A 922,746-nucleotide genomic window follows, 5' to 3' on the forward strand; every position below is an offset into this window, starting at 1 on the left:
TTATCGCATTCTACATTTTGAATTAGCATCCAAAAAAAGGGTTTTGGAATTGGAATCTTTTACCGAAATAAAAAAGTCGAATTTAAGGTCTTTGGAACTGATTATCAAAGAAGGGCAAGCCAAAGGGGTTTTTAGAAAAGATGTGATTATCCCTTTGATAACGCCAACAATTCTAGGAACTTTTTTTCATTTTCAGATGAACAAACCTTTTTTTGAAGATTTATTAAACCTAAAAACCGAAGAAGCTTACACCAATTATGTGAAGACTGATTTAATAAAACACATTCAACAAACCATAAAAGCACTTTTGATATATGAACATTAAACAATTAATACTCTTTGGTATTTCTTTAATTGGAATAACAGTAGTATCAGCGCAGGAGAAAAAGAGTTTAACTCTCGATGAAGCCGTTCAGTTGGCTTGGACAAAAAGCTACGAAGTAAGCCTTGCCGACACCAAGGTAAACACAAAAAAATACGAGTTGCAAACGGTAAAAAACAACCAATATCCCGATTTTAAAATTTCTGGTCAATACCAGCGTTTGACAAAAGCTTCGGTAACAATAGCAAATAGTGATCCTGATGCAGCACCACTTCCCGCTCCAGAACAATTAATGTTGGCACAGGCAACGGCTAGTTTGCCTTTGTTTTCAGGATTCAAAATCCAAAATAGCATTAAATTATCGGATAATTTATACCAAGCCGAAAATGCGAATGCTGCCCAAACAAAAGAAGAAATTACAATGCGAGTGGTGACTTATTACACCGCTTTGTACAAGGCGCAAAAAACTTTGGATTTACTAAAAGAAAATCAAAAAAGTGCCAAACAGCGTGTAACCGATTTTATCGAATTAGAAAAAAATGGCATTATTCCGAGAAATGATTTATTGAAAGCCCAATTATTGGTTTCTAAAACACAATTGTCTATTGATGAAGCGAACAACAATCTGAATAACATTAATTTCTATTTGACGACTTTATTAAAATTAGATTCAGGCACAAAACTAGCTGTTAACGAAAGTGATTTTTTTACTTTAAAAACAGATAATGCACCCAAATCAGATGCCGTAGCATTAGAAAACAGAAAAGATTTAGAAGCTATTCATTTCCATCAAAAAGCCAGTGAAGCCAATATCAAAATAGCAAAAGCAGCCTATTACCCTTCGATTTCATTATTGGGTGGTTTTACTGCATTGGATTTAAAAGAAATTGTTACTGTGAAATATGCAATGAATTTTGGAGTAGGATTGTCATACGATTTAGGTGGAATTCTAAAAAACAAAGCACACGTAAAAGTAGCAGAAAGTCAAGCATTGGAAGTCAAAAATTCGGAAGCTATTTTAAACGACCGCATCAAAAACGAAGTTCAGAAAGCACTGGAAGATTATGATTTAGCCATCAATCAAAATGTAGTTTACAACGAAGCGGTTCAGCAAACTGCGGAAAACTTCCGAATCGTAAAAGACAAATTTGACAACGGATTATCTGACACTAATGATTTAGTTGAAGCCGATGTGGAGAATCTTTCGGCTAAAATAAACACAGCGGTATCTAAAGCAAACATCATTCTAAAATACTACGAATTACTTTCGGCAACAGGACAAATAGCACAATCATTCAATCTTTCTAAAATACAATAATAGCCACCATGGAAAAGAAAAAAACAAATACCAAATTCATCATCATAATCACAGTCCTAGTTTTAGTACTGGGAACATACGGAGTTTCAAAATACATCCACTCTATTTCTCACGAAGAAACGGATGATGCTCAAATAGAGAAAAAAATGAACCCGATTATTCCGAGAGTTGCAGGATATATCAGCAAGGTTTATGTAAAAGACAATGATTTTGTAAAAAAAGGAGATACTTTATTCACTATTGACCAAAGAGATTTTCAATTGAAAATTGATGAAGCCAATGCTGCTTTATTGGGAGCAGAAAGTCAATTTGAAGCTGCAAAAGCCGATATTGGAAGTGCTTATGCAAACATTTCTGTTTCGGATGCCAATGTAAAATCAGCAGGTAGTTCTATCGAAAGTGCTAAAATCAGATTGAGACAAATTACCAGCGATTACAACCGTTACAATAATTTGTACAAAACACATACGATCACTAAACAACAATACGAACAAGCTTTGGCTGCAAAAGAAGAAGCCGAAAGTCAAGTTCGCGTTTTGGAACAACAACAAAGAGCGAGTTCGTATCAAAAATCGGTAATTCAATCGAAATCTAAAGTTTCTGACAAACAAACGGAAGTCGCTGCTGCCAATATCAAAAAAGCGAAATCATTATTAGACGTTGCAAAATTAAACCTTACTTACACTGTAGTTACAGCCGCTATTGACGGTCAGGTTTCTAAAGTGGATATTCAACCAGGACAATTGGTCCAAGCAGGTCAATCCTTGTTTTACATCATCAATAATAATGAAGCTTGGGTGGTAGCGAATTTCAAAGAAACGCAATTGGACAAAATGATTGTGGGTCAAAAAGTAAGTTTGCAAGTAGATGCTTATCCTGATTATGAATTTAAAGGAACACTTACTTCTTTTTCTCCGGCAACTGGTTCACGTTTTTCTTTGTTACCACCAGATAACGCTACTGGAAACTTCGTGAAAACGATTCAAAGATTACCCGTAAAAATTAGTTTAGACCCAACAAATGATGCTGAAAAAGTAAAATTATTGCGCCCAGGAATGAACGTTGAAGTAGATGTACATTTGAAGTAGACTGCAAACTGTTCAGTGATTAGTGAATAGCTTTTAGTAATTAGCCCTTAATTAAGCTAATCACTCTTTACTAATCACTAATTACTAAATTAAATTTTATAAAATGACAAAAGTACAAGCAGCAGACGACGATTTAGTAGAATACGGATTCAGACGTGTCATTATTACGATTACGGCGGTACTTTGTGCGCTATTAGAAATCGTTGATACGACCATTGTAAACGTAGCTTTGACAGATATGCGAGGCAGCCTTGGTGCGACCTTAACCGATGTGGCTTGGGTAATTACCGCTTACGCCATTGCGAATGTTATTGTAATTCCAATGACGAGCTGGTTATCGCAACAATTTGGAAGACGTAATTACTTTGTAGCCTCGATTATTCTTTTTACGGTATGTTCCTTTTTGTGTGGAAATGCCAGTAATATATGGGAATTAGTAGCCTTTCGATTCGTTCAGGGTATTGGTGGTGGTGCTTTATTGGTAACCGCTCAAACCATTATCACAGAAAGTTATCCAGTAGCCAAACGTGGAATGGCACAAGCTATCTACGGAATGGGTGTAATTGTAGGACCAACATTAGGGCCGCCATTAGGAGGTTATTTGGTCGATCATTATTCTTGGCCTTATATTTTTTACATCAATATTCCGTTGGGAATTATTGCTACTATTTTAGCTATTTCTTTCGTAAGAAGTCCAAAATATGGCGAAAAACTAAAAGCCAATCAGGTCGATTGGTGGGGAATTGTATTATTGGCAACCTTCATTGGTTCGTTACAATTTGTTTTAGAACACGGACAACAAGACGATTGGTTTAACGACAATCTGATTACGGGTTTAAGTGTGGCAAGTATCTTCGGTCTAATTCTTTTCATCTGGAGAGAACTTACGTATAAACATCCGATTGTCAATTTAAGTGTTTTAAAAGACGGAAATCTCCGAATCGGAACTGTTATGTGTTTCATTCTTGGTTTCGGATTGTATGGTTCTACATTGATTATCCCAATTTACACGCAATCTGTTTTAGGTTGGACGGCGACAGATGCGGGATTATTACTAATTCCAGGTTCGATAACAACCGCTTTGATGATGCCAATAGTAGGAAATCTGATTCAAAAAGGAGTGCCGCAAGGTTATATGGTAGGTGTTGGATTTTTAATCTTTTTCTTCTTTACCCTGATTATGCACAATAATATGACTCCCGATACTGGAACAGAACATTTATTTTGGCCGTTGATTTTAAGAGGAATCGGATTGGGATTGCTTTTTGTACCCATAACCACGCTCTCTCTTTCGACCTTAAAAGGAAAACATATTGGAGAAGGTGCGGCTTTTACAGGAATGATGCGCCAATTGGGAGGTTCGTTTGGTATTGCTATCATTACCACATTCATCACCCGCTGGAGTCAGGAACACCGAGTAAATCTGGTTTCCTATTTAGACCCAAGCAAATACGAAGTACAACAGCGCATTGTTGCCTTGCAAAGAGGTTTTATGTCAAAAGGTTTTAGCAGTAACGAATCCTTGCAAAAAGCCTATCAAGTGTTGGATTATTCAGTGCAAAAACAAAGTACGGTACTGGCTTATATGGATATTTTTCTTTATTTAGGAATTTTGTTTTTATTATGTATTCCAATTATTCTTTTCATTAAAAGAGGGAAAAACAAAATCAACCCTGCTGATGCGATGCATTAAGATTTTTGTAAAAACTAAAACCGCAGATTCGCAGATTATTAATTTTAAATCTGCGAATCTGCGGTGTTTTTTATCTATCTTGTAAAAACCAACTGATTCCCTTCAGATAAATTCGCATCAAATTGATAGCCTTCATAATTGAACCCTTTCAAATCATCAATGGTTTCGGCATTGGTATCAATGATGTAACGCACCATCAATCCTCTCGCCTTCTTGGCAAAGAAACTGATTATCTTTAATTTTCCGTCTTTATAATCCTTGAATTCTGGAGTGATAACAGGAACTTTCAAGGCTTTTACATCCACAGCCGAGAAATATTCGTTGCTCGCCAAATTCACGAATAACTCCCCTTTTTGAAGTTCTTTATTTAAGGCTTTCGCAATAATAGGTTTCCAAAAATCGTATAAGTTTTTGCTTTCGCCAATGGGTAATTTGGTTCCCATTTCCAAACGATAGGCTTGCATTAAATCCAATGGTTTCAGGAGTCCGTACAAACCCGATAAGATTCGCAAACGGTCTTGTAAATCGTCCAGTTTTTCTATTGGAATCGAATAGGCATCCAATCCCGTGTAAACATCACCATCAAAAGCAAAAACCGCTTGACGTGCATTTTCAGGAGTGAAAGGTGTTTTCCAATCTTTGTTGCGCTGCCAATTCAAATCAGCCAGTTTGTCTGAAATATCCATTAATTCTGAAAGTTCCTTTGGGGATTTTTGTTTCAACACTTTATGCACTTGTCGGGATTCTTTTAGGAACAAAGATTCCGAAAAGTTTGGCGTTGGCAAAGCTTTTTCAAAATTTAACGATTTGGCTGGCGATATAACGATTTTCATAATTATGGTTCTTGTTTGAAAGTTTCAAAAGTACAAATTGAAAAACCGAAAACGAAAATTGTAATAGAATTTATTTGCCTATTTTTCAGCCACAGATTTTAACGGATAAAACAGATTCACACCGATAGAAAATCCGTTTTAATCCGACAAAATCTGCGTCATCTGCGTGCCAATTTTTTACCACAAATTTCACAAATTAGCACAAATTATTTTTTAGTTTTACCAAAAGAATACACTACTTTCAAACATCCCTTTTACAATGAACAACAAACCCCTTTGGAATATCCTTTTATCCGATCTTGTCAATAAAAACCAATTTATAGAAACCGTACTTTCTGGAAAAAGCACTGGCAAATTAGCAATATACAACAACTTAAAAGGCATTCTTTTTTCAGACATTACCATTCAGAAATTCATAGAAAAAGAAGAACAATACGAAACGCTCGAAACTACTTCTAACCGAAGATTACGTAGCTTTTCATCAGGCGAACAAAAGAAAGAATTCCTAAAATACTGCCTGAATCAAAATCCAGATTACATTATTTTAGACAATCCTTTTGATCATTTAGACCAGGCTTCTCGAAAAGTTTTAACTAAATCTATAGAAGAATTATCAAACTCTTTAGGGCTTATCCAATTGGTCAACCGTTCCGAAGATTTGTTATATTTTATAGAAAACAAAGCACAAATAATGGATGATACTTTTGATTTAAAACCAATTGAAAGTTCTACAAACAATACTAAAAGAATCCAACCAGAGGGAATTCCGAAACCAGTACATTCTTTTGAGAATAAAGAAAATGTGCTTATAAAATTAGATGGTGTTTCGGTAAGTTATGAAGAAAGACCTATTATAAATTCTATTTTCTGGACGATTAAGCAAGGAGAGTTTTGGCAGTTAGTTGGTCCAAATGGTTCTGGTAAAAGCACCATTTTATCAATGATTACGGGAGAAAATCCAAAAGGATACGGACAGGAATTATACCTCTTCGGAAAGAAAAAAGGAAGCGGAGAAAGCGTTTGGGACATCAAGAAAAACATCGGGATTTTCTCCACTTCGATGACGCATTTATTCAAACGAAACCACACTTTGGAACAAATGATTCTGTCGGGATTTTTCGATTCCATTGGATTATACACACAGCCTACAATCCTGCAAAAACAAATTGCAGACCAATGGCTATCGGCAATTCAAATCAGTCATTTGCGAAATAAAAATTTTAACCAACTTTCGTTGGGATTGCAAAGAGTGGCGCTCATTGTTCGTGCTGTTATCAAACATCCACCTTTAATAATTCTCGACGAACCTTTGGAAGGTCTTGATGATAACAATTCGGCTTTGGTCATTGACCTGATCAACATCCTGCTTCAGGAAACCAATATGACGATTATCTATGTTTCACATAGAATAGAACCGAGACTAAAACCGACTTCTGTTTTTGAATTGATTCCTTCGGAGACGGGTTCTGTTGGGAGAATTAAATATTAGAAATAAACTAAAAAAAGCCTTCTCGATAATCCAAGAAGGCTTCCCTATTTTATATCAAAAAAAAATCCGTTTTTATCCGTTAAAATCAGCGTCATCCGTGTGCTAACTTTTTATTCCTCTTCGTTAGCATGCGTTTTCGAATACCCTCTCCATTTCTCCAAACAATCCTGAAAATCCTGTGGCAATTCGGTATCAAAACGCATATATTCTCCCGTATTTGGATGAATAAAACCAAGGGTTTTAGCGTGCAAAGCCTGACGTGGCAAAGCCTTGAAACAGTTTTCTATAAATTGTTTGTATTTGGTAAACGTTGTTCCTTTCAAAATCAGATGACCACCATAGCGTTCGTCATTAAAAAGCGGATGACCGATGTGTTTCATGTGAACCCGAATCTGATGCGTTCTTCCCGTTTCCAGAATACAAGAAATCAAAGTCACATAACCAAAACGTTCTAATACTTTGTAATGTGTCACGGCAGGTTTTCCAATTTCAGGATCGGCAAAAACTGCCATTTGCATACGGTCTTTTAGGTGGCGGGCAATGTTGCCTTCAATCGTTCCTTCATCTTCAATTACATTTCCCCAGACTAAAGCAATGTATTCTCTTTCGGTAGTTTTAGCTTCAAATTGCTTGGCAAGATGCGTCATAGCCGCTTCTGTTTTAGCAATAACCAAAAGTCCAGAAGTATCTTTATCAATACGATGAACCAGTCCCGGACGCTCACTACTGTTCATTGGCAGATTCTCAAAATGATACGCCAAAGCATTCACCAAAGTTCCCGTATAATTTCCGTGACCCGGATGAACCACAAAATCAGGCGGTTTGTTTACCAGCAACAGTGCATCGTCTTCATAGACAATATCCAACGGAATATTTTCAGGATCTACCCTATTTTCAAACGGCGGATGCGACAACATAATGCGTATCACATCAAAAGGTTTTACTTTATAATTCGATTTTACGGGAATATCATTCACATAAATATCGCCGGCAGTTGCGGCATTTTGGATTTTATTTCGAGTCGCATTTGGAATCATGTTCATCAAATACTTGTCGATCCTCAAAAACTCTTGTCCTTTGGGAACGTCAAATCGATAATGTTCAAATAATTCGTCCTCTAAATCCTCGGTAGTTTCGTTATTATTGTTCATGTTCCGGTAATTCCTCAGTTGTTGGTATTGTTGTAGTTGTCGAGTCCACTTCTTCTACATAACTTTCTTTTCCGTCGCCCAATACCAAATCAATTTTGGATGCTTTCAAAACGCGATCACCAGGCTTAATATTTCTTCCTTTACAGCGCATTTCCAATACCATATCTTTTCCAAGATTTGGAATATAGGTAATTGTACCTTCTTCAAGTCCCAAAGCCTTTAGTGTTGGCACCGCTTCACGATAGGTTTTGTCAATCAAATCAGGAACTTTAACCGACGAAAAACCCGAAGCATTAATCTTTATATATACTTTTCTGCCTTCTTTTACTTTCGCACCTGGTAATGGATCTTGCTCTACCACACTGAATTTTGGATACGCACTATTGTAATCCACACTGTCCAAAAGCACATAATCTAAATCTAATTCATCCAGTTTTTCTTCCACTTGCTCCTCGGTCAGTTTAGCCAAATTAGGCACTGTGATTTCGTGTCCGTGATCGGTGGTGAATGTCAGCCAATGCATGAACAAATAGCTCAAAACGGCAAGAATGACAAGAGCCGCAAACGCTTGTCCAAAAAATACGCGGCTAGTAAGATATTTACGTAAGCTCATAAATTTATTTTTATAAGTCACAAAGATAAACCTATTTCGTTCCAAAAAAAATTCTAATTTTGTTTAGAAAACGTTTAATCGGTTAATCGGTTAAACGGTTAACCGATTAAACTAATAAAATGAAAAACATTGCCATCATAATGGGCGGATATTCAAGTGAATACAAAATATCCTTAATCAGCGGAAACGTAGTCTATCAATTTCTTGACAAAACCAAATACAACGGATTTCGCATTCATATTTTCAAAGAAAAATGGGTCTATGTTGACGATAATGACGCTGAATTTCCAATAGACAAAAATGATTTTTCAACTACTGTAAACGGAACCAAAATCACATTCGACTGTGTTTTTAATGCCATTCACGGAACTCCTGGCGAAGACGGATTGATGCAAGCTTATTTCGAATTAATCGGAATGCCACAATCTTCATGCGATTATTACCAAGCTGGAATTACTTTCAACAAACGTGATTTACTTTCTATTTTAAAACCTTATGGAATTAAAACTGCCAATTCTTACTATCTGAACAAAGGAGACAAAATCGATACTGCTGAAATTGTGAAAAACTTGGGCTTACCTTGTTTTGTAAAACCAAACAAATCAGGTTCCAGTTTCGGAATTTCTAAAGTAAAAACCGAAGCCGAATTGCCAATTGCCATCGAAGTAGCCTACAAAGAAGACAACGAAATCATCATAGAAAGTTTCCTTGACGGAACCGAAGTTTCTGTTGGAGTGATTAATTATCAGGGAGAAATAATCGTTTTACCCATAACCGAAATTGTTTCAGAAAATGATTTCTTCGATTACGAAGCCAAATACCAAGGGAAATCACAAGAAATTACTCCTGCCAGAATCTCTGATGAAATGGCCCAAAAAGTGAGTGTTGCTGCCAAACGCGCTTACGAAGTTTTGAAAATGAAAGGTTTCTCTAGAAGCGAATTCATCTTTGTCGATGGAGAACCTCACATGCTTGAAATGAACACCATTCCAGGACTTACTACCGAAAGTTTAATTCCGCAACAAGCCAAAGCAGCGGGAATTTCATTGACGAATTTATTTACGAATGCTATTGAATTGGCTTTAGCTTAATTAAATGTTTCAGCCACGGATGACACAGATTAAACAGATTTTCACGGATTAATTTGTAAAAATTTATAAATAAAAAATCTGCGGAAATCAGTGTAATCTGTGGCAAAAAAAAGAAATAGACTTTCTAGTAATTAAACATATAAACCATGAACAAAACCAGACTCGAAGCCTTTAGCGATGGCGTTTTAGCCATTATAATCACCATCATGGTATTAGAAATCAAAGCACCAGAAGACGATAGTTTTGAATCCTTACAACATTTAATTCCCGTTTTTTTGAGTTATGTTTTGAGTTTTATTTACGTGGGTATTTATTGGAATAACCATCATCACATGCTGCAAGTAGTCAAAAAAGTGAATGGCTCTATTTTGTGGGGTAATTTATTTTTACTTTTTTGGTTGTCGTTGATTCCATTTGCTACGAGTTGGATTGGTGAACATCATTTTTCAGCTGTACCCATGAGCATTTATGGCTTTGTTTTACTGATGTGTGCTGTTGCTTATAACATTCTTCAAAATAAGATTATAAAATTAGAAGGAAATGATTCTATGCTACACAAAGCTGTTAAAGATGACCTCAAAGGCAAAATATCAACTTTAGCTTATGTTGTAGCCATTCCTTTAGCATTCGTTTCTCCTTGGATTTCTGGATTACTTTATATCGCAATCGCACTACTTTGGATTGTTCCCGACTCGAGAATTGAAAAACAATTAAACTAAAAATGAAGATGAAAAAAGCCATTTTTCCAGGATCTTTCGACCCGATTACATTGGGTCACGAAGATATTATCCGAAGAGGAATTCCCTTGTTTGATGAGATTGTAATTGCCATTGGCATCAACGCCGAAAAAAAATACATGTTTTCTCTTGAAGAAAGAAAACGATTTATTGAAGAAACATTTAAAGATGAACCCAAAATTTCGGTTATTACTTATGAAGGATTGACGATTGATATTTGCAAAAAAATCAATGCTAATTTCATCCTCCGAGGACTACGAAATCCAGCTGATTTTGAATTCGAAAAAGCCATTGCTCACACCAATAGAACATTATCAAAAATTGAAACAGTATTTTTGTTAACAGCCGCAAAAACTTCTTATATCAGTTCTAGTATTGTGAGAGACGTTCTTCGACACAATGGAGAATACCAATTACTTGTTCCCGAAGCTGTAAGAGTTAAATAATAAAATTTGAAAAAGAGTTTTTAAAGCTTACTTTCGCCAAAAAATAACAAACCAAAATAATGAGTATAGAAAGAGAATTAATCAAACGCAGTGGCGGAAAATGTGAACTTTCTGGCGTTACCGAAGATTTAAAAGTGTATCCAATTCTTCCAACACGAAAAGGCGGAATAGACGAAAGCATTTTAATCAATGCAACGCTTATTGACCAAATTGAAAATCCCGAAAAAATGGATGTCAATCTTTGGAGATGCCTGAATGATAGTATGTGGAGCGAACATTTGCCTGTTCAGATTGTTTCTTGGCGAATGTTAAGCCGTTTGGGTAATCAAGAATTATTAGATCAAATGTATTTGGATGAAGACGATTTAGCTTGGGCAAAGGCGACAGGCGAAGGCGAAGAAGACGAAAATAAAGTAATTCACCGCGATAGTAATGGTGTAATTTTAGCAACTGGAGATTCAGTGGTTTTAATCAAAGACTTGAAAGTAAAAGGTTCTAGTATGGTAGCCAAACAAGGAACTGCCGTTCGCAACATCCGACTTGACCACGAAAATGCCGAATATATTGAAGGAAGAGTTGATGGTCAAACTATTGTAATTATCACACAATACGTAAAGAAAATATAATCCATTCAGTAAAACAACGAAAAAAGCCACGGCATTCGCTTTTAAAATTCCACCGCAGATTCGCAGATTTTAAAAATAAATATAGTGCTGTTTTATTTCACTAATTCAAAAATCTGCGTTAATTTTTTCTGAATTATGCAGTGAAAATCTGCGAATCTGCGGTATGATTTTGCATTTAATCTGTTTTTTGTTTTAAAAGCGAATGCCTTGGAAAAAAGCCGTTTCAAAACTCCATTTGAAACGGCTTCTTTTTTATTCATTGAACACTTTATAGCTGGGATCTTCCATAATATTAACATCGATGATAGCTACCGCATTTTTCAATAAGTTGATACAATCTGGACTTAAATGGCGTAAGTGTACTTTTTTACCTAACTTATTATATCGTTCTGTAATTTTATTGACTGCATCAATAGCACTCATATCTGCAATTCGACTTTCTCTAAAGTCAATAATTACTGCGTTTGGATCATTGGTAACATCAAATTTTTCGGCAAATGTTATGGTCGAACCAAAAAATAAAGGGCCGTATATTTCATAATGTTTTACACCATTTTCATCTATATATTTTTTAGCCCGAATTCTTTTGGCACTTTCCCAAGCAAAAACCAAAGCCGAAATAATTACTCCAATCAAAACAGCTAAAGCTAAATTATGCAACAGAATCGTAATAACAGCCACTAAAATCCCAACAAAAATATCCTGTTTGGGCATTTTATTGATGATTTTAAAACTAACCCATTCAAAAGTGCCAATTGCCACCATAATCATCACACCAACGAGTGCAGCCATGGGCAATTGCTCAATAATTGGTGCACCAAATAAAATAATGAAAAGTATCGTAAATGCTGCAATAATCCCCGACAAACGAGCTCTGGAACCCGCAGAAAGATTCACTAAAGTTTGAGCAATCATAGGACAACCACCCATTCCGAAGAAAAAACCATTCAAAATATTCGAACTTCCTTGTGCGATACATTCTCTGTTTCCATTGCCTTTAGTACCAGTAATTTCATCTACTAAATTTAAAGTCAACAAACCTTCTGTCAATCCAACAGCTCCAACCATCATGGCATAAGGAAAAATGATTTTAAAGGTTTCAAAACTCAACGGAATATTAGGAATATGAAAAGGCGGAAATCCACCACCTACAGCCGCAATATCAGCTACGGTTTTAGTCTCGATACCCAATCCTAAAACTACCCCAAAAACAACCATAATTGCTACTAAAGAAGCAGGAACAGCCTTTGTTAGTTTAGGTAAAAGAATTACAATACCAATAGTCAAAGTGACCAAACCTACCATAATATAAAGAGGAGTTCCTGTGAGCCAAGTGCTTTCGCCATTAACTACCTTTTTGAATTGATCAATTTGCGACATAAAAATAACTACCGCCAAACCATTGACAAAACCATACATTACAGGTTTTGGCACCAATCGAATGAATTTGCCTAATTTAAAAACACCAACCAAAATTTGAATAAATCCAGCCAAAGCTACTGCTGCAAAAACATATTCCAAGCCATGAGATCTCATCAAAGCAATCAAAACAATTACCGTTGCTCCAGCTCCACCCGAAATCATTCCTGGTCTTCCGCCAAATATTGCAGTAACCAAACCAGCTATAAATGCAGCGTATAAACCCGTAAGCGGAGGCAAACCAGCTACAATCGCAAACGACAATGACTCTGGAATCATAGTCATCGCTACTGTCAATCCTGCTAAAATTTCGGTTTTGTAATTGATCTTTTGGGAGAAATCAAATAAATGGAATAATTTTTTCATAGTAGTATAAAACTGAACACTATTAACTGAATACTGAATATTACTCCTCTTCTTTCTTTATAACCTTTCTGTCCACTTCAATTTTAAATTTCTTACCTTTCATTTTTTCATCCTTAATGTTATGAAGCAAGTCTTTCACTTTATTGAATTTTACGGCTGCAAACGAAATAAAATCCTTTACTTCGATTAAGCCTAAATCGCCTTTTTCGAGTTTTCCTTTTTGAGAAAAGAAACCAACAACATCAATTTTGTTCAGTTTGTTTTTCTTTCCGCCACTGATGTAAATCGTTTGAAATTCAGGTGGTTTTGGTAAAGTTGTTGAACTTTCCACATTAAGAACTGGCATTCCGTAATCAACATAATCCAACTTTTTTTCGCCTTCATTTACAATCAAATAAGCTGTTCCCGAAGCTTGCATACGAGCTGTTCTTCCGTTTCTATGAGTAAATTCATCTTCTTTTAAAGGCAAATGATAATGAACAACGTGTTTCATTTCGGGAATATCCAATCCACGAGCTGCTAAATCGGTGGTGATTAAATAACTCACACTTCCGTTTCTGAACTGGATTAGCGCCCGTTCTCGTTCGTCTTGATCCATTCCGCCGTGATAATAAGTGGCGTAAATTCCTTTTTCGTTCAAAGTATCGCTAATTCTTTCGGCGGCATCTCGGTGATTACAGAACACAATTGCCGATTGCGATTTCAAGGAACATATCAAGTTGAACAAACTGCCTATTTTATCTTTTGATGGAGAAACTACCATTTTCATAGCAAGCTTGGTTTCTTCTTCCTCATTTTGAATAAAATCCAAAATCGTAGGATTGACTACTCTAGTGTATTTTGGAATTTCAATATCGGAAGTTGCTGAAACTAAAATACGTTTATTTAATTTGGATAATTTCCCAATAATAAAAGACATTTGCTCGTGAAAACCCAATTGCAATGACTTATCAAACTCGTCCAGAATTAAAGTTTCTATTTTGTCTAAACGAAAAGTGCCACGGTCAATATGATCGGCGATTCTTCCTGGAGTTCCAATTAAAACCGCTGGTGGATTGCTTAAATTCTTGATTTCGGTATCAATGGAATGTCCGCCGTAACAAACGTTTACTTTATAATCGGTTCCCATTTTTTTCCAAACTTGCTCAATTTGCAAGCCTAATTCTCGCGATGGAACCAGAATCAAGCATTGAACAGAAAGGATTTCAGGTTTCAACATTTCGAAAATGGGTAATAAGAAAGCCAATGTTTTTCCGGAACCTGTTGGCGAAAGCAGTAAAATATTATTGTCGCTCAAAATAGTTTCTTGAGCAGCAACCTGCATTTCATTCAGGTTTTCGAAACCTAAATTGTGTAGTATATTGTTGGAATGGTGTTTTTGATTCATTTTGTAAAGATAGGTAAAAAGTTGGCAGTGGTCAGGTTGCGGTTTTCAGATTTTAAACACTGAAACCTAACAGAGAAACTAAATATAATTTCTGCACATATCTGCAATCCGGCTACTACAAACTCACTTTTTCCTCTTCAAACAACAATTTTATGTTTTCATAAGAATTTTTCAATATTTCAGAAATGTTATTCGGATGTATCCAAACTACTTTTTCGATTCCTTCCTCAATTTGTCCTACAGGAATTCCCTCAAAATCGGATTGCATTTCAAACCAATGGGTGATTTTTAGCTTATAAATGCCATTTCTTTTAAAAACGTGGTAGGTTTTCTGTAATTTTTTGGTGACTCTTAACTGACCAACGCCTGTTTCTTCCTCTACTTCACGCATTGCGGTATCCTCAATTTCTTCACCTTTTTCAGTACCGCCTTTAGGCAAATCCCATTTTCCACCCCTGAAAATAAACAAAACCTCGCCTTTTTTATTGTAAACCAATCCTCCTCCTGCTTTTGAAACAGGAATTTTAGATTTCAAAGTTTTCATAATTTCCTTTTCATCAGGATGATAAAGAAAAGCTTTCTGAATTTTATTTTGAAAAATTTTGATTATAAGTTGCTTTATATCAATACTTTCCAATAAGAACAATTGAAAATCTGTCTCTTTAGAGATTTCATTTGTCAAAAAAAGTGGTTTGTCGTTCACAAAAACTTTATACATTTGTACTATGATATTTAATAAAGATACCGCCGAAAAAACTGCCGAATTGCTTTTGCAAATAAATGCAATTAAATTGAATCCAAGAAATCCTTTTACATGGGCTTCGGGATGGCAATCACCAATTTATTGTGATAACCGATTAATTTTATCCTTTCCACTGATTAGAAACTATGTTCGAGATGAATTTTCAAAACACATCGAAAAACAATTCGGAAAACCCGATGTTATTGCTGGTGTGGCTACTGGAGCAATTGGAATAGGAATTTTGGTTGCCGAAAGTATGGGTTTACCTTTTGTTTATGTAAGACCTGAACCTAAAAAACACGGTCGCCAAAACCAAGTAGAAGGTTTTTTACAAAAAGGGCAAAATGTAGTAATTGTCGAGGATTTAATAAGTACAGGTAACAGTAGTTTGCTAGCTGTAGAGGCTTTGCGAAATGCAGGAGCTAATGTAAAAGGAATGGCAGCTATATTTACTTATGGCTTTGATGTTGCTGAAGAGAACTTCAAAAATGCCAATGTGGACTTGTTTACTTTGAGTAATTATCAAAATTTATTGAATTTGGCAGTAGCCAAAAAATACATTACCGAGGAAGAAGAACAAACTTTGAGAGTTTGGAATTCAAGTCCATCTACTTGGAATGTTGAAGTATAAAACACTACAATTATCCCCTTTCATAGCGGGATTAAAATAAAATTATAGAAATGAATTTAGAAAGTCCAAGAGTTACTATCGAAAAATCGGCACAAGAATTATTTGATTTATTGAGCGATGTCAAAAATTTTGAAAAACTAATGCCCGATAATATTGCCAAATTTGAAGTTATTGGAGACGACTCTTTTCTTTTTGGACTTAAAGGAATGCCTGAAATTCAACTAAAAATGAAAGAAAAAATAGCTCCTAACAAAATACTTTTAGGATCAGCTAGCGAAAAACTATCTTTTACTTTAGAAGCAGATATTCATGTTGTTTCTGAAAATTCTTCGAATGTTCAATTGCTTTTTCAAGGCGAATTCAATGCTATGATGGGGATGATGATTAAAGGACCAATAGGTAAATTTATCGAAACATTAGCCTTAAATATGAATAAGTTGTAAATTTATTTTACCACAAACAAAATAGCCTTTTCAGTCAATAGAAAAGGCTATTTTGTTTAATACAACATCTGAATTTCTTTGATATCAAATGCAGCAACCGAATCGTCTTCTAAAAGCACTTGAAGTTTGCCAAAAGAAGAAACTCCTTTAATTATTCCCATAAAATTTTGTTGACTGGCATCCGAAAACGGCATTGGAATTCCTTTTTTGAAAAGCAAATTCGAATAATTATTCCAAAACAAATCTTTATTCTGATTCCAAGATTGAATGTTTTGTTCCAAATTTTCAATAATCCTAAAAAGCAGTTTTTCTTTATTAAAAGTAGTCTTGCAAATTACTGCCAAAGAAGACGCTTTCGGCAAAAGTTCAAAATTGATTTGGTTTACATTCAGTCCTAAACCTATGATTGAAACAATTTCGCCATCACTTTTAATACTATTTTCAATCAAAATACCACCTATTTTTTTGTTGCATGACATAATGTCGTTTGGCCATTTGATACTCAAATCCGGAATATTAAATTGTTCCAATGCTTGAATTACCGAAACCGATGTTGCGATATTAATATCAAATATCTGGTTATTATTTCGCACAAAACCCCTAACCAAAACACTCATAATTAGATTTTTACCCGATTCAGAAACCCAAACTGCTCCCATTTGTCCTCGACCTTTGGTTTGAGTTTCGGCAGTAACCACAGTAAAATTTTCGACTACTTGATTGCTTGATAATCCTTTCAGAAAATCATTTGTAGAATCTATGGCATCGAGTTTGATTAGTTTCATAGGAAAGTTATTTGTGAAACAGAATTTAATATTATGTTAACGTTCAAAAATAATCACAAAAAGTGGTAACTTTACAAACTTATATTAAAAATAATTCATGGCTAAAAAGACTATAAATAATGATGTGCTATTGGCAAACATCATCAAAGGAATTGAAGAAGTAAAAGGAAATGACATTGACATCCTTGATTTAAGAGAAATAGACACTGCAGTTTGCGACTATTTTATCGTTTGCAACGGAAATTCAAATACCCAAGTTAACGCCATCGTTAACTCTATCCAAAAAACAGTTTCGAAAGAATTAAAAGACAAGCCTTGGCATGTCGAAGGTACTGATAATGCGGAATGGGTTCTTATGGACTACGTAAACATAGTAGTTCACGTTTTTCAAAAACACATTCGCGAATACTATAACATTGAAAGTCTTTGGGGTGATGCCAAAATCACTACAATTCAAAACAAATACTAAAGAAACATACTGTAATGGCTAAAGATAATAATCCAAATTCGAATAATTTTAAAGTAAGTCCTTGGTTAGTTTATACCGCAATACTATTGATTTTTTTGTTCATTAGTTTTATTACTGGTGGTTCTAATTTTTCGGAACCAACCCAAATAAAATCATCTGACATTGACTCTATGTTGACTAAAGGTCAAATCAAAAATGTTGTAATTTATAACAGTAAAGATGCAGAAATTTATCTTACTGATGCAGCATTAAAAGAGCCTGCTAACAAAAAAGTATCTAAAGATGTTTTGGATCAACCCAACAAAGGTCCACATTATGTGACTAAATTTGGTGATCTTAAATCTTTTCAGGAGAAACTAGATAAAGCCAAGGCAGAAAAAAAATTAGTTGATTATGACATCAAAGATGCTAGTAACTGGAGTGATATTATAATAAGTTTATTGCCTGTTATAATCATTGTAGGCGTATGGATTTTTATTATGCGCAGAATGTCAGGCGGTGGAGGTGGCGGACAGATTTTTAACATCGGAAAATCTAAAGCCAAACTTTTTGACGAAAAAACAGATATTAAAACCACATTCAAAGACGTAGCTGGTCTTGAAGGAGCTAAAGAGGAAATACAAGAAATTGTAGAATTCTTGAAAAATCCTGAAAAATACACCAATCTAGGAGGGAAAATCCCCAAAGGAGCTTTGCTTGTAGGGCCTCCTGGAACTGGAAAAACCTTATTAGCAAAAGCCGTTGCTGGCGAAGCTCAAGTACCATTTTTCTCTTTATCAGGTTCTGATTTTGTAGAAATGTTTGTAGGTGTTGGCGCTTCAAGAGTTCGTGATTTGTTCAAACAAGCCAAAGAGAAATCTCCTGCTATTATCTTTATCGACGAAATTGACGCTGTAGGTAGAGCTAGAGGAAAAAGCAATATGTCAGGCGGAAACGACGAACGTGAAAACACCTTGAACCAATTATTGACTGAAATGGATGGCTTTGGTACTAATTCAAACGTAATTGTTTTGGCAGCTACTAACAGAGCCGATGTTTTAGACAAAGCTTTGATGCGTGCAGGTCGTTTTGACAGACAAATTTTTGTTGACTTACCAGACATAAGAGAAAGAGCTGAAATTTTTCAAGTGCACTTGGCGCCAATTAAAAAAGTAGAAAACCTTGATCTTGATTTTCTTGCCAAGCAAACACCAGGATTTTCTGGGGCTGATATTGCCAATGTCTGTAACGAAGCCGCTTTGATTGCTGCCCGTTATAACAAAACTGCTGTGGACAAACAAGATTTCTTGGATGCTGTAGATAGAATTATTGGTGGTTTGGAGAAGAAAAATAAAATCATCACTCCTGATGAAAAAAGAGCGATAGCCATTCACGAAGCAGGACATGCCACAGTAAGCTGGATGCTAGAGCATGCAGCACCTCTTATCAAAGTAACAATCGTTCCTCGTGGTCAAAGTTTAGGAGCAGCTTGGTATCTTCCAGAAGAAAGACAAATTGTAAGAACCGACCAAATGCTAGACGAAATGTGTGCAACTATGGGCGGAAGAGCTGCTGAAAAAGTAACTTTCGATAAAATTTCGACAGGAGCATTAAGTGATTTAGAAAAAGTAACTCGTCAAGCTCGTGCTATGGTCACCATTTATGGTTTGAATGACAAAATAGGAAATGTAACTTATTATGATTCAAGTGGACAAAGCGAATATAGTTTCTCTAAACCATATTCTGATGAAACAGCCAAAGTAATCGATGCCGAAATTTCAGAATTAATCGAAGGACAGTACCAAAGAGCGATTCAAATATTAGAAGAAAACAAAGACAAACTCAATCAACTAGCTGACATCTTAATTGAAAAAGAAGTGATTTTTAAAGACGATTTAGAAAACATTTTCGGAAAAAGAACTTTTGATGCTAATTTGGAAGAAGTAGTTTCTTAATAGGCGAATTCATATATTATTTTAAAATCTTAATTCAAAAACTACTTTTGAATTAAGATTTTTTTATCTTTGAACGTTTTCAAATAATATATAAAGTAGCATAAAAAAAATATGAGTCTTTTTAGCAAATTTTTTGGTTCTAACAATCCCGCTTCTGAAGAGGCTAAAGATAATGAATTCAGCAAATTCACCCCAGACAATGAAGTTCCTGTAGAGGAGCAATTTGTTTTTAATTTCAAAAAAAATGGTGGAAAATTTTTGTATTGCGAAAATGAATCTGAAGTCAAAGACCATTTAGAACATATATTTGAAGAAAATGATTGGTTTGAGAGTGAAGCATTATGCTATGAACCAGAATTATTCAATATGTTAGAAGAAAATAGAATTGCTTTTAACCAACCTACAAACCCAGCTTTTTTCCTAGCGAGTTGCGAAAATTTAATTGCTGACGAAGGTTCTATCTTATTTTCTTCGAAACAAATCAAACAAAGAAAGCCCAATGAATTACCTTCAAACATAGTAATTCTAGCTACAACAAGTCAAATAATAAGAACTAAAAGTGATGGCTTGAGCGTTATCAAAAAGAAATACGTAAAAGACTACCCAACCAATATTACGACCATAAAATATTTTGAAAAAGCAGCAGAAGAAGACTTTACTCAATACGGAAGTTCTGCAAAAAATCTATATTTATTGCTTTTAGAAGACCTGTAAGATGAATGAAACACTAAAGAGATCCATATCTGGTGCTATTTATATAATTCTATTACTGGCTTCAATTCTCTATTCTACCGAAAGCTTTTTTATAGTATTTGGTATTTTTTTAACCATCACTATTTATGAATTTTGTAATCTGATACAAACTCATAAAGTCTTCCCTATACTTTTTGGAATCGTTTTATATAGTTCTATAACATTAGTTAGCCATTATAACAAAATAACTACTACTACCATTAATGGACTTTTCGATACTAATATAGAAATCCCAATCAATGTACAACAACTCAACATTGTATTGCTAGCGATAACTTTAGTAGTATCTGCAAAATGTATTCTTTTCTTATTCTATGATAAATTTCAAAAGATAAGCACCTCTTCCAAATATTTGTATTTATTAGGTTATATCATTTTGCCATTTGTATTTATCACTAAAATTTCTTTTGGTGTAAAGGATTACAACCCTAAAATTATAATTGGATTGTTCATTTTAATCTGGACCAATGACACTTTTGCCTACATCGTAGGAAAATCAATAGGTAGAAACAAATTATTCGAAAAAATATCACCTAAAAAAACTATCGAAGGATTCTTGGGAGGAATTGTTTTTGCTATTTTTGCAGGTTATTTAATATCGAGATATTACATCAAAGCCAAGCCTGAATTTAGCGAAAAATCAATACTAATTTGGACATCAATTGCCGTAATCGTTGGTGTTATGGGAACAATTGGCGATTTAATTGAATCCAAATTTAAACGTGTTGCTGGTGTAAAAGACAGCGGATCTATAATGCCTGGTCACGGAGGCATCTTAGATAGACTAGATAGTGTTATATTTGTAGCACCAATTATATTTTTATTTTACCAAATCTTAAACTATGTTTCATAAAGAAGGCGCTCCATCTATTTTAATCGGCACTGTTTTTACAGTTGTTGTACTTTTATTATCGGATACATTTATTGATATTTATTGGCTTAAAATGGCTATCCAAATAGCAACTTTATTGTTATTGATTATCATTTTACAGTTTTTCAGAAATCCGAAACGCAATTACATTCTCAACGAAAACCAAGTTTTATCTCCTGTAGATGGAAAAGTAGTCGTTATTGAAGAAGTGTATGAAGGTGAATATTTCAAAGAAAAACGCCTACAGGTTTCTATCTTTATGTCGCCAATAAACGTTCACGTGACGCGTTATGGATTGAGCGGATTAGTAAAATTCAGCAAATACCATCCAGGAAAATTCTTGGTAGCTTGGCATCCAAAAGCAAGTGAAGAAAACGAAAGAACTACAATTGTTATCGAAAATAAAAATTTTGGAGAAGTGCTTTACCGTCAAATTGCAGGAGCATTAGCCCGAAGAATTGTAAATTATGCTAAAGAAGGAACACAAGTAACCCAGTGTGAAGATGCTGGTTTTATCAAATTTGGTTCTAGAGTAGATGTATTTTTACCTCTTGGAACACCTATAAATGTTGTACTAAACCAAAAAGCAATAGGAGGAAAAACTGTTATTGCCACAAAAGGCTAATGAGTAAAAAAGATTTAGATACACGATTTCAAGAAGCAGTAGCCATTGCTTCTAAAATGACACAAGCGTCCTTGCCACAGGATGTGCAGTTGCGTTTGTATGCCTTTTACAAACAAGCCACTTTTGGTACAGCAAACTACAATCAATCAGAACATTCAGATTTGAGAAATGCTTTCAAAACCAATGCTTGGATACAAATCAGTCATTTATCTGTAGAAGAAGCCAAAGAACAATATATTGAAAATATAAATTCCTTAATCCAAAAATAAATCCACAGTCATGAAAAACTTTCGTTTTTTATTATTGAATTTGGTGTTAATCACTACGTTACTTTCTTGTAACAAAAAAAAACTGACCGAAGTGGTTGAAGTCCCACTACCAACAGCCCAAGAAAAAACAATTATGGGTATGCCTGATGATGTTAAGGCGGATGAAGGTTCTTTTCAACTAGATAAATTACCTTACAAATACGACGCCTTGAGCCCAAGCATATCGGCATTGACAATGGAAAACCATTATTCTAAACATTATCTAACCTATACCAATAATTTAAACAAATCCATAGTAGGAACTCCATTAGAAAACTTAACTATAGAAGAAGTTTTAACTAAATTAGACCCGAGCGTTCTTGACATCAAAAACAATGCTGGAGGTTATTACAACCATACTTTGTATTTCAAATGTATGGGACCAAAAGGAGGCGGACAACCAAAAGACACTTTAGCAACAGCTATAGACAAAAATTTTATAACCTTTGATGATTTCAAAAGAGAATTCAAAAATGAAGCTGCCAAGCAATTTGGTTCGGGTTGGGTTTGGTTGATTGTAAACAAATCAGGACAACTTCAAATTACAACTACCCAAGATCAAGACAATCCATTGATGCGAAATGCAACTGTTCCTGGCAAACCCATTTTAGCACTAGACCTTTGGGAACACGCTTATTATTTGGATTACCAATATAAAAGACAGAATTATGTAGATGCTTTTTTTGATCTAATTAATTGGGATAAAGTTCAAGAAAATTATGAAGAAGCTATAGCGAAGAAGTAATACATTGAAAACGGATGGAATATCAAAATTACATCCTTTTTTTATGTCGTTTAAAAAGCCAACTACATACTTATAAATAAATCATAATATGGATTATGATTCTTTGCTTTTGCTTAAATTTGGCAAAAAATTAATCCATTGAAGCAGTTACTACTTTTCATCAGTTGTTGTTTAACCATTATAGGTTCGCAAAATCTTTTGGCACAAGCACCCGAAAAAATATTGATCGAACATTCTGATTATTTTGATGTCAACCAACTCGAAGCTCCCGATGCTGCCTTGCTTACTGGAAACGTACGCATCAACCACGACGGAGTAATTATGACGTGTAACAAAGCTTATTATTTCCAAAAAGAAAACTACATCAAAGCCTTTGGAGACGTACAATTAGTCCAAGGAGATACTTTATACTTAAACAGTAAATATGCCGAATACAATGGCAATATGAAACAAGCTTTTGCAACAGGAAATGCCGTTATGCGTTCGCCAGAATCTAAATTAGTTACTGATACTATCAACTTTAATCGAAATACTCAAGAAGTTTATTACAACACCGCTGGAACAATTACGAATCGTGACAACACGCTAAAAAGCAAGTCTGGAAAGTATTATGTAGTAGAGAAAAAATTCCAATTCCTGACAGCAGTAACCATTACCAATCCTAAATATGTTATCAAGTCCAATCACTTGGATTATTACAGCAATTCGGGGCATTCCTATCTTTTTGGACCTTCGACAATTACCAGTAAAACCAATTATATTTACACCGAAAAAGGATTTTATGACACCAAAAAAAATGTATCTCATTTTCTTCGGAAATCCTATATCAAATACGATGATCGCTTGATTGAAGGCGACAGTTTGTATTATAATAGAAACAAAGAATTTGCCTCCGCAACCCGAAACGTAAAAATTACCGATTCTATCAATCGAGGAATTGTCAAAGGACATTATGCTGAATTATACAAAAACAAAGACTCGATGTTTGTAACCAAAAGAGCCGTAGCCGTAAATTTTGTTGAAAATGATTCGGTTTACATTCACGGACAAAAACTAATGGTTACTGGAAAAGAAGACAATCGAATTATTCGTGCGTTCAACAAAGTGCGTTTTTTTAAAATCGATATGAGTGGAAAATGCGATTCCATCCATTCGAGTGCCAAAATTGGTTTGACAAAATTAATAGGAAACCCTATTCTTTGGAACGGAGAAAGCCAAATTACTGGTGATATCATGCATCTTATTGGCGACAAAAAAACTCAAAAAATCGACTCTCTCAAAGTTTTGAATAATACTTTTATAGTCTCTAAAGATACTTTAGGAACAGGTTTCAATCAAGTCAAGGGACAAAATCTGTTCGGGAAATTCCTAGAGGGAAAACTCCACGATGTGGATATTATCAAAAATGCCGAAGTCATTTATTATATGCGAAATGATGCTCAAGAACTCATTGGTATCAACAAAAATGTGAGTAGTAAAATCAATATTATTTTTGATAAAAATCAAATAGAAGACATTACCTTTTTCACAAACGTCGATGGAGCCATTCATCCCGAAAAAGACCTGCCCGAAGCCGAAAGAGTACTAAAAGGACTGGTCTGGCGTGGCGATGAAAGAATAAAATCGAAAGATGATATTTTTACGGATGAAGAAAATTTAGAAAACGACAAATTAGTCCAACAAGGCAAAGACGAAAATGCCAAGAAAAACGTTCCGATGAAAGTCAGGAAAGAAACCTTGGATTACGATAAAAAGAAAAAGTAGTTATATCAGATTTCTGATGACAATTTTACATAAATAACATCCCTTTAATTTGTCATTCCGACGAAGGAGGAAACCCTACTAACGAGAGCAACATAATTGAGACGCTTCCAGCGTGACAAATAGCAAGAATAAATATCTACAAAAACAAATAAAAACTCCGTAAAACTTTGCGTCATCGCACCTTTGCGGATAAAAAAACAACAACGTGAACGATTTCATAAAATACCAAGCACAAACGTCTCCCTATCCATTAGGAATGGAAGTTTCGCATGCAAAAGGTTCTTATATTTTCGATACTAATAATAAAAAATATTTGGATTTTGTGGCTGGTGTTTCGGCTTGTACACTCGGACACCAACCACCGAGAGTCAATCAGGCAATAAAAGACCAGTTGGATAAATATTCGCACGTGATGGTTTATGGCGAATATTCGCAAAGTCCAGCGGTGGAATATTGCAAATTGATGGCTTCACTCCTACCCGAGCCTTTAAATAAAACCTATCTCGTCAATTCGGGAACAGAAGCTATTGAAGGTGCCTTAAAACTAGCCCGAAGAGTGACTGGCAGAAGCCAATTGATTTCTTGCAACAATGCCTATCACGGCAATACGATGGGTTCGATGAGTGTCATGGGATACGAAGAGCGCAAACAAGCTTTTCGTCCGTTGATTCCCGATGTAGATTTTATTACTTTCAACAACGAAGCCGATTTAGAAAAAATCACCACCAAAACGGCTGGAATTCTACTGGAAACCATTCAAGGTGGTGCTGGATTTATTCAACCTCAAAATGATTTTCTAAAAAAAGTCCGAGAACGCTGTACCGAAGTCGGTGCCATGATGATTCTGGACGAAATCCAACCGGGTTTTGGAAGAACAGGCACGCTTTTCGGATTCCAAAATTATGATGTCGTTCCCGATATTGTAGTTATGGGCAAAGGAATGGGAGGCGGAATGCCTGTGGGAGCTTTCACCGCTTCTGCGGAAATGATGGATTTATTGACATATAATCCAAAATTGGGTCACATTACCACTTTTGGCGGACATCCTGTCATAGCAGCAGCTTGTTTGGCTACTTTGAAAGAAATTACCGAAACAAACCTAATGACAGAAGCTTTAGCCAAAGAAAAACTATTCAGATCACTTTTGGTACATCCTTTGATACAAGAAATTAGAGGAAAAGGATTGATGTTGGCAGCAATGACAGCAAGTGCAGAGATTACCAACGAAGTGATTCTAAAATGCCAAGACAAAGGACTTATTCTATTCTGGCTTTTATTTGAACCAAATGCCATCCGAATTACACCACCATTAACCATTTCTGAAGAGGAGATTAGAGAAGGCTGTGCAATTATGATTGAAGTAATGAATGAAATAATGATTTAAGATTTTTGATTTCAAATTGCAATTACAACTAGAAATAGCTGTTAATTAAATTGTTCACAACAATTCCAACTTTTCCTCACAATAACACCTAGGTTGCCTAATTTTATTTCGGGCAAACTCAAAAAGACAAAAGTATGCAATTAAGCGACGAGGAAGAAGACTATAACTTATCTCTATCCAAATTTGAGTCGATGTTGAAAACCAACAAAGTGCTCTTTTTTGACTCCGAGGAATTTGAAGACATCATCCTTCATTACCTCGATATGGGAAAAGCCAATTTGGCTAAAAAAGCCTTGAAACTAGCCTTGGAACAACATCCAAGATCAACTGGTTTGAAACTAGTTCAGGTTGAAATGCTAATTTATGACGACAAACTAGAAATAGCCGAAAAGCTATTGAACGAACTGTACGCCATTGAACCCAATAACGAAGAAATCTACATCCAGAAAGCCAATATTTGTTCTAAAAGAGACCAGCACGAAAAAGCGGTCGAAATGCTCAAAATTGCTTTGAAATATACGGATGATTATGCCGATGTCTATAATTTAATCGGGATGGAATACCTGTTTATGGATAATCTCGAAATGGCAAAAGACAGCTTTATCAAATGTTTGGAAGAAGATTTCGAAGATCAATCAGCCTTATATAATGTTGTGTATTGCTTCGAATTTTTAGATCAAAATCAAGAAGCTATCACTTACCTCAAAAAATACATCGATAAAAATCCATATAGTGAAATCGCTTGGCATCAGCTGGGACGCTTGCATTATGGCGTAAAAGAATATGAAAACGCCATTCGTGCTTTTGATTATGCTACTCTTATAGACGATGAATTCCTTGGTGCTTTTATGGAAAGAGCAAAAGCTTTGGAACGTATGAAAAAATATGAAGAAGCGATTGAAAGCTACAACAGAACCATCGAATTAGATGATGCTACTTCTTATGCTTTGCTTCGAATTGGAAAATGCTACGAAAGGCTAGGCAATAAAGTTCAGGCTTTGAAATACTTCAACAAAACAGTTCACGAAGATCCACTTTTGGATAAAGGATGGATTGCGATTACCGATTTTTACGTTCGCCAAAAAAACTTTCAAAAAGCCTTGTTTTTTGTTAACAAAGCATTAGCGATTGACAATCAAAATCGTTTGTATTGGAAGCGTTATGCCACCATTAACAAACAAATGAACTTCTTTGAAGAAGCCGAATTTGGATATCGAAAAGCAGTAGAATTTGGCGATTATGCTTTAGACACTTGGTTGTTTTGGGTTGATATTTTGCAGTTTTTGGGCGAATTCGAAACGGCAATCCAAACTTTGTTACAAGCTACAGAATATTTTCCTGAAGAAAACGAAGTCGAATACCGTTTGGCTGGATTGTATTTTATGATTCAGGAAACTACCAAAGCTAAATTTCATTTAAGCAACGGTTTGCGCATCAAATTCGAAAACCATTATATTTTGGAAGATTTATTTCCAGTAGTTTGGACTCGAAAAATGGTTCAAAACTATATTACCAAACACAAAAAATAATTTTTAATTAAATAAAAAAACTGACACAGATTTCACAGATTTACACCAATTAATTCGTGTAAATTCGTGAAATTCGTGTTTTAAAACAAACACAATGCTAGACACAATACGCAAACGCTTTGGCTTACTAGGACGCAACATTAGTTATTCTTTTTCAAAAGGATATTTTACAGATAAATTCAATGCCGACAAACTTTTCGAAGGTTGTACTTACGAGAATTTTGACATTCCAGAAATAACTGCTTTCTCTGAAATCATAAAAAACACGCCTGATTTAAAAGGAATGAATGTAACGATTCCTTATAAAGAAGTTGTGATTCCTTATTTAGACAAATTATCCAAAAAAGCAACCGAAATAGGTGCTGTCAATACCATAAAATTCACCAAAAAAGGAAAACTAAAAGGCTACAACACCGACTATTATGGTTTTATGAAATCATTAGAACCATTATTACAACCGCATCACAAAAAAGCATTAATTCTAGGAACTGGTGGCGCTTCTAAAGGTGTGGCTTATGCTTTGAAAGAATTGGGAATCTTGTACACTTTTGTTTCCAGAGAAGCCAAAGAGGGTATAATTGATTACGACCGAATCAATGCTACGACTTTTGACAATTATCAAATCATCATCAATTCTTCACCAGTAGGAACAAGCCCAAATATTGATGCTTTTCCACTGATTCCTTACGAATATTTCACAGAGAAACACATTGCTTACGATTTGATTTACAATCCTGCGGAAACCCAATTTCTAAAAAAGGCAGCTGCAAAAGGAGCACAAACCAAAAACGGACAGGATATGCTTGTTTTTCAGGCTGAAAAGGCTTGGAAGATTTGGAATAAGTAGGAGAAACAATTCAATAGGCTACAATGAAATTCATTCTTACAATACTTCTGATAATTTCAACATCTCTATTTGGATGTAACAATCCGTCCACAAAAAAAGTAACCTTTAAAAATCCGTCAATAAACGTTGAATCAACGAAAACAAAAGCAAACCAAGCGTTAAAATTTTGCAAAGCCAAGAATTTTAATCAGGACTTTTGCATTTTAATTGATATGAGTTTGCATTCTGGCGTTAAAAGATTTATCGTTTGGGATTTTACAAAAAATAAAATATCAAATAGTTTTTTAGTTGGACACGGATGCGGAGAAAATCCTTGGAACAATGATTATTCAAAAGACAATCCAAAATTCAGTAATGTAGATGGAAGCCATTGTTCGTCATTAGGTAAATACAAAATAGGACAAAGAGCCCATAGCGACTGGGGTATTGGCGTAAAATATGTTTTACACGGTTTGGAATCTACCAACAATAATGCGCAAAAACGTTTTATTGTTTTTCATTCTTGGGAAGTAGTTTCAGATGAAGAAGTATATCCAAAAGGAACTCCAGAAGGTTGGGGATGTCCTACAATTTCAAATAATAGTTTCAAAATAATTGATCCATTATTAAAATCAAGCACAAAACCAGTTTTGATGTGGATTTATAAATAAATCCTAATCAGAAACTTTACAAGGCTTAACAAAAGGTCACCGACTTTCGTTACCAATTATAAATTGTGCAAATCGATTGTGCTTTCAAGACATCTATTACTGGATTATCAACTTTTGTAATAGCTATAATTCCATTATCATCAACATAATTGGAAGCACTGGAATAAACATAATGAGAAGCTTTGGCAACAATTCCTGCTCGAACAGGATTCAAATGAATATAATCCAATTTCGACCAAAAGAACTTTTCAGAGAAAATTTCTTCGGGATGATTTCCATATTGCCAAAACTGATATTTTTCATTTCGGCTATGGCTTTTACAAGCAAATTCAAAACGTTTCAGCATCCAATCGGCTCTACTTTCTGGCTCTGTTTCTATTTTATTCAAAATGGTCTTTGCTGTAAACTTCTTGAAATCCCGAATCAAATCAGATAATTTACTGTTTTCTGACTGAATGATCAAATGAATGTGATTGGACATAATAACAAAGCCATATAAAATCATTCCTTTGTTTTTAATGCAAAAATCCAGACTTTCGATGACGCAATCTTTATAGGTTTTTCTGGAAAAGACATCAACCCAGTCCACAACCGTTGCAGTTATAAAATGCGCTTTGGATTGATCTCGAATTAGGAATCCTTCTTTTTCTTTCATTTTTGTTTTTTTTAAAGGTCAGTCAGAGACTGAAAATCACATCCTCAAAGTCGGAGACTTTGCCGAGCTGGATTTCCTACTATTATTAGTCTATTCTTTTAGTTTTAATAATAAAAATATATCTTTTTCATACGTTTCAATATTATTTACAAGTTCTGATTTTATTTGCTCCTTTGATTTTGATTCATTTTCAACTAAATAAATGATTTCAATCGCATCTTGAAATTCATCAATACTGTAATCGGAAATTGTTTGAAAATTTTCAGTTTCTTTATTCATATTACTTATTTTGAAATAATATTCGTAAAATAAAAAATCAACATTTGTTGTTACTCCACCTGGATTTTTACAAAACGAGTCTAATTTTTCCTTAATTTCTCCTGAAATAAAAATGTGATAATCTTTTTGTAGCATAATTTGTTTGTTATTAATGAATAATTCTTTTATTGTGCAAATTTACGCTATAAGTTAATCCCTTCAAAAAGTGTGACAAAAAACCAAACTTTTTATTAAAAGCTACTTTGAAAATCTCGCTCCGCAAAGTCTCCGACTTTGAGGATGTGTTAGTCAGTCTGTGACTGACATAAATTAAATCTTTCTAAATAAAATCGGTTGAAAACCGAAAATCACTACCTCAAAGTCGGAGACTTTGCGGAGCGTAAAATCCTACCCCAACCATCCATCACGATCCAAGCTTCTATACTGAATCGCTTCGGCAATGTGGGAGGCAACTACATTTGTCGAGGCTTCTAAATCAGCAATAGTTCGGGCTACTTTTAAAATTCTATCATAAGCTCTGGCAGAAAGATTCAAGCGTTCCATGGCGGTTTTTAGTAATTGTTTAGAAGCATCGTCAAGCGCACAAAATTCTCGAATGTGTTTGGTATTCATTTGGGCGTTGTAATGAATATGTTCCATTTGAATAAAACGCTGCGATTGAATTTCTCTAGCGGCTGTTACTCGTTTTCGAATATCGACACTGCTTTCGGCTTTTTGATCATCGGATAATTTATCGAAAGGAACAGGAGTTACTTCTATATGAATGTCAATTCTATCCAACAAAGGCCCTGAAATTTTACTCAAATAGCGTTGCATTTCGTGTGGCGAAGACGTTTGTGGCGAATCAGGATCGTTGAAAAACCCACTCGGACTCGGATTCATACTGGCTACCAACATAAACGAAGATGGATAAGTCACGGTGAACTTGGCTCTTGAAATGGTCACTTCCCTATCTTCCAAGGGTTGTCGCATCACTTCAAGAACATCTCTTTTGAATTCTGGTAATTCGTCTAAAAACAAAACACCATTATGAGCCATCGAGATTTCGCCTGGTTGAGGATAACTTCCTCCTCCAACCAATGCCACATTGGAAATGGTATGATGCGGACTTCGAAATGGTCGTTGATTCATCAAACCTATTTCTTTCAATTTTCCAGCGACACTATGAATTTTGGTCGTTTCTAATGCTTCTCGCAAAGTCATGGGAGGCAAAATACTAGGCAAACGCTTGGCAAGCATTGTTTTTCCTGCTCCAGGAGGACCAATCAGGATAATATTGTGCCCGCCAGCAGCTGCAATTTCCATACAACGCTTGATGCTTTCTTGTCCTTTCACATCACTAAAATCAAATTCTGGAAAATCTAATGTTTTATAAAATTCAGCTCGGGTATCGATTGTTGTGGGTTCTAACGTGCCTTTTCCTTCGAAAAAATCAATTACTTCTTGTACATTTTCTACTCCGTAAACATCTAAACCAGCTACAATTGCTGCTTCTTTTACGTTTTGTTTCGGCAGAAAAAAACCTTTAAATCCTTCTTCTTTAGCTTTTATAGCAATAGGCAAAGCACCTCGAATGGGTTGTAAACTTCCGTCGAGAGAAAGTTCTCCCATTATAATGTACTTATCGATTTCGTCCGTTTTAATTTGGTCCGAAGCTACTAGAATTCCAATAGCCAGCGTCAAATCATAGGCTGAACCTTCTTTTCTCAAATCGGCGGGTGCCATATTAATGGTAATTTTCTTGCCTGGCATAGCGTATCCATTATTCTTGAGTGCGGCTGCAATTCGATAGCTACTTTCTTTGATGGCATTGTCTGGAAGTCCTACCAAATGATAACCAATTCCCTTATCCATATTAACTTCGACTGTAATTGTGGTGGCTTCCACACCAAAAACGGCACTTCCAAAAACTTTTATTAACATATAACTATTGTATTTAAACGTAAAATATTTTGATAGTATTTTTTTTCATGAAGGATACACTAATCCTATTTGACTTCTAACTTCATCCACGATTTTGATTAAATCTAAACTATTTTGATGAGACCAAAGTTGGCTTTCAATCTTATTTTTGCGAATACAATGATGGCATTCTTCAATTTCATACGTAAATCCTTTTCCCTTTGTTGGCAATAAAAATTCTTCTTTATTGTTATTGACTGATAAAGTATAAGATTGTGCTTCGTGCCAAAGGGCATTCAAATTAATGGTACCTTTACTTCCATTGATGGTAGCAATCATATTAGATGCTGATACAAAACTGGAATGTAAAATAGCTTGAGCGTTTTCATATTGCAAAATCATAGAAGTTTGCAAATCGGCTCCTGTTTTGTAAAAATTAGATTTTGCCAAAATTTCTGTTGGAATTCCCAATACCATATAGCATAAAAATAATGGGTAAACACCAATGTCTAAAAGTGATCCTCCACCTAAATTGATATCGGTTTTTCTATTACCAATTCCTTCTAGGGTTGCAGCAGAAAAAGCAAAATCAGCATTGATGTATTTAATGGTTCCTATTTCTCCATTTTTAATTTTAGCAAAAGCTTCTCGAAATGATGGATTGAATCGGGTCCAAAAGGCTTCCATAAAAAAACGATTATTTTCTTTTGAAGCCGTAATCATTTGCAAGGCATCATCATAATTTAAGGCAATAGGTTTTTCGCAAAGAACATGTTTATTATTTTGTAATGCTCTTATACTCAAAGTGGCATGAGAGTTATGGGGCGTAGCTATATAAAATATATCCACTTTGGAATCCTTCATAATGGCATCATAAGAATTATAAACCTGCTTCACATTATAATTTTTGGCAAATTCTTGTGCTTTATCAAGATTCCGAGAAGCCACTGCTACTAATTCAGCATCTTCAACTAGCATTAAGTCTTTGGCAAATTGATGGGCAATATTACCCAAACCTATAATTCCCCATCTAATCTTTTCGTTATTCATGTTATTGTTTGTTATTTATATAGACACCAATGAATTTATGTTTTTTTCAATAGTACAAAAAATAGTGTATTCATTCAAAATCTAAATTTAACATAAAAACCCTTTCAATAGAAATTTAGCACTAAAATTAATTTGCAAACCAAAATCTATTCATTTTCTTTGGTATAAATTACACTATTAAAATTCATTAGCAATGAAAGTAATTCTCCGCACATTCGATTTAGAACTCAAACATACTTTTACCATCTCTAGACTTTCTTATAACACCCAACCTAGCTTGATTGTAGAATTGCAAAGTGAGGGGTATTCTGGTTTTGGCGAAACAACGTCTAATGCCTATTATAAGAACACGGTTGAGATGATGAAAAATGATATTGAAAAAATTATTCCATTTATCGAAAGTGTTACCAATGAAGCTCCTGAAGAATTTTGGAAAAAAACTTATCCATTCTTAAAACATAATTTATTTGCCCTTTGTGCTTTGGATAACGCTTACACCGATTTGTATGCACGCAAAAAAGGGAAGAAACTATATGAATTTTGGAATTATTCTATTAATCGTAATCCAAAAACAGATTACACCATTGGCATTGATAGTATCGAAAAAATGGTAGCTAAAATGAAAGAGCTACCTTGGCCGATTTATAAAATAAAACTGGGAACCAAAGAAGATCTTGCTATTGTTACCGAATTAAGAAAACATACGGATGCCATCTTTCGAATTGATGCCAATTGTGGCTGGACAGTTGATGAAACGCTAAACAATGCTATTGAATTAAAAAAATTAGGAGTTGAATTTCTTGAACAACCCCTGAAAGCAGATGATTGGAAAGGACATAAAGAAGTCTTTAACCATTCTGTATTGCCTATAATAGCTGATGAAAGTTGTATTATTGAACAAGATGTAACCAAATGCTACAATCATTTTCATGGTGTGAATATCAAATTAGTAAAATGTGGTGGACTTACCCCTGCCAGAAGAATGATTACCAAAGCCAAGGAACTAGGAATGAAAACCATGGTAGGCTGTATGACAGAATCTACAGTAGGAATCTCGGCAATTGCGCATTTATTACCCGAATTGGATTTTGTAGATATGGATGGTGCCTTACTATTATCTAAAGATATTGCTACTGGAATAACTATTTCAGAAGGAATTATAAAATATGCAGAAATAAATGGAACTGGCGTTAGCTTAATAGCCTAAATATTAACGAATTCTCAATATACAACAGGTTTCATTCAAAATTAATCTACAAAAAGAATCAGTTTACCACATAATTGATGAAAAAGAGCCGTTTTAGATTCTAAAAATTATAATTCTGTCAAAAAAACCCAAAATCCTTATTAACAAATTCCAAATTTTGACAATCAATTATCTCATACCCGCAAAATTTTAGGGGGTAAAGTATAAATTTGACAAAAATCATAACTTATAAAGTATTTTTTGTGGGGGTATGGAATGAATTATATACTTTTATCAAAAATTATAACTAAAAACTCAAAACTATGCGAAAGATTATTTTAAGTGTGATTCTAATCACAGTTCTGGTATTATCCATTTTTTCAATTCACTTCATTTCTGAATCTGCAACATTAGGTGCTCACGTTGTAGAATTAAAATTAGACACAGGTGACACGGCTTGGATGATTGTTGCTACTGCACTTGTATTATTAATGACTCCAGGACTTGGATTCTTCTATGGTGGTATGGTAGGTAAAAAGAACGTTATCAGTACCGTACTACAAAGCTTCATGGCTATGGTAATTGTAACCATCTTATGGGTTGTTGTTGGATTTGGATTATGTTTTGGTCCTTCTGTTGGAGGAATCATTGGTGATCCATCGTACAATTTGTTATTCCAAGGAGTTAGTGCTAACACTGCTTGGGAATTAGCACCAACTATCCCAATGATATTGTTTGCTTTATTCCAAGCTAAATTTGCTATCATCACACCTGCTTTGATCACAGGAGCTTTTGCAGAAAGAGTACGTTTCTGGGCTTACTTGTTGTTCATGGTATTGTTTATCTTATTCATATATGCTCCATTATGTCACATGACTTGGCATCCTGATGGATTATTCTTCGGATGGGGAGTATTAGATTTTGCTGGAGGAACTGTAGTACACATGAGTGCTGGATGGGCTGCTCTTGCTGGAGCTATCTTTTTAGGAAAAAGAAAAGTTCAAAAATCAAACCCTGCTCGTATTACTTATGTATTATTAGGAACTAGTTTATTATGGTTCGGTTGGTTCGGATTTAATGCTGGATCTGCTGTTGGAGCTGGAAGCCTTGCTGCTCAAGCTTTAGGAACTACAACTGTAGCTGCTGCTGCTGCTGCAATGGGATGGGTATTCTTGGATAAAATTCTTGGACACAAATTATCTGCAATGGGAGCTTGTATTGGAGCTGTTGTAGGATTGGTAGCGATTACTCCTGCTGCTGGATTCGTAACTATTCCTCACGCAATGGCAATTGGTATCATTGCAAGTATCGTAAGTAACCTTATGGTAGCTAAATTCAATAAAGAGAAAATTGACGATGCTTTAGATGTATTTGCTTGTCACGGTGTTGGAGGTATGGTAGGTATGCTTTTAACTGGTGTATTTGCTTCTAAATCTGTAAACTCAATCGTAGGTGATAACCAAGGTTTAATCTTCGGGGATGCTACATTGTTTTTGATCCAATTAAAAGCATTAGTTATTACTTCTATCTTTGCTTTCTGTGCATCTTATGCTTTGTTCTTCATTGTTAACAAAATAACTCCATTAAGAGTTTCTGAAGAAAAAGAAGAATTAGGATTAGATATTTCTCAACACGGAGAATACTTGTAGTATTTAGTATAACAACAAATAATAAAAAACTCTCTGATCATTCAGGGAGTTTTTTATGCTATAAATAGAAACTTAAATAGCAAAACAAACTCAATTATTTCATTATAAAATTTAATTCCCTCGCTTCTTCACTTTAAATTCAAATGTATTCGCTCCCAATAATCCATCACTATCTACTCCTTCAATGTTTCCTATAAAAAGAGAATTGATGTCCGAGCAGAAAAAATCGACAGTTGCTTCTCCATTTATATCCGTAATTATATCCGATTTCCAAAACAACGTATTGCGGTAATCTGGCGACGAATCGGTTATTGTTACTTCATCATAAATGGCTTCATAAAAAACTTTCTTGCCATAATAGCCTTCAACCATTACCACATTAAACATATCCAACAACTCTTCTTCGGTTAAATCCCTATAATTAAACCTAGGTTCTGGATGATTTTTACAGTTCAGAATACCATTAATACATCTATAATCAACCACATGATCTAATCTGTACAAACTATCCAGTTTTCCTATGTATTTATCCCGAAATCCTTTCTTTTTTGAGATTATAGCAACTTCTTTCAGTTTGGTTATAGTTTCCCGATCGGCAAAAGGAGAAACGACTTCTGGCTTTTTTTCTGGTATTTTTTCAATAGAATAAATCAGGTTTTTACTCTTGCGATTAGCATTGATTTTTTCGAAAAAATTACCCGAAAAATCAATACGGTATTTTGAATTTTCTGCTGTATTCAGTTGTAAATAAGTATAACTGCCCTCCCCTTTTTTAAACTCTTTAGCACCTATCGTAAAAACACCTATCGAGTCCGTCACGATAAAATATTTACCTGTCTTCTCATTGGATGTAGCCACAAACATTGTTTTTCTTCCAACGGATTCAGTTATATTTTTCTTCATTTTTTCAAAACGAACTTTTGCTTTCCAATCCTCAAAAACCAGAGGTTGAATACTCGATTGCTCTTTTAGATTAGTTTCATTCCAAACATAATTTCGCCATCCTTGGGTAAGCATCAGTAAATTCAAGGCTTGTTTTCGATCTTTATTTTGTTCGTTAAAATAATAAGCAGGATTGTAGATAGCTCCTTTTAATTGTGTAGAAAGCAAATAATGACTTTCGATGGTTTTTGCATCGAGTTTGTTTTGGTAAATTCCATCAAACACACTTAAACCCAAATGTGCTACAATGGGTTGACCGTTAGAATCAGTAACTTTTATTTTTAAACTAGCTTTGTCACGAAGTGTATATCCCGTTTGGTTGAGTTCAGTCTTTATAAATAATTTTTGTTCTTGATTTACATACACCAATCGTTCTGCTACTGGTTCTAGGTTTTGATTAAAAAGAGTAACTTCGGCAATGCCTTGAGGCAAATCTTTTAAAGGAAGTTTGAATACCAATTCTTTTTTCAAAATCCCCTTGGCGATACTATAAACCACACCTCGAATCTGCAATCTCAAATAAACTTTTTCTTCCTTTAAATCATCCGTTTGGGTAACTTTAAAGTAGGCTAACTCATTGTTACTGCCTATATAATGCAATACTTTTCCGCTAGTTTCTATCGCTGATATATCGTATTTTTTATCCGAACCCAAAAGTTGAATATGGTATTTTTTAGTACTATCAGGAATAAAATCAAAACCACCCATACCAGCATGAGCACTATTTAACGAAAGTACAGGAAAATCATTTTCAAACAAAGTCCCCGAAACATTCACAGGCAAGCCTTTTGAATTAACCGCTTTAAAAGCCAATGTACTCTCGATTCCTGAAACCAATTTTCCTCCTTCTGGGAAAGTTGTGAAATGCACCATACTGTCTTTCTCGATTGAAACTACCGTTGGTTTAGTGCGAATGGTTTTCTGAACTTCCAATTTCTTTGCGGCATAAAATTCCTTGGCAGTTCCTTCAAAAGAATGGCTGGTATAAGCTACCAAAGTATAAATCCCTTCTGCTAATGCGTTTTTTAAAAACAAATGCCCATTGACAAAACCGCTTTCTATTTCGTATTTTTTCTCCCAAACCACCTGATCCGTTTGATCTTCTATCAGCTGAACAAATAAAGTTTTACTACGTCCCGATGGATAAAAATATTGAGCATCCAACACATAAGCTTTAAACCAAACATCCTCCTCGGTTTCATAAATACCTTTGCTAGTTTGCAAATACACCAAATCAGCAATATTGTTTTTGGGTAACTTTTGCAGGGACTCCGCAAATTGTTCTGTATCGTTTGCGCCGTTTTGACCATAAAAAGATAATGCCCAAAACAATAAAAAGAGATATAATAACTTTGGAAATTGGTTTGGTTTTAGATTCATAAAGTTGGTTTGGTTTTAGTTTTGTTTCATAGCGTTGAATAAGAATTCTTGTTTTATGCTGAATGACTGTTAATAATCAAAATTATGAAAAGATTAACCAACTTAAAACACTAAAAACCTTACAATTACCATACCGGAATTAAGTTTAATAAAGATTTATTGCTATCTGAAAAACAATTAAATACTAATAATATTGAATTAACTATTTTGATAATTTGTAAGAAAAAATTAATATATTTGAAAAAACAAAAAGCGAAACAAACCTTCGCCAATCTACCCAATTTTGGGTGTATATACGAAGGTTTGTTTCGTGTATATACTAGTTGGCTGCTACTTAAAAAAAATCGAATGAAAGAAGAACCATCGAAAAAAGAAACAACATTAAAATATAAAGGTAAATTTGAAAGTATTTGGACAAACCCAGTATGGAGCAAAGTTATTTCAGCTGGAATTATTGCTTCAATAACAATTTTATACTCTATTGTTAAAAATGCTTTTGAAGACATTTCAATATATGAAGCTATAATCAAAGTTCTTAATTTCCAAATTGAAGTTTACTTATATTTAATGTTTTCAGTTTTTTCAATTGCAATCTATTTTATAATTAATTACTTAAGAAAGAAAATCAATAAAAAACATTTAGGTTTTGATCTCGACCAAAGAATAGGGAATTTTACTTTTAGAGAGCTTCATAATGCCCTTTTAACACATTTTATTGAAACTCCTGAAAGACTTCAATATAATGCTCCTCCAACAATTGATCTTTTAACAGTTTATAAAATATACGCAAGAATTTTTAACCAAGGTGTTCAATGGGAAGATGATATGGATACATATTACAAAATAGGACCAATTTTAATGTCTTATGGTATTATTGAAAAAGTACCGACAACAAATAAATCAGATACAATAGGAATGGAAATGCTTCAAACTTCAAAGATAGGTTTTGAATTTTTCGCTATGCTTGAGAAATGGCGAGTTTATAATAATAATGAATTTGAAGAAAGCGAGATACAAATTATAAAAGAAAAACAGAAATGAGCAAAATAAGCAGCAGCTAACAGCTAGAGTTTCGTTGCGTGCGCAGCACGAACAATGAAACTCCTGTTGAACGGAACCGATTACACGTCCGTCAACCTATGTACTTATCGTAAAAATTTTAGAGAGAATAGCAAGAGGATTTATATTCCTCTTTTTTTTTTTTTGAGTAATTTCTAGAGGTTTTATCGTGTTTTCCATCACTTTTGAGCCCCGCTAGTCCAAACATTAGGTATCATAGATACTACGAATTTGAGCAATTGGCTTAATGGAAAGATGGTTTTGTATTTGGGATGATTTACTTCGTTTATTCGCTATCGCTCGGGTGGCAAATCCGAAAATAGGAGTTAATTCGAAATCAAACAAAAAATCAAAACATAATAAAAGATCCTGTAAATCAACTAATTTACAGGATTCTATATTAAAATAAGTAATAGTTTTTACTCCATCAAAAACACGGTCAAACCTCTAGCTCCGTGAGCTCCTAAAACCAAAGATTGCTCAATATCGGCAGTTTTGGACGGGCCTGCTATAAAAGTAGCAAAGCCATATTCTTGGTTTGCTATTCTATCGTAGGCTTGGTGCATGGTGGCAACAATATCTTTTTTATTAACGATTATTGCCAAATATTGCGGAATAAACGGTGATACACGTTGCCCTAGAACAGCATCGGTTACCCAAAGAGCAGAGTTTTCGGCAACTCCAAAATGCGCTTTTACCAAAGCCAATTCTACATCTTTCAAAGAATGCGGATCTACAGTAAACCAATCCAGAGTGGCAATTTCTGAAAGTTCGGGAATGGTAGTAATTATTCGTTTATCTGTAGCGTAATTTTCCTTTACAAAATCAATCACTTCTTGGTAATTCGAAACTTCAATAAAATCGCCTCCAATACCACTTAAAACTGTTTTGTATTTGTCCAAAATATCAAATTTTTCCTGACCTAAAACAGCTAAATCAGGCAATGTGTTAACAATTTCGGGTTGATTTTGTTTTATTTTTTCTAAAATACTGGCTCTGCTACTCATTGTCTTTTCCTTTAGATTCTTTTGCATTTTTCTTGTACCATTCACGGAATGATTCTTCTGGTGGCGCTGGCATTTCTCTTTGTTTGTACCAAGCATTCAAATTATTATTCACCATAAAAGGGGCATTTTTCATTACAAATCGTCCCGCTTTTCCTGCTAAATCAAACACCATTGGATTAGCCAAAACAGCTGCCATTCCTTTCATTGCCACAGTTTTTGCAGTTGGTGTATGTCCTTCTTTTACCAATACCTGACGCCATTTGTACAACTGATCGTGAATGTCAATTTTTACAGGACAAACATTGGTACAAGAACCACAAAGTGTGCTGGCAAAAGGCAAATCGGCATTTTTACTCATATCGAGATTGGGTGCCAAAATAGAACCAATAGGTCCCGCCACAGCATTGTGATAACTGTGTCCGCCACTTCGTCTGTAAACAGGGCAGGTGTTCATACAAGCACCGCAACGAATACATTTCAAAGAATTCCTGAAATCTTCTCTACCTAATTGAGTACTTCTGCCATTATCAACAATTACAATGTGCATTTCTTGCCCCACTCTTGGCTTTTTGAAATGACTCGAAAAAGTGGTTATAGGTTGTCCTGTAGCACTTCTTGCCAATAGTCGAAGAAAAACACTCAAATGCTTGCGCTCGGGAATCAATTTTTCAAATCCCATAGAAGCAATATGCACATCGGCAAGATGCGCACCCATATCGGCATTTCCTTCATTGGTGCAAACCACAAACTCACCCGTTTCTGCGATTGCAAAATTAACGCCTGTCAAAGCCACTTTTCTGGTAAGGAAAGTATCTCGAAGTTGATGTCTCGCAGATTCAGTTAAATATTGAGGATCAAAATTTCCTTTTTCTGTTCCCAAATGTTCATGAAATGTTTCACTAACATCTTCTTTTTTAAGATGAATAGCTGGCAAAACAATGTGACTTGGCGGTTCTTTACGAAGTTGTACAATATATTCTCCCAAATCAGAATCGATTACTTCAATTCCTTTTTCTGCTAAATATTCATTCAAATGGCATTCTTCCGTAAGCATGGATTTGGATTTCACCATTTGCTTGACATTATTCTTTTCCATTATAGAATGTACAATTCTGTTGTGCTCCTCACCATCGGCTGCCCAATGAACAATGATTCCATTTTGCAACGCATTGGCTTCGAATTGCACCAAATAATCATGAATATTAGAAAGTACGTTGTTCTTGATTTGCGATGCTGTTTCACGCAAGTTTTCCCATTCGGGAATGTTGTGTGCGGCTTTATCTCTCTTTTCACGAACAAACCAAAGCGTTTCATCGTGCCAATTTACGCGCTCCACATCTTTATTAAAACGTGTCGCGGCTTCGCTATGTTGTATTATTTTTTCTGAAGACATCTTATAGTAGTTTTCTATAGACCATTAGTCCGTTTAGAATCAATTTTTATTTACAAAATTCAACACATTTTCATGAATAGAATGCTCTCCTTGAACCGCATCTGCACTTACCTTTTTTAGAAAAATATTTTCTATAGGAAGTTCTTTTTGCCCTAATATTTTGGAAACAAACTTCACATTAGTTGCTTTTACATTATCCAAATATACGTTTTTAATAGGAGTTAATCGACGTTCGATTGTTGGAACTAAATCTTTCCATTGGTACAAAACATCGGTTTCTATGCCCAATATTCCTTGGTCAATTTTACCAGAAGTAATATTGCTCATGTAGATATTTTTGACATAACCTCCTCTGCGTTCATTGGTTTTGATAAAAAGAAGGTGATTGAGTTTTGCCCCATCAATAACGGTACATTTATCAATAAATACATTTTCGATTCCACCTGATAATTCACTACCTATGGCGACTAATTGGTGGCCGTTTTTGACGGTACAATTACGCATCACAATATTTTTAGAAGGAGTATTCAATCGCCAAGCATCTTGATTACTTCCTGATTTGATAGCAATTGCATCATCACCTTGATCGAAAACACAATTTTCAATCAATACATTTTGGCTCATTTCTGGATCCACACCATCATTGTTGTGACCGTGAGCATAGACTTTCAAATTGCGAAGCACCACATCTTTAGACAAAAATGGATGAATCGTCCAAAAAGGGCTATTAGTTATCGTAACACCATCCATCAAAATATTTTCACAACGATTGAATTGAATAAATTGCGGACGAAAATTGGCAGTATCATTGACCATTTGTCGTTCTTCCATCGGTTTGTTGTAAGAAGCCAAATAGTACAATCTTTTCAAACTTTCCATGTGTGCTTTTGGGCGTTTGAACCATATTTTCCACACATCCATTTTGGCTTTCAATTCGCCTTCGCCTGTAATAGCTATGTTTTTGCATTGATACGCATAAATGAGTGGCGAATAATTATAGCATTCATAGCCTTCCCAAGTACTTCGAACAGCAGGCAGATAATCTTTTGGATTTTCTGAAAAAAGCAACAATGCGCCTTTCTCTAAATGCAAATTGACATTGCTTTTAAAATGAATTTTGGCTGTTAACCATTCGCCTTCAGGAATGACTACTGTTCCGCCTCCAACTTGATTGGCTTTAGCAATAGCATCGTTTATGGCTTTTGAAGTTTTGTCTTTATCTCCTTTAACAGCTCCAAAATCAACAATAGAGAATTTAGCACATTTGCTAAAATCGGGTACATTGATAGCAGGCATTTTAAAAGGTGCTTCTACCTTAACCTTTTTTAAAGTTACTGAAGACTTATCTTTTTTAAAAGACAGAAAAATAAGTGACAGAAAAAGGACTAAACAGAGGGTTATTTTTTTCATTTTATAGTTAATTTTTTAAATTTCAAAAAACAAAATCCTATGTTTTTTTTACAACGAAGAATTTAATATTTCAGCAATGTGAATGGTTTTTATTGGACTTTTTTGTCTTCGTAAAATCCCCTCCAAGTGCATCAAACAAGACATATCTCCACCAGTAATATACTCCACTTGGTGTTTCTCGTGGTCTTTGATTCGATCTTGTCCCATTTTTACAGAAATGGCTTCTTCGGTTACACAAAATGTACCTCCAAAACCGCAACATTCATCTTTTCTGGATAAGGAAACTAAATCAATTCCTTTGATTTTGCTCAATAATTGTCCTGGTTTAGAGAAAGGAGCTGCATTCAACTCACTCATTTGCGAAAGTTTTAATCCTCTTTGTCCGTGGCAACTTTGATGCATTCCTACTTTGTGTGGAAAATTTCCTTCGATAGATTCTACTTTCAAAATATCAGTAATGAATTCCGTTAGTTCAAATACACGGTGACGCATTTGCTTGGCTACAGCTTCGTTATTGGCATCATGCAAATGTTCTTTGACGTGCATTACACAACTTCCAGAAGGGCAAACGATATAATCGAATTCGGCAAAATTTGCCACAAAATTAGCCTCGCAACCTGTCGTTAAATGTTGGTATCCGCTATTAGCCATAGGCTGTCCGCAACAAGTTTGCTTCATTGGGAAACGAACATCACAACCTAATTTTTGTAATATTTCATAAGTAGCAATACCCACTTTTGGATAAAACTGATCTACATAACACGGTATAAAAAGTCCAATTTTCATTTTCATTTATTTAAAATTGATACGTTGGAACGGTTTTGAAACCCGTCCGTACGCAATTTATATGTTTTGTTTCATTGAAATAAAACTATTTTTTTTAAATCAATTTTCAACCTACAACGGATTCATTTTCATTCGTAATTCGTAATTTTTTAATTCGTAATTGAATTAATGCTTGTAAAATTTCAAATCAATCAAATCGTTTTGAATTGGCTTTGGATTCCAGCTATTATGAATCGCCAAAGCTGCACCTAAAGCACTAGCCTGTGCCATTGAAGCCGCGTACACTTCCATATCTGGAAAAGCTTGCGCTAATAAATTCATAAAAATAGAATTCTTACTAAATCCTCCGTCAACAAAAACTTTCTTCACAGGGCTATTATGAATGACCAGTTGGGTAGAAATCACTTGTTGAGCAATAATATCCATTATCAATTGGTGGTAAGCCACTTCGTAATTTTTGAAGCTATCCAAATTTCTATTTTCGAAAGGACATTTCTCAACAAAAGAGTCTGTATTGAAAGACGTTTCTTTGAAATTTGTAATTCTCAAATCGGCAATAATATCTTTATTATAGGTGATTTCTTTGTAAAAATTACTAGCTAATCCGAAATGTTCGGCAATTCTTTTAGATTCAATTTCGTGTGTATTTCCAGCAAATAATCGTGCTGCTTTTACAGGAATATTTTTATTTTGCAAGAAACACAAACAGTCTTTATTCAATTCTTCCGAAGTTAAAACTTTATCATTAAATGGATTAATAGAAATACTCCAAGTTCCAGTTGACAATAAAACAAACGGTTCTGTAAAATTGATTGTGTAAGGAATTAATGCCGAAGAACTATCGTGCAAACCAATACCTACTGAAATTCCGCCTTCAATTCTTAAAGTTTCTTGTACGTTATGAATTGGAGCTAATTTGTCTATTATTCCTTCATTAGTCAACCATTTGTGGTACTTCATTTTTTTGAAATTCCAAAGACTAGTATGGCATCCAATGCTGGTAATATCTGTAAAATAGCGTTTTGTTAAAATAGAGCTTAAATATTGAGGCAAGTGTAAGCAATATTTTACTTTCGAAAACAGTTCAGGTCTTTCTTCCTTGAAACGGTAAATTTGCATTCCTGAATTCAAACTTCCTAAAACTGGTGAAGCGGTCTTTACAGCAAACTTTTTCTTACCCTTGTATTTTGGATAAAATTCATCTTCTAAAGCTTCTGGATACGGTTTTAAATAATTATATAATGGTGTCAAAGCTTTCCCTTCAGCATCTACATATACAAAACTAGCACCGTATGTACTAAAATTGATTGCTTTTAGAATGTAATCTTTCAATTCTTGAAGTTCAGTTAACCTGTCGGCTACCCATTTGCTCAATTCCAAAATATTTTCGCAAGGAAAACCATCTTCATCTACTGTTTCTTCAAGTATTACTGATTTTTCCCAAACAATTCGATAATTTTCGTCAAACAAAAAGACTTTTTTATTTGTTTTTCCAATATCAAAAATCGCAACTACATTCATTTTTAAACTATTTTATAATAGACTGTCCAAATAAAGGACAATATTTTCTTTTTAAAATTCTTTTAGAAACACCCATAAAATTTGACACAGATTTCACATCTTTCTTTAAAAAATTTGTAAAATCTGTGTCAGTCTATTTATCAGGTATTCGAACAGTTTATTACAATCCTGTAGCTACTGTTTTTAATCCTCTTTCTCCAATAAGTTCTTTTCTTACTGCTAAATCACGATACAAAGCTACTGGATTCAATGCTGCTCCAGCACGCAAACGCGCTTCGGCAACCAAGGCACGAACATCAGTACGGAAAGCGTTTTGCAAAATCTCTTGCGCTTTTACCACATCGTTTTCTTCTTGAGCGATAACCAATGCTTTTCTATCTACAGAAAGTGCTTGAGCATAAGCAATCATAATTGCTTCTACAGATTGCAATAAATCTTCCATTGGATCTTTGATGTTGTGAGAAGCATCTATCATCCAACCTAAATCTTTGGCGTGATTCATTCCTCTAGCATCCATTCCTTCAACCAATTCATTGAAAATCAAGAATAATTGGTATGGTTTCAAAGCACCAGCTGTTAAATCGTCATCACCATATTTAGAATCATTGAAGTGGAATCCACCTAATTTATCTTCCATTAATAATATAGAAACAATTTGCTCGATATTAGCATTTGGTAAATGGTGACCTAAATCCACTAATGTTTTAGCCTTATCCCCTAATTTTTTCACATAAGAATATGATTGTCCCCAATCAGCAACTGTTGTAGAATAGAAATTAGGTTCAGCACATTTGTACTCTAAAAACAATTTCCAGTTGGCTGGCAAAGCAGCATAAATTTCTTGTAAGCTTTCTAAAGTGTTTTCATAAGCTCTTCTGAAATTTAATTGTCCTGGGAAATTAGATCCATCCGCTAACCAAACTGTCAATGATTCAGAACCCAACTCAATGCCTTGTTTAATTACTTCGATATTGTGATCCACAGCTTGTTTACGTACGGCTTTGTTCACGTTTTGCAATGATCCATATCGGTAAGTATGTTCCGCATTGGCTTGATCTTGAAACGTATTTGAATTTACTGCATCAAACAATAAATTATGTTGAGCCGCCAAAGCTTTGATTGCTTTATGATCTTGTGGAATATCCCATGGAATGTGCAAAGAAATAGCTCCAGAAGCATTATTCAAAGCGTGTAGCAAACCTACATCTTCGATTTTTTCTTCTAATGAGCGTGGTTCTCCACCACCTGGAAAACGACCAAAACGAGTTCCTCCAGTTCCTAAAGCCCAAGATGGAATTGCGATTTGAAAATCGATTAATTTTTTGATAATAGCTTCTGATTCAGCAATTTCTGAAGCAGTAAAAACCAATTTATTTTTATGAGATTTTAATAAATCATCATTATGAGATGCAATTTTGTTAGAATCAATTAACATAATATTTTTTTTAAAAGAAAGTTAGAAAACTAGTTTAAACGAAGTTATAAGCGGTATAAAATAAATGAAGTCTAAAAAATTTAGACTTTATACTACTTTAAAGATATAACTAAAATGGGAGTGAAAATTAAGGTTTATTTAGGTAGTAATTTAATTTATACTATTAAAATTTAATTAAAATTAAGTAAATCTAACGTCCGAAATGAATCGAACGTTAGAAAAACCACCATTACTAACCAAAGTAAAAACCAATTATCTATAAAAGCCCATTGATACACCACCATCTACATTCAAAGCATTACCTGTTGATTTCCCCAACAAGCCACCTACGAATGCAAAACAAGCGTTTGCAATATCATCTGGCAAAATAATTTCATTCAATAAAGTACGTTTTGCATAGTAAGCAGGCAATTCAGCCACAGTAATACCATACGCTTTTGCACGACCTTCTGCCCATCCACCTGACCAAATATTAGAATCAGAGATTACTGCATCAGGGTTTACTGTATTCACACGGATTTTGTCAGCACCAACTTCAGCAGCCATCAAACGAGTCAAGTGAGCTTGAGCCGCTTTGGCAGATCCGTAACCAGGATTGTTTGGTCCAGCAACCACTGCGTTTTTAGATACAATGTTTACGATATCGCCACCAAAACCTTGTTTGCGCATTACTTCGATTCCCGCTTTAGAAACAATAAATTGTCCTTTCACCAAAATATCGTATAATCTATCCCACTCTTCTAATGAATGTTCAGCGATAGATTTTGAAATACTGATTCCAGCATTGTTCACAATAATATCAGCTCCACCAAATGCTAAACAAGCAGCATCTAAAGCCAATTCAGTGCTTTTTTCATCAGTTACATTCAATAAAGTACTAGAAACTGCATCTTTACCAAAAGCTTTAACGAAATCAGCAGTTGCGCCTTGTAAACGCTCTTCGTTGATGTCATTGATAACTACACAAGCACCTTCTTCGGCGAATTTTTTAGCGATAGCTTTTCCAATTCCACCAGCCGAACCTGTAATAACAGCGATTCTTCCAGATAATGCTTTTGGTTTTGGCATACGTTGCAATTTAGCTTCTTCTAACAACCAATATTCGATGTCGAAAGCTTCTTGACGTGGCAATGATGTGTATTCAGAAACCGCTTCGGCTCCTTTCATTACATTTACCGCATTCACATAATATTCTGATGCCAAACGCGCCATTGTTTTGTCTTTTGCAAAAGTAAACATACCAACTCCTGGATATAAAATTACCACTGGATTTGGATCACGCATGGCTGGTGAGTTTGATTTTTTGCAAGTATTGTGGTATTCTTTATACATTTCACGGTAAGCCTCAAAAGCAGGAGTTAATTTTGCTTTGATAGCATTTACGTCTGATAAATCTTCGTTTGGATCTAATTCCAAAACCAAAGGACTGATTTTAGTACGCAAGAAGTGATCTGGACATGACGTTCCAAGAGGTGCTAATTTTTCCAAATCATTAGAATTGATAAACTCTAATACTCTTTTATCATCTGTATAATGACCAATCATTTTACGTTCAGAAGAACAGAAACCTCTTAAAATTGGAGCTACTTTGGCAGCTTGTAATTTACGAGCATCTTCTGGAAGACTTTCTAATTTTTGACCTCCAAAAACTGGACGTGTTTTTCCGTAGTTACTTTCTAAAAATTCAGCACATTTTTCAATTACTTCCAATGTGTTGATGTAGCTTTCGTAAGCCGTGTCTCCCCAAGTAAACAAACCGTGAGAACCTAACATTACTCCTTTTAGTTTTTTTCCTTTTGCTTCAGCTTCTTGCAAGCAAGCACGCATTTGAAGACCTAGATCAAAACCTGGACGTTGCCATCCCACCCAACCGATTTCTCCGTTGAATAATTCTTCTGTGATTTTCTTACCATCTTTTGCAGCAGCGATTGCAATTGCAGCATCTGGGTGCAAGTGATCGATGTGTTTGAAAGGCAAGAAACCGTGCAATGGCGTATCGATAGAAGGTGCTTTTGACGCTAAATCAAAAATACAGTGGTTGAACAATTCCACCATTTCGTCTTCGAATTCGATTCCTCTGTACACATTTTCAAGGTTAAGCAATCTTTCTAAATAAAGTGCCGCACAACCTGATTTGGTTAATGTCCCAATATCTCCACCAGAACCTTTAATCCACATTACTTCCGAAGGAGCTCCAGTTAATGGATCTTTATCAGTAATTTTCACAGAAGTGTTTCCACCTCCATAATTAGTTAATCTTAAATCCGCTCCTAATAAATTAGAACGGTAAATAAAAAGTGCTACTTCATCCCCAGCCATTGCTGCTGCTTTTGCTTCATCCCATAGGTAGCTTACGTGCTTAAAAGTCATGTTGTTTGAATTTATATTTGACATTGTTATTATATTTATATTATTTTATTAATTTATTAAAGTGAATTTCCGATTCCCACTATTACGATAGAGGCAAGAATAAGTCCGATTCCTAAAAGGAATGTATTGAAAGTTTTCTTGGAAACACCAGTCCATTCTTTCAAATAAAATCCCCAAAAGTTTGCCGTTAAAATAATTGTCGCCATGTGTAAAATCCATGAACTGGCTCCGTTTCCTAATTTACTTTCTCCCATTCCGTAGAAGAAGAATTGTAAAAACCACATGGTTCCTGCCAATGCCGAAAACATAATATTTTTACTTATAGGCGTTTGTTTATTTGTATAATCTCCAAAAGTTTTGTTTTTGAAGTTAAGATACATACACCAAATAAAGTTGATTGTCAATCCGCCCCAAAGTATTACAATATAGGTGACATTATTTTGAAATAAAGGATTAAATCCTTGAGCCACTGCCTCATCAGCCATTGATTTTCCTGCTTCAATTCCGAAGTTGAAGAATGAACTCAAAATACCTGATACGATGGCAATAATTAGTCCTTTTACAAGACTAAAATCTTTATCTTTATCTTCATGCCCTACTGCAAAATCTTTTTCTTTAAGCATACCTGCTTTTCCTGAAAAAGCAATCCCTAACAAGCAAACTACAACACCCAACAAAACCATTTGCCCGCCTGTATTCTGCAACATATCGGTGAAAGACGTTTTGCCTTCAACTGGATAAAAATTATAATAAATTGAAGGTACTAATGCTCCGAATGCCGAACAAAAACCTAATGTTATCGAATTTCCTAATGACATTCCTAAATAACGAACGCCTAAACCATAAGTAAGTCCACCAATTCCCCAAATCAATCCCATAGAATAGGTAACTGCTTTTACAGTTGAATCAGCACCGCTGATAATTTCAACAAAATTTGGAATGGTCAAATAAGCGGCAATTGGGGGTACAATCAACCAAGAGAAAAATCCACCAATAATCCAATAGCTTTCCCAAGCCCATCCTTTTACCTTTTTGTAAGGCATGTAAAAACTTCCAGAAGAAAAACCTCCGATTGAGTGAAAAATAATTCCTAATAATGCTTGCATCTAATAGTGTATTTTATGGTTAGTTATAATAGTATTGTAAAATAAATCAATATGCAAAACAAAACTATCCTGTACTATCCTTTACAAGAATAGCTAATTCCCTCAAGAACTAAATCATCTAATGAAAATTATATTGAATATTTAATGTCTTTTTTAATATTGTAAAAATAAAATCCGAAAAATTGAATTGCACAAAAACTCTTGTTATTAAGTAATATAGAACGCATTATTGTTAAAAACAGTATTAAAAAAAGAAAAGAAAATCAGAATATCTCTTTCTATTTTACTCAAAATTTTCAACTATTTAACCAACAATCTATTTTAACAACAGTACTTTTTTTTGTTACATATTTACACTCTTTTAGTTGCAAAACTATTTTAGTTTTATCAAAATCAATTTTAAAAAAAACAAGTATTTCTTGCTAAAACGAAATAACAAAACATTTTCGCATTTTTTTTATACTTTTCATCGGAAAACAATATTATAATTTCATTTTAATAGCATCCTTTTTATTTTAATATTTATATTTGCGTAATCGATTTCACTAATTGTATTCATTTTTCAAAAAGCCAATTTATTACCAAAAAATAATTTGATTATGTTGTATTTATCTGAAAAGAATTAGCAACAAAAATGTGAAATATAAATTTCCATAATAGCAAATGGATATAATTTATTAAAATATAAATATGATTAAGTTTATTACTATTGACGAAGATTCACGAGTACCTAAGTACCAACAAATTGTGGATTCTATTATTTTTAATATATCAAATGGTAATCTTAAAATTGACCAAAAAATTCCTTCTATCAATATTTTAAGTGAGGAATTCTACATGTCAAGAGATACGGTAGAAAAAGCATACAATATATTAAAGGAAAGAAAAGTAATTTCTTCCATAAAAGGAAAAGGGTATTATATTACTAGAACCAAATTGATTTCTAAAGTCAATATTTTGTTTTTATTTAATAAATTAAGTTCCTACAAAATGGCGACTTTCAATGCTTTTGTAAATCGAATTGGAGCCAATTCTCATACTGATTTACACATTTACCATTGTGACGAATCTTTATTTTTAAACTTAATAGATAAATACAAAGGAGCTTATGACTATTACGTTATAACTCCTCATTTTAAAACCGACAATTTAAAACATATTAGTTTTACTGATGATGTTGCCAAAGCTATAAAAAGCATTCCTAAAGAAAAGCTAGTTATAATGGATAACATCAAACTAGGAATGGACGGCGAAATCATTGAAGTATATCAAGATTTTGAAAATGATATTTACAATGCTTTGACGGAAGGTTTACCTAAAATAATAAAATACCAAAAATTAATTTTAGTTTACCCAGAAAATGCAATTTATCCTTATCCAAGACGAATTTTACAAGGATTTAAAAAATTTTGTGTAGAGAATGCCTTAACTTTTGAAATCCTTAACCATGTTTATCCGGATATGGTTTTGAAAAAAGGAGATTTATTTATTACCATCGAAGAATCGGATTTGGTAAATTTAGTCAAACAAATCAGAGACGATGAGTTTGTTTTAGGAAAAGAAATAGGTATCATATCTTATAACGATACTCCTCTTAAAGAATTATTAGGTATCACTGTAATTTCTACCGATTTCAAAGTAATGGGAGAAACGGCTGCCCGAATGATCCTTAATGGCGAAAAAGGCAAGACGAAAGTTCCTTTTAATCTAATTGATAGAAACTCTATTTAATCTCTTAAATATCAATTACGAATTAAAAATTACGAATTAGGATCGCAAGGTGCCGATTGAATACTAAAAATGTATTATTAATTGTAATTAATGATTATGAAAAAATCTTTGTCAAAGTTATTCAACTTTGACAAAGATTAGACATAAGAAAATTATTTTTGGTAAGCTACAGCTAGTTGTTTGCTTGAACCTAATCCTTCCATTCCTAATTCGATTACATCACCTGCTTGGATATAAACTGGATTTGGTTTTATTCCCAATCCAACACCTGGAGGGGTTCCTGTACTAATTATATCACCTGGAAGCAAAGTCATAAATTGGCTTAAATAATGCACCAAATAAGGAATTTTGAACACTAAATTCAAAGTGTTACTGTTTTGGTATGTTTTACCATTCACCGTCAACCACATCGATAAATTATCGACATCGGCAATTTCGTCTGTTGTCGCCATGAAGGGACCAAGTGGTGCAAAGGTATCGCAACCTTTTCCTTTTGCCCATTGTCCGCCACGTTCCAACTGAAAACCTCTTTCGCTGTAATCGTTGTGCAAACAATAACCTGCTACATAATCCATAGCGTCAGCTTCATCAACATAACTGGCTTTTTTTCCAACTATAAAGGCCAATTCGATTTCCCAATCGGTTTTGTCGCTGTTTTTTGGAATTATTACATCATCATTGGGACCACACAAAGCAGTTGTTGATTTAAAGAAAATAATAGGCTCTGTTGGAATTGCAGCACCAGTTTCAACACAGTGATCTACATAATTTAATCCAATACAAATAATTTTTGAAGGTCTAGCTACTGGAGAACCCAAACGAACAGAATCAGCTACTTCCGGAAATGAAGTATTACTTTCTATAGCTTTTTTTAATTTTTCTAATCCATTATCTTCAAAAAAAGCTTCGTTATAATCTGTTACAATCGAAGAAACATCATATCTTTTTTCTTCAATTAAAATTCCTGGTTTTTCTTTTCCAGCTTCTCCAAAACGTATTAGTTTCATATTTCTATTTTTAATTTATTTCTATTTATTTAACTATTCAATTTGATAAATCCTCCGTCGATAGGATAATCGCAACCCGTAATAAAACCAGCTTCGTCACTGCATAAAAACAAGGCCAAAGCGGCTACTTCTTCTGGTTTTCCCATACGTCCAATAGGTTGTGATTTGGATAATTTATCAAACATTTCTTCTTGATTGTCTGGATAATTTTTGGCAATAAATCCATCCACGAAAGGGGTGTGCACTCTGGCTGGCGACATCGAATTGCAACGAATATTTTCATTAATATAATCTTTAGCAATGGATAAAGTCATTGACATTACTGCACCTTTGGCAGTTGAATAAGCAAATCGATCGGACAATCCTACCCAAACGGCAATAGATGCCATATTGACGATAACACCGCCACCCGAAAGTCGTAATTGTGGAATCGCAGCATACAAGCAGTTGTAAACTCCTTTTACATTGACGCTCATTACTCGATCAAAATCAGCTTCGGGAGTAGTTTCTACTTTCCCTACGTGAGCAATTCCAGCATTATTAATCAAAATATTGATATTGCCAATTTTTTCAAATGTTGCTAAAACTTCTTGTTGGTTTGCGACATTGCAAGCATGTGAAAAAACTTTTCCTCCAGCAGCACTGATTTCGGATACAGCCTCTTTGGCGCTTTCTTGAGTCAATTCTATAATATGAACTTCTGCACCTTGTTTAGCAAATAAAGAGGCAATTGCCTTTCCGATTCCGCTACCGCCACCAGTTACGACAGCTTTTTTATTTTGTAATGATAACATAATTATATGAGTATATTTTGAAGTGTAAAAATAACAATTACAACAAAACAAAATGCCTAATCCAAAGAAATAATATCTGGATTAGGCATTTTTAACAAAGCTTTTAAATGTATCAAAAAGAATTCTTCGAGATAAAATCTATTCTTTCTTTGAATTTGGTTGCCAACCACTCAATATTTTACTTATGGTATAATCTGATTTTACTTGTTGAGCCGTTAGACTATGCGACCAAGTTACTCGATTTGATAAATCTCCTCCTTTTCCAGTAGATTCATATTCTGCGTAAAACGTAGTGGATTCTGCGTCTTTTTTTCCCCAGTTAGACCATCCTTGAGGATTGATATGCTCTCCTATTTCGCAATTAATAAAAACCGTTTTGGCATAATTACGCCAAGGTCTTCCTAAATATACACTTTCTTTAGGTGCATCACTAGTGAGCTTACAATTCAAAAAAACATAGCCATAAGCAATGTTCACAGGCGTAGAAGCTGCCGTAACATAAGAACTACCTAGTTTTGAAAACAACTCACAACTATCAAATACAGCTGTTGAAGCACCAAAAATAAAATCGGTTGTGCCTTCGATATAACAATTCTTATAATACTGCCTACTTTTGTCTCCGCGGGTGTACAGTGTGTCTTGAAATCCTAAAAATCTGCAATTAGTAAAAGCTACTTTATCGCCATCTATTCGTACTGCAACAGCTTGACCGACTGGTCCTGAAGAATTTTCAAAAGTGATGTTTTCGGCTTTAAAATAATCGCCATCAATGGCAAAACTATAAGAACCTGATGTTCCGATATTTGTTCCTTCAGCATTCTTTTTGGATGCAAAATCATCATAAGTGAGTATCGTTTTGTCTTTATCTTCTCCAATAAAAGTGATATTTATTTTGTCTATTGGTATCGCTATTTTCTCTTTATAGATTCCATTTTTGATGTAAATCTTGGTTTCTTTTTTCTTCAAAAGCGGCACTGAATTAATTGCTTCTTGAACCGTCTTGAAATCTCCAGAACCTTTGGCATCAACAACAATATCGTGTTTTTTGGCAATTGTTTTAGAACTATTCATTGCTGCAAGTGTAAAACAATTAAATATAATTAGAGAAAGTACTCCAAGGCAATTTTTTTTTATTTTAAATTTCATTTATAGATAGTTTGTTTCAAATTAATCGTACTGCCCAGCATTCACTTCTTTTACGATACTGTTTAGATATACTTCAATATTATCATAAGCGGAACTCAAATCTCTACCGTTAGGATTGGCTAAATTTGGGTTTAATTTTTTCTCAATTTCCCAAGCGTCTGGCATTCCGTCATTGTCTGTATCTACTGGAGGGGTTGTCGATTTTAAATCTGGCCAACCTCCAACGTCATTTTGTGAGTCGATCATTCCTTTTGTTCCACCATTAGATCCTTCGAATGAATAGGTTTTGTTTTTTACATTGTCCAATATTCTCGTATCTACAGCATCTCTAACCAAATTTGCTCCCACATATTTTAGTACTCTTTCATAAGCAATAGCTGCGGTATGAGTCGTAACATTTCCTTTAATATCAAGAGGAGTATCTAATTTCATATTCTTTTTATCAGCATCAGAAACGACTCCATAACTAGAATGAAACTGATTATACACACCATAATCCCAATTATTATTAGAAACAATTGGACTTCCTTCTACAAAATTGCCATTGATATAGAATTTACCCCAAATATTATAAACTTCTGTTCCAACGTTTTTATTTTTATCGATAGAAATAATTCTATCGGTTTTTCCTGTTGCAGGACCTGGTTTATAGTAACAATTTACAATATTCACATTCATTGCTTCTCCACCGTAACAACTATTCCCTGACCAATTATAGATAACATTATTTCTTAAATCGACCAAATCAGTCAATGCAAAAGCTTTTCCTGCTTCTTCGCCTAATCTTGGATTTCTACTATCGTGATGCGCTAATAAATTGTGGTGAAATGAAGCATTTTTACCTCCCCAAACGCCACCATATCCATGAGCACCTTTTACGTGAACCGATGTTTTCAAAGATTCTGAAATGATAGACCATTGCAAAGTTGTATTTTCATTGGCATAAAAAGAAACACATTCGTCTGATGACCAACTCATCGAGCAATGATCTACAATAATATTTCTGTTGAATCTTCCTCCTAGAGCATCTGCTTCTTGCTGGGCTAAATCTCCCATTCTGAAACGGATATAACGTATAATAACATTACTCGTTTGAACAGAAACTGGATAATCTTTGATACAAATTCCGTCACCAGGAGCTGATTGTCCTGCGATGGTAATATCAGGATTTGATATTTTGAGAGTTGATTTCAAACTGATATTTCCCGATACTTTGAAAACCACAATTCTACTACCTGTAGCTTCTATAGCAGCTCTTAAACTTCCTGTTCCAGCATCGTTCAAATTGGTTACAAATAGCAATTTACCACCGCGACCACCTGTGGTAGATTGTCCAAATCCTTGTGCTCCAGGAAAAGCAAAAGCATCCTCTTGCACTTTGATTGGTTTTTCAACAACGGGTTCTGGTTTTGGAACTATCACCGCTGTATCGCTTTCGCTTTTGCTGCACGCTTGTAGTTGGAATGCCAAAAAAGCTATTCCTAAAATTTTTGTATGTTTCATCTTCTTAAATTATTTTATCAAAAAAAGGCACATGGATTAAGATGTGCCTTTATAAAATATTATTTTTTTTTATTTAAATTATTTGAGTCTCCAACGTGGATCACCAGCCGTTTTCACACCTTGAAAACCAGAATCTTTAAAATTAAAATCTCCTTGTAAAGGATCTTTCCACAAATCTGTTATTGTTTTAGTATATTTAAAATTGATTGGAGATGGAGTTGGGACTAAATATACTGCATCTGATGTTTGATGAGTATTTTGAAATGTAAAGTTTGTAGTAGCCAACTGACCTGCTTTTGTAAAATAACTATCATAACCAGCATTTGCATTTGCAAAATCCCAAGCTCTACCTAAAATCACATTTGTAAAAGAAACACCATTTGTAACATTTGCAGTAAAATCAAAGAAATAATTAGCTCCTACACCCACAACCTCACTGAAAGTACAATCTTTGACAATGATGCTTTCTGTATTTGCAGTACTTCTATTTGTTAAAAACCTTCTTATTTTATAAAAAGTTGAATTCGTTACTAAAACATTTAAATAATTGAAAGTGGCTGATTCATTGGCAAAACAAGTATAATCTAAAATATTACTCACAATACAATTATTAAATTCATAGTTACCTAAAGTACCTTTCATTCCAGATCTAAAACGTGCAATTCCCCTAAATGTATTAATCCTTGAATTATTAAATTTTAAGGTTCCAATTGTAACATCTGTAGATTGATTGAATAAATATCCTCCAGTAGTTCCTGTTAATGTAACACCATCAAAAATCACAGAATCAACATTTGATCCAGTAACAAAACTAAATTCTTTAGTAACATTAATTGTTGCGCCTGCTGGATTAAAACTAAGACCACTCACAATTTTAAGTGATTTATCAAAGGCATATCCAGTAGCGTTATAAGTAAAATTACCATCCAAAATTATTGTACTACCTGGAGCAGCAGCTATCATCGTAGGAATCAAAATTGTAGGATCGTTCGTGTTTCTCAAATCTATAGAATTTGGATCCAGAGGAATTGCAGGTTTAGTGGCATAAAGATTCCAACCTTTAATCACTCCATTACTGAATATAGCAATTTGATATTTGGTACCTGGTGTCAAACCATTAATAATTTTTACTCCAGCTAAATCTTCTGCAGAAGAAACAGGATGAGAAGCAATAGGAGTTAACAAAAACTCATCTGCCCCCTCAAATACTTTAATTTCAGTAACGGTCTGACTGGCATCGAAATTCCATCTAACCTTAACCGCTGTATCGATTAAATCTGCATCTGTAACAGGCTGTAAATTAGAAGGAAAAACTACCGTTTTCACACCTCCAAAATCAGAAATTCTACTATCAAATTCTGGGGTCTCTGCAATGGCAGTGGCACGAACTTGGTATAAAGTATTCCACAATAAACCGTCAAATACATACTTGTTTTGAGGAGTATCAACCGATTTTAAAATGGTTTTAAATGTATCTCTACTAATTTCTATTTTATAATACACAGCAGACTTCATTTTACCCATATCGACTATAATAGTGTTATTTATACTACTCAAGTCTTTATTCAAAACAGGTCTAAAAAGTCTTGTTTCAGGAAAAGTTTCTTGCGAACATGAATACAAGAATAAAACACCTACTAATAGCAGTAATGTCTTAAATATATTTATATTTTTCATTATTTATTTTTTTTAATTGACTAAAACTATTAATTGAATCCGTAACCATCATTTTTCAATACTCCTAAACTATTAGTGATTCCTACAGCCGGTATAGGAGAGACATATTTAACAGGGAATTTATATGGAGAAAAATACTGTTCAATAAATGGGTTATAAGTAGTTGGATCTGATGTTTTCTTTAAATTAAGTAACCAAGAGTATCTAGAATATCCTGGATCTGCAGGAGCAGCTACTTGCTTGTAATCACGATTCAAAATTGTTAATGTCCCATCAGCATTATTTTTTGCCCATATATAATCTGGCAAATCACTTAAACCGTAAAAAGCATCATCAGCTAATTTATGCAAACCATCAACCGTTTCTTTGATTTTTTTCTCATACAAATTCCATCGAATCAATTCTGATTTACGAGTTAACTCTCCACCAAATTCCCATGCTCTTTCATTTACAATAGCTTCAAAAAAGGTTGTCTTAGTTTCAGAAACAGTAGTAATATATTGATCTACTTTTGTAGGCCATAATGCAGAATCAAAGGCTCTTCTTCTTACTCTAGCTAATGCTTCTTTGGCTTCAGCAGTAGGTGTGCCATTTATCTCATTAACAGATTCTGCATACATCAATAATACATCAGCATAACGCATCATTGGCCAGTTGATACCAGTACCTTTAGAAGTTCCTGGACCAGGAGGTGTTTTTAACCATTCTCTACTCCATTTTCCTTGTGATATTCCACCAACACCAACTATTTGTTGTTTGTAATTAACATCTCTGTAGTACAATGCACAAGTTACATCTCTCCTTTTATCTTTAAAATCAAATGAATAATAATAAGTCGCTGGGATGTTCATATAATTACTACCTGTACCATATTGACCACCTTGAACAGTTATTCCTATATTCCAAGCAACATCTCCTTCTCCAATCGCGAATGGAACTTCAAATAAAACATCACTAGCTGCTGCTGCTGCTCCTGTTGGCACAATAAATTCTACTTCATTTCTGAAGATTTGTGCAAAATCAGTTGGCAACTGTCTGTCTTTTAAAGTCATTAATTTATTAGAATAATCTCTTGCAATTGCGTAATAATCTAAATAATCAGAAGGTCTTTTTTGAGTTAAATCAGGATATAACGAATACCCTCCTCTTTGCAGTGCTAACCTAGCAATCATTCCTAAAGTAAATTCTCTATTAACTTGCTCAACTCCATTAGGCACAGATTCTGCCCATTGCATCTTTGATTCAATATCAATCATATCTTGAATTACAGCCGAAAGCACTACATTTCTATCTTCTTTAGGCAAGTTAAATTCATCCCCTGCGACAGGTGCTTTTACCATAAACGGAACGTCTCCAAAAGTAAAAATAAGCATACTATACCAATAAGCTCTGATTGTGTAAGCTTCTCCTAACAATTGATCCAATCCTGCTTTTAATTCAACATCTGCTGAATTATACCCTTTACTTATACGAATACCGTCAATTACAATATTACAATCTCTAATAGCTCTATAGGCAACTTCCCAAACTACTTTTGTATCGGCATTACCTTCCCCTGCTCTTAAACCCCATAACTCATAACGTGCTCCAGTATTGGTTAGAGCTCCATTAGCTTCAATATCTGTATTTCCTTGCATATTAGATGACAGTCTAGATCTAAAGGCATCTTGTCCAAAATGAGCATAAATTGAATTTGTCGCTTTTCTAGCATCCTCTAAATTAGAAAATATATAATTGGTATCATAAGTAGATAATGATGTAGGGTCTAAAAAATCGGAACAGCTATTCAAACTGAATGCCATTAAGACGATTACTGTTTTTTTTATAAAATTATTCATAATACTATTTTTTCAGTTATTTTATTTTATTTGAATTACTTTTTTATTAGAAAGCAACATTTACACCAAAAGTATAAGTTCTACTTCTTGGATAAGATGAATAATCTAAACCTGGAGTCAAAGCTGAAAAAGCATCATCACTCCTATTAGAATTTACATCTGGATCATAACCTGAATATTTAGTCCATAATGCTAGATTAGTTCCTGTTACATAAAAACGCACATTTGAAATGATTGATTTCTTGAAATCTTTCATTGGAAGTGTATAACCAATTGTTACATTGTTTAATCTAATGTAAGAACCATCTTCAACAGCCCAATCAGAAACTACAGCAGTTGCTGCTCCAAAAGAATTACTACCACTCCATATTGTTTTGTTTTTGTTCATTTCTCCTAATTGAGCTAAATCAGTAACAAGTCCACCTGCAACTCCTGTTATAGAGCCATCAGTATCAATGTAGGTAAATCTGTTAGCAGAGTTCATAGTATTTAACATATTTCCGTAAGTTGTACGATACAATTGATTGTAATCAACTTTCCCTGTATTATATACATCATTTCCATAAGACCAGTTAAAAAAGGCAGAGATATCAAACCCTTTAAAAGTTCCGTTTATACCAAATCCTCCTTGGGCTTTTGGTAATGCGTTTCCAATAACTTGACGATCGTTAGTATTGATAACTCCATCTCCAACATATTGTCTATTCCCATTAGCGTCCAAAACAGGATTTCCATCACCATCGACAACCAATACAGTTGGTAAATCTTTTAGCTTCATAGTACCAGGCCTTGTAGGTGCACCAGTAACTGCTGAACTGCTTACTATACCTGATTTAAGCACTGGGGTACTAGTTGGGGTCGCTTGAGTAAAATCATCCACAGTGTACATACCATCGTTCACATAACCATAAATTAAACCTACTGATTTACCAACTTTTAAATAATAATCATCTCTATCTCTCAAATCAGTACTAGCCCAATTCGATTGAAAAAAACGTTCAGTAGTACCATCGAGTTCATCTATACTTGTTCTATTAACACCAAAATTCATAGTTAATCCTAAACTATAATCTTTTCCTTGTAGTAAGTTAGCATTCAAAGCCAACTCAATTCCTTTGTTTGAAGTTGCTCCAATATTTTTATACTGTGAACTAAATCCAACCTGTGGAGATATTGCTGCTTGTAATAACAAGTTTCTAGTTGTATTTCTATATACATCTAAATTACCATTAATTACTGAATTAAATAATCTAAAATCCAAACCTAAATTTCGAGTAGTTGTGGTTTCCCAAATCAATTCAGGGTTATATAAAACAGATCCAGATACATTATAAAAAGCATCATTAATATTATCACCAAAACCTGGCCCTCTAGTAGTATTTGCTACAAACAATAACTTATTAGCACCTGCAGGAATTTTATCATTTCCTACATCTCCATAACCAAATCTCAATTTTAATTCATTGAACACTTTAGAATCTTTCATCCATGGCTCGCTTGTAATTTTCCAACCCATAGAAAAAGCAGGAAAGTAAGCAATGTTATTTGCTCCTAAAAATTTACTTGAAGCATCACGACGAATTGTGGCAGTTAATAAATATTTATCATCAAAAGCATAAGTTCCTTTAGCAAATAATGAATACCAATTTTCATCAATTTTATCAAATGTAGAATGCTCTACAGTTGTACCTAAAACCATATTAGCAAACAATTCCTTTGGAGTCATAGTCTCTCTAAAATCCTCTGATCTTACATGTTGCTCTTTTCCTCCTTGAGATCGAACTTCATGACCTAACATAAGCCCTAATTCATGTTTTCCTAGATTTTTAAAATCATAATTCAATGTATTAGAAAATCTATATGAACTCTTTTGTTCATCATCTTTAATACCTATTGGCACTCCGTTACCATTCTGAACAGACTCACTAGTCAAAGGACCATAAAACCTAAGACTCTCATTATAATCAGTACCGTAATTAAGAGTTGATTTAGCCGTCAAGTTGCTTAATACATTCCAAGTAACACCAGCATTTAACACATAGCTTTTAAAAGTTCTCTTTCTCCAATCTTGTTCAGTTAATTTTTTAGGATCTACTAAAGTCAATAAAAATTGCTCATAAAGATCATCGTCAATCAAAGCAGAATCATCAAATTCCAATTCATCAGCGATACCATTGGTTGGTCTTGCAGTAAGAATATTTTTTATTCTTACCGAGGCTTTTCCTGAAGAACCTGCGCCATCAACTATTCTATTTGAAATTCTAGCACCAACATCTAATTTTAATTTTTTTGAAATTTCATGATTCATTTTAAAATTGATTACATCTCTCTTTTGTCCAGATCCAATCATCAAACCTTCATCCTTATTTGCAGAATAACTTAAACTAAATTTTGTGGTCTCACTACCTCCAGAAATACTTAAGTTGGTATAATAAGAATTAACAGGTCTTCCCAACACATCATCCTGCCAGTCAGTTGCTGGTTTTGACTTATACAACTCTAAATCATCATATTTCCCAAAAAATCGTTCAAAGTTATCCACATCATTTTGTGAAGTAATCCTTGCTTTTTCATATTGCATCATAACATACTCATACGGTGACAATACATCATATTTTCTATCTTTAGGTAAAGTTCCAATTTGCATGTATTGATTAAAATTAACTGTAGTTTTACCTGCTTTAGGGTTTTTAGTAGTAACAATAACAACACCATTAGCTCCTTGAGAACCATAAATTGCTGTAGTAGCCGCATCCTTTAAAACATCAATACTTTGAATGTCGCCAGGAGGAATATCATTCAAATTGGCTACTATAAAACCATCAACTACATATAAAGGAGCGTTATCTTGAGTTATAGACCCTCCTCCTCTCACACGGATTACAATATCAGATCCAGGAGCTCCGTCAACTGATTGAACACTTACACCCGCAAGTCTTCCTGCTAAAGCTTCAGCTACATTAGTCACAGGAATCTTACTCAATTCCTTGGCACCAATAGAAGATACTGCACCCGTTAAATTCTCTCTTTTAATGGTTCCATAACCAAAAGAAACAATCTTAACCTCATTAAGCGATTCTGAACTTGGTTTTAAAGACACATTAATAACAGTCTTACCACCTACAGAAACAGTTGAGTTTTCGTAACCTAAAAAACTAAAAACTAATACCGAATTAGCCGAAGTTAGTTTCAAGCTAAACTTACCATCCATGTTGGTACCAGCTCCATTTTTGGTTCCTTTTTCAATCACATTTACTCCTGGTAATGGAAAACCAGTTTCATCTTTAACGACTCCACTCACGGTCGTTCCGCTTTGGGCTCGGGCTTCATTACTCACAAACAAGTGGAGTAAGAACATAATCATAAAAAAACTTTTTACTGTTTTTTTAAACAAACATTTTAAAATCATAATTTGGTTTTTAGTAATTAGTAATTTGGTTAATGGTTATTGGTTAATTTTATCTTCTATATTTTATGAGTTGCCATTTATACAGTTACTCTTTATTTCTTTTTAATATTATTTTATTTAACTAGTTCAGTAAGTCATATAAACTCAAAATCACATTACAGAACACTATACAGAACAGAACAGATTAGGTAGCAATTATCATAAAATTAACTTAAAAAAAAGGTAATAAATATGTAATCGATTGCACAAATGTAAAAAACTAATTCAATAATTCTAAAAAAAAATGAAATAAAAAATCAATTTAATTTAAAAAACTAACAATAAATACAGTAATCAAAAAAAATAAATATATTAAATATGTATTTCTCAACTGAATTAACAAGCCAAATTTTAATAATTTAATATTTGCTCTATCAACAGAACTAAAATAAAACCATAAATACCTGTGGTAACCCCAAAAAGAAAGCACTACAGAATTAAAATTAAATTCTGTAGTGCTTCAAATTGATAATATAAAAAAAGTTTCAAAGGCTTTTACAGCATGAAACAAAATATCCTATTTTTACTTTAATTTATCATAATTTACTTTTTTGGCATCTTTTTCAAATTGAATTTCAAGAGCTGTAGTCATTTGCTGAGCGATTTTCCCATTTTGCTTTATAATATTGTTTTTTTCTTCTGGATCTTTTTCGATGTTATAAAGTTCATATTCAGCAGGAACAGGATTTGCATGACGAGTTCTAATTAACTTCCATGGTTTGCTTATCAAAGATTCTTGCAAATGTCCTCTTACATATATTTCTTGATTAACAATTGCTTTATTTTCTGCAATAGATGCCCAAACGTTTTTGCCCTCGATACTTGATGGAAGATTTGTATCGCCTGCCAAGAATAAAATACTAGGCAAAACATCTATAATCGAAATGTAACTTCCGTTTTTATACTCTTTGAGATGATCTTTCCAATAGAAAACGCAAGGCACTCTGATTCCTCCCTCATAATTGGAGGTTTTCCAATCCCGCAGCGGACTATTGTCGCCAAGAGTAGTATTGGATGGATGAATGCCGTTATACTCATTTTTAGAATCCCAATCTTGCATCGCTCCATTATCGCTCATAAAAATAATTAGCGTATTCTTATCCAAATTTTGTTCTTTTAACTTTTCTAATAATATCCCAATACTATAATCTAAATGACTCATCGCTGCAGCATAATCTCTACGGGAAGCGTCTTTAATGGAATTCATATAAGGCTCTTTCCATTTTTCTTCTTCTTGCAAAGGGAAATGTGGCGCACTGTAGGCTACTTCCAAAAAGAAATTTTTATTAGAATCTCTTTTTCCAGAAAGCCACTGAATCGCTTCGTTCGTGATTAAATCCGTGGCATGTCCTTTCTCTTCAATAAATTCCCCATTTCGATACCAACTTTTATCCCCATTTTTATAAAGATGTGTGTATTGATCGATTTGCCCGTGCAAAAATCCGTACGAATAATCAAATCCATACGCTTTGGGTCCGCTACTTTGTTGCAATCCAAGATGCCATTTTCCGACAAGTGCCGTTTCATAACCATTTTGGCGCAATAATTTAGGCAAAGTCGGAATGGAATCTGGTAATTTCAATTGACTTTTATCGCTAATAGGTGCTACAATTCCCATTCGGCTGGCTGGCCTTCCTGTAAGCAAGCTTGCTCTTGATGGCGAACAAGTTGGATTGGCATAAAAACGATTTAATTGCACTCCATTTTTTGCCAAACGATCAATATTGGGTGTTTTGATTTCCGAACCATTATAACCTACATCATTCCATCCTGCATCATCGGCTATAATCAAAATGATATTCGGTTTTTCTTGTTCTTTCTGACTGTAAGAAACTGACAAACAAAGCAGCAAAATAATGGTTAACTGTACTTTTATTTTTAAAAATTTACTCATCTTAAAAATATTATTTAATAGTCAAATAATCCAAAACAATTCCAGTTTGATTTACAGCAATTGTGATGGTATGTTTTCCTTCTTTGATACTCACTGGTAATTTTGCAATGGCACTATTACGTAATACATTTTCTTTCCAAGTTTTGTCTCTGTCCTTGGTATTTATTGAAAATAATTTGCTTGTAATTCCATCTATTTGAACTTCTATTTCATTGTCAAAATTATTACTATGAGTGGGAAGCAAATGTATTTCGATAGTATAATCACCCTGTTTATTTACTTCAAATTCATAGGAAAGAGAAGGTTTTTCGCTTTTAAAATAACTATGATTAAAGGGAAACAACGTCACAGCATTATTGCTAAAACCTAAACCATTAATCGTTTTCCATTTATAATTTGCAACTTCTCTTTTAGCACTAAAATCTTTGGCTTGAATAGTTTTTATTGAATTCGAAACTGATTTAATATCTCCTTCTTTTACAATCGGATTTTCTTTTATTGAATCAAAAACAGGCAAATTTCTTGGTTTCATGGACATCATATTGTTCCATTTGCCTTGACTCATTTCATTATTATAAAATGCCGTCAGCTCTTTAATTTTCTGAAAATTTTCATTGGATAAAACTTGATACTTTTCTTTTTGCTTGGCATCCAAAGTCTTTGCAGCCAAATTCCAATACATGAATTTATGATTCATATAAGCAGCTCCTTTTACAGGATAAACCACCAATTGGAACCAAGCGTCTTTCCTTTCTGTGGGAATAGAAATTGATAATTGATCTACTTTCTGAATCAAATTATCGTAGGATTTAATTCGCGACAAAGCCTCTTCATTTGTAAAATCAGAAAGTTTCACTGGCGTTGTAGGTTCGGTTTGACTCCATCCCATATATTCTGGTTTTCGGATAAATGACAATCGGTAAAATTCTTCGAAAACAGTACTTAATGCTTCCGATATTACTGGAGAAAATTCTCTAACCGCCCAGTTTTTCATGTAATCATGAAGTCCGTCTGATTTTATAGAATTCACATCCCAAGCCAAATCCAAGAACAATTCCATATCATATTCCGCAGGTTTGATATCACCTACATTGACAATCCACATTTTTTTGGCTCCGTTTTCATAGGCTTTGGACATTTCATACCAAATCAAACCTGGTTGGGTCGTGCTTAACCAAAGATAATCGTGCGGTCTTCCCCAATAACTCAAATGATAGTAAACACCACCACCTCCTACTCGCTTTTGTTCGGCTTCATTGCTCAAACGACGAATGTAACCGTAATTATCGTCTGGCCAAACGAGTGCAACATCTTCTGGAACTTTAAGTCCGTTATCATACATTTCCAAAACTTCTTTGTATGGTACAAATGCTTGCGGAATTTCATTCAAAGGTTTTTGGAAAGTTTTGGACAACATTTCACGCTGCACATCAATTATCTTTTGCACCATTTCTATAGATTCTTTCAAATCTTTAGCGCCTTCCATTTTACTGTCATGAACGCCTCGCATTCCAAGCGTCATGATGGTTTCGTTCTGAAAAGCTTTTACCTCATCCAAACGATCTTGCCAGTATTTATCAACTTGAGTTTTATTGGTAAAATAATTGTAATCACCATGAATTTTAGGTTTCCATTCGTCAACATTATTGCGAAGCATCGGTTCAGCATGAGATGAACCAATAACGATATGGTATTTTTGCGCCATTTCTTTGTTTCCCGCAAGGGTAAAAAATCCTTTTGTTGACGGATGCATCGCTGGCCAGATAGTGTTGGCTTTTAGACGTAATAATAATTGAAATATTTTTTCGTAGGTTTTAGGGCCAATATTCCCCACTTCTGGTTCAAAAGTTTTTTCTGCCCAAGGTTCTAATCCCCAATCTTCATCGTTTAAAAAAATTCCACGATAAGCAACTGATGGCGAAGAAATAATTCCGTTTTTAGGAAAATTCAAGATTACTTTTTCTCTCTTTATCGGATGAACATCTGCCCACCATTTCCAAGGAGAAATTCCTAAACGTTCGGCAATTTCAAAAATGGCATAAACCGTTCCGCGGACATCACTTCCTACTACTACAAGATTTTCGTTTTCTTTTATAATTTGGAATTTCTCCCATTGGTTAGCCAATTCTTTTTGCCCTTTTTTGGATTGAAATAAAGCATTCGAAAATTCGCCAATGTAAATTCCTCTTTTAGAAATGGTTTTGGTCTGAATAATTTCAGGTCTTTTGCCTGTTAATTCTTTGACATCATCTGCTAATTCATTGACCGCCCAAACAATTAATGGATCGGTATTATTTGCAATAAAAAAAGTTGCCGTTTCTTTTGAATCAGCAATGGAATAGACTACTGCATTTTTATTTTGAGCATTAGAAAATAAAAAATTAGCAAAGGCAAAAAATAAAACAAATATCTTTTTTCTCATGTTTATTTTATATAATACCTCCAGCTAAAGCAGGAGGCAATTCTTCTTAAACCATTTAGAGATTTAAGAAAGTTAAGAACGCTGTAAGTCTTAATTTTCATAAATCTCTAAATGGTTTGTGTTTATAGACCTAAAAAACTACTCTACTAATGTACCATTCAAATAAACGTTTTTAAACGTAATTCCGTCAACTATACTTTTATCAATAGCGGTTTTAATTGCTTCAACATTCAAATTTTCGAAAGTAAAATTAGACAAACGAACATTTGGATCTTTTTCTACATTAAAAAAAGTATCTGATTTCAAAGTGATGTTTTTCAAAGTCACATGATTTCCATAAGACAACGGAACATCTGGACGTCCTTTCAAATCAAAAAATTGTTTCCATGCCAAAACAACAAGGAAATTTTTGGCAGCACCTGTTATATCTTCTACTCTGATGTACTCATAATTTTGTGGTGTATCTGGACGCATTTTTAACCAAAGCATTCTTGTTGCACCATCAATTTGACAGTTACGCATAATCACATTACGGTTATGAATAGATTCGCTTCCGTTTGTTAATGCCGAATGACAAAAACCAAAACGACAGTCTTCGATGATAATATTTTTATTTGGTCCGTTATTTTTATCGGTATCTGCAAAAGGGCCTTTTCCTCCTTTTAATGCTATTGCATCATCATTTACAGACAAATAACATCCTTTTATCAAAACATTGGTACAAATATCAACATCAATTGCATCGGTACTTGGTGCTTTTACCTCTAAATGCGGTGATGAAATGTGCAAATCCAATAATTTCACATTATTACATTTGTAAAAATGATTCGTCCAAAAACCTGAATTAATCAATTTTACATCCTGAAATTGTACATTGTTTGAATTCCAAACAAAAACCAATCGTGGTCTTGAAACTTCTAGATTGGTACATTTTGGATTTTCTTTACGTCTTGCCCAGAAAGCTTCGTAGTATTTGTAACCATTTCCGTTGATCGTTCCTTTTCCAGAAATCGAAAAATTATCCACACCATAAGCGTTTACCAAAGCTGGGAAATAATCCAAGTTTTGCCCTTCCATTCGGGATGGCATAATTGGATAATTCGCAATATCATCAGAACCTTTTAGCGTTCCACCTTCAACAACGTGCAAACTCGTTTTTGGTTTAAAAAATAAAGCTCCACTCAAATAAACTCCTTTTGGAACAACAATTACTCCTCCACCATTTTTAGCTGCTTTATCAATAATACTTTGAATTTTCTTGGTTTGAATTTTTGTACTGTCTTGACTCACTCCAAATTTTGTGATTACATATTGTTTGCCTAAATCCTTTAATTGCAATTTGGTATAATCCTTAAACCAAGGTGTTATAGTACTTCCGTCAGGAAAGGTATCGTTATTGTATTTTTGCGAAAAGGCAAACTGGGACATCCCAAAAAGGCAAAGCGCCAGCGTTAAGATTTTTTTCATTTTTATTTTTATTAGTTGTTGGTTTTTTATGCTTGGTTATTCTTTAATACTTACTTTATCCAAAGAAATAAAATTTCCCGTACTTCCGTAATCGGATTTCCTTTTATCAGACCAATTAGGCCTTTCGCTTGTATTGTAAACTGTTAATTTATAATCTCCTTTTTTTAGTATTGGCGATTGAAAAACGGGTGTTGATACTGGCGATTTGCTATACATATCAACCACTACTGTTAGTAACACTTTTCCTTTTTTATCTTCCAAAACTACTTTTGCATAGCCATTTTCTGTTCCTACAAAACTGTACAAAGCAATTTGTTTTCCGTTAAATGGAATAGAAAACGAGGCTTCTTTTTCATCCGATTTACTTTCGGAACCCGATTCTAAATGTTTCCAATTTCCTGAATATTGAATTTGTTTATCGGTGTTTTGTATGATTTTTTCGGCTGGCTTGGGTATTGTTACAATACCAGTTTCGGTATTAATTTGCCAAGCTTCTTGATACCTTGGCAAAGATAATGCCAATCCTGAAATGGAAAGGGGTTGCCAAACATAAGTTGCCGACGAAGCTTGTTTGGGAAACGACCAGCGATCACCCATAAACATATAAGTGGTGTTTTTTGTTCCCACAATTGGTAACACAAAAGTCGATTGTGAGTTCCAAGTCAAAGATCCTTCGGGAGCAAAAATTCCTCTGGAAGCCCAAGGTCCATTAATAGAATTAGAAGTGTAGTAATAATTATCGTTGCGTTCCCAACTGGTAAGATGTGATCCTATTAGATAATAAATTCCATCCTTTTTCAACATCGTAGGCGATTCAAATCCAGTGGTCATATTTTTATTGATTTGAGCTACAACCGATTTATAATCGTCACTCAATTTATAAATTTCGCCACCATGAATTAGAATATAACCCGAACCATCAGTGTCTTGAAAAGCACCCATATCCCATTTTTTAATGGGTTTTCCTTCAAACAATAATGCGCCTTTGAATTGGTAAGGTCCTATAATTTTCTTGGAAGTAGCGAACCCTACAAACTGATCTTTATAAGTAATACTATCAGCGTGCATGTACATAATATATTCTCCCGTTTTTGGATTTTTCAAAACTTTGCATCTTTCCCCTACTCGATTCGGACCTAATTTTCCTGATTTCTGAACAGGAAGTGCTATCTTTTCGAACTTCCAATTGTATAAATCTTTAGAGGAATAGCAGTTGAAACCCGCAAAAGCATTACTATCGTCTGTATGCGCTTCTCCAAAAAGATAAAATTTTCCTTTGTCTTTTATAATATTAGCACCGTGCGCACTTACAATTTTTCCGTTTTGATCCAACCAAGGTGTTCCAGAATAAATAGCTTCAGATTTCCCTGGAAGTTGTGCCAATACAATAGCTGTAGAAGTGTTCATCAATAGAACAATACTCACTATAATTTTTAAATTTCCGAAAAAAGAATTATTATTTTGAAACATTTTATAATTAAAATACGATTATAGAAACAAATTTACTTTTTTCTATTTTTTTTGGTATCCTGTGGTATCTGTGCCTAATAATTTCAAAAACCTAATCTTTTTTCTTCTTTCTATAATCACTAGGAGAAACCCCTATTTGCTTTTTGAACATTCGAGAAAAATAATATGGATCGTCAAAACCAACTTCTTTGCAAATTTCTTTGATGTTGAGATTCGTAAAATAAAGGTACTCGCAAGCCTTTTGTATTTTCAATCGAATAAAAAATTGAATCGGAGAATAACCCGTTTTTTGTTTGAACAATTCCGAATATCTAGAAATGGAATAACAAGCTTCGTTAGCCAGTTGTTCGATACTTAAAATACCACTTAAATGAGCTTTCATATACAGTATAGAAAGACTTATTTTATCGTCAATAGCACTATTTAAAGTATTCGAATACGACAAAGAGCTTAATAAAGTGATTAATTTAAAATGAATTAATTCTACTTTTTCATCGGTAAAATCACTTTCCAAGAGTTTGATTATTTCGTTCAAGAGTGTAATTCTACTTTCATCAAAAGCAATCTTAACCGCTCCATCACTGGAAGCAGAAAAACGTTCGTAAAATGTTTGAGCATAATCTCCTTCAAAATGCACCCAATAAATGCTCCAAGCCTCTTTTACTGAACTTCCATACTTGTGTCCTGTATTTTTAGGAATGATAAAACCTGTATTTGGAGTTAGTTGTATCGTTTTTCCGTTGCATTTTATCCAGCCTTCTCCCGCTAGACAATACAATAAAATATATTCGCTGATGCCGTTTTTTCTCGATCGGTTGTGGTGTTTTGCATTTGGAAAATATCCAATGGCATCTAGAAAAAGATTTTGAAAAAAAAGATTAGAAACCAGCTTTCTTTTTTTGTCAGTATCTAAAACTACCATCGTTTGTCCAAGGAAACCTGCCTTGATTTTAGGTATCGTTGTATTGTTCATTATAAATAGACTAATATTACTCAAATTGAATCAAGGTCGTAAGATAGTCCATTTATTTCAATATATAATCTATTTATTAATGAATTACTAAATGTATTTTTGCTAGGTTAATTAACTCCAACCACAAGACTAATTTTATGAAAAACCAATCCTTCAACAATTTTTATTTATTTTCCATCTCTATGGTATCTGCTATGGGCGGATTGCTATTCGGTTATGACTGGGTAGTAATCGGTGGTGCGAAACCTTTTTACGAACGTTTTTTTGATATTAGCAATTCGGCAAATTTACAAGCTTGGGCTATGAGTTCAGCTTTGATTGGTTGTATTTTAGGCGCAGTTGTGTCGGGTGCAATCAGTGATAAATTTGGTCGAAAATGGCCTTTATTACTTTCAGCTTTTCTATTTACCGTAGCTTCTTTGGGTACAGGATGGGCTTCCACTTATACCGTATTTGTTGCGTTTAGAATAATTGGAGGTGTCGGAATTGGTCTGGCATCGGCACTTTCGCCAATGTATATTGCCGAAGTAGCTCCTTCGCATTTAAGAGGACGTTTTGTTTCCTTGAATCAAATGACGCTTGTAATTGGGATTCTCGCGGCACAAATTGTCAACTTATTAATTGCAGAGAAAGTTCCAGCAGGAGTAACCGACGAATTCATTCGCAACTCATGGAATGGTCAAATGGGTTGGCGTTGGATGTTTTATGCTTGTGCAGTACCATCGATAGTATTTTTGCTATTGGCGTTTACGCTTCCTGAAAGTCCTCGTTGGTTAATGAAAGCCGGCAAACAAGAAAAAGCGTTTCCTACTTTGAACAAAATTGGAGGTGAAGTTTATGCTCGTGAGGAAATGTCCAACATACAAGCCACTTTGAATGATGTTACCGAAAAAATGGATTTCAAAGAGTTATTCCATCCGAAATTTAGAAATGTGTTAGTGATTGGAATTGTCATTGCTGTTTTTCAACAATGGTGTGGCATCAATACCGTTTTTAATTATGCCGAAGAAATTTTTACTGCTGCCGGTTATGGTGTGAGTGATACTTTGTTCAACATTGTAATTACCGGAACGGTTAACCTCGTTTTTACTTTTGTGGCCATGTTTACGGTTGACAAATGGGGACGAAAAAAACTGATGGTCTTTGGAGCATCAGGCTTGGCTATTACCTATTTACTTTTGGGTGCCGCCTTTTATTTTGAGTTAAAAGGAATAGCGGTTCTTTCGTTAGTAATAATAGCAATCGCCATTTATGCTATGTCATTGGCACCTATAACTTGGGTTATTCTTTCCGAAATTTTCCCTAATCGAGTGCGTGGTGCCGCAATGGCATTATCCACTTTTGCATTATGGATTGCCTGTTTTATTCTTACTTATACTTTTCCGTTACTCAACAAATCATTTGGTGCGGCAGGAACTTTTTGGGTGTACGCGGCAATTTGTATTCTTGGATTTTTCTTTATCATGAGAAAACTACCTGAAACCAAAGGAAAAACACTCGAAGAAATTGAAAGTGAATTGGTGAAATAATTTCTTCAGACAAAATTAGCCACAGATTACGCAGATTTCCACAGATTATTTTTTTAAAAAATTCTATCTAACTTTTTTAAATCTTTGAAAATGGGTGTAATCCGTGGCAAAAAAAATAAAAATACATAATTGTAAAAATTAAAAAGATGAGTGTAAAAGCTTGGCAAGAGGAGGTAATTATCCCTACATACGAAATTGGGAAAGCCGAAAAAAACCCTATTTTTCTTGAAAAAAGAGTATATCAGGGAAGTAGCGGAGTAGTTTATCCGTATCCTGTGGTGGAGAAAATTGAAGATGAGAAAAAAGATAAAAGCTATCAAGCCGTTTATATAGAAAATGAATACATCAAGGTGATGATTTTACCCGAGTTGGGTGGTCGTGTGCAAATGGCTTATGACAAAATCAAAAAACGTCATTTTATTTATTACAATCAGGTAATCAAGCCAGCACTGGTTGGATTGACTGGCCCATGGATTTCAGGCGGAATCGAATTCAACTGGCCACAACACCACCGTCCGAGTACTTTTTTACCTGTAGATCATACTATTGAAAACAATGCCGATGGGAGTATTACCGTTTGGGTAAGCGAAAACGAAAAGATGTTTCACCAAAAAGGGATGGCGGGATTTACATTACATCCCGGGAAAGCTTATTTAGAGATTAAAGGAAAATTATACAATCCAACGCCTGTTCCACAAACATTTCTGTGGTGGGCGAATCCTGCCGTTGCGGTGAATGAACATTATCAATCGGTTTTTCCACCAGATGTACATGCAGTTTTTGACCACGGAAAACGCGATGTTTCCACATTTCCAATTGCTACGGGAACCTATTATAAAATAGATTATTCGGCTGGAGTTGATATTTCGAATTATAAAAACATTCCGGTTCCGACTTCTTATATGGCTATCAACTCTGATTTTAACTTTGTAGGAGGTTATGAGAATGATACCCAGGCAGGTGTACTTCATGTGGCCAATCATCATATTTCGCCAGGGAAAAAACAATGGACTTGGGGTAATGGAGATTTTGGAAAAGCATGGGATAGAAATCTTACCGATGAAGACGGACCTTATATCGAATTGATGGCAGGGGTTTATACTGATAATCAGCCAGATTTTACTTGGATGCAACCTTATGAAGAAAAAACTTTTACTCAATATTTCCTGCCTTATCGCGAACTGGGTGTAGTGAAAAATGCCTCTCAGGATTTGCTTTTAAATATTGATAAAGCAGGAGACAAAGCCATTGTAAAGATTTTTGCTACTTCATTACAGAAAAATGCAAGAGTAGTACTTGAAGGTTTTTTCGAAGAAATATTGGATTTAAGTCCGGAGCAGGTTTTCGAACGCGAAATTTCTGTTGGTGACATTGCTCTTATCGATTTAAAGTTAGTCGTTTATTCTGAAAAAGGCAGAGAATTGTTAAGCATCAAAGCAGAAGAACAAGAAGCAAAGGAAACTCCTGAAGCGGCAAAACCGGCTTTTTCTCCTGAAGAAACGCCTACTTGTGAGCAATTGTATCTTACGGGATTGCATTTAGAACAATACCGTCATGCAACTTATCTGGCTACCGATTATTATCAGGAAGCCCTGAAACGAGATCCTTCAGACGTTAGAAATAATAATGCAATGGGACTTTGGTTGCTACGCCGTGGGAAATTTGCCGAATCGGAAAAGTATTTCCAAGCTGCGATTGATACCCAATTGCAACGCAATCCGAATCCGTATGATGGAGAACCACGTTATAACCTGGGACTTGCTTTACAGTATCAAGGAAAAAACAAGGAAGCCTACGCTGCATTTTATAAATCATGTTGGAATGCTGCCATGCAGGATGCAGGATATTTTGGTTGTGCACAAATTTCTTGTGTTCAAGATAATCTGACTGATGCATTATATGAAATTGATAAATCTTTAACTCGTAACTGGCATAATCACAAAGTACGTACCTTAAAAACGGCGATTTTACGAAAGTTAGGAAACGAAAAAGAAGCCTTGTCACTGATTGAAGATTCGTTGAAAATTGACTTATTCAATTTTGGTTGTCGTTTTGAAGAATATCTTATTTCAAATTCGGCTACTGCTTTGGAAGAAATGAATAAGTTAATGCGTGGCGAAATTCATAATTATGAAGTGGTGGCATTGGATTATATTACTGCAGGAATGTATGATGAAGCTGTTCAATTATTGGAAGAAGGAATAAAAGTTTGTCCAACAACCCCAATGACCTATTACTATATGGGGTGGGCGTTGCATTTAGCCAACAAGGATGCTAAAGCAGCATTTGAAACAGCAGCAAATCATGCACCGGAATATTGTTTCCCTAATCGTTTGGAAGCAATTTCGGCATTGGAAACAGCACAAAAAGTAAATCCAACGGATTCAAAAGCACCTTATTATTTAGGGAATTTATGGTATGACAAACGCCAATACCCAGAAGCGATTGCAAGTTGGGAAAAATCGGTTGAAATTGACGGTACATTCCCTACGGTGGTGAGAAATTTATCTTTGGCTTATTTTAATAAATTGCAACAGGAAGAAAAAGCGCTTCAATATCTGGAAAAAGCTTTTTCATTAGATACAAGTGATTCCCGTATTCTGATGGAGTTGGATCAATTGTACAAGCGTCTTTGCAAACCACACGGAGAGAGATTGGCCTTTTTGGAAAAATATTTCAGTCTGGTAGAACAACGTGATGATGTTTATTTGGAATACGTTACTTTGTGTAACCAATTAGGGGATTATGCTAAAGCGATTGAATTAATCGATAATCGTATTTTCCATCCTTGGGAAGGTGGCGAAGGAAAAGTTCCAGCCCAATACCAATTGGCAAGAGTAGAATTAGCCAAACAATTGTTGGCCAAAAAAGAATTTGATAATGCCATAAAATTATTGAACGAATGCTTGGAGTATCCTCATAATCTGGGTGAAGGAAAATTACATGGTGCACAGGAAAATGATTTTCATTATTGGTTGGGCTGTGCGTACGAAGGTTTGAATCAAATAGAAGAAGCTCAAAAATATTGGAAACTCGCCAAAGACGGAAATACAGAACCAGCCGCAGCCATTTTCTATAACGATCAAAAACCGGATAAAATATTTTATCAAGGATTGGCATTGTTAAAATTAGGATTAGTTGAAGAAGCGAATACCAGATTTAACAAATTGATTGCCTTTGGAACAAAACATTTGAACGAAATCATAAAATTGGATTATTTTGCTGTTTCATTACCTGATTTATTGATTTGGGAGGATGATCTAACTTTCCGCAATAAAATCCATTGTCATTACATGCTTGGACTGGGGAATTACGGATTAGGTGAAATAGCTAAAACAAAAATACATCTGAACGAAGCAGCGAAAATGGATGTAAACCATCAGGGAGTTCAACAGCATTTGTCAATAGTTAATGAATGTACAGTAATTAATTCAGAAATTGCATAAGAATTTGGCAAATACATTTAATTTCCTATTTATGAAAAAAAATAAAATTTCGAAATCACTATTGAGTATTGCTTATGTTGTTTTAGGTACTTTTTCGATATCGGCACAAACGAATTATTCGATTGATATTACTAAAGTGAATACCGAAGTAAAGCGCGGTCATCTTGATTTAGGTGGGACTAATGCTAAAGGTGATAAAATCGACGTAAACAGTTTTTATCTGGAACGAAACGGAACACCTTTTATTCCGGTTATCGGGGAGTTTCATTTTAGTCGTTATCCGCATCAATATTGGGATGAGCAGCTAAAAAAAATGAAAGCAGGGGGGATTACGGTAGTGGCAACTTATGTGTTTTGGAATATGCACGAATTCAAGGAAGGGACTTTCAACTGGAGTGGAGATCTCGATGTTCGTCGTTTTACGGAATTGTGTGCCAAAAATGGTTTGGAAGTGCTCATGCGTGTTGGTCCTTTCGCTCATGGCGAAATTCGTAATGGCGGTTTACCGGATTGGTTGTACGGTCGTCCTATTGATGTAAGAAGCAATGATCAGGTCTATTTGTTTTATACCAACCGCTTGTATCAGGAAATAGGCAAACAGTTAAAAGGACTTATGTTTAAAGACGGAGGTCCTATTATTGGTGTGCAATTAGAAAATGAATACCAGCATTCTACAGCTCCTTGGGGATTTACTTATCAGGATGCTCCTAAAGAGCGCACTGTTGCAGGACGTGATAAAAAGATTATTCAGGATGGAGTAGGTATCAATACCATGGGGAATGAATTTGCCGATGTAGGGCGTGACCACATGAAAACATTAAAAAAACTCGCCATTGATGCGGGTTTGATAGCACCTATTTATACGGCTACCGGTTGGGGATATGCTACTATTGTCGAAAAAGGGTCTATTCCGGTTATGGCGGGTTATGCTTATCCGTTTTGGACAGCTGGAAATAGTCCGTCGCCATTTTATTTGTTTAAAAACATACATCAAAAACCGGATTATTCTCCGGTAAGTTATGATGTCAATTTATATCCGTCTTTAGCAGCCGAATTAGGTACCGGAATGGCGGTTACTTATTCACGACGTCCACATGTGCTTGGCGAAAGTTTTTTACCTATGATGGTTCGCACGGTCGGAAGTGGAACTAACGGACTTGGATTTTATATGTATCATGGTGGAACGACACCTTCCATTGGGAATTATTTTTTAACCGAAGGTGCGGGACTTCACAATAAATCCTACGATTATCAGGCTCCCATTGGCGAGTTTGGAAATGTAAGCAGTGGGTACTATCCGTTAAAGTTGATGAATTACTTTTTAAAAGGCTATGGCAACGATTTAGCACCTTTATACCCAATATTGCCTTCGACTAATGACAGTATCAAAGCTACTGATACTAGTACTTTGCGTTATGCTGTAAGAGGAGATGGAGATAAAGGCTATTTGTTCATGCATAATTTCCAGGATCATTTAGAAACTAAAGATTTATCAAATTTAAAAATTGATATTGCTACTAAAACCGGGGAAATCCAATTTCCACAAACAGGAACTTTTACGCTTAAAGCAGGCAGTTCTGCTATTTTTCCGTTTAATGTCAATTATGATGGTGTAGCCATTCGTATGGCAACGGTACAGCCTTTTTGCAAGTTTACCAATAAGAATAAAAAGTATAATGTGATGGTTGCTATAGATGGTATTGCTCCTGAAATTGTACTTCAAGGTAAGGTGAAAGTTAGTGGTACAGGAATAAAAACTATAATTAGAGATGGTAATACTGTTGTAGTTTGTACTGCCAGAAAAATTAATGATTTCGAGATAAACGGTGTTTCATTTTTAGTTTTACCAAGTAGTGAAGCAGAAAAAGCCTATCTAATTGGTCAAACCGACAATCAAAAGTTGGTATTGAGTAATGCATTGGTATTGGATAATGAAGGAAAAATTTCGTTGGTTAGTAATAATCAGGAAAATATTGATTTCTCTGTATATCCTGCTGCAGGCAATGTAAATTCAATTGATGGAAAAGTAACAAAAGGAAAATCAACAATAAAAAGCATAAGTACTTGGCAAGTAAGCGTACCCAAAGCGGATACAGCTATTAAATTAGTACAAGCTGATAATAGTCACTATGTACTTAAAGCAGGCAGTCTTAATTTATCTAAAGTAAATGATGTTTTTATCACCTTTGATTATCGTGGCGATCGCGGAATTTGTATGATGAATGGCGAGTTGCAAACAGACGACCTTTATACGAGTAAACCATGGACAATTGGATTAAAACGCTATCAGGAAGCTTTAAAAACGTCTGATATGTATTTCCATTTTTTACCAATGGCTAAAGACGCTCCTTATTTGAGTTATCTTGATAAGGAAGTACTACCTGATTTTGGCAACCAAAAAAGCTTTTTGGAAATAAAACAGCCACAGATTTCGGTGGAATACAAAGCCGATGTTGAGATTAAATAGCATGAATACTTTTTGTTAAACAGGAAGTGGAATACAATCTAAATCATAAAAAACAAACAGAAGCAGAACAGTACAGGACGGTAGGTTGAATTAAATCAAATAATTTAGCCCAAATGATATTTTGAATTTAAGAATAAGAAAAAACGTTTGGAAAAATGAATATTGTAAAAACCTTAAAATTTGTAGCAATTCTAAATATAGGTTTAATTTTTTCATTAAGTGCACAAGTAAATAATTGGCAAGCAAAATGGATAACTGATCCTAACACACAAAATGCTTCTAATACTTGGTATAATTTTAGAAAAGATTTCACTTTAGAAAAAGTACCCACTAATGTGATAGCTAAAATTGCGGTAGATAGCAAATATTGGTTATGGATTAATGGTGAAATGGTTGTATTTGAGGGAGGTCTTAAACGTGGACCAAATCCAAAAGATACCTATTATGATGAGGTAAATATTTCATCTTATTTAAAAGAAGGTAAAAACTCTATTTCAGTTTTGGCTTGGTATTTTGGAAAAGATGGTTTTTCACATATTAGTAGTGGAAAGTTTGGCTTTATTTTCGAATGTATTGCTCCTCAAATAAAAATACTTAGTGATGATAGCTGGCGTGTAATTGAAAACACCGCTTATGGAAGCTGTCCGGAGCCATTTCCTAATTTTCGTCTCTCAGAATCAAGCATTCGTTTTGATGCAAGGCAAGATGTAGGACTGTGGTACAAACCGGAATTTAATGTTGCTAAATGGCGTACTGCTAAAGTACTAGGGACAGTTCCAATGGCTCCATGGAATAATCTGGTATTGCGTCCTATTCCATTATTTAAGGATTTTGGCTTAAAAGCATTTACTAATAATTTAAAATTCCCAATCGAATGTAAAACGGATACTATTATTACATGTCAGTTGCCTGCAAATTTGCAAATTACTCCCTATTTAAAAGTAGAAGCAGCTGATGGGCAAATTATTGAAATAAAAACAGATAATTTAAGAGGCGGCAGTCAAGTAAATATGTATGCGCAGTATGTAAGCCGCAAGGGACAACAAGAATATGAAAGTTATGGATGGATTAATGGACATAAAGTTATTTATACCATTCCAAAAGGAGTTAAAGTGCTCGATTTAAAATATAGAGAAACAGGATACAATACGGAGTTTTCAGGAAGTTTTTCAAGCTCAGATGTTTTTTTGAACAATATTTGGCAGAAATCGTTGCGTACACTATATGTTACTATGCGTGATAATTATATGGATTGTCCTGATAGAGAACGTGCCCAATGGTGGGGGGATGAAGTAAACGAGGGAGGCGAAGCCTTTTACGCATTAGATACAAAAAGTAGCCTTCTGTTTAAAAAGGGAATGTATGAATTAATAGGATGGCAAAAAAAAGATAACACCCTGTTTTCTCCCGTACCAGCAGGTAATTGGGATTTAGAATTACCATGTCAAATGCTTACCAGTATTGGTTATTATGGTTTTTGGAATTATTATCAATATACTGGTGACAAACAAACTATTGCGGATCTTTATGATGGTGTTCGAAAATATTTAAAAATATGGAAAATCAATGAAAAAGGCACTTTGGTTTTTCGAAATGGTGGTTGGATTTGGGGTGACTGGGGTAAAAACAAAGACATGGAACTTATCTTTAATTCCTTATACTATATGGCTTTAAAAGGTTCTTACAATATGGCTGTATTACTTGAAAAACAGGATGATATTAAAGAGTATTCGCAAGCAATGATCAATTTGAAACTGTCTTTCAATAAAAATTTCTGGACAGGAATTGCCTATCGCGATCCAAATTATTCAGGTTTGACTGATGATAGAGTCCAAGCTTTAGCGGTAGTGTCAGGATTAGCAGATACTGAAAAGTATCCAGCAATTTTTGAAGTTTTAAAAACTCAAGAGAATGCTAGTCCTTACATGGAAAAATATGTACTCGAAGCCCTTTTTCAAATGGGATATGGAGAATATGCTATAGAACGTATGAAAAAACGTTTCGGAGAAATGGTTAACAATCCAAATTATACAACACTTTTTGAAGGTTGGGGAATAGGTAACAAAGGCTATGGTGGAGGAACTACCAACCACGCTTGGAGCGGAGGTGCTTTAACCATTTTATCTCAATATTTGTGCGGTATTGCCCCTCTTGAGCCAGGATATTCCGTTTTTCAAATAGCTCCTCAACCATCGGGTATCGAAAAAGCCTCTGCGACGGTACAATCGGTTAAAGGCGAAATTAAAAGTTCTTTTGTTAATAAAACAAACAAATTTGAATTGAATGTTGAGGTTCCAGCCGGAACGGAGGCTGTAATTGCTATTCCGGACAATGGATATAATTCTATTGAAGTCAATGGAAAAAAAGTATGGATAAAGGGGCAGTTTTTAGACAAAAAAATAGTTTCGAAATACAACAGTCAATCAGAAAACAATATAAAATTTATTGTAAAAGGTGGAGTTTGGAAATTCACCGCTACTAAAAATAACCAGAACCAAAAATAGAACCTCATGAAAAAATACTTATTTATTCTTTTTCTTGGAATTAGTGTGAACACATTTTCTCAAATTCCTGATAGTATTGCCGATAATATTAAAATCATTAAACAGTACATGTTTAAAGATTATAAAAAGATGTTTAAAAAACCGGAAAAAGCTTTTGTTTATCCCTATATAACGCCCGGAAGTAATGCTTATGCCAATGTGCTTTGGGATTGGGATTCCTGGTTAAGTAATATTGCGTTAAGACAAATACTGGAATATAACGGGACAAAAGAAGATAAAAAAGAAGCAGTAGCTTATGAGCAAGGTTGCGTACTTAATTATTTAACTTATACCGATCCTTCTGACGGATATATGCCTATGGTTGTAGATAAGAATTCGGATTCCGAAAAACTAAAACCTGCGAATATATACAGCACAAATATGCATAAGCCTGTAATTGCGCAACATGCTGCTTTTCTAACTAAGTTAAATAAAGATAATGCCGAATGGTTACGCGATAAGTTTGACCGTATGCAGGCTTTCATTAAAAATTATCAAACTCACCACAGAAATGAGCCTACTGGTCTTTTCTTTTGGCAGGATGATTTAGCAATTGGTGTAGATAATGATCCTTCTACTTTTTTTCGTCCAAACCGCAGTTCAGCCTCTATTTTTTTAAATTGCTTAATGTACAAGGAATTAAACGCAATGGCTTATTTATCAAAATCGTTAAATAAGAATGATGCAGCTGCAGCTTATCTTAAAGACGCAGCAATGCTAAAAGAGGCTATACAAAAAAATTGTTGGGACGAAAAAGACGGTTTTTATTATTCTGTTGATCTTAATCTTCGACCTATTACAAATGAGGAAACTATCGTTTTTGGCCACCCTTGGGTTTTGCACAAAGGAATGCCCAGAACTTATGATGGATTAATTCAGCGTATTGGTGTCTGGTCAGGCTTTATGACTATGTGGGCGGGAATAGCTACACCTGAACAAGCTAAAAGAATGGTTGCAGAAAATTATAATGATACCAGAACTTTCAATGCGAAATATGGTATTCGTACTTTATCAAAATTAGAAAAAATGTACAGTTTAAAAGCTAGTAGTAATCCTTCTAATTGGTGGGGTCCTATATGGGGAATTTCAAATTATATGACATACAAAGGTTTGGTTGATTATGGTTTTGATAAAGAAGCGAAGAAATTAGCTTACAAAACTATTATGTTATTTGGTAATGATTTTAAACAGAATGGGGCTTTACATGAATACTATGAGCCTGACACAGGAAAGCCGATTATGAATAAAGGATTTCAAAACTGGAATTATCTTGTGCTTAATATGATTGCTTGGGTAGAGAAAGAAAAGATTATAAATGAATTTTAGAATAAAGATTTTTTTAATAATTACTGAATAACAAATATATAATATTGAAATGAAAAAAATCATATACCTGTTCCTATTATTTACAATTATAGGAAAAGCCCAAAATCTATATTCTGTAGATATTAGTGAGGCAACACCGCAGATACTTTCAGGACATTTGAAGCAAGGTACTCATGTAGCTCCTAATGGAGATAAACTAGAATTAAACAGTCTTTATTTTATTAAAAACGGAAAACCATGGTATCCTGTCATGGGAGAATTGCATTATTCAAGGATTCCAAAAAGCCAGTGGGAAGAATCCATTTTAAAAATGAAAGCTGCTGGTATTGATGTTATTGCTACCTATGTTTTTTGGATATATCATGAAGAAGAGCAAGGGAAATGGAATTGGGAAGGAGATAATGATTTAAAAGCCTTTGTTTCACTTTGTAAAAAGCACCATATTTTTGTTTTTCCAAGAATAGGACCTTGGTGTCATGGAGAAGTGAGAAATGGAGGTTTTCCTGATTGGATTATAGCAAAAGGTAATACAAGAAGCGACAATGCTGATTATCTTTCTAATGTTCAAAAATTTTATCATCAAATAGCTACGCAATTAAAAGGATTGTATTTTAAAGATGGTGGACCAATTATAGGTGTACAAATAGAAAATGAATTTAGGTTTAACAATCCAAAAGGTTTAGCTCATATTTTAGGATTAAAAAAAATGGCTGTTCAGGAAGGAATAGATGTTCCTTTTTATACTGCTACAGGTTGGCCAGGGTCAGATTTAAAACAAGTAGAATTAGTACCTGTTTGGGGAGCTTATCCAGAAGCACCATGGGATAAAAAAACGATCAAACTTCCTTTATCTAACAATTACTTGTTTGGTGCCTTGAGGAATGATGCTGCCATTGGAAGTGATTTATTTGGTAAGCAAGATGATATCAAGGATTATAAAGGTTACAGATATCCTTATGCTACAGCGGAAATGGGAGGAGGAAATCAAGGAACTTATCATCGTAGACCTATTATTACTTCTGATGATGTGACCGCTTTGGCTTATACTAAAATAGGCTCGGGAGCTAATCTTATGGGGTATTATATGTTTCATGGTGGTTCTAATAAAATTGGAAAGCTATCCACATTACAGGAATCAAAGGCTACAAAATACCCTAATGACTATCCTATAATTAACTATGATTTTCAATCTCCTATAGGAGAGTTTGGTATTTTAAAACCGTCATTCTATAATTTTAGAATATTACATACTTTTTTAAATGAATTTGGAAATGATTTAGTTACCTATACTTCCTACTTTCCTAATCATGTGCCAAAAGATGAAGCTGATAAAGAAACATTAAGATTTGCTGTTAGGGCTAAAGAAAATAAAGGATTTGTCTTTGTAAGCCAAGTGCAACGTCAATTAGAAATGAGTAGTGTTAAAAATGTTCAGTTTCAATTAAAAGTAAACGAAGAAAAAAACATTCTTTTTCCTGAAAATCCAATTAATATAGAAGCTAATACCCAAGCAATATTTCCTTTTAATATGGATTTAGAAGGAATCAATCTGGCTTATTCAACTGCTCAACCTTTATATAAAATAGAAGGAAAGGAAACTCTTTATGTGTTTTTTGAAGTTGAAGGTGCTACTCCCGAATTTGTTTTTGATAAAGAGAATATTACAAAAGTTACCTTTAGTAATGTGGTTTTAGAAGAAAAACCGAATACGTATAAATTTACAAATTTACATTCGGGATTAAATTGTATCATATCGTTTGTAACTAGTAAAGGGAAAAAGGTTAATGTGCTTACAATTAGTAAAGAACAGGCTAAAAACGCATATAAAATTGCAGGTGAAAAAAATCAAAAATTAATAGTTGCTAATAAGGAGTTGTTAATTGCGAATAATGAGATTAAAATATCAGGAAATAAAAAAGTTGATTTTTATATTTATCCAAAGCAATCAACATTAAAATCAGAAGCAAATTTGCGGGAAATTAGTAATGAATCAGAATTGTTCAAATCATATTCTATGGATTTACAAGGTGCTGAAAAGGATTTAGCTTTAAAAGAAATAACGGACATTACTCCTTATTTAAATAAACACAATGCATATCCTGTAGATGAAAGACTTGTTTCAGTAGACGGCAGTAATCCGGGTATACAATATCAAACTAATTTAACGGCTGTTGAAGGGGCTAAATATTATTTGTTATCACTTTCCGAGATTAAAAAGTATAAGGAACAGTCATTTAATATGATTTTAGATTATTATGGTGATACAGGAGCCATATATGTAGATGGAAAGTTGATGGCCGATAATTTATATGATGGAAACTTATGGAAGGTCGGGTTTAATCAAACGGAAAATAAATTAGATGACAAGACTGTTTTATTGCAAATAGTACCACTTACTGATGAACGACAAATTTATTTTGAACCCGGAATCAGGGAAGTTATTTCCGGAAAAGAATCTGCGGGCTTAAAATCTGGAAAAATAAGTTTCAGCGAAACAATAACTTTTACCATTAAGTAATTGTAAAACACTAAAAACGTTTTCTGAAAATTAAGAAACTATTTATTTTAGGTTGAATATAAAGTAAATGTATAATTGAATAAAAAATGAGATTATTGAAAACATCCAAATTAATTCTGATCCTCGTCATTTTTATGACATTCATTACCAATGCGCAAGTTTCGAAGCAAGCCGGAACATTTGTTGCTGCTGACAACACTTTTCTGTTAAACGGAAAACCATTTTTAGTACGAGCTGGAGAAATTCATTTTCCGAGAATTCCCAGAGAATATTGGGAGCAACGCATTCAAATGTGTAAAGCAATGGGGATGAATACCATTTGTATTTATCTTTTTTGGAATTTTCATGAACAGCAACCCGATCAATTTGACTTCACAGGCCAAAAAGACGTAGCCGAATTTGTGCGACTCATTCAAAAAAACGGAATGTATTGTATTGTTCGTCCTGGTCCTTATGCCTGTGCCGAATGGGATATGGGCGGTTTACCTTGGTGGCTTTTGAAGAAAAATGACATTCAAGTACGAACCAAAGACAATCCCTATTTTATGGAGCGTTCCACCAAATACTTAAAAGAAGTAGGAAAACAATTAGCGCCTTACCAAATTCAAAATGGTGGAAATATCATCATGGTTCAGGTCGAAAATGAATATGGAGTTTTTGGAAAAGACGTACTCTATATGTCACAAGTTCGTGATGCGGTTCGTAATTCAGGATTTGACAAAGTGCAATTGTTCCGTTGCGATTGGAGTTCTAATTTCTTCAATTATGATGTGGATGGCGTTTATACCGCATTGAATTTTGGAGCTGGTTCGAACATCGAAAAACAGTTCGAAAAGTATAAAGAAATTTATCCAAAAGCACCGCTAATGTGTAGCGAATATTGGACGGGTTGGTTTGATTACTGGGGACGAGCGCACGAAACTCGTTCGATTAGCAGTTTTATCGGCAGTTTAAAAGACATGTTGGATCGCAATATTTCGTTTAGTTTGTATATGGCTCACGGCGGAACTTCATTCGGACAATGGGGCGGAGCCAATGCGCCACCTTTTGGATCAATGGTCGCTTCGTATGATTATAACGCTCCAATAAATGAGGCTGGATTGCCTACAGATAAATTCTATGCGGTGCGTGATTTGATGAAAAATTATCTGAATCCTGGCGAAACCATTCCAGAACCACCTGTAAATTATCCTTCGATTTCGATTCCACAGCTCACTTTTAAGGAATCAGCATCGCTTTTCGAAAACCTTCCGAAAGCGAATAAAACAGAAAATATACAATCTATGGAAGCCTTCAACCAAGGCTGGGGACGCATTTTGTATCGTACACAATTGCCAGAAAGTAAGACTTCTTTTAAATTAAAAATTACCGAATTGCGCGATTGGGCAAACATTTATATCAATGGAAAATTCATAGGCAATTTAGACCGTCGCAAAGATGAAAACACGATTGAAATTCCTGCTGTTAAAAAAGGGGATGTTTTGGATATTTTGGTTGAAGCCATGGGACGAGTAAACTACGGAAAAACCATTATTGACCGAAAAGGAATTACCGAAAAAGTGGAACTATTGTCTGGTTCGAATACCACTATTCTTAAAAATTGGGAAGTTTTTAATTTTCCTGTAGATTATAATTTTCAGAAGAAAATGAAATTCAAAACCGAAAAAGCAAAAGGACCAGCTTGGTACAAAGCTACTTTCGAATTGAAAACTACTGGCGATACGTATATCGATATGAGTACTTGGGGCAAAGGAATGGTTTGGGTAAACGGATACAATTTAGGGCGTTATTGGAAAATTGGCCCTCAACAAACCTTGTTTATGCCAGGTTGTTGGTTGAAAAAAGGCAAAAATGAAATCATCGTTTTGGATTTAGAAATACCCACAGCAACACAAATTTCGGGTGTTACGACTCCTGTTTTAGATAAAATTGTAATCGACGAATCGCTTTTGCACCGTAAAAAAGGAGAAACACTAGATTTATCTGTAGAAACACCTTCAGATGAAGGCGTATTTTCAAGCGGTCAAGGTTGGAAAGAAGTCACTTTAAAGAAAGAATTTGAAGGTCAGTATTTCTGTTTAGAAGCTTTAGATTCTCAAAATCCTAAAGACACCAGCACCACTATTGCCGAAATTGAATTGATTGGTGTGGATGGTTTACCTATAAATCGTTCGAAATGGAAAATAGTTTATGCGGACAGCGAAGAAGTTTCGGTAGGAAACTATTCGGCTGAAAAAATATTCGACCAACAGGAATCTACGATTTGGTCAACAGGCTGGACTGTTTCAAAAACGCCACATCCACACCAAGTCGTGGTAAATATGGAGGATTCTGTAAAAATTAAAGGCTTTAAATATTTGCCCCGTACCGATAAAAGCACCAATGGAAATGTAAAATCGTATCGTTTTTATATTAAACCAAGCGCATTTATAATTAAAAAATAGTCTAGCATCTTTGTCAAAGTTCAAACTTTGACAAAGATTAACAACAACACAAAACACAATGAAAAAATTCAATTACGCCTGCCTCCTATTGGCAATCTTATTTTCTTTAAGCAGTTTTAATAGTAAAGCTCAAGTAATCAATTTGGACGGAAATTGGCATTTTGAAATTGACCGAAATGACGAAGGAGTTACTGGAAAATGGTACAACAAAAATCTTTCGGACAACATTAAGTTGCCAGGTTCGATGGCGGAATTCTTAAAAGGTGATGAAATCACACTAAAAACCAAATGGACAGGATCTATTTATGACAGTTCGTTTTATTTTATTCCAAGATTAGAAAAATACCGCCAACCAGGAAATATTCACATTCCCTTTTGGTTGACCCCAGCGAGACATTATGTTGGAGCGGCTTGGTACCAAAAAGAAGTAAACATTCCTGCCAATTGGAAAGGCAAGCACATTTTGCTTCGTTTAGAACGAGCTCATATCGAAACCAGAGTTTGGATCAATGACAAAGAAGTGGGTTTGCAAAACTCTTTAGTAGCACCTCACGTTTATGATTTGAGTACATTTCTTGTTGCCGGAAAACAGCGTATTTCTATCCGAATTGATAACAGCATTAAAAAAATAAATGTTGGTCCAGATTCACACAGTATTACCGATCATACACAGGGAAATTGGAATGGCATTATTGGTAAAATCGCTTTAGAGGCTTTTTCGCCAATTTATATCGAAAATGTTCAAATTTATCCAGATTTAAAAAACCGAAAAGCTCGTGTAAAAATCACAATCAATAATAGTACTGCGACTGATTTTAGTGGAAAAATAGCAATCTCGGCAAAAAGTTTCAACAGTTTAAAATCAGATAAAACACAGGAAATATTCAGTAAAATAATAGTTGCGAAATCGGATTCTAAAACTATTGAACTCGAATTACCTTTCGGAAAAGGAATGCTCACTTGGGACGAATTTGATCCTGCTTTGTACAACCTTGACGTGAAATTGGTTTCCAAAGAAATCAAAAACAGTAAAACCATCCAGTTCGGAATGCGTGAATTTAAAATCAATGGCAATCAATTTTTAATCAACGGCAATCCCGTTTTTCTACGAGGTACGGTTCACAATTGCGAATTTCCGCTAACTGGTTATCCAGCAACAACTGTTGAGGCTTGGGAGAAAATTTATCGAAAAATAAAATCATACGGTTTAAATCACGTTCGTTTTCATTCTTGGTGTCCGCCAGAAGCCGCGTTTATAGCTGCCGACAAAGTGGGACTTTATTTGCAACCTGAAGGACCAAGTTGGCCTAACCACGGACCAAAAATTGGATTGGGTCAGCCAGTAGATCAGTTTTTGTATGACGAAACGACCCGAATGGCAAAGGAATATGGCAATTATGCTTCTTTTACCATGTTGTCAGCAGGAAATGAACCAGCAGGAAATCAGGTGAAATACTTGAATGCTTTTGTCGATTTTTGGAAAGCCAAAGACAACCGAAGAGTATATACTGGAATGTCCGTTGGCGGAAGCTGGCCAGTAGTTCCAAACGCCGAATACCAATCTCGTGGTGGTGTGAGAGGTTTAGAATGGAAAAAAATGCCCGAAACAGAAACCGATTTCAGTAGTGGAATTGCACCATTTAAAGTTCCTTTTGTCGCTCACGAAATTGGACAGTATTGCGTTTTTCCCAACTTCGAAGAAATTCAAAAATACACTGGAGTTTACAGAGCCAAAAACTTTGAGATGTTCCGTCAAGACTTGGAAGACCACAATATGGCCAATCAAGGCAAAGATTTCTTGAATGCTTCTGGAAAATTACAGGTTTTGTGCTATAAAGGCGAAATCGAAAAAATGTTGAGAACGCCTGGTTATGCTGGTTTTCAAGCTTTGGGATTACAAGATTTCCCAGGTCAAGGAACCGCTTTGGTGGGTGTTTTGGATGCTTTTTTTGACGAAAAAGGATATGTAACTTCACAAGAATATGCCCGTTTTTGTAATTCGACTGTTCCATTGGCTAAAATTTCAAAATTTGTTTACACCAATACAGAAACTTTCAAAGCTGAAATTGCGCTGTTTCACTCGGGTAAAACTCCTTTGAAAAACGCTATAATCAGTTGGACTATTAAAAATGAAAAAGGAACTATTCTTGCTGAAGGGAATTTTGATCCTAAAACTTATGAAAATGGAAATGGTCTTTTTGTTGGAAATCTAACTTTTGCGTTAAGCGAAATTAAGGAAGCCACCAAATTAAATTTGGAAGTAAAAGTAAATGATACAGCTTTTGTGAATGATTGGAATTTTTGGGTCTATCCAGATAAAAAAATGGAGTCCTCCCCTTCTATTTATTACACGACAACATTAGACGATAAAGCCAAAGAAGTTTTGAATAATGGCGGAAAAGTATTCTTGAATGCTTCGGGCAAAGTGGTAAAAGGCAAAGAGGTTGAAATGCACTTTCTTCCTGTTTTTTGGAATACCTCTTGGTTCAAAATGCGTCCACCGCACGTTACGGGAATGTTGATTCAGGATAAAAGTCCAGCATTTGCCAATTTCCCGACCAGTTTCCACTCTGATTTGCAATGGTGGGAAATTCAAAACCGAGCGCAAGTAATGAATCTAGAAGATTTTCCAACTGATTTCCGACCAATAATTCAACCAATTGATACTTGGTTTATGAATCGCAGACTGGCTTTGGTTTTTGAAGCCCAAGTTGGAAAAGGAAAAATCATCGTAAGCAGCGCTGATTTAGGTCCCAATTTAGAAAATAAACCAGCTGCAAAACAACTGTTTTTATCGCTTCAAAACTATATGAATTCGGATCAATTCAATCCTAAAAATCAATTGTCACTTGATGTAATTCAAGATATTTTTGTCAGTCCTTCGAAAGAACAATTTAAGACCTACACCAAAGACAGCCCAGATGAGTTGAAACCCAATTCGAACCAGAATAAGGTGAAGTAAAATCTATAATTACTGAACAAAAAAAATCCTCGAAGAAAATTCTTCGAGGATTTTTTATATTAAAAAAGGCACTTATTTTCCTTTTTCAGCAACAATATCAATGCTTATTGCTCCTGCTTCTATCCCTTCTGCGGTAGCTTTGATTTCAATTTTACCATTACTTTTAGCTGCTTTGATTATGGCGATGGCTTTCCCTTTGTAGGCACTTCTTTCTGGCGACAAATAATCTTCGTGACTGATGATATTGCCATTGTCTGCGGCAATAATTTTACCAGCATCGGTAACTGTAAATTTAATTAGGTTGTCGGCATTTGCGCAAACAATTCCTTTATCGTCCACAATAGTTGCGGTTACAAAAGACACATCATCCCAATTGTTAGCCAATGTTGGATTGCTTTTAGTCAAGATAATTTTTGATGGTTTTCCTGCTGTTTTAAATTCTTCTTCGGCAACCACTTTACCCTTGTTTTTTCCAATGGCTTTTATGGTTCCTTCTTCAAAAGTAACATTCCATTCTCTTGGCGAATCGTCGGCTGGTTTTTGCAACAATCCCAAAGATTTATCATTCAAGAAAAGTTCCACTTCCTCGCAATTGCTATAGACTTGAACTTTGGCATTGTCATAGGTGTCAAAATCGTTTGGTGTCCAATCAGCTGTCCAATTTCCTGCTCCGGCATTTTCGGATTTTCTCACAATATGAACCACTGGTTCTTCTGACCACCAACTGTCTCTTTGCAAGGATTGTTGTTTCCAGTTTCCAGCTCGGTCAAATAATCCTTGATTGTTGGTCGTTTCAGGCCAATCGGCTTCTCCTAAATAATCATAACCTGTCCATAAAAATTGACCCGCCATATACGGTTTGTCTCGCAAAGCCAACCATTGAACTAGAACGTGTGTGTTTTCAGTTCCCAAAACTTTCCAAGTTGGATGCGTTTCGTGAGCTACGATTAGTTCGTTTTCACGGTAATTTTGCCCCACTACATCCATTTGCTCGGCAAAACCACTCAAATATACTTTGGAATTGGCGGGTCTGAAAAGTGCCATCGTTACTGGTCTGGTGTCGTCGTATTTCTTTACTACATCTTCTTGCAATTTATACTTTTTGTAGCCTTCGGGGTAACTCAAATCATCGTGAATTTCATTTCCAATGCTGTAAATTACAATCGAAGGATGATTTCTATCTCTCAAAATGATGTCTTTGGTGTCTTGTTCCCACCACTCTTTGAAATACAAATTATAGCCTTTTTCGCCATTGTGTTTTGCAGCCGTCCAGGTATCGAACGTTTCGTCCATTACCAAAAATCCCATTTGGTCACACAAATCCAAAAACTCGGGAGCCACAGGATTATGCGAAGTTCGAATGGCATTCACTCCCACTTCTTTTAATTTTTTGAAACGTTCTTTCCAAACTCCCAAAGGCACAGCAGCTCCAACAGCTCCACCATCGTGATGCAAACAAACGCCTTTCAGTTTTATATTTTTTCCGTTTAACCAAAAACCAGTTTCGGCAATAAATTCTGCTTTTTTGATTCCAAAAGTCGTTGTTTGATTGTCGATAAGCGTTTTTCCTGAATACAATTTGGTTGTAGCCGTATATAAATGAGACGTCTCCAAATTCCATAATTTGGGATTGGTAATTTCAACATCTTGCGAAAACAAACCCGTAGTATTCGCTGCAATATTTTTGGTACTTTCGACTGTTTTAACCACTTTTCCAGAAGCATCGGCAATTTCGATTTGCAGTTTGTAATCTCCAGCCGTTTTATTGTCAATTTCTACTTTTAAATTCACAACACCTTTAGCAGTTGTAGCCGTTGGAGTGGTAATAAAAGTTCCCCATTGTTTGAAATGAGTCGCATTAACCGAAACCAGACGAACGTGGCGATAAATTCCCGCACCCGTATAATAACGAGAAGCGGGTTGAATCGAATTATCGGCTCTCACGGCAATCACATTCGGTTTATCAAAGTTTAAATACGGTGTTAAATCATACGCAAAACTCACATACCCATAAGGACGTTTGCCTAAATGTTTACCATTTATCCAGACATCACTATTCGCCATTACACCATCGAATTCTATGGTAACTATTTTTTTGGCATCCGCTTTATCCACTTGAAATGTTTTGCGGTACCAGCCAATTCCAGTTGGCAAATAACCACCACCACGAGCCGATGGATTGGTTTTTTCATAAGGTCCTTCGATGCTCCAATCGTGAGGAACGTTGAGAGTTCTCCATTTTGTATCATCAAATGAAGAGGCTTCTGCACTTGCTACTTCGCCTTTTGTAAACTGCCAACCGTTATCAAAATTGATGATTTTACGTGCTTGCGAAAAACCGTTCGTAGCCAAAGCCAAAAACAGCAATAAGAAAGCAATTGGTAATTGTTTTGTTTTAAGATTGTTCATTTATCAAATTTTAAATTATTTAGTTTTCCGTTTCAACCATTCCTTCGGCACATTGACAATACAGATATTCATAGTTTTATTGTCTTCCGATAGCATCGCCGATTGAATTTGGATTTTGGTTCCCTCTCTGTTAAATGTCGGATGAATATGATCTCCAGCAGTTTCTTTATGTCCCGTGGTGAGCATCATCATTTCGTTTGTTTTTCGGTCAATGAGATACAAACTTCTCGAAAAATCATCGCCCACAGCCCATCTTCCGTCGGCTGAACCGTGAACGTGCCACAAACCGCTACCACTTTTGGTTTGGCCCGCAATAATCATTTCTCGGGTTCTTAAATTTACGATTCCCAATCCTGTTGGTTTTTCACGTGTTCCTGTTGCTCCCCAATTGCTTTCTTGCCCCGGATTGACAGGGTTTCTAATCTTTCCATCGGCAGCAACTTCCACTGGAATATCTTTCTCTACGCCAATTTTTCGATGTCCCATAATAGCGATGGCAACCTCATCTTTGCCAATCACGGCTTCGTGTGTTACCCATTCCGAATCGGATTCAGGATATAAAGGTCTCAAACCCGTTCCGTCTGCCATAACCGTCCAGGTGCGTTGGGGCGACTTCCCTCCTGTTTCCCAACAAAAAACAATCTCGCCCGAATTCCAGATATTCGATTGGATGTGACCAATTTGAAAAGGAACCGAAACGACGTGTTTCAACTCTCCTGTTTTCAAATTCATACTGCCAATTCCGCCTGGACCAGCACCCATATTACGTGGTCCAAAACTTTTTTCGAGCACCACACTTTTATCTAAATATTTGGCGGCTTCTTCTTTTCCAACTCTAAAATAAACCCTTTCTTCATCGGCATCCAAAGCCATATCGCCCGAAGCTCCCATTTCTGGGTTCGTTATTCCACAAACTCTTTCGTAAGATGAAACTGGCTTCATTTTTCCTGCTTTACTGTCTTTAAAAACAGCTTCCAAATCGACTTCGATAATTTGCATTTTATCTTCAAGTGCTTTTCGCATAAAGTACAATTTCATCGACTTTTGAGCTATGCACAAAGTTCCGTTATAACCGCCTTCAGTAACTTGAACCAGTACACCCGATTTTTCATTAACCGCCATTGCTTCGCCTTTCACTCGGTTGGAACGAAATATCAACCATTCTCCATCGGATGTCCATTGCGGATGCGTGGGATAGGTTTTGGAATCGCCTTCCGAATTTGTTGTCAGAAAAATTAATTTCTGTCCCGTAATTGGATCTTTCACTATCTTTTTTTCGGATGGAAAACGAGTCCCAATTTGACTAAAAGCAGTAGCCACAACAAGGAGCAAAATGGCATTTAAAAGGGTTTTCATTTTTATTTGATTAGGTTGTTTTTACCCGGAATTTTCAATTGAATTGAACTGTCATTGATTTCGAATTGGCTGTCTTTCAACAACAAAATCACCTCGGCTCCAGCCAATAAAACAGGACCATAACCGTGAGCCGCAAATACATTTATAGGACGATAGTAATAAAAAGCAGGGTCAAATCCCATTCCAGTTCCCACGCAAGTTCCTTCGACTTGACCTTTATCATTCACTTTAGAAGCTACGGCATTCCAAGCCAATAGCGTCATTGGTGCATAAGTCATTTTGTCCACATAACCACGATTTATGGCTCTGGCAATAGAATACGTATAAATTGCGGTTGCCGAAGTTTCTAAATACGAATCATTTCTATCCAATAATTGGTGCCAAAAACCAGTTCCATCTTGGTATTTTGCCAATCCTTTGATGTGCGCTTGCAATTGCGCCAAAACTCCTGCATATCCATGGTGGTCTTTTGGCAAAACTTCCAATAATTCGACCATCGTCATCACCGCCCAACCATTGGCTCTAGCCCAATGAAACTGCGGATGATCTTGCATAGATTGCACCCAACCGTGCATATATATTCCTTTTTCTTTGTTGAACATTCGACCCGAAAATTGGTTGACTTGTTTTACGGCATCGTCAAAATATTTCACATTGCCTGTATATTTCCCCATTTGTGCCAATGCTGGTACGCTCATAAACATATCGTCTAACCAAAGCGTGTTGTCTTGAGGTCGGTTTCGTGCCAAAGTTCCGTCGGTCAATCGAAACTGTTTGTTGCTGATAAAATCAATATAATTGTTGATTAACGGATCGGCATTGGTTTTCAACCCCTCTTGTTTGGCTTTGATAAATGCGGCACAAAGCGCTCCTGCAAAATCCAATGCTTCGGGATGAAGGGTTTTGAGCATATCCTTGTCTTTGATATTTTGCTCCTTGTAATTGGCAGCGATATCAGCAATCAATTGCAATCTTTTGTTGGTGTAATCGGCATATTTTGGGTCGGCAGTGGCTTTGGATGCCAAAAGCATTCCTGCATAAGTAACGCCCCATTCGTAGCTGGTCAATCGAAAAGAACCCGGCTCGAACATAATGTCTTCATTGCCTTTTTTGTAATTCGTGATTTCGGCTTTTGTGGTTGCGTTTACAATTTTGGAAGCCGAATTTTTATCCAAAAAAGTATAAACTCTATCCAAAACGGTTTTTACAGCCTCTTTCTGCGGAACATTATAGGGTGTTGGGTAATCGGGTTGCATCAAGTGCAAAGGCGTTGTTGCATCGTTGGTTTGGGAGATGCTTGGTGTTAAGCTTCCTAAAAAAAGTAAAGCAATAACTGGGATTTGGTAGTGTTTCATAGCGGTATAATTTTAAAATTTATGGTTTTTGGTTTGTTTTATTTAGCGATTTCTATTTCAAGGCCACATCCCAAACTTTTGACATTCTGGATTTTCCTTTTGATCCTTCGATGTTCAAGACGACGATGTATTTCCCGGCTTCTTTGTATTGATGAATGGGGTTTTGTTCCGTTGAAGTTGTGCCATCACCAAAATCCCAATTCCAGGATTTGATTTCTCCTTCGGATTGATCGATGAAAGCGACCATTCTTCTGTTCATATCCACCGTGTTGAACGTCCATTTTGCTTCAATTACTTTTTTGAATTCAGGTTCCAAAGGCATTAATTTGAAAGGCAAACTATAATTGGCATTGCCATACATCGTATGCTCTTTCGACAAGTTCCAAAAGCCGTTATTCTTTTCGTTATTGACATCGTCATAGTCGATAATCGCCCAACAAAGACCAATGTTTTTATTTTCAGTTAAAATGGACTCAACCGCTCTTGAAGGATCATTTCCAGCATAATCAAAAGGGGTTATCCAAAACTCCAAGGTCAGTTTTCCCGATTCTCCGGGTTTGAAATTGTAATTGATTGCCGAATTAGAATAAGGCAATTCTTTAATCCAAGGCTGGCTTCCCCAAGCCAAAGCCCAATCTTTGCCTTCGGCTGGCGTGAAAATATGATAGTTCTGGGCGTGAACACCGTGATAGGAGAAATAAGCATCCATCGTATTGGTCAACGCTTTATTGGGATGAAATCGGTCAATAAATGGCCCGCCCGATTGATCGGCATCGACCGTGATTTCAAAGATGTCGTTGTGTAAACCCGTCAGGGAAAAATCCCAATAATTATCGTAGGCTTCGTATAAAAAATACAAGCGATTGAGCCCTTTGACCCAAGCGACTTTTACGCTGACATCCAGATTTTTGGGATCAGCTTTGGGTTGTTTTCCGCTATCGTCCCACAATTGATCCATCCCTACTACATAACTTTTGGGAACCATTTTCCAATCGTCAGTATTGCCATCAATGGTTGGTATTTTATTGGCTGGAAATTGAAAAACCTTGAAACTTCTGGTGTCTTGTGACCAAGATTGAACCGTTGCAAACAACAGTAATATTAAAATATGCTTTTTATCTAATCTCATTTAATGTTTATTCAATTTTATTCAATGTCGATTCCTTAAATTTTATTCGTCACTTCGAGTGGTTTTTAATAGTAATGCGACAGCTTTACTATTAAAAATTGTATCGAGAAGCCTTTAAAATTATAGTTCTCGATACATTTTATTAAAAAAAGCTGTCGCATTTTTTAATAAAACACTCGAACAGACGGGTAATCTATTCGCTTAAATTCAATCTCTAATTACTTCGAATTCAACCCTATTTTCCCGCTTTTCAATCCTTTTCCAGTAACTGTTAATTCCATTTTTCCTGCTTCGTCAGTCGACTGAACCAAGACCACTAATTTACCGCTAAATAATTTCATGGTAGGCAAATGAAATTGTTCTAATGAAGTGGCATCACCGTTGCAAGCTGCTCTGTAAGTTCCTTTTCCGCTTACGCTAAAATTCAATTGTTGCGTAGCTGTTGGACAAAGATTTCCGTTTTTATCTACTACTGAAACCGTTATATAAGACAAATCTTCTCCATTGGCTTCGAGTGTATTTCTGTCCGCTTCTAATTTTATTTGGTAAGGTTTTTCAGAAGTGTGAATACTTTCTTCGGCAACTGCTTTTCCGTCTTTATCCAAAGCAACTACTTTAATAGTTCCGGGTTCGTATTTGACATCCATCCACATCAAACGGTATCTGTTTTGAGGTGTAGCATTATTTTTCTTTTGGATTCCCATACTTTTTCCGTTGACAAAAAGTTCGGCGCTATCATAATTGGTGTACACAAAAACAGGTGTGGTTTGTCCTTCTCTACCTTCCCAATTCCAATGTGGTAAAATATGAAGCGTTTTTGCCGTGGGATTCCAACGGCTTTTATACAAATAGAATCTGTCTTTTGGCAAACCTGCCAAATCACTGATTCCAAAATAAGAACTTCTGGAAGGCCACATTTCGTCATAAGGCGTTGGTTCGCCCAAATAATCGAAACCTGTCCAAACAAATTCGCCAATTACCCAAGGTTTGTCATCTTGTAACACAAAATCATCATCGGGAACATTCGACCAACTGCAATATTCTAAATCATAGGAAGACGATTGAAAATCGGGATATTGCTTGGAATGTCCTTTAACAACTGGAAATTTGTAAACTCCACGAGAACTCACGGTCGAAGCTGTTTCGGAACCCAAAATAAATCCTTGCGGAAATTTTTTGAACGCTTCGTCGTATAAAGGCAAACGATAATTCAGTCCGGGAATATCCATTATGGCTCCAAAACCCGATTCCATTGTGGCTTTTACTTGATCCATTCCTACTGTTACAGGACGAGTTGGGTCTTCACGGTGGAAGATTTCTTGCAGCCATTTGGCTCGCTTCACGCCTTCGGCTCCATGTTGATCCGGAACTTCATTACCCGAACTCCACATCACTATTGACGGATGATTGCGAGTCGCGTGAACCAAATTGACCACGTCTTTTTCGGCATCAGTTTTAAAAAAACGATTGTAGCCATTTTTTACTTTTGGCTTTGCCCATTCGTCAAAACTTTCGGCTAGGAACATGAATCCCATTTCGTCACACAATTCGAGTTGTTCCAATGACGGCATGTTGTGCGAACTGCGAATGGCATCGCAACCCATATCTTTCAAAATAGTCAACTGTCTTCGTAATGCGGCTTTGTTAATAGCTGTACCAATTGGACCCAAATCGTGGTGCAAACAAACGCCTTTGAACTTGCGTACTTTTCCATTCAAACTAAAGCCTTTGTTAGGTTCGAATTTGATGGTTCGAATGCCAAATCGTGTTGTTGTTTCATCTTTTAAAACATCACCAACATAAATTTGAGAAACGGCTGTATAAAGATAAGGTGTTTCTGGACTCCACAATTTTGGATTTTTTACGGCTATATTTTGTTCGAATTCATTACCGAAAAGAGTTTCGGCTTTGTTTGTAGCAACTTCTTTTCCAGAAGCATCTTTGATTTTGATAACGATACGAAGATTTTCGCCAGTAACCTTGGTTTTGATATTTACTTTTGCCAAATCATCAGTAACTATTGGAGTGGTTACGAAAGTTCCCCATTGATCGATGCTTTCTTTGTTTTTGACAATCAGTTTCACCTTTCGGTACAAACCAGCGCCAGGATACCAACGGGAAGATTCACCAACATTAGAGAGATGTACTGCCAAATTATTTTTTCCATTAGCAGCGATATAATCCGTAATGTCGAAGTAAAAAAAGTTATAACCGTAGTTCCATTCGCCTACTTTTTTGCCATTCAAAAATACTTTGGGTTCGCTCATCGCTCCTTCGAAAAGCAGGATTACTTTTTTGCTTTTATCAAGATTAGGAACTGAAAATTGATTTCTATACCAAGCTTCACCGATGTAAGGCAATGCGCCAGTTCGACCCGTTTTTTCGGTGGCTACTTTTTCGCCATTTTGAACAATGGCGGTTACTTGCTTGTCGATTTCTTTGTCAAAAGGGCCGTAAATTGCCCAATCGTGTGGAACGGTGACGGATTGCCATTTGGAATCGTTAAAGTTATTTTCGAAAGCTTTTTCGCTATTGCCTTTGGCGAATTTCCATCCTTTGTTTAGTTCGATGGTGGTTCTTTCTTGGGCATGGATCACAGCTGCGAAAACTAAAAAAGCGAGAGCTAAAAGCGTATTTTTTTTAGAATACATGGTTATTTTTATTTTGCGGGATTGTATCAATAATTAGTCCAAAATTAATCCAAATGAAAAACTTCTTTCAAGCCAATAGCAACTGGTGAATTATCAGGATTGGTTTCCATAATATCGCCCATAAATGCCCACCATTTTTTGACAATTGGATGATTCGGTAATAGGTTCTCATCAAAATCGGCACTTATTTTTTGCACTGCAAAAAGGATTAGGGTTTCTTCGTCCAAAAAGATACTGTAATCTTGAATGCCTGTTTCTGAAAGCAAACTAGCTAATTCTGGCCAAATTTCATCGTGACGTTTTTTATATTCGGCTTCAAAACCAGGTTTTAATTTCATTTTGAAGGCATTTCTAATCGTGTTAGTTGTTGGCATTTTTTTTATTTTAAGGTTAATTAATTTGAGTTTATTTTGATGAAAGTAATGCTACATTCGAACTTTTTTTACTCCAAATTTAGGCTTTTGGAACAATAGTTTTGTTTCAAATTTATCCATTTATTATTCCAATACTGTCCTGTGCTATACTGCCAGTTAGACCTACAAAAAAAGAGGATTTACAAAATTGCAAATCCTCTTTTTAAAAATTAGAATTGGATTATTTTTCAAGAACCAATTTCATTGTTTTTACACCATCTTTACTAGTCACTTTTAGCAAATAAACCCCAGCAGCATTGTTTGGAATATTCAATGCAAAAGTTTGTTTGCCCTCGTTAAGTGCTACTTCTTTTTGTAAAACAACTTGTCCGTTGATATTGCTGACAGCAATACTAGCTTTGTCAGATTGGTAACCATTTAATTCAACTGTAAACTGTCCAGCAGATGGATTTGGATAGACCATTACATCCGAAGTAACTGAAATTGTTGGCTTGTTGATACCTAAATTAGAGCTGTCTTGAATCACTACATTTGGCACTGGAGCAGGAGCCATATCATACCCCAAGAAAAAACTTGGATGTGGTGGCTGGTTGTAAGCTGAATTCTGCCAAGCAATTGCTGTACGGTATTGTGGATCGTGCATTAAAGTATAAATTCTTTTATCTGTTATAATATTAGTTGTAAAAAGAATTAAAGCAGTATTATCAGCGCGACGAAGCAAAATTTCTTCTCTCCAATCTCCTAAAATATCACCAGTTAGTGCTTGATTTTTTTTCGTATCATTATTAGAGGCAACAGGTGCAGCATTGTATATGGTAAACAAACGACCTAATGTTTTTGTTGTAGGATTCCATTTGTCCATGATAGTTCCGTCTAGTAATTCACGACCTAAATCACCATCCCACCATACTGCACTATTTACTGCTTGGCTACCTCCAGTTGGTTTAGCTGTACCAATTAAACCATCTTGCACGTTATAGAAATTACCTGCAGAACTCCACATTTCATATCCTCTGTGATTGGGATCAACATCGGCGGCTAAAGCACGACCAACGTCACCAGTTGTAACAGCTCCAAAAATCATTTTTCCTGTTTTCGCATCATTCAATCGGATTCCGTAAGGACTGTATTGCCCTTCCGATTCCAAACATTGCCAGATTTCTTGACCTGGACGGTCTGGATCCATGTCGGACATGTGTAACGCATCTCCGTGACCTTGACCATACGTCCAAAGGCGTTTTCCATCGTCGTTGATAGCACTTGATCCATTGATGATTTCATCTTTTCCATCGCCATCTACATCGCCAATAGTCATTTGGTGATTTCCTTGGCTAGATAAAGCATTATTTCCTGGATTAGTAGCGTCTTTGCTATCAAAAATCCAACGCAATGTCAATTGTCCGTTGCGCCAATCGTAAGCTGCACGCATTAATTTGTCATAATAGCCACGACCTACAACAATACTTGGACGAGCTCCATCTAAATAAGCCACCGCAGACACAAAACGATCCTGACGATTCCCATAATTATCTCCCCAATCAATTGTATTAGCTCTAGCTGGTTGATAAGGAACAGTCGCCATAGCAGCTCCAGTTAAACCATTGAAAACCGTCAAGAATTCAGGTCCTTGTTGTACCCAACCACCCGTATTTCTGTAATCTACAGTAGCGTTACCGATAACAGTTCCTACACCGTCAATGGTTCCGTCGGCTGTTTTTAGAATGATTTCGGCTTTTCCGTCTCCATCAAAATCATACACCATAAAAGGGTTGAAATGTGGACCAGCATTCATATTTTTACCCAAATTGATACGCCACAAACGAGTTCCATTCAATTTGTAACAATCAAAAATGGCATCTCCAGAATAACCTCCTCCGTTATGATTCAAAGCAGAAGGATCCCATTTCAAGATAATTTCATATTCGCCATCGCCATCTACATCACCTACACTGGCATCATTGGCAGAATACGTATAAGCTGTTCCATCTGGAATTGTTCCTCCAGGTGGAATTTGCAACGGAATCGACAATTGATTGTTTGCCCAAACCGAAACTGGAGTTGTAGCAGTTCCTTCAGTTCCGTTTATTAGAGTTTTTATACTATAAGTTCCGTTGGTTGTTATGTTATCAATATAATTAGTCGATGCTGTAATAGGTGTAGTATTAATTTTTATATTATCTCTATAAATATTAAAAGCAATAGTAGCAGGATCGTTCCCTAGCAAACGCCAGCTAACAAACACTTCGTTACTTGATTTACGCAAGGCTACTACTCCTCTATTCAAGAATTCTACTTGTTTAGGTGTAGTTACCACTGCATCAGGCAATGCCAAAGTGTTCACTCTTACATTTGACCCATAAGTAGTACTTGTTCCGCCACCATTGATAGCATAAGCTCTAACGTAATACATAGTTGCTGGAGTCAGTCCTGGAATACTTACAGTATAATTTCCTATTCCGGCTGTACTCGCTATCACTTTAGTATTCGCAATTGTTGGATTATTACCCAAACCGTAAACAACTCCTCTTTCAATAATGGCTGTTCCCCCATCGGAAGTGATATCGCCTCCTGCATCTACAGTGGTTGAAGTAATATTAGTTACCGCATTTGTTGTTATAACTGCTGGTGGCGGTGCTGGAGCATATTTGCGAACCACTGGAGTTGAAATGCTAGCAGAGTTCGTTTTAGTGTAAACTACATAAGGATACTCGCTTCCTAAAGCAATGGTTAAATTACCTGTATTATTTTCTATACCAGTTGTTGTCACGCTTGGATCTTTCATTTCAGTCCAAGTAGTTGCACCAGCGATTTGTTTGAATACACGTGCAGAATAGGTTGCAGTACTTGATACATTATCTATAAAAGAACAGTATAAATTATTTGAAACATCTTTTATCAAACTTAAACTTGGGGAATCTCTAGAACCTATTCGTGTTGTAGAACTCCAAGTAGCTGCAGTTTTATTATAAACTACAGATGTAGCACGATTACCGTCTCCAATATTAAAAAAAGCGATTGATAAATTATTAGCTGAATTCAAAACCATGCTAGTATGTCTAACACCCGCTGTTACTGATGAAGTTGTAGCAGGTGTCCAAGTGCCTGAATTAAAAGTGTACAAAGTCATTGTACCATTATTGGGAAGACTTGCAAAATTAGATATATTACAAAAAACCAACCACGGAACATCAGCTTCATCTAAAACCAAACTAACTCCAATGGCGTTCAAACTTGCATTAACTGGTCCAGATCCGATTGTAACCCATGTATTTCCATCAAACTTTTTTACGAAAGGAATCAATGTGGCATTATCACCATAAGCGATATATGGATTATTATCAGAGTCAAAAGTCAAAGAACATCGAGGTGAAGAAGAAAATCCACCATTGATTGTAGGATTTACATTCCCTGTAGAAACGTACAGATTATTAACATCATTGTTTAATGGTTCCCATGTATCAGTTTCAGAATTATATTTTTTTACGGCTAGTTTATTACCATTTCCAGCATCGACATAAGTCACATAAAACTGATTGATTTTATCCAATACAATTCTAGAATACGTAAGATTGGTTCCAATATCGTTACCGAATTGTTCCCAAACTCCTGTAGTAGCATTTCTTTTCTTTACTTTGACAACAGGTCCGGTTCCTTCTCTTAAAACCACATAAGGAACATCGTTCAAAACCGCAATAGAAGTGTAAGTAGATGCCACAGCTGACACTTCCGACTCACTTCCTAAAAGATTCCAGTTCTGGGCAAAAGTGCTTGAACTAGTACAAAAACTTAAAATTACGACAAGCGTAATTCTAAAAAGAGTCTTCCTAAAACCTGAAGATACAGACTCAAAAAGTAGTTGTTTTTTCATAAAATAAATATTTGGTCTCTCCATTCTTGAATCTCAAAATTTCTCCAGAATGAATTTATTAAGTTTGTGTTTCAAATTTATTAGGTTACTAATCGAATAGTGTCCTGCTCTACCCTGCTAGTTTTCTGTAAACTAGATTTTTAGCCTAATCAAAAACCATTTTATGATTACTAATTATTTGAAATCTAACACTTTACAATTTTAACTTTAATTTTATATTTTATATAATTAATTTGTGATGAATTTTATAATTATGAAAATTAGTACTATTTTTTTCAAGTTATTAGCAATAAAAAAGCAAAAACAATATTATATCCAAACAGAATCGTCAAAGCACAAAAAAGCCTGTTTAAAAATTTGAAATTTAAACAGGCTTTAAAAACAAAAAAATAATCAAATTACTCCCAATCATCCGTTCTAAAAGGGGAAGCGGGTAAATTTTCAGTATTGAATAAATTAGGTTCTGGAATCGGTCTCCAAGCAAAACGAACGGCTACTGGATGTTTCACTTTTGTCGAAAAAACTAGAATTGTTTTTCCATCAATTTTAGCATCGGCTGGATAAAACACTTTGTCTTCGCCTGCTATTTCAAATTCTTTTAAATTCTCGGTTGTTTTTTTAAATCCAGAATCAGCATAATCAAAGAATAATTGCACTCGATTATTTTTAATTTTCAGATGATTGTAAATTGGTCCTGAATACACCAATTTGTTTTCATTATAAGTTTTAGCTCTTGCTATCAAAGCCAATCGATGCCCTACCGTTTGCTTGTCTATTGGATGAATATTGGTGGCGTTTCCAACATCAGTAGTAACCACCATTCCGCTATTTGGAATCGTTTTCAAAGACAGCAATTGTGCTTCTCTAATGGCTGCATTTTGTCCTTTATGAGGCGTAATTTGTACATAATAAAACGGAAAATCACCTTGTTTCCAATCGCTTCTCCAGTTTTTGACCATCGCTGGAAAAAGGGTTTGATACAATTTAGCTTGTTCGGCATTGCTTTCTCCTTGATACCAAATTACTCCTTTCATCGTGTAATTAATCAACGGATACAACATCGCATTGTACAACACATAAGACGTTTTATTATCTTCTTTTTTAGGTTTTTTTACCTCACTTTTAGATAAATCATTGTTATTAGCCAGACGTTCTTTTTTTAAATCTGCATAATATTTTTCCAGCTTTTCTTGATGCAGTTTTTCATTCTTGGCATCGGTTTCTAGGATGGATAAAAAATCTGGATTTCCTTCTAAAACAGATTGCGAAGTCCAAGCTTCGGCTTTAGTTCCGCCCCAAGAAGTCGAAATCAAACCAATAGGAACATTCAGCTTTTGGTACAAATCTCTTCCAAAGAAATACGCCACAGCCGAAAAAGTATCTACCGATTTTGGGGAACACTCTTGCCAATTTCCTGTAACATCATCCAAAGGTTTTGGCGAAGATTTGGTCAAAACGGTAAAAATTCTAATATTCGGAAAATTGGCATTCTTTACCTCTTCTTCATAATTCTTAACGCCTGTTTTCCAAGTTCCCTCTTGCTTTCCTACTGGAAAAAACATATTCGACTGACCCGAACAAACCCAAACTTCGCCAATGAGGATGTTTTTCAGCACAATTGTATTGAATGCTTCGATAGCAATAGTCTGTTTTTTTTCGCTTCCTTGAGGTGTATTTACGGCTACTTTCCAATTACCTTCTGGACTAGCCGTAGTTTCTACAGGCACATTTTGCCAACTCAATTGAATGCTTATTTTTTCGTTTGGTGCTGCCCATCCCCAAAGGTTCACTTTTGCATTTTGTTGCAAAACCATATTATCGCCCACAAGAGCTGGTAGTTTTACTTGGGCAATAGTTGCTGATTGTATTCCTAAAACCAAGATAAGAAGTAGCAGTTTTTGCATGTATTTCATTTGAAATCAATTTTTATGTTTAAAAGTTAAATGTAAAAGAGTTGAAAATGTAAACAAAAATAAATCAAAAAAAATCCCGAAATACATCGGGATTTTTAATCTAAATATTTAATTAAATAGCTTTTAAACTATCTTCATATTGAAAACAATCTATTTTAATACTAGTTTTTTCACTACGGAATTATTAGAACTTTCAAGTTTTACAAAATAAAGTCCTGAATGCAATCCAGAAGTTTCAATTGCATGGGTTGTATCACCAACAGTAGTTTGAAAAATCACTTGACCTAAAGTATTGATAATAGTTAATTTTGCACCACTAAAAGCAGAAGGATAATCCACAGTAACTATTCCGTTTGCAGTTGGGTTTGGGTATAAAGTCACTTGATTACCATTTACAAAATCACTAGTTGACAAACTTGAAGTAACTGAAAAAGCAATAACTCTAGAAGTAAAACCTGCTGAAGTAGTCGCTTTAACTTCATAATTCTTAAAATCAGCAGCAGCAGTTGGAGTACCTGAAATCTCTCCAGTAGCTGAATTTAATACTAAACCAGCTGGTAGCGCTGGAATTACAGTATATGTAGCACCAGTTCCATTTGTTGTTGTTGCTACAAGTGGTGTAATTGTGGTACCTACTGTATAAGAAGCAGATACTGCTGGAGCATAAGTCAAACCAGAAGGTGCAGTACCTAGTGTTTCAAAAGTTACAGTAGCTGTAGTAGTACCAAATGAATTTGTAGCAGTTACTACATATGCTGTACTGGCTGCAACAGTTGTTGACTGACCTGAAATAGTACCATTACCTCTATTAATTGATAAACCAGTTGGAAGTGCAGGAGCTATGGAATAAAGCAAAAGATCAGATGGTGTTACACTTGATACAACAATAGGGTTACCATTATAAATTGCAGGATAAGCTGCATAGGTAAGTGCTGATGGTGGAGTTGCGTTTAGCGTAGCAGTACCATTAGGAGTTGTTACTGTTATTTGAGAGAGCGTAGGTGCAACAGTTGCACCAGGCACTACGTACGTTATTTGTGTATCGTTCACTACTGTAAAAGGTGATGGTACACCATTTGCAGAAGTACTATTTAATGAAATATCAGTTGTTCCTGTAAAATTAGAACCATTGATAGTGAGTGTAACAACAGGAGGTGTTGCTGTTGATGTTGCAAATGAATAACTAGTTATTACCGGGGCGCTAATCGGAGCATTGTATTTTCGCACCACAGGTGTAACAACTCCTGAAGCAGTAGTACCTTTTGTGTAAACAATGTGAGGAGTAGTCGAACCATTAGCAATACCGATAGCCGACCAACCCGCAGGCTCATCAATTCCACGAGTTACTGATGGATTTTTTAAATCTGCCCAAACTGTAGTTCCTGCTTTTTGGAAACGTACTCTTTGTGTATTAAAAAAACCAGAACTAGTAATTCCATCCAAGAAAGAACAATATACATTATTAGCACTATCTTTAACAAGGCTAATATTGGTTGAAGTACTAGAACCTAACGCAATATATCCAGACCATTCACTACCGCTAGCCGCAGCTGAATCGTAATAAGCGATAAAAGTTCTGTTTGACCCAGCACTACCAGCTAAAGTTGCATTAGTGTTCATATAAGCAAAACACAAAGTAGTACTAGTATTGGCAATCATTACTGGATGTCTCATACTAGTCAAAGATGTAGCACCAGTTGCCGCAACTGGAACCGCAATTGAGTCCCATATATTTGTTGCAGTGTTTAACTTAAATAATTTTAATGAACCACCGTTAGCACCAACAGCTGTAAGACCTAGATACGACATATAGATATCACTTCCTATAAAAGCTATACTTCCTGAAACCCCAATAACAGTAGTATCGTTTCCTACCACTTCCCAAGATAAAGTTGTAGAATTAAATCTTTTAACTGTAACAACATTGAGAGGTTCGCTGTAAATTACATAAGGCACGTTATTAGCATCAAATGACATTGACAATCTTTGCAAACCATTAAATGTATTTGAAACATAATTAGAATGTGCACTTCCAGTTGAAACTAAAAGATTAGCAGAATTACCGCCCAAGGCATCCCAACTATTAGTACCAGCATTGTACTTTCTTACTGCCAATTTAGATGAGTTGGTTGCATCTATATATGCTACAAACAATTCGTTCAAATTATTAGCGTAGATGCGCATATACAATCCACTATTAGAAATGTTTTGTCCAACTTGTTGCCATGTACCATCGGCTAAACGTTTTTTAACAACCAAAAGGCCTGGGCCAGGTAAAACAGCATTACTTGCAGGCGCAGGGGAATTTTCAGCAAATCCCACATAAGGCACGTCTGTTCCGCTTTCGTTAATAACCGCTACTGTTGTATAAGCAGAAACTAAAGTTGATAAATCATTCTCTTTACCTAAATAATCCCATTGTTGAGCAAAGGATACTGAAGTAAATAAAAAAACAAAAAAAAGGAAGGTTTTTTGAACCATGCCAAATATTCCTTTTTGAATTAAATAAGTAATTTTTCTTTTCATGTAATTTTTTTTTTGTGATTAATAAATAGTTGTTGTAATTAAAAATATTTTATGTTTATTTATTTTATCATCAAAATAAAAAACAGATTGTATAATTTTAAAGTTAAAATTTTATTATTCAAAAATATTTCATTGCAAATCAACCAGTATCCTGTACTATCCTGAAAACGTAGAATATAAATTAAATAATTTACTAACCATTCACATTTCAATTCAAAAACCACAACATCCTCCTCCTTGGAATTTGACTATATTTGCATAAAAATTCAAAAAATGCAAAATATCATAGACCGCTTTGTAAGCTACGTTACCATTGACACCGAATCGGATTCGAATTCTGAAACTACACCAAGCACGCAAAAACAATGGGATTTAGCCAATAAATTAGTCGAGGAACTAAAAACCATTGGATTAGAAGAAGTAACGATTAACGACAAAGCCTACATCATGGCGACTTTGCCTTCTAATGTGGATCATGAAGTTCCTGTAATTGGTTTTATTTCGCACTTTGATACTTCGCCAGATTTTACGGGAGCGAATGTAAAACCGCAAATTATTCCGAATTATGATGGCAAAGACATTGTCTTGAATACCGAAAAAAACATCATTTTATCGCCCAATTATTTCAAAGATTTATTGCAATACAAAGGTCAAACCCTTATAACCACTGACGGAACAACACTTCTAGGTGCCGATGATAAAGCTGGAATTACCGAAATTGTAACCGCAATGGAATTCCTGATCCAAAACCCCGAAATCAAACATGGAAAAATTAGAATTGGTTTTACGCCTGACGAGGAAATTGGTCGTGGTGCGCATCATTTTGATGTAGAGAAATTTGGAGCAGAATGGGCTTACACTATGGACGGAAGTCAGGTGGGCGAATTGGAATATGAAAATTTCAATGCGGCTGGAGCCAAAATCACTTTCAAAGGAAAAAGCGTTCATCCAGGTTATGCCAAAGGAAAAATGATTAACTCGATGTTGATTGCCAATGATTTTATCAACGAATTACCCAAAGGAGAAACACCTCAAGAAACCAGAGGATACGAAGGTTTTTTTCACGTGCATCATCTAACGGGAAGTATCGAAGAAACCGTTTTGGAATTGATCATCAGAGATCACAACAAGAAAAAATTCGAGAAACGAAAAGAATTAATTACCAAAATAGCCAAAAAAATCAACAAAAAATTTACCAAACAATTTGGCGAAGACATCGTTATTGCAGAAATAAACGACCAATATTACAATATGAAAGAAAAGGTTTTACCCGTAAAACATATTGTAGATATTGCCGAAAAAGCAATGAAAGAAGTAGGTGTTAAACCCATCATCAAACCCATTCGTGGCGGAACTGATGGCAGTCAATTATCATACAAAGGTTTGCCTTGCCCAAACATCTTTGCTGGAGGTCATAATTTTCACGGAAAATACGAGTATGTTCCTGTAGAAAGTATGCAAAAAGCGGTTGAAGTCATCGTAAAAATCACTGAATTAACAGCCATTCCAAAGTAAAGGCTCTTTAAAAATTTTCTTAATAATCCAACCATTCCTGTATGCTTATCGGAATGGTTGTTTTTTTTGCCACAGATTAAAAAAATAGGGCATTCGCTTAAAAAAAAAATACCGCAGATTCGCAGATTTTAGAAATAAATCAGAACTGTTTTGTTGCACTAATTCAAAAATCAGCGCTAATCTTATCCAATTTATGTTTTGAAAATCTGCGAATCTGCGGTATTTTTTTATTTTGGATGTCTTTCGTTTTAAAAGCGAATGCCCTGGCTAAAAAACCTTTACTAAAAATTTACATATATCATTCCAAATCACTTTTTGTTTTCCTTATTTATACTAAATCGTTATTTTTTTGAAGTAAAAACTTAACATTGGCGGATTGTTTTAATGACTACATTTGTTAAAGATTAATTTACAATTAATTTACATTAAAGCGTATCACTTTAAAAAACAAGAATTATGGAAGACAATAAAGAAGAAATTACAAACGAAATTACCCCAGAAGCGACTAAACCTGTTGCAACTCCAAAACCAAGAAAACCTAGAGTAAGTAGAACAACTAAAAAGGTCGAACCAACTATTGAAACAGCAGTAATTGAAGAAATTCAAGAAGAAACTCCAGAGGAAATCCAAGAAGAAATAGTTTATGAAGAATCTATTTTAGAAGAAATCGCTTCATTAATTGAAAAAGACGAGAAAAAAATCAAGAAAAAAAACAAATTAAAAATGAAAGAAAAAGAGAAAGCCAAAGCAAAGGCCAAAGATGCCAAGGAAAAAGCCAAACAAAAAGCGAAAGCAAAGGCTAAAAAGGCAAAGAAAGCCAAAAAAGAGAAAGCTAAAAAAGCTAAAATTAAGGCAAAACTAAAAGAAAAAAAAGCCAAAGCAAAAGCCAAAAAATCTAAAAAGACCAAAAAAAGCAAAAGCAAGAAAAAATAATTTCTGCTGAAAAAAGTCCCAATTCTAATAAGTTAGAATTGGGACTTTTTTGAATATAATAGCATTACAGCAACTATTTTTGAATCATCAAAATTACTTCCTGATTCAACTCTAGAGCCGAAGAGTGTTCGAAAAAAATAGCTCTTCGTTCGAAGGCTGCTTTGATTAAATAATGACTTCCTTTGAAATAGGATTGTTTAGCAATCGCTTTGAATTTCCCATCCTCAACTACTTTCAATTGATGCGGATATGCCAATACAAACGCGTCATCTTCGTCGTGTTCCAAATCTACAAAATTAGATTTTTTCAATTGATTCACTTCCCCAAAAAGAGAAGCCACATACAAACTTGGCGGATTTTCATAAAGTGCGACCGAACTACCTTTGGCAATTAGTTTGCCGTTTTGCAACACCATCGTTTCATCCGAAAAAGACAAGGCTTCTGTACTATCATGTGTGGCAATAATGCAAGTGATTTCTTTTTTCTTAAAATAATTGAATAAATTACGACGTAAGGAATTTTTCCTAAAAGAATCTATTTGACTGAAAGGTTCGTCTAACAAAAGTATTTCAGGTTCTAATGCCAAAACCCTTGCCAAGGCTACTCTTTGTTGTTGACCACCGCTCAAATATTTGGCTTTTACGTTCGCATATTCCGTCATTTCGACCATGGCTAATAATTCCTGAACACGAGCTTTTTTATCGTCTTGATATATATTAGACAAAAATTTACCCACGTTTTCTTCGACAGTGATGTAAGGCATTAAATCAAAATCCTGCGCCAAATACTTCATATAATCTTCGCCCGGAATCAGTTTGTATTTAGGTCCAAGAATCGCTTCTTCATTGTGAAGAATTTCGCCATTATCCAAATCATATAAACCGTATAAAAGTTTCAGCAAAGTACTTTTGCCACATCCACTTTCGCCAATAATGGCAATATTTTGACCTTTTGTAATTTCGAAACTAATATTCTCGATAACAGGATTTTCGATATAAGTAAAAGAAATATTTTTTATTTGAAGCATTTTCTATGTTTAAAACTGCAAATTTACAATGTTTATCGAAAGGAAAACAGCATAATTGGGTTCTATCTAGAAATGTTGTGAACAATCTTTTTTTTAAAAAACCATTAAGAAAATAAAGAACACTATAAATCTTAATGTACTTCATTTCCCTAATGGTTATAATCCGACTAAAAAAATAGATTAAACTTGTTTCAGCAATTGAGCTGCCGCTTTTGCATTAGAAATTTCAGCATGTTTCAAGGCTGTAAATCCTTTCTCGTCTCTTACTTTAGGATTGGCTCCGTTTGCCAACAAAATTTTGATAATTTCTACTTTGTTGTAACGAGCGGCATACATCAGCGGACTCATTCCATTAGATTTTTGATTGATATTAACTCCATACTTAATCATTTTTTGGATGGTTTCGATATCGCCTTTGTAGATAGCCATATTCAAAGGAGAAATGTTTTCAAATGCTTCGACTTTTATTTTTTTAGTCGTAGTCACAGAATTTGGATTTGGATTTGAAGCTAAAGCTACACTTGATAAAGAAAGTAAAGCTACACCTAGGTAAACGATTGATTTTTTCATGATACTTGTTTTTTAATTAACTGTTGATTTTTTGATTGATTGTTTTTTTGAAATATTAGATTATCTATTAATATTCTATGCAAATATATATCTTTAAAACAGTATCTTGTTTTACATAGTACTTAAATTTAACTTAATATTAACATTTAAGATTTAAAAACAAAAAAACCGCAACTCTAAAAATACAGATAATGCGGTTTGTAACTTATTAATTTTAAAACTTATAGACTAGACAAATAAGTCAAAACATTTTTCTCAATACGTTCATTAATATTAGAAATGTCTGCTTTTTTGAATTTTTCACCTAGAATATTTTCGTATAATTCGATATATCTATCCGAAACTGTTTCGATATATTCGTCAGACATATTTGGAATTTGTTGTCCTTCTTGTCCCTGAAATCCATTTTGAATTAACCAACGGCGAACGAATTCTTTCGACAATTGTTTTTGCTCTTCTCCATTATCTTGTCTTTCTTGGTATCCTTCAGCATAGAAATAGCGAGAAGAATCGGGTGTGTGAATTTCATCAATCAAAACAATTACGCCGTCTTTTGTTTTTCCGAATTCGTATTTGGTATCAACTAAAATTAAACCACGACTGGCAGCAATTTCAGTTCCTCGTTGAAACAAAGCTCTTGTATATTTTTCTAAAACCAAATAATCTTCTTCACTAACAATTCCTTTTGATAAAATATCCTCACGTGAAATATCTTCATCGTGCGAACCATTATCTGCTTTAGTAGTTGGCGTAATAATTGGTTCAGGAAATTTATCGTTCTCTTTCAAACCTTCCGCCATTGTTACTCCGCAAATTTGTCTTCTACCAGCAGCATATTCACGAGCCGCGTGACCTGAAACATATCCACGAATTACCATTTCAACTTTGAAAGGCTCACACAAATGACCAACAGCCACACTTGGATCTGGCGTAGCAATTAACCAATTTGGAACAATATCTTGCGTCAATTCCATGAATTTAGTCGCAATTTGATTTAGGATTTGTCCTTTGTATGGAATTCCCTTTGGCAAAACCACATCAAAAGCCGAAAGCCTATCGGTGGCAATCATAACCAAAAGTTCATCATTGATATTATAAACTTCTCTTACTTTTCCTCGGTAAACGGATTTTTGATTCGGAAAATTAAAATTGGTAGTCGTGATTGTATTGCTCATCGGTTGTGTTGTTTTTTTATGGATGCAAATTTAAGATTATTTTCAAGGCAAAAACAAGAATTCTATTTTGATTTTATATTTGAAACTAAATCACGAAAATAGATTGACTGCCAGATATTTAGCTACACCATCATTGGCGTTCGTAGTAATTATTTCCAAATCAGGTAAAGCTTCTTTCAAAGTTTGTGGTGCGTTGCCCATAATTAAAGCTTTTCCTGTTGCAGCTAACATTTGAACATCGTTAAAACCATCACCAAATGAAATAGCTTCTTCAAATGCAAATCCTTCTTTTTCTAAAATTTTCTGAATCCCTACACTTTTATCAATCGATTTGTCCATAAATTCCAAACAAGTGGGCAAACTAAAAGCGTGGTGTAAATCATTAGACGATTTAGCTAAAATGCTGTCTTTTAAAACTTGTAATTTATCGTGATTGTCGTGGGAGAAAAATATTTTTATCGCTCCAAAATCTTCTAAAGTACTGTAATCTACTAATTCAGGCAGGTATTTAAAATCGGCTTGAAAACTGTTTAGTTTTTCACTCAATTTATTAGTCTGCCAAACACTTTCTTTGAATAAAACAACCGTAATTTCAGGGTCGATATCCACACTCAAAGCGGTTTTTACCACTTCGCTTTTTAAATCGAAAGCAAAAAGTTCATGTTTTTGAGGCGAATGAACTCTCGCTCCATTTGAACTTACTAAATAGACTGGAACTTCGAGCGTATCAATAATTGCCATCGCATCGAGATGATGACGGCCTGTGGCAACAACGATAAGATAATTTTGCTTGTGAAGTTCTTGAAAAACAGATTTGGTGTAATCAGAAACGATATGTTGTGGGTTGAGTAAAGTTCCGTCTAAATCGGTGACGATAACTTTTATAGAGGCAAAATTTGAATTCATATTAAATGTTTGTGAATGCAAATTTAAGGGTTTAGGGCTGGAGGAGCAAAGAATCGAGAGTTAAACTGGGTTTTACAAAGCAAGTTTATTATTAAATTAACATTCCTTCAATTTGTTTTGACCGCTCTGCCAAAATTCACAAAAGAATGAGTTTGCCACCTTTGTCAAAGTTTTAAACTTTGACAAAGGTTACACCAGAATACATTTTACAAAAAAATCGTTCTATACATTTTGTACAAAACGATTTTTTAAACATTCTAAATTGTTGACTTTCTAATCGTGATTTTCAATCATTTTATAAGCATCAATCACTTTTTTAACCAATCGGTGACGTACAATATCTTTATCATCCAAATAAATAATTCCAATTCCATCAATATCTTTTAAAACCAATAAGGCTTCTTTCAATCCTGATATGGTCCTGCGAGGTAAATCGACCTGACCTGGATCGCCTGTAATCATGAATTTGGCATTTTTCCCCATACGGGTCAGGAACATTTTCATTTGGGAATGCGTTGTGTTTTGCGCCTCGTCTAAAATCACAAAAGCATTATCTAAAGTTCGTCCGCGCATAAATGCTAGAGGTGCAATTTGTATGATACCTTTTAAAATATAATCTTCCAATTTTTCATTAGGTAACATATCTCGCAACGCATCGTACAATGGTTGCATGTAGGGATCTAATTTTTCCTTCATATCACCGGGAAGGAAACCAAGGTTCTCCCCTGCCTCTACGGCTGGACGAGTCAGAATAATTCGTTTGACTTGCTTTTCTTTTAAGGCTTTGACCGCCATGGCAACTCCTGTGTAAGTTTTTCCCGTTCCTGCTGGACCAACGGCAAAAACCATATCGTTTTTGTTCATGGTATCAACCAGCAATTGTTGGTTAGGCGTCATCGCTTTGATGATTTTTCCGCCCACACCATGAACTAATATTTTGTCTTTGTCAAAAGCTTTTCTGTCTTCTTGAATATCTCCTTGAATTACCCGCTCGATCACATTATCATCAATGTTGTTGTAACGAGTAAAATGAAGCATCAATCGGTTAAAGCGGTTCTCGAATTCATCTAAAACTTCTTTTTCACCAAAGGCCTTCAGGGTGGTTCCTCGAGCAACAATTTTTAATTTGGGATAGTATTTTTTAATAGTTTCAAGATGAGTGTCTTGAGCGCCCCAAAAATCTGTTGGAGCGATGTCTATGAGCTCGATGATTCTTTCGTTCAAGATGGAGATAGTTTTAATTAATAAATAAGCTTATTATTATTAGCTTTGCGTTTCTCAAATTTAATGAGTTTTAGCTTTAGTTTTCTTTTTATTTATAAACAATTTTATGTCAATAATTACGCTAACCACCGATTACGGCTTGAAAGACCACTTTGTTGGTGCTCTAAAAGGGAAGCTATTATCTGAATATTCCGAGGCAACTATTATTGATATTTCGCACTATATTGACCCATTCAACACAGTAGAAGCGAGTTACATTATTGGAGCTGCTTATTCCAGTTTTCCAAAAGGGACGGTGCATCTTATTGGCGTGGATTTAGAATTGAATAAAGAAAACCAACATATCGTCATGCAATGGAACGATCATTATTTTATTGCTGCCGATAACGGTATTTTGAGTATGCTGACCCAAAAATTTGTTCCTCAAAAAATAGTCTCGATTAACATACACGATCGATTGCCAAGTGATGCTACCGATTTGGATGTTTTTGTAAAAGTGGCTTGCCATATTGCCAAAGGCGGTTTGCTCAACGTTATCGGCAAAGAAATACAATCTATCAAACAAGTAACCGATTTGCAAGCTGTTCCTGCCAATGATGGAAACTCGATAAAAGGATACGTGATTTACATTGATCATTTTGGGAATGTAGTGACCAATATTTCTAAAAAACAATTTCTGGAAGTGGCCAAAGGCAGACCTTATGAAATTGTATTACGAACCAAAAACATCAAAACCATTTTACCCAATTATTCTTCAATTGCTACTTCGGAAACGCTACCCATCAAAAATTATGAAGGCGAGAAATTAGCGGTTTTCAACGAAGCTGGTTTTCTGGAAATTGCCATTTTCAAAAGCAATCCAACCAAAGTAGGTTCAGCTAATAGTTTGTTAGGGTTGAATTATAGGGATAACATAACAATTAAATTTGTCTGATTTTTTTAATTTTAGATTGAAGATTAACAATTTTTGATTTCAGATGTAAAGCAACTTAATTATGAAAACAATTATAAAAATAAGTTTTAAAAATTTAAAACAGAATTATCTTGAAGTACAACAATATCTTGAAGAAAAATCTGGAGAAAAAAAAATATCAAATAAATCAAAAATTGCAAACGATTTAGGTTTTTTGGGTGATGATAATTGTTACCTGCTAGAAGATTTTATTACAAAATACGGCGTAGATTTTTCTAATTTTAATTATGACGAGTATTTTGAAAGTGAAGGCGAATTATTTGGTTCTAGTGCAGTATTGCTCAAAATTTTAATATTGCCTCTTTTCATTATTAAATTTGTTCTATTTCTATTGATTAAACCTTTTTCTAAAGAACATTCAAGTAAAATTAATAATTTCAATTTCTTTTTAAAAAAATTCCAATCAGACAGAATCGATTTAACAATGGGAGATTTAATTACATCCAAAATTCAAGGAAAATTCTATTTAAGAGAAAATGTTACATTTGATTTTAGCTAATCACAAAATCTGAAACCAAACATTTAAAACAATAACACCGATAAATGAGGATAAGATTGCTTCGTTCCTCGCAATGACGATATGAAATCAATAGTAATAAGAGAAATAAAATCCTTTTTTGGTTCGCCAATTGGCTATTTGGTGATTGCCGTTTTCCTGATTGGGAATGGCTTATTCCTTTGGGTTTTCGAAGGAGAATACAATATTTTGAACAGCGGTTTTGCTGATTTGAGTCCGTTTTTTAGTTTGGCTCCGTGGATTCTCATTTTCCTGATTCCAGCCGTTACGATGCGCAGCTTTTCGGATGAGAAAAAACAAGGAACATTAGAATTGTTGTTGACTAAACCTTTGAGCATTTGGCAAATTGCTTCCGGAAAATTTCTAGGTTCGGTTTTGCTGATTGTTATGGCGATTGTTCCCACTTTAATCTACGTTTGGGTCATTTCAGATCTTGGAATTCCAGTAGGCAATATCGATATGGGAAGCACGATGGGTTCTTATTTTGGATTATTGTTCCTGATTGCAGCCTATTCTGCTATCGGAATTTTCACTTCTACCCTTTCCGAAAATCAAATTGTAGCTTTTATCGTTTCCGTGTTTTTATGCTTCTTTTTTTACTTCGGTTTCGAGAGTTTGGGAGCGATTGTACCGAGTTTTCAAGGTCTAATTTCCGCTTTCGGAATGCAAGATCATTTCAGAAGTATGGGGCGTGGTGTGATTGATACTCGTGATGTAGTTTATTTTGCGAGCATCACTATTTTGTTTCTTTCATTTACAGTTTATAACCTAAAATCTATTAAATCGTAATGACGACTTCCAAGAAAAAAAACATCCAATATTTACTGATTCTCATTGGGATTTTATTGGTTATAAATATCGTAAGCGGTTATTTTTTCCACCGTTTTGATTTAACCAAAGACAAAAGATACACGCTTTCGACCACTTCTTTGAATATTGTCAAACAAGTTGAAAATCCGTTGTATTTAAAAATCTATTTACAAGGCGATTTACCACCTGAATTCAAGCGTTTGCAAAGCGAAACCCGAGATTTATTAGAAGAATTTCAGGCTTATAACAAGAATATTATTTTCGAATTCATTGATCCTTTGGAAAACGAAGACGAAAGTATGGATAACATCAAAAATCTGTACCAAAAAGGACTTACGCCAATCAACATCACCGTTGACGACAAAGGAAAACAATCGCAGGAGATGGTTTTCCCGTGGGCGATTGCGATTTACAACAACAAAGAAGTGAATATTCCGCTGTTGAAAAACATTATGGGAGCTTCGACTACCGAAAAAGTGATTGCTTCGGTGCAACATTTGGAATATTCGATTGCCGATGCCATCAACAAAATCACGAAAGCCAAACAGAAAAAAGTCGCTATAATAAAAGGAAATGGAGAACTTTATGATGTGCAAATGGCTAAATTTCTGATACAAGTTAGAGAAAGCTATTACATTGGCCCATTCACTTTAGATTCGGTTGCCAAAAATCCAAAGGGTAGTTTAGAAGCTTTGCAAAAATACGATTTGGCGATTATTGCCAAACCAACCGAAACTTTCTCTGATGCCGAAAAACAAGTCTTGGATCAATTCATTATTAATGGTGGAAAAACCTTGTGGCTAGTGGATCAAGTGAATATGGAAATGGATAGTTTATACAACGTTTCTGGTTCGACTTTGGCATTTCCAAGAGACTTGAATTTGAATGATATGTTCTTCAAATACGGTTTCCGAATTAACCCTGATTTGGTCAAAGACGAAACTGGAAGCCCCATAAAACTAGCTACTGGCGAACAAGGAAGTGCTACCCAATATCAGGAATTCAATTGGAAATTTGCTCCACAAGTGTATCCCATTAACGACCATCCCATCGTAAAAAACTTGGGAGGCATCAAATTCGATTTTGCCAATTCGATTGATACTTTGAAAAACGGAATTAAGAAAACCGTTTTACTACAATCGTCTCAATATTCGAAGCGAATTGGTTCTCCAGTCGAAATCAATTTGAATATTGTGGAAGAAGAAACTTCGCCGAATCATTATCTGAACACGGGAAATATCCCACTTTCGGTTTTGCTGGAAGGCTCCTTTCATTCGGCTTTTGAAAATCGTGTTTTGCCTTTTGACCAAAAAGCATTTCAAACTATTGGAAAACCAAACAAAATGATTGTCGTTTCGGATGGTGATTTGGTTCGAAACCAATTGGATAAAAACTTTCAACCCGTAGAATTAGGATACGATCAACGCACAGGAAATTTGTATGACAACAAGGATTTCTTGATGAATTGTGTCAATTATTTATTAGATGACAGTGGACTTATTAACATTCGAAGTAAGGATTTGGATTTGCCTTTGTTGGATAAAGACAAAGTTTATGAAAGTTATACCACGACTCAAATCCTAACTATCGGGCTTCCAATATTGGTTTTAGTGCTTTTTGGATTGGTTTTTACTTTCCTTCGAAAGAAAAAATACAGCAACTAATGTTAATAAAAAATTTAAAAAGCTAAAATAGTTTACGATATATTTGTAGCTAGTATAAATTATAATTTATACCTCAAAAAATAAAATACATCAAATGAAATTTATAGTATCCAGTTCGTACTTATTAAAACAATTGCAGGTTTTAGGAAGCGTTATCAACAGTAGTAATACGTTACCTATTTTAGATAATTTCCTTTTTGAATTAGACAATAATGCCTTGACGGTTTCGGCTTCTGATTTAGAAACTACCATGTCTGCTACTTTAGATATTGATTCTACTAGCAAAGGAAGTGTTGCTGTTCCTGCTAAATTGCTTTTGGAAATCCTTAAAACTTTTCCAGAACAACCATTAACTTTTACTGTTGAAGAAAATAGCACAATAGAAATTAGTTCCAATTCAGGAAAATATGCTTTGGCGTATGCTCCAGGAGAAGAATTTCCAAAATCTGTTAACTTGGACGAACCATCGGTAACTTTAGTTCCTGCTGATGTGTTGGCAACTGCTATTAGCAAAACTATTTTTGCTGCTGGAAACGATGATTTACGTCCGGTAATGTCTGGTGTTTTCTTTCAGTTTTCTCCACAAGGTTTGATTTTCGTAGCCACGGATGCACACAAATTAGTAAAATATGCCAGAACTGATGTTACAGCTTCTCAAGTAGCTGATTTTATTATGCCAAAGAAACCTTTAAATATTTTAAAAAGTATTTTAGGTGCTTCGGATGCTGAAGTAAAAATTGAATACAACGATTCGAACGCTACTTTTTCTTTCGACAATTATGTTTTAATGTGTCGTTTGATTGATGGAAAATATCCAAATTACGAAGCGGTTATCCCAAAAGAAAATCCAAACAAATTGATGATTGATCGTTCTCAATTCTTGAGTTCTGTGCGTCGTGTTGCGATTTTCTCAAACAAAACTACCCACCAAATTCGTTTGAAAATTGCAGGTGCCGAATTGAATATTTCTGCCGAAGATATTGACTACTCAAACAAAGCAGAAGAAAGATTGACTTGTGATTATCAAGGTGATGATATGCAAATTGGGTACAATTCTCGTTTCTTGACTGAAATGTTGACCAACTTACAATCAGACATGATTATGCTTGAAATGTCATTGCCAAACAGAGCCGGAATCCTAACTCCTGTTGACGGATTAGAAGACGGAGAAACAGTGACCATGCTGGTAATGCCTGTAATGCTTAACAATTAGTATTCAGATTGCACTAGCAGTTTACAGTATTAAAATTTAAAATACGTTAACTAACCAAAACCATTTTTTATATTAGAGAACCGTAATTTCATTGAAATTGCGGTTTTTTGTTTTTAATGCGAATCAAGGATTCAAATGTGCTGTTAGGCACAAAAAAAATCCTAATCCTTGATTCGCATTTTTAGTGTACCTCAACAACTTTCTTATTCTTTTCTTAAAGAAAATAAACTTTTGAAATCATTTAAGTAATTTTGACTTATGAAAATAGAAATTTGGTCGGACATCATGTGTCCCTTTTGCTACATCGGAAAAAGACATTTGGAAACTGCTTTGGCTGAATTCCCGAATGAAGAATTTGAAATTGTGTGGAAAAGTTTTCAACTCGATCCTACCATCACACCAGAACCTAATCAAGATGTTTACTCCTATTTAGCCGAGCGCAAAGGAATTTCATTGGAACAATCTAAAGCAATGCACGAAGGCGTTGTAGAACGAGCCAAAAGCGTGGGTTTGGACTATCATTTCGATAAAGCTATTGTTTCCAATTCGTTGGCAGCACATCGTATTTTGCATTTGGCTAAAACCAAAAAATTGGGTAGCGAAATGGAAGAAGTTTTCTTCAAAGCTTATTTTACAGAAGGTCGAGATTTGAATGATGCTACTACTTTAATCGAACTAGGAACAGAAGCAGGTTTGAATCATGAAGAAGTCAAAGAAGTGGTAAACAATGAAAAATTATTCTTAAAAGACGTTCAAAAAGATATTACCGAAGCCCAGCAAATTGGTATCCGAGGTGTTCCCTTTTTTGTATTTGATAGAAAAAAAGCACTTTCTGGAGCACAACCTATTGAAGCTTTTGTGCAAACTATTAAGGAAGTTCAGCAGTAATTTTAGATTTTAAAGAATTGTTGTCTGATTAAATTTTATAAATACCAAACAGATCGCTCCGATGGAGCTTTATTAAACAAAATACTATTTTCTACAAACAGTTAGCTCCTAACGGAGCTATTTCTAGTCCCATCGGGACATACTGTTTGTAGAAAACAATGTGCCACCAAAAACAAGCTCCAGCGGAGCGAACTGTTCGTTTAGAGTATAAACAGTGAAGTCAAAATTTAATTTATGATTGTAGAGTATATATTCGCACCAATCTAAATTCTAAAATTAAATCACTTCCATTTTTTGCATTAAAAAAGTAGCACTTTTGTTTTTGCAAATTCCGTTGCGGAGTTTATAATCAAAATACAAATCGTCGTTTTTAATTTCGACTTCAAAGCATTGATTGGTCAAAATTTCGGGATAATTGTTGGTGGTCAAACAAACTTCAATATCGTGAGTGGCAATGGCTCCAATGGCTTTTTTGGCAATTACTTTTTTGATTACTTCAATGGTTCCGTGGCGTTTATCATCCGAATTAGTTCCTCGCAGGATTTCATCTAATAGCACAAAAGCAGGCTTTTCTGCTAAAGCATCCATAATTTGTTTCAAACGCTTAATTTCTGCAAAGAAATAGGATTCGCTATCCGACAATGAATCAGACAATCGCATCGAAACTAAAACAGGTAAAGGATGCATCGTCGATTTGGAAGCGCAAACCACCGAACCAATGCCGCCTAAAACCATATTAATTCCCAAACTTCGTAGAAAAGTACTTTTCCCAGACATATTCGAACCCGTCAAAATCACAAAAGATTGCGGATAAAAATGCGTATCGTTTCCTACTCTAGTTTCAGGATTCAGCAACGGATGACTTAAATTAGAGAAACTGATTTTATAGTCGGAATTGATTTCTGGAAAAACAAAATCAGGATTATTATACGCCAAATTAGCCAAACTATTCAACATTTCGAATTCGCCTATGACTTCTAACCAAGATTCAAGCGTTTGCTGATGCGTGTGTTTCCAATTGATTAAAGCTTTCAGGATATGTAAATTGTATAAAAAAGTGCCGTTAAACAAAACAGCTGTTACCACATTGGCAATCGAATCCATTTTAGAAAATAATTCCGATAATTCTTTTAGATAAGTACTTGCTTTTGCTTCCTTAAAATACAATTGCTTTTGAAGACTTACTAATTTAGAAGATTCAAAACTTTCGTTTTCAATTTTTTGTAACAACAAACTGTATTGATTAATGATAGTGTCTATTGAATACGTATTGGCAATTTCAGTTTGAATTTGTTTTCTAAACTTTCCGAGAATCATCAAATTGATTATGAAAACATAACCTGCATAAGACAACAAAAAATTATAATGAGTTATAAAATACCCCAAAATTAATCCTGCCAATACAGCAGGAACGGCATAAATTAACAGCATCATGCTTTTAGAAAAAGGGATACTTTTTCGATGATTCCAGTGTAATAATTCCTGAAATTGTTCTTTCGAATCATTCGTGATTATTCCTAATGCTAGAAAATCTTGTCGCCAATCTATTTTGGATTTGAGTTCCTGTATCGCTTCTTGATTTTCGTGTATTTTTTCATTCGAATTCAAAGTCAACAATTGGCTGGCAAGTGTTTTTTTGCCAATGAAAGTGGCTGTTCTATTCAAATTTTGAAACAAGGAATGTTCGCCAAAAATATCTAAATCATACGCATAAGAATGCTGAAAATCATTGAATTCTACACCGTTTTCAAAAGGATTTTTTGCTCTTTTTAGAAATGAAATTTCGTTTTCATTGATTTTTAAAAGAGCGGAAGTCAACTGTTTTTGAAAAGACAATCGAGTGTGCAAGCGCATCAAAAAAACAAAACCAACAAAAAATACAATCGCCAAAACCAAATATAAAATTTCGTTAGTTTTAATGTAATAAAACACCAAAAACAAACAGAAAAAGATACTCAAGAGGCGTAGCAAACTAATGCTATTGTATTTTTTATTGATTTTACGTAATGCTTCTTTATAATCGGTAACCTTATTTTTATAAAACTCCATTTTCACTATTTAATGAAACGCAAATATAGGTTTTACGGTTGCAAAATCATGGCATTCTCATTTAAAATCATCCGACACGAATTATACAAATTATCCCGAATTACATCAGTTTTATGAATTTGTGAAATTTTTAAAATTTACTCTTCGTGACAATTTGTGGAATTGGTGTGTGACTCTTTTTTTAACAAATGCCTTGGTGTAAAATGACAATCGCAATTCACAGAATTTAGTTTTCGTGCATGACCAAAATTGGAACAGAAACTTCTTTGGTAATTTTTTTGGTAAAACTGGCGTCAAAAAGGCTTTCAAAGAAGGAACGTTTGTGGGTTATCATGGCAAGAATATCAATGTCTTTATAAAGTACAAAATCTAAAATGGTTTCTTTAACCTCATCGCTTGGCAAGATTAAAAATTCGACATTTTCATTCGCAAATTCTTTTTCCCATTCCTTGATAGTAGTTTCTAAAACATCAGAATTAGTAGTTTTCACATACAAACTGCGTACTTTAGCATTGGTTTTCTTGGCTATTTTCAAAACTTTGCGAAGTTCCATTTTGTCTTTTTCACGGTAACGAGTAGTGAAACCAATGGCTCTTATTTTCTTAAACGCAGCATCTACAGGAACGCACAAAATAGGAACTTCAACTCCTGAAATAACCGACTCTGTATTAGATCCCAAGAAATAGCTACTCCAATCGGAATTTCCATTAGTTCCCATAATTACAAAATCGATTTTATCATTAGCAACCACTGACTTGATATTGTACAACAAATCGCCATCCATCAAGCGGTGATTGATGACGATATCTTGCAAATTTCGTTTTGCAGCAATGGCTTTCAGTTTTGGAACTTCTTCTTTGAATCGTTCAAAATTAGCTAATTCTATAGAACTGTAAATGGAAGCATAATTTTCAGGAAAAAAATGATCGTCGTAAATGGGCAATTCAAATGTGTGAAGTAAAAGAAGTTCGCCATTCACATTTTTGGCAAATTCTAAAGCGTGGATAAAAGCATTGTTGGCTGCTTCAGAAAAATCGGTGGGGAATAATATCTTTTTCATTTCATTTAGATTTATTGTATTTCTCTCAAATTTAATCATTCTAAAGCCAAAACAACCTGATACTTATCACTAATTTAACATTTATTGTTCTCTTAAAAAAGTAACACATTGGATTCAAATTTACAAACAATGGCACGCAGATGACACGGATTTAACTGATAATCGCTGATTTTTTCCTGTGATAATCCATAAGAATTTAACTACTTTAAATCCGTGTAAATCAGCTAAATCCGTGTCATCCGTGTTCCAATTTAATCACAGTTCAGTTTAGTTCCTATTTTTATATCTTTGCGCTATGATACATCAAGATTCTATTGTGGCACTCGCCACGCCTTCAGGAGCAGGAGCTATTGCTATTATTCGAATTTCGGGCGAAGATGCTATAACTATTGGAAATACTGTTTTTAAGTCCATCAAAAACAAAGATTTAACCCAGCAAAAAACACATACGCTTCATTTGGGTCATATTATTGATGATGCCAAAACGCTTGACGAAGTTTTGGTTTCTATTTTCAAAGGTCCCAATTCTTATACGGGCGAAAATACTATTGAGATTTCCTGTCACGGATCGACTTATATTCAGCAACAAATAATTCAGTTATTATTGCGAAAAGGTTGCCGAATGGCAGATCCGGGCGAATTTACCCTGCGAGCTTTCTTGAACGGAAAACTCGATTTATCACAAGCCGAAGCCGTTGCGGATTTGATTTCGTCAGATAATGAAGCTTCCCATCAAATTGCGATGCAGCAAATGCGTGGTGGTTTCTCTAACGAAATTGCTAAACTGCGGGAAGAATTATTAAATTTTGCTTCACTAATTGAACTCGAATTGGATTTTGCAGAAGAAGATGTAGAATTTGCCGACAGAACACAGTTTCACGAATTATTGAACCGAATTGAGTTTGTACTGAAACGCTTGATTGATTCTTTTGCCGTAGGAAACGTTATCAAAAACGGAATTCCTGTTGCTATTGTTGGTGAACCCAATGTAGGAAAATCGACTTTGCTGAATGCTTTGTTGAACGAAGAACGCGCCATTGTTTCGGACATTGCAGGAACCACTCGTGATACTATTGAAGATGAATTGGTTATTGGCGGCATTGGCTTTCGATTTATTGATACCGCAGGAATCCGGGAAACCAAAGATGTGGTAGAAAGCATCGGGATAAAAAAAACTTTTGAAAAAATAGAACAAGCGCAGGTGGTTTTGTATTTGTTTGAAAGTTTCAAGTTTCAGGTTTCAGGTTCAGAGTACATCCTTGAAATTGAAAAAGTAAAAAATAAATATCCTTTAAAACCTTTACTAGTTGTAATCAACAAAATAGATTTAATTTCGGTTGAAGAAAGGTTGTCGATCAGCCAACAACTTGAAACATTAAACGTGAAACAAATTTTATTAAGTGCGAAACAGAAAATTGGCATTGATGAACTCAAAAACCAACTCCTTTCCTTCGTCAACACAGGTGCTTTGCGCAATAACGAAACTATCGTGACCAACACACGCCATTATGATTCTTTATTAAAAGCCCTTGACGAAATTACAAAAGTAAAATACGGACTCGAAACCAATCTTTCCAGCGACTTGATGGCATTGGATATTCGGGAAGCTTTGTATCAGTTTGGGATGATTACGGGTCAGGTGACCAATGATGAATTGTTAGGGAATATTTTTGCTAATTTTTGTATCGGAAAATAAGTTTCACAAAACATCACAAAATAAAACAAAGAATCCCAGTTAAAATGTCATAAAACGGCATTTTAACTGGGATTCTTCTTTCTGTTTATTTAGCTTTATTTACAGATAGTTTGTTCCTTTTTGTACCATTATTGTACCACGAAAAAAAAATCTGCATCAAGATTTTTTTTTGGTGAGATGATGACACAATCTGACACACATAGACACAATGGGATACAAAATTGATCACATTATGAGTTCTAAAATTGAGGTTATCAGAATTTGTGAGCACTGCAAAAAACAGTTCACAGCCAGAACAACACGAACGCGATATTGTTCCCCCATTTGCAACAGTCGAGGCTATAAAGCACTGGTGCGTAAAGGAAAAGCAGAAAAAAGCAATAACGAAACCGTTCAGCTTTTAAACACAGATTTGGAAAAAATAAAGCCGCTTGAGTTTCTAAAAATTACTCAAGCCAGCCTTCTTTTCGGGATCAGCAGGAGTACTATTTACAGGTTAGTTAACAATGGCTATCTGGACATCGGGAAGTTTGGCAAACGAACAGTTATTCGCAGATGCGACCTTGAAGCTTTCTTTGCTATTCCCATTCAGGATGTAACTTTGAAAACTGGACAGCAATTTCCTGGCTTTGACAATTGCTATACTATCACGCAAATTCAGCAGAAGTATAATATTTCTTCGGGAGCACTCTATCTATTGATTCAACGGCAGGGTATAGTAAAATATTCCGTTGGAAAATTCACCTGTGTAGCCAAACAGGATATTGATATAATTTTTAATGCTGCGGGAAGATGAAAAAGATAAATGTTACGTTAAGAAAAAGGACGCTGCCAAGTGGAAAGATTACATTATACCTTGATTTTTTTCCTCCAATCTATAACACTAAAACTCGTGAATTTTCGCGAAGAGAATATTTAGGTTTATATCTGGTTTCAAAACCAAAAAATAATATTGATAAAGCACTGAATTCAGAAAATTTGCACAAGGCCGAGATGATTTGTGCAAATAGGCTTAATGAATTAAACAAACAGCAAATCTATACACCATTTGAACAAGAGCGGCTACGTCTGCAGGAAATAGGAGAAAAATCATTTCTAGAGTATCTAAAACAGACAGCAGAAATCAAGACTGGCAATAACGCTGAAATCTGGAAATATGCAATTATCCACTTCGAAAAGTTTCTTAAGAACGAAGACATATTAATGCAGGAGATAGATGTTACAATTATTGAAGACTTCAGAGAATACATTTTGAAGGCAAAATGTTTAAAGAAAAAAGACCAGTTTTTGGCTCAAAACACTGCATTATCCTATTTTAACAAGATCAAGGCCACCCTTCGAAAAGCTTATAAGAAAGGATTACTGCAAACTGATATTAATGCTGCGGTTGATAGCATTAAGGAACAGGAGTCCCAAAGAAATTTCCTAACTATGGAAGAAGCTTCAAGTTTGTTTAGGACACCATGTAAAAAAGAGATTGTCAAACGCGTCTGCATGTTTTCTTTGCTAACAGGGATTCGTTATTCCGATATTGCAAAACTTACATGGGAAGAAGTGCAGTATAGTAAAAGTGAAGGATATTATATAAGATTTAAGCAACAAAAAACTGATAGACCAGTAACCCTTCCTATTTCTCAAGAAGCGTTCGAGTGTTTAGGTGAAAAAGAGACACAATATAAGCAAGTCTTTTATAATTTAAAAAAATGGGACGTATACCGTTTGCTGCCTATTTGGGTTAAAGACGCATCAATTGAAAAACATATTACTTTTCACTGCTTTCGGCATACGTATGCGACATTGCAGATGGCTGCTGGTACCGACATTTTTACAGTATCTAAAATGTTAGGTCATAAAAACATAAAGACAACGCAGATATATACTAAAATCATCGACGAGAAAAAAAGAGAAACAACTAATAAAATTTCGTTTAAATAAAAAGTTTTTAATACTAAAAAACAGCAAAACAACAACTGACAATCAATATAATTTATTGACAAACAATACTTTAACTTATTTTTTTTTACCTTGGACAATACAATACGCCTGCGGAGAATTTGTTCGTGAATTCTATCTAAAAAAGTTAAAATTGAAAAAAGGTGTTTGAAACAATTGGAAAAATTTGAACAGGACAACAAGTTTTTGGAGAAAGATTTAACATTAGTCAAACTATCTGCTGCGTTTAATTCCAACACCAAATACCTGTCTAAAATAATATACCATTACAGAGACAAAGGATTTGTGGATTATATGAATGCCCTTAAAGTGGATTACCTTATCTGTTTATTGAAAAATGACAAAAAAATAAGGAATTATACCAATAAAGCTTTGGCTAAAGAAGCCGGGTTTAGTACGACCCAACATTTTGTGACTGCTTTTTTAACCAAGACCAGTATGCCTCCCTTCTATTTTGTTGAAGAATTGAAAAAAGGACAGTCTTAATTGTTCACACAATAGCAATGTTCACGAAAACGTGAACACTAAAAAAAAGTGAACAAAGATAATAGATGTTTAACTGATTATATAGCTATATCTACTGAAGACTAAATAGATGAATCTATTGATGATCAAATAGAGGAATATGTCAGGTAAAGTACAGAAAAAACTTGACATTTAAAATATATTAACTATCTTTGTCCTTCTTATGAAAGTAACAGATAAAATAGTAGCTAAAATTAAACGAATAGATACTGGTGATGTATTCGGATATGATACTCTTGGATTAACTTCAGATGAAATTATTGCTGGTTCTAAAGCATTAAGCAGATTAGTTGATAAAGGTATTATTAGAAGAGCCCGAAAAGGGTATTACTATAAGCCAAAAGTTTCTGCATTTGGTGAGCAAAAACCTAGAGAAGATGTTTTGCTATCTCTATATCTATTTGAAAAGAATAAGCAAGTTGCTTATGTTACCGGAACTCGATTGTATAATAGATTGGGCTTAACAACACAAGTTCCAAGTTCCATACGTATTGCTTCGTTAGAAAAGCAAGTGAAAGGTAAAGTGGGCAATATGGTCATTAAACCAGCCAAAAGTTATGTGAAAGTTACTTTTGATAATATCAAATATTTAGAAGTTTTAGATGTTATGAAAGATTTGAACACGATTCCAGATTTACAAAAAAGTGATGGACTTGTTTATTTAAAAAAAGTAATTTATGATTTTGACGCTCCTGAAATAAAAAAACTAGTTACTTATGGGGTTGCTTATCCACCGAAAGTTAGGGCTTTACTTGGAGCACTTTTAGAAGCCATGAATACAAATATCACTGCTTATGAAGTCTTGAAAAAATCAATTAATCCGTCTAGCAGTTATGAATATGGTATTAATTCTACATTACTTGCTACTGCTAACTCTTGGAATATCGTATAATGAATTTACATTTAGACAAAGACAATTTTGAAGGTGCAATTGTTGCCACCGCAGAACATTTTAAAATTCCTGAAATTTTCATAGAGAAAGATTATTGGGTTACTTATGCTTTGCATCAATTGTTTCATTCTGAAGTAAAGGATTTAATTGTTTTTAAAGGAGGTACTTCTTTATCTAAATGCTATAAAGTTATTGAACGATTTTCTGAAGATATAGATATGGTTATTGTGAAAACAGCTACTGATACAGGAAATGATTTAAAGAGAAAATTGAAAGCAGTTACTGATGTAGTCGATAACTCTATTCTTGAAGTTGTAATCAATGATCCTACCGCTAAAAAGTTGGGAAGTTTAAGAAAAATCGTTTATTCTTACCCAAAAGTTGGAATGCAGGGAAACTTTGGGCAGGTTAGAGAACATATTACTTTAGAGGTTTCCCATCTTGGTAATTTTGAGCCTAATAATACAAAATCGGTTTGTACTTTCATTGCAGATTACATAAAAACTACACCTAATTTAGAATTAATCAACCAATTTGGATTAGAAGATTTCGAAGTAAAGACACTTGCCATTGAGCGTACATTTTGCGAGAAGGTAATTAGTCTGGTTCGTTTTTCTTATACTGAAAATCCATTAGATGATTTATCAAAAAAAGTCCGTCATACTTATGATCTATACCATTTAATGCAACTTGAAACAATACAAAAATTTGTAAACTCCAAGGAGTTTGACATCATGTTATTGCAAGTTGGTAAAGATGATGACAAGGCCATTCCCAATGATAAAAACTGGTTGTATCACCATCCTAAAGAAGCTCTAATTTTTAGTAAAACCTCTATTGTTTGGAATGTATTGAAGAAAGTTTACGCCACTTCTTTTAAAGAATTGGTAACTGGTACACTTCCCAGTGAAAATGCTGTTTTTGAAACTTTAGTATTTCTTTCTAACCGTATTCATAAAATGGAGTGGGATATTAAGAAATAGGCTTTTACTTTATTATCCTTTGATTTGTTTGCCCTCATTTGTGGCTACGAGGTCGGGAGACTTCGCCTCCCATACTGCTATGAAACACTTCGAAGAGCGGGATTACAATCTTATAAATCTTTTATGATTTATAGATAAAATACGCTAATATCAATAAATACATAAGCGTATACTATAATTAGAAGAACATAAATTATACTTGATAAAATTCTAACCAGTAAAAGTTTCTTTCTTTGTTTCGTAAGATCATTTGTTTTTAAGGAAAGTAGTTTATTTTTAATATCTTCTAATGCAATTACATTTTCTATTTTTGTTATGAAATCATCAATTTCAGCTTCTATCAAATTTATTGATTCTTTTATATTTGCAAAAAGGACAGACCAAATAAGAATGAAAAAAATTGTTCCCAGAATTAATAAAATTAGATTTTTTCCAATGGCAAAACCAGTAAAATCCATTCCATTTAGCAATAGGATATAACCAACAGGAACTCCAAAAATATATGTTGAAGCTTTTCCAATAGATTCAGATATCTTATCTGCAAGTTTTTGAAAGTGTTCGTTGGAAGATATTTTTATTTTCTCAAAGGAAAAACCCGCTATAAAGAGAAGGACACTTTTTTTATAATTTACTATTAAAGTATCCCAAGCATGAGCAACTGTTATGTATGATTTTCCGCAAGAGTTGATAAAATTGATTAGTTCATTTATGAAGAGTTGTTTTTTATCCTCTCCAGAACCTGAATTTTCAAATTGCGACTGAATTATTTGAAGTTCAGTAATATTTATTGTTTTAAGATCTTCTAATTTATAATCTATGACTAAATCTGTTCCAAGCCCTGATTTATAAAATAAAAGCTCCAATGTCATGTTTTTTTTCTTTTCACTGTCTGTCAATTTTCGTAGAAACGAAATAAGAGTTAGGTTTTGCTTGTATAAATCTATCTTTATATTGCTATCAACATTATTGCGGTATGAAATGTCAGCTATATAAAAATCTTCTAATTTATTTTCAAATTTATTTCCCTGAATGAAATCGTTTAAAGATTTAAAATAATTAGGAATACTGCCTGTTGCAATTTCTAATTTAATTAGCTTTCTTATATGCTCTTTAAGTTGAGGTATCTCTATAAAATCGCTTTGTTGAGTGTAAACTTCAATTAAATTAGTATTTACTAATTCTGTAATTGAATTTATGTCAGCCTCATCTAGCACAATATCACCACAGAAATAATCAGAATCATATTCTCCATTTTGTAGCTTATTTGTCAAAAGTATAACGTGTTCTAAAATCATTTTAGTAATCAATTTGTTTGGGTATCTTCAAACATACTATTTAATTTTTCTTCAGGCACATCATGAATTATTATGCTGTTACCATCGCGAGTAATTTTCTCTTTCTTTATAAGTTCCTTTTCAAAAACTAAATGATATCCATCTTCTTTAATACTATTTCTAGTAAAAGAATAAAAATCAGATCTGGAATGAACTCCTATTGCTCCACTAATTTCAATTTCATTATCTTCTATAAAACCTAAAAATGCCGTTGGCTCCTCACTATCAATGATAGCAGCAATTGATTCAATTTCAACGTCTCTTTTTTGCACAAAACACTTCTCTACATATTCCGAAATGGCTTCTCTAACTTTATTTTGCTTGGCCATAGGAAATTTTGCAGAAACAGAATATTTTTTAACTGCATCTTTCAACTTATCAAAGTTTTCTTTTGCAGAAGAAATATCAGTAGCACCTATAAACTTGATGAAATATTGAGAAACTGTGCGCGTTCCTTTTATAAATGTCAAATATCTACCTTCTTTATTTTTCCATTTTTCAAAATTAAGCCTATTTGCCCTTGCCATCTTTTCTATATCAAGAGCCATTAGTTTTTCTATACCCAAATCATCAGTATTAGTATAATGGGCAGATTTATCCATCATGGCGGTTATTAAAAAGTCGACATTATTTTGTTTGTAATGAACAAAGATTACATATCCTCCAGTAGTCGTATTTATATCCATTTTTGATTTTAGAATATCCATTGATTCCACAGTCAATTTTAAAAAATCATCATCTTCAATATATTTCTTAGCTTTTGTTTGAAAAGGAAAGTTTACTTCATCTTCTTCAAAAGTACCTTGAGATGGGTTTTTAGCACCATATACTTTTATTAATTTGTCTACAAATTCGCTTACTGTAGCATTTTTCTTGATGAGCTTTGTAGAGCAATTTAAAGTTGCTTTTTCTTTTAGTTCTTTATCAATATGATGCAGTACAATTTTTTTTAGTTCCATATTCTGATTTTGTTTATTACTATATTGTTAATCCAATCTAATTTCCAATAAAATTTGTGGTATTGTTGCGAACTGAAGGTAGATTGTGACTATGTGTAGTCATTGGTATATTCGTTATCAAATATATAGAACTTTTATTACACTTTTGTAATTGGATTGAGATAATTTATATACTCCCGATTTGACAAGATTTTATTACATATTCACAAGTAACTCAAAACCAAAAAAATCGATAGTATCTTTATTTTAAATAATATCAATTCTAAAAACTTTTATTACTAGTAGTTTTTTTTAATAGGCTACTTTAGATAGCCTATTAAAAAAATAAGTTTCAAAAAAACTTATGGACATTCAGGAAGATTCAAAAGATTGTTAGATGTAGTCGTATCATTTTTAGTTTTCAAGTATTTATAACCAGCAGCACTTTCTGAAATAATGACATCTACCTTGTTTACACCCTGCCCGACATAAAATTGCCATTTGTTAGCCTCAATCGCCGCAATAGCATCACTTTGGCTAATTTTCCAACGTGTGCGATCTTCATTGATACCTCCGATATTCACAATCCTTTCGTGAATGTTTGTCCTGTCAGATTTGTTTATGCATCTGATTTCATGTGATGTTGCCATATTTAAAATATTAAAATTAAGTCCCAAATGTAACTATGATGAATTTCAGTATTTTACGGCTTTCCACATTTTCAGAAAAAAAATAAAATTTACACAAAAAAAGATGCTTAAGCATCTTCCCTATTTCACCCTATTTTTCCAACTATGATTATGCTTATATCCTTTCCTCCATTCATAAAACTTTCCTCTCAAGTAAAGCCCCACAAACCACAATACCACAAAACCTATTATCTCATACAATTCCATCTTTCAAAGATAGAAGCCTTTTCATTTTTTCGTGGTATCGCAATTTAATTGCTCCCAATTTGACATATTATAATTCAAAATTGACAATTATTTTTAACTTTTGTTAAGTGACAATTATTTATGAAAAACACCTGTAGATTAGTTTCTCCTTATATTTTTTAAACTGGGGTTGGCTTTGGTATAATATTCCCCAACACAATATGCGGTATTATTCAATTCGTCTGAAATATACGATGTGGTATAAATCATCTGAAATGAATTTGAATCATATTCCTCTACCTTATCAATTAGTATTCTTTGGAAATTTTGTGCTCTTTTAGGTTCTATCCCTTTATCTTCCATATTATCACTAAAGATAAATCTTGGATATCGCATTTTTTCAATTGAAAGCGATGCTAAAAAAATTGCGAATCGTGCAGCTGTCTTTAAATAAAAATTGGAACTAGCAGAATATCTAGCATTTTTGTCGGCAATAAATGCTATATTATTTCTATAATCAATATGAAACTCTTTTGCCTCTTTGAAATCTTCTTGCCTCTCCAAATCATTATTAAGTAAAAACAAAGCTTGCTTTTCAATTTTTGAATTCACCGCTTCCTTCAACTGCATTTGCTCTTGTTCAGTATTGTATATATAACCTTTCAGATATTTATGCTCTTTTTCCAACTCATTTTTTCTTTCTGCTAATTTTTGATAGAGTTCTGCATTCTCAAGAAAGGTTCTGAGCTGAATAATTTCACCTTCCACAAAACCTTTATCCATAAAAAGTTTATCAATAGCTTCTTCTCTAATCGGTTTTACATCATTCAATGCAGAATTTACTTGTGTTTGCAATTGTTGAAGTTTAATTTTTTCAGAACTATAACTTGAGGATAAATTATCTATTTTTTTTTTATTTAATTCTAATAATTGTGTTGATTCTATGATTTGAAAGCTAATTTCCTGTTCCATTTTTCGAGCTTGAATTACACCAAAACTTTCATCTACATTTTCTTTACAAAGTTTACAAGATGATTCAACTGTTGTTGTATTCAATACTGTTAGGCATTCAGGACAGTAATCTAATGGAAAACTGCCTAAAAAATCTCTCGTGGCAATAGAATTTTTTAAAGCCTTAATTTTATTTTTTAAAGTATCGACAAAAAGAACCGAATCTTCAATTTCATAATGTAAAAATTTTATTTCCTCTTCAAGTTCATTGACTTTTTTTCTTTGCGCAATGGACTCCTCATTTAAAATTTGAAATTCAAGTTTTGTTTTTTTATCGTATAAAACTTCTTTATTCTTGTTTTTTATAGAGATTATTTCTTCCTCAATTTCATAGATTTGATTTTGCTTATTTTCAATACTTGTTAGCAAATGTGTTGGATTTAGAGATAAAGGATCTGAAAAAAAAGTTTCAGTAACCTTAATTTCTTTTTTAAGAGCATCTAAATCCTTTTCTACTACAACATTCCGTTTCTTTTTATCATAAAGTTCTTGATTATATACCCCGAGTAAAAGGTCTGAAACTGTTTCACGTGTAATATTGGTATCAAAGTATTCATAAAGAAATAATGAGTTTGTCGGCGAATCTTGATCAATATATAGAAGTCTTAATATTTGATGGAATGTAATATTATTATCACCTTTTACAATTGGTAAATCTAAATTTTCAAAAATCACATTCGAAAAACTCTTTTTATTTTCAGTTGTATTATATTCATATTTAAACCATCCATTTTCAATGGGAGTATTTAAACTTTCATCTAAAGCCCCCCAATAAAAATAAATTGCAATTTTGTCATTTACGTTCTGATCTAAATCTTTTATGATCTCTCTTTTCAAAGTAAAAATCGCACCATTCATTTCTACTTCAGCAAATACAACCGAACATTTTTTTGCTTCTGGAACCCAGTCATGAAAAGCTCCTCCCAAGACAAAAAATATAAAATGAGTTATTGTTGATTTTCCACTACTATTATCTCCTCTGATTATATTTACACCCTTGTGAAATATTTCATTATAGGCAACTTGATTCTCATCTGTATAGATAAGAAGCCTATTTAAAAAAAGATTATTTTGCATCATATTTACTTACCATTAATTTAGTTCTATCTTTTAATCCATCAACTCCAAACATTGACATATTATAAAAATGAGATGTTAAAATAGAAATTAAGTTTCTTTCTTTTGGAGTTAATTCCTCAAATTTATTTGTGTAATCCTGCAATAATTCTTTTGAAATTATCGAAACTCTATTATCTTTTAGTAATTCTTTATCTATTATTCCATAGGAAGCCAAACAGTGGAGAGCAGAAATTTGATATGGACGAATTCTTTCAAACATCTTCCTGTTTTCTAGAATCATTTCATAAGGGTTTTCCTTTTTTGATATATAGTTTTTCAAAATTTCACGAATATCTCTTTCTTCTCTTTTCAATCTTACTTCATGAATCTTATTCGGAAATAATAAATAAAAATCCCAAATTCTTAATCTATCAACTTCTACATATTCATTCTTATTAAAATGTGTGAGCAGTTGCAGCATTCTATAAACTGCATGATATAAGTCAAATGCCTGATTATATACTATCATAATCTTTCCAGTTTAGATGGCATTTGCCAGTTAGAAAAAAAATCATTCCATAAACTTCTTCACTATTTAAATATAGTACCTCATCCTCTGCTCCTTCATCGTTTAGTAATGTTAGCATCGGTTTTACAACATTTTCATAAATACATTCTAGAACAATTTGTTGATCTTGTTCAGCAATTATTAAAGGCTCGACATGTGTTTCAAAATCAATTATAATTTTTGCAAGAAGATCTATATGAATCCTTTGGGCAAATTCATAATTTTTGTATTTCTCATATTTTTTCCAATACAGTTGCTTCCTTTCAAGAGCTCTAATGATTTGTCTTTTTGAAAAACCACCATCAATAAGTTTTTGCTTTAATCCAATACTATCTTTTTTGGTTAAATAGCGCTCCATTTCTTGAAGTACTTTGGCAAACCTTTCCTTATTCGAAGAAACCTCTATATTTAATTTCTCAAATAAGCGTGTATATTTACTTTTCTTTGACATATAAATATTACCACTATTCTCAGCTACATTTATTTGCCTATCAACAGAATCATTTGTGATTTTTTGCATATTTACATTTGGATAGAACCGGAATTATTTTGAATATTTATCTGTTTTTCAATGACTGCATTATTATTAATTTGCTGCATATTTTCTCTTAATTCTTTTTGAGCATTTTCAACAATATTTTTAAGATTATATGCAAATTCAGAATTTTGATGAAGCTTTTCAATAAGTCTAATTTCTAAACTCTGCACATCTGTATCTTCCTCAACTTGTTTTGTAAGAAATTCATCCTTTTCTGAATTAAATGGTTTATTAATAAATTTCCATATTTCTTCTCCAATATTTTCTGCTATTTTTTCACCGGATTTTGTTAAAAAGGGAGTAGCTAATGCAATTGCAGTTTGTGCTAGTAAAATAAATTCCATATTTATTAATTTTTAAGTTATTTCTTAATTAATTAAACTCCAATATTACAAAACCATTTTCGATTTTCATTACGGTTTCCCGTAATCCCATAAAAAAAGACACCTCTCAGCATCTTTTCTATTTATTCCTATTTTTCCAACTATCATTTGGTACTTGTTTTTATGAAAATCTTTTACCTTTATGCCTATAAAAGCTCCCAACTGTTATAATAACGATTGCTAAAAGTATTTCATACCATTCCATAACTCAAATATAGAAAAAAATATGATTTGTTGCCATTAATTTAAAAAAACAACTCTTTAATTAACAAATTATAATATTGAATGAAAATCTTCTCTAAAATAAAAAAGATGCCTAAGCATCTTTTTATTCTTTATCTAGAAAAAATTCAAAATCAAATAATTCTTTAGGTTCAATATCTAATCCTCTTGCTAATGAAATTATAGTTCCTAAAGAAGCTCCGTGTTCTCCATTCAAAACTCTATAAACACCTTTAGGCTCAATCTTCCCAATAGAAGCTACAGTCATAACGTCTTTGTTATAATTTTCCATTAGCTTTTGTAGATTTTTGCCAAATGCTATATAATATTTTTTCCTAATCTCTTTCACTATGTGAAGTTGAGATAATCAAAAGAAAAAAAATTGTCAAATTTGACAATTTTGTGATTTTTTTAATATATTTGAATTATTAAAAAAATCCTTAAATAGGATTTCATTAAATTTGCGATTCTTCAAATAAAACATTGAAGCATTCGCTTTGAATTTCGTCTTAGAAAACTGGTAATTTTAAAAGGAACGAAATGATAAGTAAGATGCTCACGCTCTATGGCGTGGGCTCACTTATTGTTCCTCGGTATACCAGTACCTCTAAGGCAATAAGCTGAGTTCCATGCCATTTTTTATTCCTTTGGTTACTCAACTACGATTCTTGGCACTACTTCTCTTTTAAGTCTCGCAAACCACTTATTTTTTTGAATTAGTTGGGAAACGCATCGCCAGCGTTTGGCTGCAACAAGCAAAGGCGGTGCACTTTCCTGTTATTAAAAAACCTTTAAATCCTAATGCCTATGAATTAAACAAAAAACCTCAACCATCAAGGAAATTGCACCAATTAGTAATATCTGTGGAAAAAATTAACTTTTAAAATAATCACTATAAGAAAAAACAAAAAAACTTCCTGCTTTCGCACCTTTGTGTCAAAAGCACAAAAAAGCCCTCTAGTCTGTGACCAAACTTCCTAGAGAGCCAGAACTAATAAAACCAATGTTTCATTAAAACCATTCCAAAAGTATGAATAATAATTCACTCTTCAAGCCTTGGGTAGTCCAAGTACTGCCCAAATTCTACTGCCTTTTATTCCTTTTCTACCTTACAGAAGGTTATGCCCAAGACAAGACCATCACAGGAATTGTGACCGATATTAACGGAGCTTTACCCAATGTGACCGTAACTGTCAAAAATACAGGAATCACTACATTTTCAGATCTCAATGGGATTTATTTCATTATTGCTTCTCCTACCGATGTCCTTCTTTTTTCCTATATCGGTTACAAGACAACTGAAATTACCATAAACAACCGCCAAACGATTAATTTGTTAATGCAAGAAGATACCTCTATGCTACAAGAAGTGACTATTAATGCAGGCTATTATTCAGTTAAAGACAGCGAACGAACTGGAACAGGGATATAGAAGTCATTGAACGTTAAAAGTACTCCAATGAAAAAACTGCAAGCAAAGATGGACCGTTTGTTAAACAAGTTTGATGGAAGTTGGAAAGTACTTCCTTTAAAAGTACAGTATAAATACCTCCTGATTTTTTTCTTGGGCTATGCGCTACTAACCATGGGAATGATTCTAAAAGTCGTGCATGATACAAGAAAATCCAATCAAGGAATAATCATCGAACACATTGAAAACCCTGCCATTAAAAAGAACGAATCCGATACATCATTGTGGGATTCCTTATTAATGATTAAAAAAAACAAGACAAATGAAAGAAAGTGAAAACAAAAAGAGTGTCGTCTTTGTTACGGACGGCAACTCAAATGAAACTGCGGATGTAGTTCTGGAAAGTAAATTAAACCAAGTCGAGAAGCTTAAAAAGTCCCTCATGTTCACATTAATGGGAGTTGCATTCTTAGGCTGTATGTATCTCATATTTAAACCTTCCGAAGACACAAAAAAGATGGAAAACATAGGGCTAAATGATGCTGTCCCACAAGCTACCGATGCTGGATTGGAGGCTGACAAGCAAAAAGCGTATGAACAAGAAATGTTGGAACAAAAGCATCAGGAAAAACAAAATGCCCTGACATCATTGTCCGACTATTGGAATGAAGACAACCCCGTGGAAACCGTCGGAGCGAATGCTGAAATTACGGATGAAGATGCTCGAAAACCAGTAAAGAGCACTAATCCGGCATTGAACAGCTACCGAAATGCACAAAGCACCGTAGGCTCTTTTTATCAAAATGATCCTTCGGAGACACAGCAATTACGCAAACAACTGGATGAGCTAAAAAAGGAATTAGACCACAAGGACAGTGAACCCATTAATCCTGTGGAAGCCCAGTTGGAATTAATGGAAAAATCGTATCAGATGGCTGCCAAATATCTTCCGATGAATGCTAGCTCAACGGAACAGTCACCACCACAATCCGTTTCTAGTTCTTCTTCTCCAAAAGAAAAATTTGTTGCGCTTGCTCCTAGCCAGAAAAATGCCGTTTCATCTTTAGGCAGAGCACCCAACGAGAGTGCTTCTTTAGTCAATTGGAGTAAAAATCGTCCACCTGATTTTTATGCTGCTGGGCAAACCAAACAAGAAGTGCAAACCAGAAACAGTGTTCGTGCGATCATACAAGAAACTCAAGTAATAACTGCGGAAAGCAGTGTTCGTATCCGTTTGTTGGAGCCAGCCAAAACAGCAAATATTTTGATTCCACAAGGAACCCTATTGACGGCAAACGCCAAATTTCAAGAAGGACGCCTACAATTGAAAATTAGTTCGTTGGCAATAAACGGCACCATTTTGCCAGTTGACATTACAGTATTTGGATTGGATGGACAACAAGGTCTAGTTGTTCCCTACTCGCCCGAAAGAAGTGCTGTTACTGAAATGGCAGCCAACATGGGGCAAGCTTCTGGCAGTAGCATCATGATGACCAATTCTGCTGGACAGCAAGTGGCTGGCGATCTGAGCCGAGGTGTTGTGCAGGGTGTTTCAGGATACTTTTCCAAAAAAATAAAAACTCCCAAAATAACATTGAAAGCGGGCTACCAGATGTTCCTTGTTTCAAAAAACTAAACATTTCATTCTGTAAAACTTTAAAAAACAAAATATGAAAACACTAATTAAACACGGTATCGCATTGATTTTACTGTTAGGAATCCATGCCGAATCTCAAGCGCAAAATACCGTTTCCAATGTTACGACACTGAACTTGGAAAAAATTCCATCTTATCAAATTGAAGTCACCTACAATAAAACTTCGCATCTGATATTTCCTGCTCCCATCCGCTACGTGGATTTGGGAAGTGAATTTCTAATTGCGGACAAGGCAAAAGAGGTGGAAAATGTATTACGCTTAAAAGCCACAGTTCGTGACTTTGCAGAGGAAACCAATTTTTCCGTGATAACGGAAGATGGACGGTTTTATAATTTTAATGTATGCTACAATCATTTCCTGATAAAATGAATTACAACCTATTACAATTAAAGGAAAATGCAAGTGGAGCGGATGCAAATGAAGTTTTATTTGAAGAGTTGGGAAGCAACTCCCCTTCAATGGTCAATACGGTATTGGAAGCAATTTATGGAGAAAACAAAAGAATCATTAAGCACATAGACTCCAAAAGTTTTGGCATACGGTTTTTGTTGAAAGGAATCTACATTCACAATGACAAGTTGTATCTCCATACCGAACTCATTAATTGTAGCAATGCGCCTTTCCAAATTGATTTTGTCCAATTCAAAGTGGTGGATAAAAAACGTGCCAAACGCACCTTGATTCAAGAAAGAGTGCTGACTCCATTACGAACTTACAAACCACTAGATGAAATCGTGGGCAATGCAAAAAAGCAAAACGTTTTTCTATTGAATCAATTTACCATTTCCGATGATAAGCTACTCTTAATAGAGCTGTATGAAAATAACGGTGAAAGACATCAGGTTTTGAAAGTGGAATGTTGTGATTTGGTAAGAGCAAAACTCATAAAGAATGTGGAGTTAAAAATTAATTGATCGTTTCATTCTCGATACCCAACAAAGAGGCTATTTCACCAATTGTGATTTAGCCTTTTTCCATTCACGAGTTTCGATACTAGCATTTAAAATTCTTTAAATCAACATATTGCAAGTTTGAAAGACTATTTTTTTGTAAATTTATAAAGTGTAATTCAAAAATATTTCCATTATGAGTCCTGCATTGGTTTTAAGCATTTTAGCTTTGGTATGTGGTTTTGGTCTTCGCTATTGGATTAACAGACGGAAATTTTACCGAAGAAGTCCCACGGGGGCGGAAGGTTTTTCGAGTTATGAAAAATCAGTATTCATTTCTTTTCTGGAGCGTACAGGAAAATGGATTGCCTATGTTCTGATTGTTTTTGGACTTTTGTTCCTCTGGAGCCATTCAAGACAAAAGAAAGAAAAAGACAAGAAGGTTCAAATTGAAGTGCAAAATCCAAAATAACGAAGCGGCGTTCTTTTGCTTCTTTTCTTTGGTCGCCAATGCGGAAAGAAAAGAAGTTGGATAAAGCTCAAAAAAAGGAGGATACAGAATATCCTCCACTAATTTCGCAACCTTTTTGGTAAAATGGGAGCATTCTCCTTTTACCGAATTGGTTGCTTCCTTTTTACTGCAAAAAGACTTTTCCGACCATCGGAAGGAAGTGTCTTTTTGCAGCCCGATTTTGATTTTATCCAACGGCAATGGGTTGCGACCTAAAATCCTTCAAATTGAGAAAAAAGCCTCTATTATGGGTCAATCCGTTACGAAATAAACCCCATAAAAGGGAACATCCCATTTGTGCCAATGTCGAATTAACGTACAAATCTTGTTTTTCCAATGCTTCAGCAAGGGAGCAACTTGGAGTATCGTCCTTGGCTTCAGACTGTTTCAGCAGTTCCGCAAATTCTTCGGTTACCATTGGCAAGTTGGAAATGGTTTCGTACTTTTCGGAATGAGGTTGTTTTATTGTACCAATGGTGGATAGCAATACTTGTCCTGTATATTGGCTGTTGCCAAAATCCATCCAATAGCGTGGACGATTGAAATACGCATTACCATTGTGGCTTTGTTTCAATATTTCGGCAATTTCAAAACGAGCTTTGACAGTGTCCACACAACTAATGTAAATGGTTGCTCCTGTGTGTTCGGGCAATTTTCCCAAACTGCTTTTTTCGAATTTTATGGTTTCTGCTTTCCAGTTTGTACCCGACCAACGGTTGGCTCTGTTAATTAAGGCTACCGATTTATACAATCCTGTTTCGCTACTGGCAAATCGCTGTCTGCCCAAATTGGCTTCGGTTACCACGTCATCATCCCACAAACGGACGTTTAAACCTGCGTGACCCAATGCCATGAGGCTGTGATTCATTTCCATGAGGGCGGTCAGCACCTTTGAACCCGTTCCTCCTGCTCCAATAAGGTTTACTGTAATGGGATTGGTGGGATTGATTAAATTGTTGTCCGTAAAATGGACTTTTGTTTTTTCAGAATTCATCACAACAAGTTTTTTAAGGTTTTGGCACTCATTTTTAATACCTCTTTAGGGAAAGCTTTGTTTGTATTTATAAGGCTTTCCCAAAGTGTCACACAGTTTCCTTTTATCGGATTATAATCAGGCATCAGATGACTGAAATAGCTTTTGAAAAAATAGTCTTCCCATGTGCTGGTAAATTCTTCCACTAATACAATATTCTTTATCTGAACATTTACCGTTCCCATACATACATTTCCATTTTCGTACACATTGAAAAAAGGAGCATTGTATAATTTTGTGTTTTCGGTGGGTCTTCGGTTAGTACCCAAGGCAAAGACAATAAGACTAGTTTTGTTGGCAATCCATAACATTGGAGGCATATTGGCGATTCCATTTGAAATCCCTAAATTTTCCGTGAAACACAGTTCTCTTTGCATCGCTTTGGTAAACCAAATTACTTTATTTTTAATGGGGTCTAGATGCAAAATAGTGTCGCCCATTATTCCCTCTGATTTCAAACAAGGTTCTTTTTGTTCATTTGCTATTTTCAATGCCTTTGCGAGTTGATTCGCTTCTTTTAGCGTTAAAGGATGCGCATTAATGGGATTACCATTTTTATCCATGTCAAAATATTCTACGTAGTTGTCCGAATTCATTCCTTTGGTTTGGTAAAATACCAATGCTGATATGGGATGATACAGTGTTCCGAAATTTTCTGTTATATCTTTCATCACTATTATTTTTTAAAAATTGTTCAGGAAACCTATTAATTCTTCTAAAAGAGCAAATAATCGATTTTCAAAATCGAGATTGTTTTCGGATATGTCACTTCCGTCAAAACGTTTCAAAATGAAGGGTTCTTCGATCTGTCCGTATTCTTGTAACGCATTATTCACGCTTTGTATGAGCTGTTGATTTAGCCCTCCATTTCCCTTTGCATAAAATGATACATAGTAGTCCATTGTTACAGTATTCTCGAAATCGTCAACATCTTCTGCTTCTTCGTTGGTTCTCGCATTTCGAAATACATTTTCATTCGGATATTGTTCCAAAAGAGCTAAAGCTTCTTGCCCTAATTTCCAACAATCAAGGTCTAAAATGTCCTTGCATTGCAAACGGTTCAATCGTTCTTTGAAATAGGTTAAGTTGGCAGGGTTGAAAATCTTTTTTTCCATTCGGTCGCCAATCCATTCTGCTTGGTCAAATTCGCACTTATAAACAGGTGTTTCTTTGTTGTCTTCTTCATCGTTTAGCCATTCTTTTAGCATTTCGTATTGGTAATAAAGAAAATTATCTTCCTGTCTATAATAAGGTATGTTGACTATATGATAGAGATAACTACAGACCGATAACAAAAGCTTTGCATTAGGTTTCTTTTTTTTATTTTTCAGCAATCTGTACAGGGGAGCTACAGGAATATAATAAAGCGTAGCCCCTGTATGGTAGCGTTCTTCACTTGTGAAAAATATTTTTTCATTCTGCTGTACGAGTTTGACTTCTTCCCAATCTTTCACTTTGTTTTTTAATTGTTCCTCCATATTCCATAATGCCAATGCCATATTATAGGGATAACCGTAAATTTGTGTTGGCATCGGTTTAATTTGATAATGTTCAGCAAGTAGGGAAAGAGACTGATAAAAATCCCTTTCTATTTTTGCTGTTTTCTTACAAGCCTGTACCGTTTCCATTTCAGCCAGTTTTGGGAGAAACGAGTTTCTTAAAAAACCATCGGCATCATGGGTATCGGTACGGACTGCTGTTTGTCCTTTTGGATTTCGCTGGCATCCTTTGTCCGTTGCATCCAGTTTGCGAACTCGTTTAACTGACGATGCAATTGCTTTTGTTTTGGCTCTTTGGGTAGGCGTATCGTACCCGCTATGATAGGTCGTTGCATGAGTCATCTTTTTTTATTTTTTATGGATTAACCTTTCGTTCCGATGGCACTTTCAAAACGGTATTGTACCGTATCCTCTTTTATCAGAGGTGCAGAAATTTTGGCAGTAGTGAGCATGGGATACGTATTGGAATAAAAATTCAATACTGCCTGTACACTCCATTTTGGCTCTGGGTCTGTTAGTTTTATTTCCTGACCTTTATCAATCAGGATGAATACTCTGTCTAATTGTGTTGTTAATAACATGATTACTACATTTTGAGGTTAAACATTTTCTTGTTCTGCACCAAAAAGGCTTGGCGATGCAAACTTGTCGGACAGTTCTTTTTTGCGCTTGTTTATGGCTTCGGCATGTTCAGAATAATCGTTGGGATTGGGTATTTTCATCCAAGCCTCACGAGGTTTGCCCTCTTTGTCCAATTCATCTGCCTTGGTCATTGCTTCTTGATACTTTTTGTCCTTTTCGTCCTTTGTTTTTTTCTCCTTTTCGGATTTTTCCTTTTCCATTGCCGATTGCTTTTGGGCATTTTCCAGTTGCTTCATGAAAGCTTCCATGTTTACCATTAAGCCTGATGCAGATTGCAAAGGATGCGTAACTCTTTCAAAAAATCCCTCGTCCAGTTCTTCTGCTGTCCCCCTCAAATTTAAAGGGGGTATCAGTTGCTTTGCCTTGTCTCCGCATTGTTCGTTGTGGAGCAATATCGAAACTACAAGATTGTTTTCCACTCCTTTGGATATGGTTAGCTGTAAATCGCCAGTAATTTCTAATTGTGCGATTTGATTGAAAAAATTTGCTTTCATTTTTTTAAAATTTTAAAGTGTAGTTCATTTTTTTTTTAACTCCATTAACTTTTGGTGCATGTCCGTCCAATACGCTTTCTGTCTTCTGTCAAAATCAGAATCATTTTTGTCCTCATGCTCATACTCTTTGTACTCTGTAGTTACTTTGATGGCTTCATCAAGGTCGGTTACTTCAATTAGGCAACCATTTAGGTCAGATACTTTCATTGGTTTATCATTTAGGTCAATTGAAATGAAAGACATCCGCCCCCATCTTTGAAAAAGAAGTACACAATTCAAATGCTTTTTGTGATTTCAGCTGTGCCGTACCGCCCATTATAATGGATTGCAATTTGGCTTCATCATCTTTGTAATTGCGTACATTTTGGTAGTAGCCTGTTACCGCATTGTAAGCACCGAATAATGTGCCTCTTGTGGTTTCCATTTGTTGGCTCTCTGATAGCATGGCAAAAGAAAATGTATCTTCAACAGTGTTTTTAAACAAGGTAGACATTTCGTCTTCATTCCCTTTTTTGATATGCTCCAAGGTTTCCTTATTGGGACATAGTGCCAGTTGTATTAATTTTTTAACTTCCATATCCGTTACCCTTACTTTTGCCCATTCGTTAAAAATTCCTTCCAGTTGGTTGCTGAACTCGTTTGCCAATCCCATTACTTTGTGTGCATTGTCCAATCGTTGTTTAGCTCCCGAAGTATGGCGGATGCGTACCACATTGCTCATGTTTCGAAGTGAAGCGTTCAACGTGTTTTGACAAACAATTCGAATGGGTGTAAAAGCGGCTGTTATGCTTCCGCTTCCATCGTGAGAAGTGGTCAGAAAAATATATTTTTCCGTTACGTCATCGCCATTCCCTACACGAATGTAATCGGGCAGTTTTGCAGTTATAAAAATGCGTTCCCCATTACCCAATGCACCTGCGGTCTCGTATAAAATCCCATCAGTTCCACCTACAATCGCATCAAAAAAGCCAAATGCTTCTCGATTCTGCACAATGTGATACTCTTTGCCAACTACGCCCAATACCGAATTGCTATCAGTACGTATGGTGGCAAAATAGTTGGGTACGTGCAGTTCAGCATTGCCAATCACAATGTCGTTTGCAGTTTCTATGATGCCTGAACTTTTGGCATGAAGAGGTGTTTTGACCACTTCATAATCAAGTCCTGCGTGTTTGATGGCGCCCGAACTTGTAGGGTAGTCTTTTACAATTTGCCCCAATCCGTGCCAAGCCTTTTCTTGAACGCCAAAAAATGAGTGACGTCCCGTTTTTTCGTTGAAATTTAAATTGTGTGCCATAATGTTGAAATTTTAAAGTTGTTAAAATGATTAAATGATGGTGGTTAAAATGGGAGGTCGTCCGTAGGTTCCTGCTTTTCGACCTTATTTTTTTCTTGTTTAGTTGTAGCTTGTGCATTTTCTGTTTTCTTACCGCCTCCGTGTGATTTGATGGTAGAAACATTAAAATTCAAACTCGCTTTTAGCTCGCCGTCATTAGCAGTCCACGCTCTTGCGCTTACTCTTCCAGTAAGTTCTACCAATGTTCCTTTGGTGAGTATCTTGGCTACATTTGTGCTAATCCAATAAGAGCAGTCAAAATAAGTAGTCTGTTCGATGCGCTCACCTTGTTTGTTGCGATACCCATCGTTAATGGCTACTGAAAAATTGACCACTTGCTTTTCCTGTGACGTTGTGCGTACCTCCGCATCCCTTGTCAGTCTTCCGATGATGTTCATGATTATAAATTTTTAGATTACATTTTTTTTACTTTACATATTCGGCAATGAGAGGAGGAGCTGTTTCGTTTCACTCTATTACCATTTTCAATGCTGTTGTTTTTCATAATTGACATTTTTTTTATTCGTCTAAAGAGCCGGAGTATGCTTTGTTTCGTTTCAGGAGCATAAAAGGTTAGTGTTTAGCAGCAACAAGGTTTTGTCAAATAAATACAACCCTAATGGGTGGAGATTTTTTGACAAACCCGTAGGGCTTGACCTTGTTTCTGCGTTAAGAACACGTAAATACCTTTGCTCTTGAAATGGACAAAGAGCATACTGGTTCTTGAATAAAGGAATTTGTGGAAACCGTGAAAAGGTATTCAGTAAATGGTTAATGGTGATTTATGAACCTGTTTGATGTGGTAAAATTTCTAGTACCCTTTTAGTTCTAGAATCTTTTTAAAATATATCGCTTTGGAAGCATTAAAAGGATAAATGCTTTGGCAGAAGATGTTCATGCTTAAATACATTCGCTCTTAACTTTCTTTGCACGGGAACACACCAAAAGAAACAGTTGAAGGAAAACCGTTGGATATAAACCATTACATAATTCACTTTAAGAACCAAAAGACAATGAGAATCACCCAAAACCAACAAAATAGATGTAAAGGCTGTAATAATCTTAAACAACAAATCCTAATACCAGATAATTCCAGCATTAGGTATTTAATCTTTCAAAGTATTGAGTTTTTTTGACTTTACTTTACATTATCATTTTTAAATGGAGCGTGTATTGTCTTGCTTTCCTACTCTCGTTGGGTGCTATTGGAATGGGTGCGAAGTCAGAGATATTCGCACAGCGCATCCGACTTGATAACGTTCGTTTTTTAAGGAACACTTCGAGCAGCGGGTGTTTATTGTGTATCATCACTATTTACTGTTGGTTTCTTATACTTTTTTGCTTCAAAATAAAAATAAATAAAGAGTAAAAAGTGACTAAAATTAATGCCAATCGCAAAAGTATTATCTCCTTTAATATAATTAAAATAAGAAAAAATATTAAAAATTTTCACTGAAAATTGAACAAGTTTGTCTCCTGAATTAATCAAATAAAGAGATAAGTCAGGACCAATAATAAGTTTATAAGTCAATCCTAAAAGAATAACACTGAATGATTGTATTAAATTTATAATCCATAAAAAAACAAACGCCTTTTTTAGATATTTTTCCTCAAAAATAAAATATATAGGTAACAAGCAAAGTATGCTAAAAAAGATAAGAAACAATGTTTCAAAATTAAAACTAGATGTAAACATATCGACAACGTTTATTATAAAACAGACAATATAAATAATAGCACTATAAATTAAAATTGATTTTTTCATTTTTATCTAACAGGATTTATATCAGTACCACTAGTATTATTTTGATTAAAATAATCTTGAGCAACGCCTTTCAAATAAGACATTATTAAATTACCAAAATCTTCCATATTGTTTCCAGCTTCCGTCAAGTTTGCTTCTATATAAGCTCCTAAAGCATTTATTCCAACTTTAGTATCAGCTTCTTTATTTTGTCCATTGACACCGCTAATTTCTCCGGTAAAGGATTGAATGTTTAACTGTTGATCTCCATTTTTCATATTATAACTACCTTCTGCATTGAAAGTTGTAAACTGACCCTCTGCAACATTTTGACCTGCAACTGTTGCATTTCCATTTACCTGACCTACTGTCATCCCGTATTCTATTCTATCGCCGTCAATACATACCGCAAGACCAATATTAGCTTTGTAAGCTGTTGTTGTACTATTTACCTGTCCAAATTCATTTCCTGCTGACCTTGAAGAGGATTGTTCAATTCCAATTCCCATTCGTAACATTGGAACACCTGGTCTAGAGTTTTGTGGTTTCGATGACTGATTTTCCATTGTATTAACAATAATATTAGTCGTCATATATACGGGTTCTCTATTTACTATATCTTGATTAGTTGTTGGTTGACCTTCAAGACCTTCAAGTTCAATTTTCCATACAGGATTGTTATGAGCAAATTGATATGGAGAGATTGACATATATTCTTCAGTGACTGGGTCTACACCAAAAAATCTACCAATAGCCATATCGTAATTTCTATATCTGAACGTATCCCAGTTCAAGCCTAGCTCGTCTTGGCGTTCTTGTCCAAGGAACTTATACTTTAAAGCATCATTAGTTGAGTTTTTGACAATGTTATAACCTTGTTGTTTCAATCCAAAAGGATAATAGTTACTTTCTTCCTGTATATTTAAGTTTTTGTCATAACTCAAACGTACATTGCCTAAATGGTCTTTGTATTGGTACACATATTTATAAGAACTTTGGCTAGGTTCTACATAGCCTTCGGCAGTTGGCATAAACTGCAAAGTCCAATTTCCTGCATTAGGTTTCAAATACTGATAGCCTCCTAAATAATTAGTACGAGTTATTGTTGCACCTTGGGTAACTATTTTTTCCACTTTTTGTCCTGCTGCATTGTAAATGTACTCAATGTTTCCTGTACTACCAAATACTATTTTGGTTGGTAAATTAAGGTGATTGTAGATGATATTAGTAATATTTTTGTTGTTGTCTTTGATCATATTACCATTAGCATCATAACTAAAATCATCTACTGTATTGGTAGCACTGTCTTTAAACTCATCCTTAAAATTTGTATTATTAGCCACAGCATCACTCACTTTCATTAATTGATTGCTGGCATTGCTATTTTTATAATCGTAGGTTAGATTGTCAATTTGTACTGGCGCAGTATCAGTAAGACTTCCAAAACGATTTAAATGCATAATATTACCGTTTTTGTCATAGGTCATATTTTCATTGTAAGCGTTCAATGCACTGCCTTTTTTGTAAATACCTTCCTTAAGACGATTCAGGTCATCATAACGATAGCCATAGGTTCTCAAAACTTCATCTGAATTAGTCAGCCATTGGGTTTCGGCAATATTTCCGTTGTACAAGCCTTTTACATTCGAAATTCCAGATGGAATCGTGTTGTAATTGATAGCAAAGGCAAATAAATCTTTAGGGTCTGAACCTTGTTGTAGTGCCGATACCTTGTTAATGCCTTTCAGCCAGCCTCGAATGTTATAGGTGTAATCCACTTTTTGGGTATTGCCACCAATAGCTTTAGAAGTCAGTTGTCCCAATTCGTCATACGTATTGCTAACAATTTGTTCTACTGTACCGTCGTTAATTTGATGGGTTTGGGTAAGTAATCTTCCTTGCTGGGAATACGTAAAAGCATCTTTGGTTTTTAATTCGGTACTGTTCACATCTCTTTTGTGAAAAGTGATGGTGTATTCTGGCTTTCCTATAAAATCCAACTTGCTGTTAGTATAAGTGTATCCTCCTAAATAATTAGCATTATAAGTTTGAACTGGTCGGGCTTTTTTATCATAAAATGTCGTGGCAACTTCCCCTAATGTTGCCGAAGTTGCTGTTGGAATACGTGTCCAGGATCCTGTAGCTAATCCTTTTACTTGTGCATAATTTGAAAAAACTGCTTGGCTTTCAATTGTAGTAGGGATAGTAGCTACGCCAGGAAATGTATAATTGTCATAATAATTTACAGTCAGTAATTTAAAAGTGGTAGGTACTACGGTATTCGTATAATAAGCTGGAATGTTATCAATAGAACCCGAAGTTTGTTTACTTTCGTTAAAAGTAGTAGCTGAATTTAAAGCGTTTTGCTTTGCTATTCTACCATCACTGTTTACTGTGGTTGATTGTTCCCAACCTGTATAAACGGGTCTGTTTAAGGCATCGTATTTAGTTATCATCCAACCCACAACAGCTACAGAGGTATCGTTAAAAGGGGATAAGGCTGGGCCAGTTGCTACCACTCGATCTAGCTTGTCATAAAGAATAAATTCCCATTGTTTGCCAGGTAATTTCTTTTCTACTAATCGGTTTCTGTTATCGTATTTGTATTGGTAACACAGTTCATCAAAACTGGTAGTACCTCCAGAAATAATTTTAGCGCTAACGGTACTGCCTGTTTGAGCATGGAAACCGGGAAGCAAACTAATGCTATTCCCTGCTACCAAATTAAGCGTATTCCCAGATGTAGTCACCGCTGTAGAACTTACGTTAGGCTGCGTAGTTGTGGTTCCCGAAAAAACCATCTCTGCTGCTTTAGGAGGAATAACGTAGGTTAGATTTCCAAAATCATCATAAACATAATAAGTATCGTGTTTTTCATTATTGCTGCCAGTACCTACAGCTCCATAGGTTCTTTTTAACAGTACCTGACCTTGCTTGTTTTTGAATTCTACTGTAGAACCATTTAGCTCTGTTGGAGCAGCTGCTGTATTTTCGTCATAGGTTATGTTTTTATACAATTCGTTGGCATCGTAAAAACCATCGTCTACTAATGTTGGCGCATAAGTGTTATTTGCATAACTTAAACTGACCGCAAAGTTTCTTACTTCATTGCTGGTGTTAGTATGATACTTTAGCTTTATTTCGTGTCCATTATTTAATTTCCAATCCTCTCCAGGAGCAGCTTGTTTTAAAACCCTATTAAGTGGTGAAGCTTCGAATTCTTTTTGTGAGTAAGGATTTGGTGAAGCGGTGTTAAGTTCCGTTGGATGATGAGCGTTATAATAGGTGTTTGTTGCCGTGAGCGCATCTGTTTTATAGATACCATAATTGTAATTTTCGGCAGCAGCATACGGCAGATATTCCTTGTCTTGCCTGCCGTAGTTGTCATAGCCTATATGTGTAATTAGATCCTGTCCATTACCTCCGCCACGAATGATTATATTTTGTTTGGGTCTGCCGAGTCCATCAAAATAACTAATAGTTTCTGTTTTATCCCCAACCGGAATGGCATTTACAAGATCACTTTCGGAATACGGTTGCTCGTATTGGGTTGTACGTATAAAATTTTCATTATTCTCTACCAAGCAACCTTCAAATGTACCTGCTTCATACGGACAAGCATCTGAATTGTTGCTTACATAACCTGATGGCTGGGTATAACTTATAACGGTTGGACTTTGACCTCCAAAACCGTCACCATCAGAATCATAATACCATGTAGGTGGCGGAGCAATAGTATAACTAACACTACTGGAGTTGATACTCCAAGTACCATTACTATTTTTAGCTCTTAAATAACAAACAGAACCGTTTGTTCGGCTTATTGTACTACTGGAATTAGCTTCACTAAAGCCATTGCTAGTCTCTTGCCAGTACCAAGTTACATTCGCGGGAGGTGTGCCCACTTTAGCCAAAGTTACTACTCCCATCGTATTGCTTTGTATTATAGGAGTTAATGGTGTAGGGGCATCAACATTTAGTACAGTTATAGAAGTGTATATATAATCTATAATATTACTATCATTATCAAAACAAGTTATGCCTAAATAATAGGTTCCAGGACTATCCCATCTTATATCCGTATAAGGGAGATATCCCTGACTTTCATCTACTAAAAAAGTAGCACCGTCAGATTCCCAACCACCTGCAAAAAAGGTATTAGTGGAGTCAATAAGAGTATAGTGGGCTACATCGCCTAACGAAACTTGAGTTGGACCTGATATACTTTGTGCATGTATGCTTTTAGTACTAAAAAAGAGCACGACTAATAGCATCAAAAATTGTAATTGTCTTTTTTTATATTGTATAGGCATTGTTATACTGTTTGAATTATTTATTTACCATCATAAAATCAATATCTCATCCTGAAATTTATTTTCAGGACTTAATATCATATAATAAGTAATTACTATTTTCTATAATGATATTGATTGGAAGAAATAATTTTACCATCGGCATCCTTAATATGCTTCAAGCGGTTTTCACTATCATATACATAATAAGTAGTATAGCCTTTAGGGTCAGTCATACTAGTCATACCTATAAGGGGGTCATAGGTATATACGCTAACCAAAGCCTGAAGAAGTCCATCCTTTATTTTTTCAAGCTCTAATCGTTTAGAAGCTTCTGAAGTCGTAGTACTATTTATAATGGACATATTTAAGTTAAGGGCATTTATTTGTGATTCAGTTGCATTCTCTACTTTAGCTACAGGGTACTGATTATTATAGCCCCAAATGAAAAAGGTATGAGAACCGTCTTTTTGGGTAACTTCTTTTATGTTTCCATTTGGATAATAACTGATATATTCCATCCGTGTCTCCAAAGGAGCAACTCCTTTAGAAGTTTGAACCAATTCAGGTAAAATGAGATCATTACTCCATTTTTTATAATCCGTCCGCTCTGTATTTAATAATTCATTAGTGCTTGATACTCCATCCTTATTTGTGTCTTTATAAGTAGTTGTTTCTATAACAGGAGAAATAATATTTTTGGTTATCATTTCGTTGTAGGGAGCTGTAGTTGCAAAATCATGTGGGTATTTATAATTGGTTCTCAACCATTTTCCATCAGATGTTTTAGCAATTTTAGAGGTTACTTTTTTGTGATAAGGATTGTCATAATTAAGACTATCCACACTTACAATTACACCTCCGTTTTCTGTATAGTCTGTTTTAGTTACTTTATCTACCTCATACCATTCTGACCAATTCACAGAATAAGTAATTCTGTCTCCGTTCAATTTATCCAAAAAACAAGTAGGGCATGGATCAAATTTACTCACTACATTATCCATATTTATTCCAAAAAGGTACTCTTTTTTAATCGTTTTAAAAGAGGTATCGGTTTGTTGCACCAGACTTCCTTGTGAATTATAGTGTCTAATCCTAGTTACATCGCCTAAATTTAAACCTCCTATAATGGGGTCTGTATTATAAGAAACAAAATCTCGAATACTTCTAAATTCATAAGAAGTTTTGCCTAAATTTCCGTTTTCCTCTACTAATTCAAATACCTTATTGTAAGCAGTTACTCCAGACAAACTATTAAATCCTTGTGTATGAAGTGAATTGGAAGTACGGTACATATAAATTCCAGCAGCACCAAAATCCCAGTAATTAACTTCTAGTCCCACTTGACAAGTCATAAAACGATTTTTATAAAGATCTTTTATTTGATAATCTTTACTTTCCGAAATGGAAAAACCAGTAGATTCTCCTCCCAATGTGCCATCTTCGGTATAAATATATTTTTTGGATATTAACTTGGTTCCTGTAAAATCAAAATTTTCTGTTTTTGAGATACGTAAACCTCCAATGGTTTCCTTGGTTATAGGAGAAGAAGTGGTTGTTCTATTAATTACTACTAATCTTATGAATAAATCATAAATCGGACTCACAACTAATTTATAATTACCTGCAGCAAAATTTCTTGTCCCTCTTACAAGAGTTTGTATTGGATTTGTCAGATAAAAAGTTTCTATAATAGTTCCTGAACTATTTTTTAACCAAGCAATGGGTTCTACATCTGAAACTATTGGCAATTCAGCAGTACTGAAAGCTGCCGGTTCTGCCTGTAAAGAAATATCGTAGGTTTTAGCACTAGAAACAGAAAAATTAGATTCATAAACATCTACGTTTGTATTTAATTCACCTTCATTAAGTGTACTAGCTATGGTTTCTATATTTTCTATTAATTCAATTTCATTTGTTTTGCGTTGATTGGGTTCAAAATTAAAAATAGTCCATCCCCCCGTAGGATAAGTTATTTTTTGTATTATTCCACACCTTGAATAAAGTCCCGAATTATCAGGCACTCTTTTTACTCCTTGAAATATTGTACCATTATATGTTACTTCTGGAATAAGTGTCGACATACTATGACTTGGGTTTTGATAATAAAAATCTCCTATTTTTTTTTCAATTATTCCAGGATTGTAATAGCCCCACTTATCCACTTGAGTGGTGTATTTGCTAGGCATGGATTCCGAATTGTAATATTCGAATTTATAAGGTGACTTACCCACTTCGGTTATTGATTCTAATTTTAAACGACAGTAATTGTATCGGTTTTGAGATCCATTTGTTGTGTTTTGAGTGGTGGAATTAAAATAATCATGAATTAGAGAAAAAGTTTTTACGCTATAATTACTATTAAAAATTTGAATCTGTGATAATTTACGCCCTCCATATCCATTATTATAGGCTTCAATATCTTTTCTCTTGTCGGTATTAAAATTGGAGACAAAATCAATCTTACCTCCATTAAATACTATACTCTCTAATGTGATTTCATCTATGATTTGTTTTGAAGCATTAGTATATCGGTAGGTGTCATCAAAAGACACTCCCTCATCTACACAAGTAATATTACCTTGACCATCTTCATAAATAACATCTTGTGTTGAAATTCGTGTGTAGCGATCTGCAATATCATATCTTGTTTGAGAAATATTTATATTGCTATATACTTTTCCATGTTTGACATAATTAAAGCTAATTCGTTCAGTATTGGGCGCTTCAATGTAATCTAGATACCATGAACTTATTGGATAATTTTCTGTTCTTTTGAAGGCATACAAACGTAAAAACGCTGTACTAGGATCTCCATCATCAATTCCCATATAGGGACCTAAACCTTTTAATTTATCTTCCGGTAGATTTATATTATTCGTATAAAGGTTTTCTGTTCTTTCCGCGGTTCCAAAATAGTATACATAGCCCTCTGGCGTAGTGATTTTCCATTTAGGATTACCATCAATACCATCTTCAGTACTAATAACTTCAATCTTTAATCCATCTTCTTTTTTCTTATACACTACAGAGCCTTGTGCTTTCTTGCCTAATACAAAACTTCCTGAATAGCCTGCAAAATTGTAATTAAAAATATCGGGTTCTAAATCTATTTGTCCGTCTTTTGCTTTAAAAAAATACTGCGCTACTGGATCTAATAGTTTTCCATTATCTTTTCTTGTATTAAAACTTAAATTTTTATAAATTTCTTGATCAAAGGGTTCGTCTTCAGGTAATTCATCAGGAACTAAAAGAGCAGCTGCATTATAATACCCCTCTCCTCCTTTACTGCCAAAAACTGAAAAATCATCAAGCCCTCTTATGGTTCTTGTAATCACACCACCCGCATTGAGCGACCAACCCAATCCTACCCAACTAGCATCCTGATTGACTCTAACATTGGAGTTATAGCTTAAACTTATATCTAATTGATGTTGATTGGTCTTAATTTGATAAATAGGAATATTAATATTAGGCTGACCAGTAAAATAACCAATCGGAATATCACCATATGCACCAAGAGCTGCTGCCGTAGGAGATGGTGGTATTACTTTTGTAGTAGAATAATTATTATTATTTTGCTGCGAGTATAAATGGATAATTGTAGTAATAAAAAGTAATAGCGTAATTTTATTTTTCATTTTTCAACAAGTTATTTAGTAATAAGGAAAACTTAACTTCAAAGAACAGATTAGTAAATTAACCTGTTACTATTTTAGTAACAAGGTTTCTAATCGTTTTATTCTAGCTTCTTGTTCAATTGTGTAAAGAGTGAGTTCCTCTATTTTTTGAAGAAGCTTTGCATTCATTTCTCCTAATAAAAACCCGTTTTGAGCAACTTCTTCTGCAGATGGAATATCTTTTAAGTGCCCCTTTTCTTTAATATGTTTTTCTACCTCTCGTAAGGAGGGCAAGGTATAATCCTCTTTAAAAACATAATCTGGCCAGCCAACCAAATCAACCCGTACTTCTTTAGTGTGAATGGTACCATTAACAGCTAATTTATCAGTAGAATTACTAACAATACCAATACCTACATTGCCTTGAATATTTGTATTGCCTTGTATATTAAATTTACCGCCATTGCCCAAACCAAGAACGTCTGTTGCATCAAATGAAATATTGCCATTAGGAGATATTAACATTCTATTTAATGCATTACCTCCGCCAGGACCCCATCCGCCTGTGATACTAAATGAATTATTTTCTAATACATTTACATTAATCGAATTTTCAGCTACATGAATTGATGACCACGAATCCACATCTCCCTGTAGGAAAATATTATTACTTCTTATGATTAAATCATTGTTTTCACTATTTATATAGCCTCCTCCTAATGCAAATCCATAACCAGTAGGTACAGAAATATCTCCACCAACCTGCAAAGAATAGCCACTAGGCGTTAAACCATTAACTGTTAGACCATTATTAAATATTTTACTACCTGAAAAAGTCTGATTTCCTGTTGTCATTACTCCTCTAGCTGTTGCGCTAGCATTAGGAATATTTAATGTAATTACAGGATTTGTAGTACTTTGGGCTACTGTAGCATTTATATCTGTACCAGAGTTACCTGTAACTAGATTAACGCTAGTAACTTGACCAAAAGACATTGTTGTAACTAATACTAAAGCGAGTAATTGAATTGTTTTTTTCATTTTTAATTAAAAAGTTAAGTTTATGATTTTTTTGAACACATTATTTTTTGTAAACAATCAATATGATTGTATTTTTATTATGTTGCTTCATTTATGTATTGATTTAAATGAATTGTTCTAGAAAAAACAAGAATGTACTTATTTAAAAGATCACACCTGTTTTAATTATCTACTTTACAAATGCATTACGCTTATAATGATTACTTAATAGTCGTAAATTTGATAAAAATATATGAATTTTCATGTGAAAAATTTATTTATTGATTTATTGATTTATTTATTGATTTATTGATTTATTTATTGATTTATTGATTTATTTATTGATTTATTGATTTATTTATTGAACTACCGATATAGAATTATGTAATAAAAAACTTGACAATATTAATTGTTATTTTCAACAAATCCTACAAAAATTACAAAAAAATTACAAAAATTATATAAATAATTGTATGTTGAAAATAAATATTGGAAAATCACACAATGACTTGGGACAAGATTTCAAAACGAACAAATCACATCTAGTAAGAAAAAGAAATTACTCGAAATTATCCAATCGCACTACTCAATTGGAACATGGGCAAATACATAGCAACAAGTAGAACAGCCACAAGAACACCTACAAACAGAATAATAAGAGGTTCTAAAACTGTAGTCATCACTTTAGACTGCTGCACTACTTCTTGGTTGTATTGTTCACTTAATTGTTGGAAGACATATTCGGTTTGGTTGGTTTCTTCGGCTACTTTGACCAAAGAAATGATTCTATTATCGAACAAAGCGTTCTCTTTTAGACTTACACTCAAACTATTTCCTTTAAGAATACTATTTTCTACTTTTTCCAGCGCATCTTGTAAGGGTACAAAACGAATCATCTTTTTCACCATTTGAATACTGTTTAATAATGGTACTTTGGCGGTGGTTAATAAAGCAACTGCTTGGGTAAATTGCGCCAAATAGACTTTGGTAATAAAAGCTCCCAGAATAGGAATCTTCAAAATAAAATAATGAAGTCCTGTTCGGTATTTAATATTGTCTTTGAATAGACGACCCGCGAACAACATACCTACTAACAGCAACAATCCATAAACACCATACGATTTAGTCCAAGCAGATAATTTAACAATGGCTTTGGTTAATACTGGAAGTTCTACATTGTTTTGTCTGAAAATATCCTGAAACATAGGCACAACATAACTCAACATAAATACTACTACCACAACGGCAGTAGTCAATACAATGGAAGGATAAGTCAAGGCAGCAATAATGATTCTTTTTTGTTCGTTTTTACGCTCATAAAAAACACCTAATTCCTGGCATACTTGAGCCGTTGTACCCGTTTCTTCTCCTATTTGCAAAGAATAGAATTCGTATTCCGTAAAAGATTTAGATGCCAATAGTGCTTCAGAAAAAGGCTTTCCATTTATCACATCATTCAGAATAGATTGTATTAATTCTTTATCAGCATTTTTCTTTAACGAATCTACAATTAAGGTTAATCCTTCTTTAAAAGTAATTCCAGCTTTGAGTAAAACCGATAATTCCTGATAAAAAGCTTGCTTCTTTTTATTATTAAATCTTTCGCCAAAAAGTACAATTTCCATTTTTAGCAATTCTTCTAAACTGGATGGTTTGTTATGAGAAACACTACTTTTATTGGGGATATTTTCTAGTTTAAAAGCCATCTTGATTCATAAAAAGGGTTAAGTCATTTTTCTTGGAAACAAAAATTTCGTAATCAGGAAGTTCAGCTTTGCCTGAAATAGACAGCGCATCAACAAAACCGTTATGAATCTCTTTTCCTTGAAAAAATAATGTATTAGGTACTAATCGTAATTTTATAGTATCCGAATTTCTTAAAACATAGTTTTCCTGAAAAGAATAAATTACCGTATCAATTTCAGATTCCATAAACAAACTATTAGTTTGTTGATGGAACTCAATATGGCTCATTTCATTGAAATCCTGCCACAATCTTTGTTCAAAAAGTGACAAACTACTTGTTTTTTCAAAATTGGTCTGGATTATTTTAATTTGTTGCTGTACCAATCGCAAAACACTAAAAGCCATTCCCACGACAATCGCAGTAAGGATCATAACAATCAACAGCTCTGGAAGTGTGAATGATTTTATTTTATGGTTTGTCATAGGGGCGATGTCTTATTATTTCCTTATCGTTTTGGTTTTGAGTTGCCAAAATAATAAGTTCTTTTTTTGAGGCTTTTTCTTCTAGTTGAATTTCAATATCCCAATTTTTATAACTTTCCTGATAAGGTAATTCAATCAGATCATTTTGTAATTCATATTCCAATACATTCAATCGGGTTTCAATCGGATGCCTATTTTTAGAAAAAGTATTCAATACCAGATTATTAAATACCAAACTGGCAATCATAAAGATGATAACGATAAGTAAGGAAGCAATTATCACTTCTACCAAGGTTGCCGATTTGATTTTTTTTAGTACAGCCATTTAAGTACTGTTTTAGGATTATTTTCCATTACGATTCCGCCGTAAATAGTGGGAATGTTTTCATTTTCAATCACACCGTTATAAATGTGATTGACAAATATAGAACCCGATTGATTGGCTATAAATTGTCTGGCAGCAACTGTTCCGGAAACTGTTCCTCTCAATTCAAAATTGCCCATACAATACACTTGTCCTTTAATGTGAGAATCTGTTTCCAATACGATTTGAGTTTGAAAATCGGTTGGCTGTTTGGTTTGAAAATAGCACACACTCCCTTTTACAGTTGTTCCTGAATCAATAAAAATTTGATTATCAAAGGGTTTATTAGACTGAATGTATGGATTGTTTCTGTTGTCCTGATAAAGAACCAAAGCAGAAGGATAGTTTAGTTGACATCCTTTACCTATTGTGATTTTCTGGGAAGCAATAGCCTGAAAATTTCCTGTGGTACCATCTTCAATTTCAATAATGGGAGCAATTAAAATCAAATCTTTCAAAAGAGCTGTTTTTTTTATCCTAATTAAAGTGTCTGATTTGATAATAATATTTCCAATAATTTCCTGATTTTCTAATACAATTGGGTTTTTAGAATAGCTTCCTTTTGTTTTTTCTTTGAACGAAACAATAATTTTTTGACTATTTCCCAACGAAATGTAATCCTCCTGATTTAGTATTTTATAGTCTTTCAGATAAAAAGTAATCATGTCAAGGACACTCTTTTTTAGATTAGGAAGTACTGGAGTACTTTTTTTTTGAATGCCATAAATGGATTGTGAACCATAATAACTATTCCCGTTAATATAACCTGTTTTTACACCTTGTGATGGTAGGTAAGCATTTCCCCTAATTGCAGTATTACCCACTACTGTAAGTGGGTTTTGTGTTTCTTGCAAAAACAAAGTTGGAGATTCTTCGGCGTCAATTAACGAACCTATCAGTGCTGTTTTTACAAATATTTTTTTTCTAAAAAGGGTTTTGGCATGTGCTTTTTCAAAAATTCCCCACTGTGACAAATGCGTTTGAAGTGTTTGATTTTCTTTTTCTTCAAAATCAAGTTTTAGGGTATCTGAACTGATATTTTCTTGCTGCAACAAATAAGCTATTCCAGTATCCGAAAGTTGAATATTTTCTATAGCACCTTTGGATTGCTCTTTCATGTAAATAAAGGTATAGGCGTACAATATCATACCGCTTAAAAGCAAAGCAATGAGTACCCCTATAAAAACGGTAAATTGCAAAGCTCCAGATTTGAGTTTTAAAAGTAGGTTCACTCTGCCAACATAATAAGGTTCAGATTTCCTTTATACTTTACATATACAGACTCATTGTCTCCATCTTTCAAAAACACTTCATTTTCAGTATCTCCTTTTTTCATATAAAAATTATGACCGTCAATGACCATTATAAAAAGCTTGTTTTTTTGTTTGGCATCAGAAATAGTGCCTTTATATTTTATGCTTGGCCAAACAAGTTCTTCTTGTGGCTTGATTTGCTTTTTGATTCCAACACTCTTTTTTAGTTTAGTTGTTGGAGGGGCATATATTTTTCCCAAGAATGGATCTCTATAGTTAACATTGATTGAAAAGGAAGTGCGCTCTTTTAATTTAAAAGGTTTTACATTAAATTCCGTTACCGTATTTTCTAAAGAGTCATCTGAAGCTGAAAAAGAAAAAAATTGATAAATCAGCATACCCCAAATAAACAAAACAATGGGAAGTAAAATGTAGATGCTCTTTTTATTTTTCATGGAGGTTTAATTTACTGTAAAACTAAAAACAGAACTTTTAGTACCGCTATTTCCTGCTTCGTCAAAAGATTTGGTGTACCAATAATAAGTACCCGAATCAAGAGTTGTTGAGAAAGGAGTAACAGCTTCTTTTTTAAGTTTCGAGACCGTCAAAGCAGCATCGGTATAAATAAAAATACTGTCTTTCTCTACACTCCCAGTAATGGAAGTTCTGCTCCATTGAAAACTGACATTGGTATTAGCAGTAGTACTGGTATTGGCAGGACTTGATAAAACAGGAATATTAGGAACTGTAGTATCAACTAAAGCTGATCTGGAAGTATATAAAGTTTGTTGCGTTCCATTAGTAGCTCTTACTTTCCAAAAAAAGTTACCTTCTGTAAAAGTATAATTCAAATTGGTAGTAGTAACAGTCTCATCCTTTACAATCGTATTGTTTCCGTCATAAATTTGAACTTGATAGCCCGTTGCTCCAATAATAGCTCCCCACGAAAGATTTTGTACTGTTTTTTTGGTAATTAAATTATTTGCTGGAGTATTCAAAACCACAATATTATTTTGAAAATCGGCATTGCTCACAACTGAAACTAATCTACTGGAGTAATCGGTACTATAGCCGCTATTAATAGCTCTTACTCTCCACTCATAATTTCCTACAGGAAGTTGTTGCGTAAAACTGTTTTCTTTGATTTTAGTATCTACAATAATTTGCAGCGGATTAGCAAAATTAGGTGTTGCGATTTGCAATTGGTATTCTGTGGCATCGGCTACTGTTTCCCAAAAGAATGTAACTCCTGTAGAATAAAATTGGGCATTATTCATAGGGGCAACTAAAACCACTTCACGGTTTGAAATATCCTTCTCCATTAGAATTTCTTCACAAGAAATGAAAGTTAAAAAAAGAAGTCCGATAAAAAATTTATGTATCAAGGATGAATTCATTTAGTATATTTTTTTTGAAATTAGGCTAAAAAAAAGGATTACATATCAAATAAACTTTTCTCCTTTGACTTTGCATTGTTCTTTATTTTTGATTTTGTATTTCCTTTGCATTTATTGCTTCCTTCTGCCATATCAGCTATATACCATTGTCCACGATCTGTTTCTCCCCAGCAAAAAGAACTTAATCGATAAGCTACAACATTTAATGAATTCAAAAATAAAGTATCTGTTTTTTTTCCTAATTTATAAAGGGAAATGGCATATTTACTATCTTGATAATTGGTCAAATAAAAAGTATCCGCTTGCTTGATTTTATTGATTTCTTCTGGCGAAAAGGAGAATACTAAATTAGTTACCACTTCTGATTTTTGGGTGTTACTGATGAATTTGAAAATGTCCTTGTTGTAATCAGCATTCAATTCATTGACAAATTGTACTACATCTAATAATTTTATAGTAGCCAATTCAGGTTTTTTAGGCAAACTGTCCACATAAGCTACTTTCAATTGGTCTTGATTGTACTTGGCTTTGGCAGCATAAATTTTATGCATTTTTTTGTTGAAAGGTACAATCTCAATAGCTACCCGAATGTTATTCTCTAATTTAGGTAATGCTTTTACTTCAAATTCATTATTGGTTTTATACCCCATTTTAGATTGACCAATACTACCTAATTCTGGAGCAGTATCGGATACTTTATAAATGTTATTTTTAATTTGAGTGGATTGGCAGGCTGACACAACAACTACCAGTAATAGAATAAAGCTATTTTTCATTTATACGTAATTTGTAGTAAAAGTAATTTTGTTTCTGATAGTAAACAATGTAAAAATACACTTTTTAGCAAATAAATAGTAGGAATTTTAAATTGATTTAGATTACCAACGAATTGAGAGTAAAAACTATTAACAAATAACTCAAAACCAACAAAATAGATGTAAAAGCTGTAAATGACACTAAAAAACAAAACCTAATATTAGATTTATTCCAATATTAAGTTTTTGTTTTCATTCTTAAATTTAGGATTGCGCTTTACTTTGAATTTGACGTAACAAGACTCATTTCCAATTACAATACCATATGGAACTATTTTTATAAAAGAATCTTGTTAGTACCACAGATCACCGTTGTATTTATATTTGTAAACCTATTCATTTATTTTACTTGCTGAAATTTTAATTTTCAGTGGCACATATGTATTGTTTATCAAAATTTCTTTTTTAAATGTGTTGTTATTACAAAATCTCGAAATAAGTGTAAAATCTTTGTCAAAAATTAGATTTTCATGACTACCATCATAAGCTATTTCTTCGTAGTAAATTTCATATGCATTTTTATATTTGCCTTCATTTTTTAAACCTTTATAGCATATTTTGACTTTATCAAATTTTTGAAAAACATTATAGCAAGAGTCTACCTTTATTGTTGAAAAATATAGTTTCTTATTTATCTTATTGTTAATTTTCAATAAGAGGTATATTTTAGTACCCTTAATTAAATATTTATTGTTGAGACTATCTTTAATTTTACCTTCTAATGAAATAGTAACACACTTTTCTCGCATGGTGTCATTTTCAAAATGATATATTCTATAGTTATAGCTTAACAATTGATTATCTTGGGAAAGAATTCTGTAAAATTTCTTTTTAATGTTTATTTTACTATTAGTTTCATATTTCTTACATGAGTTTGCTAATATTAAAATTAGTATTGGAATTAGATATGTAAAACATTTTTTACTATTTTTTTGGAGTATCATTTTTTCCTTCTTTATATGATTTTTCAATATCTTTATTTACAATTTTTTGTACCTGGTTAGGATTAAGCACTGTTTTTAATTGTGTTATATAATTAAAATATTTTTTTGCCCTCCCTTTTATATCATCTTTTAACGCAAGATGGTCTTTATAGCCCCGTTTATTATTATCTCTTTGTTTTTGCTCTAAAAAAAATGCTGCACTCCAACCCTTTATATCAAATGTGCTTGCAAGTTCATGCATATATTGTTCAAAATGTAAAAAGGTTTCATGACCTATTGTTTCAGCCATATTGACACGACTTTTATCTGACATGTTTTTATTAATTCTCATATTAAAATCAATATAATTTTTGAAGACATCTGTATCTGACCTTGCCTGATAATTGGTAAATTCACCGCCATTAACTTCTAAAAAATTAAATCTATGTTCAGAATATTTCCCATCTTTTTCGAAAGTTTTCAAATCCCCAATTTTATCTCCAGCGTTGGCAAAATTTGCTAAAAAAGCGTAGCCATCTTTTGTTTTTCCAAAATCCAAAATTCCTTGTTGAATACTTTTATCGAGTTTATTAAAAGGCACTTGTTCCCAATCACCTGTTTCAGCATTCATTTGCCAAAACATAATATCTTCTCCTGTAGGATCAATAAAAAACACAGGATTGTTTGCAAATGACACATACGGAGAGATAGAGTAATAATTTTCACTATGAGGATCTATATTCATCCACCTACCTAAAGCGGGGTCGTAATTCCTAGCCCCATAATCGTACATGTTAAGCTCCAACTCTTTTTGAAATTCTTTTCCGTTGAACATATACTTTCTTGCAGGATTAGTTGAAGTAACCACATTGTTACTGTCTTTATGTTTCAGACCAAATGGATAATAATTGTTTTCTTCAATAATTTGCAATGCTCCTTTCGTCATACTCACTTCATCTACATAGAAATAAGTTTCTGATGATGTGTTTGTATCGTCTTTATCTATACGCAATACTAAACGAGTGCCACTTGCAACGGTGTAGTCATAACTATTACTTCCTGTTGCAGCATCATGGGATAACATACCCCAAAGCAAGAAGTTTCCATTAGCGTCACGTTCCTCAAAATAAATTCTAATTTTTGAAAGTGTATTACCTTTATCTAATTTTACGTTTATTTTCAAATTTTCTCCTGGTGCAGTTGTAAAACCTGTCAAATAATTGACAACACCTTCCCAACTACTATTAACATTTACTTTTAACTTACCATTTTCTAATGAAGAACCTACAGATCCGTTCTCTCCCCAATTGTCAAAACTATTGGAGAACTGACTATTCAAAATGCTTTGATAATTATCATTAGGATTTTTATAACTCAACCTCACATTGCCCAAATGGTCTTTGTATTGGTAAATATAGTTAAAACCTTGGGATAAATCACTCTCATTTTTTGGTTCTATATATCCTTCAGGTTGATTGAAGAATTTTAGATTATTACCTTCATACACATAGTTTCCTGCATAATATGTATGTGGTTCTATAATACCAATGTCATTTACCGTTTTTTTGAGTTTTGTACCCATTGCATCATACACATACACAATACTACCAAAATTATAATCATTATCACTAATATAAACTGCTTTAGGCAAATTTAAATGATTATAGGTAATAGATGTAATTCCTTTGTTTGCATCAAATATCATATTACCATTAGCATCATAAGAATAATCGTCCCCAGGTCCAGGCATTGTATTTCTACTACCATCTTTGAATCCTTCTTTTCCATAGGTAGAAAGTCCATAAGCATCCTTAACTTCCCTTAATTTATTTCCTATATCATAAGTGTAAGTTAAATAATCAATATCTGAAAACGAATTTGAATTGGTTAAACTTTGCATATTACGTCTCAACATCTCTATGTTTCCATTACGATCATAACCGAAAATCATTTCATCAAATTTATTATTCACAACATTATTTTCAGCATAATGGGCAGTCTTAAATCTATTCAATGCATCATAAGAATAATTATAATTTTTTAAACTGCTGTTATTTGTACTGGCAGTTTTCCAAAAAGTCTGACTAATGTTTCCGTTGTATAAAGCTACTCCAGTGGAGGGATTATTGTAATTAATCTGAAAACCGAATAAATCTCCCGAGCCCATGGTTATGGCATTATTACTCGTGTCATTATCATTAATTCCTTTCAGCCAGCCACGAATATTATAGGTATAATTAACTGTTTGCAAATGATTTTGATTTGTCTTTCCTCCCACATTTTTCTGAATAAGTTGTCCGAGCTCATCATAAACATTTTCTGTAATTACTTCGGGTGTTACTCCATTTATTGCTTGAGTTTGTTTTAACAGTCTTCCCGCATTATCATAAGTAAAACTATCAACTGTAGTTATGACAGTACCGTTGTTTCTTTGATGTGTGGATGTAGTTTCCAAAACTTTGCCTACAAAGTCGAATTGGCTTTTTACTGTGCTGGTCGTTGCCAGATAATCGTTTTTACTGTAGGTATAAATCGGTCTGCTTTTACTATCATAATAACTTACATTGGTTGTCCAATTTGTTGTGTCTAGAATCCGTATTTTACTTCCTGTAGCCAAACCTTTGGCATTAGTGATTGATGGAACTGTTGAAGTGCCTCCATTCAAATCAAAATTATAATCATCATAATAGTTAATAGTAAACAGGTTGATATTTGTATTATTGATGTTTGGAAATGCATTGTTGCTGTAATATACAATAGTACCATTGATGGTATTGATTCCTTGTTTGGTTTCAAATAAATTAGTACTTGCGTCTGCCAAAGCTTGCACTCCTACTCGTGTTGTTTGCCCTGCTGTGGTATTTACATATTCTCCAGTATAAACAGGTCTGCTGAAGGCATCATATTTAGTAAACAACCATTTATTGGTAGTTTTTAAATTGACATCTTGAGTCAAAATAGGTCGGTCGAGTTTGTCATATACAATATATTCCCATCCTTTCCCTGGTAATTTCTTTTCTATAAGCCTGTTTCTGCTATCATATTTATATTGATAAACTAAATTTTCCATCTCTTTTTGGCTAATCGGAGGTGGATTGAAATTTTGTAAATTAACAACTAAATTACCGTAAAAATAATCAGAAACAGTGTCTGCAAGTCCTGATGAATTAAAGTAGAGATTACCCGACTGAATGTAGGCACTACCTGCTAGGTTTCCATTTTCAAAATACATATTACCTAAATTTACATCAGGAAGGGATGGACTAATAAAATCCAAATTCATCACAAGCCCACTATTCAGTTGGATTATTGGATCTTCAGCATAGATAAAAATATATAGATTACCTGCTGGAGTAAAGTTAAAACTGATGTCATTATAATCAACATAAGTAAATAAATCTTGAACATCCTCAAAAATATAGCTTTTACCAATCCAATTTTGTTGGAGTATATTTCTATAGGTTGATGCTTTTGGAGGCAATACATAAGTCAAATTACCATAATCATCATATACATAGTAAGTATCGTGCCATTTGCCCGCATCATAAGTACGTTTTAATATAACTTGTCCTTGTTTGTCTTTAAATTCTTCGGTGGTATTATTGTTAGGATGAGTTTGATTAACAACCCAGTTCTCATCTTTTGTAATAGTTTTGTACAATTGAGACGGATCATAAACACCATTATCTTGTAGCTGTGGAGCTTCTGTATTGCCACTAACAAAAGAAACTCCAAAACGCCTTACTAAATCTGCACTAGTGTTAGTTTCATATTCTAGTTTTATTTCGTGACCATTACCAAGCTTCCAATCTTTTCCTGGTGCTCCTTGTTTTAACACCCTATTCAGCGGAGAAGCTTCAAATCCTTTTTGAGAATAAGGATTAATCTGAATACTAGGATTAGCAATACTTGTACTCATACCTGGAAAATCAGGATCATATTTGACATCATCATAGTAGGTAAGCACATCTGTCAATGCACTAGGCTTATAATTGAGTGATGCAGGAGCAGTTGGTACATAGGGCAAATACTCTTTGTCCTGACGTCCAAATCCATCGTATTCTATGGGTGTTACAATATCTTTTCCACTTCCAGATTGCTGGTGTGCTATTTGCTGAATCGGACGACCCAATCCATCAAAATAAGTGATAGTTTGTGTGGCTTGTTCTGCACTTGGGGTAGTAATACTTGTCGCGGTGGCTACTTTGTATGTGGTGTTTTTAACGTAGTTCTCCGTTTGGGTTTGTCCAACAACCATTATAGGCAAGAAAACAAATAGGGATAGTATTTTTTTCATATTTCGCTTGATTAGTTTTTATAATGGTATTCGTTTTCAGATAGGATGTTCCCGTCTTTGTCTTTTACGTTTTGTAAACGATTAAAAGAATCATAATTGTAGTAAATAATATTACCTTTGGAGTCAGTCATACTCGTAACTCCTATTAAGGGATTGTACGTATAAGTGGACACTTGCCATTTATCTTTGTAAGTGGCATCATTACGCAAACTATTTAAAGCAGTTCTTAAATTCTTTTCATTACAAGATTGACTATCCAAACAGTTATCAGTATCTAAATTAGATTTGGTTTGTAAATCTGACACATAAGAGGATACTTCTGTGTAAGTAGCATTTTCAATCATGGCTATAGGGTACTCATCTTTATAACCCCATATATAAACGATATGTGTACCGTCGAATTTGGATACTTCTTGCACATTGCCGTTTGGATAATAACTGTGATATTGGATACGATTTTCTGGCGAATTTGTCCCTTTAGCTGTTTTAACATTTTCTGGAAGAAAAATATTATCTGGAACATTGTCTCCATTTATATCTAAATTCCAATTTTTGTATTTTGAAACTTGAGTAGCGAGTAGATTACTATTTACTTTTGTTTGTTGTTTTATAACGGGATTTAAAATATTTTTTGAAATCATTACATCAAAATCATTAGCCGTCATACCCGTATTTGTTGGATAATCTGATGGATATTGGTTTGTTGTTATAATTTGCTTTCCTTCACTGTTAGTCGTTTGAGTTTCTGTCAAATTTTTATGTGTAGCATTTTCGTATTTATAATTAGTCGTAGTGGTTACTGGATTATTACCGTTTATATTGTATATTTTTTCGGTTACACTTTTGAGATACCTCCACTCGGAATTGACATCATAAAACCTAATTTCAATACTAGGAAGATTTATACCATAATCTAATATATCAAAGCGTTTAACACCTTTAATGGTAATACGATTAGAATTATTAGTTTCATATAAATATTCCTTTTCATTTACAATATTTCCATTTTTATTAGCATGTATTTCTTTTAACAATTGTCCATTACTTAAATTTATTCTATTAGGAATGCCTGGAATAAAATATTCTGCGGGTATTTCATTTATATTTTCATAAAAATATTGAGAACTGCCCAAAATATTATTATTTAAATCTGCATCTGAAGTGGATACTTGGTCATAACCAATATTTTTTCCCTGTGCAGAATATCCTAAAGGACGTATAGTTTCTGATGTACGTATAACATAATTTGCTAAAAAAACATTATTTGTTTCGTTAGAACCCAAACCACTATTAATACTAGAGATTACTTGTTTGTTATACCAATATTTTATAGGACTTAACATTTTCCCTGTTGAAATACTGTCAATTTCATAGGAATATTTTTTTTTCTTGATAGCATTTTCTTTATCAATATTTGTTATTGAATCTATCCTTAAACCAGCTCCATATTTTTTATTAGCAGATATTTTTTTATAATAAAATGCACTGATTGTAACATCGGTAAAAGAATCTCCTTTATTAACATGTAATGTATAAGTCCCTGGCTTTAATACTATAGATCTAGTAGTTTGAAATCTACCCCACTCATCAAACTCAAGATTAGAATTTAAGTATAGTACCTTATTGCCGTTTGAATCTTTTAAAGCTGCCTCTCCGTTAAAAGATGTTTGAGTATTATAATTATCTTTATATACTTCAAAATTCATAAAAAATAAAATGGGTTCACTAGTAGTAAAGTTTGCTTGCTTATCTTGAGGCGAAACCTCATAATCAAAGTAATCCAATACAAAAAAATCGACTGATTGAGTGTCATAAATATCTGGTGCGTAATATGTATTTGGACTATAATTGAAATTAACTGATGCCCCTGTTGGATAACTTATTTTTTCTAAAATAGCCGTTTGAACAAACGAAGGGTTAACATCTCGATTTGCACCTCCAAAATAAGCAATATCATTAGAATTTAAGTTGATATAACTAGGAGACAACATAGCTTTAGGTGTTCCAGCATTTACAAAATTATTACTATTATTAATTCCTCCACCATATTCATTACTGTCTTGATATCTATAATAATTTAAATTTATGTTTTGATTATTTTGACCATTGTAATATCCCCAATAGTCAACCGAAAATGATAATTTATCTGGGAGTGGAATGGTATTATAGGTAAAAGTATATGGGGAATGACTAGAATACGTTGCAGAATTTTTTTCTTTGAAAGATTCTACAATAGAATCTAATCTTAATCTTAAAAAATCTTCTTTATGTTCAGGATTTGATTGAATAATAGATTCATTAAAATAACTATAATTAAAATTTATCTTTTTAATAGAATTATTATTTAAATCAAATAATTCTGCGGATTTTATTTTTTGCGGATTTAATATATAAGAATAATTACCGTATCTGCGTAAATCATCCCGATCTTCAGTATTAAAATCAATATATCCATTTTTAAAAACAATCTTTTTAAGATAAACATCTTGAACTACTTGTTGGCTAAAAATTGATTCATGTTGATTTCCAGATGGAAGCATTGGAACTTGAATATCAGGTCCTCCGTTAGTGGAAATCATATCAACGTCCACTAATTGCATCAATCTCTCACTATAAGTGATATTACTTAAGGTTTTGTATGTACTATTATTAGAATATATAAACTCGATTTTATCTCCTTGAGGTGTAATCGCTTTGGTAATGTACCAAGCTGTGTCAGTCGTATCAGTAAAAGAATCATACGGCATAATATTTCTACTCTCTAATAAATAAGGATTAGATGTTATAGGTCCGTCAGTACTATAATCATAATCTGTTGTGTTTTCCGTTGCATACAAATTATGATTTCCAAAATAATATTTCCATCCATTACCATCAGTGATGATCCACTCATTATTGTCAAAAGAAAACTTCAAATTATTTTGATCAACGGAAACTGCATTTGAATAATTTTGTTGTTCAAACAATAACTGCCCTGAATATCCAAAAAAATTGTAATAGAATATATCTGGTTCTCCATCTATTCGATGAACTCGATCTGTTGAATTTAAGTAAAGATAATATTCATTATAATATTTCAAGGGATTATCCGAAGGATTATAAGGTAAGTTATTAGCAGTATAAGGAGGTACTGGTGTATTAATATATCCATTAGGTTTAAAATCATCAAATCCTCTAACTTGTCTTGTTATTACTCCTCCTGCATTTAATGCCCACCCTAAGCCCACTAAACTTGCTTCTTGCGCAACTTTTATACCAGATGCATGGTAACTTAACGTAACCGGTAATTCAATAGCACCAGATTTAATATTAAATAAAGGGATTGATATATTAGGAACACCTGTATAATTACTTACTGGCACATCTGCATATTGCCCTAAAGAAGCAGCATTAGGTGAAGGAGGTATAATGGTTGGTAAATCTTGCGAATAGCTTAATAGGCTAGAAAATAAAATCAACATTAAATTCAATTTGTTTTTCATAATAAAAAGAAGGTATTTACTAAATGTTATTATTTTAGTTGTTTAATGAAAATATTTAAGCTTGAATATCAATTTAATAAATTCATGTTAATCATTTTTTTTCTGATTAATAGCCATTAAAAGCATAAGAAAATCACTATTCTAATTTCTTACAATACTAAAAATTTTATTTTTAATTAACAAGATTAATATTTTATTTTTTTTAATTTAAATACAAAATAACTTATAAAAAACATTTGAAGTCTTACAAACAAAAGCCTAACTAGATTTTCAATGATATGAAAAGGATACTACAATACTCTTATTAAAGTATATTAGGAATTTAAATATTAACAAAACATACCACATTAAGAAAAATCTTTACTTTTATAAATAAAAAATATATATTTGCTATCCATTGATTTATTTTAGTTGTAATGAAATGAGCATGACTCAAAATTGGATGCAAAAACCAATGATGATATGCGAATTACATATGACCGATAAAAACAATAAATATCAACATATGAAAAAACAGTTGTCAAAAAAAATTTCATCTTTTAACCTTCAAGAAATGCTAATTGTATTGGCAATAATTGGAATTCTATTATTGATAGCTTTGCCTAATTTGATGCCATTAATTACTAAAGCAAAAAGTGTCGAAGCTCAAGTACAATTGAAAGCGATTTACAATGCTGAAAAACAATATTACTTCATGTATTCGAAGTACAGTTCTAATTTTTCAGAGATTGATTTTGAAGCTCCAAAAACGGTTAAAGAAAGTGGGAGTGCTAATTATTCTTATGAAATTGTACAATCTTCCAATACTGAATTCAAGATTAAAGCTACTGCTTTAACTGATTTTAATGGTAATGGTGTGTTTAACGTTTGGGAAATCGATCAGAACGGAGTTCCAAAACAAATCATCCAAGACTAATGTGGATTTTAAAATTTGTATTGATTGTTGTTTTCTTTCTTGTCTTTTTTCAGGACTACAAAGACCGCAAAGTATATTGGTTTCTATATCCAATTATAGGAGCAATGGTATTTGTTTTGCAAATACAATCGGTATCTATTTATCCCGCATTTATCAATACAAGTTTTAATTTGGTATTTATTTCACTATTACTATTTGTTAGTTATTTGTATGCTAAATATAAACTGCAACAACCTTTACTAAAAGAAGTCTTTGGACTGGGCGATTTACTGTTTTTTGTTTCTATTGCTTTTTCCTTTTCAATTGTTTCCTTTTTAATCCTTTTTGTTTTTTCACTAGTGTTTTCTTTGTTATTGCATTTTACAATTCGATACAAGCAAACGGAAAAAACAGTTCCGCTTGCGGGATATATGTCGTTGTTTTTTGCAACTGTTTATGGAATTAGTTTTTTTTGGGAATCCAACTTTTTATATGCTTATTAAAGATGATTGATTTTAATATTCCCATAACCATTCAACAACTTGTCAAGGCAGAACAAGCCTATCACTACAGGATAATTCCTGTCGATAAAGTAGGGACAAAACTCATTTTAAAAACAGATGTAGTTGATTTAGAAAATTTACAGGTAGAATTGTCTATATTACTAGGTTTTCCTACTCAACTAGAAGCAGAAACGACAGAAAATATCAATAGGTATTTAAGTACTAATTATCGAAAATCAGCCTCAAATACAATTTCTAGCATTCATTATTCAGTTGATTTTCTAGAAAAAATAGTGGTGAATGCTAAAGAAATTGGAAGCAGTGATATTCACTTTGAACCCTATGAGAAAAATGCTAGGGTACGTTTCCGTTTGGATGGAAAATTGAAAGAGCAATTCCATATTGCCACTGAAGAATATCCCGTTTTGATTAACAAAATAAAAATCAGAGCCCAACTCGATATTTCTGAAAAACGACTACCTCAAGATGGACGAATTACCATTGTTACCGATAGTGAGGATTTTGATATTCGGGTTTCTATTTTACCCACACTTCACGGAGAAAAGGTAGTTTTAAGAATTTTGAGCAAAGACACCAGTCATATTGATATTAATGCCCTTGGATTTACTGAAAAAGAATTAGTTACTTATCTCGAAAATATTAAGAAACCTAATGGGATTGTTTTGATTTCTGGACCTACAGGTTCTGGAAAGACGACAACTTTGTACGCTACCTTAAAAAAACTGAACCTTCCCAACACTAATATACTCACGGTAGAAGATCCTATAGAATATACTTTAGAAGGAATCAATCAAGTGCAACTTCGAGAAAACATAGGTTTAGATTTTGCTTCGACACTTCGAACTTTTTTAAGACAAGATCCAGATATCATTATGGTTGGGGAAATACGAGATGTAAATACAGCTAATATGGCTATTCGAGCTGCTTTGACAGGACACCTGGTTTTATCAACCATACATACAAATTCCGCTTGGGCTACGGTTTCCCGATTGATCGATATGGGAATTCCCTCTTTCTTGATAGCCAGTACACTCAATATAAGTGTCGCCCAACGCTTGGTTAGGAAACTCTGTAATCATTGTAAAGTAGAGAAATCAGTCAGTACAGAATTATTTCCTACAGGTTTTGAAATACCCGAAGAACTCCAAAATCATCATGAAGCCGTAGGCTGTGAGCATTGTTACCATACAGGATATTCTGGAAGGAAAGCCATTTACGAAATTATTCCTATTGACAATGAACTATCATCCTTAATTAAAAACAATCAATTAGCAATTGACCATTATATAGAAGAAAAAGAAATTTTCACACTGAAAAAAAATGCTTTATCGCTAATAAAAGACGGAACAACATCGATAGAAGAAGTTTTTTCTTTACTCTTGTAAAATCGTAAAATTACCGTATTCAATTTATCTCATTTATGAAAAAAATTATATTATTCATTTTTCTTTTTATTTTCCAAGCTTCTTTTTCACAAGAAAAAAAGCCTGCCCAATCTAATTACAGACCGACTAATTCTTTAGAAGAGAATAGGATGCAACAAATTAAAAATAATATTGATGCTATTAGTGTTGATGCACCTGGTCTTTCAGAAAAAATCAATATTAATATTAAAGAAGCTTCGCTTTCTAGCTTTTTATTAGCTATTTCCCAAATGCACAAGCTAAATATTAGTGTTGCTCCAAATCTGGCTCAAACAAATATTGTCAATAATTTTGCCGATGTGAATGTTGGCGATTTGTTACTTTTTTTATGTAAAGAATATAATCTTACTATAGATTTTTCAGGCAGTATCATTGCCATTAAATCATACCAAAAACCCGCAGAAAAAAAGATCGAAAAAGTATTTGAAGTTAAGTATGAAGTATCTGAAAATCTACTTTCCCTTAACCTAAAAGAAGATCTTTTATATGATGTTTTCAAAAGAATTACCGATGAGAGTGGTAAAAATTTGGTTTATGCACCTGGCTTGGAAAAACAAGTATTGACAGCCTATATCAAAAGTATGCCTTTTGATGCAGCCTTGGATAAATTAGCTTTAGCTAACAATCTTACGGTAAAAAAATCCAAAGACAGCTTTTATATATTTGATTCATTAGAAGGTAATTCTCCAAATAATGCCGATAAAAATGGTACAGCTCGTTCTGGCAAATCACAAAACAGAAAATCAAACTTTCAGTTTACAGTTATTGATGTCAATAAAAAAATATTGGATGTTGACTTTGAAAACACTCCCATAGCAAGCATCGTTTATGATATAGGACATGAATTGGATATTGATATGTTTATTTCCAGTCCATTAGAAGGTGCAGGAAATGCCACAGTAAAAGCCAAAAACATATCTTTTGATGCGCTTTTGAGTAAAATATTTGAAACTAAAACAGAAGCAAAAACGGAAAACAGATTGCCATCCAATAATGGAACACAACGCCAACTAAACAATGATTCACCAGCTGAGTCAGGAGCTAGTGGAGATAGCTACACCTTTATGAAAAGTGGAACTATATACTATTTTGGCACTAAAAATCAATTGATAGTGCGAAATGTAAAATCAATTCCCTTGATGCATCGATCCATTGAACTGTTAGGTGATTCCTCAAATGAAGGTAGAAGTTCAGGAAGATTGAATAACACGAATACTAATGTCAATAATTACGCTAACAACAATAATATTAACGGGTCAGATAGTAGAAATACCTCAAATTTCCAACAACAAAATAATTATAACAATACGAGCAACAATAGCAGTGGAAATAGTAATCCTTCAGAATCCATCCTGACTATTATTCCAGATGAAATAAAAAAAGATTTGGATATCAAAATTGATAAGGAATTGAATAGTTTTTTGGTCAATGGACCAGCCGCTAATATTGAACGTTTTGAATCTTTTATAAAATATATTGACAAAGCGGTTCCTGTAATCCTGATTGAAGTAATGCTCTTGGAAGTAAACAAAAGTGCAACAGTAGAAACAGGAATAAATGCTGGAATTGGAGACAAACCAGTAACAACTTCGGGAACAGTTTTCCCAACTGTAGATATGAATCTGGGAGCGCAAACTATTAACAATATTATTGATGGATTTAGTGGATTTGGATCATTGAACATTGGAAAAGTAGTGCCTAATTTTTATGTCAACCTCAAAGCAATGGAAACCAACGGGAATTTAAAAATACGTTCTTCCCCTAGATTATCAACCTTAAATGGACATAAAGCTTTTTTATCAATCGGAGAAACTACTTATTATGTGGTTACCAATCAAAATTTTTATGGTTCTCAAATCCCAACAACTTCTGAAATTAAAAACTACCAACCAATTGATGCCGAATTATCAGTTACCATTATGCCTCTAGTGTCTGGAGATGGTCAAATAACATTGGATATTAAAGTAATACAATCTAGTTTTAATGGTCAAAAAGTGGATAAAAATGCTCCTCCTGGGATTAATTCTAGAGAGTTTACCTCTATAATTAGAGTAAAAGATCAAGATTTGATTGTTCTTGGAGGATTAGAAGAATCTACCAAAAATGATTCGGGTACAGGAGTTCCATTATTATCGAGAATTCCTATAATCAAATGGCTTTTTAGTTCTAGAAGCCGTCAAGATTCGAAGAAAAAATTAACTGTATTAATCAAACCAACTGTTATTTACTAATGACACTCCCCTCTTTACCTTCTCTTTTGCTAGGCAAACAATACATTGGTATTGAACACTTTTCTTTAAATAATGAAGAAAAGATGGCAATATTATTAGTAGAAAAGAAAAAAGAAGAACTTATCATTACTAAAAAAGATAGACTAACACATTCCGAAACGCTTCCAGAAAAATGGGACAAAACGCTTCCTTTTTTCCTTGTTATAAATACTAGCCAAGTCATTCAGAAAGAAGTTCAAGGAATAGATGCTTCAGACGATAAGTTATTACACAAAGTATTTCCTAATACCAATTGGGAAGAATTTTATTTTGAAATATGGCGATTTAAAACTAAATCAATTGTAGCCATCAGTAGAAAAAATTATATAGAAGAAATACTATCGAATTATAACAAACAAAGAATTTCTATAGCAGGAATTAGTTTAGGAATTGGTTCTATTGCCGAAATAATTAATTACTCTGATAGAGAGGAATTGTTTACCAATTATCAAACGATTTCTAAAAGTGAAGAAAGTCCAATTATTCAAACCAATACCAAAATAGCAGATACCATTTTCAATATAAATGGTCTTGAAGTGCAAAATACTCATTTGTTACCTTTTGCTGGAATATTGAGATTATTACTAAATGGAACAGCTAATACCGGAAACCTAATAAATTATAGTCAACAACTACATGAGAAATACAATCAAAAAAGCTTTTTTTCAAAAGGAATAAAACTGATGATTGGCATATTGCTTACGATTTTACTAGTCAATTTTTTACTGTTTTCTCATTATTTCAAATTAGCTGCTGAAACTTCAGAAAATCTTTTGTTGAGTAAATATTCATTTGAAGAAGTGATAAAAACAAAACAACGTATTTTAGCTAAAGAACAAAAAGTCAATAATGTGGTCGCCATGACAGCATCACAAAGTTCATTAGTCATTAACGAAATCAGTAAAAGAATTCCATCCTCTATTTTACTAACAGAATTGGTTTATCATCCATTAGATAAAAAGATTAAAAGTGAAGAACCAATTTTAACTCAAGAAAAAACCATCACTCTTTCTGGAACAACAATTAACAATATTGCTTTTACACATTGGGTCGAATCTCTAGAGCGTTTAAAATGGATGAAGCAAGTGGTAATCACTCATTTTGGAAAAAATGATCTTAATGAAACGGAATTTTCTATTAAACTAATCTTGAAGTAAAATGAGGCTAAATAGAAAAAATAAAGGGTTGTTATTTGGCTTTGTGGTAGCACTGTATATTTGTTATTCTTTTGCGATTTCAAATACGATTAGCTATTACAAAGAATATCAATCTAAAAGTGAAATGATTTCTGAAAACAACAGTTCTCCAAAATTAGCAAGTCAGCTGCGCCAGAAAGAAAAACAACTGGATGTAATGTTGTCTCGCTATAATATTAAAGCTTCAGAATCTTTTCAAAATGACTTATTAAAACAACTTACTGCTTATGGCGATTCCTATCATTTAAAAATCATTGATTTTAAAGAACCACATTCTATTACCGAAAAAGGTTTTACAACCACAAGCTATATTTTTTCATTAGAAGGTTCTTTCAACGGCTGTTTGGCATCACTGAACAAAATAGAAAACAATCCTACTTTAGGGAGTATTAAGCACTTGAATTTTACTACAAAAAAAAACTACAAAACAGATGCAAATCAATTATTTGTAGAGGTCATTCTTCAGAAAAATAAGGGAATTAAGTAAATTAACTATTGTTCTAATTTACATTATAATTAAATCCTAAGTATTGACCAATTATTATTACTTTCAAAATATTCTTTATGAGCTTCAGTGTATCTTTCTTTATGAACAGCTAAACATATAAAATGTGTCGCTCTAGACATTGCGACATATGCAAGCGGTAATCTTTTTCTAAAAGCGTCATTTGCTCTATACTTAATTTGTTGTTTCTCTGTTCCAATAATAAATTCTAAAATCTTACTGCTTATGTCAAAAATGCGATTGAAAGTTTCAAGATAAAGAGTTGCCGTATGTGTTTCACCTTTTACCCCATGGATTGTATCAAAATGAATTTTAACTCGCTGTCCATTCAAACTAAAATCATAAGTCTTATTTTCTGTCTTTTCAGTTATCAATCCAATTTGCCCATTAGCAAAAAAATCATTTAATTCATCATTTACTTCACCACCGAAGTAAGCAATCAAATCAGTAACAAAAGATTCAATTTCTTTTCTTAAAATCTCTGTTTCAGAAATAGATGTAATCCAATTTAAAATCCTATTATTCATTGTGGTTGAAAGACTTAAATCTTCAAGTGAATTCAAGTGTTCACACAAACTAAATGGTGTAAAATAAAAATTGGTTTTGGGGTTTCTAACTTTGGATAGTCGAAGACATTTACAAAAAATAGCCAATAATGTCTTTCTCAACTCTTTTACATTTTTACTCTTCAAAGATAATTGCTTGACATTTTCCAGAAAAGAGATAATATTAGAAAAATCCTTTTTATTATAACCGCGATTAAAATCATTCCAATATGAATTAATATTTAAACGCGATTCACTCAATCTTGCTCCAACTACTTTACAAGATTTTACATTATGAAGATTATTCTCGATAAGTAATTCACCGAATTTGTCTTTAACCTTTAAAATAGAATCGTCGTCAAAAAGAATAATGGTTGGTTTTAAAGGCAACTTGTTTTCCCATCCTGTCATTGCTTGAGGAGCCACGCAGATATTTTTTACCACTTCCACAATATTTTCAGATATTCTAGTAGTTTGTGTCAACTGTAATTCCAAATTTATATTTGGATTCCATTCATTTTGGCTATCAGAAGAAGTATAGTTGTAAATTGATTGGTTTTTATCACCAATTTTTTGAACTATTGCTGAAGTACCATCACATAAAAAGCTGATAAGCTCTGTTTGATGTGTTTCCATATCCTGCATTTCATCGATAAAAACCAGAGGAAATCTTTTACTGAATAATTCATTCAATGATCTATTATCTCTAAGATATTTAAAAGCCAGGGAATATGCCTCGTCATATTTAATAAAGCCATCCTTATAAAGCTTGTCTTTTACACTTTTAACTTTCTGATAATGAACTTCCATTTTTATTGGATTAATACCATTTATGAAAAAAGGTTTATCGTCATTAATTGTTCTGGAAACCTCAAAATTGACTTTGTTATATGATAAATATCCTATTTCATCAATTCCTTTGCTGCTTAAAAAAATAGATGTTCCACTGAGTGATTTAAATTTATTTATTTCCTTACAATAAGAATCAGCATCAATAATTGTCGGAGATGACTTAAATTCATTTTTATAAGCTGGAATTGCAAAGTATTTATCAACTACTGATTGAATTGTACCTAAATGATTTGGATAATTAAAATAAAAACTTGAATATGTTCCAAGCTTGCTTTTTATTTCTTCTACTGCGACATTCGTATGAGTGATTATACAAATACCTTGCTTGTAAGACTTAGGAAGTTTATTTGCTAAAATAATTAATTTAGCAGCCAGTGTGGTTGTTTTGCCACTGCCCGGACATGCTTGAATATCTGTATTTTCCCAAAATCGAATGATCCTTTTTTGGCCTTCATTAAATTCAAAACCAAAATAATTTTCAACGAAGGCAATGTCCTCATCAGTTATGTCTAAATTCTTGAAATCAAACATTTGCTATATATTTAATTGCATCAACTAAGTATTTTAAATTATCGTCTTTTAAAATCTCTTTCTTATCTATTTTTGAACTTGACAAAAATCTTGAAAATATTTGTGCGGCTACTGCTTTGGAAGCTAATTTACGCTCTAATGGAGAATAAATTTCTACTGCGATTTCAATATCAGTTTTACCTTCAGTTTTCCATCTGGTAAAATCCTTTTCTACTTTATCTTTAATTTGCTGAATAAAATCTTTTGTAATTTCTTCTTGTAAATCATTAGTCTTCAATGCGAGCAAAATTGATTTATGCATTAATGTTCTAAGACAACTTTTTGCTATCTCATATTCAAGTGTCCAAGTATTTGGAAGATAGACTTTTACATCACCACCTTCGTATTTAGCGATTTTCTTTTTAACTATTTCATTAATATCCGCTATTGTATATTCATCTTCCGTTTTACGATTATCACTTAGCAAGCTAACCTGTTCTATTTGTCCTGTTATACGTCTTTTAATTTCATATGTAAATTCCTTTGCTTCTTTTGGAGGTATATCTCGATCAGTAATACAAGAAACTCTTATTCCAACACCTGTACCATCACTTCTTTGGAATATTTTCGCATACCGCAAAAGTCCAGTACTTCCAACATTTACAATTGAAACACCATATTTATGTAGTGGGAAGCCAATATATTCAGCAAAAGTTGGAATAATTAAATTTTCAGCATCACCTTCAACTATTATCACTGCGTTTGCAAAAAACAAATTTGCTTTTGTATTATCTAAAAACCGCCTAAGAAATTCATAGTCATTACCTAATAATTTTGTTTGTCCTTTTCTCATTGAAAAAACATTACCTCCTTTACAAAGAATCAAATTATTAAGATCTACTTTTGACGCTAATGAGTTACTGTGTGTAGAAATTATTGTCTGGAATCCTAAACTTTCTGATTGTTTATTTAAAAAATCAATAAGATTTAATTGAGATTGAGGATGTAAATGAGCTTCAATTTCTTCAATCAAAGAAAGTTTTAGTCCTATATACCCGCTATCATTTTTTAATAATAGTAATTCAGTTGCAATGAACAATAAGTTATTTGAACCTAAACCTAAGTTTAATTCGTTTGTTTTTGAGAAACCTAATAATTCCAGTTTTTCAAGTATTCTGCCCAAATCATTTTGAGCAATTCCAAACTTTGATAATAAAGGGTTATTCAATAATGAAAATTCTTTTAAATAACTTAAGTTAATCGTGTCTGTTATTTGCTTGCCCTCTTTGTTTTCGAAGTAATCTGTTACTTCAAGATTTGCTTTATCCATTGTTATTTCTAATGGATGTTTTATATTTTCTTGCTTTTGAAAAATATCATGAGCAGCAAGAATCTGAGAAAGTCGAGAACCTTTTCTTGAAGCCAGCTCATATTCAGCATCTCGAAGCGGTTTTAAGTAAGTAACTTTTAATTTATTTTTGGCTTCACCACTAATCATACCACTTTCTTCATCCTCACCTGCTTTTATATCATAATATACTTCCGATAGAGAATTACTTTTAACCTTCCTTCTGCCAATTAATGTAAGTTTCAAATAATATTTATCTTCACTGATGGACAACCATTCTAAAAATGATGAAGCTTCCTCTGGAGATAGTTCATTAAATATACAAACTATTTTAAGTTCAGTAGCCCTTGTCGTTCCATCACTATAGAAATCATCTTTGGAAAGTCTAACCCAATCGTTACTGTGTGTACCTGTGACAAGTTTTATAGCATCAATAATGGTAGATTTTCCAGAGTCATTTTCACCTACAAGTAAATTTAAGCCCTTTTGAAATTCTATATCAGCTAAATTAAATTTTCTAAAATTTTCAATGTGGATACTTCCTAAATACATTTTACTTTTATTTTTATTATTGACAATTTCAAATAGACTCCATAAAGAAATGATAATAAAGCTTATAATTCTATTAAAAGCTTTATTAAAAATTAGGATATAAACTAATCAGTAAATCTGTTCTACTAATTTATAATTAAATTCAACCAATCTTACAAAAGAGAAATGTATTAAGATGTCAGAGCATTATATATTTCTTTTGCTACTGAAGCATCATTAAGATATCCAATGATGCCATGACGGTTTTTTGTTTTGTTTTTCACGTGGTTGGAATTTACAATGGAAGGAGTGATATTGAAATTCACTGTATCTAAGGAATTTAAAGCGACAAAATCTCGTTCATCATAAGCATTATACCATCCTCCCGTTACAGATGGTGGCATTTTAAGAGGTGTAGATAAATGGTTTTTAATAGAAAGCAGTCCCAGAGGCGAGCCGATAGTAATGTATTTCTTGATATTCTGGCCTGCCAATTCCTGCAGTACATTATACCCCACTACAGATCCTAGGGAATGCCCAACAAACACGGTTGGACCTTGTGGTATGGAATCTAAGATGAATTTATTAATTTGACTTTTTATGGCATCAATTGTTAAATAAACAAATACATCAAAAGTGCTTTTCTCAAGAGTAAAATCTCCAAATGGGCTGTGCGTATCTAAAGCCCTCATTATTGCCTGAATCCATTCCCAGTTCAATGGACCTTTTTCCCGTGTACCCACTATCAGGTCACCTATTTGCTTATCATCAATCTGTGCGTTGAGAGCCATTTCGCTTAATATTTCAAAATAGAAGGAAAGCTGCTTTTCCTCAATGCTGCCTTTTGCAATAACTCCAGCAATGGAATTCGGATTTCTGATATCTTTACTTAAAGCATCTAATAAATCACCATAAAAAGGAAATACAATATTAACATTCGCAGGAAGTTCTAAACCGTTTTTTGAAAGCCCCTCTTTTAAGGTATCAAGCCATTCTTTTTTTAATTCGGATGGGTTTTTTCCCTGTTGGTCGCGGCCATGGATTAATATCAAATTCATATCTGTGAGTCTTTAAGTTTTTGTTTAATCAATGTAGATCCTTCTGGTGTAAAAGTAGTCCATAATCCGGGTATCCTGAATTTGGATATCTCAATTAAAAATGGATCATAAAATTCCGGATTAATAGTAAGATAAGACCATCCTTGATTAAGCATAGGACAGAACGGTGAAGCATTCTCCAAAACCTGCTTATCAGGCTCCGGTGCAGAGAGTTCATTTAGCATTGCCACATCAAAAAGTACCGGTTCAGGCTCCCGTTTCATATAATCATAAATGGACTGCACATCTTCAAATTTACCCGCCTGACTGTAGGCATAGGCTGCATAAAGTCCAAGACTTGGATCTAGGTTCTTGTGCATTCTTAAATAACTCGCTGTATGAGTCAATTCCTCGATATTTTCAGAAATTCTAAATGTCCCTCCTTTTGACTTTGCAGCTATAATCGCTCGTCTTTCTTCTACATTATTGTTTATTTCATTAACCCCATTTACTGCGTTAAGACTCATTGAAGACGGGATGTAATTAACCGTTATAACTTCATCTTTATCAAAAACAACTGTGCCGATAAAACCTGGAAGTACCGCCAGAGGAAGTAAACAACCATTTGGTAGATCCAGAAAATAGGTTTTAAGGTTTATCCTAATTCTAATTTGTACTGCATCATTTTCCGAGAAAATTTGTACATCCTTTTTAAAATAATCGTTTTCTATAAATGGAATTCCAACAATAGTAAATCCAGTCAAAATGTCTTTACTAGATTTATTTAAAGCCTGCAAAATAGAGTCGTAAGCCGCCTTATCATTTTTTTTGGCACGTATCCCTTTAATGGATAGTTCGTTTTTATTTTGTATGTTTGTTTTAATCGTAATTTCTACTTATGGAAAAATTAAACTACAATGAAATATTAAATTTAACTTTATCTGTTTTACTTAAACAAACCTCTGATTCACATATTGAATATAATGACCTTTTTTCGAGAAATGCAGTTTTAATAAATTTATCAAATAGAGATAAACTTGCTGTTATTCAAAAATTAGTTAAAGATGGTTATGCTTCACGGTTTGAAACTATCGATAAAGATATTTTTAGATATTACATTACTGTTGAAGGCATTTTATTTATAAATTCTGATGGTTATATTTCCAAAGAAAATAAAGAACGTCAATTAAAACTTTGGCTTTACACAAAAAATGTATTATTAGTTTTAGGAACTGTTTCTGCCTTTATATTAGCCGTTTTCGAAATCAACGAAAAAATTCATCCCAAAGAAACTTTAATTGAATGCAGAATGCTATTATACCAACAACAATTCCCAAATAACACAATCCTAAAAGAATATAAATCGCCCATTCAGGGGCATTGTTCCAAGGTGTGTCGCCCAAAATAGAAAACATAAAAGCAGATAGACTACTCGTTCCCATACGCTATATTTTTAATTTGTTGAGAACTTTGGGCTTTCCAATGTTCTAATTCTTTTTCTTGAAATAGTGCGTTTTTTAGGAACTTTTCCAACTCATTTCCTTTGAAATTACGGTTGTTAAATTTCCATTCAAACTCAATTAAATAAAGGGGTAGATACTTTTTGCTAACAGATTTAAAACTTCCTTTGATTCCGTTTTTAACATAACTCCAAAAACCCTCTATTGTGTTGATATGCACTATTCCTTTGCTATATTGTTTTGAGTGAATTACAACAAGCCTCTCGATGTAGGTTTCTAATTCGTTGTAAGACCTGAATCCATCAGTCATCAAAATTGAGTTATCACTTTTGGCGTTTGACTTCAACATATATAGCAAATTTCTTTTGGTTAGTTTTTCAATAATCTTTGTTTTTACATTTCCTTGTCGCTGAACCATTCCCACGACCGAAACTTTATTTGTTCCTCGTCCTCTTTTTAATGTTGTTTGTGCTAAACTTACGTTGTCGTCTGAAATGGTATGGTTTTTTCGGGCTTTGCCTCCAAAATAGCTTTCATCCATTTCTATAATTCCGTTCAACTTTGTTTCTGGCATCAACATTCCTATCCTTACTCTCATACAGGCATAATAAGCCGTCTTATAAGTAACTCCAAGATTACGTTCTATTTCCTTTGCCGATATACTACTTTTTGCATTAAGCATCAAAGTAATAATCTGAAACCATTTAGGTAATTCCATTCGGGTTTCCTCGAATATCGTACCCACTATAACAGAAAATGACTTGTTACAGTTTTTGCAGGAGTACCGCCCCTGTTCGGATTTTATCGTTTTTACGTTGTTTGAGTCGCAAAAAGTGCATTTTACGTTTTTACCCCAACGTATCTGTTCCAGTAATTTCAAGCATTTTGCCTGTGTGTTATAATTTTTATTTACTTCTATTAAATTCATTACTTTTGCTTTTGTTTATAGTACTTAACATCAAATTACATTCCATTAAAGGGATACGTGCCTTTTTTTTTTGCACAGAATTGTCATCTGCCTGCGGCTCTTTTAAATCATTTTCTATGATTTCCTTATTAATTTGCTCTGTTTTTGTCCTTTGGGAATGTATGTTCGAATCCTCTGCATTATTTTCCAAAGCTTCCAAATCTACATCCTCTGTCTTTGGTATCTCGAAATCTTTATTTAAACCTTCAAAACTCCCAAAATCACCATCCAACCACTTACCGTTTTTTGTCATTTGAGTAGCAGACTTATGGGCAAACTCTACTTTTGGACTTTCAAGAAGTGAAAGATAAGACGGAAGGCGTGAAGTAACTTCAGCATCCGGTTTTTGGCTTAAGGTTACATTGATCTGCGCCGCAGAAATCGGTACAGCAGTGAACAAATATTCTGATAATTCATATGCAGGAATGATGGAAAATTTTGGACTATTAAGGAGTCCTGCTAACCCTAGAGAATCAAAGTCATAGTCCTTAATTATTTGTGGTACTTTTCCGTTGAGCCCTTTTAAAAGTTCTCTAGTATACAGACCACAATAGTTCTTTGTGGCTTCATCTGCCGTCACTTCAAAAGCAGGATCACCGGGAGCTGTAGCATATAATATATCAACATTTACTCTTGTACTACTAATAGCTGGATTGGGAAAAATAACTGATCCCGACATCTGAGAAAGTTGAGTATTACCGGGTGCTGAACGGCAGGCATCTGAAATAATCACCACATTGGGAATACCGCATCTGCGTGAAAGAAATCTTGAAGGCTGTACATTTACTGCTGCATTACTATCTTCAGGTGCTTCTGATAATAGCCATAATTCATCCATGGCACTTTTAAGAATACCATGTCCTGAAAAATATACGATCATCTGTTCATAAATCTTTTCATTTACAAAACCCGCAACTGCATCTCTAATCATTTTCACTGTGACAGGGCTGTCAGTATCAATTAAAAGAGATGTATCAAAACCTTGGGAAACGGCCCACTTGTTAAAATCTTCCGCTCCACTCACTGCGGCCGAAAGAACAGGCAATCCTCCCGTTTTGTTGACTCCAATTATTATTGCACACTTTTTCTTTTGGGGCATCATATAACTAAAAGGAAACGGAATATTTTGAAGTGCCATACTACTTAAATAAGATTAATTATGTTTAATCAGTCACTGTTTTTTTATATTGCTCAGAAATGATTTTACCAAACAGTTTGCAAAAGTTCATGCCTAATTATACGCACACAACGACAATCTGTCAAAAGAAACCGTTTCTATTACATCAAATATAGGAAAAAAGTCATATCAAAACAAGAATTTTCGTATTTTTACAAATACAGTATATCATAGAAATTTCTCGCCACCAGCAACATTTTTTTTAGTTTAGAACACCACTATAAATCATAACATTATTCGCTTTAAGATGCATTTGCCGAGGTTCTTTCGCATCTGTCATAATCAAATATAAGACTTTCAGTAATTTTAAAGTTAGTCTGCCAATTTACAGAATGATTTAAACATAGATATTCCTAGTATAACCATCTGATTCTTGGTTAGTATCTGTACAACTTCAATTCCACTCAATGTTCGTCTTGACGATTCAAAACTTTTAAAACCTAATCCGTTTTGTATGCGCCACTTGATAAAACGATAATCCTGTTCTACAATATTGTTGAGATATTTACACTGCCAGATTTTAATCTTTGAGAACGAACGCTTGTATAGACTTTGATAGCGGCAGTATTTAGAACCGCTTTTATCAATGTTTATTACTCTTGGTCGGCAGTTATTACTAATTGCTTTAATTACAAATGACTGAGCGCTCATTCTCTGTCTTATTCTGGTCAAAAGAAAGTCTACTGTATTACCTAATTTATCTACTGCTCTATATAAATAACACCAAATGCCTTTTAATATTATATTTAGTTCTCATCTAATCTCCAGCTCGCCCCCACTAGGCCTTTTCTCTTCTTCAACTCTGAACAAAGGTGTAAACTTATAAACCCAGCGCTAAATCGTAGCATGATCCACAAGAACTCCTCTAATTTTCATTATTTCTTCAACATCAAGGTAACTAAGTGTAAATCTTAATTTAAAACACTGCCTGAAAAATTATATGTTTTGGATAAAAATAACCTTTAGTATTCATTTTTTGATAGGTTTAAAATTATAAAGATAAAGTTATTCCCAAATGCGACAGGACTTTTATCATCCCATGCTAACATCAGCATTTTTTCAATTACGGTCCGAAAGTATTTGCCTAGAATCCTTTTTTATTGAATCTAAAGCAATGTTTGCTCTATCAATTTTCTCTTGTGACCAAATTGTAGGGTCAGCCCAATACTCTGCTTTTCCTAACAATCGTATGTAGAGGTCACTATCTAAGTCTCTAACTTTCTTTGCTGCGTCAATGCAAATCTTGCTCAAATCTTTGTTAGGTTATTCAACTTTCCTCATACACTCTTGCAGAAAAGTAGTTGTTTCATTTGCTCCTTCATAAACAGCTTCAACAGCTTCATATGATTTTGCCTTTTTTACCTCTTGTTTAGAGAATAGCTCCTTAACTTCTGTAAGTCCAAATTGAATCGTTTCTAACCAAAATGCCATAATATAGTATTTAAGGGGTTTGTGTATTATCGATTACTTCAACAACTGTATAGTTATTCTTTCCTATTGACTTAAAAGCATCATACCAAGCTTTCGTATTCGCATCAATCAATCCAATACATCCTTTTGTTCCAATTAAATTACCATCAGGATGAATACCTAATTCAGTTCTATCAGTGGAAAATTGTGGTGATAGTACCTGAAACCAACAGTTTTTTAAAGAATCACAAAACCCCTCGTTGTTTGGTTTTGGTAATAACATTTTGCCTTCAGCATGGTAAAGACCTGAAGGCAATTCTCCACGACCATAAGGACCAGATATTGCTCCAGATTGTAAACTTTTTTCAGTCCACTTAATTGTGCCGTAAGCCTTCTGATTTTCTATTCTTTCAATAATGAATTTGATTGCCATAATTGTTAGTTTTATTTTAGTTCGTTAAAAATGTTCAAAACATAGTTTCTGTAATATTGGAACGCATTTTCGTATTGTTCCCCTTCAATAAGTTTTACAGAAGGAATGATTAGTTCGTTGAATATTCTCTCATAAAATTCATTTTCCATTTTATTTATTTCAATTTGTTTGACTATTATCTCTGATAATGAGTAATATTCTTCTATAAGTTCAGGTCCATTTGGTAGTTCATACATGAAATTATCCCTGAAATTTCGAAGTACCTGTAATTCATAACAATCATCAGACAATTTCTTATGTTTTACAGATGCAGAAGAGAGGATGCACTTGGGGCCTGATATTTTTGGAGGCCATCCTGGGATGATTTTACCTAACGTATCATTAACTGCTGGGGCAGGAAAACCAGCAATAGTCAAAACACCTTTTGCAGCATCACCACCTAAATTAAACACTTCCGTTAGAGCTTTTGCGCAATCATCCAATGAGTAATTGAGGTTTTTTAAAATGGCTGTAGTGGCGTTATCCCCTAGACCATAGATACTATTTAGAAACTTACCAATTTCAACTGCAGAATATCCTAATTGTTTAAGTATTTCAGCACAACCTTGATCCGCAACCTTGAATAAATTTTGTAGTGTTTTACCAACTTCATTTATTAGATAACCTGCGTTTCGTAAGGCTAATGCTACTTCTTTCTCTGTCGCACCATATCCCTTCTGCAATGCTTCACCTACTTGCTCTGCTTGATATCCAACAGATTTCATTACCTCCGCAGCTTTGTCCATTGTTAAACTGAAATTCTCTTTTAATACTTCTCCAATTTCTTTGAATGCGTCTTCAATAAAAGTAATCATTTTCTCATAAGTTGCTTTCAGCCAAGCCAAAACGTTATCTGCCAATTTCTGAATTGCTTGCTTAATTTCTTCTTTCAATATTTCAACGATTTTTTTCAAATCAATTACTTCAACTTCTAGTTCACCTAAGTCAAAATTTACTCCAACAACCATAAAATGTAACCGCATTTTATTAGCGTATTTTCCATCTAAATATTTAGCACTAAACCCTCCCTCTAAAAATGTATCAAGTTTTATTGATCCTAATTTTCCTAAGTCAACTTTTAATCCTGATATTCCTGCATAAATATCTGTGCTAGCATCAAAATTGTTACCATTCAAATTAAGAGAAAGTTGGTTTTTTAAGATTCCACTAATTTCAGTTTTTACGCTTCCATTTATACCACTTTCTTTAACATCTCCAGTCACTTCTCCGGTTAAACCAAGGATTTCAATTTTTGTAGAAAATGATAAGTAAGAAGGATTGCCTGTTGAACTGAAAGAAAACTCCATTCCGCCTGGTTTAACCTTTGTCTGACCTTTGTATTTTTCTGGCGTTCCTTTTCCATTTCCTGTTATTTTTAATAAACCATTTTCGATATTGATAGGATCTGAAACCAATAACCCTTTACTTTCATTCGATGCATCTACCTGGATTTCCGTAAATGTTCTATGTCCAAACAAATTAGTGATTCCTGATAAACCAAAAATTGGCATGGCAGTTGTTCCATCAGGCTTAATTTCGCCTAGAGGAGTTTCGCACCAATGAAACATTAATTGTTCAATTGAAATTTTGTTCAAAAATGCAGGAAGTGATAAATCTTGATTAGTTAGTGCTTTTAAATATTCTTCGATTGTAAGTTTATCTAAATAAAGGAAAGCAAATTTTGGTGTAATCTTTCCAGGGATTGCATCGAAAACAAATTTATACTGGTTACTTTTTAAACCGCCAAATTCAGGAATGGCATGTTTTCCTACCATATTTGTAGGTGCGCTTGGCCCAATATAAAAACTACCTTCTGCACCAACATTAGCAATTGCACTGCTAATTCCTGCTGTCACAGTTAAAGAAGAAAGATGAATACCTGGATAACCAAATGGAGCGGAAATTTCTTGAGCAATTCTATCTAAATTGAACTTTCCTCTAATCCCGTCAGCAACGTAAGAAAAACCACCTAATACAGAAACTGGTGGTAAAGCAGGTAAAGCGATTTCAAACAACCCATCAATAGAAATCTGTACGGGGATAATTGGCTTTATAACAAGTTTAGGTTGTTTAATTTTAAATAAACTTTCAATGTCAATATCCTGTGGAAGTTTTAAACTAAAATCAACATCTATTTTGTTCCTCATATTCCATGACATAAAATAAGGACCTTCACCAATAATTGGTTGCAATGGTTTTATAATAAGACTAGCTATATCACCCGAGTTTTTCAAATCAATAAAGCCTGACAAGTTAATTCCGGGTTTAAGGTTAACTTCTTTATTATTATATTCAGGGAAAGTTTCAGAATTAATGATTGAGATTTCTTTCGTTGTTAAAATATATACCAAGTCATTTATTTCAATAAAATCCAATGGCTTTAATAAATCTCCAATTATGCCAGGAAGCTTCGATAATTTGTTTGGAGTCTTACTAAATTTACAAATTGCAACAATCTCAATCTCGTCATTAATAAGAATAAATTCTGCTTCAATTGATACAGATTCATTCTTAAAAAAAGTTTTCTTGAAAAGAAAATGTTTTGAAAATGCTTTTAATTTTAGCTTGTCCTCCGTTTCTAAGAGAATTGAAATATTCCCTAAGTCAAATGTGAAATCATTAAACAAATCTTGAATTTGACTAAAACTGTCTCCAAATTCATTTAAGGATAATTCTATAGAACCATTGTTAGCTTGCTTCTTTAACTCTAAAAATATTTCAGTTGATGTTGCCATTTTAAATTTTTTAGATTTTTCACTATCATTCTTACTATGCACTTCATTTGTTTTGCCTGCAGATAGCTACATATTGATGTGGCAAAATCTGACAAAGCTAACAAAAAACCAATCACTGATTAACAGTGTTTTAACAAAAATAAACAATGTTTTTATTACAAACATAAAATTCGTATTATTTTTTGGGTAATTTGAATTTATTTTAACCATTAGTTTTTTTTTCTTCAGTGTTTCGCTATATATCATACCTGATAAAACTCCACCATTTTGAAATCAGTAATCTTTTATAGATTTTTCAACAACATAATCTTTGTTATAAGACTTGTCTTTATGGCTTTCAAAACCCAAAACGCCTAGGTCATCAAACTATTAAAAAGCTTTCTTTCATCAAGACCAATAGCTATAGATTTGTTACACACGTATCTTTGATTTTGTAAAAGACTTTATCTTGCTGATTGCTGCTTATAGGAAATGGAAAGTCTGTAATAAAGTTTTTAATAGCGGTAATAGAATTGTTAAGAGCTTATTCAGCGGAAATTCCTTTAAAATTTCAACGAATTGATTTAGCAAAAAGCTGCCAAGGATCCAATTGGAAGTTGTTCATACATTGATTTTATATTATCTAAATTTTCATCTTCTCCTTTTTTAAGATTGCCATATTGTTATACTATATAATCATCAAGGATATATTTAGTTTGACAATACATCTCCGCAGATGATCCCCCTCCATCTCATCATGACCTGAAACTTTCATTAACATTATTTTTTAAAGTCTAATAAATATTTTTCTTCAAAGTGGAGATAATATATTCAAATTGTGACTGTTTACTTTAACTTCCATATTATACACAGATGCAAATGATTTTGTTAAGTTTTGTAATGTAATTAAGGGAGCAGTTAACATTTTTGTTGATGAGAGTAATCAACATGTACAATATTATTTTTTCCATACACATTATCAATTAAACCCTCAACAAATGGAATATATTGATTTTTCCAGTTTTCGTTTTACAAAACTAAACCAATAAGTGTAACATTACTGCTTCCAGCAAACTCCCTACAAACTTTCAAAAATTCTAAATACTTACCTTAATTGGCTAAGCATATAAAAATCAATACATAATACAAATAATACTCTGTAAATAAGCAACTTAAACACTTAATTAAGACTGTCAAAAAAAGTTAAAATTGGAATTAGGCGTTCAATTAAAGCACCATCAACTCCACTAAAATAGTTTAACTTCACATTTTTCCGAAATGGATAATAATTTCCTATTGTCTTACGATCATTAATAGTTAGAAATTAAAAGACAAAGTATTCCTTTTAAGGACATCTTTTATTCCTAATATTGGAAAATAAGTTTCACAAAACATCACAAAATAAAACAAAGAATCCCAGTTAAAATGTCATAAAACGGCATTTTAACTGGGATTCTTCTTTCTGTTTATTTAGCTTTATTTACATAGTTTGTTCCTTTTTGTACCATTATTGTACCATGAAAAAAATGGATATGCAAACAAAAACTACACATTAAGTTAAGCTACATTTTTTTAATCAAATTGGACATGCTAACTTAGCGATCACAGAAAGTTAAGAAATAATCTTAATTTTAACCTATGAAACAAGTCCGCAAAATTTATGACAAAGCTTTTAAAGAAAAAGCAGTGGATATGCAAACATTTAATCAACGATAACTTTAGAATATTAAATCCATTAAACCAAGAGAGGAAGCAAATTCATAAGAATCCACTCCCTCTCAAACCAAATTACTATTTTCTATTTATAAAATATATTTTCTAAATTGCCTAAAACCAACGAGGATCTCCAGCTACACCAGTTCCTGCGAAACCAATACCTGGCTTAATATGAAAATCTCCTTTAGTGGGATCTACAAAAAAGTCTGCTATAACAAGAGGAACAGTTGTAATACCTGTTATAGGTCTTGTTCCGTTATTTAGCACATCCTTCGTCAAGTAATTACCAGCATATGAAATACTGATATTACTGTAGGTACCACTAGTACTATTAAGGGCAGTTCCTCCATTTGGTCCAGCTATTATACAATTCTGGATGGAAACCTGTACAGGATTATTGTTATCAAAATTCCAAAGATGTCCCATAAACTTGGTAATATTTACACAAGTAATGTTTTTGAAATTAATTTTTGTTTTAACGCGAACATCCGCAAAACGGGTATCAATCTCGGTAAGGGTGCAATTAGAAACATTAATAGAATTGACAATACTACCAACACCTACATTAAACACACCATAATTTCCTGTTTGTGAAACCTTACAATCATTTACATTTATGTTGTTAATAACACTAACTCCACTCGCTCTTACAATAGAGTTTATTTGCGAAATCGTACATCCTTCAATTTGTATATCATTAACAGTTTTAACTGGCAAATCAATCAAGAAACTACTAGCTGAAGACGTAACCAAATTTTGCAACAAAATATTATTAATTTTATCTTGAACTCTGAACCTGGCATTGTTTAACACCGATGGATTACCGTTTTGATCTACTGAACCTACAAAAGCAATATTATTTACTCCAGTTGGGATAGTAATATCTCCACCTATTGTGTAGGTTGTTGCAGCATCAAACTCTACCGTAATATCTTTGGCTCCCGCTGTTACAAGACCTTTTATGGCTGTGCCAATACTTCCTGCTGTATCCGAAAGTAAAACTTTGTAAATGCTACTGTTAAATAAACCAGTTGTTTTAATATTTAGGGTTCCTCTATTATTATCAGCATTAAAAACTTTGACAATGTAATTTGACCCATTGGCTAAATTATCGATGGTTAACATACCTGAATCTTTTTGAGCTTGAGTCAAAACAATATTTTTTATTAATACAGATGCTTGGTCATACAAACTTATATTGGTTACCCTAGGTGAAATAGTCCATTTTAAACTGGCAGTAGTAGATGTAGCTGTATATCCTTTAAAAATCTGTTCTGCTGGGGTTTTAAAATAGACTTGACTATATTTAGATTCTAAACCTGTTATTTCGTCAATACTTTTCATCCTTACAGAATAACCTGTTGTTCCCTCAAGCTCATCAAATCTTTCGCGGTATTCTACTTTAGTCAAAGTAGTTGAATTGGCAAATGGTGTTAAAGTATCGGCTAAAACTTCAACAGTCTTCACAATGTTTTTAAACTCTAAACTATCTTTACTAAACTCAAAAACATACTTTGTAGCCGAAATTGATTTCGTGAATTTAAGTTCAACAGCTGAAGCTTCAACAGCCGAAGTTTCAAAAATAATAGATTTAAAAAGTCTATCGGTACTAGAATCCACTTCCCATTGGTTGTAATCTTTTTCACAACTAATTATAGTCATGATAAGTATTAAAACCTTAAAAACTAATAATTTATTTTTCATTATATTTAAAATTAAATTAATACTATTATTTAAAATCCGTAAGAATTACTTATCTGTCCTTTAGACTCAAAAATATCCTCATAATATATAGCAAAGAAATGTCTATAATTACAAGTACCATTGCCTTTAGTATATTGAGCAAGGCTAGCTTGAATTTCTGTACCATTACTCATTGTGCCTAAAAGACTTGAGTAATCATATGCCACATTTAATCCAGAACCAGCCAACAAAGTCTTAACTGGCCAATCAACATAATTTTTATTAGTACCTGTAAGAGGCTTTGCGGCACTCGTAGGAAACCAAGAAACGCTCTTATATTCAGGACCTGGACTAGCAGAAAGGTTTGTATAATAATTAAGTGAGCTTTTATCAATGTATTCTGCATCCTTAAATTTGTAATATACCGTTTTAGGAAAATCAGCTGCTTGATACGTTTTATCAAAAATATTTACTGCTTCTTTGTTATCAAACATTAGACAAAGCGTTTTTTTCATAGTTTCAATCTTTTCAGATAAAAGACCCCAACGAACTAAATCCTGTTTACGAATATTTTCACAACCAAACTCCCAAGCACGTTCGTTAACAATTGCATCAAAGAAATTAGCATCATATTCTTTTATTTTAGCAGATCCCACACCGAAAGCTCTTTCACGAACCTTTTCTAATGCTTGTCTTGCAGACATACCTGCAGCTGGATTTATAGCTTCGGGTCCATTTAGTGCATTTTCAGCTTCTGCATACATTAAATAAATATCTGAATAACGCATTAATATCCAATTGACACCAGTAGCAACACGTGAATTGGCTGTTTTATGCAATGCTAAATAAGAAGGGGACATCCAATAAATTCTCCATTTAGCAAAATTTACACTAAGCGGATCAGTTTTTACACCTTCAACATTATCTTTAGTGTAGTTCAACCAGCTTAAACTAACATCCCGACGCTTATCTTCTGGAGTAAACGAATAGAAATAGTAGGCATGTGAACCAACATAAGTACCACCAAAACCTCTAGACCCATATTTACTACCCCCAGCTACTTCATAGCCCATTAGTGATCCAATATCTCCACTGTTACCTAGACCAAATGCTACTTCAAATAAATTTTCATTAAAAGGATTTTGTTTTGCACCACAAACAGATTTCCATATATTCTCGTAATCCGGATCTAATTGGTGTGGATTTGCAGTACTTCCAAGTATTTCAGCTGTTTGTTGCGAAGCTATTTGATAATAGTCTCTCCAATTTTTAACCCTGCCTACAAAATAATTGCCATTTTCAGGCACATTAGGATTGTGTTCTAAATCTTTGCTAGGAAACAAATTCCCATCACGTAAAGACCAACCTCCAGCAAAAAGAGCCACTTTTGCCAAAAGTCCTTTGGCATACCCCTTTGTGATACGTTCTACAGTTGCATACTCTGCATCTGCTTTCAACCAAGGTAAATATCCTTGTGCTTCTGTTAGATCTTTAACTAAACTTGCATAAATAACATCTCTATCAATTTTACCAATATAAACATTTGATAAATCCGATTCAGAAGTTCCTTCCTTGTAAGGAACATCGCCCCAATAACGCACTAACTCAAAGTAAGCCAATGATCTCAAAACCAATGCTTCACCTAATAGTGGTTTCATTTTAGAAGCCTGACTTTCAAGAATAGGGGAATTTCTAATGCCATCAACTGAAGCTGAAGCTAATTCAGCCAGTTGGAATAAAGCCTGCCATTTTGTAGTTTGATTATAAGGATCACCATAAAAATTTCCTGCTCCTTGATCGCTCGTATTGGAGTTATACGCTCCTGTAGTAAATCCTTGATTACTTTCAATATCCGAAAAACCTTGCCAGTTAACGGATAATTTTTGTCCATAAATATTACTGTCCGTCATTTTTCCATAAACTCCCATTACTGCTGCTTTAGCCATTGAAGAGGTTTTAAAAACGGTTTCTGAACTCAATTTAGATGGTGATGATGTGTCTAAAAAATCATCTTGACAGGAGACACAAACCAATAGGAAAATAAAGCTAAAATTGTATAATAGTTTTTTCATGTCTTTTTTATTAAAATGTTACATTAACTCCAAAAAGGAATGTTTTTGCTTTTGGATAAGCAGACCAATCTACTCCTGGCGTTAATGGGGTATTGCGAATACCATCCACCTCTGGATCTTGGCCTGAATATTTAGTCCAAATCATTAAATTATTTGCTCCAACGTAACAACGTACTTTTTGTACAAAGCCATTTTTTGCAATAGTATCAGGTAATGTATAACCCATTGTTAAATTACCAAATCTCAAAAATGAACCATCTTCTATTGCCCAATCTGTTACAATAGTTGAATTAGAAAGAGGATGCCATAAACTTTTTCCTTGATTAATTTCCTGCAAACGTTGAGGATTTGCGTTATCGCCAAACATAATATTATATCCTGTAACTGGATCAATTGTAGTAAATCGATCTTCTATACTCATTACCGAACTCATGTTTTGATATCTTTTGGAACCACTAAAAGTAGTGTTGTCTATTCTATTGGCATTATAAATATCATTGCCAAAAGACCAATTGAACATAGCTGTTAAATCGAAACCTTTGTAGCCTGTGCTGAAAGAAAATCCTCCTACATGTTTAGGTTGTGCTCTCCCTATTACTTTTCTGTCTTTATCGGCTGAAATTACAGTAGTGCCATCATCGGATAATTTTTTAAGTTTCATGTGACCTGGTCCAAAATAATTACCAGATGTTGGAAGTACTTTTGAGACATCAACAACACCTGGATTTAGAATCCATTTTTTTTGTGTATTATCATAAGTAAAGTCATCAAATGTGTAATATCCATCAGAAACATATCCGTACATTAATCCAACTGGCTGCCCTACAATTGCTCTGTAGTCATCTTTTCCAATTAAAGCTCCCCAATTTGAAGAAACAATCATTTCACTGGAACCATCTAATTCCTTTACTATATTTTTGTTGAAGGCTATATTGAAATTAGCTGATAAATAAAATTGATCGTTTTTAATAATATCTCCAGACACAGCAATCTCTAAACCTTTGTTTGAAGTTCTTCCTATATTTTGATATTGAGTATCGTATCCTGAATTTGAAGGTAAAGCAACTCCTAAAATTAAATCTTTAACATCATTTTGATATATATCAGCTGTTACCCTTAAACGTTGATTAAAAAAACCTAAATCAAGTCCTAAATTTGCAGACACTGTAGTTTCCCATGTTAAATTTTCATTTTTCAAGACCGAAGATGTAACAAGTGCGCTTTGCGGTTGTTCATTTATATAATACAAACTTCTGCTTGTAGATTGAAACCCATACTCCTGTCTCCAATAAGATCCAACTCTTGCGTTACCTACTTCACCATAGCTCAAACGTAATTTAGTATCTGACAGCCAATTCTTTGTTGATTTCATAAATGATTCATCCGATATCCTCCATGCCACTGCTGCACCTGGAAAGAACCCTGTACGGTTTTCTGGAGCAAATACATTTTTTGAATCGGATCTAGCTGTTAAAGTTAAAATGTAACGATTATGAAATGTGTAATTAGCACGTCCAAATAAAGATGAAGTTCTTGAAGGCTCGTATATAGTGGTATAAGTTGGTGATGGCGTACCATAATTCCACATTGCTAAAACATCTTTTGCAGTAAAATCTATGGGATAAAACTTGGATTCGCTACGCATCTCATTTGCTTGAGAATTGTTCATTTCTTGTCCTGCCATTAAATCCAACTTATGAATTTTGCTATTAAAATTTGTATTATAAGAAACTGTATTTTGAATAGACCAGTTGTAGCTTTTTGAATCTGTACGTCTAGCTACAGGCTGTCCACCATTGGCACTGGCTTCTCCTGTTTTATTTAGCCAAATATTATCAGTAAAGTCTTTATTTGTACCGAAGCTTCCTTTAGAAGAAACCGTTAAACTTTTTATAGGCTTCCAAGTTAATCCCGCATTGAATGTAGCATTAAACTTATTCTGATCTTTATATTCGTTAGTAATATTATAAACAGGATCATTTAATGAACTTAAAGCCTCGGCTGAAGTTATATCATCTGCTCCTCCTAAAGTATTACCTGGCTGACTGGTTAAGCTATAAACTGGAGCATACTTAATTCCTTCTCTAAGTTTACTTCCAGAAGAAACACTAGGTCCTGTAATAACTGTGTTTGAAATTCTTGTATTGAAATCAAATGATAATTTGGGGCTTATTTTTTTATTCAAATTAAAACTTAAATAATCTCTTTTATAAGCTGAATTTAGCATAATATAATCTTCATTGTCGTGAGTATAATTAAGCTTGTATTTCAGTGTGGATTCCCCACCTGTTAAGCCGAAATCAACATGAGTTTGAATTCCTGTATTACCATACAGTTTTTCCTGCCAATCTGTACCTTTTTTAGATTTATAAACATCAACATCATCCCAAGCTCCATAGGTACTGTAAAAAGCAGACCCTGTAAGACTTGCTCCTGGATCTAGCTCTTTTTGAAAATAGACAAAATCATACGGAGACAATACTTCTGTTAAATTGTAAGTGTTTTTTATACCTGAATAGGCATTAACATTGATTTCTGTTTTACCTGATTTTCCTGATTTAGTTGTAACAAGAACAACTCCATTTGCACCTTGAGCACCATAAATTGCTGTAGAAGAAGCATCTTTAAGAACATCCATAGATTCAATATCACCTGGAGCGATATCATTTATGTTACTTACTGGAAATCCATCAACTATAAATAATGGTGAGTTATCTTGAGTTATAGATCCTCCTCCTCTTACACGTATCTTAATCGGTGCGTCTGGAGAACCGTCTGCAATGGTTACATTAACACCAGCCATACGTCCTGCAATTGCTTGTAAAGCAGATGTTGCTGGAATATCTTTTAAGTCTTTCATACTCACAGACGACACTGATCCTGTTAAATCTTTTCGTCTAGCGGTGCCATACCCAATTACAACTATTTCATTCAAATCGGTAGTTAGGTCTTTCATTTTAACAGTAATAGTCTGTTTTCCATTAACACTAATTTCCTGTGTTTCCATACCTATAAAAGAGAATACTAAAGTACCATTTTCAGGTACTCCTGCAATTTTATAACTACCGTCTAAATCTGTTGAGGTACTTTTTTTAACGCCCTTAACTACAACAGAAACACCTGGTATTCCAAGTCCCTTTTCATCGACAACTTTTCCAGAAACAGTTATTTCTCCTTCTACTAATGAAGAACTAATACTTACAGCTGCAGAATTTTGCAGATTTAAATTTCTTCCATTTGATGACTTCAGATTTGTTTTCCCTGAAACAGATAGCGAAAACATCAAAACGAAAGAAATATACATAGAGGCTTTTGTTTTCTTTTCTAATGCTTCAAATAAGCCAAAGTCACTCCTTGACAAATAATTTTTCATACATTTTTTTTAATTGGTTAATTTTTGCTTTAAAGACAAGTACATTCATTTTTACTTAATCTTGTTTTTTGGTTAGTTTGTTAATTAGATCATCATTTTTTTGTCTGTTTTTTTGTCTGTTTTTTTGTCTGTTTTTTTGTCTGTTTTTTTGTCTGTTTTTTTATCATTTACATAAATTATTTTATGCAGACAAATCTATTGTTTGATTATACTATGGCTGGGGGTAAATCACAATAAACGAGGGGGTAAATCACAAACACTTACAATCACTAATGTTATGCGTTATAGCTAATAAATCTGTCGAATAAATTATTTGTTTTGGAGTACGTTTTCTATGCTCTTATTTGATAAAAACATCAATGATAGCAATAAAAAAACACCCAAAACTAAAATTTAAGTTTTGAGTGTTTTTCATATATTTTTGATTTATCAACTATCGCTTTAAATAATATGTTTTAGTATGATAATTAATGGTATTGCAAATAATCAAATTAACACTACCTATCAATTTAGTATAATCAAGGATTTTTAGAACGGCTATAGTGCTACAATCCGTTTTTGGATTTCCATGCAGTATATTCTGAACCAATTAAACCTGAAGGCCATGCACCGTACCACGCATATCCAGATCTTCTTTCGATATCATTTACTTCTGCCAATGTGGCTTTTTTTACCCCATCTCTTCCACAGAAAAAAGGAAGATTCGTATTCAAATCATAAAATCTAGCCCAAATGGTGGTTCCTGATGTAGCATAAACTACTACATCAAAACCGTTAGGACTACTAGCATCAGGAACTTTTTTGGTAGAAATGTTTAATAATTTTGCACTATTAAACCAATCCACAGCATTTTTCACAGCTTGTTTTACCTCCGCTGAAGGGCTTTCGACCAACATTAGGGTTCTCGCAATTCCAACGGATTCAGAGCCACTTAAGGAAGGTAACTCATAAGCTCTTGCCGTTGCAGCCAATAAAGTTATTTCATCGTGTTGTGCGCACCAAACCGTTTTTTTACCGTTAACTGTAATTTGAGTTTTCAACATGACGTCAATTCCTTTATTGAAAGCGGTTGTCGCTCTGGCTTTGTAAGATGGTTTGACCAATTCCAAATTATTTTTACCCTTTGAAATGTCCCACATCACGTTCATTACTTTAACCATAGCATCATCATTGTAGGTAATTTGATGTCTATAGCCGCTTTTGTCTGGATAATATTGCGGCCAACCCCCATTGTCATATTGAGCGGTAAAGAGATAATCAATTGCTTTTTCTGCCGCTACCAAATAATTAGGATTGTTGGTCGATTTGTAATCCGTGAGTAAATCTCGAAGCTCTTGAGTTACGTGACTGTTATCAATTGAAGTGTCGAGATTGTTTTTAGTGCTTGCTGCCACAGCTTTTTCTGCATCGGTTTGCTCCCGATTGTATTGAGAAAAATCAGAAACTGTTTTTGACCAACCGCCATTACTTCTTTGCCATATCAACATACTTTCGGATCTTACTTTAGTAGCATATACTGCTGTTACTCCAGAAATCGTAAGCTGCATTTGTCCTATTTTTCCACTACCGTCATTGGCAGTAGCTGTAACGGTAACTGTACCGTTCAATTTTGGTATCAAAAGCCCATCTGCTGAAATAGTTGCAATACTTGAGGAAACATCCCAAGTAACTGTTTTATTCGTTGCATCAGCGGGCAATACAGCTAATGAAAGCTGTTGTGATTGCCCATTAGTGTTGTTTGTTGTACCACTAATAGTAATGTTTGATACAAGAATAACTTTTGCTTTTACTCCTGAAATGCTGATGGTAGATTCTTTTGAAACACCCGAGCCATCTTTTGCCGTGGCGGTTACAATTACGCTGCCATTTTGAAAGGGAGTCAAAAGTCCTGTATCTGAAATTGTGGCTATTGTGGCATCGGATACGCTCCAAATAACTGCTTTATTTTCAGCAGTACTTGGTAGCACAGAAACAATCAATTGTCTCGGAACTCCATCAGTGATGGCATTTGCATTTAAGATCGTAATGGATTTTATGCTATTGTCAATAAGTTCTTTATCGGAGCTACAGGCCGATAAAAACAGGAAACCGACAAAAACGGCAATTAATTTTAAATGTTTCATAATAAATTTAGTTTTATTAATAGTTAGTTAGTTTAAATTTGAATTACACGAATTTTATTCCTTAATCAATTTAATAGATGAAGTTCCTTTTTCTGATTTTACAGTAATAATATATAAACCTAATGCTGTGGATATTTGTCCAACTTCAACCTGATTTTCTCCTTTTCCAGATCCTACTTCTGAACCTAAAGTGTTGTGAATAGTGTAAGTAAACTGTCCTTCCGCTTTAATTGTAAAAGTTTGACTGGTAGGATTCGGATAGAGAATAGCGTTAGCTGAAGATTTTGAATTTGAAAAATCTTGGTTCGATAAATTTGCACCTGCAGTAACTACATTTGGTTTTGTTTGGGCATCCATATCTACTCCCAAATAAAAACTTGGATGAGGCGGTTGGTTGTAAGCAGAGTTTTGCCAAGCAATAGCAGTTCTGTATTGTGTATCGTGCATTAAAGTGTATAATTTATGGGTAGTAGGAATATTGGTCGTGTAAATTCGGATAGAAGTATTGTCGTCCTTTCGGAAGATAACTTCTTCTCTCCAATCTCCAAAGAGGTCGGCACTCAAGCTAGGGGTTGCTTTGGTGGTGTTGTTTGAAGAATACCCAGTCGCAGTTAACATATTACTAGTTCTGCCATTTATGTAATCCCATTTGTCTATTTTGTTTGAATCTAATAATTCTCTATTCAAATCAGCATCCCACCAAATTGAAAAATTCTGCGTAGGCTTTTTATTGCTGATAAGGTTTCCTTTACAGTCCATTAAATAGTTTGTTGTAGTAGTAACGCCAGCAGCATCCTTTACACCAGCGCTACCAAAACATTCATATCCTTTGTAGCGTGGGTCAATATCTGCTGCATTGCAACGACCTACATCTGTATTTGCGGGTATGCCCCAAATTGTTGCTCCTGTTTGGGCGTCTAAGAAAACCAGACCATTCGTTTTGTATTTAGCAGGTTCTTCCAGACATTGCCATATTTCTTGTCCAGGACGATCCGGATCCATATCACTCATATGTAACGCATCTCCATGACCCAAGGTGTTGGCAAATAATTTTGTACCATCGTCATTAATACCGCTCGAGCCATTGAATATCTCGTCTTTGCCGTCTCCATCTACATCACCTACTGTCATTTGATGATTTCCCATACCTGCATAAGTCGAATTCCCTGAAGTACTGCTGTCAAAAATCCATCTTTGGGAAAGGGTATTGTTTCGCCAATCCCAAGCAACGCGTACCAATCTGGTGTAATAGCCACGACCCATTACTAGACTAGGTTTTGACCCGTCAAGATAAGCGATGGCAGCAACAAAACGTTCCGAACGACCACCATAACTATCACCCCAAGAGGATACCGTTCCGCGTGCAGGCAAATAATTAGTTGAAGCCATTGCTTTTCCCGTTAGTCCGTTAAAAACAGTCAAAAATTCAGGACCTGATATGACAGCTCCATAAGGGCTTCCAGATGTAGTTGTACTGCCAGTAGCGTTTCTGTAATCTGCTGATGCATCGCCAATAACTATCCCAGCTCCATCTATGGATCCATCTGCTGTTCTGCAAGCCATTTCAGCTTTACCGTCCGAATCCAGATCGTACACCATAAATTGGGTGTAATGTGCACCAGCACGGATATTTTTTCCCAAGTCAATTCTCCATAGACGAGTTCCGTCCAACCGGTAGCAATCGATATAGACATTGCCCGTAAAGCCAGGTTGGGAATTGTCTTTTGAGTTGGATGGATCCCATTTTACGAAGATTTCATATTGTCCATCACCATCTACGTCACCCACGCTGCAATCATTTACGCTATAGGTGTAAGATCCACTTACGTTGGTTCCTCCAGGGGGTACTTGCATAGCTATGTCCAAATACTGGTTGGTCCATACTGTGGCAGTTTCTGATTCAGGTTGTTCGACTCCATTAATAATTGCACGAATAGTATAAGCTCCATTAGTATTGATGTTGTGAGTAAAATTGGTGCTTGTTATAAAAGGACTTCCTGTTACTTTTACTCCGTCACAATATAAATTATAACTTACATCGGTGGGTTCAGTTCCCAGCATTCTCCATCCAACATAGACTTGATTAGTATTTAAGCGTATGACTACTAAACCACGATTGAGCTTTTCAACAGTTCGCTGAGCTTGCATCTGAGTTGTAATTCCTAATAGGAACAATAGAATAATTGATATTTTTTTGAGTGAATTCTGGGTAGTTTTTTTCTGTTTTTTTAGTTCTGAATACATAATTGTCGGTTTATTGGTCATAAATTAAAAGTGGCTAGTTAATTTGTTGTCTGTGCTGATTCATTCATTTTCGTACATATACTTCATGAACAAAAAGTCAGAAAATTTCTACTATATAAAATATTTAAATTCGGAATAAAATAAATTATTCTGCTAAAGTGAAAGTATATGAACTTCCTTCTTGTGTATCAGCATCATATTCAAAAACTATTGGAACATTAGCCCCATTAAAAGCGGCCTGTGGAGAAATTACGGGCTTTTCCACAGGTTGGAATTTAAAGAAATGATTAGGATTCTCCCCCTTTGCTTTCAAGATTGAATTCCCGCCTAATTTATCATAGCTTCTCAATCTAAGATTTCCTCCCAAATTTGATTTTATGGTCAAGGACTTTATCTTCCCATTCTTCCATTCCATATTTTCTATTTCAAAACCACCCCGAGCTCTTAAACCAGATATGGAACCTTTTGACCAAGCATCTGGTAATGCTGGCAATAAAAATACCGCTCCGTCATGGCTTTGCAACAACATTTCGGCTATCCCTGCAGTACATCCAAAATTACCATCAATTTGAAATGGCGGATGAGCATCAAACATATTTGTGTAAGTACCTCCATCTGGATCCTTTATGGTAGCGTTTGCAGGTTTCAAATTAAGTTGATTTTTAATCAATTGATAAGCATGATTGCCATCTAGATAACGCGCCCATAAACAAACTTTCCACCCCATTGACCAACCACGACTTGCATCACCTTTTCCAACAAGTGTATTCCTGGAAGCTTCAAAAAGTTCAGGAGTTTTGAATGGAGAAATTTCTCTTCCGGGAAAAACACCCCAAAGATGTGATACATGACGATGGGCATCATTTTTTTTATCCCAATCTTCTAGCCATTCTTGTAACTGGGTAAACTTCCCTATATGCATTGGAGGCAATTGAGATCGTATGTCTTTCAGTTGAACAGAAAAATAACTATCTATTTCTAAAATTTTGGCAGCATCAATCGTGTTGGACAACAAATCAAAAATCATTTGATTATCCATTGTTACTCCAGAAAAAACATTACATCTTTCTTTACCGATAGTTCCGTCAGCATTTACAACTTCATAAGATTGCAAACCTGGAGTATGTTCAGGAGAAATTGAGGGTGAGGCTACAAGATAACCGGTTTTTTTATCCTTAACTAAAAAGTCCTGATAAAATTCACAAGCACTTTTCAAAATTGGATATATCTCATTTAGGTATTTCTTGTCTCCAGAAAAAAGAAACTTTTCCCATAAATGCGCAGCAAACCACGCATTACAAGTCGGCCATATCCCAGCGGTTTTATCTACAGCACCAGTCATACGCCACAAATCCGTATTGTGATGAAGTGTCCACCCCCTGCTGCCATACATCTCAGAAGCAGATTGTTTTCCAGTAACGCTTACATCTTTAATTAACTGAATGAATGGGTCATGGCATTCGCTTAGGTTCGTTACTTCAGCAGGCCAATAGTTCATTTCCACATTTATATTGGTGGTATATTTACTATCCCAAGCAGGATATTGACCTGCGTTAGGGTTCCATATTCCTTGCAAGTTAGCTGGTTGTGTTCCAGGTTGCGAAGAGGATATCAATAAATAGCGACCAAACTGAAAGTACATTGCCGCTAATGCTGGGTCATCACTTTTGGAAAATTCTGCAATTCGTTGATCAGTAGGTTTTAACACTTGATCAGTCTTACCCAGATTAAATTGAACTCTATTGAATTGTTTTTGGTATGCAAAAATATGATCGGCTTTGGCCTTTTCGTATTTTTTTGAAAATTTAGACATATACTCTTTTGCCTGTTTTTCAGCATCACCCGAAATATCCTTGTAATTCTTGAAATTTGTTGCCACAGAAATGTAAATAGTTACCTCGTCTGCATTTTTAACAGAAATACTTTTTGAGTCTGTTAGTCGAGTCCCACCTTCAGATTCAACTTTGACCTGCGCATTAAAATTCAATAAATTAGGAATATTTTCCTCTTTATCTTTTGTGCATTTTCCATTAACCAAGAGGAATTTATCTTGACCAAGAGGAACTTCTGTAACCACTTTGACCATTTGTGTTTTTAATGGCCCAACAAAAGAGGTGTTTAAGGAAATTTTTCCTTTTTGATTTGATGTTAAGCGAATAATAATTAATTGGTCAGGATAGGAAGTAAACACTTCTCGTTGGTATTCAACTCCATCAACTTTATATTTGGTTTTTGCGATAGCAGTTTTCAAATCCAATTCCCTGTAATAATCGGTAAATTTCTCATGATCTGGAACAGTTAAAATTAGATTTCCTATTGATTGATAAGCCTGGCCATGAGATGTAATTTTACGATCGGCAATAATATCATTAAGAGACAGTTTCTGGGCATCTATATAATTCTCGTCTTCAATATATTTTTGAATTTTTTTTAAACTATTTTTTGAATTTGGATTGACATTTTGATAAGGGCTTCCTGACCAAAAAGTATCTTCATTAATTTGGATGGTATCGCACTGGGGCACACCATAAAACATAGCACCTAATCTACCATTACCTAGTGGTAAAGCATCCGTCCAAGCTTTTGATGGTTTATTATACCAAAGTTTTAGATTTTCTTGCGCAAATGAATTCAAAAATGTTAGGGTACATATTGATACTAGCAATAGTTTTTTCATGATTCTTTTTATAAAAATTTTATTAGTTAAAGGGTTCCCAATGTTCTGCTCTTTAAGAACACTTTTTAATAAATGAGCTTACTTCAGTAAGAAGTAAGCCCATATATTGCTGATCAATTAGCCAATTTGACATGCCAATATTCTCAAGATTTATTTTAAAGTTTTAAAAATTTGACCACTTTTTTATCCAACCCATTTTGATAGATTAAAATATATGCACCAACGCTCAAATCTGAAATATCGATGGCAGACTGCAATGATCCCGAAACTGGAGATACCTGTTTAAGAATTCGACCATCATAACTGATGATACTCAAACTTGCACCTTTTTGTGAGGTTGAATAATTAACCATTATTTTTCCATTGATGGATGGGTTTGGGAATACAGTAAGCGTTTTTTTATCGGAATTAAACGAAAGTAAATCTAGATTAATGGAATTTCCGCTCATGACACTGATAGCACCAAAGGAAGTGATTCCTGACGCACTTGCAGTATAAGGACTGACTTCAGTTCCGCTTCCTCCAAGAACCGCTGCATTACTTTCCCATGCGTTAGCTCCCGTTTTGTTTATCAAAGAGAATGAGGCATCTGAAGTATTAAATGTGCCATTGTCCGCACCAAGCCATTGTGTTTTCACTGAAAGATTGGCTCCAGCTGTTTCTGCATTGACTGTCCATTGTTTGTTTATTGCCTTGTCAACAGGAACATCCAACATATTTTTAACCGAAACAGAAAAATTACCTGCTACCCCTGAATTATTCAAAATTATTGGATTTGCAATGATTGAACCAACTGATCCAACTGGAAATTTTACATCTGTAGCTCCTACTTTTCGTTTTAAAACACCACTGCCTGTGGTAATAAAAAATTTATTTCCAGTATCAAAAGTAGTAGCTCTGGTTGCATCTACAATTCCACCATCAGCAATAGTAAGATATACTTTTCCAATCTCTGGAGTACCAGAGGTTGTTGTTATGGCCTTAAAACCTCCTGTTCCTAGTATTAAAGCTCCATTTACGGTCAAGCTTACTGTTGGGTCTGTAGATCCTGTAGCTTCATAAGGTATAAATGAACTGGTACTGGTGCTTGCGCTCATATCTAAAGTACCATTAACAACATAAGTATATTTACCATATTTTGGATAATTAGTGGATGTGGCTGTAGATCCTGAACTATGCAAGGCTTTGGCGACAACTGTTTTTCCTGCATTGATGATAAAAGTAATATTATTGACATTTTGGTTGCTTGAATTACCGTAAAGAGCATTTATATTGTTGGTAACATTCATGTTCTGGTCAATATTCAAAGTCGCATTTTGTAACTCGGCTAATGTATTTAAGCTGTTAAGCAAATATGTACCTGTACCTGATATCGTTGCAACAGCAGTCGCTGCAGTATTTGAGTAGGTAAGACTAATTCTATCTGTTGTATTGGTTCCTATGCTCCCGTTGTTGACAATATCGGAAAGAAAACGCAAACTCGAATTTGCCGTGGCGTTCAATATGGCATTTGTTTCAACAACTAATGCGTTTACACTAGAAAGAGAAGTAATGGTAACGGTATGCCCGCTTTTGATGGTAACATTTGAATTGGAGTGTGAAGTTCCAAATGGTACATTTTCCCATGTACTGTTTGAAGCATTATATTTTTCCCAAATGGAAGCAGGCAGAGTCGGATAATTAGTATTCGTCGCAACAGCCACCGTCGGATTTCCACTATAACCTGTACCTCCGTTGGTTACTGTAATAGACGTTATTTTTCCTCCTGATACTACAGCAGTAGCAGTAGCTCCAGAACCTGACCCTCCACTAATTATTATACTTGGCGGATTGGCATCATCAAAACCTGATGGACTACCTGTAACAGTTATGCCTGTTATCACATTGCTAGCCTTGACAACAGAGTAAGTAATATTGTTAGCCCAAATACCGGAACCTTTTGATCGATAATCACCATTTAAAGGAATAGCAGGATCTACTGTTACCACATCACTTTTATTGACCTCTGAACCTTTTGATGCTTCAACATAATAATGATAGGCACTTCCAACTGGAGGTAATACATCCGAAAACTGATTTGCTATCGTTACATCACTATTGATTGTATAATTTTTTATCGGAGTATAAGAAGCCTTGTTGTCAGTACTTCTGTAAAGGGTGTAGGTAACACCACTTACTGGCCAAGCTAAATTGAACAGAAATGCAACTTGAGAAGTGGTTCTTTTAGCTCTGAAGTTAGTGAGCGCAATCACTGGAGTGAAATTGTTTCCAGCAGGAAGATCTGACCAAACTGCATAGGGATCCCAGCTTCCAAAGAAATTAGAATTCACATAATAAGGAGCGGCTTCAGCATCTGATAATTGTTTTGACCACGAAAGTCTTTTACTTACATCAATAAGAGAACCATCAAATCCTACGCTTTTGTATTCAGCATAAGTTATAGTACTGGTATTTGTTCCAGCATCCCAAACAGACCAACCTGTAGGAGCAACAGAAGTACTCATCTTGGTGTTCAAGAAAACGGTTTTGTTACCCGCCCTATTGGCTTCTAAAGTCCCAGCATCATTCTGCCAAGGACGGCCAAGACTATAAACAGTCACTCCATTATTAGCGGGTATGATACAATCCCTAAATATCTGTCCATAAGCTTGTGATTGAGGAGTGTTGGCCGCTGTGACAATTCCCCCACTTGATCCATCTACTCGGTCTCTTCCATAAATCACGCAATAGTCAAAAACTGCAATCGCTGATCCATAAATAAAATCAGTATTACCATCAATGTAACAATTTTTGTAATATACACGTTTCCCATTTCCTGGATGATATACTGTATCTTGACCACTTATAAACCTGCAATTATAAAATACAGCTCTATCTCCAATCGTTTTTATTGCCAAAGACTGGGGACCGTCTGATAAATAACCTTGAGAATTTTCAAGAGTCAGCCCCATCAGCATACAATCGTTAGAATTGATAGTAAGAGTTGTTGTTCCTCCTAGACCATCTCCATAACTCAAAATAGTGTTTGCTGGGTTTTCACCAATTAATTCAATAAAAGGTTTTGTTGAAGGTATATTAAGCTGTCCGATATATTTTCCATTCTTAATATATATCTTATATGGAGTTGTACGCCCAGTAGGTGCAGCATCAATGGCTGCCTGAACATTGGTATAATCTCCGCTTCCATCTTTTGATACAATTTTATCATATTGGGCAAAAACGGAAAGATTTAACATCATAAAAAAGAGGATAAATAATCCTATTTTACATTTTGGTTTTTTTAATAATTTTTTCATTTTAGGTTTGTTTTTTGGTTAAATATGCATTACTGTTAATAGTTTTTTCTTTTATAAATTTATCAAGACTTTAGTCCATAGGCTGCCAATTATCTTGCCCTTTGAGCACACTTTTTAATGAATATCGATTTACTTCTTCCGAATTAAGTTCTCGTATTCCTACCCAATTTGCACGTTTGGACATATCCGCTCCAGTTCCAGTATTTTTATACTCAAACAAATGCAAATCTTTACTTGTAGAGGCATACTGCATATTCCAAATAGTAGGCCAACCTACAGTATTAATTTCTTTTCCCATTTCGCATTTAATCCAAGTTACTTTTGGAAAATTATGCCACGGACGACCCAAACTAACGGATTGATTATTGTCATTTTCCTTTGGACTTTTTTCAGAAAACGTTAGTTTACATTTAAAAAAAACAAAACCATAATCTTGTTCTTTTGGTGTACTTGGTGCCGTAATCCAACCGCCACCAAAACTTCGTATTTCACAGGAATCAAAATACCCAATACCTCCTCCATAGATATAATCAGTCCTTCCTAAAATGAGACAGCCTTTAAAGTAACTTCTTGTATGGTCTTTGGCTAAAAAAACAGTGTCTTGATACCCTAAAAAATTACAATTGACAAAAACATTTTTATCAGAAGTAATATAAATTGCTAAAGCTTGACCTACAGGACCCGCTGTATTTTGAAAAGTAATATCTTCTGCACGAAACCCATCACCTTGAATGGAAACCGTGGCCGATGTTCGAATAGCTTGTCCAGTCCATTTTGCAACATCTTCTGCTGGACATTTATTATTTAAACCCTCTTTGCAATCATATATATGATAGGTTATTATTGTTTTTTCTCTGCTTTCACCTTTAAAAGTGATATTCTTTTTATCACTTGACACCAATAATTTCTCTGAATTGTATAATCCATTTTTGATAAAAATGATTGTTTGTTTTTCCTGATTCGACTCAACCGAATTAATAGCTTGTTGAATGCTTGTATAGTCACCACTTCCGTCAAGAGCAACAATTTTTGTATCTTTGGAATGAGCCACTAAAGGAGATAAAATTCCGATAATTGCGATTAAAATAAATTTGTATATAGTTTTCATGAATTATATTAATAGAGATTTATGTATTTATTTTGATTTAAAATGATATACTTTATTGGCTTGGGTATCAAAATCAAATAACTGTGTTTTACCTAATAAGAGTGATTTTAATTCAGCCTTTTCATTAATGAGAGGCTCTTTAATAATATTACGTTTGTATAATGGATTTGGATTTTCTATAGTTTCAGACACCTTGGTTAATGCAACCTCACTATGCAATTCGTTAGCCAATCTTAAACGACAGTTACCCCCTAGACTAGAATATACCGTTAATTCTACAATCTTGCTATTCTCCCATTTAAAGTCTAATGTAAAACCCCCACGAGCGCACAATCCTTTTATTTCTCCTTTAGACCATTTTGTGGGCAGGGCGGGAAGCAAATAAATTGAACCGTCTTGACTTTGTAACAACATTTCTGCGATACCCGCTGTGCATCCAAAATTACCGTCAATTTGAAACGGTGGATGTGCGTCAAACAAATTCGGGTAAGTCCCACCTTTCTCTCCTTTTTTTTCTAATGGGGAAGGAGACAATTGATCTTCAATAAGTTTATAAGCTCTATCACCGTTAAGCAATCGAGCCCAAAAATTAACTTTCCATCCCATAGACCAGCCTGTTGATTTATCACCACGATATTCGAGTGTGTGCTGTGCCGCTTGAAACAACTCCGGATGAACAAAAGGAGAAATCTGGTTGCTTGGATAAAGACCGTACAAGTGGGAAATATGACGGTGTGTATCCTCTTTACGATCCCAATCCTCTAGCCATTCCTGCAATTGAGTATGTTGGCCAACTTGCATTGGAGCCAATCGCTGCTTCATTGTCTTTAATGTATCAGCAAAAGTTCCATCAACCTTTAAAATCGAAGAAGCTTCAATAAAATTAGAAAAAACATCAAATACGAGCTGATTATCCATAGTTGTTCCTGCCGTCATTGAAGTCCCTTTTGGGTGAGTATTCTCTGGAGACATTGAAGGCGTTACCACCAGCCATTTATATTTAGGATGCTCCTGTAACACATCTGAATAATACATGGCCGCTCCTTTTAGAATTGGATATACTTGAGATAAAAATTTCTTGTCACCACTGTATAAATAATGTTGCCACAAGTGTTGGCTCAACCAAGCTCCTCCCATAGGCCACATACCATAGAAGGCTCCATCAACTGGTCCGGTAATTCGCCATATATCCGTGTTATGATGCATCATCCACCCACCAGCTCCATACATTTCTGTAGCTGTCTGCTTCCCCGTTTCAGACAAATCTTTTAACATCGCAAATAATGGTTCATGCATCTCGGGCAAATTGGTGACTTCTGCTGGCCAATAATTCATCTCCGTATTAATGTTTACGGTATATTTACTATCCCATGGCGGAGAATTTGAACCATTCCAAATCCCTTGTAAATTGGCTGGTTGCGTTCCGGGACGGGATGAAGAAATAAGTAAATAACGTCCAAACTGAAAATACAACGACACTAATTGAGGGTCATTCTCTTTGGCAAATTCTGCAATTCTCTGATCAGTTGGTTTATTTACTGAATTGGTAACCCCTAGATCAAGTGAAACTCTATTGAAATATTTTTGATAATCTGCTACGTGTTCTCTTTTAATTAAATTGTAACTTTTGTTTTTAGCTTTTAACAGGTAATTTGCTGCAATTTCTTTGGCATTTCCAGTCAGGTCTTTGTAGTTTTGGAAATTTGTTGCAATTGAAATTAAAATGGTAGCTGAATCTGCATTTGAAACAACTAACGAAGAATCCGTTTTAGCTAATTTTCCACCATCAATAACTGGAAAAAACCTAGCATTGAACTCAATTTTACCTTCTTTATTATCTACAGATTCACCTTTTCCGCTTAAAACAAGTTGATTAGCTTCTACTTGAAGTTGATTGGTTGTATGTGGACTAGTTGCTTTTAAGTCGAAGGTTATTTTTCCTTTTTTTGATGCCGTTAACCGAACTACAATTACTTGATCAATGGCACTTGCATAATATTCGCGCTTATAAGTTACTCCGTCTTTCTGAAATGTTACAGTGCTAATCGCAGTTTTTAAATCGAGTTCCCTATAATAATTATTCACATTTTTTAAAGTCGGGAAATTCATCCACAAATCGCCTACAGTTTGATAAGACATCCCGTAATTGTTGTCGGCAAATGCTTTGCGTGGCACTTTGGACATTGTCAAAGTTTCTGCTTCTTTATATTTTTCTTCAAAAATTAATTTCCTAACCTGTGGTAAAATTTCACCAAACCCTTTTGGAATATTATTTCCTGGCTCACCTGCCCAAACGGTTTCCTCGTTTAATTGCAAATGCTCTAATTCAGGCGAACCAAAAACCATGGCTCCTAGTCTGCCATTACCTAGAGGCAAAGCTTCTTCCCATCTTTCGGCTGGAGTATTATACCATAATTTTAGTAAATTATCACTTTTGATTTTTTCAACAGTAAAAGAAGCGGTTGTACACGCCAATAATAACAAACAAATAATTTTACGAAACATCTTTATATTTTAAGCTACAAAACTAACGGCATTAACAAAGAAGTGTGTGGGCAATTCACATTATATTAGGGGGTATTTCACAGCACTATTTTGTAAATTGATTATTTTTAGGCTATTTAACAATAACTAAAATGTATGGAATGATTAAGAAAAAAAACACTTTAAAAAACATAAAATACTACTATACAAACCATTAACATCTTACTATTTATAAAACAGTAATTAATTTTGTGAATTGATACATAAAAAGTATTTTGAGGATAGATAAAATTTATAAGTTTTAGAGTCAGTACCCCAACTACATATTTGTAAAAATCATTTATCTTTGAATTAATCAACTAAAACATCCCCAGAAAAAATTCAATTCAGTTTGAAGATAAATTAGAATACGAAGATTTCAAATCATTGAAATTTTTCTAAAATTATTAATGCAATTCAATGAAATTATTCACAAAATTTTTTTTTTTATTTTTCATGGCACTTCAATCCTTAATGGGAATAAGAGCGCAGCAAAATTATTCATACGAACATTTTTTGGTTGAAAATGGTCTTCCGCACAATAGAATTAATCAAATAATCCAAGATAAAAAAGGCTTTATTTGGTTGGCAACATACAATGGCATTAGTAAATATGATGGCTATTCTTTCAAAAATTACAAGCCTACATCTATTAACAAAGTATTTATAAAAAGTAATCGGATAAATCAAATTGTTGAAGATTCAAATAATCGAATTTGGATAAAAACCAACTCTGATAAATCAAACACATACTGCTTTAATCCTGAAACTGAAACTTTTTGGAGTACCGATCTAATCGCAAATACTTCTAAAGAAGGATTTCCTTTAAACAAAATCAAAGTAAATAAATCTGGATATGTTTGGTTATTGTCTAAAACTGAAGGATGTATTCTTGTGTATGATTTATTATTTTCAACCAAAGTTTATAATAAAAAACATAAAAATCTTGATGCATCGACCGTTAATTCCGTATATGAAGACAGCAAAAAAAATTCCTGGCTGTTAACAAACAATGGGATAACTTTGGTAAAAAAAAATAATCTTGACAGGACTGTAAATTACTTCTCCAGTCACAATCAACAAAAAAAATCTTTTTACACAGCTATTGAATTAGATGATGAAATTTGGTTCAGTGGTTCAAATGGCATAATTGCTAAATATTCAAAAGTAAGCAATACCTTCAAAACACAAAAATTAGAATTGAATTCTGATATAATTAGTCTAGAAAAACTAAACGAGAATACAATTCTTGCTGTAACAAACCAACAAGGTTTTTGTACCATTAATATATATACTGGTAACATACAAATTTATAATTCAAGATCAAATCCACAGATAAAAACGTCTAATCTTGTCCCAATTGCCATAACTAAAAACAATCAATTTTGGTTTGCAAATGATAACCAAAAAGGAATTTATCTATTTGATTTTATAGTACAAAAACTTTTCTATTTCAATTCAAATCAAAAAAATAAAGAGAAATATGCTATTTCTACAGCAGCTCGGGTGGTTACTAATAAAAAAGGTGAAATCTGGGTTCAACCCAATGAAGGTGATTTTTCAAAATACGATCCAATTAAGCATCAACTAATCTCCTTTATACCTCCACCACTTTCATTTTTTGGAAATTTCACTAATAATTTTAATGCTCCTTTTTTTGACAAACAAGATAACTTATGGTATAGTTTTCAATCATCAGGTCTTATTAAAGTGGTCTTTATCGATAATAACTTCAAACCATACCAAAACCAAAAAAACACTAATTCATCACACTCAACAATAAAAGACGTAAGATGTATTATTCAAAAAAAAGATGGAAATATTTTGGTTAGTACCAAGCAAAATCAATTTTTTATTCTGGATAAAAATTTGAATAAAATTGGATGTCTTTCTCCTTCTGGTCAATTAAAAGAAAACTCGGTATGGAATAAGGCAGGCTATAACATAATTGAAGATTCACAGTCTAACATCTGGATTGGTACCAGAGGAGATGGACTATACAAATTAATCCCGCAAAGCAAACCCTTTACATACAAAGTCCTGCATTTTAAAAATGAAGTATCAAACCCATATAGTCTGACAAACAATGATATCTATTCTGTTTTTCAAGACATAAACAACCGAATCTGGATTGGAACCCTAGATGGACTGAATCTCGTTGCATCAAATCCATCCGAAACCACACGATTTATAAGTTATAAGAACGAATGGAAAACCTACCCTATAGACAATTTTAACAAAATTCGCTGCATAAAACAATCTGGTGATGGGATAATATATATTGGTACTACTAATGGATTGCTTACATTTGACCCTAGTACTATAACAAATAATCTTTCTAAAATAAAAAGTAATGTAAATAGCTTAAAATTACATAAAAACTTAATTTCCAATGACATAATTGACCTTTGCATTAATAAACAAAATGTATTTATTGCTACAACAGATGGAGGCATCAACAAAGTGATCAAAAAGGATGATTTTGGTTTTCCGCTTGCATTCAAAAATTATGGGCAGCAAGATGGATTACCAACTGAAAATATACTTTCTCTATTAAAAGACCTAGATGGTAATATCTGGATAACTTCGGATAATAGTCTCACCCGCTTTTATCCTGGTAAAGAATTGTTCGAAGTATATCCAGAAATAAAATGGATTATGGATGGGCATAATTTTTCTGAAGCAACCAGATTCTGTTTAAATAGTGGCGAGCTACTTTTGGGGTATTCAGGAGGTATATTACATTTCTTCCCTGATCAAATCAAAACCAACAATTTTTCACCGTATTTGGCAATTACCAAATTCAAGCTTCTAAACCAAAAAAGTACTGAAAATAAAGAATCTAACATTAATTTGTCTATTGACAACAGTAAAAATTTAATCCTGAAATATGACCAAAATTTCTTCTCTATCGAATTTGCTGCATTGGATTTTAAAAATCCCTCAAACATTAAATATGCCTATAAGCTCGAAGGATTTGACAGAAATTGGAACTATATTCAAAATCAAAGAACAGCAATTTATACCAATGTTCCCAAAGGCGATTATGTTTTTAAAGTAAAATCAACTAATAGCCAAGGAATTTGGGCTTCGAATGAAAGACAACTTCCTATCACCATCAAACCATCTATCTGGAACACTACCTTTTTCCAGATATTATATGTAATACTAGCAGTAGCAATACTCCTGCTTATTAATTATACCTTGAATACAATATATCGTTTAAAGACTAATGTAAAATTAGAAAAGAAAATGTCTGATATGAAACAAAAGTTTTTTATTGATATATCTCATGAAATACGTACTCCACTTACCCTTATTACAGCTCCAATTGATTATCTTATCCATGACATCAGGACACCCGAATCTGTTAAGAATCAACTCACTTATATAGCACAAAGTTCAAATCGATTATTGAGATTAGTCAATCAAGTTTTAGACTATCGTAAATTTCAAGATGTTAATATTAGAGTTTCTGAAATAAATGTAGCAGAATTTACAAGAGATATTTATAATGATTTTTTTGAAATAGCAAAAGAACAAGAAATAAACTTTACTTTCAATGAGGAGATTGGCAATACTAAAATATGGGCAGATCGTAATGGATTTGAAATGATACTTATGAACCTGTTGTCAAATGCCTTCAAATACACTCCAAAAGGAAAGTCTATTGCCGTAAGTATCACTAAAAACGAAAAACAAATTGGCATCCATATTAATGATCAAGGAATAGGAATATCTAAAGAGAAACAGCACAATATTTTTACAAGATTTGTTTCCTTTAATGATAAAAGAAGTAATCCAAGTACTGGTATTGGACTATCATTGGTCAAAGAACTTGTCGAAAAGCATAATGCTAGGTTAGATTTAATTAGCGAGCCCGACAAAGGGAGTATTTTTTCTGTGTACTTTAATCTTGGAAAAGAACATTTTTCTAATGATGTGATTTTCGAATTAGAGGAAAGTAAACAAGAACCATTAAATAATAGTGACCTAACACAAAAACTACCTTCTAAAAAACAAAAGGAACAAATTAAAATTTTAGTGGTTGAAGATGATGCTAAATTACGAGCATTTATAAAAAATATTCTCGAAAGTGATTACCACGTCCTAGAAGCAGATAATGGAGAAATGGGCTTTCAATTGACGATTGAAGAATCTCCTGATTTCATAATTAGCGACATAATGATGCCAAAACTAAATGGTATTGATCTTTTGAAAAAAATTAGAAAAAACATTGAAACCAGTCATGTTCCAGTTATTCTACTCACGGCAAAAACTAATATTGAAAGTAAACTTGAAGGCTTGACTTATGGCGCTGACGATTACATAACCAAACCTTTTAGCGTTTCTTATTTTAAAGCACGAATAGAAAACCTGCTTAATCAAAGAAAAAGACTACAAGATATTTTTGGTGCCATTGACCCGAATCAGGCTGACGAATTTAATCCTAAACCACATTTAATAACCGATCAGGATGAAGAAATAATGAAAAAAGTAATGGTAATTATTGAACAAAATATTGATAACAACAAATTTTCGGCTGAAAGTTTAGGACCATTGATTGGACTCAATCGAACTACTTTCTTCTACAAAATTAAGAGCCTTACAGGCTATTCCCCAGTTGAATTTATACGTGATATTAGACTAAAAAGAGCTGCACAATTAATAATCAGCAGCCAACTGCTCATAAAAGAAATTGCTTATATGAGCGGTTTTTCAGATATGAAATATTTTAGTAAATCCTTCAAAAATAAATATTTGGTAACTCCATTAGAATACCGTAAACAAAACAAACAGTAGCTTTTAGCTAATAGAACCATTTTATCTAACAAATATTAACAACAAAAATAGATATGGATTTAAAATTAAAAAATAAAGTTGTAGTTGTATCAGGTTCAGCTGGTAAAAAAGGAAGCATTGGCGAAACCATCATTAGGCGATTGGCAGATGAAGGTGCAATACCAGTACTTGTGGACAGAAACAACAGAGGATATGACTACGCAGAAGAACTCCAAAAAAGAGGAGTCGACGCCTTGTTTGTCCCGTCCGATGTAACCAATCCAGAGGCAATGGAAAATGCTGTAAAAAAGATTGTTGAAAAATATGAAAGAATCGATGCAGTCATCAACAATGTCGGCGTAAATGACGGCGCTGGTTTGGAATCCAGCTACGAAGACTTCATGAATTCTTTGAAACTAAACGTAGTCAGCTATTTTTTATTGGCCAAATATTCACTTCCCTATCTAAAAGAATCAAAAGGGAATATCCTAAACATAGGTTCCAAAGTGGCTTTAACAGGACAAGGAGGAACTTCGGGTTATGCTGCCGCAAAAGGTGGAGTGCTCGGATTGACCAGAGAATGGGCAGTCGATTTGATTCAGTATGGAATTCGCTCCAATGCTATTATTATTGCCGAAAGTTATACACCAGCATACGAAGATTGGATTAAAACACTAACGGACGGAAAAACCGTTTTGAAAAAAATAAATAAAAGCATTCCGCTTGAGGGAAGAATGACCAAAACGGAAGAAATAGCAGATACCGCTCTTTTTATTATTTCAGACCGTTCTTCGCACACTACTGGGCAATTTGTATTCGTTGATGGAGGATACGTTCATTTAGATCGAGCTTTAATCAATGATATAAATTAGAAAAAAATGTGGCAACCGAATTAATGTTTATAGCATTTGAAATTGATTTGAGCATAATTAAACATGTTTAAAAAACAAAAGATTGTTATATTTAGAAGATATAATTAACACCTGAACACTATTCATAACAATCGCTCCAAATTCTCTTTAAGATAGTCCAAGTACTATTTCAAAGATAAATTTGAGTTCTAATCTACTCCCATTCACTTTTAAATTTCATAATTTATCATTAAATTTTATTTTATTTATGTTAATTATTTCAAATTAAAATTTTGAATTTAACATTGAATTTATTGTTAAAAACCTAGTCTAAATGTAATGCTAAAACGACAGAACAAAAACACAAAAATACATACTATTAAATAAATACACTTAAAACTTAAGTCTATCAAAAAAAGTTAAAATTAGAATTAGGTTTTCGATTAAAGCCTCATCCAGTCCACTAAAATAGTTCAAATCCACATTTTTTAAAAATGAATAATAATTTCCTATTGTCTTACGATTAGTAATAGTTAGAAATTAAAAGACAAAGTATTCCTTTTAAGGACATCTTTTATTCCTAAAATTGGTAATGTATACTTTTAAGTTAAATTTAAAGAACAAATTACCATGAAGCCATTTACTTTTGACCAAATACCTATTTTGATGAACAAACTTCATGAAAAATTAGAGCATTTGGAAAAACTTATTGTAAAAATCTCTATTAAAACAGAAGATAAAGAAGATATTCTAAATATTGAAGAAGCATCTAAACTTTTAAATCTATCGATATCAACTATCTATAGTAAAGTAAGTAAGAGAGAAATTCCAGTTAATAAACAAGGTAAACGTATTTATTTCTACAAGCATGAGTTAATGCAATGGATTAAATCAGGTCGAATAAAGACTTATTTAGAAATCGAAAATGAAATTGATAAAAGGTCCAAAATCTAGTATTAACTTTAGATTTTTGACCTTTTTACTTTTTAACCTTCATTGCCAAAAATTCTGATCATAAATGATTTAGATTTTTTATGTTAGCGATATAATCAATATTTAAAGTTTATAACTATTTTTGTACAAACAACTCCCATGAGTTATGTTATTCTTAATAAGGATACTTTGCTTTATTTTGTGATAGTTTGCTTTAAATTGTACCATAATTGTACCACTAAAGTTGAAAATTCTATTAAAATAAGGAATGTTATTTTCTGTATTGGGAAGTAAATGGTAATACAAGACCTCATCGGTAAATATTCTATTTCTGGTAGCAATCAAGACGAAAAAAACGAAATGACGTATCAGGGCATTTTGACTTTATCGCTAGACGAAAACAATCGAATTATTGCCCACTGGCTCATTAATAATAGCCAAGAACAAAATGGTACAGGTTTTTTTAAAGACAATATACTGATAATCAACTTCAACTACCAAGGTGAGGACAAAAAAATCTACAAAGGAGTTGCTGTTTACCGTTGCTTAACCAAAGACGTATTGGACGGATTCTGGTCAGAGAAACACGGCGACCCACTTTATTTAGGAATCGAACAGGCTTTGCGATTAGAAAATACAGCCTTGCTCAACTAAATTTATTTGCTATCAAAACTGTCATCAATTTTGCAGTATCAAAAAATGATTGTAGCTTTGAAAAAATCGATTAGACAGCCCCTTTTTTATGAAAAAATACTATCTACACAACGGAACTGAAAGCAGCGGTCCTTTTGATATAGAAGAATTGAAAGCTAAAAACATCACTACCAAAACACCCGTGTGGTTCGATGGTATGGAACGCTGGAAAACAGCTGGTGAAATCGATGAATTGGTAAACATTTTTATCAGTATTCCTCCTATTGAAACTCTCATAACAGAAAAATCAATAACTCTAACACAAAAAACAGAAGGAGACGAAGACACTAAAGAAAAAACCATCTTGGGGCTTTCTAAAACTAGTTTTTGGGTGGTATCGGTTATCTTAATTGTAGCCATTGGAACTGTTGTATTCAATACTTTACAAGAAAACCGAAGACGTGAATTAGAACTAAAAAACCATAAAACAGAAATTGAAAATCATCAATACGAATTGAAGCAAAAAGAAATAGAAGAGCAAAAAATTCAGATGGAAATTCAAGAAAAATTAGAAGCGGAACGAATAATCAAAGAAAAAAAGGAAAATACCAACCATAGACTTTCAGAAATAGCACAGTTAGTAACCCAATACCAAACAAATATTGTTGAGTTTGAAAAAAAACTGAAAGAAACTGCTGGTTTCAAATTATTAAGAACTGCTTCGGAGAAAAAAGAACAAATGAGTTTGTTGCAAAAAAATATTGATTCACTCAAAACTGAAATCAACCACCTAAAAAGCGAATCCGACCAACTGAAACTAGAACTAGAAAAACTGCCTAAATAATTGCAAAAAAAACGTGAAATGCTATTTAGCTTTTTCTTCAATTTGTTCCGATTTCAGCTTGATTTGCATTATTCTTAATATAAAAAACCAAAATTACCAACTTTTAGCTATTTTTAAATAAAACAGATTAATTATTATCATATAAATTCGATAAATTGTGTTTTTTTTTCAATATTTGTATAACATCAAATAACGTTATAAAAAACACTTCCCTATGTCCATAAAAATAGCCATTTCACACAAAACAGCTTACAAATTTGATAGAAGTGTAAAACTTTTTCCGCACATTTTCAGATTAAGACCTGCAGCTCATTCCCGAACGTCTATTGAAGGTTACTCCTTCAAAATATACCCCGAAAATCATTTCATCAACTGGCAACAAGATCCTTTTGGAAATTATCAAGCGAGAGTAGTTTTTAACGAACCCACAACCGAATTAAGAGTTGAAGTAGAAGTAATTGCCAAACTAGAAGTCATCAACCCATTTGATTTCTTTATTGAAGAATATGCTGAAAAATTTCCTTTCCTATACGACAATAAATTACACAAAGAATTATGGCCGTATTTGGAAGTAAGCCAAAAAGAACGAGGATTGCGCTTTGATAATTTTGTGGCAAAATTAGCCGAGAAAAAAGACTTAATCACTGTTGATTTTTTAGTATTTGCTAATCAATTGGTTTTTCAAACCTTAAATTACAACATTCGTCTAGAAGCAGGAGTACAAACCTGTGAGGAAACACTCGAAATAGAAAGCGGCTCTTGTCGTGATTTTGCTTGGCTTTTGGTTCAGGCTCTACGTAGTATTGGATTGGCTGCCCGATTTGTATCTGGTTATTTGGTGCAATTAACTGCTGATGTAAAATCACTAGATGGTCCATCTGGTCCAGAGAATGATTTTACTGACTTACACGCTTGGGTAGAAGTGTATTTACCCGGAGCTGGCTGGGTAGGACTTGATCCTACCTCTGGACTTTTTGCTGGCGAAGGACACATTCCATTGTGCTGTACCCCTGATTATGAAAGTGCTGCTCCCGTAACTGGTGCTACCGAAATTTGTCAGGTGGATTTTGAATTTGATAATACTGTAACCCGTATTCACGAAGACCCAAGAGTTACAAAACCTTATACAGAACAGCAATGGGAAAACATTATGGAAGTGGGTAATGTTGTCGAAAAAGACTTAATTGAAGGCGATGTTCGTTTGACAATGGGTGGCGAACCCACTTTTGTTTCCATCGATGATTTTGAATCTCCTGAATGGAATTCTACTGCCGACGGTCCGTTGAAACGTAAACTCGCTTATGACTTGGCACTGCGTTTGAAAGGTCGTTTTGCGCACGGAGGATTACTTCATTTTGGACAAGGAAAATGGTATCCAGGCGAATTATTTCCGCGTTGGCAATATGCTTTATACTGGAGAAAAGACGGATTGCCTTTATGGAAAAATGATAATTTAATTGCCAAAGAAGACGGAGAAAAATTTACTTTTCACGATGCCGAACGCTTTGCCATAGAACTCACAAAATACTTGGGTATTGATACCAAAAATATAAATCCAACTTACGAAGACCCAATATACTGGGCTTTGGAAGAAGGAAAATTACCCGTTAATCTGGATCCGCTGGCTGTAAATCTTAAAGATTCTATTCAGCGTCATACCTTGGCTAAACTATTAGAAAAAGGGTTGAACAATCCTTCTGGTTTTGTTGTGCCTCTAAAATGGATTCACGAAACCAAAAATTGGGTAAGCTGTGTATGGGAATTCCGAAGAGGACAATGCTATCTGATTCCTGGGAACTCCCCTATTGGCTTGCGTTTGCCGTTGGAATCTTTGCCAAAAGTTTCTAAAAATAAAAGAGAGCAACCCGTTTCTCGTAGTTTATTTGAAGAATTACCACCTTTAGGAGATTATTATCAATCTGTAGAAGAACGTTACGGTAGTACTTCTCAAGCTTACAAAGCAAATGTTACTCCAAAACTAGAAGAAGAAAAAGAAGAAAAGGAATCTTTACTATTTGAAGTAGAAACTTTTTCGACAGCCATGTGTGTAGAAGAGCGCGATGGAATTATCTATGTTTTCCTTCCTCCTACTGATTATTTGGAAACTTATTTAGACCTGATTGCTTCGGTAGAGACAACTGCCGAAAAATTACAAATACCTGTTCGAATTGAAGGCTACCAACCGCAATCGGATTATCGCATCGAAAAAATGATGGTTACTCCCGATCCTGGCGTTATTGAAGTCAATGTTCATCCTGCAAAATCGTGGCAAGAAATTGTGGACAACACCACTGCTTTATACGAAGAAGCTTTTCTTTCTCGTTTAGGAACTGATAAATTTATGGTCGATGGTCGCCATACGGGAACTGGCGGAGGAAATCACGTGACGCTTGGCGCTTCAAAACCTGAAGATAGTCCGCTCTTGCGAAGACCTGATTTGTTGCGAAGTCTGATTACCTATTGGCAACATCATCCTGTTTTGAGTTATCTTTTTGCAGGCCCTTTTATTGGCCCAACCAGTCAGGCTCCACGTATTGACGAAGGTCGTGACGAACGTTTGTATGAAATGGAAATTGCCTTCGAACAAATTCCAAAAGACAAAGACATTCCGTTTTGGATGGTGGATCGTATTTTTAGAAATTTACTAACCGATATCACAGGAAATACGCATAGAACTGAATTTTGCATAGACAAATTATACTCACCTGATTCGCCAACCGGACGTTTGGGAATATTAGAATTGCGAGCTTTTGATATGCCACCGCACAAACACATGAATCTGGTTCAAAACTTATTAGTTCGTGCTTTGGTAGCCAAGTTTTGGAAAAATCCCTACGAGAAAAAATTAGTACGTTGGGGAACCGAATTGCACGATAAATTTTTATTGCCACACTTCGCTTATCTGGATATGATTGATGTTGTAAATGATTTGAAAGATGCTGGTTATAACTTTGATATTTCGTGGTTTGACCCATTCTTCGAGTTTCGATTTCCGCACCACGGAGGTATTACTGTAGATAATATTCAATTGGAAATTCGTTTAGGAATAGAACCTTGGCACGTTTTAGGCGAAGAATTATCCAGCAATGGAACGGCTCGTTTTGTAGATTCATCATTAGAAAGATTACAGGTAAAAATTTCAGGCATCATTCCAGAGCGTCATATTTTATTGTGCAAAGGCTGTAGAATTCCTTTGAGAAGTACGGGAACTAAAGGCGAATATGTAGCTGGAATTCGTTATAAAGCCTGGAATCCACCATCCGCATTGCATCCTAATATTGGAGTGGATGTACCATTGGTTTTTGATATTGTAGATACTTGGAACAACAAATCCATTGGTGGTTGTACTTATTTTGTTTCGCATCCCGGAGGACGAAGTTATGAAACAGTACCCGTTAATAGTTATGAAGCCGAGTCAAGAAAAATCAGTCGTTTTTGGGATTTTGGTCACACGCCGTCTGCTACTTCTGAACAAAGTGCACCAGTAATTGACACGCCAACAGTTTCGAGATTTGTGGCCGAAAATAAAACCAATCTAAAACCAGATACACCAATAGAATTAGTCAATCCAGAATATCCAAATACGCTGGATTTGAGGCATTTTTGGGTAGCTAAAAAATAATTTTATAGACACCTATTAGCACAGATTAAAAACTAAATCATAAATTAGAAAATCTATGGAAATATTTTAAATCTGTGGCTAATAAAAAATATATTTTGAATAATAATATTGCTGTTCCTTTTAAAAGCTATTATTTTGCAGAATAATAAAACGTAATTCATTCAAGATTAAAAAATGATTCAAGATATATCCTTGGGACTACTCCAAACCTATAAAGAAAAAATCAATTCTTATGACGAAGTACTTGACCAAAATGGTGAAGTAAAACCTTATTGGCAGGGGCTTTTTGATACGTTAGAATCTATCGGAATTAATGAATTAGAATTACGCAATCAGGAGATTATAAAAAAATTAAAAGAAAACGGAGTTACTTATAATGTTTATGATTCCAATAAAGAATCAAATCGTGCTTGGAAACTGGATCCTATTCCGTTTTTAATTCACGAATCAGAATGGAAAGCCATCGAAAAAGGATTGTTACAAAGAGCCCGCTTGCTCGATTTAATTCTCAAGGATTTTTATGGCGAACAATTACTAATTAAAAATGGTATTATCCCTCCTGAACTGGTTTTTGATAATTCAGGTTTTCTATTGCCTTGTTTTGACATTAGACAAAAACACAACAATCAATTATTGAATTATGCGGTTGATTTAGCTCGCGGTCCTGATGGCAAAATGTGGTTGTTAGACAATAGAACCCAAGCACCTTCGGGTGCAGGATATACATTGGAAAACAGAATTGTAATGAGTAAGGTAATTCCTGAACTCAATAAAAAAACCTATCGAAAAAGACTTTCACCTTATTTTACTCAACTTCAAAAAACAGTTGATACTCTTGGAAATAATAACAACGAAAATCCAAATGTAGTTTTTCTTACTCCAGGACCTGGAAACGAAACCTACTTTGAACACGTTTATCTTTCTTCTTACTTGGGTTATACTTTAGTACAAGGAAATGATTTGGTGGTTCGAGATGGATTTTTATGGTTAAAATCAATCGATCGATTGGAACGTGTTGATGTCATTATCAAACGATTGGATGATGAATGGTGCGATCCACTTGAATTACGAAGAGATTCTTTACTAGGAATTCCTGGCCTACTGCAAGTAATCCGTCTAGGAAATGTTACAGTTGTAAATCCACCAGGCACTAGTGTTCTAGAAAATTATGGTTTAATGGCTTTTATGCAAAATGCTTGTAAATTTCTACTTAACGAACCCTTGTTATTAAACTCTGTAGCTACTTGGTGGTGTGGACAAACCAAAGAATTGAACTTTGTTTTAACCAATTTACCTAAATTAATCATCAAGAAAACCAATAGAAAACAAGGGTTTAGATCCATTTACGGGCGTTTGTTAAACCAAGATGAATTAGAAAATTTAAAAAATCTGATTCTAAACAATCCAAAAGATTATGTTGCTCAAGAAGAAGTGAGTTTATCAACCACGCCAGCTTTTATTAACGGAACGATAGAGCCACGATATGCTGCCATTCGTGCCTTTTTAGTAGCAACAGCCGATGGATATAAAGTAATGCAAGGTGGTTTGACTCGTAGCTCTGCGGTTAAAGACAAGTTTGAAATTTCGAATCAATTGGGAGGAATTTCAAAAGACACTTGGATAATAACCGATGCGCCATCTGAATATGTGGAACGATCGGTTGAACGAAAAAACAGCAACAATCAACTCAATAATTCGCTAACAAGTCGCAATGCCGAAAACTTATTTTGGCTAGGACGTTTGTGCGAAAGAACAATGGCATTGCGCAGTTTCCTTAAAATAATTTTGAGCAGCCTTAACGAAAACGTAACCAAACACCACAATAAACAACCTGAATTTTTAGTCGTTTTACTAAAATCATTAACTCATCTCACACAAACCTATCCGGGATTTGTGGGAAAAGAAGCCAAAGATGGAGAAGAATTTGATAACGAAGCCATTTTTGAAAATCCACTTGCTGAATTATTACTTTTGATCAATGATCCAACAAAAGTAGGTTCAGTGGTTTATAACATTCAATCCTTACTTCGAACTATTAATCAGGTAAGTGAAAAATGGAATCACGATACACGCCGAATTATCAATTTATTGGAAGACAGCCTTTTTGTTCTCAAAAAAACAGATACCGCCAATATTAATTATGTAAACCACGCTCTGGATAAATTGCACATTCGTCTTTTTTCTTTTTATGGAAATATCAACGAAACTTTACCTCGAGATAATGGGTTTTATTTATTGGAAACAGGAAAAAACATCGAGCGAATTTTATCTTTAATTTCGGTTTTCCGTTCTACTTTCAATTTCAAAAAAATTGAGGAAGAAGAAGCATTATTAATGGAAGCTATTTTAGAAAACCACCATTTATTAGCACAATATAGAAATATTTACAAATCGCATTTGAGTTTGAAAGCCGTAATCAATATGGTCTTTTTAGAAACAAATTTACCTTATACGCTTGCTTATTTATTAGACACTTTAGTAGATTATTTATCAAAATTACCCAAAACCAATGAGCCAAATAGATTGAGTATTGCCGAAAAATCAGCTCTTGAAGCCAGCACTATTGTTAAATTAATCGATGCTGAAACTTTAGTACAAATTGATGAAGACACCCAATTTCGTCCTCAATTAGACGAAACCCTTTCTAAAGTTTTTGAACTGATTTGTAATGTATCTACCAATTTGGCCAGTTTGTATTTTAATCATTCTGTAATGCAACATTCCGTTTTAGACACCCTTGAAAATAGAGATACAGATGAAATATAAGTTAAAACATAAGACTCTTTATACCTACGTAAATGAGGTGCACAATTACCAAAGTATTTTGTGTTTGCAACCACAAAATTCTGCCAAACAAATATGCACCAATTTCAAATTAGAGATTGAACCTAAACCTTCTAAAATATACTCTCGCACGGATTTTTTTGGAAACATTCAGCATTATTTTTCGCTTCATGAATCGCATAAATCATTAAAAGTAATTGTTTCTAGTGAAGTTGAAGTCTTGAACAATGTAGTTCTACCTTTAAATCCAATTACTTGCGAAGAAGCCCGAGAAAAATTCAAAACCGATCTTGCGCTTAAAATTGAGGTTTTGCAATACCTATTACCAAGTCAATTCATTACTTGGGATGAAGATATTGAAGCTTTTGCAAAAACTTGCCTGCTCCCTGAAGCCTCTCTTTTTGAAGCCATTTTGGATTTAATTAAAAAAATATATACCGAATTTCAATTCAAGTCAGGTTCTACTAATGTCAATACGCCACTAAAAACAGTGCTTAAGGAACGAAAAGGTGTTTGTCAGGATTTCTCGCATTTGGCGATTGCCAGTTTGCGTAGCGTTGGAATTCCAGCCAAATACGTTAGCGGTTATATTGAAACTTTACCTCCCAAAGGAAAACCAAAACTAGAAGGTTCTGATGCTTCACACGCTTGGATTTCAGTTTATATTCCAGAAATGGGCTGGTGCGAATTTGATCCGACTAACAATATGATTCCGCAACAGCGCCATATTGTAACAGCTTACGGAAGAGATTTTGCGGATGTTTCGCCACTTAAAGGAATTATTTTTAGTTCTGGTGAACACAAAGTAAAAGTGGAGGTGGATGTTATACCGCTGGTTTAATTTCGATTTTAAAACAGAAATAAACATTCAGTATCCTTTAAATTTTACAACAATTTATCATTTTGTTATAATTTGACCATCAATAGTTTACATAACTTTGTTATCAACAATAGCAAAACATCACATTGGAAACAGCTAATAACAACACCATCAAAAAGCATCCACTATTAACGCCTCGAAAAGCTTCTGTACTCGATTTAGATACAGCAAATGCTTTATTTTCCGAAATTCTACAAACTGGGCTTCCTTTTGGGTATCAGCAAGCTAATTGTCATAACATTTCGCATTATACTCGGGCATTCTTAAAATCAAAAGGGGTTGAATGTGCCAAAATTTGGGCATTTGCACCCATGGTTTATTCTAGTACAAACAGTAAGTTAATTACGCTTACCGACAAAAAAAACATTTCTCCTACTGGAAAAATAGATTGGGGGTATCATGTGGCTCCAGTGCTACAAGTACGAATTGGAAATAAAGTGCGTAAAATGGTTATTGATCCGGGATTATTCCCTAAAGGTATTGTGCGCTATAGAACTTGGCTTGCCAAATTAAGAACCAGAAAACTCATTTATTTAATTATGGATTCTGAATGGTATTTGTATAACTCTTCCATGGTTCCGAATTCGGAATTGCAATACGAGTCGGATGATTTTCAACCCAACATAAAACTACCTGAATGGTTTGCGGATAAACACATTACCGATTTTTTTAGATACGATCAGGATGCTCTAAACCAACATTGGATCGAACAAGGATTAGCAGTAAATGAAACCGCCATCGCTTTCTATGATGCAGAAATCAAGCCTATACTTAATTCCGCTCAATGCGAGGATTTAGTTTATGATTACAAAATGTTAGTGGGGAATGTATTCAATTTCGAAACCGTGATTAGAGACGGAAATTGGAACTATGAAATGACCACTGATTTTCAAATCAAGCATCAAGAAATTATTGCGAAATACCGCCAAATTTACTGGGCTAATCTTGACAAGTGGAAAGAATCTATGGCATTTTTAAACGATGCAACAAATAAAATTTAAAAAAAAAGAGTTTAACATTTATAAAGTTAAACTCTTTCTTTTTTTTATAATTTGCTGATATAACTGCCGTATAAATCCTTGAACTGATATCCTTCGGAAAGGCGGTCTTTGCTCAATTTTTTATATTCTACCAATCCCCAAAGAATAAACTCTTTCATAAAATAGCTGTCTTCTTTTTCTAATTGAGGCTGGTATTTTTTGACCAAAACTTCCAATGGAGCGATGCTGTCTAAAATAGTTTTGTATTCTTCATCCGAACAATCGTCTAATAATTCGAAACCGCTTTCTGCAAAAAACCATTCTAAAGTATCGGTATAAGGTGTTTTTTCGCCTTGCTTTTCCAATTTTTCAATTTTAGGAAAATAACCGGGGAAGAAAGTACGAATCGCATCACCAATTAAGTGTTGCGCTACAATAGCTGCTCCCTCCTGCTCACCTTCGTAAACCAATTCTACTTTTCCTGTAATCGCTGGAATGATTCCCATAAAGTCAGACAATCGTAAAGTCGTTTTATCCACTCCCGATTTCAAGGCACGACGTTCGGCTGTACTTAATAAATTTTCAAAAGCCGTTATGCTCAATCGAGCACTTACACCACTTTTGTTATCGATAAATTCACTTTCTCTGGCTTCAAAACTGATTTGTTCCAATAAATCTCTGGCTAATGAAGGAACGTAAACCAAATCACTTTGAGCAACATCCAATTTAGCTTCCTGCTCTGTAATGGTTCTGGCAATTTTGATCGTTTCCGGATAATGCGTCAGGATTTGGGAACCAATTCTGTCTTTTAAAGGTGTTACAATACTGCCACGATTGGTATAATCTTCTGGATTGGCGGTAAAGATAAATTGCATATCCAAAGGCATTCTTAATTTGAATCCACGAATCTGAATGTCGCCTTCCTGCAAAATATTAAATAATGCCACCTGAATTCTGGCCTGTAAATCGGGTAATTCGTTGATGACGAAAATAGAACGATTCGCTCTTGGTATCATCCCAAAATGAATCACACGATCGTCAGCATACGATAATTTCAAATTGGCCGCTTTTATCGGATCAACATCACCAATTAAATCGGCAACCGTAACATCTGGAGTAGCGAGTTTTTCGAAGAAACGTTCGCTTCGGTGTAACCAGGATATTGGAGTTGCATCTCCTTTTTCGGCAATTAGATCTTTAGCAAAACGTGAAATCGGGTTCAAAGGATCATCATTAATTTCTGAACCGGTCACAAACGGAATGTATTCGTCTAATAGTTCAATCATTTTGCGAGCTAATCTTGTTTTTGCCTGACCGCGAAGTCCCAATAAATTAATATTATGACGCGATAAAATGGCGCGTTCCAATTCTGGAATAACAGTGTTTTCAAAACCGTGAACACCTTCAAAAGTTGGTTGTCCCGATTTTATTTTCTCTCGTAAGTTATGACGTAATTCGTCTTTGATACTTTTAGTTTCGTATCCTGATTTTTTTAATTCGCCTAGTGTGTTTATGTTGTTCATTTGTTCTTTATTGAAATTGAAATTCGTTTAGTAATGCGGTTTGCGTTAGGGATAGAAGCGACATCATTTTGTGAAGCGATAGCGGAACAAAAGATATAGTGGATAGCCCGACCCTTGTGGTAACGCCCAAAATTATTTTATTCTTTTTTTACGATTGGTTTCATAATCTTCGAAAATCATTTCGCCCAAACCTTTTAATCCTGTGTAAAAAGCTTTTCCCTGATTGGCTTCGGTAAAATGATTCACGAATTGCTGTAAATACGGATCATTGGCAATCATAAAAGTGGTTATGGGAATGTGTAATTTTCGGGCTTGCTGTGCCTGATTGTAGCATTTATCGACAATATATTCGTCGAGTCCGTTGCTGTTCATATAATACGTACCGTCTTTTTCCCGAACACAGCTTGGTTTTCCGTCGGTAATCATAAAAATCTGCTTGTTGGTATTTCGTTTTCTGCGGAGTAAATCCATTGCCAATTGCAATCCCGCAACGGTATTCGTGTGATACGGACCAACTTTCAAATACGGTAAATCACGAATGGCAATCGTCCAGGCATCGTTTCCGAAAACCAAAATATCTAGTGTATCTTTGGGATAGCGTGTTGTGATTAATTCAGCCAAAGCCATCGCCACTTTTTTGGCAGGCGTAATTCGGTCTTCGCCGTACAAAATCATACTGTGGCTGATGTCGATCATCAAAACGGTACTCATTTGGGATTTATACTGGGTTTCTTCGACCACCAAATCGTTTTCGGTTAGCATAAAATCGGCTACTCCGTTGTTGATTTGAGCGTTACGTAAACTTTCGGTCAAGGAAATGCGTTCCAATCCGTCGCCGAAATGAAATTCCCGAAATTCTCCCGTATGTTCGTCGCCATTTCCGGCGTGTTTGGTTTTGTGATTTCCGCTTCCGCTACGTTTTAAATTTCCGAAGATATTATCCAGCGCTTGTTGACGAATAGCTCTTTCGGTTTTGGCAGTAATTCCGGTTCCTGTAGTTCCATCGTCTTTAAGTTCGTCGCGGATGTATCCTTTTTTCTTTAAATCTTCGATAAAATCATCAATGGTATAAGCGGAATCCGTGAGTTTGTATTCTTTATCCAATTCCCGTAGCCAATCGATAGCTTCGTCAAAATCGCCCGAAGTATGCGTGATTAACTCCTTAAAAATTGTAAAGAGTTTATCAAACGGAGACTGAAATGGCGCTTCGTACGTCTTGAAATAAAATCCTTTTTTAATGGTATCTTTCATATTTTTTAAAATTACATTATTTTAAAAAGAACAGAAGCCAAACATTTATTAATTTTTAGTTAAAAGGAAATGATTGCAGGTTTTGGTCATTCGAACTTTCCATCTACATAAAACCAACTGCCATTTTCCTGTTTGAAAGTAGAAAACTCATAATGCACTTGGTTTACTTTATTTTTATCCAGAAAATAAGCTTTGAACTCGACTGTGTTTTCTGTTGAAGAAATGATTTCCAGTTTTTGCCATTCATTGGCTGTAGCCCAATTCAAAATTTCTTCTTTCGAATAGTATTTCCTTTCTGAACTATGTGTTGTAGCCAATAAATAATCTGCCTGATGTGTAGCATAAGCAGAATATCTTGATTTCATCAATGCAAAAGCCGTTGGAGCTTTTTCCATTCCATCAATATACTTTTGGCAACAATCCTTTAAAGGAATTGCCGACCCGCAAAAACATAGACCCAAATTACTCACTTTCTTCTGGATTGATCTTTTGAAACAACTGATTTAGCAATACCTGGTATTTACTGATTTCAATTAAATCCTCATCTTCGTCCGTATGATCTAAAAATTCATCCAGTTTATCACTTACTTCCAATAGTTTATTGTTTGCCGATTTATTGTTTTTAGCAGCCATTAAATCGATGATTTCCTGAACACCAATTCTTAATTCCTCAAATTGACTCTTTTCCATAATTTATTTGTTTTCTGAAGATTTATCTTCGTTGAATTTTTTCACAATTAGTTTTAACTTTTCTTTACGTAAAGCTTTGGCAGCTTTCGCTTTATCCTGTTCTTTGTGCAGCTTATCGTTGTGAATCTTGATATTTCTTTCGTTATTCCTTCCCATTATAGTTCTCTTTTTATTTCTTCCAATGTCTTATTAGTGAAAATTAATTGTTCGATTATTTCCTTTCGCAATTCATCCAAATCATCATACTCAAAATACTTTGCCCAAGAAGTTAACGCAAATAAATTCCTGATTTGTTTGATCTTTTTAGTTGTCTCAAAACTCGTTCGCAGTATGGCTTTATGATCGTAATTCGGATTATTTTTGTGTTGATAGTTGACCGTATTTTTAGTGTAATTTGCTTCCAGATAATACAATTCCTCTTCAGTATTATCAGGATAAAATTCATTCCAAGCTGCAAAACCTAATTTTGTTTTGGATGCTGTTTCAGGTTCCATGGGTTCTAATCGCCATTTGCTGTTGGCTAATCTTCCCCAATGATTCGACAAGCGATACATTCCTTCTTCGGTGTAAAAATACTTACTTCCCGATTTACTGTCATACTGCACAGGCATTCCTTCTATTTTTTCAGAAAGTACTTCTTGAAAAACACAAAACGTTTTTTTGAAAGAATTAGGACTGGGACGAAATGATGTTTTCATCGTACAAAGATAATCAGAATGTGCAGAACTACGCAAGGCAAACAATATTTGACTAACTTTGCACTTTAGCATCCATTAAAACAAATTGATTATGACCAAGCCTTCAGAAGAAAAAATGCTCCAAAAAGGAGTTTACACCGGAATAATAGAGCAAGACGACAACAATAATTTTTTTTGTGGTGAATATTTATTGGATTATAAAATGGCTCAAAAATTTACTTTAGGCGATATGGTAACTATAAAGTCTATTATAGAAAATCCAAGCGACATCAGCTACAATCAATATCCAAAAAAGTCAAAAAACTTTGACAAAGCCAATAATAAGCCACAACAATAGTTGTTTTTTAAGATTTTTTTTAAAGTCGGAAATTGAAAACTTAAAAAAAAGTGTACCTTTGCAAAAAATTGTCGTTTTTGAAACCAAATTGTATTGATTTCATACTAAAAGACAAATAGTTACCTTAATAATTTATGAAAAAAATAGTTGAATACCGCAAGTTACTTAATGTTGACAAAACTGTAGAATTAAAAGAATTAAAAACCATTTATCGCAATGCGATGAAAGAATCGCATCCTGATAAATTTCAAGGAGACGAAGCTGGTTTGAAAGCTGCTGAAGAGAACAGTACAAAAATTATTGAAGCTTACCACTTTTTGGTAAGTATCAATCCAGAAACTATTAAACAAATGTTGCCAGAATATACAGAAACAATCTCTACATCAACAATTACAGATTATAAATTTGTTGAAGGAAGATTAATCATCAATTTTTCTAATGGAAGTGTTTACGAATACATCAGTGTTCCTAAAGCGACTTACGTGAAAATGGTAAACGCTGATTCGCCAGGAAGATTTGCAAAAAGACATATTTTAAATAATTTTACTTGGAGAAAAACAACAAACCAAGACTAATTATTCAATCCAATTCACATATCAAAACACTCCTTTTAGGGGTGTTTTTTTGTCTTGTATCGAAAAAATTAAATTTACTAATAAAATAGTATAAATTTTAAGTAAGTTAGCAACTCAAACCGTTTAAAACCAAATCAATGGAAGACCCTTGCAAACTATACAGATCACAATACAAGAAAGCCAAAGAAACACTCGACAATTTATTAATAGCAAAGGCAGAATTAAATCGTAAACTAGAATCTGATTATTCAAACGCATATCTGCAAAAAGATTTGAGAACCCTAAATATGGACATAAGAATAACCGAAAATGAAATAGAACACGCAGAATTTCGCATAAGAGAGTGTGAAACAAAACAAGATTCGTTTGCAAACTAAACATGCTAAATGAATAGACTTCATAAATTTTATTTTCATCCCAAAAAAACTGCATAAAATCACAAAACTTGGCTCACTTTCAGTCATCTACTCCTATGATGTCTAAATAAATAAACTATAACAAAAATTTAAGTCCCAAAACTATTGATATTTTATAAATTTAGATACTTTTGCAGACTTAACTTAATTAACAAACTTAATAATGAAAAAAATAATTTTATTACTTTCGGCTACTGTATTTTTAGTTTCCTGTAGCAAAGACAAATATGTAATTTCAGGTACTGTAACAGGTGTTGAAGATGGTAAAACCATTATTCTAGAAGCGCAAGATGAAGCTGGTATGGGATTAGTTCCAATTGATACCGTTAAAGTAAAAGATGGTAAATTTGAAATCGAAGGAAAAGCTTTAGAGCCTGCTTTCCACATGCTACAAGTTGAAGGGTTACAAGGAAAAGTACCATTTATATTAGAAAATGGAGACATTACTATAAAAATAAACAAAGACAGTCTTAACAAATCTAAAATATCAGGAACTTATAACAATGATGAGTTTTCTGCTTTTAACGATGAGCTTGGAAAAATTCAGAAAAGTTTAATTGATTTTCAAACGAAAAATACGCAGTTGATGAACACTGCTCAACAAACAAAAGATACAGCTACAATCAATAGATTGATGATGGAATTTGGTAAATTACAACAATCTGTTGGCGAAGAATCAAAGAAAAAATACATCACTTATGCTGAAACTCACCCAAAATCATTCATTACCGCTTTGATTATTCAAGGTATGACTGGTGACCCTGCTGTTGATGTTAAAAAAGTAGAAAAATTATACGCTGGTCTTGACGAGTCTTTAAAAACAACCAAACCAGGAAAAGATATTTCTTTGAAAATCAAACAAATCAAATCAGGTCCTACAGCTGGTCCTGCTCCTACAGGCCCTGCTCCGGCACCTGCAGCACAAGCACCTGCTAACTGAAGATCAGATTTCTCTGCTCCTAATCCTCAAGGCAAAATAGTTTCCTTGAAAGAAAGTTTAGGAAAAGTAACAATTGTTGATTTTTGGGCTTCATGGTGTGGTCCTTGTAGAGCAGAAAACCCTAATGTAGTAGCCATTTACAAAGAATTTCATGCCAAAGGATTAAATATCGTTGGAGTTTCTTTAGACAAAGATGCTGCTAAATGGAAAGAAGCCATTGCAAAAGACAACTTGACTTGGACTCATGTTTCAAATCTAAAATTCTGGGACGAACCAATAGCTGCACAATATAAAGTGCAATCTATTCCCGCTACTTTTATTCTTGATGCTTCGGGGAAAGTAGTTGCAAAGGACTTAAGAGGTGAAGAACTCAAAGCTAAAGTTCAAGAACTATTAGCAAAATAAGCTAAAAAATCCAAACTTATAAAAAATCTCCCTAGTGGAGATTTTTTTATTTTATTCAATACCAACATATTGCAAATAATATAAAAATTAAGCTCTTATTTAATTTGGAAACATCAAAACAGTTGCTATATTTGCAACCGCAATAACAAAACAATGTTAGTGTAGGGTATCGGGGAGATACTCAAGCGGCCAACGAGGGCAGACTGTAAATCTGCTGTGTGAACTTCGCAGGTTCGAATCCTGCTCTCCCCACAAAACAAAAAAGTCCTGAAATTTTCAGGACTTTTTTCGTTTACATAATTCTTGTTTTTATTCTAAAATAAAATTCACATTTACATTCACTATAATTTCTATTTCGCCAATAGCCAATGTTTCTCTTGTTGCTGATTCATCCATAGCCATTGATGCTTTCATAGCGTACATTCGAGGTTGCGGATTGTATGATTGTGAATTATCCGAAATCAATATTGCCTTTCCTACTTTTTGCCCTAAAACTGAAACAAAATCTTCAGCCTTTGCCTTTGCATCTTTTATGGCTAATTTTCGAGCATCGGATTGCAATTGCAACATTTTAGATGATTTGAATTCTACATTGTCAATTCTATTAATTCCTTCACTTACCAAGCCTTCCATTAAAGAATCATATTTAGACAAATCTTTCAATAAAATCTGAACAGATTGTGTCGCTACATAACTGTATTTCTTTTTTTCGTAATCGTAATTAGGATTTAAAGAAATGCGTTGGGTTTGAAAATCTTCAGAAGCAATGTTTGATTTTTTGATAAATTTCAAAATTGCATCCATTTTTTTGTCGTTCTCTCGCTTTACCTCATCCGCCTTTGTTCCTTTTGTTTCAATAGAAATGGATATTGAGGCTTGGTCTGGCGCTACTTTTACCTTTCCTTCTCCTGAAACATTAATAGTTGGCACTTGTTTTTGTTCTTGTGCATAAGATAGCGTCATGAATAAAAATCCGAATAGTAATAATGCTTTTTTCATTTTTAAAATAATTTAATTTGTTTGTTAAAAATTAGTAGTCAAATCTTATGCCAGTTTATAGTTTACCCAATTTAGACATCACAAAAAGAATTATAATTGGAATTGCCAAAAGCACAACCATAGCGGTATTATTTACGAACATATCGGGTTCTTTAAGTAAAGTAATCAAATATCCACCAATAGCACCTCCAAAATGAGCCGTATGACCAATGTTATCATTCTTGGCTTTCATTCCATAAATAGAATACAACAAATAACCTATTCCAAAAAGATAAGCTGGAATTGGAATGACATAAAATAAACCCAACATCATATCAGGTTCTAATAAAATCGCCGAATAAATAATTCCTGTTACCGCTCCAGATGCTCCAATAGCTCTATAATTATAATCATTTTTATGTAGCAACAAGGTCAATAAACTTCCAAAAACAAGACTTACTATGTAAATCAACAAAAAAGAAACTTCACCAAAATAAGCAACCACTACAGGAGCAAACATATATAGGGTAAACATATTGAAAAACAAATGTCCCACATCGGCGTGCAAAAATCCGGAACTAATCATCCTAATTTGATCTCCTGCACGAATACTTCCGATATGAAATTCGAATTTTATGAAAAAAGCCACATCATTAAATCCTTTGAAACTAAATAAAATGGTTACAGCAATAATTACAATTAAAATAGTACTCATATTGGGCTAGTTTTATTAAAGCGTAAATGTAATGCTTATAAAATTAAGTTTAAGAACTGTACATTTTCATTCAAAAGATTTTTTTGAATTATATTTGTTGAAATATTTTAGCGAATGCGTTTTATAATTTACTACCTAACCTACCCTCTTTTATGGTGCATATCAATGCTTCCATTTTCATTATTGTATTTATTTTCTGATTTCGTTTACCTGATTGTTTATTATATCATTGGTTACCGAAAAAAAACTGTTCGAGAAAATTTAGCATTGGCTTTACCCCATTTATCAAGTAAAGAAAGATTAAAAATCGAAAAAAAATCGTTCCGTCATTTGTGTGATATGTTTCTAGAAATGATTAAGACCATGACTATTTCTAAAAAAGAGATTGACGAGCGTTTTGTTTTTACTAATTTAGAAGTTTACAAAAAACTTGAAGAACAAGACAAAAGTATCGCAATGATGCTGGCACATTATGCGAGCTATGAGTGGGTAATTTCGATGAATGCTCATGTTGATTTTAGTGCTTTTGCCATTTACAAAAAAATTAAAAACCCCTATTTTGACCAATTAGTTAGAGATATTCGTTCTAAATTCAAAGCTTCATTAATCACAACGAAAGAATCAATCCCAACTATTATTAGAAACAACAGAGCAAAAAAAATGTCTATTTACGGCTTTGCTAGCGATCAGTCTCCGAGAGCAAATTCAGCACATCATCATCAAAATTTTATGGGAATTCATGTCCCAGTTCATACAGGAGCTGAAATGCTTTCTAAAAAATTTAATATGAATGTTGTATTCTTGAAAGTAAAAAAAGTAAAACGTGGTTTTTATGAAGCTAGTTTTGAAATACTTTCTGAAAATGCAGCAGCAGTTCCTAATTATGAAATCACTGATAAATTTATAAAATTGGTGGAACAACAAATACACGAAGCTCCAGAATATTATCTATGGACTCACAAACGATGGAAACACATGAACTAGTCAGCAAATTCCAGTAATCAGTTGACAGTTAAAACTTAAACCAATCTTTAGTATAAATTCACAAACAATATACTAATCAATCTAACTGATTCATTTTTATGGATTTTTAATGTCCTTTATCTATAAAAGAGCTGTTTTTTTTATTTTTTTTGAAGTAAAATATTTTTTTATTGCTTCATAAAAAAAGCCATGACAAAACAAGAATATATCGATAAACAACATTCAACTTGCAATTTAAAGAGTATTTTTTCCTTTAAACGATTTTTACTTATTTACTTACAAATAGTTAATAGTTTTGTATTCAAATCAAAATGAATTATTTTATGAGCACCAAAAACATATTTAACTCTGCCTATAGACAAGAATATTTTGAAGGATATGCTTTTGGATTGAATCCTACACCCGAAGTGATTTGCAAAAAAAGCAGCAAAGCTTTTACAGATGGATTTGATTCAGGACGAATGGATTATGAAGAAATGAATGGTAATATCAAGGATGGCATTCCTCCAAAGATAGTAACCAACAAAATTTTGGAAGAGTTCCTATTGTCAGGATTATTGGGTTTAAGTATTGACACTGACGATTATACACCACACCAATTGAATGTAATTGCCAAATGGTATCAAAGTGGTGTCGAAAAATATGACCCCAATCAAAGTATTTATCTTTTTGAAATTCTGGAAGAAAACGGAATTTTATTGAGTTGATTTCATATAAAAAAACCTCGTTTCAATGGAACGAGGTTTTTTTTTCGGCAAAAATTATTAATCGTGAACTAAATCAGCCAATAATTTTTTCTCTCCTACAATCCACAAAATATCATCTTTTTCAAGAATAACAGATGATTCTGGATTTAAGGTTCGTTTTCCTCTTTTTTCGATTCCTACTATCAATCCTTTTGTTTTTTCTCGCAATTTAGATTCTAAAATACTTTTGCCATGAAAAACATGATTCTTAAGCTCAATTTGACGTAAAACAATTTCTGGATCATTAACCTCTGGAGAAACATCTATTTCATGTTGATCTAAATATTTATTAAACTTCTGTACTTGTTCGTCAGTACCAATAACACAAACTTCATCTCCTGGAAAGATTCGTTCATTAGCTTGAGGGATATGAATGGTAATTTCTCCCCTCTTGATAGATACAATATTTACTCCTAACAACTCTCTTAACCGCAGGTTCTTCAAAGTTTTTCCAGCAATATTAGATTCCGCAGCAATGTCAAAAACAGCCATGTGTCCGTCCCAAGGTGTTAAATCACTTCGACTTCTTTTAGCTCTATCTAACTCTCTACCATTCAAATTAGCTAAAAAATGATTTTCGATTTTGTGATACTGAATGTGTAATTTCTTTTGAAAAATCAAATAAATTACAACGGCTACAATCAAGGCAATTAATGCTATTATTGGAGAGAAAAAAGTATTTAATAATAATCCAATAAAAAATATAGACAAGACGATGCGTACAAAAAATAACATAGTCAAAGGACCTCGAGACTTTCTATCTAACATTAATTGTTCGACTTCGGCTGTAGCTACTCGTCGAAACGCAAGCGCCCACAAAAAAGGAGCAATTATACTCAATGTAATCAAGGCTCCCATGGCATTACCAAAATGATAATCATCAACCAACGGCAAAATATATTTAGAAGAAAGCAATATTATTCCTAAAATAATTACCACAAGTGCCACCACTTGAATCAAATAAGCATTAATAACTGTTTGCCACAAACTCACCGTACGTATGGCTTGAGTACTAGCCGAATAACGTTCAATTCTTTTGGTCAATTTACGAGGTAAATTGTGTGCTAAATATTCCGAAAAAGGCAACGAATATTTAATCATAAAAGGAGTAGTAAACACCGTTACTGCCGAAACCGCTACTACAATTGGATACAAAAAAGTATTAGTAGCTTTTAATGTCACTCCCAAAGTGGCTATAATAAAAGAAAATTCACCTATTTGTGACAAACTCATTCCTGTTCGTATCGAATCCTTCAATGGCTGACCTGATAATATTGCTCCAAAAGTAGAACTAATCGATTGCCCGAAAATAGTAACAAACGAGAGGATAAGAACTGGAATAGCGTGCTCATATAGTGCTTCGGGAGCAATTAACATTCCGACAGAAACAAAAAAGACTGCTCCAAATAAATCTTTTACTGGTTTTACTAAATGTTCGATATGTTCTGCCTGCGTGGTTTCTGCAATGATAGAACCCATTATAAAAGCTCCGAGAGCTGGCGAAAAACCAACATTAGCTGCCAAGCTAACCATGGTCAAACATAAGGCCAATGAAATAATGAGTAACATTTCATCTGTCAATAAATGTTTGGTTTTTTTGAGCACTGTCGGAATAATGAAAATACCTCCCAAGAACCAAATGACAAGAAAAAACACGAGTTTTAAAACCGACATCACTAATTCGGTTCCAGAAAACTGATTACTTACCGCAACCGTTGACAACAAAACCATCATCAAAATCGCCAAAATATCTTGTACAATTAGGGAACCAATAACGATTCCTGCAAATTTTTGAGTTTTGACACCTAATTCTTCAAAGGACTTTAATATTATGGTGGTTGAAGATATAGAAAGAATTACGCCCAAAAAGATACTATCCATTTTTGACCAATCCATCCATTGACCAACACCATAACCCAAAACACACATACTGACAATTTGAACTCCTGCAGTAACCGAAGCTGTTCCTCCTACTTTCATCAATTTTTTGAAACTGAATTCGAGTCCTAAACTAAACAATAAGAAAATAACGCCAATTTCTGCCCAAACTTCTACACTCTTCATTTCTTTAACAGAAGGAAAAAAGTCAAAATGGTTTCCTGCCAAAAAACCAGCAATTAAATAACCTAAAACTAAAGGCTGCTTTAATTTTTTAAAGATTAAAACGGCAATTCCCGCAGTCATAAGAATCAATCCTAAATCGCTAATTAATGGTTCTAAATGATGTGCAACATCTGTAGCTTTTTCTATTGGATTCATAGGGCTTGTACTTGTATTTTTCTGTTTTCTTTGTATTTTGGTAAGATACAAAAAAACTTTATTTGAATAGTTAAACTTTGTTAAAAAGCTTTATTAACGGTCTATTTTGAATAAAAAAATCCCCTTGAAAAGATATTTTAAGTCTTTTTAAAAGGGAATTATAAATAATTTTAAGTTTTTATTATTGGAACTTATTCAAGTCAGATACAGTGTAAAATCTCAACTTATTGCGTTTGACATATTGGCAAACATACTCTAATGTTTTATTTTCCGTTTGATAATCTCCCGTTACCTCATTCACCGTTTTATGACTATTCAGAATCAGAATTTTGTTGTGCTTTTTGGCAAAATCCAACAATTTTAAAAGATGTGGAATATTAAAGTCATTGTGAGTATCATCAATACTAAAGCTGAATATTAAATTTGAATGATTGAAATAACAACCTTGTTTATCAGCCACTTCTTCGTTAAATGCTCTTCCTCGGACTACTTTAAATTTTTTCAATAAAGCGGCATCCAGTTTTTGAGTTCTTCCGCCATAAGGATAGGCAAATGAACTAACTTTTAAACCATAAAAGTGCATCAAATGCAACATCGGATTGATTTCATCCTTCATGTATTCATTAATGGTATGAACACGGGTATAATCGGCAGCATTTAAGTGATTCAATCCGTGACCGCCTATTTCGTGGCCTTCATTTTGCAACTCAAGAAGTTTCTTAATTTGATAATGCTTCAAATTATGTATTCTGCAAACAAAAAAAGTGCCTTTCCAACCATACTTTTTTAATTGCTGATTCGTTGCAAACCATTCATTTATATATGCGTCGTCAAAGGATAAAATGACTCCTGCAATCTTGGGTTTTGCTTTTGATTTCGGTATTGGCTGCTCTTTTTCGCAAGAAATGAAAACAAAAAAAGTACAAAGCAATAGGATTTTTAGAATAGAAATCTTCATAATTGCTTTGTACTTTTAAAAGAGTTTGGTTTTATTAAATTCCCAAGAAATTACTTGGCGTGATTTGCATTAATTCGGTTTTAATTTCAGCTGAAACTTCCAAAGTTCCAATAAATTCGTGAATCGAATCCTTGGTTATTGCTTCATTAGTTCTAGTCAAGCCTTTTAAGGCTTCGTAAGGATTTGGATAAGCTTCACGACGCAAAATAGTTTGAATAGCTTCGGCTACAACAGCCCAATTTTTCTCTAAATCTTCGGCAAATTTTGATTCGTTCAACAATAGTTTGTTCAATCCTTTTAAAGTAGCTTCGAATGCGATTAAAGTATGTCCGATTGGTACGCCAATGTTTCTCAAAACCGTACTGTCGGTCAAATCACGTTGCAATCTTGAAACAGGTAATTTAGCCGAAAGATGTTCGAAAATAGCATTGGCTATTCCTAAATTCCCTTCTGAATTTTCAAAATCAATTGGGTTTACTTTGTGTGGCATTGCCGATGAGCCAATTTCTCCTGCTTTGATTTTTTGTTTGAAATATTCCATCGAAACATACGTCCAAATATCTCTGTCTAAATCAATTATGATAGTATTGATTCTTTTCAACGCATCAAAAAAGGCAGCAAAATGATCGTAATGTTCAATTTGGGTAGTTGGAAAAGAGTGATGCAAACCTAAATTTTCCTGTACAAATTGAGTACCAAATTGCTTCCAGTCAATTTGTGGATAAGCCACGTGATGGGCGTTATAATTTCCTGTTGCTCCACCAAATTTGGCTGCAAACGGAATGTTGAACAACAAACGCATTTGCTCTTCTAATCGCTCCACAAAAACACCAATTTCTTTACCTAAACGGGTTGGCGAAGCGGGTTGTCCGTGTGTTTTGGCAAGCATTGGAATAGACTTCCATTCAACACTTAATTCTTTTAATTTTGAAGTCAAAGCAATTAAGGATGGCATATATACTTTTTCGAAAGCTTCTTTTGTCGAAAGCGGAATTGCAGTATTATTTATATCCTGTGAAGTTAAACCAAAATGGATGAATTCTTTATATTGTGATAATCCTAATTTTTCGAAAGCGTCTTTGATGAAATATTCCACGGCTTTTACATCGTGGTTCGTCACTTTTTCAGTTTCTTTTATCCAAAGTGCATCTTCGGTAGAAAAATTTCTGTAAATGTCACGCAAACTTTCGAAAACATTCGGGTTTACGTCTTTTAGTTGTGGTAAAGGAATTTCGCAAAGCGTAATAAAATATTCAATTTCAACTAATACACGGTATTTGATTAATGCTTCTTCAGAGAAATATTTTGAAAGTGAACTGGTTTTGCTTCTGTATCTTCCATCGATTGGCGATACTGCGTTTAATTCGTTTAAGGTTGTCATTGTTAGCTGTTTTTAAGAAAGCGCAAAGATATAGATTTCAGATTTTAGATTTCAGATTTCAGATTTAAAAATTGCAATTGATTTTTGAAATTGTTATTTCAGTTTTTCAAGGTCTTTTCGAACCGTTTTCATTCCTTCTGAACCTGTTTTAGCAATAATTTTAATATCATTTGGCAAGTCATAAATTGCTGCCGGTTTTGGATCGATATAATAAACAGGAATATTAGGATCAGCAAAATTCATCAAGCTTGCAGCAGGATAAACTTGGAGCGAAGTCCCAATTATAATCAGAATATCCGCTTTTTGCACAATGTTTACTGCTTCTTCCAAGGCTGGAACTTCTTCGCCAAACCAAACAATGTGTGGTCGTAATTGATGTCCATTATCATCAACATCGGTGGAATTTAAATCGGTTTCCCAGTCCAGAATGTAATTTTTGTTTTTGGTACTTCTTACTTTTAACAATTCGCCGTGAAGGTGCAAAACTTTTGTGCTTCCCGCTCTTTCGTGTAAATTATCTACGTTTTGAGTAATAATATGCACCTCGAAATCATTTTCTAATTCCGCCAAGATTCGATGTCCAAGATTGGGTTGTACTTCGTGTAATTGTTTGCGTCTTTGGTTGTAAAAATCAAGCACTAATTCAGGATTTTTATTCCAACCTTCAGGCGTTGCCACATCCATTACATTATGACCTTCCCAAAGTCCATCGGCATCACGAAAGGTTTTGATTCCGCTTTCGGCACTGATTCCTGCTCCGGTCAAGACGACTAATTTCTTTTTCATATTTAAAATGCTTTTACCGCAGATTCGCAGATTATTAAAAAATAATTCAAAAAAAATCTGCGAATCTGCGGTTAATTTTTTGTTTTAATCTGAATTTTAATTCGAAATAAAACTACTCCTTTTTACTATTTTTACCAAAAATAATTCCATAATATGATTGATTTAGACTATCTCGCTTTTCTCGAAAACATTCTGACCGACAATAGAAAATCCAAGTTTCTGAAAGTATTAGAAAACCGTACCAAACATTTTACAGTAGTTGTAGAGGATGTTTTTCAAATGCACAATGCCAGTGCGGTAATGCGTAGTTGTGAGGTTTTTGGAATTCAGGAACTGAATGTCATTGAACAACGTTATGGTAAAAGTATCGACAAGGAAATTGCGATGGGGGCACAAAAATGGGTTGATATTAATAAATTCGATAATGTGACTAATTGTTTGGATACACTGAAAAATCAAGGCTACCAAATTATTGCAACCACACCACACGAGAATGATTGTCTTTTAGATGATTTTGATATTTCTAAACCCAGTGCTTTGTTTTTCGGAACAGAAAGAGATGGATTATCAGAGGAAATTATGCAAAATGCAGATGGTTTCCTTAAAATTCCGATGGTGGGTTTTACGGAAAGTTTAAATATCTCGGTTTCCGCAGCAATTATTATTCAAAATCTCACCAATAGATTAAGGCAATCTGATGTGAATTGGCATTTAACTGAAACTGAAATTTTAGAAAAACGATTGGCTTGGGCAAGGAGTTCTATAAAAGATATTAAGCGAATTGAGCAAAGGTATTTTTCTGAAAACGCCTAAAAAGCAAAAAACTCATTCCTTTTACAGAATGAGTTTTTTTTTTTATAAATTCAAATTTGATTTTTACAAAATATAATCGGTATTGATAAAATTCGATTCTTTGCTATTCAATAATTCCTGCAAAATAGCATTGTTATAATCATTGTCTTTCGAAGCTACAAAAGTTCTGATTGAGAACGAACGCAAAGCATCAAAAATACTCAATGTTCCCACAGCCGAATCTTTACGCCCTGTGAAAGGATATAAATCTGGTCCTCTTTGACAAGAACTGTTCAAGTTTACTCTACAAACTAAATTCACTAAAGCATCAATAAGCGGTGCAATGGTTTTGATATTTTGTCCAAACAAACTCACTTGTTGTCCGTAATTAGACTCTGCCATATCATTCAATGGTTCCTGAATATCTTTGAAAGTCATAATAGGGACAATTGGTCCAAATTGCTCTTCGTGATACAAACGCATTTCTTTGTTTATAGGGAACATCACTGGAGGAAAAATATAATTTTCTGAAAGTTCTCCTCCTTTTGCATTGATGATTTTGGCTCCTTTGCTAGTAGCATCGTCAATCAATTCTTGAATATAAGCTGGTTTGTCTTTCTCTGGTAATGGCGTAAGCGAAACGGATTTATCCCAAGGATTTCCAAAAACAAGTGCATCTACTTTTGCAGAAAATCTTTTGTTGAATTCTTCCGCAATTGATTCGTGAACGTATAATAATTTCAAAGCAGTACAACGTTGTCCATTAAAAGACAAAGTTCCCACGATACATTCGTTGATAGCCAAATCTAAATCGGCATCTGGTAAAATAATTGCTGGATTTTTTGCTTCTAAACCTAAAACCAAACGCAATCTGTTTTTGTTTGGATGTTGATCTTGCAAAGCTATTGCTGATTTACTGTTTCCAATCAAAGCTAGAACATCCACTTTTCCAGATTTCATTATAGGCGAAGCCACTTCACGACCTCTTCCGTAGATTACATTAATAGCTCCTTTTGGAAAACTGTTTTGAAAAGCTTCTAATAAAGGAGAAATCAATAAAACACCGTGCTTTGCTGGCTTGAAAATCACAGGATTTCCCATTATCAATGCTGGAATAAGCAAAGAGAAGGTTTCATTCAAAGGATAATTATAAGGTCCCAGACACAAAACAACTCCAAGTGGTCCACGACGAATCATTGCATTTACGCCTTGGCTTTTTTTGAAATGAGCACTACTTCTATCCAATTGTTTGTAATGTTCGATGGTATCATAAATATATTCTACCGTTCTGTCGAATTCTTTTTCTGAATCGCCTAATGATTTTCCGATTTCCCACATCAAAAGTTTAACAACTTCTGTTCTTGTGGTTTTCATTTGTGCAACGAATTTCTCCATGCACTTGATGCGATCCGCTACTTTCATTGTTGGCCACAAACCTTGACCATTATTATAAGCAGACGAAGCTGATTCTAAAACTTCTAATGCCTCTTTTTCTCCCATAGCTGGAATACTTCCTAACAAAGTAGGTTCGTATTTTTCTGTAGAAGATATTGTAGAAAAAACAGGTGTTATTTGACCTGTCCATTTTTTTAATTCTCCATCAACTAAATAAGTGTCTTGAACTAGTATTGAGTCAATTTGAAATTCTTTTGGTATTGTATTCATTATAATTGTGTTGTGCTTTCTTTTCGAAAGCGTGAATAAAAATGAAGATTTCACTTCATATTTAGGTTAGACTATTCTACTTCTCCATTCCATTCTAAAAATCCACCTAATAAGTTATAGGCGTTTTCAAAACCAAGTTCGTTCATTACCTCACAAGCCTTGGCACTTCTAGCACCAGAGCGGCAATACACATAATAATTTTTCGATTTATCTAAAGCTTCCAATTTATCTATAAAAGCTTGACCTTCATAAATATCGATATTGATAGCATTAGGAATCATCCCTTCGTTAACCTCTGCTTCGGTTCTTACATCCAGAATTACTGAATTATCGTCGGCTTCAAATTGAGAAACCCAATCTTCTTGTGTTAAGTTCATAGTATTGTTTTTGGTAAAATTACAAAGTTTTTACCTAAAAGTAAGTGTGCTTATTGTTAATTAGATAATTATTCCAAGAAAACGTTTTCGGACAAACATAAAACAAGTCAAATTACGAATTTATCAAATAAACTGTAAAAAAATACATTAAAACACATCCTGTACTATCTTTATCTACCTTATATTCACATTTACTCTAAAAACTCATCTTACAGAATCGAAACAAATCACACCAAAAACAAACCTACAAACCAATCATTTGAACCAAAAAAATATTTCTTAACTAAAATTTAACAATACATTTGTATATACAAATAAAAAACATACTACATTTGTACCAACATATAACATATATACAAATATGAAAATTGAAGAAGTAATAAAATCAACCGTTCCTCTGGATAATTCAAAAAAAATTATTCTGAACGTTTTGTATACTCAAAATGTTATTACTGATAATTTTAATGAAATCCTAAAACCTTACGACATATCAGGAGAGCAATACAATGTGCTACGGATATTAAGAGGTCAAAAAGGTTGCCCTGCCAATATGTGTGTGATTCAGGAACGAATGCTAGCCAAGACAAGTAATACCACTCGATTAGTGGATAAATTATTGCTAAAAGAACTAGTAACCCGAGAAGTATGCCCAGAAAACAGACGTAAAATTGAAGTTAAAATTACACAAAAAGGTTTAGATGTTTTGAAAGACCTTGATCCAAAAGTAAATGCTCACGAACAATATTTCTCAAATAATTTAGATTCTGATGAAGTAATTGAATTGAATAGACTGTTAGAAAAATATAGAAATCACAATTAAAAAATAAATACAAACATAATATGAGTACTTTTTTAGAAAATCAAAATTGGAGATACGCTACAAAAAAATTTGATGCAACCAAAAAAATTAGACCCGAAGATTTTAACACTTTGAAAGAAGCTATCCGTTTGAGTTCTTCTTCTTATGGATTACAACCTTACAAAATATTAATCATCGAAAGCCCAGAATTAAGAGCCAAAATTCAACCTGCTGCTTGGGGACAAACTCAAATTGTTGATGCTTCACACTTAATCGTTTTTGCCAACAGAACCACTATCGACGAAGCTGAAGTAGATGCTTATTTCGACAACATCAGCAACACAAGAGAAATCCCATTAGAAGCATTGGCAGGATACCAAGGTTTTATGAAAGGAAAAATCAATGAATTATCAGCAGATGCTCAAAATATTTGGAACTCTAAACAAACTTATTTGGCACTTGGAAATTTACTAAACGCTGCAGCTGAATTGAAAATCGATGTGACTCCAATGGAAGGTTTCTCGCCTGCTGCTGTAAACGAAATATTAGGCCTAGATGCTTTAGGTTTAAATGCTAGTTTAATTGCAACTGTTGGATACCGTAGCGAAGAAGATGATACCCAACATTACGCAAAAGTTAGAAAATCAAACGAAGAATTATTTATCACACTTTAATTATATACAAACAATCAAAATTTAAACACAATGAAAAATTTAAAATCAATTGCATTAGCATTCGTAGCATTCGCTACCATTTCAGTAACAGCTCAAACAAAGAAAATTGACGCAAAAACAAGTACTATCGAATGGGTAGGAAAAAAAGTAACAGGACAACACAATGGAACTGTTAACTTCAAAGACGGTTATGTAGTTTTCAAATCAAAAAAATTAGTTGGTGGAACATTTACTGTAAACATGACTTCATTAACAGCAACTGATCTTACTGGAGAATACAAAGACAAATTAGACGGTCACTTAAAAGCAGATGACTTTTTTGGAACAGCTAAATACCCAACAGCTACTTTAGTAATCAAAAAAATCGGAGCTAAATCAACAAATGTTTACACTGCTACTGCTGATTTAACTATCAAAGGAATCACTAAACCTGTAACTTTTGATTTGACTGTTGCTGGCAACACCGCAACAACAACATTCAATGTAAACAGAACAGTTTACGATATTAAATACGGTTCAAAATCATTCTTCGAAAGCATTGGAGACAAAGCAATTTCTGACGAATTCGAATTGAAAGTGACTTTGAAATTCTAATTTTAGAATATAAAATAGTAGCAAACCCTGATAAGAAATTGTCAGGGTTTCTTATTTCAAATAAAATCAAAAAAAATAGTGTTTTTTATTCAATACTATTTGAATAATCAAATTTGATTTATATATTTGTCAAATGAAAACGATTTTAAACAATACTTGGTGGTGGAACAATTTACGTCAATCGTCGTGAACAAAGCACCTATAGTATAAACTATAAATATAAAAGGCTTGTCATCACGACAAGCCTTTTTCTATTTCAAAAATACTGGAGCTAAAACTCTCCATTAAATAATAAAACAAAATGAAAACATTTACTTTAAATACTCATTACAAGCAAATCCTTGCCGACACCATTACTCCGGTAAGCGTATATTTTAAAATTCGTGACAAATTCCCAAACAGCCTTCTTTTGGAAAGTAGCGATTATCATGGTAACGACAACAGTTTCTCTTACATCTGTTGCAACCCGATTGCTTCTATTAAAATCGAAAATGAAACTATTTTCAAAAACTTTCCTGACGGAACTACAGAAACGATTTCGATAGATTCAAAAACAGATATTCCACAAGTAATTCAGGAATTTTCAGGACAGTTCAATTCCGAGAAAAACGATTTCAAATTCATCAATAATGGATTGTTTGGATACATTTCTTATGATGCCGTTCGTTATTTCGAAAAAGTAACCATCGCCAAAAAAGACGCAGCAACTACCATTCCGGATGTGTATTATGCAGTCTATCAAAACATCATTGCTATTAACCATTTCAAAAATGAAGCGTATATATTCTGTCACAGTCTGGATGGAAAAAATAATATTTCAGAAATCGAACAATTATTACAATCTAGAAATATTGCTTCTTATAAATTTACCAGAGACGGCGAAGGCAGTTCCAACTTAACCGACGAAGAATTCAAACACAATGTGGCTTTAGCCAAAAAACATTGCCACAGAGGTGATGTGTTTCAATTGGTTTTATCAAGAAGATTTACACAAGGTTTCAAAGGCGATGAATTCAATGTTTATAGAGCATTAAGAAGTATCAACCCTTCTCCTTACCTATTCTTTTTTGATTATGGTGATTTCAAGATATTTGGTTCTTCACCAGAAGCCCAAATTATTGTCAAAAACCGCAAAGCCGAAATTCACCCAATCGCAGGAACTTTCAGAAGAACTGGCGATGACGAAAAAGATGCCGTTCTTGCCAAAAAACTATCCGAAGACAAAAAAGAAAATAGTGAACACGTGATGTTAGTTGATTTGGCTCGAAACGATTTAAGCCGTCACGGACACGGTGTGGAAGTAGAAAAATACAGAGAAGTTCAATTTTTCTCTCACGTAATCCATTTGGTTTCTAAAGTAACAGGGCATTTACACGAAAAAGCCACAACAATGCAAGTCGTTGCCGATACCTTCCCGGCAGGAACTTTAAGCGGAGCTCCAAAACACAGAGCGATGCAATTGATAGAAGATTACGAAAAAACAAATCGTAATTTCTACGGAGGCGCTATCGGTTTTATGGATTTCGAAGGCAACTTCAATCACGCGATTATGATTCGAACTTTCTTAAGTAAGAATCACAAATTACATTCGCAAGCAGGTGCTGGAATTGTGGCAAGTTCTGACGAAGAAAGCGAAATGCAGGAAGTGTACAATAAATTATTGGCATTGAATAAAGCATTGGATTTAGCAGAAACAATTTAAAAAAGTAATCAGTGTTCAGACCCGAGCGAGAGCGAACTGGCGAAGCATTTTAGTGTTCAGTCGCAACAGCAAGAACCTAAAAGTTTAAATAAAAAACAAAATGAAAAAAATACTAGTCATAGACAATTACGATAGCTTCACTTACAACTTAGTGCATTATCTGGAAGATTTAGATTGTGAAGTTACCGTTTACAGAAACGATGAATTTGATATCGATGAAATCTCTGGTTTCGACAAAATATTACTTTCTCCTGGACCTGGAATTCCTGATGAAGCAGGTTTATTGAAAGCGGTAATTGCTAAATATGCTCCAACCAAAAGCATTCTTGGCGTTTGCCTTGGTCAACAAGCTATTGGAGAAGTTTTTGGTGGAACGCTCTCTAATTTAGATAAAGTGTATCACGGCGTTTCTTCCATGGTAAAAACATCTGTTGATGACGAACTTTTATTTGAAGGTTTAGGAAACGAATTCGAAGTAGGACGTTACCATTCTTGGGTTGTTGATGCCAATTTACCTGATGTTTTGGAAGCCACATCATTCGACGAAAACGGACAGGTAATGTCTTTGCGTCACAAAACATTTGATGTTCGAGGTGTACAATTCCATCCAGAAAGTGTGTTGACACCAAACGGGAAGAAGATTTTAGAAAATTGGTTAAAATCGTAGAGACGTTGTAGTGCAACGTCTCTACGTTGTAATCAAAATAAAAACAATATGAAAAACATATTAAACAGGCTTATCAACCACGAACTACTTTCGAAAGAAGAAGCAAAAAACGTATTAGTCAACATTTCCAACGGAGGTTATAATCCAAGCCAAATCGCATCCTTTCTTACCGTTTATATGATGAGAAGTATCAGCATTGATGAATTGGCAGGCTTTCGTGAAGCCTTGTTAGAATTGTGCATTCGTGTTGATTTATCAGCCTACAACACCATCGATTTATGCGGAACTGGTGGCGATGGCAAAGACACTTTTAACATTTCCACGTTGGCATCCTTTGTTTCAGCTGGAGCAGGAATAAAAGTTGCCAAACATGGTAATTACGGGGTTTCCTCTATTTCAGGCTCAAGCAATGTAATGGAAAAACTGGGAGTAAAATTCAGCAATGACAATGACTTTCTGGAAAAATGTATTGATCAGGCGGGAATTTGCATTTTGCACGCACCGTTATTTCACCCTGCAATGAAAAACGTCGGTCCCATCCGAAAAGAATTAGGCGTAAGAACCTTTTTTAATATGCTGGGACCAATGATAAATCCATCATTTCCTAAAAACCAATTGGTAGGCGTTTTCAATTTGGAACTCGCAAGAATGTATGCGTATTTATACCAAAACACCGATATAAATTTCACCATTTTACATTCGTTAGACGGTTATGATGAAGTATCTTTGACCTGTGCAACGAAGACCATTACAAAAAGAATGGAAGGCGTAATAAAACCCAAAGATTTTGGTGTTCGACAATTGTCACAAAGTGAAATCGAAGGCGGAAAAACCATCGAAGAATCGGCAGCAATGTTTATGAACATCATTTCCGGAAAAGGAACTGAAGCTCAAAATAACGTGGTTTGTGCCAATGCCGCAATGGCAATTTCAACTGTAAAAGGATGTTCACCAAAAGAAGGATTTGAATTAGCAAAAGAAAGTTTGCTTTCTGGAAAAGGACTTTTGGCTTTAAATAAATTACAAGAATTAAGTAGATAAATAATGAATATTTTAGATAGAATCATAGTTGACAAAAAACAAGAAGTAGTATTAAAGAAATCAATCATTCCGGTTTCACAATTGGAAGCCTCGGTTTTCTTTGGAAAAAAGACGATTTCTTTAAGTCAAAATTTAAGAAATAGTAACTCCGGAATTATTGCCGAACACAAACGCCGTTCGCCATCCAAAGCTGAAATTAATTATAGTTTCACAGTTGAAGAAGTGGTAAAAGGATACGAAAGTGCTGGTGCATGTGGAATTTCAGTCCTTACAGATGGCAAATATTTTGGTGGCTCTTTAGATGATTTATTATTAGCAAGAGCTTCGGTAAACATTCCGTTATTGAGAAAAGAATTCATTGTTGACGAATACCAAATCTTGGAAGCCAAAGCCCACGGAGCTGATTTAATTTTATTAATCGCAGCGGTTTTAACTCGTGAAGAAATCAGATCTTTATCTGAATTTGCCAAAGGTTTAGGATTGGAAGTATTATTGGAAGTGCATAATTTGGAAGAATTAGAAAAATCAATTATGCCTACTTTGGATATGATTGGTGTAAACAACAGAAACCTAAAAACATTCGAAGTAAGTCTGGATTTCAGTAAGGAATTAGCTGCCCAAATTCCAAATGATTTCGTGAAAGTTTCTGAAAGCGGTATTTCATCCATCGAAGCCATAAACGAATTAAAACCTTTTGGCTATAAAGGTTTTTTAATTGGTGAAAACTTTATGAAAACAGACAATGCTGGAAAAGCAGCAACGGAATTTATCTCAAAATTAATTTAAACACAAAGAACACGGAGTAAGCACAAAGCACACAAAGCTTTGTGAACTTTGCGCCTTCTTTGCGAACTTTGTGGTTAAAACAACATACTATGAAACTCAAAATCTGCGGAATGAAATACCCCGACAATATTCTCGAAGTAGCTTCGCTTCTACCTGATTATATGGGCTTTATATTTTGGGAGAAATCAACTCGCTATTTTGATGGAATCATTCCAACATTACCAACATCAATTAAGAAAACGGGAGTGTTTGTAGATGAAACCGTAGCCATAATTGTGGAAAAAGTATTGAAACACGATTTACAGGCTGTTCAGTTACACGGTCACGAATCAGTAGAATTTTGTGAAACTTTGAAAAAAAGTCTGCCAAAAGAAACTGAAATCATTAAAGTTTTCTCCATTTTAGATACCTTTGACTTTCAGGTCTTAAAACCTTTCGAATCGGTTTGTGATTATTTCCTTTTTGATACCAAAGGAAAATTACCCGGCGGAAACGGAACTACTTTCGACTGGAAAGTATTAGAAAAATACCCTTCAACAAAACCATTTTTCCTGAGCGGAGGAATTGGAATTGAAGAAGTAGAAGCCGTAAATGAAATTTCGAAAACCAATTTACCCGTTTATGCCATTGATGTAAACAGTAAATTTGAAATAGAACCTGGATTAAAAAACATAGAATTGTGTAAAATTGCAGTAAAGACGTTGCAATGCAACGTCTCTACGCCAAATAAAACAAATAAAACAATGTCATACAACGTAAACGAAAAAGGCTATTATGGTCAGTTTGGAGGAGCTTACATTCCTGAAATGTTATATCCAAATGTAGAAGAATTGCGTCAAAAATACTTGGAAATTACTGCCCAACCTGAATTCAAGGCAGAATTTGACCAATTATTAAAAGATTATGTCGGCCGTCCGAGTCCGTTGTATTTTGCAAAAAGACTTTCTGAAAAATACAATACTAAAATCTATCTAAAAAGAGAAGATTTGAACCACACAGGAGCGCATAAAATCAATAACACTATTGGACAGATTTTAGTTGCCAAAAAACTAGGCAAAAAACGTATTATTGCCGAAACAGGTGCAGGTCAGCACGGAGTTGCTACTGCTACCGTTTGCGCCTTAATGGGATTAGAATGTATTGTGTATATGGGCGAAATCGACATTGCACGTCAGGCACCAAACGTTGCCCGCATGAAAATGCTGGGTGCTGAAGTTCGCCCAGCACTTTCAGGTTCAAGAACATTAAAAGATGCCACTAACGAAGCCATCCGCGATTGGATCAACAATCCAGTTGACACTCATTATATCATTGGATCAGCGATTGGACCACATCCTTATCCAGATATGGTTACCCGTTTTCAATCTGTTATTTCCGAAGAAATTAAATGGCAGTTGAAAGAAAAAGAAGGTCGTGAAAACCCTGATTATGTAGTGGCTTGTATTGGTGGTGGTAGTAATGCTGCAGGAACCTATTATCACTTTTTACACGAACCTGAAGTAGGTATCATTGCTGTTGAAGCTGCTGGAAAAGGAGTAAATTCTGGACACAGTGCAGCCACTAGTAAACTTGGAAAAGTAGGTGTTATTCATGGTTGTAAAACCTTATTGATGCAAACCCCAGACGGTCAAATCACGGAACCATATTCAATATCGGCTGGTTTAGATTATCCTGGAGTTGGTCCCATGCACGCTCATTTAGCAGAAACAGGACGTGCCGAATTTTTCTCTGTGACCGATGACGATGCTATGCAATCGGGTCTTGAATTATCCAAACTAGAAGGGATTATTCCAGCCATCGAATCCTCGCACGCATTAGCAATTTTTAAAGAAAAAAAATTCAAAACAACCGATATTGTTGTAATCAGCCTTTCGGGTCGTGGTGACAAAGATTTGAATAATTACATAGAATATTTTAAAATATAATTTATACGTTTTTGCTTTTTTAAAGCCTTTGATTACACCTCTGGTATTTCAAAAAAATCCAATAACGTAAAATAAGAATCATTAAAACCCTGCAAAAAAATGGAAAATTTATTCGCATACGGAACTTTAAAAGACAAACGCATTCAGGAGACTGTATTTGGAAAAGTCCTGACAGGAACTCCCGATTCAGTAACTGGTTTTGTAACTAAAGAAATCAAAATTGAAGAAGAATTTGGAGTAACTCCTTATCCTATTATTGTAGAAACCAAAAATCCAGAAGATGTAGTTACTGGAATGCTTTATCAATTGACAGAGTTTCAACTCCAACAAGCTGATACTTACGAGGGTATTCATTACAAACGCATTCAAGTGCAATTGGAATCGAATGAGATTGCTTGGACGTATTTGAGATAAAAATTGAAAGATTGAAGAATTAAAAGATTGAAAAATTATTGATATACAAATCATTAAATCTTTCAATTTTTAAATCATTAAATAAAAAAATGAACAGAATAAATCAAAAGTTACAAGAAAACAAAAAGATACTTTCCATCTATTTTTCGGCGGGATATCCGAGTTTAAACGATACCGTACAAATCATTCAGGATTTAGAAAAAAATGGCGTTGATATGATAGAAATCGGATTACCTTTCAGTGATCCATTGGCTGATGGTCCAACCATTCAAGCTAGTTCTACCACCGCATTGCAAAACGGAATGACTACTCAAGTTTTGTTTGATCAACTCAAAGACATTCGAAAAAGCGTAACCATTCCATTAGTGATTATGGGCTATTTCAATCCTATGTTGCAATATGGTGTAGAAGCTTTTTGTCAAAAATGTGCCGAGATTGGCATCGATGGTTTAATCATTCCTGACCTACCTGTGGATGTGTATGCTTATGAATACAAAGCCACTTTCGACAAATATGGCCTTAAAAACATCTTCCTTATTACACCACAAACTTCAGAAGAGCGTATTCGTTTTATAGACAGCGTTTCGGATGGATTCATTTATATGGTGAGTTCAGCAAGTGTTACAGGATCAAGTGCTGGTTTTGGAAACACACAAGAAACTTATTTCAAACGCATCGCCGATATGAATCTGAAAAACCCTCAAATTATTGGTTTTGGAATTAATAATGCGGAGACTTTTAACCAAGCGACACAATTTGCCAAAGGTGCTATTATTGGTAGTGCTTTCATCACTCATTTGAAAGAAAACGGAAGCGGAAAAATTGAAAGCTTTGTGAAAGGAATTCGATAAAAGCAACTTTTTAAATAAATTATTAAACCGCAAATTCGCAAATTATTGAGCATCAAAGCTTGATTTGATTTGCGAATTTGCGGTTTATTTTTTAAATAAAAAATTTAAAATTCCTGGAATAAAAAAAATTTAAGAATACTTCATTTATATTTTAAAACTAAATTTTACTATATTCACATCCTAATCAACAATAAACCAAACCAATAAGCTTTTTTAAAACACGTTTTATAGGTGTAATAACGATAAATAGTAAATGAAAAAATCAATTTCTCTAATTCTAATAGTGGTAATTTCCACAATTTCTTATGCTCAAGTAAAAACGGTTCATTGGCGTATAGACAACCTTACTCAAATTGGCGGAAATGCGGTAACTGTAAGCGGAAATCCTAAAGTGATTCAAACAGATCTGGGAAATGCCATTGAATTTGACGGAATAAAAGATGGTCTTCTGGTAAACAATAATCCGATGAACGAAGCCACTGAATTTACTATTGAAATTATTTTAAAACCCTATTCAGGCGGAGCAGTGGAACAGCGTTATCTTCATTTTCAACAAGACGAGAATAATAGAATACTGGCAGAACTGCGCAACAATAATAATTTGAATTGGAGTCTGGACACCTTTATTAAATCTGGAGCTTCTAATCAAACTTTATTGGATTATTCTTTAGTACACAGTCTGAATAATTGGGTTCATGTAGCCTTGACTTACAAAAATGGCGTAATGACAAATTATGTAAATGGAGTTCAGGAGTTAATAGGATCCGTTGCTTATCAGGTGGTAAATTCTGGTCAAACCTCAATAGGTGTCCGAATGAATCAAGTAGCGTGGTTCAAGGGAGCTATTCATTCTGTAAAAATTACCCACGCAGCACTTAATCCTGCAAATTTCATAAAAACGACCGACTATCTAGCCATTCAAAATTTTAAAAAACAACAATTATCAACTCAAATTTCGCCTAATCCGGTTACTGCTTCTGCTATTTTAAAATACCAATTAGACGAGTCATCAAATATTTCAATCAAACTCTTCACTTCTGAAGGAAAAGAAATAGCTACCTTTTTTGATGGATATAAAAATGCGGGAACTCATGAATTAGAAATTAATCGTGCTAATTTGGATGCCAATATATACTTTGTAGTAATAAGTTCTGGAAAATTGAAATCTACTCAAAAACTTATAATTAAATAAAAACTTATGATCTACATACTAATCGGAATGAGTTTTTTTTTTTATTGCAATAGGATTTATTGTAACCGAAAATAATGCCAAATACCTACTTTCAGGATACAATACCATGAAAGAAGAAGACAGACAAAAGTTTGATATTAAAAGTTATATTCCTTATTTCAGAAAGTTTCATCTCTTTTTGGGAATTTCTTATTTGGTATTGGGTTTACTCATCACTTATTTAATCAATGAAGAAGTTGGAGGGATTTTTCTAGGTATCTATCCTATTCTTGCTTACGGCTATTTTATGTGGAGCAGTCGTAAATTCTCTAAAAATATAAATACCAAATGGAATAAATTAGGCATTTATATTCTTATTGCTGCTTTGATTTTTGTGATTGGAATGATGTATTCTGGAGTTAAAGAAGATAAATTAATTGTCCATCCACAATCTATTGAATTTACAGGCAGTTATTCGGAAACGCTGAATCAAAACGAAATTCAAAACATTGCATTAGTCAAAGCATTGCCCAATATTGTTCGTAAGACTCACGGATTTGCGGTTGGAAAAATACGAAAAGGCTATTTCAAAACCGACCAAGATGAAGTAATCAAGTTAATCATCAATGAAGATAAGGGTTCTTATATTCTTTTCACCAAAACTAATGGGAAGAAAGTGTACTTTTCATCCAAAGAAAAATCAAACGAATCCATCTTGAATGAAATAAAGAAAAAATTACCTGAAATTGAGTATCAATAATAGTTTTCATTAACAAAAAAGAGACTCTAGCAAGTCTCTTTTTTTGTTTATAAATGCTAATCCAATTAATAGCTTTCAGCCACAACTTCAGCATCAAATTCCATTGTATCTTCTGTTTCTGAAACAATTTCAGGTTTAGAAGCTTTAAGCGCATTGAACTTTTCTAATTGTTCCAATTCGTCTTCTTCCCCACTAAAATAAGGAAAAACATCCATAATAGGCGATTCGGAAATAGCAGGAATACTGTAATCTCCCATAGTGTCTTTCATTGTCAAAACAGTATTGTCAAATGCTTCCTTGACATCATTCGCCTGTACTAAAAAGTACCAATTAGTCTTGCGTTCTTTGCCACTTTCTTCGTCATAAGCAACTAATGCTATTTTGGATTTAAACCAGCGATCCGCATTTTCAAACGGATGAATCTCGGCATAATTCGCCACTTTTATATTTGTGATTTTAAATTCTTCACTAATATAAGCCTTCATTTCTTCGTTAATTCTAGATTCTGCTTCTGTATAAGAAATGGCATCAACTAAATACGGTTCGGTGGTAACTTTTTGGTTTCCAGCGTCGTCTGTTTTTCTATATTTTACTTTGCATTCGTACCAGGTTGCGCTCATATTTATTTTTTTAAGGAAGCCAAAGATAGAAGAAAGATTTATGACTTTAGACTTCGGATTTTAGATTTTTTAAACCTATATTTTGACTTTGAATAACAAAAAACAGAAATCACACAATCTTGCATTTTTTGCAACGAAATCTAAAATCTAAAATCTGCAATCTACAATCAACTTTGCTTATCTTTGCACTTTCAAAATTTGATTTATGGAAACTGTTGTAGAAAACGCATTACCTGTTGGAAAGCCAAAATGGTTGAGAGTAAAACTCCCAATTGGTCAAAAATATACAGAACTTCGTGGCTTGGTTGACAATTACAAATTGAACACCATTTGCACCTCTGGAAGTTGTCCGAATATGGGCGAATGCTGGGGAGAAGGAACTGCAACCTTTATGATTTTGGGAAATACCTGTACCCGTTCTTGTGGATTTTGTGGTGTAAAAACCGGAAGACCCGAAACGGTAGATTGGGATGAACCTGAAAAAGTAGCGCGTTCTATCAAAATCATGAAAATCAAACACGCTGTAATTACCAGTGTGGACAGAGATGATTTGAAAGATGGAGGTTCAATTATTTGGATAGAAACAGTAAAAGCGATTCGCAGAATGAATCCAACTACCACTTTGGAAACCTTAATTCCAGATTTTCAAGGTATCGAAAGAAACATAGACCGAATTGTAGAAGCCAATCCAGAAGTGGTTTCACACAATATGGAAACCGTTCGAAGATTGACTCGTGAAGTGCGTATTCAAGCTAAATACGACAGAAGTCTTGAGGTTTTAAGATACCTGAAAGAAAAAGGAATCAACAGAACCAAATCTGGAATTATGCTAGGTCTTGGCGAATTAGAAGAAGAAGTTTTCCAAACGATGAGAGATTTACGCAATGCCAATGTGGATGTGGTTACTATTGGCCAATATTTGCAACCCAGTAAAAAACATTTACCTGTAAAAGAATTTATCACTCCAGAACAATTCGCTAAATACGAAGCTTTCGGATTAGAATTAGGATTCCGCCATGTAGAAAGTGGTCCATTGGTACGTTCTTCTTATAAAGCACAAAAACATATTTTATAAAAAAGTTTATTTGGTTATTCGGTTATTTGTTTAACGAATAACCGAATAACCGAATAACCAAATAAACGATTCCCTTGAAAACAAGAATTGCCATAAATGGTTTTGGAAGAATTGGACGAAATTTATTCCGCTTGCTTTTGAACCACCCTACTATTGAAGTTATTGCCATTAATGACATCGCCGACAAAAAAACGATGGCTCATTTGATTAAATACGATAGTATTCACGGTGTTTTACCTTCGATAGTTTCACACGATGAAAAAGGAATTATTATCGATGGAAAACACTTCCTTTTCTTCCACGAAAAAAATATTTCAAAACTAGATTGGAAATCTGCCAATATAGACATTGTAGTAGAATCGACTGGAAAATATAAAACTTTCGACGAAATCAATGCTCATATTTTGGCTGGAGCCAAAAAAGTAATTCTCTCTGCTCCTTCTGAAGTTGACACCATAAAAACAGTAGTTCTTGGTGTGAACGAACACATTCTAGACGGAACAGAAACCATTATTTCTAACGCCAGTTGCACTACAAACAATGCTGCTCCGATGCTAAAAATAATCAGCGAATTGTGCGGAATTGAGCAAGCATATATCACTACAATTCACTCTTTTACCACTGATCAAAGTTTACACGATCAACCGCACAAAGATTTGCGTCGTGCTCGTGGAGCAAGTCAATCTATTGTTCCAACAACAACTGGTGCTGCTAAAGCATTGACTAAAATTTTTCCAGAATTTGAGGGCAAAATTGGTGGTTGTGGTATTCGAGTTCCCGTTCCTGATGGTTCATTGACCGATATTACTTTCAATGTAAAACGAGCTGTGACCATTGAGGAAATCAATGCTGCTTTTAAAATTGCTTCGCAAACAAATTTGAAAGGAATCCTAGATTATACGGAAGACCCTATCGTTTCTGTTGATATTATTGGAAACCAAAATTCTTGTTTATTTGATGCTCAACTAACTTCTGTAATCGATAAAATGGTTAAAGTAGTAGGCTGGTATGACAATGAAATTGGTTATTCTTCACGAATTATTGACTTAATTATTTTAATAACTTAACAAATAATTTAGTACCTTTATCTCTTTTTTACAAATCATAAAATGAGATTCTTCCTAGCCTATTTTATTTTGATAAGTACTCTTTCATTTTCACAAAAAAAGAATTTGAATGAGAAAATAGACAGTGTTGCCTATTACAGTAATTTAAGTAAAAATAACACCGTTGAAAACAAGTACAAAAATGCCTTATATTACACTCAAAAAGGCATTCATTTTGCTAAATCAAACAATCGAATTGATGATCAAGCAATACAAACATTTAATTTAGGCAAACTATATTATGACGTAAAAAAATACGATGACGCCATAAACGCTTTTAATAAAAGTTTATCACTCACTGACCTTTCACAAGCCTCCAACACACAAGCCTATAATTTTTATTATTTGGGAATGTGTTACATGCAGAAAAAGAATTTTTCGACTGCTAAAATTAATTTTGACAAAGCTGAATCACTTTATAAAACCCTAAAAATAAATACTACTACCGATTTAATTAATCTTCAAAGAGGAATTATCTATCAAGCTAACGGAAAAATTGATTTAGCCGCCTATATCTTTAGAAAAATTGTAGCCAAACCAGATTATCCAGCAATTTTAAACACCAAAGCATGGGCATTGTACCAAATGGGAACTATAGAAATGTTGCATAACAGAAATAATTTGGCTTTAAATTATTTCAACAAAGCTTTGGAATTGAATACAAAAACTAAAAATTTAGAGCAAAAATCTGAAATTTTACTAGCCTTGAGTACTGTTCATGAAAAAATGCTAGACAGAAACAAGGCTTATTCTTTCTTAAAATTGCATACCAACTTAAAAGAAAGCATAGCCCTTTTAGACAATGAAAAACTAGGAGTAGATGATTACGAAAAATTCAAGGAATCCGAACGGTTAATTGAAGCTGCTAAAAAGAACAAAGAAATTCAACAGCAAGAAAAAACAAGTAAATTCTCCAAATTAATCAGCATTCTTGCAATAGCCTTAATTTCTATATTATCCCTATTGAGTTTATCGTTGTACAAAAACAATATCATCAGAACTCGATCCAATCAATTATTAGAAGAAAAAAATAAGGAACTAATTTTAGCCAAAGAAAAGGCTGAAAAAGCATCGAATGCAAGAACTGAATTTCTTTCGACAGTAAGTCATGAACTTCGAACACCACTCAACGCCATCAACGGAATTACCCACTTGCTCTTGGAAGAAAAACCAAAGAAATCCCAAATGCATTATCTGGAATCTTTACAATTTTCTGGAAACTACCTAACGAATTTTATCAATGATATTCTCGAAATCAACAAAATAGATTCCAGTAAGGCACAAGTAGAAAACACAAATTTTAACCTCAAATTATTAATAGAGAATATCCAAAATTCTTTAAAAGAATTGGCTTCAGAAAACAATAACTATTTTCATCTCGAAATTGACGAAAATATTCCAGACTATTTGATAGGTGACCCTACCAAATTATCACAAATATTAATGAATTTGATTAATAACGCCTTAAAGTTTACACATGACGGAAGTGTTTGTGTGACTACAAAACTCATTTCGCTAGAAGATAAAAAAACCCTCATATACTTTGAAGTTAAAGACAGCGGAATAGGAATTCCAGAAGACAAACTAGTCAGTGTCTTTGATAGTTTCTCTCAAGGATCGGTAGATATTAACAGAAAATATGGCGGAACAGGTTTAGGACTAACTATCGTGAGAAAACTTGTAAATATTTTGGGGGGCGAAATACAACTCGAAAGCATCGTTAACAAAGGCTCTACTTTTAAATTTGAATTACCATTTGAAGAAACTGAAAAACCAGTTAAAAAAGTGGATAAAAAAATCAAACTAGATAATGATTTAAGCCTAATCAATAAAAAGATATTAGTAGTTGAAGACAACAAAATCAACCAAATGATTTCTAAAAAAATGCTGGAGAACAAAGGTGTTTCTTGCGAAATTATTGATAATGGTGAGGACGCAATAGAAGCAATCCGAAACAACAAATTTGATATGATTTTGATGGACGTACATCTTCCTGGAATAAACGGAACAATAGCTACTGAAAAAATAAGAAAATTCAATACAAAAACTCCAATTATTGCTCTTACGGCAATTTCTTTGAACGAAAATAGAGAAATGCTGCTGTCTTATGGAATGAACGATGTGATCACAAAACCTTTTGTACCTGATGATTTTTATTCTATTATTTCAAAACACATATAAAACTAAAAATCACTTTCGTTTCATTATACCTTTTCCACAAAATTTAAAATCGTTTTATCCAATTTTTCATTTAACGAAAGGAAGGAACTTTTTATTGGCAAATAATACAATTGTTCGCTAAAAATACTATCTTTTAATCGAACAAAATCTTTTTCAGTAGTTATAATTATCTTATTTTGAGCTTTATTTTTAATCTCCAATAAATCATTTTCTGCAAAATGATGGTGATCTGGATAAACCAATTTTTCATCGTTTTCATTCTGCAAATGAGCAAAAAACGGATCTGGTTTTGCAATTCCTGCCAAAAGTAATTTATCTAACGTTTTGATTTCACTAACAGGAATAGATTTTTCTACTGAATAAATCGATTCATCATAATCAATATAAGAAAAATACAATTCTTGACTAGAAGCCAATTGCAATTGGGTTGCAATTTTACTTTGTTCAATCAACGAAAGATTGGGCGGACATTTAGTAACAATCACAACATTGGCTCTTTTGGCTCCGCTCCTGCTCTCCCGCAAATTTCCCGTTGGTAACATAAAATCATCCGAATATAAATCGCCATAAGAAGTTAGCAGAATATAAAAACCTGCCTTAACTTTTCGGTGTTGAAAAGCATCGTCAAGCAAAATAACGTCTGGTTTAGCTTCGCTCTGTTCGGCTATGCCTCGGGTTTGAGGTTGAGAAAGCAGTTTTTCTATACCGTTTTTTCTATCGGCATCAACAGCTACTTGAATATTTTTGAATTTTTGATAAAACTGAAAAGGTTCATCACCTAGAATTCTGGCATTAGAATTGGAATCAGCCAAAACAAAACCTTCGGATTGTCTTTTATATCCACGGCTTAAAGTAGCCACTTTGTATTTTGGTGAAAGCAACCGAATTAAATATTCAATTTGGGGAGTTTTGCCAGTTCCGCCAACGCTTAAATTTCCAACTGCAATAATTGGAATGTCGAAAGAATGGGATTCAAGAATTCCTTTATCAAAAAGAAAATTCCGAATACTGGTAATGAATCCGTATAAAATAGCAAATGGGAAAAGTATTTTTCGAAGAAAATGTATCATTATTTATCAGAATAGTGTCCCATTGCGGAAATGACATCAACAATAACCAAATCGTCATCAACCGTATAAATCAACCTGTCTTTTGGATTAATTTGTCTTGACCAAAAACCCGATAAATTTTCCTTTAATGCTTCTGGTTTCCCTACTCCGGTATATGGCGTTTCAGAAAGTTCTTGCAATATTTTTGCAATTTTTTTGATACTGGCTTGGTTTCCAGATTTTAAATGTTGTCCTATTTGCTTTTTTGCAAGATCTGTTATTTCAACCCTAAACTTCCCCATACATCATTTGGATCTACCACAGTTCTTTTTGTGCTTTTTTGTGCTTTTTTTACCATCGCAACAAATTCAGGATTATATATGTTTTCTGTTGCAGTTTTTGCATTTTTAGTCCCAGACTCAATAATTTCAACATCCTTTTCATCATCAAAAAAGGTTTTTGCAAACTCAAGAAAAGCTTTGCCTTTTTTTGAACTCTCGTTAATTTTTATAGTTAGTGTTGTCATAACAATTGCTTTTGATTTACAAATATACAAAATTCATGTAGGATACATTTTAAAGTTGACTGCTTTATTCGTTAATTTGTTTATTCGAAAAAAGTAAAAATGATTATAAAAGAAATCCTTTCCGTACTGGAAGAAATGGCACCACTCGCCTATGCCGAAGATTTTGACAATGTAGGTTTATTGGTTGGAGATCAAAACCTAGAAGCCACAGGAGTTTTAGTATGCCACGATGCTTTAGAAAACGTAATTGACGAAGCGATTGCCAAAAAATGTAATTTGGTGGTTTGTTTTCATCCCATATTATTTTCAGGATTAAAAAAAATCACAGGCAAAAACTATGTAGAGCGTTCCATCATCAAAGCCATTAAAAATGATATTGCTATTTATGCCGTTCACACCGCATTGGACAATCATCAAAATGGTGTGAATAAAATATTTTGTGACGCTTTGGGTTTGACTAATACCAAAATCCTAATTCCAAAATCGAATTTTATTCGAAAGTTAATCACTTACACCGTTCCCGAAAATGCCGATAAAGTTCGAAATGCTTTGTTTGGAGCTGGCGCAGGAACAATAGGAAATTATGATAGTTGTAGTTTCAATTCCGAAGGTTTTTTTACCTTCAAAGGGAATGAAAATAGTAATCCAGTCATTGGTGAGAAAGGAAAATTACACACTGGAAATGAAATCAAAATAGAAGTAGTTTTTGAAAAACATCTTGAAAATAAAATTATAAAAGCACTTTTTAACAGTCATATTTACGAAGAAGTAGCTTATGAAATTTATGATTTACAGAATAAAAATCAAAACATTGGATTAGGAATGATTGGCGATCTAAATGTACCAATGAAAGAAAAGGAATTTCTGAATTTTGTAAAAGACAAAATGCTGGCAGATGGCATTAGACATAGTGCCTTTTTAGATAAACCAATAAAAAAAGTAGCTGTTTTAGGAGGTTCGGGGAGTTTTGCTATAAAAAATGCGATTCAGGCTGGAGCCGATGTTTTTTTGACAGCAGATTTGAAGTATCATCAATTTTATGAAGCTGAAAATCAGTTACTTTTAGCCGATATTGGACATTTTGAAAGCGAACGCTATACAAAAAATTATATTGTTGATTTTCTTCGGAAAAAAATCCTTAATTTTGCAATCGTTTTATCAGAAGAAAATACAAATCCAGTTAAGTACTTATAGATTAGAATATATGACGACTACAAAAGAATTGAGTGTTGAAGACAAATTAAGAGCAATTTACGATTTACAATTGATTGACTCTAGAATTGACGAAATTAGAAACGTAAGAGGCGAACTTCCTCTTGAAGTAGAAGATTTAGAAGATGAAGTTGCAGGTTTAAGCACACGTTCAGAAAAATTGAAAAGTGAACTTGAAACTATCGAAGAACTTATCAAGGTAAAGAAAAACTCAATTGATGAGCACAAAGAATCTATTAAAAAATACACCAAACAACAAGAAAGTGTACGTAACAATAGAGAATTCAACTCATTAACTAAAGAAGTTGAATTTCAAGAATTGGAAATTCAATTAGCAGAAAAGCAAATTAAAGAGATGAAAGCTTCTATCGAGCATAAAAAAGCAGTCATTGCTGAATCAAAAGAGCGATTAGAAACAAAATCAAATCACTTGAAACATAAAAAATCAGAATTAGACGCTATTATGTCTGAAACTGAAAAAGAAGAAACCTATTTATCTGAAAAATCAGCTGAATTTAGAGAAGGCATAGAAGAGCGTTTATTAGCTGCTTATGATAGAATTCGTTCTAGCGTTCGCAACGGATTAGCAGTAGTTTCTATCGAAAGAGGAGCGTCTGCTGGATCGTTTTTCACTATTCCACCACAAACACAAGTTGAAATTGCTGCTAGAAAAAAAATCATCACTGATGAGCATTCTGGAAGAATTTTGGTTGACAGCGTTTTGGCTGAAGAAGAAAAAGAAAAAATGGAACAGCTTTTTGCTAAATTCTAAAAATAGTTAAGTCCCGATACACATCGGGACTTTTTTTATATTATATTTAAGTCTGCTATGCAGGCTTTTATTTTTTGGTGTCGTTAAGGAACAAACTATTTATGAAAAAAGTACTTTATTTTTTGTTAACCAAATCCATTGGATTCAATATTAACCTGTTGAGTTTTTTATTTCCAGAAAAAGCCATTCAAATGGCTCATGGCTATTTCAGTGAGCCACGAAAAGGAAAATTCACCAAAGAAGCACTCCCTAAAACCTTGCAAAGTGCCGATTTTGAAACTATTCATTACAATGGAGACACGATTCAAACTTATATCTGGAAAGGAAACGAAACCGTAGTTTTACTCATTCACGGTTGGGAAAGCAATTCTTCCAGATGGAAAAAATTGTTGCCGTATTTAAAAAAATCAGGTAGTACGATTGTGGCTATTGATGGTCCAGCCCAAGGATTATCGAGTGGCAAGGAATTTACCATTCCAAAATATGCCGAGTTCATAGATATTGTCGTTCAAAAATACCAACCCAACTATATTATTGGTCATTCGATGGGCGGAAAAACAAGTTTGTATTATCAATTCAAATATCAAAATCCTAACGTACAAAAAATGGTGATTCTGGGTGCGCCAAGTGATTTCAATATTATCTTGAACAACTTCACTAAATTATTGAGTTTGAATACTAAAATGACAAAAGCTCTATCCGATAAATATACTGCCATTTTAAATCAGAATTTGAGCGAATTTAGTGGTGCTGCATTTGCTTCAAAAATTAATGTAAAAGGGTTCTTGGCTCATGATGTTGAAGACACTATCGTATTATTTAAGGAAGGAGAAAAAATAGCGGACTCTTGGAAAGATGTTCAATTTACGGAAACCAAAGGCTTGGGACATAAACTTCACGATGATAATTTGTATCAAAAAGTGTATGCTTTTTTGTTTGAAACAGAAACATTAGTTTAAAAATCACCAAAAATATTTGATTACTTTTGCACTATGGAAGAAAATCTAAAACGTCTTAATAAATTCATCGGAGAAACAGGCTTTTGCTCTCGTCGTGAAGCGGATAAAATCATTGAAGAAGGTCGTGTAACCATCAACGGAGTTGTTCCTGAATTGGGGACGAAAGTATCTCCAGATGACGAGGTTCGAATTGATGGCAAGTTAATCCGTGAGAAAAAAGAAAAACCGATTTATTTGGCTTTTAATAAACCCGTTGGTATTGAGTGTACTACCAACTTGGACGTTCGTGATAATATTGTTGATTACATCAATTATCCAACACGTATTTTTCCTATTGGAAGATTAGACAAAGCCAGTGAAGGGTTGATTTTTATGACTAACGACGGTGATATTGTCAACAAAATTCTTCGTGCCAGAAACAATCACGAAAAAGAATATACGGTAACGGTCAACAAACTGATAACCGACCGTTTTATCGAAAAAATGAGTAATGGTGTTCCCATTTTAGACACCGTTACACGAAAATGTAAAGTAGAAAAAATCAGTTCTACAACCTTTAAAATCATCTTAACCCAAGGTTTAAACCGTCAAATTCGTAGAATGTGCGAATATTTGGGTTATGAAGTTACTGCTTTGAAACGCATTCGAATTATCAATATTTCATTGGATGTTCCCGTGGGAAGATTTCGTGATTTGACCGATGCTGAAATAAAAGAATTGAATGCTTTAATCGAACCTTCGAGCAAAACCGAAGAAGCCAGTTTGCCAAAGCCCGAAAAAATTGAAACTCCAAGAAAAAGAACCGAATTCATCAAAAGAGATGATCCGAGGTTTAAAAGAGGTACGAGGTAAAAAATACGAGGTACGAATTAGGGTATTCACTTTTAGAAAATTACTGCAGATTCGCAGATTTTAAAATAAATCAGAACTATTTTATTGCACTAATTCAAAAATCAGTGTTAATTTTATCTAATTTATGTTGTGAAAATCAGCGAATCAGCGGTGTTTTTTAATTTAGAATTTCTTCGGTTTTAAAGCGAATGCCCTATGTAATTCGCACCTCGTATTTCTAACCTTTCATTTCGTACTTTGAATTATTTCTTCTTCGTTTCAAAATTCTGAAATTTGTATAATAACGAAAACATGGCGTAACGTTTCAATACTGTATTTTCTGAATCGATAACGGCAGTTGGTGTGATGTATCTTGAAGCACTTTGATTTTGATCTAGAACATCATAAACTTTTATTTTGAAAGTCATATCTTTTATAAATTCGTATGACAAACTGATATTCCAGAGGTAAAAATCTTTTTTGAAACCTGGCGAAATATTAGAATTATAAGAATACCCAAAATCATTTCCGAGAACCCATTTTTTTGGCCATTTGTTGGTTATTTCAATTTTAGCATTATGAAATCTATTCGAAGTTGACTTTAGAAAACTATTGTCATACGTAGTCGTATTGTAATTAAAATTATACGAAGGTTTGATACTTAACAATTCGCCATAATCATAATTCAATCGTAAAGTAGGCGATAAACCAAGCGTTTTAGCTTCAAAAAGTTGAGTGTTGGTATAGCCTTTATCGAAATTATAATTAGCATACAGGCCGAAATCAAGGCCAAAAGAATGGGCTTCTTTTTTAAAGGTTTTCGAATAATTTGCGCCTAAATAACTGGTGTAAGTTCCTGCAATATTGGTGTAGGAACTAACTTGACTTCCGTTGGCATCAATTTCCGTAGAATTGATGATTTTATTATCATTATAGGTTACACTCGAATACATATAATATCCCGAACGGGTTTTATAATCGTAATTTGAATAATTTAAGTTGACATAATGCGATTTTCCTGCTTCAAGATTAGGATTTCCTGTAACTTTATATAAAGGACTATAAATTACATCAACAGGCAAAAGTTGATAGTCTTTTGGAATAGAAAATCGACGATCATAGAATAAATACAAACCTGCCGTTTTTGAAAATCGATAACTACCATTTACAGAGGCATCTGGAATAATATAATTTTTTTTCAAATCAGTCGAAGTTCCTGTATAAAGGGAATGATTATCTTGTGAAATCATATAAGTCCCCGTTGAAACTCTTATATTAAATTTCTTTTTATTAATGCTAAATCCCGCTTTTGGAGCAATTTGAAATTTGGTAGAAGTATTAAAATTACTGTATAATTCATTCAAATCACTATAGGTATTGGTAGTGTTATCAAAATCGAAAGTTTTTTTATCATCGGTGTTTTTTTCCCAATCTGAAAGCAGTTGGATGTTAATGCTCAACGAATCGGTAATAGGTTCCGAATATTGAAAATTGCCAGAAAACAAATCTTTTTTATTTGCTGATTTTACATTTTGTTCTTGAGTTACATCTTTATCTGGTTCTAATTCAAATAAGATGGTTCGATTTTCAAACGAATTCGAATCAGAATTGGTATTGTCATTCTTAAAATTTGCTGTGAAATACCTCCCTTTTCTCTTCATGGTCTTGAAAACAGAAATATCGTTTACAAAATTAGTTCTATCACTTTCCTCGGAGTTCCATCCATTTGTTTTATTGATTTCTTGGTTGCTTTCATTCCAAGTCCTACCTTCAGATTCCGAGTAGGATTTGCTCAATCCTTTAACGATTTTGGGTCTAATCATCAGTTTGGTTTGAGGCAAAATTTCAGACTCAAAATTAAAATCAAAATTATGATCGGTAGTTTCTCTCTTCGAATCGGAAGTGGATTCAGAACGATTGGAAGTATCAGGTAACAAACTCAAGGATTCAGTCTTATTTTTATTTTCCGACTCCATATTGGTATAATAATAATTCCCGTTGCTTTTTGATTTTTTATACCATTCGTCGGCATAATTCACCCCAATCAAATTCGACTTGATAATACCGCTTCCCCCGCCTACTCTTGGAGCTCTGGAACCATTATTTCGTCCGCCGCCCATATTGTCAAAAACTTCGTCCATAGAAAATCCCGTGGCATTAATATTATTAGCAGAACCCAAAAAGCTAATACGTCTTTTGTCCTTAAAATAACTTGCCAAAACACTACTTTCATACCGCTTATCCGTCCCATAACCCGCCAATAATTTTCCAAAAAAACCTTTGTTTTTGTCTTTTTCGATAGTTAAATTGATACTCGCATTATTCGAGGTCGAAGCTTGCTTGGTAAATTTTTCTTCTTCGGTTTTGGTGTCCGAAACTTGTACTTTTTTGATTAATTCCGCTGGCAGGTTTTGAAGAGCAACTTTCCCATCTTCGCCAAAAAAAGATTTTCCGTTAACTAATATTTGATTGACTTCCTTACCGTTGACGGTGATTTTTTTGTCGGCATCAATTACAACTCCTGGCAATTGTCTTAACAAAGCTTCTACATTGGCATCGGGACGTAACTTGAACGAAGCTGCATTAAATTCTAATGTATCTTTCTTAACACGAACGGGCGGTGCCACTGATTTTATGACAACTTCGTTGAGTGCATTTACTTTTTCGGTCAAAAACAACGAACCAAAATCCTTGTCGGCACTTATTTTGTCTAGGCTTTGCGAAAAATCTTCATAGCCTTCTCCTGATACTTTTAGAATTACTTTTTCGGCTAATTTCTTGGTATCTAATTTAAAAATTCCACTTTTATCAGAAATCGTATAATCAACCACCGAAGAATCTTTGGAACGAATCAAATAAATGGTTGCCGATTCTATAGGCGATTGAGTTTTGTCTTTTAGAATTTTACCTTTTAAAGTAATCGTGTTTTGTGCAAAAGAAGAAAAGCAGCATATTAAAAGAACAAGGAAGCTTAAAGTTATTTTCATAGGTTAATTTTGGTTGTTAATAAGGCAAATAATATTTTCATTGTAAGTTTTTTACCCGCTTCAAACTTAATCATTGATACAGAAAAAAATTACAATTAAATGTTAAATATTGAATTTGGGTTTAATTTACAGAATCATACATGTTCAGATTACTCGATTTATCAACATCCAGATTTATTTTTCCATCCAAAGAAAGCTTTACATCCGAATTATTTTTGACAGTTCCTGATATATTGTTCACTCTGTTTTTTGATTTAACATCTAGTCGAGTTTTATCGAGTTCAACCTCAATAGAATTTAGCTTATCAAAACTAAAATTGATTCGAGAGTTTTTAGCAATCAATTTGATATAATTTGAATTGTTGTTATCACAAACCAAGTCGGCATTTTCTGCTTTTACAAAAACAGAATCTACTTGATAACCCGATAGATATACAAGAGATTTTTCTTTAGCAACACAATGTTTTATATTTTTACAAAAAATATTAGCCACAAAATGAGCTCGAGGTAATTTGTTACGGTCACGTTTAACCCCAAAAACAAAAAGAGTATCATTTCGAACCACAAAAGAAGAAAATCGAGGTTGTTTTGTTTTAAAAAAACTTTGAACAATTTTTCTTTCGGAACCATTTCTCAAATGAATTTGTGCATCAGATTCCGCAACTACAACTGAAAAAGGAGGAAGTGGTTTTACTTGTTCTACAAAATTATGGGTATCATAATATTCGACATAGTATTTGGATCCGATATATAATGCGATAATTCCACTAAAAAGGAAAATCAAAAAAGCGATAAATATTTTGTTAGATGTTTTCATTGTCGTTGTTTTTTATTACTTCTACTAATTCGGTTAAATCGGTGCTGTTGAGTTGGAGCAATTTTACTTTCAGCAGGAAATCGGGTAAATCCTGACTGAAAAAATTGGCTTTTTCATTGGCTTTTATGAGTTCGAAAGCTTTTTCAGAAACAAAAAAACCGATGCCGCGTTTGTTGTCAAAAATGCCTGATTCTTGCAAATTGGTATAAGCCCGCATTACCGTGTTGTGATTGACTTCAAACTCGGCAGCCAAATCCCGCACCGAAGCCACTCTATCACCAGCTTGCAATTGTCCTTCCAAAATTTGTTGGCAAAGGTTATCTACGATTTGCAGATAAATCCCTTTGGTTGATTTAAAATCCATATTAAACCTCCTTTTCTTTTAATTTGAAATAAGCTATTGCCAAAAAGAACATCCAAGAAAACAATGATAACGATACCATAAATAACTCAATACTAGTTAAATAATTAGTAATCTCAAATTCATTCAATTCAGTGTTGAAACCGTGTGTTTCTTCAGGATTAAATATATGAGACAACCCAACCGAAAATGTGATTGAAGCCATTAGTATAACTACAGATGCAATAATCGTTTTGGCTAAAGCATAACGTTTAAAATAAGTTGCTCCTGCAAAAAGATAAATTCCATAAGAGAACAATCCAAAAAACACAAATAAGATTTGCCAAGTATCCCAGATTTTGCCATTTGTTTGGGTTATCAGAAAAACATAATCAAAATAAGGAATTAGTGCAGGATCCATTAATTGTTCAACAGAATTATAATTAACTTTTTCGGGCATTAAAGAGGCTTTTGCCAATCGAATGCCTATCCAAAAAACACCTAACGCTATTGGAACAAACAATCCTATTCGAATCAAGAACTGAAGTGCTACTTTTTCGAAAGTAGAACCTGGAGTGAGCAAATAATTGCTCGTTTTAATTTTATCAGACAAATCTGGAAAGGCCGAACCAATAATAACACCAACATACATCATAAAAAAGGCAAAACAAATGATGTAATTTTGAAATACCGCATAATCGTGTTTTATCATACTTACCATTGAACTTTTTAGAAACATATAACCCAATATGTAGGTTATCAATCCTAGCCCAAGAATAGTTAAACCGTATTTTGTTTTATTGATTAACAAATCTTGTTTCAATAAATGGCTAAATCTTTTTATATTGAAGTGGTTATTAAACGGCATAGCTCTCGGATTTTAAGGTTACTTTATTGATGATGGCGTTAAAAAGCAATTCGATATCAATTTCGGTTTCTTCGATTGCATTGGCTGGTATAATGATACGATGACCGCCCAAACATTTTTCCTGATAAATTGGTGTTTCAATACCCGATAAACTGGTAACCGTCTTGAATTGCCATTGTTGGCTGATATCAAAAACAGATTCATTAAAAACCATTTTTCCTTCGTCCAGCACTACAATTTTATCAATAATGGTTTCAATATCTTTTACTTGATGCGTTGAAATCAATACCAATTGCTCATCAGTTACCGAGCTAACCAATATTTTTCGAAACAAACTCTTGGACGGAATATCCAAACCATTCGTTGGCTCGTCCAGAATCAGCAAACTGCAATTGGTGGATAAAGCAAAAGCAATCAGGAATTTTTTACGCTGTCCATGCGAAAGTCCGTTGAGGCTATTTTTTGAATCCAATTCAAATTCCTGTAAAATGTTGTTCATTTTCACATAATCGAATTTGGGATATAAAGGCGCAGTCGCCTTAATGTAAACCCCAATAGTTATCGAAGGAAATGAAAACTCCTCGGAAACCATATAAAGGTCTGCCAAAAAATCAGGCATTCGATCAAAGGGTTTGAAACCATTAATAATTAATTCGCCCATTTGCGGTTGCAACAATCCCGAAATCAACTGGAGAAAAGTAGATTTTCCTGCGCCGTTTTTGCCTAACAAGCCTACAATATTTCCGTTTTGTTGGTTGAAAGACAAATCAGTAAACAAAGCCTCCTGCTTTTTGTACTGAAAAGTTAAGTTTTGAATCTGTATCATAATATCACATTTTATTAGTGTACTAGTTTTGTAGTACACAAAGAAATGTATTTTGTTTGTAATAACCAAATTAGATTCTAATTATTTTTTTACACTAGGTTAAAGTTCTGTTTGTCATTCCGTAGGAATCTCTGCTTAATGTTGTTATCTTGCATTGGTTCTCCAAATTGGATTTCTCAAAATTTACTTGATTTTTTTAAAGCTATCCACATAGTCTGTGAGGAATATCATTCGTTTAATAAATAGTCAACCCAATAGTTTCATTCTTTGAAATTGCAATGAATAATAGCATTAAGCAGAGATTCCTACGGAATGACAAACGATACAAAAACTCAATAACTTTGAAATCAAGTGCCTCTTTTGCATCAATCTAACAGATTAATTTCACTCAAAAGCCATTAAATTCCAATTTACATTTCTATATTTGCTATTAAATGTAATTAAAACACTTATTCCAAACTATACCAAAAAAAATGAAAATCAACCAACTCCTTTGCAAAAGCATTGCCTTATTTTTGCTAATAAGCGTTAGCCTACAAGCTCAAAAATTAAAAAAAAATCAGTTTGATAATCCGTTAGCCTTACAACGCGCCGATCCATTTGTAACCAAAGCAGCGAACGGAACCTACTATTTTATTGCCACCGCTCCAGAATACGACCGAATCGAAATACGCAGTTCTAAAACCATCAACGGAATCAAAAATGCAAAACCTGTTGTAGTTTGGCGCAAACACGACAACGGCATTATGGGCAATCATATTTGGGCTCCCGAATTACACCGCATTGAAGGCAAATGGTACATTTATTTTGCAGCCGCTTCTACTCAAAACAAATGGGATATTCACAAATATGCACTCTCTAATCCATCCGAAGATCCAACCCAAGGCAGTTGGGCAGAAGAAGGTCAAATTAAAAGCAACGTAAATATTTTTTCGCTCGATGCTACGACTTTTGAACACAAAGGACAACGCTACATGATTTGGGTGGATAGAGCTAAAAAGGATAACACTGGATTATTTATTGCAAAAATGAGCAGTCCAACCACTTTAGAAGACATTCAAACGGTAATCACACAACCCGATTATCCTTGGGAAATGCACAAATACAAGGTAAACGAAGGTCCAGCGGTTCTTATCAGAAACGGAAAAGTTTTTGTTACTTTCTCTGCCAGTGCTACTGATGCTACTTATTGTCTCGGCTTACTTTGGGCTGATATTGATGCTAATTTGCTTGATGCAGCTTCTTGGCACAAACTGCCAGAACCTGTATTTTATACCAACGAAAAATTCAAACGCTATGGGCCAGGACACAACAGTTTTACCACTTCCGAAGATGGCAAAACCGATATTATGATTTACCATGCCCGTGATTATAAAGACATCATTGGCGATGCGTTAACGGATCCCAACCGTCATACTCGTGCTCGTGTTTTGAAATGGACAAAAGACGGAATGCCAGACTTTGGTCAAGAATTAGACGATAACGAAATGGCGTTAAAACAACAAAAGAAGAAGTAACATCTTTTATTTAAAAAAGCCAAAATCAAGATGTGAAAGTCTTGGTTTTGGCTTTTTATTTTTACTTTTTCTCATTGACAAACTCATAATACAAAGCCTTGGAAAGAAAAGAATCCCTTTGTCGTTTAAGAATCTCTTCTTCTCTTGAAACTTCTGAATATTGTCCATCCAGCTTTTTTAAGCTAAAATAATTTCTTCGAGTTTCATCGTTAAAATTCAAATCACTCAAAAACATTGGTTCTACTCCTTTATTAACAGAAATATTATAGTTGGTCACTAAATTCCCCCAATTGATATAACTGCAAATCAATAGGATTCCGTAGCAATACCAAACCATTTGATTGAAAAGGAAGGCATTTGTTTTCTGCTTGGTGATTTTCAATAAAGCGAAAAACAAACCAATTATTGCCAAAAATAAGAACGCATATACGCCCAATCGTTTGTAAGTCAATCCAAAATAAGAAATGTATTCAGTGTTTTTGATAAGCGTACTCAAAATCAAAATTCCATTTAGGAAAATCCAAACTTTAGACAATTGTTTTAAGTTTTTGGCTTTTTTATCAAAATTGAAACCTCCTTTAAAATAAAACAAAATAACACCAACCGCCATAATGATAGAGAAAATAACAGCATTTACTCGCTCGTGAGTCGCAGCACTCAATTTTGATTTTTCGATTACTTCAAAAAATTGTTCGTAATTGTAAGTAGCGATAAAAACCAAGAGCAATCCGTTTAGAAGCCATAAAGTAATTTCGCCACTTCGTCTTTCAAAATCAATATCTAGGAACGAAAAAGTAGGCTCATTCGAAACTTTCCTTTCATCAGTAAATTCATTTTGCAGTTTTGGATTTACTTCTAAACAGGTTTCTGGCACCCAATAATTCCAAAAAGTAAACGATATATAAAAACCAAATATTGAAATCAGAATGAGTTGAAAAAAATTCAAATCCAAACGATAATCAGTAAACAAAGAAGAGAAATGGTCGCTACCAAAAGCATAAACTGTAAAAAACAAAATCAGAAATAAAGCTGGAATAAAAACATAAGCAATCAGTTTTTTGGCAAAGTCATTTTTGATTTCTCGCTTTGGGAGCCATTGTCTTAAAATCAAAGGTCTTCCCAAAGAAGTAATTCCGTTGATGAAAATCAATGGAAAAACTTGTATCAACTTCAGTTTTTCTTGTGTTTTGAACTGTAAAAAAATAACCGAAAGTACTAAAGTCAAAAAAGAAACAAAATCGCCATACCAAGCAAAAGCCAAGCAAGACAAAACCGATGTAACTACAAGAGCCAAGTGCAACCTAGTAAACCGCTCCTGAAAGAAATAACAAATGATTCCTGTCAATACTAATCCGAAAATAGCCAGATTCACTCCTACTGACTCATTGTAAAATAGCAGTGTAAAAATGAAACTGCTCCCGAAAATTAAATGGTATTTTTTCATAATTTAAAAATTTAAAAGTACTTTGTATTTCAAAGTAAATGATTAAAAAAAGGGTTATTTAGATTTGAATAATTTTTCCAGACTGTTGAGATGCGAGACAAAAGATGCCCTGCCTAAATTGGTCACTCTATACGATGTTTTTGGTTTTTTGCCCACAAATTCTTTTTTTATTTCGATATAAGCTCCTTTCTCCAATGCCGAAGAATGACTGGCTAGATTGCCATCGGTAATGTTCAAAAGGGTTTTCATTTCGGTAAAATCTACCCAATCATTGACCATTAGAATGGACATAATACCCAATCTAACACGACTTTCAAAATCTTTATTTAGTTTGTCAATGATTCCCATTCGGATGGTTTTATTTGTGTTTTTTGAATACTATTAAACCGTACAAAATATGCAAAACACCAAATCCTATAATCCAAAAGATCAAACCATATCCTGGATAAAATAGCGATATACAGCCTAAAATCAATTGGCAAAAGCCTAAATATTTAATATCTGAAAACGTGTATTTCTCTGCATTTATCAATCCTAATCCATAAAACAACAAAGTAGCTGGAGCGATTAAAACATAGATTTGATGGTATAAAAGTGCCAAGCAAAATACACCACCTACACACAATGGAATGGCTAGATTTAATAACATTTTTTTGGTTGCAGTCGTCCAAATGGGTAAATTATTTTTTCTGCTTTTTCGTAAGGTGAAAAATATTCCAAAAGCCAAAGCGAAAAACAAAACGATAATGGCTATTAATACTAATTCTAAAACCATAGTTGCTGAATACAATTTTTGCCTTCCGTCAAAATAGTAAACACCATATGATTGAAGTATTTGATAAGCATACAATCCGCCAATCAAGGCAGATAAACCAGCAAATACTCCAGAGAGTCCGCTTAAGGATATAAATCGGGAAGAGCGTTCCATCATAGAACGGATGTGTGTTAAATCTTCTTGGTGCTTCTGATTCATAATTAAAGTACTTTGTAATACAAAGTTAAATTTAATTTTGAATTAGCCAACAAAAAATAGCAGTTTTTTATTTCAATTGTAAAAACAACAAAGCCCATTCGGTTGAACAGGCTTTGTATATTGGCTTTATAAAAATTTAATATTTTAATTTTATGCAATTTAAAATCAAAACCATCTTCTTCTTTTAAACAAAAACACCCCAAACAAAGAGAATAAAAATGAAATTAAAATAACTATTCCTACTCCATAAGGATTGCTTTCTAAATTATTGGGCACATTCATTCCGTACAAACTGGCTACTAGAGTTGGAATCATCAATAAGATAGAAATGGAAGTCATTTGCTTCATAATGGTATTCATATTATTCGAAATTACCGAAGCATAAGCATCCATTGTACCCGTTAAGATGTCGCTGTAAATATTAGTGGTTTCTTGTGCCTGACGCAATTCAATTTCTACGTCTTCCAATAATTCTGGATCAAAATGTTCTTTTTGTGATTTTATATTTTTGATGCGATGCAACAAAATATCATTCCCTTTCAAGGAAGTCATAAAGAAAACCAAACATTTTTCGATTTGTAATAACGCTTGTAATTCTTCATTCTTAATGGACTTTTCTAAATTTTCTTCTGCCAATTTGATTTTTTGATTGACTTGTTTCAAGTATTTCAAATACCAAACACTGGAAGACAAAAGTAATTTTAGAACCAAATCGAAATTATCTTTGATATTTATCCGTTTGCGTTTGGTGTAAGCCACAAAATCAGTCAGCATTTCGGTTTGATGAAAACTGACAGTAACACAAATTTCTCCCTTGAAAACAATACCCACAGGAATCGTTTGAAAAGGTAATTTTATATCATTACTCTTTACTGGAATTCGTAGTATAATTAACGTCCAGCCATTTTCTATCTCGATACGAGGTCTTTCATCAATATCTTCAATGTCATTGTAGAAGGCTTCGGGAATTTGAAGTTCGTCAAGCAGGTATTTTTTTTCGGTTTCGGTTGGGCATTCGATGTTGATCCAGCAGTTTGGAATCCAGGCATCAACTGCAATTAATCCGTCATTATTTTTGTAAAATGCTTTCATTATAAAATGCTATAAAAAGTTAATAGCATTTTGAAAATATTCTAATGCTACATTAATTTAATTTTTTCGAATAATAATCGTCCATTAGAAAGGATTGTTTTTTTAGTGCTGCAAAAGTATTCTTTAAATTGATTCGTAACATTATTTTTAAAAAATTTAGACAATTTTTAAGATAAAAAAAGCCCTAAACTTTCGTTTAAGGCTTATTTGTAAAGGGATATTCTTTTATTTTCTACTTCTGATTTTTCGAGCTAAAAGTGTATTTTTCAACAACATTGCAATTGTCATTGGTCCTACTCCACCTGGAACTGGAGTAATGAAAGAAGATTTTTTACTTACTTCATCAAAATCTACATCTCCTTTTATAACATAGCCTTTAGGGTTTGAAGCATCATCAACACGAGTAATTCCCACATCAATAATAACTACCCCATCTTTTACCATATCGGCTTTTAAAAATTCAGGAACTCCTAATGCTGTGATGATTATATCAGCATTTTTAGTGTATTCTTCTAAATTTTTAGTTCTACTATGTGTCAAAGTTACAGTTGAATCACCTGGATTTCCTTTACGGCTCATCAAAATACTCATAGGACGACCTACAATGTGGCTACGTCCAATAACTACGGTGTGTTTTCCAGCAGTTTCTACTTTATAACGCTCTAACAATTCCATAATTCCAAATGGAGTTGCTGGCAAGAAAGTTTCCATATCCAAAGCCATTTTTCCAAAATTAGCTGGATGAAAACCATCAACATCTTTGTCAGGATCAATCGCCATTAGGATTTTTTCCTCGTTAATGTGTTTTGGCAAAGGCAACTGAACGATATAACCATCCAAATCGTCGTCTTCGTTCAATTCTTTGATTTTATCCAATAACTCTTCCTCGGAAATGTTTTCTGGCAAAGCAACCAATGTAGATTCAAAACCTATTTGCTGGCACGATTTTACTTTGCTACCCACATAAGTCAAACTCGCTCCGTTACTTCCAACGATAACTGCAGCTAAATGAGGTACTTTCTGACCATCTGCTTTCATTCTTGCAACTTCGGCAGCGATTTCGTTTTTAATATCTTCCGATGTTTTTTTTCCGTCTAGTATTTGCATTTCTACTTTGTTTAAAAGTTTAAGTGTTTAAAGGTTTAAGAGTTGTTTAAAAGTTCGAGAGCTTAAACAATGTTAAACCATTTTAAACTATTTCAACCATTCAAAATTATCTCATTCCCGGCATACCTCCAGGCATTCCGCCTTTCATACCAGCCATCATTTTCATCATGTTTTTTCCGCCTGGACCTTGCATCATCTTCATCATTTTGCTCATTTGGTCAAACTGTTTCATCAATTGATTCACTTGTTCCACTTTCGTACCTGAACCTTTGGCAATTCTGGCTTTTCTTTTTACATCAATAATTGCTGGTTTGCTTCTTTCGATTGGTGTCATCGAATGAATAATCGCTTCAATATGTTTGAAAGCATCGTCTTCAATTTCGACATCTTTCATCGCTTTTGAAGCTCCTGGAATCATTCCAACTAAATCTTTCATATTCCCCATTTTCTTCACTTGTTGAATTTGGGTTAAGAAATCGTCAAAACCAAATTCGTTTTTAGCGATTTTCTTTTGGATTTTTCTAGCTTCCTCTTCGTTGAATTGCTCTTGTGCTTTTTCTACCAAAGACACAACGTCACCCATTCCGAGGATACGTTCCGCCATACGATCCGGATAAAACACATCGATCGCTTCCATTTTCTCGCCAGTTCCAACAAACTTAATGGGTTTGTTTACTACTGATTTAATCGAAATAGCAGCTCCTCCACGAGTATCACCGTCTAATTTGGTTAAAATTACACCGTCAAAATTTAATCTATCATTGAACGCTTTTGCTGTATTTACCGCATCTTGTCCTGTCATCGAATCGACAACAAATAAGGTTTCGTGTGGTTTGATGGCTTGGTGAACATTCGAAATTTCGGTCATCATGGCTTCATCTACCGCCAAACGACCCGCAGTATCCACAATTACAACATTAAACCCATTTGCTTTAGCGTGTTTGATAGCATTTTGAGCAATTTCTACAGGATTTTTATTTTCTGGTTCGGAATATACCTCAACAGCTATTGAATCTCCAACAACATACAATTGCTGAATCGCTGCTGGACGATAAATATCACAGGCCACCAAAAGTGGTTTTTTCCCTTTTTTAGTTTGCAGATAATTAGCCAATTTTCCAGAAAAAGTAGTTTTTCCAGAACCTTGTAAACCTGACATTAAAATAACAGTTGGATTTCCAGATAGATTCACTCCTGCTACATCGCCACCCATCAATTCAGTCAATTCGTCTTTGACCAATTTTACCAATAATTGTCCCGGCTGAAGTGTTGTTAAAACGTCTTGACCAATTGCTTTTTCTTTTACTTTTGTGGTAAAATCTTTGGCAATTTTAAAGTTAACATCGGCATCTAATAAGGCACGACGCACTTCTTTTAAGGTATCGGCAACGTTTACTTCTGTAATTTTTCCGTGTCCTTTTAGTATATGAAAGGCTTTGTCTAATTTATCGCTTAAATTATCGAACATAGTATTGTTTTTTTTGAAGTTGCAAATATAAGCTAAAGTTGCAAAGTCACAAAGTTAGCAAGTTGTAAAATTTAGAGATTATTCTAATAAAAAAAACCAGCTTAATAAACTGGTTTAATGTTAATGCCTATTTTTATTACTGAATTATCGTTTATCAATATTTCTTTTTTTCAAAATAAAGATATTTTGTATTATTAGTATTATCAACTTCTCGCAAATGTATAAGAGAATTATTGAATTCAAAGGATTCCCAATCACATTCTAGTTGATAAAGTAAGTTGAAACTAAAATTTATTTTAAATTCTCTCACTCCATTCACTATCTTAGTTTCCCACTGCCCAGTTTCTGAATTACCTCCTTTTGTTGCAACAACAGATTTATTACTTTTAAAAACAAATACATAATCATTATATGTAGATGCTTTTTCAGTTTTATCATAAAATGAAGCTATTTGCCAATACCCTTTTGTAATAACTTCTGTAAAATCTAATGATCCTATATTGTTTTCAGGAGCATTATCAATAGCATCTTTAATAGCATTTTCAAATTGAATGTTATTTGCAATTGACTTATTTTGATAATTATAATCTGTTACAGAAATAGGATAATTTAAGGAAATATACTGATTCGCCGTTAAATTTTTTATGAAATTAAAAAAGGTCTGATCGCTCGCTATTACTACTGAACTTGCCATTTGATTGGCACTGTTGTAAATATTAATGGTAATCGGATAATTGATATTTAAACCGTTTATTTTAGATAAAAGATCAGGATAAAGATTCCAATACGCTATTAGTGAATTAAAATCAACTTCATTGGGAATGAATTTTTCTATGTAATTGTAATACACCATTGTTACCGGAAAATCTATTTTTACAATATCATTATCCGTAGTATAGGCATTGATATTATCCAATACTTTTTGGTAATCTGCTGTTGTATTTAGGCTAATAGCTGAATTATTTACCGTAACGGTATAAGGCAATTTTATGGTGCAATAACTAGATTGGTCAACCATATTATCGCCTACTGTTTTTACCATAGCAACCCTTTGCAAATAAGAAATTAAAGGAGAAGAATTGATAATGGTTTCTTGTGCATTATAATCTTGTTCTTCTATTTCACTTTGACAAGAGAATAAGAATAGCAGTCCTATTAGTGATAAATATTTTTTAAAACGAAACATATTTATATTTTTACAAAGGTAATAAAATTTAGGAAGACTGGTTTTTAACAAATTGTTGTTTAGATTTCTGAATTTTTCTGGTAATAAATTTTATTCTACACTACTATAAAACAATTTGATTCTCTTCTACCCTACTTATACTTAAAACAAATACTTTTACAAAGTAAAAATTAAAAATAAATGCCAAAAATACCCGAATCCAAAACTTGTGATGAAATTATTTTTTCGTCTTTTTTTAAAAGTCATATCAAGGGACTTCGAAATTTTCTTTTTTATAAATTTGGCAATCTCAATCAGGCAGAAGATTTAGCACAAGAAGCGTTTATCAAACTTTGGCAAAACTGTGCTTCGGTTCCGTTAGAAAAAGCAAAATCCTATATTTACACCATTGCTAATAACAGTAGTCTAAACCAAATTGCACATCAAAAAGTAGTTTTAAGATACGAAAAAAACTTCACAGGTTTAGATAAAACCAACGAAAGTCCCGAATATATTTTGGAAGAAAAGCAATTTGAAACCAAACTTTTGAAAGCCATCGAAAACTTAAACGAAAAACAACGTATTGCTTTTTTAATGCATCGAATTGACGGAAAAAAATACAGCGAAATTGCTGTAAATTTGAATATTAGCGTAAAAGCTGTAGAAAAACGTATTCATTTGGCTTTGTTAAGTTTACGCAAAGAAATTGATTTATAAAAGAAAGTAGGGGAAATTGAATTCCAATTGTTTTAATGATATAATTACCAATACAATGAAAAATAATCGCTTATTAGCCAAATGGCTCAACGATGATTTATCGAACAAAGAATTAGCCGAATTTGAAGCAAGTCCAGATTTCGAAAAATACCAGAAAATAAAAAGCTACACCGCTCATTTAGAAATAGATGATTTGGATGAAAATGCTATGTTATCCAATATTCTGCAACAGAAAAAAGTAACTCCAAAAGTGATTCCGTTGTACAAAAAATGGGCATTCAAAGCGGTAGCTATTTTTGTTCTGGCACTTGGAATTACTTTTGCTTTCAAGAATTTTGTACCACAAACTCAAACAGCCAATTTTGGAGAAAAAACAACTTTTGCATTACCTGATAATTCTGAAGTCATACTAAATTCTGGCTCTGAAATAAACTATAAAAAATGGAACTGGAAGAATAATAGACATTTGGAACTAAAAGGAGAAGCTTATTTTAAAGTTGCCAAAGGCAGACGTTTTGAAGTACAAACCAATCTTGGAAAAGTATCTGTTTTAGGAACACAATTTAATGTTAAAGCTAGAAAAAACAGATTTGATATAATGTGTTATGAAGGTCGTGTAAAAGTGAATTATGCCAATACACAAATCATTTTAACTCACGGACAAAGCGTTAGTTTTGAAAATGGAAAACAAATTAACATTCCAATAAATGCCTTGAAACCAGAATGGCTGGAGAACCAAATCTGTTTTAATAAAGAAAATATCAGAACCCTTTTAGACGAAGTTCAAAGACAATATAACATTACGATTGAATTAAATACAAAAGATACATCTTCTCTATTTACAGGAAAACTCCCCACTAAAAACCTAGATATAGCATTACAAATTATTGGTACAACTTATAATTTAGAAGCCAAAAAAGTCTCAAAAAATAAAATAATTTTTGAAGAAAAATAAATGCTTCTCTCAAAACAATTTCATTTTTTGCTTTTTTCATTTTTCTTTGTCCTGAACCTTTTCGCTCAAGACAAAGGAAAAGTTTTGCCTTTAAAAAAAATCATAATTGCTATTGAACAACAACATCAGGTTAGTTTTAGTTACACCGAAGAAAATGTTGTAAACCTAGAAATAACACCTCCACAAAAATCACTTTCTTTAGAGCAAAAACTAGAATATCTTGCTAAAAAAACCAATTTGTCTTTTGAAAATATTGAAAATAAGTTCATTACTATTTATAAAAAAGACTATGAATCTCAAATGATTTGTGGTTATGTTTTTTCGAATACCAATAGAAAACCTCTTGAAAACGCAAACATTCATTTAAGTAATAATATCCAAATAGCAACAGATTCAAACGGTTACTTTGAATTTGAAAAAAAATCTAAAAATGATTTTTCAGTAAGCCATATTGGATTTATGCCACAAAAATTTCTGCATTCAAAAATTGACTATAAAAATTGCCTCCAAATACTATTAGAACCCGAAGTTACGATGCTTGAAGAAATTAGAGCCAATGCTATTTTGGCTTCTGGAATTTCCAAAAATAGTAATGGGTCGTTTGAAATTAAACCCAAAAAATTTGGAATTCTTCCTGGACTTATCGAACCCGATGCTTTGCAGACAATGCAACAAATTCCTGGAGTAAATAGCATTGACGAAAGTGTGGCAAGTATCAATGTTCGTGGAGGTACACACGACCAAAATTTGTTTTTATGGAATGGAATACGAATGTATCAAACGGGACATTTTTTTGGTTTAATATCAGCTTTTAATCCTAATTTGGCACATACGATTTCAATTTATAAAAACGGAAGTTCGGCTTTTTATGGCGAAAGTGTTTCCAGCGTAGTGGCTATTTCCTCTACGCCAGAAATGCCCGAGAAAAACACTTTTAGTGCAGGAATCAATATGATTAATGCAGATGTTTATACCAAATACAATCTCTCTAAAAAGAGCTATATTGAAATTTCAGGACGAAAATCCATCACAGATTTTGTAGAAACACCTACTTACAAAGAATATTTCAACAAAGTATTTCAAAACACTACAATCACCGATTTTTCTAAAAAACAAAGCGTAGATTATCAAAGTGATAAAGAATTTGATTTCTATGATACGACTATTAAATATGCTCAAAAAATAGGCAAAAAAGACCAACTAATCCTAGATTTAATAACTATAAAAGACAATCTAAAAGTTTTTCAAACTGCCAGTTTCGAAAGTGCTTCCCAATCCGAAAACAACATTTTACGTCAACAAAATTATGGCGGAAATTTATTATGGAAACGAAACTGGAATCCTTTCAATACGACAAAAATCAATGTATATACCTCTTCTTATCAACTTTTGGCTGACAAAAATTCGACCAATGAAAGCTTACAGCTAATTCAAAAAAATAGTGTTCAGGATAATAAAATCAATATCGAAAACAATCATAGTATCAATTCAAAAGTCAGTTTTAACAATGGTTATCAGTACAATGAGATTGGTGTTACGAATTTAGAGCAAGTAAGCAATCCTAATTTTTATCGAAAAATAAAAGAGGTTTTAAAAACCCACGCTTTGATTTTGGAAAGCAAATATAACGACAGCCTTTCTAAACTTTATTTGAATGTAGGAACTCGATTTAATTACATCGAAAAATTCAAAAAATTTATTCTAGAACCTCGATTACAATTGAATTATAGGATTAACAAGAATTGGAATCTAGAAATTTTGGGTGAACTAAAAAGTCAAAATATGCAACAAATTATTGATTTGCAAAAAGATTATTTTGGTATCGAAAAAAGACGCTGGATTCTCTCCAACAATACTACAATTCCCATTCAAAGAAGCCGACAAATATCGCTGAATTTATTCTTCAAAAAAAACGACTGGTTGCTGGATATAGAAAATTTTTATAAAAAAGTAAGCGGAATTACAAGCGCTAGCCAAGGTTTTCAGAACCAATTGGAGTTTATCAAAATAAATGGTGATTATGAAGTTTTTGGTACCGAAATTCTAGTTCAAAAAAAGATGAACCATTTTCTGACGTGGATTAATTATACGTACAACAACAATAATTATTATTTTTCGGGCTATCAGCCACCTGTTTTTCCGAACAATTTCCAGATGGAACACAATGTTTCTTGGGCTGGAATTTATGAGAAAAATAATTTCAAAATTGCATTAGGAACTAAATGGTCGTCTGGCAGACCAAAAACTTCTCCAGATAATTCCCAAATTGACGCATCAAATCCTGTATTAGTTTATAACACCCCGAACAATACCAATTTGAATATTTTTACACAAGTCAATCTTTCTTCCACTTACAAATGGGAAACTGCCAATGGAATTCAATACAAATTAGGCGTTTCTATCCTTAACATCTTCAACAGGAAAAATGAAATTAGCGAATATTATCGCATAAGCTCATTAACCAATGCCATCGAGGAAGTCGAAACTTTTTCGTTGCAAAGAACTCCAAATATGAGTTTTAGAGTTTCCTTTTAATCCAAAACTTTTCCTTTAGGACTAAAATTTTCATTTTTTTTCAAAAAACAATAATTCATTGGTAGGGTAATCTTTATCAAGGCTGTTTTACTATTGAATTCTATCAAAAACTAATAAAAATGAAGAAAAAAATAGTATTAACAATTTTAATAATAATCGCTTTAGGAGTTTCAGCTTACTACTACACCCTTTATGGTGGCGCCAGAAACCTTTCGTCTGAAGAAGCGGTTTTTAATGTTACTTCTAAAAATATTACCCGTGAATTTAATTCTGATATTGAAAAATCAAACAAAAAATACCTAGAAAAAGCCATCGCTATCAATGGAATTGTGAGCAAAATAAACGGCAAGCAAGTCATTATCGACAATACCATTATTTGCGATTTAAAAGATTTAGATTCTTCTATCAAAAAAGACCAAAAAATTACGCTAAAAGGAAGAGTTGTAGGCTATGACGATTTGATGGCAGAATTAAAATTAGACCAATGTTCAGTAATAAATAATGATTAATACAATAGAAATGAGGAATTTTTTAAGCTTTATGCTAGTGTGCTTTTTTACGGGAAATTTACTTGCTCAAGAGGATTTATTGAGTCAATTGGACTCTGTTAAATCAAATGAAAAACAAATTGAAACAGCCGCTTTTAAAGCATTGCAAATTGGCAATATGCAATCGACAAAATTAGCTGCAAAAGGCGAATGGTATATGTTAGTTTCTCACCGATTTGGCGATTTATCCAACGGATTGGATAATTTCTTTGGATTGGACGAAGCGATGACCAAATTTGGTGGAATTTATGGTGTAACCAATTGGTTAAACTTTGGTGCTTCTAGACAAACGCACAATAAAATCTATGAATTAACTGCCAAATACAAAATGGCAAATCAGGAAGTAAATGGATTTCCTGTTACGATTGTAGGTTATAATACGATGGATATTAATACTGCATTAAAAAAAGAATTGTATCCCAATATAAAATTTACGGATCGATTGGCTTTTAGTACTCAATTATTAGTTTCGAGAAAAGTCAACGAAAAATTTTCAGTAGAATTAGGACTTATTAATGTATATAAAAACTTGTACGACGATACAGTTGAACAGCAAAATGTATTTTCTGTTGCATCAGGATTACGATACAAAGTGGCCAAAAGAATGAGTCTTAATCTGGAATATGCTGCTCGTGTAATTACTTCCGAAAAAGCATCCAATCCTTATCATAACCCACTAACGCTTGGTTTAGATATCGAAACTGGAGGACACGTTTTTCAATTGGTATTCTCTAATAGTCAGCCGATGAATGATGTAGCAGTTTTTTCTGGAGCTTCAGGAGATTGGACAAAAGGGAAGGTTTATTTTGGATTTAATATGTACAGAACCTTTTAAAAAAACAAAAACTATTTAAGTTAAAAATATGAAAACGATTAAACTATTACTATTTGTCTGTACTTCATTTTTGGTTTCTTGTACTTCTAGGACATACGAAGATATTTCTGAACAAGAAGTCTCTACCTCACCTACTTATTCAGCAAATATTGAAGCTGTGATAAAAACAAATTGCACAAGTTGTCATTCTGTAGGTGGGCAATTTCCAGCTTTAACCACTTATGCACAAGTAAAAGATGCTACCCAAAACGGCAATTTAATTTGTAGAATAGATCAAACTCAAGCTTGCGGAAGTGTGATGCCTAGATCAGGTGCTATGCCACGCCAGACCATTGATATGATTATACTTTGGCAAAAAGAAGGATATAAAAATTAAACTATAAACAACACACAAAATGAAAGAAATAATAGTATCAGCATTGTTCATATTGGCAGGAAATCTAGTTTTTTCGCAAAAAATGATGACCCGAACAGGAGAAGTAAAATTTGAAGCATCGATGCCAGCTTTTGAAGAAGTTGCTGCGACAAACAAAACCACTTCTTGTATTCTGGATAAAGCAACGGGCGATTTTGTGGCTTTGACTTTGATTAAAGCATTCAAATTCAAAGCACCGTTAATGGAAGAACATTTCAATGAAAATTATATGGAATCGTCCCAGTTTCCCAAAGCGACTTTCAAAGGAAAGATTTTAAATTTTGATGCCAAAAATTTATCAGCAACAAAAACCAGCTATGATTTAGAAGGTGATTTAACGATTCACGGCGTTACTAAAAAAGTAAAAACCAAAATCAATCTTACTTTAAGTGGTCCTAAAATTTTAGTTTCAAGTGCTATTTCAGTTAAACCACAAGATTACAAAATTGAAATTCCAAGTTTGGTAAAAGGAAAAATTGCCGATAATGTGAAAGTTACAATGAATTTTATTTTGGGAGCCAATTAAAAAATATATAATGAAAAAACTACTATTACTTACTACACTATTCTGCTTTTTTATTAGCACTGCACAAGAAAAAAATGTGTTTGATATTGCACGAAGCGGTACTTTGACAGAAATTCAAAATTTGAATAAATCCAATCCAAATTTGATTAATTCTGTCAACGAAAGTCAATCAAGTCCATTGATTCTTGCCTGTTACAGAGGTAATATTCCTGTTGCCAAATTTTTAATAGAAAACGTAAAAGACCTCAACTACAATTCAGGTATGGGAACGGCACTTATGGCTGCGACATACAAAAATCAACCTGAATTAGTAAAATTATTATTAGAAAACAAAGCCAATCCAAATGCAACGGATACCAATGGAACAACAGCATTATCGTTAGCTGTACAATTCAAAAATGCTCCATTAGTCCAATTGCTTTTAGAATACAAAGCCGACAAAACCATCAAAGACAATAAAGGAAAAACGGCTTTTGAATATGCCGTTTTTTCAGAAAATGAACCAATAATCAATCTTTTAAAATAAATAATTTATGAAAAAAATTACTCTTTTATCGCTATTAGCAGTTAGTATCATCTCTTTTGCCCAGCAAAAATCTACCGGAAACGTTACTTTATCAAGCAATATGACTGCCAATTTAACTTTAAACAACACCACATCAAAGGCGACTCTTCGTCTTACAGGACCTTCAGACAGATGGTTTGCCTTGCAATTTGGTGCTTTTGGAGCAAGCGGTGGTATGGAATCTGGAGAAGATTTAGTATATACTAACGCTACAACATTAATTGATGCAAATCAAAATGGAGTTGGTTCATCACCTACTACAGATGCAACACAAAATTGGACAGTAACCTCAAATACAGTTGCCTCTGGAATTAGAACTATAATTGCAGAAAGAAATTTTTCAACAGGAGATGCAAATGATTATACCTTTAATTATAACAATGCTACCATAGATTTTGCTTGGGCAAGAAGTGGTTCTGCAAGTTACGGATTGAGTAATCACGGAGGAGGAAATCGTGGTTATAATACAAGTGTTGCCTTATCTACAACTCTTGGAATTCAAGATTTTAGCTTAAATAGTTCGTCAATTTATCCTAATCCATCGAATGGAAATTTTAATGTGGAAACGAAAACAGGTTTAAACCAAATCAATGTATATTCTCAATTAGGAGCATTAGTAGAAACTATTGATGTAAAAGACAACGCTACGTCTGTTGAAGTATCGCTAAAAAAATTACAAAAAGGAGTTTATTTGATTGAATTAAAAAAAGAAAATGATAAAACTTGGAAAAAAATAATTATTGAATAATATTTCATTTTTATCTATTACAAAAAAGCATCTTTATTAGACAAAGATGCTTTTTTTCTTTAAAATATCAAAGGAAATAAAAAAATCAAATCATTGATTACTGAATCTCAATGAAATCTTCATCTTACTATTTCAAGATAGCATATTCAAAAGTTGAATATCCTCTTACACCTGCATCATTAGTCATAGCAAGAAATTTTATTTTGTAATAGTTTCTGGCAAGATTTTAATCATCAATGTCAATTCAAAATAACTAATTCACAATCAATGCGATAATTTTAAAATATAGTTCTAATCCCTTTTATCTAAATTTAATTTTAAAACAAATATTATTATTTTTATTTATTCTAAATAAATTCAATACATTTGTCATAGTAATTTCATTTCCTTAAGTTTAAAAAATAAAAACATTTAGCCGAAGTGGATGCCATCATTGATTCTTTTGTAATCAAATAATAATTTTAAGAATAACATTTATGTGCCATCTAAAAGTATTAAACCGAACCTCTAATGGAATTTTGCTCTTTTGTCAACATAGAGATATGTATCAATTGTTGTTTAACAATTTAATTTTTGATTTTAGCAATGCTGAATTATCAAGTTTTTCTAACTACTTGAATCAATTAGATGCTAATTATTGGGAAAACGAATACCAAAATTCTATTTACGAAAAGAGAATTCCCATTCCATCACTGCAATCTAATTTTTTGATTATGCTCAACAGTAAAGAATTAGAAGAACTACGTTTTTTAGTAGATGGCATCAATAAATACAAGGTTCTTAAACCCGCAGAAATCAATTATCATGTGTTTTTGAATTGATGTTTTAGAGCATAGAAAAGCCGAACGATTGAATAGTTCGGCTTTTTAGATTTTTAAATTACTCATTACAAACTCAATTTTTAATTCGTAATTCGTAATTTCATTTACATTCTTTCCGGAACAGCAATTCCTAACAATTGAAAAGCCAATGCAATGGTATCAGCCACTTTTTTAGAAAGTTGCACTCGGAATATTTTTTTCTGCAAATCTTCCTCACCCAAAATAGAAACAGCCTGATAAAACGAATTGTATTCTTTTACCAAATCATAAGTATAATTGGCTATCAATGCTGGACTGTGATTTTGCGCCGCATTTTGGATTACTTCTGGGAATAATTCCAATTGTTTTACTAATTCTTTTTCTTTTTGATGCAGTTCTACAATGGTTGATGTAACTGTAAAATCAAAGTTTGATTTACGAATAATCGATTGAATTCTAGCATAGGTATATTGAATAAACGAACCTGTATTTCCTGCAAAATCAACCGATTCGGCTGGATCGAAAAGTATTCGTTTTTTAGGATCGACTTTCAAAATATAATATTTCAAAGCGCCCATTCCAATAGTTTTGTACAGTTTCGCTTTCTCATCAGCTGAATAACCGTCTAGCTTGCCTAAATCTTCCGCAATTTTTTGTGCTGTATCGGTCATTTCTTGCATCAAATCATCAGCATCTACAACCGTTCCCTCACGAGATTTCATTTTTCCGGAAGGCAAATCTACCATTCCGTAAGACAAATGATAAAGGTTTTTAGACCAATCAAATCCTAGTTTTTTCAATATTAGAAATAATACTTTGAAGTGGTAATCTTGTTCGTTACCAACGGTGTAAACCATTCCGCCCACGTCTGGAAAATCCTTTACACGCTGAATTGCTGTTCCAATATCCTGTGTCATATAAACCGCTGTTCCGTCTGAACGCAACACGATTTTTCTATCCAAACCTTCATCGGTTAAATCAATCCAAACTGAACCGTCTGGATCTTTTTCGAAAATGCCTTTTTCTAAACCAATTTGAACGACATCTTTTCCTAATAAATAGGTATTACTTTCGTAGAAATAACTATCGAAATCAACTCCTAAATTTTTATAAGTTGTGGCAAAACCATCATAAACCCATTGGTTCATTTTTTTCCAAAGTGCAATAACTTCTGTATTTCCATTTTCCCAATCCAAAAGCATTTGTTGCGCTTCGAGAATAATTGGAGCTTGTTTTTTGGCTTCGTCTTCGGTTTTTCCTTGAGCTATTAAACCATTGATTTCTTCTTTATATGCTTTATCAAAAGCCACATAATAATTTCCAACCAGTTTGTCTCCTTTTAATCCTGTTGATTCTGGAGTTTCTCCGTTTCCAAATTTCTGCCAAGCCAACATCGACTTGCAAATATGAATTCCACGGTCGTTAATGATTTGCGTTTTATATACTTTTTTACCCGAAGCTTTAATAATTTCGGCAACCGAATATCCCAAAAGATTATTACGAACGTGACCTAAATGCAAAGGTTTGTTGGTGTTTGGCGAAGAATATTCTACCATAATTGCCTTATCTTCTGGACTTGGCGTAACGAAACCAAATTTTTCGTGTTTTCGAATTTCATTGAAAAAATTCAAATAATATTCATCTGAAATAACAATATTCAAAAAGCCTGAAACCACATTAAAACGGCTTACTTCAGCAATATTTTCAACCAAATAAGCACCAATTTTATTTCCTAATTCTACTGGATTAGCTCCGCTCAGTTCGGCTCCGCCTCGGGTGCTTTTTACCAATTTCAATAATGGAAAAATGACCATCGTAATATCACCTTCAAACTCTTTGCGCGTACTTTGAAATTCTACTTTGTCCAGATTGACATCAAATAAAGTTTGGACTGCTTGTTTTATAGAAGGTGTAAGAATTTGAATAAGGCTCATTTTGTATTGTTTTTTAAGGCTGCAAATATAGGGATTCTACAGCTATTAGGAAATTGGAAACTGGATAATTTTCTTTTTAAAATGAAAAGCCAATTACCATCTAATAATAACACTTCCCCATGTAAATCCGCTACCAAAAGCAGCCAGAACTACTAAATCGCCCGACTTGATTTTGCCTTGCTCCCAAGCTTCGGTCAAGGCAATGGGAATAGATGCTGCGGTGGTATTTCCATATTTTTGAACGTTATTGTACACCTGATCATCATTCAACCTGAATTTACTTTGAATGAATTGCGAAATCCTCAAATTCGCTTGGTGCGGAATCAACATATCGATATCCGAAACTTGTAAATCATTAGCTTGTAATCCTTCGTTAATGACTTCGGCAAAACGAACTACTGCATTTTTGAATACAAATTGTCCGTTCATGTAAGGTAAATAACTTTCGTCATCAGGATTATTATCCGCTAGGATGTCACTCACCCATCGTCCTCCCATCCCAGGTGCTTTCAAGACCAATTCCTCGGCATGAATCCCTTCTGAATGTAAATGAGTGGTTAAAATACCTTTAGTCACATCATCTTCCCTACTCAAAATGGCTGCTCCTGCTCCATCACCAAAAATTACCGAAACATTTCGACCTCGAGTGGTCATATCCAAACCTGACGAATGAACCTCGGAACCAATGACCAAAATGTTTTTGTACATTCCTGTTTTGATGTATTGATCCGCTACCGAAATTGCATAGACAAAACCCGAACATTGGCATCTAACATCCAAAGCACCAACTGTTTTCAACCCCAAATCACGTTGCACCAAAACGCCTGGGCCAGGAAAATAATAATCAGGACTCAAAGTAGCAAAAACGATAAAATCTATATCTTCTTTTGCAATTCCAGAACGTTCAATGGCAATTTTCGCAGCTTTAACACCCATGGTTGTTGTTGTATCTTCGCCCCTGATGATGTGTCGGCGTTCCTTAATTCCAGTTCGCTCCTGAATCCATTCGTCATTAGTATCCATAATTTTAGACAAATCATCATTAGTAACTACATTATCTGGAACATAAAATCCTAATCCTGCTATTTTTGAATGATACATAATTTTGATGTTTTTATTAAAAGCAAAATCCAATTAAAATCAAGTCTAATGTAAGGATTATTTTGATAGCAACAGTTTTAAAACCTACTTTTGACTTCATGAAAAAAACAATTCTATTTTTCCTATTATTAGCTACGTCAACCTATAGTCAAATATCAGGTTGTACCGATTCGCTAGCTAAAAATTTTAATCCTGATGCTACTGAAAATGATGGGAGTTGTGAATATGCTTTTGCCAAAATCAAACCAGAAACAAGTCAAAAATTGAGCGACAGTTTAATAGAAACTTCGGGTTTGACTACTTTTGATAATTTACTTTGGACGCATAATGACAACTATGATACCACAATTTATGGAATGTATTTGAATGGAAAAATTCAAAGAAAAATCAAACTCGAAAAGATAATCAATACCGATTGGGAAGAAATAGCACAAGACAGCGGCTACATCTACATTGGCGATTTCGGAAATAATGCACAAGGCAATCGAAAGGATTTACATATTTTAAGAATAGAGAAAAAATCTTTTTTGACACACCAACCTGTAATAGATACCATCGCTTTTTCGTATTCGAATCAAACGGATTTCAGAATAAAAAAATCAAACAGTACTGATTTTGATTGCGAAGCATTTGTAGTAACTAAAAACAATATACTCTTGTTTTCAAAGCAATGGAAGGGTATCAAAACCAATGTTTACATGATACCCAAACGTCCTGGCAACTATATAGCGCAATTAAAAACAACCTTAAATACAAAAGGATTGATAACAGGAGCAACACTTTTAGCTTCTGAAAATGGAATTGTTCTTTGTGGTTATACAAAACTTTTACAACCGTTTTTATATCTCATCTATGATTTAAAAAACTATAATTTCTCGACAGCAAATCAACGAAGAATAAAACTTTCACTGCCTTTTCATCAAATAGAAGGCATTACTACTCTAGACGAAAAACTGTTTTATCTAACCAATGAATCCTTTGTTCGAAAACCGTTTATTAATAAATCACAACAATTGCATGCAGTGGATTTGAGTTTGTTTTTGAAGGAATGATTTAGATTATAAAACCTGATCATTAGAAGCTAAAGCTATTTATATAGGAGTATAATGTATTTTTGAACTTACAATATAATTATATATTAAATAAATAAAAACAAAAACATTAATAAGTGTAATTAATAGTAGTAATAAATAATATTTTTTATCACTGATAATGTAAAAAATGAATAGTACAAAAAAGGAATATAAAAATAATATCTCACTATGAAAAACAATCAATAAATCTTCTCTTAAAAAATTATTGAAATCATCAAAAAAAATTTTAAATATTGAAATTATTAAAATTAATATTAAATTTAAAATTTTAGTTTTTTTCATTCTATCTACTTTAATTTAGGAATCTATCTCTAATGGTATTACAAATTTAATGATATTTAATAAGCATTAACTACTTTATAAACAACACCTTACTTCATTAGAGAATTTTATTTATCTTAAAACTAATCTCAAGATAATTTTCACTTAACAATCCTCAATTTCTTCAAAATTGTATCCATCACTTGATTAATTTCAACTGAAATCACAAATTTGTAATTCAGATACAAATAAGCAATCGTCATTAAAAGTGATTTCAATAAGATAGAAACTAATGGGTGAAAAGGAAAATCCCAGAAATAAAAAGCTACAAACAAAATTGCCGTTAGATAAATAGAATACAGTGTTTGCTTGGTAAATGGATACAAATGCAAGCGTTTCACGACAAAAAGCAATTTGGCTAAACTGTACAAAGTAATCGACAATAAAGTAGCGAATGCTGAACCAATAATTCCATAAATTGGAATAAAAATCATATTCAATCCTACGGTTAAAATCACCAGCAACACTCCAAGAAACAACACCGCACGATAGTATTTGGTATTGAAAATAATGGCATTATTATTCCCCAAAATCAAATCAAAATATTTAGACAAGCCAATCATAAAAACCACCATAATTCCACCTGCATATTCGGGCGGAACCAATTCATACAATTGATTGATGTTGACAAAAATGCCCAACATTACAAAACCACCCACAACTTGAAGATTGATCGAGGTTTTTTTGTATAAAATATCCATTTCATCGTGCTTGTTTTCGTGCATTAATTTGGCGGTTATTGGATAGACAATTTGGTGCATCGCGCGACTAGGAACCGAGATAACCAAAGCAATATAAGTAGCCACCGAATAGTAGGCAATGTTCTCAATATTCATGTATTGATTCAGAATCATTTTATCGCCATCCAACAACAAATTGGCAACACTTCCTGATAAAATAATGTAGAAAGTATAAACCAAAACATCTTTGGTATTAGCAGGAATCGTAAACTGAAAATGAGGTTTTTCGATACTAAAAGCATAAAACATCGTTACCAAAAGTGCCAAAAGATAGACTACAGCCGTGGCGTAAACAAAACCTTCCACAGTCATCCAATCATAATAAACAGCAATCAATAAGAATAAAGAAGCCAGCCGCAAACCTACTTCTTTGATAAAATTTCCAAAAACCGAGTGCATGTGAACCCGCAACCAAGCATAGAAAATCTCAAAATAAGCCATACAAATTCCGATGAAGGGAATCAGCCAAATATAATTTTTTACGATAATATTCTTTTTCGAAAGAAAGAAAACAATTTCATCAAAAAAGTAGAAACCAATCAAAAACATGGGAATTATGACAAGCAAAGGAAACAAAACTGTAAAAGATAAAAACCGGGATCGCTCCTCATTAGTTTGGCATTGCGAATAGAATTTGACCAGTGTATTTTGCATTCCAATGGCAAAAATGGGCATAATTACATTGGCTGACGACAGTATATAATTAGTCAAAGCATAATAAGTTGCACCCAAAAAAACAGGATACAAATAAATGGTATTGATCCCTCCAATCGCAAAACCGATGTAAGTAATTATGGTGTTTTTTAAGGACTGATTTAATACTATTCCCATTATTTGATTTTAGATTGTAGATTTCATATTTCAGAATGAATTAATTTAACTAATTGCTCTGTCAAACTCTTTCTAGAATATTGTTGCAAACCAACCGCATTCGATTGGAGTTTGCCTTCCAAAAACTGATTATAATAGCCCAAAAGTACACTTTTTAGTTTCATTTTCTCGGAATAATCAAAAAACATTCCTGTATTGGTATTGGTAATAATTTCGGCAAAATCAGAACCGTTTGGACCAATAGCAATAATAGGCCTGTTTGAAACCATATATTCGAATAATTTTCCTGGAATAATGCTTTTAGTGTCTTCTGAATTGATTTCGATAAGCAGTAAAACTTGTGATTTCCTTTGATGTGCAATAGCTTCGGAATGCGAAACGTATCCCAAATTCTTCAAATAGGGATTCAATCCAAATTGGTTAATGGTTTCTAACACTTCTTGACTTACTGCTCCAATTAATTTCAACTCCAAATGCGATTTAAAATCTGGAATTTCATGAATTAATTCTATCAAAGTTTCCCACAATAATTGCGGATTTCTTTCGGAAAGAAAAGAACCAATGTGTGCTAAAGAAAATTTAGTATCCAAAGGCTGTTGGGTTACATTTTCAGTATCATAACCGTTCGTGATTACTGCGATTGGTTGGTTTGTAATAGCTTGAAATTCGGTTTTGGTGGTGTTGCTGGTTACAATAATCGTATCAGCAGTATTCAACACTTGATGTTCTAATTGCTTGTGTTTTTTGGCTGCATAATCAGACAATCGCAAAGATTTGTGATAGCCAATGGTTGTCCAAGGATCACGAAAATCGGCATACCATTTTACATTTAATTTTTGTTTTAATTCGAGTCCAATAAGGTGTAAACTATGAGGTGGTCCCGAAGTAACAATAGTATCAATATTATTTTCGGCAATGTATTTTTGTAAAAATAACACTGAAGGTTTAACCCAAAAAACTCTAGCATCTGGAATAAACAAATTACCTCGAATCCAAAGCAAAGTTTTGTCTAAAAAAGATTGCTTCTTTTTATTGGGAATAATTCCCGAATTCATTTTTTTGGTTTTATTCTTCGAAAGAAAAGAAGCCAATTGATACGGTTCGAATATTTTATGTTTCAGAATAATGGCTTTGTCTGAAACCTCATCAACCAAGTTTTCATCAACAATAGGATAAGTGGGATTTTCTGGAATATAAACAATCGGCTGAACGCCAAAATCAGGTAAATATTTCACAAATTTCAACCAACGCTGAACACCTGGTCCACCAGCTGGCGGCCAATAATAAGTTATTATAAGAAGTTTTTGTGGTTTCAAGTTGCTAGCAATTATTAAAAATTTTCAGAAACATCTTTTTTCTATATTCTATTCTCTTTTTTCTTGCTTCTTTCTCTCAAAATAAACACCACCTATCAACAGTAATAACATTCCCAAAGAACTGAAAAGCGTAATGGTGCTTCCAGTTTCTATCACTTGTGGTTCAAACTTGAATTCAATAGTGTGCTTTCCTGCTGGAACTATAATGGCTCTTAATACATAATCTACAGGAAAATGTTCTTTCTTTTCGCCATCGATATATGCATTCCAACCATTTTCATAGTACATTTCAGAAAAAACTGCCAAACCATTTCCTTCATTTTCAGAAGTATATTTCAAATAATTGGGTTTATAAACATCCAGCTTTATAGTTCCGTTAGTATCAAAATCCTCTTTCAAACGGGCATTTTTAAATTTAGATCCATAATCATGAATATTGAAAACAGCCACATTTTTAGTATCTAATTTATCCAAAGCTTTCATTACAGCATCTGGCTTATTCAATAACAAAACATCTTTTACAAACCAAGCATTTCCATTGGCATTCGGGTTTTGAACTGGAACAGAAGCTCCAGTCGAATCGGTTTGAATAACATATTTCACATTCAACATATTCAAAACTTCCAGATTGTTTTTGGCAATTTGATAATCAAATAATTGTTGCATTCTACGAGGTTTCACTGCACTATACCCGCCAATCGATTTATGAAAATAAGAAGCTCGTGCACTCGATAAATTGCCTGCCACTTCAAAAACTCTGTAATGTGTGGTGTCCTGCAAAATTTGAGCATCGGCTGGTGTTTCCTGAAAAGGCACTTCTACTTCGCTTCGGCTCACAAAATCTTTGGTCGAAACGTATTTTTTATCTACAAAAAACAAGTCTGACACCATCAATAATCCCACAACAATTATGGCGGTGTTTTGCGCTAATTTTTCTTTGATAAACAACCACAAAACTCCAGCTGTAAGCAAAATAAAAAATCCAGAACGCAACAAATCAGCCGAATAAAGTGTCATTCGATCCGTTTTCAAGGCATCAACAAAAGCAGGTCCATAAGTTTGCATAAAATAATCATCATTAGCACTTGAAAAACTGAAACTACCTTTCATCACAAATAACCCTACAATAATTCCAAAACCTACTGCAGCCGATTGCCACAAGGCTTTGAATCGGGCTTCTTTTTCTAAATTAAAGAAAGATTGCAATCCCATAATAGCCAACACTGGAAAGCATAATTCTAAAATAACTTGTATCGAAGAAACGGCTCTAAACTTATTGTACATCGGTACATTTTCGATAAAAAAGTCCGTTAAGGCTGGGAAATTTTTTCCCCAAGAAAGAATCAAAGCAACGATTGCGCCAGAAAGAAAAACGTATTTTATTTTTCGTTTATCGGCGAACAAGGCCAAGACTCCCAAAAAGAAAACCACGATACCAATGTAAGCCGGTGCAGCCACAATGGGTTGGTCGCCCCAATACGTCGGCATTCCCGAAACAAAATCATTGGCTTGCGCTTCCGGAACCCCTTGCCCCATCATAAATTCATACATTTTGCTGTCCGTTCCAAGTTTTTCACTGTTCGAACCTCCAAAAAGTCTTGGCGCAATCAGGTTGAAACTTTCGGCAATTCCGTAACTGTATTCTGTGATATAATCGTGAGACAAGGCACTATTTCCAACGCTTTTAGTTCCGTCAGCATTAACGGATAATTCGCTTTTTCCACGGGTACTAAAATCGGCATATTCTACTGTTGCTAACAAATTAGTCGCATTCGAACCAATGGCAAAAATCCCTGCTAGCAGTAAAACGCCAAAGGAAACCATCAAAGATTTGTATTCTTTTTCTTTAACAGCTTGATAAATAAAATACCCCGAAACAACCAATAAGAAAATTAACAAATAATACGTCATTTGAAAGTGATTGGCATTAATTTCTAAAGCACCAGCAAACATGGTGAGCAGTCCTCCCCAAATATATTTCTTCTGAAAAACCAGTAGTACACCAGCAATGACTAACGGCATATAGGCAATTGCATGAGCTTTGGCATTGTGACCCACACCAAGAATAATAATCAAATAAGTAGAAAATCCAAAAGCTAAAGCTCCGAAAAAAGCCTTGAGCGGATCAATTTTCAGTACCAAAAGTAATCCGTAAAATCCAAGAAAGTATAGAAACAAATAATCGGCTGGACGTGGCAAAAATCGCAAAGCATCGTCAATCATTCCTACATAATCGTGTGGATACTTAGCTCCTAATTGATAGGTTGGCATTCCTCCAAAAGCGGAATTAGTCCAATAGGGTTCTGTTTTTTCGGCTTTTCTAAAATCGTTTTGCTCTTTTGCCATTCCGGTATATTGAGCAATATCGGATTGAAAAATTTGTTTTCCTTGCAAAACTGGGTAAAAATAAATCAAGGAAATTAATACGAATCCCAGTAGGACTAAAGCGTGCGGATAGCACTTTTGAAGTTGCTTCATAGAAAAAATTTAGATTTCTGAATTCAGATTTTAGATTTCTGAATGGAATTTTGGTTTAGGTTAGTTGCTGGGATAAATTTAATCTATTTCTTCGTAATCCACATAATCGCCTACTTTTTTGGTTTGGCGAGTGGTTTTTACATTGGAAGTATCAATAATGATTTCGTCAGCACTTTTGGTTTTATTCCAATTCGTCTGTTGTGAATAATTTTGTTGTTTTTGGAAATTTTCGCCTGCTTTTTCCACTGCTTTTTTTACCAAAATAGGCAAAAATAATTTGGCCAAAAATTTAAAAATATAATAGAACCCAATGATGTAACACAAGGTTTTGAAAATACCAGTAAGGGAGGCTTCTTGCATAATAAAAAAATTTTCAGCAAAATTAACAATTCCAACGTTCAAAATTATAATATCGTTCTTAAATAAATAATAAAATATAGTACATTTGAAAAGCGTTATCTCTTTTCAACCTATAAAGAATAGTATGTACAAAATCAAAAAACTTGTTTGCCTTGCATTTTTCTTAACTCCAATATTCCATTACGCACAGCATACAGACGAAATCAATTCGAATCGACCAGGCGAAACCATGTCGGCTTTTGCAGTAGGAAAATCGGTTATTCAAGTAGAATCTGGTATTTATGGCATCAAAGAAAATCATTCTATTTTGAATTACGATGCCAATGGATTTGGAATAGACATGACCTTGAGATGGGGATTGTTTATGGAAAAACTAGAATTAATCGGTGATTTTCAATATCAGTACGAAGTATTCAATCCTGCAGTTCGATATCCAGACCGATCAGCATTTAAGCAAACCATATTAGGCGCAAAATACTTGATTTATGATCCTTTCAAAAATTATGAAAAAAGAATAAACATTTACAGCTGGAAAGCCAATCATTCTTTTAACTGGCGTCAATTAATTCCTGCGGTTTCTGTATTTGCAGGAGCCAATCTTACTTTTTCTGGCAATCCGTATTATTTTTCTCCAGACGCAGCCATTACACCAAAAATTGTACTGATTGCGCAAAATCATTTGGGTGACGGAAGTTGGGTTTTTGTAACCAATATTATTGCCGATTACATTGGATCGGATTATCCAAGTTATGGTTATGGCATTACACTAACGAAAGGTTTTAATAGAAATTGGTCTGGATTTATAGAAAACCAAGGCTACATGAGCGATTTTTATAGCGATGCCATAGTTCGTGGTGGAGCCGCTTATTTAATTCATAAAGATTTACAAGTAGATGCTTCCATTAGTACCAGCCTCAAAGATACGCCTTCCATACTCTACGGAGGCATCGGATTTTCTTGGCGTTATGATGCTAATTACAAAGAAGTTCGAATGAATATCGATTCTGATAAAAAATCGGATTCCAAATCCAAAAAAAGTAAAAAACGAAAAGACACAGTAGAATCTCCTAAATAAAAATAATGATTACCATAAAAGAAGCCGTTACCAAAAAGGAAATGACCGAATTTGTAAAATTTCCCTTCTCCTTATACAAAGACAATAAATACTGGGTTCCGCCGATTATCGCAGATGAAATAGCCTCGTTCGACAGAACCAAAAACCCTGCATTCGAAAGTGCCGAAGCTTATTTTTATTTGGCTTATAAAAACGATAAAATTGTAGGTCGAATTACCGCCATAATCAATTGGAATGAAGTGAATGACCAACAAAAAAAGAAAGTTCGTTTTGGTTGGTTTGATGTAATTGACGACATCGAAGTGACCAAAGCTTTACTAGAAAAAGTCTATGAATTGGGAAGAAAAAACAATCTGGAACACGTTGAAGGGCCAATGGGATTTTCTAACCTAGACAAAGTAGGCGTTCTAACCGAAGGTTTTGACCAAATGGGAACCATGATAACTTGGTATAACCATCCCTATTTTGCGGCTCATCTGGAACAATTGGGCTTTGTAAAAGAAAAGGAATTTATAGAAAGTACATTTCCTTTTTCGAATGTAAAGCCAGAGTTTTTTTCGAAAGCGCAAGCGTTAATCAAAAAGCGATATGAATTAAAAAGTTTGACTTTTACCAAGACTAAAGACATCATGCCTTATGTGGACGAAATGTTTGATTTATTCAATAATGCGTATGCCAGTTTATCCTCTTTTGTAGCTATTACCGATATTCAAAAAGAATATTTCAAGAAGAAATACATCAGTTTTATCAATCCAGAATACATCATTTTTGTATTGGATAAAAACAATAAAATTGTAGCCTTTAGTATAGTAATGCCCAGTTTTTCAGAAGCGTTGCAAAAAGCCAAAGGCAAACTTTTTCCGTTTGGATTTTTCCATTTACTGAAAGCTAGAAAAGAAAGCAAAGATGTAGTTTTCTATCTAATAGGCGTTGCTCCCGAATACCAAAACAAAGGGGTAACAGCGATTATTTTTGAGGAATATTTCAATGCTTTTACCAAAAAAGGAATCGTGAATTGCATCCGAACTCCCGAATTAGAAGAGAATCACGCCATTCATAATTTATGGAAAAATTTCGACCCAAAAATTAGTTGTCGAAGAAAGACTTTTATGAAAATGCTCTAGTTAGTAGCAGTTAGAAAAAAAACGAAAACGCCTTAAAACAATCAAGACGTTTTCGTTTTTTTATAGATAAATGTTTAATATTCTTAATCTGAAATCTAGAATTAGTTCCAACGATTTTTGTTGAATTGATTTTTCTTCCAATACCACATCATTATAAAACCTGTCAAAGCGCCTCCGATATGAGCAAAATGGGCAATTCCTGTACTTCCTGCGCCAAAAATAGATTGTCCTTTGAAACCTAAAAACAAATCAATTGCTAAAATTCCAGGTACAAAATATTTCGCTTTAATAGGAACTGGAATAAACATTAAGGCTAATTCCGCATTCGGAACCATAAAAGCAAAAGCTACCAATAATCCGTAAATAGCTCCAGAGGCACCAACAACAGTTCCAAAATAAGAACTGGTAAAATTTTCAAAATCAATAGCCGACATTAAATCTTGCCACCTAGTATTTATTTTCCCTTCGTTTAAAGTCTGTAAAATATCCGCCTTAACAAATCCATTTGCGGTAAGCGTACTTATTCCTTCTTGAAAATAGTAATAATTCACTCCTGTATGCAATAATGCTGCTCCTAATCCGCAAGAAACATAAAAAAACAAGAATTTTTTTCCACCCCAAAAATGTTCCAAAGCACTACCAAAAGAATACAGCGCAAACATATTAAATAAAATATGGGTAATATTTGGAAAAGGTGCGTGCATAAACATGTGCGTTACCAATTGCCATCCTTTGAACTTATCGCTTTCAGGATAATAAAGCGCAAATAAATCGTAAGATGCTGGCACTAATTGTGAACCAATAAAAAACAGAATATTAATTATTAAAAGTTGTTTTACAACTGGAGTGATATTCATCATAATGCAAATTTTTTGTCTAAATCTTCCACACGCATCGTGATGAAAGTAGGTTTATGAAATGGAGAAACATTGGGATCTTTGCAAGCAAATAAGCCGTTGACCAAATTCTCTTGTTCTTTTTGGGTTAAATAAGTTCCAGTTTTTACCGCCAAACTTCGCGCCATCGATTTCGCAATCGTATCATTCTGACTGAAACTGCTTTCTGGAATTCCGTCCTGCAAATCGCTCAACAATTGTTCTAAAACTATAGATGCTTCACTCTCGGAAACATTGACTGGCAATCCCGAAATAACCACGTTATCTGCATTGATTTCTTCAAAAACAAAACCAGTGTTTGTCAATGACGGTTTCAATTCGGTTATTAATTGCATCTCTCCAACAGAAAAATACAAATGTAACGGAAATAACAATTGCTGACTTGAGGCCAAATTAACCGTGATATTCGTCAAAAATTGTTCATACAAAATGCGTTGGTGCGCCCTTTGCTGATCTACTATTATCATTCCTGATTTGATGGGATTGACAATGTATTTTTTATGAATTTGATGGGTTTTATGAACAGCTTGTTCCACTTCTTCGCCATCAAATAATGAAGAAGTTACGGTATCATTTTCAAATACAACTTCATTTTCGAATGAAACAGTTTCCAATTCCTGCGTATCTTGTTTTAAACCTACGTACAAACTTTCCCAACTTGGTGTTGGTTCTGATTTTCTATAATTCGAACTGGAATTCGAATAATGTTTATTTGGTTTGTCTTCTTCTGCAAAAGGATTGAAATTACCATCTACCTGAATTGTGGGTGTTGAAACGGCAACATCTTTATAATGATAAGGCGTATCCAAATTCGAATCTCGCTCAAAATCCAAAACAGGTGCTACATTAAATTGTCCCAAACTGTGTTTTATCGAAGCCCGTAAAATAGCATACAAAGCCGATTCATCATCAAACTTAATTTCCGTTTTAGTGGGATGAATATTAATATCAATCGAATTCGGTGGCACTTGCAGGTAGAGGAAATAACTCGGTTGTGAACCGTCTTTCAACAATCCGTCGTAAGCAGCCATAACAGCGTGATGCAGATAACCACTTTTAATAAAACGATCGTTTACAAAGAAAAACTGTTCTCCTCTACTCTTTTTGGCAAACTCGGGTTTGCAGACAAATCCCTGAACATTTACAATTTCTGTTTCTTCGTCAACAGGAACTAATTTTTCATTGGTTTTACCCGAAAAAATGCTAACAATTCGATGTCTAAAACTTGAAGCTTGCAAATTGAACATTTCGCTTCCATTGTGATAAAAAGTAAAATAAATTTGCGGATGTGCCAAAGCCACTCGTTGAAATTCATCCACAATATGGCGGTATTCCACTATATCCGATTTCAGGAAATTACGTCGAGCAGGAATATTAAAAAACAAATTTTTAACCGCAAATGAAGTTCCTTTGGGTAAAACTGCCATTTCCTGCGAGACAAATTTACTGCCTTCAATAACAATATGCGTTCCTAATTCTTCCTGATCTTGTTTGGTTTTCATTTCCACGTGAGCAATCGCAGCAATGGATGCCAATGCTTCGCCACGAAAACCTTTGGTATGCAACGAAAATAAATCTTCCGCTTGACGGATTTTTGAAGTGGCGTGACGCTCAAAACACAAACGAGCATCGGTAACACTCATTCCTTTTCCGTTATCAATCACTTGAACTAACGATTTTCCAGCGTCTTTCAGTATTAATTTAATGTCGTTTGCACCTGCATCAACGGCATTTTCAAGCAATTCCTTCACCACCGAAGCAGGTCGCTGAACGACTTCTCCAGCGGCTATTTGATTGGCAACGTGATCAGGAAGTAATTGAATGATACTCGACATTTTATTAGTATTCAGTGTTCAGAAATTAGTATTCAGTAAAAAACCGACGGTGAGCAAATTTAAGGAATTTCTACTGGGATTACTACCTAAATTATTCACAAAAAACCACTGTACTATAAAATAAACATCTTTTAATTTTAACCATATAAGTCATTTAAGCTAACCAAATTAGATAATTAAAAGTAAAAATAAGTTTAAAAAAGGTTTGTAAATGACTTTACTTAAATGAACTATTAATTTCATTTAACTCAAACTAAAGACTTAAATGACTTATATGTTTTGATAATTTATACATGTAAATATTGTTTGTTGTATAATTAGCAACAAAAAACCTATACCATCAAAAACAGTATAGGTTTTATAAAATTGTGCTCTTTATTTTATTCTTCCAACAACGGCTGACCTTCAATTTGCAAGGTTCCACCAGACAATAATTGTGGATTTTTAAATTGATGACTAAAAGAAGCTTGCTGTCTTAAATACGCCATTTTGATAGCAGCAATCGCCGCTTCTGTTCCTTTGTTTCCGTGAATTCCTCCACTTCTATCAATAGATTGTTGCATCGTATTATCCGTCAAAACACAAAAGATAACTGGGATATCCGTTTGAACATTCAAATCTTTAATCCCTTGTGTAACGCCTTCACACACAAAATCAAAATGCTTGGTTTGTCCTTGAATCACACAACCAATAACAATTACAGCATCTACATTTTGGGTTTGCAACATTTTTTTTGCTCCGTAAATGAGTTCAAAACTTCCAGGAACATTCCATCGAATGATGTGTTCTGCAGGAACTTCGTTTTCTAAAAGTCCTGTAATTGCACCATTAAAAAGCCCCTCGGTTATAGTATCATTCCACTCTGAAACAACAATCCCAAATCGAAAATTTTTCGCATCTGGGATTGAATTTTTATCGTATTCGGATAAGTTTTTATTTATCGTAGCCATATTTTTTTAGTTTTCAGTGTTCAGTAGCAGTATTCAGTATCAGAGTAAACTGCCAACTGCTACTGATAACTGAATACTATTTTTATTGTGCTAATCCTATTAAAGCATCCACTGAAGCCGCTTCTGGAGAATCCTCGAAATTGTCTTTAATATCGGTAAAATATTTTAAGGCATCTTCTTTATTTCCTAAAGCCAAAGCAGTTTTACCAGCTTTCATCAAGAATCGTGGAGTAGTAAAATCATTTTTATTTGATTCTGCTGCTTTGATGTAAAATTCTAGTGCTTCTTTTTGTTCATTTTTTTGAGAATGAGCATCTCCAATAGCTCCAGTTGCCAAAGCACTTAAAATAACATCTTCTGTTTTGAATTTTTCTAAATAATCAATTGCTTCCGCATATTTACCTGTATTCAAATAAGCGATACCTGCATAATAATTAGCTAAATTTCCAGCATCTGTTCCTGAATATTTATCAGCAATATCAACAAAACCGAATTTTCCTTCGGCACCTTTCAATGACAATTTATATAATGAATCACTTGCAACACCATCTGTAGCTTGTTGGAAATATTGTTGCGCTTGATACATTTCGGTAGCAGCTTCGTCTTCTTTTGGTGCTGCAACAAATTTTTGATACGCTAAATATCCAACTAAAGTTAATGCAATTGCACCAACAACACCAATAATAACATTTTGATTTTTGGCAACAAAGTCTTCGGTTTTAGAAGCCGTTTCGTCTAATGCAGTAAAAACACCAGCTGTTGTACTATCTTTTTCAAGAATCTCTACGTCTTGAGTAGCTTCAACAACTTCTTTTACTTCTTTTTCTTTTGGTGTTTTATATCCTCTTTTATTATAAGTAGCCATTTAATTTTTAATTTAGTGAACGGCAAAAATATAATTTTTATTCAAATCTAAAACCTCTTTTATCGATATTTTTCAATAATTTGCACCCACTTAAAAAAAACATTTCTTCAGTAGCAAGTTTCTCAATACCAGTAAGCCTTACCAATGTATTTAAAAAAGATTTCCTTATTCAATTACAAGAATTTTTCAGAAGCTGATTTCGAATTTGTGACTAAAATAAATTGTTTTGTGGGCAAAAACGGAATTGGAAAGACCAATGTATTGGATGCAATCTACCATTTGTCTTACGGAAAAAGTTATTTCAATCCTTTGGCGGTTCAAAACATCAAACACGGGGAAGAATTTTTCGTTATTGATGGCGAATTTGATATTAAGGAAAGAAACGAACAAATCGTTTGTAGCCTCAAAAAAGGACAGAAAAAAATCCTGAAACGCAACGGAAAAGTGTATGATAAATTCTCGGAACACGTTGGTTTTATTCCACTAGTCATCATCTCGCCAGCCGACCGAGATTTGATTATAGAAGGCAGCGAAACCCGCAGAAAATTTATGGACAGCGTAATTTCGCAATTGGATTCGCAGTATTTAAGGCAAATCATTCAATACCAAAAAGTGATGAGCCAGCGCAATGCTTTATTGAAATACTTTGCCTTGAACCATGTTTTCGAAAATGACACCTTATCTATATATAATGAGCAATTGGATAGTTTTGCAAAATATATTTTCGAAAAACGAAAAGAATTTATCGAGCAGTTTATTCCTATTTTCAACACACATCATCAAGCCATAACGGGTTCGCAAGAAACGGTGCAATTGGTATATGAAAGTCATTTATTCGAAAACAATCTGCTAACGCTTTTAGAGCAAAACATCAACAAAGACAGAGCCTTACATTACACAAGCGTTGGGATTCACAAAGATGACCTATCGTTTGAAATTGATCATTATCCCATCAAGAAATTCGGATCACAAGGACAACAAAAATCATTTTTAATTGCTTTGAAACTAGCGCAATTTGAATTCATAAAAAATCAATGTGGATTGAAACCTATTCTGCTTTTTGATGATATTTTTGACAAATTAGACGAAAATAGAGTAGCCAAAATTATTGAAATGGTGAATAGCGATACCTTTGGTCAACTGTTTATTTCGGATACCCATCCTGAGCGAACAGAAAACATTGTAAAATCAACCCATCAGACGTATAAAATTTTTAACTTGTGATTTTAAATCTAAACCAATATGCTTTCAAAAGACAGTTTACAATTTCTCGATGATTTAAAAGCCAACAACAATCGCGATTGGTTTTTGGAGAACAAAAAACGATACGAAGTTTTCAAAAAAGACTACCACAAATTGGTTGGCGATTTTCTGGATATTATGAAACCGCTCGATCCTTCATTGGAAATGCTAGAAGTCAAAAACTGTACTTTTAGAATCAATCGGGACATTCGATTTTCTAAAGACAAATCACCTTACAAAGACCACATTGGCGTTTGGATTTCAAGTGATTCTAAAGGAATGAATCGTTCTGGATATTATGTTCATATCGCCAGAACAGGCAGTTTTATTGCTGGCGGATTCTATTGTCCCGAGGCCGATGATTTGAAAAAAGTGCGTAAAGAAATTGCTTTTTTCCATGATGATTTAGAAGAAATTATAAATAATAAAAACTTTCAAAAAGAATTTGGTGATTTTGACCGCAACGAAAAAAACTTGCTTAAAAATCCCCCAAGAGGCTACGAAAAAGATCATCCTGCTATTGAATTTCTGAAATTGAAAAGTTTTGAAACTTCGCAAAAATTTGACTTCGAAGAAGTTTTGGCAGCAGATTTCGTAGCTAAAATGAGTAAAAAATTAATCGTTTTGAAGCCCTTAAACGATTTTATCAACCGAGCCTTAACATCCGAAGATTAATTCAACAACAATGGAAAAACGCAAGATCCTTTTTCTAGGAGAAACCTACCGAGCCGATGCCATTACTTGGATGAATGGTTTAAAGGAATTTGGCGATTTTGAAATTATTACTTGGGAGCTCCAATCACCAAGCAATACTTTTCTCAATCGTTTATGTCGAATATTAGAATTCAGCACTGCCATTTTTCAAATAAAAAAAATTATACAAAAACACCATCCTGATATGGTTATTGCCGAAAGAACAACTAGTTACGGCTTTCTAGCAGCTTTATCAGGTGTAAAATCGGTGGCCATCGCCCAACAAGGAAAAACAGATTTATGGCCTGAAAACTCCATGCTCTATCCACTCAAAAAAGCGATACAAAATTATGCTTTCAAAAAAGCCTCTTTAATTCACGCTTGGGGACCAGTGATGACTATATCGATGCAAAAAGCCAATGTTGATATGAATAAAGTTTTGGTGTTACCAAAGGGAATCGATTTAGAACAATTTAGAAACAAAAAACATTTTTCTACAGAAAAAATAACAGCAATAGTAACCCGATCATTGATGCCTGAATACCGACACAATGATATACTTCAAGCCTTTGGAATTTTAAACCAAAAAGGGATTGATTTCGTACTTACAATTGTAGGTGATGGAAAACTTTTGCCTACATTACAAGAATTAGCAGTAAAATTGAAGATAGAAAACAAAGTGATTTTTACAGGTAGAATTCCTAACACTAAATTACCCGAACTATTGCATCAAGCTGATTTTTATATCAGTATGCCCGTAACCGAAGGGGTTTCGGCTTCTTTATTTGAAGCAATGGCGTCCAATTGTTATCCTGTTGTAACTGATATTCCGGGAAATCAAAGCTGGATCACGCATCGTAAAAACGGTCAATTAATTACCATTGGCGATACTGAAATGCTAGCCAATGAAATCCTTTGGGCATTCGAAAATGAAGAACTCCGAAAAGAAGCCATCCTTAAAAACAGAAAATTTGTGGAAGAAAATGCCGATTACAACACCAATATGAGTATCATTTCAGACAAATACCATGAGTTAATTAACACCGCCAAAAACTATTAGTCATGTGTGGAATTAATGGTATTTTGCATTTACAGTCGCAACAAAAAGTGGACGAACGCATTTTAACCAAGATGCGAGATTCGCTAGAACATCGTGGTCCTGATGACAAGGGATTATTTATAGAAAACAACGTCGGTTTAGGACATCGAAGACTCTCTATCCTAGATATTTCGACTGCTGGGCACCAACCATTCCTCTCGGATAACGGTCGTTATATTATGGTGTACAATGGCGAAATATACAATTTCAAAGACTTTTATCCAGAACTAAAAGCTAACGGATTTGATATAAAAACCAGTTCTGACACCGAGGTTTTATTAAAATTATTTGAGTTGTATGGAACAAAAATGCTCCACCGACTCAACGGAATGTTTGCCTTTGTAATTTGGGATAAAAAGGAACGAAAACTAACCGCAGTTCGAGATCGAATGGGTGTCAAACCTTTGTACTATTCTTTTTACAACGAAACTTTCTATTTTGCTTCCGAACAAAAAGCCCTTTTCACGGCTGGAGTTCCTTTAAAAATGGCGCAAAACGGAATGGAAGAATACATTTTTAACCGATTTGTAGCAGGAGAAAATACATTATACGAAAACGTAAAAAAAGTAATTCCTGGACACATTGTAACCATTTCCGAAAGTGGAAAAATTACGCATGAAAAATGGTGGGATTTGAAAACTGAAATTCAAAACCAGCCTAAAATCAAAAATCCTGTAGAATGGTTCAGAGAAACTTTTGACGATTCGATAAAATTACGAATGGTGAGCGATGTTCCTGTTGGTGTTTTGTTGAGCGGTGGTTTGGATTCTTCCTCAATTTTAGCGTCTTTGAATCAACAAAAGTTCAAGGATATTCAAACTTTTAATATTGGTTTCAAAGAAAAAGAACACAACGAATCGCATCTGGCAAAAATGATGGCGGATAAATTCGATTATGGTTTTCACACCATGCAACTGGAAGACAATTCGCTTTTTGAAAAACTGGTGAGTTCCACTTATTTTCAAGATGAACCGATAATGCACTTGAGCGAACCGCACATTTTAGCACTTTCGCAATTGGCAAAACCATCGGTAAAAGTATTGCTATCAGGCGAAGGTGCCGATGAATTAATGGGTGGTTATGTGCGATACAAAGCCTTGAAATACCCGTCTTTATTGAATTCGATTGCAACGATTAGCAATTTAGATTTTTTTGCGAAGAAACCTCGATATGAGAAACTGGCTCGCTATGCTCAAATAAAAAATCCAAATGATTTAATTTTATTCAACGGTTGCAATATTTACCCCAATGATATTGCCCAACATTATGGCATAATAAATACTCCCAAAAACGAATATCGAAATCAAATTCTTGAAGATGCAAAATCGTTGTATCCCAATAATTTAAGAAGGCAAGCTTTGTATTTTGACCAGCACACCTATTTGTGTTCATTACTCGACCGAAACGACCGTTGTACTATGGGAGCTTCTATTGAATGCAGAGAACCTTTTCTAGATTCGAGGCTGATTACTGGTTTAGGTTCACTAGAAGACAAATGGCTTTTTACTGGTAAAAAATGGAAATACATCCTAAAATCAGCAATGCAAGAACGTTTACCCGAAGAAATTTTGAATTTTAAAAAAGTAGGATTGAGTGTTCCTTGGGGTGATTATTTAGTAAAAAGTCCTGGATTCAGTAATGAATTAGAATCATTTTCTAAAAGTGATTTATTTCAAATTTCTTATTTCGAAAGTATTGATTCCAAAAAATTGGTTTTGAATTTAAGAAAAGGCGAAACCAAGATGATTCCTTACATTATGCCACTTTTTATGATGCATATTTGGCTAAAAACCTATAAAGACAAATTTTAATACTTACATTTGAATCAAGAATTAACCCCAAATTAATTTTAAAGATATCAAATGATTTTTTTCAATTTTAAACCTACGAGGAAACATATTGAAATTTTTGAACAAAATGTTGCAGAATTTTTAAAAAATGATTTCCCAAAAATTAAAGAGGCTCTAGCATTATCCTCTGATTTTCATTCGATACAATTCCCTAAAAAGCCTAGTGGAATATACATTTCTCGTGGTCAACAAGAAAGAATTCCTCTTGAGTACAAAATCAATTTTGATTTGTATGGATTGAAAGTATTCAATAAAAAAAACAAGCAATACGAAGAAATAATTTTATTTTACAACCAACATTTATTAACACTAATTGAGACCAAAAATCCAAGGAATTTTCACAAAACTTATGATTTATATAAATTTCAAATTGGCGATCTAAAAACAAAAGAAATTAATTTTGAAAATCCCGATAGAAAAATTACTTTAAAAATTCTGAAAGAGGTGTCAAAAGATAAATTAAAACAACTAGAAATAGAAAACACTTTTGAAATAGAAATCAACCAAAATTTATACTACACTATTTTGAACATGAAAAATGGCAACTACATAGCTGTAGATAAAAGCGGAAAAGTATATCGCCTTAACCATCAACAGATTGAAAAAGTGAAAAAAATTTCAAACACAGTGGATGATTTTTTTGATTTATACCAAGGAAACAAATCAAATTTAGTACATATAATGAATCAATAAGTATCAATTAAAAATCACGAATTACGATGGAAATAATAATCCAATTGAAAACTAAAAAGGTATTATTAAATAATTGTAATTACTTAACTCCAAAAAAAGCACTTCCTAAAAATGGAAATACAATCTAATTTTTCTCTAAAAAACTACAATACCTTTGGTATCGAAGCCAAAGCCAAACAATTTGTTGCCGTTCACAACACCACCGAATTAAAAACCGTTTTAGAACAGAATCAATCCGAAAAAAAATTCATTCTAGGTGGTGGAAGCAACATGCTTTTGACCCAAGATATCGATGCCTTGGTCATTCATGTAGATTTAAAAGGAAAAAAAATCATCAAAGAAGACGAAGATTTTGTTTGGGTCGAAAGTCAAGCTGGCGAAAACTGGCATGAATTTGTACTTTGGACAATTGACCAAAACTATGGCGGACTCGAAAATATGTCCTTGATTCCAGGCAATGTAGGAACCACTCCTGTACAAAACATTGGTGCTTATGGAACCGAAATCAAAGACACTTTTGTTTCTTGCGAAACGATGGCAATTGAAAATCAAGAAGTAAAAACGTTTACCAAAGACGAATGTCATTTTGGCTATAGAGAAAGTGTTTTCAAAAACGAAGTCAAAGACCAATACATCATTACCTCGGTGGTTTTTAAATTGACCAAACGCAACCACAAAATCAATGTTTCTTATGGCGATATTATGGGAGAATTAGCCAAAGCTAACATTACTAATCCTGATTTAAAAGACGTAAGCAATGCAGTAATTGCGATTCGCCAAAGCAAATTACCCGATCCAAAAGAATTAGGAAACAGTGGTAGTTTCTTTAAAAATCCCATTATTTTAAAATCTGACTTCGAGAAAATTCATCAACAATTTCCAGAAATGAAATACTATGAAGTTTCTGAAACTGAAGTAAAAGTTCCTGCTGGCTGGTTGATCGAACAAGCGGGATTCAAAGGGAAACGCTATGGCGATGCGGGAATTCATAAGAACCAAGCCTTGGTTTTAGTGAATTATGGCAATGCTACTGGGCAGGAAATTCTGGATGTTTCCAAAAACATTCAAGAGACTATATTCAAGACTTTTGGCATTCATATTGAAGCCGAAGTCAATGTGATTTAAAATATCAGGCTCAAATTAAACGCAGAAAAAATAATGAAAGTAGAATCATTTAAAATAAAAGGTTGGAAAAAGAAAGAAACTGGACTTGTCATTTCCGAAAACAATGATTGGATTCTGGTTAAATCTATTCCTGTTGATTATGCTATTGACGGTTATAAGCTCTTCCAAAAAAAATTCATTAAACGAAGAGAAATAAACGAAAATAAAATTGCAAGAGTTCTTAAACTTAAAAACATTCAAAATACTGAACCAAAAAAATTTAAATTTGGAAATGTTATTGATAATTTAAAATGGTGTGAAGACACTTATGGAATTTTTGAATTTCAAGATATGAACGAAAAAGAATTATTCTACGGTAAAATTAATCGAATAAAAAAGAATAAATTCATTATTGATATGGTTTTGTCTGATGGAAAGATTGAAAAAGAATATGATTATGAATTTTCTTTAAACAAAATAAGAGTAATAACATTTGAAACAGATTATTTTGAGTCAATAAAATTATTAATGGAGGATGAATTAAAAAATTCTCAATAATACTTCAAAAATAGAATTAAGCATTAATAGAAGATTTCTAAAAACATCTATTTTACTCTAATTTAAAATCTAAAACTAATTACTCTTTATCGATGGTTAATTGACAATTGATAATTACCTTTGCGCCAGTCTAAAAAATTAGAATTTAAAAGAAGCCAAGCCTATATGTTACTCATTACTTTATACTTTTTTATTGTTATAGTTGCCATTCAACTTGCTTATTATCTGATAGTTTTTGGGAAATTTGCTTTCAGCAAAACGCAAAAATCCAATCCAAAAAGAATTTCAATTTCGGTTATTGTTTGTGCCAAAAATGAAGAAGAAAACGTAGCGCGTTACATTCCGTTATTGGCAGAACAAGATTATCCTGATTATGAAATTATTCTGATTGACGATGCATCTAGCGACAATACATTAGACATTTTTGAAGAATTCGAAAAACAATATTCCAATGTAAGATTGGTTAAAGTAAAAAACAACGAAGCCTTTTGGGGCAACAAAAAATATGCTTTGACGTTAGGCATAAAAGCATCCAAAAAAGATTACTTACTCTTTACTGATGCCGATTGCTACCCTAGTACAAAAGATTGGATTAAGAATATGAGTTCCCAATTTACGATGCAAAAAACAGTTGTTTTAGGCTATGGAGGCTATGAAAAAGTAGCTAATTCTTTCCTGAACAAAATTATTCGTTTCGAAACTTTGCTTACAGCTGTTCAGTATTTTTCTTGGGCAAAAGTGGGACGTCCTTATATGGGAATTGGTCGTAATTTAGCTTATAAAAAAGAAGAATTTTTCAATGTAAATGGTTTTATCAGCCATATTCAATTGCGTTCAGGCGATGATGATTTATTCATTAACCAAGTGGCTACTAGCAAAAATACTGCACTATGTTACACCCCTGAAAGTTTTACCTATTCGCAACCAAAAACCAAATACAAAGATTGGTTTACTCAAAAAAGAAGGCACGTTTCTACTGCTAATTTGTATAAATCTTTTGACAAGGCCCAACTAGCACTTTTTTATATTTCGCAATTGTTATTTTTAGTATTAGCTATCATTTTGCTGGCGTTTCAATACCAATGGATCATTGTTTTGAGTTTGGTTGGATTCCGTTATTTATTCACTTGGATTACCCTCGGATTTTCGGCAGGAAGACTCAAAGAAAAAGATGTGATGTATTGGTTTCCTATTATTGAAATTGTACTTATCTTCACGCAATTGAATGTGTTTATCACCAACATTTTCTCAAAACCAGTATATTGGAAATAAAACAACAAATAGAAAAAGCAAAAAAAGGCGACCAAACCGCCTTCACCTTTCTATTGGATTTTTATTGGAATGAGGTGTATGGTTTCATGCTCAAACGCACTGAAAATGAAACCAATGCCGAGGATATTACCATCGAAACGTTCTCCAAAGCTTTTGATAAAATTGCCAGTTACAATCCCGAATTTCAATTCAATACTTGGCTAATTGCAATTGCCAAAAACGTTCATATTGACTTATTGCGCAAAAAGAAAACCAGTCTTTTTATCGAAATTACCGATGACGAAGACCAGCAAGCCTACAACATTGCCGATACCACTCCATCGGCTGAAGACGAATTAATTACCGAGCAAAACCTTTCGAGATTACTGCAATTCATCAAAGAATTGAAACCACACTATCAAGAAGTAATCCAACTTCGTTATTTTCAGGAAATGAGTTATCAGGAAATTGCCAACAAAATTGACGAGCCTTTAAGCAATGTCAAAATCAAACTCCTTCGTGCCAAGAAATTATTGGCTGAAATTATTCAGGATAAGAGGTAAATTATTCGAATATTTCTTTTCCCTATAAAATTCAGTTAATTGTTTTTCAGCAACTAAAAAACAAAATAATTCTTTAGAGAATAAATCATTTCATGCCTTTGCGGTGAATAAATTGTATAATTATTTGTAGAAATTATTCAGGATTAAGGTGGAGATTATTTAGATTAAATTCTATATTTACATATTAGCAAGAAATCGATTACTATAACATTCGCATTAAATATGGAAAGACGGAATTTTATCAAAACCACACTACTTTTTGTTACATCAACTCAACTATTCTCTAATAGTATATTCAATTCAAGTTCAGTAATTAGAAGTAATTTCAAATACATTTATACGAATATTAAGCTCAAAAGTCAATTTTTCCTATTTCTAAAGAACGTATTTAATCTATACCCAGAAAAGGAATTTCATCAATTAATTGCCGAAACTACCCTTGCAAAAAAGACGGATAAAGATATTTACAAAACTACTCAATCAAAATTAGACGATATTGCTCCGATGCTATCTACTTTTCGATACCAACTTCCTGCTTTGATGCATCAAAAAAACGAAATGTCCAAAGAAACGGTTTCTTTGCTTGGAGAAGATAGCACCTATAATGGTTATTTAGAAATAGGTTCTTCTGGAAGGTATTTAGATTACCTTGAAGAAAAAATCGCTATCAAAGGTAAAAGATATTATGCCGATGGTCGAAAACCAAAATATTCTTTTAGTGAAATGGTTGACCGTGGACAAATAGCTGTTGGAGCTGAATATATTCAGTTTACCGATTACAAAACTAAATTTTCAGAACATATTCCTGCCAAAAGTTTAGATTTAGTAACGATATACATTGGTTTTCATCATTGTCCATTGGATTTACGTGTTCAATATATTTCTTCTATTAGAGACACTATGAGAGTGGGTGGAAAATTAATCTTGAGAGATCACAATTGTGATACTGAAGACCAAAAAGTATTAGTAGCACTTGCACACGATGTCTTTAATTTGGGAGTCAATGAAAGTTGGGAATACAATAGCAAAGAGATTCGAAACTTTTATTCACTAGATTTTATTTGCAAATTCGTTGAAAAAATTGGATTTAAATTTCATAAAAAAACATTGTACCAAAAAGGAGATCCAACCAAAAATGCTTTAATGCTTTTTACAAAAATCTAATTTCCACAATACACTTTTATGAAAAAATTCTTCCGTTTTATTCAAGTACTTATAGTTTATGTTATAAAGTTCATAACACTTTTCTATTTTGGGATTAGAAAATTAATACGAATCATTAATCGTAAAAAAAGATTATCAATCCCTTTCTATAGTTTCATTGCATTTATTTTATACATTTTCTTATTAATCCAATTTTCGGGAGACCCTAAATTCGACAAAACTCTTGAAAACAAAACACTAAACGATGTTACGCAAATAAATCCCATTCAGGCTAATAAAATTATTAAACCCAAAACTCTAAACGAAATCATTTATGCTATAAAAAACACTTCTGGTCCAATTTCTATAGGTGGTGGAAAATACAGTATGGGTGGACAAACTGCCTTTGAAAACAGTTTGCATATTGACATGAGGTGTTTCAATAAAATTGTCCAAATTGATACTACTAAAAAGCAGATTACTGTTCAGGCCGGAATTCGGTGGAGAGACATTCAAAAAGTAATTGATCCTTTGAATTTATCTATCAAAATCATGCAAACCTATTCTAATTTTACGGTTGGAGGAGCTATATCAGTAAACTGCCACGGAAGATATATTGGTCATGGTCCGATTATTTCCTCTGTTTTAGAATTAAAAATAATCACCGCAAATGGAGACATTATAATTGCCAACCGAAAACAGAATCAAGAAATTTTTAAGGCTGCAATTGGTGGTTATGGAGGAATTGGAGTGATTGCCGAAACTACATTACAATTGGTTGATAATGAAAAAGTAGAACGCTTCAATGAAGTAATGAATATTGAAGAATACAAAACCTACTTTGATAAAAAAATTCGAAACAATAAAGATGTTGTATTTCAAAATGGCAATTTGTATCCGCCGAAATACGATAAAATAATGAGTGTTTCATGGTCAAAAAGCACAAAACCATTAACTGATAAAGAAAGATTAATATCCGAAGATGAAAATTATTGGCTGGAATCAAAATTAACAGGAGTCGTTTCTTGGGGAAATTCGGGAAAATGGATACGAGAGTACACGATTGACCCTCTTTTTTATTCTAATAAAATAGTGAGATGGAGAAATAAAGAAGCGAGCTATGATGTAAGAGAATTAGAACCTTCCTCAAGAGAAAAGGAAACTTATGTCTTGCAAGAATACTTTATTCCTGTTGAAAATATAAAATCATTTATCCCAAAAATGAGTCATGTTTTTCAGAAAAACAAGGTCAATGTTATCAATGTTTCTTTAAGACACGCTTTACCTGATAATGAAAGTTATCTTTCGTGGGCGAATAAAGAAGTATTTGCTTTTGTTATTTATTACAAGCAAAAAACAAATCAAGAAGCAAAAGACAATGTAAAGAAATGGACACTAGAAATGACGGATGCTATTTTAAACGAAAACGGAACTTGGTATCTACCTTATCAACCTCATGCTACTTTTGAACAGTTTCAAAGAGGGTATCCAAATAGTGCGAAATATTTCTCCATAAAAAGCAAACTAGATCCTAATCACCGATTCACAAACAAGTTATTGGACAAGTATAATCCTTATCCAAAAAATGAGCTAACTCAAGAAAAGAAAAAAATAAAAGAATACGTTAGAGCCGAGGAACAAACGATTCTTACTGTTCCAGAATGGTATTTAGTCTATAACCCGAAAGAATATGCAGATTACTTGGAAAGCGGTAAAAACCCTTCCAATTTTCCTTTCTACAAGTCTATTAATGAATATTGGAAACTTTATGATCGTTCCATAAAATTAACTTCAAAAGCCTATCCTGAAAACAGCGAATATAAAACAATGTTACAAGTCATTGGTGTTAGTATGACCATGGAATATGGAACAAAAATTATTTATGAAAATACAATAGGAAGATTTTTTGCTCTTTTTTCAGAAGAAAAAATATCTAAAAAAGAAGAAACAATAATTGAAGCGCAAAGAGCTTACAGTAATTTTATATATCAAACAGCTTGGTATGAATTTAAGTTTTTGCCGTGGATTAAAAAAATATGGACTACTTCTGACAAATCCAATTGTAGCACACTTCGAAAATGGGAACGAACATTAATTTTTACATTCGAATTTTCATTCAAAGCTTTTTATGCACAATTGATTGAATGGGCTGCTAAATCAACCTATGAAACTCCATCCGATAAAATCTATTTAATTATATCCAATACAGATTCAATTAAAGAAAATAAAAACTTAAAAATCATTAAAAAAGATGGTGATAAAATGATTATTGCTGTTACTCGTTGGGAGGCTTTTACAGGAGAGGTAATTAAACTTTCCAATCATAATATGAAAATTTATGAAATTTCAGGAAATGATGAAATTGTAGTCTCTGCAATTTTGAGTAATAATCAAGAAATAATCCCTAACAATATCAAGTTGTTATACAAATCGGAAATTGCCACTAATAGTAAATTAAAAAGAAATGTTTACCTTTTATCTGTTGACAAACTATTGCCTTTTATTAAGAACTTAAGAAGTAAGAATATTACAACTGAACATATCTATGATTACTAAAATAGCACCCAAAAAATGAAATCCAGTAAAAACCTATTTTTTTTAATAACACTACTATTTATTTTAAGCTGTCAACAAAGTGAAAGTATTGATTCAGCACCGAACAATGAAACCCAAAAGGTTATAACTGGTTTTAATCAAAACTTTTCGATGATGCCCAATTTGACTTCCAAAATGGTTGCTAATATTGTGTTGCTAAAGCCTAAAATGTTACGTTATCCTGGAGGAACGGTTACCCATAGTTGGAACTGGAAAGAAGGTGTTATTGAAACCCGAAACACAAATTCAAAGCATTTAATTACAGACATCAAAGAACTGGCTCTAAAAACCAATGCCGATTTTGTTTTTGTTTTGGATATACTAAATAAAACATTGACCGATCAAATTGAAATGCTGACCGAAATAGAAAAATTAGGAGTAAAAATTAAGTACATCGAGCTAGGCAATGAATTATATGCACAAGAAGATGCCTACGAAAAGATTTTCCCAACAGGTAAAGAATATGCCTTGAAAGCAAACCAATGGATTCCTGAATTGAGAAAAAAATTTCCAAATGCCAAAATTGCAGCACTACTTTTGGGTCGAAAAGTAAAAGAATCAAACACAAAAATGTTTACTTGGAATCAATTAGTTGTAGAGAACACTTTCCAGAATGTGGATGCTTATACCTACCATTTTTACATCAATGAATTGGAAACATTTGCAGTAGAAAAAACAGAATTTATTGAGGTTACAACCAACGCCAAAACCAGAAGCAAAGAACTCTGGATTACCGAATATGGCAACAATCAAGACAAAACCAAAGCCTCCTATTACACCGAACTATCAGCTCTTGCTGATTTTATGGAGACTTATCCAAATGTAACTATCGCTTTGAACCATCAATTGATTGGCGGAACCAAAAATAAATTAACAGAAGATGGAAACGGATTTGTAGAAGAAGGAAATTTATTTTTGAAACGTACAACCAAATAAACATTTGCTTTTTTTACTGCAAATGTTTCAAATACGTCCATCATAAAATCTAAAAAAGCTGTAGCCTATTTTCGGCTGTCGAAGATTAGGTTGTCTTCCAATCTCTATTTTTCAAAAAAACAATTTTAACACAATCGAAAACTGTTTTTATTATATTTGCTTTCCTTAAAAAAAATCTATGAAACATTTATTAGCCGCTTTATTAGTATTGACTTTATTCGCTTCTTGCAGCAAAGAATCAGAACTTGGACCACCTATAGATTACACAGTTCAAAACGAAAAGGACATCAATGAATTTCTAACCAATAATAAATTAACGGCTCAAAGGACAGATACAGGTTTGTACTATATTATCAACGAGGCTGGAGATGGAACCCAACCCAACTCTTCTTCGACTGTAACAGTTGCCTACAAAGGAACTTTTATCAATGGTCAAATATTTGATCAAAGCACCAATGCTGGAATCACAATTAGCCTAAACAATGTAATAAAAGGCTGGAAAGAAGGAATTCCTCTCTTTAAAACTGGCGGAAGCGGTCTGCTTTTGATACCATCTCATTTAGGTTACGGTAGCTATGATTACAAAAGTATTCCGGGAGGTTCAGTACTTATTTTTGAAATTAAATTAATCGAAGTCAAACCAAACTAATACGTACTACTAATAGCAAACCCTCAACAAATTTATTTTTTGTTGAGGGTTTCTTTTATTTCGAAAACCTAAAACTACCAAGCAATAGGATAGTAATCTTTCAGGAATTTTCCAGACCAATGCTTGCCTGTGTTGATTCCGTCAAACAAAGGATCCATTACACGTGCTGCTCCATCTACAATATCCAAAGGCGGTTGAAAATCTTGTTCTTCTTGTTTCTTTTTGGCTAATTCGGCTGGATCTTCATCAGTTACCCAACCTGTATCCACGGCATTCATAAAAATACCATCTTTTGCCAAAGTTCCTGCTGCAGTATGAGTCAGCATATTCAGCGCCGCTTTCGCCATATTCGTATGCGGATGACGGTCTTCCTTGAAATCACGGTAAAACTTCCCTTCCATAGCCGAAACATTGATAATGTGTTTTTTGCCTGTATGGTCTTTTTTCATCACTTCCGAAAGACGGTTGCATAATACAAAAGGCGCAACAGAATTGACCAATTGTACTTCAATCATTTCGGTAGTTTCAATTTGACCTAATTTCAATCGCCAACTGTTTACTTTTCGCAAATCGACTTGTTGCAAATCGGCATCAAGTTCTCCTTCCGGAAAAACTTCTTGCGCTACCAAGGCATTATCAAACGAATACGGAATTTGAGACAATTTAGCGGAAGCCCGCAAACCAATTCCAGGTTCAGGTCCATGCCAAGTTACCGGCATATTCTGATTAGATGAAGCTCCCGAAGTCAATACTTTCAATTCGTCCAAACAATTGGTGTGATCCAATAATAATTCTTGAGCCTCTTTTGGCAAAGCGTTTATCGATAGTTCTTCGTTTTCCATCAAATGCGTATAAAAACCCGCAGGTCTTCTCACAGTTTGCGCCGCATTATTAATCAGAATATCCAATCGTCCGTATTTTTGCTCAATAAAATTGCAGAAAATCTCCACACTAGGAATATGCCGTAAATCCAATCCGTGAATTTTTAGGCGATGTCCCCATTCATTAAAATCTTCTTCTTTGGCAAAACGCAAAGCCGAATCGACAGGAAAACGAGTCGTAGCAACAACAGTCGCTCCACCACGCAATAACATCAACGTAATATGATAACCAATCTTCAAACGAGAACCTGTAATGACAGCAATTTGCCCTTTTACATCAGCCGTTTGAAAACGTTTGGCATAATTAAAATCACCGCAATCGGCGCACATCGTGTCATAAAAATGGTGCATTTTGGTAAATTCCGTTTTGCATACGTAACATTTTCGAGCTGTTTCTAATTCTAGTTGTTCCTTAATAGCAAGGTCATTTTGTGCTAATAATTTTGGAGCCACAAAAACACTCGCTTCACGAGCCGAACGAATTCCGGTTTCTTTACGAGCCGTTCGGTCTTTCTTTTCCTGTTTGCGTTTAGCTACAGCTTTTCCGTCTTTTTTTCGTTTGGCAAATTCATCACGATCCGGACGTGAAAATTGTCCCGCTGCTTTGATTAAAGCGATTCGCTGTTCTTTTGGAATTTCAAATATTTGATTTGTATCGATATTTAATTGTGATAAAATAGCAATACATTTATCAATTTCTTCGGAAGTTATGGTGGTTTTATTTTGTATTTCTTCGTTTACCATTGTATAAAAAAGGCATTTACTTTAGCTAAAATACCAAGGCTGCAAATATAGTGTTTAAAGTCTAAAACTATTTCGCAGAGATACACAAAACAGACACAGAGCTTCGCAAAGTTTAATTTTTTGTTTTTGAAATTTTAAAAAATCTCTGTGTATCTTCGCATTCTCTTTGTGAACCTTTGCGTAATTTCTATGTTATTCCAAATCAAATCTTATTTAAAATTCCTTTGGCATTCCAAAAATGAACACGCAGTGCATTCGCCATTTGTATTTACTTTGATTACCAAATGTTTTTATGACAGGAAATCAAAACCAGAATATCAAATTTTAAAAGACTATAGAAATTCACTTTTAAAAAATAAAAACACTATTGAAGTAACTGATTTTGGTGCAGGTTCTAGAGTTTTTAAATCCAATACAAGGCAAATTAGCCAAATTGCCAAAACCGCAGGAATTAGTCCAAAGCGTGCGGAATTATTATTCAGAATTACGAATTATTTCCAGCCAGATACAATTTTAGAAATTGGCACATCATTAGGATTAGCCACTTCTTCCCTAGCCTTGGGAAATCCAAAAGCATTTATAACAACATTAGAAGGTTGTCCAGAAACAGCAAAAATTGCCCAATTACAATTGCAAAAGTTTAATATCAATAATGTAAAATCTGTTGTAACTGAATTTTCAACATATTTCAAAACCCAAAACCCACAACCTACAACCTACAACCTCATTTATTTCGACGGCAACCATTCTAAAACTGCCACTTTAGCCTATTTCGAACTTTTATTACCAACGATTACCAACGATTCTGTTTGGATTTTCGATGATATTCATTGGTCTCAAGGAATGGAAGAAGCTTGGGAAGAAATAAAAAATCATCCCAAAGTTACTGTAACAATCGACACTTTTCAATGGGGTTTGGTGTTTTTTAGACGAGAACAACCTAAAGAACACTTTGTAATTCGGCTGTAATTTTATCCTTTAAAAATTGTAACAATTTATAAAAATCGAACACTTACATTTTGTACTTTTAAAATCGTAATTCATAATTTCTAATTCGTAATTTTCAATGTCAGATTCACTCATAAAAATAACCCAAATTAAACGAGATTTTATCCTCGGAAACGAAATCGTTTATGTACTAAAAGGTATTGATTTAGAAATAAAAAAAGGAGAATATGTAGCCCTTATGGGACCATCGGGTTCAGGAAAATCAACCTTAATGAACCTTTTAGGCTGCTTGGACACACCAACTTCTGGCACTTATATCTTAAACGGAAAAGATGTCAGCCAAATGAAAGATGACGAATTAGCCGAAATCAGAAATAAAGAAATAGGCTTCGTTTTTCAAACTTTCAATCTTTTGCCAAGAACAACCGCTTTAGACAATGTGGCTTTACCAATGATTTATGCTGGATATTCCAAAGCCGAAAGAAAAGTTAGAGCCACCGAAGTATTGCAACAGGTAAATCTTGCCGACAGAATGGATCACCAACCCAACCAACTTTCGGGGGGTCAACGTCAACGTGTTGCCATTGCAAGAGCTTTGGTCAACAAGCCTTCTATCATTCTTGCTGATGAACCAACAGGAAATCTAGACAGTAAAACTTCTGTAGAAATCATGAAGCTTTTTGGAGACATTCATGCTCAAGGAAATACTGTAATTCTGGTAACTCATGAAGAAGATATTGCCGAATATGCCCATAGAATTATCCGTTTGCGTGATGGAATGATTGAAAGTGATACAACTAAATAGTTTATTTGGTTAATCGGTTAATCGGTTAACCAAATAAACGATTAACCGATTAAACAGCATAAATGAAAATCTACACCAAAACTGGCGACAACGGCACCACGGCACTTTTTGGTGGCACACGTGTTCCCAAAGACCATATTCGCATAGAAAGCTACGGCACGGTGGACGAATTGAATTCCTATATAGGACTCATTCGGGATCAGGAAATGAATTCGCATTACAAAAATATTTTAATCGAAATTCAGGACAGATTATTTACTGTAGGCGCTATTCTCGCCACTCCACGCGAAAAAGAAGTCAAGAAAAATGGCGAATTGCGTTTGCAAAAACTCGGAATTATCGAAACTGACATCGAATTACTCGAAAAGGAAATCGATACAATGGAAGAAGCTTTACCGCCAATGACGCATTTTGTTTTACCCGGAGGACATCCAACTGTGTCACATTGTCATATTGCCCGCTGTATTTGTCGCCGTGCCGAACGTTTAGCAGTCCATTTAGACCATAACGAACCCGTTGCCGAAATCGTAATTCAATATTTAAACCGACTTTCTGACTACCTTTTTGTATTGGCACGGAAGTTGTCCCACGATTTGAACGCAGAGGAAGTGAAATGGATACCTAGGAAGTAGTATTCAGTCGGCAGTGGCCAGTTAGCAGTGAAAAACTGAAGACTGAACACCGATTACTGACCACTAAAAAACACGTTCTTAACTTTAACAAAAAATAAACTAAATTTTACTTGTATCTTTCAGTAAAAAAATTATTTTTGCACAAACCTAAATAGACATAAAGATGTATTGGACATTAGAATTAGCATCCTACTTAAGTGATGCCCCGTGGCCTGCTAACAAAGATGAGCTTATCGACTACGCTATTAGAGCTGGAGCCCCATTAGAAGTGGTGGAAAACTTACAGTCTATAGAAGATGAGGGTGAGATATACGAATCGATGGAAGAAATTTGGCCTGATTATCCGACTGATGAAGATTATCTTTGGAATGAGGACGAATATTAAAAAATATCCCAAGAAAAAAGTCTCAACAGAGGCTTTTTTTTTGTTTAAATTTACAGAACATAAAACAAAATAAAAACTATAATTACAATTCGCGTATTTGTATTAATTCGTAATTCGTAATTTTTAATTCGTAATTAAAAATGAGTTTCATAAATAGCATTATCAAAGCCTTCGTAGGCGATAAATCGCAAAAAGATGTTAAGGCTTTACAACCTTATTTAGCCAAAATTAAAACTTTCGAAAGTACTCTTTCTGCTTTATCAAATGATGAATTAAGAGCTAGAACGGTTTTCTTTAAAGAAAAAATTAAACAAAATCGCTCGGAGAAAGATGCGAAAATTGCCTCTCTAAAAGTAGAAGCCGAAAACACAGAAGACATCGACAAACGCGAAGATATTTACGTGGCAATTGATGCGCTGGAAAAAGAAGCTTACGATATTTCAGAAAAAACCCTGATGGAAATTCTTCCAGAAGCATTTGCTGTTGTGAAAGAAACTGCCAGACGTTTCAAAGAAAATACTCAAATAGAAGTAACGGCAACTGCAAAAGACCGTGAACTTTCGGCTACAAAAAGTTACATCACTATTGATGGCGAAAAATCGATTTGGGCCAATTCTTGGAGTGCTGCCGGAAAAGCCATTACTTGGGATATGATTCACTATGATGTTCAGTTGATTGGTGGAATGGTTTTGCATGAAGGTAAAATTGCCGAAATGCAAACGGGTGAAGGAAAAACATTGGTAGCCACTTTACCTATTTACTTGAATGCTTTGACTGGAAACGGAGTGCATTTGGTAACTGTGAATGATTATTTGGCAAAACGTGATAGTACCTGGAAAGCGCCTCTATTCGAATTTCACGGTTTGACTGTAGATTGTATCGACAACCACCAACCGAATTCTGAAGGTAGAAAAAAAGCATACGATGCTGACATTACTTACGGTACAAATAACGAATTTGGTTTCGATTATTTAAGAGATAATATGGCGCACTCGCCAGAAGATTTGGTACAACGCAAACACAATTATGCGATTGTCGATGAGGTAGATTCGGTTTTGATTGATGATGCTCGTACGCCATTGATTATTTCTGGTCCAGTTCCAGAAGGAGATCGTCACGAATTTACGGAGTTGAAACCAAAAATCGAAAATTTGGTAAGCTTACAAAGACAATTGGCAAACGGATTTTTGTCAGAAGCCAAAAGATTAATCAAAGAAGGAAATACTAAAGATGGTGGTTTCTTATTATTGAGAGCACACAGAAGTTTGCCAAGAAACAAAGCTTTGATCAAGTTTTTGAGTGAAGAAGGAATCAAACAATTGCTTCAAAAAACGGAGAACTCTTATATGGAAAACAATAACAAAGAAATGCCAAAAGTAGATGAGGCATTGTACTTTGTTATCGAAGAAAAAAACAACCAAGTAGAATTGACTGACAACGGAATCAAATTCCTTTCAGGCGATACGGATAGTGACTTTTTTGTACTTCCAGACATTGGAACTGAAATTGCAGCCATCGAAAAGAAAAACTTGGATAAAGATGCCGAAGCCGAAGAAAAAGAAAGATTGTTCCAAGATTTTGGTGTAAAAAGTGAGCGTATCCATACGTTAACACAATTGCTTAAAGCCTACACTCTTTTCGAAAAGGATGTAGAATACGTGATTATGGACAACAAAATTATGCTTGTCGATGAGCAAACAGGTCGTATCATGGACGGTCGTCGTTATTCTGACGGTTTGCATCAAGCGATTGAAGCGAAAGAAAATGTAAAAATCGAAGATGCTACTCAAACATTTGCAACAGTAACCTTGCAAAATTATTTCAGAATGTACAGCAAATTAGGCGGTATGACTGGAACAGCGGTTACAGAAGCTGGAGAGTTATGGCAAATTTATAAATTAGACGTAGTTGAAATTCCGACCAACAGAGGAATGGCACGTATTGACAAAGAAGATTATATCTATAAAACGACTCGTGAGAAATTCAACGCAGTAATCGAAGATGTAACAGAATTATCGAAAGCAGGAAGACCCGTTTTGATTGGAACAACTTCGGTAGAGATTTCGGAATTATTGAGTCGAATGCTAAAAATGCGTGGTGTAACCCACAACGTATTGAATGCAAAAATGCACAAACAAGAAGCACAAATTGTTGAAGAAGCTGGAAAACCAGGTGTTGTAACTATTGCAACGAATATGGCTGGTCGTGGAACGGATATCAAATTGACTCCAGAAGTAAAAGCTGCTGGTGGTCTTGCCATCATTGGTACAGAGCGTCACGATTCGCGTCGTGTGGATCGTCAGTTGCGTGGTCGTGCTGGTCGTCAGGGAGATCCGGGAAGTTCTCAATTTTATGTTTCTTTGGAAGATAACCTAATGCGTTTATTTGGTTCTGAAAGAGTGGCAAAAGTGATGGATAGAATGGGATTGCAGGAAGGTGAAGTAATTCAGCATTCGATGATGACTAAATCTATCGAACGTGCACAGAAAAAAGTAGAAGAAAACAACTTTGGTGTTCGTAAACGCTTATTGGAATATGATGACGTTATGAATGCGCAACGTGAAGTGGTTTACAAACGTCGTCGTCACGCATTGTTTGGCGAGCGTTTGAAATTGGATATTGCCAATATGCTATATGACACTTGCGATTTAATCGTAACGGACAATAAACCAACTAACGATTTCAAAAACTTCGAATTCGAATTGATTCGTTATTTCTCTATCACTTCTCCTGTTACTGAAGCAGATTTCAGCAGATTGACAGAAATTGAATTGACTGGAAAAGTTTACAAAGCTGCTTTGGCATTTTACACGGAGAAAACAGAACGTAGCGCCAGAGAAGCATTCCCAATCATCAGTAATGTGTATGAGGATAAAAATAATCAATTCGAACGCATCATCGTTCCGTTTACAGATGGAATCAAATCGTTGAATGTGGTTACTGATTTGAAAAAAGCATACGAAACTCAAGGAAGTCAATTGATTGCTGATTTCGAGAAAAACATCACTTTAGCAATTGTGGATGAAGCTTGGAAAAAGCATTTACGCAAAATGGACGAGATGAAACAATCGGTGCAATTAGCGGTTCACGAACAAAAAGATCCATTGCTTATCTACAAATTCGAAGCCTTCAAATTGTTTAGTTCGATGTTGAATGGAATTAACAAAGAAGTGATTTCGTTCTTGTTTAAAGGAGATTTACCTCAACAAGTAGCTGCTCCAGCGATTCAGGAAGCAAAAGAAGTACGTCAGATAGAAGATTACACTACTAGTAAAGACGAAATCGTTTCTAGCGAAAATGCCAATCGTGAAGCGGGTCAAACGCAACAACGTCAGGTTACAGAAACTATCGTTCGCGATCAACCAAAAATTAACCGTAACGACAATGTAACCATACAAAATGTGGCTACTGGACAAACTCAAGAAATGAAATTCAAAAAAGCGGAAAGCTTATTGGCTTCTGGACAATGGGTTGTGGTTTATGAGTAAATAGTTTACAGTATTCAGTTGCAGTTTGCTGACAGAATAAAAATAGAAATTCCCCAATAACGAAAGTAGTTGGGGATTTTTTTTAACAATAAAACCCAAAACTATCTTAAAAAATATATTACTTTTGCATTTCAAAATTCAATCCTCTGAAAAAGTTTTTTGTCATAGTACTTTCAGCTATCCTATTGCTTCCAGCTTTTGGAAATGTTGTTATTTACACCAATTTCAAAATTAACCAAGACGAAATTGCCAAGACGATTTGTATCCAAAGAAAAATGGTCAACAATAGTTGTAATGGACGATGTGACCTTCAAAAAAGCTTAAAGCAATTTGAGGACAACGAAAAAAAAATGGATAACCTGCTGAAAGAAAAAGCAGAATTAGTTTATATACAATCCCCAACAATTATCCATTTAGAAGTGTTTCCATTGATTGAAACTACTCAAAAACAATACCCTACTTTAGACAAAAAACCAATCTCGGTTGCTTTGTCTAATTTCCGACCACCCACCTATTTTATATAAATTCTAATTTTCATTTCAATTAATATTGAAATGTATTCCATTGTATTTTATGCGATGGAAGAATGTTTGCATTCAAAAAAAAACAATTTATATAAAAAATTCAAAAATGAAAAACACATTATACAAAACCCTAATATTATTAGTTACAGTAACTTTAATCGCAAGCTGTACAAACGACAACGATGATACTTCTACAACTGGGAAAATCGCATTGAAATTTGATAATTCCTATGGTAGCAATGATCTTATTTTAGATACTCAAACCAACACTACTGCTAATAACGAAAAATTAAAAATAAACTTGGTTAAATACATTGTTAGCAACATAGTATTGACTAAAGAAGATGGCACAACATACACTTACCCAAAAGCAAAAAGCTACTTTATCGCAGATGAATCAACAGCTGAAGGACAAAAATTTGAGCTTACGGATATTCCAGCTGGCGATTATACCAAAGTAAAATTTGGAATTGGCGTGGACAAGGAACAATGGCTATTAGGTGCTACTGGACAAGGTGATTTCCTTGCAAAAGCAGATGCTGCCGATTTACTTTGGAGCTGGTCTGCGGGATACAAATTTTTTGCCTTCGAAGGAACATTTACTTCAGCAACAGTAACCAATCCTACTTCTTTTATGATTCACACTGGTCAAACAGGAACGTCTTATAACTACGCCGAAGTAACCCTGGATTTACCAACCAAAGCATTAGTTAGAGGCAATATCACTCCTAGCATTCATATTGTAACCGATTTATCCAAAATTCTTGACGGACAAAACACGATCAAACTTTCCGATAAAAATATGGGAGGAATGGGCGCAATGATTATGGGAGGCACCATCCTTGAATCTATTACTGCTAACATTACTACAATGTTCAAAGTAGATCACGTACACAACGACTAATTTTCTTTTTAGAAACAAATAATTCTGTTTTCAATAACGGCTCTCACTATATTTTTTTTGACAAAGACCACATAGAGATTGCCTTTATTGAGAATTTACAAAATGCGTTTAGTACTTTGAAAAACTATCCAAAAATGCTAAAAATAAAACACTTTATTTGGCTACTACTTCCCTTTGTGATAAGCTGTACAAGTGACGAAGACGAACAATACACAAACATTCCATTGGAGTTTAGCGTACCGTCAAACTTTCCCGCTTTAGCCTACAATATTGAATTGAACAAGCCAACCGAAAAAGGTTTTGAACTAGGCAAAAAACTGTTCTATGATGGGCGTTTGGCCTCTGACGGTCTGGTTTCTTGCGGCTTTTGTCACATCCAAGCTAATGCTTTCACCCATCACGGACACACGGCAAGCCACGGAGTTAATGACGCAATTGGTACTCGCAACGCAACGCCAATTCAAAATATGGCATACCAAAAAACATTTATGTACGATGGAGCCACGAATCATTTGGATTTACAGCCTATTATTCCGCTAACCAGTCCTATCGAAATGAATGGCGATTTGAATACTATTCTCAAAATGATGAAAACTGACAAGGAATATCAAAAATTGTTCAGTCAGGCTTTTGATGACAAAGCCATTACAACCGAAAATATGCTGAAAGCGCTTTCGCAATTTATGGTAATGATGGTATCGTCCAATTCTAAATTTGACAAATACAGACGTAATGAAACTGGCGGAACTTTTACCAGTGACGAATCTGCAGGATATACTTTGTTCAAAACAAAATGTGCTTCCTGCCACGCTACCGATTTAATGACCGATGATTCTTTTCGCAACAACGGATTGGCAGTAAATCCAAAAGTAAACGATGTGGGACGCTACCGAGTAACCGAATTGGTTGCTGATTATTACAAATTCAAAGTACAAAGTTTGCGTAATGTGGAAGTTTCGGCTCCATACATGCACGACGGACGCTTCGGAACTTTAGAAGGTGTTTTGGATCATTATGATTCTGGAGTTGTCGATTCGGCAACATTAGATCCTATTTTGAAAAAAAACGGGAAACTCGGAATTCCACTTACGGTTACCGAGAAAACTCAAATTATTGCGTTTTTAAAAACGCTAACCGACACCCAATTTTTAACCGATAAACGATTTTCGGAATTTTAAAAAACAAGTAAAAATGAAAAAGATATTAGTGATTTGTTTGCTTTTGTTTAGTGTTTCAGGATTTAGCTGTGATTCTTGCGGATCGGCTAGTGCTGGCGGAATGGGATTTAGTTCAATGCTAGACAACAACTTTGTGGGTTTGCGTTATTTTAATCAAAGCTATTCGAGCAAAGATGGAATTTTTGCCAACTCCCCTTGGATTGACGAAAATTTCAATACCATTCAGGCTTGGGGACGTATCCCTCTTACAACTAGAATCCAACTATCGGCATTGGTTCCATATCATTTTAATGAAAGAACTTTGAGCACAGGAACTCAAAACATTTCAGGATTAGGAGATATAACGGTTTTGGGATTGTATTCTATTTATGAAACTCAAAAAGACAGTACCCTTTTTACCCACAAGCTAAATGCTGGTGGCGGAATCAAAATGCCTACTGGAAAGTTTAAAGAAGTGAATAATACCGCAACCATCAATCAAAGTTTTCAGTTGGGAACCGGGAGTTGGGAATATTTATTGGTCTCAGAATATGTGATTCAAAAGAAAAATTTAGGACTGAACACCATGCTAAATTATATTTTTAAAACCGAAAATGATAAAAATTATCAATACGGAAATCAGTTCAATTATGCCAGTACTTTGTTTTATCTATTCGAATTAGATAATGAAGCTAAAATAGCGCCACAACTTGGTATTGCTGGCGAAATCTATCAAACCAATAGCCAACACGGCTTAAACGTCCCTAATACAGCAGGAGATATTTTGTTTGGCAAACTAGGTATCGAAGCAGGAAAAGATAAGTTCTCTGTTGGTTTAAATGCTATGTTACCTATTAATCAAAATTTATCTAATGGGAATATGGAAGCCAATTATAGATGGAGTATTAATCTGAACTATACTTTGTAATTGATTAGAAAATACTATAATTTAATCCTCAACTCTGAAAATAGTTGAGGATTTTTTTTACATTTGATTTCACAAACTATTTATTTCAACATGAAAAAAATAATTACAACTTTGCTTTTGATGATAGCAACATCAAACACATTTGCACAAACAGCACTTAAAGAATACAAAATAGGTCATGTTGTAACACTGAATTTGCCTGATTATATGTCCAGAACATTGGATCTAAACAGCGATGCCATCATTCAATACAAAAGCACCGTCAAAGATGTTTATGGTTTTGTCATTGAAGACAATAAAGAAGAACTTGCTTTAGCTGAAATGAATTTTAGTTCTATTAATGAATTTTGTGAAGAATTTGCTAAAGGTTTTTTGAAAGACGAAAAGAAAAAAATTTTTTCCTATCCAGAGTACAAAAAAATAGGAGATACTAATTTCGCTGAATTTGACGCTACTTATTACGATAAAGATGCCAAAGCCGAAATCTATTATTTAGTGGGTATTGTAGAAACAAAAACTGCTTTTTACAAAGTTTTATCCTTCTCTAGCAAAGAAAACAAAGATAAATTCAAAGCCGATTTTCAAAGTATTCTTTACAGCATAAAAGATTAATGACCTAATAAAAAAATCCCCTCAACAATATTCAAAATGTTGAGGGGATTTGTATTTTAAAAAAGTTTTCGTTTAAAAGAACAAACTCAATACATAATAAAAAAAGGCTGCTAACAATCCTGAAACAGGAATAGTCAATACCCAAGCCCATAGCAGACTAACCGTCACTCCCCAACGAACAGCTGAAACACGTTTAGTTAAACCCACTCCAATAATAGAACCTGTGATGGTGTGTGTTGTACTTACTGGTACTTTAAAATGTTCTGTAAAATAGAGTGTCAATGCTCCTGCAGTTTCTGCAGCCACACCTTCAAAAGAAGTTACTTTTGTAATTTTAGACCCCATTGTTTTTACAATTTTCCAGCCTCCACTCAAGGTTCCAGCAGCAATTACAGTGTAACACGCTAGCGGAATCCATTCTGGCATAGCGCCCTTTATACCCTTATCATCATCTGGAAGAATTACTTGCAACCAATCAGGAAGCGTCATAATATCTACTCCACTAGTTTTAATATAAACTGCAACGGCAGCTGCAATGATTCCCATTACTTTTTGCGAATCATTTCCACCATGCCCTAAACTAAAAGCCGCAGATGATAATAATTGCATTTTTTTCAAAACAGCATCAGCTTTATGTAAATTCAAACTACTGAATAGCAGTGCAAATGTAGAAATGGAAAGCACAATAAAAGCAACTAAAAACCATTTGATATTATGCGATTCAAAAACAACACTCCAAAAAACTGAAGATTCAAAACGAGGTTTTCCTTCTTCTATAATTTTTTCATAAGGAATCATTTGGCTATAAACAAACCAAATCGTCGCTATCATTAACACAATGGTAAACAACTTGGGTAAAATACTTTTCTTGGAAGCATTTAACAACCAAATAGAAATCAAATATGATATCAAAGCTCCTAACAATGGCGCCAATACAATAAAAATAATGATAACAACCACCCCAGAAGGCATTCCACCATCTTTTCCTGCTTTATACCAACTTACAATATTATACCAATGTTTGGTATGTTCTACTCCGTCTTGAACTATTGTATAATCCGAAAAGCCATGTAAAGCTATGGCATGAGCAATAGCAGCCCCTGCAAAACCACCAATCAATGTATGAGAAGAACTCGAAGGAATACCCTGCCACCATGTGATTAAATTCCAAGCGATAGCAGCAATAATACCCGCCAAAATTACAATTAAATCAATCTCACTGGTATCGGCGGTTTTGGCAACGGTATTAGCCACACCCAAACCAAAAACCCAATAGGCCAAGAAATTAAAAAAAGCAGCCCATATTACAGCTTGAACTGGCGAAAGCACTCTAGTAGCAACTACTGTAGCAATAGCATTGGCAGCATCATGAAAACCATTGATATAATCAAAGATTAATGCCAATACGATTATAACTATAAGTATAGTAAATTCCATAATTTTAATTGAAAGATTGAAAAACTACTGAATTTATTACGAATGTTTTACCGTAATCGATTCTAAAACACTCGCTACTCTTTTGCATTTATCAGTAGCCGTTTCCAATACAGATAATACTTCTTTATACTTGATGATATTTTTAGCATCGGTTTCATTCTCAAAAATGTCAGCCACCGCTTTATCGTAAACACTATCCGATTTACTTTCTAACTTGCTGATTTTAGCACAAGCCAAAGTAATATTTTTCATTTTTTTCAAATCTCTCAACTCCTGAACTGCATTATCAATATGTTGACAAGCTTCCAAGTTAATTTCCGTCAATTTTCGAATAGATTTTGTAATCTTATCTATTTGATACAAACGCATTCTACTAGATGCTCCATGAAGATTATCTGCCACATAATCGATTGAAGTAATCAAAGCATGAATATCTTCTCTATCAAAAGGCGTAATAAAATTTCTACTCAATTCCAAATTGGTTTGACGAGTAATATCCTCTCCTTTTTGTTCTAACTCATCAATTTTATGAAAAAGCTCGTTTCTCTCCTTCAATGGAAGATTAACTGCTTCGTGTAGAATTGAAGCCAATTGAACTAGGTTTGCGGATGCTTCTTCAAAAAGAGGGAAGAATTTTTTATCCTTTGGAACTAAAAACTGAAAAATACTATTTATTGACATTTTATTAATTTTAGACTGCAAAATTACGGCTTTATTTTACGCCAATGTTAAGCAATTGTTAACAAATGGTTTTTCAATTTCAAAACCATTTAAAAATAGACCTTATGAGACTTAATATATATTCAATCAAAATAGTGTTTCGTAAAATATTAGAAAAAACACCATAAATACTTTTGTAGTTTTATAAAAAACTGTACTTTTGAAAAATCAAAAAAATGGCACACAACAACACTACATACCAATCTTCGATAACAGCTCCATCTAGAGTTGCAAGTGTTGTTACAGCTACCTCTACTACAATTACCACTACCCTTTAAGGGTATATTTCATTACATATAATCCATATTATTTTTACTTTTTTCTAAAAGAAGAAAGTTCATAGGCACGTGAAAAACATTTGCATTTTAAATAAAAACAACAAAATGATAGTATTAAAATTTGGCGGAACTTCTGTAGCCAATGCACAAAATATAAAACTCGTTTTAGATATAGTTCTCAACAAAGCTAAACAAGACAAACTAATAGTGGTAGTTTCAGCTTTTACAAAGGTGACCGATTTATTAATTCTTGCTTCAAAAAAAGCAGCATCAAACGATGAAAGCTTCAAAGAAGTAGTTGCCGAAATAGAGAAAAAGCATTTGGATGCCATCAAAGAATTGATCCCTGTAAGTGAGCAAAGCAGTTCGTTGAGCCACATCAAAAGAATCATCAACCACCTTGAAACTTTATTAGACGGTTGTTTCCTTTTGGGCGAATTATCTCCAAGAACTTCGGATACAATTTTAAGTTTTGGTGAATTGTTATCATCCTATATTATTGCCGAAGCTTTCAAACAGCACGACAAAAATAACGGTTACAAAGACAGCCGTGAATTGATAAAAACCAACAATAATTACGGAAAAGCAGTTGTGAATTTTGATGTTACCAATTCATTAATCGCTGATTATTTTGCTTCAAATACTTCACAAATCGTAGTAATGCCAGGTTTCATCGCTTCTACAGACGATGCTATTGGTACTACATTAGGTCGTGGCGGTTCCGATTATACTGCTGCTATTATTGCAGGTGCATTAAACGCAACCGAATTGGAAATTTGGACTGACGTTAATGGAATGTTTACTGCTAATCCAAAAATTGTAAAACAAGCCCAGCCTATTGCTACTATTTCGTATCAGGAAGCCATGGAATTGTCGCATTTTGGTGCCAAAGTCTTGTATCCACCAACAATTCAGCCTGTTTTGAGAAAGAATATTCCAATTCTAATCAAAAATACTTTCGAACCAGAAGCCGAAGGAACACTTATTTCTATTAAAGAAGACACACCAAACTCAAATCCTGTAAAAGGAATTAGTCATATCGACCATATCAGTTTGATTACACTGGAAGGTTCTGGAATGATTGGCGTTGCGGGTTCATCCAAAAGACTTTTCGAAGTATTGTCCCACGAACAAATCAACGTAATTTTCATAACTCAAGCTTCATCGGAACATTCTATTTGTATCGGAATTCTAAATTCGGATGCCGAAAAAGCTGAAAATGCAATAAATAAAGCTTTTGCCGTTGAAATTGCTCAAAACAAAATTGATCCTTGTATCGTTGAAACTAACCTTTGCATCATTGCATTAGTAGGCGAAAACATGAAAAACCACCAAGGTTTGAGCGGAAGGATGTTCAGTACTTTAGGTAAAAATAACGTCAACATTCGTGCGATTGCGCAAGGAGCTTCCGAAAGAAATATCTCGGCGGTTATCAACGAAAGGGATGTGAAGAAAGCATTGAACACACTTCACGAAAACTTCTTCGAAGAAAACACCAAGCAATTGAACTTGTTCGTGATGGGCGTTGGAAATGTAGGCGAAAAATTCATCGAACAAATCAGCCAGCAAAAGAAATTCTTAAAAGAAAATTTAAAAATAAATGTTAGAGTTGTAGCCGTTTCTAATTCTCGAAAAATGTATTTTGACGAAGACGGAATCCCTTTGAAAGAATGGCAATCGCTATTGGAAAATGGTGAAACTGCCAACAAGGAAGCTTTTATTACAAAAGTAAAATCATTGAATTTACGCAACAGTATTTTTGTGGATATTACAGCCAACCAAGAAGTTTCGGAAACTTATGAGCAATACTTGAAACAAAATGTTGCCGTGGTAACCTGTAACAAAATTGCTTGTTCATCGGCTTATGACAATTACAAAAAACTAAAAAATCTTTCGCGTCAATACAACGCACCTTTCTTATTTGAGACTAATGTGGGGGCAGGTTTACCAATTATTGACACTTTGAAACATTTAATAGCTTCAGGTGATAAAGTGAACAAAATACAAGCGGTATTGTCAGGAAGTTTGAACTTTATTTTCAACAATTTCGACGAAAATAATTCTTTCCACGATGTGGTAAAAGAAGCAGGAGTTCAAGGATTTACAGAGCCAGACCCGAAAATTGACTTAAGTGGAGTTGACGTAGCTAGAAAAATTTTGATTCTAATTCGTGAAAGTGGTTACCAATTCGACATTGAAGATATTACTAATAAATCATTTTTGCCTGCAGAATGCTTGGCAACAACCAATAACGAAGATTTTTTCAAATCACTAATAAAAAATGCAGCCCATTTCGAGAATTTATTAGCGGAAGCCAAAGCAAAAGATTCTCGTTTGAAATACGTTGCGACTTTCGAAAACGGAAAAGCCAGCGTTGGATTGGAATTCATCCCGAAAGAAAGTCCTTTCTATAATTTGGAAGGAAAAGACAATATTGTACAATTTTATACAGACCGTTATATCGACCAACCTTTATTAATAAAAGGTGCTGGTGCTGGTGCTGCAGTTACTGCTTCGGGGATTTTTGCCGATGTAATCAGAATTGGAAATATATAATAGACGTTGCGGTAGAGACGTTGCAATGCAACGTCTCTACAACACAAAACAATAAACCATGAATGAAATAAAAATATTTTGCCCTGCAACTATAGCGAATCTCTCCTGTGGATTTGATGTTCTAGGTCTTTGCTTAGCGACTCAAGGTGACGAAATGATTATTCGAAAATCGGATGTAAAAGGTGTTCGTATCACTAAAATTGTAGGCGCAGATTTGCCAATGGAAACCGAAAACAACGTTTCTGGTGTTGCTGCTTTAGCGATGCTGGAAGAAGTGGAAACCGAATTTGGATTCGAAATCGAAATCTACAAACACATCAAAGCGGGAAGTGGAATCGGAAGCAGTGCTGCCAGTTCTGCCGGAGCTGTTTTTGGGATCAACGAATTGTTAGGTCGTCCTTTCACTCGAAAAGAATTAGTAAAATTTGCGATGCAAGGCGAAAAATTAGCCAGTGGAAATGCCCACGCTGACAACGTTGCTCCTTGTCTTTTGGGTGGATTTACTTTAGTAAGAAGTTCAAATCCTTTGGATATTATCAAAATTGACAGCCCTTCGGAATTGTATGCCACTGTGGTTCATCCTCAAATTGAGTTAAAAACTTCGGATGCCCGTTCGGTATTGAAACAAACGGTTTCTCTAAAAAGCGCCATTACCCAATGGGGAAATGTGGGCGGATTAGTAGCCGGATTATACACGAACGATTACGAATTAATTGGTCGTTCTTTACACGATGAAATCATCGAACCGGTTCGCAGTATGTTGATACCGGGTTTTGATTTAATCAAAAAAACCGCTTATGAAAATGGAGCATTGGGTTCGGGTATTTCAGGTTCAGGTCCTTCTATTTTTGCATTAAGCAGAGGAAAAGAAACTGCTGATAAAATTGCCAAAGCGATGAGTGCCGTATATGATGAAATCAATTTGCCTTATGAAATTCACGTTTCGAAAGTGAATCCGGATGGGGTGAGTGTGATATAATTTACAAGCTATTTTAAAAATGGAAATAGAGAAAAATACTCCGATAAAACTAAAATCATTTTTAGGAATATTGAAACCAAAAAAAAGAATTAGAGAGAATGAAAATTACTGGAAATTGATTGGCGAAAAAGGAAAAGTAATTGATAAAAAAGAAAATGATAACGGAAGAGTTTTAGTATTATTTGACAAAAATTTAGACGAATTTGAAGTTGAAAATCACAATCCAATTAAAAATTCATTGTGGATAAAAAAAACTGATTTAGAAATACAATAAAAAACACCTTAATAAAACTCTGTTTTTTTATTAAAAAATATTTTTCGTAAAGTTACCAAATTTTGGTAACTTTACGAAAATATAAAAATATGGGACGTAATACATCAGTTTCTTTAGGCGACTACTTCGAGAATTTTGTTGAAGGCAAAATTTCAGAAGGCAGATTTAAAAATGCTAGTGAAGTGATTCGCGCTGGTTTGAGAATGTTGGAAGAAGAAGAAAACAAAATAATGGCACTCAAAAAAGCCATTAACGAAGGCATAGAAAGCGGAATTGCAGAAAGTTTCAACGCAAAACAACATTTGGAATTTTTAAAAGCTAAAAAAAGAGATGCCTAAATATCGTCTTACCAACAAAGCGGTTGAAGATTTGTCTAAAATTTGGGATTACACTTTCGAAATTTGGTCAGAAGAACAAGCCGACAAATATTATTATGAATTATTAGCGAATTGTCAAAAATTAGCTGAAAACCAATTTTTAGGAAGAAGTTACACAGAAATAAACAACGAAATTCAAGGCTTCAAATCAGGACAACACATCATTTTTTATAGTATTGTAAATGAAGATGAAATAGAAATCATTCGGTTTTTACATTCCAGAATGGATTTAAAAAATAAAATACAAGAATAAAAATAAATTAGAAGTTAGAAATACGATATACGAAGTTAGAATTGCAAAAATCGTATATTAAATATCTTAAAATAAAAAATGAAATATTACAGTTTAAACCATAATGCCCCAAAAGTTTCTTTCGAAGAAGCAGTAATACAAGGATTGGCCACCGATAAAGGATTGTATTTTCCAGAATCAATTACTCCATTGTCTCCATCATTTTTCGAAAATATAGAAAATTTAAGCAATGCAGAAATTGCTTTCGAAGCCATTCAGCAATTTGTGGGCGACGAAATTCCAACCGAAACCCTAAAACAAATCATAGCCGAAACCTTGTGTTTTGAATTTCCAACGGAAAAAGTGGAAAAAGACATTTATGCCCTGGAATTGTATCACGGGCCAACCATGGCATTCAAAGACGTGGGAGCACGTTTTATGTCACGTTGTCTGGGTTATTTCAACAAAGACAAAAAAGACAACAAAAACACGGTTCTTGTAGCTACTTCCGGAGATACCGGAGGAGCTGTGGCGAGTGGTTTCTTGGGTGTTCAAGGTGTGGAAGTCGTTATTTTATATCCTTCCGGAAAAGTGAGCGACATTCAGGAAAGACAATTGACCACTTTGGGACAAAACATCAAAGCATTGGAAATAGACGGTGTTTTTGACGATTGTCAGGATATGGTTAAAAAAGCTTTTTTGGACGAAAGTTTGGCGCACCACAACTTAACTTCGGCTAACTCGATTAACATTGCTCGTTGGTTGCCACAAATGTTTTACTTTTTCTTTTCGTACAAACAATTAAAATCACAAAACAAACCTTTGGTATTTTCTTGCCCAAGCGGAAATTTCGGAAATATCTGTGCCGGAATTATGGCGAAAAAATTAGGCTTACCAATTGAGCATTTCGTAGCTTCGACCAATGTAAATGATACTGTACCAAGATTTTTAGTAGAAGGAAATTACGATCCAAAACCGTCTAAAGCGACAATTTCGAATGCAATGGACGTTGGAAATCCAAGTAACTTTATCCGTATTCAGGAATTGTATAACAACGATTTGGAGCAATTCAAAAAAGACTTTTCTTCATTTGCTTATACTGACGAAGAAACTTTGGAAGCGATGCAATCCATCTACAAAACCGATGGCTACATCGCAGAACCTCACGGAGCTGTAGGTTATTTAGGTTTGAAAAACGAATTGAAAAACCATCCGAATGCGATTGGAATTTTCCTGGAGACAGCACATCCTATCAAATTTTTAGATGTCGTTGAACCAGCTTTAAATATCCAATTGCCTATTCCAACACAAATTGAAAGCGTACTGAACAAAGAAAAAGTAAGTACAAAAATTAAGACTTACGAGGAATTGAAAGCGTTTTTGGGATAAAACTTGATTACTACTTAAATAAAATAAACCGCAGATTTACCAATTTATTATTTGTGAATCTGCGGTTTTTATTCAAAAAAAAAAAAAAATGAACACATTTTTTTACTGATGATGATAGGGTTCATTCTTCAAAATAGTAAATCCACGATACAATTGTTCGATAAAAAACAAACGCACCATTTGATGGGAAAAAGTCATTAGCGACAGTGATATTTTACCTTGTGCTTTGGCATAAACCGTTTCCGAAAATCCATACGGACCACCGATGACGAAAACCAAAGTCTTTACGCCCGAATTCATTTTCTTTTGTAATTCATCCGAAAATCCTACACTCGAGAAATTTTTCCCATTTTCGTCTAATAAAATGAGTTGATCTGTTGGTGTTATTTTTGCCAAAATCAATTCGCCTTCTTTTTCTTTTTGCTGACTTTCTGATAAATTTTTTACGTTTTTAATATCAGGAATTATCTCTAAATCAAACTTGATGTAAAATGATAAGCGTTTTTGATATTCATCAATTAGTGCTTGCAGATTTTTATTGTCGGTTTTGCCTATGGCAATGAGTTTGATATTCATTTTTACACAATTTAATAACCACAAAGGTATAAAAACAAGAATCAAATAATATTACATCTAAATTATTAATACATTTTACTATATTAATTAAAATCAATAAAATTAAACTATTTATATGACACATACTCCCTTTTTTTAAGGGGTTCTCATTTCAAATAGTAATAAATAAGGCTCAATACCATCATTTTGTGATTAAATGTTGAAAAAAATATAAAATTTGTGAAATAGATATTAAGCCGTTTGTTTATTTTTGCGAAAAATTTTAAAATATATAACAATATGTTAGATGTAGGATTAACCACTTTTATGATTTTGGCTACTAGTTTAGTGATGCTGATGACACCTGGTCTTGCTTTCTTTTATGGTGGATTAGGATGTAGCAAGAATATTTTGAGTATTATGATGCAAAGTTTTGTTTCTATGGGAATAAGTACGGTGCTTTGGTTTGCTTTTGGCTATTCACTTTGCTTTAGCGGGAACATCGATTCGGGTTCTGACTTTTTTGGAATCATCGGAAATTTAGACAAAGCATTTTATCACGGCATTACGCCCTCGACATTATATTCGACTGATAAACCCTTTCCTGAATATGTATTTATTGCGTATCAAATGATGTTTGCTATTATTACTCCGGCATTGATTACTGGAGCTTTTATCAATCGTGTTTCTTTTAAATCTTATGTTGTTTTCCTGATTTTTTGGCAAATATTTGTTTACTATCCTTTTGTTCACATGATTTGGGGTGGCGGATTATTAGCTGAATGGGGTGTTTTTGATTTTGCAGGAGGAATCACAGTACATGCAACGGCTGGATTTGCAGCATTGGCATCAGTTTATTTTGTGGGTCGCCGACAAACGACACATGAGCCTAATAACATTCCGCTTGTTGCTATTGGAACTGCTTTGCTTTGGTTTGGATGGTACGGATTTAATGCAGGAAGTGAATTGGCAGTAAACTCAATTACCATTTCTTCCTTTTTGAATACAGATACGGCGGCTTCTTTTGCGGCGGTCACTTGGTTACTCATCGAATGGAACACAGGCAAAAAGAAACCCACTTTTATTGGGTTAATGACTGGAGCCGTTGCAGGTTTGGCTACTATTACTCCAGCAGCTGGATTTGTCGATATTTATTCAGCAGCACTTATTGGAATTATTGCCGCTTTTGGTTGTTTTGCAGCGGTAAAATTCAAAGAAAAGAAAGGTTGGGACGATGCGTTGGATGTATGGGGAGTTCACGGTATGGGAGGAATAATCGGGACTATTTGTTTGGGTTTCTTTGCTAATAGCACTATTAATTCTGCCATTCCAAACGGATTATTTTACGGCGGTGATGGCATGTTATTGTTCAAAGAATGTGTAGCTATATTATTTGCAACTAGTTATGCTTTTATTTTTACCGTTTTATTATTCAAAATTATCAATAAATTTATTCCTGTTCGTGTATCTGAAATTGAACAAGAATTAGGATTAGATTTAAGCCATCACGGCGAAGTAGCGAGACACCAACGCTAGAAATATTTCATACTAAAAAGGGCTGAATTCAGCCCTTTTTGTTTGTTTTATTAGGATGAGTAATTACCCTTGAAACTCATCACCTCCACCGTTTTCCATCTCTCGTTTAGGTTGTCTTTCTTTTTCGTTTTTCGGTTTGTTGAATCTATACGTAAACGAAAGGGTGAATTGTCTTTGTCTGAATTGCATTTCACTGTAGGTTCTAACTTCTTGAGGAGTTTGTAAAAAAGTCTCCGATTTCATTTTTCTAGAGTTGAACACATCGCTCACGCCCAATGCAATAGTTCCCTTTTCTTTCATCACATCTTTACTAAATCCGAGATTCATAGAGAAAATTCCAATCATTTTTCCTTGAGCTGTTTTTTGATCACCATTGTAATTCATATTCGTTTGCCAATCAATTGCATAAGGCAAAGTGATTTTCGAATTTAATTTAGCCGACCAAGTTGTAGCATTATTATCAAAACTTTGAGTCACTTCTTGATTATTAAAATCAGTGTATGTATAATCTCCTTCTGTAATAACATTGAATAAATTAAAATTAGAGTTCAATTTCCACCATTTATAAGGAGAATAATTAAGATTAAATTCAAATCCTGTTCTGTATTCGGTAGCTAAATTGATTGGAGTTGAAATAATTACTGGAATTCCATTTACCTCATCACCCGAGTTGATTCTAGCGAATTGAAAAACATCTGTTGATTTGTTAGTATAAATCGAAGTACTCAAAATAAATTTACCCCATTTTTTTAGGTATCCAAAATCTACAGCATCAGTCATCGCGGGATCTAAATCTGGATTTCCCTGAAAAATATTGATATTACTTGAATAATTGCTAAACGGATTAATCATTCTTCCTCTTGGACGTGTAATTCTTCGGCTATAATTTAGTGACAAATTACTGTCTTCAGACAATTCGTAAGTTACAAAAGCACTCGGAAAGAAGTTGTTGTACTTTTTGTTGTTAAAATTGTTTTGAGTAAACTGATTGACTTCAATATTAGAATCTTCCCAACGCAAGCCAAACAAATAAGAAAATTTATTTTTCTTGAAACCATATTGAGTATAAAAAGCATTTACGTTTTCGATATATTCTAACTCATTGGTAAAATTGGTATTCAAAACACCATTATTAAAAACGGTTACGTCTGTCAACTGATTGGTAAAACTACCTCTATAACCTGCTTCGAACTGTCCTCCTTCACCTATTGGCAAAACATAATCCAATTGATACAATTGTCTGTCTTGTTTTTGAATATTTTGAGTCACATCATTACCACTATCACTGTCCAAAATAGAATTATATTCATTTTCATCATTAGTAGAAATTTGAACGTCAACATCTAATTTATGTCCATCTTTTTTGAACTTTTTTTGCAAACTAGATCTGAATTCTACTCCATCTTCATTGGAATTTCCTTGATTCAAACGGGTTCTATTGTAATTACTAGGAGTATCAGCATAGAATTGATTGTTATAATTTACATCGTTATTATCATTTTTTTTAGAATCTCTGTAGTTGATTGTATTGGTCCAAGATGTAGATTCGTTTAAATACAATTCAAGTCCTAAATTCCCATTATAACCTTTATTGATTCGCTCATTATCTCTTGTTTCTAATATAAAATCAGGAGAACCTACATTTGGTGTTAAATACTCCGATTCAATTCGAGCATTACCAGGATTGTTTCTATAAGAGTATCCTTGATTGGTGAATAAATTGAAGTTCTTGGTTTTATAATTTAAAGTTCCACTAATACTATTTGTTTCAGGATAACCTGACGCAGCAATAAAAGTTCCATTAAACCCCTGATTCTTTCCTTTTTTCAGTACAATATTCAAAATTCCAGCACCACCTTCTGCGTCATATCTAGCTGATGGATTAGTAATTACTTCTACTTTATCAATTGCATCGGCAGGAATTAATCGGAGTGCTTCGTTGATATTAATAGCATTCGATGGTTTTCCGTCGATAAGGATAGTAACACTTTCGTTTCCTCTCAAACTAACAGCTCCTTCAGCATCTACCGAAACGGATGGAATGTTATCCAACACATCACTCACTGTTCCTCCTTTTACCATCAAATCGTTACCAACACTATAAATCTTTTTATCTAACTTAACAGAAACTGTAGTACTTTCTGCTCTAACCATAACTTCATTCAATTGTGTAGCATCTTCCTCTAAAGCGATTTGCCCTAAATTAGTATTGGTAGTAAGATTTCGTTCTTTAAAAATAATTGGCTTAAATGAAATAAATTCTATTCTAATATCATAAACTCCCGGAGCTACCTCAATAACAAACTCCCCTTTTGGATTGGTTACTCCTCCAGAAATTGTTTTTGGCAAATTAGGTTGTGTAATTGTAATAGTAGCATATTCAAGCGTTTGTTTGCTTACTTTTTCGATAACTTTTCCTGAAACTTTTATTTTAGCTGTTTGCAATTTTCCTTGTGCAAAACTCAAAATAGAACTAATAAACAAAAGACCAATCAGGACGGATTTTAATTTTTTCATAAATATAAAAGGATATTTTTTTGGTATTAGACTCCAAAAACAGATTTTAGTTTAAGCCTTAAATCATAAAGATTTGTTAAAGAATTGAATTCATTTTCTCTAAAGGTCTTGCAACAACGGCTTTGTTTCCGTTAATAACGATAGGTCTTTCGACAAGAATTGGATTAGCAACCATAGCTTGAATTATTTCATCATCGGTCATTGTTAAATTTTTGAATTTTTCGATCCAAATTTTCTCTTTCACACGCACTAATTCAATGGGTTTTATTTGTAATTTCTGGATAATTACTTTCATTTCATCAAAAGTGGGAACATCATCCAAATATTTGATAATTTCGTATTCTTGACCTGATTTTTCTAAAGAAATCAGACATTCTCTCGATTTTCCACAGCGGGAATTATGATATACTTGAATCATTGTAAAAAAGGATTTAATTTTTTGTAAAGTAAGGCATAAAAACAGAAAATTACACTAAATTTAGGTCTTACAAATTAAAGAAAATCAAAACCCGTAAAATGTTTATATCCCAAGCATACAAAGGCAACAATACTTGGTGGCGTGTCTTGATTACCATAGTATTGACTACCGGAATATTTATTAGCAACTTCATTGCTATTTATTTAATGTCAAAAGAAGAGACAGACAAATTGTATCAATCGATGAAAGATATGCCTAGCTACCAGTCGCTTTTGATTAATCTTTCTCCGTTTATTTTTCTGCTACTACTGTTGTTTTTGTTGGTTCGAAATTTACATAACCGAAGCGTTTTGTCGCTAACCACTTCCAGAGAAAAAGTAGATTACAAAAGATTTTTGTTTTCTTTTGGATTGATTATTTTCTTCACTATTGCAACTTTTTTTGTTTCCTATTTATATGATAATTCCAACATTGAATGGAATTTCCATCCCATAAAATTCCTGACCTTATTTTGCATTAGCATCCTATTATTTCCATTTCAAATTGGATTCGAAGAGTATTTATTCCGAGGCTATTTGATGCAACAAATTGGAATAATTGCCAAAAATAGATGGATTCCATTGCTAATTACTTCGGTTGTTTTTGGATTATTTCATAGTGCTAATCCCGAAGTGGCTGAAATGGGTTTTGGAGTCATGTTTTTTTATATTGGAACAGGATTATTATTAGGCATAATGACTTTAATGGACGAAAGTTTGGAACTGGCTTTGGGCTTTCATTTAGGTAATAATTTAATGGCGGCTTTGCTCATTACCACCGATTTTTCAGCAATCCAAACCGATGCGATTTTCAAATATTCAGGCGTTGAAAACCCTGTTGATATGTTGCATGAAATGATTATTTCAATTGCAATCGTCTATCCGATTATCTTATTTATATTTGCTAAAAAGTACCAATGGCAACACTGGAAAAATAAACTTACTGGAAAAATACAACCTTAAACACAACAATAATTTTTAAATAATTACAAAATGATTGCAACTAAAATTACATACAAAAACATACACAACCGTTTCAAATTGAACGGTTACCACATCAATCTTGAAGAAATGTATTATGTTGCTTATTCTTTTATCAAAGAAGGAGAACCTTTTGAGCAACACGTTGGACACTTTTTATTGGATTGGTTTGACGATAAATCCTATATCGAATTGAGTACATCAGGAACTACAGGAACTCCAAAGGTGATTAAAATAGAAAAACAAGCCATGTTGGATTCTGCTCTAGCAACAGGAGATTTTTTCGATTTGAAACCAGGTGATACTATGTTACACTGCTTGCCAACGAATTATGTAGCCGGAAAAATGATGTTTGTTCGTTCTTTCATTTTAGGGTTGGATATGAAATTTGTAGAACCTAGTTCTGATCCGTTAAAAAACATTGACGAAGAATTTGATTTCTGTGCTATGGTTCCTTTGCAAGCCAAAAATTCTTTGGATAAACTGAAAGCCAAGAAAATTAAAAAATTAATTATTGGTGGTGTAAAAGTGCATAAAGCTTTAGAAAAAGAATTGGTAAAATTGCCAATGAAAATCTACGAAACATACGGTATGACGGAAACCATTACACATATTGCCGCCAAAAAAATAGGAGAAAAAGCTTTTACTGTTTTGCCAAACGTAAAGATTTTTACCGACGAAAGAAAATGTCTCGTTATCAAAGCAAGTAAAATAAGCAAGGACGAAATTATAACCAACGATGTTGTTGATTTAGTTTCTGACAAACAATTCAGCTGGAAAGGTAGGTACGACAATATCATCAATAGCGGTGGAGTTAAATTAATGCCCGAAAAAATAGAAGACAAACTTTCGACCTTGATTCCAAGACGTTATTTTGTTGCTGGACAATCTGATGAAACTCTTGGAGAAAAAGTAGTCCTTTATGTAGAAGGAGAAACTCTAGCAATAGAAGAAACTGTTTTTGATGTTTTGGATAAATTCGAAAAACCAAAAGAGGTAATTTTTATTCCAAAATTTAGAGAAACTGCTACTGGTAAAATTATGAGAAGAGAAAGTTTAGAGTCTGTTGGTCACTAAAAACTTTAATTTTTTAAAAGAAAAAAGGGAGAATTTCAAAAAAAATCTCCCTTTTTATTTACCTTTTATTCTTGCATTTTAAAATAATAATCTGCCGAATTCTTACCGCTTCCATAAATTAAAAAGGCAATACAAACTACAAAAGTCAACAAGGAAAACAATAAATTTTGAGAGTGCATTTGCCCCATAAAATTGATAATAACAGCTCCCATCAATATAGGTAATTGTGCCATAATTGCCCATCTAGTCAGCAATCCAAAAGCAATCATTATTCCTCCCATAATATGAGCTGGAGCAATATAATGCAAAAGCATCATTCCACCACCAAACTGGTCTATCGGAGATATTAAATCTTGTAAATACTGAATGTTAGTGATAAAATAAACGCCTTTAAAGAACAAGAAAACACCCAGTGTTATTCGAACCAAATCTACGGGTAAATAAGTGTGCGCATTGGCCCATTTATTCAAACTTTTTACGCTGTTCATAATACTTTAGTTTTAAAATTACACACTAAATTACTAATTATTAACGCAATAAGCTATAAGAAAAGTATAAAATTCTATCTAAACTTGAATGACTCCCAAGTTAAATTTCTTTTCAATTGGCGCATGATTGGCTGCTTCAATTCCCATCGAAATCCAAGTTCGAGTATCCAAAGGATCAATAATCGCATCCGTCCAGAGTCGGGAAGCCGAATAATAAGGAGAAACTTGTTCGTCGTATCGAGCTTTGATTTTATCGAACAATTCTTTTTCCCTTGCTTCATCCACGATTTCTCCTTTGGCTTTAAGCGAAGAGGCTTCAATTTGAGCTAATACTTTGGCGGCTTGCGTTCCGCCCATAACGGCTAATTCTGCACTTGGCCAAGCAGCTATTAATCTAGGGTCATAAGCCTTTCCGCACATCGCATAATTTCCTGCTCCATACGAATTTCCAATAATGATAGTGAATTTAGGCACAACCGAATTGGAAACTGCATTCACCATTTTGGCTCCATCTTTTATGATTCCGCCGTGTTCTGATTTAGAACCCACCATAAAACCGGTAACGTCCTGAAGGAAAACTAATGGAATTTTCTTTTGATTGCAATTGGCAATAAAACGAGTGGCTTTGTCCGCAGAATCGGAGTAAATTACGCCGCCAAATTGCATTTCGCCTTTTTTGGTTTTGACAACCTTTCTTTGATTGGCAATGATTCCTACTGCCCATCCGTCAATTCTGGCATAACCTGTAATTATGGTTTGTCCGTAACCATCTTTGTAGGCTTCGAACTCGGAATTATCCACCAAGCGATGAATGATTTCCATCATATCGTATTGCTCATTTCGAGCTTTTGGCAAAATGCCGTAAATATCTTTTTCTTCTAAAGCGGGTTTCTCTGATTTGATTCGGCTAAATCCTGCTTTGTTATAATCACCAATTTTGTCAACGATATTTTTTATTTTGTCTAAAGCGTCTTTGTCATCTTTGGCTTTATAATCCGTCACTCCTGAAATTTCGCAATGTGTTGTTGCTCCTCCAAGGGTTTCGTTGTCAATACTTTCTCCAATTGCGGCTTTGACCAAATAACTTCCTGCCAAAAAAATACTTCCTGTTTTATCGACAATCATAGCCTCGTCACTCATGATAGGAAGATAAGCACCACCAGCAACACAGCTTCCCATAACGGCCGAAATTTGGGTAATTCCCATACCACTCATCAAAGCATTGTTTCTGAAGATGCGTCCAAAGTGTTCTTTATCAGGAAAAATTTCATCTTGTAAAGGCAAATAAACACCTGCAGAATCCACCAAATAAATGATAGGCAATCTGTTTTCCATTGCAATTTCTTGCGCTCGCAAATTCTTTTTTGCAGTAATTGGAAACCAAGCTCCCGCTTTTACAGTAGCATCATTGGCAACAACTATACATTGTTTTCCTTTGATATATCCTATTTTTACAATCACACCACCCGATGGACAGCCACCGTGTTCAGCATACATTCCTTCGCCAACAAAAGCTCCAATTTCAATACTTTTTGCTTTGGCATCCAGCAAATAATCAACGCGTTCTCGCGCTGTCATTTTGCCTTCTGAATGTAATTTTTGGATGCGTTTTTCGCCTCCACCTAGTTTGACTTTGGAAAATTTTTGACGCAAGTCAGCAAGAAGTAGTTTATTGTGGTCTTCGTTTTTATTGAAGTTCAAGTCCATAATGAAATTGTGTTGGTCTAAAAATAACGATGGCTAAATTACGAAAAATCATTGAAAGAAATTTTAGATTAATCTAGACATTCGCATTAAATTTTAACCACAAATAACTAAAAATATTTAACCACAGATTCGCAGATTAAAAATAATTTTAAAATCTGCGAATCTGCGGTTAATTTTATTGTAACTAATTTTATTTCTTCGATTCGTTGACCAATCGTTTTAAAATAGCCCATTGCTTTAGAGCATCACGGGCTTCAACCGCTGGATAACCTAACATTGTTTTACCAGCCGGAATGTCGCTAACAACACCAGAACCTGCACCAACAATTGCACCGTCGCCAATAGTGGTGTGGTCTTTTATAGAGGCGCTTCCGCCAATGATAACACCATTTCCTAAAGTTACAGAACCTGCTAATCCAGAATTTCCTGCCATGATGCAACATTTACCTAGTTTACTATTGTGACCAATTTGAACTAGATTATCAATCTTACAGCCATCACCTAAAACGGTAGAACTAAATTTTCCTCTATCTACACAAGCATTGGCTCCAATTTCGACACCATTTCCTAGAATTACGTTTCCTATTTGAGGTACTTTGACCAAGCCTCTTTCAGGACAAGGGCGAAATCCAAAACCATCGGCACCAATGGTAGCATTGGGATGAATAATACAATGACTTCCTAAATGGCAACGCTCGCGAATTACTGCTCCTGACCAAATGATGGTGTTTTTTCCAATGGTACATTCGTCAAGAATAGTGACATTAGGATAAATAGTTACGTTTTCGCCAAGTTCTACTTTTGGACCAATGTAACTTCCGGCACCAATTCGGGTTCCGTTTCCGATAATCGCTGTTGGATCTACAACCGCTGTTGGATGAATATCTGTATGAAATATGGGTGTTGGCGGAGCAAAAAGCTCTAAAATTTGGGACATCGCCAAATCGGCATTTTTTACTTTTATAAAAGCCCTTCCTTCGCCTGGTTCTATCGAAATATCTTCATTGACAACTGCCACAGAAGCTTTGGAATTCTCCCAAAGTTTTTCATATTTTCTGTTTCCAATAAAAGAAATTTCAGAAGCAGTGGCTAATCCTAATTGTTCGGGAGCGGTAATTTTTACAGAAGTATCGCCAACAATTGTGCCTTTTAAAACTTCGTTGATTTCTTGTATGGTATAGGTCATTTAGAGTAATGAATTAAATTTTTATTGAGTATTAATTATCAAATAAAGCGAATTTGTATTGGAAAACCTAATTCATAATTTTTAAGAACATACAATAAGTAGAAATTATATAAATAATACTTACAAATATATAATCGAATGCGTTTTCATACAAGTACATTTGCTACTGAATATCAACTTGTTGCCTTATGAGATTATCTATAAAATTCACTTTTTTTTTGCTATTATTAACTTCAGTTGTAGCCGATGCCCAAATTCAAGCATTGAATAGCAAAACCCAAATTCGAACCATGACCGAACGTTGGGAACTGGACACCACTGCTATAAGAGGAACGTTTCTATTAACCCCTTACAAACCGATTTATATTATAGCGGGAAAATATTCTAGCAATCCAAATGATCAACCTCATTCTGAAAATGATAGCCCTGAATATATTGTTCCGGAAGGCATTAATTATGACAATATAGAACTGAAATTTCAGTTGAGTTTTAAAACTAAAGTATTGCAAAGTTTTTTATGGGGTAAGGCTGATTTATGGATTGCTTATACTCAAAAATCATTTTGGCAAGTATATAACGCCGAACTTTCTAGACCATTCAGAGAAATTAATTACGAACCTGAAGTTATTTTAAATTTTCCTGTAAAGTTCAAAATTTTGGGTTTCAATACCCGAATGGTTGGAATTGCCTTTAATCATTTATCCAATGGAAAAAGCGAACCCTTTTCGAGAAGCTTGAATCGATTTATTGTTCATGCAGGTTTTGAACGCAAAAATTGGAATATTTATGTAAGATCTTGGTACGGAATGTCGGATAATGACAAAGACAATCCAGATATTTCGGATTATACAGGAAGAGCCGATTTGAATATTATTTATGCCAAAAACGGAAATGTTTTTTCTTTTATTGGAGGCTACAATATGAATTTTAATTCCAATCCAAGAGGTATTGCAGAATTTTCTTGGTCTTATCCTATCAAAAATAACTTAAAAGCTTACTTGCAAGTTTCTCACGGTTACGGAGAATCATTGATTGATTATAACCATCTTCAAACCAATGTTGGCGTTGGAATTTCCTTGATTGAGTGGTTATAAAAAACCCAACAAATTTTAAAACTTGTCGGGTTTACTATTTTAAATATTGCTACTGAACACTGATTACTATTCCTCCTCCCTCTGCCCCATCATCATTAGGAAAGCTTTCAAAAATTCGTCAATATCGCCATTCATCACGCCGTCCACATTACTGGTTTCATAACCGGTGCGAACGTCTTTGACCAATTTATAGGGTTGCATCACATAATTTCGAATTTGCGAACCCCATTCGATTTTCATTTTTCCAGCTTCAATATCCGAGCGTTGTGCTTGTTGCTTTTTCAATTCAATTTCATACAATTGCGATTTCAACATTTGCATGGCTCGGTTTCTGTTGTCGTGTTGCGAACGGGTTTCAGAGCATTGAATCTGAATTCCTGATGGTTTGTGAGTCAACTGAACTTTGGTTTCTACCTTGTTCACATTCTGACCACCAGCACCACTCGAACGAGAAGTAATAATTTCAATATCGGCAGGATTGATTTCAATTTCAATCGTATCATCCACTAACGGATAGACGTAAACCGAAGCAAAAGAAGTATGTCGTTTGGCATTACTATCAAAAGGAGAAATACGAACCAATCGATGTACGCCATTTTCGCCTTTGAGGTAACCAAAAGCAAAATCCCCTTCAATTTCTAATGTTACGGTTTTAATACCAGCCGCATCGCCTTCTTGATAATTCAGCTCTCGCAATTTGTATCCCGATTTTTCGGCCCACATCATGTACATTCGCATCATCATCGAAGCCCAATCACAACTTTCTGTTCCGCCAGCACCAGCCGTAATTTGCAAAACGGCACTCAAACTATCGCCTTCATCCGAAAGCATATTCTTAAATTCGATGGACTCAATATGGTTTTGAGTCGTGTTGTATTGCTCGTCTAATTCTTCTGCCGAAAGTTCGCCTTCTTTGTAGAATTCATACGCCAATTGCAACTCGTCAGCCAGTTCGACTGCTTTGTTGTAATCTTCAATCCATTTTTTCTTGGAACGAAGATTTTTGATATAAAGCTCGGCTTCCTTGGCGTTGTTCCAAAAGTCTGGAGCCAAAGTTTTTTCTTCTTCGTTGGTAATTTCTATTTGCTTGGCATCAACGTCAAAGATACCTCCTCAACGCACCAAGGCGCTCCACAATACCTTTTATTTGTTCGGTAGTTGTCATAAATTATATTTATTTTTGTGCCACAAAAATAGGAATTTTTTACAAAGGGACAAGTTTCGCTTGTCTGTACTTATATAAAATGAAATGCGAATAAATTTAGTCAGCGATACGGTTACCAAACCCACTCAAGAAATGTTACGCTTTATGTTTCAAGCCGAAGTAGGTGACGATGTCTATAAGCAAGACCCAACGGTTATTGAACTGGAAACTAAAGTAGCCGAAATGTTTGGCATGGAAGCAGGGCTTTTTTTTCCATCGGGAACCATGGCAAATCAAGTCGCTATAAAAGTACATACCCAACCTGGCGAACAATTAATTGCTGATAAATGGTCGCACGTTTTTAATTATGAAGGCGGTGGCGTTTCCTTTAACAGTGGCGTTTCTTGCTGTTTGTTAGATGGAAATCGTGGTATGATTACTGCCGATCAAGTTGCCAATGCTATTAATAATCCTGAATTTTATCACAGTCCGCTTACGAGTTTGGTTTGTGTAGAAAATACTACCAATAAAGGCGGAGGTGCTTGTTATGATTTTGAAGAATTCAAGAAAATCAGGCAAGTTTGTGATGCCAATAATTTAAAATTTCACTTGGATGGTGCCAGAATTTGGAATGCTTTGGTAGTTACGAATGATAATCCAGCAGACTACGGAAAAGTATTTGACACCATTTCTGTTTGTTTGTCCAAAGGATTAGGCGCACCAATAGGCTCTCTTTTATTATCCGACAAAAAAACAATTCACAAAGCCTTGCGAGTTCGAAAAATATTGGGTGGTGGAATGCGTCAAGTTGGCTATTTGGCAGCGGCCGGAATGTATGGCATTAGCAATAACATCGGAAGATTGGTTGACGATCACAGGCGTGCCAAAGAAATAGGTGCGGTTTTAGAAAAATTAAATTGGGTGGCTAAAGTAGAACCAATAGAAACCAATATTTTGATTTTCTCACTTCATCCGCAAGTTAGCGAAGCGGCTGTAATCGAAAAATTAAAAGAAAAAGGAATCGCAATTAGCTCCATGGGACATGGAAAATTACGAATTGTTACCCATTTGGATTATCGCGAAGTGATGCATAGTTATGTTTTGGAAACTTTGGAGAAGTTGTAAAATGAAGTTTATTTTCGAAACCAATTCTCCATTTTAATTCCTTCTAAATTTTCAAAATCTTTTTGATTATCAGTAACTAATATCAACTTATTTTTAATAGCTGTTACTCCAATTAATAGGTCAAATTCATCATTAATTGGTTTACCCAATTTTCTTAAACGAATCTTTTCTGTGGCATATTTTTTAATAGAACTATATATAGGAATGATTGATATCCCACTCAAAAACAAATCAACAGCTTGATTAGACTTCGTTGGATTCTCACTGTTTTCTGCACCAAAACGAAGTTCAAAAACTGTTATTTCTGAAATAAAACAATTTTCTTTACCTTTTTGCTTTATAATATCGTCCAGATTTAATTTTCCTCGTAAAAAGAAAACACAAATATTGGTATCTAATAAATATTGCATTAGAATTTAATTTCTTTCTTTATAAACTTTCTACTAGATTTAATTTCTTCAACGATTTCTTCAGCTGATTTTTCAGATCCAAAAGCTCCAAAAGATTTGAAAAAATCATCTTTTTTTAACGTTTTTTCCCTTTTTAGAGATTTTGTTAAACTTTCAATTAATTCAATTTTTGTTAATGAATTAAGTCCTTCAAACAACATTGAATAATTTTCTACAATATTTTTATTGGTGTAACTCATAATTTTTCTTTTATGTAAAGTTATGATTTTTATTAATTTAAAAACCAACCCCTAACTATTTCTTCATTTCCTCTAACATAGCAATAATTTTATCTAATTTCTCTGTATCCAGTTTGCTTAACATTAGGGTCAAAGCTTCAATTTCCTGCTTGGCTTCAATGTTGGTTTGATAATCAGCTTGAGCTTGCAATCGATCTCTTTCACTTTGTCTGTTTTGAGACATCATAATAATTGGCGCAGCATAAGCAGCTTGTGTCGAAAAAACAAGATTTAATAAAATAAACGGATAAGCATCCCAATGATACATGTAACCTACAACATTTAGACCCATCCACAGCGCAACAAATATGGTTTGCAAAATAATAAATCGCCATGATCCCATACCTTTAGCTACAGCATCGGCTAAACGTCCTCCGAATCCTGATTCTTCAGCGTGTTTTTTGTGCCAATTTATTGGATTTCTCATTTTGTATAAGGTATAACCATTAGCTTTAAGCGATTGGCTTTGATACTAATCGCTAAAAAGCTAATTACTCTTTTGTTTTATTTAAACATTTCATCCATTCCTGGAATCATTGGCATATCTACTTTGGCAACAGCATCTAATTCAGCCTGATGTACTTTTGCTGCTTTTTCGATAGCTTTATTTAAAGTCACAATTAAATAATCCTCCAGTTGTTCTTTGTCTTCCAATAAAGAATCATCAATTGAAAGTGATTTTAGCTTTCCATTGGCAGTAAATGTAACTTTTAAGGCTCCGTCGTTGCTTTGTTCGTCAATTAAAACGGAATCCATGCGTAGTTTTGTTTCTTCCATTTTGCGTTGGGTTTCTTTCAATTTGCCCATCATTCCCATTAAATCCATTTTGATCTTTTTTAAAAATTTGTGTTACAAAAATACAATTTGAAAAGGGATATTTGCTAAAATTTAACGAAATATTGAAGCATTCTAAATGCTCTTTATCTTATTTTTGCAAGCTATACACAAAATTGAAAGTTCAAAATATGTCAAAAATTACACAACCACCAGTCGCTAAAATAATTCCTAAAACATTAGAGAAATTCGGCGACGAAAGAATTGACAACTATTTTTGGCTAAACGATAGAGAAAACCCAGAAGTCATTGATTACTTGAACAAAGAAAATGACTATTACAATGAAATGACTGCTCATACCAAGGCTTTTCAAAAAGAATTGTTTGAGGAAATGAAGAGCCGAATTAAGGAAGACGATGAATCTGTACCTTATTTATACAACGGTTATTACTACATCACCCGTTTTGAAACTGGCAAAAATTACCCTATTTATTCCCGAAAAAAAGAAAGCCTTTTGGCAAAAGAAGAAATCATGTTTGATTGCAACACTATGGCAAAAGGACATGCGTATTTTCAATTGGGTGGTTTAAGCATAAGTCCTGATAATAAATTAGCCGTTTTTAGTATTGATGTTGTTGGGCGACGAATTTATGACATCCAAGTTAAAGACCTCGAAACAGGCGAAATTCTTTCTGATAAAATCGAAAAAGTGTCTGGAAGTGCCGTTTGGGCAAATGACAATCAGACTATTTTTTATTCTAGTCAGGACGAAGTTACCTTGCGTTCGGACAAAATTTTCAAACATAAATTAGGTACCAATCAAACCGATGACATTTTAATCTATTTCGAAAAAGACGAAACCTATAATGTAGAAATTGCCAAATCCAAATCCAGAAAATACCTAGCAATTGAATCAGGAAGCACTTTAACGACCGAATATCAAATACTAGAAGCTGACAATCCAGACGGAAAGTTCCGAATGTTTCAAAAAAGAGTTCGTGGTCTAGAATACAGCATCAATCATTATGGTGATAGTTTTTATATTATGACCAACAAGGATGAAGCAACTAATTTTAAGTTGATGAAAACCTTGGAAACCGCTACTACCAAAGAAAATTGGACAGAAGTGATTCCGCATCGTGAAGATGTTTTGTTGGAAGACATTGAGATTTTTAAAGATTTTTTGGTTCTAGAAGAGCGATGCAATGGCTTAAACAAAATTAGAATCATGCCTTGGAAAGGCGAAGGAGAATATTATTTGCCCTTTGAAAGCGAAACTTACACAGCTTACACCTCAACAAATGTTGATTTTGACACCGATGTTTTGCGTTATTCTTATCAATCGATGACCACACCTTCTTCGATTATTGATTTCAATATGAAAACCAAAACCAAAGAAATTAAAAAAGAACAACAGGTTTTAGGCGGGAAATTCGACAAAAATAACTATCTTGAGGAACGAATTTGGGCAACTGCAGAAGACGGAACAAAAATTCCAATTTCTGTGGTGTATAAAAAAGGACTAAAAAAAGACGGAAAGAGTCCATTGTTGCTCTATGCTTATGGATCTTATGGACATTCGATGGACGCTACTTTTTCTTCCACAAGATTAACATTATTAGACAGAGGGTTTATTTTTGCTATAGCTCATGTTCGCGGTGGAGAAGATTTAGGAAGACAATGGTATGAAGACGGTAAGTTGTTAAAAAAGAAAAATACGTTTACCGATTTTATTGATTGTTCTAAATTTGTAATCGAACAAAAATACACTTCTCCCGAACATTTATATGCCGAAGGAGGTTCTGCAGGAGGATTATTAATGGGAGCCATCATAAATATGGCACCAGAATTATACAACGGAATTATAGCTCAAGTTCCATTTGTAGATGTAATGACGACCATGCTAGACGAAACTATACCTTTGACAACAGGAGAATATGACGAATGGGGAAATCCAAACATTAAGAAATATTACAAGTATATGTTATCGTATTCACCTTACGATAATTTAAAAAAACAAAAATATCCTAATATGTATGTATCAACTGGTTTGCATGACTCCCAAGTACAATACTGGGAACCAGCTAAATGGGTTGCTAAAATTAGATCATTAAAAACAGAAGACACACTTTTATTTCTAGACACCAATATGGATGCAGGTCACGGAGGAGCCTCGGGACGCTTTGAAGCCATCAAAGAATTGGCAAAGGAATTCAGTTTTTTATTAGATTTAGAAAAAATTGAAAAGTAATTAGAAATTTTTCCCTAAATTTGCAAGGATTTTGGTTAAATTAAAAAGTGTCCTTGATTAACTATTTTTTTATGAAAAAAGAAATTAATGCTTATAATAATATTTTAGAATTAATAGGGAACACTCCACTTATTAAGCTAAATAGAGTTACCGAAGAATTAAAAGGAAATTTTTACGCTAAAATAGAAGCCTTTAATCCAGGTCATTCTACCAAAGATCGAATAGCTTTATTTATCATAGAAGAAGCCGAAAAAAGAGGAATTCTCTCTCCAGGCGACACCATCATCGAAACTACTTCAGGAAATACTGGATTTAGTTTAGCAATGGTAAGTATCATTAAAGGTTACAATTGTATATTAGCTGTTAGTTCAAAATCTTCCAAAGATAAAATTGATATGCTACGCAGTTTAGGGGCAAAAGTATATGTTTGTCCAGCACACGTTTCTGCCGATGATGAGCGTTCTTATTACAGTGTTGCCAAACGTTTGCACGAAGAAACAAAAGGATCTGTGTATATCAATCAATACTTCAATCAATTAAATATTGACGCACATTATAACACTACAGGGCCTGAAATTTGGGAACAAACTAACGGTCAAATCACACACCTTATTGCTTGTAGTGGAACTGGAGGAACAATTTCCGGAACAGCAAAATTCCTGAAAGAACAAAATCCTAATATTAGAATTTTAGGCGTTGATGCTTTTGGTTCCGTTTTGAAAAAATTCCACGAAACCAAAGAATTCGATAACAACGAAATTTACCCTTATAGAATAGAAGGTTTAGGTAAAAACCTAATTCCATCGGCTACAGACTTTGATGTGATTGATAGATTCATGAAAGTTACTGATGAGGAAAGTGCTCATTCTACTAGAGAATTGACTCGAAAAGAGGGTTTGTTTGTAGGTTACACTTCGGGAGCAGTACTTCAAGCTATAAAACAATATGCCGAAGAAGGCGAATTTGACGAAAACAGTAACATCATTGCTATTTTCCCTGACCATGGTTCTCGCTATATGAGTAAAGTATTTAGTGATACTTGGATGAACGAACAAGGATTCTTTGATAGTATCAACGAAGAAGAAGTTCAGAAAATAGAGTTTATAAAATAAGCTTCAGTGTTCAGTAATCAGAACGCAGTTTTCAGAAAACAGAAGGCAGTTTTATAAAACCCACATACAAAAAAATCCATTCTTGCGAATGGATTTTTTTATGAAATAATTCTAATTGATCTTATAAACTGAACACTAAATACTGAATACTGCTCACTAAAAATTACTCCTGCATCGTATGATACACGTTCATCACGTCATCATCTTCCTCTATTTTTTCGATTAGTTTTTCTACGTCAGCGATTTGTGCTTCTGTCAATTCTTTGGTGATTTGTGGAATTCTCTCAAAACCAGAAGAAAGAATTTCAATTCCTCGACTTTCCAATTCTTTTTGAATGGTTCCAAAACTACCAAAAGGCGCATAAATCAAGATTCCGTCTTCATCTTCAAAAACCTCTTCGGCACCAAAATCAATTAATTCTAATTCTAATTCTTCTGGATCTAAACCTGCTGCTGGAATTCGGAAGTTACAGGTGTGGTCGAACATAAATTCTACCGAACCTTGCGTTCCAAAAGTTCCGTTGCATTTATTAAAATAACTACGAATATTAGCTACCGTTCTGTTATTATTATCAGTTGCAGTTTCAACTAAAATAGCGATTCCGTGTGGCGCATAACCTTCAAACAAAACTTCTTTATAGTTGGCAGTATCTTTGTCGGTTGCTTTTTTGATGGCGCGCTCCACATTCTCTTTTGGCATATTTACTGCCTTTGAATTCTGGATTACTGCTCTTAATCTCGAGTTGGCTTCAGGATTCGGACCACCTTCCTTTACAGCCATTACAATATCTTTTCCAATTCTGGTAAATGCTTTGGCCATTGCCGACCAACGCTTCATTTTTCTACCTTTTCTGAACTCAAACGCTCTTCCCATTTCTAATTATTATTTTGAACTGCAAAAATACAGTTATTAGTTATTTTTACAACTATTTTTTTAATCAATTGGCACATATCGAGCAATAAAATTATCGCCCGTAACATTCCAATTATTAAGAACATTGGTTCTTTCGGTGTTGAATTTATTGATGGTTCGGTTATAATTCCCGACTTCTTTATTCAGTTCGTTGACCAATTTATTGAAGTTGTCAACTTCCTCTTTCGAACGATTTCCCGCCGATTTATTATCCATCACTTTCTTATTTTCTTGGAATTTTTGGTTCAGTATCATAAACGAAACTACTGATGGACTCAACTCCAATGCTTCTTTTTTGCTGAATTCCAATTCTTTTTTAGTTGCAAGTACCAAAGACATATCGTTTTTATAAGCTTTGAAAGTCTTCAATTTCTCCAAACCTTCGTTAGCATATTGCTCCAAGGCATTTGCATTTTGTTGAATAGCACTCAAATCATTCGCTTGAATCGCTTTCAACAAAACAGATTCAGTAAAATTGACTTTGAAAAAAATTAAATACAATTGCGTATGATTTTCGAAAACCTCGTTCGAGATCTTCATTTTTTTGCCCAATTCACTGGTATCTTCCCCTATTTGAATGTTGTATTTATTCGCAAATACTTTTTGGTTGGCATTCAATTTATCTACTTCTGCATTGATTTTTTCGTTGACCAAATCTCTTGCCATAATGTAAGCTTCCATGTAATCATAAGATTGTTCAGCCACTTCCTGCATGTCAATAATCTTCTCATATTCCTGATTGATATTTTTCTCGGAAATAGCCAAATAAGCTAACAATTGATCTCTGTATTCCACATCTCCTTTGTAACCATCCTTCAAAGCTTCGATTTTCTTGCTAGCATTTTGAATACTTTTCACCAATGCTTTTCGGGTAGCATCAATCCTTCTAGCGTTTTTTGTATGTGCGACCGTTTTAGTGTATTTCCAAGTATTGCGAGTGATTACATCGGTTTCTTTACCTATATAATTCAGATAATCGACTGGTGTTTTAAAATCTTGTGCAGTTGCAATAGTTAGTGTACAGAAAAATAAAAGCGAATTCAGAAGTTTTTTCATAAGTGGTTATTTTTTTAAATTATTGAAGTCGTTTAGTATAGCCACGGCTTCTTCGATATAAGGGTTGGTTTTTAGCTCTTTGATTTTAAACGCATTTATTTCCTGCTGAAAAGGGTCAAATGCGACTTTTTCGGCATCATACGAATTATTGGTTATAGTGCAATTGGTTTCGGTTTTGGTTATTTTTTTTACCTGTTTCCAAAGCAAATCTATTTCGTGAACATCCGCAAATACTTTCTTAAACGTTAACGGCAAAGGTTTTTTCGGGTCGTTGTAAAGCGCATTAATCTTTACATTTACCGAAAGAATTTCATTGAAACGAGCATTATTTCTCGACCTCAAATTGCTCTTTTCTATCAATGTTGGATAATATTCTTTAGAAAAAGCATTGAACTTTGCTTTTGTTGTAATCCTATCATATTCCAAAGCCGTTTTGAAACTATTTTCTCTTTGAACAATACTATCATACAAAACAGGAAGCGCAATATCCGGAAGTACTCCTTTTACTTGATGGCTATCGCCTGTAACTCGGTAAAATTTCTCTAAAGTTAGTTTCACAAAATCCTGCTGTTTTCCATCCAATGGCAAGATGGATTGCATCGTAGCTTTGCCCAATGTTTTACTACCTACAATAATCGCACGATTGTAATCTTGCATCGCAGCCGCAAAAAATTCACTCGCCGAAGCCGAATTTCCATTAATCAAAATCACGATAGGCCCAAAGTAAACGCTTCCTCGATTGAAATCCTTTAGAATTGTGTGTTTCTTTTTATTATTGACCAAAACCGAAACAGGACCAAAATCGACAAACATTCCGACTAATTTCACGGCTTCTTCCATCGAGCCACCACCATTATTTTGAAGATCAATAACAAGTCCTTCAATCTTATCTTTTTTAAGTTTGGTAATTTCTTTTGCTACATCATCAGCGCAACCTTGTGGACTGAATCCGTCAAAATCGGAATAAAAATTAGGAATATTGATGTAGCCAATTTTGGAATCTTTCTCGGCAATAAAACTAAAAACCGCATTATTGGTTGCTTTCATTACTTGTTTTTTCAACAAAACAGGAAGAATAGTTCCGTTTTTCTTCTGAATCGTCAACTCGATTTCTTTATTAGTGTCCGAAAAAATAAGTTCACCGATTTTATCCAACGAAGCGCAGGAAACAGAATACTCCTCTCCTTTTGTATTCGAAACTTTCAAAATAACATCGTCTTTTTCCAGTTTTTTAGACTTTTCGGCTGGCCCACCTGGTACAATTTCCGAAACGACAATTTCCTCTTTTTCATTCAAACTAACATTGATTCCTAGTGACAAACCGCTGGTGGATAAGCTTGACATGAAACTACTTTTGGCTTCCAATGAAAAATAATTGGTATGAGGATCAAAATAGGCACAAAAAATATTGAGAAAATCATTTTTAAGATCGTAGTCAATTCCTTTTGGAGCATTGAGGATACCATTCAATTTACACAAATAGGTTTCGAAAGTTTTGGCTTTTGAAATTTTTTCAAGTTTAGAAAAATGAGGCGTTAACGAATCCAGATTGGCACTCATTTTTGAAACATCTTCCAGAATATCATACCGCACTCTTTTACGCCAAACCCTTTCAAAATCTTTAATTCCTAGATCAAATGGAAAACTTTTTTTAGAGAATTTAACCGTGTCTTTACTGTTATAATCCAAGACTTCAGTTTGAATTTTTTCGAGCGTTTTTTTCTTTCTTTCAAGTGCTAATTTATACGTGGAAACAAACTCATCTATAAAAGAACAGTTTTCGTCCAAGATGTAATTATCCAGCAAAAGTCTATGTTTACGAAGGTTTTGATATTCGGTTTTGGTGAATAAATTGCGCCCCGCATCCAAACCATCTATAAAGGTATCAAAAACATAGACCGACAAACTATCGTCAACGGATTTGGGTTGGTAATGTTCGCGTTGGATCAGAACATTTATTTTGGAAAGGAGTTCACAGGTTTTGGCACTATTTTGTCCCAATAGCGAAAAGGTTGTCAAGAATAATACGAGTGAAAGCTTCTTCATTTGCGAGTTTATTAGTGCAATTTAAAATAAAAATACCGCAAATTCACAAATTATTACACCTATTTGATATTGTATTGTTTTGCCGCAGATTCGCAGATTTTAATCTTTGTTTAAAATTATAAAATTTAGATTATAAAAAAATCTGCGAATCTGCGGCTTAAATTTTCTTCGAAATTCGAATCCTTATTTCTTATAAAACGGCAGTTTTACCACTTTGGCTGGAACATCATTTTTTCGGATTCGGATAAAAATATCGCTGCCAATACTGCTGTTTTCCGTTGTTACATATCCCAATCCAATACCTACATTCATCGATGGCGACATGGTTCCCGAAGTTACTTCGCCAATGACAGTTCCCGAAGCATCCACAATATCATAATGTTGCCTTGGTACAGCGCGTTCCTGCATTTCGAAACCAATTAGTTTTTTAGTAACGCCCGCTTCTTTTTGTTTTTTCAGATTATCCGAATTGGTAAATTCTTTATTGAATTTCGTAATCCATCCCAAACCAGCTTCGAGTGGCGAAGTCGTATCGTTGATGTCGTTGCCGTACAAACAGAAACCCATTTCCAAACGCAAGGTATCACGAGCTGCCAAACCAATAGGCTTGATTCCGTAAGAGGCTCCCGCTTCAAAAACTTTGTTCCAAAGCTGTTCTACTTCTATATTCTTGCAGTAAATCTCGAAACCTCCAGAACCTGTATAACCCGTTGCCGAAATAATCACGTGTTCGATTCCTGCAAAATCACCTACTTCAAAATGATAATACTCAATCGCTGATAAATCAACTGAAGTTAGACTTTGCATGGCTTCCACGGCTTTTGGTCCTTGAATCGCCAATAGAGAATAATCGTCTGAAAGGTTTTTCATTTCTACACCCAAATCATTTTGAGCCGAAATCCAATCCCAATCTTTGTCGATATTCGAAGCATTTACGACCAATAAATATTGCTCGTCTTTTATTTTATACACCAATAAATCATCTACAATTCCGCCATCATTGTTTGGCAAACAAGAATATTGCGCTCTGCCAATGGTCAAAGTCGAAGCATCGTTCGAAGTCACTTTTTGAATCAACGCCAAAGCATTTTCGCCAGTCAACAAAAATTCGCCCATGTGCGACACATCAAAAACACCCACTGCATTACGAACCACTTCGTGTTCAGCATTTACGCCTTCGTATAAAATTGGCATATTGTATCCAGCAAACGGAAGCATTTTGGCTCCCAAACTCTCGTGTATGTGCGTTAGCGCAGTATTTTTCATGGTGATTTTTACTAAAATTTGAAGCCGCTAAAGTATCGATTTTTTATGGAGTGGCAAAGGGGATTTTAATTGGCTTTCGTATAAAAAAATCGACACGAATTACACAAATTATCACGGATTGCGATTTGTTTTAATTACTGCCGCTAGTACGAGGAGATATAATTTTGTTATAAATAATAACGTTTTTATCTAATTCCTTTTTTAATTTGAACTGTAATGGATTCCAATCTTTTATATCTGGTTGTTTAAGTGTTGGACTAAAAAATAATATCTCTTGCCCAATTCTTGAGTTATATGCTGTGTGGTTAAATGAATATTCTTTTTTATTACAATCAAAATATAATTTTCGTATTTCGGGAACATTATCGTAAGAAACTATCCATTTTATGTTTTTAATATTTTTAATTTTCTCACTAACATTTAAATGACTGTCATCTTGATAATGATTCATATATAATGAACTTGCCTTTAAATAGTATGGAGGATCAAAATAAAATACAATATTTTCGTCAATTGCTTCTTGTTGAATTTTATCAATAAGTTTGATTGCATCTTTTTTATATAATCTGATAGATTTTTTTCTTTCGGCAATTTTTTTAATTCTCCCAATTAATTCAAATCTATTAAAACGACAATCCATTAAATAATTTCCGTTTTGTTTCATTCCACCCATAACTCCAGCATTAATAATTCCAGATCGATTTGTTCGGTTTAAATAGAATGTTGAAAAACCTAAATCTAATAAATCAGCTGTTTTTTTATTATCTTGTATTTCTTTTTGTTTTCTCCATTCAGTAATTGTAAGCTCTGCATTTTCAATTAAGTTACAGAGTTCTTTAGTTTTATTTAGTACACAATACCAAAAAGCATAAATTGACCTGTCTTTGTCATTTATTGTGATTTTTGAAACAAATCCTTCCAATAATAAAAATACTGCGACTGAAGCTCCACCAGAATATGGCTCAACATAGTGTCCATTAATATTATTATCTAAACAAATTTTTGCAATAAATGCAGATAATTTATTTTTTCCTCCAGGATATCTTAATGGCGAATAGAACATGTTTTATTTACTGAAATAGAATTTGATTATATCGGCTATTACTTTGGAGCTCTCCAAAATATCATTTTCAATAGTTAAAAGATTTCCGTGAGCAAACTTACCTAATAAACCTTCAATATCAGAATTTTTAGCTAACCAACTTTTAGTCAAGGAAAAGAAATTTATTTCATTTTGTTCTAAAATCATATCTGTTCCTGCTTGTTTTAGAAATTTTTTATAAATCTGGTCACTTTTAGAAATTTCAGGGTCATCATTATAATGAACTCTCGCAGCTACTTCTAATAGTAGCCTTAATGACATTCCAATAATTGGTAATACAGTTTTATCTTTTCTATGGTTATCATAAATTAGTACTATTGCTCTATACAAATCATTAACTTTTCCTTTTTTTAATTCTAATGTACCTCCAAATAATAAATCAATGGGTTTTGTTATTGGTGTCTTTCTTGGCGTTTTACTTGCTTCATCATTTTCTTTGACTACATGAGCTTTAAGCGGATAAGATTTTTTATTTTTATCATACGGAGCAACAAAATCTTTTAATTTTGGTTCATTTTCAAGTAAAGGTTCTAAAAGTTTTCCTCTATTTTTTCTTGTACTAATTTTTTTTGAAGTTATTGCTTTATCAATTTCTTTAAATATAGTGCTTGATTGTTCTTCCGTATAGTTTGAGATAAAACCTTTATTAGGCTCAAACTTAAAACCAATTGCTTTTAAATTATCATTATTCAAAACTTCTTCTTTAACAAACCGTTGGTTTAGATGATGGTTTTGACTTATTAAACCTGTTTGTTCTTCAAACCATAGAAAATCACTTTTCTGTTGTCCTCTATGAATATGTAAAAAATAATCTCTTTCTAGTGGTTTCCATGTCCCATCGTCAATATGCTTCCTTTCAATATTGTTTAATGCTATTGAGCTTTCACAAAGATTACAAGGAATTTCTTTGAGACTTACTAGTTCGTCTACGTTTTTGTATTTTAGCTTAATACCTTGCTCTAAATATTCTTTTTCATTTTGTAAATATTTAAGTATTGCAATTCTACGATTTCCGTCATAAACAATAAATTTCCCATCTTTTAAAACAACAGTAGGTAGTTCACTTAAATCGTAATAGCTACCCATATCAAGAATGAGTTTCTGTAAATTCCATTTTTTATCATCATTTATTGCCCTCTCAATAATTTCAAAATCTGATAAATTAACATCAATTGGATCTCTTGGATTTTCACTCCATAAATTTAAATGTTCAACTTTAATGTGTTTAATCTCTTGCTTATTCATGTGCTGATTTTTGAAAATTATTATCAATTCTTAACTTTAATTATTTTGGTTAAAGCCATTTATAATACATTAGTTAGATTATATTTGTTATTCCAATAATTAATCAAACCTAACAATTTCCCTTACAAAAACCTAATCTCCTCAAAAAATAAATTCCTGTAAACCAGCAATTCTTTCAATTTCATACCAAAACATTAAAAATCTGTGTTAATCCGTGAAATCTGTGGCAAATTTTTTCAAGCACACTAATAAACAAATTCTTCATTCGTCAAATTCAAATCAGGTATTGGAAACTTTAAACTTCGGATAAAAATTTTGTGGAATTTCACCTTTGTCAAAGTTCAAAACTTTGACAAAGGTTTCCTTAAGGTTTTATCCCACTTTAAACTTACTCGTTTTTGTGATTCAATCTTTGCAAAAGATTCCTAAAACAAACTATCAAAAATTAAAATCAAACTTTGGCGGATGGTGGTGAGAATAAATAAAATTATTGAGGTCTCCAAAAAGCATTATCGTTTCATCACGCATTAAATTTGTTTTAGAATTTGATAAGATTGAAGAATATGAAGAAAACAAATATGTTTCAAAATTTTGTTTTAAATCGATTGGATTTAAATGAATATAGATGATTAGATTTATCAAATATTCTTCGCTGCCAATTCGTTTTCTTTTGAATGGAGATTCTAGTAATGCACCGTGTCTATTGTTAATTTTATTGTAGGCTTGACTGTAACTACTAGTAAATTTGCCGATTTGCTTACTAACTATAGCATCAAAAGAATGCAAACCTTTGTTTACTTTGGCTTTATCAAGCTCTGAAATTTTGGCAAAGATCTTAATTTCAGTTTCCGACTTCACTTTTATGATAAAATGGAAATGATTCGGCATCAAACAATACGCATACACATCACAAACGGGAATTACATAAGCTGCAAATTTTTTCAAAAAGAACAAATAATTTTCTTTAGTGCTGAATATATTCTCACTATTTATACCTCTGTTATAAATATGATAGTAAGTATAAGATTCCAAAATTTCATTTCTAATATCCATTTTATCTCTTTTTGATTCCTTAAGTTTTTAAAGTTGTTTCCATTTAAACTTTCTAATTTTGGCAATTTCAACTTTGTCAAAGTTTCCTAAAGGTTGATTTTTCCTTTTAACTTACTAGTTCTAGCAATTTTATCTTTGTCAAAGTTCAAAACTTTTACCAAGATATTTTAAAGACTTAAGCACAATTCATTCAATAAACAAATTCCTCATTCGTCAAATTCAAATCAGGCATTGGAAACTTTAAACTTCGGATAAAAATTTTGTCTTGAATATAATTCCCATAAGACAAATCTTTAGCGAAGCAAAAAATAAATTTATTGGGTTTATCACTGGGTAAATGATCTAAATATTTTTGTACATCTTCTCTTTTGACAACTACTTCATTAACAGAAATTTGATTGTTTTTATCAAAGAAAACAATCAAGCCAAATTTCGGTTGCTTCATTTTATAATACACTTTCGTGAAAGGCAGAAAAGCCATATTCTTGCCAATCGTATCCGCATAAGCATAATAATTTTCGGCAGCTTCATTTTTGTGAGCGACTTCTTTTCGTTTTTTTTCTTGCAGTTTCATCACTTCGGGAATTACCAATCGCAAAGGCAATCGCTTATCGATATTGAAAATCCAATTGGTAGAAATTATTGAATTTTTTCTATTGACTTCCGCCAAAGTATCTTTTCCGTTGGTTCTAAAAAAAATATAAGTTGGCGAATGGTCTTTGACATCTGAAACTACAGTTATATTGGATTTGGGTAACAAAATATCTTCTTTTTGTCCGCAAGAAAATAAGACAAAAAACAAAATTAAAGTGGCGTATTTCATCATTTGGCATTCATTTTATCAAACAAACGAACACATTCCACGGCTTCTTTCACATCATGAACCCGAAGGATTTTGACTCCTTTGGTCAACGCAATCGTGTTTAAAACTGTCGTTCCGTTGAGCGCTTCATCTGCTGAAGACTCTAGCGTTTTATAAATCATCGATTTTCTGGAAACTCCAGCCAGTAAAGGCAATTCTAGCATTTGAAACAATTCCATTTTTTGCAACACTTCATAATTCTGTTCCAATGTTTTGGCAAAACCAAAGCCTGGATCAACAATCAAATCATTGATTCCTAAACTTCGGGCTTGGGCAATTTTTTCAGAGAAATAGAACAAAATTTCCTTAACAATATTCTCATAATTGGTAAAGGTTTGCATCGTTTGTGGCGTGCCTCGCATGTGCATCATAATATACGGAACATTATATTTGGCAATAGTTTCCAGCATTTTATCATCCAAATTTCCTGCTGAAATATCGTTGATAATCGCTGCTCCGTTTTGGATACAAGCTTTGACAACTTCACTTCTAAAAGTATCGATGGAAAGTATAATTTCTGGAAAATGTTTTAAAATCAACTGAATTATAGGGAGGATTCGTTGCAACTCTTCGGCTTCCGAAACAAACTCGGCATTGGGCTTACTGGAATACGCTCCAATATCAATAAAAGTCGCTCCATCGGTCAGCATTTTCTCTACTTTCAGCAGAATTTCTTCATCGCTTTTATACTTTCCGCCATCAAAAAAAGAATTGGGCGTTAGGTTTAGAATTCCCATTACTTTAGGTGTGGCTAAATCAATCAGTTGTCCATTGCAGTTTATTGTCATTTTCCAATCAAAATTCGTTAGTCTTACTTCTTCCATCCAATAAATATTCCTTATTTTTGGAGAAATTTTTAGACAAATATACAGCATTAAATGAATAGTACTTCACAACAATATGATAGTGTAATTGCAATATGTCGCACACTATTTATCAATAAAATGACAGATTACGGAAGTGCTTGGCGCATTTTGAGATTGCCTTCCTTGACCGATCAAATCTTCATCAAAGCCCAAAGAATAAGAAGTCTGCAAGAAAATGAGGTTCGAAAAATAGACGAAGACGAAACAGGCGAATTTATCGGAATCATCAATTATTCGATTATGGCATTAATACAACTGGAATTGGGCGTTGTGGATCAACCCGATTTGAATGTGGAAGAAGCTACCGTTTTATACGATGCCAAAGTAAAACTGACCAAAGATTTAATGGAAGCCAAAAACCACGATTATGGCGAGGCTTGGCGCGAAATGAGAGTGAGTTCGCTAACGGATTTGATTTTGCAAAAACTGCTTCGTGTCAAACAAATTGAAGACAATAAAGGAAAAACATTAGTATCAGAAGGAATTGATGCGAATTATCAGGATATGTTGAATTATTCGGTTTTTGCTTTGATACTTATGAAAAAGGTGGAATAAAAAATAACTCTGAAACCTTTGTCAAAGTTTTAAACTTTGACAAAGGTTATTTCTTAAATAAAACTATGAAAAACTTTATCACTCAATTCTCCCGAATTTTCGTTGGGATTTTATTCATCATTTCTGGACTAATCAAACTTAATGATCCTATTGGGTTTTCGTATAAACTAGACGAATATTTCAGCGAACCGATATTCAATATGCCGTTTTTTGTGCCTTATTCATTAGCAATTGCTTTGTTTTTGGTCATTCTCGAAGTGGTTTTGGGTGTGATGTTGCTTATTGGTTACAAATCAAAATTCACGATTTGGAGTTTGTTGCTTTTGGTTACGCTTTTCACATTTCTTACTTTTTATTCGGCTTATTTTGATGTGGTAAAAGACTGTGGTTGTTTTGGTGATGCTTTGCACTTAACGCCTTGGCAATCTTTTTCGAAAGATATTATTTTATTGTTTTTTATCTTGATTTTGTTCTTCAATAAAAAATTAATCAAACCTTTATTTACGGACAAAATCCAAAACATCTTGGCTCTAACCAGCATAGTTTTATGTTTTTTTATGGGCTATTGGGTCATCAATCATTTGCCATTGAAAGATTTTAGACCTTATAAAGTTGGAACCAATATTAGAAAAGACATGACGATTCCGGATAACGCTCCAAAAAGCGTAGTAGAAATGGTTTTTATCTATAAAGTGAATGGTGTTGACAAAGAATTTACCGAAAAAGATTTAATGTTACTTCCCGAAGGTGCTGAATTTGTGGACAGAAAAGACAAAATTATTGTGCAAGGTTACTTACCTCCTATTCACGATTTCAAACTCGATTTAGAAGGAGAAGACAAAACGGATTTTGTTTTAGGACAAGAAAAAGCCTTACTCATTGTAGCTTACGATTTAGAAAAAGCCAATCCAGAGGCGATGCAAAACCTCAACAAATTAGAAAAAGAAGCCAAAGCCAAAGGCTATTATACAGCAATATTAACCGGTTCTTCGAGCGAACTGATTGAGGCTGCAAAAAAGAAATACAGCATCGCATTTGACGTTCTTTTTTGTGACGCTACGGCTTTGAAAACAATCGAAAGAGCCAATCCAAGTTTTGTAATTTTGAATTATGGAACCATCAAACAAAAAGTACATTATAACGACTTGATAGATTTGAATTTGTAATTCGAAAAAGAGGTTTAAATTATGAGCAGAAAAGAACAGCGAAAAAAAAGGAAACGCATAAAAATGATACTGATTGTGGTTAGTTTTTTCCTATTCGGGTTAGGCTACTACCTCTTGAATGTAGTTTCAATGATTTATCAAGTGCCGTTTGGCCCAACATTTCATGTGATTTTGGGTTGCAGTTTAATGGCTATTGCGCTTGTTTATGACATTTATGCCATTAAAACACTTTATTTTAAAAAGAAAAACAAAAAAACAAAACCTGTTTTTTTAGAAGATGATTTCAAAAATTTATAACCTATAAATGAAAAAAACACTTGTATTATTAACCCTTTTGATGATTATTTCTTGCACCAATGCGCAAAAAACAGCCTTTTCAAAAGAAGCTTTAACAGAAACATTATTAGCCACTGATGGCAGTCAAGTTGCTTTTGGAGACATTCTTAAAAAACATCAAGGCAAAACTTTGGTTATCGAAGTGTGGGCATCTTGGTGTGGCGATTGTGTAAAAGCTATGCCTAAAATAAAAGAATTGCAAGCCAACAATCCTGATGTGGATTATGTATTTATATCAATGGATAAAACAGCTGACAAATGGAAAAACGGCATCGAAAAACACGAACTCAAAGGAGAACACTTCATGGCTAACGACCAAATGAAAGGCGTTTTTGGGAAAGCCATCGATTTAGACTGGATTCCGAGATACATCATCATTGACAAAACAGGAAAAATTGTGATTTACAGAGCAATTGAAACCGATTTTGAGAAGATAAATGCAACGCTGAAAGAATTGAAATAAGTAATTTAAAAAATTTGACCACAAATTACACCAATTTTCAAAACAACTAAAATTAGTGTAATTCAATTTTAAATTTGAATACGATTTGTGAAAATTCGTGTAATTCGTGGCTGGAAAATTTAAAAACAGATTCCATGAATTTCAATGGCAAGGACAATAAAAATTAAGAATACTAAAAACAATAAAATAGAACTAAAATGAGAAAGAAAATTGTAGCTGGAAATTGGAAAATGCATAAAAATGCAGAGCAAACTAAAGAATTATTAAACGAACTAATAGCAAAAATCCCTGCAGGTATTGAGTCACAAGTTATTGTAGCTCCAACATTTGTAAACCTAGCTTCGGCGGTAGATCATTTAGCTGCTACAGCTATTGGTGTGGCTGCACAAAATGTTCACCAAGCTGAAGGTGGTGCTTTTACTGGCGAAATATCAGCTGATATGCTAACAAGCGTTGGTGTAAATACCGTAATTTTAGGACATTCAGAGCGTAGAGCTATTTTTCATGAAACGGATGCTTTGATTGCAAGCAAAGTAGATACCGCTTTGAAACACGATATGACTGTTATTTTTTGCTTTGGTGAAGAATTGAAAGACCGTCAATCAGGAAATCACTTCAACATCGTAGAAAATCAATTGCGTGATGGTTTGTTTCATATCGAAGCTGCAAATTGGGAGAAAGTAGTTTTGGCTTACGAACCAGTTTGGGCTATTGGAACTGGCGAAACAGCAAGTCCAGAACAAGCACAAGAGATGCACGAATTCATCAGAGAAACGGTTCTTAAAGCCTTTAGCAAAGAGGTTGCTGAAAATGTTTCTATCCTTTATGGTGGAAGTGTGAAACCAGATAATGCTAAAGAAATTTTCTCTAAACCAGATGTTGACGGAGGTCTTATTGGTGGAGCTGCACTTAAAGCAGACGATTTTGTTGCGATCGTAACGGCTATCTAAATAATCTAAATATTATTGCTAAAATCCCTAATTATAAAAATAGTTAGGGATTTTTTTATGCCATCGTTTTCAATGCGTCAACCAATAAATCAATATCTTCTTTGGTATTGAAATGACTGAAAGAAATGCGCAAACTTGGTTTTTTTATATCTTCTTCAGAAAGCATTTCTACTAAAACGTGTGAAGGTCTAATACTTCCAGACTGACAAGCACTTCCTCTAGAAACCGCAATTCCTTTCATATCCAAATGAAACAAAATCATTGCAGTTTTATCTGCTGAAAAAGGCAACATAACATTCAAAATAGTATAAATTCCATCTGAAGTTCCATTGATTTTAAAATCAGAAAACTCTTTTTCGAGTTGAGCAATTAAATAATTTTTCAATCCCGAAATATGACTTCTTTCTGCTTCCAAATGAAGACAAGAAAGTTCTAAAGCCTTTGCCATTCCCGCAATTTGATGAATCGCTTCTGTTCCAGGACGCAAGCCTTTTTCTTGTTCGCCACCAAAAAACAAAGGTTGCAATCCCGAATTTTTCTTCACATAAGCAAATCCAATTCCTTTTGGCCCATGAAATTTATGTGCGCTAGCGGTTATGAAATCAACAGGAATATTTTGCAAGTCAAGTGGCATTTTCCCAACAGATTGCACCGTATCCGAATGAAACAAAGCATTGTGTTGCTTGCAAATTCGACCAACTAAATCTAAATCCAGAATAGTTCCCGTTTCGTTATTAACGTGCATCAGACTCACTAGTGTTTTGGTTTCATCTGAAAGCAAATCCACCAAATTAGTGATGTCGATTTCTCCGTTTGGTTTTACAGCCACATAATCAACTTGAATATTGTATTCTTTTTGCAAAGCTTCAACAGCAACCAAAACAGCATGATGTTCGATTTTGCTGGTAATAATTCGCTTTACACCCAAATCTTTTACTGCGGATCGAAGTATCCAATTATTGGCTTCTGTACCTCCTGAAGTAAAAATAATTTCTGATGCCGAAGTATTCAAATGCTTGACAATCGATTTTCGGGAAAGTTCTAGAATGTTTTTGGCATTACGTCCCCAACTGTGGGTAGATGATGGATTTCCGTAATCTTCCAAAAGATTTTTTGTCATTTCCTGAACGACTTCTGTACGAAGTTGGGTGGTAGAGGCGTTATCGAGATATACTTTTTTCATTGGAACAAAGTTATGAAATATCACTACTATCAATTGTCAAATTTTTCACTATTTTTGACCCAAATATTTACAAGATGAAAAGAGTTATTGGGCTATTGGTTTTAGCCTTATTTTTGAACAGTTGCGATGATGGTAATTTAACCCTAGAAAACATTGAATTTGATGATGTAAGCACTCAAAGTTGTACCACCAACGATATTCTTTATAAGTTAAAAGACAAAGAAGCATTATTGCTAGAAATTCCAGAAACTGCTTTTGTAAACGAGCCTACTCTTGAAGGAAAACCAACATTAATCAACATTGACAATTCTACTTATAGAGTGGTGTATCGTTTTTATAACGGAACCATTGCTTCGAATAATATTTGCAACACCATTCCTCCTGCAACACCAATTGTAACCGATCAATGGACTGCGCTATCGGGTACGATTCAGATTATTACCACTGCTGTAAAAACGATAGATGCAACAACCAATAGTAGCCGAATTACAGGCTACAATCATAACATCAATTTCAGTAATATTACCTTTGAAAGAGCTGGTGGCAACCAAGTGTATGAAACTTTTTCATTCGGAGATTATGTCACCAAACCTGTAAATTCACTTCCTTTAGCTTTCGACCAAGAAGTAGAACTTTGTACAACTGGTTCTAGACAGTTATACAATTATGTAAATGGAGAATCTTTAACAATAGACAATATTGACCCTACTTTGATTCAAAATGTAGAAACTCCTTTAAATACTCCAAGAACAGCCATAATTGGAACAACTAACAATGTTCTAATTTACCGATTGTACTCTGGATTCTTGGATGCCAATGATTTTTGCACCACTACTCCAACATTACCTGCAGTAAACGAACAATGGCTAGGTGTTGCTGGAGTAGCTGCAACGAGTGGCATTATTGAAGTTACTACTATCAAAAACGGAACTTCGGCCTACAAGCATACTATCGTTCTCAAGAAAGCAACTTTAAAGAAAGGCAATAGTGATTTTAGCCTTGGCGACAGTTATATCTATGGTGAAGTAACAACCACAAATTAAAATTAAATCGTATTTCAAAAAATACATTTTACTAAAAATTCCCTAATTAAAAATTCTAAAGAAGAAGATTTAATTAGGGAATTTTCGTTTTTGGTAATTTGATTTTTGGAATTTTAAATTTGCTTTTTTTAATCTATTTACTATTTTGTTTGATATAAACTTCTGTTGCTCCTAATCCATATTTTTGATAATTGGCATCCTGAAAAACAATATTATCATAACGTCCTAACAAAAAATCCAGCTCTGCTTTCAAAACTCCTTCGCCCACTCCGTGAATAAAAACAATCTTTGGAATTCGATTTTTTATGGCAAATTCGATATGTCTTTTTGCTGTTTCGGATTGCAAAGTAAGAATATCATAATTAGACATTCCTCGCTTATTTGGGACTAATTTTTCAATGTGTAAATCAAATTCTGGAGCCGAAATTTCGTGCTTGTCTTTACGCTCTTTGACAAAATTTCGTGGTTTTGGAATTTCTTTTTCCTTGGCAACTTCTCCTATATTAATTCTTCCGATAGTACTCATTAAATCACTGGAATCGTTTATTTTAATCAATTCGTTGACAAAAAAAGTCATCATGAATCCATCGGTTGTTTCAATGGTAATTTCTTTATCCTTTACCGCCACTACTACTCCATTGATCGCTTCATCCAAAACCGAAACTTGATCTCCTTTGCTTATCATTATATCTTCTTTATCTGGGTTAAATATTAGCTTTCTATTATCCGTTTCCAAAAGTAAGCAACTTTGAAAGAACATCATTTAGATTGAAAAATTTTCTTTGAAATTCGCATTACAAACCATTTGAAATTAAAACTATCTTACATTTATTTTCTAATTCGTGCTTTGTTTTTCTAAAAACGCCTTACTTTTACAACATATACTAACGACACAATTCCTGCACCGTGACGAAAGAACAAATCATACAAAATATCGCTGGGCTAAAGAGCCACACTTCTATTAATTACGGCATCAAAACCAAGACAGAAGCTTTTACAGAAAAATTGTTTTACACACTATTTGACTCTAATGCGAATCTAAACGAAAGCATCTCTGAATTAGAAAAACAATTCAAAGAAATTGTTCAAATTGCCTGCAAGAAAGAACATGATTCCTGCGACGAATTTTGGTATAATTTTTTAGACAAACTACCAACGGTTCTAAAACAACTCAATCAAGATGCTGCCTATATATTAGAAAACGATCCCGCATCCAATAATATTGACGAAGTTTATTTGGGTTATCCAGGATTCTATGCAATTGCCATTTATCGATTGAGTCACAAACTCTATACTTTAGGCTTATTGCTTTTTTCTCGATTAATGAGTGAATACGCACACCGAATTACAGGAACTGACATTCATGCTGGAGCAGAAATTGCCTCTCCATTTTTCATTGACCATGCTACTGGAATTGTTATTGGCGAAACCACCGTTATTCACGAAAATGTAAAAATCTACCAAGGAGTTACTTTAGGAGCATTAAGTGTAAGCAAAGACATGAAGAACGCTAAAAGACATCCTACAGTAGATAGAAACGTTTGTATTTATGCCAATGCTACTATTTTGGGTGGTGAAACCACTATTGGCGAAAATAGTATTGTAGGCGGAAACGCATGGGTAACTCGATCGATTCCAGCAAATTCAATGGTACTGAACACTACCACCACCGAAGTTAAAATTAAAGAATTAAAATAATGCAATTTCATAAACTCATAGACCTTATTGGCAATACTCCTCTGGTAGAAACCGTGAATTTGGTCAAAAATAAAAACGTAAAACTTTTGCTAAAACTCGAAGGAAATAATCCTGGCGGAAGTGTAAAAGATCGTGCAGCCTTTAACATGATTGCTTCAGCAATAGAAAGAGGAGATATCAAAAAAGGAGACAAACTCATTGAAGCAACCAGCGGAAATACGGGGATTGCTCTAGCGATGATTGCACAATTGTTCAATGTAGAAATCGAACTGGTTCTCCCTGAAGATTCAACTAAAGAACGTACACAAACTATGCTAGCCTATGGCGCAACCGTTATTTTAACACCCGCAAGCGAAGGAATCATAGGTTCTAGAGATTATGCCGACAAAAAAGTAGCCCAAGGCGGTTATGTAATGTTGAATCAATTTGCGAATGCCGACAACTGGAAAGCGCATTACAAAACAACTGGTCCCGAAATTTGGAGAGATACCGAAGGAACGGTAACCCATTTTGTATCAGCAATGGGAACCACAGGAACCATTATTGGAACTTCTACTTATTTGAAAGAAAAAAATCCAGCGATTCAAATCGTGGGCGCTCAACCTAGTGATGGTTCACAAATTCCTGGTATTAGAAAATGGCCTGTAGAATATCTGCCTAAAATTTATGATTCTTCAAAAGTAGATACTGTAATTGAAGTTTCAGAAACTGATGCTCGTGAAATGACCAAACGATTGGCTAAAGAAGAAGGCGTTTTTGCTGGAATGAGTAGCGGTGGTTCTGTAGCCGTTGCCCTAAAACTAGCCGAACAAATGGAATCGGGTGTAATCGTAGCCATCATTTGCGACCGAGGCGACCGTTATCTGTCTTCGGATTTATTTGATTAATTTCAAGATTTAAAATATAAAAACAGGCTCGATTTTCAATAAATCGAGCCTGTTTTGCATATAAACCATTTTAAACTAAACTAGCCGTTGAAGTAATTTCAGTATCGAATAATTTGGAAATCGGACAATTAGCTTTTGCTTTGGCGACTAATTCTTGGAAAGTTTCATTCGAAATTTCTTTTATTTTAGCATTTACCGTTAAATGTGAACTAACAATTGTTCCTTCCAACAAATTAATATCGCATTTGGTTTCTATGCTTTCTATTTCGAAACCACCTTCGGTTATGTAAGCTGAAAGTTGCATTGTAAAACAACCCGAATGTGCCGCAGCCACTAATTCTTCTGGATTTGTCCCCACTCCTTCTTCAAAACGGGTTTTGAATGAATATTGCGTATTATTTAATGTTCCACTTTGGGTCGATAATTGACCAGCTCCTTCTTTTAAAGAACCTTTCCAAACTGCTGTTGCGTGTCTTTTCATAATGATACTAATTTAAGTTTTCTCAAATTTAATGCTTTAAAAACTAAAACATTACCGATTCATTTTATTTTAACTTAAATTTAAAAACACTTGATTCATTATTCAACAACTATACAATCGTTAAATAAATTCAGACAATCATTATTTTAGAAGCGATTAAACTAAAGATGATTTAGATAAATAATTTATAAACCAACAAACTCCAAAAATCCTTCATTATTAAATAAAACATTAGGTTTTTCAAAGCATCTAACAATTGTTTAAGTCAATAAGGAAACACTCAAACAATAAACACAATTAATTAAGCTTCAACAAAATAACAACATAAAAACACAATCAAACAACAGTTAATATTTTTATAATTTATTTTTTGTTTAATGATTTTTAAATAATTTTAAACAAAACAAAAACAATCAACCATTAAAATTTAAAAATCATGAAAATTTTATCAAAATTAAAAATTGCAATTGCAATCATGGCATTAGTATCCTTCACAATTTCTTGTGATAACGACGATGATAAGCCAGCAGACAACACCATTACTGGGATTGCCAAAACAAATCCTAACTTAACAATTCTTGTTCAAGCTTTAGTAAAAGCGGATTTAGCAACTACACTTCAAGCAACCGGACCTTACACTGTGTTTGCTCCAACAAACGCAGCTTTTACAGCCTTCTTGAAAACCACTCCTTATGCAACAATCAACGATGTTCCGAAGGAAACTTTGACTCAAATTTTACTAAATCATGTTGTGAGCGGAAATGTAAAATCTACAGATTTAAGCACAGGTTATGTAAAAACTTTAGCCAAAAGTGCTGCATCAGGCACAAATACTATGAGCATGTATGTTGACCTTACCTCTGGAGTAAAGTTAAATGGAGTTGCAAAAGTGACCACAGCAGATGTAATGGCAACCAATGGCGTTGTACACGTTGTTGACGCCGTAATAAATTTACCAACTGTTGTTACGCACGCTACTGCAAATCCAAACTTCACTTCACTAGTTGGTGCGTTAACAAAAACTGGACAACCTGACTTTGTAAGTATTCTTTCTGGTACTGGACCATTTACCGTTTTTGCTCCTACCAACGATGCTTTCACTGCATTTAACACTGAATTAGCTCCGGGCGGAATTGCTGGAGTTTCTGATGCTAACCTGACCAAAGTACTGCAATATCATGTCGTAAATGGCAACATCTTGGCCGCAAGTCTTCGTGAAGGTCAAATTGTAAACACTTTACAAACACCACAAACGTTTACTATACAACTTGCTGGTGGCGCAAAAATCAAAGATATCAACAACCGAATTTCAACGATAGTAGCTACTGATGTACAGTGTTCCAATGGCGTGATCCATGTACTCAACAAAGTATTGTTACCCACTTTATAAAAGACATTTTTAAATTATTCATTTTCAAACAATAATCCGTTTCATAACCTGAAACGGATTATTTTTTTAACTAAAAAACACCATATCTTTCAACAGAACAATTAATAGCTAATTCTGAATGAAATCATTATTTTTGTTAGCTGTCTTATCAGCAATCAACAATACAATGTCCTTTTCAATATGGGAAACAAATTACAAATGCAGGATTGGCCGTATCTAAAAAAATACGAAAAAGAGAACGAAGCTCTTAAAACCAAAACTCTGGAAGAAAACCGAATCGTTTTTATGGGAGATTCCATTACCGAGTTTTGGTCTTTGCATTGTCCTGATTTTTTTGCTGAAAAACCATACATCAATAGAGGTATTAGCGGACAAACCACGCCACAAATGCTGATTCGTTTTAGAGCAGATGTAATTGAACTAAAACCAAAAACAGTAATCTTGTTAGCTGGAGCGAATGACATTGCAGGAAACACAGGATTTTCTACTTTGGAAATGATTTTGAATAATATTATTTCAATGGTGGAATTAGCCAAAGTTCACCAAATTGAAGTTATTCTATGTTCCGTGTTACCTGCTTATGATTTTCCTTGGAAAACAGGTTCTTTTCCCGCCGAAAAGATTGTAACTTTAAACAAAATACTACAAGAATATGCCGTAGCCAATACCATTCATTATTTGGATTATTATTCCGCAATGGTGGATGAACGAAAAGGCATGAATATTCAATATACTGATGATGGAGTGCATCCCAATAAAATTGGATATGAAGTTATGGGCGAGATTTTAGAAAAAGGGATAGATCAAATAACATAAAAATTATAAAAAAAACATGAACTACAGAAAATTAGGCAAAACGAATTTCAGCATATCAGAAATAGCATTGGGAACTTGGCAAGTGGGCGGAAAATGGGGTTCGCCTTTCAATGATAAAACTGCTGATGAATTGATTAATACCGCTATTGATAAGGGTGTGAATTTTATTGATACCGCCGATGTTTATGAAAACGGTTTGAGCGAAACTGCCGTAGGAAGAGTGGTTCGCTCTCGTTCGGAACGCATTTATGTGGCTACTAAATGTGGTCGTCACATCAATCCGCATGTGAATGAGGGTTACCAACCCAAAGTCCTGCAAAAATTCGTAGAAGATAGTTTGAAAAGAACAGGACTCGAAACTTTGGATTTAATCCAATTGCATTGTCCGCCAACCGAAGTATATTATCGTCCCGAAATCTTCGAATTGTTTGACCGATTGAAAGAACAAGGAAAGATTCAAAACTTGGGCGTAAGCGTCGAAAAAGTAGAAGAAGGACTAAAAGCTATTCAATATCCAAACGTAACGACGGTTCAAATTATTTTTAACTTGTTTCGTCAGCGACCTTCTGAATTATTCTTTCAAGAAGCACAAAAAAAGGATATTGGAATTATTGCCAGAGTACCATTAGCCAGCGGACTTTTGACAGGACTATTCGATACCAAAACTACTTTTGGCGAACAAGATCACCGAAATTTCAACCGCAAAGGAGCAGCTTTCGACAAAGGAGAAACTTTTTCTGGAATTGATTACGAATTGGGATTGAAAGCCGTTGCCGCTTTGAAAGACTTATTTCCCGAAGCAACTAATTTAGCACCTATTGCGCTACAGTGGATTTTGAGTTTTCCAGAAATCAGTTGTATTATTCCGGGAGCTTCTAAAAGCAGTCATGTGGAATCTAACTTATCGGTTTATGATTTACCTAAATTAACTCCCGAAAAAATTGCTGCTATGAATGCTATTTATGAGCAATACATCAAATCCGAAGTGCATCAATTGTGGTAATGTTTTTTAGCTATAGATTTTTATTTTAACTCATCTATATTACTATTAATCAAGACTTAAAATGTGCCGTTAGGCACTAAATATGGGTAGAAAATAGGAATTAGGAAGAATTTAGCGTGCCGTAGGTACGCAATATTTTCTGTTTTTGTTGCGTACCTACGGCACGCTAGCAAATTATTAATCGAATTACTACCCATATCTAGTGCCTAACGGCACAATAAAAGACTTTTAATCCTTGATTCGTATATTTAATTTTAAAAAAGCTAAATGCTCAACAAAGCGAATTTCAAAGAATGGTTCAATCGGTACAAATATGCAGAATTAGCTGCCATTTGTGCAGTTTTAATTAGTTCGCAATTTCAATACTTTTTTGATGCTGTAACTACAGCTTATTTGATTAGTTCTTCTGAATACATCGCTTTTTATGGCGTAATGCTTTTTACCACTTACATTCAATTAATCCAAACCAATCAATCGGTAAACAAAAAAACTAACTCCAAAGACATACTACTTTTGGCACAAAATTTAGTTTTAGAATTTGGTTATCCCGCCTTGTTAGATTTCTTCGTTATCCGTCCGTTTTGTATGTATTGGATACCGATTTTAGTTGGAAATTATTACATAGGAATTATACTCGGAAAAATTACTGCCGATAGTTTTTTCTATACTTGTGCGATTATCAATTACGAATGGATTAAACGGAAACCGTAATTTTTATCAATTTATATTTTCAAAAATAACAAAAAATGAAGCTCCTTTATTGACTCCTTCGCTTTTTGCAAAGAGTTTTCCTTCGTGTTTTTCGACTATTTTTTTGCACAAATACAATCCAATTCCAGTTGATGATTCATTGGCAGTTCCCAAACGACCTTGATTGGTGAATTTTTTGAAAAGAGCTTCGCTGTATTTGGAGTCAAAACCAATTCCTGTGTCAGATACTTCAAAAATTAGTTCCTTATTTTTAGTTGTCACACTAATTTTTATCTCACTATCGGGAAACGAAAATTTTATAGCATTATCAATCAAATTAACCAAAACTCGAATGAGTAAATCTTGGTCTATTTTCAGTTTTGCTTTTTTTACTGTAACATTGGTTAACATTTGAATTCCTTTGGCAGCTAGTTTTTGCCCAACTTGATCGTTTACTATACCTAAAAGTGTTTTTATTTTAATGTCTTTTACGACCTGTATCTTTTTAGAAATTTCATCTTCTTCTTGAATCAATTTAATAAAGGTTTCAATAAAAACAAATTGCTGACTAGTCGTTTGATCAATCAAATTAGCATATTCTACAACTTCTTGTGAGGGTTTTTCATCTAAAATAAGTTTGGCCAACGCTTGTGCATTTCCTGCAAAATTCCTTAAATCATGTGAAAGTAAGTACACCAAATCTTCTTTATCCGAACGATATTCTTCATTTTCGGAGATCGATTTTTGAATATTACGCAACAACAATCCCGCTTCATCATCAAAAGTGGTTGGCAATTGAGACACCGTTCTATTAATTCGATATTCATTCAATGCTCTTGAGGCGACTTCTATTGGCTTGATAAGTCTTTTTAAAGTAAGCAAAGTAAGTCCTGTTGCTAGCAAAGTCATTAGCAAGATGAATACAATGATTGTGTCATTGGATGGATGATTTTTTCCTAACAAAACAAAAAATAACAATCCTATCAGTGGAATATGAATTCCCAGAAAGGTTACAAAAAGAAACTTGTTAACGTAACTATTCTTAAGAAAACTAATTGTAGATAACTTGCTGTATAATTTCATAAAATAGGGACTGCTTTTTAATGTTCATTTACAAAAACTCAAACCTAATAATTGGCAAGTTCAATAAATGATGAGTTTAAAAAGTCTAATTTAGAACTTTTCAATTTAACTTTTTAGAAATTATTTTATTTTTTATGATTCTATACCAAAAAAAAGCTCCCATTTCTGGAAGCTTTTTTAAACTATTTCTTTTTATTCTTTGCCTTTTCGGCTTCTGCTTGTTCCATTACTTCTTGTAATTTTTGTTGGAACTTGCTCTGTTTTTTAGGCTCTTTCAATTTATTCTCTTGAATTTGAGCATGAATCTTGTCTGAATCAACTATGTAATTTTTAATTACAAACATAATTCCAATGGTAATTAAGTTCGAAATAAAGTTATACAAACTCAATCCTGCACCATAACTATTAAAGAAAATCAACATCATGATTGGCGAAACATAAATCATAATCTTCATCATCTTGGCCATATCTGGCATTCCTTCTTGTTGAGGCGCAGCCATTTGTTGGTCGCCAGAAGTCATTTTCATATAAAAGAAAATCGCAATTGCTGCCAAAATTGGGAACAAACTAATATGACTTCCGTACAAAGGAATATGGAAAGGCAATTGATAAATAGAGTCAAATGAAGATAAATCGTCTGCCCAAAGGAAACTTTTTTGTCTCAACTCCAAAGCCGATGGAAAAAACTGAAACGAAGCATACATAAACGGAATCTGAATCAAAGCTGGAATACAACCCGCCATAGGATTTACACCCGCTTTGTTGTACAACTTCATCGTTTCTTGTTGCTTTTTCATCGGGTCTTTTTTGAATTTTTCTCCCAATTCGGTAATTTCAGGACGCAATACTTTCATCTTGGCTTGCGACAAGAATGATTTATACGTAATAGGCGACATAGCAATTTTGATAATAATCGTAAAAACAATAATCGCAATTCCTAATGCTAATCCAATTGTTGAACTCAAAAAAGCAAATAATGGAATGAAAATAAACTTATTAATCCATCCAAAAATTCCCCAACCTAGTGGGATTACTTTTTCTAAATTTTTATCATAAGACTTTAATGTTTTATAATCTGATGGTCCAAAGTACCAGCTCATTTTATAATCGATTTCGCCATTGCTAAAAGCCAAAGGAACATTAGCTTTAAAATCTTTGGTAAAAGTAGTATCTATTGTTTCGTCTTTGACCAAGTTATTCGATTGTAATTTAGAAGTTTCGAACGCTTTGTCTGTCAATAATATAGAGGTGAAAAAATGCTGTTTGAAAGCAATATAACTTACTTTTTCAGGAGTTTCTTCTTTATCATTTCCTTGTCCTACATAATCTGTTTTTCCATCTTCGTATTCGAAATGCACTTCAGCATAACGATTCTCATAAGAAATACTTTTTTCGTTGCGGAATGTCTTCAACTCCCATTGTAAATCCAATGGTTTCGAAATATTCAACACTTTATTCAATCCTTGAGAACGCAAATCAAAACCAATCATATAATCGTTTGGTTTCAAAATGTATTTGTATTCCAAAAATTCGTTGGCTCCCGATTTCAATTTCATCGAAAGGATTTGATCTGCTCCTAATTTGGATAAAGTAGGTTCAAAAAATAAATCTTTAGTATTTAAAGTACGATTATCATTGGTTTGCAACTGAATATTCAAATTGGCATTGTTGTCTTTTATCAATTCAACCAATTGTCCTGACCCTTTTTGAAATTTTTCGTAGTTCTTCAAACTCGCTTCAACGATATAACCTCCTTTGTTGGCGATTTTCAATTTTATAACTTCATTTTCGATAGTTGTAAAATCGTTTTTAGCCGATGGAAGAGTCGCAGAATAAGCAAAACTACCAAGTGTTTTTTGTAGTTGAACCAATTGAGTTGAATCGCCAGCCATAACTGCTACAGGAGCTACCGCAGTTTTATTTGCCACTAATTTATTGGCAGTTGCTTTAGCTTGTTGTTCTTTTTTGGCTTTTTCAGCGGCAATTTCTGCTTCCGATGGTTTGTTTTGGTACATAATCCAAATCAAGATTCCAAAAATCAATACGAAACCAATAATCGAATTGAGGTCTAATTTTTTTTCTTCCATTATAAAGTTTAAAAATTGTTTAAAGTTTAAAAGTTTAAAGTTAACCGATAAGGAAAACTTTAAACTTCAATTATTTTTTCTTTGTCTTAACTACTGCTGCAACAAAATTTACAAAAAGTGGGTGTGGATTTTCAACGGTACTTTTGTATTCTGGATGGTATTGTACGCCAATATAAAAAGGGTGATCTTCTAATTCTACAATTTCAACTAAACCTGTTTCAGGATTTACTCCCGAAGCTTTTAATCCACCTTTTTGCAATTGCTCTAAATACTCGCTATTAAACTCATAACGGTGACGGTGACGCTCCGAAATAGTAGTTGCACCATAAATTCTATGAGCCAAAGTATCTGGTTTTATTTCGCATTTCCAAGCTCCAAGACGCATTGTTCCTCCTTTGTCGGTAATGTTTTTTTGGTCTTCCATCAAGTTGACCACAGGATGTTTCGTATCTGGATTCATTTCAGTCGAATTAGCATCTGCTAAACCTAACACATTTCTTGAATATTCGATAGTAGCCATTTGCATCCCCAAACAAATTCCGAAAAACGGCATTTTGTTTTCACGAGCATAACGTACGGCTTCAATTTTTCCTTCAATTCCTCTTTCTCCAAAACCTGGAGCAACAAGAATACCATCTAAACCTGCAAATTTTTCTGCCACATCTGTAGCATCCAAAAATTCAGAGTGAATAGAAATCACGTTTACTTTAGTTTCATTGGCAGCACCTGCGTGAATAAAAGCTTCCAAAATAGATTTGTAGCAATCTTGCATTTCGACATATTTACCTATCAAACCGATATTTACGGTATGTTTTGGGTGTTTCAATCTGCGCAAGAAAGTGTTCCAAGTTTTTAAATCTGGAGCGGCTTTTTTAGGTAAGTCTAATTTCTTCAAAGCCACAACATCTAATCCTTCTTCCAACATTAAATTAGGAACTTCATAAATCGTTGAAGCATCGATAGATTGAATTACGGCTTCTTTTTTAACGTTGCAGAACAAGGCTAATTTATTACGGATTTCTGCTGAAATTTCATGTTCGGTTCTACATACCAAAATATCAGCTTTGATACCACTTTCCATCAACGTTTTAACAGAATGTTGAGTTGGTTTTGTTTTCAATTCTCCAGCTGCTGCCAAATAAGGAATTAGAGTTAAGTGAATAACAATAGCGTTATTTTCGCCCAAATCCCAAACCAATTGACGAACAGACTCTATATAAGGTAGAGATTCAATATCACCGACAGTTCCTCCAATTTCGGTAATTACAATGTCAAAATCGCCAGATTGACCTAGCAATTGCATTCTTTCCTTAATTTCGTTGGTAATATGAGGAACCACCTGAACGGTTTTTCCAAGAAATTCACCTCTTCTTTCTTTTTCGATAACCGAAAGATAGATTCTACCTGTGGTAACATTATTCGCCTGTGAAGTAGGTACGTTCAAGAATCGCTCATAATGTCCTAAATCCAAATCAGTTTCGGCTCCATCATCGGTCACGTAACATTCTCCGTGTTCGTAAGGATTTAGTGTTCCCGGATCAACGTTAAGGTACGGGTCAAACTTTTGAATTGTTGTTCTATATCCTCTTCCTTGTAATAATTTTGCTAATGAAGCTGCAATAATTCCCTTCCCTAAAGAAGAGGTTACACCACCTGTAACAAAAATATATTTTGTTTGATTCATTCTATTGTTGTTGTAGTTGTTGAATTTGGCACATATTTAAGCAAAGTGGATTTGCAAAAACGATGCAAAAATACAATTATAAATCGAGAAAAAACTAATTTGAAATTGAGATAATTTGGATTTTCTCGACTTGATTATTGTGTTCCTTTTTTTTCGACAACATTATGCTTTGACAACCCACTTTTTCACTACTTCATATAAAATTTCGTTTTGAATAGGTTTAGATAAATAATGATTCATACCAATTTCTAGGACAGTCGATTTAGTGCTTTCCATCACATCGGCAGTTACGGCAATTATTGGAATGGTTCGGTTTTGCTCGCCTGCTTCCCCTTTTCTGATAGCAATTGTAGCTTCGTAACCATCCATAACTGGCATTTGAAGATCCATCAAAACGATGTCAAATTGATTCGCTTTAAGCGCATCCAAACCTTCTTGTCCATTATTAGCATAAGTTAGCGTGGTGTTAAGCCATTTTTTGGTAATCATTTTTATAACCATTTGATTCATTGGATTGTCCTCGACTACCAAAATCGATTTTCCTTCCAAATCATAAACGTTAGGTTCGGCAACCACTATCAAATTTTCTTGTTGCGGTACACTATCAAAGTCGATGGTAATAGTACAAGTAGTTCCTATGTCAAGTTTACTATCCATTAAGACAGTTCCTTTTTGCATATCTACTAAAGTTTTAACAACGTAAAGTCCGAGTCCGAGTCCACCAAATTTGCGTTTGTTATCAATATTATGTTGGGAAAAAGAATCGAAAATACTATCCATTTTGTCTTTGGAAATACCAATTCCTGTATCTGAAACTTTCAGTATCAAACTCACTCTATCATTGGGTTTTATGACACAATCCACATCAAATTTGACTATGCCTTTAAAAGTAAATTTCACCGCATTATTCAACACATTATTAACCACTTGAGCAAATCGAGATGGATCTCCAATTATGGATTCAGGAATAGCATCGGATTTTGAAAATTGAAATTCCAATCCTTTGCTTTTGGCATTCTTTTCTACATTATTTTTCAGACTTTTAAGAATTGTAACAGGATTGAAAACAACTTCTTCCAATCGCAATTCGCCTTTTTCAATTTTAGAAAAATCAAGAATATCATTGACAGAACTCAACAAACTGTGTGATGAATCTTTGATGACAACACATTTTTTCTTGATTTTTTTATTCTCTGTTTTGTTTGAAATAGCATCTGTCAAATTCATAATAGCGTTCAAAGGAGTTCGCAATTCGTGACTGATATTGGATAAAAAATAGGATTTCAAATCATTCATTTCTTCGGAACGAGCTAAAGCCAAACGATTGAGTTCGTTTTTTTCATTTTTGAGATTTCGAATCAAGTTTGCCATCGATAGCGACAGAAAAATAACTTCTAAACCAGTTCCTAATTTCGAACTATTTTGTGTAAAAAAAGTTAGCGGAATCAAACCAAAATTGTACAAAATAAAAATACCAAAACCAACAATTAAAAACAAAATACCTACAGAAAAATAAGTATCAACAGGTATTTTTTTCCAATAAAAATAAACTATCGTATAAACAATTAGAATTAAGAAAAGTAAACTAAACACATTTACCAAAACATAAGAAAACAACAATGCCCTAGGCATAAAAATAGCAATCAATAACAGTAAAAACAATAAAAAGTAAGCTCCCTTAATAACAGAGTAAATCTTCTTGTTGTATTCTTTTATTCGCAAATATTCCTCACTGTATTTACCCGTTAAGAAAACAGCAATTATAGCAATTAACAACACCGCATGATTGGAAAACCAGCCAGCATCAGGAGCTAAAAACTGAAAGAAAAAACCATCTAAAGCGAATTGCAACAAACCTACAAAAACTACATACAAGCTATAGTACAGAAATATTTTTTCGTTCAGAGCAAAATAGAAGAAAAAATAAATAATAGCGGCGACTATCAAAATTCCGTAAAACAAACCGAAGATTAATTGTTCTTTTGATGACTGTTTAATAAAACTATCAGCAGAATACAATTTTAAAGGGATTTTGACCACTTCTCCGTCGCTTTTGAGATGTAAAAATAATTTCAACTTGGATTTTGGTGCTATTTCAATTTTGAAAATGGTTTTTCGATTATCAAAACTTCGTTCAGAATAAGGAATGTTATCACCGCTGACTTGCTTTTTGAGAACAATATTATGGTTATTTAGCTCATAAAGTTCGACCACATCTGTCATTGGACGAGCCGTTTCTAAATAGTAAATCAGCTGTTTATTGGTTTGATTTTCAAGTTGAGTTTGTGTCCAAAAATTATTTTGTGTGAATCCCAAATCATCATTTTCGGTTTTCAACGCAACTGAATGCAGAGTGTTGAAATTATTTTTCACAAAATCTATTGCTAATTTTTGCTGACCAACATCGGCAATAGTTGTGTAGGGATGTAATGAAATTTCATCCCGTTCGATTGTATCTTTAAAAATATATTGCGAATAACTCGTTGCAAAAAAAAGGAGAAAAAACAACGTTTTAAAAGCCATTAAAAATGGCATGTTTTTGATTCGAATCATCCGTTATCAATTATATAGTAAGTAATAAATACGTTTAAAAATTATTTTTGGTTTTTTAAATTATTGCCTTTGCACCAGTAAGACAAACAACCACTTTTGCACATAATACAAAAGTTAGATTCTAAAATTAAACAATCGATATTTATTAATGAATTAAACATATCATAAAAAAAACTATATTTTAATTCTTCACAAAAAACAGTGTTAGAAAAATTTGTCAATTAATTTCAAATCCTTACATTAGCATCCCTTTGAACATAATCGATATAAATGTGAGAAAAACTGTAACGACATCAAAAACAAATATGTTAAGATTTTTTATCTTTTCGTTTTTTTTGTTGGGTATATTCCATGCGAATTCGCAAACGGTTTATTACGATTCTATCAATAAAAAAAAATATGCCAAGATTGATATTCCTCAAACCTATGAAAGAATTATAGAAAAAGGTTATGAATCATTAGAAATGCTGGAATATTTAGGCAACTATTATTTTAAAGACAATAATTTTGAGAAATCGAAACTCTATTTTGATAAGCTATTCAAAAAATACAAGCTGGTTCAAATTTCCCCAAAAAGCATAGATCATTACAACAAATTGTTAAAAATTGTAAGCAAAAAAAACACCTAAATCAGAAAAGATTTAGGTGTTTTTGTTAAAAATTAAAAATAACAATTATTTAGAAGTTTGATTCAAAACATCACCTCCTGAAATTTTCATTTTTTTCATAAGAATCATAATTTCTTCTAAAGTAAAATCTCCTGTGAGCGACAACAAGGTGGTTTCATTGCCTCGATTCGCATCTTCTCCTAGCATCAAAAGTTCTTTGATTTGACCTTCGGTTGCACCTGATTTTACTCCAATCTTCACTTTTCTTCCACCATCATTTAGTCGAGACATTTCTTCTAAACCAGCTGTTTTCATATAAGCATCAGCAGATACTTTCATATCGGCAGCAATTTTAGAATTAGTGGTAGTAAATACTTTCAGGTTGTCCAACTTTCGAATCAAATTCAAATATTGTTGGGTTTCCTTGTCTTTGGCATCGATTTTTACACTTGCCATCATTTGGAACATTTTTTTGTTCACCACAACTGAAGTTACTCCTTCCTGTCCATCATACTTATCCAGAGAAGTTTGCGCAAAAATGGCATTGGAAACAAGAATAAAAGTCAGATATACTATAAATTTTTTCATTTTTTTTATTTTAATAAGCTCAAAAACCTTGTTATTATTGAGTTTTAACATTCACTATATTTATTAATGATTCAAAACTAACTTTTTTCTATCATAAAAATCATAAAATAAAACTAAAGTTCCTATTTTTACGTTTATCATTTTAAACTATTATTATGAAAACAAATTTCAAGCCAATAATTTTATTTCTTTTAACTCTTTTTGCTTTTCAAAGTTGTCAAGACGATGATGATGTGGCAGCACCTGTAAACCTTGAAGTAAATGACTTTATTTGGAAAGGCTTGAATCTTTACTATTTATGGCAAGCCGATGTTCCTAATTTATCGGATACCAAATTTAAGAATCAAACGGAACTCAACTCTTTTTTATCTGGTTATTCAAAACCAGAAAGTTTATTTGAAAGTTTACTTTACAAACCAGAAAGTCTTTTCCCTGGTCAAGCCGTGGACAGATTCAGTTGGATTGTAGATGATTATTTAGAACTCGAAGGTGCGCTTCAAGGAACTACCAATAGCAATGGAGTAGAATTTAGTTTAAATTTGAAAGCAGCTGGTTCGCAAGAAGTAATAGGTTGGGTTCGTTATATTGTACCCAATTCAAATGCCGCTACTAAAAACATAAAGCGTGGCGATATTTTTTATGCAGTTGATGGAAAAACTTTAACATTGAGTAATTATCAATCCTTATTGTTTGGTTCAAATAATGATTATACACTAAATCTAGCCGACTTAAATGGTGGTGCTTTTACACCAAACGGAAAATCGGTAGCTTTGACCAAAACGGTTTTGAACGAAAACCCTATTTTAATAAATAAAGTAATTGTTTCTGGATCACACAAAATCGGATACTTAATGTATAATGGATTTTATTCTGATTATGACAACCAATTAAATACTGCTTTTGGCGAACTTCAATCACAAGGAATTACGGATTTGGTTCTCGACTTGCGTTACAACAGTGGTGGCTCGATTCAAACGGCAACAAGACTCGCCAGTATGATAACAGGAAATTTTAAGGGGCAAATATTTGCCAAGGATCAATTTAACGCCAAAGTACAGCAGTATTTTGAAGCCAATGACCCTGAATCCTTGAAAAATTTATTTACAGATAAAATAGGAACAACTCCTATTAATCATGTAAATATGACCAAAATTTATGTTTTGACATCAGCAAGCACTGCATCGGCAAGTGAACTGGTTATTAATGGACTAAAACCTCATATTACTGTAGTTCAGATTGGGGATGTAACCACTGGAAAAAATGTGGGTTCAGTAACATTATATGATTCTCCAACGTTTGGCAAAGAAGATAGAAACCCAAACCATCGTTATGCCATGCAACCTTTGGTTTTGAAAATTGTAAACTCCGAAGGTTTTGGAGATTATCAAAATGGACTGCAACCTAATTTTGCTTTAAAAGAAACGATTACTAATCTTGATGTTCTTGGTAGCACTTCAGAGCCTTTATTAAAATTAGCCATTGCAAAAATCACAGGTACTGGTAAACTAAAACCAGAAAAACCTGGTATTCAATTTGATTATATAATAGATTCCAAATCAGCAAATGGTTTGCAAAACCAAATGTACCTCAACAAAGCACCCGAGGGTTTATTGAAAGCATTGGAATAAATTATAATATACAAAACGGAAGCCGTCTTATTAACTTGAGACGGTTTTTTTGTTTTATACAAATTACTTTAAACCTTTTAATGATTTTCACATCCAATACTGCACCGGTAATTCTTAATCTTTTCATCATTAAAAAGAGAGAAATCAAAAAGTTAAAAAAGCACTAAAAATGTTCATTAAAACAAAATTAGTATTGGTATTGTAATATTTATTTTTACATTTGTATTATTTTTATTTATTCTAAATAACAAGTTAAATACAATTTCTATATAAATCATTATGAAAAAAAACATTTTCATTTCTTTTGCACTAGCATCAACTTTATTCGTTAGTGCACAGCAAAAAAACAGCCTTTTAGATCAATCTTTTTGGAAAACATCACCAGATGTAGCAACTGTTCAAGCTGAGATAGCAAAAGGGAATAATCCATCTGCATCAACCGCTAATTTATTTGATGCTGTTGTTATGGCAATCAATAGCGATGCTCCAACAGCGACTATTAAATTCTTGTTAGAACAACCTGGAAATACGGTAAATAAACCAACCCATGATAACCGTATTTATCTACATTGGGCTTCTGGAAAAGGGAATTTAGAAATTGTACAATATTTAATTGACAAAGGTTCAGAAATTAATTTAGAAGACAGTCACAGTAGTTTCCCAATTACAGCTGCTGCTGTTAATGGTGTTAGCAATACTGCGGTTTACGAGGCTCTTTTTAAAGCAGGAGTTGACCCAAAGAAAAAGTACAAAGACGGAGCGAACTTATTGCTTTTGTCTATTGCATCGGACAAAGACTTAAAACTGGCTACTTATTTTGCAACCAAAGGAATGTCTATCAAAGATGTGGATGACAACGGGAATACAGCCATAAATTATGTTGCAAGAACAGGAAATATTGCTTTAATCAAGACGCTTTTAGAAAAAGGAGTAAAACACAATGACAACGCATTACTTTTTGCAGCTCAAGGTTCTCGTAGAGATTCCAACACTCTTGAAACTTATAAATACTTGGTAGAAGACTTAAAAATAAAACCAACAGCTACTAGTAAAAACGGAGAAACCGTACTTCATTTTTTAGTGAGCAAACCCAACCAAAGTGACATCATCAATTACTTTCTGGCTAAAGATGTAGATGCAAACAAAGCCGACAACGAAGGAAATACACCATTGATGATTGCTGCTGCAGGTAGAGATACTCAAGCATTACAACAATTATTGCCACTTGTAAAAAATAACAATACACAAAATGGAAAAGGAGAAACAGCTTTATCAATAGCAGTAAAATCAGGAAGTCCAGAAGCTGTGACACTACTTTTAAACAATGGTGCCGATGCAAAAACAATTGATAAAGACGGAAATAATTTAGGTTTTTATTTAGTACAATCCTATCGTCCGCAAATGATGGGTGGAATGGGAATGGGTCGTAATCCAGAATCTTCTAACGCTCCTAAACAAGATCCTTTTGCTGCCAAAATAAAATTATTGCAGGACAAGGGATTAAATTTGGCAACTCCTCAAAAAGACGGAAACAGCTTGTATCACATTGCCATCATCAAAAACGATTTAACTTTGCTTAAGAAACTTGCCGATTTAAACATTGACATCAATCTCAAAAACAAAGATGGTTTAACCGTTTTGCACAAAGCTGCGATGATTTCTAAAGACGATGCTATCTTGAAATACTTGGTTTCTATTGGAGCCAAAAAAGAAATTACCACTGAATTTGAGGAAACGACTTATGCTTTGGCAAAAGAGAATGAGTCGTTAACGAAAAACAAAACCGATATCGAATTTTTAAAATAAGATTTTCGTTTTTCGTCCAACAAAAAACGAACAACGAAAATCGAACAACGAATAAACCAAAAATGAACATGAAATCAATACTAAAAATAGCTTTTACAACTGCACTAATCTGCCTTTTATCCTTTCAAGCCACAGCACAAACAAGCAAGTATAAATGTATGCTTCAAATGTCAAACTACGTAGGCGAAGGTGCTTATGTGGTCGTTTCGCTTATCAATGCCAAAGGCGAATACGAAAAAACATTGTACGCAATGGGCGATGACAAAAAATGGTACAATACTGTCAAAGAATGGCACAAGTTTCAAACCAAAAAGAAAGAAAATTTGAGTGCTAAAACAGGTGCGTCAGTAACTGGTGGAGACCGTAGTATCACTACATTTGAAATAGAAGATTCAAAAATCAACAAAGGCTATAAATTAAGATTCGAATCAGCTGTTGAAGACAATAAATACTATGCAAATGATGTTGAAATTCCATTAACAACAGATGGTCTTGCTGCAAAAACAGATGGAAAAGGCTATATTCGCTACGTAAGATTGAATAAAATCTAAATCAAAAACTTTCTTTACCATATAAGTCTTATAAGTTTTAATATTGAAACTTATAAGACTTATATGGTAATTTTTTTAAAATAAAATTATTACGAATGACTCTCTCTTTTTGGCGTTACTCTCACTTGGCTTTGGCTCTATTTTCGGCTGTATTTTTGCTATTAGCATCGGTAACGGGTGTCATTCTCGCTGTGGATGCGGTACAGGAAAAAATCCCACCTTATCAAGTAGCCAATTTTGATAGCATAACGCTGGAAGAAACTTTGCCAATTCTTCGAAAAGAATATCTGGAAATAACTGAATTGAGTGTCGATCACAACCAATTTGTAACCCTACAAGGAATTGATCAGAAGGATAATGATGTAAACGCCTATATTGACCCAAGAACTGGGAAAATATTAGGAGAACCTATTAAAAAAAGTGAGTTTATCAAATGGACCACTGCGCTTCATCGTTCTTTATTCTTAAAAGAAACAGGACGTTTTATTGTGGGCTTTATCTCTTTTCTTTTAGTTTTAATTTCCATTTCAGGATTTGTTCTAGTTTTAAAGAGACAAAGAGGAATACGCAATTTCTTTTCGAAAGTAATTAAAGAATATTTTGCTCAATATTATCATGTTCTTTTGGGAAGATTAGCATTAATTCCCATTCTAATAATTGCTCTTACGGGAACGTATTTAACATTAGAAAAGTTCAATTTCTTCATCGAAAAAACGGATACTGATGAAAAAACCGAAGTAGTAAAACCAACACCCATTTCACAAAAAGACAATGCTTCTTTTTTCAAAAACACACTTTTAGCCGATGTTCAGAAAATTGAATTTCCTTTTTCAGACGATCCAGAGGAATATTACATCATCAAATTAAAAGACCGTGAAATTGAAGTCAATCAAATTACTGGAGCCGTAATAAGTGAATCGCATTCACCAATAAAAACCCAATTAGCCGATTTGAGTTTGGATTTGCACACCGGTCGTACCAATGTAATTTGGGCTATAATTCTTGGTATTGCGAGTTTGAATATCCTGTTTTTTATCTACTCTGGTTTTGCAATGACTTTAAAAAGAAGAGCAAGCCGTATCAAAAACAAACACAAAGCCGAAGAAAGCAAATTCATTCTGTTAGTGGGTTCTGAAAACGGAAGTACCTTACGATTTGTTAATGCCATTTACAAACAATTATTGGCTCACGGAGAAAAGGTTTTCGTCACCGAATTGAATAATTATACCACTTATCCAAAAGCAGAACATCTGATTATTTTGGCATCCACTCACGGATTAGGAGACCCACCGTCTAATGGAACTAAATTCATATCACTTGCCAATCAAATTGAACAAAAGCAAAAAATCAAAGTTTCAGTTGTAGGTTTTGGGTCAAAAGCGTATCCTGATTTTTGCGGTTATGCTCGTCAAATTGATACTTTATTGGCAGAACAAAATTGGGCAGAACGCATTTTAGAATTACAAACCGTAAACGACAAATCGGCTGATGAGTTTGTAAATTGGGTGAAACTTTGGAGTGAGAAAACAGGAATTTCGCTTTGTGCTACCCCATCATTATACAATCACGTTCCCAAAGGTTTGCAAAAACTGATGGTATTAGACAAAACTCTCATTTCTGACACGGAACACACTTTTTTATTAACGCTTCGGGCAAATAGCAGAACCCAATTCACTTCGGGAGATTTATTGGCTATTTATCCAGCAAACGATACCAGAGAACGTCTCTACTCTATCGGTAGTCATTCTGGAAATGTACAATTAGTGGTAAAATTACATCCTCAAGGATTGGGTTCAGGCTTTTTATACAATGTAGAAGTGGGTTCGATTATCAAAGCCCGAATTATTAAAAATCCTGCTTTTCATTTACCAAAAAATGCCTCTAAAATTGCTCTAATTTCAAACGGAACGGGTATTGCTCCTTTCCTTGGAATGATCGAACAAAACAAGAAAAAAACCGAAATACATCTCTACAGTGGATTTAGACAAGCTACTGAAACGGTTTTAGGCTATGAGAAATTTGCTATGGAAATGATTCAAAAACACCATCTTAAAAATTTTCAATTGGCTTTATCCCGCGAAGTGAATCATCATTATGTGATGGATTTAATTCAACTTGATGCTGATTTTTTTGTAGATTTACTGACTAATGGAGGAGTTATCATGATTTGCGGTTCATTGGCCATGCAAAAAGACGTAGAAACTATTCTGGATAAACTTCTTTCTCAAACAGATTTGACTATTTCAGATTATAAAGTCAGAGCCCAAGTGTTGACGGATTGTTATTAAAACCTCACCCCAACCCTCTCCGAAGGAGAGGGAGCCGAAATTCTAATAAGTGATTTTTTATAATAATCGATTTTCCTGCAAGGTCTGAAAAAAGACTCAAAAATAATACCTACAAGGTCTGAAAAAGACCTTGCAGGATTAAAAATAAACTATGTCAATTAAACAAAAAATCATCTTTATTCTTTTAATCTTGTGCACTTTCCCAAGTCACAGCCAAGTCTTGCGAAAAAGAACCACTATGCTAATGGGTGGACGTTTTGACATTACCATTGTAGCCATAGATTCATTAGCAGCAGAACAAAATATTGATGAAGTTATTGGTGAAATCAGCCGAATAGAAAATTTAATCTCCGACTGGAAATCGACTTCCCAAGTATCGGAAGTAAATCAAAATGCGGGAATTCGCCCAGTAAAAGTCGATAAAGAAGTTTTCGAATTAACAAAAAGAGCCATTCAATTTTCTGAAATTACTAATGGTGCTTTTGACATCAGCTTTGCCGCAATGGACAGAATCTGGAAATTTGATGGGTCTATGACCGAAATGCCTTCAGCGGAAGCCATAAAAAAATCAGTAGAAAAAGTAGGCTATAAAAACATTATTCTGGATAGCATCAACTCGACCATTTTCCTGAAATTAAAAGGAATGAAAATTGGATTTGGTGCTTTGGGAGAAGGATATGCGACTAACAAATGTCAGGAAATGATGCTTGCCAAAGGAATTCAATCCGGAATTGTAAATGGCTCTGGCGATATGAGTACCTGGGGAAAACAACCTAACGGAAAACCTTGGAATATTGGCATTACAAACCCTTTCAAAACCGATAAACTAATTGCCATTGTTCCTCTTGAAGAAAAGGCAGTAACCACATCGGGAAGCTATGAAAAATTTGTAATCCTTGATGGCAAACGCTATTCGCACATCATCAATCCAGCGACGGGTTATCCTGCAACTGGATTATGTAGCGTAAGTGTTTTTGGTCCAAATGCTGAAACTGCGAATGGTTTGAGTACTTCGCTCATGGTTTTAGGAAAAGAAAAAGGTTTGATTTTACTCGAAAAATTTCCTAATTATAGCTGCTTAATGATTACCGATGATGGAAAAGTAGTCAAATCGAAAAACTTTAGGATTAAGAAATTCAAAGCCAAATTCTAATCTTCTTCTTCTTTGATTTTGGTAACCAAATAAATCATTATCGCTCCCAAAAAAGCCATTATCAAAAACGCCCATTTCATACTTAACAGTTCCGAAATAAAACCTACCATGGGCGGCACAACTAAAAAACCTAAATAACCAATGGTCGAAATGGAGGTAATGGTGTTGCCATTATTTTTTTTTGCTGATTTTCCAGCCATGCTAAAAACCAAAGGGACAACGCAGGAAACGCCAACACCAATTAACACATAACCCACAATTGTTGGAATAACAAAAGGCAAAACAAAACAAATTAAAAATCCTAAACTGATAGCAATAGCACTGTAAAACAAAATTTGTTTGATGCCAAATTTCATCACTCCATAATCGCCAAAAAGACGTCCAAGAGTTACTGCTGTCATAAAAAAAACAAACGCAGCAGTGGTTAATTTTGGTGAAGCATGAAGAATGTTTTGAAAATAAATACCACTCCAATCGTACATCGTATTTTCGCAAGCCATGGCTACAAAACAAATCAATGCAAACTTTATCAAGTCTTTATCAGGCAAGGAAAACAATTTCTTTTTCTCTTGAATAGGTTGAGTCAAAATACTCATCGGATAGAAAAAAGCGGTAACTGCCATCATAACTACACTAGTTCCGAGTAAATGATAAGAAGGATCAATATGTTGAGTAACCATAATATAGCCCAAACCCGCTCCAGTAAAACCTGCCAAACTCCACACAGCATGAAAGTTAGTCATGATAGATTTTGGATACAACTTTTGTACTTCTAATGCTTGAGTATTAATCGACATATTGAAAATATTTCGTGAAGCTCCGAAAACTAAAAGAATACAAACCAATTGCCAAACAAAAGCGGCAAAACCAGGCAAAGCCAACACAAAATTGAACAAAACTGCCCCTAAAAGCATAATAAATCGGCTGCTGTATTTGTTTAATAATTGTCCTGTAAATGGCATTGTCAATATCAAACCTATTGGAAATGCAAATAAAACCGCTCCGAATTCGGCTTCACTCAAGTGCAATTGTTTTTTAATATCTGGAATTCTGGAAGCCCAAGAGGAATAACCAAATCCAGAAACGAAAAAAAATATCGTGGTAGCAATTCGGTATCCTTTTGGAGTGTTTGTTATTTTTTTTAAATAGGAAAAAATCATTTGAAGAAATTATTCAATTCATTGGAGCGCAAAATTAAGCCTTTTAAAACTAATTACCCAGAAGAGTGTTGATTTCAAAAACAACTACCAAAATTTTGAGCAAATCTATTATGTTATACCTCAAAATTGTTAACTACAAGCAAACAGTGTTTTAATTTAGAATACAAATCTTAAAAAATCATTCTATCATTAAAAAAACATTAGAAAATAAAGTGTCGATTCTCATTTTTTTTATCAAAAACTAAAAAATTGGTCAAAAATCTTGATTTTAAAATAATTGTTTGTATTTATTCTAAATAAACTTTGTTAACTCAAATGTTGGTTATACATTTGCGTAATTATTTTTATTAAATCCAAATAAGCAACATGAAAACTGTTTTACTTTCAGCATTAACCTTATTATTTAGCCTTTCAAGCCAAGCGCAAGATATGGCAAGTGCCTCTGGAATGATTTCTAATGAAACAAACGAAAGTATTTTAGACACTGTAAAAAATAAAAAAAGAGTCAATCTAAAAGAAGTAACTGTAACTGGAAATAAGCACCCAAAACCAGTATCAGCAATACGCTCGGGCTTGAAACCAATGGATGTACCACAAAGCATACAAGTCATTGGTTCGGAAATCATAGAGCAACAGCAAGCCATTCGTTTGAGTGAGGTAATTAAAAATGCTAATGGAATTTATGTAAGTTCTGCCCGAGGTGGAGCTCAAGAATCATTTTTCTCAAGAGGATATGATATGTCTGCTAATAATATGTTTAAAAATGGTTTCCGTTATAATTCAGGTTCTATTCCAGAAGTTTCTGGTCTTGAAAAAGTAGAATTTCTTAAAGGAGGCGCTGCCTTATTATTTGGAAATGTTGCTCCTGGAGGGATTTTAAATTTAGTAACCAAAACACCTTCGTTTAAAAGTGGTGGCGAAATTTCGATGCAAGCCGGAAGTTATGCTTATTACAAACCATCGGTTGATTTTTATGGCCCTTTAAATAAATGGATTGCTTATAGAATCAATGCTTCTTACGAAAATTCAGAAAGTTTTAGAGACGTAGTAAAAAACGAGCGACTTTATGTAAACCCATCGTTCTTATTTAATATTAGTGATAAAACTCAAATTACTGTTCAAGGAGATTATTTAGATGCTGATTGGACTCCAGATTTTGGAACAGGTATGATAGGTGAAACTATTTTAGATTTGCCTCGCAACGCCTTTTATGGTTCACTTTGGTCAACTGGAAATACAAAATCAGCAAGTGGTTCAATCTTGGTAAATCACGATTTCAACAAAAATTGGAAATTAAATTTCAACAGCTCTTATCAAGACTTTCATAGACAATCAAAATCCACAGCTCAAATAGCAAATGTTACTGCAACTGGAAATTGGACAAGAGGATTAGTTCAAAATAAAAATTTAGAAACAATTCTTGGCGATCAATTAAGCTTACAAGGAAACTTTAATACAGGAAGAATTAAACATCAATTATTTACTGGTGTAGATTATGAAAATTCATATGCTACAGCTTACACTTATGGTTTTTTTGCAAACCCAACATCTACAACAACCATTAATTACGGTACAATAAATCTTTATACTTTTGATGCTGAAACTCAAAGAAATGATGAGCCAGAATCTAGAAACACTGCAATTGCATATACTACCACAGACCGATTTGGAGTTTATGCCCAAGATTTGATTTCGTTTACAGACAAAATCAAACTTTTAGCAGGTATTCGTTGGTCTTGGCAAGAATCACAAGTGGTTACAGATACTTACACTATTAATCCAGTAAAAGTGACAACTGTTGAAGCAAAAAAACGTATCGATCAAGCTTTTACTCCAAAAATAGGATTGGTTTACCAGCCTTTAAAAGATATGTCTTTATTTGCTAGTTATTCTAGTTCTTTCACACCCAATACTGGATTGACTGTGAATGGAGATGTATTAGAATCTTCTATAATAGATCAATATGAAGCAGGAATTAAAAAAGATTTTTGGAAAGGAATTTTAAGCACTAATATTACGGTATATCAAATAGATAATAGTAACCTAGCACAAACAGCTCCATTTTTAGCAGACGGGATTACTGAAAATGTAAATTCACAAATAAGAGTTTTAGGAGGAGGAACAAGAAGTAAAGGAGTTGAAGTTGATATAACTGCAAGACCTATTGATGGTTTAAACATAATTGCAGGTTACAGTTATAATGATATGCGATACACCAAAACCTCTGGAACAAGCGGTAGTTTTATTGAAGGAGATCGCTTGACAAGAACCCCAAAAAATACTGCTAACTTAAGCTTTTTCTATACATTACCCTCTGGAGTATTAAAAGGTCTTTCGATTGGAGCCATTGGAAATTATATAGGAAACCGACTTGGGGGTTGGAATAATGACTACGTATGGACAGCTGTAGCACCTACACCAACAAATCCTAATCCTAATCCAGCCTACACAGTATCCGTTAGAGATCGTGATTTTCCAATAGAAGGTTATGCAACTATTGACGCTTCAATAGGTTATGCTTGGAAAAAATTGTCTTTACTATGCAAACTATCAAACATTACAAATGAATTGAATTATACCGTACACGAAAATTATAGTATCAATCCAATTGCACCAAGACAAGTAATGGCTAGTCTAAAATACAAGTTGTAGTTTGAATTCTATTAAACTTAAAAATCCCAATCCTGAAATGATTTCAAGATTGGGATTTTTTTTATCTTCTGGATTTAAAATAGTTGGATAGATTTTCGCAGCCTGACAAATCAGAACTGAATTGAGGAAATTGCCCTGTAACTCTTTTTGAACTACTAAAGGTATTTTTCTCTGCATAATCCATCATTCGCAAACAAAGGGCTTTGAATTTAGGCGTTTTAGCATTTTCGAAAGCTAATTTGTAATATGTTGATGCTTTCTTTTTGTTTCGATATTCAATTTCATCAATATACGATTCATTTTCAAATTCCTGTCCGTAATAAGAAGAACTGCTCGAATAACGACGCATCATCCAAGAATTGCCATAATCAGACATATTGTAATAACAATTCGCTAACAGAAAATAGTAATAATCTCGATCTTTGGTTTTCGGATTATAAGCCAAATTGGTGTATTTTATTAAATGTTCGGTAATAGAAAGTTTGGTAACTAGGAACTTTTCTTTGTGTTCGATGAAGTCTTTGGTGTATTTAAAATCATAAAAAGGATTTTGGTCAAACGAATAGTCTTCTCCATAATTTCCTCTTTCCCAAGCATTGTAATTCTCATCCCAATAACTTTTTCCAATAGATTTATAAGTTACCAAAGCCTTATCCAATTGATTTTCCCTGATGTATTTGGTTCCCAACAAATCCTGCAAATAATCTTTGTCTTTTAGTAATCTAGCATAAATAGCCTTTTCAAATCCAGATGAAAAATCGGTTTTCAATTTATCAACAATAGTTTGCAAATCTTGGGCAGCATACACAAAATCCAAATAGTCAAAATAAGTGTAAAACACTTCTAAATTTCCCGATGTTCGAATGCGATTGCCTTGCCATTCTACATTACTAACATCATAACCATTATCAAAATTAGTTTCCAATAACGAAATCAAAGCCATTCCATCGGTGATATTTCCCTTAAATTCTAATTCTCTTCCAAAAGCAAAAATAAAGCGTTCGTCATTTTTATACTTTAAAATCAGATGCTGAATTTCAGGTTGAATAATGGCTTTTCCATACTCCTGATTAGCTGTAATACAAAGTGCTTTTATTTTTTCGATTTGTTCCACCGCTTTATTGGTTTTGTATGTTTTTTCAAAAGAAGCAATTTGCTGTAAACAATCCGAATATTTTCTGGTGATGAATTGCAAATTGATTTGAGCCGCTTTCCAAATCATAGGATTTTGAGTAGCTTTCAAATCGATTGTTTGAATAAAATCTAATACTTCTTGCGCATACAAACGATCGTTTTCAGAACGATTTCGCAAAGTTTCGGTAGTGATTTTATCTGTATTATCGCTCCAATAATCAAATTGTGTGGATGGCAAATAATTGGAATAATAAGGCGTGTAAACCCAATCTTCAATCTTATTAATTTCTCGTAATAACAAAAAACCTAGAATCTCGGATTTTGGATTTTTTTTGTAAATTTCTTTCAAATAATCCAAAGTCTTATCTACTTTTTGAATCGAAGCATACGCATAAACATTCGCAATTTCTTCTTTGGTTTTCGCCTGTTGCAAAACTTCGCTAATTTTGAAATTCTCGTGGAAATAGTAATAACTCGCATACGCTTTTTCAGGACAATAAGCCATCAAATTCGCTGCATTAACCATCGCTTCCGCATCTGATTTTGTAAAAGTGTAAAAAAATAAACTCCAATTATAGAGATAATCTTTTTTGCTTAAATTGAAATTATCCTCAAAAAATTTCTCCATAACATCTTGTCTTTTGGCATAATACGCTAATCGAATCGTCAAAAAAGCATATTTCCGTTTGAAATAAAGATTCTTTTCTCTTTGGGTAATTCGAACTAATTTATTCAACAAAACAGTTCGTTCATTGGTATTCGCTATTTCATTTCTTTCCCAAGAATCTTCCTCAAAAACATTATTTACAGCTTCGCAATTCTTTGCCATTTTCAAATATCCAATCGCATCTAATTTCTTATTTTGATATAAATATTGGATAAAATCATTTGTACTTTTGGCATGAATATCGGTCAATTTCAAATTATTATTAAAATCCTCAATGGCTTCAACACTGACCATTTTGTTGGTGTAATTGTGCCAATCCAAAATATTGGCTTCTACATTTGCCCTATAATCATTTGGATTTTCATCATAATCAAATCCGAATAAATTAGCATTATAATAAAAAGCTTTGTAATGCGAATAATTAAAATATTCGGGTTGGAACAAGCAATACCGAATATCTTCACCATAAGGCGAATAACCACAAGCCAGACTTTTGCAAAAACTACTTGCTAAAAGAACTATAAAAACTAGAAATTGCTTCATTGTTGTATTTTTTGAAAGTGCTATCATCTAAATGAAATAAGGAAATGGTCGTATTTTGGTTCAATTCCACATTTTTTTTAATAATTGAAATGGCTTCATTAATCGTTTCTGTTGAGATTTCTTCACATTTGATTTGATCTCCTTTCTTGAAATAAGAATCATAATTATAGGTTGTATCCCTTGTAACTTCATACCACATTGGTTTTACTTCCTTGGCGAATCCTGAAATTTCCGCCGAATTGATATTCAACAAACCCGAAAAACGATTGTTTTGATACCATTGTGTCCAATAAAAAACAGGCAATGCCACATCTAAATGAATGGGATAAATACGTCTTTCATTCAGATACGATTTTAATTCAGCTAAATCCAAAATGGAATTTTTGTTTTTGTTCGACAATGGTTTTATCAAGTTATAACACATCAACATCGCTTTGTCCACAGGTGGAACGCCCATAATTTCGGGATATTTGTACGGATACAAACGAAGCGTGCAACTAATATCTTTAGCAGACAATTCCTTTATTTTTTTCAGCAAATAGAAATATTTGTCTTTGGTCGATTTGGTCCAATCGCAATCTATTTGAATTTCGGAGTATTCAAAAATGCTTTTATTTTCGTAACCTTTATGGTATTTATCCACCAAAAAAACTATATTATCTGCCAATTTATCCAAGGATTTTTCAGTATTATATTGAAAAATTTCATTCTTGATGAAAATAGTTGGAACGATATGCAATGAATCTAATGCGCGAAAATCATAGTCACTAGGTTTGCTTTTTTCATAAGGAAAATTACCCATCGTTTCATTATAATCCACTTCAAAAAGTTTGAGGTATATTTTTTTGACTTTCAAATTTTTAATTTTCTTAACCGATTCTTCTCCAAAAGCAGTATTACTTTTCCAGTAATAAAAAGCTCTTTCCACATTTTCTACCTTACTTTCCTTTTGGGAACAAGACAAAAACAAACAGGAAACAAATACAAACAAAACTATTTTTTTCATGAGATATAGGAATTTTATTAAAGTATAAAATCATACTAAAATTATATTTTTTTGAGATACAAAAATCAAAAAAAACTTTTTGAAGAAAAAATCCCAATCTGAATAATATCAAAATTGGGATTTCATATTTAAACAATTCTTCAGTTATTTATTTCAACCCAGCCAAACTCTGCTCAATCGTAGCAATTTTAGAAAGTGCATCGGCTTCTTTTTTGCGTTCGTTTTCGATGATTTCAGGTTTTGCGTTGGCTACAAACTTTTCATTTGACAATTTCACCTGTACCGATTTTAAGAAACCTTTGATGTAATTTAACTCTTCGGTCAATTTAGCGATTTCAGCTTCAACATCAATATTACCTGAAATTGGAATAAAATATTCATTCGATTTTACACGGAAAGACAAAGCACCATCCACTTTATCCGAAACATATTCCAAGGAAGTGATGTTTCCTAATTTGGTTACCACCGAATCAAAATAAGTCGAAGCTTTATCATTGTTTACTACCTTCAATTCAATTGTATCCTTGAACGGAATATTTTTGTCTTTACGAATCGTTCTGATTCCTGAAATCACTTCTATTGTGTTTTCGAAATCGGTAATTAATTGCGCATTGAACGGTTTTATTTCTGGCCAAGTCGAAACAATTAAAGCTTCTTCTGGAGTTCTTTCTGCCAATAATTGCCAAATTTCCTCTGTCAAGAACGGCATAAATGGATGCAATAATTTCAGATTACTTTCCAGCATTTCTATCGCTTTTGCAAAAGTTAGACTATCAATTGGCTGTTGGTAAGCTGGTTTGATCATTTCTAAAAACCAAGAACAGAAATCGTCCCAAACCAATTTGTAAATTCCCATCAAGGCATCGGAAATTCTATATTTTTCGAAATTATCCTCGATTTCCAAAAGTGTTTGTTGCAATTTGGCTTCGTACCATTCAATCGCCACTTTCGAAGATTCCGGTTGCGGAATAGCATCTGAAACGTCCCAACCTTTTATCAATTTGAAAGCATTCCAAATTTTATTGGTAAAGCCTTTTCCTTGGTTGCACAATTCTTCATCAAACATAATGTCGTTTCCAGCAGAAGCACTCAAAAGCAATCCCACACGAACTCCATCAGCTCCGAATTTCTCAATTAATTCCAAAGGTTCAGGTGAATTTCCTAAAGATTTCGACATTTTACGTCTTTGTTTGTCACGAACCAAACCAGTTAAATACACATTCGAAAATGGTTTTTCTCCAGCATATTCGTAACCCGCAATAATCATTCTGGCCACCCAGAAAAATAAAATATCCGGTCCAGTTACTAAATCATTCGTTGGATAATAATATTTATAATCTTCGTTTTCAGGATTCATAATTCCGCCAAAAACGGACATTGGCCATAACCAAGAGGAGAACCAAGTGTCCAAAGCATCAACGTCTTGACGAAGGTTGTTGGTTGTTAGTTGTTGGTTGTTGGTTGTTTTTTTGGCTAAAGCCAAAGCATCTTCGATGTTTTCAGCAACTACAAAATCTTCTTTTCCATCGCCATAATAATAAGCTGGTATTTGCTGTCCCCACCACAATTGACGGGAAATATTCCAATCGCGGATATTATTTAACCAATGTGCGTAAGTGTTGTCAAAACGCTTTGGATGTAATTTAATATCCCCATCTTCTAAAACGGATTTAATGGCAGGCTTTACCAAATCTTCCATTTTCAGGAACCACTGGTCAGACAAACGAGGTTCGATTACGGCTTTAGTTCTTTCGGAAGTTCCTACTTTATTCAAATGAATTTCAGTTTTTGCCAAATCGCCATTCGATTCTAATTCTTTTGCAATTTCAGCACGAACTACAAAACGGTCTTTCCCTTGGTAATGCAAACCAAAACTATTTAAAGTCGCATCTTCATTGAAAATATCAATAATTTCCAAATTGTGTTTTTCTCCTAAAGCTTTATCGTTTACATCGTGAGCAGGAGTTACTTTCAGGCAACCCGTTCCAAATTCCACATCTACATATTCATCTTCAATAATTGGAATTACACGACCACAAATTGGCACAATGGCTTTCTTCCCTTTCAAATGGGTAAAACGCTCGTCACTTGGGTTGATACAAATCGCAGTATCTCCAAAAATAGTTTCCGGACGTGTCGTTGCTACTGTCAAGAAATCTTCTGAACCTTCAATTTTATATTTCAGGAAAAATAATTTTCCTTGTTGTTCTTCATAAATAACTTCTTCGTCAGACAAAGTAGTTTTGGCTTCCGGATCCCAGTTTACCATTCGATACCCACGATAAATCAAGCCTTTGTTATATAAATCAACGAAAGATTTGATTACAGATGCTGACATATCAGGATCCATCGTGAATTTAGTTCGGTCCCAATCACAAGAGCAACCCAATTGTTTCAACTGCTCCAAGATTGTTCCTCCGTATTTGTCTGTCCAGTCGTAAGCGTGTTTTAAAAACTCTTCACGGCTCAAATCGGATTTATTGATTCCTTCTGATTTTAATTTGGCAACTACTTTTGCTTCTGTAGCAATCGAAGCGTGATCCGTTCCTGGCACCCAACAAGCGTTGAATCCTTTCAAACGTGCACGACGAATTAAAACATCCTGAATGGTATTGTTCAGCATATGTCCCATGTGTAAGACTCCTGTTACGTTGGGTGGAGGAATTACGATGGTATATGGAGTTCTGTGATCTGGTTCTGAATGGAAATAATTGTTCTTCATCCAGTAGTCATACCACTTATTTTCAATGGTTTTAGCGTCAAATTGTGCAGGAATTGTCATTGTATTGTTTATTTGTTTAATCGGTTATTCGTTTACCCGATTAAACAAATAACCGATTAAACAAATCACCTTTTCTTTTGGTCTGATTTTTGTAATTTTAATTGGGAACAAAAGTAAATAATTAAGTACAGTATAAAAAGAGAAATAAATAATTGTCCTGTGAATTAAAAAAAGTATTTTTACTATAATGAATATCCAAAAAAATAATGAAATGAAAAATATAACCACACTAATAGCAATTGTATTGTTTAGTAGTTTTGGTTTTGCTCAAAAAGGTGCAAAAATTCAATTTAAAACAGCTGACAATACAATAGATTATGGAACTGTTTCTAAAAAGAATGACAATGGAATTCGTTCAGTGGAATTCTCAAATACTGGTGATGCTCCACTTATGATTATCAACGTATTATCAACTCCTGGATTTACCATTACAACTAAACCCACAGTTGCTATTGCACCCGGAAAAACGGGAAAGATAGAAATCAAATACAATATGATTTCGGGACCAATACGAAAAACAATTGTAGTCGAATCGAATGCTGTAAACTACGATAGCGGAAGAATTCCTTTGAAAATTAAAGGTCAAGTTTCTGAATAATTTTCAAACTTTTAAAACACAAAAAAACCGTTCCAATTAATCAGAACGGTTTTTTTTTACGTTTAAATTTCTCTACAGGTTTTTTATCACAAATTCACTTCTTCTGTTGAGTTCGTGTTGCTCTTCGGTACACGATTCATCCGTTTTGCATTTTACAATTGGTGCTGACTCGCCATAACCTTTGGCAATAATTCGCTTGCTGTCAATTCCAGATTCTACGAGATATTCTTTGGTTGATTGTGCTCTTTTTCCAGACAATTCAGCATTATATTTTAAATCCCCTCGGGAATCGGTGTGTGAACCAATTTCGACAACCATTTCAGGGTATTTCTTCATTAATTCTAAAACTCGATTCAAAATAATTTTAGACTCTTTTCGGATGTACCATAAATCGTAATCGAAATAGATAGGATCTGTTTTGATAATCAATCGGTCTTTGTCCTTCACTACATCTTTTTCTTTTGCTAAAATGGCGTTGATTTTTTCTTTCTTTTTAATTTCAGCCTGAACAATTGCATCCTTTTTTGCTTTAATTTCCGCTTCTTTTAAAGCGATTACAGCCAAGGCCTCTTTCTGTTTTTTCTCTTCTTCCAATTGTTTTTTCTCTTCCTCGAGCTTTTGATTCTCTTGTTTTATAACCTCAAGTGATTTTAATGCCATAGAAGCATCATTCGAATAATCCCTTGTTTTTCTTGAAACAACAGCTTTAGAATTATTAGTATAATTTTCTTTAGAAACTAAAACAGTAAAAGATGATTCACAAGGAATTGTAAAATTAAACTTTCCATCAGCAGCAGTTGTTACTGAATTAATTTGTTTTTTAGCAGCATCTTGGATTACTACAATGGCATTTTCTAGGGGCAATTTAGTATCCACATCTGTAATAATTCCAGCTATAAACTGCTTACAATCTTCGATTATCAAATCTTTGATTTCTTTCAATTGATAAACATCATCGCTTCCTTTTCCTGCTTCTCTATTGGATGAAAAATAACCTTCTTTCGTATCCGAATCGATATTAAATGCAAAATCATCTAAATTAGAATTGACTGGCAGACCTACATTATTAGCTTTGCTGTATTCTTTATTTTTGATTTCAGACACAAAAACATCAAGCGAACCGTAGCCTAAATGTCCATCGGAAGAGAAATACAATTTATTGTCTTTGGATACAAACGGGAATTGTTCTCTTTTATCTGTATTAATTGCAGCTCCTAAATTTTGAGGAATTCCAAAAACACCTTCATTTACGGCTACCGAAAAAATATCAAATGAACCCAATGTTCCCGGCATATCCGATGCAAAGAATAATGTTTTTTCATCATTGCTCAAAGCAGGATGTTCTACCGAATAATTCTCACTATTGAATGGTAATGAAGTTACATTTGTCCATTTTCCGTTTACCAATTCGGTTTTGAAGATTTGAAGATTGGATACTTTTTCTTCGTTTTTGCCTCTTCTTCCGTTTTTGTAATTATTTCTTGTGAAATAAGCTGTTTTACCATCTTTTGTGAAAATAATATTGGATTCGTGCATCGAAGTTTTTAGTTCTTTAGCAAAATAACGACCAATAGAATCTCTCGAATTTATATTTTTTAGTGGTATTGAAACCAAGTTTAAATAGGTTTCATTATCCCATTTATAGACTTTATCCAATAATCCAGGTTTCTTTTTTACGGCAGCAAAAATCAGACTGTCGTTGTGTTTTACAGCTCCAAATTCTGAATTCTCCGTATTAAAAGCTAAATTTTTTATCTCATAACGGTTGCCAATTGCTGAAACATTTTCCAAGGTTTTAGTATCATTTTCAAATTGAGTTAAATCTTGAACATTTGCCGATTTGGAATAATAATCTTTTAAAACTGCGTTGGCTTCGTCATAGGAATTGGTTGCTTTTAAAGTATGTGCAAATTTGAAATAGTAATTGCTATCCAAATCCTGACTGTAACTTCTAATTAGAAGTCGGTAATAACGTTGTGCATTTTTCAGGTCATTGGTATAATAATAACTATCTGCTAAATTCTTAACAGCTTCCACGGAAGGTTTTTCTGCCACTATTTTTTCATACAACTCAATGGCTTCGGTATAATTTGTTCGGTCAAAAAAACGTTTTGCTCTTTCTAATTCTTGGTTTTGAGCATTTATAAACTGTATAGAAAATACGAATATAATAAGTAGTAATTTTTTCATATTTTTCATTTTAAAAGAATCTTGGTGATTTATCATATCCTTTTCCTAATAAATCTAAATTGAAGAGTAATATTATTTCGTGGGTTCCTGAATTGAACTGACCTATATTAGAAGTCGTATAATCATAGGCGTATCCCACTCTTAAATTAGGGGTAACATTTACATTCATCAAAACACTAAAAGCGTCATCCAATCGATAAGCGATTCCTAATTCAAACTTATTATCGTATAAAACATTAGCCGAAACATCAATAGCAATGGGTGATCCCGTAACAAACCTTGACATAAAAGCTGGTTTCAACTTGAACATATCATTGATTTGGAAAACATAACCAGCGGTTAAAAAAGCGTGCATTTCTTCGGATCCATAAGCGCTGATTCCTGCTCTCTCTTCGATATGTTTGGAATTAAACAAATTAGGAACTGACAAACCAACATAATAGTTGTCGGTAAAATAATAAGCACCCACACCAATATTGGGTTTAGTGGTATTGATGTTTTGAGAAAATGCCAAATCTGTTGTCACGTCACCGCTTTCAAAACGGAATCCATTGAAATTAGATTGCAAAGAGGTAAATCCAGCTTTCATACCGAAAGACAATTTATTATTACCGCCCAATTCCAAAATATAAGCAAAATCAGCATAGAAATTATTCTCTTTTTTGGCACCATCTCCAATATCATCTGAAATTAAAGACATTCCAACTTCAATCTTATCGCTCAAGGCTGTGTGTCCAAAAAAAGTAAAGGTTTTAGGAGCACCTACTGCTCCAACCCATTGTGTTCTGTATAAAGCACCCGTATTTAACATGGCTGCTTCCCCAGTTGCATAGGCTGGATTTACAGCACTCATATTGTACATATAATGCGTATATTCAGGATCTTGCTGCGCTGATATATCTATGATGTAAAAGAAAAAACTTATTATAAATAGTATTTTTTTCATTTGAAATTATATTAAAAGTAAATTAAATTATCGGTTCAAATAAAGACTGCCTTGTTGAGGCGACTTATTGTCTTTATTAAAATTGATAATATAAAAATAGACTCCATTAGGCACTATCGCATCACTAAAACCTGCTGATGCCGAATTTCTTCCGTCCCATTCTGGCTTGTTTTTATTTCCTTTAAACAGTACATTTCCATATCTGTTATAAATTTCAAAGGTGTAATTTGGATATAAAAATTCAACTTCGGGAATTTTGAAAGTATCATTTACACCATCTGCATTTGGAGAAAATCCATCGGGAATAAAAAAGTCATAAGTAGTAGTACTACAATCAGTAAGCGAAACCGTTACAGCAAAATTATTTTTCGGAAGACAATTGGTAATTGGTGAAACATCAAATCCGTAATAGATTATTTTATCTTGTAATAAAGTTGAATTGTCTATTAGATTTCCATTGACAGGTGCATCATACCATACTGTTGAATTAGGAATAGTAGTATTTTGCATCAAATCCAAAACTTTAGGTTTATTGATTCCACAAAAAGTCTGATCACTCTGATTTAATATTGGAGCGGAAACCTCATTTATCTTAACTGCAACTACCGTCGCTGTAGAAAGGCATAAAGTTGTTGGAGCTATTGTTTTAAGATAATAATTAGCAGATACTAATAAAGTAGAATTAGCAAGAGGTGTTGTGGCTGTTGCTGAATCAAACCATTGGTATTGTGCACCGTTCGGTATTAAATTAGCCACCGTAGCTGCTTCTATTTTACAAAACTCTTGTTGAGCTGTAGTGATTGGAGCTGCTGGAATAGGATTGATGGTGACCGCTACTTTCGTTGGTATTGAAAAGCACAAACTTGTTGGAGCTACTTCTCTCACATAATAATCTTTTGACACTAATAGTACTGAACTGGCAAGAGGAGTTGTTGCAGTTTCCGAGTCAAACCACTGGTATTGAGAGCCATTTGGAGTTAAATTACCCACTTTTGCTGCATCTGCTTGACAAAAATTTTGTTGACTACCAGCAACTGGAGCACTAGGGATTGCATTTATCGCAAAAGCATCTGATACTGTACTCACTACTACACCACAAGTTGTATTGTCATTAATTAAATTTGTCAAACTAATGGTCGTTGTACCAGTATTACTTAATAAATTAGAAGGAATAATAAAACTAGCATTTCCGCCACTAGCAACTAATGATAAGGTTTGTGTAGCTACATTGGCTCCCGATAATTGATAAGTAATTGTAGTAGCGGTCAAACTTCCTAAACCTGAAACTGCGACCGATACTGGTTCATTCAAACAATAATCATTTACAGCTATTTTTACATTTGTAGGATTGGGCAACGGATTTACTAGCATTGTTCCGTTAAGATTAACAATATTAGAACAACTAGTGATTGTATTGGTGATTTTTGTAATGGTTACTACTGTATTCCCTTCATTCACGATAAAATTTGACGGGATAGTAAAACTTGAAACACCTCCAACTGAAACAATACGAATAGTTTGTGATGCTACAGTATTTGTTCCTGACAAATTATAAATTATATCATAAGTACCGTCTGCTAAAAATGTAGCATCGGTAATTTGTACCAAAGCACTTTTATTCTGACATACAGGAGCAATTGTCAATTTGGCTCCATCCAAAACAGGAGTTGGATATACATGCAAAATATCAAACAAATCGTTTATGGTATTGTTACAAGCTCCTTCACTGTCAAAAGCAGTAATATTTGTTATTTGAACTCTAAAGTCTCCCACTTGCTGAAAATATTTTGAATCCAAAGGAAAATTTACTACTCCATTATTAAAAGTTACTAAATCGGTTTTGGTTTCGGCAGCTAGTCCAGATATAGAATATGTAACATAATATTGCCCGTTTGGAATAACCGCAGGTCCTTTTGTCAATGTAACTGAATAACTAGCTGATGCAATTTGAGATTCACATATATCTGAACTGACCACTAAGGTAGCTCCAGTAAAATCAAGTAATTTTTCGATTCTAATTCTTACTGTTGATGTTTTCTTCTCACAAATTGGATTGGTTGGCAAAACTGTGTAGGAGAAGGTATAATTTCCTATTCCAAAATTATTGTATATGTATTGAATATCTACATTATGATCTTTAAGAAAAGTAATTTGTCCAGAGCCATTATTGTCTTCCCATGTTCCTCCTGCATCCTCACTAGTAAGAAGATTATTCAAATCGTAATTAGAATAAACTGACAAATCATCACTATCACATAACAATAATTTAGAAGGATTTCCAGGTTTTGGTGCTCTAAAAACAGTAACAATCCCAGTTGAAGAAACTGCAGGACAATTACCAATAGCGGGTATAGTATAAGTAAATTGAGTATCTCCTAAACCTAATAATTCGGCATTAACAAAATTGCCCACAATTGGAGTATTTGTTTTATTATTATACCAACTTCCATTAGATTGCGCACTTACGTTACCTCCGCTCGTGTCAAAAACTTGAAAAAGGTTATAATTCTGATCATCACTACAAGCGGTACTTTTAAAATCTGAAACTCCTGAATAACCTCCAATAGTAACTGTAATTGTTGCCGATGTATCTGCACAACCTCCACTAACAGTATAAGTAAAATGATAAACTCCACTACTAGATATTATTTGAGCATTTAAAACCCCAGTAGTTACATCTAAACCTCTTGAAAGATTATCATCAGACCAAGTTCCTCCCGGAATAGCATTGGGACCTAGTAACGGAAACAACGCTATTGCCTGACTGCTAGAATTTGAAATATCGCATACTTCAAAATTTAAGACATCATTACCAGCACATTGCCCATAATTTTTAGTGGACGAGAAAAATAAAAGAATAAAAACTAGAATTAAGAAAGTGTATTTTTTAACCATAATTAAGTATTAAATTTCGTTAAAAATAATACTTTAATCCGAATAACACGGCAAAAAGCAATAAATCCGCATTTATTCACTTAAAAATTAGTCAAAAAAAAGGCTGTAATTTTTTAAATTCTCATAACACATTGTGTAATTGAAACTTAAATTTAAGCAATCTATCCTCTCTTTGAACCTCAAGAGTAACCCACTTTTCGTCCTCTGATTTTAAAATGGCGTTGATTTTTTCTAACGAAAAATAATGAGCTGGCATCCCATTTATACGCACTAAAACATCTTCTTTTTGCAAACCAGCCTCGGCAGCCAAGGAATTTTTTCGAACATTTGTAATAACATAAACGGGCTTCAAATCAAATTTGTATTTGAAATTATTGACAACACTACCTCCCTCATATAACGGAACTGTTTCTAAACGAACCGTTTCCTGAACCCATTGCAAACCATAATGTTGCAATTCAATTCCTGTTTTATTGTAACTAAATGGATCGTCAAAATGACTGTTTTTCTTCAAATACAACTTTTGATTAGCGTAATCAAAAACCACCAAAAACCTTTTCAAAATCTCCGCTCCTACTGAACCCGATCTGCTTTTTACCATTTTTACATTTCTAACAGAGGTTGTATCTGGAAATGCCACAATAGGATTTTTAAAGTTAAATCCTGACATTGAAAACCGATCAATCTGGGCTCTTTTTCCCTCAATATCTCCGCTAAATCCTTTTCCTAAATAATCTTCAAAATTTTTCTCGGGTACTTTTATATTTTTTGAACTATTTTGAAAAAGCCAAACTGCATCACTGTTTCCAATATCTATTAATAATTTGACAGGAATTTCCATATTACTCACCATCACATTAGCTTTAATATAAGGTTTCAATTTCTCGATAGTAATAGGAACGCTTTTGAATTTTTTCTCTATTTTGTTTCTATATTTTTCGGAATCCTTATAAATAGTAATTCTCTTTTTGTCGTAATTAATTTCTACCAAATTATTCTTCATAAAATGATAACCAATAATACCATTGACAGGAATTCCAATGTGCGAAGACAGATTAAAACTTTGATCTAAAATAACGTAAACCAAATGTTCGGAAGATTTCAAACCCGAAATCGTTAAAAAATTATTCTTGGATTTTAATCCATCCACAGAATTTTCACTTCCTAAACCTCTTAAAGCTACTTTTTCTACATCCAAAAAACGAACCTCTTTTTTATCGTCCATACTAAACAGAATCGTTTCATCTACACCTGAATCTAGCAAAAAATTCAAGGGTACTCCGTTCACTTTTATAGGAATAAAAATTAAATTATTGATTAATTGGAAAGGAATCTCTACTTTATCAACATTTTTTTCAAATACAAAGCCATCCTGCGCTTGAGAAGGCAAGCTATAAATAAACAAAAAACATAAAATAGCTATTGTTTTCATCAGAATTGTTTGTATAAAGTTAGGAAATTATTAAACAATAATCTCCTTTTAACGTCAAATTAAGAGGGTTGAGTCCATTAAATTAGAAAAAAAAGTCGCAAATTTGCAGTCAAATTTTTTCAATCATGCCTGAAATTTCCATCAGAGGTCAAAGAATGCCAGAATCGCCAATCCGAAAATTGGCTCCTTATGCTGATATAGCCAAAAAGAAAGGCCATAAAGTATATCATTTAAACATTGGTCAACCCGATATAAAAAGTCCAGAAATCGCCATTAATGCGATAAAAAATATTGACTTAACCATTATAGAATATGGCCCATCAGCGGGTTACGAAAGTTACCGCAGAAAGCTAGCTGATTTTTATACAAAACAAGATGTAAAAGTTAGTTTTGAAGACATAATGATTACCACTGGTGGATCAGAAGCCTTACTATTTGCACTTGGAAGCATTATGGATCCTGGAGATGAAGTCATCATTCCTGAACCTTTTTATGCTAATTATAGTGCTTTTTCAGAAGAATCAAGTGCAAAAGTTGTTCCTGTAATTTCCAATATCGAAAGCGGATTTACATTGCCAACCATCGAAGAATTCGAAAAAGCCATTACACCAAAATCAAAAGCAATTTTAATCTGTAATCCGAATAACCCAACGGGTTATTTGTATTCAGAATCAGAGATTAATCAATTGGGCGAATTGGTAAAAAAACATGATTTGTTTTTAATCGCTGACGAAGTGTATCGTGAATTTATTTATGACGAAAGAGATCAACATTTCTCTGTAATGAACTTAAAAGGAATCGAACAGAACGTAATAATGATTGATTCGGTTTCTAAAAGATACAGTATGTGTGGTGCTCGAATTGGTTGCATGGTGACTAAAAACAGACAAGTTATCGCTGCTGCAATGAAATTTGCACAAGCACGTTTATGTCCGCCAACCATTGAACAAATTGCTTGCGAGGCTGCAATTGATACTCCTCAAAGTTATTTTGACGAAGTAATTGTCGAATACAAAGAAAGAAGAGATACTTTGATTAGCGAATTGAATAAAATTGAAGGTGTTGTCGTGAAGACTCCAAAAGCCGCTTTTTATTGTATCGCTCAATTGCCTGTTGACAACACAGATGATTTTGCTCAATGGTTATTAGAAAGTTACGATTCAAATGGAGAAACTGTAATGGTAGCTCCAGCAGCAGGATTTTACTCTACGCCAAACGTTGGTTTGAATCAAGTTCGAATTGCTTACGTCTTGAAAAAAGAAGATTTAATTCGTGCCGTACAAATTCTAAAAGACGCTATCCAAGTGTACAATTCCGAAAAAAATCAGTTGGTTTTAAAAAGCACTGTTAACTAAAAAATAAAAAAGTCGCCACTAATTGCACAAATAAACACGAATTTTTAGATTCTGAAATTTCACTAATTCAATTAATTAGTGAAATTATTTTTTAAATATTATGAATTGGTGACAATTCGTGTAATTCGTGGCTAAAATTTTAAAGACGTTTAATAAAGTCATCGAAATTCTTTGGCTTTTATTAATTATCTTTACCCACTTAAATTTATACACCCATAATAACGATACCTTTCGATGATAAACAACGAAGAACTTCACGACGAAATAGGAGATAATCACATTAGTTCATCTGCAAAAAATCCAGTAAGAGAAGACGCTTTTGATATTAGCGACGACCAAAAAATCGAAAAAATAAAAAAAGATGTAGAAAACATTTTGTTAACCCTTGGAATGGATTTAACAGACGATAGTCTAAAAGGAACTCCCAATCGTGTAGCCAAAATGTTTGTTAAAGAAATTTTTGGCGGTCTAAATCCTGCCAAAAAACCAAAAGCATCCACATTCGACAACAATTATAAATACGGCGAGATGTTGGTTGAAAAAAATATCACGCTCTACTCTACCTGCGAACACCATTTGTTACCTATAATTGGAAGAGCACACGTGGCTTATATTTCTAAAGGAACTGTAATTGGTTTGTCTAAAATGAACCGTATTGTAGAATATTATGCCAAAAGACCACAAGTTCAGGAGCGTTTGACAATGCAAATTGTACAGGAATTACAAGTTGCTCTTGGAACAGAAGATGTAGCTTGTGTAATTGATGCCAAACACCTTTGCGTAAACTCCAGAGGAATCAAAGACATCGAAAGTAGTACCGTAACTTCTGAATTTGGCGGAAAATTTAAAGAAGCACAAACTCGAAGAGAGTTCCTTGATTACATAAAATTAGACACGAAATTTTAAATAAAATGTTGATTCGTTGATTTGTTGATTCGGTAATTCGATAAACAAATAAACAAATAAACAAAAAAACATATGCCACTATACAAGTCACAAACCTTAAAAATATATAATTCTCTTTCGGGAGAAAAAGAAATTTTCACACCAATTCACGAAGGAAATGTGGGAATGTATGTTTGCGGGCCAACGGTTTATAGCAACGTACACCTAGGAAATGTGCGTACTTTTATGTCTTTCGACGTAATTTTTAGGTATTTTTTACATTTGGGTTACAAAACCCGTTATGTTCGAAATATTACCGACGTTGGGCATATTGTTGACGATGTAGATGATGGCGAAGATAAAATTGCAAAAAAAGCAAGATTAGAACAACTAGAACCCATGGAAGTGGTGCAACAATACACCGTTGATTTTCATGAGATTTTAAATTTATTCAACTTTTTACCACCAAGTATTGAACCAACAGCAACTGGTCATATTATTGAGCAAATCGAAATTGTCAAAAAAATTATTGACAAAGGATTGGCTTATGAAGTGAATGGTTCTGTTTATTTTGATGTTGTAAAATATAACGAAACTCATAATTACGGAATTTTAAGTGGTCGAAATATCGAAGATATGTTGGCCAATACTAGAGATTTAGACGGTCAAAGTGATAAAAAAAACGCACAGGATTTTGCCCTTTGGAAAAAAGCCGAGCCACAACATATCATGCGTTGGCCTTCGCCTTGGAGTGATGGTTTTCCGGGCTGGCATTTAGAATGTACTGCTATGAGTACTAAATATTTGGGCGAACATTTTGATATTCACGGTGGAGGAATGGATTTAAAATTCCCACATCACGAATGCGAAATCGCACAAAATGAAGCTTGTACAGGTCATACTCCAGTAAACTATTGGATGCATGCCAATATGTTGACTATGAACGGTAAGAAAATGGCAAAATCTACTGGAAATAACATCTTGCCAAGAGAGATTTTGACTGGTAATAATCCAAATATATCCAAAGCATTTTCACCAAGTGTAGCTCGATTTTTTATCCTACAAGCGCATTACAGAAGCAATCTTGATTTTACCAATGATGCTATTCTGGCTGCCGAAAAAGGTTTTTATAGATTGATGGAAGCTGTAGATGGATTGAAGGACATCAAGCCAAGTACTGCTTCTACTCTAGATATTGCAACTTGGAAGCAAAGCTGTTACGATGCGATGAATGACGATTTCAACAGTCCCATTTTAATTGCACAACTATTTGAAGGAGTACGTTTTATCAATTTATTAAAAGATAATTCGGCTACCACTACTGCCGATGATTTGAAAATACTTACCACTACTATACATTCTTTTGTTTTTGATGTTTTAGGTTTAAAAGACGAAAAAGCAGTTGGAAACAATAATGATAAACTAGAAGGTGTAATTCACATGCTTATCAATATGAGAATGGAAGCCAGAGCCAACAAAGACTTTGCTATGTCAGACCAAATCAGAGATCAGTTGATTGCTTTGGGAATTCAATTGAAAGACGGTAAGGAAGGAACTACTTTTAGTGTTCAGTAATCAGTGTACAGACTGAAGACTGATTACTGATTACTGAACACTGACAACTGAACACTGACAACTGAACACTTTAAAAGTATGCTAAACAAAATCCTCATCTATCCTTTTGTAGTTCTGGTTCGATTTTATCAAGCTGCTATATCGCCATTTTTACCATCTGCTTGCCGATTCGAACCTACTTGTTCCACTTATATGATTCAAGCTTTGCAACTTCACGGATTATTTTATGGTGGTTATTTGGGAATAAAACGAATATTGAGTTGTCATCCTTGGGGAAAAAGAGGTTACGATCCTGTTCCAAAAAAAAATTGTTCTCATAAAGATTAACTTTTTATAAAGACATACTTTACTATAAATTTTTATTTTTACAATCAATAAAAAAAATACCATGGCACACGCTTTAACTATAGTTTGGAATCCATCAGAAGGAATTGATCTCGGATTTTTCATCATTCGATATTACAGTTTGATGTTTGTAATCGCATTTGGATTGGGTTGGTACATCATGAAAAACATATTCGAACGTGAAAACGAACCCGTAGAAAAATTAGACACTTTGTTTATTTGGACCGTTTTATCTACTTTACTTGGCGCTCGTTTGGGTCATGTATTTTTTTATGATTGGGAATATTACCGCAATCATTTGGCTGAAATTCTGTTACCTTTCCGTTTCGAACCACAGTTTGAATTCACGGGTTTTCAAGGACTAGCTAGCCACGGAGCTGCTATTTCTATTATTGTGGCGATGTATTTCTATAGTAAAAATGTATTGAAAAGATCACAAATGTGGATTCTGGATCGAATCGTTATTCCAGTTGCAAGTGGTGCTATTTTTGTACGATTGGGAAATTTTTTCAACTCTGAAATCATTGGAAAAGAAACCAATTCAGCTTTCGGAATGAAATTCATAAGAGATTTTTACTCTCCAAAAGAGGCTATGAACGAAACACAAATTGCTAATCCAAACGATGCCTATAATGCCATAGCTACGAATCCTCAATTTGCTAACTTATTGCAACAAGTTCCCGTAAAACATCCTACACAATTGTACGAAGCCTTTGCTTATGTTTTCGTTTTTGCCATTTTGTTTTTCTTGTATTGGAAAACCGAAGCCAGAGAAAAAACAGGTTTCTTATTTGGTTTATTCCTAGTACTTTTATTCTCGGTTCGTATTGTAGTTGAATCGGTTAAAGAAAGTCAAGGCGGTTTCGAAAGCGCATTAGGATTGCTTTCCACAGGACAATGGTTAAGTATTCCGTTTATATTAATTGGTTTATATTTTGTTTTTATTGCGGAAAAAAGGATTAAGATATAATCCTAATTATTTTATAAAACACAAAACCTCGAAAGTTAAAATTAGCTTTCGAGGTTTTGTATTATACATTTAATGCAATTAATGGTTTCCTATTTCCTTCTGAAAAAGAACTACTCCAATTCTTTCAATATGTTCCAATAATTCTTTATTAGAAATTGTATGCTGAATGGATAAGTCTATTTTATAAGGTAATAATAAATCATCTAAATCATTTTCAATTTTTTGTTGAATTGTAAGATTTAAACCGGATCCTACCAAAGTCAAATCGATATCGGAAGCAGGTTTAAAATTACCTTTTGCACGAGAACCATAAAGAATTGCTTTTTCTACTTCTTGATAAAGTTTGAATACGGATTGAATTTTCTGTATATCCGAATTATCTAATCCAGTATCTATCATTGGTCAAAAAGATTTTGTTGACTTCCTGATTTCTTTTCTTCCATTACTTTTTTAAATTCAATAAAAGCGGGATAATACTCCTTTAGGATTTTATCATAAATCTCATTAGCCGTTGCTTCATTATAGGTATGTGATGTTTTATTTCTACTACTAATCATATCCATCCATATTTTACCATCAGTAATTAACTTTAACTGGAAAGCCTCTCGCGAAGCATCTCTTGATCCGCCAATAGTTGAGTTACCCTGATATTCAGCATAATCTTTCATTACATTCCACGCCAATTCATGAGTATATTCAAATCTTTGAATAAGCCCTTCTTTTATTAATTCATCCAAAATTTCATCCTCTAAAGATGCTTCAGAACTAAAATTATTTTGAATGTATTTTACGGATTGCTTTAATTTATCAACTGCTTTTATAAAATTCGAAAAGCGTTGTTCCCATCTTATATCTTGTTCCATATTTAAACTAATCGGTTACGAAGTTAAGTTTTTCAAGGTGTAATGCAAAAAATTGGAGTAATGTTTATTTATACCTTTTGAACTTTAAATAAATATTAAAAGATAGAAAAAGTCTCTTTTGTATTCTTTAATTCTCGAATCAAGCCTTCTCCTTCACAAACCCATCAATCACTTTTTGGTAATAATCAAAAGTCGTTTTGGCGATAGATTCCCAACTGAAAATTTTCAAAACACGTTCTCTTCCTGCTTTTCCCATCTGGGTAGCTAATGCTTCATCTTCCAACAAAATATTGACTTTAGCAGCAAATGCTTTTTGGAATGCTTCAGGATTGGCTGGATTAAAATCAGTCCTAGAAACACTTTCAAGTGGCACTAAATAACCCGTTTCGCCTTCGGTAATAATTTCTGGAATTCCGCCAACATGACTTCCTACTACTGGCGTTTCACAAGCCATAGCTTCGAGGTTGATGATTCCAAAAGGTTCGTACAAAGACGGACAAGCAAAGACACGAGCGTGACTGTACAAGACTTTTATTTTTTCACGAGGCAGCATTTCCGAGATTAGAATTACACCTTCTCTTTCTTTGCATAAATCAGCAATTAGGGCTTCGGTTTCTTCGGCGATTTCTTTGGTATCAGGAGCTCCGGCGCAAAGTACGATTTGACAATTTTTATTGAAATGTTTGGCTGCCGCAATCAATTGAGAAATTCCTTTTTGTCGAGTTATTCTTCCAACGAAAAGCACAAAAGGAATTTTCGGGTCAATACCGTATGCTGAAAGTAAGTTATCGTCAAAAGTAGGTTGGTAAAATTCAGGGTCAATTCCGTTATGAATTACGGTCACTTTTTCAGGATTTACGCCATAGGCTTCGACAACATCATCTTTCATTTGTTGACTCACCGCAATAATTCCATCGGCAGTGTTGTAAGCACTATTTTCGATCCAACGCGAAAGAAAATAACCATTTCCTAATTGTTCAACCTTCCACGGACGATGCGTTTCTAAACTATGTGTGGTCAAAATCAAAGGGGATTGCAACAATTCACGAGTCATAATTCCAGCCAAATGCGTGTACCAAGTATGACAATGAATCACATCGGCTTGTGGCGTAGCTTGCGACATTTCGACATTTCGACTCATATTGTGAAACATCTTAATATGCGGATTGCTATCGTCCACCATTTTAGTCAGTGAAGAATTAATTCCTTCCACGTGCATACTTTCGGTATTAACGGATTGGTCGCCAAAACAACGGACTTCAACTTGTGCCAGCTTGGCTAATTCTTGGCTTAAAAAATCAATATGTACGCCTGCTCCACCATAAATATTAGGCGGAAATTCATTGGTAAAAAGTGCTATTTTCATCTTCAAAATGTTTTTTGAAATATAGTAATTATATGAATGAAAATGTTTTTTTTGACCGCAAATTTTAGAAAAATAGAATTTGGAAAAATATTTTTTGCCACAGATTTGAAAGATTAAAAAGATTTCAAATCAACAGACGTATTAATCTGTGAAAATCTGCGTAATCTGTGGCAGATTTTCGTGTAGTTCAAACAAAAAAAACGCCTACTGTTTAAATAGACGTTTTTTAGAATTAAATGGCAACTTTTTATTTTTTCAATCGAGCTTTGAAAATCTTTTCAAATTTCTCAATTTTAGGCTGAATGACCATTCTACAATAAGGTTCACTTTTATTATTTTCATAATAATTCTGGTGATAGTCTTCGGCTTTGTAAAATTCTTTCAACGGTTCCAAAGTGGTTACAATTGGACTAGAAAATACTTTTTCGGTATTCAATTGATCGATAATTGATTTTGCTGCTTTCTTTTGTTCTTCATTTTTATAAAAAATAGACGAACGGTATTGTGTTCCCACATCAGCACCTTGACGATTCAATGTTGTTGGATCGTGAACCGTGAAAAACACTTTAAAAATTTCGTCTAAATTGGTTTTTGTTTTGTCATAAGTAACCTGAACAACTTCGGCATGACCGGTTTCGCCAGTACAAACTTCCTTGTAAGTTGGATTGGCATTTATTCCTCCAGTAAATCCAGAAACAACTGATTTTACTCCGTCTAATTTTTCGTAAACTGCTTCCACACACCAATAGCAACCACCACCTAAAGTTATGGTTTCTAAATTATTATTATCTGGTGATGCTGTTACAACATTATCTGGAGCGAAATCCAAGGCAATGGAATTCATGCAATATCTCTTTCCTGTTGGTGCTGGTCCATCGTCAAAAAGATGTCCTAAATGTCCGTCACATCTTCCACAAAGAGCTTCAATTCGTTTCATTCCATACGAATTGTCTTCTTTGTAAACTACGCTATTTTTGTTTTCTTGTTCAAAAAAACTGGGCCATCCGCAACTGCTAGCAAATTTTTGATCGGAACGGAATAATTTATTGCCGCAAGCTGCACAATAATACGTTCCTTTGGCATCTGCATTCCAAAGTTTACCTGTAAAAGCTCTTTCGGTATCGGCATTTCTGGAAACGGCATACAAATCTGGAGAAAGTACTTTTTTCCATTCGGCATCAGATACATTAAGTTTTGTGGTGTCGGTATTAGAATAATAAGGGTTTTCAGGTTTGCTAATTGTGTTTGCCATAACTGTTGATTTTGAAGATGATTCTGTTTTAGTGGTTTGTCCGCACGCATTTAATGCAAATAAAGACAATAGCATCAAATAATTAAAAATATTTTTCATAGTTCTTTAAATTACAGTGTAAATTTACAATGATATACGCTGTAAAATGTCGTCCAGATTGCAAAAGAGTTTCATTTAAGGAAAGTTTAACGATTGTTGCAGTTTTAAAAATCAGAATTCCCAATTTCTTTTTTCGTATTTTTGACCAGCTAAAACAGAATATGGAAGAAGAGAATGTAATATTGGTAAACCCAAATGACGAGCAAATTGGCTTAATGCCCAAAATGGAGGCTCACGAAAAAGCAGTTTTGCATCGTGCCTTTTCGGTTTTTGTATTGAATGACAAAAACGAAGTTATGCTCCAACAACGAGCACATCACAAATACCATTCTCCGCTATTATGGACCAACACTTGTTGCAGTCATCAGCGTGATGGCGAAACCAATCTTCAAGCGGGAAACCGCAGATTATATGAAGAAATGGGTTTTGGAACCGAGTTGAAAGAATTATTCCATTTCATTTATAAAGCACCATTTGATAACGGCTTGACCGAACACGAACTCGATCACGTAATGATTGGGTATTACAATGAAGAACCAAAAATAAATTCCGAAGAAGTAGAAAATTGGAAATGGATGAGTATTGAAGATGTTCAAAAAGACATGCAAATACATCCCGAGGTTTATACGGTTTGGTTCAAAATTATTTTCGATCAATTTTATCATTATCTAGAAGAACACAAGATTTAAGATTGCAGTGTTCAGTGTTCAGAATTCACAAATCCAAAATTACCATGAGAGTTACCATTTCTAGAAAAGCACATTTCAACGCAGCGCATCGATTGTATCGAAAAGATTGGACTTTCGAACAAAATGATGCCGTTTTTGGTAAATGCAATAATCCTAATTTTCACGGGCACAATTACGAATTAATTGTAAGTGTTACAGGAGCCATCAATCCAGAAACGGGTTATGTAATGGATGTGAAAGATTTGAGTGATTTAATATTAGAAGAAGTCGAAAAACCTTTCGATCATAAAAACCTGAATTTAGACGTTCCCGAATTTGAAAATCTGAATCCCACTGCCGAAAATATAGTAGTTGTTATTTGGAACAAAATCAGAAAAAGAATTCAATCTCAATTGGATTTAGAAGTCGTTCTTTATGAAACTCCAAGAAATTTTGTAACTTATAAAGGCGAATAATGGCACTTCAAATAGGCGATAGAATTCCTGAATTTTCAGCAAAAAACCAAAATGGAAATTCTTTTGAAAGTGCTTCAATTATTGGCAAAAAACCAGTTGTGATTTATTTTTACCCCAAAGACAACACTCCGGGTTGCACGACTCAAGCCTGCGGTTTTCGAGACCAATACGAAGATTTCAAGGATTTAGGAGCCGAAGTTATCGGAATTAGTAGCGATAGTATTGCTTCTCACGAAAAATTTGCACAACAATACAAACTCCCTTTTATTCTACTTGCTGATTCAGACAAAAAAATCAGAAATCTCTTTGGAGTAAAATCCAATTTATTTGGATTAATTCCAGGACGAGTCACTTATGTGGCAGACCAAAACGGAATTGTTCGCTTGATTTTTGACAGCATGATGGCAACAAATCATATACCAAAGGCATTGGAAGCTGTTCAGAAAATGATTTCATAAAAACATCATAAATAATAATGCCAACTATCAAATTTTTTATTTTATTTTAGCATTTTACTTCCAAAGCCTAAAAAAAACAGGGAGATACACTTGAAAAAAACATACTCATGAATTTATATCCATTACAATTTGAACCCATTTTAAAAGAAAGAATTTGGGGCGGTCAAAAATTAAACACTTTATTAAACAAGCCAATTACATCTACTATTACAGGAGAAAGCTGGGAAATATCCACGGTTACAGGTGATGTAAGCGTTGTGACTAACGGAAGTTTGGCAGGTCAATCATTAAATGATTTAATTGATTCTAATCCCGAAGGCGTTTTAGGAACAGAAGTCTATCAGCAATTTGGCAAACAATTTCCTTTGCTTTTCAAATATTTGGATGCAAGAGAAGATTTGTCAATACAAGTTCATCCTAACGATGAATTAGCCCAAAAACGTCACAATTCTTTTGGAAAAACCGAAATGTGGTATGTGCTACAAGCTGATACCGATGCGAGAATCATCGTTGGATTCAAAGAAAAATCCAATGCCGAGGAATATGTAGAAAATCTAAAAAACAAAACCCTACTTTCTATTTTGGACGATGTAAAAGTAGCAGAAGGCGATGTTTTCTTTTTAGAAACAGGAACGGTTCATGCCATTGGAGCTGGACTAGTCATAGCCGAAATTCAACAAACATCGGACATCACCTATCGTTTGTATGATTTTGAAAGAACAGATGCGGCTGGAAATCAAAGAGAACTACACGTAGATTTGGCTTTGGACGCTATCAATTATAATAAAGTTGATACTTATAAAAAATACAGCAAAAACGACAATCAATCTAATACTGTTGTGGATTGTCCTTATTTCACGACTAATTTTATTCCATTGGACGGAAAAATTGAAGTAAGTAAAACAGGAAATACCTTTACGGTTTATATGTGTGTAGGTGGTGATTTGGAAATAGAATATGAAGGAACAAAATACCAATATAAAAAAGGAGACACACTATTAATTCCAGCTGCCTTGAAGAATTTCACCTTAAGCGGAAAAGCTTCACTATTAGAAATCTACATTTCATAGCAGCTAATAGAAAGATTATGTGTACTTTTGCAATCGCAAATTAAAATTAAAAATAAAATGGCAAACGTTAAGAATTTAAAGAAAGACATCAACTACGTTTTAGGAGATATTATTGAGGCAGTTTACTTGTTCGAACTTACAACAACTGGACAACCAACTACAGAAACTAACGCTTTGATTGACGAAGCTATTGCAGCTTTTGATGTTTTGATCACAAAAGTAAACGCAAAAAACGTTGAAAATAAAAAAGCACATTTCAAACAAATCAATGTTGAATTGGAACAAACTGCTAATCAATTAATTGCTAAAATCAACGGATTGCAGTAAAAAAAAGTTGCAAAAAAGTTTGAATTTATTTTGGAAAAACGAAATTCAGACTTATATTTGCACCCGTAATGAGTCGCCAGCGTAGCTCAGTTGGCTAGAGCAGCTGATTTGTAATCAGCAGGTCGTGGGTTCGAGTCCCTCCGCCGGCTCTTTAAGAAAACCATCTAATGAAAATTAGGTGGTTTTTTCGTTTTTATACTATTTCTCCTAAATTCTTTTTTGTGTTCAAAAAGTTCTCGGCTGCGCTCGAACTGACAATTGGAGTTTTTTATCTCCGTAATGCTATTATCTATTTTGAGTTTTTCTATTTTCAAAATAATAGTTCAAATAAAAAGCAAATAAAAACACCAAAACTGGTCGTACTGGAAAAACATAACGCTGCTCGGAATGAAAGATAAAAACATACAACAGTGACCAACTCCAAAGCAAGATAAACGGTATTACGATTTGACTTTTCTTTTGTTTAATCAAAACTACAATGGCTGCTATTGAAAAGAAAATCAAAATATAATTAATAGTATTGATAAAAATATGAATTCCCCATTTTACTAAATTACTCTTATTCGATTTCATCAATGGCGAAATAATAAAGCTTTGCGACTGGAAGAATTTCAATCCATATTGCCTCAAAGTAAGTCCAGGATTATCGACAATATCATTGATTACCCATTGGATATAATAATCGGTTTTATCTAACTTATTAGCATCGCAAATAGAATCTAATTCATCTCTTTTGGCTAAATTATTTATATAATCCGAAGATTCAAATCCGTCCTTACCGTGTTGTGGCAACCAGTTGAAGGGTTCGCCCCGCAATTCGAAACGAGACCAAAGGATGTGTTTTCTAAAGATGTCTTTTTTGAATGCACCGTCTGTATTATTAATTTTTGTTTCAACAACTCCTAACAAAATCATCATTAGACTCAAAGAGGAAATAAAAATAATTTTGTTTTTCCACTCGAATTTTGTTGTTAAAAAATAGACCGAAAATAAAATTAAAAATGGCAATAAATTAGGTCGTGTTCCAGCCAAAATTACCAACGAAAAAGCAAGAATCAAAAAATATTTTACCGATTTAAAATCAAAACATATCTTTACCCAAGCATATAAAAAGAGAGAAACGGCAAAGAATGCGGCACTTTCTGCCAAAATCCCCATAGCGTAATAAGCATGAATTGGAAAAAGATTTAAAAGAATTATAGCCCAAAATTTGGGTTTATTAGAAAACCCCATTAAATCAAAAGCAGCAAATAAATATTTTACAGCTAAACAAGTTGCCAAACTATTAAAAACGATACCTGAAAGATAAAAAATAGTATCATTATGAAAAACATAAACCAAGGAATAAGGCGTTAGATAATAAAACAAACTAAACAATCCCTTGTCGATACGGACATTCCCCTTAAATCCGTTTAAGATATATTCTATAAGTTGAATGGTTCCCTCGTGGTATTCGCCGTCGCCAAAAGGTTTGGGTTTGAAGGGTAAAAAGTAAAACACAAAACAAACTAATGCTGTTATCCACACAGGGTATTTAACTACAAAATCAATTATTTTCTTCATTATTATCTAATGCTCTTTTATTTAAAATAAAAATCTTCTTTGCAACAAGGGTTACTGGGTAAAGGTATTTTATTATCGAAAAGTAATCAAATTTTAATTTGATATAAATTATTTACACAAACAAAAAAAATCCCCAAGAATTAATTCTTGGGGATTTACAACAAAATTAAAATTACCTATTATTTAACGATTTTCACTACTTGAGAACCACTGTTTGAATTAATTTTCAGCACATAAACACCCGAAGTCATTCCTGAAACATTTACTTCTTCAATCGTATTTTTCACTTCTTTTTTTAATAATTGTTTACCATCCAATCCGAACAATTCCATTGTTGCATTTTCTACTGTTGTAGGTACTGATACAAAAAATTGATTGTTAACTACTGGATTTGGATATACTTTAACGTCAAGCATTTTGTTTTCATTAACACCTAAAGTTGCTAAATTAATTTCATTAGAAGCAAGACCCAAACCTCCCATTGAATTAGCAGCCCTAACCGTATATTTACCAGTTGAAGTTCCGTTAGGGATTGTATAAGAATTTGTGGTTACAAAATCCACAAAAACATCATCCTTCATTACTGCCCAACCCAACACATAATTATTATCAGCCCAAGTTAGTGATGTAGCATTTTTAGCGATAACTGGTGCCGTAATTTGATCCGTGTAAAGTTTAGGTTGCCACGCATCTACTCCATTCAAAACATTATCCAAAGTATAATTGGCTGCTTGAGTAGGCGTCAATTTAGGATTTAAAACCACAGAACCACCGCTTCCATTAGAATAATTGGTTTTTCTATTAGATAAATCGACTAAACTTCCTGTACTTGTCATTGTGTTGTATTCCGCATAAACTGATGGTAAAGCTCCCCATTCGGACCATCCATCTGCTTTAGATAATTTCTTCATAGTAGTATTTAGAAAAGCTACTTTAGGACTATTTTGCCATGGACGACCTAAACTGTATCCTCCATTATTAATATCAAATCCATCGATAGTACAATTATTAAAAACATAACCCCAATTTGTTGTTGTTGAAGCTGCCGTAATAACATTTCCAGATCTATTTTCAAGATATATAGTACACTCATTAAAGAACACATCACCACCGCCAAATATAAAATCTACGGTTCCGTGAATTTCACTATTTTCTAAATAAATTCTGTTACCTCCTGTATAAAAAGTATCTTGATTACTCAACAATTTTACATTTTTATAAATGTTTTTATTTCCTTGATCATGAAGTGCAACTGCTCTACCACTAAAAACACCTTTACGATAATCCATTTTGTTCAAAATAGTTATGTCTTGCATATAAATATTAGTTGAACTACTCAAAAAATTAATAGTTGGCGTTGTTCCAATTCCTTCGTTTGCCGCTAATGGTTCATTAAAAAGCACCACTCCATCGGCACTTTGTCCAATGTATGATACATTTGGAATACCTATGACTGTTTTTTGGGTAGCATCTCCAGTTGTATTTCCTAAATCGTATTGTCCGTTAGGGAAAAATATGAAATAACGTTCTCCACTTGCCGAAGCCGCTTGAGCTGCTGCTTTTGCTGCTGCAAAATTACCATCTACACCCACAATAAAATCATATTTTTTCTTGGTTACAGTTGGTTTATTTAATGTTGTAAAACCAAAAGAAATAGGCGTTGTCATTGTATTTCCAGACAAATCAGACACTTTATTTCCTGCAAGCGTAAAAGTATAATTAGTATTATAATCTAATGCTGCGTAAGGAAAACTAATCGTTTTTCCAGAAACTTCAGGAGTCAAGGTTTTACTACCTAATGTAGCGGTTGTTCCTGCAAGTATTTGAACTTTTTCATCAAAATTAAGTACAATTTTTCCGCTAGAAGAAGCACCCGTAGCTGCATTTGCTGGAACCGAACTGGTTAATACTGGAGCAATTCCATCATTAACAATGGCTTGTGAGCCAAATACATAAATCTCTGAAAGAGAAGTACCATCATTAGTCGTTCCTGAACCTACTCTAGGGGAGGTGTAATCTGGAATCCAACGAACATATACCAGTGGCTTGTTATTAGCATCTGCTGGTAATGTGAATGTTTGGTCATACCAAGTTTGTGCAGCTGCTAAATTGTAAGTTCCCAATGTTGTAAAATTTACACCATCTAACGAATATTCCATTTTTTGTACAGTGTGCGCTACATAATTATACAACATCCCAGCTTTTACACTCATATTAACAAAATCAGAAGCATTAAAACTAATTTGATAATAATACAATTCATCAATTAATTTCCAGTTTACAGCAGATCCTCTTCCGTAATTACCAGCTGCAGCTACAATTGATTTATCCAACCAACCACTAGCCGTACCGTCTGCTTTTCGCATTACTAGCGAAGCGGCTGTATTATCAGGTTTAGAAGCAAAATCAGCTACACGACCTGAACCTCCAGCTTTGTAAAAATCCCAACCTACTACATAATCTATCGTACTATAAACGGCGTTTACAGTTCTTGCTTGATCCATTTTTACAGTTAGTTCAGAAGTAGTTTCGCCAGTTCCCCAATTAGAAAAACTAAATATCGAATTAGCATTAGCCTTGATAGTTACATTAGTTCCGTCTTCATACATTCTTTGTCCTCCTACCATTGTTCCCGCAGGTGTTGGCACCACCATATAATCACTACCTGCTGTTTGTGTTAAATTTAACGCATAAGTATTTATAGGAGTATAAACAGCTTTAAGATTGGTATTAGCTGTTAATGTAAACGTATATGGATTGGCTGTAGCCACTTGTACCCCTGATCCATTTTCCCAATGAGAGAATGCGTATCCAAAATTTCTTGTCGCTGTTAGTGTTATAGAAGTCCCCGAATCATGTGTTGTTCCTACTGGAAAAGTCGCAACACTACCTCCAGCAGTAGGGGAATTAGACGTGATAACATCATAAGGAACGACTGTTTGAATCGTTCCGCTCACAGTTCCGTTTACTATCACTTTAGAAAGCCCAACATCCTTTGCAGAACCCAAACTGTGAATATAAACCTGTAGTGTACATTCTTTGGTAGAAGCTGGCAAGTTTAATGATGCTAAATCAATGTTTACCGAAGTAGTATTATCTCCAGCAACTATTGCATTATCTCTTCCTGGTTTGATATTGGCTTGAATCAAAGTTGAAACGGTATTAGTCCCATCATTTGACTTCCAATATAAATCAATAAGACCCGATCCTGTACCAAAACGTAAACATTTGAAAGAAATTGAAGTAGGTTTGAAACTCAATCCTGTTACGTTGGTTATATTAAAAGCTAATAAATTACTTGGAACAGCTCCTGTTGGCGTATTACCAGAAGCTACAGCAGCTTTCAATTTAGTAAAAGTAAGACCTGATAAAGTAGGATCGGCAGTTACTGTAGTTGCATTTGGAGTTGCCTTTCCGTTATAAACATTACTTGCACCCAAAGTAATATAATCGGGTTTAAAATAGGAAGCTGTAGAAGCTGATCCTGAATAAGTGGCAATCTGCCCTGCTGCACCTGAATCAAAAGGCCAAGTAATTGTGGCTGATTCATTTACAGTTTGTGCAATCGATTGACCACACAAACTTAAAAAAAGGAGATTCAAGACCACAAAAGCCCATCTCCTACTAAAAGTAGTTTTGATTTTCATAAAATTTTGGTTTGGTTAATTAATAGTTAGTAAAATTGTCAATATCGTTTTACAGCAAATATTTTTATTTAAAAAAAACATTTAATGCCGTAAAAGTACTTTTTTTTTTCACATAATACATTTTTAAACCAAATATTTTAAACATAAATCATTGATTATTTGTACTTTACAGAACAGCACACTAAACAGAACAGAACAGATTGTTGTACTGAAAAAAAATCAAGAAATTCTTTTAGCATTGAAAATGAAGTATTTATTTATTTTTAATTAAGAAAAATCATTTATGATTGTTTCCTTAAAAAATATTGACACAGTTATTCAAAAAAAAAATCGTCTTAAAAGAAAGTTTTTGTGCTTGTAGTAAATGTAATAACAAAACTAATCAAGTTTAAAAATTACAATCAAAAAATGGATGATTGCTGTTTTTTGTAACAGAAAATATCCTTTTTATATAATTCTTCGGATGCAAATATTCGTTACTCCAATTTAGATTATTATTCCCCATTTCGAGGTATTTTTTATCTTTTAATAGATAGTCAATTTTGTCTGGTAATTCCAAATAAGAAGAGCGACTTGATAATTTTTCATAATTAATATGTTCTTCAAAATTATCAACTGCAACATTTAATGGAGTAGAAATCACGGCTTTTCCAAACAATAGATATTCGCCTATCTTCCAACCAGGTGTGTCTTTTAATCCATCGTCGGCAATTCCAATATCGGATTTTTTTAAAACTTTATAGTATTCTTTTATAGAAGTTTGCTTTGCATCTAATAGTAAATCAGGTGCTAATTTAGAAGACAAACCATCTGGAAATAATCCAACTAATACCTTCTCGAAATGTTTTTTTATAATCCTGCAAGATTCAATTCGGAATTCATTTTGCAATCTTCGGCGTTCTTTTTCATCTGGATCAATATGATTATCTGGATTCCACAATCGAGTATAAAAAATGACTCTGCCTTGATTATCACTTACATTTTTCGGCAATTTTCTAATATCCATCGCATTGTGTGACGAATTAGTAAAGGCATTAAAATAATCCAAAGACCGAATAATTTCAATTCGATTGGCTTTATTGACCAAATCATTACCTTTGAATTTAGTCAGCAAAAACAATGATTTATAGGAATAATTTGCCTGAAAATTTAATGGGTAAACATTCTCTTTTACATCACTAATTCGCAATGATCTTTTGAAATAATAATGATACTTTTTAGGATCATCTAAAAAAGAACTATCATCAGAATAATCCAAATAATAAGTAAAATTATTAAAGTAAAGAACGACTCCATTCCAAGAAACCGCAGGATTCATTTGAATGTCAAATTCTATATTATTTTCTTGACAAAAATAAAAACACGAAAAAATAATCATGTTGTGATGCGGTATCCAATGATGAATTTCTAATCTCATGATTATGAATTTATTTTTGGTTTATTACAAAACAAACTCCACCAGCCAATGGTTCTTCCCATGGCTTCGGTAAAGGCTTCCTTCTTTTTACTGCTGGTCAATGCGTTCGAAAATCGTATCACAGTCAACAAAATGGTAATTAAATGCCATTTCAATTGGGCCTTGAAGGATGGTCTTGGATTCTTGACTCTCCAAACATACCAACCGTTTCTGACCACCATTTTCCCATATTGGTATTGATTGGGTCTTCCAGAGGGATGATGAAAATGACTCAATTGTGCTTTGGTATTGATAGCATTTTTGCCAAATTGTAAGGCACGGATACTAAAATCAGCGTCTTCATACAATCCATAACCTTCAAAATAAGAAGAAAACGAAATAGCATCTAGCACTTTTTTGCGAAAAGCAAAAGACATTCCTATTAACAAATCTACTTCATAAGTCTTTCCATTCAACGGAAATCCACAAGTTTTTCCATGTGAATAATCAGGCATTCTACCTGGTCCTAAATGGGATTGTAATCCTAGATAATTCCGAACCACATTGCGCTGTCCTTCTTTATAAACATAGCCTTCCCATTGATAGTAGCGGTAAGAATCGTACTTTTTGTTAGGTTCTGCTAAACTCCAAGCGTTTTCATTTAATGCTACTCCAGCCACACCCGAAATAGCTTGATTATCCACAAAAGTTTGTATTAATTCTTTGAAATAGTTTTTTTCTAAAATAGTATCATCATCCAAGAACGCAATAACATCTATAGCGTTTCCTGCTTTTTTCACACCATAATTTCGTTGTTTCGTCAATCCCCGATGCTCTGCTGGAACGGAAAAATACTGCAAGTTTTGAAACTGATTTTGCTCTAAAATTGATTCGGTTTCTTGATTTGTAGAACCATCAATAATGAGAATTTCATCAGGATATAAAGTTTGCACCTCAACGGATTGCAACAATTGCAAAACCGATTGTGGACGTATATAGGTACAAATAATCAGGGAGAATTTCATACTATTTTATTGGTTTACATTATAAAATCTTTCCTTATTAATAGTATTCATCAATGGATAAACATTCAGATAGATAAAACAAAATAGAAGGGATAAAGAATAAATTGCATTAAACCTTAAACCAGTATAAACGTAAACTGACATTATTATTTGACCTATAAAAATAGCCAAAAGCACTAAATAAATTCGGTCTTTGGTTGCGTTAAAATTTATTTTTCTTTTGCTGAAAAATCGAACCATCATTTGGATAAAAACCACTAGATATAAAATTCTAAAAAAAACAGCCAATGTTTCTAAAGTTCCTGGTTTTGGAGTTTCAGGAAAAGGATTAAAATTTGATGTCAATTTCTTAAATGCAATTTCCATCATTTCTTCAAAACTAATTCTACTTATAAAGTTTTTAGTTCCTAAAGTATATAAATGACTCAAATTCAAAACACTATTTTCTGATTGAGCTACTAATTTTGGTTCGACATATTTCAAATTTATTCCTTCATCAGCTAAATCACCTTCGGAATTAGTAAAATCAGTGGCTACTTTTTCATTCCATCCTTTAGCTAAAGTGGCTCCTTGTGAAGCGGTTAAATAAAATCCTTTGTCAAAAGTAATGGCATTGCGGCAAGGCCAAGAAAATACAATAAGCGAAAATAATATGCCCTGAAAAAGTGCCTTGCTTCTATTAAAATTCCAATTGTAAATTAAATAAATCAAAACCAATACACCTACAAAAAAAACTGAAACAGGATGACACAAAACAACGAATGCTGCTAAAAAAGGAATCGCAATATTAACTCTTTTTCCGTTTTTTATAGAAATAAAAAAAACGGTTAAAGCAAAAATCAAAATAGAAGTTAAACTTTCGGATAAAAAAGTTATGGAATATTTAAGGTATTGGGGTTCTACAAAAAGAAAACAAAAAGGAAGCAGATACATCAAACTAATCGTTGAATCTTTCTTGAATTTGAATAAAATATACCCCAAAAGAAGCACTTCTAAAACGGATTTTAAAAGAATTAATGCTAACGGATTTGTGGTAATTCTTAAAAACAACGATAATACAAAAGGCCAAAATGGTGGTCGCCAAGTAGCAGATTCAGAAATAATTGCTGAATTAGTATCTGAATACACATTAAAATCGGCTAAATTTTTCCCAATTTGTAAGTAATGTGATGCGTCTGCTCCGCCTCCAAAAGTCGCTTGGATAGAATAATTGCCATTCAAATTTGACAAATGCAAATAATAAAACTTGACAGAAACTAAACAAATTACTATCAAAAAGAAAAACCACTTATTGCTTATCATTTTGTTCATCTAGCAAAAACATTATATTTCATTATGCAATACAAAGCTCGGAACCCATCTTTCCAACCAATTTTTTTTCCTTCTTCGAATGTTCTCCCATAATAACTAATCCCTACTTCGTATATTCGTATTCCTGGTATTCTGGCAATCTTTGCAGTAACTTCAGGCTCAAAACCAAATCTATTTTCTTTAAGATTCAATGATTGAATAATATCGGATTTAAACATTTTATAACAAGTTTCCATGTCTGTTAAATTGAGATTGGTCAACATATTACTCAAAAAAGTTAAAAATTTATTTCCTATACTATGCCAAAAAAACAAAATTCGATGCGGATTACCTCCCATGAATCGACTTCCATAAACAATATCGGCATGACCGTCTAAAATGGGTTTCAAGAGCAGGTCATATTCACTAGGATCATATTCTAAATCAGCATCTTGTATCACAATTACATCACCAGTTGCATTTTTAATTCCTGTGTGTAGGGCAGCTCCTTTTCCTTTATTAACTTGGTGTTCCAGATACAAAATATGAAGCTCTTTATTATCACTCTTATACTTCTTGATTTCCTCTAAAGTACTATCTGTACTGCAATCATTAATAATGATAACTTCTTTTTCAATACTATTTAGTAATTCAACTACTTTAATTTTATCGAGAATTTTATGAATGGTTGCCCCTTCATTATAAGCAGGAATTACGATAGATAGTTTTTTTATAACAGTGGTATTCATCTAGGTTTAGGTTATTTATTTGATAGATTTAGGCTGTTTCATTCAATTCATTGGCCCAAAAAACACTTCGTTTCCATTGTTTTTGAAAATAAATGTAATATTGTATTGGGTTTTTTATCGTTTGAAGTTTGTAATATTTAAAGAATAAAATGGTTTTGTAACTGCTGATTTGTTCTTTTGAGCAATGTGTGATTTGATACAACATTATGGTTGGCGAAGGCTTTGGCTGAATAGTATCATTATGCCACCTTAACACAGGTTTGGTTCTAAAACCACCAACAGGAGCTTTCAAATGCAGGATTTCGGGTTCGGGCAAATACAAAACATCGTGACCTAGATTACGCAACTGCATACCAAAATCGCCATCTTCGCCAAAACCAAATTCATATCCTTTTCTAAATTCACAAGCATTCAAAGCATCAGCCGCAACAAAACTACAACCTGAACCAAAAGTTATCCATTGAAAAATAGTTACCAAAGATGGCTGCTGTTCTTTTTGATAGCATTTTAAAGTAACTGCTTTTACACCAAATTTATTGATTTCGTTTAAAGATCTTTCAATGAAGAATTCTTTGATTCGAATATCATCATCAGCAAAGAAAACCCACTCACTTTCTATTTGCTCTAAAGCGATATTTCTAGCATTACAAGCTCCTGGTTGATTTGTAAAAGTATGCTTTATATGAAATGGCCATTCTTGGGTGGTTAAATAATCTAATTCTGATTTGCTCCCTTCATCTGGATTTTGCTCCACAATAATAACACGATTTGGCAGATGAGTTTGTGCTTTTAAATCTTTTAAAACATCGTACAGATATTTTTGTCTGCCAATAGTCGGAATGATAACATCTACTGTTCCTTTGTCAATTACTTTTTTAAAAGATTGCACTTTAATTTCGTCCAAATAAATGGTTGCCTTGGTTCTATTTTTATAAAAAAGAGAAAAAAGAAAAGGCAAAATAGGAAATTTCCTTTCGTACAACAATAGATTGAACAACAGTAAGAAAGCCCAACGTGTTCGATAATGTTGCTTTACAAATCGAAACAAGGTATATTGACTAGGTTTAACCGAAATAGTAGCAGTTTTATTATTTAAAAGTCGAGGTTCAGAATAACATAATAATCCTTTTGGCATCAATAATTTTCCTATCGAACACAGAAAATAATCGAAATCAGAATCCAAAGGAATTTCATCATTCAATGCCAACAAAACTTCGGCATAAACACAGCCCACAACGCTACTCATTTGCCAAGTTGGAAAAGAAACTGCTTTATTAATTTGGACAAAAAGCGACGTATCAACATAACCAATTGCAGCATCTAAAAAGCAAACATCTGAAGAATTAAAAGAAAGAAGCATTTTTTTGTGATGCAATAATTTTTCAATTTCCTGAATATTAAGTTGCTCTTTCTGACTTTGATGACACCAAACCAAAATTTCTTCTGGATATTTTTTTGCCAGTTCAATAAGAACAGAAGCGATTGATTTACGGCTACAATTATCTATACCAAAAGCATCGGCATTAGCCAATTCTAAAACAGTTTCTCCATTATGGTATAGAATTATCATAGTTATTTTAGTTCTTTATTGAATTACTTTCTTATAAAAGGACAAACTTTGTTGTGCCACTACTTTCATACTGAATTTTTCTACTACTTTTTTTCGGGCCGCTACACCAAAATCGTCTTGCATTTTTTGATTTTCTAGCAATTCCAAAATTCGATTTGCATACTTCCCATGATCTTTAGGATATACCAAAAAACCTTCTTTCCCGTTTTCAATTACTTCGGTCGCCCAGCCAATATTGGAAGCTACAATTGACTTTTGCATCGCCATGGCTTCAATCCAGGAAACGGGCAAGGCTTCGGCAAATGTAGGAAAAACACAAACTCCAGCCATTTTTATATGCGCTTTTATCTCTTGATACGGAACACTTCCTAAATAACTTACGTTTTGCAACGCTTCATCCGTGAACAGTTCTTGCATCATTGCCCAAGTGGAGGAATTTCCCGAAATCACATCAGGCACATCTTTACCAATCAAGAAGAGTTGTACGTTGGATTTTTTTTGAATTACTGCATTGAATATCAAAGGTAATTCTAACAAACCTTTTTTACGGATTAGACTTCCGAAATATAAAATAACCTCACCCCCAACCCCTCCCCAAAGGAGAGGGGAGCCAGAATCGTTTAAAAAAAGACTGGTATCAATCGAATTGGGAATTATCGTAAAATGCTTTTGCAATCCAAAAACTTGATTGGTCAAATCGGCAGTAAATTGACTTACGGATAATAAAGCGTCAGCGTTTTGTAGTGCTCTTTTTTCGTGAAATTTATTTTTCCACTTCACAGGGCGATTATCCAAATGACAAAAATAAGTATCCGAACCGTTCAACCTGATAACTATTGGGCATTTTTTAGGCTGAATAAAAGAAGTAATCCCTGTCCAATCGGGAGCTTCGACCAAATCAATTTCTTGGTTAGCATACAATTGATTAATAATATTTTCTAGTTTTTTTCGAGTAAAAAACCACGACAACCCTTTGAATTTGACATTCTTGATTCGTTGAACAAAAATACCATTATCTTCGAAATCACTTTCTTCTTTTTGACCATAGACCAATACTCTAACCGAACAACCTTCTGCCAAAAGTCCGATAGCCAAGTTCTTGATACTTGTACCAATTCCGCCAGAACTTCCTGTTATAGGATGCGGATATTCGGGAGTTAAAAAGGCAATTTTCATGATAATAATTGTATATGCTGGTTGACCATTTTCTCTAAAGAAAAACGCTTCTCAATATCCTCTCTAGTTTTTTTGGTAATTTTTAAATTACCTGTCCAGATTTCGGCAATTAAAAAAGATAACTGCTTTACATTCTGTACATCAAACAGAAAACCATTCTCTAAATGAGTAATAATTCTTAATACATTTCCTCCTTCATTGGTAGTTAGTACTTTTGTATTGGCTGCCAGAGCTTCGACTACCGTGTAACAAAAAGTTTCTTCATAAGAAGGATGAATCAAATAATCATACTTACAATAAATTGATTTCAGATTGGAACTGCTTCCCATAAACTGAAAAATTTTCTCTACTCCCAAACGAACCACTTGCTCTTCCAATTGTTTTTTGTAAGGACCATCACCGTAAATATCGATAACTATTTCTTCTTTTATGGTTTTGGGCAATAAAAAAACAGCTTGAATCAGGTCTTGAATTCCTTTGGATTCACGCAAATGAGACGCAGTTAAAAAACTCGGTTTGTTTTGGCTGTTGGATGTTCTTACTTGAATATCTTCCAGAAGGATTCCGTTATGAATGACCTTAATTTTACTTTTTATTTGAAAACCAAAATCTTTTACTAATTCGCTAGCCGTATAGTTTGAAACGCCTAAAAATTCATCTATGTATTTGGAATACAAAAAACCTTTGATTTTTTTCTTAATTTTTTTTCCGAAAGGATAACCGTTCAAAGGCCTTGGATTGTGATCTACGGCTACAATTTTAGCTTGGGTCAATTGTTTTGTGGCTTTAAAAAAAGGCGTGCACAACTCTAAAAAATGACTGACAATGTGCGAATAGGCTATTTTATTTTCTTTGTAAAAGTTCAGAAAATTAGTTTCTACGTTTTGTGTTGCACTCGAATAAATAGTCAAATCGGGATAATTGCCGTGTGTGGCTGCATTGGGAAAAAACCAATCGACTTGGATATTATTTTCTTTGCACTTTTTATCAAATTGCCAAAAAAAATAATCCATCCCGCCAACTCTTTCGGGCAAAAGTTCGTAATTACAGAGAACGGCTATTATTTTATTATTTAGCTCCATTTCAATAGTGTTTGGACTATTCTTTCTCCTGTTTTGCTCAAAGATTTACTTACTTGCATAGCAACCAATGATTGTCTTTTTTGACTATCGGCATAAGGAAAAGCTAAATAATGATTGATTGCTGTGATCAATTCTTGTTCGTTTTTCACAATTTGGGTTGCTTTACTTTCAACAACATTTTTAATGTGTGGATAGTCTAAAAATCGTTGGTCATCATAAAGTCCGTTTTGTCTATTTCCAAAAACAGTATTGATTACAGGCTTGTCAAACAGCATAAAATCTAAACTCATGGTAGAAAGCATATTCACATTCAAATCGGAATATTCTAATAGGCTTCTCAAATCTTTTATGTCTTCTTTCGATGGAATTCTTTGCGACCATTCTTCCTGATGTCCTTTTCGTGCCAAGTGCCATTTGGGATAATTCCATTTTATAAAAGGGTACTTTGCAACAAAACTCTCGAATCGAATCGGGTCTTCTGCCGGCGAGGTACGCACAATGAAATTTACATTTTGAATCTTATTTTCTTGAATGGCTTCGGCAATTGTAGTGATATACAATTCATCATTTCTACTAGTTGCTATGTCGCCACAACTGAAACAAATCGTTTTTTTGGATGAATCCAAATCAAATTGGTTGTAAAAATCATTTTTGGAACCAGCGTATCTTTCTAAAACATAAGGTTCAAACTGTGGCGTTCCAACCACCATCACATTCTCGGGCAATACTTTTTTATAAAAATGTAATAATTCCTTTTTCATCAAATCACTCCAAACTAAATAAGCATCAAAATTGGCAGCCATTCTACCTTTGGAAGCCAAGTTATCCCAACTAAAAATGAATGAAACTGTTTTTATATTCAATTGTTCTGCTTGATATACCAATGGTGCAATAAATGGCGGACGTTGATGCGTAAAAAACAAAATATCAAATTTTTCTCTTTCAAAAATACTAGCATATTCTTTTACAATCGAATTATTTTTAAAAGATTGCTGTTGTAACTTATTATAGCTTTGAATTGAATTTTCAGAATGAAACAGGGCAGTCCATCTAAATAAGAATCGGGTGGCATAGCCTCTGGGTGTTTTCGAATTTGTCTTATTGGTGTTTAAATTATCCGTGATCCCATAGTTGTTTTTCTTATGCAATTGCAGATGTGCTAATTCTTTGGCTTTTCTAAAAAACCAAGTTGGAAATTTTTCTTGAAAAACAGCCAACTCTATAACCTTTGATTTTTGTAGATATCCATCGTAAACAAATGCAGGCAAGCACGACAATAGTATCACCTCATCAAATTGCTTCTCGGCTTCGGACAAGAAATCACTCAAAATAAAATTCCTAAAACCAACTCCGTCTGTTATTACTATTCCTAGTTTTTTCATTTAAATATCCCTAAATTGTTTTTGATGATTAACATCCCAAATAGCTGCATTTTCTATAGATTCTAAAAAAAGTTGGGCACTATTTCCTTGTCCAAAATCAGATTCGGTTTTGGTTACTTTATGAGTATCTATAATTTGCAAAGCGTTAGCAATACTTTCCGTAGTATAATCTACATTAATAATATCAGCATGAATGGCTCTATTTTGTTGACGTGTACCAATGTTTATGATTGGAATTCCATAATAGGGTGCTTCTCTAATTCCAGCACTACTATTACCTATAATAAACTGACTATGTTGCAATAAGGTCAAGAAATATTCAAATCGCAAGGACGGAAAAATTCGGAATCGAGAATTTCCTTTTAATTCTTTGTAACTTTCAATAATGTATTGACTGCCTAAATCATTGTTGGGATAAATCACCACATAATTATGATTATCTTCTAGCAAAGCAGCTGTGAAATTGGTAGCATATTGCTGCATCTCATTGGCTTCGGTAGTAACCGGATGAAACATAACGATAGCGTAATTATCAAATAGAATTTCATAATACTGCTTAACCTTTTCTAAATGGGGTAATTTATCTGAAAACATTATGTCAATATCGGGCGAACCGATGGTAAAAATAGACGATTGTATTTCTCCCATTTGCATCAATCTCTTGGAAGCTTCTTCATTAGAAACAAAATGAATGTGACTCAACTTGCTCACGCTATGACGAATCAATTCATCAACAGTTCCTGAAACTTCACCTCCCTCGATATGCGCAACCAAAATATTATTCAACGAACCCACAATAGCTCCTGCCAAGGTTTCTACTCGATCACCATGAACGACAATTAAATCTGGATTTATGTTTTTAACGAAAGCCGAAAGTCCTTCGATGGTTTTTGCTAAAGTCAAATCCATAGTGGTTTCGTGGGTGTGATTTTCAAAAGTATGTAAGTTTTTGAAATTACATCTTTCAATTTCTATCAACGTATAACCGTACTCTTTTTGCAAGTGCATACCAGTTACAAACACAAAAACTTCAAACCCTTGTTTTTCTTCAAGAATTTGAATCAAGGATTTTATTTTACCAAAATCAGCTCGGGTTCCGGTTAGGAATAGGATTTTTTTCATTTTATTCAAAATCTGAAAAATCTAATTGTTCATCATTAGCAATATTTCTTGTCGCCATTTTTCCAATCAAATCATTAAAATGTTCTGCTAAAATTTTTCCCGTTCCAGGACGTTTTACCCAAATATTCGCTTTAGTGAATTGTTCCCCTTTTTTGATTGAAGCAATAGTACAAACAGTCGCAAAGGCAAAATCAATGGTTACTTGTTCTTCTTTGGCCGGTTCTTTGGTTCCGCCACGCATTTGCCAAATTTCATTCGAACTTTTGATTAATTCTTCAGTAGTTTTTTCATCCATACTACACACTATATCAGGCCCAGTTCGCTGCATGGTATCTGTAAAATGGCGTTCCAAAATACTCGCTCCCAAAGCAACCGCTCCTAAACAAGCATTATTGTTCAAGGTGTGATCCGATAATCCGAAAACTTTATCAGGAAAAGCATCGTGCATTTCTGTCATAGCTCCAAAACGTACCAAATGAATCGGTGTGGGATATAAATTAGTAGTGTGTAATAAGGCAACAGGAATTTCATGTTTATCAAAAATAGCGACTGCTTTAGTAATACTTTCAATGGTATTCATTCCTGTACTCAAAATAACAGGCTTTCCAAAAGAAGCAATATGTTCTAACAAAGGGTAATTATTGCATTCGCCTGAACCAATTTTGTAAGCTGGAATATCAAATTTCTTCAATCTTTCGGCAGCAGCACGTGAGAAAGGTGTCGAAATAAATAGCATTCCTTTGCTTTCAACATAGTTTTTCAATTCTAATTCGTCTGTTTCGTTGAGCGAACAGCGTTCCATAATTTCATAAATAGAGACATCGGCATTACCTGGAATTACTTTTTTAGCAGCTCCGCTCATTTCGTCTTCCACAATATGGGTTTGGTGTTTGACTACCTCAACACCTGCACGATGTGCTGCATCTACCATTTCTTTGGCCACTTGCAACGAGCCTTCGTGATTAATTCCGATTTCGGCAATGACTAATGGTGGATAATCAAATCCTATTTTTCTTCCTGAAATTTCTATATATGGATTCATAGTAAAATTATGAATTATGAATTATGAATTATGAATTATGAATTATGAATTTATTAAATAAATACTGGGCATATTCCAAATCATCTTGGGTATCAATATCTACATTAGCAAAAATATGATTTACTTCGAAAGGATACCCGTTTTCTGAAATAATTATATTATCTAAAATCAATGATGCCTTGGTTATATACAACAATCCGTTTTCAAAAAACAAGGGATCTAAATCCTGACTACGTTGACCAATAGTGTAATTAAAAGGATGGAATTTATTTTCTGAAATTTTGCCCAATTTTTGATGATTTCTGGATACGGTAAACAAACTATTGTAGTTTCCATTTTTAAAAACTTCAAAAGCTTCTTTTAACAAATTTTCTGGACGCAGAGGATTAGTAGCCTGTAATAAAATTACATTTTCAAACGTCGTTTCAATCGATTCTAAAACGTGTTTTAAAGCAGAGACTGTGGGTTCAAAATCGCCAGATAAACTTTCAGGTCTATCGATTACTTTTGCTCCATATTGCAAAGCCATTTCTTTAATTTTCATATCATCCGTCGAAACATAAATTTCGTCAACAATAGCTGTATTATTTTTAGCATATTGTATCGAATGAACCAGCAAAGGAAACTCTCCCAATTGCTGAATATTCTTCTCTGGAAAACGTTTGGAGCCGCCACGGACTGGAATAATGACTATATTTTTCATATCATTTCTGCTGATGGTAAAATACTTATTTTTCGGGTTGCCAATAAATTTTTGTTTCTGCCAATTGGTTGTATTTATTATATTCTATTGGCGTTAATCTATTGGCGTTTTTTAAGATTCTTGGCATATTCCAAAGCAAATCAAACAAAGCCAAAACAATTGCTTTCAATGCTTTAAAATCCCCCTTGAATACTTTTTGTTTAAACTGGATCCAAAGTGAATAAGCCATTTTCCTTGGAATGGTTTTTAGGGGATAAAATAAGAAAAATAAATACCAACCCGAACGTAAAGCTCGCCTTAATCGAATGGTATAATCGTCGTTATTTTTGCGTGCCTTTACATCTACTCTATGATTGACTAAAACTTCGGGTAGATAATAAATCCTCCAATTTTTCTTAAACAATTGATAGGAAGCAAAATTCTCTTCACCATAAAAGATAAACCAATCAGGATAATTAGGAATTTCGCTCCAAGCTTTCATACGAAAAGCGTGTGCGCCTCCAGCATAACTTTGCATCAGCACTGATTTTTCAGAAGTTTCGATAGTTGTGGGTTCATTTTTATTCCAAAAAATTCTAAAACTTAAAACCGCAGCATCTTGATTATACTTAAAAAAATCTTGGATTAATTCTAATGGATTTTGTGTAATAAAATGTAAATCGTCATCAAGAGAAATCGCAAAATCGGTAGTTACCATACTTAATAATCGATTCCTGCTATAAATGAGACCATAACTTTTGGAATTTTGAATCAAATGAATTTCAGGACAATTTGTTTGCAAATACAGGGCAGTCCCATCAGTTGAACCATCGTCACAAATTAGACAGACTACATCTTCTCTATTTAATAAATATTGAATTTTTTCTAGAGTAATTACCAAATCTGTTAATCTATTTTTAGTGGTAATGAGAATAGAAAATGTATGTTTTTGATTTTCTGTCATTTTAAATTAAATATCTATTCTTTATGATTTTGAATCGATTAATATTTTATCCAACATAATCTTGAAATTTTCATCCGAAAAGTAATTTCCAAAAGGATACACAGCTTGGTCAGAATTCAATCTATTTAGAATTAAATGCTCTAGTTTTTGTTTGATTTCTTCCTGATCTGTACAACTAGCAATGTATTGAGAATCTGTGATTATCCTTCTCATTTCGCTTCTTTCGGGAGAAATGGACAATATTGGTTTTTGTACAGCTGCTAAAAAAGGTGCCTTTCCTACCAAGATATTGCAGTACAAAGGGCCGTTTTCTAAAATGATATTAATATCAGCTTCAATCATTTGTTCGTGACAGGAGTTAGAAAAACTAGTCATTTCCAAAGACACAATATTGGGTACATCTGAATATTTTTTGGACAATTTTTTGGCATCAGCTCCCTTGAGTCTTAAAACAAATTCGGTATTTTCTTTATAAACAATATTACTTTTTACTAACTCTTTGTAAGCATCCAAAAGAATCTCCACATCCCTGCCAAACTGGATGGCACCGTGATAAGATATTAATACTTTTTTGTTTTTTTTCAAAACAGTACTCACATCAGTCAAATCAAAAACACTCTCGACATATTGATGAGGCAAATTGTAAAATTTCTTTCTACAGCCGTATAAAGTCTGTAAATCTTCCGCCATCAAACTCGCCGAACTCATACAACTTTTAGCTTGATTAACCACTTGAAACATCTCTTTTAGCTGAAAAAGTCCCAAATTAGTCAATGGTATATTGGAACCTGGATACCAAAACAAGGGATAAGGATCGTGAAAATTGACGATGGCTTTTTTTAAAATAGGCAAATCTTTACAACCCAAAATCGTTTCATGATGTATGCCAGCACTTCGAATAAAAATATGATCATAACCCTGATAGTCCACTTTGGCAATACAGGCTCGATACACTTTGTGAATATGGTTTCTGGCCAATGAAACATGAAACAATCTCCAATAAATTTTATTAAACCATTTTGTAAAAAAAGGTGTTTTAATTTTTAAAACATGAGTTTCTATGGAGTCAATCGGTAACAAGTCCAGTCGATCATCGCTGGCATCTTGCTTAAAATAAACAACATCTATAACAGATTCTGGATATGCGATTCTTAATTTTGCCAAAAAAGAACGGGAAATAATTCCTTGACTCGTTCCCCAAACCCTTAAATCTTGTTCTATTATTAAAAACTTCATTTTTATTTATTGTTGTAATTAAAAGATTGGAATGATTAACAGCTTACTGCTTTTTTTTTGAATGTTTTTCTATATCGATAAAGTTTCAATCGCAAAGGCAATACTGCATAAAACACTTTCCATTTCAGCTTTTCAAATGTAGGCAAATCCAAGACATTCAAAAGGGTTTCAAATAAATTATATTCCTCAAACTCCATAGAAAAAGCCATAAAATAACGTTTGAGTGAATAAGTCAATAGCTGCTTTTCTTTTAGATTTTTTACTACCAAAATTATGGCTTCGACATAAGAAGCTCTTCGAATTGGGTTATTTCTATAAAACTCTCCTGTATTTGATTGGGGATGTTTTCTGCCATAAAACAAGGTCTTGTTGATCGATATTCCGTTGAATCCTGAAGACACTATTCGAGAATACAATTCCCATTCTTCGGCATACATCAAGGTTTCTACATATCGATTTGATTGGAAACATTCTTTCTTCCACATCACCGCACAAGAATTGAACTGAAGTTCATTATTCAACATTCTCTGAATATCTTTTTTATCGATGTAAAAAGAAGTATAATCTTTGGAATAATCGAATTTATAATCAAAATCCTCTACAAAAACCTCACGAATGTACCTACAAAACCATATATCATTTTTTGCCAATTCGGCTACACAACATTCCAAATTTTGTGGATGTGGAATATCATCGTCATCAAAAAAAATGATGTATTCGCCTTTGGCTAAATCTAATCCATAATTGCGACAACCTGGTAATCCTTTGCCATAAGATTCAGGTCGCTGCAAAAACTGGAATCGTTTGTCTTGTTTTAAAATTTCGAAAATTAATTCCTTGGTGTTGTCTGTTCCTCCATCATCAATAATCAAGCATTCCCAATCCAAAAAAGTTTGCTTTTGAATGGACAAAAGTGTTTCTACAATAAAATGCGCCCGATTATAGGTCGCCATAATAATGGTTACTTTGGGAGAAATCATTTTACTTTTTTTTGTTTATGCTTTTAATGTCCTGCAACCAAGTTTCAACCATTTTCATTTCCAATTCACAAATTATTCCTTCTTTCAACAATGCTTTATAGGCGTTGTAAAGATTAGTTTCAATGCTTTCTGATTTTGAAATAGAATTGGAGACCAACTCCATTACTTTCTCGCAATATTCATACATTGGGATTTCAGAAATAAAATCTTTCATATAATCGTGTGGATTCCTTTTTTGAACAACAGTGGCATTAATAAAACCCAATTGATACCCGTATAACCACATTATAGGCTGTGCCACTAATCCTCTTAAAATATCCGTAAACCTAAAAGTAACATAGGTTGGCAAATACATTAAAACAAATAACTCTTTTCTAATTATAGTGTTTTGGGTGTTAAACGGACTAATTACACCTTGACTACAAACAACTGGTTCACGTTCTTCAAAATAACATGGTTCATCATTGGTTAACCGATATATAGCATCTACATCGGGATCTTCATCGGCTAAACCTTGCCAAATTCCAACATTACATTTTTTTACTTCGATACTTTTTTCAAGTTCAAATTGAGTGTTAATCAATTTTAATGGTAAGCCTCTTGGCCAAATTTTTTGTTTTGTAAAAAGTTGGTATATATTGACAAATCCTTCATCTCTAGTAATGCAATCATATTGCGCTTCAAAATCAGGAAAACTCCAATTAGTTTTTGGAATATTATCATCATCTGTATCTATAATATAATTGGCTCCATTTTGCATGGCCTTCAAATAACCCAACATTTTTCTGCAATAATGATTGTAAGGCAGCACTTTAGCCAATTTAAAATTCAACTTATCTTGTTGTGAAACAGAAATATAATCGACATTTTCGTAACTCCAATCTTCGGGAGTTTTTTTATCTCCAACAACAATTAAGCGGTAATCGTTTAATTTTGAAAATTTAATAACAGCTTCTGTTGGATTAAAAATTGATGTTATTACAATATCTGTTTTCATAATGCTGTGTTCCATTTGGATAATTTAATAGGATGAAGGTAAAGAAGTTTTTCAGGAAAATCATTTAAAAGCAGTTCTAATTTCCTATCATATTTGTCTAATATTTCGCACTGTTCTGGTGTCCAGAGTGCGCCACCCTTTAATTCTAAATCTTTTTCAATAACAATTTCGTCGGCTGACAAAACAATTGCAGTCGGTATGGCAATCTCAACAAATAATCCTGTGGATGCAAAAACACCACAGTAATGAATGAATTGCTTTATAGAATCAGCACTTATAACAAAAACATCGGAATAAGAACTAATAAGAGGATAGGATAAATGAAATTCTTTATTCTTGTTTTCAATCAACGTTTTTTTCCATGAATAATACGACTGAAATTTTTTAATTTTAGCTAAACCCGGAAATTCTTGTTTTTTATATAGTTGAAGATAAGTCAATGGTTTGATTTCTAATCCAAAATTTGAAAACAATTGCAATGCGGTTGCATAATCTGGCAACTCGTTTTTTGCTTCTACGCCCGGGAGATTAACATTCCAATTGAAGGCTTTTACAACATGTGTCCAGAATTCTCCACGCTCATGCAAACCAATAGTTTCTGGCACAAAAGAAGTTTTTGATTTTAAATGGAGATGTTGCGAGTAGTTCGTTTCATTTATTATGGGGTTTAAAATCAAATCATCTGCAACAAAAAAATAATGTTTATATTCTTCTTTGAAGTAGGTTTTAAATCCCTGTGAAACATATCCTTGAAAATTATAAGAGCTTTCATAAACTGGAATTACATTCTTTTTTTCTCCTGTGTAAAAGGGAATCAAATGATAAATATTGCTAAATCGATCTTTATAAATTTGCTCTAAAATTTCAATATTTTTATCGTACTTATGATTATAAATAATTATTAGAACTACTTCACTCATTTTAAATATTTTTGTTTTAATTACATCCTGAAACAACAGATGCTTTTTTGTTTAATAGTCTCTAAATGATGCTTACTATAAGATTCATTTATCTAAAAAGTGACTTTATAATTCGAAATGGTTTAAGAATTGCTGCTCCTATCCTAAAATCAATTTTGGTATAAATTTTGACTCTCTCTTTTTTTTCAACATCAATTTCATACATAAAATTTTCTATCAAAGTATCATAATGCTCTTTATACAAAAGTTCATGTTTGCGAAAAATATACTTTTTAATTTCTGCATTATAACTTTTCTGGGCAACTGTTCGCATTGAAATGGGATGTTGTCTATAAAAAAACAAAACTTCTTCTATAATATGGACAGTCCATCCTAATTGGCAAACTCTTATGTAAAATTCCCAATCTTCATATCCATTTTTCATATTTTCATCATAGCCTCCAACTTCTTCCCAACATTTTTTTCTAAAAAGTGACGTCCCATTTGCTGCATTAGCAAATAAAAAATTTTCTAGAATTGCTCCTTTAGGTTTGATTACGCAAATTTCTTTATCTCCTTGAAATCGTAAAACCCAACTACTCACAACACCAACATCAGGATTGTTTTCTATAACATTCAACGCTTTTTCTATAAATGTAGTTTCATATTTATCATCGGCATCCAATGTTAAAATAAATTCGCCTTTAGCTTCTGAAATCCCAGCATTTCTGGCACTGCTCAATCCTCCATTTTCTTTGAAAAGGTATTTAAAACGAGCATCTTTTGCCACCCATTCCCGAGCTACAGCTTGGGTATGATCTGGGCTTCCATCATTGACAATAATACATTCCCAATTACTATAAGTTTGACTTAATATAGATTGCAAAGCTTCGTCTAAATACTGGGCTTGATTGTAGCAGGGAACAATTACAGAGACTAAATTTTTCATTTCTTTTTATAAAAAATAATTGATTTTACCATCAACTTCAATTCATCTATAAAATGCAATTTGAAATCCAATTTATTTCTGCGAGCAAAATATTGAAAATACATTGACGGGAAAAAACGTTCTCTATGAACAAAATAATTTTTAAAACTTTGTTTTTGCAAATCTTTCAAATATTCATCAAATCCTTTGGTTTCAAAAAAATGATTTGAATTGGCTAAAATCATCTTTTGTTTTAAAATAATAAATTCTTCTATTTCAGTTATAGTAATATTCAAACTTCCTCCAATTATTTTCTTCAATAAATCAATTTCATCATTCGCAAAAGAATACTTTAAATTCTGTAGCATTAGAAACCTTGACGATAAAGCTGATGCTATTTGCTGATGTCTTCTTTTTTGTGAAACTTGGGTATGGTGCTCTCTATAATTTAACAATACCTCTTGAAGGTTATAAATCCTACCAATACCTACCAAACGAACCCACAAATCATAATCTTCAGCAGGTTCTTTTGAAACATCATAAGGAATGGAAAGCTCGTCTAAAACTTGCTTCCTCATCATCACAGAAGGGTGAGCCATACAGTTCCCTTTCAACAAAGCTAATTTTATACTATCGTAATTTTCAGGAACTTTTATAATAGCTCCAGAATCTATTTTACTAAACCAAGATCCGCACAAAATGACATCAGGATTGGCATCTAAAAAAGCTACTTGCTTGGCAAAACGTTCTGGTAAACTAATATCGTCGCCATCCATTCTGGCAATATACTCCCCTTTTGCTACTTGCACCCCGTAATTCAAACTGTTGGTATAACCTGTATTTGATGGCTTTACTACTAGTTTTATTCTTTCGTCGCTATATGTTTTAATTAGCTCAACTGTTTTGTCGGCCGAGGCATCATCGATTATAAGGAACTCAAAATCAGTAAAGGTTTGATTCAAAATACTATCTACAGCTTCTCTGATGTATAATTCACAATTATACACGGGCATTAAAACGGTTATTTTGGGCATACTATTTACAATCGAATCCATTCCGATGGTATTAAATCATTTGTTTTTTTATTTGTTGCAAACCATTCTTTTGGTGCCACTACTACCTTTTCAGGATTAGTGTTCAGCCAAGCTGCCCACCAACTAAAGGAACTATTGGCAATTATATTGTGCTGGCAAGAACTCATCAAGAACATATCTTTCCAACTATCTTCATTTTTATTATGATCAACAAAGATTTTTGAATAAGGTAAATCTCCAAATTGCTCTTTGACCCAATCACTATCGTCCGAGAAGAAAACCAGTGTAAAATCTTTGTTCTTTGTTTGCAATTCTGTGATGGCTCCGTAATAATATTCTAAACTACAATTTCCGTGAAATTGCTGGGTAAGTTTATCTGTTACATAGTCACCTCTTCTGATATGAATGGCAATTGTATTTTGATTTTTGAATGTAGAAAGCAATTCTTTATTCCTACTATCTAACTTATTTGTGGGAAAAGAAAAAAAAGTTCTAATTAAATCTTCATAGCCCAAAAAATATTTATAACTCTGGAAATATCCTTTCAAATATACAGGAGATTTTATTGTTAAAGCATGTGCTTGAAACCCAAACGAAGGCTCGTTGTATCTTTTAGGATAATTTAAACCCAATTTCCTTTTAATCCTGTTCACTAAAGACAAATGATTAAAAAATTGAATATCTAAATTAGTAGCCTCTAGATAATGATTGTTAAAAATACCGAGTTCAAATTTTCTTGGTGTAAATCCTTCTCTTTTCTCTTTTTCATCAAAAAAACTATTTTCTACTACAACTAAATCTTTATTACTTTCAGCTAGAATCTTTGCAAATGCGTACTGAAACATTTGATTTCCTAAACCTCCTTGTAATTGAATTAGTATCATTTAAATTTATTCTTTAAAGATTCTATATTATGCATTACCATAAAATTGTCTTGCAACCAAGAAGAATCTTTATCCCACCATTTTAAATTTTCAAGAAAAACAATTTCTTCTTCAGAAAAACGGTATTTAATTATTTTTGCAGGAGTTCCACCTACAATTGCATAAGCAGGAACATCTTTTGTTACTACTGAATTTGCTGCGATTACAGCTCCATTTCCAATCACAACGTCGTCCAAAATAATAGAATCTGCACCAATCCAGACATCATTGCCAATAGTAACAACCCCCATTTCATCATAATATTGAGCATCACTAAAAGTAAAACCACATTGCTTGTTAAGGGAATAAAAAGCAGGATGTGTTGAAACAAAATTTGTCAAAGGATGTTTTCCTAAACCTATGCTAACTCCTTGAGCAATACAACAAAACTTACCAATACTAGCATTCATAATTGTAACTCTTTGTGCACTATAAGTATAATCACCATAAGTTGTCTTATATAGATAGGAATCATCACTAACCTTATTATACTTTCCAAAATTGCTGCTACTAATTGTGCAGTTTTTACCCAAAATGACATCTGATTCAACTCTGTCAGTAGTTTTTTTCTTTCTAAATAATTTATTATTAATTTTGGTTATTAGCTTCTTAATTTCAAACATGATAGAAAATTTATTTTAGTTCCCAATTTTCCCAAACAAATTCATATTGATAAGTTACTTTATGTGTTTTTAAAAGTTTAGCTTGAATATTTTCCATCCTTTCTCTTGCATTTTCTACTATAAAATCATGAAATTGCACTTGAATATTTCTAAAAATTGAAATTAAGTTATTATCAATTAAAGCTTCTAAAACTTCATACTCTCCTCCCTCTATATTAATTTTAACTAAATCAACACGACTAATTCCTTCTTTCTGAATAAATTCAACAATCGATTTTAATTCAATAATTTCTGTCTTATCTGATTTGATATATACTGAAGATGAATTATCACTCAAATTAATTTTCAATTGTTCATTTTTACTTCCTAAACCAAAATTATAAGTTTTTACCTTGTCGTTGTTGGAAAACTTATTATCAATTATCTCACAAAATGATTTAACTGGTTCGAAAATATAAATATATGGATTGTATTTACAAAAAATATCTGAAGAATACTTTCCGTCATAACCACCTAAATCAAATACTACTGACTCTTGATTTAAGTCATAATTCATTCTTAATGTTGTGTCACCACGATCCCTAAACCAAGGTTGTATTCTATCGAATTGAATTTTTCCTTCAACTGACATTGGTGGTCTTTTGCCTTTATAACCAATTAGTTTTTTTACTATTTTTTTAAATTTATTAATCATTATAAAAATTTATGTTATTAAAAATCAATTAATTAAATCGCTTACTTTTTTCCATTCAGGATTAAGAAAAAACAATCCCGCTGTTCTTGGCAATGGTCTTATTGTATATTTCCCTCCATCTAAAACATCAAAATGTAAAGCATTATTAATCATATCATATATTTCATGTCCAGTAGTATTACAACTTATTATAGTAACACTATAACTACCTGGAAACAATCTAATATCTTTTATTGAAACCACATATTGCTCTTCTGTATTAGTGTGAATAAATTCATAATTAGAATCTCTTGGCATAATATGAAAAATTGGCATATCATCCGATGATTTAATTTGAATCCCTATTTCTGACCTAGTTTCATCGGAATTATTCTTTATTTTAAAAGCAATATTCAAATCATCGCCAATAGAAAATTCCTGAACACTTTTATTATTTTGATTTAAAAATTCAAGCGACAAAAATTCCATCTTACCATTCCCTGACCTATTGGTATTATGATCAAATTTAATTTGGCTAATCTTCGAATAATTCGTTTCAGAATAAGTTTCTATTGCCTTATCAACATTACCATCATATTTAACCTTTCCATTTTCTAAAACTATACCTCTTGTACAAAGTTGTTTAATAGCCGCCATATTATGGCTCACAAAGAGCACCGTCCTACCCCCTTGTTTGGAAATATCCTGCATTTTGCCAATAGCTTTTTTCTGAAATTCAGCATCGCCCACAGCAAGAACCTCATCAATGACTAAAATCTCTGGCTCTAAAAATGCCGCTACCGCAAAAGCCAATCGTACAGTCATTCCGCTACTGTATCGTTTTACTGGTGTATCTATATAACGTTCGCAACCCGAAAATTCTATAATTTCATCAAGTTTTGAGGCAATTTCCTTCTTGGTCATTCCTAGAATGGCTCCATTAAGAAAGATATTTTCCCTTCCTGTCATTTCACCATTAAATCCTGTACCTACTTCCAATAAAGATGCAATTCGTCCCCAACACTTAATACTACCAGTAGTGGGTGCGGTAACTTTAGAAAGAATTTTTAGCAAGGTTGATTTTCCTGCTCCATTTTTTCCAATAATGCCTAAAACTTCACCACGTTCTACCTCAAAATTAATATCTTGCAGCGCCCAAACATAGTCGCTTTCGCCTTTAGTACTGCGATCGTTAGTGTCGCCTATTTTTAGATACGGATTTTCCTTACCTCGTATTTCGTGCCACCAACGGTTCAAATCGTGACTCAAAGTACCTGTCCCCACCTGTCCGAGGCGGTATTGTTTGGAAATATTTTCGGCTTTTAATATAATGTCTTTCAAAATACGAGGCTAAAGTTTAGAGATACAAAATTGTTGAAAAAGTTAAATTTTAAAGGTTTACTATTAAAGATTGATATTGAAAAACATCTGTATTTAAAAAATTTAGCGGGCTTTTTGATTAATAAAGTTTTATGCCAATCAAAAATAAGTTTTTGTTTCCAACTAAACATTCACCATCAACAATTCTAATCATTTTTTAAAAAGTTTTAAGAAAAACCATTTCACGATTCGTAATGGTTTCAAAATTGCTGATCCTAATTTATAATCAATCGTGTTTCTGAATTTATTAATTTCTGCTTTCTCTAAATTAGAGGCTTTTAAAAATTGGTCTATTAAGACTTCATAATGCGCATAATAAATCTCCTTATTCTTGAGGTAAATGTATTTTTGCGTTTCGTTGTGCTTTTGGTTCATTACTGCACTTCTGGAGCTAATATTTTGCCTATAAAAAAACAAAACTTCTTCAATAATATGCACTTTCCAACCCAAGGCACAGACTCTGAGATAAAATTCCCAATCTTCATAACCATTTTCAGGGTTTTCATCGTATCCTCCTACTTCTTGCCAACATTTTTTACGGAACAATGAAGTCCCAATAGCAGCATTGTGAAACAGAAAATCAATAATTGTCTTCCCTGTTGATTTATAGAGATGCATTTGTTTTTCTGAAGTAAAATATCGCCCCCAACTGCTTACTATTCCAATTTCTGGATTATTGACTAGAACAAATATTGCTTTTTCAAGAAAAGAAGCTTCGTACTTATCATCAGCATCTAAAGTAAGAATATAGTCGGATTCGGCTTTTTGAATTCCCAAGTTTCTGGCACTACTCACTCCAGCATTTTTTTGGTAAACATAAGTAAAACGAGAGTCTTTGTTTATCCATTTTTTGGCTACTTCTTCGGTATTGTCAGGACTACCATCGTTTATGATGATGCACTCCCAATTGGTGTGTGTTTGCTGTTCAACAGAAGCCAATGCTTCATCCAAATATTGGGCTTGATTGTAACAGGGAACAACGATAGATACTTTAGGCATTAACATTCTATTGCGAATAATTATTTTATTTGGTTTTACTGAAAATGAAATATATCTTTTTCTTTGAAGAATCTGTTAAAGTAATTGGTTGGTATTTATCGGCTAATTATGGCTTAAAAAAACTATTTATTTTTAAAAGCATAAATCATTCCCGAAATAGAGGTCAGATGTCTAGAAACGACCCAAAAACTATTGGCTTTCAAAATATCTTCTAATATTTTAGCCCCTTTATCATGCCATTCTATCAACAATACATCTATATCATTTAACAAATTGATTTCACTCATTTTTTGCAAAATTTCATATTCAGCGCCTTCACAATCAATTTTTAAAACCAGTTTATTTCCAGAATGCTTTGCTACTAAATCAGGAAGCACATCACCAATATTTTTGATGTTTATTTCAATTTCTTTAGAATTTTCTTTATCGATAACATGACTCTTATCTAATCGAATACCACAATTGCCTTTGGCTTGCGGATTATACAATACCTTTTCAGTCCTAGTTGAGCCACCAAGTCCAAAATTGAAAGCCTCAATTTTATTAGAATAACCAGCATTGAGTTCTAAATTATAAACCGCTTGATTATAGGTTGACACGACTGGTTCGAAAGAATATATTTTAGACACTTTTTCATTTAAGGCAAAAAACAAGGAACTAATTCCAATGTTCATCCCAATATCAAAAACAACCACATTGCTATCAAACAAGAGGTTATAATCTTTTTCAAGAAATACTTCCTTAATTATAAAAAACTCTTCTGGGCTCTCTAAGTACAACTGCAAACCATTAAAACTTGCTAAAACCCCATCTTTGTGGTGTTCTAATGCTAGTTCTGGAAATTGTTTTTTGATTTCAAACAAATGAGCTGACGAATTTAAAACCAAATTATTGACATCATTCTGTACCGCAAAACTATTCACCAAATCACTCACCTCTTTTTCCTTCTTGGAAATATTGGTAATCTTATATCCCAGTCTTTTTACAACTTTATGAATTTGCTTGTTTATCATATATTTTTTTGAAGTTTAGAAATAGAAAATCTGAATCTTTACATTGTAAATTAATTACCATTGTCATTTTTTTCTTTGCTAAACAATTAATTGCCACAATTAACACTAACTACTTACTTACAACCACTTAAACCGTATCAATAAAACTTTTCTCTGTTCTATTAAAAACCAAAACTCCTGTCAAAAAAATGAAAAACGTTATTCCAAGAGTATAGCAAAGCCCCCAAACAGAAATTTGTCCTACATTCAACAACATATAACGTGTGGTTTCTATCAAATAAGCCAAGGGATTGTACTGTACCAGCCAACCATAATTAGGAAGTTTTTGCTGGATTAATTCCATTGGATACATTACTGCCGAAAGATACATCAGCAATTGAATTCCGAAAGCTATAAGATAACTAAAATCTCGGTATTTAGTTACCATAGAGGATATTAGCATTCCTAACCCTAATCCTAAAACGCCCATAAGAGCTATCAAAATAGGAAAAAATAAAAGTGAACTATTCAAACTCAATGCTGCTCCTTGACAATAATAAAAAACATAAAAAGCTATGAATATAAAAAATTGAATGCCAAATTTTATCAAATTAGAAATTACTACCGATAATGGTGTGATTATCCTAGGAAAATAGACTTTTCCAAAAATTCCTGCATTGGCTTTAAATGTATCGGAAGTACCATTTAAACAAGCAGTAAAGTAATTCCAAACCGTTATCCCTGCCAAATTAAATAAAAACGGAGGCACAGTTCCTGTATTAATTCCAGCGACATTATTAAAAATAATAGTAAAAGTTACAGAGGTAAACAAAGGTTGAATCAAATACCAAAGTGGTCCTAAAATTGTTTGTTTATATACTGTAATCACGTCTCTTTTTACAAAAAGAAATAGCAAATCACGGTATTGCCATACTTCAGCAAGATTAAGGGAAAAAAATTTGTTTTTTGGTGTTATTTCAAACAACCAGCCAGCAGGAGTATTTTCAGTTTTATTCATTTGGATTCATTAGTCCTTGGACAAATATAGCAATTTAAAGATTATAAAAAACCGCAAAACCAATTGATTTTACAGAAAACAAATCTAAATTTAATCAACAAATTAAGGTTAAAAAAATTAGATTTTTATTCTATTTATTTTTCAACCTTTAATTTAAATAACTAATTGTTTACCTTTGTAAAATGTTAGGAATCTTCAAATCAAAACCCGTACTCAAAGACTTAATCCCCGACAATCATGTCGATATTCATTCACACCTTTTACCAGGAATTGATGATGGTGCCAAGACTTTTGAGCATACCTTAAAATTAGTCAAGGCTTTACAAAACTTTGGAATTTCGCAAATAATTACGACGCCACACGTCATAAAAAACATTTGGGACAATACGCCTGAAATCATTCAGAGTAAAAAAGACACTACTATTCTAGAATTGAAAAACAACCAGATATCAATTCCCTTTAGTGCTGCTGCCGAATACATGATGGATGATAATTTTGTGAAGCTCTTAAACAATGAAAAACTACTTACATTAAAGAAAAATTATGTATTAGTAGAAATGTCATACATTAATCCGCCAATCCAGTTGTATAGCATTTTATTCGATTTGCAAGTAGCAGGCTACATCCCTGTTTTAGCACATCCTGAACGCTATTTATTTTACCATAATAATTTTGAGGAATATCAAAAACTAAAAAAATCTGGCTGTTTGTTTCAGTTAAATTTATTATCCGTTGTAGGATATTATGGAGATGAAATAGCCAAAGTTGCTGATAAATTACTCAAAAATGGTCTTTATGATTATGTAGGTTCTGATGTTCACCATTCGAATCATATTGCAGCTTTTGATTTAAAAATCAAAATAAAAGAATTAGTTCCTCTAAAAGAAATTATCACAAATAATCAATTTTTTGCTTTGGATTAATTATTTGTCTAACATCGCAAAAGTAGAATTCATACTGATAAACTCTGGAACTATTTTTTTCATTTTAGCTACAATATCATCATTATCAAAATAAGTAGCCATACCTATTAATTCTTGAATATCAAGATGTAAATCTTCATATTCGACTTGTAATTCTTGAGCAATCATGATTTTTTCGTGATGCGTTGGCAATGTCTTCGAAGTATCATTAAGCAATTCTTCGTATAATTTTTCACCAGGTCTTAAACCAACAATTTTTATATTAATATCTTTATTAGGTATATAACCTGCTAGTTTAATCATCTTCTTGGCTAAATCAATAATCTTAACAGGTTTACCCATATCGAAAATATAAATTTCGCCACCATTCCCCATTGCTCCTGCTTCTAAAACTAATTGACAAGCTTCAGGAATAGTCATAAAATAACGAATGATATCTGGATGCGTAATGGTTACTGGACCACCTTCGGCAATTTGTTTTGTAAACAAAGGAACAACAGAACCATTAGATCCTAAAACATTTCCAAAACGGGTGGTAATGAACTTGGTGTCATACAATCCCTTGTTCTCATTACATCTCAATAAAGATAATGATTGCACATACTTTTCAGCTATTCGTTTACTAGCTCCCATCACATTGCTAGGATTCACAGCTTTATCCGTAGATATCATCACAAATTTGTGAACTCCATATTCACAGGACAAATCAGCTAAATTTTTGGTACCTTCCACATTAGTTAAAATCGCTTGTGACGGGTTTTTCTCCATCAAAGGAACGTGTTTGTATGCCGCCGCATGATACACCACTTCAGGTCGGTACAATTTATATACTTTTTCTAAAGCTGTTTTATTTCTTATATCAACTATAACCGAATTTATAATAGTATCTCCTTTTATTTCTTCCACTTCCAAACCAATGTTATGTAAAGGTGTTTCTGCTTGATCTAAAATAATTACTCTTTTAGGATTAAATCTCAATACCTGTCGTACAATTTCGCTACCTATTGAACCTGCTGCTCCAGTGATTAAAATAGTTTTGTCCATCAATTGACTAGAAATTGATATACCGTCTAATACAATAGGCTCTCTTTCGAGTAAATCCTCAATTTGAATGTTTTTTACTTTTTGGGAAATTTCTTTTTGATTTTCCCAATCCGATACAGACGGAATGGTATATACTTTATAATTGTATTCTAAACATTGATCTACAATAATCAATTTTTCCTCTTTAGACAAGCTTTTATCTGCTATTACTAATCCATCAGCTCCAACCGAACGCATTAGAGCAGGTAATTTTTTTCGCTGAACCAAAATGGGTAAATCCAACATTCTTTTGGAAGCATTTTGGTTATTTTTATCCACAAATGCTACAATTTTAAAACGAGAAGGGGATTCAAATTTTAGAGCATTGGCTACTGAAATTGCATTGGCATCTGTACCGTAAATAATAGCTTTAATTAACTTGTGATCACTTTTTTCGATAAAATACAATTCAAAAGTTTGTTTCACAACTACTCTGTATAAAAACAAACCACAAAAAGAAAATACTGTATTGATAAAAAGGGCGGTATTTAGAAATATCTTTTGATTAAAGAATAATTCATACACAAAATTAAAACACAAAAAGAAAACCAAAACAGAAGTTTGGGAAAATAAAATCTTGACAGCATCAATATATGATGAATGCCTTATGATTCCAGAATAAGTTCTGAATAACCAAAAGAAAAAAATATTTACTATAAAAACTGAACTAATAAATGAAAAAGAATGTTCTGTAGAAATATAATCTAAACCCGTTCCTTTAAATATTAAATAAGTCAAAAAGAATGAAACAATTAATACTAAAACATCTATCAAAACTATAATCCATCTAGGTAAATAACTCAAATTATGAATATTCACCCTTAAGTTGTCTCTAGAGAAATATTTTGAACTTTTCATAGTAAATCTTTATGTTATTGCTATTAAATCAATTATCTATTGAAAAAACAACAATTTTATTGAAATCAAAAATACAAATTAATCTTTTGCTAAAACAGTTTCTTACAAAATATTTCACAATAATCGATGTAAAGCAAATAAAATCTATCTCTTGTAGCATTTTCTTTTTTATGAAACCAACCAATTCGATTGTGTAGGAAACAAAAAAATATTGACTTTTATAATCTAAAAAAAATCCCGAATTAATCGGGATGTAAACTTTATATTTTATGCTTCAACAATTGAAGCAAGTAATCTCCATAACCCGATTTTAATAAAGGCGTCGCTATAGCTTCTAGTTGTTCACTAGTGATAAATCCTTGTCGCCAAGCAATTTCTTCAATGCAACCTACTTTTAATCCTTGTCTTTCTTCTAAAACCTGAACAAATTGTCCTGCTTGCATCAAGCTATTAAAAGTTCCCGTATCTAACCATGCGGTTCCTCTGTTTAAGATACCTACTTTCAAAGCTCCTTTTTCGAGATATACTTTATTTACATCGGTAATTTCATATTCGCCACGGGCACTTGGCTTGATATTCTTGGCTATTTCAACAACTGAATTGTCATAAAAGTACAATCCGGGTACTGCATAATTGGATTTCGGCTCCAATGGTTTTTCTTCAATAGAAAGAGCTTTATAATTTTCGTCAAACTCTACCACCCCATAACGTTCTGGATCTGAAACATGGTAAGCAAAAACAACTCCTCCTTCAGGATTCGTATTGGATTGTAACAACTCATCCATATTGGAACCAAAGAAAATATTATCTCCTAAAACCAAAGCCACACTGTCATTCCCAATGAATTCTTCTCCAATTACAAATGCTTGTGCCAATCCATTAGGAATGGCTTGTTCGGCATAACTGAATTTACATCCAATGTTTGAACCATCTCCTAATAATTTTTTGAAATTAGGTAAATCATGAGGTGTTGAAATAATTAAAATTTCGTTAATCCCTGCCGTCATCAAAGTCGATAACGGATAATAAATCATGGGTTTATCATAAACTGGCATCATCTGTTTGCTCACTGCCAACGTTAACGGATGCAATCTTGTACCGGATCCACCGGCTAATATTATTCCTTTCATATACAATTATAGAGTTTAGATTGTAGAATTTAGATTTATTAGAATAGAAAATTACAATCTCGCCATCATTTTCTTCAAACTTATTTTATAATCAATAGGTTCAATTCCGTAAACGTCTTTTATTTTTGATTTATCCAATAAAGAAAAAGCGGGTCTTTCGGCAGGAGTTGGATAATCCGAAGCAGGAATTCCTGTAATTACACAATTTTTTTGAGCTATTTCTTTTATATCAGATGCAAAATCGTACCAACTAATTTCGCCTTCGCTAGAATAATGATAAATCCCTGATTCCCATTTATTACTATCTAAAACAGTCAGAATAACTTGTGCTAAATCTGCAGCATAAGTAGGAGAACCTATCTGATCATTCACCACGTTCAAACTATCTCTTTCGGTCATCAAACGCAACATAGTTTTCACAAAATTATTCCCAAATTCCGAGTAAACCCATGCCGTTCGTATAATAATACTATCAGGGCAATTCTTGGAACAAGCAATTTCGCCTGCTAATTTAGTAACTCCATAAACGCTTTTGGGATTGGGTTTATCCTCTTCTTTGTAGGCTATTGGAGATGTTCCATCAAAAACATAATCAGTAGAAACGTGAATTAATTTTGCTCCAGAATTAGTACACAAAGTAGCTAATGTATCTATTGCCAAATGATTGATAGCATCTGCCGTTGCCACGTCTTGTTCGGCTTTGTCCACTGCGGTATAAGCAGCACAATTAATAACTATATCAGGTTGAATTTGATTAAAATTAGCAACAATTTCTTGTTTTTTATCTAATGGAAAATCAGCTATATCGGTAAAAACAAAATCAAAATTCGGATAATTACTGGCTAACACTTTTATTTCTGAACCCAACTGACCGTTAGCTCCTGTTACTAAAACTTTCTTCATTAAAATTGAGAATTACAATTGGTGAAATCTTGCAAAACAAGATCTTTATCGGAAACAATTATTTCTTCAGGCTTAACTTTCCAATCAATTCCTAGTGTTGGATCGTCATAACGAATTCCTATTTCACATTCTTTGCTATACACCTGATCCACTTTATACAAAACAGATGCAGTTTCGCTCAAAACCGAAAATCCGTGTGCGAACCCATGAGGTATCATTAGTTGTTTTTTATTTTGCGCACTCAAGATCACACTAAAATATTGTCCGTAAGTGGCTGAATTTTTGCGTAAATCAACAGCTACGTCAAGAATTTCTCCCTCTAATACTCGAACTAATTTTGCTTGAGCAAAAGGAATATCTTGTAAATGCAAACCTCGAATTACACCTCTTGTTGAAAAGGATTGGTTGTCTTGAATAAACTGATACTCTATTCCGTTTATTTCAAATTTAGCTTGATTATAGGCCTCGAAAAAATAGCCTCTTGAATCTTCAAATACCGTAGGATTAATAATCACTAAATCTTTTATACCTGTTTGTTCAATATTCATTTTGTTTTATTTTTTTATCATTCATTTTTTAGAAACAATCTAAAAATCAAATTTTTAATCCTCTCTTTATCATCATACTCTAAATTTGAACCTGATGGCAAACACAAGCCTTTCTCAAATAAAGTTTCAGCCACTTTATTACCGTAATAGGGACAGTTACCAAAAATAGGCTGTAGGTGCATGGGTTTCCACAAAGGACGGCTTTCTATATTCTCGGCTTCAAAGGCTAATCGAAGTTTTTCTCTATCAATTCCATTTGTCAATACGGGATCTATAATTAGAGTTGTCAACCAATAATTAGAGAAACTATCCTCATTTTTTGTTGTAAAAACAGAAACACCTTCAATGTTTTTAAATAGTTCTACATAAAAATCATGCACATTTCTACGAGCAACAATACGATCCTCTAAAACTTCCATTTGAGCACGACCAATTCCAGCAACAACATTATTCATCCTATAATTGAAACCTATTTCGCTGTGCTGATAATGAGGTGCATCATCTCGAGATTGAGTTGCTAGAAACATTGCTTTATCTCTTAAAGTTTTAGTTTTGGTAATAATTGCTCCTCCTCCAGAAGTGGTAATAATTTTATTTCCATTGAAAGAAAGCACAGCAATATCGCCAAAAGCACCACATTTTTGACCTTTATAGCTACTACCCAAAGCCTCGGCAGCATCTTCTAGAATAGGAATTTCATATTTGTTAGCAATTGTTCTTATTTCATCTATTTTATACGGAACTCCAAATAGATGAACCGCAATAATCGCTTTAGGTTTTTGGCCTTTTGCCATTCTATCCAAAATTGCTTCCTCGAGTGCTATCGGACAAAGATTCCAAGTTTCACTTTCACTATCAATAAAAACTGGTGTTGCTTTAAGATACAAAATCGGGTTTGCAGATGCTACAAAAGTCATACTTTGGCAAAGCACTTCATCACCTGCTTGAACCCCCAATAAAATAAGTCCTAAATGTAGCGCTGCAGTTCCAGAACTCAAAGCTCCAACAGAGAAATCATTTGATAAATAACTTTCTAAATCCTGCTCGAATCCATCTAAATTATCTCCTTCGGAGGCAATTCTATTGGAATCAAGAGCTTCTTGAACGTATTTTTGTTCATTACCCGCTAGATGAAAAGAAGAAAGCCAAATTTTTTTATTACTCATAAATTGGAACAAAATTCAATAAATTGACAACTAAACCCCTATTGATTGAGGTTAATTTTGCGAACTACCATAGATCGTGCTGCCAAATATACAACTGTTAACAAGAATAAAATACTTAAAAAAACTAAAATAGAAAGCATTCCTTTTTGATCCAAATAAATCACAATTCCGTTGACCATCAATTGAACTGTAGCATAAATAATGGAAACCACAATATGAGGGTATCGCCATTCGTTAGCTAAATATTGATACAAATGAGAACGGTGTGCTTCTAGTATATTTTCTTTTTTTATGATTCTGCTAATGATAGTAATTCCAGCGTCAATCCCATAAACAGCAAAGAAAAGAATGTAACCTAATTGTCCTGTAGTGATAATTGTTTTAATCATGAAATAACCCAAAAACACTGCCATACTGATACTACCAACATCACCTGCGAATGTCTTGGCTTTCTTTCGAAGATTAAAAAAACCAAAAACCAAGCAGGATAAACCCATGATTATCAACAGTTGTAAATTCGATTCATGGATAGGCAAAAAAGAAAAACTCACAATAGCCGTCAAAGCATACAATACCGTTATTCCATTGATTCCATCCATAAAATTGAAAGCATTAATCCAGCCTATTAATACAAAAAACACCAGTGGCAATAACAATAATGCTTGCTGAAATAGATTCAAATCATAAGCTAGTAACAAAACAGCAATAATATGAGAACCAAAACGAGGTAATTGTGACAAGGGTTTTATATCATCAATAAAACTAACGATTGCCACCAAAACAACCGCTAAAGTCAATGCCCAACCCACATAGCCTAAAACAAAAGCGATTAGAATAGCTATCGGAAAAATAATTCCTCCACCTCTAATGGTAATATTGGTATGTGAAGATCGATGATTGGGTTTGTCGATGATATTGTAGGTATCAGCTAGTCTGAAATAAATTAATTCCAAAGCGAACAAAAAGATACTAATTATTAAATAGTGCATTATGGTCTAAATGATTCAAATGTTTGTAGTAATCCTTTTTTAGAAGAAACGGGTAATTTTTTTCCAATAGCAGCAACAATTTTAGTATTGCTAACTACATAATTCTCGGTTAGTTTTTGCAATCAACAAACGTTTAAATTACATCCTTTTCGTAGTATTCTAAAACTCCTTGTGGTTTCCAACCTAAAAACTCCCTTGCTTTAGTATCATCAAAAGTCAAGCCTAGAGTAATTTTTTTGATTTTCAAAGAATTTAGAGGCATTTTATTCCCCAATAAATCTCCAAAATACCCCATTAATTTAGCAATAAATAAAGGCAAATTATATGGTGGTTTTTTATTTTGGTGTATTGAAATAGCAAGACTCAACTGGTAAAAACTAGGATTTACGCCATCAGTAAGATTATAAACTCCACCAATAGGAGCTGCATTAGGAATAAGTCTAGCAACATCTTTTGCTAAGACCATACTTTTTTGCGCTAAACCTCCACCAATGTTAAAATAATATCCTTTGCTAATTGCTTTTACCATATTTCCAAGATTCCCAGGAGGATTTTCCCCTACCAGTAATGGCAATCGTAAAATAGTACAAATGACATTATTAATTTTACACCATTCTAGTATCAATACTTCTGCTTCAATTTTACTCAAGCCATAAGGATCTTTAGCGTTTAATGAAAATTCTTCATTTATATTTTCCCCAAAATCCTGACCATAAACTGAAACAGAACTAATAAATACAAACTGTTTTGGAAGATTTGATTTTTCTAATCCTTTTAAAAGATTTTTAGTTCCAACCACATTTACCTCATAAAATTGCTGTCTCTCCTCAAAAGTTTTAGGTAAAACATGTGCTTTCCCAGCGGAATGAATGACCAAATCGAAAGAGTTTTCAAAATTTGGTATTACTTTATCTAAATTTACCTTGTAATCACCAACACTTCTTGACAAAGTTATAATTTGATGATTTTTACCTAATTCATGTACAACTACGCCTCCTAAAAATCCATTAGCCCCAGTAAGTAATATTTTCATTTAATAAAATTATTAAGTTAAACAAACTGAATCAAGCGTTTCAAAACTCTTAAGGGCATCAAATAAAAGGGAGCTTTTAAGCCATTATTTTCCCATGACTTAAATATCTCTTTGTTTTGATTAACTATATTAATATAACTTTTATTTGTAGCTCCACCTAATCTCATTTTTATTATCAATCTATCAATGTATTTAGATTTAAAGTGGTGTTTCTTAAATATTCGAAGCATAAACTCATAATCCGCAGCAAGTTTATATTCTAAATTAAATAATCCAGCTTCTTTATATACTCTACTACTTAAAAACAATGAAGGATGTGGTGGAACATTAGCATTTTCAAAAAATCTTTCATAGTAAGCTTTTGATTTCCAATTTCGAACTATTTTTTTTATATCATCACTTTTTACATATACTAAATTCCCATATAAAATATCCAAATCAGATTCATCATTAAATTGTTGCATAACATCCTTAATAACGTCTAAATCCTCATACAAATCATCAGAATTTAAAATCCCTATCACATCTCCAGTTGCGGCATGAATTCCTTTATTCATAGCATCATACAATCCTTTATCAGCCTGGGATGTAAAATAACCTAATCTGTCTTTATACTCTTCAATTATTGAAACCGTATTATCTTTAGAATTTCCATCGATAATCACATACTCGATATTTGGATACGATTGATTAAGTACTGATTCAATTGCTTGTCTAATGGTAGCTTCGTTATTAAAAACTACAGTTATTATTGAGATTTTCATCTTAAATAATTCTTTATTGCAAAATTTTATAATTCAAACAACAAAAAAACTATAGCTTTTGCAATTTGAACTAATTAATTTTTAGTGTATTAAATTCTGAACATTATATTTTTTATAAGCCAATTATTCCTTATCTAATTTTACGAATCTATGAATTGAAACGCAAAATCACTTTAAAAAAAGAATAAACTCTAAATTGTATTTTAAAAAACAATGAAGTTGAACTGATGTGAGTTGACACATTTTCACCATGTCTTCTGTACAATAATAAAGGATTATTTACGACATAGGTTTTAAAATAAAATTCCGATATCATAGCAATCCAAAAGTCATGAGGACACAATTTTGAGTTACTTGGAAAAGGCAGTACTTTTTTTAGAATTATTTTTCTAAAAGCCATACAACAACCAATATATTTTAATTTTTTCAAATTATTCATAAAACCGTTTTCACCACCACCCCTTAACTCAAAATAAGTAGTACCTAGACTTTCTAAATTGGCATTTACCATTTTGGCATCACTAACAACAAAATCATATTTCATTAATAAATTAGACATGATTTTAAGTTTATTATCGACCCAAATATCATCTTGATCCGATAAAAAAATATAATCTCCAGAAGCCTGTTTTATTGCATTCTGAAAATTATTCGTGTAACCTTTTTTATCATTAAAAAAAATCTTGATTCTACTATCATTTAAATCCTCTATAATTTCAATAGTTTTATCTTTTGATAAATCATCCGAAATAATGATTTCATCATTACTCCCTATTTGTTTCAAAATAGATAAAAGTTGATCCTTTATATATTTTTCGCCATTATAGGTTGCCATACAAACTGAAATCATATATTTTGTAATTTTTTAAATTATTAAATATCCCTTTTTACAACTAAATTTTGTCTAACTTATATTTTAATTTATTCCAAACACAATAGGTTAAAACCCCTAAAACAAAATAAGGAATTATAATAGTTAATGCCCTGTAATAAAACCATTCTTTTTGATAAATACCATAAAAAAGAGTCAAACCCATCGCTATAAAACCTCCTATTTGTATTAATGAATTATAAGCTTTATGGCTAATTATGTCCAAAACATTTTTTAAAATAGTAAAAACAACATAAAAGGGAAAGGCTATGAATATATATTGGGAAGCTAAAATAGCATTAGACAATGAACTAAAAAAAGTAATTATTAAATAAGGTACTAATAGATACCCTAATACAGAAGCTAATAGAGCCAAACCTCCTGAAACAAGTAAAAGCATATTAACTTTCTTTATAAATACATCTGAAGATTCATTTTTGAATCCTTTGCCGTAGACAGGCAGAATAAGCGTTCCTATCAAATCAAAAGAGACAGATGCCAATTTAAAAAACATAAAACTTAAAGACAAATAGCCTGACTCTTCAAGACTTATAAAAATACTTACAATATAAATAGGAATAAAATCCAAAGAAAATAAAATGGCATCAGCAATTACTCTTGGTGCTCCATAATGAGCTAGTTGCTTAACTTTGAATTTAGTTCGTTTATAAGAAATGGGGTTAATATAAATATTAAATATAATTATACTAACCAATACAACAATGGTCAAAATTGAATAATACAAAAAATAATCAAAAATAGTATCAGAAAAAAAGACAATGGCTGTTGGCAACAATGATAAAACCAAAACATTCAACAAACTACTCCTTCCAAACTGAATTTTTCCGCGAAAAAAAGAACTAATTATAACGAAAACTCCTTGACCAAATACAAATAGAGCCACAATTAGTAAAATAGTATTAGAGCTACTCGTTTTGAATGAAGAAAAAATAAGTTCTGGAAATAAAAATAATAAAAATAAAAACGCAACAAATGTTATTAAAAATATAATCAATCCAGCAAACAAATACTCTAATCCTTGTGAGGTATCATTTTTACTTTTTTTCAGAAAGCTAATATATCTAGGAATACCAATACCAACCCCTAAAAGAAGAGGAAATACAATAAAAGAGCCTAATCTTTTTAACAAATTATAGGTTGCAAAGCCCTCTATTGACCATATTTTTTCAATTTTATAATTTATAAACAAGTTACACAACATAAATAGTACTTGTGCTGTCAACATATAAATAAAAAATTTAGACTTCCCGTCAAGTAGTTTTTTTAAGAACAAAGCTATAGGAATTAAATTTTAATAAAATAATAAATAATATGAGAACAAACGGAACAATATTCCATGTAAGTACACTAATTATGAATGAATAGTAAAAAATGACTAACATAAATATGGTAATAGTTGTAGAAATAATAGGTCTTTTACTATTCAAAAAAACATAAAAACAAAGATGTAATAGTAAGCCAAGAATAAAAACAAATAAAATAGTTCCCAAAACCCCAAAATCCATTACCATACCTCTGAAAATAGTATATACATTGGAATCCATTTGTTCTAGTATATTATTATACTCATCATAAACAGCATCTGGTGTTTCTTTTTTATAACCAAAAAACCTATAAATTGAAGTAAAAGTATAAAAGCCATAATAATAATGACTGATGTCAAATTTTGAATTATTGAAACCATCCCAAAAAGCAGTAACCCATTCCGAAAAGTTATACAAATGGGCAAAGAAATAAGAGGCTAAAAGGAATCTCAATTTTTCAAAAAAAACAGAAACATCTTTAACGTCTTGTAAACCTCTAGACATTAAAGAGAATATAAATAAGATAATGGAAAACGAACCTATTTTAAATACAATTTTTAAAATATTAGCTTTAAAAAGTAACAATTTATTTTGTTGCAAACTAGTTACAAGTATCCCTCCTAAAAAATAAAAAATAGAGCCAAAAAAAGAACCTTTTGCTGATTGAGTAACCATAATTATAATAGAAGGCAAAAAAGCAAGCAACACCCATTTTTTTCTTGAACTATTACTAGTTGATCCGAATATTAAGCCTGCAATCAAAACTGCAAGATAAGCAAAACCCAAACTCAAAGGTCCATATGCCGAATAAACCACTTCAGAAGCATACCTAGAAACTGCATATTTTGCTGCAACCAAGACTATGTCTTCATAAAGCTCCGCTAATGAAAACCCTTGAACTAACATCACTTTTATCGAACACACTACAGAAACAAATATGGAAAACCAAAGTGTAAGCCTTAATAATTTAGTATCATAAACCCCCTCTGCAGATGGTTTATTTAAATTATTGTTAAATGCTTTTTTCCAGTTAAAAAAAATAAAGGTCCAAGAAAACAAAATTACCAACAACGAAAGATAGCCTACTGCCCAAGGATTAATTGGAATTTCAAACATTATGATTAATGGAAAAAAAATAAAAGCAAACCAAAATAAAGAAAAAAGAGTAGCTGGAAACAACCAAGTTCCAACCATTCTCCGTATTAAAATAGCATTAAATAAAATCAATAAACTAATAAATATTGATAATAATTTTGATAAAATAGCTAGTGCCAATTTCGTGTGTTTTTTTGAGATTTCAAAAGTTGATAGCGCTATGAAATTATTTAGACAAACAGTTTTTCTGTAAATAATTAAATCAATACCAAAAAAATTATGCTTTTGCAGTAATCAATAAAAAGCAATGTTTAATAAAGATAGATATTAAACTATTTTTTTTAAGATATTTTTAAGTGTCAAAAATAGAAGTGCTAAAAATCCAAATAAAAATCCACCGAAAAGTAATCCTAATAACTTTCCAGTTTTTTCTTTTTTCAAAGGTAAAATTGGTCGATCAATTATCTGTATCAAAGGAGTTTCTTTTCGTAAAGTTACTTTAGCTAATTCGGTTTGCTTTACTAGTTCAGTCAAAATAGCAGTATTAGCTTGCACATCAACTTGACGACGGGCTGAAGGAACTCTACGCACATTCAAAGAAGGATTTAACCCAAAAGTATTATCTGTAGCAACTGCAACTCCAGCAATTGCATTATTTAGTTCTCTCCTGATAGAATCCGTTTGTCTCTCTAAAATAGACATATTAATTCGTGCCTTTTTACTCTTGGTTTTGATATAAAAATCGCCTACTTGTTTGGCTAGAGCTTCTGTAAAATACTTGGCAAACAATTCATTTTTGGAAGAAACCTCAATAGTTATAATATCAACTTTTTTATCTTTCTGACCAACTTGTAATCCTTTCTTATATAAATTATCATAAATTACACCAAAAATACTATCTTGACTTCTTGTGAAATTCTTACGATTTGTATTGGGTAAAAACTGCAATCCAACTAATTTTGGTTTTTTTTTCCAATTCTCTCGCCATTCCTCATTTTGGATATACATTTCGGCTAATGAAATAGTTTTTCCATTTAAGTTTACTGGCATAAGCAATGTATTTTCAACCATCTGCCTAGACTTGAACAATTCTGTCAAATTAGAACCTTCAAATATCCCACCTCCACTACCTCCAAGATCAAAACCTAAAGAACTAGCCAATCCAAGAGCACCACTTAATCCTCCACCCGACTTATTACTTTCTAAAGCAAAAGATAAACTGGCTGTGTAAATTGGTTTTTTGATAAATGAATATGTCAATCCTAGAAGGCCTCCTATTATCCCTACACATAAAATAGTCTTCCATTTCAAGAGCATATTCTTATACCATTCTTTTACTATTTCAATTATCTCTTTTAAAGAAATTTGCTCTTTGTTAGTTGGCGAATTATTCTCCATATAAATTAAATTTTTATTTAAAAGAAGTTACAATCAATAAAGCAATACTAGTTATTACACTACCTATACTTACCCATTCTCCCGTACTCATTTTTCTCGTTTCTGGTTTTTCAGGAACCACAATTTGAGATCCTGGCAATACTTTAGGATAAGTTCTAATAAAGAAAAAAGAACTAGACACAGCTGCTTTTCCATTTGGATAAATAATATAAGCTTTTTTCTTCCAACCTTTAGCATCTGTTCCGCCTACGGAATTCAAATAATACCCAAAGCCTTTCCCTTTGTCATAAGGGATTTCAGAGGTTAACAATACATTACCAGTTACTTTTACACTTTCATTATTTACAGCTACTTCTATTTCATCACCAGGAAATAAAGTAACATTGGTTTTGTCTTCTGGATCTTTTACAATTTTCCTCCAATCGACTGGGATGGTTGCATATTTTAAATCTTCTTTTAATTTTTTGGTCAATTTATCATGCAATGAATCTTTTTTTCCTAAATTCAAATTAATACTTTCCAAATCTTCAATTTGTTTGGCTTGAATAGGGCGCTTGATTTTTACTCCATCAATATTAGCAACTGAATTTAATCCTCCTGCTCTTTGAATTATGTCGTAAATTTTTTCTTTTTTGTTCGCCAAAACATATTTACCTGAATAATGTACAGCTCCTGAAACAGTTACCATCTCGGGTTTTTCATATACAGACATTCTACGAATATTAACCACATCAAACGGCTCTAATGCAAAATTTTTGATTTGTTCATTATTGCCTGGAGTAATTTCTAAATTGAATAATTGTACTCTATTGGGATTGTTATCATCAGCTTCATCTGATTTAATCATTCTAGCCACTTCTACTCTTTTAGAAGCTGAACCTGTTAAACCACCTGCTTGTAATAATAAATCATTCAGCGTTAAACTTTCTTGATAATCATATTCCCCTGGGCTTTTTATTTCTCCATCTATAGTGATTTTATATTCTTCTCTAAAATCTAAAATAGAATATACGGTTACTATATCTTCTTTCTTTAAAGGAATATCTGCTGCTAGATCTCCCGCTAAAGCATTCGCTAAATTCACATTGGTCACTTCTGTTGTCAAATCTGATTTTAATCGAACAATAGTGGCTCTATTGGTGTAAGCGTCTTCTTTTAAACCATCTGCTTGTGTGATAAGATCTGAAACGCGCATTCCTTCATAAAAAGAATAGGTATTGGGTCTGAATACAGCGCCTTCAATTTTGATACGGTTTTCAAAACGATTCAAAATCTTACTCACTCGAAATACATCGCCCGAAAGAGGTTTATAGATTCCAAATTCAGCTGATTTTACATCTTTTACTTTAAATTCCTTGCTGGTTTTTTGTAATACACTTACCGATGCGGTATAGGCTAACTCACTAAATCCAGATGCAAAAGACAATAAGTCTTTGAAAGTTTCTCCGGCTTTCATCTCGAATATCCCAGGACGTTTTACTTGTCCTTGCAAAGTAACTCTTTGGCTATAAGCTGGAATTCGAATAACATCGTTATCTTTTAAGCCCACATTATCGGACTGATTTCCATTTACCAAAAATTTGTAAATATCAATAGTCTTATACAATCGGTTATTTCTTAATAATTCTATATTTCTATAACTTCCGTTTTTACCTGGACCACCCGCTAAAAACAAAGCATTATAGACTGTTGACAATGAAGAAACCGAATAATTTCCCGGTTGTTTTCCTCCTATTATTGTTATTTTTATGGTTCTAATACGAGTCAAACTTACATCTACTTGGGATTGTCCTGAATTTACAGTACTGTAAACTCTAGCGATGGCAGATTTTATTTTTTGAGTAGCGGCTTCAATACTCATACCTGAAACAGCAATTTGACCCACATACTGAATATTCACTTTTCCTTCTACAGATACAGGAATACTGGCATTAAATTCTTGCACACCGTAAACACTAACTTGCAATTCGTCACCTGGACCTAACACATAATTTACAGGAGTTGCTAATTTTGAACTTGGCTCAAAATTTAGTGTTGGATTATCAAATAATTCTGAACCAAAAATCAACGCGTTCAAAGTGTCTTTTACTTTCTTGTTGACAATTTTATCTTGCTTACGACCTATTTCTTCTTGATTGGTTTTTTCCGAATCAGAAATCACTTTTGGAGTGGATTGCATTCCTAATCGGGTCTTTAATTTGGCAAACTCGGTTGCCGACATTCCTTTTGCCAAAGCCAAAGGCTCTAACTGATCAATCGTGGTATTGTTTGTTTGTAATTGGGTTTTAATTTTAGCAATATCAGAATCTGATAAATAATCGACTCTCAAAGTACTCAAATCAGACGCCTTCAATACATCTTGCGCCATTAAAGCATTGGATTGAAACAACACAAACGACAGTAAAAGGGCGGTAATGATTTTTCTCATAATTCTACAGAAATTAATTGTATTTTATTTTTTAAATATAGATTCTCTTTAATTCTATTTTGCATTCCATGGCTTCGCCGCAGTGACTCCCATAATTAGGTGCACCAAAAACTTAAACTATTGCAAATTTATAGTAAATAAAAAATTTACCTCTTTTTTACACACAAAATATGACACTTTCAATGCCAAAACAAAAAGCACATATTAGCCTCTATCAAACTAACAACAAGGCTTTTATGATTAAAAATTATTTAGCTTAACAATTTAATAATAATAAAATCTTAAAATAAATAAATTAGTCTTCTTTTTTATCTATTCGTAATAAACAGCCCAACGATTCTAAAATCAAGATATAATGGTTTTGTTTTACTTCTTGAATAATGGCAGATTGACTAATAAATGGCCCTGATTCCAGCATGATTTTGTCGCCTTTTTTCCATTTATCTAATGAAACTTCATAAGTAGCTGGGGCAGCTAACCAAGTTTGAATGGCTTCAATTTCTGAATCTTTGACCATTGCTGGTTTTCCTAACCAAAACAAATAGCGAACGGCTCCCGGAATTTGAAAAACCTTATTTCGATCCTTTTCTTCAATTTGCACGAAAATATAAGAATTAAACAAAGGTACACTTATTGTTTTTTTGCGATCAGACCATTGGCTTGTTTTGGTTACCAAAGGGCAATACGTAACTACTCCAATTTCATTCAATCGTTCGGCTACTTTTTTTTCCCATTTGGGTTTGGTGTACACTACATACCAATTCATATCTTATCTACTCTTTTTCGAGGTTGCAAATTATGGTCTGAAATTTAATTTTTATGACAACTTACTGCCTTCTTCTAACTTCTAGGAATACATTTTGTCGTAATATTTCTCATAATCGCCAGAGGTTACACTATTCAACCATTCCTGATTATTAAGATACCAATCTATGGTAAACTCTAATCCTTGTTCGAAAGTAACCGATGGTTCCCAGCCCAATTCTTTGTTTATTTTATTAGCATCAATGGCATAACGCAAATCGTGTCCAGGACGATCTTTTACATAAGTGATTAGTTTAGCTGATTCTCCAGTAACTCTACCCAATTTTGTATCCATAATTTGGCACAAAACTTTGACTAAATCAATGTTTTTCCATTCGTTGAATCCACCAATATTATAGGTTTCGTGATTTTTTCCTTGGTGAAAAACCAAATCAATTGCCACAGCATGATCCTTCACGAACAACCAATCGCGAGTGTAATTTCCGTCACCATAAACAGGCAAAGGTTTGTTATTAATAATATTGTTGATAAACAACGGAATTAGTTTTTCTGGAAAATGATTAGGTCCATAATTGTTAGAACAATTAGTCAAAACATAAGGCAATCCATAAGTTTCACCATAAGCTCTCACAAAATGATCGGAACTTGCTTTTGAAGCTGAATAAGGTGAATTGGGATCATAAGGAGTGGTTTCTGTAAACAAGCCTTCAGCACCCAAAGAGCCATACACTTCGTCTGTACTAACATGATAAAAACGTTTTCCTTCAAAGTTATTTGTCCATTGTTTTCTCGCTGCATTAAGTAAATTCACTGTCCCTATTACATTGGTTTTTACAAAAGCCATAGGATCTTCGATAGAACGATCGACATGAGATTCGGCAGCCAAATGAATCACACCATCAAATTGATGCTCTTTAAATAATTTACCAATAAAATTTTCATCGGTAATATCTCCTTTTACGAAAGTGTAATTCGGTTCCTTTTCAATATCAATGATGTTCTCTAAATTTCCTGCATAGGTAAGTGCATCCAAATTAAAAATTTGGTGTTCTGGGTATTTTTGAACAAAACGCCTAACAACATGAGATCCAATAAATCCTGCTCCACCTGTAATCAGTATTTTTTTCATTTTCGAATTTTAATTTTAACTTTTTTAAATATCTATTTAGAATCTTACAATCTACCGTCAGCTATATGTCCTAAAACTCCTTTAACGTCATAAACAATACTGTTTTTATTGCGAATGGCATTAAAGTCTAAATCCAAAAACTCTTGGTGCGCCACTCCTAAAACAATGGCATCAAAAGTAGTTGTGGGTTTTTCTTTGCTGAAATTTAATTTATATTCATGCAAAACCTCTACAGGACTTGCCAAAGGATCATAAAGACTTACTTGAATTCCATAATCTTCAAGCGCAGCAATCACATCTACAATTTTAGTATTTCTTACATCGGGACAATTTTCTTTGAAGGTAATCCCTAACATCAAAAGACTTGCTCCATTGATGGTAATTCCTTTCTTAATCATCAATTTCACCACTTGCGAAGCTACGTATTCGCCCATACTGTCATTCAAACGACGACCTGCCAAAATTATTTCGGGATGATAACCATTTTCTTGTGCTTTTTGGGCTAAATAATAAGGATCAACACCGATGCAATGTCCGCCAACCAATCCTGGTTTGAAAGGGAGAAAATTCCATTTGGTTCCTGCAGCAGCTAAAACAGCTTGTGTATCAATCTCTAAAATATTGAATATTTTGGCCAGTTCATTGACAAAAGCGATATTAATGTCACGTTGCGAATTCTCAATAACTTTTGCTGCTTCGGCAACTTTAATCGATGGTGCTAAATAAGTTCCTGCTGTGATTACAGATTGATACAACTCATTTACTTTCTGACCAATTTCAATAGTCGATCCCGAAGTGACTTTCAAAATTTTATCTACTGTATGCTCTTTATCACCTGGATTGATTCTCTCTGGAGAATAGCCCGCAAAAAAATCTTCATTAAATTTTAGTCCTGATATTTTTTCTAAAACGGGTACGCATTCTTCTTCGGTTACGCCCGGATAAACTGTAGATTCATAAATAACGATGTCTCCTTTTTTTAATACTTTTCCAACCGTTTCACTTGATTTATACAAAGGCGTTAAATCGGGACGGTTATTTTTATCTACTGGTGTAGGAACTGTAACTATAAAGTAATTACAATCTGCAATTTCTGCAAGTGAAGAAGTACAGTACAAACCGTTACTATCAGACGATTTTTCAACTAATACTTGTTTCAAAGTGGCAGTATCAATCTCCAAAGTAGTATCATTGCCTTGTTGCAAAGCTTCGATTCTAGACTGATTAATATCAAATCCAATAACAGGATATTGTGTAGCAAATAATCGTGCCAATGGCAAACCTACATATCCCAAACCTATAACTGCTATTTTTATATCTGTTTTCAATTTTTTGTTTTTTTGTTCTCCTGAACTATCATATATTTAACACAGACGCAACACATTACATCTCTACAAATTATTCCAATACCATTCAATGGCTTCCTTCAAACCTTCTTGTAATGAAAATTTCGGTTCATAACCCAACAATGCTTTTGCCTTATCAATACTTGCTAACGAATGCGGAATATCTCCTGCACGACTAGGACCGTATTCAATTTTAACATCAGCGATTCTTGCATCATATCTTGAAAGATACTTTTTTAAATAACCTACCAAATCGTTTAATGTATTTCTATCTCCAAAAGCGGTATTGAATACGGTATTTATAGCATCAGGATTTTGTGTCAATATGGCTAATTCATTCATTTGAATTACATTATCAATATAAGTAAAATCTCTAGAATAGTTTCCATCGCCATTAATTAACGGACTTTCTAACTTTGTTAATTGCGATACAAATTTTGGAATTACAGCAGCATAAGCTCCATTAGGATCTTGTTTTCTTCCAAAAACATTAAAATAACGCAAGCCTATTGTTTCTAATCCATAAGTTCTGCTGAAAATATCTGCATACAATTCATTCACATATTTGGTTATCGCATAAGGTGAAAGCGGTTTTCCTATTACGTCTTCTATTTTTGGCAAACCTTGTGAATCTCCATAAGTAGAGGAACTGGCTGCATAAATAAATCGTTTTACATTAGCATCACGAGAAGCTACCAGCATATTCAAAAAACCCGAAACATTAACCTCATTAGTAGTAATTGGATCTTTAATAGATCGTGGCACAGAACCCAAAGCGGCTTGGTGCAAAACATAATCTACACCTTGAGTTGCATTCTGACAATCGGTTAGATTCCGAATATCGCCTTCAATTAATCGAAAATTGGGATGATTGATACAATCTTTTAAATTATGACGATGACCAGTGGAAAAATTATCCAAACAAGTAACCTGATAATTTTTGGACAAAAAATAATCACAAAGGTTAGAGCCAATAAATCCAGCTCCACCAGTAATTAATATACTATGTGTATTTTCTTTTTTCATTGGTTTATAATCCAATACTAGCTTTTATCTTTTGTAAACTTTTCTATTATTTTTTCAAAAAAATCTTTTGGAACACTATCATCTGTGTATCCGTTAGAATAAGTAGTATTCCCGTAGCCATAACCATAGCCATAACCGTAACCAGCACCATATTTGGCTTTATTTTGAAATCCATTCAAAATAATACTGGTATTATTAAGCTCACCTCGTTTGACTCTATTATTCAACAAGGTAATCATTTCTTTTTTAGTAAAATTTTGTCTAACAATATATAAAGTTACATCGCAATATTGAGCCAACTCTAAAGCATCTGAAACCAACCCAACTGGTGGAGTATCTAAAATAATGTAATCGTATTTTTGTTTTAATTCTTCGATCAACTCTTTCATACCATCGCTCAAAATCATTTCGGCAGGATTTGGAGGAATCGGCCCTGAAATAATAACGTCAAGAAACGGAATATGAGTATGATTGATAATCTCGTCAACTGTTTTTTGTTTGATCAAATAATTGACAACACCTACTTCATTAGTCAAATTGAATTCGTCAAAGAGTTTTGGTTTTCTCAAATCCAATCCAAGTATTACTGTCTTTTTTTCGCTTAATGCAAATACTGTTGCAATATTCAAGGCACAAAATGTTTTTCCTTCACCACTTACAGAGGAAGTTATCATAAGTGTTTTTGCACCGTCCAATTTTTGTTGTTTGTATAGAAATTGCAAAGACGATCGAATGGCTCTAAACGACTCTGAAAGAGCCGATTTTGGTTTTTCAAATACGGCCAATTCTGATTTTTCATTACTCAAACCGATAACACCAATCAATGGGATTTGGGTCAGTTTACTAACATCTTCCGTATTCTGAATAGCATTATTGATGAAGAAAATAGCAAATACAAAAAGTAACGGAATCAACAATCCTAAAAACAATGCCAACACATAATTGACAGAAGTTTTAGGGCCAATAAGACCTCCACCTATATCTTTTGCAGGATCTATAAAATGAATATCCGATAAATTAGCGGCTTTTACAATATCGGCTTCACTCCTTTTTTGAAGAAAAGTACTATAGATATTATCGCTTAAATCGTATTTCCTTTTAATTTTTATTAATTCTTGCTGATCTTCTGGGAGTTTTTTAATACTGCTTTCCGCCTCATTAATTTTACTATTTACCAAATTCATGTCGTACTGCAAAGAAGTTTTTGCAGTAGCGATATTCTCCAGCAATACTTTCTTGATGGCTTCCATCTGATTGTCAAAATCTTTGAATATTTTTTCGCTTTTGACAGCATAAGCCATTTCTGAACGTTGAGTAGAAAGTGAAATCAGCTTCGAAACATTCATTACAATATTAGGATCTTCAATTCCTGCTACTGTTGGCGCAGGAAGTTTAGCATAGTCCACACTATTTTTTAAATAGGCTTTCAAGGAATTATAATACGAAATTTTTCGGCTGATTTCATCTTTTTGAACATCAAATTCTAAAATTTGTCCCGAAAATTTCCCTCCTCCTTCTTCAATATCATATATGTTTTTATTGCTTCTAAACGATTTCAACTCGTTCGTAGTTTCTTTCAATTGAGCTTCCATAGCCACAAGCGTACTATCTATAAAACTTATGGTATTGGTAGCAAATTGGTTTTTGCTATCCAATTGTCTTTTGATAAGCATTTTTACAGTTGCATTCAAATACTCCACCATTCGAGCTTTGTTTGTTCCTTGCATTCCTAGGGTAATTATAGAGCCTCCCTTTTCGTCTGTACTGACATTTATGCCTCTGTAACCAGAAACAGTTCCGTCAAAATCATTGAATTGAACGAAATATTCATTCCCTTTATAAATCCCAGGGTTATCTTTTATTTGTAATTTCCAATCTAAAAAAGGCAATGAAACTCGTTGTCCTACTTTGTATTTTTTTATGAAATCGCCAACTGCCACGGCAGTATTTCGATAGGAATTATCCGAATAGGTAACTAACGAAACTGAATTGGAAGCAAAAGGTATTCGAATTTCATATTCATTTTCGCTTAAGAATTTAATTTTGATAAGAGTTCCTGCTAGTTGCCCTTTGGATTTATCAATATCTACATAAAAAGGAACGGCCCCATAAGCATCGACCAAATTGTATTCTCCTTGCGATAAATACCCAATATAATACTGAAGTTTATCGACCACTAGCTCATTGTGAGAACGCGATTTTAGCGTTGTGGAAATGGTTTGAACTTGATCTGAAGGACCTCCCCAATTAAAAACCAAACTCGTATTGGAAGTAAACAATGGATTGCTTTCTTCTTTTACAGAGATTAGCGTTTCCATGGCATAAATTTTTTCTTTGCGAATGTTTACCTGATAGGCGATACTGAAAGTAATGGCTAAACTCAATACAAACCACTTCCAATAACTCGCAATCTTTAGTAAAAACCCTTTGAAATCAAAACCCGATTGGGCTTCAAAAATAGAAAAATCTTTTATGTCTAGCATTTTGGAATTGGTATTATAATTTTATTATAACTAAAGTAGTAGTTATTAAGGAAATTAATGTAATGATGGTACTCAACGATTCTATCCCTGTTTTTCCAGTTCCCCAGGTTTTTTGTTTGAGTGGTTTCACATAAATATAATCATTGGGTTGCAAATGATAGTAAGGAGATTGCATCACTTTCTTATCAGTAAGATCAATGTCGTGCATTTCGGTTCCAGAAGGGGATTGTCGCATGATGGTAACTGCTTTTCTATCGCCCGTTATGGTGATGTCACCAGAATTAGCAATAGCTTCCATAATATTAACGTGATTCTGATATAAGAATTTAGTCCCAGGATTTCCTATCTCTCCATTCATTGTATATTTGAAACCCGCTAATTTTACGGTAACAAAAATATTTGCCTCTTTTTTGAAATACTCATCTAAAAGCTGTTTTTCTAATTTATCCCTTAACTCTTCTACTGTATAACCAATGGCGTTTACTTCTCCTAAAATTGGAAATCTAATATTGCCGTGATCGTTTATAGTGAATCCGTCAAAATACAATGAAGAAGCATCTTTTCCTGATTCGCCTCTAGCTGTAGGGGTAAAAATAGATACTAATGCAGGATCACTTGCCTTTAAAGTAATACTCAAAACATCGTCAACCTGAAGTCTGTAAGGCTTTTGCATCACTTCGGTTATAGCAACTGAAGGTTCTGTTGCATTTTTATTTTGAAGGTAAACAAGATCTTTAGTAGGTATGCAGGATTGTAAAAAAAGACAAACTCCAAAAACTATATAACGTATGAATTTATTCATATTCCATTTTTTCAACAAATATAGTTTTTCATTTCACAAATTAAAAAAATATCGTTGTTCATTATCATGAATTAATTATTTTTAAAAAAATTCTCAAAAGGAACTCTCTGTAAAATACTCCTTCCCAAAGTTACCTCATCGGCATATTCTAATTCATCGCCAACCGATATTCCTCTTGCAATCGTCGAAGTTATAATCTCACAATCTTGAATCTGTTTGTAGATATAAAAATTAGTGGTATCGCCTTCCATGGTGGAACTTAAAGCAAATATCAACTCCTTTACTGTCCCCGATTTTACTTTTTCAACCAACGAACTAATATTCAATTGACTGGGTCCAACTCCATCAATTGGTGATATTTTTCCCCCTAGAACGTGATAAATCCCTTTAAATTGTCCTGTATTTTCAATCGCCATTACATCGCGAATATCTTCTACTACACAAATAATTTGGTGATTCCTCTTCTCATTAGAACAAATTTCGCAAATTTCTATATCAGAAATATTATGACAGCTAATACAAAACTTAACTTCCTCCCTCATTGTAGTTAAAGCTTGTGATAAAAAGCTAGTTTGCTCTTTGGGTTGTTTTAACAAATGCAATACCAATCGCAAAGCGGTTCGTTTTCCAATTCCAGGCAATTGAGATACTTCGTTAACTGCTTTCTCTAAAAGTTTTGATGAAAATTCCATAGCTACAAATGTAACAATTTGTTTAGAAAAATGAAGACTTCTTCGATTTTCGTAGTTCGATTTTCGTAGTTCGTTAAACCAAAAACGTTGAACAATAGATGAACAACGATTAATAAAAAAAGAGGCTTTCGCCTCTTTTTCTTTATGCTTTAAATATTTTCTTGTACCAAGGTTTTTCGTCCACTTTGACTCCATAGCCGTAGCCGTAACCATACCCATAACTTTTATTCATTTTAGTATCATTAAGTACCAACGACATATTTTTAAGTTTTCCTTCTTTGTAAATCATTTTAGGAATATGAATCATACGCTTATCCAATACACCAGCTCTACAAACATAAACAGTTGCATCTGCATATTTAGACAACATCAAGGTATCGGATACTAGACTAACTGGTGCCATATCTACGATGATATAGTCGTACTCATTTTTAAATTGAATAAATAATTCTTTTACTTTTTTACTCATCAATAATTCTGTTGGATTGGGCGGAATCACTCCAGCAGGGAGAACATAAAAGTTTTCAAAACCAGCTGTTTTGTGTATGTAATCACTTAAGATGGCTTTATTCGATGATAAATAATCTGTTAAACCTGAATTATTAGGCAAATCGATGTATTCATTCAATTTAGGATTTCTAAAATCCATTCCAATCAGGAGGACTTTTACCCCAGAAAGCGCCATTGTTGCCGCTAGATTAGCCGACAAAAATGTCTTTCCTTCTCCAGAAACAGTCGAGGTCATAAACACAGTTTTGGCCTCACCATCTGGCACTTGACTTAACATAAAATCTAAGTTGGTTTTCACAATTCGAAGCGCTTCGGCAGTACCTGTCCTACTGGTCGCATCTATTAAGCCATCGGTGGTAATAGAATTAGGCACATCTCCCAAGAACGGAACATCAAATTTATTCATAACATCAAAACGACTTTTTACTTTCGTATCCAACAAATCAATTATGTATATAATTCCGAATGGTATTAAAAGTCCTAAAAATAATGCAGCTAAATAGATCATCTTCTTTTTAGGAGAAACGGGAACATCTGATGCTTTTGCTGCATCAATTACTCTAGCATTCGGTTCTGTTGCTGCCAAAGAAATAGCCGTTTCTTCTCTTTTTTGCAACAAATACAAATAAAGTTCTTCTTTTACTTTTTGTTGACGTGCAATTACTCTAAACTGACGTTCTTGCACTGGAATATCACCTATTTTGTTGTCTAAAATGCCTTCTTGACTTCTCAAGTCTCTTTTTTGAATACCCAAATTAGACTGTATTCTTCTCAAACTCTCGCCCACATTGGCTTTTAAAGAACTGATTTGTTGGTCTAATTTGATAACCGTTGGATTTGCTAGAGTTGCTGATTTCAAAATTCGGTTACGTTCCAAAACCAATTGATTATAAGAATCCACCAATCCTGCTGCATCACCATCGCTAGAAATCATATTGGTTGGCAACAAATCGGAATTGTTGCTTTTTTTGATAAAATCCAACATAGAAGCCACCATGTTTAACTGAATTTCGATCTCCACTCTTTTTTTATTGTACTCACTAGAGCCTTCGATAAACAATTTGGCTTCGGTTTCGATATCAGTAAGTTTATTAGCTGTTTTAAAACTTTGTACATCTTTTTCTACTCCATCCAACTCTTGGGTAATCAACAACAATCGATTGGAAACAAATTTGGAAGTATTCTCGGAAATAAAACTCTTATCAGCCGCTGCATCTTCATTGTAATTTTTAATCAAATTATCCAAAAAGACTTCTGCTTTTTTAGAAACAGGATCTACTATAGAAACACTTACAACACTACTCGTTTTACTTATTGGATCTACATTCAATCGTTGCTGAAAACTAGCTACAACATTACCCAGTGGGTTTATTGTAATAATAATAGATTTGCCCTCAACATTTTTAAACGCTTTTTCAACAGAAGATTTTGTAATTATCAAACCAGCATTTTGAAGGGGAATAATTTCTCCATATCGAAACTCTTTTTTATTCACTAAAAGCAACTTACTCCTATCTGATTCAACTGCGTTTTTTAATTGAAAAGTGTTAGATGTCAACTTAACAAATTCAAAATTCATTCTATCCTCATAAAACTTTGAATTGGCATTGACAAACTGTACTTTGATTGGGGATCTATCATACATTTCTGTACTATTTACTTTCCCTTTTTCGATTATTGATGTGTTTAGTTGTAATCTTTTAACTGTTTTTTCAACTAAAGTTCTGGACTTCAATATCTCGATTTCATTATCCAAATTACTTTTCATTCCACCTCCCAACCCCATGTCAGCAAAAACAGATAATTCAGAAAGCATACCCCCTTTTTTATCATCTTTAACCAATATAGTAGTACTGGCAGAATATTGAGGAGTTGCATACCTTAAATACACATAAGCTACGGCAAGTGACAAAAAAGCAGCCAATACAAACCATCGCCAATGCTCTAAATAACGCTCTAAACTATCTCTTAAATTAAAATCTTCAATTTGATCTTCGTCGGAGTTGTTGTAAAAATCCATAGTATATTTAGTTTTTTGCTGTAACTATCAAGGTTATTAAAGTAATCACTAATGAGGTAATCGAAATGATAACATTGGTATTGGCTCCTACTGCCGCTCCATTGATTCTCGTTTTATTAGGCTCTACATAGATCACATCATTTTGTGCTAAATAATAAAATGGCGAATTGATAAAATCCGCTTTCGTAATATCTACCCTATTGTAAGATTTCACTCCATCAATTTCTCTAATAATCAATATATTATCTCTTCTTCCGTAGATAGTCAAATCTTTTGCCATACTGATGGCTTCGATAAGAGTAACTCTGTCTGATGTCAAAGGATAAGTCCCTGGAATAGTAACCTCACCTTGCAATGAAACTTTAAAATTCGTCAAACGAAGATTGATAATTGGATTTTTGATATATTTCGCAATTTTTGATTCTAATAATTGCATCACTTCTGTACGTGACAAACCGCTTACTTTCAGTTTTCCCAAAACTGGAAAATCAATAAACCCATTTACGTCTACTAAATACGACTGCATCGATTCTTGTCCTCTAGCATTCATCAAATTATTACTAACAGCAGAAGGCATACTAATAGTTGTCAAATTGAAAGGAACTGCCGTTTCAGGATCGTCGGCAGATACGATAATTGTGAGCATATCATCAGGTTGAATCTTAATTTCATACGAATCCAATTTTTCTTTAGAAGACAAACTATCAATGTTTTGATAATAAACTAATTCTGATTTGGGTTTACAAGAAAACAAGATTAAAACAATACAAAATGGAATTGTTTTTTTTAATAAAGAGGTAAATTTCATGGGTGAATACTTTTTATTATTTAGGTTTGCTAGAAATATTTTGAATATTTATTAAAATCATTAAGAAATGTAAGGAGATTAAAAAACACAACAAACCTTAATTTTCTTAACAAACTTAATGGTCCAACATTTTTAAAATTATTTCTAAATGTAGTGACTTCAAAAATACTTTAAAATCATGGCAAAGATATGCAATACGGCAAATAATACCTTTAAAAGACAACAGAATTTACTTTCAATTATATAAATTTCTAAAAATCATAATTTTAGAGCTTAAAAAACTAACCCGTTGGGTGTAATTATTAAAAATAAAAGAATTTAAAAAGATATAAAATTTAAACACATAGAATCATAAAAAAAAAGAGTTGTATAACCCAATTGCTTCGCCTATTCACTATCGCTCGAGCTTGGGTTCACATAGCTATGTTTTTCTTTAATAAAGTGAAACGCCTTTCAAAACATACAAAATCTATGCTTCTATATGTTTAAAAGCAAAAAATTTGAATTAAACTATTAATCTAATACGCCTTTTTATCGCCTTGAAAAACTTGAACAAAAGTCTTCCAGATGATTTTTACATCCAACAAAAAACTCCAGTTTTCGATGTACCAAATATCATGCTCTACACGTCCTTCCATGTCTGACAATTCTTTGGTTTCACCTCTAAATCCATTAACTTGCGCCCAACCCGTAATCCCTGGTTTGGCATAGTGACGTACTAGGAAATTGTTAATCAATTCTGAATATTGTTCAGTATGTGACAACATGTGTGGACGTGGCCCTACAACAGACATATTGCCTAATAGAACATTAAAAAACTGTGGAAACTCATCTAAACTGGTGCGACGCAAAAAAGCACCTATTTTAGTAACTCTTGAATCATTTTGTGTTGCTTGCACTCTATTGGCGGCATCATTAACATACATCGTACGAAATTTAAAGCAAGGAAAAGCTTTATTATCTCTTCCAGATCGTTGTTGTACAAAAAAGATAGGGCCTGGTGAATTCAATTTAATCAACACCATTAGTATTGGAAACAGCCAAGAGAACACAAATACAATAACAAACAAAGAGAAAAAGAAATCAAAAACTTTCTTTATGATGCGATGCAAAGGAATTTCGAGTGGTTCTTTACGAAACATCAAAACAGGTACATTACCATTTCCATAAAAAGAAACTTGCACCCTGTTTGACTTTGTATATTGCTGAAAGTCAGGGATAAACTTAATACGCACCATATAATGCTCGCAAAGCGCTGTCAATCTATTGATTACTTTTACTTTATCGATATGCAAAGCAACATACATTTCGTCCACTTCATGCGTACTTAAATACGTTTCAATATTGTTAAAACCTCCTAAAAGAGGAGCCATAAGTTGGGTATTAGGATCTGGTTCGTCATCAAAAAAGCCCATTACTTTATAACCTGAAGTCAAATCTTTTGTCAAAATCCTATTCATTCTTTCGCCTGTTGCATTGGCTCCTACAATGACTATATTTCTCGAATTAAATCCTTTTAGCCGAATAAATTTCAATACCTTCATGAAAAATATTCGAAAATTGACCAGCATAATAAAAAAGGCAACATAAAAATAGACCATTCTCATACGAGAAATCTTTTCATAGTCAAGCACAACAATAAACAAACTGATTATCGCCATGTGAATTAATAGCATTCGGATTGTTCGGTAAAGGATAGCTTCTATCCTTTCGGTTCGAATGATGCGATAGGAATCTTTATAAAACAATAAAGAAATCCAAAATATATTAGCCAACAATGAGATGGCTTTAGCATCTTTGAGATTGACGAAGTTAAGATTGCCAAATTGAAACAAAAATGAAAGTGCTATCGCCGAATTCAACAACACCAAATCCCAAACTAGAAAGCCTATCTTAAAATAGCGGGAAAAACGATAGCTTGCAAGTATTTTTAGAAGAATCATTATTTATATTTTATAGTTTATGAAACAATAAACTTTATTTATTTTTCAAATTTGAAGTCTTTTTAGCATTTACTAAAACAAACCCGTTGAATAGAATTAAAAAATCGATTAAACAAAAAAATAGAGCAAAATTGTAATTCATCTGAACTCTTACTTTCTTAAATCATTAAAACAAACAAGAAGATTAAGTTTAAGCACATTAATCCGATGCAATTATTTTTTCAATCCCAATTTACTTTTGAGAACCAGCCAAATAAAAACTGGTCCGTAATACAAATAACGTCTCCACATCCTTTTGGGTTCTTTAATCAAACGGATAAACCATTCTAGTCTTAAATTGACCCAAAATGGACTTGGTCGTTCCACTGTACCTGCATAGAAATCAAAAACCGCCCCGATGGAACAAATGATTTTAGTATCTAAATATTCTTTATGCGAATAAGCCCATTTCTCCTGTTTGGGTGCCGTCATACCCACAAACAAAACATCCGGTTTGAAAGCATTGACAGCCTCCACTTTTTTTGATTTTTTATCGTGTGGAAATTCTGCTTTATAAGGTGGCGAATAGGTTCCTACTCGAATATTAGGAAACTCAATAGCCAAACGCTCTTTGATTTTTGACAACGTATTTTCTGAAGAACCTAAATAAAAACAGCTTCCTCCTTTTTTATCCAGTTCTTGCAATAAATGAAGATGAATATCAGCTCCAGCAATTTTTTTTATTTTTTTTCCAGTAAGCAAACGCACAGCAGCTACAACTGCCATACCATCGGGCAACAAAACATCAGAACCTAATAGTGCATTTTTGAACGCTTGATGCTGCTCGGCGATGCAAAAGGAATACTGGTTAATGGTATTGATTAGGATTTTACGATCAAAACCTATTTGATTTAGAGGACTCGTGTAAATCGAATAATCCAAAAAAGAAACATCAGCTAATTTTTCAATCATATTTTCCTTAAAAATTTGTTATAAATAGAGTCAAAATAGTCTAATTGCAGTTCAGGTGAATAATGCAATGTATAGGTATCAAAGGCGTTTGCTCTCATTTGATTTTTCTCTTCCTCTGAAAGCGAATCAAAACGAATTACTTGCTTTTGCAAATCCTTAAAATCACCAGCTTCAAAATGAAAACCGTTGTAAGTGTCTGTTACCAGTGAGGTCATTGCTCCCAAATTGGAAGCTATTATTGGTGTACTAGCCGATAAGGCTTCTAAAACTGTCATTGGCATTCCTTCGTACCAAACCGAAGGAAAAATCAAAGCTTGTGTTTTTCTCAATTCCGTTACGACTTCTGCACTGCTTAAATTACCCAGATAAGTAATATTATTATATTCTTTAGCAACTTGAACAACTTCATTTTTTAATGGCCCATCTCCTGCCATTTTTAGCGAATAAGGCATGTCTTTAAATGCGTTCAACAGCGTTGCTATTCCCTTTTCTTCAGATAAGCGTCCAATGAATAAAAAATGATTTTCTCTTGCAACAATGTTTAGGTTTCTAGCAACACTCTTAAAATTGGGTTTAACTGAAAACTGTTCTTTTGGAATGCCAAAATTAGATTCTTGGAATAAATCTACTGCAAATGGGGTCAAACAAACATAAGAATTCACTTTTTTCCAAGTGCCTATTTTTTTGTGAAACCAAACAATAAAAGCCAACCAAAAAGTAAGCAAAACCGAAGAGCGATACACTTTATTTTGAACGGCTTTCCAAGGAAACGCTTGTTTCAAACTATCAGTAAACAACTTCCCTTGATGTAACAAAATACCCGAAGGACACAACAATCTATAATTATGAACTGTATGAACTACTGAAATTCCTAACTTATTAATAGTGCGAAAAACCAAAGGACCTAAAGCAAAATGCCAATTGTGAATGTGAACCACATCAGGCTGAAACACCTTGATTTTATTTTTTACTTGAGTTGCTGCTGTTGTGTTCCAAATAGAAACCAAAAATTGCAAAGCTCCCCTCCAACCGCCTTGATTTTGAAAATACAAAACTTCAACCGTATGCTTTTCTTTCAATAATTTCACCTCCTGCTCTACAACAGCATCTTCGCCGCCGTGCAGTTGATAATGACTATGAATGATGAGTATTTTCAATTTTTTGAATACTAGGTTTATTAATTATTAATCGATAACAAACTCTGGCAATACACTTTATCATACTCCTCAATCATAATTTTCATTGCAAAATATGTATTAACAAAAGTAAAAGATTCTTCCTTAAGTTGTTTTAAATCCACTTCCTTATTGGCAATTTTTTCAAAAATGGATACTAATTCTTGTTCATTATTGAGATCAAACCACAAGCTCCAATCTTCAGGTAAAGTTTCGTTCAATCCTGCCACTTTAGAAGCAATAACAGGTACTTTAGAAAAAGAGGCTTCAACTGAAACCAAACCAAATCCTTCAAAACGCGAAGGCATCAGTACAAAATCAAAATGATGTAATTTATTCGAAATAGAAGCAATAGCGCTATGTCTAAAAACATTATCATATTCCTTGGTCAGCTCTAAAACGTTCTCAACTAATTGTCCATCACCAATGAAATAAAAATGGAATCGATCAGCATACAATTTATTGATCGTCTTAATCCTTTCTATCAAAACATCAACCCCTTTCTGATATTCGAAACGACCACAAAAAAGAATATTAATTTTATTAGGATTCAGGTCAATTTCAATATCTGTTGCAAGAGGTAAATTACAACCATTGTATATCACTTTATTTTGAGGAGATATAGTCAATTGGTTATCTTTTCTAATTTTAAAATAAGCCTCAAGTGCTGCTTTTGAAACTCCCACAATGCTATCGTTTTGAAAAGCAACTTCTGTATATAATCCCAATCGAGGATTGGTAGGCCATAATGCTGTATTGTGAATCGTACGAATTATTTTTGGAACAGTCATCCTGAACAAATTCATGAGACGTATCGTACTAGCCAAAACACAATCAGGCAAATCCGTGTGAGAATGTATGATAGTTGGTTTTTCTTTTTGAAAAAGCTTCAATAAAACAAAAGGAGCAAAAATTAAACTCAATCGTTTGTTTCCTTTGAACAGGCTATATGTTTTTATCTTCTTTTCTTTTAATTCAATACGTTTGGCATTGGCATAATCCGTATGCGACCGATACAGTTCCACAATAGTAAATTCGGCAACTGTAGGACTATCAACAAGGCATTGCTCGCTTAAATGAAAAGCAACATTTTCAGCTCCTCCCAAATTAATCGAAGAAATCAATTGAAAAATTTTTTGCTTGTTGTTTGTCATGAACTAAATTATTACAATAAATTATTTAATATCCTGTTATTCAAATTATTAATCTTTGTCAAAGTTTTAAACTTTGACAAAGTTCGTTTTTACAAATCGTTTATTTTCTTTAATTCCTGCTCAATAACATTTTTATCAAATAATGTTTTGGATGGCTTATCTAATAATGCTATACTTTCTATTTTTTTGATATTTTTCAAAAAAATCTGTACTCTCTCAATACTAGCATTCGCATCAGTAGGATCAAAGAGCATGCTTAAAGCATCTTTTAATAAACTGGCAGCTCCAGCATATTGAGAACAAAAAACAGGAAGCCCAAAAATTAAGGCTTCGTTTACCACTGCACCAAAAGGCTCATACGTACTAGGCAATACAAAACCAGAAGCACACAAATACCAAGCTAATAATTCTTCGCCTTCAAACCGTCCTGGCAGTATTACTTTGGATTCTAAACTATTATCTTTTATAGCAGATAGTATTGCCGATTTTTCCTCGCCTTCGCCTACCAAAACCAATTTGACATCCGTATTTTTTTGCAAAACAGTAGCGATTGTTTTTACAAAAAGCGGAAGCGCTTTTGGCGGGATAAATCGACCCACAAACAATAAAACTTTTTGTCCTTTCAAATCATATTGTTGACAATACTGTTCTGCCAATTGTTCTAACTGATTGGAATTGGCTCTTAACCGCTCTGGAAATTGTACAATTGGAAAAACAACTGTTCGTTTTTCCGAAAGATTAAAATACTGTTGGTAATACCCACCAACTTCTTTGGATAAAACCAAAATAAAATCCAATCTTTTTATGGCATAATGGCGAGCCAAAAATCGAAACTTGGATTGTACTTCATCACAAATTTGAACACTATCATCAATAGTAGAACCTAATTTTTGACTAATTACTCCTGAACTTTTAAGTAAAATCAAATATTGTGTGGTAAATGAATATTCATAGCCTAAAATGATATCTGGATTAAATCGCCTTATGACTTTAAGCATTCCAAAACGCAAAACACGGCCTTTGTATTCAGGGCCTTTAAGCAGAAAAGAATAAGAACACTTTAGTTGAGAAAGTAGTTTGTCTTGATCAAATTTATGATTCCAAACATTATCGTAAACAAAGACGATTTCTACCTCAAAAAAATCACTCAAAAAATTAAAGTAATCAATTCTATACGGAGCTAAAGCTGGATGAAAAACAAGTATTTTTTTCATATTATTTACAATCCTCTTTCAACGATCGTTCTCTAATCCAAGTGATTCCTTCTTTAATTTTCTTTGCGGGAATACCTCCATATATGGCATCCGAATCCTCATGTTTACCAGTTACTATAGCACCAGTTGCTACAATTGAATTGTCTGCAATACTTGCTCCTTTTAAAATTTTAGCATCTGCACCTAACCAAACATGATTTCCAACTACTATCGATTGCGCAGTATTGATTCTTTGTTTAGACTCTTTATCGTAAATAGCATGACTATCACCATTCCTTATCTCTATTCTATGCGAAAACATACAGTCTTCTCCAATAGCAATAGCTTTTCCTTCTGTTGCTGCAATATGTCCACCCTCGATGGTTGTTCTATATCCAATTTCAATTGTACCTCCATCATCTTCAATCCACAACTCGGTATTAGACAAAATACAATGTTCTCCAATTATGATATGGCAATTATTTCCTGAAATATGTAACAAACAGTTGTTCAATCTATTTTCAGGATGAATGAATATCAGATTATTTTTCCCATCAATTCTAATCTTGGTTTTCTTTAAAAAAGCGGATTTCAAAATTATGCTGTTTCCCGATCTGCGTTTTATACTCAAAATCGAAAAGAAACTATAAACAAAGCCCATAACGATCATTATGGATTTATTATTTTTTATTAAATCTACCAGTATTTTTTTCATACTTAATTTGATTTAAAATTCCATAAAGAAGGAACAATCGCTCTTAAATGTATCGTAAAATAATGAAAACAAGCAACAAAAAAACCATTGTGCCTTCTGTCGAAAACAAAAAACTCTGGTGGATAACAACCACTGGTGGCTGAATACAAACTTTTCAATCTAGTGCTAACAGACACAGAAGTAGATTGCCATTTAGGAACACTGGAATGCGCTTCACAATATCCTATATAATCTGGAGCAACAAATACGTTTACACCCATTTTTTTAGCCCTAAGGCTATAATCAAAATCGCCTACTGCATGGTGAAATATCGGATCTAAATTGCCAACAATCTCAAACACCTCTTTAGGAATCAAAACAAAATTACCGTTGCAATAATCACATTCCTGAAAAGAGCCGTTAGGCTGGACTAGTCTATCAGGATTTTTCTTAAATCCTCCATAAGTAATTTTTCCATTTTCAACAGATTGAGTTGTCCCACAAACTATAGCTTTGACATCATTTTGATTTAAAATAGAAACAATAGCTTTTTCAAATAAAAATGTATCGTCATTCAACCATAAATAATAGTCAAAATCTTTAGTATTTGCTGCCGTTTGCCAAGCTAAATACATGCCTCGATTCCAGAATAAATTACCATCGCCTTGAATAATAGTAACCGCTGGGAACTGGGTTTTAATTTTTTCTGCTGTTCCGTCAGTTGAACCATCATCAACTAAAAAAATTTCTAAAACATAGTTTTCAGGAATGATACATTTATAAAGATTAGTTAGACAGGTAACCGTCTTTTCACTTCTGTTATGGCAGGTTAATAAAACAGCTATAGATTTAAAATTTATCATTAAAACTTGAGTGTTATGGGATGATATCTGAAAAAGTAATTGTTTTTTTTAAACTCTTTTTGAACATTTAACAACATTGAATTTAGTAAACTAAATGACTATTCAAAAAACATTTTATGAATACAAATCAAAGATTTGCTTTACATTGTTCTGTAAATAATATTTTCTCTTCACTAATTCTTCACCATTACTTTTTATAAGGTCTTGCTTTTCAATATCATTTTTAAGAATCAATATGGCATTCATAAGTTCATTTGGTTCATCTTTAACTAATATTGAACATTCATTTTCAATATTAAAATCTCTTAATCCAGGAACGTCATATAAAATGGAAGGAATTTTACAAGCCAAAGCTTCGATAGTGGTCAATGAAATTCCTTCAAACTTACTGGGCATTAGATACAAATCGGATGCAACTAAATATTTCCTTACATTTCTCTTGTTACCTATAAACTTTATATGACCATCAATATTCAATTCTTTAGCTAAATTCATCTCTTCGCATAATGTATTTCCTTCACCTAAATGCAAATAGATTATTTCTGGAATTGTAGCAATCAATTTTGGCAAAATAGCTATAATGTCATGATGTTGCTTAATATGACTACAGCCTCCTATAGAAATAATCACAAAAGCATCTTTTGGAACTCCAATTTCTTCTCGAATTGCGATTTTCTCTAACAAACTTCCTGAAGAAAAATGAGCACTATCATACCAATTATTAATCAAAAAAGATTCGTTATTATAAAATTTTTTCTCATGCCAATAAACGGAATCACTTATAGTGTGCATCTTGCAATCAAAAAGAGATCTTGAAATTCTTCGTTTCCATATATGGTAAATGTGAGTATACCACTTAGAAGGATACACATTGTGAAAAGTAAAAACAGACTTTAACTTTTTTATTTTTGTAAAGGCTGACAAAACCGCATACATTGCTAAATGATGATTGTGTACAACGTCAATATTTTCAGAGTCTATAAATTTCCAAATCGTTTTATAAAATCTTAACTTATTAAGAATACCTTTTTTATAAGGTAAGTGTAATACAGTATAACCCGCTTTTTCAAATTCTGGAGCAAACTCTCCAAATTGTACAGCAGTGTTTACCACATACAACTTACACCCTAACTGCTTAAACTCTTCAGCTGCTGCCACATACATAATTTCAGCACCTGAAAATTTGAGCTCATCCAGAATATGGAGAACCTTCATATTGTAGCTTTTTTAAAATTAAAATGAATCATTTTTTTTGCCCATATCTCCACCTCTTTGTTAGTCATGAATCTAAACTGTTTGGAATAACAAAGTCCGATGACCATCCATAAAGTGATATAAAACAAATCGAAATTAGTAAAATCTTCTACCCAATTGTAACACCAACGAAAACACAAATAAACACCTAAAAGTCTAGCATACTGATTTCTACTTTGATAAATAGCTAAATAGGCTCCTTTAATAAATGCCCAAAAATACAACATAACGCCAACGAGACCCGTCCACGTGAAGATGTTCAAGATAGCTACTTCATTTGCAAAACGTTCAATGTTTCTTATTCCTAATTCATAATTTGCCTCACCAAAATATTGAGAATCATTCCCCCTAGCAGGGGTTCGACCTAATAAGATATAATCATGTTTCACAGCAGACGATAATACTTCTTCATATAAAAAAGTACGACTATCAGCTGTCAAATTCACTTCTTTACCATTTCGTTGGTAGTTCGTTTTAGCATTATCTATAGTAAGATATTCGTCAAATTTGAAAACATTAAAAATATTAAACATTGCCAAAAAAAACAGTACGAATGGCAAAAACATAGAAGCAATATAAATAAATTTTAAGACACTACTAAAAGCATAAAATTTTAAATATATCAGAGCCGATAATACTATTGGTATCGCAAATTTTACAACATTACTCCGAGCATCAAAATTATCTAAAACAACATAAATAGAAATCGCAATGAGAATAATTTTGTATTTAGTATTAACCAAAGGAAAAAACAAGGTTAGCACACTTATAACTGCTAAATAGCGTCCTGCACCATCAGAGTCATCTAGTAAAGCGAAATAAACAACTATAAAAAAAGGCAACGAATACCGAAGCCATTTTTGCATGGAAAGCGAAAAAAAATTGGGATGCAATGCTAAAAAAGCAATCATTGGAATCAGAAAAGTAAATCCAACATTAACCAAATTCTTCCACTGCCAGTAGTTATCCGCTACAAATACCCCTCGAACAAAACATATCAAAAACCACAACAATAAAAACAAAATAGGACTAGCTCCATTCAATCGAATTGTTTTTATACTCGTATTTTTATAAAGTAGTACAAATAATAAAACTATAAAAAAAGCATAAGATAACCACCAAAGAAAAGTATTACCAATACTGACCGTTGTGATTTCAGTAATTGTAAAAACCGAAGCTAGGGAGATTAAGAAAAAACCTAAAGATAGTAAAGTTTCTTTTTTCAAAACTAAAATTTATTATTTTGTAAAGGATAATCTAATGTCCAGTAAACATTTTTTTTAATTTCTCTAGCCGGATTTCCGGCTACAATAGTTTTGGCTTTAACATCCTTCGTTAACAATGTTTCCATCCCAATAATAGAACCATCACCTATTTTTACTCCTTTTAGTATGGTAACTTTACTACCTACCCAAACATTACTTTCAATAATGATTGGTTTCTCTTTATTGATCCAATTTCCATTTTCATCATAAATAGCATGAGTATCACTAGCCCAAATCTCTATTTTGTCTGCAAACAAACAGTTGTTACCAATTACTATGGAATTATCAGACCCTACATTCACTATTCTTGCTCCTCCAAAAGTCGTGTCTTTTCCAATTCTTACTGAACAATTATTTCCACGGATAATTAAATTTACCTTACGTAATTTTACGCCCGCTTCAACTTCAACTAAATTACCTATTCCATCAATTGTAATAATTGAATTCTCTAAAAAACAATTATTTATATTCAACTTGTTGTTTACGCCAACTACATAGATTCTTGATTTAATAACTGTAGATTTATTTACTATAAAAGAATTTTTACTTGTACACTTAAACCAAGAATATTTTATTCTTGATTTATTTAAAAACATAAATGGATATTTAAGTTTTAATAGCAGGTAATTTAGCAAACTCATCATAAATCAATTATTTACCAATAACAAGCTCCTTCAACAGCTTCAGCATTTTTGGGTATTTCTTTGTTGCCTGGTCGAATCCAATGTTCGTTCATCAAATTAGCATAAAATCCTTGAGGAATACCCCATTCTTCTACTCCATAATTAGGATCTTCCCAACGCTTGCCACGAATACCAAATAAAAGTTGCAAAGCGCCACCATAGTGAAATCCTTTTTTACCCATTCTTTTAACATGAGCAGCCAAAGAAAATCCATAAGCTCCACAACCAATAAGACAAATATCATAATCCACTTTGTCAATTTCAGTTTTCATAAATTCAAGAGCTTCAAACCAATCCTGAAATTCCGTTTTCTCATCCGCTAAACTTTGCACAGCTTTTATAGTTGTCAACTGGAAATCAGGTAAAACATCCGTTTTAAAAAGTAATTTTCTTTTTTGATATTGTTGCTCAATATCTTTTGCAAAAGGATGCACGACCAATACTTTTTTCCCTTTCAAAGCTCTTGACCAATGATTTAGAGCCCAATAAGGTTCTAGCAATCTCAATTGTATTTTTTTAGCATTTTCTAATTCCTTATCAAAAAAACGCTCATTAGGAATCCAAGAACCTAAAATATCCACTTCGGGAATATCTTGCAACATCAACTCGCAAAATTGCCCAATTTTATTTGGAGTTGGAGGAAAAAAACCTGCAACTTCATGTAAACACTTGATTATTCCCTCATTCCACCACCAATCAAATTGTTCTCCTCTAATGAACTTAAAAACTGATTTGGTTTTACTTTTAACACTCTGATAATTCATTAAAGCATTAAGCTCATTTGAACCAAAACGGGCTATCATACATGGCTTATCAGACATTAAAGCATCATAAATAATTTGAGAAGCTTTATCTGGATTTTGCTCACATTCAGGTTTCACAGGAATTATATTGAAAATTTTAGAATATAATTTTCGTAAAGCAATAATTGTGTAAATAAAAAATTTATTCATAATGATTATTTTATTTGGTTGATCACAAAACTTTCTACTTCTTACACAAGAAAATTTAATAATTTTAACATAGATAATTAATTCATGACTATTTTTAATCAAATCTTTAAAAAAAAAATAAGATTTTGAATATTGTCATCTTAAAACTTTAAATAGAAATAACAAAAAAGTTTATCATTTTTTTCCGTAGAGCAAAAAATCAAGAACGTTCGATTTTTTAAAAATTTGATGTGTAAATACACAGAAATATGCAATGGGTATAGCAATCATAAAAATCAACAAAAATTGAACAAACAAATTAGTTCCTTTTAATTCAGATAAAAACAAAATCCTGGACGTTAAAAAAAACTGCATTACATATATGGCTAATGATTCTTTTCCAAATAATTGAATTTGTGAATCGACAAAAGAATTTATAGAATCAACACCTTTTGTTAAATGCAATAAGGTAATAAATGCTATAATTGAAATAAATACTTTTAATATAACATCTATTGTATTTCCTTGAATGGACCAATGACCAACTAAAACTAAAAATAAAATTAATGCCATTGTAAAAACAGATTGGTTCATTATAAACTTTTCGATATGAGAATACTTCGAAATAAAACTTCCTATAAAGAAAAAACCAGTAAATAAAATCAAAGTCAGAAAATGGGGCTTATCAATTAATAGAAAACCTAATAATGGAAATATAAAGACAGAACCTGCAATTACAATGCTCATGTACAGGCTACCATTTTTATTCAAAAAATGACAGCATAAAGAAAAAATTCCGAACAATATTTGAATTTCAAATATTGTTTGCAAAAACCATAGACCAGGGTGTAACAAGGCATTTACAACATCGTCTGTGCTAATGTACTCAAATTGCTCTGCAAAAAAAAATTTCTCTACAAACAATGTCCAAGTAAGTAAGGGTACTATTAAAGTATAAATCTTTTTCCACAAAAAGTTCTTTAATGTTCCAAGATTTATAATTCTATTTACTCCCCTACTAGCAACATAACCACTCAAAATAAAAAACAAAGGCATGTGAAAAGAATAAATAATATTAAATATTTTATTATTAGTTCCACCATCAATATTGTTAAATTGAATAATATGCCCTACAATTACTAGGATAATAGCTATTCCTTTCATCCTATCAATAAATTCAAATCTAGTATTTTCCATTCGTCACTGGATGTTAATTCAATTTAAAATTTCCGTCATTATCCACTAAAACAAAATCTTCTAATTCAGGATAGCCGTGCCAAAAGTCTTTTGGACAAATTTTAATTCCGTTTGACAACAAAGCAGGTTTGTAAGAAAAAGAACTTTTGCTAGTTATCAATAAATCTGCATTTACCATGTGTAAAAAAGAGTCCTGTGCATTCATATCCAAACAAAAGTGAAGATTTTCAAATTTTTCAAACTCTGGAAAATCTATTTTTTGCCCTTGGGAAAACAAGTAAATTGCAATAGGTTTTTCTGATTTTATATTAGAAACCGTAGTTTGTAATACTTTTTCAAAATAATCATTACTTTGCCAACGCATCAACAAATTAGGATTCTGATTTTCTTGTCCGATAACAATATCTCCTCTTCGAACGTGAATAGCAATATTAAATGATTTAGGGTCAAAAATTAATTTATCATTAGCTCTTTCTGTCGCTTTGTGATATTTTTGTTTGATACTTTCCATCACACCACATTGATCACTATAATACTGGTCTTGTTCCGCTACAAAAACTACTTTTTGATTGGAGTAAGAATTAATTATTTTCTTTTGCAAAGAAAGTTCTTCCTCTTTTAATTCGTCAAAAAATGGAAGACGAATTTTCATATACCCTTTATTTATTAAATCCGTAACAGCAATTTCGCCCTCACCAAAACCTAAAAATGATTCCCATTTAGAACTCGAGAAAGGAATGTGTGCAAATTGCAAACCAAATTGGCGAGCAAACCAATATCCAGAAATCCAGTTTGCCATTTGATGCCCTATTCCTGCTCCAGGATTCGGGATTGCAGAATAATAATTAAGAGGATTGGCTACGTTCTTTTTACTTGAAAAAAGATAATGCCAATAAGATTTATATATTAAAGGAAAAAAGGAGGTACTTCTAAAAATAGTAACTATTTCAGAACGAAATCTTCTTTTAAATTTTAGAATGAAATTAGATATATTCAATAATGACATAAACGAATTAATTGTAAAAATTGTCTTTACTTTTTTTAAAATGAATTACCGAATACGGTTCATCAACTTGTTTTTAATATTTAACACTAAATCTTTCTCTGATTGAGACAATAAAAACATCCATATCAATAGTAAATAAGAAGCTAATCCAAAAATTGAAACACCCGCAAATTGAATAAATTCATTAGTAATCAGAAAGATTGGAATGGCAGCAATTGATAAAGCTAATGCAAATGTTAGGAAACATTTAAAAACTATCTCTTTTAAAAATACTTCTACTTGTAAATCACAATTAATTTTGGAAAAATAAATAACATTGAAAAGCATGGAAGCCGAAAACAACATAAAAGCAATATAAAGGCTATAGGGCGGAAATCCTAAACTAAAAAACACATAAGAAACAATAATAGGAACAATATTTAATAAAGAACTTACGATTTGAAATTTTTTAATATTACCAACAGCTGCTAAAGCATTTGTTAAAGGAATATACAACTGCTCTATTAAATTCCTTATCAACAATAATCGGCAAAAAACTACTGTGAATTCAGGAACATCTTTGAGCCATAAAGCTAGAATATATGGCATTTCTATTAGAAAAGGGATATATAGAAAGCTTAATAAAAAAAAGGAAATTTTAGTCCCTCCCAAAGTAGCTTTTAACATCATCTGCCTATTACCAGCACCTTCACTTTTATCAATTAAAGGATTTAATGCTTTACTTAATGTCAAAGAAAACACTCCCAATTGACCGCTTATTTGAGCGGCAATACTTTGTGCTGCATTGACTAAAGTCCCAAAAAAAATATTGATTACGATTCCTTGACCATAATTAGCAATCATACTACTAGCCGACCCCAAAAGCGACCAACCCGCAAAACTGCTAATTTCTTTCATTAAGCCTTTCTCGTAGTATTTGCGAAAATTAAACTCACATTCCACATAGTTGCGATGGCAATACAGTTGTCGCAAAAACAATAAAAAAACAGCTAAAACCGCCATTAACAATCCGTACATTACCAAATGATCGTAAGCACTGTAGGTAATATACAAGGCAATCCCTAATTTTAACACGGATTCTAGTATTCCTAAAATAGCATAAAAAAGCATGTTTTCGTGTGAGGTAATAACGGCTTCATAAGGCACAGACAAAACGGTAAAGAAAGTGCTAGCCACCATAAAATGGTAGATTATTTTAGCCACCTCTACTCGTTCAGGAGCAATATTCAAAATTCCATTAAAGAAGAAATAACCAGCAATTTCTAAAACCAGTACCATCAGCACCGCAATTCCAGCATGCAAAATCGTACTCATGTTAAAGATGCGTTTTACTTTCTCTAAATCGCCTTCTCCTTGAGCATACGACATAAACCTTTGAGTTGCCGCTGCCATCGAGCCGTTCAAAAAACCAAGCATTGCAACTACTCCACCTACTACATTAAACAAACCAAAATCAGCTACGCCTAAAGCGGCTAAAACCAATCTAGTACTATAGAGCGATATGAAAACGGTAATCGCCATCCGTGCATAAAGAATTCCAGTATTTTTAGCTACACGATGCGCTGCTTGCATTTTTTTTAATGTGATTGTTAGAAAACAATAAATCGATTCATTATTATAAATGAATCGATTCATACATATTCTATTGGTATTACTTAAAAATCAAGTAATTAATTTATTCGGTTTTAATATCTTTTAGCAATCTCCAAATCACTAGCTACCATTTCCTTAACCAAACCAGCTAAATCGTATTGTGGCGTCCAACCTAATTTTTTAGATTTTGCTGGATCCCCAATTAACAAATCTACTTCGGTAGGACGGTAGTATTGTGGATCTACTCGTACTACTACTGTGCCTATTGGCAATTGGTATTCTGGATTGTTGCAAGCAACAATTTTGGCAGTTTCGTTTTCTTGCTCTCCTTCAAACTCTAATTCAATTCCTACTTCAGCAAAAGAATAACGAACAAAATCACGGATATAAGTAGTAACTCCAGTTGCAATTACATAATCTTCAGCAACGTCTTGTTGCAAGATTCTCCACATGGCTTCTACATAATCTTTAGCATGACCCCAGTCTCTTTGTGAATTCAAGTTTCCTAAATACAGGCAATCTTGTTTTCCTAAAGCAATAGCTGCGGTTGCCATAGTAATTTTACGAGTTACGAAAGTTTCTCCTCTTCGTGGTGATTCGTGGTTGAATAAGATTCCGTTACAAGCATAAATATCATAAGCTTCACGATAGTTTTTAGTTATCCAAAAACCATAAATTTTAGCTACTCCATAAGGCGAACGAGGATAGAATGGAGAGTTTTCATCATAGAAACCTGCTGCATTTTTATTTTCGGCTAAACCTCCATACAATTCAGAAGTGGAAGCTTGGTAAATTCTGGTTTTCTTTTCAAGTCCTAGAATTCTAACCGCTTCCAAGATTCTTAAAGTACCTATTCCGTCCACATTGGCCACATATTCAGGAGAATCGAAAGATACTTTTACGTGAGACATTGCACCTAGGTTGTAAATTTCGTCAGGTTGTACTTCCTGAATGATTCTGATAATATTAGTAGAGTCAGTCAAATCACCATAATGCAATTTAAAATCAACGTGAGATTCGTGTTGATCTTGATAAATATGATCGATTCTTTGTGTATTAAAAGAAGAAGCTCTTCTCTTAACACCGTGAACTTGGTAACCTTTTTCTAATAATAATTCTGCTAAATAAGATCCGTCTTGACCTGTGATCCCTGTAATAAGGGCTACTTTTTGTTGTGTGCTCATATTTTTTTGATTAACTGATTATTTGGTTAACTGGTTAATTAGTTGGTTAGTTGGTTAGTTGGTTAGTTGTAAACGATTAACCAATCAAACTTTTCCTAAACAATTAACCTAGTTAAACTTCTTATGTTTTTTTCTTTAATGTTTCTTTATTATTAATTTGATATTTATAAAGTGAATTTAACTTATTCAATATTTCATCTAATTTTATCCTCAACTCCATATATTTTTCTTCACTAATATATTTCATATCAAGAGCCGTATTCAAATGATCAATAGTTTCCAATCCAGTCGAATAAGACATATTAGTAAAATGTGCTTGGTCAAAATTAGTAGCTCTTCCTGAACCTTCTGCCAAGTTTGCAGAAATACTGGCTGACGATCTATTGATTTGACTAATTAAATCAAACCGCTCTTCATTAGGAAACAACCGACTCATCAATTTTATGTCTATCTTAAATCTTCTAGCCAACTGATAAACTTCAAGTTTTTCGAAAGAATAAATATGATAGTTCATTTTATTGTTTATTTGATTAACTGGTTATTTGATTAACTGGTTAATTGATTAACTTTTTTCCTAAAACAATTAACCGATTAACCTTTTCCTAAACGATTAAACCTTTTTACATTTTTACTTCCTTAATCTCATTTACATTCTCCAAGAACCAATCGTAGGTTTTTTGAATTCCTGCTTCCAAATCGACTTGGTGTTTCCAACCTAATTCGTGCATCTTGGACACATCCATTAGTTTTCTTGGTGTTCCGTCTGGTTTAGTTGCATCCCAAATAATTTCACCTTTATGCCCAATTATTTTTTGAATGGTTTCGGCTAATTCTTTAATGGTCAAATCTACTCCTGTTCCAACATTATATAAATAATCTGGTAATTTATTTTCTAATGCAAAAACCACAGCCGCAGCCATATCATCTACAAATAAAAACTCACGCATTGGAGTTCCACTTCCCCAAAGGGTAACTGGAGCATGGTTATTTTCTTTAGCAACATGAAATTTCCGCATCATCGCTGGCAATACGTGCGAGGTATTCAAATCAAAATTATCATAAGTGCCATATAAATTAGTTGGCATCAAACTCACGTAGTCTTTTCCAAATTGTTTGCGAATGGCTTGACACGCTTTTACACCAGTAATTTTAGCAATAGCATACCACTCATTGGTTGGCTCTAAATCACCCGTAAGCAAACAATCTTCTTTTAAAGGTTGAGCTGCCAGTTTTGGATAAATACAAGAACTGCCTAGGAAAATAAACTTCTCTATTCCTGTTTGCATCGCCGAATCAATTAAATTGTTCTGGATTTGCATATTTTCCATAATAAATTGATAGGGATAATCATTGTTCGCCAAAATACCTCCTACTCTTGCAGCAGCATCTATTATCACATCTGGTTTTTCTACTGCTAAATACTCTTTAACCGCTTGTTGATTTCTTAAATCCAATTCGCTACTGGACGATCCTATCAAATTAGTATATCCTTTCGCAAAAAGTGTTCGCCATATAGCAGAACCTACCATCCCTTTGTGACCTGCAATGTAAATTTTAGCCTTTTTATCCATAATCATTTTTATTTTTTAATTCTATTTGTAAGAATTAATTCTTTTTCTTTAACAACAAATTAAGTTAAATTAAGGCTAAAAACCAAACAGTTAGTTAATTTTACAATCCAAACTATACGGCTTCGCCATTCCAAATCACATTTTGATGATTCAGACATAACTTTATTTCGTTTGCAAATATAGTCAAGTATCCTTGATTTTAAAATCTAAACATTAACTTACTTACAAAAAATAGTACAAAATTTAACAATTTAGCAAACTTCACAAGTTAAACTCTTAAACCTTTAATTCTGATTAAATTTTAAATCATTCATTTTAAACAAACAAAAAACGATTACCAATTTGAATTAGCTCCAAAATTAATATTTATCGCTTTTAATATTCTTACTTTTATTTGCAATATTTACGGTAAAAACAAACTTCTAGTTCAAAAATCATTTAAAAACAACACTTAACCTTTTAAGAACAAATTAAAAACACTAATATTGATTGATAGTCAACAACACCAATGTACAAGCTACTTCTACCTTAATATTATTCAATTCTAATAACTGGTAAAATTCTGGATTTTCAGTTCCTGGATTAAAAACCACTCTTTTTGGTTTTGCTTCAATAATGTAATTATAATATTCGCGTTGACGAGCTGGATTGAGATACAAGGTTACTGTATCAATATTTTTAAGTGGAATAGCCTTGGTTTGAATTTTAATTCCTGCTACTTCGCCTGCATTTTGACCAATAGCTAGAACCGAATGTCCTTTTTCAACAAGTAACGAAATGGCTTTGTAGGCATATTTTTCTGGTTTGGCAGTAGCACCAAGAACCAATGTCTTTTTATTTTTCATTGGACAAAAGTACAAAAAAGTATAGGATAAAAAATCCCCATTCCTAGGTATTCCTCTTTAAAATTGAATCTCTAGATTATTTGAATTTAATAACGTTTTATAAATTATTTGCTAAACACAGAAACAAAAACGGCATCACAGATGTGAAATTATACAACCTGTGATGCTGTAACTCCTTTTTTAGCACTATTGAGTAATTTTAACATTTTTACTGCTTTCAAAATCAGTCTTCTATTGGTAAGAAAATTTCAGCCATCATACATCGAGCACTACCTCCGCCACAAGCTTCGATGGTTTCTAGACTTGAATGCAAAATTGTCAAATGTTCTTCGAGTTGGGCGATTTGTTTTTTGGTCAAACTTTGGTACGCCGCAGTACTCATTACTAAATACCTTCTATCATCCGCCCCAAGAACTTCTAACATATTCCCTGCAAAGCTATTCAATTGCGCTTCGGTAATGAGGATAATTTCTTTACCATCACCTCGCAAACTATCTAGCACCATTTTTCGCTCTTTTTTGTCATCTATAGCATCTGAACAAATTACTGCAAAAGTATCGCCAATACAGAGCATCACATTGGTATGATAAATCAATTTTCGCTCTCCTTCTACAGTTTGAAAGGCTTCGAACAATATGGGACTATACTCAAAATCCTCACAAAATTCGATAAACAATTCTTCGTCTGCACGTGGCGATAACGCGCAATACGCTTTACCATTTTCTCTATCTAAAACAACACTTCCTGTACCTTCAAGATAAAAACTATCCTCTTCGGCAGTAGTATAATCCATAATTTCGTTGATTACAAAACCATTGTCTTCCAGAATATCCAAAATATCTTCTCGACGTTCTGCACGACGATTTTCGGCAAACATAGGATACAAAACTACATCGCCATTTTCGTGAAAGGAAATCCAATTATTTGGAAAAACACTATCAGGAGTATCCGAATCTAAAGTATCATCGACCACAATGACATTTACTCCAACTATTTGTAGTTTTTTGACCAAAGTATCGAATTCCTCTTGCGCCTTGGCATTTACAGTTGTTGGCAATAAATCCTTCAACCCTTTTTGGTAATAATTATTTACCACCGTTTGTTCGTTCATTCGAAACGCCACTGGACGAATCATTAAAATGGAATTTGTTGTTTGGTTCATTTTAGTTATATGTTATAAGTTGTAGATTGTAGATTGTAAAATTAGCTTTTCCAATTTTCTTCTACGTATTTTATGAAATTATAAATTTTAGCACTCAATTCATGGTCACAACATTCATATCATTCTCTAATCAAAGGTAAGGTAGAACATCGCAACAATCCTTCTTGTTTGGCAATTTCAGAGTATGGAATTTTTTCTACTGTAAAACCATTTGCTTTTAACCATTTGTTTAGTCGTCTAAATTTCTTTTCAGAAACCACTACATTCTCATCAATAGAAAAAACATTAGAATTCATGTTATACATTTCTTTTCTAGTGATATGAAACAAATTTTCTACACCAAAAAGATTCACAAGAAATAGATAATCTGCCTCTTCTCGAAAACCTCTTTTATAAATGATGGCTTTGTTTTTTCCAACAGGTTGAAAACAACAGTCTAAATGCAAAGCATTATCGCGAGCATCGATTTTAGATTTGATTAAATCAAACTCCTTGACTATTTTATTAGGAAATATTTTTTTGATGTATTGAACACCTGCTGGATTGGTTCTAGCTGTGATATAATCTTTATAATCACTCCCTTTGTAGGTTCCAATAAAAACATAATCGTTCCAAAGCATGACATCACCACCTTCTATATGCACTTCTACAGGAGGACGAAGCACTTTACTCGGATTTATTTGATTGATTATATACTGAATAGCATCTAATTCATGTTCTCTATCTGGAAGAATATTTGATTTGATAAAAACATCTCCAATTACAAACCCAATATCTCTAACAAATATCTGATTGTAATTTTCAATCAATTCTGGTCGAAAAACAGTTACATCATATTTTTTTAAAACATGACTGAAAGCTTCCATTTCTGACACCATATCAGATTCTACTGGATAAGTCCCCGCCAAGATATGTTCCAATGATTTTGGATCATAAGCTTCTTCAGTAGTTGGAGTTCGTCCATTGCTATTGGCTAATCCTAGTACAACTGCTCGAAGTCTGGATGTTTCGTTATTTATATTTAATTTCAATGTATTTGAGATTTGGCTATTCTCAAAGATAAAAAAAGCCTCGCAAATAGCGAGGCTTTCTATAAAATTTATTTGTAATCATCGTTTGTCAACTTCAACAAAACTTCTCAAAGGCGAACCAGTGTAAATTTGTCTTGGTCTTCCGATTGGTTCTTTGTTTTCTCTCATTTCTTTCCATTGCGCAATCCAACCTGGTAATCTACCAATAGCGAACATAACAGTAAACATATCTGTTGGAATTCCTAATGCTCTGTAAATGATTCCAGAATAAAAATCTACGTTTGGATATAATTTTCTAGATACAAAATACTCATCTGATAATGCTAATGCTTCTAGTTTTTTAGCAATGTCCAAAATTGGATCATTCACACCCAATGTTCCTAATACTTCATCAGCAGCCACTTTGATGATTTTTGCTCTTGGATCGAAGTTTTTATAGACTCTATGACCAAAGCCCATCAAACGGAAAGGGTCATTTTTATCTTTAGCCTTATCCATATATTTAGCAGCATCGCCTCCATTAGCATTGATTTCTTCTAACATTTCAAGAACTGCTTGATTGGCTCCACCGTGTAATGGTCCCCAAAGTGCAGAAACTCCAGCAGAAATTGAAGCAAATAATCCAGCATGAGATGAACCTACCATTCTTACTGTAGAAGTAGAACAGTTTTGCTCGTGATCTGCATGAAGAATAAACAATTTATCTAAAGCTTGTGTAATTACAGGATTGGCTTTGTATGGCTCTGTTGGCAATTTGAACATCAAGTTCATAAAATTTTCCACATATCCTAAAGTATTATCGTAATAATTCAAAGGATAACCCATCGTTTTTCTGTATGTCCAAGTAGCAATTACAAGAAATTTACCCATTGTTTTACAAACTGCGGTATATAATTCTTCTTTATTATTTGGATCAACAGCTTTTGGGTTAAAAGCGGTCAATGCACTAGTTAATGATGCCAAAACCCCCATTGGGTGAGCCGTTTTAGGAAAACCATCAATAATGTTTTTCATTTCCTCATTAACCAAAGTATATTTTCTAATATCTGTTTCAAAACTTTGCAACTGTGAAGCCGTTGGTAATTCACCAAAAATCAACAAATAAGAAACCTCAAGAAAATTTCCTTTAGCAGCTAATTCTTCAATAGAATACCCTCTGTAATGCAAAATTCCTTCTTCTCCATCTAGAAAAGTAATTTCACTTTTACACGCTCCTGTATTCTTATATCCTTGATCCATTGTGATTGCTCCTGACAAGTCACGTAATTTGCTAATATCGATAGACATTTCATTTTCGGTTCCAACAGATATTGGAAACTCATATTTTTTGCCTTCAATTTCTAGTGTTGCAGTTTTTGACATAGTATATATAATAATCTTTTAAAAAATATTTCTCCAAATCTAGTCAATTTTGATTAAATTAAAAAATGGAATTCTTAATGAAAATGTTAAAAGTCAAAAAAAAAGCCATTTACTTGTCGTAAATGGCTTTTTAATAAAAATTGTATGCTTATTTTATTTTAAAAGCATTTTTACCAGGAAAATAAGCTGTATTTCCTAATTCTTCTTCAATTCTTAACAATTGATTGTATTTTGCCATACGATCAGAACGTGAAGCAGAACCTGTTTTGATTTGACCACAGTTCAAAGCTACTGCTAAATCTGCAATAGTATTGTCTTCTGTTTCTCCTGAACGGTGAGACATTACTGAAGTATAACCTGCATTTTTAGCCATGTTTACAGCAGCAATTGTTTCTGTCAAAGTTCCAATTTGGTTTACTTTAATCAAAATAGAATTAGCAATTCCTCTTTCAATTCCTGTTGACAAACGCTCTACATTCGTTACAAACAAATCATCTCCTACTAATTGAACCTTATCTCCAATTTTTTCTGTCAATAATTTCCAACCATCCCAGTCGTTTTCATCCATTCCATCCTCGATAGAGATAATTGGGTATTTAGCAGCTAGTTCTGCCAAATAATCTACTTGTTCAGCAGAAGTTCTAACTTTTCCAGTAGCACCTTCAAATTTAGAGTAATCGTATTTTCCGTCCACATAAAATTCAGAAGAAGCACAGTCTAAAGCTACCATAATTTCGTCTCCGAAAGTATATCCTGCTTTCTCCACTGCCAATTTGATAGTATCCAAAGCATCTTCAGTTCCACCAGCCAAGTTCGGAGCAAATCCTCCTTCGTCACCTACAGCAGTACTCAAATTTCTATCGTGCAACACTTTTTTCAAACTGTGAAAAATTTCAGTTCCCATTTGCATAGCATGTGTAAAAGAAGTGGCTTTTACTGGGAAAATCATAAACTCTTGGAATGCGATTGGCGCATCAGAGTGCGAACCTCCGTTGATGATATTCATCATTGGAACTGGCAATGTATTAGCAGAAACTCCACCTACATATCTATATAATGGTAATCCCAGTTCAGCAGCAGCAGCTTTTGCAACAGCTAACGAAACTCCAAGAATAGCATTAGCTCCCAAGTTTGCTTTATTTGGCGTACCGTCCAATTCAATCATAGTTTGGTCAATCAAGTTTTGTTCAAAAACAGATGTACCAACCAATTCTTCAGCAATTTTAGTATTTACATTTTCAACCGCTTTCAAAACTCCTTTTCCTAGGAATGCTTTTCCTCCGTCACGTAGTTCAACGGCTTCAAATTTACCAGTTGATGCTCCTGATGGAACTGCTGCTCTTCCTAAAACTCCATTTTCTGTTACTACATCTACTTCAATTGTAGGATTTCCTCTTGAATCGAAAATTTGTCTTGCGTGAATTTTGATAATAATACTCATTACTTTTTGGTTTTTAAATTTGAATTATAAATTTCGAATTACAAATATATTATTTCTTCAATAAATGAATAATTAAAACGTATTAATCTTATCAACGAAAACGATATTTTTCAAAAAAAATAATAAACAACTGATTTTTTAAAACTGAATTCGTTGTTCATGTTAAATTTTCGCAATAATTCACAAAAATATTTGAATCCTAAAAACAGGAGTTTCAAAAAATAGTAGCTCATTTCTACAAAGCCAACTGACTTTTTTTGTTCAGTACGACACATTGTTTTTAATTCGCATTTATAAATAGTACTTTTGCAAACTATTTATACAAAATATGAGCTTTTTAGAAGAAATACAGCGAAGAAGAACTTTTGGGATTATTTCGCATCCCGATGCCGGTAAAACCACATTGACAGAAAAACTACTTCTTTTTGGAGGAGCGATTCAGGAAGCAGGTGCGGTAAAAAACAACAAAATCAAAAAAGGAGCGACGAGTGACTTTATGGAAATTGAACGCCAGAGAGGAATTTCGGTTTCGACTTCGGTTTTGGCATTCAATTATCAAGACAAAAAAATAAACATTCTCGATACTCCCGGACACAAGGATTTTGCCGAAGATACTTTTAGAACCTTAACTGCTGTCGATAGCGTAATAGTTGTGATTGACGTTGCCAAAGGGGTCGAAGAACAAACGGAAAAATTAGTTGCCGTGTGTAGAATGCGTAAAATTCCTATCATCGTTTTCATCAACAAATTAGACCGTGAAGGAAAAGACGCTTTTGACTTGATGGACGAAGTGGAACAAAAACTAGGTCTAAAAGTCACACCTTTAAGTTTTCCTATCGGAATGGGATATGATTTTCAAGGAATTTATAACCTTTGGGAGCAAAACATCAATTTATTTAGCGGAGATAGTCGCAAAAACATCGAAGAAACCATTGCTTTTTCGGATGTAAAAAGTCCTGAATTAGAAAAAATAATTGGTCAAAAACCTGCCGACAGACTTCGAGAAGAACTGGAATTGATTGATGAAGTGTATCCTAAATTTGATCGTCAGGATTATTTGGACGGAAAATTACAACCAGTTTTTTTCGGATCAGCATTGAATAATTTTGGCGTTCGAGAACTATTGGATTGTTTTGTCGATATTGCTCCATCGCCAAGACCAAAGGATTCTGAAACCCGATTGGTTGACCCGAAAGAAGAAAAAATGAGTGGATTTGTTTTTAAAATCCACGCCAATATGGATCCGAAACATAGAGATAGATTGGCTTTTATTAAAATTGTTTCTGGAACTTTTGAAAGAAACAAACCCTATCTTCACGTTCGTCAGAAAAAGAATTTAAAATTCTCTAGTCCGAATGCTTTCTTTGCAGAGAAAAAAGAAATTGTTGATATTTCGTACCCTGGAGACATTGTAGGTTTACATGATACAGGAAATTTCAAGATTGGAGATACTTTAACGGAAGGCGAAGTTATGAGTTTTAAAGGAATTCCGAGCTTTTCGCCAGAGCATTTTAGATACATCAACAACGCTGATCCGATGAAAGCCAAACAACTAGATAAAGGAATTGACCAGTTGATGGACGAAGGGGTTGCGCAGTTGTTTACACTTGAAATGAATAACCGAAAAATCATTGGAACCGTTGGAGCACTTCAATATGAAGTTATCCAATACCGATTAGAACACGAATATGGCGCTAAATGTACGTATGAAAATTTCCCAGTTCACAAAGCGTGTTGGGTAAAACCAAATGACCCAAAAAGCGAAGAGTTTAAGGAATTTAGAAGAATTAAACAAAAATTCTTGGCTCACGATAAGTACGGTCAATTGGTATTTCTTGCCGATTCAGATTTCACGATACAAATGACTCAAAATAAATATCCAAATGTGAAATTATTTTTTACTTCGGAATTTGAATAACAGATTAAAAGGTAATGTGGTCAAAAATGGTTGGTAATTTTTCATTATAGATTGATTAAATTACCCCTATCAAATTGAAGAGGACATTGGCTCTGCTGGGGAGCAACCAATTAGCAATAGATTTGATGCACATACGAAAAATGAGGGCAGTTTATCTGCCCTTTTTTATACATTTTTTGGTGTGCAAAATGGCTAAAAAAACCTATTTACTGCTTTGGTTTTTATAATACAAATACCATTTCAAAAAATTCTTTCTATTAGCCAAGCTTAATCCTCTGTGAACATTCAAATTGCCTTTTAAATGTCCAAAAAAGGATTCTAAAGAATTTGTTGAATTGGGTATTTTATCATCTTTCAAATACATAAACATATTGGGTAATGCTTTCTTTATTACGCTAAATGATCTTCTTACCATTTTATGAGTATACCAATACCTGCCTGTTTCGATATTATATGATTTTTGATTGATGAAATCTCTATATTCTTCTTCCCATTGAACCAGTTCCATAAGCCATAATTGACGTTTATATTCAGAATTAATATGATGAATTTTCACAGCAATTTGCTTGAGTTCAAAGCCTGATTTATGCTTTGGGTGTTGTGTAAGCCATATGTTACACATTCTTGATATATGTACCAAGCATCGTTGAAAAGGAACTTTTGGACAAACTATTTTAATGGCTTTTATGGAGGATTTATCTCCATCTGATGTGATGCTTTTTATTTTGATTCCTAGATTCAATAAATTTCTTAAGTCTTCTGCAATCTCTTCAAAATGCTCCCCATTGGTCATCCGATAAAGTTGTGTTGACTTTAAATGAAAGTTTCTATAAACTATCAAACAAATATCATTTGGAAAGTAAGTTCCGTCCAGGACTAAATAAATTTCATCGGTAGAACTAAATTCTAAAACAGGTGCTTTACGTAGCATTTTTGAAAAATAACGTTGCAAGGTGCTTTTACTATATCCTGATTCGAATGAGATTTTATCAAAGGTATCTTTACCAATTATCCAATTTTTGAACCATATTTCTTTGTTAGAATCCGAAACAGATTTATTGTTTGCGGTGAACAATTGTCCGCAATCTTTGCATTTAAATCGCTGCTTATTTTCTCTTATTCCCCATTTAATTGTTTGAAGACTTTTGCAGGTTGGACAACGCTTTTTTTTGAGTTTTTCATAAATAAAAAAAGTTTATTGAAACGAATTTCAATAAACTTTTGGGAACATCATATTTTATAATGTCTCACAGCATTTTTACCAACCATTTTTGACTATTAAACCGATTAAAAAAAACGCTAATTTTTCAATTAGCGTTTTTTTTTATTTGAATGTATTTTTGGTTAGCTAGTAGCAATCTCAAAATTTACTGCTTTTTTCAAAAAAGCTTTAATCAACAAACGATTTGGAGCTAATCCTGAAGTAATAAATTGTCTTCTAGTGTTTTCTCCAGCAGGTGATATTTTCACATTAGGGTCTTGTTTTGATCCCATAAACCAAAGAACAAAGTTCATGTTATTTGAAGAATTAGTATCTGGATTTATAGTGTTTATTTCAACTGTGTTATTTACCATTTCATTGTTTTCTGTTTTAGAAGTAGCATCAGACACCGAAGTTTGAGCAAAAATAGTACTATTAGACAAAAGCATAAAGAATAAAAGCATAAAGAATGTTTTGCTTTTTTGTATTCCAACTTGTGTAAAAAAATGATTCATGATAGTTTTTTTTGAAGAGAAGTTAATTTGTTTTCTCTTATCTGATGTAAAACTATAACAATACTAAACCGCACTAAAATATTTTCGATAAACCACTACAAAACTCGTTAAAAACACAATTTGAGGTTATTTTTTCATTAATAAATGAATATAACCAAAAAAAACAATGCCCCATTTCATATTTGAAATAGGGCATTGTAAAATCTGAAATAGTTGTTCTCTAACTATTTAGCTTGGCGTTTTGAATAGATCTGTATTTCAAAAAAACAAATATTAAACCAATTACTGCCACAATCAATATATAATCATCAATTGGCAATGGTGTAGTATCTCCTGTTGATTCTTCTAAAGTATCTGTCGTATCTTCGGCTCCTGGCGTTGCTTGTGCAAACAAAACTACATTAGAGAAGAAGTAAATAGCAAGTATATAATATTTTAATAATGTATTTTTCATTTTTATCAATTTAATGGTTTTTATTAAGCTCTATTTCTAATTTGCTACTTTTTTAATCACTACTTTATTATCTTGAGTCATTACTTTTACAATCAAAATTTGATGATTTGCCTTTAAATTATTGATTGTAGCAGTATTAGAATTTACATCGTTTTGGGTTAGAATTAACCTTCCTTGAACATCATAAACCTGAATATCATTAATAATACTATTAGCAGATTTTACAAACACATTACCATTATTTTTATATACAGTTATAGCATTTTCATCAAAAATAGATTCATCTACATTTAATGTTTTCTGATATTTCAATGAGAATCTCGTATTGTCTGATCCAGAAGTTGTAGTAAAGGTATAAGCACTATTTTTCAAATTGGTTTCAGTTCCTGTTTTACTATCTACTAAATAAATGTCTTGACCAGCAGCAAACAATCCATCTACGTGATCTATAGCTATAGTATAATCTCCCGCTACATCAGTTTTAAAATTTAATGCAACTACATCAGTAGCATCAAATGTTGGACGCCCTTGAATAGTATATTCTTCGTTATTGATAGCAGAAGTTAAAGCAATTGGACTGTCATTGATGTATTTTCCATCATAAGAATCCAATCCTGACTTTGCGTCTGAAATATAAGCTACTAATGCTTGACTAAAAACACCTGTAGTTGTTGTTAGATTTAACCAAAGACGGTCTTTAGCAATTCCTTTTTGCGTTTTATAAAATTGTGTACTTGATGGAGTTACTTCACGCATTGCGTTAGTAAAAAAATCACTTACTGTTATTCCTAATTTTGCTTGCACAAAAAATCCTTGCCCAACTTGAATTTTCCCATTTGGTGTAGGAATACCTAGTTCTGTTGTTGTTCCTCCTCCATCAGTATAAGTTGCATAAGCCGATCCTGATGCAGCATTTTTCTTTCTCCAGAAATACAGTGTATTCTCTATGTTTGAAACATTGGCATCCAAAAACAATTCGGCATCCAAGATAGATGAATAAGGGTTACCTACTAAATTAAATTTATTTCCTAAATCACTTAAAGTTACTGATATATTACCATTATTTAATACACCTGAAAAAATCCCTTCAAAAGTTAGCGTACTAGTTCCCTCGTCATACCCTGCTAAAGGATTTGTATTAGGCATACGGATTAGGTTTCCTTTCCCAACAACAAAACTCGTAGTAGATGGGTCAGCAATAACTGCATATCTATTCAAGCTAGAATTGTAATCATAAAAACGACTTGGAGATTGAGAAGTCAAAGGTGAAAATGCTGCTAAATTTTGGCTAGCCACTGGCGATGACCATAACGTATAATCCAAACGATACAGAGAATTTCCGTTGCGTTTTACCACTACATTCCCTGAATTTGCCATATTATTTACTTGAATCAAATTGGCATTGTTTTCTACCACCAAACTTCCATTATTGATTACTTCATTTTGAACAGTTACATTTGTCCCTGAATTAATTGTCAAAGCCCCTTGTGAAGTTACTGTCAATTTTTTGGCTGTAAATACACCTTGATTTCCACCAACATTTGTATTGTAAGTTCCGTCAATAACCGCTTCTATTGTAGCATCAGGTCCAGTCGTGTTTGACCAACTAGAACCGTTCCATATCACAGCAGTTGTTCCATTCAAAACTACATTTGATGTTGACCCTGCAGCACAATCAAAGCCTCCAGTTCCGCCACTTGCTGTAGCTCCATAAGCATATATTCTAAAAGTAGTTGGAGTAGTAATATTTTCAAGACCTGAAATTGTTATTGTTCTGTCAGTTGTAGTCGCAACGCCTCCACTTACCATACCTGCAACCGAACCCAAATCAGATGTAAAATTATCTACGGATGATCTTAAAGTAACATTTGATGGGCCTGTTCCAGATCTGTCCCACTTAAACACAAATGAAGTTGGCGTGAAAGAATAACCACTGTTTGGCGTAACAATAAATTGAATATAATTATTTCCAGAGACTGCCTCTGTCAAAGTATTTCCAGCTACTGTATTTCCAGAATCAAACCATCCACTTCCACCAAAACGATTACCATTTGCCGCAGCAACTATAGACCCTTGAGTTAAATTAGAAGCATTAATATTAACATCATTTACAAAAGTTGGTTCAGTAGTTTCTGTACCTAAATTCCCCGAAGTATTCCATTGAAGCAATTTTTGCCCCCAACTCGACTGTGTGTTCATTAATAACAAGGCAAAAACCAACAACAATCCTTTGATTGTTGTTTTACTTTTTACCTGAAAAAAACCTAAAGTAATTTTGTCCATCGCATTTTGTGTATTAAGTTAGTATTAATAAGAAAATTATATGTAAAACAATAATACAAAAAAAATCAAAATTACAATCACAACCAATGAAATTCTATTATCAAATGATTAAGAAACAGTTACACTACAAAAAAAAGACACTTTAAAATAAAGAGTCCTATCCATACTCACAGAGTACTAATCAAATAATTGAATTAATTTAGAAGACATTATTGCAAATAAAAAAGGCTCCATTTCTGGAGCCTTAATCATATTTATGCTTGTCCTGCTGGACCAAAATTCAAAGGAATAGGTGGTTGTTCAGTATCTTTGATTTCGCCATGAGCGACTTCAAAACGATGAATGTTTTCACCAATTGCTCTCAATAATCTTTTGGCATGCTGTGGAGTCAAGACAATTCTTGATTTCACTTTTGCTTTAGGAACACCTGGCATAACACTTACAAAATCTAAAACAAATTCAGATGATGAATGGTTAATAATTGCCAAATTAGAATAAATCCCTTCGGCTGTTTTTTCGTCCAATTCGATGTCTAATTGTCCTTGTTGCTCTTTCATATTTTAAAAAATTTAAATATTGAAAGATTTAATGATTTAAAAATCTAAAGACCATCAAGACAATCTTTAAATTTTTAAATCTTTCAATCTCTAAATTAATTAGTATATATACTCTTCTTTATTTGCCATCATTTCGTGGTAATCTTCGTTTGATCCCACAATCGTATTATCGTATTCTCTCATACCAGTTCCGGCAGGGATTCTATGACCAACGATTACATTTTCTTTCAATCCTTCTAAGTAATCAACTTTACCTGCTACTGCAGCCTCATTCAATACTTTAGTAGTTTCCTGGAACGATGCAGCCGAAATAAACGATTTCGTTTGAAGAGATGCTCTAGTGATACCCTGCAATACAGGAGTTGCAGTTGCAGTGATAACATCACGAGCTACAACAAGATTTTTATCCGTACGTTTCAATAATGAATTTTCATCACGCAATTCACGAGGAGTAACAATCTGTCCTGGTTTCAAGTTAGCAGAATCTCCAGCATCTTCAACCACTTTCATACCGTATAATTTATCGTTTTCAACGATAAAATCTTTCGTATGAATTAATTGATCTTCTAGGAATAAAGTATCTCCTGGATCTTGTACTCTTACTTTACGCATCATTTGACGTATTACTACTTCAAAGTGTTTGTCGTTGATTTTTACCCCTTGCAAACGATATACTTCTTGAATTTCGTTTACCAAATACTGTTGAACAGCTGCTGGACCTTGAATTCTCAAGATATCTTCTGGAGTAATTGCTCCGTCAGACAATGGTACTCCCGCTCTTACGAAGTCATTTTCTTGTACCAAGATTTGGCTAGAAAGTTTTACCAAGTATTTCTTAACCTCACCAAATTTAGATTCGATAACAATTTCACGGTTACCTCTTTTGATTTTTCCAAAAGAAACCACACCATCGATTTCAGAAACTACAGCTGGGTTAGATGGGTTACGCGCTTCAAGCAACTCGGTAATTCTTGGTAAACCTCCCGTGATATCTCCTGATTTAGAAGAACGACGTGGAATTTTAACCAATACTTTACCTGCTTTAATTTTCTCACCATTATCAACCATCAAGTGGGCTCCAACTGGTAAGTTATAAGAACGAATCAATTCACCATCTTTACCGTAAACCAATAAAGTTGGGATTAATTTTTTAGCTCTCGATTCAGAAATTACTTTTTCTTGGAAACCAGTTTGCTCATCAATTTCAACCATGAACGATTGTCCTTGTTCTAAATCTTCGTAAGCAATTTTACCTGTAAATTCCGAAACAATAACTCCATTATAAGGATCCCATTTACAAATCACAGTTCCTTTAGCTACTGATTCGCCATCTTTAACAAAGATACTAGAACCGTAAGGAATGTTGTTTGTACTCAACAAGATACCTGTTTTTTCGTCAACTAATTTCAATTCGGTAGAACGAGATACTACAATATCAACTGCATTACCTTCTCCGTCTTCACCTTTAACAGTTTTTAGATCTTCGATTTCTAATTTTCCTGCAAAACGAGTTACAATACTAGACTCTTCAGAAATACCTCCTGCAACCCCTCCAACGTGGAAAGTACGTAATGTCAACTGTGTTCCAGGCTCTCCAATAGATTGAGCGGCAATTACACCAACTGCTTCTCCTTTTTGAGTCATTTTACCTGTTGCCAAGTTACGACCGTAACATTTAGCACAAATACCTTTTGTAGCCTCACAAGTTAATGGAGAACGAACCTCTAATTTTTCAATTGGAGAAGCCTCGATTACTTTCATGTAAGCTTCGGTAATTTGTTCACCAGCTGCAATAATAAGCTCGTTTGTCAAAGGATTGATAACATCTTGTAATGCTACACGTCCTAATATTCTTTCACCTAAACTTTCAACAATTTCTTCGTTCTTTTTCAGTGCTGAAACTTCAACACCTCTTAAAGTACCACAGTCAACTGTATTTACAATTACGTCTTGAGAAACGTCATGCAATCTTCTTGTTAAATAACCAGCATCAGCAGTTTTCAAAGCCGTATCCGCAAGACCTTTACGAGCACCGTGAGTAGAGATAAAGTACTCAAGGATTGAAAGACCTTCTTTAAAGTTAGAAAGAATCGGGTTTTCGATAATTTCTCCACCACCAGCAGTTGATTTTTTTGGTTTAGCCATCAAACCACGCATACCAGTTAACTGACGAATCTGTTCTTTAGAACCCCTCGCTCCAGAATCAAGCATCATATACACCGAGTTGAAACCTTGCTGGTCTTCTCTAATGTTTTTCATTGCTGCTTCTGTAAGCTGTGCATTGGTTGAAGTCCATACGTCAATAACTTGGTTGTAACGTTCGTTATTGGTAATAAGACCCATGTTATAGTTAGCAGAAATACCTTCAACTTGCTCTCTGGCATCTGCAATTAATTTTGGTTTTTGATCAGGAATTCTAATATCTCCAAGAGAGAAAGATAATCCTCCTTTGAATGCGTATTTATACCCCATGTTTTTCATATTGTCCAAGAAGGCAGCTGTAGTAGGTACATCAGTCACACTCAAAATGTGTCCGATAATATCTCTCAAGTTTTTCTTGGTCAATACTTCATTGATATATCCTGCTGCTGGCGGTACTACTTCGTTAAACAATACACGACCGGCAGTTGTTTGGATAATTTTATATACCAATTCTCCGTTTTCGTTGTAATCTTTTGCACGAATTTTTACTCGAGCATTCAATTCTAAACGACCTTCATTGATAGCAATATTAGTTTCTTCTGCAGAGTATAATGTTAAATCTTGACCTAAAATAGTATGATCTGGTGTTGACAAACGCTCTTTAGTCATATAATATAGACCCAAAACCATGTCTTGAGAAGGTACCGTAATTGGAGCACCATTGGCTGGATTCAAGATATTGTGAGAACCCAACATTAACAATTGTGCTTCCAAGATAGCTTCTGGTCCTAATGGCAAGTGAACCGCCATTTGATCCCCATCAAAATCCGCATTAAATGCCGTACAAACTAAAGGGTGCAATTGGATTGCTTTTCCTTCAATTAATTTTGGCTGGAATGCCTGAATACCTAATCTGTGCAAAGTAGGAGCACGATTCAGTAAGATTGGATGTCCTTTGATTACATTCTCCAAAATATCCCAAACTACTGGCTCTTTTTTGTCTATTATTTTTTTAGCTGATTTTACCGTTTTTACGATTCCTCTTTCTATCAATTTACGGATAACGAAAGGTTTGTATAATTCGGCTGCCATATCTTTTGGGATACCGCATTCAGACAATTTCAATTCAGGTCCAACAACAATTACCGAACGAGCAGAATAATCCACACGTTTACCTAATAAGTTTTGACGGAAACGTCCTTGTTTTCCTTTAAGGGAATCAGATAATGATTTTAATGGTCTGTTTGATTCCGTTTTTACAGCAGATGCTTTACGAGTATTATCGAAAAGTGAATCTACTGATTCCTGCAACATACGTTTTTCGTTTCTCAAGATTACTTCAGGAGCTTTAATCTCCATTAATCTTTTCAAACGATTGTTACGGATAATTACACGACGGTATAAATCATTCAAATCCGAAGTGGCAAAACGCCCTCCATCAAGTGGCACTAATGGACGCAATTCAGGTGGAATAACTGGAACTACTTTCATAATCATCCATTCAGGACGATTCTCACGGTTCAAGTTAGACTCACGGAATGATTCAACAACTTGTAATCTTTTTAATGCTTCTGTTTTACGTTGTTTAGACGTTTCATTATTAGCAGAGTGACGTAATTCATAAGACAATGCGTCCAAGTCAATACGAGCTAATAAATCCATAATACACTCTGCTCCCATTTTGGCAACAAATTTATTAGGATCAAAATCATCTAAATATTGGTTATCAGCTGGAAGACTATCCAAAATATTCAAATATTCTTCTTCTGTTAAGAAGTCTAATCTTTGGATAGATTCTCCATCAGGACCTTTGGCTATACCAGCCTGAATTACAACATATCTTTCATAATAGATAATCATATCTAATTTCTTAGATGGAAGACCTAAAATATAACCAATTTTATTTGGAAGAGAACGGAAATACCAGATATGAGCAATTGGCACTACCAAGTTGATGTGACCTACTCTATCTCTACGTACTTTTTTCTCGGTAACTTCAACACCACAACGGTCACAAATGATTCCTTTGTAACGGATTCTTTTGTATTTACCACAAGCACATTCGAAATCTTTTACTGGCCCGAAGATTCTTTCGCAGAAAAGTCCGTCACGCTCTGGTTTGTGCGTTCTGTAGTTGATAGTTTCGGGCTTCAATACTTCACCTCTTGATTCTTTCAAGATAGATTCAGGAGAAGCTAGTCCTATCGAAATTTTGTTGAATCTTTTTACAGGATTCTTATCTTTATTATTATTTCTATTGTTCATCATAGTTTTTACTATTGATTTATTTGCAATTAAAAATTGATTTCTTGTACAGACGTTGCACTGCAACGTCTCTGCCCTCGGATTACTTCTCTAAACTTCAACTAAATTTTGAAGTGCTAATTATATAGGATTATATAAAAAATCGGAACGGGTTACGGGTATAAATCCTGAAAACTAATTTAAAAAAGTAATCAGTGTTCAGTGTTCAGTTTACCAACTGATTACTGACCACTGATCACTGAATACTATTCTTCCAAACGAATGTCAAGACCAAGACCTTTCAATTCGTGCATCAATACATTGAATGATTCTGGTAAACCTGGCTCTGGCATAGATTCTCCCTTAACGATTGCCTCGTAAGATTTAGCTCTACCAATTACATCATCCGATTTTACTGTTAAGATTTCACGAAGTGTACTTGATGCTCCATAAGCTTCAAGTGCCCAAACCTCCATCTCTCCAAAACGCTGACCTCCAAATTGAGCTTTACCTCCTAATGGCTGTTGTGTAATCAATGAGTATGGTCCTATTGAACGTGCGTGCATCTTATCGTCAACCATGTGACCCAATTTCAACATATAGATAACTCCAACAGTTGCTTTTTGAGCAAAACGCTCTCCAGTTCCACCATCATAAAGATAAGTATGTCCAAAACGTGGTACGTTAGCTTCATCAGTCAAAGCATTGATTTCGTCAAGAGAAGCACCATCAAAAATTGGAGTAGCAAATTTTCTACCCAAGTTCATTCCAGCCCATCCAAGAACAGTTTCATAAATCTGACCAATGTTCATACGTGAAGGTACCCCAAGTGGGTTCAATACGATATCAACTGGTGTTCCGTCTTCCAAGAAAGGCATATCTTCGTGACGAACGATACGTGCAACAATACCTTTGTTACCGTGACGTCCCGCCATTTTATCCCCAACTTTCAGTTTACGTTTTTTGGCAACATATACTTTAGCCAGTTTCAAAATTCCTGATGGTAATTCATCACCTACAGTAATCGTGAATTTCTCTCTACGCAATGCACCTTGTAAATCGTTCAATTTAATTTTATAGTTATGAATCAAATCATTAACCATAGTATTGGTTACATCATCAGCAACCCATTGACCTTTGCTTAAGTGAGCGAAATCTTCAACAGCATAAAGCATTTTTTGAGTGTATTTTTTACCTTTTGGCAATACTTCTTCACCCAAATCATTCATTACACCCTGAGAAGTTTTTCCGTTAACGATATTGAAAAGTTTCTCAATTAATTTGTCTTTTAATTCAACAAATTTTACTTCGAATTCCATTTCTAAAGCACCCAAAGCATCTTTATCTTGAGTACGTTTACGTTTATCTTTTACTGCTCTTGCGAACAATTTTTTATCCAAAACAACACCGTGTAAAGATGGAGAAGCTTTCAATGAAGCATCTTTTACATCTCCTGCTTTATCCCCGAAGATGGCACGAAGCAATTTCTCTTCCGGAGTAGGATCTGATTCTCCTTTTGGTGTAATTTTTCCGATAAGAATGTCACCAGGTTTCACCTCGGCACCAATTCTGATCATACCGTTTTCGTCCAAGTCTTTAGTAGCCTCTTCAGAAACGTTTGGAATATCATTCGTTAATTCTTCGTTACCTAATTTAGTATCTCTAACTTCTAATGAATAATCATCAACGTGGATAGAGGTAAAAATATCGTCACGAACTACTTTTTCAGAAATCACAATCGCATCCTCGAAGTTGTACCCTTTCCATGGCATAAATGCAACTTTTAGGTTACGACCTAAAGCTAATTCTCCATTTTGGGTTGCATATCCTTCAGATAATACTTGTCCAAGACTCACTCTGTCACCTTTTCTTACGATTGGCTTCAAGTTGATGCTTGTACTTTGATTGGTTTTTCTAAATTTAATTAAATTGTATGTCTTTTCATCTGGCTCAAAACTTACCATTCTTTCTTCTTCAGAACGATCGTATTTGATAGTAATGATATTTGCATCTACGTATTCAACAGTTCCAGGTCCTTCAGCATTAATCAATACTCTAGAATCTGAAGCTACCTGACGCTCTAAACCGGTTCCAACAATAGGTGCTTCAGGACGTAACAATGGTACAGCCTGACGCATCATATTTGATCCCATCAATGCTCTATTCGCATCATCATGTTCCAGGAAAGGAATCAATGAAGCTGAAATCGAAGCAATCTGGTTTGGAGCAACGTCTGTATAATGAACTTCAGAAGGATCAATTACTGGGAAATCACCCTCTTGACGGGCAATTACATTATCAGCTAGAATCTTTCCTGTAGCATCCATTTCAATGTTTGCTTGGGAAATCATCATTCCTTCTTCTTCTTCTGCGCTCAAGTAAACTGGAGTAGATTCTAAATCTACCACTCCTTTAGTTACTTTACGGTAAGGTGTTTCGATGAAACCCATTCCGTTAACTTTGGCATAAACACCAAGAGATGAAATCAAACCAATGTTTGGTCCCTCCGGCGTTTCAATTGGACATAAACGTCCGTAGTGCGTATAGTGAACGTCACGAACCTCAAATCCGGCTCTCTCTCTCGAAAGTCCACCTGGTCCAAGTGCAGATAATCTTCTTTTGTGTGTAATCTCGGCCAATGGATTCGTTTGATCCATAAATTGAGACAACTGGTTTGTTCCAAAGAAAGAGTTGATAACAGAGGATAATGTTTTAGCATTAATCAAATCGATTGGTGTAAACACCTCGTTATCTCTAACGTTCATTCTCTCACGAATGGTTCTAGCCATACGAGCCAAACCTACACCAAATTGTTGAGACAATTGTTCTCCAACTGTTCTAACACGACGGTTTGACAAGTGATCGATATCATCAATATCTGCTTTCGCATTGATTAATTCGATCAAATATTTAACGATAGTAATGATATCTTCTTTGGTAAGCACTTGCTTTTCCATTGGAGTATCAAGACCCAGTTTTTTGTTTATTCTATAACGACCTACTTCACCTAAATTGTAACGTTGGTCAGAGAAGAATAATTTATCTATAATACCACGAGCAGTTTCTTCATCAGGCGGTTCTGCGTTACGCAATTGTCTGTAGATGTGCTCAACGGCTTCTTTTTCAGAATTGGTTGGATCTTTTTGTAGCGTGTTGTGGATGATGGAATAATCTACTGCATTATTATCTTCCTTGTGCAACAAAATAGATTTAACGTTAGAATCGATGATTTCTTCCACATTATCTTTGTCGATAATTGTGTCACGGTCAAGGATTATTTCGTTACGTTCGATAGAAACAACTTCGCCGGTATCTTCATCCACGAAATCTTCATGCCAAGTGTTCAAAACACGAGCGGCTAATTTTCTACCAATATATTTTTTAAGTCCTGTTTTAGAAACTTTAATTTCCTCTGCAAGGTCAAAAATCTCAAGGATATCCTTGTCTCTTTCGAACCCAATGGCACGGAATAAAGTGGTTACAGGTAATTTTTTCTTTCTGTCGATATAAGCGTACATTACGCTGTTAATATCGGTTGAAAATTCTATCCAAGATCCTTTAAAAGGAATTACTCTTGCAGAATATAATTTTGTTCCATTGGCATGGAAAGATTGTCCAAAGAAAACCCCAGGAGAACGGTGTAATTGAGAAACAACAACACGTTCAGCACCATTGATTACAAAAGTACCACTCGGAGTCATGTAAGGAATAGTTCCTAAATAAACATCCTGAACAATAGTTTCAAAATCTTCGTGTTCTGGATCAGTACAATATAGTTTTAACCTTGCTTTTAAAGGTACACTATACGTAAGACCTCTTTCGATACATTCTTGAATGGTGTAACGTGGTGGATCTACAAAATAATCCAGGAATTCCAATACAAAGTTATTTCTTGTATCTGTAATTGGGAAATTTTCCATGAAGGTATTGTACAAGCCTTCGTCGCCTCTTTCGTCAGATTTGGTTTCCAATTGGAAAAAATCTTTAAACGATTTTACCTGAACATCTAGAAAATCTGGATATTGAGGTATGTTTTTTGTTGAGGCAAAATTCAATCTTTCAGTTTGATTTGATAACATCAATTGACAAAATTTTGATTAAAAAAAAGTAATTTTTTGTGTGAATACACTGGGTAACGTATACTTTCTTTTATGATCAATACATCTTAAAAATAAACCAGTATCTGTAAATTTTTTTCTTCGTATTGACTAAAAGCTATTTCGTATTACATGACTCTTTTAAGATAACTTTTAGAGTATAATTATATTATACGAAAAAGGGTTTAGGTCATTGGATGTATATCCAAGACCTAAACCTGATTTTCTAAAGCGAGTTGAATTATTTTAATTCAACTACAGCTCCAGCTTCTTCTAGAGATTTTTTCAAACCTTCTGCTTCTTCTTTAGAAACACCTTCTTTTACATTAGCAGGTGCACTATCTACTACGTCTTTAGCTTCTTTCAAACCTAAACCTGTAAGTTCTTTTACTAATTTTACAACAGCTAATTTAGAAGCACCAGCTTCTTTCAATACAACTGTAAATTCTGTTTGAGCTTCTTCAGCAGCACCTTCACCACCACCAGCAGCCACTACTACAGCTGCAGCAGCTGGTTCGATTCCGTACTCATCTTTTAATATTGTTGCTAATTCGTTAACTTCTTTTACTGTTAGGTTAACTAATTGTTCTGCGAATTGTTTCAAATCTGCCATTTTTTCTATCGTTTTAAAATGATTTGTAAAATATAATTTATTTATTGTGCGCTATTTTAAGCAACAAGGAAATCTAATTCCCTGTTTTGAGTATTATGCTTCAGCCTCTTCGCTACCAGCGAATTGGTTTTGTAAAGCAGAAATAACTCTTTGTGCAGGAGATTGCAATAATCCAATAAGTTCTCCAAGAAGTTCTTCTTTAGATTTAATAGTTGCCAAGGCATCTAATTGATTGTCTCCAATGTAAATTTCAGAATTAATATAAGCTCCTTTTAAAACAGGCTTATCAGATTTTTTTCTAAAATCTTTGATTATTTTTCCAGGTGCATTTGCAACATCTGAAATAAAGATAGCACTGTTTCCTGTTAATACAGAAGGCAAGTCTCCATAATCATTAGCTGAAGCTTCCATTGCTTTTGCAAGCAAAGTATTCTTAACAACTTCTAATTTAATTCCTGCTTTAAAACAAGCTCTTCTCAAGTTTGAAGTTGTTTCTGCATTTAATCCAGAAATATCAGATACATAAATAATATTTGTACCAGCTAACTGTGCAGTTAAATCTTCAATCGCGATTGATTTTTCTTCTCTAGTCATACTAAAAATTTTTAACTACCAATTATACTGCTTTAGGATCCAACGCAATTGCTGGACTCATTGTGCTTGTAAGGTGAATACCTTTAATGTATGTACCTTTAGCAGCAGTTGGTTTAAGTTTGATTAATGTTTGAATAATTTCGTGTGCGTTATCGAAGATTTGTTCAGCTCCAAAAGAAACCTTACCAATTCCTGCGTGCACGATACCAGTTTTATCAACTTTAAAGTCAATTTTACCAGCTTTTACCTCTGCAACAGCTTTTGCAACATCCATGGTTACAGTACCTGTTTTTGGGTTTGGCATTAAACCTCTAGGTCCTAAAATACGACCTAATGGACCTAATTTACCCATAACAGCTGGCATAGTGATAATTACATCAACATCTGTCCAACCGTCTTTAATTTTTTGAAGGTAATCATCAAGACCTACATAGTCTGCACCAGCTTCTTTAGCTTCCGCTTCTTTATCTGGAGTAACTAATGCCAATACTTTTACATCTTTACCAGTTCCGTGAGGCAATGTTACTACACCTCTAACCATTTGATTCGCTTTTCTTGGATCTACACCCAAACGTACTGCGATATCAACAGACTCATCAAATTTTGCAGAAGCAATTTCTTTAATTAATGCAGAAGCATCTTTCAAAGAATACAATTTGTTCTTTTCAATTTTTGAAGCAGCCTCTTTTTGCTTTTTTGTCAATTTTGCCATGTCTTACGCTTGTTTTAGAGGAGAATCTCCAGTTACAGTTATACCCATAGATCTAGCCGTTCCTGCGATCATGCTCATAGCAGACTCGATTGTGAATGCATTTAAATCAACCATCTTGTCTTCCGCGATTGTTTTGATAACATCCCAAGTAACGCTAGCTACTTTCTTACGATTTGGTTCTCCTGAACCAGACTTAAGCTTTGCTGCATCCAATAATTGAACAGCAGCAGGTGGTGTTTTTACAACAAAATCGAAAGATTTGTCTTTATACACTGTAATTTGCACTGGGCAAACTTTACCTGGTTTATCTTGTGTTCTAGCATTAAATTGCTTACAGAACTCCATGATATTAACACCAGCAGCACCTAAAGCAGGTCCAACCGGTGGCGACGGGTTCGCAGCACCTCCCTTAACTTGTAGTTTAACTACTTTACTAATCTCTTTAGCCATTTTTTAAAAATTTAACACATTAACATTGGAAGCGAAAATGTGTGTTTATTATATGTAACAAAAATTATACTTTTTCAACTTGCATAAAGCTCAATTCTAATGGAGTTTTTCTTCCGAAAATTTTAACCATTACTTCTAGCTTACGCTTTTCTTCGTTTATTTTTTCAACAGTTCCATTGAAACCATTGAAAGGACCATCTATCACTTTAATTGTTTCTCCCAAATTGAACGGCACTGAACGAGTATCTGTATTTACAGCCAACTCATCCACTTTACCTAACATTCTATTTACTTCTGAAAGTCTTAACGGAACAGGTTCTCCACCTTTTGTTTCACCTAAAAATCCAATTACACTAGTTATAGACTTAATAATATGAGGTATTTCACCAACCAAATTAGCCTCAAGCATTACATAACCTGGAAAATAAACCTTATCTTTAGCTAACTTCTTTCCGTCTTTTACAGTCACAATCTTTTCAGTAGGAACTAAAACTTGAGAAACATAATCAGACATTCCTAATCTAGCAATTTCGGTTTCGATATAAGCTTTCACTTTATTCTCTTGACCGCTTACTGCTCGAACAACGTACCACTTTTTTAAATTATTATCTATCATAACAAAAAAATTACGCTTTTAACCAGTTAAAAAAACCAGCCAATGCTTTTGCAAAAACCTCATCAACTCCCCATGTTGCCAAGGCGAATATTACTGAAAAAAGAGCCACAACAATCGTTAAACGTTGTACTTCTGCCCATTCTGGCCAAGTAACATTTGATTTTAATTCTTCAAATGCTTCTGATATGTAATTCACAACTTTTGTCATTATGATAAATTTTATTGGCACGGGCGGAGGGATTCGAACCCCCATCAACGGTTTTGGAGACCGCTATTCTACCCTTGAACTACGCCCGTAGTTAAAAAAAACAGTGTCGCAAAACACGACACTGTTTTATAATTATTATAGTATTAACCTACAATTTCAGTAACTTGTCCAGCTCCTACAGTTCTACCACCCTCACGGATTGCAAAACGTAAACCTACACTCATAGCGATTGGGCTCAACAACTCAACATTGATAGTTAAGTTATCCCCTGGCATAACCATCTCTACTCCTGCTGGCAAAGTAATAACTCCTGTTACGTCAGTTGTACGTACGTAAAACTGTGGACGGTAGTTATTATGAAATGGAGTGTGACGTCCACCTTCTTCTTTTTTCAAGATATACACCTCTGCTTTGAAAGTTTTGTGTGGTTTTACTGAACCTGGCTTAATGATAACCATTCCTCTTTTGATAGATTCTTTATCAATACCTCTTAACAATAAACCTACGTTATCTCCAGCTTCACCTCTATCAAGGATTTTACGGAACATCTCAACTCCTGTAATAGTAGAAGTCAATTTTTCAGCTCCCATACCAATGATTTCAACTGCATCACCTGTATTAGCAATACCAGTTTCAATACGACCTGTAGCAACAGTTCCACGACCAGTAATTGTAAATACATCCTCAACTGGCATCAAGAATGGTTTTTCAGTATCACGAATTGGCTCTTCGATCCAAGCATCAACAGCTTCCATCAATTCAAGAATTTTAGGAACCCATGCAGCATCATTATTCAATCCACCTAAAGCAGAACCTTGAATAACTGGACAGTTGTCTCCATCATATTCGTAGAAAGACAATAAGTCTCTGATTTCCATTTCTACTAATTCTAACAATTCAGCGTCATCAACCATATCCACTTTATTCATAAATACAACCATTCTAGGAATACCTACCTGACGACCTAAAAGGATATGCTCACGAGTTTGCGGCATTGGACCATCTGTAGCAGCAACTACCAAGATAGCACCATCCATTTGAGCAGCACCAGTAACCATGTTTTTTACGTAATCCGCGTGACCTGGACAGTCAACGTGAGCGTAGTGACGGTTAGCAGTTTCGTACTCTACGTGTGAAGTATTAATTGTAATACCTCTTTCTTTTTCTTCAGGAGCATTATCAATTTGATCAAATGATTTTGCTTGACAGTAACCAGCATCAGATAACACTTTTGTGATTGCTGCTGTTAAAGTAGTTTTACCGTGATCTACGTGTCCGATCGTACCAATATTTAAGTGTGGTTTCGAACGGTTAAAGGTTTCTTTTGCCATTTTACTTAATTTTTAATCTAGTTTATATATTTATTTTTAATTCTACAAATTTGAGCCAACTACGGGAATTGAACCCGTGACCTCTTCCTTACCAAGGAAGCACTCTACCTCTGAGCTAAGTCGGCAGAGAGTTCTGATTTTAGATTTGTGATTATAGATTTTAGATTTGAAAATCTGAAATCTAGATTCTGAAATCTTAACTTCTTTCTTGTGGGGAGAGCAGGATTCGAACCTGCGAAGTTCACACAGCAGATTTACAGTCTGCCCTCGTTGGCCGCTTGAGTATCTCCCCAATTTTTTTAAATTTCAATAATTTAAAGAACAAATTCCAAATCGCATTTGAAATAAAAAAGAGCCGGCGGAGGGACTCGAACCCACGACCTGCTGATTACAAATCAGCTGCTCTAGCCGACTGAGCTACGCTGGCAATATCAATAAAAAAAGTCCGCTATTTCTAACGGACTGCAAATGTAGAAATTTTATCTCTCAATCAAAACATTTTTTAAAAAAAATTTAATATTAAATATGATCTCTTATTTTTTCTTTTCTTTTAACCAACAAACGTTCTAACGATTCTGCCGAAAGCTCTACTGCTTCCTCAAAAGTCTTACACTGTTTTTTAACCAAAAAATCATCTCCTGGTACGTGAATTTTTATATCGACAAATTTATTTTCTTTCTCACTTGTCTTTTCTACTTTCAGAAAAACATCTGCCGACACTATTTTATCGTAATATTTTTCCAATTTATCCATTCTTTCTTGAATGAAATCTACTAATTTCCCGTCAACAGCAAAGTTAACTGCGTGAACATTTACCTTCATAATCAAAATTTTTATTGGTTAAACATTTAGAATTATTTCTTATTCCTTGGATGCGCATCTTCATACACTCGTTTTAACTCTGACAAACTACTATGAGTATATACTTGTGTAGATGCCAAACTAGAATGTCCTAATAACTCTTTTACTGAATTCAAATCAGCTCCGTTGTTTAGCAAATGAGTCGCAAATGTATGTCTTAATATATGCGGACTTCGCTTTACTTTTTCGGAGACTTTACTAAAGTACGTATTTATTAATCGATACACAAAGGATTCATTTAATTTTAACCCTTTTTTTGTGAGGAAAAAAAACTCACTATCTATAACCTCCTCTAAACCTGCTCTTTCATCTAAATACAAGATTAATTGTTGAGAAATAATTGGTAACAGCGGGAGAATTCGCTCTTTATTTCTCTTACCAAGCACTTTTATCGTATTATTTGAAACATCTACATTAGCACATTTCAAATAAATCAATTCTGTTCTTCGAATTCCAGTTGTATAAAATAAGTCAACTATCAACTTATCTCTTATTTCTTCGAAGCCACTAGGATTTTGCATTTGATTCAAAACAGTTTCGATTTCTTTTTGCGAAAAAGGGATTTGAAGTGTTTTTGGAGTTTTTAACGCTTTATGCTTCAGCAGTGGACTGACCTGAATTTGCTTTATTTTTAATAAAAATTTATAAAACGCCTTCAAAGACTGCATCTTTCTATTAACAGAAACATTCGATACTCCGTCATCCACTAGCGATACTATCCAACTTCGGATTTGACTATAATTTACCTGATCTATATTTTCTTGATCGAATTGATTTTTATTGAATGACTCGAAGAAATGAATGTCATTCAAATACGCATTTACAGTATGAGGAGAATATTTTTTCTCTAATTGCAAGTAATCTCGAAATGCGTCTTTTGTAGTACCCATAAAAAAACCGTTAGCATCAAAGTTAAGAAACTTTAATTACTAACGGTATTTTATTGTAACAGAAAATAATTAAATATTCTCGATGTTATCTCTCAAAGTTTGAATATAAGCGGCTTTTTGAATTTTCGCTCTATTGATAACTGATGGTTTTATAAAAGCAGTACGTGCTCTTAATTGACGAACAGTTCCTGTTTTATCAAATTTTCTTTTATAGCGCTTTAATGCTCTATCGATATTTTCTCCGTCTTTAATTGGTATAATTAACATAATTTTATCACCTCCTTTCGTTAAGGGTGCAAAAGTAAAAATTAATTATGAATTATGAGTTATGAATTGTAAATTATTTTTTTAAGATTAAAAGTAATAGACGAATAGATAATAGACATAATAAAATGCAATTTTTGCATTTCGACTTTTCAATCTATTATCTTATTCGTCTATTAGCTCTTCGTCTTTCTTTTTACTCTTTCAACAAATTCCTAGAAATCACCAATTTTTGAATTTCAGTAGTTCCTTCTCCTATAGTACATAATTTAGAATCTCTGTAGAATTTCTCTACTGGATAATCTTTAGTATAACCATAACCACCATGGATCTGAACGGCTTCGTTGGCAACTTTCACACAAACTTCTGACGAATACATTTTTGCCATTGCTCCTAATGTTGTAACAGGTTTGTGTTGTTGTTTCAAGAAAGCTGCTTTGTGCAACAATAATTCCGATGCTTCAATTTCGGTAGCCATATCTGCTAGTTTAAAAGAAATTCCCTGAAAACTACTAATCGGTTGCCCAAACTGATGTCTTTCTTTCGAATACTTCAACGCTGCTTCATAAGCACCTTTGGCAATTCCTAATGACAAAGCTCCGATAGAAATTCTTCCACCATCTAATATTTTCATCGCCTGGATAAATCCCTGACCTACTTCTCCCAAACGATTGGCATCTGGAATTCGGCAGTTATCAAATATTAATTCTGCTGTTTCACTGGCTCGCATTCCTAACTTATTTTCTTTTTTTCCTGAAGTAAATCCTGGTGTTCCTTTTTCGAAAACAAAAGCTGTCATTCCTTTAGAATCTCCTTTTTTACCCGTTCGCACTACAACAACTGCAATATCCCCAGAGATAGCATGTGTAATAAAATTTTTGGCTCCATTTACTACCCAATGATCTCCGTCTTTTACAGCAGTAGTATTCATTCCTCCTGCATCTGAACCTGTATTGTGTTCCGTTAATCCCCAAGCACCAATATGTTCGCCTGTAGCCAGTTTTGGAATCCATTTTTTCTTTTGTTCTTCATTTCCAAAAGTCAAAATATGATTGGTACATAATGAATTATGAGCCGCAACAGACAATCCTATAGACGGATCTACCTTGGAAATTTCTTCAACAATAGTAATGTATTCATGATACCCCAATCCTGAACCACCTAATTCTTCGGGTACTAAAATTCCCATAAAACCCATTTCGCCTAGTTTTTTAAACAACGGAATCGGAAAAATTTGAGTTTCATCCCACTCCATTATATAAGGTCTAATGTTTATTTCGGCAAAATCTCTAATAGATTGAGCTATCATTGTTTGCGTTTCGCTGTAATCGAAGTTCATCGTAATAATTTGGTATGAATTTTAAAACGCCAAATATAAGGCTATAATTTTTGCCTTATCAATAGACAATCCTTTAATTTTTGTTAAATCATCAACATTTTTAAAATCACCATTCATACTTCTGAAAGTTACAATCTGTTTGGCTTGCTGATAATTGAAATACGGAAATTGAGCCAATTCCTTGATAGATGCGTTATTAATATCCACTTTCTTAATATTTGGGCGTGCAGAAATTTTAAAATGGACATTCAATTTCTCAATAACCTCTGGTGATAATCCCCAAACATCGTTCATTTGTTCCATTGCAACAAAACCGCCTAAACTTTCTCTAAATTTTAAAATTCGAAGCGAAATAGCATCGCCAATTCCATACACCTTAACCAAATCCTCTTGAGTAGCTTGATTGATATCAATAATTACTACTTTCTCTTTTTTGGCGAAAGCTGTATTAGAATAGTTTTTATATTCTTTAAAATCATTTTTGAATTCCTTTTTATTCTTAACCCAATCGGGAAATTTGAAATAAGGCGAAATAGCATTCAATAAAGAATCAGAAATTTTAGTTACTGCTTGAAACTCTTCGGGTGAATTCACATATTTATTTTGTTTTCTAAAAGCCAGAAGCCTGTCGATTTCTATAACCGACATTCCGAGTTTATAGCCTTTGTAATCCGTTATAAAATTAGGATTGAAAGGATACATTTTCGGTACAAAATCTCTTTTTTCATCTTTTAAAGAATCAATTTGTGATTGCAGTGAAAGCCATTTTTCTTTTTCTGGAGGATTATTGGAAACGGAACTGAAATCTGCAAAAAAATAAACTAATTGAGAAACAATAATTATGAAAAATAATGACAAAATACCCAATTGTTGGTTCCTGGAAAAGGCAAACAAAGATTTTATTTCTTCTAAACTCATTACAAAAGCATCTTTAATAAAGATAAAAATAAGAAATATTTTAATAAATAATCATTTCTTCAATAAAAAAGTTAAAAAGAGAATAAACAATTTTAAAAATGAAGATTTCTCTATCGTTAGTCCGTCAAAAAAACAATATATTTGAAAAATAGTAACCAAAACCCAAAATAAAATGTCAATTTGGAAAAGAAAACCATTAAATCAACTTTTGGCTGAAGCTGAAGATTCTGAAAAAGGATTAAAGAAAACATTAAGCGCAACGGGACTTGTTGCATTAGGCATAGGTGCTATCATTGGTGCTGGATTATTTTCAATAACAGGTCTAGCAGCATCAGCAAATGCAGGTCCAGCAATAACCATTTCCTTTCTTGTAGCAGCACTGGGTTGTGTTTTTGCTGGTTTATGTTATGCCGAATTTTCTTCTATGATTCCTGTTGCAGGAAGTGCTTACACCTATTCTTTTGCTACAATGGGAGAATTTGTTGCTTGGATTATTGGTTGGGATTTAGTCCTAGAATATGCCGTTGGAGCTGCCACAGTTTCTATTAGTTGGTCTCGGTATTTCGGAAAATTTCTCGGAGGATATGACATTCATATAGATGATGCTTATATGCTTTCACCTTTTGAGGGCGGCATCATAAATATTCCTGCAGTAGCAATTGTAATGATTATGTCATTCCTTTTAATACGAGGAACAAGAGAATCTTCCTTTGTAAACGGACTTATCGTTTTATTAAAAGTTAGCGTAGTTTTAGTATTTATTGCTGTAGGATGGCAATATATAAAACCTGAAAATTACAGCCCATACATTCCAGAAAATACAGGAACATTCGGAGAGTTTGGTTTTTCGGGAATCATTAGAGCTGCCGCTATAGTATTCTTCGCCTATATTGGTTTTGATGCTGTTTCAACAGCTGCTCAAGAAGCTAAAAACCCAAAAAGAGATATGCCAATTGGAATTTTATTATCATTAGGAATCTGTACTATCCTTTATATTTTATTTGCGCATGTAATGACTGGAGTGGTAAATTATCAGGCATTTGCAGGAAAAGATGGAATTGCACCTGTGGCAGTTGCGGTAGAGTCAATGGGTAGTGTCGGTACTAATGGATTAATAACTCCTGCTTATCCTTGGCTAAACAATGCGATTTTACTAGCCATTTTAGGAGGCTATTCGTCAGTGATTTTAGTGATGCTTATGGGTCAAAGTAGAGTATTTTTTTCAATGAGTAAAGATGGCTTAATGCCAAAAGTATTTTCTGAAGTACATCCAAAATACAGAACACCTGCAAAAAACAACTTATTGTTCATGGTAATTGTGAGCCTTTTTGCTGCTTTTGTCCCTGCAAGAGTCGTTGGAGAAATGACTAGCATTGGAACCTTATTTGCTTTCATTTTAGTTTGTATCGGAGTATTAATTATGCGCAAAAAAATGCCAGATGCACCAAGAGCTTTCAAAACACCTTTGGTTCCTTTCGTTCCTATTGCTGGTGTCGCAGTTTGCTTATTTATGATGGTGTTTTTACCATTAGACACTTGGATTCGTCTTATCGTTTGGATGATGATTGGATTTGATTTATACCTGTTTTACGGAATGAAAAATAGCCACTTAAACAATGGACAATTTAGTTTAAAAAGCTACAAAACAGTTTCTGCTTCAGGATTGGGAATGGTATTGGCTTTAATTATTATTGCTTTTATTCATCATAGTGACATCGAAATTGATGACCATTTCTTATTTTATTTTTCATTAATTTTTGCTGCAATCCATGCTTTAATTTATGCTTACAGTTTTAAAAAAGTAAGATAACATAATACATATCAATAAAAAAAGGATTTTAAGCTTTTTAAAATCCCTTTTTTTTATGTTTATAAATCAAAAACCGATGATCGTTTAGCTCGAACCAAATCCTTTAATTTTATCCAAAAAGCTAAAATTAAATAAATTCCAAAACCCAATCCTACGGTTACAAACGATATGTAAATAAAAAATAACCGCACACTATTGGCCCGCATTCCTAATTTATCCGCCAAACGTGAAGAAACGTGAAAACCGTGTTTTTCTAAAAAAAATTTGAGTTGTATTATAGCTGACATTTTTAACTAAATTAATTATCCGAAAAGCAAAATTACGTTTTATTCTTCAATTAATTTTTCTTTAGTAATTCCATTCCAATAGCACATTCCAAACAACTACTTTTATTACAATATTCATTCTTTAATTGCAATAAGGATTGCGATTCAAAGGCATTTTTTGATTTAATTCCAAAGGAACTAAACTTATCTAAAATAGCATTTTTTTCAGGAGCGACCTCATCCAATAACTGAATTAAATCTTCCGAAATTTCTTTTCCCTGACTTTTTGCATAAGCAAATTGAAGCGGAATGATGGTATTAATCAAGATCAAATCGATAAATGATTTAGAAAGTAGTTTCTTTTTCTTGGGACTTTCTTTGTCAAATTGGTAATGATTTTGCCAATAATTGGAAGCCGAAACATTGAAGGTTTCATAAATAACTTCATGTGAATTACAACTACTAATTTTTGAAAATAAATTTTGTTGACTATGGTACAAATTCGCCAATTGCGACAATCGAATGGTTGGAAAATTATCTGGTCGATGCTTGAAAAACTGAACCGGTTCGATTATTTTTCTCTCTAATTGATATTTATGTAACAAATAGAAATAGCGAAATTTCAAATCTTTGAAATAGACATCTTCTTTTTCAGTATCTAATAATCCCGCAGTTCCAAACAGTAAAGCTTCTAGATTTTCTACTTCAAAGCTTTCTTTTCGAATAATCGAAAAAGGAATAGACTGGGCAATTTTAAGAAAAATTTCACCATTGGTATTCAATCCAAAATTCTTGGCTAAAAGACAAAACAAGACAGCTTCCCAATTCTGATTCGTTTGTTCTAGTAAATCAAAAACAGGTTTTGATTTTCGCTCCAAGCGTTCAAAAAACAAGCGTTCTTGCCAATTTTTCAAAGTAAATTGTGGAATTTCAACCAATTGTTTTTCGCAAAAAATCCAAGATTTTGGAGTTAATAAAGATTGATAATTGTGAAGTGTTTCGGCATCGACATATTTATTAAGTTCCAATACTGGAATTTCGGTATTGTTTTTTCTGAAAATTTCGGTATCGTGTTCCCACACAACATGAAGAATTACATTTTCATACCCTTCGTCTCTCTCGTGATGATGCACATACCAATCCGAAGATTTGAGGTGAATTTCTACATTACCAGCCCATTTTTGATTATCGATAGTGATTTGTGCATTGAAAAAATCAGGGCCAGCAAGCTCTAAATATTGTCCTGAATTAATAATGGTAATTTCTTCCCCATTGAAGGTTTTTAAATTCAGTGCATCAAATTTCTTGAATTTCCAGAGGTAGTGAAGAAAATCTTCTTTCATATATTTTTTTAGATGAGAGATAATAAACTCATCCTAAATACTAAATTAGTAAAAAAAAGAATATATTCAGATTTTAAAAACCTAATTGCTATTCATGAAATGAGATTGCTTAATTCCTCTCAATCTGGCTAACGAAGTAAATACAATTTAGCACAAGCTCGAGCATCTGATAAAGCTTCGTGATGGTTGAGTTTGATGTTCATTTCACGGCAACAGTCACTTAATTTGGTTGGTTTTAAGCCTTTGGCTTTGTAGATTTTCACGGTACATTCCCATCGAGAACTGATATTTAATTCTGCATAATCCAAGCCATAAAACGCCATCGATTTTGCTAAAACATTACGGTCAAAACTTTCGTTATGTGCTACAACTACTCTATTCTGCAGGCGTTTTTTAATTTCAGGAAAAACTTCTACAAAGTTTTTGGCATTGTAAGTATCACGTGGATAAATACCATGAACAGCAATTGTATAGGGATTATATACATTATTTGGTGGTTTAATTAGAGTAACGTACTCGTCAACAATCACACCGTTTTCGACCGTTACAATCCCTACGGAACAAGGATGATACCCTGTTGCAGTTTCAAAATCTATGGCAGTGAAGGTCATTTATTTTTGTTTTTTTTATTAGATTCATTCGATAATTTGACACCAATTGAGGTATTACAAAACTACTCTTTATTTTATATTTTAAAATTATTCTAATTCATTTCACTTTTAAAACAAAAAAAATCCGCCATAAAAATGACGGATTGAATTTAAAAAAACTATTGATTAAAAAAACCTACACATCTGTTACTTTTCTGTAAAGCTACAAATTATTCACAAAGAAGCTGTTTAAATTTACTTCAAACAGCTTCTTAAATTACAAGACAAGATTAATTAAAGATTAATAAGCTGGGTTTTGAGGGAAATCTTTATTTGGATTCAAATCAAGCACTAATTGAGGAATTGGTCTTAAAATTTTCTTTTCACCGTTGTTACCATCAAAATTAACTGCTTTAATATTGTAATTGTATTGAGAAGCTCTTGCTATAAGTGTTCCAGTACGTTTCAAATCAAACCATCTTTTATATTCACCTAACAATTCTCTTCCTCTTTCGTCTAATATGTAATCAATATTAAACTCAACCGCAGTTGCATTAGCAACACCAGCTCTTCTTCTTACCTCATTTAAACGTGCTAAACCAGTTCCAGGATTACCTGCTTTAAGATAAGCTTCTGCAGCAATTAAATATGTCTCTCCAAGTCTAGAAACTATGAAATCACGCGTACTCGCTGGACCTGTAGTTGCAGGTGTTAGAGGATCTGGATCATCAAATTTCTTAACAGGAATAGTTTGGTAATCTAAATTTTTAGTTAAAGTATATTCTGCAGAATATTCTCCCCAAGGATGATAAATAAAACCTGTAGCAAGTTTATTAGCGTTTGTTGCTAAATATGTTGCTTTATCTTGAGCAGTAAACCATTTTGGCTCATAAAAATGTTTGATTTTTAAGTTCGTCTTATCAGCTACCCTAAAGAAATCATAATAATTTTCATACACTTCATGCATAAAAGTGGCTGCCCAACGCTGATCTCCTTTTTCATACAACCCCAAAGCGTATCCAGTTGGACATAAGTTATAACTTCTTAATGGAGCTCCACCTCTTGTTTCACTACCTCCTAAATAAGAACTAAAAAAATAAAATTGATTGTTTCCTAATCTTGTAGGATCTGTACTAGTTGAATTTTTATCAAACTGAACAGAAAATATAACTTCAGCATTCAAATCATTTGCTGGCAAAAACAACTGGCTCCATGCTACTGTTAATGTCTGACCTGCAATAGCAGCATCAGCATAGGTTGCTGCTTTAGTAAAATCTGCGAGTGTCCCAAAAGACTCATATCCCTTTGTTAAATATACTTTAGCCAACAAATCATTGACCGCTCTTTTATTAACCTTACCGGTAGAAGCATAAGCACCAGTACCAACTGCTGCTAAAGACTCTTCTAAATCCTTAATTATAAAAGCATATACTTCTTCAGCAGTATTTCTAGTAAAAGCTTCATTGTCTGATGTGAAATTTTTCTCTACAATGGATACTCCTCCATAAGTTTGCACTAATAAAAAATAAGACATTGCTCTAATAAATTTAGCTTCTCCAACTAACACAGGTATGTTAGGCGTTTGCTCTGTAATTGTAGAATAATATATAGTTTTATTTACAGATTGGATAGCTTTATAACATTCTCTATACAAATATTCTACATTACTTGATGTTGGAATCAATTGAGAATATTGACTTAAGCCCGCTGGTTCAGTTCCCCTTCCTTCAGCATACATATCTGTCCCTGAACAAAACAACCATGGTTCACCACCATAAATAGTTTTCAATCTTGCGTAGGTACTGTTTATTAAAAACTGGAAACCTGCAGCAGTTTTGTAGGTCTCATCTGCAGATGCATTTGAACGTATGTCTTCTTCAATAAAATTACTACAAGAAGTAAAAATTGCACCAACAATTCCTAATAATACTATTATTTTTTTCATTTTTTCTTTAATTAAAATTTAAGACTTAATCCCAATTGTGTTGTTATAGATGCAGGACGGTTAACTCCTAAAGAAGCACTTGCCCACTCTGGATCATATCCCTCGAAATCAGTGAACACAAACGGATCTAGTATATTAACATAAACTCTTAAATTGCTCACTTTTAATTTTTTTATCAATTCTGAAGGAAGTGTATATCCGAAAGAGATATTTTTGATTTTTACATAAGAAGCATCGCGATAATAGGCAAAATTATTTCCCCAGAAAGCTCCTGCTCCAGTTGCTACTGGCCCAGGTCGTGGATATGCATTTGATGCGTTAGCCGCTATACCTCCACCATTTGTTGGGATAAAATAATCCATTTTCATTTTTTGACGTCCACGATCACTTACGTTAGCAAAATTTTGATGAAATGAACTCAAAACTGTTTGACCTTGGCTTGTTAAAATCGAGAAGTTGAAGTCAAAATTACCAATTGTTAATTTTGAATAGGCACTTCCTTGCCACTGAGGATTTGGATTTCCAATTGTAGTTCTATCTAATGCATCAAATTTACCATCACTATTTAAATCTTTTGGACGTGCTTGACCTGGTAGCATATTATAAGTTGCTGCTTGAGCTGCTTCACTTTCTTGCCATACACCATCATATACATAATTGTAATTTGAGTTTAATGGCTTACCTATAAATAAATTATTACCAATATCATCTACTTTGTTCTGACCGTTGATAGATTCTAAACTATTCACATTTTTAGTGAATGTAAAAGTCGTTTCCCATTTCACTTTATCAGTTTGAATATTTTTTGTAGTCAAAATTACCTCAACTCCTTTATTACTTATCGATCCAACGTTAGAAATTGTAGCGCCTCCAGGAACACCATATTCATAAGGTAATGCTCTATTGAATATTAGCTCATCAGATAAACGATCGTAAACATCAACACTACCTGAAATTCGATTAGCTAAAAATCCGAAATCAAGTCCGAAGTTTAATTCACGTGTTTTTTCCCAAGTTAAACCTGCATTCGCTAAATTCTTAGACTCCCAACCTGTAACTAAATTAGTACCATTAGCATAAAAAGTTTGTTGATCTAGTAATTGTTGAGTAGAATAAGGTTGTACATTATTATTTCCTGTATATCCTAAACTAGCTCTTAATTTAAGATCGGAAATAACTTTGTTGTTTTGCAAAAAGGATTCTTTACTAATTTTCCATCCTAATGCTACTGAAGGAAAGCTTTGCCATTTTACACCTTCTGCAAGAACTGAAGCACCATCCCAACGATTTGTAGCTGTTAACAAATATTTATCTTTAAAAACATAATTTAAACGAAGTGCATAAGAACTTAATGTTCTTTTTTCGAAAAAAGAGTCCATATTATAACTTGTTTGAACACCTGCTCCCAAGTCATAATATCCTGTATCGAAAGGCATACCATTTGATGATGCAAATGATGTTTTGTCAACATTTGAAAACAAACTTTGTAGTAACAATGCACTAAAATCATGCACTTCGTTAAAAGTCTTTTTGATATCTATTTGATTATCCCATGTATAATTAAAATTTTCATTTTTATTTAATGATGCCGATCTTTTTCCATTTAATCCAACACCTGCATTAGATTCTGCACCAAATGCTTTACCAATTTCTTCATTTTCAAAACCTGCTGCAAAAGTTGTTTTGAATGATAACCAGTCAATAGGTTGGTATTGAAAATAGACATTTCCAATAGTTTGCCATCTATTTCTGTCTTGAACAGAATTTGCAATTTCTACCAATGGATTCACTGTACTTGTCTTATCAATTACGAAAGCTGTACTATTAGGCAATGTTAATTTTCCCGGTAAGAAAAATAATTGTCCTACAATATCTTGACCATTTGAATCTACAGCCCATGGCGATAGTAATGGACTTAAACGAAAAGCCTCTTGCATTGCCAAATCACTACCTAATTCTGTCACTACTCTTGCAATTGTTAGATTTGCTCCAGTAGAAAATTTATTATTGATTTTATGATTAACTCCTAATTTAAAATTATATTTATCATTTGTGTCTTTATCTATTAAACCCTCATCTTTTTGAATACCAAAAGCAAGATTATATGACAGTCCATTTTCAGCTCTGCCTGATAAATTTAAATAGTTATTTGATGTCATCCCTGATTGTAAAACAGCATCATACCAATCAAAACTATATCCATTATTTGCTCTTTCAACCAATAAAGCACTTCTAACTGATGAAGCTGTTAAAAGTTGGGCTTGCGTTTGAGTCACAGGATTAGCAGTCATATAAGCAGTACGGTGAAACTTCCACCATTCGCTCGCAGTCATCATTTCAGGTAAACGACTAGCTGTTTTTGTACCATAAGAACTTTCAAAAGATATACTTATACCACCTTTTGCAGATGTACCACTTTTTGTAGTCACAATAACAACACCATTAGACCCTCTAGATCCGTAGATAGCAGCAGACGAAGCATCTTTCAATATGTCCATTCGTGCTATATCTTGAGGATTTAAAAAATCAATATTATCTGTTGGCACACCATCTACAATATATAATGGACTTGATCCACCTAAAGAGTTATTTCCACGTATAACCATCTTATAACCGTCGCCTGAACGCCCAGAATTAGAGGTGATTTGCACCCCTGGCATACTCCCTTGTATAGCTTCTAATGGACTGTTAACATTTCTTTCAGTAATCGCTTCAGGCTTAATAGTACTCACTGATCCAGTTAAATCAGTTTTTTTAACAGAACCATAACCCACTACAACTACTTCATTTAACTGACTACTTTCAGCAGCCATACTAACATTTATGTTTGATTTTCCACTAATCGGTTTTTCAACTGATTTATATCCTACAAAACTAAACACTAAAACATCATTCGATTTAGCACTTATAACATACTTACCATCTAAATCAGCAGATGTTGCTTTATTTGTTCCTTTAACTAAAACAGAAACACCAGGTAATGGCCCAGCATCATCAGTAACAGTGCCTGAAACATTTAACACTTCTTGCCCGTAAATTGGCATACAGAGTAAAATTCCTAATAAAAAGGAACAAAGACTCACTTTCATTTTCTTTTTTTTCATTGGTTTATAAATTTGGTTGGTTGGTAAATTTTCAATATCTAAAATATTTAAATATAATAGTTAACAATTATTACAATTTTGCTTAGTGATTAAACATTACAATCAATTAAATCTGTTCGGCACTTTGGATATTTAATAATATTACAAAAAAACCCATTCTGCTACCAATCCTATATTTTGCAAAAAATCACAAATCACAACAACGTTAATATAAAGTTAAATTGTAATCGATTGCGCAAATCTATACCATAATTTATCATTAACCAAATATAAATCAAATAAATTATTGCACCCAAAAAAAAACTAACAAAAAAAAACATTATTCATAATTAATATCATAAACAATTCAATATTAACTGTTAAAAAACAAAATAAATAAAAACAAAAAAGAATTAAACTCAGTTAAAAAGACTACAAAAATCAAACCTAACTTTCTTACTAAATAAATTATATGAAAATTCTTTAAAAACCAACATCTGTTCTGTATGAAAAACTCTAAAAGCATAAACCATCCCAAAAAAACGATAAAATAAAGCAGACCGAATAAAAAAGCCTGTTAGACATTTTTTTTCTAACAGGCTTTTTCAGTTATTTTATTTCTCGATTTAAAACTCTATTCCATAGATATCACAACTAATATAGTCCAACAACCGTTGTCGGTATAATTCTTCATCATAAAACTGCTCTGGCCAAAATGTAGTCGAATAAAAAAACATCAGCTCAAACACATCATCATGTTGTGTGGCCAAAACATCTAAATACTTAATGTAGCGATCATGACAAAAATAAGCCTCATCATAATCTGCATTAATTATTTCAAATATTCTTTTTTGGATAGGAAATCCTTCCACCTCATAACCTTGACCAACACAATAGTTAGATATTATCTGAACGACAAAACTTTCATGGATTTCACCATACCTAAAACAATCCTCACAATCACCGATAACGCTCCAAACCTTGTAGATTTCTAAAATGCATTTTTTAACCGACTCTATTTCCATTTGAATAATTTTTCTCAAATATAAATCAGTCAAAATTTGCTACTTTACGGGTTTCCGTATTTTGGCCATTTTTTTCTAAAAAAACAAACAAAAAACCCACAAGACCAGTAATCCTATGGGTTTTTATTGTGAATTTATTTTTGAATTATTTTAAATTACAGCATAAAAGTTGTCTTTTTGAATAAAAATCTATTGAAAGAAATTCCAAACTACACCAAATCGAATCATAAAATCACGATAGGGATTACTTGGAGAAGAATAATACTTATTTCCCGTTAATGACGAATTGAAATGTTCGGCTATTATGTAAATTCGAGTTCGTTGGAGTCTAGCATTAAAGAAGAAATCTAAATTGGCAAAATTCCCTATTTTCTTCTTATCTTGTGTAAAAAACTCACCAATTACAGGATTATACTCATTTGCATAATAATTAGTAAAATAATTCAAGGTAACTCCTGTTTGAAAAAACAAGGCTTTTCGAAACATTTCTTGCGAAAAATAAAAAGTGTTTCGTGTTACCAATTCAGGAACATTCAAAATCAAATCCGATTGATCTACTTTTTGATACAAAAGCGTATTGTCTAATGCTAATTTCCAAAATTTGAATTCCTTATTCGCTTTTACAGACAAATAATTAATCGTATTACCGTATTGTTTTGGAGCGACAATTTGTTGTCTAGATGCTATTTGATCATCATTCGAAATATCTTCAAAATACAAATGATCGTTAAATGTTGAGTATTGAACCGAAGCCTCAACCCATGGAGTGATTGCACTGGCAGTAATCGAATTTATTTTTTCGTTCTTAAAATCATTCGACCAATTGTAGGCTACATAACTACTTTGATACAAATTATAATTCAAATTGGGCAATTTGTTCATATTTTGATATTGGAACGAGAATTGTATATCATCACTCCAATCGTACAGCATTTTAGCATCTAAATTTGACAACGATTGATTGGACAATGATCTTGAAAGCAAGAATTTTCCATTCCATTTGTTTTTTCGATATTCATATTGCCCACCAACAGAGTTAATTCTTTGACTAATGGAACTCGGAATTGTTTGGTCATCTAAAACCAAAATTTGGTTGTAATAATAATTATGAAAAAAATCGTCCGCAAAAAACTGAAACTTTCCTAAAGTGGTATTTTCGTAGGTAACTCCTACTTTATTATATGTCTTATTATAATGAGTTTGATCGTTTATTCCACTGGTTTTGTACGAATCCCCAAAACGATACACAGTCCCAAATTGGTCAAGACTTGAAGTAACGGTTGCCTGATTGTATTCAAAAAACTTATTCTCGTAATTAAATTGATGATTAACATACAAGTTATTGTCACCTTTAGTTGGATTAATTCTGTAAAAATGGTCTAAAAAAATTCGCTTGCCTTTCAAAAAAGACCTAGCATCTGACAAATAAATTTCCAGTCGGTCTTTGTTTTCAAAAGCTGGATCTTCGCTCTCAAAATCCTCGGCATTTGTAATTCCTCCATTTTCTTCATTCAAAAGGTCTTGGGAAACAAAATGGGCATTAGCAAAATAGCGTTCGTTTTTAGTATTGTAACTTGTTGTAAACCTAAAATTCCCCGTGCTGGACATTTGATTTACATACTTACCTTCGGATCGCAATCCTTTGTATGCTATAGAAAAATTAAGTCTTGGGGACATATTCAACGTAAAAAAAGCATCAACGTTTTGTCCTTGTTTCATTACGGTTTTGAAATACAATTCGGTTACGGGAGTGGCTACAGAACTATACCTAATTTGATTGGCTTCAAGAAAATTAAAATGTTTGGCTTTGAATCCAAATTCGGGATAAGGAGAAAAAGCATTCAAACTGTATTGCAACGTATTATATGTTTGTCCTTCATTAGAAAAAGGCATCAGTCCAAAATTATCTCGTCGCAAATAATTAAAATTGTACATTTTTTTTATGGTCAAAGAGGTATCAATGTAAGTCGTATCTCGCTCTAAAGTTATTACACGGTACATATCGATAGTTGCAATTTTTTCTGCTTTTTTCTTAATAGAGTCGGTACTATTGTATTTGCTGTCAAAACCAAACAAATCGGTGACTTTTTGTTGAGAAAACACAGTTATTGGTAAGATTAATAAACACAAGAAAAAGAAATTCCTCATTTGGAGCGGTATATGATTATGCAATTTTTCGAAAATTATAACGAAGCAAAGGTAAATGAAAAAAGATACAAATAAAAAAAGGCATTCATTTATAGGAATGTTTTGGGAAGTAGTAATTTGATTCTCCTTTTTGAATATTTTTTTACAATATTTGTTGTTTCAATTTACTCTTTATGTTACTCACTAATTTTTCATCTTTTATTCTAGAAACAGGAACAGACGAAGCGGGTCGTGGTTGTTTAGCAGGTCCAGTAACTGCGGCTGCGGTAATTTTACCAGCCGATTTTGAGAATGCAATCCTCAACGACAGCAAACAATTGTCTGAAAAAGTTAGAGAAAAACTCCGACCTGTTATCGAAGAACAAGCACTTTGTTTTGCCGTAACGCATTTGCATCCGAAAGAAATTGACGAAATCAACATACTGAATGCTTCGATGAAAGGAATGCAGGAATGTGTTTTGAAATTAAATCCAATTCCCGAGTTTATTATTGTGGATGGCAATAGAGCATTGAACGCCAAACTGGGTTTGAAAAACACTTTCGGAAAACGGTTTACAAAAGAAGAAATCGAATTATTAAAATCAATCCCCAATCAAAGCATCATCAAAGGAGATTCCAAATATTTGAGTATTGCAGCTGCTTCCGTTTTGGCAAAAACCTATCGTGATGAATATATGAACAAGATTCACGAAGAATTCCCGATGTACAATTGGAAGCAAAATAAAGGTTATCCAACAAAAGAACATCGCGAAGCCATCAGAAAATATGGCACTACAAAATACCATAGAATGAGTTTTCGATTATTGCCTGAACAGTTGAAATTGGAGATTTAAGGTTTAACCACAAAGAACACGAAGAAGGCACAAAGTTTACAAAGTTCATAAAGAAAATCCATGACAATCTGTTCAATCCCTGTCATCTGTGGCTAATTTTACAAAGCCAAGAATTCTGCTTCAAATAATTGCGTTAAGTGTTTTATGATTCTTGCTTTCACTTCAGCTTCATCGACTTTTTCGACACCGAGTTCCACATTCAAAGAAGTAACCGCTTTGCCGCGAATGCCGCAGGGAATGATGTTATCAAAATAACCCAAATCGACATTGACATTTAAGGCAAAACCGTGCATCGTTACCCATCGAGAAGCACGAACGCCCATAGCACAAATTTTTCTGGCGAATGGAGTTCCAACTCCGAGCCAAACGCCTGTTTCACCATCGCTTCGACCACATTCTAATCCGTATTCTTGTAAAGTAAGAATAATGGATTCTTCTAGAAAACGCAAATATTTATGAATATCGGTAAAGAAATTTTCTAAATCTAAAATAGGATAACCTACAATTTGTCCTGGACCGTGATACGTAATATCACCACCACGATTGCTTTTGTAAAAAGTCGCTCCTTTGGCTTCAAGCTGTTTTTCGTTAAGTAGTAAATTCTCCAAATCACCGCTTTTTCCCAAGGTATAAACATGAGGATGTTCTACAAAAAGCAAGTAATTAGGTGTTGCAAGATTGGTTTCTTCTCTCCTATTCTGGATTTTCAAATCGACAACTCCCTTGAATAATTCTTCCTGGTATTCCCAAGCCGTTTTGTAATCCTGAAGTCCTAAATCTTGAAGCTGGATGGTTTTGTTCATTTTGTCATTGCGAGGAACGAAGCTATCTTATTTCGTTCGCTATTTTTGAGTTGCAAAGTTACAAAGTAAAAGACTTAAAAACTTTAAAAGGAAAGTCAAATTAATTTTCAAATTTACAAATTGCCACATTTTCAAATTTACCTATCTTTGCGCTCTTAAAATCTGAATATAATGGCATTATCCGAACAAGAAATTATCCGTAGAGAAAAACTTCAAAACTTACGCAATTTGGGTATTAACCCTTATCCTGCCAATCTTTTTCCTGTAAATCATACTTCGAAGCAAATAAAGGAATCTTTTGAAGAAGGCAAGAAAGTTATTGTTGCTGGGCGTTTGATGAGCGTGAGAGATCAAGGAAAAGCTTGTTTTGCTGAATTACAAGATAGCGAAGGACGTATTCAATTGTACGTAAATCGCGATGTTTTGTGTTTGGAAGAGGATAAAACGTTGTACAATACTGTGTTCAAAAAATTGACCGATTTAGGTGATTTTATTGGTATTGAAGGTGAATTGTTTACTACCAAAGTGGGTGCGCAATGTATTCGTGTGGATCAATTTACTTTTTTGAGTAAAACCTTGCGTCCGTTGCCATTGCCAAAAGTAGATGAGGACGGAAAAGTGCACGATGCCTTCAACGATGCTGAATTGCGTTACAGAATGCGTTATGTGGATTTGACCGTGAACCAAAATGTAAAAGAAACATTCATCAAGAGAACAAAATTATTCAATGCGATGCGTGGTTTCTTTAATGATGCAGGCTATTTGGAAGTTGAAACTCCTGTTTTGCAATCGATTCCCGGTGGTGCTGCTGCGAGACCTTTTATCACGCACCACAACTCGCTTGACATTCCGCTTTATATGCGTATTGCGAACGAATTGTACTTGAAAAGATTGATTGTTGGTGGATTTGACGGTGTGTACGAGTTTTCGAAAAACTTCCGTAACGAAGGAATGGACAGAACGCACAACCCGGAATTTACCGCAATGGAAATATATGTAGCCTACAAAGACTACAACTGGATGATGGATTTTACCGAGCGTTTATTGGAACATTGCGCCATTGGCGTAAATGGAACGAGTGAAGCGACTTTTGGCGAACATAAAATCAGTTTTAAAGCGCCTTATGCCCGCGTTACAATGACGGATTCTATCAAGCATTTTACCGGTTTTGATATTTCCGGCAAAAGCGAGGAAGAGCTTTTTGAAGCTGCAAAAGGAATGGGAATCGAGGTGGACAAAACGATGGGTAAAGGAAAATTGATTGACGAGATTTTCGGAGCAAAATGCGAAGGAAATTATATTCAGCCAACTTTTATTACGGATTATCCAAAAGAAATGTCACCACTTTGTAAAGAACACCGTGACAATCCGGAATTGACAGAACGTTTTGAATTGATGGTTTGCGGTAAAGAAGTTGCGAATGCGTATTCGGAATTGAATGATCCAATTGACCAAAGGGAGCGTTTTGAAGATCAAATGCGTTTGGCTGCAAAAGGAGACGATGAAGCCAATGGAACGATTGATGAAGATTTCTTAAGAGCTTTGGAATACGGTATGCCACCAACTTCTGGTTTAGGAATTGGAATGGATCGTTTGATGATGTTCTTGACCAATAATGCTTCGATTCAGGAAGTGTTGTTCTTCCCGCAAATGCGTCCGGAGAAAAAACAAACTATCGAATTATCAGACGAAGAGAAATTTATCGTAGATATATTGAAGAAAAATGAAAATAAAATGGATCTTCAGCAACTAAAAATTACTGCGAATTTAAGCGGTAAAAAATGGGATGCTGCCACCAAAGGTTTATCCAAAAACAACTTGATTAAAGTGAGTGTTGATGGGGAAAGCAAGGTAATGGAATTGGTGGTGTAAACGGTTTATTCTAAAACATAAAAAATACTAAAAAGGAACTCCAAGTAGTTCCTTTTTATATATAAAAAATTTCCTTAATTTTGAAAAATGGAAAGAGCAAAACTTATCGTTAAAAACTTTGGACCTCTAAAGGATATTAATATCGAAGTTAGAGAAATGGTTACTTTTATTGGAGCACAAGCTTCTGGGAAGAGTACACTTGCTAAATTACTTTCGATTTTGGAAGATGAAAACTTTAGAAGAAATGAAAATATTTTATTCGAAACTGAATTAAAAAAATATAATATTTTTAGTTATTTAAAAAAAGAAACTTTTATAAGTTATGACAATCAGAACAATAGTAATATAAGCATTAATAGTTTTGAATATAAAGATGGTGAATCCTTAAAAATCGATATGTTTAGCGTATTAAGTTCTTCAAAAGAATTCGAAGAAGATGTTGATACAATTGAACTCATTAAAAATTTAATGTCCTATGATTTAAATCACTTGATAATTAAAGATCTTAAATACACACAAAAATTCGCAAGTCTATTTAAATTGAATAATAAAAAGAAAATATTAATTGATTTTTTATTATCATCAAAATACAAAAAAACGGAAATAAGTATTGATAAACTATTTGAAGTTCTTGAAATTGAAAAAAAAGGAGAAAATTACATATCAACATATGAAGATATTATTAAAATTTTACCTGAAATATACTCTTTTGATTCTATTTACATTCCGACAGAAAGAAGTTTTTTACATCTAATTGCTGAAAACACTCTAGGATTAATAAACAACAATGTTCAAATACCGAAACATCTTTTAGAAAGCGGTCAAGATTATGAAAAAGCACTTCAAAAAATAAAAGAATTGCCTTTAAGCATAATCGATAAAAAAATAACTTACAAAAGAGAAGGAAAAACTTCATACATCTATCATAATGAAATTGAAAAAGTAGATTTATTAGAATCAGCTTCAGGTTTACAATCCATAATTCCAGTTTTACTTTTAGTTGAATATGCAAAATCATTAAAAGATGAATACAACTTTAATTTTGTCGTAGAAGAACCTGAATTAAACTTATATCCAAAAGCGCAACACGAATTGATTAAATATTTAGTCAAAAACTGCTTGTTTGAGAGAAAGAATTTGATTCTTACTACGCACAGTCCTTTTGTATTGGCATCAATCAATAATTTGCTTTTGGCTTTTGACAAAGGGAAAACAAAACCAACTGAAGTTAATAAAATAATCAAAAAAGAATCTTGGCTTAATCCAAAAAACTTCATTGCTTATGAATTAAAGAATGGAAAAGCAAAAAAAATAATGAATGATAAGTTGGGGCAAATCAACGAAAACATGATTGATATTGTTTCAGATTCTTTTTCAGATGAATTTGATAAATTGTTGGATTTATGACAGTAGAACAATTATTAGCTCATTTTCCAAATTTAGAAAAAGATATTTGCTACAAAACACTAAAAGACTCCGTTTACTACCTTGAGGACATTAAAGATGCAATAACAAGATTCAAATTTGAAGAAGAATATTGGAATCTTTGTTTAGAGAATGACAGTTCAAAAGAAATTTTACTTCTAGAAAATGAATTCTCTGTGATGAAAAATGAAACATCCAAAAAATGTGATTGGGTTTTATTTGAGAACAATAATCTTTATTTTGTAGAATCAAAAGATGTCAAACCTAGAAGTAGAAATAAAGAACGAAAAGATGCGATAAAACAATTGATAGCTACTATTGAATTTTATAGTTCTAAAATTGATTTAAGCACTACAAAACTTTTTTCTCAAATCTGTTTTAAATCTAATTCAAGAATAATTAAAACAGGAGATCAGGCAAGAAAAAAAATATTTAGTCAATATAATTCAGATTTCACAGAAGGAAATCATATCGTATTTGAATAATCATCCCCCAATCTTGATCATACTCCTGTTTTGGGAAAACAATTCCGGGTTTTGAAATTTGGCATCATCATCCATTCCGCCTCGCATGGCGTGTTTGGATTTTATGTTTTGAAAAATGAGCGGTTCGATGGATTCGCCGGCTCTTAAAGTATCCAACAAAGAGGTTTCTGTATTCGAAAACAAACAGTTTTTGAGTTTTCCATCCGCAGTTAAACGAATACGATTACAGGTACTGCAAAACGGATTGGTAACGGAACTAATCACCGAGAAACTACCTTTATAAGATTCGATTTTATGGTTTTTAGCCGTGTCGTTTGGTTTGTCTTGAATGCGTTGTACTTTTTCATTGGAATAAAAATTCTCCACTTGCTCCATAATTTCAGTGTATGAAACCAATTTTTCTTTATTCCATTGGTTGCCATCAAAGGGCATAAATTCTATGAAACGAATTTGGATGTTTCGGTCTTTGGTCATTTCGATAAAATCGATAATTTCATTTTCGTTAAAATCTTTAATCATCACGACGTTCAGTTTAACCTGAAACCCATTGGCATCAAGCAAATCTAGATTTCCCCATAGTTTATCGAAATAATTTCTTCGGGTAATTTTATTGAATTTGTCTTTTTGCAGGCTGTCAATACTCACATTCAAGGTTTTGATTCCTGCTTCTTTGAACGTATCAATAAAATCGTGTACCAAAATGCCGTTGGTAGTCAAAGTCAGTTCGACTCCTAATTTTCCCAAACGTTGTATGATTTGTTTGGCATCTCTTCGTACCAAAGGTTCACCTCCCGTTAATCGAATTTTGGTCACGCCCAAATTCACAAAAGTTTGGGCAATAGTCACAATTTCATCTGCAGTCATCAAGTGTGCTCTTGGCGTGAGCGAAATTCCCTCGGCGGGCATACAATACGTACATCTCAAATTACAGTGTTCCGTAATCGAAATACGCAAGTAATTGTGTCCTCTGCCGTGAGTATCCTGCATTGAAATTGTTTTATTTTCCGTGGTTGAAACCATTTAGTATTTTGAATAAATGTAATATCGATGGAAAAACAGCGTCCATCGATTCGCTTGCTCCTGCCGTAGAACCCGGCAAAGCCATAATCAAAGTATTCCCTTTAAAACCCACCACGCTTCTGGACAACATTGCATAAGGTGTTCTGTCCTGACCGTAGGAACGAATCGCTTCCTCGATACCAGGAATTCTTCTGTCCAACAACGGAATCACCGCTTCCGGAGTCACGTCTCTATTGGATAAACCCGTTCCACCCGTGATAATGATTAAATCTTTATCGATAGAACATAACTTGTTTATCGTTTCCTGAATATCACTTACCTCATCAGGAATAACCGTGTAACTCGACACGCTTAATCCCAGGTTTTTGATTTTTTCCGATATTACTTTTCCTGCCCTATCTTCTTTTTTTCCTGAAGCTACAGAATCGGAACAAACCATTACTGCAACCGATAAATCTAGTTTCTCTTTAGTACCAAAATCGGATTTCCCTCCTTTTTTATGCAATAATTTGATGGTCGAAATCTCCACTTGTTTGTCAATTGGTTTCAGCATATCGTACATTGTCAAAGCCACAATTGATGCGCCGTGCATCGCTTCGACCTCAACGCCTGTTCTGTAAATCGCTTTTACAGTAATTTCTATTCTGATAGAATCTTCAAGTAATTCAAATTCAATTCCAGTATACTCAATCGGCATTGGATGACAATCCGGAATGGAATTCGAAGTGTTTTTTACGGCGAACAACCCCGCAGTTCTCGATACTTCCAATACGTTTCCTTTTGGAACGGTATTGTTCAAAATAGCCTGCATCGTTGCCGGCGAACCCACTTTCACGATGGCTTGGGCCGTTGCAGTGCGTTGGGTAATTATTTTATGGGTGATATCTACCATAGTCTTATTTTTTTATTACGCCAAGATTCACAAAGGTTTCACGGAGACTCGCAGAGTTATTTTTCTTCGTGTATCTCTGTGGTTCTTTGCGAGGCTTTGTGTTACAGCTTAATTATTTACTTTCCAAACATACGATTCGTCTTCAAAAAGTTCTTTCCCAAAAACGGGGGCTTTTTCCTTGATGGCTTCCACCAAAAATTCCAAAGCTTCATAAACCACTTTGCGTCTTGGTGCCGAAACGAAAACGAACAAACAAATCTCGCCTGTTTTTACCAAGCCCAAACTGTGGTAAATGTGCAAACACGACAAATCATATTTGGCGAAAGCCGCTTCACGGATTTCATGGAAACTTTGTTCCGCCATTTCTTCGTAAGCTGTATATTCAATTGCCGCTACCGTTTTTCCTTCTATAACGTCGGCGCGAACCTGACCCAGAAAAATATTATGTGCGCCAATCGTGGTTTTACTTTGGTGTTTGGCAATGGAATTCCCAATGAATTCCGATGTTATTTGTCCCTGAATAAAGGAACTTTTCTTTGGTTTATCTGTTGACATATTTTTATTTATTGCAATTGATTTTTCAAGGATTCGATGCCTTTTCCTAAATGAAAAACGCCCACGAACCCTGATTTTTTGAGATAATTCAAAGCGGCTTGACTGCGTTGACCCGTTTGACAAAACAAGACGATTTCCTGATTTTTATCCAATTTCTTGCTGTAATTTTCCAATTCGCCCAAAGGAATCTGGATTACATTTTGTCCTTTAAACTCGGGACTTTCATTCAATTCCCGAACATCGACAACCACTATTCCCAGCTGGTTGCATTTTTCCAAAAACGCTTCGGGACTTAAACTTTCGTTTGTTTTTTTTCTGTTCAAAAGCTGGCTTCCGTTTATAAATCCTTTTTCAATTGCTTTTGGATTTCTGGCAAAATCGATGATTTGAGTTTGAAAATGAAGCGCATCATAAATCAATAATTTCCCAGATAAGACTTCCCCGATTTCTAAAATTATTTTCAAAACTTCTGTGGCTTGCAATGTCCCGAGAGTATTTGGCAAAACTCCCAAAACTCCCGATTCCACACAATTTGGAACAGTATTCAAATTTTCTTGTTCTGGGAACAAACAGCGGTAACTGGGTCCGCTTTTATAATTGAAAACCGAAACCTGCCCTTCAAATTTGTAAATCGAAGCGTAAACTACTGGAATCTTTTTGACCACCGCCACATCGTTTATCAAATAACGAACGGCGAGCGTATCGGTGCAATCCACAATGATTTGGTAATCGGATACTATTTCGAAAGCATTTTGAGCACTAAAAAATTCAGAAAACACATTTACTTTTATTTCAGGATTTAGTTCCAAAATTGCTTTTTGAGCTACTTCAACTTTGCTATTTCCACAATCATCCAAAGTGTACAACAATTGACGATGCAAATTGGTTTCATCCACCACGTCTCCATCAACAATTCCGATGATTCCTACTCCTGCAGCTGCCAAATTTTGTAAAACAGGACAACCCAAACCACCCGCTCCAATTACCAAAACACTCGCATTTTGTAATTTTAGCTGACCGGATTCCCCTATTTCTTGAAGGGCAATTTGTCTGGAATACCTTGTTTTGTTAATCATTTTTACTTTTTAAACTTTTGAAAATTGTTTGAACCATATAAGTCATATAAGTTTTTTAAACATATAGAAACATAGCAATTTTCATTAGTCGTTTCACTTAATTTTAGAACACATAAGCTATGTGGAAATCTAAAATTACATCCAACAAAATATAAAACTTATATGACTTATATGTTTAAAAAAAATTCACCCACCAGCAAATGGAGGCAAAAAAGCAATTACGTCTTGATCTTTTATATTGTAATCTAGACTACTCATTGCTTGATTTACTGCAATGGAATAGTTGGTGTTCTTCAGTTCACCATAAGCGGTTTCCATTTTTGTTTTCAAAAAAGAGACCGATACTTTAGTTTCATCCAAACGAAAAACCTCCTCTTTCTTTTGGGTAATATCAACGAGTAAACCAAAATATTTAAGGGTGATAATCATTTTTGTATTTTTTTATAATCTTCTTCAGTATTAATATTTTGCAGTTGTTCGCTCCATTTTGCAGGAATTGGCAAGGTTTGGGGAGTTACTTCGGCAATAACATCACGCAATTTCAATTGATTTCCTGCTAAGTGTTCGCCCAAAAGTGTTCGCAATGCGCGATCATAAACCGCTACCAACGGACTCACTTTATCACCCACCTGAACTTGCGTAACCAAATAACCATCGTCATGATTATCCACCAACCACTGTACCAATTCGGTTGTGATTAAAGGAATATCAACACTCAAGACCAAATTAAATTTGGTTTTCGATTGTTTTAAAGCTGTGTACAATCCACCAACAGGACCTTTATCCGAAATCAAATCCTCGATACGATTGTATCCAAAAGCATCGTAAGCTTCATTCGAGGAAACGACCACAATATTATCGCCAAAAATGGGCTGCATTGCTTCATAAACATGACTAATAAACGGTTTTCCGTTCAGGAGCAACAACCCTTTATCGGTTCCCATACGTTGGCTTTTTCCTCCTGCCAAAATAAATCCTGTAAAATTTTCCATTATGCTGTGGTATATAATTTAACAATTGCAATTCCGATAACCGCTGACAAAATATAGCGCAACGCCTTCGAATTAAATTTTGTACTCCCGTAATAAGCGCCCAATAATCCACCGATAAAAACGATTCCAATCAATACGAACGAGGACTCTGGCAAAGTTCCGTCTTTTGAAACAAAACCTATCAATCCCGAAATTGAATTAGTCAAAACGAACAAAGCAGAAACTGCCGCCGCTTGTTTCATAGTAGCCCAACCAAAAAGCAGTAAAACTGGACTCAAAATAATGCCTCCACCAATGCCTAACAAACCCGACAAAAAGCCAATTAAAGCCCCAAATCCCAATGCTAGAGGCAGGTTGATTTCGTTAATCGTATTTTTTTCTTTGCCAAAAAATCCCAATAATCGTAATACAGCAAAAACCAAAACGGTTGCTAAAATAATTTTATAATAAAAAGCATCAATTTTCAAATAACCACCCACAAACGAAAACAGAATGGAAGTCAATGCAAACGGATAAAATAAATTCCATTTGAAATTTTTCTCTCTATAATAAAAATAAAATGAAACCGACGAAACCAAGATATTCAACACCAAAGCCGTTGGTTTCATAAACGTCATTGGAAACGAAAACGCACTCATCAATGCCAGATAACCGCTGGCTCCGCCGTGTCCGACACTCGAATACAAAAACGCCACGATAGGCAACAACAGCAATAACAAAGGCATTCCTAACAAATCGGAGACGGTCATAATGCGTATTTTTTAAGTTCAGCATCCAAAAATTCCCAGCATCCAGCATTAATAGCTTCAAAAGATGCAATTAACGATTTTCCATAGGGAGTCAAAACGGTGCCTCCACCTTTATTTCCTCCAATTTGAGTAGCAACAAGCGGTTCTTTCGAAGCTTTGTTCGACGCATCGACCAACTTCCAAGCTTTCTGATAGGAAATATTCATTTCCTTGGCTGCTTTATTCAACGAACCCGTGGCTTCAATTAATTTCAATAACTGAATGCGACCGTCACTGATGATGATGCCTTCCTCGGTTTCGATCCAAATTTTGCTCTTGATTTTCATGTATTTCGTTATACTTCTGCAAATATAACGAAAGTGTTTTTTAGAGAAAAGGGAAATGAAAGGATATTTGTTAGGAAAATGAGGTTTTGGGTGTTTAGACTTAATAGGAGTTTAAAATCGTTTTAACAACTTATGCGATTATATTTATATATTTGAATTAAAACAAAGTACAAAATTTATCATAGAATAAACATATTAACGATTATTTACAGTATCTAACATCCAAATTAATTGACAACCCAAAATGAATAGAACTATTTATATTATAGTGCTTTTAACATCATTTACTTTTACCTCTATCGGACAAGATGTAAATGCTACAAAATTGGACAGTTTTCTTAATTCAATTGCATCAAAAGATTTGGCTTTGGGTAGCTTGACCATTTCAAAAAATGGTGTTATTAAATATCAAAAAGCAATCGGTTATTCATTTATTGACAATGATAAAAAAGTTGCCAACGATATTAATACAAAATATAGAATTGGTTCTACAACAAAGATGTTTACGGCAGTGATGATTTTTCAACTTATAGAAGAAGGAAAAATAAAACTTGATCAAAAACTGAAAACATATTTTCCAGACATACCAAATGCTAGTAAAATTACAATACAAAATATGCTTAATCATAGGAGTGGATTACACGATTATACTAAAAATACTGATTTTCCAGAATGGATGGACAAACCCAAAACTCATAATGAACTTTTGAAAATCATAAAAGATAAAGGGAGTGACTTTGAACCTAATGCTAAAGCAGATTATAGCAATAGTAATTATCTTCTTTTAGGTTATATCATTGAAAAGACTTGCAAAATGCCTTATGCAGATGCTTTAAAAAAAAGAATTACATCTAAACTTAATTTAAAGAATACTTATTATGGAAAATCTATCAACATAAAAAATAACGAGAGCTCCTCTTATAAATTTTCAAACAATAATTGGAATAAAGTAAAGAAAACAGATTTGAGCATACACGGTGGTGCAGGAGCAGTCGTTTCGACATCAACAGATATGATAAAGTTTATAGATGCTTTATTTTCCAACAAAATTATAAGCAAAATTAGTTTGGCTAAAATGGAAACAATGGTAGATGATTATGGAATGGGAATGTTCCAAAATAAATATGGCGACAAACCGAGTTTCGGGCATAATGGAAGAATTGAAGAGTTTTATTCTGCACTTTGGTATTTCCCCAATGAAAAACTGTCTATTGCTTATTGCACAAATGGCATTGCCTTTCCACGAACAGATATAATAGAAGGTATTTTAAAAATTTGTTCTAATGAGCCATTTTTAATTCCTTTTACTACAGGCCAAAATTTAAAAAGTGAAGAATTGGACAAATACCTTGGCAAGTATTCGTCTGACCAAATAGTAATTAATTGTACAAAGGATGGAGCTAAATTATCATTAGAAACAAAAGGAAAAGTATTTGATCTAGAGAAAATCAGTTCCAACTATTTTATGAATAAAGAAAGCGGCTATTTTTTCGAGTTCTTTCCTGATAAAACCGAACTTCAAATAAAGGAGACCGATAATATTTACTATTTAAAACGCACTAATTAAAAATGAATTTGTAACAAAAGTGACACTCACTAGAAACAAATAATTTTCAACAACATAATTTTAAAAAATCTATTAATCAACCCAACCAACTATGAAAAAAACCATCCTTACTTTATCCATTTCAATTCTATTAAATTGCTCGGGGTTTGTTCTATAAATGGAATTTTCCATTCATTGGAGATTATAAAAGCAGAAGTTCATGACGTTCATTTTTTAAAAAACATAAAACATCAAATGTCTGATTGTGTTTTGCTTGGCGACAGAGGTTACTTGTCGCAAAGCATTCAATTGAATTTATTTCAAACGGTAAATATCAAATTAGAAACCCCAAAAAGAGCTAATCAAAAAGACTATAAACCACAACCTTATATCTTTAGGAAATCAAGAAAAAGAATTGAACTGCGAAGCACATCACGAATTCCTTAAAAGACAATAAAAATAGATGAGTAAACATTATTTTCTCAACTATGCGACCAGTTCAGAATTAGAAACAATTATGCTAAAAATTTTAAAGGTTTTAAAACAAGAATTTTGGCAAAAATAACAGCACCAACATTGGTTCAATATATCAATAAATTCATTTTTGATAGACCAATAAACAATATTAAAAATCAAACAATTTAATTACACCCAACAGGTTGTATGATAGTATAATTATACATGTCTTTTTTCCTATTTATCTCCTTGAATATGGTTTTTGGAGATAATTAGGTTGTCAAAATGAAATTACACGATTGTTTTTTAGGAACTAAAAGCTTTATATTTTTTTTGAAGATTCTCGAACTAAAACCTCAGTGTTTAAAAATGTAATTTCTTTCACTTCGTCTTTATTAGGGAATTTAATGCTTTTCAAAATAATTTCAGCCGACATTTTTCCCATTTTTTCTGCTGGATGCGTAATTGTAGATAGGTTTGGATCTATTATTTCGGAAATAGGATCGTTGTTGAAACCAATTACTTTCAAGTCTTCGGGAACTTTAATTCCCTTTTTTTTGGCACTTTGAATAGCACTCACGGCCATAATGTCACCAGACGCAAATAAGCCGTCGGGTCTGTTTTTTAAATCCAATAGTTTGTCACTTGCTTTTAAAGCTTCATTGTAAGTAACTGTTTTTAAATCGGCAATAAGTTCTTTTTCAATAGGTAAATTGTGGTTTTTTAAGGCGTCTAGGTAGCCTCTTTTTCTTTCGTTATATAAATTTCCAAATTCAGAACCTGCAGTTATATGAGCAATACGTTTGCATCCTTGTTCTATAAGATGTACTGTGGCTTTATAGGCCGCTGCATAATTGTCAATAATTACTCGAAAAGTGTTAAAATCTTTTGGAACCCTATCTACAAATACCAATGGAATATTGTTGTTTACAAATTGTTGAAAATGAGTAGTATCAATAGTTTTCATTCCTAAAGAACAAATAATTCCGCTAACCCTACTTCCGTACAATGATTTTGCCATACTGACTTCCTCTTCATAAGAGTCATGAGATTGCATAATAATTACATTGTAACCCGATTTTCGAGCTGTTACTTCGATACCGCTAATCAACGAAGAAAGAAAAGGCTGGGTAACAGTTGGTATCAAAACTCCAATGGTATTGGTCTTGTTTCCTCGTAAGCCCGCTGCTAAAGTGTTTGGAACATAGCCCATTTCTTCGGCCGTTTTTTTTACTTTTTTTATCGTTTTGCTACTAATTGTTGGATGATCTTTTAGCGCTCTCGAAATTGTTGAGGTTGCAAGATTTAATTTTTCGGCAATATCGTAGATGGTAACATCTTTATTTTCTTCCATAAGAATTAAAAAAAATTGAATACAAATATACTGTTTTTTTTGGCTAACAACTGTGACGCTGTTATTCCCAACTCTCTGGCGAGTTCAGATACATTTGTTCTCTCGTAACTCAATTGAACTGCTTTTTCTTTAAAAGCTTTGTCATAAATTTTGCGGACTTGTTTTTATAGGTTAAAATTAAGATTATTTCTTAACTTTCTATGATGGCTATGTTAGCATGTCCATTTTTGAACTTTGACAAAGCTGTATAAATAGAAAAAGACTGCATTGTGCAGTCTTTTTTATGTCTTAACAAAATTATTTTTTATGCCGTCAAAACTGATGGCTTTAGGAAATCATACAATACCTGATCGTAAGGATTCAAATCACCTACTATTTTTTCTGATGTTGCATCAAATGTGATGTGATTGTGTTTTCTGAACAAGTAAATTTCTCTTAAACAATTGGATAAACTTTGGTGAATTTCTGTTGTAAATAATGGCACTTGATTGGCACCATTATCACCAACATATAAGAAAAGCTCATAATTTGAACTCGTTTTTGATAAATTACCACCATTAATTCTTATGGTCAATGTTGTCGATTTCCCATCTTTTTTACCTTGATATTGTACTATCATACTCTTGAATATTAAAATGTTATTGAAATAGATTTTACAGTCCCATCTGTTTTCGTTTTGGAATAGTATGTTAAGTATAAAATTAGGAAAAAATAAACAAAAGCAAAGAAGAATTTACTTTAAATCCGTTACTTTTAGGCAAATCATAAACTAAAACGATTTCGAATTCGCAATATCTTTTTTAAAGCTTTAAACTTTATTGATAAAAAAAATCCATTACAACAAATACGCCTAATACTTTACAGCATCTTTGTCAAAGTTTTAAAACTTTGACAAAGATAACATTCAAAAAAAACAATCCCTACAACAAATAAACAGCCACTTTATCGCCTTTCTTCAATTCATAAGTTCCATCTGGCACATAAACCAATCCATTGGAAACAGCAAAAGAATTCAACATCGAAGAAGCCTGATGCGATAAAATATTAGCTTCATCATCAACAATATTGGCTTTCAAAAACTGACTTCGGGTATTTTTAACGGAATAATCATGCACAATTGAAACTGGTTTGGATTGATTATAATTGGGTGCTTTTCCTGAAAGAATCGAAAGCGTTGGCAACACATACACATAAAAACAAGTCAATGCTGCCGCTGGATTTCCGGGTAAGGCAAAAACTATTTTGTTTTTTACTTTCCCTGCAAACAAAGGTTTTCCGGGTTTTTGATTCACTTTATAAAAAAGAGTTTCTACTTCCAATTCCTTTAAAGCACGAGCCACAAAATCGTAATCACCAACAGAAATTCCGCCAGAAACCAAGACGACATCATTTGCAGACAAAGCATCTGCGAGTTTGTTTTTGGTATTATCAAAATCATCGTTGACTTCGTATAAACTGACATTTTCAAAATAAGCTTCCTTTAAAGCTGATTCTAACATAATACCATTGCTTTCATAGACTTTTCCGTATTCCAATGGCTCGCCTGGTTTAGTCAATTCGTTTCCAGTTACGACAATTCCAACTCTTGGTTTCTTGAAAACTTTTACCGTAGTAATTCCTAATCCAGCTAAAAATCCAATGGCTGCAGCATTTAATAAAGTTCCATTTTCTAACGCTAATTCGCCCACCGAGATTTGTTCGCCAATGGGTCTTACATTTGTTTCTGGATTGACTTGTTCTTCAAGATACAACCGACCGTCTTTTTCGGAAACCAATTCAATTTGAATTACTGCTTGTGTCGTATCTGGAACAGCAGCTCCTGTGAAAATTTTCACAGCCTGACCGGGCAATAATTCCACTTGATGGGAATCGCCTGCTTTTATTTCGCCCATCATTTCATATTCTAAACCCTCGAAAAGGCAAAGTGCGTAACCATCCATCGCCGATTGTCGGAACGGTGGCATATTGATAGGAGAGAAAATCGTTTCTGCCAAAATATGTTTTCGGGCTTGCGCCAAAGTATATTCAGCTTCCTGAAGTTCGGGTAAATTATTTTCTAATATTGAAAAAGCATCTTGAACTGAAATCATAAAAATTGCATTTAGAAATCCAAAAATACAATTCGAATTTCATTTATCATTAATTGAAATAAATTATATAGAGCATTGGCTTTAAAAAAAATTACCGCAGATTCGCAGATTTTAAAAATAAATAAGAACTGTTCCATTGCACTAATTCAAAAATCAGTGTGAATTTTATCTAATTTAAGTAGAAGGAATTAATTATTGTCGTGTTCAAACAGTTAAAAATTTAATTTTACCATATAAGGCATATAAGTTCAAATATACCATTCAATCAAAAACTTAAATGTACTTATATGCCTTATATGGTAAAAAAGAACGACACTATTTTGTTCTCATTACTTATATTGTGGAAATCAGCGAATCTACAGTGTTGTTTTATTTAGAATTTCTTGGGTTTTAAAATTGAATGTCCTGTAAATTATAGTCGTTTCTAAAATCAAAAAATCCCGATTACTCGGGATTCTTATTATTTTTCTCTGATGTAAATATCGATTGGCACTCCTGAAAAGTCCCAGTTTTCTCTAATTTTATTTTCTAGGTAACGCTTGTAAGGTTCCTTAACATATTGTGGCATATTGGCAAAAAACACAAACTGTGGTGTTTGAGTTGGCAATTGCATACAATATTTAATTTTCACATATTTCCCTTTGGTTGCTGGTGGCGGATAAGCTTCAATCACTTTCAACATAAATTCATTGAATTTTGAAGTCGGAATTCGTTGTTGTCTGTTTTCATAAACCTGAACGGTTGCTTCCAATGCTTTCAGCAAACGTTGTTTGGTTAATGCTGAAACAAAAAGAATAGGCACATCCGTAAACGGCATTAATTCTTTTCTGATTTTTTCTTCATAATCACGGGTTGACATCGTATCTTTTTCGACCAAATCCCATTTGTTTACCAAGATTACAACTCCTTTTCGGTTTTTCTCGGCCAACCAAAAAATGCTTTGGTCTTGTCCTTCAAATCCACGAGTGGCATCGATGACCAATATACAAATATCAGCGTGTTCAATCGCACGAACGGAACGCATTACGGAATAAAACTCTAAATCTTCTTTTACTTTTGCTTTACGACGAATTCCCGCAGTATCTACCAAGTTGAATTCAAAACCAAAACGGTCGAATTTGGTATCAATAGCATCACGGGTTGTTCCCGCAATATCGGTAACCATAAATCGGTCTTTACCAATCAATGCGTTGATGAAACTTGATTTCCCTGCATTAGGACGACCTACAACCGCAAAACGTGGCAACACTACTTCTTCTTGAACTGGCTCTGGTTTTACTGGAAAAGCTTCAATCAAAGCATCTAATAAATCTCCTGTTCCGCTTCCTGAAATACTGGCAAATGTGAAATATTCTCCTAAACCAAGGTTATAAAACTCAAGAGCGTCTTTTTCACGCATCGCATTATCTACCTTGTTTACGGCTAATAAAACAGGTTTAGTCACTTTACGTAATAAACGAGCCACAACATCATCCATTGGAGTAATTCCTTCTTCTACATCAACCACAAAGATAATTACGTCGGCTTCGTCAATAGCTAATTCTACTTGTTTGCGGATTTCGCCTTCAAAAACATCATCCGATCCACGAACATATCCGCCCGTATCAATCACAGAAAACTCTTTTCCGTTCCACTCGCTTTTACCATAGTTTCTATCACGGGTCACCCCAGATACTGAATCTACAATAGCTTCTCTTCTTTGTATCAGCCTATTGAAAAGGGTTGATTTCCCTACATTAGGTCTTCCTACTATCGCAACAATGTTATTCATTTTTTTGATTTTAGATTGCTGATTTTAGATTTTAGATTTTGGTAGCCCGAAATCATTATGCTCTAAAAATCAAACAATAAAGGATTTTTAATTTTTTGCAAAGGTAGTCTTTTTTTAGTTTGCAGTATTCAGTTTTGCGAGCACAGTCAAAAAAATATAGCACACAGATTTTTACAGATTTTTACAGATATTATAACTTAAAAAAAATCGTCAAATCTATGTCAAAAAAAATCAGTATTTGAAAAAATTCCAATACTGATTTTAAATTTATTTTAAACTTTACTTTTAGCTCATTTAAAAGATTCTCCTTCCACAAATGGTTTGGGACAAATTAAGTCTATAGGCTAAATTCATTGCATTAACTATTTTTGTTAAAATCCATATACTTCAATTCTGTATTTGTATTTCTTTTTTTCAATAATCCATATTATTTCATAACCACCAGCACCATCGCTATTTGACGACAAAATATATAAAATATCATTTTTTTTGTCATAATTTGCTTTTGAATTATACAAACTTGGTTCATATAAATTTTTTAAAGCAATATTTGGTAATTCTATTTTTACACTATTTATTTCAATTTGAATTGATTTATATTCCTTTTTCGGAATACCGCCATCCTTTCCAAATATTTGCATATTATCAATTTCCTCTAATATGGATTTATCATTTTTGTGAAATTTTAGATTGTGTTTTTCTTTGATAAATTTAGTTTCACTAATTTCAATTTTCACATTTTCATTTTCCAATTTTACTTTTCCATTAAGATTTGATTTCAATGGAACATTTGTAAAATCGTTTATGTATTTAATTCTATCTTTGTAAATATATCCGTTTAATTGTTTTCCATTCTTTTTGTAATCTATATTAACCCAATTACCTTTAGGTTCAAAATAAAAAACTATAAAACCATTTTCCAATTTATCAGAAATATTCTTTCCTTTTTCGGCTGAACTTCTAACATTTACAAATCCGTCCAAATCATTTATTATTCCAAATTGCGAAAAGCAAAAATTGAAATTAAAAATTAAAAAAAAGTAGATTATTTTTTTCATTTTCGTCGAAATGACAAATTGCAAGAGTAAAATTAATTGTTATAACCAAAACGCTTCAACATATTGGCATTGCTTCTCCAGTTTTTATTCACTTTTACGTATAACTCAATGTGAATTTGTTTTCCGAAAAATTTCTCTAAATCGGCGCGGGCTTCCATTCCTACTTGTTTTAGGGCTGCGCCTTTGTGACCAATGATGATTCCTTTTTGGGTTTCGCGTTCGACCATAATCAGGGAACGAATGCGGATGATGTTTTCGTCTTCGAAGAATTCTTCGGTTACGATCTCCACAGCATACGGAATTTCTTTGCTGTAGTTCAACAGGATTTTTTCACGAATGGTTTCATTTACAAAGAAACGTTCTGGTTTATCCGTCAACTGATCTTTTGGATAATAAGCTGGAGATTCTGGCAATAACGAAATGATTCTTTGAAAAACTTCTGGAACATTAAAATTTTGCAAAGCTGATATTGGATAAATTTCGGCATTGGGAACTTTTTCCGTCCAAAAAGCGACTTGGGTTTCCAATTGCTCTTGATTGGAATTATCAATTTTGTTTAACAATAACAAAACTGGAATTTTAGAATGGATGATTTTATTAAAAAAAGCTTCATCTTTCAGTTCTTGCTCCCCGATTTCGACCATATAAATCAAAATATCAGCGTCTTCAAAAGCGGATTTCACGAAGTTCATCATCGATTCCTGCATTTCATAAGCAGGCTTGATGATTCCTGGTGTATCGGATAAAATTAATTGAAAATCGTCTCCATTTACAATTCCTAAAATTCGATGACGGGTGGTTTGTGCTTTGGACGTGATGATGGACAATCTTTCGCCAACAAAGGCATTCATCAATGTTGATTTCCCTACGTTTGGATTTCCGATGATATTTACAAAACCTGCTTTATGTGTCATAATATGTGTATTCTAGTGAAGTGTCAACTCCTTTATTTCTCGATGTTTCGGGTACAAAGGTACAATTGAATTGAGTAGCTTCCATAAGAATTAACGAGTTTTTTAAAACAACAAAAAAAAGGCTGACTTTATACAGTCAACCTTTTTGTTATACCTCACTTCAAATTTAGTCGCGGTGTTTATTTCCTTTTCCATTATTGCCTCTGTTTCCGTGCTTGTGGGATTTTCCACGGTCGTCATGGCGATTGTTAACTACGACTACATGATTACGATGGTTATCATTTCTGTACCCTACAGCTCTTTGAGGAGCTCCTCTATAGCCTTTGTAATACTTCACTTTGTGGTATCTGTAATTGTCATAAGGTCTTGGACCATGGTAATCATTCAAAACCACTTTGTAACCTCTATGCAAATCATAGTTTCTATAATGGTGTGGCAAATGTCTCGAACGTATCCAAGCACCGTTGTTTAGATAAATAAATTGTGTAGCACGCACATCATAATAACATTGTACATCTGGAATGTAATAATACTCTACCGAAGGGCTGGCAACTGGAGCCCATACTGGTGGTGTTCCTATATTTACATTTACTGATACTTGTGCATTAGACACATTGGATGCTAAAAATAACATCGCTACTAGGGTAATCATTTTTATAGTTTTCATCGGGTTTGTCTTTTTGTTATTTTACTTTTATTTGAGGTTTGTTGTCCAACATTTTCTTAAAAGCCAACAACTGTGCCAATAATTTTAAATTAACAATTAATTATATTTTTTTTGATAAATTTCATTTTCTTATAAGAAGCAAAAAAAGGACAAGATTTTAATATCTGCCCTTTTTAAACTTTAATTTGTGCCTAAAAGAGCTTTAATATCAATTACGAATTACGCTAAAAGTAAGACAATTAAACACTAAAAACGTATTAGTAAATAATTGTATTTACTTACTACACTTTTATGGTAATTATTTTTGATGATTTATAATCTTTTTCCTTGAATTATTCTCAACAAAACAGCAATAACGGCTATTACTAGAAGAATGTGAATAATTGATCCTGCGCTATAAGCAAAGAATCCGATGGCCCAAAAAAGGACTAAAATAATGGCGAGGGTGTAAAGTAAATTGCTCATGTTTTCTATTTTTTTAATTATTTTTTATTGTTAACGGTTAAATCTTTTAATGCACTGCCTAATTCATCCATATCGTGGTTGAATTCTGTTTTAAATTCTTTCCAATCAGCATTTGCATCGTTTTTATAGTCTTTCATTTTTGCCTTAAGTGCTTTGTTTTTTTCTTCTAAAGCGGCAATGTTTTCTTTGTACTTAGCATCCATTGAATTGCCGGTTGCTTTCATTTTGAGTTTCAATTCGGCTATTCGTGCTTCATTGATGTCAATAACAGAATCTCCAGATTTTTTGAATGCTTCCCATTCTGCTGCTGTGGCTTGTTTTTTAGCTTCGATTAATTCTGTATTGGCTTCTTTTACCTTTTCGGTAGCTTCTACTTCATCTTTTGTAGCAGGCTTGCAACTTGTGAATACTGTTGTGCTAATCATTATTGATGTAACGAGGATTGCGATTGTGTTTTTCATTTCTTGAGTTTTTTGTGGTTTATAATGCTTTGATGATTTTATATAATTCTTCTTTGGTTTTGCCCAACTTCATTTGAAGTTTAACTAACATTTCTTCTTTTTTTCCTTCTAGAAATAACAAATCAGAATCTGTTAAGGCGGCAAATTTTAGTTTCAATTCTCCTTTTTGTTGTTCCCAATTTCCGCTTATTCCTATAGTACTTCTCATTGTGTTTTATTTTATACTGCGAAAGCTTTTCACAATTACAAAGTTGGTTTTAATCTCAAAAAAAACTGTTACATAACTTTAAGAAGAACTTACATCATTCACAGATTATCACTTTGAGATTGCAGTTTGATTGCTAACATATTTTTGCATCAGTTCTTCTAAAGATTTGTAGTAATCCTGTAGAACTTTGAGATTGATTTTAGGATTTTCTACATTCGGAACGGTAATAGGCATTTCTAAAGCGTATTTTGACAGTTCAGGAAATTGCTCTTTTATTTTCATTGTAATTTTTAAAATAGCATCATTTATCTTTTTTTCAGCTTTACTAATAAAGGCATCGTTCTTTATTAAGCCCAAATAATTTCTGTTTTCTTTAAGCATTGGCTTGTAATCATAAAGATTCTTTTCTTGTGGCTTTACAGAACATCCGCTTGCTTTTGTATAGTATTGCTCTAATTGATTGTCAACAACAGCTTTTTTATTTTCGACAGTTTTTACATTATTTTTCATATTCATTTTTTATTTTGATTGATAAAATCTTTCGCCTTTTTGCAATTTTGTGTTTTTGTATCTTCACAAACAACTAATTTACTGCGATATAAAATTAATCCTCTGAAGATAGAATCTGTTATACAACTTTTTAAATAAGTTATACTATTCACACTTACAATTATTTGCACAAAAAAGTGGCTGCCTTAAAAAAAGACAGCCACCAAACTAACTACTAACTAAACGACTCTTTGTTGGCTAAATATTAACCTAAATATCTTCTCAAAACCCAAGCAATTGTTTCGTGTTGCTGTAATATACCTGTAAGCAAATCAGCAGTTCCTGCATCGTGATTTTCTTCATCAGATTTGTCTATATCTTTTCTTAATTCGGCAATTACAGTTTCATGATCGGCTAATAATTCAGAAAGCATTGATTTTTGAACAGGGTATTTATTTGGATTTTCTTTGATTCGAGTAAGTTTTGAAAACTCATTCATGGTTCCAATGGTTTTTCCGCCTAATTTACCAATGCGTTCTGCAACTTCGTCGATAATAAGTTCTAATTGGGTGTATTGCTCTTCGAATAGTTTATGCAATTCCATAAAACTAGGTCCAACTACGTTCCAATGAAATTTTCTGGTTTTGACATACAAAGTCATTTCGTCTGATAAAACAACGGAAAGCAAATTGGTTGCTTTCTCTAAATTTTTCTCGGTAATTCCAATTTTTGGCATCATAATATTTCTTTTAAGTATTGTTTCGAATTTCGATTAACCAACTGATAATTATCAAAAACACAATCAACAGTTCTTGGTTTTCAATATTGTAAAATTCGAAAAAACTAAAGACGAAACAGTTACATAACTTTTAACAAAAGTTATATCATTCACACCTTTTGATTTTAAGGCTATTTTTTATTCTTTTCATAACTTTTAAAAACAAAAAAAGCTGTCTAAAAAGACAGCTCTAGATTTATAAAAAAAAGGGTTTATTTGCCAAAAATTTCATTTTCCAGCTGATGATCTAAATTATAAATATCATTCCTAAAATTTAATTCCCCATTACTATCTACCCAAGAAGTGAAATAGACAATATATACGGGTACTGTGGGTTTTATTCGAATGCCAAATTCTTTATCCGAATTTAAAATTTCATCCACCTTTTCTGTTGTCCAAGCAGTATCTTTTCGAAGAAAGTGTAGCAATAATTTTTTAGGATTCTCCACTCGAATACAGCCGTGACTGAAAGCTCTTTTGGATTCATTAAAAAGACTTTTGGACGGTGTGTCGTGCAAATAAATGCTGTATTGATTGGGAAACAGAAACTTCATTTTGCCTAAAGCATTATTTTTACCCGGTTTTTGTCGGATGATAAAAGGAACCCCTTTTTTGTATTTGTCCCAATTTATACTCGAAGAAGAAACCACTTTATTGCCCCAAACAATTTCCATATTACTGTTTTGGATATAATTTAGATTCCTTTTGATGTGCGGAATAATCTCTTTCATGATGATACTATTAGGAACATTCCAATACGGATTGAGTACAATTCGGGAAATATTGCCATGAAAAATAGTAGTTCGATTTACATTTTTCCCTACCACTACATTAGTTGTCCATGAAGGCTTATTATTTTCAATAACGTGCAACTTAAATTCGGGAATGTTTACCAATAAATACTCGCTTTCCATTTGAACAGGAACCCATCTCAAACGTTCTAAATTCACCATGATTTGTTTGATTCTGAAATCGATTGGTTTGTTTAATTCGGTAATGGTTTGCTGGTTCAATTTACCGCTTTCTCGCAACCCCATTCGATGCTGAAAATTTTTGACAGCTTTTTCTAATTCGGCTGTATAAAGAAGTGTAGTGTCGCTTTCTTTTAAATCTTTAGTCAAAAACAAATGCTGTTTTACGGCTCTTAAACAAGAATCGGTTTCGGTAACGGACAATAATTTTTTGTCGGTTGTTACAATTGGAAAATCTCCTTTTTTGGCTATTTTTCGATACTCTCGGAGTTTTTCTTTCAGTCGAACATAATACTGATTGACGGGTTCGGCAATACTATCGCCTTTACCCAAAACGACCAATGAATCCAAAAGTGCTTGATAATTTTTCTTTTTTCGAGGAATAAACCATTCGAGTTCGTGGGGATTTTTATCAATACCACCATACACTTCTTTGGAGTATTTGAAGAAAGTGGTGGTAAGTAATAATTCTAATTCTTTATTGCGATTTCCGTTAACACTGGTTGGCTTTTTATCAGCCGAAGCGAGCGCAATGAGTGAATCTAACTGAACATTGACAAAGGTTTTACTGTCAAAATCGGCACTGTAATTTTGTATTTTACTATAAAAAATAGGAACAGCTGCCGTCATTCCTTTTTTATTGAACCAAGCAAATTGGTATTCTCTATTTTTATAAAATTGATAAACTTCCTTTTTGATGGAGTCATTTTCGGGAAAAGCCTTGAAATAGGAATTCAAAGCAGCTTCGTCCAGCACCAAATCGGAATAATTTTGTTTGGTAAAAATGGTAGTTTCTAAATTCTCTCTTTCTTTTTTGTTGCAAGCCGATAGCAGAATAAGAAACAGTATCAGGATGATTTTACTTTTGAATGCTAACTTAAAAACAGATGCAATAGTACTATTTGAACGCATATTTATTATTTTACGATTAGACTTGGATGGATTCCTTGGTTAAAATTACTATTTACCTTTGATTTATCTGTAAAAAATATTTTTTTATTTGGATTTTAATTTCCCAAGTTCTTAAATAATAGTGTTTTATATTTACATTCTATCCATATACCAACTCAATTCTTTTTCCATTTTTTTGTATTGAAAAATGGTCGTAATAATTTTTTGCAAACGCATAAAAGCGGTTTCACTTTTGACAACATAATCAAAAGATTTGTGGTGCATACAGTTGATAGCCACCTCTATTTTATCCTGTGACGATAGCATTATTACGGGAATATCCTGATTGAAAGCTTTTATTTTATCTAGTGTTTCTAGACCATTCATAGCCGTTTTTTCAATACCATCCAGATGATAATCCAGAATAATCACGTCTGGCTCGTGGGACAAATTTTCTAGACAAAGCTCGCCCGTGGCATAGGTTTCGATGCTGTAACCTTCTTCGGTAAAATCGGCATGCTCGGTAAATTCTATTTCTAATGCTTTCAAAAACAAGGCATCATCATCGACCAAGAATAGTTTTATTTTATTTTCATTTTTCACGATACAGTATTTTTAATAAGGTTTAATTCTATTTCTAGCTCTTCGCAAGCTTGCTGGCAAACGGTTTCGAGTTCAACAACCATTTTTGCCGTTTCGTCTGTAAATTGATTGGCATTAATGGCGTACTGTATTTTTTTTGCTATTTGTTCTAAATCGGGACTCATTCCCATTATCGAAAAAGACGGAATCAGTTTGTGCACCGAAGCGCCTAATAATTCCCAATCTTTGTTGGAAAGACTTTGTTTCATGGCTACAATTAGAGGTCTTGTTTGCTGGAGAAAAATAGTGATCATTTCGACCATCAATTTCGAATTGGATTTGGTTCGAATTTTTAAATAATCCAAATTTGTAACTTTTGTTTTTGGGCTTTTGGGTAGCTTTTTGACTGTTTTAGAATTTCTTTTATTTTTTATAGCACTTATAATTTTACTGTATAATAAGCGTTCGTCAACTGGTTTGGCAATATAATCGTTCATACCAACAGCTTTGCATTTGGCTAAATCAACGGTGGTTACATCGGCAGTTAAGGCAATAATTGGAATGTCTAATTTTAATGTATTTCGAATGTATTCTGTGGCATCAAATCCATTCATGATAGGCATTTGCAAATCCATCAAAACCACATCATAAGTTTCGCTTTGAAGTTTTTCGATGGCTATTTGACCATTTTCGGCAATAGCCCGTTCAAAACCAAAATCATCCAAAAGCGTTTTCATCAGCAGTTGATTCAGTGGCATATCTTCGACCACTAATATTTTTATATTTTTAATTTCGGTTTCTAATGCAACTAATTCGGTTTCGTTTTCAGCTGCTTCATTGGTTTTCAGAAAACGCAGTACGAAACTAAAAGTAGAGCCTTCTTTGATAGTACTTTTTACACTTACCGTTCCGCCTTGTGGCTCGACCAGTTGTTTGACGATGGCTAAACCTAAACCTGTTCCGCCGTATAATCTAGAAGTTCCGCTGGTAGCTTGCTGAAAATCGTCAAAAATAGTATCAATTTTACTTTCGTGAATTCCTATTCCTGTGTCGGCAATAGCAAATTCGACTGTAACACTTTCTTCGTCTTCTTTGAGCAGCTGGACGCTAACCGTAATTTTTCCTTTAGAAGTAAACTTTATGGCATTGCTTACTAAATTTAAAATAATTTGGTGCAAACGAACGGGATCGCCCAGTAATACTTTGGGAATTTTAGCATCATATTCTGTAACTAATTTTAGGTTTTTTTCCTGAATTTTTGTTTCAAAAATGTGTAACATTGCCGATATGGAAGCCGATAATTTGAAAGGCACTTTCTCGAATGTCATTTTTCCTGCATCTACTTTTGCTAAATCTAGAATATCATTTATAAGCACAATCAAGGCATCACCACTCATTTTTATGGCCGACAAATATTCTTTTTGTTTCTCTGTCAATTCGGTTTTCAAAACCACTTTGGTAAATCCGATAATGGCATTCATCGGGGTTCGAATTTCGTGACTCATATTCGACAAAAACTGTTGTTTTGCTTTTACGGCATTTTCGGCAATTAGTGTGGCTGCTTGAGCATTTCGCTTTTCACCTTCGGCAATTTCGGTGGCGAGTTCGGCAAAAATTCTAGCCTCGATCAATTCAGTGGCAATTCTTTTTTGATCAGTAACATCTCTTGCCACAATTACTACTCCCATAACATTTTGCTGTTCGTCTTTATAAACCGAACCATTACACAAAACATCAGTTAGCTTTCCGTCTTTATGACGCAAAGTAAGCGGAGAATCGGCAACCGAACCTTTATCAAAAACTTCTTCATAGACTTCGCGTGCAATTTGAGGTTCAGTAAAATAATCAAAAAAATAAGAACCCGTTAAAGCTTCTCGCTCCATACCTGTAATTCTTACTAATGCTTGATTCATATCCATAATTTTACCCGTAACACTGATGGTAACCAATGGGTCGAGGCTGGCTTCGATAAGACTTAAAGAGTATTGAGACGCTATTTTTTGATCGGCTGTATCAATTTCCAAAACGCTCTGTTTTACTTTTTGGTTGTTGATGATGAGTACAACAAAAATAAAAATGGCAACCAAAAAAATGAGTAGCAATAAAAAAAGTAATCCCGAAAATTGATTGCTATTTTCGTTTTCTATTTTACGAACTTTCAACAATCCGAATTGCTCGTTATTAATAGCATTAATACTATTTCTTATTTTGTCAGTAAGAACTTTGCCTTCTTGAATAATAGCTTTTTTTTGAAGATTATTCAATAAAACAGGTTTCTCATTGGTTACATATTTTTCTATCAAAACCAACCTTTGAGTCAATGATTGATTTAAAACCTCAATTCTATCTTGCTGTCTTTTACTATCTTTAGTAAGCAATACCAAATGGTCTATATTAGTGTTGGTCTTGGATTTGAACTTGTTATAAGGTTCTAAAAATTGAGCATCGCCTGATAGCAAATAACCACGAAAACCAGTCTCGATAGTAAGAACATCTAACAAAACCTCATTGCTCTTGCTAATTACCTCTTGAGTGTGAATTAATTTTTTAGTAACAGCTTTGTCTTTTTGATTATTCAAGTAAAAAATAGCCAAAACAGTACTCAATAAGATTGCGGAGAGAATATAAAAAAGGAACGCTTTTTTTTCGAAAATGAATTTCATAATACTTTTAAAAAATTAATTTAGGCTTTTGCATTACCTATTTCTTCTAATGGACTTCTTCTTTTGTCTTTCAATTGTTTGAAATGCGAAGGCGAAAGGCCCGTTACTTTCTTGAACTGACTTGACAAATGCGCAACACTGCTATAGCCCATTTTCCAGGCAATTTCAGTAATATTGTGTTCGCCATAAATAATTAATTCTTTGATGCGTTCTGTTTTATGAGAAATGATAAAATGCTCGATCGTAGTTCCTTGTACTTCTGAAAATAAATTAGACAAATAAGTATAATCGTGATTCATTTTTTCGCTTAAATAATCCGAAAAATTAATTTTTATTACTTCGTCGGAATAATGCACCATTTGTATAATGATATTTTTAATTTTCTCGATCAACATCGATTTTTTGTCATCCATTAATTCGAGTCCTGACTCAAGCAAATTGGCTTTAAGTTGCAGTCTTTGCGACATAGAAATATTCTCCATAATATCGACTTCGCCTAAATCGACAACTATAAAGTGTAAACCAAGTTTTTTTAATTCTTCTTTTACGGCCATTTTGCAACGATTGCTGACCATGTATTTAATGTATAATTTCAAATTATTTTATTTTTTTAGATGATGTAAAGGTCGAACGATTCGAGAGATAACAACTTGTGTAACTTTAGATAAAAGTTGTATAATTCACAGATTGTCACTTTTGAAGGTGATTTTAAATTTGGAATTTATACTAAAAGGAAGGTATAAAATGAATCTTTTTTGGTAAGGTACGAATTAAAGCAGCATCACAAGACTAGTTTACTGATTTTAAATACTATGATTCAAAAACAGACACTCGTTTATTTGACAGCTTTTAATCAAAAAGTAATTATTTATATTGAAAAGAAGCCGACCAATCCATAGTTTTTATGGAAGAAACTTTATGCTCTTGGTTGAGCGTTACTCGAAGTTCTTTATTGGCATTAATACGCTCATACAACGCTTTATAACGAAATAAAATTTCATTATCCGCAGTATTTTTATAAATTTCGACCAATTTAATATCTTTAAAACTGCCGTATCTGGTTCTGAATTTCAAACATATTTCCGAGTGCTTTTCCAAAGTGGTATTTTTGATAACAGATGGCGTTGCTTCCGATTCTTTAAAAGGAATAAATTTAGAAGTGTTGCAAATCATCAAAACTCTTTTGCCTAAATCATAGGCTTTTTTCTTTTGATAAGCATCAACTTCTGAAAGGGATACTTTTATATATTCAACAGCAACTGGTATTACAACCACGGGTTTTGATTTGCAACCTATCAATAAAACGAAACATAAAAAGAGAATGGTGTTTTTCATAGTAGGTTGTATTAAAAAAAGTTGACCGTTAAAAACTTTAGATTTCTAACGGTCAACTTTTGTTTTAAGTATAAAATCCAACGGTTTTATAACACCTGAATTGTATTTGCCTCCTTATTTAAGATTTTACAATCAAAATAGTTGGTGTATTGTTAAGCCAACGTTCTGGCACTACCGCAGGTTTGGGACTAAATTATGACCATTCTTCGGATTTACCAAATCATACCAAATACAAAACCAATTTCAAATTAAGCCAATTGCTCAAGTAGTATCTATGATAACTAATGTTTGGACTAGCGGGGCTCAAAAGTGAAGGAAAACACTATAAAACCAAATAAAAACTAGTCAAAAAAAAGAGGACTATAAATCCTCGTGCTATTCTCTCTAAAACTCTTACGATAAGTACATAGGTTGACGGACGTGTAATCGGTTCCGTTCAACAGGAGTTTCATTGTTCGTGCTGCGCACGCAACGAAACTCTAGCTGTTACCAGCAGTTTATATTTTTGAGATGTCGATGACTTTAATTCCAAAACTTCTGAAACTTCTCATTTCACGAACAGTTTGAACTAAAGAATACTTTGCAATATTAGAATCACTTAATTCAATTTTATCGGCTGGTAAGTTACCTTTATAAGAGTAATTATTATATGCCATAACAAATTCAATTTTTAAATCATTATCAATTATTCTTTGGTATAAATCTTTAGTATTAATCGAGGTCTTATATTTTTTATTATATTTTTCAAGTGTTTTAATGAAGTAACTGCTTCCTGTGTTATTGAATAAATCATTATTTAGCCTTTTAGCTGATAAAATCACTTGAATATAAAGATTTCTCATTTGTGTTGTAAATCCATTTTTTACGTGAACAAAGTATAAGGTGTTATCTTCAATAATTAAAATATCACATAACTCAATATTATCCTCTATAAGCTTATCAAGAATGAAATAATTACTTTTTTTATGGCTTAAATTGTATGTGTCCTCATCCCAATCATTTTCCCATTTATTAAGAGGTTTTTCAGATAATTCATTTTGCTTATATGTGTTTATTGCATCTTTATTTATTCTCTCTAAAAATTTATTGTCTAAATAATACCAATTACTATCTACTCTAAAATATTTTTTCCCTAGATAAGTTCGTTCACAAACTATGTGTGAATAAAAATTGCCAAAAGTTGATTCTTTGTCGCCGATTAAACCAATTACGTCTAAATCAAATAACTTGATTTTAATTTCTTTTCTGTTGGTAAAATCTTCGAGACTTTTAAATATGTGTTCTGTACATTCAAAATATAAATCTTCTTTGTCTTTTACTGTTCTATCGCTCTTACTCCTAGTTTTTTTGAATCTAACTTTAAACTTATCACATTCATAAAATTTCTCAAGTCTTTTCGGATTTATTACTTCTATAATCCCTTCTTTAATTTTATGTAATTCTTGAGGTGAATTATGCAATATAATATCATCAGTAATTTTTTCTTTTAAGCCATTATCTAATTCTGAAATTAATTTATCGTCAACTATTTTTGAGAATAAAGTTAATTGTGTGTAATTTAATTTATCTGACTTGATATTATTAATGTCAATGATTAGTTCTTTAAGTTCCTCAAAAGTTATTTTTTTTCTGAGCGAAAAATAAGAACCAATTTCCATTATTGCTTTTTCATCATCTAAATTGTATTTTTTGAAGATTCCTTTTTTTAATTCTTTACGAACCAATATTTTAATTTTTTTTGGAATTTCTGAATATTCTAAAGATTCACTAATTCTTTGGTCATAAGTATAAGTATTGTCTTTTTGAGAGATATTACTTGCAACACCTCTTGTGCCTACTTTTAAAATTATATCTTCTTCAGGTTTAGCGAAATGTTGATAAAGATCTATACCAAAATTACTGTCTATGAAAGTGTTGATAACATTAAAACCACTTCCTCCAACTGTACAATATATGTTTGATTTATAAATTACAAATAGAACAAAAGAAAATTCGACTATTTCGAAATTTTGATTATCAGCTAACTCATCTGGAAGAAATAATTTCCAATAATTTTGGGTCTTTGGTTGATTATAGCAGTAAGTATAAAATTCAAAATCATTTTCTGTAAAATGATTTAAAGTAGGCTTAACAATTTCTAAATCTGTTTCTTGTGCGTGCAAGCCTTTTTTGTGGTTGTCTTTTATAAAATTTATTATTTCGTTATTACTTTTCCCTTTTAATAAATAGAAATTCTTGTCAACAAGAAAAATTTTTAGATTGAATTTCATTTTATCCATTTATTGCTTGTTTAGGATTAAATTTCTGGTAACTTGTATATATGTCTGACTCTATCCGACTTATCCACCCAAAATAGGTTAGCTTTGTCTGACAAACGTCAGTATTTATTTGTTTCCAAATATAGTTATTTTTTCCAAAGTCAAGAATTTTCCTAAATGTAAAGCATAAAAAAACCTCTAAATTTCTTTAAAGGTTTTTTGCTTTTAGCGGGAAACATCCAAATATCTAACCGAAATTATGAAGATTCAATAACTCTGGATACTTCAAGAACAGTTACCAAATAAGGATTCGTCGATAAGAATTTCTCAAATGAATTTCAATACTTGCTAGATTTGAATCCGTTATAAATATTTTAAAAGATCCTTGATTAATGCAAAAACACTATACCTTTTTGAGTCACTTCATTTAGCAATGATTTGACTCTCATATGGAAGAATTATCAATAATAATACAATAAGTATCTATTTTTTTAAATCACCTTCATATATGGGATATTTGCTAATTTTTACACATTTTTTTTTACGAATACAAAAAATATGATAATTTATTTTTTATTATACTTCAATGTTTTATTTTTACACAACCGATTGTGTTTTAAATAAATCTTTAAAAACCTAAAAAAACAATGAAGAAGTGTTGATTAGAAGACTTCTTTTGAAAACAAATTGGCTGTAATAAGAGTTTTTGGTACATTGAAAATATGAAAAAAACATCCTGCAAAGTTTTTACAAAAATAATAATCATCCTTTTTTGGGCTTTATTGTTATTACCAATAAATACTAAAGCACAAGATGGAAATTTATTTGTTTCAAATGCTTCCTTTGCTGAAAAAATATACCTACAATTGGATCGAAAAATATATTCCAACAGTGATACTATTTGGTTTAAATGCATTGTTTCAAACGCATCCGAACATACTCCTTCGGTATTGAGTGGTGTATTATATGTTGAATTAATTGGATTCAACCAAAATATTCTCCAAAAAAAATTGATTAAAATTGAAGATGGTATTGGTCAAGGCAATTTTGATTTAGATAAAAACATTCCAAAAGGCAATTACCACATTAGAGCCTACACACAATGGAATCAAAATTTTGACAATGATTTTATTTTTGAAGAATATATTCAAGTGTTTACAAATGAAAATCAAAATAGAAACCCAATTACTTCTATTAAACTCATCAAAGAAGAAGTTGCTAGCGATCATTTGGAAGTGCTTTTTAATCCCCAAGTTATTGATTCTCTACAAAAAAACAAACTAACAGTATTTATTACTGTCGATAATAAAAGAGATTCTTTACTCGTTAAAAAACAAAATGATAACAAATACAGTCTTGATTATAGTATTAAAAAAGAAAGTCAATTTGTTATTCTGAAAATTCAAACTGAAAACAATAAAACATTTACTAAAACAGTTGCTCTAAACAAAGATTACATCGATTTACAATTTTTTCCAGAAAGTGGACAATTAGTAAATGGAATAAGTAGCAAAGTGGGTTTTAAAGCTGTTGATGCCAATGGAAAAGGAAAATTTATTGAAGGCGATATTGTGGATGAAAAACAAACGATACTAACTTCTTTTAAAAGTAATACCCTCGGAATGGGCAGTTTCTTTATTAATAATGCAGATTGTACTAAAAAATATTATGCTAGAGTAAAACCATCCTCCATACAAAACCAATCAGCAATTCAATTTCCACTACCTAAAGTTGCTGCTACAGGTACTATTTTAGAGGCAACAAAACAAGGAGATAATGTAATCATCAAAGCTATGTCAAACTATATGATGAATGACAGTCTCTTTTTAAAAATTTCTTTTAGAGGAATTGAATTATATGAGAAAAAAGTAACTTTCAATCAAGGTCTTTCTAAATTAACAATCTCAACTAGTTTAATTCCAGAAGGAATCGTTGCTTTTGCAATTTTGGATAAGAACAAAAAAACTATTGCAGAAAGACTCTATTTTAATGAAAAACCAGAAAGTAGAATAAAGATTGCTCTTTCAACAGATAAGTCAAAATACGGAAAGCGAGGATTGACGAATCTTAATATTCAAACCACAAATACTAATGACGAACCCATAAAAGCAAACACATCCTTGCTTGTAATCAACAAAAAAGAAATAGGGACGATGCAAAACTTACGTCAAAACATACTCTCCTATTTTCTGATAGACTCTGAATTGAAAGGAAACATAGAGAATCCGGGGTTTTATTTTAAAAATAACACAAGTAGTTTTAATGATTTAGAAGCGCTTATACTTACGCAGGGATGGAGTAAATACAACTATTCCAAACCCTATTCAATCCTTGATATCAATCCTGAAAAAACACTAACGGTATCTGGTAGAGTCAACAATCTATTTTCAGAAAAAAAAGGCAAAAAAGATGTGCAATTAACTATGATAGCCTCTGGAAAAAATAAATCAATTTATAATCAAGTAACTGACAGTCTAGGCAAGTTTAAATTTAATTTAAATGATGAGTATGGAAAGGAAATCGATTTACTGTTTCAAACGAGCAAAAAATCAGAGCAAAAAACAAACAACACTGTTGTTTTAGATCAAAAAAAATCACCTTTAATTTCTTTTGAATACGACAACTCTATTGAGCAAATAGACAGTATCGTTGCTCCATTTATAAACAAAAGTATCAAACAAAAAGAAATTAATGATAAATTTAATATGCAATTTGATGGCATTCTTTTAAATGAGGTTAACATTAGTGCTAAAATGGCGCCCATTAAACAAAAAGTGACAGATAGGTTTGGAAAACCTAAAACCATTATTAGTGGCAAAGAAATTCGTTCTAAAGAAGAAAAATGGTCTTATGGATTATACAGTGTATTATTGTTTAATTTTCCTGATAAAGTTAGAATAGAAAAAGATACTACAAACGGATATTTACAAGCCATTGTCAACAATATACAGACTCTAGTGGTTATTGATGGCGTTCCTGTTTTGTTTCGTGATTATTTACATATTCCTAATATATCCCCAACTGAAGTAAGCAGTTTTGAAATTATTGAATACGCTAGTGGCTTTGGACAACTGTATTGTGAAGTACATAATGAACTTTCGAATTGTATTCCCCCTATGAATCCTTCATATGGTAATGTTATAGCGATATATACACATTCAGGCATAGGTCTTTCAGGGGCATTCAAACCAAAAGGACTAACTCAAACAACAGTTCCTGCATTTGCTACACCAAAAGAATTTTATGCTCCAAAGTATGAAAATATTCGAACTGACGATTGGAAACAAGCAGACATAAGAACCATAATACACTGGCAACCGATAGTACAAACAGATGACTCAGGCAAAGCATCTACTTCTTTTTACAATACCGACAACAAAGGAGATATGACAGTAATTGTTGAAGCTATTTCAGATAAAGGAGAAATTGGTTATCAAGAACTTGATTATGAAATAAGTGATTAATTCAAAACAAATAGATTAGCTTATATATACCTACAATCTAAAGAGATTCTAACTAATATAAATGAAAAATAGAAATACAACCTCTGCCATTTAATGCAAAAACACCATCGTTTTTAAAAAACACTATACCTTTTTGAATCACTTCATTTACCAATGATTTGACTCTTGTATGGAAGAATTATCAATAATAATGTAATAAGCATCTATTTTTTGAAATTACCATCATATATGGGTTATTTGCTAATTTTTACGTATTTTTTTTACGAATACAAAAAAAATATGATAATTTTTTTTTTATTATACTTCAATGTTTTACTTTTACACAACCGATTGCAGGTATAAATAAAAAAAAGTCTATTTGTAAAAATCCAAAAAAGCATAATGAAGAAAGGATATTCTATTTATTTCGCTTTCTCATTATATGGATTTGATACAATAAAAGACTTACAAACAAAATATGAATCGACTACCCAATAATTACATTTTTTTTCTACTGTCTTTTTTGATGGTATCTATCAATTTATCTGCACAAGCAGATTATAAATTATGGCTCCAATATGCAAAAGTCCAAAATACTAAATGGACAACTGAATATCAATCAAAAATTAAAGGAATTTTTGCCTTGGGAAATTCCGAAACCATTCAAGCTGCTACAAAGGAATTACAATTAGGACTTTCAGGTTTATTAGACACAAAAATTACAGTTCAACAAAACATTGAAGACGAAAATATTTTGATTTTGGGTTCAAAATCTTCTCTAAATGAAGAAACACTAAAAAACCTAAAAAATGAATTGAATCAAATTAATGACGAGGGCTACATCATTAAAACCATTTCAATAAAAAACAGAAAAAAGATGATTATCGCTGGTAAAACCGATATCGGAGTTTTGTATGGAGTATATAATTTCTTAAGATTGCTTCAAACGAACAAATCCATCGAAAATTTAAAAATTGTTGACGCACCAAAAATAAACATCCGAATTTTAAATCATTGGGACAATCTAAACGGAACAGTAGAACGTGGCTATGCAGGTTCTTCGCTTTGGAATTGGCAAAAATTACCCGATTTTATCGACCAACGCTATATAGATTATGCACGTGCCAATGCTTCGATAGGCATTAACGGAACGGTTTTAAACAATGTAAATGCCAATGCCTTAATATTAACTCCTCAATATTTAGAAAAAGTAGAAGCTTTGGCAAAAGTATTCCGACCTTATGGAATCAAAGTCTATTTGACAGCAAGATTTTCTGCTCCAATAGAAATAGGGAAACTTAAAACTGCAGACCCTTATGATGCTAATGTCAAAAATTGGTGGAAAGAAAAAGCAAAGGAAATTTACAAAAGGATTCCAGATTTTGGTGGATTTTTGGTAAAAGCCAATTCCGAAGGACAACCTGGCCCACAAAATTACAACAGAAACCACGTTGACGGAGCCAACATGCTTGCTGATGCCGTTGCTCCTTTTGGTGGCATCGTGATGTGGAGAGCCTTTGTATATTCGGAACACGATGTAAATGATCGAGCCAAGCAAGCTTATAGCGAATTTGTTCCTTATGACGGACAATTCAGGAATAACGTGATTGTTCAGGTCAAAAATGGTGCAATAGATTTTCAACCGAGAGAACCTTTCCATCCAATATTTGGCGCAATGCCAAAAACACCTTTGATGATGGAATTCCAAATTACGCAAGAATATTTGGGTTTCAGCACACACTTGGTTTATCTACCGAAATTATATCAAGAAGTCTTGGAATCAGATACCTTTAGTAAAGGAAAAGGTTCGACAGTTGCCAAAGTAATCGATGGTTCGTTGAACAATCATAAAATTACTGGAATAGCTGGAGTAGCAAATATTGGTAGCGACATCAACTGGACGGGACATCCTTTTGCACAAGCGAATTGGTATGGCTTTGGGCGATTGGCCTGGGATCCTTATTTAGATTCAGAAACTATAGCCGAAGATTGGTTGCGCATGACTTTTTCTAACGATGAAAACTTTGTCAATCCTGTCAAAGAAATGATGCTACAATCTAGAGAAGCCGTTGTCAATTACATGACGCCACTTGGTTTACATCATATAATGGACACTGGTCATCATTATGGCCCTGGTCCGTGGGTGAGCAATCTATCAAGACCTGAATGGAACCCTATATATTATCATAAAGCCGATAAAAACGGCATTGGATTTGACCGATCTAAAACAGGAAGCAATGCCACAGCACAATATGCTCCAGAAATTGCTAAACTATTTGACGATGTCAAAACTTGTCCAGAGAAAGACTTATTATGGTTTCATCATTTGCCTTGGGATTATAAACTAAAAAATGGTCAGCCCCTTTGGAATGGAATAGCTCTCAAATACCAAGAAGGTGTTGATGAAGTAGCTTCAATGCAAACGACTTGGAATAGAATGGGTAATTATGTGGACGAAACCAGATTCAAGGAAGTTCAAATGCTTTTGAACATTCAACACAAAGAAGCTAAATGGTGGCGGGATGCTTGTTTGCTTTATTTTCAACAATTTTCTGGAAAAGAATTGCCAAAAGGAGTTGAAAAACCAACACAAACATTAGAATATTTTGAATCCCTAAAATTTCCGTTTGCACCTGGAAATAATTAAAACCTATAAATTAATTTAAAAAATGAACATAGCAAAACCATTCTTATTGATGGCAACCATTCTTCTAGTGAGTAGTTGCAATTCTGTACAAAAACACACCGATGCGACAGTCTCACTAAAAAATGCTTATAAAGATAATTTTTATATAGGAGCTGCATTGGACACCAATCAAATAAAGGAAACTGACACGATGGTGGCTAGTTTGATTGCAAAAGAATTCAACAGTATCACTCCCGAAAATTGTATGAAATCAATGTTTTTGCATCCAGAAAAAGATAAATTTGATTTCAAAATGGCAGATAAGTTTATTGCTTTGGGAGAAAAACACAATATGTTTATCCACGGTCATACTCTAATTTGGCATAGTCAATTGGCACCTTGGTTCACTCAAATAAAAGATAGCGTGACGATGTCGGCCGCATTAAACAATCACATTACTACTATTGTTAAGAATTACAAAGGAAGAATTGACTCTTGGGATGTTGTAAATGAAGCTTTAAATGAAGATGGAACTTTGAGAAAAACAGTGTTTCTAGATACTTATGGGAAAGATTATTTGACATTGGCTTTTAAATTAGCGGCAAAAGCAGACCCAAAAGTCGATTTATACTATAACGACTACAACTTATGTAATGCAAAAAAACGTAAAGGAGCTGTTGCCTTAGTAAAAAATCTACAAAAAAATGGAGCAAAAATAGATGGTGTTGGAGAACAAGGACATTGGAACTTAATCACTCCTTCACTAGATGAAATTGAGCAAACCATACTTGATTTTTCTGCGCTTGGCGTTAAAGTTTCTTTTACAGAATTGGACATTAGTGTTTTACCGAATCCTTGGGACGTAGTTGGAGCCGATGTAAATCAAAAATCGGAAGCCAGCGAAAAAATGAATCCATATCCTAAAAGTTTGCCAGATTCAATCCAAACTCAATTGGCAGAGCGCTATGAAGCCATTTTCAAATTATTCCTCAAACATCAAGACAAAATTGATAGAATTACGCTTTGGGGTGTTAATGACGGTCAATCCTGGCTTAATGATTGGCCAATCAAAGGGAGATCCAATTATCCTTTGCTTTTTGACCGTGAATTCAAAGCTAAAAAAGCATACAATAACATTATGAATCTAAAAGAAATCAAGAGATAAAAATAATATCCTTATTTAAATTTCAAATTAAGGCTACTAATTAATATAAAAATAAAATGAATTTTACTTCCCAAAAACTATCCGTAAAAGAAAAAATTGGATACAGTTTAGGTGACCTTGCTGCTAACTTGGTTTTCCAGACATTAATGACCTATCTTGCTTATTTCTATACGGACATATACGGATTATCACCTACACACTCCTCCATAATAATGTTAGTGGTAGGACTAATTGCAGCATTTGTTTTCAACCCAATTATCGGAGCCATTGCCGATCGAACCAATTCAAGATGGGGAAAATTTCGACCTTGGATTTTATGGACAGCCGTACCGCTTGGCGTCATTGCACTTTTAGCTTTTACCACTCCTAATTTTTCTTATCAAGGTAAAGTAATTTATGCTGTCGTTACCTATTCACTTTTGCTATTATTTTATGCTAGTAATAACTTGCCTTATTCCGCATTGAGTGGTGTCATCACAGGTGACATGTCCGAAAGAAATAGTCTTTCGTCCTATCGATTTGTGGCAGTGATGTTCGCTCAATTCTTTGTTCAAGTTTTTATGCTCGGCATCATCAAAAGTGCTGGAAATGGCGACAAATCCATTGGAATTGAAAAAGTAATGACTATTCTGGCGATCGTCGGAACCATTATGTTGCTTATTACTTTTTTTACAACCAAAGAACGTATTATTCCTAAACCAGAACAAAAATCAAGTGTAAAAGAGGATTTAGGTGATTTGGTAAAAAACAAACCTTGGCTAATAATGCTTACTCTTACTTTATTGGTATTTATTACACTGGCTATGAAAGGTGGTTCTTATGTGTATTATTTCGAAAACTATGTTAACAAGGAACAATTAGCCATTTTCATCCAACCTATCTTAAATTTTCTTTTAAATATTGGAATTAATCCTTTTGGTAATGATCCCATTTCTGCTGGATTTGGATTATTTAATGCTGGTGGAATTATTTTTATGATTGTTGGAATTACGTTGTCTAAAAATTTAGCCGATAAATATGGAAAAAGAAACGTCTTTGGTTTTTTCCTATTCATCTCCACATTATTTATCATCGCCTTTTATCTATTCTCACCAAAATCGATTGCTTTAATGTTTTTTTCACAGATTCTTCACGGATTCTTTTACGGCATCACAATTCCACTTCTTTGGGCTATGATTGCCGATGTAGCCGACTACTCGGAATGGAAAAATAACCGTCGGGCTACCGCCATTATTTTCTCTGCTATGATGGTTGGATTAAAAGCAGGTTTGAGTATTGGAGGCTCCTTGACAACATCAATTTTGGGTCATTTTGATTATGTTCCCAATTCATTGGCTCAACCAGAAAGTGCTATTAACGGAATAAAATTATTGATAAGTATCTTCCCAGCAATACCCTTTCTAATTGGAGTTGGCCTTTTGTTTTTCTATGAAATCAATAAAGAAATGGAAGTCCAAATAGAATCTGATTTAAAAAACAGAAGAACCTAATCTATCACATTAAATATAAAATACCTCATAATTATGCCTGAAGATAATATTAAACAAATTGATTTTGAAATAATTAGCAAAACAGCCATTTCGCAACCGCTGGTTTCACATATATACACTGCCGATCCATCTGCTCACGTATTCGATGGCAAAATTTACATTTATCCTTCGCATGATATTGATGCCGGAATTCCTTTTAACGACAATGGAGATCATTTTGGAATGGAAGATTATCATGTCCTTTCGATGACTGATGTCAATTCTGAAACCATTGACAATGGTGTGGCGTTACATGTAAAAGATGTGGCCTGGGCTGAACGTCAAATGTGGGCTCCAGATGCTGCACATAAAAACGGAAAATACTATTTATATTTCCCTGCCAAACGTGCCAATGGAATTTTTCAAATTGGGGTAGCCATAAGTGATTCTCCTGTTGGACCCTTTATTCCCGAACCTGAAGCCATCGAAGGAAGTTACTCCATTGATCCAGCCGTATTTGAAGATGAAGACGGTAAATACTATATGTATTTTGGAGGTATTTGGGGTGGTCAACTTCAAAAATATCGTAACAACCAATATACAGAAGAAAACGAAGAACCTTTAGCAAACGAACCCGCATTAGGACCTATTGTTGCTTTGCTTTCTGACGAAATGAAGCAATTTGCCGAAGAACCAAAAGAAATCAAAATTCTGGATGAAAATGGAAAAGTTTTGTTGGCTGGAGACAACAATCGAAGATTTTTCGAAGCTTCATGGGTGCATAAATACAAAGGAAAATACTACTTCTCTTATTCTACAGGTGACACCCATTTTATTTGTTATGCAACAGGAGACACTCCTTATGGCCCATTTACTTTTCAAGGAAAAATATTGAATCCTGTTATTGGCTGGACTTCGCATCATTCTATTTGTAAAGTGGATGAAAAATGGTATTTATTTTATCACGATTCGAGTCTTTCAAAGGGGGTCACGCATTTAAGATCAATAAAAGTAACTGAAATTACTTACAATGAAGATGGATCGATAGTGACCATAAACCCATACAGCATAATTTAACTGTTTAAAATGTTAAATTTAAACACAACCGATTGTATTTTTTATATATTTTTAGTATATTTATAGAGTTAATCATTTCAATGATTGCTTAATGGTAAAATTTAAAATATTGGTAATGAAAATTATTTGAATCATTTACATTCAAAAAATATTTACCAAAACAATTTTAAATTTAGTAGTTAGTTTTTTTACACCAGAAGATCGGGAGAGTGGTTACTCCCGATTTTTTTGGTCTTTTATTTAGCATAAATGATGCTAAATAAAAGCATCAAGACCTAGTTAAAAAGATTAAAAATAAAAGCAATAGAATTAAGTTGAACCCTATTTAATTGTAAAATTTACCCCAAAATAAGAGCAATTTGCACCTCATCAAATTTGGATTACATTTCCATTTTATCAACATTACAAACTAAAAATCCGATCCAAGTTTTACCCATAAAAAAAAGTGTATTGAAATTTGTTTCAATACACTTTTCTGTTACTACCATATTTTATAAATACTAAAAGAGTTTTTAACAACTATTTTTGACCACATTACCAACAAAAAAACATCCCAAAAAGTTAGACACTTTTTGAGATGTTTAGCATAATTAAGTTCTTTGCTTTTAAATAACTTAATAATAAACTTATTGCTTAATAAATTTTCTATTTACTTTTTGTTTCCCGTCAGTAGCATTTAGATAATAAATTCCCACAGGCAATGACTCTATTTTAATCTCATTTTTACCCGATTTCAAAGTTCCAGAATTCATCAAGCGGCCTTCTGCATTATAAATTTTATAATTAAAATTTGACACAGCCACATCTACAAAAATTTCTTCTTTAGCAGGATTTGGATATAGTTTAAAATCTGATTCTTTTAAATCATTTTCTACCGTACTTAAAGTTGTAAATTCTAATGGAAGTACATTCGCAGTATAGCCGCTTTTATCAGAAAGATAAACTTTAAAAGGAGACACAATTGGCTCACTTCCAGCTAAAACAGGATAAAACCCCGTAATACCATTTAGGGTTTTTAGCGTATAACTTCCTGCTGGAGCTTTAATACTTATATACACTGGATTGATTTGATTAACGGTCAAAGCTTTTGGAGTAGAGACAATTCCTGTTCCAGTGAAAAGGAAAGTTCCAGAACCATTTATTAGAACAGGTGTATTTGCTGGAATGGTAGTTTCAATTTTAGTACAAACTATCTTAGTTGAAGTAGATTGCATAGTATATGCTGTAATTCCTTGAGGAATACTTGCTTCAAAAGGAAGCACTAAAACATCATATCCTAAAATGGTTTTACTGAAAGATGCTGCAGTAGCCGAGAAACTGAAAGGAACGTTAAAATCACCTCCCAGATCACTAATATTTAAACTGTTACATACAGCTCCTGCAACGACATTGGTTGTTGAATTGTTTGAACTTACATAAAAAAGACTATTTTTATTTGTTGACTTGGCATACCAATTTTGCGATGACGTAATACCACTTGTGTTTCTAAAATCGAGTGAGGTATAGTTGTTGCTTTCGAGTGCATCCATTAGGGCACTGTCATCATCTGAATATGTTCCTCCAAATTCGACCGCTTTTTCGTTACCAATAGTAAAATATACATCGCCCAAGTTTAAGGTAAGTACTGAACTGTAATTAGAATTACGCAGCCCTACAATTCCTGTACAACCATCTGTAAGTACCGCTTTAGAAATATCAAACGTCATATCAAATTCACCACTTGTTGGAAAAGTTATTTTTCCGTAGTTTTTAGACTTCACTTCACCATTATTGTTTATATAATATAGGGTTGTATTGTCAGTGTTTCCTTGATTTGCTGTTGTAAAACTATTAACGTGCATTATGAATTTATTATATCGATCATCCAGCTTCAAATATCCGTTGGAAATAGTTGTATTAGTGCTTATTAAAGGTGATCCGTTAGAGAAAGTTACGGTCTTATTGCTCATTTGATAAGTGGTTCCAAATGCTAAATTGGTAGTCGTCTGACTTTCGATTTTGTTATAATACACATTCTTTCCTGTCATTTGCGACACAACTCTCTCGCGGCTTTTATTGAATATTATAGTAGTAAAACTAGACGCATCTACAGTCACTATAGGGCGAAAAGTTTCTGAACTAAAAGTCAAAGGAGTTTCTCCCATATCAATACTTTGGTTGGTAAGTATTTTTCTAGCGGTTGTTGCATAAAAAGGTAAATCTACCGTTAGATTGTAGGTGGATTGCGATGGATTAATGATGGTGAGGATAACTTTGTCTCCAGCATCATTGATATAAGAAGACCCTTTAAGTTGAGAACTAACATCATTCCAAGTGGCTTTAATGCGAGTAGTCCCTGTGGTATGTTTAGCATAATGCGAAAGAATATGTCCTCTTTTAGTAATTACTCCAGCAGGTATTCCGTTTGTTCCATCTCCCATTAGCGCATAATAGCGTTTGGTTGCATAGTGTATCCAAGCATTTACGTTTCCTAACATCGCATCATTCACACTGTTTGCAAAACTAAAAGCATCGATACCCCAATTAAAATCACGTGGAGCTATTGCTGAATTAGAATTCCAATTAATAAGATATTCTGTCATCCAGATTTCTTTATTGTAATTCTGAAATTCTTTGTATTTAGATTGAATGCCTCCATATTGATGAACTCCATAGACTTCAAAGTTTTGCATCACATTTGTGTCTAAAAAAGCATTGGCATAACTATCCGAATAGCCAACGCTTTCTGGAGCAATAACTTTACAATTAATGATATGTCCATAATTTTTTACAAAAGTAGCCAATTCCTGAGGTGTCCAGATACAACCCGAATAGGTTGATTTTTCATCAGGCTCATTTTGAATAGAGATATAATCCAATTCCACTCCATTATCACGAAGATAAGTTACAAAGCGATTCAGATACAGTGCATAATCTTGATAGTATTCTACTTTTAGATGTCCAATTTGTTCAACTCCATTTGCATCTGTATAAACAGCAGCGTCATTATTATTAGTTTTCCATTCTGCTGGCATTGACCATGGACTGGCAAAAATGGTCAATCCTAATTCGTTCTTGGCTAATTGTGCTGTTGCAAGTGCGGAAGGCCAGTTACTTTCTCCTGATATAAACAAACGCATAATATTGTAGCCAGCTTCGCTATTGGTTCCCCACATTTTTCTAATTTCATCAGGCGTCATGTGATTATATCCAAACTGTGGACTACATACAAAACCTCCGAAACCGGTAACTTTCTGATAGGTTTGACTTTTGTCAATTTGCACTTTGGCGTTTTGTGCATTTACTTGCAGCGAAAACATTAATACAACTAGCATGGCTAGGTTCAATTGTAATTTTTTCTTCATTCTGATTTTGGATTTAAAATAGTATTAAAATTTAGTTGATTTCGAAATTTAATAATGCGCTTGGCAATACATTTCAAATATAAACAAAAAATGCATCTACACAACCGATTGTTTTAATATTTTTTTACGAATAACAAAATAAATATGCTTTATAATTATATTATAATACAATTAAAAGCCAAATACTAACAAATAGATGACTGTGTGATTTCAGATTTAGCTCGGTTTTTAATTTAATAACCAGTTGGAATTACTAAAAAAAATACCCCAAAAGTGTATGCTTTTGGGGTATTTGGTATGTGACTTTGAATTCTTTAATTTTTCATTTCACTTTCTGGAGCGCCTAGATAACTTGGTTTTAATCCTCCGGTATTGATTAAAATCCTTTGTAAAACAATTCCTGGTTCTAAAACACGAATACGAAGTTTATGCATTCCTTGTTTCGAAATAGTATGTTTTGTTGAAGAACGTATTATGTGTTCAGCCTGCCATTTTCCTAATTCTCCACGATAATGTCCATTGAAATTGACAGTTTGTGGTTTTTCTCCATCAAATGAAATCTCATATCGTAGTCCTTTATTACTATTGAAATTAAGTGTTGGCGCCAACAAGAGTTGCACATCAAATTCCGCTGTGGAATCAAAGTGAATATCATATTCAACAAAGATATTTTCATCTGCTTTCGGATACCCATTTTGAGGAAAAGTAGTTATTCCAGATTTTGTCTTTCCGAAATCAGGAATCACTTCCCAATGAATTCTTTTGGAATTATTAGAAGTCGAAAAATGTTCTGCTTCAATTGCAACATAACCATTACTTTCTTTAAATATCTTGCTGGTATTCATTTCTTTTTCAGAAACATAAGTAACTTCTGGTAACACATTTTTGCGCAAATCGTTCCAAGCTTTATATCCAATCCTCATTTGATCCATTATGTGAGTCCATTTTCCTCCGGCAATTTTATTGTTATACTTATCCTGAAGAATCGAATCTCGTGCAAAAAAAGTTTTCACTTGGTTAGCATAATCATTAGCCAAAATATTTTTCTCAGCAGCAAGTTTTCTGTTTTTTGCCTGTGCAAAATACATTTCATACAGATTACTACAAGCGTCAATCGGATAAAGCACTAATTGAAAATAGGCGTCTTTATACTGATTTGGAATTTCATCATTAATACGATACGCATCAAGTGCCAAATTTTTATAGTCTTTAACAACCGCTTCAAATTCATAATAATTTTCTAGACTATAGGTTTTACTGTCTAGCGTTTCTGGAGTAACTCGGCGATTGTATTTTGGATAAGTGTTTAATAGTTTGGCAATTTCTTTGGCGTGTTGCTTTCCGAATTGTTGAGCTGCCCAATTTTGAGTATATTCAAAAAGATTCTGCGAATTGAATTCTTTAGGATTCCAAGCCATATCTAAAAAGAAACTAATCGGAAATTCCATAGGTTTGAGATCGCCAACATTTACAATCCAAATTTTATCTACACCGTGCTCATAACTTAGGTTCATTTGTTCCCAAACCCTTTGAATTGGACTGATGTTAATCCATTTAGAGTTTCTTGGTGCTCCAACATAATCAAAGTGATAATACATTCCGTAACCACCTTTATGTAAAGGTTTGGTTGGATCTGGAAGCTTGCGCACATTTCCCCAATTGTCATCACAAAACAGTAATGTTACATCATCTGGAACACGCATTCCCTTATCATAATAATCCTGAACCTCTTTGTATAAAGCCCAAAGCTGTGGTGTTTTCTCCGCTTTTTGACCCGTTACTTTTTCAATAATCTGACGTTGATTTTTTACAATATTTTCGAGTAAAGCCGTATTTGTTCCTTCGCTCATTGCTTCATCTCCGTCACCTCGCATTCCAATGGTAACTAATTTCTCCCAATTTTTACTGCGCTCGATTCCTGTTTTCCAAAATTCATCCAAAACCGTTTTGTTCTTTGAATAATCCCAAACATTTGGCAGGTTATTTTTTTTGATATATCTACGCCAATCCTGCTGTGCCAATGCCATTGGCTCGTGATGAGAGGTTCCCATCACAATTCCCATTTCGTTTGCCAAAGGTCCGCTGGCGACATCATCATCATAAAAAGCATTGCCCCACATTGCAGGCCACATATAATTGGCTTTGGAGCGAAGTAATAATTCAAAAACTTTTTCGTAAAACTGACTATTGAAACCTCCAAAAGTAGCTTTAGACCAACCACTTAAGGCTGGAGCCTCGTCATTTAGGAAAATCCCTCTGTATTTCACGGCAGGTTCACCATCGGTATAAATCCCTTTTTTGAAATAAATATTTTCTTTTTGTTTAACAGGAACATCTGCCCAATAATGCCAAGGTGAAACTCCAATTTGCTTGGACAATTCATAAATTCCATAAATCGTTCCGCGTTTGTCGCTTCCAGCAATTACAAGGGCATCTTCCACTCCTTTAAATGGATTTTTAATATTCAGAATGATAAATTTTTCGTTTTTACCTTTGAGTTGATTGCCATCAATTTTCTTTTGTTTGATTAAATCATCAATTATAGAATTGGTGCCAATTGTTCCAATTATAATTAGTGGCGAATTTTGATTTGGATTTTGATTAAAAATAGTGGGGTTATCTCCTGTTACTTTTTCAAAATCAGTTTGCAAATTATTTACTGCGCGCAGGATTCCTTTGTCCACTCCATCGTTCAAGAACAAAGAAAGACGTAATGATTTCTCTTTAATAATCACTACATCTGAACTTTTTTCAGTTGTAACAAAAGGCTCCGCAGCCTTTGTCGAACTAAAAATACAGATTGTGACTAATGTCAAAATATATTTTGAAAATTTTTTCATTGTGTTTTTTTTACTCTTTCAAACCTCTCTTGAAAATTAAGATCTGAAGTTAATACTCTTTTACTTAAATAATAATGGAGCAAACATAAACAAATCGTGTCTCCAAACTGGCCAACTGTGCCCTCCTGAATATTCGCTATATTTATATTTAATACCCATTTGGTCAAATTTGCCCATCATTATTTTACAATTTTCAAAGGCAATATCTTCCTTACCTCCCATTGAAATCCAAAATTCTTTAATATTTGAATTGATTGTCGCTACATTATTTTTCATAAACTCATACTGAGGGTCTGACAAAGTGGGGTTATTTGCCCACCAACCAGAACTAAACACTCCTAGGCTAGAAAACATATCCGAATTTTTAACTCCTGCATACAGCGTTTGCATTCCACCCATTGACAAACCAGCCAATGCTCTATTTTTAGCATCGGTTGCTACTTTAAAATTACTTTCCACAAATGGAATCGCTCCCATTTTTAATTCTCTTTCGAAGGCTTTAAGTGCATTTTCGTTGAAACCCGCAATTCCTCCTGTATTTCCCATATTGCCATCAATCATTGCTATAACCATTGGCTTCGCTTTATTTTCGGCTATTAAATTGTCTAAAATTAAATTGGTTTTCCCTTGAGTAGCCCAACCTCTGTGATCTTCTCCTCCACCATGTAACAAGTACAGAACTGGATATTTTTCGTTTGAATTATCATATCCAGGTGGTGTATAAACATACATTTCACGCCAAGAATTAGTTGCTTTTGAAAAATATTTTTTAATTCTAATGTCACCGTGAGGAACATTATTTAAAGCATAAAAAGCACCTTCTTTATTTGGAATTTCTATGCCACTTGCCATGCGTCCCATACCGTAGAACGTTTCGCTTGCAGGATCCGCTACTGCTACTCCATCGATAAGAAGAGAATAATAATTAAATCCTTTATTTATTACATTAGTGGTTACATTCCAAGTTCCATCCTCGTCTTTTGTCATATCGTTTTTTCCGCCTAAATCGATTTGAACCTTTTTAGCATCTGGCGCTTTAATTTTAAAAACTACTCGATTGTCTGGTAAAATTTGAGGATATTTAGCATTTCGAATATTCGTTTCTGCTGGCTCACCTAAAATGGTATATTTTGTAAAACTTGATGTTTCTACAGGCTTAAACAAAAACTGGGAGAACATATACAAACCATTTTTCCATACTTTAAAATCATGTCCGCCTGGTTCTAAATAATAGACATGAGGAACATCATTTTTATACAAATAATCATGAGTACGTTTACTATTATAAATAAGTCCGTCATTATCTCCACATGAAATCCAAAGTAGTTTCAATTTCTTTTTGGCTTCTTCTGGATTTGGAACTAATTCTTGGGGCTGCTTTGTATTAGGTGCGGATGAAAAACCTCCTACCCAAGCAAATTTATCCAAATTTCCCAATCCAAAATTTAAAGATTGTCCTCCTCCCATTGATAAACCTGCAATGGCGCGGTGTTCTCTGTCTTTAAGTGTTGGGTATTTTTTTTCGATAAAAGGAATCAAATCGTTTAATAAATCTTTTTCAAACGTGGCAAAACCTTGTACTTTTTCGGCAGACATTGTATTTCCCGAGGCACTATCATCTTTTGCGGCTCTACCATTTGGCATCACCACAATCATCGGTTCTACCTTTCCTTCGGCATACAAATTATCTAATATTACTTGTGGTTTTCCTCCATTCAACCATTCTTTTTCATCACCACCTATTCCATGCAATAGATATAAAACGGGGTATTTTTTATTTTTGTTGAAACCGGGCGGCGTATAGACAGTCAGTTTTCTAATAGTACCCACTGTTTTAGAACTATATTCTAAACTCTCAATTTTCCCATTTGGAATTCCTGCTCGAACTTGATCAAAACCCTTTGGCCCTTCTTTTTCTATTTTTTGAGCCAATAGACTACTGGTCATAAAAACCAGAGCAATGATTGATACTAATTTTTTCTTCATTTTAATATATTTATTTTATAATTAGTTAATAGAATCTGGTTCTTATTTGAATAACAAACTTGCATATTGATGTAAAGATCTTCTCCAAGTCAACCATTCATGAGCTGTTCCCGGAGATTCATAAAACACATATTTAATACCTTGTTTGTCCAACATTGTTTTAAAAGCTCCTACCGAATCAGGAAAAGGGTTTTGTTCTTTGGTTCCCAATCCAAGCCATAAAACTTTTAGCTGTTTATTTACTGCTTTTCCATCATTAAACTTTCCGTCCAAGAATGTGGCTGGATTAATTTCATCCGAACTTGGATAATTGGAGGTTCCGCTAAACCCTCCATAATAAGCAAACTTGTCTAGATGATTCATCGCAATTCTCATCGTTTGATTTGCTCCCATAGAAAGTCCTGCGATGGCTCTATGTTCTCGATCTGAAATAGTTCTAAACTTGGCATCAATCATCGGAATAATTTCAGTCATCATTACTTCTTCAAACACGGATACAGGACGAACTACTTTATCACCAGAAATACTTTTTTGATTTTCATAAGCATATCCATTATCCATAACAACTATCATTGGTAATGCATTTTTGCTGGCAATTAAATTGTCCAAAATTAAATTCGCTTTACCCTGACTGCTCCAACCTGTTTCATCCTCAAAACTTCCGTGTTGCAAGTAAAGGACAGGAAAACGAGTTTTAGCATCCGCAGTATATTGAGCTGGTGTGTAAACAAAACACCTTCTCCAAGCATTCGTCAATTTCGAAAAATAGATGTTTTCACTAACTAGACCGTGAGGAACATCTTTTATGGCATAAAAGTCTTTATCTGATGCTGGAATTTCGATTCCACTTCCTAACCGACCCGCTCCATAAAAGTATAAAGTTCCCGGATCGGGTACTAAAGCGCCATCAATATCGAGTTGATAATAATGAAATCCTTCGTCTTGTGGAGCGGATTCGCCTGTCCAAACTCCAGCAGCATTTTTTACCATATCATATTTAACGCCTCCAATATCGAGTTTAACTTTATTGGCATTAGGAGCTGCAATGCTAGCACGAACTCGACCTTGTGAATTGACCTGAGGAAATTGTCGCTCGGGTTGGTTTACCGATGAGGGTTTAAAGTCTTCGATAACTGCTGATTGAGCGAAACTTATTCCCGTATTCGTTAACAAAATCATTACGAGAGTAATAAATTTATAATTCATAATGTTAGTATTTATTTTTTCATACTAATGGATGAAATTCATCAGATTGGTACTATTCTTTCTGCTTGTTTCACACAATGAGTTGGTTAAAAGCTTAACTAAAATCTACTCTTTAAATAAAAGCGGTGCCAACTCTTTTAAACTACGACGCCAAGTTTGAAATTCGTGACCTGTTCCTTCTGAAACATAAGAAACAGCATTAAAACCTGCATTTTTGAGAGTTACAACTGCATTTTTAACTCCATCAGGTCTTTCTTTACTTCCACAACTCAAGAAGATTAGTTTTACTTTAGATTTATCTTTAATATCTTCAGAACTGTAAGTTCCGCCGCTAAGTAGCGCATATTGAGAGAAAACATCTGTTTTGTTTAACGTGACCATTTTTGTTTCCATACCTCCCATTGAAAGTCCTCCCATAGCACGATGCGATTGTTTGGCTATTGTTTGGAAGTTAGCGTCTATATAAGGAATCAATTCGTCGACTAAAACGGTTTGAAAAGCTGTAACATCAAAATTTCTTAATCCCCCAAACTTAATTTCGTTTGTCATTCCATAAGTCATAACAATAATAAAGGGTTTAATTTTTCCTTCGGCTATAAGATTGTCCATAATCAAATTAGCGTGTCCTTGATTGCTCCATGCGGTTTCATCTTCGCCCCAACCGTGTTGCAAATACAGCACTGGATAGCGTTTTGATTGCTCTTTGCCATATCCAGGCGGAGTATAAACAAAGGCACGACGGGAAGTATTAGTGCTTTTTGAAGGAAAAAGTATTTGTTGCACATTTCCATGAGGCACTGCTTTTAGGGCATAGAAATCTTGATCATGAGCCGGAATTTCGATACCGCTTTCCCAACGAGTAGAACCATAAAAATTTAATGCTCCAGGATCGTTAAATGTCCCTCCATCTATATTGATGTGATAATAATGAAACCCTTCATCCATTGGGCCTCCTGTAGTTCCTGTCCAAGCGCCATCAGCAGATTTCGTTAATTTTGTTCCTCCTTTGCCTCCTAATCCAAGGCTTACTCTAACGCTATCAGCAGTGGGTGCTTCAATACGAAAACGCGCATATCCTTGAGAATTTACTTTCGGAAACTCTTTTCCGGGTTGATTTACTGTAGAAGGTTTAAAATCTTCAATAATTTTTGAATCTGTTTGTGCCATCGTTAACGAACTAATTAAAGTCATTGTTAACACTAAAAAAATATAATTCTGTTTCATTATTTTTTGGTTTTTTGTTGATTAATAGTACTTCTGATTTTCTTCTCTTTTATATTTATGCCTTTTATTGTTAAAAAATCTAATTGGCTTTTGAAGTGATAATTTGATAATTCCCGCTTAAATGCATCAAACTAAAAAGATACATCAAACCGTCATAGTAAGGGTCGAAATACCCATCCTCATAAGGTTCTAGTTTAGCATTCCAAACAGCGTGTACAAAATCTAAACTCCCTTTTTCATCATTTATTAATGCTGTTGTTGCGGCTGTAGAAACTAATCCAATCGAATGTCTTAATTTTTTTACTGGACCTGCTTGCAAAATAAATTCTGGCGTTGAACCATCAAGATTGAATTGATCTTCATAAGTATCCATTCCTTTTGATCTTAAAAAATTTTGAAACCGTACAGCATATTCTTTCTGCCATTTTTTATCCTTGCCAAACCAAGCATAATCCATAGCAATGTTCATAGGAACTCGCCAAGAATCATAACGGAATCCTGCTGGCATCCAACGTGTAGGATGCGGTTCTCCATTGAATTCGGTATAGTCGGAATTAAGAGCTGTTACAGGATGCGTTGCCCTATGAAAAAACACTCTTGAAGTATCTGCACACGCTTTATAAAATTCTTGATGTCCATCTTTTGCATATTCAGACCAAACTTCATAAAAAGCAGGTAAATGGTAGGATGGATCTGTCCAATTATAACTATTTCCTTCAGGAACAAAAGTTATTTGTTTGTGTTCCGTATTAATAAGATTATAGATATTGTCCGTCCCATCTTTTTTCCACATCGCATCTAATATTCTTCTGGCTTCTTTGTAATAATCTATTCCTGTGTCATTTCCCCATTTATTAGCAGCAAACAAAAGACTAGTTATATAATACAATTCCCCATCAGATGCTGATCCAGGCGAGTTTTGTTTCATAGTGACTGGATTTAAACTCCAAGCAAAATAGCCTTCTCGTGAACCGCTTTGATGTTGTAGATACGCTTTAGAAAATCTCCAAATTTTATCAAAAACCTCTTTTTTATTTAACTGAACTGCTACCATCATTCCATAAGACATTCCTTCGGTTCTTGCGTCCTTGTTTTTTACATCAGAAACATAAGCCATCGTATCATTCACAGTAAAATAAACTCGATTAGGGCCTTCGAAAACATCATAATAAGCTTTTGAAAGTTTCTTATCGATATCAGCCTTTTTGTAACCTGCTTCTTTAAAAACATTTCTATACTTTATAGACTCAAAAGAACCTTTTGATTTTTTCTTTTCTTGAGCAAAAACAATGGTCGAAGAGAAAAAAACAATCAATAAAGACAGACCTATTTTAGAAACATATAAATGCAAATATTTTTGGTTTTTCATATTTTGTAATGGTTAAATTTTATTTGAATAACAAATCATTTTTTTAGCCAAGCATTACTTTCAAGCCAATCTAACAATGGATTCATCCAATTAGGGTGCTTAAAAATAAATCCGTGTCCTCCTTTTGGATAAATGTGCATTTCGGCATCCACTTTATTATGCCTTAATTTTTCAAAATATTGAATGCTATTATCAACATCAACTGTGGTATCATCAGCAGTATGGGTTAGATAAGTAATTGGCGTATTCGCTTTTACTTGAAGTTCATTAGAAAACAAATCAACCTCTTCATTTGTTGGATTTTTTCCTAATAAATTATCTCTTGAACCTGTATGAGTCAAAGCTGTTGTCATACTAATAACTGGATACACTAAAATCTGGAAATCAGGACGCAGACTGGTATTTTCTTTATTTTCTATATAGGATTTCTCAAAATGAGTCGCTGCTGTCGAAGCTAAATGTCCACCTGCCGAAAAACCCATAATGCCAATTTTATTTTTGTCCAATCCCCATTTTTGAGCATTGTCCCTAACTAATTTAATGGCCTGTTGCGCATCTTGTAATGGTCCTATTTTTTTGTCAACCATTATGGCTTCATTGGGCAATCTGTATTTAAGTACAAAGGCTGCAATACCTTTTTCTGCCAATGCTTTGGCCGTACTTACTCCTTCGCCATTATAAACCACTACCGAATAGCCGCCACCCGGAACAATGATTACGGCTACTCCCGAAGCATTTTCGGCATTGGGTTTAAAATATTCAAGTGTTGGGATGGTTACATCTTTATACATTCCTGCACCCGACTCTTTTAGGGTTGATGGTTTTGAGTTAGGAATTTTAGAAGGGTATAAAGTGATTATCTCTTGTGCATTAATAACCACAGAAAAGAATAGAAAATGCAATACTAAAAATAGCTTTCCTTGTGTATTATCCCGAAAACCTTTATTTGCTCTTTTCATTAAATAAAATTCATTTGGTTGGTTATAAATAGTATTTCTTTTCTAATCTTTACAAGCTTATTTAGCCTTCACATTTACACTTTCTATTGGCCCCAAATAACTCGGTTTTAGTCCTCCTGCATCAATCACAAATTTTTGAAAAACAATACCTGGATCAATCATCCATATTTTGAGAGTATGCTTGCCTGGCTTATCCATTTTATGCGTTGAGTTTTTTATTTTGATATGATCGCCAACCGATTTTGACCACCAATCTGCATATTCATAATCTGGTTTAACTTCACCTTCGTTCATATTAATGATTTGCGGTTGTCCCTCATCAATAGAAATAGCATATCGCAATCCGTCTTTTTTATGGAAGTCTTGAGTTGGCGATAAGTAAGTTTCGATTGCTAAATTTCCTTCTTTGAAAACAGTAAAATCATATTCAATACTTGGTGAATTAGGACTCAAAGTTTGTCTGTTTGCCGTTACAGGCTCAACAATAATTGACGAATCCGTTCTTCCGAAATTTGGAACTACCGTCCAATGAACCTCTTTGGAGTCTGTTTTTCTAGTAAAATTTGCAGCTTCGAATGCTATTACGCCTTCATTTTCTACAAAACCTGATGCTTTTGAAAGCGTGTAGTGTATAGGAACTTTAACCACATATTCTTTTCCAGTTCCGGATATAATGATTTCGCCAATAATATCTTTTTTCGGTGCTTTTTCCCAATCAATACTTACATACACTTTTTCGTCAAACTGTATGGTTCCTTGTTCCTTGGAAAGCTTAATCCAATTGTCTTTTCCTTTAATGGTATAGTTTAACTTTTCCTCGCCTCGATTGATGATATCAACATAATAATTCTGGTTATTGATTGGATCAAATTGTGGCAGTTCCTCACTAAAAGCCCATTGTGCCTCCACACCAAGCCATCCCCATTGTGGTTTTTTTCCATATTCCAACAAATAGCCCAATTCAGCTGGTTTGTGAATTTGAACATAAGAAACAGCAGGCATCATATTCAATGGAGGGTGATCCCAATACGTATAACCAATATGGGTTTGTGACATCATATGGTTCCATTTTCCGTCTTTTAGTTCATGGTAGGCTTTTGCTAATTCAGCATCTTTTTCGAATAATTCTTTTACTTTATCCGCATAGTAATTTGCAGATGCTGCACCACGCTCGCCATAATATTTGTTTTTAGCTGCAGCAACATACATTTCGTTAACGTTTGCAGACATTTCAATTGGAGAAAGCACCAATTGATAAAATGCCGTTTTATATTTTTCTGCAAGCTTTCCATAAACTTTTCTGCTCTTTTCGACCAGTGTATTGTATTCGTCAACAATTCTATCTGCTTCTCTATAATTTTCAAGGCTATAGGTATTTGGCGTTACCATTTCTGGAGTACGTCTAGCATTGTATTTTGTATAAAGTGAAAGCAGTTCTGCAATTTCATTAGTATATTCATTACCAAATTGCTGCTTTGACCAATTGGCATAGTACTTTGGCAAATCTTCGGCTTGAATGGCATCTGGGTTCCAAGCATAATCCATAAAAAAACTGATAGGCAATTCCATAGGCTTGATATCGCCAACATTCGCTATCCATAAATTTTTCACACCGTGTTCATATGTGAGTTTCATTTGTTCCCAAACCCGCTCAATTTGGGTAGTGTTCAGCCATTTGTATGAAACCGGAGCACCCACATAATCAAAATGATAATACATACCGTATCCACCGGAACGATTTAAATCTTCTTTTTTAGGAAGATAGCGTATGTTTCCCCAGTTATCATCACTGAATAGAATTGTTATATCATCATCTACCCGCATTCCTTTATCATAGTAATCCTGTACCTCTTTATAAATAGCCCATACTTGAGGTGTTTTTTCGGCTGGTTTGCCTGTTACCTCGGCAATAATTTCACGCTGATCTTTAATGATAGTTTTCAAAAGATCCACAGCAGTTCCTTCAGACATTCCTGCATCGCCATCGCCACGCATTCCAATAGTAATAGCGCTTTCATAGTTTTTGTTCCGTTCAACTCCTCCTCGCCAAAAGTATTGAAGTTGCTTTTTATTGGTTTGATAATCCCAAGCACCTCCTTTGAACAACGACCATTCATTATGAGCTCGCATCATCGGTTCATGATGACTAGTTGACACAACAATTCCAAATTCATCGGCCGTTTTAGGATTCAATGGATCATCGACGTTAAACATAGTAGGCAACCACATTGAAGGCCATAAGTAGTTGGCTCTGTTTCGCAAAAGCAATTCGAATATTTTTTCATAGGTTTTGTGGTTAATACCTCCAAATTTTTCAACTGCCCAATTTCTGAATGACGGTGATTCATCGTTTATGAATATTCCACGGTATTTTACCGCTGGTCCATTCGAAACATAGTTGCATTTTTCAAGATATATTTCATCCTTTTTCACAATCGGTGCATCTGCCCACCAATACCAAGGCGAAACTCCAATTTCTTTGGAAATGCTAAAAACCCCATAAGCAGCTCCTCTACGATCACTTCCAACTATAACTAAAGCCTTTTTTACCCCAGGAAATGGGTTATCAACTGTTTGAATACTAAAACTTTCCCATTGTCCTTTAAGAGCGTCAAGGTTTATTTTCTTTTCAACAACTAATTGGTTTATCATACGATTGTTGCCAATTGTTCCAATGATAATAACATTATTCTCCTGCAAATTATCAGCAAAAGAAACGACTGGTCGCTTACCTGAAACTTTCTCAATGTCGTCTGCAAAAAAATCGGACGCTTTTTTTACTAATATGTTCTCTGAGCTGTCGTAAAAAATAGCGGCAACATCTCTCTTTCCAACAATTGAAAAATTAGCGTTTTTTTTATCAATGGTGTTGCTTACAATTATTTGGGCAAATGATAAATAAGGCAATAATACCAGCAGTATTAAAAATCTTTTCATTATTTATTTTTTAAAACATTTTCTAAAATTTCTCAATAAATGGTTTTATTGATTTATTAGTAATTAACACAAACCCCCTATATTATTTAGAAGCTTTATTTTCTGATAGCGAAAGCATTTTCTCTGCATATCGTTTACCTAATTCTCTGTATCCCGCAGCATCAAAATGTAAATTATCTTTACCGTCAGTACATCCTTTAGATGAAATCACGTATGAATTAGGAATAGTTTCTGGAAGTGTGGCAATAATTTTATTCATACTGGCGCATATACCGCCTTGATCGGCATTAACGACTTCTCCTGCTAATAGTGGTACTTTTTTGGGATCTAGATTCAAATCTTTCATTAGATTGTCATACACTATTTTGACCTTTTTTGTCCAAAGGGTATCATTTGTGTTCGATTCTCCTTGATGCAATAAAATCCCTTTTATCACACCACTTTTCTGAGCAATTTTCGCCATTTCAACTAACCTTGCATAAGGATTTCCATCATACTCTTTGACCATCCCTTTCATCCAATCAGGAGCTGAAGTCATATAGTTTTCATATTTATCCTTGTCAAAAAGTTCTATTTTACAACCTCCAACAGCTACATTAATGATTCCAACTTTGACTTTTTTAGGAAGACTTTCTACCAATGTTCTTCCAAAATAATCCGTGAGTGTCAAACCTGTCTTACAACGACATAATGGTGGAACGGCTGTGTACCATTTCCCCATTTCACGACCCAATTCTGGACAATTTACCGCTTCTAAAACCTGAAAACGGCCATCAACTTCAACGGTATCTTGCGGTTCTATTTTAGCCGCTCCCTCCATATTGGATTGTCCAAAACTCAAATAAATTTGAAAATTTTTATCCTGTGAATAGGAATGTTGACCAGCCAAGATTAATACCACAGCTAAAACATAATTTCTAATTTCTTTTTTCATCTTTTTTATTGTTTGTTTTTTTATAATGTAATGTGGTCGAATAGCATAAAATAAAATACAATCCTATTGTTATTTAAATAAATCTAAATCTATCATTTCGCCCATTCTTTTATACCCCAATTCATTTGGATGCAAAAAATCATTATCGTGCATATTGGATAAAATAGTCTTAGAGTCAGGTTCTGAAACCATTGCTTTATCAAAATCAATTACAGCATCAAAACCGCTGTTTTTATTTCGGATCCACGCATTTACAATATCTCTTGCTTCTTGTTTGAATGGAGCGTCATAAAAAGATTTTGCAAACGGCAAAATAGTACAGCCGTATACTTTAATTCCTTTAGTATGTGCCTTTTCAATCATTACTTTATAAGCATCAATAAGTTCTTGTGCTCTAACTGGGGCATCTTCGGCTTTTCTAATTCCTCCAATATCATTTATTCCTTCGAGTAAAACCAACCATTTTACACCTTCTTGAGATAATACATCTCTATTAAAACGATCTAATGCCGTTGGTCCTAATCCGCCACGAACCACACAGTTTCCTCCAATTCCTAAATTCAAAACTCCAATATTCTCTGTACTTTTATTGGCTAACAAACGAGCTGATACTATATCGGTCCATCTATTTTGTTTATTTGTTCCTGATCCACGACCGTCAGTAATTGAATTTCCTAAACATACTATGGTCGCCGATTTTTTAGTAGCAATGACATCCAATCCCATAATAGAATACCAATGATCTGTTTTTACTGCTCCAGCAAAATCTACATTATTTACCTGATCTCCTTGCAAAATATAAGAAGTGGTGCGGGAACCAGGATGTCCTGATGTTTTTTGAGAAGTAACTCCATAATGAATGGTAATAGCTAAAAGCTGATTGGGCTGCAATGCAAAATCAAAAGCATCTGAAAACACTTCCTGCTTCGGATTCATTGTTATACCAGCATTTCCATTGAAGCTAAGAATCTTTTGAGTTTTTCCATCAATGGTTGATCCCTCAACAACATTGGCTACACTCACTGATTTTAAAACTGTAGCTTCATCACTAAAAATATTCGAAAAACGCAATCGCATACGCTTTCCTCCTATTGAAACTCTTATAATTTGTCGAAGAGTATTATCCGTAAGGCCTGGAGCTGGAGGCATATTGTTTGGTTCAACTAACATCTGAGCGGTAGCCCAAGTGCCCACCCAATTTTGATTAGTTACTTTCTCGGTTGTTACTGTTTGATTGGATTTGCATCCCAAAACAAAAATGAGAAGACTAAAAAACAAAAAACATTTGATATGTTGCTTTTTCATATTTTATATAAATTATTTTGCATTATGCTGGTTGGGTATTGGTCCAAAATAGCTCGGATAATTGTTGTCAGGATTTACCACTATTTTTTCAACCACTATTTCAGGATCGATCATAATTACTTTCAGGGTATGAATTCCGGCTTCTTTGACATCCAATTCAAAGTCAAGCCAACGCATATTATCAAAAATCTCATTTCTGCGGAATTGTCCTGCACCAATCAGCGCAATATTTTTATTGAGTAGTGGATAGGGTTTCAGAGCAGATGATCTGGCTAAAATTTCAGGTGTGTATTCTTTAAATTCATCGTAAAATCCTTTTCTCGCATCCAATACTTGAGGCGTTTGATTATCCAAAGCCACAGCAATTCTTAACCCGCGTTGTGGAAACACATCCTGTGTAGGAAGGATACCCAAACAAACCGTAGTTTTTCCAGTTTTTGGCAGTAATAGTTTGTACTCCAGTGTGGCTCCATCGGTTGCTGCAGAACTCGGGGCTGTTACAGGGGATATTCCCATATTGGCTTTGCCTTTTCCTAAATCAGGAAGGACAATCCATTTTGCATTTTTACTGGGTTTATTGGCGTTGAATTGATAGGCTGGAATGGTGAATTCCCCTGTAAAATTACCAAAAAATGGTTCTTTCACTTTTGGTATAGCTGCTTTTACAGCATTCACAGATACTGCTATAATTTCATTGTCTTTTTTGATTTCGACAATGCCAGTTGATGTTCCTTCGGACAATTTTTCCCAATCAACATCTACCATAATTCGAGCATCTTTCTCTACTTTTCCTTTGTTGATACTTAATTTAATCCAAGGCTGATTTCCTTTTGCTTCAAACTCAAAAGAACCTGTCCCACGATTGAACACATCTATGTAATACGATTGCTTTTTGAGTATATCAAAAACAGGAAGTTGAGGCTTTTCTTGACTTCCCGGCCAGGCTGCTTCAGAACCTTCAACAGCAATTCCCATTGTAGGTTCGGCAAGTGGAGTCACTTCTTTTAATTCGGGTAATTTATTTTCTCTTGGCATTTGCCAACTGGTATAACCGATATGAATATCTGACATCATATTTTTCCATTTCCCATTAGACATCGGACCATTGTAATAATCACTCAATTTTTTATCAAGAGCGAAAAGATCTCTTGCTCGCTGGGCATAATCGTTGGCACTTACCCTACCTTGTTTGGCGTAAAGTTGATTTTTACCCACAGAAAGATACATTTCAGCAACTCCAGCAGAAGCCTTTGTTGGATATAGTACTAATTGATAATAAGTGTCTTTTAATTCGGGTGCAATTTTTGCTTCTAATACTTCGGCTTTTTCTGCAACGTCTCGCCAAAGTTGGAGCATTCGATCCGCTTCATTATGATTTACATAACTAAAAATTTGAGGTGTTTGGACTTCCGCCTTTCTCAAAAGATTGTATTTAGAATATTTAGAAACAATATCGGCGATTTCTTCGGCCTGTTCTTTGCCAAAAATACCTTTAGCCCAGTTAATCGTATATTCCATTGTTTTGCTTGCAGGATAAGCATCCGGATTCCAGGCAAAGTGCATAATGAAGTCAATAGGAAGTTCTTTCGGTTTCAAATCTCCCACATTAACGATCCAAATACGGTCAAGTCCACTTTGGTATGCCAAATTGAATTGCTCTTGAAGTTTAGGAATAGTAGTCGTATTTACCCATCGATCGTTATTGGGACCTCCATTCATATCGATATGATAATACAATCCACTTCCGCCTTTTCTGTTTTTTTCTTTTGGAGGCGCAATGCGTCGGGTGTAGCCCCAATTATTATCACAAAACAATAACGTAATGTCATCGGGAACATTGAAACCTGCATCATAGTATCTCTGCACTTCCGTAAAAATTGCCCATAATTGCGGATGATTGGCAGGATCGTCATTGTACACTTTTTGAATGATTTCACGTTGACTTTTTATTACATTCTCTAGAGTTTTAATATTGTCAAGATCATTTCCTTTTCCCATAGCTACATCACCATCACCACGCATACTCATAGTAATCAGGTTGTCATAATTCTTATTACGATTAAGTCCTTCAAACCAGAATTTCTCAAGGTTGGCACTATTGGTAACAAAGTCCCAAGCACCTATTTCCTGCTTGCGTTTCGTATATTCTTTTTGCGAACGCATCATTGGTTCGTGATGGGAGGTTCCCATTACAATTCCGTATTCGTCAGCCAAAACCGGGCTCATTGGATCATCTTCGTTAAACGCGTTACCCCACATAGCTGGCCACAGGTAATTGGCTTTCAAACGCAAAAGCAATTCAAACATATTTACATACATTTTGGAATTAACACCTCCAAATTTAGCATTAGCCCAACCCGTAAAAGAAGGCGATTCATCGTTGATAAAAATACCACGGTATTTTACTTTAGGAGATTCCTGAACATATCGACCTGCTTTTACATATAATTGATTGCTTTTTGTAGCGGGAACGTCAGCCCAAAAATACCAGGGAGAAACGCCTATTTTTTCACAAATGTCATAGATTCCATAAATCGTTCCGCGTTTGTCGCTTCCGGCAACTACTAACTGTCCATCTACTGTTTGAATTAAAAAAGATTCCCATTTTCCTTTTATGCTTGAAACATCAATTTTTTTAGTAGCAATTAATTCATCAATAATCCTGCTTTTACCAATGGTTCCTACAATAATTGAGCTTTTTTCAGGTTTTGTGCTTTCAACGACTGGAGAGGCAATTCCGGTTACTTTTCGAGCATCATCACCAAGATCTTTTGCAGCACGAATCACACCTTTCCAATCATTTGGATCAACATAAATTGAAGCCGATTTACCATTCGCAACAATTGTAAAAGCATTCGACTCCATATGATGTAAAACATAATTAGTCGGAGTTCTCTGGTCGCTTTTTTTAATGGATTGACCAAATGCACTTGCCACTAAAAACAATAATAGTGACAGCGAATAAAATTTTATTTTGGATTGAAGATCCATATAATTAATAATTTAATTTTTTTTTTTAAAATTTGTGATGATTCAGTACAAAATGTTATTGACATTATCGAAGCTGCATTCCTATTTTGGAAGTCTGAGATTATAGCTGAACAAGCATCGGGTATTTGAATTCTTACTTTTCAGGAACATTCAAAACGGCTTCAAAAGCAGGTTTTGGTTTTTTATTTCTATCAAATAACAACGGATAATTCGTTCTTTTATCAATGGGGTAATCATTTTTCCAAGACATTCCGTCGTGTAATCCCCATACTGTAACACGATCTATTTTATCTCTTTTTTTATAAAAAATCTCAAATAATTGAGCATATCTATCGGCCAATGCTTTTTGTTGAGCTTCTGGCAATTCTTTTGGATAGGGATCTAAAAATGTCTTGAACTCCTCTAATTGAAACTGCGGATGCAACATTCCCGTACCAATAATTTGTCCCTCTTTGGTTAAAGGCAATACATCTATATCTAACTCTGTAATCATTACTTTTACACCAAGAGAAGCAAAAGAATCTATGGCAGCTTCAATATACTCTGTTTTAGGATAATTAAGTCCCCAATGTCCTTGAATACCAACACCATCAATTCTTATTTTTTCTTTTTGAAGCATTCTTACAAGACGCATAATACCATCTCTTTTTTCTGGTCGCCAAACATTAAAATCATTATAATAAAGTTCGGTGTTAGGTGCATATTCACTAGCAAACTTAAAAGCATTTTTGACTAATTCATCTCCGCTACCCACACTTTTTACCCAAGCTGTTGTACTTCTATAGGATCCGTCATTATCAATTACTTCATTCACCACATCCCAAGCTTGTACTTTCCCAGCATATCTTCCTGCAACTGTTTTGATATACTCACGCAAGCGTTCGATTTGAGCTTTAGGTGTATTAGGATTTCCATTTTTATCTTGAAAAAACCAAGCTGGAGTTTGATTGTGCCAAACTAAAGTATGTCCTATCGTAAACAAATGATTTTTTTGACCAAATGCAACATAGTCATCTGCTGGTTTAAAATTATAAATTCCCGGTTCAGGATTTATAACCTCCGCTTTCATTACATTTTCAGGTGTAATGGTATTAAATTGCTCTAAAATAATTTTTTGTGAAACAGTATCTTTCCCTGAAGAAACTTCTTCATTAACAGCACACCCCATTAAAAAAGCATCTTTATAAGCACTTTCTAATGTCATGGCGTTTTTACTTTCATTCGTTTTTGTAGTACAACCTGCTAAAACTAAAATAATTAGAATTACACTTAAAAAAGATAGTTTTTTTTTCATATTGATTTTTAAATTACAACCGATTGTGTAAATATATAAAATATTATTGCTTAGCTTATCTATTCTACTTAATTTATTTGGTGTTAAATGATGTAATCCTACTATATGTTATCCTATTTTGCCACTGAAACTGTTTTCAAAAATTCACAGAATTTATTTATTGAGACTTGTCTCAATAACAGATTTGTAGGCTTGCTTAGGATTCAACTCTCCATCAAACAAAAGCGCATCTTGCCCCCTGCGCCAAGACTTTGTATCGCTCAGTCCCCAGAAAGTTACACGGTCGATTACATCTGAATGTCGCATAAAAATTTCGAACAACTTTTTATATACTTCAGCTTGTTTTTGATAGTTCTCAGCCGGGATTTTTTTATCCCCTTGATTTACACCCATAGCCCCACTATTATCACCTGTTGCTGTAACATCAAGTTCAGTAATAGAAACTCTCAAGCCCAAAGACGCATAGTTTTCTATAGCTTTTTCAACGTCAGCAAGGTTAGTGTCCAAGTGCCAATGTCCCTGAATTCCGACACCATTGATTGGAGCACCTTCTGCGATGAGTCGTTTGAGTAGCAACATAGAACTTGCATGTTTTCCTTTGTTTTCAACTGCGCCCTGCTCAATGTTATAATCATTATAGTATAACTGAGCAGCAGGATCCACTTCATGTGCCCACTTAAAAGCCAGAGGCAACACTTCGGGACCAACGTATTTATACCAACTGAAAGTACGAAGATTTTCTGTTTTACCGTCACCACCATCGGCAATCGATTCATTAAACACATCCCAGCCAATAACACGCCCTTTGTATCTTCCAGCCACAGTCATGATATGTTTTTTTAAACGTTCTAAAACGACTTCTTTACTCGCGATCGGACCTGTAATCTCCCCCCTGTTGCGGCGAGGATTATTAGTACCAGTTGTTGGTGTAGTGGTAGGTGGGGCAGGTGCAACAGGTGGTACTATTTCTCCAGTAGCTGAACTTTTATCCTGAAAGAACCATTGCGGTGTCTGACCATGCCAGCCTAATGTATGTCCCCAAACCTTTAAACCATTCTTCTGACACCAATCAACCATTGCATCGGTAGTCACGAAGTTGTATATATCCTCGGAAGGATGAATTGGCTGCGGTTTCATACAGTTTTCTGGAGTAACAATGTCGTATTGTGTTCTAATACTTGCCTGATAGGCCTCGGAATTCGATCTCAAATCATCGGCACATCCTATCAAAAATTTTCCTTTAAATGCTTGTTTCAAAGTCTTTAGAGGCGTCGAATTGCTATTTTCTTGAGCAAAAAGACTGGCAGTCAGCACTCCACTCAAGATAAAGCTTGTAATCCATTTATTTTTAATCATAATTTTATTTTTTAAATTTATAAAAAAAAGTCTGTTTATACTTTGGTTGATTTGCCTGTTTTCTTCCGCATTTGAATTTTTATAATCCCAAAAACGAAATACTTGAAGCTTGTTTTTGTATTTATTCAATAACCGATACAACTAATTCATTGCAGCCAGAAGAAATTATTTTACCGGAGATAAAACAAGAGTCACATCATTTCCATTGATTGTAAAAAAAAGTTGAATCGTTTCAGCCTTTGTTTTATCGGCATCGCTCCCTTTTATTTTGCCTTTTATTTGGATTGGATTGCCCATAATGTCAATAGAAAAAGAAAGGTCTTCACCTTTAATTACACCATTGGATATTGGTCTATCACTTCCATCTGGGCCTTTTGAGGCACCAGTTAATTTTTCACCTTCCACTTTAAAGGTATAATTGATTTCGAATTGGTCATTAACCGTTCCTTTCCAGTTTCCGGTAATATCCTGAGCATATCCAAAGGTTACAAATGCCATTACCATAAATAAAGTTGTTACTGTTTTTTTGATCATAATAGTTAAATTTTTAATATTAATAATTAAGTTAATTAAATACCCATTTCCATATTGAATAATGTGATTTCTATCTTTTGGACGTTAAACTTATTCCTTCGGCTGTTAAAGTGATTGGTTTTATGCTTCCATCTGGATTGAAATAAAGATATTCAGCACATACTTGTCGTCGGCAATCACCTCCCGGAGTTCCGTCTAATGGATAGGCTCCATCATGATAAAAGAAATACCATTGTCCTTTGAACTCAATTACCGCAGGATGAATGGTAAATCCGTGTTTTGCTGCTCCAGTGACAAATCCGCCATACGTCCAAGGCCCAGTGATTTTAGCTGCCGTTGAGTAACACATTTGTTCAGGTTGTACACCGGGAGCATCAGCCGCATATACGTTATAATAGAGATTATTTCGCTTGAATAACCAAGGTCCTTCGGAATAATTTTTAAAAGGAACTTTCGTAATGGCACCATCCAATTCGACCATGTTTTTGTTCAATTTTACCATATAACAATCTCCATTTCCCCAAGCTAAATAAGGGGTACCGTCATCGTCAATGAAAACAGTGGGGTCAATATCTGAATTTGCTCTATGCGAATCGGTTGTCATTGCATCCGTAATAAGAGGTTTTCCAGGAGTTGCTTCTTTGAAAGGTCCTGTTGGAGAATCACCGACCGCTACTGTAATAAAATGACCTTCTTTTCTATCCAAAGTAACATAGAAGTAATATTTTCCATTCTTCTCCACTACTTGAGATGCCCAAGCCGAGTTGCTATTGGCATTCAAAAAATCTTTTGCTGCCAAAACAGAACCGTGCGCTGTCCAATGTTCCATATCAGTAGTGGAATAACAAAGCCATTGGGGCATATTAAACCATCCACCAGGTGTAGCTTTATCTTGCCCGACATATACATAAACGGTATTGCCTACAACCAGTGCAGTAGGATCTGCAGTAAAGGCATCTGTAAAAAGGGGGTTCTGTCCAGCGACTCTTGGCAAGGCCTCTCCAGAAATTTTCACTTCGTCAATTGCTCCATCCAGTACGGCGAGATTATTAGCAGAACCACTAGGAAAACCACGACCAATTACCCATAATCCAGCATCACTTCGCATAGCTGGACCATTAAAAATTATAGAATTTGATTTACTAAAGTCTTTTTCTGATGAAAGTTTTACATAAATAGTTAGTGTCGTTTTATCTTTTTTGTTATCATAATTTGCCTGTGCACGAACATCATACCATTGTCCTGCTTCAACAAATTCGCCTGCAACAATTCGGCGTGACTCACCATCAGCACACATCATTTCTACAAAATATTTCTTTTGCATATTGTCAAAACCTATGGAAACATCTCCCCCTAACTGACCATTAGCACCTTCTTTACAGAGAAATACTTGTTCGGTTCCTAAAAGATTACACATTAAACTGGCCTCGATTGCCCAACTTTTTCGCATATCATAATAAGCTAAAGGTCTATAAAAAGTAACTACATATTCACCACGCTTTATCGCTAGTGAACGGGTATTGGGTTTTCCATCTACTACAGCAGTTGGAACATTTTCAGAAAAGACATTGGGTGATGGTTTGCTTCCACGAACTTGTAAATAGTTTCCTTTGCCTGAATCGTCATAAACATAAGGTTGTGGGGTACTTGGACCACGGTCAGTCGCAGTCAAAGGTTGCCCTACAGCAGCAATTGAAAGAGTATCATCATTTAGATGTTTAATTTGTTCAAAACGCCAATGGGCTAATACTTCCCTTTGAGCATACACATCAATGGAACTTAAACCAAAGAGGAAAACGTTAAAAAGCAGTGCCCTAATATGTTTATGATTTCTTATCATTTAGATTCGACTTTTTTATTACAATTACTCTTTATTGAATATCCAATAGTCGAAATTAAATAATTCGCGACCTGCAGTAATGTTGTGACCATTAAAGCAAAAATAAATATCGTGTGTTCCTTTAATCTCTTGTGTGATTTTGGACGAAATGGTCTTAAATTTCTCCCAACCTCCAGTGCGAGGCACATCTATCGAAGCTATAATTGGCCCCTTAATACTGTCCGCACGTACCTCTAAAATACCACCATCAAGACCTGCAGCGATAGAAGCCGAAAAAGATTTAGGAGATTGATTTTCAAAATTAACTTCTCGTACTTTAATATGCCCTTTTAGGCGAGCAGATGAAACAAATACTCCAATCTTGTCATTTTGAGAAATGGAACATTTTTCTGACCAAGCCATTGTTTCTGCTTCCACGCGTTTGAAAGGGTTTATGGAACCAACTGGTTTTACACCTTCTTTTGTAGCAGTGACTGCGGGAATAGTTCCGTCTTCATTGTAATTAAATTGCTCTACGCTTGAAGCTCTTCCATAACTTCCACCGTTAGGCAAATGTCCTGTATGGTAAAAAACATAAGAGTTGTTTTTGTAATCAATAATTCCACCGTGATTGGTAAAACTATTGGTTTTTTGGTCTTCCATTATTTTTCCTTGGTATTTCCAAGGACCTGTCGCATCATCGCTCATAGAGTAAGAAAGTGTTTCACCTCCTTTTCCCATACCAGCAAACATCATGTAATATTTATTTTTTCGTTTGTAAAACCAAGGGCCTTCTATAAAAGTATCTTTATTTTCAATGCCTAGTTTTCTATTTTCTCTATTTCCGCCAAAGGTTTCATTGTTTAAAGGAACGGTAACAATATCGCCAGAATAAGAAATCATATCTTTGTTTAACTTCACATAAAACAAACTACCATTTCCCCAATACATGTAGGCCTGACCATCATCGTCAATGGCAACTGTAGGATCTATGTTTGACCAGCTTCCATTTATAATTAATGGTTTACCAATGGCATCCTTGAAAGGTCCAGTCGGACTATCAGATACTGCAACACCTATCGCCATATCATTTTTATCGCTCTGCGCACAGATGTACCAATAAAATTTACCATTACGCTCAATGCATTGCGCTGCCCAAGCCCGATCGCGAGCCCAGCTGAAGGATTCCAACGAAATGGGAACTCCGTGATTGGTCCAGTTGACCATATCAGTTGATGAAAATACTCTCCATTTAGTCATATAATAAAAATCAAAACCTGGAATATCATCTCCTGTATAGGCATAAACTGTTCCTTTGTAAACCATTGGCGCAGGATCTGGAGAAAAATTAGTTTGTATGAAAGGGTTTTGCGCTGAAGTTTGTGCTACAAACGCAAAGGAGAAAATGAACACTAAAAATTTTAATTTTTTCATAAACTACATTTTATATGATTTTATTCAATTGGCAAATCAAAGATTTATTGTAAAATTTGGCACTCCAAAAGATACCTAACAGGTTTTGAAAACCTGTTAGGATTTAGCATTAAAAAATCAATCCGTTAGAATCCCAACTATTGATTTGCATTATGTATTAATTAGGCTTTGCATCATTTGTTGAAGTAGCATATAACCCAACCAATGCCCCTGTAAAACCTCCAGCAACATTAGTTGAAAGAATATCTCCAGAAACTGAGCCTCCTAAATTTGTAAAATCAACCCCATTGATTGAATAACTAAATTCATAACTATCTCCTACTGCTTTCACTTGTAAACGAACCGGTTTTTTGATGTCTATTTTACTACTTGCAATAATTTTAGATGCTCCTTTTTCTGTTCTCTCCAATAAAACATAAGTGTCATTTCCTTTTTTGGTTACTCCAAAAACATAATTGAATTTCTCGTTTTGCAAGCATACGATACCTGCCAAATCTTTTTCGGAAGCAGGTTTATATTCCATTGTTGTGGCGAATGAAAAACTATTGTGTTGTTGTCTGTGAAAAAGTGTAGAAGTAGGTTTAACTTCTTTAATGTTTACGGCAAATGGATTGATTTGTAATCCTTTTTTAGTTATCGTAGCAAAATTTTCGCGTGGCCCTCTCAAACCAATCCATCTGTAATCTAATTTTTGAGAAGTAAAGTTTTCTGTAAACGTGAAATTACCATTAGGGAAAAATCCATCTTTACCTGTTTTGTTCTCAGTAACTCCTTTAGGCATTTTTAATTTTGGTTCCAAAGGAACTAATCCATTTTCGAAAACAGGAAACTCTCCAGACCAATCCACAGGTAAAATAAACGTTTCACGACCTGCATTTACCCTGTCTTTTTCATTTGGGCGAATTCCTAAAAACACTCCATAATACTTATCTCCAGGCCCTTTAACTAAATCGGCATGTCCAGCCCAATCAAATTTATTGGCTCTTTCTCTTGGAAAATAACGTTGTGTTAAAATTGGATTACTTGATGCAGGAATAAATGGCCCTTTTGGACTATTGCTTTTGAAAATTACTTCACTATGATTACCTCCTGTACCTCCTTCGGCACACATTAAATAATAACTACCGTCTTTTTTATACAAATGCGGTGCTTCAATCCAAATAGGTTTTTTCGAAAGATCTACTCCTCCATCCACTATGATTTTGTCAGTTCCAGGAATTACTTTATCTGTGGCAACATCATATTCCCAAACTTTAATTACACGGTGACCATTGTATAATTCTTTTCCTTGGTCTGGAGCATCATTGTGAACGATGTACCCTTTTCCATTATCATCAAAAAATATGGAAGGATCAATTCCTCCAAATCCTAATTTAATTGGACTTCCCCAACCTTTCATGGGATCTTTTGTTTTTACGATAATGTTTCCAAGATTTCCTGAAAATGCGGTTACAATCATATAAAAAGTATCATTGTGTGGATTGTAAGTTATTCCCGGAGCATAAACTCCTGCACTAATACCGGTATCGTGTGGATTGAATTCATTTACATTATTTAAAACACCTCCTAAATCAGTCCAGTTCACTAAATCTTTAGAATGAAAAATTGGCACTCCGGGAAACATCGCAAAGGAAGAACATACCATATAATAATCATCACCTTTTTTAGTTATCGCTGGATCTGGATAACATCCTTGCAAAATTGGAGTGTAAAACTCATCTCCTTTTAATGGATTCTTTTTATAAATTTGATCGTCTCCTTGATAAACCACTTTTGAAAATACTGCTGGATTTTTAGAAGTGCTTTTTTGAGCTTGTCCATTGACTCCAGTTAGCACAAACAAAGCCATAATGGTAGATAAAAATAATAATGTTGTGTTTTTCATTTTTTAAAATATGTGTGTTAATAATTTTTTACTTTATTGGAACTTTATCCAATCAATCTCAACCTGATTATCCTCTTTCGAAACAACGAACAAATTTTGAATCCCAGAATCAAACTTTAACAATGGTGATTTCACTTCAACCCATTTACTGTTTTTAGGAACTGTAACCTCGGCAATAACAGATCCATCGATTCCCTTTGTACGAATTTGTATTGCTCCTCCTTTTTCTGAAAAAGCTTTTATAGATACTGATTTCAATTTTTTATAGCCAAAATCAACCGTATTATATTGCATCCAAGAATTTGCTTGATTAAAAGTTGTTTTCCAACCCATAAAAGAATTGGAACTGTCTAAAAAAGAATTTGAAATCCCTTTATCACTCATTTTTGAATATCGATCGATTTGAATTTGATCTGTCGCCATAGTAATTCCAACCCCTCTTAAAGTAGGAATGACTTTTTGAATGCTCCCATCTGGATTGAAATGCAAATAATCAGCTCTGATTGATCTTGCTTTATCAAACTGGGGAGACAAATCGTTATGATGATAAAACAAATACCACTCTTTTTTGAATTCAATGATGGATTGATGGTTTGTCCAGCATCCTGTTGGAGATTCATCCATAATGACACCAGCAACTTTAAAAGGCCCCAATGGATTATCGGCAGTGGCATATTCCAATCGCTCAATTTTATTTTCAACATGAGGATAAGTCAAGTAATAAATTCCGTTTCTTTCAAATAAATAAGGGCCTTCTTTTAGTCCTTTGGTTGGAAGATTTTCGATAGTTTTTACCTCTGAATCCAATTCCGTCATATTCTCTTTTAACTTGGCTACAAAAACATTTCCACTAGACCAATACAAATAGGCCTGATTGTCTTTATCAATAAATACATTAGGATCAATTCCTCTAATTCCTTTTATAGGATTAGGTTCTGGAATGTAAGGACCTTCAGGCTTATCGGCAATTGCCACTCCTACCGTAAAACCTTTTTTATAATTAATGGTGTCTTTTGGCGTACTTGGAAAATAGAAATAATACTTACCATTTCTTTCAATACAATCTGGAGCCCACATACTATAACTATCAGGCTTCACCCAAGGCACTTTATTTTGTTGCACTATCATTCCGTGATCGGTCCAATCGGTTAAGTTCGCCGAAGAAAACACATGATAATCCTCCATACAAAACCAGTCTTTACGACCTTTCCCTTCGGTGGCCAATATGTCATGAGAAGGAAAAACATAAACTCTGTCTCCAAATACTCTTGCAGAAGGGTCAGCGGTGTATTGATCTTGAATAAGAGGGTTTTGAGCAAAAGAAATTGTGCTAATAAAAATCAGCATCATTTCGATTTTAAAAATTGATTTAAAGTTCATCCTATTTTTTTTAGTACTCCCTTCTTAATTGACCATTAACACACCTCCATTACAAGGAATTGTTATTTCAACTAATTGGTTTTTGTTCATTTTTACCGTACTCACTTTCCCGATTAATTTGTCATCATCACTATATTGCTTTAATTCAGAACCTGCAGAAATCATTGGTAATTTCATTTTAACTTTCAGGGTTTCCTTTTGAGCATTTACACCAGCTATATACCATTTTGCTCCTTTTCGACGAGCAAAAACCACATATTTCCCTGGATAACCATCTAAATATCTTACTTCATCCCAAGTTGTTGGTACTTCTTTCATAAAGTTTATGGCCCAATCAGGAGCGTCCGTTAGGTTGTTTGGTGCTAAAGCAAAATGCTGAACTCCACTTTGAAATAGTACTGCTGTGGCTAGAGCATAAACATCTGAAGTCATTCGTTTTGAACCTTTATTTGGCGTATTTTCACTATTGTAAAATTCATTTAAAGCACTACCTCCAAAATCCATGCTTCCTACCACATTCCGAATAAAAGTATGAATCGAGGCATTTTTGGCTTCATTATTACAACTTCCTTGACCAAAATATAAATTTTCACTAGCCAAAACAGCTTCACTTGCAGCATAATTTGGATACATACGTTCCCAACCTCTAGGCAAAGTACAACCATGAAAAATAACCATTATGCCAAAATCATTGGCATCGGCTAGAATGTCTTCGTATAGCTTTATGGTTACTTGTTTGTCTCCTCCAAAAAAATCTACTTTGATTCCTTTTACTCCAATACTTTTCATCCAAGCCATTTCTTTACGGCGAATAATGGTATTGTCCATAATTCCTCTTGGGCCTTGAGGCGCATCATTCCAATAGCCATTAGAATTGTACCATAAATACAAACCAACTCCTTTACTCGCACCGTATTGAGCTAACTCCGTGATTTTATCTTTGCCTATTTGCGTGTCCCACAAGGCATCAACTAAAATGGTTTCATACCCCATTGCAGCACTAAAATCGATATATTGCTTTTGTACTGGAAATTTGGTATTGTTATCCATTTTCATAATCCAACTCCAAGATCCTTTTGTATATTTATACTCTTGAGAAGCTTCGTATTTTGGTTTAACCAAGTCAAACGGAATAGTTGTTTCTACGATTGGAGCCAATGTTTCGCCAATTGTAATTGTACGCCATGGAGTTTCACCCATAAGCGGTATTCCTGGTGCAGTTGTTCCATTACCATTATTTTCACCCGCCATAGGAAATCCAATAGTATATAATCCTTTTTCTTGACCTATTAACCTGCTTCCACAATAACCACTATCAACTCCTGTTTCGGAAATTAAAACCCATCCATTATTATTTACTTTAAAAAGACAAGGAAATGTGTATCCCTCTCCTGTTCCATTTTTTCCCATTGGAGCATCCAAAGTATAGGACGTTTCATAACTTGGCATTGTTCTGGCAAAACCTACCATTGATTTACTCTGTGGACACAAGAAAGTAGTGGTTCCTTCTGGTAGTGAAAATCCAGAAACTTCTTCTTGAACTATACAAGAACGGGCTTCTTTTTGTGGATAAACCTTATATTTAAAACCCAAGTTATTATTGCTTAACCTAAAAATCACATCGATAGCTTTCTTACCGTCTTTAGTAAAAGAAAATACAGCTTCGTTAGCAACATAATGCACTTTGCTTTGCTTTATATTAGGTAATTCATAGGTTTCATCAATTTTGTTTTGAATCACATTGGCTTCTAAAACTAATCCTGAAGTAAAATCACCAACATTGGTTTTCAAACCGAGTGGAGATTTTTCTAAGAATGCTTTCCCATTAAAAGAGACACTGTAAGTTGGTAGTCCATTATTTAGAGAAACTGACACAGTAAGTTTCTCATCAGGGCTTTTCACAACCGATTGCGCATTTAAGGCAAAAAAACTGAACATACAAAAGCATAAAATATTTTTAAAGCTCATAATAGATTGGTAACTAATTAGCATACTTTTTTTTATTTATTTATTTTATTCTTACTATTTATAGCAATACAACAAATTTAGACTAGATTTTCTTATATAGGTTTAATTGGTGTTACTTATTTTTAAAAAAAATAAAAACGACCTACTCAAACACTATAAACAACTTATAATAAGTGGCTTATAATTATTTAGAAAACTTCCAATAATCAAAAAACATAATTTTGCTTGCAGATTTTCCCTTATACACAAAATAAACATCATGTATTCCTGATACTTTTTTGACATCTGTTGTAACTAATGCCCATCTGTCATTTCCTCCTGTCATTGGGACTTTTACGGTTCCTATCAATTCTCCATCTATACTATCCAATCGTATTTCCATAGACACATTGCTATTATGAGTTGTGCCTAGACGTGCTGTGAATTTTGAAGCTCCTTCTTGGCGAAAATCTACCGTTTTCACTTTTGTAAAGGCATCATTTTTCATCGCTGTGATAAAAACGCCTACTTGTTCGTTTTGCATTGACTTCACTTCTTTTGACCAAGCCATTGTTTCAGCTTCGTTTTTAAGATAAGGATTAACCGTTGCTAAACTTTTTTTAATTCCCTCGGTCATGTTCATTTGTTTGACAGTGCCGTCAGGACTGAATAATAATTCTTCAACCGCTACGGAACGAGTAAAACCTCCACCTCCAGGCAAGGCTCCATTATGATAGAAAAAATAAGACTTCCCTTTAAAATCAATAACTCCCGGATGGTTTGTAAAACTTCCGCCTTGAGTAGGCATTACAATACCTTGATACTTCCATGGTCCTAATGGAGTTTTGCTTGTAGAATACCCAATATGTTCTGAAATTGGCCCTGCTGCAAAGAACAAATAATACAATTTATTTCTCTTATACAACCATGGCCCTTCCTCATAAGTTGTAGGTCTGCGGGCATCTTCTTTGCCTTCGCGTTTTCCAAAGGACTCGATTGAATTTGGAAATGTTTGTATCGCTCCATCATAGGAAATCATGTCTTCATTTAATTTCACATAATTACAGACAGGATTTCCCCATAAAAGATACGCTTGTTTATCATCATCAATAAAAACAGTTGGATCAATATCGGCATTACTATTTTGGATTAGAGGTTTACCCAAAGGATCTGTAAAAGGACCATAAGGACTATTGGCAACAGCTACTCCAATACCATTTTTACCTTGATTATCGGTTATTGGCGCATATAAATAAAACTTACCCTCTCGCTCTATGCATTGAATTGCCCAAGCATTCATCTTTGCCCAGCTAAAATTTTTATAGGATAGTACCGAACCGTGATCTGTCCAATTGACCATATCTTCGGTGGTGTATAATTTCCAGTCATTCATGGTAAACCAAGTAGATTCGTCTTCGTCGTGTGATGTATATAAATATACTTTGCCATTATACACCATTGGCGCAGGATCGGCAGTATAATTGGTTTGAACGATAGGGTTTTGCGCCATTCCTAGCATCGGAATTACCAATGATAGTAAAAGACTGGTTTTTTTTAAATTCATATTAATTTGTATTTTTTATTGAACATATACTGATTATGCAACACCATTATTTAAACATCCACCAATCTAAATTAAACAACGATGCTCCACCTCCTTTAAAAACAAAAACTACATTATGTACTCCTTTTATTTTTTTGATCTTAGAATTAAATTCTTTCCAAGTACCTAAACCGCCTGTGCTTTTGATATCGCAAACACCTAGAAGTTCACCTTCTTTAGTATCTAAACGGATTTCTATTTTACCTCCCTTTATAGAAGCTGCACTTACTTGAAATCTTTTTGCTCCTTTATTAAAATCAACAGCTTGAACTTCTATGTAATCGTTGTTGTCAATTTTAGTCACAAACACTCCTTTTTCAGTAGTTGCATCCGACTTTACACCTTCACTCCATGCCATAGTTTCCCCTTCGACACGTTTAAAAGGGTTGATTGTTCCAACAGCTTTCGGGCCATCCACAGACCAATAAGGAAGTGTTTGTATCGTACCATCTGGATTATAAATGATTTCGTCCATATCGACAGAACGTCTTTCATAAAATGTAGTAGTTTCTCTTTTTAAAAGATCATAACTATGCCCAAAAACATAGGATTTACCTTTGTAATCAATAATTCCGGGATGATTTCCTCTGGTTTTCTCACTCGCTTCTACCACCATTCCTTTATATTCCCATGGTCCTGTTGGAGAATTACTCATGGCATATCCAATACCTTCTGGACAACAAGTTGACGCATAAGACATATAGTAATGTCCTTTACGTTTATACATCCAAGGGCCTTCTTGATAGTTCTTTGGTTTTGTAGGTTCTTTGACTATTTCACCTGAAGTAGAAATCATGTCTTTATTTAATTTCACGTAATATACATCCGGATTTCCCCAGTATAAATAAGCTTGTCCGTCGTCATCAATAAATGGACTTGGGTCAATATCATTCCACAAATGATTGTCTTCAATCAGTCGTTTTCCTAGTGGATCTTTAAAGGGTCCATATGGACTATCTGAAACTAATACGCCTATTCCTTGTCCGTGCATGGGAGCATAAAGATAAAATTTCCCGTTTCTCTCTATGCATTGAATCGCCCAAGCTCCATTATCTGGTTTTACCCAACTAAAATCTTTCAAAGAGGCAACAACGCCATGCTCAGTCCAATTCACCATATCCGTTGAAGTATAAAGCAACCAATCTATCATTTTGAATCCCTTTGCATCATCCTCATCGTGTGAGGTATACAAAAACACGGTATCATTGTGTACCATCGGCGCAGGATCAGCAGTATACTTTGTTTGAATAATGGGCTTTTGCTTAATAGTGCTTTGCGCAATCCCATTGAAAACTGCCACTAAAAACAAGCAAAATGTGATCGTATAATTTATTTTTTTATTCATTTTTTTATATTTTAAATAATTGAAATTTTACAACTTAATTGAAATTTTACTTCCTTTATAATCAACCACTTTATCCAGTTTTTCACTAGCCTTGTCAGGTTGCTTTTGGTTTAAAGATACTTTTACAACATTAAATTTACGTTGAGTAAGCATCCCTTTAAAAGTTCCTTTTTGCTCACTAATACTTAAAGTTTTTTTCAAATCATCCCACTTAAAAGTAATTGTTGCATACTTCCCTTTTTCATAGTTGTAATTATCGCCTTCATCTTCATAAAGTGTAAATTCTCCATCAGCTCCTTCATAAATGCGAATTTCTAAATTGTCCCACTTCTTTTCATCGGCATACTGAACTTTTGGCCCCCAAGGAATAACACTTCCAGCTTTGATATACAAAGGAATTTCATCAATTCGGGTTTCTTGATCTATTTCCTGACCTCCTTTATATTTCTTGTTTGTCCAGAAGTCATACCATTCAGTACCGGCAGGCAGATAGACCTTTTTCGACTTTTTCTGACTGAAATCTACTGCAACTGTTTTGGTTTTATCACTAGCGTCTTTTTTGTTCCATCCAGTATCTTCATTCGTTTTCACGACAGCCTCTGGAGTATATTGCGCATTAATAATTGGAGCTACCAATATGGATTGACCAAATAAATATTCGTTGTTCATGTCTTTGACTTTATCATCCTCAAAGTCCATCATTAAAGCACGCATCATACTAGATTGTCCATTGGTGATTTTCCAAGCATTCGAATAAATATAAGGCAGTAAGGCGTAACGCAAATTGATGGTTTTTTCGATTGCATCATAAATGGTTTCTCCTTTTTTACCAAATTGATATATCTCCCTAGGAATATCTGTACCGTGAGAACGCATCATAGGCGTAAATGCTCCAAACTGCAACCAACGCACATACAATTCTTGATAAGAGGAGTTTCTGGATCCAGAACCATCATTCCAACTTTTGTTATAGGCTCCAGCAAAAAAACCTCCAATATCAGTATTCCAGTATGGAATTCCACATAAAGAGAAGTTTAGTCCAGCAGGTATTTGTTTGCGCAACATATCCCAGGTAGAATTAACATCGCCTGACCAAGTATTTGCTCCGTAACGCTGTTGACCCGCAAAAGCTGAACGAGTCAAAATAAAAACTCTTTTATCTGATGATACTTCACGCTGATGATCATAAACGCCGCCAACAGTCATTAATGGATAGGCATTTCTAACCTTTCTAAATGAACCTAAAAATGTTTTGTTGTCAAAATCTTTAGGTTTAAAATCCAAATGATCTGGCTCTGTAGAATCCATCCACCAACCATCGATTCCTAAAGAAAACAATCCTTTGTTTAAGTATTTCCAATAAATATCTCTTGCTTCCGGATTATAAGCGTCATAAACTTGTACTCCCGAAGGGAAGTTCATATCTGGTGGCCAGGTTTCTTTTCCTGATTGTGGCCAAGTCTGAAAATCCATCAGCATATTTTTAGCTTTCATCTCTTGGAATTGCGGTGTTTTTGGACCAAAAGAAGACCAGATAGAAATCAATAAGTGTGCATTCAAATTATGAATGTCATCAATCATTTGTTGTGGTTTTGAAAATTCTGGATTTAAAAAATTCATTCCATTCCAATGGTAATTATCGCCCCAATATTGCCAATCTTGAATAATACCATCTAAAGGGACACCCAAATCACGGTACTTTTTCACTACCTCAACAGTTTCATTTTGACTTTTGTAACGCTCTTTACTTTGCCAGAAACCGAAAGTCCATTTAGGAAACATAGGTACCTGCCCTGTCAAATCACGCATTTCGGCAATTACGCCATCAGCATTTTTACCACTCATGAAATAATAGTCAATTCCATCTCCGACTTCGGATTTAAAAGAAGTTTCTTCGGGATTATCGCTAAAATCCGTTGGGGAATAATTGTCCCAAAATAATCCATATCCTTTATCCGATTGAAAAAAGGTCACAAAATCCCAAGTGTTATTCTGCACCATATGAACTTTCTGGTTTCGTTGCGACATTTTTCCGTTTTGGAGAATTCCCAATCCGTAAATTGATTCTTTTTTATCCAAAACAAAAGATTGAGTTATGGAATACGTTTTAGAACCTGCATCATCAAAATTTGTAAAAACGGCTCCAGAATTTTTTTCGTTCAATAACGATTTACCATCAACTGTTTTAAAATTTATAGATCCATCGTTTAAATTTAAAACAGCTTCGACGCTCTGGCTTTTCAACGAAACAGTTGTATCTTTTTTATCAATAGTGAATTTTGTGTTTTCAGCCACTTTTACCACTGACAAACTTTTCTTTTCAAAACTTCCTCCGGCAGGATATTTTATAACTCTAACTATTTCAGGACTATAAAACTGAATTTCAACTACCGTCGAATTGATAGACGTTTTTACTCCTAAATTTGTTTTTTCATAAGATTGAGCAATACTGTTTAAGCTAGTTAAACAGAATAGTAGCGACAACAAGTAGACTTTTTGTATCATAATTTTAGACTTTGTTTTTTTCCAGTATAGGTAATTTCTCTTTTTTGTGTTTTTCCCTCCTTATTGATTAAAACAACATTGAAGTTTCTTTTAGACAGCATTCCTTTAAATTTTCCTTTTAGATCATTTATTGTCAATTGCTTTTCAGCATTTTTCCATTCGAATTTAATTTGAGAAAAAGCGCCCTTTTCATAATTGTAGTTATCTCCTTCATCTTCGTATAATGTAAAATTACCATCGGCACCTTCGTAAATACGAATTTCAAGATTATCCCACTTTTTTTCATTAGTCGATTGTACTATTGGTCCAAAAGGGATTATAGCACCTGCTTTCACAAACAATGGTATTCTATTTAATGGTGCATTTACTTTCACTTTTTGTCCTCCGTCAAAACTGTTTCCTGTCCAGAAGTCGAACCATTTTGTATCTTTTGGCAAATAAACTTCCCAATCTGCAACACCTGATTCAACAACTGGGGCAACTAAAAATGATTTTCCAAACATATATTCATAAGGCTGACTCACTGCTTTTTCATCGTTTTGAAAATCCATTACAAGCGGTCTCATAAAAGTAGAACCTTCTTTAATTTTTGATGTTTCAGAATAGATGTACGGCATTAATTGGTAACGAAGATTCAACATCTCTCTCATATTGTCTTCCACTTTCTGACCGTATTTCCAAGGTTCAGTTTCGGTTTGATAGCCGTGCAATCTAAATATGGTACTAAATGCTCCCCATTGAAACCATCTGGTTAACAATTCATGGAATTTTTCATCCTTGTATTGTCCACCACCCGGACGGAAAAAACCACCAATGTCGGTTGTCCAATACGGCATTCCTGTTAAGGTAAAATTCATTCCAGAAACAATTTGCTTTTTAAAACCATCCCAGGTTCCGCCAATATCACCTGACCAGTTAATAGTTCCAAAACGTTGTTGTCCTGCAAATGCAGAACGTGTTAATATGGTTACCCTTTTTTCAGGATTTGTCTTTCTCTGTCCTTCATAAACCGATTTACTTACAAATAACGGATACGTAAGTCGGTAAAAATCGCCAGGGCCTTGATGTGTCATCGTGCCAACAAGAGCATCGTTTTCCGGCTCTGTTGCATCCATCCACCAACCATCAACTCCATTTGAAAATAAATTTTCATTTAATGTATTCCAATAGGCTTTACCTGTTTCGGGATTAAAATAATCCAGCCATTTGGTATTCGGAATGTACATTCCGTTTTCAACATATTTTTTCCCAATTGCAGAGTTTTTATCCGGATTAGACCAAACAGAAATCACAAAATGAGAATTCAAATCGTGTAATTCCTTAATAAAACCAGAAGGATTTGGGTATTTTTTTTCGTCAAATTGTGGCACTCCCCAGCCATTATTTCCCCAATACTGCCAATCTTGTACAATTACATCTAATGGTAATTTACGCTCACGAAATTCTTTGACTGTTTTAATCAAATGTTCGCTGGAGGTATAACGTTCACGACATTGCCAAAAACCATACGCCCATAAAGGCAACATAGGAGCCTGACCTGAAACACTTCTGTAAGTATTAATTACTTCATCCGTATCTTTTCCTTTGAAAACTACATAATCTAAAGATTTAGCATTCGAAGATCGGAAAGTTGTCGAATTATTTGTTTTTCTAAAACTCAATTTAGGTTTATTAGTAGTATTACAAACGATTTGAACCGAATGTTCACCAGCTTTCAAATTAACCAATGCACTAATTGCAGGTGGCAACCACAAATTAGATTGATCGATAATGGTTTTATCATCAATTATAACCAAATGACGGCTGTCCATATCGCCTAAATCTAGCATAATGGAATAGTGTCCTTCTTTTTCTACACTAAATTTCCCTGTATATAATGCTTGTCTTTGCGATACTTTTTGAGTTCCCGATGTTGTCGTTACCTCAACTTCTTTATTGTTATCCGATGATTTTTCGCTTTTAGCAAGTGTAATCAAATTATCGTTTGGATTAAACTCGGTAAGCCCATATTGATGCCAAAGAATTCCATATCCTTTATTGGAGTATAAAAAAGGAACTGCAATTTGTGTATTCACCTGAGTTAATTTTTGGCTAATGTCTTTTAGATTATAATGTCCGTCCTGAAACTGTCCCAATCCAAAAAGAAATTCATTTTCAGGCGAATTAAAACTTTGCTCGACTACATAACAAGGATTTCCATTTACAGTACTGGAAGCCATTTTTCTACTATCTGCTTTTTCGCTTAAAAAAACATTTCCTTTGCTGTCCTTGAAATTTAATGCTTTGGTTTTTTTATTGAATAAAACCGTAATTGAAGTTGTTTTCAACTGAATTTCATCATTGTTCTCCGTAACCTTAAAAGCAGGCACTGGCAATTTATTTACAAGAATTAATTCTTCATCCTGCTTTATATTCTCTGCATTTATCTGAATTCTAATTGAATTTACTGTTATTGGAATAATATTCAGCGTGCCTTGAGTTAGCCGAATCGAAATATGATCTTTATGCAAAGTATAACTCGTATTGATGCTCTTAAAACTGAATAGCAGTATTAAAAAAATGGGAGCAAAAAATTTCGGTTTAAAATTCATAGTAATGATTTATTTAATAATTTGTATTGATGCGACAAAGCCTCCTAAGCTCAACATTTTAACATCGACAGCTGTTGTTGATTTATCCACAACTAAGTATTGCGTTGAAAAAGTTTTATCGTGAGTTCCATCAGCAATTAATGTTAGTTTATAAGTATGTCCTTCTGGTAAAAAATCAAATTTTAAATGTTGTATTTTTTCTTTTTTTCCTGAATTAATTCCACCGATGAACCAATTATCACCTTTTTTACGAGCAATAACTGTAAACTTTCCTGGATAACCGTCAAGCAGTTTAGTGTCATCCCAAGCTGTTGGAACATCCTTTAAAAATGTCTTTGCTGCATCTGGCAAATTATAATAACCCTCGGGTCTATCGGCCATATGCTGGATAGCTGACTCAAAAACGATACTCAATGCCAGTTCGTGTCCATAAGAGGTAATATGGGAAAATTGTGAATTTGTAAAAGTAACAGGTGTATAATCCATCGAACCAATTACGTTTCTTGTATAGGGCAATGTATTATTATGTTCTGCTGCTGATGTTGTTAATTCTGGTCCATTATTATACCATTCGGCTCCGCGAACTGCCTCATAAGTCATCAAATGTGGATAGGTTCTTTGCCAGCCACGAGGAACTAAACAACCGTGAAAATAGACCATAATTTTATACTTAGCGGCATCTTCTAAAATATCAAGATAATAGTTCATCATTTCTTGCTTTTCGCTTAAGAAAAAATCAACTTTTATTCCGTACACACCAAGCTTATTTAATTTTTCAAATTCTTCAACTCGATTTTTGTGTGTTAACATCCGATCCACTGGAGTTGAAGTAATCCATTTAAACTTTCCAGAATTATACCACATCAATGGTTTAATTCCTTTGGAATGGATGTATTTTATTGCATCTTCTAATTTTCCTCCATTCTCCATTTGATCCCATTCCCAATCCAGAAGTGTATAAGGCCAATTCATCGATGCTGCCAAATCTGCAAATTCTGTAACTACTTTAAAATCTTTTGTCCCATGGTTATTCGACCAATAATTCCACGAAGCCAGTCCGGGTTGAATCCAATCTGTATTAGTTAAAACGGAAGGCTTGGACACATCGTCAACTAAAGTGGATTCGACAATATCAGAAAGACTTCCAATAATAACAACACGCCAAGGCGATTTCCAGGGAAGTGAAATTTTAGTCTGTGGTTCTCCTACTCCTTCGTCCTTGCCTGGAAGTGTTACTTTATATTGAGAATTGGTAGTTTTATTACTGAGTTTTGTAGCCGCATAATTTCTATCGACATCTGCCTCATGGATTAAATACCAAGCTGAAGCATCATTGGTCTTAAACAATGCCGGATAACACCAATCTTGCTGATTAACAGCATCACTCATATTGCCATATAAACCTTCATTTGAAAGATCAAATTTTTCTAACCAACGGTTTGTTTTATCTGGAATTGAGTATGACGTGAGTTCATCTTTTATTGTAAACTCGCCACTTTTTTCAGGAAATTCATACCTAAAAGTAACACCATCATTGTAAGCTCTAATGATTATATTAAGTTTTGCTTTCGAAGGATTTTCAAAATATAAAACTATTTCATTGGCTGAATTGGTACACTTAGAACGTTTTCCGTGAAGTGCAGCATATTCTTCATTAATTAACAATGGCTTACCAACTTTTATCAATTTTAGTTCTGTTGAAAAGTCTTGGTCACTTCTAGAAATGCCTAGATCTATTTTAGGTAATACTTCTGAAATTTTTCCGTTAAAATTATAATTAGCTTGTAGATACCAGTTATCATTATTATCAAATACCGATACATTGATTTTTTTATTTGGAGACACTACCAATGCCTTTTGCCCAAAAGACAAAACAGTTATAAATAGAAATATAATGATATTGATTTTTGACTTCAAAATTTCTTAATTTAAATTTTTGATTAAACGAACATGATATATTGCACTGGTACTCGCATTTGATTGCGCTTGAAAACGCACTCTAACTTTATCTTTCCCTTTTATGATAGCAGCTGGAATTGGATAAGTGGTATCGATAAATTGGTTAATACTGTTTCTTTTAGAAGTATCTACAGATGCTAATTTTTGATCATCAATATAAATGTCAAACTTTTTTGTACCCCATTCAAATCCCCAATAACGTACAATAAGACTTAGATTAGTTTCAGAACGAGTTGCCATCAGGTAACTAAAATAGCCTTGATCCCTGGCATCTCTCCAAAACTCATTTTCAGAATTGCCCGCATTGGATTTTGATTTTTCCATATAATGATCACTTTCTGGCTGTTGTTCTCCAGTAGCAACAAAATCAACCGTTCTTTTTTCAATTTCTAACTTTTGTTTTTCTATGGTTGCCAAAGAATCGATATAGGTTTTATGTCCTGATTTTGTTAACGCCAACCAATACATCATATATCTTGCATCGTGTATTTTGTAAAAAGGTTTCAAATTATTTTGAATACCGTTTTCCATCTGAAGGTTTAGTTTGAAATTCAGCGGTTTTCCGTCAATGGGTTGCAATTTATTGGCAATATTTTGCATATCATCTTCTATAAGAATAGGAGCTTCAGTAACAGGCAATTTTCTTCCACCTGCATATTGTCCAAAACGGCTATCATCAGCAATAATTCGTTTTAAATCTTCAGTTCCCGTGCTAGCCCCTAACAATATTGGCCCGTGTAAAAAGGCAACATATTTATCCAAATAAGGCAATTTTTCAACTGTATTGTGCATTGGGAATAAAATCTCAACTACATCTCCTTTTTTCCATTCTCTATTTACACTTACATAAGAAGAAGGCTTATTGTTAAAAGCAATACTTTTGCCATTAACCAATACTTTCAAAGCTCCTTCTTTGACCCAACTTGGGTAACGAATTAGTAAATTAAATTTTGAACGACCTTCTTCAATGATAATTTTGGTTTGTTCCTGCTCTGGGAAATTTGTTAGTTGCTTAATTTTAATTTCTTTTTCTTTCCAATTCAATGTTGAAGCAATAAACAAATTCAAATACAAATCGTCTTTTTGATGCGTATATATAAACTGATTGTATTTTCCGTGGTTTTCCATTCCTGTTCCTACACAACACCACATAGCTTCATTTGGAGCAGAATAAACTCTATAATGACGCGGTCTCGCTGGAGTAAAATAGACATAACCACCGTGCTCAGGATGTTGAGAAGAAAGTATATGATTGTATAAAGTTTTCTCATAATAGTCTGCATATCTAGCCTCTGGAGATACTCTAAAAAGATCTTCGGTAAGTTTAAGCATATTATAGGAGTTGCAGGTTTCTGGCCCATCAACCTCACTGACGTAATCAATACTTGCCGATTTGCTTGGAAAATGTTCTTTTCTACTATTTCCACCTAAAGCCAATGTGCGATTTGCTATTACAGTATCCCAAAAAAAGCTTCCTGCATTTCCAAATTTTTTATCACCACTTACCTCTGCAATTCTTTCAAAACCTATAAATTTTGGTATTTGTGTATTGGCGTGTTTATTGTCTAGATTGTCAATTCCTTCTGAAAGTGGATTAAGGACTTGCTTATGAGAATAGCGTTTTGCTGCGGTAAGATATTTTTTATCACCTGTCATTTGGTAAGCATCAGCATACACTTCAGGCATACCTCCGTGCTCCATATTAAGCATCGATTCCATTTGATCATCAGTTAATGTTGCGGTTACATTAATTCCCCAATCACAGAATTTTAGAAAAAGTATTTTAGCCTCTTCATTATCTCCGTATAACCAGGCATCTCTTAAGCCTGCATACATTTTATGTAAATTATAAAATGGTGCCCAAGCCCCATTATAAATCCTAAAATCTCCTTTTTGAAAAGCAGTCCATAAGTCTTTACTTTTTGGAAATCCTCCAGCATATCCAGTTCCCCATTCTTTATTATTGATAGCATTTGTTTCCTGACATATCTTAATTTCAGAAATCATATAATCCATTCGCTTTTTACATTCTTTATTTCCCGTTGAAGCAAAATTTATTGCCAATGCTGATAAATAATGCCCGCCAACGTGACCATCAAGTCCTTCCCAATTAGGATAAGTTGGTGCTTTTGGTTCTAAACCTGCTTCTTTTCTATAAGGCGCCAATAATCGATTGACATCATATTTTAAAAGCACCTCAATATTAAGATCTTGAGCGTGTTTGAAAGGCCCATCTAATAGAGTTACATTCTCTAATGGAAACTCGTTTGGGTACAATTTTTCTTGAGATTGAACGCTTATCGCAAATAACGAAAAGCATAAAACAAGGTTTACAATTAATCTACTTACTTTTATCATACTATTTTATTGAATTGAAATTTTAATCATTTTTAAATCCTTTGCCTCGGAGCTATTGCCATAATACACTTCATATTCTCCCAATGTTACCGCCATCGCCATAGTTTTAGAATCATAAAATTCAAAAGATGAAGCAGGTAAATCGATGGTTACATTTTGTTTTTCTCCTGCTTTTAATTCGATTCTTTTAAAAGCTTTTAATGTTTTTAGAGGCCCATCAACATCGTTTAGTTTTCGAACATACACCTGAACAATCTCTGTTCCTTCGCGTTTGCTTGTATTTTGAATAGAAAAATTCAATTGTGTATTTTCATTCGATTTTATTTTGGTCTTACTTAATTTGGCCGAACCAATATTGAATTTAGAGTAACTCAATCCAAAACCAAAAGGGAACAAAACATCTGTTGTATATCTGTAAGTGCGGTTCTTCATTGAATAATCTTCGAAATCCCCTAATATATCTGAATTTTTATAAAATGAAATTGGCAATTTTCCAGCAGGATTGTAATCTCCAAAAAGCACATCGGCAACCGCCTGACCTCCAGCTTCGCCAGGATACCAAGCTTGCAAAATGGCTTCACAACTTTCGGTCTCTGGTGTTAAAGCAATGGCAGAACCCGAGCAGTTTACAAAAATTACTTTTTTGCCAGCATCTTTCAATTCTTTTAAACATTTTCTCTGAACAGCTGGAAGTTCAATATGGGTTCTATCTCCACCTTTGAAACCTGGATAAGAAACCGGCATTTCTTCGCCTTCAAGCAAAGTCGAAAGTCCGCCTACAAAAACTACGGTATCGATTCCTTTTAATTTTTTAATCAATCCACTGAAATCAATGTCAAATTCTTTTCCAAAATCGAATTCCAAATTCGCCTGCCAATTGTTGGATTGGGCGAAAAGAATTTCAATACTGTATTTTTTACCTGCTTCAACAGCAAAAGGAAAATTACTTGGAATCGTACGCCAATTGGTATATTTTGCAACTGATTTTCCGTTGACCAATAATTCGAATGCGCCAGTTGCACCTGTTTTAAAAACAAGTGTATCATTTGCTTTGGCAGTAAATTCGGTTTCATATTTTCCTGAAAATCCTTCTAATTTAACCCCCGAAGCAAACTCGTGTTGTCCAGCAGTTGTCATTTTTATAGGATTTATAATTTGCTGAGAAATAACACTAGCGCCTTCTCTATTTGGATTATTCCAATACGTTGCTTTCATTCCTTTTTTTCCATTAAAAGAAATTTGGTCAAAATAACTTTGATTTACTTTATCCTCGACTAAATCACAGGCTTTGTCATAAAATATTTTATCGGCAGTAATTTTAGATTCTATTCCAGCTTTAATCGTAATCGTTTTAACTGGAGTTCCGTTATAATTTCCCCATAGCATTGGTTCATTGCTGGCATTTGGTCCTATTACTGCAATTTTACCTGCGGCTTTATTCAATGGCAGTATGTTATTTTTATTTTGCAAAAGTGTCATTGACTTTTGAGCCATTTCCAGCGTTAACTGTTGGTGTTTTTTGCTATTAAGAACCGATGCTGGAATTTGCGCCCAAGGAACAATAGCATCATCATCCATTTCGCCCAAATCAAAACGTCCTACTAAAACACGAAGCAGACTTTTATCAATATCCGATTCTTTGATTAAGTCTTTTGCAACTGCATTTGGCAATTCTTTAAAAGGATATTTTTCCCAAACACATTCTACATCAGTTCCTGCCAATACCGCTTTTGAAGCTGCGTGAACCGCATCTGACGAAACTTTATGTGTGGTATAGAAATCGGTAACTGCTCCACAATCTGAAACTACCAAATATTTATACCCCCACTCATCACGAAGAATACGTTGCAAAAGCTTGGTGTTGCTACAACAAGGTTCATCATCAATTCTTTGATAGGCGCACATTACCTGACGAACATCCGCATCCATCACCAACGATTTGAAAGCAGGCAAATAAGTTTCGTATAATTCACGAGGATTTACATTATTCAAATTCAATTCGTGTCGGCTCCATTCTGGCCCAGAGTGAACAGCAAAATGTTTGGCACAAGCTAATAGTTTTCGGTATTTTGCATCTGTTGGTCCTTGTAAACCTTTGACCACTGAAACTCCCATTCGAGAAGTAAGATAAGGATCTTCACCATAGGTTTCCTGACCACGCCCCCAACGGGGATCTCTAAAAATATTGACGTTAGGCGTCCAAACCGAAAGACTTAAAAAACGCTTGTTTTCATTACCATCTTTAATCCATTGGTTGTATTTGGCTCTAGCTTCATCAGAAACAGCATCAAAAACAGTATAAACTAATTGATCATCAAATGAAGCCGCCATTCCAATTGGCTCCGGAAAAACGGTTACATTATCATTATTGGCGTATCCGTGTAAAGCTTCACTCCACCAATTAAATTTTTTAATTCCTAGTCTTGGTATCGCATCCGATTGATCACACATTAATGCCGCTTTTTCTTCCAGCGTTAATCGTGAAATTAAATCTTTTGCTCGCTCTGTCGAACTAAGCGACGGATTCCTAAAAGGAAATTGTTGTGCGCTTAAACTCATTATAGAGCATAAACCAATTAGAAATAGATAATTAATTTTCATATTGAAGCTGAATTTACTAATGTGTTTTTTTGCAAAAAATAAGTTGAAATTAATTCGCTTTTGAAATTTGACCGTCGATATGGAAATAATCGAAATCTGCAAAACCACCGACATTTTTAGTCGCATAATTAAACAAACCAAATCGGTAGCCCATAAAATGAGGTAGTGTGTATGGTAATTTTATGGTGCTTCCAATGCTGATCCATTTTTTTCCATCTAAACTGTAATAAAATTTTCCTTTATCAGCTCTGTCTTTAAAATTACATTCCGCTTTGAAATACACTTTATCCTGATTTAGAGGAACACTTTCTATTTCTTTTGGATTGCCTTTTGCAGCTTCTGTCATTACAATTTTTTTGGAACCATTCTCCATTTTTACAGCTACAAAACCATATTCTTTTTGTAAAAGAGAAAGCCCTGCAAGGTCTCCTTCTTTCATTTTTGAAACCTCAACAAGTGTTGAACCTGAACATTCAGGGCCAAAAGTTCTTTGAGTTAATGTATTTTTGGCTTGAACAAAACTGCTGTCAATTCTAGCTGTTTTTAATCTTAAATATCCTTTTCTCTCTCTAACAGACCAAAGAGAATTATCTGGATTATGATTCCACTGCCAAACTAAAGGCAAGTCTTTATCACTTTTTTTACGATTAAATTCATCTGAATTTACGATCCCTGGAATTAATCCTTTGCTAGGAGGTAAATCTAAATATTCAGGAACTTTACCATTTTCTCCTAATATTGGCCAGCCATTTTCCCATTTTACAGGAACTAAATAAGGAATACGTCCTACTCCTCCTGCATCCCTAAATAAATAAGAAAACCATCTACCATCTGGAGTATCAATAAGTCCGCCTTGTGCCACACCTTGATCTTGTAATCCTACTTTTCCTTCCCAAGGACCATTAATGTTATCGGCACGATGAATAACTACAGTACGCATTCCGCCACGTGGCCAGTTTATATTAAATAAATAATATTTTCCATTAATTTTAAAAAGTTGAGAACCTTCAGATTGCAACATAATATTGCTTCCAGCAGGAGCACTGGCATTTTCAATCAAGACTCTTTTTGTTTCTTCTTTTACACCTGAAAGATCTTTATTTAGCTCTATAATTTGAAGTTTTCCTGCTCCCCAAACCATATACACTTTTCCATCATCATCAAAAAGAATAGAGTGATCGTGGTAGGAACTATTTAAAACTATTTTTTTCCAAGGTCCTTTTTCTATATCTTTTGTTGAATAAATGTATGTTTTACCTGTTGTTCCTGAAAAAGTACTTACATAATAAATTCCATTTTGGTAGCGCAAACAACTAGCCCAAGAACCTCTACCATAATCATTTTTACCATTATCCAAGTTGATCCTATCATTGTTGTATTCCAGCGTTTCATAAGCATAACTAATCAGTTTCCAGTTCACTAAATCGGTAGATTTCATAATTGGCACTCCAGGATTCATATGCATTGTGGTACTACTCATATAGTAAGTATCGCCAACTCTAATCATAGACATATCAGGTACATCTGAATAAATAACTGGATTTTGTGCTTTCCCATTTTGTGCAAAAGCAGAAGTAATTAGCACAAGACTTAAAAATAATGATTTGATAAAATTTCTCATTAGTACATTTGTTGTTGTTTAATAATTGTCTCTTATTGTAAATTACTTCAATTCAGATAAAGATGAAAATGGAAGCATCGTAAAACCATATTTAATCCCTTCTTTATTGGACTTAACCAAATATTCTTCATGAGGTCTTGCTCCCCAACTATCATCCCCACCTACGCCAATCATTTTGAAATCAATATGAACTTCAACTAAATTTTTAGGCGTAACATCATTGGTATGGCGAAGGTTTTTATTTTTGTCTGGACCAGCATCAAAGTCTTCAACTGGATTGTTTAGTGCGTTGAATTCAATCAATGAATCGGCAATTATTGCTAAACCATTACCAACTTTGGTAGATAATGCCATCCATCTCACATCGGTACGATGTCCATTTTCTTGCGGACGGATATAAGGAACGTATTGCTCTGCAACGGTCGATTTGTAAAGCCCAACAAAAGTAGATGAGTTTCTATCGGAGTAATTTTCCCAAGGACCACGACCCAAATATTCTAAATTGGTGTATTGAACTGGCATTTGCATTTTCATACCAATACGAGGAATAATAAATGCACTATCGCCATTGTTTATCATTTCATTATCAACCTTAATTGCACCATTGCCCATAACAGTATATTGAGTTGTCCAAATTGAATTTACAACATCCAGCTTATAAACGACTTCAACTTGTACTGCATCACCTTTTTGACTTACTTTAACGCTAGTTGCATTAGGAGTTTGTTCGGATACTTGTTTCCAAAGTTTAGAAACCCCTGTCATTTTCCAACCATAATCATTGTCTGTAGGAGCACGCCAAAACGTTGGTCGAGGTCCAAAACCATTCAACAACAATTCATTTCCATTACTTTTATAAGAAGTGATGATGCCTGATTTAGAATCAATTTCAACCGAAAAATTTTTCCCCATGATAGCAATCTTTTCGCCTTCTTTATACGTTACTTTTCCGCCTTTTGGAGTCTCAATTTGTTTTCTTTCAGTTGAAATTGGTAATTTTAATTGTTCCGAAGCAATTTCCCATCCTGCTGGAAGTAAATCCTCAGCGGTTTTGGTTTTTGCAACAATAGTTACAAAATACTCCACTCCATCTTTTGTCTTCAAATTACGAACATCAATCTTAATTTGTTTTTCTTGTTCGGGAGCAACATCCAAAACTGGCAGATTACCTGTTTTAACGACTTTTCCATTAGCAGTAATTTCATAAGAAAAAGCATATTTATTCAAATTGGTAAAACGAAATTTATTGACAATCGTAATCAATCCCGTTTTTAAGTCAGCTGCCTTAAATCCAATATTCTGATAAACGTGTTTTACCTCCAAACTATGCGGTTTGATACTTCTATCTGGAAATACAACACCATTAATTAAAAAATTACCATCCGATGGTGTTCCTTCAGGGCCGTAATCTCCGCCATAAGCCCAAAATTTACCTTTCTCATTTTGATTAGCAAGTCCCTGATCTACCCAATCCCAAATGAATCCACCTTGAAGATGTGGGTATTTTTCAATTATTTCCCAATAATCTTTAATGTTACCAATACTATTTCCCATTGCGTGTTCGTATTCACAAAGAATGAGAGGTCGATCGGTATATTTTTTTGCATAGTTTTCTATGTCTTTTGGTTTGGCATACATTGGACAAACAATATCGGTATTCCATTCGTGACCGGCTTGTTCAAATTGAATCGGACGCATTTTATCACGACTTCTTAAATACAGATAGGTTTGATAAAAATTATAACCGTTACCTGCTTCGTTGCCTAATGACCAAATCACTACCGAAGGATGGTTTTTGTCACGTTCAAACATATTTCGGGTGCGAAACAAATGCGCTTCTGTCCAATCCAGATTGTTTGCTAAACTTTTTCCTTTGGCACGGTCATAACCAATCCCGTGCGATTCGATGTTCGCTTCATCCACAAGGTAAAAACCATATTTATCCGTAAGCTCATAAAAGAAATCTGGCTGCGGATAATGACTCAAACGGATGGCATTTACATTCAATTCTTTCATTCGCTGTAAATCTAGCATCACTGTTTTTTCATCGACAACTTGTCCTGTGTTTTGATTGAATTCGTGAATATTAACTCCTTTAATCAAAACTCGTTTGCCATTAACCAAAAGAAATCCATCTTTAATTTCGCTAGTGCGAAAACCAATTTTAATCGAAGTCGCTTCTGTGGTTAGACCCGAATCATCTTTTACAGTAAGTGCTAAAGTATAAAGATTTGGCGTTTCGACTGACCAACTTTTTACAGAAGGAATCATTGAATTGAAATTCAACTTACCAATGGTATCATTGATTTGAACTGATTTTGTAGCCGATGAAATCATTTTACCCGCTTCATCCAAAATTTCGTAAGTAACCGAAGAAGTGGTTTTCTTTGCTGAGTGATTTTTCAACTCCACATCCAAATTAAAAACACCTTTAGAATAACTTTCGTCAAGTGTAGCCTGTGCATAAAAGTCACGCAAACGAATCTTTGGTTGTGCATAAACATAAACACTTCTTGGAATACCACTCATTCTCCAAAAATCCTGGCATTCAAGGTAAGAAGCATCGCTCCAACGGAAGACTTCGACCGCTATTGTGTTTTTTCCTGACTTTATATATTTAGTAATATCAAATTCTTGAGGTGTTTTGCTGTCTTTGCTCATCCCAACTTTTTTGCCATTTATCCAAACAAAACCTACGGATTTTATGGCTCCAAAATGGATAAAAACTTGCTGTCCATCCCAATTTTGTGGAAGATCAAATTCACGTCGATAATAGCCAATATTTTCTTTTTCGAGGTCATTGATATACGGCGGTTTAAAATTCCACTGTGGATAAAACTCGTACCCTACATTAGTATAAATAGGAATTCCATATCCTTTCATTTCCATATTGGACGGCACCTCCATATCCTTCCAGTTTGAAAGTTCTTTATTAATAGCTGCAAAATCACTAATACGATTGGAAATACCCGTAACAAAATTAAATTTCCAAATACCATCAAGATTAATCCAATTCGGAGACTTCTTTTTGTCATTGGCAAATGCTGCTTCACGATTAGGATAACTAATAAAGGAGGCTCTTGGATATTCTCTATTTATCCCTTGAATAGCAGGATTTTCCAACTCTGGATGGGGCGGGCGATCCTGCGCCTTTAAATCTGTCAACGCTAGAAGTCCAATGAGTAGAAATAAAATATTTTGGATTCGTATTTTCATCATTTCGGTTTAATTAATTTTTTTATTCGAATGTTATTTTCTTACTATTAAAAGCTTACCTAATAAAAAGCAAGGGCTATTTCAATAGAAAACAAACTAGTATTTTACTTTTTAATTCGTACAACTTGCTCTGTCCAAGTGGGTTCATTTATATAAAATCTGCCATTGGCATACTGCACAGGTTCAATTCCCATTTGAGGAAATAGTTCCCAGGATTCAAAAGTTTGACTGTATGGATATGCTCTTTTTTCATACATAAAATAATGGCAGGATGTCCATAAATTCCCATCAGGACCTGTAAACAATGCGTTGTGTCCAGTTTCTTGATAAGGATCCTGAGTATCTGTAAATTGCAAATGATCATAACCATTACTTATTGCCAATTCTGGACGGTAGCCTTTTTTTCGAGTACCAAAAATAGGTTCACGAGAAACTAATTCCCAAGGTCCTAGTGGTGATTTTGATTTTAAAAGTCCCACTTCATAACCTCGTGTCCAAGAAGAGAAAAACATAAAGTAAGTTCCTTCTTTTTTAATTACAAAAGGCCCTTCAATTCCGCCAATCATCCATTCAGGATAACCGGGTTGTTTTTTATCTAAAAACTTCTCAATGGGTGTCGTTAATTTACCTGATTTCAAATCGATTTTAGCCTGAAAAAGACCGTTTCCACTGCAATACATATAAGTTTCTCCATTATCATCTTCAAATAAAGTTGCATCATTATTGTATTGAGGAGTTAATGGCCCATTGACCAATTTAAAAGGTCCAGTGATTTTATCAGCAGAAAATAACCAAACACTGTGTGTGTTCATTCCTTTAGGGTCTTCTTTGGTAACCTTCCCGCTATTGATAGTTAGCCACCATTTGTTTTGAATAAAATGGAGTTCGGGAGCCCAAAAACGCCCATTGTACGGACAATCTTCGGGTAATTTGCTTGCATCAATTATGTACGAATGAAATTTCCAATGAATCATATCTTCAGAAACTAAAAGCTTGACACCGGGATTTGGTCCCGTCCAAACTGGATTAGAAGTTCCGGTGGCATACCATTTATCACCCACTTTATTGATCATATAATCTCGCATAGAAAGTATAGAATCTCTAGTGATAGGATTCGTATATTTAAATACTTTTTCGGCAGCATTCGTTTTTAATTCTTTCTTCGAATCACTTTTTTGACCAAATGAAACTATGGATAAAATGAAAAACAATAAAATCAATTGGGTTCTCATACTGTAATTTAAATCATTTAATCTTTATATAAATCTTGGCTTATGGAATATTTGCATTCCATAAGCCAAGAATTTATTATTATTCAGAAACAAACTGCACAGTATAAGTTTTCACTACACCGTTATAATCAAACTTCACAATGGCATTTTCTGATAGTGACTTTGCCTGCGTAACTGTTACTTTTACTGCAGCATTATTGGTCGTAGCCGAAACGACAGGAATAGCAGTCATACCAGATGCAATTTTGTGTTTTGCCTCATAAATATCATAGCCTACAATACCATTTGCATTAGTAGATCTAACAGGAGTTGCTGATAATGTTACTGCTTTTCCATCAACATTAATACTAACTTTTGGTACCACTGGAAGTGAAATTTTGTTTTTCTTAGAACTGAATCCAAGACCTGTAAAATCAAAAAGAGATTCAGTACCACTACCTTCTGCTACCAAGAAAATGGCATGTTTTTTATCTAAATTATCGACAAATTTTGAAACGTCAATTGTATATTTTGTAATATTCTGTGAAGCATTTTCAGGAACGATAATCTCGCCTATTTTTTTTCCTTTCCATGTTTCATTATCCCAAGGCCCATCTATCCAAACATTGACTTTAAAAGATTTTGTTGTTTTTGGAGTTAGGAAAATATTAAATGCGGTATTGTTTCCTTTTTTTGTTCCTTCGAATGCCTTCAATCCGTTTTTATTGCTTTTGAGTCCACCAAAACCAAAATATTTATAACCTACAATATGACCATTTTTTACATTGGTAATAGGCATGTGGTTGTCCCAGATATCCCAGGAATCTTGTTGAATACTATTGTCTGACAGATAAGAAGCATAACCTGCTGAATAATATTGATAAGGATTTAGCCCATAAATATGAAACCCTTCCGAAGTCACTTCAGCCCCTTTGTATTCATTTCCCTTGCTGTCTTTTACAGTTGGGAATTTATTTTCTGAATAAGGATCGAACATACTAATTGATACTGTTCCTCCTTCAGCAACCGATTTTTGGTCCGAAGTTACCGTTACTGGAGCTACCATTGCTTGGCGAGCAAATCCAAAACCTCGTGGAGGCCTGTGATAAAACACATACCATTGTCCATTTATTTGTTCAATGCTACCGTGTGTATTATGACCTGCATTTGAAGTTGTAATTGCAGTACCATCCTGATTCAACACTGGAGCACGTGAATCAACCAAAACCCCTCCTATTTTCCATGGTCCCAACGGAGAATCGCCAACAGCATAACGCAAAGTGGAATTAGAGCTGCTTATTCCATAATCTGGACCAGAATAACCGCTATAAATGGATACATATTTATTTCCAATCTTGCGAATGGAAGAGGCTTCGAAGAAATTGAATTTTCCTAAATCTTCTCCTTTAAAAATTTGAGGAAATTGGGTTCCTTCTGGATCACGAATTTCTCCGTAACGTCTGCCAGCGGGCAATAGTCGTTCAATTATTTTAGTTCCTGGTCTAAGAGAATACATTGTATTTTGATCTAATTCAGCCGCTGATGATTTCTGGAAACCCCAAAAACCATAAGCCCTAAAACCTATTTGGAAATCAGGATCTTTTGGGTCGGTTATATATTCAATATAAACAGCAGGATCAAATCCCAAAATGCTTCCCGGAACAGTACGTTTGCCATCAGGAGTAAGATTGACAGGAGTAAAAGGTCCGTCTGGGCGACTTCCTTTAGCTACCATTGCTTCTCTATTTTGTCCACGACTGTGCGGATAAAGATAGTATTCTTTTTTGCCGTCTTTTCTTTTTATCTCAACCAGATCAGGAGCATACATAACATCCCATTGCCCATCAATTTGATAAGTAAAAGCAGGTCCTTCGTCTCTCCAACTAGAAAGATCTTCTACTGGTGCTGACCATATTCTAATATCTGGTCCACAATAGCTTGTCATTCTCAGATCGTGAGAACCAATGATATAGGCGCGGAATTTCCCTGGATGATCTGGATCTTCAAAAACTCTAGGTTCTCCATCGGGTAAATGCTCCCATAATGGAAGATAAGGATTTCCTATTGATTGATGTACAAACATTTTATCAGATTTGCTATCTGGAACTATCTTGTTTTGTCCTTTGACATTGGTTACACCAAGCAATGATGTAGCCATGCATATTAAAATTATACTTCGACTTTTCATAGTAATTTATATCTTTTATTTAGTGTGTTTTATTTTTAAAAATGAACTTTATTCAATGCTAATCAGTAGAAACAATAAAAATCTAAACCTAATTTTATGTTTCCTTGCAAATAATTTTTATAGAACTATAAAAGTGTATGTTTTCCCTTTTTTGGTATCCAAATCATATAAATAAGTGGTTTGAATAGCTAACGGCTTTATATCAGATTCTTTAGAAATAATTGGCTTTTCAACTTCATTCACTTGATAAAAAACATTAGAATTTTCACCTACTGCTTTTTTCAAATTTTTATGGTCTTTCATAGCAATTATTTCATTTGGAGTTCTTAATCTCAAATTTCCTCCAAGATTGGACTGAATGCTTACTGAAACTAATTTTCCTTGTTTCCATTTCAAATCTTTAATTTCAAAACCTCCACGAGCTTTTAGACCACTTATTTCTCCATATCCTTTTAAGGCATCTGGCAAAGCGGGAAGCAAATGAATGGCTCCATCTGAACTTTGCATCAGCATTTCAGTAATTCCTGAAGTACAACCAAAATTTCCATCTATTTGAAATGGCGGATGAGCGTCAAAAAGATTGTTGTAAGTTCCTCCACCTCCTTTATTTACGCCAAGTGGAGTCAGTTGATTTTGAATTAAAGCATAAGCGTGATTTCCGTCTTGCATTTTGGCCCACCAGTTTACTTTCCACCCCATACTCCATCCTGTTGATACATCGCCACGTTGAAGTAACGTGTTTTTTGCAGCAGCAAAAAGTTCAGGAGTTCTATAAGCCGAAATTTGATTGGACGGATACAATCCATACAAATGCGAAATATGGCGGTGATTGTCTTTAGGATTATCAATATCGTCTATCCATTCTTGCAATTGATTGAATTTTCCAATTTGCATCGGTGGCAACATTTTTCGTAATATTCTTAAACTTTCGGCATATTCTTTATCTTTTCCCAATATTTCTGATGCTCTTATTGCCGAACTAAATACATCAAAAACGATTTGATTATCCATAGTAGAACCCGCAGTTATAGTAGAACCTTGATGTGCTGCTGGAGCATTTTCGGGTGAATTTCCTGGAGCTACAACCAGCCAGCCATTAACAGGATCTTTTACTAAAAAATCAGCATAGAAAGTAGCGGCACCTTTTAAGACTTCATATACAGACTGAAGATAATTTTTATTTCCTGTGTATAAATAACGCTCCCAAATATGCTGACTTAACCAACCACCACCAGCATTCCAAACTCCCCAAGTAGCACCATCTACTGCACCATTAATTCTCCAAATATCAGTATTGTGATGTGCCATCCAACCCCGAGCACCATACATAACTTTTGCCGTTTCTTTACCCGTTTCGGCCAATTCCTGAATCATTTTTAAAAGTGGCTCATGCATTTCTGATAAATTAGTTTTCTCAGCCGGCCAGTAATTCATCTCTGTATTAATGTTGATTGTATATTTACTATCCCAAGCAGGCTTTAAACTATTATTCCAAATCCCTTGAAGATTTGCCGCCTGACCTCCTGGCTGCGAAGATGAAATCAATAAATATCGCCCATATTGATAATATAAAGCCACGAAAGAAGGATCTGAAACATTTCTGAAATTAGCTAATCTTTGATCTGTAGGTACTTTAGCTGCCTCTGTACTTCCTAAATCCAATTTTACTCTTTTGAAATATTTTTGATATTTAGCTATATGTGCCGTTTTTAATTTATCAAAATTGGTACCAAATGCTTTATCTAAAAAGACCTTTGCCAATTCATTCTCATTACCACTTATATCATTATAATTGATAAAATTCGTAGCAATGGAAACAAAAATGACAACTGAATTCGCTTTCTCAATTCGTATGGAATTAGCAACAGCATTTACACTTCCGCCCTCAACTTTAAATCTAGCAAGTGCATTAAATTTCACCTTTCCTTCTACACCTTCAAGATCACTTGTTGTACCCATTAGCGAGATTTCACTAGTTCCATTAATAGCTATTTTTTGTTTCTTGTGTTGAGATGTATATCCAGCTGAAAAAGATAATTTCCCCGGTTGATCTGCAGAAAGTTTTATAACTAAAATTCTATCTGAAAAAGAAGTAAACGCTTCTCTGGTATAGGTAACACCATCAACCTTATAAGTCGTTTTTGCGACAGCTTTTTCGATATCCAGTTCACGATAATAATTTGTATAATTCTGTTGTCCAGAAAAATTCAATTCTAAATTGCCAACAGATTGAAACGTCTGACCGTGAGATTTCTTTGTGATAATGTTTTCATTAGTCAATTTTTCAGCAGCCTTATATTCGCCTTGAAAAATGAGTTTTCTAATTTCTGGCAAAGCACCAAGAGCATTAGGATTGTCGTTTCTGTTAGGACTTCCGCTCCAAACAGTACCTTCATTCAATTGAAAAATTTCTTTTTCAACATTTCCATAAACCATAGTCCCTTGAAAGCCATTCCCTATTGGCAATGCGTTTTCCCAAACAGTACCTGATGGTGTGTTGTACCAAAGTTTTAAATCATTTGTTTGTTGAGCAAATAATGTAAATCCAGAAAAAAGCAGGATGTTAAACAGGGATTTCTTCATAGTTCTTTCTTCTTTTTGAGGATTTTTTTAACACGATTAATACAAAAACATAAAAAGTGTTAATAATACACTTTTAAAAAAAATCAAAAAAAAATCCTTGGAAGAATTTAATTTTAGAAAAACAAATATATGTATTTAAAACAAAACAAACAATCGGTTGTGTTATAAATTTTATACTTAAACTAAAAAATAACATTTTTTTTATATTATCTGAAATTATATTTGCCAAAATAAAAAATATTATCAGTCTTTAATGATAATTATGTTACACCTTGCAATATTAGTTACCAGAAAACAATTATATAGTTAATAATAAAAAAACCGTCCCAAATTTTGAGACGGGTTCTGACAATCTTACCTAAACTACTTATATTTAAGTAATTATTTTTGTGGTGTTAATTTTATTTACATCTAAAATTAGCCTCATTGTTTTTTATAAAAACCTTTAAAAAATTAAAGGTTTCCTTTTTTATAAATTTTCTTTGTTCTTATTGTACCGTCTGACATAAAGTTTTTTACGATGATAATAATGCCACTAAGATTATCTATGCTTGACAATCTTTGTCCTAATAAATTATAATATTGAGAATATAAAACTTTTGTTGAATCTGGTTTAAAATCTTCAGTTCCTAATCCTCCCGATTCATCTAACCCATTAAAAGAAATATCATCCATATAAAAATCTAGATTATTAACAGCTAAGCCCCATACAATTTGAGTAGCACCTGTTGTGTGGACTGTACCACTATCGACAGTAGAGCCACCTGTAATCCAATTTACACCGTCTGTTGAATATTCCATTTTTAATGAAACACTTAGACTTCCTGAAACAGATGCTCTATACCATACTGGCTGACCAGGACTTGGATCAAAACTTGGATATGTCGTAACTAAAGTTGTGAGTCCACTTGATGTTGAGCGATAAATTCTAAATTGTGTAGTAGTTCCTGAATTATAAACCAATAACAAGTAACCTTCCATTATGCCTTGAACATACCCTGATGATGCAGTGCCAATTTTACTAGTATTACCTCTTAACAAAACACCTACTTTATATTCATTTGTACCAGAACCAATGTATTGCTTCCAAGTAACTGAATAATCTGTACCTGTTTTTGAAAAAGCATTCAAATCCATCACTCCAGTAGCATTTTTTTGACCCACACCATAAGGTTTAATAACATTAGTTGTCAAATTATTGGCATCTGTATAAGACACTACTCCAGCAGTTGCGGCATTAGCTACTCCAATAGTTACATTATTTGCAGGAGGTGTTGATGCCGATGTTGTAGCTGCATCACTAGTAAAATCATATTTAACAAACATAGGAAGTTGATTTACCTTACCAGTTAATTTTACCTGACTTTCTATTGCATTGGTCGTTTTTACTGTAATTGTACCTAATTTTTCACCTATTGACAATCCCGATTTCATACGAACAAATAAAGTTGTATTAGCTACAGTTCCATTGACTTGCGAAAGTGTAAGCGTAGGTTGATATGTACCATCAGCCGTCAAAGACAGTTCATAATTTTCATGAGCTTCAACAGTTATATCTCCAACTAGAGAACTTCCTGAAACAGAGAACATTTGACTACCTGATGGTCCTGAATCCTGAACATAAGTAAATCCATCCATATTAAATTTAGATACAGCTAAACTCGAAGTAGAAAATTTAATATCATCCATTACCCAACTAAAGTTGTTTGAGCTTAATCCCCAAACTAATTCTGAAGATCCTAAAGGATAGGTAGCATCTTGATAAGTTGTTTGTGTTCCACCTTCCCAATTTACACCATCTGCTGAAAATTCGAAAATTAACTTATCTCCAATTGCAGAAGCTCTAAACCATGCTGGTTGATCTGGCGTTACTTTAAGAGTTGTAGTGGTATAAGTAGGTTTTGCTGCAATGCCATTTGTACCTGCAACGTAAGGCTGAAGTGTAATGGTACCATCAGCATTGTTTAAAACGATAAACAAATACCCTTTTTTCATTCCATCGGCATAAGCGGATGAACCATTTGCTCTTAGCAATACTCCTTTTTTTCCTCCGCTAGCGGTATAATATTCTTTCCAAGTAACAGAGTAATCAGTTGCGTCGGTTGGAAACATATTCAAATCGGCTACTCCTGTTCCGTTTGTTGCTCCAACAGAATATGCTTTAAAAGCATTGGTGATATTTGAATTTGCGTCAGTATGTGATACTACACCAGCGCTACCACTTTTTATGGTAATTAAATTTGCAGGAGGTGTAGTAGCAGTTGTAGTAACTACATCATCAGTGAAATTATATATTCCATTATTCTCATTTTGTGAAAAAGTAATGTTATCAAAGTAAATAACATATGAGCCTGAAGAATTTGCTTGCAATTTTATTTCATTGTCTCCTTCATTCAATTCTATATTTTGAGAAACAATTGCCCAAGTACTTGCATCATTAGTTTCGCTAAATATTGGAGTGGCAACTTTAGTTCCATTTACATACAAATCAATGTTTGTAATAGCTGAATTAGGAGCTGCATATCTGATGTTAAGTTGATACGTTCCTTTTCTTAAAGCTTTAATTACATCTTTTATACTTGCAGCAGCATTGGTTCCAAAATCTAAATATCCTTGCCCTTGATAATTTCTTATACTACCATTTTGACCACCAGTAGTAATGCTATTTATGTTCTTATAATCGAAATGCTCCGCTTCATTTTGACGAGCCCCAAGATAAACTGAAGGTTTGTTAGGTACAACCAAAGCAGCATCAGTATAATCAGTCAAACGTTGTGTTCCGTTACCCGCACAATTTACAGTTAAATCAAGAGGTCCATTATGCTGAATTGTTAACGTAAGTACTCCTGCAGTCCAATTTTTTGTAACCACACTCGCCAAATGGCTTGCTCTATCTTCATAAGTATATGTTGGTTCTGTAGTACTTCCATATATTTTGATAATATCAGTTTTTAAACTAGCATCCTTCTCATTGTAATTTGTCAAATAGAAATTAACTTTATTTGAAAACTCCTTAATGATTCCCGAAGTATATTGTGAGTAAACAAGTTCCATCTTTTCACAACTATTGTATTTAAACGGAACACTGGCACTAGCAGTTTGCGGAACAACTGCTTTATAGGGATTATAAGTTACCCATCCATTTTCATTTCTTGCCACAAATAAATCTCCAGTATATTCTTCAGGAAACAAAGTGTTAAACTCAGTTTGTTTAGAAGCAATACTCGGCCATCTGCTGGCATAATTCGACTTGTTAACTTTTATATTAAATGATTGAGCATCTGAATCATCTAATTGGAAAACCGTTGGGATAGTTGGATAACGTCCCGTTTTCTTAAAGAAACTCTTGTTATCTTTAAGATTACCATCACCATCCATACGATAAAGTCCCTCAAACATAGTCTGAGGAGAGCTATAAATATCATCAGGTGAGCCCGTTTGAACATTATTAATAATCACAAGCTTAGCTCTATTAATAACCTCTTTTCTAGTTGGAATACGTATAGTACCATCAAGAACTTTACGAAAAATATCTATACTTGTATTATCAAATTGGGGAAAAGTTTTCCAATTTCTAGCCTTATAACCATCCGCGATGTCAATTCGGTTTGTTTCCTGGAAACACTGTGTCCAGATAAGTTCAGGACCATCAATTACGGTTTGTCCATTCAGCATCATGTGTTCAAAATGTGGTGCACCAGCAGTAGCCATGGTAAAACCTTCATGTACTCCATTACTATTTGTCCATCCTGTATCATCGTATCGAATACCGTAATTCCCACTATAACCCGAAAGATAAGCGCCTAAGCAAATACTCTCCATATCAGACTGATAAGACTGTGTTGTATATTTATCTGACAAAATATAATTTTCTGTATAATTGCGACATGCTGCTGCAAAACTTGGATTACGCTTCATCATTCCAATAGGATTTATGGAAGGACTCCATTCTGTTCCACACCAACTTACCGATAGATAACCACCATATTTATTACTTAATTTTAATAAATTAGCAAAGTGCGCCATCCTATCACTCCATTTTGCCGAAAGCGGGTCTGTAGCATCATCATATCCCCAAAATTGTTCGGCATAATTAAACCCTATAAAGTTTGGGTATTGTTTATAAAACTCTTCATAAACCGAAAGGTCAAAATCTGAAAATTGAGTAAAGCCACCACTTGATGGCTGAATCATTACCCACATTTGGTTCTGTGCACAAGTTCTAATCCATGACTTGGCAATTTCGTAGCCATATTCAGCCACTTTAAATTGACTGGTTGCTGCATCATGGCTAATGGAAAGTGAAATATTCATAACCACGTAGGGACGAATATCTGCTGGAATTAGATCTATGATTTTTTGAGGATCAGCATAGTTCCAAGTATCAATGTGAATCAACCACATGGGTTGATTTGACGAAATAGGCCTCCTTAAGGGAGTGTTTTGTTGAGCATAAGTTGTATGCACAATAAAAAAAAGAACCATTACTATAATATTTTTAATACATAGTTTATTAAAATGTAGTTTTTTATTCATTTTTAATTGTAGTATTTATAATTAAATTTTTTCTGAAATATTATCTTTTGCCATTTCAAATTATAATGAGTCCATTTTGAGGACATATAGACATTTTACCTACTTTCACATTAGGCACTAAACTATTACTTGGATCAATTAATCCAAGGATGGCAACAACTTTATTAGTGATTTTTAGTGGTATTGTAAAATCTGTATTCTATTTACTTCCAAGACCTTTGCAAGTAAACAGCACAATCAAAATAATGAGTACTATTATTTTTTATTCAATAATTTATTTTAATAATTTCTCATAAAAAAACAGTAGTAAATGAAAATACTACTGTTTCAAAAATTATTATTTTTCATCCTAACCTGAAAAACAGATTAGTTTTTTATTGACTAAGATTTCAATGACAATGCTATCAATTAAAAAATCTTAGTCAATCTTATATTAAAAACTTTTACTTAACAACAGTAAATGTTTCTTTAACTACACCTCTATTTCTCATCAAAAGTGTATCTTTAGTTTGAGTGTTAATATTTTTTGCAATATGATTTATTGTATAATCTAAATACAGTACATCTCTATCTACATTACCAAAACTGTTTTTCTCCCCTTTTTTCACAAATACACCAGTTCCACTAGCCGTAAATGCAGTAGGGTCAGAAGAAGTAATTACACATTTACCAGCATCATCAAAAGTAAGATTTAAAGTGCAAGTATAATTTACTCCGGCGCCATCCTGTAATACTACAGGAAACTTCAAAACTTTTAGAGAACCAGTTGTCAATTGAACAAGCCAAGTTGCAACATTAGAAGTTGCTGCATCATAAGTCTGAACATCTTTTGGATGTCTTACAATCGTTTTATTTAAACTACCAGTCATCACATCTTTACCTCTTCTTAAATAATATCCATGCCAAGTATTGATATATTTTACAGCATACAGTATATAATCTTTAGAAATTTTATCCCATTGTCTTGAATCTAACCTTCTAGGTTTAGTATTTGCCACAAGTGGTTTTCCTTGCAAAATAGAATCTACACCAACAGCAGTAGTCATAATTAATGGAATTACATAATTATTCTGTGTTGCTAATGGATCTGCAAAAAACTTATCGGTTAGTTGCACTTCAACACCACCAGAAATATCTCCTTTTTTAATCAGGATCTGATTTGATGCCAATGTATAATAATCACGTGGCATAGGAAGAATTGGGCGTAATGGTGACGTTCCAACAAACTTATAACCCTTAGGGATTGTATCTGCAACAATAAAATCAATTGCTATGTCTTTCTTGTTCTCATAAACACCAGACATCGTTGCCATAATGTTACATTTGAATTGAAGATCCAAAGTATTGTCATATATATCTTCGCCTAACGTAATCGTTCTCACTGGAAATTGATAAGGAAAATATACAGAAGAATAATCATAATCAGGGTAGGATATCGGATCGTTCTCACATCCCACAACAGAGATCAATATCAATAAAAATAAAATTAGTTTTTTCATATTTTGTATTATTAATGTGTATTTCTAATTATTCCAACCATCATTTTGAAGGAGGTTATTAAATTTTAGCGTTTCAAGGTAAGGAATAGGACCATAGTACATGTGATTTTGGAAAACTCTATTCTCTACAACGAAAGGATTGCCATAAACAGGAGCTGCTAATGAACCAGATATTGTAACGCCTTTAGCAGGTTCATTTAATTCAGTTAGTGCCACTTTCCAACGGCGTAAATCCCAAAAACGGAAACCCTCGAAAGACAACTCCAAACGACGCTCATTACGAATTAACTGACGCATGGCAACTTTATCCGTTTTTATGGACTCCAAATAAGGATCTGTATTTAAACCTAATGCTCTCTTACGGATAGCTTTAATTATATCATAAGCAGTATAACCGTATCCTCTTGGGTCAGAAACTGATCCCCAAGCTTCATTAGCAGCTTCGGCAAAATTAAGATACATTTCTGTATAACGTATGCGTGGTCTGTAATGATTTTGAGTATTTCTACCATTTGGATTATAATTAACATCCTGTCTCAACAATTTTTTCATATAGTAACCTGTACGTGTAGACGTATTCACATTATTTATGGCGTCATTACCAGCTGTAATGTTTATTTGAGCATTCGTAACACCTGCTCTACTTCCGTGATAAACTACAAACTCTGCCAAACGAGGGTCTCTATTAGCAAATGGACTTGCTGGATTATATAATGAAAGTGGATTAGATATCGGATACCCATTACTAGCAGGGAATGAATCTACAAGATTTTGAGTTGGATTTACACGTCCGTTTCCAAATAAACTAGGAGGAAAATTTTCACGTTCCAAATCATTATTATTAGATGTTCCACCTCTCCATAAACTTTCTGGAGAGTTGGCTCCAGAGGTCAATGCATTTATCTCTGTTGTATTTCTATACCATGAAACCCCACTAGAAAAGGTAGATGGCAATCCTGCCAAACCTCCTTTAAGAGCAATTATTTCGGCAGCGTATTTAGCAGCATCCTCCCAAGTTCCATTAGAACCGTCAGCAGATCCATTGGCAAAAGCAGGACTTGCAGCCAACAGAGCTACTTGTGAGCGAATTGCTTTAGCTACACGTCCACTGACAAGACCTAAAAACTTTACTCCCATGGCGCGATTGTATAGTGAAGGGGTCATACCAGTAACATTATATCTTGGAGGAATACTAGCATTACTAGCAACATCCACATAATCCTGTGGCAAACGATCTATGGCATTATTAATGTCACTATAAATTTGTGCAGTACACGCATTGAACGTTTCACGAGGAAGATTAAATTCTGAAGTCACAACTTGTTCAGTCAAAACAATTGGCACACCAAGTAATTTTCCATTTACCCAACCCCCATGTGATTGTAATAAGTTATACATAAAAATGGCACGAAGTCCATAAGCTTCCCCTTTAATTCTTTCTCTAAAAAGGGTATCAACAAGAGGGTCTTCGGAAAACGTCATCTTATCGACTTCACTGAGAACAATGTTCATGTATTGAATACCTGAATAACATGCTTCCCAGCGGCTTGCTGGATTAAAAGCAGCAGTCCACTGTCCCGTAGCTAATCTCAAAAAACCATTATTAAGATCATTTGATACGGCATCATCAGTAGCAACTTCACTAAAATTATACCCATTGGTTGGGATTCTAGCATAACCCTGTGTAAGAAGTCCCAATCCAAAATTAGGATCTACATAAGTATCATTTTTATCCTTAATGTTTTCTAGTTCAGCATCTATAAGATCCGTACAACCAACAAATAAAACGGAGAAAATTAAAATTACAAATATGTTTTTATTCTTTTTCATTATTCAAATTTTTTATAATTAAAATGCAGCCGTTAAACCTATACTATAATATCTCATTTGAGGAGTACCTCCAATATTAGTTTCCATGTGCTCTCTTTCTTTTGCAATTAGTAGCAAATCATTTCCATTAACATAAAAACCTAAATTGCTAATAAAAGTCTTAGCCAATACTGACTTAGGAATGTCATAAGACAATTGAACTCTAGATAAACTAATTCTATCATTTTTATATATCCAGAAATCTGAAGCTATAAAATTATTAGCGCCAGCTGTCGTAGTTAATCTTGGATAAGTAGCCGTTTCAGCTGTCTCTGGAGTCCAACGACCAAGCATAGGTGCAGAATATTTAGCATTAACACCCGAAGCCCAATAATAAGAACTGTTTTTATAGGCATAAGCCCCACTCGTACTATTAGCAAGTACGAATAAAGAAAAATTATTCCACTTTACAGTCGTGTTAAGCCCAATTGTTAGTGGAGATGCTCCTCCTCTACCAAGATAAACTTGATCATTATTATCAATTACCTTATCATTATTTACATCTTGATACTTAATGTCACCAGCGCTAACTACAGCATATGTTGATTTTGGAAGAGCTCCAACTACATTGTTTTTTATGTCAGCTGCTTCAGCTGCAGTATAGAATCCATTGCTTTTCAATCCAAAGAGAGCATCTGTTGGTTGGCCTTGACGTTTTTGATAGTCATCTCTATAGATAATATCATTTCTAGTATAAGCTCTAGTCTCAAAATAAGTTGCGACCATACCCACATTCAAATGAACTTTGTTTATCTTTTTATTAAAATTTATTCCTAAATCAAATCCCTTACGTTCGTCTGCATTATAATTAACAACCGGAATAAAAGATGAAGTAGACGGAGTGGTTACAGAAAAATAGCTTGGATAAAGATTTCTATCTCTGATAGGAATACCTGTCAACTGATTGTAAAAATAAGAAGCTTCAATATGAACCATATTATTGAAAAGAGAAGATTCTAAACCTAAGGTATATTCTTTTCTCTGCTCAAATCCTAAACCATAATTTTCTCCATTGATAACATCCGTAGTTCTAAGTTGACGTCCTTCTTGCCAAGAAAAAAAAGATCCATTAGCATTGCTATAAGAAGGTCTATACAAATTGTATCCACTACCACCTTCAAAGCCAATAAAATCAAGGTCAGTATTCAAGATACTCGCACTGGCAGTTAATTTCAATTCATTAAATACTTTAGAATTAGCCATAAAACTCTCTTTACTTATTCTCCATCCCATTGAAAATGTTGGGGAGAAAGCATCCTGTTGCCCTTCGGCAAGTCTAGAGGAATGCACCATATTTTGAGTAAAATCAAGGTAATACTTGTTTTTATAATTATAATTAAACTGAAATCCTAGGTTTGCATTTGCTATGGCATGATACACCTCTGATTCAGCTAATGTATAACCGTGGGCTACTAAAAGTGCAGAGAAGTTATGCACCTTATTATAATCAAACTTGTACTTAAAAGCACCTGAAAAAAACATCGTTTGACGTTGATAAGCATTATCAAGAGAACGAGAATCAGTTTTAGCATCCGTACCAAATTTAGTCAAAGTAGTAATATAATCTCCATCAGCATCAGTAGCCCAAGTTGGGTCATATACAGCATAAGCATTGTTGCCGATTTGTTGACTATAAGATGTATTGTAATCAATACCAAATTGAGTATCAAAAGTCAATCCTTTCAACAGATTTGCCAAGTCAAAATTAAACGAAGTATCAAACTGATATTTACGAGTTGTCCCTTTAATAATCCCTCGAGTATATATATCTGCAAAAGGATTTGTTAGTTGGGTACTAGTACCTCCCAACAAATACTTTCCATCAACTATAAATGGACTAGTTGCAATATAGTTTTGAGTTTTTGCATCTGCTTTTTCCAAATAACTCAATGGAATTAAAGGAGCAAATAAATTTGGTCTTAAAGTAGCCGCATTCCCCCAGAAATTACCTTGTGCTTGATTGTTATCATAAAAAGTAACACTGGTATTGATTTTACTAGTAATCATTTTACTCAATTTAATATCAAGATTTCCTCTTACATTGAAACGGTTTTCACCTTCTGATTTTCCATTTCCTATGTCAAGTAAGGTTGTTGTTCTATAATTACCCACATTCACATAAAATTGAGCTTTGTCATTTCCGCCAGTATATTCTGCTACAATTTCAGAACGTGTAGCGTATTTCTTCAAATTATCTGATGAATAAAAATCTACGTTTGGATAACGATACGGATTTACACCTGATGCAGAATTAGCTATTACTTCGTCCGTATAAAGTGGATTACGAGGTTGTCCATCATTCATAAGAGCTTCATTATATAATGTCATATACTCTGATGAACTTAAATATTTGGCATAACGTTTAGGATCCATAATACCCGTATTGATACGGACATCAAATTTATTTCCTTTGCTAAGACCTCTTTTAGTAGTAATGGAAACAACCCCTTTTGCAGCAAGACTTCCGTATAAAGCAACAGCAGCTGCACTTTTCAATACTGTAATATCTTCAATTTCAGAAGGTACAACATTAAACTCATCACGAGGAATACCATCAACTATCACCAATTTTCCGTTCATGCCCCAGATGTTACCACCTGTATAACCAGGAATATAACTAGCTAAGTTATCCAAACTAAAAGTTGTGTAATTAGTGGCTAGCTGATCAGCAATGTTTACCGTTGAAACGCCCCCTAGAACATCTGATTTAGCTACTGTATTAAAAGCAACTTTCACCTTATCCGAATTGTATCCCAATACTACTGTATCCGAATCATAATCCAATACTACTTTTTTCAAATCGGATTTCGCTTCAATGGAACCAGTTTTATAACCAGATGCTGTAACAGTTAAAATGCTATTGGCATCAACTGTTATGGTAAACTCACCTAAATCGTTAGCTTCACTTGTTTCATTAGCACTACTGATAGTGGCTCCTGGCACAAGATTCCCTTTATTATCATACACAACTGCAGATACAATTATCTTGTTATCTTGTGCACTCATTTCTAATGAGAAAAGAGTAAATATTGCGCATATAAAAAAAACTATTTTGATATATTTCATTATTATTTATTTTTTTCGATTATATATTTGCAATTACCAGCCAGGGTTTTGATAAAATTCAGGATATATGCTTACATCCGCTCGTTTCAATGGAAGCCAGTAATGTTTATCAGAATAAATACGTTCCCAAACAACAGATTCCTTTAAATTATTGATTTTATTGTTCTCTGGATTAACTTTGTCCAAGAAATTGTTGGTAGGATTAACATCATTGGTTTCAGGAACATCACGATCAAAAGTAATACCCGTTTTAACATTATAAGGAAACTTAGTCAATAGCAACCAGCGACGTAAATCATTAAATCTATGTCCTTCATAAGCTAATTCTACAGCACGTTCACGTCTCACTTCTGACATAAACATATCAGTAGATACTAAAAATGGCGCTTGAACTCCTGGTAAAGGATTCCCATTAGGAAGAATCACACGATTACGAACTTTATCAATGGCATAAACAGCATCTTTGTTCCATGTTGTTGCAGTAGCACGAATATTGTTATGCCCCATAGCGATGGACTCTGCATACATCAAATAAACATCTGACAAACGAAGCCATGGAATATGAACTTGATGATTATTATATGCATTATCGTATCTATTTAATCCAAGCGGATTAAATTTCATCAACAAATATCCTGTATTACTACCCGAAGCACGTGAAGATCTATAATTTCCAACTCTAACACCATCATATAAATTGGCATAAGTATATTGCCTTGCTTCTGCAGTAGCAGTAGAATTAACCATCTTTCTGGTATCAAAACCAAAATTAAGATAAAAACGGGGGTCTCTATTTTTCCAAGGATAGTTTATGTCATAATTGGAACCTTGATCACCAGGAACATCTGCTTTACTAGCACTATTAATAGGATAACCAGTATTGGTACCAAAATAATTTACATAATTTGCCGTAGGGTATTGTGACCAACTTCTACCTTGTAAAACATTAGCACATAAATACTGCTTATCCATAGACTGACCAGTACCTCCATAATTAGGGCCTCTGAAAATTGCCTCAAGATAAGTTACTCCATTAACAACTGCAGAACCTGGCATTCTACCATTTTGTCCATTCGTACGATATACTTGCTCATAACTAGTTCCATTAGTTCCCCAAGGGATTAATTTATATTGGCATGAACCATTCTCTGATGCATTTAATAAAGTTCCAAAAGCCTCTGCAGCTTTTTTACAATATTCTGCATTATACTGTTCTCCTCCTCCTGAAGACTTATTCATTAATGGACTTCCAGCATACAAATAGTTCTTGCCTAAATAAGCAAAAGCCATCCATTTATTGATTCTAAGTTCGTTTTTACCTAAAGTAGCTTGTCCAGCTGGAACAGCATCCCAGTCTGATGGCAATAAAGTACTTGCTTTAGTAAAATCTTCGGCAATCTTATCAGCAGTTTGTTGATAAGTCAAACGAGGAAATCGCAATGGCTCATCAGAAGCTAAAACCGAATCAATATAAGGCATTCCACCCCAATAGGAGATTATTTGCATGTGAAACCAAGCTCTAAAGAAATACAATTGACCAGCAATTATATCTTTCTCTTCCTGAGTAGCATCTACCATTTTATCAAGATTTGCAAGACCTATGTTTGCTTTCCTAATTCCGTACCAAGAACCTACCCACAATGACTTTGATCTTTTTTGATTGTTAGTATTGTTAGTGCTAAAATCCACATCATTTTGATCTAAAAAAGATCCTCCATTACCAAAACCCCCTCTTTGCCAAGCTAAAAAGTTTCCTAAATCAACTTGCCAAATCCAAGCACCTTGGTTGGCTGCATTGGCCTGCCACATTTCCTCTTCTCCATTATTGAAGAAATTGTTATCATCACGATTATTGAAACTTGGTATGCAGTGGTATAACTCCTCGGTAAAACCTTGGAAATTTGTGAAGTTTTGGTAAGCCAAATCTGGATCAGTTGTAGATCCTGATTTAATGTCCAAATAATCAGAACAAGAAGTAAAACTCCCCGCTACAAAAAAGAAAAGTCCAAAATATAGAATTATCTTATTATAATTTTTCATCTTATAGTATTTTATAATGTTAATCTAAAACCTAAGCTTATACGACTTACCGAAGGATAAGCGGTATTTCCATTTACTTCTCTATCGTCTGGTGTACGTGTCCATAACCAAAGATTATTTCCATTTGCATAGATACGCAATGACTCAAGCCCAATACGCTTAACCTGCTCTGAATTAAAGGTATAAGCTATTTCAGCATTTTTCAAACGAATATAGGATCCGTCATACAAATAGCGAGTACCTAGATTATTTCCATTTAAGGTACTATTTAGCCTTGGCATAGGAGAGTCAGCATTCGTGTTATCTTTAGACCAATAAGTACCTTCATCATAAACCGTATTAAAATAAGGTAAACCAAAACTCTGTGTTTCGATATAACGAGAAACATTACTTACACCGTAGAATTGAACCATGGCACTAAAACCTTTCCAATCTACACCAAGACTTGCATTATACGTGTTTTGAGGATTTGATGGATAGCCATATCTCACTCTATCCCCATTGTTATCAATCACACCATCACCGTTAAAATCCATTATTCTATAATTACCAGGAATTTTGGCATCATTACTATCAAATGCCGTACTACCATACAACTCATCCCAAGTATTATAAAAGCCTTGATCCAGCATTGAAGTGGATTGTCTGTTTGGATAACCCTCTCTTTTTACATATTCAGGAAGCAGTGCTGGATCATCCCTATCTATTACTTCATCCTTTGCTTGTGTAAAACTTACATCAGACCACAAACGAAGGTCGTTGGTAAGTCTTTGACTGTAATGCAATTCAAACTCAAAACCTTTAACTTCTACAATACCCTTATTAACAACCGGTGGAGCAAATCCAAAATAAGATGGTACCGCTCTTTGGCTTCCGTTCAAAATGATATTTGTTCTGTAATCCTTAAAGACATCAACACTTCCAGACAATACTTTTTTAAATAATGAGAAATCTAAACCTAAATTCTGTTTCGTTACTTTTTCCCATGCTATGGAAGGATTTCCTATGGAAGTTTGTGTAATCCATCCGTAAGCATTACTAAGCTCGCCTTGATTCCCTTGAGTCAACAAAGGGCGTGAAATACTACTACCATATACATCTTCATACAACCAACGACCATTATAACTGTCATCCCCAACCTGACCGTAAGAGTATCTCAGTTTTAGCTGATCAAGAAAAGTAAGTTTTTTCATAAACTTCTCTTCTGTAATCATCCACCCTACCGCTCCTGAGGAGAAAAAACCAAAACGATTATCAGGTGCAAATTTTTCAGTACCGTTGTAAGCTCCATTATAATCTAAAAAATACTTCTTGTTGTAACCATAAGTAGCACGAAAAACCCAATCTTCACGATAAGCAGGAATATTGGCACCCGAAGCTGTTTCCTGGCGCTGGAAATTCCCCATTCCAGTTACATTATGTACTCCAAAATCACGAACATAATTTATTTGTGCTTGATAATTCAAATTACGGTAAGTAGAACCATCATTCATTGTACCTCCTCTTGTAGCCCAGTTTAATGGTTCATAAAAATCAAAATTTGTTGTTACATCAGGTGTTTGCGAGAAGACAGGTATCCCAGTAACAGGATCAATATATTTGCTCTGAATAGAATAGCTATCATTATTAATTCCTCTCTGTTCTTCAAGAAAAGTATTATCCAAAGAAAAAGTTACATTAGCCGAAAGTCCTTTAAGAATCTTTCCTAAATCTTGTCTAAGATTAAAGTCGGTTGCGATACGAGTGGTTGTTATAGACTGCGATCCACCAATGGCTAAATTCAATGCTGAGTTAGCTCCTTGAACCGAATTTTGAGGGTAATATCCCCAAGATCCATCTGAATACAATGGATAATATAAATCTGGTGGCGTGTTATAAGCTCCTGCCCACATATACCCCTCACTAATTACCCTCCATGGTGCTTTTTTCAACCCATAAGATCCTGAAAGATTCACTTTAAACACTGTTGATTTTGTCAACTGAAAATCTAAATTAGCCCTAGAATTTATTCTATTATAGCTGTAACCAGATTCAAAACCCTGATTGCTAGGCGGTACTTTAACAAGATCTCCTTCGTTAGCATAATCTACTGCAGCATAATATTTTACTCTATCTGTTCCTCCTGATATATTAACGTTGGCAGTATGAGACATAGCAGTATCTTTAAATAAATAATCTTGCCAATCAATATTAGGATATCTTTCTCTTTGTTCTTGAGTAGTTTGATTACGATAATTATCAATAAATGATTGAGGTCTCATATAAGTCCAAGAAACTGGCTGCTGATTTAGCTCATATTCAATTACCTTATTTTTTACCATAAGAGCATCATAAGCATCCATTTTACCTGGAAGCTTTGAAACTGCTTTCATTATTGCACTATATCCAAAATCAATTTTTGCTTTTCCAACTACCCCTCTTTTTGTTGTAATAAGAACTACTCCATTAGCTCCTCTAACCCCATATACAGCAGTAGCAGAGGCGTCTTTCAACACAGAAACAGTCTCAACTGAAGTAATATCAACACTATTGATAGCACGTTCGATACCATCAACAAGGATAAGAGGCTGAGAATTGTTCCATGAACTAACTCCTCTAATAATAATTTCGGGATCTTCTTCCCCTGGCTTTCCTGTAGTTGTCAAGGTTGTCACACCTGGAAGATTTCCTGTAAGTGCTGCACCTAAACTAGTAACCCCTCCTGTACGTTGTAAAACTTTACCCGAAACTTGAGAAATTGCCCCAACAACACTTTCTTTCTTTTGTTGACCGAAACCAACAATAATAACCTCTTGTAAAGTTGTTTGATCTGAAGACATAACAATGTTGACTTCTGTTTGACCATCAATTTTCTTTTCGATGGTTTGCATACCAACACTAGAAAAAATCAATGTTTCATTAGACGAAGGTAGTGTAATTTTATAGTCTCCATTAATATCGGTTACTACGCCAATTGCAGGATTACCTTTAACTGTTACATTAACACCAGGAATTGGCTTTTTATCATCTGAAGAAGTAATTTTTCCTGTAACAACTATTTGTTGATTCTGTTGCTTAATTTTAGCGGAAGAAGACAAAGTGGATTTCCCCTCTCTTGCCAACAACACACTAGAAAACATAAACAAAACTCCTAATACCACGAAATTCATCTTGCGTGGAATTTTAATTAATTGTATTTTCATATTAATATTTTGACATTTTTTAATTTATTTACAAATTAGAATATAGAATTTACCATAGTACTCATTATAAAAAAATCTGTGATTTTTAAATTTTTTTAATCCAATAAAGCGATTGAAGCTAAAGTTTGATTTATTTTTAAATCAATCCTAGGAAACATCTTAAATAAGATGAAATCAAAAACTCTATCAACATAAAAAGAAAATATATAGCTTATTCTAAAAAGTTAATGCTTTATTTATTTAAGAATTTAAGAACTATAAAAATCACTGTATTTATTAAAATAAACTGGATCTTATTATTCTTAAAACAAACAAAAAACATCTTTAAGGTTTGGTTAACTCATAGGCTTTTGGTTTTATTAGTTGGTTTGTTAATAGATTAGTATATCTTGGTTATTTTTTTAAAACTTAGCTTTCATTTCATCCAAATTACTTTTAAACTCAAATTCAATTATTTCATTAACAAAAAGATTTATTTATTTTTAACTTTTATTGGTAAGCAAAAAATAATAAATACAACCGATTGTGTGTTTAAAGCAGATTTATTGGATTTTGTTTCGGAATTTCACCAATTGTAACCTCAATAATTTTTTTATGAAAACAACAAAATCTTTTAGGTAATCCTTAATGCAGTATTATTTTACTGATGTAACAATTTAGTTTTCTTCATTTTGTATGAAAGGGCCGCTCAACCAAAAAGCAACCCTATTCAAATATTAAAAATAAACTAACCAAATTATTTTTATCAAAAACACTCCTAGTTACTCGAAAATTATTTTAAATAAATCATTTTCGAAGACTCTAAAAATCAAAATTGTTTGATACAAATACAAACGTTTTTTAAAATCCTTTAAACAAAGATAAATAAAAAACTAAATAAAACAACCGATTGTGTATTTATTTTTTAAATAATTGAAAAATAATATTCAATTTAAATACATATCAAATATTTATAATGACATTTTAATAAGTATAATTCAAAAAAAAATCCTTTAACAATTTAACTATTAAAAAATTAATAAGCTATATCCAAAATTATTAAAGAAATGATAAATGTAAAAAAAACATTTAATTTTAATCATTTATCGGAATGCTGTAAACAAGTTCTAAAACGAAAGAATTAACCTGTAAAAGAAATTATCATATAAAAAAAGGAAGCCTTATATAAGACTTCCTTTAACATAAACCTTCATTAAAAATATTAGTAACCAATCATCCTATTAATAAAAACACATATTATTTGAATTTATAAACAAACTATAAAGATCAAGTTAACTACTTAAATTAGCTATTCCCTTTTTATAATCTGCTAAAAATGTGGCTAAACCAATATCAGTTAAAGGATGTTTCAACAATCCTTCTATTGCACTTAATGGCCCAGTTATCACGTCTGATCCAATTTTAGCACAATTGATTATATGCATCACATTTCGCACTGATGCAGCTAAAATTTGAGTTTCAAAACCAAAATTATCAAAAATCAATCGAATCTCTTCTATTAAAACTAATCCATCTGTTGAAATATCATCTAATCTTCCAATAAAAGGAGACACATAAGTTGCTCCAGCTTTTGCAGCCAATAAGGCTTGTCCAGACGAAAAAATTAAAGTACAATTTGTCCTAATACCTTTATTAGAAAAATATTTTATGGCTTTTATTCCATCTTTAATCATTGGAATTTTAACAACAATTTGCGGGTGTAACGCAGCTAATTGCTCTCCTTCAGCTATCATTCCTTCAAAATCAGTCGATATAACTTCGGCACTTACATCACCATCAACCAATTCACAAATTTTTAAATAATGAGCAATGATATTCTCTGCCCCTGTAATTCCTTCTTTAGCCATTAATGAGGGATTAGTGGTTACTCCATCTAGGACTCCTAAATCATTAGCTTCTTTTATGTCTTTTAAATTTGCTGTATCTATAAAAAATTTCATTTTTTACTATTTATTTAATTATTTGCTTTCTGCAATATATTTCAAGATTTCTTTAGCAGCACTTTCAGGGTTGAATCCGAATTTTTGATCCAACACACTAGCTGGAGCTGAATAACCAAAATGGTCTAATCCAACTACTTTTCCGCTATCGCCAATCAATCCTTCCAAGTTTACAGGAAGTCCAGCCGTAAGACCGAAAACTAATTTTCCTTTAGGGATGATGCTTCCTTGGTACTCTTTTGACTGTAATTTGAACAATCCTTCAGAAATGATAGAGGCTACGTTTACTTTTAGATTGTTTTCGTTTTCTAAAATTTCAGCAGCGCCTAATAATGTAGAAACTTCCGATCCATTTGCGAATAAAGTAATATCAGCATTTGGAGTCGATTTTACTAAATAACCACCTTTTTTAGCTGCTGTTGCTTCCTCATATCTAGATGATACAGCAGGAATGTCTTTGATGTTTTGTCTAGAAAGAATCAAAGCAGTTGGTGTTTTAGTGTTTTTCAACGCCATATCCCAAGCTACTGAAGTTTCGATAGCATCAGCAGGACGAAGTGCTAATAAACTTGGATTTCCCGAGTGATTTTTTACTTTTTCCATCAAACGCATTTGCGCTTCTTGCTCAATTGGTTGGTGGGTTGGTCCATCTTCTCCAACTCTGAATGAATCGTGAGTCAAGACATATTTTACAGGCAATTCCTGAATAGCAGCCAAACGAATCGCTGGTTTCATATAATCAGAAAACACAAAGAAAGTCGCTACTACAGCCACAACACCTCCGTGAAGAGCAATTCCGTTGGCAATAGCCGTCATTGTTAATTCAGCCACTCCAGCTTGCAAGAAAGCTCCGCTGAAATCATTTTTTTGCAATACAGAAGATTTTTTCAAGAAACCATCTGTTTTATCACTGTTCGATAAATCGGCAGAAGAAACGATTACGTTTTCTAAATTTTCTGCTAAATAACCCAATACAGCTGATGAAGCTTCTCTCGTAGCTACATTTGCTTTTTGAACTACTTGACTCAAATCTAAATCAGGAAGTACACCAGAAAGGAACGAATCCATTTTGGATGCCAATGCTGGGTTAGCCGTTTTCCATGCAGCAATTTTTGCTTTTTGTTCAGCAGCAGCAGCCGTTTTTTTAGCTAAAACTGATGTGTAGTGTGCTTGAACTTCTGGGAAAATATCGAAAGAACTTTCAGGATTTGCTCCTAAATTGATTAAAGTTTTTGTGAAATCTGCTTTGGTATCACCAATTGGTTTTCCGTGCAATTCGCATTCTCCTTCATACATAGACCCATCTGCAAGAACGCAACCTTTACCCATAATGGTTTTACCAATAATTAAGGTTGGTTTTTCAGTTTCAGCATTCGCATCGTTCAACGCTTTACGAATTTGCTCGTGATCGTGACCATCAATAGTGATTACTTTCCATCCCCAAGCTTCGTATTTCATAGCCGTATCTTCTGATGTCACTTCGTCTGTCATAGAAGAAAGTTGCACATCATTCGAATCATAAAACATGATAAAGTTGTTCAAACCTAAATGTCCTGCAATACGACCCACACCTTGAGAGATTTCTTCCTGAACACCACCATCCGTGATAAAACCGTAGATTTTGTGTTCGAAAAGACCGTTGAATCTAGCGTCAAGGAATTTCGCAGCAATAGCAGCTCCAGCTCCCATAGCGTGACCTTGTCCTAATGGTCCAGAAGTGTTTTCGATTCCTCTTAACACATCTACTTCAGGGTGGCCTGGCGTGATTGAACCCCATTGTCTGAAACTTTGAAGATCTTCTTTTTTATAATTTCCTAATAAATTGTATTGCGCATACATCAAAGCCGATAAGTGACCCGCATCCATAAAGAAACGATCTCTAAATGGCCAATCCATTTCGGTTGGGTCAAAATTCAAATATTCGGTGTATAGAATGTGCAAGAAATCGGCACCTCCCATAGCGCCTCCAGGGTGTCCTGAATTTGCCTTTTCTACCATCGAAATGGCTAATGCTCTTATGTTATCTGCGGCTAAATTGTCAATTTTTTGATTCATGTTAATATTTTATTATTTCTTAAAATGCTATAAAAACCTCTAATTAAATGATTTAATGCAATTTACAAACCTTCAATCGCTCCATCTTAAATTTGAATAAAATCAGAAAAAAATCAATTATTTTTAATATGATATACTAAAAAGCATTGATTGATATTTCCAATTATTCTGTCACTATCGTCAAATAAAACTCATTTATTTTTTTATTCAAATAAATAAATATTTACACACAACCGATTGCAAATATAAATAAATTTATTAATTCTCACTAAAAGCATCCTGAAAAAGGATTAAAACGATAAAATCTAATAAATAATGATACCTATATACTTGGATGTACTAAAAGTAAACTACCAAAAGTAGTAATGTAGTGCTACTAACACGATTCTTTTATAAAAAACAGTTCCATATAAGGGATTGTGATTACAAATGAGGCTATTACGGTAAGGTAAAAAAATAGCTCAATTTTAAATTTAAGAATCAAAAAACAAAAAACTAATATTGAAATAAATCTAACACTAGATTTTGCTTTTCTAGGTTAATTTACAGACTTTGCATCTATTTTGTTGTTTTTTTTTATCCGAGAATAAAAAAGTCTTGTCAAAAGACATAAACGGTTTAAAAGATAACTATGACATTATGGAGTATCGTTATGCAATAAATGAGATTTCGAAAGAAATTTTTGAAAGACAAAGTCAAAAAATAAAATAAGCAATAATTCAAAAAACAAAAGAATTAGAATTAATGCCGTCAAAAAAATCGAACATTGAAAAAGCGGTTATTTATTTTATGGAAATAGCTGTAAACCCCAGTAAATTCTACGATTCATTAGATTATAACCAGAAGAGAAAATTTCAAATCCTATTGTTTCCAGATGGGTTTCAATATTCCATCAAAAACAGGAAATATCGAACATAAAAAAAATACATTACTCAACCTAACAAACAGTATATCAAATATTTACACAAATTAAAAACAAATAAACCCATCCTCAAAAATGGGATGGGTAAGTATAGTAGCGGGAACAGGACTCGAACCTGTGACCTTCGGGTTATGAGCCCGACGAGCTGCCTACTGCTCTATCCCGCGTTGTTTCGGGTGCAAAGATACAACCAATTTTAATAAATACAAGCTATTTTTAAAAAAATATTCAGATATTATGTATTGAACTGATTGGCTATTCATTACAACTAAAAAACGAACTAAAAAAAAAAGGCCATTCAATAATTATTCCATAAAAAAACCTGCGAAGTTGGACTTGGCAGGTTCTTAATTACTTATAAAAAACTAACTAACTAACTAACTAACTAACTAACTAACTAACTAACTAACTAACTAACTAACTAACTAACTAACTATTTACTATTCCTCAGAAACAATGGCGGTGTTTTTATCATTTGCTTTAACAGTCAACGCCACTGCTACTCCTTTTTCGTTGATCATGGTCATATTCAAAACATCTAATTTTGATAAATCTTTAGAAACTAATCCACTGAACTCATTGTATGAAATATTCATTTCTTTCAGATTACTTAATTTTTCTAAATCAAATGGCACTTGACCATTCATTTTATTATCAAACAAACTCAATTGTTCCAAATTAGTCCAATTTGCAACAGAACGACTTAAATTTCCAGTGATTTTATTACTATTCAAATGCAATACTTTTAGATTTGTTAATCCATAAAGAGCTGCTGGAATTTGCCCTGTGATACTATTATTATACAATGACAACGTTTCTAAATTGCTTAAATTACCAATTTCAGCAGGAATACTCCCAGACAACTGATTCATGAACAATTCTACACTTTTTAAAGCAGTAGCATTACCCAAGGTTGCTGGCAAAGATCCTGATAATTTATTAAAAGATAAATTAAGTGATTCTAAAGCTTTCATCGATCCGATAGCAGCTGGTACTGTTCCTGAAATATTATTTTTGTACAAATTTAATTTTTTCAAATGCACTAAATTCGAAATAGTTGCAGGAAGCTCTCCTGATAAATTATTATTGGACAACTCAATTGAAACCACTTTATCATCTTGTACTCCTACCCCATACCACGAGGAAACTGGTGTATTCAAATCCCATTTTGAAGTCCAATTTGCACCATTTGTAGCGTTGTACAATTGCACTAATGTATTTTTCTCTGTAACAGACACTTCTGCTCTCAATCCGATTGAGATCAAAATCATAAACAGTAAAGTATAAGTATTTTTCATGACGCTTCTTTTTAGAATTCAAATATTGCCACTAAACTACACAAAAATAGTATTTATAGACATAAATAATCGATTAAATACACAAATTTTATTTTAAAATAAATATATTCTTATAAATTTTAAATATTTAAATAAATAATAACTACCTAACTAAAAATTATTAAATTTGATACTCTAACTTAAAAAAACAAATTATGGAAATTAACTTTATCGCATTATTAGCATCGGCTGTAGTAACGCTTGCAGTGGGTTTTATTTGGTATCATCCCAAAGTTTTTGGAACAATCTGGATGAAAGAAGCAGGACTAACTCCCGAATCTTCTGAAAAAGGAAATATGCTAAAAATATTTGGACTTACTTATTTATTCTCCTTAATGATGACAATCGTTTTAATGGGATTAACTATCCATCAATCTGGAGCTTTGGGAATGATAGGAGGTCCGCCGATGATTGAAAGTGCAAAACCATCTTTTGCAGCATTCATGACTGATTACGGAACAGCCTACAGAACCTTTAAACACGGTGCTTTGCATGGTTTTATGAGTGGTTTGTTTTTTGCTTTTCCTATGGTTGCAATCAATAGTTTATTCGAAAACAAATCTTGGAAATATATATTCATTAACGCTGGTTATTGGATCGTAACTTTAGCATTAATGGGCGGAATCATTTGTGGTTTTGCATAAAATCATATAACCAAAATTCCGTTTGATAAAACGCTCAAACGGAATTTTCTTAATTATAACTTAAACCCAATTTAGTTGTAATCAATATTCCCTAATTTTGAAAAATATATATTCAAAATATTGGACACCATCTACTCTTTCAAAATATACAATAGTACATCATCTCTACCTTTAGAATGGAATTCGCTGGCTATTGACAATATATTTTTGACTAGAGAATACCTAGAAATTTTAGAGAAATCATCACCAACCAATATGATTTGTCATTTTATTGGATTATTTCATAAAGAAGACCTAGTTGGAATTGCACTTTCTCAATTTTTGAATTTGAATCAATTAGAATCTTTTGGAAACCGAGATAAGTGTATAAAAACAGCCGTTAGAAACACTGTTTTTAAGAATTTTATTTCTCATATTTTAATTATTGGAAACAATATGCTTACCGGTCAAAATGCTTTTGCTTTTGCTGAAACAATTGACCCTATTCAAGGATTGAAAACCTTAAAAAAAGCTTCAGAAAAATTAAAAATTATCTTTAAAAACAAAGGTTTAAAAGTACACATCACGACTTTTAAAGATTTTGCTACCGAAGAAACTACCGCATTTCATCAAGCTGGATTTCAAAAACATTTTCAGTACTGTACCCAACCCAATATGTTATTTGATATTCCGAATCAATGGAAATCAGAACAAGATTATATTGAAGCTTTATCAAAAAAATACAGAGACCAATACAAACGTGCTCGCAAAAAAGCCGAAGGTATCGAAAAAAGAAAAATGCACTTGGACGACATTATCAAGCATGAAGTAACCATTTATGATTTATACTATCATGTAGCCAAAAATGCGCACTTTAACACCTTTTTCCTAGCCAAAAACCACTTCAGAATTTTTAAGGAACTACTAAAAGATAAATTTCTTTTTTACGGCTATTTCCTGGATGAAAGACTAATTGGTTTCAATACCTTAATTAAAAACGGAAATGTAATGGATACTTATTTTCTGGGCTATGACGAGAGTATTCAACGAGAAAAAATGTTGTATTTGAATATGCTCTACGATATGGTTGCCTATTCTATCAACAAAGGCTTTAAGGAAATTATTTTTGCCCGAACAGCCTTGGAAATCAAAAGTTCTATCGGAGCCAAACCACAAGAAATGTATGGTTTTGCCAAACATAGCAATCCAGTTGCCGATATGGTTTTTGAAAAAGCGTTCAATTATCTAGAACCAAAAGTCGATTGGAAAGAGCGAAATCCGTTTAAATAATACGGATTTTCGAGGTTCAACTTTGTCAAAGTTTTGAACTTTGACAAAGTTGATTACGGAACTGCTACTTTCATTTGCTTATGCAAAATGTGAATTTCTAATTCATTTTGGGCTCCACAATATTCCCCATCAATTTGAAAATTAACTTGCCTGTCTGTTTTTATGGTTGCTTTTTCAGTCGAAATGATGACAATATCATCCGAATCGATTGGCATATTCCCTGTAATAATTTTGCCCAACAACAATAAATCAAGGCTTTTCAAAATAATTAATTCAAATTTTCCGTCGCTCATACTTCCGTTTGGATTGATGGTTACACCAGTTCCATATTTCTGTGAATTGGCAATAACAATCATCCTCGCCGTATGTTCAACCGTTTCATTATTGGCAGTTATTGAAGCTACAAAAGGCTCTTCGGCATCCTTCAAGGTCGTAAAAGCTTGCATAGCATAACCCCAAAAACCTCTCAAATCGCTCTCTTCATAGTTCTTGACCAAGTCCGCATTCAAGCCAATATCACTCAAGTGAATACTTTTTTTACCATTAATGGCAATCATATCCATTTCGATATAATGGTTCTGAAATGCTATTTTTAAATTCTCTTCTAATGTAGAAGGCAAATTCAAATCGACAGACAATCCATTGGCAGAACCAGCAGGCAAAATCCCAATAATAATATCGTGTGTTTCCATCGCTTCGGCCACCATTTTGATAGTTCCATCGCCCCCAGCCACAACAATTCGTTCGGGATTAAATTTGCCATAAAGTGATTGTATAGCTGCACAATCTTTCTCTCCAGTAGTTTCATAAACCACTAAATTAAAATTGTTTACAGTAGCAAATTCCTGAACAGCATCCAGCAAATCGGTTTTATCCAAGTCTCCAGAAATGGGATTTACAACGAAAATGATATTCTTTTTCAAAATTTTAGGTTTAAAATCGATTTAAAATAATTAATTTACAACGTCTATAAAAGTACACAATAATGAAACCAATTTTACAATTATATCGAGGTTATGCCAATGAACAAGAATTAATTGTAATGGGACACGTTTTCAAAACCGAATACGATTATGATTTTCAGAAAAAAAACTTTAAAAATGCTCGCTCGATAGTACATCTTTTTAGGGTAAAAACGATTAAAAATTTTGATGTTTATCTCCAATTTGGCGAATCTGAAATTCACACCAAAACATTAGACGATGGTTATTTTAAGTTTTGTATTCCGCTTGAAAAAGAATTCAATTTTGGCTGGATGGAATATCAAATAAGTATAAAATACGAAAATACGATTACTACATCAACTGGGAGTTTTATTAGACCGCACAAGGGAAATCTAGGAATTATATCGGATATTGACGACACTTTTTTAGTTTCGCACACGCATAATTTCTTCAAAAAATTATATATTTTATTATTTAGAAACGTCAATAGTCGCAAGATTTTTAAAGATGTTGTTCCGCATTATCAAGCCTTGAGTTCCGCTGGAAGAAACAATAAAGAAGAAGAAAATGCCTTTTTTTATATTTCCAGTAGCGAGTGGAATTTGTATCGTTTTATTGTGAAATTTACCAAAATTCATCAACTACCAAGAGCTGTTATTTTATTGAAAGATATTAAAACCGGACTGGCTGATTTTTTGATGAGTGGCAGAGGCAATCACAATCATAAATTCGAGAAAATAAAACACGTTTTAGAATTTTACCCTCATTTGAAGTATGTATTACTGGGAGATGATTCGCAACACGATCCTTTTTTATACGAACAAATTTGCAAAATATTTCCCGTGACTGTAAAAGCTGTTTATATCAGACAAACTGGTAAAAACAAAAAAGAAACCACGATTAAAATTCTAAAAAATTTAGAAAATCTCGAAGTTTCTGTTTGTTATTTTAAAGACAGTAGCGAAGCTATTGCCCATTCTAAAGCTATTGGGCTGATTTTATAAACCCGCATTATCAATTTCTTCCTGAACTATTTCCCAATCCAAAAGCAGTTGATCTAAATCAGCTTTTTTCTTATTGTAAGCGGTGAAAAATTTGGCATCTTCAATATGTTTGTCATAATTAGAAGTCAGCATTTTATCGTCGTGCTGAATGTCTTTTTCTAATTGCTTGATCTGACTTTCGATTTTGCTCAATTTATTTTGAAGTGCTTTTCCTTTTTTCTGATCTTCATACGAAGCTTTGTTACTTTCCTTTGGAGCAGCTGCTTTTGCGGCATCTTTTTTCTCCACTTCACGCATATTTTCTAGGTTGCGTTGTTCCAAAAAGTAATTAACATCTCCTAAATATTCTTTGATTTTTTGGTCTTTGAATTCGTAAACAATATTCGACATCCCTTGAAGAAAATCCCTGTCGTGAGAAACCAAAAGCAAGGTTCCTTCATATTTTTGCAAAGCAGCTTTCAGCACATTTTTGGACTTAATATCCAAGTGATTCGTAGGCTCATCCATCACCAAAACGTTGATGGGCTGCAAAAGCAATTTACAAAGCGCCAAACGGTTTCTTTCTCCTCCAGAAAGCACTTTTACTTTCTTTTCGACATCATCGCCACGAAACAAGAAAGAACCTAGCATATCACGCACTTTCGAACGATTGGTATCCGTTGCGGCATCTTCCATAGTTCGCAATAAGGTAATTTCTCCGTCTAAATATTCGGCTTGGTTTTGAGCAAAATAACCCAATTGCACATTATGACCCAATTTGATACTTCCTTCAAATTCGAATTCGTTGACAATGGCTTTAATAAAAGTTGATTTTCCTTGCCCATTTTGACCCACAAAAGCAATCTTACTTCCACGTTCTACCAAAAGGGAAATATCTTTCAGAATCGTTTTATCGCCATAAGCTTTGGTTACTTTATCCGCTTCTACCACTACTCTTCCTGGCTCTTTTGAAAGCGGAAACGAAATATTCATCACGGAATTATCATCTTCATCAACCTCAATGCGTTCTACTTTATCCAATTTCTTGATAAGCGATTGCGCCATCGATGCTTTAGAAGCTTTGGCACGGAATTTCTCGATTAATTTCTCCGTTTCTTCTATTTTTTTGGCTTGGTTTTTCTGTGTAGCCAATTGCTTTTCACGAATTTCGTGACGCAATAATAAATATTCCGAATACGGTTTGTTGAAATCGTAAGCTTTACCTAAAGAAATTTCTATAGTTCTATTAGTTACATTATCCAAAAACATTTTATCGTGCGAAACAATCACAACTACACCAGGATAATTTCTCAAAAAACTTTCCAGCCAGATGATACTCTCAATATCCAAGTGATTCGTAGGTTCATCCAGAAGCAAAACATCATTAGCTTGTAACAACAATTTAGCTAATTCGATACGCATTCTCCAACCACCAGAAAAAGTTTCGGTTTGGTTATTGAAAACTTCTCTTTTGAAACCCAATCCAATTAGAATTTTTTCTGTATCACCCACATAATTATAACCACCTAATAAATCGAAACGATGCGTATAATCCGATAAATCTTCAATAATTTGACTGTACTCTTCACTTTCATAATCAGTTCGGGTTACCAACTGATGATTGATTTCTTCTAATTTTTTTTCTACAATCTTAATATCTGTAAACGCTTCATATGCTTCTTCCAATACCGTTCTTCCTTGTTCAAAATCGATGTCCTGACGCAAAAATCCCATTCGAACTTCTTTCTCTTGAGAAATAACTCCTGAATCAGGAGCAAAATCTTTGGCCAAGATTTTCAACATAGTCGATTTTCCCGCTCCGTTCTTTCCAACAAGTCCAACACGGTCTCCAGCACCCAATCGGAAGGTTACTTCTTCAAACAAATAGGTTCCTCCAAAAGAGACAGATAAATTATGTATATTAAGCATTTATTGATTTTAGTATTTGTAAATTTGTAGCTCCAAAAAAGGAAAAAATTAATTTTTTGCAAATGTTAAAAAAAGGATCCAAATTAAATAGTATTTTAACAGGAAGTTGTCCTAGATGTCAGAATGAGAGTATGTATTTGGATAAAAATCCGTTACATTTTTCGAAATTGATTAAAATGCACGAAAGATGCAGTCATTGTGATTTGAAATATGAAATAGAACCTTCTTTTTTTTATGGAGCAATGTATGTTAGTTACGGACTGAATGTTGGATTAAGCATAGCTACTTTTATTGTTTCTTATTTATTTTTGGAAACCAGTATAAAAACTTCTTTTATCGCTATTCTTGTTGCTAATATTCTATTATTTCCATTTGTTTTGAGATGGTCGAGGAATATTTACATCAATTTGTTTGTTTCTTATGATAAGAAATTCAAATAGTATTAATTGTATTGAACCGTCTTTTTATCTCCATTTTTCATTAAAATGCTTACAGAATTTGACTCTTTTGAATAATTAATTTTCTTCACAGGAAGCAATTCGTCGTTTGTCCATTTTTCTCCTGACTTTTTCCAAAGCATCAAAGTAGCCAAAATTTCGGGATTGTCTTTTTGAGGAATAAAATTATGATTGAGATTGATTACCGTACTCTCATTGGCAACAGGATGTAAATCTTTTGCTTTTACCACTTCGGTTTTATCCCAACCTAAAAGCGGAATCATTGCCAATTGGTATTTGCCATTATCAATAATTGTAGCTTGGTGTCCTTTAATTTTTTTGACTGTGGTTTTTATTTCAGCATCTAACTTTGGCAAAGCATAATGTCCCAATCGCATTTCAATTGAATCGGTGCTGTTATTTCTATCTACTCTCAAAATGCCATTAGACAAAGGAATATCAGCTAAATTAAATTGGATATTATTATTGGTTTCTAAAACTACATCACGGTAATAAATGCCTTCTTCGAACTTTTTGAATGTGTACAAACGAAATGCTTCCCATTCTTTTTTACTGTTTTTGATAACATAGTTCATTGCTACTTCTCCGTTTTTACCATCGGCTTGCCAAGGAAAAGCACTGTTATAGGATAAGCGGTTGTAATTTTCTGTTGATCTGTATTTTTGCCAATCGTCTTTTACTTTTGCATTGCACCAAGCTCTCAATTCAGCAGCACCAATATTCGGATAATCCGTAATCAAAATTTCGGACTGTTTTTGAAATTTATTATAAACCTTATCTTTTTCCAATTCCTTTTCCCAAGGTCCTTCGTTTTCAGTGGCTGTCCAAAACGGATTATTGTCAGGAACCATCAAACCTACAAAAGCTTTTCCCATCCAATACACACTTCCACGACAACTATAAACTTGTACAGCTGGTTCAAAAGCACCGTAAAATCCTAGAGTAGGAACATTGTCTTTCATGAAATCAGGATTTTGCAAAAACTGTTGTAACACACCCGATGATATTCTTCGCATCCATCCAAAATTGGTATTTTTAGTATCCGATTCAAATCCCATTAATGGAAATGGAATTATAGAACCTATACGATAACTAATGCTACGTCCCCACATAATCATTTCTCCGTTTCGACTGAACATATAGGGGTAATTGTTTTTTACATCTTTGAAATTATTCTCAAACTTGACGGCAAATTCTGGATAATATTGTTTTCCAATATACTCTGACCACAACATTCCATACATTTGAAAAGCCCACATACTGTAATAATCATAAGCTGGATTGTCGTTATACCAACCATCGCCACGATAATGATCTAATGATTTTTGGAGATAATCCAGCATCAAAGGTTCATTTACAGCATAGCCTTTGGATTTGAAAAAACTCATTACAAAAATGTTGAAAAATTTCCAGTTAGAAGGCACGGTTGGTCCATCGCCATAACTCAACATTGTTTTGGCAAGAGCATCTTTTTCGGTTTGAGGCAAAGGATCCCAAAGTATTTCGGGAGCAATCAACATCGACACGGACAAAGCACCAAACTCGACTAAATTTTGGTTTGGCCCACCGTTTTTAGAACGAGGAACGATATAAGATGGACTAGCTGAATTAATCAACAATCCCATTTGATAGCGATAATAATCGGCCACTTTTATGTTGTTGATGACCAAATTAGGATTGTCTTTCAATAATGGAGCTGCTACGAATAAGGTTCGGCATAATCCTTCTAGTTTTTCTGTAGGTACTTTTGACTCGTCTTTTGGATAACTAACTCCCGGTTGTTTAGGAAACTGCATCGGATCATCCAACTTATGAATGTATGAAAAAGCACCTTCTAACAAATACAAAGCAGCATCTTTCCAGTGTTGTTTTGTCATTCCCGTGTGAGGACTTAAGTCGTAATTGGGATTTACGATTTTGAAGACGTTAGTTTCACTTGCTTTTTCTTGAGCTAGAATTGGCAAACAAATCAAAAATGACAGTACCAATATAATATTTTTTTTCATAATGCTAATTTACAAAACTTAAACAACCAAGATTCACTACCCTTTTTTTACCAATCTTTTTATATCAATTTCTTTGTCTAATGGTTTTTGGTATTCAATATTTTCAAACAATGCTTTTGCCATTGCTGGACCTAACATCACGCCACGAGTTCCTAAACCATTAAGAATATGTATTGAATTGTGATTTGGATGTGTGCCAATTAAAGGCCTTCTGTCTTTAACCGTTGGTCGAACACCTGCTAGATGCGAGACAATCTCAAAATCACAATTGATTACCTCTTTTATTTTTTCGATTAATTCTGATTTGCCTGCTTCGGATGGCAAATCTGTTTTATCATTCCAATCGTAAGTAGCTCCAATTTTGAACAAATCGTTTCCCAGTGGCAAAATGAATACACTCGCATTCACAATAACATCCAACTTTAATTTCGGTGCTTTGATAACGAACAATTCTCCTTTCGTACCGTCTAAAGGCAAATGTTTGAAATAAGGATTAGCATGCATGCCAAAACCTTCTGCAAAAACTATATGTTTCGCCTGAATGTCCTTATATCGAATTCCATTGGATTCTTCTTGTAAAAGAGAATAATCGAAAGCTTCGTCAATAAACATTTCATTTTTTAAAAGATAGCTCTTGTATTGAATTAATAACGATGCCGAATCCAGATAACCCGTTTGCAAAACTTCGCCATAACCAAAAGGCGAATCAATTGATTCGAACTTTTTTGAAATTAAATTGGTGGATAGAAAGGGTGCTAGATTAGGTTTATCCGAAGCTGTAAACCAATTATTTTGTTCTTCAATAGAAAAAAACTTTCTTAAAATTGGCATTTTCACATCCAGTCTATTATTTAATCTTTTTTCTAAAGCGATAAAAAAATCATTCATAAGCAGCAAATGTTCTTTGGCTTGAGCGACTTCAGAAAATCGTTTTAGTATAACGGGATTGTATAATCCCGCTGCAATTTTGGAAGAATTCTGCGAATTATTATCAAATACTACAATAGATCTGTTGTTTTGCAAGGCAACTTCAGCAAAAGAAATTCCAGCTAATCCAGAACCTACAATTATATAATCTATCATTTGATGTGGGAAGTTTGAAGTTGAAGTTTAGTATAAACAAAGAACTCTCGCTTTATGAGCAAGAGTTCTTTGTTTTAAATGTATGAGAATTTAGTAATTCCACATGTCTTCTTCGAAGTCACGGATTTTGTCTTTTACTCTTTCCGCTTCAAGCAATTGATTTTGAGCATTATCTTTCATATAACTCGTGATTGTTCTATCGCCATACACATTTTCTTCTTGATAAATTACAGCATTGAAACGTCTGGAATTTAAGATTTGATCGAAAGAAATAGGCATTGCCGAATTCTTATCATTGAAAGATTTGGCTTCATGGAGTACCTCTCTTGCTGCTGGGAAAAATACCCAAAACAATTCGATATAATCTTTCTCATCATTATTCATAGTATAAACATCTGGAGTTACTGGACAAATTCCAAGTAATCTGTATTTCAATTCGCTTTGACGCTTGTCAAAATACCAATATCCTTTTATTTTATACTGCGTTACATCTTGAGAAGTAAGATCTTGTTGCACAATATATTCTGGTGAAATTTTTTGTCCAGCATTTATTTGTTCTCTACCAGCATCTGTGGTGTCAATTCGAGTCAAAGAAGCTTTAATGTCTTTGAATGATTTTTTAGTATTGAAATAACTATCCGAATACACTTCTGAAATTTCTCCGCTTTTGATGGCTCTTGTCAAAACATCATATAACGAACGTCTGTCAGAACCAATGTTAGCAGTATCAATAGGAAAATACAAAGGAAAATTAATTCTTTCACTTAAATCAATGATTTCCCATACTGTTTTTCCCATCAAAACATCTCTATCGTCAACATAGCCATATTCTAATGGTTTGTCGTTGTCTGCATTAAGTTGGGCAGCAGATTTCATTCCTATTTCTTCTGGAATCTTTGCATTGAGCAAATTAGGCTGTGCATAAGAAGATATACTCCCAAGAATAGCAATAATAACTAGCGAAAAATTTCTAACGTTCATCATAATATCATTATAAGTAATTAAAGTAGCTTTGTATCAAACTTCCTTATTATTGTATTTCATAAATTACTGGTGCAGTTCTTGGCAATAAATAACTACCAGCACCTACTAATTTAGTTTTAATTTCAGAAATAGTCACCTGATCTCCTCTAGTTGCTTTTGAAAGCACTGATTTACATTGTGCATTCAATTTATTACCAGAAACTACAACTGTAGGTTGACCAGTAACTTTTAAATTAAATCCAACAACATCTAAACCAACTTCGAAATCAAAATCAACTAATTTAGCACCAACAGTAGAAATTTCTAAACTTGATTTAGGTCCTTTTACCACACCCATTTCTCCTCTGATTGTTCCTGTTGGACCAGGAATTCCTTTGATTCTGAAAACTTTTTTATCTGTAGCTACTTTTCCGTCTGCCATTTTTCCTGAAACACTAACAGTAACTTCAGTTCCAGCTCCTGGTCTCATTTCATACTTTCCGTTACCTGATTTTGTCAAACCTGGAGCAGATGCAGAAACAGCATTATCAGCAATACCAGCAAATGAAATAGACATTGGATTTACAACTCCTCTGTACACTACATTCATTTTATCTGCAGAAATAGTAGCAGAATTTGGTCTAGGAACTACAACGTATTTACCAGAAAATTTCAATGGAATTGTTTTTCCATCTTCAACAAAAGTAAATTGACCTCCAATACTTTGTTCTCCAACTCCACCTGCTGTCAAATTAATTTTAGCTTGTCCAGTTGCTGGATCTAATTTGGCTCCAGTCACACTTGAAGGTTTTGTATTTTCGTCATAACGACCTAAAACCACTTTTCCTGTAACTGCTTCACCTTGAAAATAAGCATTTTTATCTAAAACCACAATTGCTTCATAATTGTTGTAAGAAGCTGCAGCAACAGCCGCTCTTCCTAATGCAGCACTGTAAATATCAGACTGTACTTTCTCAACATCTCCTTGCCAAGTCGAAAGTTTTGCAGCAGTAGCAATAGCCGGGAAGCCTTTGAAATGATAAGACAAATATTTCTCTTTTACACCATCTTTGTTTTTCACATCCGAAAGATCGAATTTTTTATTAATTTCAGCTATAGCTAAAGCATACTTTTTTTCATTTCCTAAAGCAGCTTTCATATCTGCTTTGTACTTTTCTATTCTAGCAACAATTTCATTTCCTTTTGGACCATAACCATCACCAGCAAACCAATTGTCAATTTTATCGCCTTTGTCCATGGCTTCATAAGGCAATTTTCCTGTTTCGGGATCTACTTCAAAACCCTCTATTGCTTGTGCTTTCAAGCTACCAATATAACTGTAAAAATCTTTTGAAATTGCTTCAACTTTATGAGCCGTAACTGCTGCAATTGCAAATTCTCCTTTTGCTTCTGCTGCTTTTTGATCTAATGATGTTAATAATGAAGCATTGCTTTCCATAGCTGAAGCATTGGAGCTTTCAAATTTTTCGTTCATTAAGCCAAAACCTGATATTACTTCTTTTGAAACATTCATTGCCAACATTGCGATGAAAACCAAGTACATCAAGTTGACCATCTTCTGTCTAGGGGTTAGTTTTCCTCCTGCCATATTTTCTAATAATTAGTATTGTTTTTTTCCTTGAAGCCTGAACTAATTATTTATTACCCATTGCTGATAGCATTCCTCCATAAACATTGTTCAATGATGACAAGTTAGTGGTTAAAGATTGCATTTGCTCTTTTAATTTTAAATTGTTTGCAGCTACTTCTTCGTTGATTTGTGCATTTTTCGAAGCGCTTTCTAATTGCACTTTGTACAAACCGTTTAGAGATTCCATTTGATTAGCAGCCAAGGTCAATTCTTCACTGTATTTTTTTGTAGAAGCAATTGAATCTACTGTTGGAGCAATACCTTTGGCAGCTGATTCAAAATTTTTGATGCTGTTTCCTAAACTTGACATCAATTCTCCATCAATTTTAGCTTCTTTAAGCATTGTATCTAATTTTTGAGACAACAATCCTTGAGCTTCTGTAGGAGTTTCTGCTGCTTTAGGTGATTTTTTACGAGCTTCACCATTAGCTAATTCAGGATAAACTAATGTCCAATCCAATTCGTCATCAACTGGATCAAAAGCTGATAAAGCAAAAATAAAAGCTTCAACACCTAGACCTATAATCAACATAATACTAGCTCCTTGCCAGTGTTGTAATTTAAAAAGTGCTCCAATAATAACTACTGCCGCCCCCATACCGTAGGCGAAATTCATTGTTTTTTTACTTAGTAATGCCATAATTTAATGTTTTAGATAATTGTAGGTTGTTTTAATATTTAGATTTGAGATTTTATTTCTTTTTAATTTTTCCAGTACCATTTCCTGTTGACTGGGTTCCCATGTAATCTTGAACGGTTCTGAATCCGATAAAACTTCTAGCAGAATCAGCATATTCAAAAGTTCTAGTTCCTACTTGAAGGAAATAAGCAACATCTTTCCAAGAACCACCACGAACGACTTTTCGCTGGTTAGTCTTATCCATATTGTTTGGATTCATAGAAGAAACATATTCATAAGCGTTTGGGTCATAAGCAGAGTCTGTCCATTCGGCTACATTTCCTGCCATGTTGTACAAGTTGTACCCGTTTGGCTCATACGATTTTGCTTCTACAGTATAAAGTGCCTGATCAGCAGCATAATCTCCTCTGTTTGGTTTGAAATTAGCCAAGAAACAGCCTCTGTCATTTTTAGTATAAGGTCCACCCCAAGGATAAGTTGCTGATTCCAGACCACCTCTAGCAGAATATTCCCATTCGGCTTCACTAGGTAATCTAAAACTGTTAATTTGATCACGCCCTTTCTTTTTGGACTTGATATAGCTGTTTTTGTTCAATGTTCTCCATGCACAGAATGCTTTGGCTTGTGACCATTTTACTCCAACTACTGGATAATCACCATACGCTTGATGCCAGAAATAATCATTGTGCATTGGCTCATTATAAGAATAAGCAAAATCTTTAATCCAAACTGTAGTATCAGGATATACTTTTACCTCTTCTGTTTTGATAAAATCTTTTCTTTTACCCACTTTAGCTTTGGCTGCAGCTTGAATATCCATCCAAGAATATCTGAATTTCAATTTATCCACATCGATAGTTCTTAATCCGTTGTAAGAGGCTTCTAAAGGCAAATACATTGAATCCATTACTTCGGTGTAGTATTCATCTGGATAAGCTTTGGTATCTTTGATTAATTTTACTTTTTTATTCAATCTTCTTCCTGCATAAGGATCATCATCTGTACCGATACTATAATAATTATCATACATGTATTTATCATAAGCGGTCATTTTTTCAGGATCTGCATCGTTAAATGCAAAATCACCAATACTTCCAGCTTTTTTTCCTTTTCCAGCAGCATCACCAGGCTTTATCCCTGATTCATCAGCCATAATAGCCAAACGAACTCTCATTGTAGAATCTTTTACCCATTCTACAAATTGACGGTATTCTCTATTGGTAATTTCAGTTTCATCCATGTAAAAAGAACGAACAGTAACTGTTTTAGTGGTGGCATCTCCTACTCCAGCAACATCCTCATCTGATTTTCCCATGATAAAAGCACCTCCAGGAACCAGAGTCATTCCATACGGTTTTTCAGGATGCCATTTTGCACCTTTAACTCCAACTAATTCTCCTTTGTCGCTTGTTTTACCACAGCCAATTAGTAGGGTTATAATTGAGGTAAATGCAATGAACTTCTTCATATAAATTAGGGTTATATTTGTATTATTTTTAAGTGCGTAAACCTATTTATTATTATTTAAAAAAACAATTATTTGTTGTACTATTTATTTGATTAACCAAAACTAAAATTAAAAATGGAAATAACAAAATATTTTATCGATAAAATACAAAAATCATCGATAAAAAACAAAAATAGCATTATTTTGAAAGTTAAAAACTACAAATAAAAACTTATTCCCTTTTTGTTTGATCCTTTTGATTAAAAAATTAAAAAACTATTCAAAATTGTAATTAAATAATATTCTTACGTTGAGCTTTCCACCATCTTTCGGGAATTTCCTGATTGCAAGCGGCTAAATACTCTTCGTGTGAGCAGGGTAATAACGTGTTTTTCTTTAACTTATTATTAGTATTTGAAATAAATGGAATTTCTATCCACCATCTATCTGTTTTGTTGCTTTTATAGAAAATTAATTCTTCATCTTCCAGAGGGACAATATATTTAATATAATTTTCTCTACTTCCGAACGGATATTCAAAAGATCGGTAATGATAACCCTCTATAAAATACCAAATAATTTGTGCTATTAGAACGGATTCTTGACTTGAATTATTATGATTAAATATTCCTAAAAGCGAAACTTTATCACTAATTCCAGCATATCGCGACAAGGCACAAATTTCTTTCCCATTAAAACCATTAGGCGAAAACGGATAGTTATTTCCAGAATCTGATGATTTTACCGAAGTTAAATCAATACTTACCATATCGGCATCTCTAAAAACAGGCTCGGCTATGGCTATATTGTTTGAAATTTCGCCCAAACGATAGGCATCAAAGAATAACTTATCAATCAAGTCAATTTCTTCCTGTGAATTATAATAGGTTTGGTAACCAACATTACTGAAATTGAACAGATTATTGGGTTCGTCAATAATAATTTTAGTCAAATAAGAAGAAGATGAAACAGCAGCATCTTCTTTTCCAAAATCAAATTTATTATCTATTGATACGAGATTGACCATTTGTTCTAAATCGTCATAACCCCTATAAAGCGCATAAGTTAAATCTTGGGAACCTCCAATAACAATAGGAATAATTTTCTTTTTGATAAGGCTTGAAACTACTTTCTTTAACGCAAAATAAGTATCCGATATGGATTCTCCAGCGAAAATATTACCCAAATCGGCGATAGAAGCGTCCCAATTTCCTGGAAACAAACCATATAATTCTTTTCGAAGATGCACTAAATTAACTTCTTCCTTTTGATTACCATTGCCACGATTTTCTAAAACGCCAACAATAGCAATTTTAATTTTATTCAAATCTGGAAAATCTTCTTCAGTATGCAAAACTACTTTACTACCCAATTGTTGAGAAGAAAAACCCTTTATAACTCGAAGGATTTCGTTATCTAAAGGTTTAAGAAAATCAAATTCCATATCTTATTTCTTTTTCGCTACTGTTTTTTTTACGGCTGGCTTTTTTGCAGCAGTTGCTTTTTTGGCGGGTGCTTTCTTGGCTGGAGTTTTCTTGGCAATCATTTCTTGCGCTTCTTCCAAAGTTAAATTTACCGCATCGAAATCTTTGCCCAATTCTACTTTTATCTTCCCTTTAGTCAATTCAAATCTTCCCCATCTTGCTTTTTGAAGCAAAATTCCTTCGGCTTCCCAATTGTGGATTACCTTGTCGATGTTCTTTTGAATTTTATCTTCAATAATAGTTTCGATATCTTGTTGCGACAAATTATTGAAATTATATTTGGCACTCACATTGATAAACATGCCATTCCATTTCAAGAAAGGACCAAATCGTCCAGTTCCTTTTTGCACATCTTCGCCTTTATATACAGCAATTGGAGCATCAGCCAATAATTTTTCGTCTATTAATTCTTGAGCTCTTGCTAAATCTACGCTCAATGGCTCTTCGCCTTTTGGCAAAGAAACAAACAAAGTTCCAAATCGAATAAAAGGGCCATAACGACCATTAGAAACTTCGATTTCTTCCCCTTTGTAAGTTCCTAAATTTTTAGGTAATAAAAATAAATCCAAAACTTCCTCTAGAGTAATATTACCAATATTTTGTTCTTTCAACAAACTGGCAAATTTCTTGTCTTCGTCATCAGCAGCTCCTATTTGCGCCATGGGACCAAATTTTCCTAAACGAACCGAAACTGGTTTTCCTGAAACAGGATCAGTTCCAAGAATTCTTTCGCCACTTTCTCTATCGGCATTGGCTTCTACATCTTTTACGTTTGGATGAAATTGATCGTAGAACTCTTGCATCATTTTTGCCCATTCGATATTTCCTTCGGCAATTTCATCAAAATCTTGCTCGACTTTGGCGGTGAAATTATAATCCAAAATGTTTCCGAAATTTTTAACAAGGAAATCGGTAACAATTGTTCCAATATCGGTTGGGACTAATTTTCCTTTATCAGAACCTGTATTTTCTTTTAATATTTTATCTGAAACTTTTCCAGAACTTAAAGTCAATTGGGTGTAATTACGTTCTTGACCTTCTAAAGTTCCTTTCTCAACATAATTTCTGTTGATGATAGTAGAAATCGTTGGTGCATACGTTGACGGACGACCAATTCCTAATTCCTCTAATTTTTTCACCAAAGAAGCCTCGGTATAACGTGCTGGCGGACGTGAATATCTTTCAGTTGCTGTAATGTAATTATTTTGTAATTTTTCATTTACCTTCATAGCTGGCAACATTCCTTCTTGCTCCTCTTCGTCATCATCGTTTCCTTCTAAATAGACTTTCAAGAAACCTTCAAAAAGCAATACTTCACCCGAAGCCGAGAATATTTCGCCGTGATTATTGGCTTCAATTTTCACATTAGTACGTTCTAATTGTGCATCACTCATTTGCGAAGCCAAAGTTCTTTTCCAAATCAAATCATACAAACGAGCTTGATCTCTATCAATATCAACCGTATGACGTGACATATCCGTTGGACGAATTGCCTCGTGAGCCTCTTGTGCGCCTTTGCTTTTATTGGTAAAAGTTCTTGGTTTCGAAAATTCCTTTCCGTAAGATTTGATGATTTCAGCCTCGGCAGCTTCCATTGCTTCTTTAGACAAATTTACACTATCGGTTCTCATATAAGTAATCAATCCCGCTTCGTATAAACGTTGTGCTAATTGCATGGTTATTCCAACAGGCAAATACAATTTTCTCGCAGCTTCTTGTTGCAAAGTTGAAGTGGTAAAAGGCCCAGTTGGTGATTTTTTGGTAGGTTTAGTTTCTAAATCCGAAACTTTATAAGTAGAACTGATATTCTTATTTAAGAAATCTTCGGCTTCTTTTTTGGTATTGAAATTTTTAGGCAGTTTGGCTTTGAATGATTTTCCAGCTTCGTTTGTAAATTCAGCTACAACAGAATAAGTGGCAACGGCATTAAAATTCTGGATTTCTCTTTCTCTTTCTACAATCAAACGAACAGATACCGATTGTACACGACCTGCTGAAAGTCCGCCTTTGATTTTTCTCCAAAGTACTGGCGATAATTCATAACCCACTAATCTGTCTAAAACTCTTCGGGCTTGTTGTGCATTAACTAAATTATAATCAATTTCACGTGGATTGTCAATGGCTTTTAGAATAGCTGTTTTTGTAATTTCGTGAAAAACAATTCGCTTGGTTTTTGAAGAATTCAAATTTAATTCTTCGGATAAATGCCAAGAAATAGCCTCACCCTCGCGATCCTCATCCGAAGCTAACCAAACCATATCGGCTTTTTTGGCAAGTCCTTTTAGTTTAGTAACCAATGCTTTTTTATCGGCAGAAACTTCATATTTGGGTTTAAAACCATTTGCTACATCTACTCCTATTTCTTTGGAAGGCAAATCGGCAATATGACCGTAACTGGACTCTACTTGGTATTCACTTCCTAGAAATTTTTCGATTGTTTTTGCTTTTGCAGGGGACTCAACTATTACTAAATTCTTTGCCATAGGTATCTTTTTCTGGGACAAAAGTATATGATTTTTTTAAATTTTGAGTTTTTTAAATTTTAAAAGTGAATTTTATTGTTGAGTTCAAACTCAAGAGTTACTCAAAAACAACCTATTTTTTACATTTTTTCATCAAGGGATTTCAACAGTAATTTTATCCAAACCATTTCAATAACATTCAACTAAAACAGTATAGAAATAAAAAACACTTGATTAAGAATCAAAAAATAATTACAAAAACATGAAAAAACATTATTCTACAGAAAGCTTTATGAAAATAATTTTAATTAGAATTAGGTTTGTTGTAATATTGTTAAAATATTACAAAGACGAGCTTTAATAATTATGAAAAAAATCTGCCCCATTATTTTTTTAATGATTTTTCTGTCTTTTGGATTTGTTTTGAATGCTAAAAACAACAATTCAAACCTAGAGAAAAAAATCTCAAAAAGTGTTTTGGCTCCTACTGCCACTATCACTGGAAACACGAGCGTTTGTCAAAATGCTCCATCGCCTCTAGTAACATTCACAGGTTCAGGAGGAACAGCTCCTTTTACTTTTACTTATACCATAAGTGGTGTTCCAGGCAACCAAACCGTTACAACAACTTCTGGAAATAGCGTTACTGTTGCTGTACCAACTACCAATACTGGCGTTTTTGTTTATACATTAGTTAGTGCGTCAGATTCTTCGGGAGCTCAATCGCAATCTGGTAGTGCGACGGTTAGGGTAAATGCTGTACCAACAGCTGATTTTACATTTACCAATGACGGAACTTGTTCGGGAACTGTTATGCAATTTTCTGGTTCGGCAACAGGTACAGGAACTTATACTTATGCCTGGGATTTTGGTGATGGCACAAGTTCTACTTTGCAAAATCCGAGTCATATTTTTACTTCATTAGGTTGTGGTACAGCAACATTTACCGTTGTTTTAACAGTAACTGGTGGTGGTTGCGTTGTTACAAGAACAAAGACTATTACAGTAAATCAAAAACCTGATATCAGTTTTAGTGACACAGTCAATCCTTTCGATCCTTTTAATAACTGTGCTAATGCTTCATCCAATTCTGTTTATCCGATTACTGTTGGAAACACATCTGCTTCTACTTGTATTTCATCCTATTCGATAGATTGGGGTGATGGTAGCACACAAGCCAATATTAGCTTCCCTATTTCTCATACCTACAATGGTGTTGGAGCTTATTCTATGACCATCACTGCTAATGGAACAAATGGCTGTAGCAATTCTAGAACCTATGTTGTTAAGAATGTCTCCAATCCGCTAGGTGGATTAAATAGTCCAGGCTCTACTCAAAATTTATGTGCACCGACAAGCAATCTGCAATTCTCGATTTCGAATTGGGGCGGTAATTCACTAGACACCACTTATAGAATAAATTATAATGACGGAACTCCAATAGTGGTTTTAACCCAAAGTCAATTGAATAGTTCTATCTATTATAATGCGTCCAATCCTTTAAGTTCTACTAACTATCCAGTTCCGCATGTTTACACAACAAGTAGTTGTCCTGAACCTAGTTATAGAGTAGAGTTAGAAATACGAAACGCTTGTGGTACTACACCAGTTTCGGTTGGAAACATTACTGTGCTAACTAAACCCACAGCTAATTTTACAGTTCCAGCCAATAATTGTGTAAACACTGGGGTTTTGTTTACCAATACTACTATCTCTGGTTATGGTCAAAATTGTGCTCAAGGTGCTATCTATACATGGGATTTTGGAGATGGTTCTCCAGTAGTAACTACTCCTATTTCGGCTCCGCAAAACATCAGTCACACCTATACAAACCCAGGAAACTATACCGTTACCTTAACAGCTCAAAATTTTTGTGGCCCTTCAGTAGTAACGAGACAAATTTGTATTGAACCGCCTTTGACTCCTGCTTTTACCCTCAATACTACTTCGGGTTGTATTCCATTAACAATTGCAGCGACTAACACCACCTCTGCAGTCAATGCCTGTTCTCCTCCAACCTATGTTTGGAGCGTAAGTTATGTCCCTGCATATTGCGGTACGACTAGTACTCCAATATCCAATCAAACTACAACAAATGCTTCTTTTAATTTCACCGAGGCAGGAACCTATACCATTACCCTTACCGCTACAAATTCTTGTGGTAATTTCCCTGTTTCACAAACCGTTACCGTCAAAAGACCACCAACAATTACTTCTATTAATGAAATAAATGCCAATTATTGTGGTCCAGTAACCCTAAATCCTACGGCAATCGTAAATAGTTGTGCGCCTGCTTCTAGCACTTTGACTTATGCTTGGAGTTTCCCCGGAGGATCACCAGCAACATCCTCTTCAGAAATTCCTGGAGCCATTAGTTATACTACTACTGGCACTCACATAGTATCATTAATTATAACTAATGAGTGTGGTTCTTCTACAACAGCAACAAGATCTTTTACCATTAATGAAGTTCCAGTTGTAACCAATACTCCTCTGACGCAAACCATTTGTTCTGGTACAACCACTTCATTAGTCAACTTAACTTCTAGTTCGGTGGGTGCTACTTTTTCTTGGACGGCAACTGCAACAGCTGGAATTTCAGGATTCACTCCATCTGGAACTAGTACAATTCCAGTGCAAACTATTTTGAATACGAATACAAATCCAGGAACAGTTACTTATGCTATAACACCATTATTAGGCGGATGTCCTGGCGCAGTAACCAATTATGTAATTACCGTAAATCCTGCTCCTACCATAACAACTCAACCAACATCAAGTACAATTTGCCAAGGTGGTAGCGCAACTGTTTTATCTTTTACAATAAGTGGAGCAACTGGAACACCAACGTATCAATGGTATTCGAATACTAGTAATTCCAACATTGGTGGAACTGCAATTAGTTCAGAAACGAATGCTACTTTTAATCCTCCATCCAATTCAGCAGGAACATTCTATTATTATTGTGTGATTACTTTACCAACAGGAGGTTGTTCTAGTATTAGTACAAATCCAGCAACGGTAACCGTGCTACCAAATGCAACAATTGACACACAACCTATTGCAACTCAAAATCTTTGTATTGGCATAACAACAGCCCCATTAACCTTCACTTATTCTGGCGGAACCGGAACTCCAACAATACAATGGTATTCAAACACAACCAATTCTACTACAGGTGGAACAGCAATAGGTGGAGCTAATTCCGCATCGTACACACCTCCTATTTTTACAACACCAAACAGTTATTACTATTACGCTACCCTTTCATTAAACGGAAGCGGATGTTTGCCTGTAACGACTACCGTTGCTGAAATTATAGTCTATCCTGATCCCACAATTAGTTCGCAACCTGTTGTTTCACAAACATTGTGTCAAACTGCAACGCCAGCTAATTTAGAAGTTACGCCAACTGGAGGAAATGGAACATTTAGCTACCAATGGTATAGCAATTCAATAAACTCAAATACTGGAGGAACACTAATTCCATTAGCAACAAATAGCAGTTACACGCCACCAACTGCCACAGTTGGAACAAGATATTATTATGTCGTTGTGAGTCAAAATGGCACTTCGGGTTGTAGTGTAACTAGTGCTACGGCTCAAATTACAATAATCACATCGCCAACTATTACGCAACCTACTTCCAGCACAGTTTGTTCAGGAGGAACACCAACTGTTTTAACAACTACCGTTAGTGGAGCAACAGGAACACCTCAATACCAATGGTATTCCAATCTTGCCAATGATACTAGTACAGGAACAGCCATTTCTGGAGCTACAGCTGCTAGTTATAATCCGCCAAATACAGCAGTTGGAACTATTTATTATTATGTTATAGTGACTTTGCCTTCTGGCGGATGTTCGAGTATTACTTCGAATACCGCTACTGTTACTATTACCGCAGGCACAACTATTAGCACCCAACCTACGCCCAATCAAAGTCTTTGCGTTGGTGCTACAATTGCAACACCATTAACTGTTGCGTATTCAGGCGGAACGGGAACCCCTTCTTACCAATGGTATTCGAACACTACCAACTCTAATACTGGTGGAATTCTGATTTCTGGAGCAACAAGTTCTACTTTTACTCCACCCACTTTTACAGCAACCGGAAATTTTTACTATTATGCAGTAGTAAGTTTAGACGGAAATGGTTGTGGTCCCGTTTCTAGTGATCCCGCTGAAATTATAATTGTTGCAGATCCAGTAATTTCATCGCAACCGTTAGCATCACAAACGGTTTGTCAAAGTGCAGCAGCTTCAGATTTAGAAGTTGCCGTTTCTGGCGGAATTGGCACAACTTATTCCTATCAATGGTATTCGAACACTAGCAATAATACTACATCTGGAACAGCAATCCTTGGGGCTACAAATGCTACTTATACTCCAATTACTTCCTCTGTTGGTACTCTTTATTATTATTGTGTCATTACTCAAGCTGCAGGTTCAGGTTGTAATGCAACTAGTGCTACTGCAGAAGTTATCGTAAATTTAGCTCCAACATTTACATCACAACCTGCATCGAGTACGATTTGTGTAGGTCAAACACCAACTCTTTTAAGTGTAAGTTATACCAATGGCGTTGGAAGTCCAACCTACCAATGGTATTCCAATACAACCAATTCAACAACAGGAAGTACTGCAATAGCTAATGCTACAAACGCAAGTTATAGTCCACCAAATACAGCAACAGGAACGTTATATTATTATTGCATTATCACTTTGCCAACAGGAGGATGTTCCAATTTAACTTCTGATTTTACCACGGTTACCATTAATCCAAATCCTGTGATTTCGAATAAAACGGCTGTAATTTGTAGCAGTAAAAACTTTGTAATTGCACCAGTCAATTCAGGTTCCGAAATTGTGCCTGCTGGAACAACATATACTTGGACGAATCCTGCTATTTCTCCAGCTGGTTCTATAACTGGAGCATCGGCTCAATCGACAGCACAGACTGAAATCAATCAAACTTTAATCAACACGACGACTAGTCCTGCGACAGTTACTTATACCGTTACGCCACTTTCAGGAAATTGTCCAGGAGTTGACTTTACAATAGTAGTTACTGTAAACCCAGCGATTTCTGCGAATGTTACTGCAAGTAATAGTACTTGTTTTAGTGCCAATAACGGAAGTATTCAAACCAATATCACAGGTGGAATTCCTTTCAGTTCGGGTAATCCTTATCAAATAGCTTGGACAGGACCCAATGGATTTACGTCTTCACAGCCAAACATTTCGAATCTAGCACCTGGTGATTACAATCTTTCGGTAACCGATCAAGGAGGTTGCCCGATTAATGAAACTTATAGGATTACAGAACCTCAAGACATCATCATTACCACCAATTTAGAAAAAGACATCAGCTGTTTTAATGCTGCCAATGGCGAAATCCAAATCACCATAACTGGAGGAACTTTAAATTATACTATCGCATGGACAAGAAACGGATTGCCTTTTGCGATTACAGAAGACATATCCAATTTAAGTCCAGGAACTTATATGGTTACGGTTTCAGATGCTAATACTTGTGGTCCAAAAACAGCCAATTTTACCATAACCGAACCTCCTATTTTGGCAGTTAGTTTAGGTAGCCAAACGAACATTTTGTGTTTTGGGCAAGCAACAGGAGCTATCAATGTGAATGTCACTGGCGGAACATTGCCATACACTTATGCTTGGACAAGCCCAAATGGTTTTACTGGTGCTACAGAAGATTTAACAGCTCTCGTTGCAGGAACTTATAATTTAATCGTTACCGATGCTTTGGGTTGCATCCAAAATTTATCGGTTACATTAACACAAAATCCAGAAATTAAAATCACCGCAACCACTACTCCGATTGTTTGTTACGGCGATAACAATGCGTCTATTAGCATTGTGGTTTCTGGAGGCGTTGCGCCATACAACATAGCGTGGAGTAATTTAGGAACAGGTACTTTTCAAAACAATCTTTCGGCTGGAGATTACACCATTACGGTTACCGACACCAATAATTGTGTACAAACATTGCTGGTTAACATTCCTGAAGCACCTATTTTTACCGTCAATCCAGTAGTGAGAAACATCAGTTGTTTTGGAGCGAATAACGGAAGTATTGCCCTGAATTTTGTTGGAGGAATTGCGCCTGTAACCTTGACTTGGAATGATGGAGCTGTGACTGGAACTACCCGGAATAATTTGGGTCCTGGAACTTATACAGTAACCATAGTTGATAGTAAACCCTGTACGATTGTTAGAACTTTTACCATTTTAGAACCTCAACCTCTTGTACTCTCTGACAATACTACAGATGCTTTGGATTGTAATAATGCCAATACAGGAGCTATAAATCTTCTCGTTTCTGGAGGTTCTGCTCCATTTACTTATGCTTGGTCAAACGGGGCAACCACCGAGGATCTGATCAATATTTCAGCAGGAAATTATTTGGTTACTGTAACCGATGCTAACGGTTGTAGCAGACAAGCCCAATTCAGTATCAACCGTCCGCCACCAATAGTTACTGGAGTAGTAACGCAAACGGATTTTGATTGCGATGCCAAAACAGTCAGACAAACCTTTGTGGCCAATGTTTCGGGTGGATTGCCTCCTTATAATTTGACTTGGTCAAGCGGAACGGTTAGCGGAGCGAATAACGAAATAATGAATACCACCCAAAACGGAGCAGTAATTTTATCAGTAACTGATAAATTAGGCTGTCAATCCAATTATAGTTTTAATGTTGCTATTCCAACATTGGGAACACCTTCATTCAATACCAATTCCTTTGCTTACACTACTTACGGAACCTATTCGATAAACGACCCGATACAATTTACCAATACTGCTACAGGAGATTACACCAGTGTTTCTTGGGATTTTGGCGATGGAAGCGTATCGAACGAAGAAAATCCTGTTCACACTTTTGTAAAAGAACAAAGTTATGTGGTAGTTCAAACCGTGATTTATCCTTTTGGATGTGTATATAAAAACACCGTGACTTTACAAATTGACAAAGGCTATGATTTGATTGCTCCAAATGGTTTCACACCCAACAATGATGGCATCAACGACACTTTCAAACCCGTTTTCAAAGGATTAAAATCAATAGACTTGAATGTATATGACACTTGGGGAGAATTAATTTATTCCGAAAAAGGAGAAACTTTAAGAGGTTGGGACGGAAAAATAAAAGGAAAAGAATCCGAAAATGGAAATTACTATTTCAAAGTGAGCGGAGTTACTTTTTACGGTGCTACTATCAATCTAAACGGTCCTTTTACACTCATCAAATAAGAATTTCATCATGAAAATAAAATCACTAATCCTATTCTTTTTTCTTGGACTTTCTTCTGTTGTAAAAGCCCAAGATCCTATTTTTACCCAATATTTCATGGTTCCTGAAACGTTGAATCCTGGCTTTACCGGTTTTATGGAAACCACAACAGCAGGAATTTTGCACAGAACTCAATGGCCTGATTTGAATTTCAGAGTCGATACCGATTATGCTTTTATCAATAGTTGGTTCGACGAAGCCAATAGCGGTGTGGGAATAAGCATTCTAAATCACCGAGAAAAATTCACCGATTACAATTTTACCACTGCCAATATTAATTATGCGTATCGAGTACAATTGAACGACAATTGGTTTTTTAGACCCGCCATACAAATTGGTTTTGGTAACAAATCGTATGGATTTCAGAATATTATTTTAGAAGACCAAATCAATATTGGGCAAGGAATAATCAATCCAACCAGTGTCGATCCGCTACTGTTAAATAACAAAATCAACTTTTTCGATTTCTCGGCAGGAATGCTTTTTAATAATGAAGAAGCTTGGTTTGGAGCCTCATTAAAACACATCAACAAACCCAATATTTCCTATGCAGGCGAAGGAAATCTCCCACTGGAAATGTTTTTTTCTGCCAATGCGGGATACGAATTTCTTCTAGGAGATTACATCGACATTACCTATTTTCCGTATGAAACCAAAATGCTTCTAACCACCAATTTCATGAGTCAAGGCGAGTACAGCCGATGGGATTTTGGAACGGGATTAGTCTTCAAAAGATTCTTTTTTGGCGTAAGTGCAGCCACAAATCCTGGTAAAAAAGCTATGAACAGTCATTTTCTAACTTCGATTAACGCCTTTGGAGGATTGCAATACGAACATTTTAAATTTGGGTATTCGTATGATTTCAACACTTCAAAAATCGGTAAAACTGGTGGGGTTTATGAACTTTCGGTAATTTATCAGTTTGATTTAGAACCAAGGTGTTTTGGTTGTCCTAATTATTATTAACAAATAAGAGTAAAGATTGCCCAAAAAAAGTAAACACAAATTTCACGAATTTTCACGAATTCAATTGGTTTTAAATTACACCAATTTATTTTTATTTTTCTACTGGTTTTTGTGTAAAAACAAACTTGAGATAAATTTAAACCACACTTCAGCTTCGTTCAGTGCAGGCTAGAATTGATATTAAAATCATTAAAAAGAACGTCATAGAAAATATTTTTTCACATAATAACTATGTAAACTATATAAAAGTGAAACTTTCTAAAATTAAATCTACAACTCTACAATAAGATCTATGTGGTTAAAACTTCCACAATATTACCCGTAGAACCCTATTTTTAATAATTGGTGTTGATTTGTACAATTTTTGGCTAAAAATTTCAAAAAGCAATGGCTCATTCTTAACTCTTTTATTTTAAATTGCAGTACTTCCAATACTAAATTTTTGGAATCCATTCATGAAACGATCCGAACAACTAACCCAACTGCAACAAACCCAAAATTGGGATATCATCATCATTGGCGGTGGTGCCAGCGGATTAGGCACTGCAATTGATGCCGCCAGCAGAGGTTTGAAAACGGTTTTATTCGAAGCCACTGATTTTGCCAAAGGAACTTCCAGCCGAAGCACCAAATTAGTACACGGTGGTGTTCGGTATTTAGAGCAAGGCAATATTGCTTTGGTTCGGGAAGCTCTGAAAGAAAGAGGAATTATGGCTAAAAACGCTGGTCATTTGGTCAAAAACCAATCTTTTGTTATTCCGAACTATAATTGGTGGGGAGGTTATTTTTATACAATCGGACTTAAAATTTATGATTTGTTAGCCGGAAGTTTGAGCCTTGGCAAATCCGAGTATATTTCGAAAGCAAAAACCATAGAATTACTTCCGACGGTTAATCAAAACGGATTGCGAAACGGTGTAATTTATCACGATGGACAGTTTGATGATGCCCGATTAGCAATCAATTTGGCACAAACGGCTGTTGAAAATGGTGCTTGTGTTTTAAATTATATTAAAGTAGTCGAACTGTTGAAAGACAGCCATCATAAAATCATTGGAGTTGTTGCAGAAGATCAGGAATCGGGTGAGCGATATGAAATAAAAGGGACTGCAATTATTAATGCGACAGGCGTTTTCCTCAATTCGATTATGAAGATGAATGACAAAGTGTATAAAAAATACATTGTGCCGAGTCAGGGGATTCATTTGGTTTTTGACCAATCGTTTTTGCCAAGTAATAATGCTTTGATGATTCCAAAAACAAGTGATAGCAGAGTGCTTTTTGCTGTGCCTTGGCACGACAAAATCGTCGTAGGAACGACTGATACTTTAATGAAAAGCCACAGTCTAGAACCCATTGCTACTGAAGAAGAAATACAATTCGTCCTCGAAACGGCTCAAGATTTTTTATCCAAAAAACCAACTAGAGCGGATGTTTTATCTGTTTTCGCTGGATTGAGACCGCTGGCAGCTCCCGAAGAAAAAGGGCAAAGCACCAAGGAAGTTTCCCGAAGCCACAAAATCATTGTTTCGGAAACGGGATTGATTACCATCACTGGCGGAAAATGGACTACCTACCGAAAAATGGCGGAAGAACTGATTGACAAAGCGATTGCTGTTCATCATCTACCCAAATCCATTTGCAAAACGGAGCATCTTCCTATTCACGGCAACAAACCAACTACTGATTTAGATCGGGAAAATCATCTTTATATTTACGGAACGGATAGTGCTGAAATTTTGAAGTTACAGGAAGAAGAACCCGAGTTAAAAGAGAAACTGCATCCTGATTACGATTACACGCTTGCCGAAGTGGTTTGGGCAATTCGATATGAAATGGCTAGAACAATAGATGATATTTTAGCAAGACGGGTGCGACTGCTTTTTTTAGATGCAAGAGTTGCAATAGCTTGTTCTGAAAAAGTGGGTGAATTATTGGCGAAAGAATTAGGTTATGATGCAACTTGGAAAGAAAATCAAATTGCTGATTTTAAAGCGTTGGCTAATGGTTTTTTGTTGAAGGAGTTTCGGATAGAATAACAGGAAAGAGGTTTGCTATTAATGCCAAATCATTCCAAATACAAAACCAACTTTACATTATACCTATTTCCTAAAAACGCTGTAGCTATTGGCAGAACTGCTTTTGGCTATCTTTCCTTTCAAGTTTAGCAACCACAAGAGCTTTTTTCATTTATATTTCTCTTTTTATTTTTTCGTATGATTTTTACAATCTTAAAAGCCTCATCATTTTCTCTTATTTCAACCATCCCAAATTGTTTGATAATGATATGGTTTTTTGTTTTGTAAAACTCATACTTTTTACCATCAATCAGTGTGTCTTTCACTCTGTAATAATTTTCTTTATCTGCTGAATTTAAAACATACTCGTCAAAACCAAAATAACTTTTTGGATTTTCTAAATTTTGTATCCCCATTACTAATGAATCTTTATCACCATAAAAAGCAATTTCAATTCCATCTTCACAAGCTCCACATTTATATAGTGCAGAATAACTTTTAGTGTGATTAATTTCAAATCTATTTACAGTAATAGTTTTATACGAATTGTTATTACTTTTAAATATCAATTGATCACCTTGATGATATGGAAACCATTCGAAATAAGTAGGATTTAGTTTGTCACAACTTTCAGTTAAAAAAAAATTGAACCCCAAGAGAATTATTGTAATTATTGCGATACATACTAAAATTATTACTTTCAATGTTTTCATTAAAGTTTCAATATTATTTATGGTCTTTAAAGGAATTTGACAAAAATTAAGGTATTGAATTTACGATTTTGTGATAGCATTTTTGCCAACTGCCAACTACCCAAATTGAAGGTTGGCAAAGGTCTGTCTCACCTTTTGTTTTTTTCAAATATATTGTTTTTTTTTCTTACAAAGAATCAAAAGTATTTTTTATTTGTTGACCACATTAATAAAGATTTATTAAGAAAACAAACTTCATTTGTAAAACAAAATATGATTCTGAAAACGAATACCCTAGCCCCGATTGCAGTGGAAAGCCCGGAGCAAAAAAAGTAAAGTTTCCTGTTCTAAAAAAGCGACCAACGGAAGCTCTTTTTAGAACAGGAAACTTTACTTTTTTTTGTGAGGACTTGTAACGGAAAGCGGGACACGAGCGACAGCGAACTGGCGAAGCAATAGCTTCTTGATAAAATACTGTTAAATCTGCGTCTGACATCTTGTCATATTTATTCAAATAATCGTATCTTTACCCCCTATTAAAACACACTTCTAAAAGTGACTATGGAAAAGATTATTGAAGAAAGTAAGCAGGGCGAAAGTCTTGTTTTAGAACATAAGCCAGAAAATACCAAAAAACTATTTATAGAAAGTTACGGCTGTGCGATGAATTTTTCGGACAGTGAAATCGTGGCTTCCATCCTATCATCAAACGGATACAACACGACGCAGACTTTGGAAGAAGCCGATTTGGTTTTGGTCAATACCTGTTCAATTCGTGATAAAGCGGAACAAACCATTCGCAAACGTTTGGAGAAATACAATGCTGTAAAGAGAATCAATCCATCGATGAAAGTTGGGGTTTTGGGCTGTATGGCAGAACGTTTGAAAGAGAAATTTCTGGACGAAGAGAAAATTGTCGATATGGTTGTGGGCCCTGATGCTTACAAGGATTTACCTAATTTATTGGCAGAAGTGGAAGAAGGCCGGGATGCCATAAATGTGATTTTGTCGAAAGATGAAACTTATGGCGATATTTCTCCGGTTCGATTGATGAGCAACGGGATTACAGCTTTGGTTTCTATCACTCGTGGTTGCGATAATATGTGTACGTTTTGTGTGGTTCCTTTTACTCGTGGACGTGAACGCAGTCGTGAACCGCAAAGTATTATGACGGAAATTCAGGATTTGTGGAGCAAAGGTTTTAAGGAAATTACGCTTTTGGGACAAAATGTGGATAGTTACTTATGGTATGGTGGTGGATTGAAAAAAGATTTTGTCAACGCTACCGAAATGCAAAAAGCAACTGCTGTTGATTTTGACCAATTATTAGAAATGGTAGCTGTTGGTTTTCCTAAAATGCGTATTCGTTTTTCGACTTCTAATCCGCAAGATATGCACGAAAGTGTGTTGCACGTGATTGCGAAATACAATAATATTTGCAAACACATTCATTTGCCTGTTCAGTCAGGAAGCAACCGAATTCTGAAGGAAATGAATCGTTTGCACACTCGCGAAGAGTATATGACTTTGATTGATAAAATCAGAGCGATTATTCCAAACGCTTCGATTTCGCAGGACATGATTGCCGGTTTCCCTACCGAAACGGAAGAAGATCATCAGGATACTTTGAGTTTGATGGAGTATGTGAAATATAATTTTGGTTATATGTATTCGTATTCGGAACGTCCGGGAACTTTGGCAGGAAGAAAAATGGAAGATGATGTCGCAGAAGAAACAAAAGCAAGGAGATTACAGGAAATTGTCGATTTGCAACAGAAAAACTCCTGGTTCCGAAGTGAAGAATTCATTGGTCAGACGGTAGAAGTTTTGGTGGAGAAAGTTTCAAAGAAATCGGCAGCAGAGTTTTCTGGAAGAAATTCGCAAAGTATTACAGTCGTTTTCCCAAAAGAGAATTATAAAATTGGGGATTTTGTAAATGTAAAAATCACAAGCTGCACCAGCGGAACTTTAAAAGGGGAAGCAGTTGGCTATTCTGAAATGAATTAAGAAAGTTAGCCACGAATTTCACGAATGAACACTAATTTTTAATTTTTATTAATTACACTAATTAGCAATATTAAATATGGATTTATACAAACATGAAGAATATTATAAAATAATTGGTTTATGTATGGAAGTTCACAGAGTACTTGGTGGCGGATTATTAGAAGCTGTATATAAAGAAGCTCTAGAAATTGAATTTAAGAATCATGGTATCTCTTATGAAAGGGAAAAAGAATTCAAAATTTACTATAAAGAATCGCTATTACAAAAAAGATTTTACGCAGATTTCGTAGTATGTGATGATATCATTTTAGAAGTAAAAGCTACAAAATTAATAATTGACGAAAACATTGCTCAAACATTAAATTATTTAGCAATCACTAAAAACAAACTAGGAATAATTGCAAATTTTAGTACAAAATCTTTGCAACAAAAAAGGATAGTTTTATAGAAATAAAGGTAGAACACAAATTCACACGAAAAATTAGCTTTTTTAATTTCAAAAATTCTTTGAGACAATTAAAATTCGTGTAATTCAATTTTAATTAATTAAAAATTAGTGTTCATTCGTGAAATTCGTGGCTAAAGAACAAAATATATGGAAACAGTTCAATCAATAAAACAACGATTCGAGATTATCGGAAATGACCCGAAACTCAATCGTGCGATAGAAAAAGCCATTCAGGTGGCACCAACTGATATTTCAGTATTAGTTGTGGGTGAAAGTGGCGTTGGAAAAGAAAGCATTCCAAAAATCATACATTCGCTTTCGCATAGAAAGCATGGAAAATACATTGCTGTAAACTGTGGTGCAATCCCGGAAGGAACCATTGATAGTGAGCTTTTTGGTCACGAAAAAGGCGCTTTTACAGGAGCCACTTCTACCCGCGAAGGGTATTTTGAAGTAGCAAGTGGCGGAACAATTTTTCTGGATGAAGTGGGTGAATTGCCTTTGACAACCCAAGTTCGTTTGCTTCGTATTTTAGAAAATGGAGAGTTCCTGAAAGTAGGTTCATCACAAGTTCAAAAAACAGACGTACGAATTGTAGCAGCTACCAATGTCAATTTGTTTGATGCTATCGAAAAAGGAAAATTCCGTGAAGATTTGTATTATCGATTGAGTACGGTTGATATTACTTTGCCTCCTTTGCGAGATAGAAAAGATGACATTCATTTGTTGTTCAGAAAATTTGCAGCAGATTTTGCTCATAAATATAAAATGCCTCCTATTAAATTGGATGATGATGCCGTTCAATTATTGCAAAAGTTTCGTTGGAGTGGAAACATCCGTCAGTTGCGAAACGTAGCGGAACAAATCTCCGTTTTGGAGACCAACAGAGATATTTCGGCAAATGCCTTACAATCCTATTTACCCGTTGAAGGAAGTAATTTGCCCTCGGTCATTAAAGATAAAAAATCAGAAAACGATTTTTCAACCGAAAGAGAAATTCTGTACAAAGTCCTTTTTGATATGAAAAGTGATTTGCACGATTTGAAAAAATTAACTTTGGAATTGATGCAAAATGGAAGTGCTAAAGTGCAAGAAACCAGTTCACATCTCATCCAAAAGATTTATGGCAATAAGCAAGATGATAGCGAAATAGATTATGAAGAAGAACCAAGAACAGCTATTATTACATCACCGACTCCTGTAAACACGTATCAGTCACAAGAAGACAATTACCAATTTGCCGAAAGTGTTGAAGAGGAAGAAGTTTTGAGATTGGAACAAAAAGAAATCGAAATGATCAAAAAATCATTGGAAAAAAACAAAGGAAAACGAAAAATGGCAGCCGATGAATTGGGAATTTCTGAAAGAACATTGTACCGAAAAATAAAACAATTTGATTTATAAATAAATTCCAAAAAACAAAAAACAAATTCCAAAAATGTAAATTCATATATTTGAAAAAAATTGGAATTCATCAAAACCTTTATGAGAAAAACATATCCTTTTTTATTTCTAATTTTATTGTTTACAGCAAGCAGTTGTTCCATTTACAACTTTACTGGAACTGGTCCAATTGACGCTAAAACGTTTCAGGTTAATTATTTTCCTAACAATGCTGAATTAATTGAACCTGGATTAGACAGAAGATTCACTTTGCAATTGCAAGATCTTATCCAAAGTCAAACCAATTTGAATTTGGTTAAAACAGGGGGCGATTTGACTTATGAGGGCGAAATTGTCGATTACAGGATCAGTCCAATGACCGCCACTGCCGATCAGCAAGCTTCTCAAAACAGATTAACTATTAGAGTCAATGTCCGTTTTTTTAACAAAAAGAAAGAAACCGATAATTTCGAAAAAACATTCGAATTTTATTATGACTATCCTGCAACGCAACAACTCAACGGAGGAACTTTAGATACTGCCTTAAAAGAAATTTTTGACAGGATTACTCAAGATATTTTTAATGACTCTTTGGCGAAATGGTAATTTAAAGGTTAATTGGTTAACTGTTTAATCGATTAAACAGTTAACCAATTCCACGATTAAACACTAAAAATGAACGTAACCGATTATACTTATTTAATTAACAAACCCGATGCTATTCAAGAAAAGCATACCGATTCTTTAGGCAAAGTATTGGATGAATTTCCGTATTTTCAAAGTGCTAGAGCCTTGCGCTTGAAAGGACTTTATAACCAAAACAGTTTTAAGTACAACTACGCTTTGAAAGTTACCGCTGCTCACACCACAGACAGAACGGTTCTTTTTGATTTCATCACATCGGATAGTTTTATTGCCATTCAAAAAGGATTGTATGACAAGAAATTATCACAACTACTAGACATTAGCGTTGTTGATTTTGAAGTTATTAAAACCGAAACAAAGCTTGAATCAAGACCCAACACCATTGAGGAATCGATTCTTAACTCTATAAAAGGAGTTTCGGAAGCAGAAGAAAACACCAAAACTGCTGTAGAAAAACTAGAAATAGGCAAACCTCTAGATTTTTCTATCAATGAAAAACATTCGTTTCAAGAATGGTTGCAACTCTCCCGAATCGAGCCTATTGTTAGAGAAAATCCCAAAAAAGAAACAGTAGAAACCATCGAATTAGACGAAGAAAAAAGAAAAAAAGCCGAATTGATTGATAAATTCATCGAAGCCAATCCAAAAATTTCGCCTGCAAAAACACACACAACTAGCACCACAACCTTTGTAGAACCAGACAAGACGGACGCTTCCTACTTGATGACCGAAACTTTAGCCAGAGTTTATTTGGAACAAAAAAAGTATCAACGCGCCATTCAAGCTTATGAAATATTAATTTTGAAATATCCAGAAAAAAGTAGTTTCTTTGCAGACCGTATTTCGGATATAGAGATTTTACAACAAAATAATAATAAATAAACAATGAGCACATTTTCAATTTTTTTAGTTTTAATAACAATAGTTTGCTTTCTATTGATAGTAGTAATTATGGTTCAAAACCCTAAAGGTGGCGGATTATCATCAACATTAGGTGGTTCTCAAATGTTGGGTGGCGTACAAAAAACGACTGACTTTTTAGACAAAAGTACTTGGACATTAGCCACAGTATTAGTGGTACTTATATTACTTTCTAGTTTAAGTTTTGATGGAGCATTGAGCGACACTGATTCTAAAATTATCGAAAAATCTGAAACTGCAGCTCCTGCTACAAACGCTGCTCCAGTTCAAAACGTACCAGCTGCTGAACCAGCAAAACAATAATTTATTTTTAAAAAATAGAACAAATGCCAGCCTGTCAAAGCTGGCATTTCTTTTTAAGAAAAAATGTCAGTTTTCAAGCCTTGGCATAATTTCTGAAATCCGAATCGCAACAATTAATAACAACAAAATATCATATCATTATGGCTTTAAATATTAAACCGCTTTCAGACCGCGTTCTTATCGAACCTGCTGCTGCAGAAACAAAAACAGCATCAGGAATTTTTATTCCAGACACTGCCAAAGAAAAACCACAAAAAGGAACTGTAGTTGCTGCTGGTAATGGTAAAAAAGACGAACCATTAACTGTAAAAGTGGGCGACACTGTTCTTTATGGAAAATACGCTGGAACAGAATTAAAATTAGAAGGAAAAGATTATTTGATTATGCGCGAGGATGATATTTTAGCTATCATCTAATTAAAAAACAAAAAAATTAAGTATAAAATTTTGCAGTTCTTATTTAAACAACTTTAAACTTTTAAACCTTAAACAATTTAAAAAAACAAAAAATGGCAAAAGATATAAAATTTGATATTGAAGCACGCGATGGATTAAAACGCGGTGTTGACGCATTAGCAAATGCAGTAAAAGTAACGCTAGGACCAAAAGGTCGTAACGTAATTATTGGAAGATCTTTTGGTGGTCCAACGGTTACTAAAGATGGTGTTTCAGTTGCAAAAGAAATCGAATTGAAAGACCCATTGGAAAATATGGGTGCTCAAATGGTAAAAGAAGTAGCTTCAAAAACCAATGATTTGGCTGGTGACGGAACTACAACTGCAACCGTTTTGGCACAAGCTATCGTAAAAGAAGGTTTGAAAAACGTTGCCGCAGGTGCAAACCCAATGGACTTGAAACGTGGAATTGACAAAGCTGTTGAAGCTATTGTTGCTGATTTAGCTAAACAAACCAAAGTAGTAGGAAGTGATTCTGAAAAAATCAAGCAAATTGCTTCTATTTCTGCTAATAATGACGAAGTTATTGGTGAATTGATTGCTAATGCTTTCGCAAAAGTTGGGAAAGAAGGTGTTATCACTGTTGAAGAAGCCAAAGGTACTGATACTTATGTAGATGTTGTTGAAGGAATGCAATTTGACAGAGGATATCTTTCTCCTTATTTTGTTACTAATCCAGAGAAAATGGAAGCAGAATTAGACAGTCCATACATCCTTTTGTATGACAAAAAAGTATCTTCTTTAAAAGAATTATTACCGGTTTTAGAACCAGTAGCTCAATCAGGAAAACCATTATTGATTATTGCCGAAGATGTTGACGGAGAAGCTTTATCTACATTGGTAGTAAACAAATTGCGTGGCGCATTGAAAATTGCAGCTGTAAAAGCTCCAGGTTTTGGTGACCGTAGAAAAGCAATGTTGGAAGATATCGCTATCCTAACAGGTGGAACTGTAATTTCTGAAGAAAGAGGTTATACGTTAGAAAATACCACTATCGAAATGTTAGGAACTGCAAAAAGAGTTTCTATCGACAAAGATAACACTACAATCGTAAGCGGTGCTGGTGATGCAGATACTATCAAAAACAGAGTAAACCAAATCAAAGGTCAAATGGAAACTACGACTTCTGATTATGATAAAGAAAAGTTGCAAGAACGTTTGGCAAAATTAGCTGGTGGTGTTGCAGTTCTTTATGTTGGTGCTGCTTCTGAAGTAGAAATGAAAGAGAAAAAAGACCGTGTTGACGATGCTTTACACGCTACTCGTGCTGCTGTTGAAGAAGGAATTGTTGCTGGTGGAGGTGTTGCTTTATTAAGAGCTAAAAACGCCCTTACTGATTTAAAAGCAGACAATGCTGATGAAGCTACAGGAATTAAAATTATTTCTCGTGCAATCGAAGCTCCTTTGAGAACTATCGTTGAAAACGCTGGATTGGAAGGTTCAGTTGTTGTAGCAAAAGTGGCTGAAGGTTCTGGAGATTTTGGATACAATGCCAAAACTGATGAATATGTAGATATGCTTGCTGCTGGAATTATTGATCCTAAAAAAGTAACACGTGTAGCGTTAGAAAATGCTGCTTCGGTTGCTGGAATGATCTTAACTACTGAATGTGCTTTGGTAGAAATCAAAGAAGAAGGCGGAGCTGGAAGCCCAATGGGTGGCGGTATGCCAGGAATGATGTAATATTTTTGAAATTCCAAAAATAAAATTCTAAATCCCAATTGGGATTCAAAAGCCGAAGCTAATAACTTCGGCTTTTTTTATGGCACAATTTGTGTTAATAGATTTGTAAATAAAAACCTAAAACCCGAAGTTTTATTTCAAATTTTAATTTATTTTTGATTCGATCAAATTATCTTTCAAATGTTAACTAACCGATCATCTATTTACAAATGAGAGTAATCATCATTATTTTCAGTTTACTATTTTTTCTTCCATCCTTTGCGCAAACTACAAGCGATCAAGAAAAAATCAAGAATTACATAGACACTTATTTTTCTTATGACAGAGAAAATATTCACGTCCAATTCAATAAGAATATTTATGTCAACACCGAAGATTTGGCTTTCAAAGGCTATGTTTGGAGCAAAAACAACAATATAGCGCATAGTAACACCACCAATGTGCAATTAATAATCTATAACGAACAACAGGAAATCGTTCAAAAACAATTACTTTTTGCAAACAAAGGTACTTTTTCAGGAGGCATTCATTTGAACGATAAATTCAAAAATGGTAAATATTATTTTCATTTTTTCACCAATTGGATGAATAATTTCACAGAAGACGATTCGTTCCTGCAAACCATTGAAATCATTGACAAAAATGAAACTTATAATTTAAAAACAAACGAACCCAATTGGAAAACAGCAACTGTTTCCATATTTCCCGAAGGAGGTACCATTATCAGCGACATCAACAATTCAGTAGGGATTAGCATCAAAGATTGCAACCAAAAAGGAATAGAAATCAAAGAAGGCGTTATCATCGATTCGAAATCAAATGAGGTTTCGAGTTTTCATACGAACAAAATGGGAAATGGAGCTTTCTATTTTACACCCAATATTAACGAAACTTACACCCTAAAAATAAAGTCTGAAAAATTAACGCTTTCTCAACCATTACCGAAAACCAAAGAAACAGGTATTATTGTAACCTACAACAACAATCTCCCAAAAAACAAACTGATTGTTGCCGTAAAAACCAACACCAAGGGACTCGAATTGTATCAAAACAAGAAGTTCATTTTGCTCATTCAACAAAACAGAAATTTAATTCAACAAGAAATTACGTTTAAAAACGGTAAAACCGACCAAACATTAATTGTGGATAAAAAATATTTGCCCGAAGGCGTGAATAGCATCCGATTGATAGACGAAAACCTAAATCAAATCACCGAAAGATTAGTTTATATCAACGCCATAAACAGCCCGATTACAACATTCGAAACCAAAAATATTACGAAAGACAGCATTGCAATCGTTACCAAAACCGAAATAAATCAGGCTGATTTGAGCGTTAGCATTCTTCCAGAAAACAATGCTTGTGTAACTGAAAAAAGATCAATTATTGGTACTTTCAACCTCAACGGTTATTTAGAAAATCCAGAAATAAACAATTATGTTTATTTCGACACCGAAAATGAGAATCGAAAACAAGACCTTGAACTGCTTTTATTAAATCAAACCAACAGTAAATTTCATTGGGAAAACATCAAATTGAATCCGCCAAAAATCAATTATACTTTTGACAAAGGCGTAACCATTAGTGGGAAAGTAGAGCAAAAACCAAACTCGAATACCCAATATAAAATTGCGCTTGTTTCTTCTAAAAACAATCTGTTTGAAAAAACCGACATCGATGCGAAAAATGATTTCAAATTCGAAAATCTGTATGCTCAAGATTCGACAGTAGTTTTTTTTCAAATGGTTAACGAAAAAAGCATCTCTGTTGATACCAAAATGCAAACGAGAGTGGCTTCTAAAGAGACTAAATTTCAATTGGATCCACGGTTTGAAAAAACCAATTGTCCTATTGAGAAAATTACAGGAAAAACATTCACTTTTTCGACCATTAATTTAGAAGACAAAACCATTAATTTAGCTGAAGTTTCCATCAAAAGCGAAAGTAAAAAAAATGCTTTAATCCATAAAAAAGACATGAGTGGTTTTGCCACTGCATTTAAAATCAAAGAAAATGATTTTGGCAGATTGTTAGATTTCCTAAACCGAAATGGTTATAAATCTGGTATAAATCCTGAAACTGGCGAAGTTTTTATCCGAAGCAATCGGATGGGAAATGGCGTAACACCATCTGTTTTTATTGACAATGATTTGGTTTTAGACAACAATCAATTGTTCAATCTGTACATGAATGAAATTGACGAAGTGTATATTGATCAGTCTGGCTCTTCAGACACTTACAATGTAGGCAATGGAACAATCAAAATTTTCTTGAAAAAACTAAAAGGTAAAGACGAGTATTTCAAAACTAAATATGCTTCCTTAATAGTAACCCGAGCTTTTGCACCAACTCTAAAATACAAAATCTCTCAATTTCCATCCACTAATGAAAACGCTTATTTTGGTACCTTGAATTGGTCACCCAACATCATTCTAAAAGAAGATCCCAATTTCGAAATTAAGTTGCCAAAAAGTGACAACAAAGAAATTCAAGTCTTACTAGAAGGATTTTCAGAAGATGGAAAATTAATTTCTTTAATGAAAAAAATCCCTGTTTTGAATCCTTAATCTAATGAATTTCAAAACCAATCAGGAATTTAATACTGATTACTGAATTAATTAAAAACGAATGATTAAATTGGTCAGATATTAAAATCATACAGATTACAAAACGATTTTGCTTTAGATTAATCTTATAATTTTAAAAAATATTATAGGAATTATATAACTAATAAAGTGACCGTTATTGCACCTTTGATGATTAAAGATTCCTGACATTTATGAGTCCAAAACTACTTCTACTTGCAAAAAAAGCACTTCGTATTTTACTTTGGTGTACAGTTGCGATTGTTGGTTTTTTGCTCCTGCTCATCGTTCTGATTCAAGTTCCCGCTGTTCAAAATTTTGCTAAAGACAAGGCGATAACTTACCTCAACAACAAAATTAAAACCAAAACTACGTTAGACCGAATTGCGATAAGTTTTCCCAAAAACATTGTGCTGGAAGGTTTCTATTTTGAAGATCAAAACAAAGATACTTTATTGAGCGGCAAACGATTGGAAGTGGATATTGACTTGTTCAAACTCTTAAGCAACGAAGTCGAAATCAACTCTGTTGCACTCGAAAATGTAACCGCAAATATCTCCCGAAATAAAGATTCTGTATTTAATTTTGACTACATCATTAAAGCTTTTGCCTCGACTGAACCCAAAAAACCAGACAGTAAACCTTTTGTGATTTCAGTGGTGAATGTCGATTTAAAGAATATTAAATTCCAATTCAAAGACGATTTATCCAAGAATGACATCAAGGTAAAACTCGATAAATTTGCAACTCAATTCAAAAAATTCGATTTAGACAAAATGGATTTCAACATTCCAAATATCGATTTGCAAGGATTAAAAGTCGTTTTAAATCAGGATTTAGTCGAAAAAATTGCGGAAGTTTCCGTTAAAACTGCTGATACGATTGCCAAAAGAAGTGATTTCAATTTAGAATTAAACGAAATTAGTTTATCTAAAATCGCCATTTTATACGACAATAAAGATTCTAAAATGAATTCGGGTTTAACTTTAGGAAGTCTAAAACTGTTGGTCAATGATTTGGATATCCAAAATCAAAAGTTTGATTTCAAATCTTTTGAAGTTAAAAACCTAAAAGGAAATTTGTTGTTTGGCAAAAAAGATACGCCTATAAAAACACCCAATTTAGACTCGACTTCGCTTCCAAAACAAAGCTGGAAAGTCAAATTAGCAAAGCTCGATTTGCAAAATATTGCTTTTCAATTTGATGACATGCAATCGCCAGCACTAAAAAACGGTATCGATTACAGCCATCTTAATTTGAATAGTTTGAACACGAAAGCGGAACAAATTTATTATGGAAATGACACGATTTCTGGAAACCTAAAATCGTTAACCGTAAATGAAAAAAGCGGATTGAAAATTCAACAACTCAAAACCCAATTTTTTTATGGACCAAAACAGGCTTATCTCAAGAATTTATATCTAAAAACCCCTCAAACACTTTTACAAGATCAAATAAAAGTGAACTATCAATCTATTGCATCGATTTCGAAAAACACTGGCGATTTGGGAATTCAAGCCAATATGAATCAGGCAAAAATTGGGTTCAAAGATATTTTGCTTTTTGCACCTCAACTTCAAAAAACAAATCCTTTTAATTCTAATCCGAATGCGGTTTTATACATCAATTCTCGTTTGAATGGAAAGATAAAAGACTTGACGATTCCGTATTTTCAAATACAAGGAATTGGTTCTACAAAAATTTCTGTTTCAGGAAAAATCAAAGGCTTACCCGATGTTGAAAAAGCTTTTTTTGATTTGGATATCAAAAACCTAACAACTTCATCAAAAGATATTATTTCTTTTGTCCCTGCTAATACTTTACCTAAAACCATTCGACTACCAGAGCAATTGCAACTCAAGGGAAATTTCAAAGGTGGTATCGCAAATTTCAAAACCAAACTAGCTTTGAACAGCAATTACGGCAAAGCCAATGTTGATGCTTTGTTCGACAATAGCGTTAAAAACCGTGAAAAATACGATGCTACAATTTCGTTTCAGGATTTTAATTTAGGACGATTAATCCAAAATGATTCATTAGGCAAAATCACGCTAAATACAAAAGTCAAAGGACAAGGATTGAATCCTCAAACCGCTAATGCACAATTAGAAGCTATTGTCAAAAAAGCGGATTTCAACAAATATATTTATTCTAATATTTCTTTAAAAGGTGCTATTGCCAAAGGTAATTTCAATGTGAAAGCGAATAGCAATGATCCGAATTTAAAATTTTTACTTGCTGCTAATGGCGGCTTCAAAGACAAATATCCAGCGGTAAAATTAAACCTAAACCTAGATATTGCCGATTTAGAAAAACTAAATCTACACGCTGGACCAATGAAAATTAGAGGGAATATTGCCGCTGATATTAGCAACAGCAATCCTGACTATTTGAACGGAAAAATAGCCACATCCAATATTCAAATTTTGCAAGATGCCGATCCAATTGTTTTAGATTCCATTAAAATTGTCGCTTTTTCGGATGCAACTAAAAACAACATCAAAATCAGTTCTCAATTTATAAAAGCCGAAATTGATGGAAAATACAAACTCACCACTTTGGCTGATGCCATTCAAAATTCAGTTTCAAAATACATCAACATTCAAGACAGAAAACCAAAAACTAATGCTCAAAATCAACGTTTGACTTTCAATATTTCGGTTCAAAACGATCCTATTTTGCACCAATTGGTTCCAAAATTGACAGGATTAGAACCCATAACAATTTCTGGAAGGTATAATTCTGTTGGTGACACCCTTATCGTAAAAGGAGCAATTCCAAGAATTATTTATGCCAATAACACGATTTCTGACGGTAAAATAAATATGGAAACCAAAGAAAAAGCCTTGGAATATCAAGTTTCAGTAGGTACTATTGAAGGCGGGCAATTTAAAATTCCATTTACCAACTTATCTGGAAAAGCAGAAAACAACATTCTTACCTATGCTTTGCAAGTGAAAGATGCCGACCAGAAAGATCAATATTTTATCGCTGGAGAATTACTTCATCAAGATGCAAAAAATGTAGTAAAATTAAATCCTGAAAATTTAGTTTTAAACTATGACAAATGGAATATTAACGCAGATAATTCGATTGAATTTGGCGATAAAAGACTTTATATCAATAAATTTTTTTTAGATAATTCAGGTAATGAACTTAAAATTCAATCGCAAGGCAATCAGAACAATGCGCCATTAAAAGTAGATTTTGTCAATTTCAAAATCGAAACTATTTTGAATATGGTTAAAAAAGAAAAACTTTTGATGGATGGTTTAATAAATGGTTCGGCAGTAATTGATAATGTGGTGACCAACCCTACTTTCACTTCGGATTTGACAATTGATAAATTTGTTTTTCAGGGAGAAGCTGTTGGCGATATCAGTCTAAAAATTGACAATAAAACCGCCAATGTACTTTCGGCAAATATGAAGCTTTCAGGCGAAGGAAACGACCTTGAACTATTAGGAAAATACATAACCGACAACGGAAATTTCGATTTGAATTTAGACATTAATCAATTAAACATCAAAAGTATTCAAGGCTTTTCGATGGGCAATATTTCGGAAGGAAAAGGAACTTTATCAGGACAATTTAAAATCACTGGAACGACTGCTGAACCTAAAGTGAATGGCGAATTATTGTTTAAGGACGCTGGTTTTAGAGTTACAAAACTGAATTCTTTTTTCAACATCAATGACGAAAAAATTGCTTTAAGCAATGAAACTATCAACTTTGATAATTTTACTTTAACGGACGAAAACAAAAACGAATTGAGTGTAAACGGAAAAATAATTTCTAAAAATTTTACGGATTATCAATTTGATTTGGCTGTAAAAGCAGATGATTTCAGAGCCATAAACTCTACAGCTGCAGATAATGAAATGTTCTACGGCGATTTATTTTTGGATACTAAATTAAAGATTGAAGGAACACTCGAAAACCCTATCGTTAAAGGAAATATCACCATTAATGAGGAAACTAAATTTTCTGTTGTTCTTCCGCAATCCGATCCGTCGATTGTAGATAGAGAAGGCATTGTTGAATTTGTAGATGAAGACAATGTGTATCTGAAACAAACCGTGAATTTGCAAAACAAACTCAATCAATCGCAATTAATTGGAATGGATGTGGCAGTCACGATTTCTATCGACAAAGAAGCCGAACTTACTTTGGTTATCGACAAAGGCAATGGCGATTACTTGAATTTGAAAGGTGAAGCAGAACTTTCTGGCGGAATTGATCCTTCTGGAAAAACTACTTTGACAGGGAAATACGAGTTTAGTGATGGTGCTTATGAAATGAATTTCAACATGATTCGACGAAAATTTGATATTCAAAAAGGCAGTTATATCATTTGGAATGGCGAGCCGACTATGGCAAATGTCAATATTACGGCAGTCTATAATATCAATACCGCTCCTTTGGATTTATTGGGCGATCAATTGGGAACTGTTACTCCCGAAGTGAGAAATACCTACAAACAGAAGATTCCTTTTCAAACTTTATTGAAGATGAATGGCGAATTATTGAAGCCTGAAATTAGTTTTGACATTGTTTTACCCGATGGTAATTACGGCGTTTCATCAGATATTATTACTACTTCACAAGGAAAATTGGAGCAATTAAGACAAGATCCATCAGAATTGAACAAACAAGTTTTTGCACTCTTATTACTGAACAGATTTGTGGGAGAAAATCCTTTTGCCAGTGAAAGTGGTAGTACGAGTGCCGAATATCTCGCTCGACAAAGTGCTAGCAAAATCCTTTCGCAACAGCTAAATGATATGGCTGGTGATTTAATAAGTGGAGTGCAACTGGAATTTGATTTAGAATCGACAGAAGATTTTACTTCAGGTGCCAAAGAAACCAGAACCGATTTGAATGTTGGCATTTCTAAAAAACTTTTGAATGACCGATTGAAAGTAACTGTAGGCAGTAGTTTTGGTGTAGAGGGAGACGAACGAGCCAATGAAGATGCCGCTAATATTGCTGGAGATGCCTCATTAGAATACCAATTGAGCAAAGATGGGCGATACATGATTCGAGTGTATCGAAAAAACGAATACCAAGTTGCCATTCAAGGAGAAGTGGTAGAAACGGGTGCTGTTTTTGTCATCACGATGGAGTACAATCATTTCAGAGAGCTTTTCAAAAAAAGTGCTGAAGAAATTGAAATTACCAAAAAAGAAAAACTGCAAAAAGAGAAAAAGAAAGCAGAGAAAAAGAAAGCAGAGAAAGAGAAGCAAAAAAAGAAAGAAAACCAATGAAAATGAACTATTCAAAATATCTTTTGCTATGGTGCTGCTTCTTTATTTTAGGATGCAGCAATACTAAATATTTGCCCAAAGGCGATTTGTTATATACAGATGGTTCGGTAAAAATTGAGGATTCAATTATCAAAAGAAAAGACCGAAAAGCACTTGAAACAGAACTAAAAACACTTTTGCGTCCCAAACCTAACAAGCAAATATTGGGATTGAGACCCAAATTATTAATCTATAATCTGGCAGGAAAACCTAAAAAAGAAAAAGGAATTCGTCATTGGTTGCGAACCAAAGTAGGAGAAGCTCCAGTTTTATTCAGCCAAGTCGATTTAGAATACAATTCCTCCGTTTTAAGAAATTATATCGAAAATAGAGGCTATTTCAAAGCCAGAGCACAATCGGATTCTACCCGAAAAGGAGGTCGTGCTACAGCAGAATACAAAATTATCCTTTCCAAACAATACAAAATTAAGGAGATTTCTTTTCCAAATGATTCTACCGATTTAGGAAAAGCCATTAGCCGAACGCAACGAAGAAGCCTTTTGGTACCAGGCAATCCGTATGATTTAGAAACTATAAAATTAGAACGCGAACGCATAGATGCCCGACTCAAAGAAAAAGGATTTTATTTCTTTAATCCCGATTATATTTTGGCACAGGTTGACAGTACCAAAGGCAATCAAGAAGTGAATATCAAACTAAAAATAAAAGACGAAACACCAGACAAAGCCAAGCAAGCTTATACGATAAATAATATTATTGTATATCCCAATTATTCGATTTTAAAAGACAGTGCTACTTACAAAAAAGATGACATACTGCAATACAAAGATTTTACCATCATTGATTCGGCAAAAACCTTTAACCCTAGAGTCTATGATCGTACTTTGTATTTCAAAAAAGGTGATTTTTACAATCGAAAAAACCACAATCTATCCTTAAATCGATTTGTGAATTTAGGCACTTTCAAGTTTGTAAAAAACGAATTCAAAGTATCGGATTCAATTCCCAATACTTTGGATGCTTATTATTATTTGACCTTATTACCCAAAAAATTCATCCGTTTTGAGTTAGGAGCTAGCACCAATTCGGCTGGATATACTGGAACCAACGCAAAAATCAATTGGAATAACAGAAACTTTCTGGGCGGTGCTGAATTGTTCACCCTTTCTTTATTTGGTGGTGCCGATTTTCAGGTAGGTGGAAAAAATGGAGGCTACAATATTTATAGTTTTGGAGGAGAAGCCAGTTTAATATTGCCTCGATTAGTAGCACCTTTTACTTGGCAAAATTCCAGTGAATTTGTTCCTAAAACCAAAATGGCTATCAGTTATGAACGTCAAAACCGAGCGCAACTCTACTCACTAAATTCTTTCAAAACCTCTTTTGGTTATCTGTGGAAAGAAAGTGCGAGAGCTGAACACGATTTGAAAGTGGTAAACATCAATTATGTTAGTCCAAACGAAGTAACGGAATTGTACCAACAAGAAATTTTAGCCAATCCTTCACTTTCAAAAGTCATCGAAAAACAACTTATTTTCGGTCCAACTTACAATTATACGTTTACCAACACCATGCAAAAAAGGAAAAAAAACACTTTCTATTTTAATGGCGAATTGGATTTAGCTGGAAATATAACAGGATTAATCAGAAAAGCAAACGTAAAAAAAGGCGATACCATCCAATTTTTTGATGTGCCTTTCAGCCAATATATAAAGGTAAAAGCTGATTTAAGGCATTATTTAAAGTTAGGCGAAAACAGCAAACTAGCCTCAAGAATAATCGCAGGAGCAGGTTTTGCTTACGGAAATAACACTGAAATGCCTTCCTCCAGACAATTTGTTGTTGGTGGTGCTAATAGTTTAAGAGCTTTCAGAGCACAATCCATTGGCCCAGGAATTTATCAACCTACAGCAACTAATTCTACTTTTCTGCCCGATGAATCTGGAGATATAAAATTAGAATTCAATACAGAATATAAAACTAAATTATTCAGCATTGTCGATGGCGCATTGTTTGCCGATGCTGGAAATATCTGGCTCTTAAACGAAAATCCAAATAAACTTGGCGGTCAATTTACCAAAGATTTCATGAAACAAATTGCCGTTGGCGTAGGTGCTGGATTGCGTTTCGATTTTTCATTTTTAGTCCTCCGAACAGATTTGGCCTTCCCTATTCGTCAACCTTATCCCGTTAACGGAAGCAATTGGGTAATAGACAACATCGATTTTGGAAGTGGTCCTTGGCGGAAAGACAATTTGATTTTGAATATTGCTATTGGTTATCCTTTTTAATCAAGTAAACTAAACCTAAAAAAGCAGCATCAAAGTTTTTTGATGCTGCTTTTTTAATCTAAAAACATTCTATTTTAAACTATTCTAAATCAATTTTTTCAGAAGTCCAATCAATAGCAAGATGATATTCTGCTTTCTTAAAACCTCTAAATGTGCCTGGCATAATTTTGCTAAACACATCTGTTAAATCTATTACTGTTTGCGAATCTGTTACAATTGCAGCTCGATTCCATTTGGTAATATTTTTTATACCCAATAAAGCATCTTGCAACCAAGCCCCTAATGTAAAATCAGCTGGCGAATTATCTAGAAAAAGGAGGTAATTCAATTTATCTGTTTTTTCAACTAAAAGTTTCACTTCTTCAGTAACAAATTCTAAATCTTCTTTTACCACTTCCCCTTCGCTTCTAAAACCAACCATATTATCTGGCAGTCCTTGTATTTTCTCTATCATGATTTTTTTTAATTATTTGATAGTCAAAATTATAAAAAACACTGCACCACCAGTTTCATAAAAACCATTTTAATTAGTATAATTACCACATTCGAAGGAAGCACAAAAAAGAATTATTTTAAATTTTTAGTATAAAAAAACCGCAACATTACTATTGCGGTTTACTAGTCAATAAATGCTGTACTATGATTTTACTTTTTTCTTCAACAATTTGAATATCACTGGTAAAGTCGATGCTAAAATAATAATGATGATAATCTTTTCGATGTGTTCTTTCAAATCAATTCCCCATTGCTCTTTGAACAGACCATACAAATAATGTCCTGAAAATATTAATAGAAACGACCATAAAAAAGAACTCAAAATATTATAGAACATAAATTTCTTTTTGTCCATGGCAACAATTCCTGCCACTATCGGAGCAAAAGTTCTGAAAATTGGCAAAAATCTAGCAAAAATAATCGCTTTACCGCCATACTTTTCGAAGAAATCTTTGGACTGTAATAAGTAATGCTTCTTGAACCAAAAAGTATCTTCTTTTTTAAACAAATAAACACCGCTTTTAGCACCAAACCAATAGCCTACCATATTGCCAAAAATACCTGCAACTGCTACTAAAACTGACAATATAGTCACATTCAGAAAACCATTCTCCAATACAAAAATGGTTTGAAGCAACTCTCGGTTATAAATTCCTGCTAGAAAAAGCAAACTATCGCCTGGAAGAAAAAAACCTGCAAAAAGTCCTGTTTCTGCAAAAACAATAAACAAAACCATGTATAATCCTATTTGGATTCCACCAAGTTTCAAAGTAATATAAAATTCAGGGTTAATTAATTGCCCCCAATCGAAATCATTCATAAAATTATTTTAAAATTTTGTGGGTAAAAATAGGTATTGTTTACCAAAACAGCATCATTAAAACAGTGTATTTCTGCCTTTTTAGTAAAACTTTAATACAATTCATTTTTCCTTAAACTTATCGTAACTCATTAAAAGAAAATCAAAAGAATCTATTTCTTAATTTCCTCTCTTTCGTATTGACAACAATGGTGCAATTTATCGTAAGTTTCTTGTGTTGATCGTACTTCTCCAGCATCATGACCTACTTTGGCCACAGCCTTTTTGACTTCACTGATCGAAGTTTTTTCTTCATTAAGAGTTACGTCTAATTTATGGGTTTCGATATTCCAATTGGCCATTTTTACGCCAGCTACAGAGAAAGCCGCTTTTTGAATGCGTCTTTGGCATTGTTCGCAATTACCGTTTACCATAACGGTATATTTGGCGTTTTTATTCTTTTTAGCTTGTGCTTGTGTAGAAAGTGCTACCATTAGTAACATCATTCCTAAAAAAATATTTTTCATAATTTAATTTCTTTAATTGTTATTGAAATTGATTTTTGCAATTCTCATTGCCCTTATTTTATTTTATATCGAAGCCCCGCATAATACATTTGTCCAAAAACTGGCGCATAAACAATAGAAGCATCAAATGTAGAACCAAAAGGATTTTCGCTACCCACAATCGCTTTTTCTTGTCTATAGTTTCCAATGTTTTCACCGCCAACATAGACTTCAAAAGTAGGAGAAAAAATTCTAGTAATTTGGGTATTCATCAAAGAATAAGAAGGCGAATATTCTGGAAGCCTATCTTCCACTGGATTTGATGCCGTTTCTGGTAATTTTTGTTCGCCCATCCAATTGTAAGTGAAATCAAATTTCCACTGTTTTCCTTTGTCATCAATGTGGGTTTCATAAGCTACATTTCCAAAAAAGCGATGTTTGGCTTGCAAAGGTCTTTCGCTTCTTCCACTCAAATAATCGGTTTGAATGTCGTAATATTTATAAGCGGTTCTTAAATCAAGATGTTTTGCCAATTCTACATTAAAGTCTAATTGCAAACTATTAGCAAAAGATTTCCCATCTAAATTGTAGAATAAAGCCTGATGCGTCCCTGGAATCACTGTCGGCGTATATAAATCGACCACTACTTGATTTTTGAAATCGGTTCTGTAAAGGTCAAAACCAGCATCGACTTTTTTACCAAAAACAAAAAATCCTTGATTGAAACTCAAGCCGTAATTCCAAGCGATTTCAGGATCTAGACCATAAATTTTTCCGTTGGAATCCAAAATTTCAAAAGCTCTAGAACTCGCAAAAAGAGGCTGATTTTCAGCAAAAATATTGGCAGAACGTTTTCCTCTTCCTGCCGAAGCTCGCAAAACGCCTTTCGCCCAAGGATTGTATCGGGCGTGTAATCTTGGTGTAACAAAAACTCCTAAACGATTGTGATTATCGATTCGTCCACCAGCTATAAAACTAAAATTTGAACTGTTGTCAAATGTGTATTCAAAGAAAGCCCCAACGGAGTTATCAATTCTGCTATAATCCGTCACGTTCACAAATTCCTGATACTTATCGTAAGTAAAGTTCAAACCCGTTGCAAATTTGTTCATCGTGTTATTGATAATCGAGTTGAAAATCAAATTCGAATAATAACTACTTTGTTTGATGTTGTATTGGTTCAAACCAAAATAAGAATCTTGATTGTGACTGTCAAAAGCGTTTTGAAAGCCAATACTTTGATACGGCATTTCTGGAAAAACATAACCCAGTTTAGCCGATACATTAAAACGCTCCGTGTTGATTTCGGAACCCCAAAAACTAGTCGTTCCTTTATCTTTCTTTGGGTCAAAATCCATTTCACCCGTTTGTTTTTCGTCATTCATATAACGGAAATTGATAAAACTTACCCAGCCTTTCTCGGCATCGGTATATTGCCAACGATTCAAAACATTGATTTGTTTTGCCAATGGATTGTCCAAAAAACCATCGTCATTCATATCGTTTTTGGCAATTCGGGTATTGCCATGAACGAACATACTACTCGCCCATTTATCTGAAATTTTGGTATTGAAATGCGTATTCAATTCAAAACGGCTGTCGGTCGAACCATAAGCATTCAAGAAAAAAGGAATGTCATTGACCGGTTTAATTAATTCGGTGTTGATTTGTCCCGAAATACTTTCGTAGCCGTTGACAACACTACCCGCTCCTTTTGTGATTTGGATACTTTCGACCCAAGTTCCCGGCGTAAAAGAAAGTCCGTAGGCTTGAGAAGCACCTCGAACTGATGGAATATTTTCTTCAGTAATCATCAAATACGGACTGGTCAAACCTAGCATTTTGATTTGCTTGGTTCCCGTCAAAGCATCCGAAAAATTCACATCGATTGAAGGATTGGTTTCAAAGCTTTCGGCGAGATTACAACAAGCCGCTTTGAGCAATTCCTTACTGGTTAGCAAGGTTGTGTTTGCCGTAATCTTCGAAGATTTTTGCAAACTTTTACGCTGCGATTGTACTTTTACTTCTAGCAAACTGTCTTGCGAATAAGAATTGAAGACACAAAACAGCATCAATAAAAGTATTGAAATTTGTTTTTTCATTATATAGATTTTAATGTTTTTAAAAGAGTTTCAAACCAACGAAGGCTTGATCTTAATAAACATTAGAATCAGACGTAGAAAATGTATTGATGGTATAATTGAAACAGCGGCGGCGCATTGGCATCGCAATAATAAGAAGTGATTTCGCTGCTTTTGAAATTGGAAGTTTTAGCAAAAACAATAGGTTTCCATTCTTCGAATAAGAAAACAAAATTAGAGTGAAAGGCAATAGAAGTTACAGTAGTATTTTCGGATTTCTTTTGGAATTTCAACACTTTATCCTTGCAACAACTGTCTTTTTTTTCAATACTAGCAGTAGCTTTCGGAGGACAACAACTTATGTCTTGGAGTTCAGCTTTTTTCCAGAAAACAGGTTTTACAGAAGCTATTTCTCCTCCGCAATAATGCACATCTATAGCAAATCCCACATTGGAAACCAACAGGAATAAAGCTAGAAAAATACTAATGTGCTTTTTGAAGTTCATTGTGCAAAATTAAAGCTTTATTCAAAAACCGAAACCAATTTTTTGTTAAAATAAAAATTACTGATTTTGCTTTTGAAAATAAAAAGCAGGCAAAAACAACAGCAAAAAAATAGGTTGAATCAGAAATCGTCGAATATAAAATAATGGCATTTTACTGGTTTCTCCAATAAAATTGAGTACCAAAAAGAAAGCAACAATAAGAATTACAAAAAACAAAACATATAAAATTGAGGCAAATTTAATGGCTTCTAAATCTTTGAAAGCTACATAAATTATAGCCAAAGAGATTATAGTATTTAAAAAATATCGAAAAGCAATTCCGAAAAATAAGGAAACAGTATTGATTTCTGGCAAAGGTAAACTGTAGTATTCTTTTTTGAAATAGACCAAAAAAGGATCGTAAAACAAAACACTTTCATAAGCTCTTACCAAAGCCAACAAAAGCACCAGCAAGATCAGTAACAGAATTTTTACTTTATTATTTAGCAGTTTTTGTAGCATACTTCGAAAATTTATTGACCCAAATAACCCATAAAATAAAAACAACTCCATAGATAAACAATGGAAAAACTACGCCGTGCAGAATATGTTCTTGATGCGGAAAAGAATACAACAAAACACATAAAATAGCAATTCGAGCCACATTCAAAATATGAATGAGTACACTTCCGCCAAGAATGTACAAAACAGTTGCTTTCATTTTTCCCGAAAAAGCAACAATAAAAGAAACAAATAAAATAATCACGCTTAAACCATTGCAACCTTCAATAATACGAGCAATATGTCTTCCATTATAAAATAAATTTACTGCTGCTTCCTTGGTGTTAGGAGTGGTTCTGACATCTGCATCAAAAAATAGCATAACTGATTTGGTTTGTTGGGCAACCAACTCTGTAAAACTATCCGCCTCAAATTTTGACACATCAAACTGACCAAGATAACTCTCATAAACAAAAGTCAAAATCAGATAGGTCACCAGAAACTTTCCTAAAAAAAGCAAAAACGGCTTGTAGAGAATTAAATATTTTTTCAAAACTAAATTTTTAACAAATTTATATAAAATTAAATCATCTGATTCGAATACTTTTACCTAAAAAAAGAATATGACTTTCGAAGAATTAAAACCAAAAGTAACTGAAATCACTTTAAATTCAAGCCTTTCTAGAGAAGAAAAACTCTTGGAAATTTGCAAACTCTTGAGCGATTCTATTTCCTATTATAATTGGGTAGGTTTTTATTTTGCCAATCACGAAACTAAAACACTACATCTTGGTCCCTACATTGGAGCCGAAACAGATCATACTGTAATTCCTTTTGGCAAAGGCATTTGCGGTCAAGTAGCAGTTTCCAATGCCAATTTTGTGGTTCCAGATGTAGCTGCACAAGACAATTATATCGCTTGTAGCTTTACTGTAAAATCAGAAATTGTTGTGCCTCTTTTTGTAAATGGCGAAAACATTGGACAAATCGATATTGACAGCCACGTTCTGAATCCGTTTACAGAAGCTGATGAACGGTTTTTAGAATTTGTGAATGCAGTAATTGCAAAACTGTTTTAAAATACATATCATTTCTCCTCTAATCCGTTACTTCAATTTTGAATAACGGATTTTTTTATTTTAAATATACAATAGAATTTTAAATCTAATTATTTATTTTGTTTATCTTTGTTTTAAATAAGTTAAACAAAATGTCAAACTATCCAATTCCTCTTCCAACAAAAGAATCGCTTTCTGAAATAGCTATTGATCGCATTATCGAAATGGCTTGGGAAGACCGCACCCCTTTTGACGCCATCAAATTTCAATTCGGACTCACAGAAGCCGACGTGAAAGCGTTGATGAAAAAAGAACTCAAATTTTCGAGTTACAAATTGTGGCGAAAGCGTGTCGAGAATTGCAAAACCAAGCATCAAGCCAAACGTTCAGAAAACATAGACCGCTTTAAATGCAACCGACAAAGAGCCATTTCTAGTAATAAAATAAGCAAACGATAATGAAAAAAGAAATACCCGATAATGTTGTTTTTTCGATAGAAAACGGATACAATGCCAGTGTTTTACCTTATGCAACTAGTGTTGGCGCACCAATAATCAAAACAGACGACGTAGTTTCTTGGAAAAACCGAGGCATTAGCAATGTCAACAAAGAGTTTGAAAGCAAATTCAACGAACTGAAACTGCAATACAAAAAATTGATGGACGAATACCAATGGAACGAATTGATTTATAACGCAAAATTTTCATTCGAACCTATTGTTGGCGAAATCTATCATCTGTATTTAAAAGAAGATGGAACTTATTTTTTGTCCATCATTTCACCAAAAGAATGGAACAAAGAACACATCGGAACTTTTCAATTGAATAGCGACAAAAAATGGATTCACATAAATTAAAAGACATCAAAAAATGAAAAAACACATTTCTTTTGAGGAAATACAGAAGATGGAAAAACAAAAAAGAGTCCATTTTATTAACAGTTTGGGCGGATTCAAAAGTGTCTCTTTGTTAGGAACTATCAATAATGAAGGACAAACCAATCTGGGAATTTTTAGTTCCATTTTTCATATTGGTGCCAATCCGGCTTTGATTGCTTTGCTTTTTAGACCAAGTCCACCAGAGCGTGACACGCTGCGAAATATCATGGAAACTGGTTTTTATACCATCAATCACATCAACGAAAATATATACCAACAAGCACACCAAACCTCGGCTCGATATAATCCTGATATTTCTGAATTTAACGCAACTGGATTGCAAGCAGTATATAAAAACAACTTCAAAGCGCCTTTTGTTGCAGAAAGTAACGTTCAATTTGGCGTTGAATTCAAAGAGCGAATCGATATTGCTATCAACAATACCATAATGATTATTGGCGAAATCAAAGAAGTGTATGTTCCTGAAAACTGCCTTAACGAAGATGGATTTATAGATCTCGAAAAGGCAAATACCATCACTTGTTCAGGATTGGATAGTTATCACAAAACCGTTCAATTAGACCGTTTGAGCTATGCAAAACCTGATAAAGAATTAACTTCTCTTTTATAAAAAACACCGCAAAAAATTGAATAAACCCGCCATCAATATTGTTTGGTTCAAACGCGACTTACGTTTCTTTGACAACGAAGCTTTGTTTCATGCCCATCAATCTGGATTACCTTTATTGTTGGTTTATTTTTTTGAACCATCGGTTATGAATTATGATGATGCTGATGTGCGGCATTGGCGGTTTATTTACGAATCCATTCAAGATTTACAACTAAAATTGAACATTTTTGATACTGAAATTTACTTTTTTCACAATGAAGTAGAAACTGTTTTTCAAGAATTAATCAAAAATTTTGAAATCAACGCCGTTTTTTCGCACCAAGAAATTGGCAACAAATTGACTTTCGACAGAGACATTTCGATGCAAAAATTCTTTAATGATAAAAACATTGTCTGGAAAGAATTTCAACTGCACGGCGTAATTCGAAAACTAAAATCAAGAAGCGATTGGGACAAACGTTGGGAAAACGTAATGCGAGCCGAACCAAAAATTGTAAAAGAATCTGAATTGAATTTGGTATCATTGGATTTAGATTTTTATAACCAAATTAAAGGAGCCAATTTGCCAACAGAAATCACAACTCCCAACAAAAATTTCCAGCAAGGAGGCGAAGATTTGGCCTGGCGGTATCTGAACAGTTTTGTCAAAGAACGCTATGTCAATTACAGCAAACACATCTCGAAACCGGCTTTGAGCCGAACTGGTTGTAGTAGATTGTCGCCATATCTAGCTTACGGAAACATCAGTATGCGAGCCGTTTATCAATACACGAATCAGTTTTATGAAACTGCCAAAAACAAGCGAGCCATTCTCAATTTTGTATCAAGATTACACTGGCATTGTCATTTTATGCAAAAATTTGAAGACGAATGCCGAATGGAATTTGAAAACGTCAATCGGGCTTATGATGTTTTAATTAAACCCAAAAACGAAGCCTATATCAAGGCTTGGCAAGAAGGCAAAACGGGCGTTCCTATTGTTGATGCGTGTATGCGATGCTTGGTTGCAACGGGTTATATTAACTTTAGAATGCGGGCAATGGTGGTTTCGTTTTTCACTTTTAATCTTTGGCAAGATTGGCGGGAATTGCATTTTTTGGCACGACAATTTTTGGATTACGAACCCGGAATTCACTATCCGCAAATTCAAATGCAATCAGGAACAACGGGTATTAACACGATTCGAATTTACAGTCCGATAAAAAACTCGCAAGAACATGATTCGGAAGGGGTTTTTATCAAAAAATGGTTGCCCGAATTAGCCGAAATTCCAGTTGACTTATTACACGAACCATGGAAGATGAACGAATTAGAACAACAATTTTATAATTGTAAAATAGGAGTTTATTATCCTGAACCCATTGTAAACATTGAAGAAACCCGAAAATATGCCAGCGATATCGTGTGGAGTTTCCGCAAAAAAGACGAAGTAAAACAAGAAGGCAAGCGAATTTTGCAAAAACACGTTTCGAACCCTAATAAACCCAAAAATGCGAGGAGTAAAAAAACAAAACCTACCCCATAAAATTTGTATCGTTTGCCAAAAACCATTCGCTTGGCGCAAAAAATGGGAAAAAGTTTGGGACGAAGTGAAGTATTGTAGTGATAAATGTAGAATGAATGAATAAATAAAAAATTAGCCGCAGATTCGCAGATTTAATTCATTTTAAAATCTGTGAATCTGCGGCAAATAAACAACAAAATGTCAAAAACCCTACGATTAATACTCGGCGATCAACTCAACAGCAATCATTCTTGGTTTCAAACCGTAGATGATTCCGTCACTTATGTATTGATGGAAATCCGTTCCGAAACCGATTATGCCACACATCACATACAGAAAATTACAGCCTTCTTTGCGGCTATGCGAAATTTTGCTAACGAATTAAAATCAAAAAAGCATCAGGTCATTTATTTGCATTTGAATGATGCTGACAACTTGCAAACCTTTGACAAAAACATTCAATATCTTATAGACAAACATCAATTTACCAATTTCGAATACCAATTGCCCGATGAATTCCGATTGGATGAATTATTGAAAAACTTTTGCAAAACGCTCTCGATTCCAACAAAAACATTCGATTCGGAGCATTTTATGAGTTCGAGAAACGAATTGGGTGCTTTTTTTGAAGGGAAGAAAACATTCTTGATGGAAAGTTTTTATCATAAAATGCGAAAAAAACACAACGTATTGATGCAAGGCGACAAACCGCTAACTGGAAAATGGAATTATGATGGCGATAATCGTAAAAAATTACCCAAAAACCACAAACCCACTTCGCCCCTAGTTTTCGATAATGATGTTTCGAAAATAGTTTCAGAAATTAATAAAACCGACATCAAAACCATTGGAACCATTGATGCCACAAATTTTGTTTGGCCTATAAACAGAAGTCAATCGCTAGAGTTATTAGATTTTTTTGTTAGGGAATGTTTATCGCTCTTTGGAAGTTATCAAGATGCGATGACACCCAACGAATGGTCTTTGTATCATTCTCGGATTTCGTTTTCGATGAACATTAAAATGATTTCGCCACAAGAAGTTATTGAAAAAGCTATAGAAGAATGGAAAAATCGCCCCGACGAAATAGAATACAACCAACTCGAAGGATTTGTGCGACAAATTATTGGTTGGCGCGAATATATGCGAGGCATTTATTGGTACAAAATGCCCGAATTTGCTACGATGAATTACTTTGATAATCAAGAAAAATTGCCCGATTGGTTCTGGACGGGTAAAACCAAAATGAATTGCCTCAAAGACGCCATCAGTCAATCCTTGAAATTTGCTTACGCCCATCACATTCAGCGATTGATGATTACTGGGAATTTTGCGCTCTTGGCTGGAGTTCATCCTGATGAAGTAGACGCTTGGTATTTGGGCATTTACATTGACGCTATCGAATGGGTCGAAATTACCAACACCCGTGGCATGAGCCAGTTTGCCGATGGAGGAATTGTAGGAACAAAACCCTATGTAAGTTCGGCTTCTTATATTGACAAAATGAGTCATTATTGTGGTTCGTGTTTTTATAAAAAAGCAGTAAAAACAGGCGATAAAGCGTGTCCGTTGAATAGTTTGTATTGGAATTTTTATGATAAAAACGAAGACAAACTGGGCAAAAATCCTAGAATTGGAATGATGTACAATGTATGGCGCAAAATGCAGCCCGAAGCCAAAGCCGAATTGTTACAACAAGCCGATTATTATTTAAAAAACATAAATGATTTGTAATGAAAACAGCATTAGTTTGGTTCAAAACCGATTTACGTCTTGCCGATAACGAAACACTAATTAAAGCCATTGCGCAAAGCGAGAAAATAATTCCTGTCTATTGTTTAGACGATTCTCATTTTGAAACTACCCCTTATGGATTTCATAAAACAGGAAGTTTCAGGGCACAATTTTTATTGGAGTCGTTGAAAGATTTAGATAAGAATTTGAGAGCTTTAGGCTCTGGATTGGTAGTTATAAAAGGCAAACCCGAAATAGAAATTCCCAAGCTAGTACAACACTATCGAGCACAAAAAGTCTTTGCCAAAAGAGAAGTCGCCTTTGAAGAAAAACAAACCGAAAAACGAGTTCAAGAAGAATTATTCAAATTGCGATGCGAATTAGAAACCTTCAGCACCAGCACTTTGTATCACGCAGAAGATTTGCCTTTTTCGATAAAAAACATACCCGATGTGTTTACCAGTTTCAGAAAAAAAACCGAACAAGATGCTGTAATTAGAAAACCTTTTTCCAAACCACTGCAAATTTATTCGCCAGAAATACCTGCATTGGAATTGCCTGACTTAAAAAAGTTGGGTTTAAAAAAAATGAAGAAAGATAGTCGTGCCGCCATTACTTTCAAAGGAGGCGAAAACGAAGCTTTAAAAAGATTGAATCATTATTTTTATGACACCAAATTTTTATCCAATTACAAAGAAACCCGCAACGGAATGATTGGAGCGGATTATTCGTCTAAATTTTCGGCATGGTTGGCTATGGGTTGTATTTCGCCACGTTTTATTTATGAGGAAATCAAAAAATACGAGAAACAATTTGGTGCAAACGATTCTACCTATTGGTTGGTTTTCGAATTATTATGGCGTGATTTCTTTCGATTTATGTTCAAAAAGCATCAAACGAAATTCTTTTTATATGAAGGCATAAAAACCGAAAAACAGAACTCCAAATTTTTGAACCAAAAACTACTTTCGCAATGGATAAACGGCACAACAGCTTCTGATTTTATCAATGCCAACATGATTGAATTAAAGCAAACTGGTTTTATGAGCAATCGAGGACGTCAAAATGTAGCGAGTTATTTTTGCAACGAACTCAATATGGATTGGCGACTGGGAGCGGCTTATTTTGAAGAACAATTAATTGATTATGATGTGTGCAGCAATTGGGGCAACTGGGCTTATTTGGCTGGAGTTGGCAACGATCCTCGTGGACATCGGTATTTCAATATCGAAAAACAAGCTGCGGATTATGACAAAAAAAAGGAATTCAGGAAATTGTGGTTGCAATAGTTAATGCGAAATAAATTACAATTAATTTTTTATTTGTAGTACTAAAATTAGTACATTCGCTTTTTAACTAACCATCTTTTTATGAAATCAATTTTATTTTCGATTCTATTTCTTTTAGTGCCAAAATTGGCTGTTTCACAAGTTTCAAAAACCAACGAATTAAATCTCTCCACAACTGACAAATTTGTTTATCTGGATTCAATAAGCCAACCAACAAAATCAGACGATTATGTTTACATAAGAGTCATCAAAGATTCTAAATTACCGTTGAAAAGCTATACTGTTCAGGAGTATTACCGTTCTGGCGAAATTCGAATGGAAGGAACTTCAACCAATAACACTGGAAACTCAAAAGAAGGAATATTAACTTACTATCATAAAAACGGTAATAAAAAATCACTAACCAATTATGTTAAAGGTCGTGAGAACGGGATTGATCTTGAATGGTATGAAAATGGTTCCAAGAAATTAGAAGGAGAATACATTGAGGATGAAAAAAAATGGCTCCGATACGAAAAATAAATCAATTTTGGAACAAAAATGGAGAACAAAAAATTGTGAATGGCAATGGTCTTTTCGAAGACAAAGATGAAAATGAATATTTAAAAGGAGAATTAAAAAATGGTTTTAAAGAAAATCTATGGGAAGGTTCACTTAAAAATTCACAAATTACATATAAAGAAACTTATAAAAACGGAAAATTAATTTCAGGTCAAAGTGTAGACAAAAACAACATATCTTATAATTATACCGAAATTGAGACTAAACCAGAATACAAATCGGGAATTATGGGTTTTTACAAATATGTTTCCAAAAACTACAGATTACCAAATATGCCTAAAGGCACCAAAGGAAAAGTCTATGTTACATTTGTAGTAGACAAAGATGGAAAAATAGCAGAACCAAAAGTATTAAAAGATATAGGTTACGGAACAGGCGAAGAAGCGATAAGAATCTTAAATAATTGTGACGATTGGATTCCTGCTCAACAAAGAGGACAAAAAGTAAGATGCTCCTATTCATTACCTATTAGTCTTCAGAATTAAAATAATTCACACTTCATTACCTATAATCCATAATTATTTTCTACATTTGCGCCCGTCTTACAATAGATGTAAGACATACATAACAATCATTTAAATAATATTAGCATGTACTTAACTAAAGAAGTTAAAGAAGAAATCTTCGCTAAACACGGAGGAAAAGCAGAAAACACAGGATCTGCAGAAGGACAAATCGCACTATTCACTCACAGAATTACGCACCTTACAGAACACTTGAAAAAAAATCGTCACGATTACAACACAGAGCGTTCATTGGTACTATTAGTAGGTAAGAGAAGATCGTTGTTGGATTACTTGAAAAAGAAAGAAATCAACAGATATCGTGAGATTATCAAAGTATTGGGTATTAGAAAATAATCAATATAGTAAAGAGGTGCGAAAGTGCCTCTTTTTTTATTTTAGAATCTACATTTTAAAATTTAGATTTTTAAAAATCAGTAAGCAATATTAATTTTTTGATATTGCTTTTACATTAAAAAAAAGTTTGGTTTTTCATTGGAATACAACAACTACAACTACACAACTACTCTGTCGACAGGCGGAAAACCAATGTAAAATTAAAAAAAGGAAAAATTTATGATTCCACAATTATTTGTAGAAAAAATCGATTTAGGTGATGGCAGAAGCATCACAATCGAGACAGGTCGTTTAGCCAAACAAGCTGACGGATCTGTAGTAGTAAGAATGGGCGACACGATGATTCTTGCAACAGCAGTTTCAGCTCGTAGCGCTAACCCAGCGGTAGATTTTCTGCCATTAACGGTAGATTACCGCGAAAAATTTGCAGCAGCTGGTCGTTTCCCAGGAGGTTTCTTCAAAAGAGAAGCTCGTCCAAGCGACAGCGAAGTATTAACCATGAGATTAGTGGATCGTGTTTTACGTCCGCTTTTCCCAGACGATTACCATGCTGAAACACAAGTGATGATTCAGTTGATGTCTCATGACGAAGAAGTGATGCCAGACGCATTAGCAGGTTTAGCTGCCTCTGCTGCATTAGCAGTTTCAGATATTCCTTTTTACAATTTGATTTCAGAAGTTCGTGTTGCACGTATCGACGGGAAATTTGTAATCAACCCAAGCAGAGAAGACCTAGCAAAATCTGATATCGACATGATGATTGGTGCTTCTATGGATTCTGTTGCGATGGTTGAAGGAGAAATGAAAGAAATCTCGGAAGCTGAAATGGTAGAAGCCATTAAATTTGCTCACGAAGCTATCAAAGTTCAAATTAAAGCACAATATCGTTTACAAGAGGCTTTTGGTAAAAAAGAAACTCGTACTTACGAAGGCGAAAAAGAAAACGAAGAAATATACAAAAAAGTAAAAGCTGCCGCTTACGATAAAATTTATAATATCGCCAAAGTTGGTTCGGCTAAACACGAAAGAAGTGCTGCGTTTGCAGAAGTAAAAGAGGAAGTAAAAGCTTTATTTACTGATGAAGAATTAGCTGCTGACGGTGATTTAGTTTCAAAATACTTCTACAAAACTAACAAAGAAGCAGTTCGTAACGTAGTATTAGAATTAGGAATTCGTTTAGACGGTAGAAAAACTACAGATATCAGACCAATATGGTGTGAAACTGACTATTTACCAAGAGTTCACGGTTCTTCATTGTTTACTCGTGGAGAAACGCAAGCTTTGGCTACCGTAACTTTAGGAACTTCAAGAGAAGCTAACCAAATAGATTCTCCATCTGAACAAGGTGAAGAGAAATTCTACTTGCACTATAACTTCCCTCCTTTCTCAACTGGTGAAGCAAAACCGTTAAGAGGAACTTCAAGAAGAGAAGTTGGTCACGGTAACTTGGCACAACGTGCTTTGAAAAACATGATTCCTGCTGATTGTCCTTATACTATCCGTATTGTTTCTGAAGTTTTAGAATCGAATGGTTCTTCTTCTATGGCAACAGTTTGTGCTGGAACAATGGCTTTGATGGATGCTGGAGTTCAAATGGTAAAACCAGTTTCTGGAATTGCGATGGGATTGATTACTGACGGCGAAAAATTTGCTGTATTGTCTGATATTTTAGGTGATGAAGATCATTTAGGAGATATGGACTTTAAAGTAACTGGAACAACTGACGGTATTACAGCTTGTCAAATGGACATCAAAATTGATGGATTGCGTTATGACATCATGGAGCAAGCTTTAGAGCAAGCACGTGCTGGACGTTTGCATATTTTAGGAAAATTGACTGAAACGATTGCTGCTCCAAGAGCTGATGTTAAAGCACATTCACCAAAAATCATTACCAGAACTATTCCTGGTAACTTTATTGGTGCTTTGATTGGACCTGGCGGAAAAGTAATTCAAGAATTACAAAAAGCTACTGGAACTACAATCGTTATCAACGAAGTAGATGAGCAAGGAGTTATCGAAATTTTAGGAACTGATCCTGCTGGTATTGAAGCAGTATTGGCTAAAATCCAATCTATTACTTTCAAACCACAAATGGGCGAAGCTTATGAAGTGAAAGTAATCAAAATGCTTGATTTTGGTGCAGTTGTAGAATACACAGCAGCTCCTGGAAATGAAGTATTGCTTCACGTATCTGAACTAGCTTGGGAAAGAACAGAAAATGTTACTGATGTAGTAAATATGGGCGATGTTTTTCAAGTAAAATATTTAGGAGTTGACCCTAAAACTAAAAAAGAAAAAGTGTCAAGAAAAGCCCTTATAGCTAGACCTCCACGTGAGGAGAAAAAAGAGTAATCCAATCTTATAGTTTACTAAAGGTTATTTATAGAAAGCCTCGTTTCATTTAGTTGAAACGAGGTTTTACTTTTTTTAAAACTATCGGAAATAACCACTTCTAAATCAGGTTTTCTTTTACAAACATCCGATTTGATACTCTGATTAACATCCAAGGAACTTATAATTACAAAAATCTAGAATCTTTTTTTTGCTATATTTGACACAGACACTAACTCAATTTACTTTTAAAACATTATGTAACAATGATATCCGAATTGTTAAAAACCATAAATCAAATCCTTACACATAATACTCTAAACAAAGATTAAAGAGATTAAAAAACAACTCACAAATGAAATTTATCAAATTATTTTCTGGACTTGCCTTCCTATTGCCTTTAACTCTTTTAGCACAGTCAAAAGCTACTGTTAGCATCCAAAACAATTTGGTTTTAGACCGAAAAGAAGCTATCGTTTCTATAAAATGGGATGCTATATTATCGCGTTATCCTCAAATAGACACTGCTAATTTTGTAGTTATTAATTCCGTTACCAAAAAACAAATTCCATATCAATTGGAGCACCTTGGACAATCAACTATTCAAAATTTATTAGTTCAAGTGGATGTCAAAGCCAAATCGACACTTTCACTTTCGATACAAAAAGGAAAACCAGAAACTTTTGTTACCAAAACTTATGCTCGTTATGTGCCCGAACGCAAAGATGACTTTGCTTGGGAAAATGACAAAATTGCCTTTAGAGCTTATGGAAAAGCACTCGAAAAAGAAAAAGACAATGCATTTGGTTTTGATGTTTGGGTAAAACGAACCGACCGAATGATTCTTAACGAACGCTATAAACTAGCCGATTATCACGTTGACCATGGTGATGGATTAGACTATTATCAGGTGGGGCTTACATTAGGTGCTGGCAACATGGCGCCTTTTATAAATGATACCATTCGTTATTCTGGAAATTATCAGCAATGGAAAATTCTAGACAATGGACCTTTGCGCACTAGTTTTCAATTGAGTTATAATAGTTGGAATGCTGGTGGAATAAAAACAAGTGCTACAAAAACGATTGCTATCGATGCTGGTTCACAACTCAATCGTGTCGAAAATGTTTATACTTTCAACGATACCAAACCAATGCCAGTTGTAGTAGGAATAATCAAAAGACCTGAAAACGGAGTCATTTCATTAAACGAACAACAAAAAATTATGGGTTATTGGGAACCTACTCTTGGCAAAAATGGCACAACGGCTGTGGGTGTGGTATTGACAACCCCTGTTAGCAAGATGTCGGTTGATGCCACTCAACTCCTAGCAAAAACTACTGTTCAAAGCAACGAACCTATTGTATATTTCACAGGAGCCGCTTGGGACAAGGCTGGAAAAATCACCAACTCAAAAGAATGGTTTGATTATTTGAATAATTTTAATGAGCAAATAAAAAATCCTTTAGTTGTTACTGTAAAATAACTCTTTGCCAATTTCATTAAAATAAATTATGAATCCAAAATCTCGGATACAACTTCTTTGTTCCTTTCAAAAAAACCTTAAACATGTTTTAGTTTAAGGTTTTTTATATAACAGGTCATGAGAATTTAACTTTTAAAACAGTTATTTATTTTACCATTTATTGCAAGAAAAAAAATACCTTTAGCAAAGTAAAAATTAATAACCTTTTAATCTAAAATTAGTATGGCATTTACAGTTTTACAAAATACAAAAATCAATACTGGAGATTTTATTTTCTCCTACCCTGAAACCGTTGTTTATCCAGTAACTCCTTTAGTATCGGCTTTTTTTTATAGCCCAAATGGTGTATTAACACTAAAAATTAGAGCTACTTTATACATCAACTCCGAAGATCAAATCAACCCTACTGTAGAAGAACCTGTAGAATTAGGCACTACTTTGCAAATGTATTTTGATTATGATTTCTCGGAAGAAACGCCAGAGAGCTGTAATGTTTGGTATATAGAAGTAGATTACACTTCAGAAACCGTAGGCAATTTAAATGAAGTAGTATCTTATTTGAAAGATCTTGATCCTGAAACGTCAAAAGGAACAACAATAGTTGTAAAGCCATAAATGGTATTACATTATAGCCTAAAAATAATTTAGTATAAACTTATATGATTCAAAAATCAAGTTTATTATACTTTTCAATTCTATTTTTATTTCCCTTTTTTCTGTTTTCACAAATAACATCTAATATTGATATTATTTCAAAAAGACTTCAAAAAAAAGCAATTGAATATCAACCTGAAGCCAACTTTGTAAAGTCCCAATATTCTTTTTTAAAAAAAGATTGGGACTCTACTCTTATATACACAACAAAACAATTAAGTACTAATACCAATAGAGAAATAGCTGATTATTGCCATTTTTTTAGAGCAAGAATTTTTTATAACAAAGGACTTTACAAAGAAGCTAAAAAAGAATTATTACTAGTTTCTAAAGCATTTGAATTTTCTACATTCACAACAATTAGTTTAGGTAACACATTTTTAGAATTAAGAGACTTTAAAACAGCTATAGTTTATTATAAAACAGCACTCCAATCACCAGATATAAAAAATCAACCTTATAGTTTTGCCAAAATACATGAAGGTTTAGGCACTTGTTATCTGTTTTTAGAAGAATACGATAAAGCGGAAGAATACCTATTGACAAATCTACACAGTAATAAAAATGACCAAGTTCATTTGTATAGTGCATACAATACTCTTGCCAACTTATATTATGTACAAGATAAAAATGCCAAAGCCCTCTACTATTTTGAAAAAGCATATTTACTATCAAAAGAGATAAAAGATGTTGATGTCAAAGAACGAGCTTCTGCGAATCTGGCTGTTTTTGAAGAAAACAGAGGTAACTTCAAGCAAGCATTGATTTATAGAAAAGATGCTGAACAATGGAATGACTCTCTTAACAATCAGAATAAAATATGGGCGGTTGCAGATTTTGAAAAAAAGTTTGCTGTAGCTCAAAAACAAAAACAAATTAAAGTATTGGAAGTAGAAAACCAACTCAAAAATACGCAACGAAATTGGTTGTTTTTCTCGGCGATGGTTTTATTAACCTTACTAACAGCAGGAATTTATCTTTATGCGCAAAAAGTAAAAAATGCTAAAACTATTCTCCTTCAAAAAAACAAACTCGACGAACTCAATGCTACTAAAGATCAATTGTTCTCTATCGTAAGTCATGATTTGCGCTCTTCGGTAAATGCTTTAAAAACTAGTAACTCTAAATTATCTGCAACGCTAGAAACCAAAAATTACGAGGATTTAAACCAACTCATCATTCAAAACAGTGGTATTGCTAACGGAGCTTATAGTTTGCTAGATAATTTATTACACTGGGCGATGTTGCAAACCAAGCAATTGTATTTTCATAAAGAATCGGTGCATTTGCATTCTATCGTGCAACAAATTGAGTATAATTACAAACCTTTGTTACTTGACAAATCCATTAGTTTTGAGAATTCGGTTGCCAAAAATTGCTTTATCTTCGTGGATCTTGATTCGCTAAAAATTGTGCTTCGGAATTTATTAGACAATGCCATCAAATTTTCGAATGAAAATGGAAAAATCAGTTTTTACACCACCGAAAGCAATACTGAATTTTGCCAACTGGTATTAGAAGACAACGGCATCGGAATGAATCAAAATACGATTGACGAATTATTACAAGACAACGAATTATTGGCTAAAAAAAGCAATTCAGAAATTATAGGAACCGGACTCGGAATGCAATTGTGCAAACAAATGATTAAGAAAAATGGCGGTACAATAAACATAGAAAGCCAACCCAACAAAGGCACAAAAATGATACTTTTGTTACCAAAAACAGCACAAAATGGATAATATCAACATACTAATTATAGAAGACACGCCTGAACAAAGCGATGCGCTAATCAAAGTATTGCTCGAAAACAATTATACCGTTGTGGGCGTTGCCAGAAACTTTACAGATGCGCTGAAACTATTTTATGCCAACACGGTTGATATCATCATAATTGATGTTTTTCTGGATGGAAAACCTGACGGAATAACCTTTGCCGAAAGTATCAATATCATTCCGAATGCCTCCAAACCTTTTGTATTTTTGACCAGTTCGCAAGACCGTCAAATATTCGAAAGAGCCAAATTGACCAAACCGTTCAGCTTTTTGATGAAACCTTTCAATGAATTGGAAATTCTATACGCTATAGAAATGGCGGTCGAAAAATTCTACGAACAAACCAATGTTTTCTTGACCGAAGAACAAGACACCGTTATCAGTAATGATTTTCTGTTTATAAAAAAGAAAAATTCACTCAAAAAAGTAGCTTTACAAGACATTCTTTACATAGAAGTAGAAGAACGTTATTGCAACATCATTACCGAAAAAGAAAAATTTGTTATCTTGATTTCGTTGACCAAAATTAGTGCTTTACTCGATGCAACTAAATTCATTCGAACGCATCGCAACACTATTGTAAACACTGATAAAATTGAAGAAATAATTCTGGCTGACAATTTGATTATTCTACAAGGCAATCACAAAATAAACTTAAGTGACACTTATAAAGACTTTATCAAAAAAATGAATATTTTGTCTTAAACAAAATTTTAATCTAACATACAATTCACTAAATCTTCCTCGAAACGGGAAGATTTTTTGCTTTAAATAAATCTCCATTTCATGACAGTAAAAACCCGTTTCATGACAATTTAAAAAAGCAAAGCCTAGAAGCAAACTACTTTTGAAGTGTACAATTAATAACAACCCATTATTATGACAACAAATAACACTTTAGAAATGATAAAGCTATTCTCTATCCTTCAAAAAATAATAACAAATCCTTACGTAGGCGTTGTTGCTTCCTTACTACTGATTGTTCCAAGTTTATACATTATTCTGGAAGACATAAGCGTAATTAGAAAAGAATATATACTTCTAGCCATTGGATTGCCTTTGTACATCAAATCGCTAAACACGATATTCGACGATATTCTAAACCTCAACAAAGACCGCTTTTAAATAGAAAAATACTTAAAAAAAGTTCTACTGGCAATTTGTGTGCAACACAAAAAATTTAAACCATTAAATCTTTTAAAAAAATTAAGTTGGGGGACTTAATTCATTTTAATTACTTAAAAAACTTTAAATCAGTTTCAGTAAAACTATAAAAATCAGTTTCATTTTTTGAAGCTGATTTTTTTTTACTTTTTTTTGAAACTAATGTAACTTTTTGGGAACTCCGCACGTATAACCATTTGTACACTTAAAAATTGAGGAGACAAAAACATGAGACAACTTAAAATCACCAAGCAGGTAACTAATCGTGAAACTGCATCATTAGACAAGTATTTACAGGAAATTGGAAAGGTGGATCTTATCACCGCAGATGAAGAGGTAGAATTAGCACAAAAGATTAAAGCTGGTGATCAAAGAGCTTTAGAAAAATTAACAAAAGCCAACCTACGTTTCGTAGTATCTGTGGCAAAACAATACCAAAATCAAGGATTAACACTTCCCGATTTGATTAACGAAGGAAATTTAGGTTTGATAAAAGCCGCACAACGTTTTGATGAAACTCGTGGTTTCAAATTCATTTCGTATGCCGTATGGTGGATTCGTCAATCTATTTTGCAAGCCTTGGCAGAACAATCTCGTATCGTTCGTTTGCCATTGAACAAAATTGGTTCTATCAATAAAATCAACAAAATGTATGCTTTGTTAGAGCAATCTAACGAAAGACCACCAACAGCAGAGGAAATTGCCAAGGAGTTGGATATGACTGTGAATGACGTAAGAGAATCTATGAAAAACTCTGGTCGTCACCTTTCTATGGATGCACCATTGGTTGAGGGAGAAGATTCTAACCTTTACGATGTATTACGTTCTGGTGAATCACCAAATCCAGACAGAGAATTAATTCAAGAGTCATTGCGTACCGAAATTGAGCGTTCATTAGAAACCTTAACTCCAAGAGAAGCAGATGTAGTTCGTTTGTATTTTGGTCTTGGCGATCAACACCCAATGACATTAGAAGAAATAGGCGAAACTTTTGACCTAACTCGTGAGCGTGTACGTCAGATTAAAGAAAAAGCAATCCGCAGATTGAAACACACTTCAAGAAGTAAAATCTTGAAAACTTATCTTGGATAAATTCCAAATATTAAATTCCAAATAACAATAATGGAATTTTAAAGTTAACGACGGTCTGATTAACTGTTCGTTTTTTGATTGATGATTGAAACCTCGGCTGATTACCGAGGTTTTATTTTTTAATAATATAACTCTCGGTCAGTTTGCTTCGCTCGCAGGCAATGTCATTAAGTTAAGAATTCGTCCTCGTCTGTTCGAGTATTTTATTGAAAAATGCGATAGCTTTTTTTAATAAAATGTATCGAGAACTTACTGTTATGAAAGGCTTCTCGATACAATTTTGAATAGTAAAGCTGTCGCATTACTATTCAAAATCACTCGAAGTGACGGTAAAAAAGCTTAACTTAATTACATTGCGCTCGCAGGACATTCGCTTTAAAAACCAAAGACCTAGTAAAAAAAAATTACCGCAGATTCGCTGATTTTCCCAATATAAATTAGATAAAATTAACGCTAATTTTTGAATTAGTGCAATGAAACACTTCTGATTTATTTTAAAATCTGCGAATCTGCGGTAATTTTTTAAAAAGAGAGAATAGTCTACTTCGCTGGGGTTTCCGAGTTTTAATTTTTATACTACCTTTGCAAAAAAAACAACACAACCCTACAATGAGTACAAACACAATTATTGCCCCTTCAGTTCTTGCTGCTGATTTTGCTAATTTGCAACGAGATATTGAAATGATTAACAACAGCCAAGCCGATTGGTTTCATATTGATATTATGGACGGCGTTTTTGTTCCAAATATTTCTTTCGGAATGCCCGTTTTAGAAGCTATTAAAAAACATGCCAAGAAAACAATCGACGTTCATTTGATGATTGTAAATCCTGACCAATACATTTCCACTTTCAAAAAATTAGGAGCGGATGTGCTTACTGTTCATTTGGAAGCTAGCAACCATTTACATAGAACCTTACAAGCGATCAAAGCTGAAGGAATGAAAGCAGGAGTTGCCTTAAATCCGCATACCAATGTAGATTTACTAGAAGATGTTATCAACGACATTGATATGGTTTGTATTATGAGTGTGAATCCGGGTTTTGGCGGACAATCTTTCATTGAAAACACTTACGATAAAATCCGAAAACTAAAAGCTTTAATTAATCGAAAAGGAGCATCCACTTTAATCGAAATTGATGGCGGTGTTACCAATAAAAATGCCTTACAATTAGTAGAAGCAGGTGCTGATGTATTAGTGGCTGGAAGTTATGTTTTTGGTGCAGCTGATCCAATCGCAATAGTTGCCGATTTAAAGAAATTGACTTCTTTTTAAAATAAAAACATAGAAATCCAAGTAAAATCCAAAGAGCAATCTTTGGATTTTTTTATTTAAAAAACTCATTAACAAGTAATTATAATTTCGAGCATCTTTGTCAAAGTTTTAAACTTTGACAAAGATTAACTACTTCATCAATGTTAGGAAAATGTAATTTAAAATTAAAATTAAACTGTATTTAATGTTATTTAAGTTATCAAAAACAGGATTTAATTAAATATTTTTAACCTTTTAATATTATTAAACCACACTTAAAATCTGAACCTGATTTTACATTTGTCGTTCTTAAAAAAACAACAAATGAAAAAACTGTACTTTAAACAAACAATAGCCGCTACACTATTGTTTTTTAGTTCTCAATCAGATGCGCAGACCTTGTTGCACTATTGGAATTTCAACAATAATGCTTCTGTTGCGACCATCACAACTCCTACTCTAACTAACATTTCTGGTGCAGCCTCTATTTCGGCAAACATTACTGGAATTAGTGCCATTGACTTTGCTGGTGGAACTGGACAAAATTTTAACGTGTTAAATTTGAATGCTCGCAATTCAGATGTATTTGGAACACATTTACGATTCAATGATCCTATCGGGAGTGCTTTGATTTTTGCACTTCCTACATCAGGTTATGAAGATGTGATTGTGAAATTTGCTACACGCCGTTCAGGTTCTGGAGCTGGAACACAAGTTTGGTCTTACTCTACAGATGGAACTAATTATACTTTTTTTGCTAACGTTATTCCAAATAATGGAGATCCTGCATTAGCAACTTTAGATTTTTCTAGCATTAGCGGTGCTGACAATAATCCAAACTTTAAATTAAAAGTAGAATTTGAATTAGCTCCAGGTGGTAATGTTGGAAACAATAGATTCGACAATTTCACTGTAGAAGGAACTGTTTTTAATGGAGTAGATACTACTGCTCCTACAGCTAGTTTTACACCAGCAAATGCTGCTACTGGAATTTTTTCAAACATCCAACCTTCTATCGCTTTTAGTGAAAATGTTCGTTTAGTAAATAATGATGCCATTACCAATACCAATGTTGATGGAATCGTTGAATTGCGTTTGAACAATGCTTCGGGAGCTTTAGTTCCTTTTGATGCAAGTTTTGCATTAAATAAAATTACAATCGTTCCAACTACCGCTTTGGCAAACAATCAATTGTATTATGTTGGATTAGTAGCCAATTCGGTTGAAGATGCTAGTAATAATGCTATAACAACAGCTCAATCCGCTAGTTTTACTACCACTACTCCAACGGTTAATCTTTCGGTAAATAATAGCGTTGGAAAAGAATCAAATTCGACTGTAATTACTGTAACTGCTACTTCAAATTTTGCCGTTAATGGCAACCAAACCATCAATTTAGGCGTTGCTGGAACAAACATTACTGCTGCTGATTATACTTTAAGCAATACCGTAATCAGCATTTTGAACGGACAAACTACAGGAAGTGTTAGTTTCACTGTAACTAACGATGCCTTGGTAGAAAATACGGAATCGGCTATTTTAACCTTGAGTAATCCATCTGCTGGAATTGCATTAGGAAGTACTATTTCACAACCAATAACTATCATTGACAATGATGCTCCTTTGGATATTAATCTTTCGAATTATGTTAGAGTGGGTCGTTACGATTTACCAGAACCAAAAAGAACGGTAGCTCCAACCAATAATTTATTGACTCAAGAAGCTTCTGGAGTAACTTACAATTGGGACACGGATACACTGTTTATTGTAGGTGACGGAACTACAAATGTTACTCAAGTTTCAAAAACAGGACAACTTATTGATACTATGACATTGGCTCAAGGAGGCAGTGCGCAAGGAACTGAATTTTATGATTCTGAAGGAATAACTTATATTGGAAACGGTCAGTTTGTAATGACAGAAGAACGTGACCGACAAGTAGTTTTATTTACTTATGCTGCTGGAACGACACTTACAAGAGCCAATGCTAAAACAGTAAAATTGGGTACTTTCGTTAATAACACTGGAACTGAAGGACTTTCTTTTGATCCATTGACGAATAGTTATATCGTTTTAAAAGAAATATCTCCTATCGGAATTTTCCAAACCGGAATTGATTTCAATGCTGGAACTGCTACGAATGGTTCAGCTACTACTGAAAATTCTACTAATCTTTTTGACCCAGCTTTGATGGGCTTTACAGATGTTGCTGATGTTTTTGCTTTATCTAATTTGCCAGCCTTGAACGGAAAACCATTATTCAATAACTTATTGGTATTGAGTCAAGAAAACGCCAAAGTAGTAAACATTGACCGAAACGGAACGATTGCTAATTCATTGACTATCGTATCCGACCCAGGAAATCCTTTGGATGCACCTAATCAACAACACGAAGGATTAACAATGGATCGTGATGGCATCTTGTATATCGTAAACGAAAATGGTGGTGGCGATATCGATCATCCACAACTTTGGGTTTACGCTCCATCTTCATTGCAAAATTTAGCACCAACAGCTATTGCTTTGGCAAATACAACGACAACTGTTTTAGAAAACACTAACACTGCAACTGCCGTTAAAGTATCTGATATTTTGGTAACAGATGACGGATTAGGAACTAACAACTTTACTTTATCTGGTGCTGATGCAAGCTTTTTCCAAGTTATTGGCTCTAGTTTATACATCAAAGCAGGAACCGTTTTGGATTATGAAACTAAAACTAGTTACAATGTTACCATTAATGTAGATGATACGTCAGTAGGGATTACACCTGATGCTTCTGTAAATTTTACATTAGCCGTAACAGACGTTGCAAACGAAACCGTTGCAACAGCAACAGTAACAATTACGGAAGTAGCTCCTTGGTCAAGCGGAAATGCGCTTGTAGGTGCCGATTGGTTTGAAGTAACTAACAATGGAACTACTGCTCTTGACATCACAGGTTGGAAAGTAGATGATAGCTCCAATACCTTCACAGCTGCTGTGCCTTTATCAGGAATTACTAGTATCGCTCCTGGCGAATCGGTAATTTTTATAGAAGCTGCCGCTGCTGATGTAACGACTGTTACCTATAATTTTAAATCAACTTGGTTTGATACTAATGTACCTGCAGGTTTCCAAATAGGGACTTATACGGGTAGTGGAATTGGCTTAAGTACTGGTGGAGATGCTTTAAATTTATTTAATGCAAGCGGAAACATTATGGCTAATGTTGTATTTGGTACAGCTACAACAAATCTATCATTCAATAATGCTGCTGGTTTAACCAATACAACTATTACAACATTGAGTCAAGTTGAAGTTAATGAAGCTTTTGCTGCTGCCAAAGATGCCAATCAAATTGGTTCTCCGGGTTCAGTTGGAAAATTATACATCTCTGAAGTAGCACCTTGGTCTAGCGGAAGCAGTCCTGTTGGAGCCGATTGGTTTGAAGTAACCAATACTAAAGCTGTAGCCGTTGATATCACAGGTTGGAAATTTGATGATGACTCGCAATCTCCAATTGCTGCTGTAGCATTAAACGGAATTACAAGCATCAATCCAGGTGAATCGGTAATTTTTATTGAAACTAATGATTTGCCTGCTAAAAGTGCTTTGTTTTTGAGCAACTGGTTTGGAACTACTCCTCCAGCAGGTTTAAGAATCGGAAGTTATACGGGTAGCGGAATTGGTTTAGGTTCAGGTGGTGACCAAGTAAATTTATACAATGCTACTAGTAATATTCAACAAGCTTCTATCTGGTTTGCTGCTTCTCCTACTACTACTTTTGCTACTTTTGACAATACAGCAGGAGTAAGAACGAATATAACACAACAAACCAAATTAAGTGCAGTGGGTGTTAACGGAGCTTTTGTTGCCGCAAACAGTCCAAATGAAGTAGGTTCTCCAGGAGTTTTCAAATTAACAAGTCCTACGCTATCGGTTAATTTACCTTCTGAAATTGTAAACTCATTCAAAGTTTTTGCTTTTCCTGTGCCTTATTCTTCTACTTTCCAATTGGATTTAACATCTGTTAGCAATGATTCAGTTGAAATTAAAGTATATGATATGAGCGGAAAATTAATGGAGGTGCGTCAATTCGAAGCTACTGAAATCAAAAATCAAAACATAGGAAACAATTATCCAACTGGAATTTACAATGTTGTTGTAACCCAAGGAGAAAATGTAAAAACGATTCGTGTGGTTAAGAAATAAGAACCTCACCCCCAACCCCTCTCCAAAGGAGAGGGGAGCAAGGTAAACTAAATACAAGAAACCCTCGTTTGATTACTCAAACGAGGGTTTTTGCTTTACTATTATTTCAATAAAAAATCGGAATTAGCCTGAACCAATCCCGATTTTATTTAAATTTTATGGCAATGATTAAATTGCAGCAGCTCCCGCTACAGCAACAGCATGATCGTTCTCTACTGAACTTCCGCTTACACCAATTGCTCCAATAACTTCTCCAGCTGCATCATAAATTGGAACTCCACCTGGGAACGAAATCAAACCACCGTTAGAATGTTCGATACCAAATAATGATTCTCCTGGTTGCGATAAACTTCCAATGATTCCAGTATTCATATCAAAAAAACGAGCTGTTTTTGCTTTTTTCAAAGAAATATCTGCCGAACCAAGCCATGCTCCGTCCATACGTACAAATGCCAAAATATTGGCTCCAGCATCTACAACTGAAATGTTCATTTTAGTATTCAATTCAATTGATTTTGCTTTGGCTGCAGCAATTATAGTTTCTGCTTGTGCTAATGAAATATTCATCGGTTTTATGTTTTAAGATTAAAAACAAAAATAGTTTTCCAAATAGAATCCTAAAGTTCAAAAACTTATGAAAAAAGTTCATTTTTGACGTTATTCAGTCAACGAACCACTTTTTGGACTGTATCCAAATTGATTTTTAAAGGCAATACTGAAATTAGACAATGAAGAGTAGCCACAATCTGAAAAGAGTTCTGAAGGTTTTTTGTCGCCATTTTCCAAAAGTTTTTTGGCTTGATTCAATCTTTTTTGTTGCAACCATTTTCCTGGATTGACTTTGTATTCTTTGGCAAAATGTCTTTTGAAAGTGGACAAACTCATATTGGCTAAAAAGGCTATTTCCAATAAACTCAAATTAGAATTGACATTCGCTTCGACAATTTTTCGAAAAGACGAATTGTTTTCCTGACAGACTAAACCTTGGAGATAAGAAACAAAATCTGAACCATATTTATGAATTAAATACAGCATAATTTCTTCTAATTTCACTCCTAATAATTGAATCGTTGCTCCATTTTTCAGTTTTAAAACTGAGGAAATAGAAGCTACAAAAGAGTCAATAAAATCATCATTTTCAATCAAAAAAAAGGGAATTTGCTCGCTCAATTGTTGCTTTTTATTCACATCCTGATACTGGTATTTTTTCAAAAAGTCAAGCACATTTTTATTGGAAAAGAAAAAGAGTTTGCAAAAATAAATTTGTTCGTTGTCTAGCAATTCGGTCATCAAGCAATTGCCTGATTTGATGAGTACGGATTGTTGCTTGTTGACTTCCACAACTGTATCGGCAAAATAAACTTTCTTTTGACCTGTTTGTAAAAAGCTAAACATATTCAAACTCAAATCGACTTTATCTTTGACTACATCCGCATTCATTTTATAATCATAAATGAATAAATCAGGAACAGAATTTGGATTATCAAGAAAAGTAGCAGGAATATTTTGTATGCTCATTGTATGACTCTTTTTGCAAAGATTATCATTCTTGTTTGAAATCAAGCCTTAAAACTATTTTTTCGAAAATAAAAATAAATATCCTGTAAGCCAATTACCCAAATCTGTTGTAGATAGTTTGTTTTTATAAAATTTCTTTTGTAAAACTATCAATTTCTTTCCAATCAAATTTTTCAATATCAACTTTCCATAGCCATTCTGTTTCTCTGTACATAATAATTAAGCACTTGTGATAAAGCTTATAAAAAGTGGAAAGTGATATATTTCCTTCACTATCAGCTCGATCAGAATTGATATGATTTCTTCTATTCCTAATAAATCTAAAATGTTTACCAAAATCAGCTGGAATATTTATTTCATAAAATTTAATATCTAAACCTAAATCATCATCATAACCATTTATCATTCTATTTTTTCTATTTCTGAAAAGTTTTTCAACTTCACAATTAATAGTAAAATCTAGAATTTCGTGTTTTTTCTTTTTAGAATCAGAATTGTAAATTTCATGAAACTTATTGTTTTTTGGCTCAATATTTAACTCTATAATTCCAACATAAAATTCATAAAAATGTGATATAAAATCAACATAATAATCATGACAATTTAAGCGAGATTCAATATCACTTTCTTTTGTCAATCTAATCAAAAGTGAATTGAAATTTTTATATGCTTTTGAACATCTATAGAATTCATGAGCTAATGTTATATTTAATTTTTTTTCCATTTTTTCTCTTCATACGGTAAAAGCACCTCCAAATCTCTACTACAACCCGTTTTAAAAATGGCACACTGATGAGACAGATCTAAACCAATAAAAACAGATTTATATATTATATTAGCAATAATCCGTGTACTTTATTGAATTATTTAGTCCATTAGTGGACAGTCATAAAATACATTCTTATTAGATTACTCCTTTTTCACCGCTTCATATTTTTCTGGAAAAGCGGCTTCTCCATCTAAATTATTCACTTTCAAAACATCTACATTTTTACTTTCGATAGCATATTTGAAATAATCGGGTTTGTTTTTGCCCCAAGTCACGGAACAATTTTGAACTTTAATATTTTCGGCGGTGTCAAAATAAAATCCAGATGTACTGCCTTTGACAAAACCATCCATTTTTGACGGGCGACGATCGTAAATTCCTCCAGCAAATTGGGAAGTTTTATCGATAGTAACATTCACGCCTTCAAAAACGATGTTTTTAATTTTATCCTTGCTTTCTCCGCTTACATAAACGCCATTTTCTCCAAAACACTGAATGTTATTGAAATAAATATTGCTAATTGCCCCTACTTTTCCTTCGGTAGCGCCTTTTGGAAAACGCCAGTTGGCATCTTTGTGGTTTCCGCTAGCACGACTGTAAGCCGTTACATAAATAGGCTCTGCTTTTCCCCACCAAGTATCGGTCGTCAGCTTTCCTTCGATAATCATGTTCGAAAAAATAACATCACTTACTGTTCCTTCATCCCTATTTTGAATTCCTACGCCTCGATTGCTATTTTTTATGATGCAATTATTGAAAACCACTTGTCGGATAGCATCCATGTTTTCGGAACCAATTTTAATCGCACAACTACTACTGGTCATCGTACAATTCGTAACCGTAATGTTTTCGCAAGCACCAAATTCTTCAAACTCTCTTCGGTTTTTTAGGCAAATGCAATCATCACCGCTTTCGATATAACAATCGCTGATGCGAACATTTTTGGAATGATCTAAATCTATTCCATCGCTATTTCGAACTTTTAGACTGTTCAATAATGTAATACCGCTAATGACAACATCATTGCACCCCACCAAATGAACCGTCCAATAAGCCGAATTTCCGATATGAACATCTTTTATTCTGATATTCTTACCGCCTATAATGGTCAAAACATGAGGTCGTGGATCCAAGATATTAAAAGGTTTCAAAATGTAAGCATCCTCTTCTTCAGCTCCCATAAATGAGATTCCGTTTCCATCAATTTTACCGCTTCCGCTAATGGTAAAGTTCTCTATATTCTTGCCCCCAATCCAAATCGTACCTTCACCTTTGTTCTCGCGAAAAGCACTTTCTGTGTATAAACTTTCATCAGGACTTGCCAAAATTTTAGCACCAGCCTCGATATGCAAATCTACATTCGATTTGACGTTGAAAGGACCTGCTAGAAATGTAAACGGAGCAGGAATCAATACCTGACCACCCGTTTTGCTACAGGCATCTATCGCTTTCTGAATAGCAACAGCATCATTGGTTTTACCATCGCCTTTGGCTCCAAATTTTTTTACATCATACACTTTTTGTGCTACAGCAGTAAATGAAATACAAAGAAATAGTAGGGCAATTATAGATTTATTTATCATTTGTTTTGTTTTTTAAAAACTTTTAAACTCCACTAAAAACAGAAAAACCTCCGTCTAAAGTTACTCTTGAACCCGTAACAAATTTTGAAGCATCGCTCAACAACCAAACCAAAGCACCTATCAATTCGTCTGGATTTCCAAAACGATTAAAAGGCGTATTTTGAATAATTAGGTTTCCTCTTTCGGTCAAACTTCCGTCCGTATTGGTCAAAAGTGTTCTATTTTGTTCCGTTAAGAAAAAGCCTGGTACGATAGAATTCATTCTTATTTTATCGCCAAATCTATTGGCTAATTCTACCGCAAACCATTTGGTGTACGATTCGATAGCTGACTTTGCCAAACTATATCCCAAAACTCTCGTTACGGCATGATCTGAAGAAACAGACGAAATATTGACAATACTTCCTGTTCCTGTATTTTTAATCACTTCACCAAAAATTTGTGTTGGCAAAATCGTTCCAAACAAATTCAGATTCATTACTTGTTGCAAAGCTCCCATATTCAATTGAAAAATATCTTTACCCGGCTGAATTACCGCATCAGGCATATTTCCTCCGGCAGCGTTTACCAATCCGTCTATTTTGCCGTATTTAGAAAGTAATGCTTCACGAGCGTTAATCAAATCTTGTTCATTTGTAACATCGGCAATTAAGGCAATGGCTTCGCCTCCTTTTTTGATAATAGCTTCCGCTCTTTCGGTGGCTACTTTTTCATTTCGACCCAAAACCCCAACAATTCCGCCAGCATCAGCAATACCATTGATAAAAGCTTCTCCTAATATTCCTGTCGCACCAGTTACGACAATTACTTTTCCTTGTAATGAAAAATCGTTTTTCACATTCTTAAATTTAAAGTTTATACTAAATCAGTTTACATTATAAATTCCTTTACAAACATTTTTCGCTTGAAAAGGAACAAGCTCCAAAATTACCAAAAGACAGTATATAATGCTACTAATACGCCACTAATAATAAAAGAACCTATAATAAACTCTGAAGACACTTTGAACATGGCTGTATCTACTTCTATTTTGTGGGCTTCCAATTGCTGTTCGGTTTCGGGTTTTAAAAGACTTATGGCAACCATCATGAATACGATTATAAAAAATGAAATCGTCATTCTATCTAAAAAAGGATAATCAGGAAAAGCACCGTTTGTCCACATTGGCAAAAATTTCAATACTGCTGCAATTGGAACGGTGAGCAATGCACCTGCAAGTCCTGCATTTGGAGTTGTTTTTTTCCAAAACATTCCCAATAAAAAGATAGCCAAAACACCTGGCGAAAAGAAACCTACATATTCTTGAATAAACTGATACGCTTGGTCTAATGATTTTAATTGCGGTGCTACAAGTGCGGCAATAAACATAGCCACCACCACACACCATCTTCCGGTTAGCACCAATTTTCTTTCGGATGCTCCTCGGTTGAAGTATTTTTTATAAATATCTAAAGAAAAAATCGTCGAAATACTATTGGCTTTACCCGCTAACGAAGCTACAATTGCCGCCGTTAATGCTGCCAACGCCACACCTTTCAATCCAGCTGGTAATAAATTCATCAAGGTTGGATAGGCATGATCGGGTTTTAAAACTCCTGCTGCATCAACCATTTCTTGTTGAAACATTCCGTTTTGATGCATCACATACATAGCAATACCTGGTAAAACGGCTATAATTGGAACTAATAATTTTAAGAAAGCAGCAAACAAAATTCCTTTTCGAGCCGTTTTTAAATCGGCACCCAATGCTCGTTGAACAATGTATTGGTTACAACCCCAATAGGCCAAATTATTAATTAGCATTCCACCAACAATTACTGACATTCCAGGTAATTCTGTGTAATGTGGATTTGATTTTTCTAAAATCATGTGCAAATGTCCTGGTGCTTCGTCTTTGATAATAGCAAGTGCTTTCAGAATATCTTTTCCAAAACCAAACTGCTCTGACAATAAAGTGAGTGACAAATAAGTGGTAACCAAACCGCCTAAAATCAATACAACCACCTGAAACATATCGGTATATCCTATTACCTTCATTCCGCCAAGAGTTACGATGATGGAAAATACACTCAACCCAATAACACAAAATTGAAAACTTACCGGCGCGATAGATGAAATGGCCAAAGCTCCCAAATAAATTATCGAAGTAAGGTTGACAAATACATAAATCAACAGCCAAATAATAGCCATAATAGTACTTACTGTTCCGTTGTATCTTTTTGCCAAAAATTGCGGCATGGTAAATATTCTGTTTTTGAGGTAAACGGGTAGAATAAACATAGCCACTATTATCAATGTTGCCGCCGACATCCATTCGTAAGATGCAATGGCTAATCCGATGGCAAAACCCGAGCCACTCATCCCGATAAAATGTTCTGCCGAAATATTAGAAGCAATCAAGGAAGCACCAATTGCCCACCAAGTCAATGAGCCTTCTGCCAAGAAATATTCGTTAGAACTGGTAGCGACATTATTTTTTTTGCTTCTGTAAATGTACATTCCGTAGGATGTAACGATAACAAAGTATATCAGAAAAACAATGTAATCTGCGGTTTGTAATGTATTCATAATTGTTGGTTGGTTTTTTGGTTGTTAGTTGTTGGTTGTTTATGTAAAATTTATATTTTCAAAAACCATTTTTTCTTGTATAAAAAATAAAGTAAAATCAATTGCACGATTGTTACTGATAGGGTTACAAATACAGGTTGCCAAATCATGGGTGAAAATTCAATCAATCCTCCGAATACAAAATGAGCCGTATGTTTAAAATTGATCAAACCTTCGGAAGCCATGTAAATCAGAATAGAATTCGAACCAATTAATAGCAATGGAAAAGCCCATTTGTGATAGCCTAAAACATCAATGATGAAGTAAAAAAAAGTGAAAAACAAAATACTACATCCTCCTACATAACACACAAATGAACTTGTCCATAACCTTTTATTTATTGGAAAATCATAATTCCAAAGCATTCCAATCAGTATTAAAACAAGGGCTGAAGCAACCAGAATGAAAAGTTTTTTATTCGTCGAGTTACTTTGAATCCTTAAAAAAGTGCCTAAAAACACGCCCAACAAAGCCGTAGCAATGGCAGGAATTGTCGAAAATAAACCTTCAGGATCATAGACTATGCTGTGCAATCGTCCGGGTAAAAACAATTGATCGACGTAACTTGCTAATGAACCTTCTTTGGTAAAAACTCCCGCACCAAAATTAGGAACTGGTATCAATTTCATCGCCAAATAATATCCTATCAAAATCCCTACAAACCAAAGCAGCTGCTTCTTTATACCAAAATTCAAATAGATGATTCCTGCAAAAAACCAAGCCAGTCCGATGCGTCCTAAAACACTAGCAAAACGAGTTTGTTCATAGCCTTCAAAACGCAATAATCCGTTGACCACACAACCCAAAAAGATCAAAATACAAGTCCTTTTCAACATGGATAAGTAAATTTTTCGCTTCTCTTTTTGAGGCAATTCCATTGGCATTTTTACTCCTGCGCTATTTATTTTTTTATCAAAAGAATACGGCATCGAAACTCCTGCAACGAACAGAAATATTGGAAAAATCATATCATAAAAAGTAATTCCATTCCATTCGGTATGATTCAATTGCGACGACATCCAAACAAAAACTGGAATTGGTGCTGCTTTAGCCAAAGCGTGAATGATGTGTTCGCCACTCATAATCCAAAACATAACAAAACCTCGCAAAGCATCCAAAGAAAGTAGTCTTGTTTTTACAGTATCATCACTCATGTTTTACTCCTTGTATCGCGATTATTTAGAACTTCAATTTTTCCGGCAAATATTTAGCCACTAACTCTTTGTAATAAGGAAGTAAAGCTTTCACATCTGGCTTAACAGGTGCTTTTGTATATAAATCATACGGATTGAATTTTCGTACCCAATCAAACATTTCTACATCTTTCTCGTTCATCAAATGGGCATAAGCATTCTCTTTGTGTTGGGAGTAAAAAGAATGGTAGCGAATCATATACAAAGCTGGATCTGGCAAATAATCTTTCATAATTTGGTACAAATATTCATCATGTCCCCAACTCATTTTTACGTTGTCAAGCCCACAATTTTCTTTGTAAACTCCAAATTTTGTATTGAATCTCGCATCGGTATAATCTGGATTTTCCTTGAAAAATTCAGGATATACAATTTTATCCGAATAAGCACAGCCTACAGGAAAAGTATCTCCAACAACAGCCCATTGTGGTTCGCCAAACAAACATAAAATTTTTCCTAAATCGTGTATAAAACCCGTAAGTACAAACCAATCTTCATGACCATCGGCTCTAATAGCTTCGGAAGTTTGTAAAAGGTGTTGAGTTTGGTCTAAATCAATATCAGGATCACTGTCATCCACAAGGGTGTTCAAGAAATCAACTGCTTCCCAAATAGACATTTCTTTTTTGTTGAACTGCAAAAATTCCTGCTCTTTGCTACACACAAAATCATAAGTCTGATAAGTGTGATTTATTCTATAGAACTCTTTTACGGTCTCTACTCTTTCAGAATCGACATAATTTCTAAATTCTTCTTTTTCTTTTACAGGTTCAGATGGATCTGGATATCGTACTAACAAATCGTCTTCCCATTCGTCTAAATTATGTAATGGATTATCTGTATCTATTGACTTTTTCATGAGATATAAATTAAAAGTTATAAGACAAAAATAGCATTAGCATTAGCAAACAAAATGGACTAATACATCAAAAACATGGATATTTTTTAAAAATTCCAAAAATCAAATTCCAAAATACAATAGAGAAAAAAACACATTAAAAAACTCCAAATTCCAGTTTTAAAGTTGGAATTTGGAGTTTGAATTTTGTTATTTGTTATTTGTTATTTGATTTTTGAAATTTGTTATTTGGAATTTTAATTAATCAATTTGCTTGGCGGGAAACCAAACTGTTTTTTGAAACACCTACTAAAATACAAGGGGTCATTAAAACCTACCAAATTAGTTACTTCGGAAACGTTGTATTTTTTGGTTTTCAATAATTCAGCAGATTTTTTCAAACGTATGGTTCGAATGAATTCATTGGGAGCTAAATCAGTCAATTCTTTAATTTTTCTGTACAATTTAGAAGAACTCACGCCCAGCTTATCGCATAAAAAATCGGTCGATAAATCGAATTCACTTAAATTTTCATTAATCAAATCGGTGATTTTTTGCATGAACTCTTCATCAATTGGCGAATGGGTTAGCAAACTGACTTTACTTTCTACTTCGCCAGAGAATTTTTGTTTGAGTTCCAATCTTGATTTGATGATATTTTCCATCACAGATCGTAATAACGAGGGTTCGAATGGCTTGACTAAATAACCATCAGCGCCAGTTTCATAACCTTTAACTTTATCAGTGTTTTCGCCAAGAGCGGTCAATAAAACCACTGGAATATGACTTATGAATTCATCACTTTTGAGTTCCTTACAAAATTCGAGTCCGTCCATAACAGGCATCATCACATCGGTAACACATAAAATGGGTTTGATTTGGCGGCATAATTTAAGTCCTTCCTCTCCGTTTTCGGCTTCATACACTTTATAATAATCCGACAAATAATCGACTAAATATTTTCGAAGCTCGATATTGTCTTCGATTACCAATATTTTTTCTTTGAGTTCGGTATTCTGGATTATTTTTTTGGCTGCTTTTTCGGGAATAAGCATACTCAAATTATCATTTTTCAAAGCATATTCAAACACTTCTTTTCTGTCATAAGACGCTCGACCTATTGGAATTTCGACCCTAAATGTACTGCCTTTTGCCAAGGTACTTTCTACAGATATTTCTCCTTTATGAATAGCGACCAATGATTTCACTAATGATAACCCAATACCCGATCCTGTATTATGATCTTTACTATTGGTAGCTTGATAAAAGCGTTTAAAGATTTTTTCCTGACTTTTTAATGGAATTCCAATTCCGTCATCAGTTACTTCGATAATCAAAATTTCTTCTGGACTATTTTTTAATCGAATATACAAATCTACATTTCCTAATTCATTGGTAAACTTCAAAGCATTAGACAAGAGGTTATACAGGATTTTGTCGTATTTATCATTGTCAATCCAGCCCGTAATACCTTCGACTTCGGCAATAAAATTCAATTTAATTTTCTTGTTGAATGCCATTTCCTTAAAGGAATCGAAGATGTTTTTAGAATACGTCAGAATATCTGTTTTAGAAACTTTGAGTTTTAATTCGCCCGATTGCGCTTTCCTAAAATCAAGCACCTGATTAACCAAATTGAGCAATCTACTGGCATTTTGATAAATTAAATTGTACCTGCTTTTTTCATAATCAGTGGCATGTTCATTATCTTCCAATAATTGTTTGGCAGGTCCTAAAATTAAGGTCAAAGGCGTTCTTAATTCATGTGAAATATTGGTAAAAAAGCGCAATTTTTCATTGTTCAATTTGATGTCTTGCTCTCTATTTACTTTTTCGGTAAGCAATTCTTGTTTTAGGTGAAGGCGATTTCTTATTTCCTTTCTAACAAAATAAAAAACAGCCACTAGCAGTAAAAAAAACAATAAAAAAGAAATTGGAGTCAACCAAAATGGCGGTAGCACTTTTATTTCGTAAGAAACCACTTTACTCCAATTACCATCACAATTGCTGGACATGAGTTTAAAAACATAATTCCCAGGATACAAATTGGTATATTGAATGGTTCTAGAATTGCTATTTACTGTGATCCATTTTTTATCAAAACCTTCGAGTATGTACTGAAACTTATTCAGTTTTTCGTTGGCAAATGATGGAGTTGAAAATTGAATCGAAAAATTGCGGTTTTTATAGTTGAGTTCTACCTTTTTTCCATAATTCAAATCGGTCAAAAGTGGGACTTGTCCGTTGATTTCTGTTTCTGGAAAAACCTCTTCGTTCTGCACTTTAAATTCAGTAATAACGGGTTCTGGCGACCATCTATTTCGCTTCATGGTTTGTGGCGAAAAAGAAATAATGCCGTTTTTTCCACCCAGAAAAATGGTCGAATTATTGAAATTAAAAAAACCGCTGGAGCTAAAAACATCCAATCGATTTCCGCTGTTCACGTAGTAAATATTAATATCTGTTAAATCATATTTCACCCATGCCATGCTATTATTATTCATATTCAACCACAAATCGCCTTTGGCATCTTGCAAAATATCGGTAATCCAAATTCCAGAGATTTCTTTGAAGTTTTTTATGGTAGAAAAAGCATTCTTTTTAGGATTGTACAAGCATAATCCATAACGAGTGGAAGCCCATATTTTTCCTTTTCTGTCAATCATAATATCACTGACATTGTCCTCTTTTAGTATGCCATTTTCCCTTTTGGAAAGTGTTTTATAGGTTTCAATTTTAGTAGAAACGGTATTGTAACGCACCACGCCCGTTTCGGTAGCAAACCACACATTATTGTGAGCGTCTTTTTCGATGGCATTAATCTGAAAACCAGGTAATAATTTACCTTTAGCCGCTTGAACTTTCAATGTTTTAGTATCCAATTCAACAGCACCTTCTCCAAAAGAACCCACCATTATGGATTGATTTCCTATTTTATTGATAGCAAAAATGGGCGAAGTGTAAAACCCAATTTTTATCTCTTTGGAACTATTAGAAGCATAATCATAAACCATCAAATTGCCATCCCAAAGACCACAATAAAACGTTTTTCCATTATCCGAATAAATACTGGCAATATCTTTGGCTTTGTTGTGTAAGGGAACAAATCCTTTTGGACTGGAAACAAAAAGTCCGTTGTGATTGGAAACTACTATTACTTTTCCGTCATGCGTTTTAGAAAAACCCCTTATTCGAGGCGCTTGATTGCCCAAATAACGAGAAATATCTTTGTTAAGCGCAAACTGATTTTCGTAAGGATCGTATTTATCCAATCCGTCTTCGGTTCCAATCCACAATACGCCAGAAGCATCAAAATAGAGAGCCGAAACCAAATTATCTACCAAAGAAGTATTGTCAGACAATATCGAATAATACCATTTATAATCGCCTTTCTGAATGTCTTCCAATTGTTTGCAAACCAACAATCCGCCCAAAGTTCCTACCCAATATTTGCCATCGGGAGCTTTAGCAACGGATAAGAAATAGGGCCCTAAATTACCTCTGATTTCATCATTCGCAATATATAAATTGACAAATTGATCTTCTTTTTTATTTAATTTATAAAGTCCTTTTCGGGTTCCGACAAAAATATCGGCTTTGGTATCTTCATAAATAAAATTGATGTACGGGTTTTTTTCATTCGAATTAGGAACAGAAAGCGTGTAGTTATTCATTCGAACAATTGTTCCTTTGTTGTCCAAGGTTATTTTGGCAACCGATCCTTTGTCATAACTTCCTATCCAAATGTTTCCTTTTTTGTCTTCAAAAATTTCTTTGACATAATCAAAACCTTTGAGAGGCACTTTTTCGAATCGGTTTTCTTTCAAGTAAAAGATATAAACGCCTTGATTTTTAGTTCCCACCCAAACCCTTTTGAATTTATCTACGTGAACAGATCGAATTTCTTCTTCGGGAAGGCTGTTAGGATTATTTTTTTGATGTAAGAAAGTCACAAAAACATGGGTATCCATTTTGAAAAGTGTCAAGCCTTTTCGGGTTCCTATCCACAAATGATTGGAGGCTTCGTCTAATTCTAATACCGTAATATCATCGTTGTATAATTTGTTATTGCCAGGTGCCGAACTCATGTAATTCTTGAACTGATAACCATCAAACCGATTCAAACCAGAAAAAGTTCCAAACCACAAAAACCCTTTTTTGTCCTGCACAATATGCCTAACCGAATTGTGTGACAAGCCGTCATTATCGTTATAGTGCGTGAATTTTATGGGTTGCGAATGCGAATAAAATGCGATTAAACAAAGGAGTAATATAAAGGGATTTTGTTTCATAAAAATGGATTATAAATGCAAGTATGGTTTTTAGTCAAATTAAAGTTAACCAATTTTAATGATTTAAACGTTCTATCTGGTTCGTTTTCAAGTTCAATTTAAAATCATTGGACGGTTTTCCGCTGCTAGTTTTTTGAAATATTTTTGACCATAAAATTAGTTTTTCATCACTTGATTTTTCTAACTGTTTACAAACCATTTCATATTGTTTTAGTCTTTTCGAACCTATTGCTGGAATGGCTAATTCATCGGCATTTTTTAATCGGTAAAAATCGAAAATCATATCAAAACCTGTCCAAGATTCAAAGTCTTTAATTTCTAAATTATTGGTTACTAATTGTTTTTCAACTGCTGAAGTATTTTTGTTGATTTGCAATAAATCTTTGCCAGAAAGTTTTACGATAGATTCTAAAAATGCAACTGGAAAATCTTCTGGCAAAAACCGAAGACGCACCAATTCTTTTAAATGCCAGTTGGTAAATTCCTCATAATCTTTGGCTTTTAGAATGTCTTTGTTCCAAATATCGGGACTTTTTATGTTCTGCAAATGAGTATATTCTTCTTTATAAAAAGAAAACAAACTATTGAATTTTGGAACTTTGTTCACCACTACAGTTTCTACCTCAATAGCATCGTTCGAATTAATGGTAAGTATTTTATAAGCTGGCATATAAGCCGCCAACGAAGGCGTTTGAATATTGAACAACGTATTGCCTTTCTCTGTAGTTCGAACTCCAGTATCATTGATGTGCATGTGTCCGCCAAAGTGAATCTGAATTCCTGCATCGGCAAATAGTTGCGCCACTTCTTCGTTGGGAACTCTGGACAATTGCATTTTGTTGGAACCAAATAATAATTTCATTTCTGGGGAAGCATCATCATTAAAATCAACCATTGGATAATGGCTAAAAGCAATCAAAAATTTTCCTTTTTCTTTGGCTGCTGCCGAAACTTTTTTGATCCAATTGATTAAATGACTTTTGTAAATAAGGACATTATTATACCCAATACTCGCTCCCGAAAAATCATGCGGATCGTTCGGCAATCCTGATAATTTTTGATTGGGAACGTAGGCATTAGCATCAATTGCTAAAAGCCAAACTCCTTTAACAGGTTCGACCAAATAACTGGCATCTGGTAGCAATAAATTAGTGTTTTTTTACGGAATAGGTTCTTTTTTCGAGAACAGATTCGGCTAATGCTTCATCAAAATTATAGTTTTCATACTTGTAATGGGAGAAAGGCGTTTCCCAATACAAATAGTTTTTCTTTGGAAAAAATCCAAAACCTACCATTTTATTCAGGGTTTCCTTGTATCCCCAATTTTTTATATCTGCTGTAACAATAGGTTCTAATTGATTTTCTTTTGGTTTCAAATTCGTTTTAGAACTGCTAATAATTTGTTCTTTTCCATCTTTGCCTAAAAAATCAGTTTTAAGAGCTTCTTGCGCAAAAGGTTTTACAGCATCATGATTTCCTGTGGTTACAAAAAATGACATGCCTTTTTCTTTAGTGTATTGATCCAATATTTTTCGCAATCCACGAACATGAACTGGCTGTCCGTCGTCGCTAAAATCGCCAGGCAATACCACTTGTTTAATGCCTCTTTTGGAAATATCATTTAGAGCTTCTAAAAAAGCAAAGTAATTTTCATTGAAAATTCGGGTCGAATGCAATTGCGAACTCATGGTTCTTATATTGGCATATTCACCCGTTTTGGGATTTTTAATGCCTTGGTACGTATTGTCTTCAAATTTTGGAAAAATATCCTGCAAATGAACATCGGCAATGAAGGCTATTTTTATGACAGTATTTTTTTCTGTCTGTTGCGATTTACAAGCAGATACAGAAAGTAATAGCAATATAAAAAACGATATTCTTAACATCTCAATTTATTTTTTAATGCTGAATTTCCAACACTTGCTCTTCTAATTGCTTCTCGATATTTGATGAAATAACGTTCTTAAAAACAAGTTGTTTCTCTTTTTCGTTCGGAAGATTTATGGATTCCATTTTTAAGTTTTTGACATCATCAAATACAAATGCAGGTCTAAAATCAGCAGCATCCAATGTCAGTTTTATGTTTTTCATACTTATTCCATTGGCGTGTCTTACATAAAAACCATAGGCTGGTAATTCTCCAAACATTGAAAATTCGGGATACTCTTTGGCTACTTCTGGCACTTGATGTAGTCGGTTTAACGGAATATACGCCATTCCTTTTGAAGCTCTTCCGGGATAATTTATTTCAATATTTTCTAAAGTTACATTTTCAATAGCATAGCCTTCCAAACCAACAATTGAAGCTGGAAAAGGGTTGTGAAAAAAGTCAACTTCGGGTCCTCTTAAATCATAATTACTATCCGGGCGACCAAATGGAACTTGCACTTTTATGTTTTTGATATTTATATTTTTGATACTTCCCGGTTTATAGCCGCTTCTTTGTCCGATACGAATAAAAATAGCATTTCCTGTATTTAGGGCTTCTACATTTGAAACCTCAATATTTTCAATCTTGCCGCCATCTACTGATTCTATAGCAATTGCAGAACGAAAAGTATCATAGACTTTAATATCCTTGATGGTTACATTTTTAAAACCTCCGACAGAAGCTGTACCGAATTTTATAGCACTGGCACTAGATCGAATCGTACAATTGGCAATATAAACGCCATCATTGCAATAACCCGGATAATAGGATTTTAAACAAATACCATCATCGGCTGCGTTGATATCGCAATTGGTTACTTTGACATTTTTGCAATCGGTAATATCAATTCCGTCATTGTTCCAATAGGAACGGTTTACTATTTTGAGATTATCCAAAACAAGATTAGTACACAATTCGAAAGACAATCCCCAGCAGGAAGCTTCTCCTACTTTTAATCCTTCGACTGCAACGTTTTCACATTGCGAAAATCGAAATAATTTGGGTCTCATGGTTTCGCTGGGCCTGTTTCTTCGAAGGCTGTATTTGGGATCTACAGCAATTCCAGCATGATGCAAACTGTCAATATTTAAAGCTAGTTGTAACCCCTGACCATCAATTGTTCCTTTTCCTTGAAGTGCAATATTATTGGCTTTATGGGCTAAAATCAAAGCCATTTGGGAGTTGTCGTCTTTTTTTGGAGAGTCAGGTCTTCCGTCGAAAGCCATATTGAAGTAATCTTTGGAATTTGTACTTCCTAATAAAACCGATTCTTCTTCAAAATATAAGGTTACATTGCTTTTTAAGACAATACTTCCGGACAAAAATTTGCCTTTAGGAAAAACGACACGACCTCCTTTATTCTTAAAGGCGGCATCAATTGCTTTTTGGATGGCGATTGTATTAAGAGTCTTTCCATCTCCTTTTGAACCGTAATTGGTAATTAGAAAATCCTTTTGAGATTGGGTGCTTTTTTGTGCTTGGCATTCAAAACCAATTGAAAAAAGGCTTCCCATCAAGGCAATAAGAAACAGTTTTAGTTTAATTTTTGACATTCTATATTTTTTTAAATAGTATAAAATCAACAAACGCCAATTCAACTAAAACTGCTCTTTAGAGTTGTGCAAACGAGAACTTCTTACTTTTTTATGTAAGCTTCTAATTTATCCAAAGTATTCAGTTCTTGCTCTTTTGCGCTTGAAGAAATAATTTTTGTTGCTAACTTTTTTGTTGGTTTTGAAATCAATAAATACTGCGTTCCATCATCATCATTCTTTACATAATCTTTAGGATTGTACATAATAGCGGCTCCAATTTCTACAATCTCCGCAGCCACGTCTTCTGGGTGTTTTCCCCAAACGGCGATGTAATTGGCTCCTTTTTTAGTTCCGAAATCTTTAAAATAATTGATTCCTGTTACAAATTGTACTTTTTCTCCAGTCAAACTTTCAGCTTCAACTTTAGCTTCTCTTTTTCCTGAAAATACGGTTACACGAACCAAAATATCTACTTTTTTTCCTTTGTACGGTACTCCTCTTGAAATCATTTCCATCCAAGAAGTCGTTTCTGTTTTTCCCACACGAGCCAAACGATTCGTAACTGGATTCAACGGAACCACTTTTTCGCCGTCCCAAAGCTTTACTCCTCCTAAACCTACTGTTGATGCCACTTTGTAATAATCAGCTCCCCATCCTTCTTTTTGTTGTTCAGGAGTTGGATACCAACTTGCTTTTTTCAACTCTAAACCTGCTTTTGCTTTATTGTAAACGTCGATGGCTACTTTATCACTAAAATAGATTCTCAATGCCATCCATTCATTTTCGACTGCAGGTCCGTGATGCCCGATGGTTTTGTATAAATCTCCTGTTTCTGAACCAATATCAGTTAAATACGTTATTTTATCGGACTTCATATACAAACTAGTGTCTGTATTATTTTGAGCCAAACAAGTCGAACCAATCAGCAAAGCGGTTATTATTGATACTTTCATAATTTCAATTGTTTTTTTAGATTAATTTAATTTTCGTAAAAATAAAATAACCTTTCCACAATACACTAACATTTTAAATAATATTAAGAAATTGTCATTTTGTGTCTGAATGGTGTGTATCCTGTAATGTAAACATGCTCGCCAATGGTTCGCAAACTCCCCTGATGATAGGTGGATTCTTCGCTATCTAGATTTTGCACATTGAAATGTTCTACTTTTCCGGGTCCAAATTGTATCGTATCTGCTCCCACAGAAAGAGCTCCTGTGCTCGACTTTAGGAAATAATTCTTTTTTTCATCCAAAACTGCTCCTGTAATATTACTTCCTTCCTTAAAACACATTTCGATAGTTACTTCAACATTTAGCGGACCATCTACTTTAAAATCTAAACTCAAGCTACCATTATTTTCTGTGATTTCGATTACTGTAACTTGTTTTTTGACGTTGCTTTTGGTGCGGGAATCAAAGTCCATTTTGTTCCAGAATCGTCCATCTGCCGATTCGGATAATTTATAATCTCCATCCGATTTTCGAAATACTGCGGCGAGAGGTTGGTAATAATCCGCTTCTTTGGTTTCTGTCAAAATGTATGTATTGCCTTCTTTTATGATTCCGTCGCTGCTGAAATAACCCATTCTAAAAAACGAAGTCGAAAGTCGCATGTATTTTAATATGGCATCCCCTTTTCGATACATTAAAAAATTAGGATTGGAAGACCTTCCCGATACAATCATCAAAGGTTTGTCATTTCCGCCAAATAAAGTTACCGAAGTTTTTCCTCGCCTGATTCTTGCCAGATTTGAAACCGCAAAGAACTGTTCAAAATCATTTGCCACTTTTGCATCAACCGTAATTTGTTTTTGAAGTTCCTCATTTTCCATAAAAAACGCCAAGGAATTGGATAAAATATCGGTTGTAAATTCAGGGAGTTTTTCAATCGTGTTTACCATCTGTGTAAACATTGGATTACCAGTTCGAATTGCCATATAACGGTACTGTAAATAAAATTTAGTCACTTTCAAATCCATGAATTGATCCTGCCTTTTAGAATCAACTGTAACCATATCGCCATTGGGTTCTGTGTAATAAAAATAGGTCGTAAGATTTTTGTGGACTGGTTCTAATAATTGCGGTCTGTTTAACAATCTCGCCATCGTTATGAAGGCGTTATCAATAACGGCAGAGTAAATCCCGCTTCGTTCCGAATAATTTCCATCTTGATTAATATCAATTCCTTCAGCCAGCCATTGATCAATTCGTTGCACATATCTAACATCAGGATAAAGAGAATTTATGTTTGCCAAAGCAGCACAAATAACCCATCTGTGATTCGGCGTATGAACACCTCCAGTTGCCATAGCTTCTCCTGCATTCAGAATAAAATTTTTTAATTTCTCTTTTAGCGGTGTTACATCAATTTGTTTGTTAGCCTTCAAAATAGCAGCTGCTGGACAAATGTATTCTAAAATAAAAGCAGTGTCAGGTGGAGATTGTCGGTTGCCGCCTGCATCTAATGTTCCGTCTGCGTATTGTTCTTTTAATAAAATATCGATAGACTCATTCAGTTTTTCAACCAAAAGATTTGACTTATAATATTCAGATCTCGAATTACAAAACGAAGCAGTCATAACGGTTATCGAACCTGCAACAGCTCGAAAACTATTGAATTTTATAGTGGAATCAAGTGCAGCTTTATTCAATAGGACTTTAACTTTCGCATCGTTGTTCCAAACTAGCTTTTTCATTAATTCGACATCTTCTTTGGTGGTGCTTTTGTTTGACACCAAATCATTTGCAAAAACCAAATCACTGACCAAAGCTCCTGCCAATGTCAGACCCGATAATCTAATAAATTCTCCACGACTGATGTTTTTCATACTATACTTTTTGATGATTCAATTGAATAAGTTGTTCTGCTAAAAAAGTTATTTAAACACATAGAGAGATAGGTTTTACAGTTAAAAAAAGAATACAAAAAAGAAACTCATTTCTTTCACATAGCTATGTGTTTTTTAAATAAGTGAAACGTCTTCTTTTGAGTTTACAAAATCTATGTTTCTATGTGTAAAAATTAAATTTTACTTATCTACTACTTTTACTAATGTCCAATTGATTCCCAATGGGTTTTTAGTTATTTTACAGATTAAAGGAAAGGCTGGATTTTTCACAATCCACATTTCGGTTTCATCAATTTGAGCGATTACATGAAAGGCTTCTACTGTTTTTCCTTCAATTACCACATTATTATTTTGTTGATTTTTATCTAAATCATAAACAGTATTGTTGTAAATAAACTTATTATTTTTCAGCAAATACTGATAGGCCGATTGCGAAATCATAAAGAAAGTTTCTGTTGGTTTTAAGTTCAAAACGGGTGCAAATTCTCCTTGATTGAAACTTAATTCCGTTCCTTTTTTCAAGGCTTCGGATAAAGTTATGATGCTACTTTTTACGCCTCTGGTATCCAAATCTAAAACCAATTTATCGGTATCAATTTTTGAAGTCAGGGTTAACGTTCTGGTTTGACCGTGAAGCTTACAGACATAATGCAACTCGGTACTGTTTTTAAGTGTTGGAATATAATTTTGTGCCGTCACCATTTGAACTATTCCACAAAAAACAAGAGTTAGAATTGTCTTTTTCATCAGTTATTTATTTTGTTGGTGGTAAAATAGTCGTTCCCCAAGCGGATGGTTTTGAATCCATTTCTAGAATCAATTCTCCACCTTTCACGATATCATCGTGTAAAATCCAAGCTTGATTGAAAGGTTTTCCGTTTAAAAAAGCGGCTTTGATGTATTTATTTTTAGTACTCCATTTTTTAGTGCTAATCTTAAAATTTTTACCCGATTCTAACGCTAAAGTGGTTTCTTTAATTAATGGCGTATTCAACAAATAATAAGGCTGACCTGCATTAGGATATAATCCCATCATGTGAAATGCCAACCACGAAGACATCGCTCCCGAATCGTCATTGCCTGGTAAACCATTGCGAGAAGTATTAAAATTGTGAGTAATGATTTCTTTAATTCTGTCGCTGCTCAAAGAGGGTTTTCCAATCCAATGGTACATCGTTGGCGCTAAAAATGAAGGTTCGTTGGAAACATCATACAATTTAGCATCAAAAAAAGTATCCAATCTTTTTTGGAAAGCCAAATCACCACCCGATTTGCGAACCACTTCGGGAATGTCATGCGGAATACTCAACGAATATTCCCAAGAAGTTCCTTCGTAAAAATACACGCACCAATGGCAAACATACCAAGGCGATTCGGTGATAGTTGGTGTATATCTAAAAGTTGGTTTTTGAATTTTTGATTCGCCAAAAACCACCTCATCCAGCCAATTTCCCGCTGCATCTTTAGGCATAATAAAACCTTTCGAACCATTATTTTCATAATCGGAACGCCAAAGATTTTGCCAATAATCCGCTTGTTTGATGTATCTTTTATAAATTTCTGTATGATTCAAACCTTTGGCAACAGTTGCAATATTATAATCGTTGTAAGCATAATCGATGGTTCGGTTTCCAGCACGATCAATTCCATACGGGATATAACCTAGTTTTAAATATTCGTTTAATCCGCCTCTGCCCTCTTTTTCTGCATTGCCTCCAGGTGATACTTCTGCATCTTTAAGCATGGCTTTCAAAGCCAATTCATAATCGATTCCTTTTAGATTTTTCACAAAAGCATCGGCAATAACCGTTTCGGCATTCGAACCGCCTTGCGTACGACCGTTGTCATTCCCGCTTCTGCCTTCTGGCAAATAACCTTCTCGCTTATAAATATTCAGCATCGCATTGACAATTTCTACCTGACGCTTTGGATCGACTAATGTTATCAATGGACTGGAACTCCTGAAAGTATCCCAAATACAATAAAAATCATCGTAATAAGGTTCGTCATTAGTCCATAACGGATTTTCTCCAGTTCGGTTTACTGGCATAATCATGGTATGATACAAACCGGTGTAAAACATTTTTTTATAGTCGATTGAAGTGTCTTCGGAGAGTTTTATGCGGCTTAACAATTGCTCCCATTTGTTTTCTAAAGAAGCTAAAACGATATTGAAATTCCAATGCGGAATTTCGACTTCGATGTTATTTTTTGCTTTTAATTCACTCAAAAACGAGATGCCTATTTTGACATTGACTTCCTGTTTTCCATCATTGCCAAAAGAAAGCAAGGCTGCCGTTTTTTTTCCAGAATCAAATTGAGCTGATTGATTGCTGTAGAATTTCCCGTCTTTATAAGTAACATACTTTGCAATAGGCAGATCGAAAACCGCCCAAAAATAAACGGTATAAGCACGACCGTTGTTCCAGCCACCTCGAATTCGGCTGTAGCCTCGCACTTCAGTATCCGAGACTATTTCTATTTGAGAACCTACAAATTGTTGAGCTTCTCTTGCATTGGGTTCTGGATTTTCTCCCAAGAAAAAACCGGGGTCAATTTTTAAATCTTTGGAAGTATTTTTAGGATAGGTAATGCGGTAAAAAGATGCTTTTTCGGCTGTGGTAATTTCTGTTTTGATTTGATTTTCTTTGAAAACCGTTTGATAATAACCCAATTTTACGTTTTCTTCGACTCTGTGAGAAGTTTGGTCTAACTTATCTAATGTTCCAGAAAAAGGCATAATCTGGATGTTTCCGTATTTGGGTCCACCACCTGTTCCGCTGACGTGAACTTGACTAAAACCAGTGACTTCTTTTGGCATTGGTAACCAGCCACTATTGGGACTAACGGTGCAATCAGGACTTGGTTTTACCATTCCGTAAGGGCAAGAAGGACCAATAAAAACCCGACCATCACCCTCTGAACCAATCATTGGATCTACATAATTATGAAGTTGGTTTTGGGCATTAATTTCAATGGTACAACCTAATGCTATTCCTAAAAAAACTATGATTTTAGTTGATAGTTTCATTTGATTCTTTTGTTTTTTTGAGGGTTATTATACCTATTAAACCTCACCCCCAGCCAATCTCCAAAGGTCCAAAGGAGAGGAGTTGTTGATGTATATTGTATTCTAATCAAAAAAAGGAGAAGAAATTAAATCTTCCTCTCCTTTTTTATCAAAACCTATTTAAAAATTCAACTTAAATATTAATTAACATAAGCTGGATTTTGCTTCAAAGCAGGGTTTAATACCAATGCACTAGTCGGAATAGGGAAAACACGACGTTTCACATCAGTATCGGTTTTGAATCCCCATAATCCTTCGAATTTTCCAAAACGAATCATGTCGTTTCTGTGCCAACCTTCCCAAGCAAATTCACGAGATCTTTCTTTGTAAATATCTTCTAATGTTACCGCTGTCCATGGTGCTGAAGTAGTACGATTAGAACGAATTGTATTTACTAACGAAAGTGGAGAATCTCCTAAAGTAGCGGCTCCGCCACGAAGAATCGCTTCGGCTTTCATCAAAAGAATATCAGAATAACGGAATAATGGCACATCGTTATTTTGGTTACGACTGGTTGAAGTAGCATCTGGATAGAATTTAATGTTTCTATACCCAATATTCCAAGCAATTTCGTCGTTACCCAAATCTGTAAGTGCTACACTTTGACGAAGAACGATATTTGGTGTTAACTCTAAATGATATGTGATAGCTGTAGCTCCATCTGATCCTGTGTAAAACTGATCGTATCCTTTTTTAGTCGTTGAAACCATTATTGGAGTAACTCCATCAGCCAAATATTGTTTTCCTGTTAGCCATTGTCTGTTTCGAATATCGTTCGCATCATTTTGAAAATGAGCATAAAATTCAGGCAAAGTACTTCTAGGTGCACTTGGCGTAAAAGGAAGTCCGAATCTTGATCTCATAGAACGAGGCACATCATAACGAGCATGATACATCAATCCGCCACCACCAACAGCTGGATCGTAAGGAACCGCAAAAATAAATTCCTTCATTTGTGGTCCATTATTTGGATAAAACATTTGAAGATAAGATGCTCTTGGCTCGATATTATACAAACCAGACTTGATTACTTCATCGCAAGCAGCAATACATTCGTTGTTGCGTTGTGTTCCAGTATAAACCTGTGCATTCAAATACATTTTGGCTAATAAAGCATTAGCTGTTTGCTTGTTAGGTCTTCCGTAAGTTGCTATTCCAGAGGCTGGATTAAGGTTTGGAATTGCTTTTTTCAATTCTTTTTCAACAAAATTAAACACTTCTAGTCTTGATGATTTTGGTTTAGAACTAAAATCTCCATACAAAGTATCTAATGGCACTTCTCCAAAATTATCCATCAGTATGAAATAAGAAATAGCACGCATGGTCTTTAATTCAGAGATTAAAGTTGACTTTTCTGCGCCCGCAGGCATTGCTTCTTCTAAAATTGAAATGGCCTGATTGCTTTTTCCAATAACACCAGAAGACCAATTCCAAAGGCTTCCTACAATACCATTATCTACTGTCCAATCATGAAAGTGCATAGCAATGTAGTTTCTGTTATCAAACCAGTTCCCTCCTCTTGCTGGCAAAATAGCTTCGTCAGTAGATAAAGATTGTGACCACCACCAAGAGAATGAAAAATCACCTCGGAAAGCTACATAAACCGGACCTGCTGTTTGAATAAACTGCGTTGAGTTTTGAGGAAAAACCTCTGGAGTTAGTTGTGTCGTAATAGGCACATCTAAATTTTCGCAGGACCAAAATAAACCAACGGCTAGCATTGGAAGTCCAAAATATTTTATTATTTTTTTCATAATATTTACAATTATTACAATTATTATTTTGTTTAGAATATCACGTTAAAACCTAATAAGAACGATCTGGTTTTTGGATAAAAGTTATTGGAATCTACACCTGGTGCAGTACCTCCTTGTTCTACTTCGGGATCAATTCCGGTGTACTTTGTAATTACAAATAAGTTATTTACTGTAGTGTACATGCGTAAACTCTTGACAAAACTGCTAATATTTTTAAAGTTGTATCCCAATGTTGCGTTATCCAATCGGATGTAACTACCATCTTCGATGAATCTGGAAGAATAACGATAGGAGTTAAGATCATTAGGCGATTCGTTTGCCGCATCAACTAAAATATTCGTGGTCATGGCCGTAGAAGGTCTAAACAAATCGGCACGTGTAGCATTGAAAATTTTATTACCGAATACTCCTCTAACGAAAACACTTAAATCAAAATTTTTGTATTGAAAATTATTAGACCATCCCAACAATAATTTTGGTTGAGCACTTCCTTTATAATGATAATCAACACCGTTTAATGGAGTTGTGGTTAAATTTCCATTTTTGTCATAATATTGAGAAACGCCATTGGCATCTTTTCCAGCATAATCAAGAGTAAAGAATTGTCCAAGAGGTTTTCCTTCTTTAAAAATTTGTAATGTAGCTCCTGTTTGTCCGCCACCGTCAGGTTGTACTCTTCGGATAGAATCTCCACCGATGAAGAATGGATTGGTCAATTTTACAATTTTATTTTTATTGCTAGCTAAATTCAAATTAGTTGACCAAGTGAAATTAGCTGTTTTAACAGGCGTAGCTCCTAAAGAAACTTCAATCCCTTTGTTAGACATAATACCACCATTCGCTACAATAGAACCTACAGGAACCAATACTGGGTTTACTTGGTAATTGAAAATCATATCGGTAGTTTTCTTGTCGTACACATCAACCGAAGCTGTTATTATACCTTTCAACAAAGAGAAATCAACACCAAGATTGGTTGTAGCTGTTTTTTCCCATTTCAAATCTGGATTAGCCGCTTGTATTGGTCCATAAGCACCTACTTGCTGTCCGTTGTAATAAAAAGTTCCTGCGCTTCCAGAGATAAATTGAGCCGTGTAAGCATTGAATCCTGAAGAGTTACCTGTTACACCATAACTGGCACGCAATTTTAGGTCACTAAAAATGTTTTGATTTTGCATGAAATTTTCTTTGTCAATTCTCCAAGCACCACCTACTGAAGGAAAATAACCCCAACGATTATTAGATCCAAATACAGATCCTCCGTCTCTTCTTACTGTACCTTGTAGTAAGTATTTGTCATTGTAATTATAATTCACACGAGCAAATTCTGATATTAAACGTGTTTTTTGATACGCTTGACTGTCTCCAAAATTAACTACATAACCACTCACAGAAGTATAATTACTCAATGCCAAGTTATTGTAGCCTACATTATCTACTGGAAAATTTGTTGTTGTAGCCTGAAAACCATCTCCTAAAGTGTTTTCCTGCCATGAATACCCTAAAACAGCTTTAATTTTGTGATTGCCTATTTCTTTATCCCAATTTAAAAAACTCTCTATGATATTATTTGTGTTTTCATAGTAATTTCTTAATGCCGAACCATTTACACCAAAATTAACCAAAGATTTTGTTTGAGGTGGATCAGGATTGTTATAGAAGTTAGCACTATTGTATCGAGCATAATAACTATCATAAAACTCTCCGTGGGATGTGCTTAATTTTTGATGCGCAATGTTTAAGTTATACGTAAATCCGAATGGAAGTTTTACTTCTGTTGTGAAATTTCCAATAAGGTTGCTTGTCTTGGTTTCATCCGTTCCGTGCTCAATCAAAGCTACTGGGTTGAAATATCCTGTACTGGTGAAATTTTCGAAAAAAGTACCATCTGGATTTCTTACAGGAGAAACCGGAAGGTGATTGATCGATTGTAAAAGAACCGAATTACGTTGCGGAACATTCTTATATTTAGTAGTTGAATTAGTTACGTTCAAACCAAATTTTACTTTATCATTAAAAGCAGATTGCTCTACCGACAAACGAGCAATTACACGTGAGAAATCACTTTTCAACAGAACTCCTTCTCTTTCTATAGAAGTCAAACTAGCCGAGTATGTACTGTTTTCGCCTCCGCCACTTATGGCTAAATTATGGCTGCTTGAAAGTGCTGCTGACCTCAAAATTTCTTCTTGCCAATTGGTATTAGCTCCTTTATCATTTTCAGGTGTAAAATTCAAATTGTTCTTTGTAGTGAAAGCTCTCAATTGTGCAGCATTCATCATATCCAATTGATTGGAAACATTTTCGACACCAAAATAACTGTTATAAGCAATTTGAGCTTTACCTTTACTTCCCTTTTTGGTTGTTACCATAATTACCCCATTGGCAGCACGATTACCATAAATTGCCGTTGCAGCTGCATCTTTCAAAACATCAATAGTGGCAATGTCATCTGGTGAAATCATCGAAATATCAACTCCAGGAACACCATCTACTACATAAAATGGTCCTTGTGAACTATTCAAAGTAGAAACACCACGCAAAACTACAGAAGCAGTTCTTGTTGGATCGCCACTTGAAGAGATATTCAAACCAGCCACTTTACCTTGCAATAACTGACCCACATCAGTTAAAGCTCCTTTATTCATATCCTCTGCCTTAACAGAAGTTACCGATGTAGTGAGGTTTTTTCGAGATCCTTTTCCATATCCCATTACCACAACTTGTTCTAAATTAGTAGCACTAGAGGCGAGTTTAATTGTCAAATTTGATTTCCCAGCCACGTTAACACGTTGCTCTACGAATCCTATAAAAGAAACAACTAGTACGGCATTTTTATTGGAAACTGTGATTTTGAATTTCCCGTCCATATCTGTCCCAACACCATTTTTTGTACCACTTTCAATAATATTGGCCGCTGGTAAGGGTAAGCCTTGATCGTCTAAAACGACACCTGAAACTTGTGCATTTTGCGCCCAAGCATTAAATGTTAAGCCAAAAAATAAGGCTAACAATAAGAGTTTAAGTTTTTCCATATTGTATTTTGTTAAATAGTTAAAATAGTTAAATCAAAGTTAAATTAGTAGTTCGTTTTAAGAATGGACAAATTGCCCAAAAGCATGGATGTTTTATATAAACCCAATAAACACAGGCTCTCACAACTTCCATTTAGCAATAGATTATCAAAAAATCCATCTTACAAAAGCTTCCATTGCGGCATAATGTGCTAATCCAAGCTGATGGTATAAATGCGCTGTTTCTCTATTTCTATCTTCGGCTCGTTGCCAAAATTCTCTGCTGTCTGCTCCTTGAAAAACTACGCCGTCTTTTTGAGATTGGTGTTTGAAAATAGCTTTCCGCTTTTCCAATACTTGATCTGGTCCCATCGGTACTGCCATTTCAATTTCGTCAATTCCCCATTCTTGCCAAGCGCCTCTGTACAACCAAACCCAACAATCTTTCATAAAATCTTCGGTTTTCAATCGGTTTACAGCTTCGAAAACAGCATCCAAACAGACTTTATGAGTGCCATGCGGATCGGCCAAATCTCCTGCAACATAAATTTGGTGTGGTTTTATTTTGGCAATCAAATCCATTGTTAACTGAACATCTTCTTCGCCGAGTGGTTTTTTCTCAATGGTACCCGTTTCATAAAAAGGCAGTTCCATAAAATGAATTTGGCTGTCGGGTATTCCAACAAAATGGCAGGTGGCTTCGGCTTCTCCTTTTCGGATTAAGCCTTTGATATATCTCACTTCGGGAATATCTATTTCGCTGTTATTTTTATTTTCTAGAAACTTCACTGCTTTCTTGTAAATAGCATCTGCTTCAAGGCTTTGAATACCAAATTTATCATTGTAATCACATACGAAACTGGCAAATCGCAACGCTTCATCATCGGCTACAGCGATATTTCCAGAAGTTTGATACCCAATATGCACTTCATGACCTTGTTCGTGCAAACGCTTGAAAGTGCCTCCCATACTGATAATATCGTCATCAGGATGTGGACTAAAAATGAGTACTCGTTTTTTGGCAGGTTCGGCTCTTTCGGGACGTTTGCTATCATCAGCATTGGGTTTTCCGCCAGGCCATCCGGTTATCGTGTTTTGAAGTTTATTGAAAATCTTGATATTAATGTCGTAAGCTGGACCTAAATCAGCTAGCAAATCGCTCATTCCATTCTCAATATAATCGGCATCCGTCAACATTAATATTGGTTTTTTGAGATGTAAAGCCAGTCCCAAAACCGCTTTTCGGATAAGCGTTTCTGTCCAAATCACATTTTCGACCAACCAAGGTGTTTGAATGCGAGTGAGTTTTGAAGCCGCCGCTTTATCTAAAACAAAAGTCGTATTACTGTGTTCTTGCAAAAAAGTAGCAGGAACCTGATTCGTCACTGGACCTTCTACAGACGCTTTGATAATGTTCGATTTTCCTTCGCCCCACGCCATTAATATCACTCGTTTGGCTTCCATAATTTTTTTCACCCCTAATGTAATTGCGGTTCGAGGCGTGTTATTTAATCCCGAAAAATCACTACTTGCAGCTACACGAGTAATATGATCTAGGGCAACTAAACGCGTTTTCGAATTTTGCAACGATCCCGATTCATTAAAACCAATATGTCCATTACCACCAATACCTAAAATTTGCAAGTCGATACCGCCAAGTGCTTCAATTTTTGCTTCATAATTGCTACAATAATCACCAATTTCACTTTTCGTCAAAGTTCCATCTGGAATATGAACGTTTTCAGGCAGAATATCGATATGATTGAACAATAATTCCTTCATGAAACGCACATAACTATTGATGGAATCAGGCTCCATAGGGTAATATTCATCTAAATTGAAGGAGATTACATTATGAAAACTCAATCCTTCTTCTTTGTGCAAACGAACCAATTCGGCATACAAACTTTTAGGACTGGAACCTGTAGCCAAGCCCAAAACACACCACTCCTTTTTGGCTTGTTTTTCTTTTATTAAACCAGCGATTTCATTGGCTACCGATTTAGAAGCGAGTACTGGATTTTCAAAAACTACAGTACCAATATTCTCAAATCGCTTTTCAAAACTCGTTGCTTTGTCTATACTACTTTTTAACATTGCTTTTATTTTTTTTGATTATTTTTTTATGCAATTCTAATACACTTATTAACTTTCTCACAGGATATTCGCTTTTATAAGTTTCCGCCACAACCCGAGCGATAGCGAATAGGCGAAGCAATTACACTAATAAACACGAATTACAATTCGATTTTAATTACACGAATTCTTAAAAACAGATAGAATTTGTGCAATTCAATTTTAAATTTTGAAAAAAATTAGTGATAATCCGTGTAATTTGTGGCTAATTTTTCTTTTTTTAGAAGCTAATACTCTGGCTTTCGCACCATTTCGTTTCCCATTGTTTTATGGAATCTTTTACTTTTACCTCATCAAATGGAGTAGCATCGACTGCCGATTTTCGTAGGGCTTGCAAAAACATTTTCCATCTTATTAGGTAAAAATCTTTGTACATTCCACGCCACGATCTTGAGGCATAATCATTCAAATGTCCTTCGCCGCCCCAAAGTGTGATTAATGTTTTAGCATTTTTTACATACAATTTAGAATCATCAGCATTAGTTCCATAATCCGAAGCCGATTTCAACCAAGTATTCAAATTATTCAAGGGCTGATCTATCATTATTGCATCAATTTCCAAAGCTTGTTGCTCTATTTTTTTTAATAATTCATCTCCTTTTTTGGTGTCTTTCAATTGGTAAGCTGCTACGGTTTCCATCAATAAATCATCGATAATAAGAGAATTATAATGTCTGAAAGCCTCAATTAAATCATAATAAAACAAACTTTTTTTATCGAAATTTTTAGCTTCTTTTTTCAAAATAGCCAAGGCTTGTTTCAACTTTTGTTTATCGCCAGGATTTCCTTTAAAAGTTGTGATTTCGAGTGTTGGTCTTTTAAAAAACAAATAAGCCCCAGCTCTATCTTTCCACCAACGGGTTTCCCAATATTTAGTGCTGTAAACAGATTCAACCAACAATTGCCAAGCCTGAAAAACAGTAGCAGAAGGTTTTTTTCCGTATCGGGATTTCAAATATTTTTCTAACCAAAGATTCACTGTTTCTTTGCCTTGATTCCAAGGAAGGTCATAAATGTATTCGTAAACAATGGAATTATTATTCAAACCCTCTGGCATGACGCCATAGCCTACTACATTTCCTTTGTTAGGATTACTGGATAAACTTTTGAACTCATTTCTATAAAAATTCAAATCGCCATACACAGGGTTTGAACCTCCATAATTATGCACATAACCATACGTCCATTGTTTTCCGTAAAAAGCCTCTTGATTTTCCCAAACTTTATAGCGGTCATTGGCATAATCCTGAATCATCATTCGGTCGTTAGGTACTTTGCTCAAAAAAGCTTTGGTGGCTTCTTTCGTCCAAAATTCTTTGTTATCGCCAAAAAGCCAACCTTGCATCACCCAAGTTGCGCCAGGCGAAGCTTCATCAATGGTTTCGAATATGATTTTTCCGTAATGCGATAATTCCTCGTATTTGTTTTCTTCAGAAACAGGTGGTGTTATTTCGTTGAAAGAATCAGCTAAATAAAAATCTGATTTTCCATATACTCTAGTATAAATGGCGATGAATCTTTTTCCTAATTCTTTGAACAAAGGATCATTTGGATCTAATAAATACGTACTTTCAAAACCACCTCCAGACCAGGATTTCAATTCTTTTATCTTTGATTCTGGATGTTTTTCGGCAAATGCTTTTGGCACATATCCGCTGAAAGCTGGAACAACAGGATGCATTCCTAAAGCTCGCATTCTTTGCAATAGTTGTTTTTGAATAGCTGCTTTTTTCTGTATCCATTCTTGTGGTAATGGGCCTTCAAGGCTGTTGATATTTCCCATTCGTTGCCAAGGCAAAAATGCTGGGCCTGCAAAATGAGCTTCTAATTGAGTATTTGTTAACCCATATTCTTGCCATAATTCCTGCCAAACTATTTCTTGTCCTTCCAGAGCGGTAGGCAAATTGATTCCGTGCAACGCCATCCAATCTATTTCTTGTTCCCATCGCTTCCAATCCCACCATGGAGTGGTATAACCAAAGGTACAAGCATTCAAATATTCTCTGTACTTGAAAGAGGTACTTTCTTTTTTGGAATATTTAGGCCAAGTTTTAGGCAAATCGACTCTATTTCCTTCCCAACTAACCAAAACTGCTCCAATATCTTTTAGAAAACTATAAGCTGCATAACAAAGCGTTACATTAGAAGTTCCTTTAATTTTTACACTATTTCCTATTGTTTCTACTTCAAACGAATCAGAATTATTTTGATTTTTATTTTTGATGATAGCCAACTCGAATTCATTGGCACGATTACCGATAAGCCTTTCTAATACTTCCCTAGCACTTTTGGTATCGCTTCCATTTTGAGCATATATATTAGGCACCAAAAAAAATAGTAGTGCTACAAAAGCAACACCGTTTTTTAAAGATTTATCGTTTCTTATTTTAAAACCGCTTCTTTTCATATCAACCTCTATTTTATAAAATTATCAACAACCGTCTAGTTTAAAGGTAGTGCAAAAAAAGGGAGATTAGTTATAATTAATCTCCCATTCCAACCAAAATCAACTTAAACTAACTTTAAACCATAACTCATTATTTTTCATTAAAAGACTTAACAAATTGACTAAAACTTACATTTTAACCAGCACAATTAAATTAAATACTGAATCAAGAGTAAAATTATAAACAATGTATATTTTGGATATGGAGGAGTTATTCAAAACTATAGACATATTTTGCATCGCCCACACAATAAGGAAACAGGAGCAAAAAAAAAAGCAAAAAATCTAGATTCTTACTGATTTGAATTTCAGCGAAAATTATTATTCTTTCAAATTAATCATCAAAACCAATTGAGCATACAGTTCAGGATAAGTAGTTTTTAATGTTTGAGGGGTTTCGAAAAAATTCTCAAAAACAACTGCCAAGAATTCGAATTGATTCTCGAAAGCATATTCTCTAAAGTAGCCTATGTTCCGCAAATTCTCATCGTTAAAATATTGTGCGATTTTATTTAATCCGTCATAAAAAATAATAGCACTGGGTTCATTACTTTTCAAACAATGAAGGTGAAGTACATGCGAAAATTCATGAAAACCAAGGTTTATATTATCATTCTTGGTGGCATGTCCTAGCAAAAAATCCTCCCAAGAAAAAATAATAGCTTTCAATCGTGGATTGAACTCGCCTTTATGATAGTTTTGATTGGCATTCGAATAATACACTTTAGGATAAACCACGATAGTTTTGAATAAGCCAATGAGGTAATCCCGCATCCCAAAAGTTAGCTGAATGTAAGTTCCCGCAATAGTGATTTTTATTTCATCAGTAATAACTAATTCTTCTTTGCCAATAAATTTGTATTGAGTGATAAATGACTTAACACGATGCTCAAAATAAATTTTCTTTTTACTGGGTAGCTTTTTATAAAATGGAAATTCTTTTTCTAAAATTTGCTTTTGATGGCTAGTTAGTTTTTTTGGAATGAGGTAAAAATAAAGGTATAATGGTTTATTAAAAATCAAGATATAGGCAGGTTCTACTATTCTAAAGATAATGACTAAAAGAAACAGGAATCCAAAAAGCGATAAAACCAAAAACTGAAAAACCATAATTATAAACACTTTAGTAATGACATTCTTTTGCTTAAAAATAGTACTAAAAAACAAAAACGTTACAATAAATCGAAGTAAACTTGATTTTTTGCAACGTTTATGATTTGTGACCGCGACAGGGTTCGAACCTGCAACCCTCAGAGTCGAAATCTGATATTCTATCCAGTTGAACTACGCAGTCAATAGTCAATTACGAATTGTTTGAACGTAATTCGTAATTTGAAATTCGTAATTGTTTATACTAATAATTTCTTAACAATAGTAGAAATGGTTTTTCCTTCGGCAGTTCCGCCTAATTGTGCAGAGGCTAATCCCATTACTTTTCCCATGGATGCAATTCCTGATGCTCCAGTTTCGGCAATGATTTTTGCAATTATAGCTTCTACTTCAGCCTCGCTTAATTGAGCTGGCAAGAATTTTTCGATTACTGTAATTTGAGCCAATTCTGGTTCGGCTAAATCCAAACGGTTTTGTTCTGTAAATATTCTAGCACTTTCTTTACGAGTTTTAACCAATCTTTGAAGCAATTTTACTTCATCATCTTCCGAAATTTCTTCTTTTGAACCAGAAGCAGTTTGTGCTAATAAAAGTTCCGATTTGATAGCTCTTAAAGCTTCTAAAGCTACGGTATCTTTAGCTCTCATGGCGGTTTTAATTTCCTCCATGATTTGTGTTGATAAACTCATAATAATTTATGATTTTAGATTTATGATTTTAGATTACAGCATGTTTTAAAAGAAACTGAAAGTTCTTTTTTAAAATCCAGTGCGAAGATAAAAAAAATAACCCGAAAATTAAATCCAATTTTCGGGTTATCCTTATTTTGATTAACAGAAAATTAATCTACGTTATCATGTAAAAATGAATTATTAGAACGCAATTGTAAGTCGTCATTACTGTCTGTTCCTACTGATATTCTTGAATTCATACTGTTATTGTGTGAACTAGACAAATCAACTCCTAATCTTTTGTAGGCCGGTTGTTTTTCCATTTCGTCTATTCTAGAAACATTGCTATGGAATTTATAATTGAATTCCTTTAGTTTTCTTCTTCTTTCGTCAGCTCTCATTCTTGAGGTTTCATCAATAGTCATGTCCATTGGAGAAATATTTTCGAAAGCAGAAGTATCAACCGTTCTTTCTACTTGCTTCATTGTAATGTTCAACTCGGCTGGAATAACTTCTTCTACAACAGTTGCTGTAGGTTTAGAGTCTAATAGAGTATTCTCTAAATCAGTATATTCTTCTAATGAATATCGAATGATTCCACCGTCAGACAATTCCGTTACTGGTACAAATTGCACTGCTTCGTTTACTTTTATCTCACGAGTTTCATTCGTCAATTCAAACAAAACTTTGCTTTCTTCTACTTTAGCTACTGGCTCTGGTGTTGGTGTTGGAGCAGCAACTGGAACTGTATTAAAAAGTGGCAAATCAAATGAAAAAGAAGTTTGTTCTTGTTTTTCAACCGCTTTTGGTTGTACAGGAATTACTTCTTCTACTTTTGGAGCAACCACCATAAAATCAATCTCTTTTATAGGCGATACAATTTCGAAAGTAACATCTAAATTTTTGATAAATTCAGTCATTCCCATTAGCTCCTCATTGTCTACAGCGACAACTGGTGCTACTGGTGCAACAACTGCTACTGGAGCAACTATTTCTTCTTCCTCTAATTCGAAAACTACTCTTTCGGTTGTATTGACAATTGGAGCTTCAGTAACATTCATATTGAATGATGGAATGCTATTTTTGGTCAAATCATGCACAATTTTTTGTTCGTCTTCAAGAGCATGGATTATCTTTTTTGGCTCTACATTTACAATATCGTGTTGTTGTTCGATATCAAATCCTGTAGCAATAATAGTTACAGAAATAGAGTCTCCAAGAGATTCATCTTCCCCAACACCCATAATAATATTGGCATTGTGACCTGCTTCTACTTGAATAAAGTCATTGATTTCACCAATTTCATCAATCGTAATTTCATTAGAACCAGAAACGATGAGCAACAATACGTTTTTGGCTCCTGTGATTTTATTATCATTCAATAAAGGAGAATCTAAAGCCGCTGCAATTCCTTCTTTGGCTCTGTTCTCTCCAGTTGCTATCGCTGATCCCATTATAGCTGTTCCGCTATTGGCCAAAACAGTTTTAGCATCTTTTAAATCGATATTTTGGGTGTAGTGGTGCGTGATTACTTCGGCTATTCCTCTTGAGGCTGTAGCCAAAACTTCGTCCGCTTTTGAAAATCCAGCTTTGAAACCAAGATTACCATACACTTCTCTTAATTTATTGTTGTTGATTACAATTAAGGAATCTACTTGTTTGCGTAATTTATTGATACCTATTTGCGCTTGTTCTTGACGCACTTTTCCTTCGAATAAGAAAGGCAAAGTCACAATTCCAACGGTAAGAATATCTCTTTCTTTGGCCAATTGAGCAATTACTGGCGCAGCTCCCGTTCCTGTTCCACCACCCATTCCGGCAGTGATAAAAACCATCTTGGTATTGCTATCCAACATTTTTTCAATATCGGCAATACTCTCAATAGCAGATTGTTGTCCCACATCTGGGTTTGCACCTGCTCCAAGTCCTTCGGTCAAGTTTACTCCTAACTGAATTTTGTTAGGCACAGCACTGTTGTCCAAAGCTTGAGAATCGGTATTACAAACGATGAAATCAACACCTTTTATACCTTGTTTAAACATGTGGTTGATAGCGTTACTTCCGCCTCCACCTACTCCAATAACTTTTATTACATTTGATTGGTTTTTTGGTAAATCAAATGAAATGCTTCCAAATTCCGAGTTGCTCATCATCTTATTGGGTTTTATTTATTATTTATTTTTTTAATTCTGTATTTTATTTCTTTATTCTGCGTTGTCCAAAAAGTCTTTAATTTTGTCTAAATAACCTCCAAAAAACGAATTTCTAATTTTGGTTTCAGTAGGACCTGCAACAGTAGTTGTGCTTTTTACGTCTTCTTTCACTTCCTCTTGCACAAACTCCTCAATTTCTGGTTGTCTGTAAACTGGCGGTCTAGCAATGGTATTAGGTGCTTCTACCAAATCCATTCTGATGGCACTTTGCGTATTATTTTCGATACTATTCATTACTAATCCTACAGCTGTAGCATATAACGGACTTGATATTTCTTCGTCTGAGTTTCCTGCCAAATGCTCGTTTGGATATCCAATTCTAGTGTCCATTCCGGTAATGTACTCTACTAATTGCTTGATGTGTTTTAATTGTGCACCACCACCAGTAAGAACAATTCCTGCAATTAATTTTTTGCGAGGATCTTCATGACCATAATCTTTAATTTCGTTAAAAACCTGTTCAATAATTTCCACCACACGGGCATTAATTATTTTAGACAGATTCTTTAATGAAATTTCTTTTGGCTCTCTACCTCTCAATCCAGGAATAGAAACAATCTCGTTGTCTTTATTTTCTCCAGGCCAAGCTGATCCAAATTTTACTTTCAATAATTCTGCTTGCTTCTCGATGATTGAGCAACCTTCTTTAATATCGTCAGTAATTACGTTTCCTCCAAAAGGGATAACGGCTGTGTGACGAATAATTCCATCTTTAAAAATGGCTAAATCTGTTGTTCCTCCTCCAATATCAATCAAAGCAACACCTGCTTCTTTTTCTTCCTGACTCAAAACTGCATCTGCCGAAGCTAATGGTTCCAAGGTTAATCCAGATAATTCAATTCCTGAACTTTGGATACATCTTCCCACATTTCTGATAGAAGAAGCTTGTCCAACCACTACGTGAAAACTAGATTCTAATCTTCCGCCGTACATTCCGATTGGTTCTTTTATTTCAGCCTGACCGTCAATTTTAAATTCTTGTGGCAAAACATGGATAATTTCTTCTCCAGGCAACATCGCCAATTTATTCACTTGGTCAATCAAAAGCTGAATATCATTTCCTCCAATAACTTCCTCGGCACTGCTTCTGATAATATAATCACTGTGTTGAATACTACGAATGTGTTGTCCCGCAATTCCAACTACAACATCTTTAATTTTATAACCCGATTTTGTTTCGGCTTCTAATACCGCTTGCTGAATAGACTGAATAGTTTGAGTAATGTTGTTCACAACTCCTCTTGCCACACCTAGACTTTTGGATTTTCCAACACCCAAAATTTCTAGTTTTCCGTATTCATTTTTCTTGCCTATCATGGCAACAATTTTTGTTGTCCCAATATCTAGACCTACTGCAATATTTTCTTTTTCCATTATCTATTATTTAGTACACACCACTTGTTGCGAAAACCGGAGGTCAATTATTTTGTATTTGTAAAGCGAACTATCTAAAACTGCTTTCTGATAAAAAGCTTTATAATTATTAAATTTAGCTTTCATTCTTTTGGTTCCACCAAAATCTATTTGATAACCAAAGTTTCTGTTCTGCATTTTAACGCTACCATTCGACATAACTTGCACACCAATGATGTTTTTTTTCAAAAACGCATCGTCGTAAATTATCCGAAACAATTCGGTTAAATCCTCGCTGTTTTTCTTGTTTACTTCCCCAGAAACAAGCGGAACTCTAGCTGTAAAATTCATTGACAACGGCATCCTATCCCCTTTGTAATCAATATAGAAAGAATCCTCTCCGTCAAAAACTCTAGCTATAGGAGTTTTTTGTTTCACCACTGCTTTTAAGACCCCATCGATACTCACAAACACATCTGATTTTTCAATCATTTCGTGTGCGTTCAAAGCTTTTTCTAACTTATTCAAATCTAAGTTTTCTTTCTCTATACTTTGCGGGTCTATTTTATTTTCTATTAACAATTTATTAACCGTTTTTTCGTCAACAAAAGGAGCGTTTTCCCCCACAAAAACCACTTTAGAATTCGTGAGTTTTCTATTGCTATTTCGTTTTGAAGTAAACGAAAACAAAAAAATCACCAACGCAAACATCAGCAATAATCGAATGGTTGTCCATTTAAATCGTTTCATGTATCGCTTTTTTAATGGATGAAATCATTTCTCCAATATCACCCGCACCTATGGTTACAATAACGGTTGCGTCACTTTCTAAAATCGAGGATATCAACACCTCTTTTTCAACTAATTTTTTATGCTCATTAGTCATTTTATCCATCAACCATTGTGAGGTAATTCCCTCCATTGGTAATTCTCGCGCTGGATAAATATCCAACAAAATTACTTCGTCAAAAGCAGACAAACTTTTGGCAAAATCATCTGCAAAATCTTTGGTTCTACTAAACAAATGCGGTTGAAAAATAGCCAAAACTTTTTGGTTTGGATACAATTCACGAACCGCCTGATGCACGGCATTAATTTCCGTTGGATGATGCGCATAATCATCAATAAAAACCAAATTTTCAGTTTTAATTTGGTACGAAAATCGTCTTCTTATTCCTTTAAATGAAAGCAAGGCACTAGCAATGTCATCGTTTGGGAGACCGAAAGTTTTGGCCATTGCCAATGCCATAAGCGCATTCATTAGATTGTGTTTTCCAGGCAAACCAAAACCTATATTTTCTATTGTCTCTGATGGTGTTTTTACATCAAAAACATATTGACTATTTACTATTCTAACATTAAAGGCAGTAAATTGAGCTTCGTCATATACAGCACAAGTGACTCCGGGAATAGGCAATTGATTAGTAATAAATAATTTGCTTTTATCTTCTACTTTGTCTGCGAATTCCACAAACGAAGCTTCAATGGAAGCACTGTCGCCATAAATATCCAAATGATCGGCATCCATTGAGGTTACGCAAGCAATGTTCGGGTGCAAATGCAAGAAAGAACGATCGAATTCATCCGCTTCGACAACAGTAACCGTTTTTCCGCTTCCAATTAAATTAGAATTGTAATTTTCAACAATTCCACCCACAAAAGCGGTTACATCAACCCCGCTTTCGAATAAAATATGGCCAAGAATACTAGACGTTGTTGTTTTTCCGTGCGTTCCCGCTACAGCAAAACAAAATGTATCTTTGGTAATAATTCCCAAAACTTCAGCTCTTTTCTTTAACTGATAATTTCTTTCCAGAAAAAAATTCCATTGCGAATGTTGTTTTGGAACTGCTGGAGTAATAATGACCAATGTATTTTCTTTGTAGTAATCCGTTGGAATTAAATCAATTCGATCTTCAAAATGAATGTCGATTCCTAATTCCAATAGTTCTCTGGTAAGTTCGGTTTCGGTTTTATCATATCCAGACACATTTTTACCAATAGACTTGAAATAACGAGCCAAAGAGCTCATTCCAATTCCTCCGATTCCTATAAAATAAACGTTATGTATTTGATTTAGATTCATGTGTTCAATTAAAAATTACGAATTAAAAATTAAAAATTTTATTGGATTAATTATTCGATTTCATTTGTATCAAAAAAGCCATTGCTTTTAGTATATGTTTTACTTACACATTTAGTTCAATTTGTATTTTTTATTAATTTTAATTCGTAATTTTTAATTTTTAATTTTTAATTAATTTGACAATCTCGTCAACAATTTGTTTTGTTGCGTTTGGCAAAGCCAGTTGTTTTATATTTTCACTTAAATAATCTTGTTTTCCTTGATCTCTCAACAGAGCTTCAAAAACAAGACTGAATTGTGAATCCAATTCGGATTCTTTAAGCATTATGGCACCAATTTTATCTACAATAGCTTGTGCATTTTTAGTTTGATGATCTTCTGCTACATTGGGTGAAGGAATAAAAATCACTGGTTTTCCCACGATGCACAATTCTGAAACCGATGATGCTCCTGCTCTTGAAATAACAATATCTGCAGCAGCATAAACCAAATCCATTCTATCTATGAATGCCAAAACCTGTACTGTATTCGAATTGTATTTCTTGTAATCTTCGAAATATAATTTCCCACATTGCCAGATTATTTGAACATCTTCAGAAATAAACTTATCTAATTCTTTTTCGATTAGTTGATTCATTCTTCTGGCTCCAAGACTTCCGCCAAGAACTAAAAGTGTTTTTTTATCAGCGTCTAAATTGAAATATTTTTTAGCTTCTTCTCTTTTGCTTTCAATATCTATCAAATCCTGACGCACTGGATTTCCTGTTAGAATCATTTTTTCTTTTGGAAAGAAACGTTCTAGATTTTCGTAGGCCACACAAATTTTATTGGCTTTTTTGCTCAATAATTTATTCGTAATACCTGGAAAAGAATTTTGTTCCTGAATCACCGTTGGAATATTCAATGAATTTGCCATTTGCAATAAGGGTCCCGAAGCAAAACCACCTGTTCCAATGACTACATCTGGCTTGAATTTCTTAATAATTTTTCTTGATTTCCACAAACTACTGATTAATTTGAAGGGAAACATAGCGTTTTGCAAAGTCAATTTTCGTTGCAAACCCGCAATCCAAAGTCCTTCAATTTTGTAGCCTGCTTGTGGCACTTTTTGCATTTCCATTTTATTCTCGGCACCTACAAAAAGGAATTCAGCATCAGGGAAACGAGATTTCAATTCGTTAGCAATGGCAACGGCTGGATAAATATGTCCTCCTGTTCCACCTCCGCTTAATATGAATTTTAATTTTTTCATTTTTTCTATGAATTATTTATTCAAAACCGCATTCATTGGATTTTTAGAATTATCCTCAATAGAATAATTTTCAGCATTAGTTTCGTCCTGCACTTCTTCGTTTTCATCTTCTAATTGTTTGTCAATTAGTTTTTGAAGTGCTGCATCTCTTCTGGCTTTATCACTTAATTCTTGCGCAATTTCTTCTTCTTTTTTGGTTACATTAATAATGATTCCCAATGAAACAGAAACCATCCAAATGGAAGTTCCTCCACTACTAATAAATGGTAAGGTTTGTCCCGTAACTGGCAATAATTCCACTGCAACCGCCATATTAATCATCGCTTGAAAAATGATGGGAAATCCAACACCAACGACTAATAATTTTCCAAACAAAGAATTGGCTTTATGCGCTGCAATAATAAACCGGAAGAACAACAAAAGATACATTAATAAAACTCCCAAACCGCCAATTAATCCCCATTCTTCGACAATGATGGCGTAAATAAAATCGGAAGAGGATTGTGGCAAGAAATGTTTTTGAACACTTTTTCCAGGACCTAATCCGTAAATTCCGCCTGAAGCTATAGCTATTTTTGCTTTTTCGATTTGGTAATCGTCTTCGCCTGGTTTGTCGGTTGTGAAATTTTCGATACGGCTCGACCAAGTATTTACCCTGCTAAAAAAACGAGCATCTGGAAAAGCTTTGGACAATAAAACAAATAATGCCAATGCTGCGATTCCCATTCCAAGAATATATCCAATATATTTTATAGAATAATTACCAACGAAAGTCAACATTAAAACCATGGAAAACATTAAGGCTGCCGTAGAAAAGTTGGCTGGTAAAATCATTCCCAAGGTTATAAAAACAGGAATCCAAAGCTGGATAAATGATTCCTGAAAAGTATCTTCAACCTCTCGCTTTTTGGATAAATATCGAGCAACATACATCATCAAGACAATAAATGCTAGTGTAGAAGTTTGAAAAGTTATTCCAATAAAAGGCACTTGAATCCAACGGCTGGCATTGGCTCCAGCGATTACTGTTCCTTTGATTAAAGTATAGGCTAGTAGCAACCAAACGACAGGCAATCCAATTTTTGAAATCACTTTATAATAATGATAGGGCACTTTGTGAACGCCATAAATAATAAAAAATCCAATAATAATATGAGCCAAATGCTTGAGTAAATAGCTGATTGTATTTCCAGTTCCTCTACCTATGTAAGCCAAATTACTACTCGCACTAAAAACAGGCATAAACGAAAACAAGGCTAACAAAGCCACGAATGACCATATTACTCTGTCTCCCTTTAGATTGTTTACTAGTTCTTTCATTTTGATTTATTGTTTAAAGTTTTATTTTGTTTAAAAGTTTAAGGCTAAACAACTTTAAACTTTTAAACCTTAAACTTTTCTATAAATGTTTTACTGCTTTCTTAAACTGATTTCCTCTGTCTTCGTAGTTTTCGAATAAATCGAAACTCGCACAGGCTGGAGACAATAAAACTGTATCTCCTTTTTCGGATAATCGTTGTGCCATTTTCACGGCATCTTCCATATTATTAACCTCAATCATCATATCGACAACATTGCCAAAAGCATCAATAATTTTTCTATTATCAACACCAAGACAGATAATTGCCTTTACTTTTTCACGAACCAAAGACATTAATTCGTTGTAATCATTTCCTTTGTCAACACCACCCACAATCCAGACTGTTGGTGTATTCATACTATCCAAAGCAAAAAACGTAGCATTCACATTTGTCGCTTTTGAATCGTTGATGTATTGTACATTTTGAATTTTCAATACTTTTTCCAACCGGTGTTCCACTCCTTGAAAATTAGACAAACTCTCTCTGATGGTAGAATTTCGGATTTTCATCAATTTAGCCACAGATGTTGCTGCCATTGCATTTTTCATATTGTGCTTGCCTTCCAGTGCCATAGTTTCAGTTTCCATTGTAAATTCTTCTTCGTTGATGATGTTTGCTTCCATTGTTTTGTCTTTTATAAATGCTCCTTTTTCGAATGTTTTTGTTAATGAAAAAGGAATTAATTGGGCTTTTACTTTATTGTTTTTTAACCATTCCGTGCTAGCTTCGTCATCGGCATCATAGATGAGAAAATCTTCCTCGGTTTGGTTCATTGTGATTCTAAATTTCGAGTCGATGTACTTCTCATATTTGTAATCGTAGCGATCTAAATGATCTGGGCTTATATTGGTAATTATGGCAATATGTGGTTTGTAATCTATAATTCCGTCCAGTTGAAAACTACTCAATTCCAGCACATAACTATCGTATTTATCCTCGGCAACTTGCCAGGCAAAACTCTTTCCGATGTTGCCTCCCAAACCAACATTCAATCCAGCTGATTTTAGCAAATGATAAGTCAACATTGTCGTTGTTGTCTTTCCGTTGCTTCCTGTAATTCCTATTGTGATGGCTTTTGTAAACTGAATAGCAAACTCAATTTCTGAAATTACTGGAATTCCTTTTTCGACCAACTTCTTTACAATTGCCGATTTTTTTTCAGGAATTCCTGGACTTTTCATCACTACATCGGCATTCAAAATCAAGTCTTCGGTGTGTGTTCCTTCTTCCCAAGCGATTCCATTAATCAGCAAGACTTCTTTGTAATTGTCTTTTATTTTTCCAAAATCAGATACAAAAACATCATATCCTTTTTTCTTTCCCAGAATCGCAGTACCTACACCGCTTTCTCCTCCACCTAAAACGACTAACCTCATATTCTTTAGAATTAAAAATTGAGAATTAAAAATTAAAAATCACTGTGAAATTCAATCCTTAATTAATTTACATTTTCCCTTTTAGGGTAATTATGATTTTTGCTAGTATTTTACAAATTTCCTCTGCTTCAACATAAACGCTATCAAATTCGGTAACTGAAATATAAGCTGTCTCTTTTAATAATTTCAACCAATAAATTGTTTCTCTTGCTTCTTTGTATGAAATCTCTAGTTTAAACAAAAACTCTTTATCAGAACGCCCACCAATAGATTCTTCAATATTTGCTCCAATTGAAGTTCCACTTCTTAAAATTTGTTTACTCAAAACAAACTCCTTTTTTTTAGTGGTTAAATGTTTGTATAAATTAATTATCCTTACTGCAAAAAGAAATGATTTATCTTGAATTATATTCTCTTTCATATTGACAATTTTTAATTTTTAATTCTAAATTTTTAATTGATTCTATCTTAATTTTAGAGTTACGATGGATAAAATAGCCAGCATGATAGCAACAATCCAAAATCGAGTTACAATCTTACTTTCGTGATAGCCTTTCTTTTGGTAATGATGATGCAAAGGTGCCATCAAGAAAACTCTTTGTCCTTCGCCAAAACGTTTTTTGGTGTATTTGAAATAAAAGACTTGAATAACAACCGATAAATTTTCGACCAAGAAAATACCACACAATAAAGGAATTAACATTTCTTTTCGAACGGCAATAGCCAAAACCGCAATGATTCCACCAATGGTTAAACTTCCTGTATCACCCATAAATACAGATGCTGGATAGGAATTGTACCAAAGAAATCCGACCAATGCACCCACGAATGCGGCAATAAAAACCGTCATTTCTCCCGAATTGGGGATGTACATTATATTCAAATAATTAGAAAAAATAATATTTCCAGAAACGAAGGTAAAAATCCCTAATGCCAAAACTGATATTGCCGAAGTTCCCGCAGCCAATCCATCAATTCCATCGGTAAGATTCGCACCATTAGAAACCGCAGTGATGATAAAAATTACTACTGGAATAAAAATCAACCAAGCCCAATCCTGATAGCCTTCGCCTGTCCAAGCCAATACTTCTGCATAATCAAATTCGTTGTTCTTGAAAAAAGGAATCGTTGTTGCTGTAGATTTTTCATAAACAGGAGCTTGAGCTACAACTTCTTTAGTACTTTCTTTAAAAATATCAGTTGTAGAAGTGTCAGTACGAATGGTTACTGCTGGACTAAAATACAAAACCGTTCCAACGATTAATCCCAAACCTACTTGTCCAACCACTTTAAAAATCCCTTTTAAGCCTTGTTTGTCTTTCTTGAAAATTTTGATATAATCGTCAATAAAACCGATAGTTCCCATCCACAAAGTAGTTACAATCAATAACAAGATGTAAATATTTTGAAGTTTGGCAAATAAAACAACTGGAATCAAGGTCGCAAAAATGATGATTAATCCACCCATAGTAGGCGTTCCTGCTTTTTCGTTTTGACCCGCTAATCCTAGTTCACGAACAGTTTCACCAACTTGCTGCCTACGCAAAAAATTAATAACTCTTTTTCCATAAATAGTAGATAATAATAAGGAAAGCATAAATGCCAATGCTGACCTAAAAGTAATGTACTGAAAAACTCCTGCTCCAGTTACATTTAATGTTTTGTCTAAATATTCAAATAAATAATATAGCATGTTTTTTTGTTTATTTGGTTAGTCGGTTATTTGTTTAACTGGTTATGGACTTTGGATTAAACTTATTTTCCTAGTTGATTTAATAATTCTGTTATTGTTTCCAAATCGTCAAAATGATGACGTACGCCATTTACTTCCTGATAGGTTTCGTGTCCTTTTCCAGCAATCAGAATAATATCGTTAGGTTGAGCCAGTTGACAAGCGGTTTTTATAGCTTGTTTTCTATCAGTAATGGAAAGTGATTTTTTATAATTTTGAGGCGCAATTCCTTGTTCCATTTCGTTGATGATGACTTCTGGATCTTCATTTCTTGGATTATCCGAAGTCAGAATCACTTTGTCACTTAATTCCGTGGCAATCGAAGCCATAATTGGACGTTTCGCTTTATCTCTATTTCCACCACAACCTACAACTGTGATCAATTGTTCGTTTTTGGTACGGATATCGTTAATTGTTTTTAAAACATTTTCCAATGCGTCTGGAGTGTGAGCATAATCTACAATTGCAGTTATATTTGAAGCAGAAACGATGAATTGAAAACGACCTGAAACACTTTCTAAATCGGATAATAATCGCAATACTTCCAAACTTTCCATTCCTAATTCTACTGCCGTTCCGTATATCGCCAATAAATTATAAGCATTGAATGTTCCAATTAATTTTACCCAAACTTCATTTCCATTAATTTTCAACAATAAGCCTGATAATTGATTTTCCAAAATTTGTGCTTTGTAATCAGAGTATGATTTTAAAGCATAAGTCAGTTTTTTGGCTGTGGTATTTTGCAACATTACTGCACCATTTTTATCATCAATATTGGATAAAGCAAAAGCTGTTTTTGGCAAATGGTCGAAAAACGATTTTTTCACATCACGGTATTCTGCAAAAGTGGGGTGATAATCCAAATGATCGTGTGACAAATTGGTAAAAACACCTCCTGAAAAATGCAAAGCTTCGGTACGTTTTTGATGAATACCGTGTGAACTCACTTCCATAAAACAATACTCAACCCCAGCATCTACCATTTCATTCAAATAATGATTGATGGTAATGGAATCTGGCGTAGTATGTGTTGCTTTGTATTCTGTATCGTCAACCAAGATTTTTACAGTGGACAATAATCCCACTTTGAAACCTGCTTTTTTATACAATTGATACAACAAAGAAGCGATTGTTGTTTTACCATTTGTTCCAGTAATACCCACCAATTTCAATTTTGCAGAAGGTTCTCCAAAATAATTAGCAGCCATAAAAGCCAAAGCTTTGTTGGTATCTTTTACCTGAATGTAGGTAATTCCGTCCGCTATATTCTCTGGTAAGGTATCGCACACTATGGCAACAGCTCCTAAACTGATGGCTTTTTCGATAAAATCGTGTCCGTTTGAAATCGTTCCACGAATAGCCACAAAAATGTCATTGGCTACAATATTTCTAGAATCGAATTCCATTTTATGGATAGCAACATCTGTCGAACCTTTTACGGCTTCGATAGCGACTTTGTATATTATTTCTTTTAGAATAATCACGATAATTCTAATATTATGGTTGTGTTTTTAGCTAAATTTTCTCCTGGCTGAATGGATTGTTTTTTTACTTTTCCAACACCTATTACTTTTACTTTTACACCAAGATTCCCCAATATTGCAACGGCATCCATTCCTGACATTCCTTTAAGATTTGGTACTAATCGGTATTTCTTTTCTGATTTTTTATAAAATGTATTGTAATTTGCCTCTTGTTTTTGAACCACTCTATTGATGTTTCGAATTTCGTTTGTAGATGGAGCATCGGTAAAAATCTTTTGAGCAATTCGTTTGAAAACAGGACCAGCCACATCTGCTCCATAATAATTATTCAAAGAGGTATTGGGTTCATGAACCACAACTACACAAGAATATTTAGGACTTTCAGCAGGAAAAAACCCTACGAAAGACGAAATATAATGTTTGTCATTTCCGCCATTAGTTCCATAATTTGCTTGTGCTGTTCCTGTTTTTCCTGCCATCGAAAAATCTTTAGAATACAACTTGGCTCCTGTTCCTCTTTTTACCACATTTTGCAAAAGTGATTTCAACTTTTTAATAGTTGCATCGGAACATATCTTCGGATTGATGACTTGCTTATCGTATTTTTTTATGGTTTTATTCCACTCTTTAATCTCTGAAACGAATTGTGGTTTTACCATTTCTCCGTTATTTGCAACAGCATTATACAAAGTCAATGTTTGTAAAGGCGTCATGGCAACACTGTATCCAAAAGCCATCCAAGGCAAAATATTAGGATTCCAATTTTTATCCGTTGTTTGATGTACAATAGGTTTTCCTTCTCCTTTAAATGGTAATCCAAGAGGTTTATTTAAACCCATTTTATTTATTCTATCGATAAATTCTTGTGGGTCATTTTTATAATTTTCATAAACCGCCTGAACCAAAATCGTATTGGATGAAACTTCGAAACCTTTTCCTAGAGAAATTTTTCCATAACCGCCTTCATGCGAATCACGAACTTTGTCACCTCTATAACTTATAACACCACCACGGCTATCGTAAACCTTTGATGTATCGACTTTGTTATCATCCAAAAGCGCAATCATATCAATCAATTTGAATGTAGAACCCGGTTCGTGCGATTCGGCAACAGCATAATTTACAGTTTCATAATAATTGCCTGTTTTATCATCTCTTCCTAGATTAGAAATAGCTTTTACTTTACCTGTTTTGGTTTCCATAACGACTACACATCCGTGCTCGGCATCATATTCTTCCAATTGTTTTAATAAAGCGTGGTGTGCAATGTCTTGGATAAAAACATCGATTGTCGAAATCACATCGTAGCCATCTTGCGGATCTACTTCATTCACATCACGAATAGGTTTCCACTGTCCTTTGGCAATTTTTTGTTTTAAAACTTTACCATCTTTACCGTTAAGGTATTTTCTAAAAGCCCACTCAATACCTTTTCCATCAAGAGTTCCGCTTGGTGTTTTTCTTTCGTAGCCAATGGTTCTCTCGGCAATTTTTCCAATTGGGTGCTCTCTTACTGTTTTTTGTTCAACTATAATTCCACCTTTGTAAGGACCTAAATTAAACATTGGAAAACTCTTCATTTTCATGTATTCGGTATAACTCAAATCACGAGCTACGAGAAAATAGCGGTTTTTATTGGCTCTTGCTTTTCTAAATTCATTCAAGAAAAAACTACTTGGCTTTTTCAAAAGAATGGATAAGGAATCCGATAAAGATTTTACATTTTTTTCGAATGCTTCCGATTTTGGCGCAACAGCATCAAAACGAATAACATAATTAGGAATTGAAGTAGCCAACAAACTTCCATCGGCTGAATAAATATTCCCTTTATTGGCAGGAATTACAAAGTTTTTAACGGTTCTTTCTTTGGCTAATTTTCGATAATGATCGCCTTCTACCCATTGAATATTGGTCAATTTAACAGCAATCGCCATCGCCATCAAAAAGATGAAGAAAGCGACCAGATAAATTCTGTAGGATATGTTTTTATCTTCTACTGCCATATTTTTTGAAAAAAACTTTTTTCGACTACTTTTTTAACCTTGATTTTTGTTGGCGGAACAGTTGATGGAAAAATTTCTTTTGCCAACATTTTTTCAGAAACCGTCGATTCCATTCTTAATTTCATTAATTCTGAACGTCTATCTACAAATTCCGAACGTAATTCTTTTACTTCGTTTGTCAGCTCGTTAATCTTGAAAACTTTTTGTTCGAAACGCTGTGTATTCGCAATCATTATTATAGCCAGAACAATCAAAAAAACAATGAAACGCCAGTTTTTTATAGAGTCATCTTCGATAAGAAATCTTGCTTTTAATAGGCTATAAACTCCGTTTTTCATCATTACTATTTTTAACCAAAAAGACGCAAAGGCGCTAAATCATTTTTAATAAATTATATTTTCTCGGCAATTCTTAATTTGGCACTTCTTGCTCTATTGTTAGTTTTGATTTCGTCATTATCTGGAACAATCAATTTTCCGATGGTTTTGAATGGAACTGAAAAATTTCCAAAAAAATCACGTTCTGGTTCTCCTTCAAACATTCCGTTTTTGACAAATCTTTTTACCAATCGGTCTTCCAATGAATGATAGGAAATCACACTCAATCTTCCACCTGGATTTAAAATCTCTAATGACTGCTCTAGAAATTCTTTCAAAACATCCATTTCTTGATTGACTTCTATCCGAATGGCTTGATAAATTTGAGCCAAAACTTTATTCCGAATTCTTTCGGGTAAATATTTTGCCAAAATTTCTTTCAACTCATCAGTAGTTTTAATTGATTGATGTTCTCTAGCTTCGATAATAGTTCTTGACAAAGCGGGTGCATTTTTCAATTCGCCATAATCCAAGAACACTCTTCTCAAATTAGCATCATCATATTCATTGACTACTCTGTAGGCGTCCAAATCATTTTTCTGACTCATTCTCATATCCAATTCGGCATCAAAACGAGTCGAAAAACCTCTTTCTGGCACATCAAACTGATGCGACGAAACGCCTAAATCAGCCAAAATCCCATCTACAGATTTCACTCCATAAAAACGTAAAAACCTTTTTATAAATCGAAAATTCTCATTAATAAGCGTAAATCTTTCGTCTGGCAAAGCATTCGCCAACGCATCTTCATCTTGATCGAAAGCAAATAATTTTCCGTTAGGACCCAATCGATTTAAAATTTCCTTAGAGTGTCCGCCGCCGCCAAAAGTAACATCTACATAAACTCCATCAGGCTTGATATTCAAGCCATCTACGGTAGGATGCAATAAAACCGGATTATGATATTCCATTGTCGTCGTCATTTATATTACCCATTACATCTTCGGCTAAATCTGCAAAATCGATGTCTTGCCCATCAATTGATTTTTCGTATAAATCTTTGTCCCAAATCTCTACAATATTGACTGCTGATGAAAACACCACGTCTTTAGCAATACTCGCAAAAGTCACCAAATCTTTAGGCACCAATAATCGTCCTAAAGCATCAATTTCAACCACCTTTACTCCAGCAGTAAAACGACGAATGAAGTCATTATTTTTCTTCACAAATCGGTTGAGTTTGTTGATTTTTTGCATCATCAAATCCCATTCTTCCATGGGATACAACTCCAAACAAGGCTGAAAAACGGAACGCTTCAAAACAAATCCGTTTTGAAGTGAAGTAGCCAATTGCTTTTTCAAAGGCGCAGGTAGCATTACCCGTCCTTTAGCATCGACTTTACATTCATATGTTCCGACAATTGCAGTCAATTGAAATAAATTAAATAGTGATAAGCAAAAATAGAAATTTATTACCACATTTTACCACTATCTACCACTTTGTTGATAAGTTTTACCACTTCTAACCCTAAAAGCTTAATTTTAGGACAATCAAGGCGTTAACAGATTTTTAGGTCCACTGTTGAGAAGTTCGGGATTAAGGAAAAGATTATTAGAAAATAGAAAAGTTAAGCAAGAATCATTGTCTAAAACTTCCTATTCTTACAAATCGCTAGGACATTGCTTTCAATAAATAAAAATTACCTACAACTGATTATTGATACTTAACCCGTTGGGTGTAATTATTAAAAATAAAAGAATATTAAAAAGATATAAAATTTAAACATATAGAATCATAGAAAAAGAAGTTGCATAGCCAATCGCTTCGCCTATTCGCTATCGCTCGGGTCTTGAGTTCACATAGCGATGTTTTTCTTTAATAAAGTGAAACGCCTTTCAAAATTTACAAAATCTATGTTTCTATGTTTTTAAAAATCAAAAAATTTGAATTACACCCAACGGGTTATTTTTTTGTAAATGAATGCTATAAAAACTTCCTTTTTAAAACAAGACTTCTATCTTTGTAGGATTGAAAAAATCTGAAAACAATGGACAAGAACAGTAAAAGAAGAGAAGCATTATTATATCATGCCAAACCTACTCCGGGTAAAATTCAAGTAGTTCCAACCAAAAAACACGCTACACAACGTGATTTATCTTTGGCGTATTCGCCAGGTGTTGCCGAGCCATGTTTGGAAATTGCCAAAGACATCAACAATGTTTACAAATACACCTCAAAAGGAAATTTAGTAGCTGTAATATCCAATGGAACTGCGGTTTTAGGACTAGGAGATATTGGACCTGAAGCAGGAAAACCAGTAATGGAAGGAAAAGGATTACTGTTTAAAATCTTTGGAGGAATTGATGTATTCGATATTGAAATTCAAACCAAAGATGTTGAAGAATTTATTCAAACTGTTAAAAATATAGCTCCTACTTTTGGAGGAATTAATCTAGAAGACATTAAAGCACCAGAATCTTTCGAAATAGAAAGACGCTTGGTCGAAGAATTGAATATTCCAGTAATGCACGACGATCAACACGGAACAGCTATTATTTCATCGGCTGCATTGTTGAATGCTTTGGAATTAGCAGGCAAGAAAGCCGAAGATTTGAAAATGGTCGTTTCAGGAGCAGGTTCTGCGGCATTGGCTTGTGCGGATATGTATATTTTATTGGGTGTTAAGCTAGAAAATATTTTGATGTTCAATAGTAAAGGACTTTTGACGAAAGGCAATCCAGCTTTATCTGATTTGCAACAAAAATATGCTGTTGACAAGCCATCTATGACTTTGGAAGAAGCCTTGGTTGGTGCCGATATTTTCTTGGGATTGTCATCAGGCGATATCATGTCAGCGGAAATGCTTTTGTCTATGGCGGATAATCCAATTGTTTTTGCTATGGCAAATCCAAATCCAGAAATTGCTTACAACCTAGCTATTTCTACTCGAAAAGATGTGATTATGGCAACTGGTCGTTCCGACCATCCTAATCAAGTGAATAATGTTCTTGGTTTTCCTTATATTTTCCGAGGCGCATTAGATGTCCGAGCTACCAAAATTAACGAAGCTATGAAAATGGCTGCCGTTAGAGCTTTGGCAGCCTTGGCAAAAGAAAGCGTTCCAGAGCAGGTGAATATTGCTTATGGCGCTACGAAGTTGACTTTTGGTCGTGAATACATTATTCCATCGCCATTTGATCCTCGATTAATAACCGTTGTGGCTCCCGCTGTAGCAAAAGCCGCTATGGATTCTGGCGTAGCATTAAACCCTATTCAGGATTGGAATAAATACGAAGAAGAGCTCCTAGAACGAATGGGATCAGACAATAAAATGGTGCGATTGATAGCCAACAGAGCCAAAGATGATCCTAAAAAAATTGTGTTCCCTGAAGCAGAACATTTGGATGTATTGAAAGCTGCTCAAATTGTTTCGGAAGAAGGAATTGGTTTTCCTGTTTTATTAGGAAACAAAAAAATCATCTTGGAACTCAAAAAAGAACTCGGTTTTGATGCTGAAGTGGAAATTATAGACCCTAAAACTTCTGAAGAAGAAACTCGAAGAAATAAATTTGCTAAAGCCTATTGGAAAACCAGACAAAGAGCTGGGATTTCATTATATGATGCTCAAAGTTTAATGCGAGAGCGCAATTATTTTGGCGCAATGATGGTCAATGAAGGAGAGGCCGATGCTATTGTAACGGGTTATTCCAGAAGTTATCCATCGGTAGTAAAACCCATGTTGCAACTTATCGAAAGAGCACCGGGTGTTTCACTAGTAGCTACAACGAATATGATGCTAACCAGCCGTGGGCCAATGTTCTTGTCAGATACCGCAATTAACATCAATCCATCGGCAGAAGATTTAGCTAAAATTGCAATTATGACAGCAAATGCAGCCAAAATGTTTGGAATTACACCTGTAATTGCGATGATTTCATTCTCTAATTTTGGTTCTTCGACCAATGTTAGTGCTGCAAAAGTTAGAGAAGCAGTTGCTTATTTGCATAAAAACCATCCTGATATGATTATTGATGGTGAACTTCAAGCTGATTTTGCGTTGAATCCAGAAATGCTAAAAGCCAAATTTCCGTTCTCTAAATTAGCAGGAAAAAAAGTGAATACCTTGATTTTTCCGAATTTGGAATCGGCTAATATTACCTATAAACTCTTGAAAGAATTGAATAATGTGGATTCTATTGGGCCAATAATGTTAGGAATGGGAAAACCTGTTCATATCTTTCAGTTAGGAGCAAGTGTAGAAGAAATGGTTAATATGGCAGCAATTGCAGTGATTGACGCACAAGAAAAAGAAAAGAGAAAAAATAAAATCTAAAAAATAATTTCCCAATAACAGCACTTTTATTGAGCATTCGCTTTTAAAACCGAAGAAATTTTAAATAAAAAAACACCGCTGATTCGCTGATTCTCACAACATAAATTAGATAAAATTAACGCCGATTTTTCAATTAGTGCAATGAAACAGTTCTGATTTATTTTTAAAATCTGCGAATCTGCGGTAATTTTTTAAAGCGAATACCTTGGACTTCTATAAATTAAATAATAGTTTATAGAAGTTTTGTTATATTTGGACGATTTAAAATTTAGCGATGATAGCACATTTACAGGGAAAATTAGTAGAAAAATCACCTACACAAGTGGTTATTGATTGTGGCGGAGTTGGGTACCATGTGAATATTTCGTTGCATACCTATTCTTTACTTCCCAATACTGATTTTATTAAATTATTTACCCATCTTCAAATTAAGGAAGATGCACATACCTTATTTGGTTTTGTAGAAAAATCCGAGAGAGAAATTTTTAGATTATTACTTTCTGTCTCTGGAATTGGAGCCAGTATCGCTCGAACGATGCTATCCTCATTAGATCCCAAACAAATTGCCAATGCTATTGGTTCTGGAGACGTGGTTACGATTCAGTCTATAAAAGGAATAGGAGTTAAAACGGCTCAAAGAGTAATACTGGATTTGAAAGAAAAAATGTTAAAACTCTATGATATAGACGAAGTTTCGATGTCGCAAAGCAATACAAATCGAGATGAAGCGTTATCTGCCTTGGAGGTATTAGGATTTGTTCGCAAAACTTCCGAAAAAGTGGTAGAAAGAATTGTCAAAGAAGCTCCAGAGAGTTCGGTTGAATATATTATTAAGCAAGCTTTAAAAAACTTATAAAAGTTGAAAATACAATATTTTAAAAGAAACCAATTCGTGCGTAAATATTATACCCTACTGTTGGTTGTGTTTGGCGGATTTGTGTCACAAGCCCAAGTAGAACCAGTGGTTCAGGACACCACAAAGACAGGATATTCTACTGGTAAAATTCAAGTCAAAGACCCGCAAAGTATTCTTAAATCTTATACTTATGATCCTGTTACTGGAATGTATGTTTATGCTAAAACTGTGGACGGATTTCCAACTGATTATCCTGCCATTTTAAGTCCAAAAGAATACGAAGATTTAGCTAGAAAGATTGCGATGCGCAATTATTTCAAACAGAAATTAGACGCTATCGAAGGAAAAAAAGACGGAAGTGAAGAGGCTAAAAAAGATTTATTACCCAGATATTACGTAAAATCAGGACTTTTTGAAACTATTTTCGGAAGCAATACCATTGATGTAAAGCCAACAGGTTCTGTCGAAATGGATTTTGGTGTTCGTTATACCAAGCAAGATAATCCCGCATTTTCGCCTAGAAATCGATCTACAACTGCTTTCGATTTCAATCAAAGAATTAGCATGAGTTTGATGGGAAAAGTAGGAACTCGATTAGGAGTTAATGTCAATTATGATACCCAATCTACTTTTGCTTTTCAAAATTTAATCAAACTAGAATATACACCAACCGAAGACGATATTATTCAAAAAATTGAAGTCGGAAACGTAAATATGCCTTTGAATAGCTCTTTAATCAGAGGCCCTCAAAGTTTATTTGGAGTAAAAACGAAATTGCAATTTGGCAAAACATCCATAACAGGCGTTTTTTCAGAACAAAAATCACAGACTAAAACCGTTGTTGCCGAAGGAGGAGGAACGATTCAGGATTTTGAAATGTTTGCCTTGGATTATGATAGCGACCGACACTTCTTTCTTTCGCAATATTTCAGAAATAAATACGATTCCGCTTTAAGAGGTTATCCTTTTATTGATAGTAGAGTTCAGATTTCAAGATTGGAAATATGGGTAACCAACAAACAAAATCGTGTCAATGCAACTACAGGTAACAACCTACGAAATGTTATAGCATTACAGGATTTAGGAGAAGCGCAATTAACTGGATTGCAAGATAGCGAAGTGGTAGTTTTAAACCCTTCGGCAGGAATGTTTAATAATGCTCCAGACTCTCCTGCAGATAACTCCAATAATAAATATGATCCCACAAAAATAGGTCAAGCAGGCAGTTTATTAAACAATAACATTCGTGAAATTGCTACTTCTGGTTCTGGTTTTAACACTACGGTTAGCGAAGGAGCAGATTATTCGAAATTAGAAAATGCCAGAAAATTAACTGCTGCCGAATATACATTTCATCCGCAATTAGGATATATTTCCTTGCAACAAAGATTGGCTAATGACGAAGTTCTTGCAGTTGCATACCAATACACTATTGGTGACCAAGTATATCAAGTGGGGGAATTTGGAAATGACGGTGTAGATGCAACGGTTGTAACAGGAACTACGCCAGCAGACCAAGCTGTTATTTCACAAAGTTTAGTGTTGAAAATGCTAAAAAGCAACTTGACCAATGTTAAAAATCCAGTGTGGAATTTGATGATGAAAAATATTTATCAAATCCCAGGAGCCTATCAGTTGACACAAGAAAATTTCAGATTCAACATTCTTTACACTGATCCTTCGCCAATCAATTATATCACGCCAGTATTAGGAAGTGATTTTCCTTCGAATCCAACTGCTGGAAATGAAGTTGCGGAAACCCCTTTGTTGAAAGTCTTCAATTTAGACAAATTGAATTTCAACAATGACCCTCAAACTGGCGGTGATGGTTTCTTCGATTTTATGCAAGGAATGACTGTTGATACTCAAAACGGTCGCATTATATTCACTACCAAAGAACCTTTTGGAGAATTATTGTTTTCTAAATTGTCTATTGGAGGAGAAGATTATAAAAATCCAAGTTCCTATAACGCCAATCAAAGGAAATACGTGTTCCAAAATATGTATGCCGAGACACAGGCCAAAGCATTGCAAGACAGTGATAAAAACAAATTCCTTTTGCGAGGAAAATACAAATCTTCTGGTGGCGACGGAATTCCAATTGGGGCATTCAACGTACCTAGAGGTTCGGTAGTCGTTACGGCTGGAGGAAGAGTTTTAGTAGAAGGAATCGATTATAGCGTGAATTATCAATTGGGAAGAGTGCAAATTCTAGACCCATCATTGCAAGCATCGAATACACCAATTAGTGTGTCTTTGGAAAACAATTCAATTTTCGGACAACAAACCAAACGCTTTTTCGGAATTAATGTAGAACACCAAATCACCGATAAGTTTATGGTGGGAGCTACGTTTTTGAAATTGAATGAAAGACCATTTACTCAAAAATCAAGCTTTGGACAGGAATCAGTAAATAATAATATTTTTGGATTCAATACTAATTTTTCATCCGAAGTTCCTTTTTTAACTCGATTGGTCAATAAATTACCGAATATGGATACAGATGTACCGTCTAATATTTCGGTACGTGGTGAAGTCGCTTTTTTGAAACCAGAAGCACCAAAAGGAAATGCTTTTCAAGGAGAATCTACTATTTATGTAGATGATTTTGAAGGGTCACAATCTACCATCGATATGCGTTCGGCTTATGCTTGGAGCTTGGCTTCTACACCAACCAATCTAAATGCTAAAGAGCCTACAGATTATGAATTTAATGGTGCTGCCAATGATTTGACTTATGGTTTCAAGAGAGCTAAATTAGCTTGGTACACCATTGATCCTGTATTTTATACTCAAAAACCATCGGGAATTTCAAATGACGATTTATCTTTGAATAGTACTCGAAGAATTTTCAGCCAAGAATTGTATCCGCTTACGGATATTGCAGCCGGACAAACACAGGTCATAAACACCTTGGACTTGACTTATTTCCCAAGAGAAAGAGGGCCTTATAACAATAATTCGAGTTTTGCTACAGCTCCTAAAGATAATTTTGGAGGAATTATGCGATCTTTAAATTCAACCAATTTCGAACAAGGAAACGTAGAATACATTCAGTTTTGGGTATTGGATCCGTATGTAGGAGCTGGACAAGTTACCCCAACCAATACTGGGAAAATTTATTTCAATCTTGGAGAAATTTCAGAAGATGTCTTGAAAGATGGTAGAAAGCAATACGAAAACGGATTGGGAGCAGATCAAATCATGGTCAATCCACAACCACAATGGGGAGATGTTCCTGCTTCGCAATCGTTGATTTATGCTTTTGATACCGATACTACTAATCGTACTAATCAAGATGTTGGTTTAGATGGTTTGCCAAGTTCAAGAGAGGGAGCAATTTATAACAACTTTGCATCCGAACCCGATCCAGCTGCCGATAATTATACTTATTTCTTGAATACTTCTGGAAGTGTTATAAATAGATATAAAAATTATAATGGGCTCGAAGGGAATTCAGCGGTGAACATAAATGATGCCAATAGAGCTTCTACTTCTCTTCCAGATGTGGAAGATATTAATAGAGATAACACCATGAATACCATCAATGCGTATTATGAATATAGTATTGATATGAGGCCTAACATGGATGTTGGTCAAAACTACATTACCGATGTTAGAAATACACAAGTAACCATGGACAACGGAGCGGTTACTAATGCCAGATGGATTCAATTTAAGATTCCTATAGCTCAACCTGACAATACCATTGGAAATATCTCTGATTTTAGATCCATCCGTTTTATGAGAATGTTCATGACTGATTTTGATGAGGAAATCACCTTGCGTTTTGGTTCATTAGATTTAGTCAGAGGTGATTGGAGACGATACACCAGTTCATTAGATCCGAATGATTTGATTATAGATGATGATGGAACTAATTTAGATGTATTGGCGGTAAATCTTCAAGAAAACGACGATAGATGTCCTATTAATTATGTAGTTCCACCGGGTGTACGACAAGAACAATTGTATAACAATAATACGGTTATCGATCAAAATGAACAATCCTTGTCTTTGAGAGTTTCAGGCGACGGATTAGAACCAGAAGATTCAAGAGCTGTTTTCAAAAATGTGAGTGTGGATATTCGTCAATTCAAAAAACTGAAGATGTTTTTACATGCCGAATCTTTGCCAGGCGAAATTGCATTAAGCGATGATCAAATGATTGGTTTCATCCGTTTTGGGAATGACTTTACCCAAAACTTTTATCAAATTGAAATTCCTTTAAAGGTGACTTCACCTGGTGCCAATTGTGCTAAATTGAGTGCAGAAACAGTTTGGCCAGTAGAAAATGAAATCGATATTTCATTGGCATTATTAACACAATTAAAAATCTTATCCAAAAAAATAGATCCAAGCTCGTTACCGGCCGATGGAATTTATTATCAAAACGAAGATGAATTAGACCCTTCTTTGTCTGGAAAAGTAAATAAATTAAGATTGGGTATCAAAGGAAATCCTAATTTCGGATTGATTCGGAACTTGATGTTAGGGGTCAAAAGTGATGCCGATCATCAAGACACCAAAGGGGAAGTTTGGTTCAACGAATTACGTGTTGCCGATATGGATAATAGCGGCGGTATGGCAGCAGTGTTGAATGTGGATACCAACCTAGCTGATTTTGCAACCATTTCTGCTACAGGTCGAATGAGTACGATTGGTTTTGGCGCATTAGAAGAAGGACCAAACGAAAGAAGTCGTGAAGATGTAAAGCAATACAATATTGTTACTAATTTGAGTTTGGGTAAATTATTGCCTCCAAAATGGAGAATTACTTTGCCGTTCAATTATGCTATTGCCGAAGAAACGATTACTCCAGAATACGATCCTTTTAACCAAGATATTCGATTAAAACAGTTATTGGATAATACTACTGATGCTGCTGAAAGAGCTAATATCACCAATAGAGCTGTAGATTATACCAAAAGAAGAAGCATCAATTTTATTGGAGTAAGAAAAGAAAGAGGTGAAGAACAAAAACCACATGTTTATGATCCTGAAAACTTTACGCTATCGCAATCATATAATGAGGTAGAACGTCACGACTATGAAATAGAAGATTATGTAGATCAACAATCCAATACTGCTGTGGATTATGCTTATAGCTTTCAACCGAAAACAGTAGAGCCTTTCAAGAAAACAAAATTCATGAAGAAAAGCAGTTACTGGAAGTTGTTGAGCGATTTCAACTTTAATTATTTGCCTTCTAGTATTAATTTTAATACCAATATTAATAGACAATACAACCGCCAGCAATTTCGCCAAGTAGAGGTTGAGGGAATTGGAATTGATCCTTTGTACAGAAGGAATTTTGCTTTTAACTATCAATATGGTTTTAATTATAATTTAACCAAATCATTAAAATTAAACTACACTGCTTCATCGACTAATATTGTAAAAAACTACATGAACGAGTTCAATGAGCCAATTGATAGTTTTACTATTTGGGACAGTTATTTAGATGTAGGTACTGCTAACCAACACATGCAACAGTTGGTCGTGAATTATCAGATTCCAATAGATAAAATACCCGTATTTAGTTTTATCAAAGCCAATTATTCTTATACGGGAGATTACAGTTGGCAAAGAGCTTCAATTGCATTGTCGAGTTACACAGCAACAGACGGAACGACTTATGATTTAGGAAACACGGTTCAAAATGCTGCATCTCATACTTTGAATGCCACGTTTTCTATGGATACTTTCTATAAGTATATCGGGTTGACCAAAACGTCTCAATTGAAAGCCAAGCCCAAAACTGCGTTGCCAAAACCAGGAGAGAAAATTGCCAATACCAATGTTGCTGTAGCAAAAGAAAATACTTTTATGAATGGTTTGATTGGTGTTTTGACCAGTGTGAAAAATATTCAGGCGAGTTATATTAAAAACAGCGGAACTGTTCTGCCAGGATACACACCTAGTTTGGGATTCTTCGGTTCGTCAAAACCTACACTTGGATTTATTTTTGGTAGCCAGGATGATGTAAGGTACGAAGCCGCCAGAAACGGTTGGTTGACTACTTATCAGGAATACAACCAGAATTTTACACAAGTAACAAATGAAGTGTTTAAAACGACAGCCAATATCGATTTGTTTCCTGATTTTAAAATTGATTTGACGTTGGATAGATCGCTTTCTGATAATTATTCCGAACAATATGATGTTAGTACTAATGGTATCTATAATCCAAGATCACCTTATAGTTATGGCAATTTCTCCATTTCGACTGTTATGATTAAAACGGCATTTTCTGCAAGTGACGAATTTAGTTCAACAGCATTTGACGATTTTAGAACTAATAGACTAATAGTCGCTAATAGATTAGCTACAGCTAGAGGAATTGATATTACAAACCCTGGCAATATCGATGCCGAAGGATATCCAATTGGATTTGGAAAAAACAATCAAGCCGTATTATTACCAGCCTTTTTAGCCGCTTATTCAGGTGGCGATGCTTCAAGCACTTCGCTTGGAATTTTCAAGAATATTCCAATACCAAACTGGTCTATAAAATACAATGGTTTGATGCGTTATGCTTTTTTCAAAAAGAATTTTAAGCGTTTCTCATTGCAACAAAACTATAGAGCTTCCTATACTGTTAATAATTTTAGATCAAATTTTGAATTTGATAAGGAACCAGGCGGAGTGGATGCAAGCGGTAACTTTTTGAACAAAACCATCATGTCTAATGTCAATTTGGTAGAACAATTTAATCCATTAATCCGAGTGGATTTTGAATTGATAAATTCATTGAAAATCCTGACTGAAGTAAAGAAAGACCGAGCTTTATCGATGAGTTTTGACAATAATTTATTGACCGAAGTAAAAGGAATCGAATATATAGTAGGAATGGGGTATCGAATTAAAGATGTGGTTTTCTCCTCCAGACTAGCTGATAATCCTACAGGAATTATCAAAAGTGATGTCATTTTAAGAGCCGATATGTCATATAGAAACAATCAAACTATTGTGCGTTATTTAGATTATGACAACAATCAATTGGCTGGCGGACAAAATGTTTGGTCGCTGAAATTAACTGCCGATTATTCGTTTAGCAAAAACCTAACGGCTATTTTCTATTACGATCATGCTTTTTCTCAAGCAGTGATTTCAACCTCATTTCCGTTGACTAATATTCGTTCTGGATTCACACTACGATATAATTTTGGAAATTAATGAAATTTTATGCCAATCGTTCTGCTATTAAAGTTAGAAATAATACTTTTGAAAAATATTAAATATAAAACCAGAATTCCAAAATTGGAGTTCTAAAATCTAAAATTATTATGAGCATCCCAGCAAATTTAAAGTACACAAAAGATCACGAATGGGTAAGTATTGAAGGCGATATAGCCACAATAGGAATCACTCATTTTGCACAAAAAGAGTTAGGAGATATTGTGTATGTTGAAGTAGAAACTTTAGATCAAACTTTAGAAAAAGACGAAGTTTTTGGAACTGTTGAGGCAGTAAAAACCGTTTCTGATTTGTTTCTTCCACTAACGGGTGAAATTTTTGCCTTTAACGAAGAATTAGAAAGCACTCCCGAAAATGTAAATACTGATCCTTATGGAGCAGGTTGGATGATTAAAGTAAAAATCGCTGATCCAGCTGAAATCGAAACCTTGCTTTCTGATGAAGCATACAAAGAACTGATAGGTGCTTAAAAAAATATTTTTCTGCGCAGCGCTATTTTGGACAGGTGTAATCTTGTTTTTTTGTTTGATAAACGCAAATAAAATTAGGCAAATTGCTGTCCCTAACTTTGACAAAGTGATTCACGCCGGTTTTCATTTTGTGTTTACAGCACTTTGGTTTTTGTTTTTAAAAAAGAAATTGAATAGTGTCAATAGTTATAGACCATTATTATTATCATTGGTTTTATCATTCTTTTTCGGAATTCTAATCGAGTTGATGCAACGTTATTTTACAGTAACCAGAAATGCAGATGTATTGGATGTAGTTGCTGATGTGGCAGGTTCTTTAGTAGTTGTATTATTGGTTTTTTTGTTGAATAAATACAATGGCGTTGTAGATAAAATATAATTAAGAAAGCGGTATTTTGGATTTTAAAGATCAAAAGAATTGGGTCATAAGTATCGTTGTAAAAATCATAAAATACTCAAAATAAAAGTTCTGTTATTATTTGTTTGAGTTTTAAACTTTCAGTAGTAATCTTTGTCAAAGTTCAAAACTTTGACAAAGATGCTCAACAAAATCTAAAGAGTAATAATTGTAAGAAATTAAGTTTTTGTTTTTTTAATTTGACAAATCACTTCATTCAGAAATAACCACTTATTTCGTGGCAGAACCAAAATAAACAAACAAAAAAACTATGAAAAAAGAACTACTCACTTTATTTTTATCTTTTTACACTTTGATGGCTTTTGCACAAGAAGTGAACACAACGGTAAAAAAGCAAGGAAGTTCTCCTGAAAAATTTCCGGTTTTCCCTGATTGTGAAAATTTAGAAGCCAATTTGTTAGAAAAATGCTTCTATAATGAAGTGCAGGATTTTGTTTTTCAAAACTTTGTAGTACCTGAAAATCTTACTCAAAATAATTTTCAAGGAAACGTAAAAGTGCTTTTCGAAGTTGATGAAAAAGGGAGTTTCAAAGTGATTTATGTAAATGCCGCCGACGAAACTCTGATTCAAGAAGCCAAAAGAGTTTTTGGTAAATTTCCTAAAATAAAACCTTCTACTTATAATGGTAATCCAACTTTTGCGCAATACAATATAACAATTGCCATTCCACTAAAAAGTACGGAACAACTAGCCGAAGAAAAGCAGGTTCCAGTAGCAACTACAAAAAACACAGTTTCAAAAAAGCTCACTGAATTAGACAGTATTCCGTATCAAAAATTCGACAACCCGCAGTACAAAAGTAATTTGAATGTGCCATTTTCTCATAGTTTTTATGCTTATTTTGATGCTTCAATGAATCAAGTGGGAAGCAATAATCACACTGGATCAAAACCCTATACTTATACCGAAGTAGCTAAATATTATGATATTGCTGCCGAAAATGAAAAACTAAAGAAAAACAAATCCAGTTGGTGGGGACGAAAATTATGGAATGAAAATTTAGTCGAAATCAAAGGTGAAGATTACTGGTTTGTATTCAATCCGATTGTCGATTTACAAGTAGGAACAGCTTCTGGAAACAAACAGCAAAATACTTTTGTCAATACCAGAGGGGTCAATTTTAGTGCTGGTTTAGGTACACAGCTTAATTTTACAACAACCATTTTTGAAAGCCAAGGACGATTTGCTAATTATTATAATACTTATGCGAATACCTTAAAACCATCTGGAGGTAATCCAGCTATAATTCCAGGAATTGGAATTGCCAAAGAATTTAAAGGCGATGCTTTTGATTTTCCGATGGCAGAGGCAAACTTGAGTTATACTCCTTCAAAATTGATTAATTTACAATTGGGTTATGGTCGAAATTTTATTGGCGATGGATACCGCTCGTTGTTAGAAAGTGATGGAGCAAGCCCGTATCCATACTTTAAAATCAATACTACTTTTTGGAAAATAAAATACACCAATACTTATATGTGGCTCAAAGACGTGCGTCCAGAAGCTACTGTAGAAAGAACCTATTCCAAAAAATTCATGGCCAATCATTATTTGAGTTGGAATATTTCTAATAAATTCAATTTAGGACTTTTTGAATCGGTGATTTGGTCTAATACCAATGATAGAGGATTTGATATGTATTTTGTGAATCCAATTATTTTTTATCGTGCTGTTGAATTTGCAGCATCTGGAAGAACTGGAAACGCTCTTTTGGGATTGACCTACAAATACAAGTGGAACAATCAAGTGAATCTTTATGGTCAATTTTTAATAGACGAATTTTCTACAGAAGCCATAAAAGCAGGAAATAATAGTTGGAAAAACAAATTCGGATACCAATTGGGAGTTAAATATTTCAACGCTTTTCAGGTGGATAATTTATTATTGCAGTTAGAGTACAATCATGTGCGTCCGTATTTGTATTCACACAGTGACCCATTGACTAATTATGCAAACACCAATCAAAATATAGGTCATCAATGGGGTGGGAATTTCAAGGAATTCATCGCAATAGCTAGGTACCACAAAGGCCGAATTTTTGCCGATGGAAAAATAACCTACGGTGTTCGTGGCTTGGATTTTACAAATTCAGGAGCTAATTCTAATTATGGTGGTGCTATTTTTAGAGATTATGACGTAGAACGCTATGCTGATACTGGTGTAAAAGTAGGTCAAGGAAATAAAACTAATGTTCTTATTGCCGATTTTCAAGCAGGATATTTGATTAATCCAGTAACAAATTTGAAACTCTTTGGTAGTTTTATTTATAGAAATTTTGATCCAATGCAAAACACATTGACAGCCTTTAAGGAAAATACCTCTTGGTTCTCATTAGGAATTCGTTCGGATGTGTTCAATTGGTATTTTGATTATTAGAGATTTTTTCTACTCGATAAAATAGAGCCACAACTGTAAACGTTGTGGCTTTTTTGTATTAACAACAAACAAGAAGAATCGTAAAAAGAAGACCAAAGAAACCATTTCTACTCTTTTTTAACAAAAAACACTAAAATCCATAAAATTTGACAGCAAGAATTTTTTTTGATTTATTAAAACCTATCTTTGTGGCAATAGAAAAATTGCGATAAAACGTATGGAAAAATACTTTAAGAAAGAAGGCAGATATAGCTATTATGAAGCAGGAGAAGGAACTCCTATTGTTGTCTTACACGGTTTGATGGGCGGATTAAGCAACTTTGACGCTGTTGCCACCCATTTTTCTGAAAAAGGGTATAAAATTATTATTCCAGATTTGCCAATATATACACAAAGCATTTTAAAAACAAATGTAAAAGCTTTTGCTAAATATGTAAAAGATTTTATAACTTTCAAAGGTTTTGACCGAGTGATTTTGTTAGGAAATTCATTAGGAGGACACATTGCCTTATACCACACTAAAATGTATCCCGAAAAAGTAGCAGGACTTGTTTTAACAGGAAGCTCGGGACTTTACGAAAGTGCCATGGGCGATAGTTACCCAAAAAGAGGTGATTACGAATACATCAAGAAAAAAGCCGAAGCCGTATTTTATGACCCTGCTATGGCAACCAAAGAATTAGTCGATGAAGTTTATGCTTCTGTAAATGATAGAATCAAATTGATTAAAACCCTGACGATTGCCAAAAGTGCCATTCGACACAATATGGCAAAAGATTTACCGAAAATGCACGTTCAAACTTGCTTGATTTGGGGGAAAAACGACAGTGTTACGCCACCAAATGTTGCTGAAGAGTTTAACGATTTACTGCCAAACGCTACCTTATATTGGATTGATAAATGTGGACATGCCGCTATGATGGAACATCCAGAAGAATTCAATCGATTATTAGAAGATTGGTTGACACATACCCATTTGAAGGCGCATTAGACTTCTGAAAAGAATTAATTAAGTTAAATTATGAAAATTAATACCGCCGAATTTATCGTCAGCAACTCCGAGGTAGAAAAATGTCCGAAAGACTTTTTGCCAGAATATGCTTTTATAGGCCGTTCCAATGTAGGAAAGTCATCTTTGATTAATATGTTGACCAACCATAAAAATTTAGCAAAAACCTCCGGAAGACCAGGAAAAACGCAACTAATCAATCACTTTAAAATCAATAACAATTGGTTTCTTGTGGATTTACCAGGTTATGGTTATGCCAAAGTTTCGAAGAAAACCAAGGCTGTTTTTCAGCAATTTATTACGGATTATTTCGAAACAAGAGAACAACTGGTTTGCGCTTTTGTATTGATTGATATTCGCCACGAAGCCCAAACAATAGATATAGAATTTATGTCGTACATGGGCGAAAGCGAAATTCCTTTTTGCATCATTTTTACCAAAGCCGACAAGATTAGTAAAACCAAAATTGATTCGCATATTGCCGCTTACAAAAAACAAATGTTTGCTAACAATTGGGCTGAAATGCCTCAATACTTTGTAACATCAGCTACAGAATCTACTGGAAAAGAAATTGTTTTAGAATACATTGACGAAGTAAATCAGGAAGTTTTCAAAAACAATAGTGAGTTTTAAATATAAATTCCAAATAAAAAATTCCAAATTCCAATCACTCGTTTGGAATTTGGAATTTTTTATTTGGAATTTCCTTATTTCGTCAACTCTAATTTCTCTGCAAAATAATCACAAAAATCTTTCATGGTTGCCGACATTCTTTCGTCGCCAGTCGCACGATGAAAGGTTTCGGTCATAGACATTAACGTTTGATGAAAGAAAACTTTCATTTCGTCAACAGGCATATCTTTGGTCCACAATTCGATACACTTTGTAGATTTCTCATTGCTATCCCAAACCGAAAGCATAAAGGCTTTCGATTCTTCAGCATGAATTCCACCTTCGGATGCCGTCCACATTAATTTTTCGGGAACTCTATTGTCGTCTAATTCGATGCTTAACTTAATTTCTGATGTATTTGCCATTATTTTTTGGGTTTGTATTTAGATTTTTTAAATAGTTCTTTAGCATTCATTTTTAATAGTTCTTCTATTGGAATCTCGTTATTTTTCACAAAAGAACGAATCATTTGCCAGCCCATCCAAGCCCCTACTCTACCTGGTGATTCATTGTCAATTTCAAGATAAAATTTAGAAAATGGCGCTGGGTTTATAAATCGATTCGCTAATTTTGAATCAGCACTGTAGAGCATTTCTTTTTCCAAAAAATAACGCCACATATAGCTTTCGTTTTCTTCACACCATTTGATTTGTTCAGGTGTATAACCCATTTTTTCAGCGTCGGAATATTCAGGAATTAGCAGGTCTTTTAGATACAATTCTTTACCCGAATAAATCATTTGACCTAACAAACTATGATCCATCAAAGGCGGAATTTTACTATCTGCAAAACTCGAAACAACATCTGGCATCATTTGTTTTGGCTCGAAATTTTGCTTCAAATAATTGGGAAATTGATAAAATTTATGCTCTTTTCCTAAATACAATTCCAGTGAAATAATCAGCAAACTATCCGTATAAATCACTTTATTGGTATAATCCATTTCAGAGATTACCGTAATTACTTTTGGTGTTTTGGTTTTAGGAAAATTGTATTTTATGTGCTTAAAAAGGGTTTGTAATTCTTCTTTTTGTGGTTCAAAATTGGAATATTTTTTCTGAACTTCGGTATATAATTCTCTCCAAAGTGGATTTTGCATTTTTTCTAACCAAACTTTATCGTCATTTCCTGCTGGAAAGAAAAATGGAAATTCCTTTTTTAATTTACTCAAATCCTTTGGTGGAGTTTCAAAAAAAAGTTTATCAAAACGCTCTACTTGAAGAGCTACCGGAATAGATTCAACTTCTTTTTCTGATTTTGTTTTTTGGTCACAAGAAACAAACGCAACTACTAATGCAATTATAAAAGTTATTTTTCTCATTTTTATCTTTTTCAACCTCAATTATTTCACTTCTCGTAATTCTTCTCAAAGTTGGCTTAACTTCGATTGAAATGAATCAATACTGTGTTTAAAATTATTATTTTTGCAAATATACAATTCCTCCTTTTTATAAACTCAAAGAATTATGACTAAAAAAAGTACAGTCCAAGTTGAAAAAGTGAACTCTCATATTGTAAATTGGCTCAAAACTTATGCTGAAAACGCAAAAGTTAATGGTTTTGTTGTGGGGATTTCAGGCGGAGTCGATTCGGCAGTAACCTCAACACTTTGTGCACAAACAGGTTTGACAACTTTGTGTGTAGAAATGCCTATTCATCAAGCGCCAAGCCAGGTGAATCGAGGTCGTGAACACATCGAACAGTTGAAGAAAAGATTTCCAAACGTGATTAATGCTGAATCAGATTTGACTTCTGTTTTTGAAGAATTCAAAAAAGTTGTTCCTGACACAGGAGATATTGACAAAGTAAATTTGTCATTAGCCAATACTCGAGCTCGTTTGCGCATGAGTACACTGTATTATTATGCAGGAATTCATGGGCTCTTAGTTGCTGGAACAGGGAATAAAGTAGAAGATTTTGGAGTTGGTTTTTACACTAAATACGGAGATGGAGGTGTCGATTTGAGTCCAATTGCTGATTTAATGAAGTCCGATGTATATGCTTTGGGTGCGTTTTTGAAAATACCGACTTCTATTCTAGAAGCTTCTCCAACAGATGGTTTATTTGGCGATGACCGAACTGACGAAGATCAATTAGGAGCTAGTTATGACGAGTTAGAATGGGCAATGCGAGAAGATGAGAGCGGAAAAACAGCCGAAAATTTTACAGCAAGAGAACAAGAAGTTTTTAAAATTTATAAACGATTGAATACCAACAATCAACATAAAATGAATGCAATTCCAGTGTGTTTAATCCCTGAAAAATATAAGTAGTATTTTTCTATTGATTTTGTGTGTATTACAAAAATTAATCACTAACTTTGTTTTTTCAAAGAGATTAACAAATCTAAACTAAAAATTATGATAAAAGTATGTTTAGCAGATAATCACCCAGTAGTACACTTTGGAGTAAAATCTTACTTTAAAGATCATAGCGATATTTCGCTAGTTGCTAATGTGGGTAATTTTATGATGGTAAGAGACATTCTACTTACCAAGGAGATTGATGTTCTAATATTAGATTTAGAATTAGAAGGGCTTTCGAGTATTTTTGAAGTGAAAAACATTTTAAAAAACTTCCCAAAGACAAAAATCATCATCTTTAGCAACCTTTCAGAGCAAATTTACGCTCCAAACGCCATTAAAGCAGGTGTTGCTGGTTTTATCTCTAAAAAAGAAAAACTAGAAACTTTAGGTCAAGGAATTATAAAAGTAAATCAAGGTAAAATTATCATTGATGAAACGGTGAAGAAAAACCTTGCCTTAATAGCCAAACAAAACAAAAGCGAGCGTTTGTATAGAAAACTATCCAATCGTGAAGTAGAAGTTTTACGCTACTTGAGTGACGGTAAGAAAAACAATGAGATCTCTAAAATTTTAGATCTTAACGAAAAAACAATCAGTACTTACAAATTAAGATTGTTGCAAAAATTAAATGTTACCAATCTTGTAGATTTGGTAAATAAGGCAAAAACACTGGAAATAGTTTAATTACTATATCGCGACATCACTCTTCCTAATTTTTTAGAAAAAGAGTTGATTAGTTTCGAATAATCCATTGCCATAGACAAAGGCTCAATGTTATCAGAACCAGGTTCGGATGATATTGAGCCTTTTATTTCTTCGATAATTCGATCGACCAAATACCATCTCATGGTTAAAATCGTTTCCGAAACATATTGACTAATGGTATCATTTTTAGTCTTTGGAAAAATATTTTGCCCTTCCCAATTGTGCAAAGTAACTCTTTCGTCTTCCATCAAAATATCGGTTACTTCTTGAGCCAACTCGGGTTGCAAGTGCATTAAATATTGTTCGATATTAAAACTTTCATTTTGCAAATAATAATTAATCAAACCATTGAATATATCTCTAAACAAAGGATTTGCTAACTCTACCTCATCTTCTTGCAAACTCAAATAAATGCGCTGAAAAACTTTATACTGTTTCTTTTCAGTAATATTTACAATCTCACCTTCTTCATTGGCTTTTAAAAGTACGTCCTCAAATTCCTCTGTTTTATTTCCGTACAACAAAAGGATTTCAATTATTTTTCGTTCTAAACCATAGAGAATATCAATTTTTTGAACCTGAACTGGTGTATCATTTTTCACAACCTCAAAAGCTTTTTGCTCTTGTTTTTGTTTTTTCCCAACTTCAGCAACATCTTTTTGAACCAATTGCGCCAAAGTACTCACCAAAACCTGCTCGGAAATATCCATAATTCGTGAACATTCCTGAATGTAGATTTCTCGTTGAATTCGATCAGGAATTTTAGAAATACTCACCACCATATCCCGAATCAAATCAGCTTTTTTGATAGGGTCATTCTTGGCATCATTCATCAATAAAGATGCTTTGAACTGAATAAAATCTTTAGCATTTTCGTCTAAATATTTCACCAACTCTTCGTAAGGTGTTTTCTTGGCAAAACTATCAGGATCTTCTCCGTCAGGAAAAGCACAGACTTTTACATTCATTCCTTCCTCTAGAATCAAGTCGATTCCTCGAACAGATGCACGCAATCCAGCCGCATCACCATCAAAAAGAACGGTTATGTTTTTAGTCAATCGATTAATCAAACGAATTTGATCTGGTGTCAAAGCCGTTCCAGAGGAAGCTACTACATTTTCGATGCCCGCTTGATTGAACTGAATTACATCGGTATAACCTTCGACTAAAAAACAATTATTTTGTTTGGCAATAGCTTGTTTGGCCTGGAAAATTCCATACAAAACTTTGCTTTTGTGGTAGATTTCGCTTTCAGGTGAATTGAGGTATTTCGCTGCTTTTTTGTCATTGGTCAAAATTCTTCCTCCAAAACCCAAAACTCGTCCTGACATACTTTGTATCGGAAACATAACGCGACCTTTGAAGCGGTCAAACGGTCTATCATCTTTAGGAATGGTCAATCCAGTACTTTCTAGAAATTCTAATTTATAGCCTTTCCCTAATGCTTCTTTAGTAAAAGCATCCCAAATTTCGGGAGAATAACCCAAAGCAAATTTCTTTATCGTTTCGGCTGTAAAACCTCTTTCTTTGAAATAAGAAAGCCCAATCGCTTTTCCTTCTTCGGAATGTAAAAGGGTGTTTTGAAAATAATCTTTTGCAAATTCAGAAACCAAATACATACTTTCCCGAACATCTGTATTGGCTTTTTCTTCATCCGTTTGTTCGGTTTCCTCAATTTCGATATTATATTTTTTAGCTAAAAACCGTATCGCTTCTGGATAAGTAAAATGAGAATGTTCCATCAGGAAAGCTACGGCATTTCCGCCTTTTCCAGAACTAAAATCTTTCCAAATACCTTTGGCTGGCGACACCATAAATGATGGCGAACGCTCGTCAGAAAACGGACTTAATCCTTTGAAATTACTTCCCGCTCTTTTTAATTGTACAAAATCGCCAATAACCTCCTCTACTCGAGCAGTTTCGAAAACGGTGTCTATGGTGGCTTTTGAGATCAATTTATTTGAAAAAAAATTAAAAGATTGAAGTATTTTAAAGATTGTAAAATTATAAAATCTGAAGAAAAGAATTTATTTTTTTCTTTCGATGACATAATTCACCATTAAAATCAAAGCGTCTTTAAACTCTGATTCGGGATAATTATTTAAAAGCAAAAGTGCCTCTTGCTGGAATTCAGCCATTTTATTTTCGGCATAAAGCAATCCATTATTGTTTTTCACAAAAGCAATAACTTCTTTTACACGCTTTTTGTCTTTGTTATGGTTCTTGATAGAATTAATCAGCCAGGATTTTTCTTTAGAAGTACAATTATTCAAAACGTGAATCAATGGCAAAGTCATTTTTTGCTCCTTGATGTCGATTCCTGTTGGTTTTCCAATGGCTTCTTCAGTATAATCAAACAAATCATCTTTTATCTGAAAAGCCATTCCAATAAGTTCGCCAAATTTTCGCATATTCTCCACTTGAATTTCATCTTCAATAACTGATTTAGCACCCAATGCGCAACAAGCAGCAATTAATGTAGCAGTTTTTTTTCGGATGATTTCGTAATAAATAGCTTCTGTAATATCGAGTCTTCGGGCTTTTTCGATTTGCAACAATTCGCCTTCGCTCATTTCGCGAACGGCTACGGAAATAATTCTCAATAAATCAAAATCGCCATTGTCTATAGAAAGCAATAGTCCTTTGGACAATAAATAATCACCAACAAGAACAGCAATTTTATTTTTCCAAAGTGCATTAATAGAGAAAAAACCTCTTCGGCGATTACTATCATCTACCACATCATCATGAACTAGCGTTGCGGTATGAATCAGCTCAATAACTGAAGCTCCACGATAGGTTCTTTCGTTTACAATTCCTGCAGAAACCATTTTGGCAGTCAGAAAAACAAACATCGGACGCATTTGTTTTCCTTTTCTATTGACGATATAATAAGTGATTCTGTTCAACAAAGCCACCTGTGAAGTCATCGATTCATAGAACTTTTTTTCAAAAAGTTCCATTTCATTAAAAATGGGTTGTTTTATTTGAGTGGTAATATTCATTCGAGTCCAAATATACTGCTTTCCAAATAAAAAACAGCAACTATTTGACAAAGTAAGGTCTTTTTTTAAGCTTCTTTATTGGCCAATTGACCACAAGCGGCATCAATGTCTTTTCCTCGACTTCTTCTTACTTTTACTACAACATCTATTACTTGTAATGCTTTTATATACTCATTAATTGATTCTTCCGAAGCTTGTTGAAACTCTCCGTCATCAATAGGATTATATTCAATTAAATTGACTTTACAGGGGACATATTTACAAAATTTAACCAAGGCATCAATAGAAGCTTTATTGTCATTGATTCCTTTCCAAACCACATATTCGTATGAAACTTTACTTTTAGTTTTTCGGTACCAATATTCCAAAGCTTCTCTTAAATCTTTCAGAGGAAAGTTTTCACTAAAAGGCATTATTCGGGAGCGAATTTCATCAATTGCCGAATGTAAAGAAACAGCCAATTTGAATTTCACCTCATCGTCTGCCATTTTCTTAATCATTTTTGGAATTCCAGAAGTAGAAACCATAATGCGTTTTGGAGACATTCCCAAGCCTTCGGGAGAAGTTATCATCTCAATAGCTTTCATCACATTATTGTAATTCATCAATGGCTCGCCCATTCCCATAAAAACAATATTCGACAAAGGATGATTATAGTACAAACGACTTTCTTTATCAATAGCAATTACCTGATCGTAAATTTCGGCAGGTTCTAGATTTCGCATTCTTTTTAATCGAGCTGTAGCACAAAAATTACAATCCAAACTGCAACCCACTTGACTAGAAACACAAGCCGTTGTTCGGGTATCTGTTGGAATCAAAACACTTTCGACCACCAAACCATCGTGTAACCGAACTGCATTTTTCACCGTTCCGTCTTCACTTCGTTGCATCATATCTACCTTGATATGATTGATAACGAAGTTTTCTTCGAGCATAGAACGAGTCGCTTTCGCCACATTGGTCATATCTTCAAAACTATGGGCGCCTTTGCTCCACAACCATTCATAGACTTGGTTGCCACGAAAAGATTTATCGCCATTGGCTACAAAAAAATCACGTAATTGTTCTTTGGATAAGGCTCGTATGTCTTTTTTCTCGATTTGCATGGTGCAAATTTAATGACTATTTGTTGATTTATTTCATCAATTCGCATAAATGCTCGTGTGTACATTTGATAATTTGATAACTTTGACAAAAATTAAAAAAATGCACTTCATTTCCCAAGAACTAGAAAACTATATCGAGCAACATTCTGAAAGAGAACCAGAATTTTTAGCTGCTTTAAACAAAGAAACCTATCAAAAAATTTTGTTGCCACGAATGTTGAGCGGACATTTTCAAGGACGTGTTTTGAGTATGCTGTCTAAACTGATTCGCCCAGTAAATATTCTTGAAATTGGCACTTACACTGGCTATTCGGCGTTGTGTTTGTGCGAAGGCATGCAGGAAAACGGATCTCTTCATACTATTGACATCAAAGAAGAATTAGTTGATTTTCAAAGAAAACATTTTGACAAATCGCCTTGGGGAAATCAAATTACACAGCACCTTGGCGAAGCTGTGGATATTATTCCGACTTTAGACATGAAATTCGATTTAGTTTTTATTGATGCCGACAAAGAAAATTACATCAATTATTTTGAATTGATTGTTCCGAAAATGAACAAAGGCGGTATTATTCTTTCGGATAATGTTTTATGGAGCGGAAAAGTGGTAGAGCCTTTGAATCCAAAAGATGTTAGTACTAAAATACTACTGGAATACAATCTATTATTAAAAAATGATCCAAGAGTAGAAACTGTTTTATTGCCCATTCGTGATGGATTGACGGTTTCTAGGGTTTTATAAATTAAACGGGAAAATATTTGTTTTGTGTTATTTGGTACAATTTGAACATCAAAAAACCAAAAAAAGCACCAAATAAATAACCTGTAATTATATCACCTGGATAATGCAATCCGAGATATATTCGGCTGTAAGCGAAGATTAAAGGCCACAAAAACAGGAATCCAAAATATTGTATTTTTTCTCTTAATACAAAATATATAAATGTAGCAGCAGCCATAGAATTTGCAGCGTGACCAGAGAAAAAACTAAAGGATTTTCTAGCTTGTACTATTCGAATAAAAGAATTTATTTCAGGATTATTACATGGACGAAGTCTTTGAAAACCATTTTTGACCAAGTTTGTAATTTGATCGGTAAAAAATAACAGAACCGCAATAAACAAAATCATATACACCGTTTGCTTGCCTCCTATTTTCCTATAGATTACATACAATAGTAGTAAAAAAAGCGGTGTCCAATTGGATTGCTTCGTGATAAACAACCAAAGTCCATCAAAAGTTTCAGAACCTAAACCGTTTAAAAAAACAAATAATTGAGTGTCGAGAGATAAAATTTTATCCAACATTACATTTTTCGTTTAATTGGACCAATAGCATCTTCAATTTCTTCTTGAAGTTGATCAACTTGTGAAGTTGTACTATCCGATAGTATATTTTTAGCTTGACTAACTTCTGAAGTTAGAGTTTCCGAAACACCACTAAATGGATTTGTACTGCCCGTCAGACTGGATTTTACACTATCAATTTCGGAAGTAATATTACCAGTTAAATCTCCTAAAGACTTTTTATCGAAACCATTATCTTCGGCTCCTTTTTGGATTTCACTTTTAATATCGTTTGTGGCATTCTTGAGTTGTGCCATCGCTTTTCCCATAGTACGTGCGATATCTGGCACTTTATCAGAACCAAAAAGCATTAGAATAACAAACAAAATAAAAATTAATTCGCCTCCGCCTATTCCAAACATAATCTATTTTTTAAGTGACAAAGTTACAAAGATGTTGGCTTTCAAAATATTTTAATTAATAATTAATTAACGAAATTTGAATTATTTCATCATTTTTCGCTCAAAATGATGGCATTATATTTTTCTGCTAATCCTACCATCTCGAATTCTATTTTCGATTTGTTTTTCGTTTTCAAAACCGTGACAAAATTTTCATCATCTAGGATATAATATTGAAAACCTTTGATATAATCCGAAGGTATTTTGAGCGTATTAACGTAATATTCCTCTGCAAAAAGATTTTCTGTATTTTCTAACAAAACCATTTTCTTTTCAAGTTCTATTAGTTTTTTTGTCATCGCTGTTCGACCATTAATAGAATTTAACAAAGCATCCACATCTAGCGAACCAGCCAAAAGTCCAAGTAAATGAATGGGTTTGAAATCTCCAGCGGTGTACAATCTCCTTTCCATTTGGGTTCTTTGCTTGATTCCTTTAGGCGAAATTCCTAAATCGACAGCATTAATTTCAGGATGTTTATCAATAATTACTTCGTCGAGTTCTGTAGTTTTTGCTGTCATTTTTATATTTAAAATCACTGCTTTCAAATCTTTTTCTTCGATGATTCTTCGGTAATATTCCAAATTAACAGAAGAAAAAACCAATAAATCATCGGCTTTCGCCAAAATATAAAACTCCCCATTTTGGTCAGTTATCGTACTTTTTTCGTTCACTAAATTAACAACAGTAACTCCAGTAGCATTTCCTGATTCGACTATTATTTTTCCATGAATTAATTTCTCACCAGCAGTTTGACCAAAACTAATTTGACTCCATAAAAACAAAATAAAGAATGTAATTTTACTTTTCACTCGCAATTATTTTATTGTATTTGTCAGCTAATTCAATCATCAAAAATTCGATACTGGTTTTGTTTTTTGTCTTTAACACTCTCGTAAACGCAGTGTTTTCTACTACATAAAACTGAAATCCTTTGATATATTCTAAAGGAATTTTCAACTTATTCCTGAAAAAATCTTCTGAAAACATATTGTCTAACTGATTTATAAAAGACAATTTGCTCTCTACTACTATTTCTTTTTTGAGCATTGCCGTTCTACCTGAAATTGCGTTCAAAAGAGCATCTCCTCTTGTTGATTGAGCCGTGTATAATTTTCTTTCGGCATCAGTTCGATGTAACATTCCTGGTGATGAAATTCCCAATGCAACAGCATTTATAGCATTGTATCTTTTGACAACAACTTCCTTTAATTGAGTAATATTAGACTCCATTTTTACCAAAAATAACTCTCCTTGAAAATCTTCCGCCTTCAAAACAATCCGAACTTCTTTCAATTGCATGGAAGAAAATAAAAGAGTATCTCCTGGAATTGCTACAATAGAAAAGCTGCCATCATTTTCAGTTATGGTAGATTTTTCTGTTCTTAAATTAATTACATAAATACCTTCTAAATCAATCGCATTGGCATTAATTTTACCTTTCAAAACAGTTTTTACTGTTTCTTGAGCCAAGATAGAATTGACTAATATAAAGAAAAACAGGCCTATTTTTAGTTTCATTAAAGAGATTTCAGAATGTAAAAGTATCGCAATGACTTCCAAATTAAGTATTAAGGACTTGGTAAAAATATGTTAATTAAAAATCTTGATTGTATTATCTTTAACCAAAATTATTCATCAAATATGAAAAGCATTCTTATTGCCAGCACATCAACTCTTTACGGAGAGAAATATTTAGAGTATTTATTACCCGAATTAAGTATTCATTTTGAGCATTGTCAAACGATTTTATTTATTCCGTTTGCCAGACCAAGTGGTATTTCTTATGACGAATACACCTCATTAGCAGCTTTGGCTTTTTCCAAAATAAATAAAAAAGTAAAAGGCATTCACGAATTTGAAGATTATACTGCAGCCATAACTAATGCCGAAGGGATTTTTACTGGTGGTGGCAATACTTTTGTATTAGTTGACCAATTATACAAAACCAAAACGATGACTGTTCTAGCAAATGCAGTCAAAAATGGAATTCCCTATTTAGGAACAAGTGCTGGAAGCAACATTTGCGGACTATCGATGCAAACTACTAATGATATGCCTATTGTGTATCCGCCCAGTTTTCAAACATTAGGATTGGTTCCTTTTGACTTGAATCCACATTATATTGACGCAGATATTGAATCCAAGCACATGGGAGAAACTCGCGAAATGAGAATAAATGAATTTCACGCATTCAACAACATTCCTGTTTTAGGCTTAAAAGAAGGAAGCTGGCTCGATGTAAAAGGAGATATGATAACTTTGAAAGGCAATTTGACCGCTCGTCTTTTTAGAGCGAATCAAACGGCTGTCGAAATAGAAAGCGGAACCGACTTGAGTGATTTAAAATAAAAAAACCTCAAACTTTCGTTTGAGGTTTTGAGCGAAAGACGAGGCTCGAACTCGCGACAACCAGCTTGGAAGGCTGGAGCTCTACCAACTGAGCTACTTTCGCAGAATATAAATTTTAATTTGCTTTCAAAAAAACAAATAAAAACCCCATACTTTCGTTTGAGGTTTTAGAGCGAAAGACGAGGCTCGAACTCGCGACAACCAGCTTGGAAGGCTGGAGCTCTACCAACTGAGCTACTTTCGCATTACTGCGGTGCAAATATAGGCAATCATTCCGTTTATTTGCAAATTTTTTTTTGATTTTTTTCACTAAAACAGAAACTCGTTTGTAACCATTTTAAAACTAAATTGTTACCCCTCGACTCTTTTTTAATCAATACATTATTTCACTTAAAACCAATATCATTATTTATTATGTCCAAAATTTAAGAAACAGAAGCCAAAACTTCTTGAAAACTTCTTGAGGGATGGTAAATAAACAAACACGATTTATTTTTTATTGTATTGACAATATTATTCAAAACCTCTTTTGGAATTGCTGGACAACCTTGACTCCTACCCAATCTTTTGTTGCATTTGATAAACTCATTAGACACATAATCCGCAGAATGAATAACTACTCCTCTTTCTCTAGCATTATTATTGACCCCTTTTTCTAAACCATCCAGTTTTAAAGACATACCATGCTTGCCTTTATAAATTTCGCCAGTTGCATAAAAACCTAAACTGCTTTTGAAGGAGCTATTGGCATTGGAAAAACTGTTAGCGAACTCCTCACCAGTATTTCGACCATGTGCTACCAGGGAATTATACAAAATGGTGTTTGTACTCATATCAATTACCCAAAGCCTTTTTACATTAGACGACAAACTAAAATCGACTAAAGTTAAAATGTCTTTTTGAATTATTCCTTTCTCTTTCAAGGAATAAAAACCTTTCAAAGCTTCCTTGAAACCTTCAAGGCTAGGCAAATCAAAATTATTGGAATTTAAGGATCTGTAAATGGAATCTTCTTTTGAATCGAAAGTAGGTTTTATCTGGATAGCTGTTTGATTTTTGATTGAAGTTTCAGGGGTAGAGTAAACTTCAGGGTTAGAAAAAATCAAAAAGAACGAAAATAAAATAACGGGGAATATCTTATAAATCATTGACTTTATTTTAATTACACTTAAAACTTGGGGGCGTAAATATACAATAGAAACTCTTTGATAAAAAAAATTTAAGAAAAAAATAGGATTTAAAGCAAAAATTAAAACCTGAAAGACAGTTATTTAAACCCTAAATTTCTTGCTTTTTGTGTTAAATTAACTATTTTTGCTCAACCGTAATCATAATATATGCCGAAGCTTAAACCTTCAATTCTAATTATTTTGATTTTTTTTTATTTCAGTTCTTTTGGACAAAAAAAAATACTTCAAACAAAATCAACTTTAGAAAATATTACTATTGATGGAAAAAATAATGAAGAGGCTTGGAAATCAGCTCCAATAGCCACTGATTTTGTTATGTTTGAGCCTGATAATGGAAAACCCATAAGCGAAACAAAAAAAACAGAAGTAAAACTTCTTTATGACAATACAGCCATCTACATACTAGCCGAACTACATGACGATCAACCAAATAGAATTTCAAAAGAATTAACCAATCGAGATGTGTTTGGGATTTCAGATCATTTTTCAGTATCGATTAATGGTTTTAATGACGGTCAACAAGATTATAGATTTTATGTTAGTGCTGCAGGAGTACAAATGGATTGTTTAGCAACAGAAAATAATGAAGATTTTAGTTGGGACGCCATCTGGAATAGCGAAGTAACGATAACCAACTATGGATGGGTTGTAGAAATGAAAATCCCTTATGCTGCATTACGTTTCTCTAAAGCGGAGAAACAAACTTGGGGACTTAACTTTACCCGCGAAATAAAAAGAGACTTTCAAAAATACACTTGGAATCATGTAGATAATAAAATTGGCGCCATCATTACTCAAGAAGGAATTCTAGAAGGCATCAAAAACATAGATACTCCTACTCGCCTTTTTTTAATTCCATACACCTCTGGATATTATCAGCAAGACAAAATTACTTCCGATAAGACCTTTAAAGCAGGAATGGATATTAAATATGGCATAAATGATTCATTCACTTTAGATGCCATTTTGATTCCAGATTTTGGTCAAACTAAATTTGACAATGCTATTCTGAATCTAGAACCTTTTGAACAGCAACTTAACGAAAATAGACCTTTTTTTACAGAAGCAACTGATTTGTTTTCTAAAGGGGGATTATTTTATTCCAGAAGAATTGGTGGAACTCCAAGTAAGAACAGTATTTTACTGGAAGAAGAATTAAACCCTAATGAAGAAATTACAAATTTCCCAAATACTGTTGATTTAATAAATGCCGTAAAAGTTTCTGGACGAACAGAAAAAGGACTTGGTATTGGAATTTTGAACGCCGTTACCGAAAAAACATTTGCCACCATCACAAATACCACTACAAACACCTCTAGAAAAGAAGTAGTCGAGCCTTTGACTAGTTATAATGTTTTAGTTCTAGACCAACGATTCAATCAAAATTCTTCAGTTTCATTTGTCAACACAAATACCTTGCGGAATGGAGATTTTCGGGACGCTAATGTTTCTGCAATTTTATTCAATTTGAATACCAAAGCAAATACTTATAACCTGTTTGGCGATTTTAAAAACAGCTACATCAATGACATCGAAGATTATAGCGGTTATAAAGCAGCAATAAATTTTGCTAAAACTAGCGGAAAATACAGGTATTTATTTGCAACAAAATACATATCTAAAAATTATGATATTAACGATTTAGGAATTATTTTCTATAACAATTATCATTCATTTTACGGCGAAAACAGCTATCGAATATTAAAATCTAACAAAACATTTAACACACTCAACATCACACAAAACATCAATACTGATATAGACAATACTACTGGAAAAATCCAAGAGGCTTGGTATCAATTAACAACAAAGGGAACTACTGTAAAAAATCATTATTTTGAATTTTTTACACAAATTAATCCTTTGAATAGATACGATTTTTACGAACCACGCATCTACGGAAGATTTGTTTACATCCCAAAAAGCATTATTTTTTATGGGCAATTTTATTCAGACGAAACCAGACCTTTCCACTATGAACTAGAATTATCAACAGAACAATTTGACGAACAAAACAGAAATATTTATCGAATATATGGAGGTTTGAAATACCGATTTAACGACAAATTTTCTTTAAGTAACAACTTCCTTTACACCCGAATGACCAACGACAGAGGATGGATAGATTTTGACAATACTGATATTATTTTTGGACAACGCAATCGAGAAATATTCGAAAATTACTTTACAGGAAAATATGCCATTACCAACAAAATGAACTTCAATCTTACTGCTCGTTATTATTGGTCGTATTCCGAAAACAATAAGTATTTGACTCTACAAAACAATGGTCACTTAAACCCAAACAGCATTTATGCTGAAAACAAAAACAGAAATTTCAACTCTTGGAATTTAGATTTCTCTTACTCTTGGTGGTTTGCTCCAGGAAGCGAACTTGCCATTTTATATCGAAATTATGCCGTAGAAGACAGTGATTTGGTTCAAAAAAATTCACAAAAAAATTTAGATAATCTTTTCAAAAGCAACTTAACTAATATTCTTTCTGTGAGTTTGCGTTATTACATTGACTATAACTCCATAAAAAGGAAACACTAAAAATGAATTTATTATAGTAATTGTATATTTCTTTAATATGATTATTATTTTTTTACACTCAAATCAAAAAAAATACAATAGTAATTCAGAAGCACTTCAAATTTCAGAAATGCTTTATCTTTGCAAAAAAACTAATCAAAATGAACAAAAAAGTAATCCTTATGATTCTGGACGGTTGGGGAAATTCTCCTGACCCAAAAGTTTCTGCAATAGACAACGCCAACATTCCTTTTATCAATAGTTTATACACCAAATATCCAGTAGCTCAACTTCGAACTGATGGTTTGAACGTAGGTTTACCAGAAGGACAAATGGGAAATTCCGAGGTAGGACACATGAACCTTGGTGCAGGAAGAATTGTGTATCAAGATTTAGCAAAAATTAATTTGGCGGTAGCCAATAGCACTTTAGCCAAAGAACAAGTATTGGTGGATGCCTTTAACTATGCTAAAGACAAAAACGTAAATGTTCACTTTTTAGGATTAGTATCTGACGGTGGAGTGCATTCACACACCTCACATTTAAGAGGTTTGATTGACGCTACTCAAGAATATGGATTAGAAAAAGTATTCGTTCACGCCTTTACTGATGGTCGTGATGTGGATCCAAAATCTGGAGCGACTTATATCCAAAATTTAGAAGATTATATTGCAAATACTTCTGTAAAAATTGCTTCGGTAGTGGGAAGATATTACGCCATGGATCGTGACAAACGTTGGGAAAGAGTAAAAATTGCTTATGATTTGTTGGTAAACGGAACTGGAACACATTCAAAAAATCCAGTGGCGAACATTCAAGAAAGTTACGCCAACAACAAAACCGACGAATTTATTGACCCAATTATTGCCGTTGACGACAACGACCAACCATTGGCAACGATAAAAGAAGATGATGTGGTTATTTTCTTCAACTTTAGAACCGACAGAGGACGTGAATTGACCGAAGCTTTATCGCAACAAGATTTCCACGAGCAAAATATGCACAAATTGAATTTGTACTATGTTACGCTGACCAATTATGATGAAACCTATCAAAACGTAAAAGTTGTTTATAACAAAGACAACATTACAGAAACCCTTGGTGAAGTCTTGGAAAAAGCAGGCAAAAAACAAATCAGAATTGCCGAAACAGAGAAATATCCTCACGTAACCTTCTTCTTTTCGGGTGGTAGAGAATTACCATTCATTGGCGAAAGCCGAATCCTGAAAAACTCTCCAAAAGTAGCAACCTACGATTTGCAACCCGAAATGAGTGCTTTTGAATTAGCCGATGCTTTGGTTCCTGAATTAGAAAAAGGCGAAGTTGATTTTGTTTGTCTGAATTTTGCCAATGGAGATATGGTAGGACATACTGGAGATATGCAAGCAGCAATCAAAGCTTGTGAAGCGGTTGATAAATGTGCCGAAAAAGTGATTACTGTGGCCTTGGCCAATGGTTACACCACATTAGTAATTGCCGATCACGGAAACTGCGAAACAATGATTAACCCTGACGGAAGCCCAAATACGGCTCACACGACAAATCCTGTTCCGCTGATTTTAGTGGATAACGAATTAAAAGAAATTCATGATGGTGTTTTAGGTGATATGGCGCCAACCATTTTAGCCTTGATGGGTGTTGAACAGCCCGAAGCTATGACCAGACATTCGTTGTTGTAAAATCACAACCTATAATTTTTGAAAGCCACATCAATTTAATTTGAAGTGGCTTTTGTTTTTTTACTCCTTTAACAAATTATAAATATTACTTAAACATTAGTTAAAAAAAATATTTTTAAAAGTATTACTATTAGTTTTGCAATTAAAACAACCAACATGCAATCATTTTTATCGACTATACAAATTAAAGTCAATGAAAAAATATATGTAAAAGATCCTGAAACCTCTGTTTTAGGCAAAAAAATTGTGCAAGAAAGTGTGCTTTTAATTGATGAAATTGGTTTTGATACTTTTACTTTCAAAAAACTGGGAGAAAGAATAGGCTCTAACGAAAGCTCTATTTATCGTTACTTTGAAAACAAACACAAATTACTGGTCTATTTATGTTCTTGGTATTGGAGCTGGATCGAATACAAAATGATATTCAAAACAACTAATATTGACGACCCAAAAGAACGCCTAAAAAGAGCCATAATTGTAGTTACAGAGAAAGCTCTAGATGATCAAACTACAGCTCATATAAACGAAGCTATTTTGGGTAAAATAATCATTGCTGAATTTACAAAAACATTGCAAACTAAAGAAGTGGATCAAGAAAATAAAGAAGGTTTCTTTGCCATTTACAAAAGAGTAATCAATAGGATGGTAAGCATAGTAAATGAGGTAAACCCTGATTATCCTTATGCTAAATCCTTGGTTTCGACAATAGTTCAAGGAAGCTTGCATCAGCATTTTCTAACAGAACATCTAAAATCGATTACAAATTGTAACGAACCTACAGGAACAACTGACTTTTATCTTAACATTACCGAAAATATTTTAGGTTAACTTTACCAAAAAAAAAGAATAATATGACTCCTTTAAGACGTTTTTTCAACTTACTCAAACTAGACAAAAGAGATGTGTCTCAAATATTTTTCTATGCCATTTTTGCTGGAATAATAAGCTTATCACTTCCTCTTGGAATTCAAGCAATTACCAACTTAATACAATCAGGAAGAGTAAGTGCATCATGGATTGTTTTAATTATTTTAGTAGTTTTCGGGGTTGCCTTGGTGGGAATCTTATCATTAATGCAATTGCGCATCACCGAAAATTTACAGCAAAAAATATTTGTTCGTGCCTCATTTGATTTTGGAGCTCGTTTACCAAAAATAAAAACAAGCCAGCTCTACAACAACTATCCGCCAGAGTTAGCCAATCGTTTTTTTGATACTATTAGCATTCAAAAAGGAACATCAAAATTACTAATTGATTTTTCGGCAGCACTTTTACAAATAGTATTTGGCTTGATTTTACTGTCGTTATACCATCCTTATTTTATTATTTTCGGAATTTTATTGTTTTGTTTTTTATACTTCATTTTCAAGTTTTCTTATATATCAGGATTAGAAACGAGCTTAAAGGAGTCAAAGTTCAAATATAAAGTAGCCAGCTGGTTACAAGAAATTGCTAGAAATAATTTTAGTTTTAGAAATGAACTCAACTACAATTATGGTCTTCAAAAAAACAATAATTTAGTTGCTGATTATCTAAATTACAGAGAAAAACACTTCAATGTAATCAAGAGTCAATTCATACAATTGATTATTTTTAAAATTATAATCACAGCCAGCTTACTATTAATTGGTGGATTTTTAGTACTGTCGCAAGAGATGAATATTGGTCAATTTGTTGCGGCAGAAATCATTATTTTGCTAGTTATCAATTCTTCTGAAAAAATAATATTTGGTCTAGAAACTTTTTATGACGTTCTAACTTCTATTGAAAAAATAGGACAAGTTACAGATATGGAGTTAGAAGAAGAAAACACATTTGACAGCGATACTTGTTATGCTAATATTACCATAGAAACAGAAAACCTCTCTTTCAAATTCCCTGATTCAGATACTGAAATTCTAAAATCCATAACATTAAAAATTGAACAAGGAGAAAAAATAGTAATTGAGGGAGAAAATGGCTCTGGCAAAACTTCGCTAATTCGAATTTTATCAGGATTAATCCAAAAAACATCTGGTTCCTTTTTTATTAATGACGACACATTCAAAAAAATAAATCTGAAACAATATCGCTCTCAAATAGGAAGCATTACCCACGGCGAAACTCCTTTTGAAGGAACACTACTAGAAAACATTACATTTAATGACAAAAACATAAGTACCGAAGATTTAAAATGGGCCATTGAAGGCGTACAACTTTCAACTTTTATAAAATCGTTACCCAAAGGACTACAGACAAGAGTTTATCCAGAAGGAAAACAATTATCTTCTTCTAATGCACAAAAAGTACTTTTGGCGAGAAGTATCATCCATAGACCGAAAATTTTATTTTATGAAGACCCTACAAATAAAATGGACGAAAAAGTAGCCAATGAAATTATCGACTTCATCACTTCAGAAAAAAACAAATGGACCATTATTGTTTCATCTAAAAATCCATATTGGAAAACCAAATGCAATAGAAATATCATTATGCAAAACGGAACAATTCAACTGGATTCAAAAACTAAATAATCATGCTAAATATATCTGACAATAAAACAAAGTTACCAACTTTAGAACGCTTTGTAACAGTAAAAAACTTAAGCAACAGGCCTCATTACAAAATTTTAAATCAAATTATCGCAGGAGTTTCTATCATAGCTTTTGCATCTTTTTTCCTACCTTGGACACAAACCATTTCAGGAACAGGAAGTGTCACTACCTTGAAACCAAACCAAAGGCCACAATCCATACAAAGTGTTATTTCGGGGCGAATTGAAAAATGGTATGTCCAAGAAGGTGATTTTGTCAAAAAAGGTGATACTATCTTATTTATTTCTGAAATAAAAGAAGACTATATGGATCCTAATTTAGTAGCCAATACTAAAAACCAAATGGACGCCAAAAAACAATCATTGGAATCCTATGGTTCAAAAGTAACTACCCTTTCAGGTCAAATTCAAGCTATCGAAAGAGAAAAAACATTAAAACTAGAACAAGCAGAAAATAAAATCAAACAATCTGTATTAAAAATAAAGAGTGATAGTATTGATTTAATTGCTGTAAAAACACAATTACGAATTGCCAATACTCAATACAATCGTTCAGTTCAACTGAACAAAGAAGGACTAAAACCGCTAACTGATGTCGAAGAAAAAAGACTAAAGCTACAAGAAGTTGAAGCCAAAATCATAACCCAAGAAAACAAATACTTGACCAGTAAAAACGAATTGATTAATGCCAAGGTAGAAATAAACCGAATTGGAGCCGAATATGCCGAAAAAGTTTCGAAAGCCAATAGTGATAAATTCACCGCTTTGAGTAGTCAATTTGACACTGATGCTCAAGTAAACAAACTTCAAAATCAATACACCAATTACAGCATCCGCAACGGAATGTACTACATCAAAGCCTCACAAAATGGCTACATCAATAGAGCTTTACAATCTGGTATTGGCGAAACGATTAAAGAAGGAACGCCCATCGCAACCATAATGCCATCAGAATATGATATTGCAGTAGAAACCTTTGTTAATCCTATTGATCTTCCGTTGATTACCAAGGGAGAAAAAGTTAGAATTTGGTTTGATGGATGGCCTGCTATTGTATTTTCTGGATGGCCCAATATGTCATACGGAACTTTTGGTGGCGAAATTGTTGCTATCGAAAACTTTATTAGCGAAAACGGAAAATACAGAGTATTAATTGCTCCTGACAAAAACGAACACAAATGGCCTAAACAATTGAGTATCGGTGCTGGAGCACAAACCATCGCTTTACTAGACAATGTTCCAGTTTGGTTTGAATTATGGAGAACCCTAAACGGATTCCCTCCTAACTATTACAAACCAACAACAAAAACAACAAAAGACAAAAAATAATGAAACAGCTATTTTTAGTTTTCTTATGTATTGCATCGGCAGCAGCACAAAATGTTGTATCAAAGGAATTTGATTACAATGAATTTTTGGGCTACGTAAAAAAATACCATCCATTGGTCAAAAATGCTAATTTAGAAATTAGTAAAGCGCAAGCCAATTTGATGATGGCAAGAGGTGGATTCGATCCAAAAATAGAAGTAGATTTTAGCGAAAAACAATTTAAAGACAAAGAATATTACTCTATCCTGAACAGCAGTTTCAAAATCCCTACTTGGTACGGAGTAGAGATAAAAGCAGGTTTTGACAACAGTGAAGGCGTATATTTAAACCCTCAAAACACGCTTCCAAACCAAGGTTCAACTTCGTTAGGAATAACAGTTCCGCTAGGACAAGGATTATTAATCAATCAAAGAATGGCCGATGTTCGAAAAGCTAAAATGCAAATTCAATTGAGCCAAGCCGAAAGAAAACTTCAAGCCGTTGCAATTTTGTATGATGCCTCTGTAGCCTACTTTAATTGGAAAAAAAGCTTTGATGAAGTGATTTTGTATGAGCAGTATAATAAAAATGCACAAATTAGATTCAAAGGAATTAAAAATTTAATCCAGCAAGGCGACAAACCCGCAATTGATAGTATCGAAGCAGGAATAATTGTAAAAAACCGAACACTAAATCTGATTGATGCCCAGCTAAAATTGGCCAAAGCCAAATTAGAACTATCTAATTTTATTTGGTTAGAAAACAATATCCCATTGGAATTGTCAGACGAACTGATTCCAGAAACAGAACTAGAATTTACGATTCAAGAAACCTTAAAAACAAACGATTTACTAAATGCTGATTTTTCGATTACCAATCATCCAAAAATTAATGCCTTGCAAAGCAAAATCGACATTTTAAATGTGGACAAAAAACTAAAAGCCAACATGCTCCTTCCAAAAATTGACATTGGCTATTCTTATTTATCTGAACCTAGCTATTTTGACCAGTATCAATTTGAAAATTACAAAATTGGTTTGGATTTTTATTTCCCTTTATTTCTTCGCAAAGAACGTGGTGGCTTGAAATTAGCAAAATATAAAATACAAGAAACGGAATTTGCCTTGAGTCTAGAAAAAGTGCAATTGACCAATAAAATCAATGCTCAAAAAATGGAAATTGAATCTTTATTAAAACAAAAAGAATTAGTAAAAAGTTTAGCTCAAGACAATTCGATGATGTTAAATTCTGAAGAAAGATTATTCTCTTTTGGAGAAAGCTCTTTGTTTTTAATCAATACTCGCGAAAACAATTTAGTAAGTGCCCAACTTTCGAAAATTGCTTTAGAAAACCGATATTTTATCTCCAACTCCGAGCTCTTTAAAATAATGGCCAATTTGGATTAAATAATTTTAAAAATTGTATTTTTGCGCCTTATTTTACGAAAATGATAATCCAAAAAACAAGAGAAGAAATAGAATTAATGCGTGAAAGTGCCTTAATCGTATCCAAAACATTAGGAATGATTGCTTCCGAAATCAAACCCGGAGTAACCACTTTACATTTAGATAAATTAGCCGAAGAATTCATTCGTGATCACGGAGCTGTTCCAAGTTTTCTCGGACTGTATGGTTTCCCTAACTCACTTTGCATGAGTCCAAATGCACAAGTCGTACACGGAATCCCAAACAACAAACCACTAGAAAGTGGCGATGTGATTTCGGTAGATTGCGGTGCATTCAAAAATGGATTTCATGGTGACCATGCTTATTCTTTCGAGATTGGCGAAGTAGCCGAGGATGTTAAAAAATTATTGCGTGTTACCAAAGAATCTTTATACGTAGGAATTCGTGAATTAAAAATCGGAAACCGCGTGGAAGATGTAGGTAATGCTATCCAAAAATACACCGAAGCACACGGTTATGGCGTGGTTCGAGAATTAGTAGGTCACGGTGTAGGTCAAAAAATGCACGAAGATCCCGAAATGCCGAATTATGGTAAAAGAGGTCGTGGAAAATTATTTGTCGAAGGAATGGTTGTAGCCATTGAACCGATGATTAATATGGGAACCCGAAACATCAAGCAACTCAAAGACGGTTGGACAATTCTAACTGCCGACGGAAAACCATCTGCGCATTTCGAACACGATGTGGCTATCATTGACGGAAAACCAGAGATTTTATCGACTTTCAAATACATTTATCAGGCTTTAGGAATTGAAAGTAATGAGGAAGATGAGTTTAGAAAAGTGCCTTTGGTACTTTAAATAATTTCGCGAAGATTCGCAAAGTTTACTCAAAGATTCACAAAAACTCAAAAGTATTATGGTTAACGACAATTTAGAAATAAGTGAAGAATTAAATGCACTTTCATATAAAATTATAGGATTAGCAATTGAAGTTCATCGTCAATTAGGACCAGGTCTTTTGGAATCAGCATATCAACAATGTTTGTTTTATGAAATTAAAAAAGCAGGGTTAAAAGTTGAAAAAGAAATAACTCTTCCAATAATTTATAAAGAAATACAACTCGATCAAGGATACAGAATTGATTTACTTATTGAAGACAAATTAGTTATTGAATTAAAAACTGTAGAAAATTTTACTTCAGTTCATTTTGCACAACTACTTACCTATTTAAAATTAGGAAATTACCCTTTGGGATTATTAATCAATTATAATTCTAAAATTTTAAGAAACAATATAAAACGATTTATAAATTCAAGTCTTTAAAACTCGGCGAATCTCTGTGATTCCCTTTGTGTGACTTTGCGAAATAAATATGAAAAAACTTTTCAAACTCATCCTCAATACCATTCCTCGTCCACTATTAATTCGTTTGAGTTATGTAGCGCGACCAATTATTGCTTTTTCATTAAAAGGAACCAAATTCACAGATCCTATCGACGGAAAAAGTTTCAAATCGATGTTGCCTTATGGGTATGAAAAACAACGTAATAATGTACTTTCGCCAAGTACACTGTCCCTAGAAAGACATCGTTTGTTGTGGTTATATCTCAACGAGCAAACTGATTTTTTTACCGCTCCAAAAAAAGTATTGCATTTTGCACCTGAACAAGCTTTTTATAAAATGTTCCGCAAGCAAAAAAACTTGGATTATACCACAACCGATTTGTTTTCGCCTTTGGCAGATGTAAAAGCGGACATTTGTAATTTACCTTTTGAAGACAATCAATACGATGTGATTTTATGCAACCACGTTTTAGAACACATTCCAGACGATACAAAAGCGATGCAGGAATTATTCCGAGTTTTGAAACCTGGTGGAATGGCAATTCTTCAAATTCCGCAAGACTTGAAAAGAGATGTAACTTTTGCTGACGATTCCATTACCGATCAAAAAGAGCGTGCCAAAATATTCGGGCAATATGACCACGTTCGGATTTATGGACGTGATTATTTTGATAAATTGAGAAGCATTGGTTTTACCGTAATCGAAGAAGATTACACTAATAAAATCGCTCCTGAATTGGTCGAAAAATATTGTTTAGCCCAAGGCGAAATTATTCCAGTTTGTTATAAATAACTTAAAATTCAGCCAAGTTTTATTCGAAAATAATTTAGCAAAACATATTTCGTTATATTTACCATTCAACAATTACGATACTATGGTGGCTTCCTTTTTTCGAAAATTACTTTTGATTTTTATGGTTACTTCGGCTGTTGCACAAACAGAAACAGAAGTTGCGCCTCCTTATAATATCAAAACAGCAGCTTTTATTCAAAACAACAATAATGTGATTCCTGTTTTTGAATTAGGTGAAGGATTCCAATTTCAATTTGACGATTTGTTTGGTAACGAAGCCAACTATTATTACGAAATCGTTCATTGTGACTACAATTGGAAACCCACCGAAATTCCAAAAACCGACTATTTAAAAGGTTTCGACGGACAAAGAATTCAGCAATACGAGAATTCATTTAATACTTTACAAACCTATTCGCATTATCAATTACCCATTCCTAACCAGTTCACCCAACTCCTTATTAGCGGCAATTATATGCTGAAAATTTTGGACGAGCACAAAGATATTGTGCTTTCTAGAAAATTTATTCTCTATGAAAACGTAGTTACGATTCCTATGCAAATTCGCCGTGCCAGAACCGCTAACTATTTGGATTCCAAACACAATATTGAATTTTCGATACAATCGCAGGCGATAACTTTTCAAAACCCATTAAAAAACATAAAAGTAGTTTTGTTTCAAAACGGACAAATGAATTCAGCTATAAAAAATATTGCTCCTCAATATACTATTGGTAATGAATTAATTTATAAATACGATACGCAAACTCAATTTTGGGCTGGAAACGAATTTTTATATTTTGACAATAACGATATTCGAGCCGCTGGCAATACTATCTCTCGAATAGATTCAGGTACCGGAATTTACAATACTCACTTATATACCAACAATGCTAGAGCTAATTTTCCATATACTTTAAACCCTGATGCCAACGGAAACTTTGTAACAAGAAATATCCGTGGTGTAAGAAATGAAATTGAAGCCGATTATGCTTGGGTTTATTTCAGCCTTTCTGCACCAGCATTTATGTCTAAAAAAAGTATTTATGTTACTGGGATGTTCAATAATTACAGCCTATCGCCTGAATACAAATTGGATTTTAATGCCAAAACAAATACTTACGAAAAGGCAGTTTTGATCAAACAAGGATTTACCAATTATCAATACCAAATTGCTGATGACAAAGGCACTATTGATGGCGAAAAAGCCATTGACGGTAATTTTTGGCAAACCGAAAATGATTATACTATTTTGGTTTATTATCGTCAAAATAATGATCGCTACGAACGCGTTATTGGAAAAGCTACAGCAAATTCAAGCATAATTTCGAATTAAAAAAACATTTTTAAAAAACAGCAAAGCAAACCCATTTTTTTGTAAATTTGCGATATATTCAACTCATTAGTACTGCATTACTATGGTTTCACAAATAACAAGAGGTATCAAAATATCTGTTTTAACTAGTTTTGAAGGCACTTACTTCAAAAACTATAAAATTCATTTTGCCTTTAGTTATGAAATCACCATCGAAAACCACAGTAAAGATTCTGTACAATTAGTATCTCGTCATTGGGAAATTTTTGATTCGCTAAACAACAGAGAAATTGTAGATGGTGAAGGTGTAATTGGTAAAAAACCAGTTTTAAGGCCAGGCGAATCTCACACTTACAATTCAGGCTGTCTGCTTTCTTCACCTTATGGCGCGATGAAAGGTTTTTTTAATATGGTCAATTTCACCACTACCAAAAGTTTCAAAGTAATTGTACCAACCTTTCGTTTGTGTGCTCCTTTTGCTTTGAATTAAAGTTTTCTCAAACTCAATCATAATTCATTCCTTTTCAAACAATCCTTTGTACTTTTGTTAGTATGAAATAACGATTGTATTTTCTAATTCTTAAATTCAAAAGATATGCTCAAAGGATTTTTTAATGTACCAAAAGCCATAAACGAGCCTGTAAAATCATACGCTCCAAATTCTCCAGAAAAAAAAGCTGTTCTTACCGCTTACCAACAAATGTGGAAGGCTCAAATAGATGTTCCACTCTATATTGGAAGTGAAGAAATTAGAACTGGAAACACCCGAAATATTACCCCACCTCACGACCACAAACACATCGTAGGTGTTTATCATCTTGCCGAAAAATCCCATATCGAAAAAGCGATTGCTAACGCCTTGGATTCCAAAACAAAATGGGCTAGTATGGCTTGGGAACAACGAGCTGCCATTTTCCTGAAAGCTGCCGAATTGATTGCCGGACCTTACAGAGCCCAAATAAATGCTGCAACCATGATTGGGCAATCCAAAAATATTTATCAAGCCGAAATTGATGCTGCCTGCGAATTCATAGATTTCTTGCGTTATAATGTGGAATTTATGACACAAATATACAGCGACCAGCCCAAATCTACTTCCGATGTCTGGAATAGATTAGAATACCGTCCGCTGGAAGGTTTTGTGTATGCTATTACGCCTTTTAATTTTACAGCTATTGCTGCCAATCTTCCAGCAAGTGCTGCTATGATGGGAAATGTTGTGATTTGGAAACCTAGCGACAGCCAAGTTTTTTCTGCAAAAATTATTATTGATATTTTTAAAGAAGCTGGACTTCCTGATGGTGTTATCAACGTAGTTTTTGGAGATGCTTTGATAATTACCGATACGATTATTGAAAGCCGTGATTTGGCCGGAGTTCATTTTACAGGTTCTACTCACGTATTCAAAGATATTTGGGCAAAAATTGGATCCAATATTCACCACTATAAAACCTATCCAAGAATTGTGGGCGAAACAGGCGGAAAAGATTTTGTTGTAGCGCATCCAAGTGCTAATGTAAAACAAGTGGTTACAGGACTCATTCGTGGCGCTTTCGAATTTCAAGGGCAAAAATGTTCTGCTGCTTCTAGAGCGTACATCCCGAAAAGTCTTTGGACGGAAGTCAAACAACAATTAATTACGGATGTCAAATCGATGAAAATGGGATCGCCAGAAGATTTTGGCAATTTTATTACCGCCGTAATTCACGAAGGTTCTTTTGATAAATTGGCAAAGTATATCGACCAAGCCAAGAAAGATTCTGATATCGAGATTATCGTTGGTGGGAACTATGATAAATCCGTTGGTTATTTTATTGAACCAACCATAATTGTAACCACAAATCCAAATTATGTTACCATGGAAACCGAATTATTCGGACCAATTCTAACCCTTTTCGTTTACGAAGACGACCAATGGGAAGCTACTTTAAAACTTATTGACAATACTTCTGAATATGCTTTAACTGGTGCCATTTTCAGTAAAGACCGTTACGCCATCGAAGAAGCAACAGTCGCTTTACAAAATGCCGCAGGAAATTTATACATCAACGACAAACCAACGGGAGCTATTGTAGGAATGCAACCTTTTGGTGGAGCCAGAGCATCAGGAACCAATGACAAAGCAGGTTCGGCAATGAATTTATTGCGTTGGGTTTCGCCAAGAAATATCAAAGAAGTTTTTGTTACACCAGAAGATTATAGGTATCCGTTTTTGGGAGAATAGTTTTCGAGGTACGAGGTTAGACATACGAAGTTGGAAATTTAAAAACCCACAAGAATTGAAGTTTATTTGAATTCTTTTGTGGGTTTTTATTTTTTTATCTGAATTAAGCACCTAAAAAGGCAAATTATTAAAAAACATAATTTGAAATTGAGTTCTGCTGGAATTTTGCTGAATTTGTGACATTAGACCTGTTTCCATCTTAAAGTTTTTATTGAAACAGTAGCCAAGACCCCCATAAATACGATCTCTATCAAAATAATTGGACTTCGTATTAATAAAAATTTCATTATAAGCTGAAAGATAAATAGCATTCTTCTCCATTATTTTTTTATTAATTGGAACATTTAAAGAAAGAAAATAACGCAGACGCATCTTAAAATCTTCCTCAATAAAGCGTTGTTCAAAACGATAACGGTGCTGAATATTTACGCTACCAAATTGTTGTTTGGTTATAAATTGCTGAAAGACTCGGTGTTCATTTGTACTGAATTTATCATTCGTACCTGCTATATAAGGCTCTGAATGAACGTAAGCATATCCCAACAAAAGATTATTATTATTTTCAGTCAAATTATAACCAATTCCTGTTCTTAATAATAATTGCTCCAAATCACCAGCAAAATTAAAGTTGCGATATTGCACTTCGTTGTGAAAATTCCATCGATCGTTTATTTTTTGATTCCCGAAATACAGAAACCAATTTCCTGTATCTGTTTTTTGTGAATTAGCATTTGCTGATAAAAATAGTATCAGTAAAAAACAGAATGATTTTACCTTGTTTGCCATAGTTCCCATTTCAACTTTATATCCTTCTACTTAAGACTAATTAGCTACAAATTTCAAAGGCAAATGCACTACTTTCTTGGTTTCAAAAAATTCATCTTCGAAAAAATCGGCTAAATTATATTCGGTTGCTTTTGGAAAATCTTTTAATTCTTCGGTCAAATCACCACCTTTCAGATAGAGAATTCCATTTTTGAGTTCGTGTTTGTTTTGTTTCTTGATTTTGGTTTTTATCCAAGAAACAAAATCAGGCATATTGGTCACTGCACGACTCACGATAAAATCGAAATCACCTTTTACCAATTCAGCTCTTTTTTGTTCGGCTTTTACATTTTTGAGTTCCAACGCCTCGGCAACAGCCTGAACGACTTTTATTTTTTTGGCAATCACATCAATAAGGTAAAAACGAGTTTCCGGAAAAAGAATTGCTAATGGAATTCCCGGAAATCCTCCCCCAGTTCCAACGTCTAAAACGTAAGTTCCTGGTTCGAATTTGACAACTTTGGCAATTCCTAACGAATGCAAAATGTGTTTGGTGTATAATTCGTCAATATCTTTTCGGGAAATAACGTTGATTTTGGCATTCCAATCGTGGTATAAAAAATCCAGTTTTTCGAACTGTTCTTTTTGAATATCAGTTAAATAAGGGAAATGTTTTAGAATCTCATCCATCTTTTTAAATTTTAACAAAAGTACAGTTTTTAGTTTTGAATATTTAACTCAAATTAAGAGATTGAAAAAATTTAAATAATTATATTTGCTGGCTATTTAAAATTAACCATGAACAACGTTGCTCCTACATTTGCAAAGCAAGACAGTCTAAAGTTTTTTAGAACGCTTAACTCTCGAGTGAACAGCTACTTCAAAGAAAACAACATACCAAAAACTGGCAATTGGAAAATCCATTTGAAGACTGTAATTCTTTTTACCGTTTTTCTTGTGCCTTATTTTTTGATACTTACTTTACCAATGCCGTTTTGGGCGCACCTTCTTTTGACCTTTGTTATGGGAGTTGGAATGGCTGGAATCGGAATGAATGTAATGCACGACGCCAATCACGGTTCGTATTCGACCAAAAGCTGGGTAAATAAATTCATGGGCGGAACGATTTATGTTTTGGCAGGAAACGTCCACAATTGGCAAGTACAACACAACGTTTTACATCATACTTACACCAACATCATTGGTCACGACGAAGACTTGGAAGCAGGAAGAATTATGCGTTTCTCTAAAGAAGCAGAATGGCATAAATTTCACAAGTACCAACAATATTATGCGGTTTTTTTATATGGTTTATTGACTTTCAATTGGGCAATTACGACTGATTTTAAGCAAATGAGCAATTACATTAAAAGAAAATTGTCTTATGGCGAACCAAAAAGCCCCAAAATTCTTTGGACAACTTTAATTATAACTAAAATAATTTATTTAGCCATTTGGATGGTTTTACCAATGGTTCTTGGGATAGTGTGGTGGAAAGTTTTGGTTGGTTTTTTCGTAATGCATTATACAGCTGGATTGATTTTGAGTATTGTATTCCAATTGGCTCATGTTGTTGATGAAGCCGCTAATCCTGTACCCAACGAAGAAGGCGAAATGGAAAATACTTGGGCGATTCATCAATTGTACACCACCGTTAATTTTGCTCCAAAAAACAAAATCGTAAACTGGTACACGGGAGGATTAAACCATCAGATTGAGCATCATATTTTTCCACACATCAGTCACGTGCATTATGGAAAAATTGCAAAAATCGTTAAGGAAACAGCCAAAGAATGTCAGCTTCCATATTACGAATACAAAACAATGACAGCAGCTGTTGTTGCTCATTTCAAACATTTGAAAGAACTGGGAATGAAACCCGCTTTACAATAAAGTAGAAAATAAAACAGATTTATAAATCAAAATTTACATTTAATGAACAATTTGCTTTCAGACAGAATTAATAATTTAGCTACGTCACAAACATTAGCAATGGCTGCATTAGCCAGAGAATTAAAAGCTCAAGGAAAAGATATCATCAGTTTAAGTTTGGGTGAACCCGATTTTAACACACCTGATTTTATTAAAGAAGCGGCAAAACAAGCCATCGATGATAATTACAGCACTTATTCTCCAGTTGACGGTTACGGTGACTTGAAAGAGGCTATTTGCAGAAAATTCAAAAGAGACAACGGATTGGATTACAAACCATCTCAAATCGTAGTTTCAACTGGTGCAAAACAATCATTATACAACATTGCGCAAGTAATGTTAAACGATGGTGACGAAGTTATCTTACCTGCTCCTTACTGGGTTTCTTACTTTGAAATCGTAAAATTATCAGGTGGAGTTCCTGTAGAGGTTCCAACTTCTGTAGACACTGATTTTAAAATCACACCAGCACAATTAGAAGCGGCTATCACACCAAAAACAAAAATGATGTGGTTCTCTTCTCCTTGTAATCCTTCAGGCTCTGTTTACAGCAGAGAAGAATTAACAGCTTTGGCTAAAGTATTAGAAAATCACCCAAACATTATTGTTGTTGCTGACGAAATCTACGAGCACATCAATTTCTCTGGAACTTTCTGCAGTATTGGATCTATACCGGGAATGTTGGAAAAAACAGTTACTGTAAACGGAGTTGCAAAAGCATTTGCTATGACAGGATACAGAATTGGTTACATCGGAGCACCTGAATTTATCGCAAAAGCCTGTACAAAAATTCAAGGGCAAGTAACTTCAGGAGCAAATTCTGTGGCGCAACGTGCTACCATTACTGCTGTAGATGTTGACCCATCTGTATTGAACCACATGGTTCAGGCTTTCCACAGCCGTAGAGATTTAGTTGTTGGATTATTGAAAGAAATTCCAGGAATCAAAATCAACGTTCCAGAAGGAGCTTTCTACGTTTTCCCAGACGTTTCTTCTTTCTTCGGAAAAACATTAAAAGGAACTGAAATCAAAGATGCTAACGATTTATCCATGTATCTTTTGGCTGAAGCAAACGTGGCTACTGTAACAGGAGATGCTTTCGGTAATCCGGATTGCATCCGTTTCTCTTATGCTACAAGCGATGATATTTTGAAAGAAGCATTAAAAAGAATTAAAGAAGCATTGGCAGTATAAGCTAAACTTCAAATCTAAATATCAAAAGCCTCAAGATTTTCTTGAGGCTTTTTTTGGCACTAATTTTGATATAAAAGACACCTAATCAGCAAAAAACAGAATCCTAAATAAACGGTGATTTTTCGTATTTATGTGATTAAAAACTAACTAACCCAACATTATGAATAAAAAAACTACTCTAAATTCATTCCAAAAATTTTCCTTTTTTCTCTTTTTATTACTAGGAATTATTTCTTCGATGAATGCCCAACGTACTGTCGAAAAATTAAATCGTGGATTAGTTGCAACTCGTTTAAATTCGAATCAAGTCTATATCAACTGGAGAATGTTAGGCACTGAACCCACCAATGTAAGCTACAATTTGTATTGCAATGACAAAAAAGTAGCAGGAAGTCCGTTTGCCACCACTACAAATTTCACTCACGAAATCACAACCGACGAAACTTATTTTATTCGTGCCATTATTAATGGAACTGAACAACCCGCTTCAGAAAAAGCAACTGTTTGGGCAAACCAATATTTAGACATTCCAATGCAAATTCCCGCTGGTGGAATTTCTCCTGACGGACGTAATTATACCTATAGCGTTGGCGATTGTAGTACTGGCGATGTAGATGGCGATGGTCAATATGAAATTTTTGTAAAATGGGATCCATCGAATGCACACGATAATTCACACAAAGGTTATACAGGAAATGTATATTTGGATTGTTATCGTTTAGACGGTACACAACTTTGGCGAATTGATTTAGGAAAAAACATCCGAGCAGGAGCGCATTATACCCAATTTATGGTTTATGATTTGGACTCCGATGGAAAAGCAGAAATAACTTGTAAAACAGCCGATGGAACTACAGACGGAACAGGTACAGTTATAGGATCAGCTACTGCCGATTATAGAAATACGAATGGATTTATTCTATCAGGACCAGAATTTTTAACTGTTTTTAATGGATTAACAGGAAAAGCAATGGCTACAGCTGATTATTTACCAGCACGTGGCGGAAACGGCTCTTCTTGGGGAGATTCAAACGGCAATCGTGTGGATCGATACATTGCCGCTGTGGCTTATTTGGATGGAGAAAAACCGAGTCTCGTGATGGGACGTGGCTATTACACCAGACTAACCCGTGTGGCTTGGGATTGGCGAAACAACACCCTTACTAAAAGATGGATTTTTGACAGTAACGATGCTGCCAATGCGGGAGCTTATGGACAAGGTAATCATCAAATGAGTGTAGGCGATGTTGACGGTGATGGCAAAGACGAAGTATGCAACGGAACCAGCACAATTGATGACAACGGAACTCTATTATATGCCAATGGTTTAGGTCATGGCGATTCCTTGCACATGACGGATATGGATCCTGATCGACCTGGACAGGAAGTGTGGCAATGCCATGAAGTTCCTTCTAAATATGGCGATTATGGTCTTGAATTTAGAGATGCCAAAACTGGAAAACCATTATGGGGCGTTAAAGGCGAAGGAACTGATGTCGGTCGTGGTCTAGCATCCGATATCGATCCTCGTTACAAAGGCTATGAATGCTGGGGTTCTACAGGAAATTTATACGATTGTAAAGGCAATGAAATTGGAACCGTCAAACCCTCAATGAATTTTGCAATTTGGTGGGATGGCGACTTGAATAGAGAGCTATTAAACTCCAACAGAATTGACAAATGGGATTACACTAATGCAAAAAGCGTCAATCTACTAACTGCTGAAGGCTATAGATCAAACAACGGAACCAAATCGACTCCCTGCTTGAGTGCTGATCTTTTTGGTGATTGGCGTGAAGAAGTGATTTTCCGTAAAGTTGATAATACTGCTATTCGAATTTACACGACTAATATTCCAACCACACACAAATTATACACTTTGATGCACGATACTCAATATAGAGTGGCAATTGCTTGGCAAAACTCGTCATACAATCAACCTCCGCATCCAAGTTTTTATTTAGGAACTGATATGGCAACACAAACCAAACCAAATGTGGTTCTGGCAAAAAAACTTTAAATTCTATTTTAAATTATGAAATAACAATCAATTGAATAGAAAAAGGTATTATAACACAAATAAATTCAGTGTTAAAAACAATTATAGATTATAGTCCTGAATTAATAAAAAACAATAAAATCCTTCAAGTAAAAATACTTGTGCCTTTTTATTATAAAAAAGCATAACAGGACAGGACAGATTAGGTTATCTTTAAATGTATCTTTAGCCAATTAAAAATGCTATTAACCACCTATAAAACAACTAACTTCTTTAAACCAAAATGTTATGAATAAAAAAATCACTCTAAATTCATTTCAAAAACTTATCCTTCTATTACTATTTCTATTCGGAACATCCTATCAAATCAATGCTCAACGTCAGATTGAAAAACTCAACCGTGGATTAGTTGCTATGCGGTTAAATGCTAGTCAAGTTTATGTTGGCTGGAGAATGTTAGGAACTGAAGCTCCAAACATTAGTTATAATTTATATTGCAATGATGTAAAAGTAACAGGAAGTCCATTCACATCGACAACCAACTTTACTCACAGCGTCACAACTAATGGAACCTATAAAATTCGAGCCATAGTTAATGGTGTAGAACAACCTGAATCAGAATCTGCTACGGTTTGGGCCAATCAATATTTAGATATTGCTATGCAAATCCCTCCAAGTGGAACTAATCGAGATGGGGAAACTTATACTTACAGTGTAAATGATTGTAGTGTTGGTGATGTTGATGGTGACGGACAATATGAAATATTTGTAAAATGGGATCCATCTAATTCTAAAGATAATTCTCAACCAGGTTTTACTGGCAATGTTTATATCGATTGCTATCGTTTAAATGGAACACGCCTTTGGAGAATCGATATGGGAAAAAACATTCGAGCTGGAGCACACTACACTCAATTTATGGTGTATGATTTAGACTCTGACGGAAAAGCCGAAATGAGTTGCAGAACTGCTGATGGAACTATAGACGGAACAGGAGTAGTTATTGGCGATGTCAATGCCGATTATAGAAACACCTCAGGTAGCAAAACTTCAACAAGTACTTATGGTGCTGTTATATCAGGTCCTGAATTTTTAACTATTTTTAATGGAGAAACAGGAAAAGCAATGGCTACTACAAATTATTTACCTGCTCGTGGAGTAGTAAATAATACCACTTGGGGCGATAGTTACGGAGGGCGTTCGGAACGTTTTGTTGACGCAATCGCTTATCTTGACGGTGAAAAACCAAGCCTAGTAACTGGTCGAGGTTATTACACCAGACTAGTACGTGTAGCTTGGGATTGGAGAAACAACACCCTTTCTCAAAGATGGATTTTCGACAGTAATACTTCTGGAAATTCGGCTTATGCAGGACAAGGAAACCACCAAATGACCGTTGGTGATGTTGATGGCGATGGCAAAGATGAAATCAGCAATGGTTCAAGCGGAATTGATGACAATGGAGCAAAATTATATGCCAACGGATTGGGGCATGGCGATGCCTTGCACATGAGTGACATGGATCCAGATCGTCCAGGACAAGAAATTTGGCAATGCCTTGAAGAGCAAGCGAAATATGGCAATAATGGACTTGTTTTTTTAGATGCCCAAACAGGAGTCAAACTATGGGGAGTACCTACAACAGGTGATATAGGACGTGCTAATGCTGCAGATATTGACCCTCGTTACAAAGGATATGAAGTATGGGGTTCAACGGGAGGTTTATATGACTGTAAAGGAAACCAAATAACGACTTCAAGACCTTCAATAAATTTTTCTATTTGGTGGGATGCAGATTTGAATCGAGAATTATTAGATTCCAATAGAATCGACAAATGGAATCATCTTACAGGCAATAGCAGCAGGTTACTTACTGCAACGGAATATTCTTCGAACAACACTACCAAAGCAACACCTGCTTTAAGTGCCGACCTTTTTGGAGATTGGCGTGAAGAAGTAATATTCCGTAAAACAGACAATACAGCTATTCGAATTTATATTACCAACATTCCTACGACCCATAAATTATACACTTTGATGCACGATACACAGTACAGAGTCGCTATAGCTTGGCAAAACTCGGCTTACAATCAGCCACCACATCCAAGTTTTTATCTAGGAGTAGATATGGCAGCACAAACACAACCTAATGTAGTTATTGCAAGAGCCAATTTAGCTAACCAAGATTTTTCAAATACTAAATCTGCTAATGCGATTCTTTATCCAAATCCTACTAGCCAAACTTTTACAATAAAAGCCGAAGGACAATTTACCTATACTATTCATAACGTTTTAGGAGTAAAAGTAGGTTCTGGTAGAGGCGAAAACCAAGTAGAAGTTGGAGAAATAGCAACTGCTTCAGGACTATACATTATTACCGTTACATCTGAAAAAGGAACTTCATCTATTAAATTAATTAAAGAATAAAGTAACTTGAAATTCGAAATACCAACAGCCTCAAGAAAAAATCTTGAGGCTTTTTTATGGTTCTGTTACACGGAAAAACTAAAACAAACAACAATTTTCCAAAAAACCCCTCCCCTAATTAGAAATCTTGAATAATTTATAAGAACTTTGCAGACTTTAAGACAAAAAACTAAAACCTTAATAGTCTATTAATTATAAAATTATCATCCCATAGATGAAAAAGAAAATAGAAATACTCGCTCCTGCAAAAGATTTAATCCACGGAATGGCTGCCATCAATGCTGGTGCCGATGCGGTTTATATAGGAGCTCCTTTGTACGGTGCTCGTTCCAATGCGACCAACTCGATTGAAGATGTAGCAAAATTGGTGGAATACGCCCATTTATTCAACACACAGGTTTTTGTGGTAATCAATACGATTTTATACGACAACGAACTGGAAACCTGCCGTCAGATGATTTATCAATTGTACGACATTGGTGTCGATGCGCTGATTGTACAGGATATGGCGATTATGGAAATGGAGCTGCCACCTATCGTTTTGCACGCAAGCACACAAGCCAACAACCGTGATGCCAACAAAATCAAATTCCTGAAAGATGCCGGAATGAAGCGTGTGGTTTTGGCTCGTGAACTGAACTTACACCAAATCAAAGAAATCAGTGATGCGAGCGATGTGGAACTGGAATTTTTCGTGACGGGAGCGCTTTGCGTATCTTTCAGTGGGAACTGCTACATGAGTGTTGCCAATGGCGAACGCTCGGCCAACCGTGGTTCCTGTGCCCAAAACTGTCGCTTGCCATACAACCTCATCGATGGTCACGGCGATACTTTAATCAAAAACAGTCACTTGCTTTCCATCAAGGATTTTGATGTATCGGATCAAATTCCAAATCTGATTGAAGCAGGTGTCATTTCCTTTAAAATCGAAGGACGTCTGAAAGATATTGTTTATGTAAAAAACAATGTGTCTTACTTACGTCAAAAACTAGATGCTTTTCTGGAAAACGACAAGAGCGGTAAATACGAAAAAGCTTCTTCTGGAAAATGCACGTATACTTTCGAATCGGCTTTGAACAAAAGTTTCAACCGCGGTTATACCGATTATTTTGTCAACGAAAGACACCAAGCCATTGGTTCCTGGGAAAGTCCAAAATCCAAAGGGCAATACATTGGTAAATTAATCAAAACAACCGGAAACGCTTACGAAATCGAAAACGGAGAATTCCTAAACAATGGCGACGGACTTTGTTTCATCAACGAAAACAACGAAGCCGACGGAATTTATGTCAACAAAGTCGAAAACGGCCTGGCATATCCAAATGTATTGAAAGAAATCAAACCTGGAACTTTCATTTACCGCAACAACGACGCTGCTTTTATCAAAATTGTAGAACGCGAAGACAGTGCGGTTCGAAAAATCAGTACGACTTTATTGTTGTCCGAAAACGAAAATGGTTTTGAACTCATCGCTACCGACGAGGACGGAAATGTAAGCACCGTAAGTTTGGTTCATCCAAAAGAGAGAACCAAAAACAACGAATCTATCGAAGAGAATTTCAAAATTAATTTGGCAAAAACAGGTTTCACACCTTACACCGCCGATGAAATTACGATTATGTTCTCGGAAAACTGGTTCCTTCCTATTTCTAAAATCAACGAAATGCGAAGAACGGTTTTCGAGCAATTATCTGAAATTCGTCTAGCCAATTACAAGCGTCACGAACACCAATTGGTCAAAACATCACATCCTTATCCGGAAACCAAACTGGATTTTATGTACAATGTTTCCAATAAACTGGCTCGTAAATTCTACGAACGCCACGGCGTTACCGAGATAGAAAAAGCATTCGAATTGCAATGGGATCCCGGAAAATCACGTGTGATGACTACCAAATACTGCATCAAATACGAACTGGAAAAATGTCCAAAGTATCATAAAGACACGATGGAAACCAAACTCAAAGAACCTTTGGTATTGAAACAGGGCGAACTGGAATACAAACTCAAGTTCAATTGCAAACCCTGCGAAATGGAAATTTGGGAAAAAGATGCCGAATTTGAAATCGAGGAAGACCACTTCCACTAAAAATAGAAACCGATGCTTTACTACAAAAAAGGCATCGGTTTTTTTATTAAATTTGCTTTGCCTGTTCGCCTTTTCAGGGTCGGGTGGGCGTAGCCACAAGGGTCGGGCTTTCCGTTATAATCTTATGTTTTTAAAGAAAAAACAAAAGGATTTCCACTGCAATCCCTCACGGAGAAGATATTCAGCACAAATAAGTTTAAGTTAAATATATATGAAAACAAAAATCACATTTATTATTTTAGTTTTACTTCTGATATCTTGTACTAAAAAAGAAGACACTAACTCTTTCCAATTTGAAAGCTTTACATTTTCTTATGCTGGTTTAAATCACGACAATTCTATAAAATTCACAAAAAGTGATACTGTTTACTTTCAAAAAAAATATCCTGAACCAAAGGAAAATTTTTATGCTATACTCAAAAAAAATGAAAGAAATGAATTGAATAAACTTATACGTCAATTAGATTACAAAATATATGATAGTATTTATGCGGAAAATAATCTACAGGATGGACAAAGCTATCTCTTAAATTTCTCTAAAGACAAAACAAATAAATGGATATTCATTTATGGAGATAATGCTCCTGAAAAAATTTATGCCTTCATAAAATCATTGGGAGAATTTAAAACTAAACTCAAATTTATCCCAACTAAAAAAAATATCAATTTTGGATATTTAAAATACAATTTATCTCCACCGCCGCCTCCACCCTTAAAAATTGATTCATTAAAATAAAAATCAAACCTATAAAAGATTGACAATTCCTTTAAAAAAAACAAAATGCCTCTAATAATAGACAATCTCTCCAAACACATTACGCTGACTCCCCAAGAGCAGGAACTCTTCTTGTCTAAAACAGAAATCCATCAGTACAAAGCCAAAACTATTTTGCTTAATGCTGGCGAAGTTTGCAAGACTTCCTATTTTGTGAATTCGGGTGTGTTGCGAAGTTTCAACATCAACGATAATATTGTAGAACACGTTTTGAGTTTTGCCTGCACTGGCTGGTGGATTAGCGATATGTACAGTCTGCTTTCGCAAAAACCAGGAAATCTTTTCATTCAGGTTTTGGAAGATGCTGAAGTGGTTTTGTTGTCTAAAGAAAATCAGGAAATCTTGTTTTACGAAATCCCAAAACTCGAACGCTTCTTTAGGATTCTAACCGAAAACTCACTGGTAGCGCATCAGGAACGATTAATGGATAATTTGAGCTTAACAGCCGAAGAACGCTTTGAAAAATTCTGCAACAAACACCACGATTTGATTCAGAAAGTTCCACAAAAACAAATTGCCTCCTATTTGGGCGTAACTCCCGAGTTTTTCAGCAAAATGAAAAGTAAACTTTTGAGGAAGTAATCAGTTAACAGTGTTCAGTGTTCAGTCCTAATGAAACTGAAAACTGAACACTGAACACTGAATACTTTTTTTCTTAATCTAGGTTAAGTGCCTTTTGCTTACATCTGACGTAAATTTGTATAACAATAATCACAAAAAATATACATTATGGCAACTACAACAGTTTTACACAAAGCAGATACAAGAGGACACGCAGATCACGGATGGTTAAACGCTTATCATAGTTTTAGCTTTGCAAGCTGGTACAATCCAGATAGAATTCAATTTGGAACTTTACGCGTTTTAAACGATGACACCGTGGCTGGTGGAATGGGTTTTGGCACACACCCACACGACAATATGGAGATTATCACTATTCCATTAGAAGGTGATTTGGCTCACAAAGACAGTATGGGAAATGAATCTACCATAAAAACGGGCGATGTACAGGTAATGAGCGCCGGAACCGGAATTCAACACAGTGAATTCAATCCAAATGCAAACGACCGTACTAAATTGTTTCAAATCTGGTTGTTTCCAAAAACCAGAAACGTGGAGCCTCGCTACCAGCAAATCACTTTAGATACTACGGAACAAAAAAACAATTTTGCGCAAATATTATCTCCAAATCCAGATGATGCAGGAATTTGGATTCATCAAGATGCTTGGTTTCATTTGTCCGATTTCGAAGCGGGATTTGCTAAAACATACGAATTAAAAAAAGAAGGAAACGGTCTTTATGTTTTTGTAATTTCAGGAACAATCAACGTTGACGGTCAGGAATTGGAAACTCGTGATGGTTTAGGAATTACTGATTTCAAAACTTTGGACTTCAAAGCAAGCACTGATGCGAAATTCTTATTGATGGAAATTCCAATGAAACAGTAAGTTAAGATGTTTCAATCGTCTCTTCGAGTGATTTTGAATAGTAATGCGACAGCTTTACTATTTAAAATTGTATCGAGAAGCCTATAATGTGAAGTTCTCGATACATTTTATTAAAAAAGCTATCGCATTTTCAATAAAACACTCGAACCGACGGATCTCTCAACTTTAATTACAATAACAAACCAATTATGAACGAAGAAGTACAATTAGAAATAAACGACAGAAAAGGTTTTTTCTACATCGAAGTGGATGGCAAAACAGAAGCAAAAATGACTTTCGTATTTGCAGGCCCCAATAAAATTATCATAGATCATACCGAAGTAAACGAAGGCAACAACGGAAAAGGTTTTGGCAAAAAAATGGTAACGAAAGCTGTTGAATTCGCTAGAGAAAAGGACATTGCAATTGTTCCACTTTGTCCTTTTGCGAAAAACGTTTTCGATAAAACTCCTGAATTCGCAGACGTTTTGTAATAATTTTGATTAAATTTAAAGTATGGAAAATCTATTAGAAAACGATCTTACGGGAAACATTAGTTCGCAAAAATATTTATGCACGATTACGTGGAGAAAAGGTTCGTTTTTTATGGATGAACCCACAAGCATTGGCGGACAAGATTTGGGTCCTGATCCCTACACAGCGCTCTTATCTTCGTTAGCGTCATGTACTTTATCTACTTTGCGAATGTACATTGACAGAAAAGGATGGGATATTCCGGAAATCAATATAGCTCTGAATATGTCACAAGAAAACGATGCCGAAGTGACAACAACTATTAGTCGTACGATTAGTTTTCCTGCTACTGTTGATATAGAGATCAAAAACAGACTATTAATTATTGCCGAAAAATGCCCCGTTTCTAAAATACTAAAAAACAGAGTAGTCATCAACACCACTATTTAATCATGGATGCAAAAGATATCAAAAAAGAATATACGAATGGCGAAGTAACCATCGTTTGGCAAGCTGGAAAATGCACGCATTCTGCCAATTGTGTTAAAAACAATCCCGATGTTTTTCACCCCAAAGAAAAACCTTGGATTTTGCCCGAAAACTCCACTTCTGAAAAGATTATGGAAACCATAAACAAATGTCCTTCGGGCGCACTGACATTTTATAAAAATCAATCTGAATCATAATTTTTTTTAACTCATTCAAAACCAGATATTAAAATCTTAATATCTGGTTTTTTATTTCTTAATCTAGGTTAAGTGCTTCACTCCTATTGTCGCTGTAAATTTGTCTTATCAAAATGAAACAAATAAATTATTAAACAATAAAAAATAAAATTATGGCAACTACAAAATGGGCAATTGACCCGACACATTCAGAAATTGGTTTTAAAGTAAAACACATGATGTTTACTAATGTTTCAGGTACATTTGCTTCTTACGATGCAACCATCACTACTGAAGACGATAACTTCGAAAATGCAAACTTCGAATTCTCGGCTAATATTGATTCTATCAGCACCAACAATACTGACAGAGACAATCACTTGAAAAGTGGCGACTTTTTTGACGCTGAAAATCATCCAAAACTAACTTTCAAAGGAACTTCTTTTACTAAAGATGGAGATGATTACGAATTGACAGGAGATTTGAGTTTAAGAGGCGTAACAAAACCCGTAAAATTGGCTGCTGAATTCAGTGGATTGATGAAAGACCCTTGGGGAAATACCAAAGCAGGATTGAATATTTCTGGCAAAATTAACCGTAAAGACTGGGGATTGAACTGGAATTCGGCTCTAGAAACTGGTGGTGTTTTAGTAGGCGAAGAAGTAAAATTAAACATCGAATTGCAATTGATTAAACTATAAATCAATTTCAAAACTGATTTTCGTTTCATACAAACGGCTAAATTTCTTGATGAAGTTTAGCCGTTTTGCTTTCGTTTTATCTTTTCTAATAAATCCTAAAAAAGTACTATTTTTGCAAACGGTTTTTAAATTCCTTTTGGGAAAAAATTTAAACTTTTAAACCTTAAACTTTTAAACTAAAATAGATGAAAGCATACGTATTTCCGGGTCAAGGCGCACAATTTATAGGAATGGGCAAAGACTTATATGAGAATTCAGAATTAGCAAAATCACTTTTCGAACAAGCAAATGAAATATTGGGTTTTCGCATCACAGACATTATGTTTGAAGGCACTGCCGAAGAATTGAAAGAAACCAAAGTGACGCAACCAGCTGTTTTCTTGCACTCGGTTATTTTGGCTAAAACCTTGGAAGATTTCAAACCAGAAATGGTTGCAGGTCATTCTTTGGGCGAATTTTCAGCCTTGGTTGCCAATGGCGTTTTGTCTTTTGAAGATGGATTAAAATTGGTTTCGCAACGCGCATTAGCAATGCAAAAAGCCTGTGAAATCAAACCTTCTACAATGGCAGCAGTTTTAGGATTGGCTGACAATATCGTTGAAGAGGTTTGCGCTTCGATTGACGGAATTGTGGTTGCTGCCAACTACAACTGCCCAGGACAATTGGTAATTTCAGGAGAAACTACAGCTGTAGAAAAAGCTTGCGAAAAAATGAAAGAAGCAGGAGCAAAACGTGCTTTATTATTACCAGTTGGTGGGGCATTTCACTCGCCAATGATGGAACCAGCCAGAGAAGAATTGGCAGCAGCTATTGAAGCAACAACATTCTCTGCTCCTATTTGTCCAGTCTATCAAAACGTAACAGCATCTGCCGTTTCTGATGCTGATGAAATCAAGAAAAACTTAATCATTCAATTGACAGCTCCTGTTAAATGGACGCAATCAGTACAACAAATGATTGCTGATGGAGCGACTTTGTTTACCGAAGTAGGTCCAGGAAAAGTATTGGCGGGATTAATTGGGAAAATCAATAAAGAAGCTGCGACAGCGAACGCTTAATTAGTAGTCAGTGATCAGTTTTTAGTGATCAGTTAGAAACAGAATCCTCATGAACTTATGTTTGTGGGGATTTTTTGTTTTCGGTCACAATACGAAATTAGCTCATTCTTGCTATTTGTCACGCTGGAAGCGTCTCTATTAAGATGCTCGTTTGTTGAAACGCTTCCAGCGTGACAATTGGAATAGACTATTAGACTTTACAAATACAAAATCGGTATAAATGCAAAAAATCCTAAATTACCAACTCGATAATTTAGGATTTTTTTGTTTTACTGATCACTAAAAACTGAACACTGATTACTGTTGTCTGACTTTCTGCTCCCATTTCCAAGCACTTTCCATGGCTTCGTCTAATGTAGATTCGGCTTTCCAACCTAAAACGTTATTGGCTTTATCCGTATTGGCGTAAGCCGAAGTGATATCACCCTCTCTACGATCTACGATTTTATATGGTAATTTTTGTCCACTAACTTTTTCGAAAGATTGAATCACTTCTAACACAGAACTTCCAGTTCCAGTTCCTAGATTGAACGTTTCTACTTTCTCCAAATTCTTTTTATCTAACAAACGTTTTAAAGCAATTACGTGGGCTTTCGCCAAATCGACTACGTGAATGTAATCGCGTACACAAGTTCCGTCTGTGGTTGGATAATCGTCACCGTAAACGGATAATTCTTTTCGCAAACCTAATCCTGTTTGAGTGATAAACGGAACCAAATTTTGGGGAACTCCCAAAGGTAATTCTCCAATTGCGGCAGATGGATGCGCTCCAATTGGATTGAAATAACGCAACAAAATCGCACTAATATTGGTTACTTTTGCTGTATCTATAATAATTTCTTCGCCAATTTGCTTGGTGTTTCCGTAAGGCGACATGGCAGCTTGAACCGGAGCATCTTCAGTAATTGGCATTTTTTCGGCTTGACCATAAACGGTACAAGACGAACTAAAAATAAAACTAGCTTCTGGTAATTCTTTCAATTCCTGAAGCAAATAAACCAAAGCATTGATGTTGTTTTCATAATACAACAATGGATTGCCTACACTTTCGCCAACTGCTTTCGAAGCTGCAAAATGAATCACTCCCGAAATATCTTGATGTTTTTTGAAAAATTCCTGAACTTTTGATTTCTCACGCAAATCCAATTTTTCGAACACTGGTTTTTGGTTCGTAATAGATGTAATCCCATTTACAACCTCTTCGGATGAATTCGAAAGATCATCTACAATTACTACTTCAAAACCTTGATTTTGTAATTCAACAACAGTGTGCGAACCGATAAAACCTAAACCTCCTGTAACTACTATTTTCATTTTCTATTTTTTTATGATGGTAATTTAAAAGCTTGTCTGGCAATGAGTAACCATTTGTTTTTTTGCTTTTGCCAAACTAACAGTATCCCAATTTTTATATCTTTATCAACTCCGCCATCTTTCGTATGTGCTGCTAAATTATGTCGAACGATTGCCACATCGCCCACCATTTCGATGGTTTGGTTTTGAAACTCAATCGTTACAAAATCAGATTCGCCATTGGCAATTTTTTCTATAAAAATAGCTTGGTTTTCAATTTTTCCGCTAGAATGTCCGTAGCTTAAAGCAGAAGAAGTTAATTCCTTTAGCTTTTTCCCATCGGCATCAATCATCGCTTGTCGCAAAGTTTCCACACGAGAAGCAACAGCAGTTTCTTCTTTTGATTTAGAATCGTTTTGAGCTAAACCTGAAAATTGAAAAAAAACTAGCGTAAAAATTGTAAAAAAGTATTTCATTGAATTATTTATTTAAAAATTCCAAAACGCTGTTTGTAATGAATTGTATTTGCTCATCGTCTAATTCAGTGTGCATTGGCAAAGCAATTACTTCTTTCACCAATTGATTGGTTACTGGAAAATGGTCTTCTTTATAGCGAGAATCCGCATACGCTTTTTGCGAATGCAACGGAATTGGATAATAAATAGCACAAGGAATTCCTTTGTCTAACAAATGTTGCATCAAAGCATCACGATCAGCATCAATAATTCGCAATACATATTGATGAAAAACGTGACAGTCACAAATATCACAAATACTTGGCGCGATGATATTTTTGTGTCCATCGAAAGCTAATGTATATTTTCTAGCAGCATTTTGGCGTGCCGTGTTGTACTCATCCAAAAATGGTAATTTCGCATTCAAAACTCCAGCTTGAATACTATCCAAACGGGAATTAACCCCAACCACATCGTGGTGGTAACGCTCGTACATTCCGTGGTTTACAATTCCTCTAATCTTGTGTGCTAGAGCATCGTCATTGGTAAAAATCGCCCCACCATCGCCATAACAGCCTAAATTTTTAGATGGAAAAAATGAGGTTGAACTTACATTTCCAATAGTTCCTGCTTTCTTTTTTGTTCCATTCGAAAACTTACAGTTAGCTCCAATAGCTTGTGCATTATCTTCAATTACATATAAGTTATGCTCGTTTGCAATTGCCATTATTGCTTCCATATTTGCCGCACGACCAAACAAATGAACAGGAACAATAGCTTTAGTTTTTGGGGTAATCGCACGTTTAATCGCTTCGATAGAAATATTCATATTGTGCAAATCAACATCAACCAAAACAGGTGTCAGTTGCAACAAAGCAATTACTTCAACAGTTGCTGCAAAGGTAAAATCGGCAGTAATAACCTCATCGCCTGGCTTTAAATCCAAGCCCATCATAGCAATTTGCAAAGCATCGGTTCCGTTAGCACAAGGAATTACATGTTTTACATCGAGATATTCTTCGAGATTTTTTTGAAATTGATGAACCAGTGGTCCGTTAATGTAGGTATTGGTATCCAAAACTTCTTGAATAGAAGCATTAACAGTATCTTTTATTTTATCATATTGACTTTTTAAGTCAACCATTTGAATTTTTTTCATTTAATCTTTTATATAAAGTTCTTTAAAAACAAATCTTACTCTGTTTTAAATTTTAGAACAAAAATAGGGATTTTAGCAGAATGATTTTATAGATAATTAAAAGAAAACGTATTTTAGCCCCACAAATTTTTTGATATGCTTTTTCTCTACAATACAATCGTTCAGATTGCGAATATTTCATTAAAAATCATCGCCCAATTCAGTCCAAAAATCAAACTTTTTGTTGATGGCAGAAAACCTGTTTTCGAAATTTTGAAAGCAAAAATTAAATCCGAAGACAAAACAATTTGGTTTCACGCTGCCTCACTTGGTGAGTACGAACAAGGCTTGCCAGTTATCGAAAAAATAAAAGAAAAATTTCCGAATCATAAAATCGTGATTACTTTTTTCTCGCCTTCGGGTTATGAAGTTAGAAAAAATAATACTGTTGCCGATGTTACGGTGTACTTGCCTTTGGACACGCGAAAAAAAGCTCAAATGTTTTTAAAATTAGTTCATCCCGAAATGGCATTCTTCATCAAATATGAATATTGGCCGAATTATTTGAATGAACTTCATAAATTAAAAACTCCAACTTATTTGATTTCGGGAATTTTTAGAGAAAATCAAATGTTCTTCAAATGGTATGGCGGATTTTACAGAAAAGCTTTAGAAACATTCACTTATTTTTTTGTACAAAATGAAAGTTCAAAAAAACTACTACTACAATTAGACAAAACCAATGTAGCCATTTCTGGAGACACCCGCTTTGACCGAGTGGCTGCTATTTTAGAGAAAGACAATTCATTGGATTTTATTGAAAATTTCAAAAACAACACTTTGACCATTGTTATTGGAAGTTCGTGGCCAAAAGACGAAAGTTTATTAGTGGATTACATCAATCAAACCTCTGAAAAGGTTAAGTTTATTATTGCTCCACACAATATCAAACAGGAACAAATTCAAGAATTAAAAAATTCAATTTCAAAAAAAACAGTTTTATTTTCGGAAATAGGAGCAGGTCGCGACCTATCCCTACAAGATTTTGACGTTTTCATTATCGACACTATCGGAATCCTAACAAAAATCTATAGTTATGCTGATATTGCTTATGTTGGTGGCGGTTTCGGACATCCAGGCGTTCACAATATTTTAGAACCAGCCACTTTTGGAGTACCTATCGTTATTGGTTCCAATTACTCTCACTTTGCAGAAGCAACCGCTTTAGTGAGTATGCAAGGATGCACTTCTATCGACAGTAAAAAAGAACTTCATGATGCTTTCTCCAACCTAATCAATAATGATGATATTCGAAATGAAAAAGGACATATTTGCAGCACTTTTGTACAAATGAACAAAGGTGCAACAACTATCATTATGAAGAATATTTTATAACTATTTTTCGCAATCTTATTTTTTATTTACAATAGAAATTCAAAATTAAAATCGAAACAATCTTTGAACAATTTAATTTCCAAACCTAAACTAACAGTCTCAATTTCAATTCAAAAAGGGTTCATTGAGATTAATTTTCTAAATAATTACGAAAAAATTTAGCAAATGACTTATTTGAAACATAGATTTATAAAAAATCGTGCGACACAAATGAAGATTATTTTTCAAAAAAAATATAAAAAAATATTTTACCTATTAAAAAATTTATATCTTTGCCCCGAATTAATAATTAACCTTTTATAATTAAGTAAGATGAAAAAAGTATTTTTAAGTTTAGCTGTTGTTGCTGTTTTGACTGTTGTATCTTGTAAAAAAGAAACTCCTGCTACTGAAGGAGAAGCTGTTGATACTACAGCTGTTGCTGTTGACACTACTGCTGTAGACACTACTGCTGTTGCTGTTGATACTACTGCTGCTGCAGTTGACACTACTGCTGCTGCAAAGTAATTCTCAATTACAGAAAAAAATAAGCTACGCATTGCGTGGCTTTTTTTTTGCACCTATCCCAAAATTTTAGATCAAAAAAACTTGATTCTAATTCATTTTGTTTTTAAAACCAAAGTACTTCTTCTTAATTTTTCCAATACAGAGATTTAAAATCTCGTCATTAATTCAAGATTTAAAAAATATCTATAAAATAAAAAAAACCGCAAAGAATTAAAAATTAATTCTTTACGGTTTTCTTTGTACTCAGAGCGGGACTTGAACCCGCACGAACATTGCTGTTCACTGGATTTTAAGTCCAGCGTGTCTACCAATTTCACCATCCGAGCATTCTCTATTTTCTTTTGAAGTATATTATCTAATTTTTAGAAAAAATTAATTAAATACACCACCATCCGAGCATTTTATTTTCTTTTGAGGAATATTGTTTAATTTTTTTAGAAAAAATCAATTTAATACACCAACATATGAATATTATATGGTTTGAGCGAAAAACGGGGCTCGAACCCGCGACCTCGACCTTGGCAAGGTCGCGCTCTACCAACTGAGCTATTTTCGCGTTTCATTCTATTAAGAACTCAATACTTGTTCGGTATTGCGGATGCAAATTTAAGACATTAATTCAATTACACAAGCCTTTTTGATAAAAAAAATCAATCAATTTTATAACCTTCTGATAACCCAAACTTTAAAAACAATAAAATTATTTTTTGGTCAACATTCTTTTGATTTCATTGAGTTTCATCAAGGCTTCCATTGGTGTAATCGTGTTGATGTCTAAATCCAATATCTCTTCTTTGATTTCTTCTAGCAAAGGATCATCCAGATTAAAGAAACTCATTTGCATTTCGTCCTTCGATGATTTAATTCCGTTCAAGGCTTCACTGGAATGGTCTTTCTCCAATTTCTTCAATAGCTTTTGTGCTTTCAAAATCACGATTTGAGGCATTCCCGCCATTTTTGCCACGTGAATTCCAAAACTATGAGCACTTCCTCCTTTTACCAATTTTCGAATAAAAAGCACGGTGTCTTTTAACTCTTTTACCGAAACATTATAATTCTGGATTCTAGATAACGATTCACTCATTTCATTCAATTCGTGATAATGTGTGGCAAAAAGCGTTTTCGGTTTTGAAGGATGCTCGTGTAAAAATTCTGCAATTGCCCAAGCAATAGAAATCCCATCATAGGTACTGGTTCCCCTTCCAATTTCGTCCAACAGCACTAAACTTCTATCGGAGATGTTATTCAAGATGGAAGCCGTTTCATTCATTTCGACCATAAAAGTAGATTCTCCCATAGAAATATTATCCGAAGCTCCTACTCTAGTGAATATTTTGTCGATAATTCCCATTCTCACACTATCTGCTGGAACAAAACTTCCCATTTGAGCCAAGAGCACAATTAAAGCGGTTTGACGCAAAATAGCCGATTTTCCAGACATATTTGGCCCCGTAATCATTATCAACTGTTGCGTTTCTCTATCCAAGAAAACATCATTGGCAATATAAGGCACGCCAACAGGTAATTGTTTTTCGATAACAGGATGCCTTCCGTTTTTAATTTCTAATTCGAATGTTTCGTCTAATTCTGGACAAACATATTTATTTTCGATAGCCAATTGCGTAAACGAACACAAACAATCCAATTGTGCTACCAAATTGGCATTCATTTGAACGGGTTTGATATAAGTCGAAATCCAACTCACTAATTGTTCGAAAAGCTCTACTTCTATCTTGTAGATTTTTTCTTCGGCACCCAGAATTTTGGTTTCATATTCTTTTAATTCCTCGGTAATATAACGTTCGGCATTGACCAAAGTTTGTTTACGAATCCATTCTGTTGGCACTTTATCTTTATGTGTATTTCGAACTTCGATATAATATCCAAAAACATTATTAAAGGAAATTTTCAAAGAAGAAATTCCCGTTCTTTCGGATTCTCTTTTTTCAATTCCTTCCAAGAATTCTTTGCCTGAAGTTGAGATGGCCCGTAAATCGTCCAGTTCTTCATTAACGCCTTTGGCAATCGCATTTCCTTTGGCTACAGCCACAGGAGCATCTTGATTCAAGACCGTTTTTATTTTTTCACGTAATAAATCGCAACTATGCAGACTGTCGCCAATGACTTTCACGGCTTCTTGTGGACTTTGCAAAGCCAAGGTTTTTATCGGAATAATGGCATCTAGTGATTCTTTCAGATAAACCACTTCACGCGGAGAAACTTTTCCAGCAGCAATTTTCGAAATCAAACGCTCCAAATCGGAAATTTGCTTGATTTGCTTTTGAATATTTTTCAACACCTCCTGATGCTCTTTCAAATAAGAAACCACCTGATGACGACTGCTTATTTTGGCAGCATCTTTCAAAGGCAAAGCCAACCAACGTTTGAGCAAACGCCCACCCATTGGCGAAAGCGTTTTATCAATTACATCCAAAAGCGTCACGGCATTAGGGTTGTAACTGTGATACAATTCGAGGTTACGAATCGTAAATCGATCCATCCAAACGTAGGCGTCTTCTGCAATACGCTGAATTGCTGTGATGTGTTGTACTTTATTGTGTTGCGTTTCGGATAAATAATACAAAATCGCTCCCGAAGCAATGATTCCCTCCTTCAATTCTTCGACACCAAAACCTTTCAAAGAGGTCGTCTGGAAATGTTTGGTCAAGGTTTCGAAAGCGTAATCTTCTTTGTAAATCCAATCTTCGAGATAAAAAGTATGAAAATCGTCTCCGAAGGTTTCTCGGAAATCATTTTTATTATTTTTGGGAATCAGAACTTCACTTGGATTGAAATTTTGTAATAATTTGTCAATGTATTCAGCATTTCCTTGCGCAGTCAAAAATTCACCTGTAGAAACATCCAAAAACGAAATCCCGATGGATTTGTTGGCAAAATAAATGGCTGCCAAAAAATTATTTGTTTTCGATTGCAAAACCTCGTCATTCATCGAAACACCTGGAGTGACTAATTCCGTAACACCACGTTTTACAATGGTTTTGGTCATTTTAGGATCTTCGAGCTGATCGCAAATCGCTACACGAAGTCCTGCTTTGACTAATTTTGGCAAATACGTATTAATGGAATGATGCGGAAAACCTGCCAAAGCCGTTTCTGTCTCGGAACCTGCTCCTCTTTTGGTCAATGTTATTCCCAAAATTTTGGAAGCACGAATGGCATCTTCACCAAATGTTTCATAAAAATCTCCCACCCTAAACAACAAGCAAGCATCAGGATATTTCCATTTGATTTCGTTGTATTGCTTCATTAACGGCGTTTCCTTGACCACTTTTTCTTTTGACGACAAAATGTATTTTTTTTTAATTTAACAGAAAGCGAATTTATAGATTTTATAGGGAATAATTACACTACTCACATTTTAAATACATTTAAGAAAAAATTAAGGCTGTGTTATAATTTTTTCTATAAATTTGTTCTTTGAATTAAAAAACAAAACAATGAAAAAAATCATCACACTATCAATAGCCTTATTGGCATTCAGTTTTTCGAATGCTCAAGAAACCTCTAAAAATAAAAAAACTACTAAAAAAATCACTTCTACCAAAACTGCTGTAGCCAGTCCGAAAGTAGATGGTGCGGGGATGGTTTTCGTGTCTGAAACTATTGATTATGGTACTGTAGCAGCAAATTCAGACGGGAAACGTGAATTTGTACTTACTAACAATGGTAACAAGCCATTAATTATAACTAATGCTGTAGGTTCTTGCGGATGTACAGTTCCAACTTTTCCAAAAGAACCAATTGCTCCAGGTGCAAAAGCGGTTATTGGAGTAAAATACGACACTTCAAGAGCTGGTCAACCGTTTAATAAAACAGTAACAATTACTTCAAATGCTGCTGGTATTCCTTCAAAAGTACTTACTATTAAAGGAACTGTACTTGCTGCTGATGCTCCAAAAAGTTAAATATAAAATTATATTATAAAAAAAAGCTTCCTATATTCGGGAAGCTTTTTTATTTAAACCCATTTTCAAAAATCCATGAGAAAATTAGAAAATAGCGAACTAGAACGAAAATCTGTTGAAGATTTTAAACAATCCGAAAAAACGCCAATCATCATTGTTTTAGACGATATCCGAAGTTTGCATAATATCGGTTCTGTTTTTAGAACTGCAGATGCTTTTTTAATTGAAAAAATTATTCTGTGTGGCATTACCGCAACACCTCCCAACAAGGAAATTAACAAAACAGCACTTGGCGCAACTGACACTGTTACTTGGGAACACAACGAAAATGTTTTGGACGTTATCCAAAATTTAAAAAACGAAAAAGTTACTGTACTTGCCATTGAGCAAGTAGAAAGCGCCGTTTTTCTTCAAGATTTTACTGTTGAAAAAGATAAAAAATACGCCTTGGTTTTCGGAAATGAAGTTTTCGGAGTTTCACAAGAGGCTGTAGCTATTTGTGATGGTTGCATCGAAATTCCTCAATTAGGAACGAAACACTCTTTGAATATTTCTGTGAGTACTGGAATTGTAGTTTGGGATTTATTCAAAAAAATGAAATGGAATTTATAACTTTTGAATCTTTTCATTCAAAAAAATAACTAGAAGTGTTTATTTTTTTATCTTACATGATTTTTTTAAAAGAAATTAAGCCAATATGAAAAAATTCTTTTTTCTTTTCATTCTTTTTTCTTCCTTTTTGGGACAGGCTCAATATACACCTATTCCAGATTCTAATTTTGAAAATGCACTTATTCTTTTAGGCATAGATAGCGGTATGATTGACGGTCAAGTACTGACAAACGACATAAACACGATAACCAGTTTAGATGTAACAAACTCAAACATCACAGATTTAACAGGAATTGAGGCTTTTACTAATTTAGAAACTCTCAATTGCGCTTTTAATTCATTAACCACATTAGATTTAGGTGGAAATATTCATTTGAAAATTTTGAATTGTACATTGAATAAAATCACTAATCTTGATGTTAGTAACAACATAAATTTAGACAGACTTTCTTGCTTTGAAAATCAATTATCGAATTTGAACATTAGTACAAATATCAATTTAACTTACCTCGATTGTTCTGACAATAACTTGGCTAGTTTAGATTTAAAAAACAACCTTCTTTTAGTGGATTTATTCTGTCTTTCGAACAACTTAACCAGTTTAGATTTGTCAAAAAACAATAATTTGGAGGATGTATGGTGTCAATCTAATAAATTAAAATTTTTAGACGTTTCCAAAAATACAAAGCTAACAAGGTTATATTGTTTCAACAACGAATTAGTTTATTTAAACCTCAAAAACGGAAATAATTTTGCGATAAATAATCCATCAGCTCGTTTTTTTAACAACCCAAAACTAGAGTGTATTCAAGTAGATAATGTAGCCTATTCCAATGTGGTTTGGACTGCAAAAGATGCAACAGCAAGTTATTCAACAGCTTGCCCTAATGTTCCTCCAATAGTTAACGCTGCTGGGAATCAAATTTATTGCCCACAAACTAGCCAAAAAATAGCAACCTCTTTTGATATTGTCGATCCAGACGATGCGGTAACTGATGCGGTTTACATCCAAATTTCTTCGGGTTATGTGAATGGACAAGATCTATTAACACTTGTTAATCCTAGTTCGCACCCAACTATTAAATCCGTTTGGGATGCCGGAACAGGAAAACTCACTTTATCAAGTTCTACATCAGGAACATTAGTTTCTTATCTGGATTTTATTGCTGCTGTAAAAGATGTTGAATTCAGTAATTCATCAGCAACACCATCAGGAACTCGTAATTTTTCTATTAGTTTAGGACAAGCCAATTATTTACCCTCAACAGGACATTATTATCAATATGTTTCTAATTTAGGCATTATTTGGACAGATGCAAAAGCAACCGCAGAGGCCAGTACTTATTATGGATTAAAGGGGTATTTAGCCACTCTATTGTCTCTAGACGAAGCCAAACTAACTGGCGAGCAAGCCTCTGGGGCTGGCTGGATTGGTGGAAGTGATGCTGAAACAGAAGGGGTGTGGAAATGGGTCACAGGTCCAGAAGCAGGAACTATTTTCTGGAACGGAGTTGGCAACGGAAGTACACCCAATTTTGCTTTTTGGAACACTCAAAATAACGAACCCAACCAACGAGGAGACGAAGATTATGCACATATTACAGCTCCTGGTGTTGGAATATTAGGCTCTTGGAATGATTTATCCAATGCGGGACAAACAAGTGGTAATTTCCAACCCAAGGGTTATATTGTAGAATATGGTGGAATGCCAGGAGATGCAATTCTACAAATCTCGGCAAGTACTACAATTAGTATTCCAAGAATCGTTAGTACTACACCTGACTCTAAATGTGGTTCTGGAACTGTAACCTTGCAAGCAACTGCAGATTCTGGTGGGATTATAAACTGGTACAACACTTCATCAGGAGGAACGGTATTGCATACAGGAAATTCTTTTACAACTCCATTATTGACTACTACAACTTCTTATTATGTAGCAACAGGTTGTGGCTTGACCCGAACTCCTATTACAGCGACAATAGATGAAATCCCTACTATTATTTCAACAAATTCAGGTGTTTCTAGATGCGGATCGGGAACGTTAACACTTACTGCAAATGCTAGTACAGGAAGCATTAATTGGTATGATGTTCCTAATGGAGGAAATGTACTAGGTACAGGAATTAGTTTTACAACTCCAATTTTAAACAGCAACAAAACCTATTATATCGAAGCTGTTAATAATGGTTGTAGTAATAGTACTCGAACCGTAGTTAACGCTTTAATTTATGCCTACCCAATAGCATCAGACCAAGAAATAATCAAATGCAAATCAGAATCAATTAATTTGGATGCAGGCATTTCTGGAATGACTTACTTATGGTCAACAGGCGAAAAGAGTCAAGTAATTACAGTGACAAATTCTGGAATTTATACCGTTATTATTACCAGTCCATCACCCGAAAATTGTAGTACCACAAAAACAATTACTGTCACCGAAAATAATATTCCCGAAATAGATTATGTAGAAGTCAAAGAAACTACTGTCACTATCCACTTAAAACAACAAGAACTGTATTATGAATATTCGGTTGATGGAATTTATTATCAAAGTTCGAATGTGTTTTTCAATGTTCCAGGTGGATTACAAACGGCTTATGTTCGTGAAGTCAACTTTTGTGGTTCTGACGAGCTGGATTTTGTTGTTTTGATTACGCCATCATTTTTTACTCCAAACAATGATTCTTATAATGATGTTTGGGAAATAAAAGGATTATTCAGTTATGCAAATGCACAAGTCAGCATTTTTGACCGATACGGAAAATTGATTACTACTTTAAACGTCAATAAACCAAGTTGGGACGGAACATTTAACAATTATCCATTACCTTCTGATGACTATTGGTATATTTTAACCGTTGACGGAACTGAAAAAAGAGGACATTTTTCACTAAAAAGATAATCAGCTAGAAATTAGTGCCATTTATTTTATATCTTGATTCACTATTTGTTTTAAGAAATTAATTCCAGCATGAAAAAAATATTTATTCTTTTTACTATTCTATCCTCTCTTTTGAGTCAAGCCCAATATACTGCAATACCAGATGTAAATTTTGAACAAGCTTTAATTGATTTAGGAATCGATAGTGGCACAATCGATGGAAAGATCCTTACTGCGAGTGTTACCAATTTAAAATCTCTAGAAGTTCCTGCTAAAAACATTTCTAGTCTATCAGGGATTGAAGCTTTTCTTTCTTTGGAAAATTTGCAATGTGCCAGTAATAATTTAACAAGTTTAGACCTTTCTAAAAACACTAATTTAACATTCCTGATGTGCAGTGGCAATAGTTTTTTATCAACTTTGGACCTTTCTAAAAATATTAATTTAACTGAATTAATTTGTAACGGTTGTAATTTAAATAGTTTAGATATTACTACAAACACAAATTTAAAGCGTTTGCGTTGTGAAGTTAATAAAATCTTCAGTTTAGATGTTTCTAAAAACACTGCTTTAACTGAAATACATTGCGATAGAAATCAAATAAGTGTTTTAGATGTATCCAAAAATATTAATTTAGACGTATTAAATTGTTCGGAAAATCAACTTACTTCTTTAGACTTGAACACTTCTTTATATTCTTTAAATTGTAGTGAGAATCAATTAACAAATTTAGATGTTACTAAAATAACTGCTTTAACTGTACTATCTTGCTCTAAAAATCGAATAAGTGTTATAGATGTTTCTAAAAATATTAATTTAACTGATTTAGCTTGTGGTGCTAATCAATTAACAAATTTAGATATTTCAAAGAATACTGCTTTAACTTGGTTATTTTGTAGAGAAAATCAACTAACTAGTTTAGATGTTTCTAAAAACCCTAATTTAACCGGTCTAATCTGCAGCAACAACCAACTAACGAATTTGAATTTAAAAAACGGACAGAACACAAAATTTATAATTAAACTTATAGATTTTAAATCCAATTCAAATCTAACTTGCATCCAAGTTGACCATACAGGATACTCCAACTCTAATTGGTCTTCATATAAAGATGCCACAGCCAGTTACTCTGCCAATTGCAGCAAGGCAGCCGTAACAGCAACAGGTGATCAAACGTATTGCCCAAATACCGCTTTAAATATTGTAGAAACATTCAATATTTCATTCGATCCTTTAGACCCCTACCCAAACACTGATGGGATTTTCATTCAAATTTCTTCAGGTTATGTTTTAGGAGAAGATCAGCTAATTTTAGCAGGTTCTCATCCAACGATTGCATCAAATTGGAATTCGACTGAAGGGAAACTTGTATTAACAAGCAGTAATGGTACTAAAATTCCTTATACTGATTTTGAATCCGCAATAAGGGATGTTCAATTCACTAACTCTAATACTTCTCCATCAGGAATTAGAAATTTCTCTATAACATTAGGAACAGGTCAAATGAGCTACTTGCCTAGCAATGGGCATTATTATGAATATGTAGCCGATTTAGGGATTAATTGGACAAAAGCCCGAGACCTAGCTACCGCGAGTAATTTTAATGGCCTACAAGGCTATTTAGCTACATTAACAGCCGCAGACGAAGCACAATTAGCAGGAGCACTATACACTGGAGCAACATGGATTGGTGGTAGCGATGTAGTAACAGAAGGTACTTGGAAATGGGTAACGGGTCCCGAAGGTCTTGCCAATGGAGGAACTGGAACTACTTTCTGGATTGGAAAAGGCAATGGAACAACAACTCCTCCATTTAATTACGCTAATTGGGATACCTCTAAAAATCAACCTAATGACTCTAAAAACAGTGAAGATTATGCACAAATAACAGCTCTCGCTCTTGGACATCCTGGTACTTGGAATAATCAGCCTGAACAAGGAGATCTTTTTACAACTTCTAACTATTACCCTAAAGGATACATTGTTGAATACGGAGGAATGCCAGGCGACCCCATATCAATTCAAATTTCGGCAAGTACTAAAATTACGATTCCAAAAATCATAAGCGTAACTCCAAATTCTACTTGCGGTTCAGGAAGCTTACTGCTTCAAGCCACTGCAACAGATGGCGATGTAGATTGGTACACCACTCCAACAGGAGGAACATCAATCTATACTGGAAATTCATTTACAACTCCAAACCTCAGTGTAACGACTTCTTATTATGTAGATGCTGCGAACGGAAATTGCTCCAATGGACCAAGAACGGAAGTTATTGCTACTATGAATACGCTACCGATAATCACAACCACTCCAGCTTCACGTTGCGATACAGGATCCGTAACTCTTGAAGCCGCTGCCTCTTTTGGAACAATCAATTGGTATGATGTGGCAACAGCTGGAACTCCAATAGGAACTGGAACTTTATTTACAACGCCAAATCTTACAACCACAACAACCTATTATGTTGAAGTAACATCCAATGGATGTACAAACCCAAGAATTCCTGTCGTAGCAACTATTTATCCTATTGCTACTTTGAATGAAGAAATCCTTTTATGCCAATCAGAAACCATAACATTAGATGCCTCCATTTCAGGAATGGAATATTTATGGTTTCCTGGAGGCGAAACTTCACAAACTATTGATGTTTCTAATATTGGTGATTATAGTGTAACTATTAGTTCGCCTTTGGTCAATTGCGATTCGAAAAAAGACTTCAAAGTAATAGAACATCCGGAACCGATACTAAAACAAATAATCGTCAAAGAAAACTCAATAACTATACAATTAGAAAATCCTCAAAATTATTATGAATATTCAATTGACGGGGAATTATTTACTGAATCTAATCAATTTTCGCGAATTCCAAGTGGACAATACACCGCTTTTGTTAGAGAAAAAAATGGTTGTAATTTAACACAACAAGATTTTACTATATTTAGCATTGCAAAATATTTCACTCCAAACAACGATGGGATTAATGATGTGTGGGAAATAAAAGAAATGCAGCATTTTCCGAATTCAACTGCTTCTATTTTTGATCGTTATGGTAAATTATTAGCAACTTTAAATGCTTTAAAACCCAGTTGGAATGGCAACTACAACAACAATCCCCTATCCGCGGATGATTATTGGTATGTTTTAAAATTAGAAGATTCCAAACCTGAAATAAAAGGACATTTTTCACTAAAAAGATAATCAACTAGAAATTAGCCGTTTATTTTCTCCTGAATCTGATTTAATATAAATAAATAATCTTCCTGATTTTTTACAAAATCTTTATCCGAAACATCAATTACTAAAACATTCAAGTCAGTTTGCGATTTGATATAATCCAGATAACCAGTATTGATTTTATCCAAATAAGAACCTTCGATGTTTTGCTCATAATCCCTACCTCGTTTCTTGATATTTTCTAGCAAACGCTCAGAATTTTGATATAAAAAAACATACAAATCAGGCTTTGGCATTTCTTTATAAATAATATCGAAAAGCGTTCGATACAATCGATATTCATCATCGGTAAGCGTGATTTTGGCAAAAATCAGGGATTTGAAAATATGATAATCGGCTACAATAAAATCTTTGAACAAATCAAATTGAGCTAAATCGTCTGACAATTGCTGGTATCTGTCCGCCAGAAAAGACATTTCGAGGGAAAAAGCATATCGTATTGGATCTTCGTAAAATTTGGGCAAAAAAGGATTGTCGGCAAAGCGTTCTAAAACGGTTTTGGCATTAAAATCTTCGGCAATTTTTGTAGCTAGTGTGGATTTTCCCGCTCCAATATTGCCTTCAAAAGCAATGTAATTAAATTGATACAACGGAATTTTATCCAATGGATTTTCTAGATTTTGAACCCTCGAACAATCACTTTCGTCTGGAGAAATTTCCAGTAACTCTGAAACATTTTTCTGAAAAACAGGATGTTTCCAATCCAGATTTAGGTCTAGCATTGGCAACAAAACAAACTTTCTATTCTGCATCAAAGGATGTGGAATTTGAAGATTATCAGAGTCAATAATGTCTGAATCGAAAGTAATCAAATCAATATCAATAATTCGAGATTGATAACCCGAACCGTCGCCACGAATGCGTCCCAATTGCCTTTCGATGTTCAAAACCTGAACTAAAACTTCGTCTGCCGAAGCATAAGTGTGAATCAACAATGCACAATTATAAAAAGCTTCACTCTGAAACCCCCAAGATGGCGATTCATACAGTCTGGAAACCTTAATTACAGTTCCCACTTGCTGATGAATGAATTGCAAACAAAGTTCAATATTCCGAAGGCGATTGCCCTGATTGCTTCCTAAAGATAAAACGACCTGATGTTGTGATTTCATATTAAGCACAAATTAACTAAAACAATTTTAGAATAGAACTATATTTGAATGAGGTTTTAAAAACATAAATTTGTAACGCATCCATACTTTTGGCTACTTATTAAAAAAATATAATTATGAAATTTTTAGGAAATGTACTCGCTACCGTAGTCGGTTTATTTGTTTTTTTGATGTTGTTCTTTTTTGGAATTGTTTTCATTGCCACTATTTTCAGCAGTGATTCCGAAGTGGTAGAAGTAAAAAACAACTCGGTTATCGAATTGGACTTAAAAGACATCCAAAACGATTATGCCGGAAAATACAAAGACCCTTGGATGGAAATTTTCTCCGAAGGCGAAAGCGTAGGACTTTCGGACATTATCAACGCTATTGAAAAATCAAAAACGGATGATGCCATCAAAGGGATTTCTATTTTAAACAATGAATCCGAATTGGGAATTGCCCAACGAAAAGCCTTGCGAGATGCTTTGGAAGATTTTAAAAAATCAGGCAAATTCGTCATGGCTTATGCCAATTCCTATTCGCAAAAAGAATACTATTTGAATTCTGTTGCCAATACCGTTTATCTTAACCCTGTGGGTGATTTTGACTTTAAAGGTCTATCTGCTGAATTGATGTTTTTTAAAGATTTACAAGAAAAAACAGGAGTAAAAATGGAAGTCATTCGCCACGGAAAATACAAAAGCGCTGTTGAGCCTTTCTTGCAAAATGAAATGAGCGAAGCCAACAAAGAACAAACCTTGGCTTTGTTAAACTCGGTTTGGAGTTCCGTTCTTGAGGATATTTCGAAAAGCAGAAAAATACCTGTAACTAAACTCAACCAAATTGCCGACGGTCTGCTTGCTCGAACTCCAGCAATGGCAAAAGCTAACAAATTAGTCGATGTTGTAGCCTATGAAGATGTGTATCACGATGCTATTCGAAAAATTTTAAAAGTTGCCAAAGACGAAGATTACGAAAAAGTAAGCATTTTAGATTACACCAAAAAAGCAGTTACTACTTCAGAATTGTCCGAAACCAAAGATAAAATTGCCGTTATTTATGCTCAAGGCGAAATCATGAGTGGCGAAGGCGATGTGAATACGATTGGCGAAATTTCGATGCGTCGCTCTTTGATAGAAGCTAGAAAAGACGAAAACACAAAAGCGATTGTACTTCGAATTGATAGTCCAGGTGGAAATGCGTTGACATCGGATTTGATTTGGAGAGAAATTGAATTGACCAAAAAAGTAAAACCAATAGTCGTTTCGATGGGCAATTATGCGGCTTCTGGCGGATATTATATTGCTTGTAATGCGAATACCATTTTTGCAGAAAAGAATACCATTACTGGTTCTATTGGAGTTTTTGGAGTACTTCCAAATTTTACTCAACTGGCAACGAAAATTGGCATTCATACCGAACAAGTAAAAACAAACGAAAATGCTGCTGAATATAGTCCATTTTTGCCAATGGATGAAAAGTTCAAAGCCGTTACTTTAGAAGGTGTTGAACACATTTATAAAACCTTTGTAACACACGTTGCCGAAGGTAGAAAAATGAGTTTCGCACAAGTAGATGCTATTGCACAAGGAAGAGTTTGGTCAGGTGCCGAAGCTTTGAAAATTGGATTGGTGGATAAAATTGGTGGTTTAGATGATGCCTTAAAAGAAGCCGCAAGATTGTCCAAAATTAAGGAATACAGCACTCAAAACTTTCCAGAATATGAAAAAGACATGAATGACGTTTTAGGAAACTTTCCTTTTTCGAAATCGAAAGCTTCGTTTGTAAAAGAAAAATTAGGAGAAAAAACCTATCGATTGATGGAACAAATTAAAAGAATCCAATCACAAAAAGGCATTCAAGCCAAAATGCCATTTGAGATTATTATCCATTAAAACACAATTAATATCCAGAAAACTCCGTTTAAACGATTGATTAAACGGAGTTTTTTATAGCACTCATTTGATGTATCATTTGCAAAAACTATTTTTATAAAAAACACTAGGCATCATTTTTGCCAACCTACCAGAATTTAAAGAAAATAAATTATGACAAAGAAAATTTTAATATCCGTTGGAATTATAATTGTGCTATTGATAGGCACTTTATTTGCTGCTCCTTTTTTATTCAAAGATCAAATAAAAGCCAAAATTACCGAAGCCATCAACAAGAAAGTAGATGCTAAAGTATCCTTTGCAGCAGCTGATTTGAGTTTGTTTAAAAATTTTCCGAATGCGAATGTTACTATTGAAAAATTGCTCATCATCAACAAAGCCCCTTTTGAAGGTGATACTTTAATTTATTTGGGGGAATTGAATTTGAAAATGTCCATCAAAGAATTATTCAAGGGAGAAAATGAAACGATGAATATTGACGGAATAACTTCTAAAAATGGATTGATTAATATCGTTTTCAACAAAGACGGAATTGCCAATTATGACATTGCCTTGAAAGATGACAAACCTTCTGCCGAAGAGGAGAAAAGCAAACCATTGGCATTGAAAGTTCAGAATTATAAAATCGAGAATTTCAAGTTTCGTTACATCGACGAAAAGTCGAAAATCAAAATGGTTATCGATAGTTTGAATCACGAGGGTACGGGAGATTTTGCTGCTCAAAAATTAGATTTGAACACCAAAACTACTGCCAATGTATCTTTGGATATGGACAAAGTCAATTATATGAAAAATATTCATTTGACTTTAGACGCTGTTTTGGGAATGGATTTAGAAAAAAGCAAATATACTTTCAAAGAAAACAAAGCTTTAATCAATCAATTGCCATTGGAATTTGACGGATTTATTCAAATGGTGGAAGCAGGACAAGAATATGATTTGAAATTCAAAACACCTACTTCCTCTTTCAAAAACTTCTTGGGATTGATTCCGTCCGCTTATTCATCGAGTTTAGACAAGGTGAAAACGACTGGCGATTTTACGATAGTTGGTTTTGCAAAAGGATTGTATTCGGACATAACGGTTCCGAAATTCAACGTAGAAATTGCCTCTAACAATGCTTCTTTTCAATATCCTGATTTGCCAAAATCGGTTCGTAATATTGTAATTGACACTAAAATCATCAATGAAACTGGGGTTTTGAATGACACTTATGTGAATCTAGACAAATTGTCTTTTGCTATTGACCAAGACGTTTTTAATGCCAAAGCCAATATTAGAAACATTACCGAAAATGCCTTGGTAGATGCCGCCTTGAAAGGAATTATCAATTTAGGAAATTTATCAAAAGCGTATCCAATAAAATTAGACAAACCATTATCTGGAATTTTAAAAGCTGATGTTACGACCAAATTCGACATGCAATCGGTAGAAAAAAGTCAGTACGAAAACATTAAAAATGCGGGCATGATGGGTTTAACAGGTTTTAAATATGCGGATGAAAACGGAAAAACAATGACGATTAGTAACGCTTTGATTTTGTTTAATCCAAGTCAGGTAAATTTGAAACAATTTAACGCAACCACAGGAAAAAGTGATTTGAGCGTAACTGGAATTTTAGAAAATTTCTATGGTTTTATGTTTAAAAACCAAGAATTGAAAGGAAATTTCAACATGAGTTCGAATCAATTAGTAGTTAGTGATTTTATGACCACAGGAGAACCTGCAAAAGCTAAAACAGCAGAAGAATCAACAGAAACTACCAAAGCAACTACCAAAAAAGCAGATGCTATGAAGATTCCTGCTTTCTTGAATTGTACGCTTACGGCAAAAGCCAATACGGTAATTTATGATAATTTGACTTTGAAAGCCGTATCAGGAAAATTAATTGTAAAAGATGAAAAAGTGACTTTACAAAATGTAAAAACTTCTATTTTTGGCGGAACAATTGGTTTAAATGGTGCTGTTTCTACCAAAGAAAAAACACCAGTTTTCAATATGGATTTGAATTTGAATCAGGTAAATATTGCCGAATCTTTTACGCAATTGGATATGTTGAAAAAAATTGCGCCCATTGCTGGAATCATCAACGGAAAATTAAATTCGACTATAAAACTGAACGGAAACCTTGACGCTACCGAACTAACACCTGATTTGAAAACACTAACGGGTGATTTATTAGGACAGTTACTTTCCACTACCGTAAGTGCAAAAAATTCGACTTTGTTAACTGCTTTGACTTCGAATATAAAATTTATTGACATGAGTAAAGTCAATTTGAATGATTTGAAAGCGGCTGTAACATTTAAGGATGGAAAAGTAAATGTAAAACCATTCAACATTAAATACCAAGACATCAAAGCGACTATTGGTGGAACTCATGGTTTTGACCAAAGCATGAATTATAATTTAAAGTTTGACGTTCCTGCGAAATATCTGGGTACAGAAGCTAATGCTTTGATTGCGAAACTAACTCCTACTGATGCTGCTAAACTAGAGAACATTCCGATAAACGCCATGATGACAGGGAATTTTAGCAATCCGAAAATTGCAACCGATATGAAAACGGTAGTTACTAATTTGACGAATCAATTGGTAAAACAACAAAAAGAAAAATTAGTTACTAAAGGAACTTCGGCAATTACAGATTACATCAATAAAAATAAAAAACCTACAGATACTACAAAAGCAGCAACTCCAACAACAAAAGAAGAAGTAAAAACAAAGGCTAGTGAATTATTAAACGGGCTTTTCAATAAAAAGAAAAAAACGGAAGAACCGAAAACACCTTAAAATTTTATTTGACTATAATTAAGAAGCCTAAAAATATTTGCATTTTTAGGCTTTCTTTTTATATTTCAATTCGTACCACATAATACCCTTCAGAACCACGAATATTCAATATCTATTTTCTTTTTTTAGTCCAAAACAGATTAAAAAAATTATTATTTAAAATTACAAATAGCATCAAAAAAACAATTGAAAGAACAATCATTTCATATTTAAAGTGTTTCCTGTAGCTTGTAAAAGAAAAAATAACAAACCAATTTGTTCCCAAAATTAAAAAAGGAATAGAAAAAAAAGTTTTAACCAAAAGTTTTTCAGCCAAATTTTTCAGAAATATCAAAATCAATGTACAAATAACAATAGGTAATACAAACCTAAATTGTAGTACCCTATTATTAGAGCTTTGGTATGCAATATCAATATCTTTAATTTCTAAATATGTTAAAATAAAATTTATAACTATTAAAAAAAAGATTAAATATTTCATTATTGGTTTTGCTCTTTCTTGCATAAGACATACTGATTATTTACAATTTATAATTGTTTTCCTTTAGATTAGTTATACATTAATCTTTACCACATACCCTTCAGAACCCCGAATATTAAAAACAGTACCGTCTTGAAAAATGAGGTATTGCCCTTTTATCCCCATCAATTTTCCTTGAAAATTAGGTGTTTTATCTAAACTCAAACTCTTTATTTTAGTTGGATATTCTAAAACAGGAAAGTGCATTTCATATAAATCATTTTTCTCTGGATAGAAATAGTCCTGAACCTCGGCTGGAATCCAATTTTGAACTTTCAATTTTTCAGCTATTAAATCGATTTGTTCTACATCATTTTGCAACATTTTGCGCCAATTGGTTTTATCTGCAAAATGATTTTTCAAAGCAACTTCGGTAATTCCTGCCAAATAACGATTGGGTACTTCTACAATCGAAATGGCTTGGGTTGCGCCTTGGTCAATCCATCGGGTTGGCATTTGCGTTTTTCTTGTTACGCCTACTTTTACTTCGCTTGACAAAGCTAAATATGCAATATGAGGTTGCAATTGTACTTTCTCTTCATACACTAAATCCCGATCTTGAATCCCTAAATGTGCTGTGCTTAATTCGGGTTTCATAATCCAATCGCCTACGGCTGGACTGGAATAAAAACAATCGTAACAAAATCCCTGACGGAAAATTTTCTTCTTTTTACCACAATTCAAACATTGGTAACCCACAAAATTAATTTCCAAATTTTTATTGAGTAATTGATTCATATTCAAAAAACTACTATCAAAAACCAAGTAATATTGAATAGGATTTGCAAATTCAGTTTGCATTTTGGTAAGTACGCCTTCGTAAGTCATTTCAGAATTTAGATTTTCGATTTTCGATTACAGAATTAGAAAATGAAATTTCCAAAACTTTAAAAAAAAATACTATTTTTGATAAAGTTGTAAAGTTAGTCTTTGTTGCTCTTTTTACAAATCTAAAATCAGAAATCTAAATCAGAATGGCCATAATAAATTCGCTTGCTTCTTGGGTTCTCAAACAAAGAATCCATCAAATAGAACTTTTCTTGAAGTACCCGAACGAAGTTCAGGAAGAATTGATGATGAATTTAATTCGAGCCTCTGAAAATACGGTTATAGGTCAACAATACGATTATGCTTCAATCACTTCTTATGCGACTTTCGCCGAAAGAATTCCTGTTTCTACCTACGAAGATTTACAGCCATTGATTGAGCGTACTCGCAAAGGCGAACAAAATGTGTTGTGGGAAACGCCTATAAAATGGTTTGCCAAATCCAGCGGAACGACCAATGCCAAAAGCAAATTTATTCCCGTAAGCCCCGAATCATTGGAAGATTGTCATTACAAAGCAGGCAAGGATTTGTTGTGTATGTATTTGAACAACAACGAAGATTCTGAAATGTTTACAGGAAAGAGTCTTCGACTTGGCGGAAGTTCCCAAATTTATGAAGACAACAATACTTCGTTTGGTGATTTATCCGCTATTTTGATTGAGAATATGCCACTTTGGGCAGAATTTAGCAGCACACCAAATAACAAAATATCCTTAATGAGCGATTGGGAAACCAAAATTCCCGCCATAATAAATCAAGTCCGAAATGAAAATGTAACTAGTTTTGCAGGAGTCCCTTCTTGGCTTTTGGTTTTAATGAATAAATTACTCGAAGAAACAGGCAAAGGAAATTTATTGGAACTTTGGCCAAACTTGGAAGTGTATTTTCATGGTGGTGTCAATTTTGAACCTTATCGCGAACAATACCAAAAAATACTACCTAAAAAAGATTTCAAATACTACGAAATATACAATGCTTCCGAAGGTTTTTTTGCCATTCAGGATTTGAATTATTCCAGCGATTTATTGTTGATGTTGGATTATGGCATTTTCTACGAATTTATTCCAATGGATACTTTTGGAACTCCAAATCAAAAAACGATTCGATTATCGGAAGTGGAACTTTTTAAAAATTATGCTATTATAATTACTACTAATTCTGGTTTGTGGCGTTATATGATTGGCGACACCGTTCGTTTTACTTCTTTGAGTCCGTATCGCATTCGGGTAACGGGCAGAACCAAACATCACATCAATGTTTTTGGAGAAGAATTAATGGTCGAAAACTCGGATCAAGCCATTGCCAAAGCTTGTCAAATTACTGGAACCGAAATGGTAGATTATACCGTTGCGCCTGTTTTTATGAAAGACAAAGAAAAAGGCGCTCACGAATGGATGATAGAATTCAAGAAAAATCCAACTGACCTTGCTCTCTTCCAAAAAATATTGGACGAAACGTTGCAATCTTTAAATTCGGATTACGAAGCCAAACGTTATAACAATATGACATTAAATCCATTGATTATAAACTTGGCAAGACCCAACTTGTTTTACGACTGGTTGAAGGAAAATAAAAAATTAGGGGGACAACATAAAATCCCGAGATTGTCAAATGATCGAGATTATTTGGAACAATTGAAAAGTATGCAATCTGTTGTGCATCAATAAAAAATGTTTTTTCAGGGTTTAAAAAAACTGAAGATAGTATCTACAATACTCGATTTACCTGTGCCAAACATTTCTCATAATACGATTCTTTGGTAGAAGATATCATCACGCCGCCATGAGTTGCTGAATGAATAAATTTTATTTCGCCATCGATAACTTCTACCACCATTCCTACATGATTAATACGACCTCTACCACCTGTTCTAAAAAAAATTAGATCCCCTTTTCGAGCATTTTCTGTGTCAATTTTAGACCCATAAGAAGCCATTTCTATAGATGACCTTGGCAATTTAATATCATAAGCACTAAAAGTAAAATACATCAATCCCGAACAATCAAAACCATCCTTTGTGGTTCCGCCAGAGCGATAACGTGTTCCCATATTTTCTGATGCTTTAGAAATTAATTGATCTACAAATGTCACATCATAAACACCAATATTTGTCTCAACTACCTCTTTATTTACCGATTCTTCTTTAGCAACAACCACTTCTTGAACAGGTATTTTTACTTCCATTTCCTTTGAAGTTCGAATGGCAAGCGTAGATCCAACCAATAGTTTTTTTACAATATTAGGATTTTGTTTTTCTAATTCAGCAACTGTAAGTCCGTATTGTTTGGCAATTCCGTACTTGGTTTCTTTTGGCAAAACTTGGTGGCTGATTTCGATTTCTGGTTTTTTATCATCGCCATTGGGTTGTGGAGAAACTGGAATTTTAGGCACAACTTTCGCTTCTTTTTGGACAACAGTTGAACTCGAATTCAATTCTCCTTTTCCTGGAATAATAATTTTTTGTCCAACTCTTAAAGTTTTATTGGCTAATGTTGGATTGGCTTTTTGCAAATCAGAAAGCGTAATTCCATATTGTTTGGCAATGGAATACAACGATTCTTTTGGTAAAATTTCGTGAGTGATTTCAGTTTCTAATTGCTCTTTGACTACAACAGGAATTACTTTTGGTTCTTCAATTTCCTGTGTCTTTTTTTCAACTTTAATTTCTTTTTTGTCTTCTATCAAACTCAAATTTACTTCTTCTTTGACAGGAATAATAATCTTTTGACCTGCTTTTAAGGAAGTAGTTTCTAGTATTGGATTAGCTTTTTGTAAATCGGAGAGTTTGATTCCGTATTTTTTTGCAATCGAATACAAAGATTCTTTTGGCAAAACTTCATAAGTGATTCCTTCGGTTGGAACTGCTATTTTCTCTTCTTTTTTTGAAGCTAAAACTATTTCTTCTTTTATACTATTTTTTTTAACTTCAATTGGCTTTTTAGCTTCAATTGGCTTTTCCGATTTTACAATCGTTTCTAAATTACCGGAAGTTGTTTGAGGAATTTTTATGATTTGCCCAATTTTCAAACCTTCTTTTTCTAGGCTAGGATTGATTTTATAAAGTTCTTCGAGGCTTACTTTGTATTGTTTTGTAATACCATAAACGGTTTCTTTTGGCAATACTTCATGTTCTTTTTCGGAACTATTAGAAGAAACAGTAATTGAAGATTTGTTGTGATTTTTTGTTTGAGTCGGAATTAACAAAACCATTTTATATTTAATTCCGTTTATGGCATCAGGATTTAGTTCATAAATTGATTCTGCTTTTATCTTATAATGTGCTGCTATTTGACTGATGGTTTCTCCTTTCAAAACAGTATGCTGTTTGTATTTTTCTTGCGAAAAAACACTCCAGCTACTTAAAAAAACCAACAAAACTAAACACCTATAATACTTCATAAACTCCTTTTAATTTTTAAACTTTTTCGCTTACATTTCTTTTAACGGTCACACTTCAATCACTTCAAACATTGAATTATTGTTTTACTTTAACGATAAAACCCAACAATAAAGTATAGTCCAAATACAAATTTAAGTTATAAATACAGAAATCGCAATTTTTGAAGCACTCTTTATAGTTCATTTAACAAAATTACCACCAAAAAAAATGCTCTGTTTTTCACAAAGCATTTTGAAAAGAAACAAATCAATTGAGTTAAGCATTAGCTTCAGCTGCAATTAAATTCAATGCTGAACCAGCAACGAACCAACCAATTTGACTGGCATTATAGGTATGATTTGCCAAAATAACATCTTTAGAACCATCGGCGTGAATGAATTCTAATGTCAATGGTTTTCCTGGAGCAAAATCAACTAAATCCAAGAAATTAATAGTATCATCTTCCTGAATTTTGTCATAATCTGCTTCGTTAGCAAAGGTAAGACCTAGCATTCCTTGTTTTTTCAAATTGGTTTCATGGATACGAGCAAAAGATTTTACCAAAACTGCTTTTACTCCCAAGAAACGAGGCTCCATTGCAGCGTGTTCACGAGAAGAACCTTCACCGTAATTATGATCTCCCACAACAACTGAAGGGATTCCAGCTGCTTTGTAAGCACGAGCTACAGCAGGAACAGCATCATAAGCACCTGTCAATTGATTTTTAACTGAATTAGTTTTATCATTGAAAGCATTTACAGCACCAATCAACATATTGTTGGAAATATTATCCAAATGCCCACGGAAACGCAACCAAGGACCAGCCATAGAAATATGATCTGTAGTACATTTTCCGAAAGCTTTAATTAGCAATTTTGCTCCTGTAATATTTTTTTCATCCCAAGCTTCAAAAGGTGCTAAAAGTTGTAATCTATCGGAAGTTTCGCTTACCAAAATTTGAACCCCAGAACCATCAGCAGCTGGTGCTTGAAATCCTGCGTCTTCTACAGCAAAACCTTTTTTAGGTAATTCATCGCCATAAGGCGCAGTTAATTTCACTTCTTCTCCATTATCATTAATCAAAGAATCAGTTATAGGATTAAAATCCAAACGTCCTGAAATAGCTAAAGCAGCCACCATTTCTGGTGAAGTTACAAAAGCGTGAGTGTTTGGATTTCCATCGGCACGTTTAGAAAAGTTACGATTAAACGAGTGAACGATGGTGTTTTTCTCTCCTTTATCTGCTCCTGCTCTATCCCATTGCCCGATACAAGGACCACAAGCATTGGTAAATACTTTGGTTCCCATTTTTTCGAAAGTAGCTATGATTCCGTCTCTTTCGATTGTATATCTAATTTGTTCCGAACCTGGATTGATACCAAACTCGGCTTTAGGACTAATTCCTAATTCAACGGCTTGGTTTACGATAGACGCAGCACGAGCCATATCTTCATAAGAAGAGTTGGTACAAGAACCGATTAATCCCCATTCTACTTTTAATGGCCATCCATTTGCGGCAGCTTCTGTTTTCATTTTAGAAACGGGAGTTCCTCTGTCCGGAGTAAAAGGACCATTAATATGTGGTTCTAATTCCGAAAGATTGATTTCGATTAATTGATCAAAATAAGATTCTGGATTAGCATACACTTCTGGATCAGCAGTTAAATAAGATGCTACTTCATCCGCAGCATCTACTACATCTTGGCGACCTGTTGCAGAAAGGTATCTTCTCATCGATTCATCGTAACCAAACGTAGAAGTAGTAGCTCCAATTTCGGCTCCCATATTACAAATAGTTCCTTTTCCGGTACAAGACATCGAAGTAGCTCCTTCACCAAAATATTCTACAATTGCTCCAGTTCCTCCTTTTACAGTAAGAATATCAGCTACTTTTAGAATTACATCTTTTGGCGCAGTCCAACCAGATAATTTTCCAGTTAATTTCACCCCTATTAATTTTGGAAATTTCAATTCCCAAGACATTCCCGACATTACATCTACCGCATCAGCACCACCAACCCCAATAGCTAGCATTCCTAATCCGCCAGCATTCACCGTATGGGAATCGGTACCAATCATCAAACCTCCAGGAAACGCATAGTTTTCTAAAACGATTTGGTGAATGATTCCCGAACCTGGTTTCCAAAAACCAATTCCGTATTTATTAGATACAGAAGAAAGGAAGTCAAAAACTTCTTTGGATTGGGTATTGGCTACAGCTAAATCTTTTTCTGCTCCATTTTTAGCTAAAATCAAATGATCACAGTGCACTGTTGTTGGAACTGCAACTGTCTTCTTTCCAGCGTGCATAAATTGTAACAAAGCCATTTGAGCCGTTGCATCCTGACAAGCGACTCTATCTGGAGCAAAGTCAACATAATCAGTTCCTCTTTTAAAAGTTTGAGTAGGCTGCCCTTCCCAAAGGTGACTGTATAAAATTTTCTCTGTTAAAGTTAACGGACGACCCACAATTTTTCGTGCTGCATCCACACGACTCGTCATGTTGGCATACACTTTTTTAATCATTTCAATATCAAAAGCCATAATTTATATATTTATTTTGTTATCCTAATTATTTAATTATCACAAGTTACAAAAAATAGACTACAAAAAAAAGCCTGAATCATCAGAATCAGGCTTTTAAACTATAATTAACTAATTATGTGAATTATTTAACTAGTAATTTATGAGAAGGCGCAAATTTAGTAAGATTGATTCCTTCTACAGCTGTTTTATATTCTTCTATTGTTGGTGTTCTACCAAGAATTGTAGATAATACCACAACTGGGGTAGAAGAAAGTAAGGACTCTCCTTTTTTACCTTCAGTATCTTCAACAACTCTTCCTTGGAAAAGACGCGTAGAGGTTGCCATTACGGTATCTCCTTTCGCAGCTTTTTCTTGGTTACCCATACAAAGATTACAACCTGGACGTTCTAAATACAACATCTTTTCATAAGAAGTACGTGCTGCAGCTTTAGGTGCGTTATCGTCAAATTCGAAACCAGAATATTTTTGTAAAATTTCCCAATCACCTTCTGCTTTTAATTCATCAACAATATTATAAGTAGGAGGAGCTACAACTAGTGGTGCTTTGAACTCAACTTTACCGTTTTGCTCGTCAATATTTTTAAGCATGTGAGCCAAGATTTTCATATCTCCTTTGTGAACCATACAAGAGCCAATAAATCCAAGATCTACTTTTTTGTCTCCACCATAGAACGATAATGGTCTGATGGTATCGTGCGTATATCTTTTAGAAACATCGGCATTATTGACATCTGGATCAGCAATCATTGGTTCAGCAATTTGATCTAAATCAACAACAACTTCAGCGTAATATTTGGCATTTGCATCTGGTCTCAAAGCTGGTTTCTCACCTGAAATAATTTCAGCGATTCTCTTATCAGCAATGGCAATCAATCCTTTAAGAACCTGATTTTTATTATCCATTCCTTTATCAATCATGATCTGGATTCTACCTTTCGCCATCTCTAGAGATTCAATTAAGGTATAATCTTCAGAAATACAGATAGAAGCTTTTGCTTTCATTTCTGCTGTCCAATCTGTAAATGTAAAGGCTTGATCCGCATTCAGCGTTCCTAAATGAACCTCAATAATTCTTCCTTGGAATACATTCTCTCCACCAAATGTTTTAAGCATTTGAGCTTGTGTAGCATGCACTACATCACGGAAATCCATGTATCCTTTCATGTCTCCTTTGAAAGTTACTTTTACAGATTCTGGAATTGGCATAGAAGCCTCACCAGTAGCCAATGCAAGAGCAACAGTTCCTGAATCAGCACCAAAAGCAACACCTTTTGACATTCTTGTATGAGAATCACCACCAATGATGATAGCCCACTCATTTACAGTAATATCATTCAATACTTTATGAATAACATCCGTCATAGAGTGATAAACGCCTTTCGGGTCACGAGCTGTAATCAAACCGAAATCGTTCATGAATTTCATCAATCTAGGAATATTTGCTTTGGATTTATTATCCCAAACAGAAGCCGTGTGACAACCTGATTGGTAAGCACCGTCAACAATTGGAGAAATCACAGTAGCAGCCATAGACTCTAATTCCTGTGAAGTCATAAGTCCAGTTGTATCTTGTGAACCAACAATATTTACAGTAACACGAACATCTGAACCAGCGTGTAAAATTTTACCTGGAGTTGTCCCAACCGCATTTTTATTAAATATTTTTTCAACAGCAGTAAGACCTTGTCCTTCAATAGAAACTTCTTTTGAAGGAGCATATACTGGAACAATATCAATACCCAGCGTTTTTGAAGCAAATGTTTGTAATTTTTTTCCAAATACAATTGCGTAAGAACCACCCGCTTTTATGAATTCAATTTTTTGAGGAGTAAATGCCTTGGAAATATCAATTAATTCTTTGTCTCCGTTATAAAGTTTTTTAGTTTTTGTATTGATCGTAAGAACAGTACCTGTAGCAACAGAATAAACTTCTTCAAGAATAGGATCACCACTTTCGTTAAGAAGAGGTTTCCCATTTTCGTCTAATTTTTTAACCCAGTTTTTAAGATCAAGACCAATACCTCCAGTAACATCAACAGTTGTTAGGAAAATTGGAGAAATACCATTTGTTCCTGCAACAATTGGAGCAATATTAATAAACGGAACATACGGACTTGCTTGTTTTCCTGTCCAAAGTGCCACGTTATTTACACCTGACATTCTGGATGAACCCACACCCATAGTACCTTTTTCGGCGATTAACATCACGCTCTTATCCGGATTTGCAGTTGCTAAAGCTTTGATTTCAGCTTGTGCTTCAGGAGAAATTAAACATTTTCCGTGCAATTCACGATCTGAACGAGAGTGTGCTTGGTTTCCTGGAGAAAGTAAATCAGTTGAAATATCTCCCTCGCCAGCAATGTATGTAACTACTTTAATTTCTTCTGCAATTTCAGGCAGTTTAGTAAAGAACTCCGCTTTAGCATAACTTTCTAGGATATCTTTTGCAATTTCGTTACCATTTTTAAAAGCTTCAGCCAAACGATCTGTGTCAGCCTCATAAAGGTAAACTTGTGTTTTCAAAACTTCAGCGGCTTGTTTAGCAACAGCAACATCATTTCCTAAAGCTAAATCAAGTAAAACTTTGATAGAAGTACCACCTTTCATGTGAGACAACAACTCTAAAGCAAAAGCAGGCGTGATTTCAGCAACTACTGATTGACCTAAAACAATTTCTTTCAAAAAATTGGCTTTTACATTTGCAGCAGGAGTAGTTCCAGGAACAACATTATAAATAAAGAAGTTAAGAGAATCTGCTCTATACTCGTTATTCAAATCTTTAATTTGCGCAATGATTTCGCTTAATAATTCAGCACCATCAATTGGTTTTGGGTGAAGACCCTGACCTTTACGCTCTTCAATCTCTTGGAGATAATCCTTATAAGTATTCATAATAGAAGTCTTTTCAGTGTTATATGACTAATTTACCTTGATTAATTCAAAATCTAAAAGCCAAAATATTTAGTTTTTTATTGTTTTTTTAGTTTTGCAAATTTAAAGCATTTATGATGAGAATTAAAAAGATTTTAGAACAAGATAGCAATTGAAGCATTATAATTACAAATAAATGAAATTATGTGATTTTTATTGAAATATTCTAAATATCAGATTGATTATTTATCTAATTACCACTTAATAAGACAAAAAAAGAATTTGCTTTTGATTTATTTAGTTTGTTTTTACAAATCATAATATCAAATATCTGATTTTAAAATTGAAAAAACATCAAACCAAGAAAAACAAGTATTTACATCAGCTTATCAATAATCATTTCTTCGGTAATTCCTTCTGCGTCTGCTTTGTAGTTTTTAATAATTCTGTGACGAAGAATTCCAGTTGCTACTGCTTTTACATCTTCAATATCTGGCGAAAATTTACCCTTAAAAGCCGCATTGGCTTTGGCTGCCAAAATTAAATTTTGCGATGCTCTAGGTCCTGCTCCCCAATCCAAATAATTTTTCACAAATTCGTTTGACAAAGCATTATCTGGACGAGTTTTACTAACCAAACTTACCGCATATTCAATCACATTATCCGCAACAGGAATCCTGCGAATCAAATGCTGAAAATCTATAATTTCTTGAGCTGTAAACAACGGATTAATTGAATTTTTATCATCAGAAGTTGTTCTTTTTACCACCTGAACTTCTTCTTTAAAAGAAGGATAATTCAATTTTATAGCAAACATGAAACGGTCTAATTGTGCTTCTGGCAAAGGATAGGTTCCTTCTTGTTCAATTGGATTTTGTGTTGCTAATACAAAATAAGGCAAATCTAATCTATAGTTATGACCTGCAATAGTAACAGAGCGTTCCTGCATGGCTTCAAGCAAAGCCGCCTGTGTTTTTGGAGGTGTTCTATTGATTTCGTCCGCTAGAATAATATTCGAAAAAATGGGTCCTTTTATGAATTTGAAATGACGGGTTTCATCTAATATTTCGCTTCCTAAAATATCTGAAGGCATTAAATCTGGCGTAAACTGAATTCTTTTAAAATCTAAACCCAATGCTTGAGCCAACGTGTTTACCAGCAAAGTTTTGGCTAAACCAGGAACACCTACTAAAAGTGCATGTCCTCCAGAGAAAATGCACAATAAAATTTGATCAACGACAGCATCTTGACCCACAATAATTTTTGCAATTTCTTTTTTTAGTTCATTTCTTTTGTGAACTAAACTCTGTATAGCTGCTACATCTGACATAAAATATTTTAGATTTTAGAATTAAGATATTAGATTTCTAATCCGCAACCACTGAACACTCAAAACTGAATACTGAACACTATTTCTTAAGCCAATTATTTGTAAAAGTACAATCTCTGTATTCTCCGTTAATTTTGATGTAAGTATCTTTAATCTTATCATCAAACCACTTCCCAATGGCTTTGATTTGCTTTTCTTTTAATGCCAATTCTTTTATTTTAGTATAATCCTTGGCATAATCAGCGGTATGCTCATTAATTCTATTGGTTACAGTAATTAATTTGTATTTTTTCTTACCCGATTGATCTTCATCCAACAAAGGCGAAGAAATTTCATTTTCTTTCAAATTGGAAATCTGACTGTACAAAGTAGGCTCCATTTTGGTCAATTCGAAACGAGTATCTTGGGTTCTTGGATTAATCAAAACACCACCATTAGTTCTGGTTTCTTTTTCATCCGACATGGTTTTTGCAGCTTTATCAAAAGAAATTTCTTTATCTTCAATTCGCTTTCTAATCAAAGTAATTTTATCTTTAGCTTCTTTCAAATCGTCAGAAGTAACAGCAGGAGTCAATAGAATATGACGCAATTCGACATCTTGACCTTTAATTTTTTCTACATAAATAATATGAAAACCAAAATCAGTTTCAAAAGGTTCTGAAATTTCTCCTTCGGCAAGACTAAAGGCTACTTCTTTAAATTCTTTTACGAATTGTGTTTTTCGGTTCATTTTATAGTAACCTCCAGTAGCTCTTGAACCTGGATCTTGCGAATACAAAACAGCTTTAGTAGCAAAACTAGAACCTCCTTCTTGAATTTCTTTTTTAAATTCTTTCAGTTTATTAATCACCTTTTGTTTCTCGGCTTCCGAAACTTTTGGTGTTATAACAATCTGTGCTACTTCCATTTCTGCTCCAAAAACAGGAAGCTCATCTTTAGGTATGGCTTTAAAGAAATTACGGACTTCTTCTGGAGTAATTTCTACGGCATCAACAATTTTCTTCTGCATTTCAGAGGTCAACTTTTGTTCTTTTAAAACATCAAAAAAGTAGGTTCTAAAATCTTCTTCTGAACTTTTTTTATAATATTTTACTACTTTTTCCATAGAACCTATTTGCTCCACCATATAATTCAATCGTTCTTCCATAGAAGTCCTAACCTCTGCATCCGTAACTTTCAAACTATCTTGTACCGCTTGATGAGCATACAATTTATCTTCCATTAATTTACCTAGCATTTGGCATCTTGTTATATCTTTAACAGAACCTCCTTGGCTTGAAATTTCTAAATACGATTTATCAATATCCGAATCCAAAATAATGTAATCTCCCACTTTAGCAATAATACCATCTACTTTCAACTTCTTGCCTGTATCAACTTTTTTGACAGTATCAACTACACTTTCTTTTATTATTTCTTGTGCTACAGCAAAACTGCTTGAAAAAAGCAAAAGAAAAAACACAAGTGCAATTTTAGTAGTAACGAACTTCATTGGTATTGATTTTAAAAGCATTATTTTGAAATTTTATTTTATTTATAAATTATTCAGGAAACCAGCGCAAGATTAAAATACTAACCTCCAATTAATCGAAGGCAAATATACGCTTTAAGAATCAAGAAATAGAATTGTTTTAACGGCTAGAATAGCATTAAATTATAGCTGTAAAAATAACAATTCAAATACATAATACAAGTTTCCGAGATAGTATTAACATAAATTTATAGGCGCAATTATTTTACTTTGAAAAGAATCAAATACTTTTATACCAAACTTATTTCAAATGGCAAAAACTTACACTTTTATTCTACTACTACTTTTTATTTCACAACTTGGATTTTCACAAACTGAAAAAGAAATAAAAGGTAAAATTATTTGTAACTACACTCCTATTCAAAACGTCGAAGTACTAAATTTAGCGAGTCAAAAGACATCTATTTCCAATGAGAATGGAACATTTTCTATTTTAGGAAAAACGGAAGACATTCTTGTTTTTGTTACTAAAAGATACGATTACAAAAGCTTTGTCTTAAAAGAAGATGACTTCAAAAAGAAAGAAATCATCATCGAATTAACACAAAAAACAGAACAATTAGATGAAGTTGAGATTTCAAAATCACCAATTAAAACATCTGGGTTTTACAGCAAAGAAGCTGCAGATGAAATAAATTTAAGAAAAGCAAACAGTCCAAAACCGATAGGTGTTTATGATGGGTCTTTAGCAAATAGTGCCGACTTAATTCAAATTGGAAAAAAAATATTAAAATTATTCAAAAAAGAACAAGAAACAACTACGGATAAAGATTCAAAAATTGAATTCAAAGAGTTAGCAGCAACCTCATTTACTCAAGATTATTTCAACAAAACACTGCAATTAAAATCAGAAGAAGTAAATCTTTTTTTAGAATATTGTGATGCTGACCCTAAATCAAAAATCATCATAGAAAATTCAAATCCCTTGAGCTTAATGGATTTTTTATTTGATAAAAATGAAGAATATAAGAAATTGAAAAAGTAACCAATAAAAAAAAGCTGTCAAAATTGACAGCTTCCGGTTTTATCAAAAATTCAATTAAGAATTTTATTTTTTCATATTTTCAATAAATTGATCAAACAAATAGGATGAATCGTGTGGTCCTGGACTTGCTTCTGGATGATACTGTACAGAGAAACAATTTTTGTCTTTCACTCGCATTCCTGCAACAGTTCCATCATTCAAATGAAGGTGTGTAATTTCCATATCTGAATTATTATCCAACTCTTCTTTATTTACAGCAAATCCATGATTTTGAGAAGTGATTTCTCCTCTTCCAGTAATGATGTTTTTCACAGGATGATTAATTCCTCTGTGTCCGTTGAACATTTTATAAGTAGAAATTCCATTTGCCAAACCAATAATTTGGTGTCCTAAACAAATACCAAATAAAGGCTTATCATTAGCCAAAATTTCTTTGGCAACTTCAATAACCCCAGTTAATGGCTCTGGATCACCAGGCCCATTGGATAAGAAAAATCCATCTGGATTAAATTCAGCTAAATCTGAATATTTTGAATCATAAGGAAATACCTTAATGTAACAATCTCTTTTGGCAAAATTACGAAGGATATTAGTTTTAATTCCTAAATCTAAAGCTGCTATTTTATAGGTTGCATTTTCATCTCCATAGAAATAAGGTTCGGTGGTAGAAACTTTAGAAGCCAATTCCAAACCTTTCATATCTGGAACTTTTGCTAAAGCCGCTTTCAGTTCTTCAATTGGAGTTCCATCAGTACAAATTACCGAGTTCATTGCTCCATTGTCGCGAATGTAACTTACCAATCCACGAGTATCAACATCAGAGATACAGATCAAGTTTTGTTTGGTAAAATAATCTTCCAAACTTCCTGAAGCATCTTCACGAGAATAATTGAAACTGAAATTTTTACAAACTAACCCTGCGATTTTTACATCACCTGATTCTACTTCTTTGTCATTTACTCCGTAGTTTCCAATATGAGCATTAGTAGCGACCATAATTTGTCCGAAGTAAGATGGGTCAGTAAATATTTCCTGATAACCCGTCATACCAGTATTAAAGCATACTTCGCCAAAAGTAGTTCCTGAAATTCCAATAGATTTTCCGTGGAAAATGGTTCCGTCACTTAATAAAAGTATAGCGCTTTTTCTTGTTGTGTATTTCATTCGTTGGTGTCTATTATTTTTTTTATGATCTAATGAAGTGCAAAATTCGTTTCGTCAGTAGTCAAATTTTTTGCAAATTTAATTCTTTAAAACAGTGGATGCAATGTTTTTTGAAAAATTTATATTTATTGAAGAGTTTATTATGAAAAATCAAAAGCACAAACTATTACGAATAATCTTCATAGTAAATTTTAAAGTTCTAAAAAATCAAAAAAAAAGGACAAACTAATAAAAGTTTATCCTTAATTTTTATAGAATGATTATTTTCATAATTATTCAGCAGCCTCTTTTGGAGTTTCAGGTTCAGCAGCAGGACCTTCTGTTTCAGCCACAGGAGCTTCAACAACATCATCTGCTTTTTTAGCTTTTCCACCACGACGGCTTTTTGCTTTTTTAACTTCTTTTTTACCTCCGTTGTAAAGCTCATTGAAATCTACTAATTCGATCATTGCCATATCAGCATTATCTCCTAAACGATTTCCAACTTTAATGATACGAGTGTATCCACCTGGACGGTCACCTACTTTAGCAGCTACGTCTCTGAACAAATCAGTTACAGCATATTTGCTACGTAAGTATCCAAAAACGATACGACGGTTGTGAGTCGTGTCAGATTTAGATTTTGTAATTAATGGCTCAACAAATTGTTTAAGCGCTTTAGCTTTTGCAACAGTTGTATTGATACGTTTGTGCTCAATAAGAGAACAAGCCATATTAGCCAACATAGAACCTCTATGTGCAGTCTGTCTGCTTAAGTGATTGAATTTTTTTCCGTGTCTCATGACATATTTTTTTTATCTTCATCTTGCTATAATCCACCCTGGACAGCAAAATATGAAGTAATTTATTCTTTATCTAATTTGTATTTTGCTAAATCCATTCCGAAGTTCAAATTTTTAATCGCCACTAGTTCATCTAGTTCCGTTAAAGATTTTTTACCGAAATTACGGAATTTCATTAGGTCATTTTTATTGAAAGATACTAAATCTCCAAGTGTATCAACTTCAGCAGCTTTTAAGCAATTTAATGCTCTTACAGAAAGATCCATATCAACAAGCTTGGTTTTAAGCAATTGTCTCATGTGTAATGACTCTTCGTCATACGATTCTGTTTGTGCAATTTCGTCAGCCTCAAGAGTAATTCTTTCGTCTGAGAACAACATAAAGTGGTGAATCAAAACTTTAGCAGCTTCAGTAAGGGCATCTTTTGGATTAATTGAACCATCAGTTTTAATTTCAAAAACTAATTTTTCGTAATCTGTTTTTTGCTCTACACGGAAATTTTCAATAGCATACTTAACATTTTTTACCGGAGTAAAAATAGAGTCAGTAAATATAGTTCCAATTGCAGCATTTTGTTTTTTGTTCTCTTCAGCAGGAACATATCCTCTACCTTTTTCGATTGTTAAATCGAAGTGTAGTTTGATTTTAGGATCTAAATTACAGATTACAAGTTCTGGATTCAAAACTTGGAAACCTGAAATAAATTTCTGGAAATCACCAGCTGTTAATTGATCTTTACCAGTAACTGAAATAGTAACTGATTCATTATCTATATCTTCGATTTGACGTTTGAAACGTACTTGCTTAAGATTAAGAATAATTTCTGTAACGTCTTCAACAACTCCTGAGATAGTAGAAAACTCATGATCTACACCTTCGATGCGTACCGATGTGATTGCATAACCTTCTAATGCTGAAAGCAAAACTCTTCTAAGTGCGTTACCAACTGTCAATCCGTAACCAGGTTCTAAAGGTCTAAATTCGAATTTACCTTCAAAATCGGTTGAATCAATCATGATAACTTTATCGGGCTTCTGAAAATTAAATATTGCCATAAATTTCGACTAAGTCAATTATTATTTGTTGTACAACTCTACGATTAATTGTTCTTTAATGTTTTCTGGAATTTGAAGTCTAGCTGGTACAGAAACGAAAGTACCTTCTTTTAATTCATTATTCCAAGTAATCCATTCATAAACATGACTTGAATTTGACAAAGAACGTTCGATAGCTTCTAATGATTTAGATTTTTCACGAACTGCAACTTTATCACCAGGTCTAAGGTGGTAAGAAGGAATATTAACCACTTCACCATTAACGGTTACGTGTCTGTGAGAAACGATTTGACGAGCACCTCTTCTAGAAGGAGCAATACCCATTCTAAAAACTACGTTGTCTAATCTTGCTTCACATAACTGTAATAAAACTTCACCAGTAACACCTTTAGTAGCTGATGCTTTTTTGAATAAACCTCTGAATTGTTTTTCTAAAATTCCATAAGAATATTTAGCTTTTTGTTTTTCCATTAATTGGATAGCAAATTCAGATTTTTTTCCTCTTTTTTTAGCCATCCCGTGTTGTCCAGGAGGGTAATTTCTTTTTTCGAATGCTTTATCGTCTCCGAAAATTGCTTCGCCAAATTTACGAGCGATTCTTGTACTAGGACCAGTATATCTTGCCATTTTAAATTGTTTAAGATTGAGATTATGAATTCAGGTCTGATCCTTCAATAATCGATATTCAATCTAGGTTATACTATAATTTGTTTTTGAGTATTAAACTCTACGTCTTTTTGGAGGACGACATCCGTTGTGAGGCATTGGAGTAACATCAATGATTTCAGTCACTTCAATTCCACCGTTATGCAAAGAACGGATAGCAGACTCTCGTCCGTTTCCTGGTCCTTTTACATAAACTTTTACTTTTTTAAGTCCAGCTTCTAACGCTACTTTACTGCAATCTTCTGCTGCCATTTGAGCTGCATACGGAGTGTTCTTTTTAGAACCTCTGAAACCCATTTTACCTGCAGAAGACCAAGAAATAACATCACCTTTCTTATTTGTCAAAGAAATAATGATGTTGTTAAAAGTGGCACTAATATGAGCTTCACCCGTTGATTCAACGATAACTTTACGTTTTTTTGTAGTTGCTTTAGCCATATTACTTATTATTTAGTTGCTTTTTTCTTGTTAGCAACAGTTTTTCTTTTACCTTTTCTTGTTCTAGAGTTGTTCTTCGTTCTTTGTCCTCTTAATGGAAGACCAGATCTATGACGAATACCTCTATAACATCCAATATCCATTAAACGTTTAATGTTTAAAGAAACTTCTGAACGTAGTTCACCTTCAATTTTGAAAAATGATACAGCATCACGAATTGCTCCGATCTCGTCATCATTCCAATCTTGCACTTTTGTATCTTGGCTAACTTGAGCTTTCTCTAAAATCTCAATTGCTCTACTTCTACCTATTCCGAAAATGTAGGTCAAAGCGATAACTCCTCTTTTGTTTTTTGGGATATCTACCCCTGCTATTCTTGCCATAACTATCCTTGTCTTTGTTTAAATCTAGGATTCTTTTTGTTGATTACGTATAATCTGCCTTTTCTTCGTACAATCTTGCACTCGGCACTTCTTTTTTTAACTGATGCTCTTACTTTCATTGTGAATATCTTTAATATCTATAAGTAATTCTTGCTTTTGACAAATCGTAAGGGCTCATTTCTAGTTTCACTTTATCACCGGGTAATAATTTGATGTAATGCATACGCATTTTTCCAGATATATGAGCAATTACTATATGTCCATTTTCTAACTCAACACGGAACATTGCATTTGACAATGCTTCAATGATTGATCCGTCTTGTTCTATTGCTGATTGTTTTGCCATAAGATTAAGCTACTGCTTTTCTATTTTTACCACTTTTCATTAATCCATCATAATGTTTATTCAACAAGTATGAATTGATTTGCTGAATAGTATCTATTGCAACACCAACCATAATGATTAATGATGTACCTCCAAAAAACATTGCCCAAGATTGTTGAACATCCATAACACTAACTACAATCGCTGGGAACACAGCTATCAGCGCCAGAAATAAAGAGCCTGGAAATGTGATTAAAGACATCACTTTATCAAGAAATTCAGAAGTTTCAACTCCTGGTCGAACACCTGGAATAAAACCACCACTTCTTTTTAAATCGTCAGACATCTTATTAGTAGGAACTGTGATTGCAGTATAGAAGAAAGTAAATACAACTATTAAAGTTGCAAAAACAAAATTATACCAAAACCCGAACATATTACTAAAAGCACCAACTATTGATTGTGCAGTATCTGCTTTTGATAAACCTGCAACAGCAGCAGGAATAAACATAATTGCCTGAGCAAAGATAATTGGCATTACACCAGAGGCATTTAATTTCAATGGAATCCACTGTCTGTTACCACCCATCATATCTTGTTCAAAATCCCCTGAAGTAGTACGACGTGCGTACTGTACAGGTATCTTTCTCACTGCCATTACTAACAGTATACAAGAAATAATAACTAATAACCAAACAATAATTTCCACAACTAACAACATTAGTCCTCCATTATTGTTTGTAACTCTAGCAGCAAATTCCTGTATAAAAGCTTGTGGAAATCTAGCCAAAATACCTACCATAATTAACAGAGAAATTCCGTTACCGATTCCTTTGTCAGTGATTTTTTCTCCTAACCACATGGCAAAAATTGTACCTGTAACTAGAATAATTACTGAAGAAAATAAAAATTCAAATGAATCAAAACCTAACAAGAACGCACTACTTGGTATTGTTCTATATAGATTATAAATGTATCCTGGTCCTTCAACCAATGTTATACCTATTGTTAACCAACGAGTAATTTGATTGATTTTTTTTCTACCACTTTCTCCATCACTCTGAAGTTTTTGTAAATACGGAATCGCAATTCCCATTAACTGAACAACAATTGAAGCAGAAATATAAGGCATAATACCTAAAGCAAAAACGGAAGCTTTTGAAAAAGCACCACCAGTAAACATATCCAGAACTGAACCAATTCCTTCTTTAGTTTGTCCAGCTAATCCAGTCAATTGCGTAGCATCAATACCAGGAAGAGTAACATGAGCACCAAAACGATACACTAAAAGAATACCTAATGTAATTAGAATTCTATTTTTTAGCTCCTCGATTTTCCAAACATTAATTAGCGATTCAATAAATTTCTTCATCTTAATCGGAAAATTAAAGTGTTACAGCTTCTCCACCAGCAGCTTCAATAGCAGCTTTTGCAGTAGCAGTAAATTTGTGAGCAGTTACCGTTAATTTTGCTTTCAATTCTCCTCTTCCTAAAATCTTAACGATCTCATTTTTAGTAGCTAAACGGTTAGCAACATAAACAGTCATATCAACTGCATCTGTAACAATACCATTATCCACTAACAATTGAAGTGTATCAAGATTCACACCTTCGTATTCTTTACGGTTGATGTTTGTGAAACCAAACTTAGGCACACGTCTTTGAAGTGGCATTTGTCCACCTTCAAATCCAATCTTTTTAGAATAACCAGAACGAGATTTTGCTCCTTTGTGACCACGTGCAGCAGTACCACCTTTTCCAGAACCTTCTCCTCTACCCAATCTTTTATTTTGATTGTGTGTTGACCCTTCAGCCGGTTTTAAGTTACTTAAATTCATAACGTATTTGTTATTTAGCTTCTTCAACAGAAACTAAGTGTTTAACTTTATTTATCATTCCAAGGATAGTTGGATTTGAATCGTGTTCTACAACTTGACCCATTTTACGAAGACCTAAAGCTTCTAAACCTCTTTTTTGAGAAAGAGGACAGTTGATTTTGCTTCTTACTTGTTTTACTAATAATTTAGCCATAATTTCCTTGAATTAACCTTTAAAAACTTTTTCTAAAGAAACACCTCTCTGTTTTGCAACAGTATAAGCACTTCTCATTTGTAATAAAGCATCAAAAGTTGCTTTAACCACGTTGTGAGGATTTGATGATCCTTGAGATTTTGACAACACATCATGTATCCCAACAGACTCAAGTACTGAACGAACAGCACCACCAGCAATAACTCCAGTACCATGAGAGGCAGGAATTAAAAACACACGTGCTCCACCAAATTTTCCTTTTTGCTCGTGAGGAACTGATTGTCCATTCAAAGGAATCTTAACTAAATTTTTCTTTGCATCTTCTACTGCTTTCGCAATTGCTTCAGAAACATCTTTAGATTTTCCTAATCCGTGACCAACTACTCCATTTTCATCACCTACAACTACAATAGCAGAAAAACCAAATGCTCTACCACCTTTTGTAACTTTAGTAACACGATTTACACTTACCAAACGATCTTTTAATTCAAGACCAGTTGGTTTTACTAGCTCTACATTCTTGTATTTACTATTAGACATACTATATTAGAATTTAAGTCCAGCCGCTCTCGCGCCTTCCGCTAATGATTTAATACGACCGTGATATAAATAACCTCCTCTATCAAAAGTTACTTTTTCTATCCCAGCTTTTAACGCTTTTTCTGCAACTAGTTTTCCAACTGCTGTTGCAACTTCTACGTTTGTACCGTTTCCTATTTCTTTTTCTCTTGAAGAAGCAGCTAATAAAGTAACTCCATTTACATCATCAATAAGTTGAGCATAAATTTCTTTGTTACTTCTAAATACAGAAAGTCTTGGATTAGTAGCAGTACCACTAATTGTTTTTCTAATTCTGAATCTGATTCTCTGTCTTCTTTCAGGTTTTGTTAATGACATAATGTTATTTTTTACGCTGATTTACCTGCTTTTCTTCTTAATACTTCACCTACAAACTTAACACCTTTTCCTTTGTATGGTTCTGGCTTACGGAAACCTCTGATTTTCGCAGCAACAGCTCCTAAAAGTTGTTTGTCAAATGATGTTAATTTCACGATTGGATTTTTACCTTTTTCAGATATTGTTTCTACTTTAACTTCTGGAGCTACTTCTAAAACAATATTATGAGAAAATCCAAGAGCTAAATCTAATTTTTGTCCTTGATTAGAAGCTCTATAACCAACTCCTACCAATTCTAATTCTTTAGTAAAACCTTCAGTTACACCAGTAATCATATTATTGATTAAAGATCTGTACAAACCATGTTTTGCTCTTTGGTCTTTGTGATCAGATGATCTGTCCACTTGAACTTGATCTCCTTCAACTGTTACAGTAACATCTGAATATTCCTGCGTTAGTTGACCATTTTTTCCTTTTACTGTAATAATACCATTAGCAACTTCAACAGTTACTCCGGCAGGGATTACAACGGGATTTTTACCTATTCTTGACATCTCTTATAAGTCTTTTTAATTAGTATACGTAACAAATTACTTCACCACCTACATTTAATTGCTTTGCTTGTTTTCCAGTCATAAGACCTTTTGAAGTTGAAACGATAGCAATTCCTAATCCGTTAAGGATTCTTGGGATGTTAGAAGAACCTGCATACTTACGTAAACCTGGTTTACTAATTCTTTGGATATCTTTGATTACAGACTCTTTAGTATCTTTATCATACTTCAAAGCGATTTTGATTGAACCCTGAACGGTGTTGCTCTCAAATTTGTAACTTAAGATATATCCTTGATCAAATAAGATCTTAGTTATTTCTTTTTTAAGATTAGATGCTGGAATTTCGACAACTTTGTGGTTTGCAGCCACAGCGTTTCTAACTCTCGTCAAATAATCTGCAATAGGATCTGTATACATATGTATAAAATTGCGGCTATGGTTTTCGTGAGATACTCATCAAACGAACCTTTAGCCAGTTAAATTATTTTTTGGATTGCAAAAGTACAAACTTTTTTTCAGATTACCAAGATGCTTTTTTAACACCTGGAATTAATCCATTATTTGCCATTTCACGAAATGTTACACGTGAAATACCAAATTGACGAATATAACCTCTTGGTCTTCCTGTTAATTTACAACGATTGTGTAAACGAACTGGTGAAGCATTTTTTGGTAATTTTTGCAAACCTACTGAATCTCCAGCTTCTTTCAAAGCTTTTCTTTTTTCAGCATACTTTGCTACCGTTCTTTCTCTCTTCACCTCGCGGGCTTTCATTGATTCTTTAGCCATGTCTTAATTCTTTTTAAAAGGTAATCCTAATTCAGCCAATAGTGACTTTGCTTCCTTGTCTGTTTTTGCAGAAGTAACAAAAGTAATATCCATACCTGAAATTTTGTTTACTTTATCAATATCAATTTCTGGGAAAATGATTTGCTCCAAAACACCAAGGTTATAGTTCCCTCTTCCGTCAAAACCAGTAGCTTTAATTCCACTGAAATCTCTAACACGTGGCAAAGAAGAAGTAATCAATCTGTCTAAAAACTCATACATTCTTTCTCCGCGCAAAGTAACTTTTGCTCCAATAGGCATACCTTTTCTCAATTTAAAAGACGCAACGTCTTTCTTTGAAATTGTAGCTACTGCTTTCTGTCCAGTGATCTTTGTTAACTCCTCAACCGCATAGTCAATAAGTTTTTTATCAGATACAGCTGCACCAACTCCTTTACTCAAAACGATTTTTTCCAATTTTGGAACCTGCATTACGTTTGTGTAACCGAATTCTTCTTTAAGAGCAGAGATAACTCTACTCTTATATTCTTCTTTTAGTCTAGGTATATATGCCATTACTATAGTACTTGATTAGATTTTTTTGAAAATCTTACTTTCTTATCTCCTTCAACTCTAATTCCAACTCTAGTTGTTTCCTTTGTTTTAGGATCAATTAGAGAGATGTTAGAAATTTGTATAGAAGCTTCCTTTTTTACAATACCACCTTGAGGGTTTTTTGCACTTGGTTTCGTGTGTTTTGAAACCATGTTTACACCTTCAACAATTGCTTTGTTTTTCTCTTTGTACACACGTAAAACTTTACCTTCAGCGCCTTTATGGTCACCAGCGATAACTCTTACAATGTCACCTGATTTTATTTTTAGCTTTATCATCTTAAAATAATTAAAGCACTTCTGGTGCTAATGATACAATTTTCATGAATTGTTTTTCACGAAGTTCTCTTGCTACTGGACCAAAAACACGAGTCCCTCTCATTTCTCCTGCAGCGTTCAAAAGGACACATGCATTGTCATCGAAACGGATATAAGAACCATCAGCTCTTCTCACTTCTTTTTTGGTACGTACAACAACTGCAGTTGAAACAGCTCCTTTTTTAACGTTTCCGTTTGGAGTTGCATCTTTTATAGAAACTACAATCTTGTCACCAACAGAGGCATACCTTCTTTTGGTACCTCCTAAAACACGGATAGTTAAAACTTCTTTTGCTCCCGTGTTATCTGCTACTTTTAGTCTTGATTCTTGTTGTACCATAATTATTTAGCTCTTTCTAAGATTTCAACTAATCTCCAACATTTTGATTTACTCAAAGGACGCGTTTCGCTAATTCTTACAGTATCTCCAATGTTACAGTCGTTTGTTTCGTCATGCGCAACAAATTTCTTTGTTTTCAACACGAACTTACCGTATAATGGGTGTTTTACTCTAGTTACTTGAGCAACAACGATGGATTTATCCATTTTGTTTGAAGTAACAACCCCAATTCTTTCTTTTCTTAAATTTCTTTTTTCTTCCATCTTTCAGCAGACTACAATTATTGTAATTCTCTTTTAGTAAGTTCTGTAGCTAATCTAGCAACCGTTCTTCTTACACTTCTAATTTGAAGTGGATTCTCGATTGGAGAAATAGCATGAGCCATTTTTAAGTCGGCATAAACCTTCTTAGTTTGGTTAAGTTTTTCTTGCAACTCTACTGCAGAAAGATCTTTTATTTCTGATTGTTTCATAATATATAATTAATTATGCTTCGAAATCTCTAGCAACAACGAACTTTGTTTTTACTGGTAGTTTTTGAGCTGCAAGACGTAAAGCCTCTTTTGCAACTGACAATGGAACTCCTCCAACTTCAAACATAATTCTTCCGGGTTTAACAACGGCAGCCCAATACTCAACTGCTCCTTTACCTTTACCCATACGTACCTCTAAAGGCTTCTTAGTAATTGGTTTGTCTGGAAATATTTTAATCCATAATTGTCCTTCTCTTTTCATAAAACGAGTTGCAGCGATACGTGCAGCTTCGATTTGACGAGAGGTTAAGAACATTCCATCTTCATGTACAGATTTAATACCAAACATTCCATTAGAAAGTTCATGCCCTCTTTGAGAGTTCCCTTTCATTTTACCCTTTTGTACCTTACGGTATTTTGTTCTTTTAGGCTGTAACATTTTACTTTAATTTAAAAATTTACTTTCTTTTACGAGCGTCTGGTTTTCCACCTTTATTAAAAGTTTTTCTGTCTCCTCTCGGAGCATCTCCACCTTTACCACCACCAGTTCCAGATTGTTTTTTATCCATTCCTGCAAGTGGAGAAAGATCTCTCTTTCCATAAACTTCACCTTTCATGATCCATACTTTGATACCCATTCTACCGTAAGTAGTATGTGCTTCAGCCAAAGCATAATCAATATCAGCTCTGAAAGTTGATAGAGGAATTCTTCCTTCTTTGAAACCTTCTGAACGTGCCATCTCTGCACCATTCAAACGACCAGAAATCAAAACTTTGATACCTTCAGCGTTCATACGCATAGAAGCAGCAATAGCCATTTTGATTGCACGTCTGTAAGAAATACGGCTTTCGATTTGACGACAGATGCTTGTAGCAACTAGATACGCGTCAAGTTCAGGTCTTTTTATTTCAAAGATGTTGATTTGAACCTCTTTGTCAGTAACTTTCTTGAGTTCTTCTTTCAACTTGTCTACCTCTTGACCACCTTTTCCGATAATAATACCAGGTCTAGCAGTAGTGATAGTAACGGTTACAAGCTTCAAAGTTCTCTCGATGATTACTTTTGATACACTAGCTTTTGATAAACGAGCATGTACATACTTTCTGATTTTATAGTCTTCGGCTAATTTATCACCGTAGTCATTTCCACCATACCAGTTAGAGTCCCATCCTCTGATGATACCAAGTCTATTTCCAATTGGATTTGTCTTTTGTCCCATCTTTAATTATTTTGCTTGTGTGTTATCATTAATAGCCCCTAACACGATTGTTACGTGGTTTGAACGTTTTCTAATTCTGTGTGCTCTACCTTGTGGAGCTGGACGAAGTCTTTTCAACATCATTCCACCATCTACAGTGATAGTTTTTACAAATAAGCCTGCTTCTTCTAAACTAGCTTCACTATTCTTTTGCTCCCAATTATTGATAGCAGATAATAATAGTTTTTCTAATTTTCTTGAAGCTTCTTTAGAACTAAATCTTAATATATTTAGTGCTCTTTCTACCTTCTGACCTCTTACTAGATCTGCTACTAAGCGCATTTTTCTAGGTGAAGTAGGGCAGTTATTCAATTTTGCAAAAGCTAGTGACTTATTAGCCTCTTTTCTTGCATCAGCTGTTTCTCTTTTACGAACTCCCATTGCTTCTTATTTTTTACCTTTATTTTTTGCTCCAGCATGACCTCTAAAAGATCTAGTTGGTGAAAATTCTCCTAATTTATGACCTACCATGTTTTCTGTTACGTAAACTGGTACAAATTGACGACCGTTATGAACTGCGATAGTTTGTCCAACAAAATCTGGAGTAATCATAGAAGCTCTAGACCAAGTCTTAACCACTCCTTTATTACCACCTGCAATGTTTTCTTCAACTTTCTTTTCTAACTTATAATGAACGAAAGGTCCTTTTTTTAATGAACGTGCCATATCTTATTATTTCTTTCTACGTTCTACAATGTACTTGTTACTCGGGTTTTTCTTAGAACGTGTTCTATAACCTTTAGCAGGTATACCGTTTCTAGAGCGTGGATGTCCACCAGAAGAACGACCTTCACCACCACCCATTGGGTGATCGACAGGGTTCATTGCAACAGGTCTTGTTCTCGGTCTTCTACCTAACCATCTTGTTCTACCTGCTTTACCAGATACAACTAATTGGTGGTCTGAATTAGAAACCGCACCAATTGTAGCCGAACAAGTCAACAAAATCAATCTTGTTTCTCCAGAAGGCATTTTGATTGTTGCATATTTTCCATCTCTTGCCATTAATTGAGCAAATGTTCCAGCAGAACGAGCAATAACTGCTCCTTGTCCTGGTCTCAATTCGATACAAGAAATTACAGTTCCAAGCGGAACTCTACTTAATGGTAATGTGTTCCCAATTTCAGGTTGAGATTCTGGACCAGAAACTAATTTCTGACCAACTTTCAATCCGTTTTGAGCAATAACATAAGTTTTCTCTCCATCAGCATAAGCCAACAAAGCGATAAACGCAGTTCTGTTTGGATCGTACTCAATTGATTTAACTGTAGCTGGAATTCCATCTTTAGTTCTTTTGAAATCAATAATACGATATCTCTGCTTGTGACCACCACCCGTATAACGCATGGTCATCTTTCCTTGACTATTTCTACCTCCAGAGTTTTTTATCGGCGCTATCAAAGAGCGTTCCGGCTTATCAGTTGTAATGGCGTCATAACCATTCACAACTCTAAATCGCTGACCTGGGGTAATAGGTTTTAATTTTCTTACTGACATTTTATCTTAGATATTGTTGTAAAAATCAATTGTTTCTCCTTCTTGTACTTGCACAATTGCTTTTTTGATTGCATTTGTCTTTCCACTGATAAGACCACTTTTAGTGTATTTTGTAGTTCTATCCGGCCTTACGTTCATCGTGTTAACTGAAACGATAGTTACTCCATAAGCAGCTTCAATAGCTTTCTTAATTTGAACTTTGTTTGCTTTTTTGTCAACAACGAATCCGAAGCGATTTAAAACTTCACTTTCTTTGGTTACTTTTTCTGTTACTATAGGTTTAATTATGATGCTCATATCCTATTATTTGCTTAAATTTTCTTCAATTACCTCTAAAGAACCCTCTAAAAGCACTAAAGTATTAGTATTTAAAATATCATAAGTACTTAATTCAGAGCTACTTATAACATTAGACGCCTTTAAATTACGAGACGACAAATATACATTTTTATTCGAATCGCCCAACACAAATAAAGATTTTTTATTCTCCAACTCTAAAGCTTTCAAAACGTTAATGAAATTTTTAGTGTTTGGTGTTTCAAAATTGAAGTCTTCAAGAACGATAATATTCGACTCTTTTGCTTTAATTGAGAAAGCAGATTTTCTAGCCAATCTTTTCAAGTTTTTATTCAATTTGAATGAATAACTTCTTGGTCTTGGTCCAAAAACTGTTCCACCACCTTTAAACAATGGATTTTTTGCACTACCCGCACGAGCAGTACCAGTTCCTTTTTGTTTTTTAATTTTACGAGTACTTCCGGCTACTTCAGCTCTTTCTTTAGCTTTGTGCGTTCCTTGTCTTTGATTAGCAAGATATTGCTTAACATCAAGGTATACTGCGTGATTGTTTGGTTCTATACCGAATACTGAATCAGAAAGTTGAACTTTTCTTCCAGTATCTTTTCCATTGAAATCTAATACTTTTGCTTCCATTACTTCTGAATGATTACATAAGAGTTGTTATGACCAGGAACACATCCTTTAATAACAAGTAGGTTCTTATCAGCCACTACTTTTAAAACTCTAAGGTTTTGAACTTTTACATTATCTCCTCCCATTCTTCCAGCCATACGCATTCCTTTGAATACTCTAGATGGATAAGAAGAAGCTCCTACAGAACCTGGCGCTCTTAAACGGTTGTGTTGACCGTGAGTTGCTTGTCCAACACCACCAAAACCGTGACGTTTAACAACCCCTTGAAAACCTTTACCTTTAGATACACCTTGTACATCTACAAATTCTCCTTCTTCAAAAATAGACACATTAATAACGTCTCCTAATTTTTGTTCGCTTGCAAAATCTTGGAATTCAACGACTTTTTTCTTAGCTACAGTTCCCGCTTTCGCAAAGTGACCAATGGCCGCTTTAGTGGAATGTTTCTCGTTTTTGTCATCGAAACCTAGTTGCAACGCTTCATACCCGTCAACACCTTTGGTTCTGACTTGGGTAACTACACATGGTCCAGCTTCAATAACAGTACAAGGAATGTTTTTCCCGTTCTCGTCAAAGATGCTTGTCATGCCAATTTTTCTTCCGATTAACCCAGACATAAATATTAATTATTAATTATTAAATACAAATATAGAACGCAGCTTTTAAGCAAGCTTTATTTTTTTGGTGGTGCAAAAGTAAACATTATTTGCACACAAACCAAAAAAATATTTTTCACTTAAAAACAGCGCCCTTTTTTACTAGTAAGCTAACTAAACTTTGATCTCTACTTCAACTCCGCTAGGCAATTCCAACTTCATCAAGGCATCAATAGTTTTTGATGAAGATGAATAAATATCAATCAATCTCTTGTATGACATTACTTCAAATTGCTCTCTCGCTTTTTTGTTAACGTGTGGAGAACGTAGTACAGTAAAAAGTTTTTTGTGAGTTGGTAACGGAATTGGCCCTGTAACAACTGCACCGGTAGTTTTAACCGTTTTTACAATCTTTTCAGCAGACTTATCTACCAACATATGATCGTAAGATTTTAGTTTTATTCTGATTTTTTGACTCATTTTCTTAAAGATTATGCGTTTCCTTTTGCTTTTTTGATAACCGCTTCTGAAATATTAGAAGGCGTTTCTGAATAGTGTGAAAATTCCATTGTAGATGTTGCTCTACCAGAAGACAACGTTCTTAATGTTGTTACATAACCAAACATTTCTGATAATGGCACATCTGCCTTAATAGTTTTTGCACCATTTCTATCCCCCATATCATTTACCTGACCTCTACGACGGTTAATATCACCTACGATATCTCCCATGTTTTCTTCCGGTGTAATAACTTCCATTTTCATGATAGGCTCAAGAATAACTGCACCAGCAGCTTTAGCCACCTCTCTATATCCCATTCTAGCCGCTAATTCAAAAGAAAGTGCATCAGAATCCACAGGATGGAAAGACCCGTCTAATAAAGTAACTTTTAAACTATCCACTTGGTATCCTGCTAAAGGACCAGTTTTCATAGCTTCACGGAAACCTTTTTCTACAGAAGGTATATATTCTTTTGGAACGTTTCCTCCTTTTACCTCATTCACAAACTGCAATCCAACCGGAACTTTACCATCAACTTCTTCAGCAGGCTCAAGTCTAAATACGATATCACCGAATTTACCACGACCTCCAGATTGTTTCTTGTAAGTTTCTCTGTGTTGAGCAGATTTTGTAAAAGCTTCTTTGTATTCAACTTGAGGCTCACCTTGGTTTACTTCAACTTTGAATTCACGCTTCATTCTATCAACCAAGATATCCAAGTGAAGCTCACCCATACCTGAAATAATTGTTTGACCTGAAGCTTCGTCAGTTCTAACTGTAAAAGTTGGATCCTCTTCAGCTAATTTAGCCAAAGCCATACCCATTTTATCTACGTCAGCTTTAGTTTTAGGCTCAATAGCAATACCAATTACTGGAGCAGGGAATTTCATAGACTCAAGAATGATTGGGTGTTTTTCATCACACAATGTATCTCCAGTTTTGATATCTTTAAATCCAACAGCAGCTCCAATATCTCCAGCCTCAATATATTCGATTGGATTTTGTTTGTTAGCGTGCATTTGGTAGATACGAGAAATTCTTTCTTTGTTTCCAGAACGAGTATTCAATACATAAGAACCAGCATCCAATCTTCCTGAATAAGCACGGAAGAAAGCCAAACGACCTACGAATGGGTCAGTAGCAATCTTAAATGCCAAAGCAGCGAATGGCTCTTTTACATCTGGTTTACGCAAAATTTGAGTTTGATCTTCTTCAAGCAATTCAGCATCATCTGGGTGAATTCCAGAAATACCTTCTTTATCCATTGGAGATGGTAAATATTTACATACTGCATCTAACATAAATTGAACTCCTTTATTTTTGAAAGATGAACCAGCAATCATAGGAATGATAGCCATATCCATAGTCGCAGCTCTTAATGCAATATTAATCTCTTCTTCTGTGATAGAATCCGGATCTTCCATGTATTTATCAAGCAAGTTCTCATCATAATCAGCAACCGCTTCAATAAGAATATCTCTGTATTCTTTTACTTCATCAACCATATCCGCAGGGATATCGATAATATCAAAAGTAGCTCCTTGTGTAGCATCATGCCAAACAATAGCTTGATTTTTAACTAAATCGACAACACCTTTAAAATCATTTTCTTCACCAATTGGCAAAGTGATTGCAACAGCGTTTGATTTCAACATATCTCTAACTTGTTGACATACATTCAAAAAGTTAGAACCTTGTCTATCCATTTTATTAACAAATCCCATACGTGGCACACGATATTGATCTGCTAATCTCCAGTTAGTTTCTGATTGAGGCTCAACACCATCAACAGCACTAAATAAAAAAACCAAACCATCAAGTACACGCAAAGAACGGTTTACTTCAACTGTAAAGTCAACGTGTCCTGGGGTATCGATAATATTAAAGTGATATGATTTTGAATCTGGTAAAACTTTACCTTGTTCAGTTGGAAAGTTCCATTCACAAGTTGTAGCTGCAGAAGTAATTGTAATACCTCTCTCTTGCTCTTGTGCCATCCAGTCCATTGTTGCAGCACCATCGTGTACTTCACCAATTTTATGTGATTTTCCTGTATAGAATAAAATACGCTCTGTTGTTGTTGTCTTACCAGCATCAATGTGAGCAGCAATTCCTATGTTTCTTGTATATTTAAGATCTCTAGCCATTTCTTAAGAATTAAAATCTAAAGTGAGAGAAAGCTTTGTTAGCCTCTGCCATTTTGTGAGTATCCATTCTTTTTTTCACAGCAGCTCCTTCTTCTTTAGCCGCAGCTAAACATTCTGAAGCCAATCTTTGAGCCATTGATTTTTCGTTTCTTCTTCTTGAATAAAGAATCAACCATTTCATAGCCATAGAAATTTTTCTATCTGGTCTAATTTGCATTGGAATTTGAAATGTAGCTCCACCAACTCTACGACTACGTACTTCTACGTGAGGCATAACGTTTGTTAAAGCATCTTTCCAGATTTCTAATGACGTTTTTTCGTCATTTTGCTTTTTAGTTTCAATGATGTCAATTGCATCATAAAAAACTTTAAAAGCTGTTGATTTCTTACCATCCCACATTAAGTTGTTCACAAAACGCGTTACCAATTGGTCATTAAACCTTGGATCTGGTAAAAGTGGTCTTTTCTTTGCCGCTCTTTTTCTCATTTCTTCTTTTTTTTGTTATTGATAATAATTTCTATAATTAAAATCAAATAACTAGTTTAGATTTACTTTTTTGCTTCTTTTGGACGTTTTGCACCGTATTTTGATCTACGTTGTGTTCTTCCTGCTACACCTGAAGTATCAAGCGCACCACGAACGATGTGGTACCTTACTCCTGGTAAATCTTTTACTCTTCCGCCTCGCACTAATACTATCGAGTGCTCTTGTAGATTATGTCCTTCTCCAGGGATGTAAGCATTTACTTCATTTCCATTTGTCAAACGTACACGCGCTACTTTACGCATTGCAGAGTTTGGTTTTTTTGGAGTTGTAGTGTAAACACGTGTACAAACACCTCTTCTTTGAGGACAAGAATCTAAAGCAACCGATTTACTCTTCTTAGTGATCTGAGTTCTTCCTGTTCTTACTAATTGTTGAATAGTTGGCATAGTTAAATACTAAAAATTACTTGTTTATAAAATTCCCGCTTTTTACGGGGTTGCAAATGTAGAAATTTTTTTTCAGTAAACAAACCATAATCAATTAATTTTCAACAGAAGTAAATATTTGTTTATTAGCAAAATACAAAACAACCTAAACACTATTCTTATCCAAATCAAAACAATACTTCCAGAGTCATGCCGTTACCTTTATTTATACTCTAAATTTTATAGCAAAGATTAGATATTTGCATTACTTTTATTAAAATTTTATTAATTTGAAACCTTTCCTATTCATTCTATTATTCCTAAACTTTGTACTCAATTGTTTTGGACAAAATTTTCAATTACAAGTAATTGGAAATTCTGATTACGAAAACAAAATAATTGATTCGCTATTGTACAACCCTAAACACAAAAGCATAAAATCACTAACGGAAGAAATTAATTTAGTTTCAGAAAAATTATCAAAAAAAGGTTTTATCGAGAATCAAGTATCAGAAACCGTTAAAAAAAACGATTCAAATTATATAGCAAAATTAAATTTGGGCGAAAGAATCAAATCGATACATATATATATAAGTAGAAATTCCGTAGTTTTTGATTTAGTTGCATTTGACAAAACAAAAGACACCTTGATAATCCCATATATAGAAACCGAACCCTTTTTAAACAAGACACTAATCAGTTTAGAACAGAAGGGTTTTGCTATGGCGAAACTAAAATTAACCAACATCCAAAGAAAGAAAAATTTACTTTATGCCGATTTACAATTTGAATCCGGACCACAAAGACAACTAAACACCATTGTTGTTAAATTTGCTGATAGTAATAAAAAAAATAATTTCCCTAAAGGACACTTAAAACAGATTAATCGTAAATACAACAATAATTTATTCAATCAAGACATCGTTAAAAACATTTACAATGATTTTGAAAAATTCAGATTTGTAAATCAAATAAAATATCCCGAAATTTTATTTACCAAAGACACCACCAAAGTATTTGTTTATTTAGAAAAAAGAAAATCTAATAATTTTGATGGCTTTGTAGGCTTCACCAATAATGATAACAATAAATTAGTCTTTAACGGTTATCTAGATCTTACATTGGAAAATGCCCTAAAAGCCGGAGAACAGCTTTCACTTAACTGGAAAAGCGACGGAAACCAACAAACGACTTTCAAAGCTAATATTGACATCCCTTACTTATTTAAAAGTCCAATAGGAGTAAAAGCTCAAATTTATATTTTTAAACAAGATAGTATTTTTCAAAACACAAAAACATCAATTGATTTAGGCTATCTACTGGATTACAACACTCGATTTTATTTAGGGTATCAAGCTACAGAATCTAGCGACATTCAAAACACCAACAACAACACCATCAGTGATTTTGAGAATTCTTTTTTGACAACCAATTTAGAATACACAAAACTAGACAACACTCATTCTACGTTCTCAAAAAAAACAAATCTTTCACTAACTCTAGGAACTGGAAAAAGAACAAAAAACGGATTATTTGAAACAACTGGAGCTGACAAACAAATTTTCATCAACATTAATGCGATGCATAACTTCTATTGGAACAAAAAAAACTGTATTAACATAAATTATCAAAATTATTTCTTAAAAAGTAACAACTATATTATTAATGAATTATATCGATTTGGGGGAACCAACTCTATTCGAGGATTTGCAGAAAACAGTTTACAAGCTAATTTCATGACGGCTATCATCACAGAATACCGGCATATTATTTCATCCGAATTATTCATAAACACCATCATGGATTATGGCTATTACGAAGACAAAAGCACAAAAACTAGAGAAAATCTGGTAGGTTTAGGCTTTGGCATAGGAATTAAAACAAGAAATGGATTACTAAAAATTGCTTTTTCAAACGGAAAAACGAGCAATCAAAAGTTAAAATTTGAAAACACAATCGCTACCATTAGTTACAATATTAAATTTTAAGCCTCAAAAAAACACATAATATAACATTTTAACTTATTAATGTTAAAACATCAATTTTAATATGCACGCATAAAATAACGTTATAAATATTAGGAAAGTTAACAAATTATTAAGAATTTTGTTTTACTAATTCAAAATATTTAAACATGAAACTAAAGTTCAATGGATTCTTAGTACTATTCGCAGTACTTATGGTGCAAATAACATTTGCGCAAGAAAGAGTTGTCACAGGTGTCGTTTCTGATAATTCAGGATTGCCTCTTCCAGGCGTGAGCGTATTAGTAAAAGGAACTCAGACCTCTGCGCAATCTGATTTTGATGGAAAATACTTCATCAAAGCAACACCAAGCCAAGTCTTGGTATTTAGCTTCATTGGGATGAAAACCCAAGAAGTTACTGCTAGTTCATCTCAAATTAACATTAAGTTACTATCATCTGAAGAACAATTAAGTGAAGTTGTTGTAACTGCAGTTGGTATCAAAAGAGAGAAGGCCTCTATTGGATCTGCACAAACAACAATCAAATCTGAAAAACTAAATCAAGGCGCACAAACGAACGTTGCCGACGCTCTCAAAGGCAAGGTTGCTGGGGTTGTTATAAGCAATGCTTCAACAGACCCTGGAGCTTCTTCAGGGGTTATTATCAGAGGTTTCAGCAGTATGTCTGGATCAAATCAACCTTTATATGTAGTAGATGGGATTCCAATTAATGATGAATCAAACTTTTCTGACGCACTAACTGGTGGCTACGATTTTGGTAGAGGCTCTGGAGACATCAACCCAAATGATATTGAAACATTAACTGTACTTAAAGGAGCTTCTGCAACGGCACTGTACGGATCAAGAGCAGCAAATGGAGCCATTATCATTACAACAAAAAAAGGTAAATCAGGAAAAATTTCAGTTGATGTTACAAGTACAATGTCTTTTTCTGAAATTTTAAGAACCCCTAAATACCAATCTACTTTTGGTCAAGGATGGGATGGATCACATTATCTAATTGAAAATGGTTCTTGGGGACCAAAATTTGACAACCAACCAAGAGTTTGGGGTAATGTCGTTGACAATTCTCAATTACTAAAACCATTTTCTTTTCAAAAAGATCAATTAGAAAACTTTTTTGACACTGGTATTTCTAAAATAAATTCGATAGCAATTTCAGGAGGAAGCGAAAGTTCTACAGCTAGACTATCCTACTCAAATACGCAACAAGATGGGATTTACCCAACAGATGCTGATTCATTCGGAAGACACACATTAGCATTAACCGCTAGCACTAAAGTAAATAAATTCTCTTTTTCAGGCAATTTAAATTACGTAAAAACAAGTGGTAGTGGTGTAGCTACAGGACAAGGACTTAGCTTAATGAACAATCTTATGCAAATTCCTACTGATATTCCAATAACAGAATTTAGAGACTATAAGGGAGCATTTCACAATATAGACAACTACTACACCCCTTACGGAATTACAAACCCTTATTTTACTCTGAATGAAGACGGTTCAGACTATAGTAAAAATCGTGTATATGGATCAGTTGATGTTTCTTATGAAATCAATAAATGGTCTAACATTACCTACCGATTTGGATTAGATCATTCTAACGATTTATTAAAAAGATGGGTTGCTAAAGTAGATGCTTCACCTGGAAGTCCAAATGATGGTTCTTCAACAGAACAAGCAGGATCTTATGCGGAAATTAGCCAAACCTTGAGTCAATACAATCATGACATACTATACAGTTTAGATTTTGATTTGGGTAGTAATTTCAAACTTGCCTCTACATTTGGATGGAATATGAATGAAAGACATGAATATTTATCAGACGCTAGTGTTGGTAGTCAAGATATAGCTGGTTTTCATTCCTTCAGTAATTCATCTCAAAACCCTACTGTTACTTCTGAAATAAGCAAAAGAAAGTTATACGGAATTTATAACTCAAGTACTTTGTCTTATGATAATCAATTATTCCTTACTACAAATATCAGAAATGACTGGTATTCTACCTTACCTAAAGAAAATCAGTCTGTATTGTATGGAGGCTTAAATACCAGTTGGGTATTCACTAATACTTTTCCAGCGATTAAAAAAATCATATCCTATGGTAAGTTAAGAGCAGGATATGGAGAAACTGGAGTTGACACAGCTCCTTATCAGATTGGTTCAGTTTATGTTGCTGGAACTACCGACAATCAAGGCTTTGCAGAGTTAGCTTTTCCTTTAAATGGAGTTAACGGTTATGAAGTAGGAAATAGAGCCGCAAACCCGTTCTTAAAACCAGAAATTAGAAAAGAATATGAAGTTGGAGCTGAACTTTCTTTTTTCAAGAGTCGTATCAATTTAGATTTTGCATACTATAACGCAAAGGTAGAAAATCAAATTTTATCACTTCCTTTAGCCCCAAGTAGTGGATATACCTCACAAACTGCTAACATAGGAACATTATCTAACAAAGGTATTGAAGCTTTATTATCGGTTCTTATCATTAAAAATTCAAACAATGGATTCAATTGGACTACTACTCTCAACTATGCTAAAAACAATACAATCCTTGAAGAGTTAGATCCAAGAATAGCACAAGTTTCATTAGGAGGATTAAGTACTACATCGTTTATTGCAAGAGAAGGTCAACCTGTAGGGCTTATATACGGAAGTGTTCCTTTGAGAGATCCTAATGGAAACATTGTTGTAGATTCAGATGGAATACCTGTTGCGTCACCTGACAAAGAAGTGTATGGTGATACTCAGTACGATTATACTTTAGGTGTTGGAAACACATTTACATACAAAAATTTTACACTTGATTTTAGTTTCGACATTCGTCAAGGCGGTTTAATGTATTCAAGAACTGCCGAAATCACAAGATTCACAGGAAACTCAATTACAACAACCTACAACGATCGTAACCCGTTTATTGTTCCAAATTCAGTAGTAGCAAATACTGACGGAGCAGGAAATGTAACTTACACTCCAAATACAACTCCTGTTGATAACGAACACATGGATAATTATTATTCAGCAGTAGCTTTAGATAGAGAAAATGTAATCGATAAATCATTTGTGAAACTACGTGAAGTTGTATTAAGCTACAATTTACCTTCAAATATACTTAAAGGAACTGGTCTTAATAATTTAACGGTATCAATTATTGGTCGTAACTTATTTCTATGGACTCCTGCAAGCAACCAATACATTGATCCTGAAGCATCAACATTCGGAACTGATTTAGAAGGACAATTTGGAGAATTCAGCGCAAACCCTTCAACTAGAAGTCTTGGATTTAGTCTTAAAGCTAACTTTTAATTAAAAAATTATGAAATCAATAAATAAACTATTTTTAGTGCTTTTAACAGGAATACTTTTTTCTTGCGAAAATCAGCTAGACATTAATACTGATCCCAATTCTCCAACTGAAATCACACCAGGTCTAGCACTTTCAGCAGCACAAGCCTCACTCATAACAGTTACAGGCGGAGATTTTTCTAACCTTGGAGGCTTTTATGCTCAATACCACACACAAGCACCTACAGCAGGTCAATACGAAACTATTGATCAATACAATATGGACACCTCTTATGCCAATAGAACTTGGACAGAACTGTATGCTGGTTGTATCAACGATTTAGAATTCGTAATTACTGAATCCAACAAAACTGGCGACACTGGTGGTGTACTTATTGGTACAGCTTTGAAAGCTTATACATTTCAACTTTTAGTAGATGTTTTTGGTGATGTTCCTTATACTGAAGCCCTACAAGGGGTAAATAACATTACACCTAAAACAACTGAAGGAAGTGTCATTTACTTGGATTTAATCGCTAAAATTGATGCAGCATTAGCAAGTTACAAAGCCAATCCTGTTACCACTTCAATAGGCAAACAAGACAATATTTACGAATCAGATATGGATCAGTGGGTAAAATTTGCAAATACACTAAAATTGAAAATGTATTTGAGAATGGCTTATACTTCTCTAGCTAATCCTACAAAAGTGAACACACTACTCGCTGAAAATGATTTTTTAGAATCTGATGCCAAATTTTCAAATTTTGGAACAGGATTGAATCAAAGAAATCCTTTTTACGAAGTACAAATGATTTTTTTGGGAGATGTAAACAATGTAGCTAGTAACTCCCTTTTTGAATTTTATAATATAAACGAAGACCCTAGATTAGAATCAGTATTTAGAGCAAATTCTGCAGGGGCTTATTTATCAATCTCTCAAGGATCAGGAGACACTTTCAATAATTTAGCTAGCAATTATTCTAGACCTAATATCAAAGCTGACACTCCAGTCTATTTATTGACAGTTGCTGAAAGTAACTTTCTACAAGCAGAAGCTTTAATTCGTTACGGAGGAGGAGCTGGTGCAAAAGCAAAATACGAAGAAGGTGTAAAAACTTCTTTTGAAACTTATGGCTTATCTAGAGCTTTAGCTACACCTTTTTTAGCCACAGGAGGTGTTTATGAATATATTTCTGGATCGGGTATCGAAGCGACTGTAAGACAAGTAATTATTCAAAAATGGGCTTCATTGGCATACATCAATAACATGGAAGCCTACATAGAAACTACAAGAACTAAATTTCCTGAAATAGTTACAAAAGCAAGTGCAAACTATGCTTTAGGAAATAGAATTCCATCTGAAATATCAGTACTTAGTGGAAACACAGTTCCAAGCATATTATACTACCCTGATAATGAAACTGAAAGAAATCCAAATATCAAACAACATTTGAATTTGACTCAAAAAGTATGGTGGGATAAAAAATAAATTAAATATTTAAAATAAATAATTATGAAAAATATAAAAAAACTATGTTTTCTGGTTTTATCTATAACTACATTGATTTCGTGTAGTAACGAACCAGAAATAGGATCAACGATAACTGTATATCCCATTATCACTGTTTCTGGAACTAATCCTTTTTTTGTTCCACTAGGGACTACATATACAGACCCAGGCGCTACAGCAAAAGCTGGATCTACAACAATTCCAGTTACAACAGTTGCAACTGGAAAATACAGAGGAACTAAAACTTTAGATACTAGCAAAGCAGATGAATATTTAGTAACCTATACAGCTACAAATTCAGACGGTTTTGACGCTAACGCATCTAGAAAAGTAATTGTATATAAAAATGGAGATTTAGTAAATAGTATTGAAGGTCTTTATACTTGTACAATTAGCAGAAACGGAGTTACTCCAAGTGATGCTTACAGAAACATCAAATACATTCACATCTGGAAAAATACTGATGGCACATACGGAGTATCTGATTCTTTTGGAGGTTGGTATGAATATGGAAGAGCAATTGCTGATTCTGAAACACCCGGAGGTATAATAAATGCAGTAAATATTTCTACTAATACATTTACATTCCCAGGCACATTAACTAATTCATATTTTGGAGGTTCTGCCACAATTACAAGTTTAACAGTAGATGCTGCAAGCAAAAAAGTAGTACTTACTTGTGTATGGAATACAGCAGCCCCAGTTACTGTCTATACTTTTGTAGCAACACTAACTCAAGTTCAACCTTAAAACAAACAAGATGAAAAAAATAATATCTAAAATAGCGTTTGTATCTATACTTATTGCTGGCCTAATATCTTGTGAAGACAATGGCTATGAAGAATACAAAAAAGGTAACACTCCAAGTGTTGCAATGAATGGCGAGTGGTATATAGATATCAGTGATGAATCTGGAGACATTTTAGTACAACATGCCATGCATAAAACCTTTGATGCAAATGATGGAAAAATGTATATCAATGATGCAAAATTAGGATGGTGGTTAAAAGGAAAATTAAATGTAAATCCTACCGATTTGACATTTAATGTTACCAAAGAGGCAAATTTGAATGATCCTGGAACAACTTTCACAATTACTGAAGGGAAAATTATAAAAAATGCAGCAAAATCTAAAACAGGTGTTATGGTGGATAGCATCTACTTTGTTGCAGAATTTAGCTATGATCCTGGGGTAAAATACATCCACGCAGGACACAGAAGAACAGGATTTTTAGAAGATGATTTCTAAAATTTAATCTTAAAACATTTCTCAAAACCATCCCGCATCTCGGGATGGTTTTTTTTATATCTTTGCGCCATGGAAAAAGAACATTTAATATTCGGAATACGGGCCATTATTGAGGCAATACAAGCAGGAAAGGAAGTAGATAAAGTATTTATACAGAAAGAAATATCAGGCGAATTAATGAAAGACTTAATGAAGGTAATGAAACGTGCTAACATTAACTTTTCTTATGTCCCGGTAGAAAAACTAAATCGATTAACTCCAAACAATCATCAAGGAGCCGTAGCCTCCATTTCTCCAATAGGTTTTATCGAATTAGAACAGTTAGTAGATGCTACCGTTGCTTCTGGAAAAGTACCTTTGTTCTTAAT

The 922,746-nt window shown here is 33.9% G+C and carries 738 protein-coding genes, 12 tRNA genes and 6 pseudogenes (2 of these 756 cut by a window edge); 286 read left to right on the forward strand and 470 right to left on the reverse strand.

Translation table 11 applies throughout. The annotated features are described in order from the left end of the window. The 4 genes from OZP15_RS11495 to OZP15_RS11510 form a co-directional block, all read left to right on the forward strand. On the forward strand, positions 1-325 hold the 3' portion of the coding sequence (locus OZP15_RS11495; RefSeq protein WP_281336163.1) for a TetR/AcrR family transcriptional regulator. The gene continues 302 nt to the left of window position 1, outside the view; the window shows 325 of its 627 coding nt (coding positions 303-627); its start codon lies off the left edge, out of view; it ends in the stop codon at positions 323-325. Next, positions 315-1,640: a TolC family protein gene (locus tag OZP15_RS11500; protein WP_269225568.1), complete on the forward strand. Its 1,326-nt coding sequence runs from the start codon at positions 315-317 to the stop codon at positions 1,638-1,640. The genes OZP15_RS11495 and OZP15_RS11500 overlap by 11 nt, the downstream gene beginning before the upstream one ends. An 8-nt stretch (positions 1,641-1,648) precedes the next feature. Continuing rightward, a complete protein-coding gene (locus tag OZP15_RS11505; protein WP_281336164.1) occupies positions 1,649-2,728 on the forward strand; it encodes an HlyD family secretion protein in 1,080 nt (359 codons plus the stop codon). Between the two features lie 103 nt (positions 2,729-2,831). Beyond that, on the forward strand, positions 2,832-4,421 hold the full coding sequence (locus OZP15_RS11510; protein WP_281336165.1) for an MDR family MFS transporter: 1,590 nt from the start codon (positions 2,832-2,834) through the stop codon (positions 4,419-4,421). Positions 4,422-4,495: 74 nt separating this feature from the next. On the opposite strand, the gene yaaA is transcribed toward OZP15_RS11510, so the two are convergent. Continuing rightward, on the reverse strand, positions 4,496-5,254 hold the full coding sequence (gene yaaA / locus OZP15_RS11515; protein ID WP_281336166.1) for a peroxide stress protein YaaA: 759 nt from the start codon (positions 5,252-5,254) through the stop codon (positions 4,496-4,498). 259 nt (positions 5,255-5,513) lie between these two features. On the opposite strand from yaaA, the gene OZP15_RS11520 reads away from it, so the two are divergent. Continuing rightward, positions 5,514-6,743, forward strand: a complete 1,230-nt coding sequence (locus tag OZP15_RS11520; RefSeq protein ID WP_269225570.1) for an ATP-binding cassette domain-containing protein — start codon at positions 5,514-5,516, stop codon at positions 6,741-6,743. Positions 6,744-6,853: 110 nt separating this feature from the next. Here OZP15_RS11520 and OZP15_RS11525 read toward each other — a convergent pair whose 3' ends face one another. Both OZP15_RS11525 and OZP15_RS11530 read right to left on the reverse strand, forming a co-directional pair. Continuing rightward, positions 6,854-7,894: an RluA family pseudouridine synthase gene (locus OZP15_RS11525; protein ID WP_269225571.1), complete on the reverse strand. Its 1,041-nt coding sequence runs from the start codon at positions 7,892-7,894 to the stop codon at positions 6,854-6,856. Then, positions 7,884-8,507, reverse strand: coding sequence for a PASTA domain-containing protein (locus OZP15_RS11530; protein ID WP_269225572.1), 624 nt, complete (start codon positions 8,505-8,507; stop codon positions 7,884-7,886). Before OZP15_RS11530 ends, OZP15_RS11525 begins: the two co-directional genes overlap by 11 nt. Positions 8,508-8,626: 119 nt before the next feature. Between OZP15_RS11530 and OZP15_RS11535 the strand changes: the two genes are divergently transcribed. From OZP15_RS11535 to OZP15_RS11550, 4 genes are all read left to right on the forward strand, one after another. Continuing rightward, the gene (locus OZP15_RS11535; RefSeq protein WP_281336167.1) at positions 8,627-9,598 is read left to right on the forward strand and encodes a D-alanine--D-alanine ligase; all 972 of its coding nucleotides are present in this window, start codon (positions 8,627-8,629) and stop codon (positions 9,596-9,598) included. A gap of 146 nt (positions 9,599-9,744) precedes the next feature. Beyond that, the gene (locus OZP15_RS11540; RefSeq protein ID WP_269225574.1) at positions 9,745-10,317 is read left to right on the forward strand and encodes a TMEM175 family protein; all 573 of its coding nucleotides are present in this window, start codon (positions 9,745-9,747) and stop codon (positions 10,315-10,317) included. An 8-nt stretch (positions 10,318-10,325) separates the two neighbouring features. Then, a complete protein-coding gene (coaD, locus tag OZP15_RS11545) occupies positions 10,326-10,781 on the forward strand; it encodes a pantetheine-phosphate adenylyltransferase (protein WP_281336168.1) in 456 nt (151 codons plus the stop codon). 59 nt (positions 10,782-10,840) lie between these two features. Beyond that, a complete protein-coding gene (locus OZP15_RS11550) occupies positions 10,841-11,407 on the forward strand; it encodes a PhnA domain-containing protein (RefSeq protein WP_269225575.1) in 567 nt (188 codons plus the stop codon). A gap of 252 nt (positions 11,408-11,659) precedes the next feature. Here the strand turns inward: OZP15_RS11550 and OZP15_RS11555 are convergent, their stop codons facing one another. From OZP15_RS11555 to OZP15_RS11565, 3 genes are all read right to left on the reverse strand, one after another. Then, positions 11,660-13,192 (reverse strand): SulP family inorganic anion transporter, encoded by a 1,533-nt coding sequence (locus tag OZP15_RS11555; RefSeq protein ID WP_281336169.1) that lies wholly within the window; start codon positions 13,190-13,192, stop codon positions 11,660-11,662. Positions 13,193-13,232: 40 nt separating this feature from the next. Further along, positions 13,233-14,579, reverse strand: coding sequence for a DEAD/DEAH box helicase (locus OZP15_RS11560; protein WP_281336170.1), 1,347 nt, complete (start codon positions 14,577-14,579; stop codon positions 13,233-13,235). 115 nt (positions 14,580-14,694) lie between these two features. Then, positions 14,695-15,297 (reverse strand): NUDIX hydrolase, encoded by a 603-nt coding sequence (locus OZP15_RS11565; protein WP_269225576.1) that lies wholly within the window; start codon positions 15,295-15,297, stop codon positions 14,695-14,697. A 7-nt stretch (positions 15,298-15,304) separates the two neighbouring features. Here OZP15_RS11565 and pyrE point away from each other — a divergent pair, with 7 nt between their 5' ends. After that, the gene (gene pyrE / locus OZP15_RS11570; RefSeq protein ID WP_269225577.1) at positions 15,305-15,952 is read left to right on the forward strand and encodes an orotate phosphoribosyltransferase; all 648 of its coding nucleotides are present in this window, start codon (positions 15,305-15,307) and stop codon (positions 15,950-15,952) included. 50 nt (positions 15,953-16,002) lie between these two features. Next, entirely contained in the window at positions 16,003-16,395 is a 393-nt protein-coding gene (locus tag OZP15_RS11575; protein WP_269225578.1) for an SRPBCC family protein, read from the forward strand. Between the two features lie 56 nt (positions 16,396-16,451). Here the strand turns inward: OZP15_RS11575 and OZP15_RS11580 are convergent, their stop codons facing one another. Beyond that, on the reverse strand, positions 16,452-17,180 hold the full coding sequence (locus OZP15_RS11580; RefSeq protein WP_281336171.1) for a biotin--[acetyl-CoA-carboxylase] ligase: 729 nt from the start codon (positions 17,178-17,180) through the stop codon (positions 16,452-16,454). A 97-nt stretch (positions 17,181-17,277) separates the two neighbouring features. Between OZP15_RS11580 and rsfS the strand changes: the two genes are divergently transcribed. From rsfS to OZP15_RS11635, 11 genes are all read left to right on the forward strand, one after another. Next, positions 17,278-17,649, forward strand: coding sequence for a ribosome silencing factor (gene rsfS / locus OZP15_RS11585; protein ID WP_269225579.1), 372 nt, complete (start codon positions 17,278-17,280; stop codon positions 17,647-17,649). A gap of 14 nt (positions 17,650-17,663) precedes the next feature. Beyond that, positions 17,664-19,583, forward strand: a complete 1,920-nt coding sequence (gene ftsH / locus OZP15_RS11590; protein WP_281336172.1) for an ATP-dependent zinc metalloprotease FtsH — start codon at positions 17,664-17,666, stop codon at positions 19,581-19,583. 111 nt (positions 19,584-19,694) lie between these two features. Next, a complete protein-coding gene (locus OZP15_RS11595; RefSeq protein ID WP_269225580.1) occupies positions 19,695-20,297 on the forward strand; it encodes an LUD domain-containing protein in 603 nt (200 codons plus the stop codon). A gap of 1 nt (position 20,298) precedes the next feature. Further along, the gene (locus OZP15_RS11600; RefSeq protein ID WP_269225581.1) at positions 20,299-21,189 is read left to right on the forward strand and encodes a phosphatidate cytidylyltransferase; all 891 of its coding nucleotides are present in this window, start codon (positions 20,299-20,301) and stop codon (positions 21,187-21,189) included. Beyond that, on the forward strand, positions 21,179-21,832 hold the full coding sequence (locus OZP15_RS11605; RefSeq protein ID WP_269225582.1) for a phosphatidylserine decarboxylase family protein: 654 nt from the start codon (positions 21,179-21,181) through the stop codon (positions 21,830-21,832). The genes OZP15_RS11600 and OZP15_RS11605 overlap by 11 nt, the downstream gene beginning before the upstream one ends. Beyond that, entirely contained in the window at positions 21,832-22,101 is a 270-nt protein-coding gene (locus tag OZP15_RS11610) for an acyl-CoA-binding protein (RefSeq protein WP_269225583.1), read from the forward strand. The genes OZP15_RS11605 and OZP15_RS11610 overlap by 1 nt, the downstream gene beginning before the upstream one ends. Positions 22,102-22,111: 10 nt before the next feature. Next, the gene (locus OZP15_RS11615) at positions 22,112-22,885 is read left to right on the forward strand and encodes a superoxide dismutase (RefSeq protein WP_281336173.1); all 774 of its coding nucleotides are present in this window, start codon (positions 22,112-22,114) and stop codon (positions 22,883-22,885) included. Between the two features lie 138 nt (positions 22,886-23,023). Continuing rightward, the gene (locus tag OZP15_RS11620; RefSeq protein ID WP_269225585.1) at positions 23,024-24,649 is read left to right on the forward strand and encodes an OstA-like protein; all 1,626 of its coding nucleotides are present in this window, start codon (positions 23,024-23,026) and stop codon (positions 24,647-24,649) included. Positions 24,650-24,905: 256 nt separating this feature from the next. Continuing rightward, positions 24,906-26,033 carry an aspartate aminotransferase family protein gene (locus OZP15_RS11625; RefSeq protein WP_432419388.1) on the forward strand — a complete coding sequence of 376 codons (1,128 nt, stop codon included), beginning with the start codon at positions 24,906-24,908 and terminating at the stop codon, positions 26,031-26,033. Positions 26,034-26,167: 134 nt separating this feature from the next. Continuing rightward, a complete protein-coding gene (locus tag OZP15_RS11630) occupies positions 26,168-27,562 on the forward strand; it encodes a tetratricopeptide repeat protein (protein WP_281336175.1) in 1,395 nt (464 codons plus the stop codon). Positions 27,563-27,656: 94 nt separating this feature from the next. After that, the gene (locus tag OZP15_RS11635) at positions 27,657-28,409 is read left to right on the forward strand and encodes a shikimate dehydrogenase family protein (protein ID WP_281336176.1); all 753 of its coding nucleotides are present in this window, start codon (positions 27,657-27,659) and stop codon (positions 28,407-28,409) included. Between the two features lie 10 nt (positions 28,410-28,419). Here OZP15_RS11635 and OZP15_RS11640 read toward each other — a convergent pair whose 3' ends face one another. Further along, positions 28,420-28,581, reverse strand: a complete 162-nt coding sequence (locus OZP15_RS11640; protein ID WP_269227977.1) for a hypothetical protein — start codon at positions 28,579-28,581, stop codon at positions 28,420-28,422. Here OZP15_RS11640 and OZP15_RS11645 point away from each other — a divergent pair. Further along, positions 28,529-29,059: a murein L,D-transpeptidase catalytic domain-containing protein gene (locus OZP15_RS11645; RefSeq protein ID WP_281337487.1), complete on the forward strand. Its 531-nt coding sequence runs from the start codon at positions 28,529-28,531 to the stop codon at positions 29,057-29,059. The two genes, OZP15_RS11640 and OZP15_RS11645, sit on opposite strands and share 53 nt — an antisense overlap. Positions 29,060-29,108: 49 nt before the next feature. On the opposite strand, the gene OZP15_RS11650 is transcribed toward OZP15_RS11645, so the two are convergent. From OZP15_RS11650 to OZP15_RS11665, 4 genes are all read right to left on the reverse strand, one after another. After that, complete coding sequence (locus OZP15_RS11650; protein WP_269225587.1) at positions 29,109-29,714, reverse strand: REP-associated tyrosine transposase; 606 nt, start codon at positions 29,712-29,714, stop codon at positions 29,109-29,111. Between the two features lie 90 nt (positions 29,715-29,804). Then, entirely contained in the window at positions 29,805-30,128 is a 324-nt protein-coding gene (locus tag OZP15_RS11655; protein ID WP_269225588.1) for a hypothetical protein, read from the reverse strand. Between the two features lie 252 nt (positions 30,129-30,380). Next, on the reverse strand, positions 30,381-31,916 hold the full coding sequence (locus OZP15_RS11660; RefSeq protein WP_281336177.1) for a YifB family Mg chelatase-like AAA ATPase: 1,536 nt from the start codon (positions 31,914-31,916) through the stop codon (positions 30,381-30,383). A gap of 45 nt (positions 31,917-31,961) precedes the next feature. Then, positions 31,962-32,945 (reverse strand): Gfo/Idh/MocA family protein, encoded by a 984-nt coding sequence (locus tag OZP15_RS11665; protein ID WP_269225589.1) that lies wholly within the window; start codon positions 32,943-32,945, stop codon positions 31,962-31,964. A 193-nt stretch (positions 32,946-33,138) separates the two neighbouring features. Here OZP15_RS11665 and OZP15_RS11670 point away from each other — a divergent pair, with 193 nt between their 5' ends. Together OZP15_RS11670 and OZP15_RS11675 are read left to right on the forward strand one after the other, a co-directional pair. Beyond that, positions 33,139-34,152: a dipeptide epimerase gene (locus tag OZP15_RS11670; protein ID WP_269225590.1), complete on the forward strand. Its 1,014-nt coding sequence runs from the start codon at positions 33,139-33,141 to the stop codon at positions 34,150-34,152. Positions 34,153-34,454: 302 nt separating this feature from the next. Next, on the forward strand, positions 34,455-35,780 hold the full coding sequence (locus tag OZP15_RS11675) for an ammonium transporter (protein ID WP_269225591.1): 1,326 nt from the start codon (positions 34,455-34,457) through the stop codon (positions 35,778-35,780). Positions 35,781-35,891: 111 nt separating this feature from the next. Here OZP15_RS11675 and OZP15_RS11680 read toward each other — a convergent pair whose 3' ends face one another. After that, entirely contained in the window at positions 35,892-38,102 is a 2,211-nt protein-coding gene (locus OZP15_RS11680) for a hypothetical protein (RefSeq protein WP_281336178.1), read from the reverse strand. Between the two features lie 348 nt (positions 38,103-38,450). Here OZP15_RS11680 and OZP15_RS11685 point away from each other — a divergent pair, with 348 nt between their 5' ends. Continuing rightward, on the forward strand, positions 38,451-39,143 hold the full coding sequence (locus OZP15_RS11685) for a hypothetical protein (protein WP_269225594.1): 693 nt from the start codon (positions 38,451-38,453) through the stop codon (positions 39,141-39,143). Between the two features lie 437 nt (positions 39,144-39,580). Here the strand turns inward: OZP15_RS11685 and OZP15_RS11690 are convergent, their stop codons facing one another. From OZP15_RS11690 to rhaT, 8 genes are all read right to left on the reverse strand, one after another. Next, entirely contained in the window at positions 39,581-40,168 is a 588-nt protein-coding gene (locus OZP15_RS11690) for a LutC/YkgG family protein (RefSeq protein WP_281336179.1), read from the reverse strand. After that, on the reverse strand, positions 40,161-41,561 hold the full coding sequence (locus OZP15_RS11695) for a lactate utilization protein B (protein WP_281336180.1): 1,401 nt from the start codon (positions 41,559-41,561) through the stop codon (positions 40,161-40,163). The genes OZP15_RS11690 and OZP15_RS11695 overlap by 8 nt, the downstream gene beginning before the upstream one ends. A gap of 39 nt (positions 41,562-41,600) precedes the next feature. Continuing rightward, positions 41,601-42,971 (reverse strand): glycoside hydrolase family 28 protein, encoded by a 1,371-nt coding sequence (locus OZP15_RS11700; RefSeq protein WP_269225596.1) that lies wholly within the window; start codon positions 42,969-42,971, stop codon positions 41,601-41,603. 48 nt (positions 42,972-43,019) lie between these two features. Beyond that, a complete protein-coding gene (locus OZP15_RS11705) occupies positions 43,020-43,757 on the reverse strand; it encodes a (Fe-S)-binding protein (protein WP_281336181.1) in 738 nt (245 codons plus the stop codon). A gap of 165 nt (positions 43,758-43,922) precedes the next feature. Then, on the reverse strand, positions 43,923-45,278 hold the full coding sequence (locus OZP15_RS11710) for an FGGY-family carbohydrate kinase (protein WP_269225597.1): 1,356 nt from the start codon (positions 45,276-45,278) through the stop codon (positions 43,923-43,925). A gap of 160 nt (positions 45,279-45,438) precedes the next feature. Then, a complete protein-coding gene (locus OZP15_RS11715; protein ID WP_269225598.1) occupies positions 45,439-46,713 on the reverse strand; it encodes a sugar isomerase in 1,275 nt (424 codons plus the stop codon). A 252-nt stretch (positions 46,714-46,965) separates the two neighbouring features. Further along, a complete protein-coding gene (locus OZP15_RS11720) occupies positions 46,966-49,107 on the reverse strand; it encodes a bifunctional aldolase/short-chain dehydrogenase (RefSeq protein ID WP_281336182.1) in 2,142 nt (713 codons plus the stop codon). 32 nt (positions 49,108-49,139) lie between these two features. Further along, positions 49,140-50,189 carry an L-rhamnose/proton symporter RhaT gene (rhaT, locus tag OZP15_RS11725; RefSeq protein ID WP_269225599.1) on the reverse strand — a complete coding sequence of 350 codons (1,050 nt, stop codon included), beginning with the start codon at positions 50,187-50,189 and terminating at the stop codon, positions 49,140-49,142. 690 nt (positions 50,190-50,879) lie between these two features. Here rhaT and OZP15_RS11730 point away from each other — a divergent pair. After that, positions 50,880-51,920, forward strand: a complete 1,041-nt coding sequence (locus tag OZP15_RS11730; protein ID WP_281336183.1) for a GntR family transcriptional regulator — start codon at positions 50,880-50,882, stop codon at positions 51,918-51,920. A gap of 152 nt (positions 51,921-52,072) precedes the next feature. Here the strand turns inward: OZP15_RS11730 and OZP15_RS11735 are convergent, their stop codons facing one another. The 12 genes from OZP15_RS11735 to OZP15_RS11790 all read right to left on the reverse strand — a co-directional run bounded on the left by OZP15_RS11735 (position 52,073) and on the right by OZP15_RS11790 (position 71,559). Beyond that, on the reverse strand, positions 52,073-52,927 hold the full coding sequence (locus tag OZP15_RS11735) for a fumarylacetoacetate hydrolase family protein (protein ID WP_281336184.1): 855 nt from the start codon (positions 52,925-52,927) through the stop codon (positions 52,073-52,075). Between the two features lie 29 nt (positions 52,928-52,956). After that, a complete protein-coding gene (locus OZP15_RS11740) occupies positions 52,957-53,721 on the reverse strand; it encodes an SDR family NAD(P)-dependent oxidoreductase (protein ID WP_269225600.1) in 765 nt (254 codons plus the stop codon). Positions 53,722-53,859: 138 nt separating this feature from the next. Continuing rightward, a complete protein-coding gene (locus OZP15_RS11745; RefSeq protein WP_269225601.1) occupies positions 53,860-54,792 on the reverse strand; it encodes a pectinesterase family protein in 933 nt (310 codons plus the stop codon). A gap of 96 nt (positions 54,793-54,888) precedes the next feature. After that, positions 54,889-56,370: a pectate lyase family protein gene (locus OZP15_RS11750; protein WP_281336185.1), complete on the reverse strand. Its 1,482-nt coding sequence runs from the start codon at positions 56,368-56,370 to the stop codon at positions 54,889-54,891. Positions 56,371-56,448: 78 nt separating this feature from the next. Then, on the reverse strand, positions 56,449-58,047 hold the full coding sequence (locus tag OZP15_RS11755; RefSeq protein WP_269225604.1) for a DUF5123 domain-containing protein: 1,599 nt from the start codon (positions 58,045-58,047) through the stop codon (positions 56,449-56,451). A gap of 29 nt (positions 58,048-58,076) precedes the next feature. Continuing rightward, on the reverse strand, positions 58,077-59,885 hold the full coding sequence (locus OZP15_RS11760) for a RagB/SusD family nutrient uptake outer membrane protein (RefSeq protein WP_281336186.1): 1,809 nt from the start codon (positions 59,883-59,885) through the stop codon (positions 58,077-58,079). Positions 59,886-59,931: 46 nt separating this feature from the next. Beyond that, positions 59,932-63,243 carry a SusC/RagA family TonB-linked outer membrane protein gene (locus OZP15_RS11765; protein WP_281336187.1) on the reverse strand — a complete coding sequence of 1,104 codons (3,312 nt, stop codon included), beginning with the start codon at positions 63,241-63,243 and terminating at the stop codon, positions 59,932-59,934. A 613-nt stretch (positions 63,244-63,856) separates the two neighbouring features. After that, positions 63,857-65,227 (reverse strand): sulfatase-like hydrolase/transferase, encoded by a 1,371-nt coding sequence (locus OZP15_RS11770; protein WP_281336188.1) that lies wholly within the window; start codon positions 65,225-65,227, stop codon positions 63,857-63,859. A gap of 10 nt (positions 65,228-65,237) precedes the next feature. Further along, positions 65,238-67,649, reverse strand: coding sequence for a glycosyl hydrolase 115 family protein (locus OZP15_RS11775; RefSeq protein ID WP_281336189.1), 2,412 nt, complete (start codon positions 67,647-67,649; stop codon positions 65,238-65,240). 138 nt (positions 67,650-67,787) lie between these two features. Further along, positions 67,788-69,116 carry a rhamnogalacturonidase gene (locus OZP15_RS11780; protein ID WP_281336190.1) on the reverse strand — a complete coding sequence of 443 codons (1,329 nt, stop codon included), beginning with the start codon at positions 69,114-69,116 and terminating at the stop codon, positions 67,788-67,790. Between the two features lie 36 nt (positions 69,117-69,152). Then, a complete protein-coding gene (locus OZP15_RS11785; protein ID WP_281336191.1) occupies positions 69,153-70,586 on the reverse strand; it encodes a family 43 glycosylhydrolase in 1,434 nt (477 codons plus the stop codon). A 91-nt stretch (positions 70,587-70,677) separates the two neighbouring features. Continuing rightward, the gene (locus OZP15_RS11790) at positions 70,678-71,559 is read right to left on the reverse strand and encodes an AraC family transcriptional regulator (protein WP_281336192.1); all 882 of its coding nucleotides are present in this window, start codon (positions 71,557-71,559) and stop codon (positions 70,678-70,680) included. Between the two features lie 110 nt (positions 71,560-71,669). On the opposite strand from OZP15_RS11790, the gene OZP15_RS11795 reads away from it, so the two are divergent. From OZP15_RS11795 to OZP15_RS11830, 8 genes are all read left to right on the forward strand, one after another. Next, on the forward strand, positions 71,670-73,088 hold the full coding sequence (locus OZP15_RS11795) for a sugar porter family MFS transporter (protein WP_281337488.1): 1,419 nt from the start codon (positions 71,670-71,672) through the stop codon (positions 73,086-73,088). 146 nt (positions 73,089-73,234) lie between these two features. Further along, positions 73,235-76,534, forward strand: a complete 3,300-nt coding sequence (locus OZP15_RS11800) for a DUF5107 domain-containing protein (protein ID WP_281336193.1) — start codon at positions 73,235-73,237, stop codon at positions 76,532-76,534. A 31-nt stretch (positions 76,535-76,565) separates the two neighbouring features. Beyond that, positions 76,566-79,001: a beta-galactosidase gene (locus tag OZP15_RS11805; protein WP_281336194.1), complete on the forward strand. Its 2,436-nt coding sequence runs from the start codon at positions 76,566-76,568 to the stop codon at positions 78,999-79,001. Positions 79,002-79,156: 155 nt separating this feature from the next. Continuing rightward, positions 79,157-81,505, forward strand: a complete 2,349-nt coding sequence (locus OZP15_RS11810) for an alpha-L-rhamnosidase-related protein (protein ID WP_281336195.1) — start codon at positions 79,157-79,159, stop codon at positions 81,503-81,505. A 6-nt stretch (positions 81,506-81,511) separates the two neighbouring features. Continuing rightward, complete coding sequence (locus OZP15_RS11815; protein ID WP_281336196.1) at positions 81,512-82,870, forward strand: MGH1-like glycoside hydrolase domain-containing protein; 1,359 nt, start codon at positions 81,512-81,514, stop codon at positions 82,868-82,870. A gap of 49 nt (positions 82,871-82,919) precedes the next feature. Next, positions 82,920-85,388 (forward strand): beta-galactosidase, encoded by a 2,469-nt coding sequence (locus OZP15_RS11820; protein WP_281336197.1) that lies wholly within the window; start codon positions 82,920-82,922, stop codon positions 85,386-85,388. 86 nt (positions 85,389-85,474) lie between these two features. Next, the gene (locus OZP15_RS11825) at positions 85,475-87,832 is read left to right on the forward strand and encodes a beta-galactosidase (protein WP_281336198.1); all 2,358 of its coding nucleotides are present in this window, start codon (positions 85,475-85,477) and stop codon (positions 87,830-87,832) included. 58 nt (positions 87,833-87,890) lie between these two features. Beyond that, positions 87,891-90,794 (forward strand): exo-beta-1,4-galactosidase, encoded by a 2,904-nt coding sequence (locus OZP15_RS11830; RefSeq protein WP_281336199.1) that lies wholly within the window; start codon positions 87,891-87,893, stop codon positions 90,792-90,794. Between the two features lie 72 nt (positions 90,795-90,866). Here OZP15_RS11830 and OZP15_RS11835 read toward each other — a convergent pair whose 3' ends face one another. The 9 genes from OZP15_RS11835 to OZP15_RS11875 all read right to left on the reverse strand — a co-directional run bounded on the left by OZP15_RS11835 (position 90,867) and on the right by OZP15_RS11875 (position 108,375). After that, positions 90,867-93,203: a glycoside hydrolase family 2 TIM barrel-domain containing protein gene (locus tag OZP15_RS11835; protein ID WP_281336200.1), complete on the reverse strand. Its 2,337-nt coding sequence runs from the start codon at positions 93,201-93,203 to the stop codon at positions 90,867-90,869. A gap of 15 nt (positions 93,204-93,218) precedes the next feature. Further along, on the reverse strand, positions 93,219-94,559 hold the full coding sequence (locus OZP15_RS11840; protein WP_281336201.1) for a TolB-like translocation protein: 1,341 nt from the start codon (positions 94,557-94,559) through the stop codon (positions 93,219-93,221). Positions 94,560-94,561: 2 nt separating this feature from the next. After that, the gene (locus OZP15_RS11845) at positions 94,562-95,914 is read right to left on the reverse strand and encodes a glycoside hydrolase family 88/105 protein (RefSeq protein ID WP_281336202.1); all 1,353 of its coding nucleotides are present in this window, start codon (positions 95,912-95,914) and stop codon (positions 94,562-94,564) included. Between the two features lie 52 nt (positions 95,915-95,966). After that, a complete protein-coding gene (locus tag OZP15_RS11850) occupies positions 95,967-97,043 on the reverse strand; it encodes a PKD domain-containing protein (RefSeq protein WP_281336203.1) in 1,077 nt (358 codons plus the stop codon). A 218-nt stretch (positions 97,044-97,261) separates the two neighbouring features. Then, the gene (galB, locus tag OZP15_RS11855; RefSeq protein WP_281336204.1) at positions 97,262-99,694 is read right to left on the reverse strand and encodes a beta-galactosidase GalB; all 2,433 of its coding nucleotides are present in this window, start codon (positions 99,692-99,694) and stop codon (positions 97,262-97,264) included. 44 nt (positions 99,695-99,738) lie between these two features. Continuing rightward, entirely contained in the window at positions 99,739-100,068 is a 330-nt protein-coding gene (gene rhaM / locus OZP15_RS11860; protein WP_269225641.1) for an L-rhamnose mutarotase, read from the reverse strand. A gap of 220 nt (positions 100,069-100,288) precedes the next feature. Further along, positions 100,289-103,936 carry a rhamnogalacturonan lyase family protein gene (locus OZP15_RS11865; protein WP_281336205.1) on the reverse strand — a complete coding sequence of 1,216 codons (3,648 nt, stop codon included), beginning with the start codon at positions 103,934-103,936 and terminating at the stop codon, positions 100,289-100,291. A gap of 398 nt (positions 103,937-104,334) precedes the next feature. Further along, positions 104,335-105,849 carry a sialate O-acetylesterase gene (locus OZP15_RS11870; RefSeq protein ID WP_281336206.1) on the reverse strand — a complete coding sequence of 505 codons (1,515 nt, stop codon included), beginning with the start codon at positions 105,847-105,849 and terminating at the stop codon, positions 104,335-104,337. Positions 105,850-105,999: 150 nt separating this feature from the next. Then, the gene (locus OZP15_RS11875) at positions 106,000-108,375 is read right to left on the reverse strand and encodes a T9SS type A sorting domain-containing protein (protein ID WP_281336207.1); all 2,376 of its coding nucleotides are present in this window, start codon (positions 108,373-108,375) and stop codon (positions 106,000-106,002) included. A gap of 273 nt (positions 108,376-108,648) precedes the next feature. On the opposite strand from OZP15_RS11875, the gene pepT reads away from it, so the two are divergent. Next, positions 108,649-109,890: a peptidase T gene (pepT, locus tag OZP15_RS11880; protein ID WP_269225647.1), complete on the forward strand. Its 1,242-nt coding sequence runs from the start codon at positions 108,649-108,651 to the stop codon at positions 109,888-109,890. 456 nt (positions 109,891-110,346) lie between these two features. Further along, complete coding sequence (locus OZP15_RS11885; RefSeq protein WP_281336208.1) at positions 110,347-110,823, forward strand: hypothetical protein; 477 nt, start codon at positions 110,347-110,349, stop codon at positions 110,821-110,823. 73 nt (positions 110,824-110,896) lie between these two features. Here the strand turns inward: OZP15_RS11885 and OZP15_RS11890 are convergent, their stop codons facing one another. From OZP15_RS11890 to OZP15_RS11910, 5 genes are all read right to left on the reverse strand, one after another. Continuing rightward, a complete protein-coding gene (locus OZP15_RS11890; protein WP_281336209.1) occupies positions 110,897-111,850 on the reverse strand; it encodes an ABC transporter ATP-binding protein in 954 nt (317 codons plus the stop codon). 180 nt (positions 111,851-112,030) lie between these two features. Continuing rightward, on the reverse strand, positions 112,031-112,420 hold the full coding sequence (locus OZP15_RS11895; RefSeq protein WP_269225650.1) for an ankyrin repeat domain-containing protein: 390 nt from the start codon (positions 112,418-112,420) through the stop codon (positions 112,031-112,033). 221 nt (positions 112,421-112,641) lie between these two features. Then, on the reverse strand, positions 112,642-113,595 hold the full coding sequence (locus tag OZP15_RS11900) for a phosphoribosylaminoimidazolesuccinocarboxamide synthase (RefSeq protein WP_269225651.1): 954 nt from the start codon (positions 113,593-113,595) through the stop codon (positions 112,642-112,644). 90 nt (positions 113,596-113,685) lie between these two features. Next, the gene (locus tag OZP15_RS11905) at positions 113,686-114,501 is read right to left on the reverse strand and encodes a Cof-type HAD-IIB family hydrolase (protein WP_269225652.1); all 816 of its coding nucleotides are present in this window, start codon (positions 114,499-114,501) and stop codon (positions 113,686-113,688) included. Between the two features lie 273 nt (positions 114,502-114,774). Continuing rightward, on the reverse strand, positions 114,775-115,725 hold the full coding sequence (locus OZP15_RS11910; RefSeq protein WP_281336210.1) for a PhoH family protein: 951 nt from the start codon (positions 115,723-115,725) through the stop codon (positions 114,775-114,777). A 106-nt stretch (positions 115,726-115,831) separates the two neighbouring features. Here OZP15_RS11910 and OZP15_RS11915 point away from each other — a divergent pair, with 106 nt between their 5' ends. From OZP15_RS11915 to OZP15_RS11940, 6 genes are all read left to right on the forward strand, one after another. Next, positions 115,832-116,659 (forward strand): SAM hydrolase/SAM-dependent halogenase family protein, encoded by an 828-nt coding sequence (locus tag OZP15_RS11915; protein WP_281336211.1) that lies wholly within the window; start codon positions 115,832-115,834, stop codon positions 116,657-116,659. Between the two features lie 61 nt (positions 116,660-116,720). Beyond that, a complete protein-coding gene (locus OZP15_RS11920) occupies positions 116,721-117,197 on the forward strand; it encodes a DUF1493 family protein (protein ID WP_281336212.1) in 477 nt (158 codons plus the stop codon). Positions 117,198-117,278: 81 nt separating this feature from the next. After that, positions 117,279-118,004, forward strand: a complete 726-nt coding sequence (gene gldF / locus OZP15_RS11925; RefSeq protein WP_269225655.1) for a gliding motility-associated ABC transporter permease subunit GldF — start codon at positions 117,279-117,281, stop codon at positions 118,002-118,004. Continuing rightward, positions 118,004-119,689, forward strand: a complete 1,686-nt coding sequence (gldG, locus tag OZP15_RS11930; protein WP_281336213.1) for a gliding motility-associated ABC transporter substrate-binding protein GldG — start codon at positions 118,004-118,006, stop codon at positions 119,687-119,689. The genes gldF and gldG overlap by 1 nt, the downstream gene beginning before the upstream one ends. 94 nt (positions 119,690-119,783) lie before the next feature. Continuing rightward, complete coding sequence (gene dnaN / locus OZP15_RS11935) at positions 119,784-120,902, forward strand: DNA polymerase III subunit beta (protein WP_269225656.1); 1,119 nt, start codon at positions 119,784-119,786, stop codon at positions 120,900-120,902. 258 nt (positions 120,903-121,160) lie between these two features. Next, positions 121,161-121,790 (forward strand): DsbA family oxidoreductase, encoded by a 630-nt coding sequence (locus OZP15_RS11940; RefSeq protein WP_281336214.1) that lies wholly within the window; start codon positions 121,161-121,163, stop codon positions 121,788-121,790. Positions 121,791-122,066: 276 nt separating this feature from the next. On the opposite strand, the gene OZP15_RS11945 is transcribed toward OZP15_RS11940, so the two are convergent. Together OZP15_RS11945 and OZP15_RS11950 are read right to left on the reverse strand one after the other, a co-directional pair. Next, complete coding sequence (locus OZP15_RS11945) at positions 122,067-123,839, reverse strand: MutS-related protein (RefSeq protein WP_269225658.1); 1,773 nt, start codon at positions 123,837-123,839, stop codon at positions 122,067-122,069. A 226-nt stretch (positions 123,840-124,065) separates the two neighbouring features. Further along, the gene (locus OZP15_RS11950) at positions 124,066-124,899 is read right to left on the reverse strand and encodes a universal stress protein (RefSeq protein ID WP_269225659.1); all 834 of its coding nucleotides are present in this window, start codon (positions 124,897-124,899) and stop codon (positions 124,066-124,068) included. A 295-nt stretch (positions 124,900-125,194) separates the two neighbouring features. On the opposite strand from OZP15_RS11950, the gene mnmE reads away from it, so the two are divergent. The 6 genes from mnmE (at position 125,195) to OZP15_RS11980 (ending at position 130,948) form a co-directional block, all read left to right on the forward strand. Next, positions 125,195-126,595, forward strand: a complete 1,401-nt coding sequence (gene mnmE, locus OZP15_RS11955) for a tRNA uridine-5-carboxymethylaminomethyl(34) synthesis GTPase MnmE (protein ID WP_281336215.1) — start codon at positions 125,195-125,197, stop codon at positions 126,593-126,595. Positions 126,596-126,827: 232 nt separating this feature from the next. Continuing rightward, on the forward strand, positions 126,828-127,391 hold the full coding sequence (locus OZP15_RS11960) for a helix-turn-helix domain-containing protein (RefSeq protein WP_281336216.1): 564 nt from the start codon (positions 126,828-126,830) through the stop codon (positions 127,389-127,391). Continuing rightward, positions 127,388-128,530, forward strand: coding sequence for a tyrosine-type recombinase/integrase (locus OZP15_RS11965; protein ID WP_281336217.1), 1,143 nt, complete (start codon positions 127,388-127,390; stop codon positions 128,528-128,530). Before OZP15_RS11960 ends, OZP15_RS11965 begins: the two co-directional genes overlap by 4 nt. Positions 128,531-128,704: 174 nt before the next feature. Further along, positions 128,705-129,034: a helix-turn-helix domain-containing protein gene (locus OZP15_RS11970; RefSeq protein ID WP_269225664.1), complete on the forward strand. Its 330-nt coding sequence runs from the start codon at positions 128,705-128,707 to the stop codon at positions 129,032-129,034. A 202-nt stretch (positions 129,035-129,236) separates the two neighbouring features. Beyond that, positions 129,237-129,965 carry a DUF6088 family protein gene (locus OZP15_RS11975; RefSeq protein WP_281336218.1) on the forward strand — a complete coding sequence of 243 codons (729 nt, stop codon included), beginning with the start codon at positions 129,237-129,239 and terminating at the stop codon, positions 129,963-129,965. Then, complete coding sequence (locus tag OZP15_RS11980; RefSeq protein WP_281336219.1) at positions 129,965-130,948, forward strand: nucleotidyl transferase AbiEii/AbiGii toxin family protein; 984 nt, start codon at positions 129,965-129,967, stop codon at positions 130,946-130,948. The genes OZP15_RS11975 and OZP15_RS11980 overlap by 1 nt, the downstream gene beginning before the upstream one ends. A gap of 128 nt (positions 130,949-131,076) precedes the next feature. On the opposite strand, the gene OZP15_RS11985 is transcribed toward OZP15_RS11980, so the two are convergent. From OZP15_RS11985 to OZP15_RS12020, 8 genes are all read right to left on the reverse strand, one after another. Then, positions 131,077-132,243, reverse strand: coding sequence for a hypothetical protein (locus OZP15_RS11985; RefSeq protein WP_269225669.1), 1,167 nt, complete (start codon positions 132,241-132,243; stop codon positions 131,077-131,079). An 8-nt stretch (positions 132,244-132,251) separates the two neighbouring features. Next, positions 132,252-133,241 carry a nucleoid-associated protein gene (locus tag OZP15_RS11990; protein ID WP_269225670.1) on the reverse strand — a complete coding sequence of 330 codons (990 nt, stop codon included), beginning with the start codon at positions 133,239-133,241 and terminating at the stop codon, positions 132,252-132,254. A gap of 341 nt (positions 133,242-133,582) precedes the next feature. After that, positions 133,583-133,870, reverse strand: a complete 288-nt coding sequence (locus OZP15_RS11995; RefSeq protein WP_269225671.1) for a DUF3892 domain-containing protein — start codon at positions 133,868-133,870, stop codon at positions 133,583-133,585. Between the two features lie 384 nt (positions 133,871-134,254). Further along, complete coding sequence (locus OZP15_RS12000; protein ID WP_281336220.1) at positions 134,255-136,186, reverse strand: AAA family ATPase; 1,932 nt, start codon at positions 136,184-136,186, stop codon at positions 134,255-134,257. Continuing rightward, the gene (locus OZP15_RS12005; RefSeq protein WP_269225675.1) at positions 136,173-136,694 is read right to left on the reverse strand and encodes an ABC-three component system middle component 5; all 522 of its coding nucleotides are present in this window, start codon (positions 136,692-136,694) and stop codon (positions 136,173-136,175) included. The genes OZP15_RS12000 and OZP15_RS12005 overlap by 14 nt, the downstream gene beginning before the upstream one ends. Next, on the reverse strand, positions 136,681-137,253 hold the full coding sequence (locus OZP15_RS12010; protein WP_281336221.1) for an ABC-three component system protein: 573 nt from the start codon (positions 137,251-137,253) through the stop codon (positions 136,681-136,683). The genes OZP15_RS12005 and OZP15_RS12010 overlap by 14 nt, the downstream gene beginning before the upstream one ends. Positions 137,254-137,255: 2 nt before the next feature. Further along, positions 137,256-137,615: a hypothetical protein gene (locus tag OZP15_RS12015; protein WP_269225677.1), complete on the reverse strand. Its 360-nt coding sequence runs from the start codon at positions 137,613-137,615 to the stop codon at positions 137,256-137,258. Between the two features lie 367 nt (positions 137,616-137,982). After that, the gene (locus tag OZP15_RS12020; RefSeq protein ID WP_269225678.1) at positions 137,983-138,168 is read right to left on the reverse strand and encodes a hypothetical protein; all 186 of its coding nucleotides are present in this window, start codon (positions 138,166-138,168) and stop codon (positions 137,983-137,985) included. A gap of 738 nt (positions 138,169-138,906) precedes the next feature. Between OZP15_RS12020 and OZP15_RS12025 the strand changes: the two genes are divergently transcribed. The 5 genes and pseudogenes from OZP15_RS12025 (at position 138,907) to OZP15_RS12050 (ending at position 142,307) form a co-directional block, all read left to right on the forward strand. Then, positions 138,907-139,308: a carboxypeptidase-like regulatory domain-containing protein gene (locus OZP15_RS12025; RefSeq protein ID WP_281336222.1), complete on the forward strand. Its 402-nt coding sequence runs from the start codon at positions 138,907-138,909 to the stop codon at positions 139,306-139,308. A gap of 27 nt (positions 139,309-139,335) precedes the next feature. Then, positions 139,336-139,623: a nitrogen regulatory IIA protein gene (locus OZP15_RS12030; protein WP_281336223.1), complete on the forward strand. Its 288-nt coding sequence runs from the start codon at positions 139,336-139,338 to the stop codon at positions 139,621-139,623. Then, complete coding sequence (traM, locus tag OZP15_RS12035; protein WP_281336224.1) at positions 139,610-140,923, forward strand: conjugative transposon protein TraM; 1,314 nt, start codon at positions 139,610-139,612, stop codon at positions 140,921-140,923. The genes OZP15_RS12030 and traM overlap by 14 nt, the downstream gene beginning before the upstream one ends. A 34-nt stretch (positions 140,924-140,957) precedes the next feature. Then, positions 140,958-141,859 (forward strand): annotated as a pseudogene (gene traN, locus OZP15_RS16315) (conjugative transposon protein TraN). A 172-nt stretch (positions 141,860-142,031) separates the two neighbouring features. Beyond that, positions 142,032-142,307: a molybdenum ABC transporter permease gene (locus OZP15_RS12050; RefSeq protein WP_269225683.1), complete on the forward strand. Its 276-nt coding sequence runs from the start codon at positions 142,032-142,034 to the stop codon at positions 142,305-142,307. 226 nt (positions 142,308-142,533) lie between these two features. On the opposite strand, the gene OZP15_RS12055 is transcribed toward OZP15_RS12050, so the two are convergent. The 22 genes from OZP15_RS12055 to OZP15_RS12160 form a co-directional block, all read right to left on the reverse strand. Next, positions 142,534-143,340, reverse strand: coding sequence for a PRTRC system ThiF family protein (locus OZP15_RS12055; protein ID WP_269225684.1), 807 nt, complete (start codon positions 143,338-143,340; stop codon positions 142,534-142,536). Continuing rightward, a complete protein-coding gene (locus tag OZP15_RS12060; protein WP_281336226.1) occupies positions 143,340-144,050 on the reverse strand; it encodes a PRTRC system protein B in 711 nt (236 codons plus the stop codon). Before OZP15_RS12060 ends, OZP15_RS12055 begins: the two co-directional genes overlap by 1 nt. Positions 144,051-144,062: 12 nt before the next feature. Then, the gene (locus OZP15_RS12065; RefSeq protein WP_281336227.1) at positions 144,063-145,220 is read right to left on the reverse strand and encodes a hypothetical protein; all 1,158 of its coding nucleotides are present in this window, start codon (positions 145,218-145,220) and stop codon (positions 144,063-144,065) included. Between the two features lie 20 nt (positions 145,221-145,240). Beyond that, on the reverse strand, positions 145,241-145,459 hold the full coding sequence (locus tag OZP15_RS12070; protein ID WP_269225688.1) for a PRTRC system protein C: 219 nt from the start codon (positions 145,457-145,459) through the stop codon (positions 145,241-145,243). A gap of 18 nt (positions 145,460-145,477) precedes the next feature. Then, positions 145,478-146,014, reverse strand: a complete 537-nt coding sequence (locus tag OZP15_RS12075; protein ID WP_269225689.1) for a PRTRC system protein E — start codon at positions 146,012-146,014, stop codon at positions 145,478-145,480. Between the two features lie 24 nt (positions 146,015-146,038). After that, positions 146,039-146,221: a hypothetical protein gene (locus OZP15_RS12080; protein ID WP_281336228.1), complete on the reverse strand. Its 183-nt coding sequence runs from the start codon at positions 146,219-146,221 to the stop codon at positions 146,039-146,041. 16 nt (positions 146,222-146,237) lie between these two features. Continuing rightward, entirely contained in the window at positions 146,238-147,311 is a 1,074-nt protein-coding gene (locus OZP15_RS12085; protein ID WP_269225691.1) for a DUF932 domain-containing protein, read from the reverse strand. 44 nt (positions 147,312-147,355) lie between these two features. Next, positions 147,356-147,748 (reverse strand): single-stranded DNA-binding protein, encoded by a 393-nt coding sequence (locus OZP15_RS12090; RefSeq protein ID WP_269225692.1) that lies wholly within the window; start codon positions 147,746-147,748, stop codon positions 147,356-147,358. 896 nt (positions 147,749-148,644) lie between these two features. Further along, positions 148,645-149,115, reverse strand: coding sequence for a hypothetical protein (locus OZP15_RS12095; protein WP_269225693.1), 471 nt, complete (start codon positions 149,113-149,115; stop codon positions 148,645-148,647). A 2-nt stretch (positions 149,116-149,117) separates the two neighbouring features. Beyond that, entirely contained in the window at positions 149,118-153,407 is a 4,290-nt protein-coding gene (locus OZP15_RS12100) for a DUF6443 domain-containing protein (RefSeq protein ID WP_281336229.1), read from the reverse strand. 95 nt (positions 153,408-153,502) lie between these two features. Next, positions 153,503-157,027, reverse strand: coding sequence for an RHS repeat domain-containing protein (locus OZP15_RS12105; protein ID WP_281336230.1), 3,525 nt, complete (start codon positions 157,025-157,027; stop codon positions 153,503-153,505). A 69-nt stretch (positions 157,028-157,096) separates the two neighbouring features. Beyond that, complete coding sequence (locus tag OZP15_RS12110) at positions 157,097-158,047, reverse strand: hypothetical protein (RefSeq protein WP_281336231.1); 951 nt, start codon at positions 158,045-158,047, stop codon at positions 157,097-157,099. A gap of 548 nt (positions 158,048-158,595) precedes the next feature. Next, positions 158,596-159,732: a type II secretion system F family protein gene (locus tag OZP15_RS12115; RefSeq protein ID WP_269225698.1), complete on the reverse strand. Its 1,137-nt coding sequence runs from the start codon at positions 159,730-159,732 to the stop codon at positions 158,596-158,598. Next, positions 159,722-160,195 (reverse strand): PulJ/GspJ family protein, encoded by a 474-nt coding sequence (locus OZP15_RS12120; protein WP_269225699.1) that lies wholly within the window; start codon positions 160,193-160,195, stop codon positions 159,722-159,724. The genes OZP15_RS12115 and OZP15_RS12120 overlap by 11 nt, the downstream gene beginning before the upstream one ends. After that, the gene (locus tag OZP15_RS12125; protein ID WP_281336232.1) at positions 160,182-160,520 is read right to left on the reverse strand and encodes a hypothetical protein; all 339 of its coding nucleotides are present in this window, start codon (positions 160,518-160,520) and stop codon (positions 160,182-160,184) included. The genes OZP15_RS12120 and OZP15_RS12125 overlap by 14 nt, the downstream gene beginning before the upstream one ends. Further along, complete coding sequence (locus OZP15_RS12130; protein ID WP_281336233.1) at positions 160,508-161,791, reverse strand: hypothetical protein; 1,284 nt, start codon at positions 161,789-161,791, stop codon at positions 160,508-160,510. Before OZP15_RS12130 ends, OZP15_RS12125 begins: the two co-directional genes overlap by 13 nt. Beyond that, the gene (locus OZP15_RS12135) at positions 161,788-162,267 is read right to left on the reverse strand and encodes a hypothetical protein (protein WP_269225703.1); all 480 of its coding nucleotides are present in this window, start codon (positions 162,265-162,267) and stop codon (positions 161,788-161,790) included. The genes OZP15_RS12130 and OZP15_RS12135 overlap by 4 nt, the downstream gene beginning before the upstream one ends. A gap of 6 nt (positions 162,268-162,273) precedes the next feature. Continuing rightward, on the reverse strand, positions 162,274-163,209 hold the full coding sequence (locus OZP15_RS12140; protein ID WP_281336234.1) for a hypothetical protein: 936 nt from the start codon (positions 163,207-163,209) through the stop codon (positions 162,274-162,276). A 38-nt stretch (positions 163,210-163,247) separates the two neighbouring features. Beyond that, entirely contained in the window at positions 163,248-163,985 is a 738-nt protein-coding gene (locus OZP15_RS12145) for a hypothetical protein (protein ID WP_269225705.1), read from the reverse strand. Positions 163,986-164,356: 371 nt separating this feature from the next. After that, entirely contained in the window at positions 164,357-164,968 is a 612-nt protein-coding gene (locus tag OZP15_RS12150) for a hypothetical protein (protein WP_269225706.1), read from the reverse strand. Further along, positions 164,949-169,244 carry a DUF6443 domain-containing protein gene (locus OZP15_RS12155; protein WP_281336235.1) on the reverse strand — a complete coding sequence of 1,432 codons (4,296 nt, stop codon included), beginning with the start codon at positions 169,242-169,244 and terminating at the stop codon, positions 164,949-164,951. Before OZP15_RS12155 ends, OZP15_RS12150 begins: the two co-directional genes overlap by 20 nt. Positions 169,245-169,255: 11 nt before the next feature. Further along, positions 169,256-172,726: an RHS repeat domain-containing protein gene (locus OZP15_RS12160; RefSeq protein WP_281336236.1), complete on the reverse strand. Its 3,471-nt coding sequence runs from the start codon at positions 172,724-172,726 to the stop codon at positions 169,256-169,258. A gap of 505 nt (positions 172,727-173,231) precedes the next feature. Between OZP15_RS12160 and OZP15_RS12165 the strand changes: the two genes are divergently transcribed. Genes OZP15_RS12165 through OZP15_RS12190 form a run of 6 tightly spaced genes read left to right on the forward strand, consistent with a single transcriptional unit; the run spans position 173,232 to position 179,522 of the window. Further along, complete coding sequence (locus tag OZP15_RS12165) at positions 173,232-173,642, forward strand: type IV pilin protein (protein WP_281336237.1); 411 nt, start codon at positions 173,232-173,234, stop codon at positions 173,640-173,642. Continuing rightward, the gene (locus OZP15_RS12170) at positions 173,642-174,124 is read left to right on the forward strand and encodes a general secretion pathway protein (RefSeq protein WP_281336238.1); all 483 of its coding nucleotides are present in this window, start codon (positions 173,642-173,644) and stop codon (positions 174,122-174,124) included. The genes OZP15_RS12165 and OZP15_RS12170 overlap by 1 nt, the downstream gene beginning before the upstream one ends. Before the next feature lie 2 nt (positions 174,125-174,126). Further along, a complete protein-coding gene (locus OZP15_RS12175; protein ID WP_281336239.1) occupies positions 174,127-175,530 on the forward strand; it encodes a GspE/PulE family protein in 1,404 nt (467 codons plus the stop codon). Between the two features lie 35 nt (positions 175,531-175,565). Next, on the forward strand, positions 175,566-177,800 hold the full coding sequence (locus OZP15_RS12180) for a type II secretion system protein GspD (protein ID WP_281336240.1): 2,235 nt from the start codon (positions 175,566-175,568) through the stop codon (positions 177,798-177,800). Beyond that, entirely contained in the window at positions 177,800-178,996 is a 1,197-nt protein-coding gene (locus tag OZP15_RS12185) for a general secretion pathway protein (RefSeq protein ID WP_281336241.1), read from the forward strand. Before OZP15_RS12180 ends, OZP15_RS12185 begins: the two co-directional genes overlap by 1 nt. Before the next feature lies 1 nt (position 178,997). Next, positions 178,998-179,522, forward strand: a complete 525-nt coding sequence (locus tag OZP15_RS12190; RefSeq protein WP_281336242.1) for a general secretion pathway protein — start codon at positions 178,998-179,000, stop codon at positions 179,520-179,522. A 29-nt stretch (positions 179,523-179,551) separates the two neighbouring features. Here OZP15_RS12190 and OZP15_RS12195 read toward each other — a convergent pair whose 3' ends face one another. The 4 genes from OZP15_RS12195 to OZP15_RS12210 form a co-directional block, all read right to left on the reverse strand. Then, entirely contained in the window at positions 179,552-181,468 is a 1,917-nt protein-coding gene (locus OZP15_RS12195) for a UvrD-helicase domain-containing protein (protein ID WP_269225717.1), read from the reverse strand. Continuing rightward, positions 181,461-183,347: an ATP-dependent nuclease gene (locus tag OZP15_RS12200; RefSeq protein ID WP_281336243.1), complete on the reverse strand. Its 1,887-nt coding sequence runs from the start codon at positions 183,345-183,347 to the stop codon at positions 181,461-181,463. Before OZP15_RS12200 ends, OZP15_RS12195 begins: the two co-directional genes overlap by 8 nt. A 170-nt stretch (positions 183,348-183,517) precedes the next feature. After that, positions 183,518-184,384: a lipase family protein gene (locus tag OZP15_RS12205; RefSeq protein ID WP_269225719.1), complete on the reverse strand. Its 867-nt coding sequence runs from the start codon at positions 184,382-184,384 to the stop codon at positions 183,518-183,520. Beyond that, positions 184,381-185,127 carry a hypothetical protein gene (locus OZP15_RS12210; protein WP_281336244.1) on the reverse strand — a complete coding sequence of 249 codons (747 nt, stop codon included), beginning with the start codon at positions 185,125-185,127 and terminating at the stop codon, positions 184,381-184,383. Before OZP15_RS12210 ends, OZP15_RS12205 begins: the two co-directional genes overlap by 4 nt. A 134-nt stretch (positions 185,128-185,261) precedes the next feature. Here OZP15_RS12210 and OZP15_RS12215 point away from each other — a divergent pair, with 134 nt between their 5' ends. Continuing rightward, positions 185,262-185,771 carry a hypothetical protein gene (locus OZP15_RS12215; RefSeq protein WP_269225721.1) on the forward strand — a complete coding sequence of 170 codons (510 nt, stop codon included), beginning with the start codon at positions 185,262-185,264 and terminating at the stop codon, positions 185,769-185,771. Positions 185,772-185,791: 20 nt separating this feature from the next. Here OZP15_RS12215 and OZP15_RS12220 read toward each other — a convergent pair whose 3' ends face one another. The 16 genes and pseudogenes from OZP15_RS12220 to OZP15_RS12285 all read right to left on the reverse strand — a co-directional run bounded on the left by OZP15_RS12220 (position 185,792) and on the right by OZP15_RS12285 (position 215,360). Next, positions 185,792-186,568, reverse strand: coding sequence for an IS1595 family transposase (locus OZP15_RS12220; protein WP_281336245.1), 777 nt, complete (start codon positions 186,566-186,568; stop codon positions 185,792-185,794). A 27-nt stretch (positions 186,569-186,595) separates the two neighbouring features. Then, positions 186,596-186,751, reverse strand: a pseudogene (locus OZP15_RS16295) (transposase); the annotation flags it as partial. Continuing rightward, positions 186,729-187,928, reverse strand: coding sequence for a caspase family protein (locus OZP15_RS12225; RefSeq protein WP_281336246.1), 1,200 nt, complete (start codon positions 187,926-187,928; stop codon positions 186,729-186,731). The pseudogene OZP15_RS16295 and the gene OZP15_RS12225, both read right to left, overlap by 23 nt. Before the next feature lie 351 nt (positions 187,929-188,279). After that, complete coding sequence (locus OZP15_RS16300) at positions 188,280-188,711, reverse strand: DDE-type integrase/transposase/recombinase (RefSeq protein WP_432419389.1); 432 nt, start codon at positions 188,709-188,711, stop codon at positions 188,280-188,282. A gap of 519 nt (positions 188,712-189,230) precedes the next feature. Then, entirely contained in the window at positions 189,231-189,398 is a 168-nt protein-coding gene (locus OZP15_RS12230) for a hypothetical protein (RefSeq protein WP_269225724.1), read from the reverse strand. A 10-nt stretch (positions 189,399-189,408) separates the two neighbouring features. Then, the gene (locus OZP15_RS12235; protein ID WP_281336247.1) at positions 189,409-189,810 is read right to left on the reverse strand and encodes a hypothetical protein; all 402 of its coding nucleotides are present in this window, start codon (positions 189,808-189,810) and stop codon (positions 189,409-189,411) included. 11 nt (positions 189,811-189,821) lie between these two features. After that, the gene (locus tag OZP15_RS12240) at positions 189,822-192,584 is read right to left on the reverse strand and encodes a hypothetical protein (RefSeq protein ID WP_281336248.1); all 2,763 of its coding nucleotides are present in this window, start codon (positions 192,582-192,584) and stop codon (positions 189,822-189,824) included. 1,806 nt (positions 192,585-194,390) lie between these two features. Continuing rightward, the gene (locus OZP15_RS12245; protein ID WP_269225731.1) at positions 194,391-195,983 is read right to left on the reverse strand and encodes a DUF5123 domain-containing protein; all 1,593 of its coding nucleotides are present in this window, start codon (positions 195,981-195,983) and stop codon (positions 194,391-194,393) included. Positions 195,984-196,012: 29 nt separating this feature from the next. Next, complete coding sequence (locus tag OZP15_RS12250) at positions 196,013-198,034, reverse strand: RagB/SusD family nutrient uptake outer membrane protein (protein ID WP_269225732.1); 2,022 nt, start codon at positions 198,032-198,034, stop codon at positions 196,013-196,015. Between the two features lie 10 nt (positions 198,035-198,044). Next, positions 198,045-201,407, reverse strand: coding sequence for a SusC/RagA family TonB-linked outer membrane protein (locus OZP15_RS12255; RefSeq protein WP_281336249.1), 3,363 nt, complete (start codon positions 201,405-201,407; stop codon positions 198,045-198,047). Between the two features lie 545 nt (positions 201,408-201,952). Then, positions 201,953-203,530: a pectate lyase gene (pelA, locus tag OZP15_RS12260; RefSeq protein WP_269225737.1), complete on the reverse strand. Its 1,578-nt coding sequence runs from the start codon at positions 203,528-203,530 to the stop codon at positions 201,953-201,955. 54 nt (positions 203,531-203,584) lie between these two features. Further along, on the reverse strand, positions 203,585-205,774 hold the full coding sequence (locus tag OZP15_RS12265; protein ID WP_281336250.1) for a rhamnogalacturonan lyase family protein: 2,190 nt from the start codon (positions 205,772-205,774) through the stop codon (positions 203,585-203,587). Positions 205,775-205,919: 145 nt separating this feature from the next. After that, complete coding sequence (locus OZP15_RS12270; protein WP_281336251.1) at positions 205,920-208,451, reverse strand: glycoside hydrolase family 95 protein; 2,532 nt, start codon at positions 208,449-208,451, stop codon at positions 205,920-205,922. 155 nt (positions 208,452-208,606) lie between these two features. Beyond that, complete coding sequence (locus OZP15_RS12275; RefSeq protein ID WP_269225744.1) at positions 208,607-211,747, reverse strand: pectinesterase family protein; 3,141 nt, start codon at positions 211,745-211,747, stop codon at positions 208,607-208,609. A gap of 70 nt (positions 211,748-211,817) precedes the next feature. Further along, positions 211,818-212,855 (reverse strand): pectinesterase family protein, encoded by a 1,038-nt coding sequence (locus tag OZP15_RS12280; RefSeq protein WP_281336252.1) that lies wholly within the window; start codon positions 212,853-212,855, stop codon positions 211,818-211,820. A 27-nt stretch (positions 212,856-212,882) separates the two neighbouring features. Then, complete coding sequence (locus OZP15_RS12285) at positions 212,883-215,360, reverse strand: glycoside hydrolase family 95 protein (protein WP_281336253.1); 2,478 nt, start codon at positions 215,358-215,360, stop codon at positions 212,883-212,885. Positions 215,361-215,834: 474 nt separating this feature from the next. On the opposite strand from OZP15_RS12285, the gene OZP15_RS12290 reads away from it, so the two are divergent. The 9 genes from OZP15_RS12290 (at position 215,835) to OZP15_RS12330 (ending at position 231,708) form a co-directional block, all read left to right on the forward strand. After that, complete coding sequence (locus OZP15_RS12290; protein ID WP_281336254.1) at positions 215,835-220,181, forward strand: response regulator; 4,347 nt, start codon at positions 215,835-215,837, stop codon at positions 220,179-220,181. Between the two features lie 53 nt (positions 220,182-220,234). After that, positions 220,235-221,032 (forward strand): SDR family oxidoreductase, encoded by a 798-nt coding sequence (locus OZP15_RS12295; RefSeq protein ID WP_281336255.1) that lies wholly within the window; start codon positions 220,235-220,237, stop codon positions 221,030-221,032. A 609-nt stretch (positions 221,033-221,641) separates the two neighbouring features. Further along, complete coding sequence (locus OZP15_RS12300; protein WP_281336256.1) at positions 221,642-221,965, forward strand: helix-turn-helix domain-containing protein; 324 nt, start codon at positions 221,642-221,644, stop codon at positions 221,963-221,965. A gap of 273 nt (positions 221,966-222,238) precedes the next feature. Beyond that, entirely contained in the window at positions 222,239-222,598 is a 360-nt protein-coding gene (locus OZP15_RS12305) for a hypothetical protein (protein WP_269225754.1), read from the forward strand. 88 nt (positions 222,599-222,686) lie between these two features. Further along, complete coding sequence (locus OZP15_RS12310; RefSeq protein WP_281336257.1) at positions 222,687-223,421, forward strand: DUF4339 domain-containing protein; 735 nt, start codon at positions 222,687-222,689, stop codon at positions 223,419-223,421. 214 nt (positions 223,422-223,635) lie between these two features. Further along, on the forward strand, positions 223,636-227,043 hold the full coding sequence (locus OZP15_RS12315; RefSeq protein ID WP_281336258.1) for a transglutaminase family protein: 3,408 nt from the start codon (positions 223,636-223,638) through the stop codon (positions 227,041-227,043). Between the two features lie 174 nt (positions 227,044-227,217). Next, entirely contained in the window at positions 227,218-229,809 is a 2,592-nt protein-coding gene (locus OZP15_RS12320) for a circularly permuted type 2 ATP-grasp protein (RefSeq protein WP_281336259.1), read from the forward strand. Then, a complete protein-coding gene (locus OZP15_RS12325; RefSeq protein ID WP_281336260.1) occupies positions 229,799-230,668 on the forward strand; it encodes a transglutaminase family protein in 870 nt (289 codons plus the stop codon). The genes OZP15_RS12320 and OZP15_RS12325 overlap by 11 nt, the downstream gene beginning before the upstream one ends. A 125-nt stretch (positions 230,669-230,793) precedes the next feature. Next, positions 230,794-231,708: a protein-glutamine glutaminase family protein gene (locus OZP15_RS12330; RefSeq protein WP_281336261.1), complete on the forward strand. Its 915-nt coding sequence runs from the start codon at positions 230,794-230,796 to the stop codon at positions 231,706-231,708. 44 nt (positions 231,709-231,752) lie between these two features. Here the strand turns inward: OZP15_RS12330 and OZP15_RS12335 are convergent, their stop codons facing one another. From OZP15_RS12335 to OZP15_RS12360, 6 genes are all read right to left on the reverse strand, one after another. Then, positions 231,753-233,210, reverse strand: a complete 1,458-nt coding sequence (locus OZP15_RS12335) for an AAA family ATPase (RefSeq protein WP_281336262.1) — start codon at positions 233,208-233,210, stop codon at positions 231,753-231,755. 132 nt (positions 233,211-233,342) lie between these two features. Further along, positions 233,343-234,461: a vWA domain-containing protein gene (locus OZP15_RS12340; protein WP_269225763.1), complete on the reverse strand. Its 1,119-nt coding sequence runs from the start codon at positions 234,459-234,461 to the stop codon at positions 233,343-233,345. Positions 234,462-234,547: 86 nt separating this feature from the next. Continuing rightward, on the reverse strand, positions 234,548-234,856 hold the full coding sequence (locus OZP15_RS12345; RefSeq protein ID WP_269225764.1) for a YchJ family protein: 309 nt from the start codon (positions 234,854-234,856) through the stop codon (positions 234,548-234,550). A gap of 67 nt (positions 234,857-234,923) precedes the next feature. Further along, positions 234,924-235,151, reverse strand: coding sequence for a hypothetical protein (locus OZP15_RS12350; protein WP_269225765.1), 228 nt, complete (start codon positions 235,149-235,151; stop codon positions 234,924-234,926). 3 nt (positions 235,152-235,154) lie between these two features. After that, positions 235,155-235,307 carry a hypothetical protein gene (locus tag OZP15_RS12355; RefSeq protein ID WP_269225766.1) on the reverse strand — a complete coding sequence of 51 codons (153 nt, stop codon included), beginning with the start codon at positions 235,305-235,307 and terminating at the stop codon, positions 235,155-235,157. Next, on the reverse strand, positions 235,307-235,849 hold the full coding sequence (locus OZP15_RS12360) for a hypothetical protein (RefSeq protein ID WP_269227936.1): 543 nt from the start codon (positions 235,847-235,849) through the stop codon (positions 235,307-235,309). The genes OZP15_RS12355 and OZP15_RS12360 overlap by 1 nt, the downstream gene beginning before the upstream one ends. Before the next feature lie 91 nt (positions 235,850-235,940). Here OZP15_RS12360 and OZP15_RS12365 point away from each other — a divergent pair, with 91 nt between their 5' ends. The 6 genes and pseudogenes from OZP15_RS12365 to OZP15_RS12390 all read left to right on the forward strand — a co-directional run bounded on the left by OZP15_RS12365 (position 235,941) and on the right by OZP15_RS12390 (position 238,774). Next, positions 235,941-236,186 carry a hypothetical protein gene (locus OZP15_RS12365; protein ID WP_269225767.1) on the forward strand — a complete coding sequence of 82 codons (246 nt, stop codon included), beginning with the start codon at positions 235,941-235,943 and terminating at the stop codon, positions 236,184-236,186. Positions 236,187-236,320: 134 nt separating this feature from the next. Beyond that, positions 236,321-236,761 (forward strand): KTSC domain-containing protein, encoded by a 441-nt coding sequence (locus tag OZP15_RS12370; protein ID WP_269225768.1) that lies wholly within the window; start codon positions 236,321-236,323, stop codon positions 236,759-236,761. Between the two features lie 137 nt (positions 236,762-236,898). Continuing rightward, positions 236,899-237,138: a hypothetical protein gene (locus OZP15_RS12375; RefSeq protein ID WP_269225769.1), complete on the forward strand. Its 240-nt coding sequence runs from the start codon at positions 236,899-236,901 to the stop codon at positions 237,136-237,138. A gap of 202 nt (positions 237,139-237,340) precedes the next feature. Further along, positions 237,341-238,117 carry a DUF4369 domain-containing protein gene (locus OZP15_RS12380; protein WP_281336263.1) on the forward strand — a complete coding sequence of 259 codons (777 nt, stop codon included), beginning with the start codon at positions 237,341-237,343 and terminating at the stop codon, positions 238,115-238,117. A gap of 18 nt (positions 238,118-238,135) precedes the next feature. Beyond that, positions 238,136-238,522, forward strand: a pseudogene (locus tag OZP15_RS12385) (TlpA family protein disulfide reductase); the annotation flags it as partial. Between the two features lie 171 nt (positions 238,523-238,693). Next, positions 238,694-238,774, forward strand: a tRNA-Tyr gene (locus OZP15_RS12390). Positions 238,775-238,831: 57 nt separating this feature from the next. On the opposite strand, the gene OZP15_RS12395 is transcribed toward OZP15_RS12390, so the two are convergent. Both OZP15_RS12395 and OZP15_RS12400 read right to left on the reverse strand, forming a co-directional pair. Further along, on the reverse strand, positions 238,832-239,521 hold the full coding sequence (locus tag OZP15_RS12395) for an SIMPL domain-containing protein (protein WP_281336264.1): 690 nt from the start codon (positions 239,519-239,521) through the stop codon (positions 238,832-238,834). 55 nt (positions 239,522-239,576) lie between these two features. Next, a complete protein-coding gene (locus OZP15_RS12400) occupies positions 239,577-240,215 on the reverse strand; it encodes a rhomboid family intramembrane serine protease (protein WP_269225771.1) in 639 nt (212 codons plus the stop codon). Between the two features lie 114 nt (positions 240,216-240,329). On the opposite strand from OZP15_RS12400, the gene OZP15_RS12405 reads away from it, so the two are divergent. After that, positions 240,330-241,199: a lysophospholipid acyltransferase family protein gene (locus OZP15_RS12405; protein WP_269225772.1), complete on the forward strand. Its 870-nt coding sequence runs from the start codon at positions 240,330-240,332 to the stop codon at positions 241,197-241,199. 323 nt (positions 241,200-241,522) lie between these two features. Then, a complete protein-coding gene (locus OZP15_RS12410) occupies positions 241,523-241,906 on the forward strand; it encodes a hypothetical protein (protein WP_281336265.1) in 384 nt (127 codons plus the stop codon). Positions 241,907-241,963: 57 nt separating this feature from the next. Here the strand turns inward: OZP15_RS12410 and OZP15_RS12415 are convergent, their stop codons facing one another. The 4 genes from OZP15_RS12415 to OZP15_RS12430 form a co-directional block, all read right to left on the reverse strand. Continuing rightward, positions 241,964-244,204 carry a cation:proton antiporter domain-containing protein gene (locus OZP15_RS12415; RefSeq protein WP_281336266.1) on the reverse strand — a complete coding sequence of 747 codons (2,241 nt, stop codon included), beginning with the start codon at positions 244,202-244,204 and terminating at the stop codon, positions 241,964-241,966. Positions 244,205-244,385: 181 nt separating this feature from the next. After that, positions 244,386-245,162, reverse strand: a complete 777-nt coding sequence (locus OZP15_RS12420; RefSeq protein WP_269225774.1) for a polysaccharide deacetylase family protein — start codon at positions 245,160-245,162, stop codon at positions 244,386-244,388. A gap of 34 nt (positions 245,163-245,196) precedes the next feature. Further along, positions 245,197-246,543: an adenylosuccinate lyase gene (gene purB, locus OZP15_RS12425; RefSeq protein WP_269225775.1), complete on the reverse strand. Its 1,347-nt coding sequence runs from the start codon at positions 246,541-246,543 to the stop codon at positions 245,197-245,199. Positions 246,544-246,636: 93 nt separating this feature from the next. Continuing rightward, on the reverse strand, positions 246,637-247,329 hold the full coding sequence (locus OZP15_RS12430; RefSeq protein WP_269225776.1) for an SIR2 family NAD-dependent protein deacylase: 693 nt from the start codon (positions 247,327-247,329) through the stop codon (positions 246,637-246,639). A gap of 153 nt (positions 247,330-247,482) precedes the next feature. Between OZP15_RS12430 and OZP15_RS12435 the strand changes: the two genes are divergently transcribed. Beyond that, positions 247,483-248,142 (forward strand): TrmH family RNA methyltransferase, encoded by a 660-nt coding sequence (locus OZP15_RS12435; RefSeq protein WP_281336267.1) that lies wholly within the window; start codon positions 247,483-247,485, stop codon positions 248,140-248,142. 63 nt (positions 248,143-248,205) lie between these two features. Here the strand turns inward: OZP15_RS12435 and OZP15_RS12440 are convergent, their stop codons facing one another. Continuing rightward, positions 248,206-249,786: an NADP-dependent glyceraldehyde-3-phosphate dehydrogenase gene (locus tag OZP15_RS12440; protein WP_281336268.1), complete on the reverse strand. Its 1,581-nt coding sequence runs from the start codon at positions 249,784-249,786 to the stop codon at positions 248,206-248,208. A gap of 71 nt (positions 249,787-249,857) precedes the next feature. Next, on the reverse strand, positions 249,858-250,163 hold the full coding sequence (locus tag OZP15_RS12445) for a rhodanese-like domain-containing protein (protein ID WP_269225778.1): 306 nt from the start codon (positions 250,161-250,163) through the stop codon (positions 249,858-249,860). Between the two features lie 361 nt (positions 250,164-250,524). Between OZP15_RS12445 and OZP15_RS12450 the strand changes: the two genes are divergently transcribed. From OZP15_RS12450 to OZP15_RS12505, 13 genes and pseudogenes are all read left to right on the forward strand, one after another. Then, positions 250,525-250,983: a MarR family winged helix-turn-helix transcriptional regulator gene (locus OZP15_RS12450; RefSeq protein ID WP_281336269.1), complete on the forward strand. Its 459-nt coding sequence runs from the start codon at positions 250,525-250,527 to the stop codon at positions 250,981-250,983. Between the two features lie 20 nt (positions 250,984-251,003). Further along, positions 251,004-251,636 (forward strand): NAD(P)H-dependent oxidoreductase, encoded by a 633-nt coding sequence (locus OZP15_RS12455; protein WP_269225779.1) that lies wholly within the window; start codon positions 251,004-251,006, stop codon positions 251,634-251,636. A gap of 30 nt (positions 251,637-251,666) precedes the next feature. After that, positions 251,667-252,230 carry a YceI family protein gene (locus OZP15_RS12460; RefSeq protein WP_281336270.1) on the forward strand — a complete coding sequence of 188 codons (564 nt, stop codon included), beginning with the start codon at positions 251,667-251,669 and terminating at the stop codon, positions 252,228-252,230. Between the two features lie 301 nt (positions 252,231-252,531). Further along, on the forward strand, positions 252,532-253,932 hold the full coding sequence (locus tag OZP15_RS12465) for an anthranilate synthase component I family protein (RefSeq protein WP_269225780.1): 1,401 nt from the start codon (positions 252,532-252,534) through the stop codon (positions 253,930-253,932). Between the two features lie 100 nt (positions 253,933-254,032). Next, positions 254,033-254,599: an anthranilate synthase component II gene (locus OZP15_RS12470; protein WP_281336271.1), complete on the forward strand. Its 567-nt coding sequence runs from the start codon at positions 254,033-254,035 to the stop codon at positions 254,597-254,599. A 48-nt stretch (positions 254,600-254,647) separates the two neighbouring features. Next, positions 254,648-255,640 carry an anthranilate phosphoribosyltransferase gene (gene trpD, locus OZP15_RS12475; protein ID WP_269225781.1) on the forward strand — a complete coding sequence of 331 codons (993 nt, stop codon included), beginning with the start codon at positions 254,648-254,650 and terminating at the stop codon, positions 255,638-255,640. 3 nt (positions 255,641-255,643) lie between these two features. Beyond that, positions 255,644-256,426, forward strand: a complete 783-nt coding sequence (gene trpC / locus OZP15_RS12480; protein WP_269225782.1) for an indole-3-glycerol phosphate synthase TrpC — start codon at positions 255,644-255,646, stop codon at positions 256,424-256,426. A 110-nt stretch (positions 256,427-256,536) separates the two neighbouring features. After that, positions 256,537-257,109, forward strand: a pseudogene (locus tag OZP15_RS16275) (phosphoribosylanthranilate isomerase); the annotation flags it as partial. A gap of 60 nt (positions 257,110-257,169) precedes the next feature. Further along, a complete protein-coding gene (gene trpB, locus OZP15_RS16280; protein WP_349293299.1) occupies positions 257,170-258,351 on the forward strand; it encodes a tryptophan synthase subunit beta in 1,182 nt (393 codons plus the stop codon). Positions 258,352-258,450: 99 nt separating this feature from the next. After that, positions 258,451-258,765: a gamma-glutamylcyclotransferase family protein gene (locus OZP15_RS12490; RefSeq protein WP_269225783.1), complete on the forward strand. Its 315-nt coding sequence runs from the start codon at positions 258,451-258,453 to the stop codon at positions 258,763-258,765. Between the two features lie 89 nt (positions 258,766-258,854). Beyond that, on the forward strand, positions 258,855-259,616 hold the full coding sequence (gene trpA, locus OZP15_RS12495; RefSeq protein ID WP_269225784.1) for a tryptophan synthase subunit alpha: 762 nt from the start codon (positions 258,855-258,857) through the stop codon (positions 259,614-259,616). Positions 259,617-259,869: 253 nt separating this feature from the next. Next, positions 259,870-260,808: a LamG-like jellyroll fold domain-containing protein gene (locus OZP15_RS12500; protein WP_269225785.1), complete on the forward strand. Its 939-nt coding sequence runs from the start codon at positions 259,870-259,872 to the stop codon at positions 260,806-260,808. A gap of 43 nt (positions 260,809-260,851) precedes the next feature. Then, positions 260,852-261,547: a DUF3784 domain-containing protein gene (locus OZP15_RS12505; RefSeq protein WP_349293300.1), complete on the forward strand. Its 696-nt coding sequence runs from the start codon at positions 260,852-260,854 to the stop codon at positions 261,545-261,547. 65 nt (positions 261,548-261,612) lie between these two features. Here the strand turns inward: OZP15_RS12505 and OZP15_RS12510 are convergent, their stop codons facing one another. Further along, positions 261,613-262,167, reverse strand: coding sequence for a DUF4494 domain-containing protein (locus OZP15_RS12510; RefSeq protein WP_269225786.1), 555 nt, complete (start codon positions 262,165-262,167; stop codon positions 261,613-261,615). 205 nt (positions 262,168-262,372) lie between these two features. On the opposite strand from OZP15_RS12510, the gene lipA reads away from it, so the two are divergent. From lipA to OZP15_RS12525, 3 genes are all read left to right on the forward strand, one after another. Continuing rightward, entirely contained in the window at positions 262,373-263,242 is an 870-nt protein-coding gene (gene lipA, locus OZP15_RS12515; protein ID WP_269225787.1) for a lipoyl synthase, read from the forward strand. A gap of 74 nt (positions 263,243-263,316) precedes the next feature. Beyond that, positions 263,317-264,309 (forward strand): type I glyceraldehyde-3-phosphate dehydrogenase, encoded by a 993-nt coding sequence (gap, locus tag OZP15_RS12520; RefSeq protein WP_281336273.1) that lies wholly within the window; start codon positions 263,317-263,319, stop codon positions 264,307-264,309. A 42-nt stretch (positions 264,310-264,351) separates the two neighbouring features. Further along, a complete protein-coding gene (locus OZP15_RS12525; protein ID WP_281336274.1) occupies positions 264,352-266,529 on the forward strand; it encodes a tetratricopeptide repeat-containing hybrid sensor histidine kinase/response regulator in 2,178 nt (725 codons plus the stop codon). A gap of 23 nt (positions 266,530-266,552) precedes the next feature. Here the strand turns inward: OZP15_RS12525 and lpxK are convergent, their stop codons facing one another. The 3 genes from lpxK to OZP15_RS12540 are packed head-to-tail and all read right to left on the reverse strand — an operon-like array spanning position 266,553 to position 268,104. After that, complete coding sequence (gene lpxK, locus OZP15_RS12530; protein WP_269227938.1) at positions 266,553-267,596, reverse strand: tetraacyldisaccharide 4'-kinase; 1,044 nt, start codon at positions 267,594-267,596, stop codon at positions 266,553-266,555. Between the two features lie 2 nt (positions 267,597-267,598). Beyond that, positions 267,599-267,880 carry a Txe/YoeB family addiction module toxin gene (locus OZP15_RS12535; protein WP_269225789.1) on the reverse strand — a complete coding sequence of 94 codons (282 nt, stop codon included), beginning with the start codon at positions 267,878-267,880 and terminating at the stop codon, positions 267,599-267,601. Beyond that, complete coding sequence (locus OZP15_RS12540) at positions 267,856-268,104, reverse strand: DUF2683 family protein (RefSeq protein WP_281336275.1); 249 nt, start codon at positions 268,102-268,104, stop codon at positions 267,856-267,858. The genes OZP15_RS12535 and OZP15_RS12540 overlap by 25 nt, the downstream gene beginning before the upstream one ends. Positions 268,105-268,203: 99 nt before the next feature. Here OZP15_RS12540 and OZP15_RS12545 point away from each other — a divergent pair, with 99 nt between their 5' ends. The 4 genes from OZP15_RS12545 to rluF all read left to right on the forward strand — a co-directional run bounded on the left by OZP15_RS12545 (position 268,204) and on the right by rluF (position 271,899). Then, positions 268,204-269,298 (forward strand): Nif3-like dinuclear metal center hexameric protein, encoded by a 1,095-nt coding sequence (locus OZP15_RS12545; protein WP_269225791.1) that lies wholly within the window; start codon positions 268,204-268,206, stop codon positions 269,296-269,298. A 10-nt stretch (positions 269,299-269,308) separates the two neighbouring features. After that, positions 269,309-270,088 (forward strand): zinc ribbon domain-containing protein, encoded by a 780-nt coding sequence (locus OZP15_RS12550; protein ID WP_281336276.1) that lies wholly within the window; start codon positions 269,309-269,311, stop codon positions 270,086-270,088. 101 nt (positions 270,089-270,189) lie between these two features. After that, entirely contained in the window at positions 270,190-271,047 is an 858-nt protein-coding gene (locus OZP15_RS12555; protein ID WP_269225792.1) for an alpha/beta hydrolase, read from the forward strand. Between the two features lie 33 nt (positions 271,048-271,080). After that, a complete protein-coding gene (gene rluF / locus OZP15_RS12560; RefSeq protein WP_281336277.1) occupies positions 271,081-271,899 on the forward strand; it encodes a 23S rRNA pseudouridine(2604) synthase RluF in 819 nt (272 codons plus the stop codon). A 242-nt stretch (positions 271,900-272,141) separates the two neighbouring features. Here rluF and OZP15_RS12565 read toward each other — a convergent pair whose 3' ends face one another. The 5 genes from OZP15_RS12565 to OZP15_RS12585 form a co-directional block, all read right to left on the reverse strand. Next, positions 272,142-274,865: a TonB-dependent receptor gene (locus OZP15_RS12565; RefSeq protein ID WP_281336278.1), complete on the reverse strand. Its 2,724-nt coding sequence runs from the start codon at positions 274,863-274,865 to the stop codon at positions 272,142-272,144. A 121-nt stretch (positions 274,866-274,986) separates the two neighbouring features. After that, positions 274,987-275,682, reverse strand: a complete 696-nt coding sequence (locus tag OZP15_RS12570; RefSeq protein ID WP_281336279.1) for a hypothetical protein — start codon at positions 275,680-275,682, stop codon at positions 274,987-274,989. Continuing rightward, complete coding sequence (locus OZP15_RS12575) at positions 275,669-276,046, reverse strand: GntR family transcriptional regulator (RefSeq protein ID WP_269225798.1); 378 nt, start codon at positions 276,044-276,046, stop codon at positions 275,669-275,671. Before OZP15_RS12575 ends, OZP15_RS12570 begins: the two co-directional genes overlap by 14 nt. 1 nt (position 276,047) lies before the next feature. Further along, positions 276,048-276,890, reverse strand: a complete 843-nt coding sequence (locus tag OZP15_RS12580) for a hypothetical protein (RefSeq protein WP_281336280.1) — start codon at positions 276,888-276,890, stop codon at positions 276,048-276,050. Further along, entirely contained in the window at positions 276,880-277,716 is an 837-nt protein-coding gene (locus tag OZP15_RS12585; RefSeq protein WP_269225800.1) for an ABC transporter ATP-binding protein, read from the reverse strand. The genes OZP15_RS12580 and OZP15_RS12585 overlap by 11 nt, the downstream gene beginning before the upstream one ends. A 473-nt stretch (positions 277,717-278,189) precedes the next feature. On the opposite strand from OZP15_RS12585, the gene OZP15_RS12590 reads away from it, so the two are divergent. After that, on the forward strand, positions 278,190-279,233 hold the full coding sequence (locus OZP15_RS12590) for a glycoside hydrolase family 43 protein (RefSeq protein ID WP_281336281.1): 1,044 nt from the start codon (positions 278,190-278,192) through the stop codon (positions 279,231-279,233). A 61-nt stretch (positions 279,234-279,294) separates the two neighbouring features. Here the strand turns inward: OZP15_RS12590 and OZP15_RS12595 are convergent, their stop codons facing one another. From OZP15_RS12595 to OZP15_RS12625, 7 genes are all read right to left on the reverse strand, one after another. Continuing rightward, complete coding sequence (locus tag OZP15_RS12595; protein ID WP_281336282.1) at positions 279,295-280,677, reverse strand: DUF4153 domain-containing protein; 1,383 nt, start codon at positions 280,675-280,677, stop codon at positions 279,295-279,297. Positions 280,678-280,731: 54 nt separating this feature from the next. After that, positions 280,732-281,025, reverse strand: coding sequence for a winged helix-turn-helix domain-containing protein (locus tag OZP15_RS12600; protein WP_269225804.1), 294 nt, complete (start codon positions 281,023-281,025; stop codon positions 280,732-280,734). 10 nt (positions 281,026-281,035) lie between these two features. Then, on the reverse strand, positions 281,036-281,650 hold the full coding sequence (locus tag OZP15_RS12605; RefSeq protein WP_269225805.1) for a hypothetical protein: 615 nt from the start codon (positions 281,648-281,650) through the stop codon (positions 281,036-281,038). 165 nt (positions 281,651-281,815) lie between these two features. Continuing rightward, on the reverse strand, positions 281,816-282,742 hold the full coding sequence (locus OZP15_RS12610) for a magnesium transporter CorA family protein (protein ID WP_281336283.1): 927 nt from the start codon (positions 282,740-282,742) through the stop codon (positions 281,816-281,818). A gap of 225 nt (positions 282,743-282,967) precedes the next feature. Further along, a complete protein-coding gene (locus OZP15_RS12615; RefSeq protein ID WP_281336284.1) occupies positions 282,968-283,849 on the reverse strand; it encodes a bifunctional 5,10-methylenetetrahydrofolate dehydrogenase/5,10-methenyltetrahydrofolate cyclohydrolase in 882 nt (293 codons plus the stop codon). 106 nt (positions 283,850-283,955) lie between these two features. Further along, positions 283,956-285,317 carry a signal recognition particle protein gene (gene ffh, locus OZP15_RS12620; protein WP_269225808.1) on the reverse strand — a complete coding sequence of 454 codons (1,362 nt, stop codon included), beginning with the start codon at positions 285,315-285,317 and terminating at the stop codon, positions 283,956-283,958. A 154-nt stretch (positions 285,318-285,471) separates the two neighbouring features. Further along, complete coding sequence (locus OZP15_RS12625) at positions 285,472-286,503, reverse strand: hypothetical protein (RefSeq protein ID WP_281336285.1); 1,032 nt, start codon at positions 286,501-286,503, stop codon at positions 285,472-285,474. Positions 286,504-286,683: 180 nt separating this feature from the next. Between OZP15_RS12625 and OZP15_RS12630 the strand changes: the two genes are divergently transcribed. The 10 genes from OZP15_RS12630 to OZP15_RS12675 all read left to right on the forward strand — a co-directional run bounded on the left by OZP15_RS12630 (position 286,684) and on the right by OZP15_RS12675 (position 295,147). Next, entirely contained in the window at positions 286,684-287,199 is a 516-nt protein-coding gene (locus tag OZP15_RS12630) for an RNA polymerase sigma factor (RefSeq protein WP_281336286.1), read from the forward strand. Between the two features lie 55 nt (positions 287,200-287,254). After that, on the forward strand, positions 287,255-288,154 hold the full coding sequence (locus OZP15_RS12635) for a FecR family protein (RefSeq protein WP_281336287.1): 900 nt from the start codon (positions 287,255-287,257) through the stop codon (positions 288,152-288,154). Next, positions 288,155-290,689: a carboxypeptidase-like regulatory domain-containing protein gene (locus OZP15_RS12640; RefSeq protein ID WP_281336288.1), complete on the forward strand. Its 2,535-nt coding sequence runs from the start codon at positions 288,155-288,157 to the stop codon at positions 290,687-290,689. 119 nt (positions 290,690-290,808) lie between these two features. Next, positions 290,809-291,198 carry an OB-fold protein gene (locus tag OZP15_RS12645; protein WP_269225814.1) on the forward strand — a complete coding sequence of 130 codons (390 nt, stop codon included), beginning with the start codon at positions 290,809-290,811 and terminating at the stop codon, positions 291,196-291,198. A gap of 10 nt (positions 291,199-291,208) precedes the next feature. Beyond that, a complete protein-coding gene (locus OZP15_RS12650) occupies positions 291,209-292,072 on the forward strand; it encodes a DUF5777 family beta-barrel protein (protein ID WP_281336289.1) in 864 nt (287 codons plus the stop codon). A 28-nt stretch (positions 292,073-292,100) separates the two neighbouring features. Next, entirely contained in the window at positions 292,101-292,448 is a 348-nt protein-coding gene (locus OZP15_RS12655; protein WP_269225816.1) for a hypothetical protein, read from the forward strand. Positions 292,449-292,467: 19 nt separating this feature from the next. Beyond that, positions 292,468-293,013, forward strand: a complete 546-nt coding sequence (locus OZP15_RS12660; protein ID WP_281336290.1) for a YceI family protein — start codon at positions 292,468-292,470, stop codon at positions 293,011-293,013. A 10-nt stretch (positions 293,014-293,023) separates the two neighbouring features. Continuing rightward, the gene (locus tag OZP15_RS12665; protein ID WP_269225818.1) at positions 293,024-293,539 is read left to right on the forward strand and encodes an ankyrin repeat domain-containing protein; all 516 of its coding nucleotides are present in this window, start codon (positions 293,024-293,026) and stop codon (positions 293,537-293,539) included. A gap of 7 nt (positions 293,540-293,546) precedes the next feature. Next, on the forward strand, positions 293,547-294,326 hold the full coding sequence (locus OZP15_RS12670) for a T9SS type A sorting domain-containing protein (RefSeq protein WP_281336291.1): 780 nt from the start codon (positions 293,547-293,549) through the stop codon (positions 294,324-294,326). 476 nt (positions 294,327-294,802) lie between these two features. Beyond that, positions 294,803-295,147, forward strand: a complete 345-nt coding sequence (locus OZP15_RS12675; RefSeq protein WP_269225820.1) for a DUF6686 family protein — start codon at positions 294,803-294,805, stop codon at positions 295,145-295,147. 104 nt (positions 295,148-295,251) lie between these two features. Here the strand turns inward: OZP15_RS12675 and argS are convergent, their stop codons facing one another. Continuing rightward, entirely contained in the window at positions 295,252-297,060 is a 1,809-nt protein-coding gene (argS, locus tag OZP15_RS12680) for an arginine--tRNA ligase (protein ID WP_269225821.1), read from the reverse strand. 93 nt (positions 297,061-297,153) lie between these two features. Beyond that, on the reverse strand, positions 297,154-298,161 hold the full coding sequence (locus OZP15_RS12685; RefSeq protein WP_281336292.1) for a 3-oxoacyl-ACP synthase III family protein: 1,008 nt from the start codon (positions 298,159-298,161) through the stop codon (positions 297,154-297,156). Between the two features lie 98 nt (positions 298,162-298,259). Between OZP15_RS12685 and OZP15_RS12690 the strand changes: the two genes are divergently transcribed. Next, positions 298,260-299,213 (forward strand): T9SS C-terminal target domain-containing protein, encoded by a 954-nt coding sequence (locus tag OZP15_RS12690; protein WP_269225823.1) that lies wholly within the window; start codon positions 298,260-298,262, stop codon positions 299,211-299,213. A 464-nt stretch (positions 299,214-299,677) separates the two neighbouring features. Here the strand turns inward: OZP15_RS12690 and OZP15_RS12695 are convergent, their stop codons facing one another. The 4 genes from OZP15_RS12695 to OZP15_RS12710 form a co-directional block, all read right to left on the reverse strand. Then, a complete protein-coding gene (locus OZP15_RS12695; protein WP_269225824.1) occupies positions 299,678-301,147 on the reverse strand; it encodes an oligosaccharide flippase family protein in 1,470 nt (489 codons plus the stop codon). 23 nt (positions 301,148-301,170) lie between these two features. Then, positions 301,171-302,463: a glycosyltransferase family 4 protein gene (locus tag OZP15_RS12700; RefSeq protein ID WP_281336293.1), complete on the reverse strand. Its 1,293-nt coding sequence runs from the start codon at positions 302,461-302,463 to the stop codon at positions 301,171-301,173. 48 nt (positions 302,464-302,511) lie between these two features. After that, entirely contained in the window at positions 302,512-304,941 is a 2,430-nt protein-coding gene (locus tag OZP15_RS12705) for a YfhO family protein (protein ID WP_281336294.1), read from the reverse strand. A gap of 78 nt (positions 304,942-305,019) precedes the next feature. After that, on the reverse strand, positions 305,020-305,301 hold the full coding sequence (locus OZP15_RS12710) for a DUF4834 family protein (protein WP_269225826.1): 282 nt from the start codon (positions 305,299-305,301) through the stop codon (positions 305,020-305,022). A 124-nt stretch (positions 305,302-305,425) separates the two neighbouring features. Between OZP15_RS12710 and OZP15_RS12715 the strand changes: the two genes are divergently transcribed. Continuing rightward, positions 305,426-306,376 (forward strand): transporter, encoded by a 951-nt coding sequence (locus OZP15_RS12715; protein ID WP_269227940.1) that lies wholly within the window; start codon positions 305,426-305,428, stop codon positions 306,374-306,376. Between the two features lie 5 nt (positions 306,377-306,381). Further along, positions 306,382-307,500 carry a GTP cyclohydrolase gene (locus OZP15_RS12720; protein ID WP_281336295.1) on the forward strand — a complete coding sequence of 373 codons (1,119 nt, stop codon included), beginning with the start codon at positions 306,382-306,384 and terminating at the stop codon, positions 307,498-307,500. Positions 307,501-307,601: 101 nt separating this feature from the next. Here the strand turns inward: OZP15_RS12720 and OZP15_RS12725 are convergent, their stop codons facing one another. From OZP15_RS12725 to OZP15_RS12740, 4 genes are all read right to left on the reverse strand, one after another. Further along, positions 307,602-308,360 carry a rhomboid family intramembrane serine protease gene (locus OZP15_RS12725; protein ID WP_269225827.1) on the reverse strand — a complete coding sequence of 253 codons (759 nt, stop codon included), beginning with the start codon at positions 308,358-308,360 and terminating at the stop codon, positions 307,602-307,604. Further along, positions 308,357-310,231: a DNA mismatch repair endonuclease MutL gene (gene mutL / locus OZP15_RS12730; RefSeq protein WP_269225828.1), complete on the reverse strand. Its 1,875-nt coding sequence runs from the start codon at positions 310,229-310,231 to the stop codon at positions 308,357-308,359. The genes OZP15_RS12725 and mutL overlap by 4 nt, the downstream gene beginning before the upstream one ends. A 380-nt stretch (positions 310,232-310,611) precedes the next feature. Further along, a complete protein-coding gene (gene ribH / locus OZP15_RS12735) occupies positions 310,612-311,181 on the reverse strand; it encodes a 6,7-dimethyl-8-ribityllumazine synthase (RefSeq protein ID WP_281336296.1) in 570 nt (189 codons plus the stop codon). Between the two features lie 82 nt (positions 311,182-311,263). Beyond that, the gene (locus OZP15_RS12740; RefSeq protein ID WP_269225829.1) at positions 311,264-312,046 is read right to left on the reverse strand and encodes a tetratricopeptide repeat protein; all 783 of its coding nucleotides are present in this window, start codon (positions 312,044-312,046) and stop codon (positions 311,264-311,266) included. 144 nt (positions 312,047-312,190) lie between these two features. On the opposite strand from OZP15_RS12740, the gene recF reads away from it, so the two are divergent. The 13 genes and pseudogenes from recF (at position 312,191) to OZP15_RS12805 (ending at position 326,422) form a co-directional block, all read left to right on the forward strand. Then, entirely contained in the window at positions 312,191-313,270 is a 1,080-nt protein-coding gene (recF, locus tag OZP15_RS12745) for a DNA replication/repair protein RecF (protein WP_269225830.1), read from the forward strand. A gap of 18 nt (positions 313,271-313,288) precedes the next feature. Further along, positions 313,289-313,963: a DUF2461 domain-containing protein gene (locus OZP15_RS12750; RefSeq protein ID WP_281336297.1), complete on the forward strand. Its 675-nt coding sequence runs from the start codon at positions 313,289-313,291 to the stop codon at positions 313,961-313,963. Between the two features lie 10 nt (positions 313,964-313,973). After that, complete coding sequence (locus OZP15_RS12755; RefSeq protein WP_281336298.1) at positions 313,974-315,041, forward strand: glycosyltransferase; 1,068 nt, start codon at positions 313,974-313,976, stop codon at positions 315,039-315,041. Between the two features lie 2 nt (positions 315,042-315,043). Then, positions 315,044-316,891: an asparagine synthase (glutamine-hydrolyzing) gene (gene asnB / locus OZP15_RS12760; RefSeq protein WP_281336299.1), complete on the forward strand. Its 1,848-nt coding sequence runs from the start codon at positions 315,044-315,046 to the stop codon at positions 316,889-316,891. Between the two features lie 51 nt (positions 316,892-316,942). Then, positions 316,943-317,623 (forward strand): hypothetical protein, encoded by a 681-nt coding sequence (locus OZP15_RS12765; protein ID WP_269225832.1) that lies wholly within the window; start codon positions 316,943-316,945, stop codon positions 317,621-317,623. A 108-nt stretch (positions 317,624-317,731) separates the two neighbouring features. Continuing rightward, positions 317,732-318,748, forward strand: a pseudogene (gene murB / locus OZP15_RS12770) (UDP-N-acetylmuramate dehydrogenase); the annotation flags it as partial. 33 nt (positions 318,749-318,781) lie between these two features. Next, positions 318,782-319,285, forward strand: coding sequence for a hypothetical protein (locus OZP15_RS12775; RefSeq protein ID WP_281336301.1), 504 nt, complete (start codon positions 318,782-318,784; stop codon positions 319,283-319,285). Positions 319,286-319,450: 165 nt separating this feature from the next. Then, positions 319,451-320,557, forward strand: a complete 1,107-nt coding sequence (locus OZP15_RS12780; RefSeq protein ID WP_269225835.1) for a glycosyltransferase — start codon at positions 319,451-319,453, stop codon at positions 320,555-320,557. Next, positions 320,548-321,099 (forward strand): RNA polymerase sigma factor, encoded by a 552-nt coding sequence (locus OZP15_RS12785; protein WP_281336302.1) that lies wholly within the window; start codon positions 320,548-320,550, stop codon positions 321,097-321,099. The genes OZP15_RS12780 and OZP15_RS12785 overlap by 10 nt, the downstream gene beginning before the upstream one ends. A gap of 222 nt (positions 321,100-321,321) precedes the next feature. Next, positions 321,322-322,263, forward strand: coding sequence for a hypothetical protein (locus tag OZP15_RS12790; RefSeq protein ID WP_269225837.1), 942 nt, complete (start codon positions 321,322-321,324; stop codon positions 322,261-322,263). 18 nt (positions 322,264-322,281) lie between these two features. After that, on the forward strand, positions 322,282-324,798 hold the full coding sequence (locus tag OZP15_RS12795) for an FAD-binding oxidoreductase (protein WP_281336303.1): 2,517 nt from the start codon (positions 322,282-322,284) through the stop codon (positions 324,796-324,798). Between the two features lie 15 nt (positions 324,799-324,813). After that, positions 324,814-325,773, forward strand: a complete 960-nt coding sequence (locus OZP15_RS12800) for a hypothetical protein (RefSeq protein ID WP_281336304.1) — start codon at positions 324,814-324,816, stop codon at positions 325,771-325,773. Positions 325,774-325,951: 178 nt separating this feature from the next. After that, on the forward strand, positions 325,952-326,422 hold the full coding sequence (locus OZP15_RS12805) for an FKBP-type peptidyl-prolyl cis-trans isomerase (RefSeq protein ID WP_269225841.1): 471 nt from the start codon (positions 325,952-325,954) through the stop codon (positions 326,420-326,422). A gap of 74 nt (positions 326,423-326,496) precedes the next feature. Here the strand turns inward: OZP15_RS12805 and OZP15_RS12810 are convergent, their stop codons facing one another. Further along, the gene (locus tag OZP15_RS12810) at positions 326,497-328,047 is read right to left on the reverse strand and encodes an SDR family NAD(P)-dependent oxidoreductase (protein WP_281336305.1); all 1,551 of its coding nucleotides are present in this window, start codon (positions 328,045-328,047) and stop codon (positions 326,497-326,499) included. Positions 328,048-328,236: 189 nt separating this feature from the next. Between OZP15_RS12810 and OZP15_RS12815 the strand changes: the two genes are divergently transcribed. From OZP15_RS12815 to OZP15_RS12860, 10 genes are all read left to right on the forward strand, one after another. After that, positions 328,237-329,016, forward strand: a complete 780-nt coding sequence (locus OZP15_RS12815; RefSeq protein WP_269225842.1) for an O-methyltransferase — start codon at positions 328,237-328,239, stop codon at positions 329,014-329,016. Positions 329,017-329,113: 97 nt separating this feature from the next. Next, positions 329,114-329,800: an ABC transporter ATP-binding protein gene (locus OZP15_RS12820; protein WP_281336306.1), complete on the forward strand. Its 687-nt coding sequence runs from the start codon at positions 329,114-329,116 to the stop codon at positions 329,798-329,800. Positions 329,801-329,862: 62 nt separating this feature from the next. Next, the gene (locus OZP15_RS12825; RefSeq protein WP_269225843.1) at positions 329,863-330,432 is read left to right on the forward strand and encodes a cob(I)yrinic acid a,c-diamide adenosyltransferase; all 570 of its coding nucleotides are present in this window, start codon (positions 329,863-329,865) and stop codon (positions 330,430-330,432) included. A gap of 163 nt (positions 330,433-330,595) precedes the next feature. Next, positions 330,596-330,817: a DUF2795 domain-containing protein gene (locus OZP15_RS12830; protein ID WP_007138072.1), complete on the forward strand. Its 222-nt coding sequence runs from the start codon at positions 330,596-330,598 to the stop codon at positions 330,815-330,817. A gap of 140 nt (positions 330,818-330,957) precedes the next feature. Beyond that, the gene (gene secA, locus OZP15_RS12835; RefSeq protein WP_281336307.1) at positions 330,958-334,305 is read left to right on the forward strand and encodes a preprotein translocase subunit SecA; all 3,348 of its coding nucleotides are present in this window, start codon (positions 330,958-330,960) and stop codon (positions 334,303-334,305) included. 185 nt (positions 334,306-334,490) lie between these two features. Beyond that, complete coding sequence (locus OZP15_RS12840; RefSeq protein ID WP_281336308.1) at positions 334,491-334,829, forward strand: hypothetical protein; 339 nt, start codon at positions 334,491-334,493, stop codon at positions 334,827-334,829. A gap of 106 nt (positions 334,830-334,935) precedes the next feature. Continuing rightward, complete coding sequence (locus OZP15_RS12845) at positions 334,936-335,733, forward strand: MbnP family protein (protein ID WP_269225845.1); 798 nt, start codon at positions 334,936-334,938, stop codon at positions 335,731-335,733. Between the two features lie 134 nt (positions 335,734-335,867). After that, the gene (locus OZP15_RS12850; protein ID WP_281336309.1) at positions 335,868-336,911 is read left to right on the forward strand and encodes a cytochrome-c peroxidase; all 1,044 of its coding nucleotides are present in this window, start codon (positions 335,868-335,870) and stop codon (positions 336,909-336,911) included. A 13-nt stretch (positions 336,912-336,924) separates the two neighbouring features. Then, entirely contained in the window at positions 336,925-337,818 is an 894-nt protein-coding gene (locus OZP15_RS12855; protein ID WP_281336310.1) for a transporter family protein, read from the forward strand. 90 nt (positions 337,819-337,908) lie between these two features. Next, positions 337,909-338,430 (forward strand): hypothetical protein, encoded by a 522-nt coding sequence (locus OZP15_RS12860; protein ID WP_281336311.1) that lies wholly within the window; start codon positions 337,909-337,911, stop codon positions 338,428-338,430. 72 nt (positions 338,431-338,502) lie between these two features. Here the strand turns inward: OZP15_RS12860 and OZP15_RS12865 are convergent, their stop codons facing one another. Together OZP15_RS12865 and OZP15_RS12870 are read right to left on the reverse strand one after the other, a co-directional pair. Next, positions 338,503-339,867 (reverse strand): inorganic phosphate transporter, encoded by a 1,365-nt coding sequence (locus OZP15_RS12865; protein ID WP_269225847.1) that lies wholly within the window; start codon positions 339,865-339,867, stop codon positions 338,503-338,505. 36 nt (positions 339,868-339,903) lie between these two features. Then, positions 339,904-340,548, reverse strand: coding sequence for a DUF47 domain-containing protein (locus tag OZP15_RS12870; RefSeq protein WP_269225848.1), 645 nt, complete (start codon positions 340,546-340,548; stop codon positions 339,904-339,906). A gap of 422 nt (positions 340,549-340,970) precedes the next feature. Between OZP15_RS12870 and thrA the strand changes: the two genes are divergently transcribed. The 6 genes from thrA to thrC all read left to right on the forward strand — a co-directional run bounded on the left by thrA (position 340,971) and on the right by thrC (position 346,672). Further along, a complete protein-coding gene (gene thrA, locus OZP15_RS12875) occupies positions 340,971-343,421 on the forward strand; it encodes a bifunctional aspartate kinase/homoserine dehydrogenase I (RefSeq protein ID WP_269225849.1) in 2,451 nt (816 codons plus the stop codon). A 58-nt stretch (positions 343,422-343,479) separates the two neighbouring features. Continuing rightward, the gene (locus tag OZP15_RS12880; RefSeq protein WP_269225850.1) at positions 343,480-344,400 is read left to right on the forward strand and encodes a homoserine kinase; all 921 of its coding nucleotides are present in this window, start codon (positions 343,480-343,482) and stop codon (positions 344,398-344,400) included. A gap of 19 nt (positions 344,401-344,419) precedes the next feature. Next, complete coding sequence (locus tag OZP15_RS12885) at positions 344,420-344,674, forward strand: hypothetical protein (protein ID WP_281336312.1); 255 nt, start codon at positions 344,420-344,422, stop codon at positions 344,672-344,674. 89 nt (positions 344,675-344,763) lie between these two features. Next, positions 344,764-345,012: a type II toxin-antitoxin system ParD family antitoxin gene (locus OZP15_RS12890; protein ID WP_269225852.1), complete on the forward strand. Its 249-nt coding sequence runs from the start codon at positions 344,764-344,766 to the stop codon at positions 345,010-345,012. Then, complete coding sequence (locus OZP15_RS12895) at positions 345,005-345,304, forward strand: type II toxin-antitoxin system RelE/ParE family toxin (RefSeq protein ID WP_269225853.1); 300 nt, start codon at positions 345,005-345,007, stop codon at positions 345,302-345,304. The genes OZP15_RS12890 and OZP15_RS12895 overlap by 8 nt, the downstream gene beginning before the upstream one ends. Positions 345,305-345,382: 78 nt before the next feature. Further along, positions 345,383-346,672 (forward strand): threonine synthase, encoded by a 1,290-nt coding sequence (thrC, locus tag OZP15_RS12900; protein WP_281336313.1) that lies wholly within the window; start codon positions 345,383-345,385, stop codon positions 346,670-346,672. Between the two features lie 102 nt (positions 346,673-346,774). Here thrC and rlmH read toward each other — a convergent pair whose 3' ends face one another. Beyond that, positions 346,775-347,248 (reverse strand): 23S rRNA (pseudouridine(1915)-N(3))-methyltransferase RlmH, encoded by a 474-nt coding sequence (rlmH, locus tag OZP15_RS12905; RefSeq protein ID WP_269225854.1) that lies wholly within the window; start codon positions 347,246-347,248, stop codon positions 346,775-346,777. 279 nt (positions 347,249-347,527) lie between these two features. Here rlmH and OZP15_RS12910 point away from each other — a divergent pair, with 279 nt between their 5' ends. After that, complete coding sequence (locus OZP15_RS12910; RefSeq protein ID WP_269225855.1) at positions 347,528-348,763, forward strand: ammonium transporter; 1,236 nt, start codon at positions 347,528-347,530, stop codon at positions 348,761-348,763. A 63-nt stretch (positions 348,764-348,826) separates the two neighbouring features. Here the strand turns inward: OZP15_RS12910 and OZP15_RS12915 are convergent, their stop codons facing one another. Then, complete coding sequence (locus OZP15_RS12915) at positions 348,827-351,280, reverse strand: TonB-dependent receptor (RefSeq protein ID WP_281336314.1); 2,454 nt, start codon at positions 351,278-351,280, stop codon at positions 348,827-348,829. Positions 351,281-351,356: 76 nt separating this feature from the next. Next, positions 351,357-351,698, reverse strand: coding sequence for an arsenate reductase family protein (locus OZP15_RS12920; protein ID WP_269225857.1), 342 nt, complete (start codon positions 351,696-351,698; stop codon positions 351,357-351,359). Positions 351,699-351,796: 98 nt separating this feature from the next. Between OZP15_RS12920 and OZP15_RS12925 the strand changes: the two genes are divergently transcribed. Both OZP15_RS12925 and OZP15_RS12930 read left to right on the forward strand, forming a co-directional pair. After that, positions 351,797-352,699: a CPBP family intramembrane glutamic endopeptidase gene (locus OZP15_RS12925; RefSeq protein ID WP_269225858.1), complete on the forward strand. Its 903-nt coding sequence runs from the start codon at positions 351,797-351,799 to the stop codon at positions 352,697-352,699. 30 nt (positions 352,700-352,729) lie between these two features. Beyond that, complete coding sequence (locus OZP15_RS12930; RefSeq protein ID WP_281336315.1) at positions 352,730-353,794, forward strand: AMP-binding protein; 1,065 nt, start codon at positions 352,730-352,732, stop codon at positions 353,792-353,794. Positions 353,795-353,859: 65 nt separating this feature from the next. Here OZP15_RS12930 and OZP15_RS12935 read toward each other — a convergent pair whose 3' ends face one another. From OZP15_RS12935 to lpxD, 3 genes are all read right to left on the reverse strand, one after another. Beyond that, positions 353,860-354,282: a DoxX family protein gene (locus OZP15_RS12935; protein ID WP_281336316.1), complete on the reverse strand. Its 423-nt coding sequence runs from the start codon at positions 354,280-354,282 to the stop codon at positions 353,860-353,862. A 78-nt stretch (positions 354,283-354,360) separates the two neighbouring features. After that, positions 354,361-355,989: an acyl-CoA carboxylase subunit beta gene (locus OZP15_RS12940; RefSeq protein WP_281336317.1), complete on the reverse strand. Its 1,629-nt coding sequence runs from the start codon at positions 355,987-355,989 to the stop codon at positions 354,361-354,363. 190 nt (positions 355,990-356,179) lie between these two features. Then, entirely contained in the window at positions 356,180-357,175 is a 996-nt protein-coding gene (lpxD, locus tag OZP15_RS12945; protein ID WP_269225859.1) for a UDP-3-O-(3-hydroxymyristoyl)glucosamine N-acyltransferase, read from the reverse strand. 188 nt (positions 357,176-357,363) lie between these two features. On the opposite strand from lpxD, the gene OZP15_RS12950 reads away from it, so the two are divergent. After that, entirely contained in the window at positions 357,364-358,269 is a 906-nt protein-coding gene (locus OZP15_RS12950) for a phospholipase A (protein ID WP_281336318.1), read from the forward strand. A gap of 66 nt (positions 358,270-358,335) precedes the next feature. Here the strand turns inward: OZP15_RS12950 and prfB are convergent. Next, positions 358,336-359,434 (reverse strand): peptide chain release factor 2 gene (gene prfB / locus OZP15_RS12955; protein ID WP_281336319.1). Its coding sequence is split into 2 segments (ribosomal slippage): positions 358,336-359,370 and positions 359,372-359,434, totalling 1,098 coding nucleotides; the frame shifts between segments, so codons are not numbered across the junction. Between the two features lie 84 nt (positions 359,435-359,518). Between prfB and OZP15_RS12960 the strand changes: the two genes are divergently transcribed. Beyond that, positions 359,519-360,538, forward strand: a complete 1,020-nt coding sequence (locus OZP15_RS12960) for a threonine aldolase family protein (protein ID WP_281336320.1) — start codon at positions 359,519-359,521, stop codon at positions 360,536-360,538. Positions 360,539-360,546: 8 nt separating this feature from the next. On the opposite strand, the gene OZP15_RS12965 is transcribed toward OZP15_RS12960, so the two are convergent. From OZP15_RS12965 to OZP15_RS12980, 4 genes are all read right to left on the reverse strand, one after another. After that, a complete protein-coding gene (locus OZP15_RS12965) occupies positions 360,547-360,948 on the reverse strand; it encodes a PIN domain-containing protein (protein ID WP_269225861.1) in 402 nt (133 codons plus the stop codon). Next, a complete protein-coding gene (locus OZP15_RS12970) occupies positions 360,948-361,187 on the reverse strand; it encodes a hypothetical protein (protein WP_269225862.1) in 240 nt (79 codons plus the stop codon). The genes OZP15_RS12965 and OZP15_RS12970 overlap by 1 nt, the downstream gene beginning before the upstream one ends. Positions 361,188-361,242: 55 nt before the next feature. Next, positions 361,243-361,653: a DUF1003 domain-containing protein gene (locus OZP15_RS12975; RefSeq protein ID WP_269225863.1), complete on the reverse strand. Its 411-nt coding sequence runs from the start codon at positions 361,651-361,653 to the stop codon at positions 361,243-361,245. A gap of 77 nt (positions 361,654-361,730) precedes the next feature. Further along, a complete protein-coding gene (locus tag OZP15_RS12980; RefSeq protein ID WP_269225864.1) occupies positions 361,731-362,051 on the reverse strand; it encodes a YbaB/EbfC family nucleoid-associated protein in 321 nt (106 codons plus the stop codon). A gap of 140 nt (positions 362,052-362,191) precedes the next feature. On the opposite strand from OZP15_RS12980, the gene OZP15_RS12985 reads away from it, so the two are divergent. Together OZP15_RS12985 and capA are read left to right on the forward strand one after the other, a co-directional pair. Continuing rightward, the gene (locus OZP15_RS12985) at positions 362,192-364,252 is read left to right on the forward strand and encodes a S9 family peptidase (RefSeq protein ID WP_281336321.1); all 2,061 of its coding nucleotides are present in this window, start codon (positions 362,192-362,194) and stop codon (positions 364,250-364,252) included. 71 nt (positions 364,253-364,323) lie between these two features. After that, entirely contained in the window at positions 364,324-365,364 is a 1,041-nt protein-coding gene (gene capA, locus OZP15_RS12990) for a cysteate synthase (protein WP_281336322.1), read from the forward strand. Positions 365,365-365,527: 163 nt separating this feature from the next. On the opposite strand, the gene OZP15_RS12995 is transcribed toward capA, so the two are convergent. The 9 genes from OZP15_RS12995 to folP form a co-directional block, all read right to left on the reverse strand. Further along, entirely contained in the window at positions 365,528-366,238 is a 711-nt protein-coding gene (locus OZP15_RS12995) for a YebC/PmpR family DNA-binding transcriptional regulator (RefSeq protein ID WP_269225865.1), read from the reverse strand. A gap of 60 nt (positions 366,239-366,298) precedes the next feature. Next, entirely contained in the window at positions 366,299-367,333 is a 1,035-nt protein-coding gene (locus OZP15_RS13000; RefSeq protein WP_269225866.1) for an LIC11966 family surface protein, read from the reverse strand. A gap of 6 nt (positions 367,334-367,339) precedes the next feature. Next, positions 367,340-369,379, reverse strand: coding sequence for a carboxy terminal-processing peptidase (locus OZP15_RS13005; protein WP_281336323.1), 2,040 nt, complete (start codon positions 369,377-369,379; stop codon positions 367,340-367,342). A 183-nt stretch (positions 369,380-369,562) separates the two neighbouring features. Next, positions 369,563-370,645 (reverse strand): glycine cleavage system aminomethyltransferase GcvT, encoded by a 1,083-nt coding sequence (gcvT, locus tag OZP15_RS13010; protein WP_281336324.1) that lies wholly within the window; start codon positions 370,643-370,645, stop codon positions 369,563-369,565. A gap of 130 nt (positions 370,646-370,775) precedes the next feature. After that, positions 370,776-371,708, reverse strand: a complete 933-nt coding sequence (locus tag OZP15_RS13015; protein ID WP_281336325.1) for a DNA adenine methylase — start codon at positions 371,706-371,708, stop codon at positions 370,776-370,778. A 3-nt stretch (positions 371,709-371,711) separates the two neighbouring features. Further along, positions 371,712-372,992: a hypothetical protein gene (locus OZP15_RS13020; RefSeq protein WP_281336326.1), complete on the reverse strand. Its 1,281-nt coding sequence runs from the start codon at positions 372,990-372,992 to the stop codon at positions 371,712-371,714. A 438-nt stretch (positions 372,993-373,430) separates the two neighbouring features. Next, a complete protein-coding gene (locus tag OZP15_RS13025; RefSeq protein WP_281336327.1) occupies positions 373,431-374,045 on the reverse strand; it encodes a hypothetical protein in 615 nt (204 codons plus the stop codon). A 190-nt stretch (positions 374,046-374,235) separates the two neighbouring features. Then, positions 374,236-374,871 (reverse strand): hypothetical protein, encoded by a 636-nt coding sequence (locus tag OZP15_RS13030; RefSeq protein WP_281336328.1) that lies wholly within the window; start codon positions 374,869-374,871, stop codon positions 374,236-374,238. Continuing rightward, positions 374,868-375,695 carry a dihydropteroate synthase gene (gene folP, locus OZP15_RS13035; protein ID WP_281337489.1) on the reverse strand — a complete coding sequence of 276 codons (828 nt, stop codon included), beginning with the start codon at positions 375,693-375,695 and terminating at the stop codon, positions 374,868-374,870. Before folP ends, OZP15_RS13030 begins: the two co-directional genes overlap by 4 nt. A gap of 90 nt (positions 375,696-375,785) precedes the next feature. Between folP and OZP15_RS13040 the strand changes: the two genes are divergently transcribed. From OZP15_RS13040 to tpiA, 5 genes are all read left to right on the forward strand, one after another. Continuing rightward, positions 375,786-376,328 carry a DUF1599 domain-containing protein gene (locus OZP15_RS13040; RefSeq protein ID WP_269225877.1) on the forward strand — a complete coding sequence of 181 codons (543 nt, stop codon included), beginning with the start codon at positions 375,786-375,788 and terminating at the stop codon, positions 376,326-376,328. A 65-nt stretch (positions 376,329-376,393) separates the two neighbouring features. Beyond that, positions 376,394-377,494 carry a BT_3928 family protein gene (locus tag OZP15_RS13045; RefSeq protein WP_269225878.1) on the forward strand — a complete coding sequence of 367 codons (1,101 nt, stop codon included), beginning with the start codon at positions 376,394-376,396 and terminating at the stop codon, positions 377,492-377,494. Positions 377,495-377,515: 21 nt separating this feature from the next. Beyond that, on the forward strand, positions 377,516-377,791 hold the full coding sequence (locus OZP15_RS13050) for a hypothetical protein (protein WP_281336329.1): 276 nt from the start codon (positions 377,516-377,518) through the stop codon (positions 377,789-377,791). A 7-nt stretch (positions 377,792-377,798) separates the two neighbouring features. Then, a complete protein-coding gene (locus OZP15_RS13055) occupies positions 377,799-378,293 on the forward strand; it encodes a TlpA family protein disulfide reductase (protein ID WP_269225879.1) in 495 nt (164 codons plus the stop codon). 197 nt (positions 378,294-378,490) lie between these two features. Then, positions 378,491-379,243 carry a triose-phosphate isomerase gene (tpiA, locus tag OZP15_RS13060; protein ID WP_269225880.1) on the forward strand — a complete coding sequence of 251 codons (753 nt, stop codon included), beginning with the start codon at positions 378,491-378,493 and terminating at the stop codon, positions 379,241-379,243. 55 nt (positions 379,244-379,298) lie between these two features. On the opposite strand, the gene OZP15_RS13065 is transcribed toward tpiA, so the two are convergent. Next, positions 379,299-380,426, reverse strand: a complete 1,128-nt coding sequence (locus tag OZP15_RS13065) for a cysteine desulfurase family protein (RefSeq protein ID WP_281336330.1) — start codon at positions 380,424-380,426, stop codon at positions 379,299-379,301. Between the two features lie 74 nt (positions 380,427-380,500). Here OZP15_RS13065 and OZP15_RS13070 point away from each other — a divergent pair, with 74 nt between their 5' ends. Continuing rightward, positions 380,501-381,469: a hypothetical protein gene (locus OZP15_RS13070; RefSeq protein WP_269225881.1), complete on the forward strand. Its 969-nt coding sequence runs from the start codon at positions 380,501-380,503 to the stop codon at positions 381,467-381,469. A gap of 133 nt (positions 381,470-381,602) precedes the next feature. Here the strand turns inward: OZP15_RS13070 and OZP15_RS13075 are convergent, their stop codons facing one another. Next, complete coding sequence (locus tag OZP15_RS13075; protein ID WP_281336331.1) at positions 381,603-382,154, reverse strand: DUF8465 domain-containing protein; 552 nt, start codon at positions 382,152-382,154, stop codon at positions 381,603-381,605. Positions 382,155-382,375: 221 nt separating this feature from the next. Between OZP15_RS13075 and epsC the strand changes: the two genes are divergently transcribed. Both epsC and cysM read left to right on the forward strand, forming a co-directional pair. Next, entirely contained in the window at positions 382,376-383,167 is a 792-nt protein-coding gene (gene epsC / locus OZP15_RS13080; RefSeq protein ID WP_269225882.1) for a serine O-acetyltransferase EpsC, read from the forward strand. Continuing rightward, positions 383,167-384,054: a cysteine synthase CysM gene (gene cysM, locus OZP15_RS13085; RefSeq protein ID WP_281336332.1), complete on the forward strand. Its 888-nt coding sequence runs from the start codon at positions 383,167-383,169 to the stop codon at positions 384,052-384,054. The genes epsC and cysM overlap by 1 nt, the downstream gene beginning before the upstream one ends. A 70-nt stretch (positions 384,055-384,124) precedes the next feature. Here the strand turns inward: cysM and OZP15_RS13090 are convergent, their stop codons facing one another. Continuing rightward, entirely contained in the window at positions 384,125-384,535 is a 411-nt protein-coding gene (locus OZP15_RS13090; RefSeq protein ID WP_269225883.1) for an OsmC family protein, read from the reverse strand. A 436-nt stretch (positions 384,536-384,971) separates the two neighbouring features. Here OZP15_RS13090 and OZP15_RS13095 point away from each other — a divergent pair, with 436 nt between their 5' ends. The 4 genes from OZP15_RS13095 to OZP15_RS13110 all read left to right on the forward strand — a co-directional run bounded on the left by OZP15_RS13095 (position 384,972) and on the right by OZP15_RS13110 (position 388,455). Continuing rightward, entirely contained in the window at positions 384,972-385,925 is a 954-nt protein-coding gene (locus OZP15_RS13095) for a fasciclin domain-containing protein (protein WP_269225884.1), read from the forward strand. Between the two features lie 180 nt (positions 385,926-386,105). Then, the gene (locus tag OZP15_RS13100) at positions 386,106-386,741 is read left to right on the forward strand and encodes an SGNH/GDSL hydrolase family protein (RefSeq protein WP_269225885.1); all 636 of its coding nucleotides are present in this window, start codon (positions 386,106-386,108) and stop codon (positions 386,739-386,741) included. 16 nt (positions 386,742-386,757) lie between these two features. After that, entirely contained in the window at positions 386,758-387,744 is a 987-nt protein-coding gene (locus OZP15_RS13105; protein ID WP_269225886.1) for an aldo/keto reductase, read from the forward strand. A gap of 267 nt (positions 387,745-388,011) precedes the next feature. Further along, positions 388,012-388,455, forward strand: a complete 444-nt coding sequence (locus OZP15_RS13110; protein WP_269225887.1) for a hypothetical protein — start codon at positions 388,012-388,014, stop codon at positions 388,453-388,455. A 6-nt stretch (positions 388,456-388,461) separates the two neighbouring features. Here the strand turns inward: OZP15_RS13110 and OZP15_RS13115 are convergent, their stop codons facing one another. The 4 genes from OZP15_RS13115 to OZP15_RS13130 all read right to left on the reverse strand — a co-directional run bounded on the left by OZP15_RS13115 (position 388,462) and on the right by OZP15_RS13130 (position 395,811). Further along, a complete protein-coding gene (locus tag OZP15_RS13115) occupies positions 388,462-389,517 on the reverse strand; it encodes a sensor histidine kinase (protein WP_269225888.1) in 1,056 nt (351 codons plus the stop codon). Positions 389,518-389,699: 182 nt separating this feature from the next. Beyond that, positions 389,700-391,604: a membrane protein insertase YidC gene (gene yidC, locus OZP15_RS13120; RefSeq protein WP_281336333.1), complete on the reverse strand. Its 1,905-nt coding sequence runs from the start codon at positions 391,602-391,604 to the stop codon at positions 389,700-389,702. A 70-nt stretch (positions 391,605-391,674) separates the two neighbouring features. Then, positions 391,675-393,288, reverse strand: a complete 1,614-nt coding sequence (pyrG, locus tag OZP15_RS13125; protein ID WP_281336334.1) for a CTP synthase — start codon at positions 393,286-393,288, stop codon at positions 391,675-391,677. 162 nt (positions 393,289-393,450) lie between these two features. Beyond that, complete coding sequence (locus tag OZP15_RS13130; RefSeq protein WP_281336335.1) at positions 393,451-395,811, reverse strand: hybrid sensor histidine kinase/response regulator; 2,361 nt, start codon at positions 395,809-395,811, stop codon at positions 393,451-393,453. A 335-nt stretch (positions 395,812-396,146) separates the two neighbouring features. Here OZP15_RS13130 and OZP15_RS13135 point away from each other — a divergent pair, with 335 nt between their 5' ends. Next, positions 396,147-396,470, forward strand: a complete 324-nt coding sequence (locus OZP15_RS13135) for a hypothetical protein (protein ID WP_281336336.1) — start codon at positions 396,147-396,149, stop codon at positions 396,468-396,470. A 45-nt stretch (positions 396,471-396,515) separates the two neighbouring features. Here OZP15_RS13135 and OZP15_RS13140 read toward each other — a convergent pair whose 3' ends face one another. Next, positions 396,516-397,037, reverse strand: coding sequence for a DUF4252 domain-containing protein (locus tag OZP15_RS13140; protein ID WP_269225894.1), 522 nt, complete (start codon positions 397,035-397,037; stop codon positions 396,516-396,518). A gap of 155 nt (positions 397,038-397,192) precedes the next feature. Between OZP15_RS13140 and OZP15_RS13145 the strand changes: the two genes are divergently transcribed. The 5 genes from OZP15_RS13145 to OZP15_RS13165 all read left to right on the forward strand — a co-directional run bounded on the left by OZP15_RS13145 (position 397,193) and on the right by OZP15_RS13165 (position 404,463). Continuing rightward, complete coding sequence (locus OZP15_RS13145; RefSeq protein ID WP_269225895.1) at positions 397,193-398,665, forward strand: GFO_1087 family putative carboxy terminal peptidase; 1,473 nt, start codon at positions 397,193-397,195, stop codon at positions 398,663-398,665. 279 nt (positions 398,666-398,944) lie between these two features. After that, the gene (locus tag OZP15_RS13150; protein WP_281336337.1) at positions 398,945-400,471 is read left to right on the forward strand and encodes an ankyrin repeat domain-containing protein; all 1,527 of its coding nucleotides are present in this window, start codon (positions 398,945-398,947) and stop codon (positions 400,469-400,471) included. A 68-nt stretch (positions 400,472-400,539) separates the two neighbouring features. Then, the gene (locus OZP15_RS13155; protein WP_269225897.1) at positions 400,540-401,022 is read left to right on the forward strand and encodes a DUF2271 domain-containing protein; all 483 of its coding nucleotides are present in this window, start codon (positions 400,540-400,542) and stop codon (positions 401,020-401,022) included. Between the two features lie 95 nt (positions 401,023-401,117). Further along, complete coding sequence (locus OZP15_RS13160) at positions 401,118-403,310, forward strand: PepSY domain-containing protein (RefSeq protein WP_281336338.1); 2,193 nt, start codon at positions 401,118-401,120, stop codon at positions 403,308-403,310. A 151-nt stretch (positions 403,311-403,461) separates the two neighbouring features. After that, complete coding sequence (locus tag OZP15_RS13165; protein ID WP_281336339.1) at positions 403,462-404,463, forward strand: FAD:protein FMN transferase; 1,002 nt, start codon at positions 403,462-403,464, stop codon at positions 404,461-404,463. Here OZP15_RS13165 and OZP15_RS13170 read toward each other — a convergent pair. Further along, on the reverse strand, positions 404,460-405,623 hold the full coding sequence (locus tag OZP15_RS13170; protein ID WP_281336340.1) for an MFS transporter: 1,164 nt from the start codon (positions 405,621-405,623) through the stop codon (positions 404,460-404,462). The genes OZP15_RS13165 and OZP15_RS13170 overlap by 4 nt on opposite strands. A 366-nt stretch (positions 405,624-405,989) precedes the next feature. On the opposite strand from OZP15_RS13170, the gene OZP15_RS13175 reads away from it, so the two are divergent. Beyond that, complete coding sequence (locus OZP15_RS13175; protein WP_281336341.1) at positions 405,990-408,275, forward strand: TonB-dependent siderophore receptor; 2,286 nt, start codon at positions 405,990-405,992, stop codon at positions 408,273-408,275. A 61-nt stretch (positions 408,276-408,336) separates the two neighbouring features. On the opposite strand, the gene OZP15_RS13180 is transcribed toward OZP15_RS13175, so the two are convergent. The 3 genes from OZP15_RS13180 to OZP15_RS13190 all read right to left on the reverse strand — a co-directional run bounded on the left by OZP15_RS13180 (position 408,337) and on the right by OZP15_RS13190 (position 414,407). Then, positions 408,337-410,619 carry a hypothetical protein gene (locus OZP15_RS13180; protein WP_281336342.1) on the reverse strand — a complete coding sequence of 761 codons (2,283 nt, stop codon included), beginning with the start codon at positions 410,617-410,619 and terminating at the stop codon, positions 408,337-408,339. Continuing rightward, positions 410,579-411,625, reverse strand: coding sequence for a hypothetical protein (locus OZP15_RS13185; protein WP_281336343.1), 1,047 nt, complete (start codon positions 411,623-411,625; stop codon positions 410,579-410,581). Before OZP15_RS13185 ends, OZP15_RS13180 begins: the two co-directional genes overlap by 41 nt. A gap of 148 nt (positions 411,626-411,773) precedes the next feature. Beyond that, positions 411,774-414,407 (reverse strand): valine--tRNA ligase, encoded by a 2,634-nt coding sequence (locus OZP15_RS13190; RefSeq protein ID WP_281336344.1) that lies wholly within the window; start codon positions 414,405-414,407, stop codon positions 411,774-411,776. A gap of 211 nt (positions 414,408-414,618) precedes the next feature. Here OZP15_RS13190 and OZP15_RS13195 point away from each other — a divergent pair, with 211 nt between their 5' ends. Beyond that, entirely contained in the window at positions 414,619-415,005 is a 387-nt protein-coding gene (locus OZP15_RS13195; protein WP_269225905.1) for a DUF1573 domain-containing protein, read from the forward strand. Positions 415,006-415,077: 72 nt separating this feature from the next. On the opposite strand, the gene OZP15_RS13200 is transcribed toward OZP15_RS13195, so the two are convergent. The 4 genes from OZP15_RS13200 to OZP15_RS13215 form a co-directional block, all read right to left on the reverse strand. Further along, positions 415,078-417,195 (reverse strand): OmpA family protein, encoded by a 2,118-nt coding sequence (locus OZP15_RS13200; RefSeq protein WP_281336345.1) that lies wholly within the window; start codon positions 417,193-417,195, stop codon positions 415,078-415,080. 10 nt (positions 417,196-417,205) lie between these two features. Further along, positions 417,206-418,141 carry a PorP/SprF family type IX secretion system membrane protein gene (locus OZP15_RS13205; RefSeq protein ID WP_281336346.1) on the reverse strand — a complete coding sequence of 312 codons (936 nt, stop codon included), beginning with the start codon at positions 418,139-418,141 and terminating at the stop codon, positions 417,206-417,208. Between the two features lie 27 nt (positions 418,142-418,168). After that, positions 418,169-421,036 (reverse strand): gliding motility-associated C-terminal domain-containing protein, encoded by a 2,868-nt coding sequence (locus OZP15_RS13210; RefSeq protein WP_281336347.1) that lies wholly within the window; start codon positions 421,034-421,036, stop codon positions 418,169-418,171. A gap of 121 nt (positions 421,037-421,157) precedes the next feature. Beyond that, a complete protein-coding gene (locus tag OZP15_RS13215) occupies positions 421,158-422,468 on the reverse strand; it encodes an aspartyl protease family protein (protein ID WP_281336348.1) in 1,311 nt (436 codons plus the stop codon). A gap of 125 nt (positions 422,469-422,593) precedes the next feature. On the opposite strand from OZP15_RS13215, the gene OZP15_RS13220 reads away from it, so the two are divergent. From OZP15_RS13220 to lgt, 5 genes are all read left to right on the forward strand, one after another. Beyond that, positions 422,594-423,823 (forward strand): pyridoxal phosphate-dependent aminotransferase, encoded by a 1,230-nt coding sequence (locus OZP15_RS13220; RefSeq protein WP_281336349.1) that lies wholly within the window; start codon positions 422,594-422,596, stop codon positions 423,821-423,823. Between the two features lie 234 nt (positions 423,824-424,057). Further along, the gene (gene folE / locus OZP15_RS13225) at positions 424,058-424,729 is read left to right on the forward strand and encodes a GTP cyclohydrolase I FolE (protein WP_281336350.1); all 672 of its coding nucleotides are present in this window, start codon (positions 424,058-424,060) and stop codon (positions 424,727-424,729) included. Between the two features lie 72 nt (positions 424,730-424,801). After that, a complete protein-coding gene (gene cysS / locus OZP15_RS13230; RefSeq protein WP_281336351.1) occupies positions 424,802-426,283 on the forward strand; it encodes a cysteine--tRNA ligase in 1,482 nt (493 codons plus the stop codon). Between the two features lie 78 nt (positions 426,284-426,361). Continuing rightward, positions 426,362-426,610, forward strand: a complete 249-nt coding sequence (yidD, locus tag OZP15_RS13235; RefSeq protein WP_281336352.1) for a membrane protein insertion efficiency factor YidD — start codon at positions 426,362-426,364, stop codon at positions 426,608-426,610. Positions 426,611-426,671: 61 nt separating this feature from the next. Beyond that, positions 426,672-427,598: a prolipoprotein diacylglyceryl transferase gene (gene lgt / locus OZP15_RS13240; protein WP_269225914.1), complete on the forward strand. Its 927-nt coding sequence runs from the start codon at positions 426,672-426,674 to the stop codon at positions 427,596-427,598. A gap of 78 nt (positions 427,599-427,676) precedes the next feature. On the opposite strand, the gene OZP15_RS13245 is transcribed toward lgt, so the two are convergent. The 4 genes from OZP15_RS13245 to OZP15_RS13260 all read right to left on the reverse strand — a co-directional run bounded on the left by OZP15_RS13245 (position 427,677) and on the right by OZP15_RS13260 (position 431,154). Continuing rightward, positions 427,677-427,997 (reverse strand): nucleotidyltransferase domain-containing protein, encoded by a 321-nt coding sequence (locus OZP15_RS13245; protein WP_269225915.1) that lies wholly within the window; start codon positions 427,995-427,997, stop codon positions 427,677-427,679. Further along, positions 427,994-428,461 (reverse strand): nucleotidyltransferase substrate binding protein, encoded by a 468-nt coding sequence (locus OZP15_RS13250; RefSeq protein ID WP_269225916.1) that lies wholly within the window; start codon positions 428,459-428,461, stop codon positions 427,994-427,996. The genes OZP15_RS13245 and OZP15_RS13250 overlap by 4 nt, the downstream gene beginning before the upstream one ends. A gap of 139 nt (positions 428,462-428,600) precedes the next feature. Beyond that, on the reverse strand, positions 428,601-429,827 hold the full coding sequence (gene glgA / locus OZP15_RS13255; RefSeq protein WP_281336353.1) for a glycogen synthase: 1,227 nt from the start codon (positions 429,825-429,827) through the stop codon (positions 428,601-428,603). Between the two features lie 247 nt (positions 429,828-430,074). Then, the gene (locus OZP15_RS13260; RefSeq protein ID WP_432419390.1) at positions 430,075-431,154 is read right to left on the reverse strand and encodes a bifunctional methionine sulfoxide reductase B/A protein; all 1,080 of its coding nucleotides are present in this window, start codon (positions 431,152-431,154) and stop codon (positions 430,075-430,077) included. A 185-nt stretch (positions 431,155-431,339) separates the two neighbouring features. Here OZP15_RS13260 and idi point away from each other — a divergent pair, with 185 nt between their 5' ends. The 6 genes from idi to OZP15_RS13290 all read left to right on the forward strand — a co-directional run bounded on the left by idi (position 431,340) and on the right by OZP15_RS13290 (position 434,326). Further along, complete coding sequence (gene idi, locus OZP15_RS13265; RefSeq protein WP_269227945.1) at positions 431,340-431,867, forward strand: isopentenyl-diphosphate Delta-isomerase; 528 nt, start codon at positions 431,340-431,342, stop codon at positions 431,865-431,867. Between the two features lie 44 nt (positions 431,868-431,911). Next, positions 431,912-432,322 (forward strand): 6-pyruvoyl trahydropterin synthase family protein, encoded by a 411-nt coding sequence (locus OZP15_RS13270; RefSeq protein ID WP_281336355.1) that lies wholly within the window; start codon positions 431,912-431,914, stop codon positions 432,320-432,322. Next, positions 432,322-432,780 (forward strand): peroxiredoxin, encoded by a 459-nt coding sequence (locus OZP15_RS13275; protein ID WP_269225919.1) that lies wholly within the window; start codon positions 432,322-432,324, stop codon positions 432,778-432,780. Before OZP15_RS13270 ends, OZP15_RS13275 begins: the two co-directional genes overlap by 1 nt. A gap of 101 nt (positions 432,781-432,881) precedes the next feature. Beyond that, complete coding sequence (locus OZP15_RS13280; protein ID WP_269227946.1) at positions 432,882-433,850, forward strand: type I phosphomannose isomerase catalytic subunit; 969 nt, start codon at positions 432,882-432,884, stop codon at positions 433,848-433,850. Positions 433,851-433,907: 57 nt separating this feature from the next. Next, positions 433,908-434,177 (forward strand): hypothetical protein, encoded by a 270-nt coding sequence (locus OZP15_RS13285; protein ID WP_269225920.1) that lies wholly within the window; start codon positions 433,908-433,910, stop codon positions 434,175-434,177. A 75-nt stretch (positions 434,178-434,252) separates the two neighbouring features. Beyond that, positions 434,253-434,326 (forward strand) — tRNA-Thr (locus tag OZP15_RS13290). A 136-nt stretch (positions 434,327-434,462) separates the two neighbouring features. Here the strand turns inward: OZP15_RS13290 and OZP15_RS13295 are convergent. The 27 genes from OZP15_RS13295 to OZP15_RS13425 form a co-directional block, all read right to left on the reverse strand. Continuing rightward, entirely contained in the window at positions 434,463-435,740 is a 1,278-nt protein-coding gene (locus OZP15_RS13295; RefSeq protein WP_269225921.1) for a hypothetical protein, read from the reverse strand. Between the two features lie 179 nt (positions 435,741-435,919). Further along, entirely contained in the window at positions 435,920-439,387 is a 3,468-nt protein-coding gene (locus OZP15_RS13300; RefSeq protein WP_281336356.1) for a pectinesterase family protein, read from the reverse strand. A gap of 388 nt (positions 439,388-439,775) precedes the next feature. Then, a complete protein-coding gene (locus OZP15_RS13305) occupies positions 439,776-440,804 on the reverse strand; it encodes a hypothetical protein (RefSeq protein ID WP_281336357.1) in 1,029 nt (342 codons plus the stop codon). Between the two features lie 2 nt (positions 440,805-440,806). Beyond that, complete coding sequence (locus OZP15_RS13310) at positions 440,807-441,808, reverse strand: glycosyltransferase family 2 protein (protein WP_281336358.1); 1,002 nt, start codon at positions 441,806-441,808, stop codon at positions 440,807-440,809. A gap of 6 nt (positions 441,809-441,814) precedes the next feature. Then, a complete protein-coding gene (locus tag OZP15_RS13315; protein ID WP_281336359.1) occupies positions 441,815-443,110 on the reverse strand; it encodes a hypothetical protein in 1,296 nt (431 codons plus the stop codon). Between the two features lie 5 nt (positions 443,111-443,115). Then, positions 443,116-443,847, reverse strand: coding sequence for a glycosyltransferase family 2 protein (locus OZP15_RS13320; RefSeq protein WP_281336360.1), 732 nt, complete (start codon positions 443,845-443,847; stop codon positions 443,116-443,118). Between the two features lie 28 nt (positions 443,848-443,875). Further along, entirely contained in the window at positions 443,876-445,417 is a 1,542-nt protein-coding gene (locus OZP15_RS13325) for a glycosyltransferase family 2 protein (RefSeq protein ID WP_281336361.1), read from the reverse strand. Positions 445,418-445,432: 15 nt separating this feature from the next. Continuing rightward, a complete protein-coding gene (locus OZP15_RS13330; protein WP_281336362.1) occupies positions 445,433-446,593 on the reverse strand; it encodes a glycosyltransferase family 4 protein in 1,161 nt (386 codons plus the stop codon). Continuing rightward, positions 446,590-447,675 (reverse strand): glycosyltransferase family 4 protein, encoded by a 1,086-nt coding sequence (locus OZP15_RS13335; RefSeq protein WP_281336363.1) that lies wholly within the window; start codon positions 447,673-447,675, stop codon positions 446,590-446,592. The genes OZP15_RS13330 and OZP15_RS13335 overlap by 4 nt, the downstream gene beginning before the upstream one ends. Next, on the reverse strand, positions 447,666-449,057 hold the full coding sequence (locus OZP15_RS13340) for a hypothetical protein (protein ID WP_269225933.1): 1,392 nt from the start codon (positions 449,055-449,057) through the stop codon (positions 447,666-447,668). Before OZP15_RS13340 ends, OZP15_RS13335 begins: the two co-directional genes overlap by 10 nt. Continuing rightward, positions 449,058-450,179 (reverse strand): UDP-N-acetylglucosamine 2-epimerase, encoded by a 1,122-nt coding sequence (gene neuC, locus OZP15_RS13345; protein WP_281336364.1) that lies wholly within the window; start codon positions 450,177-450,179, stop codon positions 449,058-449,060. It abuts the gene before it with no gap. A 1-nt stretch (position 450,180) separates the two neighbouring features. Then, on the reverse strand, positions 450,181-451,221 hold the full coding sequence (gene neuB / locus OZP15_RS13350) for an N-acetylneuraminate synthase (RefSeq protein WP_281336365.1): 1,041 nt from the start codon (positions 451,219-451,221) through the stop codon (positions 450,181-450,183). Between the two features lie 28 nt (positions 451,222-451,249). Further along, positions 451,250-451,924: an acylneuraminate cytidylyltransferase family protein gene (locus OZP15_RS13355; protein WP_269225935.1), complete on the reverse strand. Its 675-nt coding sequence runs from the start codon at positions 451,922-451,924 to the stop codon at positions 451,250-451,252. Positions 451,925-451,949: 25 nt separating this feature from the next. Continuing rightward, entirely contained in the window at positions 451,950-452,867 is a 918-nt protein-coding gene (locus OZP15_RS13360) for a glycosyltransferase family 2 protein (RefSeq protein WP_269225936.1), read from the reverse strand. 21 nt (positions 452,868-452,888) lie between these two features. Next, a complete protein-coding gene (locus tag OZP15_RS13365) occupies positions 452,889-454,103 on the reverse strand; it encodes a glycosyltransferase family protein (protein ID WP_281336366.1) in 1,215 nt (404 codons plus the stop codon). Positions 454,104-454,138: 35 nt separating this feature from the next. Beyond that, complete coding sequence (locus OZP15_RS13370; RefSeq protein ID WP_281336367.1) at positions 454,139-455,083, reverse strand: glycosyltransferase family 2 protein; 945 nt, start codon at positions 455,081-455,083, stop codon at positions 454,139-454,141. 1 nt (position 455,084) lies between these two features. Beyond that, positions 455,085-456,080 (reverse strand): STELLO glycosyltransferase family protein, encoded by a 996-nt coding sequence (locus OZP15_RS13375; protein WP_269225942.1) that lies wholly within the window; start codon positions 456,078-456,080, stop codon positions 455,085-455,087. Beyond that, on the reverse strand, positions 456,077-457,000 hold the full coding sequence (locus tag OZP15_RS13380; RefSeq protein ID WP_269225943.1) for a hypothetical protein: 924 nt from the start codon (positions 456,998-457,000) through the stop codon (positions 456,077-456,079). The genes OZP15_RS13375 and OZP15_RS13380 overlap by 4 nt, the downstream gene beginning before the upstream one ends. Positions 457,001-457,088: 88 nt before the next feature. Continuing rightward, positions 457,089-457,928, reverse strand: a complete 840-nt coding sequence (locus OZP15_RS13385) for a glycosyltransferase family 2 protein (RefSeq protein WP_281336368.1) — start codon at positions 457,926-457,928, stop codon at positions 457,089-457,091. Next, positions 457,925-458,962 (reverse strand): glycosyltransferase family 2 protein, encoded by a 1,038-nt coding sequence (locus tag OZP15_RS13390; protein WP_281336369.1) that lies wholly within the window; start codon positions 458,960-458,962, stop codon positions 457,925-457,927. The genes OZP15_RS13385 and OZP15_RS13390 overlap by 4 nt, the downstream gene beginning before the upstream one ends. Next, the gene (locus tag OZP15_RS13395) at positions 458,947-459,825 is read right to left on the reverse strand and encodes an alpha-1,2-fucosyltransferase (RefSeq protein WP_281336370.1); all 879 of its coding nucleotides are present in this window, start codon (positions 459,823-459,825) and stop codon (positions 458,947-458,949) included. Before OZP15_RS13395 ends, OZP15_RS13390 begins: the two co-directional genes overlap by 16 nt. Next, positions 459,822-460,487, reverse strand: coding sequence for a CatB-related O-acetyltransferase (locus tag OZP15_RS13400; RefSeq protein WP_281336371.1), 666 nt, complete (start codon positions 460,485-460,487; stop codon positions 459,822-459,824). Before OZP15_RS13400 ends, OZP15_RS13395 begins: the two co-directional genes overlap by 4 nt. Before the next feature lie 10 nt (positions 460,488-460,497). Next, entirely contained in the window at positions 460,498-461,181 is a 684-nt protein-coding gene (locus OZP15_RS13405; RefSeq protein WP_269225949.1) for an FkbM family methyltransferase, read from the reverse strand. 24 nt (positions 461,182-461,205) lie between these two features. Beyond that, positions 461,206-462,501, reverse strand: coding sequence for an ABC transporter ATP-binding protein (locus OZP15_RS13410; RefSeq protein ID WP_281336372.1), 1,296 nt, complete (start codon positions 462,499-462,501; stop codon positions 461,206-461,208). 189 nt (positions 462,502-462,690) lie between these two features. Then, complete coding sequence (locus OZP15_RS13415; RefSeq protein ID WP_269225950.1) at positions 462,691-463,539, reverse strand: glycosyltransferase family 2 protein; 849 nt, start codon at positions 463,537-463,539, stop codon at positions 462,691-462,693. Between the two features lie 122 nt (positions 463,540-463,661). Then, complete coding sequence (locus tag OZP15_RS13420; RefSeq protein ID WP_281336373.1) at positions 463,662-464,552, reverse strand: FkbM family methyltransferase; 891 nt, start codon at positions 464,550-464,552, stop codon at positions 463,662-463,664. A gap of 127 nt (positions 464,553-464,679) precedes the next feature. Then, on the reverse strand, positions 464,680-465,549 hold the full coding sequence (locus tag OZP15_RS13425; protein WP_269225953.1) for an ABC transporter permease: 870 nt from the start codon (positions 465,547-465,549) through the stop codon (positions 464,680-464,682). 182 nt (positions 465,550-465,731) lie between these two features. On the opposite strand from OZP15_RS13425, the gene OZP15_RS13430 reads away from it, so the two are divergent. Continuing rightward, complete coding sequence (locus OZP15_RS13430) at positions 465,732-466,472, forward strand: tyrosine-protein phosphatase (RefSeq protein WP_269225954.1); 741 nt, start codon at positions 465,732-465,734, stop codon at positions 466,470-466,472. On the opposite strand, the gene OZP15_RS13435 is transcribed toward OZP15_RS13430, so the two are convergent. The 12 genes from OZP15_RS13435 to OZP15_RS13490 all read right to left on the reverse strand — a co-directional run bounded on the left by OZP15_RS13435 (position 466,473) and on the right by OZP15_RS13490 (position 478,336). Next, positions 466,473-468,413, reverse strand: a complete 1,941-nt coding sequence (locus OZP15_RS13435) for a polysaccharide biosynthesis protein (RefSeq protein WP_281336374.1) — start codon at positions 468,411-468,413, stop codon at positions 466,473-466,475. It abuts the gene before it with no gap. A gap of 260 nt (positions 468,414-468,673) precedes the next feature. Then, complete coding sequence (gene rfbA / locus OZP15_RS13440) at positions 468,674-469,543, reverse strand: glucose-1-phosphate thymidylyltransferase RfbA (RefSeq protein WP_269225955.1); 870 nt, start codon at positions 469,541-469,543, stop codon at positions 468,674-468,676. 51 nt (positions 469,544-469,594) lie between these two features. Further along, complete coding sequence (gene rfbD / locus OZP15_RS13445; RefSeq protein ID WP_269225956.1) at positions 469,595-470,446, reverse strand: dTDP-4-dehydrorhamnose reductase; 852 nt, start codon at positions 470,444-470,446, stop codon at positions 469,595-469,597. After that, positions 470,446-470,994: a dTDP-4-dehydrorhamnose 3,5-epimerase gene (rfbC, locus tag OZP15_RS13450; RefSeq protein ID WP_269225957.1), complete on the reverse strand. Its 549-nt coding sequence runs from the start codon at positions 470,992-470,994 to the stop codon at positions 470,446-470,448. Before rfbC ends, rfbD begins: the two co-directional genes overlap by 1 nt. 17 nt (positions 470,995-471,011) lie before the next feature. Further along, a complete protein-coding gene (locus tag OZP15_RS13455; RefSeq protein ID WP_281336375.1) occupies positions 471,012-472,160 on the reverse strand; it encodes a DegT/DnrJ/EryC1/StrS family aminotransferase in 1,149 nt (382 codons plus the stop codon). A 38-nt stretch (positions 472,161-472,198) separates the two neighbouring features. Continuing rightward, positions 472,199-473,149 carry an MraY family glycosyltransferase gene (locus OZP15_RS13460; RefSeq protein ID WP_269225958.1) on the reverse strand — a complete coding sequence of 317 codons (951 nt, stop codon included), beginning with the start codon at positions 473,147-473,149 and terminating at the stop codon, positions 472,199-472,201. Then, a complete protein-coding gene (locus OZP15_RS13465; protein ID WP_269225959.1) occupies positions 473,149-473,271 on the reverse strand; it encodes a hypothetical protein in 123 nt (40 codons plus the stop codon). Before OZP15_RS13465 ends, OZP15_RS13460 begins: the two co-directional genes overlap by 1 nt. Positions 473,272-473,282: 11 nt before the next feature. After that, on the reverse strand, positions 473,283-474,182 hold the full coding sequence (locus OZP15_RS13470; protein WP_269225960.1) for an NAD-dependent epimerase/dehydratase family protein: 900 nt from the start codon (positions 474,180-474,182) through the stop codon (positions 473,283-473,285). Between the two features lie 17 nt (positions 474,183-474,199). Beyond that, positions 474,200-474,946, reverse strand: coding sequence for a glycosyltransferase family 2 protein (locus OZP15_RS13475; RefSeq protein WP_281336376.1), 747 nt, complete (start codon positions 474,944-474,946; stop codon positions 474,200-474,202). A gap of 148 nt (positions 474,947-475,094) precedes the next feature. Continuing rightward, complete coding sequence (locus OZP15_RS13480; protein ID WP_281336377.1) at positions 475,095-475,796, reverse strand: glycosyltransferase family 2 protein; 702 nt, start codon at positions 475,794-475,796, stop codon at positions 475,095-475,097. A gap of 43 nt (positions 475,797-475,839) precedes the next feature. Further along, entirely contained in the window at positions 475,840-477,063 is a 1,224-nt protein-coding gene (locus OZP15_RS13485) for a lipopolysaccharide biosynthesis protein (RefSeq protein WP_281336378.1), read from the reverse strand. Positions 477,064-477,088: 25 nt separating this feature from the next. Then, entirely contained in the window at positions 477,089-478,336 is a 1,248-nt protein-coding gene (locus OZP15_RS13490; protein WP_281337490.1) for an O-antigen polymerase, read from the reverse strand. On the opposite strand from OZP15_RS13490, the gene OZP15_RS13495 reads away from it, so the two are divergent. Beyond that, entirely contained in the window at positions 478,260-478,490 is a 231-nt protein-coding gene (locus OZP15_RS13495) for a hypothetical protein (RefSeq protein ID WP_281337501.1), read from the forward strand. The genes OZP15_RS13490 and OZP15_RS13495 overlap by 77 nt on opposite strands. 74 nt (positions 478,491-478,564) lie before the next feature. Here OZP15_RS13495 and OZP15_RS13500 read toward each other — a convergent pair whose 3' ends face one another. The 33 genes from OZP15_RS13500 to eno form a co-directional block, all read right to left on the reverse strand. Continuing rightward, positions 478,565-479,635: a Wzz/FepE/Etk N-terminal domain-containing protein gene (locus OZP15_RS13500; protein WP_281336379.1), complete on the reverse strand. Its 1,071-nt coding sequence runs from the start codon at positions 479,633-479,635 to the stop codon at positions 478,565-478,567. A gap of 13 nt (positions 479,636-479,648) precedes the next feature. Further along, positions 479,649-482,063 carry an SLBB domain-containing protein gene (locus OZP15_RS13505; RefSeq protein WP_281336380.1) on the reverse strand — a complete coding sequence of 805 codons (2,415 nt, stop codon included), beginning with the start codon at positions 482,061-482,063 and terminating at the stop codon, positions 479,649-479,651. A gap of 295 nt (positions 482,064-482,358) precedes the next feature. After that, positions 482,359-482,829: a UpxY family transcription antiterminator gene (locus OZP15_RS13510; protein WP_281336381.1), complete on the reverse strand. Its 471-nt coding sequence runs from the start codon at positions 482,827-482,829 to the stop codon at positions 482,359-482,361. A gap of 81 nt (positions 482,830-482,910) precedes the next feature. After that, a complete protein-coding gene (gene rfbB, locus OZP15_RS13515) occupies positions 482,911-483,957 on the reverse strand; it encodes a dTDP-glucose 4,6-dehydratase (RefSeq protein WP_269225973.1) in 1,047 nt (348 codons plus the stop codon). Between the two features lie 44 nt (positions 483,958-484,001). Continuing rightward, positions 484,002-485,285 carry a nucleotide sugar dehydrogenase gene (locus tag OZP15_RS13520; RefSeq protein WP_269225974.1) on the reverse strand — a complete coding sequence of 428 codons (1,284 nt, stop codon included), beginning with the start codon at positions 485,283-485,285 and terminating at the stop codon, positions 484,002-484,004. Positions 485,286-485,348: 63 nt separating this feature from the next. After that, complete coding sequence (locus tag OZP15_RS13525) at positions 485,349-486,329, reverse strand: SDR family oxidoreductase (RefSeq protein ID WP_269225975.1); 981 nt, start codon at positions 486,327-486,329, stop codon at positions 485,349-485,351. A 17-nt stretch (positions 486,330-486,346) separates the two neighbouring features. After that, positions 486,347-488,812: a polysaccharide biosynthesis tyrosine autokinase gene (locus tag OZP15_RS13530; protein ID WP_281336382.1), complete on the reverse strand. Its 2,466-nt coding sequence runs from the start codon at positions 488,810-488,812 to the stop codon at positions 486,347-486,349. 13 nt (positions 488,813-488,825) lie between these two features. Next, positions 488,826-489,614: a polysaccharide biosynthesis/export family protein gene (locus OZP15_RS13535; protein ID WP_269225976.1), complete on the reverse strand. Its 789-nt coding sequence runs from the start codon at positions 489,612-489,614 to the stop codon at positions 488,826-488,828. Between the two features lie 71 nt (positions 489,615-489,685). Next, positions 489,686-490,306 (reverse strand): recombination mediator RecR, encoded by a 621-nt coding sequence (gene recR, locus OZP15_RS13540; protein ID WP_281336383.1) that lies wholly within the window; start codon positions 490,304-490,306, stop codon positions 489,686-489,688. Between the two features lie 142 nt (positions 490,307-490,448). Next, positions 490,449-492,836 carry a GumC family protein gene (locus OZP15_RS13545; protein WP_281336384.1) on the reverse strand — a complete coding sequence of 796 codons (2,388 nt, stop codon included), beginning with the start codon at positions 492,834-492,836 and terminating at the stop codon, positions 490,449-490,451. Positions 492,837-492,843: 7 nt separating this feature from the next. Beyond that, positions 492,844-493,644, reverse strand: a complete 801-nt coding sequence (locus tag OZP15_RS13550; protein ID WP_269225980.1) for a polysaccharide biosynthesis/export family protein — start codon at positions 493,642-493,644, stop codon at positions 492,844-492,846. A 518-nt stretch (positions 493,645-494,162) separates the two neighbouring features. Further along, positions 494,163-495,587 (reverse strand): undecaprenyl-phosphate glucose phosphotransferase, encoded by a 1,425-nt coding sequence (locus tag OZP15_RS13555; protein ID WP_281336385.1) that lies wholly within the window; start codon positions 495,585-495,587, stop codon positions 494,163-494,165. Positions 495,588-495,800: 213 nt separating this feature from the next. After that, on the reverse strand, positions 495,801-496,538 hold the full coding sequence (locus OZP15_RS13560) for a WecB/TagA/CpsF family glycosyltransferase (protein WP_281336386.1): 738 nt from the start codon (positions 496,536-496,538) through the stop codon (positions 495,801-495,803). Continuing rightward, positions 496,535-497,695, reverse strand: a complete 1,161-nt coding sequence (locus OZP15_RS13565) for a glycosyltransferase (RefSeq protein WP_281336387.1) — start codon at positions 497,693-497,695, stop codon at positions 496,535-496,537. The genes OZP15_RS13560 and OZP15_RS13565 overlap by 4 nt, the downstream gene beginning before the upstream one ends. A gap of 20 nt (positions 497,696-497,715) precedes the next feature. After that, positions 497,716-498,867: a glycosyltransferase gene (locus OZP15_RS13570; RefSeq protein WP_281336388.1), complete on the reverse strand. Its 1,152-nt coding sequence runs from the start codon at positions 498,865-498,867 to the stop codon at positions 497,716-497,718. 89 nt (positions 498,868-498,956) lie between these two features. After that, positions 498,957-500,081, reverse strand: a complete 1,125-nt coding sequence (locus OZP15_RS13575) for a glycosyltransferase (RefSeq protein WP_281336389.1) — start codon at positions 500,079-500,081, stop codon at positions 498,957-498,959. A 1-nt stretch (position 500,082) separates the two neighbouring features. Further along, positions 500,083-500,775, reverse strand: coding sequence for an acyltransferase (locus OZP15_RS13580; protein ID WP_269225988.1), 693 nt, complete (start codon positions 500,773-500,775; stop codon positions 500,083-500,085). A 2-nt stretch (positions 500,776-500,777) separates the two neighbouring features. Further along, the gene (locus OZP15_RS13585; protein ID WP_281336390.1) at positions 500,778-501,617 is read right to left on the reverse strand and encodes a glycosyltransferase family 2 protein; all 840 of its coding nucleotides are present in this window, start codon (positions 501,615-501,617) and stop codon (positions 500,778-500,780) included. Between the two features lie 114 nt (positions 501,618-501,731). Then, the gene (locus OZP15_RS13590; RefSeq protein ID WP_281336391.1) at positions 501,732-502,832 is read right to left on the reverse strand and encodes a glycosyltransferase; all 1,101 of its coding nucleotides are present in this window, start codon (positions 502,830-502,832) and stop codon (positions 501,732-501,734) included. After that, positions 502,829-504,097, reverse strand: a complete 1,269-nt coding sequence (locus OZP15_RS13595) for a hypothetical protein (protein ID WP_281336392.1) — start codon at positions 504,095-504,097, stop codon at positions 502,829-502,831. The genes OZP15_RS13590 and OZP15_RS13595 overlap by 4 nt, the downstream gene beginning before the upstream one ends. 2 nt (positions 504,098-504,099) lie before the next feature. Next, positions 504,100-504,732 carry an acyltransferase gene (locus OZP15_RS13600; protein WP_269225993.1) on the reverse strand — a complete coding sequence of 211 codons (633 nt, stop codon included), beginning with the start codon at positions 504,730-504,732 and terminating at the stop codon, positions 504,100-504,102. Between the two features lie 59 nt (positions 504,733-504,791). After that, positions 504,792-505,772 (reverse strand): hypothetical protein, encoded by a 981-nt coding sequence (locus OZP15_RS13605; RefSeq protein ID WP_281336393.1) that lies wholly within the window; start codon positions 505,770-505,772, stop codon positions 504,792-504,794. A 174-nt stretch (positions 505,773-505,946) separates the two neighbouring features. Further along, complete coding sequence (locus tag OZP15_RS13610; RefSeq protein ID WP_281336394.1) at positions 505,947-506,948, reverse strand: acyltransferase family protein; 1,002 nt, start codon at positions 506,946-506,948, stop codon at positions 505,947-505,949. 13 nt (positions 506,949-506,961) lie between these two features. After that, positions 506,962-507,954 carry a hypothetical protein gene (locus OZP15_RS13615; protein ID WP_281336395.1) on the reverse strand — a complete coding sequence of 331 codons (993 nt, stop codon included), beginning with the start codon at positions 507,952-507,954 and terminating at the stop codon, positions 506,962-506,964. Between the two features lie 45 nt (positions 507,955-507,999). Continuing rightward, positions 508,000-509,526 (reverse strand): hypothetical protein, encoded by a 1,527-nt coding sequence (locus OZP15_RS13620; protein WP_281336396.1) that lies wholly within the window; start codon positions 509,524-509,526, stop codon positions 508,000-508,002. 113 nt (positions 509,527-509,639) lie between these two features. Next, positions 509,640-510,731 (reverse strand): GDP-mannose 4,6-dehydratase, encoded by a 1,092-nt coding sequence (gene gmd / locus OZP15_RS13625; RefSeq protein ID WP_281336397.1) that lies wholly within the window; start codon positions 510,729-510,731, stop codon positions 509,640-509,642. 121 nt (positions 510,732-510,852) lie between these two features. Further along, a complete protein-coding gene (locus OZP15_RS13630) occupies positions 510,853-511,245 on the reverse strand; it encodes a four helix bundle protein (protein ID WP_281336398.1) in 393 nt (130 codons plus the stop codon). Positions 511,246-511,351: 106 nt separating this feature from the next. Then, on the reverse strand, positions 511,352-512,302 hold the full coding sequence (locus OZP15_RS13635; RefSeq protein ID WP_269226001.1) for a GDP-L-fucose synthase family protein: 951 nt from the start codon (positions 512,300-512,302) through the stop codon (positions 511,352-511,354). 479 nt (positions 512,303-512,781) lie between these two features. After that, a complete protein-coding gene (locus OZP15_RS13640) occupies positions 512,782-513,147 on the reverse strand; it encodes a CoA-binding protein (protein ID WP_269226002.1) in 366 nt (121 codons plus the stop codon). 223 nt (positions 513,148-513,370) lie between these two features. After that, entirely contained in the window at positions 513,371-514,309 is a 939-nt protein-coding gene (gene ctlX, locus OZP15_RS13645) for a citrulline utilization hydrolase CtlX (protein WP_269226003.1), read from the reverse strand. Between the two features lie 119 nt (positions 514,310-514,428). Continuing rightward, on the reverse strand, positions 514,429-515,340 hold the full coding sequence (locus OZP15_RS13650) for a dimethylarginine dimethylaminohydrolase family protein (protein WP_269226004.1): 912 nt from the start codon (positions 515,338-515,340) through the stop codon (positions 514,429-514,431). Between the two features lie 78 nt (positions 515,341-515,418). After that, positions 515,419-516,702: a citrate synthase gene (locus OZP15_RS13655; protein ID WP_269226005.1), complete on the reverse strand. Its 1,284-nt coding sequence runs from the start codon at positions 516,700-516,702 to the stop codon at positions 515,419-515,421. Positions 516,703-516,850: 148 nt separating this feature from the next. Next, positions 516,851-518,143, reverse strand: coding sequence for a phosphopyruvate hydratase (gene eno, locus OZP15_RS13660; RefSeq protein ID WP_269226006.1), 1,293 nt, complete (start codon positions 518,141-518,143; stop codon positions 516,851-516,853). Positions 518,144-518,471: 328 nt separating this feature from the next. Between eno and OZP15_RS13665 the strand changes: the two genes are divergently transcribed. Beyond that, entirely contained in the window at positions 518,472-520,061 is a 1,590-nt protein-coding gene (locus tag OZP15_RS13665) for a peptide chain release factor 3 (RefSeq protein ID WP_281336399.1), read from the forward strand. Positions 520,062-520,263: 202 nt separating this feature from the next. Here the strand turns inward: OZP15_RS13665 and OZP15_RS13670 are convergent, their stop codons facing one another. From OZP15_RS13670 to OZP15_RS13780, 23 genes are all read right to left on the reverse strand, one after another. After that, positions 520,264-521,247, reverse strand: a complete 984-nt coding sequence (locus tag OZP15_RS13670) for an IS256 family transposase, variant Zn-binding type (RefSeq protein WP_432419391.1) — start codon at positions 521,245-521,247, stop codon at positions 520,264-520,266. A 158-nt stretch (positions 521,248-521,405) separates the two neighbouring features. Next, complete coding sequence (locus tag OZP15_RS13675) at positions 521,406-521,777, reverse strand: hypothetical protein (RefSeq protein WP_269226008.1); 372 nt, start codon at positions 521,775-521,777, stop codon at positions 521,406-521,408. A gap of 220 nt (positions 521,778-521,997) precedes the next feature. After that, entirely contained in the window at positions 521,998-522,231 is a 234-nt protein-coding gene (locus OZP15_RS13680; protein WP_269226009.1) for a hypothetical protein, read from the reverse strand. Between the two features lie 36 nt (positions 522,232-522,267). Further along, positions 522,268-524,514 (reverse strand): DUF8693 domain-containing protein, encoded by a 2,247-nt coding sequence (locus OZP15_RS13685; protein WP_281336401.1) that lies wholly within the window; start codon positions 524,512-524,514, stop codon positions 522,268-522,270. Between the two features lie 254 nt (positions 524,515-524,768). Beyond that, positions 524,769-525,071, reverse strand: coding sequence for a DUF3467 domain-containing protein (locus OZP15_RS13690; RefSeq protein ID WP_269226011.1), 303 nt, complete (start codon positions 525,069-525,071; stop codon positions 524,769-524,771). A gap of 99 nt (positions 525,072-525,170) precedes the next feature. Further along, positions 525,171-529,481 (reverse strand): DNA-directed RNA polymerase subunit beta', encoded by a 4,311-nt coding sequence (rpoC, locus tag OZP15_RS13695; protein ID WP_281336402.1) that lies wholly within the window; start codon positions 529,479-529,481, stop codon positions 525,171-525,173. A 242-nt stretch (positions 529,482-529,723) separates the two neighbouring features. Beyond that, complete coding sequence (gene rpoB, locus OZP15_RS13700) at positions 529,724-533,536, reverse strand: DNA-directed RNA polymerase subunit beta (RefSeq protein ID WP_281336403.1); 3,813 nt, start codon at positions 533,534-533,536, stop codon at positions 529,724-529,726. Between the two features lie 259 nt (positions 533,537-533,795). Further along, positions 533,796-534,167, reverse strand: coding sequence for a 50S ribosomal protein L7/L12 (gene rplL / locus OZP15_RS13705; protein ID WP_281336404.1), 372 nt, complete (start codon positions 534,165-534,167; stop codon positions 533,796-533,798). Positions 534,168-534,260: 93 nt separating this feature from the next. After that, complete coding sequence (gene rplJ, locus OZP15_RS13710) at positions 534,261-534,761, reverse strand: 50S ribosomal protein L10 (protein ID WP_281336405.1); 501 nt, start codon at positions 534,759-534,761, stop codon at positions 534,261-534,263. 22 nt (positions 534,762-534,783) lie between these two features. Then, a complete protein-coding gene (rplA, locus tag OZP15_RS13715; protein ID WP_269226012.1) occupies positions 534,784-535,473 on the reverse strand; it encodes a 50S ribosomal protein L1 in 690 nt (229 codons plus the stop codon). Between the two features lie 3 nt (positions 535,474-535,476). Beyond that, positions 535,477-535,923, reverse strand: a complete 447-nt coding sequence (rplK, locus tag OZP15_RS13720; protein ID WP_269226013.1) for a 50S ribosomal protein L11 — start codon at positions 535,921-535,923, stop codon at positions 535,477-535,479. Positions 535,924-535,987: 64 nt separating this feature from the next. Beyond that, positions 535,988-536,539 (reverse strand): transcription termination/antitermination protein NusG, encoded by a 552-nt coding sequence (gene nusG / locus OZP15_RS13725; RefSeq protein WP_269226014.1) that lies wholly within the window; start codon positions 536,537-536,539, stop codon positions 535,988-535,990. 10 nt (positions 536,540-536,549) lie between these two features. Then, positions 536,550-536,747: a preprotein translocase subunit SecE gene (secE, locus tag OZP15_RS13730; RefSeq protein WP_269226015.1), complete on the reverse strand. Its 198-nt coding sequence runs from the start codon at positions 536,745-536,747 to the stop codon at positions 536,550-536,552. Between the two features lie 15 nt (positions 536,748-536,762). Next, a tRNA-Trp gene (locus OZP15_RS13735) sits at positions 536,763-536,836 on the reverse strand. Between the two features lie 54 nt (positions 536,837-536,890). Continuing rightward, entirely contained in the window at positions 536,891-538,078 is a 1,188-nt protein-coding gene (gene tuf / locus OZP15_RS13740) for an elongation factor Tu (RefSeq protein WP_281336406.1), read from the reverse strand. 53 nt (positions 538,079-538,131) lie between these two features. Next, positions 538,132-538,203: transfer RNA gene (locus OZP15_RS13745), tRNA-Thr, on the reverse strand. An 86-nt stretch (positions 538,204-538,289) separates the two neighbouring features. Beyond that, positions 538,290-538,370, reverse strand: a tRNA-Tyr gene (locus OZP15_RS13750). A 61-nt stretch (positions 538,371-538,431) separates the two neighbouring features. Continuing rightward, positions 538,432-538,505 (reverse strand) — tRNA-Thr (locus OZP15_RS13755). A gap of 92 nt (positions 538,506-538,597) precedes the next feature. Next, positions 538,598-538,900, reverse strand: coding sequence for a ribosome hibernation-promoting factor, HPF/YfiA family (hpf, locus tag OZP15_RS13760; RefSeq protein ID WP_269226016.1), 303 nt, complete (start codon positions 538,898-538,900; stop codon positions 538,598-538,600). A gap of 32 nt (positions 538,901-538,932) precedes the next feature. Continuing rightward, on the reverse strand, positions 538,933-539,829 hold the full coding sequence (locus OZP15_RS13765) for a tyrosine-type recombinase/integrase (RefSeq protein ID WP_281336407.1): 897 nt from the start codon (positions 539,827-539,829) through the stop codon (positions 538,933-538,935). 69 nt (positions 539,830-539,898) lie between these two features. Beyond that, complete coding sequence (gene rpsU, locus OZP15_RS13770) at positions 539,899-540,096, reverse strand: 30S ribosomal protein S21 (protein WP_281336408.1); 198 nt, start codon at positions 540,094-540,096, stop codon at positions 539,899-539,901. Between the two features lie 193 nt (positions 540,097-540,289). Next, positions 540,290-541,432 carry an acyl-CoA dehydrogenase family protein gene (locus OZP15_RS13775; RefSeq protein WP_269226018.1) on the reverse strand — a complete coding sequence of 381 codons (1,143 nt, stop codon included), beginning with the start codon at positions 541,430-541,432 and terminating at the stop codon, positions 540,290-540,292. Between the two features lie 21 nt (positions 541,433-541,453). Continuing rightward, a complete protein-coding gene (locus OZP15_RS13780) occupies positions 541,454-542,350 on the reverse strand; it encodes a ComEA family DNA-binding protein (protein WP_269226019.1) in 897 nt (298 codons plus the stop codon). Positions 542,351-542,522: 172 nt separating this feature from the next. Here OZP15_RS13780 and OZP15_RS13785 point away from each other — a divergent pair, with 172 nt between their 5' ends. After that, complete coding sequence (locus OZP15_RS13785; protein WP_269226020.1) at positions 542,523-544,160, forward strand: amino acid permease; 1,638 nt, start codon at positions 542,523-542,525, stop codon at positions 544,158-544,160. 59 nt (positions 544,161-544,219) lie between these two features. On the opposite strand, the gene OZP15_RS13790 is transcribed toward OZP15_RS13785, so the two are convergent. The 7 genes from OZP15_RS13790 to OZP15_RS13820 all read right to left on the reverse strand — a co-directional run bounded on the left by OZP15_RS13790 (position 544,220) and on the right by OZP15_RS13820 (position 554,560). Continuing rightward, entirely contained in the window at positions 544,220-544,447 is a 228-nt protein-coding gene (locus tag OZP15_RS13790; protein ID WP_281336409.1) for a PspC domain-containing protein, read from the reverse strand. Between the two features lie 50 nt (positions 544,448-544,497). After that, positions 544,498-545,769 (reverse strand): DUF2851 family protein, encoded by a 1,272-nt coding sequence (locus OZP15_RS13795; RefSeq protein WP_281336410.1) that lies wholly within the window; start codon positions 545,767-545,769, stop codon positions 544,498-544,500. A 128-nt stretch (positions 545,770-545,897) separates the two neighbouring features. Then, positions 545,898-546,380, reverse strand: a complete 483-nt coding sequence (locus OZP15_RS13800; RefSeq protein ID WP_269226022.1) for a 3'-5' exonuclease — start codon at positions 546,378-546,380, stop codon at positions 545,898-545,900. A 280-nt stretch (positions 546,381-546,660) separates the two neighbouring features. After that, on the reverse strand, positions 546,661-548,304 hold the full coding sequence (locus tag OZP15_RS13805) for a RagB/SusD family nutrient uptake outer membrane protein (RefSeq protein WP_281336411.1): 1,644 nt from the start codon (positions 548,302-548,304) through the stop codon (positions 546,661-546,663). A gap of 11 nt (positions 548,305-548,315) precedes the next feature. Further along, positions 548,316-551,393, reverse strand: coding sequence for a SusC/RagA family TonB-linked outer membrane protein (locus OZP15_RS13810; protein WP_281337491.1), 3,078 nt, complete (start codon positions 551,391-551,393; stop codon positions 548,316-548,318). A 620-nt stretch (positions 551,394-552,013) separates the two neighbouring features. Then, positions 552,014-552,412, reverse strand: a complete 399-nt coding sequence (locus OZP15_RS13815; RefSeq protein ID WP_281336412.1) for a hypothetical protein — start codon at positions 552,410-552,412, stop codon at positions 552,014-552,016. A gap of 189 nt (positions 552,413-552,601) precedes the next feature. Next, positions 552,602-554,560, reverse strand: a complete 1,959-nt coding sequence (locus OZP15_RS13820) for a putative porin (RefSeq protein WP_269227952.1) — start codon at positions 554,558-554,560, stop codon at positions 552,602-552,604. 173 nt (positions 554,561-554,733) lie between these two features. On the opposite strand from OZP15_RS13820, the gene rnhB reads away from it, so the two are divergent. Beyond that, positions 554,734-555,393: a ribonuclease HII gene (gene rnhB, locus OZP15_RS13825; protein ID WP_281336413.1), complete on the forward strand. Its 660-nt coding sequence runs from the start codon at positions 554,734-554,736 to the stop codon at positions 555,391-555,393. A 98-nt stretch (positions 555,394-555,491) separates the two neighbouring features. On the opposite strand, the gene lipB is transcribed toward rnhB, so the two are convergent. After that, positions 555,492-556,196, reverse strand: coding sequence for a lipoyl(octanoyl) transferase LipB (gene lipB / locus OZP15_RS13830; protein ID WP_269226028.1), 705 nt, complete (start codon positions 556,194-556,196; stop codon positions 555,492-555,494). A 171-nt stretch (positions 556,197-556,367) separates the two neighbouring features. On the opposite strand from lipB, the gene lysS reads away from it, so the two are divergent. The 3 genes from lysS (at position 556,368) to OZP15_RS13845 (ending at position 559,978) form a co-directional block, all read left to right on the forward strand. Then, positions 556,368-558,068: a lysine--tRNA ligase gene (gene lysS / locus OZP15_RS13835; RefSeq protein WP_281336414.1), complete on the forward strand. Its 1,701-nt coding sequence runs from the start codon at positions 556,368-556,370 to the stop codon at positions 558,066-558,068. 87 nt (positions 558,069-558,155) lie between these two features. Further along, complete coding sequence (locus OZP15_RS13840) at positions 558,156-559,475, forward strand: AAA family ATPase (protein WP_281336415.1); 1,320 nt, start codon at positions 558,156-558,158, stop codon at positions 559,473-559,475. Further along, a complete protein-coding gene (locus tag OZP15_RS13845; RefSeq protein WP_281336416.1) occupies positions 559,472-559,978 on the forward strand; it encodes a hypothetical protein in 507 nt (168 codons plus the stop codon). Before OZP15_RS13840 ends, OZP15_RS13845 begins: the two co-directional genes overlap by 4 nt. On the opposite strand, the gene moaA is transcribed toward OZP15_RS13845, so the two are convergent. From moaA to OZP15_RS13885, 8 genes are all read right to left on the reverse strand, one after another. Further along, on the reverse strand, positions 559,979-560,998 hold the full coding sequence (gene moaA / locus OZP15_RS13850) for a GTP 3',8-cyclase MoaA (protein ID WP_281336417.1): 1,020 nt from the start codon (positions 560,996-560,998) through the stop codon (positions 559,979-559,981). It abuts the gene before it with no gap. Continuing rightward, complete coding sequence (gene moaCB, locus OZP15_RS13855; protein ID WP_281336418.1) at positions 560,976-561,890, reverse strand: bifunctional molybdenum cofactor biosynthesis protein MoaC/MoaB; 915 nt, start codon at positions 561,888-561,890, stop codon at positions 560,976-560,978. The genes moaA and moaCB overlap by 23 nt, the downstream gene beginning before the upstream one ends. A 108-nt stretch (positions 561,891-561,998) precedes the next feature. Beyond that, positions 561,999-562,445 (reverse strand): molybdenum cofactor biosynthesis protein MoaE, encoded by a 447-nt coding sequence (locus OZP15_RS13860; RefSeq protein WP_269226033.1) that lies wholly within the window; start codon positions 562,443-562,445, stop codon positions 561,999-562,001. A gap of 8 nt (positions 562,446-562,453) precedes the next feature. Continuing rightward, the gene (locus OZP15_RS13865) at positions 562,454-563,521 is read right to left on the reverse strand and encodes a HesA/MoeB/ThiF family protein (protein ID WP_281336419.1); all 1,068 of its coding nucleotides are present in this window, start codon (positions 563,519-563,521) and stop codon (positions 562,454-562,456) included. Between the two features lie 186 nt (positions 563,522-563,707). Next, on the reverse strand, positions 563,708-563,950 hold the full coding sequence (locus OZP15_RS13870) for a MoaD/ThiS family protein (protein WP_269226036.1): 243 nt from the start codon (positions 563,948-563,950) through the stop codon (positions 563,708-563,710). Next, positions 563,947-564,513: a molybdenum cofactor guanylyltransferase gene (mobA, locus tag OZP15_RS13875; protein WP_281336420.1), complete on the reverse strand. Its 567-nt coding sequence runs from the start codon at positions 564,511-564,513 to the stop codon at positions 563,947-563,949. The genes OZP15_RS13870 and mobA overlap by 4 nt, the downstream gene beginning before the upstream one ends. Then, entirely contained in the window at positions 564,513-565,262 is a 750-nt protein-coding gene (locus OZP15_RS13880) for a sulfite exporter TauE/SafE family protein (protein ID WP_269226039.1), read from the reverse strand. Before OZP15_RS13880 ends, mobA begins: the two co-directional genes overlap by 1 nt. Next, positions 565,259-565,588, reverse strand: coding sequence for a winged helix-turn-helix domain-containing protein (locus OZP15_RS13885; RefSeq protein WP_269226040.1), 330 nt, complete (start codon positions 565,586-565,588; stop codon positions 565,259-565,261). The genes OZP15_RS13880 and OZP15_RS13885 overlap by 4 nt, the downstream gene beginning before the upstream one ends. Before the next feature lie 244 nt (positions 565,589-565,832). Between OZP15_RS13885 and OZP15_RS13890 the strand changes: the two genes are divergently transcribed. After that, a complete protein-coding gene (locus tag OZP15_RS13890; protein WP_281336421.1) occupies positions 565,833-567,155 on the forward strand; it encodes a serine hydrolase domain-containing protein in 1,323 nt (440 codons plus the stop codon). Positions 567,156-567,275: 120 nt separating this feature from the next. Then, positions 567,276-567,779, forward strand: a pseudogene (locus OZP15_RS13895) (transposase); the annotation flags it as partial. 133 nt (positions 567,780-567,912) lie between these two features. Here OZP15_RS13895 and OZP15_RS13900 read toward each other — a convergent pair. The 19 genes from OZP15_RS13900 to OZP15_RS13990 all read right to left on the reverse strand — a co-directional run bounded on the left by OZP15_RS13900 (position 567,913) and on the right by OZP15_RS13990 (position 586,566). Beyond that, entirely contained in the window at positions 567,913-568,944 is a 1,032-nt protein-coding gene (locus OZP15_RS13900; RefSeq protein WP_281336422.1) for a LacI family DNA-binding transcriptional regulator, read from the reverse strand. Between the two features lie 5 nt (positions 568,945-568,949). After that, entirely contained in the window at positions 568,950-569,093 is a 144-nt protein-coding gene (locus tag OZP15_RS13905; protein WP_269227955.1) for a transposase, read from the reverse strand. A gap of 155 nt (positions 569,094-569,248) precedes the next feature. After that, positions 569,249-569,563: a hypothetical protein gene (locus tag OZP15_RS13910; RefSeq protein WP_269226041.1), complete on the reverse strand. Its 315-nt coding sequence runs from the start codon at positions 569,561-569,563 to the stop codon at positions 569,249-569,251. Between the two features lie 301 nt (positions 569,564-569,864). After that, a complete protein-coding gene (locus tag OZP15_RS13915) occupies positions 569,865-571,034 on the reverse strand; it encodes a molybdopterin molybdotransferase MoeA (RefSeq protein WP_269226042.1) in 1,170 nt (389 codons plus the stop codon). Positions 571,035-571,494: 460 nt separating this feature from the next. Further along, positions 571,495-572,805, reverse strand: coding sequence for a ribosome biogenesis GTPase Der (gene der / locus OZP15_RS13920; protein WP_269226043.1), 1,311 nt, complete (start codon positions 572,803-572,805; stop codon positions 571,495-571,497). A 371-nt stretch (positions 572,806-573,176) separates the two neighbouring features. Next, a complete protein-coding gene (locus OZP15_RS13925; RefSeq protein WP_281336423.1) occupies positions 573,177-573,863 on the reverse strand; it encodes a hypothetical protein in 687 nt (228 codons plus the stop codon). 32 nt (positions 573,864-573,895) lie between these two features. Continuing rightward, a complete protein-coding gene (gene era, locus OZP15_RS13930; protein WP_281336424.1) occupies positions 573,896-574,777 on the reverse strand; it encodes a GTPase Era in 882 nt (293 codons plus the stop codon). 166 nt (positions 574,778-574,943) lie between these two features. After that, entirely contained in the window at positions 574,944-575,444 is a 501-nt protein-coding gene (locus OZP15_RS13935; RefSeq protein ID WP_281336425.1) for a hypothetical protein, read from the reverse strand. A 312-nt stretch (positions 575,445-575,756) separates the two neighbouring features. Then, complete coding sequence (locus OZP15_RS13940) at positions 575,757-575,909, reverse strand: lmo0937 family membrane protein (protein WP_281336426.1); 153 nt, start codon at positions 575,907-575,909, stop codon at positions 575,757-575,759. A gap of 17 nt (positions 575,910-575,926) precedes the next feature. Next, positions 575,927-576,370 (reverse strand): sll1863 family stress response protein, encoded by a 444-nt coding sequence (locus OZP15_RS13945; RefSeq protein WP_281336427.1) that lies wholly within the window; start codon positions 576,368-576,370, stop codon positions 575,927-575,929. A gap of 19 nt (positions 576,371-576,389) precedes the next feature. Then, complete coding sequence (locus OZP15_RS13950) at positions 576,390-576,578, reverse strand: CsbD family protein (protein ID WP_269226047.1); 189 nt, start codon at positions 576,576-576,578, stop codon at positions 576,390-576,392. 108 nt (positions 576,579-576,686) lie between these two features. Next, positions 576,687-577,088, reverse strand: a complete 402-nt coding sequence (locus tag OZP15_RS13955; protein ID WP_269226048.1) for a hypothetical protein — start codon at positions 577,086-577,088, stop codon at positions 576,687-576,689. Between the two features lie 244 nt (positions 577,089-577,332). Then, positions 577,333-577,806 (reverse strand): Dps family protein, encoded by a 474-nt coding sequence (locus OZP15_RS13960; RefSeq protein WP_269226049.1) that lies wholly within the window; start codon positions 577,804-577,806, stop codon positions 577,333-577,335. Between the two features lie 251 nt (positions 577,807-578,057). Further along, positions 578,058-579,728: a L,D-transpeptidase family protein gene (locus tag OZP15_RS13965; protein ID WP_269226050.1), complete on the reverse strand. Its 1,671-nt coding sequence runs from the start codon at positions 579,726-579,728 to the stop codon at positions 578,058-578,060. A 132-nt stretch (positions 579,729-579,860) separates the two neighbouring features. Next, the gene (locus tag OZP15_RS13970) at positions 579,861-580,310 is read right to left on the reverse strand and encodes a response regulator (protein WP_269226051.1); all 450 of its coding nucleotides are present in this window, start codon (positions 580,308-580,310) and stop codon (positions 579,861-579,863) included. Next, positions 580,307-582,952 (reverse strand): ATP-binding protein, encoded by a 2,646-nt coding sequence (locus tag OZP15_RS13975; RefSeq protein ID WP_281336428.1) that lies wholly within the window; start codon positions 582,950-582,952, stop codon positions 580,307-580,309. The genes OZP15_RS13970 and OZP15_RS13975 overlap by 4 nt, the downstream gene beginning before the upstream one ends. Positions 582,953-582,972: 20 nt before the next feature. Next, on the reverse strand, positions 582,973-583,527 hold the full coding sequence (locus OZP15_RS13980) for a helix-turn-helix domain-containing protein (RefSeq protein ID WP_281337492.1): 555 nt from the start codon (positions 583,525-583,527) through the stop codon (positions 582,973-582,975). A 289-nt stretch (positions 583,528-583,816) separates the two neighbouring features. Then, positions 583,817-584,287, reverse strand: a complete 471-nt coding sequence (locus OZP15_RS13985) for a hypothetical protein (protein ID WP_269226054.1) — start codon at positions 584,285-584,287, stop codon at positions 583,817-583,819. Between the two features lie 497 nt (positions 584,288-584,784). Next, positions 584,785-586,566 (reverse strand): DUF6119 family protein, encoded by a 1,782-nt coding sequence (locus OZP15_RS13990; RefSeq protein WP_281336429.1) that lies wholly within the window; start codon positions 586,564-586,566, stop codon positions 584,785-584,787. Positions 586,567-587,267: 701 nt separating this feature from the next. Here OZP15_RS13990 and OZP15_RS13995 point away from each other — a divergent pair. The 5 genes from OZP15_RS13995 (at position 587,268) to OZP15_RS14015 (ending at position 596,325) form a co-directional block, all read left to right on the forward strand. Next, a complete protein-coding gene (locus tag OZP15_RS13995) occupies positions 587,268-590,009 on the forward strand; it encodes a hypothetical protein (RefSeq protein ID WP_281336430.1) in 2,742 nt (913 codons plus the stop codon). A 505-nt stretch (positions 590,010-590,514) separates the two neighbouring features. After that, a complete protein-coding gene (locus OZP15_RS14000) occupies positions 590,515-592,635 on the forward strand; it encodes an alpha-glucuronidase family glycosyl hydrolase (protein WP_281336431.1) in 2,121 nt (706 codons plus the stop codon). A 22-nt stretch (positions 592,636-592,657) separates the two neighbouring features. Further along, positions 592,658-593,779: an endo-1,4-beta-xylanase gene (locus tag OZP15_RS14005; RefSeq protein ID WP_269226060.1), complete on the forward strand. Its 1,122-nt coding sequence runs from the start codon at positions 592,658-592,660 to the stop codon at positions 593,777-593,779. Positions 593,780-593,835: 56 nt separating this feature from the next. After that, positions 593,836-595,269: an MFS transporter gene (locus OZP15_RS14010; RefSeq protein WP_269226061.1), complete on the forward strand. Its 1,434-nt coding sequence runs from the start codon at positions 593,836-593,838 to the stop codon at positions 595,267-595,269. 33 nt (positions 595,270-595,302) lie between these two features. Next, on the forward strand, positions 595,303-596,325 hold the full coding sequence (locus tag OZP15_RS14015; protein ID WP_281336432.1) for a glycoside hydrolase family 43 protein: 1,023 nt from the start codon (positions 595,303-595,305) through the stop codon (positions 596,323-596,325). A gap of 626 nt (positions 596,326-596,951) precedes the next feature. Here OZP15_RS14015 and OZP15_RS14020 read toward each other — a convergent pair. The 41 genes from OZP15_RS14020 to OZP15_RS14220 form a co-directional block, all read right to left on the reverse strand. Beyond that, the gene (locus tag OZP15_RS14020) at positions 596,952-599,669 is read right to left on the reverse strand and encodes a T9SS type A sorting domain-containing protein (protein WP_281336433.1); all 2,718 of its coding nucleotides are present in this window, start codon (positions 599,667-599,669) and stop codon (positions 596,952-596,954) included. 314 nt (positions 599,670-599,983) lie between these two features. Continuing rightward, positions 599,984-602,509, reverse strand: coding sequence for a glycosyl hydrolase 115 family protein (locus OZP15_RS14025; protein ID WP_281336434.1), 2,526 nt, complete (start codon positions 602,507-602,509; stop codon positions 599,984-599,986). Positions 602,510-602,569: 60 nt separating this feature from the next. Beyond that, complete coding sequence (locus tag OZP15_RS14030) at positions 602,570-604,495, reverse strand: alpha/beta hydrolase-fold protein (protein WP_281336435.1); 1,926 nt, start codon at positions 604,493-604,495, stop codon at positions 602,570-602,572. Between the two features lie 42 nt (positions 604,496-604,537). Beyond that, positions 604,538-605,701, reverse strand: coding sequence for an alpha/beta hydrolase-fold protein (locus tag OZP15_RS14035; RefSeq protein WP_269226072.1), 1,164 nt, complete (start codon positions 605,699-605,701; stop codon positions 604,538-604,540). Between the two features lie 105 nt (positions 605,702-605,806). Then, the gene (locus tag OZP15_RS14040; protein ID WP_281336436.1) at positions 605,807-606,925 is read right to left on the reverse strand and encodes an alpha/beta hydrolase; all 1,119 of its coding nucleotides are present in this window, start codon (positions 606,923-606,925) and stop codon (positions 605,807-605,809) included. Positions 606,926-607,004: 79 nt separating this feature from the next. Next, entirely contained in the window at positions 607,005-608,294 is a 1,290-nt protein-coding gene (locus tag OZP15_RS14045; RefSeq protein WP_281336437.1) for a family 8 glycosyl hydrolase, read from the reverse strand. Between the two features lie 35 nt (positions 608,295-608,329). After that, complete coding sequence (locus OZP15_RS14050; RefSeq protein WP_269226075.1) at positions 608,330-609,253, reverse strand: alpha/beta hydrolase; 924 nt, start codon at positions 609,251-609,253, stop codon at positions 608,330-608,332. A 57-nt stretch (positions 609,254-609,310) separates the two neighbouring features. After that, positions 609,311-612,190, reverse strand: coding sequence for a glycosyl hydrolase 115 family protein (locus tag OZP15_RS14055; protein WP_281336438.1), 2,880 nt, complete (start codon positions 612,188-612,190; stop codon positions 609,311-609,313). Between the two features lie 82 nt (positions 612,191-612,272). After that, positions 612,273-613,124, reverse strand: a complete 852-nt coding sequence (locus tag OZP15_RS14060) for a sialate O-acetylesterase (RefSeq protein ID WP_269226078.1) — start codon at positions 613,122-613,124, stop codon at positions 612,273-612,275. A gap of 69 nt (positions 613,125-613,193) precedes the next feature. Further along, positions 613,194-614,429: an SGNH/GDSL hydrolase family protein gene (locus tag OZP15_RS14065; protein WP_281336439.1), complete on the reverse strand. Its 1,236-nt coding sequence runs from the start codon at positions 614,427-614,429 to the stop codon at positions 613,194-613,196. A 12-nt stretch (positions 614,430-614,441) separates the two neighbouring features. Further along, entirely contained in the window at positions 614,442-617,420 is a 2,979-nt protein-coding gene (locus OZP15_RS14070; RefSeq protein ID WP_281336440.1) for a glycosyl hydrolase 115 family protein, read from the reverse strand. A gap of 133 nt (positions 617,421-617,553) precedes the next feature. Next, positions 617,554-618,714, reverse strand: a complete 1,161-nt coding sequence (locus OZP15_RS14075; protein WP_281336441.1) for an endo-1,4-beta-xylanase — start codon at positions 618,712-618,714, stop codon at positions 617,554-617,556. A gap of 153 nt (positions 618,715-618,867) precedes the next feature. Next, a complete protein-coding gene (locus OZP15_RS14080) occupies positions 618,868-620,199 on the reverse strand; it encodes an endo-1,4-beta-xylanase (RefSeq protein WP_281336442.1) in 1,332 nt (443 codons plus the stop codon). A gap of 36 nt (positions 620,200-620,235) precedes the next feature. Beyond that, on the reverse strand, positions 620,236-620,604 hold the full coding sequence (locus OZP15_RS14085; protein WP_281336443.1) for a hypothetical protein: 369 nt from the start codon (positions 620,602-620,604) through the stop codon (positions 620,236-620,238). 70 nt (positions 620,605-620,674) lie between these two features. Beyond that, positions 620,675-622,444 carry a family 43 glycosylhydrolase gene (locus OZP15_RS14090; protein WP_281336444.1) on the reverse strand — a complete coding sequence of 590 codons (1,770 nt, stop codon included), beginning with the start codon at positions 622,442-622,444 and terminating at the stop codon, positions 620,675-620,677. Positions 622,445-622,468: 24 nt separating this feature from the next. Continuing rightward, positions 622,469-623,857: a glycoside hydrolase family 43 protein gene (locus OZP15_RS14095; protein ID WP_281336445.1), complete on the reverse strand. Its 1,389-nt coding sequence runs from the start codon at positions 623,855-623,857 to the stop codon at positions 622,469-622,471. Between the two features lie 157 nt (positions 623,858-624,014). Beyond that, the gene (locus OZP15_RS14100; RefSeq protein ID WP_281336446.1) at positions 624,015-625,742 is read right to left on the reverse strand and encodes a glycoside hydrolase family 43 protein; all 1,728 of its coding nucleotides are present in this window, start codon (positions 625,740-625,742) and stop codon (positions 624,015-624,017) included. 33 nt (positions 625,743-625,775) lie between these two features. Beyond that, positions 625,776-627,122: a family 43 glycosylhydrolase gene (locus OZP15_RS14105; RefSeq protein WP_281336447.1), complete on the reverse strand. Its 1,347-nt coding sequence runs from the start codon at positions 627,120-627,122 to the stop codon at positions 625,776-625,778. Between the two features lie 24 nt (positions 627,123-627,146). Next, positions 627,147-629,060: a glycoside hydrolase family 97 protein gene (locus OZP15_RS14110; RefSeq protein ID WP_281336448.1), complete on the reverse strand. Its 1,914-nt coding sequence runs from the start codon at positions 629,058-629,060 to the stop codon at positions 627,147-627,149. 214 nt (positions 629,061-629,274) lie between these two features. Further along, the gene (locus OZP15_RS14115) at positions 629,275-630,633 is read right to left on the reverse strand and encodes a glycoside hydrolase family 43 protein (RefSeq protein ID WP_281336449.1); all 1,359 of its coding nucleotides are present in this window, start codon (positions 630,631-630,633) and stop codon (positions 629,275-629,277) included. A 46-nt stretch (positions 630,634-630,679) separates the two neighbouring features. After that, positions 630,680-632,017 carry a glycoside hydrolase family 43 protein gene (locus OZP15_RS14120; RefSeq protein WP_281336450.1) on the reverse strand — a complete coding sequence of 446 codons (1,338 nt, stop codon included), beginning with the start codon at positions 632,015-632,017 and terminating at the stop codon, positions 630,680-630,682. A 27-nt stretch (positions 632,018-632,044) separates the two neighbouring features. Beyond that, positions 632,045-634,522, reverse strand: a complete 2,478-nt coding sequence (locus OZP15_RS14125; protein ID WP_281336451.1) for a glycoside hydrolase family 31 protein — start codon at positions 634,520-634,522, stop codon at positions 632,045-632,047. After that, a complete protein-coding gene (locus OZP15_RS14130) occupies positions 634,519-637,113 on the reverse strand; it encodes a glycoside hydrolase family 31 protein (RefSeq protein ID WP_281336452.1) in 2,595 nt (864 codons plus the stop codon). The genes OZP15_RS14125 and OZP15_RS14130 overlap by 4 nt, the downstream gene beginning before the upstream one ends. 9 nt (positions 637,114-637,122) lie before the next feature. Continuing rightward, positions 637,123-639,030, reverse strand: a complete 1,908-nt coding sequence (locus tag OZP15_RS14135; protein WP_281336453.1) for a glycoside hydrolase family 97 protein — start codon at positions 639,028-639,030, stop codon at positions 637,123-637,125. A 6-nt stretch (positions 639,031-639,036) separates the two neighbouring features. Then, positions 639,037-641,430: a glycoside hydrolase family 127 protein gene (locus tag OZP15_RS14140; RefSeq protein ID WP_281336454.1), complete on the reverse strand. Its 2,394-nt coding sequence runs from the start codon at positions 641,428-641,430 to the stop codon at positions 639,037-639,039. Positions 641,431-641,436: 6 nt separating this feature from the next. Continuing rightward, a complete protein-coding gene (gene xyl3A / locus OZP15_RS14145; RefSeq protein ID WP_281336455.1) occupies positions 641,437-643,989 on the reverse strand; it encodes a xylan 1,4-beta-xylosidase in 2,553 nt (850 codons plus the stop codon). Between the two features lie 91 nt (positions 643,990-644,080). Continuing rightward, on the reverse strand, positions 644,081-645,652 hold the full coding sequence (locus OZP15_RS14150; protein WP_281336456.1) for a glycoside hydrolase family 43 protein: 1,572 nt from the start codon (positions 645,650-645,652) through the stop codon (positions 644,081-644,083). Between the two features lie 42 nt (positions 645,653-645,694). After that, the gene (gene lacZ / locus OZP15_RS14155) at positions 645,695-648,871 is read right to left on the reverse strand and encodes a beta-galactosidase, LacZ type (RefSeq protein WP_281336457.1); all 3,177 of its coding nucleotides are present in this window, start codon (positions 648,869-648,871) and stop codon (positions 645,695-645,697) included. A 101-nt stretch (positions 648,872-648,972) separates the two neighbouring features. Next, positions 648,973-650,100 carry a glycoside hydrolase family 43 protein gene (locus OZP15_RS14160; protein WP_281336458.1) on the reverse strand — a complete coding sequence of 376 codons (1,128 nt, stop codon included), beginning with the start codon at positions 650,098-650,100 and terminating at the stop codon, positions 648,973-648,975. Between the two features lie 79 nt (positions 650,101-650,179). After that, complete coding sequence (locus OZP15_RS14165) at positions 650,180-652,237, reverse strand: glycoside hydrolase family protein (RefSeq protein WP_281336459.1); 2,058 nt, start codon at positions 652,235-652,237, stop codon at positions 650,180-650,182. A 147-nt stretch (positions 652,238-652,384) separates the two neighbouring features. After that, positions 652,385-654,850, reverse strand: coding sequence for a glycoside hydrolase family 95 protein (locus OZP15_RS14170; protein WP_281336460.1), 2,466 nt, complete (start codon positions 654,848-654,850; stop codon positions 652,385-652,387). A gap of 453 nt (positions 654,851-655,303) precedes the next feature. Beyond that, entirely contained in the window at positions 655,304-659,335 is a 4,032-nt protein-coding gene (locus OZP15_RS14175) for a glycoside hydrolase family 98 domain-containing protein (RefSeq protein ID WP_281336461.1), read from the reverse strand. Between the two features lie 494 nt (positions 659,336-659,829). Beyond that, complete coding sequence (locus tag OZP15_RS14180) at positions 659,830-660,885, reverse strand: DUF5627 domain-containing protein (RefSeq protein WP_281336462.1); 1,056 nt, start codon at positions 660,883-660,885, stop codon at positions 659,830-659,832. A gap of 24 nt (positions 660,886-660,909) precedes the next feature. After that, on the reverse strand, positions 660,910-662,715 hold the full coding sequence (locus OZP15_RS14185) for a RagB/SusD family nutrient uptake outer membrane protein (RefSeq protein ID WP_269226133.1): 1,806 nt from the start codon (positions 662,713-662,715) through the stop codon (positions 660,910-660,912). Between the two features lie 18 nt (positions 662,716-662,733). Then, positions 662,734-665,760 carry a SusC/RagA family TonB-linked outer membrane protein gene (locus OZP15_RS14190; protein WP_281336463.1) on the reverse strand — a complete coding sequence of 1,009 codons (3,027 nt, stop codon included), beginning with the start codon at positions 665,758-665,760 and terminating at the stop codon, positions 662,734-662,736. A gap of 93 nt (positions 665,761-665,853) precedes the next feature. Beyond that, positions 665,854-667,860 carry a RagB/SusD family nutrient uptake outer membrane protein gene (locus OZP15_RS14195; protein ID WP_281336464.1) on the reverse strand — a complete coding sequence of 669 codons (2,007 nt, stop codon included), beginning with the start codon at positions 667,858-667,860 and terminating at the stop codon, positions 665,854-665,856. Between the two features lie 11 nt (positions 667,861-667,871). Continuing rightward, a complete protein-coding gene (locus OZP15_RS14200; protein WP_281336465.1) occupies positions 667,872-671,042 on the reverse strand; it encodes a SusC/RagA family TonB-linked outer membrane protein in 3,171 nt (1,056 codons plus the stop codon). A 1,271-nt stretch (positions 671,043-672,313) separates the two neighbouring features. Then, positions 672,314-672,982, reverse strand: a complete 669-nt coding sequence (gene fsa, locus OZP15_RS14205) for a fructose-6-phosphate aldolase (protein WP_281336466.1) — start codon at positions 672,980-672,982, stop codon at positions 672,314-672,316. An 18-nt stretch (positions 672,983-673,000) separates the two neighbouring features. Then, positions 673,001-675,037 carry a transketolase family protein gene (locus tag OZP15_RS14210; RefSeq protein WP_269226508.1) on the reverse strand — a complete coding sequence of 679 codons (2,037 nt, stop codon included), beginning with the start codon at positions 675,035-675,037 and terminating at the stop codon, positions 673,001-673,003. A 1,016-nt stretch (positions 675,038-676,053) separates the two neighbouring features. Beyond that, positions 676,054-676,126: transfer RNA gene (locus OZP15_RS14215), tRNA-Met, on the reverse strand. 273 nt (positions 676,127-676,399) lie between these two features. After that, a complete protein-coding gene (locus OZP15_RS14220; protein ID WP_269226148.1) occupies positions 676,400-677,257 on the reverse strand; it encodes a leucine-rich repeat domain-containing protein in 858 nt (285 codons plus the stop codon). Positions 677,258-677,451: 194 nt separating this feature from the next. Between OZP15_RS14220 and OZP15_RS14225 the strand changes: the two genes are divergently transcribed. Both OZP15_RS14225 and OZP15_RS14230 read left to right on the forward strand, forming a co-directional pair. Further along, positions 677,452-677,940: a DUF1761 domain-containing protein gene (locus tag OZP15_RS14225; protein ID WP_281336467.1), complete on the forward strand. Its 489-nt coding sequence runs from the start codon at positions 677,452-677,454 to the stop codon at positions 677,938-677,940. Positions 677,941-678,060: 120 nt separating this feature from the next. Next, entirely contained in the window at positions 678,061-679,209 is a 1,149-nt protein-coding gene (locus tag OZP15_RS14230) for a GNAT family N-acetyltransferase (RefSeq protein ID WP_281336468.1), read from the forward strand. A gap of 53 nt (positions 679,210-679,262) precedes the next feature. Here OZP15_RS14230 and OZP15_RS14235 read toward each other — a convergent pair whose 3' ends face one another. After that, positions 679,263-680,132 (reverse strand): diacylglycerol/lipid kinase family protein, encoded by an 870-nt coding sequence (locus OZP15_RS14235; protein ID WP_281336469.1) that lies wholly within the window; start codon positions 680,130-680,132, stop codon positions 679,263-679,265. A 62-nt stretch (positions 680,133-680,194) separates the two neighbouring features. Here OZP15_RS14235 and OZP15_RS14240 point away from each other — a divergent pair, with 62 nt between their 5' ends. Continuing rightward, on the forward strand, positions 680,195-681,157 hold the full coding sequence (locus OZP15_RS14240; protein ID WP_281336470.1) for an App1 family protein phosphatidate phosphatase: 963 nt from the start codon (positions 680,195-680,197) through the stop codon (positions 681,155-681,157). On the opposite strand, the gene abc-f is transcribed toward OZP15_RS14240, so the two are convergent. Continuing rightward, a complete protein-coding gene (gene abc-f / locus OZP15_RS14245; protein WP_281336471.1) occupies positions 681,152-683,065 on the reverse strand; it encodes a ribosomal protection-like ABC-F family protein in 1,914 nt (637 codons plus the stop codon). The two genes, OZP15_RS14240 and abc-f, sit on opposite strands and share 6 nt — an antisense overlap. Positions 683,066-683,127: 62 nt before the next feature. Here abc-f and OZP15_RS14250 point away from each other — a divergent pair, with 62 nt between their 5' ends. Continuing rightward, the gene (locus tag OZP15_RS14250; RefSeq protein WP_281336472.1) at positions 683,128-683,505 is read left to right on the forward strand and encodes a DUF983 domain-containing protein; all 378 of its coding nucleotides are present in this window, start codon (positions 683,128-683,130) and stop codon (positions 683,503-683,505) included. A gap of 2 nt (positions 683,506-683,507) precedes the next feature. Here the strand turns inward: OZP15_RS14250 and OZP15_RS14255 are convergent, their stop codons facing one another. The 8 genes from OZP15_RS14255 to topA all read right to left on the reverse strand — a co-directional run bounded on the left by OZP15_RS14255 (position 683,508) and on the right by topA (position 695,280). Next, positions 683,508-685,529 carry a DUF2264 domain-containing protein gene (locus OZP15_RS14255; RefSeq protein WP_281336473.1) on the reverse strand — a complete coding sequence of 674 codons (2,022 nt, stop codon included), beginning with the start codon at positions 685,527-685,529 and terminating at the stop codon, positions 683,508-683,510. 36 nt (positions 685,530-685,565) lie between these two features. Further along, entirely contained in the window at positions 685,566-686,612 is a 1,047-nt protein-coding gene (locus tag OZP15_RS14260) for an NAD(P)/FAD-dependent oxidoreductase (protein ID WP_269226151.1), read from the reverse strand. 90 nt (positions 686,613-686,702) lie between these two features. Continuing rightward, positions 686,703-687,593 carry a type IX secretion system ring subunit PorN/GldN gene (gene porN / locus OZP15_RS14265; protein WP_269227964.1) on the reverse strand — a complete coding sequence of 297 codons (891 nt, stop codon included), beginning with the start codon at positions 687,591-687,593 and terminating at the stop codon, positions 686,703-686,705. A 49-nt stretch (positions 687,594-687,642) separates the two neighbouring features. Further along, on the reverse strand, positions 687,643-689,184 hold the full coding sequence (gene porM, locus OZP15_RS14270; protein WP_281336474.1) for a type IX secretion system motor protein PorM/GldM: 1,542 nt from the start codon (positions 689,182-689,184) through the stop codon (positions 687,643-687,645). Between the two features lie 46 nt (positions 689,185-689,230). Continuing rightward, positions 689,231-689,866: a type IX secretion system motor protein PorL/GldL gene (porL, locus tag OZP15_RS14275; protein WP_281336475.1), complete on the reverse strand. Its 636-nt coding sequence runs from the start codon at positions 689,864-689,866 to the stop codon at positions 689,231-689,233. Positions 689,867-689,918: 52 nt separating this feature from the next. Beyond that, the gene (porK, locus tag OZP15_RS14280) at positions 689,919-691,334 is read right to left on the reverse strand and encodes a T9SS ring complex lipoprotein PorK/GldK (RefSeq protein ID WP_281336476.1); all 1,416 of its coding nucleotides are present in this window, start codon (positions 691,332-691,334) and stop codon (positions 689,919-689,921) included. A gap of 271 nt (positions 691,335-691,605) precedes the next feature. Continuing rightward, positions 691,606-692,757 carry a formimidoylglutamase gene (locus tag OZP15_RS14285; protein ID WP_269226153.1) on the reverse strand — a complete coding sequence of 384 codons (1,152 nt, stop codon included), beginning with the start codon at positions 692,755-692,757 and terminating at the stop codon, positions 691,606-691,608. Positions 692,758-692,760: 3 nt separating this feature from the next. After that, a complete protein-coding gene (topA, locus tag OZP15_RS14290; RefSeq protein ID WP_281336477.1) occupies positions 692,761-695,280 on the reverse strand; it encodes a type I DNA topoisomerase in 2,520 nt (839 codons plus the stop codon). Positions 695,281-695,625: 345 nt separating this feature from the next. On the opposite strand from topA, the gene OZP15_RS14295 reads away from it, so the two are divergent. From OZP15_RS14295 to OZP15_RS14305, 3 genes are all read left to right on the forward strand, one after another. Next, complete coding sequence (locus OZP15_RS14295; RefSeq protein ID WP_281336478.1) at positions 695,626-702,540, forward strand: PKD domain-containing protein; 6,915 nt, start codon at positions 695,626-695,628, stop codon at positions 702,538-702,540. 10 nt (positions 702,541-702,550) lie between these two features. After that, positions 702,551-703,546, forward strand: coding sequence for a PorP/SprF family type IX secretion system membrane protein (locus OZP15_RS14300; protein WP_281336479.1), 996 nt, complete (start codon positions 702,551-702,553; stop codon positions 703,544-703,546). Positions 703,547-704,001: 455 nt separating this feature from the next. Next, positions 704,002-705,585, forward strand: a complete 1,584-nt coding sequence (locus tag OZP15_RS14305) for a glycerol-3-phosphate dehydrogenase/oxidase (RefSeq protein ID WP_269226158.1) — start codon at positions 704,002-704,004, stop codon at positions 705,583-705,585. Between the two features lie 125 nt (positions 705,586-705,710). On the opposite strand, the gene OZP15_RS14310 is transcribed toward OZP15_RS14305, so the two are convergent. Together OZP15_RS14310 and OZP15_RS14315 are read right to left on the reverse strand one after the other, a co-directional pair. After that, positions 705,711-706,277 carry a hypothetical protein gene (locus OZP15_RS14310; protein WP_281336480.1) on the reverse strand — a complete coding sequence of 189 codons (567 nt, stop codon included), beginning with the start codon at positions 706,275-706,277 and terminating at the stop codon, positions 705,711-705,713. Between the two features lie 205 nt (positions 706,278-706,482). Beyond that, a complete protein-coding gene (locus OZP15_RS14315; RefSeq protein ID WP_281336481.1) occupies positions 706,483-706,752 on the reverse strand; it encodes a hypothetical protein in 270 nt (89 codons plus the stop codon). 65 nt (positions 706,753-706,817) lie between these two features. Here OZP15_RS14315 and miaB point away from each other — a divergent pair, with 65 nt between their 5' ends. The 11 genes from miaB to tamL all read left to right on the forward strand — a co-directional run bounded on the left by miaB (position 706,818) and on the right by tamL (position 724,243). Continuing rightward, a complete protein-coding gene (miaB, locus tag OZP15_RS14320) occupies positions 706,818-708,263 on the forward strand; it encodes a tRNA (N6-isopentenyl adenosine(37)-C2)-methylthiotransferase MiaB (RefSeq protein ID WP_281336482.1) in 1,446 nt (481 codons plus the stop codon). Positions 708,264-708,339: 76 nt separating this feature from the next. Then, positions 708,340-708,711, forward strand: coding sequence for a GxxExxY protein (locus tag OZP15_RS14325; protein WP_269226162.1), 372 nt, complete (start codon positions 708,340-708,342; stop codon positions 708,709-708,711). 147 nt (positions 708,712-708,858) lie between these two features. Further along, positions 708,859-710,115, forward strand: a complete 1,257-nt coding sequence (locus tag OZP15_RS14330; protein WP_269226163.1) for a sigma-54 interaction domain-containing protein — start codon at positions 708,859-708,861, stop codon at positions 710,113-710,115. 81 nt (positions 710,116-710,196) lie between these two features. After that, on the forward strand, positions 710,197-710,700 hold the full coding sequence (locus OZP15_RS14335) for an LptE family protein (RefSeq protein ID WP_281336483.1): 504 nt from the start codon (positions 710,197-710,199) through the stop codon (positions 710,698-710,700). 69 nt (positions 710,701-710,769) lie between these two features. Then, positions 710,770-711,621, forward strand: coding sequence for a tetratricopeptide repeat protein (locus OZP15_RS14340; protein ID WP_269226164.1), 852 nt, complete (start codon positions 710,770-710,772; stop codon positions 711,619-711,621). 3 nt (positions 711,622-711,624) lie between these two features. Continuing rightward, complete coding sequence (secG, locus tag OZP15_RS14345) at positions 711,625-711,963, forward strand: preprotein translocase subunit SecG (RefSeq protein WP_281336484.1); 339 nt, start codon at positions 711,625-711,627, stop codon at positions 711,961-711,963. Between the two features lie 140 nt (positions 711,964-712,103). Further along, positions 712,104-712,379: a co-chaperone GroES gene (locus OZP15_RS14350; protein WP_073368544.1), complete on the forward strand. Its 276-nt coding sequence runs from the start codon at positions 712,104-712,106 to the stop codon at positions 712,377-712,379. A gap of 92 nt (positions 712,380-712,471) precedes the next feature. Beyond that, a complete protein-coding gene (gene groL / locus OZP15_RS14355) occupies positions 712,472-714,100 on the forward strand; it encodes a chaperonin GroEL (RefSeq protein WP_281336485.1) in 1,629 nt (542 codons plus the stop codon). A gap of 209 nt (positions 714,101-714,309) precedes the next feature. After that, positions 714,310-716,667, forward strand: a complete 2,358-nt coding sequence (locus OZP15_RS14360) for a hypothetical protein (protein ID WP_281336486.1) — start codon at positions 714,310-714,312, stop codon at positions 716,665-716,667. Between the two features lie 212 nt (positions 716,668-716,879). Further along, positions 716,880-721,952 (forward strand): translocation/assembly module TamB domain-containing protein, encoded by a 5,073-nt coding sequence (locus OZP15_RS14365; RefSeq protein ID WP_281336487.1) that lies wholly within the window; start codon positions 716,880-716,882, stop codon positions 721,950-721,952. Next, positions 721,949-724,243: a translocation and assembly module lipoprotein TamL gene (gene tamL / locus OZP15_RS14370; protein ID WP_432419378.1), complete on the forward strand. Its 2,295-nt coding sequence runs from the start codon at positions 721,949-721,951 to the stop codon at positions 724,241-724,243. Before OZP15_RS14365 ends, tamL begins: the two co-directional genes overlap by 4 nt. Positions 724,244-724,322: 79 nt before the next feature. Here tamL and OZP15_RS14375 read toward each other — a convergent pair whose 3' ends face one another. From OZP15_RS14375 to xrtF, 7 genes are all read right to left on the reverse strand, one after another. Continuing rightward, complete coding sequence (locus OZP15_RS14375) at positions 724,323-724,697, reverse strand: SpoIIAA family protein (RefSeq protein ID WP_269226170.1); 375 nt, start codon at positions 724,695-724,697, stop codon at positions 724,323-724,325. A 183-nt stretch (positions 724,698-724,880) separates the two neighbouring features. Further along, complete coding sequence (locus OZP15_RS14380; RefSeq protein ID WP_281336489.1) at positions 724,881-725,558, reverse strand: DedA family protein; 678 nt, start codon at positions 725,556-725,558, stop codon at positions 724,881-724,883. A 152-nt stretch (positions 725,559-725,710) separates the two neighbouring features. Then, positions 725,711-726,064: a heavy-metal-associated domain-containing protein gene (locus tag OZP15_RS14385; protein WP_269226171.1), complete on the reverse strand. Its 354-nt coding sequence runs from the start codon at positions 726,062-726,064 to the stop codon at positions 725,711-725,713. Between the two features lie 53 nt (positions 726,065-726,117). Beyond that, positions 726,118-728,145 carry a TonB-dependent receptor plug domain-containing protein gene (locus OZP15_RS14390; protein ID WP_269226172.1) on the reverse strand — a complete coding sequence of 676 codons (2,028 nt, stop codon included), beginning with the start codon at positions 728,143-728,145 and terminating at the stop codon, positions 726,118-726,120. A gap of 68 nt (positions 728,146-728,213) precedes the next feature. Continuing rightward, the gene (locus OZP15_RS14395) at positions 728,214-728,630 is read right to left on the reverse strand and encodes an HYC_CC_PP family protein (RefSeq protein ID WP_281336490.1); all 417 of its coding nucleotides are present in this window, start codon (positions 728,628-728,630) and stop codon (positions 728,214-728,216) included. A gap of 57 nt (positions 728,631-728,687) precedes the next feature. Further along, entirely contained in the window at positions 728,688-729,131 is a 444-nt protein-coding gene (locus OZP15_RS14400) for an exosortase F system-associated membrane protein (RefSeq protein ID WP_269226174.1), read from the reverse strand. Then, a complete protein-coding gene (xrtF, locus tag OZP15_RS14405; RefSeq protein WP_269226175.1) occupies positions 729,109-729,663 on the reverse strand; it encodes an exosortase family protein XrtF in 555 nt (184 codons plus the stop codon). The genes OZP15_RS14400 and xrtF overlap by 23 nt, the downstream gene beginning before the upstream one ends. 70 nt (positions 729,664-729,733) lie before the next feature. Here xrtF and OZP15_RS14410 point away from each other — a divergent pair, with 70 nt between their 5' ends. The 20 genes from OZP15_RS14410 to OZP15_RS14505 all read left to right on the forward strand — a co-directional run bounded on the left by OZP15_RS14410 (position 729,734) and on the right by OZP15_RS14505 (position 751,578). Continuing rightward, a complete protein-coding gene (locus tag OZP15_RS14410; protein WP_269226176.1) occupies positions 729,734-730,189 on the forward strand; it encodes a GAF domain-containing protein in 456 nt (151 codons plus the stop codon). Between the two features lie 131 nt (positions 730,190-730,320). Beyond that, the gene (locus OZP15_RS14415) at positions 730,321-730,626 is read left to right on the forward strand and encodes a TIGR03643 family protein (RefSeq protein WP_269226177.1); all 306 of its coding nucleotides are present in this window, start codon (positions 730,321-730,323) and stop codon (positions 730,624-730,626) included. Next, entirely contained in the window at positions 730,626-731,024 is a 399-nt protein-coding gene (locus tag OZP15_RS14420) for a DUF2452 domain-containing protein (protein WP_269226178.1), read from the forward strand. The genes OZP15_RS14415 and OZP15_RS14420 overlap by 1 nt, the downstream gene beginning before the upstream one ends. A 13-nt stretch (positions 731,025-731,037) precedes the next feature. Beyond that, entirely contained in the window at positions 731,038-731,676 is a 639-nt protein-coding gene (locus OZP15_RS14425) for a flavin reductase family protein (RefSeq protein ID WP_269226179.1), read from the forward strand. Positions 731,677-731,692: 16 nt separating this feature from the next. Next, positions 731,693-733,201: a cryptochrome/deoxyribodipyrimidine photo-lyase family protein gene (locus tag OZP15_RS14430; RefSeq protein WP_269226180.1), complete on the forward strand. Its 1,509-nt coding sequence runs from the start codon at positions 731,693-731,695 to the stop codon at positions 733,199-733,201. Then, positions 733,167-733,304: a DUF2256 domain-containing protein gene (locus tag OZP15_RS14435; RefSeq protein WP_269226181.1), complete on the forward strand. Its 138-nt coding sequence runs from the start codon at positions 733,167-733,169 to the stop codon at positions 733,302-733,304. Before OZP15_RS14430 ends, OZP15_RS14435 begins: the two co-directional genes overlap by 35 nt. Before the next feature lie 74 nt (positions 733,305-733,378). Continuing rightward, positions 733,379-734,914, forward strand: a complete 1,536-nt coding sequence (locus OZP15_RS14440; RefSeq protein ID WP_281336491.1) for a cryptochrome/photolyase family protein — start codon at positions 733,379-733,381, stop codon at positions 734,912-734,914. Beyond that, on the forward strand, positions 734,914-736,203 hold the full coding sequence (locus tag OZP15_RS14445; protein ID WP_281336492.1) for a DASH family cryptochrome: 1,290 nt from the start codon (positions 734,914-734,916) through the stop codon (positions 736,201-736,203). The genes OZP15_RS14440 and OZP15_RS14445 overlap by 1 nt, the downstream gene beginning before the upstream one ends. An 81-nt stretch (positions 736,204-736,284) precedes the next feature. Next, on the forward strand, positions 736,285-736,725 hold the full coding sequence (locus OZP15_RS14450) for a toxin-antitoxin system YwqK family antitoxin (RefSeq protein ID WP_269226183.1): 441 nt from the start codon (positions 736,285-736,287) through the stop codon (positions 736,723-736,725). Then, entirely contained in the window at positions 736,704-737,249 is a 546-nt protein-coding gene (locus OZP15_RS14455) for an energy transducer TonB (protein WP_269226184.1), read from the forward strand. The genes OZP15_RS14450 and OZP15_RS14455 overlap by 22 nt, the downstream gene beginning before the upstream one ends. A gap of 105 nt (positions 737,250-737,354) precedes the next feature. Beyond that, positions 737,355-737,624 carry a 30S ribosomal protein S15 gene (gene rpsO, locus OZP15_RS14460; RefSeq protein ID WP_269226185.1) on the forward strand — a complete coding sequence of 90 codons (270 nt, stop codon included), beginning with the start codon at positions 737,355-737,357 and terminating at the stop codon, positions 737,622-737,624. A 219-nt stretch (positions 737,625-737,843) separates the two neighbouring features. Next, positions 737,844-739,979, forward strand: coding sequence for a polyribonucleotide nucleotidyltransferase (locus tag OZP15_RS14465; protein WP_269226186.1), 2,136 nt, complete (start codon positions 737,844-737,846; stop codon positions 739,977-739,979). Positions 739,980-740,313: 334 nt separating this feature from the next. Next, positions 740,314-741,444, forward strand: coding sequence for a BT3233 family polysaccharide utilization protein (locus OZP15_RS14470; protein WP_281336493.1), 1,131 nt, complete (start codon positions 740,314-740,316; stop codon positions 741,442-741,444). 222 nt (positions 741,445-741,666) lie between these two features. Beyond that, positions 741,667-742,059, forward strand: a complete 393-nt coding sequence (locus OZP15_RS14475; protein ID WP_269226188.1) for a hypothetical protein — start codon at positions 741,667-741,669, stop codon at positions 742,057-742,059. A 44-nt stretch (positions 742,060-742,103) separates the two neighbouring features. Continuing rightward, the gene (locus tag OZP15_RS14480; protein WP_281336494.1) at positions 742,104-743,840 is read left to right on the forward strand and encodes a tetratricopeptide repeat-containing sensor histidine kinase; all 1,737 of its coding nucleotides are present in this window, start codon (positions 742,104-742,106) and stop codon (positions 743,838-743,840) included. Then, the gene (locus OZP15_RS14485; RefSeq protein WP_269226191.1) at positions 743,833-744,579 is read left to right on the forward strand and encodes a LytR/AlgR family response regulator transcription factor; all 747 of its coding nucleotides are present in this window, start codon (positions 743,833-743,835) and stop codon (positions 744,577-744,579) included. The genes OZP15_RS14480 and OZP15_RS14485 overlap by 8 nt, the downstream gene beginning before the upstream one ends. 174 nt (positions 744,580-744,753) lie before the next feature. Then, positions 744,754-744,999, forward strand: coding sequence for a hypothetical protein (locus tag OZP15_RS14490; RefSeq protein WP_269226192.1), 246 nt, complete (start codon positions 744,754-744,756; stop codon positions 744,997-744,999). A 267-nt stretch (positions 745,000-745,266) separates the two neighbouring features. Continuing rightward, positions 745,267-746,130 (forward strand): sigma-70 family RNA polymerase sigma factor, encoded by an 864-nt coding sequence (locus OZP15_RS14495; RefSeq protein ID WP_073368514.1) that lies wholly within the window; start codon positions 745,267-745,269, stop codon positions 746,128-746,130. Positions 746,131-746,739: 609 nt separating this feature from the next. Beyond that, positions 746,740-747,405 carry a ribulose-phosphate 3-epimerase gene (rpe, locus tag OZP15_RS14500; protein WP_269226193.1) on the forward strand — a complete coding sequence of 222 codons (666 nt, stop codon included), beginning with the start codon at positions 746,740-746,742 and terminating at the stop codon, positions 747,403-747,405. Positions 747,406-747,708: 303 nt separating this feature from the next. Continuing rightward, a complete protein-coding gene (locus OZP15_RS14505) occupies positions 747,709-751,578 on the forward strand; it encodes an SdiA-regulated domain-containing protein (protein WP_269226194.1) in 3,870 nt (1,289 codons plus the stop codon). 168 nt (positions 751,579-751,746) lie between these two features. Here the strand turns inward: OZP15_RS14505 and OZP15_RS14510 are convergent, their stop codons facing one another. The 37 genes from OZP15_RS14510 to mraZ form a co-directional block, all read right to left on the reverse strand. Further along, positions 751,747-752,145, reverse strand: coding sequence for a GlcG/HbpS family heme-binding protein (locus tag OZP15_RS14510; RefSeq protein ID WP_269226195.1), 399 nt, complete (start codon positions 752,143-752,145; stop codon positions 751,747-751,749). Between the two features lie 90 nt (positions 752,146-752,235). Then, the gene (locus OZP15_RS14515; RefSeq protein ID WP_281336495.1) at positions 752,236-753,096 is read right to left on the reverse strand and encodes a helix-turn-helix domain-containing protein; all 861 of its coding nucleotides are present in this window, start codon (positions 753,094-753,096) and stop codon (positions 752,236-752,238) included. Between the two features lie 124 nt (positions 753,097-753,220). Further along, positions 753,221-753,820 carry a hypothetical protein gene (locus tag OZP15_RS14520; protein WP_269226196.1) on the reverse strand — a complete coding sequence of 200 codons (600 nt, stop codon included), beginning with the start codon at positions 753,818-753,820 and terminating at the stop codon, positions 753,221-753,223. Positions 753,821-754,005: 185 nt separating this feature from the next. Continuing rightward, positions 754,006-755,448, reverse strand: coding sequence for a glycoside hydrolase family 28 protein (locus OZP15_RS14525; RefSeq protein ID WP_269226197.1), 1,443 nt, complete (start codon positions 755,446-755,448; stop codon positions 754,006-754,008). 22 nt (positions 755,449-755,470) lie between these two features. Further along, complete coding sequence (locus tag OZP15_RS14530) at positions 755,471-756,286, reverse strand: SDR family oxidoreductase (protein WP_269226198.1); 816 nt, start codon at positions 756,284-756,286, stop codon at positions 755,471-755,473. 89 nt (positions 756,287-756,375) lie between these two features. After that, positions 756,376-758,016: a sodium/sugar symporter gene (locus OZP15_RS14535; RefSeq protein ID WP_281336496.1), complete on the reverse strand. Its 1,641-nt coding sequence runs from the start codon at positions 758,014-758,016 to the stop codon at positions 756,376-756,378. Between the two features lie 50 nt (positions 758,017-758,066). Then, on the reverse strand, positions 758,067-759,209 hold the full coding sequence (locus OZP15_RS14540) for an acyltransferase family protein (RefSeq protein WP_281336497.1): 1,143 nt from the start codon (positions 759,207-759,209) through the stop codon (positions 758,067-758,069). Positions 759,210-759,234: 25 nt separating this feature from the next. Then, positions 759,235-760,107 carry an inositol oxygenase family protein gene (locus tag OZP15_RS14545; protein WP_269226200.1) on the reverse strand — a complete coding sequence of 291 codons (873 nt, stop codon included), beginning with the start codon at positions 760,105-760,107 and terminating at the stop codon, positions 759,235-759,237. Between the two features lie 236 nt (positions 760,108-760,343). Beyond that, positions 760,344-764,378: a hybrid sensor histidine kinase/response regulator gene (locus OZP15_RS14550; RefSeq protein WP_281336498.1), complete on the reverse strand. Its 4,035-nt coding sequence runs from the start codon at positions 764,376-764,378 to the stop codon at positions 760,344-760,346. A 55-nt stretch (positions 764,379-764,433) separates the two neighbouring features. Continuing rightward, positions 764,434-765,522, reverse strand: coding sequence for a metallophosphoesterase family protein (locus tag OZP15_RS14555; RefSeq protein WP_281336499.1), 1,089 nt, complete (start codon positions 765,520-765,522; stop codon positions 764,434-764,436). Between the two features lie 4 nt (positions 765,523-765,526). Further along, complete coding sequence (locus OZP15_RS14560) at positions 765,527-766,264, reverse strand: metallophosphoesterase family protein (protein WP_269226207.1); 738 nt, start codon at positions 766,262-766,264, stop codon at positions 765,527-765,529. Between the two features lie 13 nt (positions 766,265-766,277). Then, the gene (locus tag OZP15_RS14565; protein ID WP_281336500.1) at positions 766,278-767,861 is read right to left on the reverse strand and encodes a glycoside hydrolase family 28 protein; all 1,584 of its coding nucleotides are present in this window, start codon (positions 767,859-767,861) and stop codon (positions 766,278-766,280) included. A gap of 83 nt (positions 767,862-767,944) precedes the next feature. Beyond that, a complete protein-coding gene (locus OZP15_RS14570; RefSeq protein WP_281336501.1) occupies positions 767,945-768,796 on the reverse strand; it encodes a DUF4861 family protein in 852 nt (283 codons plus the stop codon). An 83-nt stretch (positions 768,797-768,879) separates the two neighbouring features. Beyond that, positions 768,880-770,673, reverse strand: a complete 1,794-nt coding sequence (locus OZP15_RS14575; protein WP_281336502.1) for a hypothetical protein — start codon at positions 770,671-770,673, stop codon at positions 768,880-768,882. A 201-nt stretch (positions 770,674-770,874) separates the two neighbouring features. After that, on the reverse strand, positions 770,875-771,441 hold the full coding sequence (locus OZP15_RS14580) for a hypothetical protein (protein WP_269226213.1): 567 nt from the start codon (positions 771,439-771,441) through the stop codon (positions 770,875-770,877). Positions 771,442-771,448: 7 nt separating this feature from the next. Beyond that, positions 771,449-773,725, reverse strand: a complete 2,277-nt coding sequence (locus OZP15_RS14585; protein ID WP_269226214.1) for a GH92 family glycosyl hydrolase — start codon at positions 773,723-773,725, stop codon at positions 771,449-771,451. A gap of 179 nt (positions 773,726-773,904) precedes the next feature. Then, positions 773,905-775,518 carry a RagB/SusD family nutrient uptake outer membrane protein gene (locus OZP15_RS14590; protein ID WP_281336503.1) on the reverse strand — a complete coding sequence of 538 codons (1,614 nt, stop codon included), beginning with the start codon at positions 775,516-775,518 and terminating at the stop codon, positions 773,905-773,907. Positions 775,519-775,550: 32 nt separating this feature from the next. Beyond that, positions 775,551-778,556 (reverse strand): SusC/RagA family TonB-linked outer membrane protein, encoded by a 3,006-nt coding sequence (locus tag OZP15_RS14595; RefSeq protein WP_281336504.1) that lies wholly within the window; start codon positions 778,554-778,556, stop codon positions 775,551-775,553. A gap of 147 nt (positions 778,557-778,703) precedes the next feature. Continuing rightward, a complete protein-coding gene (nagB, locus tag OZP15_RS14600; protein WP_281336505.1) occupies positions 778,704-780,632 on the reverse strand; it encodes a glucosamine-6-phosphate deaminase in 1,929 nt (642 codons plus the stop codon). Between the two features lie 259 nt (positions 780,633-780,891). Then, positions 780,892-783,078 carry an alpha-N-acetylglucosaminidase gene (locus OZP15_RS14605; RefSeq protein ID WP_281336506.1) on the reverse strand — a complete coding sequence of 729 codons (2,187 nt, stop codon included), beginning with the start codon at positions 783,076-783,078 and terminating at the stop codon, positions 780,892-780,894. Positions 783,079-783,438: 360 nt separating this feature from the next. Then, positions 783,439-784,227 carry a zinc-dependent peptidase gene (locus OZP15_RS14610; protein WP_281336507.1) on the reverse strand — a complete coding sequence of 263 codons (789 nt, stop codon included), beginning with the start codon at positions 784,225-784,227 and terminating at the stop codon, positions 783,439-783,441. Between the two features lie 110 nt (positions 784,228-784,337). Then, positions 784,338-784,411: transfer RNA gene (locus OZP15_RS14615), tRNA-Arg, on the reverse strand. A gap of 55 nt (positions 784,412-784,466) precedes the next feature. Beyond that, entirely contained in the window at positions 784,467-784,916 is a 450-nt protein-coding gene (locus OZP15_RS14620) for a GatB/YqeY domain-containing protein (RefSeq protein WP_269226221.1), read from the reverse strand. 152 nt (positions 784,917-785,068) lie between these two features. Then, positions 785,069-787,051, reverse strand: a complete 1,983-nt coding sequence (gene ftsZ, locus OZP15_RS14625; protein WP_269226222.1) for a cell division protein FtsZ — start codon at positions 787,049-787,051, stop codon at positions 785,069-785,071. 51 nt (positions 787,052-787,102) lie between these two features. Beyond that, entirely contained in the window at positions 787,103-788,485 is a 1,383-nt protein-coding gene (gene ftsA / locus OZP15_RS14630) for a cell division protein FtsA (RefSeq protein WP_269226223.1), read from the reverse strand. A gap of 6 nt (positions 788,486-788,491) precedes the next feature. Continuing rightward, positions 788,492-789,214, reverse strand: a complete 723-nt coding sequence (locus OZP15_RS14635; protein ID WP_281336508.1) for a cell division protein FtsQ/DivIB — start codon at positions 789,212-789,214, stop codon at positions 788,492-788,494. After that, positions 789,201-790,550, reverse strand: a complete 1,350-nt coding sequence (murC, locus tag OZP15_RS14640; RefSeq protein WP_281336509.1) for a UDP-N-acetylmuramate--L-alanine ligase — start codon at positions 790,548-790,550, stop codon at positions 789,201-789,203. Before murC ends, OZP15_RS14635 begins: the two co-directional genes overlap by 14 nt. A gap of 160 nt (positions 790,551-790,710) precedes the next feature. Further along, positions 790,711-791,802: an undecaprenyldiphospho-muramoylpentapeptide beta-N-acetylglucosaminyltransferase gene (murG, locus tag OZP15_RS14645; RefSeq protein WP_281336510.1), complete on the reverse strand. Its 1,092-nt coding sequence runs from the start codon at positions 791,800-791,802 to the stop codon at positions 790,711-790,713. A 12-nt stretch (positions 791,803-791,814) separates the two neighbouring features. Beyond that, positions 791,815-793,122, reverse strand: coding sequence for an FtsW/RodA/SpoVE family cell cycle protein (locus OZP15_RS14650; RefSeq protein ID WP_281336511.1), 1,308 nt, complete (start codon positions 793,120-793,122; stop codon positions 791,815-791,817). A 79-nt stretch (positions 793,123-793,201) separates the two neighbouring features. Next, complete coding sequence (gene murD, locus OZP15_RS14655) at positions 793,202-794,539, reverse strand: UDP-N-acetylmuramoyl-L-alanine--D-glutamate ligase (RefSeq protein WP_269226225.1); 1,338 nt, start codon at positions 794,537-794,539, stop codon at positions 793,202-793,204. A 67-nt stretch (positions 794,540-794,606) separates the two neighbouring features. Further along, the gene (locus tag OZP15_RS14660; protein WP_281336512.1) at positions 794,607-794,960 is read right to left on the reverse strand and encodes a four helix bundle protein; all 354 of its coding nucleotides are present in this window, start codon (positions 794,958-794,960) and stop codon (positions 794,607-794,609) included. Between the two features lie 42 nt (positions 794,961-795,002). Next, the gene (gene mraY / locus OZP15_RS14665) at positions 795,003-796,232 is read right to left on the reverse strand and encodes a phospho-N-acetylmuramoyl-pentapeptide-transferase (RefSeq protein ID WP_269226226.1); all 1,230 of its coding nucleotides are present in this window, start codon (positions 796,230-796,232) and stop codon (positions 795,003-795,005) included. Between the two features lie 62 nt (positions 796,233-796,294). Further along, the gene (locus tag OZP15_RS14670; protein WP_269226227.1) at positions 796,295-797,758 is read right to left on the reverse strand and encodes a UDP-N-acetylmuramoyl-L-alanyl-D-glutamate--2,6-diaminopimelate ligase; all 1,464 of its coding nucleotides are present in this window, start codon (positions 797,756-797,758) and stop codon (positions 796,295-796,297) included. Continuing rightward, positions 797,755-799,761, reverse strand: a complete 2,007-nt coding sequence (locus tag OZP15_RS14675) for a penicillin-binding protein (protein WP_281336513.1) — start codon at positions 799,759-799,761, stop codon at positions 797,755-797,757. The genes OZP15_RS14670 and OZP15_RS14675 overlap by 4 nt, the downstream gene beginning before the upstream one ends. Further along, the gene (locus OZP15_RS14680; protein ID WP_269227967.1) at positions 799,752-800,099 is read right to left on the reverse strand and encodes an FtsL-like putative cell division protein; all 348 of its coding nucleotides are present in this window, start codon (positions 800,097-800,099) and stop codon (positions 799,752-799,754) included. Before OZP15_RS14680 ends, OZP15_RS14675 begins: the two co-directional genes overlap by 10 nt. Before the next feature lie 53 nt (positions 800,100-800,152). Further along, positions 800,153-801,061, reverse strand: a complete 909-nt coding sequence (rsmH, locus tag OZP15_RS14685) for a 16S rRNA (cytosine(1402)-N(4))-methyltransferase RsmH (RefSeq protein ID WP_281336514.1) — start codon at positions 801,059-801,061, stop codon at positions 800,153-800,155. Beyond that, positions 801,036-801,509, reverse strand: a complete 474-nt coding sequence (gene mraZ, locus OZP15_RS14690; protein ID WP_269226228.1) for a division/cell wall cluster transcriptional repressor MraZ — start codon at positions 801,507-801,509, stop codon at positions 801,036-801,038. Before mraZ ends, rsmH begins: the two co-directional genes overlap by 26 nt. Positions 801,510-802,126: 617 nt before the next feature. On the opposite strand from mraZ, the gene OZP15_RS14695 reads away from it, so the two are divergent. From OZP15_RS14695 to yihA, 8 genes are all read left to right on the forward strand, one after another. Beyond that, positions 802,127-804,412 (forward strand): NADP-dependent malic enzyme, encoded by a 2,286-nt coding sequence (locus tag OZP15_RS14695; RefSeq protein WP_281336515.1) that lies wholly within the window; start codon positions 802,127-802,129, stop codon positions 804,410-804,412. 274 nt (positions 804,413-804,686) lie between these two features. Next, on the forward strand, positions 804,687-805,268 hold the full coding sequence (gene ruvA / locus OZP15_RS14700; protein WP_269226229.1) for a Holliday junction branch migration protein RuvA: 582 nt from the start codon (positions 804,687-804,689) through the stop codon (positions 805,266-805,268). A gap of 36 nt (positions 805,269-805,304) precedes the next feature. Continuing rightward, positions 805,305-812,447, forward strand: a complete 7,143-nt coding sequence (sov, locus tag OZP15_RS14705; protein ID WP_281337493.1) for a T9SS outer membrane translocon Sov/SprA — start codon at positions 805,305-805,307, stop codon at positions 812,445-812,447. 110 nt (positions 812,448-812,557) lie between these two features. Beyond that, positions 812,558-812,938, forward strand: a complete 381-nt coding sequence (gene gcvH, locus OZP15_RS14710; RefSeq protein WP_269226230.1) for a glycine cleavage system protein GcvH — start codon at positions 812,558-812,560, stop codon at positions 812,936-812,938. Further along, a complete protein-coding gene (locus tag OZP15_RS14715; RefSeq protein ID WP_269226231.1) occupies positions 812,931-813,317 on the forward strand; it encodes a VanZ family protein in 387 nt (128 codons plus the stop codon). Before gcvH ends, OZP15_RS14715 begins: the two co-directional genes overlap by 8 nt. A gap of 289 nt (positions 813,318-813,606) precedes the next feature. Beyond that, positions 813,607-815,733, forward strand: a complete 2,127-nt coding sequence (locus OZP15_RS14720; RefSeq protein WP_269226232.1) for an energy transducer TonB — start codon at positions 813,607-813,609, stop codon at positions 815,731-815,733. A gap of 217 nt (positions 815,734-815,950) precedes the next feature. Beyond that, entirely contained in the window at positions 815,951-816,724 is a 774-nt protein-coding gene (locus OZP15_RS14725; RefSeq protein ID WP_269226233.1) for an alpha/beta fold hydrolase, read from the forward strand. 30 nt (positions 816,725-816,754) lie between these two features. Next, positions 816,755-817,375, forward strand: a complete 621-nt coding sequence (yihA, locus tag OZP15_RS14730) for a ribosome biogenesis GTP-binding protein YihA/YsxC (RefSeq protein WP_281336516.1) — start codon at positions 816,755-816,757, stop codon at positions 817,373-817,375. Positions 817,376-817,449: 74 nt separating this feature from the next. Here the strand turns inward: yihA and gldC are convergent, their stop codons facing one another. Continuing rightward, on the reverse strand, positions 817,450-817,779 hold the full coding sequence (gldC, locus tag OZP15_RS14735) for a gliding motility protein GldC (protein ID WP_269226234.1): 330 nt from the start codon (positions 817,777-817,779) through the stop codon (positions 817,450-817,452). Further along, complete coding sequence (gldB, locus tag OZP15_RS14740; RefSeq protein ID WP_281336517.1) at positions 817,779-818,735, reverse strand: gliding motility lipoprotein GldB; 957 nt, start codon at positions 818,733-818,735, stop codon at positions 817,779-817,781. The genes gldC and gldB overlap by 1 nt, the downstream gene beginning before the upstream one ends. A 145-nt stretch (positions 818,736-818,880) precedes the next feature. Between gldB and nadE the strand changes: the two genes are divergently transcribed. Further along, positions 818,881-819,687 carry an NAD(+) synthase gene (nadE, locus tag OZP15_RS14745; protein ID WP_281336518.1) on the forward strand — a complete coding sequence of 269 codons (807 nt, stop codon included), beginning with the start codon at positions 818,881-818,883 and terminating at the stop codon, positions 819,685-819,687. 87 nt (positions 819,688-819,774) lie between these two features. Further along, positions 819,775-820,404 carry a response regulator transcription factor gene (locus OZP15_RS14750; RefSeq protein ID WP_269226235.1) on the forward strand — a complete coding sequence of 210 codons (630 nt, stop codon included), beginning with the start codon at positions 819,775-819,777 and terminating at the stop codon, positions 820,402-820,404. On the opposite strand, the gene dnaG is transcribed toward OZP15_RS14750, so the two are convergent. The 3 genes from dnaG to rlmN form a co-directional block, all read right to left on the reverse strand. Next, positions 820,401-822,380, reverse strand: coding sequence for a DNA primase (gene dnaG, locus OZP15_RS14755; RefSeq protein ID WP_269226236.1), 1,980 nt, complete (start codon positions 822,378-822,380; stop codon positions 820,401-820,403). The genes OZP15_RS14750 and dnaG overlap by 4 nt on opposite strands. Before the next feature lie 72 nt (positions 822,381-822,452). After that, a complete protein-coding gene (locus tag OZP15_RS14760; RefSeq protein WP_269226237.1) occupies positions 822,453-823,430 on the reverse strand; it encodes a polyprenyl synthetase family protein in 978 nt (325 codons plus the stop codon). Between the two features lie 65 nt (positions 823,431-823,495). Next, positions 823,496-824,539 carry a dual-specificity RNA methyltransferase RlmN gene (gene rlmN, locus OZP15_RS14765; RefSeq protein ID WP_269226238.1) on the reverse strand — a complete coding sequence of 348 codons (1,044 nt, stop codon included), beginning with the start codon at positions 824,537-824,539 and terminating at the stop codon, positions 823,496-823,498. A gap of 100 nt (positions 824,540-824,639) precedes the next feature. Here rlmN and OZP15_RS14770 point away from each other — a divergent pair, with 100 nt between their 5' ends. Continuing rightward, positions 824,640-825,281, forward strand: a complete 642-nt coding sequence (locus OZP15_RS14770; RefSeq protein ID WP_269226239.1) for an O-methyltransferase — start codon at positions 824,640-824,642, stop codon at positions 825,279-825,281. 1 nt (position 825,282) lies between these two features. On the opposite strand, the gene OZP15_RS14775 is transcribed toward OZP15_RS14770, so the two are convergent. From OZP15_RS14775 to OZP15_RS14790, 4 genes are all read right to left on the reverse strand, one after another. Then, on the reverse strand, positions 825,283-825,846 hold the full coding sequence (locus OZP15_RS14775) for a phosphatase PAP2 family protein (protein ID WP_269226240.1): 564 nt from the start codon (positions 825,844-825,846) through the stop codon (positions 825,283-825,285). Further along, the gene (locus tag OZP15_RS14780; protein ID WP_269226241.1) at positions 825,846-826,247 is read right to left on the reverse strand and encodes a Sec-independent protein translocase subunit TatA/TatB; all 402 of its coding nucleotides are present in this window, start codon (positions 826,245-826,247) and stop codon (positions 825,846-825,848) included. The genes OZP15_RS14775 and OZP15_RS14780 overlap by 1 nt, the downstream gene beginning before the upstream one ends. 89 nt (positions 826,248-826,336) lie before the next feature. Beyond that, on the reverse strand, positions 826,337-827,098 hold the full coding sequence (locus OZP15_RS14785; protein ID WP_269226242.1) for a peptidase associated/transthyretin-like domain-containing protein: 762 nt from the start codon (positions 827,096-827,098) through the stop codon (positions 826,337-826,339). Continuing rightward, positions 827,088-827,807, reverse strand: coding sequence for a hypothetical protein (locus tag OZP15_RS14790; RefSeq protein ID WP_269226243.1), 720 nt, complete (start codon positions 827,805-827,807; stop codon positions 827,088-827,090). Before OZP15_RS14790 ends, OZP15_RS14785 begins: the two co-directional genes overlap by 11 nt. Before the next feature lie 123 nt (positions 827,808-827,930). Between OZP15_RS14790 and pepE the strand changes: the two genes are divergently transcribed. Further along, positions 827,931-828,638: a dipeptidase PepE gene (gene pepE, locus OZP15_RS14795; RefSeq protein ID WP_269226244.1), complete on the forward strand. Its 708-nt coding sequence runs from the start codon at positions 827,931-827,933 to the stop codon at positions 828,636-828,638. Between the two features lie 30 nt (positions 828,639-828,668). On the opposite strand, the gene OZP15_RS14800 is transcribed toward pepE, so the two are convergent. The 3 genes from OZP15_RS14800 to OZP15_RS14810 form a co-directional block, all read right to left on the reverse strand. Further along, positions 828,669-828,741: transfer RNA gene (locus OZP15_RS14800), tRNA-Gly, on the reverse strand. A 68-nt stretch (positions 828,742-828,809) separates the two neighbouring features. Next, positions 828,810-828,882, reverse strand: a tRNA-Gly gene (locus OZP15_RS14805). Between the two features lie 181 nt (positions 828,883-829,063). After that, positions 829,064-829,786 carry a murein L,D-transpeptidase catalytic domain family protein gene (locus tag OZP15_RS14810; protein WP_269226245.1) on the reverse strand — a complete coding sequence of 241 codons (723 nt, stop codon included), beginning with the start codon at positions 829,784-829,786 and terminating at the stop codon, positions 829,064-829,066. 189 nt (positions 829,787-829,975) lie between these two features. Between OZP15_RS14810 and OZP15_RS14815 the strand changes: the two genes are divergently transcribed. From OZP15_RS14815 to pruA, 12 genes are all read left to right on the forward strand, one after another. Continuing rightward, the gene (locus tag OZP15_RS14815) at positions 829,976-832,384 is read left to right on the forward strand and encodes a DUF5916 domain-containing protein (protein WP_281336519.1); all 2,409 of its coding nucleotides are present in this window, start codon (positions 829,976-829,978) and stop codon (positions 832,382-832,384) included. 140 nt (positions 832,385-832,524) lie between these two features. Next, positions 832,525-834,042, forward strand: coding sequence for a 2,3-bisphosphoglycerate-independent phosphoglycerate mutase (gene gpmI, locus OZP15_RS14820; protein ID WP_269226246.1), 1,518 nt, complete (start codon positions 832,525-832,527; stop codon positions 834,040-834,042). A gap of 156 nt (positions 834,043-834,198) precedes the next feature. Beyond that, positions 834,199-834,870 carry a TetR/AcrR family transcriptional regulator gene (locus OZP15_RS14825; RefSeq protein WP_269226247.1) on the forward strand — a complete coding sequence of 224 codons (672 nt, stop codon included), beginning with the start codon at positions 834,199-834,201 and terminating at the stop codon, positions 834,868-834,870. Positions 834,871-834,893: 23 nt separating this feature from the next. After that, a complete protein-coding gene (locus OZP15_RS14830; protein ID WP_281336520.1) occupies positions 834,894-836,555 on the forward strand; it encodes a peptidase domain-containing ABC transporter in 1,662 nt (553 codons plus the stop codon). A 2-nt stretch (positions 836,556-836,557) separates the two neighbouring features. Then, entirely contained in the window at positions 836,558-837,904 is a 1,347-nt protein-coding gene (locus OZP15_RS14835) for an HlyD family secretion protein (protein ID WP_281336521.1), read from the forward strand. Continuing rightward, positions 837,904-839,289 (forward strand): TolC family protein, encoded by a 1,386-nt coding sequence (locus tag OZP15_RS14840; RefSeq protein WP_281336522.1) that lies wholly within the window; start codon positions 837,904-837,906, stop codon positions 839,287-839,289. Before OZP15_RS14835 ends, OZP15_RS14840 begins: the two co-directional genes overlap by 1 nt. A 41-nt stretch (positions 839,290-839,330) precedes the next feature. Continuing rightward, positions 839,331-840,149, forward strand: a complete 819-nt coding sequence (gene map / locus OZP15_RS14845; protein ID WP_269226248.1) for a type I methionyl aminopeptidase — start codon at positions 839,331-839,333, stop codon at positions 840,147-840,149. A 58-nt stretch (positions 840,150-840,207) separates the two neighbouring features. Beyond that, complete coding sequence (locus OZP15_RS14850; RefSeq protein WP_269226249.1) at positions 840,208-840,615, forward strand: GxxExxY protein; 408 nt, start codon at positions 840,208-840,210, stop codon at positions 840,613-840,615. A gap of 49 nt (positions 840,616-840,664) precedes the next feature. After that, the gene (locus OZP15_RS14855) at positions 840,665-841,429 is read left to right on the forward strand and encodes a class I SAM-dependent methyltransferase (protein WP_269226250.1); all 765 of its coding nucleotides are present in this window, start codon (positions 840,665-840,667) and stop codon (positions 841,427-841,429) included. Positions 841,430-841,511: 82 nt separating this feature from the next. Further along, positions 841,512-842,765: a type IX secretion system plug protein gene (locus OZP15_RS14860; protein WP_281336523.1), complete on the forward strand. Its 1,254-nt coding sequence runs from the start codon at positions 841,512-841,514 to the stop codon at positions 842,763-842,765. Between the two features lie 82 nt (positions 842,766-842,847). After that, entirely contained in the window at positions 842,848-843,234 is a 387-nt protein-coding gene (gene apaG, locus OZP15_RS14865; protein WP_281336524.1) for a Co2+/Mg2+ efflux protein ApaG, read from the forward strand. A 105-nt stretch (positions 843,235-843,339) separates the two neighbouring features. Continuing rightward, complete coding sequence (gene pruA, locus OZP15_RS14870; RefSeq protein ID WP_281336525.1) at positions 843,340-844,968, forward strand: L-glutamate gamma-semialdehyde dehydrogenase; 1,629 nt, start codon at positions 843,340-843,342, stop codon at positions 844,966-844,968. A gap of 111 nt (positions 844,969-845,079) precedes the next feature. On the opposite strand, the gene OZP15_RS14875 is transcribed toward pruA, so the two are convergent. Next, positions 845,080-845,754 (reverse strand): DUF2490 domain-containing protein, encoded by a 675-nt coding sequence (locus OZP15_RS14875; protein WP_269226251.1) that lies wholly within the window; start codon positions 845,752-845,754, stop codon positions 845,080-845,082. A 36-nt stretch (positions 845,755-845,790) separates the two neighbouring features. Continuing rightward, complete coding sequence (gene rsmG, locus OZP15_RS14880) at positions 845,791-846,423, reverse strand: 16S rRNA (guanine(527)-N(7))-methyltransferase RsmG (protein ID WP_281336526.1); 633 nt, start codon at positions 846,421-846,423, stop codon at positions 845,791-845,793. 108 nt (positions 846,424-846,531) lie between these two features. On the opposite strand from rsmG, the gene OZP15_RS14885 reads away from it, so the two are divergent. The 13 genes from OZP15_RS14885 to fabD all read left to right on the forward strand — a co-directional run bounded on the left by OZP15_RS14885 (position 846,532) and on the right by fabD (position 860,475). Then, on the forward strand, positions 846,532-847,626 hold the full coding sequence (locus OZP15_RS14885; protein WP_269226252.1) for a fatty acid desaturase family protein: 1,095 nt from the start codon (positions 846,532-846,534) through the stop codon (positions 847,624-847,626). A gap of 42 nt (positions 847,627-847,668) precedes the next feature. Next, a complete protein-coding gene (locus tag OZP15_RS14890) occupies positions 847,669-848,859 on the forward strand; it encodes a pyridoxal phosphate-dependent aminotransferase (protein ID WP_281336527.1) in 1,191 nt (396 codons plus the stop codon). 160 nt (positions 848,860-849,019) lie between these two features. Then, positions 849,020-850,879 carry a rhamnogalacturonan lyase gene (locus OZP15_RS14895; protein ID WP_269226253.1) on the forward strand — a complete coding sequence of 620 codons (1,860 nt, stop codon included), beginning with the start codon at positions 849,020-849,022 and terminating at the stop codon, positions 850,877-850,879. A gap of 267 nt (positions 850,880-851,146) precedes the next feature. Next, a complete protein-coding gene (locus tag OZP15_RS14900; RefSeq protein ID WP_281336528.1) occupies positions 851,147-853,285 on the forward strand; it encodes a rhamnogalacturonan lyase family protein in 2,139 nt (712 codons plus the stop codon). A gap of 214 nt (positions 853,286-853,499) precedes the next feature. Beyond that, positions 853,500-855,374, forward strand: a complete 1,875-nt coding sequence (locus tag OZP15_RS14905) for a peptidase U32 family protein (RefSeq protein WP_281336529.1) — start codon at positions 853,500-853,502, stop codon at positions 855,372-855,374. A gap of 211 nt (positions 855,375-855,585) precedes the next feature. Then, complete coding sequence (locus OZP15_RS14910; protein WP_281336530.1) at positions 855,586-856,110, forward strand: DUF6438 domain-containing protein; 525 nt, start codon at positions 855,586-855,588, stop codon at positions 856,108-856,110. 45 nt (positions 856,111-856,155) lie between these two features. Then, positions 856,156-856,731, forward strand: coding sequence for a Crp/Fnr family transcriptional regulator (locus tag OZP15_RS14915; protein ID WP_269226257.1), 576 nt, complete (start codon positions 856,156-856,158; stop codon positions 856,729-856,731). A gap of 147 nt (positions 856,732-856,878) precedes the next feature. Next, positions 856,879-857,598: a pirin family protein gene (locus tag OZP15_RS14920; RefSeq protein ID WP_281336531.1), complete on the forward strand. Its 720-nt coding sequence runs from the start codon at positions 856,879-856,881 to the stop codon at positions 857,596-857,598. 188 nt (positions 857,599-857,786) lie between these two features. After that, entirely contained in the window at positions 857,787-858,071 is a 285-nt protein-coding gene (locus OZP15_RS14925; RefSeq protein WP_281336532.1) for a GNAT family N-acetyltransferase, read from the forward strand. A 22-nt stretch (positions 858,072-858,093) separates the two neighbouring features. Then, entirely contained in the window at positions 858,094-858,501 is a 408-nt protein-coding gene (locus OZP15_RS14930; RefSeq protein WP_269226259.1) for an OsmC family protein, read from the forward strand. Between the two features lie 2 nt (positions 858,502-858,503). Further along, entirely contained in the window at positions 858,504-858,737 is a 234-nt protein-coding gene (locus tag OZP15_RS14935) for a (4Fe-4S)-binding protein (RefSeq protein ID WP_269226260.1), read from the forward strand. Between the two features lie 152 nt (positions 858,738-858,889). Further along, on the forward strand, positions 858,890-859,417 hold the full coding sequence (locus OZP15_RS14940) for a YceI family protein (RefSeq protein WP_269226261.1): 528 nt from the start codon (positions 858,890-858,892) through the stop codon (positions 859,415-859,417). 185 nt (positions 859,418-859,602) lie between these two features. Continuing rightward, positions 859,603-860,475, forward strand: a complete 873-nt coding sequence (gene fabD, locus OZP15_RS14945; protein ID WP_269226262.1) for an ACP S-malonyltransferase — start codon at positions 859,603-859,605, stop codon at positions 860,473-860,475. 297 nt (positions 860,476-860,772) lie between these two features. Here the strand turns inward: fabD and galE are convergent, their stop codons facing one another. Genes galE through OZP15_RS14960 form a run of 3 tightly spaced genes read right to left on the reverse strand, consistent with a single transcriptional unit; the run spans position 860,773 to position 863,382 of the window. Further along, positions 860,773-861,789, reverse strand: coding sequence for a UDP-glucose 4-epimerase GalE (gene galE / locus OZP15_RS14950; protein WP_269226263.1), 1,017 nt, complete (start codon positions 861,787-861,789; stop codon positions 860,773-860,775). A gap of 11 nt (positions 861,790-861,800) precedes the next feature. Further along, entirely contained in the window at positions 861,801-862,244 is a 444-nt protein-coding gene (locus OZP15_RS14955; protein WP_281336533.1) for a nuclear transport factor 2 family protein, read from the reverse strand. A gap of 4 nt (positions 862,245-862,248) precedes the next feature. Continuing rightward, positions 862,249-863,382 (reverse strand): DegT/DnrJ/EryC1/StrS family aminotransferase, encoded by a 1,134-nt coding sequence (locus OZP15_RS14960; protein ID WP_281336534.1) that lies wholly within the window; start codon positions 863,380-863,382, stop codon positions 862,249-862,251. A 135-nt stretch (positions 863,383-863,517) separates the two neighbouring features. On the opposite strand from OZP15_RS14960, the gene OZP15_RS14965 reads away from it, so the two are divergent. Both OZP15_RS14965 and OZP15_RS14970 read left to right on the forward strand, forming a co-directional pair. Continuing rightward, the gene (locus OZP15_RS14965) at positions 863,518-864,756 is read left to right on the forward strand and encodes a 3-deoxy-D-manno-octulosonic acid transferase (RefSeq protein ID WP_281336535.1); all 1,239 of its coding nucleotides are present in this window, start codon (positions 863,518-863,520) and stop codon (positions 864,754-864,756) included. A gap of 312 nt (positions 864,757-865,068) precedes the next feature. After that, a complete protein-coding gene (locus OZP15_RS14970; RefSeq protein ID WP_269226266.1) occupies positions 865,069-865,263 on the forward strand; it encodes a hypothetical protein in 195 nt (64 codons plus the stop codon). A gap of 240 nt (positions 865,264-865,503) precedes the next feature. On the opposite strand, the gene OZP15_RS14975 is transcribed toward OZP15_RS14970, so the two are convergent. The 3 genes from OZP15_RS14975 to mutS all read right to left on the reverse strand — a co-directional run bounded on the left by OZP15_RS14975 (position 865,504) and on the right by mutS (position 868,570). Beyond that, positions 865,504-865,589, reverse strand: a tRNA-Leu gene (locus OZP15_RS14975). 157 nt (positions 865,590-865,746) lie between these two features. After that, positions 865,747-865,819: transfer RNA gene (locus tag OZP15_RS14980), tRNA-Gly, on the reverse strand. Positions 865,820-865,963: 144 nt separating this feature from the next. Continuing rightward, entirely contained in the window at positions 865,964-868,570 is a 2,607-nt protein-coding gene (mutS, locus tag OZP15_RS14985) for a DNA mismatch repair protein MutS (protein WP_281336536.1), read from the reverse strand. 151 nt (positions 868,571-868,721) lie between these two features. On the opposite strand from mutS, the gene OZP15_RS14990 reads away from it, so the two are divergent. From OZP15_RS14990 to OZP15_RS15005, 4 genes are all read left to right on the forward strand, one after another. Continuing rightward, positions 868,722-869,189: a DUF1573 domain-containing protein gene (locus OZP15_RS14990; protein WP_281336537.1), complete on the forward strand. Its 468-nt coding sequence runs from the start codon at positions 868,722-868,724 to the stop codon at positions 869,187-869,189. A 75-nt stretch (positions 869,190-869,264) separates the two neighbouring features. After that, positions 869,265-869,801, forward strand: coding sequence for an RNA methyltransferase (locus OZP15_RS14995; protein ID WP_269226267.1), 537 nt, complete (start codon positions 869,265-869,267; stop codon positions 869,799-869,801). An 85-nt stretch (positions 869,802-869,886) separates the two neighbouring features. Continuing rightward, complete coding sequence (locus OZP15_RS15000; protein WP_269226268.1) at positions 869,887-872,703, forward strand: Ig-like domain-containing protein; 2,817 nt, start codon at positions 869,887-869,889, stop codon at positions 872,701-872,703. Between the two features lie 69 nt (positions 872,704-872,772). Then, positions 872,773-875,883, forward strand: a complete 3,111-nt coding sequence (locus OZP15_RS15005) for an Ig-like domain-containing protein (protein ID WP_281336538.1) — start codon at positions 872,773-872,775, stop codon at positions 875,881-875,883. Between the two features lie 11 nt (positions 875,884-875,894). Here the strand turns inward: OZP15_RS15005 and folK are convergent, their stop codons facing one another. Then, entirely contained in the window at positions 875,895-877,031 is a 1,137-nt protein-coding gene (gene folK, locus OZP15_RS15010; RefSeq protein WP_281336539.1) for a 2-amino-4-hydroxy-6-hydroxymethyldihydropteridine diphosphokinase, read from the reverse strand. 116 nt (positions 877,032-877,147) lie between these two features. Here folK and sppA point away from each other — a divergent pair, with 116 nt between their 5' ends. Together sppA and OZP15_RS15020 are read left to right on the forward strand one after the other, a co-directional pair. After that, positions 877,148-878,908 carry a signal peptide peptidase SppA gene (sppA, locus tag OZP15_RS15015; RefSeq protein WP_269226272.1) on the forward strand — a complete coding sequence of 587 codons (1,761 nt, stop codon included), beginning with the start codon at positions 877,148-877,150 and terminating at the stop codon, positions 878,906-878,908. A gap of 153 nt (positions 878,909-879,061) precedes the next feature. Continuing rightward, positions 879,062-881,701 carry an AsmA-like C-terminal region-containing protein gene (locus OZP15_RS15020; protein ID WP_269226273.1) on the forward strand — a complete coding sequence of 880 codons (2,640 nt, stop codon included), beginning with the start codon at positions 879,062-879,064 and terminating at the stop codon, positions 881,699-881,701. Positions 881,702-881,813: 112 nt separating this feature from the next. Here OZP15_RS15020 and OZP15_RS15025 read toward each other — a convergent pair whose 3' ends face one another. Then, entirely contained in the window at positions 881,814-882,206 is a 393-nt protein-coding gene (locus tag OZP15_RS15025; protein ID WP_281336540.1) for a hypothetical protein, read from the reverse strand. 48 nt (positions 882,207-882,254) lie between these two features. Continuing rightward, the gene (locus OZP15_RS15030) at positions 882,255-883,049 is read right to left on the reverse strand and encodes a DUF2797 domain-containing protein (protein ID WP_269226274.1); all 795 of its coding nucleotides are present in this window, start codon (positions 883,047-883,049) and stop codon (positions 882,255-882,257) included. Between the two features lie 146 nt (positions 883,050-883,195). Between OZP15_RS15030 and OZP15_RS15035 the strand changes: the two genes are divergently transcribed. Beyond that, positions 883,196-884,716 carry a GH3 auxin-responsive promoter family protein gene (locus tag OZP15_RS15035; protein ID WP_432419379.1) on the forward strand — a complete coding sequence of 507 codons (1,521 nt, stop codon included), beginning with the start codon at positions 883,196-883,198 and terminating at the stop codon, positions 884,714-884,716. A gap of 40 nt (positions 884,717-884,756) precedes the next feature. On the opposite strand, the gene OZP15_RS15040 is transcribed toward OZP15_RS15035, so the two are convergent. The 5 genes from OZP15_RS15040 to OZP15_RS15060 form a co-directional block, all read right to left on the reverse strand. Next, complete coding sequence (locus OZP15_RS15040; RefSeq protein ID WP_281336541.1) at positions 884,757-886,448, reverse strand: peptidoglycan endopeptidase; 1,692 nt, start codon at positions 886,446-886,448, stop codon at positions 884,757-884,759. Positions 886,449-886,704: 256 nt separating this feature from the next. Then, complete coding sequence (locus tag OZP15_RS15045) at positions 886,705-888,972, reverse strand: aconitate hydratase (protein ID WP_281336542.1); 2,268 nt, start codon at positions 888,970-888,972, stop codon at positions 886,705-886,707. Positions 888,973-889,096: 124 nt separating this feature from the next. Continuing rightward, a complete protein-coding gene (locus OZP15_RS15050) occupies positions 889,097-891,868 on the reverse strand; it encodes a bifunctional aconitate hydratase 2/2-methylisocitrate dehydratase (RefSeq protein WP_269226279.1) in 2,772 nt (923 codons plus the stop codon). A 355-nt stretch (positions 891,869-892,223) separates the two neighbouring features. Beyond that, positions 892,224-893,177 carry an AAA family ATPase gene (locus tag OZP15_RS15055; RefSeq protein ID WP_281336543.1) on the reverse strand — a complete coding sequence of 318 codons (954 nt, stop codon included), beginning with the start codon at positions 893,175-893,177 and terminating at the stop codon, positions 892,224-892,226. A 79-nt stretch (positions 893,178-893,256) separates the two neighbouring features. Next, positions 893,257-894,690 (reverse strand): peptidylprolyl isomerase, encoded by a 1,434-nt coding sequence (locus OZP15_RS15060; protein ID WP_281336544.1) that lies wholly within the window; start codon positions 894,688-894,690, stop codon positions 893,257-893,259. Positions 894,691-894,958: 268 nt separating this feature from the next. Here OZP15_RS15060 and OZP15_RS15065 point away from each other — a divergent pair, with 268 nt between their 5' ends. After that, complete coding sequence (locus OZP15_RS15065) at positions 894,959-895,693, forward strand: hypothetical protein (RefSeq protein WP_281336545.1); 735 nt, start codon at positions 894,959-894,961, stop codon at positions 895,691-895,693. Between the two features lie 63 nt (positions 895,694-895,756). Here OZP15_RS15065 and carA read toward each other — a convergent pair whose 3' ends face one another. From carA to rpsL, 33 genes are all read right to left on the reverse strand, one after another. Then, positions 895,757-896,857 (reverse strand): glutamine-hydrolyzing carbamoyl-phosphate synthase small subunit, encoded by a 1,101-nt coding sequence (carA, locus tag OZP15_RS15070; RefSeq protein ID WP_269226281.1) that lies wholly within the window; start codon positions 896,855-896,857, stop codon positions 895,757-895,759. A 272-nt stretch (positions 896,858-897,129) separates the two neighbouring features. Next, positions 897,130-897,639, reverse strand: coding sequence for a 50S ribosomal protein L17 (gene rplQ, locus OZP15_RS15075; protein WP_281336546.1), 510 nt, complete (start codon positions 897,637-897,639; stop codon positions 897,130-897,132). A gap of 62 nt (positions 897,640-897,701) precedes the next feature. Beyond that, the gene (locus OZP15_RS15080) at positions 897,702-898,694 is read right to left on the reverse strand and encodes a DNA-directed RNA polymerase subunit alpha (protein WP_132006235.1); all 993 of its coding nucleotides are present in this window, start codon (positions 898,692-898,694) and stop codon (positions 897,702-897,704) included. 21 nt (positions 898,695-898,715) lie between these two features. Beyond that, positions 898,716-899,321, reverse strand: a complete 606-nt coding sequence (gene rpsD / locus OZP15_RS15085) for a 30S ribosomal protein S4 (protein WP_281336547.1) — start codon at positions 899,319-899,321, stop codon at positions 898,716-898,718. 93 nt (positions 899,322-899,414) lie between these two features. Next, a complete protein-coding gene (gene rpsK / locus OZP15_RS15090; protein ID WP_073370545.1) occupies positions 899,415-899,798 on the reverse strand; it encodes a 30S ribosomal protein S11 in 384 nt (127 codons plus the stop codon). 8 nt (positions 899,799-899,806) lie between these two features. After that, the gene (gene rpsM / locus OZP15_RS15095; protein ID WP_269226282.1) at positions 899,807-900,181 is read right to left on the reverse strand and encodes a 30S ribosomal protein S13; all 375 of its coding nucleotides are present in this window, start codon (positions 900,179-900,181) and stop codon (positions 899,807-899,809) included. A 2-nt stretch (positions 900,182-900,183) separates the two neighbouring features. Next, a complete protein-coding gene (gene ykgO / locus OZP15_RS15100) occupies positions 900,184-900,300 on the reverse strand; it encodes a type B 50S ribosomal protein L36 (protein ID WP_073370549.1) in 117 nt (38 codons plus the stop codon). 11 nt (positions 900,301-900,311) lie between these two features. Next, positions 900,312-900,527 carry a translation initiation factor IF-1 gene (gene infA / locus OZP15_RS15105; RefSeq protein ID WP_007136545.1) on the reverse strand — a complete coding sequence of 72 codons (216 nt, stop codon included), beginning with the start codon at positions 900,525-900,527 and terminating at the stop codon, positions 900,312-900,314. A 4-nt stretch (positions 900,528-900,531) separates the two neighbouring features. Further along, positions 900,532-901,878: a preprotein translocase subunit SecY gene (gene secY, locus OZP15_RS15110; RefSeq protein WP_281336548.1), complete on the reverse strand. Its 1,347-nt coding sequence runs from the start codon at positions 901,876-901,878 to the stop codon at positions 900,532-900,534. Positions 901,879-901,891: 13 nt separating this feature from the next. Further along, positions 901,892-902,344 (reverse strand): 50S ribosomal protein L15, encoded by a 453-nt coding sequence (gene rplO / locus OZP15_RS15115; protein ID WP_269226283.1) that lies wholly within the window; start codon positions 902,342-902,344, stop codon positions 901,892-901,894. Between the two features lie 10 nt (positions 902,345-902,354). After that, positions 902,355-902,537, reverse strand: a complete 183-nt coding sequence (gene rpmD / locus OZP15_RS15120; RefSeq protein WP_114753105.1) for a 50S ribosomal protein L30 — start codon at positions 902,535-902,537, stop codon at positions 902,355-902,357. A gap of 12 nt (positions 902,538-902,549) precedes the next feature. Beyond that, on the reverse strand, positions 902,550-903,077 hold the full coding sequence (rpsE, locus tag OZP15_RS15125; protein ID WP_166138177.1) for a 30S ribosomal protein S5: 528 nt from the start codon (positions 903,075-903,077) through the stop codon (positions 902,550-902,552). Positions 903,078-903,083: 6 nt separating this feature from the next. Further along, positions 903,084-903,434 carry a 50S ribosomal protein L18 gene (rplR, locus tag OZP15_RS15130; protein ID WP_269226284.1) on the reverse strand — a complete coding sequence of 117 codons (351 nt, stop codon included), beginning with the start codon at positions 903,432-903,434 and terminating at the stop codon, positions 903,084-903,086. 11 nt (positions 903,435-903,445) lie between these two features. Beyond that, complete coding sequence (rplF, locus tag OZP15_RS15135) at positions 903,446-903,988, reverse strand: 50S ribosomal protein L6 (protein WP_269226285.1); 543 nt, start codon at positions 903,986-903,988, stop codon at positions 903,446-903,448. Positions 903,989-904,007: 19 nt separating this feature from the next. Next, positions 904,008-904,406, reverse strand: coding sequence for a 30S ribosomal protein S8 (gene rpsH, locus OZP15_RS15140; RefSeq protein ID WP_269226286.1), 399 nt, complete (start codon positions 904,404-904,406; stop codon positions 904,008-904,010). Between the two features lie 103 nt (positions 904,407-904,509). Next, entirely contained in the window at positions 904,510-904,779 is a 270-nt protein-coding gene (gene rpsN, locus OZP15_RS15145; RefSeq protein ID WP_269226287.1) for a 30S ribosomal protein S14, read from the reverse strand. 3 nt (positions 904,780-904,782) lie between these two features. Continuing rightward, entirely contained in the window at positions 904,783-905,334 is a 552-nt protein-coding gene (gene rplE / locus OZP15_RS15150) for a 50S ribosomal protein L5 (protein ID WP_269226288.1), read from the reverse strand. 2 nt (positions 905,335-905,336) lie between these two features. Beyond that, positions 905,337-905,651, reverse strand: coding sequence for a 50S ribosomal protein L24 (gene rplX, locus OZP15_RS15155; protein WP_269226289.1), 315 nt, complete (start codon positions 905,649-905,651; stop codon positions 905,337-905,339). Between the two features lie 10 nt (positions 905,652-905,661). Beyond that, positions 905,662-906,030, reverse strand: a complete 369-nt coding sequence (rplN, locus tag OZP15_RS15160) for a 50S ribosomal protein L14 (protein ID WP_007803649.1) — start codon at positions 906,028-906,030, stop codon at positions 905,662-905,664. A gap of 2 nt (positions 906,031-906,032) precedes the next feature. Next, positions 906,033-906,293: a 30S ribosomal protein S17 gene (gene rpsQ / locus OZP15_RS15165; protein WP_115813677.1), complete on the reverse strand. Its 261-nt coding sequence runs from the start codon at positions 906,291-906,293 to the stop codon at positions 906,033-906,035. A 17-nt stretch (positions 906,294-906,310) separates the two neighbouring features. Next, entirely contained in the window at positions 906,311-906,502 is a 192-nt protein-coding gene (gene rpmC / locus OZP15_RS15170; protein ID WP_269226290.1) for a 50S ribosomal protein L29, read from the reverse strand. Between the two features lie 13 nt (positions 906,503-906,515). Further along, positions 906,516-906,941, reverse strand: a complete 426-nt coding sequence (gene rplP / locus OZP15_RS15175) for a 50S ribosomal protein L16 (protein WP_007803637.1) — start codon at positions 906,939-906,941, stop codon at positions 906,516-906,518. Positions 906,942-906,960: 19 nt separating this feature from the next. Next, on the reverse strand, positions 906,961-907,722 hold the full coding sequence (gene rpsC / locus OZP15_RS15180) for a 30S ribosomal protein S3 (protein ID WP_269226291.1): 762 nt from the start codon (positions 907,720-907,722) through the stop codon (positions 906,961-906,963). A gap of 6 nt (positions 907,723-907,728) precedes the next feature. Continuing rightward, the gene (gene rplV / locus OZP15_RS15185) at positions 907,729-908,142 is read right to left on the reverse strand and encodes a 50S ribosomal protein L22 (RefSeq protein ID WP_281336549.1); all 414 of its coding nucleotides are present in this window, start codon (positions 908,140-908,142) and stop codon (positions 907,729-907,731) included. A 6-nt stretch (positions 908,143-908,148) separates the two neighbouring features. Next, complete coding sequence (gene rpsS, locus OZP15_RS15190; protein WP_024981511.1) at positions 908,149-908,427, reverse strand: 30S ribosomal protein S19; 279 nt, start codon at positions 908,425-908,427, stop codon at positions 908,149-908,151. 6 nt (positions 908,428-908,433) lie between these two features. After that, on the reverse strand, positions 908,434-909,258 hold the full coding sequence (gene rplB / locus OZP15_RS15195) for a 50S ribosomal protein L2 (RefSeq protein WP_269226292.1): 825 nt from the start codon (positions 909,256-909,258) through the stop codon (positions 908,434-908,436). A 6-nt stretch (positions 909,259-909,264) separates the two neighbouring features. After that, on the reverse strand, positions 909,265-909,555 hold the full coding sequence (gene rplW / locus OZP15_RS15200; RefSeq protein WP_103804353.1) for a 50S ribosomal protein L23: 291 nt from the start codon (positions 909,553-909,555) through the stop codon (positions 909,265-909,267). Between the two features lie 6 nt (positions 909,556-909,561). Continuing rightward, positions 909,562-910,191 (reverse strand): 50S ribosomal protein L4, encoded by a 630-nt coding sequence (gene rplD / locus OZP15_RS15205; RefSeq protein WP_281336550.1) that lies wholly within the window; start codon positions 910,189-910,191, stop codon positions 909,562-909,564. After that, the gene (rplC, locus tag OZP15_RS15210; protein WP_281336551.1) at positions 910,191-910,808 is read right to left on the reverse strand and encodes a 50S ribosomal protein L3; all 618 of its coding nucleotides are present in this window, start codon (positions 910,806-910,808) and stop codon (positions 910,191-910,193) included. Before rplC ends, rplD begins: the two co-directional genes overlap by 1 nt. 153 nt (positions 910,809-910,961) lie before the next feature. Next, positions 910,962-911,267, reverse strand: coding sequence for a 30S ribosomal protein S10 (gene rpsJ, locus OZP15_RS15215; protein WP_007803605.1), 306 nt, complete (start codon positions 911,265-911,267; stop codon positions 910,962-910,964). An 11-nt stretch (positions 911,268-911,278) separates the two neighbouring features. Then, positions 911,279-913,435 carry an elongation factor G gene (fusA, locus tag OZP15_RS15220; RefSeq protein ID WP_281336552.1) on the reverse strand — a complete coding sequence of 719 codons (2,157 nt, stop codon included), beginning with the start codon at positions 913,433-913,435 and terminating at the stop codon, positions 911,279-911,281. Positions 913,436-913,445: 10 nt separating this feature from the next. After that, complete coding sequence (rpsG, locus tag OZP15_RS15225) at positions 913,446-913,922, reverse strand: 30S ribosomal protein S7 (RefSeq protein ID WP_026727879.1); 477 nt, start codon at positions 913,920-913,922, stop codon at positions 913,446-913,448. Between the two features lie 62 nt (positions 913,923-913,984). Next, on the reverse strand, positions 913,985-914,368 hold the full coding sequence (gene rpsL, locus OZP15_RS15230) for a 30S ribosomal protein S12 (protein WP_007136570.1): 384 nt from the start codon (positions 914,366-914,368) through the stop codon (positions 913,985-913,987). A gap of 269 nt (positions 914,369-914,637) precedes the next feature. On the opposite strand from rpsL, the gene OZP15_RS15235 reads away from it, so the two are divergent. The 6 genes from OZP15_RS15235 to rlmB form a co-directional block, all read left to right on the forward strand. Continuing rightward, positions 914,638-916,335: a BamA/TamA family outer membrane protein gene (locus OZP15_RS15235; RefSeq protein ID WP_281336553.1), complete on the forward strand. Its 1,698-nt coding sequence runs from the start codon at positions 914,638-914,640 to the stop codon at positions 916,333-916,335. Positions 916,336-916,481: 146 nt separating this feature from the next. Then, on the forward strand, positions 916,482-919,637 hold the full coding sequence (locus OZP15_RS15240) for a SusC/RagA family TonB-linked outer membrane protein (RefSeq protein WP_281336554.1): 3,156 nt from the start codon (positions 916,482-916,484) through the stop codon (positions 919,635-919,637). A 10-nt stretch (positions 919,638-919,647) separates the two neighbouring features. Next, complete coding sequence (locus OZP15_RS15245; RefSeq protein WP_281336555.1) at positions 919,648-921,108, forward strand: SusD/RagB family nutrient-binding outer membrane lipoprotein; 1,461 nt, start codon at positions 919,648-919,650, stop codon at positions 921,106-921,108. 24 nt (positions 921,109-921,132) lie between these two features. Continuing rightward, complete coding sequence (locus OZP15_RS15250; RefSeq protein WP_281336556.1) at positions 921,133-921,879, forward strand: BT_2262 family domain-containing protein; 747 nt, start codon at positions 921,133-921,135, stop codon at positions 921,877-921,879. 10 nt (positions 921,880-921,889) lie between these two features. Next, positions 921,890-922,378, forward strand: a complete 489-nt coding sequence (locus tag OZP15_RS15255) for a lipid-binding protein (protein ID WP_269226301.1) — start codon at positions 921,890-921,892, stop codon at positions 922,376-922,378. A gap of 69 nt (positions 922,379-922,447) precedes the next feature. Next, a protein-coding gene (rlmB, locus tag OZP15_RS15260; protein ID WP_269226302.1) for a 23S rRNA (guanosine(2251)-2'-O)-methyltransferase RlmB crosses the window boundary here: on the forward strand, positions 922,448-922,746 show its beginning. The gene runs 436 nt beyond the window's last position; only the first 299 of its 735 coding nucleotides appear in the window; the start codon lies at positions 922,448-922,450; its stop codon lies beyond the right edge, outside the window.

Source organism: Flavobacterium eburneipallidum, assembly GCF_027111355.2.
GTDB classification, from domain to species: Bacteria; Bacteroidota; Bacteroidia; order Flavobacteriales; family Flavobacteriaceae; genus Flavobacterium; species Flavobacterium eburneipallidum.

Coding starts and splice junctions, on each gene's coding strand:
- OZP15_RS13310 (WP_281336358.1), bottom strand. CDS start 441,808: ATGAAATTCTCCCTGATTATTTGTACCTATATACGTCCACAATCGGTT.
- OZP15_RS12795 (WP_281336303.1), top strand. CDS start 322,282: ATGAAAAAATTCTTCCGTTTTATTCAAGTACTTATAGTTTATGTTATA.
- OZP15_RS13655 (WP_269226005.1), bottom strand. CDS start 516,702: ATGTCAAAAACTGCAACACTAGAAATTGAAGGCAAAAAATATGAGTTT.
- OZP15_RS14255 (WP_281336473.1), bottom strand. CDS start 685,529: ATGAAAAAAAATATTATATTGGTACTGTCATTTTTGATTTGTTTGCCA.
- OZP15_RS13095 (WP_269225884.1), top strand. CDS start 384,972: ATGAAAATTTTATCAAAATTAAAAATTGCAATTGCAATCATGGCATTA.
- OZP15_RS13510 (WP_281336381.1), bottom strand. CDS start 482,829: ATGAATTGGTATGTAGTGTACACCAAACCCAAATGGGAAAAAAAAGTA.
- OZP15_RS13675 (WP_269226008.1), bottom strand. CDS start 521,777: ATGAATCATTTTTTTACACAAGTTGGAATACAAAAAAGCAAAACATTC.
- OZP15_RS14225 (WP_281336467.1), top strand. CDS start 677,452: ATGGAAATTAACTTTATCGCATTATTAGCATCGGCTGTAGTAACGCTT.
- OZP15_RS11770 (WP_281336188.1), bottom strand. CDS start 65,227: ATGAGTAAATTTTTAAAAATAAAAGTACAGTTAACCATTATTTTGCTG.
- OZP15_RS13805 (WP_281336411.1), bottom strand. CDS start 548,304: ATGAAAAAAATAATAGTATTATTAGGAATTGTTGGTGCAATTTTTACT.
- OZP15_RS12940 (WP_281336317.1), bottom strand. CDS start 355,989: ATGGACTTGAACTTCAATAAAAACGAAGACCACAATAAACTACTTCTT.
- OZP15_RS13090 (WP_269225883.1), bottom strand. CDS start 384,535: ATGAAAAGACACGCAACAGCAGTTTGGAAAGGTTCTTTAAAAGAAGGA.
- OZP15_RS14075 (WP_281336441.1), bottom strand. CDS start 618,714: ATGAAAAAAAAACTATCTTTTTTAAGTGTAATTCTAATTATTTTAGTT.
- OZP15_RS14525 (WP_269226197.1), bottom strand. CDS start 755,448: ATGATAAATAAATCTATAATTGCCCTACTATTTCTTTGTATTTCATTT.
- OZP15_RS14680 (WP_269227967.1), bottom strand. CDS start 800,099: ATGAAAAACGGAGTTTATAGCCTATTAAAAGCAAGATTTCTTATCGAA.
- OZP15_RS11625 (WP_432419388.1), top strand. CDS start 24,906: ATGGAAGTTTCGCATGCAAAAGGTTCTTATATTTTCGATACTAATAAT.
- OZP15_RS12595 (WP_281336282.1), bottom strand. CDS start 280,677: ATGAAAAAATACCATTTAATTTTCGGGAGCAGTTTCATTTTTACACTG.
- thrA (WP_269225849.1), top strand. CDS start 340,971: ATGATAGTATTAAAATTTGGCGGAACTTCTGTAGCCAATGCACAAAAT.
- OZP15_RS13940 (WP_281336426.1), bottom strand. CDS start 575,909: ATGAGCAATTTACTTTACACCCTCGCCATTATTTTAGTCCTTTTTTGG.
- OZP15_RS14150 (WP_281336456.1), bottom strand. CDS start 645,652: ATGAGAAATTTTATCAAATCATTATTTTTAAGTCTTGTGCTAATTACT.
- OZP15_RS13320 (WP_281336360.1), bottom strand. CDS start 443,847: ATGAATACCACTGTTATAAAAAAACTATCTATCGTAATTCCTGCTTAT.
- OZP15_RS14400 (WP_269226174.1), bottom strand. CDS start 729,131: ATGCTACAAAAACTGCTAAATAATAAAGTAAAAATTCTGTTACTGATC.
- OZP15_RS14055 (WP_281336438.1), bottom strand. CDS start 612,190: ATGAAAAGATTTTTAATACTGCTGGTATTATTGCCTTATTTATCATTT.
- rpoB (WP_281336403.1), bottom strand. CDS start 533,536: ATGTTATCAAATCAAACTGAAAGATTGAATTTTGCCTCAACAAAAAAC.
- OZP15_RS14675 (WP_281336513.1), bottom strand. CDS start 799,761: ATGGCAGTAGAAGATAAAAACATATCCTACAGAATTTATCTGGTCGCT.
- OZP15_RS14940 (WP_269226261.1), top strand. CDS start 858,890: ATGGCAACTACAAAATGGGCAATTGACCCGACACATTCAGAAATTGGT.
- OZP15_RS13950 (WP_269226047.1), bottom strand. CDS start 576,578: ATGAGAAGTACTATAGGAATAAGCGGAAATTGGGAACAACAAAAAGGA.
- OZP15_RS12185 (WP_281336241.1), top strand. CDS start 177,800: ATGACACTCCCCTCTTTACCTTCTCTTTTGCTAGGCAAACAATACATT.
- OZP15_RS14605 (WP_281336506.1), bottom strand. CDS start 783,078: ATGAAAAGAAGCGGTTTTAAAATAAGAAACGATAAATCTTTAAAAAAC.
- OZP15_RS12115 (WP_269225698.1), bottom strand. CDS start 159,732: ATGGCTTTTAAACTAGAAAATATCCCCAATAAAAGTAGTGTTTCTCAT.
- OZP15_RS14420 (WP_269226178.1), top strand. CDS start 730,626: ATGAAAAAAGAAATACCCGATAATGTTGTTTTTTCGATAGAAAACGGA.
- moaA (WP_281336417.1), bottom strand. CDS start 560,998: ATGGTTTCAACCACGGAAAATAAAACAATTTCAATGCAGGATACTCAC.
- OZP15_RS13785 (WP_269226020.1), top strand. CDS start 542,523: ATGTCAATTTGGAAAAGAAAACCATTAAATCAACTTTTGGCTGAAGCT.
- pepE (WP_269226244.1), top strand. CDS start 827,931: ATGAAAAGCATTCTTATTGCCAGCACATCAACTCTTTACGGAGAGAAA.
- lipA (WP_269225787.1), top strand. CDS start 262,373: ATGGAAACTGTTGTAGAAAACGCATTACCTGTTGGAAAGCCAAAATGG.
- OZP15_RS14545 (WP_269226200.1), bottom strand. CDS start 760,107: ATGAAAAAGTCAATAGATACAGATAATCCATTACATAATTTAGACGAA.
- OZP15_RS11775 (WP_281336189.1), bottom strand. CDS start 67,649: ATGAGAAAAAAGATATTTGTTTTATTTTTTGCCTTTGCTAATTTTTTA.
- OZP15_RS14105 (WP_281336447.1), bottom strand. CDS start 627,122: ATGAACTTTAAATCAATTTTTAAAATCGAAATGATGCTGATTTTTATT.
- rplO (WP_269226283.1), bottom strand. CDS start 902,344: ATGAATTTAAGTAACTTAAAACCGGCTGAAGGGTCAACACACAATCAA.
- OZP15_RS11575 (WP_269225578.1), top strand. CDS start 16,003: ATGAATTTAGAAAGTCCAAGAGTTACTATCGAAAAATCGGCACAAGAA.
- OZP15_RS14045 (WP_281336437.1), bottom strand. CDS start 608,294: ATGAAAAACCAAAAATATTTGCATTTATATGTTTCTAAAATAGGTCTG.
- OZP15_RS12635 (WP_281336287.1), top strand. CDS start 287,255: ATGAAAAATAATCGCTTATTAGCCAAATGGCTCAACGATGATTTATCG.
- capA (WP_281336322.1), top strand. CDS start 364,324: ATGAAAAAAGAAATTAATGCTTATAATAATATTTTAGAATTAATAGGG.
- OZP15_RS14210 (WP_269226508.1), bottom strand. CDS start 675,037: ATGAATCAAAAAATTGACAATTTAGCCGCAGATAACATAAGAGCATTA.
- OZP15_RS12580 (WP_281336280.1), bottom strand. CDS start 276,890: ATGCCGTTTAATAACCACTTCAATATAAAAAGATTTAGCCATTTATTG.
- OZP15_RS11750 (WP_281336185.1), bottom strand. CDS start 56,370: ATGAAACATACAAAAATTTTAGGAATAGCTTTTTTGGCATTCCAACTA.
- OZP15_RS14040 (WP_281336436.1), bottom strand. CDS start 606,925: ATGAAACAGAATTATATTTTTTTAGTGTTAACAATGACTTTAATTAGT.
- OZP15_RS13840 (WP_281336415.1), top strand. CDS start 558,156: ATGGAAAGAGCAAAACTTATCGTTAAAAACTTTGGACCTCTAAAGGAT.
- OZP15_RS13685 (WP_281336401.1), bottom strand. CDS start 524,514: ATGGACAAAATTACTTTAGGTTTTTTTCAGGTAAAAAGTAAAACAACA.
- OZP15_RS11915 (WP_281336211.1), top strand. CDS start 115,832: ATGTCAATAATTACGCTAACCACCGATTACGGCTTGAAAGACCACTTT.
- OZP15_RS11745 (WP_269225601.1), bottom strand. CDS start 54,792: ATGAATAGTTCTAAAACAATTGCCAAAAAACACGATATTGTTGTTGAT.
- OZP15_RS11505 (WP_281336164.1), top strand. CDS start 1,649: ATGGAAAAGAAAAAAACAAATACCAAATTCATCATCATAATCACAGTC.
- OZP15_RS14070 (WP_281336440.1), bottom strand. CDS start 617,420: ATGGATCTTCAATCCAAAATAAAATTTTATTCGCTGTCACTATTATTG.
- OZP15_RS13380 (WP_269225943.1), bottom strand. CDS start 457,000: ATGAGTGAAGTAGTTCTAATAATTATTTATAATCATAAGTACGATAAA.
- OZP15_RS15065 (WP_281336545.1), top strand. CDS start 894,959: ATGGCAAAAACTTACACTTTTATTCTACTACTACTTTTTATTTCACAA.
- OZP15_RS13900 (WP_281336422.1), bottom strand. CDS start 568,944: ATGGAAGAAAATAAAGATGTTACCATCTACGATATTGCCGAAAAATTA.
- OZP15_RS14885 (WP_269226252.1), top strand. CDS start 846,532: ATGAACAACGTTGCTCCTACATTTGCAAAGCAAGACAGTCTAAAGTTT.
- OZP15_RS13480 (WP_281336377.1), bottom strand. CDS start 475,796: ATGATTTCAGTTTGTATGGCAACCTATAATGGCGAAAAATATATAAAG.
- dnaN (WP_269225656.1), top strand. CDS start 119,784: ATGAAATTTATAGTATCCAGTTCGTACTTATTAAAACAATTGCAGGTT.
- OZP15_RS14330 (WP_269226163.1), top strand. CDS start 708,859: ATGGAAACAGTTCAATCAATAAAACAACGATTCGAGATTATCGGAAAT.
- OZP15_RS12070 (WP_269225688.1), bottom strand. CDS start 145,459: ATGTTATTAACAACACAATTAGACAGAGTATTCATCCTGATTGATAAA.
- OZP15_RS13045 (WP_269225878.1), top strand. CDS start 376,394: ATGAAAAACTTTATCACTCAATTCTCCCGAATTTTCGTTGGGATTTTA.
- OZP15_RS12250 (WP_269225732.1), bottom strand. CDS start 198,034: ATGAAAAAACTATTATACAATTTTAGCTTTATTTTCCTATTGGTTTGT.
- OZP15_RS11710 (WP_269225597.1), bottom strand. CDS start 45,278: ATGAATGTAGTTGCGATTTTTGATATTGGAAAAACAAATAAAAAAGTC.
- OZP15_RS12020 (WP_269225678.1), bottom strand. CDS start 138,168: ATGGAAAATTATAACAAAGACGTTATGACTGTAGCTTCTATTGGGAAG.
- OZP15_RS14455 (WP_269226184.1), top strand. CDS start 736,704: ATGGCTCCGATACGAAAAATAAATCAATTTTGGAACAAAAATGGAGAA.
- lysS (WP_281336414.1), top strand. CDS start 556,368: ATGGCATTATCCGAACAAGAAATTATCCGTAGAGAAAAACTTCAAAAC.
- OZP15_RS14900 (WP_281336528.1), top strand. CDS start 851,147: ATGAATAAAAAAATCACTCTAAATTCATTTCAAAAACTTATCCTTCTA.
- OZP15_RS12380 (WP_281336263.1), top strand. CDS start 237,341: ATGAAAAAAATAATTTTATTACTTTCGGCTACTGTATTTTTAGTTTCC.
- OZP15_RS14570 (WP_281336501.1), bottom strand. CDS start 768,796: ATGAAAGTATCAATAATAACCGCTTTGCTGATTGGTTCGACTTGTTTG.
- OZP15_RS15040 (WP_281336541.1), bottom strand. CDS start 886,448: ATGAAGTATTATAGGTGTTTAGTTTTGTTGGTTTTTTTAAGTAGCTGG.
- OZP15_RS13215 (WP_281336348.1), bottom strand. CDS start 422,468: ATGAAAACAATAGCTATTTTATGTTTTTTGTTTATTTATAGCTTGCCT.
- OZP15_RS14780 (WP_269226241.1), bottom strand. CDS start 826,247: ATGTTTGGAATAGGCGGAGGCGAATTAATTTTTATTTTGTTTGTTATT.
- folP (WP_281337489.1), bottom strand. CDS start 375,695: ATGACAATAAACTGCAATGGACAACTGATTGATTTAGCCACACCTAAA.
- ftsZ (WP_269226222.1), bottom strand. CDS start 787,051: ATGATGAGCAACTCGGAATTTGGAAGCATTTCATTTGATTTACCAAAA.
- OZP15_RS12140 (WP_281336234.1), bottom strand. CDS start 163,209: ATGAATTCATCCTTGATACATAAATTTTTTATCGGACTTCTTTTTTTA.
- OZP15_RS12175 (WP_281336239.1), top strand. CDS start 174,127: ATGATTGATTTTAATATTCCCATAACCATTCAACAACTTGTCAAGGCA.
- OZP15_RS11840 (WP_281336201.1), bottom strand. CDS start 94,559: ATGAAAACCCTTTTAAATGCCATTTTGCTCCTTGTTGTGGCTACTGCT.
- fsa (WP_281336466.1), bottom strand. CDS start 672,982: ATGAAATTTTTTATAGATACAGCAAATTTAAAAGACATAAAAGAAGCT.
- OZP15_RS14970 (WP_269226266.1), top strand. CDS start 865,069: ATGAAAAAAGTATTTTTAAGTTTAGCTGTTGTTGCTGTTTTGACTGTT.
- OZP15_RS12870 (WP_269225848.1), bottom strand. CDS start 340,548: ATGTCAATAAATAGTATTTTTCAGTTTTTAGTTCCAAAGGATAAAAAA.
- OZP15_RS11660 (WP_281336177.1), bottom strand. CDS start 31,916: ATGTTAATAAAAGTTTTTGGAAGTGCCGTTTTTGGTGTGGAAGCCACC.
- OZP15_RS12830 (WP_007138072.1), top strand. CDS start 330,596: ATGTATTGGACATTAGAATTAGCATCCTACTTAAGTGATGCCCCGTGG.
- OZP15_RS12345 (WP_269225764.1), bottom strand. CDS start 234,856: ATGGAAAAAGCTCCAACGGCTTTTGCATTGATGAAATCAAGATATTCT.
- OZP15_RS11835 (WP_281336200.1), bottom strand. CDS start 93,203: ATGAACAATCTTAAAACAAAACAATTACCAATTGCTTTCTTATTGCTG.
- moaCB (WP_281336418.1), bottom strand. CDS start 561,890: ATGGTAGATATCACCCATAAAATAATTACCCAACGCACTGCAACGGCC.
- OZP15_RS13865 (WP_281336419.1), bottom strand. CDS start 563,521: ATGATTAACAAAACAAGGTATTCCAGACAAATTGCCCTTCAAGAAATA.
- OZP15_RS12605 (WP_269225805.1), bottom strand. CDS start 281,650: ATGAATCAGAAGCACCAAGAAGATTTAACACACATCCGTTCTATGATG.
- OZP15_RS13575 (WP_281336389.1), bottom strand. CDS start 500,081: ATGAAAAAAATACTTGTTTTTCATCCAGCTTTAGCTCCGTATAGAATT.
- OZP15_RS12575 (WP_269225798.1), bottom strand. CDS start 276,046: ATGGATTTTAAATCAACCAAAGGGATTTATCTGCAAATCGTAGATAAC.
- rplX (WP_269226289.1), bottom strand. CDS start 905,651: ATGATAAAGCTAAAAATAAAATCAGGTGACATTGTAAGAGTTATCGCT.
- rlmN (WP_269226238.1), bottom strand. CDS start 824,539: ATGCAAATCGAGAAAAAAGACATACGAGCCTTATCCAAAGAACAATTA.
- OZP15_RS13210 (WP_281336347.1), bottom strand. CDS start 421,036: ATGGTTAAAAAATACACTTTCTTAATTCTAGTTTTTATTCTTTTATTT.
- OZP15_RS11845 (WP_281336202.1), bottom strand. CDS start 95,914: ATGAAACACTACCAAATCCCAGTTATTGCTTTACTTTTTTTAGGAAGC.
- folE (WP_281336350.1), top strand. CDS start 424,058: ATGATAAACAACGAAGAACTTCACGACGAAATAGGAGATAATCACATT.
- OZP15_RS12845 (WP_269225845.1), top strand. CDS start 334,936: ATGAAAAACACATTATACAAAACCCTAATATTATTAGTTACAGTAACT.
- OZP15_RS14635 (WP_281336508.1), bottom strand. CDS start 789,214: ATGAAACGATTTAAATGGACAACCATTCGATTATTGCTGATGTTTGCG.
- OZP15_RS12695 (WP_269225824.1), bottom strand. CDS start 301,147: ATGGGAATAGTATTAAATCAGTCCTTAAAAAACACCATAATTACTTAC.
- OZP15_RS14360 (WP_281336486.1), top strand. CDS start 714,310: ATGAGAGTAATCATCATTATTTTCAGTTTACTATTTTTTCTTCCATCC.
- OZP15_RS13535 (WP_269225976.1), bottom strand. CDS start 489,614: ATGAATAAATTCATACGTTATATAGTTTTTGGAGTTTGTCTTTTTTTA.
- OZP15_RS12170 (WP_281336238.1), top strand. CDS start 173,642: ATGTGGATTTTAAAATTTGTATTGATTGTTGTTTTCTTTCTTGTCTTT.
- OZP15_RS13795 (WP_281336410.1), bottom strand. CDS start 545,769: ATGAAAGAAGATTTTCTTCACTACCTCTGGAAATTCAAGAAATTTGAT.
- OZP15_RS12285 (WP_281336253.1), bottom strand. CDS start 215,360: ATGTTTCGTAAAATTATTTGTTTGTTATTATTGGCGTGTACAACCGCT.
- purB (WP_269225775.1), bottom strand. CDS start 246,543: ATGACAACCTTAAACGAATTAAACGCAGTATCGCCAATCGATGGAAGA.
- eno (WP_269226006.1), bottom strand. CDS start 518,143: ATGAGTATTATTATCAAAATTCACGCAAGACAAATTTTCGATTCAAGA.
- OZP15_RS14315 (WP_281336481.1), bottom strand. CDS start 706,752: ATGTCAGACGCAGATTTAACAGTATTTTATCAAGAAGCTATTGCTTCG.
- lipB (WP_269226028.1), bottom strand. CDS start 556,196: ATGAACAAAACCATCCAGCTTCAAGATTTAGGACTTCAGGATTACAAA.
- tamL (WP_432419378.1), top strand. CDS start 721,949: ATGAAAATGAACTATTCAAAATATCTTTTGCTATGGTGCTGCTTCTTT.
- OZP15_RS13630 (WP_281336398.1), bottom strand. CDS start 511,245: ATGAACTATCATATTTATTCTTTCGAAAAACTTGAAGTTTATCAGTTG.
- rplQ (WP_281336546.1), bottom strand. CDS start 897,639: ATGAGACACGGAAAAAAATTCAATCACTTAAGCAGACAGACTGCACAT.
- pyrG (WP_281336334.1), bottom strand. CDS start 393,288: ATGAATCAAACAAAATATATTTTTGTTACAGGTGGTGTAACCTCTTCT.
- rplE (WP_269226288.1), bottom strand. CDS start 905,334: ATGGCATATATACCTAGACTAAAAGAAGAATATAAGAGTAGAGTTATC.
- OZP15_RS15245 (WP_281336555.1), top strand. CDS start 919,648: ATGAAATCAATAAATAAACTATTTTTAGTGCTTTTAACAGGAATACTT.
- OZP15_RS11890 (WP_281336209.1), bottom strand. CDS start 111,850: ATGCTTCAAATAAAAAATATTTCTTTTACTTATATCGAAAATCCTGTT.
- OZP15_RS12805 (WP_269225841.1), top strand. CDS start 325,952: ATGAAACATTTATTAGCCGCTTTATTAGTATTGACTTTATTCGCTTCT.
- OZP15_RS12915 (WP_281336314.1), bottom strand. CDS start 351,280: ATGAAAAAATTAAAATCCGTCCTGATTGGTCTTTTGTTTATTAGTTCT.
- OZP15_RS14895 (WP_269226253.1), top strand. CDS start 849,020: ATGAATAAAAAAACTACTCTAAATTCATTCCAAAAATTTTCCTTTTTT.
- OZP15_RS11540 (WP_269225574.1), top strand. CDS start 9,745: ATGAACAAAACCAGACTCGAAGCCTTTAGCGATGGCGTTTTAGCCATT.
- OZP15_RS11895 (WP_269225650.1), bottom strand. CDS start 112,420: ATGAAAAAATCAATCGTTTACCTAGGTGTAGCTTTACTTTCTTTATCA.
- OZP15_RS13140 (WP_269225894.1), bottom strand. CDS start 397,037: ATGAAAAAATTTATAGTATATCTGACTTTTATTCTTGTTTCCAATGCC.
- rpsO (WP_269226185.1), top strand. CDS start 737,355: ATGTACTTAACTAAAGAAGTTAAAGAAGAAATCTTCGCTAAACACGGA.
- murC (WP_281336509.1), bottom strand. CDS start 790,550: ATGAATCTAAATCAAATACATAACGTTTATTTTATAGGAATCGGAGGA.
- OZP15_RS11820 (WP_281336197.1), top strand. CDS start 82,920: ATGAAAAAAATCATATACCTGTTCCTATTATTTACAATTATAGGAAAA.
- OZP15_RS14650 (WP_281336511.1), bottom strand. CDS start 793,122: ATGAAAGAACTAGTAAACAATCTAAAGGGAGACAGAGTAATATGGTCA.
- OZP15_RS14140 (WP_281336454.1), bottom strand. CDS start 641,430: ATGATAAAAGTAAGTAGATTAATTGTAAACCTTGTTTTATGCTTTTCG.
- mutL (WP_269225828.1), bottom strand. CDS start 310,231: ATGTCGAGTATCATTCAATTACTTCCTGATCACGTTGCCAATCAAATA.
- OZP15_RS12340 (WP_269225763.1), bottom strand. CDS start 234,461: ATGAAAGATACCATTAAAAAAGGATTTTATTTCAAGACGTACGAAGCG.
- OZP15_RS12090 (WP_269225692.1), bottom strand. CDS start 147,748: ATGAACATCATCGGAAGACTGACAAGGGATGCGGAGGTACGCACAACG.
- OZP15_RS13300 (WP_281336356.1), bottom strand. CDS start 439,387: ATGAAAATCAAAACTACTTTTAGTAGGAGATGGGCTTTTGTGGTCTTG.
- OZP15_RS12655 (WP_269225816.1), top strand. CDS start 292,101: ATGAAAACGATTAAACTATTACTATTTGTCTGTACTTCATTTTTGGTT.
- OZP15_RS12105 (WP_281336230.1), bottom strand. CDS start 157,027: ATGAAAAATAAAATTACGCTATTACTTTTTATTACTACAATTATCCAT.
- OZP15_RS12325 (WP_281336260.1), top strand. CDS start 229,799: ATGAAATATAAGTTAAAACATAAGACTCTTTATACCTACGTAAATGAG.
- OZP15_RS13580 (WP_269225988.1), bottom strand. CDS start 500,775: ATGAAAAAAATACTGGTAGATTTAATAAAAAATAATAAATCCATAATG.
- OZP15_RS14375 (WP_269226170.1), bottom strand. CDS start 724,697: ATGATAGAGAAAATACAAGGACTGCCAGATAATATGGTTGGTTTTAGA.
- rplA (WP_269226012.1), bottom strand. CDS start 535,473: ATGGCAAAATTGACAAAAAAGCAAAAAGAGGCTGCTTCAAAAATTGAA.
- argS (WP_269225821.1), bottom strand. CDS start 297,060: ATGAGCCTTATTCAAATTCTTACACCTTCTATAAAACAAGCAGTCCAA.
- OZP15_RS13295 (WP_269225921.1), bottom strand. CDS start 435,740: ATGAAGAAAATAATTGATTTTGTAGTTAAATACCCTGTGTGGATAACA.
- OZP15_RS13405 (WP_269225949.1), bottom strand. CDS start 461,181: ATGATTAATAAATTTAAAAAAATAGTAAAAAAACTAATTGGTTATAAA.
- OZP15_RS11600 (WP_269225581.1), top strand. CDS start 20,299: ATGAATGAAACACTAAAGAGATCCATATCTGGTGCTATTTATATAATT.
- OZP15_RS15050 (WP_269226279.1), bottom strand. CDS start 891,868: ATGAATACTTATAAGGATTATCTCCAAGAGATTGAAGAGCGTAAAGGT.
- OZP15_RS13220 (WP_281336349.1), top strand. CDS start 422,594: ATGCCTGAAATTTCCATCAGAGGTCAAAGAATGCCAGAATCGCCAATC.
- OZP15_RS12720 (WP_281336295.1), top strand. CDS start 306,382: ATGATTACCATAAAAGAAGCCGTTACCAAAAAGGAAATGACCGAATTT.
- OZP15_RS12430 (WP_269225776.1), bottom strand. CDS start 247,329: ATGAAAAAGAAATTAGTCGTCTTGACCGGAGCAGGAATCAGTGCCGAA.
- der (WP_269226043.1), bottom strand. CDS start 572,805: ATGAATAACATTGTTGCGATAGTAGGAAGACCTAATGTAGGGAAATCA.
- OZP15_RS12150 (WP_269225706.1), bottom strand. CDS start 164,968: ATGATACTCCAAAAAAATAGTAAAAAATGTTTTACATATCTAATTCCA.
- OZP15_RS12550 (WP_281336276.1), top strand. CDS start 269,309: ATGACGACTACAAAAGAATTGAGTGTTGAAGACAAATTAAGAGCAATT.
- OZP15_RS11690 (WP_281336179.1), bottom strand. CDS start 40,168: ATGAGTAGCAGAGCCAGTATTTTAGAAAAAATAAAACAAAATCAACCC.
- OZP15_RS14475 (WP_269226188.1), top strand. CDS start 741,667: ATGGCATTTACAGTTTTACAAAATACAAAAATCAATACTGGAGATTTT.
- OZP15_RS14515 (WP_281336495.1), bottom strand. CDS start 753,096: ATGAGCATACAAAATATTCCTGCTACTTTTCTTGATAATCCAAATTCT.
- OZP15_RS13550 (WP_269225980.1), bottom strand. CDS start 493,644: ATGAAATTTACCTCTTTATTAAAAAAAACAATTCCATTTTGTATTGTT.
- OZP15_RS11980 (WP_281336219.1), top strand. CDS start 129,965: ATGAATTTACATTTAGACAAAGACAATTTTGAAGGTGCAATTGTTGCC.
- OZP15_RS13665 (WP_281336399.1), top strand. CDS start 518,472: ATGAGCTTTTTAGAAGAAATACAGCGAAGAAGAACTTTTGGGATTATT.
- rpsJ (WP_007803605.1), bottom strand. CDS start 911,267: ATGAGTCAAAAAATCAGAATAAAACTAAAATCTTACGATCATATGTTG.
- OZP15_RS13425 (WP_269225953.1), bottom strand. CDS start 465,549: ATGAATAAAACTGAAAATACTCCTGCTGGCTGGTTGTTTGAAATAACA.
- OZP15_RS12880 (WP_269225850.1), top strand. CDS start 343,480: ATGAATGAAATAAAAATATTTTGCCCTGCAACTATAGCGAATCTCTCC.
- rhaT (WP_269225599.1), bottom strand. CDS start 50,189: ATGCAAGCATTATTAGGAATTATTTTTCACTCAATCGGAGGTTTTTCT.
- OZP15_RS13305 (WP_281336357.1), bottom strand. CDS start 440,804: ATGAGATTAGAAATTCATCATTGGATACCGCATCACAACATGATTATT.
- sppA (WP_269226272.1), top strand. CDS start 877,148: ATGAAATTTTTAGGAAATGTACTCGCTACCGTAGTCGGTTTATTTGTT.
- OZP15_RS11535 (WP_281336167.1), top strand. CDS start 8,627: ATGAAAAACATTGCCATCATAATGGGCGGATATTCAAGTGAATACAAA.
- OZP15_RS12205 (WP_269225719.1), bottom strand. CDS start 184,384: ATGAATTTGATATTAATCCATGGCCGCGACCAACAGGGAAAAAACCCA.
- OZP15_RS11905 (WP_269225652.1), bottom strand. CDS start 114,501: ATGAATTCAAATTTTGCCTCTATAAAAGTTATCGTCACCGATTTAGAC.
- OZP15_RS13050 (WP_281336329.1), top strand. CDS start 377,516: ATGAGCAGAAAAGAACAGCGAAAAAAAAGGAAACGCATAAAAATGATA.
- OZP15_RS12820 (WP_281336306.1), top strand. CDS start 329,114: ATGTCAGATTCACTCATAAAAATAACCCAAATTAAACGAGATTTTATC.
- OZP15_RS11985 (WP_269225669.1), bottom strand. CDS start 132,243: ATGATTTTAGAACACGTTATACTTTTGACAAATAAGCTACAAAATGGA.
- OZP15_RS11975 (WP_281336218.1), top strand. CDS start 129,237: ATGAAAGTAACAGATAAAATAGTAGCTAAAATTAAACGAATAGATACT.
- OZP15_RS13135 (WP_281336336.1), top strand. CDS start 396,147: ATGTTAAGATTTTTTATCTTTTCGTTTTTTTTGTTGGGTATATTCCAT.
- OZP15_RS13185 (WP_281336343.1), bottom strand. CDS start 411,625: ATGAAAAAAATAGTTTTGTTTGTATTTGTTTCCTGTTTGTTTTTGTCT.
- OZP15_RS13195 (WP_269225905.1), top strand. CDS start 414,619: ATGAAAAATATAACCACACTAATAGCAATTGTATTGTTTAGTAGTTTT.
- OZP15_RS14485 (WP_269226191.1), top strand. CDS start 743,833: ATGGATAATATCAACATACTAATTATAGAAGACACGCCTGAACAAAGC.
- OZP15_RS13270 (WP_281336355.1), top strand. CDS start 431,912: ATGAGAGTTACCATTTCTAGAAAAGCACATTTCAACGCAGCGCATCGA.
- OZP15_RS11635 (WP_281336176.1), top strand. CDS start 27,657: ATGCTAGACACAATACGCAAACGCTTTGGCTTACTAGGACGCAACATT.
- OZP15_RS13000 (WP_269225866.1), bottom strand. CDS start 367,333: ATGAAAAAACTTCTGAATTCGCTTTTATTTTTCTGTACACTAACTATT.
- OZP15_RS12540 (WP_281336275.1), bottom strand. CDS start 268,104: ATGACAACACTAACTATAAAAATTAACGAGAGTTCAAAAAAAGGCAAA.
- OZP15_RS13285 (WP_269225920.1), top strand. CDS start 433,908: ATGGCAAACGTTAAGAATTTAAAGAAAGACATCAACTACGTTTTAGGA.
- OZP15_RS14335 (WP_281336483.1), top strand. CDS start 710,197: ATGAGAAAAACATATCCTTTTTTATTTCTAATTTTATTGTTTACAGCA.
- OZP15_RS14480 (WP_281336494.1), top strand. CDS start 742,104: ATGATTCAAAAATCAAGTTTATTATACTTTTCAATTCTATTTTTATTT.
- OZP15_RS12850 (WP_281336309.1), top strand. CDS start 335,868: ATGCTAAAAATAAAACACTTTATTTGGCTACTACTTCCCTTTGTGATA.
- OZP15_RS13605 (WP_281336393.1), bottom strand. CDS start 505,772: ATGAATAAATTTTTTATTTACACAATTATTGCTTTACGAAAATTATAT.
- OZP15_RS11720 (WP_281336182.1), bottom strand. CDS start 49,107: ATGTCAAATATAAATTCAAACAACATGACTTTTAAGCACGTAAGCTAC.
- nagB (WP_281336505.1), bottom strand. CDS start 780,632: ATGTTAAAAAGTAGTATAGACAAAGCAACGAGTTTTGAAAAGCGATTT.
- OZP15_RS13370 (WP_281336367.1), bottom strand. CDS start 455,083: ATGATTTCTCCCAAAGTAACCATTATTATGGCGACCTATAATCGGGCG.
- OZP15_RS12790 (WP_269225837.1), top strand. CDS start 321,322: ATGGAAAGACGGAATTTTATCAAAACCACACTACTTTTTGTTACATCA.
- OZP15_RS11825 (WP_281336198.1), top strand. CDS start 85,475: ATGAGATTATTGAAAACATCCAAATTAATTCTGATCCTCGTCATTTTT.
- OZP15_RS11760 (WP_281336186.1), bottom strand. CDS start 59,885: ATGAATAATTTTATAAAAAAAACAGTAATCGTCTTAATGGCATTCAGT.
- OZP15_RS11755 (WP_269225604.1), bottom strand. CDS start 58,047: ATGAAAAATATAAATATATTTAAGACATTACTGCTATTAGTAGGTGTT.
- OZP15_RS12095 (WP_269225693.1), bottom strand. CDS start 149,115: ATGAAAAAATCAATTTTAATTTATAGTGCTATTATTTATATTGTCTGT.
- xyl3A (WP_281336455.1), bottom strand. CDS start 643,989: ATGAGTTTAAGCGCACAACAATTTCCTTTTAGGAATCCGTCGCTTAGT.
- rsmH (WP_281336514.1), bottom strand. CDS start 801,061: ATGACGACGACAATGGAATATCATAATCCGGTTTTATTGCATCCTACC.
- OZP15_RS14220 (WP_269226148.1), bottom strand. CDS start 677,257: ATGAAAAATACTTATACTTTACTGTTTATGATTTTGATCTCAATCGGA.
- OZP15_RS12985 (WP_281336321.1), top strand. CDS start 362,192: ATGTCAAAAATTACACAACCACCAGTCGCTAAAATAATTCCTAAAACA.
- OZP15_RS13315 (WP_281336359.1), bottom strand. CDS start 443,110: ATGATAAGCAATAAGTGGTTTTTCTTTTTGATAGTAATTTGTTTAGTT.
- OZP15_RS12135 (WP_269225703.1), bottom strand. CDS start 162,267: ATGAAAAATAAAAAGAGCATCTACATTTTACTTCCCATTGTTTTGTTT.
- miaB (WP_281336482.1), top strand. CDS start 706,818: ATGGAAAAGATTATTGAAGAAAGTAAGCAGGGCGAAAGTCTTGTTTTA.
- OZP15_RS14190 (WP_281336463.1), bottom strand. CDS start 665,760: ATGAGTGCACAAGATAACAAGATAATTGTATCTGCAGTTGTGTATGAT.
- OZP15_RS13790 (WP_281336409.1), bottom strand. CDS start 544,447: ATGTCAGCTATAATACAACTCAAATTTTTTTTAGAAAAACACGGTTTT.
- OZP15_RS14115 (WP_281336449.1), bottom strand. CDS start 630,633: ATGAATTTAAAAAAAACCAGTCTTTTACTATCATTGGTAATTCCGATG.
- OZP15_RS12060 (WP_281336226.1), bottom strand. CDS start 144,050: ATGAAAGATATAACAGAAAATTTCGGAACACTGTATCATCCCATATCA.
- rpsK (WP_073370545.1), bottom strand. CDS start 899,798: ATGGCTAAAGCAACTACAAAAAAACGTAAAGTTATCGTTGAATCAACG.
- OZP15_RS11785 (WP_281336191.1), bottom strand. CDS start 70,586: ATGTTTCAAAATAATAATTCTTTTTTCGGAAATTTAAAAATTATAGTG.
- OZP15_RS12270 (WP_281336251.1), bottom strand. CDS start 208,451: ATGAAAAAACTATTGCTAGTATCAATATGTACCCTAACATTTTTGAAT.
- OZP15_RS12420 (WP_269225774.1), bottom strand. CDS start 245,162: ATGAAGATTTCTATTCTAAAAATCCTATTGCTTTGTACTTTTTTTGTT.
- OZP15_RS13995 (WP_281336430.1), top strand. CDS start 587,268: ATGAAAAAAACATCCTGCAAAGTTTTTACAAAAATAATAATCATCCTT.
- OZP15_RS12335 (WP_281336262.1), bottom strand. CDS start 233,210: ATGAACAACATAAACACACTAGGCGAATTAAAAAAATCAGGATACGAA.
- OZP15_RS13530 (WP_281336382.1), bottom strand. CDS start 488,812: ATGCTAGACATAAAAGATTTTTCTATTTTTGAAGCCCAATCGGGTTTT.
- porL (WP_281336475.1), bottom strand. CDS start 689,866: ATGGCATTACTAAGTAAAAAAACAATGAATTTCGCCTACGGTATGGGG.
- OZP15_RS11560 (WP_281336170.1), bottom strand. CDS start 14,579: ATGAATCAAAAACACCATTCCAACAATATACTACACAATTTAGGTTTC.
- OZP15_RS13435 (WP_281336374.1), bottom strand. CDS start 468,413: ATGAAAAGTTCAAAATATTTCTCTAGAGACAACTTAAGGGTGAATATT.
- rpmD (WP_114753105.1), bottom strand. CDS start 902,537: ATGGCTAAATTATTAGTAAAACAAGTAAGAAGCAAAATCAACTGTCCT.
- OZP15_RS14445 (WP_281336492.1), top strand. CDS start 734,914: ATGAAAACAGCATTAGTTTGGTTCAAAACCGATTTACGTCTTGCCGAT.
- OZP15_RS12825 (WP_269225843.1), top strand. CDS start 329,863: ATGAAAATCTACACCAAAACTGGCGACAACGGCACCACGGCACTTTTT.
- OZP15_RS14020 (WP_281336433.1), bottom strand. CDS start 599,669: ATGAAGAAAAAATTACAATTGAACCTAGCCATGCTAGTTGTATTAATG.
- OZP15_RS12440 (WP_281336268.1), bottom strand. CDS start 249,786: ATGAATACAATACCAAAAGAATTTCAAATTGACTCAATACTAGTTCAA.
- rpsN (WP_269226287.1), bottom strand. CDS start 904,779: ATGGCTAAAGAATCAATGAAAGCCCGCGAGGTGAAGAGAGAAAGAACG.
- OZP15_RS14305 (WP_269226158.1), top strand. CDS start 704,002: ATGAAACGATCCGAACAACTAACCCAACTGCAACAAACCCAAAATTGG.
- OZP15_RS13980 (WP_281337492.1), bottom strand. CDS start 583,527: ATGGTCAGCAATCGTTGCAAAATGGCCGTAAAAGAAGAATTAAAAAAA.
- OZP15_RS12925 (WP_269225858.1), top strand. CDS start 351,797: ATGTTTATATCCCAAGCATACAAAGGCAACAATACTTGGTGGCGTGTC.
- OZP15_RS11650 (WP_269225587.1), bottom strand. CDS start 29,714: ATGAAAGAAAAAGAAGGATTCCTAATTCGAGATCAATCCAAAGCGCAT.
- OZP15_RS12705 (WP_281336294.1), bottom strand. CDS start 304,941: ATGAAGCAACTTCAAAAGTGCTATCCGCACGCTTTAGTCCTACTGGGA.
- OZP15_RS13590 (WP_281336391.1), bottom strand. CDS start 502,832: ATGAAGGTTCTCCATATTCTGGATGAGCTCAAATTTTCAGGTGCTGAA.
- OZP15_RS11995 (WP_269225671.1), bottom strand. CDS start 133,870: ATGGCAACATCACATGAAATCAGATGCATAAACAAATCTGACAGGACA.
- OZP15_RS12665 (WP_269225818.1), top strand. CDS start 293,024: ATGAAAAAACTACTATTACTTACTACACTATTCTGCTTTTTTATTAGC.
- rhaM (WP_269225641.1), bottom strand. CDS start 100,068: ATGCCAACAACTAACACGATTAGAAATGCCTTCAAAATGAAATTAAAA.
- mraY (WP_269226226.1), bottom strand. CDS start 796,232: ATGCTATATTATTTATTTGAATATTTAGACAAAACATTAAATGTAACT.
- rpsH (WP_269226286.1), bottom strand. CDS start 904,406: ATGTATACAGATCCTATTGCAGATTATTTGACGAGAGTTAGAAACGCT.
- OZP15_RS14175 (WP_281336461.1), bottom strand. CDS start 659,335: ATGGTTCTTTTTTTTATTGTGCATACAACTTATGCTCAACAAAACACT.
- rlmH (WP_269225854.1), bottom strand. CDS start 347,248: ATGAATATCAAACTCATTGCCATAGGCAAAACCGACAATAAAAATCTG.
- OZP15_RS14915 (WP_269226257.1), top strand. CDS start 856,156: ATGCCTCTAATAATAGACAATCTCTCCAAACACATTACGCTGACTCCC.
- OZP15_RS14285 (WP_269226153.1), bottom strand. CDS start 692,757: ATGGAATTTGATTTTCTTAAACCTTTAGATAACGAAATCCTTCGAGTT.
- OZP15_RS12980 (WP_269225864.1), bottom strand. CDS start 362,051: ATGGATTTAATGGGAATGATGGGCAAATTGAAAGAAACCCAACGCAAA.
- OZP15_RS12365 (WP_269225767.1), top strand. CDS start 235,941: ATGACCAAGCCTTCAGAAGAAAAAATGCTCCAAAAAGGAGTTTACACC.
- OZP15_RS14955 (WP_281336533.1), bottom strand. CDS start 862,244: ATGAAATACTTTTTTACAATTTTTACGCTAGTTTTTTTTCAATTTTCA.
- OZP15_RS14495 (WP_073368514.1), top strand. CDS start 745,267: ATGAGACAACTTAAAATCACCAAGCAGGTAACTAATCGTGAAACTGCA.
- OZP15_RS15255 (WP_269226301.1), top strand. CDS start 921,890: ATGAAAAAAATAATATCTAAAATAGCGTTTGTATCTATACTTATTGCT.
- OZP15_RS11900 (WP_269225651.1), bottom strand. CDS start 113,595: ATGAGCAATACAATCACGACTACCAATTTTAATTTTCCGAATCAAAAA.
- OZP15_RS13170 (WP_281336340.1), bottom strand. CDS start 405,623: ATGATTTTTTCCTATTTAAAAAAAATAACAAACACTCCAAAAGGATAC.
- OZP15_RS14325 (WP_269226162.1), top strand. CDS start 708,340: ATGGATTTATACAAACATGAAGAATATTATAAAATAATTGGTTTATGT.
- OZP15_RS12970 (WP_269225862.1), bottom strand. CDS start 361,187: ATGAGTTACACCAATAAAAATATTGTAGAAAATTATTCAATGTTGTTT.
- OZP15_RS15000 (WP_269226268.1), top strand. CDS start 869,887: ATGAAAAAATTCTTTTTTCTTTTCATTCTTTTTTCTTCCTTTTTGGGA.
- OZP15_RS12030 (WP_281336223.1), top strand. CDS start 139,336: ATGAAAAAACTGCAAGCAAAGATGGACCGTTTGTTAAACAAGTTTGAT.
- OZP15_RS15005 (WP_281336538.1), top strand. CDS start 872,773: ATGAAAAAAATATTTATTCTTTTTACTATTCTATCCTCTCTTTTGAGT.
- OZP15_RS12225 (WP_281336246.1), bottom strand. CDS start 187,928: ATGGCACTTCAAAATATTCCGTTTCCTTTTAGTTATATGATGCCCCAA.
- OZP15_RS14350 (WP_073368544.1), top strand. CDS start 712,104: ATGGCTTTAAATATTAAACCGCTTTCAGACCGCGTTCTTATCGAACCT.
- OZP15_RS12435 (WP_281336267.1), top strand. CDS start 247,483: ATGATTGATTTAGACTATCTCGCTTTTCTCGAAAACATTCTGACCGAC.
- OZP15_RS12275 (WP_269225744.1), bottom strand. CDS start 211,747: ATGAAAAAATTATTAAAAAAACCAAAATGTAAAATAGGATTATTTATC.
- OZP15_RS11920 (WP_281336212.1), top strand. CDS start 116,721: ATGAAAACAATTATAAAAATAAGTTTTAAAAATTTAAAACAGAATTAT.
- neuC (WP_281336364.1), bottom strand. CDS start 450,179: ATGAAAAAAATCCTATTCCTAACCGGAACCCGAGCTGATTTTGGTAAA.
- murG (WP_281336510.1), bottom strand. CDS start 791,802: ATGAAAAAATTAAAATTCATATTAAGCGGAGGTGGAACAGGAGGACAT.
- OZP15_RS13400 (WP_281336371.1), bottom strand. CDS start 460,487: ATGTTTGAAATTAAGAAGCTAATAACCAAAATTAATAATAAATTATTT.
- OZP15_RS11550 (WP_269225575.1), top strand. CDS start 10,841: ATGAGTATAGAAAGAGAATTAATCAAACGCAGTGGCGGAAAATGTGAA.
- OZP15_RS14890 (WP_281336527.1), top strand. CDS start 847,669: ATGAACAATTTGCTTTCAGACAGAATTAATAATTTAGCTACGTCACAA.
- OZP15_RS13615 (WP_281336395.1), bottom strand. CDS start 507,954: ATGTCATTATTGAATATATCTAATTTCATTCTAAAATTTAAAAGAAGA.
- OZP15_RS13775 (WP_269226018.1), bottom strand. CDS start 541,432: ATGAACTTCGATTACAGCGAAACGCAAACAATGATAGCTCAATCTATT.
- OZP15_RS12670 (WP_281336291.1), top strand. CDS start 293,547: ATGAAAAAAATTACTCTTTTATCGCTATTAGCAGTTAGTATCATCTCT.
- OZP15_RS12645 (WP_269225814.1), top strand. CDS start 290,809: ATGAAGAAAAAAATAGTATTAACAATTTTAATAATAATCGCTTTAGGA.
- OZP15_RS12775 (WP_281336301.1), top strand. CDS start 318,782: ATGAAAGTAGAATCATTTAAAATAAAAGGTTGGAAAAAGAAAGAAACT.
- lgt (WP_269225914.1), top strand. CDS start 426,672: ATGGCACACGCTTTAACTATAGTTTGGAATCCATCAGAAGGAATTGAT.
- rplV (WP_281336549.1), bottom strand. CDS start 908,142: ATGGGAGTTCGTAAAAGAGAAACAGCTGATGCAAGAAAAGAGGCTAAT.
- OZP15_RS13845 (WP_281336416.1), top strand. CDS start 559,472: ATGACAGTAGAACAATTATTAGCTCATTTTCCAAATTTAGAAAAAGAT.
- OZP15_RS14095 (WP_281336445.1), bottom strand. CDS start 623,857: ATGAAAAAATTAAAATTTTTAGTGTTCATTTTCTCCTTTGCGTTTGTA.
- OZP15_RS13070 (WP_269225881.1), top strand. CDS start 380,501: ATGAAAAGAGTTATTGGGCTATTGGTTTTAGCCTTATTTTTGAACAGT.
- OZP15_RS12215 (WP_269225721.1), top strand. CDS start 185,262: ATGGAAAAATTAAACTACAATGAAATATTAAATTTAACTTTATCTGTT.
- OZP15_RS14610 (WP_281336507.1), bottom strand. CDS start 784,227: ATGGTTTTTCAGTTTTTGGTTTTATCGCTTTTTGGATTCCTGTTTCTT.
- OZP15_RS14770 (WP_269226239.1), top strand. CDS start 824,640: ATGCACTTCATTTCCCAAGAACTAGAAAACTATATCGAGCAACATTCT.
- OZP15_RS11805 (WP_281336194.1), top strand. CDS start 76,566: ATGAAAAAAAATAAAATTTCGAAATCACTATTGAGTATTGCTTATGTT.
- OZP15_RS13395 (WP_281336370.1), bottom strand. CDS start 459,825: ATGATACTAATTCAATTACAAGGAGGTTTAGGAAATCAAATGTTTCAG.
- rplP (WP_007803637.1), bottom strand. CDS start 906,941: ATGTTACAGCCTAAAAGAACAAAATACCGTAAGGTACAAAAGGGTAAA.
- OZP15_RS12125 (WP_281336232.1), bottom strand. CDS start 160,520: ATGGCTGTACTAAAAAAAATCAAATCGGCAACCTTGGTAGAAGTGATA.
- pepT (WP_269225647.1), top strand. CDS start 108,649: ATGCAAAATATCATAGACCGCTTTGTAAGCTACGTTACCATTGACACC.
- OZP15_RS12865 (WP_269225847.1), bottom strand. CDS start 339,867: ATGGAATTTACTATACTTATAGTTATAATCGTATTGGCATTAATCTTT.
- OZP15_RS12675 (WP_269225820.1), top strand. CDS start 294,803: ATGTGCCATCTAAAAGTATTAAACCGAACCTCTAATGGAATTTTGCTC.
- OZP15_RS14520 (WP_269226196.1), bottom strand. CDS start 753,820: ATGGAAAAAAAATTAAATATAACATTAGCTCATGAATTCTATAGATGT.
- OZP15_RS14180 (WP_281336462.1), bottom strand. CDS start 660,885: ATGAAAAAACTAATTTTATTTTTATTGATATTGATCTCTGTTGTGGGA.
- OZP15_RS12470 (WP_281336271.1), top strand. CDS start 254,033: ATGAAAAAAATACTAGTCATAGACAATTACGATAGCTTCACTTACAAC.
- OZP15_RS14840 (WP_281336522.1), top strand. CDS start 837,904: ATGAAACAGCTATTTTTAGTTTTCTTATGTATTGCATCGGCAGCAGCA.
- abc-f (WP_281336471.1), bottom strand. CDS start 683,065: ATGCTTAATATACATAATTTATCTGTCTCTTTTGGAGGAACCTATTTG.
- OZP15_RS12290 (WP_281336254.1), top strand. CDS start 215,835: ATGGCACTTCAATCCTTAATGGGAATAAGAGCGCAGCAAAATTATTCA.
- rplN (WP_007803649.1), bottom strand. CDS start 906,030: ATGGTACAACAAGAATCAAGACTAAAAGTAGCAGATAACACGGGAGCA.
- OZP15_RS14050 (WP_269226075.1), bottom strand. CDS start 609,253: ATGAAAAGAGCAAATAAAGGTTTTCGGGATAATACACAAGGAAAGCTA.
- OZP15_RS14990 (WP_281336537.1), top strand. CDS start 868,722: ATGAAAAAAATCATCACACTATCAATAGCCTTATTGGCATTCAGTTTT.
- ctlX (WP_269226003.1), bottom strand. CDS start 514,309: ATGAACCAAACAACAAATTCCATTTTAATGATTCGTCCAGTGGCGTTT.
- OZP15_RS11700 (WP_269225596.1), bottom strand. CDS start 42,971: ATGAAAAAAATAACCCTCTGTTTAGTCCTTTTTCTGTCACTTATTTTT.
- OZP15_RS13030 (WP_281336328.1), bottom strand. CDS start 374,871: ATGATGAAATACGCCACTTTAATTTTGTTTTTTGTCTTATTTTCTTGC.
- OZP15_RS15055 (WP_281336543.1), bottom strand. CDS start 893,177: ATGTCAGATGTAGCAGCTATACAGAGTTTAGTTCACAAAAGAAATGAA.
- OZP15_RS13385 (WP_281336368.1), bottom strand. CDS start 457,928: ATGAAAAATTTAGTCTCTGTAATTGTTCCCTGCTACAATCAAGCCCAG.
- OZP15_RS14905 (WP_281336529.1), top strand. CDS start 853,500: ATGAAAAAGAAAATAGAAATACTCGCTCCTGCAAAAGATTTAATCCAC.
- OZP15_RS12920 (WP_269225857.1), bottom strand. CDS start 351,698: ATGATTCAAGTATATCATAATTCCCGCTGTGGAAAATCGAGAGAATGT.
- OZP15_RS12935 (WP_281336316.1), bottom strand. CDS start 354,282: ATGAACAGCGTAAAAAGTTTGAATAAATGGGCCAATGCGCACACTTAT.
- OZP15_RS12755 (WP_281336298.1), top strand. CDS start 313,974: ATGGAAAAACGCAAGATCCTTTTTCTAGGAGAAACCTACCGAGCCGAT.
- OZP15_RS12685 (WP_281336292.1), bottom strand. CDS start 298,161: ATGTATCATTCAAAAATAGCAGGATTAGGATTTTATGTTCCAGATAAT.
- porK (WP_281336476.1), bottom strand. CDS start 691,334: ATGAAGAAGTTCATTGCATTTACCTCAATTATAACCCTACTAATTGGC.
- fusA (WP_281336552.1), bottom strand. CDS start 913,435: ATGGCTAGAGATCTTAAATATACAAGAAACATAGGAATTGCTGCTCAC.
- OZP15_RS13250 (WP_269225916.1), bottom strand. CDS start 428,461: ATGGAACAAGATATAAGATGGGAACAACGCTTTTCGAATTTTATAAAA.
- rfbC (WP_269225957.1), bottom strand. CDS start 470,994: ATGAATATTGAACAAACAGGTATAAAAGATTTAGTGATTATTAATCCT.
- OZP15_RS14720 (WP_269226232.1), top strand. CDS start 813,607: ATGAAAAAAGAACTACTCACTTTATTTTTATCTTTTTACACTTTGATG.
- OZP15_RS14415 (WP_269226177.1), top strand. CDS start 730,321: ATGTCAAACTATCCAATTCCTCTTCCAACAAAAGAATCGCTTTCTGAA.
- OZP15_RS12460 (WP_281336270.1), top strand. CDS start 251,667: ATGAAAAATTTAAAATCAATTGCATTAGCATTCGTAGCATTCGCTACC.
- OZP15_RS13200 (WP_281336345.1), bottom strand. CDS start 417,195: ATGAAAAAATTACTACTTATTATATTCGTATTTTCTATACAGTTTATA.
- OZP15_RS14435 (WP_269226181.1), top strand. CDS start 733,167: ATGCGAGGAGTAAAAAAACAAAACCTACCCCATAAAATTTGTATCGTT.
- OZP15_RS13260 (WP_432419390.1), bottom strand. CDS start 431,154: ATGCTATTGTCTTTATTTGCATTAAATGCGTGCGGACAAACCACTAAA.
- OZP15_RS13545 (WP_281336384.1), bottom strand. CDS start 492,836: ATGGATTTTTACAACAACTCCGACGAAGATCAAATTGAAGATTTTAAT.
- OZP15_RS14550 (WP_281336498.1), bottom strand. CDS start 764,378: ATGAAACAAAATCCCTTTATATTACTCCTTTGTTTAATCGCATTTTAT.
- nadE (WP_281336518.1), top strand. CDS start 818,881: ATGACTAAAAAAAGTACAGTCCAAGTTGAAAAAGTGAACTCTCATATT.
- OZP15_RS12110 (WP_281336231.1), bottom strand. CDS start 158,047: ATGAAAAAAACAATTCAATTACTCGCTTTAGTATTAGTTACAACAATG.
- OZP15_RS14775 (WP_269226240.1), bottom strand. CDS start 825,846: ATGTTGGATAAAATTTTATCTCTCGACACTCAATTATTTGTTTTTTTA.
- OZP15_RS12565 (WP_281336278.1), bottom strand. CDS start 274,865: ATGAAAATAACTTTAAGCTTCCTTGTTCTTTTAATATGCTGCTTTTCT.
- OZP15_RS12240 (WP_281336248.1), bottom strand. CDS start 192,584: ATGGCAACATCAACTGAAATATTTTTAGAGTTAAAGAAGCAAGCTAAC.
- OZP15_RS12585 (WP_269225800.1), bottom strand. CDS start 277,716: ATGATACAGATTCAAAACTTAACTTTTCAGTACAAAAAGCAGGAGGCT.
- OZP15_RS14930 (WP_269226259.1), top strand. CDS start 858,094: ATGGAAAATCTATTAGAAAACGATCTTACGGGAAACATTAGTTCGCAA.
- murD (WP_269226225.1), bottom strand. CDS start 794,539: ATGAGGTTAGTCGTTTTAGGTGGAGGAGAAAGCGGTGTAGGTACTGCG.
- OZP15_RS11790 (WP_281336192.1), bottom strand. CDS start 71,559: ATGAACAATACAACGATACCTAAAATCAAGGCAGGTTTCCTTGGACAA.
- OZP15_RS14535 (WP_281336496.1), bottom strand. CDS start 758,016: ATGAATACATTACAAACCGCAGATTACATTGTTTTTCTGATATACTTT.
- OZP15_RS12630 (WP_281336286.1), top strand. CDS start 286,684: ATGCCAAAAATACCCGAATCCAAAACTTGTGATGAAATTATTTTTTCG.
- rpsC (WP_269226291.1), bottom strand. CDS start 907,722: ATGGGACAAAAGACAAATCCAATTGGAAATAGACTTGGTATCATCAGA.
- OZP15_RS13485 (WP_281336378.1), bottom strand. CDS start 477,063: ATGTTGACAGCACAAGTACTATTTATGTTGTGTAACTTGTTTATAAAT.
- OZP15_RS13680 (WP_269226009.1), bottom strand. CDS start 522,231: ATGAAAAATACATTATTAAAATATTATATACTTGCTATTTACTTCTTC.
- OZP15_RS11865 (WP_281336205.1), bottom strand. CDS start 103,936: ATGAAAAAACAACTACTTTTTGAGTCTGTATCTTCAGGTTTTAGGAAG.
- OZP15_RS13620 (WP_281336396.1), bottom strand. CDS start 509,526: ATGCAAGCAGCGCATCGTGTAGCTAAAAATACTGGAATTCTTTATGCA.
- OZP15_RS11875 (WP_281336207.1), bottom strand. CDS start 108,375: ATGAAAAGAAAAATTACTTATTTAATTCAAAAAGGAATATTTGGCATG.
- OZP15_RS14310 (WP_281336480.1), bottom strand. CDS start 706,277: ATGAAAACATTGAAAGTAATAATTTTAGTATGTATCGCAATAATTACA.
- OZP15_RS12065 (WP_281336227.1), bottom strand. CDS start 145,220: ATGACTCATGCAACGACCTATCATAGCGGGTACGATACGCCTACCCAA.
- rplR (WP_269226284.1), bottom strand. CDS start 903,434: ATGTCATTAACAAAACCTGAAAGAAGACAGAGAATCAGATTCAGAATT.
- OZP15_RS14450 (WP_269226183.1), top strand. CDS start 736,285: ATGAAATCAATTTTATTTTCGATTCTATTTCTTTTAGTGCCAAAATTG.
- OZP15_RS12715 (WP_269227940.1), top strand. CDS start 305,426: ATGTACAAAATCAAAAAACTTGTTTGCCTTGCATTTTTCTTAACTCCA.
- OZP15_RS11730 (WP_281336183.1), top strand. CDS start 50,880: ATGATTAAGTTTATTACTATTGACGAAGATTCACGAGTACCTAAGTAC.
- OZP15_RS14100 (WP_281336446.1), bottom strand. CDS start 625,742: ATGAAAAACACAACATTATTATTTTTATCTACCATTATGGCTTTGTTT.
- OZP15_RS13180 (WP_281336342.1), bottom strand. CDS start 410,619: ATGAAGCAATTTCTAGTTTTTATAGTTCTTTTAGCAAGTAGTTTTTGC.
- pelA (WP_269225737.1), bottom strand. CDS start 203,530: ATGAAACATTTAAAATTAATTGCCGTTTTTGTCGGTTTCCTGTTTTTA.
- OZP15_RS14575 (WP_281336502.1), bottom strand. CDS start 770,673: ATGAAAAACATCAGTCGTGGAGAATTTATTAGATTATCGGGTCTGACA.
- OZP15_RS11675 (WP_269225591.1), top strand. CDS start 34,455: ATGCGAAAGATTATTTTAAGTGTGATTCTAATCACAGTTCTGGTATTA.
- OZP15_RS13585 (WP_281336390.1), bottom strand. CDS start 501,617: ATGATAAATTTTAAATCTATAGCTGTTTTATTAACCTGCCATAACAGA.
- rpsG (WP_026727879.1), bottom strand. CDS start 913,922: ATGAGAAAAAGAGCGGCAAAGAAAAGACCACTTTTACCAGATCCAAGG.
- OZP15_RS11610 (WP_269225583.1), top strand. CDS start 21,832: ATGAGTAAAAAAGATTTAGATACACGATTTCAAGAAGCAGTAGCCATT.
- yidC (WP_281336333.1), bottom strand. CDS start 391,604: ATGGAAGAAAAAAAATTAGACCTCAATTCGATTATTGGTTTCGTATTG.
- secE (WP_269226015.1), bottom strand. CDS start 536,747: ATGACAAAAGTTGTGAATTACATATCAGAAGCATTTGAAGAATTAAAA.
- OZP15_RS13990 (WP_281336429.1), bottom strand. CDS start 586,566: ATGGATAAAATGAAATTCAATCTAAAAATTTTTCTTGTTGACAAGAAT.
- OZP15_RS11655 (WP_269225588.1), bottom strand. CDS start 30,128: ATGCTACAAAAAGATTATCACATTTTTATTTCAGGAGAAATTAAGGAA.
- OZP15_RS13820 (WP_269227952.1), bottom strand. CDS start 554,560: ATGAGGAATTTCTTTTTCTTGTGTTTATTAATCTTACCAATAACTGTG.
- OZP15_RS11960 (WP_281336216.1), top strand. CDS start 126,828: ATGAGTTCTAAAATTGAGGTTATCAGAATTTGTGAGCACTGCAAAAAA.
- traM (WP_281336224.1), top strand. CDS start 139,610: ATGAAAGAAAGTGAAAACAAAAAGAGTGTCGTCTTTGTTACGGACGGC.
- OZP15_RS14365 (WP_281336487.1), top strand. CDS start 716,880: ATGAGTCCAAAACTACTTCTACTTGCAAAAAAAGCACTTCGTATTTTA.
- OZP15_RS13945 (WP_281336427.1), bottom strand. CDS start 576,370: ATGAAAAACACAATCGCAATCCTCGTTACATCAATAATGATTAGCACA.
- recR (WP_281336383.1), bottom strand. CDS start 490,306: ATGGAATTTTCATCAAAACTTTTAGAGAAAGCAGTTAACGAAGTATCT.
- tpiA (WP_269225880.1), top strand. CDS start 378,491: ATGAGAAAGAAAATTGTAGCTGGAAATTGGAAAATGCATAAAAATGCA.
- OZP15_RS14850 (WP_269226249.1), top strand. CDS start 840,208: ATGGTTAACGACAATTTAGAAATAAGTGAAGAATTAAATGCACTTTCA.
- OZP15_RS13375 (WP_269225942.1), bottom strand. CDS start 456,080: ATGAAAACAGATATTGTAATAACATCAATTTTTAATCCAACAGAAGCT.
- OZP15_RS14825 (WP_269226247.1), top strand. CDS start 834,199: ATGCAATCATTTTTATCGACTATACAAATTAAAGTCAATGAAAAAATA.
- ftsH (WP_281336172.1), top strand. CDS start 17,664: ATGGCTAAAGATAATAATCCAAATTCGAATAATTTTAAAGTAAGTCCT.
- OZP15_RS14925 (WP_281336532.1), top strand. CDS start 857,787: ATGAACGAAGAAGTACAATTAGAAATAAACGACAGAAAAGGTTTTTTC.
- OZP15_RS12350 (WP_269225765.1), bottom strand. CDS start 235,151: ATGGAAAAGAGTCAATTTGAGGAATTAAGAATTGGTGTTCAGGAAATC.
- OZP15_RS14160 (WP_281336458.1), bottom strand. CDS start 650,100: ATGAGAACCCAATTGATTTTATTGTTTTTCATTTTATCCATAGTTTCA.
- rsmG (WP_281336526.1), bottom strand. CDS start 846,423: ATGGATGAGATTCTAAAACATTTCCCTTATTTAACTGATATTCAAAAA.
- OZP15_RS14005 (WP_269226060.1), top strand. CDS start 592,658: ATGAACATAGCAAAACCATTCTTATTGATGGCAACCATTCTTCTAGTG.
- gldB (WP_281336517.1), bottom strand. CDS start 818,735: ATGAGAAAAATAACTTTTATAATTGCATTAGTAGTTGCGTTTGTTTCT.
- OZP15_RS12510 (WP_269225786.1), bottom strand. CDS start 262,167: ATGAGCGCAACCTGGTACGAATGCAAAGTAAAATATAGAAAAACAGAC.
- secG (WP_281336484.1), top strand. CDS start 711,625: ATGAGCACATTTTCAATTTTTTTAGTTTTAATAACAATAGTTTGCTTT.
- OZP15_RS12855 (WP_281336310.1), top strand. CDS start 336,925: ATGAAAAAGATATTAGTGATTTGTTTGCTTTTGTTTAGTGTTTCAGGA.
- OZP15_RS11945 (WP_269225658.1), bottom strand. CDS start 123,839: ATGGAGTTTTATAAAAATAAGGTTACCGATTATAAAGAAGCATTACGT.
- rfbB (WP_269225973.1), bottom strand. CDS start 483,957: ATGAAAAAAATACTGATTACAGGTGGAGCAGGATTTATTGGATCTCAT.
- OZP15_RS13040 (WP_269225877.1), top strand. CDS start 375,786: ATGAATAGTACTTCACAACAATATGATAGTGTAATTGCAATATGTCGC.
- OZP15_RS13800 (WP_269226022.1), bottom strand. CDS start 546,380: ATGACCTTCACTGCCATAGATTTTGAAACTGCAACAGGGTATCATCCT.
- OZP15_RS14240 (WP_281336470.1), top strand. CDS start 680,195: ATGAAACCAATTTTACAATTATATCGAGGTTATGCCAATGAACAAGAA.
- OZP15_RS12395 (WP_281336264.1), bottom strand. CDS start 239,521: ATGAAAAAAGCATTATTACTATTCGGATTTTTATTCATGACGCTATCT.
- OZP15_RS12860 (WP_281336311.1), top strand. CDS start 337,909: ATGAAAAAAATAATTACAACTTTGCTTTTGATGATAGCAACATCAAAC.
- OZP15_RS14695 (WP_281336515.1), top strand. CDS start 802,127: ATGGACAAGAACAGTAAAAGAAGAGAAGCATTATTATATCATGCCAAA.
- OZP15_RS14750 (WP_269226235.1), top strand. CDS start 819,775: ATGATAAAAGTATGTTTAGCAGATAATCACCCAGTAGTACACTTTGGA.
- OZP15_RS13985 (WP_269226054.1), bottom strand. CDS start 584,287: ATGAAAAACACCATTCTCTTTTTATGTTTCGTTTTATTGATAGGTTGC.
- OZP15_RS11765 (WP_281336187.1), bottom strand. CDS start 63,243: ATGTTCTTACTCCACTTGTTTGTGAGTAATGAAGCCCGAGCCCAAAGC.
- hpf (WP_269226016.1), bottom strand. CDS start 538,900: ATGAAGGTAAATGTTCACGCAGTTAACTTTGCTGTTGACGGGAAATTA.
- OZP15_RS12725 (WP_269225827.1), bottom strand. CDS start 308,360: ATGATGAATATCACTCCAGTTGTAAAACAACTTTTAATAATTAATATT.
- infA (WP_007136545.1), bottom strand. CDS start 900,527: ATGGCAAAACAATCAGCAATAGAACAAGACGGATCAATCATTGAAGCA.
- OZP15_RS14835 (WP_281336521.1), top strand. CDS start 836,558: ATGCTAAATATATCTGACAATAAAACAAAGTTACCAACTTTAGAACGC.
- OZP15_RS13925 (WP_281336423.1), bottom strand. CDS start 573,863: ATGAAAAAAATAATCTACTTTTTTTTAATTTTTAATTTCAATTTTTGC.
- OZP15_RS14015 (WP_281336432.1), top strand. CDS start 595,303: ATGCCTGAAGATAATATTAAACAAATTGATTTTGAAATAATTAGCAAA.
- gpmI (WP_269226246.1), top strand. CDS start 832,525: ATGAACAAAAAAGTAATCCTTATGATTCTGGACGGTTGGGGAAATTCT.
- OZP15_RS12415 (WP_281336266.1), bottom strand. CDS start 244,204: ATGAATCCAATAGAAAAAGCTACAGATGTTGCACATCATTTAGAACCA.
- yidD (WP_281336352.1), top strand. CDS start 426,362: ATGCTAAACAAAATCCTCATCTATCCTTTTGTAGTTCTGGTTCGATTT.
- OZP15_RS13335 (WP_281336363.1), bottom strand. CDS start 447,675: ATGGAGCTAAATAATAAAATAATAGCCGTTCTCTGTAATTACGAACTT.
- OZP15_RS12895 (WP_269225853.1), top strand. CDS start 345,005: ATGCCTAAATATCGTCTTACCAACAAAGCGGTTGAAGATTTGTCTAAA.
- OZP15_RS13330 (WP_281336362.1), bottom strand. CDS start 446,593: ATGAAAATTGCCTTTTTAACTCCCGAATATCCGCATCCTATAACAGGA.
- OZP15_RS14875 (WP_269226251.1), bottom strand. CDS start 845,754: ATGGCAAACAAGGTAAAATCATTCTGTTTTTTACTGATACTATTTTTA.
- rfbD (WP_269225956.1), bottom strand. CDS start 470,446: ATGAAGAAAGTTTTAGTAACAGGAGCTAACGGTCAGTTGGGTTCAGAA.
- OZP15_RS12535 (WP_269225789.1), bottom strand. CDS start 267,880: ATGGGGAAGTTTAGGGTTGAAATAACAGATCTTGCAAAAAAGCAAATA.
- OZP15_RS12625 (WP_281336285.1), bottom strand. CDS start 286,503: ATGTTTCGTTTTAAAAAATATTTATCACTAATAGGACTGCTATTCTTA.
- OZP15_RS12615 (WP_281336284.1), bottom strand. CDS start 283,849: ATGCAAATACTAGACGGAAAAAAAACATCGGAAGATATTAAAAACGAA.
- OZP15_RS12050 (WP_269225683.1), top strand. CDS start 142,032: ATGAGTCCTGCATTGGTTTTAAGCATTTTAGCTTTGGTATGTGGTTTT.
- trpA (WP_269225784.1), top strand. CDS start 258,855: ATGAACAGAATAAATCAAAAGTTACAAGAAAACAAAAAGATACTTTCC.
- OZP15_RS13430 (WP_269225954.1), top strand. CDS start 465,732: ATGTTAGGAATCTTCAAATCAAAACCCGTACTCAAAGACTTAATCCCC.
- OZP15_RS12975 (WP_269225863.1), bottom strand. CDS start 361,653: ATGAGAAATCCAATAAATTGGCACAAAAAACACGCTGAAGAATCAGGA.
- OZP15_RS12320 (WP_281336259.1), top strand. CDS start 227,218: ATGATTCAAGATATATCCTTGGGACTACTCCAAACCTATAAAGAAAAA.
- OZP15_RS13560 (WP_281336386.1), bottom strand. CDS start 496,538: ATGATTGAAAAATTAGCTGATGTTTCTTTTTTGGATTATTCGATTTAC.
- OZP15_RS12075 (WP_269225689.1), bottom strand. CDS start 146,014: ATGAAAGCAAATTTTTTCAATCAAATCGCACAATTAGAAATTACTGGC.
- rplC (WP_281336551.1), bottom strand. CDS start 910,808: ATGTCTGGGTTAATCGGAAGAAAAATTGGCATGACAAGCATCTTTGAC.
- rpoC (WP_281336402.1), bottom strand. CDS start 529,481: ATGATGAACAATAGAAATAATAATAAAGATAAGAATCCTGTAAAAAGA.
- ffh (WP_269225808.1), bottom strand. CDS start 285,317: ATGTTCGATAATTTAAGCGATAAATTAGACAAAGCCTTTCATATACTA.
- rpsM (WP_269226282.1), bottom strand. CDS start 900,181: ATGGCAAGAATAGCAGGGGTAGATATCCCAAAAAACAAAAGAGGAGTT.
- OZP15_RS11735 (WP_281336184.1), bottom strand. CDS start 52,927: ATGAAACTAATACGTTTTGGAGAAGCTGGAAAAGAAAAACCAGGAATT.
- era (WP_281336424.1), bottom strand. CDS start 574,777: ATGACACATAAAGCAGGTTTTGTAAATATCATCGGAAATCCAAACGTA.
- OZP15_RS11510 (WP_281336165.1), top strand. CDS start 2,832: ATGACAAAAGTACAAGCAGCAGACGACGATTTAGTAGAATACGGATTC.
- OZP15_RS11530 (WP_269225572.1), bottom strand. CDS start 8,507: ATGAGCTTACGTAAATATCTTACTAGCCGCGTATTTTTTGGACAAGCG.
- OZP15_RS11695 (WP_281336180.1), bottom strand. CDS start 41,561: ATGTCTTCAGAAAAAATAATACAACATAGCGAAGCCGCGACACGTTTT.
- OZP15_RS14425 (WP_269226179.1), top strand. CDS start 731,038: ATGAAAAAACACATTTCTTTTGAGGAAATACAGAAGATGGAAAAACAA.
- OZP15_RS14035 (WP_269226072.1), bottom strand. CDS start 605,701: ATGAATTATAAATTTATTACTCTCGTAATGATTTTGTTAACGAATACG.
- OZP15_RS14120 (WP_281336450.1), bottom strand. CDS start 632,017: ATGAATAAAAAAATAAATTATACGATCACATTTTGCTTGTTTTTAGTG.
- OZP15_RS14440 (WP_281336491.1), top strand. CDS start 733,379: ATGTCAAAAACCCTACGATTAATACTCGGCGATCAACTCAACAGCAAT.
- rplW (WP_103804353.1), bottom strand. CDS start 909,555: ATGAGCATCATAATTAAACCTATAGTAACAGAAAAAGTAACCAAAGAA.
- OZP15_RS13175 (WP_281336341.1), top strand. CDS start 405,990: ATGAAAACTGTTTTACTTTCAGCATTAACCTTATTATTTAGCCTTTCA.
- OZP15_RS13390 (WP_281336369.1), bottom strand. CDS start 458,962: ATGGATTCGATTGTAAATAGTATGCCCAAAATAACCGTTTTAATGCCC.
- gcvT (WP_281336324.1), bottom strand. CDS start 370,645: ATGAAAAATACTGCGCTAACGCACATACACGAGAGTTTGGGAGCCAAA.
- OZP15_RS14125 (WP_281336451.1), bottom strand. CDS start 634,522: ATGATACAAAAAGTCTACTTGTTGTCGCTACTATTCTGTTTAACTAGC.
- OZP15_RS14185 (WP_269226133.1), bottom strand. CDS start 662,715: ATGAAAAAGAATAAAAACATATTTGTAATTTTAATTTTCTCCGTTTTA.
- OZP15_RS12155 (WP_281336235.1), bottom strand. CDS start 169,244: ATGAAAAAAATACTATCCCTATTTGTTTTCTTGCCTATAATGGTTGTT.
- OZP15_RS14810 (WP_269226245.1), bottom strand. CDS start 829,786: ATGATTTATAAGATATTCCCCGTTATTTTATTTTCGTTCTTTTTGATT.
- OZP15_RS14660 (WP_281336512.1), bottom strand. CDS start 794,960: ATGAAAGAGAATATAATTCAAGATAAATCATTTCTTTTTGCAGTAAGG.
- OZP15_RS12165 (WP_281336237.1), top strand. CDS start 173,232: ATGAAAAAACAGTTGTCAAAAAAAATTTCATCTTTTAACCTTCAAGAA.
- OZP15_RS11940 (WP_281336214.1), top strand. CDS start 121,161: ATGAAAATAGAAATTTGGTCGGACATCATGTGTCCCTTTTGCTACATC.
- porN (WP_269227964.1), bottom strand. CDS start 687,593: ATGAACGTTAGAAATTTTTCGCTAGTTATTATTGCTATTCTTGGGAGT.
- OZP15_RS14855 (WP_269226250.1), top strand. CDS start 840,665: ATGAAAAAACTTTTCAAACTCATCCTCAATACCATTCCTCGTCCACTA.
- OZP15_RS14395 (WP_281336490.1), bottom strand. CDS start 728,630: ATGAACTTCAAAAAGCACATTAGTATTTTTCTAGCTTTATTCCTGTTG.
- OZP15_RS13635 (WP_269226001.1), bottom strand. CDS start 512,302: ATGGATAAAAAGGCTAAAATTTACATTGCAGGTCACAAAGGGATGGTA.
- rpsS (WP_024981511.1), bottom strand. CDS start 908,427: ATGGCACGTTCATTAAAAAAAGGACCTTTCGTTCATTATAAGTTAGAA.
- OZP15_RS13690 (WP_269226011.1), bottom strand. CDS start 525,071: ATGAAAGAGCAACAAGGACAATTAGACATCGAATTGGACGAAAAAACA.
- rfbA (WP_269225955.1), bottom strand. CDS start 469,543: ATGAAAGGAATAATATTAGCCGGTGGATCCGGTACAAGATTGCATCCG.
- OZP15_RS12710 (WP_269225826.1), bottom strand. CDS start 305,301: ATGCAAGAAGCCTCCCTTACTGGTATTTTCAAAACCTTGTGTTACATC.
- OZP15_RS11520 (WP_269225570.1), top strand. CDS start 5,514: ATGAACAACAAACCCCTTTGGAATATCCTTTTATCCGATCTTGTCAAT.
- OZP15_RS14590 (WP_281336503.1), bottom strand. CDS start 775,518: ATGAAAAAAATAATAAAATATTTTGGACTTCCAATGCTAGCCGTTGGT.
- OZP15_RS12810 (WP_281336305.1), bottom strand. CDS start 328,047: ATGGTAAACGAAGAAATACAAAATAAAACCACCATAACTTCCGAAGAA.
- OZP15_RS11595 (WP_269225580.1), top strand. CDS start 19,695: ATGAGTCTTTTTAGCAAATTTTTTGGTTCTAACAATCCCGCTTCTGAA.
- rplL (WP_281336404.1), bottom strand. CDS start 534,167: ATGGCAGATTTGAAACAATTCGCAGAACAATTAGTTAACCTAACAGTA.
- OZP15_RS14250 (WP_281336472.1), top strand. CDS start 683,128: ATGTTAAAAAAAGGATCCAAATTAAATAGTATTTTAACAGGAAGTTGT.
- OZP15_RS12765 (WP_269225832.1), top strand. CDS start 316,943: ATGATTTTTTTCAATTTTAAACCTACGAGGAAACATATTGAAATTTTT.
- OZP15_RS12160 (WP_281336236.1), bottom strand. CDS start 172,726: ATGAAAAACAAATTGAATTTAATGTTGATTTTATTTTCTAGCCTATTA.
- OZP15_RS12780 (WP_269225835.1), top strand. CDS start 319,451: ATGTTACTCATTACTTTATACTTTTTTATTGTTATAGTTGCCATTCAA.
- OZP15_RS12450 (WP_281336269.1), top strand. CDS start 250,525: ATGAAAATTGAAGAAGTAATAAAATCAACCGTTCCTCTGGATAATTCA.
- OZP15_RS14065 (WP_281336439.1), bottom strand. CDS start 614,429: ATGAAAAAGCAACATATCAAATGTTTTTTGTTTTTTAGTCTTCTCATT.
- OZP15_RS13525 (WP_269225975.1), bottom strand. CDS start 486,329: ATGAAAAAAGAAAATACACATAGTATATTAATTACTGGTGGAGCTGGA.
- OZP15_RS13455 (WP_281336375.1), bottom strand. CDS start 472,160: ATGAGTAATAAAAAAATTTGGCTTTCTTCTTTTCATCTAGCGGGTAAT.
- OZP15_RS12055 (WP_269225684.1), bottom strand. CDS start 143,340: ATGAATTCTGAAAAAACAAAAGTCCATTTTACGGACAACAATTTAATC.
- OZP15_RS15030 (WP_269226274.1), bottom strand. CDS start 883,049: ATGACTTACGAAGGCGTACTTACCAAAATGCAAACTGAATTTGCAAAT.
- OZP15_RS14385 (WP_269226171.1), bottom strand. CDS start 726,064: ATGAAAAATATTTTTTTAGGAATGATGTTACTAATGGTAGCACTTTCT.
- OZP15_RS13815 (WP_281336412.1), bottom strand. CDS start 552,412: ATGGAAATAGAGTCGGTTAAAAAATGCATTTTAGAAATCTACAAGGTT.
- OZP15_RS14860 (WP_281336523.1), top strand. CDS start 841,512: ATGGTGGCTTCCTTTTTTCGAAAATTACTTTTGATTTTTATGGTTACT.
- OZP15_RS12950 (WP_281336318.1), top strand. CDS start 357,364: ATGAGATTATCTATAAAATTCACTTTTTTTTTGCTATTATTAACTTCA.
- rluF (WP_281336277.1), top strand. CDS start 271,081: ATGGAAGAAAATCTAAAACGTCTTAATAAATTCATCGGAGAAACAGGC.
- rpsD (WP_281336547.1), bottom strand. CDS start 899,321: ATGGCAAGATATACTGGTCCTAGTACAAGAATCGCTCGTAAATTTGGC.
- OZP15_RS13935 (WP_281336425.1), bottom strand. CDS start 575,444: ATGAAAACTATAAAAATGATTACCCTAGTAGCGATGTTATTTTTAGCA.
- OZP15_RS13245 (WP_269225915.1), bottom strand. CDS start 427,997: ATGATAGATACTGGATTAGATAATTCGGATATACAGAAAATTCAATCC.
- OZP15_RS12930 (WP_281336315.1), top strand. CDS start 352,730: ATGATTGCAACTAAAATTACATACAAAAACATACACAACCGTTTCAAA.
- OZP15_RS14410 (WP_269226176.1), top strand. CDS start 729,734: ATGACTTTCGAAGAATTAAAACCAAAAGTAACTGAAATCACTTTAAAT.
- OZP15_RS13610 (WP_281336394.1), bottom strand. CDS start 506,948: ATGGAAAATACTAGATTTGAATTTATTGATAGGATGAAAGGAATAGCT.
- OZP15_RS12410 (WP_281336265.1), top strand. CDS start 241,523: ATGAGCACCAAAAACATATTTAACTCTGCCTATAGACAAGAATATTTT.
- OZP15_RS12300 (WP_281336256.1), top strand. CDS start 221,642: ATGAAGCCATTTACTTTTGACCAAATACCTATTTTGATGAACAAACTT.
- OZP15_RS12555 (WP_269225792.1), top strand. CDS start 270,190: ATGAAAAAAGTACTTTATTTTTTGTTAACCAAATCCATTGGATTCAAT.
- OZP15_RS14165 (WP_281336459.1), bottom strand. CDS start 652,237: ATGGCTACATCATTGCTTGGTGTAACCAATGTCAAAGGACAAAACAAG.
- OZP15_RS11630 (WP_281336175.1), top strand. CDS start 26,168: ATGCAATTAAGCGACGAGGAAGAAGACTATAACTTATCTCTATCCAAA.
- OZP15_RS13885 (WP_269226040.1), bottom strand. CDS start 565,588: ATGAAAATCAAGAGCAAAATTTGGATCGAAACCGAGGAAGGCATCATC.
- OZP15_RS12965 (WP_269225861.1), bottom strand. CDS start 360,948: ATGCAATATTTATTAGATACCAATATTTGTGTTTTCTTTTTACGAGGA.
- OZP15_RS13130 (WP_281336335.1), bottom strand. CDS start 395,811: ATGGCTTTTAAAACGTTGTTTTTTCTCCTTTTTTTTGCAACGAGTTAT.
- OZP15_RS13355 (WP_269225935.1), bottom strand. CDS start 451,924: ATGAAAAATATAGTCATTATTCCAGTCCGTGGCGGCTCCAAACGTTTT.
- rplK (WP_269226013.1), bottom strand. CDS start 535,923: ATGGCTAAAGAGATTAGTAAAGTAGTTAAACTACAAGTTAAGGGAGGT.
- OZP15_RS14920 (WP_281336531.1), top strand. CDS start 856,879: ATGGCAACTACAACAGTTTTACACAAAGCAGATACAAGAGGACACGCA.
- secA (WP_281336307.1), top strand. CDS start 330,958: ATGAGTTTCATAAATAGCATTATCAAAGCCTTCGTAGGCGATAAATCG.
- OZP15_RS13025 (WP_281336327.1), bottom strand. CDS start 374,045: ATGGATATTAGAAATGAAATTTTGGAATCTTATACTTACTATCATATT.
- OZP15_RS13475 (WP_281336376.1), bottom strand. CDS start 474,946: ATGAAAATCTCAATAATAACTGTAGTTTTTAATAACGAAGCTACCATT.
- OZP15_RS12500 (WP_269225785.1), top strand. CDS start 259,870: ATGAAAAAATCAATTTCTCTAATTCTAATAGTGGTAATTTCCACAATT.
- OZP15_RS12195 (WP_269225717.1), bottom strand. CDS start 181,468: ATGTTTGATTTCAAGAATTTAGACATAACTGATGAGGACATTGCCTTC.
- OZP15_RS12545 (WP_269225791.1), top strand. CDS start 268,204: ATGATTATAAAAGAAATCCTTTCCGTACTGGAAGAAATGGCACCACTC.
- neuB (WP_281336365.1), bottom strand. CDS start 451,221: ATGAATCCATATATAGAAATTTCAGGAAGAAAAATAGGATTTGATTAT.
- OZP15_RS14200 (WP_281336465.1), bottom strand. CDS start 671,042: ATGAAAATACAATTAATTAAAATTCCACGCAAGATGAATTTCGTGGTA.
- OZP15_RS14085 (WP_281336443.1), bottom strand. CDS start 620,604: ATGATCAAAAAAACAGTAACAACTTTATTTATGGTAATGGCATTTGTA.
- OZP15_RS14995 (WP_269226267.1), top strand. CDS start 869,265: ATGAGAAAATTAGAAAATAGCGAACTAGAACGAAAATCTGTTGAAGAT.
- rpsU (WP_281336408.1), bottom strand. CDS start 540,096: ATGTTAATTATACCAATTAAAGACGGAGAAAATATCGATAGAGCATTA.
- OZP15_RS14060 (WP_269226078.1), bottom strand. CDS start 613,124: ATGAAAAAAGAAATTAGAAATTATGTTTTAGCTGTGGTATTAATCTTG.
- map (WP_269226248.1), top strand. CDS start 839,331: ATGATAATCCAAAAAACAAGAGAAGAAATAGAATTAATGCGTGAAAGT.
- rpsE (WP_166138177.1), bottom strand. CDS start 903,077: ATGTCTAATAGTAAATACAAGAATGTAGAGCTAGTAAAACCAACTGGT.
- OZP15_RS13020 (WP_281336326.1), bottom strand. CDS start 372,992: ATGAATAAGCAAGAGATTAAACACATTAAAGTTGAACATTTAAATTTA.
- OZP15_RS12740 (WP_269225829.1), bottom strand. CDS start 312,046: ATGGCTACTTATAATAAAAGAGGATATAAAACACCAAAAGAAAAAGAA.
- OZP15_RS13145 (WP_269225895.1), top strand. CDS start 397,193: ATGAAAACAAATTTCAAGCCAATAATTTTATTTCTTTTAACTCTTTTT.
- trpC (WP_269225782.1), top strand. CDS start 255,644: ATGAATATTTTAGATAGAATCATAGTTGACAAAAAACAAGAAGTAGTA.
- porM (WP_281336474.1), bottom strand. CDS start 689,184: ATGGCAGGAGGAAAACTAACCCCTAGACAGAAGATGGTCAACTTGATG.
- asnB (WP_281336299.1), top strand. CDS start 315,044: ATGTGTGGAATTAATGGTATTTTGCATTTACAGTCGCAACAAAAAGTG.
- cysM (WP_281336332.1), top strand. CDS start 383,167: ATGCAATTTCATAAACTCATAGACCTTATTGGCAATACTCCTCTGGTA.
- OZP15_RS11705 (WP_281336181.1), bottom strand. CDS start 43,757: ATGAAAATTGGACTTTTTATACCGTGTTATGTAGATCAGTTTTATCCA.
- OZP15_RS12200 (WP_281336243.1), bottom strand. CDS start 183,347: ATGTATTTAGGAAGTATCCACATTGAAAATTTTAGAAAATTTAATTTA.
- OZP15_RS12310 (WP_281336257.1), top strand. CDS start 222,687: ATGAAAAAATACTATCTACACAACGGAACTGAAAGCAGCGGTCCTTTT.
- ribH (WP_281336296.1), bottom strand. CDS start 311,181: ATGGCTACGATAAATAAAAACTTATCCGAATACGATAAAAATTCAATC.
- OZP15_RS11715 (WP_269225598.1), bottom strand. CDS start 46,713: ATGTTAATTGATTCTAACAAAATTGCATCTCATAATGATGATTTATTA.
- OZP15_RS14390 (WP_269226172.1), bottom strand. CDS start 728,145: ATGAAAAAACAAATTTCAATACTTTTATTGATGCTGTTTTGTGTCTTC.
- OZP15_RS13360 (WP_269225936.1), bottom strand. CDS start 452,867: ATGACAGAAAATCAAAAACATACATTTTCTATTCTCATTACCACTAAA.
- yaaA (WP_281336166.1), bottom strand. CDS start 5,254: ATGAAAATCGTTATATCGCCAGCCAAATCGTTAAATTTTGAAAAAGCT.
- OZP15_RS12355 (WP_269225766.1), bottom strand. CDS start 235,307: ATGGGAAGGAATAACGAAAGAAATATCAAGATTCACAACGATAAGCTG.
- OZP15_RS13780 (WP_269226019.1), bottom strand. CDS start 542,350: ATGAGTTTAGAAGAAATAAAATCTTTGTTTGCCTTTTCCAGGAACCAA.
- OZP15_RS13765 (WP_281336407.1), bottom strand. CDS start 539,829: ATGGGTACTACAAAAGACGCATTTCGAGATTACTTGCAATTAGAGAAA.
- OZP15_RS13890 (WP_281336421.1), top strand. CDS start 565,833: ATGAATAGAACTATTTATATTATAGTGCTTTTAACATCATTTACTTTT.
- OZP15_RS12600 (WP_269225804.1), bottom strand. CDS start 281,025: ATGGGAATCATTGACAAACTAAATAAAGATTTTGAAAGTCGTGTTAGA.
- OZP15_RS11990 (WP_269225670.1), bottom strand. CDS start 133,241: ATGGAACTAAAAAAAATTGTACTGCATCATATTGATAAAGAACTAAAA.
- OZP15_RS11965 (WP_281336217.1), top strand. CDS start 127,388: ATGAAAAAGATAAATGTTACGTTAAGAAAAAGGACGCTGCCAAGTGGA.
- OZP15_RS14030 (WP_281336435.1), bottom strand. CDS start 604,495: ATGAAGAAAAAATTAGTATCAATCATTGCTCTGGTTTTTATGACCAGT.
- OZP15_RS15240 (WP_281336554.1), top strand. CDS start 916,482: ATGAAACTAAAGTTCAATGGATTCTTAGTACTATTCGCAGTACTTATG.
- OZP15_RS11670 (WP_269225590.1), top strand. CDS start 33,139: ATGAAAGTAATTCTCCGCACATTCGATTTAGAACTCAAACATACTTTT.
- OZP15_RS13965 (WP_269226050.1), bottom strand. CDS start 579,728: ATGCGTTCAAATAGTACTATTGCATCTGTTTTTAAGTTAGCATTCAAA.
- OZP15_RS12815 (WP_269225842.1), top strand. CDS start 328,237: ATGTTATTCCAAATCAAATCTTATTTAAAATTCCTTTGGCATTCCAAA.
- OZP15_RS13600 (WP_269225993.1), bottom strand. CDS start 504,732: ATGTTTTTAAATAAATCAAGAATAAAATATTCTTGGTTTAAGTGTACA.
- OZP15_RS13115 (WP_269225888.1), bottom strand. CDS start 389,517: ATGAAATTATACAGCAAGTTATCTACAATTAGTTTTCTTAAGAATAGT.
- OZP15_RS14340 (WP_269226164.1), top strand. CDS start 710,770: ATGAACGTAACCGATTATACTTATTTAATTAACAAACCCGATGCTATT.
- OZP15_RS12010 (WP_281336221.1), bottom strand. CDS start 137,253: ATGCAAAAAATCACAAATGATTCTGTTGATAGGCAAATAAATGTAGCT.
- OZP15_RS11665 (WP_269225589.1), bottom strand. CDS start 32,945: ATGAATAACGAAAAGATTAGATGGGGAATTATAGGTTTGGGTAATATT.
- gldF (WP_269225655.1), top strand. CDS start 117,279: ATGAAATCAATAGTAATAAGAGAAATAAAATCCTTTTTTGGTTCGCCA.
- galE (WP_269226263.1), bottom strand. CDS start 861,789: ATGAAAATAGTAGTTACAGGAGGTTTAGGTTTTATCGGTTCGCACACT.
- OZP15_RS12100 (WP_281336229.1), bottom strand. CDS start 153,407: ATGCCTATACAATATAAAAAAAGACAATTACAATTTTTGATGCTATTA.
- OZP15_RS14790 (WP_269226243.1), bottom strand. CDS start 827,807: ATGAAACTAAAAATAGGCCTGTTTTTCTTTATATTAGTCAATTCTATC.
- OZP15_RS14465 (WP_269226186.1), top strand. CDS start 737,844: ATGATTCCACAATTATTTGTAGAAAAAATCGATTTAGGTGATGGCAGA.
- OZP15_RS14090 (WP_281336444.1), bottom strand. CDS start 622,444: ATGATAAGAAATCATAAACATATTAGGGCACTGCTTTTTAACGTTTTC.
- OZP15_RS13460 (WP_269225958.1), bottom strand. CDS start 473,149: ATGCACTATTTAATAATTAGTATCTTTTTGTTCGCTTTGGAATTAATT.
- OZP15_RS12640 (WP_281336288.1), top strand. CDS start 288,155: ATGCTTCTCTCAAAACAATTTCATTTTTTGCTTTTTTCATTTTTCTTT.
- OZP15_RS12005 (WP_269225675.1), bottom strand. CDS start 136,694: ATGATAGTATATAATCAGGCATTTGACTTATATCATGCAGTTTATAGA.
- OZP15_RS11580 (WP_281336171.1), bottom strand. CDS start 17,180: ATGAAACTAATCAAACTCGATGCCATAGATTCTACAAATGATTTTCTG.
- OZP15_RS13500 (WP_281336379.1), bottom strand. CDS start 479,635: ATGGAGAATAATTCGCCAACTAACAAAGAGCAAATTTCTTTAAAAGAG.
- galB (WP_281336204.1), bottom strand. CDS start 99,694: ATGTATTCTAAAAAAAATACGCTTTTAGCTCTCGCTTTTTTAGTTTTC.
- OZP15_RS12085 (WP_269225691.1), bottom strand. CDS start 147,311: ATGGCACACAATTTAAATTTCAACGAAAAAACGGGACGTCACTCATTT.
- groL (WP_281336485.1), top strand. CDS start 712,472: ATGGCAAAAGATATAAAATTTGATATTGAAGCACGCGATGGATTAAAA.
- OZP15_RS12375 (WP_269225769.1), top strand. CDS start 236,899: ATGGAAGACCCTTGCAAACTATACAGATCACAATACAAGAAAGCCAAA.
- OZP15_RS13415 (WP_269225950.1), bottom strand. CDS start 463,539: ATGCCTAAAGTATCTATCGTTGTTCCCTGTTACAATCAAGCCCAATAT.
- OZP15_RS13975 (WP_281336428.1), bottom strand. CDS start 582,952: ATGAAATTCATTTTCGAAAAAAAAGCGTTCCTTTTTTATATTCTCTCC.
- gmd (WP_281336397.1), bottom strand. CDS start 510,731: ATGAGCACACAACAAAAAGTAGCCCTTATTACAGGGATCACAGGTCAA.
- rnhB (WP_281336413.1), top strand. CDS start 554,734: ATGTTACTCACTAATTTTTCATCTTTTATTCTAGAAACAGGAACAGAC.
- yihA (WP_281336516.1), top strand. CDS start 816,755: ATGAAAATTAATACCGCCGAATTTATCGTCAGCAACTCCGAGGTAGAA.
- topA (WP_281336477.1), bottom strand. CDS start 695,280: ATGGCAAAGAATTTAGTAATAGTTGAGTCCCCTGCAAAAGCAAAAACA.
- OZP15_RS14025 (WP_281336434.1), bottom strand. CDS start 602,509: ATGAAAAAATTTTCAAAATATATTTTGACATTAGTCACAATCTGTATT.
- OZP15_RS13880 (WP_269226039.1), bottom strand. CDS start 565,262: ATGACCGTCTCCGATTTGTTAGGAATGCCTTTGTTATTGCTGTTGTTG.
- OZP15_RS15045 (WP_281336542.1), bottom strand. CDS start 888,972: ATGGCTTTTGATATTGAAATGATTAAAAAAGTGTATGCCAACATGACG.
- recF (WP_269225830.1), top strand. CDS start 312,191: ATGTATTTAAAAAAGATTTCCTTATTCAATTACAAGAATTTTTCAGAA.
- OZP15_RS12750 (WP_281336297.1), top strand. CDS start 313,289: ATGCTTTCAAAAGACAGTTTACAATTTCTCGATGATTTAAAAGCCAAC.
- trpD (WP_269225781.1), top strand. CDS start 254,648: ATGAAAAACATATTAAACAGGCTTATCAACCACGAACTACTTTCGAAA.
- OZP15_RS14620 (WP_269226221.1), bottom strand. CDS start 784,916: ATGAGTTTATCAACACAAATCATGGAGGAAATTAAAACCGCCATGAGA.
- OZP15_RS15025 (WP_281336540.1), bottom strand. CDS start 882,206: ATGCAAGAAAGAGCAAAACCAATAATGAAATATTTAATCTTTTTTTTA.
- OZP15_RS12890 (WP_269225852.1), top strand. CDS start 344,764: ATGGGACGTAATACATCAGTTTCTTTAGGCGACTACTTCGAGAATTTT.
- OZP15_RS15035 (WP_432419379.1), top strand. CDS start 883,196: ATGGCCATAATAAATTCGCTTGCTTCTTGGGTTCTCAAACAAAGAATC.
- OZP15_RS11565 (WP_269225576.1), bottom strand. CDS start 15,297: ATGTATAAAGTTTTTGTGAACGACAAACCACTTTTTTTGACAAATGAA.
- OZP15_RS13810 (WP_281337491.1), bottom strand. CDS start 551,393: ATGAAAGTGAGTCTTTGTTCCTTTTTATTAGGAATTTTACTCTGTATG.
- OZP15_RS11780 (WP_281336190.1), bottom strand. CDS start 69,116: ATGAAAAAAATCTTAACGCTGGCGCTTTGCCTTTTTGGGATGTCCCAG.
- OZP15_RS12180 (WP_281336240.1), top strand. CDS start 175,566: ATGAAAAAAATTATATTATTCATTTTTCTTTTTATTTTCCAAGCTTCT.
- OZP15_RS14565 (WP_281336500.1), bottom strand. CDS start 767,861: ATGTCAAAAATTAAACTAAAACTGTTTCTTATTGCCTTGATGGGAAGC.
- OZP15_RS12405 (WP_269225772.1), top strand. CDS start 240,330: ATGCGTTTTATAATTTACTACCTAACCTACCCTCTTTTATGGTGCATA.
- OZP15_RS12455 (WP_269225779.1), top strand. CDS start 251,004: ATGAGTACTTTTTTAGAAAATCAAAATTGGAGATACGCTACAAAAAAA.
- OZP15_RS13100 (WP_269225885.1), top strand. CDS start 386,106: ATGGGAAACAAATTACAAATGCAGGATTGGCCGTATCTAAAAAAATAC.
- rpsQ (WP_115813677.1), bottom strand. CDS start 906,293: ATGGAAGAAAAAAGAAATTTAAGAAAAGAAAGAATTGGGGTTGTTACT.
- cysS (WP_281336351.1), top strand. CDS start 424,802: ATGCCACTATACAAGTCACAAACCTTAAAAATATATAATTCTCTTTCG.
- OZP15_RS11615 (WP_281336173.1), top strand. CDS start 22,112: ATGAAAAACTTTCGTTTTTTATTATTGAATTTGGTGTTAATCACTACG.
- OZP15_RS13065 (WP_281336330.1), bottom strand. CDS start 380,426: ATGAAAAAAGTATATCTCGATAACGCCTCTACCACCCAACTTCGTACA.
- OZP15_RS11740 (WP_269225600.1), bottom strand. CDS start 53,721: ATGTTATCATTACAAAATAAAAAAGCTGTCGTAACTGGTGGCGGTAGC.
- OZP15_RS13005 (WP_281336323.1), bottom strand. CDS start 369,379: ATGAAGAAGCTTTCACTCGTATTATTCTTGACAACCTTTTCGCTATTG.
- OZP15_RS13110 (WP_269225887.1), top strand. CDS start 388,012: ATGCTCAACAAAGCGAATTTCAAAGAATGGTTCAATCGGTACAAATAT.
- OZP15_RS14935 (WP_269226260.1), top strand. CDS start 858,504: ATGGATGCAAAAGATATCAAAAAAGAATATACGAATGGCGAAGTAACC.
- OZP15_RS11870 (WP_281336206.1), bottom strand. CDS start 105,849: ATGAAATACATGCAAAAACTGCTACTTCTTATCTTGGTTTTAGGAATA.
- OZP15_RS13275 (WP_269225919.1), top strand. CDS start 432,322: ATGGCACTTCAAATAGGCGATAGAATTCCTGAATTTTCAGCAAAAAAC.
- OZP15_RS11525 (WP_269225571.1), bottom strand. CDS start 7,894: ATGAACAATAATAACGAAACTACCGAGGATTTAGAGGACGAATTATTT.
- OZP15_RS13205 (WP_281336346.1), bottom strand. CDS start 418,141: ATGAAAAAAATACTATTTATAATAAGTTTTTTCTTTTACATCATAGAT.
- OZP15_RS13190 (WP_281336344.1), bottom strand. CDS start 414,407: ATGACAATTCCTGCACAATTTGACGCTAAAACCATTGAAAATAAGTGG.
- fabD (WP_269226262.1), top strand. CDS start 859,603: ATGAAAGCATACGTATTTCCGGGTCAAGGCGCACAATTTATAGGAATG.
- OZP15_RS14580 (WP_269226213.1), bottom strand. CDS start 771,441: ATGAAAAAGACAATTCTAACTCTTGTTTTTTGTGGAATAGTTCAAATG.
- OZP15_RS12255 (WP_281336249.1), bottom strand. CDS start 201,407: ATGAAAAATTATTTGTCAAGGAGTGACTTTGGCTTATTTGAAGCATTA.
- OZP15_RS14760 (WP_269226237.1), bottom strand. CDS start 823,430: ATGAATATTACCACTCAAATAAAACAACCCATTTTTAATGAAATGGAA.
- tuf (WP_281336406.1), bottom strand. CDS start 538,078: ATGGCAAAAGAAACCTTTAACCGTTCGAAACCACACTTAAATATTGGT.
- OZP15_RS12960 (WP_281336320.1), top strand. CDS start 359,519: ATGCGAATAAATTTAGTCAGCGATACGGTTACCAAACCCACTCAAGAA.
- OZP15_RS11555 (WP_281336169.1), bottom strand. CDS start 13,192: ATGAAAAAATTATTCCATTTATTTGATTTCTCCCAAAAGATCAATTAC.
- OZP15_RS13555 (WP_281336385.1), bottom strand. CDS start 495,587: ATGATTCTTCTAAAAATACTTGCAAGCTATCGTTTTTCCCGCTATTTT.
- OZP15_RS12910 (WP_269225855.1), top strand. CDS start 347,528: ATGTTAGATGTAGGATTAACCACTTTTATGATTTTGGCTACTAGTTTA.
- OZP15_RS12650 (WP_281336289.1), top strand. CDS start 291,209: ATGAGGAATTTTTTAAGCTTTATGCTAGTGTGCTTTTTTACGGGAAAT.
- OZP15_RS14585 (WP_269226214.1), bottom strand. CDS start 773,725: ATGAAACTATCAACTAAAATCATAGTTTTTTTAGGAATAGCATTAGGT.
- OZP15_RS12295 (WP_281336255.1), top strand. CDS start 220,235: ATGGATTTAAAATTAAAAAATAAAGTTGTAGTTGTATCAGGTTCAGCT.
- OZP15_RS12360 (WP_269227936.1), bottom strand. CDS start 235,849: ATGAAAACATCATTTCGTCCCAGTCCTAATTCTTTCAAAAAAACGTTT.
- OZP15_RS12400 (WP_269225771.1), bottom strand. CDS start 240,215: ATGAGTACTATTTTAATTGTAATTATTGCTGTAACCATTTTATTTAGT.
- OZP15_RS11830 (WP_281336199.1), top strand. CDS start 87,891: ATGAAAAAATTCAATTACGCCTGCCTCCTATTGGCAATCTTATTTTCT.
- OZP15_RS12315 (WP_281336258.1), top strand. CDS start 223,636: ATGTCCATAAAAATAGCCATTTCACACAAAACAGCTTACAAATTTGAT.
- OZP15_RS12230 (WP_269225724.1), bottom strand. CDS start 189,398: ATGGCATTTTGGTTAGAAACGATTCAATTTGGACTTACAGAAGTTAAG.
- OZP15_RS14815 (WP_281336519.1), top strand. CDS start 829,976: ATGCCGAAGCTTAAACCTTCAATTCTAATTATTTTGATTTTTTTTTAT.
- OZP15_RS13105 (WP_269225886.1), top strand. CDS start 386,758: ATGAACTACAGAAAATTAGGCAAAACGAATTTCAGCATATCAGAAATA.
- OZP15_RS14540 (WP_281336497.1), bottom strand. CDS start 759,209: ATGAGTGATGATACTGTAAAAACAAGACTACTTTCTTTGGATGCTTTG.
- OZP15_RS11885 (WP_281336208.1), top strand. CDS start 110,347: ATGGAAGACAATAAAGAAGAAATTACAAACGAAATTACCCCAGAAGCG.
- OZP15_RS12590 (WP_281336281.1), top strand. CDS start 278,190: ATGAAAATCAACCAACTCCTTTGCAAAAGCATTGCCTTATTTTTGCTA.
- OZP15_RS13365 (WP_281336366.1), bottom strand. CDS start 454,103: ATGAAGTTTTTAATAATAGAACAAGATTTAAGGGTTTGGGGAACGAGT.
- OZP15_RS13640 (WP_269226002.1), bottom strand. CDS start 513,147: ATGAAAAATAAAAAGACATTGGTTCTTGGTGCTACTGCCAAACCAGAA.
- lacZ (WP_281336457.1), bottom strand. CDS start 648,871: ATGATGAAAATACGAATCCAAAATATTTTATTTCTACTCATTGGACTT.
- pruA (WP_281336525.1), top strand. CDS start 843,340: ATGCTCAAAGGATTTTTTAATGTACCAAAAGCCATAAACGAGCCTGTA.
- OZP15_RS13955 (WP_269226048.1), bottom strand. CDS start 577,088: ATGAAAAATAATGTAAAAACTGTCGAAAATAAAAAAGCTGTTGTTGAC.
- OZP15_RS14725 (WP_269226233.1), top strand. CDS start 815,951: ATGGAAAAATACTTTAAGAAAGAAGGCAGATATAGCTATTATGAAGCA.
- OZP15_RS15250 (WP_281336556.1), top strand. CDS start 921,133: ATGAAAAATATAAAAAAACTATGTTTTCTGGTTTTATCTATAACTACA.
- OZP15_RS12245 (WP_269225731.1), bottom strand. CDS start 195,983: ATGAAAAATAAATTATTAGTTTTTAAGGTTTTAATACTTATCATGACT.
- OZP15_RS11605 (WP_269225582.1), top strand. CDS start 21,179: ATGTTTCATAAAGAAGGCGCTCCATCTATTTTAATCGGCACTGTTTTT.
- gcvH (WP_269226230.1), top strand. CDS start 812,558: ATGAGCATCCCAGCAAATTTAAAGTACACAAAAGATCACGAATGGGTA.
- OZP15_RS12000 (WP_281336220.1), bottom strand. CDS start 136,186: ATGATGCAAAATAATCTTTTTTTAAATAGGCTTCTTATCTATACAGAT.
- rplD (WP_281336550.1), bottom strand. CDS start 910,191: ATGGAAGCAAAAGTATTAGATTTCAATGGAAAAGATACTGGAAGAAAA.
- OZP15_RS13160 (WP_281336338.1), top strand. CDS start 401,118: ATGACTCTCTCTTTTTGGCGTTACTCTCACTTGGCTTTGGCTCTATTT.
- OZP15_RS14490 (WP_269226192.1), top strand. CDS start 744,754: ATGACAACAAATAACACTTTAGAAATGATAAAGCTATTCTCTATCCTT.
- OZP15_RS15080 (WP_132006235.1), bottom strand. CDS start 898,694: ATGGCAATATTTAATTTTCAGAAGCCCGATAAAGTTATCATGATTGAT.
- OZP15_RS12190 (WP_281336242.1), top strand. CDS start 178,998: ATGAGGCTAAATAGAAAAAATAAAGGGTTGTTATTTGGCTTTGTGGTA.
- OZP15_RS12885 (WP_281336312.1), top strand. CDS start 344,420: ATGGAAATAGAGAAAAATACTCCGATAAAACTAAAATCATTTTTAGGA.
- OZP15_RS12080 (WP_281336228.1), bottom strand. CDS start 146,221: ATGAAAGTATCTGACCTAAATGGTTGCCTAATTGAAGTAACCGACCTT.
- OZP15_RS14130 (WP_281336452.1), bottom strand. CDS start 637,113: ATGAATTTTAAACCGAAATTTTTTGCTCCCATTTTTTTAATACTGCTA.
- OZP15_RS12305 (WP_269225754.1), top strand. CDS start 222,239: ATGGTAATACAAGACCTCATCGGTAAATATTCTATTTCTGGTAGCAAT.
- OZP15_RS11685 (WP_269225594.1), top strand. CDS start 38,451: ATGAAAGAAGAACCATCGAAAAAAGAAACAACATTAAAATATAAAGGT.
- OZP15_RS12235 (WP_281336247.1), bottom strand. CDS start 189,810: ATGGCAATCAAATTCATTATTGAAAGAATAGAAAATCAGAAGGCTTAC.
- thrC (WP_281336313.1), top strand. CDS start 345,383: ATGAAATATTACAGTTTAAACCATAATGCCCCAAAAGTTTCTTTCGAA.
- OZP15_RS14960 (WP_281336534.1), bottom strand. CDS start 863,382: ATGAAAAAAATTCAAATGGTTGACTTAAAAAGTCAATATGATAAAATA.
- OZP15_RS12445 (WP_269225778.1), bottom strand. CDS start 250,163: ATGAACTTAACACAAGAAGATTGGGTTTCTCAATTTGAAGCCGACGAT.
- OZP15_RS12490 (WP_269225783.1), top strand. CDS start 258,451: ATGGAAAATTTATTCGCATACGGAACTTTAAAAGACAAACGCATTCAG.
- OZP15_RS15060 (WP_281336544.1), bottom strand. CDS start 894,690: ATGCTTTTAAAATCAATACCAATGAAGTTCGTTACTACTAAAATTGCA.
- OZP15_RS12265 (WP_281336250.1), bottom strand. CDS start 205,774: ATGTATTCAGAACTAAAAAAACAGAAAAAAACTACCCAGAATTCACTC.
- OZP15_RS11680 (WP_281336178.1), bottom strand. CDS start 38,102: ATGAATCTAAAACCAAACCAATTTCCAAAGTTATTATATCTCTTTTTA.
- OZP15_RS15020 (WP_269226273.1), top strand. CDS start 879,062: ATGACAAAGAAAATTTTAATATCCGTTGGAATTATAATTGTGCTATTG.
- OZP15_RS14260 (WP_269226151.1), bottom strand. CDS start 686,612: ATGATAGATTATATAATTGTAGGTTCTGGATTAGCTGGAATTTCTTTT.
- OZP15_RS13505 (WP_281336380.1), bottom strand. CDS start 482,063: ATGAGAAAAATCATTACCGCCCTTTTACTGTCGTTTGTGTTGTTTCAA.
- OZP15_RS13570 (WP_281336388.1), bottom strand. CDS start 498,867: ATGACAAACAACAAGCAAAAAATTTTTCAATTGATTTCTTCGATTAAT.
- gldG (WP_281336213.1), top strand. CDS start 118,004: ATGACGACTTCCAAGAAAAAAAACATCCAATATTTACTGATTCTCATT.
- OZP15_RS14505 (WP_269226194.1), top strand. CDS start 747,709: ATGAAAAAACTGTACTTTAAACAAACAATAGCCGCTACACTATTGTTT.
- OZP15_RS14295 (WP_281336478.1), top strand. CDS start 695,626: ATGAAAAAAATCTGCCCCATTATTTTTTTAATGATTTTTCTGTCTTTT.
- OZP15_RS13155 (WP_269225897.1), top strand. CDS start 400,540: ATGAAATCAATACTAAAAATAGCTTTTACAACTGCACTAATCTGCCTT.
- gldC (WP_269226234.1), bottom strand. CDS start 817,779: ATGGCAAATACATCAGAAATTAAGTTAAGCATCGAATTAGACGACAAT.
- OZP15_RS12570 (WP_281336279.1), bottom strand. CDS start 275,682: ATGAAAACATCTAACAAAATATTTATCGCTTTTTTGATTTTCCTTTTT.
- ykgO (WP_073370549.1), bottom strand. CDS start 900,300: ATGAAAGTAAGAGCATCAGTTAAAAAAAGAAGTGCCGAGTGCAAGATT.
- OZP15_RS12690 (WP_269225823.1), top strand. CDS start 298,260: ATGAAAAAAACAATTCTATTTTTCCTATTATTAGCTACGTCAACCTAT.
- rplB (WP_269226292.1), bottom strand. CDS start 909,258: ATGTCAGTAAGAAAATTAAAACCTATTACCCCAGGTCAGCGATTTAGA.
- OZP15_RS13325 (WP_281336361.1), bottom strand. CDS start 445,417: ATGATAATTCTATACCATAATGGAGAAACTGTTTTAGAATTGGCTAAT.
- OZP15_RS12465 (WP_269225780.1), top strand. CDS start 252,532: ATGAAAACATTTACTTTAAATACTCATTACAAGCAAATCCTTGCCGAC.
- OZP15_RS14470 (WP_281336493.1), top strand. CDS start 740,314: ATGAAATTTATCAAATTATTTTCTGGACTTGCCTTCCTATTGCCTTTA.
- OZP15_RS13470 (WP_269225960.1), bottom strand. CDS start 474,182: ATGAAAATATTACTTACTGGGGCTAATGGATTTTTAGGAGGCGTAGTT.
- OZP15_RS13495 (WP_281337501.1), top strand. CDS start 478,260: ATGATTAATGGAAAAAAAATAAAAGCAAACCAAAATAAAGAAAAAAGA.
- OZP15_RS12800 (WP_281336304.1), top strand. CDS start 324,814: ATGAAATCCAGTAAAAACCTATTTTTTTTAATAACACTACTATTTATT.
- OZP15_RS13860 (WP_269226033.1), bottom strand. CDS start 562,445: ATGTCAACAGATAAACCAAAGAAAAGTTCCTTTATTCAGGGACAAATA.
- OZP15_RS14195 (WP_281336464.1), bottom strand. CDS start 667,860: ATGAAAAATTATAATAAGATAATTCTATATTTTGGACTTTTCTTTTTT.
- trpB (WP_349293299.1), top strand. CDS start 257,170: ATGTCATACAACGTAAACGAAAAAGGCTATTATGGTCAGTTTGGAGGA.
- lpxD (WP_269225859.1), bottom strand. CDS start 357,175: ATGACCTATACCATACAAGAAATCAACGAAGTTTTAAAAGGCACAATT.
- OZP15_RS13960 (WP_269226049.1), bottom strand. CDS start 577,806: ATGATGCCAAAAATTGGAATTACCGAGAAAAATTTAGAGAAAGCAACC.
- OZP15_RS11950 (WP_269225659.1), bottom strand. CDS start 124,899: ATGAAAAAGATATTATTCCCCACCGATTTTTCTGAAGCAGCCAACAAT.
- rpmC (WP_269226290.1), bottom strand. CDS start 906,502: ATGAAACAATCAGAAATAAAAGATCTTTCTGCAGTAGAGTTGCAAGAA.
- OZP15_RS11500 (WP_269225568.1), top strand. CDS start 315: ATGAACATTAAACAATTAATACTCTTTGGTATTTCTTTAATTGGAATA.
- OZP15_RS12025 (WP_281336222.1), top strand. CDS start 138,907: ATGAATAATAATTCACTCTTCAAGCCTTGGGTAGTCCAAGTACTGCCC.
- OZP15_RS12610 (WP_281336283.1), bottom strand. CDS start 282,742: ATGAAAGCATTTTACAAAAATAATGACGGATTAATTGCAGTTGATGCC.
- OZP15_RS13340 (WP_269225933.1), bottom strand. CDS start 449,057: ATGAAAAAACTAGGAATAGTAATAACAGACGGAGTTGGTTTTAGGAAT.
- OZP15_RS12015 (WP_269225677.1), bottom strand. CDS start 137,615: ATGGAATTTATTTTACTAGCACAAACTGCAATTGCATTAGCTACTCCC.
- OZP15_RS14830 (WP_281336520.1), top strand. CDS start 834,894: ATGACTCCTTTAAGACGTTTTTTCAACTTACTCAAACTAGACAAAAGA.
- OZP15_RS14560 (WP_269226207.1), bottom strand. CDS start 766,264: ATGTTAAGAATATCGTTTTTTATATTGCTATTACTTTCTGTATCTGCT.
- carA (WP_269226281.1), bottom strand. CDS start 896,857: ATGAAATACACAACAAGAAAAAGCGCTATACTTTTATTAAGTGACGGA.
- folK (WP_281336539.1), bottom strand. CDS start 877,031: ATGAAATCACAACATCAGGTCGTTTTATCTTTAGGAAGCAATCAGGGC.
- OZP15_RS13165 (WP_281336339.1), top strand. CDS start 403,462: ATGTCAATTAAACAAAAAATCATCTTTATTCTTTTAATCTTGTGCACT.
- rsfS (WP_269225579.1), top strand. CDS start 17,278: ATGGCTAAAAAGACTATAAATAATGATGTGCTATTGGCAAACATCATC.
- OZP15_RS13490 (WP_281337490.1), bottom strand. CDS start 478,336: ATGGTTGGAACTTGGTTGTTTCCAGCTACTCTTTTTTCTTTATTTTGG.
- OZP15_RS14300 (WP_281336479.1), top strand. CDS start 702,551: ATGAAAATAAAATCACTAATCCTATTCTTTTTTCTTGGACTTTCTTCT.
- secY (WP_281336548.1), bottom strand. CDS start 901,878: ATGAAGAAATTTATTGAATCGCTAATTAATGTTTGGAAAATCGAGGAG.
- OZP15_RS13870 (WP_269226036.1), bottom strand. CDS start 563,950: ATGATTATCACCCTTAAATATTTTGGTTTACTCGTTGATATTACCCAA.
- OZP15_RS14010 (WP_269226061.1), top strand. CDS start 593,836: ATGAATTTTACTTCCCAAAAACTATCCGTAAAAGAAAAAATTGGATAC.
- ruvA (WP_269226229.1), top strand. CDS start 804,687: ATGATAGCACATTTACAGGGAAAATTAGTAGAAAAATCACCTACACAA.
- mnmE (WP_281336215.1), top strand. CDS start 125,195: ATGATACATCAAGATTCTATTGTGGCACTCGCCACGCCTTCAGGAGCA.
- OZP15_RS14170 (WP_281336460.1), bottom strand. CDS start 654,850: ATGAAGAAATCCCTGTTTAACATCCTGCTTTTTTCTGGATTTACATTA.
- OZP15_RS12995 (WP_269225865.1), bottom strand. CDS start 366,238: ATGGGAAGAGCGTTTGAGTTCAGAAAAGGTAGAAAAATGAAGCGTTGG.
- OZP15_RS11815 (WP_281336196.1), top strand. CDS start 81,512: ATGAAAAAATACTTATTTATTCTTTTTCTTGGAATTAGTGTGAACACA.
- OZP15_RS11800 (WP_281336193.1), top strand. CDS start 73,235: ATGAGTGTAAAAGCTTGGCAAGAGGAGGTAATTATCCCTACATACGAA.
- ftsA (WP_269226223.1), bottom strand. CDS start 788,485: ATGGAAAAAGAAAATATTGCAGTAGGTCTAGATATTGGGACAACAAAA.
- OZP15_RS12370 (WP_269225768.1), top strand. CDS start 236,321: ATGAAAAAAATAGTTGAATACCGCAAGTTACTTAATGTTGACAAAACT.
- OZP15_RS13420 (WP_281336373.1), bottom strand. CDS start 464,552: ATGATAAACAAGCAAATTCATAAAGTTGTAAAAAGACTGGGATATAAG.
- nusG (WP_269226014.1), bottom strand. CDS start 536,539: ATGATAGATAATAATTTAAAAAAGTGGTACGTTGTTCGAGCAGTAAGC.
- mobA (WP_281336420.1), bottom strand. CDS start 564,513: ATGGAAAATTTTACAGGATTTATTTTGGCAGGAGGAAAAAGCCAACGT.
- OZP15_RS12145 (WP_269225705.1), bottom strand. CDS start 163,985: ATGAAAAATAGCTTTATTCTATTACTGGTAGTTGTTGTGTCAGCCTGC.
- OZP15_RS13910 (WP_269226041.1), bottom strand. CDS start 569,563: ATGATAGTACAATATCAAGGTAAAAAAGATGGGAAATCGACAACATTG.
- apaG (WP_281336524.1), top strand. CDS start 842,848: ATGGTTTCACAAATAACAAGAGGTATCAAAATATCTGTTTTAACTAGT.
- idi (WP_269227945.1), top strand. CDS start 431,340: ATGGAAGAAGAGAATGTAATATTGGTAAACCCAAATGACGAGCAAATT.
- OZP15_RS12280 (WP_281336252.1), bottom strand. CDS start 212,855: ATGAAAACTATATACAAATTTATTTTAATCGCAATTATCGGAATTTTA.
- OZP15_RS12120 (WP_269225699.1), bottom strand. CDS start 160,195: ATGACAAACCATAAAATAAAATCATTCACACTTCCAGAGCTGTTGATT.
- rpsL (WP_007136570.1), bottom strand. CDS start 914,368: ATGCCAACTATTCAACAATTAGTAAGAACAGGAAGAACTCAGATCACT.
- OZP15_RS14380 (WP_281336489.1), bottom strand. CDS start 725,558: ATGAATGATTTCGATTGGGGGCAATTAATTAACCCTGAATTTTATATT.
- rplJ (WP_281336405.1), bottom strand. CDS start 534,761: ATGACTAGAGAAGAAAAATCAATCGCGATTGAAGATTTAACTGCACAG.
- OZP15_RS11810 (WP_281336195.1), top strand. CDS start 79,157: ATGAATATTGTAAAAACCTTAAAATTTGTAGCAATTCTAAATATAGGT.
- OZP15_RS14595 (WP_281336504.1), bottom strand. CDS start 778,556: ATGGAAAAACTTAAACTCTTATTGTTAGCCTTATTTTTTGGCTTAACA.
- OZP15_RS13915 (WP_269226042.1), bottom strand. CDS start 571,034: ATGATTTCAGTTCAAGATGCTTTTTCAATATTAGAAAATAATTTACCC.
- OZP15_RS14965 (WP_281336535.1), top strand. CDS start 863,518: ATGCTTTTTCTCTACAATACAATCGTTCAGATTGCGAATATTTCATTA.
- glgA (WP_281336353.1), bottom strand. CDS start 429,827: ATGAAAATAGCACTTTTTACCAATGAATTTCCGCCTAATATTTATGGT.
- pyrE (WP_269225577.1), top strand. CDS start 15,305: ATGATATTTAATAAAGATACCGCCGAAAAAACTGCCGAATTGCTTTTG.
- OZP15_RS12660 (WP_281336290.1), top strand. CDS start 292,468: ATGAAAGAAATAATAGTATCAGCATTGTTCATATTGGCAGGAAATCTA.
- OZP15_RS13075 (WP_281336331.1), bottom strand. CDS start 382,154: ATGATAAGCAAAGGAGATCAAGTTTCGGTTTTGGATGAAGCGATCAAT.
- rplF (WP_269226285.1), bottom strand. CDS start 903,988: ATGTCAAGAATAGGTAAAAATCCCGTTGTAATCCCTGCCGGAGTAACT.
- OZP15_RS13055 (WP_269225879.1), top strand. CDS start 377,799: ATGAAAAAAACACTTGTATTATTAACCCTTTTGATGATTATTTCTTGC.
- OZP15_RS14910 (WP_281336530.1), top strand. CDS start 855,586: ATGAAAACAAAAATCACATTTATTATTTTAGTTTTACTTCTGATATCT.
- OZP15_RS13150 (WP_281336337.1), top strand. CDS start 398,945: ATGAAAAAAAACATTTTCATTTCTTTTGCACTAGCATCAACTTTATTC.
- OZP15_RS14000 (WP_281336431.1), top strand. CDS start 590,515: ATGGTATCTATCAATTTATCTGCACAAGCAGATTATAAATTATGGCTC.
- rpe (WP_269226193.1), top strand. CDS start 746,740: ATGAGTACAAACACAATTATTGCCCCTTCAGTTCTTGCTGCTGATTTT.
- OZP15_RS12525 (WP_281336274.1), top strand. CDS start 264,352: ATGAGATTCTTCCTAGCCTATTTTATTTTGATAAGTACTCTTTCATTT.
- coaD (WP_281336168.1), top strand. CDS start 10,326: ATGAAAAAAGCCATTTTTCCAGGATCTTTCGACCCGATTACATTGGGT.
- OZP15_RS14510 (WP_269226195.1), bottom strand. CDS start 752,145: ATGAATATTTCATTAGCACAAGCAGAAACTATAATTGCTGCAGCCAAA.
- OZP15_RS11850 (WP_281336203.1), bottom strand. CDS start 97,043: ATGAGATTAGATAAAAAGCATATTTTAATATTACTGTTGTTTGCAACG.
- OZP15_RS13015 (WP_281336325.1), bottom strand. CDS start 371,708: ATGTTCTATTCGCCATTAAGATATCCTGGAGGAAAAAATAAATTATCT.
- OZP15_RS14110 (WP_281336448.1), bottom strand. CDS start 629,060: ATGTTCAGTTTTTTTGCCTTAAATGCGCAATCGGTTGTGAAAAGCCCT.